Source organism: Pandoraea sp. PE-S2R-1 (genome assembly GCF_002179865.1).
GTDB lineage: Bacteria > Pseudomonadota > Gammaproteobacteria > Burkholderiales > Burkholderiaceae > Pandoraea.
Window position 1 is genome coordinate 111,121 of record NZ_NGUR01000010.1, and the last position, 922,746, is coordinate 1,033,866.

General features: G+C 63.3%; 779 protein-coding genes, 5 tRNA genes, 3 other RNA genes, 3 pseudogenes and 1 riboswitch (2 of these 791 cut by a window edge). Of the genes and pseudogenes, 294 read left to right on the top strand and 496 right to left on the bottom strand.

What is annotated here, in order from left to right:
- The 7 genes from surE to CDV44_RS28445 all read right to left on the bottom strand — a co-directional run.
- On the bottom strand, positions 1-407 hold the 5' portion of the coding sequence (gene surE / locus CDV44_RS11055) for a 5'/3'-nucleotidase SurE (protein ID WP_087688113.1). It extends 355 nt beyond the left edge of the window; the window shows 407 of its 762 coding nt (coding positions 1-407); the start codon lies at positions 405-407; its stop codon lies off the left edge, out of view.
- Positions 408-466: 59 nt separating this feature from the next.
- Positions 467-1,285: an ABC transporter permease gene (locus tag CDV44_RS11060; protein WP_058379263.1), complete on the bottom strand. Its 819-nt coding sequence runs from the start codon at positions 1,283-1,285 to the stop codon at positions 467-469.
- A gap of 21 nt (positions 1,286-1,306) precedes the next feature.
- Positions 1,307-1,444, bottom strand: coding sequence for a hypothetical protein (locus tag CDV44_RS28025; protein WP_157125806.1), 138 nt, complete (start codon positions 1,442-1,444; stop codon positions 1,307-1,309).
- Between the two features lie 17 nt (positions 1,445-1,461).
- Positions 1,462-2,274 carry an ABC transporter ATP-binding protein gene (locus CDV44_RS11065; RefSeq protein ID WP_058380365.1) on the bottom strand — a complete coding sequence of 271 codons (813 nt, stop codon included), beginning with the start codon at positions 2,272-2,274 and terminating at the stop codon, positions 1,462-1,464.
- Positions 2,274-3,305 (bottom strand): ABC transporter substrate-binding protein, encoded by a 1,032-nt coding sequence (locus CDV44_RS11070; protein ID WP_087688114.1) that lies wholly within the window; start codon positions 3,303-3,305, stop codon positions 2,274-2,276. The genes CDV44_RS11065 and CDV44_RS11070 overlap by 1 nt, the downstream gene beginning before the upstream one ends.
- Before the next feature lie 151 nt (positions 3,306-3,456).
- Positions 3,457-4,659 carry a CaiB/BaiF CoA-transferase family protein gene (locus CDV44_RS11075; protein ID WP_087688115.1) on the bottom strand — a complete coding sequence of 401 codons (1,203 nt, stop codon included), beginning with the start codon at positions 4,657-4,659 and terminating at the stop codon, positions 3,457-3,459.
- 383 nt (positions 4,660-5,042) lie between these two features.
- Positions 5,043-5,768, bottom strand: coding sequence for a response regulator transcription factor (locus CDV44_RS28445; protein ID WP_249277506.1), 726 nt, complete (start codon positions 5,766-5,768; stop codon positions 5,043-5,045).
- Positions 5,769-6,182: 414 nt separating this feature from the next.
- Here CDV44_RS28445 and CDV44_RS11085 point away from each other — a divergent pair, with 414 nt between their 5' ends.
- Entirely contained in the window at positions 6,183-6,584 is a 402-nt protein-coding gene (locus CDV44_RS11085; protein ID WP_087688116.1) for a hypothetical protein, read from the top strand.
- 102 nt (positions 6,585-6,686) lie between these two features.
- On the opposite strand, the gene CDV44_RS11090 is transcribed toward CDV44_RS11085, so the two are convergent.
- The 12 genes from CDV44_RS11090 to ffs all read right to left on the bottom strand — a co-directional run bounded on the left by CDV44_RS11090 (position 6,687) and on the right by ffs (position 18,880).
- Complete coding sequence (locus CDV44_RS11090; protein ID WP_246185596.1) at positions 6,687-7,898, bottom strand: hypothetical protein; 1,212 nt, start codon at positions 7,896-7,898, stop codon at positions 6,687-6,689.
- 503 nt (positions 7,899-8,401) lie between these two features.
- On the bottom strand, positions 8,402-9,169 hold the full coding sequence (locus CDV44_RS11095; protein WP_087688118.1) for a peptidase C39: 768 nt from the start codon (positions 9,167-9,169) through the stop codon (positions 8,402-8,404).
- A gap of 12 nt (positions 9,170-9,181) precedes the next feature.
- Complete coding sequence (locus CDV44_RS11100) at positions 9,182-9,892, bottom strand: C39 family peptidase (protein ID WP_249277507.1); 711 nt, start codon at positions 9,890-9,892, stop codon at positions 9,182-9,184.
- A 53-nt stretch (positions 9,893-9,945) separates the two neighbouring features.
- Positions 9,946-11,325 carry a hypothetical protein gene (locus CDV44_RS11105; RefSeq protein ID WP_087688119.1) on the bottom strand — a complete coding sequence of 460 codons (1,380 nt, stop codon included), beginning with the start codon at positions 11,323-11,325 and terminating at the stop codon, positions 9,946-9,948.
- Positions 11,326-11,355: 30 nt separating this feature from the next.
- Entirely contained in the window at positions 11,356-12,012 is a 657-nt protein-coding gene (locus tag CDV44_RS11110; protein WP_249277508.1) for a hypothetical protein, read from the bottom strand.
- A complete protein-coding gene (locus CDV44_RS11115; protein WP_140413351.1) occupies positions 12,009-12,521 on the bottom strand; it encodes a hypothetical protein in 513 nt (170 codons plus the stop codon). The genes CDV44_RS11110 and CDV44_RS11115 overlap by 4 nt, the downstream gene beginning before the upstream one ends.
- Before the next feature lie 5 nt (positions 12,522-12,526).
- Complete coding sequence (locus CDV44_RS11120; protein ID WP_087688121.1) at positions 12,527-13,117, bottom strand: hypothetical protein; 591 nt, start codon at positions 13,115-13,117, stop codon at positions 12,527-12,529.
- A gap of 743 nt (positions 13,118-13,860) precedes the next feature.
- Entirely contained in the window at positions 13,861-15,222 is a 1,362-nt protein-coding gene (locus CDV44_RS11125; protein WP_058379273.1) for a sigma-54 dependent transcriptional regulator, read from the bottom strand.
- A gap of 249 nt (positions 15,223-15,471) precedes the next feature.
- Positions 15,472-16,068, bottom strand: coding sequence for a recombination mediator RecR (recR, locus tag CDV44_RS11130; RefSeq protein ID WP_087688122.1), 597 nt, complete (start codon positions 16,066-16,068; stop codon positions 15,472-15,474).
- 26 nt (positions 16,069-16,094) lie between these two features.
- On the bottom strand, positions 16,095-16,421 hold the full coding sequence (locus tag CDV44_RS11135) for a YbaB/EbfC family nucleoid-associated protein (RefSeq protein ID WP_058379275.1): 327 nt from the start codon (positions 16,419-16,421) through the stop codon (positions 16,095-16,097).
- A 97-nt stretch (positions 16,422-16,518) separates the two neighbouring features.
- Positions 16,519-18,444, bottom strand: coding sequence for a DNA polymerase III subunit gamma/tau (dnaX, locus tag CDV44_RS11140; protein ID WP_087688722.1), 1,926 nt, complete (start codon positions 18,442-18,444; stop codon positions 16,519-16,521).
- Positions 18,445-18,781: 337 nt separating this feature from the next.
- An RNA gene (ffs, locus tag CDV44_RS11145) (signal recognition particle sRNA small type) lies at positions 18,782-18,880 on the bottom strand.
- A gap of 305 nt (positions 18,881-19,185) precedes the next feature.
- Here ffs and trxA point away from each other — a divergent pair.
- The 3 genes from trxA to CDV44_RS11160 all read left to right on the top strand — a co-directional run bounded on the left by trxA (position 19,186) and on the right by CDV44_RS11160 (position 22,155).
- Positions 19,186-19,512, top strand: a complete 327-nt coding sequence (gene trxA / locus CDV44_RS11150; RefSeq protein WP_087688123.1) for a thioredoxin TrxA — start codon at positions 19,186-19,188, stop codon at positions 19,510-19,512.
- A 193-nt stretch (positions 19,513-19,705) separates the two neighbouring features.
- Positions 19,706-20,968, top strand: coding sequence for a transcription termination factor Rho (gene rho / locus CDV44_RS11155; RefSeq protein WP_042115527.1), 1,263 nt, complete (start codon positions 19,706-19,708; stop codon positions 20,966-20,968).
- A 152-nt stretch (positions 20,969-21,120) separates the two neighbouring features.
- Positions 21,121-22,155 (top strand): hypothetical protein, encoded by a 1,035-nt coding sequence (locus CDV44_RS11160; RefSeq protein WP_087688124.1) that lies wholly within the window; start codon positions 21,121-21,123, stop codon positions 22,153-22,155.
- Positions 22,156-22,314: 159 nt separating this feature from the next.
- Here the strand turns inward: CDV44_RS11160 and CDV44_RS11165 are convergent, their stop codons facing one another.
- Positions 22,315-23,370: a Fe(3+) ABC transporter substrate-binding protein gene (locus CDV44_RS11165; protein WP_087688125.1), complete on the bottom strand. Its 1,056-nt coding sequence runs from the start codon at positions 23,368-23,370 to the stop codon at positions 22,315-22,317.
- Positions 23,371-23,731: 361 nt separating this feature from the next.
- Here CDV44_RS11165 and CDV44_RS11170 point away from each other — a divergent pair, with 361 nt between their 5' ends.
- Positions 23,732-24,820, top strand: a complete 1,089-nt coding sequence (locus tag CDV44_RS11170; protein ID WP_371328764.1) for a patatin-like phospholipase family protein — start codon at positions 23,732-23,734, stop codon at positions 24,818-24,820.
- A gap of 110 nt (positions 24,821-24,930) precedes the next feature.
- Here CDV44_RS11170 and CDV44_RS11175 read toward each other — a convergent pair whose 3' ends face one another.
- From CDV44_RS11175 to CDV44_RS11195, 5 genes are all read right to left on the bottom strand, one after another.
- Positions 24,931-25,656 carry a C40 family peptidase gene (locus CDV44_RS11175; protein WP_087688126.1) on the bottom strand — a complete coding sequence of 242 codons (726 nt, stop codon included), beginning with the start codon at positions 25,654-25,656 and terminating at the stop codon, positions 24,931-24,933.
- A gap of 295 nt (positions 25,657-25,951) precedes the next feature.
- On the bottom strand, positions 25,952-27,547 hold the full coding sequence (locus tag CDV44_RS11180; RefSeq protein WP_087688127.1) for an ABC transporter ATP-binding protein: 1,596 nt from the start codon (positions 27,545-27,547) through the stop codon (positions 25,952-25,954).
- Positions 27,544-28,638: an ABC transporter permease gene (locus CDV44_RS11185; RefSeq protein WP_087688724.1), complete on the bottom strand. Its 1,095-nt coding sequence runs from the start codon at positions 28,636-28,638 to the stop codon at positions 27,544-27,546. Before CDV44_RS11185 ends, CDV44_RS11180 begins: the two co-directional genes overlap by 4 nt.
- Positions 28,639-28,684: 46 nt before the next feature.
- Complete coding sequence (locus CDV44_RS11190) at positions 28,685-29,740, bottom strand: microcin C ABC transporter permease YejB (RefSeq protein WP_087688128.1); 1,056 nt, start codon at positions 29,738-29,740, stop codon at positions 28,685-28,687.
- A 32-nt stretch (positions 29,741-29,772) separates the two neighbouring features.
- The gene (locus CDV44_RS11195; protein WP_087688129.1) at positions 29,773-31,689 is read right to left on the bottom strand and encodes an extracellular solute-binding protein; all 1,917 of its coding nucleotides are present in this window, start codon (positions 31,687-31,689) and stop codon (positions 29,773-29,775) included.
- Positions 31,690-31,987: 298 nt separating this feature from the next.
- On the opposite strand from CDV44_RS11195, the gene CDV44_RS11200 reads away from it, so the two are divergent.
- Positions 31,988-32,947, top strand: coding sequence for an aspartyl/asparaginyl beta-hydroxylase domain-containing protein (locus tag CDV44_RS11200; RefSeq protein ID WP_249277511.1), 960 nt, complete (start codon positions 31,988-31,990; stop codon positions 32,945-32,947).
- A gap of 133 nt (positions 32,948-33,080) precedes the next feature.
- On the opposite strand, the gene CDV44_RS11205 is transcribed toward CDV44_RS11200, so the two are convergent.
- The 8 genes from CDV44_RS11205 to cysS all read right to left on the bottom strand — a co-directional run bounded on the left by CDV44_RS11205 (position 33,081) and on the right by cysS (position 42,159).
- Positions 33,081-34,322: an MFS transporter gene (locus CDV44_RS11205; protein WP_170935952.1), complete on the bottom strand. Its 1,242-nt coding sequence runs from the start codon at positions 34,320-34,322 to the stop codon at positions 33,081-33,083.
- Between the two features lie 138 nt (positions 34,323-34,460).
- Entirely contained in the window at positions 34,461-34,802 is a 342-nt protein-coding gene (locus tag CDV44_RS11210) for an FKBP-type peptidyl-prolyl cis-trans isomerase (protein WP_087688131.1), read from the bottom strand.
- A gap of 123 nt (positions 34,803-34,925) precedes the next feature.
- Positions 34,926-35,019, bottom strand: a tRNA-Ser gene (locus CDV44_RS11215).
- Between the two features lie 305 nt (positions 35,020-35,324).
- Entirely contained in the window at positions 35,325-36,575 is a 1,251-nt protein-coding gene (locus CDV44_RS11220) for an aspartate kinase (protein ID WP_087688132.1), read from the bottom strand.
- A gap of 301 nt (positions 36,576-36,876) precedes the next feature.
- On the bottom strand, positions 36,877-38,343 hold the full coding sequence (gene tilS / locus CDV44_RS11225) for a tRNA lysidine(34) synthetase TilS (RefSeq protein WP_170935953.1): 1,467 nt from the start codon (positions 38,341-38,343) through the stop codon (positions 36,877-36,879).
- A gap of 58 nt (positions 38,344-38,401) precedes the next feature.
- Positions 38,402-39,370: an acetyl-CoA carboxylase carboxyltransferase subunit alpha gene (locus tag CDV44_RS11230; protein WP_087688134.1), complete on the bottom strand. Its 969-nt coding sequence runs from the start codon at positions 39,368-39,370 to the stop codon at positions 38,402-38,404.
- 155 nt (positions 39,371-39,525) lie between these two features.
- Complete coding sequence (locus CDV44_RS11235; protein ID WP_087688135.1) at positions 39,526-40,731, bottom strand: endonuclease III domain-containing protein; 1,206 nt, start codon at positions 40,729-40,731, stop codon at positions 39,526-39,528.
- 24 nt (positions 40,732-40,755) lie between these two features.
- Entirely contained in the window at positions 40,756-42,159 is a 1,404-nt protein-coding gene (cysS, locus tag CDV44_RS11240; RefSeq protein ID WP_087688136.1) for a cysteine--tRNA ligase, read from the bottom strand.
- A gap of 322 nt (positions 42,160-42,481) precedes the next feature.
- On the opposite strand from cysS, the gene CDV44_RS11245 reads away from it, so the two are divergent.
- The 4 genes from CDV44_RS11245 to CDV44_RS11260 all read left to right on the top strand — a co-directional run bounded on the left by CDV44_RS11245 (position 42,482) and on the right by CDV44_RS11260 (position 45,247).
- On the top strand, positions 42,482-43,147 hold the full coding sequence (locus CDV44_RS11245; RefSeq protein WP_087688137.1) for a tetratricopeptide repeat protein: 666 nt from the start codon (positions 42,482-42,484) through the stop codon (positions 43,145-43,147).
- A 57-nt stretch (positions 43,148-43,204) separates the two neighbouring features.
- The gene (locus tag CDV44_RS11250; RefSeq protein WP_087688138.1) at positions 43,205-43,807 is read left to right on the top strand and encodes a peptidylprolyl isomerase; all 603 of its coding nucleotides are present in this window, start codon (positions 43,205-43,207) and stop codon (positions 43,805-43,807) included.
- Positions 43,808-43,863: 56 nt separating this feature from the next.
- Positions 43,864-44,358, top strand: a complete 495-nt coding sequence (locus CDV44_RS11255) for a peptidylprolyl isomerase (RefSeq protein WP_058379291.1) — start codon at positions 43,864-43,866, stop codon at positions 44,356-44,358.
- Between the two features lie 64 nt (positions 44,359-44,422).
- Positions 44,423-45,247: a UDP-2,3-diacylglucosamine diphosphatase gene (locus CDV44_RS11260; RefSeq protein WP_087688139.1), complete on the top strand. Its 825-nt coding sequence runs from the start codon at positions 44,423-44,425 to the stop codon at positions 45,245-45,247.
- Here CDV44_RS11260 and cysE read toward each other — a convergent pair.
- Together cysE and CDV44_RS11270 are read right to left on the bottom strand one after the other, a co-directional pair.
- Positions 45,235-46,014: a serine O-acetyltransferase gene (gene cysE, locus CDV44_RS11265; protein ID WP_058379293.1), complete on the bottom strand. Its 780-nt coding sequence runs from the start codon at positions 46,012-46,014 to the stop codon at positions 45,235-45,237. The genes CDV44_RS11260 and cysE overlap by 13 nt on opposite strands.
- Before the next feature lie 373 nt (positions 46,015-46,387).
- The gene (locus tag CDV44_RS11270; RefSeq protein WP_087688140.1) at positions 46,388-47,218 is read right to left on the bottom strand and encodes an RNA methyltransferase; all 831 of its coding nucleotides are present in this window, start codon (positions 47,216-47,218) and stop codon (positions 46,388-46,390) included.
- A gap of 311 nt (positions 47,219-47,529) precedes the next feature.
- Between CDV44_RS11270 and CDV44_RS11275 the strand changes: the two genes are divergently transcribed.
- Positions 47,530-48,387 carry an inositol monophosphatase family protein gene (locus tag CDV44_RS11275; protein WP_087688141.1) on the top strand — a complete coding sequence of 286 codons (858 nt, stop codon included), beginning with the start codon at positions 47,530-47,532 and terminating at the stop codon, positions 48,385-48,387.
- A gap of 122 nt (positions 48,388-48,509) precedes the next feature.
- Here the strand turns inward: CDV44_RS11275 and gltX are convergent, their stop codons facing one another.
- The 6 genes from gltX to ssuE all read right to left on the bottom strand — a co-directional run bounded on the left by gltX (position 48,510) and on the right by ssuE (position 54,016).
- Positions 48,510-49,901 (bottom strand): glutamate--tRNA ligase, encoded by a 1,392-nt coding sequence (gene gltX / locus CDV44_RS11280; RefSeq protein ID WP_087688142.1) that lies wholly within the window; start codon positions 49,899-49,901, stop codon positions 48,510-48,512.
- Between the two features lie 218 nt (positions 49,902-50,119).
- Positions 50,120-50,335 carry a molybdopterin-binding protein gene (locus CDV44_RS11285; RefSeq protein WP_010807342.1) on the bottom strand — a complete coding sequence of 72 codons (216 nt, stop codon included), beginning with the start codon at positions 50,333-50,335 and terminating at the stop codon, positions 50,120-50,122.
- Positions 50,336-50,424: 89 nt separating this feature from the next.
- Positions 50,425-51,375, bottom strand: a complete 951-nt coding sequence (locus CDV44_RS11290) for an ATP-binding cassette domain-containing protein (protein WP_087688143.1) — start codon at positions 51,373-51,375, stop codon at positions 50,425-50,427.
- Positions 51,372-52,226, bottom strand: a complete 855-nt coding sequence (ssuC, locus tag CDV44_RS11295) for an aliphatic sulfonate ABC transporter permease SsuC (RefSeq protein ID WP_087688144.1) — start codon at positions 52,224-52,226, stop codon at positions 51,372-51,374. Before ssuC ends, CDV44_RS11290 begins: the two co-directional genes overlap by 4 nt.
- Positions 52,227-52,257: 31 nt before the next feature.
- A complete protein-coding gene (ssuD, locus tag CDV44_RS11300; protein WP_087688145.1) occupies positions 52,258-53,409 on the bottom strand; it encodes an FMNH2-dependent alkanesulfonate monooxygenase in 1,152 nt (383 codons plus the stop codon).
- Positions 53,410-53,422: 13 nt separating this feature from the next.
- Positions 53,423-54,016, bottom strand: a complete 594-nt coding sequence (gene ssuE / locus CDV44_RS11305) for an NADPH-dependent FMN reductase (RefSeq protein WP_058379299.1) — start codon at positions 54,014-54,016, stop codon at positions 53,423-53,425.
- Between the two features lie 212 nt (positions 54,017-54,228).
- Here ssuE and CDV44_RS11310 point away from each other — a divergent pair, with 212 nt between their 5' ends.
- On the top strand, positions 54,229-55,005 hold the full coding sequence (locus CDV44_RS11310; RefSeq protein WP_170935954.1) for an AraC family transcriptional regulator: 777 nt from the start codon (positions 54,229-54,231) through the stop codon (positions 55,003-55,005).
- Positions 55,006-55,174: 169 nt separating this feature from the next.
- Positions 55,175-55,513 (top strand): tRNA-binding protein, encoded by a 339-nt coding sequence (locus CDV44_RS11315; RefSeq protein WP_087688147.1) that lies wholly within the window; start codon positions 55,175-55,177, stop codon positions 55,511-55,513.
- A 43-nt stretch (positions 55,514-55,556) separates the two neighbouring features.
- On the opposite strand, the gene CDV44_RS11320 is transcribed toward CDV44_RS11315, so the two are convergent.
- A complete protein-coding gene (locus tag CDV44_RS11320; protein ID WP_087688148.1) occupies positions 55,557-56,099 on the bottom strand; it encodes a peptide deformylase in 543 nt (180 codons plus the stop codon).
- A gap of 499 nt (positions 56,100-56,598) precedes the next feature.
- Between CDV44_RS11320 and CDV44_RS11325 the strand changes: the two genes are divergently transcribed.
- Complete coding sequence (locus CDV44_RS11325) at positions 56,599-58,248, top strand: phosphoethanolamine transferase (RefSeq protein ID WP_087688149.1); 1,650 nt, start codon at positions 56,599-56,601, stop codon at positions 58,246-58,248.
- 131 nt (positions 58,249-58,379) lie between these two features.
- The gene (locus CDV44_RS11330; RefSeq protein WP_087688150.1) at positions 58,380-59,657 is read left to right on the top strand and encodes an MFS transporter; all 1,278 of its coding nucleotides are present in this window, start codon (positions 58,380-58,382) and stop codon (positions 59,655-59,657) included.
- A gap of 117 nt (positions 59,658-59,774) precedes the next feature.
- Here the strand turns inward: CDV44_RS11330 and CDV44_RS11335 are convergent, their stop codons facing one another.
- Positions 59,775-61,208, bottom strand: coding sequence for an NAD-dependent succinate-semialdehyde dehydrogenase (locus CDV44_RS11335; protein ID WP_087688151.1), 1,434 nt, complete (start codon positions 61,206-61,208; stop codon positions 59,775-59,777).
- A 272-nt stretch (positions 61,209-61,480) separates the two neighbouring features.
- Between CDV44_RS11335 and CDV44_RS11340 the strand changes: the two genes are divergently transcribed.
- The gene (locus CDV44_RS11340; protein WP_087688152.1) at positions 61,481-62,692 is read left to right on the top strand and encodes a hypothetical protein; all 1,212 of its coding nucleotides are present in this window, start codon (positions 61,481-61,483) and stop codon (positions 62,690-62,692) included.
- A gap of 4 nt (positions 62,693-62,696) precedes the next feature.
- Here the strand turns inward: CDV44_RS11340 and CDV44_RS11345 are convergent, their stop codons facing one another.
- From CDV44_RS11345 to CDV44_RS11470, 26 genes are all read right to left on the bottom strand, one after another.
- Positions 62,697-63,080: a hypothetical protein gene (locus CDV44_RS11345; protein ID WP_141118719.1), complete on the bottom strand. Its 384-nt coding sequence runs from the start codon at positions 63,078-63,080 to the stop codon at positions 62,697-62,699.
- 155 nt (positions 63,081-63,235) lie between these two features.
- Complete coding sequence (gene hisC, locus CDV44_RS11350; protein ID WP_087688154.1) at positions 63,236-64,306, bottom strand: histidinol-phosphate transaminase; 1,071 nt, start codon at positions 64,304-64,306, stop codon at positions 63,236-63,238.
- Between the two features lie 16 nt (positions 64,307-64,322).
- Positions 64,323-65,519: an O-succinylhomoserine sulfhydrylase gene (locus CDV44_RS11355; protein WP_058379309.1), complete on the bottom strand. Its 1,197-nt coding sequence runs from the start codon at positions 65,517-65,519 to the stop codon at positions 64,323-64,325.
- 254 nt (positions 65,520-65,773) lie between these two features.
- Entirely contained in the window at positions 65,774-67,315 is a 1,542-nt protein-coding gene (gene purF, locus CDV44_RS11360; RefSeq protein WP_087688155.1) for an amidophosphoribosyltransferase, read from the bottom strand.
- 59 nt (positions 67,316-67,374) lie between these two features.
- Positions 67,375-68,277, bottom strand: coding sequence for a CvpA family protein (locus CDV44_RS28450; RefSeq protein ID WP_249277512.1), 903 nt, complete (start codon positions 68,275-68,277; stop codon positions 67,375-67,377).
- Position 68,278: 1 nt separating this feature from the next.
- Positions 68,279-69,280: an SPOR domain-containing protein gene (locus CDV44_RS11370; RefSeq protein ID WP_087688725.1), complete on the bottom strand. Its 1,002-nt coding sequence runs from the start codon at positions 69,278-69,280 to the stop codon at positions 68,279-68,281.
- A gap of 124 nt (positions 69,281-69,404) precedes the next feature.
- Positions 69,405-70,703, bottom strand: a complete 1,299-nt coding sequence (folC, locus tag CDV44_RS11375; protein WP_087688156.1) for a bifunctional tetrahydrofolate synthase/dihydrofolate synthase — start codon at positions 70,701-70,703, stop codon at positions 69,405-69,407.
- Between the two features lie 221 nt (positions 70,704-70,924).
- Positions 70,925-71,800 carry an acetyl-CoA carboxylase, carboxyltransferase subunit beta gene (accD, locus tag CDV44_RS11380; RefSeq protein WP_058379314.1) on the bottom strand — a complete coding sequence of 292 codons (876 nt, stop codon included), beginning with the start codon at positions 71,798-71,800 and terminating at the stop codon, positions 70,925-70,927.
- A gap of 114 nt (positions 71,801-71,914) precedes the next feature.
- Positions 71,915-72,739 carry a tryptophan synthase subunit alpha gene (trpA, locus tag CDV44_RS11385; protein ID WP_087688157.1) on the bottom strand — a complete coding sequence of 275 codons (825 nt, stop codon included), beginning with the start codon at positions 72,737-72,739 and terminating at the stop codon, positions 71,915-71,917.
- Positions 72,693-73,526 (bottom strand): site-specific DNA-methyltransferase, encoded by an 834-nt coding sequence (locus tag CDV44_RS11390; protein WP_087688726.1) that lies wholly within the window; start codon positions 73,524-73,526, stop codon positions 72,693-72,695. The genes trpA and CDV44_RS11390 overlap by 47 nt, the downstream gene beginning before the upstream one ends.
- A 175-nt stretch (positions 73,527-73,701) precedes the next feature.
- Positions 73,702-74,901 (bottom strand): tryptophan synthase subunit beta, encoded by a 1,200-nt coding sequence (gene trpB, locus CDV44_RS11395; RefSeq protein WP_058379316.1) that lies wholly within the window; start codon positions 74,899-74,901, stop codon positions 73,702-73,704.
- 59 nt (positions 74,902-74,960) lie between these two features.
- Positions 74,961-75,617 (bottom strand): phosphoribosylanthranilate isomerase, encoded by a 657-nt coding sequence (locus CDV44_RS11400; protein ID WP_087688158.1) that lies wholly within the window; start codon positions 75,615-75,617, stop codon positions 74,961-74,963.
- Entirely contained in the window at positions 75,614-76,426 is an 813-nt protein-coding gene (gene truA, locus CDV44_RS11405) for a tRNA pseudouridine(38-40) synthase TruA (RefSeq protein ID WP_087688159.1), read from the bottom strand. Before truA ends, CDV44_RS11400 begins: the two co-directional genes overlap by 4 nt.
- 207 nt (positions 76,427-76,633) lie before the next feature.
- Positions 76,634-79,819 carry a FimV/HubP family polar landmark protein gene (locus CDV44_RS11410; protein WP_170935955.1) on the bottom strand — a complete coding sequence of 1,062 codons (3,186 nt, stop codon included), beginning with the start codon at positions 79,817-79,819 and terminating at the stop codon, positions 76,634-76,636.
- Positions 79,820-80,037: 218 nt separating this feature from the next.
- Positions 80,038-81,168 carry an aspartate-semialdehyde dehydrogenase gene (gene asd, locus CDV44_RS11415; protein WP_084656274.1) on the bottom strand — a complete coding sequence of 377 codons (1,131 nt, stop codon included), beginning with the start codon at positions 81,166-81,168 and terminating at the stop codon, positions 80,038-80,040.
- A 60-nt stretch (positions 81,169-81,228) separates the two neighbouring features.
- On the bottom strand, positions 81,229-82,296 hold the full coding sequence (gene leuB, locus CDV44_RS11420) for a 3-isopropylmalate dehydrogenase (RefSeq protein WP_087688161.1): 1,068 nt from the start codon (positions 82,294-82,296) through the stop codon (positions 81,229-81,231).
- A 27-nt stretch (positions 82,297-82,323) separates the two neighbouring features.
- Complete coding sequence (gene leuD / locus CDV44_RS11425; protein ID WP_087688162.1) at positions 82,324-82,974, bottom strand: 3-isopropylmalate dehydratase small subunit; 651 nt, start codon at positions 82,972-82,974, stop codon at positions 82,324-82,326.
- A gap of 137 nt (positions 82,975-83,111) precedes the next feature.
- The gene (locus CDV44_RS11430) at positions 83,112-83,240 is read right to left on the bottom strand and encodes an entericidin A/B family lipoprotein (protein WP_058379323.1); all 129 of its coding nucleotides are present in this window, start codon (positions 83,238-83,240) and stop codon (positions 83,112-83,114) included.
- 55 nt (positions 83,241-83,295) lie between these two features.
- Positions 83,296-84,705: a 3-isopropylmalate dehydratase large subunit gene (gene leuC, locus CDV44_RS11435; protein ID WP_087688163.1), complete on the bottom strand. Its 1,410-nt coding sequence runs from the start codon at positions 84,703-84,705 to the stop codon at positions 83,296-83,298.
- 279 nt (positions 84,706-84,984) lie between these two features.
- A complete protein-coding gene (gltA, locus tag CDV44_RS11440; protein WP_058379325.1) occupies positions 84,985-86,286 on the bottom strand; it encodes a citrate synthase in 1,302 nt (433 codons plus the stop codon).
- Between the two features lie 29 nt (positions 86,287-86,315).
- Positions 86,316-86,588, bottom strand: coding sequence for a succinate dehydrogenase assembly factor 2 (locus tag CDV44_RS11445; protein ID WP_058379326.1), 273 nt, complete (start codon positions 86,586-86,588; stop codon positions 86,316-86,318).
- A 9-nt stretch (positions 86,589-86,597) separates the two neighbouring features.
- Entirely contained in the window at positions 86,598-87,302 is a 705-nt protein-coding gene (locus CDV44_RS11450; protein WP_064675097.1) for a succinate dehydrogenase iron-sulfur subunit, read from the bottom strand.
- A 12-nt stretch (positions 87,303-87,314) separates the two neighbouring features.
- The gene (gene sdhA, locus CDV44_RS11455; protein ID WP_087688164.1) at positions 87,315-89,090 is read right to left on the bottom strand and encodes a succinate dehydrogenase flavoprotein subunit; all 1,776 of its coding nucleotides are present in this window, start codon (positions 89,088-89,090) and stop codon (positions 87,315-87,317) included.
- Positions 89,091-89,093: 3 nt separating this feature from the next.
- Entirely contained in the window at positions 89,094-89,459 is a 366-nt protein-coding gene (gene sdhD, locus CDV44_RS11460; protein WP_058379329.1) for a succinate dehydrogenase, hydrophobic membrane anchor protein, read from the bottom strand.
- A gap of 1 nt (position 89,460) precedes the next feature.
- Positions 89,461-89,874 (bottom strand): succinate dehydrogenase, cytochrome b556 subunit, encoded by a 414-nt coding sequence (gene sdhC / locus CDV44_RS11465; RefSeq protein ID WP_058379330.1) that lies wholly within the window; start codon positions 89,872-89,874, stop codon positions 89,461-89,463.
- A 185-nt stretch (positions 89,875-90,059) separates the two neighbouring features.
- Entirely contained in the window at positions 90,060-90,794 is a 735-nt protein-coding gene (locus CDV44_RS11470; RefSeq protein WP_371328765.1) for a GntR family transcriptional regulator, read from the bottom strand.
- Positions 90,795-91,244: 450 nt separating this feature from the next.
- Here CDV44_RS11470 and CDV44_RS11475 point away from each other — a divergent pair, with 450 nt between their 5' ends.
- The 6 genes from CDV44_RS11475 (at position 91,245) to CDV44_RS11500 (ending at position 99,791) form a co-directional block, all read left to right on the top strand.
- Positions 91,245-92,228 carry a malate dehydrogenase gene (locus tag CDV44_RS11475; protein ID WP_058379332.1) on the top strand — a complete coding sequence of 328 codons (984 nt, stop codon included), beginning with the start codon at positions 91,245-91,247 and terminating at the stop codon, positions 92,226-92,228.
- A gap of 559 nt (positions 92,229-92,787) precedes the next feature.
- Positions 92,788-93,264 carry a hypothetical protein gene (locus CDV44_RS11480; protein ID WP_058379333.1) on the top strand — a complete coding sequence of 159 codons (477 nt, stop codon included), beginning with the start codon at positions 92,788-92,790 and terminating at the stop codon, positions 93,262-93,264.
- A gap of 170 nt (positions 93,265-93,434) precedes the next feature.
- On the top strand, positions 93,435-96,143 hold the full coding sequence (gene acnA / locus CDV44_RS11485; RefSeq protein WP_087688166.1) for an aconitate hydratase AcnA: 2,709 nt from the start codon (positions 93,435-93,437) through the stop codon (positions 96,141-96,143).
- A gap of 209 nt (positions 96,144-96,352) precedes the next feature.
- Entirely contained in the window at positions 96,353-97,840 is a 1,488-nt protein-coding gene (locus tag CDV44_RS11490) for a DNA-3-methyladenine glycosylase 2 family protein (protein WP_087688167.1), read from the top strand.
- On the top strand, positions 97,837-98,436 hold the full coding sequence (locus CDV44_RS11495) for a methylated-DNA--[protein]-cysteine S-methyltransferase (protein ID WP_087688168.1): 600 nt from the start codon (positions 97,837-97,839) through the stop codon (positions 98,434-98,436). Before CDV44_RS11490 ends, CDV44_RS11495 begins: the two co-directional genes overlap by 4 nt.
- Positions 98,437-98,612: 176 nt before the next feature.
- On the top strand, positions 98,613-99,791 hold the full coding sequence (locus tag CDV44_RS11500) for a DUF2863 family protein (protein WP_058379337.1): 1,179 nt from the start codon (positions 98,613-98,615) through the stop codon (positions 99,789-99,791).
- 109 nt (positions 99,792-99,900) lie between these two features.
- On the opposite strand, the gene CDV44_RS11505 is transcribed toward CDV44_RS11500, so the two are convergent.
- The gene (locus CDV44_RS11505; RefSeq protein WP_087688169.1) at positions 99,901-100,602 is read right to left on the bottom strand and encodes a tRNA (guanosine(46)-N(7))-methyltransferase TrmB; all 702 of its coding nucleotides are present in this window, start codon (positions 100,600-100,602) and stop codon (positions 99,901-99,903) included.
- A gap of 529 nt (positions 100,603-101,131) precedes the next feature.
- Here CDV44_RS11505 and CDV44_RS11510 point away from each other — a divergent pair.
- A complete protein-coding gene (locus CDV44_RS11510; protein ID WP_140413354.1) occupies positions 101,132-101,758 on the top strand; it encodes a BspC domain-containing protein in 627 nt (208 codons plus the stop codon).
- A 50-nt stretch (positions 101,759-101,808) separates the two neighbouring features.
- Here the strand turns inward: CDV44_RS11510 and CDV44_RS11515 are convergent, their stop codons facing one another.
- Both CDV44_RS11515 and yaaA read right to left on the bottom strand, forming a co-directional pair.
- On the bottom strand, positions 101,809-102,966 hold the full coding sequence (locus CDV44_RS11515) for a M14-type cytosolic carboxypeptidase (protein ID WP_087688171.1): 1,158 nt from the start codon (positions 102,964-102,966) through the stop codon (positions 101,809-101,811).
- 65 nt (positions 102,967-103,031) lie between these two features.
- Positions 103,032-103,811 (bottom strand): peroxide stress protein YaaA, encoded by a 780-nt coding sequence (gene yaaA, locus CDV44_RS11520; RefSeq protein ID WP_087688172.1) that lies wholly within the window; start codon positions 103,809-103,811, stop codon positions 103,032-103,034.
- 46 nt (positions 103,812-103,857) lie between these two features.
- On the opposite strand from yaaA, the gene CDV44_RS11525 reads away from it, so the two are divergent.
- Together CDV44_RS11525 and CDV44_RS11530 are read left to right on the top strand one after the other, a co-directional pair.
- Positions 103,858-104,370: a putative toxin-antitoxin system toxin component, PIN family gene (locus tag CDV44_RS11525; RefSeq protein WP_087688173.1), complete on the top strand. Its 513-nt coding sequence runs from the start codon at positions 103,858-103,860 to the stop codon at positions 104,368-104,370.
- Positions 104,371-104,483: 113 nt separating this feature from the next.
- Positions 104,484-105,674: a pyridoxal phosphate-dependent aminotransferase gene (locus tag CDV44_RS11530; protein ID WP_087688174.1), complete on the top strand. Its 1,191-nt coding sequence runs from the start codon at positions 104,484-104,486 to the stop codon at positions 105,672-105,674.
- A 30-nt stretch (positions 105,675-105,704) separates the two neighbouring features.
- On the opposite strand, the gene CDV44_RS11535 is transcribed toward CDV44_RS11530, so the two are convergent.
- Both CDV44_RS11535 and CDV44_RS11540 read right to left on the bottom strand, forming a co-directional pair.
- The gene (locus tag CDV44_RS11535) at positions 105,705-106,364 is read right to left on the bottom strand and encodes a glutathione S-transferase (RefSeq protein ID WP_087688727.1); all 660 of its coding nucleotides are present in this window, start codon (positions 106,362-106,364) and stop codon (positions 105,705-105,707) included.
- Between the two features lie 114 nt (positions 106,365-106,478).
- Positions 106,479-107,399 carry a LysR family transcriptional regulator gene (locus CDV44_RS11540; RefSeq protein WP_087688175.1) on the bottom strand — a complete coding sequence of 307 codons (921 nt, stop codon included), beginning with the start codon at positions 107,397-107,399 and terminating at the stop codon, positions 106,479-106,481.
- 153 nt (positions 107,400-107,552) lie between these two features.
- Between CDV44_RS11540 and CDV44_RS11545 the strand changes: the two genes are divergently transcribed.
- The gene (locus tag CDV44_RS11545) at positions 107,553-108,578 is read left to right on the top strand and encodes an NAD(P)-dependent alcohol dehydrogenase (RefSeq protein ID WP_087688176.1); all 1,026 of its coding nucleotides are present in this window, start codon (positions 107,553-107,555) and stop codon (positions 108,576-108,578) included.
- Positions 108,579-108,633: 55 nt separating this feature from the next.
- The gene (locus CDV44_RS11550) at positions 108,634-109,830 is read left to right on the top strand and encodes an MFS transporter (RefSeq protein ID WP_212677107.1); all 1,197 of its coding nucleotides are present in this window, start codon (positions 108,634-108,636) and stop codon (positions 109,828-109,830) included.
- A gap of 168 nt (positions 109,831-109,998) precedes the next feature.
- On the opposite strand, the gene CDV44_RS11555 is transcribed toward CDV44_RS11550, so the two are convergent.
- Positions 109,999-110,814: a hypothetical protein gene (locus CDV44_RS11555; RefSeq protein ID WP_087688177.1), complete on the bottom strand. Its 816-nt coding sequence runs from the start codon at positions 110,812-110,814 to the stop codon at positions 109,999-110,001.
- Between the two features lie 482 nt (positions 110,815-111,296).
- Between CDV44_RS11555 and CDV44_RS11560 the strand changes: the two genes are divergently transcribed.
- From CDV44_RS11560 to CDV44_RS11590, 7 genes are all read left to right on the top strand, one after another.
- Positions 111,297-112,853 carry a 3-hydroxyacyl-CoA dehydrogenase gene (locus CDV44_RS11560; protein ID WP_087688178.1) on the top strand — a complete coding sequence of 519 codons (1,557 nt, stop codon included), beginning with the start codon at positions 111,297-111,299 and terminating at the stop codon, positions 112,851-112,853.
- Between the two features lie 15 nt (positions 112,854-112,868).
- Complete coding sequence (locus tag CDV44_RS11565) at positions 112,869-113,648, top strand: oxepin-CoA hydrolase, alternative type (RefSeq protein WP_087688179.1); 780 nt, start codon at positions 112,869-112,871, stop codon at positions 113,646-113,648.
- An 82-nt stretch (positions 113,649-113,730) separates the two neighbouring features.
- Positions 113,731-114,447: a histidine phosphatase family protein gene (locus CDV44_RS11570; protein WP_170935996.1), complete on the top strand. Its 717-nt coding sequence runs from the start codon at positions 113,731-113,733 to the stop codon at positions 114,445-114,447.
- 106 nt (positions 114,448-114,553) lie between these two features.
- Positions 114,554-115,639: a phosphotransferase gene (locus CDV44_RS11575; protein WP_087688181.1), complete on the top strand. Its 1,086-nt coding sequence runs from the start codon at positions 114,554-114,556 to the stop codon at positions 115,637-115,639.
- Between the two features lie 27 nt (positions 115,640-115,666).
- Positions 115,667-116,890, top strand: coding sequence for an acyl-CoA dehydrogenase family protein (locus CDV44_RS11580; RefSeq protein WP_087688182.1), 1,224 nt, complete (start codon positions 115,667-115,669; stop codon positions 116,888-116,890).
- Between the two features lie 219 nt (positions 116,891-117,109).
- On the top strand, positions 117,110-117,802 hold the full coding sequence (locus CDV44_RS11585) for a glutathione binding-like protein (protein ID WP_087688729.1): 693 nt from the start codon (positions 117,110-117,112) through the stop codon (positions 117,800-117,802).
- A 272-nt stretch (positions 117,803-118,074) separates the two neighbouring features.
- A complete protein-coding gene (locus CDV44_RS11590) occupies positions 118,075-118,410 on the top strand; it encodes a YegP family protein (protein ID WP_058379351.1) in 336 nt (111 codons plus the stop codon).
- A 49-nt stretch (positions 118,411-118,459) separates the two neighbouring features.
- Here CDV44_RS11590 and CDV44_RS11595 read toward each other — a convergent pair whose 3' ends face one another.
- The 6 genes from CDV44_RS11595 to CDV44_RS11620 form a co-directional block, all read right to left on the bottom strand.
- Positions 118,460-119,392: a hypothetical protein gene (locus tag CDV44_RS11595; protein ID WP_141118720.1), complete on the bottom strand. Its 933-nt coding sequence runs from the start codon at positions 119,390-119,392 to the stop codon at positions 118,460-118,462.
- An 8-nt stretch (positions 119,393-119,400) separates the two neighbouring features.
- The gene (locus CDV44_RS11600; RefSeq protein WP_087688184.1) at positions 119,401-120,492 is read right to left on the bottom strand and encodes a hypothetical protein; all 1,092 of its coding nucleotides are present in this window, start codon (positions 120,490-120,492) and stop codon (positions 119,401-119,403) included.
- A complete protein-coding gene (locus CDV44_RS11605) occupies positions 120,489-125,402 on the bottom strand; it encodes an RHS repeat domain-containing protein (protein ID WP_170935956.1) in 4,914 nt (1,637 codons plus the stop codon). The genes CDV44_RS11600 and CDV44_RS11605 overlap by 4 nt, the downstream gene beginning before the upstream one ends.
- Before the next feature lie 54 nt (positions 125,403-125,456).
- Positions 125,457-130,364, bottom strand: coding sequence for an RHS repeat domain-containing protein (locus CDV44_RS11610; RefSeq protein WP_087688186.1), 4,908 nt, complete (start codon positions 130,362-130,364; stop codon positions 125,457-125,459).
- A gap of 36 nt (positions 130,365-130,400) precedes the next feature.
- Positions 130,401-131,342 carry a hypothetical protein gene (locus CDV44_RS11615; protein ID WP_087688187.1) on the bottom strand — a complete coding sequence of 314 codons (942 nt, stop codon included), beginning with the start codon at positions 131,340-131,342 and terminating at the stop codon, positions 130,401-130,403.
- 131 nt (positions 131,343-131,473) lie between these two features.
- Positions 131,474-131,929: a MaoC family dehydratase gene (locus CDV44_RS11620; RefSeq protein ID WP_087688188.1), complete on the bottom strand. Its 456-nt coding sequence runs from the start codon at positions 131,927-131,929 to the stop codon at positions 131,474-131,476.
- Positions 131,930-132,096: 167 nt separating this feature from the next.
- Here CDV44_RS11620 and CDV44_RS11625 point away from each other — a divergent pair, with 167 nt between their 5' ends.
- A complete protein-coding gene (locus tag CDV44_RS11625; protein ID WP_141118721.1) occupies positions 132,097-136,833 on the top strand; it encodes a dermonecrotic toxin domain-containing protein in 4,737 nt (1,578 codons plus the stop codon).
- Positions 136,834-136,883: 50 nt separating this feature from the next.
- Here CDV44_RS11625 and CDV44_RS11630 read toward each other — a convergent pair whose 3' ends face one another.
- From CDV44_RS11630 to CDV44_RS11740, 23 genes are all read right to left on the bottom strand, one after another.
- Positions 136,884-137,411, bottom strand: coding sequence for a DUF1178 family protein (locus CDV44_RS11630; RefSeq protein WP_087688190.1), 528 nt, complete (start codon positions 137,409-137,411; stop codon positions 136,884-136,886).
- 83 nt (positions 137,412-137,494) lie between these two features.
- Positions 137,495-138,088, bottom strand: coding sequence for an NUDIX domain-containing protein (locus CDV44_RS11635; protein WP_087688191.1), 594 nt, complete (start codon positions 138,086-138,088; stop codon positions 137,495-137,497).
- Between the two features lie 108 nt (positions 138,089-138,196).
- Complete coding sequence (locus CDV44_RS11640; RefSeq protein ID WP_087688730.1) at positions 138,197-138,508, bottom strand: DUF2818 family protein; 312 nt, start codon at positions 138,506-138,508, stop codon at positions 138,197-138,199.
- A 57-nt stretch (positions 138,509-138,565) separates the two neighbouring features.
- On the bottom strand, positions 138,566-140,035 hold the full coding sequence (nuoN, locus tag CDV44_RS11645) for an NADH-quinone oxidoreductase subunit NuoN (RefSeq protein WP_087688192.1): 1,470 nt from the start codon (positions 140,033-140,035) through the stop codon (positions 138,566-138,568).
- A gap of 20 nt (positions 140,036-140,055) precedes the next feature.
- The gene (locus CDV44_RS11650) at positions 140,056-141,537 is read right to left on the bottom strand and encodes an NADH-quinone oxidoreductase subunit M (protein WP_087688193.1); all 1,482 of its coding nucleotides are present in this window, start codon (positions 141,535-141,537) and stop codon (positions 140,056-140,058) included.
- 19 nt (positions 141,538-141,556) lie between these two features.
- Positions 141,557-143,605 (bottom strand): NADH-quinone oxidoreductase subunit L, encoded by a 2,049-nt coding sequence (gene nuoL / locus CDV44_RS11655; RefSeq protein ID WP_058379363.1) that lies wholly within the window; start codon positions 143,603-143,605, stop codon positions 141,557-141,559.
- Between the two features lie 16 nt (positions 143,606-143,621).
- On the bottom strand, positions 143,622-143,933 hold the full coding sequence (gene nuoK / locus CDV44_RS11660; RefSeq protein WP_023596640.1) for an NADH-quinone oxidoreductase subunit NuoK: 312 nt from the start codon (positions 143,931-143,933) through the stop codon (positions 143,622-143,624).
- A gap of 9 nt (positions 143,934-143,942) precedes the next feature.
- Positions 143,943-144,578, bottom strand: coding sequence for an NADH-quinone oxidoreductase subunit J (locus CDV44_RS11665; RefSeq protein WP_058379364.1), 636 nt, complete (start codon positions 144,576-144,578; stop codon positions 143,943-143,945).
- A 77-nt stretch (positions 144,579-144,655) separates the two neighbouring features.
- Positions 144,656-145,147, bottom strand: a complete 492-nt coding sequence (gene nuoI, locus CDV44_RS11670; RefSeq protein WP_047907638.1) for an NADH-quinone oxidoreductase subunit NuoI — start codon at positions 145,145-145,147, stop codon at positions 144,656-144,658.
- Positions 145,148-145,170: 23 nt separating this feature from the next.
- Positions 145,171-146,235, bottom strand: a complete 1,065-nt coding sequence (gene nuoH / locus CDV44_RS11675) for an NADH-quinone oxidoreductase subunit NuoH (protein WP_058379365.1) — start codon at positions 146,233-146,235, stop codon at positions 145,171-145,173.
- Positions 146,236-148,548, bottom strand: coding sequence for an NADH-quinone oxidoreductase subunit NuoG (nuoG, locus tag CDV44_RS11680; RefSeq protein ID WP_087688194.1), 2,313 nt, complete (start codon positions 148,546-148,548; stop codon positions 146,236-146,238). It abuts the gene before it with no gap.
- Positions 148,549-148,577: 29 nt separating this feature from the next.
- Complete coding sequence (gene nuoF, locus CDV44_RS11685) at positions 148,578-149,870, bottom strand: NADH-quinone oxidoreductase subunit NuoF (protein WP_058379367.1); 1,293 nt, start codon at positions 149,868-149,870, stop codon at positions 148,578-148,580.
- On the bottom strand, positions 149,867-150,367 hold the full coding sequence (nuoE, locus tag CDV44_RS11690; protein ID WP_058379368.1) for an NADH-quinone oxidoreductase subunit NuoE: 501 nt from the start codon (positions 150,365-150,367) through the stop codon (positions 149,867-149,869). Before nuoE ends, nuoF begins: the two co-directional genes overlap by 4 nt.
- 172 nt (positions 150,368-150,539) lie before the next feature.
- Positions 150,540-151,793, bottom strand: a complete 1,254-nt coding sequence (locus CDV44_RS11695; protein WP_087688195.1) for an NADH-quinone oxidoreductase subunit D — start codon at positions 151,791-151,793, stop codon at positions 150,540-150,542.
- Positions 151,794-151,802: 9 nt separating this feature from the next.
- Positions 151,803-152,402 carry an NADH-quinone oxidoreductase subunit C gene (locus CDV44_RS11700; RefSeq protein ID WP_058379370.1) on the bottom strand — a complete coding sequence of 200 codons (600 nt, stop codon included), beginning with the start codon at positions 152,400-152,402 and terminating at the stop codon, positions 151,803-151,805.
- A gap of 11 nt (positions 152,403-152,413) precedes the next feature.
- A complete protein-coding gene (locus tag CDV44_RS11705) occupies positions 152,414-152,893 on the bottom strand; it encodes an NADH-quinone oxidoreductase subunit B family protein (RefSeq protein WP_010807413.1) in 480 nt (159 codons plus the stop codon).
- 46 nt (positions 152,894-152,939) lie between these two features.
- Complete coding sequence (locus CDV44_RS11710) at positions 152,940-153,299, bottom strand: NADH-quinone oxidoreductase subunit A (protein WP_058379371.1); 360 nt, start codon at positions 153,297-153,299, stop codon at positions 152,940-152,942.
- A 130-nt stretch (positions 153,300-153,429) separates the two neighbouring features.
- Positions 153,430-153,514 (bottom strand) — tRNA-Leu (locus CDV44_RS11715).
- A gap of 142 nt (positions 153,515-153,656) precedes the next feature.
- The gene (secG, locus tag CDV44_RS11720; protein ID WP_087688196.1) at positions 153,657-154,025 is read right to left on the bottom strand and encodes a preprotein translocase subunit SecG; all 369 of its coding nucleotides are present in this window, start codon (positions 154,023-154,025) and stop codon (positions 153,657-153,659) included.
- A gap of 90 nt (positions 154,026-154,115) precedes the next feature.
- A complete protein-coding gene (tpiA, locus tag CDV44_RS11725) occupies positions 154,116-154,883 on the bottom strand; it encodes a triose-phosphate isomerase (RefSeq protein WP_087688731.1) in 768 nt (255 codons plus the stop codon).
- Positions 154,884-155,059: 176 nt separating this feature from the next.
- The gene (locus CDV44_RS11730) at positions 155,060-156,064 is read right to left on the bottom strand and encodes an NAD(P)H-quinone oxidoreductase (protein ID WP_087688197.1); all 1,005 of its coding nucleotides are present in this window, start codon (positions 156,062-156,064) and stop codon (positions 155,060-155,062) included.
- 323 nt (positions 156,065-156,387) lie between these two features.
- Positions 156,388-156,759, bottom strand: coding sequence for a LuxR C-terminal-related transcriptional regulator (locus CDV44_RS11735; RefSeq protein WP_087688198.1), 372 nt, complete (start codon positions 156,757-156,759; stop codon positions 156,388-156,390).
- A 299-nt stretch (positions 156,760-157,058) separates the two neighbouring features.
- Complete coding sequence (locus tag CDV44_RS11740) at positions 157,059-159,032, bottom strand: diguanylate cyclase domain-containing protein (protein ID WP_170935957.1); 1,974 nt, start codon at positions 159,030-159,032, stop codon at positions 157,059-157,061.
- 320 nt (positions 159,033-159,352) lie between these two features.
- On the opposite strand from CDV44_RS11740, the gene mutS reads away from it, so the two are divergent.
- Positions 159,353-162,097: a DNA mismatch repair protein MutS gene (gene mutS, locus CDV44_RS11745; protein WP_087688200.1), complete on the top strand. Its 2,745-nt coding sequence runs from the start codon at positions 159,353-159,355 to the stop codon at positions 162,095-162,097.
- A gap of 17 nt (positions 162,098-162,114) precedes the next feature.
- Positions 162,115-163,482, top strand: coding sequence for a hypothetical protein (locus tag CDV44_RS11750; RefSeq protein WP_087688201.1), 1,368 nt, complete (start codon positions 162,115-162,117; stop codon positions 163,480-163,482).
- A gap of 158 nt (positions 163,483-163,640) precedes the next feature.
- Here the strand turns inward: CDV44_RS11750 and CDV44_RS11755 are convergent, their stop codons facing one another.
- A complete protein-coding gene (locus CDV44_RS11755) occupies positions 163,641-164,168 on the bottom strand; it encodes a peptidylprolyl isomerase (RefSeq protein ID WP_087688202.1) in 528 nt (175 codons plus the stop codon).
- Positions 164,169-164,253: 85 nt separating this feature from the next.
- Between CDV44_RS11755 and CDV44_RS11760 the strand changes: the two genes are divergently transcribed.
- Together CDV44_RS11760 and CDV44_RS28030 are read left to right on the top strand one after the other, a co-directional pair.
- Positions 164,254-165,585, top strand: coding sequence for a JmjC domain-containing protein (locus CDV44_RS11760; RefSeq protein WP_371328751.1), 1,332 nt, complete (start codon positions 164,254-164,256; stop codon positions 165,583-165,585).
- A 179-nt stretch (positions 165,586-165,764) separates the two neighbouring features.
- The gene (locus CDV44_RS28030) at positions 165,765-166,025 is read left to right on the top strand and encodes a hypothetical protein (RefSeq protein ID WP_170935958.1); all 261 of its coding nucleotides are present in this window, start codon (positions 165,765-165,767) and stop codon (positions 166,023-166,025) included.
- Positions 166,026-166,155: 130 nt separating this feature from the next.
- Here CDV44_RS28030 and CDV44_RS11770 read toward each other — a convergent pair whose 3' ends face one another.
- From CDV44_RS11770 to CDV44_RS11815, 10 genes are all read right to left on the bottom strand, one after another.
- Positions 166,156-166,953: an MBL fold metallo-hydrolase gene (locus tag CDV44_RS11770; protein WP_087688205.1), complete on the bottom strand. Its 798-nt coding sequence runs from the start codon at positions 166,951-166,953 to the stop codon at positions 166,156-166,158.
- Between the two features lie 8 nt (positions 166,954-166,961).
- Complete coding sequence (gene bamC / locus CDV44_RS11775; protein WP_087688206.1) at positions 166,962-168,110, bottom strand: outer membrane protein assembly factor BamC; 1,149 nt, start codon at positions 168,108-168,110, stop codon at positions 166,962-166,964.
- A 52-nt stretch (positions 168,111-168,162) separates the two neighbouring features.
- Complete coding sequence (gene dapA, locus CDV44_RS11780) at positions 168,163-169,080, bottom strand: 4-hydroxy-tetrahydrodipicolinate synthase (RefSeq protein WP_087688207.1); 918 nt, start codon at positions 169,078-169,080, stop codon at positions 168,163-168,165.
- Between the two features lie 42 nt (positions 169,081-169,122).
- On the bottom strand, positions 169,123-169,752 hold the full coding sequence (locus CDV44_RS11785; RefSeq protein ID WP_087688208.1) for a bifunctional 2-polyprenyl-6-hydroxyphenol methylase/3-demethylubiquinol 3-O-methyltransferase UbiG: 630 nt from the start codon (positions 169,750-169,752) through the stop codon (positions 169,123-169,125).
- Positions 169,749-170,951 carry a tryptophan--tRNA ligase gene (locus tag CDV44_RS11790; protein WP_087688209.1) on the bottom strand — a complete coding sequence of 401 codons (1,203 nt, stop codon included), beginning with the start codon at positions 170,949-170,951 and terminating at the stop codon, positions 169,749-169,751. Before CDV44_RS11790 ends, CDV44_RS11785 begins: the two co-directional genes overlap by 4 nt.
- A gap of 58 nt (positions 170,952-171,009) precedes the next feature.
- On the bottom strand, positions 171,010-171,675 hold the full coding sequence (locus CDV44_RS11795; protein WP_087688210.1) for a site-2 protease family protein: 666 nt from the start codon (positions 171,673-171,675) through the stop codon (positions 171,010-171,012).
- Between the two features lie 85 nt (positions 171,676-171,760).
- Positions 171,761-172,387, bottom strand: coding sequence for an L-threonylcarbamoyladenylate synthase (locus CDV44_RS11800; RefSeq protein ID WP_087688211.1), 627 nt, complete (start codon positions 172,385-172,387; stop codon positions 171,761-171,763).
- 12 nt (positions 172,388-172,399) lie between these two features.
- Complete coding sequence (locus CDV44_RS11805; protein WP_087688212.1) at positions 172,400-173,233, bottom strand: 3',5'-nucleoside bisphosphate phosphatase; 834 nt, start codon at positions 173,231-173,233, stop codon at positions 172,400-172,402.
- Between the two features lie 193 nt (positions 173,234-173,426).
- A complete protein-coding gene (locus CDV44_RS11810; RefSeq protein WP_087688213.1) occupies positions 173,427-174,317 on the bottom strand; it encodes an alpha/beta fold hydrolase in 891 nt (296 codons plus the stop codon).
- Positions 174,318-174,391: 74 nt separating this feature from the next.
- A complete protein-coding gene (locus tag CDV44_RS11815) occupies positions 174,392-175,369 on the bottom strand; it encodes a ferritin-like domain-containing protein (protein ID WP_371328752.1) in 978 nt (325 codons plus the stop codon).
- Positions 175,370-175,418: 49 nt separating this feature from the next.
- Between CDV44_RS11815 and CDV44_RS11820 the strand changes: the two genes are divergently transcribed.
- The 3 genes from CDV44_RS11820 (at position 175,419) to CDV44_RS11830 (ending at position 177,575) form a co-directional block, all read left to right on the top strand.
- Entirely contained in the window at positions 175,419-175,943 is a 525-nt protein-coding gene (locus tag CDV44_RS11820; RefSeq protein WP_058379389.1) for a gamma carbonic anhydrase family protein, read from the top strand.
- A 236-nt stretch (positions 175,944-176,179) separates the two neighbouring features.
- Positions 176,180-177,115 (top strand): Hsp33 family molecular chaperone HslO, encoded by a 936-nt coding sequence (gene hslO / locus CDV44_RS11825; RefSeq protein ID WP_087688214.1) that lies wholly within the window; start codon positions 176,180-176,182, stop codon positions 177,113-177,115.
- 7 nt (positions 177,116-177,122) lie between these two features.
- The gene (locus tag CDV44_RS11830; protein ID WP_140413359.1) at positions 177,123-177,575 is read left to right on the top strand and encodes a hypothetical protein; all 453 of its coding nucleotides are present in this window, start codon (positions 177,123-177,125) and stop codon (positions 177,573-177,575) included.
- A gap of 101 nt (positions 177,576-177,676) precedes the next feature.
- On the opposite strand, the gene ftsB is transcribed toward CDV44_RS11830, so the two are convergent.
- The 9 genes from ftsB to CDV44_RS11875 form a co-directional block, all read right to left on the bottom strand.
- A complete protein-coding gene (gene ftsB / locus CDV44_RS11835) occupies positions 177,677-178,090 on the bottom strand; it encodes a cell division protein FtsB (RefSeq protein ID WP_087688216.1) in 414 nt (137 codons plus the stop codon).
- Positions 178,091-178,161: 71 nt separating this feature from the next.
- Positions 178,162-179,445, bottom strand: a complete 1,284-nt coding sequence (eno, locus tag CDV44_RS11840; RefSeq protein ID WP_058379392.1) for a phosphopyruvate hydratase — start codon at positions 179,443-179,445, stop codon at positions 178,162-178,164.
- A gap of 391 nt (positions 179,446-179,836) precedes the next feature.
- Positions 179,837-180,691 carry a 3-deoxy-8-phosphooctulonate synthase gene (gene kdsA, locus CDV44_RS11845; RefSeq protein ID WP_087688217.1) on the bottom strand — a complete coding sequence of 285 codons (855 nt, stop codon included), beginning with the start codon at positions 180,689-180,691 and terminating at the stop codon, positions 179,837-179,839.
- A 33-nt stretch (positions 180,692-180,724) separates the two neighbouring features.
- The gene (locus CDV44_RS11850) at positions 180,725-182,383 is read right to left on the bottom strand and encodes a CTP synthase (protein WP_058379394.1); all 1,659 of its coding nucleotides are present in this window, start codon (positions 182,381-182,383) and stop codon (positions 180,725-180,727) included.
- Between the two features lie 123 nt (positions 182,384-182,506).
- Positions 182,507-183,337 (bottom strand): alpha/beta fold hydrolase, encoded by an 831-nt coding sequence (locus CDV44_RS11855; protein WP_087688733.1) that lies wholly within the window; start codon positions 183,335-183,337, stop codon positions 182,507-182,509.
- 136 nt (positions 183,338-183,473) lie between these two features.
- Positions 183,474-186,299, bottom strand: coding sequence for a DNA internalization-related competence protein ComEC/Rec2 (locus CDV44_RS11860; RefSeq protein WP_087688218.1), 2,826 nt, complete (start codon positions 186,297-186,299; stop codon positions 183,474-183,476).
- A 44-nt stretch (positions 186,300-186,343) separates the two neighbouring features.
- A complete protein-coding gene (locus CDV44_RS11865) occupies positions 186,344-187,210 on the bottom strand; it encodes a TatD family hydrolase (RefSeq protein ID WP_087688219.1) in 867 nt (288 codons plus the stop codon).
- Positions 187,211-187,484: 274 nt separating this feature from the next.
- Positions 187,485-188,201 carry a lipoprotein-releasing ABC transporter ATP-binding protein LolD gene (lolD, locus tag CDV44_RS11870; RefSeq protein ID WP_087688220.1) on the bottom strand — a complete coding sequence of 239 codons (717 nt, stop codon included), beginning with the start codon at positions 188,199-188,201 and terminating at the stop codon, positions 187,485-187,487.
- 7 nt (positions 188,202-188,208) lie between these two features.
- Positions 188,209-189,462, bottom strand: coding sequence for a lipoprotein-releasing ABC transporter permease subunit (locus tag CDV44_RS11875; RefSeq protein ID WP_058379397.1), 1,254 nt, complete (start codon positions 189,460-189,462; stop codon positions 188,209-188,211).
- 228 nt (positions 189,463-189,690) lie between these two features.
- Between CDV44_RS11875 and CDV44_RS11880 the strand changes: the two genes are divergently transcribed.
- The gene (locus CDV44_RS11880) at positions 189,691-190,770 is read left to right on the top strand and encodes a regulator (RefSeq protein WP_087688221.1); all 1,080 of its coding nucleotides are present in this window, start codon (positions 189,691-189,693) and stop codon (positions 190,768-190,770) included.
- Positions 190,767-192,464 (top strand): single-stranded-DNA-specific exonuclease RecJ, encoded by a 1,698-nt coding sequence (recJ, locus tag CDV44_RS11885; protein ID WP_087688222.1) that lies wholly within the window; start codon positions 190,767-190,769, stop codon positions 192,462-192,464. Before CDV44_RS11880 ends, recJ begins: the two co-directional genes overlap by 4 nt.
- A 51-nt stretch (positions 192,465-192,515) precedes the next feature.
- Here the strand turns inward: recJ and CDV44_RS11890 are convergent, their stop codons facing one another.
- From CDV44_RS11890 to CDV44_RS11910, 5 genes are all read right to left on the bottom strand, one after another.
- Positions 192,516-193,007, bottom strand: coding sequence for a hypothetical protein (locus CDV44_RS11890; protein ID WP_087688223.1), 492 nt, complete (start codon positions 193,005-193,007; stop codon positions 192,516-192,518).
- Positions 192,997-193,644 (bottom strand): hypothetical protein, encoded by a 648-nt coding sequence (locus CDV44_RS11895; protein ID WP_087688224.1) that lies wholly within the window; start codon positions 193,642-193,644, stop codon positions 192,997-192,999. The genes CDV44_RS11890 and CDV44_RS11895 overlap by 11 nt, the downstream gene beginning before the upstream one ends.
- A gap of 87 nt (positions 193,645-193,731) precedes the next feature.
- The gene (locus CDV44_RS11900) at positions 193,732-196,044 is read right to left on the bottom strand and encodes a TonB-dependent siderophore receptor (protein WP_087688225.1); all 2,313 of its coding nucleotides are present in this window, start codon (positions 196,042-196,044) and stop codon (positions 193,732-193,734) included.
- Positions 196,045-196,122: 78 nt separating this feature from the next.
- Positions 196,123-197,103 carry an AraC family transcriptional regulator gene (locus CDV44_RS28455; protein ID WP_249277513.1) on the bottom strand — a complete coding sequence of 327 codons (981 nt, stop codon included), beginning with the start codon at positions 197,101-197,103 and terminating at the stop codon, positions 196,123-196,125.
- Positions 197,104-197,307: 204 nt separating this feature from the next.
- Positions 197,308-198,213 carry a LysR family transcriptional regulator gene (locus tag CDV44_RS11910; RefSeq protein WP_170935959.1) on the bottom strand — a complete coding sequence of 302 codons (906 nt, stop codon included), beginning with the start codon at positions 198,211-198,213 and terminating at the stop codon, positions 197,308-197,310.
- Positions 198,214-198,472: 259 nt separating this feature from the next.
- Here CDV44_RS11910 and CDV44_RS28035 point away from each other — a divergent pair, with 259 nt between their 5' ends.
- The 4 genes from CDV44_RS28035 to lysS all read left to right on the top strand — a co-directional run bounded on the left by CDV44_RS28035 (position 198,473) and on the right by lysS (position 201,959).
- Complete coding sequence (locus CDV44_RS28035) at positions 198,473-198,703, top strand: DUF1127 domain-containing protein (protein ID WP_170935960.1); 231 nt, start codon at positions 198,473-198,475, stop codon at positions 198,701-198,703.
- Between the two features lie 113 nt (positions 198,704-198,816).
- A protein-coding gene (gene prfB / locus CDV44_RS11920) for a peptide chain release factor 2 (RefSeq protein WP_174554614.1) occupies positions 198,817-199,921 on the top strand; the annotation gives its coding sequence in 2 pieces (ribosomal slippage) (positions 198,817-198,888 and positions 198,890-199,921; 1,104 coding nt in all).
- Between the two features lie 3 nt (positions 199,922-199,924).
- Positions 199,925-200,404, top strand: coding sequence for an Ivy family c-type lysozyme inhibitor (locus CDV44_RS11925; protein ID WP_058379405.1), 480 nt, complete (start codon positions 199,925-199,927; stop codon positions 200,402-200,404).
- Positions 200,405-200,420: 16 nt separating this feature from the next.
- A complete protein-coding gene (gene lysS / locus CDV44_RS11930; RefSeq protein WP_087688227.1) occupies positions 200,421-201,959 on the top strand; it encodes a lysine--tRNA ligase in 1,539 nt (512 codons plus the stop codon).
- A gap of 100 nt (positions 201,960-202,059) precedes the next feature.
- Here the strand turns inward: lysS and CDV44_RS11935 are convergent, their stop codons facing one another.
- Positions 202,060-203,058: a hypothetical protein gene (locus CDV44_RS11935; RefSeq protein ID WP_087688228.1), complete on the bottom strand. Its 999-nt coding sequence runs from the start codon at positions 203,056-203,058 to the stop codon at positions 202,060-202,062.
- Between the two features lie 119 nt (positions 203,059-203,177).
- Entirely contained in the window at positions 203,178-203,804 is a 627-nt protein-coding gene (locus tag CDV44_RS11940) for a hypothetical protein (RefSeq protein WP_087688229.1), read from the bottom strand.
- 324 nt (positions 203,805-204,128) lie between these two features.
- Here CDV44_RS11940 and CDV44_RS11945 point away from each other — a divergent pair, with 324 nt between their 5' ends.
- A complete protein-coding gene (locus tag CDV44_RS11945) occupies positions 204,129-204,836 on the top strand; it encodes a glycine zipper 2TM domain-containing protein (RefSeq protein ID WP_087688230.1) in 708 nt (235 codons plus the stop codon).
- Positions 204,837-204,999: 163 nt separating this feature from the next.
- On the opposite strand, the gene iscX is transcribed toward CDV44_RS11945, so the two are convergent.
- The 13 genes from iscX to uvrB all read right to left on the bottom strand — a co-directional run bounded on the left by iscX (position 205,000) and on the right by uvrB (position 216,903).
- Positions 205,000-205,194: a Fe-S cluster assembly protein IscX gene (gene iscX / locus CDV44_RS11950; RefSeq protein ID WP_058379410.1), complete on the bottom strand. Its 195-nt coding sequence runs from the start codon at positions 205,192-205,194 to the stop codon at positions 205,000-205,002.
- 57 nt (positions 205,195-205,251) lie between these two features.
- A complete protein-coding gene (fdx, locus tag CDV44_RS11955) occupies positions 205,252-205,593 on the bottom strand; it encodes an ISC system 2Fe-2S type ferredoxin (RefSeq protein WP_087688231.1) in 342 nt (113 codons plus the stop codon).
- Positions 205,594-205,616: 23 nt separating this feature from the next.
- Complete coding sequence (hscA, locus tag CDV44_RS11960; protein ID WP_087688232.1) at positions 205,617-207,494, bottom strand: Fe-S protein assembly chaperone HscA; 1,878 nt, start codon at positions 207,492-207,494, stop codon at positions 205,617-205,619.
- Positions 207,495-207,581: 87 nt separating this feature from the next.
- Positions 207,582-208,112: a Fe-S protein assembly co-chaperone HscB gene (hscB, locus tag CDV44_RS11965; RefSeq protein WP_087688233.1), complete on the bottom strand. Its 531-nt coding sequence runs from the start codon at positions 208,110-208,112 to the stop codon at positions 207,582-207,584.
- Between the two features lie 100 nt (positions 208,113-208,212).
- Positions 208,213-208,497 carry a DUF3565 domain-containing protein gene (locus CDV44_RS11970; RefSeq protein ID WP_087688234.1) on the bottom strand — a complete coding sequence of 95 codons (285 nt, stop codon included), beginning with the start codon at positions 208,495-208,497 and terminating at the stop codon, positions 208,213-208,215.
- A complete protein-coding gene (iscA, locus tag CDV44_RS11975; protein WP_058379415.1) occupies positions 208,463-208,786 on the bottom strand; it encodes an iron-sulfur cluster assembly protein IscA in 324 nt (107 codons plus the stop codon). The genes CDV44_RS11970 and iscA overlap by 35 nt, the downstream gene beginning before the upstream one ends.
- Before the next feature lie 37 nt (positions 208,787-208,823).
- Positions 208,824-209,231, bottom strand: coding sequence for a Fe-S cluster assembly scaffold IscU (gene iscU / locus CDV44_RS11980; RefSeq protein ID WP_058379416.1), 408 nt, complete (start codon positions 209,229-209,231; stop codon positions 208,824-208,826).
- A gap of 18 nt (positions 209,232-209,249) precedes the next feature.
- A complete protein-coding gene (locus CDV44_RS11985) occupies positions 209,250-210,473 on the bottom strand; it encodes an IscS subfamily cysteine desulfurase (RefSeq protein WP_058379417.1) in 1,224 nt (407 codons plus the stop codon).
- A gap of 31 nt (positions 210,474-210,504) precedes the next feature.
- A complete protein-coding gene (gene iscR, locus CDV44_RS11990; RefSeq protein WP_058379418.1) occupies positions 210,505-211,029 on the bottom strand; it encodes a Fe-S cluster assembly transcriptional regulator IscR in 525 nt (174 codons plus the stop codon).
- 116 nt (positions 211,030-211,145) lie between these two features.
- A complete protein-coding gene (locus CDV44_RS11995) occupies positions 211,146-213,245 on the bottom strand; it encodes a site-specific recombinase (protein WP_087688235.1) in 2,100 nt (699 codons plus the stop codon).
- A gap of 106 nt (positions 213,246-213,351) precedes the next feature.
- On the bottom strand, positions 213,352-213,828 hold the full coding sequence (locus CDV44_RS12000; protein ID WP_170935961.1) for a low molecular weight protein-tyrosine-phosphatase: 477 nt from the start codon (positions 213,826-213,828) through the stop codon (positions 213,352-213,354).
- Between the two features lie 94 nt (positions 213,829-213,922).
- Positions 213,923-214,465, bottom strand: a complete 543-nt coding sequence (locus CDV44_RS12005) for a hypothetical protein (RefSeq protein ID WP_087688237.1) — start codon at positions 214,463-214,465, stop codon at positions 213,923-213,925.
- Positions 214,466-214,815: 350 nt separating this feature from the next.
- Positions 214,816-216,903, bottom strand: coding sequence for an excinuclease ABC subunit UvrB (uvrB, locus tag CDV44_RS12010; RefSeq protein WP_087688736.1), 2,088 nt, complete (start codon positions 216,901-216,903; stop codon positions 214,816-214,818).
- Between the two features lie 320 nt (positions 216,904-217,223).
- On the opposite strand from uvrB, the gene CDV44_RS12015 reads away from it, so the two are divergent.
- Together CDV44_RS12015 and CDV44_RS12020 are read left to right on the top strand one after the other, a co-directional pair.
- Positions 217,224-218,423: an amino acid aminotransferase gene (locus tag CDV44_RS12015; RefSeq protein ID WP_087688238.1), complete on the top strand. Its 1,200-nt coding sequence runs from the start codon at positions 217,224-217,226 to the stop codon at positions 218,421-218,423.
- A 296-nt stretch (positions 218,424-218,719) separates the two neighbouring features.
- Positions 218,720-219,961 (top strand): polyhydroxyalkanoate depolymerase, encoded by a 1,242-nt coding sequence (locus CDV44_RS12020; RefSeq protein WP_058379423.1) that lies wholly within the window; start codon positions 218,720-218,722, stop codon positions 219,959-219,961.
- 88 nt (positions 219,962-220,049) lie between these two features.
- Here the strand turns inward: CDV44_RS12020 and CDV44_RS12025 are convergent, their stop codons facing one another.
- Complete coding sequence (locus CDV44_RS12025; RefSeq protein ID WP_087688239.1) at positions 220,050-220,688, bottom strand: TetR/AcrR family transcriptional regulator; 639 nt, start codon at positions 220,686-220,688, stop codon at positions 220,050-220,052.
- A 102-nt stretch (positions 220,689-220,790) separates the two neighbouring features.
- Here CDV44_RS12025 and rsxB point away from each other — a divergent pair, with 102 nt between their 5' ends.
- Together rsxB and nth are read left to right on the top strand one after the other, a co-directional pair.
- Positions 220,791-221,687, top strand: a complete 897-nt coding sequence (gene rsxB, locus CDV44_RS12030) for an electron transport complex subunit RsxB (protein ID WP_087688240.1) — start codon at positions 220,791-220,793, stop codon at positions 221,685-221,687.
- 68 nt (positions 221,688-221,755) lie between these two features.
- Positions 221,756-222,400: an endonuclease III gene (gene nth, locus CDV44_RS12035; protein ID WP_087688241.1), complete on the top strand. Its 645-nt coding sequence runs from the start codon at positions 221,756-221,758 to the stop codon at positions 222,398-222,400.
- Positions 222,401-222,533: 133 nt separating this feature from the next.
- Here nth and CDV44_RS12040 read toward each other — a convergent pair whose 3' ends face one another.
- Both CDV44_RS12040 and CDV44_RS12045 read right to left on the bottom strand, forming a co-directional pair.
- Positions 222,534-223,127 carry a malonic semialdehyde reductase gene (locus CDV44_RS12040; protein ID WP_087688242.1) on the bottom strand — a complete coding sequence of 198 codons (594 nt, stop codon included), beginning with the start codon at positions 223,125-223,127 and terminating at the stop codon, positions 222,534-222,536.
- Positions 223,128-223,260: 133 nt separating this feature from the next.
- Entirely contained in the window at positions 223,261-224,169 is a 909-nt protein-coding gene (locus CDV44_RS12045) for a DMT family transporter (protein ID WP_249277514.1), read from the bottom strand.
- Between the two features lie 89 nt (positions 224,170-224,258).
- On the opposite strand from CDV44_RS12045, the gene CDV44_RS12050 reads away from it, so the two are divergent.
- Positions 224,259-224,690, top strand: coding sequence for a DUF1841 family protein (locus tag CDV44_RS12050; protein WP_087688244.1), 432 nt, complete (start codon positions 224,259-224,261; stop codon positions 224,688-224,690).
- A 136-nt stretch (positions 224,691-224,826) separates the two neighbouring features.
- Here the strand turns inward: CDV44_RS12050 and CDV44_RS12055 are convergent, their stop codons facing one another.
- Entirely contained in the window at positions 224,827-225,228 is a 402-nt protein-coding gene (locus CDV44_RS12055; RefSeq protein WP_058380385.1) for a c-type cytochrome, read from the bottom strand.
- 37 nt (positions 225,229-225,265) lie between these two features.
- Positions 225,266-225,622, bottom strand: a complete 357-nt coding sequence (locus CDV44_RS12060; protein ID WP_058379430.1) for a cytochrome c — start codon at positions 225,620-225,622, stop codon at positions 225,266-225,268.
- A 281-nt stretch (positions 225,623-225,903) separates the two neighbouring features.
- Between CDV44_RS12060 and CDV44_RS12065 the strand changes: the two genes are divergently transcribed.
- The 4 genes from CDV44_RS12065 to CDV44_RS12080 all read left to right on the top strand — a co-directional run bounded on the left by CDV44_RS12065 (position 225,904) and on the right by CDV44_RS12080 (position 229,623).
- Positions 225,904-226,746, top strand: coding sequence for a MoxR family ATPase (locus CDV44_RS12065; protein WP_087688245.1), 843 nt, complete (start codon positions 225,904-225,906; stop codon positions 226,744-226,746).
- Between the two features lie 13 nt (positions 226,747-226,759).
- Positions 226,760-227,935, top strand: coding sequence for a VWA domain-containing protein (locus tag CDV44_RS12070; RefSeq protein WP_058379432.1), 1,176 nt, complete (start codon positions 226,760-226,762; stop codon positions 227,933-227,935).
- Between the two features lie 49 nt (positions 227,936-227,984).
- Positions 227,985-229,181 (top strand): benzoate/H(+) symporter BenE family transporter, encoded by a 1,197-nt coding sequence (locus tag CDV44_RS12075; RefSeq protein ID WP_087688246.1) that lies wholly within the window; start codon positions 227,985-227,987, stop codon positions 229,179-229,181.
- Between the two features lie 103 nt (positions 229,182-229,284).
- Positions 229,285-229,623: a DUF2322 family protein gene (locus CDV44_RS12080; RefSeq protein ID WP_087688737.1), complete on the top strand. Its 339-nt coding sequence runs from the start codon at positions 229,285-229,287 to the stop codon at positions 229,621-229,623.
- 114 nt (positions 229,624-229,737) lie between these two features.
- Here CDV44_RS12080 and CDV44_RS12085 read toward each other — a convergent pair whose 3' ends face one another.
- The 5 genes from CDV44_RS12085 to CDV44_RS12105 form a co-directional block, all read right to left on the bottom strand.
- Entirely contained in the window at positions 229,738-230,568 is an 831-nt protein-coding gene (locus CDV44_RS12085) for a hypothetical protein (protein ID WP_058379434.1), read from the bottom strand.
- A gap of 122 nt (positions 230,569-230,690) precedes the next feature.
- Positions 230,691-231,224: a DNA-deoxyinosine glycosylase gene (locus CDV44_RS12090; RefSeq protein ID WP_087688247.1), complete on the bottom strand. Its 534-nt coding sequence runs from the start codon at positions 231,222-231,224 to the stop codon at positions 230,691-230,693.
- A gap of 7 nt (positions 231,225-231,231) precedes the next feature.
- Positions 231,232-231,837: a chorismate lyase gene (locus tag CDV44_RS12095; RefSeq protein ID WP_087688248.1), complete on the bottom strand. Its 606-nt coding sequence runs from the start codon at positions 231,835-231,837 to the stop codon at positions 231,232-231,234.
- 163 nt (positions 231,838-232,000) lie between these two features.
- Positions 232,001-233,887: a molecular chaperone HtpG gene (gene htpG, locus CDV44_RS12100; RefSeq protein ID WP_087688249.1), complete on the bottom strand. Its 1,887-nt coding sequence runs from the start codon at positions 233,885-233,887 to the stop codon at positions 232,001-232,003.
- Positions 233,888-234,091: 204 nt separating this feature from the next.
- Positions 234,092-235,519: a PLP-dependent aminotransferase family protein gene (locus tag CDV44_RS12105; RefSeq protein ID WP_058380387.1), complete on the bottom strand. Its 1,428-nt coding sequence runs from the start codon at positions 235,517-235,519 to the stop codon at positions 234,092-234,094.
- 277 nt (positions 235,520-235,796) lie between these two features.
- Here CDV44_RS12105 and CDV44_RS12110 point away from each other — a divergent pair, with 277 nt between their 5' ends.
- The 5 genes from CDV44_RS12110 (at position 235,797) to CDV44_RS12130 (ending at position 239,845) form a co-directional block, all read left to right on the top strand.
- Positions 235,797-236,135, top strand: a complete 339-nt coding sequence (locus CDV44_RS12110; RefSeq protein WP_058379438.1) for a DUF2917 domain-containing protein — start codon at positions 235,797-235,799, stop codon at positions 236,133-236,135.
- A gap of 107 nt (positions 236,136-236,242) precedes the next feature.
- Entirely contained in the window at positions 236,243-236,944 is a 702-nt protein-coding gene (locus CDV44_RS12115; RefSeq protein WP_087688251.1) for a VOC family protein, read from the top strand.
- 130 nt (positions 236,945-237,074) lie between these two features.
- A complete protein-coding gene (locus CDV44_RS12120; protein ID WP_058379440.1) occupies positions 237,075-237,971 on the top strand; it encodes a DMT family transporter in 897 nt (298 codons plus the stop codon).
- 168 nt (positions 237,972-238,139) lie between these two features.
- A complete protein-coding gene (locus CDV44_RS12125) occupies positions 238,140-239,330 on the top strand; it encodes a PLP-dependent aminotransferase family protein (RefSeq protein WP_087688252.1) in 1,191 nt (396 codons plus the stop codon).
- Between the two features lie 59 nt (positions 239,331-239,389).
- Entirely contained in the window at positions 239,390-239,845 is a 456-nt protein-coding gene (locus CDV44_RS12130; RefSeq protein ID WP_087688253.1) for a RidA family protein, read from the top strand.
- 107 nt (positions 239,846-239,952) lie between these two features.
- Here CDV44_RS12130 and CDV44_RS12135 read toward each other — a convergent pair whose 3' ends face one another.
- Positions 239,953-241,218 (bottom strand): MFS transporter, encoded by a 1,266-nt coding sequence (locus CDV44_RS12135; protein ID WP_087688254.1) that lies wholly within the window; start codon positions 241,216-241,218, stop codon positions 239,953-239,955.
- A gap of 122 nt (positions 241,219-241,340) precedes the next feature.
- On the opposite strand from CDV44_RS12135, the gene CDV44_RS12140 reads away from it, so the two are divergent.
- Positions 241,341-242,288, top strand: coding sequence for a LysR substrate-binding domain-containing protein (locus CDV44_RS12140; RefSeq protein ID WP_087688255.1), 948 nt, complete (start codon positions 241,341-241,343; stop codon positions 242,286-242,288).
- Here the strand turns inward: CDV44_RS12140 and CDV44_RS12145 are convergent.
- The 9 genes from CDV44_RS12145 to CDV44_RS12185 all read right to left on the bottom strand — a co-directional run bounded on the left by CDV44_RS12145 (position 242,257) and on the right by CDV44_RS12185 (position 253,077).
- Positions 242,257-242,709 (bottom strand): CopD family protein, encoded by a 453-nt coding sequence (locus CDV44_RS12145; protein WP_058379444.1) that lies wholly within the window; start codon positions 242,707-242,709, stop codon positions 242,257-242,259. The genes CDV44_RS12140 and CDV44_RS12145 overlap by 32 nt on opposite strands.
- A gap of 12 nt (positions 242,710-242,721) precedes the next feature.
- The gene (parC, locus tag CDV44_RS12150) at positions 242,722-245,058 is read right to left on the bottom strand and encodes a DNA topoisomerase IV subunit A (protein WP_087688256.1); all 2,337 of its coding nucleotides are present in this window, start codon (positions 245,056-245,058) and stop codon (positions 242,722-242,724) included.
- A gap of 177 nt (positions 245,059-245,235) precedes the next feature.
- On the bottom strand, positions 245,236-246,078 hold the full coding sequence (locus CDV44_RS12155; RefSeq protein ID WP_249277515.1) for a lytic transglycosylase domain-containing protein: 843 nt from the start codon (positions 246,076-246,078) through the stop codon (positions 245,236-245,238).
- Between the two features lie 94 nt (positions 246,079-246,172).
- Complete coding sequence (locus CDV44_RS12160) at positions 246,173-246,625, bottom strand: DUF4399 domain-containing protein (RefSeq protein WP_170935962.1); 453 nt, start codon at positions 246,623-246,625, stop codon at positions 246,173-246,175.
- Positions 246,626-246,748: 123 nt separating this feature from the next.
- On the bottom strand, positions 246,749-248,728 hold the full coding sequence (locus CDV44_RS12165) for a DNA topoisomerase IV subunit B (RefSeq protein ID WP_087688258.1): 1,980 nt from the start codon (positions 248,726-248,728) through the stop codon (positions 246,749-246,751).
- Positions 248,729-249,022: 294 nt separating this feature from the next.
- A complete protein-coding gene (locus CDV44_RS12170; protein ID WP_087688259.1) occupies positions 249,023-250,960 on the bottom strand; it encodes an ATP-binding cassette domain-containing protein in 1,938 nt (645 codons plus the stop codon).
- A 161-nt stretch (positions 250,961-251,121) separates the two neighbouring features.
- Positions 251,122-251,607, bottom strand: coding sequence for a GNAT family N-acetyltransferase (locus CDV44_RS12175; RefSeq protein WP_087688260.1), 486 nt, complete (start codon positions 251,605-251,607; stop codon positions 251,122-251,124).
- Between the two features lie 90 nt (positions 251,608-251,697).
- Complete coding sequence (locus tag CDV44_RS12180; RefSeq protein ID WP_058379449.1) at positions 251,698-251,931, bottom strand: hypothetical protein; 234 nt, start codon at positions 251,929-251,931, stop codon at positions 251,698-251,700.
- Between the two features lie 630 nt (positions 251,932-252,561).
- A complete protein-coding gene (locus tag CDV44_RS12185) occupies positions 252,562-253,077 on the bottom strand; it encodes a hypothetical protein (protein ID WP_087688261.1) in 516 nt (171 codons plus the stop codon).
- A gap of 137 nt (positions 253,078-253,214) precedes the next feature.
- Here CDV44_RS12185 and CDV44_RS12190 point away from each other — a divergent pair, with 137 nt between their 5' ends.
- From CDV44_RS12190 to CDV44_RS12200, 3 genes are all read left to right on the top strand, one after another.
- On the top strand, positions 253,215-253,394 hold the full coding sequence (locus CDV44_RS12190) for a hypothetical protein (RefSeq protein ID WP_058379451.1): 180 nt from the start codon (positions 253,215-253,217) through the stop codon (positions 253,392-253,394).
- Positions 253,395-253,597: 203 nt separating this feature from the next.
- Entirely contained in the window at positions 253,598-255,316 is a 1,719-nt protein-coding gene (locus CDV44_RS12195) for a glutamine--tRNA ligase/YqeY domain fusion protein (protein ID WP_087688262.1), read from the top strand.
- 321 nt (positions 255,317-255,637) lie between these two features.
- Positions 255,638-256,567 carry an urea transporter gene (locus tag CDV44_RS12200; protein WP_170935963.1) on the top strand — a complete coding sequence of 310 codons (930 nt, stop codon included), beginning with the start codon at positions 255,638-255,640 and terminating at the stop codon, positions 256,565-256,567.
- Between the two features lie 348 nt (positions 256,568-256,915).
- Here the strand turns inward: CDV44_RS12200 and CDV44_RS12205 are convergent, their stop codons facing one another.
- Entirely contained in the window at positions 256,916-258,433 is a 1,518-nt protein-coding gene (locus CDV44_RS12205) for a deoxyribodipyrimidine photo-lyase (RefSeq protein ID WP_087688264.1), read from the bottom strand.
- A gap of 101 nt (positions 258,434-258,534) precedes the next feature.
- On the opposite strand from CDV44_RS12205, the gene CDV44_RS27790 reads away from it, so the two are divergent.
- A complete protein-coding gene (locus CDV44_RS27790; protein WP_141118723.1) occupies positions 258,535-258,999 on the top strand; it encodes a hypothetical protein in 465 nt (154 codons plus the stop codon).
- Between the two features lie 348 nt (positions 259,000-259,347).
- On the opposite strand, the gene CDV44_RS12215 is transcribed toward CDV44_RS27790, so the two are convergent.
- The 9 genes from CDV44_RS12215 to CDV44_RS12255 all read right to left on the bottom strand — a co-directional run bounded on the left by CDV44_RS12215 (position 259,348) and on the right by CDV44_RS12255 (position 271,262).
- The gene (locus CDV44_RS12215) at positions 259,348-259,857 is read right to left on the bottom strand and encodes an MgtC/SapB family protein (RefSeq protein WP_087688266.1); all 510 of its coding nucleotides are present in this window, start codon (positions 259,855-259,857) and stop codon (positions 259,348-259,350) included.
- A gap of 51 nt (positions 259,858-259,908) precedes the next feature.
- Entirely contained in the window at positions 259,909-261,090 is a 1,182-nt protein-coding gene (gene dinB, locus CDV44_RS12220) for a DNA polymerase IV (RefSeq protein WP_087688267.1), read from the bottom strand.
- Positions 261,091-261,184: 94 nt separating this feature from the next.
- On the bottom strand, positions 261,185-261,946 hold the full coding sequence (locus tag CDV44_RS12225) for a hypothetical protein (RefSeq protein ID WP_371328753.1): 762 nt from the start codon (positions 261,944-261,946) through the stop codon (positions 261,185-261,187).
- Between the two features lie 99 nt (positions 261,947-262,045).
- Positions 262,046-263,083 carry a CaiB/BaiF CoA-transferase family protein gene (locus tag CDV44_RS12230; RefSeq protein ID WP_087688268.1) on the bottom strand — a complete coding sequence of 346 codons (1,038 nt, stop codon included), beginning with the start codon at positions 263,081-263,083 and terminating at the stop codon, positions 262,046-262,048.
- A 216-nt stretch (positions 263,084-263,299) separates the two neighbouring features.
- Positions 263,300-264,637, bottom strand: a complete 1,338-nt coding sequence (locus tag CDV44_RS12235) for a CaiB/BaiF CoA-transferase family protein (RefSeq protein WP_249277516.1) — start codon at positions 264,635-264,637, stop codon at positions 263,300-263,302.
- Between the two features lie 61 nt (positions 264,638-264,698).
- Positions 264,699-266,726 carry an aconitase family protein gene (locus CDV44_RS12240; RefSeq protein ID WP_087688269.1) on the bottom strand — a complete coding sequence of 676 codons (2,028 nt, stop codon included), beginning with the start codon at positions 266,724-266,726 and terminating at the stop codon, positions 264,699-264,701.
- Positions 266,727-266,852: 126 nt separating this feature from the next.
- Positions 266,853-267,929 (bottom strand): ABC transporter substrate-binding protein, encoded by a 1,077-nt coding sequence (locus CDV44_RS12245; RefSeq protein ID WP_087688270.1) that lies wholly within the window; start codon positions 267,927-267,929, stop codon positions 266,853-266,855.
- Positions 267,930-268,062: 133 nt separating this feature from the next.
- On the bottom strand, positions 268,063-268,983 hold the full coding sequence (locus tag CDV44_RS12250; RefSeq protein WP_087688271.1) for a LysR substrate-binding domain-containing protein: 921 nt from the start codon (positions 268,981-268,983) through the stop codon (positions 268,063-268,065).
- 491 nt (positions 268,984-269,474) lie between these two features.
- Positions 269,475-271,262, bottom strand: coding sequence for an iron ABC transporter permease (locus CDV44_RS12255; protein WP_087688272.1), 1,788 nt, complete (start codon positions 271,260-271,262; stop codon positions 269,475-269,477).
- Between the two features lie 326 nt (positions 271,263-271,588).
- On the opposite strand from CDV44_RS12255, the gene CDV44_RS12260 reads away from it, so the two are divergent.
- Genes CDV44_RS12260 through CDV44_RS12270 form a run of 3 tightly spaced genes read left to right on the top strand, consistent with a single transcriptional unit; the run spans position 271,589 to position 274,043 of the window.
- Entirely contained in the window at positions 271,589-272,740 is a 1,152-nt protein-coding gene (locus CDV44_RS12260) for an ABC transporter ATP-binding protein (protein WP_087688273.1), read from the top strand.
- A gap of 23 nt (positions 272,741-272,763) precedes the next feature.
- Positions 272,764-273,558 (top strand): thymidylate synthase, encoded by a 795-nt coding sequence (locus CDV44_RS12265; protein ID WP_058379463.1) that lies wholly within the window; start codon positions 272,764-272,766, stop codon positions 273,556-273,558.
- Positions 273,555-274,043 carry a dihydrofolate reductase gene (locus CDV44_RS12270; protein ID WP_087688274.1) on the top strand — a complete coding sequence of 163 codons (489 nt, stop codon included), beginning with the start codon at positions 273,555-273,557 and terminating at the stop codon, positions 274,041-274,043. Before CDV44_RS12265 ends, CDV44_RS12270 begins: the two co-directional genes overlap by 4 nt.
- A 95-nt stretch (positions 274,044-274,138) precedes the next feature.
- Here CDV44_RS12270 and CDV44_RS12275 read toward each other — a convergent pair whose 3' ends face one another.
- The 7 genes from CDV44_RS12275 to pmbA form a co-directional block, all read right to left on the bottom strand.
- Positions 274,139-275,605 (bottom strand): sensor domain-containing diguanylate cyclase, encoded by a 1,467-nt coding sequence (locus CDV44_RS12275; RefSeq protein ID WP_087688275.1) that lies wholly within the window; start codon positions 275,603-275,605, stop codon positions 274,139-274,141.
- A 297-nt stretch (positions 275,606-275,902) separates the two neighbouring features.
- Positions 275,903-276,616 (bottom strand): ABC transporter ATP-binding protein, encoded by a 714-nt coding sequence (locus tag CDV44_RS12280; protein ID WP_087688276.1) that lies wholly within the window; start codon positions 276,614-276,616, stop codon positions 275,903-275,905.
- Positions 276,613-277,413: an ABC transporter ATP-binding protein gene (locus CDV44_RS12285; protein WP_058379466.1), complete on the bottom strand. Its 801-nt coding sequence runs from the start codon at positions 277,411-277,413 to the stop codon at positions 276,613-276,615. Before CDV44_RS12285 ends, CDV44_RS12280 begins: the two co-directional genes overlap by 4 nt.
- Positions 277,414-277,431: 18 nt before the next feature.
- A complete protein-coding gene (locus CDV44_RS12290) occupies positions 277,432-278,307 on the bottom strand; it encodes a branched-chain amino acid ABC transporter permease (protein WP_058379467.1) in 876 nt (291 codons plus the stop codon).
- Between the two features lie 13 nt (positions 278,308-278,320).
- Complete coding sequence (locus tag CDV44_RS12295; RefSeq protein WP_058379468.1) at positions 278,321-279,202, bottom strand: branched-chain amino acid ABC transporter permease; 882 nt, start codon at positions 279,200-279,202, stop codon at positions 278,321-278,323.
- A gap of 130 nt (positions 279,203-279,332) precedes the next feature.
- Positions 279,333-280,484 carry an ABC transporter substrate-binding protein gene (locus CDV44_RS12300; protein ID WP_087688277.1) on the bottom strand — a complete coding sequence of 384 codons (1,152 nt, stop codon included), beginning with the start codon at positions 280,482-280,484 and terminating at the stop codon, positions 279,333-279,335.
- Positions 280,485-280,702: 218 nt separating this feature from the next.
- Positions 280,703-282,061: a metalloprotease PmbA gene (gene pmbA / locus CDV44_RS12305; RefSeq protein WP_087688278.1), complete on the bottom strand. Its 1,359-nt coding sequence runs from the start codon at positions 282,059-282,061 to the stop codon at positions 280,703-280,705.
- A gap of 115 nt (positions 282,062-282,176) precedes the next feature.
- On the opposite strand from pmbA, the gene yjgA reads away from it, so the two are divergent.
- Both yjgA and mog read left to right on the top strand, forming a co-directional pair.
- Positions 282,177-282,785 (top strand): ribosome biogenesis factor YjgA, encoded by a 609-nt coding sequence (gene yjgA, locus CDV44_RS12310; protein WP_087688279.1) that lies wholly within the window; start codon positions 282,177-282,179, stop codon positions 282,783-282,785.
- Positions 282,782-283,402, top strand: coding sequence for a molybdopterin adenylyltransferase (mog, locus tag CDV44_RS12315; protein WP_087688280.1), 621 nt, complete (start codon positions 282,782-282,784; stop codon positions 283,400-283,402). The genes yjgA and mog overlap by 4 nt, the downstream gene beginning before the upstream one ends.
- A gap of 158 nt (positions 283,403-283,560) precedes the next feature.
- Here mog and orn read toward each other — a convergent pair whose 3' ends face one another.
- Complete coding sequence (gene orn / locus CDV44_RS12320) at positions 283,561-284,184, bottom strand: oligoribonuclease (protein WP_058379473.1); 624 nt, start codon at positions 284,182-284,184, stop codon at positions 283,561-283,563.
- A 102-nt stretch (positions 284,185-284,286) separates the two neighbouring features.
- Between orn and CDV44_RS12325 the strand changes: the two genes are divergently transcribed.
- Positions 284,287-285,534: a M48 family metallopeptidase gene (locus CDV44_RS12325; protein ID WP_087688281.1), complete on the top strand. Its 1,248-nt coding sequence runs from the start codon at positions 284,287-284,289 to the stop codon at positions 285,532-285,534.
- A complete protein-coding gene (gene rsgA, locus CDV44_RS12330) occupies positions 285,531-286,472 on the top strand; it encodes a ribosome small subunit-dependent GTPase A (protein ID WP_058379475.1) in 942 nt (313 codons plus the stop codon). Before CDV44_RS12325 ends, rsgA begins: the two co-directional genes overlap by 4 nt.
- A gap of 97 nt (positions 286,473-286,569) precedes the next feature.
- Here the strand turns inward: rsgA and CDV44_RS12335 are convergent, their stop codons facing one another.
- The 6 genes from CDV44_RS12335 to rpsP form a co-directional block, all read right to left on the bottom strand.
- Complete coding sequence (locus tag CDV44_RS12335; protein ID WP_058379476.1) at positions 286,570-287,508, bottom strand: CobD/CbiB family protein; 939 nt, start codon at positions 287,506-287,508, stop codon at positions 286,570-286,572.
- Between the two features lie 134 nt (positions 287,509-287,642).
- On the bottom strand, positions 287,643-288,236 hold the full coding sequence (locus CDV44_RS12340; protein ID WP_249277517.1) for a CoA pyrophosphatase: 594 nt from the start codon (positions 288,234-288,236) through the stop codon (positions 287,643-287,645).
- Positions 288,237-288,540: 304 nt separating this feature from the next.
- Positions 288,541-288,927 (bottom strand): 50S ribosomal protein L19, encoded by a 387-nt coding sequence (gene rplS, locus CDV44_RS12345; RefSeq protein WP_058379478.1) that lies wholly within the window; start codon positions 288,925-288,927, stop codon positions 288,541-288,543.
- A gap of 101 nt (positions 288,928-289,028) precedes the next feature.
- Positions 289,029-289,799 (bottom strand): tRNA (guanosine(37)-N1)-methyltransferase TrmD, encoded by a 771-nt coding sequence (gene trmD / locus CDV44_RS12350; protein ID WP_087688283.1) that lies wholly within the window; start codon positions 289,797-289,799, stop codon positions 289,029-289,031.
- A 61-nt stretch (positions 289,800-289,860) separates the two neighbouring features.
- A complete protein-coding gene (rimM, locus tag CDV44_RS12355; RefSeq protein ID WP_087688284.1) occupies positions 289,861-290,511 on the bottom strand; it encodes a ribosome maturation factor RimM in 651 nt (216 codons plus the stop codon).
- Between the two features lie 127 nt (positions 290,512-290,638).
- The gene (rpsP, locus tag CDV44_RS12360; protein WP_058379480.1) at positions 290,639-290,890 is read right to left on the bottom strand and encodes a 30S ribosomal protein S16; all 252 of its coding nucleotides are present in this window, start codon (positions 290,888-290,890) and stop codon (positions 290,639-290,641) included.
- A gap of 390 nt (positions 290,891-291,280) precedes the next feature.
- On the opposite strand from rpsP, the gene CDV44_RS12365 reads away from it, so the two are divergent.
- The 5 genes from CDV44_RS12365 to CDV44_RS12385 all read left to right on the top strand — a co-directional run bounded on the left by CDV44_RS12365 (position 291,281) and on the right by CDV44_RS12385 (position 296,151).
- On the top strand, positions 291,281-292,357 hold the full coding sequence (locus tag CDV44_RS12365; protein WP_087688285.1) for a sorbosone dehydrogenase family protein: 1,077 nt from the start codon (positions 291,281-291,283) through the stop codon (positions 292,355-292,357).
- Between the two features lie 195 nt (positions 292,358-292,552).
- A complete protein-coding gene (locus CDV44_RS12370; protein WP_170935965.1) occupies positions 292,553-293,356 on the top strand; it encodes an META and DUF4377 domain-containing protein in 804 nt (267 codons plus the stop codon).
- A gap of 9 nt (positions 293,357-293,365) precedes the next feature.
- Positions 293,366-293,815, top strand: coding sequence for a hypothetical protein (locus CDV44_RS12375; RefSeq protein ID WP_087688287.1), 450 nt, complete (start codon positions 293,366-293,368; stop codon positions 293,813-293,815).
- A 27-nt stretch (positions 293,816-293,842) separates the two neighbouring features.
- Positions 293,843-294,784, top strand: coding sequence for a Rossmann-like and DUF2520 domain-containing protein (locus tag CDV44_RS12380; protein WP_087688288.1), 942 nt, complete (start codon positions 293,843-293,845; stop codon positions 294,782-294,784).
- A 173-nt stretch (positions 294,785-294,957) separates the two neighbouring features.
- Complete coding sequence (locus CDV44_RS12385; protein WP_249277518.1) at positions 294,958-296,151, top strand: PA0069 family radical SAM protein; 1,194 nt, start codon at positions 294,958-294,960, stop codon at positions 296,149-296,151.
- A 22-nt stretch (positions 296,152-296,173) separates the two neighbouring features.
- Here the strand turns inward: CDV44_RS12385 and CDV44_RS12390 are convergent, their stop codons facing one another.
- On the bottom strand, positions 296,174-296,662 hold the full coding sequence (locus tag CDV44_RS12390; RefSeq protein WP_058379484.1) for an Lrp/AsnC ligand binding domain-containing protein: 489 nt from the start codon (positions 296,660-296,662) through the stop codon (positions 296,174-296,176).
- 104 nt (positions 296,663-296,766) lie between these two features.
- Between CDV44_RS12390 and CDV44_RS12395 the strand changes: the two genes are divergently transcribed.
- Positions 296,767-298,053: a D-amino acid dehydrogenase gene (locus CDV44_RS12395; RefSeq protein WP_087688289.1), complete on the top strand. Its 1,287-nt coding sequence runs from the start codon at positions 296,767-296,769 to the stop codon at positions 298,051-298,053.
- Between the two features lie 174 nt (positions 298,054-298,227).
- The gene (gene ald, locus CDV44_RS12400) at positions 298,228-299,361 is read left to right on the top strand and encodes an alanine dehydrogenase (protein ID WP_087688290.1); all 1,134 of its coding nucleotides are present in this window, start codon (positions 298,228-298,230) and stop codon (positions 299,359-299,361) included.
- Between the two features lie 191 nt (positions 299,362-299,552).
- Here the strand turns inward: ald and CDV44_RS12405 are convergent, their stop codons facing one another.
- Together CDV44_RS12405 and CDV44_RS12410 are read right to left on the bottom strand one after the other, a co-directional pair.
- The gene (locus CDV44_RS12405; RefSeq protein WP_087688291.1) at positions 299,553-302,687 is read right to left on the bottom strand and encodes an efflux RND transporter permease subunit; all 3,135 of its coding nucleotides are present in this window, start codon (positions 302,685-302,687) and stop codon (positions 299,553-299,555) included.
- Positions 302,688-302,690: 3 nt separating this feature from the next.
- A complete protein-coding gene (locus CDV44_RS12410) occupies positions 302,691-303,947 on the bottom strand; it encodes an efflux RND transporter periplasmic adaptor subunit (RefSeq protein WP_087688292.1) in 1,257 nt (418 codons plus the stop codon).
- Between the two features lie 535 nt (positions 303,948-304,482).
- Here CDV44_RS12410 and ubiG point away from each other — a divergent pair.
- From ubiG to ssrA, 4 genes are all read left to right on the top strand, one after another.
- Entirely contained in the window at positions 304,483-305,178 is a 696-nt protein-coding gene (gene ubiG / locus CDV44_RS12415; RefSeq protein WP_058379489.1) for a bifunctional 2-polyprenyl-6-hydroxyphenol methylase/3-demethylubiquinol 3-O-methyltransferase UbiG, read from the top strand.
- A gap of 1 nt (position 305,179) precedes the next feature.
- On the top strand, positions 305,180-305,926 hold the full coding sequence (locus CDV44_RS12420) for an HAD-IA family hydrolase (RefSeq protein ID WP_087688293.1): 747 nt from the start codon (positions 305,180-305,182) through the stop codon (positions 305,924-305,926).
- Positions 305,927-306,049: 123 nt separating this feature from the next.
- Positions 306,050-310,069, top strand: a complete 4,020-nt coding sequence (locus CDV44_RS12425) for a DUF748 domain-containing protein (RefSeq protein ID WP_087688294.1) — start codon at positions 306,050-306,052, stop codon at positions 310,067-310,069.
- Positions 310,070-310,099: 30 nt separating this feature from the next.
- Positions 310,100-310,458, top strand: a transfer-messenger RNA (tmRNA) gene (ssrA, locus tag CDV44_RS12430).
- A gap of 83 nt (positions 310,459-310,541) precedes the next feature.
- On the opposite strand, the gene CDV44_RS27795 is transcribed toward ssrA, so the two are convergent.
- Together CDV44_RS27795 and CDV44_RS12440 are read right to left on the bottom strand one after the other, a co-directional pair.
- On the bottom strand, positions 310,542-310,967 hold the full coding sequence (locus CDV44_RS27795; RefSeq protein ID WP_141118724.1) for a hypothetical protein: 426 nt from the start codon (positions 310,965-310,967) through the stop codon (positions 310,542-310,544).
- 355 nt (positions 310,968-311,322) lie between these two features.
- Positions 311,323-311,922 (bottom strand): LysE family translocator, encoded by a 600-nt coding sequence (locus CDV44_RS12440; protein ID WP_087688741.1) that lies wholly within the window; start codon positions 311,920-311,922, stop codon positions 311,323-311,325.
- A gap of 277 nt (positions 311,923-312,199) precedes the next feature.
- On the opposite strand from CDV44_RS12440, the gene CDV44_RS12445 reads away from it, so the two are divergent.
- From CDV44_RS12445 to CDV44_RS12455, 3 genes are all read left to right on the top strand, one after another.
- The gene (locus tag CDV44_RS12445) at positions 312,200-313,123 is read left to right on the top strand and encodes a LysR substrate-binding domain-containing protein (RefSeq protein WP_087688296.1); all 924 of its coding nucleotides are present in this window, start codon (positions 312,200-312,202) and stop codon (positions 313,121-313,123) included.
- A 78-nt stretch (positions 313,124-313,201) separates the two neighbouring features.
- The gene (locus CDV44_RS12450; protein WP_087688297.1) at positions 313,202-314,524 is read left to right on the top strand and encodes an MFS transporter; all 1,323 of its coding nucleotides are present in this window, start codon (positions 313,202-313,204) and stop codon (positions 314,522-314,524) included.
- Between the two features lie 125 nt (positions 314,525-314,649).
- On the top strand, positions 314,650-315,567 hold the full coding sequence (locus CDV44_RS12455; RefSeq protein WP_249277519.1) for an alpha/beta fold hydrolase: 918 nt from the start codon (positions 314,650-314,652) through the stop codon (positions 315,565-315,567).
- Positions 315,568-315,626: 59 nt separating this feature from the next.
- Here CDV44_RS12455 and CDV44_RS12460 read toward each other — a convergent pair whose 3' ends face one another.
- The 7 genes from CDV44_RS12460 to CDV44_RS12490 form a co-directional block, all read right to left on the bottom strand.
- Positions 315,627-316,094, bottom strand: a complete 468-nt coding sequence (locus CDV44_RS12460; protein ID WP_087688743.1) for a hypothetical protein — start codon at positions 316,092-316,094, stop codon at positions 315,627-315,629.
- A gap of 136 nt (positions 316,095-316,230) precedes the next feature.
- A complete protein-coding gene (locus CDV44_RS12465; RefSeq protein WP_249277520.1) occupies positions 316,231-317,619 on the bottom strand; it encodes a cytochrome c in 1,389 nt (462 codons plus the stop codon).
- Between the two features lie 11 nt (positions 317,620-317,630).
- Entirely contained in the window at positions 317,631-319,406 is a 1,776-nt protein-coding gene (locus tag CDV44_RS12470; RefSeq protein WP_087688298.1) for a GMC family oxidoreductase, read from the bottom strand.
- 3 nt (positions 319,407-319,409) lie between these two features.
- Positions 319,410-320,132 (bottom strand): gluconate 2-dehydrogenase subunit 3 family protein, encoded by a 723-nt coding sequence (locus CDV44_RS12475; protein ID WP_087688299.1) that lies wholly within the window; start codon positions 320,130-320,132, stop codon positions 319,410-319,412.
- A 371-nt stretch (positions 320,133-320,503) separates the two neighbouring features.
- Positions 320,504-321,283 (bottom strand): hypothetical protein, encoded by a 780-nt coding sequence (locus CDV44_RS12480; RefSeq protein ID WP_141118725.1) that lies wholly within the window; start codon positions 321,281-321,283, stop codon positions 320,504-320,506.
- A gap of 588 nt (positions 321,284-321,871) precedes the next feature.
- Positions 321,872-324,043: a hypothetical protein gene (locus tag CDV44_RS12485; protein WP_141118726.1), complete on the bottom strand. Its 2,172-nt coding sequence runs from the start codon at positions 324,041-324,043 to the stop codon at positions 321,872-321,874.
- 184 nt (positions 324,044-324,227) lie between these two features.
- On the bottom strand, positions 324,228-325,142 hold the full coding sequence (locus CDV44_RS12490) for a helix-turn-helix domain-containing protein (RefSeq protein ID WP_058379501.1): 915 nt from the start codon (positions 325,140-325,142) through the stop codon (positions 324,228-324,230).
- A 388-nt stretch (positions 325,143-325,530) separates the two neighbouring features.
- Here CDV44_RS12490 and CDV44_RS12495 point away from each other — a divergent pair, with 388 nt between their 5' ends.
- The 6 genes from CDV44_RS12495 (at position 325,531) to CDV44_RS12520 (ending at position 331,780) form a co-directional block, all read left to right on the top strand.
- Complete coding sequence (locus CDV44_RS12495) at positions 325,531-326,601, top strand: porin (protein ID WP_371328755.1); 1,071 nt, start codon at positions 325,531-325,533, stop codon at positions 326,599-326,601.
- Positions 326,602-326,762: 161 nt separating this feature from the next.
- On the top strand, positions 326,763-327,086 hold the full coding sequence (locus CDV44_RS12500) for a hypothetical protein (RefSeq protein ID WP_087688303.1): 324 nt from the start codon (positions 326,763-326,765) through the stop codon (positions 327,084-327,086).
- A 228-nt stretch (positions 327,087-327,314) separates the two neighbouring features.
- Complete coding sequence (locus tag CDV44_RS12505) at positions 327,315-328,571, top strand: MFS transporter (protein ID WP_087688304.1); 1,257 nt, start codon at positions 327,315-327,317, stop codon at positions 328,569-328,571.
- Positions 328,568-329,422: a dihydroorotate dehydrogenase electron transfer subunit gene (locus tag CDV44_RS12510; protein ID WP_087688305.1), complete on the top strand. Its 855-nt coding sequence runs from the start codon at positions 328,568-328,570 to the stop codon at positions 329,420-329,422. The genes CDV44_RS12505 and CDV44_RS12510 overlap by 4 nt, the downstream gene beginning before the upstream one ends.
- Before the next feature lie 52 nt (positions 329,423-329,474).
- Positions 329,475-330,425, top strand: coding sequence for a dihydroorotate dehydrogenase (locus CDV44_RS12515; protein ID WP_087688744.1), 951 nt, complete (start codon positions 329,475-329,477; stop codon positions 330,423-330,425).
- Between the two features lie 92 nt (positions 330,426-330,517).
- Positions 330,518-331,780, top strand: coding sequence for a hydantoinase/carbamoylase family amidase (locus tag CDV44_RS12520; RefSeq protein ID WP_087688306.1), 1,263 nt, complete (start codon positions 330,518-330,520; stop codon positions 331,778-331,780).
- Positions 331,781-331,802: 22 nt separating this feature from the next.
- Here the strand turns inward: CDV44_RS12520 and CDV44_RS12525 are convergent, their stop codons facing one another.
- The 9 genes from CDV44_RS12525 to CDV44_RS12555 form a co-directional block, all read right to left on the bottom strand.
- On the bottom strand, positions 331,803-333,263 hold the full coding sequence (locus CDV44_RS12525; RefSeq protein ID WP_087688307.1) for a M20 family metallopeptidase: 1,461 nt from the start codon (positions 333,261-333,263) through the stop codon (positions 331,803-331,805).
- 148 nt (positions 333,264-333,411) lie between these two features.
- Positions 333,412-333,765, bottom strand: coding sequence for a hypothetical protein (locus CDV44_RS12530; protein WP_087688308.1), 354 nt, complete (start codon positions 333,763-333,765; stop codon positions 333,412-333,414).
- A gap of 38 nt (positions 333,766-333,803) precedes the next feature.
- Positions 333,804-333,971, bottom strand: coding sequence for a hypothetical protein (locus CDV44_RS28040; RefSeq protein ID WP_157125820.1), 168 nt, complete (start codon positions 333,969-333,971; stop codon positions 333,804-333,806).
- 1,138 nt (positions 333,972-335,109) lie between these two features.
- The gene (locus tag CDV44_RS12535) at positions 335,110-335,391 is read right to left on the bottom strand and encodes a hypothetical protein (protein WP_087688309.1); all 282 of its coding nucleotides are present in this window, start codon (positions 335,389-335,391) and stop codon (positions 335,110-335,112) included.
- A gap of 30 nt (positions 335,392-335,421) precedes the next feature.
- A complete protein-coding gene (locus CDV44_RS12540; protein WP_249277521.1) occupies positions 335,422-336,333 on the bottom strand; it encodes a DNA/RNA non-specific endonuclease in 912 nt (303 codons plus the stop codon).
- 48 nt (positions 336,334-336,381) lie between these two features.
- Positions 336,382-336,540, bottom strand: coding sequence for a hypothetical protein (locus tag CDV44_RS28045; RefSeq protein WP_157125821.1), 159 nt, complete (start codon positions 336,538-336,540; stop codon positions 336,382-336,384).
- Between the two features lie 128 nt (positions 336,541-336,668).
- Positions 336,669-337,313 (bottom strand): FMN-binding negative transcriptional regulator, encoded by a 645-nt coding sequence (locus tag CDV44_RS12545; protein WP_087688311.1) that lies wholly within the window; start codon positions 337,311-337,313, stop codon positions 336,669-336,671.
- A 225-nt stretch (positions 337,314-337,538) separates the two neighbouring features.
- Entirely contained in the window at positions 337,539-337,994 is a 456-nt protein-coding gene (locus tag CDV44_RS12550; RefSeq protein WP_087688312.1) for a DUF2501 domain-containing protein, read from the bottom strand.
- A 171-nt stretch (positions 337,995-338,165) separates the two neighbouring features.
- Positions 338,166-339,785: a restriction endonuclease gene (locus CDV44_RS12555; RefSeq protein WP_087688313.1), complete on the bottom strand. Its 1,620-nt coding sequence runs from the start codon at positions 339,783-339,785 to the stop codon at positions 338,166-338,168.
- 284 nt (positions 339,786-340,069) lie between these two features.
- Between CDV44_RS12555 and CDV44_RS12560 the strand changes: the two genes are divergently transcribed.
- The 5 genes from CDV44_RS12560 (at position 340,070) to CDV44_RS12580 (ending at position 343,593) form a co-directional block, all read left to right on the top strand.
- Positions 340,070-340,780 carry a phosphatase PAP2 family protein gene (locus CDV44_RS12560; RefSeq protein ID WP_170935966.1) on the top strand — a complete coding sequence of 237 codons (711 nt, stop codon included), beginning with the start codon at positions 340,070-340,072 and terminating at the stop codon, positions 340,778-340,780.
- A gap of 117 nt (positions 340,781-340,897) precedes the next feature.
- The gene (locus CDV44_RS12565) at positions 340,898-341,650 is read left to right on the top strand and encodes a sulfite exporter TauE/SafE family protein (RefSeq protein WP_087688315.1); all 753 of its coding nucleotides are present in this window, start codon (positions 340,898-340,900) and stop codon (positions 341,648-341,650) included.
- Positions 341,651-341,723: 73 nt separating this feature from the next.
- A complete protein-coding gene (locus CDV44_RS12570) occupies positions 341,724-342,374 on the top strand; it encodes a phosphoribosyltransferase (RefSeq protein ID WP_087688316.1) in 651 nt (216 codons plus the stop codon).
- A gap of 99 nt (positions 342,375-342,473) precedes the next feature.
- Complete coding sequence (locus tag CDV44_RS12575) at positions 342,474-343,004, top strand: glycine cleavage system protein R (protein WP_087688317.1); 531 nt, start codon at positions 342,474-342,476, stop codon at positions 343,002-343,004.
- 10 nt (positions 343,005-343,014) lie between these two features.
- Positions 343,015-343,593 (top strand): SRPBCC family protein, encoded by a 579-nt coding sequence (locus CDV44_RS12580; protein WP_087723071.1) that lies wholly within the window; start codon positions 343,015-343,017, stop codon positions 343,591-343,593.
- Here CDV44_RS12580 and CDV44_RS12585 read toward each other — a convergent pair.
- Both CDV44_RS12585 and CDV44_RS12590 read right to left on the bottom strand, forming a co-directional pair.
- Positions 343,583-344,341: an IclR family transcriptional regulator gene (locus CDV44_RS12585; protein ID WP_087688319.1), complete on the bottom strand. Its 759-nt coding sequence runs from the start codon at positions 344,339-344,341 to the stop codon at positions 343,583-343,585. The two genes, CDV44_RS12580 and CDV44_RS12585, sit on opposite strands and share 11 nt — an antisense overlap.
- A gap of 228 nt (positions 344,342-344,569) precedes the next feature.
- Positions 344,570-345,490 (bottom strand): NAD(P)-dependent oxidoreductase, encoded by a 921-nt coding sequence (locus CDV44_RS12590; RefSeq protein WP_256388447.1) that lies wholly within the window; start codon positions 345,488-345,490, stop codon positions 344,570-344,572.
- A 288-nt stretch (positions 345,491-345,778) separates the two neighbouring features.
- On the opposite strand from CDV44_RS12590, the gene ybgC reads away from it, so the two are divergent.
- The 9 genes from ybgC (at position 345,779) to CDV44_RS12635 (ending at position 352,765) form a co-directional block, all read left to right on the top strand.
- Positions 345,779-346,270, top strand: coding sequence for a tol-pal system-associated acyl-CoA thioesterase (gene ybgC, locus CDV44_RS12595; protein WP_087688321.1), 492 nt, complete (start codon positions 345,779-345,781; stop codon positions 346,268-346,270).
- 39 nt (positions 346,271-346,309) lie between these two features.
- Entirely contained in the window at positions 346,310-346,984 is a 675-nt protein-coding gene (gene tolQ, locus CDV44_RS12600; protein ID WP_058379522.1) for a protein TolQ, read from the top strand.
- Between the two features lie 21 nt (positions 346,985-347,005).
- Entirely contained in the window at positions 347,006-347,440 is a 435-nt protein-coding gene (gene tolR, locus CDV44_RS12605; protein WP_058379523.1) for a protein TolR, read from the top strand.
- Positions 347,437-348,477 (top strand): cell envelope integrity protein TolA, encoded by a 1,041-nt coding sequence (gene tolA / locus CDV44_RS12610; protein ID WP_087688322.1) that lies wholly within the window; start codon positions 347,437-347,439, stop codon positions 348,475-348,477. The genes tolR and tolA overlap by 4 nt, the downstream gene beginning before the upstream one ends.
- A 101-nt stretch (positions 348,478-348,578) precedes the next feature.
- The gene (gene tolB, locus CDV44_RS12615; RefSeq protein WP_058379525.1) at positions 348,579-349,871 is read left to right on the top strand and encodes a Tol-Pal system beta propeller repeat protein TolB; all 1,293 of its coding nucleotides are present in this window, start codon (positions 348,579-348,581) and stop codon (positions 349,869-349,871) included.
- Between the two features lie 29 nt (positions 349,872-349,900).
- Positions 349,901-350,401, top strand: a complete 501-nt coding sequence (locus tag CDV44_RS12620) for an OmpA family protein (protein WP_087688323.1) — start codon at positions 349,901-349,903, stop codon at positions 350,399-350,401.
- Positions 350,402-350,411: 10 nt separating this feature from the next.
- Positions 350,412-351,155, top strand: coding sequence for a tol-pal system protein YbgF (gene ybgF, locus CDV44_RS12625; RefSeq protein ID WP_170935967.1), 744 nt, complete (start codon positions 350,412-350,414; stop codon positions 351,153-351,155).
- 313 nt (positions 351,156-351,468) lie between these two features.
- Positions 351,469-352,584, top strand: coding sequence for a YeeE/YedE family protein (locus CDV44_RS12630; RefSeq protein WP_087688324.1), 1,116 nt, complete (start codon positions 351,469-351,471; stop codon positions 352,582-352,584).
- A 105-nt stretch (positions 352,585-352,689) separates the two neighbouring features.
- Positions 352,690-352,765: transfer RNA gene (locus CDV44_RS12635), tRNA-Lys, on the top strand.
- Between the two features lie 336 nt (positions 352,766-353,101).
- Here the strand turns inward: CDV44_RS12635 and CDV44_RS12640 are convergent.
- On the bottom strand, positions 353,102-354,088 hold the full coding sequence (locus tag CDV44_RS12640) for a hypothetical protein (protein ID WP_249277523.1): 987 nt from the start codon (positions 354,086-354,088) through the stop codon (positions 353,102-353,104).
- A 144-nt stretch (positions 354,089-354,232) separates the two neighbouring features.
- Between CDV44_RS12640 and CDV44_RS12645 the strand changes: the two genes are divergently transcribed.
- Positions 354,233-355,513 carry an NRAMP family divalent metal transporter gene (locus CDV44_RS12645; protein WP_087688747.1) on the top strand — a complete coding sequence of 427 codons (1,281 nt, stop codon included), beginning with the start codon at positions 354,233-354,235 and terminating at the stop codon, positions 355,511-355,513.
- A gap of 32 nt (positions 355,514-355,545) precedes the next feature.
- Here CDV44_RS12645 and CDV44_RS28050 read toward each other — a convergent pair whose 3' ends face one another.
- Positions 355,546-355,698 carry a hypothetical protein gene (locus tag CDV44_RS28050; RefSeq protein ID WP_170935969.1) on the bottom strand — a complete coding sequence of 51 codons (153 nt, stop codon included), beginning with the start codon at positions 355,696-355,698 and terminating at the stop codon, positions 355,546-355,548.
- Between the two features lie 304 nt (positions 355,699-356,002).
- Between CDV44_RS28050 and CDV44_RS12650 the strand changes: the two genes are divergently transcribed.
- The 6 genes from CDV44_RS12650 to CDV44_RS12675 all read left to right on the top strand — a co-directional run bounded on the left by CDV44_RS12650 (position 356,003) and on the right by CDV44_RS12675 (position 362,662).
- Positions 356,003-356,722, top strand: coding sequence for a hypothetical protein (locus CDV44_RS12650; protein ID WP_087688325.1), 720 nt, complete (start codon positions 356,003-356,005; stop codon positions 356,720-356,722).
- A gap of 217 nt (positions 356,723-356,939) precedes the next feature.
- On the top strand, positions 356,940-358,139 hold the full coding sequence (locus CDV44_RS12655; RefSeq protein ID WP_087688326.1) for an acyl-CoA dehydrogenase family protein: 1,200 nt from the start codon (positions 356,940-356,942) through the stop codon (positions 358,137-358,139).
- A gap of 113 nt (positions 358,140-358,252) precedes the next feature.
- Entirely contained in the window at positions 358,253-359,248 is a 996-nt protein-coding gene (locus CDV44_RS28460; RefSeq protein ID WP_249277524.1) for an ABC transporter substrate-binding protein, read from the top strand.
- Positions 359,245-360,054, top strand: coding sequence for an ABC transporter ATP-binding protein (locus CDV44_RS12665; RefSeq protein WP_249277525.1), 810 nt, complete (start codon positions 359,245-359,247; stop codon positions 360,052-360,054). The genes CDV44_RS28460 and CDV44_RS12665 overlap by 4 nt, the downstream gene beginning before the upstream one ends.
- The gene (locus CDV44_RS12670; protein ID WP_087688329.1) at positions 360,051-360,989 is read left to right on the top strand and encodes an ABC transporter permease; all 939 of its coding nucleotides are present in this window, start codon (positions 360,051-360,053) and stop codon (positions 360,987-360,989) included. The genes CDV44_RS12665 and CDV44_RS12670 overlap by 4 nt, the downstream gene beginning before the upstream one ends.
- Complete coding sequence (locus CDV44_RS12675; protein WP_087688330.1) at positions 360,986-362,662, top strand: amidohydrolase; 1,677 nt, start codon at positions 360,986-360,988, stop codon at positions 362,660-362,662. Before CDV44_RS12670 ends, CDV44_RS12675 begins: the two co-directional genes overlap by 4 nt.
- Positions 362,663-362,716: 54 nt before the next feature.
- Here the strand turns inward: CDV44_RS12675 and CDV44_RS12680 are convergent, their stop codons facing one another.
- The 5 genes from CDV44_RS12680 to CDV44_RS12700 form a co-directional block, all read right to left on the bottom strand.
- Positions 362,717-364,282 (bottom strand): NuoM family protein, encoded by a 1,566-nt coding sequence (locus CDV44_RS12680; RefSeq protein WP_087688331.1) that lies wholly within the window; start codon positions 364,280-364,282, stop codon positions 362,717-362,719.
- A gap of 454 nt (positions 364,283-364,736) precedes the next feature.
- On the bottom strand, positions 364,737-365,357 hold the full coding sequence (locus tag CDV44_RS12685) for a flavin reductase family protein (RefSeq protein WP_087688332.1): 621 nt from the start codon (positions 365,355-365,357) through the stop codon (positions 364,737-364,739).
- A gap of 84 nt (positions 365,358-365,441) precedes the next feature.
- Complete coding sequence (locus CDV44_RS12690; protein ID WP_087688333.1) at positions 365,442-366,392, bottom strand: glycerophosphodiester phosphodiesterase family protein; 951 nt, start codon at positions 366,390-366,392, stop codon at positions 365,442-365,444.
- A 13-nt stretch (positions 366,393-366,405) separates the two neighbouring features.
- Positions 366,406-367,980, bottom strand: coding sequence for a hypothetical protein (locus tag CDV44_RS12695; RefSeq protein WP_087688334.1), 1,575 nt, complete (start codon positions 367,978-367,980; stop codon positions 366,406-366,408).
- A 2-nt stretch (positions 367,981-367,982) separates the two neighbouring features.
- Positions 367,983-368,864, bottom strand: a complete 882-nt coding sequence (locus tag CDV44_RS12700; protein WP_141118727.1) for a hypothetical protein — start codon at positions 368,862-368,864, stop codon at positions 367,983-367,985.
- A 433-nt stretch (positions 368,865-369,297) separates the two neighbouring features.
- Here CDV44_RS12700 and CDV44_RS12705 point away from each other — a divergent pair, with 433 nt between their 5' ends.
- The 3 genes from CDV44_RS12705 to CDV44_RS12715 all read left to right on the top strand — a co-directional run bounded on the left by CDV44_RS12705 (position 369,298) and on the right by CDV44_RS12715 (position 372,961).
- The gene (locus CDV44_RS12705) at positions 369,298-370,686 is read left to right on the top strand and encodes a caspase family protein (RefSeq protein WP_087688336.1); all 1,389 of its coding nucleotides are present in this window, start codon (positions 369,298-369,300) and stop codon (positions 370,684-370,686) included.
- Between the two features lie 190 nt (positions 370,687-370,876).
- Positions 370,877-371,530, top strand: coding sequence for a DsbA family oxidoreductase (locus CDV44_RS12710; RefSeq protein ID WP_170935970.1), 654 nt, complete (start codon positions 370,877-370,879; stop codon positions 371,528-371,530).
- Positions 371,531-371,536: 6 nt separating this feature from the next.
- Positions 371,537-372,961 (top strand): MFS transporter, encoded by a 1,425-nt coding sequence (locus CDV44_RS12715; protein ID WP_087688338.1) that lies wholly within the window; start codon positions 371,537-371,539, stop codon positions 372,959-372,961.
- A 9-nt stretch (positions 372,962-372,970) separates the two neighbouring features.
- On the opposite strand, the gene CDV44_RS12720 is transcribed toward CDV44_RS12715, so the two are convergent.
- A complete protein-coding gene (locus CDV44_RS12720) occupies positions 372,971-373,609 on the bottom strand; it encodes a DJ-1/PfpI family protein (protein ID WP_087688339.1) in 639 nt (212 codons plus the stop codon).
- An 89-nt stretch (positions 373,610-373,698) separates the two neighbouring features.
- Here CDV44_RS12720 and CDV44_RS12725 point away from each other — a divergent pair, with 89 nt between their 5' ends.
- Positions 373,699-375,030, top strand: coding sequence for a PLP-dependent aminotransferase family protein (locus tag CDV44_RS12725; RefSeq protein ID WP_087688340.1), 1,332 nt, complete (start codon positions 373,699-373,701; stop codon positions 375,028-375,030).
- Between the two features lie 49 nt (positions 375,031-375,079).
- On the opposite strand, the gene CDV44_RS12730 is transcribed toward CDV44_RS12725, so the two are convergent.
- Positions 375,080-375,841: a YdcF family protein gene (locus tag CDV44_RS12730; protein WP_087688341.1), complete on the bottom strand. Its 762-nt coding sequence runs from the start codon at positions 375,839-375,841 to the stop codon at positions 375,080-375,082.
- A gap of 188 nt (positions 375,842-376,029) precedes the next feature.
- On the opposite strand from CDV44_RS12730, the gene CDV44_RS12735 reads away from it, so the two are divergent.
- On the top strand, positions 376,030-376,386 hold the full coding sequence (locus CDV44_RS12735; RefSeq protein WP_087688342.1) for a VOC family protein: 357 nt from the start codon (positions 376,030-376,032) through the stop codon (positions 376,384-376,386).
- Here CDV44_RS12735 and CDV44_RS12740 read toward each other — a convergent pair.
- A complete protein-coding gene (locus CDV44_RS12740; protein WP_087688343.1) occupies positions 376,337-376,906 on the bottom strand; it encodes a lipocalin-like domain-containing protein in 570 nt (189 codons plus the stop codon). The genes CDV44_RS12735 and CDV44_RS12740 overlap by 50 nt on opposite strands.
- Before the next feature lie 130 nt (positions 376,907-377,036).
- Between CDV44_RS12740 and CDV44_RS12745 the strand changes: the two genes are divergently transcribed.
- Complete coding sequence (locus tag CDV44_RS12745; protein ID WP_087688344.1) at positions 377,037-377,912, top strand: LysR substrate-binding domain-containing protein; 876 nt, start codon at positions 377,037-377,039, stop codon at positions 377,910-377,912.
- A 79-nt stretch (positions 377,913-377,991) separates the two neighbouring features.
- Here CDV44_RS12745 and CDV44_RS12750 read toward each other — a convergent pair whose 3' ends face one another.
- Complete coding sequence (locus CDV44_RS12750; protein ID WP_087688345.1) at positions 377,992-380,349, bottom strand: hypothetical protein; 2,358 nt, start codon at positions 380,347-380,349, stop codon at positions 377,992-377,994.
- Positions 380,350-381,204: 855 nt separating this feature from the next.
- Positions 381,205-383,034: a glutamine--fructose-6-phosphate transaminase (isomerizing) gene (glmS, locus tag CDV44_RS12755; protein WP_087688346.1), complete on the bottom strand. Its 1,830-nt coding sequence runs from the start codon at positions 383,032-383,034 to the stop codon at positions 381,205-381,207.
- 155 nt (positions 383,035-383,189) lie between these two features.
- Here glmS and CDV44_RS12760 point away from each other — a divergent pair, with 155 nt between their 5' ends.
- The 4 genes from CDV44_RS12760 to CDV44_RS12775 all read left to right on the top strand — a co-directional run bounded on the left by CDV44_RS12760 (position 383,190) and on the right by CDV44_RS12775 (position 387,091).
- Positions 383,190-383,678 (top strand): Lrp/AsnC family transcriptional regulator, encoded by a 489-nt coding sequence (locus CDV44_RS12760; RefSeq protein ID WP_087688347.1) that lies wholly within the window; start codon positions 383,190-383,192, stop codon positions 383,676-383,678.
- A 117-nt stretch (positions 383,679-383,795) separates the two neighbouring features.
- Positions 383,796-384,551 carry a DeoR/GlpR family DNA-binding transcription regulator gene (locus CDV44_RS12765; RefSeq protein WP_087688348.1) on the top strand — a complete coding sequence of 252 codons (756 nt, stop codon included), beginning with the start codon at positions 383,796-383,798 and terminating at the stop codon, positions 384,549-384,551.
- Between the two features lie 82 nt (positions 384,552-384,633).
- A complete protein-coding gene (locus tag CDV44_RS12770) occupies positions 384,634-385,605 on the top strand; it encodes a glycerophosphodiester phosphodiesterase family protein (RefSeq protein ID WP_249277526.1) in 972 nt (323 codons plus the stop codon).
- Between the two features lie 238 nt (positions 385,606-385,843).
- Positions 385,844-387,091, top strand: coding sequence for a porin (locus CDV44_RS12775; protein WP_087688349.1), 1,248 nt, complete (start codon positions 385,844-385,846; stop codon positions 387,089-387,091).
- A gap of 85 nt (positions 387,092-387,176) precedes the next feature.
- Here the strand turns inward: CDV44_RS12775 and CDV44_RS12780 are convergent, their stop codons facing one another.
- The 6 genes from CDV44_RS12780 to leuC (CDV44_RS12805) all read right to left on the bottom strand — a co-directional run bounded on the left by CDV44_RS12780 (position 387,177) and on the right by leuC (CDV44_RS12805) (position 393,012).
- Positions 387,177-388,067, bottom strand: coding sequence for an AraC family transcriptional regulator (locus CDV44_RS12780; RefSeq protein ID WP_064675104.1), 891 nt, complete (start codon positions 388,065-388,067; stop codon positions 387,177-387,179).
- Positions 388,068-388,318: 251 nt separating this feature from the next.
- On the bottom strand, positions 388,319-388,627 hold the full coding sequence (locus CDV44_RS28055) for a DUF4148 domain-containing protein (protein ID WP_170935971.1): 309 nt from the start codon (positions 388,625-388,627) through the stop codon (positions 388,319-388,321).
- A gap of 254 nt (positions 388,628-388,881) precedes the next feature.
- Positions 388,882-389,379, bottom strand: a complete 498-nt coding sequence (locus CDV44_RS12790; protein ID WP_087688351.1) for an Rrf2 family transcriptional regulator — start codon at positions 389,377-389,379, stop codon at positions 388,882-388,884.
- Between the two features lie 129 nt (positions 389,380-389,508).
- Complete coding sequence (locus tag CDV44_RS12795) at positions 389,509-390,849, bottom strand: 2-hydroxycarboxylate transporter family protein (RefSeq protein WP_087688352.1); 1,341 nt, start codon at positions 390,847-390,849, stop codon at positions 389,509-389,511.
- Positions 390,850-390,959: 110 nt separating this feature from the next.
- Positions 390,960-391,607 carry a 3-isopropylmalate dehydratase small subunit gene (leuD, locus tag CDV44_RS12800; protein WP_087688353.1) on the bottom strand — a complete coding sequence of 216 codons (648 nt, stop codon included), beginning with the start codon at positions 391,605-391,607 and terminating at the stop codon, positions 390,960-390,962.
- A complete protein-coding gene (gene leuC / locus CDV44_RS12805) occupies positions 391,594-393,012 on the bottom strand; it encodes a 3-isopropylmalate dehydratase large subunit (RefSeq protein WP_087688354.1) in 1,419 nt (472 codons plus the stop codon). Before leuC (CDV44_RS12805) ends, leuD (CDV44_RS12800) begins: the two co-directional genes overlap by 14 nt.
- A gap of 126 nt (positions 393,013-393,138) precedes the next feature.
- On the opposite strand from leuC (CDV44_RS12805), the gene CDV44_RS12810 reads away from it, so the two are divergent.
- Positions 393,139-394,059: a LysR family transcriptional regulator gene (locus tag CDV44_RS12810; protein WP_087688355.1), complete on the top strand. Its 921-nt coding sequence runs from the start codon at positions 393,139-393,141 to the stop codon at positions 394,057-394,059.
- A 39-nt stretch (positions 394,060-394,098) separates the two neighbouring features.
- Here the strand turns inward: CDV44_RS12810 and CDV44_RS12815 are convergent, their stop codons facing one another.
- From CDV44_RS12815 to CDV44_RS12850, 8 genes are all read right to left on the bottom strand, one after another.
- Positions 394,099-395,751 (bottom strand): sulfite reductase flavoprotein subunit alpha, encoded by a 1,653-nt coding sequence (locus CDV44_RS12815; RefSeq protein ID WP_087688356.1) that lies wholly within the window; start codon positions 395,749-395,751, stop codon positions 394,099-394,101.
- Positions 395,748-396,842, bottom strand: a complete 1,095-nt coding sequence (locus tag CDV44_RS12820) for an FAD:protein FMN transferase (RefSeq protein ID WP_087688357.1) — start codon at positions 396,840-396,842, stop codon at positions 395,748-395,750. The genes CDV44_RS12815 and CDV44_RS12820 overlap by 4 nt, the downstream gene beginning before the upstream one ends.
- Before the next feature lie 39 nt (positions 396,843-396,881).
- A complete protein-coding gene (locus CDV44_RS12825; RefSeq protein ID WP_087688358.1) occupies positions 396,882-397,703 on the bottom strand; it encodes a DUF4198 domain-containing protein in 822 nt (273 codons plus the stop codon).
- Positions 397,704-397,764: 61 nt separating this feature from the next.
- Positions 397,765-398,289, bottom strand: coding sequence for a DUF2271 domain-containing protein (locus CDV44_RS12830; RefSeq protein ID WP_058379558.1), 525 nt, complete (start codon positions 398,287-398,289; stop codon positions 397,765-397,767).
- A gap of 110 nt (positions 398,290-398,399) precedes the next feature.
- Positions 398,400-399,035 (bottom strand): PepSY-associated TM helix domain-containing protein, encoded by a 636-nt coding sequence (locus CDV44_RS12835; RefSeq protein ID WP_087688359.1) that lies wholly within the window; start codon positions 399,033-399,035, stop codon positions 398,400-398,402.
- Positions 399,036-399,321: 286 nt separating this feature from the next.
- Complete coding sequence (locus CDV44_RS12840) at positions 399,322-400,056, bottom strand: transporter (RefSeq protein WP_058379560.1); 735 nt, start codon at positions 400,054-400,056, stop codon at positions 399,322-399,324.
- A gap of 147 nt (positions 400,057-400,203) precedes the next feature.
- Complete coding sequence (mgtA, locus tag CDV44_RS12845; RefSeq protein WP_058379561.1) at positions 400,204-402,969, bottom strand: magnesium-translocating P-type ATPase; 2,766 nt, start codon at positions 402,967-402,969, stop codon at positions 400,204-400,206.
- Positions 402,970-403,284: 315 nt separating this feature from the next.
- On the bottom strand, positions 403,285-403,698 hold the full coding sequence (locus tag CDV44_RS12850; protein WP_087688360.1) for a hypothetical protein: 414 nt from the start codon (positions 403,696-403,698) through the stop codon (positions 403,285-403,287).
- Positions 403,699-404,311: 613 nt separating this feature from the next.
- Between CDV44_RS12850 and CDV44_RS12855 the strand changes: the two genes are divergently transcribed.
- From CDV44_RS12855 to CDV44_RS12885, 7 genes are all read left to right on the top strand, one after another.
- On the top strand, positions 404,312-404,833 hold the full coding sequence (locus tag CDV44_RS12855; protein ID WP_087688361.1) for a sigma-70 family RNA polymerase sigma factor: 522 nt from the start codon (positions 404,312-404,314) through the stop codon (positions 404,831-404,833).
- 7 nt (positions 404,834-404,840) lie between these two features.
- On the top strand, positions 404,841-405,860 hold the full coding sequence (locus CDV44_RS12860; protein WP_249277527.1) for a FecR domain-containing protein: 1,020 nt from the start codon (positions 404,841-404,843) through the stop codon (positions 405,858-405,860).
- Between the two features lie 274 nt (positions 405,861-406,134).
- Positions 406,135-408,522, top strand: a complete 2,388-nt coding sequence (locus tag CDV44_RS12865; RefSeq protein ID WP_249277528.1) for a TonB-dependent receptor — start codon at positions 406,135-406,137, stop codon at positions 408,520-408,522.
- A 44-nt stretch (positions 408,523-408,566) separates the two neighbouring features.
- On the top strand, positions 408,567-409,313 hold the full coding sequence (locus tag CDV44_RS12870; RefSeq protein ID WP_087688364.1) for a DUF4198 domain-containing protein: 747 nt from the start codon (positions 408,567-408,569) through the stop codon (positions 409,311-409,313).
- Between the two features lie 12 nt (positions 409,314-409,325).
- On the top strand, positions 409,326-409,637 hold the full coding sequence (locus CDV44_RS12875) for a DUF3649 domain-containing protein (RefSeq protein WP_087688365.1): 312 nt from the start codon (positions 409,326-409,328) through the stop codon (positions 409,635-409,637).
- Positions 409,634-411,337, top strand: a complete 1,704-nt coding sequence (locus CDV44_RS12880; RefSeq protein WP_087688366.1) for a PepSY domain-containing protein — start codon at positions 409,634-409,636, stop codon at positions 411,335-411,337. Before CDV44_RS12875 ends, CDV44_RS12880 begins: the two co-directional genes overlap by 4 nt.
- Positions 411,337-411,609: a DUF3325 family protein gene (locus tag CDV44_RS12885; protein ID WP_249277529.1), complete on the top strand. Its 273-nt coding sequence runs from the start codon at positions 411,337-411,339 to the stop codon at positions 411,607-411,609. Before CDV44_RS12880 ends, CDV44_RS12885 begins: the two co-directional genes overlap by 1 nt.
- 1 nt (position 411,610) lies before the next feature.
- On the opposite strand, the gene ribA is transcribed toward CDV44_RS12885, so the two are convergent.
- Together ribA and CDV44_RS12895 are read right to left on the bottom strand one after the other, a co-directional pair.
- Entirely contained in the window at positions 411,611-412,273 is a 663-nt protein-coding gene (ribA, locus tag CDV44_RS12890) for a GTP cyclohydrolase II (protein WP_087688368.1), read from the bottom strand.
- Between the two features lie 179 nt (positions 412,274-412,452).
- The gene (locus CDV44_RS12895) at positions 412,453-414,537 is read right to left on the bottom strand and encodes a TonB-dependent siderophore receptor (RefSeq protein ID WP_249277530.1); all 2,085 of its coding nucleotides are present in this window, start codon (positions 414,535-414,537) and stop codon (positions 412,453-412,455) included.
- Between the two features lie 404 nt (positions 414,538-414,941).
- Between CDV44_RS12895 and CDV44_RS12900 the strand changes: the two genes are divergently transcribed.
- Entirely contained in the window at positions 414,942-415,727 is a 786-nt protein-coding gene (locus CDV44_RS12900; protein ID WP_087688370.1) for a helix-turn-helix domain-containing protein, read from the top strand.
- Positions 415,728-415,776: 49 nt separating this feature from the next.
- Here the strand turns inward: CDV44_RS12900 and CDV44_RS12905 are convergent, their stop codons facing one another.
- From CDV44_RS12905 to CDV44_RS12925, 5 genes are read right to left on the bottom strand one after another with little or no spacing between them, the layout of a single operon-like run.
- Complete coding sequence (locus CDV44_RS12905; RefSeq protein ID WP_087688371.1) at positions 415,777-416,559, bottom strand: ATP-binding cassette domain-containing protein; 783 nt, start codon at positions 416,557-416,559, stop codon at positions 415,777-415,779.
- Positions 416,556-418,223, bottom strand: a complete 1,668-nt coding sequence (locus CDV44_RS12910; RefSeq protein WP_087688372.1) for a cyclic peptide export ABC transporter — start codon at positions 418,221-418,223, stop codon at positions 416,556-416,558. Before CDV44_RS12910 ends, CDV44_RS12905 begins: the two co-directional genes overlap by 4 nt.
- Positions 418,224-418,276: 53 nt before the next feature.
- Positions 418,277-420,367 (bottom strand): Fe(3+)-hydroxamate ABC transporter permease FhuB, encoded by a 2,091-nt coding sequence (gene fhuB, locus CDV44_RS12915; protein ID WP_087688373.1) that lies wholly within the window; start codon positions 420,365-420,367, stop codon positions 418,277-418,279.
- Complete coding sequence (locus tag CDV44_RS12920) at positions 420,364-421,293, bottom strand: ABC transporter substrate-binding protein (protein WP_087688374.1); 930 nt, start codon at positions 421,291-421,293, stop codon at positions 420,364-420,366. The genes fhuB and CDV44_RS12920 overlap by 4 nt, the downstream gene beginning before the upstream one ends.
- Positions 421,287-423,455, bottom strand: coding sequence for a TonB-dependent siderophore receptor (locus tag CDV44_RS12925; protein WP_249277531.1), 2,169 nt, complete (start codon positions 423,453-423,455; stop codon positions 421,287-421,289). The genes CDV44_RS12920 and CDV44_RS12925 overlap by 7 nt, the downstream gene beginning before the upstream one ends.
- Before the next feature lie 260 nt (positions 423,456-423,715).
- Here CDV44_RS12925 and CDV44_RS12930 point away from each other — a divergent pair, with 260 nt between their 5' ends.
- Positions 423,716-424,507 (top strand): helix-turn-helix domain-containing protein, encoded by a 792-nt coding sequence (locus CDV44_RS12930; RefSeq protein WP_087688376.1) that lies wholly within the window; start codon positions 423,716-423,718, stop codon positions 424,505-424,507.
- 42 nt (positions 424,508-424,549) lie between these two features.
- Here CDV44_RS12930 and CDV44_RS12935 read toward each other — a convergent pair whose 3' ends face one another.
- From CDV44_RS12935 to CDV44_RS12945, 3 genes are read right to left on the bottom strand one after another with little or no spacing between them, the layout of a single operon-like run.
- Positions 424,550-425,644, bottom strand: coding sequence for a GntG family PLP-dependent aldolase (locus CDV44_RS12935; protein WP_087688377.1), 1,095 nt, complete (start codon positions 425,642-425,644; stop codon positions 424,550-424,552).
- Positions 425,641-426,951: a dicarboxylate/amino acid:cation symporter gene (locus CDV44_RS12940; protein ID WP_212677108.1), complete on the bottom strand. Its 1,311-nt coding sequence runs from the start codon at positions 426,949-426,951 to the stop codon at positions 425,641-425,643. Before CDV44_RS12940 ends, CDV44_RS12935 begins: the two co-directional genes overlap by 4 nt.
- A gap of 52 nt (positions 426,952-427,003) precedes the next feature.
- Positions 427,004-427,690 carry a GntR family transcriptional regulator gene (locus CDV44_RS12945; RefSeq protein ID WP_058379577.1) on the bottom strand — a complete coding sequence of 229 codons (687 nt, stop codon included), beginning with the start codon at positions 427,688-427,690 and terminating at the stop codon, positions 427,004-427,006.
- A gap of 962 nt (positions 427,691-428,652) precedes the next feature.
- Between CDV44_RS12945 and CDV44_RS12950 the strand changes: the two genes are divergently transcribed.
- The 5 genes from CDV44_RS12950 (at position 428,653) to acnA (CDV44_RS12970) (ending at position 438,027) form a co-directional block, all read left to right on the top strand.
- A complete protein-coding gene (locus CDV44_RS12950; protein WP_087688378.1) occupies positions 428,653-429,816 on the top strand; it encodes an efflux RND transporter periplasmic adaptor subunit in 1,164 nt (387 codons plus the stop codon).
- A complete protein-coding gene (locus CDV44_RS12955; protein ID WP_087688379.1) occupies positions 429,809-432,916 on the top strand; it encodes an efflux RND transporter permease subunit in 3,108 nt (1,035 codons plus the stop codon). The genes CDV44_RS12950 and CDV44_RS12955 overlap by 8 nt, the downstream gene beginning before the upstream one ends.
- Before the next feature lie 4 nt (positions 432,917-432,920).
- Positions 432,921-434,411 (top strand): efflux transporter outer membrane subunit, encoded by a 1,491-nt coding sequence (locus tag CDV44_RS12960; protein WP_087688380.1) that lies wholly within the window; start codon positions 432,921-432,923, stop codon positions 434,409-434,411.
- A 107-nt stretch (positions 434,412-434,518) separates the two neighbouring features.
- Positions 434,519-435,163: a LysE family translocator gene (locus CDV44_RS12965; protein ID WP_170935972.1), complete on the top strand. Its 645-nt coding sequence runs from the start codon at positions 434,519-434,521 to the stop codon at positions 435,161-435,163.
- Positions 435,164-435,429: 266 nt separating this feature from the next.
- Complete coding sequence (gene acnA, locus CDV44_RS12970) at positions 435,430-438,027, top strand: aconitate hydratase AcnA (RefSeq protein WP_087688382.1); 2,598 nt, start codon at positions 435,430-435,432, stop codon at positions 438,025-438,027.
- 47 nt (positions 438,028-438,074) lie between these two features.
- Here acnA (CDV44_RS12970) and CDV44_RS12975 read toward each other — a convergent pair whose 3' ends face one another.
- The 14 genes from CDV44_RS12975 to CDV44_RS13040 all read right to left on the bottom strand — a co-directional run bounded on the left by CDV44_RS12975 (position 438,075) and on the right by CDV44_RS13040 (position 455,101).
- Positions 438,075-439,004, bottom strand: coding sequence for a LysR substrate-binding domain-containing protein (locus CDV44_RS12975; RefSeq protein ID WP_087688749.1), 930 nt, complete (start codon positions 439,002-439,004; stop codon positions 438,075-438,077).
- A 63-nt stretch (positions 439,005-439,067) separates the two neighbouring features.
- Positions 439,068-440,138, bottom strand: coding sequence for an ornithine cyclodeaminase (locus CDV44_RS12980; RefSeq protein WP_087688383.1), 1,071 nt, complete (start codon positions 440,136-440,138; stop codon positions 439,068-439,070).
- A gap of 102 nt (positions 440,139-440,240) precedes the next feature.
- Positions 440,241-441,359, bottom strand: a complete 1,119-nt coding sequence (locus CDV44_RS12985) for a succinylglutamate desuccinylase/aspartoacylase family protein (protein ID WP_087688384.1) — start codon at positions 441,357-441,359, stop codon at positions 440,241-440,243.
- 131 nt (positions 441,360-441,490) lie between these two features.
- A complete protein-coding gene (locus tag CDV44_RS12990; RefSeq protein ID WP_087688385.1) occupies positions 441,491-443,353 on the bottom strand; it encodes an ABC transporter ATP-binding protein in 1,863 nt (620 codons plus the stop codon).
- Positions 443,350-444,189, bottom strand: coding sequence for an ABC transporter permease (locus tag CDV44_RS12995; RefSeq protein WP_087688386.1), 840 nt, complete (start codon positions 444,187-444,189; stop codon positions 443,350-443,352). The genes CDV44_RS12990 and CDV44_RS12995 overlap by 4 nt, the downstream gene beginning before the upstream one ends.
- A gap of 19 nt (positions 444,190-444,208) precedes the next feature.
- Positions 444,209-445,150: an ABC transporter permease gene (locus CDV44_RS13000; RefSeq protein WP_087688387.1), complete on the bottom strand. Its 942-nt coding sequence runs from the start codon at positions 445,148-445,150 to the stop codon at positions 444,209-444,211.
- 4 nt (positions 445,151-445,154) lie between these two features.
- A complete protein-coding gene (locus tag CDV44_RS13005; protein ID WP_170935973.1) occupies positions 445,155-446,801 on the bottom strand; it encodes an ABC transporter substrate-binding protein in 1,647 nt (548 codons plus the stop codon).
- Positions 446,802-446,878: 77 nt separating this feature from the next.
- On the bottom strand, positions 446,879-448,000 hold the full coding sequence (locus tag CDV44_RS13010) for a C45 family peptidase (protein ID WP_087688389.1): 1,122 nt from the start codon (positions 447,998-448,000) through the stop codon (positions 446,879-446,881).
- A gap of 314 nt (positions 448,001-448,314) precedes the next feature.
- A complete protein-coding gene (locus tag CDV44_RS13015; RefSeq protein WP_170935974.1) occupies positions 448,315-449,451 on the bottom strand; it encodes a porin in 1,137 nt (378 codons plus the stop codon).
- 142 nt (positions 449,452-449,593) lie between these two features.
- Positions 449,594-450,715 carry a hypothetical protein gene (locus CDV44_RS13020; protein ID WP_087688391.1) on the bottom strand — a complete coding sequence of 374 codons (1,122 nt, stop codon included), beginning with the start codon at positions 450,713-450,715 and terminating at the stop codon, positions 449,594-449,596.
- Positions 450,705-452,024, bottom strand: a complete 1,320-nt coding sequence (locus tag CDV44_RS13025; RefSeq protein WP_087688392.1) for an MFS transporter — start codon at positions 452,022-452,024, stop codon at positions 450,705-450,707. Before CDV44_RS13025 ends, CDV44_RS13020 begins: the two co-directional genes overlap by 11 nt.
- Before the next feature lie 171 nt (positions 452,025-452,195).
- The gene (locus CDV44_RS13030; RefSeq protein ID WP_087688393.1) at positions 452,196-453,362 is read right to left on the bottom strand and encodes a DUF5624 domain-containing protein; all 1,167 of its coding nucleotides are present in this window, start codon (positions 453,360-453,362) and stop codon (positions 452,196-452,198) included.
- Between the two features lie 12 nt (positions 453,363-453,374).
- Entirely contained in the window at positions 453,375-454,262 is an 888-nt protein-coding gene (locus CDV44_RS13035; protein WP_212677109.1) for an amidohydrolase family protein, read from the bottom strand.
- Between the two features lie 50 nt (positions 454,263-454,312).
- Entirely contained in the window at positions 454,313-455,101 is a 789-nt protein-coding gene (locus CDV44_RS13040) for an HpcH/HpaI aldolase/citrate lyase family protein (RefSeq protein WP_087688395.1), read from the bottom strand.
- Between the two features lie 134 nt (positions 455,102-455,235).
- Here CDV44_RS13040 and CDV44_RS13045 point away from each other — a divergent pair, with 134 nt between their 5' ends.
- Positions 455,236-456,198 carry a LysR family transcriptional regulator gene (locus CDV44_RS13045; RefSeq protein ID WP_087688396.1) on the top strand — a complete coding sequence of 321 codons (963 nt, stop codon included), beginning with the start codon at positions 455,236-455,238 and terminating at the stop codon, positions 456,196-456,198.
- Positions 456,199-456,384: 186 nt separating this feature from the next.
- Complete coding sequence (locus CDV44_RS13050) at positions 456,385-459,075, top strand: autotransporter outer membrane beta-barrel domain-containing protein (protein WP_087688397.1); 2,691 nt, start codon at positions 456,385-456,387, stop codon at positions 459,073-459,075.
- 23 nt (positions 459,076-459,098) lie between these two features.
- Here CDV44_RS13050 and CDV44_RS13055 read toward each other — a convergent pair whose 3' ends face one another.
- From CDV44_RS13055 to fdnG, 9 genes are all read right to left on the bottom strand, one after another.
- Complete coding sequence (locus CDV44_RS13055) at positions 459,099-460,556, bottom strand: DUF1254 domain-containing protein (protein WP_212677110.1); 1,458 nt, start codon at positions 460,554-460,556, stop codon at positions 459,099-459,101.
- Positions 460,557-460,577: 21 nt separating this feature from the next.
- A complete protein-coding gene (locus tag CDV44_RS13060) occupies positions 460,578-462,077 on the bottom strand; it encodes a DUF1254 domain-containing protein (protein WP_087688750.1) in 1,500 nt (499 codons plus the stop codon).
- Between the two features lie 507 nt (positions 462,078-462,584).
- Positions 462,585-462,680, bottom strand: a tRNA-Sec gene (locus CDV44_RS28060).
- A 92-nt stretch (positions 462,681-462,772) separates the two neighbouring features.
- A complete protein-coding gene (gene selB, locus CDV44_RS13070) occupies positions 462,773-464,683 on the bottom strand; it encodes a selenocysteine-specific translation elongation factor (protein WP_087688399.1) in 1,911 nt (636 codons plus the stop codon).
- Complete coding sequence (gene selA / locus CDV44_RS13075) at positions 464,680-466,110, bottom strand: L-seryl-tRNA(Sec) selenium transferase (RefSeq protein WP_087688400.1); 1,431 nt, start codon at positions 466,108-466,110, stop codon at positions 464,680-464,682. The genes selB and selA overlap by 4 nt, the downstream gene beginning before the upstream one ends.
- Positions 466,111-466,114: 4 nt before the next feature.
- Entirely contained in the window at positions 466,115-467,164 is a 1,050-nt protein-coding gene (gene fdhE, locus CDV44_RS13080) for a formate dehydrogenase accessory protein FdhE (RefSeq protein WP_141118745.1), read from the bottom strand.
- A gap of 51 nt (positions 467,165-467,215) precedes the next feature.
- Positions 467,216-467,920, bottom strand: a complete 705-nt coding sequence (locus tag CDV44_RS13085) for a formate dehydrogenase subunit gamma (RefSeq protein ID WP_249277532.1) — start codon at positions 467,918-467,920, stop codon at positions 467,216-467,218.
- A gap of 2 nt (positions 467,921-467,922) precedes the next feature.
- The gene (gene fdxH / locus CDV44_RS13090) at positions 467,923-468,876 is read right to left on the bottom strand and encodes a formate dehydrogenase subunit beta (RefSeq protein WP_058379604.1); all 954 of its coding nucleotides are present in this window, start codon (positions 468,874-468,876) and stop codon (positions 467,923-467,925) included.
- Positions 468,877-468,885: 9 nt separating this feature from the next.
- The gene (gene fdnG, locus CDV44_RS13095) at positions 468,886-471,954 is read right to left on the bottom strand and encodes a formate dehydrogenase-N subunit alpha (RefSeq protein ID WP_141118729.1); all 3,069 of its coding nucleotides are present in this window, start codon (positions 471,952-471,954) and stop codon (positions 468,886-468,888) included.
- A gap of 259 nt (positions 471,955-472,213) precedes the next feature.
- Between fdnG and CDV44_RS13105 the strand changes: the two genes are divergently transcribed.
- From CDV44_RS13105 to CDV44_RS13120, 4 genes are read left to right on the top strand one after another with little or no spacing between them, the layout of a single operon-like run.
- Positions 472,214-472,837 carry a paraquat-inducible protein A gene (locus CDV44_RS13105; protein WP_249277533.1) on the top strand — a complete coding sequence of 208 codons (624 nt, stop codon included), beginning with the start codon at positions 472,214-472,216 and terminating at the stop codon, positions 472,835-472,837.
- Entirely contained in the window at positions 472,834-473,478 is a 645-nt protein-coding gene (locus tag CDV44_RS13110) for a paraquat-inducible protein A (protein WP_058379608.1), read from the top strand. Before CDV44_RS13105 ends, CDV44_RS13110 begins: the two co-directional genes overlap by 4 nt.
- On the top strand, positions 473,471-475,141 hold the full coding sequence (locus CDV44_RS13115; protein WP_087688403.1) for an intermembrane transport protein PqiB: 1,671 nt from the start codon (positions 473,471-473,473) through the stop codon (positions 475,139-475,141). The genes CDV44_RS13110 and CDV44_RS13115 overlap by 8 nt, the downstream gene beginning before the upstream one ends.
- A 35-nt stretch (positions 475,142-475,176) precedes the next feature.
- Positions 475,177-475,821 carry a membrane integrity-associated transporter subunit PqiC gene (locus CDV44_RS13120; RefSeq protein ID WP_170935975.1) on the top strand — a complete coding sequence of 215 codons (645 nt, stop codon included), beginning with the start codon at positions 475,177-475,179 and terminating at the stop codon, positions 475,819-475,821.
- 84 nt (positions 475,822-475,905) lie between these two features.
- Here the strand turns inward: CDV44_RS13120 and CDV44_RS13125 are convergent, their stop codons facing one another.
- The gene (locus CDV44_RS13125) at positions 475,906-476,850 is read right to left on the bottom strand and encodes a succinylglutamate desuccinylase/aspartoacylase family protein (RefSeq protein ID WP_087688405.1); all 945 of its coding nucleotides are present in this window, start codon (positions 476,848-476,850) and stop codon (positions 475,906-475,908) included.
- A 194-nt stretch (positions 476,851-477,044) separates the two neighbouring features.
- On the opposite strand from CDV44_RS13125, the gene CDV44_RS13130 reads away from it, so the two are divergent.
- A complete protein-coding gene (locus tag CDV44_RS13130) occupies positions 477,045-478,292 on the top strand; it encodes an ABC transporter substrate-binding protein (RefSeq protein WP_087688406.1) in 1,248 nt (415 codons plus the stop codon).
- A gap of 60 nt (positions 478,293-478,352) precedes the next feature.
- Here the strand turns inward: CDV44_RS13130 and mdtD are convergent, their stop codons facing one another.
- The 5 genes from mdtD to CDV44_RS13155 all read right to left on the bottom strand — a co-directional run bounded on the left by mdtD (position 478,353) and on the right by CDV44_RS13155 (position 484,971).
- On the bottom strand, positions 478,353-479,765 hold the full coding sequence (gene mdtD, locus CDV44_RS13135) for a multidrug transporter subunit MdtD (protein ID WP_087688407.1): 1,413 nt from the start codon (positions 479,763-479,765) through the stop codon (positions 478,353-478,355).
- A gap of 121 nt (positions 479,766-479,886) precedes the next feature.
- Positions 479,887-480,486, bottom strand: a complete 600-nt coding sequence (locus tag CDV44_RS13140; RefSeq protein ID WP_087688408.1) for a FlxA-like family protein — start codon at positions 480,484-480,486, stop codon at positions 479,887-479,889.
- Between the two features lie 204 nt (positions 480,487-480,690).
- Positions 480,691-482,556: a glycoside hydrolase family 15 protein gene (locus CDV44_RS13145; protein WP_087688409.1), complete on the bottom strand. Its 1,866-nt coding sequence runs from the start codon at positions 482,554-482,556 to the stop codon at positions 480,691-480,693.
- 395 nt (positions 482,557-482,951) lie between these two features.
- Positions 482,952-484,190 carry a CaiB/BaiF CoA-transferase family protein gene (locus CDV44_RS13150; protein WP_087688410.1) on the bottom strand — a complete coding sequence of 413 codons (1,239 nt, stop codon included), beginning with the start codon at positions 484,188-484,190 and terminating at the stop codon, positions 482,952-482,954.
- A gap of 1 nt (position 484,191) precedes the next feature.
- On the bottom strand, positions 484,192-484,971 hold the full coding sequence (locus CDV44_RS13155; protein ID WP_087688411.1) for an enoyl-CoA hydratase/isomerase family protein: 780 nt from the start codon (positions 484,969-484,971) through the stop codon (positions 484,192-484,194).
- A 206-nt stretch (positions 484,972-485,177) separates the two neighbouring features.
- Between CDV44_RS13155 and CDV44_RS13160 the strand changes: the two genes are divergently transcribed.
- Positions 485,178-485,852 carry a GntR family transcriptional regulator gene (locus CDV44_RS13160; RefSeq protein ID WP_087688412.1) on the top strand — a complete coding sequence of 225 codons (675 nt, stop codon included), beginning with the start codon at positions 485,178-485,180 and terminating at the stop codon, positions 485,850-485,852.
- A gap of 30 nt (positions 485,853-485,882) precedes the next feature.
- Here CDV44_RS13160 and CDV44_RS13165 read toward each other — a convergent pair whose 3' ends face one another.
- Positions 485,883-486,557, bottom strand: coding sequence for a GntR family transcriptional regulator (locus CDV44_RS13165; RefSeq protein WP_371328756.1), 675 nt, complete (start codon positions 486,555-486,557; stop codon positions 485,883-485,885).
- Between the two features lie 366 nt (positions 486,558-486,923).
- Between CDV44_RS13165 and CDV44_RS13170 the strand changes: the two genes are divergently transcribed.
- Together CDV44_RS13170 and CDV44_RS13175 are read left to right on the top strand one after the other, a co-directional pair.
- Positions 486,924-487,691, top strand: a complete 768-nt coding sequence (locus CDV44_RS13170) for a 2-keto-4-pentenoate hydratase (RefSeq protein ID WP_087688413.1) — start codon at positions 486,924-486,926, stop codon at positions 487,689-487,691.
- A gap of 28 nt (positions 487,692-487,719) precedes the next feature.
- Positions 487,720-488,232 (top strand): cupin domain-containing protein, encoded by a 513-nt coding sequence (locus tag CDV44_RS13175; RefSeq protein ID WP_087688414.1) that lies wholly within the window; start codon positions 487,720-487,722, stop codon positions 488,230-488,232.
- A 56-nt stretch (positions 488,233-488,288) separates the two neighbouring features.
- On the opposite strand, the gene CDV44_RS13180 is transcribed toward CDV44_RS13175, so the two are convergent.
- From CDV44_RS13180 to CDV44_RS13195, 4 genes are all read right to left on the bottom strand, one after another.
- Positions 488,289-489,548: an MFS transporter gene (locus CDV44_RS13180; protein ID WP_170935976.1), complete on the bottom strand. Its 1,260-nt coding sequence runs from the start codon at positions 489,546-489,548 to the stop codon at positions 488,289-488,291.
- A 328-nt stretch (positions 489,549-489,876) separates the two neighbouring features.
- Complete coding sequence (locus CDV44_RS13185) at positions 489,877-491,322, bottom strand: NAD(P)/FAD-dependent oxidoreductase (protein ID WP_087688416.1); 1,446 nt, start codon at positions 491,320-491,322, stop codon at positions 489,877-489,879.
- Positions 491,319-491,627: a (2Fe-2S)-binding protein gene (locus CDV44_RS13190; protein ID WP_087688417.1), complete on the bottom strand. Its 309-nt coding sequence runs from the start codon at positions 491,625-491,627 to the stop codon at positions 491,319-491,321. Before CDV44_RS13190 ends, CDV44_RS13185 begins: the two co-directional genes overlap by 4 nt.
- Positions 491,605-492,708 carry an FAD-binding oxidoreductase gene (locus tag CDV44_RS13195; protein ID WP_087688418.1) on the bottom strand — a complete coding sequence of 368 codons (1,104 nt, stop codon included), beginning with the start codon at positions 492,706-492,708 and terminating at the stop codon, positions 491,605-491,607. The genes CDV44_RS13190 and CDV44_RS13195 overlap by 23 nt, the downstream gene beginning before the upstream one ends.
- A gap of 227 nt (positions 492,709-492,935) precedes the next feature.
- Here CDV44_RS13195 and CDV44_RS13200 point away from each other — a divergent pair, with 227 nt between their 5' ends.
- Positions 492,936-493,886, top strand: coding sequence for a LysR substrate-binding domain-containing protein (locus CDV44_RS13200; protein WP_087688419.1), 951 nt, complete (start codon positions 492,936-492,938; stop codon positions 493,884-493,886).
- Between the two features lie 119 nt (positions 493,887-494,005).
- Here the strand turns inward: CDV44_RS13200 and CDV44_RS13205 are convergent, their stop codons facing one another.
- The 5 genes from CDV44_RS13205 to CDV44_RS13225 all read right to left on the bottom strand — a co-directional run bounded on the left by CDV44_RS13205 (position 494,006) and on the right by CDV44_RS13225 (position 498,442).
- A complete protein-coding gene (locus tag CDV44_RS13205; protein ID WP_246185564.1) occupies positions 494,006-494,998 on the bottom strand; it encodes a LysR family transcriptional regulator in 993 nt (330 codons plus the stop codon).
- Between the two features lie 92 nt (positions 494,999-495,090).
- On the bottom strand, positions 495,091-496,530 hold the full coding sequence (locus CDV44_RS13210; RefSeq protein WP_087688420.1) for an NAD(P)(+) transhydrogenase (Re/Si-specific) subunit beta: 1,440 nt from the start codon (positions 496,528-496,530) through the stop codon (positions 495,091-495,093).
- Position 496,531: 1 nt separating this feature from the next.
- Complete coding sequence (locus tag CDV44_RS13215; protein WP_087688421.1) at positions 496,532-496,879, bottom strand: proton-translocating transhydrogenase family protein; 348 nt, start codon at positions 496,877-496,879, stop codon at positions 496,532-496,534.
- Between the two features lie 15 nt (positions 496,880-496,894).
- Positions 496,895-498,025, bottom strand: a complete 1,131-nt coding sequence (locus CDV44_RS13220) for an NAD(P) transhydrogenase subunit alpha (RefSeq protein WP_058379630.1) — start codon at positions 498,023-498,025, stop codon at positions 496,895-496,897.
- Between the two features lie 42 nt (positions 498,026-498,067).
- Entirely contained in the window at positions 498,068-498,442 is a 375-nt protein-coding gene (locus CDV44_RS13225) for a hypothetical protein (protein WP_087688422.1), read from the bottom strand.
- 197 nt (positions 498,443-498,639) lie between these two features.
- On the opposite strand from CDV44_RS13225, the gene CDV44_RS13230 reads away from it, so the two are divergent.
- Positions 498,640-499,617 (top strand): LysR family transcriptional regulator, encoded by a 978-nt coding sequence (locus tag CDV44_RS13230; RefSeq protein WP_087688423.1) that lies wholly within the window; start codon positions 498,640-498,642, stop codon positions 499,615-499,617.
- A 129-nt stretch (positions 499,618-499,746) separates the two neighbouring features.
- On the opposite strand, the gene CDV44_RS13235 is transcribed toward CDV44_RS13230, so the two are convergent.
- A complete protein-coding gene (locus CDV44_RS13235; RefSeq protein ID WP_087688424.1) occupies positions 499,747-500,517 on the bottom strand; it encodes a fumarylacetoacetate hydrolase family protein in 771 nt (256 codons plus the stop codon).
- Between the two features lie 79 nt (positions 500,518-500,596).
- Positions 500,597-501,844, bottom strand: a complete 1,248-nt coding sequence (frc, locus tag CDV44_RS13240) for a formyl-CoA transferase (protein WP_058379634.1) — start codon at positions 501,842-501,844, stop codon at positions 500,597-500,599.
- 569 nt (positions 501,845-502,413) lie between these two features.
- On the opposite strand from frc (CDV44_RS13240), the gene CDV44_RS28465 reads away from it, so the two are divergent.
- Positions 502,414-503,760 carry an ankyrin repeat domain-containing protein gene (locus CDV44_RS28465; protein ID WP_170935977.1) on the top strand — a complete coding sequence of 449 codons (1,347 nt, stop codon included), beginning with the start codon at positions 502,414-502,416 and terminating at the stop codon, positions 503,758-503,760.
- A 75-nt stretch (positions 503,761-503,835) separates the two neighbouring features.
- Positions 503,836-506,751 (top strand): ankyrin repeat domain-containing protein, encoded by a 2,916-nt coding sequence (locus tag CDV44_RS13250; RefSeq protein WP_087688426.1) that lies wholly within the window; start codon positions 503,836-503,838, stop codon positions 506,749-506,751.
- 45 nt (positions 506,752-506,796) lie between these two features.
- Here the strand turns inward: CDV44_RS13250 and CDV44_RS13255 are convergent, their stop codons facing one another.
- From CDV44_RS13255 to oxlT, 4 genes are all read right to left on the bottom strand, one after another.
- Positions 506,797-507,231, bottom strand: coding sequence for a PAS domain S-box protein (locus tag CDV44_RS13255; RefSeq protein ID WP_087688427.1), 435 nt, complete (start codon positions 507,229-507,231; stop codon positions 506,797-506,799).
- 164 nt (positions 507,232-507,395) lie between these two features.
- Positions 507,396-508,646 (bottom strand): formyl-CoA transferase, encoded by a 1,251-nt coding sequence (frc, locus tag CDV44_RS13260; protein WP_058379636.1) that lies wholly within the window; start codon positions 508,644-508,646, stop codon positions 507,396-507,398.
- 25 nt (positions 508,647-508,671) lie between these two features.
- Positions 508,672-510,462 (bottom strand): oxalyl-CoA decarboxylase, encoded by a 1,791-nt coding sequence (oxc, locus tag CDV44_RS13265; protein ID WP_212677111.1) that lies wholly within the window; start codon positions 510,460-510,462, stop codon positions 508,672-508,674.
- Positions 510,463-510,609: 147 nt separating this feature from the next.
- Positions 510,610-511,956 (bottom strand): oxalate/formate MFS antiporter, encoded by a 1,347-nt coding sequence (gene oxlT, locus CDV44_RS13270; RefSeq protein ID WP_170935978.1) that lies wholly within the window; start codon positions 511,954-511,956, stop codon positions 510,610-510,612.
- A gap of 730 nt (positions 511,957-512,686) precedes the next feature.
- Between oxlT and CDV44_RS13275 the strand changes: the two genes are divergently transcribed.
- The 7 genes from CDV44_RS13275 to CDV44_RS13305 all read left to right on the top strand — a co-directional run bounded on the left by CDV44_RS13275 (position 512,687) and on the right by CDV44_RS13305 (position 521,316).
- Positions 512,687-513,700, top strand: a complete 1,014-nt coding sequence (locus tag CDV44_RS13275) for a 2-dehydropantoate 2-reductase (RefSeq protein WP_087688428.1) — start codon at positions 512,687-512,689, stop codon at positions 513,698-513,700.
- A 585-nt stretch (positions 513,701-514,285) separates the two neighbouring features.
- Positions 514,286-514,504 (top strand): hypothetical protein, encoded by a 219-nt coding sequence (locus CDV44_RS13280; RefSeq protein ID WP_058379639.1) that lies wholly within the window; start codon positions 514,286-514,288, stop codon positions 514,502-514,504.
- Positions 514,505-514,533: 29 nt separating this feature from the next.
- Positions 514,534-515,247: a GntR family transcriptional regulator gene (locus CDV44_RS13285; protein ID WP_058379640.1), complete on the top strand. Its 714-nt coding sequence runs from the start codon at positions 514,534-514,536 to the stop codon at positions 515,245-515,247.
- A 671-nt stretch (positions 515,248-515,918) separates the two neighbouring features.
- Positions 515,919-516,386 (top strand): formate dehydrogenase subunit gamma, encoded by a 468-nt coding sequence (locus tag CDV44_RS13290; protein WP_087688429.1) that lies wholly within the window; start codon positions 515,919-515,921, stop codon positions 516,384-516,386.
- Positions 516,383-517,984, top strand: coding sequence for an NADH-quinone oxidoreductase subunit NuoF (locus CDV44_RS13295; RefSeq protein WP_087688430.1), 1,602 nt, complete (start codon positions 516,383-516,385; stop codon positions 517,982-517,984). Before CDV44_RS13290 ends, CDV44_RS13295 begins: the two co-directional genes overlap by 4 nt.
- A gap of 13 nt (positions 517,985-517,997) precedes the next feature.
- Positions 517,998-520,862: a formate dehydrogenase subunit alpha gene (gene fdhF / locus CDV44_RS13300; protein WP_087688431.1), complete on the top strand. Its 2,865-nt coding sequence runs from the start codon at positions 517,998-518,000 to the stop codon at positions 520,860-520,862.
- Positions 520,863-521,082: 220 nt separating this feature from the next.
- Entirely contained in the window at positions 521,083-521,316 is a 234-nt protein-coding gene (locus CDV44_RS13305) for a formate dehydrogenase subunit delta (RefSeq protein WP_058379644.1), read from the top strand.
- A 66-nt stretch (positions 521,317-521,382) separates the two neighbouring features.
- On the opposite strand, the gene CDV44_RS13310 is transcribed toward CDV44_RS13305, so the two are convergent.
- Positions 521,383-522,231 (bottom strand): EamA family transporter, encoded by an 849-nt coding sequence (locus CDV44_RS13310; protein WP_087688432.1) that lies wholly within the window; start codon positions 522,229-522,231, stop codon positions 521,383-521,385.
- 435 nt (positions 522,232-522,666) lie between these two features.
- Entirely contained in the window at positions 522,667-523,158 is a 492-nt protein-coding gene (locus CDV44_RS13315) for a hypothetical protein (RefSeq protein WP_087688433.1), read from the bottom strand.
- A gap of 320 nt (positions 523,159-523,478) precedes the next feature.
- Between CDV44_RS13315 and CDV44_RS13320 the strand changes: the two genes are divergently transcribed.
- Positions 523,479-524,057, top strand: a complete 579-nt coding sequence (locus CDV44_RS13320) for a DNA-binding protein (protein WP_249277534.1) — start codon at positions 523,479-523,481, stop codon at positions 524,055-524,057.
- Here the strand turns inward: CDV44_RS13320 and CDV44_RS13325 are convergent.
- The 5 genes from CDV44_RS13325 to CDV44_RS28065 form a co-directional block, all read right to left on the bottom strand.
- Positions 524,041-525,396, bottom strand: coding sequence for a ShlB/FhaC/HecB family hemolysin secretion/activation protein (locus CDV44_RS13325; RefSeq protein ID WP_087688435.1), 1,356 nt, complete (start codon positions 525,394-525,396; stop codon positions 524,041-524,043). The two genes, CDV44_RS13320 and CDV44_RS13325, sit on opposite strands and share 17 nt — an antisense overlap.
- 441 nt (positions 525,397-525,837) lie before the next feature.
- Positions 525,838-527,463: a bifunctional aspartate transaminase/aspartate 4-decarboxylase gene (locus CDV44_RS13330; protein ID WP_058379649.1), complete on the bottom strand. Its 1,626-nt coding sequence runs from the start codon at positions 527,461-527,463 to the stop codon at positions 525,838-525,840.
- Between the two features lie 112 nt (positions 527,464-527,575).
- A complete protein-coding gene (aspT, locus tag CDV44_RS13335; RefSeq protein ID WP_087688436.1) occupies positions 527,576-529,261 on the bottom strand; it encodes an aspartate-alanine antiporter in 1,686 nt (561 codons plus the stop codon).
- Positions 529,262-529,288: 27 nt separating this feature from the next.
- Positions 529,289-530,977, bottom strand: a complete 1,689-nt coding sequence (gene aspT, locus CDV44_RS13340) for an aspartate-alanine antiporter (RefSeq protein WP_087688437.1) — start codon at positions 530,975-530,977, stop codon at positions 529,289-529,291.
- An 844-nt stretch (positions 530,978-531,821) separates the two neighbouring features.
- The gene (locus CDV44_RS28065; RefSeq protein WP_087688438.1) at positions 531,822-532,145 is read right to left on the bottom strand and encodes a YXWGXW repeat-containing protein; all 324 of its coding nucleotides are present in this window, start codon (positions 532,143-532,145) and stop codon (positions 531,822-531,824) included.
- Between the two features lie 226 nt (positions 532,146-532,371).
- On the opposite strand from CDV44_RS28065, the gene CDV44_RS13350 reads away from it, so the two are divergent.
- Entirely contained in the window at positions 532,372-533,712 is a 1,341-nt protein-coding gene (locus CDV44_RS13350; protein ID WP_087688756.1) for an MATE family efflux transporter, read from the top strand.
- On the opposite strand, the gene hisN is transcribed toward CDV44_RS13350, so the two are convergent.
- Positions 533,700-534,506, bottom strand: a complete 807-nt coding sequence (gene hisN / locus CDV44_RS13355) for a histidinol-phosphatase (RefSeq protein ID WP_087688439.1) — start codon at positions 534,504-534,506, stop codon at positions 533,700-533,702. The genes CDV44_RS13350 and hisN overlap by 13 nt on opposite strands.
- Before the next feature lie 268 nt (positions 534,507-534,774).
- On the opposite strand from hisN, the pseudogene rarD reads away from it, so the two are divergent.
- The 3 genes and pseudogenes from rarD to CDV44_RS13370 all read left to right on the top strand — a co-directional run bounded on the left by rarD (position 534,775) and on the right by CDV44_RS13370 (position 536,723).
- Positions 534,775-535,687 (top strand): annotated as a pseudogene (rarD, locus tag CDV44_RS13360) (EamA family transporter RarD).
- Positions 535,688-535,782: 95 nt separating this feature from the next.
- Positions 535,783-536,064: a hypothetical protein gene (locus CDV44_RS13365; RefSeq protein WP_141118732.1), complete on the top strand. Its 282-nt coding sequence runs from the start codon at positions 535,783-535,785 to the stop codon at positions 536,062-536,064.
- 197 nt (positions 536,065-536,261) lie between these two features.
- On the top strand, positions 536,262-536,723 hold the full coding sequence (locus tag CDV44_RS13370) for a universal stress protein (protein WP_058379657.1): 462 nt from the start codon (positions 536,262-536,264) through the stop codon (positions 536,721-536,723).
- Positions 536,724-536,837: 114 nt separating this feature from the next.
- On the opposite strand, the gene CDV44_RS13375 is transcribed toward CDV44_RS13370, so the two are convergent.
- The 14 genes from CDV44_RS13375 to CDV44_RS13440 all read right to left on the bottom strand — a co-directional run bounded on the left by CDV44_RS13375 (position 536,838) and on the right by CDV44_RS13440 (position 553,293).
- Entirely contained in the window at positions 536,838-537,746 is a 909-nt protein-coding gene (locus CDV44_RS13375; RefSeq protein ID WP_249277535.1) for a carbohydrate ABC transporter permease, read from the bottom strand.
- Positions 537,743-538,618 carry a carbohydrate ABC transporter permease gene (locus CDV44_RS13380; RefSeq protein WP_087688441.1) on the bottom strand — a complete coding sequence of 292 codons (876 nt, stop codon included), beginning with the start codon at positions 538,616-538,618 and terminating at the stop codon, positions 537,743-537,745. Before CDV44_RS13380 ends, CDV44_RS13375 begins: the two co-directional genes overlap by 4 nt.
- 88 nt (positions 538,619-538,706) lie before the next feature.
- Positions 538,707-540,011 carry an ABC transporter substrate-binding protein gene (locus CDV44_RS13385; RefSeq protein WP_087688442.1) on the bottom strand — a complete coding sequence of 435 codons (1,305 nt, stop codon included), beginning with the start codon at positions 540,009-540,011 and terminating at the stop codon, positions 538,707-538,709.
- A 92-nt stretch (positions 540,012-540,103) separates the two neighbouring features.
- Complete coding sequence (locus tag CDV44_RS13390; protein ID WP_087688443.1) at positions 540,104-541,318, bottom strand: ABC transporter ATP-binding protein; 1,215 nt, start codon at positions 541,316-541,318, stop codon at positions 540,104-540,106.
- Between the two features lie 137 nt (positions 541,319-541,455).
- The gene (locus CDV44_RS13395) at positions 541,456-542,325 is read right to left on the bottom strand and encodes a carboxylesterase (RefSeq protein ID WP_087688444.1); all 870 of its coding nucleotides are present in this window, start codon (positions 542,323-542,325) and stop codon (positions 541,456-541,458) included.
- A gap of 2 nt (positions 542,326-542,327) precedes the next feature.
- Positions 542,328-543,209 (bottom strand): DUF4118 domain-containing protein, encoded by an 882-nt coding sequence (locus CDV44_RS13400; RefSeq protein ID WP_087688445.1) that lies wholly within the window; start codon positions 543,207-543,209, stop codon positions 542,328-542,330.
- A 271-nt stretch (positions 543,210-543,480) separates the two neighbouring features.
- Positions 543,481-544,299 (bottom strand): M55 family metallopeptidase, encoded by an 819-nt coding sequence (locus tag CDV44_RS13405; protein WP_058379663.1) that lies wholly within the window; start codon positions 544,297-544,299, stop codon positions 543,481-543,483.
- 88 nt (positions 544,300-544,387) lie between these two features.
- Entirely contained in the window at positions 544,388-545,509 is a 1,122-nt protein-coding gene (locus tag CDV44_RS13410) for a P1 family peptidase (protein ID WP_249277536.1), read from the bottom strand.
- 19 nt (positions 545,510-545,528) lie between these two features.
- Positions 545,529-546,434: a glutathione ABC transporter permease GsiD gene (gsiD, locus tag CDV44_RS13415; RefSeq protein ID WP_058379665.1), complete on the bottom strand. Its 906-nt coding sequence runs from the start codon at positions 546,432-546,434 to the stop codon at positions 545,529-545,531.
- Positions 546,435-546,444: 10 nt separating this feature from the next.
- A complete protein-coding gene (gsiC, locus tag CDV44_RS13420) occupies positions 546,445-547,365 on the bottom strand; it encodes a glutathione ABC transporter permease GsiC (protein ID WP_058379666.1) in 921 nt (306 codons plus the stop codon).
- A gap of 138 nt (positions 547,366-547,503) precedes the next feature.
- Positions 547,504-549,063 carry a glutathione ABC transporter substrate-binding protein GsiB gene (gsiB, locus tag CDV44_RS13425; RefSeq protein ID WP_087688446.1) on the bottom strand — a complete coding sequence of 520 codons (1,560 nt, stop codon included), beginning with the start codon at positions 549,061-549,063 and terminating at the stop codon, positions 547,504-547,506.
- 137 nt (positions 549,064-549,200) lie between these two features.
- Positions 549,201-551,087, bottom strand: a complete 1,887-nt coding sequence (locus CDV44_RS13430) for a dipeptide ABC transporter ATP-binding protein (protein ID WP_087688447.1) — start codon at positions 551,085-551,087, stop codon at positions 549,201-549,203.
- Positions 551,088-551,182: 95 nt separating this feature from the next.
- On the bottom strand, positions 551,183-552,163 hold the full coding sequence (locus tag CDV44_RS13435; RefSeq protein ID WP_087688448.1) for an isoaspartyl peptidase/L-asparaginase family protein: 981 nt from the start codon (positions 552,161-552,163) through the stop codon (positions 551,183-551,185).
- A complete protein-coding gene (locus CDV44_RS13440; protein WP_087688759.1) occupies positions 552,160-553,293 on the bottom strand; it encodes a MurR/RpiR family transcriptional regulator in 1,134 nt (377 codons plus the stop codon). Before CDV44_RS13440 ends, CDV44_RS13435 begins: the two co-directional genes overlap by 4 nt.
- A gap of 510 nt (positions 553,294-553,803) precedes the next feature.
- Here CDV44_RS13440 and CDV44_RS13445 point away from each other — a divergent pair.
- Entirely contained in the window at positions 553,804-554,067 is a 264-nt protein-coding gene (locus CDV44_RS13445; RefSeq protein ID WP_087688449.1) for a hypothetical protein, read from the top strand.
- A 39-nt stretch (positions 554,068-554,106) separates the two neighbouring features.
- Here CDV44_RS13445 and CDV44_RS13450 read toward each other — a convergent pair whose 3' ends face one another.
- The 3 genes from CDV44_RS13450 to CDV44_RS13460 form a co-directional block, all read right to left on the bottom strand.
- A complete protein-coding gene (locus CDV44_RS13450) occupies positions 554,107-554,664 on the bottom strand; it encodes a YggT family protein (protein WP_087688450.1) in 558 nt (185 codons plus the stop codon).
- A 64-nt stretch (positions 554,665-554,728) separates the two neighbouring features.
- A complete protein-coding gene (locus tag CDV44_RS13455) occupies positions 554,729-555,850 on the bottom strand; it encodes an enoyl-CoA hydratase/isomerase family protein (RefSeq protein ID WP_087688451.1) in 1,122 nt (373 codons plus the stop codon).
- 95 nt (positions 555,851-555,945) lie between these two features.
- Positions 555,946-557,079: an acyl-CoA dehydrogenase family protein gene (locus tag CDV44_RS13460; protein WP_087688452.1), complete on the bottom strand. Its 1,134-nt coding sequence runs from the start codon at positions 557,077-557,079 to the stop codon at positions 555,946-555,948.
- A gap of 432 nt (positions 557,080-557,511) precedes the next feature.
- Between CDV44_RS13460 and CDV44_RS13465 the strand changes: the two genes are divergently transcribed.
- The 3 genes from CDV44_RS13465 (at position 557,512) to CDV44_RS13475 (ending at position 561,167) form a co-directional block, all read left to right on the top strand.
- Positions 557,512-559,173, top strand: coding sequence for an acyl-CoA synthetase (locus CDV44_RS13465; RefSeq protein WP_087688453.1), 1,662 nt, complete (start codon positions 557,512-557,514; stop codon positions 559,171-559,173).
- Between the two features lie 95 nt (positions 559,174-559,268).
- Complete coding sequence (locus tag CDV44_RS13470) at positions 559,269-560,036, top strand: 3-hydroxyacyl-CoA dehydrogenase (protein WP_087688454.1); 768 nt, start codon at positions 559,269-559,271, stop codon at positions 560,034-560,036.
- 120 nt (positions 560,037-560,156) lie between these two features.
- Entirely contained in the window at positions 560,157-561,167 is a 1,011-nt protein-coding gene (locus tag CDV44_RS13475; RefSeq protein WP_087688455.1) for an AraC family transcriptional regulator, read from the top strand.
- Positions 561,168-561,243: 76 nt separating this feature from the next.
- Here CDV44_RS13475 and CDV44_RS13480 read toward each other — a convergent pair whose 3' ends face one another.
- From CDV44_RS13480 to CDV44_RS13490, 3 genes are all read right to left on the bottom strand, one after another.
- Complete coding sequence (locus CDV44_RS13480; protein WP_087688456.1) at positions 561,244-562,605, bottom strand: MFS transporter; 1,362 nt, start codon at positions 562,603-562,605, stop codon at positions 561,244-561,246.
- 35 nt (positions 562,606-562,640) lie between these two features.
- Positions 562,641-563,723, bottom strand: a complete 1,083-nt coding sequence (locus tag CDV44_RS13485) for a porin (RefSeq protein WP_087688457.1) — start codon at positions 563,721-563,723, stop codon at positions 562,641-562,643.
- 358 nt (positions 563,724-564,081) lie between these two features.
- Positions 564,082-564,885, bottom strand: a complete 804-nt coding sequence (locus CDV44_RS13490) for an IclR family transcriptional regulator (RefSeq protein ID WP_087688458.1) — start codon at positions 564,883-564,885, stop codon at positions 564,082-564,084.
- Positions 564,886-565,246: 361 nt separating this feature from the next.
- Between CDV44_RS13490 and CDV44_RS27810 the strand changes: the two genes are divergently transcribed.
- Entirely contained in the window at positions 565,247-566,020 is a 774-nt protein-coding gene (locus CDV44_RS27810) for a transposase (protein ID WP_141118733.1), read from the top strand.
- A gap of 203 nt (positions 566,021-566,223) precedes the next feature.
- Here CDV44_RS27810 and CDV44_RS13500 read toward each other — a convergent pair whose 3' ends face one another.
- The 8 genes from CDV44_RS13500 to CDV44_RS13535 all read right to left on the bottom strand — a co-directional run bounded on the left by CDV44_RS13500 (position 566,224) and on the right by CDV44_RS13535 (position 574,301).
- Positions 566,224-567,336 (bottom strand): NAD(P)/FAD-dependent oxidoreductase, encoded by a 1,113-nt coding sequence (locus tag CDV44_RS13500; protein WP_087688459.1) that lies wholly within the window; start codon positions 567,334-567,336, stop codon positions 566,224-566,226.
- 126 nt (positions 567,337-567,462) lie between these two features.
- A complete protein-coding gene (locus CDV44_RS13505; protein ID WP_087688460.1) occupies positions 567,463-568,395 on the bottom strand; it encodes an electron transfer flavoprotein subunit alpha/FixB family protein in 933 nt (310 codons plus the stop codon).
- 12 nt (positions 568,396-568,407) lie between these two features.
- Positions 568,408-569,157 (bottom strand): electron transfer flavoprotein subunit beta/FixA family protein, encoded by a 750-nt coding sequence (locus CDV44_RS13510; protein ID WP_087688461.1) that lies wholly within the window; start codon positions 569,155-569,157, stop codon positions 568,408-568,410.
- 75 nt (positions 569,158-569,232) lie between these two features.
- Entirely contained in the window at positions 569,233-570,462 is a 1,230-nt protein-coding gene (locus tag CDV44_RS13515) for an MFS transporter (RefSeq protein WP_058379683.1), read from the bottom strand.
- 82 nt (positions 570,463-570,544) lie between these two features.
- Positions 570,545-571,435: an amidohydrolase gene (locus CDV44_RS13520; protein ID WP_087688462.1), complete on the bottom strand. Its 891-nt coding sequence runs from the start codon at positions 571,433-571,435 to the stop codon at positions 570,545-570,547.
- Between the two features lie 145 nt (positions 571,436-571,580).
- Complete coding sequence (locus CDV44_RS13525; RefSeq protein ID WP_087688463.1) at positions 571,581-573,002, bottom strand: FAD-binding oxidoreductase; 1,422 nt, start codon at positions 573,000-573,002, stop codon at positions 571,581-571,583.
- Positions 573,003-573,081: 79 nt separating this feature from the next.
- Entirely contained in the window at positions 573,082-573,816 is a 735-nt protein-coding gene (locus CDV44_RS13530) for a FadR/GntR family transcriptional regulator (protein ID WP_087688464.1), read from the bottom strand.
- Positions 573,817-574,001: 185 nt separating this feature from the next.
- On the bottom strand, positions 574,002-574,301 hold the full coding sequence (locus tag CDV44_RS13535) for an antibiotic biosynthesis monooxygenase (protein WP_058379687.1): 300 nt from the start codon (positions 574,299-574,301) through the stop codon (positions 574,002-574,004).
- A 419-nt stretch (positions 574,302-574,720) separates the two neighbouring features.
- On the opposite strand from CDV44_RS13535, the gene CDV44_RS13540 reads away from it, so the two are divergent.
- Positions 574,721-575,923, top strand: a complete 1,203-nt coding sequence (locus CDV44_RS13540; RefSeq protein WP_087688465.1) for an ammonium transporter — start codon at positions 574,721-574,723, stop codon at positions 575,921-575,923.
- A gap of 110 nt (positions 575,924-576,033) precedes the next feature.
- Here CDV44_RS13540 and CDV44_RS13545 read toward each other — a convergent pair whose 3' ends face one another.
- The 4 genes from CDV44_RS13545 to CDV44_RS13560 all read right to left on the bottom strand — a co-directional run bounded on the left by CDV44_RS13545 (position 576,034) and on the right by CDV44_RS13560 (position 582,115).
- A complete protein-coding gene (locus CDV44_RS13545; protein ID WP_087688466.1) occupies positions 576,034-577,944 on the bottom strand; it encodes a DUF262 domain-containing protein in 1,911 nt (636 codons plus the stop codon).
- A 358-nt stretch (positions 577,945-578,302) separates the two neighbouring features.
- The gene (locus CDV44_RS13550) at positions 578,303-579,391 is read right to left on the bottom strand and encodes a M14 family metallopeptidase (protein ID WP_087688467.1); all 1,089 of its coding nucleotides are present in this window, start codon (positions 579,389-579,391) and stop codon (positions 578,303-578,305) included.
- Positions 579,392-579,397: 6 nt separating this feature from the next.
- A complete protein-coding gene (locus tag CDV44_RS13555; protein WP_058379691.1) occupies positions 579,398-580,588 on the bottom strand; it encodes a M20 aminoacylase family protein in 1,191 nt (396 codons plus the stop codon).
- Positions 580,589-580,771: 183 nt separating this feature from the next.
- A complete protein-coding gene (locus CDV44_RS13560) occupies positions 580,772-582,115 on the bottom strand; it encodes an MFS transporter (protein ID WP_087688468.1) in 1,344 nt (447 codons plus the stop codon).
- Positions 582,116-582,304: 189 nt separating this feature from the next.
- On the opposite strand from CDV44_RS13560, the gene CDV44_RS13565 reads away from it, so the two are divergent.
- The gene (locus tag CDV44_RS13565) at positions 582,305-583,177 is read left to right on the top strand and encodes a LysR family transcriptional regulator (RefSeq protein ID WP_087688469.1); all 873 of its coding nucleotides are present in this window, start codon (positions 582,305-582,307) and stop codon (positions 583,175-583,177) included.
- A gap of 43 nt (positions 583,178-583,220) precedes the next feature.
- On the opposite strand, the gene CDV44_RS13570 is transcribed toward CDV44_RS13565, so the two are convergent.
- The 4 genes from CDV44_RS13570 to CDV44_RS13585 form a co-directional block, all read right to left on the bottom strand.
- Positions 583,221-583,583, bottom strand: a complete 363-nt coding sequence (locus CDV44_RS13570) for a nuclear transport factor 2 family protein (RefSeq protein ID WP_058380412.1) — start codon at positions 583,581-583,583, stop codon at positions 583,221-583,223.
- 79 nt (positions 583,584-583,662) lie between these two features.
- Positions 583,663-584,262 carry an NAD(P)H:quinone oxidoreductase gene (gene wrbA / locus CDV44_RS13575; RefSeq protein ID WP_087688470.1) on the bottom strand — a complete coding sequence of 200 codons (600 nt, stop codon included), beginning with the start codon at positions 584,260-584,262 and terminating at the stop codon, positions 583,663-583,665.
- 69 nt (positions 584,263-584,331) lie between these two features.
- Positions 584,332-584,754, bottom strand: a complete 423-nt coding sequence (locus tag CDV44_RS13580) for a DoxX family protein (RefSeq protein WP_087688471.1) — start codon at positions 584,752-584,754, stop codon at positions 584,332-584,334.
- A gap of 73 nt (positions 584,755-584,827) precedes the next feature.
- Positions 584,828-585,613: a pirin family protein gene (locus CDV44_RS13585; RefSeq protein ID WP_087688472.1), complete on the bottom strand. Its 786-nt coding sequence runs from the start codon at positions 585,611-585,613 to the stop codon at positions 584,828-584,830.
- Between the two features lie 185 nt (positions 585,614-585,798).
- Between CDV44_RS13585 and CDV44_RS13590 the strand changes: the two genes are divergently transcribed.
- Positions 585,799-586,707, top strand: coding sequence for a LysR substrate-binding domain-containing protein (locus tag CDV44_RS13590; RefSeq protein ID WP_087688473.1), 909 nt, complete (start codon positions 585,799-585,801; stop codon positions 586,705-586,707).
- Positions 586,708-586,748: 41 nt separating this feature from the next.
- Here CDV44_RS13590 and CDV44_RS13595 read toward each other — a convergent pair whose 3' ends face one another.
- Entirely contained in the window at positions 586,749-588,506 is a 1,758-nt protein-coding gene (locus CDV44_RS13595) for a hypothetical protein (protein WP_087688474.1), read from the bottom strand.
- 342 nt (positions 588,507-588,848) lie between these two features.
- Here CDV44_RS13595 and CDV44_RS13600 point away from each other — a divergent pair, with 342 nt between their 5' ends.
- On the top strand, positions 588,849-589,811 hold the full coding sequence (locus CDV44_RS13600) for a flagellar brake protein (protein ID WP_170935979.1): 963 nt from the start codon (positions 588,849-588,851) through the stop codon (positions 589,809-589,811).
- Positions 589,811-590,596, top strand: a complete 786-nt coding sequence (locus CDV44_RS13605; RefSeq protein ID WP_087688476.1) for an IclR family transcriptional regulator — start codon at positions 589,811-589,813, stop codon at positions 590,594-590,596. The genes CDV44_RS13600 and CDV44_RS13605 overlap by 1 nt, the downstream gene beginning before the upstream one ends.
- Positions 590,597-590,711: 115 nt before the next feature.
- On the opposite strand, the gene dmpG is transcribed toward CDV44_RS13605, so the two are convergent.
- Complete coding sequence (gene dmpG / locus CDV44_RS13610) at positions 590,712-591,731, bottom strand: 4-hydroxy-2-oxovalerate aldolase (RefSeq protein ID WP_058379699.1); 1,020 nt, start codon at positions 591,729-591,731, stop codon at positions 590,712-590,714.
- Positions 591,732-591,763: 32 nt separating this feature from the next.
- A complete protein-coding gene (locus CDV44_RS13615) occupies positions 591,764-592,708 on the bottom strand; it encodes an acetaldehyde dehydrogenase (acetylating) (RefSeq protein WP_058379700.1) in 945 nt (314 codons plus the stop codon).
- 679 nt (positions 592,709-593,387) lie between these two features.
- Here CDV44_RS13615 and pagP point away from each other — a divergent pair.
- Positions 593,388-594,086: a lipid IV(A) palmitoyltransferase PagP gene (pagP, locus tag CDV44_RS13620; protein ID WP_087688477.1), complete on the top strand. Its 699-nt coding sequence runs from the start codon at positions 593,388-593,390 to the stop codon at positions 594,084-594,086.
- Here the strand turns inward: pagP and CDV44_RS13625 are convergent.
- A complete protein-coding gene (locus tag CDV44_RS13625) occupies positions 594,062-595,267 on the bottom strand; it encodes a sugar MFS transporter (RefSeq protein ID WP_249277568.1) in 1,206 nt (401 codons plus the stop codon). The two genes, pagP and CDV44_RS13625, sit on opposite strands and share 25 nt — an antisense overlap.
- Positions 595,268-595,654: 387 nt before the next feature.
- Between CDV44_RS13625 and CDV44_RS13630 the strand changes: the two genes are divergently transcribed.
- From CDV44_RS13630 to CDV44_RS13675, 10 genes are all read left to right on the top strand, one after another.
- Positions 595,655-596,740, top strand: a complete 1,086-nt coding sequence (locus CDV44_RS13630; RefSeq protein WP_087688479.1) for a hypothetical protein — start codon at positions 595,655-595,657, stop codon at positions 596,738-596,740.
- A 303-nt stretch (positions 596,741-597,043) separates the two neighbouring features.
- Positions 597,044-597,508, top strand: coding sequence for an HU family DNA-binding protein (locus CDV44_RS13635; protein ID WP_087688480.1), 465 nt, complete (start codon positions 597,044-597,046; stop codon positions 597,506-597,508).
- A gap of 211 nt (positions 597,509-597,719) precedes the next feature.
- Positions 597,720-598,397: an amino acid ABC transporter permease gene (locus tag CDV44_RS13640; RefSeq protein ID WP_058379704.1), complete on the top strand. Its 678-nt coding sequence runs from the start codon at positions 597,720-597,722 to the stop codon at positions 598,395-598,397.
- Positions 598,398-598,418: 21 nt separating this feature from the next.
- Entirely contained in the window at positions 598,419-599,072 is a 654-nt protein-coding gene (locus tag CDV44_RS13645; protein ID WP_087688481.1) for an amino acid ABC transporter permease, read from the top strand.
- Between the two features lie 81 nt (positions 599,073-599,153).
- On the top strand, positions 599,154-600,080 hold the full coding sequence (locus CDV44_RS13650) for a transporter substrate-binding domain-containing protein (protein WP_371328757.1): 927 nt from the start codon (positions 599,154-599,156) through the stop codon (positions 600,078-600,080).
- A complete protein-coding gene (locus tag CDV44_RS13655) occupies positions 600,077-600,883 on the top strand; it encodes an amino acid ABC transporter ATP-binding protein (RefSeq protein ID WP_371328758.1) in 807 nt (268 codons plus the stop codon). The genes CDV44_RS13650 and CDV44_RS13655 overlap by 4 nt, the downstream gene beginning before the upstream one ends.
- Before the next feature lie 247 nt (positions 600,884-601,130).
- Positions 601,131-601,790, top strand: coding sequence for a PadR family transcriptional regulator (locus CDV44_RS13660; protein WP_087688482.1), 660 nt, complete (start codon positions 601,131-601,133; stop codon positions 601,788-601,790).
- Positions 601,790-602,629 (top strand): siderophore-interacting protein, encoded by an 840-nt coding sequence (locus tag CDV44_RS13665; protein ID WP_087688483.1) that lies wholly within the window; start codon positions 601,790-601,792, stop codon positions 602,627-602,629. Before CDV44_RS13660 ends, CDV44_RS13665 begins: the two co-directional genes overlap by 1 nt.
- A gap of 71 nt (positions 602,630-602,700) precedes the next feature.
- A complete protein-coding gene (locus tag CDV44_RS13670; RefSeq protein WP_087688484.1) occupies positions 602,701-603,051 on the top strand; it encodes a cupin domain-containing protein in 351 nt (116 codons plus the stop codon).
- A 192-nt stretch (positions 603,052-603,243) separates the two neighbouring features.
- Entirely contained in the window at positions 603,244-603,591 is a 348-nt protein-coding gene (locus CDV44_RS13675; protein ID WP_087688485.1) for a hypothetical protein, read from the top strand.
- A 130-nt stretch (positions 603,592-603,721) separates the two neighbouring features.
- On the opposite strand, the gene CDV44_RS13680 is transcribed toward CDV44_RS13675, so the two are convergent.
- A complete protein-coding gene (locus CDV44_RS13680) occupies positions 603,722-604,477 on the bottom strand; it encodes an SDR family oxidoreductase (protein WP_087688762.1) in 756 nt (251 codons plus the stop codon).
- 31 nt (positions 604,478-604,508) lie between these two features.
- Between CDV44_RS13680 and CDV44_RS27815 the strand changes: the two genes are divergently transcribed.
- The 9 genes and pseudogenes from CDV44_RS27815 to dxs all read left to right on the top strand — a co-directional run bounded on the left by CDV44_RS27815 (position 604,509) and on the right by dxs (position 614,164).
- Positions 604,509-604,736 (top strand): hypothetical protein, encoded by a 228-nt coding sequence (locus tag CDV44_RS27815; RefSeq protein WP_141118734.1) that lies wholly within the window; start codon positions 604,509-604,511, stop codon positions 604,734-604,736.
- 276 nt (positions 604,737-605,012) lie between these two features.
- A pseudogene (locus CDV44_RS28735) lies at positions 605,013-605,393 on the top strand (CDP-alcohol phosphatidyltransferase family protein); the annotation flags it as partial.
- Between the two features lie 234 nt (positions 605,394-605,627).
- Positions 605,628-606,443, top strand: a complete 816-nt coding sequence (locus CDV44_RS13690; protein ID WP_087688763.1) for a 2OG-Fe(II) oxygenase — start codon at positions 605,628-605,630, stop codon at positions 606,441-606,443.
- Complete coding sequence (locus CDV44_RS13695; RefSeq protein ID WP_087688486.1) at positions 606,444-607,466, top strand: flippase-like domain-containing protein; 1,023 nt, start codon at positions 606,444-606,446, stop codon at positions 607,464-607,466.
- Between the two features lie 15 nt (positions 607,467-607,481).
- Positions 607,482-608,246, top strand: coding sequence for an NTP transferase domain-containing protein (locus CDV44_RS13700; protein ID WP_087688487.1), 765 nt, complete (start codon positions 607,482-607,484; stop codon positions 608,244-608,246).
- Positions 608,243-609,940, top strand: coding sequence for a phosphoenolpyruvate mutase (aepX, locus tag CDV44_RS13705; protein WP_058379712.1), 1,698 nt, complete (start codon positions 608,243-608,245; stop codon positions 609,938-609,940). The genes CDV44_RS13700 and aepX overlap by 4 nt, the downstream gene beginning before the upstream one ends.
- Entirely contained in the window at positions 609,933-611,111 is a 1,179-nt protein-coding gene (gene aepY, locus CDV44_RS13710) for a phosphonopyruvate decarboxylase (RefSeq protein ID WP_058379713.1), read from the top strand. Before aepX ends, aepY begins: the two co-directional genes overlap by 8 nt.
- 40 nt (positions 611,112-611,151) lie before the next feature.
- A complete protein-coding gene (locus CDV44_RS13715) occupies positions 611,152-612,225 on the top strand; it encodes a 2-aminoethylphosphonate aminotransferase (protein WP_058379714.1) in 1,074 nt (357 codons plus the stop codon).
- 22 nt (positions 612,226-612,247) lie between these two features.
- A complete protein-coding gene (dxs, locus tag CDV44_RS13720) occupies positions 612,248-614,164 on the top strand; it encodes a 1-deoxy-D-xylulose-5-phosphate synthase (RefSeq protein ID WP_087688488.1) in 1,917 nt (638 codons plus the stop codon).
- 91 nt (positions 614,165-614,255) lie between these two features.
- Here the strand turns inward: dxs and CDV44_RS13725 are convergent, their stop codons facing one another.
- Complete coding sequence (locus CDV44_RS13725; RefSeq protein WP_087688489.1) at positions 614,256-616,883, bottom strand: MMPL family transporter; 2,628 nt, start codon at positions 616,881-616,883, stop codon at positions 614,256-614,258.
- A gap of 281 nt (positions 616,884-617,164) precedes the next feature.
- Between CDV44_RS13725 and CDV44_RS13730 the strand changes: the two genes are divergently transcribed.
- From CDV44_RS13730 to CDV44_RS13750, 5 genes are all read left to right on the top strand, one after another.
- Positions 617,165-617,812 carry a phospholipid-binding protein MlaC gene (locus tag CDV44_RS13730; RefSeq protein WP_087688490.1) on the top strand — a complete coding sequence of 216 codons (648 nt, stop codon included), beginning with the start codon at positions 617,165-617,167 and terminating at the stop codon, positions 617,810-617,812.
- Between the two features lie 336 nt (positions 617,813-618,148).
- On the top strand, positions 618,149-619,108 hold the full coding sequence (gene ispH, locus CDV44_RS13735) for a 4-hydroxy-3-methylbut-2-enyl diphosphate reductase (protein WP_058379718.1): 960 nt from the start codon (positions 618,149-618,151) through the stop codon (positions 619,106-619,108).
- 23 nt (positions 619,109-619,131) lie between these two features.
- On the top strand, positions 619,132-620,253 hold the full coding sequence (gene hpnH, locus CDV44_RS13740) for an adenosyl-hopene transferase HpnH (protein WP_087688491.1): 1,122 nt from the start codon (positions 619,132-619,134) through the stop codon (positions 620,251-620,253).
- Positions 620,254-621,249, top strand: coding sequence for a hopanoid-associated sugar epimerase (gene hpnA / locus CDV44_RS13745; RefSeq protein WP_087688492.1), 996 nt, complete (start codon positions 620,254-620,256; stop codon positions 621,247-621,249).
- The gene (locus CDV44_RS13750) at positions 621,246-622,448 is read left to right on the top strand and encodes a glycosyltransferase (protein ID WP_087688493.1); all 1,203 of its coding nucleotides are present in this window, start codon (positions 621,246-621,248) and stop codon (positions 622,446-622,448) included. The genes hpnA and CDV44_RS13750 overlap by 4 nt, the downstream gene beginning before the upstream one ends.
- An 83-nt stretch (positions 622,449-622,531) precedes the next feature.
- Here the strand turns inward: CDV44_RS13750 and CDV44_RS13755 are convergent, their stop codons facing one another.
- The 4 genes from CDV44_RS13755 to hpnD form a co-directional block, all read right to left on the bottom strand.
- Positions 622,532-623,224, bottom strand: a complete 693-nt coding sequence (locus CDV44_RS13755; RefSeq protein ID WP_249277538.1) for a phosphorylase — start codon at positions 623,222-623,224, stop codon at positions 622,532-622,534.
- Between the two features lie 118 nt (positions 623,225-623,342).
- Positions 623,343-625,316, bottom strand: coding sequence for a squalene--hopene cyclase (gene shc / locus CDV44_RS13760; RefSeq protein WP_087688764.1), 1,974 nt, complete (start codon positions 625,314-625,316; stop codon positions 623,343-623,345).
- A 136-nt stretch (positions 625,317-625,452) separates the two neighbouring features.
- Positions 625,453-626,706 carry a hydroxysqualene dehydroxylase HpnE gene (gene hpnE / locus CDV44_RS13765; RefSeq protein WP_087688495.1) on the bottom strand — a complete coding sequence of 418 codons (1,254 nt, stop codon included), beginning with the start codon at positions 626,704-626,706 and terminating at the stop codon, positions 625,453-625,455.
- Positions 626,706-627,554 (bottom strand): presqualene diphosphate synthase HpnD, encoded by an 849-nt coding sequence (gene hpnD, locus CDV44_RS13770; RefSeq protein WP_087688496.1) that lies wholly within the window; start codon positions 627,552-627,554, stop codon positions 626,706-626,708. Before hpnD ends, hpnE begins: the two co-directional genes overlap by 1 nt.
- A gap of 350 nt (positions 627,555-627,904) precedes the next feature.
- Here hpnD and hpnC point away from each other — a divergent pair, with 350 nt between their 5' ends.
- The 3 genes from hpnC (at position 627,905) to CDV44_RS13785 (ending at position 631,256) form a co-directional block, all read left to right on the top strand.
- Positions 627,905-628,771 (top strand): squalene synthase HpnC, encoded by an 867-nt coding sequence (gene hpnC / locus CDV44_RS13775; protein WP_087688497.1) that lies wholly within the window; start codon positions 627,905-627,907, stop codon positions 628,769-628,771.
- A 181-nt stretch (positions 628,772-628,952) separates the two neighbouring features.
- Positions 628,953-629,981: a DMT family transporter gene (locus CDV44_RS13780; protein WP_249277539.1), complete on the top strand. Its 1,029-nt coding sequence runs from the start codon at positions 628,953-628,955 to the stop codon at positions 629,979-629,981.
- Positions 629,982-630,062: 81 nt separating this feature from the next.
- Positions 630,063-631,256 carry a nitronate monooxygenase family protein gene (locus CDV44_RS13785; RefSeq protein ID WP_087688498.1) on the top strand — a complete coding sequence of 398 codons (1,194 nt, stop codon included), beginning with the start codon at positions 630,063-630,065 and terminating at the stop codon, positions 631,254-631,256.
- Here the strand turns inward: CDV44_RS13785 and CDV44_RS13790 are convergent.
- The 8 genes from CDV44_RS13790 to CDV44_RS13825 all read right to left on the bottom strand — a co-directional run bounded on the left by CDV44_RS13790 (position 631,175) and on the right by CDV44_RS13825 (position 639,406).
- The gene (locus tag CDV44_RS13790) at positions 631,175-631,879 is read right to left on the bottom strand and encodes a hypothetical protein (protein ID WP_141118735.1); all 705 of its coding nucleotides are present in this window, start codon (positions 631,877-631,879) and stop codon (positions 631,175-631,177) included. The genes CDV44_RS13785 and CDV44_RS13790 overlap by 82 nt on opposite strands.
- A gap of 121 nt (positions 631,880-632,000) precedes the next feature.
- Entirely contained in the window at positions 632,001-632,984 is a 984-nt protein-coding gene (locus CDV44_RS13795; protein WP_087688500.1) for a LysR substrate-binding domain-containing protein, read from the bottom strand.
- Positions 632,985-632,986: 2 nt separating this feature from the next.
- Positions 632,987-633,367, bottom strand: a complete 381-nt coding sequence (gene cyoD, locus CDV44_RS13800) for a cytochrome o ubiquinol oxidase subunit IV (protein ID WP_058379729.1) — start codon at positions 633,365-633,367, stop codon at positions 632,987-632,989.
- On the bottom strand, positions 633,364-634,005 hold the full coding sequence (cyoC, locus tag CDV44_RS13805) for a cytochrome o ubiquinol oxidase subunit III (protein WP_058379730.1): 642 nt from the start codon (positions 634,003-634,005) through the stop codon (positions 633,364-633,366). Before cyoC ends, cyoD begins: the two co-directional genes overlap by 4 nt.
- Positions 634,005-636,011, bottom strand: coding sequence for a cytochrome o ubiquinol oxidase subunit I (cyoB, locus tag CDV44_RS13810; protein ID WP_087688501.1), 2,007 nt, complete (start codon positions 636,009-636,011; stop codon positions 634,005-634,007). The genes cyoC and cyoB overlap by 1 nt, the downstream gene beginning before the upstream one ends.
- Before the next feature lie 3 nt (positions 636,012-636,014).
- Complete coding sequence (gene cyoA, locus CDV44_RS13815) at positions 636,015-636,944, bottom strand: ubiquinol oxidase subunit II (protein ID WP_249277569.1); 930 nt, start codon at positions 636,942-636,944, stop codon at positions 636,015-636,017.
- A 257-nt stretch (positions 636,945-637,201) separates the two neighbouring features.
- Positions 637,202-637,876, bottom strand: coding sequence for a hypothetical protein (locus CDV44_RS13820; RefSeq protein WP_249277540.1), 675 nt, complete (start codon positions 637,874-637,876; stop codon positions 637,202-637,204).
- A gap of 897 nt (positions 637,877-638,773) precedes the next feature.
- Positions 638,774-639,406: a hypothetical protein gene (locus CDV44_RS13825; RefSeq protein WP_087688503.1), complete on the bottom strand. Its 633-nt coding sequence runs from the start codon at positions 639,404-639,406 to the stop codon at positions 638,774-638,776.
- Positions 639,407-639,771: 365 nt separating this feature from the next.
- Here CDV44_RS13825 and CDV44_RS13830 point away from each other — a divergent pair, with 365 nt between their 5' ends.
- Both CDV44_RS13830 and CDV44_RS13835 read left to right on the top strand, forming a co-directional pair.
- The gene (locus CDV44_RS13830) at positions 639,772-640,374 is read left to right on the top strand and encodes a response regulator transcription factor (RefSeq protein WP_087688504.1); all 603 of its coding nucleotides are present in this window, start codon (positions 639,772-639,774) and stop codon (positions 640,372-640,374) included.
- Between the two features lie 57 nt (positions 640,375-640,431).
- Entirely contained in the window at positions 640,432-642,018 is a 1,587-nt protein-coding gene (locus CDV44_RS13835; RefSeq protein ID WP_087688505.1) for an ATP-binding protein, read from the top strand.
- 28 nt (positions 642,019-642,046) lie between these two features.
- Here CDV44_RS13835 and CDV44_RS13840 read toward each other — a convergent pair whose 3' ends face one another.
- Genes CDV44_RS13840 through macA form a run of 3 tightly spaced genes read right to left on the bottom strand, consistent with a single transcriptional unit; the run spans position 642,047 to position 646,862 of the window.
- Entirely contained in the window at positions 642,047-643,504 is a 1,458-nt protein-coding gene (locus tag CDV44_RS13840) for an efflux transporter outer membrane subunit (RefSeq protein ID WP_371328759.1), read from the bottom strand.
- A 38-nt stretch (positions 643,505-643,542) separates the two neighbouring features.
- The gene (locus tag CDV44_RS13845) at positions 643,543-645,600 is read right to left on the bottom strand and encodes a MacB family efflux pump subunit (RefSeq protein ID WP_087688506.1); all 2,058 of its coding nucleotides are present in this window, start codon (positions 645,598-645,600) and stop codon (positions 643,543-643,545) included.
- A gap of 59 nt (positions 645,601-645,659) precedes the next feature.
- Positions 645,660-646,862: a macrolide transporter subunit MacA gene (gene macA, locus CDV44_RS13850; protein WP_087688507.1), complete on the bottom strand. Its 1,203-nt coding sequence runs from the start codon at positions 646,860-646,862 to the stop codon at positions 645,660-645,662.
- A gap of 406 nt (positions 646,863-647,268) precedes the next feature.
- On the opposite strand from macA, the gene CDV44_RS13855 reads away from it, so the two are divergent.
- Positions 647,269-647,904 carry a trimeric intracellular cation channel family protein gene (locus CDV44_RS13855; RefSeq protein WP_087688508.1) on the top strand — a complete coding sequence of 212 codons (636 nt, stop codon included), beginning with the start codon at positions 647,269-647,271 and terminating at the stop codon, positions 647,902-647,904.
- 97 nt (positions 647,905-648,001) lie between these two features.
- Here CDV44_RS13855 and CDV44_RS13860 read toward each other — a convergent pair whose 3' ends face one another.
- Positions 648,002-649,327 carry a citrate synthase gene (locus CDV44_RS13860; protein ID WP_249277541.1) on the bottom strand — a complete coding sequence of 442 codons (1,326 nt, stop codon included), beginning with the start codon at positions 649,325-649,327 and terminating at the stop codon, positions 648,002-648,004.
- Positions 649,328-649,553: 226 nt separating this feature from the next.
- Here CDV44_RS13860 and CDV44_RS13865 point away from each other — a divergent pair, with 226 nt between their 5' ends.
- From CDV44_RS13865 to CDV44_RS13875, 3 genes are all read left to right on the top strand, one after another.
- A complete protein-coding gene (locus CDV44_RS13865; protein WP_087688509.1) occupies positions 649,554-650,918 on the top strand; it encodes an MFS transporter in 1,365 nt (454 codons plus the stop codon).
- 71 nt (positions 650,919-650,989) lie between these two features.
- Positions 650,990-651,979: a 4,5-dihydroxyphthalate decarboxylase gene (locus tag CDV44_RS13870; RefSeq protein ID WP_087688510.1), complete on the top strand. Its 990-nt coding sequence runs from the start codon at positions 650,990-650,992 to the stop codon at positions 651,977-651,979.
- A gap of 49 nt (positions 651,980-652,028) precedes the next feature.
- Positions 652,029-652,793, top strand: a complete 765-nt coding sequence (locus CDV44_RS13875; RefSeq protein ID WP_371328760.1) for a class II aldolase/adducin family protein — start codon at positions 652,029-652,031, stop codon at positions 652,791-652,793.
- A 22-nt stretch (positions 652,794-652,815) separates the two neighbouring features.
- On the opposite strand, the gene CDV44_RS13880 is transcribed toward CDV44_RS13875, so the two are convergent.
- The 3 genes from CDV44_RS13880 to CDV44_RS13890 all read right to left on the bottom strand — a co-directional run bounded on the left by CDV44_RS13880 (position 652,816) and on the right by CDV44_RS13890 (position 654,482).
- Positions 652,816-653,373, bottom strand: a complete 558-nt coding sequence (locus CDV44_RS13880; protein ID WP_087688511.1) for a TetR/AcrR family transcriptional regulator — start codon at positions 653,371-653,373, stop codon at positions 652,816-652,818.
- Positions 653,374-653,442: 69 nt separating this feature from the next.
- Entirely contained in the window at positions 653,443-654,120 is a 678-nt protein-coding gene (locus CDV44_RS13885; protein ID WP_087688512.1) for an HAD family hydrolase, read from the bottom strand.
- A 68-nt stretch (positions 654,121-654,188) separates the two neighbouring features.
- Positions 654,189-654,482 carry a winged helix-turn-helix transcriptional regulator gene (locus CDV44_RS13890; RefSeq protein ID WP_371328761.1) on the bottom strand — a complete coding sequence of 98 codons (294 nt, stop codon included), beginning with the start codon at positions 654,480-654,482 and terminating at the stop codon, positions 654,189-654,191.
- A gap of 117 nt (positions 654,483-654,599) precedes the next feature.
- On the opposite strand from CDV44_RS13890, the gene CDV44_RS13895 reads away from it, so the two are divergent.
- Positions 654,600-655,364, top strand: a complete 765-nt coding sequence (locus CDV44_RS13895) for a sulfite exporter TauE/SafE family protein (protein WP_087688770.1) — start codon at positions 654,600-654,602, stop codon at positions 655,362-655,364.
- A gap of 52 nt (positions 655,365-655,416) precedes the next feature.
- On the opposite strand, the gene CDV44_RS13900 is transcribed toward CDV44_RS13895, so the two are convergent.
- The gene (locus CDV44_RS13900) at positions 655,417-656,580 is read right to left on the bottom strand and encodes an enolase C-terminal domain-like protein (protein WP_087688514.1); all 1,164 of its coding nucleotides are present in this window, start codon (positions 656,578-656,580) and stop codon (positions 655,417-655,419) included.
- A gap of 282 nt (positions 656,581-656,862) precedes the next feature.
- On the opposite strand from CDV44_RS13900, the gene CDV44_RS13905 reads away from it, so the two are divergent.
- The 4 genes from CDV44_RS13905 to CDV44_RS13920 are packed head-to-tail and all read left to right on the top strand — an operon-like array spanning position 656,863 to position 660,242.
- Positions 656,863-657,849, top strand: coding sequence for an ABC transporter substrate-binding protein (locus CDV44_RS13905; protein ID WP_249277542.1), 987 nt, complete (start codon positions 656,863-656,865; stop codon positions 657,847-657,849).
- Positions 657,846-658,733: an ABC transporter ATP-binding protein gene (locus CDV44_RS13910; protein ID WP_087688516.1), complete on the top strand. Its 888-nt coding sequence runs from the start codon at positions 657,846-657,848 to the stop codon at positions 658,731-658,733. Before CDV44_RS13905 ends, CDV44_RS13910 begins: the two co-directional genes overlap by 4 nt.
- Positions 658,730-659,482 carry an ABC transporter permease gene (locus CDV44_RS13915; protein WP_087688517.1) on the top strand — a complete coding sequence of 251 codons (753 nt, stop codon included), beginning with the start codon at positions 658,730-658,732 and terminating at the stop codon, positions 659,480-659,482. Before CDV44_RS13910 ends, CDV44_RS13915 begins: the two co-directional genes overlap by 4 nt.
- Positions 659,483-659,495: 13 nt before the next feature.
- The gene (locus tag CDV44_RS13920; protein ID WP_087688518.1) at positions 659,496-660,242 is read left to right on the top strand and encodes an ABC transporter permease; all 747 of its coding nucleotides are present in this window, start codon (positions 659,496-659,498) and stop codon (positions 660,240-660,242) included.
- A 10-nt stretch (positions 660,243-660,252) separates the two neighbouring features.
- Here the strand turns inward: CDV44_RS13920 and CDV44_RS13925 are convergent, their stop codons facing one another.
- The 7 genes from CDV44_RS13925 to CDV44_RS13955 all read right to left on the bottom strand — a co-directional run bounded on the left by CDV44_RS13925 (position 660,253) and on the right by CDV44_RS13955 (position 667,817).
- Positions 660,253-661,197, bottom strand: a complete 945-nt coding sequence (locus tag CDV44_RS13925) for a nitronate monooxygenase family protein (protein WP_087688519.1) — start codon at positions 661,195-661,197, stop codon at positions 660,253-660,255.
- Positions 661,198-661,301: 104 nt separating this feature from the next.
- Positions 661,302-661,856, bottom strand: a complete 555-nt coding sequence (locus CDV44_RS13930) for a MarR family winged helix-turn-helix transcriptional regulator (protein WP_087688520.1) — start codon at positions 661,854-661,856, stop codon at positions 661,302-661,304.
- Positions 661,857-661,922: 66 nt separating this feature from the next.
- Positions 661,923-663,305, bottom strand: coding sequence for an MFS transporter (locus CDV44_RS13935; RefSeq protein ID WP_087688521.1), 1,383 nt, complete (start codon positions 663,303-663,305; stop codon positions 661,923-661,925).
- 48 nt (positions 663,306-663,353) lie between these two features.
- On the bottom strand, positions 663,354-665,033 hold the full coding sequence (locus tag CDV44_RS13940; protein WP_087688771.1) for an AMP-binding protein: 1,680 nt from the start codon (positions 665,031-665,033) through the stop codon (positions 663,354-663,356).
- Complete coding sequence (locus CDV44_RS13945) at positions 665,026-665,811, bottom strand: enoyl-CoA hydratase/isomerase family protein (protein ID WP_087688522.1); 786 nt, start codon at positions 665,809-665,811, stop codon at positions 665,026-665,028. Before CDV44_RS13945 ends, CDV44_RS13940 begins: the two co-directional genes overlap by 8 nt.
- Before the next feature lie 51 nt (positions 665,812-665,862).
- Positions 665,863-667,056, bottom strand: a complete 1,194-nt coding sequence (locus CDV44_RS13950) for a CaiB/BaiF CoA-transferase family protein (protein ID WP_249277543.1) — start codon at positions 667,054-667,056, stop codon at positions 665,863-665,865.
- Positions 667,053-667,817 carry an enoyl-CoA hydratase/isomerase family protein gene (locus CDV44_RS13955; RefSeq protein ID WP_087688523.1) on the bottom strand — a complete coding sequence of 255 codons (765 nt, stop codon included), beginning with the start codon at positions 667,815-667,817 and terminating at the stop codon, positions 667,053-667,055. Before CDV44_RS13955 ends, CDV44_RS13950 begins: the two co-directional genes overlap by 4 nt.
- 248 nt (positions 667,818-668,065) lie before the next feature.
- Here CDV44_RS13955 and CDV44_RS13960 point away from each other — a divergent pair, with 248 nt between their 5' ends.
- From CDV44_RS13960 to CDV44_RS13970, 3 genes are all read left to right on the top strand, one after another.
- A complete protein-coding gene (locus CDV44_RS13960) occupies positions 668,066-669,004 on the top strand; it encodes a hydroxymethylglutaryl-CoA lyase (protein ID WP_087688524.1) in 939 nt (312 codons plus the stop codon).
- On the top strand, positions 669,001-669,408 hold the full coding sequence (locus CDV44_RS13965; RefSeq protein WP_087688525.1) for a PaaI family thioesterase: 408 nt from the start codon (positions 669,001-669,003) through the stop codon (positions 669,406-669,408). Before CDV44_RS13960 ends, CDV44_RS13965 begins: the two co-directional genes overlap by 4 nt.
- A 61-nt stretch (positions 669,409-669,469) precedes the next feature.
- Positions 669,470-670,522, top strand: a complete 1,053-nt coding sequence (locus CDV44_RS13970; protein ID WP_087688526.1) for a porin — start codon at positions 669,470-669,472, stop codon at positions 670,520-670,522.
- Positions 670,523-670,547: 25 nt separating this feature from the next.
- On the opposite strand, the gene CDV44_RS13975 is transcribed toward CDV44_RS13970, so the two are convergent.
- Positions 670,548-671,831: a Zn-dependent hydrolase gene (locus tag CDV44_RS13975; RefSeq protein WP_087688527.1), complete on the bottom strand. Its 1,284-nt coding sequence runs from the start codon at positions 671,829-671,831 to the stop codon at positions 670,548-670,550.
- A gap of 19 nt (positions 671,832-671,850) precedes the next feature.
- Positions 671,851-673,206 carry a dihydroorotase family protein gene (locus CDV44_RS13980; RefSeq protein ID WP_087688528.1) on the bottom strand — a complete coding sequence of 452 codons (1,356 nt, stop codon included), beginning with the start codon at positions 673,204-673,206 and terminating at the stop codon, positions 671,851-671,853.
- 112 nt (positions 673,207-673,318) lie between these two features.
- On the opposite strand from CDV44_RS13980, the gene CDV44_RS13985 reads away from it, so the two are divergent.
- The 9 genes and pseudogenes from CDV44_RS13985 (at position 673,319) to CDV44_RS14025 (ending at position 684,911) form a co-directional block, all read left to right on the top strand.
- Positions 673,319-674,263 (top strand): LysR family transcriptional regulator, encoded by a 945-nt coding sequence (locus tag CDV44_RS13985; protein ID WP_058379767.1) that lies wholly within the window; start codon positions 673,319-673,321, stop codon positions 674,261-674,263.
- A gap of 133 nt (positions 674,264-674,396) precedes the next feature.
- The gene (locus CDV44_RS13990) at positions 674,397-675,488 is read left to right on the top strand and encodes a DUF917 domain-containing protein (protein WP_087688529.1); all 1,092 of its coding nucleotides are present in this window, start codon (positions 674,397-674,399) and stop codon (positions 675,486-675,488) included.
- Between the two features lie 10 nt (positions 675,489-675,498).
- On the top strand, positions 675,499-677,157 hold the full coding sequence (locus CDV44_RS13995; protein WP_087688530.1) for a urocanate hydratase: 1,659 nt from the start codon (positions 675,499-675,501) through the stop codon (positions 677,155-677,157).
- Between the two features lie 122 nt (positions 677,158-677,279).
- Positions 677,280-678,323, top strand: coding sequence for a porin (locus CDV44_RS14000; RefSeq protein WP_087688531.1), 1,044 nt, complete (start codon positions 677,280-677,282; stop codon positions 678,321-678,323).
- A gap of 1 nt (position 678,324) precedes the next feature.
- A complete protein-coding gene (locus tag CDV44_RS14005) occupies positions 678,325-679,773 on the top strand; it encodes a UbiD family decarboxylase (RefSeq protein WP_087688532.1) in 1,449 nt (482 codons plus the stop codon).
- Positions 679,774-679,905: 132 nt separating this feature from the next.
- Entirely contained in the window at positions 679,906-681,234 is a 1,329-nt protein-coding gene (locus CDV44_RS14010; protein ID WP_087688533.1) for an MFS transporter, read from the top strand.
- Positions 681,235-681,354: 120 nt separating this feature from the next.
- Entirely contained in the window at positions 681,355-682,527 is a 1,173-nt protein-coding gene (locus CDV44_RS14015; RefSeq protein ID WP_249277544.1) for a CaiB/BaiF CoA-transferase family protein, read from the top strand.
- Between the two features lie 46 nt (positions 682,528-682,573).
- Positions 682,574-683,779: an acyl-CoA dehydrogenase family protein gene (locus CDV44_RS14020; RefSeq protein WP_087688534.1), complete on the top strand. Its 1,206-nt coding sequence runs from the start codon at positions 682,574-682,576 to the stop codon at positions 683,777-683,779.
- Positions 683,780-683,816: 37 nt separating this feature from the next.
- Positions 683,817-684,911, top strand: a pseudogene (locus CDV44_RS14025) (acyl-CoA dehydrogenase family protein).
- A gap of 57 nt (positions 684,912-684,968) precedes the next feature.
- Here CDV44_RS14025 and CDV44_RS14035 read toward each other — a convergent pair.
- The 6 genes from CDV44_RS14035 to CDV44_RS14060 form a co-directional block, all read right to left on the bottom strand.
- Entirely contained in the window at positions 684,969-686,147 is a 1,179-nt protein-coding gene (locus CDV44_RS14035) for a sensor domain-containing diguanylate cyclase (protein ID WP_087688537.1), read from the bottom strand.
- Between the two features lie 189 nt (positions 686,148-686,336).
- Complete coding sequence (locus CDV44_RS14040; protein WP_087688538.1) at positions 686,337-687,122, bottom strand: alpha/beta fold hydrolase; 786 nt, start codon at positions 687,120-687,122, stop codon at positions 686,337-686,339.
- A 95-nt stretch (positions 687,123-687,217) separates the two neighbouring features.
- Positions 687,218-687,643, bottom strand: coding sequence for an organic hydroperoxide resistance protein (locus CDV44_RS14045; protein ID WP_087688539.1), 426 nt, complete (start codon positions 687,641-687,643; stop codon positions 687,218-687,220).
- Between the two features lie 92 nt (positions 687,644-687,735).
- Positions 687,736-690,534 carry a winged helix-turn-helix domain-containing protein gene (locus CDV44_RS14050; protein ID WP_087688540.1) on the bottom strand — a complete coding sequence of 933 codons (2,799 nt, stop codon included), beginning with the start codon at positions 690,532-690,534 and terminating at the stop codon, positions 687,736-687,738.
- 173 nt (positions 690,535-690,707) lie between these two features.
- Entirely contained in the window at positions 690,708-691,595 is an 888-nt protein-coding gene (locus tag CDV44_RS14055) for a pirin family protein (protein WP_249277545.1), read from the bottom strand.
- A gap of 6 nt (positions 691,596-691,601) precedes the next feature.
- Complete coding sequence (locus CDV44_RS14060; protein ID WP_087688541.1) at positions 691,602-692,348, bottom strand: isochorismatase family protein; 747 nt, start codon at positions 692,346-692,348, stop codon at positions 691,602-691,604.
- Positions 692,349-692,554: 206 nt separating this feature from the next.
- Between CDV44_RS14060 and CDV44_RS14065 the strand changes: the two genes are divergently transcribed.
- Complete coding sequence (locus CDV44_RS14065) at positions 692,555-693,472, top strand: LysR substrate-binding domain-containing protein (protein ID WP_087688542.1); 918 nt, start codon at positions 692,555-692,557, stop codon at positions 693,470-693,472.
- A gap of 32 nt (positions 693,473-693,504) precedes the next feature.
- Here the strand turns inward: CDV44_RS14065 and pgm are convergent, their stop codons facing one another.
- The 5 genes from pgm to pgi form a co-directional block, all read right to left on the bottom strand.
- Positions 693,505-695,202: a phosphoglucomutase (alpha-D-glucose-1,6-bisphosphate-dependent) gene (pgm, locus tag CDV44_RS14070; RefSeq protein ID WP_087688543.1), complete on the bottom strand. Its 1,698-nt coding sequence runs from the start codon at positions 695,200-695,202 to the stop codon at positions 693,505-693,507.
- On the bottom strand, positions 695,199-697,361 hold the full coding sequence (gene tkt, locus CDV44_RS14075; protein WP_087688544.1) for a transketolase: 2,163 nt from the start codon (positions 697,359-697,361) through the stop codon (positions 695,199-695,201). Before tkt ends, pgm begins: the two co-directional genes overlap by 4 nt.
- Before the next feature lie 25 nt (positions 697,362-697,386).
- A complete protein-coding gene (locus CDV44_RS14080; RefSeq protein WP_087688545.1) occupies positions 697,387-698,088 on the bottom strand; it encodes an HAD family hydrolase in 702 nt (233 codons plus the stop codon).
- A gap of 24 nt (positions 698,089-698,112) precedes the next feature.
- On the bottom strand, positions 698,113-699,192 hold the full coding sequence (gene gnd / locus CDV44_RS14085) for a phosphogluconate dehydrogenase (NAD(+)-dependent, decarboxylating) (RefSeq protein ID WP_087688546.1): 1,080 nt from the start codon (positions 699,190-699,192) through the stop codon (positions 698,113-698,115).
- Between the two features lie 69 nt (positions 699,193-699,261).
- Positions 699,262-700,932: a glucose-6-phosphate isomerase gene (pgi, locus tag CDV44_RS14090; RefSeq protein WP_087688547.1), complete on the bottom strand. Its 1,671-nt coding sequence runs from the start codon at positions 700,930-700,932 to the stop codon at positions 699,262-699,264.
- A 261-nt stretch (positions 700,933-701,193) separates the two neighbouring features.
- Between pgi and CDV44_RS14095 the strand changes: the two genes are divergently transcribed.
- A complete protein-coding gene (locus CDV44_RS14095) occupies positions 701,194-709,896 on the top strand; it encodes a GH36-type glycosyl hydrolase domain-containing protein (RefSeq protein ID WP_170935982.1) in 8,703 nt (2,900 codons plus the stop codon).
- Between the two features lie 39 nt (positions 709,897-709,935).
- On the opposite strand, the gene CDV44_RS14100 is transcribed toward CDV44_RS14095, so the two are convergent.
- From CDV44_RS14100 to CDV44_RS14140, 9 genes are all read right to left on the bottom strand, one after another.
- The gene (locus CDV44_RS14100; RefSeq protein ID WP_087688548.1) at positions 709,936-710,964 is read right to left on the bottom strand and encodes a zinc-binding dehydrogenase; all 1,029 of its coding nucleotides are present in this window, start codon (positions 710,962-710,964) and stop codon (positions 709,936-709,938) included.
- 45 nt (positions 710,965-711,009) lie between these two features.
- Complete coding sequence (locus tag CDV44_RS14105) at positions 711,010-711,699, bottom strand: DUF4286 family protein (protein WP_087688549.1); 690 nt, start codon at positions 711,697-711,699, stop codon at positions 711,010-711,012.
- Positions 711,700-711,741: 42 nt separating this feature from the next.
- Entirely contained in the window at positions 711,742-713,112 is a 1,371-nt protein-coding gene (locus tag CDV44_RS14110) for an aromatic acid/H+ symport family MFS transporter (protein ID WP_087688550.1), read from the bottom strand.
- Positions 713,113-713,153: 41 nt separating this feature from the next.
- Complete coding sequence (locus tag CDV44_RS14115; RefSeq protein WP_170935983.1) at positions 713,154-714,296, bottom strand: porin; 1,143 nt, start codon at positions 714,294-714,296, stop codon at positions 713,154-713,156.
- 192 nt (positions 714,297-714,488) lie between these two features.
- Entirely contained in the window at positions 714,489-715,400 is a 912-nt protein-coding gene (locus tag CDV44_RS14120) for a LysR family transcriptional regulator (protein WP_087688552.1), read from the bottom strand.
- Positions 715,401-715,454: 54 nt separating this feature from the next.
- Positions 715,455-716,612: an acetylornithine deacetylase gene (gene argE / locus CDV44_RS14125; RefSeq protein ID WP_087688553.1), complete on the bottom strand. Its 1,158-nt coding sequence runs from the start codon at positions 716,610-716,612 to the stop codon at positions 715,455-715,457.
- On the bottom strand, positions 716,605-717,282 hold the full coding sequence (locus tag CDV44_RS14130) for a DUF1028 domain-containing protein (protein WP_087688554.1): 678 nt from the start codon (positions 717,280-717,282) through the stop codon (positions 716,605-716,607). The genes argE and CDV44_RS14130 overlap by 8 nt, the downstream gene beginning before the upstream one ends.
- 45 nt (positions 717,283-717,327) lie before the next feature.
- Positions 717,328-717,765, bottom strand: coding sequence for a RidA family protein (locus CDV44_RS14135; RefSeq protein WP_087688555.1), 438 nt, complete (start codon positions 717,763-717,765; stop codon positions 717,328-717,330).
- A gap of 10 nt (positions 717,766-717,775) precedes the next feature.
- Entirely contained in the window at positions 717,776-719,041 is a 1,266-nt protein-coding gene (locus CDV44_RS14140; RefSeq protein WP_087688556.1) for an NAD(P)/FAD-dependent oxidoreductase, read from the bottom strand.
- A 190-nt stretch (positions 719,042-719,231) separates the two neighbouring features.
- Here CDV44_RS14140 and CDV44_RS14145 point away from each other — a divergent pair, with 190 nt between their 5' ends.
- From CDV44_RS14145 to CDV44_RS14170, 6 genes are all read left to right on the top strand, one after another.
- A complete protein-coding gene (locus CDV44_RS14145; RefSeq protein ID WP_087688557.1) occupies positions 719,232-720,197 on the top strand; it encodes a LysR family transcriptional regulator in 966 nt (321 codons plus the stop codon).
- Between the two features lie 170 nt (positions 720,198-720,367).
- The gene (locus CDV44_RS14150) at positions 720,368-721,510 is read left to right on the top strand and encodes an aromatic ring-hydroxylating dioxygenase subunit alpha (protein ID WP_087688558.1); all 1,143 of its coding nucleotides are present in this window, start codon (positions 720,368-720,370) and stop codon (positions 721,508-721,510) included.
- Positions 721,511-721,555: 45 nt separating this feature from the next.
- Positions 721,556-722,764 carry an ABC transporter ATP-binding protein gene (locus CDV44_RS14155; RefSeq protein ID WP_087688559.1) on the top strand — a complete coding sequence of 403 codons (1,209 nt, stop codon included), beginning with the start codon at positions 721,556-721,558 and terminating at the stop codon, positions 722,762-722,764.
- 1 nt (position 722,765) lies between these two features.
- The gene (locus tag CDV44_RS14160) at positions 722,766-723,812 is read left to right on the top strand and encodes an ABC transporter substrate-binding protein (protein WP_087688560.1); all 1,047 of its coding nucleotides are present in this window, start codon (positions 722,766-722,768) and stop codon (positions 723,810-723,812) included.
- Between the two features lie 25 nt (positions 723,813-723,837).
- Positions 723,838-725,097, top strand: coding sequence for an ABC transporter permease (locus tag CDV44_RS14165; protein WP_087688561.1), 1,260 nt, complete (start codon positions 723,838-723,840; stop codon positions 725,095-725,097).
- A 33-nt stretch (positions 725,098-725,130) separates the two neighbouring features.
- Positions 725,131-725,958 carry an ABC transporter permease gene (locus tag CDV44_RS14170; protein WP_087688776.1) on the top strand — a complete coding sequence of 276 codons (828 nt, stop codon included), beginning with the start codon at positions 725,131-725,133 and terminating at the stop codon, positions 725,956-725,958.
- A gap of 14 nt (positions 725,959-725,972) precedes the next feature.
- On the opposite strand, the gene CDV44_RS14175 is transcribed toward CDV44_RS14170, so the two are convergent.
- Both CDV44_RS14175 and argC read right to left on the bottom strand, forming a co-directional pair.
- Positions 725,973-726,437, bottom strand: a complete 465-nt coding sequence (locus tag CDV44_RS14175; RefSeq protein WP_087688562.1) for a YaiI/YqxD family protein — start codon at positions 726,435-726,437, stop codon at positions 725,973-725,975.
- A gap of 72 nt (positions 726,438-726,509) precedes the next feature.
- Positions 726,510-727,436 (bottom strand): N-acetyl-gamma-glutamyl-phosphate reductase, encoded by a 927-nt coding sequence (argC, locus tag CDV44_RS14180; protein ID WP_087688563.1) that lies wholly within the window; start codon positions 727,434-727,436, stop codon positions 726,510-726,512.
- Positions 727,437-727,565: 129 nt separating this feature from the next.
- On the opposite strand from argC, the gene CDV44_RS14185 reads away from it, so the two are divergent.
- The gene (locus tag CDV44_RS14185; RefSeq protein ID WP_087688564.1) at positions 727,566-728,489 is read left to right on the top strand and encodes a LysR family transcriptional regulator; all 924 of its coding nucleotides are present in this window, start codon (positions 727,566-727,568) and stop codon (positions 728,487-728,489) included.
- A 186-nt stretch (positions 728,490-728,675) separates the two neighbouring features.
- On the opposite strand, the gene CDV44_RS28615 is transcribed toward CDV44_RS14185, so the two are convergent.
- On the bottom strand, positions 728,676-728,810 hold the full coding sequence (locus tag CDV44_RS28615) for a hypothetical protein (protein ID WP_254916131.1): 135 nt from the start codon (positions 728,808-728,810) through the stop codon (positions 728,676-728,678).
- A 175-nt stretch (positions 728,811-728,985) separates the two neighbouring features.
- Here CDV44_RS28615 and CDV44_RS14190 point away from each other — a divergent pair, with 175 nt between their 5' ends.
- Entirely contained in the window at positions 728,986-729,855 is an 870-nt protein-coding gene (locus CDV44_RS14190; RefSeq protein WP_141118736.1) for a hypothetical protein, read from the top strand.
- A gap of 13 nt (positions 729,856-729,868) precedes the next feature.
- Here the strand turns inward: CDV44_RS14190 and CDV44_RS14195 are convergent, their stop codons facing one another.
- From CDV44_RS14195 to CDV44_RS14220, 6 genes are all read right to left on the bottom strand, one after another.
- On the bottom strand, positions 729,869-730,711 hold the full coding sequence (locus CDV44_RS14195; RefSeq protein WP_087688566.1) for an intradiol ring-cleavage dioxygenase: 843 nt from the start codon (positions 730,709-730,711) through the stop codon (positions 729,869-729,871).
- Between the two features lie 218 nt (positions 730,712-730,929).
- On the bottom strand, positions 730,930-731,943 hold the full coding sequence (locus CDV44_RS14200) for a proline racemase family protein (protein ID WP_058375361.1): 1,014 nt from the start codon (positions 731,941-731,943) through the stop codon (positions 730,930-730,932).
- Between the two features lie 43 nt (positions 731,944-731,986).
- Complete coding sequence (locus tag CDV44_RS14205; RefSeq protein WP_058375362.1) at positions 731,987-732,775, bottom strand: ABC transporter permease; 789 nt, start codon at positions 732,773-732,775, stop codon at positions 731,987-731,989.
- On the bottom strand, positions 732,772-733,668 hold the full coding sequence (locus CDV44_RS14210; RefSeq protein ID WP_087688567.1) for an ABC transporter permease: 897 nt from the start codon (positions 733,666-733,668) through the stop codon (positions 732,772-732,774). Before CDV44_RS14210 ends, CDV44_RS14205 begins: the two co-directional genes overlap by 4 nt.
- On the bottom strand, positions 733,665-734,735 hold the full coding sequence (locus tag CDV44_RS14215) for an ABC transporter ATP-binding protein (protein WP_087688568.1): 1,071 nt from the start codon (positions 734,733-734,735) through the stop codon (positions 733,665-733,667). Before CDV44_RS14215 ends, CDV44_RS14210 begins: the two co-directional genes overlap by 4 nt.
- Before the next feature lie 14 nt (positions 734,736-734,749).
- The gene (locus CDV44_RS14220; RefSeq protein ID WP_087688569.1) at positions 734,750-735,847 is read right to left on the bottom strand and encodes an ABC transporter substrate-binding protein; all 1,098 of its coding nucleotides are present in this window, start codon (positions 735,845-735,847) and stop codon (positions 734,750-734,752) included.
- A 215-nt stretch (positions 735,848-736,062) separates the two neighbouring features.
- On the opposite strand from CDV44_RS14220, the gene CDV44_RS14225 reads away from it, so the two are divergent.
- Positions 736,063-737,157 (top strand): GlxA family transcriptional regulator, encoded by a 1,095-nt coding sequence (locus tag CDV44_RS14225; RefSeq protein ID WP_087688570.1) that lies wholly within the window; start codon positions 736,063-736,065, stop codon positions 737,155-737,157.
- Between the two features lie 89 nt (positions 737,158-737,246).
- Here CDV44_RS14225 and mctP read toward each other — a convergent pair whose 3' ends face one another.
- The 10 genes from mctP to CDV44_RS14275 form a co-directional block, all read right to left on the bottom strand.
- Positions 737,247-738,740, bottom strand: a complete 1,494-nt coding sequence (mctP, locus tag CDV44_RS14230; protein WP_087688571.1) for a monocarboxylate uptake permease MctP — start codon at positions 738,738-738,740, stop codon at positions 737,247-737,249.
- Positions 738,741-738,920 carry a DUF3311 domain-containing protein gene (locus tag CDV44_RS14235; protein ID WP_058375367.1) on the bottom strand — a complete coding sequence of 60 codons (180 nt, stop codon included), beginning with the start codon at positions 738,918-738,920 and terminating at the stop codon, positions 738,741-738,743.
- Positions 738,921-739,147: 227 nt separating this feature from the next.
- Positions 739,148-740,341, bottom strand: coding sequence for a M20 aminoacylase family protein (locus CDV44_RS14240; protein ID WP_087688572.1), 1,194 nt, complete (start codon positions 740,339-740,341; stop codon positions 739,148-739,150).
- Positions 740,338-740,826 (bottom strand): 6,7-dimethyl-8-ribityllumazine synthase, encoded by a 489-nt coding sequence (locus CDV44_RS14245; RefSeq protein WP_087688573.1) that lies wholly within the window; start codon positions 740,824-740,826, stop codon positions 740,338-740,340. Before CDV44_RS14245 ends, CDV44_RS14240 begins: the two co-directional genes overlap by 4 nt.
- An 89-nt stretch (positions 740,827-740,915) precedes the next feature.
- On the bottom strand, positions 740,916-742,391 hold the full coding sequence (locus CDV44_RS14250) for a sodium:solute symporter (protein ID WP_058375370.1): 1,476 nt from the start codon (positions 742,389-742,391) through the stop codon (positions 740,916-740,918).
- 2 nt (positions 742,392-742,393) lie between these two features.
- The gene (locus CDV44_RS14255; protein ID WP_212677117.1) at positions 742,394-742,615 is read right to left on the bottom strand and encodes a DUF3311 domain-containing protein; all 222 of its coding nucleotides are present in this window, start codon (positions 742,613-742,615) and stop codon (positions 742,394-742,396) included.
- 128 nt (positions 742,616-742,743) lie between these two features.
- Positions 742,744-744,177: an NAD-dependent succinate-semialdehyde dehydrogenase gene (locus tag CDV44_RS14260; RefSeq protein WP_087688574.1), complete on the bottom strand. Its 1,434-nt coding sequence runs from the start codon at positions 744,175-744,177 to the stop codon at positions 742,744-742,746.
- A 48-nt stretch (positions 744,178-744,225) separates the two neighbouring features.
- Positions 744,226-745,464, bottom strand: a complete 1,239-nt coding sequence (locus CDV44_RS14265; RefSeq protein ID WP_087688575.1) for a nitrate/nitrite transporter — start codon at positions 745,462-745,464, stop codon at positions 744,226-744,228.
- 13 nt (positions 745,465-745,477) lie between these two features.
- Positions 745,478-745,993: a flavin reductase gene (locus CDV44_RS14270; RefSeq protein WP_087688576.1), complete on the bottom strand. Its 516-nt coding sequence runs from the start codon at positions 745,991-745,993 to the stop codon at positions 745,478-745,480.
- 46 nt (positions 745,994-746,039) lie between these two features.
- Entirely contained in the window at positions 746,040-747,416 is a 1,377-nt protein-coding gene (locus CDV44_RS14275; RefSeq protein ID WP_087688577.1) for an LLM class flavin-dependent oxidoreductase, read from the bottom strand.
- Between the two features lie 212 nt (positions 747,417-747,628).
- Here CDV44_RS14275 and CDV44_RS14280 point away from each other — a divergent pair, with 212 nt between their 5' ends.
- Together CDV44_RS14280 and CDV44_RS14285 are read left to right on the top strand one after the other, a co-directional pair.
- Positions 747,629-748,195, top strand: a complete 567-nt coding sequence (locus CDV44_RS14280; protein ID WP_058375376.1) for an XRE family transcriptional regulator — start codon at positions 747,629-747,631, stop codon at positions 748,193-748,195.
- A gap of 43 nt (positions 748,196-748,238) precedes the next feature.
- On the top strand, positions 748,239-748,937 hold the full coding sequence (locus tag CDV44_RS14285) for an aspartate/glutamate racemase family protein (protein ID WP_087688777.1): 699 nt from the start codon (positions 748,239-748,241) through the stop codon (positions 748,935-748,937).
- 25 nt (positions 748,938-748,962) lie between these two features.
- Here the strand turns inward: CDV44_RS14285 and CDV44_RS14290 are convergent, their stop codons facing one another.
- The 5 genes from CDV44_RS14290 to CDV44_RS14310 all read right to left on the bottom strand — a co-directional run bounded on the left by CDV44_RS14290 (position 748,963) and on the right by CDV44_RS14310 (position 752,935).
- Positions 748,963-749,457, bottom strand: a complete 495-nt coding sequence (locus CDV44_RS14290; protein ID WP_087688578.1) for a hypothetical protein — start codon at positions 749,455-749,457, stop codon at positions 748,963-748,965.
- Between the two features lie 122 nt (positions 749,458-749,579).
- Positions 749,580-750,167, bottom strand: a complete 588-nt coding sequence (locus CDV44_RS14295; protein WP_087688579.1) for a TetR/AcrR family transcriptional regulator — start codon at positions 750,165-750,167, stop codon at positions 749,580-749,582.
- Positions 750,168-750,342: 175 nt separating this feature from the next.
- Complete coding sequence (locus tag CDV44_RS14300; RefSeq protein ID WP_087688580.1) at positions 750,343-750,978, bottom strand: flavin reductase family protein; 636 nt, start codon at positions 750,976-750,978, stop codon at positions 750,343-750,345.
- Between the two features lie 9 nt (positions 750,979-750,987).
- Positions 750,988-751,890, bottom strand: coding sequence for a GntR family transcriptional regulator (locus tag CDV44_RS14305; protein WP_087688581.1), 903 nt, complete (start codon positions 751,888-751,890; stop codon positions 750,988-750,990).
- 67 nt (positions 751,891-751,957) lie between these two features.
- Positions 751,958-752,935: a polysaccharide deacetylase family protein gene (locus tag CDV44_RS14310; protein ID WP_087688582.1), complete on the bottom strand. Its 978-nt coding sequence runs from the start codon at positions 752,933-752,935 to the stop codon at positions 751,958-751,960.
- Positions 752,936-753,445: 510 nt separating this feature from the next.
- Between CDV44_RS14310 and CDV44_RS14315 the strand changes: the two genes are divergently transcribed.
- Genes CDV44_RS14315 through CDV44_RS14330 form a run of 4 tightly spaced genes read left to right on the top strand, consistent with a single transcriptional unit; the run spans position 753,446 to position 759,764 of the window.
- Complete coding sequence (locus tag CDV44_RS14315; protein ID WP_087688583.1) at positions 753,446-754,597, top strand: ABC transporter substrate-binding protein; 1,152 nt, start codon at positions 753,446-753,448, stop codon at positions 754,595-754,597.
- Positions 754,598-754,654: 57 nt separating this feature from the next.
- The gene (locus CDV44_RS14320; RefSeq protein ID WP_087688584.1) at positions 754,655-755,533 is read left to right on the top strand and encodes a branched-chain amino acid ABC transporter permease; all 879 of its coding nucleotides are present in this window, start codon (positions 754,655-754,657) and stop codon (positions 755,531-755,533) included.
- A 50-nt stretch (positions 755,534-755,583) separates the two neighbouring features.
- Positions 755,584-758,127 carry an ATP-binding cassette domain-containing protein gene (locus CDV44_RS14325; RefSeq protein WP_371328766.1) on the top strand — a complete coding sequence of 848 codons (2,544 nt, stop codon included), beginning with the start codon at positions 755,584-755,586 and terminating at the stop codon, positions 758,125-758,127.
- The gene (locus CDV44_RS14330) at positions 758,124-759,764 is read left to right on the top strand and encodes a gamma-glutamyltransferase family protein (protein WP_087688586.1); all 1,641 of its coding nucleotides are present in this window, start codon (positions 758,124-758,126) and stop codon (positions 759,762-759,764) included. The genes CDV44_RS14325 and CDV44_RS14330 overlap by 4 nt, the downstream gene beginning before the upstream one ends.
- A 27-nt stretch (positions 759,765-759,791) precedes the next feature.
- On the opposite strand, the gene CDV44_RS14335 is transcribed toward CDV44_RS14330, so the two are convergent.
- Positions 759,792-760,511, bottom strand: coding sequence for a response regulator (locus CDV44_RS14335; RefSeq protein ID WP_058375385.1), 720 nt, complete (start codon positions 760,509-760,511; stop codon positions 759,792-759,794).
- A 233-nt stretch (positions 760,512-760,744) separates the two neighbouring features.
- Here CDV44_RS14335 and CDV44_RS14340 point away from each other — a divergent pair, with 233 nt between their 5' ends.
- The 7 genes from CDV44_RS14340 to CDV44_RS14370 all read left to right on the top strand — a co-directional run bounded on the left by CDV44_RS14340 (position 760,745) and on the right by CDV44_RS14370 (position 767,282).
- Positions 760,745-761,383, top strand: coding sequence for an energy transducer TonB (locus CDV44_RS14340; protein ID WP_087688587.1), 639 nt, complete (start codon positions 760,745-760,747; stop codon positions 761,381-761,383).
- A gap of 92 nt (positions 761,384-761,475) precedes the next feature.
- Positions 761,476-762,252 carry a MotA/TolQ/ExbB proton channel family protein gene (locus tag CDV44_RS14345; RefSeq protein WP_371328767.1) on the top strand — a complete coding sequence of 259 codons (777 nt, stop codon included), beginning with the start codon at positions 761,476-761,478 and terminating at the stop codon, positions 762,250-762,252.
- A 4-nt stretch (positions 762,253-762,256) separates the two neighbouring features.
- On the top strand, positions 762,257-762,691 hold the full coding sequence (locus CDV44_RS14350; protein WP_087688588.1) for a biopolymer transporter ExbD: 435 nt from the start codon (positions 762,257-762,259) through the stop codon (positions 762,689-762,691).
- 31 nt (positions 762,692-762,722) lie between these two features.
- Positions 762,723-763,151: a biopolymer transporter ExbD gene (locus tag CDV44_RS14355; protein ID WP_087688589.1), complete on the top strand. Its 429-nt coding sequence runs from the start codon at positions 762,723-762,725 to the stop codon at positions 763,149-763,151.
- An 18-nt stretch (positions 763,152-763,169) separates the two neighbouring features.
- Positions 763,170-764,561 (top strand): MFS transporter, encoded by a 1,392-nt coding sequence (locus CDV44_RS14360; protein ID WP_249277546.1) that lies wholly within the window; start codon positions 763,170-763,172, stop codon positions 764,559-764,561.
- A 6-nt stretch (positions 764,562-764,567) separates the two neighbouring features.
- On the top strand, positions 764,568-765,584 hold the full coding sequence (locus tag CDV44_RS14365; RefSeq protein ID WP_087688591.1) for a dipeptide epimerase: 1,017 nt from the start codon (positions 764,568-764,570) through the stop codon (positions 765,582-765,584).
- Positions 765,585-765,599: 15 nt separating this feature from the next.
- Positions 765,600-767,282: a serine hydrolase gene (locus CDV44_RS14370; RefSeq protein WP_170935984.1), complete on the top strand. Its 1,683-nt coding sequence runs from the start codon at positions 765,600-765,602 to the stop codon at positions 767,280-767,282.
- A 94-nt stretch (positions 767,283-767,376) separates the two neighbouring features.
- Here CDV44_RS14370 and CDV44_RS14375 read toward each other — a convergent pair whose 3' ends face one another.
- Together CDV44_RS14375 and CDV44_RS14380 are read right to left on the bottom strand one after the other, a co-directional pair.
- On the bottom strand, positions 767,377-769,011 hold the full coding sequence (locus CDV44_RS14375) for a serine hydrolase (protein WP_087688593.1): 1,635 nt from the start codon (positions 769,009-769,011) through the stop codon (positions 767,377-767,379).
- Positions 769,012-769,040: 29 nt separating this feature from the next.
- On the bottom strand, positions 769,041-771,329 hold the full coding sequence (locus tag CDV44_RS14380; RefSeq protein ID WP_249277547.1) for a TonB-dependent receptor: 2,289 nt from the start codon (positions 771,327-771,329) through the stop codon (positions 769,041-769,043).
- 283 nt (positions 771,330-771,612) lie between these two features.
- Between CDV44_RS14380 and CDV44_RS14385 the strand changes: the two genes are divergently transcribed.
- A complete protein-coding gene (locus CDV44_RS14385; RefSeq protein WP_249277548.1) occupies positions 771,613-772,725 on the top strand; it encodes an ATP-binding protein in 1,113 nt (370 codons plus the stop codon).
- 119 nt (positions 772,726-772,844) lie between these two features.
- A complete protein-coding gene (locus CDV44_RS14390; protein ID WP_087688595.1) occupies positions 772,845-774,302 on the top strand; it encodes a M81 family metallopeptidase in 1,458 nt (485 codons plus the stop codon).
- A gap of 159 nt (positions 774,303-774,461) precedes the next feature.
- Here CDV44_RS14390 and CDV44_RS14395 read toward each other — a convergent pair whose 3' ends face one another.
- A complete protein-coding gene (locus tag CDV44_RS14395) occupies positions 774,462-775,694 on the bottom strand; it encodes an FAD-binding oxidoreductase (RefSeq protein ID WP_087688596.1) in 1,233 nt (410 codons plus the stop codon).
- A 1-nt stretch (position 775,695) separates the two neighbouring features.
- On the bottom strand, positions 775,696-776,049 hold the full coding sequence (locus CDV44_RS14400; protein ID WP_087688597.1) for a RidA family protein: 354 nt from the start codon (positions 776,047-776,049) through the stop codon (positions 775,696-775,698).
- Positions 776,050-776,247: 198 nt separating this feature from the next.
- On the opposite strand from CDV44_RS14400, the gene CDV44_RS14405 reads away from it, so the two are divergent.
- Positions 776,248-776,889: a helix-turn-helix domain-containing protein gene (locus tag CDV44_RS14405; RefSeq protein WP_087688598.1), complete on the top strand. Its 642-nt coding sequence runs from the start codon at positions 776,248-776,250 to the stop codon at positions 776,887-776,889.
- 8 nt (positions 776,890-776,897) lie between these two features.
- Here the strand turns inward: CDV44_RS14405 and CDV44_RS14410 are convergent, their stop codons facing one another.
- Both CDV44_RS14410 and CDV44_RS14415 read right to left on the bottom strand, forming a co-directional pair.
- On the bottom strand, positions 776,898-777,236 hold the full coding sequence (locus tag CDV44_RS14410) for a hypothetical protein (RefSeq protein ID WP_141118737.1): 339 nt from the start codon (positions 777,234-777,236) through the stop codon (positions 776,898-776,900).
- Between the two features lie 5 nt (positions 777,237-777,241).
- Positions 777,242-778,285, bottom strand: a complete 1,044-nt coding sequence (locus CDV44_RS14415) for an alcohol dehydrogenase catalytic domain-containing protein (protein ID WP_212677112.1) — start codon at positions 778,283-778,285, stop codon at positions 777,242-777,244.
- Between the two features lie 127 nt (positions 778,286-778,412).
- Between CDV44_RS14415 and CDV44_RS14420 the strand changes: the two genes are divergently transcribed.
- On the top strand, positions 778,413-779,318 hold the full coding sequence (locus tag CDV44_RS14420) for a LysR family transcriptional regulator (protein ID WP_087688600.1): 906 nt from the start codon (positions 778,413-778,415) through the stop codon (positions 779,316-779,318).
- A gap of 59 nt (positions 779,319-779,377) precedes the next feature.
- Here the strand turns inward: CDV44_RS14420 and CDV44_RS14425 are convergent, their stop codons facing one another.
- From CDV44_RS14425 to CDV44_RS14435, 3 genes are read right to left on the bottom strand one after another with little or no spacing between them, the layout of a single operon-like run.
- A complete protein-coding gene (locus tag CDV44_RS14425; RefSeq protein WP_170935985.1) occupies positions 779,378-780,382 on the bottom strand; it encodes a GTP-binding protein in 1,005 nt (334 codons plus the stop codon).
- On the bottom strand, positions 780,352-780,699 hold the full coding sequence (locus CDV44_RS14430) for a hypothetical protein (RefSeq protein WP_087688602.1): 348 nt from the start codon (positions 780,697-780,699) through the stop codon (positions 780,352-780,354). The genes CDV44_RS14425 and CDV44_RS14430 overlap by 31 nt, the downstream gene beginning before the upstream one ends.
- A gap of 1 nt (position 780,700) precedes the next feature.
- Positions 780,701-781,474 carry a GntR family transcriptional regulator gene (locus tag CDV44_RS14435; RefSeq protein ID WP_170935986.1) on the bottom strand — a complete coding sequence of 258 codons (774 nt, stop codon included), beginning with the start codon at positions 781,472-781,474 and terminating at the stop codon, positions 780,701-780,703.
- Between the two features lie 115 nt (positions 781,475-781,589).
- Here CDV44_RS14435 and CDV44_RS14440 point away from each other — a divergent pair, with 115 nt between their 5' ends.
- On the top strand, positions 781,590-782,987 hold the full coding sequence (locus CDV44_RS14440; RefSeq protein WP_087688604.1) for a dihydroorotase family protein: 1,398 nt from the start codon (positions 781,590-781,592) through the stop codon (positions 782,985-782,987).
- 88 nt (positions 782,988-783,075) lie between these two features.
- On the top strand, positions 783,076-784,542 hold the full coding sequence (locus tag CDV44_RS14445; RefSeq protein ID WP_087688605.1) for an MFS transporter: 1,467 nt from the start codon (positions 783,076-783,078) through the stop codon (positions 784,540-784,542).
- Between the two features lie 65 nt (positions 784,543-784,607).
- Here CDV44_RS14445 and CDV44_RS14450 read toward each other — a convergent pair whose 3' ends face one another.
- The 11 genes from CDV44_RS14450 to CDV44_RS14505 form a co-directional block, all read right to left on the bottom strand.
- On the bottom strand, positions 784,608-785,027 hold the full coding sequence (locus CDV44_RS14450; RefSeq protein WP_141118738.1) for a hypothetical protein: 420 nt from the start codon (positions 785,025-785,027) through the stop codon (positions 784,608-784,610).
- Positions 785,028-785,506: 479 nt separating this feature from the next.
- A complete protein-coding gene (locus CDV44_RS14455; RefSeq protein ID WP_087688607.1) occupies positions 785,507-797,770 on the bottom strand; it encodes a filamentous haemagglutinin family protein in 12,264 nt (4,087 codons plus the stop codon).
- 173 nt (positions 797,771-797,943) lie between these two features.
- Entirely contained in the window at positions 797,944-798,957 is a 1,014-nt protein-coding gene (locus CDV44_RS14460) for a FecR domain-containing protein (RefSeq protein WP_087688608.1), read from the bottom strand.
- 117 nt (positions 798,958-799,074) lie between these two features.
- Positions 799,075-799,587 carry an RNA polymerase sigma factor gene (locus tag CDV44_RS14465; protein WP_058375408.1) on the bottom strand — a complete coding sequence of 171 codons (513 nt, stop codon included), beginning with the start codon at positions 799,585-799,587 and terminating at the stop codon, positions 799,075-799,077.
- Entirely contained in the window at positions 799,584-800,360 is a 777-nt protein-coding gene (locus tag CDV44_RS14470; protein ID WP_141118739.1) for a TonB family protein, read from the bottom strand. The genes CDV44_RS14465 and CDV44_RS14470 overlap by 4 nt, the downstream gene beginning before the upstream one ends.
- 500 nt (positions 800,361-800,860) lie before the next feature.
- Positions 800,861-801,370 (bottom strand): hypothetical protein, encoded by a 510-nt coding sequence (locus CDV44_RS14475; RefSeq protein WP_087688610.1) that lies wholly within the window; start codon positions 801,368-801,370, stop codon positions 800,861-800,863.
- Positions 801,371-802,069: 699 nt separating this feature from the next.
- Positions 802,070-802,160 (bottom strand) — tRNA-Ser (locus tag CDV44_RS14485).
- A 102-nt stretch (positions 802,161-802,262) separates the two neighbouring features.
- Positions 802,263-803,567, bottom strand: a complete 1,305-nt coding sequence (gene serS, locus CDV44_RS14490; RefSeq protein WP_087688612.1) for a serine--tRNA ligase — start codon at positions 803,565-803,567, stop codon at positions 802,263-802,265.
- Positions 803,568-803,680: 113 nt separating this feature from the next.
- Positions 803,681-805,123, bottom strand: coding sequence for a replication-associated recombination protein A (locus tag CDV44_RS14495; RefSeq protein ID WP_087688613.1), 1,443 nt, complete (start codon positions 805,121-805,123; stop codon positions 803,681-803,683).
- 92 nt (positions 805,124-805,215) lie between these two features.
- Positions 805,216-805,866 (bottom strand): outer membrane lipoprotein chaperone LolA, encoded by a 651-nt coding sequence (gene lolA, locus CDV44_RS14500; RefSeq protein ID WP_087688781.1) that lies wholly within the window; start codon positions 805,864-805,866, stop codon positions 805,216-805,218.
- A gap of 5 nt (positions 805,867-805,871) precedes the next feature.
- Positions 805,872-808,193 (bottom strand): DNA translocase FtsK, encoded by a 2,322-nt coding sequence (locus CDV44_RS14505; protein WP_087688614.1) that lies wholly within the window; start codon positions 808,191-808,193, stop codon positions 805,872-805,874.
- Between the two features lie 373 nt (positions 808,194-808,566).
- Between CDV44_RS14505 and trxB the strand changes: the two genes are divergently transcribed.
- The 3 genes from trxB (at position 808,567) to CDV44_RS14520 (ending at position 811,062) form a co-directional block, all read left to right on the top strand.
- Entirely contained in the window at positions 808,567-809,523 is a 957-nt protein-coding gene (gene trxB, locus CDV44_RS14510; protein ID WP_058375412.1) for a thioredoxin-disulfide reductase, read from the top strand.
- A gap of 113 nt (positions 809,524-809,636) precedes the next feature.
- Positions 809,637-810,320 (top strand): Smr/MutS family protein, encoded by a 684-nt coding sequence (locus CDV44_RS14515; RefSeq protein ID WP_087688615.1) that lies wholly within the window; start codon positions 809,637-809,639, stop codon positions 810,318-810,320.
- 118 nt (positions 810,321-810,438) lie between these two features.
- A complete protein-coding gene (locus CDV44_RS14520; RefSeq protein ID WP_087688782.1) occupies positions 810,439-811,062 on the top strand; it encodes a trimeric intracellular cation channel family protein in 624 nt (207 codons plus the stop codon).
- Between the two features lie 148 nt (positions 811,063-811,210).
- On the opposite strand, the gene CDV44_RS14525 is transcribed toward CDV44_RS14520, so the two are convergent.
- The 5 genes from CDV44_RS14525 to CDV44_RS14545 all read right to left on the bottom strand — a co-directional run bounded on the left by CDV44_RS14525 (position 811,211) and on the right by CDV44_RS14545 (position 817,053).
- Positions 811,211-811,549, bottom strand: coding sequence for a P-II family nitrogen regulator (locus tag CDV44_RS14525; protein WP_058375414.1), 339 nt, complete (start codon positions 811,547-811,549; stop codon positions 811,211-811,213).
- 122 nt (positions 811,550-811,671) lie between these two features.
- On the bottom strand, positions 811,672-813,783 hold the full coding sequence (locus CDV44_RS14530) for an NAD(+) synthase (RefSeq protein WP_087688616.1): 2,112 nt from the start codon (positions 813,781-813,783) through the stop codon (positions 811,672-811,674).
- A gap of 91 nt (positions 813,784-813,874) precedes the next feature.
- The gene (locus tag CDV44_RS14535) at positions 813,875-815,005 is read right to left on the bottom strand and encodes a GNAT family N-acetyltransferase (protein WP_087688617.1); all 1,131 of its coding nucleotides are present in this window, start codon (positions 815,003-815,005) and stop codon (positions 813,875-813,877) included.
- 241 nt (positions 815,006-815,246) lie between these two features.
- Entirely contained in the window at positions 815,247-815,774 is a 528-nt protein-coding gene (gene ppa, locus CDV44_RS14540; RefSeq protein ID WP_058375417.1) for an inorganic diphosphatase, read from the bottom strand.
- Between the two features lie 103 nt (positions 815,775-815,877).
- The gene (locus CDV44_RS14545; protein ID WP_087688618.1) at positions 815,878-817,053 is read right to left on the bottom strand and encodes an alpha-hydroxy acid oxidase; all 1,176 of its coding nucleotides are present in this window, start codon (positions 817,051-817,053) and stop codon (positions 815,878-815,880) included.
- 83 nt (positions 817,054-817,136) lie between these two features.
- On the opposite strand from CDV44_RS14545, the gene CDV44_RS14550 reads away from it, so the two are divergent.
- On the top strand, positions 817,137-817,982 hold the full coding sequence (locus CDV44_RS14550) for an IclR family transcriptional regulator (RefSeq protein ID WP_058375419.1): 846 nt from the start codon (positions 817,137-817,139) through the stop codon (positions 817,980-817,982).
- 25 nt (positions 817,983-818,007) lie between these two features.
- Here CDV44_RS14550 and CDV44_RS14555 read toward each other — a convergent pair whose 3' ends face one another.
- The 5 genes from CDV44_RS14555 to CDV44_RS14575 form a co-directional block, all read right to left on the bottom strand.
- Positions 818,008-818,913: a dihydrodipicolinate synthase family protein gene (locus CDV44_RS14555; RefSeq protein ID WP_087688783.1), complete on the bottom strand. Its 906-nt coding sequence runs from the start codon at positions 818,911-818,913 to the stop codon at positions 818,008-818,010.
- A 91-nt stretch (positions 818,914-819,004) separates the two neighbouring features.
- Positions 819,005-820,729 carry an ABC transporter permease subunit gene (locus tag CDV44_RS14560; protein WP_087688784.1) on the bottom strand — a complete coding sequence of 575 codons (1,725 nt, stop codon included), beginning with the start codon at positions 820,727-820,729 and terminating at the stop codon, positions 819,005-819,007.
- A gap of 105 nt (positions 820,730-820,834) precedes the next feature.
- Complete coding sequence (locus CDV44_RS14565; RefSeq protein WP_087688619.1) at positions 820,835-821,938, bottom strand: ABC transporter ATP-binding protein; 1,104 nt, start codon at positions 821,936-821,938, stop codon at positions 820,835-820,837.
- Positions 821,939-821,983: 45 nt separating this feature from the next.
- Positions 821,984-823,027, bottom strand: a complete 1,044-nt coding sequence (locus tag CDV44_RS14570) for an ABC transporter substrate-binding protein (protein ID WP_249277571.1) — start codon at positions 823,025-823,027, stop codon at positions 821,984-821,986.
- Between the two features lie 258 nt (positions 823,028-823,285).
- Complete coding sequence (locus CDV44_RS14575; RefSeq protein ID WP_087688621.1) at positions 823,286-824,722, bottom strand: FAD-binding oxidoreductase; 1,437 nt, start codon at positions 824,720-824,722, stop codon at positions 823,286-823,288.
- Between the two features lie 223 nt (positions 824,723-824,945).
- Here CDV44_RS14575 and CDV44_RS14580 point away from each other — a divergent pair, with 223 nt between their 5' ends.
- From CDV44_RS14580 to CDV44_RS14605, 6 genes are all read left to right on the top strand, one after another.
- Complete coding sequence (locus tag CDV44_RS14580) at positions 824,946-826,385, top strand: aldehyde dehydrogenase family protein (protein WP_087688622.1); 1,440 nt, start codon at positions 824,946-824,948, stop codon at positions 826,383-826,385.
- Positions 826,386-826,428: 43 nt separating this feature from the next.
- A complete protein-coding gene (locus CDV44_RS14585; protein ID WP_058375423.1) occupies positions 826,429-827,187 on the top strand; it encodes an SDR family oxidoreductase in 759 nt (252 codons plus the stop codon).
- Between the two features lie 140 nt (positions 827,188-827,327).
- Entirely contained in the window at positions 827,328-828,644 is a 1,317-nt protein-coding gene (locus CDV44_RS14590; RefSeq protein ID WP_087688623.1) for an MFS transporter, read from the top strand.
- Positions 828,645-828,850: 206 nt separating this feature from the next.
- On the top strand, positions 828,851-830,365 hold the full coding sequence (locus tag CDV44_RS14595; protein ID WP_170935988.1) for an MDR family MFS transporter: 1,515 nt from the start codon (positions 828,851-828,853) through the stop codon (positions 830,363-830,365).
- Between the two features lie 146 nt (positions 830,366-830,511).
- On the top strand, positions 830,512-831,762 hold the full coding sequence (locus tag CDV44_RS14600) for a hypothetical protein (RefSeq protein ID WP_141118740.1): 1,251 nt from the start codon (positions 830,512-830,514) through the stop codon (positions 831,760-831,762).
- Positions 831,763-832,106: 344 nt separating this feature from the next.
- Positions 832,107-832,985: a hypothetical protein gene (locus CDV44_RS14605; protein WP_141118741.1), complete on the top strand. Its 879-nt coding sequence runs from the start codon at positions 832,107-832,109 to the stop codon at positions 832,983-832,985.
- Between the two features lie 52 nt (positions 832,986-833,037).
- On the opposite strand, the gene CDV44_RS14610 is transcribed toward CDV44_RS14605, so the two are convergent.
- From CDV44_RS14610 to hemC, 4 genes are read right to left on the bottom strand one after another with little or no spacing between them, the layout of a single operon-like run.
- Positions 833,038-834,210, bottom strand: coding sequence for a heme biosynthesis HemY N-terminal domain-containing protein (locus CDV44_RS14610; protein WP_058375428.1), 1,173 nt, complete (start codon positions 834,208-834,210; stop codon positions 833,038-833,040).
- Positions 834,211-834,220: 10 nt separating this feature from the next.
- Positions 834,221-835,366, bottom strand: a complete 1,146-nt coding sequence (locus tag CDV44_RS14615; protein ID WP_170935989.1) for a uroporphyrinogen-III C-methyltransferase — start codon at positions 835,364-835,366, stop codon at positions 834,221-834,223.
- Positions 835,353-836,342 (bottom strand): uroporphyrinogen-III synthase, encoded by a 990-nt coding sequence (locus CDV44_RS14620; RefSeq protein WP_087688628.1) that lies wholly within the window; start codon positions 836,340-836,342, stop codon positions 835,353-835,355. The genes CDV44_RS14615 and CDV44_RS14620 overlap by 14 nt, the downstream gene beginning before the upstream one ends.
- Before the next feature lie 5 nt (positions 836,343-836,347).
- Complete coding sequence (gene hemC, locus CDV44_RS14625; RefSeq protein ID WP_087688629.1) at positions 836,348-837,307, bottom strand: hydroxymethylbilane synthase; 960 nt, start codon at positions 837,305-837,307, stop codon at positions 836,348-836,350.
- Positions 837,308-837,389: 82 nt separating this feature from the next.
- Here hemC and ppc point away from each other — a divergent pair, with 82 nt between their 5' ends.
- The 3 genes from ppc (at position 837,390) to argH (ending at position 843,058) form a co-directional block, all read left to right on the top strand.
- Positions 837,390-840,362: a phosphoenolpyruvate carboxylase gene (gene ppc, locus CDV44_RS14630; RefSeq protein WP_087688630.1), complete on the top strand. Its 2,973-nt coding sequence runs from the start codon at positions 837,390-837,392 to the stop codon at positions 840,360-840,362.
- Positions 840,363-840,863: 501 nt separating this feature from the next.
- The gene (aroQ, locus tag CDV44_RS28070) at positions 840,864-841,445 is read left to right on the top strand and encodes a gamma subclass chorismate mutase AroQ (RefSeq protein WP_170935990.1); all 582 of its coding nucleotides are present in this window, start codon (positions 840,864-840,866) and stop codon (positions 841,443-841,445) included.
- Positions 841,446-841,660: 215 nt separating this feature from the next.
- A complete protein-coding gene (gene argH / locus CDV44_RS14640) occupies positions 841,661-843,058 on the top strand; it encodes an argininosuccinate lyase (protein WP_058375434.1) in 1,398 nt (465 codons plus the stop codon).
- Between the two features lie 100 nt (positions 843,059-843,158).
- Here the strand turns inward: argH and gltS are convergent, their stop codons facing one another.
- From gltS to apbC, 4 genes are all read right to left on the bottom strand, one after another.
- Positions 843,159-844,388 (bottom strand): sodium/glutamate symporter, encoded by a 1,230-nt coding sequence (gene gltS, locus CDV44_RS14645; RefSeq protein ID WP_087688632.1) that lies wholly within the window; start codon positions 844,386-844,388, stop codon positions 843,159-843,161.
- 411 nt (positions 844,389-844,799) lie between these two features.
- A complete protein-coding gene (locus CDV44_RS14650; protein ID WP_087688633.1) occupies positions 844,800-847,094 on the bottom strand; it encodes an arginine/lysine/ornithine decarboxylase in 2,295 nt (764 codons plus the stop codon).
- Between the two features lie 106 nt (positions 847,095-847,200).
- Positions 847,201-847,770 carry a dCTP deaminase gene (gene dcd / locus CDV44_RS14655; protein ID WP_087688634.1) on the bottom strand — a complete coding sequence of 190 codons (570 nt, stop codon included), beginning with the start codon at positions 847,768-847,770 and terminating at the stop codon, positions 847,201-847,203.
- Positions 847,771-847,933: 163 nt separating this feature from the next.
- Positions 847,934-849,079: an iron-sulfur cluster carrier protein ApbC gene (apbC, locus tag CDV44_RS14660; protein WP_087688635.1), complete on the bottom strand. Its 1,146-nt coding sequence runs from the start codon at positions 849,077-849,079 to the stop codon at positions 847,934-847,936.
- A gap of 210 nt (positions 849,080-849,289) precedes the next feature.
- On the opposite strand from apbC, the gene CDV44_RS14665 reads away from it, so the two are divergent.
- Together CDV44_RS14665 and metG are read left to right on the top strand one after the other, a co-directional pair.
- The gene (locus CDV44_RS14665) at positions 849,290-849,946 is read left to right on the top strand and encodes an OmpA family protein (RefSeq protein ID WP_087688636.1); all 657 of its coding nucleotides are present in this window, start codon (positions 849,290-849,292) and stop codon (positions 849,944-849,946) included.
- A gap of 401 nt (positions 849,947-850,347) precedes the next feature.
- Positions 850,348-852,450, top strand: a complete 2,103-nt coding sequence (gene metG, locus CDV44_RS14670) for a methionine--tRNA ligase (protein ID WP_087688637.1) — start codon at positions 850,348-850,350, stop codon at positions 852,448-852,450.
- A 128-nt stretch (positions 852,451-852,578) separates the two neighbouring features.
- On the opposite strand, the gene CDV44_RS14675 is transcribed toward metG, so the two are convergent.
- Both CDV44_RS14675 and CDV44_RS14680 read right to left on the bottom strand, forming a co-directional pair.
- On the bottom strand, positions 852,579-853,307 hold the full coding sequence (locus CDV44_RS14675; RefSeq protein ID WP_087688638.1) for a bifunctional 2-polyprenyl-6-hydroxyphenol methylase/3-demethylubiquinol 3-O-methyltransferase UbiG: 729 nt from the start codon (positions 853,305-853,307) through the stop codon (positions 852,579-852,581).
- Between the two features lie 47 nt (positions 853,308-853,354).
- Positions 853,355-853,816 carry an Lrp/AsnC family transcriptional regulator gene (locus CDV44_RS14680; RefSeq protein WP_058375442.1) on the bottom strand — a complete coding sequence of 154 codons (462 nt, stop codon included), beginning with the start codon at positions 853,814-853,816 and terminating at the stop codon, positions 853,355-853,357.
- 117 nt (positions 853,817-853,933) lie between these two features.
- On the opposite strand from CDV44_RS14680, the gene CDV44_RS14685 reads away from it, so the two are divergent.
- Positions 853,934-854,179 carry a DUF6356 family protein gene (locus CDV44_RS14685; protein WP_087688639.1) on the top strand — a complete coding sequence of 82 codons (246 nt, stop codon included), beginning with the start codon at positions 853,934-853,936 and terminating at the stop codon, positions 854,177-854,179.
- An 84-nt stretch (positions 854,180-854,263) separates the two neighbouring features.
- Here CDV44_RS14685 and bamE read toward each other — a convergent pair whose 3' ends face one another.
- The 3 genes from bamE to CDV44_RS14700 form a co-directional block, all read right to left on the bottom strand.
- Positions 854,264-854,800 (bottom strand): outer membrane protein assembly factor BamE, encoded by a 537-nt coding sequence (gene bamE, locus CDV44_RS14690; RefSeq protein ID WP_058379795.1) that lies wholly within the window; start codon positions 854,798-854,800, stop codon positions 854,264-854,266.
- 147 nt (positions 854,801-854,947) lie between these two features.
- Positions 854,948-859,138 (bottom strand): translocation/assembly module TamB domain-containing protein, encoded by a 4,191-nt coding sequence (locus CDV44_RS14695; RefSeq protein ID WP_170935991.1) that lies wholly within the window; start codon positions 859,136-859,138, stop codon positions 854,948-854,950.
- Between the two features lie 23 nt (positions 859,139-859,161).
- Positions 859,162-860,910, bottom strand: coding sequence for an autotransporter assembly complex family protein (locus CDV44_RS14700; RefSeq protein WP_371328768.1), 1,749 nt, complete (start codon positions 860,908-860,910; stop codon positions 859,162-859,164).
- Positions 860,911-861,269: 359 nt separating this feature from the next.
- Here CDV44_RS14700 and CDV44_RS14705 point away from each other — a divergent pair, with 359 nt between their 5' ends.
- The 4 genes from CDV44_RS14705 (at position 861,270) to panD (ending at position 864,189) form a co-directional block, all read left to right on the top strand.
- Entirely contained in the window at positions 861,270-861,452 is a 183-nt protein-coding gene (locus CDV44_RS14705; RefSeq protein ID WP_058375446.1) for a DUF3460 family protein, read from the top strand.
- A 313-nt stretch (positions 861,453-861,765) separates the two neighbouring features.
- The gene (locus CDV44_RS14710; protein WP_087688786.1) at positions 861,766-862,593 is read left to right on the top strand and encodes a ScpA family protein; all 828 of its coding nucleotides are present in this window, start codon (positions 861,766-861,768) and stop codon (positions 862,591-862,593) included.
- A 198-nt stretch (positions 862,594-862,791) separates the two neighbouring features.
- Entirely contained in the window at positions 862,792-863,628 is an 837-nt protein-coding gene (panC, locus tag CDV44_RS14715; RefSeq protein WP_087688641.1) for a pantoate--beta-alanine ligase, read from the top strand.
- 147 nt (positions 863,629-863,775) lie between these two features.
- Positions 863,776-864,189: an aspartate 1-decarboxylase gene (panD, locus tag CDV44_RS14720; RefSeq protein ID WP_058375448.1), complete on the top strand. Its 414-nt coding sequence runs from the start codon at positions 863,776-863,778 to the stop codon at positions 864,187-864,189.
- A 407-nt stretch (positions 864,190-864,596) separates the two neighbouring features.
- Here panD and CDV44_RS14725 read toward each other — a convergent pair whose 3' ends face one another.
- On the bottom strand, positions 864,597-865,220 hold the full coding sequence (locus CDV44_RS14725; protein ID WP_087688642.1) for a ParA family protein: 624 nt from the start codon (positions 865,218-865,220) through the stop codon (positions 864,597-864,599).
- Positions 865,221-865,321: 101 nt separating this feature from the next.
- Positions 865,322-866,833 (bottom strand): cobyric acid synthase, encoded by a 1,512-nt coding sequence (locus tag CDV44_RS14730; RefSeq protein ID WP_249277550.1) that lies wholly within the window; start codon positions 866,831-866,833, stop codon positions 865,322-865,324.
- 40 nt (positions 866,834-866,873) lie between these two features.
- Between CDV44_RS14730 and cobU the strand changes: the two genes are divergently transcribed.
- From cobU to CDV44_RS14750, 4 genes are all read left to right on the top strand, one after another.
- Positions 866,874-867,425: a bifunctional adenosylcobinamide kinase/adenosylcobinamide-phosphate guanylyltransferase gene (cobU, locus tag CDV44_RS14735; RefSeq protein ID WP_087688644.1), complete on the top strand. Its 552-nt coding sequence runs from the start codon at positions 866,874-866,876 to the stop codon at positions 867,423-867,425.
- Positions 867,426-867,431: 6 nt separating this feature from the next.
- Entirely contained in the window at positions 867,432-868,412 is a 981-nt protein-coding gene (cbiB, locus tag CDV44_RS14740) for an adenosylcobinamide-phosphate synthase CbiB (RefSeq protein ID WP_087688645.1), read from the top strand.
- On the top strand, positions 868,409-869,506 hold the full coding sequence (cobD, locus tag CDV44_RS14745; RefSeq protein WP_087688646.1) for a threonine-phosphate decarboxylase CobD: 1,098 nt from the start codon (positions 868,409-868,411) through the stop codon (positions 869,504-869,506). The genes cbiB and cobD overlap by 4 nt, the downstream gene beginning before the upstream one ends.
- A gap of 273 nt (positions 869,507-869,779) precedes the next feature.
- Complete coding sequence (locus CDV44_RS14750) at positions 869,780-870,001, top strand: hypothetical protein (protein ID WP_058375452.1); 222 nt, start codon at positions 869,780-869,782, stop codon at positions 869,999-870,001.
- 175 nt (positions 870,002-870,176) lie between these two features.
- Here CDV44_RS14750 and CDV44_RS27820 read toward each other — a convergent pair whose 3' ends face one another.
- Positions 870,177-870,356, bottom strand: a complete 180-nt coding sequence (locus CDV44_RS27820; protein WP_140413439.1) for a hypothetical protein — start codon at positions 870,354-870,356, stop codon at positions 870,177-870,179.
- Positions 870,357-870,607: 251 nt separating this feature from the next.
- Between CDV44_RS27820 and CDV44_RS14755 the strand changes: the two genes are divergently transcribed.
- Positions 870,608-871,561 (top strand): cobalamin-binding protein, encoded by a 954-nt coding sequence (locus tag CDV44_RS14755; protein WP_087688647.1) that lies wholly within the window; start codon positions 870,608-870,610, stop codon positions 871,559-871,561.
- A 4-nt stretch (positions 871,562-871,565) separates the two neighbouring features.
- On the opposite strand, the gene CDV44_RS14760 is transcribed toward CDV44_RS14755, so the two are convergent.
- The 7 genes from CDV44_RS14760 to CDV44_RS14790 all read right to left on the bottom strand — a co-directional run bounded on the left by CDV44_RS14760 (position 871,566) and on the right by CDV44_RS14790 (position 878,791).
- Positions 871,566-872,171 carry a histidine phosphatase family protein gene (locus CDV44_RS14760; RefSeq protein ID WP_087688648.1) on the bottom strand — a complete coding sequence of 202 codons (606 nt, stop codon included), beginning with the start codon at positions 872,169-872,171 and terminating at the stop codon, positions 871,566-871,568.
- A complete protein-coding gene (locus CDV44_RS14765; RefSeq protein ID WP_087688649.1) occupies positions 872,162-873,037 on the bottom strand; it encodes an adenosylcobinamide-GDP ribazoletransferase in 876 nt (291 codons plus the stop codon). The genes CDV44_RS14760 and CDV44_RS14765 overlap by 10 nt, the downstream gene beginning before the upstream one ends.
- Positions 873,038-873,041: 4 nt before the next feature.
- Positions 873,042-874,130, bottom strand: coding sequence for a nicotinate-nucleotide--dimethylbenzimidazole phosphoribosyltransferase (cobT, locus tag CDV44_RS14770; RefSeq protein ID WP_087688650.1), 1,089 nt, complete (start codon positions 874,128-874,130; stop codon positions 873,042-873,044).
- A 69-nt stretch (positions 874,131-874,199) separates the two neighbouring features.
- A complete protein-coding gene (gene cobO, locus CDV44_RS14775; protein WP_087688787.1) occupies positions 874,200-874,859 on the bottom strand; it encodes a cob(I)yrinic acid a,c-diamide adenosyltransferase in 660 nt (219 codons plus the stop codon).
- Positions 874,860-874,937: 78 nt separating this feature from the next.
- The gene (locus CDV44_RS14780) at positions 874,938-875,780 is read right to left on the bottom strand and encodes an ABC transporter ATP-binding protein (RefSeq protein WP_087688651.1); all 843 of its coding nucleotides are present in this window, start codon (positions 875,778-875,780) and stop codon (positions 874,938-874,940) included.
- Entirely contained in the window at positions 875,777-876,772 is a 996-nt protein-coding gene (locus CDV44_RS14785; RefSeq protein WP_087688652.1) for an iron ABC transporter permease, read from the bottom strand. The genes CDV44_RS14780 and CDV44_RS14785 overlap by 4 nt, the downstream gene beginning before the upstream one ends.
- 27 nt (positions 876,773-876,799) lie before the next feature.
- Positions 876,800-878,791: a TonB-dependent siderophore receptor gene (locus tag CDV44_RS14790; RefSeq protein WP_087688653.1), complete on the bottom strand. Its 1,992-nt coding sequence runs from the start codon at positions 878,789-878,791 to the stop codon at positions 876,800-876,802.
- A 165-nt stretch (positions 878,792-878,956) separates the two neighbouring features.
- Positions 878,957-879,208, bottom strand: a riboswitch (cobalamin riboswitch).
- Between the two features lie 89 nt (positions 879,209-879,297).
- Between CDV44_RS14790 and CDV44_RS14795 the strand changes: the two genes are divergently transcribed.
- From CDV44_RS14795 to ssrS, 3 genes are all read left to right on the top strand, one after another.
- Positions 879,298-879,609, top strand: a complete 312-nt coding sequence (locus CDV44_RS14795; protein WP_058375458.1) for a hypothetical protein — start codon at positions 879,298-879,300, stop codon at positions 879,607-879,609.
- Positions 879,606-879,917, top strand: a complete 312-nt coding sequence (locus CDV44_RS14800; RefSeq protein WP_058375459.1) for a cell division protein ZapA — start codon at positions 879,606-879,608, stop codon at positions 879,915-879,917. Before CDV44_RS14795 ends, CDV44_RS14800 begins: the two co-directional genes overlap by 4 nt.
- 45 nt (positions 879,918-879,962) lie before the next feature.
- Positions 879,963-880,143, top strand: a non-coding RNA gene (gene ssrS / locus CDV44_RS14805) — 6S RNA.
- Positions 880,144-880,271: 128 nt separating this feature from the next.
- Here ssrS and CDV44_RS14810 read toward each other — a convergent pair.
- The 3 genes from CDV44_RS14810 to CDV44_RS14820 all read right to left on the bottom strand — a co-directional run bounded on the left by CDV44_RS14810 (position 880,272) and on the right by CDV44_RS14820 (position 883,935).
- Positions 880,272-882,053, bottom strand: coding sequence for an acyl-CoA dehydrogenase (locus CDV44_RS14810; RefSeq protein ID WP_087688654.1), 1,782 nt, complete (start codon positions 882,051-882,053; stop codon positions 880,272-880,274).
- Positions 882,054-882,240: 187 nt separating this feature from the next.
- Entirely contained in the window at positions 882,241-883,173 is a 933-nt protein-coding gene (locus tag CDV44_RS14815) for an electron transfer flavoprotein subunit alpha/FixB family protein (RefSeq protein WP_087688460.1), read from the bottom strand.
- Between the two features lie 12 nt (positions 883,174-883,185).
- Positions 883,186-883,935, bottom strand: coding sequence for an electron transfer flavoprotein subunit beta/FixA family protein (locus CDV44_RS14820; RefSeq protein WP_087688655.1), 750 nt, complete (start codon positions 883,933-883,935; stop codon positions 883,186-883,188).
- Positions 883,936-884,333: 398 nt separating this feature from the next.
- Here CDV44_RS14820 and CDV44_RS14825 point away from each other — a divergent pair, with 398 nt between their 5' ends.
- Together CDV44_RS14825 and CDV44_RS14830 are read left to right on the top strand one after the other, a co-directional pair.
- Positions 884,334-885,230 (top strand): alpha/beta hydrolase, encoded by an 897-nt coding sequence (locus tag CDV44_RS14825; protein ID WP_249277551.1) that lies wholly within the window; start codon positions 884,334-884,336, stop codon positions 885,228-885,230.
- A 101-nt stretch (positions 885,231-885,331) separates the two neighbouring features.
- The gene (locus CDV44_RS14830; RefSeq protein ID WP_087688656.1) at positions 885,332-886,105 is read left to right on the top strand and encodes a ferredoxin--NADP reductase; all 774 of its coding nucleotides are present in this window, start codon (positions 885,332-885,334) and stop codon (positions 886,103-886,105) included.
- 86 nt (positions 886,106-886,191) lie between these two features.
- Here the strand turns inward: CDV44_RS14830 and CDV44_RS14835 are convergent, their stop codons facing one another.
- Both CDV44_RS14835 and CDV44_RS14840 read right to left on the bottom strand, forming a co-directional pair.
- Entirely contained in the window at positions 886,192-886,992 is an 801-nt protein-coding gene (locus CDV44_RS14835; RefSeq protein ID WP_087688657.1) for an enoyl-CoA hydratase, read from the bottom strand.
- Positions 886,993-887,064: 72 nt separating this feature from the next.
- Positions 887,065-887,988, bottom strand: coding sequence for a histone deacetylase family protein (locus CDV44_RS14840; protein ID WP_087688658.1), 924 nt, complete (start codon positions 887,986-887,988; stop codon positions 887,065-887,067).
- Positions 887,989-888,582: 594 nt separating this feature from the next.
- Here CDV44_RS14840 and mltB point away from each other — a divergent pair.
- Positions 888,583-889,656 (top strand): lytic murein transglycosylase B, encoded by a 1,074-nt coding sequence (mltB, locus tag CDV44_RS14845; protein ID WP_249277552.1) that lies wholly within the window; start codon positions 888,583-888,585, stop codon positions 889,654-889,656.
- A gap of 120 nt (positions 889,657-889,776) precedes the next feature.
- Here mltB and cysM read toward each other — a convergent pair whose 3' ends face one another.
- The 10 genes from cysM to cmk all read right to left on the bottom strand — a co-directional run bounded on the left by cysM (position 889,777) and on the right by cmk (position 900,159).
- Complete coding sequence (gene cysM / locus CDV44_RS14850) at positions 889,777-890,679, bottom strand: cysteine synthase CysM (RefSeq protein ID WP_058375468.1); 903 nt, start codon at positions 890,677-890,679, stop codon at positions 889,777-889,779.
- 248 nt (positions 890,680-890,927) lie between these two features.
- Positions 890,928-891,758, bottom strand: coding sequence for a helix-hairpin-helix domain-containing protein (locus CDV44_RS14855; RefSeq protein WP_087688660.1), 831 nt, complete (start codon positions 891,756-891,758; stop codon positions 890,928-890,930).
- Between the two features lie 398 nt (positions 891,759-892,156).
- Positions 892,157-893,161, bottom strand: a complete 1,005-nt coding sequence (gene rfaD / locus CDV44_RS14860) for an ADP-glyceromanno-heptose 6-epimerase (RefSeq protein ID WP_087688661.1) — start codon at positions 893,159-893,161, stop codon at positions 892,157-892,159.
- A 1-nt stretch (position 893,162) separates the two neighbouring features.
- Complete coding sequence (gene rfaE1, locus CDV44_RS14865; protein ID WP_058375471.1) at positions 893,163-894,146, bottom strand: D-glycero-beta-D-manno-heptose-7-phosphate kinase; 984 nt, start codon at positions 894,144-894,146, stop codon at positions 893,163-893,165.
- Between the two features lie 25 nt (positions 894,147-894,171).
- Positions 894,172-895,545, bottom strand: a complete 1,374-nt coding sequence (locus CDV44_RS14870; RefSeq protein WP_087688662.1) for a UDP-glucose/GDP-mannose dehydrogenase family protein — start codon at positions 895,543-895,545, stop codon at positions 894,172-894,174.
- Positions 895,546-895,566: 21 nt separating this feature from the next.
- On the bottom strand, positions 895,567-896,742 hold the full coding sequence (lapB, locus tag CDV44_RS14875) for a lipopolysaccharide assembly protein LapB (RefSeq protein WP_087688663.1): 1,176 nt from the start codon (positions 896,740-896,742) through the stop codon (positions 895,567-895,569).
- 67 nt (positions 896,743-896,809) lie between these two features.
- Positions 896,810-897,103, bottom strand: coding sequence for a lipopolysaccharide assembly LapA domain-containing protein (locus CDV44_RS14880; protein WP_042115054.1), 294 nt, complete (start codon positions 897,101-897,103; stop codon positions 896,810-896,812).
- Between the two features lie 234 nt (positions 897,104-897,337).
- Positions 897,338-897,631 (bottom strand): integration host factor subunit beta, encoded by a 294-nt coding sequence (locus tag CDV44_RS14885; protein ID WP_017232087.1) that lies wholly within the window; start codon positions 897,629-897,631, stop codon positions 897,338-897,340.
- Between the two features lie 12 nt (positions 897,632-897,643).
- Entirely contained in the window at positions 897,644-899,347 is a 1,704-nt protein-coding gene (gene rpsA, locus CDV44_RS14890) for a 30S ribosomal protein S1 (RefSeq protein WP_058375474.1), read from the bottom strand.
- Between the two features lie 116 nt (positions 899,348-899,463).
- Positions 899,464-900,159, bottom strand: a complete 696-nt coding sequence (cmk, locus tag CDV44_RS14895) for a (d)CMP kinase (protein ID WP_087688789.1) — start codon at positions 900,157-900,159, stop codon at positions 899,464-899,466.
- Positions 900,160-900,281: 122 nt separating this feature from the next.
- Here cmk and CDV44_RS14900 point away from each other — a divergent pair, with 122 nt between their 5' ends.
- Positions 900,282-901,598: an Nramp family divalent metal transporter gene (locus CDV44_RS14900; protein WP_087688664.1), complete on the top strand. Its 1,317-nt coding sequence runs from the start codon at positions 900,282-900,284 to the stop codon at positions 901,596-901,598.
- A gap of 34 nt (positions 901,599-901,632) precedes the next feature.
- Here the strand turns inward: CDV44_RS14900 and aroA are convergent, their stop codons facing one another.
- From aroA to gyrA, 6 genes are all read right to left on the bottom strand, one after another.
- Positions 901,633-902,955 carry a 3-phosphoshikimate 1-carboxyvinyltransferase gene (aroA, locus tag CDV44_RS14905; RefSeq protein ID WP_087688665.1) on the bottom strand — a complete coding sequence of 441 codons (1,323 nt, stop codon included), beginning with the start codon at positions 902,953-902,955 and terminating at the stop codon, positions 901,633-901,635.
- Positions 902,955-903,827, bottom strand: a complete 873-nt coding sequence (locus CDV44_RS14910; RefSeq protein WP_087688666.1) for a prephenate dehydrogenase/arogenate dehydrogenase family protein — start codon at positions 903,825-903,827, stop codon at positions 902,955-902,957. The genes aroA and CDV44_RS14910 overlap by 1 nt, the downstream gene beginning before the upstream one ends.
- Before the next feature lie 21 nt (positions 903,828-903,848).
- Positions 903,849-904,931, bottom strand: coding sequence for a prephenate dehydratase (gene pheA, locus CDV44_RS14915; protein ID WP_087688667.1), 1,083 nt, complete (start codon positions 904,929-904,931; stop codon positions 903,849-903,851).
- A 104-nt stretch (positions 904,932-905,035) separates the two neighbouring features.
- A complete protein-coding gene (gene serC, locus CDV44_RS14920; protein ID WP_087688668.1) occupies positions 905,036-906,151 on the bottom strand; it encodes a 3-phosphoserine/phosphohydroxythreonine transaminase in 1,116 nt (371 codons plus the stop codon).
- 282 nt (positions 906,152-906,433) lie between these two features.
- Complete coding sequence (locus CDV44_RS14925; RefSeq protein ID WP_087688669.1) at positions 906,434-907,027, bottom strand: DUF2059 domain-containing protein; 594 nt, start codon at positions 907,025-907,027, stop codon at positions 906,434-906,436.
- A 156-nt stretch (positions 907,028-907,183) separates the two neighbouring features.
- Positions 907,184-909,805 carry a DNA gyrase subunit A gene (gene gyrA / locus CDV44_RS14930; protein WP_058375481.1) on the bottom strand — a complete coding sequence of 874 codons (2,622 nt, stop codon included), beginning with the start codon at positions 909,803-909,805 and terminating at the stop codon, positions 907,184-907,186.
- 411 nt (positions 909,806-910,216) lie between these two features.
- Between gyrA and ompA the strand changes: the two genes are divergently transcribed.
- The gene (gene ompA, locus CDV44_RS14935) at positions 910,217-910,882 is read left to right on the top strand and encodes an outer membrane protein OmpA (protein ID WP_087688670.1); all 666 of its coding nucleotides are present in this window, start codon (positions 910,217-910,219) and stop codon (positions 910,880-910,882) included.
- 257 nt (positions 910,883-911,139) lie between these two features.
- Here the strand turns inward: ompA and CDV44_RS14940 are convergent, their stop codons facing one another.
- The gene (locus CDV44_RS14940) at positions 911,140-911,928 is read right to left on the bottom strand and encodes a hypothetical protein (protein WP_058375483.1); all 789 of its coding nucleotides are present in this window, start codon (positions 911,926-911,928) and stop codon (positions 911,140-911,142) included.
- A gap of 289 nt (positions 911,929-912,217) precedes the next feature.
- Between CDV44_RS14940 and CDV44_RS14945 the strand changes: the two genes are divergently transcribed.
- Both CDV44_RS14945 and CDV44_RS14950 read left to right on the top strand, forming a co-directional pair.
- Positions 912,218-912,685, top strand: a complete 468-nt coding sequence (locus CDV44_RS14945; RefSeq protein ID WP_087688671.1) for an EVE domain-containing protein — start codon at positions 912,218-912,220, stop codon at positions 912,683-912,685.
- 149 nt (positions 912,686-912,834) lie between these two features.
- Entirely contained in the window at positions 912,835-913,542 is a 708-nt protein-coding gene (locus tag CDV44_RS14950) for an SIMPL domain-containing protein (RefSeq protein WP_087688672.1), read from the top strand.
- Between the two features lie 109 nt (positions 913,543-913,651).
- On the opposite strand, the gene CDV44_RS14955 is transcribed toward CDV44_RS14950, so the two are convergent.
- Complete coding sequence (locus CDV44_RS14955) at positions 913,652-916,105, bottom strand: DNA polymerase II (protein ID WP_212677113.1); 2,454 nt, start codon at positions 916,103-916,105, stop codon at positions 913,652-913,654.
- 207 nt (positions 916,106-916,312) lie between these two features.
- Here CDV44_RS14955 and CDV44_RS14960 point away from each other — a divergent pair, with 207 nt between their 5' ends.
- Positions 916,313-917,440 carry an aminotransferase class V-fold PLP-dependent enzyme gene (locus CDV44_RS14960; protein WP_087688674.1) on the top strand — a complete coding sequence of 376 codons (1,128 nt, stop codon included), beginning with the start codon at positions 916,313-916,315 and terminating at the stop codon, positions 917,438-917,440.
- 131 nt (positions 917,441-917,571) lie between these two features.
- Here the strand turns inward: CDV44_RS14960 and CDV44_RS14965 are convergent, their stop codons facing one another.
- The 4 genes from CDV44_RS14965 to CDV44_RS14980 form a co-directional block, all read right to left on the bottom strand.
- The gene (locus tag CDV44_RS14965) at positions 917,572-919,104 is read right to left on the bottom strand and encodes a malonyl-CoA synthase (RefSeq protein WP_087688675.1); all 1,533 of its coding nucleotides are present in this window, start codon (positions 919,102-919,104) and stop codon (positions 917,572-917,574) included.
- 104 nt (positions 919,105-919,208) lie between these two features.
- The gene (locus tag CDV44_RS14970) at positions 919,209-919,997 is read right to left on the bottom strand and encodes an enoyl-CoA hydratase/isomerase family protein (protein WP_256388451.1); all 789 of its coding nucleotides are present in this window, start codon (positions 919,995-919,997) and stop codon (positions 919,209-919,211) included.
- 70 nt (positions 919,998-920,067) lie between these two features.
- A complete protein-coding gene (locus CDV44_RS14975) occupies positions 920,068-921,639 on the bottom strand; it encodes a malonyl-CoA decarboxylase domain-containing protein (RefSeq protein WP_249277553.1) in 1,572 nt (523 codons plus the stop codon).
- A gap of 43 nt (positions 921,640-921,682) precedes the next feature.
- Positions 921,683-922,746 carry the 3' portion of a TRAP transporter large permease gene (locus tag CDV44_RS14980; RefSeq protein ID WP_087688677.1) on the bottom strand. Its footprint extends 280 nt past the window's final position, so only the last 1,064 of its 1,344 coding nucleotides appear in the window; its start codon lies beyond the right edge, outside the window; the stop codon is at positions 921,683-921,685.

Genomic DNA, 922,746 nt, shown 5'->3' on the forward strand with positions numbered 1-922,746 from the left:
GCGGCGCTGTCGAGGTGATCCCAGCCCTTATGTACCTGAGAGAAGGCGAACGACGGGATGCCGAAGAGAAAGCCCTCGGTGGCCGCCGCGACAGTGCCGGAATAGAGCGTGTCTTCGCCCATGTTCTGGCCGTTGTTGATGCCGGAGACCACAATGTCGGGCCGCTCGTCGAGCAGCCCGGTCAGCGCAACGTGAACACAATCGGTCGGCGTGCCGTTGATGAAAGTGAACCCGTTGCTGCCTTTGAAGACCGACAGCGGCCGTTGGAGGGTCAGAGAATTGGACGCACCGCTACAGTTCTGTTCGGGCGCCACCACGGTAATGTCGCCAAGCGGGGCCAGCGCTTCGTAAAGCGCGGCCAGGCCTGGCGCCTGATACCCATCGTCGTTGCTGAGCAGGATTCGCATGTGGGCAATTGTAACCGAGGAAAGGTCCCCGGATATGACGCTCACGAGGCGTCGGATGCCTACATCTTTTCGGTTTCACCCGCCTGCGGCTGCCAGACCAGCAGTCGCTTCTCCACCACACCGACGAGCCCGTCGAGCACCAGCGCGAACGCCGTCAGAATCAGTACCCCGGCAATCACGGCGTTGATGTCGAACGTGCCTTCGGCTTGCAGAATCAGGTAGCCCACGCCACGCGCCGACCCCAGATACTCGCCCACGACGGCACCGACGAACGCCAGCCCCACCGAATTGTGCAAGCTGGAGAACACCCAGCTCGTCGCGCTCGGCAGATACACCCGGCGCAGCAACTGGCGCTGATTCGCCCCCAGCATGCGTGCATTGGCGAGCACCACCGGGCTGACTTCCTTCACGCCCTGATAGACGTTGAAGAACACGATGAAGAACACCAGCGTGACGCCGAGTGCCACCTTCGACCAGATACCGAGCCCGAACCACACCCCGAAGATCGGCGCCAGAATCACGCGCGGCATCGAGTTGGCGGCCTTGATATAAGGGTCGAGCAACGCGCCGGCGGCCGGCGAGAGCGCGAGCCACAGACCGACCGCCAGCCCGGCCACCGTACCGATGGCAAATGCGAGCACGGTCTCGAGCAACGTCACGCCGAGGTGAAGATAGATTTCCCCGCTGGCAAACCACTGCCAGATCTGCCACAGCACCTTCTGCGGTTCCCCGAAGAAGAAGGCAGCCTTGTCGGGACTATCGAAATAAAACGCCGGCAGCAGTGTGGGGCTGGTCAGGACATACCAGACCAGAAAACTCACTACCAGCAGCAGCCATTGCCACAACCGCAAATGGCGCATGATCGAACGATTACGCATGACGAACGAATTCCGGGAATATCAGACAAGCCAATCGAACCAGCCGAAGATGTCGGGCAAATCGAAGCAATCCATCCAGTCGAACCACTGGACCCAGCCGCACCCGATGTTCAGGGGGGCCAACGTGATCTGGTGGCTCACGAAGCTCAGGAAAGTCACGATTTGTCCCATGACACTCAGACGGCCTTGAGCTGTTGGGCATAACCCTTCAACACTTCTTCGCGCAGCACATCCCAAATCTGGGCGTGCAGCTCGGTGAAGCGCGGCAGGTTCCGAATTTCCGCCACATCGCGCGGACGCGGCAGGTCGATGCGGAACTCGCCGATCGGATGGGTGCCCGGCCCGGCGGCCAGCACCACCACCCGGTCGGACAGCGCAATCGCCTCGTCCAGATCGTGCGTGATGAAGAGCACGGCGCGGCGCTTGGCGGCCCACAGTTCGAGCAGTTCGTTCTCCATCAACTGACGCGTCTGGATGTCGAGCGCCGAGAACGGTTCGTCCATCAGAATGATGTCCGGATCGAGAATCAGCGTCTGCGCCATGGCCACACGCTTGCGCATGCCGCCCGAGAGCTGATGCGGATACCGGTCGCCAAAACCGCCCAGCCCCACGCGCTTGAGCCACTCGTCACCGCGCGCCCTCGCCTCTTCCGGCGCGACGCCGCGAAACTCCAGCCCGGCAGTCACGTTGTCGATCGCGTTGCGCCAGGGCATCAGCGCTTCGGCCTGGAACATGTAGCCCGCGCGCGAGTTGATCCCCGTGAGCGGCTCGCCGAACACTTTCACCGTACCCGACGACGGCATCAGCAGCCCCGCCGCGACGTTGAGCAGCGTCGACTTGCCGCAACCGGTCGGGCCGACCACCGACACGAACTCGCCCGGCGCAATGTCGAGCGAGGTGTCGGCCACGGCCGTGTAGCGCTGACGACGATCGTCGCGCGCGACGAACGTGCAGGTAATGCTGTCAAAACTCAGAGCCGGCGCAGTCATCATTTGTACTTGGCGTCGGCCTTCTTGGTGAACTCGTTCGTGAACGTCTTCGCCAGATCGATCGGGCGGCCCTTCACGGTCTCATCGAATGCCTGCAACGTGCGCAGCGCCGTCGCGGGACCATCGGCGGGAATGATGCCGTCCGGCGAGATGGCTTCCTTCACGCGGCTCCATGCATCGAGGTACAGCGCGCGGTCGCCGAGCAGATACGCTTCGGGCACCGTCTTGATCAGGTCCGACGGGCCTGCCGTCTGCAACCAGCGCAACGCACGCACCATGGCATTGGTGAGGGCCTGCGTGGTGTTCGGATTTTTCTGGATGAACGACTCGTTCGTGTAGAGGCAGCCGGCGGGCATATTGCCGCCGAACACCGACACCGTTTCCTTGAGCGTGCGCGTATCCGAGATCACGCGGATCTCCTTGTCGCGCTCCAGCATCGTGATGACCGGGTCGAGGTTGACGATCGCGTCGATGTTGCCCGAGCGGATCGCCGCGAGCGCACCCGACGAAGCACCGACACCGACGAACGCCACTTCATTGGGTTTGACGCCGCCCTTGGCGAGCACGAAGTTCGCCATGATGTTCGTCGACGAGCCCGGTGCCGTCACGCCGATCTTCTTGCCGCGCAGGTCAGCCAGCGACTTGTAGTTCGGCATCGTCTTGTTCGACACGCCGAACACGATCTGCGGCGCGCGGCCTTGCAGCACGAAGGCGCGGATGAACTGATTCTTGGCCTGCAACAGAATGGTGTGTTCGTAAGCCCCCGAAACCACATCGGCGCTGCCGCCGACGAGTGCCTGAAGCGCTTTCGAGCCGCCGGCGAAGTCGGAGATTTCGACGTCGAGGCCTTCGTCCTTGAAGTAGTTCAGGCGCTCGGCAATCGTGAGCGGCAGGTAATAGAACAGGTTCTTGCCGCCGACGGCGATAGCGATCTTGGTCTTTTCAAGTTTGGCTTGTGCGAAGCCCGGGCGAATGCCTGCGCTCAGCAGACCGGTGGCGGCAAGAGCCGTCACGAACTGACGTCGTTGCATGGTGATTGTCTCCGTGGTTGCAGCGTTCTTTCTTTATTCGACGTGCTTTATTCACGAGACGCCTGCGCGAGCCGTCCGACCTTGCCCCGGTCACACCGGGCGAAGTCGGCACCGTCGGCACGGCACCCCGTGATCCTGCGCCAGCGATCACTCAAATGATCTTGTTCTCGCGCAGGGTCTTGATTTGCCCGGCATCATAACCCAGTTGCCCAAGCACCTCATCCGTGTGTTCGCCCAGCGCCGGGCCGAGCCACTGGGTCTCGCCCGGGGTATCGGATAGCTTGGGCGTGATGTTCGGCAGATCGATCGGCGTGCCATCGGGAAACCGGTAACGCTGAATCATCTGGCGCGCGGCAAACTGCGGGTCCTGGAACATGTCGGCCACCGTGTAGATTCGGCTCGCGGGCACATCCGCCCCTTGCAAGACGGTGAGCGCTTCATCGATAGGACGCGCGCGAGTCCACCCGCCAATCGCATCGTCGATTTCCTGCGTGCGCGGCACACGGCCATCGTTGTGCGCGAGGCCCGGGTCTTCGGCGAGATCGGCGCGGCCGATGGCATGCATCAACCGCTTGAAAATCGGATCGCTGTTGCCGCCGACGACGATCATGCCGTCTGCGCACGGGTAGGTGTTCGACGGCACGATGCCCGGCAGCGACGCGCCGGTGCGCTCACGCACCATGCCCGCCACGCTGTACTCGGGCACCACGCTCTCCATCAGGTTGAACACGGCTTCATAAAGCGCGACGTCGACCACCTGCCCTCGCCCGCCGTTCACGTTGCGGTGATGCAGCGCCATCATCGCGCCGATCACCCCGTGCAACGCCGCAATCGAATCGCCGATAGAGATACCGATGCGCGGCGGCGGCAGTTCGGGATAGCCCGTGATGTGACGCAAGCCACCCATCGACTCGGCAATCGCGCCGAAGCCGGGCCGGTCGCGGTACGGGCCGGTCTGGCCGTAGCCCGAGAGCCGCACCATCACCAGGCCCGGATTGTCGGCCGAGAGTTGTTCGTAACCGAGCCCGAAACGCTCAAGCAGACCGGGGCGGAAGTTCTCGACCACGATGTCGGCCTGCGCTGCGAGCTTGCGCACGATGGCCTGACCTTCCGGCGCCTTGAGATTGACCGTCACCGACTTTTTATTGCGCGCCTGCACAGCCCACCAGAGCGACGTGCCGCCCGCATCCGGATGCATCTTGCGCCACTTGCGCAGCGGGTCGCCGTGCTCCGGATCTTCGATCTTGATCACTTCGGCACCAAACTCGCCGAGCATGCGTGCGGCGAACGGCCCGGCGATGAGCGTGCCCAGTTCAAGCACCTTCACCCCGGCGAGCGCACCCTTGCCCGGCAAGCCAGAAGTATTGGCAGCACCGGCAGCGCCTGTGGAAGCCGTGGAATCGGGAGGCAGTTGGGAGGAAGACGTACCAGCAGCGGTGTTGGCCTGAGCGGCCTGCGGTGAGCGCGAAGCTTCGAACGACTTGGACAACGTGGACTCCTGTGCTTCATCGACGGGCGTTGCCGTCAACTCCGGCGCCCTGCCCGCGAGCAGGACACCTCAAAAAATGGGCTGCAAGGGTTACAAATGAGATTGCCAATGAGTCTGCAACCGCGTTTGCAAACGAACGCCTATGGTAATGCGAGTGCGTGCACTCGGCCATCCGCATGAGTACTATCCGGCGGGGGCGTTGTTTTGCGGTACGAAATAGGGACGACGAATGAGGACGTGCGCGTCGATCACGTCTCGAAGAGATGCCGCGCGCCACGCTGTGCCGCGATGTAGATGGCCTCGCCGCGATTGCGTGCGCCGAGCCGCCGGTACAAGGCCGAGACATGCGTCTTGGCGGTGCCCTCGGAGATCACCAGTTGCTGGCAGATGGTCTTGATCGACAACCCGCGCGAGAGCAGCGCGAGAATTTCGTACTGGCGCTGCGAGATGCCCAATAACGCCGACTCGGCCAGTTGCGTCGCCTTGTCGCCGCCGAGCGGAAACACCGGCATGCGAGACAGCGGCAATGCTTCGCCCAGTGCCTCCTGACGCCAGAGTACGAGCAACGCCGAGAGCGCCTCTTCAGGCACGTAACGGCCGCCCGAAAACGCCATGTCGAAGACCGAACGAATGCGCGCAAGCGAGTTCGGCCAGGGCAGACAGGCGGTCACGCCCGCCTGAAGCCAGCGAATGATTTCGTCGGGAAAACCCGCATCGCCGACGACGATCACCGGCACCGGCGGGGTGCATTCGCTCGCCACCGCGCACAAGGTGTCGACGGCCGGTGTGCGCGCAATCGTCTCATCGAGCACGAGCGCACGCCGCGACGGCAGCTCGCGCAGCCAAAGCCAGTCCTGTCCCGTGACATCTTCCACGTGACGCAGGACTGGTGGCGTCGCGTTCGCCTCGGTTTGCAACGCGACTTGCAGGCCGCTCAGCCAGGTGGCAGCCTCACCCACGACCAGCACACGCATGGTTTCCCCTGTCGATCCGGTCGGCCTCTGCGCCGCCGTTCCCCACTTCCCGTTTCCCGCTAATTTTGTGACGCCTGTCGTTTTGTCATGTTTTCTACGGACTTCGGCCCACCCTGCGAGCCGCGCCGCCAGCAAAAAACCGAAGAAGTCTTCAGTCTTTTGTGATCCGGTTTTACGTGTCAGGCATCACCTCGTTGTCCGAGCAGTTTATGCGTGAAGCCCGCGTAACGGCGAGCCAGCGGACCTGTGACGCCCATCGATGTTGCCTTTGCGCGACAAAACGCAGTTTGCGTAAATTAATTACTCAAACACGCGAAAGCAAGCTATTACTTTTTTCCCCTTTCCTTTCTGTAAACGCGCAATAAAATACAGCCAGTATCGCGAGAACAGCATGCGGAGGCCGGGGGGCACGCCATGTCATACATCTTCGACAGCAAGACGCGCACTGCCATGTTTTGCGTGGCCGTTGCGTGCATCACCACACCGGCTTACGCCGACTCGCTGGACGTTGGCGCCGTACCGGCCGCTGTGAGCGATGCGTTGCTCAACAGCACCCGCGCGACCAACGCTCAACGCACCCTTGTCGTGTCCAATGTGCCCGGCGGCGCCGCTTCGGCGATCGCCCCGGTCAACGCGACCATGACAACGGCGAACAATGTGCGCCTGTGGGATGAAGTGATCCCGCCCGTCCCGTCGCCGAAACCCACACAAGCCTCGACGTCGAACCTGCCACGCACCGTGGTGGCCAGTGCGCAAAACAATCTGCAAAGAACCAGCCTGAACATCAACGCCACATCGTCGCGGCTGCCGCGCTGAAAATGCGCTGAGTCAGCACCCGCCCGCCAACGTCGAAGTTATCGCTTCACCCCATCACCATCAAAACCGCCCGGCCAACATCGGCCGGGCTTTTTTTCGTCATCAGAACGTGTACGGGAAACGCACCCCGATCACGTAGTTCGGGGCATCCGGCGACATGCCGGCGTTGACGTAACCGTTGACCGTCCAGTGCTTGTCGATCGCGTAGTTGATGCCGAAGTTGAGCGACGCCGCGTTGGTCGTGCTGCCCGCCACCGTGGTGTAGGGCCCACCCGGCGTCGCGGTCTTCGTGGCGCGCGAGATGGCCGTCGAGTACGAAATCGACAGGGCCGTCTTGTCGTTGAGCGCCAACGCCATACCGGCACCCACCTGCACGATGTCGCCGAGCTTGACCTTCGCCGGCGTGGTCGTGCCTTCGATCGTCGAGATGTCGTCGAACGTACGGGCCACGTTGTAGGTGTAAGCCACGTTGGCGAACAACACGATCGGATCGTAGGTGCGCAGGAACGACAACCCGGCCGTGAACGCCCAGATGCCGTTACCCGTGGGCAGACGCGACGGCGTGGTCAGGTTGTTGTTGGTCGGGTCGGGCGTGCCGAGCTTGATGCCGAACGGCGACGTACCGGTCGGCGCGGTCACACGCAACGACGCGACGATGTCGGGCCAGTTCTGCGATTCCTTGACGATCTGGTAATACAACGACGCGTTCACGTCGCCGATGTTCGCCGAGTTCTTGCTGATATCGCTGATCGCCGATGACGCACCGCCCACCCCGCCAGAAATGAAGTCGGAGTTGCGATACAGATACGGCACGTCGAACGCCACGCTCAAACGGTCGTTGATCCCGTAGCGCGTGTTGACGTCGAACGTCCACACGTTGGCCTTGGTTTCGCCGAGATTCAATTGACCGAGAAAGATGGCATCGAGCGCGAGAAAGCCGCTCAGCACGAGTTGCCGGCGATCGTAGTAGCTGTAGCTGATACCGGCGTCGATGGTGAGCTTGCGGTCGAAGAGCGGTGCGTGCTGCGCCTGCACCACCGCCTCTTCAGCCGGTGTGCGTTGCGAGTCGCTCGTGCTCTTTTGCATCTGCTGCGTTTCGCCGATCGGCGTGGCGGACGTCGGGCCGGCTGCCCCCGCCGCGCCCCCCCCCGGCGTACCCGCCGAGCCGGCAGCGGAGCCGTCACCGGGCGAGACTTGCGCGATCTGCGCAGTGTCCCAGGCGGTGAGCCCGCGACCGCGTTGCGCCATCTCGATGTCGGTCAGGCGTTGCTTCAGAGAAGAAATTTCCCGCTGCTGCCGGTCAACCATGTCCATCAACATCTGGAGACGGTTATCCGGCGATGGGTCCGTATGCTCCTGAGCCTGGGCCGATAGCGTGAAAAGCAGTACACCCCAAGTAATGGCGGCAACGGGAAAAAAACGGTGAGTCTTCATGATCCCCCCCGGGTAAAAGTGCGGCGAGCGCCTCGCGACGTCGTGCCGCGCGCAATCCAACAAACACGTGTTTCCAAACGACGGTTGTCCTTGCTGCTCGACTGCGGAGCGACGCGTGCAGGTTGCTTTGCCGTTGTTGCCAACCCTGCCGACGTCACCCTCTTGTGCGCCACGTTCTTGCCGGCCGATGCCACCGATGCCACCGGTAAGCCCCGCTGGGATCGCGGGTCAGCATCATGTGCCGACTTCAACTGCTACGCGGCGTTGCCCCTTGGTTTTCATGGCGCCCGCGACTTGCTCCGGGCGCTGCCGGCTTCTCGTTACCGTTACCGTCCCGTTACCATTTCGTAACGTTACGTCGGCAACGAGAGCCACCTGCTTGTTCAGCGACGCCCGGCGACCATGTTCGCCAACGCGTTCTGAACACCGACCTGTCGAAGGGCGTTCGACGTGAGCGGATTCGTTTGCAGATTCAATTGCAGCGTGTTCATCACCTGCTGCGCATTGCCTGCGACCTGTACGACCTGCATGATCTGATTCATCGCACCACCGGCACCGCCGGCGACGCTCTGCCCAAGATTGCCGTTGGGCGTATTCAATGCAATTTGCATGCCCGCCGAGGTGATCGCCACACTGGCGCTCAGGTTGCCCACGGTCGTTTGGGAATTGCTCTGCCCTTGCGCGCTGGTCGGCACCAGCATCGACAGCGAGACGCCCGGGGCGTATTGGATGGTGGCCTTGTTGAGCGCGTTGTTCGCGTCGCCGGCCACCTGCGTGATCTGTGCCACACCATTGACCAGCACGCTCGCGGCACCCGCCACGGCCTGTGTGATCGGCGTTGTCGCGTTGACCAGACCCGGGATGATGCCGGTCGCGGCAGCGGTCTGGACCTGATAACCCGTGTTATTGGCGTTCTGGCTCACACCGAGCACGCCGGTCGCCGCAAGACTGGCGCCGGTCGGCATTTGCCATTGCGACTGCATCACGAGCTGAAAGCCCGTGATCATGTTTTGCTGCGCGTATTTGCCGGTGGCGTGTGCGAGCACGTCGTCGCCGACAGCCTGCCAGCTATCGGGCACCACGCTCGACGCAACTGCCGGCACGGCACTCACGAGGAACGGGATGGCCAGCATCGGGACGTAACGGTTCATGATGTTCTGGTCTCAAAACAGGTTCGACCGGATGAGGCCGAAGTCCACCATCGGGGTGGCTGTCGTCCCGGTCGTCAAGGCGCTGTCGCGCAGCTTGACCGCCAGGGACTCGTTTCCTTTGAGCAGCGGAGAATCCTCCAGGAACGGCTTGCCGATGACCGCCAGGACCAAGCCATTCCACTGCTTGGCAAAATCGGCTTGCGCGATAATTCGGTTGCCCAGCGCCGGGTCGGACACGAAGATGCGTCCGTCTCTGGCCGCCTTGATGAGCACGAAATGCTGGTACCCGTTGACATCGATGAGCGCAATGACCGGGATCTTCAGGTCATACAGCGCGTTGATGTCCACCTTGAAGCCACGCCCCTCGAGTCCGAGCGTCTCGACGAATTTCTTCATGTCGAGCATCGAGAACCCGTTCTTGATGACGGTCTCCGGATTGGAGAAGACCATCATCTTCTTGATCATTTCCGGCTCGGGGATATCGATCCCGTAGCCGTATCGCAGCAGTGTCGCCAGGGCTGCGGAACCACAACTGAAGTCGTATTCCTGCTGGACCAGATTCACGTAGTGCATCGACTTGAACGAACGCATCGTCTTGACCGCCGGTACGCCAGTCGAAGACTCCAGGTTCACCGATGCATACTGCGCGTGCCCGGCCCCGCTTGCGCACGCCAGAGCGCAAACAGTAGCGATCCTCACTGCGGCACGACGCGCATCATTCATGACACACCTCATGAAAAAACCGGTCCGGGGAGACCCCGGACCGGTTGCACACCTTACTTGATTGCCGAGATGGCAAGGCTGTTGCTCTGGACGTTGCCGATGCCCGAAGCCACGTTCACACCGATGTTGCCGCTGGAGTAGGCGAGTGCACCTGCGCCGAGCGAAGCCGTCGCGATGAAGTCACCCGAGGCCTTCATGCCAGCCGTTTGGTCGGTTTGAGCCGTCGAATTGGCCGCACCGCCCTTGTACCAGCCGGTCGCCCCTTGCGAGACAGCGGCTGCCAGACCGTTTTGCTGCACGTTGCCGACACCCGAAGCCACGTTCACGCCGACGTTCCCGGTCGCACCGGCGAGGGCACCATCACCCACGCTCGAGGTGACATAGAACTGCGACAGGCTGGCCGAACCCTTCGACGACTGGTTCGCAAACACTTGGGCCGAGGCATACACCGGCTGAGCGTTGAGCGAAGCGATCGCGACGTTGTTCGCCTGCGCGTTGTCGGCACCTGCGGCCACGTTCACGCCGATGTTGCCGTTAGCACCAGCCAACGCACCACCGCCCAGCGTCGCACCCATCGTTTGATAGACCGCGGTGTTGGTATGGAACGTGATAGCGCCCTTTTCCCACGTGGTTGCCATCGTGTAGGTGTTCGAGAAGCCCCACAGAGCACCGGCGGCGATCGAAGCCGAGTTCGTCGTCGCGCTGCCGTAGTCCACATTCGAGTGGAACGCGGCGTCGAAGCTCTTCTGGGTATTCAGGAAGCCACCTGCGAGGAAGCCACCGGCCGACTGCGATTGCTGACCGTAGGCGTATCCACCCCAGATCGAACCTTGACCGGCACCGGCATTGCCGACGATGTAGCCACCGTACAGAGCGAGGCCACCCGGCAGCGGGATAATGCCGCCACCGATGATGCCGCCAGCGGCTGCAATGTTGGAATACTGATACCCGCCACCGGCGATGAAGCCGCCCGAGCCGGAGCTGGACTGACCGGCAACATAACCGGCGCCTGCCTGGAAGGACTGATTCGTGTTGAGGTGGCCGCTCGCCGTTGCGTTGACCCACGAGTCCGTATTGCTATACGTCTTCGTCGTCACGCCGCCGATGAGGTAGGCACCACCGGTGTCAGACACCGTCGTGGTCTTCGAGTCGACGCCATACGTCACATGACCCGTCGTGTAGTTGCCGAGCAGCGGCCCCTTCAGGTTCACGTGGTGTACGTCGACGCTCTGGTTGCTTTGCACGACGGCGTTGCCGGTGTTATCCACCGTGACGCAGCCGCGAATGCCGACCAGACCGAAAATGCCGACCAGGTTGAGCACGTTGGTTTCATTCCCGATGAACGAGAAGCTATATTGCTGGTGATTGGGTGACGCCATAGCGGTACCCGTAGCTACCAGCAGTGCAGCCGCTGCAATTGCTTTCGTTTTCATGACCATCTCCTTGACGAGAGAGTTACCCAGTTAAAAAGCTGTGCCCGCCGGGGGACGGAGCACAAAAACATTTGCGGTTACATTGCCTATCCCAGCCGACTGGTTCACTTGCACCACCCCGCTCGCGCCCCGGAATGCGTCACCGGAAATCGACGCCGTACGGAACTGATCGTTGAGGTTGTCGTGCCCAGCCGGGCCACCCTTGGAGATCGCAGCGGATAGTGCCGTATCCGATACGCTCGCCACTCCAGCCGCATCGCCCATCACAATGACCGTAGCGTTGCGTTGAAGATTGCCGGCACCGCTCGCCTGGTTCACCTGCACCAGTCCGGACGTGCCTGAAAATGCGTTGCCTTGAATTGCCGCGCTCGCGGCGCCTGTCGTGCTCGTGACGACGGCTGCCTGATTGGTACTCGACGTGCCGACCGTGACGCTGCCACCGTTCGCGATCAGCGCGCTGTTGGCTTGGGCGTTGTTCAGCCCGGCCGCCTGATTCACGGTCAGCGCGCCGGTCGCGCCTACCGCGACGCCGCTCTCGACGGTTGCGCTCGTGCCGGCGAGCTGGCCGTTCACGATGTAGATGTCTTCCGCAGAAGCCGTCCCGGCAAACCCGGCGGCGAGGACCATGGCCACGGCGACCGTGAGCGGTGCGCCGTGCAGGCGTCGAATGTCGCGATACGCGCTCATTTGGCGACTCCCGCAGCACCCATGCTGGTCAGCGGCGCCAAGGCCGAGTTGATGACCGACGGCACCAGCGTGCCGATGCTGCCGATCCCGCCGCCACCGCCCGAGCCACCGGCAAAACCGCCGCCGACGCCGTTCGAGGAATTCAACGCGTTGCCGCCACGGGCATTGCCCACCAGCACACCCATCACCGGATTGATGCCCGACTGTACGGCGCCGGTGATCAAACCCACCGAAGCGCGCCCGGTCAATTCACCATCCGTGACTTGATTGACGGCGCCCATCGCGGTATTGAACGGGCCGGTCGGGAAAGCGGGGACCGAGATGCCAATCGGGTTCTCGACGCGCGGCAGTTGCCGTCCGACGTACTCCGGCCCGATGTTGCGCTCGATCACGATGTCTCCCGGCGGGGCCGGTTCGGCCTTGGCAGTCGTGGGAAGCAGTGCCGGGGCGAGTGCCACGAGCATCGTAGCGATCGCGCTGGCAGCCTGCATCACTGAAGTGTTGATCATGTCGTTCACCGGGTGGTGTAGGTCACACGCATGACCTGGACGTTGTTCACACCGTTCGACAGTTGCTGCGGACGCGGCGTCGGCGTTACGGCGCCGGGCAGTTCGTCCCACAGCGTCACGCCATTCGCGAGTGTCATGCCGGGTGACTTGACCATCGTGCCGCCCTGCAAATTGCGGCCGCGCTGGTTGCCGAGTTGTTCGTCGTCGATGCGCGCTGCGGCAAGCGGTACCTTGCTCAGGCCGGCATCGTTGTTGCTGTTCGTATTGCTGTCGTCACTGCTGGCAACGGCGGCCGGTTCATCGGCCGGGGCTTGCATGGCGGTTTGTTCAGTGGCCGGGCCGGCGGACACCGCCACATCAGCGTCGCTGACCGGCGTAGCCGTCATCATGGCCGTCACAGGCGTCATGGAGGCCGACGGCGGCACCATGGAGCCCGTGAGCATTGCAATCTGCATGAGCGGGGCGCGCAGTGCGGGGGCCGCATCCTGCGCCTGTGCCGGCGCAGCGCACAGACCGAGCGTCACGACGATGGCAGCGCCCATGGCGCCTGCGCCTTGTCGTACTCGGTATTGCATTTCGGTGGTGAGAATTCGCATCGCTGTGCCCTCCTTGCCCGAGTCTATAAAGCGACTTCCGTGCCACAACGCTCAAGTGCTTGAAAACATGAAGACTTTTATTTTTCACCCTTGCGCCCGAGGGGTGCCGTGTTCGAAAACGTTTCAGCATTGATACGTGATGCGGTTCCTGCCACTTTTGTCACGCTTGCCGCGTCGCCGGCAGACATTCCGAACGGCGAGGGATGTCGGCGTGGTCAACGACGTCTTTCGGAAATGCCCTATTCACAAGGGTCTTGCGTGACAGATTTGCGGCAGAATCCGCGGCTCTCCTGCAAACGACATCGCAACGTCACACCCGGGGCTTTGCAACGCGAGGGCCGCCGGCGCCCCGGATGTTTCATCTTTGATGTGTTCGCGGGACAACCCGTAGTGCCCGAACCGCCGAAACTTCGTACCCCTCGACATGACGGCAAGGTGGCAGCGCCGTGACATCTCTTTCGTCACGACGCGCCCGCACTGCACCGCACAATCTCTCGCGCTTCGAGACAACGCATTGCGTACGACGGCGTGCACCGTCGAAATCGCTCGAAAGCCCCGTCGTTATTGACGATGGCAAGGCTCGCGAACGACGAATACGCGTCGAAAACCACAGTGAATTCGGGGGGAGAGATCGTGCACAAGACGGGCCGATCATCAGGAAGAATCGGGAATAATCAGGAGCCCAAAAAGAAACGACCGCCCTGCTCAACGCAGGACGGCCGCCCTCTCTTCGCCAGAAGATATCAGGCCGGCACGCCCGATTCATCACCACGCAATCCATATCGGCACATCAGTCGATACAGCGTAATACGCGAAATTCCCAACTCTGCCGCCACGTCGGTCAGACGATGGCAGTGACGCAACAAGGCCTGTTCGATAGCAATTCGTTCGGCTTCCGTACGAATTTCTTCGAGCGTGCGTACCAGCGTCGGCACCCACGGCAACAGGTCCAGATCCTTCGCCGAAATCATGCGGCTGTCGGCCATCACGATGGCGCGGCGAACCCGGTTGATGAGCTCACGGACATTGCCGGGCCAGTGATACTCATACATGGCTTGCACGGCACACTGCGTGAAGCCACGAATCTTGCGATGGTTATCGCCTTTGAATCGTTGCAGCACGTGATGGGCCAGAATTTCGATGTCCTGACCACGCGCACGCAGCGGCGGTTCGTCGACACGCAACACGCACAGGCGGTGATACAGGTCGACGCGGAAGCGCCCTTCCTTCACGGCCTCTTCGAGATCGACGTGCGTCGCGGACATCACACGCACGTTCACCGGAATGACATCGTGGCCGCCCAGACGCTCGATGGCCCCTTGTTGCAGAAAGCGCAGCAGGCTCGCCTGACTCTCGATCGGCAAGTCGCCGATTTCATCGAGGAACAGCGTGCCGCCGTTCGCGGCTTCCACGCGGCCGATCTTGCGGGCATTGGCCCCCGTGAAAGCGCCGCGCTCGTAGCCGAACAGTTCGGATTGCATCAAGTGCGGGGGAATGGCGCCGCAATTGATCGCCACGAACGGCCCCTTGGCACGCAAGGAGCGCTCGTGAATCGCCACCGCGCTCAGTTCCTTGCCGGTGCCCGACTCGCCCGAGATGAACACCGGCGCGTCGGTATTGGCCACTTTGCGGATGGTGCGGAATAGCAGTTGCATCGCCTCGCAGGTGCCGACCATTTCCTGATCGCCACCGACTTGCGGCGTGAAGATGACGGGCACCTCGCACAGCGAGGCCATGCCCCAGGCGTGACCGATCGAGTGCGCGAGCTGATCGTTCGTGCACGGAACATTCACGTAGTCGAAGCAATAGTCGCGAATCAGCCGGCGCACCGACGTCGTCGTGAGCTGTTGTGGATTCGTGGCAGCAACCCAGCCGACGGTCGCCGGCTGCATGCAGGACTCGAACGCGCCGAGCTCGCGATCGGTATAACCGCTCGCCAGGTCGATGAGTGCTGCGCTGGTAACCCCGGGATTGAGAATGCGACCGACGTCGCTGGCGCTCTTGGCCGGCACAACTTGCCAGCCTTGCTCGCCCAAAAACGACAACAAACCGTCGTTGTGCTTTCGGGAAGCGTAAATCAGGGTGCGCCCGGTATCGTTAGCCATACCTTAACTCCCTGCCTAAGCAGTGCCTGCGCGGGTGACCGGGTTTTTCGACCGGCTTGACGCAACAGGTATACGGCCCCACGCCGCTTGGGAGTTATGGTCTTCCCCGTGTTCTTTGGGTCCCCGAGTCGGCAGGTTCAGTCTAGAAGACCGGGGTATGCCCAGAAATAGCGAGAAACAGCTAATCCGATTGGATGAGAGTAGCAGTACCTACGCGCAAACACCCGTGGCGTCACGCGCTCGTCATGCTCAGAGCGTATGCCTGTCGAGGACGGCGCGGGCGATCGTACCGGCGTCTACATACTCGAGTTCGCCGCCCACGGGCACGCCGCGAGCCAGCCGGCTCACGCGCAAACCACGGGCCTTGAGCATCTGCCCGAGGTAGTGGGCCGTGGCCTCGCCTTCGTTGGTGAAGTTGGTGGCCAGCACCACTTCCTTGACCACGCCGTCGGTGGCGCGGCGGATCAATTGTTCGAAATGAATCTCGCCCGGGCCCACGCCGTCGAGCGGCGAGAGATGGCCCATGAGCACGAAGTACAGACCCTTGAAGGTCATCGTCTGCTCGAGCATGTTCTGGTCGGCGGGGGTTTCCACCACACACAACAGGCTCGTGTCGCGCTCGGGATCGAGGCACGTCTCGCAGACTTCCACTTCGGTAAAGGTGTTGCAGCGCGCGCAATGGCGAATCTGCTCCGACGCCTGCACCAGCGCCTCACCCAAGCGCATGGCGCCCTGACGGTCGCGTTGCAGCAGGTGATAGGCCATGCGTTGGGCGGACTTCGGCCCGACACCCGGCAACGCGCGCAGGGCGTCGACGAGTTCCTGGAGGCTCGAAAGCTGGCGCATGCGTCGTCTTTCCTTCGCTTAGAACGTTAGAACGGCAGCTTGAAGCCCGGCGGCAGCGGCAGACCGGAGGTCATGCCCCCCATCTTCTCTTGCGCGGTCGCTTCGGCCTTGCGCACGGCATCGTTGAATGCGGCAGCCACGAGGTCTTCGAGCATGTCCTTGTCGTCCGCGAGCAGGCTCGGGTCGATGGTCACGCGGCGCACGTCGTTCTTGCAGGTCATCACAACCTTCACCAGACCGGCGCCCGACTGACCCTCGACTTCAATCAGGGCCAGCTGCTCCTGCATCTTCTTCATGTTTTCCTGCATTTGCTGAGCTTGTTTCATCAAGCCCGCGATATTTCCTTTCAGCATCTTGACTCCTGAGTCATGCGCACCGGGGCGCGTAGGGGCAATAGAGAGATTATTGGATGGATAGCGAATCGCGTCGACTTTGCGAATGCGAACTCGCTTATTGTACCGGCCGAATGCTATTTGGCAGGATTTGAGCGTCGAATTCGTCGATCAGTTCACGCACCAGCGGATCGTCGGCAATGGCCTGTTCGGCCGCCCGTTGGCGGGCCGCCGCCGCTTCGGCGGCGAGCGATGCGGCAGTGATACCGACTGGCCCCAGCTCGACGTTCACCTGAACGTCACCGCCGAAGTGTTCGGACAACACTTGCCGCAGCTTGTCTGCGGTGGCCGAATCGGCCAACTGACGCAGCGGCACGCGCAAATGCAGCGCACGGCCTGCCACTTCGGTCAATTCGCTTTGGAACGCCAGTTCCCGCGCCAGACCGCGCGCCGGCAATTCGGCCGCGAGCGCAGGCCATTCGCCAGTGAAGACGGGGGCGTTGCCGTCCGCGTCACGATAGACAACGGCGCGTGGTGCGGCCGGTGCCGCCGCTGCCGGAGCTGAGGCCGAGCTTATACCGGTGGCAGCAGGCTCGGGCTCCGGGTCGGCGCCCGCCGGGGCATCGTCTGCCGGGCGTGAACCACTGCGACCGGCCGACGGCGCACCACTTGCGCCACCCGACGTCCGGCCGCCAGTGCCTTTGCGACCCACATTGAGCGCGGCCAGTGCGGCGCGGGCCGGTGACATCGGCGCACCGGCGCCATCGGTCGGTGCCGTCGCGCGCGCTGCCGGGGCACGACGCACCTCGGGTTGTGCTGCGGGCGCCTGAGGTGCCGCCGAACGCATCGGTTCGGGCGCTGACGCTTGGGGAGCCCGTGCGGGGGCGGAGGCAGGCGCGGGGGCAGAAGCGCGCGGTGCCGCGTGGGGCGTGGGCGACTCGGCCAGCGTTCCGCCCGCAAGCAGCGGCGTGAACGCCGCCATGCGCAGCAGCGCCATCGAGAAACCGGTGTATTCATCGGGCGCGAGGCCCAACTCGCCGCGTGCGCGCGTCGCGATCTGGTAATAAAGCTGGACCGCTTCCGGCGAAATCGCTTCGGCAAGCCGGCGCACGTCGGCCGCTTCAGGCCAGTCGTCAGAGACGGCGTCCGGCGCGAACTGCGCGAGCGCGATCTTGTGGAGCAGACTGCCCAGATCCTGCAAACCGGCGGCAAACGAGAAGCTGCGTTCCGCCATCTCGTCGGCCACGGCCATCAGGTCGGTACGCGAGCCGTCTTTCAGCGCATCGAGCAGACGCACGAGCACGCTCTGATCGATGGCGCCGAGCATGCCGCGCACGGCAACTTCCGTGAGCGGACCGGCCGCATAGGCGATCGCCTGATCGGTCAGCGAAAGCGCGTCGCGCATGCTGCCGCTGGCCGCTTTCGCGAGCAGACGCAGGGCCTGGGGCTCGTTGTCGATGCCCTCTTCACCCAGAATGGTCGTGAGATGCGAGACGATGTGCCCGGCCGGCATCTGCTTCAAGTTGAATTGCAGGCAGCGCGAAAGCACGGTGACCGGAATCTTTTGCGGATCGGTCGTCGCGAGAATGAATTTGACGTGTGCCGGCGGCTCTTCGAGCGTCTTGAGCATCGCGTTGAACGCGTGACCGGTGAGCATGTGCACTTCGTCGATCATGTAGACCTTGAAGCGCGCGTCTGCCGGCGCGTAGACCGCTTTTTCGAGCAGCGAGGTCATCTCGTCGACGCCGCGATTCGAGGCCGCGTCCATTTCGACGTAGTCGACAAAGCGCCCTTCGTCGATGGCGCGGCAGGCACGGCAAACGCCGCACGGCTGGGCCGTGATCCCCGTCTCGCAATTCAGCGCCTTGGCCAGAATACGCGAGAGCGTTGTCTTGCCCACGCCGCGCGTGCCGGTAAACAGATAGGCGTGATGCAGGCGCTGTTGCTCGAGCGCGTGCGTCAACGCACGCACGACATGCTCCTGGCCCACCAGGGTCGAGAAGCCTTTGGGGCGCCATTTGCGCGCGAGTACTTGATAGGTCATGCCAAATTGTAACAGTTCGGCGGTGAGCTTCCGCACCGTTGGACGTCGCCCGATCAGGCGTCGATCCGGCTCGGAACGCCACCTCGACGTGCAGTGAATGACGCCGGCGAATTGAGGAGACTATCGGTGCGATAGAAAAAAATGTTGCGCGATTCTACCGCGCCCTTCCGCCCTGCGCGAGACGCATGAAAATGCATCGCATCGATCGCGGGAAAGCATCATCGACAGCGTGACGACAGACGAACGCCGACCGGCATTGCGAGCTTGAAACACGTGACTTCGAGGGAGCGAGCGATGCGCAGAACGCGCGGAGAACTTCGATAAAACAAGGAGGTAAGGTGACGAGCCTGACCCTCGGCACTGGTAGAAAACGGCTGTGGCTGCTTCGTTCCCGACCTGACCAGATTGGCCGCGCCACCATGCGAGGAGGCCCGTCAGGAAAAGATTCTACCAGAGTCGACGCGCCAACAGAAGCGCTATTCTTGCCGATCTGCCCGCGACGCCCGTCCGGCGCGGGTATTTTCCTTATGGGGCGGCGCGCGCAAGCGTTGGAGATTTCCGTTAATATGACCGCAAACTGCAATAACGCGTCCTATTGAATCACGCTGTTGCAGCCTCCATATGGAGAATGAACGCCCGGGCACAAGGCCGAGCGACATCTCCGGCGCAGGCGAAAACGAGGCACGAAGGTACCGTTTTCCCGAAGCGTTTCCGAATAGATAGACGAGGCGTAAAACACTCATGAGCCAAAACATCAAACACATCTCCGACAGCACGTTCGAAGCGGACGTCATGCAATCCGACAAGCCGGTGCTGCTCGACTTCTGGGCAGAATGGTGCGGTCCTTGCAAGATGATTGCCCCGATCCTGGAAGAAGTGGCCAAGGAATACGGCGACAAGGTGCAGATTGCCAAGATCGACGTCGATGCCAACCAGGGCACCCCGGGCAAGTTCGGCATCCGCGGTATCCCGACGCTGATCCTGTTCAAGAACGGCGCTGTGGCTGGCCAGAAGGTCGGTGCACTGTCGAAATCGCAACTGACGGCGTTCCTCGACAACAACCTGTAATCCCGGGTTGATGGCAGCAGGTGCCGGGGCCTTTGTCGCCGCAGCGCGACAGCCCGGCACCTCGCCGGCGGTGCAACGCTTGCGCCTCGCGCTGCTTGCTATATAATCCGCCACAAAGCATCCCAAAGTTCTTCGAGCGTTCGCTCACTTTTCCCTGATCCTTCACTTGTCGTCCAACGGACGGCACCTCCGTATGCATTTATCCGAACTAAAGTCCCAGCACGTCTCCGAGCTGCTAGAAATGGCGAACGGTCTCGAAATCGAGAACGCCAACCGTCTTCGCAAGCAGGAGCTGATGTTCGCCATTCTGAAGAAGCGCGCAAAGACCGGCGAAACCATCTATGGCGACGGGACGCTCGAAGTGCTGCCGGATGGCTTCGGTTTCCTTCGCTCGCCTGAGACGTCGTATCTGGCCAGCACGGACGATATCTATATCAGCCCGTCGCAGATCCGCCGCTTCAACCTGCATACCGGCGACACGATCGAAGGGGAAGTGCGCACGCCGAAGGACGGCGAACGCTATTTCGCGCTCGTGAAGGTGGACAAGGTCAACGACCACCCGCCCGAGGCCTCGAAACATAAGATCATGTTCGAGAACCTCACGCCGCTGCACCCGAACAAGCCGCTGCTGCTCGAGCGCGACATTCGCGGTGAAGAGAACGTGACGGGCCGCATCATCGACATGATTGCCCCGATCGGCAAGGGCCAGCGCGGTCTGCTCGTGGCCTCGCCGAAGTCCGGCAAGACCGTGATGCTGCAACACATCGCACACGCCATCGCCACCAATCACCCGGAAGCCAAGCTTTTCGTGCTGCTCATCGACGAGCGCCCGGAAGAAGTGACCGAAATGCAGCGTTCGGTGAAGGGCGAAGTGATCGCTTCGACGTTCGACGAACCGGCAACGCGTCACGTGCAGGTCGCCGAAATGGTGATCGAGAAGGCCAAGCGCCTGATCGAAATGAAGCAGGACGTGATCATTCTGCTCGACTCGATTACGCGTCTGGCACGCGCCTACAACACCGTGATCCCGGCGTCGGGCAAGGTGCTGACCGGCGGTGTCGATGCCAACGCGCTGCAACGTCCGAAGCGTTTCTTCGGCGCAGCCCGTAACGTCGAAGAAGGCGGCTCGCTCACGATCATCGCCACCGCGCTGATCGAGACCGGCAGCCGCATGGACGACGTGATCTACGAAGAATTCAAGGGCACGGGCAATATGGAAGTGCACCTCGAGCGCCGTCTCGCGGAAAAGCGCGTCTACCCGTCGATCAACCTGAACAAGTCCGGCACGCGTCGCGAAGAGCTGCTGATCAAGCCCGAGATCCTGCAAAAGATCTGGGTGCTGCGCAAGCTGATCTACGACATGGACGAAGCCGAAGCGATGGAATTCCTGCTTGGCAAGATCAAGCAGACGAAGAACAACGCCGAGTTCTTCGACCTGATGCGCCGCGGCGGCTGATAGCCCGACGCGCATCACGTCAAAAAGCCGCGACGCCCGTCGCGGCTTTTTTATTTCGCCACGCCTTCCACGACCGCCCCGGCACGCTTCGGGCTGTCACGAACCCTGTTATATGATGGGCGCAATCCCCACGCCCCCATGGAGAATCTGCCATGTCTGAACAAGACGATCTGTCGAACGACCTGATTGCCGAAGCGGCTAACCAACTTGAGGCCGGGGATCCCGAGTCTGCACTGGAAATCGGCAAGCAGCTCGAATCGATGAAGCACCTGAGCGGCTATGAGATTCAGGCAGCCGCCTATGCCGAAATGGACGAAATGGAACAGGCAGTGACCGTGCTTGAGTCCGGCGTCGCTCAGGCAGAAGCGGGCGCATCGGGCCTCTGGCGTCTGTGGCAATTGCTCGGCAACTTCCGGGCCGACCTCGACCGCTTCCCCGCCGCCGTCGACGCGTACGAAGCCGCCGGCAACGCCGCGCCCGACGAAGATGTCGTCATCATCGATTTCAACCACGCCAACGCCCTCTCGCGTCACGGCGATCGCGAGGCCGCGCATCAACGTCTCGACCGCGTCTTCGAGAGCCCTTATCTGGCACAGAACGGCCATGCGTTCATCGAAGCCGCCATCGCGCTGCGCATGCATCTGTTCAATGCGCAGGGTGACGCCCAAGCCGCCATCGACACCTTCAACGCCCTGCACAACCACGAAGGCGACGAAGAAGGCAGCAACGAATCCATGGCCGGTGTCTACGCCGAACTGTCGCTCGCCTACAAGCAGTCGGGCGACGACGCGAAAGCACTTGCCGCCGCCCAGGACGCCGTACAGCTCTACAAGTGGAGCGAACTCGTCCTCTGGTCGCTGCGCGCTGCACGTGGCGAGCAATCGGACACGGCCAAGGCCATGCATCTGATCGTCGAAGGCCAGTGGTACGAGCCGCTCGAAGATGAAGACCCCGACGGCCCTGCCCCCGAATTCGTCACCACGTACGACGTGGTCGCCGAGAACGAAGAAGACGCCCTGCGCCTGATCGCCGAGTGCGAGCCGCCGCAGGTACGCGCGTCGCTGCGCATCGCCGAGACGCATCCGGTCGATCACGACGACGAATCGCCGACGCCGTACAAGGGCGTGTACGCGACCGGCGACTATCACATGTACCAGCCGGGCGACGAAGACGAAGCAATCGACTGAGCTTCGTGATCGGTATCGGTATCGGTATCGGTATCAGCATCGGCGTCGAGGGCGGAAATGCCTCACGCCGACGCACGATAAACAAAGGGCGCCGGAGATCCTCCGGCGCCCTTTGCATTTGGCAGGCAGTCAACGCGTCAGCCGCGACGCGTCACGGTATTACTTGTAGCCCGCGCGGTCGAGAATACGCTGCGCTTCCGGCAGGTTCTTCGCGATGGTACCGATGGGCACCGTCTCGGCCTTGAAGTCGCCCAGCGAAGCGAGCGCCGGGTTATCGACCTTCGTCGTCGGCACGGCCGGCCATTCGTTGTTGCCGTTGGCGAAGTATTGCTGCGCTTCGTCGCTGGCGAGGTATTCGAGGAATTTCACGGCGTTGTCGCGGTTCGATGCGTGCTTGGCTACACCGGCACCCGCAACGTTCACGTGCGTGCCTGCGCCGGCCTGATCCGGCCACAGGAAGCCCACCTTCGACATCAGCGCCTTGTCTTCCGGCTTGTCCGAGCGCGCCATGCGCACGTAGTAATACGAGTTGGCGAGCGCCACACCACATTCACCCGTCGCCACCGCCTTGATCTGATCGGTATCGCCACCGCGCGGTGCACGCGCGAAGTTCGCGACCATGCCTTCCGCCCACTTCGTGGTCGCCGCCGCGCCGTCACGTGCGATCAGCGCGCCGACCAGCGACAGCATGTACGGATGCGAACCCGAGCGCGTGCAGACCTGCCCCTTATGCTTCGGATCGGCCAGCGACGCATAAGACGCCACCGTCTTCGGGTCAACCTTGTCCTTGTTGTAGACGATCACGCGAGCGCGCGTCGAGAAGCCATACCAGTCGGTGCCCTTGTTGGTGCTTGCGGCATGCAGCTTGGCGGGAATGCGCGCGTCGAGCGTGGCGGACTTCACCGGCTGGAAGAGCCCTGCCTCGTCGGCCTTGGCCAGACGGGCTGCATCGACCATCAGAATCACGTCGGCCGGGCTCTTCGCACCCTCGCCTTTCAGACGCTCCAGCAACGCGGCGTCATCCGCCTCGATGCGATTGATCTTGATGCCGGTCTGCTTGGTGAACGTGCCGTAAAGCTGCTCGTCGGTCTGGTAATGACGTGCCGAGTACAGATTCAGCACCTTATCGGTATCGGCTTGCGCGCCGAATGCCGCGGCCATCGTGGCCCCCAGCACCGTCAGTCGCGTCAGTTTGCCAATCGTCGTCGCCTTCATGGGCAGTTCCCCGGAGAAATAGTGAGAGTGAGTGCGAGTGAATCTGAATGCGCCCGGAAAGCCGCTGAAGATCCCGGCAATCGGCGGCAAACGGTTTTGCACAGAGGAACAGCATAATGAAATATTCATATCAAAGCAAATGATTCTTATTCGCATTTGTTTCGATATTCACCATTTCCCGAGTGAATCGTTGCGGGAGCATGGCGAGAGGAGACGGGGGATGGGCACAGCGGAGGGTTGCGGCAGGTAAGACGAACCCTGCCGGAGAAGGTTCCGCGAGGACGCTGACAAGTCGACGCCCTTCGACTTCCCGCGCCAAAAGTGAACTGATGGGTGTTCGTGACGCTCCAATCGCCGTAAAATTGCGCGTCGGTGCTTCTGCCGCCGTACTCGCCCGTCCCGCCCTGTTGGAGTTCTCCCCTTGTTGCCGTTGTTCCCCACTTTGCGCCGTGTGCGCCCCACGCTTGCGGCATTGACCGTGGCCGCCGTGTTGGCTGGTTGCGCCAGCGCCCCGTCCGTCGATATCAGCGCCAATGGCGGGAATGCCCCGGCAACCCAGACCTCCCCCGCTACGCCGCTCGCCCAGACGCCGGCAACACCCGCCACACCGGTCACGCCGCCCAAGGTTGTCCGCCCCCTGAAGATCGGGCTGGCACTCGGTGGCGGTGCCGCACGTGGCTTTGCGCACGTGGGCGTGATCAAGGCACTGGAAGCGCGTGGCATTCACGCTGACATCGTCGTCGGCACGAGTGCCGGCAGTGTCGTGGGCGCCATGTACGCCTCGGGTCTGAACGGCTTCCAGCTCAACCGTCTGGCCTCGACGATGGACGAAGCCTCGATCAGCGACTGGACCATGCCGTTCCGCTCACGCGGCATGCTACGCGGCGAAGCGCTCCAGTCGTATGTCAACAAGATCCTCAAGGACCGTCCGATCGAACAGATGCCGCGTCAGCTCGGCATTGTGGCCACCGACCTGCAAAGCGGCGCGCCGATCTTGTTCCGCCGTGGCAACACGGGGCAGGCCGTGCGGGCGTCCAGCAGCGTGCCGGGCGTGTTCGAGCCGGTGCATATCGGCAACCGCGATTACGTGGACGGCGGCCTCGTGGCGCCGGTGCCGGCCGAGTACGCGCGTCAGATGGGCGCCGACTTCGTGATCGCGGTCGACATCTCGGCCAACCCGACCGCACAGGCAACGCAGGGGCAGTTCGACATCCTGATGCAGACATTCACGATCATGGGCCAGTCGATCAAGCAGTACGAACTGGAGAAGAACGCCGACGTGGTCATTCGCCCGTCGCTGGCCAAGATGGGAGCCTCGGACTTTCAGGGGCGCAATCGCGCCATTCTGGCGGGCGAGGAAGCCGTGTCGCAGTTGTGGCCGCAGATTCAGCGCAAGCTCGCCGAAGCTCAGGCACAGGCGGCCAGCGGCACCCAGCAAGCCGCCCGCTGAACCCACTCGCGCCAATCCGCGCCCGCAATAAGAAATGCCGCCCGAGGGCGGCATTTCTTTTGTTCGTCTGGCTCAGGCGTCCCGGCGGTTGCCCCGGGCACACCCGCCACTTACATCGGGTGATCGTTCTTGAAGATTTGTTCGACGCGCGACAGCTCGGCGCTGGCCTTGAGCGTCTCGACGCGACGCGCGCCGTTGTAGCGGGCCGACCAGTACGACTCGCTCAGCGTTTCCACGCGAATCTTGCCGCCGGTGGCCGGGGCGTGCACGAACTTGTCGCCACCAATATAGATACCGACGTGCGAGAAGCTGCGGCGCATGGTGTTGAAGAACACCAGATCGCCCGGCTTCAGATCGGTCTTGGCAATGCGCTCGCCCACCTGGCTCATTTCTTCCGAGCGGCGCGGCAGCATGAAATTGAGCGTGTCCTGGAACACATAGCGCACGAAGCCGCTGCAATCCAGACCGCTGTCCGGTGTGTTGCCGCCGTACTTGTAGCGCACGCCGATGTAGTTCAGCGCGCCCAGCACGACGTCCGACGCCTTGTCCGTCACATTCGAGAGCAGCTTCTGCGCACGTTGCACGCGCGACTCTTCCACGGCGGCAACCGGCGTATCGCCCGTTGCAATACCCGTGACGCCCGCAGAGGCGTTGCTGGTCGAAGTCGAGGAGGAAGTTTGCGAAGCGGCCTGAATGGCAGCCGCCGCAGCGCGGGCGGCGGCCGAGGGGCCGTTGTTGTAGTCGTCAGCCTTTGCCGTCAACGAGGCGGTGACGAGCCCAGCGGCAGTGAACGCGAGAAGGAGAGTCTTGCGGGTGCGCTTAGGTTTCGTCTGCATTGGTCGCCGGGTTGAGGGTGTCGGATGGCCGATGAGTAGCTCGTCAGGTGCAACTACGGTGGTGCTATGTCGGATATCTCGGGGTTACCCTCGCTTTCGCTTCGGTTAACTCGTTGAATATTCAACTTAATTGGTACGCGATAGTAATGTGAACGTCACACGATGTCAAAAGGTAATAGAAAAAAACAATCAATACAATCAGAAAATTTTCATTAACAATCAAGCCCTTGTGATTTAGCCGACGTTTCGTGACGTTGCACGATGTTTCGCCGCGGCGTCACGCAACTTGAGGTGACTACAACATGGCAGCCGCGACCAGTTCCCGGGTGTAATCGTTTTGCGGGTCAAAAAATACTGATTCCGTATCGCCCTGCTCCACCAGATGCCCGTCTTTGAACACCAGCACGCGGTGCGCCATGGCCCGCATGACGGCCAGATCGTGACTGATGAAGAGGTAGCTCAGGTTGTATTTCACCTGTAGCTGCGCCAGCAGATGGAGCACTTGCTGCTGAATCGACACGTCGAGCGCACTGGTCGGCTCATCGAGCACGAGGATCTGCGGATCGACCACCAGCGCCCGGGCAATGGCAATGCGTTGCCGTTGACCGCCCGAGAATTCATGCGGATAACGCGACATCGCGCGGGCGTCGATGCCCACTTCGCGGAGCACATCCGCGACCCTTGCGCGGCGGTCAGCCTCCGACTGCTGCGGACGGTGTAATGCCAGCCCCTCGCCGACAATCTCCTCGATAGTCATGCGCGGCGACAGCGAGCCGTACGGGTCCTGAAATACGATCTGCATATGCGAGCGCAAGGTACGCTGCGCCATGCCGCGATAGCTGGCCAACGGCTCGCCTAAAAACTCGATCTGCCCCGCACTCGCCCGCTGCAACCCCAGCAGCGTCATCGCCAGCGTCGACTTGCCGGACCCCGACTCCCCCACCACGCCCAGCGTCTCGCCTTGGCGCAGCGACAAATCGACGGGATGCACCGCGCGGAACAGACCTCGCTTGAACCAGCCGCGCATGCCCGGCTGTGCGATCGAGTAATCGACCGTCACGCCTTTCGCTTCGAGCAACACCGGCGCAATCGGCAAAACCGGGTGAATCTCGCGCTGCGGCCGGCTGTTGATGAGCTTCTGCGTGTACGGATGCTGCGGCTGGGTGAACAGCGTTTCGGTGTCGGCGCACTCCACCAGCACGCCCTTCTCCATCACCGCCACGCGCTCGGCAAAGCGGCGCACCAGATTCAGATCGTGCGTGATGAGCAGCACCGCCATGCCGCGCGTCGCGGCGGCGTCACGCTGCAACTCCAGCAGCAGCTCCATGATCTGCGCGCGAATGGTGACGTCGAGCGCTGTGGTCGGCTCATCGGCAAGCAGCAGCTTCGGGTGACATGCCAGTGCCATCGCGATCATCGCGCGCTGGCGCTGCCCGCCGGACAACTCATGCGGAAAGTGCGATACGCGACGCTCCGGCTCGGGGATGCCCGTGCGGCGCAGCAAGGCGATAGCGCGCGCCTTGGCGTCTTTCGGCGACAAACCCTCGTGCAGTTCCAGCGCCTCGGCAATCTGCTCACCGATCGGATAGAGCGGATTGAGCGCGGTCATCGGCTCCTGAAAGATCATCGCGATGTCGTTGCCGCGCAGCGCCCGCATGTCGCGCTCGCGCAGCGAAGCGAGATCGACGCCATCGAGCAGCACCTTGCCTTCCACCTGCGCGTCTTGCAGCAGCCGCAGAATGGCCAGCGCCGTCACGCTCTTGCCCGAGCCCGACTCGCCCACGAGGGCCACGCGTTCGCCACGCCCGATGGCAAGACTCAGATCCTTCACGACCTCGGTATCGCCAAAGCGCACCGACAGGTTTTCGATACTCAGCAGCGGCGCGCTCACATTACCCCCCCGGCGGCAGCCTGCTTGTCGGCCACGCGCGTGTCGAGCGCATTACGCAGCGCATCACCCATGAACGTGAGCAGCAACAACGTGAGCACGAGCACCACGAACGTCGCCAGCGAGATCCACCATGCGTCGAGATTCGCCTTGCCCTGACTCAGCAGCTCACCGAGGCTCGGCGTTGGCGGCGGCACACCGAGACCGAGAAAATCCAGACTCGTCAGCGCAAGAATCGCCCCGCTCATGCGGAACGGCAGAAACGTGATGACCGGCGTCATGCTATTGGGCAGCACATGCCGCCGGATGATCTGCCAGTTCGACAGCCCCATCGCCCGCGCCGCCCGCACGTAATCGAGCTGGCGATTGCGCAGGAACTCGGCGCGCACGTAATCGGACAACCCGATCCAGCCGAACAGCGACAGCAGCACGAAGAGCAGCCACAACTGCGGCTCGAAGATCGACGCGAAGATGATCAGCAGATACAGCTCCGGCAGCGAGCCCCAGATTTCGATCAACCGTTGCAGCGTCAGGTCGATGCGCCCGCCGTAGAAGCCCTGCACGGCGCCCGCCAGAATGCCCAGCAGCGTGCCCGAGATGGTGAGCGCCAGCGCGAAGATCACCGACAGCCGGAAGCCGTACAGCAGCCGCGAGAACACGTCGCGGCCGCGATCGTCGGTGCCGAGCCAGTTCTCGGACGACGGCGGCGCCGGATTGGGCACCTTCGCGAAGTAGTTGATGGTGTCGTAGCTGTAGCGCACCGGCGGATAGATCGCGAAGTTATCGCCCGAGCGAATGCGCTTCTCGATGAACGGATCGAGGTAATCGGTCGGCGTAGGGAAGTCGCCGCCGAAGGTGAGTTCGGGATACGTCTTGACCAGCGGGAAGTACCAATGGCCTTCGTAACGCACCACCCACGGCTTGTCGTTGCAGAGCACTTCGGCGAACAGGCTGATGCCGAACAGCACGACGAACGCGATGAGGCTCCAGTAGCCGAGCCGCTCGCTGCGAAAGCGCCGCCAGACGCGCCAGCGCGGCGAGCGCGACGTGTATGACGACTGCGACGCACGGGCAGGTGCCGCAGCAGGCGGCAGTGACGAACGAGGCGGACGCGGCGATGGCGTGTCGGATCGGTTCACGTCAATGCTCCAGTCGGTCGAATTGAATGCGCGGGTCGACCAGCACGTAGCACAGGTCGGAGATGAGTTTGGTCACGAGTCCGATCAGCGTGAACAGGTAGAGCGAGCCGAGCACGACCGGATAGTCGCGCCGTTGCACCGATTCGAACGACAACCGGCCGAGCCCGTCGAGCGAGAACAGCGTTTCGATCAGCAGGCTGCCCGCGAAGAACGCACCGATGAAGGCAGCGGGGAAGCCGGTGATGAGCGGAATCAGCGCATTACGGAAGACATGCTTGAACAGCACCTTGCGCTCCGAGAGCCCTTTCGCGCGCGCGGTCAGCACGTACTGCTTGCGGATTTCGTCGAGAAACGCGTTCTTGGTGAGCATGGTCACCACGGCAAAACTGCCCACGACCGACGCCGTCACCGGCAGCGTGATGTGCCACAGATAGTCGGTAATTTTCGCGGGCCACGACAGCTCGGCCCAGTTGTCCGAGACGAGTTCGCGCAGCGGAAACACCTGCCAGAACGAGCCGCCGCCAAAGAGCACAAGCAACAGCACGCCCAGCACGAAGCCCGGGATGGCGTAGCCGACGAGCACGACCAGACTGGTGAGCGTGTCGAAGCGCGAACCGTTGCGCACCGCCTTGGCGATGCCCAACGGCACCGATATCAGATACGTCAGGAAGAAGGTCCACAGCCCGAGCGAGATCGACACCGGCAGCTTCGAGACGATCAGCGACCACACGCTCTGATGGTGAAAATAACTCTGACCGAGATCGAACTGCGCGAAGCGTTTGAGCATGAGCCAATAGCGCTCTGCCGGCGTCTTGTCGAAACCGTAGAGCGCCTTGATCTGGGCGAGTTGCTGGGCATCGACGCCATTGCGGCCGCGATAGTTGTTGCCGCTGCCCCCGCCGCTCGCTTCACCGCCGCCACCGCGATGCTTGAGCTCGAGAATCACCTGTTCGACCGGACCACCCGGCACGAACTGGATGACGACGAAAGTCAGGGTGATCACGCCGAGCAGCGTCGGGATCATGATCAGCAGACGCTTGAGTATGTAGGACCACATAGTGGAAGACAGCTCCTGTAGGTGCCCGGCGTTCAGTGACGGTCGGTGCTGTCCGCGCGCTTGCCGACACGCGAATCCCACCACATTGCGATGAGCCAGCCATCGGCGGTGTAGTACAGCGGCAGCGTGTCGGGAAAGCGCAGATAGCTTTTGTAGGCCATGCGGTGCGTCGACGAGAACCAGTGCGGCACGATGTAGTAACCGTGCGAGAGCACGCGGTCGAGCGAGCGCGCCGCGGCCACCAGATCTTCATAGGTGTGGGCACGCACCAGCGCCGCCACCAGCGCGTCGACGGCCGGGTCCTTGAGGCCGATGACGTTATCCGAGCCGTCGACATTGGCCGACTGGCTGCCGAAGCGGTCGATCAACTCGGTACCCGGAATTTGCGAGTCGGGAAAGCGCAACGAGATCATGTCGAAGTCGAAGGTCTCGATGCGTTTCTGATACAGCGCGAAGTCGCTCGTGCGGAAGTTCAGCGTGATGCCGAGTTTGGCGAGATTGCGCGCGTAGGCTGAAGCGACCGGGCCCATCGAACCGCCGTCGTCGATGAACTCGAATTCGAACGGCTCACCCTTCGCGTTACGCAGTGCGCCGTCGCGATACGTCCATCCCGCTTGGGCGAGCAGCTCACGCGCCTGACGCAGGTTTTCGCGCAGGCTCGCGGGGGGCGTCGTCGTCGGCTGCACGACCATCGGTCCGAACACGGCCGGGTCGAGCTTCGCGCGCAACGGTTCGAGCAGCTTCAGCTCATCCGCGGTCGGCAGGCCGCGCGCCGCGAGATCGCTGTTGGTGAAGTAACTGTAGATGCGCTGGTACTGGTCGTAGAACAGTTGGCGGTTGAGCCATTCGAAGTCCAGCGCCAGATCGAGCGCGCGGCGCACGCGCACATCCTGAAACATCGGCCGCCGCGTGTTGAAAATAAAGCCCTGCATGCCGGCCGCGTTGTGGTGCCCGAACTCGCGCTTGACCAGCTCACCGCTCTTGAAGCGCTTGCCGACGTAGCTGCGCACCCAACTGCGCGCGCGATACTCGGTCGTTGCATCGAACTCGCCTGCCTTGAAACCTTCGAGCCGCACGATATCGTCCGTGTACAGCTTGTACGCGATGCGCTCGAAGTTGAAAGTGCCGCGCCGCACCGGCAGGTTGTCACCCCAGTAGTTCGGATCGCGCTTGAAGGTGATACGCCGGCCGCCGTCGTACGACTCGATCAGGTACGGGCCGCTGCCGATGGGCTTCTCGAAGGTCAGCGCGTCGAACGGCTTGCGCTTGCCGTCCGGGCCCATGCCCCACTTCGGCGAGAACACCGGCACGCCCGCCACCAGCAGCGGCAGATCGGGGCTCACGCGGCGAAAGTCGAAGCGCACGCGGCTTTTGTCGAGCACGGTGACGCCCTTCACGTCGGAGAGCATCACTTTGAATCCGGGGGCGGCCTGCGGACTGATGAGCGTGTCGAAGGAGTATTTGACGTCCTGGGCGGTCACCGGATCGCCGTTGCTGAAACGTGCGGCCGGGTTCAGGTGGAACGTGACCGAGGCGCCGTCGGGCGACACCGCAATGTCGTCGGCCAGCAGGCCATAGACGGTTGCAGGCTCATCGCCGCTGCCGATGCCCAGTGTCTCGAACATGAGGCTGGCGACACCGGCCGGTGCCGAACCGCGTAGCGTGAACGGATTGAATTTGTCGAAGCTGGTGCGCCGGTCCGGATTGGCCAGCGTGAGCGTGCCGCCGCGCGGGGCATCCGGATTGACGTAATCGAAGTGGGTGAAGCCTTGCGGGTATTTGGGCTCGCCATACTGGGCGATGGCGTACTTGGCGTACGCGGACTGGCTCATGCCGAGGCCAGCGAACAACACGACAATCAACGCAGCAAAAAACGCTTTGAGAGGCACGAATGGCCGAGGCAACTTATCTTTGGTCGTGCGTGGATGCTGTGTCGTTTGCGCGCTCATGCGTCTCCTGTCGTCTCCGATGCAGCATCGTGTATGCACCCGCCTGCCGGGGCTGAACGCATCCTGCCCCTCCCCTTCGTCCCGTCGGCATCGTGCGCCTGTGATCTGCACACAAGCGCGTTTGTGCCGTAACCTGCCGTAACCTCTCGTAACGCGTCTGCCGGAGAGATTCCCCCGTGAGGCTTGGCGGCAGGGCCGGACCGCGCGACAATTGTACCCAAAAGCCCGGTCTGTATGCCGCTCTTAAGGACACATACCTGCCGGATCGGTTCCCCCGCTCCCGCCCTGGAGGCCGCCGTTGAGTGCTACACGATCGCCTGTGCAGAACCCCAACCGTACCCTGCCCCGCTGGCTTGCCCGATTTTTTTTCCGGTGTGTTGAAGCCGCGCAACGCCGCATTGCCCGGGGTTCACTGGTCGGTGACCGGCCTATCTTCGATAACGCCCTGTTCCCTTGGGTCGGCGCACTCGAAGCACAGGCCCCGGCGATCGCCAAAGAACTCGAAGCCGTGCTCGCCACGCCCGGCCGCCTCCCGGCCTTCCACGAAATCTCCCCCGACGTCGCCACCATCACGCAAGACCACCAGTGGCAGACCTTCGTGTTTCTCGGTTACGGCATGCGTGCCGAGCGCAACCTCGCGCGATGTCCGGCGACGGCGGCTGCACTCGATGGCATTCCCGGATTGCGCACGGCCTTCTTTTCGATTCTCTCGCCGGGCAAGCAGATTCCCCTGCACAGCGGCCCCTATAACGGCGTGCTGCGCCTGCACCTCGCGCTGAAGGTGCCGCGCGAGCGCGAGCAATGCTGGATTGAAGTGAATGGGCAACGCTACGTGTGGCAGGCCAATCGTGCGGTGATCTTCGACGACGCCTATCCGCATGAAGTGCACAACGACACCAACGAAACCCGTGTGGTGCTGTTCGTCGATTTCGAGCGCCCCTGCAAGGTGCCGGTGTCGTGGCTGAATCGGTTGCTGCTGGCGTTCGCACCGCTGACACCCGAGTTGCAACAAGCCAAGACGAATCATGAAAAGTGGGAGCGCGACTACTACGCCGACGACGGCCAAGCCGCGCCGGACACTGCCGTCACTGCCGCTACAGCAGCCGTTGCTACGCCCGCACCCAACGTGACGACTGCGCCGGCCGCCAAACCGCGCGTAGCGCCTCAGGAGGCCGATGTATCACATGCGGGGCACGCAGAGCACTCCGAACACGCAGAACACGCGGAAGCGGCCGGTAACGAGCGCGCACACGGCTGACGAATCGATCCGGTCGCCACAAACAAAAAGCCAGCGAAATTGCTTTCGCTGGCTTTTTGCTTTGTTGCCTTGTTGCTTTGTTGCCTCTCAACGGCGTTGATTGGCTAACGCCAGCGCCTTCACATGGACGGGGTTACGTCTGACGCCCCGGCTGCGCGAGCACGTCCTGCGCCGGCGGCGGCACGAAGTTCGCTGCCAGCACGGCAACGAGCGCTGCCGCCATCATCGCGCCAATGCCGAGTGCCGCATCCCCAAAGTGCAGATACGCCATCTTCATCGCCTCGATTACGGCCACCGCCACGACGATGGTGATCATGCTGAGCATGCCCGCGACTGTCGCGCGATTGGGGCTGTCCACGGCAAACAGCGACTGTCGATACACCACGCCATAGCTCATGCCCATGCCGAACGCATGCAGCGATGTGCCGACCAGCAGCGCCGGATACCCGGGGGCCAGAATGGCCGTGCCCACGAGCGATACCGCCGCGCCGATCAGCATCGCGGCCACCCCGGTGGCCAGCAACCGGCCATTCGACCAGCGGCCCACCTGACGCGCGAGCACCACGTTGCCGAGAATCAGCGCCGCGAACACCGGCACCTGCAACATCGCGTAGTGCATCTGCGACAGCCCGGCACGCTCGATCAGGAACACCGGGCCCAGTGCAATCCACGTGAGCAACGGCGTAATCGCCACGCCTGTCAGCACCGCACCGCGCCAGAACCGCGCGCTCGAGAGCGGCAGCTTGTAACCGGCCCAGAGCGCCTTCGCGTTGAGGGCATTGCGGTCATGCCGTGAAAACTCCGGCATCGTGCGATACAGGCCGATAAACGACGCCACGGCCACCAGCGCAATCAACCAGAAGATGCTGCGCCACGGCCAATACGACACGACAGCAGCCCCCGCGAGCGGGCCGAACAAGGGCGAGAGCAGCGACACGTTGGCCATCAGCGCCATCACCCGCACGGCCGTCTTTTCTTCGAAGGCTTCATGTACGGTCGGGTAGCCCACGGTCAGCACGAAGCAGCAGCCCATGCCTTGCAGGAATCGCAGTGCAATGAATTGCGGCATCGTCTGCACGTAGTGCATCGCCAGACACGCGAGCACGAACATCGTGAGACCGGAGAGCAGTACGCGACGGCGTCCGAAGCGATCGGAGAGCGGGCCGAGCAGCCATTGCAAACTCGCGTTGCCCAGCATGGCGGCGGTGAGTGCGAGTGTCGTCATTTCCGCCGACGCGCCGAATTCGCGCGTCACCAGCGGCATGCCGGGCATGATCATGTCGTTCGAGATGTAGACCGCGAACTCGAAGAGCACCAGCGAGAAGGGAAACCAGAATCGTGAAACGCGTAAAGCAGGAGTTGCTGAGTGAGACACCTCGTAAGGCTCCTTTGTGTGGCCGACGCTCATGACGAAGGCCCACGTAAAAAGACAACACCCCCGGTGCCAGCGAGGCACCGGGGGTGTCTGTTGCATCGGCCGTATCGTTATCGGTCAGATACGGCGTTCGATGGCTCAGACTTCCAACAGTTCAACCTCGAAGACCAGCGTTGCGTTCGGCGGAATCACACCACCGGCGCCGCGTGCGCCATAGCCGAGTTCGGGCGGAATGACGAGCTTGCGCTTGCCGCCGACCTTCATGCCGGCAACACCTTCGTCCCAGCCACGAATGACCATGCCGCCGCCCAGCACGAAGGCGAACGGGTCATTGCGGTCTTTGCTCGAATCGAACTTCTTGCCGTCGGTGAGCCAGCCGGTGTAGTGAACGGTCACGGTCTGGCCGGGAGTGGCTTCTGCGCCGTCGCCCACTTGGAGGTCGTCGTATTGCAGGCCGGAATCGGTAGTGATGGTCGACATCGTGGTTCTCGCTCGAAGAGGGGGGAAAGAATCGACGCGCGAGGTATCGCCAACGCGCGAACTCGGGAAAGAAAAAACCCCCGGCTCTCCGCGAAGAGCCGGGGGTGTTCCGCCAAGGCGACTTGGCGGAGACGGAGGGATTCGAACCCTCGATCCAGGTTTTGGCCCAGATGCTCCCTTAGCAGGGGAGTGCCTTCGACCTCTCGGCCACGTCTCCCAAACTTGTCGTCACATCAGGGAGGTGATGTAACGAAGGCGTGATATTACCTAGTGTTCCGCGTTGCGTCAAACATTATGCGCATCAAAATCCAACTTTTTTTGCGCACCTGTCATGCTTTCGCCACGCACGGGGAGTTTTCCCCGCATCACGACACCGCAATGTCGTTTCGCGCCGCATTCACGCCTCATCCGTCTCGCGAGAATCCGACGCGAATTTCTGCTGCTGATTCAAACACTTCAATCACTTCGCATCACACGTTTGCACGTGCGATGCGACTGTGATGTCTTGCGGCTTCGAGTGACTTACGCCTGATCGAGTTCGAAAGCCTTATGCAGCGCGCGCACGGCGAGCTCCATGTACTTTTCGTCGATCAGCACCGAGATCTTGATTTCCGAGGTGGAGATCATCTGGATGTTGATGCCCTCTTCCGACAGCGTGCGGAACGCCTTGCTGGCGATACCGACGTGCGAGCGCATGCCCACACCCACGATCGAGACCTTCGAGACCTTCGGGTCGCCCGATACTTCCGCGGCACCGATATGGCCTTGCACGTCGTTTTGCAGCAGCGCCATGGCGCGCTGGAAGTCACCACGCGGCACCGTGAACGTGAAGTCGGTCTTGCCGTCCACGCTCTGGTTCTGGATGATCATGTCGACATCGATGTTCGCGTCGGCGATCGGGCCGAGGATCTGGTAGGCGATGCCCGGGCGGTCCGGCACACCGCGCACGGTGATCTTGGCCTCGTCGCGCTGGAATGCGATACCCGAAATGATGGCCTTTTCCATTTGTTCGTCTTCCTCAAAAGTAATCAGCGTGCCCGAGCGCGCTTCTTCATCGAGCGCAATCATCGGATCGGTCAAGCTCGAGAGCACACGCGTCTTGACCTGGTACTTGCCGGCGAATTCCACCGAGCGGATCTGCAACACCTTCGAACCGAGGCTGGCCATTTCCAGCATCTCTTCGAAGGTCACCTTATCGAGGCGGCGTGCCTCGTCGACCACACGCGGGTCGGTGGTGTACACACCGTCCACGTCCGTGTAGATCAGGCACTCGTCGGCCTTCAGTGCGGCAGCGACGGCAACCGCCGACGTGTCCGAACCGCCACGGCCGAGCGTGGTCACGTTGCCGTTCGGATCGATCCCCTGGAAACCGGTGATGACGACCACGCGGCCGGCATCGAGATCGGCCATCACGCGCTTGTCGTCGATTTCCGAAATACGGGCTTTGGTGTGGGCACTGTCAGTCTTGATCGGCACTTGCCAGCCGGCGTAGCTCACGGCGTCGACGCCCTCGGCTTTGATAGCGAGGGCCAGCAGGCCAACGCTCACTTGCTCGCCCGTGGCGGCAATGGCGTCGAGTTCGCGCGGATCGGGTTCGGCCGAAATCTCTTTGGCCAGACCCAACAGACGATTGGTTTCGCCGGACATTGCCGACGGCACCACCACCATCTTGTGACCGGCCTTATGCCATTTGGCCACGCGCTTGGCGACATTCTTGATGCGCTCCACCGAGCCCATCGACGTGCCGCCGTATTTGTGTACGATCAGAGCCATAACATTGCTAACACATTGATTTGAAACCGTTTATGAATCCTGCGCAGATACCCTGGAACGGGCATCGATGACGTTTCGATTCGCGGAACTTTTGATTATCGCACGAATGTATCGCGCATGAGCCGGTTTGGCGCAGATTGCACTGTCCGGGGGCTCACACGCCGCATTCGGCAGCAGATCATGCTGCGGATTTCAGTGGTTACGAGGGGATATGCCGAATCACCCGATCAAGGGCGGAGATAGCAGCATGATGTGATTGGCGTGGTGGCTGGAACTGACTCGATGCGTGCCGGCCAGCCGATCATGCCTCGTCACGCCACGTCATCCGCCAGCGCGGGCCGTCGACGCACAATGCAGCACCATCGATGCCCAGACGCGGCACGAACATGATGTCCGCCGCCTGCCAGACGATCGGCACATGGCGCTGCCACGCCGGCACTCCCTTGTTCTGATACCAATGCTTGAGCGAGCGCGAATGCCCGTCGGGGCGTTCGCGCCAGCGCTCGCCCCCTGCCCGCTCGCGAGCAATCAGCGGGTGCGCACGCAACGCCGCTTCGGCAATGCCGGCTGTCTGTGTTGCCGCGCCGGCATCCACAACAGGGTCGAATACGACACTGCCCTGCCACTGCGGCAACGGCCAGACGCGCTCGCCCGACCAGCGCAGCACCACGTCATCGACGGCCGCATCGGCATCCGCTGCGGCATAAACCGGCGTCCATTGCAGCACATCGCGATACAGGCGCAACACGGCGTCACCGTGCGGCAGCGTGAGAGACGCATCGGGCTGCGCATCGCGAATCTGCCGCACCCACTCGTCGAGACGCGCCTCGGGCGGCGCCGCCAACCCCTCCCGCGCGGCCCAATAGCGCAACAGGTTCGCCAGACGCGCCGTGTCGAGGCCCTGCAAACGACGGCGTTGCAGACGCGACGCATCGACATGCGCGGCGTCATAATCCATCTGTGCGAGTTGATCGAGCAGCGACTGGGCTTGCGCTGCGTGCCGCGCGAAACGGGCGAGCGTCTCGCGATAGGCGGGGACGTGCGCGGCAATCGCGGGCATCACGTCGTGACGCAGCGCATTGCGCAAATACTGACGATCCTGATTGGAGGGATCTTCCACCCACGACAGCGAACGCACCGTCGCAAAGGTCTGCATCGTTTCGCGCGACACGTCGAGCAGCGGACGAAGCAATTGCGCCGACGAAGCGACCGGCAACACCCCTGCCACGGCCATCGCCGCGACACCCGGCAGCCCGGCGCCGCGCAGCATTTGCAGCAACACCGTCTCGGCCTGATCGTTCGCATGATGGGCCGTGAGCAGCCAGTCGATGCCATGCGCGGCACAACACTCGGCCAGCGCCGTGTAACGCGCGGCGCGCGCGGCCCCTTCGATACCTTGGCGGGCGTCGCGCGGCACGCTGACGCGACGCGCCTCGAAGGCAAAGCCCCGCAGACGCGCCTCGCGCTCGCAGGTGGCCAGCCACTCGTCGGCGTGCCCGGACAGTCCGTGATGAATATGAATGGCCAGCGGCTGCGCCACTGGCTCACCGGCGTCGCGTCGCGATTGCGTCCAGTGCGCCAGTGCGTCGAGCAGCACCATGGAATCGAGACCGCCGCTGAGTGCCAATGCCAGACGTGGCACGGCAGACGATTCGCGCGAAGCGAAGGCATGCGCCAACGCGACGCGCAAAGCGACGTCCACATGAACAACTGCCGCGTCACCTCGGGCAGAGGCGAACGCGGCAGCGGTGTGAGGCGAGGAAGACACGGGCGGTTCGACGCCAGGCGTCATCGCCACCAACGGCGACGACGCGCTGGCCGACGACTTACTTGGCGCCGGCTTCCTTGAACTTGCCATAACTCATCAGACGCTCGAAACGACGATCGAGCAGTTCCTTGTGGCTCATGCCCTGGAACTGGCGCACCGAGTCGGCGAGCGCACGCTTGAGCATGCCGGCCATACCGAGCGGGTCGCGATGCGCACCACCCAGCGGTTCGTTGATGATCTTGTCGATCAGGCCGAGCGCCTTCAGACGGTGAGCGGTCAGGCCCAGCGCTTCAGCAGCTTCCGGCGCCTTGGCCGCGCTCTTCCACAGAATGGAGGCGCAACCTTCCGGCGAAATGACCGAGTACGTCGAGAATTGCAGCATCGCGACCGTATCGGCCACGGCCACGGCGAGCGCACCGCCCGAGCCGCCTTCACCGATGATCGTGGTGATGATCGGCGTCTTGAGCTCGGCCATGACGAACAGGTTGTGGCCGATGGCTTCCGACTGACCGCGCTCTTCGGCATCGATACCCGGATAGGCACCCGGCGTGTCGACGAACGTGAACAACGGCAAACCGAACTTCTCGGCGAGCTTCATCAGGCGCATGGCCTTGCGATAGCCCTCGGGACGCGGCATGCCGAAGTTGCGCAGCGCGCGCTCCTTCGTGTCGCGGCCCTTCTGGTGACCGATGACCATACAGGCCTGACCGTTGAAACGGGCCATGCCGCCCACGATGGCATGGTCGTCCGAGAACTCGCGATCGCCATGCAACTCGTGAAAGTCGGTAAAGATGTCGCGCACATAGTCGAGCGTGTAAGGACGCTGCGGGTGACGCGAGATTTGCGAAACCTGCCACGGCGACAGGTTCGTGTAGATGTCCTTGGTGAGCTGCTGGCTCTTTTTAGAGAGGCGCTCGATCTCTTCGGAAATATCGACGGCGGAGTCGTCCTGCACGAAGCGTAATTCTTCAATCTTCGCTTCGAGTTCGGCGATCGGCTGTTCAAAATCCAAAAAGGTGTTCTTCATCAGGTTTCCCCGGAAATGCGGCAGCGTATTGTACCGCCGGCGACCACTGTCCGATCAAGATAGACAACTTTCATCGCCTCTCGACAAACAATAGACACCGATAATGACTAAATGATACGGAATCGGACGCGGATTATACGTCCTAAGCGGAACAATCAGTATTCGACCGGTACCGGTTCGAGACTTCGCCACATGTACCACGTGGCGACGGAGCGCCAGGGCTCCCAATTGGCGGCCACTTCGCGCGCTTCACTGCGCGTGACGGGCTCGCCGCTGAAGTAGTTGACGCTGATGGCATTGATGAGCCCGACATCGTCGAGCGGCAGCACATCGGGGCGCAACAGGTTGAACATCAGGAACATCTCGGCCGTCCAGCGACCGATGCCGCGAATGCCGGTCAGCTCGGCAATGACGGCTTCATCGTCCATGCTGGCCCAGGCGTCCACGTGCAGCGCACCCGACTTGAAGTGGGTTGCCAGATCGAGGATGTACTCGGCCTTGCGACGCGACAGCCCGCAACCGGCGAGGGCATCGTGCCCGGCCTTGATGAATTGCGCGGGCGTGAGCTTCGGGCAGATGGCGACCACACGGTCCCACACGGCTTGCGCCGCTTTCACCGAAATCTGCTGGCCCACGATCGAACGCGCGAGCGTGACGAACGGCTCGCCGCGGCCGGTCAGATGCGCCGGACCGAATTGGGGAATGAGTTTCTTGAGAATGCGATCGCGGCGCATGAGATCGGCGCAGGCCTGATCCCAGAAGTCGGGGCGGGTCGCGCCCGGCGCGACCGGCAGCGGCACCACACCGGTGACGGCCTGCTCCACGACGTCGGTTTCGATGCGGGCAATCTCCGGCGTGACGATACGCGTCTCGCCGTCGCGCTTGGCGATCACGCGACGCGTGGTCGCGACGCCCGCCGCGCCATTGCCTTTCGCCGCTGCGCCCGTGACACGCGTCGTCTTGGCGGGCTTCGCCTGACGGGCCGGTTTGGTCGCCTTGGTTGCCTTAGCCGGCTTCGTCAGCACATCCGCGCCATCGGCTTTGGACGTCCGGGCCGACACTTTGCGTGCCACGCCCGCAGCCACCTTGGTCGACTTGCCCGCAGCCCCATTGCCGGCTGTCACCACCTTCTTGGGCTTGTCGGCAACCGCCGCCGCACCATTGCCGCTGCTGGCACGTTTGGCCGTCACGGGCGCCGTCTTCGCGCCGGTCTTGCTCTCGACCTTACGGGACTGGCCATCGGCCTTGGCCACCTTGGCAGGCGCCGCGCGCTTGGCCGTCGGCCGCGTTGCCTTGGCAGCACGTCCGGTCGTGGCGGTTTGGGTCGCAGCCTTTGCGGCCACGGATTTACGAGTCACCATGAAATTCGCCTCGATACGCCGCGCTCAGGCACGACGCCATTCGGTGGCGCCTCCGGGACGATCTTCCAGCACGATGCCGTCGGCGAGCAACTCGGCACGAATGCGATCAGCTTCTGCGAAATTCTTCTTGCGCTTGGCCTGCGCACGCGCTTCGATGCGTGCCTCGACCGATGCGCGCAACGCGTCGGCATCACCCAACTCGCCGACACCTGCCGCCCCTTGCAGGAACGACTGCGGATCGCGGCCGAGCAAACCGAGCGTACCGGCCAGACCCAGCAACTGACGCACGAGCACCGGGTCACGCTGCTTGTTGATTTCGCCGGCGAGTTCGAATAACACCGAAATCGCGATCGGCGTATTGAAATCGTCGTTCATCGCCGCCGCAAAGCGCTGCGCGAACGGTTCGTTCCAGTCGAGCGCGGCACCGTCACCCTGCGCATCTTTCAACGCGGTGTACAACCGCGTCAGGCCGCCACGTGCGTCGTCCAGATGGGCGTCGCTGTAGTTGAGCGGGCTGCGGTACTGCGCACGCAGGATGAAAAAACGGATGACTTCGGCGTCGAACTTCGCCAGCACTTCACGGATGGTGAAGAAGTTGCCAAGCGACTTGGACATCTTCTCGTCGTCCACGCGCACGAAGCCGTTGTGCAGCCAGTAGTTCACGAACGTCTCGCCCGTGGCGGCTTCGCTCTGCGCGATTTCATTCTCGTGGTGCGGAAACTGCAAATCTGCGCCGCCGCCGTGAATGTCGAACTGGTTGCCGAGCAACTGGCAGCTCATGGCCGAGCACTCGATGTGCCAGCCCGGGCGTCCTGCGCCCCACGGCGAGGCCCATTTCGATTCGTCGGGCTCGCTGTCTTTCGAGCGCTTCCACAGCACGAAGTCGAGCGGGTCCTGCTTGGCGGTGTTCGCGGCAACGCGCTCACCCGCACGCAGGTCTTCGATCGACTTGCCGGAAAGCTGGCCATAGTTGGCAAACTTGCGCACGGCATAGTTCACGTCGCCGTCTTCGGCCTGATACGCATAGCCGTTACGTTGCAACGTGCCGATCATGTCGACCATCTGCGGAATGAAGTCGGTCGCGCGCGGCTCGTGGTCGGGGCGCTGCACACCGAGCGCGTCGGCATCTTCGTGCATCGCGGCGATGAAGCGCGTGGTCAGCTCGCGCATCGTTTCGCCGTTCTCGACGGCACGCTTGATGATCTTGTCGTCAACGTCGGTGATGTTGCGCACATAGGTCACGCGATAGCCGAGCGTGCGCAGCCACCGTTGCACCATGTCGAACACCACCATCACGCGCGCGTGGCCGATGTGACAGTAGTCGTACACGGTCATGCCGCAAACATACATGCGGACTTCGCCGGGAACGAGGGGCACGAACGGCTGTTTGTCTCGCGCGAGCGAGTTGTAGACGCGGAGTGAATCCATAGATAAATGCTTGACCGGGGGCGAGACAGCGCCGGGCGCTGCGACGATGCCTCCGGGCACGATTCGCGTCGTGCGGCGGGAGCGACATCGCGAGGCGGGCTGCGCGCCGTGCGGTAGAAAAAACGATCCTGCGAACCGTATCCGCCGCCACAAGATGAAATGGCGCAGGCCGGGCGCAGGTGTTTTGTTAGAATGCGGCCGAGTATAGCATCTCTTGCGCACCTCTCAGGTATCCCAAGCACCCATCATGACGCAACGAAGCCGGTCCCTTTCGCGCAGTGCAACGCGCCTGCTTTCCCGCCTCCGCCCGAGCGCTTTCACCATGAACGCTGCCCGCCGTCATACCCACGCGCTCACGCTCGCAGGCGTGACGCTCGGCCTTGCCGGCTCGCTGTTTGCGCTGCCCGCAGGTGCCCAGGCGATCATCGATCCGCCCCCGCCTGCCCCGCTGCAAACGCCGCAGCAGGCCAGCGAATCGGCGATCAACAAATTGGTCGAAGCGCGCAAGTTCAGCGACGCCCTCACCAAGATCGACGATCACCTGAAGCAATACCCGCGCGATGCGCAGGTGCGCTTCACGCGTGGCCGCGTGCTCATGGAGCTGGGCCGCACGCCCGAGGCCATCGACGCCTTCACCGCACTCACGCAAGACTTCCCGGAACTGCCCGAGCCGTACAACAACCTGGCCGCGCTGTACGCGCAGACGGGTGAGTACGACAAGGCGCGCGCCGCACTGGAAAGCGCGATCCGCAACAACCCGAGCTTTGCCGTGGCGTATTCGAACCTTGGCGACATCTACGCCAAGCTCGCACAGCAGGCCTATCAGAAGGCACTCAAGATTTCGCCGACGGCGCGCGTGTCGAGCCGCGAGAAGGTGCTCGCCGACATGCTGGCCCCGCAACGTGCCGCACCGGTCGCGCAGACGCCCTCGCCGGCCAAGCCCGGCGACGATGCCAGTTTGAAGAACGTCGGCAAGTCGGGGAACTGATCGCCCCTTGCGCGACATCCAACGACCTCATACGAACTCATAGCCCAGGAGACCCGCATGTCCCTTCCGAATCGCCTGCGCCGCGCACTGCTCGGCGGCGCCGTCGCTGCCGCCGCACTGACGGGCACCGTTGCCAGCCTGCCGGTGCTCGCACAGGCCACGCAGCCGCAGGTGCAGTTCAAGACGTCGGCCGGCAACTTCACGGTGGAACTCAACCCGAAGGCAGCGCCGAAGACGGTTGATAACTTCCTGCAATACGTCAACAGCGGCTTCTACAACGGCACGGTCTTCCATCGTGTCATTCCCGGCTTCATGATTCAGGGCGGCGGTTTCACGGCCGACATGAACGAGAAGCCCACCCGCGCCCCGATTCCGATCGAATCGCAAAACGGCTTGAAGAACACGAAGGGCACCATCGCGATGGCGCGTACGTCGAATCCGAATTCGGCGACTGCGCAATTTTTCGTGAATGTGTCGGATAATGCGTCACTGGACTACCCAAGCCCGGACGGCTATGGTTACGCAGTGTTCGGCAAGGTGGTCGCCGGCATGGACACTGTCGAGAAAATCAAGGGTGTCGCCACGACCAGCAAAGGCATGTACCGCGACGTGCCTGTCACGCCCGTCGTGATCGAATCGGCCAGCGTCGTCAAACGCTGAACACGACGCTGAACTCCTCCGGCCTGCCGGGACCATTTCATCAGAAGGAAAGCATCATGGTTGAACTGCAAACGAATCACGGCGTCATTCGCATCGAACTCGACGAAGCCAAAGCACCGAAGACGGTTGAAAACTTCCTGACCTACGTGAAGGAAGGCTTCTACGACAACACGGTGTTCCACCGCGTGATTAACGGCTTCATGATTCAAGGCGGCGGCTTCGAGCCGGGCATGAAACAAAAGGCCACCAACACGCCGATCGAGAACGAAGCCAACAACGGCCTGAAGAACGACAAGTACACGCTGGCCATGGCCCGCACGAACGATCCGCACTCGGCCACGGCTCAGTTCTTCATCAACGTGAACGACAACGACTTCCTGAACCACAGCGCACCGACGCCGTCGGGCTGGGGCTACGCCGTGTTCGGCAAGGTCGTCGAAGGCCAGGAAATCATCGACGCGATCAAGGGTGTCAAGACCGGTTCGCGTGGTATGCATCAAGACGTGCCGGTTGACGACGTCGTCATCGAGAAGGCCGTGATCGTCGCGTAAGCGCCCATCTCGTCACCGACGACACTCGATGCCAGTATCGACTGCGCGGTGCCCGCAATGTCCCGTGACACCACGGGGCGACGGGCCCGCGCTTTTCATTTCCGATCTTCACCTCGCGCCGGCGCTGCCGCGTACGGTGCAAGTCTTCGAAGACTTCCTGCGCGGACCTGCGCGTGAAGCGTCCGTTCTCTTCATCCTTGGCGACCTGTTCGAATACTGGGTCGGCGACGACATGCTCGGCGCTGACAAGGATGCGCCCGCCCGACACACCGGCACCCCCGACACCGAGCCCCTTGGCGCCTTCGCACGCCGCATGACGGCCGCCATCGCCGAGCTGTCCGCCAGTGGCGTGCCCGTGGCGATCATGCGCGGCAATCGTGATTTCCTGCTCGGCAAGCGCTTCGCACGCGCGGCAGGCGCCGTCATGCTCGACGATCCCTGCGTGTTCTCGTTTCTGGAGCAAGCGCTGGTGCTCAGTCACGGCGACCAGTTGTGCACGGACGATGTGGGGTATCAGCGCTTTCGGCGCGTCGCGCATTCGCCGCTGGGCAAGGCCTTCTTCCTCGCGCTGCCGCTGCGTGTGCGCATGGCGATTGCCGATCGTATCCGGCGGCGCAGTGCGGCCAAAGGCGCCCATCGCATGGCCTACGCCGATGCGAATGCGCAAGCCATCAACGCCCTGCTCGATGCGGCCGGCGAGCGCACGCTCGTACATGGCCACACGCACCGGCCGGCGCGACACGCCGAAGGCCGGCGTGTGCGCTGGGTGCTGCCCGACTGGGAGTTCGATATCGAGCCGCCACGCGGCGGCTATCTGCAATGGGACGCGCACGGACTACGGGCGATCGATCTCGTGGCATCGACGCCCGCGCCCGCTCACATGTCCTGAATTTCCTTGCCGAGCTTGCGCAGTTCGGCTGTGTCGATCTTGCTCGCACCGAGCGCTTCGAGATGCGCACCCAACTGGTTGAGCGCGGCCACCATCACATCGATCTTGTGCGACTGGTCGGTCGCGTTCTCGATCAATCCGTGAATGGCCAACGACACCGGATCGTCTGCGTTCGGTGTGATGCCATAGGCGGAAAACTCGGCTTTGCGGCCATTGCCGTTCGGCTTGCCTTCGGCATTTTCACGCGGGGCATCGGGACGAATGACGCGTGCCGGATTGCCCACCGCCGTGCCGCCTGCGGGCACCGGCTTGACCACCACGGCGTTCGAACCGATCTTCGCGCCCTCACCCACCGTAAAGCCGCCGAGCACCTTGGCACCAGCACCGACGATGACGCCGGCCTCCAGCGTCGGGTGACGCTTCGCGCCGCGCGAGAGCGACGTGCCGCCGAGCGTGACGCCTTGATAGATCGTGCAATCGTCGCCGATGATCGCCGTCTCGCCGATCACCACCCCCATGCCGTGATCGATGAACACGCGGCGGCCCAGCGTCGCACCCGGATGGATTTCAATGCCCGTGAGAAAGCGTGCGTAATGCGAGACGAAGCGCCCGAGCCACTTGAAACCGGAGGTCCAGCAACGATTCGCCACGCGATGGAGCATCACGGCATGCAGGCCGGGATAGCAGGTGAAGACTTCCCAGTTACTGCGGGCAGCGGGGTCTTTTTGCCGGATAGCGGCAATATCTTCGCGAAGGCGGGTAAACATGAGCCTGATGTCGATCCTGTAGTGCGCGTCCTGCCGTCTTGGGGCGGGATCGTGCGAATTCACCGGAAAGCGTGCTGGCCGAAGCCGGCAGACGTTGAGCGGCGTGACTGCGAGGGATGGGGACACGACAGGTGTCCGGCCTCGCCACGCCGTGGCGCGAGGGCGTGCGTTAACAGTGCACGTGATATGGCAGGGAGGCGGCGCAACGCTCGCGCAATCGGTTCATATTCGCGAAGGGCTAATAAGCTTGTGACTGAGAATTGTATGGGGTTTTCACAATGCGTGCAGACGCCCGGAAAATGACCGGATACTCGGTAAGGGCATAGCGTGTGTGCCCTTCCTGCTCCGTGTCGCTACGTCCCCTGCCCAGTCATCAACGCCGGATCTTGCGCTCGAGAATGTGCTTCGAGATACCGCGCAGAATATTGACCTCTTCGCGCTCCAGATGACTCTTGGCGAAAAGGCGACGCAGGCGCGTCATGAGTTTCTTGGGATTGTCCGGATCGAGATAGTCGAGATCGACCAGCGCCCGCTCCAGATGCGCGAGCATGCCTTCCACATCGTCGCGCGTGGCGAGATGATCGTGCGGTGCACCGGCATTCGTACTCGCATTGACAGCGCCCGCCGCCAGCGCAGCGACCGCATTCGCCGCCGCACCACCGCGCTCAACACCCAGACACGCCATACGCACTTCATACGCGATCAACTGCACGGCCTGCGACAGATTGAGCGAGCTGTAGACCGGGTTTGCGGGAATGTGCACGAGCGCATTGCATCGCTCGACATCCGTATTCGACAAGCCCGTTCGTTCGCTGCCGAACACGAACGCCACCGCCTCGCCCTGCCCCGCATGCTGCACGGCCAGCGCAGCGCTCTCACGCGGCTCGGCATTGGGCGGGCCATATTCGCGCGTGCGTGCCGACAGCGCCACGGCCCAACTCACGCCCTCCAGCGCGGCGTCGAGATCAGCCACCACACGCGCGTTGGCCAGCACGTCGTCGGCGCCGCTCGCGAGGGCGATGGCTTCCGGGTCGCGCAAGACATCGGCCCCAAAACGCGGTGCTGCAAGCACCAACTGACCGAAGCCCATCGTCTTGATCGCACGCGCCGCCGAGCCGACATTGCCCGGATGGCTCGTCTCGTTGAGCACGAAACGCACTTGATCAAACAGCGGCGACGGGACGGGAGCAACGGACTGGGACATGAGCAGGCGGCAGGTATCGGGATGGCGTTCGGGAAGAAATTCGAGATGAAATTCAGCGCAGGCCGCTATTTTGCCCTGATTCGCCGACCGCGTGGCGTCGAAAAAGGGTCAGAAGATGCGCACAACAGAGCGCAGGCGGCCGGTTTTTGCTAAAATACGCGTTTTCGTCCCTGCAATCGAGCCGCCAAGTCACCTGCGGCACTTGCCGGGCATCGCTCTTGCCCAATTCGTTCGCTTTGTCTGCCATGCCTGCCAGCCGACCCAGAGGGGGTCGTGTTTGACGCGGGCGATGGCCTTAACAGGAATCTGTCATGCAGCATCCCATGCTCAATATCGCGGTGAAGGCCGCCCGTAAAGCCGGCAACATCATCAGCCGCGCGTCGCTCGACCTCGACAAGGTCCTGGTCAGCAAGAAGCAGCACAATGACTTCGTGACGGAAGTGGACAAAGCGGCAGAGCAAGCGATCATCGACGTCCTCCTGCAAGCCTATCCGGACCACGCCATCCTCGCCGAAGAATCGGGCGAAGAACACGGCAAAGCGGGCTCCGAATTCCAATGGATCATCGATCCGCTCGACGGCACCACCAACTTCATTCACGGCATGCCGTATTACTGCACGTCGATCGCGCTCTCCCACAAGGGCATCGTGTCGCAAGCCGTGATCTATGACCCGACGCGCAACGAGCTGTTCACCGCCTCGCGCGGCCGTGGCGCCTACATCGACGGCAAGCGCATTCGCGTGTCGCGCCGCGACCGTCTGGCCGATGGTCTGATCGGCACGGGTTTCCCGTTCCGCGATCTGCAAGGCGTGGAAAACTACCTCAAGATGTTTGGCACGATGACCGAGCATTGCGCCGGCATCCGCCGCCCGGGCGCCGCCGCACTCGATCTGGCGTATGTCGCCGCCGGCCGCATGGACGGTTTCTTCGAGCAAGGTCTGAACCCGTGGGATATGGCCGCCGGCAGCCTGCTGGTGACCGAAGCCGGTGGTCTCGTGGGCAACTACACGGGCGAATCGGACTTCCTGTTCGAAGGCGAAGTGCTCGCCGCCAACCCGAAGATCTACGCGCAAATGGTCAAGGTGCTTGAAGGCTATTCGCGCACCAAGCGCACACCGGCCCCGGCCAAGACCAGCACCGTCACGCTGGAAGCCAAGCCGCAAGCGTAAGTTTCCCGGCGACGGCAGCCATCCCTCGGGAGGGGTGCCACAGTCACAAAAAACCCCGGCGATGCCAAGGCATCCCGGGGTTTTTTGTGACGTCTTGATGCTAGTAAGGCTTGCCGCGTCGGTTACGCCGCCAGACGTGCCAGCACCGTATCGCGGCCCAGCAGTTCGAGCACGGCATCGATGGCCGGCGTGTGCGTGGTGCCCACGACGAGCAGGCGCACCGGCATCGCCAGTTGCGGCATCTTCATGCCGTGCTGCGCGAGTGTGGCCTTGAACACCGGCGAAATGGCTTCTTTCTTCCACTCCGGCAATGCGGCGAGACCGGCCGCCAGATCCTTCACCGCAGCGCGTGCGGTGTCGGTCAGATGCTGTGCGACATCTTCGCCGGACGGTTGCGGCTGGCGATAGAACATCTCGGCACTCGCGGCGATGTCCTTGATCGTGTTGGCGCGGTCCTTGAACAGCCCCACCACACCCGCCAGCGACGGACTGCCGTCGATCGACACGCCCGCCTTTTCGAGGAACGGCACGGTCAGTCCGGCCAGACGCTCGTTATCGGCCTGCTTCAGGTATTGATTGTTCAACCACAGCAGCTTTTCCGGATTGTGCTGTGCCGGCGACTTGCCCAGGTGATCGAGATCGAACCACTCCACGAACTGGTCGCGCGAGAACACTTCCGCGTCGCCATGCGCCCAGCCCAGACGCGCCAGATAGTTCACCACCGCCTCGGGCAGGAAACCTTCTTCGCGGTACTGCACCACGCTCATGGCGCCGTTGCGCTTGGACATCTTCTCGCCCTGGTCATTGAGCACCGTGGGCAAGTGAGCGTAGATCGGCGGCTGCTTGCCGAGCGCTTCGAAGATGTTGATCTGACGCGGCGTGTTGTTCACGTGATCGTCACCGCGAATCACGTGCGTAATGTCCATGTCGATGTCGTCGACGACCACGCAGAAGTTATACGTCGGCGTGCCATCGGGGCGGGCAATCACGAGATCGTCGAGCTCTTCGTTCGAGATTTCGATGCGGCCCTTGACGGCGTCTTCCCAGACCACGCTGCCCGTGAGCGGGTTCTTGAAGCGCAGCACCGGCTGCACGCCGGCCGGCGGCTCAGGCAAGACCTTGCCCGGTTCCGGGCGCCAGCGGCCGTCGTAACGCGGCTTTTCGCCGCGCTCGCGCTGCTGCTCGCGCAATGCGTCGAGCTCTTCCACGCTCATGTAGCACGGGTAGACGTAACCGGCATCCTTCATCTGTTGCAGCACTTCGCGATAGCGATCCATGCGCTCCATCTGATAGAACGGGCCCTCGTCGTAATCGAGGCCCAGCCATTCCATGCCTTCGAGAATGACCTGCACGGCTTCCGGCGTGGAGCGTTCGAGATCGGTGTCTTCGATACGCAGCACGAAAACACCGTGGTTGTGACGCGCAAACGCCCACGGGTAGAGAGCGGAACGGATGTTGCCCAGATGGATGAATCCGGTCGGGCTAGGCGCAAATCGGGTGCGGACAGTGGTCATGGTTTGGCTTCGGTGCATCGCGTCGGCAACAAATAAAAACGCCCGCGGCGGAAAGTCTCGCGCAGGCGGGTCGCCGACATTCGGAAGCCGTCATTATATCAGCCGAGTGCGTGCATTCGCGGCACAGTCCGAGCCGGGGTTCGGAATTTCCCCGTACCGGCATCGGACTTCACCCGGCAAGCCATCTCCAAAACGCTGGAATCGCGGAAAACGCCGGCTCAGAGCTTGGCGAGCGACACTTCGGTGGCCTTCACGAGGGCCACGACTTCGGAGCCGACGTCCAGACGCAACTCGTCGATGGAGCGCGTGGTGATGACCGAGGTGACGATACCGCTCGGCGTTTCGACGTCGACCTCGGAGAGCACCGGGCCGCGCAGAATTTCGCGAATGCGGCCTTTGAACTGGTTACGGACGTTGATGGCGGTGATACCCATGATGAACTCCTGCGTTCAGTGATTCGGATAAAAGACGGTCGGATGAACGTCAGTCGGATTAAAAGACGGCGAAGGATGAATGTGACGGGTCAGACAGCCCAGCGCACCGTCGCGGCGGGCCAACTGGGTTCGGGTGCGGCCGCCACCGGCGTGCCGCTCGATTCGGTTTGCAGCACGCGGTCGAGCACCTGCGCTTCGAGTTGTGCGAAATCGACACTGCCGCGTGCGCGTGGACGCGCCAGCGTCACGGGTTGATCGAGCCCCAACTGGCCCTGCTCGATCAGCACCACGCGATCAGCCAGTGCGACGGCCTCCTGCACATCGTGCGTGACGAGCAACGCCGTGAATCCGTGGGCGCGCCACAAGCGTTCGATCAGGGCGTGCATTTCGATCCGCGTGAGGGCGTCGAGCGCACCGAGCGGTTCATCGAGCAGCAGCAAATCGGGTTGATGCACGAGTGCACGTGCCAGCGCTACGCGTTGACGCTGACCGCCGGAGAGTTGACTCGGCCAGTCGTTGGCGCGCTCGGCGAGGCCGACTTCGCGCAACACTTCCAACGCCTGCGGATGCGCCGACTTCGGCAAGCCGATGGCGACGTTTTGCAGCACCGTGCGCCACGGCAACAGGCGCGCGTCCTGAAACATGATGCGCGTCGACACCTTGCTCGACGTGGTGCCCAGCGCATGACCATCGAGGGCGATGGTGCCCGCGTCGGCCGCTTCCAGCCCGGCGATCAGGCGCAGCAGCGTCGACTTGCCGCAGCCGCTGCGTCCCACGATGGCGGCAAAGCCGCCACGCGGAATCGCCAGCGAGAAGTCCGTCAATACGGCGCGTGCGCCGTAATGCTTGTTCACACCATCGATGCGTAACCCCGCAGAGGCGGCGACGTCATTCGTCTGACGCACGACTTTGAGATTCGCGCCGGTATTGCCGTTGGCATTGCCGTTGGCGGGTGCGGCGGACGTGGTAGCACGTTGTTCGGCGGTCCATTCGGATTCGATATCCACGCCTGCGACGGGGGCCAGTTGTTGTGCGCTCATGCGGCGGTTCCTCGTTGAAAGGCCGGGTGCCAGCGCAACCAGCGAAACTCCAGTTCCTTGGCCAGCACATCGGCCAGCTTGCCCAGCAGCGCGTAGAGCAGAATGCCCACCAGCACGATGTCGGTCTGCAAGAACTCGCGGGCATTCATCGTCAGATAGCCGATGCCCGACTGCGCCGAGATGGTTTCCGCCACGATCAGCGTCACCCACATCAGGCCCAGCGAGAAGCGCACGCCCACCAGAATCGACGGCAGCGCCCCGGGCAAAATCACGTCGCGATACAGCGCCCAGCCACGCAAGCCGTAGCTGCGGGCCATCTCCACGAGTTGACCGTCGACGGCGCGAATACCGGCATACGTGTTCAGATACATCGGGAAGAACACACCGATCGAGACGAGAAACAACTTGGCTTTCTCGTCGATACCGAACCAGAGAATCACCAGCGGAATGAGCGCCAGATGCGGGATGTTGCGCAGCATCTGGAACGACGAATCGAGCGCCGTCTCGGCGAACCGCGACAGGCCCGTGAGCATGCCGAGCAACAGGCCGAGACCACCGCCGATCACGAAGCCGAGCACGGCACGGCCGGTCGACACGCCGATGTCGCGCCAGATCTGGCCGCTCACCGCGAGTTGCCACGCGGCATCGACCACAGCAGACGGCGCGGGCAAGACACGCGTCGAGAGCCAGCCCGCTTCGGCGGCAATCTGCCAGACGGTCACGAGCACGATGGGAACGAGCCACGGTGCGAGCCGTCGTGCGGCAACACGCCAGACGCGCTGCCACGTGCCCGACGCGGCACCGGACGCACCCACCGGCGTCGCGGCGGGAGCGAGTGTTGATTGGGTCATACGAATTTCTCCACGGGCCGGGTTGGCCAAATCAGCTTTGCGAGGCCTGCGGCAAGATGTTGTTGGCCATCACTTCGCCGACCGGGCCGCCAAGTTGGGTATTGCCCAGACGCTCGCGCACGTCGAGCGGCAGGTGCGGGAACACCAGTTCTGCGAAGCGATACGCTTCTTCCAGATGCGGGTAACCCGACAGAATGAAGGTGTCGATGCCCAGGTCGGCATACTCGCGCAAGCGCTCTGCAACGGTCGGCCCGTCGCCCACGAGCGCCGTGCCTGCGCCACCGCGCACGAGTCCGACACCGGCCCACAGGTTCGGGGCGATCACCAGCTTGTCGCGGCGTCCGCCGTGCAGTGCCGCCATGCGGCGCTGGCCTTCCGAATCCATCTTGGCAAACTGCGTCTGCACGCGCGCGATGGTCGCGTCGTCGAGCTTGCTGATGAGCGAATCGGCGGCACGCCACGCTTCGTCTTCTGTCTCGCGCACGATCACGTGCAGGCGCAGCCCGAAGCGCAGCGTGCGCCCCAGCTTGGCGGCACGTGCCCGCACGTCGGCGATCTTTTCGGCCACATCGGCGAGCGGTTCGCCCCACGTAAGGTAGACGTCGAGTTGTTCGGCCGCGATCTGGCGCGCCGCTTCCGACGAGCCGCCGAAATACAGCGGCGGGTGCGGTTTCTGCACCGGCGGATACAGCAGCTTCGCGTCCACAGCACGCAGATGCTTGCCTTCGAAATTGACGGCCTCGCCCGTGTGCGACTTCTCACCCAGCTCGCGCCAGATTTTCAGAAACTCGTCGGTCACTTCGTAACGTTGCGCGTGATCGGCGAAGAAGCCGTCGCCTTCCAGCTCACCGGCGTCGCCACCGGTCACCACGTTGATCAGCAGGCGGCCACCCGACAAGCGATCGAACGTGGATGCCATGCGTGCCGTGAGTGCGGGCGAAGCAATGCCCGGGCGAATCGCCACGAGAAACTTCAACTGCTTCGTTGATCCGATCAGGCTCGACGCGGTCACCCAGGCGTCTTCGCACGAGCGGCCCGTGGGCAGCAGCACGCCCTCGTAACCCAGCGAATCGACGGCGCTGGCGATCTGGCGCGCGTAGTCGAAATCGAACACACGCCCGCCATCGGACGTGCCCAGATAACGCGCATCGCCGTGTGTCGGAATGAACCAGAAGACTTTCATCACGGACTCCGGATCAGGCGGCGAGCGTGGCTTGCAACGCACCGGCACGTGCCTGGTGCGCGGGCCACTGGCGAATCACTTCGCGCTCATGCAGCCATTGCGAGAGCTGGTCGACGGTCGCGCCGAGGCGTTCGGCAACGGCCGCATCGAGCGTTGCACCCTCTTCTTTCGGCACTTGCTGATCGACGGCGAACACGCCGCGAAGAATGTGTTGTGCGCCCAGCGCGGAGAGCACCGGCTTGAGCGCGTAGTCGAGCGCGAGCAGATGCGCGGGGCTGCCACCCGTGGCAAACGGGGCCACGAGCTTGCCGGCCAGGCCGTCTTGCGGCAACACGTCGAGGAAGGCCTTGAGCAAACCGCTATACGCCGCCTTGTAGACAGGCGTGGCGACGATCACCGCTTGCGCGCCGGCCACTTGGGCGAGCGCATGGCGCAGATCGTCGTGGGTGGTATCAGCCGCGAGCAGCGCGGCAGGCGAGAGCGCGCGAATGTCGATGCGACGCACGGCGATGCCGGCGGCGGTCAGATCGGATTCGATAAAACGCAGCAAACGCGCGCTGCGCGAGGCGGCCGACGGGCTGCCGGAGATCGTGACGGCGTATGTCATACTTCCCTGCCAAAGACGGGTGCCAGCGCAGTCCGACGCGCCACACACCCTGAGGATTCGAAGCACACCGGCGTCTTCACGCCGATGCCGGCCGGATCGCCCCGACCACTGGAGAACCAGTGTAGCGATGCGCCCCGCGCGCCCGAACCAATGAATCCGGGAAAGCTTTGCGCGTTTTTTCATAACCTGTAGTCATGCACTTCTCATGCCTTATGCCCAAGGCAATCCTTGAACTTCGCGAATACCGCCCGACCGACAGCACCGACACGCACGATTTCCACCAAGTGGTGATCGGGCACTCGGGGCGGATGGCGATTTCGCTTGACGGCGACGCGTCGCAATACGGCCGCGTGGGCGCGCGCAATGGCGTGGTGATTCCTGCGGGGGTGCGGCATGACTACCGGGGCGACGGGCCGAATCAGCAGGTCGTGCTCGACGTGCCGACAACGGTGGCCCGGGTGACAGGGAGCGAACGGGCGTTCGATCACGAGACGTTCTTCGCGCTCGATGCGGCAATGCTGGCGCTGGTGCGCCGCGTGTCGGCGTTTGCCTCGGCACACGCCGACAGCCATGCACTGAGCGCTGACGATCCCGGCGTGCGCGAGATGCTCGCGATGCTCACCGCGAAGCTGGCCCCGGCGCGCCCGGCCCTGCGCACTGCGAAGCTCGATCTGGCCACGGTCGACGCAAGGCTTCAGGCCGATCTGGCAGCGCCGCCGGACACCGCGACACTCGCGCTCGAAGCGGGCATGAGCGTGCGCCACTTTCACGATTGCTTCGTGGCCATGACGGGCGAGACGCCCCATCGGCATTTGATGCGGCTACGACTTGCGCGCGCCGCCGTGCTGCTGGCAACGGATGACGCCCCGCTTGCCGAGATCGCACTCGATGTTGGCTTCAACGATCAGAGCGCCCTCACCCACGCGTTTCGCCAGCACTATGGCCAGACGCCCGCCGTGTGGCGACGGGAACGCGCCAGTACACGCTGAACACCTGCACCGGCGATGCAGCGACGCACACGCCGACGGCGTTCCCAAGCCAAGCCGAAGCCACCGCCTGCCGTTTTTCACAATCCCCCCGCACCCTTCGCGCGCTAGGCTTCTCTCTTTCTATTTGTTTCGTGCGGCCACGGCCGTGCGTCAGCACAGGAAGCAAGACATGGCCGAGACCATCGAGTGGCAGGATTTCGAAAAGATCGAATTGCGCGTAGGCACCGTGATCGCCGCGCGCATGAACGAGAAGGCAAAGAAGCCGGCGTACGTGCTTGAGGTCGATCTGGGAGAACTCGGCGTGAAGACGTCGAGCGCACAAATCACCGTGCACTACACGCCCGAGTCGCTCATCGGCCGGCAGGTGCTGTGCGTGTGCAACTTCGCGCCGAAGCGGATCGCGGGCGTGGCGTCCGAAGTGCTGGTCACCGGCTTTGCCGATGAAAGCGGCGCTATCGTGCTCGCTGGTGTAGAGCGCGCCGTGCCGAACGGCGTGCGGCTTCATTAGTCCCGATGAGATTAGTCCCGATGAGTCGCGGCCTCATCCCGGATCAGGGCTGCGGGCAATAGTCGACTTGCCGCGCAAACGTTGCGCGATCGGCGTCGAACACATCGCGTTGCACGATGGCGTTCTCGCCCACGGCGCGGTCAAACGACAGCTTGCCGTCGAGATGGTCGATCTCGTGCTGCAACAATTCGGACTCGGCCAGCGGCAGCTTCGCCTTCATGTGCATCTCGCCCGATAGATCAACGCAACGCACGGAGATCGACGCGTAACGCGACACCCGCACCAGCGTGTCCGGGAAACACATGCAGTCGTCCCAGAGCGTGACGCGCTCATCGCTCGTCCATACGATTTCCGGATTGACGATCACGTCGGGCCAACCCGGCACCGCAAGCGCGATCATGCGCCGGTCGATATCGATTTGCGGCGCGGCGATGGCACGTCCGAAACCATGCGCCGCGCGAAAGGCTGCTAACGCCTCACGCAGATCGGCGGCATCGCGGCGCACCACCGGATCGGTGACATCCGTGACTTCGGCTGCCACCCGGCTCAGCGATGGTGCCCCGACACGAAGAATCTCGCGCCTCATGACGTTTCCCCGATGGCAGGCGTCAGCGCCGCCACTTCGGCGGGCAACGTGCGGCCGCCAAGCGGCGGAACGGGTGAGCTGAGCGGGTCACACATCGTGTCTGGCAGCATCGGAATTCACGAATATCGGTTGAGCGAATGCCACGATTGTAGAGGGCTGCCGCGAAATGCAATTTCGTTGAAGCCCGCTTTACGTCAATAAACTTCCATGCGCAAGCGGGCGTCACGACGGTTGCCGATTTGGCGAGTGAAAAACGCCGAACGCGCCGAACGCGCCGAACGTGCCTTTTCCCACGCAATCGCGTGGGAATCCACTTCAACACACTAATACCGACCCTCATTCGCCTAAAAAAGTCGCACAACGCTGACACTTTCCCGAGTCTTGGCAGTCGAAACGCCCGATTCGGCAGCCCATGCGGTGCCGCGCGGGAACTCTCACCCCGCAAAGACAAATGGCCACAGCACGAACTGGCCCGAAAAAAGCTCGGCGGAGACAGCGTTTGAAACCCTTATTGCATCGGCTATACCTCGGATTGGGCGGACTGGCAGCGTTCTGGGCCCTCGGCATGATCAGTGCCAACGAATACGGCAAGAGCGCCGCCCTCATGGCGACCGCCCTGCCCGGCCTTGCCGGCCTTTGCCTGCTATTGCGCGCGCGGCCCGTCTGGTTCAGCGCCACCACGCTCAGCGTCATCGCCGTGTTCTTTTTCGATGCCGCCACCAAGGGCTTCCTGCGCGACTACTTCGGAATGCGCCCCAATCACCTGTTGGTACTGCACGCAGTGTTCAACACCAATCCGTCCGAAACCAACGAGTTCTTCCGCCATAACTGGCGCGACGTCTTCGAAGCCAGTGCCGCCTTCGTGGTGCTGATGGGCGCCGTCGTGTTCGGCGAGCGCCGCCTCGCACGCGACGAGGCCCGGCAATCGCCCGCACCGATGCGGCGCACCGGCAAGTCGACCGTCGTGGCGCTGCTGGCCGTTTTCCTCGCGCTGCACTTCAACCCGACGATGGCCAAGGAGAATCCGCTGCTCTACTGGCCGATGCGCTATCTCGATTACAAGGGGCAAGCCGATCACGCCGCGCAACTGCAACGCGATCTCGACCGCAACATGGCGCAACGTGCGGATTGGCGCGTGCAGTATCACGGGCCGGACAAGAACACCGTCGTCTGGGTGATCGGCGAGAGTTTGAATCGCAACAACATGTCGCTCTACGGCTACGCACGCAACACCACGCCGATGCTCGATTCTCTGCGCGGCGATCTCACGGTGTTCCGCGACGTGGTGTCGTCGGAACCGGCAACGATGTCGTCGCTCATGAAGATGCTCACACCGGCCAGCCTCGACGACCCCGAAGCGTGGACGCGCCAGCCCGATGTCGTGATGCTCGCCCGGGAAGCCGGCTATCGCACGTACTGGATCTCGAATCAGGTGCCCAACGACGGCTGGTTAGGATTGGTAGCCAAGCGCGCCGACGAGCAGGTGTTCATCAACAAGGGGTACGGACGCGGCGAGAACAACGTCGACGGCAATCTGCTGCCCGCCTTTGATGCGGCGCTGGCCAGCGAAGCCCCGAAGAAGCTGATCATCGTGCATCTGCTGGGGGCGCACCCGACCTACGACATGCGCTATCCCGAAGAATTCGCACGCTTCGACAATACCGACGATGCCGTGATGGCCACGCTCGCGGCACAAGGCCGGTCGACGTGGGTACGGCACCTGCGCAATGAGTACGACAACGCCATCGCGTACAACGATTTCGTGGTCTCCAATTTGATTCGCAAAACGATGGCGACAGGCGCGCAAAGCGACGCCAGTCTGCTGTTCAGTTCCGACCATGCGCAGGAAGTGGGCCATACGCGCAATCACGCCGGGCAGTCGGTGGCCGACGCGTCCGGTTACGAAATTCCGATGGTTGTGTGGTCACGTGACAGTGCGCAGAGCCCGGGTGTACCGACCCAATTGACGCAGGCAGCCCTCGAATCTCGCCCGTATCAGACCGACCGGCTCGAACACACGCTGCTGGGCATGCTCGATATCGACACGCGTTACTACAGCGCTTCGGACGATCTGCTCAGTCCGGCCTTCACGCCGCGCGAGCGTCGTATCAACGGGCAGGCATACACGTGGCTTCAGCCCAACAGCTAGGCAGCGCCCCGCCTGAATTCACTGGCCATTCCATCGGAAATCGACCGGAATTCAATCGCAAGAAACGGAGCGTCTGTGCGCACCACTCCGCCTAGACTCCCCCTCGTCTGACCAATTTCGAGGGGATGGGTATGGCACAGGAGTGGGCGCAGAGCCCGAAGGCACCGCCCGTCACGTCGCTCGTGACATCGTTGTCGCATGCGAATCTCGCCGCGCAGTTCAGCGAACAGATGACGCTCGCCGTCATTCCCATCGTTGCCGTCATCGCGCTCGGCGCCTCGGCCGAACAGACGGCCTCGTTGCAGGCGGCCACGACCCTCCCCTTTCTGCTGCTCTCGCTGCCCGCCGGTGTGCTGGCCGATCGCTATCGGCGCAAGCCGCTCATGGTCGCGACCGAACTGCTGCGTGCCGTCGCTTTGCTCGGCTTGTTCGCGCTGTTTCGTGCGCAGCTGCTGACACTGCCCGCGTTGGGCATGCTCGGCTTTGCGATGGCCACGGGCACGGTCGTCTTCGGTGCCGCCGCGCCGTCACTGGTCGCTGCGCTCGTCGATCCGGCAGATCTGCTCACGGCCAACCGGCGGCTTGAGATTGCGCGCAGTATTGCGTTCACGGCGGGCCCGGCATTGGGCGGCCTTTTGGCGGGATGGGCATCGGGCACACTCGCGTTTGCCGCCGCGTTCGTGCTCTCGCTCGCGAGCGTCTATTGCCTGACGCGCTTGCCTGCCGAAGCCCCTCGCGTGGCATCGCGCCGCCATTTCGTGCATGAACTTGCCGAGGGCGTGCGCTTCATCGCGCGCAGCCCTTATCTGCGGCCCATCGTGGCGACGGCGTTCGTCTTCAATACCTCGTGGTATCTGCTGCTCGCCATCTTCGCGTACTACGCCATCCACGCGCTGGCGTTCTCGGCGCAGGCAGTCGGCATTGCGTTGGGTGTCTACGGTTTCGGGATGGTGTGTGGCGCGTTCGGCTACCGGCGCGTGGCGAAGCGGCTCTCGTTCGGCCGGCAGATCGTGCTGGGGCCCGCCTGCGCTGCCCTCGCGTCGTTGCTGATGGTGGCGACGTGGCAGATGTCGGGCGGCGTGGCGGCCTATGCCGTGGTATTCGCCGCGTTCTTTCTGTTCGGCTTCGGCCCGATCGTCTGGACCATCTCCACAACATCGCTGCGTCAGGTCGTAACGCCGGGCGGGTTGATCGCCCGCGTGTCGGCGGTGACGATGACCGCTACGGCCGGAGCACGTCCGTTCGGGGCGTTTCTCGGCGCATGGCTGGCGGCGACACTGGGCACGCGGTATTGCCTGGCTGCCATGGCGGCCGGGTTCGCGGTGCAACTCGGCATCATCGTGTTTTCACCGGCCTCGCGACTGTCCGCCATCGAAGCGGCGTCGCTGGATGCCGCCAAACCGGCCTGAAGCATCACGCGCGTTGACGCTGCATTGACGCTGAAATGAAAAAAGCCGACGCAGTCGCCTGCATCGGCTTTTTTTGCTACCGGGCGTTCGATATCACACGATCAGAGGATCTGATGCTCAGACGTCGAGACGCGTGACGAACTTCGGTTGCAGGTACGCTTCGAGAGCTTCCGGGCCGCCTTCCGAACCGTAGCCGCTGTCCTTCACGCCGCCGAACGGCACTTCCGGCAGGGCGAGGCCCGAATGGTTGATCGTCAGCATGCCGCTTTCCACGCGCGTGGACAGGCGCTGCGCCGTGCCCGCCGACGTGGTGTAGGCGTACGCGGCCAGACCATACGGCAGACGGTTGGCTTCGGCGATGGCTTCTTCTTCCGTATCGAACGGGTTGATGATCGCCACCGGGCCGAACGGCTCTTCGTGCATGATCTTTGCCGTGAGCGGCACGTTGCACAGCACCGTCGGGGCGTAGAAGTGACCACCGTCGGCGGCGCGCTTGCCACCGGTTTTCAGTTCGGCACCGTGAGCCACGGCGTCATCGACGATGGCGCTGATGGCTTCGAAGCGCTTGCCGTTCACGAGCGGGCCCATCGTCGTTTCCGGGTCCAGACCGTTACCCACGCGCACGGCTTCGGCCGCCTTCACGAAGGCTGCGACGAACTGGTCGTACACACCGCGTTGCACGATGAAACGCGTCGGCGCGATACAGACCTGACCGGCGTTGCGGAACTTGCCGCCAGCGAGGTTGCGCACGGCAGCGGCGATGTCGGCGTCGTTGAAGATCAGTGCCGGGGCATGGCCGCCGAGCTCCATCGTCACGCGCTTCATGTGCAGACCGGCCATGGCGGCCAGTTGCTTGCCCACCGGCGTGGAGCCCGTGAACGAGACCTTGCGGATGGTCGGGTGCGGGATCAGATACGACGAGATTTCGGCCGGCACGCCGTACACGAGGTTCAGCACACCATCGGGCAGACCGGCGTCGGCGAAGGCGCGAATCAGTGCAGCGGGCGATGCCGGGGTTTCTTCCGGTGCCTTGACGATCACCGAGCAACCGGCGGCCAGCGCAGCGGAGACTTTGCGCACGACCTGATTGACCGGGAAGTTCCACGGCGTGAAGGCAGCGACGGCGCCGACCGGCGTCGGGATCACCAATTGCGTGACATTCGGCACGCGCGACGGGACGAGACGGCCGTAAGCGCGTTTGCCTTCTTCTGCGAAGAATTCAATGATGTCGGCGGCGGAGAGCACTTCACCCTTGGCTTCACCGACCGGCTTGCCCTGCTCCAGCGTCATCTGGCGGGCGATATCACCCACGCGTTCGCGCAGCAGGCCGGCGGCTTTGCGCATGAGCTTGGCGCGCTCGAACGGGGCGACTTCGCGCCACTTGGCGAAACCGGCTTCGGCGGCGGCAAGGGCGGCGTCCAGATCCGGTTGCGTGGCGCGGGCCACGGTGCCGATGGTTTCACCGGTGGCCGGGTTTTCGATCGGCAGCGTCAGGCCTTCTGCGCCCGCTTTCCACTGCCCATTGATAAACAATTCGACTTGATGCGACATTCGACGTCTCCGATGACTTCATGGGGGAATCCCGCAAGCATAGCGTAGTCTCGCCGGACGCGTCGACGCGTCGAAAAGCAGGGGTATCCATGAATGTTTGCCATGACGCTACCTGTCAACGTTGACAGTTGCTGCGCACACGTTGTGAGCCAAGAGTGGTAGCGAGCCGGTGTGTCGGTGGCAACGCTACGACCGACTTGCAGTCGCCGCCCCGGTATCGCTGATGCCGTAGATGCGATGAGACTGCCCTTACGAGCAACGAGGTAATCGTCATGAACCAGACTTTACGCGCGGGCGATCTCGACCCGTCATTTGGCAACGGCGGGCATTCCGACATACCGGGTGGTCTGGGGACTTCCGCGCTGCGTCCGGATCAAAAAATCGTGACGGTCGAAGGCATCTTGGATAGCGTCGGCATTCGCGTCTTTCGTCACCTACCCGACGGCACACCTGATCCACTCTTTGGCGCCGAGGGAAAAGCAATCCATTTTCCTCACGCGGAGGCAATTAATTTCAGCGTGCTCGGATGCTCGTTCCAGTCCGACGGCAAGATCATCGTGTCAGGCAATCTGAATTTTCCGGAAGAAAGCCGCTACCAGTTGTTGGTCGCGCGGCTGCATGAGGACGGTCAGCTTGACACCGGGTTCGGCAACGCCGGATTCACGATGGTCATTCTGGACAATCCCTATAGCAACGAAATTTTCGGTTTCAGTGTCCAGCAAGACGATCGCATCGTCCTGTGCATGCGCGGCTCAGGCCGCAGTGCCCTCGTCCGCCTCGCTTCGGATGGCACACTCGACCCCTCGTTTGGCGTGGTCGGCATTTCCTCGGATGTTCCCCCGCAAGCGCATCTTCTCGGCATTTTGCCCCAGAGTGACGGCACGTTGATGTTGTGGGGAACTGCAACGTACGATGCGCCCGTCCACCTGCAACCGCAGGTATCCCGGTACGACGACAGAGGCAAACCCGTTCCGACGTTTGGTGACGACGGGTATCGCTTTTTCGATTATCCGGAGCAGTATCCCGGCTCAACCTTTTGGCAAGCCGTCGCACTCGCGACACGGTCAGACGGAAAGATCCTCGTGCTCGGACTGGCCAGCCCGCCGGAGCGTCCGCAGACGACCTGGATAACGCGTCTTGAGACAGACGGGGCGACGGACATGACCTTCAACGACGGCAAACTCCTCATGACGCCGATTGGTAACGAGGGCAATGTTGCAGGCGCGTTCCTGCTCCAACCTGACGGAAAGTTCATCTGGGCGGGCTATACCGGCGGTGTGAGCAAGACCACGCTTGAACGACGTTTGGCCGACGGGCCTCGTGACCCGACATTCGGCAATGACGGCCTGGTCATCTCGGATCCGCCTCCGGGCTCGCTGATGGCCAAGGGGACACCGATGCTGCAAGCGGACGGCAAGTTGCTGTTGTCTTCGCGGGTGCTTGGCGCACTGACCGGCGTGCGACTCAGTCGCTACTTGCTGTAAGCCGCTAGCTCGATGTCTGCGCATCGGGACGGAATCCGACCTCTCTGACGCTCAGCAAGCAATCCACCGCCCATAGCGTCAGAAACATACCGAACTGGGCGCCAAGCGCGCTTCGTGCGAGCAGGCCTGCGACCGTTCCGCCTAACCCCAGAACGATCGCACCGCGCCAAAAGTGCAGAGTTTTGACACCGAATGTCGTACGCGGCTGTCGGCGCGAGCCGTAGAACCAGCTCGGGAACACCACCATGAAGATCGAACACGCGAAGTAGCTGAACAGCGCCGGGAAATAACTTCCCATCACCCTCGACCAGCCAACCAGCCAGAACACCCCGGCAAGGAGCAGCAAAGCACCGTACCAACCGGCGCGTGGCAGGTATGTCGTCTTCATGGGCATCTCTCTGATCGAATTCCCGCCATCGTAACGGCGTACATGCCGCCTTGCCAGAACCCAAAGCAAAAAGGGCCGGTACCCCGTGCAACGCATGATGCGCCACCGAATACCGGCCCTGCGAGCGCTGACGTTTCCGTCCACTCTCTGGCGAATCAGCCCGCCAGAACTTCCTTCAATGCGTCCGTGAAGGTCTCGCACTCTGCGTCGGTGCCCACCGTAATACGCAGGAACTGCGCCACACGTGCGCTTTTGAAGTGACGCACGATGATCGCGCGCTCACGCAGCGCGGCCGCCAGTTGCGCGGCATCGTGCAACGGATGACGCGCGAACACGAAGTTCGCCTTTGACGGCAACACTTCAAAGCCCAGTGCCGTCATGCGCTCGACCAGCGCCTCACGGCTCGCGATCACCGCCTGACGCGTCTGCTCGAAGTACGCCTCGTCTTCAATCGCCGCCACACCGGCCGCTTGTGCCAGCCGGTCGAGCGGATACGAGTTGAAGCTGTTCTTCACACGCTCCAGTGCCTCGATCAAATCCGGATGCCCGATGGCGAAGCCAAGCCGCAACCCCGCCAGCGAGCGCGACTTCGACAGCGTTTGCACCACCAGCAGATTCGGATACTTCGCAATCAACCCCGCCGCCGTCTCGCCGCCAAAGTCGATATACGCCTCATCGATCACGACCACCGAGCCCGCGTTATCCGCCAGCACGCGCTCGATCTCGCCCAAGGCGATCGCACGGCCCGTCGGTGCGTTCGGATTCGGGAAGATGATGCCGCCGTTCGGCTTGCGGTAATCCTCTGCGCGAATCTCGAACGCGTCGGACAGCGGCACGGTCTCGAATGCGACGCCATACAGCCCGCAATACACGGGATAGAAGCTGTACGTGATGTCCGGGTAGAGAATCGGCTTGTCGTGCTTGAGCAGCCCCTGAAACACGTTGGCCAGCACTTCGTCCGAACCGTTGCCCACGTGCACGTTGGCAACTTCCAGACCGAAACGCGTTGCAATCGCCTGCTTGAAACGGCGCGCGTCCGGGTCCGGATACAGCTTCAGCGCCTCGGCATCGCTGCCGAGCGCGTCGCGAATGGCGGCGAGCACGCGCGGCGACGGTCCGTACGGATTCTCGTTGGTATTGAGCTTGATGAGCCGCTGCATCTGCGGCTGCTCACCGGGCACGTAGGGCGTCAGATCGGCAACGCCCGCGCTCCAGAATCGACTCATGTCCGCTGCGCTCCGCTTATTGCGCGTTCGGCGCAAAGCCGCGCGACAGATCGGCCTGAATGTCAGCGGGCGACTCAAGCCCCACCGCCAGACGAATCAGCCCTTCCGTAATCCCCGCGGCAGCGCGTGCTTCCGGCGTGATACGGCCGTGCGTGGTGCTGGCCGGGTGCGTGATGGTCGTACGCGTATCGCCCAAGTTGCCGGTAATCGACAGCACACGCGTGTTGTCGATCACGCGCCATGCGTTTTCGCGTTGTTCGGCCGGCGTGGCGCCCTTCAGTTCAAACGCGACGATCGCACCGCCCGCCTTCTGCTGACGCTGCGCCAGTTCGTATTGCGGGTGCGACGGCAGGCCCGGGTAGAACACGCGTGCGACTTGCGGTTGCTGCTCCAGCCATTGCGCCACAGTCAGCGCGCTGGCCGATTGCCGCTCCATGCGCAGCGACAGCGTTTCCATGCCCTTCAGAATCACCCATGCGTTAAACGCCGAGAGCGTCGGGCCCGCGCTGCGCACGAACGGGAAGACCTTGCCCATGATGAAGTCTTTCGTGCCCACGATGGCACCGCCCAGCACACGGCCCTGACCGTCGAGATACTTGGTGGCCGAGTGCACGACCACATCCGCACCGTATTCGATCGGACGCTGCAACGCCGGCGTACAGAAACAGTTGTCGACGACGAACAAGGCGTTCGCTTCCTTCGCAATCTTGCCGATGGCGGCAATGTCGGCGATGTCGGTGAGCGGGTTCGACGGGGTTTCGAGGAAGAACATCTTCGTGTTCGGCTTGATCGCGGCGCGCCAGGCGTCGAGATCGGTCGGATCGACGAAGGTCGTCTCCACGCCGAAACGGCTGAAGATCGTCGAGAACACGTTCAGCGTGGAGCCGAAGATGCTTTGCGAGCTGACAAGGTGATCACCGGCCGACAGCGCCGTCATCACGACCGAGACAATCGCCGCCATGCCCGAGGCGGTGGCCATACAGGCCTCGCCGCCTTCCAGTGCCGCCAGACGGTCCTGGAACATCGACACCGTCGGGTTGGTGAAGCGCGAATAGGTGAAGCCCTCTTCCGAGTGCGCGAAGCGCTCGGCAGCCTCGGCCGCGCTCTTGAAGACGAAGCTCGAGGTCAGGTACAGCGCCTCGGAATGCTCACCGAACTCGGAGCGCTGCGTGCCCGCGCGCACCGCCAGGGTATCGAAATCGAAGGAGTCCATCGTGTATCTCGTTTCAAAAAGAAAAAGCCCGTTTCGCTTGTCAGCAAAACGGGCTCGAAATCCATCTGTCTAGGCCTCGCTTTAGCTGTTTCGGGGATGTTCCCCCACGTCCGCAAGCTGAAATCAAATCGACGTGAAAAGCAGTGTAGCACGTTGCAGGCACGGAAGGAAAATCCCTCCTTGCGCTGCTGGCCGGCCTCTGGCGCCGTAGCGCGCTGGCCAGCCTGTCTGAGCGGTGCGCTCAGCCATTGGCCTTACAGGCCGAGCTGAGCGCCGCGGGGCTCGTTTTCGTCACCTTCGCCGCCATCGCCATTATCACCGGCATCGCGCTCGACCGACGCCTTCGGCGCCTTGCGTTGCTGCTCCAGACGGTTCAGGTATTCGACGGTGATGTCGCCCGTGATGTAGTTGCCATCGAAGCACGAGGCATCAAAGTCGGTCAGCGCCGGGTTGATGTCGCGCACAGCAGCCTTCATGTCTTCGACGTCCTGATAAATCAGTTCGTCGGCACCGATGATGCGCGCCACTTCTTCATCGCTGCGATCGTGGGCCACCAGTTCGCTGCGCGTCGGCATGTCGATGCCGTACACGTTCGGGAATTTCACGGGCGGTGCCGCCGACGCGAAGATCACCTTACGGGCACCGGCGTCGCGCGCCATCTGCACGATTTCCTGACTGGTCGTACCGCGCACGATCGAGTCGTCGACGATCAGCACGTTCTTGTCCTTGAACTCGACGCGCATGGCGTTGAGCTTCTGGCGCACCGACTTCTTGCGCATCGCCTGGCCGGGCATGATGAAGGTACGGCCGACGTAGCGGTTCTTGAAGAAGCCTTCGCGATAATTCAGGCCCAGACGCTTGGCAACCTGCATGGCTGCCGGACGGCTGGAGTCCGGAATCGGCATCACGACATCGATGTCCTTGTAATCGATCTCGCGGCGAATCTTCTCGGCGAGATAGTCACCCATGCGCAGACGTGCGTCGTACACCGCCACGCCATCGAGCACCGAGTCAGGACGGGCCAGATACACGAGTTCGAAAATGCAGGGATGCAGCGACGTGGCTTCCGCGCATTGCTGCGAAGTCAGTTCGCCGTCGTTGCTGATGAAGATCGCTTCGCCCGGCTTGACGTCGCGCTCGAACGCGAAGCCCATGCCTTCGAGCGCCACCGATTCCGACGCCACCATCCACTCCGTGCCGTTCGTGCCTTCGAAGCGGCCGATGCACAGCGGACGGATACCGTTCGGATCGCGGAACGCGAGCAGACCGAAACCGGAGATGATCGAGACAATCGCGTACGAGCCACGCAGGCGGCGATGCACACCGCGCACGGCTTCGAACAGCGACGGCACGCTCAGGCCTTCGAGCGAGCTTTGCTGCAACTCGTGCGCGAGCACGTTGAGCAGCACTTCGGAGTCGGAGGTCGTGTTGATGTGACGGCGGTCGATGCGGAACATCTCGTCTTTGAGCTGTTCCCAGTTCGTCAGATTGCCGTTGTGCGCGAGCACGATGCCGTACGGGGCATTCACGTAGAACGGCTGCGCTTGCGCGGCACTCGACGAGCCAGCCGTCGGGTAGCGCACCTGACCGATACCCACCTGACCCGGCAGGTCACGCATGTTGCGCGTGCGGAACACGTCGCGCACCATGCCGTTGCCCTTGTGCATGTAGAACGACTGGCCATCCGTCGTCGCAATGCCGGCGGCGTCCTGGCCGCGATGCTGCAAGAGCAGCAGGCTATCGTAAATGAACTGATTGACAGGGGACTTGGAGACTACACCGACGATGCCACACATGGCATGAATCCTTCAAAAAACTTCGAAATCTGTGTCAAACGAACGGACCGTATTATCCGTCATTCGGAAACCTTGTGCAGGCCGGCGGACGGCGCGGCCGATCCGCCGCTGCGCATGCCCCACCCCTGCTGTACGCCATCGCTCGCACCGGGGCTCGCCAAACCGGCGCCCGGCGCTTGGCCGGAGGCGCTCCCAGCGCTACCGCCGCCCAGGCCCGCGTTCGTTCCGGCGTCACTCGCAACCCCGCCGGCACCGTTCGTCTGCCCCGCCGCTGCGGCACCGCCGCTGAGGTTGTCGCGAATCCCGACCATCTCGCCACGGCTCTTCAAGCCGCCCTGCCCGCCGAGCATTTCCTGCATCCGGCGACTCGGTTCCAAACTACGTTCCAATTGTGGCAAGGGGATCGGCGTCCCCAGCGAGTTCACGCTCGGCACGGCCTCTTCGGGCTTGTGAAGGTAATGCTGGACCGGCTCGGGCAGATACGGCATCAGGCGCTCCAGCCCGGCTTCGACCCACGGGCGCACCATCGAGTGCTGCCACGCCGGTTGCTGAGGCAATGCTGTCAATCTGGCGGCGACCAGCAACAACATCAAGAGCAACATGCCGCGCACGATACCGAACAACATGCCTAAACCGCGATCGGCCGGACGCAGCCCGATCATGTCGGTCATGCGCCCCACCAGCGCGCTCACGATGCTGGCCCCGAAAACGACGGCCACCAGCACCAGCAGGAAACCGAGCGCACCCTGCGTCATCTCGCCGCCCGGCAGGTCGGCTGGCAGCCAGTGCGCTACGGTCGGGCCGAAAGCGCGCGCCACGAAGAACGCCACCACCCAGCCCACCAGATTGAACAGCTCGCGTACCAGACCGCGCAACATGCCCAGCACCATCGAGCCGAGCAAAATCGCGATCGCCGCGTAATCCACTACGGTCAGCAGACCGCCCTGCGCAAAATTACCCAACTCAGCCCGCCTCGGCGACCATGGCCGTCAAACCGGCATCACGGATCTTCTTGCTGGCGGCTTCGGCGCTGTTGCGGTCAGGGAACGGACCGGCACGCAGCAGGTAGAGCTCGCGGCCGTCGACGTTGCCCTTCACCATGTAGCTCGGCACGTTCACGAGCTTGAGCTTGACGAGCCACGCCTGCGCGCGGTCCTGCGTCGAGAAGGCGCCGATGCGCACCAGATACTTGCCATTACCGGCAGGTGCCGCCGCTTTGGCTTGTGCGTTGTCGTGATTGGCCGCCGGCTTGGCGTTGTTGTTCTGCGCGAACTGGGCGATCGGGTCGGCAGCGTTCAGATCAGGTTTGTTGGCTGCCTTGGGCGTGTCGTGCGATTCGCTGGGCTTGGCCGCAGGCTTCGCTTCGGCGTGCTGCTCGGGCTTCTTCACCTCAGGCTTGCTGTCCGGCTTCGATTCCGGTTTGGCCTGCGCCACCGGCGGCGTGACCGGCGTGAGGGGCACGGCAGGGGCGACCGATGTACTCGGCGACGACGGCGGCACACCTGTCGGTGCCGGTGGCACCGCCGCAGCTTGCGACTGGGACGATGCCGGCTTGTTGGTGTTGCTGCCGCTGCTGTTGCTATTCGCGAGCGAGTTGCCGTCGACGGCTTCTTCACCCTTGTCGAGCGACGCATCGGTCGACGTTGCCGCCGCTTGCGGCTTCACGCGCACGGGCGGCGAATTGGCATCTTTACCGGGAATCTGGATGGCGATGTCGTCGGCCGCCGGCTTGGGTTCGGGGGCCAGCACCATCGGCAAGATGATGACGGCCGCGAGCACCAGCGCAAGCGCGCCTACCAGACGGCGGCGCGCGCGTTGCTTCTCGGGCAGCAGCGGGTCGAGTTGTTCGTGCTCGCTGTATTCGCCCCCTCCCGCCGTACGGCTGCCGGTGCGGCCGCTCTTGCGGCTACCGCGCTTCGGGGAAACGGCTTCGGCGTCTTTCTTGCGGAAGGAAAACAATCCCATAGGCCCTTGGCTCAGGTCGAAACTTGCGTCGTTGGATTGATCATCGCGCATCCGGTGCATACTGCGCATGACATTTCTCGTAAGAAAATGTCACTGCATGTCACTGCGATTACACCATCAGGCGTTAGTGGCGCTGCAATTTGCGGTGCGACATCACACCCGCCACCGTAAAGAACGATCCAAAAACCACAATTCTATCATTCTCCCCGCACTGCTCGAGCGCGGCGGCATAGGCTTTCTCAGGGGATTCGAAGGTTTCGACCGAATGATCGGCGTCTTCGACAAACCCGACGGCACGAAGCTTCTCTTCAAGCACTTCCGGACTCGCCGCGCGCGGGGTCGGCAAACCGCACAGGCGCCAGTGATCGACCTTGTCGACCATGTGCCGCAGTACGCCTTCAATATCCTTGTCGGCCATGGCCCCGAACACCGCGTAGGTATACGGAAAGAACCCCATGCCGTCGATGTTGTGTCCCAGCGCAGCGGCCGCGTGCGGGTTGTGTGCCACGTCGAGCACCACGGCCGGACGCCCCGGCAACACCTGAAAACGCCCCGGCAATTCGACGGAGGCCAGCCCCAGACGGATGTCCTGTGCCGACACCGGCAACTCGGCCCGCATCGATTCCAGCGCCGCCAGTGCAGCAGACGCGTTCAGCAACTGGTTGGCGCCCCGCAGTGCCGGGTACGCCAGTGCCGGGCGTCGCATGTTGCGCCCTGCGTAGCTCCACTGCTGCTTGTCGCCCTGATAGTTGAAGTCGCGCCCAAATTGCCAGAAGTCGGCACCGATGCGCTCGGCTTCGGCAGCCAGCGTGGCGGGCGGCATCGGGTCGCCGCAGACCGCCGGCTTGCCCGCGCGGAAGATGCCGGCCTTCTCGATGGCGATCGCTTCGCGCGTGTTGCCCAGATACTCGGCGTGATCGATGTCGATGCTGGTGATGACCGCGCAATCGGCGTCGATGATGTTCACGGCATCGAGACGGCCGCCCAGTCCGACTTCGAGAATCACCGCGTCGAGGCCCGCAGTGGCGAACATCTGCATGATCGCCAGCGTGGTGAATTCGAAATAGGTGAGCGAGACGGGTTCGTCAAAGCTCGTGCGGGCACGCTCGACAGCCTCGAAATGCGGCAGCAGCGTCGCATCGTCGACGATCTCGCCATTGATGCGGGCGCGCTCGTTGAACGTGAGCAGATGCGGCGACGTGTGGCAGCCGACGCGATAACCGGCCGAGAGCAGAATCGCCTCGATAATCGCGCAGGTCGAGCCTTTGCCGTTGGTACCGCCGACGGTGAAGACCGGACAGGGGAAATGCAGGCCGAGGGCCTCTTTCACGCGCCCGATGCGCGTAAGTCCCATGTCGATGCCCACAGGGTGAGCGGTTTCAAGATGGGCGAGCCAGGCGTCGAGAGTGGAGTATGTCGGCATGAATGTGCGGGCAGAAAAGCAAAGCGCGGACGAACGTCCGCGCTTGAGATCCTGCTAAGTAATGCAATGGCAGTGGGTGACACGTACGTGGCACTGCGTGGCGTGGCGCCATTTTACGCCGATGGGCGCGCCTTGGGGGCGGCATACCGAACGTTGCAGCGCCATGCCGCAGTGTTTCGCCGCAACGCTTCACGTAGTGCAGCGGTGCGGCACACCACGCATCAGGCCACCGCGTCAGCCGGCTGGCACTGCATCAGTGCGATCAGACGTGCGATTTCTTCGCGCATCTTGCGGCGGTCGACGATCATGTCGATCGCGCCCTTTTGCAGCAGAAACTCAGAACGCTGGAAGCCTTCCGGCAGCTTCTCACGCACGGTCTGTTCGATCACGCGCGGACCGGCAAACCCGATCAGCGCCTTCGGCTCGGCCATCACCACGTCACCCAGGAAGGCGAAGCTTGCCGACACGCCACCCATCGTCGGGTCGGTCAGCACCGAGATGAACGGCAGCTTGGCATCGGCCAGTTTGGTCAGCATGGCCGTGGTCTTGGCCATCTGCATCAGCGAAAGCAGGCTTTCCTGCATGCGCGCACCGCCCGAAGCGGTCACGCAGATGAACGGCACGCCCTGCTCCAGCGCATTCTGCGCACCGCGCACGAAGCGCTCGCCGACCACCGAGCCCATCGAACCGGCCATGAACGCGAACTCGAAGCACGCCACGACCACCGGCAGCGTGTGAATCGCCCCGCCCATCACAACCATGGCGTCGGTTTCACCCGTGTCGTCCATGGCTTCCTTGATGCGGTCCGGGTACTTGCGGCTGTCCTTGAACTTGAGTGCGTCGACCGGCACGATTTCCTGACCCAGCTCGTAGCGGCCTTCCGGATCGAGCAGCGCGTCCAGACGGGCGCGCGCACCGATACGCATGTGATGATCGCACTTCGGGCAGACATGCAGATTGGCTTCCACGTCGTTGCGATACAGCACGGCTTCGCACGACGGGCACTTGATCCACAGCCCTTCCGGGATGCTCTTGTTGCGCTGCGTCGGATCGGTTTGCTTGATCTTCGGGGGCAGCAGCTTATCGAGCCAGCTCATAGTTTCTCCTTGGCAAACGCCCGCCCCCGGGCGGGGACAGGCGTCTCAGCGGCCTGACGGCCGTTTCAATTCAGCGTTTCATCGGCGGGATGATACCCCACCCGGCCGCGCGTGTTACCGCGCTGGCAGGCCCTCGTCGAGCGCCTGACGGATTTCGCCGATGAATTCAGCCAGCGATTTTACCGCGTTCTGGCCTTCCAGATCACGCGGCGTGTTTTCAAGCCGTTGCACGATGGCACTGCCGATCACCACGGCATCGGCCACCCCCGAGATGGCACGGGCCGTTTCGGCATCGCGAATGCCGAAGCCCACGCCCACCGGCAGCGGTGCCACCGCCTTGATCTGAGGGATTTTCGCGGCCACGCTGTCCAGATCGAGGCTCGCCGCACCGGTCACACCCTTGAGCGAGACGTAGTACAGATAGCCGCTCGCCTGCTTGGCCACGGCGGCAATGCGCGCGTCGGTCGACGTCGGCGCCAGAAGGAAGATCGGATCGATACCGCGGGCGCGCATGGCGCCGGCGTATTCCTCAGCTTCTTCCGGCGGATAGTCGACCACCAGCACGCCGTCCACCCCGGCCGCCGCTGCCCGTTCGGCAAAGGCGTCGAGCCCCATCGCCTCGATCGGGTTGGCGTAGCCCATCAGCACGATCGGGGTGCGGTCGTTGGTCTGGCGGAATGCGGCCACGTAGCCGAGCACCTCGGCGAGGCTCACGCCGCGTGCCAGCGCACGCTCGGAGGCGCGCTGAATCACCGGGCCATCGGCCATCGGGTCGGAAAACGGCACGCCGAGTTCGATGACGTCGGCGCCGTTATCGGCCAGTGCATGCATCAGTTTGACCGTCCAGCCCGGCTCGGGGTCACCGGCGGTAATGAACGGAATGAGGCCCTTCTTACCCTGCGCTTGCAAGGCTTGGAACGTCGCTTGAATGCGGGACATGATCGGAAAGTCTCTGAAGTCGTTGGTTGGCGAGCGCGTGGTAGTGCGCGTTCAGCTCGAAGCCGACGAAACGCCGGCCGTGCAGCGCGCAGGCCACGGCAGTCGTGCCACTGCCCATGAACGGGTCAAGCACGAGGCCGCCGGGCGGGCAACTCGAGAGCACCATGCGCTCGATGATATGCAGCGGTTTCTGCGTCGGATGATCGACGCGTTCGGGGTCTTGCCGGTGCAATCGCGAGATGGACCACAGATCCTTGGGGTTGTAACCGAGTTCCAGCCACTTGCTGCCCTCGAAGATACGACGCGAGCGCGCTTTCTTCGTCGCGGCGTCGTAAGGCACGCGCACGGCATCGAGATCGAAGTAATAGTCCTTCGAAATCGCGAAGAAGCCGATGTTGTCGTGCACCGACGAAAAGCGTCGCGTGCTGCCGCCCATGCTCGGTACGCGGCGATCCCAGATGATCTCGTTGATCATCAGCATGCGCTGCTTGAGGAACACGAACAGCTCGGGGGCGTATTGCCACGTGCAGAACAGATACAGCGAGCCGCGCGGCGCGAGTTTCGGAATCGCCGCTTCGAGCCAGCCGTAGGTCCAGCCGAGGAAATCCTCGCCCGAACGCTTGTCGGAGTCGTTGCCGTAATCCTTGCCGAGCCCGTACGGCGGGTCGGCAAGAATCAGGTCGACGGACCCGTCGGGCAGTTCATGCACGTGTTGCAGGAAGTCGGCATGACGTAGCGCAATGTCGCCCGGCGCCCAGCGCGCACGAAGCTCGCCGGCCGCCTCCATGGCTTCAAGACGCGCAGCCGCGGCTTCGGTGGCATCAACAGGACGAGCGGGACGCACAGTCCCGAGGACGTCATTTTGTGCCTCGCCCTGAGCGATGGTCTCTTGCGGCGGCGCGTTGCGGTCGGTCATGCGGATTCTGGTTACCTGTCGGATCGGTGGAGTCTCGCGGCGCCGCTCAGGCGTCGCTGGCCGGTTTGGCCATCGCCATCACGGTGTGCATGTCCTTGTCGCCCCGTCCCGAGAGGTTGACCAGAACGATCTGGTCGCGGCTCAGTGTGGGCGCAAGCTTGCACGCGTAAGCCAGCGCGTGGCTCGACTCCAGTGCGGGAATGATGCCCTCGATCCGGCAGCAGTCATGGAATGCCTTGAGGGCTTCGGTATCGGTGATGCCCACGTACTCGGCGCGATGGATGTCGTGCAGCCACGCGTGTTCGGGGCCGACACCCGGATAGTCGAGACCGGCCGAGATCGAATGCGTCTCGGTGATCTGGCCATTGGCGTCTTGCAGCAGATACGTGCGGTTGCCGTGCAACACGCCCGGCGTGCCACCGATGATCGACGCCGCGTGACGGCCGGTCTCGATACCGTCGCCCGCCGCTTCCACGCCCACGAGCTTGACGTCGGGCAGATCGATATACGGGTAGAAGATGCCCATGGCGTTGGAGCCACCGCCCACGCAGGCGAGCACATAGTCCGGCTGACGGCCGGCGAGCTCGGGCATCTGCACCTTGCACTCGTCGCCGATCACGCGCTGGAAGTCGCGCACGAGCATCGGGTACGGGTGCGGGCCGGCCACGGTGCCGATGATGTAGAACGTGCTTTCGACGTTCGTCACCCAGTCGCGCATGGCTTCGTTGAGCGCATCTTTGAGCGTCTTCGAGCCTGATTCGACGGGCACGACGGTCGCACCGAGCAACTGCATGCGATAGACGTTGGCCGCCTGACGCTTGACGTCTTCCGCGCCCATGTAGACGACGCATTCCATGCCGAAACGCGCCGCGATGGTTGCGGTCGCCACGCCGTGCTGACCGGCACCGGTCTCGGCAATGACGCGGCGCTTGCCCATGCGACGGGCGAGCAGCGCCTGCCCGATCACGTTGTTCACCTTATGCGCGCCGGTGTGGTTCAGGTCTTCGCGCTTCAGATAGACCTGTGCACCGCCCAGCTCGCTGCTCCAGCGCTTGGCGTGATAAATCGGCGACGGACGGCCGACGTAGTGCTTCAGTTCGTAATTGAATTCTTCGAGAAAGGCGGGATCGTGCTGGTACTTGGCGTAAGCCTCACGCAGCTCGTCGAGCGCATGAATCAGCGTCTCGGCAACAAAAACACCGCCATATTGGCCAAAGTGGCCACGGGCATCGGGCAAATCGTACATGGTCGTCACTCTTCGCAGTAACCGGGTGTGCAGCCCCTTGCGGGCGCCCCGGCAGGTTGCTATTCGGCGTCGGCAGCGCGTACTGCGCGCACGAACGCCGTCATTCGGGCGGGATCTTTCACGCCCCGTGACGCCTCAACACCGCTCGACACGTCGACGGCGTACGGCGTCACCTGGCGGATTGCCTCAGCAACGTTGTGTGCGTTCAAGCCACCACTCAAAACGGCCCGACGCGCGATGTCTTTTGGAATAAGTGACCAATCGAAAACCTTTCCCCCGCCCCCGTAGCCCTCAACCAGGGCATCCAGCAAAATACCTTGCGCGGCGGCGTATGCGTTTGCGAATTGTAGCAAATCGCTACTGTCTTTCGTCTCCGGGCCAATACGCATGGCACGCGTGTACGGACGGCGCCCTGCGGCCGCCGCCAACGCTGCGCAGACTTCGGGCGATTCATCGCCGTGGAACTGCAACGTGGTCAGCGGCACCGCCTCGACGGTACGCGCGACGTCATCAGCCGTGGCATTGACGAACAACCCCACCACGCTGACATACGGCGGCACCCGGCGCGCCAGTTCGGCAGCGCGTGCGAGATCGACGTAACGCGGGCTGGGCGGGTAAAACACGAGGCCGATCGCATCGACACCGAGGGCGACCGCGTGGTCGATGTCCGCCGGCTGCGAGAGGCCGCAAATCTTGATTCGGGTGCGAGATGTCATGAAGGGGTTCCGTCTTGTGCCCAAGGCATCGGGAACGGCCACGCCGCCCAGTTGGGCTCGGGCACTGCGAAGCGCTCAGGATACCCCACGCGTGCGAGGTACAAGCCATCGGGCATGAAGGTCGGCGCAGCCTGACGGCGGTCGCGGCTCTCCAGCACGGCAGCCATCCAGTCGACCGACTGACGGCCCCGGCCGATCGCGACCAGACACCCCATGATGTTGCGCACCATGTGATGCAGGAACGCGCTCGCGCGGAAGCGGAACACGAAGAAGTTGCCCTGCTGTTCGATGTCGATGGCGTACAGATGCTTCACCGGCGTCTTGGCCTGACATTCGGACGAGCGGAACGCCGAGAAATCGTGTTCGCCGACCAGCGCCTGACCGGCGGTGCGCATGGTATCGAGATCGAGCGGCGTGTGCAGCCAGCCGCAACGGCCTTCGAGCAGCGGCGAGCGCACCGGATGCACGTAGAGCACGTAAAAGTACGTGCGCTCGAACGCAATGAAGCGCGCGTGAAAGTCATCCGGCATCGCCTGCGCCCACTGCACGGCAACGGTCTTCGGCAGGAACGCATTCACGCCGCGCACCCACGAGAACATCGCCCGGTCGAGTTCGGTGTCGAAATGCACCACCTGCCCGATGCCGTGCACGCCCGTATCCGTTCGCCCGGCCACGGTCGTCGGCAGGGAGACGCCGCCGAACTCCCGCAATGCGGATTCGAGCGCCTGCTGCACGGTGTTGCCATGCGGCTGCGATTGCCAGCCGGAAAACGCCGTGCCGTCGTAGTGGATGCCCAGTGCGATTCGCATATCTGATGCGCGCCCAACGGCACGCCTGCGGTAAAAGAAAAACGGGCGCCCAACCTACGAGCGCCCGAAACTACGGTCAACCTGTGGTGTGTTCGCCGATCGCTGCCGGCGTCACTGTGTCGCTATATCGCTATGTTCCTGCGGACGATCAGGGTGTTCGGCAATGCCTCCGCCTCGCACCCGACGTCGAATTTCACGCCGTTTTCGTCACTTTCCGAGTTCCGCCAGACGGCTGCGAGCGACCGACTGTTGCGCCTCGTCGCCACCGGCGATGACTTCTTCGAGCAACTCGCGCGCACCGTCATCATCGCCAATCGTCTGGTAGGCCGCCGCCAGTTCGAGCTTGGTGTGGAACTCGTCAGGCACCGCCAGATCGGCCAGTTGCGGCGCGATGGGGCTGGGCGCTGCGGGCGCGGGTGCGGGCGCAGCGGGGGCCGGAGCGGGTGCCGACGGCTCCGCAGGCGACGCAAAGGCCGGTGCCTCCGGTGACTGCGGCGGGGCTGCCGCTTCCGTCACGTCTTCCGCAGCCGCGTGTGCCCAAGTCTGAGCCGACGGCGTCGCGTGAGGCGCATAGCCCGTCGACGGGGCCGCTTGTGCAAAGGCGTCGTGCTCGACCAGCGCTTCATCGCCCGTGGCTTCCGGCAACGTCGGCGCGCTCACGAAGGCAGGCGCGATAGTTGTTGCGGACGCGTCGTCACCCTTCAAGTCCAGACTGAAGTCCGACAGGTCGAACGACATCGGCTTGAGCGACGGGGCTTCGTGCGCACTGTCGGTATAGCTGCGCGGCGATTCGGCGGCGGCCTTGAGCGCCGCGTCGAAATCGGCGTCGCTCAGTTCTCCGTCGTCGGCATCGAAATCGCCTTGATCGCCGGACGGCGCATGGATATGGGCTTCACCCACCTGCGGTGCCATCGTGAACTGCACGGAACCGATACCGCTTGAGAGCGACGGCAATGCGCCGCTGGCAATCGTGCCGACGTGCGCCGGCTGACCCGGCAAGCCGAGATCGAGATCGCCCAGCATGCCTGCCACACCGTTTTGCGGCTCGGCTTCTGCGACAGGTTCGGCAACCGGCGCTTCGTGTTGCGGCTCGACCACCGGCTCGGCCACATGTGCCGAGGCAGCGGCAACACCACCGACGGCGGCAGCAGCACCGAGAGCCTCCAGCGCCGACAGACTTGCGGCGGCCGGATCGTCGTGCGGCGTCTGTGCTACCGGCACCTCGCCCGCCTGTTCGGCGAAAGCGTCGTCCCAGTTGATTTCCGGCTCGCTGACGGCCTCCGCGACGGGTTCCTCGGCAACGTCATGCGCCGGCGCTTCCGGCGGCGTAACGAAGGCCTCAGGGGTGTCGGCGAGCGTCTCTGCGGCATCGAACGACGCTTCGTGCGCTTCGTGCGTCTCGTGCGTTTCGTGTGCCTGATCGGCCAGCTCGTCCGTCAGGTGTTCCTGTTCGGCGTCCCATTCGCCCGGCAGCGCTGCGCCAGCAACCGTCGCATCGGGATGCTCAGCTTCCAGCGCGGCAACGCCATCGCCATCAGTCGGTTCAGTCGGCTCGGCGGGTTCCGCCCAAGTGTCGTCGGCGCTCGGATGCAGATGCTCGTCGGCTTCGGCCTGATGGGCGGCGTACATGGCAGCAGCGCCGGCAGCGCCCGTGGCCACCGCTGCGCCCGTCACAACGCCTGCCACCGTCGAACCGCCTTGCGACAGCTGCGGCTCAGCGCCATGCGGGCCGTCATGCGGCGTGCGGCCATCGCTGCCATCACGGCCATCACGGCCATCGTCGTACGGACCGTCCTGACCCACCGGCGGCTCGGCGCGACGGCGGCGCATCAGCCACCAAAGGCCCATCAGCACCACCAGAACGCCTGCGCCCGGCAGCACGTACGGGTTGTCGCGCACGGCACGCCAGTTCATCGAAGCATTCGGCGCAGGCTTCGTATCGGCAACCGCCGCACTGGCCGCCTGCGTCGCGGACGCTGCCGCTTCGCTCGCCACCACGGCTTGCGCTGCGGCATCCGAAGCGCTGGCTGCCGCAGTCGCGGCCGAGGCACCCTCCGCCGCCGCGCCCGACGCGTTCGCGTCATTCGCCGCGGTCGCCGTGGCATTGGCCGCATTGGCTGCGTTAGCAGCATTCGCCGCGGGCTTCGCGTCCTTGGCTGTCGCGTTGGCGGCGTCCTTACCCTTGACGGTATTCGCTTGCTTGTCTTGTGCAGCCGCCCCGGAAGCGGTGGCGGCCTGCTCCTCCAGGTTGGCGACCGCTTGATTCTTCATCGCCAACAACTTCTGGAGATCTGCTACGTTCTTCTGCAACTCATTCACCCTGCCCTGAGCCTCGGTCTGCGCCTTGCCCTGAGCGATTTGTTCTTCCTCGCCGTTGCCGGTCTTGCCGGCTCCGCGCCCCTTACCGGGTCGCGACAGCTTCAATTCATCACGCGCGGCGGGGGCGGCGGCTTCCGGCGCCTTGCCCGCTTCAATCGCACCCTGAGCACTGCGGCCATTGGCCGGTGCTGCCTGCTGTGCCGTCGATTCGGCCAGCCGCGCGCGATACGCATCAAACTGTTCCCGCGCCGCCGACACGAACTTGCGTGCCTGCGTGGGCGGGACTTCCTGCACCTGTGCATCGGACGGGCGCGCGAGCGTCGCCCCCTGACGCAAACGGTTCGGGTCGTTGCCGATGAACGCCGAACGATTCGATTCGAACAGCGCCGTCATCATCTGCGCGAGCGTGGTACCGCCCTCGCCGCCCGTGAATTCGCGGGCAATCGACGACAGCGAGTCACCCTGCTCCACCGTGCGCGCACCGTCGGCCGAAGCGTTCGAGGCAGCCGCCGCCGGTCTGGCGTTGGCTGCATTGCCCGAACGAGCGGGTTGGTTCGATGAGGTCGATGGGTTCGATTCGTTCGATTGGCGTGACTGACCTGACGCAGCGCCCTGCGCCGGCGCACTTGCTGCGGCATTCGGCGAGGCACTGGCCGCCGCAGCCGCCGGCACAACGGCCTGCGGTTGCGCAGCACTGGCTTCGGGAATGGCCGAGAGCGTCACGGCATTGGACTGTCGTCCGGTGCGCCACTCCAGCACGAGCAACAAATCGAGGAACGACGTGCTGATCGGCTCGGCCGAATCGACGTGCACGAGATACGTGCCGCTATAGCCCGGCTCGCGCCCACCCGTCGGCTCGACAGAGACGGAGATCTTCTCGAGCGTCGGGTCGTAGCGCAGTCCGGCTTGCCGGAACGCGTCGCGCCCGGCGAGCTTGACGGACAGCCCATCGGCCTCGGCCTGCGACACATTGCCCAGCACGATCACCGCACGCAGCGGTTGCCCGGCAGCGGAGCGCACTTGTTGCGGGCCGAACTCGGCCGCACCGGCATTGAGAAGCCCGAGGCTCCACAAGACGGCCGCCGCCGCAGTCAGTCGAAACGAGTTGCGGGACGAGTTCCGGGACGAGTTTGCGCGCTTGCCGATCGAGTATTTCCGCACTGTGTCTTGTCAAGCCTGTCAGTCGATTGTTCTCACTGGCCGCCCCGCGAGTTGCAGGGGGCGCCTCCCAAAGCGCGGACGGCGGCCACGCGGGCCGCCGTTCTTCACGCCTTACCGATGCACTGTAACGCTCAAGCGTCCAGCAGGATCCGCAGCATACGACGCAGCGGTTCTGCCGCACCCCACAGGAGCTGATCGCCCACCGTGAACGCCGACAGATACTCCGGACCCATCGACATCTTGCGCAGGCGGCCCACCGGAATCGACATCGTGCCGGTCACGGCAGCAGGCGTCAAATCCTTCATCGACGCCTCGCGCGTGTTCGGTACGACCTTCACCCAGTCGTTCGCCTGACCGATGATGTCGGTCAGTTCATCTAACGGCACATCCTTCGTAAGCTTGATGGTCAGTGCCTGACTATGGCAACGCATTGCACCGATACGCACGCACAGACCGTCCACCGGAATGGCGCGCGTGCCCGGGAAACCGTCGCCCAGACCCAGAATCTTGTTGGTCTCGGCACCGCCCTTCCATTCTTCCTTCGACTGGCCGTTGCCCAGATCCTTGTCGATCCACGGAATCAGGTTGCCGCCCAGCGGCACGCCGAATTGCTTGGTCTCGTCAGCCGTCAGTGCGTGCTGCTTGGCCAGCACCTTGCGGTCGATTTCGAGAATCGCCGAGTGCGGGTCGTCGAGCAGCGCCTTGACTTCGGCGTTGATCGTGCCGAATTGCGTGAGCAGCTCGCGCATGTGTTGCGCACCGCCGCCCGAGGCAGCCTGATACGTCATCGACGTCAGCCAGTCGACCAGACCGTGCTGGAACAGACCACCCAGGCCCATCAGCATGCAGCTGACCGTACAGTTGCCGCCGACGAAGTTCTTGGTGCCCTTGGTCAGCGCATTCTTGATCACATCGAGATTGACCGGATCGAGCACGATGATGGCATCGTCCTTCATGCGCAGCGTCGAGGCCGCGTCGATCCAGTAGCCGTTCCAGCCCGCTGCGCGCAGCTTCGGGAAAATCTCTGTTGTGTAGTCACCGCCCTGGCAGGTAATGATGATGTCGCATTTTTTCAGCTCGTTGACATCATTGGCGTCTTTCAGCGAAGTCTCATTCTTCGCCATCGACGGGGCTTTGCCGCCCGCGTTGCTGGTGCTGAAAAACACCGGCTCGATCAAGGCGAAGTCGTTCTCCTGCTGCATGCGCTGCATCAGCACCGAACCGACCATGCCCCGCCAACCTACCAGACCTACGGTTTTCATTTGTCCACTCTCTTATCGTTGCAATTGCGCTGAGGGGCGTCTCCCGACGCCCCGTCAACGTTACAGCGCGGCAACCACCGCCGCGCCCATTTCGCGCGTACCGACCTTGGTCGCGCCTTCCTGCCAGATATCGGGCGTGCGCAACCCCTGCGCCAGCACCTTCTTCACTGCGCTCTCCACGCGATCGGCCTGTTCGGCGCGACCCAGCGTGTAACGCAGCATCATGGCCGCCGACAGAATCGTTGCCAACGGATTGGCCACGCCCTTGCCGGCGATGTCGGGTGCCGAACCGTGCGACGGCTCGTACAACCCCTTGTTGTTGGCGTCCAGCGACGCCGACGGCAGCATGCCGATCGAACCCGTGAGCATTGCGGCTTCGTCCGACAGGATATCGCCGAACATGTTACCCGTCACCACCACGTCGAAGTTCTTCGGCGCTTTGACCAGTTGCATCGCGGCGTTGTCGACGTACATGTGCGACAACTCGACGTCCGGATACTGCTTGGCGACCTCGATCATCGTGTCACGCCACAGCTGCGACGTCTCGAGCACGTTGGCCTTGTCGACCGAGCACAGACGCTTGTCGCGCTTGGCCGCTGCCTGAAACGCCACGTGGGCGATACGCTCCACTTCGGGCACGCTATAGCGCATGGTATCAAAACCTTCGCGCGCACCTTCGAAAGCGCCATCCGGCGATTGACGGAAGCCCTTCGGCTGACCGAAGTAGATGTCGCCATTCAGCTCGCGGATGATCAGGATATCGAGGCCTGCCACGATTTCCGGCTTCAGGCTCGATGCGTCGGCCAGTTCCTTGTACAGAATGGCCGGACGGAAGTTGGCGAACAGCTGCAAATGCTTGCGCAGGCCCAGAATCGCCTGCTCGGGGCGCAGCGCGCGCTCCAGCGAATCATACTTCCAGTCGCCCACGGCGCCAAACAGGATGGCATCCGCTTCTTTGGCCAGCTTGAGCGTGGCGTCGGGCAGCGGGTGTCCCGATGCCTCGTAACCGGCGCCGCCGACGGGCGCTTCTTCCAGTTCGAACGTCTCGCCAAGCGCATTGAGCACATTGACGGCTTCCTTCACGATTTCCGGACCAATGCCGTCACCCGGCAACACTGCGATTTTCATGCGTTTCTCCTATGGGGTACGCGGGGCTCAGCCCGGCAAACGCGTCGAGAGCCACGGCTGCTTGGCAAGCCGCTCCGCTTCATATGCGCGAATCTTGTCGGCGTGACGCAGCGTCAGACCGATATCGTCGAAACCGTTCAGCAGGCAGTACTTGCGGAACGGCGCGATGTCGAACTCATACGCGCGGCCGTCAGCGGCGATCACGGCCTGCTTGTCGAGGTCGATGGTCAACTGATAGCCCGGGAACGCAGCGGTCTCGTTGAACAGGTGGTCGACCTGCAACTCGGACAGCGCGATCGGCAGCAGCCCGTTCTTGTAGCAGTTGTTGAAGAAGATGTCGGCGAAGCTCGGCGCAATCACGGCGCGAAACCCGTATTGCTGCAAGGCCCAAGGCGCGTGCTCACGCGAGCTGCCGCAACCGAAATTCTTGCGGGCGAGCAGCACCGTCGCATTCTGGAAACGCGGCTGGTTCAGCACGAAATTCGGGTTGAGCGGACGCGTGCTGCAATCCTGCCCGGGCTGACCCACGTCGAGATAACGCCATTCGTCGAACAGGTTCGGGCCGAAACCCGTGCGCTTGATCGACTTCAGGAATTGCTTGGGGATGATCGCGTCGGTGTCGACGTTCTCACGATCGAGCGGTGCCACCAACCCCGTATGGACGGTAAATTTTTCCATCACAAACCACCTGATCAAAACAGTTCGGCTGCGGTGTGATCCTTCGCCCTTTGGCGCAAGCCACCCCAACCGGGAATCTTAAAGGCGCATATCGTGAGTCCGGTGAGACCGGAATCGTCACGACACCCGCCGTCGCATCACTTCTTCGCCGCGTTTTCGAGCGCCGAGCCGGCAGCCTGCGTATCTTTGCCGAGGCCGGCCATCGTATTGCAGCCCGTCACGCCCAGTAGCAGCACCGCACCGATCAGCATCCACAGTTTCTTCATGGTTTTGTCTCTTTAAAAGAAATTGTCAAACGACGGATAAATCGATGCCTGGCGCTCAGACCAAGCGGCGCACGTCGACGAAATGACCTTCGATGGCAGCTGCCGCCGCCATGGCCGGGCTCACGAGGTGCGTACGGCCACCTGCGCCCTGACGGCCTTCGAAGTTGCGGTTCGAGGTCGATGCACAACGCTCACCCGGCTCCAGACGGTCGGCATTCATCGCCAGACACATCGAGCAACCCGGCTCGCGCCATTCGAAGCCGGCGGCCTTGAAGACCTGATCCAGCCCTTCCTGCTCGGCCTGGTGCTTCACCAGCCCCGAGCCCGGTACGACCATCGCCAGACGCACGTTCGAGGCCACGCGGCGGCCCAGCTTCTTGACCACGTACGCGGCTGCGCGAATGTCTTCGATGCGCGAGTTGGTGCACGAACCGATGAACACCTTGTCGACGGTGATGCTCGACATCGGCGTATCCGGCGTGAGCGCCATGTACTCGAGCGCGCGCTCCATGGCACTGCGCTTGACCGGGTCCTTTTCCTTCTCGGGGTCCGGCACGCGGTCGTCGATGCTGACCACCATTTCCGGCGACGTGCCCCAGCTCACTTGCGGGCGCAGGTCGGCGGCATTGATCTCGACGACGTGGTCGAACTGCGCGCCCGCGTCGGTGTGGAACGTGCGCCAGTAGGCTTCGGCCTGCTGGAATTCCACGCCGCTCGGCGAGAACGGACGGCCCTTCACGTAGTTGATCGTGGTGTCGTCCACGGCGACCAGACCGGCGCGCGCGCCCGCTTCGATCGCCATGTTGCACACGGTCATGCGGCCTTCCATCGTCAACGAGCGAATGGCCGAACCGGCGAATTCGATCGTGTAGCCGGTGCCGCCTGCGGTACCGATCTTGCCGATGACGGCCAGCACGATGTCCTTGGCCGAGCAGCCGCGCGGCAGCGTGCCTTCGACCTTCACGAGCATGTTCTTGCTCTTCTTCATGAGCAGCGTCTGCGTGGCGAGCGTGTGCTCGACTTCCGACGTGCCGATACCGAAGGCCAGTGCACCGAAGGCGCCGTGCGTCGACGTATGCGAGTCGCCGCACACGACCGTCATGCCCGGCAGCGTGGCGCCCTGCTCAGGGCCGATCACGTGCACGATCCCCTGGCGGAGATCGTTCATCTTGAATTGGGTAATGCCGAAGCTGTCGCAGTTGGTGTCGAGCGTATCGACTTGCAGACGCGAAATCGGGTCAGCAATGCCTTGCGTGCGGTCGGTGGTCGGCACGTTGTGGTCCGACACCGCGAGGTTCGCGGACAGACGCCAGACCGGACGCTGCGCGAGTTTTAGCCCCTCGAACGCCTGCGGACTGGTCACCTCGTGCAGCAGGTGACGGTCGATGTAGAGCACCGTAGTGCCATCGTCCTCGGTATGCACGACATGTGCATCCCACAATTTGTCATACAGCGTCTGGGCCATGATAAAAACGCGGGGCTAAATATTGTTCTGGGAACAGATTTCGTTCTGGGAACTTTTGATTATGCCATAGCGCTTTCGCGCCGGCGGAATACAAAATCCCCGGGGAACCGGGCGGTAAACGCACGATCAACCGGGGATTTGTGCGAATCACGGCAGCGTGTGCCGTGGATTCGAATATAGCGCAACGAGGGCTCGTTGCGGGCCGCACCGCCTTGCCGTTTCAGCAAGGTTACGGTGCCGGCACGGCAAGCGGGGGCCGTGCCGGAAGCCTCGACGCGCTTAGCGCTTGTCGATGGCTGCGACTTCGCGCGGCGTGTGGCCGATGAACAGCTGACGCGGACGGCCGATCTTCTGATCCGGCTCGCCGATCATCTCGTTCCACTGCGCGATCCAGCCCACGGTACGGGCCAGCGCGAAGATGCAGGTGAACATCGACGTCGGGATACCCAGCGCGCGTTGAACGATGCCCGAGTAGAAGTCAACGTTCGGGTACAGCTTGCGCGACACGAAGTATTCGTCTTCCAGCGCGATCTTCTCGAGCTGCATGGCCAGCTTGAACAGCGGATCGTCGTGCAGGCCCAGTTCGTTGAGCACTTCGTAGCACGTTTCGCGCATCAGCTTGGCACGCGGATCGTAGTTCTTGTACACGCGGTGACCGAAGCCCATCAGCTTCACGCCCGAGTTCTTGTCCTTCACTTGCTTGATGAACTCAGGAATCTTGTCCGACGAACCGATCTGCTCGAGCATGTTCAGCGCGGCTTCGTTCGCACCACCGTGCGCCGGGCCCCACAGACAGGCGATACCGGCAGCGATACAGGCGAACGGGTTGGCGCCCGACGAACCGGCCAGACGCACGGTCGAGGTCGAAGCGTTCTGTTCGTGATCGGCGTGCAGGATCAGGATACGGTCGAGGGCGCGCACCAGCACGTCGTTGACCTTGTACTCTTCGCACGGGTTGGCGAACATCATGCGCATGAAGTTCGCGCTGTACGACAGGTCGTTGCTCGGGTACACGAACGGCTGACCGATGCTGTACTTGTAAGCCATGGCGACCAGCGTCGGCAGCTTGGCGATCAGACGAATCGCCGAGACTTCACGGTGATTCGGGTTATTGATGTCCAGCGAGTCGTGGTAGAACGCCGACAGGGCGCCGACCGAGCCGGTCAGCACAGCCATCGGGTGCGCGTCGCGACGGAAGCCACGGAAGAAGAAATTCATCTGCTCGTGAACCATCGTGTGACGGGTCACGGTGTCGACAAACTCGGCCTTTTGCTGCGCGTTCGGCAGTTCGCCCTTCAGCAGCAGGTACGAGGTCTCGAGGAAGTCGCAGTTGGTGGCCAACTGTTCGATCGGGTAGCCGCGGTACAGCAGCTCGCCCTTGTCGCCATCGATGTAAGTGATGGCGGAATTGCACGACGCCGTCGACATGAAGCCCGGGTCATACGTGAATTTGCCGGTCTGGCCGTACAGCTTGCGGATGTCGATCACATCCGGACCCATCGTACCCTTGTAAATCGGCAGCTCTACGCTGGGCGATTCATCAGAGAAAGATAGGGTGGCTTTAACATCAGACGGAGTCATATCGCTTCCTCAAAAAAATACTTAAACCCCTACACGGCACGCAAAAGCGCCAGCAGGCGCTGCACGTCCGGCCCGTCCAGATCCGCCTCGGGCTCTTTACGCGCTAGCAGCAGATCCATCAAATCGTTGTCGCTCAAATCGAGCAGCCTGGTCAGGGCGCCGACGTCCTCATCGGTCATCGAGGCTTCGTACTTGGCGAAGAACCGCTCGAGGATGAGGTCGTTTTCCAGCAAGCCGCGACGTGCCCGCCAACGCAGGCGGGCACGCTTGACCGGATCAGACTGGTGAGTAGTGTCCGGCATGATCTGTGATTAGACGGCGCGACGCACCATCAACTCCTTGATCTTGCCGATGGCCTTCGTCGGGTTCAGACCCTTCGGGCACACGTCCACGCAGTTCATGATGGTGTGGCAGCGGAACAGTCGGTACGGATCTTCCAGGTTGTCCAGACGCTCGCTCGTCGCCGTATCGCGGCTGTCCGCGATGAAGCGATAGGCTTGCAGCAGGCCAGCCGGGCCGACGAACTTGTCCGGGTTCCACCAGAAGCTCGGGCAGGACGTCGAGCACGATGCGCAAAGAATACACTCGTACAGACCATCCAGCTCATCACGCTGTTCGGGCGACTGAAGGCGCTCCTTCTCCGGTGCCGGCTCGGGGTTGATCAGGTACGGCTTGATCGAGTGGTACTGGTTGAAGAAGTGCGTCATGTCGACGATCAGGTCGCGAATGACGGGCAGGCCCGGCAGCGGCTTCAGCACGATCTTGTTCGGCAGATCCTTCATGTTGGTCAGGCAGGCCAGACCATTCTTGCCGTTGATGTTCATCGCGTCCGAACCGCACACGCCTTCACGGCACGAGCGGCGGAAGGCGATGCCTTCATCGATCTTCTTGAGCTTGACCAGGGCGTCCAGCAGCATGCGCTCATGACCGTCGAGTTCGACCTCGTAGGTCTGCATGTACGGTGCGGCGTCCTTGTCCGGATCGTAACGGTAGACTTCAAAAATACGTTTCATGATCTTGCGAATCCCTTAGAACGTCCGCGCCTTGGGCGGAACCGAGTCGACGGTCAGCGGCTTGAGTTGCACCGGCTTGTAATCCAGACGATTACCTTCGCTGAAGAACAGCGAGTGGCGCATCCAGTTGGCGTCGTCGCGCTCCGGATAATCGCTGTGCGCGTGTGCGCCACGGCTTTCCTTGCGGGCTTCGGCTGCGATCATGGTGGCCTTGGCCACTTCGATCAGGTTGTCGACTTCCAGCGCTTCCATACGCGCCGTGTTGAACACCTTCGACTTGTCCTTCAGGTGGACGTGCGACACGCGCTCGGCCACTTGCAGAATCTCGCCCACGCCTTCCTTGAGCAGGTCGGCGGTACGGAACACGCCTGCATGCTTCTGCATCGTGGCGCGGACATCGTTGGCGACGTCCTGGGCATACTCGCCCGAGCTCGACCCTTCGAGGCGGCCCAGACGTGCCAGGGCGTTCTCGCCGGCGTCGGCAGGCAGCGGCTTGTGGTCGCCGTGATTCTTCACGAAGTCGACAATGTGGTTACCGGCCGCACGGCCGAACACCACGAGGTCGAGCAGCGAGTTCGTGCCCAGACGGTTCGCACCGTGGACCGACACGCACGAGCACTCGCCCACGGCGTAGAAGCCGTTGACCGGCACCGAGGCGCCTTCTTGCTGCACCACGACCTGACCGTGATAGTTCGTCGGGATACCACCCATCTGATAGTGGATGGTCGGCACGACCGGAATCGGTTCCTTGATCGCGTCGACGTTGGCGAACTTCAATGCGATTTCGCGAATCGACGGCAGGCGCTTCATGATCGTCTCGGCACCGATGTGCGAGAGGTCGAGCAGCACGTAGTCGCCGTTCGGGCCGCAACCGCGGCCTTCCTTGATTTCCTGGTCCATCGAACGCGACACGAAGTCACGCGGCGCCAGATCCTTCAGCGTCGGGGCATAACGCTCCATGAAACGCTCGCCGTTCGAGTTGCGCAGAATACCGCCTTCGCCGCGCACACCTTCCGTGATCAGCACGCCCGCGCCGGCCACGCCGGTCGGGTGGAATTGCCAGAATTCCATGTCTTCGAGCGGAATGCCGGCACGTGCCGCCATGCCCAGACCGTCACCGGTGTTGATGAACGCGTTCGTCGAAGCAGCGTACACACGGCCGGCACCGCCGGTCGCGAACAACGTGCACTTGGCTTCGAGCAGGTAGACTTCGCCGGTTTCGAGTTCCAGCGCCGACACACCGAGGACATCGCCTTCGGAGTTACGGATCAGGTCGAGCGCCATCCACTCCACGAAGAAGTGGGTCTTGGCGGCGACGTTTTGCTGATACAGCGTGTGCAGCAGGGCGTGACCGGTACGGTCGGCGGCCGCGCAAGCGCGCTGGACCGGCTTCTCACCGTAGTTGGCCGTGTGGCCGCCGAACGGGCGCTGATAAATCGTGCCATCCGCGTTACGGTCGAACGGCATGCCGAAGTGTTCGAGCTCGTACACGGCGTTCGGTGCCTGACGGCACATGAACTCGATCGCATCCTGGTCGCCGAGCCAGTCGGAGCCCTTGATGGTGTCGTAGAAGTGGTAATGCCAGTTGTCTTCGCTCATGTTGCCGAGCGAAGCGCCGATGCCGCCTTGGGCAGCAACGGTATGCGAACGGGTGGGGAACACCTTGGACAGCACGGCCACCGACAGACCGGCCTTGGCCAGTTGCAGCGACGCACGCATGCCCGAACCACCTGCGCCCACGATGACAACGTCAAAGCGGCGGCGCGGCAGCGAATTTTTAATTGCAGCCATTCTTTACACTCTCCACAGAATCTGCGCGGCGTAGCCGGCACAAGCCAGCAGCCAGACGATCGTCAGCGCGTACAGCGCCAGTCGCAAACCGACCGGCTTGACGTAGTCCATCCAGACGTCGCGCACACCGACCCACGCGTGATAGAACAGCGCGAGCAGCGTGACCAACGTGGCCAGCTTCATCCACTGATGCGCGAAAATGCCGGCCCAGCCTTCGTAGGAGAAATCCTTGGCGGTGAAGAACCACACCAGCAGGATCACGGTGTACACGGCCATGATGACCGCGGTCATGCGCTGCGCAATCCAGTCGCGCAGCCCGTAATGGGCGCCGACGACCAGGCGCTTGGAACCAATATTGTTCTGTGCCATCTTAGAACGCTCCGAACAGCTTGAGGGCCACGGCCAGCGTCAGCACGAGCGACACGACCACGACGACCACTGCCGAGTTCTTGCCGCCTTCCTTGCTCACGGCGTCGTGATTGAAGTCCATGCGCAGGTGGCGCACGCCAGCACAGAAGTGCTGTAGGAAACCCCACGACAGCGCAAGGATGACGAGCTTGGCAAACCAGTTGGAGGCGATGCTTCGCAGAACGTCGAAGCTGAGTTCCGACGTGAGGCTCTGTTCGAACAAATACAGCGCGAACGGCAACAGAAGGAACAAGATCACACCGCTAATACGGTGCAGGATAGACACGATACCAGCCAGCGGGAGACGGTACGTGACAATCTGTCCGATACCGATATTCCTGTAGACTGGCCGCTCTTTTTTTACCACTTCAGCCATGCTAGACCCCATGTAGTTACATCAGCCCCGGATTTTAGCGCCGTTTCTAGTGCGATGCACCATCACGGTTCCCAATGATCCGGAAATTCCTGCCAACGGCGCACGACACGCCGCCCCTCATGCCTCCAGCCATCAGGTATCTGCCGGCCACGACGCCAACCGATACCCTCGACCGCCCTACCCTCTCAACTTAATTCGTTCTGGTAATGATGTTCCGTGGTGACATACCAGCCCCGGCGCACTTCCACCGGTTTGTCCCCGTAAGTGTAGGAGACGCGCTCCACACTCAACAGAGGGAAGCCCTTCGGCACCTTCAGCAGATCCGCCGTCGCGTCGTCCGCGGCCACCGCGCGAACTTTTTCCACGGCGCGAATCATGCGCGTGCCGAATTCGGCTTCGAAGAGGCCGTACATCGGCCCCTTGTATTCATTGAGTTTTTCCGCCGTCAGGCCGCGAAACAGCGTGCCCGGCAGCCAGATTTCGTCGAGCACCGTCGGACGGTCCGAGAAATCCATCATGCGGCGAATCAGAATCACTCCGTCGCCGGCGCGCAGGTCGAGCTGACGTGCGATTTCGGCCGGCGCGCGCATACGGCGGCACTCGATCAGACGGCTGGGCGGATGGTGTTGTTCGCCCGAATCGGGCGCGAGGCGCAAAAACCGGAACTGCACCCGGTCTTCGTGGTGCGTGGCGACAAACGTGCCGCGCCCCTGACGGCGCACAAGCAGGTTTTCGGCCGCAAGCTCATCGATGGCTTTGCGCACCGTGCCCTGACTGACCTTGTAGCGGCCGGCCAGATCGACTTCACTCGGAATGATTTCGCCGGGCTTCCATTCGCCGGCTTGAAGGCTCTGTGTAATGAGCCCCTTGATCTGCTGGTACAGCGGGCTGAACGTCGGCGACGCGCCTGCCGCAGCCATGCCCGATGGGGCTTGGGGAGCCGGTGCGGCGTCACGCGCGCTGTCCGGCCGCTGCTGGGCATCGACAGGCGGCGTGGTGTTGGATGTGTCGCGAACGTTCGCATTCATGGCGGGGATTTGACCACAAATCAAGACCTTCGTCCATCGAATAACAGCAATAATCCTATGTCTTATATAAGACATAAGATAGAGTTGACATTCAGTGTGGCCACTCCTACACTGACGCGGGCTAACAGGGGCCTGCGCAGCCGCAATATGGCTATCTTATAAGAGAGTCCGGCGCTTCGCACGCGTCGATGGCAGCACACCCCGCAGCCCGCAAGCTTCCGTAGGTCAAGGAATTTTAGAAGCTTCATGTGACGCGGCGCTGTCAGCCTGGCAAAAAAGCCACCCGGACGGCGAGCTTATCTTGAGCTTCGCAGGAATTTGTACACGTCTGGAGAGATTCTCATGGCAAAACCCGCAATGCGTGTCGCCGTCACCGGCGCCGCTGGTCAAATCGGCTACTCCCTGCTGTTCCGCATCGCCAATGGCGACATGCTCGGCAAGGATCAACCCGTCATCCTGCAACTGCTCGACCTCCCGCAAGCTCAAGCCGCCGTCAAGGGCGTCGTGATGGAGCTCGAAGACTGCGCATTCCCGCTGCTCGCCGGCGTGGTGGTGACCGACGACCCGAAGGTCGCCTTCAAGGATGCTGACGTCGCACTGCTGGTCGGTGCCCGTCCGCGCTCGAAGGGCATGGAACGCAAGGACCTGCTCGAAGCCAACGGCGCCATCTTCACGGTGCAAGGCAAGGCCCTGGACGAAGTCGCCAAGCGCGACGTCAAGGTCCTCGTGGTCGGCAACCCGGCCAACACGAATGCCTACATCGCCATGAAGTCGGCCCCGAACCTGCCGAAGGAAAACTTCACCGCGATGCTGCGTCTGGACCACAACCGTGCCCTGTCGCAAATCGCCGCCAAGACCGGCAAGCCGGTCGCCAGCATCGAAAAGCTGGCCGTGTGGGGCAACCACTCGCCGACGATGTACGCCGACTACCGCTTCGCCACGATCGACGGCCAGAACGTGAAGGCCCTGATCAACGACGACGTGTGGAACAACGACGTGTTCCTGCCGACCGTCGGCAAGCGCGGCGCGGCCATCATCGAAGCCCGTGGTCTGTCGTCGGCTGCTTCGGCTGCCAACGCTGCCATCGACCACATCCATGACTGGGTGCTCGGCACGAACGGCAAGTGGGTCACGATGGGCATCCCGTCGGACGGCTCGTACGGTATTCCGGAAGACGTCATCTACGGCGTGCCGGTCACCTGCGAAAACGGCAAGTACAAGCGTGTGGAAGGCCTCGAGATCGATGCCTACTCGCGCGAAAAGATGAACTTCACGCTCAAGGAACTCGAAGAAGAGCGTGCAGGCGTCGCACATCTGCTGGGCTAATCCCCTCGGAGACCTCGGCCCCCTGCGATGTCACAAGCATCGCGAGGGGCCGAAACAGCGCCGGCGGCTTACCCCCATGCCGGTGCTGCCCCCTCTGGTCGAGGGATTGTCTTGAACCGACAAGCAAAACCGCAGTCACAAAGTTTCGCGTATCTCCACGCGCCCTCGATTGGCGCATAAGATAGCGACTCTGAGAGCGAATTTTTGGCCAAGCGAATGCAAATCCTCAATGCCGCCGCAAGCCCGCCGCACCCAACCCCGGGCGCCGGCGTGCCGATGACAGCAACGGATTCACCGGCTTTACCGGATTCACTGCCTTCCACGTCCGCCCTGCCCGCCCCGCGTTCGTTTCGCCAAGCATCCTCTGCCCGTCGCAGCCGAGTCAGACGCGACACCCAACCCCGCACTGCAACATATTCATCAGCGACGCCGGTTCGTACCGCCGCCGCCCGCTGCGCTTGCCCGTCCGGAAATGAAAAAATTTGTATGGTGACGACGAACTACGCGAACTTCGTACGATAATCTGCGCTTTCGTTTTCTTACCGACTGGAGACTCACCATGAAGAAGCTTTGCCTGACCGCACTGGTCGCCCTGTGTTCCGCTGCCATGGTGCCGGCTGCGTTTGCCGCCGACGCGTCCACCACGACGACCAAGAAAGCTGCGCCGAAGAAGAAGGCACCGGCAAAGAAGAAAGCCGCAGTAGCTGCCGCCCCGGCACAACCGGACGAAGGCTCGGAACTCTGGAGCTGCAAAGAGAACAACAAGCTGTACATCAAGGGCGACATGAAGCGCGACCAGATTCTGACGATGTTCTGGGAAGGCCGGAATTACAAGCTGCCGCGTCAGGTGACGACGACGGGCGCTGACCGCTTCTTCGACGCCGCCAGCGGCCTGGATCTGATCGTGATCCCGACCAAGGCGATGCTCTTCACGCACCGCGAAGGCGGCAGCCGTCTGGCCGACGAGTGCATGACGCAAGCGATGTCCGATCAGAACAAGCTGGCCCCGACCCAGTCGGTGGAACTGCTGAAGTAAGACGTCTCCGGCCACGAGAGACGCATGCAGCACCAGCCACTTTCCTGTCACACCGTAATCACGCTGTACCGGCGTGCCAGCGGGCACACTCCCCTGTGCCCGCTTGACGCCGGCCCCCACTAAAAAGCCTCAACACCGCTTCGTTTTTCTGTATCACTCAAGGAAAGATCATGGCCCACAACCTCCACAAAACGCTTAAAGAGTTCAAACTCGGCGGCGACAAGAAAGGCAAGTTCTACTCGCTGCCCCAACTGGGCAAAGCCCTGGGAGTGAATGTCGAACGCCTGCCGGTGTCGATCCGTATCGTGCTCGAGTCCGTGCTGCGCAATTGCGACGGCAAGAAAGTGACCGAAGAGCACGTCAAGCAGCTCGCCAACTGGAAGCCGAATGCCGACCGCATCGACGAAATCCCGTTCGTCGTGGCGCGCGTCGTGCTGCAAGACTTTACGGGCGTGCCGCTGCTGGCCGACCTGGCCGCCATGCGTAACGTCGCTGAGCGTCAGGGCAAGAACCCGAAGCGCATCGAGCCGCTGGTGCCGGTGGATCTCGTGGTCGATCACTCGGTTCAGATCGATCACTTCCGCGAGAAGAAAGCGCTCGACCTGAACATGAAACTGGAATTCCAGCGCAACAACGAGCGCTACCAGTTCATGAAGTGGGGCATGCAGGCGTTCGACACGTTCGGCGTCGTGCAGCCGGGCTACGGCATCGTGCACCAGGTGAACCTGGAGTACCTGGCACGTGGCGTGCACAAGAAAGACAACGTGTTCTATCCGGATACCCTGGTCGGTACCGATAGCCACACGACCATGATCAACGGCATTGGCGTAGTGGGCTGGGGCGTGGGCGGTATCGAAGCCGAAGCCGGCATGCTCGGCCAGCCGGTGTACTTCCTGACGCCGGACGTCGTCGGTGTGGAACTGACGGGCCGCCTGCGCGAAGGCGTGACGGCTACCGACCTGGTGCTCACGATCACTGAAATGCTGCGTCGCGAGAAGGTCGTCGGCAAGTTCGTCGAATTCTTCGGCGAAGGCACGGCCAGTCTGGCGCTGCCGGACCGCGCAACGATCGCCAACATGGCCCCGGAATACGGCGCCACGATGGGCTTCTTCCCGGTCGACGAAAAGACCATCGACTACTTCGAAGGCACGGGCCGCACGAAGGCCGAGATCGATGCGTTCGCGTCGTACTTCAAGGCTCAGAAGCTGTTCGGTATTCCGAAGTCGAACGAAATCGACTACACGAAGACGGTCAAGCTGGATCTGGGCTCGGTGGCCCCGTCGCTGGCAGGCCCGAAGCGTCCGCAAGACCGTATCGAAATCGGTCACGTGAAGTCGACGTTCGCCGATCTGTTCACGAAGCCGACCGCAGAAAACGGCTTCAACAAGACGACCGAACAACTCGAAACGACGTACCAGACGGCCAGCGGCATCGACGTGAAGAACGGCGACGTGCTGATTGCTGCCATCACGTCGTGCACGAACACGTCGAACCCGAGCGTGCTGCTCGCCGCCGGCCTGCTGGCCAAGAAGGCGGTGGAAGCCGGCCTGAAGGTCGCCCCGCACATCAAGACGTCGCTCGCCCCGGGAAGCCGCGTGGTGACCGAGTACCTCGAAGCGGCCGGCCTGCTGCCGTACCTCGAGAAGCTGGGCTTCGGCGTGACGGCTTATGGCTGCACGACCTGTATCGGCAACGCCGGCGATCTGACGGCGGAACTGAACGAAACGATCACCAAGAACGACATGGTCGCCTCGGCCGTGTTGTCGGGTAACCGTAACTTCGAAGCACGTATCCACCCGAACATCCGCGCCAACTTCCTGGCCTCGCCGCCGCTGGTCGTCGCTTACGCGATCGCCGGCAACGTGACGCGCGACCTGATGACCGAGCCGGTCGGCAAGGGCAAGGGCGGTAAGGAGATTTTCCTGGGCGACATCTGGCCGACCAGCGACGAAATCCACAAGCTGATGAAGTTCGCGATGAACGCGAAGGTGTTCAAGACGAACTACGACTCGGTGAAGACGCCGAGCCCGCTGTGGGCGAAGATCAAGGGTTCGAAGGGCGAGGTCTACAACTGGCCGACCTCGACGTACATTGCTGAGCCGCCGTTCTTCGACGGTTTCGCCATGGACCCGAACACCGACATCAAGCCGGTGAACGGTGCGCGCGCCCTGGGCGTGTTTGGTGACTCGGTCACGACCGACCACATCAGCCCGGCAGGTTCGATCAAGGAAACGTCGCCGGCCGGCAAGTGGCTGCTGGAAAACGGCGTGCTGAAGGCCGACTTCAACAGCTACGGTTCGCGCCGCGGCAACCACGAAGTGATGATGCGCGGCACATTCGCCAACGTGCGTATCAAGAACCTGATGATTCCGGCCAAGGAAGACGGTTCGCGCGTCGAAGGCGGCCTGACGATTCACCAGCCGAGCGGCGAACAACTGTCGATTTACGACGCCGCGATGAAGTATGTCGGCGAAGGCACTCCGACGGTCGTGTTCGGCGGCGAAGAGTACGGCACGGGCTCGTCGCGTGACTGGGCAGCCAAGGGCACGCAACTGCTCGGCGTGAAGGCTGTGATCACGCGCTCGTTCGAGCGTATCCACCGCTCGAACCTGGTCGGCATGGGCGTCCTGCCCCTGCAATTCAAGGGCTCGGACAGCGTGCAATCGCTCGGCATCACGGGCGAAGAAACGTTCGATATCGAAGGTCTGACGGCCGATATCAAGCCGCAACAGGACGTCACGCTGGTGATCCATCGCAAGAACGGCGAAACGCAAAAGGTGCAAGTCCTGCTGCGTATCGACACGCCGATCGAAGTGGATTACTACAAGCACGGCGGTATCCTGCCGTTCGTGCTGCGTCAGTTGCTCGCAGCGGCTTAAGTGGCTGCCTAAGCCGTTACGACGACTTGCCACACGTGGGCTGACGGGTGACGCTTCGGCGTTTCCCGTCTTCCGATGAAACCCGGCTTCGACCGGGTTTTGTCGTTTACGGGCTCGCCCCTTGTCATGTCCGAAAATGACTAGCACCGCCCCCGCCTCGCGCGTAGAGTGACACCCATACTCTCGTAGCCCCGCTGGGGCGCCCCATCATGACGCTTGATCCCGAAGTCTGCTACAAAGCCGTCTCCGCCCGCGATCGCCGCTTCGACGGCTGGTTCTTTGTCGGCGTGTCCTCGACCGGCATTTACTGCCGCCCGGTGTGCAACGTTCGCACGCCGCGCTTCGAGAACTGCTCGTTCTACGGCAGCGCCGCCGGTGCGGAAAAAGCCGGCTTCCGGCCCTGCCTGAAATGCCGGCCGGAACTCGCGCCCGGCGTCGCCCGCTTCGACGCCACCCGCGAACTGGCCGACGCGGCCGCCGCCATGATCGACGAAGGCTTCCTCAATCGGGCCGACCTGCCCGCCCTCGCCGCCCGCATCGGCATTACTGAACGCCACCTGCGCCGCATCTTTGCCGACGAGTTCGGGGTCTCCCCGGTCGAATACGCCCAGACGCAGCGCCTGCTGCTCGCCAAGCGGCTGCTGACCGATACGGCACTCCCCGTCACGGAAGTGGCCCTCGCGTCCGGCTTCGGCAGCGTGAGGCGCTTTAACGGCCTGTTCAAGACGCGCTATGGCTTTGCTCCCGGGCGTCTGCGCCAGACCGCCCGTCACGCCGCGATTCCTGAGGGCGATCTCGTCTTTCAGCTCGCCTACCGACCGCCGTTCGCGTGGGACGCGCTGCTCGATTTTCTCGGGAATCGCGCCATCGAAGGTGTGGAACATGCCGACGGCAATTCCTACACGCGCACGCTGCGCATCGAACGCGAAGACGGACAAACACTCGTCGGCTGGTGCCAGATCACCCCGCTGCCCGATCGCCACGCCCTTCAGGTGACGTTGCCCCCGTCCCTCGCCGGATGCGTGCCGCAAGTGCTCGGCAAGCTCCGTCATCTCTTCGATCTCGGCGCCCGCCCCGACATCATCGACGCGCATCTCGGCGCCCTCGCCCTCTCGACGCCCGGGCTTCGGGTGCCTGGCGCGGTCGATGGCTTCGAAATCGCGGTGCGCGCCATCGTCGGCCAGCAGATCACGGTCAAAGGCGCGCGGCGCCTGCTGGGACGGTTGGCACAACGCTTCGGCACGCCGCTAGCCACTCCCGTCGACGGCTTGACGCACACGTTTCCGAGTGCCGCACAAATGCTCGCGGTCCCCGTCGACTCGCTCGGCGAAGCCGGTATCATTCGCAGTCGTATCGCCGCAATTCACGGGGTCGCGCAAGCCATCGTCGATGGCGGGCTTCGTCTGGACCCGCTGGCGCCGCTAGAAGCCACGGTGAAGGCGCTGCTGGCCATCAAGGGCATCGGGCCATGGACGGCGCAGTACATCGCGATGCGCGCTCTCGGCTCGCCCGATGCCATCCCGGTCGACGATCTGGTGTTGCGTCAGGCCTTGGGGGTGCCGGATGGGCGCGCAGTCGCCGAACGCACGGCGCAGTGGGCCCCGTGGCGGGCTTACGCGGCGCTGCATGTCTGGCGTGCCGCGGCACAAGGACCGGCAGGGTTGCCGGTCGTCACATTGCAGGAGATTTGTGTATGACGCGCTTTAAAGCCCCCGCCAAAAACCTGTATGAAGCCATTTACGACAGCCCACTCGGCGAGATGCTGCTCGTCTCGAATGGCGACGCCCTCACCGGGGTCTATTTCTCTCGTCAGAAGTATTGCCCGGACGACGACGCGCAGCGCCGCGACGGTGCTGACGTTGCCGTGTTGAATGACACCAAGCGCCAACTCGGCGAGTACTTTCACGAAGGACGCCGCGCGTTCACGTTGGCACTGGCCCCCGAAGGCACGCCGTTTCAGCAACAGGTCTGGGCGCAGTTGTGCCGCATTCCTTTCGGCGAGACCCGCAGCTATGGCGATCTCGCTCACGCCCTCGGCGACGCCAACAAATCGCGCGCGGTCGGTGCGGCTAATGGCCGGAATCCGATAACGATCATCGTGCCGTGTCATCGGGTGATCGGCGCGGACGGCACGCTCACGGGCTACGCCAGCGGTGTGGAGCGCAAACTTGCGCTGCTCTCGCTGGAAGGTGCCGCGCTGGCGGCCGTCGACGCCGCAACCGGCACAAAACGCAGCGCCGCCACGGCCCGCACGCGACTTTCCGCCCCGGCCAATCTTGCTTTTGACTTCTGACCACTGACGCCGGCGGGTGCGCCGGGCTCCCCCTCACCCGCCGAAGATGTCGCCTGCGGGCACTGCGAAGTGCCCCGTATTCACGCGAATACCTTACCTTGCCGGTAACCGTCCCCTCAATCGCGTTGCCGCATGCCGTACAATCGTGAGTTCATGTGTTTCTGCCTTGCACGACTATGCGCCCACGCACCGCCAAAAGACTGACCCCCGACGCTGAAAAGCTGGTCGGCCACGCGCTTGCGCTGGCTGCCTCAGGCAGCCGTATCGAAGACCGCTTTTGGGAAGCCCAACTCGACACGCTGCTCACACGCGTGCTGCGCACCGGCAACCAACCCGCCATCGATGCTGCGCTCGACCACCTGCAAGCCAATCACAGCGAGGCCTACGGCGCGCTCGCCGATCTGATCGAATCGCAAAGCGAATCGGCCGAACCGGAAGCCGACGGCAAGGACTGGGACGGTCTGCTGATCGCCATCCCGATTCTCGCGTGGACGCGCTACGCGATTCCCTCGGGCCCGGTGAAGGACGACGCCCTGATGCCGATTCGCGCGCATCTGCACGCCCACGTGCTGGCCGACGCAGCCCGCGTATCGATCTCTCCGTATCTCTACAGCATCGACCAACTGCCGCGCACGCACTGCGAGTCGTGGAAGGTCACGCAGCAACTCGTGCGTGCTGCCGTCGACAACGCAGAGGTGAAGCATCCCGGCAACGATCTGCCGGAGACGGCCCCGATTCTCGCCGACCCGCGTTTCCTGCTCGCCGCTGTCGTGGTGGCCAAGGGCGCCCCGATGTTCCGCTGGCAGGAAGAGGACGCCCGTCACGCCGAGCGCGGTCAATGTCAGGAAGCGTGGACCGCACAAGGCGGCCCGAATCTGAACGCGCTGCTGCCGGGCTGCGAGATCGAATGCCTGCTGCCGGACGCGTACTACGCCAGTTGCCGTGAGGCTGACGAACGCATTCGTCCGCACACGATTCGCACGGCCCTGCGCTACCTCGAAGACGTGCTCACGCTCACGCCGACCGAGTTGCGCGCCGTGGTTGCGGGCTTCGGTGAACAGAACATCGACGAGTACCGCATTGGCTTCACGCAACGCGGCAGCAACGACGTGATCTATGGCGTCGTGTGGCCGTTGTACGGCCGTGAAAACGGCGAAGTCGAAGGCGGCACACTCGACGAAGTCACCGACCTGTTGAAAGCCTGCGGCGTGACGGAGATTCGCAAGCATCCGGGACGCTTCGACCCCGAGTATTGCGACGATTGCGGCGTGCCGCTGTATCCGGACCCGGTTGGCGAAGTCGTTCACGCCGAAATGCCGGAAGACGCCGAACCGAGCCGCCCGCACTTCCACTAAAGCCAATGTGCGCCACGTGCGCACAACCTCGACGGCAAAACAAAGGCCATGCGCTCGTCACGCATGGCCTTTGTCATTACAGCGGCCAACTCACGCGGCCCCTGTCTTCCTACAGCGTCACTTGCCCCGTCGGTGACTCGCCCGGCAGCGTTGCCACGCAACGATGCAGCGCATGCCCGGACGCCAGATATTTACGCTCGAACGGTGTGACGGGTGTCTCGGGGTTCCAGACTTCCACCGCAGGCTTCACGCCCGAGAGCCACTCGACGGCCAGCGCAAACTCTTCGACGTACACATCCCAATTGCTGCGGCACTCCAGCACACCACCGAGTGCAACGATCGTCGGGAACACGGCATGGCCCTGCCAGCGACGCGGGAGTTGTCCGATCTTCGGCCAAGGGTTGGGATACAGGATGTAATGACGCGCCGGCCGAATATCGGCAGCCAGCAACTGCCGCCAGAAGTCGACGAGATCGGCGCGCACCCACACGAAATTCTCGGGCCAGACCTCGCCCCACCAATCTTTGCCGCGCACGATGCGGCTCTCCGATTGATCGATGGCGATGACGAAATGATCGGGAAACTGTGTCGCGAGGTGCAGCGTACTTTCGCCGACACCACAGCCCGCATCGATGATGAGCGGCGGCGAACCCACCGAGCGCCAGACGGCAATCGCCTTGTCGAAAGCGGCTGCGCTATAGGCCGCGAGCGGCTTGCGAAACGTGGCGTCACGGTGTCGCGCGACGAGTTCGGCGAGCTTGTCATGCGGGCCGGGCTGCGCGCTGGCGACGGTGCGGGAATTAGCAAACATGCGACGAAGAGCAGAAAGAAAAACGAGCGGAAAACATCTGCGTAAAACGAAACGAACGCGGAAAAACCGCCGGTATTCAAGCGATTGCGCGGCGTACATCGATGCCACAATCGCGGTCCTTTGCGAAAAACCATCGCCGATATTTCTCGGCATGACCGCAGCACTTACCCACCATTGGCAGCGCGTGCAATCGCGCGAAACACAGACAAGATGGCGAGCATTGTAGCGCGCCGTAACTTTCAAGCTTCGGCGAAACACGCGGGCGTGCCCCGCCTGAAGGGCGTCGGCGACTTTTTTTCGGTTAAGATTGAACTCGCTTTCGCCGTTGTCTTTCAAATAGCGGCTAAGCCCTTTCACGAGCGTCGCGCGTGCAGAACTCACTGAATGAGTCATCGCGCAGTCGCATTGCTCCGCAGCGTTGTGCGTCCATGTGCCGGTGAGTGGCATGTCGTCAGGTTCCGCCCGAACGCCCCCGAGAATACATCTAGCAATGTCGAATCGATTTCTTCAACGCGCCGCAGGCGTGGTCATGCGAGCCGTGCGCCAGGTCGCCGGTCTCGCAGCCATGGCTGCGCCGCTGTGTCTGTCGGCCCTGCCGGCACCGGCACAAGCCTTTACGCTCGAACAGCACCGTGCGCTGGTCGAGCAATTCATCAACACCCGTCATGCCGACCCGCTGGTGGCCGATTGCGCTGCTCACGCGAGTTTTGTCGTCGCGACGTTGCCCGGTTACGAGAGTGTCGACTATGGCGACACGGCGCTCGATCCGGCGCATGCGAAAGTCGAGCCGTGGAACGGCCCGTTCGATGATCGCAAGCAACGCGTGGATGTGACGCAGATGGTGCAGCTCGATGGCGTGGGCAAGCGCACGAACGGCCAGACGGACAACATCCACATCCGTTGTGGTTATGCCGATGGCCGCATGATGGGCTTCGACTACACGTCGCCGCTGCCGCAGGTCGAACAACCGGTCAAACGTGCCGCACGCAATACGCGCGGCACGCGAGGCAATGCGGCACACGCCACCGGTAAGTCGAGCGGCAAGAAGAGTACGGCGGCCAAGTCGTCGGGGACCAAATCGACGGCGAAGTCGACGGCAAAGTCGGGTACCGCCAAGAAGAGCACGACGACGGCCAAGAAGAAGACGACGAACTGATGGCAACCAGTGCCGTCACGCCATTGCGGTGTGACGGCATCGTCGTCAGATCAAACCGTCCGGGCCTTGTCGGCCTGCATCTGCGACTCGATAGCCGCAAGCATCGACGCGCCCAGTGCCGCACTGCGCGCGCCGCTCCAGCCAACGTTGGCATCGGGGCGGTTGGCGTTGTCCTTGAACGGCATCTCCAGCGTCAGCGACAGGCAGTCGAAGCGGCGTGCGATCCACTTCGAAGCCAGCTTGAGCGATTCCGCCGCGTGCTTGCCCGGCGGGTATCCGAACTTGTCCTGAAAATCGAGACTCGCGGCCTTGAAGCGCTCGATGTACGCGCGCTCACGGGCCAGCATCGCCTCGCTCGCGCCTTCCACGCCCTCGTTGCCCGCGACGAACACGTACGGCAGCGCTTCGTCGCCGTGAATGTCGAAGAACATGTCGCAGCCCGTCGCCTCGATGGCGGCACGCACGTGAAACACCTCCGGGCTGCGCGTCAGATCGGGTTCGAGCCATTCGCGATTCAGGTTCGCGCCGGCGGCATTGGTGCGCAGATTGCCACGCGCCGACCCATCGGGATTCATGTTCGGCACGATATGGAAGACGGCCTCCGCCAGCAGCGCCTTCGCGAGCGGATCGCCCGCCCAGTCGCCTGCCCCCAGCAAGCGGCGCATCAGCCCTTCCACGAACCACTCTGCCATCGTCTCGCCCGGATGCTGACGCGCGATGATCCAGATATTGCGCTTGCCGTCGCCGGGTTCGCCGATAGTCAGCAACGTCATGTCGCGGCCGTCGAGGGTGGCCCCCAGCGAGCGCGAACGCACGAGCGGCGAGTTCTGCGCCGTGCCCAGCAACGCCAGATGGCGCTCCTCGGCGTACGGCTCGAAGTACGCCAGATAGACGCTGTCGTGCGACGGCGTGAACGACACGGTCATCGTGCGGCCGTCATACGTGGTCGGCACGCGAAACCACGTCACGCGGTCATACGACGCCACCGCGCGATAGTCCTGCCAGCCGCGCGGATACGACGTTTCGCTCGCGTTGTCGAAGACGATCCGGCACGGCGTACCCGCCACACCCTGCACGCGAAAATGAAACCACTGCGAGAACTCGGCCGCGTTGTCCTGCGGAATGCGCACGTGAATGTCGTCGGCGCGCTCGGCGCTCACCACGTGGATGGCGCCGCTATCGAACGTGCTGCTGATGAATACGGTCATGACTCGCCTCGCTGGCTGCAATGAAAAACCCCGGGACACGGCCCGGGGCTAAAGGTAAGTGCGGGTCAGGCCACGCGACGGCGGAACACCCACAGCGCGTCGTTCGACACGCTGTCGTCGAAGGCGTAACCCTCGCTGTCGAAGGCCTTGAGTTGTTGCACATCGGTCACGCCCTGCTCGATGGCGTAACGCGCCATCAACCCGCGTGCCCGCTTGGCGTAGAAGCTGATGATCTTGTACTTCCCGCCCTTCCAGTCTTCGAACACCGGCGTGATGACCGGCGCAGCCACCAGCCGGCGCTTGATCACGCGGAAATACTCTTCCGAAGCCAGATTCACCAGCACGCGGCGCGTTTCCGGGTGTTCGGTGAGCGACGTATTGATCGTGTCCGTCACGCGCTCGCCCCAGAAGGCATACAGGTCGCGGCCACGCTTGTTGGCAAAGCGCGTGCCCATCTCCAGCCGGTACGGTTGCAGCAGATCGAGCGGACGCAGCACACCGTACAGCCCCGAGAGAATGCGCAGATGGCGCTGTGCAAATTCGAGTTGCGGCGCGCTCAGGGTGCGGGCGGACAGGCCTTCGTAGACGTCGCCGTTGAAAGCGAGCACGGCCTGCTTGGCATTCGAGGTATCGAAACGGGGCGTCCAGTCGGCGTAGCGCGTAGCGTTCAGCGCGGCGAGCTGGTCGGAGATGCTCATCAGCGAGCCGACCTGTGCCGGGCTCAGGGCACGCAGGCCGTCGATCAGTTCGGCGGCCTCGTCGACGAATTGCGGCACAGTGTGCGTGCTCACGTGCGGGGGTGTTTCGTATTCGAGCGATTTGGCCGGCGAGAGAACAATTATCATAGGGGGTGCAGCGTTCCTGCGAAAACGAAAACCGTCATTCTATCCAATGCTTCAAAACGCTGTTGCCTCGCCCGCCGAACGGGCCTTTGCCGAACATCTCGATACGCTCGCTACGCCGCCGCGCGTGGTGTTCGACACCAATGTCTGGATCGACCTGCTCGTGTTCGACGATCCGGTGGCGCGCCCCGTGCGCGACGCCCTCCTCGATCACAAGCTGACCGCGCTCATGGCGCAACGCTGCCGCGATGAACTGGCCGTCGTGCTCACTTACCCGCAATTCGTCTCGCGCGCCGTGGATAACGACGCCGCACTGGCGTGGGTCGACAGCCACACGCAGCGCATCGTCGTGCCCGAGGACGCCCCGCCGCCTGCGCAATTGCCGCTGTGCCGCGACCGCGACGATCAGAAGTTTCTCGAAGCCGCCCGCGACGGTCAGGCGCACTGGCTGGTGAGCAAGGACAAAGCCGTGCTGAAGTTGCGCAGCCGCGTGGCCCGCCAGTTCGGCTTCCGGATCGTGACGGCCAGCGCGTTCGTCTCGCTGCTCATGGCCGGACGTTGATCCTGCCTGATCTTGTCTGATCCCGTCTGGTCCTCCCGCCACCGGCACGCGGCGCGTGTCGGCGGTAAAATGAGCGCCATCGTCCAACCCGACCCGCATTTCGCCCTGCCTCAATGAACGCGCCCCACACCGCTTCTGCTGCCCCGGCCCCGCTGGCCGCACCGGCTCTCATCTCCCGCCTGCCGAACGTCGGCACCACCATCTTCACCGTGATGTCGGCACTGGCTGCCGAGAAGCAGGCGGTGAACCTCGGTCAGGGCTTCCCCGATTTCGAGTGCGATCCGAAGATCGTCGACGCCGTCTCGCGCGCCATGCGCGACGGTCACAACCAGTACCCGCCGATGGCAGGTGTGCCCGCGCTGCGTCAGGCGATCGCCGCGAAGATCGGCCAGTTGTATGGCCAGCATTACGACTGGAATACGGAGATCACCGTGACGGCGGGTGCCACGCAGGCACTGCTCACGACGATTCTGGCGACCGTGCATCCCGGCGATGAAGTCATCGTGTTCGAGCCGACGTACGACAGCTATGTGCCGTCCATCGAACTGGCGGGCGGCAAGCCGGTGTTCGTCACGCTCGAAGCCCCCGAATTCCGCATCCCGTTCGACAAGCTCGCCGCAGCCATCACGCCGCGCACGCGCCTGATCCTGTTCAACACGCCGCACAACCCGAGCGGCACGGTGTGGCACGAACAAGATCTGGTGAAGCTCGCCGAGATCGTGGCCGGCACCGATGTGCTGCTGCTCTCGGACGAGGTCTACGAGCACATGGTGTACGACGGCAAGCGCCACGAGAGCGTGGCGCGGCACCCTGAATTGGCTCGCCGCAGCTTCATCGTGTCGAGCTTCGGCAAGACGTACCACGTCACGGGCTGGAAGGTCGGCTTCGTCGCCGCGCCCGCCCCGCTCATGGCCGAATTTCGCAAGGTGCACCAGTTCAACGTGTTCACGGTGAACACGCCCATGCAGGTCGGCCTTGCCGACTACATGCTCGATCCGGCGCCGTACGTCGAACTGGCAGGCTTCTATCAGAAGAAGCGCGACCTGTTCCGCGACGGCCTCGCCAACACGCGTTTCAAACTGCTGCCGTGTGAAGGCACGTACTTCCAGTGCGTGGACTACAGCGCGATCAGCGACATGAGCGAGGCCGACTTCGCGCTGTGGCTCACGGGCGAAATCGGCGTCGCCGCCATTCCTGTGTCGGCGTTCTATCACGCGCCGCATGAGTCGGGCGTGGTGCGCTTCTGCTTCGCCAAACGCGACGACACGCTGCGCGAAGCGCTCGCACGTCTGGCGAAGATCTGACGCCGGGCGGTCTTGCACCGCCTCGCCGAATTACGCCTCTGACTTCTTCGCCTGCTGCGCCTGCTGATACGCCTTCATCTCGGCGCGCGTGCGCTGGAACGATTCGCGCTCGGCGAGCACTTTGCCGTACGCCTTCCAGTCGACACCCGCGGCTTGCAGGAAGTCTTCGCCGAACACGGCCTGCGTCGCCATGCCGATGATCGGCAGGTGAATACCGGCAGCGACGTCGGCCATCGTGAACTGTTCACCGGCGACATACGGCGCGAACTTCGCAATCCGCTTGAACGCAATGATGTTGCGGCGGAGCAGCTTTTCGGTGCGTGCACGCGTGCCTTCCGACGCGGTACCGCCAAAGAACGCCTGCCCGTAGACCTCACGCGCCACCAACTCGAGATGCAGCTCGAGCATCGTGATCAGCTCGCGCTCCTTGGCTTGCTGCCAAACATCCTTGGAAAACAGCGCGGGCGTCGGGTGCGTGACTTCGAGGTAATCGCAGATCACCTGCGACTCGGCGAGATAGCCGCGCTCGGTTTGCAGATACGGCACCTTGCCCAGCGGCGAGCATTGCAGCAGTGGCTCGTCCTGACTCGGAATGGATTCTGACTCTTCGAAGGCCACGCCCTTCTCGTACAGCACGACCTTGACCTTGTTGTAGTAATTGCTGATCGGAAATCCGTACAACTTCAACATGATGTCTCCCATGGTGTTTTCTCCGTAGGGCAGTGTAAGGCCTGCCTCGGCGGTTGACGACGAATTAGCGACCGCAATCACGGGTAGAACGTCTCGAAAATCGCGGCGATGGTGTCAGGTCGCCTGTTCCGGAAAAACCCGCTCACGCATGAAGTCGATGAACACACGCAGCTTCGCGGGCACCTGTCCGCCCGATGGCCACATGATGTGAAACGGGATGCCGGTCTCCGTGCAATGTGGCAACACCTGCACCAACTGGCCGGTGCGCAGATACCCGCGAATCGAGAAATCGGGCAGGTACGCGATCCCCACGCCCTGCAACGCAAAAGCGATGCGCGCTTCGAGGTTGTTGCACACGACGGACGTCGATAACGGGAAGCCTGCTGCCTCGCCACTCTCGCCATCCGCCTCCGCCTTGCGGTCTTCGCCGAGCGGCCAGACCTGAAGCTTGCCCGTGTTCGGGTAGCGAAACTGAATGCACGCGTGCTGCGCGAGATCACTGGCCGTGCGCGGTGTGCCACGTCGTGCGAGGTAGTCCGGCGCCCCCACCAGCAGCATGGTCAGGGCACCGAAGCGTCGCGCCGTCAGCCGCGAATCCGGGGCGTCGCCACTGCGGATCACCGCATCGAAGCCTTCTTCGATGATGTCGACGCGGCGATCGGTGAATTCGAGTTCGAGATCGACGTCGGGATACGCCAGCTTGAACTGCCCCATCACGCTCAGAAACGGCTCGCCCACCAGCGGCACACTCAGCCGCAGCCGGCCGCGCGGGCTCAGATTGACCTGCGACAACTCGGCCTGCGCCGCTTCGAGTTCGGCCAGAATGCGCCGCCCCCGCGCGAGAAACATCCCGCCCTCTGCCGTCAACGTCAGGCTGCGGGTGCTGCGATGGAACAGCCGCACGCCAAGTTGATCTTCGAGCGCACTGACCCGCTTGCCGACCGCCGACGCCGAAATGCCCAGCAGCCGCCCGGCGGCCACGAAGCTGCCCGTCTCGGCCACCTGCACGAACACATTCACCGCAGTGCTTTCCATCCGAGCCCTCGCGCCAACGTTTTCTGCTTCTTCCGAATTACGGAGCATTTACTCCGTATAGACACGAACTCTACCCCACTTACTCTGCAATGCGGGCGTCCCTACGATCGAGGCTCTTCTCTTTCACGAATGTCAGACATTCGCAGGTGCCCCATGAATCGTACGTTCCAACGCTGGGAAATCCCGTCACTCGGCCTCGACAAGCTGGCTTTGCAAGACATCGCGCTGCCCTCGCCCCTGCCGGGGGAGATCGTCATCGAAGTCGAAGCCGTCTCGCTCAACTATCGCGACGCGGAGGTGGCGGAGTCGGGCATGGGCAACGCCCTGAGCTTTCCGTTCACACCCGCGTCCGACATGGCCGGCCGGGTCGTGGCCGTCGGTGACGGCGTCACCCGTTTCGCGGCAGGCGAGCGCGTAATCGCGACCTACATGCCCGGCTGGGTCGACGGTGCCCCGCGTTCGTGGACCGACGCGCCCACGCGTGGCGGCCCGCTGCCCGGCATGCTCGCCCAATACGTCGCCACGCCCGCCGACGGCTGCGTGCTGGCGCCGAGTACCCTGAGCGCTGCCGAAGCCAGCACGCTGCCCGTGGCGGCCCTCACCGCGTGGATGGCGCTGATCGAACTGGGTCATCTGCACGCGGGGCAAACCGTCGTGGTGCAAGGTACCGGCGGCGTCTCGCTGTTCGCCGTGCAGTTGGCTGCCGCCCATGGGGCCCGCGTCATCGTGACGAGCGGCAGCGACGAGAAAATCGCCGGGGCACTGGCGCTGGGGGCCACCCATGGCATCAATCGCCACACCACGCCCGACTGGCAGAACGCAGTGCTCGATCTGACCGGCGGGCGCGGCGCCGATCACATTCTGGAGATGACCGGCGGCGAGAACATCGAGCGCTCGCTTCAGGCGGTCAAGCAAGGCGGACGCATCTCCGTGATCGGTCTGCTGGACGCCGACCGCATCAGCCTGCCGATTCTGGCGCTGCTGGCCAGCCGTGCCTCGATTGTCGGTATCGCCGTGGGGCCGCGCCGTGCGCTCGAAGACCTCGTGCGCGCCGTCGATCTGCTGGGCATCAAGCCGGTGATCGATGCGGTGTATCCGTTCTCGCAGGTCCCGCAGGCGTTCGCGCATCTGCAACGCGGTGCGTTCGGCAAGGTCGTCGTGGAGGTAACGCCGTCATGACCCCTCGCCCGTGCCTGAGAACCGCCACCGCAACGTCACGCACCGGAGCGAGCGCATGACGGCCCTCGTCAGATCGGCCGCGGCCATGCCCGCCATCATGCTCGGCCTGTTCGGGCTCTACACCCTCGAGTTCGGCGTGGTCGGCATTCTGCCGATGATCGTCGATCGCTTCGGCATCACCGTCTCGCAAGCGGGCTGGCTGATGGCCGTGTTCGCCCTCGTGGTCGCCACGCTCGGCCCGGTACTCGTGCTGATCTCCTCGCGTTACGACCGCAAGAAGGTACTGGTCGCCTCGCTATTCGGCTTCGCGGTGTGCAGCGCGCTGGCGGCGTACGCGCCGAACTTCCCGAGTCTGATGGCGTTGCGTGTCGTACCGGCGCTGCTGCATCCGGTGTTTTTGTCGGCCGCTTTCACGGCGGCCGCTTCCCTGTACCCGAAGGAACAACGTGCCCATGCGCTGGCGCTCGCGTTCGTGGGCACCTCGATGGGGCTCGTGCTCGGCGTGCCTGCCACCACGTGGGTGGCCGATCACGTCTCGTATGAGGCCTCGTTCCTGTTCTGCACCGCGCTCACCGGGTTGTCCGGCGTGGGGCTGTGGATGATGCTGCCGTCGCAGGGCAAGCCGGTAGCGATGAGCTTCGGCCATCAACTCTCGGTGCTGCGCAAACCGGCGCTCTGGCTGACGATGGCAGCGACTGTCACGATCTTCACGGCCATGTTCTCCGTGTACAGCTACGCCGCCGAATACCTGAAACGCGAAACCGGCATGGACGCCACGACGATCAGCCTGATTCTCGTGATCTTCGGCGTCGGCGGCGTGCTCGGCAACCTGTTCGCCGGGCGTCTGCTGGCGCGGCATCTGGTGAAAACGACGTTGCTGCATCCGGTGGCGCTGGGCGCCGCGTATCTGGTGCTTTACTTCGGCGGCAGCGCCAACGTGCTCAGCATGGCGGTCATTGCCGTGCTGTGGGGCGCCGCGCACACGAGCGGGTTACTCGTCTCACAGATGTGGCTCACGTCGGAGACCGCAGAAGCGCCCGAGTTCGGCACAAGCCTGTTCGTCTCGGCGGCGAACGGCGGCGTGGTGCTCGGCTCAGCGCTCGGGGGCGTGTTCATCGATCATCTCGGCATCGCGGGCGTCATTGGCTGCGGCCTGATCTTCTGCGCGCTGTCGGTGGCGGTGATCGCGGCAAAGGCATGGCGCTATCGCGAAGCGCCGCCCCGGATCGGCCCGGTCAGCGCCGTCCATTGAGCCCCGCTTGCCATCTCAGGCCATGTCCGAATCGTCGAGACAGGCTCGCTTTGGCTCGCAAGGCAATTTGCAAAAGTAACGGGGGCAGGATGGAGCGCGTCACAGCCGCTCTGCCCTGCCCCCGCGCCATGTCCCGGCAGGACCGGGAATGGAGACGAACCTGACGCGTTAGTGCGATGCCGCCAGGAGTACCGGCCCCGATGGCGGATAGGAAGCCAACGCCGCCGGCTCAACGATGCCAATATCGTTCGCGCGCAGCGCAATGACCGATTGCGCCAGATACGCCAACTTGGCGGCGCCCGTCAGGTGATGCGGTGCCGTGGACGTCACCTGTTCGCTGCCTGCCACCCGCGAATGGGCGTCGCCTGACGACGCCATTGGAAAATCGTACGACGTGTGGGTCGGCGTCCAATCGGCAACGATTCCCAACTGCTCGAAAAGCTCTCGATTGACGTCTGCTCTCGACTCTCGCACCGCATTGTCGATGTGCGCTTCCTTTTCGAATTTCCCATTCCGGAAGTACATTCCGACAGCGTCGGCCGTCGGCCCCTTATCGGTCCACCGGCCTGTGTAGGTCACGCTCACCTGCGTGCCGTGATCGTCGCACATCTTGAATATCCCTTCACCCAGCGTTTGGCCCGGCGAAAAGTGCTTCAGGTCGACGTTGATGTCAGCGATAAGTCGTTTTCCCTCAGGCGGCGGCACGTCGCCTTGCGCCATTTCAGCGACATAAGACTCCAAGTGTTTCATCAAATTGGAAACGGCTTTGAATCTTACAAAAAATAGACTGATCTTTGGTTGATCCTTAGCGAGATCATTCAATCCGGTGAACGCATCACCAAGCTTGGTTCTCGTCCCCGCATCAAGCTCATCGATGAGTTTCGTGTAATCGGTAGTCATGAAAGAAGAATATTTAGCCGAATTTGCAAACTCTTTAATAAGACCTGCAACCTTCTCGCCACTGTATTGATTAAATTTTGACATCATATTTCTCCAAAAATGAATCTTCGAAATTAAAAATCAACAACCCACCCAGCAAGCCATTGGCAATCTCTCACAGAAATAAGACCAACCCGACTCACCCTCGTCGCACAGTGAATAGTCACAACCACAACGGGAGAAATCACCCGCAAACGGAGGGAAATACCACTTTGATCAACACCCTCGGCACAACCCCATTTATTTGATTGAATTTTGAAAGTCGATTGAAATTCGGCTTTGATCGATGAACCCGTTGCGACGTGACACCTGCACCGGGCCGTTGCCCGCCAGCGGTCGACCGCTGAGCGGAACAAGCGCTGGCAGTCAACGCGAGATAGGCGACAATAGCGGCAACGCGATAAGGGCATCGGTTTGCATCGTCCGGCCATACGGAAGGAAATTCATTTCCCGACCGACCGGTCGGACGATAGAATGGCGAGCGACGTCCGCGCCCTGACAACAACACCTATCTCGAGACATTCCGAATGACTGCATCCTCTTCCCCGGACACGGCGAACGCGCTCGCCAAATCCATCGATACGCTGGGTATCGTCGGTGCCGGCGCCATGGGCCGTGGCATCGCCCAGATCGCCGCGCAGGCCGGTTTGCGCGTCAAGCTGTACGACACCAATGCGAAAGCCGTACAGGCCGCGCTGGACACCCTGCGCGAGACGCTCGACAAGCTGGCAGCCAAGGGGAAGATCGACGCAGCCGCCGTCGACGCGACGATGGGCCGCTTGCAGGCCTGTGCCGCGCTGGAGGATCTGGCCGATTGCGACCTCGTCGTCGAAGCCATCATCGAGAAGCTGGAAATCAAGCGCGACCTGTTCCGCGCGCTGGAGGGCATCGTGGCCGCCGACGCGATTCTCGCGTCCAACACGTCGTCGCTGTCGATCACCGCCATTGCTGCCGCGTGCGAGCGCCCCGAGCGCGTGGCGGGTTATCACTTCTTCAACCCGGTGCCGCTGATGAAGGTGGTCGAAGTCATCGACGGCCTGCGCACCGCCCCCGAAGTGGGCGATGCCCTGCTCGCACTGGGCCAGCGCATGGGCCACACGGCCGTGCGTTGCAAGGACATGCCGGGTTTCATCGTCAACCACGCCGGCCGTGGCATGAACACCGAAGGCCTGCGCGTGGCCAGCGAAGGCATCGCGAGCTTTGCCGACATCGACCGCATCCTGCGCGAGCAGGCAGGCTTCCGTCTCGGCACGTTCGAATTGCTCGACCTCACCGCGCTCGACGTCTCGCACCCGGTGATGGAGTCGATTTACCACCAGTTCTACGAAGAGGCGCGCTTCCGCCCGTCGCCGATCACCGCCGTGCGCTTTGCCGGCGGCCTGCTCGGCCGCAAGGTCGGCGAAGGCTTCTATCGCTATGTCGACGGCAAGCAGCAAGTGCCGGCCGAAGCGCCCGCCCCGACCGCACTGCCCGCCAGCGTGTGGATCAGCCGCGCGGACACGCGTGGTTTTGCCGCTGTCGCAGAGCTGCTGGGTGCCACCGGCGTGACCATCGAAAGCGACGACAAGCCATCGGACAACGCACTGATCATCGTTACGCCGCTCGGTCTGGATGCAACGACCTGTGCCGTCGAACAAGGGCTCGATGCCACGCGCACCGTCGCCGTCGACACGTTGCTGCCGCTGGCCGGCGCCAAGCGTCACACGCTGATGACCACCCCCGTGACCACGCCCGACGCACGCGACGCCGCCCATGCGTTGTTCGCCCAAGGCGGCACGCCGGTGACCGTCATCCGCGACTCGGCGGGCTTCGTCGCCCAACGGGTGATCGCGACCATCGTGAATATCGGTGCCGACATCGCCCAGCAACGCATCGCAGCGCCGGGCGACATCGACCGCGCGGTCACGCTCGGCCTCGGCTACGCCAAGGGTCCGCTGGCCCTCGGCGACGCCGTCGGCGCACGTCAGTTGCTCACCGTGTTGCGCAACCTGCAATCGTTCTACGGCGACCCGCGTTATCGCCCGTCGCCGTGGCTCACGCGTCGCGCGCAACTCGGCGTGTCGCTGCTCACCGAAGAACAGTGATCCGGAGGCCTGCCCATGAGCGCCGAACTGCTTGCCGAACGCGTCGACCAGACGCTGGTTCTTACGTTGTCCAACCCGGGCGCCCGCAATGCGCTGCACCCGGATATGTACGCTGCGGGCGTCGAAGCCCTCACCACCGCCGAGCGCGATCCGTCGATTCGCGCGGTCGTGCTCACCGGTGCCGACAACTTTTTCTGTGCCGGCGGCAATCTGAACCGCCTGCTGGAAAATCGTCAGAAAGACCCCTCGGTGCAGGCCGCGAGCATCGACGCGCTGGCCGAATGGATCGAGGCCCTGCGCTCGTGTCCGAAGCCGATCATTGCGGCCGTGGAAGGTGCAGCCGCCGGTGCTGGCTTCTCGCTGGCGCTGGCCTGTGATCTGCTCGTCGCTGCCGACAACGCCAAGTTCGTCATGGCGTACGTCAAGGTCGGGCTCACGCCGGACGGCGGCGGCTCGTGGTTCCTCTCGCAAGCCCTGCCCCGCCCGCTGGCCACCGAGATTCTGCTCGAAGGCAAGCCCGTCGCCGCGTCGCGACTGGCCGCGGCCGGTCTGGTGAATCGCGTGGTCGCGCCGGGTCAGGCGCGCGCCGAAGCGCTCAACTGGGCGACGGATCTGGCCCAGCTTTCGCCCAATGCCGTGGGCCGCATCAAGTCGCTCATCGACAGCGGCGCGAGCGAGACGCTCACCTCGCAGCTTGGCGCGGAGCGCGATAACTTCGTCGCGTCGCTGCATCATGCCGACGGGCTGGAAGGCATCACGTCGTTTCTCGAGAAGCGCCCTGCAACTTACCGATAGACTGTCGGTCACTGTCTTGCAGAGCGCTTCGGAGAGATCACGCATGAGCACGATTGGACGTCTTGGGGCCGACACGGGTCCGCTGGAATTCACCCCGCCGCAACGCCGCCGCATCTACTTGATGCGCCACGGCGATGTGACGTATTTCGACGATAGCGGCAAGCCTATCGACGCCGACACCGTTGCCCTCAACGAGAACGGTCGCGCACAAGCGAGCGCCGCCGGGCGCGCTTTTGCAGCGGAGAACATCCGCTTCGATCGCGTGATCGTCAGCGGTCTGCCGCGCACGCGTGAGACCGCGCAACGTGTGCTTGCTGAAACCGGGCAGCAAGTCGAGATCGAGACGTGGACGTGCTGGCAGGAGATTCGCTCGGGCAGCTTGTCCGATCTGCCGCCGAGTGAGATCGCACAAGCCTTCCTCGGCGCATTCGACGGTCTGGTGGCCGAAGACACGCGCTTCATGAATGGCGAATCGGTGCGAGAACTGCTCGACCGCGTGGTCCCGCCACTGGCAGAGTTGCGTGAAGACAAGTCGTGGGACACCGTGCTGCTCGTGCTGCACGGTGGCGTGAACCGCGCAATTCTCTCGCATGCCATGCATCCGCTGGGCCGCCTGTTCATCGGTCAACTGGCGCAGACACCGGCATGCATCAACGCGCTCGACGTTGGCGACAAGCCCGAAGACTGGGTCGTGCGCCTGATGAATTTCGCGCCGCCGCAGCCGCTGCATCGCGACAACCGGCTGACCGTCATGGAGAAGATTTTCGCGTCGTTCATCCGCTCGCGTCAGCCAAAGTAATCCCCGCAGAAAAAGCCGCGCGTGCCGGCATCACGAGGCCCAAGACCTCACGGCACGCCCAGCAACCCGTCGTCCCAACCGTTGCACCGGAAATGCAGGAGACAGCATGGCCGAGGAGCTTCCGCAGGACTTTTCCGCTTTCGCCGGCGAGCGTTCGCTCGGCGAGCATCTTCCCTTCGATGCCACCGCCCTGTCGCAGTGTCTCGCCACCCACGTCGACGGCTACGCCGGACCGTTGCGCATCGCGCAGTTCAACGGCGGCCAGTCCAACCCCACCTATCGCCTGAGTACGCCCGGCGCCGAGTACGTGCTGCGCACCAAGCCCGCGCCTGCCGCGAAGCTGCTGCCGTCGGCACACGCGATCGAGCGCGAGTACCGCGTCATGCATGCGCTGGCTGACACCGATGTCCCGGTCGCCCGCATGCTCGGCTTGTGTGAGGACGAAACCGTCATCGGACTTGCGTTCTACGTCATGGCGTACGTACCGGGGCGCGTGCTGTGGGATCCGTCGCTGCCGGGAATGTCGCCGCCTGAACGCACTGCCATTTATGACGAGATGAACCGCGTGATCTCGGCGCTGCATCGCGTCGACTACCGCGCCATCGGTCTGGAAACCTACGGCAAACCGGGCGACTACATCGCGCGCCAGATTGCCCGTTGGAGCAAGCAGTACCGCGCGTCGGAGACCGAGCCGATCGAAGCGATGGACCGGCTCATCGACTGGCTGCCCGCGCACCTTCCCTCGGGCGAACCGGAGCGCACGACGATCGTGCATGGCGACTTCCGGCTCGACAATCTGATCTTCCATCCGAGCGAGCCGCGTGTACTTGCCGTGCTCGACTGGGAGCTGTCGACGCTGGGCGACCCGCTCGCCGATTTCAGCTATCACTGCATGGCGTGGCATGTCAGCCCGGGCGTGTTTCGCGGTATCGCCGGACTCGACTGGGCGGCATTGGGCATTCCCGATGAACAAGATTACGTGGCGCGCTACAGCGAGCGCACCGGCATCGCCCGCCCGCCGCAATGGCACTTCTATCTCGCGTACAACATGTTCCGTATCGCGGCGATTCTGCAAGGGATCATGAAGCGCGTCGCCGATGGCACGGCGGCGAGCCAGCAAGCGCTCGACGCAGGAAAACGTGCGCGCCCCATGGCCGAACTTGCATGGCAATACGCACAGCATCGCGACTGACAAGACAACTGGAGCACGGCAAACCTCATGGATTTCAGCTATAGCCCGAAAGTCGAAGCGCTGCGTGCACGCCTGAGCGCCTTTTTCGACGAACACATTTTCCCTAACGAGCGCCGCTATCTCGAAGAGATCGAGATCGCCCGCCGCCACGGCGACGCATGGCAGCCGTCGCAGGTCATCGAGCGGCTCAAGCCGCTCGCGCAACAGGCCGGATTGTGGAACCTGTTCCTGCCGGATTCCGGGCGAGGTGCGGGCCTCACCAACGTGGAATACGCGCCGCTGTGCGAGATCATGGGCCAAGTGCCGTGGGCACCGGAAGTCTTCAACTGCAACGCGCCGGACACCGGCAACATGGAGACGCTGGAGCGCTACGCCACCGACGCGCAAAAAGCGCAATGGCTCGAACCGCTGCTGCGCGGCGAGATTCGCTCGGCGTTTCTGATGACCGAACCCGACGTGGCGTCCTCGGATGCCACCAACGTGCAATGCAGCATCCGGCGCGACGGCAACGATTACGTGATCAATGGCCGCAAGTGGTGGTCGACGGGTGCAGGCGACCCGCGTTGCGCGCTCTACATCGTGATGGGCAAGACCGACCCCGACGCACCGAAGCACGCGCAGCAGTCGATGATTCTCATACCTGCCGACACGCCGGGCATCTCGCGGGTGCGCCCGCTGACCGTCTTCGGCTACGACGATGCGCCGCACGGCCACATGGACATCGTGCTCGACGACGTGCGTGTGCCCGCGAGCAGCATCCTGCTGGGCGAAGGGCGTGGCTTCGAGATCGCACAGGGCCGCCTCGGCCCGGGCCGCATCCACCACTGCATGCGGCTGATCGGTCTGGCCGAGCGGGCACTTGCCCAGATGTGCCAGCGCACACTCTCGCGGGTGGCGTTCGGCAAGCCGATTGCGGCACAGGGCGTCACGCGCGAGCGCATTGCCGAAGCGCGCTGCCTGATCGAACAGGCCCGTCTGCTCACGCTCAAGGCGGCGTACATGATGGATACCGTCGGCAACAAGGCCGCGCGAGCGGAAATCGCGATGATCAAGGTGGTGGCACCCAATATGGCCTGTCAGGTGATCGATTGGGCGATACAGGCCCACGGCGCGGCCGGCCTTTCGGGAGACTTCCCGCTGGCGTATGCCTACGCGAGCGCCCGCACGCTGCGCTTTGCCGACGGCCCGGACGAGGTGCACCGCAACGCCATCGCCAAGCTCGAACTGGCCCGGCACATGCCGCAGGACTGAGACCGAGGCGTCTGCGAAGCTGGCGCCAGTGCATGCCTCGGCAGCCCCGTGGCCCTAGGGGCCTCTCCCGGGGCGCCCGGCCCCGCTTGGCCCTGTCGACGGCAGGGCCAAACGTTCTGTGGTGTAATTTCCGGGTTTTGTCACCCATTTCGCCACTGTGCCGAGCGCATGTGCTGTGTCAATGCGCTTCCGACGCCCACCGATTTCGAGGAGCTGCAATTGATTCAGGTCTATTCCTGGGCCACGCCCAACGGTCACAAAGTCCACATCATGCTGGAGGAGTGCGGATTGCCGTACCACGCGCACGCGGTCGATATCGGCGCGGGCGACCAGTTCAAAGAAGCGTTTCTCGCCATTTCCCCGAACAACAAGATCCCGGCCATCGTCGATGAGAACGGCCCGGACGGCAAGCCGATCTCGCTGTTCGAGTCGGGCGCCATCCTGACGTATCTCGCTGGCAAGACGGGCCGTTTCCTGCCCGCCGACGTGCGTGGCAAGTACGAAACCCTCGAATGGCTGATGTTCCAGATGGGCGGCGTGGGCCCGATGCTGGGGCAGGCGCACCACTTCCGCATCTATGCGCCAGAGAAGATCGACTACGCCATCAAGCGCTATACCAATGAAGCCCGCCGTCTGTACGGCGTACTCGACAGGCGCCTGAGCGATCACCCCTACGTGGCGGCCGACGAATACACCATCGCCGACATCGCCATCTGGCCGTGGCTGCGCTCGTGGAAGAATCAGGGCGTGGAGTTGTCGGACTTCCCGAACGTGCAGCGGTGGTTCGAGGCCATCGAGGCGCGTCCGGCGGTGCAGCGCGGCATCAAGGTACTCGCCGACGCGCGCAAGCCGTTGCAGGACGACAAGGCCCGCGAGATGCTGTTCGGGGCCACGCAATACGCACGCCGCTGACGCGCTGACGCCCGGCGCGGGGCCGTCTCCCGCGCCAAGTCATTTACACTTCGAAACAACGTGCACGAATCGCGAGGTATCGCCAAGGCGTCGGCGGTGCTAATCTAGCGAAAATTTCCCGGTGTTACCGCACGGCGGATGACACCGGATGCTGTCTCCGACACGGCCGGCTGCCGTCAGCATCTTGTAGTTTGCAGTTCGCAATTCGTGTTTCGCAGTGCACTTCGCGCATTGCCCGCCGCTGGCTTTTGGAAGATCCGGGAGATCCACATATGTCAGGCAAATTCGAACTCAAGCGCAGTCCCAACGGTGAGTTTCACTTTCACCTGCTGGCCGACAGCGGCCACATCATCCTGTCTTCCGAAACCTACAAGGCGCGTGCGTCGGCACAGAACGGCATCGAGTCCGTGCGCAAGAACGCCGGTGAAGACCATCGCTTCGAGCGCAAGACGTCCACCTCGGGGCGTCCCTACTTCGTGCTGAAGGCGCGCAACGGCGAGATCATCGGGCAAAGCCAGATGTTCTCGTCGTCCGAGCAGATGGAAGACGGCATCACGCAAGTCAAGCGTGATGCCCCGGCGGCGTCGGTGAGCGATCTGTCGCACTGACGGTAAAGTGGACGCGCATCCCCGGCGTCACACGCCGGGGCCCCCTGAATCATTTTTCATGCGCCCGGGCGATCGGTTCCTTGTTCCACTTCTCGTCGGTCAAACTTGGCGAGCAGTTGGTCACCACCGCATCGCCGTTGCTTCTCGCGCTCGGCCAAATGCAGATCCCATTGGCGCTGAGGACTTTCGTGCTGGCGTTGTAATCGAACCATGGCGGCACCGACCCCGGCAACGCGACTACCGCGTCGTACCGGCCGAGCGCCGGATTGTGGGTGAGTCGCAATACGGGCACGTATGGCGCACCGCGCGGCACCCATCCGGCGTAGACCGAGCGTTCCGGGTTATTCAATTCGAAGAAGCTCTGTTTGACCTCACCATCCGTACAGGGCATGACGCGCATCGGACTCGTGTCAGTGACGCCGCCTGTCAGACATTTGTCCGGATAGCGGACAGACCGGAGTCGGTAAGGGCCTTCCGGCAACAGCTTATGCACCCTCACGCACGACACCTTGCCCCCGAGCGTGCCACTTTTATAGCCGTTGGCAATCAGCACATCCTTACCGTCGCCATCGTTCAGGCGCGTACCGACTGACTTGTCCTGGCTCAGCCCGACACCGGTTTTGGCCACATTCCCCGTCAATTCGCCCCCCGTCCTGAACGACACCACATACTTGGCAAATGGCTGCGATCCGTTGCACGACGGCTCATCGTGGAACTCGATTTCCATACCTTCATGGGCGCCGGAAATCGAAAATGAGTAGTACTCGTCGTTTTTACACTGACCCGACTGGGTAAAGTCGATACTCCCCCCGTCATACAGGGCGAAGCTGCATGTCTTGTCGACGTCGTTCTCGTACATGGTGATGTTGGGCAACGCGTAGTTTTTCGGCGTCACGGTCTGGCACGCGCCCAGCGCCGCGACGCTGAGGATGAGCAGACCGCGCAGCACGGTCCAAAGTCGATTTCGAAGGGTATTGCCCATGATTCACCTCACCTGACGCCGTCACCGGCAACTTTCTCGCTCGGGTTGAGCACTTCAAACGACAGACGCCGGGAACTCTGCCGCCCTCCCTCGTGAAACCCCACCTGATACTCGATGAGCAGCCGTGAGCCATGCGCCAATGGTGCGAGCCACGCGGCCGGCACCGTCGTAAAAACACCTTGTGCCGCCTCAGTCGACGTGACCCGGTGCGCCATGCGCATGTAGTGCTGGTAAGCACCCGGTTGCAGCGCGCTCGTACCGTCGCACCACAGCCAGAGCTGCTGCCCTTCAAATGCGAGATGCCAGCGCGGCAGGTCGACGCGCAACCCGTTGGGCAACTTGTCCGGCTCGATACGGTCGCCACCGGCCAGATCCGGCAACTGCGGCATCGGCATGTCTTGCAGGTTGAACGCCGTCACGACCAGCGACAGCCGTGACGAGTCCGCCATGTCGCCGTCTCGATCGACCGTGTAACCCACTTCTACAGTGGCATTCACATTCGCCGCGACGAGATACGGCTCGATCCCGAACGGGAGAAAATCCGGCACAGTGGCCGGCACCGCCTGCCACGCCGTGTCGATGCTGCCTGCGTCGCTCACGCCATGCCAATGCACCTGCACGCGCTGCCCGGCGAGCATGCCGCCATAGCGCACGTGAACTGCTGTGCCTTGCAGCGCAGAGATCGGATTGAGCCGCCCGCCCGGTGCATCGGAAACGATCGGCGGCACCAGATCCAGTGGTGGTACGAGCAAGACAAGAATCGTCTTCTCCAGCGCAGTGCCGACGACGGTGCCATCGGGCTTCTCACATCGATACGTAATGCTGTGATTGCCTTCGGCCAGCGCACGCAGGGCACTGCCCGGATAGCGCACCTCGATCGGACCGACGTTCTCGTCGTCATCGGTCAGCGCACGCGTCATCGATGGCACATCCACGCCGTCGACCATGCAAAACAATCCGTCACCCGGCGCGGTGCCCGGGGGGAACATCGGCACGTCGGCCGGCAGCGTGTCCTCGTTGGCGGCAAGATATGCCGCGCTCACGCCGTTGGCGTCGACTTCCGGCGCCACCTTCAATGGGAAAAACGGAAACTGTTTCATACCGTGCTCTCTTCATTGGATTCATCCGCCGCCGTACCCGACTGCCTTCGTCGAATCTCCGACGACGCTTGTGACGGCGCCGAATAATAAGAACCCGATGACGTGGAGCCCGACGCCATGCCGGAAATGTTGGTGAAAGTTTGGTAAGCACCGTTCGCAAACAGACCCGTCAGGCCGACGGTCGATGCGGTGCTCGGCGCAGGTGATGACGGCAGCGATGCGACCGTGCCCGCCGAAGACACAGAACCGCTGCGCGATACCTGCGGGCTTGCGCTCGACAACCGGGTGACCGCCGTACGCGCCGCCTGACGAAATCCCGGCGTTTCGACCGGCAGCCCTCTCCCCGACGGTCGCATCCGATCCACGACACTGCGCATGGTGCGGTGCACCGATTGGTGGGCCGCCCGCGCCGGTGCAATCGCGAGGCCGATACCGAGCATGCCGACCAAGCCACTCGCCACCGTGAAGGCTTGCGCCACCTCGCTCGCCCCCGTCGTACTCAGCACGATATCCGCCGTCGAAAGCATGCCGGCGACGCTGCTCGTAATGATCGATGCCGCCACCGCCAATTGTCCCGAGGAAACGCTGACTACCGCACCGGTGGCCGTGAGTGCGGCCGCCACACCGACCTTGCCTAACGTTGCCGCACCGGTGAGTGCGAGCGCCGCCCCCGCCGCACTGAGCCCGCCCGCCGAGACGACGGTCAGCGCAATGCCTGCCATGACCCCCAGCACGCCAATCACACCACCGAGCCAACTGGGCAGATGCCCGCTCGGATCGATCGCGTTGACCGGGTCGATGCGTGCGTACGCATTCACGCCACCGCCGTCGAACGGCGAGAACGTATCCGGCACCATGAAACGCCCGAGCACCGGCGAGTACATGCGGGCATTGCCGAGCCACAACCACTGCGTCAGCGGGTCGACGAGTTCGCCATCGTGGCCGGGCACGCCGTCGAGGGTTGCCGTGTCGGCGCGATAGCCGGTCGGGCCGTAGACCACCCGCTGCGACGCGCTCGCCGGACCGTGCGTGGCGACCACACTGGCCTGCCAGTCGGTGGCGTACACGCGCAACGCCCCGGCTTCATCGATGTCGCCAAGGGTTTCGGCACCGGCGCTGCCGTCGCCCAGATAGGCACGCGAGAACGCGCCGCGAATCTCCGTGACGAGCCGGTTTTCGCGGAATACGCGCTCGTGCACGGGTTGCCCTGCGCGTACCACGCGGTGCTGTTCGTCCAGACTGTTGTATTGATACTCGACGTGAGCCCCATCCTTCCGCCCAATGGATGTCACCTGATCGAGCGCGTTGTAGGTCACCGTGTGGCCCTGCTCTGCCTCGATCATGCGACCGGCGCCGTCGTAGCGGAAAGTCTCGCGACCGTCTGCACTGCCATAGCCGGTGCGAACCAGCGAGGTCAACTGGGTAGGATCGAGCGCGTTGTCATAGTGATAGACGACCAGCGCCGACGGTTCATCGGTCGGCGGCCACGAGATGATCTGCCGGATGTTGTCGAAGGCATCGAAGGTCCATTGCTGCATCATGATGCGCCGCGTGGGGAGGTGCGGATCACGTGGTGCGTCTTCGCCGATGGCGTAGTACAAATCAATACGGCCGCGCGGATCGTAGGCGAAATTCTCGGTGAGCATCACCTGACCACCCACCACGCGCTGGCGCACGGACAGCGCATCGGTCGCGTCATATTGCTGTGTGATGGACATGCCGGGCTGACCGGGGGCGTCGTAGTCACGCTGCACTTCCCGCCCCACATCGTCGTAGGTGTACGTGGTAGTCAGTCGCAGTTGCGCGGCCTGATGGACCTGCTGCTGCCGCACGCGGCCCAGCGCGTCGTAAGCGAAACTCACCGCCACGCCGGCACAATCGATCTGCGTCAGACGGCCGATCCCGGGCGCGTACTGGTAGCGATAGACATTGCCGGCCACATCGTCGTAAGTGAGCGGCAGCCCCAGCAGCGACCACGTATGCCGGCAGACGCGCTCGCCGTCGGCGCCGGTGTACGAGACTTCCCGAAGGTTGCCCGTGGCATAGCGCAGGCAATGGTATTCCGAAGGCAGCGCCCCGTCGCTTTCGTGCCTCGCGTGGGTCAGCAAACCGGAGTGCGGATCGTATTCGAAGCCGGTCGTCACACCGTCAGCGTGGCGTTGCTTCACGTGGTCCGTGAGCGACGGATCGACGTCGTAGACGGTTCGCTCACCTGCCGCGTTCTGCACAACACTCGGTTGCCTGCGGTCCGCGTGGTACTCCCATAACGTCACACGCTCACCGACCGTCTGAGATGTTTTGCGCAGCAGTCCGTCGAGATCGCGGCGTCCCACCTCGACGCCGTTCACGCGCAGCGTGGCGACCTCGTTCTCGTCCGAATGGGCAACGTAACTGCGCTCAACGACGTCGCCACTCGCGCCGTTTGGCAGCATGGTGCGCACTACCCGGTCGGCAAAGTCGAACTCGTAGGTCACGACACGCCCCACCGGGTCGGTGACGGCGACACAGCGTCCCACCCCGTCGTACTCGTAGCTTTGCCGGCTGATCAATCGGTTGCCGTTGTCGTAGCGCTCTTCCCATTCGACTTCATCGAATGCATTGCGCTGACGTACCACCCGCCCCGTTCGTTGGGCGACGGTGTCCAGCCAGATCGTTTCCTCTTGGGTGATCGGGTTCCACTCGGCATGTTCCGTCACGCCATCCGGGCGAATCACGGCCGACTGACGCTCCCAGCCGTCGTACCGATATTGTGTGGTCGCCGCCAAGGGGGTGCCGTCGTGAACGTCGGTGATCGTCTCCGACACCAACCGGCCAAGCGTGTCGTAGACACAACGACGCACTTCAAAGGCCGCGCCCTGTTCGACATCGGGTTCGCGGCGCAGCGTGCTCACGTCGAGACCGGTGCCGTCGAACACGCGCGTATCCTCAACCCCGAATTCGTTGGCCGTCACCTGCCGCACGTTGCCACCGGCTTGCCCGACCAGAAAGTACGAATGCCGCACCGACGCGGTGTACGTGCTGTCGCCCGACATCGGCGTCGTCGTCGATTCGACGATACGGCCCAACGCGTCGTGGACAAAGGTCACGCGCGCGTCGGCGCCATCGCGCTGCGTTTCCAGCCCGGTGCGCACCGACACATGAATGGCCGTCGTGCTTCGCGTCGTGTCGAAATCGGTGTGCTGTGTCTGCGTCGTCACCAGCGCGTCACCGCTCAGTTGATAGGTGAAATCGACAATCGTCTGCCAGGCCCACATCATCCGCGTGCGGCGCTTCACCCGGCCGTGCCGCAGCAACGACGCAGGCTCGTCGTAATACTCGGCCGTCACGGTCGTGTGAATCTCGCCGGGGGTCTCCAGCGTCTCCCCGATGCATTCGAGAAAACCCGGCGCACCCGCCACGAGGGAGGGCAACAGCCCGTAGCGATATCGAGTCGTGCGAGTGGGTGTTTGCCGAGCGGAACCGCGGCGGACCCACGCCGCCGTCGATGCCACGATGGCTTTCGACTTCATCGTTCGTGGCGTCGGCCAGACCGGGTCTGCTGGACATCCCGTTTCTCCCGCCGGGTTGTAGTAAGTGATCTGCTCCCGAATGCCATCGGGCGTAAGCGTCTCGACGGGATTGCCGTAGTCGTCGTAGCGGAAAGTGGTCACATCGTCGCGAAAGACACTGTCGCGGCGGAAACGCTCGATACGCTCGGCGGGTAACTGAACGATGGCCGACTGATCGGCGAACGGTTTGCCGGGTTGGTCGTGATACGTCTCGAGCGTCTCGTGCTCGCAGCCGTCTTCGATGCGTCGCTCGATGCGCCGCAAGTGGAAGCGATCGAACTCGCGGTAGATCGTCACGAGCGGCTCGCCCTGCGGCCCGAGTTGGGTCTGCGTGCTGTGATAGCGATAGTCGACCAAGACTTTGTAAAGGGCGTCGGTCGCATCTTCCCAATCGACACCGGCACCAAAGCCGAGAAAGTTGTTCGTCGAATACTGGTAGGTCGAGATACGTTGCGGCAACCCTTCGCCCGGGTCCATCACATGGCGAACGACATACGGCAGCCGCTCGGGCAACTTGTCGGGCGGATCGCCCGCCCGCCGCGGAAAGGCGTGCCCCTCTTCCTCATAGGCAAGGGTCTCGACACTGCCCGTCGGTGATATCACCTGCGTGAGGAATGGCAGGTCGGCCTCGGTGTAACGCTCGTAGCGCAACTGCCAGACCGCCTGCTCGGGCACCGGCAATCGTATCGCGGAGACGAGATCGCCATTGAGCGTCATGACGTAGTCGACGGAGGTCGCGCCGGGGCCTGCGCCGGGCAGCGTGAGGGTCACGGCCTGATCGCTACGCGTGACGAGCAACAGCGGCTTTCGCTCGTGATCGTCGATGCCGACAAGCGACGCATGCCCTGCAAAATGCTGCCATTGCAGATAGATCGAGCGCCCCTGTGCCGACACGATTTCCACCGGCACGTAGGGTGACAGCGGATCGCTCTCGTCAAACATCACGAGGCGCTCGCGCCGCCCCGACTTGTACGTGACGATGACCGTCTTGTCTTGCTTCTGCACGGCAAACGTCGGCAACTTCCGGTCGGGGAATTCGATGCGATCGGGATAGACGATGGCCAGATGCGTTTCACCGTCGGACAGCGTCAAACGCTTCGTCGCCGGCAGCAGCCGCGTCATGGCCCATGACCAGCCACGTCCCAGCCCGGCGTCGACGTTTTGCAACGGATCGAAGGCGAGTGACAGCGACAGGTCCGGCCCCGCCAGCGCGTTCATCGCGATCTTCGGCAATGCCACGCGAATGGAATACGTACCGGTACGCGGATCCACCCCTTTCTCGAGGAAACTCAGGAAGCTCTGCGCGCCGGAGTACAACGCGCCACTATCAGCCTGAGAGCGTTCTTGCGGAATATCCTGCATGGCATCCTCCCCTCGTCTGTCGGCGGGTGCTGCTGAAGCCTTCATTCACTTCACTCACGCCAAGCTCTCGGACCGCTCCCGGTTCTGACCCTGGCTGCGAATGAATTGCGATCCGCCGGGCACGCTCTGACGGGCAGGACCCGCGCCGCGAAGCGCCATCACGCGCAGGGCCCGTGGCGTGCCATTCAGATTCGGCGACATGCCTTGCGGGGGCGATCCGATGTCGCTGAACGATCCCCTCGGGGTCCCGTACACGGACGACGCCCGGCTGGGTGTCGGCGACTGAGCAGGCGCGAGTTCCAGCCAGTTGACTGGGCTTGTATTGCCTTGCCCCGGCGGCTGGGGGGCTTGCCGTTTGGCGCCCGACCGACGACCACTTTGCGCCGCTTCGCGAGCAAGCCTTTCCTGTCGCAAAACGCCAATTCGCCGGTCAAATTCCGCGACGCTGGCCTTCCGCCGAGTGTTCACCACCGACCGATAGGTTCTGAGCGTCGCCGGCCCCCCGAAGAGGAACGCGCCCGTCGACAGGGTCCCGCCCACAGCGCCCAGTATCCCCGCCAGTTCGGTATTGTCCGCGGCACGCGTGGCGGACGAGCCGACCATGGTGAGCGACCCCATAGCGCTGCCGACGATCTTGGCCGACGACAGCACCGCCGTGGTAACGGTGATCCCTTTGGCCGCCGCCAGCGTTGCGGCGCTGCCGGCGGCGGCCAACCCCGCCTTACCGAGCGCAGCTCGCGCCGATACGTTAAGCACAATCCCGACGCCCTTAATGCCCCCCGCGACCGATACGGCAGTGGTGATCGACACGGCCGCAAGCAACGCGGGGATCGTAATGGCCAGCCATTTCGGGATATGGCCAGAGGGGTCGGTCGCATTGACCGGATCGATGCGCGCGTACGCGTTGATGCCGCCGCCATCGAATGGCGCAAACGTATCGGGCACCATGAAGCGCGCGAGCACCGGGGAGTACATCCGTGCATTGCCTAACCAGAGCCATTGCGTGGCCGGATCGGACGTTTCGCCGTCGTACCCGGGCACCCCGTCGAGCACGGCGCTCGTTTCGCGAAAACCCGACGGCGAATACACCACCGCATGCGTAGTCTGCGCATCGTAGGTCTGCATGACGCTCCCCTTGGCATCCAGCGCGTAGACCTGCAACGCGCCGGTCTGATCGATCGTGCCCGCGCCCCCATCGAGATAGACCCGCGACAGCGTGCCCCGCACTTCGGTGACGAGCACGTTCTCACGGAAGATTCGTGCGCGAGACGGTTGCCCGGTCAACGTGACCATGCATTGCTCGTCGAGCCCGTTGTATCGATACGCGGCAAGTTCCGCGCCGCTTCGCGACACCGAGAGCATCTGATCCAACGCGTTGTAGGTGATGTGGCAGCCACTCTCCGCTTCGATCATTCGCCCGGCGGCGTCGTACGCAAACGTCTGCGTACCGTTGGCGGCGCCATAGCCTTCATAGACGAGCGACGTGAGCTGAGTCGGGTCGGCCGCGTTCTCGTAGCGGTAATCCGCAATGCCCGGGTCCGTTGCAGGCCCTTGGTGCCATGTGGTCACCCGGGTGATGTTGTCGAGCACGTCGTAATCCCATTGCTGGAGATAGATGCGTCGCGACGGGTCATGCGGGTCGTGCGGCGCCTGATCGCCGGTGGAGGCATAAAGCGCCAGTCTGCCGCGCGTGTCGTAGTCAAAGTTTTCGGTGAGTACAGGCGCACCGCCCAGCGCGCGCACGCGTGACGTCAGCAGGTCAAGACCGTCGTACTGCTGTTCGATGGAGAATGCCGGGCGGCCGGGGGCCACATACTCGCGCAGGATTTCGCGGCCCGCTTCGTCATACGAGTAAGTGGTCGTGAGCATCGTCTGACCGGCCTGCGTCACGCGTTGCTCACGCACACGGCTCAGGGCGTCGTAGGTCAAGGCCGCCGTCACGTTGCCGCATTGCACGTCCATCAGGCGCCCCGTGTCCGTCTCGAAGCGGTAGCGATGCTCAAGTCCGGTGACATCGGTGTAGCTGACGGGCAAGCCCTGCAACGACCAGACGTGGGCCGCCGTACGCCGGGTGTCGCCTTCGAGCCACGTCTCGCCGGACAGGTTTCCCGAAGCGTCACGTTCGCACCGGTAATCACTGGTGGGCTGGCCGGTCGTTTGCACGCTGGCATGCATCAACAACCCGGTCTTTTGGTCGTAGTCATAGTCGATGCTGACAGCACCGCTGGTGCAGCGCGTCAGGCTCGACGGCAGCGACGGATTGACGTCATAAGTCACGATCTCACCGCCGGGATCGCGTACCTCACGCGGCAGCGTGCGATCGGCATCGAAGGCCCACGTCGACGTGCGTCCCCCGATGGTCTGGCGGCTCACCCGCATCAGGCCGTCGAACTCGCGGCGGCCGATGTCGATGCCGTTCAACCGGATGGCTGCGACTTCGTCGCTATCGGCATGGGGGACGTAGTCGTTCTCGATCACGTCCGTGCCCGGCAGCGTGGTTCGCACGACGCGATCAGCAAAGTCGTATTCGTATTGGGTGCGCTGTTGACGCGGGTCGGTCTCCGTTTCCAGCCGCCCCAACCCGTCGTAGGTGTATGCCAGCCGGCTGATCAAGGTGCCTGCAACGGTCCGGCGTTCGGCCCAGTCGGCGGCGTCGAAGTGATTCATCTGACGGACCGTGCTTGCACTGCGCACCGCCCCCGCGCTCGCCGATGCCCAGCTTGTCTCGACCTGCGTGAGCGGATCGTATTCCGTATGGTCGGTCACGCCGTCGGCGCGCACCACAGACACTTGCTGATCCCAGCCGTCATAGAGAAACTGCTTTGTCACGGCGATGGTTTGCCCATCGTGAATGTCACTTGTCACGTCCTGCGCCGCGCGCCCGAACGCGTCGTAGTCGATACGGTGAATGTCATGAGGCTGTCCCTGTGCCACGTCCGGCGCCATGCGCGTCTCGCGTACGAGCAGGCCAGTCCCTTCGAAGACTTGCGTCGTCACGACACCAGACGCCGTCGTGGTGATCTGACTCGCCTCGCCCCCGGCCAGCCCGATGAGCGTAAAGGCGTGTCCAAGCGTCGCCGTGTAGGCACTCTCGCCGGTCTTCGGCGTTGTGGTCTCTTCGACTACGCGCCCCAGAGCGTCGTACACGTACGTCACGATCTCGTCAGCGCTCTCGCGGCGTGTTTCCAGACCGGAGATGACCGAGGTATGGCGGCTGGTCTGAGTGGCGGTGTCGTCGAAATCGGTGTGGGTCGACTCTTCCGTGACCAGCGTGTTGTCGGCCAGCGCATAACTGAACCCGGTCGTGATGCTGCGTCCGCCCATCGCCTCGACCTGCTGTTTCAAGCGGCCGTGCAGCAGCAGCGAAAGCGGGTTGTTCTCGAAGTCGTACGTGTTCGTCTGATGGACGCCGGCGGGGGTTTCCAGCGTCTGCTGTATGCATTCCAGATAACCGGGAGCGCCCGGTGCCATCGAGGGCAACAAGGCGTAGCGATGGCGTGTCGTGACGGTCGCCGCGACTTTCGAGCCCGGCACCGCTGTCGCAGGCACCATTGCCGTCGTCTTCACTGTGTGCGGGGTGTCCCAGACAGGGTCCGGCGGACATCCGTCTTCTCCGCCGGGCAAATAGTACGTCGTGCGCTCCGCCGTGCCGTCCGGACCGATTTCTTCGGTCGTATTGCCCCACGCGTCGTAGCCATAGCTCGTGAGATCGTCGCGCGACACCCCGCCGCGCCGAAACCGCGTGGTATGCGTGCGGACCTGGTTGACGGTGATCGGCTGGTCATGCCACGGCTTACCCGGTTCCTCGTGATATTCAGTGAGCTGACTCTGCTCGCAATCGGCTTCGGTGCGACGCTCGATGCGCGTGCCGTGGAAGCGGTCGTATTCGCGAAAGATCGTGACCTGCGCGGTACCTGCCGTGTTGAGCTGCGATTCGGTACTTGTATAGCGATAGTCGCTCGTGACCTTGTACAGCGCGTCGGTCGCGTCCTCCCAGTCGACACCGGCTTCGAACCCGAGAAAGTTGTGCGTCGAATACGAGTAGGTCGTCACGCGCAGCGGCTGCCCCTGACCGGGATCGAGCGCGTGGCGTGCGACGTAGGGCAGCCGTTGGGGTTCCGTGCCTACCGGATCGCCCGCACGCAGAGGAAACGCGTGTCCGCGTTCTTCATAGGCGATGGTCTCGACACTGCCCGTCGGGGAACGCACTTCCGTCAGCATCGCGAGATCGGCGGCGGTGTACCGGCTATAGCGCAGATGCCAGGCCACTTGCCCGGGAAGGGGCAGTTCGATGGATGAGACGAGATCGCCTGAGAGCACCAGCCGGAATTCGATCGCGTTGCCGTCGGTGCCGGTCAATGCGATGGTGGCGGCCTGCGCCGTGCGGCTGGCGCGCAGCAATTCGCGCCGTTCGTGATCGGCGATCGTGGACAACATCGGCTGCCCCTCGAAATGCACCCAAGTCAGGTGAAGCGAGCGGCCCTGCGGCGAGATGATCTCGACCGGGACATACGGCGATAGCGGATCACTGTTGTCGAACTTTGTCAGCCGCTCGCGACGGCCTGAGCGATAGGTGACGGTGAGTGTGTCGCCCGCTTTTTCGGCGATGAACGTCGGCAGTTTCTTGTCGGGAAATTCGATGCGATTTTCATATACGATAGCCAACTGAGTTTCGCCATCCGCCAGCGACAATCGTTTGGCACCGGGGCTCAGACGGCTCATGCCCCATGACCAGCCGCGCCCCAATCCGACGTCGGCATTCTGCAAGGCATCGAAAGCGAGCGACAACGCCAGATCCGGCCCGGTCAGCGCATTCATTGCCAGCTTGGGCAGCGCCACCCGGAGGGAGTAAGTGCCGGTGCGAGGATCGACACCCTTCTCGAGAAAACTCAGAAAGTTTTGTGCGCCTGAGTACAACGTGCTGCTATCGGCCTGCGCCGGTCCTTGATGCGTGCCTGTCATGGTGCGCCCCTGTCATTGTTGGTCGGACCGGGACGCTCAGGCTTGGCTGAGTGTCAACGCATCGCATGCGGGCGTAATGTTCACGCGCACCCGGTAGGGCGTGCCGTACTGATCGCGCAACGTGTAGGTGCAGCCCTGCGCGTTTGCCGCGCCCTGATAGGGCCCAAGACTGTCGTTGGCGACGAACGTGATGGCGCCACAGGCGACACGTGGCCAATCGTTCTTCGCCACGCGGAACGCCCCGGTGTACTGGACTTGCGAATAGACAAATTCGGGGGTCGGCTGCTGGTCGGTCGGTGGCTCGGCGTAGCCGCAAAAAGCGCCACTCTGAGAGTTCGGGCTCAACCACTTGTAGCTACTGGCGAAACTCGCCGGGGCCACTTCCATCGTCCGCATCGCCTGACGCGCACCCGTGGCCAGCACGAGGCCGAGGTAGTAGATGGTGACCTTGATGTTCGAGCCGACGGTGTATTTGTGCGTCTGCTCCCAGTCCTGATTCCACGCCGAGAATGGCGGGCTGACCGGGGCGACGGGAATGAGATCGACTGTACCGTCTGAATGGCTGATGTTTTTTGAAAAGATCTCCTGATTGTTCTCCAGCGTGATGCGCATGCCGATCGTCTTCCTCGCATTCGCGAAGTCCGCCGTCTGCACGTAGTAGTGAAGGAACTCCCTGTTTTCGACCGCGATATCAGCGCCGCCGGGATAGAAGTCATACACGTTCTTCGCGAGCGATGACCCCCATGTCCCGATAGGCACCGGCATTGACGAATCGACGACGGGCACCTCCTGCTCCGAGTTGCCGTCGACCACACGCAGCGTCGCGGTTTCCGCAGGCGACAAGTTCTTGTCGGCTATGAGTTCGATTTCCAGCCGGACCTGACAAAGCCCGTTGTTGTAAGTCCGTTCGCCGCCGGAGCTGACGGTGACCTTGAACGTATGAATGATCGTTGCACGCTCGTCCGATTTCGTATCCATGAGTCACCTCGCCGCAGTGGCAGTATGCGACCCATGTTACGAGCGCCGATATGCCACACAACTGTCAACGTTGACAGGTCGGCGAGGATGCCGGGGATGCGCGCTTCAGGAACTGCGTTTCAGACTGCTTTTCAGGTGCTGCGTTTCAGGTAGAGGCCGGTGCCGCGAAAACGGCACACTTCTTCGCCGTGCTGGTTGGTCGCCGTCCATAGCTGGCGCACGATGCCGCGATCGGGGCGGCTTTTGGACGGCCGCACTTCGAGCGTGCTGCTGGTCACGTTGATCGTATCGCCCGGGCGCACGGGGGCGAGCCATTCGATCTGCTCCACGCCGGGCGAGCCCATGCTCGAGGAGCGCACGAGCAGCTTGTCGACGTTGAGCCGCATCATGATGCTGCACGTATGCCAGCCACTCGCGACGAGCCCCCCGAAATGGGACGCTCGCCCGGCCGCTTCATCCACATGGAACGGCTGTGGATCGAACTGCCGGGCGAAATGCACAATCTCGTCGGCAGAGAAGGTGTACGTCCCGAGGTCGAACGTATCACCGACGGAAAAGTCCTCAAAGTAGTACTCAAGCGTTGCCATGACAGCCTCCTGTGACCGGATGAGAGAGTCGGGAATGCCCGGATAATGCCGCGCCTTAATCCGCCACTTTACACCCAAGATGAACGGTTTTTGATAGCGGCACGGGCTTCGTCACGCCCACCATGAATCGCCTCATCATCAAGATTTCATGCCGCGATATTGGAAATATGATTAGTACTACGAATATAGTTTCAACCGCCTCCCCCATCAATTCGGCAACCGCCTGCGGTGCCTCTCCCAATCAGCAACTCACCGGCACGTCTGCCCCAGCAGAAGATCACGCGATCGTCCAGACGTTGCTTGCCGACCTACACGTCCCCGATGCCGCCCAGTGGGCGCAACAGTTGGCGCAGGCTTGCGCGGAGAATACGGGGCTTCGCACCAGTCTGATGCTGGCGCTCACACAGACACCGCTTGGCGACATCGCGAGATGGCTTGAGGCGGACAATGATCCGCTCGTCCGGACACTCAACGATCACGCGGATCTTGCAGAAGGCATCCTCGCCTCGCTGGAGCGCGCACTGCTGACGCGGCGCCCGTACGAGTCGCTTGAAGAGGTCGTCGCCGGCGTCACATCGCGAGACAATCTGCGCACTATCCGGCGCTCGTATGCGCGGGACGACGGTCGCCGCCAACGCGAGTTCGACGCGCGAGACGGCCCGCTCGACGTCGGCGATCGCTGGAAACAGGATCTGTGCGACACATTTACTTGGTTGCGAATGATGGGCACCGGCCACGATCCGTGGCAACAGGATCGGGATTACGAAGCCATGGCGCGGGCGCTGGCGGCCGAAATGCCCGCCGGACCGGATCACCCCGCGTGGCACAAGCATGGCGCCATCGGCGTATTGACCGGGCTGCTCTATGCGTTCGGCGGCGTGAAAACAACGTTCGACGCGATCGGCGACTGCCTCATGCGCGTCGTCGACAGCCTGGGCACGGCCGTGAATGTCCCGCTCCCCGCCGATCCGCTGGTGTTTGCCGCCGCACAAGGCGCCGTGATCGAGCGAAGCACGGCCCTGCCCCAGCCGCTGCGGCATGCCCTCCATCATCAACTTCTCCACCATCATCATCACCATCGGAAACACGACGTCCACACGCTCTCGCAGGGATCGCAGGCCGACGGGGTGTCTGCCGCGCACACCCATCACGTGCATGGCCACCGCCGCCATCAACGACGGCATCTGAACGAGACGCACACTCCCGAGCACTCGCCGCTGGCGCCGTCCGCGACGATTCAGCGGCTGATCGCCCTCGCGACGACCCAGATTGCCCGGCATGAGGCGCAGTTCGATTTCACGGCACGGGTCGCGAACATCACGGACTGGTCGCAGTTGATCCGGAAAAACCTCGCCGCGGCCGCCACGCCCGGCCGGACCCCGTTCGACTCGGACCAATGGTTTCTAAACCGATTCCGGTTCTTCTACCCATCCAAGGAAAACGGGGCACTGGCCGGGCAAATGGATCGCGGCGGCCTTGAGGAATCGACGAAATTGACGCGGGCTGCCTTGCAATATTTCGGGTCGGGGGAAGCCCTCGGCGGCGCCGATGTGGAATACGGCATCTATACGCACGGCACCCCTCGGCTCGGCCACTATCTGCCGTCCGGCGAGTCGACCCGGCTGAGCGTGAGGCGACTCATGCAGACCATTCACGCCACTCGGCCGGTGCCGCTCCAGACCCTCGACGCCATGCGCTCGCACAACACCAGCACGCCGCTCGATGCGCCGCTGTATCGCCACGGGGTCACGATGCTCGCCTACGATGCCGAGCTGGAGTACGCGGCCGGACAACTCTCGCAGACCGGGCTGATCCTTGCGCAACTCGTCGCGTATGCCCCGAGTGCGGCGCTGCGCATCGCGTCGGATTCGAATCTGGCCGAGCTTCAGGGGTACACCGTCGATGTCGAGATTCCCGGGCGCCGCGGTCTGTCGCGCCCCGGCGGCATGTTCGCAGTCTCGCAGTCTGCGAGGACGGCAACGGACAACGGGGGGCGGGTCATTCTGTACGCGGCCGGCAGCACCGCGCCGCTCAGGGAGTACGCCTCGATCGGGCATCTCGTGCAGGACTTCGCGCGTGGCAAGGTGTCGGGCGCCTACGGCGACATGATGCAGCGACTGCCCTTGTCGATTGCCCGGGACATCATGAACGGCACGGTATGCGCGATCTCGCTGACGGCAACGGACGGTGATCTGGTGCACCTGTCGCTGGCGTCGAGCGCTGAAGTCATCGGCAACGACATACGACGCGCCGGCAGACAACTCGTCTCAGGCGAACGGCGCACGGCATGGGCGCACTGGCTGGCGGGGGTGCCGTCAACCGACTTCGAAGCCGAACTCGAACGGCCGGCGCCGCAGGTCACCGGATTCAAAGACCCGCTGCCGCCACCACAGCAGCTTCACATTCGTCTGGAGACCATGCAGCAGGTGCGGGCAATGACCGACCTGCGCGCCAGCGTCTCGGCGGCACTGCCCGACCTGCGGCGAGGTGCCGTGCAGTATGCCGCGCAGTTGGTCGAGGATATGTCGGGGGCCAGCATCGACGCGGCAAAGGTGTACATGCACGTCTACGAGATGCATATCGGGCAGGGACCGATCGCCAACCCGCCATGGAAAACGGTGCAGGCGTCAGGGACCGGCACGCTGGACCAGATCGTTCTCGACATTGCACAAGGTGAGCGCGAGACGACGTTGTCCGCCAATACGGAAGCCATTTTCTCGCTCGACAGCGAACCCCACGGCGCCCGCGCGCTGTTCTTGGGATCACTCACGCCAGTACAGTTGCTTGCCCGCATCGATGCCGGTCATTTCATCGCTCAGCAAGGCCGCCGGCTCGACACCTTCTGGAATACGCACGAGGGGCAGGTGCGCAGCGCACTGAAAAGTGCCTTCGTCATGGATGCCTTTCTGCAAGGGCACGAGCGCACCCTTGGCGCCGAAGGGGTAGACATCGCACGACGCATTGCCCGCTGCGAGCGCATGGATTTGCTCGACCTCGACCACTTGCCCGAACATTTCGTGCTTGCGGGCTCGCGCCTGCAAACGGCGTGGCTGCGCGTCGGCGAGGCGATCTCCGATATTCAGGAATTCACGGATCTCCGCAATGGCTGGATTCTGATTTACACGCCACGTCTGTTGGCGAACAGCGTGAAAGAATTTCCGGACCGCCGGCAGCTCAGCGACTGGGTGAGAGCCCAGGCGCGAGACCCGCACACCTGTGCCCGGCTGCTCAGTTGCTTCTCGCAGGCAGACCGCCGTGACGAAAAAGCCCCGGGCGTCGACGCCGTGCTTGCCGCCATCGACATCGGGCCATCCGCGCCACACAAGATTTTTCCAAGCGAAACGTTTGTGGGTGACCCGTTCTCGGAATTTGTGCACGTGTTCCGCCAGCGCACACGAGACGAGATCATCAACCCCCGTATGGCGCTGCCGGCCAACCCGCAAGCGGTCATTGTCTCGCGCATTCTGCAATCGCTCGCGATGCTGAACTGGATGACCGGGTTCGGCATCGTCGTTGAGGCGCCTGTCCCCGGCCTGCTGGAAGCCAACGTCATGCTGTCCTTCAACAACATCGCCATGGGCGGGACCACCGCCGCGCTGGGTGACGCACAGACCCGCCCGGCGGGCTGGGCGTCGTTGATGGCGGGCATTGCCGGTGGCATTCCCATCGGCTACCACTACAAGGCCAGCCTTACCTTTCAGGACGAAGTGCAGTTGTTTATCAACCGCACACCGTTCGAGCAGCTCAAGCGGCTGATGCCCAATCTGTACCGAAGCGAGGCGGGATTTGTGGCGGCATCAGGGGACGCCCGCTTCGACGTGGAGTACTACCCCGCGCAGGGGACTTGGCGATTAACGGACCCTACCGGGCTGAACGGACCGGGGCCGGCAATTTCACAGACGTCGACCTACGAGTGGGTGCTCGACGCGGCAACGCCATCGGCCGAGAGCACGGCCCCCGCTGCGTCGTCAGTGTTTCATGACGACATCAGCCGAAATTTCGTGGATGTGGAATTCAGGGCAAAAAGCGCGGCACTGGCAAACGCAGTCGTCGATGCCGACCGAGAGGCCTTTCTCGCCGGCAAGATCGAGGCCGGGGCCAGCCCGCTGCAATGGGACGCGTCGTACCGCCCTGCCGACCTGCTGAAACTCGACTTCACCGACCCGGCACAGAAAGACCCGCGATTGCTGGGCATTCTGGCACGCCGGATCAACGATGCCCTTCGGTTCGAATCAACCCAGCGAGCTATCGCCAACGCCCGAATCATCGCCGAGGACGTCCGCGCGGCAGGAGGAATCTTCGAGCCCTTCACGCAGGCGGCCTACGTCAACAGCAATGCCGACGGTCACACCGGCTTCTGCCTGCCCTTGACGCGTGCGATGGCGGCCGCGCTCCACATTGGCCGCGACGGCGCATTCATCGGCAACCTGCGGCGCGCCATCGCCAATCCGCAATCGGAGGCCGCGATCCGGCTGCGCGACAATCTCGTCGCGCTGCACTCGAGTGTTCCGGCAAATCGGTTGGAGTTACCTCTGCACGGCATGCGCAGTGGGGAGAACGCGCTGAACATGGAGCAGCTCTTCCGCCTGTTTACGGCCGGGCACCTCGACATGCGCACGTACGTCATCAAGACGCGGGCGCATGCCATGTCCGTCACGGTGGGGAGCCGTGCTTCGTGGTTCTACGATGCGAATTTCGGGTTGGCCCGGTTCAGTACCCCGCAGCAGCTTGCGGTAGCTTTCGCGACGCACCTGACCGAGCGAGGACTGGGCCGTCTCTACCAGTCGTATGGCACCGCCGACAACCTGCTCTTTCTCGTCGACACGCTACAGACACAGTTGCTGCGGCACGTCGAGCTGCGCCCGGGGATAACCGTCAACGACATCCTGAAACCGATGTTGTGACGGGGGACTGAGGCGTGATGAGGCGGTAGTGCGCTGGCGGCAAGGGCGCCCTATTGCAGGGTTTCTTTCGCGCCTTCGGGGATGGGCAGCGCCATGACATCAATACCCTCTTCGGCAAGGGCCTCGGACTCTTCGCGTGAGACGGTGCCGCGGATATTGCGCTCCGGGGCTTCCTGATAGTGGATCTTGCGGGCCTCTTCGGCAAAATTCTTGCCGACGTCTTCCGTGTTGGCGATCACATGGCGCACTGCCTTCATCCACAGCGCCTGAATCTCGCGCTGCGCTTGGGCGACTTCGGGCGGCAATGACGGGGCAGACGAGGGACCGGGCTTTGCGGCGCTCCCCTTCGCTCCCGGGGAGGTGCCTGCCGAGGCAGCCGAGGCAGCCGAAGCGGCATTGCGCCCCGTCGCGCCCGACAGATTCAGGCGCGGGGCCGACGGCACGCGCACGATGCCCGTGTCGCCGCAGACGGGGCAAGCGACCAGCCCGCGAGACTGCTGCGACAGGTAATCGTCCTCCGAGCCGAACCAGCCCTCGAAGGTGTGCTCGTGCGCACAACGCAAATCAAAAACCTTCATGACGCAATGAGTGTGTCCCTGCCCGGCCATGGACCGGGACCGGAATCAATAGAGGGGCGCCCGATGCGGCGGGCGCCGTGGCTTCAGCGCAGCGGCGAACGCTCGTTCGGCTGCCAGACTCCGGATAATATCTTTTCCAGCCAGAACGCGCCGATAACCGATTTGACGTCCGTGATACGGCCATCGCGCACCCATTGCAGCAACTCGGTGGCCGGCATCTTGAACACATCGAGAAACTCACCGTCGTCGAGCTTCTGCTCGCCCAGCGTGAGGTCGCGCGCCAGCCAGATATCGATGAACTCGGTGGAATACGAAATCACCGGGTGGATACGCGTTAGGTAGTCCCAGCGCTCGGCGTGATAACCGGTCTCTTCGAGCAGTTCGCGCTTGCCGCAGGCCAAACCGCCCTCGGCTTCGTCGAGCTTGCCGGCGGGCAGTTCGGTCATCACGCGGCGCAGCGGATAGCGGTACTGGCGCTCCATGAGCACCTGCCCGTCTTCGAACAGCGGAATCACCATCACCGCACCCGGGTGCGTGGTGTATTCGCGCGTGGCCGTCTTGCCATCCGGCAGACGCACGCTGTCGCGCTTGATGGTCAGGAATGCGCCGTCGTAGACGGTATCGGTCGTGATCTGCGTCTCTATGAGGTGCTGATCGTCTGTTTGACGTTGTGTCATGAAACCTCCATGGCGGCACAAAGCGTGCACGAAACCGGTTCAAAACCCATACAAAACCATACAAAACAAAACGCCGCCCAGTGGGCGGCGTCTCATGAAGCCAACATCTTACGCGGCAGCCGCCGGTCGATGACGCCACAAGTACCGGTAGACGAACCCCGGAAACGCGAACACGACAAACAGGCTCGCCGTCACCGCGTAGAACTCCCAGCCCTGAGCGAACACGTTGCCGATGCTTTTCTCGATCAGATAGCCGAGTGCACCGACCACAAAGTACGCCACCACCATCTCCAGCAGACGCAGCCACAACGACTTCACCGGCACCTTGCGGGGGATGAAGCCGAACAGTCGCTGGTTCACGAACGGCAGGTTCGCGCCGAGCAGCGCCAGCAGAATCACAAGCGTACCACCTGCTGTCATACCCATCGTTCGTGTCTCCTGTCTTTCGTCTCGTCGGCTAGCTTCAGCTTGCCGGTATTAGCTCGCCAAAGTCAGCTTGATCGTGCGCAGGCACCAGTCCATCAGCGGACCCGGCATCAGGCCGAGGTACACCAGCACCAGACCGTTGAGCGAGAGCACCAGACGCATCGTGCCGCTGCCTTCCAGCGCGTTGCTGTCTTCCGGCTTGTCGAAGTACATCAGCTTCACGACACGCAGGTAGTAGAACGCACCGATCAGCGAAGCGATCACGGCCACGACGGCCAGCCACACCATACCGGCGTTGATCACCGCCTGAAGCACTGCCAGCTTGGCGTAGAAGCCTGCCAGCGGCGGAATGCCGGCCAGCGAGAACATCAACATCAGCATGACGAAGGCAAACCACGGGCTACGCTGGTTCAGGCCCTTCAGATCCGACAGGTTTTCGGCTTCGAAACCCTTGCGCGAGAGCAGCAGCACGATACCGAACGTGCCCAGCGTCGTCAGCAGATAGATCACGCTGTAGAACAGCGACGAACCGTACGCGTCGGCGATACCGTCGATCTTGCCGCCCACCACGCCCGAGAGCATGCCCAGCAGCACGAAGCCCATGTGCGAGATCGTCGAGTACGCCAGCAGACGCTTGACGTTGGTCTGTACGATGGCCGTCAGGTTACCGATCACCAGCGAGAGCACCGCCATGATGATCAGCATCTGTTGCCAGTCGATCGCCAGCGGCAGCATGCCTTCGACGAGCAAGCGCAGCAGCAGCGCAAACGCACCCAGCTTCGGCGCGCCGCCGATCAGCAGCGTAACCGGGGTCGGGGCGCCTTGATAGACGTCCGGCACCCACATGTGGAACGGCGCAGCACCGAGCTTGAACGCCAGACCGGCCACGATGAACACCACGCCGAACACCAGCACGATCTTGTTGACCGCGCCCGAAGCGATGACTTCGAAGACCTTGGCCAGTTCGAGCGAACCCGTCGCGCCGTACATCATCGACATGCCGTACAGCAGGAAGCCCGAAGCGAGCGCACCCAGCACGTAGTACTTCATGGCCGACTCGGTCGCGTTGGCCGAATCGCGCCACACGGCAGCGAGGGCGTACAGCGACAGCGACATCAGTTCCAGACCCAGATACAGCGTCAGGAAGTTGTTGCCCGAGATCATCACCGACAGCCCCAGCAGCGAGAACAAGCTGAGGATGTAGAAGTCGCCACGGGCCAGGCCGCGCGCTTCCAGATACTTCTGGCCGTAGACGAACGTCATGAACGTTGCCAGACCACCGAAGGCCTTGAGCAGGTTCGACATCGGGTCGGCGACGAACACATTGCCGAACAGGTAGTGCGACGCCGGGTCACTGGCGTTGCACGCCCACAGCACCGACACGACCGCCGTCGTGATGAGTGCCAGAACGTAGTTCAGCTTGCGCGTCTGGCCGAGGAACGCGTCGCACATCATGATCACGAGGATCATGAGCAGCAGGATGGCCTCCGGCAACGCAGGCAGCAGATTAATGTTTTGCATGATCTAGATTTCCTCCCCGATTACGGCAGCTTGGTCTGCGCCACGTGGGCGAGGAGGTTAACCACGGAGGTGTGCATCAGGTCCGTGAAAGGCTTCGGATAGATACCCATGAACAGCGTGAGTGCAGCCAACACGGCCAGCATGAAGAACTCGCGCTTGTTGATATCGATCAGCTCGCGCACGTGGTCGTTGGCAATCGCACCGAAGATCACGCGCTTGTACATCCACAGCGAATACGCAGCACCGGTGATCAGCGAAGTGGCTGCAAGCAGACCCACCCAGAAGTTCAGCTTCACGGCACCCAGAATCACCAGGAACTCACCCACGAAGCCCGACGTTGCCGGCAGGCCGCTGTTGGCCATCGCGAACAGCATGAAGAACGCGGCAAACTTCGGCATCGTGTTCACCACACCGCCGTAGTCGGCGATGTTGCGCGAGTGCATGCGGTCATACAGCACGCCGATACACAGGAACATCGCGCCCGACACGAAGCCGTGCGAGATCATCTGCACCAGCGCACCCTGCATGCCGATTTCGCTGAACATGAAGAAGCCCAGAATCGCGAAGCCCATGTGAGCGATCGACGAGTAAGCCACCAGTTTCTTCATGTCGGTCTGCACCAGCGCCACGAGGCCGATGTAGACGACGGCGATCAGTGCGAGCGTCACCATGAAGCCCGACAGATAGTGGCTGGCATCCGGTGCGATCGGCAGCGAGAAGCGCAGGAAACCATACGCGCCCAGCTTCAGCATGATCGCGGCCAGCACGACCGAGCCGCCGGTCGGGGCTTCCACGTGAGCGTCCGGCAGCCAGGTATGCACCGGCCACATCGGCACCTTCACCGCGAATGCCATGAAGAACGCCACGAACAGCAGTATCTGCACGTTCATCGGGATCTTCGCCGCGTACCAGTCGGTCAGCGTGAACGAACCCGTCGCGTTGTACAGATAGATCAGCGCGACCAGCATCAGCAGCGAGCCGAGCAGCGTGTACAGGAAGAACTTGAACGCGGCGTACACCCGGTTCGGACCGCCCCACACACCGATGATCAGGTACATCGGGATCAGCGTGGCTTCGAAGAAGACGTAGAACAGCAGGCCGTCTTGCGCCGAGAACACGCCGATCATCAGACCCGAGAGGATCAGGAACGCGGCCATGTACTGCGCCACGCGTTCGGTAATCACTTCCCAGCCCGCGATCACCACGATCACCGTGATCAGCGCGGTGAGCACCACCAGCCACAGCGAAATGCCGTCGATGCCCAGGAAGTAGTTGATGTGAAAGCGTGCAATCCAGCTCGTCTTTTCGACGTACTGGAAGGCCGACGTGTTGGCGTCGAAGTTCGAGATCAGCGGCAGCGTGACCAGGAAGCTCAGCAGCGAACCGATAAGCGCCAGAACACGGGCACCCGTCGGGTTACGGTCATTTCCCACCGCGAGGACAACGATCCCCGACAAGATGGGCAGCCAAATGGCCAGACTCAGAAGCGGTAGCGATTGCATTTTTTTGTGGCTCCCCCTTTTACTTGCCGTTCAACGTCACAAACAGCGTCAGGAGCCCGAGCATGCCGATGATCATGGCGAACGCGTAGTGATAGATGTAACCCGATTGCATGAAGCGGATGACGCCGGCGAGCCAGCCCACCAGACGTGCGCTGCCGTTGACGACGGCGCCGTCGATCAGACCCTGATCGCCTGCCTTCCACAGGCCGCGGCCGATTTTCAGCGCGCCCTTGGCGAAGACCACTTCATTGATCTTGTCCATGTAGTACTTGTTATCGAGCAAGTTGTAGATGCCCGAGAAGCGGTTCTTCAGAGCTTCCGGAATGTCCGGACGCTTGAGGTAGAAGAACGCGGCCAGCAAGATACCCAGTGCCGACAGTGCGATCGGCAGCGTGCCGAACGAGTGCACCGCCATGGCAACCCAGCCGTGGAATTCGTGGCTCAGTTCTTCCATCGCCGGGTGATTCTCGCCGATGAAGATGACGTCCTTGAACGCCACGCCTTGCTTGAAGAACGAGCTGAACAGCATCGGCGCGATCGCGATGGCACCGATGATCACCGACGGAATCGCCAGCAGGATCAGCGGAATCGTCACAACGGCCGGCGATTCGTGCGGCTTCTGACCCGGGGCCAGACCGTGGTGTTCGCCGTGATCGTCCTCTTCTTCTGCATGGTGGGCGTCGTGGTGGTCATGATGTGCCTGACCGAAACGCTCCTTGCCGTGGAAGACGAGGAAGTACATACGGAACGAATAGAACGCGGTCACGAAGACGCTGGCGACCACTGCGAAGTACGCGAAGCCCGAACCCGGCAGATGCGAGGCGGCCACGGCTTCGATGATCGAGTCCTTCGAGTAGAAACCGGCGAAGAACGGCGTACCGATCAATGCGAGCGAACCGAGCAGCGACGTGATCCACGTGATCGGCATGTACTTCCACAGGCCGCCCATGTTGCGCATGTCCTGATCGTGGTGCATGCCCATGATCACCGAACCGGCACCGAGGAACAGCAGCGCCTTGAAGAACGCGTGCGTCATCAGGTGGAAGATGGCGACCGGGTAGGCCGACACGCCGAGCGCGACCGTCATGTAACCGAGCTGCGAGAGCGTCGAGTAGGCCACGACACGCTTGATGTCGTTCTGGATCATGCCCAGGAAGCCCATGAACAACGCCGTGATCGCACCGATGATCGTGATGAACGACAGCGCGGTGTCCGAGAGTTCGAACAGCGGCGACATGCGGCTCACCATGAAGATACCGGCGGTCACCATGGTGGCCGCGTGGATCAGTGCCGAGATCGGGGTCGGGCCTTCCATCGAGTCCGGCAGCCAGACGTGCAGCGGGAACTGTGCCGACTTACCCATGGCGCCGATGAACAGGCAGATACAGGCCACGGTAATCAGGCGCCAGTCGGTGCCCGGGAACGACAGGGCCGCGACATCGTTGGCCTTGGCGAACACTTCGCCGTAGTTCAGCGTGCCCGTGAAGGCCAGCAGCAGACCGATACCGAGCAGGAAACCGAAGTCACCCACGCGGTTGACCAGGAACGCCTTCATGTTGGCGTAGATGGCCGTCGGACGCGTGTACCAGAAACCGATCAGCAGGTACGAGACCAGACCCACCGCTTCCCAGCCGAAGAACAGTTGCAGGAAGTTGTTGCTCATGACGAGCATCAACATCGAGAACGTGAACAGCGAGATGTACGAGAAGAAGCGCTGGTAGCCAGGATCTTCCGCCATGTAGCCGATGGTGTAGATGTGCACCATCAGCGAGACGGACGTGACCACGCACATCATCGTGACGGTGAGGGTGTCGATCAGGAAGCCGATCTCGAGCTTCAGGTCGCCGATGCGTGCCCATTCGTAGACGGTGGCGTTGAAGCTCGCCCCGTTCATGACGTCGAGGAACGTCATGACCGAAAGGATAAACGCGACCAGCACGCCAAGGATCGTGACCGTGTGCGCGCCCGCGCGTCCGACTTGCTTGCCGAACAGACCGGCGATCACGGACCCGGCCAGCGGCGCCAGCGGGATCGCGAGCAACAGTGTGGGATTCAGTGTGGATGCCATAACAGCGTTCGCTTTATTAACCCTTGAGGCGGTCGAGATCTTCGACGTTGACCGTTTCGAGCTTACGGAACAACGTGACCAGAATGGCCAGGCCAATCGCAGCTTCTGCGGCGGCCACCGTAAGGATGAAGAACACGAATACCTGACCGGCAATGTCGCCCAGGTAATGCGAGAACGCGACGAAGTTCAGATTGACCGCGAGCAACATCAGCTCGATGGCCATCAGCAGCACGATCACATTTCTGCGGTTGAGGAAAATACCGGTAATGCTGATCGCGAAGAGAATCGCGCCCAACACCAGGTAATGCGCTAGCGACAACGACATCATGCTGGCTCCTTATTCCGCCGCCGGCGTGTCGGCGCCGGTGGACTGCTGCCGGGCTTCGGCGGGCATCGACACCAGACGCACGCGCTCGTGTTTCTTCACGCGCACCTGCTTGCTCGGGTCGGTCTGTTTGTGATCCTTACGGGTACGCATGGTCAGCGCAATCGCTGCAACCACCGCCACCAGCAGGATCAGACCTGCCACTTCGAAGGCAAAGATATAGTCGGTGTACAGCGCAATGCCGAGCGCCTTGGTGTTCGGCACGTCGGGGGCCGATACGGCCTTGACCGGCGCACGCGTGGCACCGTAGCCGCGCATCAGCACAAGCGCCGCTTCGACGATCATGATCGCGCCGACGGTACTCGCCAGCGGAATGAACTTGCCGAAACCGCGTCGCAGTTCGTCGAGATTGATGTCGATCATCATCACCACGAACAGGAACAGCACCATCACCGCGCCGACATACACGAGCACCAGCATGATCGCGAGGAACTCAGCCTCGAGAAGCATCCAGATCGCAGCAGCGTTGAAGAAGGCCAGCACCAGGAACAGTGCCGACTGCACGGGGTTGCGCGAGGTCACGACCTTCAGACCCGAGACCACGAGGATCAGCGCAAACACGTAGAAAAGTAAGGTTGTGAATTCCATAATCACCGGAGTGTCGCCAAATTAGCCAACGTCAAGCCGTACCGGGCGCGCCGACGAGCGTCGCGCCCTGCCCTGCATTAACGGTACGGCGCATCGGCCGCCTTGGCCGCCGCGATTTCGTTTTCGTAACGATCGCCCACCGCGAGCAACATCTCTTTGGTGAAGTACAGATCGCCACGCTTCTCGCCGTGATACTCGAGGATGTGCGTTTCGACGATCGAGTCCACCGGGCAGCTTTCTTCGCAGAAGCCGCAAAAGATGCACTTGGTCAGATCGATGTCGTATCGCGTGGTGCGACGGGTATTGTCGTCACGCACTTCCGATTCGATCGTGATGGCCATTGCCGGGCACACCGCTTCGCACAACTTGCATGCGATGCAACGCTCTTCACCGTTCGGATAGCGGCGCAGCGCATGCAGACCGCGAAAACGCGGCGACAGCGGCGTCTTCTCTTCCGGAAACTGCACGGTCACTTTGCGTGCGAACGTGTAGCGCCCTGTGAGCGCCATGCCCTTGAGCAGTTCCAACAACAGGAAACTGCCAAAAAAGTCTTTGATTGCCCTTACCATGGGATTCCTCTACTCCGTTCGCCTCAGCCCCAGATGTTCCAGGGGGACATGATCCAGACACCCACCACGATCACCCAGACAATCGTCAGCGGCAGGAAAACTTTCCAGCCCAGACGCATGATCTGGTCGTAGCGGTAGCGCGGGAACGTCGCACGTACCCAAATGAACACCGACAGCAGCAGGAACACCTTAAACGCCAGCCAGAACACACCCGGGATGAACGACAGGAAGCCGAACGGCGCACTCCAGCCACCCAGGAACAGCACCGAGGCCAACGCCGAGATGATGATCATGTTGATGTACTCGGCCAGGAAGAAGAGCGCGAAGCCCATGCCCGAGTATTCGATCATGTGACCGGCCACGATTTCCGATTCGCCTTCCACCACGTCGAACGGGTGGCGGTTCGTTTCCGCGATACCCGAGACGAAGTACACGACGAACATCGGCAGCAGCGGCAGCCAGTTCCACGACAACAGGTTCACGCCCATGCTGGCGAACATGCCGTGCTCTTGCGAGCGCACGATGTCCGACAGATTCAGCGAGCCGGCCGTCATCAGCACACACACCAGCGCGAAGCCCATGGCGATTTCATACGAAATCATCTGGGCCGACGCGCGCATGGCGCCGAGGAAAGCGTATTTCGAGTTCGATGCCCAACCGGCCAGAATCACGCCGTACACACCGATCGACGAAATCGCCATCGCGTAGAGCAGACCGGCGTTCACGTCGGCGAGCACTGCGCCCGGCTGGAACGGGATGACCGCCCAGATCGCGAAGGCCGGCAGCACGGCCATCACCGGGGCGATGGCGTAAATGCCCTTGCTGACCTGCGTCGGCGTGATGACTTCCTTGAGCAGGAGCTTCAACACGTCGGCGATCGGCTGCAACAGACCGGCCGGACCCACGCGGTTCGGACCGAGACGCACGTGCATCCAGCCGATGAGCTTGCGCTCCCACAGAATCAGGTACGCCACGCACAGCAGCAGGATCACGGCCACGACGAGGATGCGGACCAGCGCCCACACCGTCGGCCAGGCCACGCCCAGCAGTTGCGTGCCGTATTGATTGATGACTTCGTTCAGGCTCATTTACGCCTTCTCCACCGAAATTTCACCGAACATCGCGCCAAGCGCGGCAGACGCCGGCGTGGCTGCCGGGACGCGCACCACATTGGCAGGCAACGTTTCCGAGCGCGCGGCCGGCAGCGTGACCACCGCGTCGCCCTGGCGCACGCGCACGGCGTCGCCGGCAGCGAGGCCCAGGCTGTCGAACAGCGCAGCCGGCAGCGTGGCACGCAGCGATGCCTTCGCATCGTTGGTCAGTTGCAGCGACGGAGCGCGACGCACCAGCGCGTCGGCAGCGTAGATCGGCACGTCGGCCAGACGCTGAAGACCCTGTGCAGCAGCCTTCGGTGCGGCCAGCGTTGCCGTGGCACGGTTGTCGAGCGAGGCCGCCGAGAAACCGGCGAGCGCTTCGGCACGCACTTGTTCCACGGTGTCCTGTTCGAAACCTTGCAGCTTGAGCAGGTTGCCCAGCACGCGCAGCACCTTCCAGCCCGGACGCGTCTCACCCAGCGCGCGCACCACACCGTTGAAGTGTTGCGGCAGGCCTTCGGCGTTGACGAACGTACCGGCCGTTTCCGTGAACGGGGCGATCGGCAGCAGCACGTCGGCGTACTCGAGGCCGTGCTTGAACGGCGAGAGCGAGACCACCATCTTCGCGGCGCTCAGGGCCGCGAGTGCTTGCTTCGCGTCGGCCGAGTCGAACTCGGGTTCGGCGTTGAGCAGCACGTAAGCCTGACGCGGCTGTGCGAACAGTGCCGCAGCGCCCTTGGCGTTGGTGGCCTTCACTGCGTAGCCGCCGACCGTGTTGGCGCCTTCGGTCAGGAAGCCCAGCGTGGCGCCCGTGATGTCAGCGATCACTTGCGCGATCGCGTGCAGTTGTGCGAATTCCGGATGCTGAACCGCTGCGTTGCCGAGCAGGATCGCGCGACGCTCGCCGTTGATCAGCGAAGCGGCGATGGCCTTGGCGGCGTCGCTGGCGGTCACACCAGCCAGCTCTGCCGGGGCAGCAACACCCTTGGCAGCGGCGGCAGCCACAGCAATACCGGCCAGTTCGCTGACCCACGCGCCCGGTGCGGCGATGATCTTGTTCGCGAGCTTCACGAGCAGATCGTCGTCCGAGCCGTGCAGCAGGTTCAGCTGACCGCCTGTCTTCACAGCGGTGCGCAGACGCGACGCGAACAGCGGATGATCCTTGCGCAGGAACGAACCGACGACCAGTGCGCTTTGCAGCTTGTCGAGTTCCGTGATCGGCAGGCCGAGCCACGGGGCACCCTTCGTACCGCCCGACACGTCCGTCTGACGCAGGCGGAAGTCGACGTTGTCGCTGCCCAGTGCGCGCACGAACTTTTGCAGCAGGTGCAGTTCTTCGACGGTGGCGTGCGGCGAGGCCAGACCGGCAACGGCATCGGCGCCGAAGTCGCGGATGATGTCAGTCAGGCCGTGGCCGACGTACTCAAGCGCCGTCTGCCAGTCGACTTCGTGCCACTCGCCGCCTTGCTTGAGCATCGGCTTGGTGAGGCGCTCGTCGCTGTTCAGACCTTCGTACGAGAAACGATCCTTGTCCGAGATCCAGCACTCGTTGACCGCTTCGTTTTCGAGCGGTACCACGCGCATGACCTTGTTGTTCTTCACTTGCACCACGAGGTTCGCACCCACGCCATCGTGAGGGCTCACCGACTTGCGGCGCGACAGTTCCCACGTACGGGCGCTGTAACGGAACGGCTTCGACGTCAGTGCGCCAACCGGGCACAGATCGATCATGTTGCCGGACAGTTCGGAGTCGACCGTCTTGCCGACGAACGACGTGATTTCCGAGTGCTCACCGCGGCCCAGCATGCCGAACTCCATCACCCCGGCCACTTCCTGACCGAAGCGCACGCAACGCGTGCAGTGGATGCAGCGCGACATTTCTTCCATCGAGATCAGCGGGCCCACATTCTTGTGGAACACCACACGCTTCTCTTCCTGGTAGCGCGATGCCGACTTGCCGTAACCAACCGCCAAGTCCTGAAGTTGGCACTCACCGCCCTGATCGCAGATCGGGCAGTCGAGCGGGTGATTGATCAGCAGGAACTCCATCACCGATTGCTGCGCCTTCACAGCCTTATCGGAGTTGGTGCGCACGATCATGCCGTTGGCAACGGGCGTGGCGCAGGCCGGCACGGCCTTCGGGGCCTTCTCGACCTCGACCAGACACATGCGGCAGTTCGCTGCGATCGACAATTTCTTGTGATAGCAGAAGTGGGGAATATAGGTGCCGTTCTTCTTGGCAGCCTGGATCACCATGCTGCCTTCGGGCACCTCGACCTTTTGGCCGTCAATTTCGATTTCAACCATAGCGGTTCAATGCCAAGCGTCAAAAGGGATTAGTGAGCGCCGACCAAGCAATGCTTGTGCTCGACGTGGTAGGCGAACTCGTCCCAGAAGTGTTTGAGCATGCCGCGCACCGGCATCGCTGCGGCATCGCCGAGCGCGCAAATGGTACGGCCCATGATGTTCTCGGCCACCGAGTTCAGCAGGTCGAGATCTTCCTTGCGGCCCTCACCATGCTCGATACGGTTGACCACGCGCCACAGCCAGCCAGTACCTTCACGGCACGGCGTGCACTGACCGCACGATTCTTCGTAGTAGAAGTACGACAGACGCAACAGCGAACGCACCATGCAGCGCGTCTCGTCCATGACGATCACCGCCCCCGAACCCAGCATCGAGCCAGCCTTGGCGATGCTGTCGTAGTCCATGGTGGTTTCCATCATGAGACCCGCCGGCACGACCGGCGCGGACGAACCGCCCGGGATCACTGCCTTCAGCTTCTTGCCACCACGCATGCCACCGGCCAGTTCGAGCAGTTCGCCGAACGGCGTACCCAGCGGCACTTCGTAGTTACCCGGCAGCTCGACGTCGCCCGATACCGAGAAAATCTTGGTGCCGCCGTTGTTCGGCTTGCCCATTTCCAGGTATTGCTGCGGACCGGTCGCAAGCAGGAACGGCACGGCTGCGAACGTTTCGGTGTTGTTAATCGTGGTCGGCTTGCCGTACAGGCCAAAGCTCGCCGGGAACGGCGGCTTGAAGCGCGGTTGGCCCTTCTTGCCTTCGAGCGATTCGAGCAGCGCAGTTTCTTCGCCGCAGATGTACGCACCGTAACCATGGTGACCGTGCAACTCGAACGAGAAGTCCGTGCCCAGAATGTTGTTGCCCAGATACCCGGCGGCGCGCGCTTCTTCCAGCGCCTCTTCGAAGCGTTCGTACACTTCGTAGATTTCACCGTGGATATAGTTGTAGCCGACCGTGATGCCCATGGCGAAACCGCCGATGGCCATGCCTTCGATCAGGGCGTGCGGGTTGTAGCGCAGGATGTCGCGATCCTTGAACGTACCCGGTTCGCCTTCGTCCGAATTGCAGACGAGATACTTCTGGCCCGGGAAGGCGCGCGGCATGAAGCTCCACTTCAGACCCGTCGGGAAGCCAGCGCCTCCACGACCACGCAGGCCCGAAGCCTTCACGTCGGCGATCACCTGCTCGGGCGTGAGGCCTTCTTTCAGAATACGTGCGAGCTGCTGGTAACCACCGCGCTTGACGTAATCTTCCAGATGCCAGTTATCGCCGTTGAGGCCCGCAAGAATCAGCGGCTTGATGTGACGGTTGTGCAGCGACGTCATGCTTTCTCTCCGGCAGCGGCCTTGGCCTTGAGCTCATCGAGGAGCGCATCGACCTTCTCTTCGCTCATGAAGCCGCACATGCGGTGATTGTTCACCAGCATGACCGGGGCATCGCCGCAAGCGCCCATGCACTCGCCTTCCTTGACCGTGAAGAGGCCATCGGGCGTGATGTCGTTGTATTCGACGCCCAATTTTTCCTTCAGGTACTTCGCCATCTCTTCACCACGCGTGAGTTGGCAAGGCAGGTTCGTGCACACGGTCAACTTGAACTTGCCCACCGGGCTCGTGTTGAACATGGTGTAGAAGGTTGCGACCTCTTGCACCGCGACTGCGGGCATTTCGAGGTAGTCCGCCACGAATTGCATGACTTCGGGCGACAACCAACCTTTCTCGACCTGCGCTACGGCAAGTGCGTGCATCACCGCCGACTGTTTCTGGTCGGCAGGGTATTTGGCAACGGCACGGTCGATTTTCTTCAGGGCTTCGGGAGAAAGCATTTCCGATCCGACTGTTCTCTAAAACGTTATCCCCGCTCGTGCCAGCACGGGCAACCGATCATCTCGGTCGCCTGCGACTCACAGGCACGGCAACTAGGAACGGCAACGGTATCGACCTGCGAAACCCTGCCGAATTAAAACCGGTGGGCGCCCGGGGGCGCCCACTGCGCGTTTAGCGATCGATCTCGCCGAACACGATGTCCTGGGTACCGATGATTGCGACAGCATCGGCAATCATGTGACCCTTGGCCATCTCGTCGAGCGCAGAAAGATGGGCGAAGCCCGGCGCACGAATCTTCAAGCGGTACGGCTTGTTAGCGCCGTCCGACACCAGATAGATGCCGAACTCGCCCTTCGGGTGCTCGATCGCGGCGTACGTCTCGCCGGCCGGCACGTGGAAGCCTTCGGTGAAGAGCTTGAAATGGTGAATCAGCTCTTCCATGTTCGACTTCATTTCAACGCGCGACGGCGGTGCCACCTTGTGGTTATCCGTGATCACCGGACCCGGATTCTCACGCAGCCACTTCACGCATTGACGCACCAGACTCGCCGACTGGCGCATTTCTTCCACGCGCACCAGATAACGGTCGTAGCAATCGCCTTCCTTGCCCACCGGGATATCGAACTCGAGGCGGTCGTACACTTCGTACGGCTGCTTCTTGCGCAAGTCCCAGGCAATGCCCGAACCGCGCAGCATCGCGCCCGAGAAGCCGAGCTGCAACGCGCGTTCCGGCGACACCACACCGATACCGACCAGACGTTGCTTCCAAATCCGGTTGTCGGTGAGCAGCGTTTCGTACTCGTCGACGCACTTCGGGAAGCGCGTCACGAAATCTTCGATGAAGTCGAGCAGCGAGCCTTCGCGGGCTTCGTTCATCCGCTTGATGGCGCGCTCGTTGTGGAACTTCGACGCGCGGTACTTCGGCATCGCTTCCGGCAGATCGCGGTACACACCGCCCGGACGGTAGTAAGCCGCGTGCATGCGGGCACCCGAGACGGCTTCGTACACGTCGAACAGGTCTTCGCGCTCACGGAAGGCGTACAGAAACACCGCCATCGCGCCCACGTCGAGTGCGTGGGAACCAATCCACATCAGGTGGTTCAGAATCCGCGTGATTTCGTCGAACATCACGCGGATGTATTGTGCGCGAATCGGCACATCGACGCCGATCAGCTTTTCGATCGCCATCACGTAAGCGTGCTCGTTGCACATCATCGAGACGTAGTCCAGACGATCCATGTACGGCACGGATTGCAGGAACGTCTTCGATTCAGCGAGCTTTTCGGTCGCGCGGTGCAGCAGGCCGATGTGCGGATCGGCGCGCTGGATCACTTCGCCATCCAGCTCGAGCACCAGGCGCAGCACGCCGTGCGCTGCCGGGTGCTGCGGACCGAAGTTCAGAGTGTAGTTCTTGATGTCTGCCACAAGGCCACCTTAATGTTTCAGACCGGCGTAATGCTCTTCGCGGATGATGCGCGGCGTAATTTCGCGCGGCTCGATCGTCACCGGTTGATAGATCACCCGCTTCTGCTCGGGGTCGTAACGCATCTCGACATAACCCGACGTCGGGAAGTCCTTGCGGAACGGGTGACCGATGAAGCCGTAGTCCGTCAGAATGCGGCGCAGGTCCGGATGGCCTTCGAACACGATACCCACCAGATCGAAAGCTTCGCGCTCGAACCAGTTGGCCGAGCTCCAGACGTCGATCAACGAGGCCACGACCGGCAGGTCGTCGTCCGGCGCGAACACACGAACGCGCAGACGCCAGTTGTACGAAATCGAAAGGAGATGCGAGACGGCAGCGTAACGCGGGCCGTCATGGGCACCGTCGCCGTAGGCCGAGTAATCCAGGCCTGCTACGTCCATCAGCTGTTCGAACTTAAGCTCGGGGTGATCGCGCAACGTGTGCGCCACTTCGAGATAGTCGCTCGCCTTGACCGTCAACGTGAGTTCGTCAAGGGCTTCCACCAACAGCTCGGCGCGGGGGCCAAGCACGTTTTGCAGGGTGGTCTTGAGTTTTTCTAGTGTAGACATGGGCGGTAGCGTTATTTGCGAGCGATCGTCGCAGTCCGCTTGATCTTTGACTGCAACTGAATGATGCCGTAGACAAGCGCTTCGGCCGTCGGCGGACAGCCTGGCACGTAGACGTCGACGGGCACGATGCGGTCGCAACCGCGTACCACCGAATACGAATAGTGATAGTAGCCGCCGCCATTGGCGCACGACCCCATCGAGATCACCCAGCGCGGCTCGGCCATCTGGTCGTAGACCTTACGCAGCGCAGGCGCCATCTTGTTGCACAGCGTGCCGGCGACGATCATCACGTCCGACTGACGCGGGCTCGGGCGAAACACCACGCCAAACCGGTCAAGATCGTAACGCGCTGCGCCGGCGTGCATCATTTCGACTGCACAACAAGCGAGACCGAACGTCATCGGCCACAGCGAACCCGTGCGCGTCCAATTGATGAGTTTGTCAGCCGTGGTGGTGACGAACCCTTCGCGCAAAACCCCTTCGATGCTCATATGCTTACCCTGAATCCTTCTGCAATGCTGCTATCAAACGCCGGCCTTATTCCCAGTCAAGCGCACCGCGCTTCCACAGGAATACGAAACCGATCAGCAACTCAAGCAGGAAACCCATCATGGAGATAAAGCCCACCCAGCCGATATCGCGCAGAGCTACGCCCCACGGAAACAGGAATGCCGTTTCGAGATCGAACAGGATGAAAAGGATGGCGACGAGATAGTAGCGCACATCGAACTTCATGCGCGCGTCTTCGAATGCTTCGAAGCCACACTCGTACGGAGAGAGTTTTTCGCTGTCGGGTTTGTTGGGGCCGAGGAATTTACCGACGCCAATCAGTACCGCCCCAAGACCGCCACCTACCAGAAGAAACAGCAGGACGGGATAATAGGTTCCGAGGTTCAACTCTACCCTCTTTCGGTTAGTTCAAAGAACCGCTCTCGTCGATGGTGTGGGGACCGGAAAGCGGATGAACGGTGAGCACAAAATAAAATGCCAGCCAAAGCATAAACGCAAGGCTGGCATCGTAGAACTGTGGTGCCGACGGCGAGACTCGAACTCGCACAGCTTTCGCCACTACCCCCTCAAGATAGCGTGTCTACCAATTTCACCACGTCGGCATTCATAGTCTGCAATCCGCTGTCACTTACGAATCGCTTCAAGACCGCTATAGTAGCGCTCTTCGGCATTTTGTTCAATGCACAAATCGAATTTTTTTCGATTTTCTTTACCGCTTATTACACGTCAAAAACAGCTTGCCAATTACTTGGGCACGTCTTGCGGATTCGCCACCGAAGCCGGTGCCGGAACGCTCGATGCACCTGCTGCCGAAGCGGCGACCGGCGCCGTTGCAGCGGGCAAATTACCAAGGACACCGATGCTTGCCTTCGGCTTGTACGAACCCATGTACGTGAGGCCCAGCGTGGTCACGAAGAACACGGCAGCCAATGCCGCCGTGGTGCGCGACAAAAAGTTGGCGGAGCCCGAAGCACCGAACAGACTACCCGACGAACCGCTACCGAATGCAGCGCCCATGTCGGCGCCCTTGCCATGCTGCAACAACACCAGGCCGATGATGCCCAGCGCGGAAAGCACCTGCACCACGACCAAAAACGTTTTGAACAACCCCATCTCATCACCCGTATAGAAGAATCTGATTTGCGCCGCATTTGTTGCGACGCATCATGACTATTTCGTGCCATTACAAAAATGGCACCGGCATCAGCGCGGCAGACCCGCCTCGCAAATTGCCAGAAAATCGGCTGCCTTCAATGCCGCACCGCCGATCAGACCGCCATCGACGTCGGGCATTGCAAACAGTTCGGCTGCGTTGTCCGGCTTCACACTGCCGCCGTACAACACCGCCACATCCTCGACTGCCGCACCCTTCGCGCGCAGCAGCGTGCGCAGATGCGCATGTACCGCCTGCGCCTCGGCCGACGTTGCCGTCTTGCCGGTACCGATCGCCCAGACCGGCTCGTAGGCCACGACGATCTGCGTGGCCTGCTCGGCGCTCAGCGCCGCCAGCACCGTCTCAAGCTGACGGGTCACCACAGCTTTCGTGTCGCCGGCATCACGCTCGGCAAGCGTTTCGCCCACGCAGACGATCGGCGTCATGCCCGCGTCGAGCACGCGCAGCGTCTTGGCAGCAACACTCGCATCGGTCTCGCCATGGTACTGACGACGCTCCGAGTGCCCCACGATCACGAACTGCGCGCCAAACTCGGCGATCATCGGCGCGGCCACTTCACCCGTGAACGCGCCATTCACTTGCGCCGACACATCCTGCGCGCCATAACCCAGCGCCTGCCCCGAGAGGCGCGCCTGGCATTGCGCAAGATAGGGGAACGGCACGCACACCGCGGCGCTCACGCCCGATGCGCTCAATACCGGCGATGCCAGCAGACTGCCCAACAGGGCCTCGTTGCCGGCCAGACTGCCGTGCAGTTTCCAGTTGCCCACGACGAGCTTGCCAGCCTTGCGGCTGATGGTGCGAGCCGAAGCTGCGATAGCAGATGTCACGCCTTCTCCCCCATGCTTATAGACGAAAAACCTCTCATTCTAGTTCGTCTGGGCTATGGGGGTCAATTTCGCCGGACATCAGGCGAGAAAAACCGCATGAATCGGTGCTTTCACGCGAGTTTTACCCGCCCTTCCCATCCGGCTTACCAAGTCAGTACGATCTTGCCGACGTGTGTGCTGGTTTCCATCAGGGCATGGGCTTTGTCCGCCTGCTCTGCCGGGAATGTCTGGTAAATGACCGGGCGAATCTTGCCAGCGGCGAACAGCGGCCAAACCTTCTCGTGCAGTTTTTGGGCAATCGCGGCCTTGAAGGCGACCGAGCGCGGGCGCAGCGTCGAGCCCGTCACCGTCAGGCGGCGGCGCAGCAGCGCGCCCATGTCGAGGGTGGCCTTACTGCCACCGAGCAGCGCGATGATCGCAATGCGGCCATCGAACGCGAGGGCCTGCACTTCGCGCGGGAGATAATCGCCGCCGACCATGTCGAGCACCACGTCCACGCCGCGATCCTGCGTGAGTTCTTTCGCGATGGCGACGAAGTCTTCCGTCTTGTAGTTGATACCGCGCTCGGCACCGAGCGCCTCGCACGCACGCGCCTTCTCGTCGGAACCTGCCGTCGCGAACACGCGGTGACCGAGCGCCACGGCCAACTGGATCGCCGTCACGCCGATGCCGCTGGTGCCGCCCTGCACGAGCAACGTTTCCTTTTCGCCCGCTTCGGTGTTGCCGAGGTGTGCGCGATCGAACACGTTGCTCCACACAGTGAAGAACGTTTCCGGCAGCGACGCCGCCTCCACATCGGAGAGACCTTCCGGCACCGGCAAGCACTGCGCGAGCGGCGCCGTGCAGTACTCGGCGTAACCACCACCCTGCACCAGTGCGCACACACGCGAGCCGATCTTCAGACCCCAGCGATTGTCGGCGCCGTCCAGCGAGCCCTCGACAATTTCGCCGGCCACTTCGAGCCCCGGCAAATCCGACGCGCCCGGCGGCACCGGGTACTGACCGATACGTTGCAGCACGTCGGGACGATTCACGCCGGACGCCTTCACCTTGATGAGCACTTCGCCCGGCTTGAGCTCGGGTTTCGCCCGCTCGGTCAGCTTGAGCACTTCAGGGGCGCCGAATTGCGTGATCTCGATCGCTTTCATGTGTCTGTCCTTGTTAGGTACCGGGCGCATCTCGCGCGGAAAGGTCAAATAGGTTCGAGCCGGTACCTTATCACCGACCGCGAATTCGCGTCGGCTCACAGGGCACGCGCGGCAGTAATCGAGACGAGGGATAAGCGCCGAAAGGCAGAGGAGGGGGAGCATTGCGACGCCGGACGAGCGCTGCGTGACTGGCGCGTCGTACCGCCATCACGAAGATCGCGTCCGACGCGCCGGGTTAGGTCCGAATGGCACGCTCGCGCACCGACATTGCATCGGCACACCGGCGCACTCCTTTTAGTTCGACAGGCGCTCAGGCAGCGCGCTCAAGCAGCGCCTTCAGTGCCCTCATCGACGAGCCCGTACCGCACGGCGTAGCCGATCAATTCCGCACAGTCCCCGAGCGCGAGCTTGTGCAGGATTTGCATCACATGCGACGTTACCGTTCGCTCACTCAGATGCAGCGCGTGAGCGACTTCATTGACGGCGAGGCCGTCAACCAACATGTGGAACACTTCGTTTTCACGAACGGACAGGCTCTCGTGTCTTGTCTCGTTCCCGGTGGCATCGGTGTCGAGCCGCGCACGCGGTCTCCGATGCGATGTCCGCGGCGGCTCACGGCGCGACCCCGTTTCGCGCCACCCTGCGTCAGAAGCCACCCGCGTGACTACCCGGCTTCGTCCGCCTTCGAGTTTCATGCTTGCCTCCTGGTCGATCACTTCCCCACGCCCGGACCGTCTGTCGCAGTCCGCTACAAACGGATGGCGTCACGTATTGTGCGTCAGACAATTTGTGTTCGTAACTACACGGAAGCTCATCGCCGAGGCGCTATCGATTGGCCGCGACTAATGCGCGACACAACAAGACACAGAGATGACAAGAACAACTCGCGCAGCAACTGGCAGCCCCGGTGAGCGCTGACTTACTACTAGCGCCATGGCAACGGGCTTGGTTACGACCGACGCCGTTGCTGCGTACTCACTGACAGTGCACCGGCTTAGACCGATCGCGCCGATGCACCAACACTGAACACGAAGCGGCCGCGCCCGCCGTGCTTCGCGTCGTAGAGTGCGCGGTCGGCATCCTGAAACAGCATGTCCGGCGTCTTGTCTTCGCCGCAGGCCACCATGGCCACGCCGATGCAAGCACCCACTCCCACATCGCCGACCGAGAGTGCCATCGGTCGCGAAGCCACTTCGAGAATGGCCTTCGCGGCGCGCTCGACATCCTGTACATCGTGGATGTCACGCATGATGAGCGCAAACTCGTCGCCACCGAAACGGGCGATATCGTCGCTCTCCCGCACGCAAGCCACGAGCCGCTTGGCCAGACGCCGCAGCAATTCGTCACCCAGCGCGTGCCCCCAAGTGTCGTTGACCAGCTTGAACCGATCGAGATCGACGAACAGCAGCGCCTGTGCCCCTGCCCCCTCACGCGCCCGGCGCACGGCGGCGGCCAGCGCCTGATCGAAGCCCTTGCGATTGAGCAGCCCGGTCAGGTGATCGGTGTGCGACTCTCGCCGCCAGCGGCGTTCGTTGGAGCGCTCGATCGTGATGTCGCGCACGAACACGTGCACGCCGACGAGCGCGTCGTTCGCCGCCCATTCCGGCTGATAACTCACCTCGAAGCAGCGATACTCGTTGTTCTCGCCGAAATCCCACACAAACGTGGCGGCCTCGCCGGCGTACGCGCGCGCAAGATACGGCGCGAACTCGCGATAGAGCAACGCGCCGAGCAAGTCCTGCGCTGTCGACCCGAGAATTTGCTCGCGCGAGCGGCGCAGACGCACTTCACAGGCCCGGTTCACAAACGCGAAACGCTCCTCGCCATCGAGAAACGCCACCAGAAACGGCACCCGGTCGGCGATTTCCTGCATGCGGCGCACATTGGCACGCGCGGCTTCGCGCGACGACTCCAGCGCGTCGGTACGATCACCCAGACGCTCCATCATTTCGCGAAACGCGTTCGCCAATGCGCCGATCTCATCGGCACGCTGTACCGGCAACGACTGGATGGCACGCAAATCGCTCGCGCTGCGCACCACCAGATCACGCAGCGTGTCGAGCGGGCGCAGCATGCGACGCGCCACCCACCACATCACGAACGCCGCGATGGCGATAGCGGCGATGGCAAGCATCACGACGCGACGCCGCACCCTCGCCAGCGGGTCGAAGGCTTCCACCCCGGGCAACACGGCGACCAGCGACCATCCAGTGGTCGACATCGCCGCGCGCGCCACCAGCGGGTGCATGTGCACGAGATCGTTGGAACCGGCATCGCGCACACCGCACAGCGTCTGCTCGGGGCCGACGGCGGTGAGTATCTTGGTGACATCCGCCTGAATTACATAGCGGGCTGGCGTTTCATTCGTGATCAGGCAATAGCGGCCGGTGTCACCGACGGCATTGCTCGCCAGATCGACGATGAAGTTCTGCCGCAACAGGTTGACCGCCCCTCCCACCACGGCCGTGATCCGCCCGTCAGCGTCACGCACGGGCACGGCCAGCACAACGCCGGGCGAGCGCGTGATCTTGCCGGCAATCAATCCGGAGATCGCCTGCGGTGCGCCCGCGAGCAATGCTTTGAAATAGTCGCGATCGGCAACGTTGACCGGCGTCGCGGGGAAGGTCGAGTCGTAGATCACGCGCCCATCGGGGGCCGCGACAAACAAGGTATTGAACGTCTCGGGCATCGACACCGACGCGTTAGCGAACGCATCGAGCTGTGCGGGTGTCATCGCGTACGGATTGCCGAGGTGACGCGAAATGCGATGCAGCGCGAGATACTTCGCCCGCACCTTGTCGTCGAGCTGATCGGCCACGAGCTTGACCTGATTGTCGAGTTGGGCCTGCAACGAGCTGCGCAACTCTCCGTAGACGAAAAATTCAATACCGACGGCGACGCCGACGATCAATATCATCGAGACGAGCGCCGTCGTGGCCGCAACCCGTCCCTTCAACGTCTTCACCATACCGACCCGTGCGAGAGTAGCTAGTCTTGCTTCTTGTTCATTTTTGCGAGAGCTTACCACCCGAAACGGCACAGTTTTGGGAAACTTGAGCAAAACTCGCCGCCTTCGTGTAACAGTCTCATCGGCACCCAAAGTGGGCATCGAGACACAGTCCGTCACGAGCGGCACCGAACCCGTCGTAAAATTGCGCATCCAACGCGCCAGATGGGGGCGATTTGAGGTGTTCCGGGCCCGGCCCGGCACGTCACATGAACGCACCCGATTGGCCACGCTAAGCAGCCTCACCCCGAATTCAGTCGCTTCGACCCGATTTTTCTTTCATGACGAGCACCCAAGCCCAAGCCACCCCAGCCCCCGCAGCCGCACCGATGACGCCGATGATGCAGCAGTACAGCCGCATCAAGGCCGATCATCCGAACATGCTCGTCTTCTATCGCATGGGCGATTTCTACGAGCTGTTTCACGACGATGCGGCGAAAGCGGCGCGCCTGCTCGATCTGACGCTGACCGCGCGCGGCCAGTCGGGCGGCCAGCCGATTCGCATGGCCGGTGTGCCGCACCATGCCGTGGAGCAGTATCTCGGCAAGCTGGTCAAGCTCGGCGAGTCCGTGGCCATCTGCGAGCAGATCGGCGACCCGGCGACCTCCAAGGGCCCCGTGGAGCGCAAAGTCGTGCGCATTGTCACGCCGGGCACACTCACCGACGCCGCCCTGCTCAGCGACAAACTCGATCAATACCTGCTGGCCGTACAACTGCCCCCTGCCGCCCCGTCGTCGGCGCGGCGCTCGGGCGAACGCCTTGCCGGTCTGGCGTGGCTATCGCTCGCGAGTGGCGAACTGCGCCTGATGGAGGTGGCCGCCGACAAGCTGGCACGCGAGCTCGAACGCATTCGTCCGGCCGAGACACTGGTGCCCGATAGCGCGCTGGAGGCCCTCGAAGGTCTCTCGCTCGGCACCACCACGCGCGTGCCCGACTGGCATTTCGACACGGCTGCCGGTACCCAGCGCCTGCGCGATCAACTGGGCGTGGCAAGCTTGACGGCCTTCGGCTGCGACGGCCTGAACCCGGCGCTTGGCGCTGCGGGTGCGTTGCTGCAATACGCAGCCGCCACGCAGGGCCAGTCGCTGCGCCATGTGCAAAATCTGAACGTAGAGCGAGAAGCCGCCTATATTGGCCTCGACGCCGCCACCCGCCGCAATCTCGAACTGACCGAGACGCTGCGCGGGACGGAATCGCCCACGCTGCTCTCCCTGCTCGACACCTGCGGCACGACGATGGGCAGCCGCCTGATGCGTCATTGGCTGCATCACCCGATGCGTGATCAGCAAGTGCCGCAGGCCCGTCATCAGGCCATCGCGACGCTGCTCGAAGGCCCCGGTGCCTGGCGTGCACTGGGCGGCGAGTTGCGTCATGTGGCCGACGTGGAGCGCATTACGGCTCGTCTCGCGCTGCTCACAGCACGCCCGCGCGATCTGTCGAGCCTGCGCGACGCCCTGCGCCGCCTGCCCGAACTGCACGTGACGTTGCGCGCGGTCGAAGCGCACTCACCGCTGCTCGCCATGCTGCACGAAGACCTTGCCATTCCCGAGGCATCGCTCGCTTTGCTGACGGCCGCCATCGCGGAAGAACCCGCCGTCATGCTGCGCGACGGCGGTGTGATGGCACGCGGCTACGACGCCGATCTCGACGAACTGCGCGACATCTCGGAGAACTGCGGCCAGTTTCTGGTGGATCTCGAAACGCGCGAGCGTGCCCGCACCGGCATCAACAATCTGCGCGTCGAGTTCAACAAGGTGCACGGCTTCTATATTGAAGTCACGCGCGGCCAGACCGACAAGGTGCCCGACGACTACCGTCGCCGCCAGACGCTCAAGAATGCCGAGCGCTACATCACGCCGGAACTCAAGACCTTCGAAGACAAGGCCCTCTCCGCACAGGAGCGCTCGCTCGCCCGCGAGAAGGTGCTTTACGAAGCGCTGTTGCAGGAATTGCTGCCGCATATCGGCGAGTTCAAGCGCATTGCGCAAGCGCTCGCGCAGCTCGACGTGCTTGCCGCCCTCGCCGAGCGTGCGGAAACGCTGGGGTGGGTCAAGCCCGATCTGGTCGCCGAACGCGTCGTGGATATCCGTCAAGGCCGCCACCCGGTGGTCGAGCAGCAGGTCGAGCGCTTCATTGCAAACGATTGCTCGCTCGGCGACCCGCGCCGCCTGCTGTTGATCACCGGCCCGAACATGGGTGGTAAATCGACGTTCATGCGTCAGACGGCGCTGATCGCGCTGCTCGCTTATGTGGGCTGTTACGTGCCGGCGGAATCCGTACGACTGGGTCCGCTCGATGCGATCTTCACGCGTATCGGCGCGTCGGACGACCTCGCCGGCGGGCGCTCGACCTTCATGGTGGAGATGACCGAATCGGCAGCGATTCTGCACACGGCCACCGATCAGAGTCTCGTGCTGATGGACGAAATCGGGCGCGGCACGTCGACATTCGATGGTCTTGCGCTGGCTTGGGCCATCGCACGCCATCTGCTCGGGCACAACCGCTCGTACACCCTGTTCGCCACGCACTACTTCGAGTTGACGCAACTGCCTGACGAATTCCCGCAATGCGCCAACGTGCATCTTTCGGCTGTGGAGCACGGCGAAGGCATCGTCTTCCTGCACGCGGTGCAGGACGGCCCGGCCAGCCAGAGCTACGGGCTTCAGGTTGCGCAACTCGCCGGCGTGCCGATGCCGGTGATTCGTGCCGCGCGCAAGCATCTGGCATTGCTTGAACAGCAGGCACTCGATCCGGCGGCACCGCAGCTCGACTTGTTCGCACCGCGTGCGGCGGTCAATCACGACAGCGATGACGTCGACGAGCGCGACGCCATCGATGCGATCGACGGGATGGCCCCGGACAGGCGCAATGCGGCGCAGCACGCGGGCGCACCTGCGCTCGATCCGGCCGTCGAGGCCACGCTGGCGCGACTGGCCGACATCGACCCGGACGACCTCCGCCCTCGCGAAGCACTGGATCTGCTGTACGAACTGCGCGGCCTGCTGGCCGGCCGCACGTCGAACTGAGGCCGCCACGCATCGCCATGCCGAGCTCTCGTCATCTGAGCATCCCTCGCGTCGCACGCTTCGGCAGCACCGGCCGGGCTTGCGTCGCGCTGGTCATGCTCGCGCTCGTGACGGGGCCGGCACCGACGACGGCGGCAACGACAGCCGCACAGAGCGGCCGCTCGCACGCGGCCGCCAAAACACCTACCAAAACGCCCGTCAAAGCCACGCCCAAGCTGCCGCCGTTCGAATTCGCAGTGCTCGGCAATACGCCGTTCGGCAACACCGAGGTGCCGGTCGTGCGCAGCGTGCTGGCCACGATCGGCGACGGGCCGGCGGCGTTCGTCGTGCATGCGGGCAATTTCAAGAGCCCGACCGAGTCCTGCCGCGACGAACTCATCACCGAGCGGATCAACCTGCTCTCCAGTTCTCCCAAACCGCTCATCTACGTGCCGGGCGCGAACGATTGGGCCGACTGTCAGCGTGCCACCGACGGTAGCTACAACCCCATTGAGCGGCTCGACTTCCTGCGCGATCGGGCCTTCGGCAACGACGACGTCCTGGGGCCCGGCCCGGTCGGACACGCGCAGTTCGATCTCACGCGCCAGAGCGATATGGCGCGCTTTCGGCAGTATCACGAGAACGTGCGGTGGTTTTATCGCGGCATCGTGTTCGTCGGCCTGAATCTGCCCGGGAACAACAACAATTACCGCTCGGCCGGCGGGCGCAACGGCGAGTTCGAAGATCGGGTGATTGCGACGCGCGTCTGGTTGCAGCACGCCCTCGTGTATGCGCAGCAGAAGGACGCGCAAGGCATGGTCATCGTCGTGCAGGCCGATCCGGAATTCGAACCGGTGCGCGGCGGCGGCTTGCGCGGGATGTTCTCCGATCGCAACGAGCGGCGAGGTGTCGACGGGTACAAGGACTTCCGCGTGCAGTTGCAGAAGCTCGCGAGCCGGTTCAAGGCGCCGATTCTGCTGATCGACAGCGGCAAGACCCTGCACTTGACGCAGCCGCTGCGTGACGTGCACGGCGCGATCGTCAAATCGTTCACACAGGTGAGCACGTACGGCACGCCGACCGTGAACCGTTGGGTGCGCGTGCGGGTAGATCCGGGCACCGCGCAGGTGTTCAGCGTCGATGGGGTGTTGCTGCCGGCGAACAGTGCGGCGGCAAGTGCGCAGAAAAGCACGGGGCCGACGCCGCCGCGAGGGCTCACCCCCTACCCTGAGACGGGCATCGGCGGCGAAGGGATGGGGCCTTATGGTGCGCCCTACTCCACGCTGTATCCGGCGTCAGGTGCTGCGATCAACAACTCGGACCCGAATCAGGGCGTCACGCCGCTCGGACCGTCGTTGATGCCCAGCGACAAGCCCGCCGCCCGAGCACCGGCACGCGACGACTGAGTCACCGCAGGCAGCCAGTTGCTTTCCACGGATCGAAACGAAAAACGCCGGACCCGGCGCACTGCGTGAGCAGTGCACCGGTCCGGCGAATTCGTTCTGGCGACTCGCGCTCGCCGTCGCCCGGCACCCGTTAGCGGGGCGCGTGCGACGCAGCAAGCTTAGTGAATCGTGGGGGCGTCGTCTTCGTCTTCGTCGACGATCTCGAGACCCGTTGCGCCGTGCGCATGCCGGTGCTCGATTTCTTCTTCCGTCGCGGGACGCACGTCCGTCACCTTCAGGTCGAAGCGCAGCGCCATGCCGGCCAGCGGGTGATTCCCGTCGAGCACGACCTTGTCGTCGGCCACATCGGTCACCGTGTAGATGAACGTGTCACCTTCTTCGTCGCCATCTTCCGGCGTGCCTTCGAACTGCATGCCGACTTCCAGCGGATCCGGGAAACGGCTGCGCTCTTCGACCTTGATCATCTCGGGATCGTAGTCGCCGAACGCGTCGGCCGGTTCGAGTTGCAGTTGCGTGGCGTAGCCGACGTCCTGACCATCGAGTGCTTCCTCGATTTTGGGGAACGTGCCATCATAGCCGCCGTGCAGGTAGACCATCGGCTCGGCGCCGCTTTCTTCAATCAGGTTGCCCTGAGCGTCCGACAACGAGTACGTCACCGACACGACAGTATTCTTTTCGATCTTCATCAAACTCTCCGAAAAACAGCCCGCATTATAGCGGACCTGCGTGAGCGCAACCTGATGGCGAGCCAATGATCGATCGATAAGGGTTTTGCGCCCCGCCGGCGCGGCCAAACGGCGGCCGACGGCACATTGCCCGCACGGCACGAACACCGCACATTGCGCCGACGGCCTCCCGCCCCGACGCACCAACGACCTACGCATGACGACATCCAAGCCCACATCGACGCTGCTCGGCGGCCTGACCCCGGACGCTTTCATGAAGCGCTACTGGCACAAGCGCCCGCTGCTCATCCGCCAGGCCATTCCCGGTTTCACCGCCCCGCTTTCGCGTGAAGCGCTGTTTGCACTCGCCGCGCAAGACGATGTCGAATCGCGCCTCGTTAGCCTTTCGCGCAAGCGCTGGCAACTCGAACACGGCCCGTTCGACGCCGACGATCTGCCGCCGCTCACGCGCAAGCAGTGGACGCTGCTGGTACAGGGCGTCAACCTGCACGCTGACGCCGTCGACGCGCTCATGCAACAGTTTCGCTTCATTCCCGACGCTCGTCTCGACGACGTGATGATCAGCTACGCCACCGATGGCGGCGGCGTCGGCCCGCACCTCGATTTGTACGACGTGTTCCTGCTGCAAGCGCACGGCAAGCGCCGCTGGCGCATCGGGCCGCAACGCGACACCACGTGGCAGGAAGGCGTGCCGCTGCGTATTCTGAAACACTTTGAAGCCGAAGAAGAATGGGTGCTCGAACCCGGCGACATGCTGTACCTGCCGCCCGGCTATGCACACGACGGCGTGGCCGAAGGTGAATGCATGACGTATTCGATCGGCTTTCGCGCACCGCTCGAGCAGGAGATGCTCCAGAACTTCCTGTATCACCTGGCAGAAAACGCGCCGGAACTCTCGTTTTCCCGCCATTTCGCTGGCCGATACGCCGATCCGCATCAACCTGCCGTCAAACACCCCGCCGCCCTGCCGGATGCCATGATCGACACACTGGTCTCACAGCTCGAGAAAGTGCGATGGGGCCAAAAGGAAGTGGAAGATTTTCTCGGACGCTGGCTCAGCGAGCCGAAGTCGCATGTGTTTTTCGACGCACCTGATACGCCGTTAACACCGGCACGCTTTGCGCGTGCGGCCGCTACACGGGGTGTAGCGCTCTCTGCGAAGTCGCAATTGTTGTATCGACGCAACCGATACTACGTTAACGGCGAACCGCTCGAAGTACCCGTCAACGCGCGATCGACGTTACGGCGACTTGCCGATCACCGGACGCTGGAAGCGAGCGAATGTGCGAATTTCGACCAAAATGACCAAGAAATTGCCGAAATTCTGTACGATTGGTACGCCTCGGGCTGGTTACTTCTTGGGCCGGATACACCAATCGTGCGAAAGTTGCGCACGGTAAGGAAAAAAGCGGGGTAAATGCGCGAGATAGACGTGACGCCTTGGGGAAAACCCAATATAATTTCTCGCCAAGCAGCTTGCATGACCAAGGGTAATCCTCAATTGCCAATGTCTCGCAATCGGCTTTGCGCTGGCAAGAGCGTATTACCGTAACTAATTATTCATTCGCTTGTCTTCTACCATAAAAGGACGTGATCATGAAGAAGTCTCTCCTCGTCGCTTCGTTGTTGGCTGCTATGGCTCTGACCGCCTGCGGCAAGAAGGAAGAAGCCGCTGCTCCGGCCGCTGACGCTGCCGCTTCGGCTGCTACGGCTGCTTCGGACGCTGCTTCGGCTGCTGGCGCTGCTGCTGACTCGGCTGCTTCGGCTGCCGGTGCTGCTGCTGACACGGCCGCTTCGGCTGCTGGTGCTGCTGCTGACGCCGTTGCTTCGGCTGCTGACGCTGCTGCTAGCAAGTAAGCTCTCGCTGCCGCAAGGCAGTTGAGTAAAAAAAGCCGGTCTTTCGACCGGCTTTTTTATTGCCCCGCGTATTTGTCGACGCATGGCCGCCCGGCCGATACCGCCCGCACGGCACAGACGCCTCACACGGCTAACACGTCAACCAGTCGAACCCGCCCGCTTGGGTTGCCACCAGAATCTCCGTGGCTGCCGCACCGATGACCGCCGACATCGCCGCCATCGCCAGCTCAGGCGTGTTGTTCTGCTCGCTCAGGTGAGCACAAATCACCCGCTGCAACTTCTCACGATCGATCGCCGCCAGAATCTCTGCCGCCGTGTCGTTGGCCAGATGCCCGTACGTGCCGCCGATGCGCGCCTTGAGCGATGCCGGATACTTGCTGTTCGCCAACATCTCGCGATCGTGATTGCATTCGAGCACCAACGCATCGCAGCCGCCGAGCGTCGCGATCAGATGCGCCGTCGCACAGCCGGCGTCCGTAAGCACGCCCAGCCGGCGTGCGCCATCGGAGAAGACAAATTGCAGGGGCTCTCGCGCGTCGTGAGGCACCGTGTAGGGCGCCAGTTCGATGCCGCCTACGGCGACCCGCTCATCGGAGCGGCACCAGCGCACGAGCGCCAGACCATCGTCACTATCGCCTTTGCGCGCGGCATGTGCCTTGACGGCTTGCCCCGTGCCCCAGCTCATGATGAGCGGGATGCGATGTTTGCGAGAGAGGGAGAGTGCACTGCCGATGTGATCGGCGTGTTCATGCGTGATGACGATGGCATCGAGTGAAGCCACGTCGACCGAGCGTGCCAGCAGGCGCCGCTCGATCTCTCGCATCGAGAATCCGCAATCGAGGAGGATACGTGTGGTGGAGGCGCCTTCCGACGCCTCCACCAGCAGGGCATTACCTTCGCTGCCGCTGCCCAGACTGGCGAACCGCACGCCCCGCCTTAACGGAGCTGGTTGCCGATCACGCTGATGATCGTCTGCGCGATCTGCGAGTTGTCGACGTTACCCTTCTCGTCGAGCACCTGCACGCGGGTCTGGCTGTCGCCGCGGCCTTGCACGTTCACGCTGTACTTCTTCGCCTTCTTGCTGTCCTGCACTTCCTTCGCATGGAACAGGCTGTAGAAGAAGCCATTGTCCTTCGCCAGCGATGCCGGATCGACATAGCTCACGAAATACAGGCCCTTGGCGCGATCGCGATCGTCCACGGTGAAGTTACCGCGGTCGAGCGCAACGCCCACGCGACGCCATGCGCGATCGAACGGCTCGTTGATGTCGAGATAAGCGGAGTCAGCCGTCTTCACGACCTGGCTCGCCGGCGCGCCCGATTTGGCGTTGTCGACTTGCGCCTTCGCCTGTTCGGTCTGTGCGCCGAAACGCTGCATCATCTTCGTCAGGAAGATCGCCTCGAGACCCGGATCATTCGGCGCCGGTTCCCACTTGGTCGTGTCCTTCTGCGAGTTCGTGAACACTTCCACCATGCGGCGGTGCGTGATGTACACGTCCGTGCCGCCGTTCGGATCACGTTCCACACGGGTGCGGAAGCGATCGCGCTCGCCGGTCGAATACAGGCCGTCGAGCACCTTGCCGAGCAGGTCGCGGATGATGTCCTGATTGAGCTTGGCGCGGTTCTCGGCCCAGTCCGTTTCCATCACGCCGGTGTCCGGCGAATCGATGGTCAGCACAAAACCGTTTTCTTGCCAGAATTCACGCAGCGTCGGCCACAGATCGGCCGGTGCCTTCTGAATCACCAACCAGCGCTGGTTGCCGTCGCGCACGACCTTCATGCCCGGCACGTCGGGCAGCACGGTGTCGTTCGCATTCGGATTGGCGGCAACGACCTTCTGCTGCGTTTCGTAGTTCGACAGCGTAGCGGTACCGGCCGGCGACACGTACTTGCGGTCGTTGGCCTGAACATTCGTCAGATCCGGCGGAACGTCGAGCGAGGGGCCGACCTTGGAGCTCTTGTAATCCACCTTATCCGAGGACAGGGCGCTGGAGAGCGAACTGCAACCGGCAACGAGGGCCAACGAGGCGATAGCGGCCCATGCCAGCACGGGACGAGCTACGGAAATACTGACGATTCGTTTCATGAGTCGCAAAAAAAGGGGTGGGCAATCGATCCCGGGAGCCACAATGAAAAACTTAAACGACAGCGATATTCGCCGCCTTCAGGGCACTCAGCACCGTTTCCTGATACGCCTGCGCGAGCGGCGTGAGCGGCAGGCGAATGCCCGACGCGATCATACCCATCTTTTGCAGTGCCCATTTCACGGGGATTGGATTGGCTTCGACGAACATTGCACGGTGCAGTTCGAACAACGCGAATTGCAGTTCTCGTGCCTTGGCCACGTTGCCGGCCAGCGCAGCGACGCACAACTCGTGCATTGCACGCGGTGCCACGTTGGCGGTGACCGAGATATTACCCTGACCGCCCATCAGCATGAGCGCTACGGCCGTCAGGTCGTCGCCGCTATACACGGCGAAGCTCTTCGGGGCGCGCCGGATCAGGTCGATACCACGATCCAGGTTGCCCGTGGCGTCTTTCACGCCAACGATGCCGGGCACTTGTGCCAGACGCAGCAACGTATCGTTGCTGGCATCCGCCACGGTACGGCCGGGCACATTATAGAGGATGACCGGAAGCTCGACGGCTTCGGCAATGGCCTTGAAATGCTGGTACTGGCCTTCCTGCGTCGGCTTGTTGTAGTACGGCACGACTTGCAGCGAAGCATCGGCACCCACTGACTTCGCGTGCTTGGTCAGTTCGATGGCTTCGGCCGTCGAGTTGCCGCCCGTGCCGGCGATCACCGGCACTTTACGGCCGCGCGACTGCCCGGCTTCGGCCGTTTGCTGCACGGCGATTTCAATCAGTTCGCAATGCTCTTCGACGTTGACCGTCGGCGATTCGCCCGACGTGCCGACGATGACGATACCGTCGGTACCTTCGTCGACATGCCAGTTGATCAGGTTGCGCAGCGCTTCGCGGTCAAGGCTGCCGTCTTCGGCCATCGGCGTGACGATCGCGACGATACTGCCTTGAATCGGTGTTTGGGTAGTCATGGTTTATCGAACAATTCAGCGATAAGGGTGGATTGTAGCGGATTACGCCGCCGCCTCGTACAGCGCGGCAGTCCCGGGGTTTTCCCCGGGGGTCGCGCGCGTCGCGCACAAACGCTGCACGCAGGCCGCACGAGGTGCTGCGAGCGCGACATCTTCATAGGCCGCCACGCGCAGATTCGCCGCGCGAGCCACTTCCAGCAACTCGCCGGGCGCCAATAAAAACAAGGGATTGGACGGCTTCCCGAACCTTTCGTTTCCCTGCGCAAATGTTTCGTACAGCAGCACCCCGCCGGGGGCCACACACGCCGCAATACGGGCAAGTAACGGACGGTACAGATAATTCGTGACGATGACGACGTCGAAGACGGCCTCGTCCGGCAATGGCCACGCCGCACCTTCGAGATCGGCCTGCAATGCGGTGACGCCGGGCAAGGTCGCCAATGTGGCAAGCGCATCGGCATCGCGATCGATGGCGCTCACTTGCGCCCCGAGTCCTGCGAGCCAGCGCGTGTGACGGCCATAACCGCAAGCGAGGTCGAGCGCACGCGCGCCGGGCCGGACAAGATGCGCCCAACGCGCGACCCACGCCGACGGTGCGCCGGTACCGTGCGGTGCGGTCTCACTCACCGCCGCGCCGTCGATACCGATGCCGGAGACTGGCGTCGCCGTCATGAATATTGCAGTCCCATCGCTTCGCGCACGTCGCGCATGACTTCCTGCGCAGAACGGCGCGCCTTCTCGCAGCCATCGGCGACGATGGCGCGCAGCAACGACGGATCGTCCATGTACTTCTGCGCGCGCTCCAGCATCGGCTGCTGCTCGCGCAGAATGCCTTCGATGACCGGTTGCTTGCATTCGATACAGCCGATGCCGGCACTACGGCACCCCTTCTGCACCCAGTCGCGCGTGTCGTCATCGGTGTAGACCTGATGCAGTTGCCACACCGGGCATTTATCCGGATCGCCCGGATCGGTGCGTCGCACACGCGCCGGATCGGTCGGCATGGTGCGCACCTTCTTCGTGATCGATTCCGCGTCTTCGCGCAGGCCGATCGTGTTGTTGTACGACTTCGACATCTTCTGGCCATCGAGCCCCGGCATGCGCGAAGCCGGCGTGAGCAGCGCCTGCGGCTCGACCAGAATCAGCTTGCGGGCGCCTTCGAGATAGCCGAAGAGCCGTTCACGGTCACCCATCGACAGCGACTGCGATTCGGAGAGCATCGCGCGCGCCTGTTCCAGCGCCTCGTCGTCGCCCTGCTCCTGATACGCCGTACGCAGTTCGAGATACAACTTCGAGCGCTTGCCGCCGAGCTTGCGTGCAGCCGACAGCGCCTTCTCTTCGAAGCCCGTTTCGCGACCGTACAGATAGTTGAAGCGTCGCGCGATTTCGCGCGTCATCTCGACGTGCGGCACCTGATCTTCCCCTACCGGCACGTGCAGCGCGCGGTACAGCAGAATGTCGGCCGCCATCAGCACCGGATAGCCGAGAAAACCGTACGTCGACAGGTCTTTCTCGCGCAGTTTCTCGATCTGTTCCTTGTACGTCGGCACGCGCTCGAGCCAGCCCAGCGGCGTGCTCATGCCGATCAGCAGCGCGAGTTCCGCGTGCTCGGGCACCTTGCTCTGAATGAACAACGTGGCCTGATTCGGATCGATACCGGCGGCAAGCCAGTCGATCAGCACGTCCCACACGTTCTGCTCGATGACTTCGGGGGTTTCGTAATGCGTGGTGAGCGCGTGCCAGTCGACCACACAGAAATAGCACGGGTACTCGGACTGGAGCTGAATCCAGTTCTTGAGCACACCGTGATAGTGGCCGAGGTGCAGGCGACCGGTCGGTCGCATGCCGGAGAAAACGCGTTCGGGGTACATAGGGTCCGGTGTTGTTTTGTGGTGCTTTTTGTGGGTGAATCTGTGTCTTTCGGGATCGTCAGGAAATCAGCGACAGCAACGGCGTCAGCATCCATACGATGAGGTCGCGGCCCCATTGAATGAGCGGCCAGAGCCACACACGGCCCAGCACACCACTCACCACGAGCGCCATCACGATGAAGAAGCCGAACGGCTCGAGGCGCGAGAGCGTGTAAGCCGCACGCGCCGGCAGCAGCGAGACGAGCACGCGCCCGCCATCGAGCGGCGGAATCGGGAACAGATTGAACATGCACATGACGAGGTTCACCAGCAACCCGGCCTGCGCCATCATCATGAAGAACGGTTCATGCACACCAGCGATCTGCAAGCCCACGCCGAAGAGTGCCCACAAAATCGCCTGAGCAAAGTTGCACAGCGGGCCGGCCAGCGCCACCCAGATGGTATCGACGCGCGGGTTACGCAAACTGCCGAACGCCACCGGTACCGGTTTGGCGTAACCGAACAGGAACGCACCGCTCGTCATGAAATAGAGCGCGAGCGGCACGAGAATGGTGCCGATCGGGTCGATGTGCTTGATGGGATTGAGCGTCACGCGCCCCATCAGAAAGGCCGTAGGGTCGCCGAAATACTTCGCGACATAGCCATGGGCCGCCTCATGCAACGTAATCGCAAAGAGGACGGGGAGCGCGTAGACCGCAATGGTCTGGATCAGGTCGGCATTCATAGCCGGCTATTGTAGCAAGCCAGCCCGCGCGCCAGTATTACGGGATATTGCGCAATCCCGGCCACCGAGGGGTTGCCCGGCCCGATCAGGACAGCCCGAACGGCACCAGCGAGCCGCGGCCCCGACGGATGACCTCGGGCGGCGTGACCGTCAGATCGACCACGGTCGACGGCTCTTTCGGACAAGCCCCGCCGTCGATCACGAGATCGAGCTGCTTTTCGAGCCGCTCACGAATCTCCTCGGGGTCGTTCAGCGGCTCGGTTTCATCTGGCAGGATCAGGGTCGTGGCGAGCAGCGGCTGGCCGAGCTCTTCGAGCAATGCCAGCGTGATGGCGTGATCCGGCACGCGCAGGCCGATGGTCTTTCGCGACGGATGCGACAACCGGCGCGGCACCTCTTTCGTGGCCTCGAGAATGAACACGTAGGGCCCCGGCGTCGTGGCCTTGATCAGCCGGAACTGACGGTTGTCCACCATCGCAAACTCGGCGAGTTCAGACAGGTCACGCACGAGCAGCGAGAGCATTTGCTTCTCGTCGAGTCCGCGAATGCGGCGCAGGCGATCGACAGCGCTCTTGTCGTCGATGTGACAGGCAATTGCGTAGCTCGAATCGGTAGGCAACGCCACGATGCCGCCCTTGTCGATGATCTGGACGGCCTGCTTGATGAGACGTGACTGCGGGTTTTCCGGATGGATCTGGAAGAATTGCGACATAGCGTCGTAAATTTACTGCCAGCGGCTCCAGACGGGAACGAGATCGTCCGGCAACGGTGGCAGCTTGCCGAGAAGCGCTCGGCTCTCGGTCGGTCCATGGAAATCCGAGCCGCGCGAGGCCAGAAAGCCATACTGACGCGCAACCTCGGCGTACTCGCGATACTGATCCGGCGTGTGACTGCCGGTGACGACTTCGATGCCTTCGCCGCCCAGTTCGCGAAACTGATCGAACAGTGCGCCAAACTCAAGCGGCGTGAATTTGTAGCGCCCCGGGTGCGCCACGACGGCAATGCCGCCGGCACCGACAATCCACTTCACCGAGTCCTGCAAGGTAGCCCAGCGGTGCGGCACATAACCCGGCCGCCCCTCGGCGAGATAACGGGAGAAGACGTCGGACACCGACGCACACTTGCCGATTTCCACCAGATAACGCGCGAAGTGCGTGCGCGAAATCAGGTCGGGGTTGCCGACGAAGCGCAGCGCGCCCTCATACGCATCGGGAATCCCGGCAACGGCCAGTTGTTCGCTCATCAGCTTCGCGCGATCGGCGCGCCCGCCACGCGTTGCGGCCAGCCCGGCCACCAGCGCGGCATTCTCGGGATCGATGTTCAGGCCGACGATATGGACGGTGCGATTGGCCCACGTAATCGAAATTTCCACGCCACTGACGTAACGCATGCCCAGCGCTTCGGCCGCAGCCCTCGCCTCGCGTTGACCGCCGATTTCATCGTGATCCGTGAGCGCCCACAGGTCGACCCCGGCATCGGCCGCGACTTGCGCCACTTCAGACGGCGAGAGCGTGCCGTCCGACACTTTGGAATGACAATGAAGATCTGCGTTGAACATGATGTGCCGCCAGGCGATGACGCGTCATTCGCGCCGGAATCCGGCGCATGACGTCGTATGACGTGTTCATTCTACCGCTCAAGTGGACGCGATGCGAGTTGCCATGTGGTTTTGGAGGCACGGTACGGCGCGTGCGCAACGGCTCGCCAGACGGGCTGGCAACGCGTTTTCACCGTTGCGGGTCAAGCCGACGTCACTCGCGGCAGAAGTCGTCGATCAACTTCGCCACCGCTTCCGGCTGATCGTGATGGAGCATGTGCCCGGCATCGTCGACGAAAGCCTCGGTCAGATTCGGAAACACCTCGAATCGCTCACGGAAAACCGCCTTGCCCTGCGCCCCGACGAAGTGGCGCAACACCTCGGAATCGGTGGCCTCCACATGCAATACCGGCGCGCTGACATTGCCCCACACCGCCATCGCTTCATCCAGACGATAGGGATAGGGGTTCGTCATCTTGTGCGCAGCATCGGCCAGCAAATGCCATTGCCCGTCGCGCGCCTGACGTGCCCAACGCTGCGCCAGCCACTCGGCGCGTGCCGGCAACAATCTCGGGTTGGTCTTGCGCAGGCGCTCGGCCACGTCGGCGTGCGTTGCATACGGGCGCAATGTCGGTGGATTTTGCAGATCGTCCAGCCAGCGGCCCAGTTGTCGAATCGCTGCCAGCGGCTGCGACGGCGGCAAACCGAAACCCTCCAGATTCACGAGGCGGCGCACACGTGCCGGACGCACCCCCGCGTACAGGCATGCCACGTTGCCGCCCATGCTGTGACCGATCAGGTTGATGGCCTCACCCGGTTCGGCATACACGTCGATCAACGTTTCAAGATCGCCGAGATAGTCGGGAAACCAGTAGCTGCCGCTGCGGCCGTCAGCGACCGGCCAATCGGTCAGGCCGAAACCCCGCCAGTCCGGCGCGAGCAGATGCCAGCGCTGCGCCAGCGACTCCGCCACAAACTGGAACGAGGCTGACACGTCCATCCAGCCATGCAACAGGAACAACTTCGGTGCGCCGGGCGTCCCCCATTGCCGAACATGGTGGCGCAGGCCGCGCACGGTGAGAAACTCGGATCGCGAATCGGTCATGACGCCGCCAGATAGTGAAGATCGAAACAATTAGGAGAAGTCGAGTATATCGGCATCAAAAACAGGACGGCGCCTCACCCGCCCGCTTGCAACGCGGCCAATTCGTCGTCGTCGAAACCCGCGGCGCGGCGCGCTTCGAGATTGAAGGGACCGCGCAGGCGCGGCGCACCGTATTGCGCGGCCAGCCGGGCGTAGGTCTCGACGGGCTCGCAACCGGCGCGCTCGCAACCCCAGCGATACCAGCGGTTGCCAATGGCCACGTGACCGATCTCGTCGCGCAGGATGATGTCGAGAATCGCCGCGCCGGCCTTGTCGCCCGCGCTCGCCAGCTTGGCCCGAATCGGCGGGCTGGCGTCCAGCCCCCGGGCCTCCAACGTGCGCGGCACCAACGCCAGGCGTGCGAGCCAGTCGCCCGACGTCTTGCGCGCCATCACCCACAGGCCGTCGTGTGCGGGGAAACATCCGTAGCAGTAATCGTCGCCCAGTGTCGTCAGATGTTCGGCCAGCAACGAGAAGTGATAGGCCTCTTCGGCGGCAACCAGCATCCAGTCGTCGTAGTACGCATTTGGCAGGCCATCGAAGCGCCACAAGGCGTCCAGCGCCAGATTGATCGCATTGAACTCGATATGCGTGAGCGCGTGCAGCAGGGCCGCGCGGCCCGCCACGGTCGTCACGGCGCGGTGCTCCAGCTCGCGCGGCGAGACGAGACGGGGCTCGGCCGGCCGCCCCGGGATGCCGGGCTCATCGACGCCATCATGATCACCCGCCGCGCCCGATGCGCCGGATGCGTTGGATTCCTCGGCGCCGTCCGGCATCGCGCTCAACTGGCGCGCGGGCTGCCAGATCGCGTTCCCGGCGAGCACTGCCTCTCGCAGGGCGATCACGCCCGCCGCCTTCACGAACGGATCGCATTGCCGCAGCAGCGCCAGCGCCCGCTCGCGGGCACACGTTGGCTCGCCAGACATGGTGAGGGCTTGGGCAGACGCGGACGAATCAGGCGTATTGACGCGGGCGGCACTGTCACCGCCGGGCGCAGGAGTGAAATCGGGCATGACGTTACAATAGCAATTTCGTCGATTTTAACCGCGAACCAAAGCCGCCATGCCGATCTATAAACTTGGAGACAAGACCCCGCAGATCCACGAAAGTGCTTTCGTGGCAGACACCGCAACGATCATCGGCGAGGTGGTCCTTGCCGAGAACAGCAGCGTCTGGCCCGGGGTTGCCATTCGCGGCGATAACGAACCGATTCGCGTGGGCGTCGGTACCAATGTGCAGGAAGGTGCCGTCCTGCACGCCGACCCGGGTTTCCCGCTGACGCTGGCGCAAGGCGTGAGCATCGGCCATCAGGCGATGCTGCACGGCTGCACGGTGGGCGAGAATTCGCTGATCGGCATCCAGGCCGTGCTGCTCAATGGCGCGGTCATCGGCCGCGACAGTCTGGTCGGCGCCGGTGCGCTGGTGACCGAGCGCAAGACGTTTCCGGACCGCTCGCTGATCCTTGGCGTCCCCGCCAAGGTGGTGCGCGAGCTGACCGATGAAGAAGTGGCCAATCTCAAGCGCAACGCCGATACGTATGCGTCGCGCCGTCAGGTGTTCAAGGAACAACTGGTGCGCATCGGCTAAGCAGGTGAAGGGAGGGCGTTGCATGCGCCGGCGGGCCCGGTGCATAGGCACCCTCGAGAATGGGCTAAATGGGCTAAATCGGCCCAAAACCGGCAAAACCGGTCAAAACAGGCCCCAGTGTTGAAAATGCGGCGCGTGCCCCCAGATATTGCAGCATCCACGTCAACCGCCGGCCCTGCGCGCGCCTTTCTGAGGCACGATTCGCCGGCGTTGCCGCATTTTTCAGGAATTCGACCGTGTCCGATCAGCTTCAAAAATTCATGTTCGACGCCGCGCCCGTGCGAGGCGAATACGTCAGCCTCGACACCACTTGGCGTGCCGTGCTCGAACGTCACAACTACCCGGCACCGGTCCGGCATCTGCTTGGCGAAATGATGGCCGCTGCCGCCCTGTTCACCGCGAACATCAAGTTCGACGGCGCGCTCGTTCTGCAACTGCACGGTGACGGCCCGGTCAGCATGATCGTGGTCGAGTGCAATGCCGATTTCACGATGCGTGCCACCGCCAAGTACAGCGGCGATATTCCGGACGACGCCTCGCTCAAGGCGATGGTCAACGTGAATGGCCGCGCCCGCTTTGCGATCACGCTCGACCCGCGCGTCAAGCAACCGGGTCAGCAACCCTATCAGGGCGTGGTGGCGCTGTCCGACGAGCATGGCCCGCTGCCCGATATGGCCTCGGTACTCGAACACTACATGCACCACTCGGAACAGCTCGATACGCGCCTGTGGCTGGCGAGCGACGATACCCGCACCGTGGGCGTCCTGCTGCAAAAGCTGCCGGGACACGGCGGCACGGCGGGTAGCGGCGCGGAACGTGCGCCGGAGATCGACGAGGACACGTGGAACCGTGTCTGCCAACTGGGCAATACGCTCAAGCGCGATGAAATGCTCTCGACGGACCGCGAAACGCTGCTGCACCGCCTCTTCTGGGAAGAGACCGTGCGTGTGTTCGATCCGCAAACCGTCTCGTTTCGTTGCACTTGCTCGCACGAGCGCGTGGCCAACATGCTGCGAACGCTCGGCGAAGCCGAAGTGATGAGCGTGTTCGACGAACGCCCCAATGTGGAAGTAGCCTGCGAGTTCTGCCGTCAGACCTATCACTTCGACAAGGTGGACGCGGCGCAACTGTTCTCGGAGCAGCCGCACTCGGCGCCTTCGCAGCATCATTGAAGTCGACATGACCCGACCGCAGCCCGCCTCCCCCGCCCGCCTCTCGCGGCGTCGATCACCGCTTCGATCACCGATTCAACGGATGGTCGGCGCGGCGGGTGCGTGCCTGCTGACGCTGGTGGCGGGCTGCGCGCAATGGCAACTGCCGCCGCCGGACGCCCCTTCCGCCCGCTTGCCGGAATCGCAGCCGGCGCAGGCCGCAGCCGCGTTGACGGCCGAGCAGCAGCAAGACCTGACGCGCCTGAACAAACGCATCTACGACGAGCAGGAACGTACGATCGAGCGCGAGCGCCTTCAGCGCGCCATCGACGATGCGATGCGCAGCTACGCGAGCAACGCCTACTTTTACAGTGGCTGGGGCGGGCCGGGATGGTACGGACCCGGGTGGTACGGACCGGGCGGTTACGGCCCCGGGTGGTACGGGCCACGCACGACGGTTGGGGTCGGGTTCGGCTTTTGACGTCCCGGCAAACACAATAAAAAAAGACGCTCATTTGAGCGTCTTTTTCATTCAACGTACGACTTCCGTGCCACCGATCCTGCCAGCAGCAGTAGCAGCGATCAGTGATGCTGCGCCTTCTTGCCCTTGGCCTGCGAGGCAGGCGCTGCGGGCGGCGTATTGCCCACGGTCTTGTGAGCAGGTTCGTTCGACGACACGAGGGGCGCGTCGGCGCCCGAGGCGGCTTGCGGGCCGCTACTGCCGTCGGGTGCGACGAATTGCACGAACACCTCGCCGTCCTTGACCATCCCCAGCTCGAAACGAGCGCGTTCCTCGATCGCCGACGTGCCTTCCTGCAAATCCTGCACTTCGCCGGCAAGACGATCGTTACGTTCTTTCAACTGCTCGTTCTTCTGCTGTTCGGCGCTCAGTTGGTCGCGCAGTTCGTGCACATACAACCAACCACCGTGGCCGAACCAGAGCGGATACTGAATGACTGCCAACAGCAGCACCAGTACCAAGGTCACCATTCGCATGCTTTCGCCTGGCAGGAAATCCGGGAACGGGGCCCCGAGCGGACTCGGGGCTCACTTCCCGGGAATCGGAATTAGCGCAGATTGTAGAACGTTTCCTTGCCCGGGTACGTCGCGATATCGCCGAGATCTTCCTCGATGCGAAGCAGCTGGTTGTACTTGGCGATACGGTCGCTACGCGAGAGCGAACCGGTCTTGATCTGACCGGCGTTGGTGCCCACGGCGATATCGGCGATCGTCGAATCTTCGGTTTCACCCGAGCGATGCGACACCACGGCCGTGTAACCGGCGCGCTTGGCCATCTCGATCGCGGCGAACGTCTCGGTCAGCGTACCGATCTGGTTGATCTTGATCAGGATCGAGTTGGCGACGCCTTGCTCGATGCCTTGCTTCAGGATCTTGGTGTTGGTCACGAACAGATCGTCACCGACCAGTTGCACCTTCTTGCCCAGCTTGTCGGTCAGGATCTTCCAGCCGGCCCAGTCGTCTTCCGACATGCCGTCTTCGATCGACACGATCGGGAACTTGTCGCACAGCGCGGCCAGATAATCGGCGAACTCTTCCGACGTGAGCGACAGGCCTTCGCCGGCCAGCTCGTACTTACCGTTCTTGAAGAACTCGGTCGATGCGCAGTCCAGCGCCAGCACGACGTCGTCGCCCAGACGGTAACCGGCCTTCTCAACGGCTTCCTCAATGGTCTTGAGGCACTCTTCGTTCGACGCGAAGTTCGGCGCGAAGCCACCTTCGTCGCCCACGGCCGTGCTCATGCCCTTGTCGGCGATGATCTTCTTGAGTGCGTGGAAAATTTCGGCGCCGCAACGCAGGGCTTCACGGAAGCTGGTCTGGCTGACCGGCATCACCATGAATTCCTGGATATCCAGGCTGTTGTTGGCGTGCGCACCGCCGTTGACGATGTTCATCATCGGCACCGGCATTTGCATCGCGCCCGAACCGCCGAAGTAGCGATACAGCGGCAGGCCGGCTTCTTCAGCGGCGGCCTTGGCCACGGCCATCGACACGGCCAGCATGGCGTTCGCGCCGAGGCGCGACTTGTTGTCCGTGCCGTCCAGCTCGATCAGGGTCTTGTCCAGGAAGGCCTGTTCGGCGGCGTCCAGACCCATGATGGCTTCCGAAATCTCGGTGTTGATGTGCTCGACAGCTTTCTGCACACCCTTGCCAAGATAGCGGCTGCTATCGCCGTCACGCAGCTCGATGGCTTCGCGCGAACCGGTCGATGCGCCCGACGGCACCGCTGCGCGGCCCATCACACCCGACTCCAGCAGCACGTCGCACTCGACCGTCGGGTTGCCACGCGAATCCAGCACTTCGCGCCCGATGATATCTACGATTGCACTCATGAATTCCTCAATATCTGAAAGACAAAACGCTAAAGGGAACCTGCATCGCGCCGCAGCCCGTCAAGCCAACCCCACGCCGGGCGCGAACAAGCGCGCCGAATCCTGACGTAGGCACCGATGCCGCGCTCGCGCGCGCACCGGCAAGGCATTACATAAACGGGGGAACAACGGCGCCTCGAAATGAGGCACGGCGGCCTGTGGGGTGACATCGATGTCGTCGGTGCGCTCGGCGTACGGCACGCTGGCATCTCCTTGGGGCTCGCCCCGCGGCGGGCACTTTGTCCCGCTGCGCGACAAGCTTAACGACTCGACGCCAGGCTGCCAAGGCGTCGCACCGCTATACCCGTCCTGTGGGCGTACTGATAGTGCCCCCAGGACGGTGTGTCTCATTTCAGTTGAAATTGTTTTCCAGGAACTGGCCCTGCTTCACGGCCGCATCAATGGTCTTGAGCGTCGTGAGCAGTTCGCGCATGCGGCCGAGCGGCACGGCATTGGGGCCGTCCGAAAGGGCCTTGGCCGGATCAGGATGGGTTTCCATGAACAGGCCCGACACGCCCACGGCCACGGCAGCGCGCGAGAGCACCGGCACGAATTCGCGCTGACCACCGGAGCTGGTGCCCTGCCCGCCCGGCAATTGCACCGAGTGGGTAGCATCGAACACGACCGGCGCACCGGTCTCGCGCATGATCGCCAGCGAGCGCATGTCCGAGACCAGATTGTTGTAGCCGAACGAGACGCCGCGCTCGCAAGCCATGAACACGTCATCCGGCAGACCGGCTTCGCGAGCTGCGTCGCGGGCCTTGTCGATGACGTTGATCATGTCGTGCGGTGCGAGAAACTGCCCCTTCTTGATGTTCACCGGCTTGCCCGACTGGGCGCAGGCACGGATGAAATCAGTCTGGCGGCACAGGAATGCCGGCGTTTGCAGCACGTCGACGATGGGTGCGGCGACAGCCACATCCTCTTCGGTGTGCACGTCGGTGAGCACCGGCACGCCGAGCTGGCGGCGCACTTCTTCGAGGATCTTCAGACCGGCCTCGCGGCCCGGGCCGCGAAACGACCTGCCCGAACTACGATTCGCCTTGTCGAACGACGACTTGTAAATGAACTGGATGCCCAACGCGTCCGTCATTTCCTTGAGCTGACCGGCGACGTCGATCGTCATTTGCTCCGACTCGACGACGCAGGTGCCTGCAATCAGGAAAAACGGCTGGTTCAGGCCAACCTCGAAACCGCACAGCTTCATGGGAACTCCTTGTTTCTCGCCCGCAGCTCAGCCTCAGGCCGCTTTCTTGCGCGACTGCTGACCTGCCAGCGCCGCCTCGACATACGCCTTGAACAGCGGATGGCCGTCACGCGGCGTCGAGGTGAACTCCGGGTGGAACTGCACGCCCACGAACCACGGGTGTACCTGCTGCGGCAATTCCATCATTTCCGGCAGATTTTCCGTCGGCGTGCGTGCCGAGATCACCAGACCGGCGGCTTCGAGCTGCGGCACATAGTGATTGTTGACTTCGTAGCGGTGACGGTGACGTTCGTTGACCGTGTCGCCATAGATGCGCGAGGCCAGCGTTTCGGTCTTGACCGGCACGCGTTGCGAGCCGAGGCGCATCGTGCCGCCCAGATCCGAATCTTCCGTACGTTGCTCGATCTTGCCGTCGCGATCCTGCCACTCGGTGATGAGCGCCACGACCGGGTGCGGCGACGACGGGTCGAATTCCGTGCTGTTGGCACCGCCGAGCTTGGCGACGTCACGCGCGAATTCGATCACGGCGAGCTGCATGCCCAGGCAGATGCCCAGGTACGGCACGCGGTTCTCGCGGGCGAAGCGAATCGCCTTGATCTTGCCTTCGGTACCCCGACGGCCAAAGCCGCCCGGCACGAGAATAGCGTCCAGATGCTTGAGCGCATCGGTGCCATCCTTCTCGACCTGCTCCGAATCGATGTACTCGATGTTCACGCGCGTTTCCGTATGGATCGCGGCGTGACGCAGGGCTTCGATGAGCGACTTGTACGACTCGGTCAGATCGACGTACTTGCCGACCATGCCAATCGTCACTTCGTGCTTCGGGTTCTCGACGGCCTGCACCAGACGGGTCCACATGGACAGGTCGGCCGGCTTCACTTCGAGCTTGAGTTCGTCGCAGATGATCTTGTCCATGCCCTGATCGTGGAGCATCTGCGGAATCTTGTAGATCGTATCGACGTCCCACACCGAAATCACGGCGTCCTGCGGGATGTTCGCAAACAGCGAAATCTTGGCGCACTCGTCTTCCGGAATCTGACGGTCGGCGCGGCACAGCAGCACGTTCGGCATGATGCCGATCTCGCGCAGCTTCTGCACGCTGTGTTGCGTCGGCTTCGTCTTGAGTTCGCCGGCCGTCGCGATGTACGGCACGAGCGTCAGGTGCACGAAGGCCACGCTGTTGCGGCCCAGACGCAGATTCATCTGACGTGCGGCTTCGAGGAACGGCAGCGACTCGATGTCACCGACCGTACCGCCGATTTCGACGATGGCGACGTCCGGATGGCCGTCCCATGCCGAGCGCGCGCCGCGTTCGACGAACGCCTGAATCTCGTTGGTGATGTGCGGAATGACCTGAACGGTCTTGCCGAGATACTCGCCCCGGCGTTCCTTACGGATCACCGATTCGTAGATCTGGCCCGTCGTGAAGTTGTTCGCCTTGCGCATTTTGGCGCTGATGAAGCGCTCGTAATGGCCAAGATCGAGGTCGGTTTCTGCGCCGTCCTCGGTAACGAACACCTCACCGTGCTGAAACGGGCTCATCGTGCCCGGATCGACGTTGATGTAGGGGTCAAGCTTGAGGAGGGTGACTTTTAGGCCACGCGATTCGAGAATCGCGGCCAGAGATGCGGCAGCAATTCCCTTACCAAGAGAGGAAACCACGCCGCCCGTGACAAAAACGAATTTAGTCATCGCAGTAATTGCTCGCGGGAAAGCCGGATTATACCCGAAAGCAGCCCTGCCCTCGACGTGCCAAACGGCAAATATTGACCTTGACAGGTGTCGCGTGCGCCGTTCCCAGCAAGGCTGACGCGCTCAGGCGGCGAGTGGCCGGCGATAACCCCCGCGCAGTTCCGCAAGCATGTCGCGTACAGCGGCGGCCGTCTCGAGCGGGCGCTCCATCGGGAACAGGTGGGTGCCGTGCACGTAACGCAAATGCGTGCCGACGATTTGCCGCGTCGCGCGCATGCCGGCCTGACGCAGCTCGCGCGACTCAGTGCCCGCGAGAAACCCCACCGGCACCGGCACCCCGCGCATCGCCCGCACGGCAAGCAGCGGCGGCAATGTCAGGTAAATGCGATATTCGATCTCGCGCGCGAACGCCAGCCGCCGGGCTTCGCCCTCGCCAGTCGGCAGGGTACCGCAGTCGATATAGTCGCGCAGCACATCCTGATCCCAACTGGCGAACACCGGCTTGCTCGCAAAATGCTGCCAGGCCGACTCCCAGTCCGGCCAGCGATCACGGCGCTTCTTGGTTACCCCCGCCGGCGACATCCGTTCGTAGAGACCGGTCAGCATCCCGAGTCGCAACATCTGCGTGCGCCAGCCCGGCGTGACGATCGGGGAATCGATCATGACGACACCCCGCACACACTGCGGCGCCTTGAGCGCCGCCATCAGACTGAGAAATCCGCCGAGGGAATGACCGACGAGCCAGACCGGCTCGCCGTGATATTGGCGCGTGAGGGTGTCGACGAGCTCGTTGCGCAGATAGCGCCACCCCGGCGTCACCGGGTAGCGCGGATCGTGGCCGATACGATCGATGGCGCGCACGTCGTACTCGTCGGCCAATGCGCCGAGCATCTTGCGGTACACGCCAGCCGGAAAGCCGTTGCCGTGCGAAAAATGGATGATGTCTCTTGTCATGGAATCTTTTTGGTCTTGGCGCGCACCCGCGTTATTCAGTGCACTCATCAGTGCACTCGTCAATGCGCTCGTCAACCCACTTGGTCAACGCACTTCAGCACATTCAGCACCGATTGGCCGCGCTCGCCGGACCATTCTAGCGAACCGTCTGCCCGCGACCGGTAGAGGTTTCCGTCGAATCGGGCGGGCCTGCGGCCGGGGAAACACCCGAATCGTCCGCCGACCACGCTGACCAATATCGCCGATGGACGTCGCGGTAGGCCAAAGCGTCGATCCCCCGCCGCGAAAAGGAGAACCGCACCGCCCCGTGCCGAACACTGTGCCAAACGCTAGCTCCCACGACGCGATAGCGCCAGACGACGGCCGGACGCGGGTGTCCGAAGCGGTTGCGGTAGCCCGTTTGAAACACGACATGATGCGGCGAAACCGCTTTCACGAACGCCGGAGTCGATGACGTCAAGCTGCCATGATGCGGGGCGAGCAACACATCGGCATGCAGCAGACTTCGGCGGAACCGCGTCAGCAAGCGTTGCTCCTGCGGCGCTTCGGCGTCGGCGGCGAGCAACGCGCTGTGACGGCCATTGGCGATGTGGAGGACGCAACTGAGACCGTTCGGGCCAATTCGCCCTGCCCACCCGGCGCGCAGGGTCGGTGTATCGGGATGCAGGAATCGGAACGTCACACCGTCCCATGTCCATTGCTGCCCCGACTGGCACGTACGATGCGACTGCGCCGCGCGCCGGACAGGATGCGAGCCCGGCAACGACGAGATCATCGGGGTCGACGGATACGCCTTGAGCACGTTGATTGCCCCGCCGTAGTGATCGTCGTGGGCATGGCTCACGATGAGCCCGTCGAGTCGCGCCACGCCTTGCGCACGCAGATACGGCACGATGACGTACTGCCCGGCATCCGCGCGCGAGCCCAGCGGCGGCCCTGTATCGAACAGCAGCGTGCGCGTCGCTGTCTCGACGAGGACGGCGTTGCCCTGTCCAATATCCAGCATCGTCACGCGAAAATCGCCTGCGGCGGGCCGCTGTGGTGACGAAAGCAGCGCGGGCCATAGCAACGCGAAACCGGTAAGGCGCAGCGTCACCCAGCGTGCCCCCGTGCGTTGCACCCAGCCCGACGCGGGCCAGAGACACGCCGCCACGCCGACGGATGCCAGCGCAATCGTCCAGACCGGGGCGATGCCGGGACGCCAGACCGCCCACGGCCATTGGGACAACATCCGCAGCCCTTCCGCCAGCCAGACGACAGTTTCGTGGGCGATGGCAAGCGCGACCTGCGCCGCCGCTGCGGGCAACAGCAAACTCAGCAACGCCAACGGCGTGACGATCAGCGTCATGACCGGGATGGCGACCGCATTGGCAAGCGGCCCAAGCAACGGCACCGTTCCGAACCAAGCCAGTGTTAACGGCACCATCCCCAGTGTGATCGCGAGTTGTGCGCGGACCGCCTGCCCGAATCGCATCCGAAACCCTTGTCGCCACCGCGCGAGCGCACTCTGCTCGAACCGGTCGACGATCGGATCAACCGCAGATGGTGGTTGCGGTTGCGGTTGCGCTCGCCCGCCCCCGTTCGCGCGACGACGTTCGGTTTCGTTTCTGCGGCGTCCCGCAAGCACCAGCACCGAGACAGCGCCGAACGACAACCACAAGCCGGGGCTGACGACCGACCACGGGTCCAACGCGACAATGACAGCGAGCGCCCACCCCAGCACATACGAGGGCGCGGCCATGCGCCCGGTCAGCAGCGCGAGGACCAGAATCGCCACCATGCCGACGGCCCGTCGCGCCGGCACGCCCCACCCGGCAATCGCGCCGTAGGTCACTGCCGCCACCAACCCTGCCACCGCTGCCGCCTTGGGTGCGGGCCACCATAGTGGCAAACCGAAGCGCAGACCGACATGCAGGCCGAACGAGCGCCGCCACAAATACCCCGCGAGCGATGCCAACGCCCCGGCCACCAGCGACACGTGCAGTCCGGAAATCGCCAGCAAATGGCTCACGCCCGTATCGGCGAAGATCTGCCAATCGTCCGGCGCGATATCGCCACGCTCGCCCAGCGCCAACGCCATTAGCACTCCGCCGTAGCGAGCGTCAGGCGCCAACGCGGCACGAAAGTCGTCGCGCAACCGCTCACGCCACGCGGCCAGCCGGTAACCGGGCACGGGACCGGCATCGAGGCGGCGCGCGGCGGGCGCGCCGCGTTGCGCCGACCGCCCTAATGCATCTTGTGTTCCGCCGGGATCGCGTCTTCCGTCGGAGCGGCGACTTGCGCGACTGCCGTTCGCCCGGACATAGCCGGTTGCACGAATCCCTTGCGAAAACGCGGCGAATTCTGCATCGAAACCATGCCAGTTGGCAAAGCCGCGAGGCACACTCAGCCGCACCGGCAATCGCCATCGCTCGCCTGCCCTCGGAACAAGGCGCTGGTTTCTGCCCGTTTGCCCCGGCCAGACAAGCTGAATACGGTGCGGCACAGCCACCACGGGTCGCGTCGGCTCGGCATCAGGCGAGTCAACAGTCCCCGCGCGCTCCCGCAGTTCGCCCTTGCGTTCGCGCCGGCTTTTTTCAAGAAACGCCGCGTCCACATCGAAGACAAAGCGCAGTCCGCCACCGGTACCGACCGGCAGCGAGGCGACAACGCCTGTCACGATAATGTCCCGGCCTTCCATCGCCACCGGCAAGGCGTCGGCCAATCGTTGACCAGCACGATGCCCGGCCCACGTGAAGCCCAGCACGGCAGCAGATGAGGCCAGAACCATCAGGAGGCACGCGCGCCGGAGAGCATCGAGTTCATTCAGCCCCCGCGAACGCAACCAAAACCAGCCCCCAACCGCCATCAGCCCACCACCCGCAACGAGGCTGACCACGGCAATCCATCGCGTAGAGGGAAGCACCGCCGACTGTTGCAGCCACCAGATACCGGCGACCCACGCGAGCAGCACGGTTCTCATGACGTCACCGCGTCATGGCAAAAGGTCCTCACGACGACGACGCGTCAGTGCGATCCGGACTCGCTGGAAGGGAAACGGGAAGAAAGGAAAGCAGTCTCAGCGCCACCCGCCTCGCCGGGCGCCATCGCCATGGCACCGGGCAAGCGCGGCAGCACACGCCACGCATTGGCACAGGTGGCCGCCGACAGCATCTCAGGCGTCACGCCGCGCAACTCGGCAAGTACACTCGCGATGCGCGGCAGTTCGACCGGGCTGTTGCGCTGCTTGTAGCGCCATTCAGGAGCGATATCGGGCGCATCGGTCTCAAGCACTAGCGCATCGAGCGACAGGTCGACCGCCAGCCGCCGGATTTGCAACGCGCGATCGAACGTCATCTGCCCGCCAAATCCCAGACAGAAGCCGCGCTCGATGAACATATCCGCCTGCTGACGGCTGCCGTTGAACGCATGCGCGATCCCGCCACGGGGCGTGTAAATGCGCAACTGCTTGAGCAGCGCGTCTTGCGAGCGCCGTACATGCAAGATCACCGGCAAATCGAAATCGCGGGCGATCTTCAGTTGTTCGACGTAGAAGAATTGCTGCCGCGCCGGATCGAGCGTCTTGACGAAGAAATCGAGGCCGATCTCGCCGATGCCGACGAAGCGCGGGTCGCCCATCGCCTGTTCGACTGCGCGACGTAACGTCCCAATATCCTCATCCTTCGCGCGTGGCGTGTAGAGCGGATGGATGCCGAGCGCGTAAGCGCCGCCCGGCATTGCACGCGCGGCGGCGCGCGCGGCGTCGAACGTCGCACATTCGACAGCGGGCACGACAAGCCCGTGCACGCCGGCGGCTCGCGCGTCGGCAATGACGGTGTCGCGGTCGGCGTCGAACTCACCGGCGTCGAGATGGCAATGGGTATCGATCCACATGGTCAGGTGTCCTTGAGCGCTAATTCTACGGGGCGATGACAAGGCTCGCACGTCCGGCATTTCGTGACCATCGGACAACGCCGCGTCTACCCCTCGGAATCTGCTGAAACAAGCGGCATGGCACCTTCCCGCTCGCCCCCTCATTTCGCCGGTTGGGACCGAAAAATCACCTTCTCAGAAAGCAAAACGCCGGGATCATCCCGGCGTCCGTGTCACACTTTGGCATTCACGGCGACTGACTAATGCCCGATGCCGGATGGCACCCCGCCCCCACTCAAGCCGCTTCCAGCACCCCGTCGCGAAGCCGCAGTGCGCGGTCGCAGCGCCGGGCCAGATCGATATCGTGCGTCACGATCACGAAGCTGGTCTTGAGGGTTTCCGACAGCTCCAGCATCAGTGAAAACACGCTCTCGGCGGTGTGTCCGTCCAGATTGCCGGTCGGCTCATCGGCAAGCACGCACGCCGGCTGCGTCACCAGCGCACGCGCCATGGCCACGCGCTGACGCTCGCCACCCGAGAGTTCACCCGGACGGTGCTTCACCCGCGAGCCCAGCCCCACGCGCTCCAGAATCGCCATGGCGACTTCGCGCGCCTGTTCGGTCGGCATCCGGCGAATACGCAGCGGCATCGCCACGTTATCGAGCGCCGTGAACTCGGCCAGCAGATGGTGGAACTGATACACGAACCCGAGCGACTGATTGCGCTGGTTGGTCTTCTCGCGCTCGCCGAGCGTCGAAAACGGCTTGCCGAGCAACGAGACTTCACCGCGCGACGGGTCGTCCAGACCGCCAAGCACATGCAGCAACGTGCTCTTGCCCGAGCCCGACGCCCCGACGATCGCCACCTTCTCACCGGCAGCCACATCGAGGCTGGCCCCGGCAAGCACGGTCACGTTGAGTTCGCCTTGGCGGAACGTCTTGTGCAGATCGCGGGCGCGCAGCACCGGGCCGTCATAGGCGAAACCCGGGGCGATGTTCGGCGTGCTCGCCATGTTAGCTTTACTCATAGCGCAGGGCCTCCGCCGGTTTGACGCGCGAGGCACGCCAGCTCGGATAGATCGTCGCCAGTGCCGAGAGAATGAAGGAAATCACGCCGATACGAATCACGTCAGACGATTGCAGATCCGAAGGCAGTTCATTGATGAAGTAGATCGATTGCGGCAGGAAGTGAATCCCCAGCATGCGCTCGATGAACGGCACGATGACACCGATGTTCACCGAGATGAAGCAGCCCAGCGCAATGCCGAGCAGCGCCCCGATAAAGCCGATGGTCACGCCCTGCACGATGAAGATCTTCATGATCGAGCGAGGCTGCGCCCCCAGCGTGCGCAAGATCGCGATGTCCGCATACTTGTCGGTCACCGTCATCACCAGCGACGACACCAGATTGAACGCCGCCACCGCAATGATCAGCGTCAGAATGATGAACATCATCCGCTTCTCGGTCTGCACGGCGATAAACCAGTTCTTGTTCTGCTGTGTCCAGTCGCGCACCCACATGTTGCCCGTCAGCGACTTGGCCAGCTCGCGCGCCACGATCGGCGCCTGCTCCATGTCCTGAATCTTCAGCCGCACGCCGGTGGGTCCGTCGAGCCGGAAGAGCGTTTCGGCGTCATGCAGGTCGATCAGCGCCAGCGAACTGTCGTATTCGTAGTGCCCGGCCGTGAAGATCGCCACCACGGTGAACTGCTTCACGCGTGGCAGCACCCCCGCCGGGGTAATCGTGCCCTGCGGGGCGACGAGCGTTATCTTGTCACCGACGATCACCCCCAGGCCGCGCGCCAGCTCACTGCCGAGCACGATGCCGAAGCTGCCCGGCGTCAGGTTCGCGAGCGTGCCGCCCGTAATCTGCTTGCCGAGATCGGAAACCTTGGCCTCTTCGCTCGGCACGATGCCGCGCAGCACCACGCCGCGCACGTTGTCATCGCGCGTGAGCATGGCCTGCTCGCCCACGTACGGGGCGGCGGCAATCACGTTCTTGTTCTGCAACGCTTCGGTGGCCGTGCGCTGCCAGTCGGGCAGGTTGCCGTCGACGGCAAACACTTCGATGTGCGCCAGCACGGAGAGCATGCGGTCGCGCACTTCCTTCTGGAAGCCGTTCATCACGGAAAGCACCACAATGAGTGCCGCCACGCCCAGCGCAATGCCGGCCATGGAAATGAACGAAATAAAGGAGATGAAACCGTTGCCTGAGGATCGCTTGCCGGTGCGCGTGTAGCGCCAGCCGATCTGCCATTCGTATGGGAATTTCAAACGGATTCCTGATTCTTAATAAGGATCGATCGGAACATGCTGTGCCGCGCGGCGACGGCTTGTTGCGACGGCTTGCGGCGCCACTTCGCGCAACTGCCACCCGAGCCGTAACCGGCGCCGGGAGGGTGTTACAGGTGTTGCGGGCGTCGCAGCAGGCGGCACGTTCCGTACCTGACGTCAGGGTCACCCAACTGCCAGCGCGAAGTTTGCCATACAATTCGCCTCGACATGGATACACCTGCCCTGCACTTTCTTCTGCCGTTCGCGCTGCCCGCGTCGGCCCACTTGCCTGCATTGCTGGCTGGATTGGAGTTGCCTGCGCTCGAAAAGTTGCTCGCGCGCGGTGTCCAGTCGGCGCAGGACATCCCCGAAGACCCGTTTGTCCCCACGCTCCCGCACGAGCGCTGGCTGGCCGACGCCTTTGGCCTGCCCGGCGGTCCCGCCCGGGCGCCGCTCGCGCCGTTCATGCTGTTTGAAGACAGCGGCTCGCTCGACACGCGCTTCTGGTACTGCGCCCAACCCGCGCACATCCACATCGCCACCGATCATCTGGTGCTGACCGACCCCGCCGAGCTCGAATTGAGCAAGGAAGACTCGGCCGCGCTTTTCGCCACCGCCCACGCCCTGCTGGCGGAAGAAGGCGGTGAGCTGATCGCCCCGCGCCCCGACCGCTGGTATCTGAGCGCACCGGTGCTGGGCGACCTGCTCACGGCCTCGCCCGCGCGCGCCGCCGGTCGCAACGTCGACATCTGGCTGCCGCAAGGCAAGGCGGAACTGACGTGGCGCAAGTGGCAGAACGAGGTACAGATGACGTGGTACGACCATCCGGCCAATCAGGCCCGCGAGGCTCGCGGTCTGCCGCCGGTCAACGCCATCTGGCTATACGCCGGTGGCCAGCGCATCGCCGCCCCGCGCCTGAACCGGCCGTGCGTCACGGTGCTGGCCGACGCCCCCGCCACGCGCGGTCTCGCCCGTCATCTGCAAATTTCCCTGCACGACACCGCCGCCGGCATTGACGCCGCCAACGGCCGCACGCTCGTCCAGATCGATACCCTGACGTCCCATTTTCTGATGGAAGACTGGGCGCGCTGGCGCGACGCGCTCGTCGAAATCGACCGCCTCTGGCTCGCACCTGCCCTTGAACGGCTCGCCAAAGGCAATGCCCGCGAAGTGAGCCTCACACTCTGCGGCGACAGCCACAGCGTGACGATCCTGTCGCGCAGCGGCGACCTGCGCAAGTTCTGGCGCCGCCAGCCGCTCGCAGCACGTCTGCTGCCGCTCGCCCGCGTTGGCGAGGAGGTGGCATGACCGACATCGTCACCCGCACCGTCGACGACGGCATTGCCGACACACTCGCCCGCGACGGCGTGCACCCCGTGCTGGCCCGCCTGTTTGCCTCGCGCGGCGTTGCCGCCAGCGAGGAAACGGAAACCGCACTGACACGGCTCGTCCCGCCCACACAACTCAAGGGCGCACAGGAAGCGGCCGTGTTTCTGGCCGACGCCATCGGGGCGGGCAAACAGATGCTCGTCGTGGCCGACTACGACTGTGACGGTGCCACCGCTTGCGCCGTCGCCGTACGTGGCCTGCGCATGTTCGGTGCGAAAGTCGACTACCTCGTGCCGAACCGTTTCGAGTACGGTTATGGTCTGACGCCCGAAATCGTCGCACTTGCCGCACGCGGCAAGCTCGGCCCACCGGATGTGCTGATCACCGTCGATAACGGCATCGCCAGCCTCGACGGCGTGGCGGCGGCGCAGGCGCTCGGCATCGAAGTCGTCGTTACCGATCACCACTTGCCCGGCAGCGAACTGCCGAACGCGCGCTGCATCGTCAATCCGAACCAGCCGGGTTGTGAATTCCCCAGCAAGAATCTGGCCGGTGTGGGGGTGATGTTCTACGTGCTGCTCGCCCTGCGGGCCGAGTTGCGCCAGCGCGGGGCGTTCGACGCCCGCGAGCAACCGCGTCTCGACACCCTGCTCGATCTGGTGGCACTGGGCACCGTCGCCGACGTGGTCAAGCTCGACACCAACAACCGGATTCTGGTCGCGCAAGGTCTCTCGCGCATGCGCGCCGGGCGTATGCATCCCGGCATCAATGCGCTGTTCCGCGCGGCGGCTCGCAATGCCCGGCAGGCTGGCAGCTTCGATCTGGGCTTTGGTCTCGGCCCGCGTCTGAACGCCGCCGGGCGTCTGGCCGATATGTCGCTCGGTATCGAGTGTCTGCTGACCGACGACGACGCCCGCGCGTGGACCCTCGCGCAAGAACTCGACGCGATGAATCGCGAGCGGCGCGAGATTGAAGCCGGCATGCAGCAGGAAGCGCTGGCCGACCTTGCCCGCTTCGACCCGCGCGCGGCCACCACGTTGTGTGCTTTCAACGAGACGTGGCATCAGGGCGTGATCGGAATTGTCGCCGCACGCCTGAAAGAGAAGTTTTACCGCCCGACGATTGTGTTCGCCCCGGGCGACGATGGTCAGATCAAGGGCTCGGGCCGCTCGATTCCGGGCTTTCATCTGCGTGATGCGCTCGATCTCGTGACCAAGCGTGAACCGGGTCTGATCGGCAAGTTCGGCGGCCACGCCATGGCGGCGGGCCTGACGATTGCTGCGGATGATCTGGCGCGCTTTCAGGCGGCGTTCGAAGCCGTCGGGCAGGAATGGCTCGATGAGAAGACGCTTTCTCGCGTGATCGAGACTGACGGCGACATCGGCGACGAGTGCTTCGTGCCGCCGTTCGTGGCGTTGCTTGATGCGCAAGTGTGGGGGCAAGGTTTTCCGCCGCCGGTGTTCTCGGGCGAATTCGAAGTGCTCTCGCAGGCCATCCTCAAGGACAAGCATCTGAAACTGCAACTCGGTCGCGGCCGCATGCGCTTCAATGCGATCTGGTTCAATCATGCCGACACGCTGCCGAGCCGCGCACGATTTGCCTACCGGCTGGCCGCCGATACGTTCAACGGCGTGTCGCGCGTGCAGATGATCGTCGAACACGCACAGGCGTAAAGCCGAGAGTCGCAGAGGAGCGTGTCCGTGCGACGTTCACGGACACGCTCCTCATCCGAACGGCACCGCCGCCCGCCGCGTGCGGCCGATGGGCGTAACGAACGCCAGCACCGCCGGATCGAGTACCCGCACCCGGTGCCAGCAACGCGCAGGCACCACCGCCAGCCGGGGCCCGGCCAGTTCCAGCGTCCGGGTGACGCCCGCCAGATCGACGTAATCGATCGCGAGCGTGCCCCGTGCCACCATCAGCAGTTCATCGCCCGCTTCGTGACACTCCCAGACATCGGCATGCACCGAGGCATCGTCGGGTGCATCGAACATGCCGATCATTCGACGCGCCTCACTGCGTGTTGCCAGCGTGGCGAGCATGCCGTCGTCGTAGAGCCCGACCAACGCGTCGCGCCCCGTGCCGCAAACCCACGGCAGACGGGCTCCCAGCGCTCGCTCGCTATCGCTACTGAGTTCGCCCAGGTCGCTTAGGTCACCCGAATCACGCTGGTTACTCTCGCCGCCGCCACCGTTATCGATGGCATCAGCGCCCATTCCCCGCCTCCCCGGAGGCTGTGCCGTTTCCCGCGCTCGCGAACGACATCTTCGCCGACACATGACGCGGCCCCATCACTCGCTGACCGGTCAATACGATCGTGCGCATCGCTTCGGCCCAACCCTGCATCGAGGACAACGCTATTTCCGCATGCACGACGCTCGTGCCGACCGAACTCGCCCGCTTCGGGGCCTTGCCCGCTGGCCATGCGCGTCGCAGTTCGTCGTCGACCGGGGTGTCGTGGAAGCCACCACTCATGGTGATGTCGAAGGCCAGCGTCGCGGGCGTCTCGTTGCCGGCGGTGCCTGCCCCGCCGGTGCAATACGCCATCCCCGACACACCGAAACGGTGCTCGCCTTCCGAGACCAGCCCGGTCACCTGAAATGTGCGTGAACCGATACCAGCGGCCCCGTCACGCGGCGCCAGTACCAATGCAATGGGCAACGGCCCTTCGCCTTCGAGTTGATAGGTGCCCTGCAACGTCGTCGTCATGACGGCAGACGTGCCGCAGATCGATGCAGGTTGCGACGCTTGCGTCGCTGCGGTCTGCGCCACCCCTGACATCGGCAGGCTCGCGCCGATAGCCAGCAGGCAGGCAGCCAACATGGGGCGAATGAAATAGGTCGAGTGCTTCATGAATGCATTCCTCGTGGGTGAATAGTGAATGGCTTGCAGCCGCCGGGCGACAGCCGCGCACGCGCCATTGATGGTTTGGGTCGATCGTCAGTAGTCAGTACGCAACGTCAACATCACGCTGCGCGGGTTGCCGTAGTGGTTGTTCCAGCTCGCGTTCGAGAGGCTTTGGTAGTAGCGGCGATCGAACACGTTGTTCACGTTGAGCGAGGCCGAGACGTGCTTGTTGTAGCGATACCCGGCCCGCAGATTGAGCGTCGCGTAGCCGCCTTGGCGCAGCACGATGCCGCTGGACGTGGCCGACGTCTCGCTCTGCACGTCCACGCCGCCGCCCACGCTCCAGCGCCGCCCATCGAACGGCAGTTGGTAATTGGTCCACACGCGCAGCAGATGACGCGGGGCGAAGTCCGCAAACGATTGCCCCTGCATCGTGGCGTCGCTCAGATACTTCGTCGTGTTGAAGGTGTAGCCGGCGAACACGTTCCACGCGTCGGTGATCTGGCCGCTGGCCTGCATTTCCACGCCCTGACTCTGCACTTCGCCCGACGCGATGTAACGGCACGTCGTGCCCACACACGGCACGCTCGGATCGGTCTGCGCGCGGTTCTTCTGGCGAATGCGAAACACGGCGAGCGACACGTCGAGCGCCCCGTCGAACAACTGCCCCTTCACCCCCGCCTCGTAGCTTGCGCCCGTGATCGGCTTGAGCAGGCTGTTGCTCGCATCAAGGACGGTCTGTGGCTGGAAAATGTCGGCGTAGCTCGCGTAAAGCGACCACTTGTCGTTCAGATCGAACACGAGCCCGCCGTACGGCGTGGCCTTCGCGCCGGTGCGGTAACTGCTCGCGGGGGCGTGCTGATCCCACCACGACACGCGTGCGCCGAGCACCAGTGTGAGCGGCTGAGCAAGCCGGATGCGGCCCATCGCATAAGCGCCGTTCTGCACAGTTCGCGTCGGCGTCACGCTCGAAAACGGACTCGTCGCGGGCTCGCCAATTGAACTCGGATCCCAACGGTAAATGTCGACGGGTTTGCCGTTGACTGACGGCACCAGTGCCGCGCTACGCTGCTGCGTGGTCGCTTCGAGCCGTTGCAGGCCGAACAGCAGATGGTGTTCGCGGCCGAGCAATTTCACCGGGCCGTCCACCTGCAAATCCACGCCGGTCTGCGTGTTGTCGAAACGATAGGCCGCACCGGTCAGCTGGCTGCCCGCGCCCGTCGCCGGATTGATCGCACCGAACGCGACGCCGTATTTCAGGTCGCCGCCAGCGTCGAGATAGTTCGCCGAGAGCTTGGCGGCCCAGCCGTTACCGAGCTGCTGTTCGAGCGTGCCGAAGACGCGCGTCTCGGTCCAGTCGAAGGTGTCCCACGACGAGCCCAGAAAGATCGAGCGCGGCAAGTTCAAATCGCCGCCCTTCGTCGAGAACGGCACGCCAGCGAGGTTCGGTGTCGATGTCGTGCGTTGGTGCTGCACGCCAACGCGCAATAACGTGGAGGACGTCAGGTCGGCCTCCGCCACGCCGTAGACGGTGGTGGCGTGCTGCTTGCCGAAGTCGTAGTACATGTGCTGCCGGTCGTCCGACACGGCCACGCGTGCGCGCAACGAGCCGCTGGCGTTGAGCGGGCCGCCGATGTCGGCCTCTTCGCGATATCGATCCCAACTGCCTAGCGTGACCGCCGCCGATGCGGCAAACGTCTTGCCCGGCAGTTTGTGCACGAGGTTGATCAACCCGCCCGGGTTGCCGGTGCCGTGGAAGAGGCCCGTCGAGCCGCGAATGATTTCGACACGCTCGTACGGCGTCATGTCCTGCGGCCCGGCCGCCGTGTTGGCCATCAGCACCGGTACGCCGTCTTGCTCGAAAGCGTCGAGCTTGAAACCGCGCGAGTAGAACGCCGTCGTCAACAACACGTAAGGCTGCACGGTGATGCCGGGCACTTGTTGCAGCACATCTTCAATGCTGTGCGCCCCCTGCTGCTCCATGAGCTTTTGGTCGACGACGGTCACCGTTTGCGGCAAATCGCGCACCGACGGGGCGAGCTTACCGAGCACCGAACCCTGTGCCGCCGGATCACGCGTCGCGGCGGCACTGATATGGGTCGTCGGCAACGCGGCCGTGTCGGCGGTTGAAGCAGCGGTTGAGGCAGCGGTTGAAGCAGCGGTTGAAGCAGCGATTGAAGCAGCGGTCGACTTACCGATCGGTTCGGCCAGCGGGTCGACATCGCTCAGTGCGACGGGAGGCCCCGCCTCCTGCGCTGTCGCAGGCATCGCCCCTGCGCCCGTCACAACGGCCAGCGCCGCCATCGCGACGGCACGCCACACCCCGGGCGTCACCGTCGGCATTGCTTTGAAACCACTTGGAATATTCGAAGACATCAGCAGCACACCAACGAGATTGAGAATCAATCCCGCTATCGTGCCGAGGCGCAGACGGATGCACTCGCGCTTGCATCACCATCACTGGCGATTGCGTCACGAATCCGGCTACACGCCCTCGCGCGTCAGCGTGTGCGGCAGCATGCCGAAGCGCGCGCGGAAGGTTTTCGAGAAGTGTGAGTCGGTATAGCCGCACTGCCACGCCGCTTCGCTCACGCTGATGCGGCGGGCGCTGAGCAGGGCAAACGCTTGTGTCAGACGGCGCTCGCGCACGTAGCCGTGCACGGTGGTGCCGAATTGCTCGCGAAACCCGTCACACAGTTTGTTGACGTTGATGCCGACGGTGCGTGCCAGTTGCGGCAGCGACGGGGGTGTCTGCAATTGCGCGTCGAGCAGATCACGGGCAGCGAGCAATGCTTTGCGCAGCGTTACCTGACGCGCGGATTCCCCCCTCGCCGGCGTTGCTGCGGTTGGCTGGAAAGCGGCGCAGCGCGCCAGCGCTTCGAAGGTTTGCGCGACTAGCGCCAGACGCTGCCACGGCGCATCGACACCGGGTGACGACGACATCGTCGAAGCGCGGTCGGCGTCGTCAGTCTCCGGCGTCGATGCCATGGCACTCGCCCAGCGCCACTCGTCGGCACTCATCGCGCGCGTCAGCACCGCGCTGTCGCCCGCCCAATCGCCCATCACGCGCGATTCATTCGGGTGGTGACGGTGGCTGACACCATGTGCCGGCTCGCGCCATCGATGCGTCAGGGCGTTCGCATCGAGACCGCAAGTCGCGCGCAGATAATCTTCGGACAACCGCAGGCTGCAATACCGCAACGCCCCCGCGTGGCGATACACATTGTCGATATCGAACGACGCCGCACCAAAGCACACGTTGACGCTGGCCGCGCCCGCCGTGAGCAACGGCTCGCCGCAAGCGCCCCACTGCAACGTGCCATCGAGCAGGAAAACGATTTTGATGTCGCCCGCCGCCAGCGATTCACGAACGGACTCGCCAGCACTCGCATGCTGAACGCCTTTCGAAAGCGACAACCCATCGAGATCGAACGAGCGGCGCCACGGCGGCAGTGCGTGCGGCATGTGGGAATCGTGTGAATCGTGTGAATCGCGTGGCGTGCCGGTGCACATCGCGCTTCGGACGGCGCTTCGGCCAGAAACCTCTTCACCCGCCACCCGTGCTCGCGACATCGTCGTTTCCGTCATCAAATGTTAATGAGACACATTATCATTTGATGACGAAACTAAGGCAATCCAGTCATCGATCTTTCGCATGACGCGGGAACGTCAGACTACCTGCGCTTCCTGCGCTTCCGACACGTATTCCCGCATGACCTTCAGGAACGCCTCGCGTGCCGGATGCACATCCACGCCGCGATGCCGGACGAAGAAGTTGGGCACGGCGGCCAGATCGTCCAGCGCGTGCCCGACGATGGCCGCCTCTTGCCGGTAGCGCAGATACACGCCGCGCGGCACCAGTGAGTAGCCGACACCCGCGCCCACGCATGCCACGATCGTTGCGTAGCTGCCGTAGCTCAGAATGCGCCCCGGCGTGACGGTGTTCGCCGCCAGCCATTGCTCCATCGTGGCGCGGTACGGGCACCCCGGCGGCCACATCAGCAGCGTGGCGCCTGCCAGATCTGCCGCTTCGTGCACCGTGTCGGCTCGCGCAGGCGCCACCAGCACGATCGGCTCTCGATAGATTTCATCAGCCACCACAAACGCTTGCGCCTGCGCTTCCAGACAGGCCGTGCCCGCGATCAGCGCCGCGTCCACCCGGCCGTGCTGAATCTCGTCGAGCAGGTTGAGCGAGGTGTCGGTCACCAGATTCAACCGCACCTTCGGAAACGCCGCGTGAAAGCGCGCCAGCACCGCCGGCAATCTCGACGTCGCCGACGATTCGATCGCGCCCAGCGAGAAGTCGCCCGACGGTTCGCCTGACGGATTCAACGCTGCGCTCGCTTCGCGCGAGAGCGCCAGAATCCGGTCGGCGTAGCCCAGCAAGGTGCGCCCGCTCGGCGTCAGTTGCAGGCGCCGGCCCTGCCGATGGAACAGCTTCACGCCCACCGTGTGTTCCAGCGAACGGATACGGGCTGTCACGTTCGACTGCACGCAGTGCAACGCTTCGGCGGCGCCCAGCACGCTGCCCTCGTCGACGATGGCCTTGAAGGTCTGAAGTTGTAGAAAATCCATGATGCCGGGCTCGTTGAGTGATCTCGGGGTATGTCGTCGCGCGTGCCACTGCCCGCGTCGCAGAGACGGTGCGCATCTCGTCCAGAACATCTGGCCCTTATTGCGCGTCGACACTTCAATAATAGTGAAGAAATCATACTCAACATTTCACTTTTTTAGTACCCGCAGAAGGCATAAGCTTCGGGTTATCCCTAGTGCGTCGCCGCCACAGCATCCCGCCACTGGCACCGAGCAACGCGCCCGAAAAGGAAGTCACATCATGTTCCGCCCCCTGTCTGCCGCGAATGCCGCCAATGCCGTCAACGTGCCGTCTGCCGTGCTCGCGCAGACCACGCCGCTCAGTCTGTTCTTCCGTACCGTCGATCAGTGGCGCGTGCGTTACGAACAAGGGCTGCAAGCCGAAGCCCTCGCTGCACTCGACGACGCCACGCTCGCCGACATCGGTTATGCCCGCGACGCGTTCGGCCTGCGCCATACTTCGGTGCGCTGAGTCGTTGCCGTCAAGGCAGGTGGAATGCGTCGATAGTCGCCAAAAGGCCCCGGATTGGGGCCTTCGCTGCGTTATAATCGCGGTTTTCACCGATTTCGCACCTGTCATCACACATGGAAGCCGAACGCCTAAACGCACTTGAATCCCTCCTCGCCGACCTGCGCACCCGCGTCGGCGAGCTCAGGGGGTATCTTTGACTTCGATGTCAAACAAGCCCGCCTGATTGAAGTCAACAAAGAACTCGAAGACCCGAACATCTGGAACGATTCCAAGCGTGCGCAAGCGCTCGGCAAGGAAAAGAAGGCGCTCGACAGCATCGTCACCAACCTGACTGAGCTCGACGCCGGCCTTTCCGATACGCAGGAATTGTTCGACATGGCCCGCGAAGAAGGCGACGAAGACTCGCTGGTGGCGCTGGAGAGCGACACGCAGGTTCTCGCCGCGCGCGTGGGCGACATGGAGTTCCGCCGGATGTTCAACAACCCGGCCGACCCGAACAACGCCTTCATCGACATTCAGGCCGGCGCTGGCGGCACCGAAGCCAACGACTGGGCCGGCATGCTGCTGCGCCAGTACCTGCGCTATTGCGAGCGCAAGGGCTTCAAGGCCGAAGTGCTCGAAGTGTCGGACGGCGACGTCGCCGGCATCAAGAGCGCCTCGCTGAAGGTCACCGGCGATTACGCTTACGGCTATCTGCGTACCGAAACTGGCGTGCACCGTTTGGTGCGCAAGTCGCCGTTCGACTCGTCGGGCGGACGCCACACGTCGTTTGCCAGCCTGTTCGTGTACCCGGAAGTGGATGATTCGATCGAGATCGACATCAACCCCGCCGACGTGCGTACCGACACGTACCGCGCCTCGGGTGCGGGCGGTCAGCACATCAACAAGACCGACTCCGCCGTGCGTCTGACGCACATCCCGACCGGCATCGTCGTGGCCTGCCAGAACGACCGTTCGCAGCACCGCAACCGCGCCGAAGCCTGGGACATGCTCCGCTCGCGCCTGTTCGAACACGAGATGCGCAAGCGTCGCGCCGAACAGGACAAGCTGGAGTCGAGCAAGACCGATGTGGGCTGGGGCCATCAGATTCGCTCGTACGTGCTCGATCAGTCGCGCGTCAAGGACCTGCGCACGAGCGTGGAAACCGGCAATACCGGCAAGGTACTCGACGGCGATCTGGACGACTTCATCTCCGCGAGTCTCAAGCAGGGAGTGTAAGGAATGGCGTTTGTCCGCACGCTAGCCGTGTGGGTGGTCGGTGCGTTGTGTCTGCAACGCGCCGCCATGGCGGGCCCGGCCAGTACACCGGGCGCGCCGGGTCCAAGCCCCGACACGGGGCCGTATCTGCACGAATTACTCAAGCGTCCGGATTTTTCGGGCGCCTATACGCGCATCGTGACGCCGCGCAACCTGCCAACGTGGGTGCGTCAGGGTGGCACGTCGACGCCGTCGCAACGTGTGACGGTGGCCGGCAAGCCCTGGCTCCTCGTGCAGAGTTGCAAGCCGCACGACTGCCCGAGCGAGTATGTCCATATTTTGTACGAACCGCGCTCGCAGTCGATCGCGGCGCTGTTTGTGCGCGATCCGAGCGCTGCCGCCAATGCCGGCGTGCATCAGGATCGCACCGAACTGATCTGGCTGGGCTCACCTGACGGCTCGCTCAAGAACGCCCTGCTCCACACGCTGCGCTTTACCGAATAACCTCATCGTTCGCACCATGACCGATCAAAACACTCCGGCCCAAGACCAGGCCAACGACGCCCCGCAGGACGACAACAAGCTCATCGCGGAACGTCGCGAGAAACTTCAGGCACTGCGTGCCGAGGGCGTCGCCTTCCCGAACGACTTCCGCCCCGAGCAGCACGCAGGCGACTTGCAGGCGCGCTATGTGGACGTGCAGAACGACGTTCTCGAAGCCGAACCCGTCGCCGTCTCGGTGGCCGGGCGCATGATGCTCAAGCGCGTGATGGGCAAGGCCGCGTTCGCGACCGTGCAGGACAGCAGCGGGCAGATCCAGTTCTTCATCAGCCGCGACGACGTCGGTGTCGATTCGATGACCGCCTTCAAGGGCTGGGACATCGGCGACATCATCGCCGCACGCGGCACGCTGTTCCGCACCCGCACCGGCGAACTGTCGGTCAAGGTCACGGAACTGCGGCTGCTCGCCAAGGCGCTGCGCCCGCTGCCGGACAAGTTCCACGGTCTGTCGGATCAGGAAACCAAGTACCGCCAGCGCTACGTCGACCTGATCACCTCGCCCGAGACGCGCAACACGTTCCGCGCGCGCGCCAAGGCCATCGCGTCGATTCGCCAGTACATGACCGATGCCGAGTTCATGGAAGTCGAAACGCCGATGCTGCACCCGATTCCGGGGGGTGCCGCCGCCAAGCCGTTCATCACGCATCACAACGCGCTCGACATGCAGATGTACCTGCGTATCGCGCCGGAACTGTATCTGAAGCGCCTGATCGTCGGCGGCTTCGAGCGTGTGTTCGAGATCAACCGTAACTTCCGCAATGAAGGCGTGTCGCCGCGCCACAATCCGGAATTCACGATGATGGAGTTCTACGCGGCCTACACGGATTACCGTTGGCTGATGGACTTCACCGAGTCGCTGATCCGCCGCGCCGCCATCGATTCGCTCGGCACCGCGACCATCCAGTATCAGGGCCGCGAGCTGGATCTGGCCAAGCCGTTCCATCGCCTGACGATTGTCGAAGCGATTCGCAAGTACGCGCCGGAGTACACCGAGGCGCAGCTGGCCGATATCGAATTCGTGCGTGGTGCGCTGGTCAAGTACGGCGTGAAGGTCGACGCACCGCAGTTCAAGCACGCCGGTCTGGGCGCACTGCAACTGGCGCTGTTCGAAGAGACGGCCGAGAGCCAGCTCTGGGAGCCGACGTTCATCATCGACTACCCGGTGGAAGTCTCGCCGCTCGCACGCGCATCGGACACGGTACCGGGCATCACCGAGCGCTTCGAGCTGTTCATGACGGGCCGCGAAATTGCCAACGGCTTCTCGGAGTTGAACGATCCGGAAGATCAGGCTGCGCGCTTCCGTGCGCAGGTCGAGCAGAAGGATGCCGGCGACGAAGAAGCCATGTACTACGACGCCGATTACATCCGCGCGCTCGAGTATGGCATGCCCCCGACGGGCGGCTGCGGTATCGGCATCGATCGCCTGATCATGCTGCTGACCGATAGCCCGAACATCCGCGACGTGCTGCTGTTCCCGCACCTGCGCCGCGAAGACTGAGCGTCTCGAACTTTCGAGCCGCTTGGCCGGATGGCTGAATGAAAATGCCGCAGCGATATTCGCTGCGGCATTTTTTTATGCTGTTGAACGGTGAAGCGGATCAAGACGAAGGCGGCGCATCTGTGGTCGTACGCTCGCGGCACGCGTTGGCGTGTAACGTCAGCGCGTCATGGCCGGAACGCCGGGCGTTCGCAGAACGCCACCAGTCACCCGGGCAACGCCGCTCGAAAATCGAGGTCTCGATGGCAGGCACCGGCGCGCCGCCCTCCCCCGCCCGCGACGCCACACGCGTCACATTCGTGAGGCAGTTGGAAAAGCCTGCGGCGTGGCTATGCAACGACAATATCCGGGCTACGCCGCTCGTCGGACTCAGCCTCGACGGGTCGACAGGCAAGCGATGGAGGATGTCGCGTCCGGTCGCGCGAAACAGCGCCGGATTGGGGTTGTCATGCCATGTCCGCTCGTCCACCTTCGTCACCCGGCTCCACGTGGGCATGAGCGCCCACCAGCCCAAGTCATACTCCAGCGCCGCCATGGTGCCCGGCTGGTAACCGTCGTGGCGCAGGTAAATCGAGGGAATCGCCATCGATTCAGCCGTGTGAAATTCGCTTGCCAGCGTGCGGTTCGCATTTGGCCCGTCGCCTTCGCCGTGGCCGCTCGACGTTTGCGCGGCTTCCGTCGCAGCGATGCCCAGACACGCCATGCGCTGCTCCAGCGCGTCAACAAGGTGTTCGCCGTCGATCCCGTTGTGACATCCCTCCGTTGACGCCACCAGATCCAGCAATTCGACCCAGAACGCACCGGCCTTGTGTTCGGACAGAAAGCCGATGCGGTCAGGCTCGGAATGCAGATGCATGATCGTGCGCCCATCCGACTGCACGTCTGCGGGGGCCCGCGTAGGCAACCACGTTGCACAGTCTTCCTGACGCAGTACACGCTCGCCGCCCCCATCGGGAGCCACACGAACGTCGCTGAGATCGTCGGCAAAGACAACGCGCGGGTTGTCGGACATCGTGACCCACGCGCCGGCGATCACCGTGGTCAGCGACGGCACGGACAGCGCCGTCGCCGAGATTCCTGAAGTGCTCAGAGCAGGCATGTGTTTCTCCTGTAGCGGCATCGAATTGTGCCGCCAAGGAGTCTAGGATTCTGCACACTCCGCGTTATCGCGTACCTGAGCGGTGTTACGCGAAACGTGAACACGCGCCCGCGAGAGGTTCAGAAGACCGGAACACCGCGATACGCGGACGGCCAGCCGCCATCGAGTCGCAACCACGTGCGCGAGATCGGGTGAATCGAACCGTTCGACGACTCTTCAACCAACTGGCGCAGCGCGAGTGACGACAGCGTCTTCTCATCGGTCGGAAATGCCACGAGGAATGTACGGTTCACCGCCACCGCGGCGAATTCGCGCACGCCGAAGTGGGCCACCATCGACTGATAGAGATTGCCGAGTACCAAGGCGCCCGCCGGGGCCATCCAGTTGCCGCGCGAGCCCCCGAAATGCGTGCCGTCGTCGAGGCATGCAATGCCGAATTCGAAGTGACGTGAATTCCACGCGCGCGACAGATTGGACGCCGCATGCGCGAACGCGTCTTCGAACGTCATCCCCACCGCCGCCAAATCACTGCCTTGCAAACGGCGCAGGCCCTGAGGGCCGTCCATCACCAGTGTGAGGAAAACGTCGTCGGAAAACGGTTCGCTAACGTCGCCGTTCGGATCGCAAGCGTCCACCCAGGCACCGGGCACGACGTATGGATAGAGATGAAGTTGATTCGCGCTGTCCAGCGGCGCGTCCAGCAGTGGCAAGGTATCGGTCATGAGTCGCGTCGAGATCTGTTTCATTTGTTAGGACGTTCCGGTGCACGACAAGTGCCCGGAATGGGACACATCCGAAAAATCCCCTGTATTTCATTGACTTACATCATCACATACGCACCGTACGGGTGGTCCGCCATGCGAAACATCTTACATCGCGTTACAAAATGAAACGGTTGCCGCGCTTGCCGTGACGGACACTTCCGACATGCGAGATCACTCGATGGCTACCGTGAACGCTAACACGGTGTCATCCGAATGCAGCGGATTCCGATGCATTCACCGGCCGGAAAAATGAAAGGGCCGGGCAGCACGGTGGCTCGCCACCAACCACACGATGGAGAAAACAACATGGATAACGATCTGCAACCGCGTCGCATGCATCCGCTGATCGCTGCTGCCGCCGGCAGCATCGTGGTCGTCAGCTTGCTCGGCGTCGCCGCCATTACGGGCGTGCTGCCCTCGGCAAAGAGCACCAACGGCCCTGCGCCGACGAGTGACGCTTCCAACTCGCAATATGCCCTGACGCCGCCGCAGTCGTCTGCCCAATCCGCGACTGCCTCACAACAGGCGCAGCAGGCTCAGGCGGCGCAACAGGCCCAGCAAGCCCAACAAGCCCAACAAGCCCAGTACGCGCAGCAGCAAGCCCCGCAGCGCGCTCCGGCACAGCAACCGTCGTACGCGCAACAATCGGCCCCACCGGCACAGCAACAAGCCGCCGCATGCTCTAGCTGCGGCACGGTGCAGTCGGTGCAGCCGATCCGCACGCAAGGCCATGCGACGGGTCTGGGCGCCGTCGGGGGCGCCGTCGCCGGTGGCCTGATCGGCAACCAGTTCGGCGCCGGTAACGGCCGCACCGCGATGACCGTGGTCGGCGCGCTCGGCGGTGGTCTGGCCGGTAACGAGGTCGAGAAGAACGTGCGCTCGGACACCGTGTATCGCGTCTACGTGCGCATGGACACCGGCAAGACCCGCTATTGGACGTATCAGCAAGCGCCGGGCGTACAACCGGGTGACCGCGTACGTCTGGAAGGCAACGGACTGGTGCGCGCCAGCTAAGTCAGACGCTCCGGCCGATTCAATGGCTGCTGACGGTGCCCTTCAGGAAGGCGTCGTCACAGCAGCCCCTTCAGTCACGTCACACGCTTCGCAGAAACACAAAAGCCGCTCGAAAGAGCGGCTTTTGCTTTGACAGCATCGCAGTGACCAGCGATGCGGCAGATCAGCGAGCTTCGTCGATCCACGCCATCTGAATGGCTTCGAGCACCTTTTCACCAGCGCGGTCGGCGGCATCGTCGAAACCATCGAGTGCCATGACCCACTGATGCAGATCGGTAAAGCGCACGTATTGCGGGTCAACGTCGGGATGCGCGTCGGTGAGCGCAATCGCGATGTCCTGAATGTCGGTCCATTTCATGGGGCAAGCTCCTCGTTCTTGTCTGACATTTCACGTGGCAACGCTATACAGCGACGCTCAGTGATTTTCCTTGGCGTGGTTGATCGTGTACTTCGGAATTTCGACCACGAGGTCAGTGTCGGCCGGCATCGGCGTCTGACACGACAGGCGCGACGTCGGCTCCAGCCCCCACGCCTTGTCCAGCAGATCCTCTTCTTCGTCTTCCGCCGGTTGCAGCGCTTCGAAGCCCTCGCGCACGATCACGTGGCAAGTGGTGCAGGCACACGACTTTTCGCAGGCGTGTTCGATTTCGATGTCGTTGGCGAGCAGCGCGTCGCACACGGTGGTGCCCGGTGCAACCTCCAGCACGGCCCCTTCCGGGCACAGCTCAACGTGAGGCAATACAACGATTTGTGGCATGGCTTGCAGTTTCCGTGTGTGTCTTACAGTTTGTCGATGTCCGCAACGCGCCGGCCGGCCAGCGCTGCGCGGATGCTCTTGTCCATGCGACGCGCGGCAAAGGCGTCGGTCGCCTGCGACAGTGTCTCGGTGGCCGTCTTGATCGCGATCTGATCGTCGCCCGACGCCTTCTGGCGCAGGTCGGCCAACAGGCCGTCGATCTCGGCACGCTCATCGGCGTCGAGCAATTCAGGGTCAGCGGCAAGCGCGCTGTCGATGGCCACGAGCAAGCGCTCGGCGTCCACCTGTTGCTCACGCAAGGCGCGGGCACGCATGTCCGTTTCTGCCGAGCCGAAGCTGTCTTGCAGCATGCGGGCGATGTCGTCGTCGGCCAGACCGTACGACGGCTTCACTTCGATCGACGCGGCCACGCCCGAGTGCATCTCTTGTGCTGCCACCGACAGCAAACCGTCAGCGTCGACCTGATACGTCACGCGAATACGCGCCGCGCCAGCCGTCATCGGCGGAATACCACGCAGCTCGAAGCGGGCGAGCGAGCGGCAATCGGCCGCCAGTTCGCGCTCGCCTTGCAGCACGTGAATCGCCATGGCCGTCTGGCCATCCTTGAACGTGGTGAATTCCTGCGCGCGTGCGACCGGAATCGTGGCATTGCGGGGGATGATCTTCTCGACCAGACCGCCCATTGTCTCGACACCGAGTGACAGCGGAATCACGTCGAGCAGCAGCCACTCGTCGCCGTCGGCCTGATTGCCGGCGAGCATGTTGGCCTGCACTGCCGCGCCAAGCGCCACGACCTGATCCGGGTCGAGATCGACCAGCGGCTCACGGCCGAAGAACGTGGCGACGGCTGCGCGCACTTGCGGCATGCGCGTCGCGCCACCGACCAGCACCACACCCTTGACGTCTTCCGGGCCCATGCCCGCGTCGCGCAATGCCTTGCGCATCGGGCCGATGGTGCGGTTCACGAGTTGTGCGCCCAGTTCGGTGAACTGCTCGCGCGTGAGTTTCAACGCAACCTGTCGCTCACCAGACAGCGTGAGCGCGATGTCGGCGTCTTGCGCGTCGGTCAGCGCTTCCTTGGCGGTGCGGGCGTGATCGAGCAACGCGCGCACGTCCTGCGAGGTGAGCGAAGCGGCGGCGAGGCCAGCTGCGCCCACGGCCCAGCGGTAGATCACCTGATCGAAATCGTCGCCACCGAGCGCCGAATCGCCACCCGCGGCGAGCACTTCGAACACGCCCTTCGTCAGACGAAGAATCGAGATGTCGAACGTGCCACCGCCCAGATCGTAAATGGCGTAGAGGCCTTCGGCCGCATTGTCCAGACCGTAGGCAATCGCGGCAGCCGTCGGCTCGTTGAGCAGACGCAGCACATTCAGACCGGCCAGACGCGCGGCGTCCTTGGTGGCCTGACGCTGGGCATCGTCGAAGTACGCGGGCACGGTAATCACCGCGCCGACGAGATCGTCGCCCAACGTGTCTTCGGCGCGCTGGCGCAACGTGGCGAGAATTTCGGCAGACACTTCGACCGGGCTCTTCACGCCACCGGCCGTGTTCATCTGCACCATGCCGGGCGCGTCGACGAAATCGTACGGCGCGTTGTCGGCGTGGGCGACATCGGCCAGACCCCGGCCCATGAAGCGTTTGACGGAAACGATGGTGTTGCGCGGATCGGTGGCGGCAGCCGACTTGGCGTCGTAGCCGATCTGGGTGCGGGGACCGCCGAGATAGCGCACGACGGACGGCAGCAAGACGCGGCCCTGTTCGTCGGGCAGCACTTCAGCGACACCGCTGCGCACGGCGGCCACGAGCGAATGCGTCGTGCCGAGATCGATGCCCACGGCGAGTCGCCGCTGGTGCGGCGCGGGGGACATGCCGGGTTCGGAAATTTGCAGAAGGGCCATGGCTTTGCAATACGGGCGACGCGCAGGCGCGTGCACCCTTGTTCTCAAGCGGTTCTCAGAATCATGTGACGGCGCCGCACCGGGCCATCACGCGTTTTCCAGCATTTCGATGCGCTGCGCGATATCTTCCTCGGCGCGCGCAATAAACATCAGTTGCCGTACGGCTTCGGCGGCCGGCTGCCAAGCGGCGCTGTCGAGCCAGTCGCCCAGTTTGGTCAGGCGGGTGCGCCGGTCGTCGCGCAGCGTTTTCGCCAGCGCGTCGAGTGCGCCGACATTGCGCGCGGCGACGGCATCGTCGATGGCTTCACGCCATTCCATCTGCTGCATCAGGAAATCGGGGGCCATCGCGGTGTTGTTCTCCGCGCCCACGTCGATGCCCTGCAAGGTCAACAGATAGGTGCCGCGCTGCAACGGGTCACGCAGCGTGCGATACGCAGCATTGGCCTGTGCCGCCCACTGCATGGCGACCCGGCGCTCGGCATCGCTCGCGTTGGCGAAGCGATCGGGATGCACCCGCGATTGCACCGCGCGGTACGCCGTATCGAGCGCCTCGGTGTCGAGCGCGAAGCGCTGCGGCAACTCGAACAGCGTGAAATAGTTGTCAGTCAATGCAGTCATCGCACCATCGTCTCTAACGTCAGCCCGTAAAAAAAGCGGCTCGCGCCGCCTTGTTGCCTACGCTACTACCGCGCCGACCGTGTCGGCGCGCCAATCTCGCTTACTCTGCCGGCGAACTATCGGATAGGCCGAACCCATCCGGCGCATCCGGTGGTTCGCCGCGCTGGCATTTGCGACACATCAGCACACTGCCGATCATCGCGTCGCGTCCTGCCGGGCTTTGCGTCCACGTCCGGATCTGCCAAGGCGGCAGATGCCGGACATGTTGCCCATGCCCACACGCCAGCCGGGCAACCCACTGGCCTTCGCCGTCCTGACGAAAGCCGGTGATCACGCGAGCCGGCGCGTCGTCAGACGCGGAACGACTCGCCGCAGCCGCACTCATCCTTGACGTTCGGATTATTGAAACGGAATCCTTCGTTCAAGCCTTCGCGCGCAAAATCCAGTTCGGTGCCGTCGATATACGGCAGACTCTTCGGATCGATGATCACCTTCACGCCGTGGCTCTCGAAGACGGTGTCTTCGGTTTCCACGTCATCGGCATATTCCAGCTTGTAGGCCAGGCCCGAGCAACCGGTCGTCTTCACGCCCAGCCGCAGGCCCACGCCCTTGCCGCGCCGCGTCAGATAACGCGAAACGTGCTGCGCAGCCTTCTCGGTCAATGTGACAGCCATCTTTGCCTGTTTCCTTGTTAAGACTGAATGCGACGACTTAGGCAGCCTTGGCAGCTTCGGCCGACTCGCCGTGCTTCTGCTTGTAGTCGGCGACAGCAGCCTTGATTGCGTCTTCGGCCAGAATCGAGCAGTGAATCTTCACCGGCGGCAGTGCCAGTTCTTGCGCGATCTGCGTGTTCTTGATGTCGAGCGCCTGATCCAGCGTCTTGCCCTTGACCCATTCCGTCACCAGCGACGACGAGGCAATGGCCGAGCCGCAACCGTAGGTCTTGAACTTGGCGTCTTCGATCACGCCGGATTCGTTCACACGAATTTGCAGCTTCATCACGTCGCCGCAAGCCGGTGCACCGACCATGCCGGTACCCACCGCGTCGTCGCCCTTGTCGAACGAGCCGACATTACGCGGGTTTTCGTAGTGATCCAGAACTTCTTTGCTGTAAGACATGGCTAACTCCTTGAATGCTCAGTGTGCGGCCCACTGGATCGAGCTGATGTCGATCCCGTCCTTGTACATTTCCCACAGCGGCGACAGATCGCGCAGCTTGCCGATCTTGCCCTTGAGCAGTTCGACCACGTAGTCGACTTCCTGCTCGGTCGTGAAACGACCCACCGTGAAGCGAATCGAGCTGTGCGCCAGTTCGTCGTTACGACCCAGCGCGCGCAGCACGTACGAAGGCTCAAGCGAGGCCGACGTGCACGCCGAACCCGACGACACCGCCACATCCTTGATCGCCATGATCAGCGACTCGCCTTCGACAAAGTTAAAGCTGATGTTCAGGTTGTGCGGCACACGTTGTTCCATGTCGCCGTTCACATACACTTCTTCCATTTCCGTCAGGCCGCGCAGCAGGCGATCGCGCAGCATACGCACGCGCTCGTTTTCCGTGGCCATTTCTTCACGTGCCAGACGGAATGCTTCGCCCATGCCCACGATCTGGTGCGTGGCCAGCGTGCCCGAACGCATGCCGCGCTCATGACCGCCACCGTGAATCTGTGCTTCGATACGCACGCGCGGCTTGCGACGCACATACAGCGCGCCGATGCCCTTCGGGCCGTACGTCTTGTGTGCCGAGAACGCCATCAGGTCGACTTTCAGCTTGTTCAGGTCGATGGGCATCTTGCCCGTGGCCTGTGCCGCGTCGACGTGGAAAATGATGCCCTTTTCGCGGCAGATCTCACCGATCGTCTCGATGTCCTGAATCACGCCGATTTCGTTGTTCACGGCCATCACCGACACGAGAATCGTGTCCGGGCGCAGTGCCGCCTTGAAGACGTCGAGATCGAGCAGGCCGTCGTCCTTGACGTCCAGATACGTGACTTCGAAGCCCTCGCGTTCCAGTTCGCGCATGGTGTCGAGCACAGCCTTGTGCTCGGTCTTCAGCGTGATGAGATGCTTGCCCTTGCCTTGATAGAAGTGCGCGGCACCCTTGATGGCGAGGTTGTCCGACTCGGTAGCACCCGACGTCCAGATGATCTCGCGCGGGTCGGCACCCACGAGCTTCGCGACTTCCTCGCGTGCCTCTTCCACCGCCTGCTCGGCGGCCCAGCCGAACGAGTGGCTGCGCGAGGCCGGGTTGCCGAACTGCTCGCGCAGGTACGGCAGCATCTTGTCCACAACACGCGGGTCGATCGGCGTGGTGGCGCTGTAATCCATGTAAATGGGAAGATTGAGGGTGTCGTTTTTCATGGGGTGCTCCAGGATCGTGCCGTGGCGCCTGTTATGAACGGGCCATATCGAAGACCGAATTGGGAATGCGCGTGGCGATGGTCTGGCTGGTGCCGGGCTCGCGCGTGTCACGCAGCACGGCCTGTTGGGCCTGTTTGCTGCGCTGCTGCTCGACCAGGTCGCGCAGCGAAACGGAATCGAGATACTCGACCATCTTCTGGTTGAGCGTCGCCCACAACTCGTGCGTCATGCAATGACCGCGATGGCCGTCCTGGCCCTTCTCGCAATTGCCCTTGCTACCGCACTGTGTGGCGTCGAGCGGTTCGTCGACCGCAATGATGATGTCAGCGACCGTCACCTCTTCCGCGCGGCGCGCCAGGCTGTAACCGCCGCCCGGACCGCGTACGCTTTCCACAATTTCGTGGCGGCGAAGCTTCCCGAACAGTTGTTCCAGGTAAGAGAGGGAAATTCGCTGACGCTGACTAATGCCCGCAAGCGTCACGGGACCCGCGTCCTGGCGCATGGCCAGGTCGATCATCGCCGTAACGGCGAAACGGCCTTTCGTGGTAAGTCTCATGATGATGCAGGGGATTAATCTCGACTATTTTCGTCAAGTATAAATACCCCACGAAATTAGTCAACTACTTCTGGCCCATTTTTTGCGAAAGTTCCCTCGTCCATTTGCGAAAAATCTTATTTTTCGGGACGAGCTTCGGGGCTCGCGGTGCGTAGCGGAAACAACAGCACCAGGGGGTTGCGCAGCACGGCGCGCCAGATGGCGCGGTGGATTTGCCGACGGTCACCCAACCGCAGTGGACGCGATCGGAGCGCCATGTGGAATGCTAACGCAAAACTGACGCCGACGTTGAGCAGGGCCATCGACCCAACCCCTGCCACGGCCAGCCAAAGCGAGGCATCGTGCAGCACCGGCAAGCCCAGCACGCCGATGGACGTGGCGATCGCCCCCGTCGACAGCGTGACGTGGCGCACTTCGAACGGCAACGCGAACGCGGTCAGTACGGCAGGCACCAGTCCGAGCATGAAGCCGAGCGTAAGGTTGCCGAGCACCGGCGCAATGTGACGACGGCACCAATCGGCGATACGCGCCGCCCCATTGCGGCCGAAAACAAAGCGCAGACGGCGGTTGTACGCCAGCACGTCGCCGATGCCATGCAGCGCGAACCAGTTGTCCGCCCAGCCCGAGATCAGGCTGGAGCACCACAGCAATACCCCCGTCATCGCCGCAAAGAGCGGCGTCACACCGAGGATCGAGAACGAATTCAGCGTGGCGTGCGCTTTTTCCGGCGGGATCGTGTTCATACCCAGCGCCGCCGATACCCCCCATTGCACCAGCAGGCAGAACGGAAACACCATCGCCAGATTGCCGAAGATCGCCGCCGCCTGCGTACGCACGAGCGCAATGACTTCGCCGACGAAGGCGTCCATGCCGGCGGCCGTATCCACATCGTCGAGCTTGCTGGCGATGGCCGGCGCCGTCATGGCCGGCTGCTTGGTCGCCAGCGTGAAATGGCAGAAGTGCATGAACAGGAAGCACAGCGCGTAATTCGCACCGGCGAGGAAACCTTCGACGATCGTCGGCAGGTGCGCGCTGGTAATCAGAAACTTCACGTAGACCGTGACCACCGTCACGAGCCCGCCGCCGCACGCCATCTTGAGCATCGACAGGTATTCAGGGCGCGTGCGCGCAATGTAGTGCTCGCCAGTCTCCGCGCTGCGCTCGACCACCTTGCGTGCCAGCAGGCCGAACGATGTACGCGCCAGTTCGCCCACGCTCTGACTCGCCCGATTCGCGCGCACCAGATCGGCTAGCAGCCGCACGCGCGCCGTCGCATGATCGCTGTCGACCAGCCACGCTTCGAGCAGCCGCTCCAGCCGGCGGATACGTGACTTCGCGCGCTCCACCAGAAACACGATGTCCACGCTCACGCCGTTCTCGTCCAGATGCGCGTACACCTGACGCACGGCGCGGCCGCAATCATCAAGGAGCGCCCGAAACACGTTGAGCTCCTGCACGAAACGCTGACTCGGCGGTGCCCCCGGCACGAGTTCGCGCCCGGCATCCTCCAGCCCTTGCATGGCGCGGCCAAGGCGATAGAACGGCGACTCCGTCACACGCGGATACGTCAGTCGCGTGCGCACGGCCTGCGACAACCCGGTCGACGCGATCTGATCGACCAGATGATGCATGGCGGCGAGCAGGTCTTCGGCAAAGGGATTCCAGTCGGTGTCTTCGTCGTCGGCCTCCCCGAAATGCAGCAGCGCAATGAGGTCGGCCAGCAGTGCGGGCGGCATGTCGCCAATCCAGTCGGCGGCATCGCCATCGGGGAACATCAATGAGCACAGCGCCGACAGATCACGGCGCGTGGGCGGCGGCGGGATCAATGCCTTCTCGATGCGTTCGGCGAGCGCGCCCCAGAAGCCTGGCCGCACCGGCATGCCGGTATCGCACAGGAGAGAAATCGCGTCGCTGTCGTTGATGACGCTGCGCAGCGTGCGCGCGACGGGCAAGCGCCACGCCGGGTTGCGATCGAGCATTTGCAGCAGATAGCGCAGGCGGGTGTGCGGCCGGTAGCGGGCGGCCTCCCCTTCGGCGCGCGCTTCGTTGGCGAGCGAACCGCGTTTTTGCACCCAATGCGCCAACTCGATCAGCCATTGATTGCGCACGGCCAACGGTGCCGTCGGATCCGCGTGCGCGAGCAGTTCATCGAGTTGATGGCCCGCGTGGCGTGAAGCACGCCATTTGCGCCAATAAGACGTAAGGGTGTTGAGCATCTTTCAGGGAATTCGGGCCGATCAGGCCGAGTTAGGACGGCAATGGCCCGAATGATAGCCCCTGAATACGCGATTGACCGGCAAAGATCTGGCGCAACGCCCCGTTTCAGCGATCTTCGCGAAGCCGGGCGAGCAGCCCGTCAAGACCGTCTTCGACGTAATCGAGCACGGTTTCGAAGCCACGTTCGCCGCCGTAATACGGGTCGGGGACTTCTGTCGCGTCGTGGCGCGTGGCGAAGTCCATCAGCCGCACGATCTTGTGCCGGTATTGGGCGGGGCATTGCGCGGTGAGGTCGGCGACATTGGCATCGTCCATCGCGACGATCCACGTGAATCGCTCGAAATCGTCCGCCTCGACGCGGCGTGCACGCAATTCACTCAGATCGTAGCCGCGCTTGGCGGCAGCAGCCTGTGTCCGCGCATCTGGCGAGTGGCCGATGTGATAGCTGTGGGTGCCTGCTGAATCGACCGTCACCACGTCGGTCATCCCGGCCTCTGCCAGACGATGACGAAAAATGCCGTCGGCGCTCGGCGAGCGACAGATGTTGCCCATGCAAACGAAGAGGACTGAAGTCTTTTTCATTGGAAACGTGGATGAGTTGCAAATAGGAGATCCGGCGTCAGGATAACCAATGCGGCCATCCTGACACCGGAAACGTCTCCTGGAAACAGAAAGATCAGTGTCCGAGGGCGTTCGCATGCGAAAGCACGCCACCGAGCAGGTTGGTCACAGGTGAGAGCACACCGGCGTGACCGGTGACGGAACCTGCTATGGAAGTAACCGGTGCGACCGCCTTGGCGACGCCGGCATTGCCCGCAACCGCCGTAATCGGTGCAATCGGCACGCCACCGGCCGAGCCGATCACGCCAGTGACAATTCCGGTGACAGGCTCCAGCGGACTACCTCCGCCCACGCCGCCCAACGTCCCCGAAAGACCGCCGAGAACGCCACTGACCGTCGTGACGATCCCCGTGACCGGCGCAAGCACACCGCCGCCGAGCGCACCCGTGACCTGACCGAGCAGTGAAGTGACGGGCGCGAGAATCGGCCCCACGATCGGTACAGTCGGCAAGGTCGGCAGTGCGATGCCCGGAATGCCAGCAATGCCGCCAATGGATTGCGCGAAGGCGCCAGATGCCGAAAACAGGCCGGCACAAAGCGCAGCAGAAACAGAAACGGTCTTGATTGCACCGCAGACGAAACGTTGATTCGAGCCCATGGTAACCCCCCAGTTCTTGACGGACGAAAGGGCGTCGACAGCACGATGGCGACGCGAGCGCCGGTCGATCGGAACGTCGGCGGCGCCTGTCTCACATGACGCAATTCGAGTGCCACGGATGTGCACTCAAAGAGCGTCAACGCCGCAAAAACAGACCGCAGATGGGGAGTGAACACTTCATGTGTTCGATTGAGGTACCACCGAGAGCAGATACTTCGCGTTTTCCCGTTACGGGAAAACGCGAACGTAACGTAACGCCGTTACATCGCCACGTCGTTACGTCATTACATCGTTACGTCGTTACGTCGCTACACCATGACACGGGCCACGCCGCGCAACACAGGACAACGTCAGAGCTTCGGCCCGAGTTCGGCCTCGCTGGCGCCATCCGTGCCGAACACCAGCGCCTTGACGTGAAGCAGTTGGTCGCGCACCTTCGCCGCTTTCTCAAACTCCAGATTGCGGGCGTGCTCCTGCATCTGCTTCTCGAGCTTCTTGATCTCGCGCGCAAGCTGCTTCTCGGACATGTCCTGGTAGTGCGCCTGCTCTTTCGCCTCGGCCAGTTCCGCCTTGGCGTCCTGCGGGTCGTACACGCCGTCGATGATGTCCTTGATGCGCTTCTTCACGCCCACCGGCACGATGCCGTTCGCCACGTTGTGCGCCATCTGCTTGGCACGGCGACGCTCGGTCTCGCCGATGGCGCGCTTCATCGACTCGGTCATCTTGTCGCCATACAAAATGGCCGCGCCGTTGACGTTACGCGCCGCGCGCCCGATCGTCTGAATCAACGAACGCTCGGCACGCAGAAAGCCTTCTTTATCCGCATCAAGAATCGCCACCAGCGACACTTCAGGAATATCGAGACCCTCTCGCAGCAAGTTGATCCCGACCAGCACATCGAACGCGCCGAGCCGCAGATCGCGGATGATTTCCACCCGTTCGACGGTGTCGATGTCGCTATGCAGATAGCGCACCTTCACGCCGTTATCCGAGAGATATTCGGTCAACTGCTCGGACATGCGCTTGGTCAGCGTCGTCACCAGCACGCGTTCGCCTACCGCCACCCGCTTGTTGATTTCACTTAGCACGTCATCGACCTGCGTGCGCGCGGGGCGCACCTCGATGGTCGGATCGATCAGCCCGGTCGGGCGCACCACCTGCTCCACCACCTGCCCTGAGCGCTTGCCTTCGTAATCGGCCGGCGTGGCCGAAACGAACACCGCTTGCCGCATCTTGCGTTCGTACTCGGCAAACTTGAGCGGCCGGTTATCGAGCGCCGACGGCAGCCGGAAACCATAGTTGACCAGGTTTTCCTTGCGTGCCCGGTCGCCGTTGTACATGCCGTTGAACTGGCCGATCAGCACGTGCGACTCGTCCAAAAACATGAGCGCATCGGGCGGCAGATAGTCGACCAGCGTCGGCGGCGGCTCTCCGGGTGCCGCGCCCGAGAGATGCCGCGAGTAGTTTTCAATGCCCTTGCAGAAGCCCAGCTCCTGCAACATTTCCAAATCGAAACGTGTGCGCTGCTCAAGCCGCTGCGCTTCGACGAGCTTGCCTTCCTTGTAGAAGAAGTCGAGCCGCTCGCGAAGTTCGGCCTTGATGGTCTCGATGGCGCGCAGCACCGTGTCGCGCGGCGTGACGTAGTGCGAAGACGGATACACCGTGAAACGCGGCACTTTCTGGCGCACCCGGCCCGTAAGCGGGTCGAACAATTGCAATGTGTCGACTTCGTCGTCGAACAACTCCACACGCAGCGCCAGCTCGGCGTGTTCTGCCGGGAAGATGTCGATGGTGTCGCCGCGCACGCGGAACGTGCCGCGGCCGAAATCGGTCTCGTTGCGCGTGTATTGCATCGCAATCAGGCGCGCAATGATGTCGCGCTGCCCGATCTTGTCGCCCTGGCGCACCGTCAGAATCATCTGGTGGTATTCGGTCGGATTGCCGATACCGTAGATCGCGGACACGGTGGCCACGATCACCACGTCGCGCCGCTCCAGCAGGCTCTTGGTCGCCGACAGCCGCATCTGCTCGATATGCTCGTTCACCGACGAATCCTTCTCGATGAAGAGATCGCGTTGCGGCACGTAGGCTTCCGGCTGGTAGTAGTCGTAGTACGAGACGAAGTACTCGACGGCGTTACGCGGGAAAAATTCGCGGAATTCGGAGTAGAGCTGGGCGGCGAGGGTCTTGTTCGGGGCAAACACGATGGCCGGGCGCCCCATGCGCGCAATCACGTTGGCCATCGTGAAGGTTTTGCCCGAGCCGGTCACGCCAAGCAGCGTCTGGAACGCGAGACCGTCGTCGATGCCTTCGGTCAGTTGCGTGATCGCCGTGGGCTGGTCGCCCGCCGCGGGGAACGGGCAGTAAAGCTGATAAGGCGAATCGGGGAACGTCAGGAACTTGCTCTCGTCGAGCGTGTTGTCAGCCGCAGGGATCATGGCGGGGGTGCGAGCCTGATAGACGTAATCTGCCATTCTAGCGCGTCAGTCAATTCCTAGAGTCCCATGGGTGACAGGACGACTAAAGGACGGACATCCGAGTCTCGGCCGGACGGCACGCATGGCGGCCGCCAATCCCGGCCATCGGCTGATTTCTCGCCAATTTCTGGCATAAATTGGCAGTTTTCGTGCCGAAATGCCATGTATTCCTGCTGTGTGGCCTGTGGTTTACCACAAGCGCGGGCATTCTTCGTTAAAATGCTCCGTTGCACCTGACACTTTTGTGCCGCATTTTTCCACTACTGCCTCGAGCCGTCGAAATGACTCTCTTCTCCGCTGTCGAACTCGCCCCGCGTGACCCCATTCTTGGTCTGAACGAAGCCTTCAACGCCGATCACCGCACCAACAAGGTGAATCTGGGCGTGGGCGTGTATTTCAACGCGGAAGGCAAACTGCCCCTGCTCAAGGCTGTGAAGGCCGCGGAAGAACAACGCGTCGCCGCCGGCCTGCCGCGCGGTTACCTGCCGATCGAAGGCATTGCCGCCTACGACAAGGCCGTGCAAGAGATGCTCTTCGGCAAAGAGTCGCCGGTGCTGACCGAAGGCCGCGTGATCACGGCTCAGGCCCTGGGCGGCACGGGCGCACTGAAGATCGGCGCCGACTTCCTCAAGCAACTGAACCCGAACGCCACGGTCGCCATCAGCGATCCGAGCTGGGAAAACCACCGCGCCCTGTTCACGCAAGCCGGTTTCAACGTCGTCTCGTACCCGTACTACGAAGCCGAAACGCATGGCGTGAACCTGTCGGGCATGCTCGACATGCTGGGCAAAGAGCCGGAAGGCACGGTGGTCGTGCTGCACGCCTGCTGCCACAACCCGACCGGCGTCGACCTGACGATGGACCAATGGGCCCAAGTCGTGGAAGTCGTGAAGGCCCGCAAGCTGGTGCCGTTCCTCGACATCGCCTACCAGGGCTTCGGTGACGGCATCGATGCCGACGCCGCCGTGGTGCGCCTGTTCGCCGCATCGAACCTGAACTTCTTCGTCTCGAGCTCGTTCTCGAAGTCGTTCTCGCTGTACGGCGAACGCGTGGGTGCTCTGTCGATCGTCACGAGCAGCAAGGACGAATCGACCCGCGTGCTCTCGCAGCTCAAGCGCGTGATCCGCACCAACTACTCCAACCCGCCGACGCACGGCGGCTCGGTGGTTGCCGCGGTCCTGAGCAACCCGGAACTGCGCGCCCTGTGGGAAGAAGAGCTGGCCGAAATGCGCGAGCGCATCCGCGCCATGCGTCTGGCCCTGGTCGAGAAGCTCCGCGCCCACGGCGTGGAACGCGATTTCTCGTTCGTGATCAAGCAACGCGGCATGTTCTCGTACTCGGGCCTCACCGCCGACCAAGTCGAGCGCCTGCGCGAAGAGTTCGGTATCTACGCCGTGAGCACGGGCCGCATCTGCGTGGCCGCACTCAACGACAAGAACATCGACGTCGTCGCTTCGGCCATCGCCCAAGTGCTGCGCTAAGCGCGTCAGCGGGCGCGAAGACGGGGAAATCGGGCCAGATTTGGCGTGATCCCCCGGCGATCTTGCGCCGCGCCATACGTGTCATGCGGCAGAACAAGAAAAGCCCGCCTCACCGGCGGGCTTTTCTTTGCCCGGATTATGTTGCGCCGCAGCAACGATAGTTTATAACAATGAGCCGAATAAGCTAAAACTATCGATCTGATGCGGAAATGCCATACATCAGGGTTATGCTGCGTTGCACAGCCGCGATAAACGGTTGCATAATTGCCTCCATCACTCGCCTCAGGGCACACAACATGCTGTATCAGATTCACGAGTACAACCGCGCGTGGTTGAATCCCCTCACCACGTGGGCCAAAGCGGCCGCTACCACTTTCGTCAACCCGGGTAGCCTGCTCGCCATGATGCCCGGCGCCCCCCGCATTGCCGCCGGCTACGAGTTGCTCTACCGGCTCGGCAAGGATTACGAAAAGCCCGAATTCAACATCAAGGCCGTCGAAGTCGACGGGCACAACATTCCGGTCGTCGAAATGACCGCGATGGAGAAGCCCTTCTGCCGGCTGCTGCGCTTCAAGCGCTACGCGGATGACGCCAGCGCTGTCGGCCAGCTCAAGGACGATCCGGTCGTTCTGGTGGTCGCGCCGCTGTCGGGCCATCACGCCACGCTGTTGCGCGATACCGTCACGACGCTGCTCAAGGACCACAAGGTCTACATCACCGACTGGGTCGACGCCCGCATGGTCCCGCTCGAAGACGGCGCGTTCCATCTGGACGACTACGTCGCCTACATTCAGGAATTCATTCGCCATATCGGCGCCGAAAACCTGCATGTGATTTCGGTGTGCCAGCCGACCGTGCCGGTGCTCGGCGCGATTTCGCTGATGGCGTCGAACGGCGAGAAAACGCCCAAGACCATGACGATGATGGGTGGCCCGATCGACGCTCGCAAGAGCCCGACATCGGTCAACTCGCTCGCCACGAACAAGTCGTACGAGTGGTTCGAGAATCACGTGATTCATGCGGTGCCGGCCAACTATCCGGGCTCGGGCCGTCTCGTCTACCCCGGCTTCCTGCAACATGCCGGGTTTGTGGCGATGAATCCGGACCGTCATCTGAAGTCGCACTGGGACTTCTATCTGGACCTGATGCGCGGCGACAGCGATGACGCCGACTCGCACCGCCGCTTCTACGACGAGTACAACGCCGTGCTCGACATGGCCGCCGAGTACTACCTCGACACCATCAAGACGGTGTTTCAGGACTTCAGTCTGGCGAGCGGAACGTGGGATGTGTCGGGTCAGCGCGTGCGTCCGCAGGACATCAAGACCACCGCGCTCTTCACCATCGAAGGCGAGCTGGACGACATTTCGGGCAGTGGCCAGACGCAAGCCGCACATGAGCTGTGCACGGGCATTCCGGCCAAGCGCCGGGCGCACTTCACGGCACCGGCGTGCGGTCACTACGGGATCTTCTCGGGCAGCCGCTGGCGCAACGTGATCTATCCGCAGATCCGCGACTTTATCGCCAAGAACAGCTGATCAGGGTAGCGGTCAGTCAATATAGAAAAACCGCCGTGTGAGCTTCGGCCCACACGGCGGTTTTTTCATTTCCCAGCGGTTCAGACACTCAGCGGGCGCGTAGCGAATCCATCAGCACCTGCGTGTTGAACGCCGAATACGTCTTGCGCGTGTCGTCGGCCATCACGTCGCGGCCCATCACAATGGACAGCGTGTGGCGGTTCGACATCACGTAGTAGCCCATCGCCGAGATCGTCACGTACAGATTAACCGGATCGATGCCGGTGCGAATCTCGCCGTTCACTTCACCGCGCTTGAGCGTTTCCGCGAGCAATTCCACGATTGGCGAGACTTGCTGACGAATCTCGGTCGACTGACGCATCGACTTCGCTTCGTGCAGGTTCTCGTTGTTGATGAGCTGGATCAGCGCCGGGTGCTCGGCGTAGTAATCCCACACGAAGTGGGCCAACGCCGCGACCGCGTCGAGCGGCGCAAGCGCATCGAGCTTGAGCGCGTGTTCGGCGCGGTTGAATTCTCCATAGACTTCTTCGAGTACCGCCAGATAGAGCTGGTCCTTATTGCCGAAGTAGTAATAGAGCATGCGTTCATTGATGTCCGCTCGGCGCGCAATACTGTCCACGCGCGCACCGCTCGAACCCCTCTCGGCAAACTCCTCGATCGCAGCTGCCAGAATTCGCTGGCGGGTACGCTCGGGGTCCCGTTTGATCTTGGTTTCTGGCGTCGTCATGATCGGCCGGTCGTTCTCAACGGGCGGAATTATGGCACAACGGTTTCAGTGTTTCCGCAAAATGCAGGATAATTCGCTTTTCGCCGAATCCCCCACAAAGACGTGTCCGAAGTCAACGCGCTCGCGCAGCGCATCGATGCCTTATTGCCCCAGACGCAGTGCACCAAGTGCGGTTACGCCGGTTGCCGGCCGTATGCCGACGCCATCGCCAGCGGGCAGGCCAGCTATAACCAGTGTCCGCCGGGCGGTGCCGAAGGCGTTGCACGTCTGGCGAAGCTGCTCGGCCGTCCGGTCATCCCGCTCAATCCCGAGAACGGCGTAGAACGCCCGCGCCCGCGTGCCGTCATCGACGAATCGCTGTGCATTGGCTGCACGCTCTGCCTGCAAGCCTGCCCGGTCGACGCCATCGTCGGTGCCGCCAAGCTCATGCACACCGTGATCGAAGATCGCTGCACAGGCTGCGACCTGTGCGTGCCGCCCTGCCCCGTCGACTGCATCGAGATGGTGCCGGTCACTGGCGAGCGCACCGGCTGGGACGCGTGGTCGGCAACGCAGGCCGACGAAGCCCGCGTGCATTTCGAGGGGCATCAGGCCCGCCTCGCGAAGGACAAGGCCGAGCGCGAGGCCCGTCTGGCCGCCCGCGCGGCACGGGTGGCGCCGACGGCACCCGCCGCGCCGGCTGAAGCGGACACTGTCGCTGCGTCTGCGACGGCAGCGTCGCAAGGCGAGACCGCCACCGCGGCCGCAGCCACTACGGCGCCCGCCGCCGAAGATGCGGCCGCCTCTGCCGCCGCCCGCAAACAGGCCATCATTCAAGCCGCGCTGGAACGTGCCCGCCAGAAGAAAGCCGCCCTCGCCGAACAGGGCTTAGGGCCGAAAAACACCGAGAACGTGTCCGCCGAAGTGCAGGCGCAGATCGACGAAGCCGAAGCGCGCCGCAAGCGCCTGAGCCTGACCGGTACGTCCGGCGAGCAAGACAAGACGCCAGACAAGCCATAACCCGCCTCGCCGCGACGCGCCACACCGCCAACAAGACTAGCCAAGCCGCCACCGCCCACGCCGCCATCATGAACGACGCCAAACGCCGAGCCCTGTTCGAGACGTTGCAGCAACTCAATCCGAACCCCACGACGGAGCTCGAGTACACGTCGCCCTTCGAGTTGCTCATCGCCGTGCTGCTGTCGGCGCAGGCGACCGACGTCTCGGTCAACAAGGCCACCCGCAAGATGTACGCCGTGGCGAACACACCCGCGAAGATGCTGGCGCTCGGCGAAGCCGGCGTGTCCGATTTCATCAAGACGATCGGCCTGTATCGCACCAAGGCGAAAAACGTCATCGCCACGTGCCAGATGTTGCTCGACCTGCACGGCGGCGAAGTGCCGCGCTCGCGTGAGGCGCTGGAAGCGCTGCCGGGCGTCGGCCGCAAGACGGCCAACGTGGTGCTCAACACGGCGTTCGGCGAAGACACGATTGCGGTCGACACGCATATCTTTCGCGTCGCCAACCGCACCGGTCTGGCGCCGGGCAAAGACCCGCTGGCCGTCGAACTGGCGCTGGAACGGGTCATCCCGCGCGAATTCAGGCACGACGCTCATCATTGGCTGATTCTGCACGGCCGCTACGTCTGCAAGTCGCGCAAGCCCGAGTGCTGGCATTGCGCCATCGAGCCGCTCTGCGACTTCCGTCCGAAGACACCTGCGCCGAAAAACTGAAAACTTCCGAAGACAGCCGAAGTCAGTCGAATACCCGCACCCGCCATGCAAAACGGGCGCTCCCATCGCAGGGAGCGCCCGTTTTGTTTTGATCTTCCGAAACCATGCCGGTCGCACCGGCACATCAGAAAAATCAGATGATGCGAGCCGCTTCGTCGAACGACAGACGCGGGTTGCGCGGGAACAGCTTGGCGTGATCGCCGTAGCCGAGGTTACAGATGAAGTTCACGCGCCACTCGGTGCCGGCGAAGAACGTGTCGTTGACCTTCTGTGCATCGAAGCCGGCCATCGGGCCGCAGTCGAGGCCCAGCGCACGGGCGGCGAGAATGAAGTAGCCGCCTTGCAGCGAGCTGTTCATATGCGCGGCACCGGCGGCCTTGGCGGCGTCGCCCGAGAACATCGGCACCATCTTTTCGGCACCGTTCGGGAACAGCTTCGGCAGGTGCTCGTAGAACTTCAGATCGAAGGCGATGATCGCCGTCACCGGTGCCGTACGCGTCTTTTCGACGTTGCCCGGCGCCATGCATTCGATCAGCTTGGCCTTCGCCTCGGCGCTCTTGACGAACACGATGCGCGCGGGCGTCGTGTTGGCCGACGTCGGGCCCCACTTCACGAGGTCGTACAGCTCACGCAACGTCTCGTCGCTGACCGGCTTGTCGAGCCACTCATTGTGGGTTCGTGCGTCGGTGAACAGTTGGGCGATGGATTCTTTGGCGATAGTGCTCATGGCAATGACCTCGGGTAATGAAGCGCGAATTAAAGCGTGTGGCGACACATAAAGCGAACGGCGATTGTACCGTTGCCCGGCAACCGTCGCTGGCGAGACAAAAATCGCGGCGCGCCCGCCGGAACAGGCGATTTCAGGATGTGGCCGCCGAGGCTCGGGCCGACAGCCAGAGCACGCCGGCCAGAATCAGCATGCCGCCGCCGAGCTGCGCGGCGGTGAGCGTTTCGCCTAGCAGCATGGCCGCGAGCAACACGGTAACGACGGGTTCCAGCGTGGAGAGCATCGACGCGCGCCCGGCGCCAAGGCGCTGCAACCCCGCAAAGAAGGTCAGGATGGCGATGACCGTGGAGCACACGGCAATCGCCATCAGCGCCGCCCAGCCGCCCATATTCGCCGGCCAATGCAGTGACAGCCCCTGCCCGGTACGGACCAACGCCATCGCACTGAACGAGACGGTGGCGGCCAGACACACGAGGGTTGCCGTGGCACGAGGATCCACACCGCGTGTGAGCTTCGCCCCGACCACGATGTAGCACGAGTAGATCAGCGCCGACCCCACGGCCAGCGCCATGCCGAGCGGCTGCCCCTGCCCGCCGCCCACGGTGAGCGCGGTGCCGAGCGAGCACAGCAGCAGCGCGCCGAGCTTCACGGGCGTCAGGCGCTCATGCAGAAAGATGGCCGCCAGCACCGTGACGAAGACCGGGTAGAGATAGAGCAACAACGCGACCAGCGACGCCTGCGCGTATTGCAGCGCGCCGAAGTAACACAACGACTGCCCCACGTAGCCGATACCGCCCATCAGCGCGATGCCCAGCGATTGCCGCCGCGACGGGAACGCCACCCGCCGCACCCGGCACCAGACGAGCAGCAACAGCGCCGCCACGAAGAACCGGAACAGCAGCATGGCGAAGAGATCCGCGCCGGAAGCGCTGGCCGCACGCGCGAAGATCGCCATCGCACCGAATGCCGACGCGGATACCGCGATCAACGCGATACCGCCCCAAGCCGATGGCGGGCGGGCATTTTGGACGGTGGCAGGCATAGCGGAGGATTGGGGGCTCTGCGACATGATTAAGCGAATTGAGCGACAATACGGCCTGTTTGGCGTCACGAGAACCCCACGGAGTCCCCATGTTCAATCCCAGCCGCGATGAAGTGCGGCAATTTTTCTGCACGACCTGGCAAAAGCAACGCGACGGCAACATCCTCACGCCGCTCGAGACGATTGCCGCCGACTGGATCAACGAACATCCGGAATACCACGACGCGCTGGGCGACACCGAAGAAGCGAGCGCGCGCGACTACTCGCCCGAAGGCGGCCAGACCAACCCGTTCCTGCACCTGTCGATGCATCTGGCGATCAGCGAACAGGTCTCGATCGATCAGCCGCCCGGCATTCGCGCCGCGTATGAAAAGCTGACGAACCGGCTCGACTCGCCGCACGAAGCCCAGCACCGCATCATGGAATGTCTGGGACAAACGCTGTGGGAAGCCCAGCGCAGCGGCCAGCCGCCCGATTCCGACGCCTATCTGCAACGCATCGAGCAGCAAGCCTCGCGTTAAGCTGCCCAGCGCACAGCATAACAACGACAAGAACGAAGAAAACGACGGTTGCCATGAGGCAACCGTCGTTTTTTGCTTTCTGAACGACGCCGCGTAACTTCGCTACGTCGCCACGCCGCTAGCCAGCTATCCCGCCTTACTTCTTGGTGACCAGATCGCCGGGCAGCGATTCGATATACGCGGCCATGTCCTTCAGCTCTTGCGAGGTGAACGGACGCGGCTTGCCGTCTTTACCGATCGTTGCCGGGTTGGACATCACCTGCGTCTTCATGATGGCGTTGCTACGCCCGAAGACGAGACTCTGTTCGTTCTGATACGCCCGCAGCGCGTTGTACACATAGTCGGCGTACTGCCCTGCCAGCTTCGGATACTCCGGCGTGATCGGTGCGTTCAGGTTCGCGCCGTGGCAGCTCACGCACATGCCCTTGTCGACGAGTGCCTTGCCGTTGGCGATATTGCCTGCGGCATGAGCGGCACCGGTCAGACCGGCCAGCGTGGCGCCGAGCGCCAGGGACGCCGCGAGTGCGGCCTTTGCCATCGAATGCTTCATCGTGTTCTCCTCAGCCACGCACGTTTTACTTCTGGGGATTGACCGGCGTCGACGCCGTTTGCGCCGCGTAGTACGCGGCAATGTCGACGATGTCCTGCTCGGTCAACGTGGCTGCGATGCCATGCATCGTCTGGAACTTGCGATCGCCCTTGGCGTACTCCTTCAGGGCATTTTCGATGTACTTGGCATTCTGTCCGCCGATCCGGGGCACGTGATACACCTCGGGAAACGCGGTCCGATAATCGGGAATGCCGTGGCAGCCAATACACATGGCGACCTTGTCCTTTGCCGCCTCGGGATTGGGCTTGAGTTCGGCCGCATGAAGCGCGGTGAGCGACGTGCTGCCGAGCGCCAGCGCCATCATCGTGAGGAACTTTTTCATGGTCTTCTTGGGAACGTTTTTGGTTGGAATACCGGCCCGCAACACGCAGGTCGCCGTCCCGACTCCAAGGCAGACGACCCGTGAAAAAAGCAATCGATTGTACCCCACGCCCCCCAATGCGCAAACTCGGGGCTGACCCGCACAGTTCTCCGAAGTTTTTTCGCAAGCCCTTGATGCGGCGAGACATTTTGAAAGCGCCAGCGAGCCGTATGTGCATTGTCTTATACTGAAGTTTTTCCCTGCCCGGCCGGTTGGCCGGCTGTTTGCGGACGGCTCTGACAATGCGCTTCGAAGGCTCCTCCCAGTACGTCGCCACCGACGACCTCAAACTCGCGGTGAACGCGGCGGCCACCCTGCAACGCCCCCTGCTCATCAAAGGCGAACCCGGCACCGGCAAGACCATGCTGGCCGAAGAAGTCGCCGCGGCGCTCGACATGCCGCTGCTGCAATGGCACGTGAAGTCGACCACCAAGGCACAGCAGGGCCTCTACGAATACGACGCCGTCTCGCGCCTGCGCGATTCGCAACTGGGCGACGAGCGCGTGCGCGACATCGCCAACTACATCGTCAAGGGCGTGCTCTGGCAGGCGTTCGAGGCCGAGCAACAGACGGTGCTGCTGATCGACGAAATCGACAAGGCAGACATCGAATTCCCGAACGATCTGCTGCGCGAACTCGACCGCATGGAGTTCTACGTCTACGAGACGCGCCAGCTCGTGAAAGCGCGCCACCGGCCGCTCGTGATCATCACGTCGAATAACGAGAAAGAACTGCCCGACGCCTTCCTGCGCCGCTGCTTCTTCCACTACATCAAGTTCCCCGATCCGTCGACGATGCAGTCGATCATCGACGTGCACTTCCCGAACATTCGCCACGAACTGGTGAACGCCGCGATGGCGACGTTCTTCGAAGTGCGCGAGATTCCGGGCCTGAAGAAGAAACCGTCGACCTCGGAGCTGATCGACTGGCTCAAGCTGCTGATGGCCGAAGAGATCGGCCCCGACGCGTTGCGCAGCGCCGACAACAAGCTGGCCATCCCGCCGCTCGCGGGCGCCCTGCTCAAGAACGAACAGGACATGCATCTGTTCGAGCGCCTCGTCTTCATGAACCGCGCCAACCGGTAAGCGCGCCACCGTCATGCTGATCGACTTCTTCTACACCCTGCGCGCGGCCAAGCTGCCCGTTTCGGTCAAGGAATACCTGACGTTGCTCGAAGCGCTGCAACGTCAGGTCATCGCGCCCTCGCTCGACGAGTTCTACTATCTGGCGCGGCTCTCGCTCGTGAAGGACGAGAAGCACTACGACAAGTTCGATCAGGCGTTCGGCGCGTACTTCAAGGGCGTGCAGCAGTTAGTGGACGCCTCCGGCGAAGTGCCGCTCGACTGGCTCAAGAAGCGCATGGAGCGCGAGCTCTCGCCCGAAGACAAGGCGCGCATTCAGGCGCTGGGCGGCCTCGACAAGCTCATGGAGCGCCTGAAGGAACTGTTCGAGGAACAGAAAGGCCGTCACGAAGGCGGCAGCAAATGGATCGGCACCGGAGGCACGTCGCCGTTCGGCAATGGCGGCTTCAACCCCGAAGGCATTCGCATCGGCGGCGAGAGCAACGGCAACCGCACGGCCGTCAAAGTGTGGGATCAACGCAGCTATCGCGATTACGACGACACAGTCGAACTCGGCACGCGCAACATCAAGGTGGCCCTGCGCCGCCTGCGCAAGTTCGCGCGCGAAGGCGCCGCCGAAGAGCTCGATCTGGACGATACGATCCGTGCGACGGCGGCCAACGCCGGCTGGCTCGACCTCAAGCTCGTGCCGGAACGCCACAACAATGTGAAGGTGCTGATGCTGCTCGATGTGGGCGGCTCGATGGACGACCACATTGCGCGTACCGAAGAGCTGTTTTCTGCGGCGAAATCCGAATTCAAGCACCTTGAGTTCTACTACTTCCACAACTGCGTCTACGACTATCTGTGGCGGCAGAACCGGCGGCGTCACAACGAGCGCTTCGACACGTGGGACGTGCTGCGCAAGTACCCGCCCGACTACAAGCTGATCTTCGTGGGCGACGCCACCATGAGCCCCTACGAAGTGCTGCAACCGGGCGGCTCCGTGGAATACAACAACAAGGAAGCGGGGGCCGTCTGGCTGCGCCGCTTCATCGACCGCTTCCCCAAGCATGCGTGGCTCAACCCCGAGCCCGAGGCGCTATGGCAGTATCGGCAATCGATTTCGGTGATTCGCCAGCTCTTCGCGAACCGGATGTACCCGATTACCCTCGCCGGCCTCGAAACCGCGATGCGCACGCTCAGCAAGTAAGCCCTGCCGGCCCCGCGCCATCATAAGAACTAAACAACACGAGACACTCATGACGTCCAGTACCACGCCGCTGCCGCCGTTAAGGCCGCTCGCGGACACTTCGCCCTCGGCCATCGTCGCCGGCTTCGTGGCGATGATGACCGGCTACACGAGCTCGCTCATCCTGATGTTTCAGGCCGGACAGGCCGCACACCTCACGCCGGGCCAGATTTCCTCATGGATCTGGGCGCTGTCGATCGGCATGGGCGTCACGACCATCGGGCTATCGCTGCGCTACCGCACGCCCGTGGTCATCGCGTGGTCGACGCCGGGCGCTGCGCTGCTGATCACGTCGCTGCCGGGCGTGCCCTATAGCGAAGCCATCGGGGCCTTCATCGTCTGCAACGCGTTGATTGCCATCTGCGGACTGACGGGCGGTTTCGAGACCATCATGCGGCGCGTGCCACCGGCGCTGGCATCGGCGCTGCTCGCGGGCATTCTGTTTCGCATCGGGCTGGAAATCTTCGTCGCGGCACAGCATCAGACGGCGCTCGTGCTCGCCATGTTCTTCACGTATCTGATCGTCAAACGCCTCGCCTCGCGCTATGCGATTCTGCTGGCCCTCATCGTCGGCACCGCTGTCGCGGGCGGGCTTGGCCTGCTGGATTTCAGCCACTTCAACATCGCACTCGCCAAACCGGTGTGGACCACGCCGTCGTTCTCGCTCTCGGCCACCATCAGCATCGCGATTCCGCTGTTCGTCGTGGCCATGGCCTCGCAGAACGTACCGGGCCTCGCGGTGCTGCGCGCCGATGGCTATAACGTGCCGGCCTCGCCGCTGATCTCGACCACGGGCATCGCGTCGGTCTTGCTCGCCCCGTTCGGCGCACACGGCATTCATCTGGCCGCGATTACCGCCGCCATCTGCACCGGGCGCGAAGCCCATGAAGACCCCAACAAGCGCTACACGGCAGCCGTCTGGTCCGGTGTGTTCTATCTGATCGCAGGCACGTTCGGCGCAACGATTGCCGCGCTGTTTGCCGCGTTCCCGAAGGCACTCGTGGTGTCGATTGCGGCACTCGCGCTGTTCGGCTCGATCATGAACGGGCTTGCCAATGCGATGAGCGACACGAAGCAGCGCGAAGCGGCGCTGATCACGTTCATGGTGACGGCCTCGGGGCTCACGTTGCTGTCGATCGGCTCGGCGTTCTGGGGGTTGATCGCAGGCGTGGTGACGCTGACGATTCTTCAGTGGCGGCGCGCCTGAACCGGTGCGTATCGAAGTGATACCATTCGGCCCGCAACGTATTTCGACGCCGACATGATGTCAGGCGATTTCAGGCAATTTCAGGAGTGGCAAGACAATGGCAGTGATCGAACCGACCCCGGTCTTCAAGGAAAACCTCGCACTGATGGCCGCGACCGGCAGCATCGACGGGATTGCCCGCATCGAACTGCGCGACGGCAGCGGTGCCGTCGTGGCGACCATCGAAAATGCACCGGGCAAGCAAGGCTCGCTCGCGGTGTACCACTACCTGAAGCAAGCCTTCGGCACGGTCGACGCCACTGCCGCCGAACACGGTCTGGCCGTGTTTGCCGAGCACACGGCCGACGCACGCAATCGTCCGGGCGCGCACCCGAACGTCGATCGCCTGCTGGCCGTGATCGCCGGTGGCGGTGCACTCACCATCGACGAGATCGCGGCATAACGCTTACGCGTTTTTGCGCAGTGCCATGAAAAAAGCCAGCCTTTCGGCTGGCTTTTTCACGTCTGGGCGACGCCGTCGGATCGATGCCATCAGATCGACGGCAGCGGGTCGACCTTAGATCGTCAGCACCGGGCCGCCGTCACCGTTGGCCGAGCGCAATTGCTTGACCCAGCGCTTGGCGGGCAGGCCCGTTGCGGCTTCCACGATCTTGGCGCGGGCTTCCACGTCCTTCCATTCGACCGACAGCAGGGGGCCGTTGAAGGCCAGCACGATCACATTGCCGTCGTGCACTTCCGGGAATTCGATCACGCGGTTGTCGAACGCCTGACGCAGGCGGCGAATGTTCTTCGGGTAGCTGTCGTGGTCGCCGAACAGGTTCATCGTCAGCATGCCCGGTGCGCGCAGCGTCGCGCGGCAAGCCTTGTAGAACGCCGGCGTGTCGTGCACGGGGCCACGTGCGGTCGCGTCGTACAGATCGATTTGCAGGACATCGACACTGCCGTGATTCGCGGTGTCGGTAACGAAGTTCCACGCGTCGTCTTCGATCACTTTCAAGTGACGCGAATCGCTCGGCAGGTTGAACATCGTGCGCGCCGCGATCACCACGGCGGGGTTCAGCTCAACGGCGGTCACTTGCGTGCGCGGGAATTGCTGATGCGAAAACTTCGTGAGCGAGCCGGTGCCCAGACCCAGTTGCACCACATGCTTCGGGGCGCGCATGAACAGCAACCACGCCATCATCTGTTGCGCGTATTCCAGCTCGATACGATCGGGCTTGGAAAGACGCATCGCACCTTGCACCCACGCCGTGCCGAAATGCAGGTAACGCACGCCACCCTGTTCAGAAAACGTCACCGGCGCAAAGCGCGGAGTGTAACGACGGGCGGGGCGATCTTCGGTGACGAACGCTTCGGCTTCGATGGATTTGCGTTTGATGAGGGTCATGAGTCCTTCGGGGAGATTCGGGAAATTCCGATGGGATCGCATTGTACCGGGTTCACGCGACACAGCCTTCGCAGGGACCACGGGACGGCATGCTCCCTGCGCTTCCGGCGTCCGCGACTTCGTTACGCGACATCGAGCCAATCGCGCAGTGCGAGCCACGCATCGCGCTTGGTCGCATAGGGAATCGTGTAAGCCGGGCTGCTGGACGGCAACAACACGACGGGTATCGTGACGCCGCCTTGCGCCAGTGCTCGCTGGCCGATGCGCGCCGCCGTGCCACCGTTGAACGCCACCGCGCGCAACGACGGCAACGTGGCAATCAACCCGGCCAGATCGCTGCCCGCATGCAGACGGATATTGCTGTCGAGGCTGCCTTCGCGACGCGCTTCGGCCACCACGTCCCACAGCCCGATGCCATGCGAGCGCACCATATCGAGCCGCGCCGCATAGTCGAGCGTGGGCAACGGCTTGCCGATCACTTCCCCCACCAGATACCAGAAACGGTTTTGCGGGTGCGCATAGTACTGCTGGTGCGCGAGCGACACTTCACCGGGCAGGCTGCCAAGGATCAGCACGCGCGTGTTCGCGTCCACCACGGGCGGGAAATTGCGCTTGAGATCGGGTGAATCGGGTGAATTGGGTAACTTGGCAGACATGAATCGCTCAGACGGCGGCGTGCGCCGGGCGCGCGAGCTGCGCCGCTTGCAGCCGGCGCCAGAATCGCGGCAAAAACGCTTCGGTGACGAGCAACGGTGCGCCATGCCGCAAAAACACCGACCGGCGCGCCCACAACCGCGCACGCGGCGTGAGGCCGATCAGCGGGTCACGGGCATCGTGCCGCGCCCGGGCGTGGAGCAGATGCCCCGGACCCAGCGGCCGCGAGACGAGCACGGAGCGCGTCACCGTCGGGTCGTGATAGAGCAGGTCGGCCAACGGTCGCGTACGCAGGCGCCGCATCGCCTGCCAGACCGAGCGGCTGTGCACGAGCGGCGTGACACTGTGCGCGACAACGACGGGTTCGTCGTCGATCAGCAGAATGACATCGCGCGCCCACATCGGCGTGCGCAACGGTACGCCGATCGCGCGGCATTGGTCGGCGTCGGCGGGCAACACGCGCTCGGCGACGACACGCACACTCACCCGGCCAAGTGCCGACAAGTGACGCGTGAGCGCCCCGCCCCGGGTCAGCCAGTCCTTATGACGCCGCGAGAGCGCCGGCGACGGGACAGCCTGCCAGTGCCGCCCGCTTACATCGAATCGGAAAGTCATGGGTCGGAATTATAAGGGGCCGATGCCGGTGTGCGCTGCCCACCCGACGCGAAAGAAACCATCACCTTCGCCCCAGAATGACAAAAAGCCCGGCATCTTCCGACACCGGGCTTTCCTTGCACGTCAACTTCTTACGGCTGTCCGAAACGCCGGAATCAGCCGATCAGCGCGACGCCAGCAACAGCGCGTTGGTACGCTTCACGAACGCTGCCGGGTCTTCCAGATTGCCGCCTTCGGCGAGCATGGCCTGATCGAACAGCAGTTGCGTCCAGTCAGACAGATCGGCACTCTCGGCGCTAAGACGCTTGATCAGCGCGTGCTCCGGGTTGATCTCCAGAATCGGGCGGAATTCCGGCATCTTCTGCCCGGCCGCCTTCATCAGACGCTGCAACGTCCCGCTCATGTCCTGCTCGTCAGACACCAGACACGACGGCGAATCGGTCAGACGGAAGGTCACGCGCACGTCCTTGGCCTTGTCGCCGAGCACGTCCTTCATCTTCTCGATGAGCGGCTTCAGTTCGTCGCCGGTCTTCTCCTGCGCGGCCTTTTCACCGGCATCTTCCAGCGCGCCCAGATCCAGATCGCCACGTGCCACGCTCACCAGCGCACGGCCATCGAAGTCGTGCAGGTACGACAGCAGCCACTCGTCCACGCGATCGGTCAGCAGCAGCACTTCCACGCCCTTCTTGCGGAACACTTCCAGATGCGGGCTGTGGCTTGCGGCCACCCAGCTCTCGGCCGTGACGTAGTAAATCTTGTCCTGACCTTCCTTCATGCGGCCGATGTAGTCGGCCAGCGACACGTTCTGTTCCGCCGAATCGTTGTGCGTGCTGGCAAAGCGCAGCAGCTTGGCGATGCGCTCGCGGTTGGCGTGATCTTCGCCCACGCCTTCCTTGAGCACCTGACCGAACGCGCCCCAGAACTGCGTGTACTTGTCCTGCTGGTTCTCGGCCAGATCTTCGAGCAGGCCCAGCACGCGCTTGGCACAGCCTTCGCGAATGGCCTTCACGTCGCGGCTTTCCTGAAGAATTTCGCGCGACACGTTCAGCGGCAGATCCGCCGAATCGACCACCCCGCGCACAAAGCGCAGGTAGTTCGGCAGCAGTTGCTCGGCGTCATCCATGATGAACACGCGCTTGACGTACAGCTTGAGGCCGCCCTGCGAGTTGCGGTCCCACAAGTCGTACTGCGCGTTGCCCGGCACGTACAGCAGTTGCGTGTATTCGCTACGCCCTTCCACGCGGTTGTGCGTCCATGCGAGCGGGGCCTGCATGTCGTGCGCAATGTGCTGGTAGAACTGCGTGTATTGCTCGTCGGTGATCTCGCTCTTGCTGCGGGTCCACAGCGCGCTCGCCTGATTGACCGTCTCATCGGTCTCGGCCGGCACCATGGCCTGCTTCTCTTCGTCCCACGTCTCGCCGCGCATGACGATCGGCAGCGAGATGTGATCGGAATACTTGCGAATGATCGATTGCAGTTGCCACGACGACAGCAACTCGTCTTCGCCTTCGCGCAGATGCAGCGTGATGGCCGTGCCGCGGGGGGCACGTTCGATGGTCTCGACCGAGAAATCGCCCTCGCCAGCCGACGACCAGCGCACGCCTTCCGAGGCGGGCAGGCCCGCGCGGCGTGACTCGACCGTCATGCGATCGGCGACGATAAAGCCCGAGTAGAAGCCCACGCCGAACTGGCCGATGAGCGCGGCATCCTTCTGCTGGTCGCCCGACAGGCGCGAGAAGAATTCCTTGGTGCCCGACTTGGCGATCGTACCGAGATGGGCGATGGCCTCATCGCGGCTCATGCCGATGCCGTTGTCTTCGATAGTGAGGGTGCGGGCGTCCTTGTCGAACGACACGCGAATCTTGAGTTCCGGGTCCTGCTCGTACAGCGCCGCGTCGTTGATCGCTTCGAAGCGCAGCTTGTCGGCGGCGTCCGAGGCGTTGGAGATCAATTCGCGCAGGAAGATTTCCTTGTTGCTATACAACGAATGAATCATCAGTTGCAGAAGTTGCTTAACTTCTGCCTGAAAGCTCATGGTTTCTTGCGCCATGGTCGAGAACCCTCGTGAAACGGTGAGATGAATGGATAGTCGTCGCGGTCCGCGGCCCGGCGCACTTGCGCGCGCGCTGCCAGTTTCGCGGTACCGCTCGGAACATAGGGACGGCCGGCCCTCATTTCAAGGCCGGCAGGAGGGTTATTTTGCGGCGATTTGTGCGAAGTTGGCTGAATTTGCGGCGCAGTGGGCAAAAGCCCATCAGGCCGCCCGCTCCAGTTGCCGCGACAGGAACGCCAGCATCGACGGGTCGCTGGAGCAGGCCACGTTCATCCGCATCCACGTGCTCGGTGCCTGACGCGGCGAGAACAACGCGCCCGGGGCAAACAGAAAGCCGGCCTCGTGGCCCGCTGCCGCCACGGCACTCGTATCGACGCCGGTATCCGCCCAGAAGAACATGCCGGAAGTCGGGTCGCCGAACATGCGCAGGCCGATGTGTTCGAGACGCCGCCGCGCACCGTCGCGCACCTCGTCGAGCCGCGAACGCAGACGCTCGACGTGCCGCCGGTAGTGCCCCTCGGTCAGCGCCTTGTACACGATGCGCTCGTTGATCTCTGGCGTGGTCGATCCGGCAAGCATCTTGTGATCGACAAACGTCTTCGCCAGCTCGGGCGAGCACGCGATGTACGCCACCCGCAGATTGGCCGCGAGCGTCTTCGAAAAGCTGCCCAGATAGACCACACGCTTGAGTTGATCGAGACTCGCCAGCCGTGCCACTTGCTGGTGCGGCGGGCACAGATCGCAGTAGATATCGTCTTCCAGCACCATGAAATCGTACTGTTCGGCGAGCCGCAGAATCTGGAACGCACGCGCCGGCGTCAGCGACGTGCCGGTAGGGTTCTGCAAGATCGAATTGATGATGAGCAGCTTGGGGCGATGCTGCTGCACGAGACGCTCCAGCGCCTGCACATCGATCCCTTCCGGCGTATAGGGCACGCCGATCGGCGTCACGCCTTGCGAGGCAATTCGTCCGAACATCACGAACCACGCCGGGTCGCCCACGAGTACCGTGTCGCCAGTACGCACGTACAGCTTCAACAGGAAATCCACCGCCTGCGTAATGCCTGACGTCAGCACGATCTGATCGGGGCGCGCGCCAATCTCAAGCTCCGCGAGTTGCGTTTGAAGCTGCACACGCAGCGGCAAGAAACCATGCGGATTGCCGGCCTGCAACAAGTACATCGTCGACTGGCGGCTCATCGAGCGCATGGCCGACGTCATCATGTCGGCATCGAGCAGACTCGGCGGCAGATACCCCATACCGGGCCCGCGCTCGGGGGCCACGGTGTGCAGCATGTTGCGCACGAGCCAAGGCACATCGATCGGCCCCTTCGCCACCATCGGCGCGGCCGCGAGCTGTTGCGGCATCATCGGCCGCTCGCGCACGTAGAAACCGGAGCCGCGACGCGCTTCGAGATACCCCTGCGCGACCAGCCGCTCATAGGCTTCCACCACCGAGAAGCGCGACACGTGCTTGTCTTCCGCCAGCGAGCGGATCGACGGCATGCGCATGCCGGGCAAAAACACCCGCTCTTCGATTCGAAGGCTCGCCCAATGCACGAGTTGGTCGACGAGTGTCATGCGCGCGGTGTCCAGCGCGGCGTTGTCCGCCAGCGCCAGCGGAGAAATGCGGTTTGTTGTCATCGTCTATCCACCTTGTCGGGAAGGCTGGCGTCGCCGGTTGTGCCGGCGCCAGCGCTTGCGAGGCAGGAGGGTGTTTGCCCCGCGCGTGGACGGTTGACCACCGTCTGCGGGGAAAGTGTCTGCCTCGCATCACTCATGGCACGCCACTCTACGCTAGCCAATTTCCCTGTCAATCCCGAACTGTACAGTCAATTATCTGAATATCTGTACCGGTACTGTACCGGAGTTAACCGATAAAGTGTCCTCTCAACTGGAGACCGCTATGCGTGAAATCCGACTCTTCGAGCTGGACGGGGGCCAAACCGTGTTCTGGCAGAACGAAACGCCGCAATCGCTGCAAGTGTTGCAGGGACTGCTTTGGCTGACAGTGGAAGGCGAGAGCGTCGACCATTGGCTGCGTGCCGGCGAGAGCTTCGAGATGCGCGCTGGTCAACGAATCTGGCTGGGCACTTGGAAAGACGGTGCCCGCCTGCGTGTGAGCCAGCCGACGATGTCGCTGAGCGCGCTGCCGGGACGCCCCACTGCGCGCCGCTTCGGCTGGCGCGTGCTGTGGCGCGACGCGGCGGCACGCGTCACCGGCCGCATGCTGTCGCGCAGCTGATTGACCGGGTTCACGCTGCATGAGCGCCCGCGCGGAGTAAGCTTACGGTTTTGCCACGCAACGCACTGCGCGCACCCGCTGCGCCAACGCCCGAGTCGAACCAGAACATGACCGCATCGCACGCTGCCCATTACAACGCCTTGAAACTCGACCATCTGGTCGTGGCTGCCGAAACACTCGACGCCGGTGAAGCCCACGTCATCGAACAATTGGGCCTGACCGAGATCGTGCCGCAGCGCGGCGGCAAGCATGCGCGCATGGGCACGCACAACAGCCTGCTCGGCCTGTGGGGCGGTGTGTATCTGGAAATCATTGCCATCGACCCGGACGCTCCCGCACCCGAGCGCGCGCGCTGGTTCGGTCTTGACGACGAGGCGGTGCGTACGCGTCTGGCACGTGGCCCGTATCTGGCCCATTGGGTGGCACGCGTTGAGCGTCCGCGCTCGCTGCCGCGCTGGCAATCGCAGTATCCGCAGCGGCTGGCACCGGTCATCGCCATGCAGCGCGGCGCGTTGACGTGGCAGATCGGCGTGCCGGACGACGGAAGCCTGCCCTCGTGGCAAGGCGCCGGTCAGGGGCTGCTGCCCACGCTGATCCAGTGGGACACTCCACAGCACCCCGCCGACGCCCTGCCCGAGACGGGTTGCGCTGTCACCCTGTTGCGCGGCTTCCATCCGCAGGCGACGACCGTTGCCGATCAACTGGAATGGCTCGGCGCGGAGGGTCTCGTGAATGTGGAAGCCACGCTGGTCGAGCCGACACTGGTCGCCGAATTTGAAACCCCGAACGGTCCGCGCACGCTTCGTTAAGACGAATTAGACGAATCAGACGATTTCAACGACTGACACGCGTGCGCACAGGTTCGAACTGAACCTATCGAACGCCCGGCACAACGCATGGCGGGCGGTACCCCAGAAAGAGACACAAAGAGGCGACACCATGAATTCGCGCGAATCACGGGGCATGCTGATCGGACTGATCGGCGTGCTCATCTTCAGCCTGACCTTGCCGATGACGCGCATCGTCGTGGCCGAAGTCAACCCGCTGCTCAACGGTTTGGGCCGCGCGCTCGTGGCCGCAGTGTTCGCGGGTGCGCTGCTGTGGTGGCGTCGCGAGCCGTGGCCGACCAAGCGTCAATTGAAGAGCCTCGCGATCACCTCGCTGGGCGTGATCGTGGCGTTTCCGGTGTTCTCCGCGTGGGCCATGAAGACGATCCCCGCCTCGCACGGCGCCGTCGTCAATGGCCTGCAACCGTTCTTCGTGGCGATCTACGCCTATTGGCTGGGCGGTGAGCGCCCGTCGCGCGGCTTCTGGGTCTTCGCGCTGCTCGGCAGTGCACTCGTCATCGCCTTCGCCCTGCGCGCCGGCGGCGGCACACTGCACGCCGCTGACGGCCTCATGCTGCTCGCCGTGATCATCGGCGCGCTCGGTTATGCCGAAGGCGGCAAGCTGGCCCGCGAGATGGGTGGCTGGCAGGTGATCTGCTGGGCGCTGGTGGTCTGTGCCCCGGTGCTGGCACTGCCCGTCGGCTGGCTCGCGTGGCAGCAGCCGTGGCCGGTGAGCGGCCGCGCGTGGGGCGCCTTCGCCTACGTCACCCTGTTCTCGCAGTTCATCGGCTTTTTCGCGTGGTATGCGGGTCTCGCCATGGGCGGAATCGCGCGCGTGGGCCAAGTACAATTGCTTCAGATTTTCTTCACGATTGCGCTGTCCGCCCTCTTTTTCGGCGAACAGGTCGACACCGCGACATGGCTCTTCGCTGCCGGCGTCGTCCTGACCATTGCACTCGGCAAGAACATGAAGATCGGCGCCTCGCGACTCACGGGCAAACCGGTCTGAGGCGATGTCCGGCGCGCGCGACCCCTGCGCCGGACACCGCTTACCCCCAAGGCGATGCCTCATGCCGCTAAGCGACCGGCATCCGCACCGCCTGACACTTGCGGCCTTTCCGACCGACGCCCCGCCATCTTGACGGCCGGACAGCCGCCTTACCCAAGCGAGACCATCATGCATGATTGGCAATATTCCGAACGTGCCCGCAACCTGACCAGCTCGGCGATCCGCGAAATTCTGAAGGTCACCGAACGCCCCGATGTCATTTCGTTCGCTGGCGGCCTGCCCTCGCCCGCCACGTTCCCCGTCGCCGAAATGCGCGCCGCCGCCGAGCGCGTACTGACCGAGTCGCCGCAAGCCGCGCTGCAATACAGCGCCACCGAAGGCTTCGCCCCGCTGCGCGAGTGGATCGCGAAGCGCTACTCGCGCGATGGCCATACGGTCACGCCCGACAACGTCCTCATCACCACCGGCTCGCAACAAGGCCTCGACCTGATCGGCAAGATCTTCATCGACGAAGGCAGCCGCGTGATTGTCGAAGCCCCGAGCTATCTGGGCGCGCTGCAATCGTTCTCGCTGTTTGCGCCCACCTACGTGTCGGTGCCCACCGACGACCACGGCCTGCTGCCGGAAGCGCTCACGCCCGAACTGGTGCGCGGCGCCCGCTTCCTGTACGCGATGCCGAACTTCCAGAACCCGACCGGACGCCGCCTGCCGATGGCGCGCCGCGAAGCGCTGGCGGCCGTCGCGAAACGCGAGGGTCTCGCCATCATCGAAGACGATCCGTACGGCGAGCTCGACTACGAAGGCCAGCGTCTGCCGAGCCTCATGTCGCTGGCGCCCGATCACGTGCTCTACATGGGCTCGTTCTCGAAAGTACTGGCCCCGGGGCTCCGCCTGGGCTTCATCATCGGACCGAAGCCCGTCATCGCCAAGCTCGTGCAGGCCAAGCAAGCGGCCGACCTGCACACGCCGAGCGTGACGCAGCGCATCGCCTATGAAGTGGTCAAGGACGGCTTTCTCGAGACGCACATCCCGTCGATCCGCACGCTTTATGCGGCACAGGCCAAGGCGATGCTTGCGTCGCTGGAGAAGCACATGCCGAAGGACGCCACGTGGACCACACCCGCCGGTGGCATGTTCATCTGGTTGACATTGCCCGCCGGCATCGACACCATGCAGTTGCTGGAAAAAGCGATCGCGCAGAATGTGGCTTTCGTGCCGGGTGCGCCGTTCTACGTCGGCACACCGCAGTCGAACACGTTGCGCCTGTCGTTCGTGACGGTGCCGCCCGAGAAAATCGAAGTGGGCGTCTCACGTCTGGGCGCACTGATCGCCGACGCATTGACGCGCCGCGCGGCCTGAGCTGGCTGCCGGGTCGATTTCAACGACTCTGTTTCAATGACTTTGCAAGGAAGCCGTACATGTCCGTCTACGACAAACTGAAGCAACTGGGTATCGAACTGCCGACCGCCGGCGCCCCCGCCGCCGCTTACGTGATGAGCGCGCAGACCGGCAACACCGTGTTCCTGTCGGGCCATCTGCCGAAGAAAGACGGCAAGATTTGGACCGGCAAGCTCGGCCACGATGTCAGCGTGGAAGACGGCAAGGCCGCCGCCCGCGCCGTGGCCATCGAACTGATCGCAACGCTGCACGCCCACACGGGTGATCTGAACAAGGTCAAGCGCGTCGTGAAGCTGATGAGCCTGGTGAACTCCACGCAGGAATTCACCGACCAGCATCTGGTCACCAACGGCGCGTCGGAACTGATTGCCGAAGTGTTCGGCGATGCCGGCAAGCACGCACGCTCGGCATTCGGCGTGGCGCAGATTCCGCTGGGCGCTTGCGTCGAGATCGAACTGATTGCCGAACTGGCCTAAGCCGGACAGAAGTCAGGCAGGCAATCAAGCAAGCAAGCAGGAAACAAAACAGGCACCCTCGGGTGCCTGTTTTGTTATGCGGTCGCGCTACACAAGCGCCGAAGTCATCACACCGGCTTGGTATTCCCGTAAGCACGCCGCATGGCGATCGCCACGGCGAGCGAGATGACGACGGCAATGCTCAGCAACGCCACGACACCGTGCCAGCCGTGCGCACGCAGCATCACACCCGAGTAGCTGCCAAGCAGGCTCGAACCGATGTAGTAGAAGAACAGGTACAGCGCCGAAGCAATCGCGCGTCCCTCGGTTGCGCGGCGCCCCACCCAGCTGCTGGCCACCGTGTGCGCACCGAAAAAGCCGAACGTGAAGATTGCCAGACCGGTGACGACACCGAGCACCTGCGGCGCCAGCATGACGATCAGTCCCACGAATGCCAGCGCAACCAGCGCCCAGAGCAAGCGGGCACGGCCCAGCCGGTCCGACAGCGGCCCGGCGATGAACGAGCCCACCACACCGATCAGATACATCGTGAAGATCGCGCCGATGGCCGCATGCGGCAACTGGAACGGCGCGGCGGCCAGATGGAAGCCGAGATAGTTGTACACGCTCACGAAGCTGCCCATCATCAGCCCCGCAAACAGATAGAGGCCAAGCAGCGCCGGGTCGGCCAGATGGCGGCGCGCATGCCCGATGGCTTCACGCACCGTCATGTGACGCGGTGTGAAGCGGCGCGAGTGCGGCAGGCTGCGGGCAAACTCCAGCCCCATCGCCAGACACACCAGACCGATCATCGCGACCGACACGCGCCACGAGAACAGATCGGCGACGAAGGCCGCCATCACACGGCCGGCCATGCCGCCAAGAATGTTGCCGCCGATATACAGCCCCATCGACATGCCCAGCGAGCGCTGATCGATCTCTTCGCTGAGATACGCCATCGCAATGGCCGGCAGGCCCGACAGCGCCAGCCCCTTGAGCGCCGCGAGAATCACGATGGTTTCGAAGTTGGTCGAAAACGCACTGGCAAGCGTCAGCACGGACGAACTGAGCAACGCGATCGTCATCATGCGTTTGCGGCTGACACGATCGGCGGCCACGCAGGTCACTAGCAGGCCGAGCGCCATCATCATCGTGGCAGCGGAGACCGACCAGCTCGCCTGCGCCGGCGTGATACCGAAGGTGGTGGTCAGCAACGGCAGCAGCGACTGCATGCAGTACAACTGGGCGAACGTCGAAAAGCCGCCGAAGAACAACGCGCGGCTGATGACTGCATATTCACGAGTGCCACGCGACACGCCAGCGGGCAGTTTGGGCGCAGCCGTCTGCGCCGCTGCGGCGCCGTGGGACAGAGGAAGGGAATTCGTAGAGGCCATGGTGCTGGCTTCCTCTTGGGGAGCCAATTCGGGAGGGGGTATAGGCCGATGATAGGTTTGCGCTTACCCCACGTCCAATATATATTTAAGCGTCGTTTCTATATATAAAACAGATCAATCCTATGGAACTGCGTCACCTTCGCTACTTCGTGACCGTCGCCGAAGAGCTGCACTTCAGCCGGGCAGCGGCAAGGCTCAACATCGGCCAGCCGCCGTTGTCGATGCAGATCCGGGCCTTGGAGGACGAACTCGGCGTCACGCTGTTCGAGCGCACGCAGCGGCGTGTCTTTTTGACGACGGCGGGCCGCACGTTCCTCGTGCGGGCGCGGCAGATTCTGGCCGATGCGGATGCCGCGCGGCAGGAGGTGCAGCAAATTGCCGGGGTCGATGCGGGCGAGTTGCGGATTGCGTTCACCACGTCGGCACCGATGACCAATCTGATGAAACGAGTGCTGACCAGCTACCGCCAGCAATACCCGCGCGTGACGCTCACGCTGAGCGAATCGCCCTCCGAGCGGCAACTCGATGCATTGGGCGAGCGCACGCTGGACATCGGGCTGCTACGCCGCGCCGACGACGCCGCCGGGGTGTCCGGGCTCAGTTTCGAGACGCTGGTGGACGAAGCGCTGCTGGTGGTGATGCATCAGGGACATGCGCTGGCGGGACGCGCGCAAATTTCGATGGCCGATCTGGCCGGCGAACCGTTCATCATGCATCCGCCCGATGTGGGCACGGCCGTCGACGGCAAGATACGCCAGATGTGCGAACGCGCGGGTTTCACGCCGCGCGTTGTGCAGGAAGCGCGCGAGTCGACGACCATCGTCGCGCTCGCGGCCAGCGGCCTCGGCGTGGCGGTGTTACCCGCCGCCGTGCGCTGTATCCAGATTGAAGGGGCGCGCTTCATGGACCTGGCCGAAGCCGACGCCCGCACGCCCTTGCTGCTTGCCAAGCGTCGCGACGATGCCAGCCCGTTAGTGCAGGCGTTCGTCGCGATGTGCCACGACGTGGCCGGCGCTCAGGCGAAGCAAGGTGACACGCTCACCCGCGCAGCGACGCCGCCAGGCCGATGACGACCACGCCGAGCACGAGATTGAGAATCACGAGCCGGCGCACACCATTGACCGCCGCTGCGCCATCGGGCCACGACTGCGCCTGCACGGCACGTTGCAGACGCGGAAACAGCGCAAAGCGGATGTGGCCGTAGACCAGCATCATCAGCACGCCGATACCCGCCATGGCGTGCACCGGCCAGCGGGCATGCAGCCCACCCATGCCGAGCATCATGTGTCCGCCCGAGAGCAGGATCACCACGATGGCGACGCCCACCCACGTCAGAAACTTCGAGAGCGCCGCCTCCCATAACGGCAGGCGCTGCTGTGGCGGCAGGTCCAGCGACGCCGGACGCAGACACGCCAGCGCGAAGAACATGCCGCCGACCCACACGACGACGCTCACCAAATGCAGGAACAGACTGAAGGCATAAACGCTCATAGGTGACTCCCGTCAGGATGCCGAAGGCGCGGCCGGCAACACCGGCTCCAGCGAGCGCGCCGTAAAGGTCGAGAATTTCACCGCCGGCGCACGGCCCTTGCGGGCGCGCTTGCCGATGTTCGGCGCGAGCGCAGCACCCGAGAGCGTCTCGGACTGCGTCTTGCCACCCCGTACCAACCCGTGAACGGTCACGCCGGCCTCGCTGATCGGCACCGCCGACACCAGCGTCTGCTTGGCATCGAGACCGATCAACGTGACGCCACGGCCACCGCCCGAGAGCGACTTCATTTCGTCCATGCCGAACACCAGCAGGCGGCCATCGCTCGACAGACACGCGACGGCGCTTGCCCCCGCGAAGATCGGCGTCGGCGCCAGCGGTTCGGCCCCTTCGTCGATCGTCATGAACGATTTACCCGCCTTCAGACGGCTCACCATATCGCCCAGCTTCGTCGAGAATCCGAAGCCGTTGGTGGTCGCGAGCAGCAGTTGCTGGTCAGCCGATGCGGCGTAGTAGTGCAACAGACGCGAACCCGATTCGAGTTCGATCAGCGAGGTCAGCGGCACACCGTCGCCACGACCGCCCGGCAACTGCGCGACTGCCACGGAATACACGCGGCCGTTGCTGCCCCACGCGATAAACGGGTCGACCGTGCGGCATTCGAAGGTGCCGTAAAGCGAGTCGCCCTGCTTGAACGTAAAGCCCTGCGCATCGAGCCCGTGGCCCTTGAGCGCACGCACCCAGCCCTTGGCCGACACCACGACCGTCACCGGCTCGTCGACGACACGGGCCTCGGCCACGGCACGTTTTTCTTCCTGAATCAGCGTGCGGCGATCGTCGCCGAACTGCTTCGCGTCGGTTTCGATTTCCTTGATGATCAGGCGCTTCATCGTGCTGTCGTTGGCCAGCAGCTCTTCGAGCTTCGCCTTCTCGTCGCGCAACGACGCGAGTTCCTGTTCGATCTTGATCGATTCCATGCGCGCCAACTGGCGCAGCCGGATTTCGAGAATGTCGTCCGCCTGACGCTCGCTCAGCTTGAACGCGCTCATCAGCGCCGACTTCGGTTCATCCGCCTCGCGAATGATCCGGATGACCTCGTCGATATTCAGGAAGACAATCATGCGGCCTTCGAGAATATGGATGCGGTCGTCCACCTTGTTCAGACGATGACGCGAGCGGCGCGTGACCGTCTCGAAACGGAAGCCGATCCACTCGGTAATGATGTCGCGCAGCGACTTCTGTCCCGGGCGGCCATCGGCGCCGACCATCACCAGATTGACCGATGCGCTCGACTCCAGGCTCGTGTGCGCGAGCAGCATCGTGATGAATTCCTGCTGGTCGATGCGGCTCGACTTCGGCTCGAACACCAGTCGCACCGGTGCGTCCTTGCCCGACTCGTCGCGCACGGTATCGAGCATCGCGAGCACCGACTGCTTGAGCGTTTGCTGCTCGGGCGTAAGCGACTTCTTGCCGAGCTTGACCTTCGGGTTGGTGATTTCCTCGATTTCTTCGAGCACCTTCTGACCCGACGTGTTGGGCGGCAATTCGTACACCACCGCCTGCCACTGGCCGCGCGCCATCTCTTCGATTTTCCAGCGCGCACGCACCTTGAGGCTGCCGCGTCCGCTGTCGTAGGCCGCACGAATTTCCGCCGGACTGGAGATCAGTTGACCGCCGCCGGGGAAGTCCGGGCCCTGCACATGGGTCATCAGCTCGGCGTCGTCGAGCTTGGGGTTACGAATCAGCGCGACCGCGGCCGAGGCCACTTCGCGCAGATTGTGCGACGGAATTTCCGTTGCCAAGCCCACGGCAATACCCGACGCGCCATTGAGCAGCACGAACGGCAGACGTGCCGGCAACAGACGCGGCTCTTCGGTCGAGCCGTCATAGTTCGGCACGAAATCGACCGTACCGGCATCGATCTCGTCGAGCAGCAGTCGCGCGATCGGCGTCAGGCGCGCTTCGGTGTATCGCATCGCGGCGGCACCGTCGCCGTCGCGCGAACCGAAGTTGCCCTGCCCGTCGATAAGCGGGTAGCGCATCGAGAAATTCTGTGCAAGGCGCACCAGTGCGTCGTACGCAGACTGGTCGCCATGCGGGTGAAATTTACCGAGCACGTCGCCGACCACGCGGGCCGACTTCACGGGCTTGGCATCGGAGGCAAGGCCCATCTCGTTCATCGCGAACAGGATGCGGCGTTGTACCGGCTTCTGACCGTCGCACACATCCGGCAGTGCGCGGCCTTTAACCACGCTAATCGCGTAGTCGAGATAGGCACGTTCGGCGTAGTTGCCGAGCGTCAGCGTGTCGTCATCGGACGGCGTTGAAAAGAGATCTTCTACTTGTTCCATAAAACCTGTGGGTTTGCTGCGAACGTTTGGCGAGAGTTCGGTTACACGTTGACGCCAGATAATACCAAGCTCACTGGTACATTTCGGCAAAAACACTGCCGAATGACAAAGCGGACCTGCGAATTAGGTGAAATTGAGTGAAGCGCGTGTGTCAGGACAGCCGAGTGATGAAGGGCGTCAATCCGTCGTCGGCACCGACGGCAGCACTGGTGCCGGCAACTGCGCGTTAGGCAGCGTCGCGGGCACGACGGGCAGGCCCTGCGGTGCGCCCAAAATGACGTGAATCCGGCCATTGCGCGAGCCGCTGATATTGGCGTGCCCGCCCGGCACCCCGGTCTTCAGCGTGCCGCCACCCGACGCTGGTGCGTCCGGGTTGAAGCGCCGATAAAGTTCGAGCACGGCTGCCACGTAACTTTGCGTCTCCGCGTACGGCGGAATCTGATCGGCATGCCTTGCAACGGCGCCCTCGCCCGCGTTGTACGACGCGAGGACCAGTTCAAGACGATCGGGATAGCGCGCCTGTAGATCACGCAAGTAACGCGCCCCCGTTAACACATTCGTTCGCGGATCGGTGAGCTTGTCCGCGACCGTCCGGCGGGCATCGGCACGTACGCCGTAGCGCTCGCCCGTCGCGGGCAACACCTGCATGAGTCCGACGGCCCCCTTGGGCGACACCGCATCGCTGTCAAAGCCCGATTCGGCCGCAATCACAGCCTTGAGCAACGCCGCGTCGACATGAAAACGATCCGCCGCCTGCGCGATGACCGGCGCGAGCTTACGCAAGTTGGGATGACGCGCGAGGGCGTCGTAGAGGCGCGAGCGGTCTGCACCACTCACGAGTCCGGTCTGGGCTTCACCCTGTGCAATGCGCAGATCGGCATTGGCACCGGAGCTCACGACGAGACGAAAGCGCGCATCGAGTTTGCGTGCGGCCAGATGCGCCACACCGTTCTCATCCACGTAGCCGTACAGATCGGCGTGAGCAAGCGGCGCCGCCGTCAGCAGCAGTGCTGCCAGCACACGCCCTGCGATCGGCCGCAGAGAGAACCATCGGCGCACGGCGTTGACACTGGGAATCCCCCGGAGTGCCAAGCGGTGCGCCATCGAGCGAAAACTATTGTTGACCTTTGGCATGCACCTTGATTGTCTGGCTCATCGCCGGACCATACGACTGGTGCGCCCCGTTGGCGAATTGCATCGTCAACACGTGATCGCCGGGCGTCAGATTGACAGTCGTCTCGGTCTGGCCTTTGCCGAAGTGCAGGTGCGAGTCGTCAGTCGGCACAACCTGACCTGCGGGAACCGGATCGCCGTCGATGATGAGGTGGTGATGGCCGGTGTTAGGCGACATGTCGCCCGCCGGCTTGATCGCCATCCCCTCGACGCCGAACTTGACCACGACCGGGTTGGTCACCGTCGCACCATCCTTCGGCGTGACGAAGAAGACACGCGCGCCCGGTGCCGGCTGGACCGGCTGGGCGGACTGTGCAGAAGCCGCGGCGCTGGCGCCGAGAAGCAACATCGGCACGGCAATGTGACGCACGCTGAAACGCATAGAACGCAACATAACGTGACTCCCGGTATGGGTGAAAGGTGGATTATCCCACTATGTGGGCACTCACGCCGATCGGGCGGACAGGCCTGCTGGCCTGAGCGCACCGTCCAGCGTACGTAACACCAAAACCGACCGTCAGATGTCGGCTTCGACTTCGTTGCCCTTGGCTTCGAGCCAGCTGCGGCGCTGTGCCGCCTCGCCCTTGCCCATGAGCATGTTCATGCGCGACACGGTCGCGTCGAAATCGAGCGCCCCCAGCGCGACCGGACTCAGACGCCGCGTGTCGGGGTTCATCGTGGTTTCCCACAACTGCTCGGCACTCATTTCGCCCAGCCCCTTGAAACGGCTGATCGACCACGCCGACTCCTTCACGCCATCTTTGCGCAGCTTGTCGAGAATGGCTTCGAGTTCGCCCTCGTCCAGCGCGTAGAGCTTTTGCGCGGGCTTCTTGCCACGAGCGGGTGCATCGACGCGATACAGCGGCGGGCGCGCCACATACACGTGCCCCGTCGCAATCAGTTGCGGGAAGTGACGGAAGAACAGTGTGAGCAACAGCACCTGAATGTGCGAGCCGTCGACGTCGGCGTCCGACAAGATGCAGATCTTGCCGTAGCGCAGATTCGACAGGTCCGGCGTATCGTTCGGGCCGTGCGGATCGACGCCGATGGCCACCGCGATATCGTGCACTTCGTTGTTCGCGAAGAGCCTGTCGCGCTCGGTCTCCCACGTGTTGAGGACCTTGCCGCGCAACGGCAGAATCGCCTGGAATTCCTTGTCGCGTCCCATCTTCGCCGAACCACCGGCCGAGTCGCCCTCGACCAGAAACAGTTCATTGCGCGTGATGTCTTCGGTTTCGCAATCGGTGAGCTTGCCGGGCAGCACGGCCACGCCGGAGCTCTTCTTCTTCTCGATCTTCTGGCCGGCGCGCGTACGCGCCTGTGCCTGACGGATCACGAGTTCGGCGAGCTTCTTGCCGTGCTCGACGTGATGATTGAGCCACAGCTCCAGCGCCGGACGCGTGAATGACGACACGAGGCGCACGGCATCGCGGCTGTTCAGGCGCTCCTTGATCTGGCCCTGAAATTGCGGATCGAGCACCTTCGCCGAGAGCACGAACGACACGCGCGAGAAGACGTCTTCCGGCAGCAGCTTCACGCCCTTCGGTTGAAGGTTGTGCAACTCGATGAAACCGCGCACCGCTTGAAACAGGCCTTCGCGCAAACCGGATTCGTGCGTGCCGCCCGCGGGCGTCGGGATCAGGTTGACGTACGACTCGCGCACCTGCGCGCCGTCTTCGGTCCACGCCACGACCCACGCAGCGCCCTCGCCTTCGGCGAAGCTGTCTTCGCTGCCGTCAGCAAAACGCTCGCCTTCGAACAACGGAATCAACGGCTCGGCACCGTTCAGCGATTCGACCAGATAGCCACGCAGACCATGCTCGTAGAACCACGTTTGCTCGTCACCGTTTTTCTCCTGACGCAGCGTGACGCGCACGCCCGGCAGCAGCACGGCCTTCGAGCGCAGCAGACGCTGCAACTCGCTCAACGGCAACGTCGGGCTGTCGAAGTATTTGGTATCCGGCCAGACCGTGACGCGCGTACCGCTTTTCTTCTCGCCACGTTGTGCGGCCCGCGAATGCAGCGCGACGCTGACATTGCCGCCATCGGCGAACTCGAGATCCGAGACCTGGCCGTCGCGCCACACGGTAACCGCAAGTCGCGTAGCGAGCGCGTTCGTCACCGAGACGCCCACGCCGTGCAGACCGCCCGAGAACGTGTAAGCGCCGCCGGCTGCCTTATCGAACTTGCCGCCGGCGTGCAGACGCGTGAACACAATCTCCACGACCGGGACGCCTTCTTCCGGGTGAATGCCGACGGGAATGCCCCGGCCGTCGTCTTCGACGCTGACCGAGCCATCCTTGTGCAGCGTCACGAGAATCTGTCTGCCGAAGCCACCCAACGCCTCATCCGACGCGTTGTCGATGACTTCCTGAATGATGTGCAGCGGATTCTCGGTGCGGGTGTACATGCCCGGGCGCTGCTTGACCGGCTCAAGTCCTTTCAGAACCTTGATGGAAGCTTCGCTGTATTGGGCAGGCGTGTTTTTTTTCGACATAGTGTGACTGAATTGGGGTACGACGCCCGGCGCTTATCCACACAAGCTGTGGACAACCACGGGGAAAACCCATTAACACATGAGAAAAGTGACGCTGGATCAATCACTTGCATTGCCGCGCCCACTTATTAGGCAACCCTGTCGGCTCACTCGCTATCAAATGAGCCTTCCTCCACGTCAGGCAGCCATGGCATTCGGCATGGCGCGCCTGAAAAGAACAGGGCCGCGTCCAATGGATCGCGGCCTATTGTACTGTCACTCGTAACGCGTCAGCGTGACGCGTCACGTGAACGCTCAAGCGTCGTCGCCGCGTTGCTTGGCTTCGAGCACTTCCCAGCGTTCGAGCGCTTCGAGCAACGCCAGTTCAATCGCTTCGCAACGTTCGGACAGCGCCGCACCCGCAGCCGGATCTTTCACAAAGACCGAGCCGTCTGCGAGCTTCGCGGTGGCGTCTTTCTGCTCCACTTCGAGCGCTGCGATGCGCTCGGGCAGACCATCGAGTTCGCGCTGTTCCTTGTAACTCAGCTTGACCTTGCTGGTGCGCTTGGCGGCGGCGGGTGCGTCTTTTGCGGTGTCTTTCGTCGCCTCTGCCGCCGGTGCGCGTTGCGCGGCCATGGACAGCGAGCGCTCGCGCTGCACTTGCCAGTCGGAGAAACCGCCCACGTATTCGCGCCAGTTACCGTCGCCTTCCGCCGCAATCACCGACGTCACCACGTTGTCGAGGAACGTGCGGTCATGGCTCACGAGGAACACCGTGCCGCTGTAGTCCTCAAGCAGTTCTTCGAGCAGTTCGAGGGTCGGGATGTCGAGGTCGTTGGTCGGTTCGTCGAGCACCAGCACGTTGGCCGGACGCGCAAACAGACGGGCGAGCAACAGACGGTTGCGCTCACCGCCGGAAAGCGACTTCACCGGCGAACGGGCACGTTCCGGCGAGAACAGGAAGTCGCCAAGATAGCTCATCACGTGCTTGCGGGCGCCGTTGATTTCGATCCACTCGCTGCCCGGGCTGATCGTGTCGAGCAGGCTCTTCTCCGGGTCAAGCTGCGCGCGCATTTGATCGAAGTACGCCACCTGCATGTTCGTGCCCACGCGAATCTCGCCGCTGTCCGGCGAGATCTGCCCGAGAATCAGCTTGAGCAGCGTCGTCTTGCCGGCACCGTTCTGTCCGACCAGCCCGACCTTGTCACCGCGCATGAGCGTCGCCGTGAAGTCGCGCACGATCGCGCGATCGCCGTACGACTTGCTCACGTTGGTCAACTCGGCCACGATCTTGCCGGACCGGTCGGCCTGACCGACTTCCATGCGCACATTGCCTTGCGTCTCGCGACGTCCGGCACGTTCGGTGCGCATCGCTTTCAGCCGCTCGATACGCGACACGCTACGCGTGCGGCGCGCTTCCACGCCCTTGCGAATCCACACTTCTTCTTGCGCCAGCAGCTTGTCGAACTTGTCGTTTTCCACGCGTTCTATTTCAAGCTGCGCGGCCTTGCGTTCCTGATACTGCGTGAAGTTGCCCGGGTACGAAAGCAGACGGCCGCGGTCGAGTTCGACGATGCGCGTGGCAACGCGGTCGAGGAAGCTTCGATCGTGGGTGATGAAGAACAATGCGCCGCGAAAGCCGATCAACAGCTCTTCCAGCCAGCGAATGGCGTCGAAGTCCAGGTGGTTGGTCGGCTCGTCGAGCAGCAGCACGTCGGGCTTGGCGACCCACGCTTGTGCGAGCGACACACGCTTTTGCATACCGCCCGAGAGCGCGCCCACGCGGGCATGCCCGTCGAGGCCGAGTTGCGCGATGGTGGTTTCCACGCGCGTCTTGAGTTGCCATCCGTCGGAAGCGTCCAGCGACGACTGCAGCGCCATGAGATGGGCGAGCAAATCGTCGTGTTCGGCACCCTCAGTCACGACGCCCAGCGCGTCGACGGTGCGTTCGTAATCGGAGAGCACGCCGTGCATCTCGCCAAGACCCTGCGCCACGGCGTCAAACACCGATTGCTCGGGGTCGAACTCGGGTTCCTGCGGCACGTAGACCGTGTTGAGCGTGCCCTGGCGCGCAATCAGACCGTCGTCGGGCGCGGTCAGTCCCGCGACAATCTTGAGCAACGACGACTTGCCGGCGCCGTTACGGCCGATCAGACCGACGCGCTCACCCGCTTCAAGCGAGAAATCGGCATTGTCGAGCAATGCCACGTGGCCGAACGCCAATTGGGCGCCGGTGATGGAATACAAAGCCATGTGTCGGGAAACGGGTGAACTGCGATGGAAGGTATTGTAGTGCCGGGCGCGAACGCCCGGCGCCGGTGAGAGTACGTCGATGAGTGTCGCTTCGTGCGCCTGACTCACACAACGTACTTATGCACTGACGTGCTTAACGTTATTCAAGTTACTTAGGTTACTCAATCCGGATGGCTCGCCGACGCACTGGCCGGCGCGCGCAGCATCTCGATATGCATGATGCCGTCTTCGTCGTAAGGCTCGCTCGCCTTGACGAAGCCGAATCCGCCGTAAAACGCTTCCAGATGCGCCTGCGCGCCAATGCGCAGCGGGGCATCGGGCCACTGCACGTCGGCAATCGCGATGGCCCGGGCGAGCAACTCGCGCCCAAGACCCGTTCCGCGATGCGACGCTGCCGTGATGACACGGCCGATCGACGCTTCGTCGTAAGCCAGCCCCGGCGGCAGCAAGCGCAAATAGGCAGCAATTTGCGGCTGTGCTTCGGCATCGCGCACCTGGGCAATCAGGTGCAGGCTGTGGATGTCGCGTCCATCGATATCCTGATACGGGCAGTTCTGCTCGACCACGAATACCGCGTTACGTGCGGCCAGCACGCGGTAAAGCAGTGTGCCGCCCAACTCGTCGAACGACTTGCACATCCATTCCATTGCCGACTCTCCAGCCTTGCTTTGCGAAAGCCGGGACTATAGCACCGTCGCAGCGCGGCGATGCCGTCGGTCACACAGGGGATGGGAGTTTTACTGATAGTAGACGATGCCTTGCTCGATGTCGGCACGCGCATTGCGTTCGGCGTCATCGAGGGCGAAGCCTTGGGTGGCGAAGCCGTAAGCGGTCTGAACTTGATACGCGCCCACTTTCTCCATGCCATGCCCGGTCGGGCGGTGAATCTCGTAGAACGCGTCCCAGCGGGCGTTGTCACGCTCCACGGCATGGACGCTGTACTGGAATTCTTGATATTGCGTTGTTTTCATTTTGGTTTCCTTCTTACTGCAAAAAATATAACTGATAAATAATCCCTCTCGAATCGGCTTACGGTGATGAGAGTGCAAACTCGCACAAATGTTTCCGTGAAGTGCACGCAGCCTAGCGGTCGAATATGACAAACACGCGACATTTCAGTGACTGACTTGTCACTGTAGCTACACGTCGACCGGCTTCGACGTCTCATGACGATGTCATGGGCGCGTTGAGAAACCTGTCGATCGCATGGATTGCGTGGATCGAACGATCGCTAGGACGGGTACGCCAAGCATGCCTGGCACGGCGGGAGAACGCATTGACGCGTATCAACGCCACGCAAAGCGCGCGGGGTGACCCTGGCAAACTTCCTGTTTCGGGGATCGGTGCCTGCCATCCCTCCAGGGACAGCGGCTGAGCGTCAGATCTGACACACCTGACGTTCAAGTTGGCATGTAACGGACTGGGAACACGCGACACATCTGTGTAGTGATTATCGTGTCGCGAACCTGCCGTTGCCGGGCGATGCCCGGCATCTCATGCCACTGGAGACTGCATTGGCGCGCCCGAAATTGACGGACGGATAAATGCAGATGGCGAATGATATCAGAATTTTAACGGCAGCGCACCAAAGCGCGTGAACCCTACGGCGTTGGCGCGCGATCGTCGATTTTCGCCAACACCCAGTACATGTAGCCCGCGAACGCCCCGAAGACCACGTGCCCCACCACCATCATCCACGTGCGGGATTCGATGAACCACGGGAACAGTTGCGTCATCACGTAGAAATTCACGGCGTAGACGACCAGACCGAACACCCCGCCGGCGATAGCGACCGTGGGCACGTCCGAATCGAGCCGGAACGGCGCGATGATGGCGCCGAGCACCACCCCGAGGACCACGCCGATGGCCGCATGCACCATCAGTGCCATGGCGACGATCGACACGTCGAAGGTTGCGGGCAGCGACAGAATGCCCGGGCCGAGCACGATCGCGGCGACCATGCGCGGGGGCACCCATGGGCTCTGGCCGGAGACCAGCAGGACCATGAGCATTTCGACGGCGGAGAAGAAAGCGCAGGCGACAAAGCCGGCGACCGCTGCGGCGGCCCAGTCGGGCGACCGATGCGTATAGCGGTGCGAGTGGAGGTGCAGTTCCATGATGTCCTCCCGGAAGGACCGCCAGCGGCGGCCGGCAGTGTTTTCAGGATAGGACAATCTGGGCGCAGTGGCGGGCCCAGCCGCTATATACTTGGCCTCACGCCCGCCGTCGGCGGGGACTTTCGGGGAGATATCGTATGTCCAGTCTCATCGGCTTGCTCGTCGCTATCGTGCTCGTTGGCGTTCCCGTCTGGCGCATTCTGACCCGGCTGGGCTTTTCACCGTGGTTCACGGTGCTGGCCTTCATTCCGGTGGTCAACATCATTTCTCTCTGGCTGCTCTCCTACGCCAACTGGCCCCAGCGCTCGTCCTCCTGAGCGCGCGGATCGCCGACTTCAGCGATCTGACTTAAATGGCCTGATTTCGGCCAGACAACACCCTGACTGCCGCGCGAGCGGCAGTTCTTTTTGCAAGATGCCGCACCTCACTGGCGAATAACGCGTATCACGCGAGTCGACGCTCGCCCGTGGTGCAGTGCGGTACGGTAGAATATTCGGCAAATTCCGAACACTGGACTGGCATGAGCACAGAGCTGACAGCGGCATCCAATTTCATCCGCAACATCATTGACGAAGACAACCGCTCGGGCAAATGGGGCCAGCGCGTCGAGACGCGCTTCCCGCCGGAGCCGAACGGCTACCTCCACATCGGTCACGCCAAGGCGATCTGCGTGAACTTCGGCATGGCGCGCGACTACGATGGCGTGTGCCATCTGCGCTTTGACGACACCAACCCCGAGAAGGAAGAGACCGAATACGTCGACTCCATCATCGAGATGGTGAAGTGGCTGGGCTTCAGCTACGACACCCCGGGCAAGGAACACCTGTACTTCGCCAGCGACTACTTCGAGACGCTCTATCAGGGCGCCGAGACGCTGATTCAGCGCGGCAAGGCCTACGTCGACAGCCAGAGCTTCGAGGACATGCGCGCCAATCGCGGCTCGCTGACCGAGCCGGGCAAGGATTCGCCGTTCCGCAATCGCACCGTCGAAGAGAATCTCGACCTGTTCCGCCGCATGCGCGCGGGCGAGTTCGCCGACGGCACGCACGTGCTGCGCGCCAAGATCGACATGGCGTCGCCGAACATCAATCTGCGCGATCCGGCCATCTACCGTATTCGTCACGCCCATCACCACCGTACGGGCGACGCGTGGTGCATCTATCCGATGTACACCTATGCGCACCCGCTCGAAGATGCCATCGAGAACATCACGCACAGCCTGTGCACGCTGGAATTCGAAGATCAGCGTCCGTTCTACGACTGGGTGCTCGGCGAGTTGGCCGACGCGGGCATGTTCACGCGCCCGATGCCGCAACAGATCGAATTCGCGCGTCTGCAACTGACCTACGCGATCACCAGCAAGCGCAAGCTGCGCCAACTGGTCGACGAAAAGCACGTCGACGGCTGGGACGATCCGCGCATGCCCACCCTCGTCGGCCTGCGCCGCCGTGGCTTCTCGCCGGAAAGCCTGCAATTGTTCTGCGATCGCATTGGCGTGGCCAAGTCGGCCTCATGGATCGACATGAGCATTCTCGAAGGCGCGTTGCGCGATGACCTCGACCCGAAGGCGCCGCGCGCCACGGCCGTGCTCGACCCGCTCAAGCTCATCATCGACAACTATCCGGAAGGCCAGCAGGAAGACTGCCACGCCCCTGTGCACCCGCACTTCCCGGAGCGCGGCATGCGCACGTTCCCGATCTCGCGCGAGCTGTGGATCGAGCGCGAAGACTTCCAGGCCGAGCCGGTCAAGGGCTTCTTCCGCCTGTTCCCGGGCAACAAGGTGCGTCTGCGCTACGGCTACGTCGTCGAATGCACGGGCTTCGACACCGATGCCGACGGCAACGTGACTGCCGTGCATTGCAACTACTTTGAAGACAGCCGTTCGGGCACCCCGGGCGCTGACAACTACAAGGTCAAGGGCAACATCCACTGGGTGAGTGCACTGCATGCGCTGGGTGCCGAAGTGCGCATCTATGATCGTCTGTTCATCGATCCGAACCCGGATGCCGGCGATAAGAACTTCCTCGACGCGATCAACCCGAACGCCAAGCGCGTGACGCAAGCCTATGTCGAACCGGGGCTGCTGAACGTGGCGCCGGAAGACCGCGTGCAGTTCGAGCGCCACGGCTACTTTGTGGCCGATCGTCACGACTCGGCACCCGGCAAGCCGGTGTTCAACCGGATCGTGTCGCTCAAGGACAGCTGGGCCGTCAAGCCGGCCAAGGGCGGCGGCAAGTAAGTTCGCTGAACGCCACTCGTTTCAAGCAAAACCCGCGTCGTCGTACGCGGGTTTTGTGTTTTTGGGCCCGATATTCCTGAACACCTGATACGGAGTATAACGAACGGATGCGCTGCGGGCGGGGCGTTCGGCGTAAGCTCGCGCCAATCGTCCAATGGCTGGCGCAGTTCAGTGCAATTCGCCGGATTTCGCGGCGGCTTGCTGCCACTGCCCCTCGCTGGCCAATGACATCGCACTCATCGCACGAGCCGCCGCATGCCACCGTCCCGCTCACCGTCGTTTCCCGTGCCGCTTTCTGCGCCGCCTTCTCCAGCCGCGCCTATGGCCGAGTCACGCGCCCTCGCCCCATACCGCTGGCTGGTTGCCGAACTCCACGGTCTGACGGCCAACTTCGCGCAGATTTACTTCATTCCGTCGGCAGGCATCGGCCTGCTGCTGTTTGCCGTACTCATGCTTGCCGATCGTCCGGCTGCGCTCGCGGGGCTGGCGGCCAGTGTGGGTGCATCGCTCGTCTCGCTGGTCCTGCGTTTGCCGCGTGACGCCCGGCGCAGCGGTTTGTTCGGCTACAACGCCGCGTTGACGGGCATCGCGTTCGGCGCCCTGTGGCAACCCGACCTCACGTCGGCCGTGTGGCTGTCGGTGTGCGTGTGCCTGACGGTCATCGCATCCGCCGAACTCGTCCGCCACCGACTGCCGGCACTCACCGGCCCCTTCGTCGCCGTCATGGCCCTGTCGTGGGCGATGCAGCCGTGGCTCGGGCTACTGCCGCGCACGGGGGCACTCGCCTGCGATACGGGCACGCCGGGCTTCGTCTTCTGTTCCGTCGGTCAGGTCGTGTTCGTCGCCCCGCTGGTACTCGGCTTGCTCACTTGGTACGTACTGGCCCTGTGGAACGCCCGTGCGACGGTCTGGGCGCTGGCTGCGGGCGTGGTGGTATGGCTGGGCATCGCGCTACTGGCGCAGCATTGGACCGCGTTGGCAGGGCAAGCGGGCGGCATCGGTGTGAATGGGTTTCTGGCGGCACTCGGGCTGGGCGTCTTCCATCGCCGCCCGGGTGTGCGTCTGGCGGGGGCTGCCCTTGCCGGCTTGTTCTGTGTTGTTCTGGGTGCCCTGCTCGGGCCACTCGGCTGGCCGTATTTCACGCTGCCGTTCAACCTTGCGGTGTGGACGTTGCTTGCCGTCACGCGGGCCGGCAGCCCTTCGCCCCGACACCCTCGGCCCCACGACGCTGAAGCCTCCTTGCGGCCTTGAGCGCAGGCAAAAAAAAGCCCGAAACCGTAAGGTTCCGGGCACTCGCTTGTCGCTAACCCCGTGATTCGAAGCTGCCATCTATGCGGCAAAGGTGTTTAGCTTCCCCGTAGTGTGGTTTTGGCCTGCCCTCGCTCGTATTCCGAGCACTTCCATCCGTCTTGCTCTGCTTCCTCCCTGACACCGGAGGCAATGGCAAACGCCCCCCGACGTTTCCGCTCGCTACCGAAGCCCAGACCTCTTTCGTGTCTTACCTGTATCAACGGATGAGCGTGAAGAAAGTTGACCGGGGTATACGCCAATATATGAGGAAATATACGTAAATTCGACTGCGTGTGTTCGGCGCTGGCCTCAGTCAGACTCATCCTCCGCATTGCCCTCCGACGTCGCAGGCGTTTTGACCACTGCATAGCGTGCGAGCGTTTCCTTGCGCGCCACATCGTGCGCCACGCGCGGCTGAGGATAGTCGCGGCCAAGTTCGACTTTGGCGAGCGCCAGCACCGACGCGTCGACGCGCCAGGGCGCATGAATGGCCTTGTCGGACAGGTTGGCCAGTTCCGGCACGTATTTACGGATAAAGCGCCCCTGTGGATCGAATTTCTCCGACTGGGTCACCGGGTTGAAAATGCGGAAGTAAGGCTGCGCGTCGCACCCCGTCGAGGCGGCCCACTGCCAGCCGCCGTTGTTCGCGGCCAGTTCGAAATCATTGAGCACCAGCGCGAAATACGCCTCGCCGCGTCGCCAGTCGATCCCCAGATCCTTCACCAGAAAGCTCGCCACGACCATGCGCAAACGGTTATGCATGTACCCCGTCTGGTTGATCTGACGCATCGCGGCATCCACCAGCGGATAGCCCGTGCGCCCCTCGCACCACGCCTCGAAATCGTCGTCCGCCGCCGGCCCCGTCGCCCATTGAATCGCGTCATAGGCGGGCTTGAACGCGTTGCCGACCACTTCCGGATGGTGATGCAGGATCATGAAGTAGAACTCACGCCAGATCAGCTCGCTCAGCCATGTCTGTGCGCCCGCGCCGGCATCGCCGCCCCGGAGCATGGCGGCGTGCGCTTCGCGGGCGAGCGTGCGGATGGAAACGGTGCCGAAACGCAGATGCACGGAGAGATAGCTCGGCCCGCGTACCGCCGGATAGTCACGGCGTTCGCGGTAATGCGCCATGCGCGGCAGGAAGTCGTCGAGCAGTTGCCGGGCACCGGCCTCGCCCGCCGGGATCGCCATGCGGCGCTCAGCAGGCACGTCGAAGCCCAGTTCGGCCAGCGACGGGATCTCGGTGGTTGCCTCCGACGCCGCATCCCCGGAAATCGACCCGGGCGCCGCCAGCCGCTGCATGTCGGCGCGACGGCCATGGGGCGCGAGATCGACAGGTCGCACCTGCTTGAGCCACGCCCGCTGGTAAGGCGTGAAGACGCTGTAGGGCTCGCCCTGCGCCGTCAGCACCTCATTCATCTCGAAGACGACCTGATCCTTGACGTGCTCGAAACCAATGTCCGCGTCGTCCAGTAACCGGCTGACCTGACGGTCGCGCGTCACGGCGTCCGGCTCATAGTCTCGTCCTGCGAATACCACCTGTACGCCAAGTGACTGCGCCAGTGACGGAATCACGTCGACCGGGTCACCGTGACGCACGATCAGTGCCCCGCCAGCGGCTTCAACGCTTTGCGACAGCGCCGCGACGCTCTCATGGATGAATGCCACCCGCCGGTCATCGCGCGGCAGTCCCGACAGAATCGCCGTGTCGAACACGAACACGACATAAACCTGTCCGCACGTCGCCAAGGCTTGCGCCAGCGTCGCGTTGTCGGTGCAGCGCAAGTCTCGCCGCAACCACACCAGTCCCTTTTGAAATTCAGTCATGTCAGATCGGCGCGACACTCTCGTGCCGGTATCGGTTTGGTCCGTCAAATCCCGTACCATAGCGGCATCGCGGACTTTATGCCATCGGCGTCGATTACCTCATGTCTCGGACGTTTCCGACTTTGGCCTGCGCTCGCGCGGGCCGGCTTGCTGCCTTCCCCTCTGCCCTCCTCCTTGTCGCCAGCTTGCTCGCCGGCTGCGCCACGCCATCGAAAGCACCGCCAGCGGCGTCAAAGGCCACCCAGCCTGCTCCCGATGCCGCCACCTTGCGTGAGCGCCATCTGGCCGCCGCCAACGCGGCCGCAGATCAGTACCGGACTTGTTTGTACGGACACGTCGCGCGCTACGTCAATCTGGTGCCCGATCCGGTTCGGCTTGCCGACGAAGCGGCCGTCGAATGTGCGCCTATCACCGAGCGATTCCGGCGTGAGCGGCAGGCCGCCATCGTGACCTACACAACGGCCACCGACGCAGCACAACAAGCCGACGCCGCGACAGCTACGCTACAAGCCGACGGCCAACGCGTGGCGCGGGCCCGTGCCACGGAGTTACGTGCACTTCAGTGATGGGATTCGGGGACGGTGCCGGGCCATCGAGCTGGGTCACCGGGCTGAGCCACGTTGAATTGGCAAACGCCAATCAGTGGAAGGCACCCCCAAACAGCCGTTCGTTGCCGCTACCCGCCGCATAAGCGTTCTCCCGAGCGTGCTTTCCCTAATCGGGCAAGCCCCGATTGGCGAACGGTACTCGGTTGACCAAAATGAAATCGCCCTCTTACGTCCTTTTGGGGGTACTGCGACAACGTCATTTGCCCGCTTCGGCGGGCATTTTTCTTCGGTATCCGCAGGAATTTGTCCGCCGCATCCTTTGCAAGGGGGGCGCGATGTGCATCTTTTCCAGACGTCAGATGGAAGTCACTTGCCGTCGGGCCCACGCGGCGCCGACGCGTCCCCGGCAGCCGCCTCCGGCGATGGATCGTCGTGGCCCAGCCAGCGGTGTGCGAGGGCTTCGATTCGCCCGCCGACCGCCAGCACGATAAGCAGCAGCACCATCGCCACGAGTGCGATGTGCCAGCGCCCCAGCCCGCAGATGATGCCGATGCCGGTCGTACTCCAGAGCGCGGCCGCCGTGGTGAAGCCATGCACGTTGGCACTGCGCCCCGAGCGCACGATGCACCCCGCACCCAGAAAACCGATACCCGCAACGATGCCTTGCACGACGCGCCCCACCGACGATGCGTCGGTCGCGACGTCAGAACCGGGGAACGGCACCACGGCCAGCACGAACAGCGCCGAGCCAAACGAGACGATGGCGAGCGTGCGCAACCCCACCGATTTGTGATGCAAGTTGCGGTTGAGTCCGACCAGACCGCCCAACAACAAGGCGGCCGTGAGCCGCAACGTCACTTCGATGATCTCCGTCATCCGCTTTCTCCCTACCCGCGTACGCAAGTGTGATGCAGCATTATGGCGCGCTTATGCGCTTGCTGCGTCCCCTGAGTTCACCGAGTTCGCCGCGCCTTCTGCGTGACCTGCATTTCCGGTGCTCCCGGCATTCGCCTCCTGCACCGTGACAGGCACATCGTCCCAGTCGTCGAACAATCGCAGCTGACGGGCTGCCTGCGCTTCCAACAGACGCACACCGACACCCATCAGACGCACCGGGCGACGACGGCGCCCCACCGCTTCGGCGAGTAGCTGGCGGCATTGCTTGGGGTCGACACCAAGCGCTCCCGCCTCAGCGGTCGTACGAGAAAAATCTGCGAAGCGCACCTTGACGAAAACTTTGGCAATGGCGACCGGTTCGCCGCGTCGTGCGCGTGCAATCCGCTCGTGCAACTGGCGCATCAGCGGCTCGAATGCCGCCTCGCAATCGGCCAGCGTCCGAAGGTCGCGCGTGTAGGTCGTTTCCACGCTGATCGATTTTCGCTCCCGGTCAGGCGTCACTTCCCGCGTATCGATACCCCGGCAGCGCTCATGCAGACGCTGACCAAACACGCCGAAACGCTCGGTCAGCTCCGTGAGCGAGTGGTTGCGAAGATCGCCGCAGGAATCCACGCCAAGCGCACGCAGTTTCTCGGCCGTGACCTTCCCGACACCGAACAGCCGCTCGACCGGCAGCGCGGCAACAAAGGCGTCGATCTCGGCCGGGCGCACCACGAACATGCCGTCCGGCTTGCGCCAGTCGCTGGCAATCTTCGCAATGAATTTATTCGGGGCCACGCCAGCGGACACCGTCAGCCCGACCTCCGCCGAGATGCGCGCCCGAATCTCGCGGGCGATCAACGTGGCAGACCCCTCGCATCGCTCGCTATCCGTGACGTCCAGATAAGCCTCGTCAAGCGAGAGCGGTTCGACCAGATCGGTGTAATCGCGGTAGATCGCCATGATGCGTTGCGACGCTTCGCGATACCGCTCCATCGTCGGCGCAATGATGCGCAGATCGGGGCAAAGCTTGACCGCCTGTGCCGACGGCATGGCGGAGCGCACGCCGAACGCGCGGGCCTCGTAGTTGCAGGTGGCGATGACACCGCGCTGATCGGGCTGCCCGCCCACCGCCAATGGAATGCCCCGCAACGACGGATCGTCACGCATCTCGACCGAGGCATAGAAGCAATCGGCGTCGCAGTGAATGATTTTGCGTGTGAGGGGCAGCATGGATATGGGCAGAAAACACTGTGCAAATATACAGCATTCACCCATTTATCGCAGCCTATGAGGCACATCTCCGAGATGCCACTGCCAACCACCGCTACCTCACCGGCAGGAACTGAAGAAACTGCGCACCGAGCAGGTTTTGCACATAGCCGATGCCTGCCCGCCGGTACTTCTCGTCGAGCATCTCGGCGAGCAGATCCAGCCGGCCGATGATCTTGCCGAATTCACGCTCGAAGCTCACGTTGGTCACATCGGCCACTTCATTGGCGAGCAGCAGCGGCCGTCCGGCCAGATCGCGACGGCTGGCCAGCAGCCACGCGGCGATTTCCACATTGCGCGCGGCGTTGTAGATACGTTGCGCTTCGAGACCGTCGCTCAGATAGAACACCGTGCTGCCGCCGTGCGCCGTGATGATCGTGTCCGACAAGCTGAAGACGAAGGCAGCCACGCGATCGCCATCAAACGCCGGATCGAGGGAGCGCGACAGCGCCCTGACGTCACGCAAGTCTTTCAACTCCGCCAGATTGCGCCGCCCTTCGACCGCCGCACGCAGTTGCACCATCGCTTGCGCTTGCGTGGCGGCACCGCTCTTGCGCCATTCGCGCGGGTTGCGCTTGTAGAGCTTGTCGGCCAGCAGGTAGAGACTCTCGAGATTGGCCCGCATGCCGAGGGTCGCCATACGGTTGATGTCGGTCTGCGCAAGGTCGGCCGTCGTCATTGACGTGGAGCGCACCTTACCGTGATCGACAGGGGACTCCTGATACGACGCGCAGGCGCCACACAGCGAAGTCATCGCAACGACGCAGGCCAGGCGACGTGTCTTGCGCAGGGTGTCGAAGTCAGGCAATCGAATCATGGGCGGGTTGTGATCGGCAAGCGACGACTCTACGCGATCAATGGACGGTGTTGCGCCACGACGCTACGGAATTTTGTGACATTCGGTAACGCCCTCGCCTCAAGCCCTCAGCACATCCGCCACCCCGGCAAACAACGGATGCGCCATCGCCTCTTCGAGTCTCAGCACCGGTGTGACACAGCAATCGGCGTTCGCAAACCGAGCCGTCCAGTCAGCTTGCGACGCGCTTGCAAACACCGCCGCCAACTCGGCCTGCAAGGCGCGGGCATCGTCGCCGCCGACCGGCTGCCCGAGCATCCAGTGCCGGTCTCTCCATCCGGGGCGATCCAGCACGTCACACAACGTCTGCCAGAACTTGAGTTCGAGTGCGCCAACCGCCATGTACCGCCCGTCCTTCGTGCGATACACCTGATAGCACGGCACGCCGCCATTGAGCAGGTCTTCACCCGCACGCGCAGCACGCCCCTGTCGATGCACCGCCATGGCCGGTACCAGATTGGCGCGAAAGACTTCGTGCGTCATCGACACGTCGAGCCACCGCCCACGCCCGGTCCGTAGTGCAGCAAAAAGCGCTGCCAGCACCGCTTCGACGCAGGCCTGCGCACCGCCGAACAAATCGCCGATCTGGAAGTTCGGCACGATCGGCGCATCGCTCGCATCACATAGCTGATCGAGCACACCTGCGTAACCGATGTAGTTGATGTCGTGACCCGCTGCCTGCGCCAGCGGTCCCTGCTGTCCGTAACCGCTGATCGACGCCATCACGAGCGATGGGCGATGTTTGGCAAGCGTCTCGAAGCCAAACCCGAGCCGGTCCATCACGCCGGGACGAAAGCCTTCAAGCAGCACGTCGGCGCGTGCCACGTGTTCGAGAAACACCGCGCGATCGGCGGCTTGCTTGAGATCGAGCCGCTCCACCGATTTGCCGCGATTGAGCAACCGCCAGAACGCACTAGGCGGTGCCTCTCCCTCGCGCAGCATCATCTCGCGGGCATAGTCACCCGCGCCGGTGTCTTCAATCTTGATGACGTGCGCGCCCATCTCTGCGAGACGCAGGCCGGCCAGCGGACCGGGGAGCAAACGGGTGAGATCCAGTACGGTAACGCCGGCCAGCGGCGCATCTTGAGAGGCGGTCATGGGGTAGCGACAGTAGGGTTATCGGGCGACGATCCGGCCAACGCACGACGCGACGATCCACACATCAACGCGTCTGCACGTCGGTAGTCTGGCGTAACAGCCTATCGGCACGTCGGCAACTCGGCATATCGGCATATCGGCATATCGCCAAGCGTCGAAAAGCAACTGCCTGCTACCGTATCGCGCCTCACCCTCTGCCCGCAACCAGACGAACCCTCATTCGCCCTCGGACTTGTCTGAATTCGTCGCCGTGCTGCCGACTGTCGATGCCATCCCGCCGCTGGCATCGGCGGCGGCTGACCTCGTCGCCTGTCCGTCCGGATGCCCGTCATGCCCCTCATCTCCGGGAGCGCCCGACGGCCACGCAATCACGCCCTCCGCCAGCAAGCGGGCAATCTGCACGTCGCGATATCCGATCTCGCGCAGAATCTCACCGGTGTGCTCGCCGACCGCAGGCAATGGCATGCGCGCCGGCAGCCGCTGCCCGGCCATGGTGATTGGCAGCAGAGGCACGGCGGTGTGCTCACCGTCATCGGTGGTCAACTCGCCAAGGCCGCCGCTCGCTTGCAGATGCGGGTCGTCGAACAACGCCTGCGGCGTGACGATGGGTGCGAACGGCAAGCCGTGGCGCTCGAACGCGGCCGACAGGTAGTCGGCGTCGTAGCCCTGCACCATCTCGCGCAGCAATGGCATCAGCCAGTCGCGCGCGAGCACACGGTCGTTGTTGGTGGCGAGCCTCACATCGTCGGCCAGATCGCTGCGCCCGAAGACGTCGCAGAAAATGCGCCACTGCGTATCGCTCACCACCGCCAGAAAGATCTGCACGCCATCGCGCGCCGTGAATACGTCGTAGATGCCCCATGCCGAGACGCGTGCCGGCATCGGCGCTGGCGCCACGCCCGTGACGGCGTACTGCTGCATGTGCTGCGCCGCAAGCAAGACGCAATTCTCGAAGAGCGCGCCCTGCACTTCCTGACCGCGCCCCGTGGTCTTGCGCTCGTAAAGCGCCGCGAGCGCCGCCAGTGCGCCGAACACACCGCCCATGATGTCGTTGACCGATGCACCAGCACGTAACGGCTGCCCCGGCGGCCCCGTCATATACGCCAGCCCGGCCATCATCTGTACGACTTCGTCGAGTGCCGTGCGCGCGGCGTACGGTCCCGGCAGAAACCCCTTGAGCGAGACATAGACCAGCGCGGGGTTGAGCCGCGCGAGCGTGGCATAGTCGAGCCCGATCTGCCGCATGCGTCCCGGTTTGAAGTTTTCCGTCACCACGTCGGCCGTGCCCACGAGCCGCAGCATCAACTCCCGCCCTTCCGGACGCGTGACATCGACGGCCAGACTGCGCTTGTTGCGGTTGAACGTGCGAAAGAAGCCCGCACCGGTGCCGAGCAACCGGCGTGTGGCGTCACCGCTTACCGGCTCGATCTTGATGACGTCGGCGCCGAGATCGCCCAGCACCATGCCGCACGTCGGGCCCATCACCATATGAGAGAACTCCACCACGCGGATGCCTTGCAGTGGCATTGGCGTCGCGCGAACGGCATCCTGCATGTGCTGCCTCCTCTACTGCGCCGCACATCGCCGGACAACCGGGCCATGCGGGGCGCCTTGTCTAGCGCGCGGGTAAGTGCCCGCCTGCCGGATGGTTCGACGCGAGGCGCGCGGGCGGTACGCCGCGAGCGTTGCGTTGCAATTGATCGAAGCCGACGATGTAGCCCGCCAGCGCGCTCGCCGCGACGGTCGCCGGGCTGCCGAGCCACATCTGGCCGGGGCCCGAGCGTCCCGGGAAATTCCGATTCTGTGCGCTGATCACCACGTCGCTTGCGTTGCTCGACGCCCCGGGGCCTGCGTTCACGCAAGCGCCGCAACCGGGCGACAACAACGTGACACCGGCCGCTTCGAACACTCGGGTGTAGCCCTGCGACTCGCACCACGTGCGCACGTCCTCGCTGCCGTATTGCAGGTAGAAGCGCACGCCGTCGGCCACATGCATGCCACGCGACAATCCCCAGGCGAGCACGTCGTGACAAGCACGCAGATCGTCTCGCTTGCTGCCGGTGCACGAGCCGCCATAGGCGATGTCGATGCGCACGGGCGCCGCCAGCGCGTTGAGGGCGACGCCGTTGCCCGGATCGCCGGGGCTGGCCACCATCGCGCCCACGCGTGCGCAGTCGATCTCGATGACGTGGGCATATGACGCCTGCGCGTCGTTCGTCATCCACGGTTCGAGCGCCATCGCCGACCCGCGCCGTTCGTTCAGATACCGGACCGTCTCGGCGTCGGGCACCACAAGGCCCGTGAGGCCGCCGATCTCGGCCACCATGTTGGTCAGCGTCGCGCGCTCGTCGGTCGACAGATGCGCCACCGCTTCGCCCGCAAACTCGATGATCTGGCCAATGGCACGGCCGTCGCGGATGTAGGGCAGATGCAGCACGTGCAGTGCGAGATCCTTGGCGCCCACACCGGCCGGCAACTGCGCGCGAAGCTGCACAAGGCATGTGCCCGGCACAACCAGCCGTGCATCGCCCGTGAGCCACGCATTGGCCATTTCCGTCGCCCCGACACCGAAAGCAAACGCGCCGATGGCACCGCAGTGCGGCGTGTGCGAATCGGTGCCGACAATCACCTGCCCCGGCAACGCATAGCGCTCCAGCATGATGGCGTGGCAAATGCCTTCGGAGCCACCGCCCGGTATGCGTCCGTGCAAACGCAATTGATGTTTCGCGCAGAAGTCGCGTTGCACCGCACCGAGTTGATGCGCAGCCTCAATCAGCGCCGGCGGCCGCTTGCCGCCCGTCATCGCGTCGAGATGCGTCAAGTGATCTTCAAAGCAGAGAATCGATGCCGAGTCGTGCAGCGACGGCGTATCGGCACCGGCCCCCTCGAATGCGTGATGCAGAAAACTCACGGCCATCGGCGTGACGTATTCGTGGGAAAAGCGCCAGTCGGCGGGCACGAAGACAGCGTCCCCCGCGCGAACACGCGCAACACCCAACGCACGGGCGATGATCTTCTCGCCATACGTCATGGGGCCCGGCGCATGCGCGGGGCGCGGCGGCACGACCTCTCCTGCCAGCCGCCGCCGTGTGTAGCCGAACAACCCGCCGCTACGCACGATGGCTTCGCCAAGCACGTCGCAGTCTTCCAGAAACGCCTCGACGGGAAGCTCTTCCCCCGCGAGCAGACGCTCGACAAGCGATTGATCGGTCGACGTCAGCAAGCCCAGGTTCTGGCAGTTCTGCGCATAAATGCGCTCCAGACTGTCGGCAATCACGAGCCGGATGCCCGCGCACCATTCGGCAAACGGACTCGCTTCACGCGACGACCCCTTGCCCCGCCGCGTGCCGGAGACCGACAACGCGAAGCCACCCGAGCGCACCGATTTCGGCTTGACGGGGAAAACGCCCGTCGGATCGGCATCGCCATCACTGCATCGCAATCCGACATAAACGTAGTCGCCCAGCGTGTCGTCGAAAGTGAGACACGCCCATGCCGGGGTCATTTCGTCGGTGGAAATCTGGTCACGCAGCGTGCCGGCGTCGGCGCGCGTCAGATCCTCGCCCGCCAATTGCCGCGTCATCGCCTCGGCGCTGTCGCTCAACCAAAGCACACGTCCGGTCAGTCGCACAGTGGTTTGCATGTGATCGCTCCTGGAATGTTCCCGCATCGGGTCACCCGTTCGGATCGCAAGTTCCGTGCCCAGATCGGGCCTCGGAGACGTAGCGGCGGCTGAATTTCGAGGGCATGACGTCTAAACGCGCGTTCGTCAGGGGTACTGGCGATTGGCCTGCGTGGCAAAAGTGTTGGTCCAGGTATCGCCGAGACGAATCTGCGCCGGCTTGACCTCCGGCGTGAACGACGCCAGCGCACGCAACGCCGTGGCAGGACCATCGGCCGGCATCAGGCCGTCGGGCGAAAACGCTTCGCGGCAGTTCGCGAAAGCCTTCAGGTAAAGCGTCTTGTCCCCCAGCAGATAAGGTTCCGGCACGGTCTTGAGCAGTTCGGCTGCCGACGCGTGTTGCAGCCACTTGTCGGCACGTACGATGGCGTTGGCCAGCGCCTGAACCGTGCGGGGGTTCTTCTGGATGAAGCTTTGCGGCGCGTACATCACGGCCGCCGGCATCGGTCCGCCGAACATGGCACGCGTGCCCGCCTGCGTGCGCGTGTCGATCAGTACCTTGATGTCGCCCGACTCCTGAAGCAGCGTCATCATCGGATCGACGTTGGACACCGCGTCGACTTGCCCGCCGCGCGCGGCCGCCACCACGGTGGCATTGGTACCGACACCGACGATGGACACGTCAGACGGCTTGAGGCCCGCCTTGGCGAGCGCCACATTGACCAGCATGTGCGTGCTGGAGCCGGGGGCACTCACGCCGATGCGCATGCCCTTCAGATCCTTCACGGACTTGACGTCGTTGTTGTGGCTTTTCACGACGCCGAGCACCAGTTGGGGTGCAGCGCCAAGTACAACGAACGATTGATACGTCAGGCCCTTGGTCTGCATCAGCAAGGTGTGTTCGAAGGCCCCGGTGCCGATGTCGGCACTGCCGCCCACGACCGCCTGCAACGCTTTGGAGCCGCCCGCGAAATCGTCAATGGTGACGTCAAGCCCCTCGTCCTTGAAGTAGCCAAGTTGCTCGGCGATGGTCAGGGGCAGGTAATAGAGCCCGGGCTTGCCGCCCACGGCGATGGTGATCTTGGGTTTTTCCAGCGGCTGGGCCGGTGCGGCGCGCGCCGTACTGCTCAGGCTCAACGCTATGAGGCCGAGTGCCATCAGGGCAAGCACAAGCACCAGACGGCCCACTACATCGCGCACGCGGCGCGCTTCACTTTGTGTCATCGCGAGTCTCCTCCCGTGGGATCGGGACGCAGGCGCGCTCCGGCTCGTCGGCCAGAATCGCTATCGGCTCCCAGAGCATCCGCCGCCAGGGTGGCGGCGACAAGATGTGTTTCGGCATGCCAGACATCGCCGTTCACGATGTCTCTGTACTCCCGCGCGCGCAGAGGTGATCCACCAGCATGCGCGACGCCACCGGCAACGCATCGTAACGCCGAACGCACACGATTAGCCGCCGTTGCGCCCAGCTGTCGGTGAGCGGCACCACGCGCAGCGCTTCGCCGTCCGGTACCTGCGAGTAGACGCCCACCGCCTCGCGCGGCGCCACGGCCATGCCGAGGTTGGCGCGCACCATGCGGCACACGGCCTCGAACGTCGATACGTGAATGCGGAATTTGACGGTCTTGCCCTGCTCGGCCGCGATGCGCCGCAGGACGGTGTACATGGCGCTATCGGGATGCACGCCGATGTGGTCGAAGTCGAGCGTTTCGGTGAAGGCCAGCTGGCTGGCATTGGCGAGCGAATGCTCCCGATGCAGGACGGCCACGATCTGGTCGTGCCGGTAGGGGAAGACTTCGACGTCGCGCGTGTCGACAGCGTCCCAGCAGATGCCGATGTCGGTCGCCCCTTCTGCCACGCCACGCACCACCTGCGCGCTGGTGTGCTCTTCGAGATCGACCTTCACGCCCTCGTGGCGGCGCAGGAACGCGCCGAGTTCATCGGGCAACGTCTCGACGATGGACGACACATTGGCAAAGATGCGAATGTGGCCGCGCACACCGCTGGTGTATTCGGACAAGTCGCCCTGCATCTTCTCGAGGCTGCGCAGCACATTGCGCGCGTGGTGAAGCAGCGCTTCGCCGGCCGGCGTGGCGCGCACCCCCCACTTGTGCCGTTGCAGCAGCGCGGAGCCAACCAGCGACTCCAGATCGTTGATGCGCTTGCTGACCGCCGATGGGGCGATGAACTCGCGCTCGGCGGCGCGGGCAATGCTGCTTTCCTCGCAAACGGCAACGAACAGACGCAGCGACACCAGATCGATCCGCCAAAGCGCCATGCCAGTCTCCCGAAGGCACTGCATTGACCGCGATTGTGCGACGCAAGGGGTAAAAACGCCACTTCGATACCGCTTTCCCCCGGTTCGCAGGTACATGAAAACAACACTGAAGCCCCGCTGCGACGCCTTGCACTGCGTTGACAGTTGCGGCGCGAAACGGTGAGTGGGGGGGATGGAAGGTACGGCAAGACGCCAGGTTGCGAGAGTCCGCCGGACGCCCAAGCGTCCGTCTCGGTAAGCCGGTGCCGGTCCCTCCCAGGCGCCGCTAACGCATCGCTCCGGACACCAGAACGGCACTCCAGCCGCCGTCTGCCGTGTTGAACGATGCCTCAGGCGGCGGTGCCGACGCCATGGCCATGAACAGCCAACATTTGCAAATGACGATCGCAATCATTTTGTTGACGCTCAGTCTCCCCGGTAACGTTGCCGGGTCTGATTCGACTATAGTGCGGCGCTATCGCAGCGGCAACTGTTAAACGTTTCAGTATTTTTCAAGCACGCCGGGCGATCGCCCTGGCCAGCACCAGCACCGGCAGCAAGCCGACGGCCACGAGCGTGAGGGCCGGCACGGCGGCCTCGGCCAGCCGTTCGTCGGCGGCCAGATGACTCGTGACCACGGCGAGCGTGTCCATATTGAAGGGCCGCAGCGCCAGCGTGGCGGGCAGCTCTTTCATGACGTCGACAAAGACGAGCAGCGCGGCCGTCAGCACACTGCCGCGCAGCAACGGCAGATGCACGCGCCGCAGCATGGCCCAGCCGCCCACGCCGAGACTGCGCGAACTGGCGTCGAGATTGGGGGAAATTCTGGCGAAGCCTGCGTCCACACTTTGCAAGGCGGCGGGCAGGAATCGCACGAGATAGGCATAGATCAGCACGCCGGCCGTGCCCGCCAGCACCAGACCGTCTGCACCGAACAGGTCGCCAAGCCAGGTGTCTACCCGCAGCACGGGTGTGAGGATACCGAGTGCGATCACCGCGCCCGGAATCGCATAGCCCACGCCAACGAGGCGTACCGCCGCCCGCGTGGCCCGGCCCGGGGCCTGCCGCTGCGCATAGCCGAGCACGATCGCGAAGACGCTCGCCACCAACGCCGCCGCGCCCGCCAGCCGCACGGTGTTATAGACCCATTCTCCATAGCGCGACCACGGCACCTGATCGAGTTCCGAGACCGCCAGCCGAAGCATGATGACCGCCGGCAGAAGGAAACCGATGACCAGCGGCAACACGCAGACGAGGGTGGCCAGCCAGGCGCGTCCGCCCCTGAGCACCGTGCGGCGCGCCGTAGTCGGTGCCCGGCCCGGAGCCCCATAGTAGCGCAGGCGTGCGCGGCCGCGCGCCTCCAGCATCAGCAGTACCAGCACGGCGGCCAGCAGACAGACCGAAAGCTGCGCGGCGGCAACGCGGTCGCCCATCGACAGCCACGCACGATAAATGCCGGTCGTGAACGTGGGCACCCCGAAGTAGGCGACGGCACCGTAGTCGGCGAGCGTCTCCATGAGCACGAGGGCCACGGCCGCCACCAGCGCCGGCCGCGCCAGCGGCAACGCCACGCGCCAGAACGCCTGCCACGGGGTGCAGCCCAGCGTGCGGGCCGCTTCGAGGAAGCGCTGGCTATGGTCGAGGAACGCCGTGCGCGCCAGCAGATACACATAGGGATAGAACGCCCCGGCGAAGACCCACGCCGCGCCGTACCACGAGCGGATCTCGGGGAATGCGCTCAGGCGGTCGACGCCCAGCGCCCGACGCAGCGCCGTTTGCACCGGGCCGGAAAACTGGAGGAAGTCGGTATAGGCGTAGGCCGTGACGTAGGCCGGCATGGCGAGCGGCAGAATCAGTGCCCACGCCAGCACACGCCGCCCGGGGAACGCGTAGTGCACGACGAGCCACGCACTCGACACGCCCATCACCAGCACGCCGACAGCCACGGCCAGCGAAATGCGCAGCGAATTCAGCGCGTACTCGGGCAAGACCGTGTCGAGCATGTGCAACAGGATGGCCCGCGTGTTGGCATCCCCTGCGCCCAGCGCGGCCACGATGCCGAACATCGGGACGAGGACGACCAGCGCCGGCAGCCAGGCGGCAAGCTGCCATACCCCTTTGCCGCGGCCCAGACGCAGACGTGCGACGCGCGGTGCACTCGGGGCCTCGTCAACGATGGCAGTTGATACCGCAGCGGATGCCGCAGCCCCGTCAATCGAACGGTTCTCCCGATCGGCAGTCGGCCCGTGGGTGCGTTGGGCGAGGTCGGAAGCGGCGCGCGGCGGGGGCGTCGAGGGCATCGGCAAATCGAATTCAGTGGGTCGGTTGACGGATCAATCGGAACGTATGGGACACGTGGCACGGTCAGCACGGATGCCGACGCCCGCCCCGTGAGGGAACCGGCAGACGTTCACCGGTCTAAACGTGCTGTAAATTATACGCATTCGCAATCGCGTCTCTGACGCCCGGGTTGGCGGAAAGTGCCCGGCACGCATGGGGCGCGATTCCGGCGCGATTTCGGCTTGATGATTTGCCCGGACGATTTGCCCCGATAATTTGCCCGGATAACTGGCGTCGCGATTGTCTGTGCGTCTGTGTTGTTTTCCTCCTGAGCCCCTCGCCCTTCATGTCTCTGCCCTACCTGCTGCTCGATCACATCACCGTCACGTACGACACCGCCGGCCATGCCCACACGGCCGTGCGTGATCTGTCGCTGTCGCTTGCGCGTGGAGAAATCGGCTGCCTGCTCGGCCCGTCGGGCTGCGGCAAGACCACGGTGCTGCGCGCCGTGTGCGGATTCGAGCCGCTGGGCGGCGGACGTATCGTGCTCGACGGCCACGAAGTCGCCAATGCGCAGGCCAGCGAACCTCCTGAACGACGGCACGTCGGCGTGGTGTTTCAGGATTACGCGCTGTTCCCGCATCTGAACGTGGCCCAAAACATCGGTTTCGGGCTGGGACGCATGCCGCGTGGTGAGCGAAATTCGCGGGTGGAAGACCTCGCCGAGCGCGTCGGCCTTGCCGGGGCGTTACGCAAGTATCCGCACGAACTCTCTGGCGGCCAGCAGCAGCGTGTGGCGCTCGCCCGTGCGCTCGCGCCTTCGCCAGCCCTGCTGCTGCTCGACGAGCCATTCTCGAATCTGGATCTCGACTTGCGCGAACGCCTTGCCGTGGAAGTGCGCGAAATCATTCGCGCCAGTGGTGCCACGGCCATTCTCGTCACGCACGATCAGCACGAAGCCTTCGCCATGGCCGACCGGATCGGGGTGATGCACGCTGGCGCCATTGCACAATGGTCACCGGCCCGTGCGTTGTGGCAGACACCCGCCAACCGCGTGGTGGCCGACTTTATCGGTCGCGGCACGCTGGTACCGGGGTCGTTTCGACAGCATGGCGGGAATAGTGAGCGCGGTGAGCATGGCGAGGCGGGCAGCATCGCTCTCGAAATCGGAGAAATCGCCACCACGCCTGCGCTGGCGGCGCAGTTGCAGCGTTCGGCATCGGGCGAAACGCCGTTTGCCGTCGATGTGCTGTTGCGGGCCGACGACATTACGCACGACCCGGCGAGTCCGTTCGAGGCCACGCTCGTGCGGCGGGCGTTTCGCGGGGCCGATCAGCTCTATACCCTGCGCCTCGCCTCGGGGCATGAAATCATCGCCCGCGTCGATGGCGATCTGACCCATGAACCGGGCGAGCGCGTGGGCCTGCGGCTCACCGTGCGGCACCCGGTGGCGTTTGCGGCGACCACTTCGGGGACACCGTCACCCGGAGGCTGGTAAAATCCGCCAAAACGGATGGACTTATGAAACAGTACCTCGACTTCATGCGCCATGTGCTCGACCATGGCACCGAAAAGACCGATCGCACCGGCACGGGCACGCGCTCGGTCTTCGGCTATCAGATGCGCTTCGACTTGCAGGCCGGGTTCCCGCTCGTCACGACCAAAAAGGTGCACACCAAGTCCATCGTGCACGAACTGCTGTGGTTCCTTCAGGGCAGCACGAACGTGCGCTACCTTCAGGAAAACGGTGTATCGATCTGGAATGAATGGGCCGATGCGGACGGTGAGCTTGGCCCTGTCTACGGCGCCCAATGGCGCTCGTGGCCGACGCCGGACGGCAGTCACATCGACCAGATCACCCAGTTGGTCGACCAGATTCGCAAGAACCCCGACTCGCGCCGCCTGATCGTCTCGGCGTGGAATGTGAGCGAGATTCCGCGCATGGCGCTGCCGCCCTGCCACGCGTTCTTCCAGTTCTATGTGGCAGACGGCAAGCTGTCGTGCCAGTTGTATCAGCGCAGCGCCGATATCTTCCTCGGCGTGCCGTTCAACATTGCGAGCTATGCGTTGCTCACGCACATGATGGCGCAGCAAACCGGGCTGGAAGTCGGCGACTTCATCTGGACCGGCGGTGACTGCCACCTGTACAACAATCACCTCGAACAGGTGCGCACGCAGCTCGCCCGCGAGCCGTTCCCGCTGCCGAAGCTCGAAATCTCGCGCAAGCCGGACTCCATCTTCGATTACCGCTACGAAGATTTTCATATCGTCGGATACGAAGCGCATCCGCATATCAAGGCACCGGTGGCCGTATGACTTTGTTGACACTGGTGGTAGCCCGCGCCGAGAACGGCGTGATCGGGCGCGACAATCAGTTGCCGTGGCGCCTGCCGGAAGATCTCGCGCACTTCAAACGCACCACGCTCGGCAAGCCGGTCGTGATGGGCCGCAAGACGTACGATTCGATCGGCCGTCCGCTGCCGGGACGCCGCAACATCGTGGTGTCGCGCAATGCCGACCTGAAGATCGAGGGTTGCGAGGTGGCAGGATCGCTGATCGACGCGATGCGGCTGTGTGTCGGTGCGGAAGAGATTTGTCTGATTGGCGGCGCGCAGTTGTATGCCGAGGCACTGCCGAGCGCCGACAAGGTGATCGTCACGGAAATCGCGAAGGCATTCGATGGTGACGCGCACTTCCCGGCGTTGGCCGCCGGGCAATGGCGCGAAACGGCGCGTGAAACGCACCACTCGCCGGCACCGAACGACTTCAACTACGCATTCGTGACTTACGAGCGGGTTTGACGCGGGCGTTGGTGCCTCCGTTTGACGCCACTCCCCTTATCGGTTCATCGGTTCATCGCTTCATCGCTTCACTGCTTCGTCGCCCCATTCAGCCATCACGCGCTAAGGTTGCCGCGCTGCGCGTCGATGGCTGGGTTGGCGGCACTTCCCTCGCTCCCAGTACTCCCTGAATTGCCCGCGCTGTCGTCAACGCGTACCGCTATATGAATGCGGTCGCGTCCGAGACGTTTTGCCGCATAGAGCGCCCCGTCGGCCTGCGCGATCAGGCGCTCCGGCGTGTCACTGGCGTCGTTCGCTTTCGGCACGTGGGTCGCGCAACCGACACTCACCGTCACATAACCGAGCGGGCCGGGGCCGGGTCGCGCCAGCGCACGAACACTCTCTGTCACGCGCGTCGCCACGAACTGCGCACCGTTCACGTCGGTGTCCGGCAACACGATCACGAACTCCTCGCCGCCATAGCGCGCCACCAGATCCGTCGGGCGATGGGTCGCCCGCATGAGCGCCACGGCCACATTTTCCAGACACTCGTCGCCTACCGGGTGACCGTACAGATCGTTGTATTTCTTGAAGTGATCGACGTCGACCATCAGTAGCGACAACGGCCGTGCGGTACGGCGGGCCAATTCGAAATCGTGGGGAAACCGTTCGTTGAAATAACGACGGTTGAAGATGCCGGTCAGCGCGTCTCGATTGCTGTATTCGATCAGGCGCAGGTGCGCACGCGTCAACTCGCGATAGAGCCGCGTCACTTCCCATACCAATACACAAACGAGCAGTCCCGGTGCCGACATGCTGAACAAGCGCGCCAGATACCAGCCCAGCGAGAAGCGCACCGTGCTCATCAGACTGAGGAGCGTATCGGTCACGCAGGCGAGCACGGCAAGGGCTACCCATACGTCGAGCACCGTACGCAGGCGCCCCAACGACAGCACGCCGCCAAGCGCCGCCAGATTCAGCAGCAGCAGGACGAACGCCGCACCGCTATCGGAGAAATCGCCGGGAGCGGTCGCCGGGGCCAGCGCCGGCGGCAGCGGTACGGCAAGGGCCGTCAGACACAGCAGCGCCGCCACGATGAGCGGCAGGCCGACGAACATCCATGTGGCCCGCCCGGGCGGCGGTAACTGCGTGATCGACTGCGGTGTGAACAGACGCCGCGAGACCATCGCGACGAGCACCAGAATGGGGAAACCGGCGTGCCAGAACACCCAGATCCAGCCGGACGTGCTCGGGCGTGCACCGAACAGGCCCTGCGGCGAAAACAGCCCCGGATAGGTCAGCAACTGCATGGCCACGGTGAGTGCGGCGAAGGCGTAGGCACCCGCCAGCAACCCGTAGACGGGCAGGCGGCTGACTTGGAATTGTGCGGCGAGGAGAAACGAGACGATAGTGGCCGTCGTGAAGACGGTCAGCCCGCACATCGGCAGGAACGGCGCCACGGCCGGCAACGGCGACGTCGCCTGCGGGGCAGTGAGCAGGAGTGCGCAGAGAATGACGAGCGCCAGACAGCCAGCGAACGCTAGTTGCGCACGCGACGCACGCTCCATGAGAAAGCCGTCCATGAATGTCCTTTCTGCCCGTTTTCACGCAGCATGCACCAATTCTGGTTGGCTGCCAATTGGCACACAGGCAATCGCCTTTCCTTACCCTTAGCGGCACGGCACGCGATCCGTTACCCGTCGCCGCCCTCGCTCCCGTCAGCGCCGAACAATATGAAAACGGCATCGACGGCGGGTGTTTCACCCACCGTCGATGCCGCTGACGTGGCCATCCAACCGACGACGAGAGATCGACGTCATATCGGTGCCACCCGAGCATGGGGGACGGGGCAAACGCCCCATGCCCCGTGCCCCGTCGCATCAACCGCCCAAATACGCCTCCAGCACACGCGGGTTGTTGAGCAGATTGCGACCGGTGTCGTCGAGCACAACCTTACCGGTCTCAAGCACGTAGCCGTGTTGCGCGATCTTCAGCGCCTGACGCACGTTCTGCTCCACAAGGAAGATCGTCAGCCCGTCGGCGTTGATTTCCTTGAGCGTGTTGAAAATGCCCTGCACGATGATCGGCGCCAGCCCCATCGACGGCTCGTCGAGCAGCAGCAACCGCGGACGCGCCATCAACGCACGGCCGATCGCCAGCATCTGCTGCTCGCCGCCCGACAAGTTGCCGGCCATCTGCTCAAGGCGCTCCGACAGACGCGGGAATCGCTCCAGCACCTTGTCGAAGTCCGCCTTGATGTTCTGCCGGTCGCGGCGCGTGTACGCCCCGAGCTCAAGGTTCTCGCGCACCGACATCGTCGTGAGCGTGGCACGGCCTTCGGCCACCTGCACCAGCCCGCGCTGCACGATCTTGTTCGGGGCCAGACCACCGATGTCCTCGCCTTCGAACACAATCGTGCCGCCTTGCTTCTTGATCAGACCGGACAGCGCGAGCAACGTCGTCGACTTGCCCGCCCCGTTGGCGCCCACGAGCGAGGTGATCTCGTGTTCGCGCAACGAGAAATCGACGCCCTTCACGGCCTCGATGTGCCCATAGCCCACTTTCAGGCCCTTCACTTCGAGCAATGCGCTCATGCCTTGTCCTCCCCGCTGGCTGCGAGTGCGGCGATATCTTCATCGTCATCGCGGCCCAGATAAGCCTCGATCACCTGCGGGTTGTTCTTGATCTCGTCCGGGTTGCCTTCGGCGATGATGCGGCCGAAGTTCAGCACCGCGATACGCTCGCACAGACCCATCACGAAACGCATGTCGTGCTCGATCATGAAGATCGTGTAACCGCGCGCCTTGATGTTCTCGATCTCGCTCATGAGATCGACCTTTTCACCCGTGTTCATGCCGGCCACCGGCTCGTCGAGCAGCAACAGCTTCGGCTCGGTTGCCAGCGCACGGGCAAGTTCGAGCTTGCGCTGATCGCCGTACGACAGGTTGTCGGCGATGTCGTACGCCTTGTGATCGAGCTTCACCCACGAGAGCAACTCGTGCGCACGCTCGCGCGAGCGCTTCTCCATATCGCGAAAGCCCGGCAGCGAGAGCAGCAACCCGGCCGGTCCGTACGTGAGATGGCGATGCATCCCCACCACCACGTTCTCGATCAGCGTCATCTCCTTGAAGATGCGGATGTTCTGGAACGTGCGGGCAATGCCGCGTTGCGTGATCTTGTGCGGCTTCTGCCCCACCAGACTCTCGCCGTTGAACGTGATGCTGCCGCCGGTCGGCTGCAACAGGCCGGTGATCAGGTTGAACACCGTCGTCTTGCCGGCGCCGTTCGGTCCGATCAACCCGAAGATGGTGCCCTGCGGCACCTCGATATTCACGTCCTGCAATACGTGCAGGCCGCCGAATCGCTTGGAAATATTAGTCAGCTTGAGCATGTCGTATCCCCTGTCCGCTTACGTGGAAGAGGCCGAACGCGTCTTGCCGGCCCGGAACCACCGGCGAAACCGTGTCGGGTCCCAGATGCCCTTGGGCAGGAACAACACGATCAGCACCAGAATCAGCCCGTTGACCACAAGACGGAAATCGTTGAACGCGCGCAGCATCTCCGGCAACAGCGTCAGGATCGTGCTGCCGAGCACCGGGCCCACGAGACCGTTGATACCGCCGAGAATCGCCATCGTCAGAATCTCCACGCCACGATCGAAGCCGTACTCGTTCGGGCCGATGAAGAACGTCAGATGCGCATTGAGTGCACCGGCCAGACCCGCCAGCACGGCACCCAGCACGAACGCCAGCATCTTGTAACCGGTGACGTTGATGCCCATGAGGCCCGCCGCCGTCTCGTCTTCCTTGATGGCTTCGAACGCACGGCCGATCTTGGAGCGGCGCAGACGCCACAGCACGGCCAGCGTGATCACCACGGCGCCGGCCACATGCCACCACTGCGTGAGTTGCGGGATGCCGTTCAGGCCGAGCGCGCCGCCGGTCAGGTCTTCGGTGTTCAGGATCAGCACACGCACGACTTCGCCGAAGCCGAGCGTGGCCATCGCCAGATACACACCCGACAGGCGCAGCGTCGGCTTGCCGATGATGAACGCGACGAGTGCCGGTGCGGCCATGCCACCGGCGAGCGACACCGCGAAAGGCATCTCGTAGTTCATCGTCAACAGTGCCGCCGTGTAAGCGCCAATGCCCATGAACGCCGCATTCGCCATCGCGAGCATGCCGCACGAGAGCGTGAGGTAAATCGACAGCGCCAGCAGCGCATTGGTGCCCAACGTCAGCACCAAATTGCTGTACACCGCCCAGAAATTATTGAACCAGTCCATTGCGCCCCCGTAATTACGCTTTGCGTTCGAGCACTTTGCCGAACAACCCCTGCGGACGCACCAACAGGATCAGGAACAACAAGCCGAACGCCACGGCGTCGCGCATGTTCGAGCCGATATAGGCCACCGACATCACCTCGGCAAACCCGAGGAACAGGCCGCCGATCATCGCGCCGCGAATGTCGCCCATGCCGCCCAGAATGATCACCGCGATGCCCTTGTGCAGCATCGGCTGGCCCATCAGCGGGAACACCGCGTTCGAGTACAGCCCGATCAGCACGCCGGCCATACCGCCCAGCCCGGCTGCCGCAAACGACGTCGCGAGGAACAGGCCTTCGACGTTGATGCCCAGCAGGTAAGCGGCCTTCGGCGACTCGGCAATCGCGCGCAACGCACGGCCCAGTTGCGTCTTCTTGATCGTGGTGATGAGCAGCGCCATCAGTGCGAACGAGACGAAGATGATCACCAGTTCCAGCACGGTCATGTGCACGCCGGCCACCGTGAGGGTGTCTTGCGGGACCAATTCGTACGGGAAGCGCAGGTTCTCTGCACCGAAGATGCCCTGAATACCGTTGTTGAGCAGAATGCCCACGCCGATGGTGGCGATCATCGGAATCAGGTGAGGCGCACCGCGCTTGCGCAGCGGCTTGAGCACGAGCACGTCGATGAGCAGCCCGAGCAGACCGCTGACGATCACCGCCGTGATGATGGCCGCCCACAGCGGCAGATGCAGACGTGCGACAGCCTGAAGGGCGGCGTACGCGCCGACCATGAAGACCGCGCCGTGCGAGAGATTGATGACGCCGAGAATGCCGAACACGAGTGTGAACCCGAGCGCGAACAAGGCGTACACGCACCCGAGGGAGAGCGCGTTGACGAGTTGCTGTTCCAGCATGGTGTGTATTCCAGCCTGAGGGACGAAGACGCCTGCCGAGAGGGGGCGCGGCATGCGCCAGAAACGCCGATGGGCGTAGCGCCTTTCGGCCCTACGCCCATGCGGACTTCTTCAAGTACTGCCGGGCTGCTTACTTCTCGATGACGTACTTGCTGCCCTTCGTCACGCTGACGATCGGCGCTTGTTTTGCGTCATAGCCAGCCGGCTTGCCGTTCTTGCCCATTGCCTGGCGGAACGCGAAAGCACCGGTCGCGCCTTCGTGCGTCACACTCGGCAGCGCGTCGCGCAGTGCCTTGCGGTCGGCGTCCAGATTGCCCGAGATCTTCACGTTCTTGAGCGCACCAGCGGCGATGTACATGGCGTCGTAGGCTTGCGCAGCGAACTGGTCCGGCGACACCGAGTACTTGGCCTTGTAGGCTGCGATGAACTTGGTGTTGGCCGGCGTGTTGTTCTCGATCGACCACGGGCTACCCACCCACAGGCCATCCGAGCTGCCCTTGGCCAGATCGAACACCTTGACCGAGTTCATGCCGTTGCCGCCGATGAACGGCACGTTGATACCCAGTTGACGGGCCTGCACCATGATCGGCGCGCCTTCGGCGATCAGTGCCGACAGCACGATGGCGTCCGGGTTGCTGGCCTTGATCTTCGTGAGCTGTGCCTTGAAGTCCACGTCGCCCTTGGCGAACGTCTCGGTCGTCGTGACCGGGATCTTCAGGTCTTCCAGCGCCTTCTTGAAGTTGTCGTAGCCGCTCTTCGTGAACACGTCGTCGTTGCCGTACAGCACCGCGACCTTCTTGATGCCCGCGTGCTTGGCCGCGACCTTGATGGTCTCCGGCAGCACGTCGGCTTCGGTCACCGAGTTACGGAAGATGAAATCGCCGATCGACGTGATGCCGTCAGCCGTGTTCGACGTGCCGAAGGCGACCGTCTTGCCGGCTTGCGCGATCGGATCGGCAGCCTGTGCCGAGTTCGACAGCGTGGGGCCGAACACCATCAGCACCTTGTCCTGGAAGATCAGCTTCTTGAAAACGTTGATCGCTTCTTCCTTCTTGCCTTGCTCGTCTTCGACTTGCAGTACAAGTTTGTTGCCATTGACGCCGCCGGCGGCATTAATCTCGTCAGCCGCGAGCTGGAAACCGTTCTTGATGGCCGCGCCATATTGCGCAGCGCCGCCCGACAGTGCTTCGGCCACGCCGATCTTCAGATCGGCTGCGTGGGCCGCAGCCACCATCCCCGTGGCGACAAGTGCAGCCAGCAACTTGGTCATGGTGCTTTTCATGAGTGCTCTTCCTCCAATACCTAGTCTCTAGTTATGAGAAGGCGCGCCTTGTGAGCGCGCCCATTACCCTAACTACCGTATTCGTTCTTAAACCGTGGCTTAAGAAAACCCCTAAGGATAACGCAAACTATCGCGAACGGACACGGCAATTGGGTTTTTGCCCCGTCCTGGCGCATAAATGCAACGCGTTTGTGGCGCCAGAATGAGATTTCGCAGCATCAATGACCGGCAATGGTCATTTGTTCAATCAGGATTGACCCCACCTCTTTGGTGCCACGCACGAGCGTGTCGGCACCGATGGCGACGATCTGACGGAACATGTCGTTCAGGTTGCCGGCCAGCGTGATTTCTTCCACCGGGTACTGGATTTCGCCGTTCTCGACCCAGAAACCCGACGCGCCACGCGAATAATCGCCCGTCACGTAGTTCACGCCCTGCCCCATCAGTTCCGTGACCAGCAGGCCCGTGCCGAGCTTACGGAGCATGGCGCGGAAATCGTCGGTCGGCACGGTGAGCTTGCTATACATCCGCAGGTTGTGCGAGCCGCCGGCGTTACCGGTCGTCTGCATACCGAGCTTGCGTGCCGAGTATGTCGAGAGGAAGTAACCTTGCACCACCCCATCGGTGACCACGTCGCGGGCGCGGGTTTTCACACCCTCTTCGTCGTACGGGGCGCTGCCCATCGCGCGCGGCACGTGCGGGTCTTCATGAATACCCACGTGATCGGCAAACACCGGCTTGCCCAGCGTGTCGACGAGGAACGTGGCTTTGCGATACAACGCGCCACCGCTCACGCCCTGCACGAAGGCGCCCAGCAGACCGGCGGCGAGCGGTGCCTCGAACAGCACTGCACACTTACGGGTCGAGAGCTTGCGAGCATGCAGGCGCGCCAACGCACGTTCGGCGGCGTAACGGCCCACGGCTTCCGGCGACGCCAGATCTTCGGCGGCGCGCTTGGACGTGTACCAGTCGTCACGTTGCATGTGGCTGCCGGAGCCCGCAATCGGCGAGACCGACAGATAGTGACGCGAATACGGGTAACCCGACAGGAACCCGCGCGTAGTGCCGAGCAGGAACTGGGAATGCTGCGCCGAAACGCTCGCCCCTTCCGAGTTGCGGATGAGCGGGCTCACGTCGAGCGCGCTCTTTTCCGCGCGGCGAGCGAGTTCGACGGCGTCGTCAGCCGTGATGCGCCACGGATGGAATAGCGACAGGTCCTGCGGGTGTGTTTCGAGCAGTTCTGCCTCGGCGAGGCCCGCGCAGTCGTCTTCTGCGGTGAATCGGGCGATATTGAAAGCGGCGTCGACCGTGTCGTGCAGCGCTTTGCGCGAGAAGTCCGAGGTGCTGGCATTGCCACGGCGCTGGCCGATGAACACCGACACGCCGACGAGCTTGTCGCGATTGCGCTCGATGGTCTCGACCTTGCCGCGCCGCACCGAGACCGACAGGCCGTCGCCCTCGGAAATCTCGGCGGCCGCGTCGGTAGCGCCTAGCGAACGGGCGTATTGCAGTACGTCGCTGACGATTTCCTTGAGTTGATCCTGGGTATGCGTGAAGTGCTGGGTCGCTTGGGACATCGGCGCGATTGGGTCAGTAGCTGAATAGGAACCGCCATCTTAGCGCGACTTCCGTACCGTCGTACGAGGGGGTTGCAACTATTTGGACGGCGTGAGCCGCGTTACAATAGCGCCCATGACGCACAATCACCGCAATAACCAACCCGCCGAGTCCGAACTTCTCTACGAAGGTCCGAGTAAATCCCAGCGCAAGCGCGAGTCGCACGCGTTGCAGGATCTTGGCGCAGAACTGGTCAACCTGTCCAAAGACGCGCTGGCGCGCGTCCCCATGTCCGAAAAACTCGATCAAGCCGTGCGCGACTGCCGCAAGATCACTGCGCATGAGGGCCGCCGCCGTCAGATGCAGTACGTCGGCAAGGTCATGCGCTCGCTCGATGAGTCTGAAGTCGAAGCCATCCAGCGCGCCCTCGACGTGATCAATGGCGTGTCGAAAGCCGAAACCGCCAAGCTGCACGCCCTTGAGCGCTGGCGCGATCGCCTGCTCGCCAAGGACGAGGCGCTGACGGAACTGCTCGCCCAGCACCCGGACGTCGATGGCCAGCACCTTCGCACCCTCATTCGCAACGCCCGCCGCGAGCAAGCCGCACAAAAGCCGCCCAAGGCCTTCCGCGAGCTGTTTCAAGCGCTCAAGGATTTGCTGTCCAGCAGCGCGGACAGCAGCGACAAGTCGGACGACGCCGATGACGATCTGCCGGAATTCCCGGTGCGTGAGGACGATCGATGATCACGCGCGCGCATCCGGATGAGCTGCGCGTCGGGCTGGTCTCGATCAGCGACCGCGCCAGTCAGGGCACGTATGAAGATCAGGGCATTCCGGCATTGCAGGCCTGGCTCGGCAGCGCCCTGACGTCGCCGTGGGTGGCCGAGACACACCTGATTCCCGATGACGCGGATGGCATCACTGCCACATTGATCGAACTCATCGACACGATGCAGTGCGATCTGGTGCTCACCACCGGCGGCACCGGCCCGGCACGTCGCGATGTGACGCCCGAGGCGACGCTGCGTGCCGGCACGAAAGAGATGCCGGGTTTTGGCGAGCAAATGCGCCAGATCAGCCTGCGCTTCGTGCCGACGGCGATTCTGTCGCGTCAGGTCGCCGTGATCCGCGAAACACCGGCGCACGCCGCGCTCATCATCAATCTGCCGGGCCAGCCGAAGTCGATCAAAGAGACGCTGGAAGGTCTGCGCGATGCCGACGGCAAGTCGATCGTGCCGGGCATCTTTGCCGCCGTGCCATATTGCATCGACCTGATCGGCGGGCCGTACATCGAAACCGATGAGGCCGTTTGCAAGGCGTTCCGCCCGAAAACCGCCATTCGCGCGCAGAAGCCGGCCTGAGCCGGCCCGCGTCGGCTTGCGTCGGCGTGGGGCTGCGACGGATTCTCCTCACCGTTCCAACGTAGAACACAATAAAAAACGCCAGCATTTCGCTGGCGTTTTTGTTTGGCCGTGTGGATCAGCCGACGGCTGAGGCGGCAAGCTCGACAGATACCGCGTCAGGCAGCCGCGTCGCTACCGGGCACGGTCGTTTTCAGGAAATGTTCGCGGTAGTACACGAGTTCGTCGATCGACTCATGAATATCGGCCAGCGCGGTATGCGCCGCGCGCTTGCTGAAACCCTTGTACACCGTGGGCTCCCAGCGGCGGCACAGCTCCTTGAGCGTGCTGACGTCGAGATTGCGGTAATGGAAGAAGGCTTCCAGCTTGGGCATGTAACGCGCCATGAAGCGGCGATCCTGGCAGATCGAATTGCCACACATCGGCGACTTGTTGGGCGGCACGTACTGCGACAGGAACTCAATCAATTGCAATTCTGCCGAAGCTTCATCGATCGGTGACGCCTTGACGCGATCGATCAGCCCCGAGCGGCCATGGGTGCCCTTGTTCCAGTCGTCCATACCGTCGAGCACGGCGTCGGACTGATGGATCGCGAAAACCGGGCCTTCGATGCGACGCGTCAGTGCCGAATCGGTCACAACGACGGCGACTTCGATGATACGGTCGCTATCCGGCTGCAAACCGGTCATTTCCATATCGAGCCAGACCAGATTGAACTCGGCACGCGCGAGCGTCTTTTCGCCTTCGGCAGATGCGGAATTTTGGGACGGAATGGCAGACATGATCGGAAGACTCTTTAAAACGCGTCGGTTGGCGACCGGTAAGGCGCCTGGCCGGTCGAAAGAACTTATAATTCTCGCATACTTCAGTTTCCTCTTAGGCGCATGTTCACTTATCTCTTCGTGATCTTCCTGCTGGCCATGGTCATGACCAAGTTGTGGCTGGCGGCCCGTCAGATCCGCCACGTGGTCGCCCATCGTGCCGCTGTCCCCGAGCGTTTCGCCGGCACGATCACGCTGACCGATCACCAGCGCGCGGCCGACTATACGGTCGCCCGCACGCGGCTCGGCATGGCCGAAATCTTCGCGCAGGCCGTGCTGCTGGTCGCACTGACGCTGCTCGGCGGCCTGAACCTCCTGCATATCGGCATCACCGAATGGCTGGGCGACGGTTATCTGGCCCAGATCGCGCTGATCGGCGCCGTGCTGCTCACCTCCGGCCTCGTCGATCTGCCGTTCACGTACGTGCGCCAGTTCGTGATCGAGCAACGGTTCGGCTTCAATCGCATGTCGATCGGGCTGTTCATCGTTGATCTGATCAAGGGCACCGCCGTTGGCGTCGTACTGGGTCTGCCGCTGCTCTTCGTCGTGCTGTGGCTGATGGAGCGCGCCGGGCCGCTGTGGTGGCTGTACACCTGGGTCGTGTGGGTTGCCTTCAACCTGTTCGTGCAGTTCATCTTCCCGCACGTCATCGCGCCGATGTTCAACAAGTTCGAACCGCTGGCGGACGTCTCGCTGGCCGAACGCATCGAAGGATTGATGAAGCGCTGCGGTTTCGCCGCACGTGGACTGTTCGTCATGGACGGCTCCAAGCGCTCGGCCCACGGCAATGCCTACTTCAGCGGGTTCGGACGTGCCAAGCGCATCGTCTTCTTCGACACGCTGATCGAGCGCCTCTCGCCGGCGGAAATCGAAGCCGTGCTTGCCCACGAGTTGGGCCACTTCAAGCGCCGCCATATCACCAAGCGTCTCGTCGTCGCCTTCGCGCTCTCGCTCGCGTTCCTGGCCCTGCTCGGCTGGCTCACCGGCCGCACATGGTTCTACACTGATCTGGGGGTGATGCCGTCGATGATGGGCAGCAACAACGCCCTCGCGCTGGTGCTCTTCTTCCTGGTGTTGCCGGTGTTCGGCTTCTTCGCGAGCCCGTTGAGCAGCCTCACGTCGCGCAAGCACGAGTTCGAAGCCGATGCGTTCGCCGCCAGCCAGACACAAGCCAGCGACCTCATCAACGCGTTGGTGAAGCTGTATCAGGACAATGCGTCGACGCTCACGCCCGATCCGGTCTACACCGCGTTCTACTATTCACACCCGCCCGCCTCGCAGCGCATCGACCGACTGCTGGGGCACGCATGAAGCGCGGCGCAAAAGTGAAGGCGGCCCTGCCCGCCACGACCGCAGAAGCCCGCCGACTCGGCCGGGTCGCCGCCGCCCACGGCCGACACTACGTGGTCGAAGCCGACGATGGCGAGACGGTGCTGTGCTTCCCCCGAGGGAAAAAGAGCGAGATTGCCGTGGGCGATGAAGTGGCTTGGGCACGCACGGGCGATCAGGGTGTGATCGAAGAAATTCTGCCGCGCCGTAATCTGCTCTACCGTTCGGATCAGTTCAAAAGCAAGCTGTTCGCGTCGAACATCGATCAGTTGGTGATCATGCTCGGCACCGAACCGTATTTCAGTGAAGACCTGCTCGGCCGGGCACTGGTGGCCGCCGAGGCCAACGAACTGCACCCGCTCGTCGTGCTCAACAAGACAGACGTCGTCGCCGCATTGCCGGCGGCACGCGAGCGTCTCGCGCCCTACCGGGCGTTGGGCTATGAAGTGCTGGAGTTGTCGGTACGCGCCGATCCGGAGGCCGCCCAAGCGATGCTGCTGCCGCGACTGGCGCACAAGGCTTCGCTGCTGCTGGGGCAGTCGGGGATGGGCAAGTCGAGCCTGGTGAACCTGCTGGTCCCCAACGCCGCTGCGGCCACGCGTGAAATTTCGACGGTGCTCAATTCCGGCAAACATACGACGACGTTCACGCGGATTTTCCATCTCCCCGACGGTGGCCTGCTGATCGACTCGCCGGGGTTTCAGGAATTCGGCCTGCACCACCTCAAGGAGGGCGTGCTCGAGCGTGCGTTTCCGGAATTCCGTCCGTTGCTCACCGGTTGCCGCTTCTACAACTGCCATCACCTGAAAGAGCCCGGTTGCGCCATTCTCGCGGCCGTTGCCGATGGCCGAATCTCCCAGCAACGCCATGCCCTGTATGCCCAACTCGTGCATGAGTCGGAGCAGGAAGTGCCCTATTGAGTCGGGCAACTGACTCGATGCCGAGAAATGAAAAACCCCGCCGAAGCGGGGTTTTTTCATGGATAGCCGTTCGTCCGCGGTTCGCCCGCAGTTCTCCTCAACCGAGCCAGACGGCGAGCGTCAGCAGCAAGAGCAACAGCATCCACAGCAAGACAGCACGCCACACCAATCCGACAGCGGCCTGAAGCGTACGTGGCGTGCATTCGCCACCGACGGGCAGCACGGCGTCATCGCCTTGATTGAGCGCATCGATGCTCGAGACTTCTGCCAACGGGCCGGTCAGCCGGGCACCCAAGGCACCACTGCCTGCGGCCAGCAAAATACCCTCATTCTCGTTCGGCCACTGCTTGGCGTAGTGGCGCCAGGCGTAGATGGCGTCTTCGAAATTACCGACGATGGCAAAGCCGATGGCCGTCATGCGGGCCGGCACCCAATCGATCACATAGAAGGCTTTACGGGCAAACGCGCCGAATGCCGGGCTGCGGTCCGGGGCAGGCTCGGTCCAGCGGCGTGACAGATATTCCGCCAACCGGTACAGCACGGCGCCTGCGGGGCCGATCGGGATGAGGAACCAGAAGAACACGCCGAATACGTGGCGGTGCGATGCAATCACGGCGTGCAGCAACGTATGACGCACGATCTCGTCGACCGGCATGTCGACCGTGTCGATACCGATCCACTGGCGGAGAATTTCGCGCGCTTCGTTGACGTTGTCGTTGTTGAGCGCGACGTGAATGTCGGTGAAGTAGTGGCTGAACTGGCGAAAGCCCATCGTCAGGTAGACGATCAGCACGTTCCACGCAAAGCCCAGCAGGATGTTCACCCGCATGAGCAGGTAATAGACCACGCCGACCACCAGCACGAACGGCACCACCACGACCAGCCACGCCAGCACGCCATGACGCGGTTGACCCGCGTCGAACGATTGGGAGGTGTGCGTCGCGTGGGAGCGAATCAGGTTGTAGATCGGGTTTTGCGTGGAGAGCGCACGCACCTGCTCGAGGATCAGCGCGAGGAGTACCGAAAAGAATGTCATGCGTGCGATCGGGTCACCGGACGGAATGACGTAACGATAGCACAGCTTCTCGCGAATGCCCGTGCCATGCGCCTTCGCGACGCATTCGAACTACGTTTCACACAAGCGAATTGCGCAACTTTGGTCCGAGTGCGTCAGGCGCGCAGCAGTTGATAGAAATTTCGCAGCATGCCGGCCGTCGCGCCCCAGATGAAATACTCGCCGCCGGCCGGTCTCGGATACGGCATCGCGTAAAAGCGTCGTTCACCGACTTGATAGTTGAAGACCCGAATCTGGTGATGCGCCGGGTTCATCAAAAAATCGAGCGGGACTTCGAAGATCTCATCGACCTCGCCCGCGTCGGCCACGAGTTCGATCGACGGCCTGACCAAGCCGACGACAGGCGCGACACGAAACCCAGTGCCGGTAACGTAGTCCGGCAATCGCCCGATCACTTCGACGGCGCCGGAGTCGAGCCCGATCTCTTCACGCGACTCGCGCAATGCCGTCGCGATCGGCGTCGGATCATCCGGCTCACGACTCCCGCCGGGGAAACTGACTTGCCCGGCGTGGGTGCTCAGGTGTTGCGTGCGCTGGGTGAGCAGCACCGTCAGGCCCTGCGGACGCATGACCAGCGGCACCAGCACGGCGGCAGCACGTGGCGTAAAAAGCGCAGGGGAGACAACTTCGATAGCACCCGCATCGGGTGTCCAGACTGGTGGGCTGGCGAGACGGTCACGCAGGGCCATGGGGGTCAGTCGCTCAGCCGGCACCGCAGCCTCCCCCTCGCCTGTTGAGACGATGGGCAATGCTTCAGGATGCAGGATAAGAGGTGGCGCCACGTAGGCCTTTGAGGGACGTATAACGTTGCTATTTTACCGGGGAAGCGTCGACCGCGTATGCGCGAAGAAAAATCCGATTCCCTGTGCAATTCGAGCGACTCGACCGTGGTGATGTGCTGCCACATACGAAAAAAGCACCCCAAGGGGTGCTTTTTCCATACGACTTTTGCTGTGCCCGGCCACGAGGTCGCCAGGCACGGCAGCGTCCGACTTACTGCGCAGCGACGGTCTTGCTCTTGTACGTGAGCTTTTCCTTGATACGTGCCGACTTGCCCGAACGCTCACGCAGGTAGTACAGCTTGGCGCGACGAACGTCACCACGACGCTTGACTTCGATGCTGGCGATCAGCGGCGAGTACGTCTGGAACGTACGCTCAACGCCTTCACCCGACGAAATCTTGCGAACGATGAAGGCCGAGTTCAGGCCACGGTTACGCTTGGCGATCACGACGCCTTCGTAAGCCTGCACACGCTTGCGCGTGCCTTCAACAACGTTCACGTTGACGATCACGGTGTCGCCCGGGGCGAATTCGGGAATCGTCTTCGACGCGGTCAAACGCGCGATTTCTTCTTGCTCGATCTGTGCGATCAGATTCATTTACCACTCCTTGTGCCATCGTATCGGCGTTCTACCGGCAAGCCGGCCCCGACAGAGGATGGGTTCAAACCGAATGCCGCCCCCATGGCGACACCCGTTGCCTACTTCGCCGACGAATCGGCGGCGAGGCTTGCCAGCCATGCCTCATCGGCACGACTGAGCAATCCGTTGGCACGCGCGCTCTCGATCATATCGGGGCGCTTGCGCCAGGTATTGGTCAACGCCTCGCGGCGCCGCCACTTCTCAATCTCGGCGTGGTGCCCGCCCAACAGGACGTCGGGCACGCGCACACCTTCGTATTCTTCAGGCCGCGTGTAGTGCGGGCAGTCGAGCAAGCCATTCACAAAACTGTCCTGCTCGGCCGATTGCGAATCGTTCAGTGCGCCCGGCAGCAGCCGGATTAGCGAATCCATCAGTGCCATCGCCGGCAGCTCACCGCCCGACAGCACGAAGTCGCCAACGCTGACCTCTTCATCCACCACACGATCGACCAGACGCTGATCGATGGCTTCGTAACGGCCGCACAACAAGATCAGACCCTGCTCCTGCTCGCGCAACTCGGTCACCCGGCGATGCGTGAGCGGCTTGCCTTGCGGCGACATCAACAGCACGCGTCCACGCGCCACACCGGCTTCGGTCTGCGCAGCTTTCGCCGCAGCGATCGCGTCTTCCAGCGGCTTGGCGAGCATGACCATGCCCGGCCCGCCACCGTACGGACGATCGTCGATCGTGCGATAGCTGTTGTGCGTGAAATCACGCGGATTCCAAAACCGCAGGTCGTAACGCGACTGCTTGAGTGCCCGGCTGGTAACGCCCCAGTCGGTCAGTGCCCGAAACATCTCGGGAAATAGCGTGACGACGTCAAACTGCATCAGGCCGGTTCCGTCCAGAGTTGCCCGGGTCAAAACGGCCCCGGGCGGTCATTCGGTCATCTCAGTAGTCGAGACCCCAATCGGCCACAATGCGCCCCGCCTCGGTATCGACGGTCTGCACATACTGGCCAACAAAGGGAATCAGGCGCTCGGCAGTTTTTGCCGGTTTGCCATCAGCCGCCGGCACGTCGTAGGCCACTCGCAACACGGTATGTACCCCGTTATCGAGCAAACCGACAACCTTGCCGAGCGATTCGTCCTGGAGATTCGTTACCTGAGCGCCAATAAGGTCGACCCAGTAAAACTCGTCTTCGTCTGCCGTCGGAAACGCACTGCGCGGCACCCACACCTGAAAGCCCTTGAGGGCTTCGGCGGAGGTACGGCTGTCGCTGCCGCGCAAGTGCGCTACAACAGTGCCGGAGTGTCCCCGGCTTTGCAGCACTTCGGCCGTGCGGAAGGTCGTATCACCGGGACGCTGGAGATACCAGTTGTCGGCGGTCAACAAACCTTCACCATCGCCCCCGTGCGGCTGCACCTTGATCCAGCCTTGAATCCCGTAAGCGTCGCCAATATAGCCAAGCTCGACAAGATCGTCGGGGACTTCGGTAGCAGGCGCGAGCACCTGCGCCGCGTCCGTGCCAGCGGCACTTCGCGCGTCAGCACCGATTTTCAGCGGTACCCGCGCACCTGCGGGTCGAACGGAACGAACCATGCCAATCCAACGTTAAGACGAACACACGGCGATGCCCGTCCCGAATCGCTCCGGAACAGGCATCGCCGTTCAATTCTTATGCCGCCAGAAAACCGACAGCAATGCGTACTGCTTGATCAGCAAAAGCTTAGGCAGCAGCCTTCGGAGCTTGCTTGATCAGGCGAGCCACGGTCGGCGACAGTTGTGCGCCAACGCCTTGCCAGTAGGTCAGACGGTCTTGAGCGATGCGCAGACCTTCCGTGCCTTCAGCGGCGACCGGGTTGTAAAAGCCAATACGTTCGATGAAACGGCCATCGCGACGATTACGCGAATCGGTAGCAACGATGTTGTAGAACGGGCGCTTCTTCGCGCCGCCGCGAGCCAGGCGGATAACGACCATAATAAATCCTTGAATCCAGAAGTGTTCGGACAGAAAACGCGTGATTATAGCGCAAAAACCTCGTCAAAACAAACACATCCCCGGGAACCGTCGAGAGCGGGCCGCGCGTCGCCCGTGTTGTGTTGCGCATTGGACACCGCCGAGGCGCCATGTTGCTGGTCTACAATGTGCGCATCCTGTGCGAGAAGCGAGTCCGGCATGCGACGATTTCCCGATGGATGGCAGCCCTCTTTGCGCCGGCAACGGCCTGTGAAGACCGCCCCGACACCCACCTTATCGACCTTACCCATCTTATTCGCCCGGCCCACCATATTCGCCCGGCGCATCAGACTCAGCCAGTTCCCCCGGTTCGCGCAGCACCTCCTTTACCTGCTGGCCGGCCTGCTGGCGATGACACCGGCCTTCGCCAAGGCGCGCGACGCCCTCCCCATCGAACAACTTGTCCTGCCTCCGGGTTTCTATGTCGAAGTCCTGTCCGATCAGGTGCCCGGTGCACGCGGCATGGTACTCGGCCCCAAAGGCACGTTGTTTGTCGGCAGCCGTGGCGAAGGTAATGTCTACGCGATCACCCTCGACCCATCGCGCGCCTATGCGGCCAAAGTGCGAACCGTGGCGTCGGGCCTGAACATGCCGGTCGGCGTCGCCATGCGCGATGGTGCGCTATATATATCAGCGGTCTCGCGCATCCTGCGGATCGACAACATCGAAGATCGCCTCGACAACCCCGGCCAGCCTGCCGTCGTCTACGCCAAACTCCCGTCCGAAACCCACCATGGCTGGCGCTACATTGCCTTCGGCCCGGACCAGCGCCTGTATGTTGGCGTCGGCGCACCATGCAACGTCTGCAAACGCGATGAAAGCCGGTACGCCATGATCGGCAGCATGCGGCCCGACGGCAGCGACTGGCGCGTTGTCGCGCGAGGCGTGCGCAACACGGTCGGCTTCGACTGGCAACCGGGCACGAATACGTTGTGGTTCACCGACAACGGCCGCGACATGATGGGCGATGATGTTCCCGACGACAAACTCAACCGCCTTACGCGCGCCGGCGAGCATTTCGGCTTCCCCTACTGCCACGCCGGCAACGTCGCCGATCCGGAGTTCGGTCGCGAGAAATCGTGCTCAACATTCACACCGCCCATGGCCAAGCTCGGCGCGCACGTCGCGGCACTCGGCATGCGCTTCTATACAGGCAAGCAGTTCCCGGAAGACTATCGCGGCAATATTTTCATCGCGGAGCATGGCTCCTGGAACCGGTCGCGCAAAGTCGGCTACCGCGTCATGCGGGTCGTGCTCGATGCCAAAAGCAACGTCGTGAAGCAGGAAGTTTTCGCGCAGGGCTGGCTCGGTGCCGACGAGTCTGTCTGGGGCCGCCCGGTTGACCTGCTGACGCTCCCCGATGGCTCACTGCTCATCAGCGATGATCATGCAGGCGCCATCTATCGCATTACGTACCGCAAACCGTAAGGGGCCGCGATGACGCATCAACATCGTTTGACGCTCACACCCAGTCAACGCTTCCCGGTCAGGGAAGGAACTGACCTCGGCCACTATCTGTCAACATCCCATGGTATTCACGGCACCGCCCGGGCGTTTCACCCCGTGCCCCGCGCGACGCTTGCGCCGTCCCTGCCCTCTCCCTCACTCCGCCCATTCAAAATCATGACCCAACGCCTACCCTCCTCATTTGCCTCATATCTCGCCATGTTGCTCGTGCCCGCCGCGATGTTGGCCGGCTGTGCCGCCCCCTCAGGCGGCGGCGCCACCCCTCCGACGACCGGTGACAGCAACGTGACGGCAGCCGCGACAACACCGGCCGATATCCTCGGCACTTGGCAGTTGGTCCGTTGGGAAGGCGCCAATGACATTCCGAGCTTGCCGGAAGGCCGCGTGATCAATCTCACGTTCAACGACAAGGGCGCGTTCTCCGGCACCGGCGGATGCAATCGTATTTTCGGCCAGTACACGGTCGGCCCAGCTAACGGACAGGTGAGCCTGAAAGCGCCGGCAGCGACCCGCATGGCTTGCCCGGACTCGATGGCGTTTGAAGACCGCTATCTCAAGACGCTGCCGCGCGTCGCGCGCTTCGAGCGCCGCGACACCCAACTGATTCTAAGTGCGCCGGGCGGCGAGACGCTGACGTATGCATCGCAGACCTTGCTCAATCGCCCGGTTGCCGGGGCCACTGGCGCGTCCAAGACGGAAGATCGCGTGCTCGATGTCGACTCGCAAATGGCAGACTGTGTTGGCGTTGGGCCGCGCAAATGCCTTCGTGTGCGCACGGCCGACGATTCCGGCAAAGCCCCGTGGGAACTCTGGTACGCGCACATCGATGGCTTCGACTGGAAGCCCGGCGTAGAATACCGCGTGAAAATTCACGGCGAGCCTGTCGACAATCCGCCCGCCGACGCTTCGAGCATGCGCTGGACGCTGGTCGAAGTCATTCGTCAAACGCCCACCCGATAACCGTCCCTGATGAGCGCTCTCACCTATAAATCCAAAACCCTGACCGCCGGCCTGGCGATGCTGTTCGGCACGCTCGGTCTGCACCGCTTCTATCTGTATGGCCTGCGCGACCCGTTTGGCTGGGCGCACATCGTGGGCTCGGCCTGCGGCGTGGCGGGGTGGGGTTTGTTGGTGACGAGCGATCTCGGTTCCACCGCAGGCTGGGTGCTGACGATTCTGGGGGCTATCTCCCTGTTCTCGGCGTTTCTCTCGGCCATCGTCTACGGGCTTCGTCCTGACGAGCGCTGGGACCAGCAGTTCAACCCGGGGGCGACGATCCGTTCGCGCTCGGGCTGGACTGCGGTCATCATCGTGAGCGTGTCGCTCTTCGTTGGCGCCATGCTCATGATGGTAGGTTTCGCTGTCGCGTTTCAGACGTACTTCGAGACGCACGACACGCCCAACCGCCTGTCGCAGTAACCGCATCCGCTTCGGCGCGTCAGCACGATGAACTCCTCCCCCCCGAATGATCGACGGCCAACGCTGGGCTTCATCGGCGCTGGCCGCGTCGCGAAAGCCCTGTCGACCGCGGCGGCGCGTGCGGGATATGAAGTGACCGCTGTCGCCAGCCGCAACCCCGGCACCGCACAAGCCCTCGCGGCCCAATTTCCGCAGTGCAACGCTATCGCCGTCGACGACGCGCGTGGTGTGAATGCTGTTTTCGATCACGCTGACCTCGTTTTCCTGACGGTGCCCGACGACGCGCTTGCGTCCTGCGCAGCGACGCTCTCGCCTGCCGACAACCAAGCCCTCGTTCATTGCAGCGGCGCCTCGGAAGTCGAGTTGCTGCGGCCCGCAGCGAAGCACGGCGCGCATATCGGCGGCTTCCATCCGCTGTTCCTTTTTGCCGGGCTCGCCGACGACGCCACGCGCATGGCCGGCAGCGCCATCACCGTCGAAGCCGACCCCGCACTCGCGACGACCCTGCGTGTGCTGGCCAGCGCCATCGGCTGCCGCCCGCTGGAAATTCCGGCCGGGGAACGCATGCGATATCACGCAGGCGCCAACTACGCGGCGAGCTTCCTGCTCTGTCTGCTGGAAGAAGCGACGGAACTCTGGCGGGCTATCGGCATGCCCGAGAACGATGCCAAAGAGGCAATGTGGCCGCTCGTCATGGGCACCCTCAATGCCGCGCGTGAGCGTGGGCTTTCGGGGGCACTTGCAGGCCCTGTCTCGCGCGGCGATGCCGGCATCGTGACGCGCCACACAGAGGCGCTCGCCAGCATGGGCGGCAATCACGCCACGCTGTACTCGTTGCTGACGCTTCGTGCGATTCGGCTGGCGCGGCAGCGCCCCAACGCGGACGACGCCGCGCTCGACGCCATCGCCCGCGCCATCGCCCCCTACGTGCCGCCGGTCTCGCCGGTCGCCCCCAAAGACACGCCGTAGGCCTATCCATCTGGCCCACGCCTGCGCCCAGTCGACCATTAGCGCCCCGCCCCATCCGCAGTTAGTCATCTTCGTCCCTCCGCCAAATACTGTATAAAAACACAGTATAATGACAAGCATTCCCTATGGATTCCCGTCAACAGGAATCCGGACTGCAAGCAAGGAGACTGGCCATGGCTTCTTCATTCGCGCCGCCCCCGGCCCGCCGAGGCCGAGGCGCTGTCGCCAACCTGGAATCGCGCTTTTCCGAGTTCCGGAGAGAAGCGGACGAGACCCGCCATGAATCGGACATGGCCCATGAAACCGAGGTCAAGTTCGTTACGCAGGTCGCGCTGGAAACGGCCCGTACGATCATCTCGCGGAACACTTCGTCCGACATCCCCTTCGACCGCTCCATCAACCCGTATCGTGGCTGCGAGCACGGCTGCACCTACTGTTTCGCGCGGCCGACTCATGCCTATCTCGGACTCTCGCCGGGCCTCGACTTCGAAACGCGCCTGTATGCCAAGACCAACGCCGCCGAGCGGCTTGACGCCGAATTGCGCAAGCGGGGTTATCAACCGGCGTTGCTGGCGCTCGGTGCGAACACCGACCCGTATCAGCCGATTGAGCGCGAGTACCGGATTACGCGCAGCGTGCTTGAAGTGCTGGAGCGTTTCGGCCATCCGGTCGGCATTACGACGAAATCGGCGCTGGTGACGCGCGACATCGACATCCTGTCGCGCATGGCGCAACGCGGGCTCGCGCGCGTATTCATTTCAGTGGGAACGCTCGACGCAGACATCGCCCGCAAGATGGAGCCGCGGGCCAACACGCCACCGAAACGCATCGAAGCGATTCACAAGCTCACGCAGGCCGGCATCCCGACCGGGGTCATCGTCGCGCCGATCGTGCCGGCGCTCACCGATTTCGACATCGAGCGGGTATTGACGACGGCCGCCGAGGCCGGGGCCACTTACGCCGGATACACCATGCTGCGTTTGCCGCGCGAGGTGCATGACGTCTTCGTCGAATGGCTGGAGGTGAACTATCCGATGCGCGCCGGCCACGTGATGAGCCTGATCGAGCAGGTCCGTGACGGCAAACACAACAGCGCGGAGTTCGGCACGCGAATGCGCGGGACCGGGCTGCATGCCGAACTCATCCGGCAGCGCTTTCTTCTGGCCGCCCGTAAGCTCGGGCTCAATCAGGCGCGCCCGCCGCTTCGCAACGACCACTTCAAGGTGCCTGAACTTCCTGAGCCGCACGGTGCCGCTGACGGCACCGCCCAAGGCACCGCGATGAGACGAGGTCGGCCACGGCAAACCGACCCCGCGACGGCCGACACCCCAAACGGGACCGTCAACCCGCAAATGCCGCTTTTTTAAGCCACCGTACCGCTCACGCTTTTCACTCTTCGACGTTAACCGTGAGCGTCTCTTTGATTTCTTCCATTACGACGTAACTCTTCGACTGCACGGCGCCCGGCAATTGCAGCAGGATGTCGCCGAGCAATTTCCGGTATTCGGACATTTCACGAATGCGCGCCTTGATCAGATAGTCGAAGTCACCCGAGATGAGATGACACTCCATGACCTCGGGAATACGCAGCACTTCGCGACGAAACTGATCGAACATGTTCCCCGATTTGTGATCGAGCGTGATCTCGACGAAGACCAGCAGCGCCGCGCCCAGCGCCGCCGGATTCACGCGCGCGAAGTAGCCCATGATCACGCCGTCGCGCTCCATGCGTTTCACCCGCTCGATGCATGGCGTGATCGACAGCCCCACCTGCTCCGACAGGTCTTTCATCGACATTCGACCGTCTTGCTGAAGCAACGTGAGGATGCGCCGGTCAAGCCGGTCCAGCGTCCGAATCGATTGCTGCTGCATTCGCATGATTTTTTCCTGTATTCAACCGATATTCATTAACTAAACCTAGCTATCCGAGAATAGCATGCCATTAATTACTGCATAACTACGGATTTACAGGAGTCCACGCAATGAAGGTCATCGTTCTCGGCAGCGGCGTCATCGGCGTTACCAGCGCCTACTACCTGGCAAAGGCCGGGCACGACGTCACGGTGCTTGATCGTCAGGTTGGCCCTGCGCTCGAGACCAGCTTCGGCAACGCCGGCCAGATTTCGCCGGGCTACGCCTCGCCCTGGGCTGCCCCGGGCATCCCGACCAAGGCCATCAAGTGGCTGTTCCAGAAGCACGCCCCGTTGGCGATTCGTCCGGACGGCTCGCTCTCGCAGTTGAAGTGGCTCTATCAGATGCTGCGCAACTGCACGCCGGAGCGTTACACCGTCAACAAGGAACGCATGGTGCGCATTGCGGAATACAGCCGCGATTGCTTCCGTGCCCTGCGCGCCGAGACGGGTATCGCCTATGAAGGCCGTCAAGCCGGCACGCTGCAACTGTTCCGTACCGACGAGCAACTCGCCAACGCCGCACGTGACATCGCCGTGCTGGAAGAAGCCGGCGTGCCGTTCGAACTGCTCGACCGCACGGCCCTCGCCAGCGCCGAACCGGCCTTGGCTGCCGTCGCGCACAAGCTCACGGGCGGTCTGCGCCTGCCGAATGACGAGACCGGCGATTGCCAGCTCTTCACGACGCGTCTGGCCGCGATGGCCGAAGCGCTCGGCGTGAAATTCCGCTACGACATGCCGATCGACGGCCTGCACGTGGTCGGCGACAAGATCGAAGGTGTGGTGTGCGCCGGCATGATGCAACGCGCCGACGCCTACGTGGTGGCACTGGGCTCCTACTCGACGCCGTTCCTGCGTGGCATCGTCGACATTCCGGTCTATCCGCTCAAGGGCTATTCGATCACTGTGCCGATCGTCGATGCGGAACGCGCACCGGTTTCGACCGTGCTCGACGAAACCTACAAGATCGCCGTCACGCGTTTCGACGATCGCATTCGTGTCGGCGGCATGGCCGAAGTCGTGGGCTACAACAAGGCACTGAACCCGGCACGCCGCGCCACGCTCGAAATGGTCGTCAACGATCTGTATCCGGGCGCGGGCAACACGGCGGAAGCGTCGTTCTGGACCGGCCTGCGTCCGATGACGCCGGACGGCACGCCGATTGTCGGCGCTACTGCGCTGCGCAATCTGTTCTTGAATACGGGGCATGGCACGCTGGGCTGGACGATGTCGTGTGGCTCCGGCCAGTTGCTGGCCGACCTGATGTCGGGCCGCCGGCCGGCCATTTTGTCCGACGATCTGTCGGTGGCGCGCTACAGTGGCGCGCCGGAAGCGCAGGCCCAACCGGCCTTCGCCTGATGCATCGAACGGCACCTTCGGGTGCCGTTTTTGTTTAGGGGGCTCACATGGATCGCAAGCGTGCGACCGATGCGGGCCATGCGATGAGACGCGACACCTCGATACCGCGCCCGCCCCGCCTGATGACTGGTTCGATAGCGTTTTTTGCCGTCACATCACAACAGGAGACACATCATGAAGATCGGCGTACCGAAGGAGATCAAGAACCACGAATACCGCGTAGGCATGACGCCCGCAGCCGTACGCGAAGTCGTGGCACGCGGGCACGAGGTATGGATCGAGACGCAGGCCGGTGCAGGCATCGGCATGGACGATACGGTCTACGCTGCGGCGGGTGCACGCATTGCCGCTAATGCCGTCGACGTCTTCGACCGTGCCGAGTTGATCGTCAAGGTCAAAGAGCCGCAGGCCGTTGAGCGTGCGCGTCTGCGCCCTCATCACACGCTATTCACGTATCTGCATCTCGCGCCTGACCCGGACCAGACCCGCGACCTCATCAAGAGCGGTGCCACGTGCATCGCCTACGAGACGGTGACCTCGGCCACTGGCGGGCTGCCGCTGCTCGCCCCGATGTCCGAAGTCGCCGGCCGCATGTCGATCCAGGCCGGGGCGACGGCGCTCGAAAAAACGCACGGCGGCCTTGGTCTGCTGCTCTCGGGGGTGCCCGGGGTGGAAGCGGGCAAGGTCGTGATTCTCGGGGGCGGCGTCGTCGGCACCAATGCCGCGACGGTGGCGATCGGCATCGGTGCGCAGGTCACCGTCATCGACAAGTCGGTGGATGCGTTGCGACGGATCAGCGCCCAGTTCGGCGGACGTGTGCAGACGGTCTACTCGACGCAGCACGCCATCGAGCAACATCTGCGCGAGGCGGACCTCGTGATCGGCGGCGTGTTGATCCCCGGTGCGGCGGCACCGAAGCTGATCACTCGGGCGATGCTCGGGCTCATGCGCAAGGGGTCGGTCATCGTGGACGTGGCGATCGATCAGGGTGGCTGTTGCGAGACATCGCATCCGACCACGCACGCCGATCCTGTCTATATCGTGGAAGGCGTCGTGCACTACTGCGTGGCGAATATGCCGGGCGGCGTGCCGCGCACCTCGACGTTTGCGTTGAACAACGTGACGCTGCCGTTCATCCTGCAACTGGCCGAGCATGGCGCCGTGGCGGCGATGCGCGCCGACCCGCATCTGCTCGCGGGTCTGAATGTCGCACGCGGCATGGTGACGAATCGGGGTGTCGCCGAGGCGCTCGGGCTGACCTATCACGATCCGCACGCCGTATTGGCCAACCTGCCGGCGGCGGCTTAAGCGGCAAAGCGGCACGGCGGTGCATGGGGTACCGCCCCCCGTCAAACCGCACCGCCTAAAGTGTCGACGACTCAAGGGTCCGGATAGCATTGTCTGGACCCGCCTTCCACCTTCCACCTTCCACCTTCCGCCCTCCCCGCTCCACCGCTCCACCACTACACCCTCTACGCCTTTACCCAGCGCCTATTTCCTCACAGCGCCCTACCCGCGCGCTTCGCCTCCCGCCGACGCCGATACCACTGACTCGCCCTATCAAGGTAGAGGTACACGACCGGCGTGGTGAAGAGCGTCAGCGCCTGCGAGAGCAGCAGACCACCGACCATCGCGTATCCCAGCGGACGCCGCAATTCCGAGCCCGCCCCGCTCCCCAGCATCAACGGCAAGCCCGCGAGCAACGCGCACATCGTCGTCATCATGATCGGCCGAAAGCGCAGCAGGCACGCCTGATAGATCGACTCCTCGGGCGAGAGCCCCTGCTCGCGCTCTGCCGTCAGCGCGAAGTCGACCATCATGATCCCGTTCTTCTTGACGATCCCGATCAGCAGAATGATGCCGATCAGCGCAATCACGCTCAGATCGTGTCCGCCGATCATCAGGATCAGCAGCGCGCCCACACCTGCCGATGGCAACGTGGAGAGAATGGTGAGCGGATGGATATAGCTCTCGTAGAGCAACCCAAGCACGATGTACACCGCAATCAATGCCGCCAGAATCAGGTAAGGCTGCGTCGCGAGCGAATCGCGAAACGCCTGCGCCGTGCCTTGAAAGGTGCCGTTCAGCGAGAGTGGCAGATTCATCTCGGCCTGCGTGGTTCGAATCGCATCGACCGCCTCGCCCAACGACACCCCCGGCGCGAGATTGAACGAGAGCGTCACTGCCGGAAACTGGCTCTGGTGACTGATCAGCAGGTAATTGGTCTTGCTGCGGTCCACGGAGACGAACGTCGAGAGCGGCACCCGCTGGCCCGTGATCGGCGACGTGAGATAGAGCTTGTCGAGCAACGACGGATCGGACTGCAATGCCGGCGTGACTTCCATGATCACGTGATAGCTGTTGATCTGCGTAAAGTACTGCGCGATCTGGCGCTGCCCGATGGCGTCGTATAGCGTCGACTCGATGACCGCAGGCGAAATACCGAAACTCGACGCCCGGTCGCGGTCGATGGTCAGTGTCGCCGTGGGCGCGTTGCTCTGCTGGTCGGTCGCGAGATCCGTGAGCTGCGGTAGCTTCCGCAAACGCTCCAGCAAGCGCGGCGCCCACACGTTGAGCTCATTGATGTCTGCATCGGTCAACGTGTACTGATACTGCGTGCGCGCGAGACGGCCACCGACATTGATGTCCTGCCCGGCTTGCAAGAACAGGTTGATACCTTCGAGTTGCGCAAGTTTGGGGCGCAACCGTGCGATCACCTGATCGGCCGAGAGTGTTCGTCCAGCCGACTTCGGCTTGAGGTTGATGTAGAAATTTGCCGTGTTCGCGGTGTTATTGCCGGTATTGGCCACAAAACTCAGCACGGCCGGATCTTGCCGCACCACATCGGCCACCTTGACCACGCGCTCGCTCATCAGCTTGAACGACGTGTCCTGCGACGATTCCGCAAAACCGAACACGAAGCCAGTGTCCTGTTGCGGGAAGAAGCCCTTCGGGATCACGACGTAGAGCAACGCTGTGAGTGCCACCGTGGCAATGAAAACCAGCAACGTCACGAACTGGTGTTCAAGCACGATATGCAGTCCGTGCCGGTAGCCATCCTGCATGCGCGAGAAGCCAGTCTCGAACCAGCGATACAGTCGGCCATGCTGCACGTTCGACGCGTCGCGCAAAAATCGCGAACAGAGCATCGGCGTGAGCGTGAGCGAGACGATCACCGAGATCGCGATGGTCAGCGTCACCGTGATCGCAAATTCCCGGAACAAGCGGCCGACGATACCGCCCATCAACAGCAACGGAATGAATACCGCCACCAGCGACACCGAAATCGACACGATCGTGAAGCCGATTTCGGCGGCCCCGCGATAGGCCGCCTCCATCGGGGCCATGCCGTCCTCGACGTGGCGGTAGATGTTCTCGAGCATCACGATGGCATCGTCCACGACAAAGCCGACCGAGATCGTCAGCGCCATGAGCGACAAGTTGTCGAGACTGAACCCGATCGCGTACATCACGGCAGCCGTCCCCATCATCGCGAGCGGAACGGTCACGGCAGGAATGAGCGTCGCGGGCAGATTTCGCAGGAACAGGAAGATCACCAGCACGACGAGCACACCGGTCAACACCAGCGTGAACTCCACGTCCTCGACCGATGCCCGGATGGTCTGCGTGCGGTCGGTGAGCACGTTGACCTCCACCGCCGGGGGAATCGACGCCTGCAAGCGCGGCAACGCCGCCTTGATGCGCTCGACCGTGGCAATCACGTTCGCGCCCGGCTGTTTGGTCACGGCGAGAAACACCGAGCGCCCGCTCTTGAGCGGTTCACTCTCCGGCATGGCCGCGCCGCGATACGCCCAGCCGGCAAATCGAGCGTTTTCCGGACCAGCCACGGCCTGCCCCAAGTCACGCACACGCACCGGCGCCCCGCCACGGTACGCAACGATTACGTCGTTCCATCGCACCGGATCGAGCAACTGGCCGTTGTCGTAGACCGTCACACTCTGACGAGGTCCGTCGAAACTGCCTTTGGGTGTGTTGACAGTCGCACTCGCGAGCGCGCCGCGCACCGTTTCGAGATCGAGTCCCAGCGCCGCAACTTTGTCGGGGTCGAGTTGCACGCGAATCGCAGGCTTCTGCGTGCCCCCGATGTTCACTAGCCCGACACCATCGATCTGTGAAATCTGCTGCGCCAGAATGTTATCGGCGTAGTCGTTCACTACCGTGAGCGGCAAGGTGTCCGACTTGACCGCCATCAGCATGATCGGCGAATCGGCCGGGTTGACCTTGCGATAGGTTGGCGGACTCGGCAGATTGTTCGGCAACTGGCCGCCGGCTGCGTTGATGGCCGCCTGCACGTCCACGGCTGCCGCGTCGATATTGCGGTTCAGATCAAACTGCAACGTGATCGACGTGGTACCCAGCGCACTGGTCGACGTCATCTGCGTGAGGCCCGCGATCAGCGAGAACTGCCGCTCCAGCGGCGTGGCCACATTCGACGCCATGGTCGACGGATCGGCACCGGGCAACGTGACGGAGACCTGAATGGTCGGAAAATCGACCTGCGGGAGCGGCGCGACTGGCAACAGCGGCCACGCGGCAACACCCACGAGAAAGAGCGCCGCCGCCAGCAGCGACGTGCCGATGGGACGTTTGATGAAGGCGGCGGAGATGGACATGGGTTATCGGGCTGCCGCTGCACTGGCTGAACTTGCCGCGCTTGCGCCACTCGCCGTGCCTGCCCCAGCCCCCGTAGTGGCACTGCGCGCTTCCACCACCGACACGCCGGGACGCAACTTGAGCTGCCCCTCGACCACCACCCGCGCGCCCGGTGCCAGACCGCTTTCGATGATGGCCCGGCTGCCCTGCGTCATGCCGACCTTGACCGGTTGTACGGCGGCACGCCCATCGCCCCCCACCACGTACACGAAGGTGCCGTTCGGCCCGTTCTGGATCACCGACGCATCGAGTGCGATGGCCTGCGTGATGACGCCAAGCGTCAGGCGTGCATTGACATATTGGCCGGGCCAAAGGCGGTGATCGGCATTGGCGAAAGTCGCCTTCAACTGCACCGTGCCGCTCGTGTTGTCGATCTGGTTGTTGATCAGGGTGAGCTTGCCCGAGGCCAGCATCTCGCTGCCCGTGCGCGGAAATACGTCGACCGCCAGCCCCTGACTGCCGGCGGCTTGCATGGCGGCATTCACCCGTCCGACCGCCTCTTCCGGCAGCGTGAACAGCACGGTGATCGGGTCGATCTGATTGACGATGACAATGCCGTTCGCGTCTGCCGCGTGCACGATGTTGCCCACATCGACCAGCCTCACGCCGGTTCGCCCGGTGACTGGCGAACGAATCGTCGTGTAGTCGAGTTGCACGGCAGCGAAGTCGATTTGCGCCTGATCGGTCATCACGGCGGCTTCGAGTTGCTTGACGAGCGCCGCCTGCGTGTCGGCCTGCTGTTGCGGCGACGCGCCTTGAGCGGCCAGTGTCTGGTAGCGCTTGAGATCGACGCGGGCGTTGACGAGTTGTGCCACGTCGCGTGCCTTGGTCGCGCGTGCCTGTTCCAACTGCGCGCGGTACGGACGCGGATCGATCTGCACGAGCAGGTCGCCGGCTTTCACGTCCTGCCCTTCGTTGAAGGCGATGCGCTCGATCTGGCCGTCCACCCGCACGCGCACCGTCACCGACGTGGTGGCTTGCACCGTGCCGATGCCTAAAACGTAGCGCGGCAGATCACGTGCCGACGCGATGGTCGTGATTACCGCCACCGGTGCCGGTGGCGGCGCCGCGGGCGGCTTGCGGTTGGCGAACCAGCGCCAGATCAGCAGCGCGACGATTACCAGCAGCAATAGCGCCAACCAGCGCCAACGGTGGGATCTTCGAGGGGATTCCGGTGGCAAAGCGGCGTCGGCGCTATCTCGTGCCGAGGATTGCGTCATGGCGCCTCCCTGGGGAGTCCGATCCAAAACGGCCGGGTATTTGCCGCCATACGGGGTGGATGCGGTGCGGACGCGGGACCAACCCACTGCCCGTTCCACAACCCCGGCGGCAAACACGAATCGTCCCCGACCACTCCAAGGGACGTGCCCCCGAGTGTGTCGTATCTGCCCGGGGCTCGCAGTCCGCATTTTCCCTGCCCGGACTGGCTTGCCATGCGGCTGCCACGTGCCGGACAGCGTGACGCCATGGTGCCGTCATCCACCTCGCGCGGTGACCGATGACCTGTCAAAACGCCTGTTTGAGTCCGGCCAAGGTGGTGACCCGATGCCCTCCGGGCGTTATTCCCGCCCCATCGGTGACGCGCGGCTGGCACGCCGCAAACTCACGCCAGGCCTTGCGCTTTGGACATGGGCGCACTCACTTCGTTATACTTGCCCCATCTCGACGGCGCCCGCCGGTCCCTGCCCGGTCGACGGGCACGCGCCGCCGCCCGGCATCCTGCCTGCGCAAGCCGTCAATGTCTGTGACCAATCGATGAACGCCGACCCCCAAGAAATCAGCAAATTCAGTGAGCTGGCCCACCGCTGGTGGGATCCGCACAGCGAATTCAAGCCGTTGCACGAAATCAACCCGCTACGTCTGGACTGGATCGAACAACACGTGCCGTTGCAAGGCAAACGTGTGCTCGACGTCGGTTGCGGCGGCGGCATTCTGACCGAATCGATGGCGCGTCAGGGCGCTCGCGTCAAAGGGATCGATCTCTCGACGAAAGCCCTTGGCGTGGCCGATCTGCACAGCCTCGAAGCCGGCCTGCCGATCGAGTACGAAGAAATTGCCGTCGAAGCCCTGGCCGCGCGCGAGCCGGGCACCTACGACGTAGTGACCTGCATGGAAATGCTCGAACACGTGCCGTCGCCGGCCTCGATCGTGGCGGCCTGCGCCACGCTCGTCAAACCGGGCGGTCATGTGTTCTTCTCCACGCTCAATCGGAATCCGAAGGCATGGCTGCTGGCCGTGGTCGGTGCGGAATACGTGTTGCGCATGTTGCCGCGCGGCACGCACGACTACGCCAAGTTCATCCGCCCGTCAGAACTCGCGTCGTTCACCCGGACGAACGGCTTGACCGTGCGCGATCTGCGCGGGTTGACGTATAACCCGATCAACAAGCGCTACGCGATCAATCGCGATACCGACGTCAACTACATGGTCGCGTGCACGCGCGATGCCTGATATGTTCGAGCCCCCTGTGCCTAACGTCTCCGCCGCCAATACCGCCAATGCCGACGTCAACGACGGCACACTGCCCCTGCTGAGTGGCGATGTGCGCGCCGTACTGTTCGATCTTGATGGCACGCTCGCCGACACGGCACCGGACCTCGTCGCCGCCGTCAACAAGGTCCGCACCGACCGCGGCTTGCCGCCCGGCCCCTACGAAACACTGCGTCTGCAAGCGTCGCATGGGGCACGCGGTCTGATCGGCAGCGCTTTCGGCGTAACGCCGGACGACGCGGCGTTCCCGGCCCTGCGCGACGCCTTCCTCGCCAATTACGAAGCAGCCCTGTGCGTGCAAAGCCGTCTGTTCGATGGCGTGCCCGAGTTGCTCGCAGCATTGACCGAGCACGGCGTGCCATGGGGCATCGTGACGAACAAGGCAGCATGGCTGACCAATCCGCTCGTCAAGCTGATCGGGCTTAGCGAAGGTGCCGCCTGTGTCGTATCGGGCGATACCACCCCGCATAGCAAACCGCATCCGGCACCGCTGCTCTACGCGGCAGAGTGCATCGGCATTTCGCCGGCACATATCGTGTACGTCGGCGACGATCTGCGCGATGTGCAGGCAGGCAAGGCGGCTGGCATGGCAACCATTGCAGCGGCCTATGGTTATTGCGGTGACACTCTCGCGCCTGCCCAATGGCAGGCCGACGCTGTCGTCGAACGCGCGGGCGCGATCGCCCCGCTGGTGATGTCCCGAGCCTGATCGGCCGCAGGGGCGTCACCTTCCGGAGCAGGGCCGCTGGCGCAGCGGGCCCGCTCCGGGTCTATTCCGCCGCGCACAACGGTGGCGCGGCGAGTGCTTCACTGGCTACTTACGGGAGACCGCATGGCCGAGCAAGCGAACGATCGCAAACCTTCTCCGGATATCCCCCCGGGCAATTCCCGCCTGCAACAGGGACTCGCGCGCGCTCAGGCGCTCGGCCGCGATCCCGTGGTGCGCCGGCGCGCACGCAAGACAGGTCTCTGGACCGTTGGCGTGCTGGCCGTCTTTGGCGTCGTGGGCTACTTCACGGTACCGGCGGTGCTCAAGCATTACGCCATCGAAAAGCTCTCCACCTATCTCGAACGGCCGGTGAGCGTGGGTGACGTGAGTTTCAATCCGTACACGCTGCGTCTCGACCTCCATCAGGTGCACATCGGCGACAAAGCGCCGGGGCAGCCTTTCGTTGACGTTGGCATGCTGCGCGTGAATGCGTCGTGGGGCTCGTTGTTCCGGTTCGCCCCCGTCGTCGACGAACTCTACGTAGATACGCCCGTCGTCAACATCGTGCGCACGGCGCCGCAACGCTTCAACTTCTCGGACATCATCGACAAAGCCACGTCCGGGCCGCCCTCGCCGGAGCCGTCCAAACCGACGCGCTTCGCGCTGAACAACGTGCAGATCAAGAACGGCTCCATCCGTTTCGACGACACGGTGCAAAACGAGAAGCACGTTGTCGACAATCTGCAAGTGGGCGTGCCGTTCATCGCGAACCTGCCGGCAGACACCGACATCTTCGTGCAGCCGCTGCTCAAGGCGTCGATCGACGGCGCACCGCTCAACATCACGGGCCAGACGAAGCCTTTTGCCGACTCGCTCGAATCGACGGTCGACATCAAGCTCGACCGCCTCGACGTGCCCAAGTACCTCGGCTATTCGCCGGTCTCGGTGCCCGCGCAGATCAAGAGTGCGGCCGTGAGCACCGATCTGAAGCTGCGCTTCACGCGCGACAAGGACGGCAGCAACCATGTGACGCTGACCGGCACGGCCACGCTGGCGGATGCCGTCGTCCACGAGCCGGACGGCTCACCGATGGTGGCTGTCAAGCAAGTCGACGTGAAGCTCGGCAAGGTCGAGCCGCTGAATAACGTCTATCACATCGACAGCGTCCGGATCGACGGCCTCGATCAGCAAGTGACGATGGAGAAAAACGGCACGCTGAATGTGACCAAGGCGCTGCTGCCGCAGCGCACGGTCATCAAAGCCGTTGGCAAGGCAGTCGGCGAAGCGGCAGCGTCGCCGCAAGCGAATGAAGCGGCCAAATCGGCCCCGAAGGTCGCCGCCGAACAGACGGCTCAGGCGGCCACGCCGGCGTCGGCTGCCGAAGCGGCGCAGGCCAAGGCCGCCGCTGCGGCGCAACCGAGCCCCCTCGACCTGATCGTGGGCGAAGTCGCGGTGGTCAACAGCAAGGTCCGCTTCACCGATGAGCGCGGGGCGAAGCCTGCGAGTATCGCGCTAGAGAACATTCAGATCGGTGTGAAGCAGTTTTCGACACTGGGCAAGGAACCCGCGACCTACGACGCGTCGATGGGTGTGCAAAGTGGCGGTACGTTGAAGGCACAGGGTCAGTTCAGTCTGCCGGCGTACAACGCCAGCGGCGATCTCGATGCCGAGTCGATTGCCCTCACCCCGCTGCTGCCGTTTGCACAGGGTGCACTGGCGGGCGATCTGAAGAGCGGCACGGTCGGCGTGCAGGCGAAGTTCAGCGCCGCATTCGCGCCGGACAAACAGCCGAACGTTCAGATTTCGCCCGCCACGGCCACGCTCGACAAGATCGAATGGCTCACCGGCATCAAGGGTGACGCGCCGCTCAAACTCGCCCACGCACAGGCGAAGCTCTCGCGCTTCGATCTCGGTGCGCAGCAGGCAGTGCTCGACGAGTTGACGGTCACGGGGCTGGATGTGGCGGCACGTCGCGACAAGGACGGAAAGATCAACCTGCTCGCGCTGACCGGTAACGGTCAACCAAAGACGGCCGCTGCGGCGGGTGGCGTGGGTAGCGGGGGCAGCGATATCAATACGCGCGTAGGCACCGAACGGGGTCGCCGTACGTCGGCCAAGGCGCCTGCCAAAGCCGCGCAGGCCGGTGGATGGCAGTGGCAGGTCGGCAAGGTCTCGATCGAGAACGCGAGCATCGGGCTGGAAGACCGGGCCGTCAAGGGGCGTCCGATCAACGCGAAGCTGGCACCGCTCAATGTGCGCGTGCAAGGCGCCTCGCAGGACATGGGCAAGCCCCTGCAACTTGAGGTCAACGGCACGCTGAACAAGAAGGGTTCGCTGAACGTCACCGGCAACATCACGCCGCAACCGCTCGCTGGCGACCTTCAGGTCAAGACGCAGCAACTCGATCTGGCAGCATTCGACTCGTATCTCAGCGACGAACTGAATGCGAGCATCGCCAGCGCCCTGCTGTCGAGCAACGGCCGCGCCACGTTCGCGATGAAGGGCGACACGCCGCAAGCCACCTACCGAGGCGACGCTACGCTGGGCAACGTTCGCCTGTTGGACAAGGTGACGGCCGACGACTTCATGCGCTGGAACGCGCTGTCGGTGCAGCAGATCAACATGGCGGTCGGTAGCGGCAAGCCCAACGTGCAGTTGGGCAGCATCGCGTTGTCGCGCTTTTATGCACGGCTGATCATCAACCCCAACGGGCGGCTGAATCTGGCCGATGTGGTCGGCAACAAGGAAACGGCACCACGCTCGCTGACGCGTGCGAATGGCGGTGTGCCGCTCGACGGCAGTTCTGCGAGCGCTGCCGCGGCCAATCCTCCGCTCGATGCTGCCGCCTCGGCGGTGGAAGCCGGTCAGCCGACCGAAGCCGAGAAAAAGGAGCAAAAGCCGGGCGAGACTACTGCTGAACGCGGCCCGGGTTACGGCACCGGCAAGGCGTTGCCGGCGGATGTGCACATCGGCCGGATTACGCTGCAAGGCGGCAACATCAACTTCACCGACAACTTCGTCAAACCGAACTACACGGCCAATTTGACGGATATCGGCGGACGCATCGGGGCCTTCGGCACGGCGACGACGGAGCCTGCGGACGTGGCGTTGCAGGGCAAGGTCAACCGCAATTCGCCGATCGACATTTCGGGCAAGATCAATCCGCTGGCGCCGATGGCGTTTGTGGATGTGAGCGCGAAGGCTGACGGTATCGAGCTGACCAATCTCACGCCGTACTCGACCAAGTACGCGGGTTACCCGATCGAGAAAGGCAAGCTCACGGTGGACGTGCATTACTCGCTCGATCAGGCCAAGCTCACGGCGAACAATCACATCTTCATCGACCAGTTGACGTTCGGTGACCGCGTTGAGAGCCCGACGGCGACCAACCTGCCGGTACGTCTGGCGGTCTCGTTGCTGAAGAATTCGCGCGGTGAGATTGACGTGAACATTCCGATTTCCGGCTCACTCGAAGATCCGCAGTTCAGCTTGGGCGGCGTGATTTTCCGGGCGTTCGTGAACCTGATTGTCAAAGCGGCGACGGCACCGTTCAGCCTGTTGGCCTCGGCGTTTGGCGGCGGCGATGAAGAACTGGGTTACGTGGAGTTTGCACCCGGCAGCGCACGGCTTACGCCGGAAGACGAGAAGCGTCTCGATACGTTAGTGAAGGCGCTGAAAGACCGTCCTTCGCTCAAGCTCGACATTGTGGGCCGCGTCGATCCGGCGAAAGATACCGATGGCCTGCGCGAAGTGGCGGTTGATCGTGCAATCAAGGCGCAGAAGGTCAAGTCGATGGTCGGCCGCGGCGAGAGTATCGACGTGGACAGCGTGAAGGTGACGCCTGAGGAGCGCAGCAAGTATCTGACGGCGGCCTACAAGGCGGCGGACTTTTCGAAGCCACGCAACATGATCGGCTTTGCGAAGTCCTTGCCCGACGACGAGATGGAAAAGCTCATGGAGACGAACATCAAGGTGGGCGATGACGATCTGAGAGCGCTGGCCGAGCGGCGTGCGCAGCAGGTACGCACCTGGCTGGACGGCAAGATCGAGTCGGAGCGGTTGTTCGTGGTGGCCCCGAAGCTCAATGCGGAGGGCATCAAGGACAAGGGTGCGACGACACGGGTTGACTTCGCACTCAAGTAGGGCATTTGTGTCATAATCCGTTTTACCACTGGGGCCGACATGGTTTCGACGTGGGTAGCGAAGCGATTCAGGGCATACCGAGGACCCGTCACCTCGTTAATCAATGGGAAAATTAGTAACTGCAAACGATAACTCGTACGCACTGGCTGCCTAAGGGCGCCTGCCTCGCACTAGCTCTCTGACGGGTTAGGGTAGCAATACCTCGCGAGGTCATTTACGTCAGATAATCTCCGGTGGTGCCATGGCGCCGGGGCCTAAAATTAAATGGATCGCTGTTGCGTAGCGTGTTCGTCCGCGACAAAACAGTTAAATCAAATGACTGAACTAAGTATGTAGAACTGGTCGTAGAGTACTTGCGGACGCGGGTTCGATCCCCGCCGGCTCCACCAAAACATAGCGTATCGACGACAACGAAAGATGCGCTGATCGATTGAAAAACGGACCTTCGGGTCCGTTTTTCATTTCTGCACCGCTATCCCTGATACCGCACAACAAACAACGTCGCGGCCACCAACGCCGGACAGACCGTCAGCAACGTGCCAATGATCCAGCGCGTTTGCGACATCATCATCTGACTCATTGTCGTGAATCCGGCGTGCATCTCCGAACGGACGGCTTTGAACTCGGTGTGCATCTCGGAGCGCAGTGATTGAAGACCGGTATGCATTTCCGTTCGAACTGCCTTGAATTCGGCATGCATCTCCGTACGCACCGCTTTGAACTCAACGTGCATTTCATTTCGCACAGCCTTGAATTCAACGTGCATCTCACTGCGCAGCGCGCCGACCTGTTCATGCAATTCGACGCGCAAAGCGCCAGTCTCTCGTTGAAGATCGGTCTTCGTGCATAACGTCGGCAGCACTGCGTCGATGTGTGTAACGCGTTTCGCTAAGGTCATGGGTGCTTTACCTCTCGGTGCGGCGCCTGCGCCCGAATCGTCGCGTAGTGACGTGCGGAAAGGGGCAACGGAGAGTTTACGGAGTGTTCCCAACATAATTTCGGCTCGGGCCGGTCCGGCCTTCGCTCGCCTCGACATTCAGATACGGTGAAATCAACCCGTCAGTCGCGAAACAAAGGCCTTTGCAGCACATTCGCCCACACGCTTACTGACGGCATTCCGTTACCGTATCGCAGAAAGTCACAGCGTTGCAGGTGCGTAGCTCTCGCCAAACCCTCCCCTTCCAAGCACCTGCCCGGCAGTCACCCTGCTTTTCGTCATGGAAACAAAAACGGCCGCGACGCCCTACACCGCATCAATCCACGAGAATCGGGTATAGCGAAACAACGAGTAGCGCCGCAGCCACACCGTTGAAGATGCGAACCGAACGGGCGTCTGTCAGCACGCGGCGCATGGCCGTGCCAAACCCTGCCCAAAGGCCGATGCAAGGGGCACCCAGAACGCCGTAGATAGACGCCAGCAGCAACACGTCCAGCAGATTCGAGCCGTTGGGCAAATACGTGCTGATCGCCCCCACGGCCATCACCCAGGCTTTAGGATTGACCCACTGGAAGGCTGCGGCGCCGAGAAATCCCATTGGCCGCGCCCGCTCGCGACGCTCATCGTCCATTGGCCCCGAGCGCGCCAGATGCCACGCCAGCCACAGCAAATAGGCCGCGCCGACAAACTTCAATACCGTGTGAATGACGGGGAATTTGATGAATACGGAATGCAAGCCGGTGCCGGTGAGGAACACCATCAAAGCGAATCCGCAAGCGATACCCGCCAGATGCGGCAACGTGCGCAGAAAGCCATAATTCAGGCCCGACGCAAGCACCATCATGTTGTTGGGTCCGGGCGTCACCAGCGTGATCACCGCGAAAGCGCAGAAGGCCAGCAGTTGTTCAGTCGTCATGTTCGAATACGGGTTGTCGCTTTGCTGCGAGGCATGTCGGGCCAGAATGCCAGCCCGAGGACCACGGTGAGACAGCATAGGCAGTGCATCCGCGCGAATCCCGGTACAGTTCGCCAAAATCGAACAGGCCTGTACCGCCCGCCAACCATGACAGTTCGTCCCACTCACACAGATCCCGCAGTGTCATGCGAAAATCGACGCCATCCGAAGCCCATTAAAAGCCCGTCCGAAGCGCGCGAATGTCAGGTGTGCGCCGACCGATGGAAGACGCCTAGCCATGCCGCCTCGCCTGCCCCCGCTCTCCGCGCTGCGTTTGTTCGAAGCTGCCGGACGGCACCAAAGCTTCAAGCGCGCCGCCGCCGAACTGCACCTCACCCCCAGCGCTGTGAGCCATGGCATCGTCGGGCTGGAGCAGACGCTGGGCATCGCTCTCTTCACGCGCTCACCGCAAGGGCTCTCGCTCACGCCTGAAGGTGTCGACTATCTCGCCTACGTGACCGAGGCGTTCTCGCTGCTCATGACCGGCACCCGTCGTCTCCCCACTCGCGACTCGACACGTGCCATCGCCCTCACCTGCGCACCCACGCTCGCTTCGCGCTGGCTGCTACCGCGCCTGTCACGCTTTACCCAACGCATGCCCAATGTCGACGTGACACTGGACACCTCGCGCCGGCAGGTCGGTTTTCCGACCGATGGATTCGATTTCGCCATCCGTCTGTCGCGCGCCCCCGTCGCCAGCGACACGTGGCACCGGCTCTTCGGCGAACAGTTTGTGCCCGTATGCAGTCCGGCCTATCACGCCGCCCACGCGGATGCGCACGGCAAGATCGACCTGCAAGCCATTACGCGCATCCACGTGAGCAGTGCCAGCGAAGACTGGCAAGGCTGGATCGAAGGGGCGGGGGTAGAAGACTTCGACGCGCGCGGCGGTCTGAGCTTCGACAGCATTCAAATGGCCTTCGATGCAGCCATCATCGGGCTCGGTGTGGTGATCGGCCGCCGCCCGCTGGTCGACGAATATCTCGCGAACGGCGCGCTGATGCCGGCACACGACATCACCACCACGTCACAGGGCGCCTACTGGCTAATCTGCGCGGACGATATCGAACCCCATCCGGCATGTACCGCCTTCCGCGACTGGGTCATCGAAGAAGCTGCTCACGCTTTGTACTCACCCGAAATATCGCACCAAGTGAATTAAATTCACTCGCAATATTGCATTACTCCTTTGCCATACGGAGCTTCCGTTGCGAAACTTCGGTGAGGAGGATTCACCACCATGACACAAACCGCATCGCCCTCACTGCAAGGCCGCGTCACACTGATCATTCTGGCCGGGGCGCTCGTGCTGAGCGCCGCCATGGGCACCCGCCAGACGTTCGGGCTCTTCATCAATCCGTTTTCCTACGACCGTGGTGTGCCCGTCACCTTGGTCGCCTTCGCCATTGCGCTGCATAACCTCGTGTGGGGTTTTGCACAGCCGTTCGCGGGTGCGATGGCCGATCGACATGGCCCGGCACCGGTGGTCGCCTTCGGTGCCTTCGCCTTTGCGGGTGGACTCGCGATGGCCGCCCTCGCCCCCTCGGGTGTCTGGCTCGTCATCGGGCTGGGCGTACTGGTCGGGCTGGGGATCAGTTGCACGACGTTCGGCGTTGTCCTGCCCGCCGTGAGCCGCGCTGTGGCCCCCGAAAAGCGCTCCATGGCGATGGGCCTCGTGAGTGCGGGCGGCTCACTCGGGCAGGTCGCCCTCGTGCCCGTCGCACAGGGAATGCGTCAGGCGTACGGCGTATCGACATCGCTGTTCGTCCTCGCCTTGATCCTGTGCTGCGCCGCACCGCTCGGCCTCTTCATGACACTGCACCGGCGCAAGGCGAAGTCGGCGAAAACCGGTGCTGCGTCGTCAACGCCCGCCTCATCAGCCACGACGACGACGACGACGACGACGACGACGACCGCACAACATAACGATGGCGAACACGTCTCCTTACGCGACGTCCTCCATCAGGCGCGCACCCATCGCGGCTTCCAGTTGCTCACGCTCGGCTTCTTCACCTGCGGCTTCCAACTCGCCTTTATCGCGACCCATTTGCCCGGCTATCTCCTCATGTGTCACATGCCGATCGGGCTCGGCGCCACGGCACTCGCCCTTATCGGCCTGTTCAACATGGCCGGAAGCTGGGCCTGCGGCTGGCTCGGCGGACGCTATCGTCAACACCACGTGCTCGGCTGGCTGTACCTGATCCGGGGCGGTGCCATCGCGTTGTTCTTCCTGCTGCCGAAATCCGATACGAGTGTGGTGATTTTTGCGGCCGTCATGGGGTTGACGTGGCTCGGCACGGTGCCACTGACAAGCGGTCTGGTCGCCAAGGTATTCGGCGCACGACACTTGGGCACGCTCTTCGGCGTGTGCTTCATGAGCCATCAGGTGGGCTCGTTCCTCGGTGCGTGGCTGGGCGGCTACGTGCTCGACGTCACCGGCTCGTACAACCTCATCTGGGCCGCCACCGCGATCCTCGGGGCCGTCGCCGCGGCGCTGCACTTCCCGATTGACGACGCCAGCGTCGTGCCGCCCATGCGCCAGCCGGTGCCCGCAACAGCGTAGCGGCATAGCGGCATGACTGCATAAAGACACACGGTCATTACCTCCGAGGTAATCGACCGTGTGCACACCGCCCGAGACAATGGCTTCACCTTCTGCCGGATTCCCCGGCCTTGTGGAGCCTGATCATGCTGACCCGCCTGCCGCTGTCCTCGACTACGCTCACTGCCCGCGAACTCGCTGCCGACCACGACGCCGGCATGACGAGCCCCGGCAACACGCCGCCGATCACCGCCTCCGGCTACCTCGCCGGCAGCGACGGCACCGCGCTCTTCTACCGCGACTGGGGGCACGGCAAGCCGGTGGTGTTTCTCTCGGGATGGACGCTCGCCAGCGACATCTGGGCCTATCAGATGACGGCCCTCGCCGGTGACGGCTTTCGCTGCGTGGCGTACGACCGTCGCGCACACGGACGCTCGGCGGACACCGGGCGCGGCTACGATTACGACACCCTCGCCGACGATCTGCATGCCCTGTTGACTGCCCTCGATCTGACCGATGTCACACTCGTCGGCCACTCATTCGGGGGCGGAGAAATCGTGCGCTATCTCACGCGTCACGGCAGGCAGCGCGTCTCGCGGATCGTCTTCGTCTCACCGGCAGCGACGCCCTATCTTGTGAAGACCGCCGACAACCCCACTGGCGTGGACGCGCAGTACTTCTACGAATCCCTCGACGAAATGCTCACCTCGTTTCCCGACTGGATCGAACGCCGCGCCGCGCCCTATTTCGCGCCGGGCACGTCGGACACAGTGATTCGCTGGACATCAGATCTGATGCTGCGTACTTCGCTGGATGCCGCAGCCGCGCTCAATCGCGTGCAAACGTCGACCGACTTCCGGCCCGAGATGGCCGCGCTCGACATTCCGGCGCTGGTACTTCATGGGGATTGCGACGCGAGTGCGCCGCTGGAGGTCACCGGCCGCCCGACGGCGCAGGCGATTGCGGGGGCCGTCCTCAAGGTCTACGAAGGCGGCACGCACGGCATGTACTTCAATCAGGCCGCCCGCATGACGAGCGATATCCGCGAGTTCGTGAATCGCTGATCGTCAGAACGGTATGTCCGAGCGCCGCCGAGCGCGACGAACGCACTGAACGGCGAGACTTACAGACGATGGGAATTCGCCAGTCGAAAGATCTTCGTCCAGCGTTGCGCGAGTGTGCGGTTAGGCATGGGTACCGCCCACTGCGCCTGTGCGTTATGGGCGAGTTCAAGTACGAGCGTCCACCGGCCGTTGTCGGTCACCGGATGTGCAGACGTCACATCGGAGAACACGAAACGTGAGACGCGCTCGCCCACACGAATCGTGCCCATCTTGCGATCCGCGTCGAGGCGAAGTGCGCCCCACTCGCCCTCGATGCTCACAACACGCTCGCCATTGCGCCGCACACCGTGCACCGCCCGATAGCGACGCACCGCATCGACCACGAGCCAGATGACGATCAGCACGCACACGGCAATCGTCACGACCGCCGCCGGCGTGCCAAAGCGCATGGCGACCTCGCCATAGAGCCGCACCGCCCCGTAGACGATCCCCGCCAGCACCACCAGTCCCAACAAAATGAACGGCACGACAACCTCCTGCATTCCACGCGATCAATAGCGCGATAAAAAAGCCCTGCCGGCAGCGCCGCCCGGCAGGGCTCCATTTCACCACAGGCGCATGGCGCTTGCCCGCGAGGGCAAGCACCATTACACCATCACACCATCACCGTGCAGGCTGCGGTGCCGCGCCCACGTCCTTGCGCACCTTCGCGACCTGAGCGGCCGTCACGGCGGGTGCCGTGTTGCCCCAGCTCGTACGCACGAACGTCAGCACATCGGCCACGTCCTGATCGGTCAGACGATCGTCGAAGCCCGGCATCGCGTAGTGCGTCGGCGCCGACTTCGTCCACGGCATTTCGGCACCGCGCAGCACGATATGAATGAGCGATGTCGGATCCGCCGAATTCACCGTCGAACTGAGCGCCAGCGTCGGGAAGGTCTGCGTGTAGCCCTTACCGGTGCTGCGGTGGCAGGCCGCGCAGTTGTCGATGAACGTCAACGCCCCGTTGCTCTTGTCAGACCCGGCACGCAGCGCCTTGGCCGCTGTCTCGTCATACGCGAGCGCCTTGGCGTTCGGGTCGACGGGTTTCAACGTCTTCAGGTACTTTGCAATCGCCGTCAGGTCGTCGTCGCTCATGTACTGCGCACTGTGCTGCACCACATCGGTCATGCCGCCGAACGCTGCGGAATGATCGTTACGCCCGCCCTTGAGGAACGCCGTGATATCGCCTTCGCTCCAGTTGCCCAGACCGTCGGTCACGTCGCCCCGCAAGTTCTTCGCGAGGAAGTTATCGACCACGCCACCCGAGAGGAAGGCGGTGCTGTCATCGGTCAGTGCCTTCTCCTGCAACGCGACACCACGCGGGGTGTGACATGCGCTGCAATGGCCCAGCCCTTCGACGAGATAACGGCCGCGTGAAATCGGGTCGTTATCGGTCGACGCGGCATCCGCCACCACGGCCGGCGCAAACATCTTGCGCCAGAACGACAACGGCCAGCGCATCGACATCGGCCACGGAATATCGGTCGCCTTGTTCGCCTGCGCCACCGGCTGCACGCCCGACATGAAGTACGCGTAGAGCGCCTTCACGTCCGCCGGACGCACCTTTGCGTACGACGTGTACGGCATGGCCGGATACAGCGTCGAGCCGTTCTTCGCAATGCCGTGACGCACCGCCTTGTCGAAGTCTTCGAGACTGTAATTACCGATGCCGGTGTCCTTGTCCGGCGTGATGTTGGTCGAATAGATCGTGCCGATGGGCGACGCAATCGGCAGACCGCCCGCGAACGGCTTGCCCTTGGGTGCCGTGTGACACGCCGCACAATCGCCCACGCGCGCCAGATACTCACCTTGCTTGATGAGTTGCGCCTGCGGATCATTGGCAGCAGGTGTCTGCTCCACCACGGCAACCGGGCCCGGCGTCGGAACCCGTGTCACAGCAGGCGCCGCCGCCTCTTGCGCCCATGCGTCGAGTGCCACCAGTGCGCCGAGGGTCAGTGAGCCTGCGGCCAGAACCAGAGCGGAGCGCTTGAGCATTGATTTTCGGATCATGGTCGCTCTCCTCAGGCCTGCACCAGCGGGCCGGCGTTCTTGAGGTACTGTTCGCGAATCGCCTTCGCAGACCAGTACGCCAGCGCCGCCACCACGCCTGTCGGGTTGTAGCCCATGTTCTGTGGGAAGGCCGAAGCCCCCATCACGAACACGTTCGACACGTCCCAGCTTTGCAGATACCGGTTGACCACGCTGTTCGACGGGTTCGTGCCCATGATGGCGCCGCCCGTCGTGTGCGTGCTCTGATAAACGCGCGTGTCGTAATGACTGCCCTTCTTGCGGATGGCGCGGAACACCTTCTCGGGGTTCATCGCACGGCCAACCTCTTCCATGCGGTCGCCCATGTAGCCGAGCATGTTGTATTCGTTGTCATGCCAGTCGAACGTCATGCGCAGCAGCGGAATACCGTAGGCGTCCTTGTACGTCGGATCGAGATCGAGGAAGGCGTCCTGATACGACATGACCGAGCCCGAGATACCAATGGTCATGTAGCGCTGATAAGCATCGGCGATACCCGCCTTCCACTTGCTGCCCCATGACGGCGTGCCCGGCACGGTCGGTGTCATCTTGATCGGACGCCCGCCGTAGCGGATGTGACGAATGCTCGCGCCACCGAGGAAACCGAGTGGCCCGTGATCGAACTGGTCGCCGTTCAGGTCGTCCATCGACACCCCGCCCGCACCCGTGCCGACAAACGGATTCAACTGCGTGCCCTTGGGCAGCAGCACGTTGACCGCACCGTTCATCTGGTACGCGTAGTTCTTGCCGACCACACCCTCGCCCGTCTTCGGGTCGTACGGCTTGCCGATGCCCGAGAGCAACAGCAGGCGCACGTTGTGCATCTGGTACGCGGCCATGATCACGATATCGGCCGGCTGTTCGACCTCGCGGCCCTGCGCGTCGATATACGTCACGCCCGTGGCCTTCTTGCCGTCGCTGTCGAGATTGACCTTGGTGACGTACGAATGCGTGCGCAATTCGAAATTCGGCTTCTTGAGCAACACCGGCAGAATGGTCGTCTGCGGCGAGGCCTTCGAATACATGTAGCAGCCGTAGTTCTCGCAGAACCCGCAGAAGTTGCACGGGCCGAGACGCACCCCGTACGGATTGGTGTAGGGCTCTGATGTATTGGCCGCCGGCGCCGGATACGGGTTGAAGCCGACCTCTTTTGCCGCCTTTTCAAAGAGCGTGGCGCCGTAGGTGTTTTGCAGCGGCGGCGTCGGAAACTCGCTCGAACGTGCCCCTTCGCGCGGGTTGCCGCCCGGCACGATCTTGCCGTTCAGATTGCCCGCCTTGCCCGACGTGCCGAACACTTTCTCGGCGAAGTCGAAATGCGGCTCAAGTTCTTCATAGCTCACGCCGAAGTCCTGAATCGTCATGCCCTCGGGGATGAACTTCTTGCCGTAGCGTTCTTCGTAGTGACTGCGCAGCTTCAGCTCTTCGGGCAGCGCGCGGTAGTGCATACCGTTCCAGTGGAAGCCCGCACCGCCCACGCCATTGCCCAGCAGAAACGAGCCGTTCTGGCGATACGGCACGGCCAGATCGTCCGGCGCATGGCGAATCGTCACGGTCTCGCGCGCCAGCTCCTGAAAGAGCTTGCCGCGCACCGAGTATTCGAGTTCGTCGATGACCTTGGGGTACTGCGCATCGGTGGGCGTGTCGCGCATCGCGCCACGCTCCAGCGCGACAACGTTCAGACCGGCGTCGGTAAGCTCCTGACCGAGAATCGCCCCGGTCCAGCCGAAGCCCACGATGACGGCGTCGACCTTATCTTTCTTGATCGCCATGACTTAACCCCGCTTTCCGGAAATCGACACAGGCCCGTACGGGTACTTGACGTTCGGTTGGTCGACCCAGTCCATGAAGTCGGCACGTGCCCCCGGAAAGCCCACGAGCTTCCAGCCCACCATGTCTTTGTTGCCGCCGTGAATCGGGTCGGCCAGAAAGCCTTCCTTGGTGTTGGCCAGCAGGTAAGAGAAGAAGGTGCGCGCGGGTACGCTGTCGAACTCGACCTTGGCGTGCTCCATGTCGCCAAGCACCGTCTCTTGCGTGGCGTGGTCCAGATCGGCAAATGCTTTGTTGTACTGCTTCTTGCAGTACGCATCGCAAGCCGCAATGCCGTGACGATAGATGTCGCGCGGCGCCAGGCTCAGTTGATAACCCAACTCGGGCGGCTGATCGGTATGGAACGGACCCTGCATGTACCAGAGCTTGCCGTGGCCGAACGGCGTTTCCATCTGGCCGTCGATGAACCGGGGGACATCGGCTTGCAAGGCGCCCGGACCGAGTTCGTCGGCGGGAATCAGACGGTCGACCGCAGCACTGACAAAGCGCCACTCGTCGGCGGTGAAGTACTTGGGCTCGTAGGGGGTGTTCGAAGCGGCGGGCGTAGCAGGCTTATCGCTGCTACAGGCGGACTGTGTGAGCGTCGCACCGGTGACAAGCGTCGTGGCGGGCACGATCGCCAGCACCTGACGCAAGAAGCGCCGGCGCGGTTCCTTGTCCTGTGACATGGAATTCTCCGTTTTTGTGGGGACGAATCACGCATGACAGTCAAGCGATAGCTCGCCATGCGTGAGGAAAACCTGACAGGCTATTCACCTCGCGTAGCGCATATGACGCGGGTCATTCTACCCACAAGCTACGTACATGGCAAAGCAAGAGACTATTGCGCAAAACGCGCAACATATTGATTGGAAAGGCTTGCAAATAATTAAAATATTTACTATTACGCACGCGCGATCTGTTTTGAATCGCAAAACATGCGGCGCATCGACGCGACAGCGTGTCGTGAAAATGAGAACGCGCGCCGCAGAGGGCGCGCGTTTTTTGAGCGCTGGAGGACATTGAACTCGCCGGTGACATCCCCCCATGCAGCCGTCTCTCAAGAACGGTCCCACGCCCGCAGGGTGATATTGAGTCCGAGGGCGTTGCCCTGCCGTACAGAAGCCGATGGGTTGGCCAATGCGCCAGTGAAGTCATCGAGAAATTCGTCACGCCGGATATCGTGTCTCGTCGTGTAGCCCGTAAGTACCACATCCGGCATCGTGCGACGTTGCGCGGATGGCGAACGCTTTGCGGTGAGGCTGTCGAGCACTCGGATGAGCCCATCGATCTGGTCTCGCCGCTCCCTGAGAATCGAAAGCCGGTCGTCGGAAAAACGGGATCCGCCCGTGCCCCCGGCAGCAGAGAGGGTGCCGGGCTCGGCATCGGTCTGGCCAAAACCCAGCTCGCTCAAGCGCCGGAACGTCACAGGCGCATCCGCCGGCAGTCCGACCAGCACGGCCAGATGTTGCGCCTGCGCGCGAGCCGCTTTCTGCTTGATGGAAAGTAATGAGTGGCTCACCGCGGGCTTCAGAAAATAGTCCGCCGCCTTTCTGACGATGCGCAGCGGCGTCTCGTCGCCGCATGCCGCAGGACGATGCTGAAACGACGCCTGCACGCCCCTGAGTGCGGTGATCTGCGCGGCAATCTCCTGAGCGGCGTCGACCAACGCCTGGCGGGTGTATCTGGACATATCTCCGGCAAGACGCAGGGAGGATTTGCGATGAGGCTCGGTGCCAGTCACTCGCGGTGCGCCCCGGTTATCGGAGAAAAAGCGGCAGATTTCCTCCACCTGCCTGTCGAGCCCGTCGACACCGATCGACGCGGGGTTGACCATCATCTTTCCAGGCCGATCCGACGGCGCCGAAGTGCCCGCCAGCGGCGGTCTGACCCACGGGGCGCTATCCGTCGCATGCTGTCTCACAGCCAACGCCCAAGAGACGGAACACGGTGAGGCCCGCGGATAGTTGCCGTGACTCCCCAGAATCTCGTCGGCAAAGCGGAGACGCCGAGTCGTTTGCCTAGACATATCGCCAAGCGCGACGTCCACCCCCAGCGTTCGTTGCTGGACCGACGACCCGCCGTCTGCGTGAATGGTCTGCGTAGGTAACGACGTTGAGATCGGACCGGCGCTCGGCACCAAATTTGCCGCACGGAAACTCTCCTTGAATGCTGGGCCGACTGCCGCTCGGCAATGGCCGCCGTGTGGCATCGCGCTGCCTGCCGCCGGACTCGTCACACTCACCGGCAAGCCGGTCCCCGGTATGCCTCTCATGCCGTTACTCATATCGAACAACTCCACGCGGGCGAGCCGACGGGCTCGCCACCTCACGCAAGGCTATGTCGATACTCGGGGAGCGATTTTGGAAAACGGGGCGTCAGTTGCGCAGACGCCCCGCAAGAGGTCATTGCCTAAGGGAAGCCATGATCAGGTCCCCGCCTCGCCCGGCAAGCGCTGCCGACCGGTCAATGCGTCGCGTGCGCCGGGCTTTGATGACGGCACGACCAGCGACTGGTAGGCAATATCGACAGGATCGATACACTCGGCGGCTTTCAGCAGGCAGTCGGACAGATCATCAGGCGTTCGGCATCGATCCAGGTCCTCGAACAACGCCACACCGAAGTCGCGCCACAACGTCTCTGTCGCCATGTCCCGAACACGTTTCTGAACGGGCCCTTGCTCGAAACCGTCAACCCATTCGTTCAGGAGGTCGACGCGGCTCACGATCGTATGGATCACCTTTTCGCTGAGCGCATAGCCCGCATCGACCACGTCGAGCAAGCGCTCGAAGTCAGCGCGGCGCGCCTCGCTCCTCGTCGCGAATGGATCCGTCTTGGCCGATATCAGATTCGAGGCGATACGGCAGCACCGGCCGGCAATGGCAGGCGGCCGCCCCGAAGACAGATCTAACTGCAAGCGGGCATGCTGGATGACCTTATCTCGTGAGCCTTCGGTGTCCCAAAACACGGCAAGCGGCCTGCACAGCGCCGAAATCCACTCATGCTTCTCACGCTGCGCTTTCGAAAGGGGTGGATTCACCAGATGGCCGAAACGATCGTAACGGGGCGGTGGCGGACTTTTGGGGAGCGGCGGCGGAACATCCATGTCGGCGCCCTGCGTCGTGTCAACCTCTCCCCGCGGGGGGTCTCCGGCATCCGCGTTGTCGGTGGTCTCAACAACCGTCTCAACAACCGTCTCGATCACCGTCTCAATGGCCCTCTCGATCTCAATCTCGACGTCCGATGGCATCTCCGATTCCGCGTCGGCCTCGACATCGCCTTCCTCGTCCGTATCGACGTCCGTCCCATACGCTACTGTGCCCTCGCCACTTGCCTGGTGCACCTGCACGGCGGCGCGATGCAACGGCGTGATGCGTCCCTGTTCCGTACGCGGCGCTTCATTGCCATCCGTACTCCATCGCCGCACGTGCAGCCCTGCGGCAAGCCTTGGCAGCACCTCCGGTTGTTCCTCAGGCCGCGCCTCGAAGGTCACGGCTGGCGTGTCGTCGATCTTCGCGTCGTCCGGCACCATACACGGGACATCGACGGCACATCTCCCGTCGCGCACATCGTCCACGACCGCCAGAAGTTTCGTCGCTTCGTCCTTCCAGTACATGAGATCGCGCGCACGGGCCAGCACCCATTGCCGGCCATCGCCGTCCCCTTCGTAAATCGGCGCGTCGGCAAGCAGGAAAGTGTTTTCCTGGCAGCCGAATCCGCGATCGCGCAGCCCGTCCAATGTGATGGCGCTCGACGCCGGGAGGCCGAGCAATAACGAGAGACTCGCGGCCTCGATACGGGCTCGCCTTTGCTTGCTCGCGAAGACAGAGCGCGTCGCCGCGGGCTTCAGCACATACCGGTCGCCACGCCTCGCCAATCGCAACGGCACGCCCTCGCCACCGGTCAAGCGTTCTCGTTGCGCGACAGTGGTCAATTCATTCAATACCTTGACCTCGGCGAGCTCGCGATCCAGTAGCGCCAGTCGACTGCGCAGTGAGATTTCAGTCGTGTCGAGCGCCTTGTCCCGCAGGTCTGACAAATGCTGCCGGGTTTCTGCCCACGTGACACCATCGGGTGCGTCGTCCGCGCCATTCACGAGGGCTTCGGCAGCATTGACGGCATCGTCCAACGCACTGATCGCCCCCAGTTGCTTGATATGCGAGTCCACGCCGAATGCGCGCAAATGCGTCGTGTGTACGAGTTCGTCCTTGCCCGCGCGTAACAAGGTCCGGTAACGCGAAAACTCGGACATCAGCACGGCGCGCTCGTACCCTACGAAATTCTCGTTCCACGTACCGAGGGTGTTACGTATCGCGTCCGGCATCGAAGCGTCCGCCTTGATGCCCTGCGCCACTTTCTCCTGCCCCTCGCGCTGTTTGGCCCACTCGCCAAAAGACACGCAGACGTCTCCGTCCGGGGTTCGATAAGTGCGCTCGGGGTATTTCACCCACGCTTTACCCGCAAGCTTTGGCGGCGCTTGTCCCACGGCGGCAATATCACCGGCCAATGATCCGGCGTCATCGAACGGCCTCGTTACGTGCCTGATGAGAACCGGTGTTGATCCGCGGGGTGCCCCGACACCCAATGCATGCTCACTCATGAAATTAGTCTCCTTGTCATCCGACCGGACGGTCTTCATGGCACGGCAGACTAAATGTCTTCTCAAGTGCGGGATATCGTCCGCGAACGCGGACTTTTGTATTTCGACAGCACCCGGGGTTTTGCGGTACGAAGATGGCGGCGCAGGAATGCGCCGCGCGGGGTGTGCGCTCAGAAGTGCGCGTTCAGAAACGCGCCAGCAATTGTCCCAACAAGGCCGCGCCTTCCTTGCCTTTAGCGGAGTCTGCCCACAAGCGGTCGATCATCGCCCGGTACATGCCCACGCCATCGGGCGAGGTCGTGATGGTGGCGATGCCGGTACGCAGGTTCGGCAGTTCGCCCAGACGGAACGGCGACACCGCGACATACGCCTCCCCTTCCGCCTCGAAGATCTGGAAGGACTCGTTGGGCATGTTGTCGCTCACGATACCGATCTGCACGCCCGACGTGTCCGCCTCGAGAAACTCGATGATGCGTGTCACTTCGCGGCGCGCTGCCATCTTGCGTTCCAACTGCACCCCCGGTGGCAGCCCAAGCCGCCCCACGAGACCGTGGTGCAGAAACTGCTCGATCTGGCGCAGCCCGATCAGGCTCGTGACGGCCAGACGATGGCGCGAAAAACTCGCCTTACGCTCTTGCAGAATGCCCAGCACGCGATCGATCGTCGTTGCCCAGTGCTTGTCGGACAGACGCGGGGGAATGCTCTCTTCGAGCATGTGACGCAGCCACACGTCGTAGTCGCTCGACGTCAGCAGAAACGAGATCGGGTCGAAATGCGCGACGATGCGCTCCGAACGGCCTTCCAACTGGCGCATGCGCTCGAAGTAGCTCACCGCCGAATCGTGATACTCGACCTCGACGCCCAGCAGGTTCGCCAGCGACACGCCCAACAACGCCGCGAGTCGCTCCAGCGTATCGATCTTCACGATCTCGCCGCGTTCGAGCTTGTAGATGGCCGCGCGCGAAATATCGAGCCGCTCGGCAACGTCTTCGCTGCGCAATTCGGCGGCCAACCGGTAGGCGCGCAAGCGCTCGCCAATGGCCCGGAAGTTGAAACGCGCGCCTCTCGGCGCCCGGGATGTCGTCGCGGTTCGGTTCAAATCTCCCCCTGTTGGAATGCCTCGTCATGCCGCGCCGCTTCAGGGCGCTACGTCTGCTGTGTCGACGGCGCACGACGTCATCTCACGCCCTCGCAATATCGTGCCGGGATTATACCGACGCACTCACCCCCCGTGACGCCCGGGACCCGCTCACTTTCATCGCACCGTCGTTGCCCCCTCGCCAAGCCACCGTGACATCGCCGCCAAGCTAATATTTTTCCGATTGTCTATTTTTTTAGACATCGGCACGATGCCGTGCAGGTCTGCCCCACACCACGGGAATGGCCGGTAGGAATCGACGTCCAGCGCAATTTTGGGGATGACCGGGCGAGCCGGCAGTGATAGCCTGCGCGCCGTCCAGAAATTTGTACACATAAAAGAGGGAATGATGAAAACCTGGCACAAGGTGGCAAAGGTAGCGAAGGTGGCTGGCGCCGCCGCATTGGGCGCGGCTGCACTCGCGACGACTGCCCACGCGCAGTCGAGTGTGAGCTTCTACGGTCTGGCCGACGCTTACGTCGGCTCGGTGAAGAACCCCGGCGGCCAGGCGGCCACCGTGCAGCAAGGCGGCGGCATGACCACGTCGTACTGGGGCATGGCCGGCACGGAAGACCTCGGCGGCGGCAACAGCGCGCTGTTCGTGCTCGAGAGCTATTTCCAGCCGAACAACGGCACCTACGGCCGCTTCTCCGGCGACAGCTTCTTCTCGCGCAACGCCTACGTCGGCCTGTCGAACACCACCGCCGGCACGCTGCGGCTCGGGCGCATCACCACGCCGCTGTATCTGGCGACGATTCAGTTCAACCCGTTCAACAACTCGTACACGTTCTCGCCGATGATCTTCCACACCTACAAGGGTCTGGGGACGCAAGGCGTGGTGGGCGACTCGGCGTGGAACAACGCCATTGCGTACACGTCGCCGGGCTATGCCGGTCTGGCGGGCACGCTCATCTACGCGACCGGCAACAGCGCGACGGACCACAGCGCCAAGAAGTGGGGCGCTGCCGTGACCTATGGCAACGGCCCGTTCGGTATGGCCCTGAACTATCAGTACGTGAACTTCAGCAACGCCCCGGGTGACTTCGGCACCCAGTTGCCGGGCGTGACGGGGCTGTCCAATCAGAACACCGCGCAGCTCGGCCTCTCGTACGACTTCACCGTCGTGAAGCTGTTTGCGCAATACATGCTCGTCGCCAGTCAGGCGGCCAGCGGCAACTTCCATAGCAACACCGGGCAGTTGGGCGCCTCGGTGCCGCTCGGTCGAGGCAGCGTGCTCGCCTCGGTTGCCTTCACCGGCTCGAACGGCTCGGGCGACAACCAGCGCCGCACCACTTGGGCTCTCGGCTACGACTACCCGCTCTCCAAGCGCACCGACATCTACGCCGCGTACAAGTACGACCACATGAGCGACTTGTCGACCGGCCAGACGTACGGCGCCGGCTTGCGAATGAAGTTCTGAGTCTTGCCGGGGGGCGCCTCGCGCGCCCTCATCCGCGACGGTGCACGCCACCATTTGTGCCGTCGCGGCGCCCTCTGTATCAGGGTTTCACCCAATAATTTTCGCCTTGCCTGACCCTTTGGGTTCGTTTAGTCTAAATATTTAGACAAATGGAGCATGTGATGGATTTGAAGCTCGCTTGTGCCTGGTTGCAGCGCGACACCGTCGGCCTGTCCGACATCGAAGACTTTGCCGCACGCTGCCTGAACGCGTCGCGCACCGCCACCCGCGAATCGGCTGCGCTGCTCTTGCTCGCCCAGTCTGCGCAGGCATTTACGGAACGCCAGTCCGGTATTGCGACGAACGGCGAAACCTTTCACCTGTTTCTCGCCCGCAGCAAGGCCTATGCGACGAAGCTGCGCGATGCGGCCGAGTCGTCGGATGCCAGCTTTCTCGCCACGCTCAACGATTTTGCCGCACAGCTCACGACCGACGTTTATGTCTGAACATTCGGGCCACCTACCGATGGCGCACGGTGCGCGATGCCTGACCCGGGCGCGGTACCGTGGCACGATCGGGTGGCCTGCGAATGACATGGCCGTCGCACTGTCCGCCGATTTTTTTACCTTGCCCGTCTAAATATTTAGACAATTTTTGACGATCACTGCGGCGGCACAGCTTCGGGACTCGTCCATTCGTTCATTCGATCACTCGCCGCCCCACAGGACACGACCATGGAAGTCAACCTGAATACCCCGGGTTCGCAGCGCACTGCTGCTGCGCCGTCCGACACCGTGACGCCCTACGCATGGAAAGCGCTCGCCGGGTCCGCCATCGGTTATGCGATGGACGGGTTCGACCTGTTGATTCTCGGCTTCATGCTGCCGGCGATCACGGCCGGGCTGTCGCTCACGCCCGGACAGGCGGGCGCGCTGGTCACATGGACACTCATCGGCGCAGTCGCCGGCGGCATCTTGTTCGGCGCGCTCTCCGATCGCTATGGACGCGTGCGGATGCTGACGTGGACGATCCTGCTCTTTGCCGTCTTCACGGGACTGTGTGCGTTTGCTCAGGGCTTCTGGGACTTGTTGGCCTATCGCACCATCGCCGGCATCGGCCTTGGCGGCGAGTTCGGCATCGGCATGGCACTGGCCGCCGAAGCATGGCCTGCCGCCAAACGCGCCCGCGTGTCGTCGTATGTAGCGCTCGGCTGGCAGACCGGCGTGCTCGCTGCCGCCCTGCTCACGCCGATGCTGCTGACCCATATCGGCTGGCGCGGCATGTTCCTCGTCGGCGTGCTGCCGGCGCTCGTTGCTTGGGTACTTCGCAACAAGCTGCACGAGCCGGAAGTGTTCGTGCGCCGCACGGGCAATACCGGGGCAAACCGATCGAATGCGTTCCGCCTGCTCGTGAAAGACGCCCAAACCACGCGCGTCAGTCTGGGCATCGTGATCCTGTGCTCGGTCCAGAACTTCGGTTACTACGGGATCATGATCTGGCTGCCGACCTTCCTCTCGCAGAAGCTCGGTTTCTCGCTGACGAAGTCGGGGTTGTGGACCGCCGCCACGGTCGTCGGAATGATGTTCGGCGTGTGGGCGTTTGGCCAACTCGCCGACCGTATCGGGCGACGCCCCACATTCCTGATTTATCAGGCAGGTGCCGTCGTGATGGTGCTCGTCTACGCGCAACTGACCGACCCGACCGTCATGCTGTTTGCCGGCGCGCTCATGGGCATGTTCGTGAACGGCATGGTCGGCGGCTACGGCACGCTCATGTCCGAGGCCTATCCGACCGCCGCACGCGCCACCGCACAAAACGTGTTGTGGAACATCGGCCGCGCCATCGGCGGCCTGGGGCCCCTCGTCGTCGGCGCACTCGCCGTGCGCTACTCCTTCCAGATCGCCATCGCATTGCTCGCGAGCCTCTATGTGCTCGACATGATCGCCACGCGCTTTCTGATTCCCGAACTCAAGGGCACCGAACTCGAATGATTCAAGACGCACCCTGCCACTCGCCCACGGTCGCGACGCATCGCTGCCGCGTGGTGACCCATCGCGCTGTGAATGCCCGCTATCGCTATCTGCGTCTGCACGCCGACGCGCCGCTTGCCGACACCACGCGCCCCGGCCAGTTCTATCAACTCAAGTGTCCGGTGACCGATCAGGAAGCACCGTTCCTGCTGCGCCCGATGAGCGTCTACGGCACCGGCCCCGAGCCCGGCACCATCGAGTTTCTCTACAACGTCACGGGCGTGGGCACGCGGGCGCTCGCCTCGCTGGCGGAAGGCGCCTCGCTCGATATCGTCGGGCCGCTCGGCAATACCTTCACGCTCGACACGCGCTGGCGGCGGGTGATGGTGGTGGCGCGCGGCGTCGGTCTGGCCACGATGGCACCGCTCGTGCAGCGCGCGGCGGCAGCGGGCATTCGACTCACCGTGGTGATGTCGGCACGCAGCGAAGCCGATCTGATGCGCGACGAATTCCTGCGCAGCGATATGGCCCGCGAACTGGCCGACGTGCATTGCGTGTTCGATAGCGACGGCTCGTCATCCGTCGAAGCAGTGGAAGCTCGCGTGCGCGCCCTGCTCAGCGCCGCCCCGCACGACGCCGTCTACACCTGCGGCTCGCACCGGCTGCTGATGCTGTTGCAACGCGTGGTGGCCGAACACCCGCAGATCGTCGCGGAAGTGGCGATGGAGCAGCGCATGGCCTGCGGCATGGGTGTTTGCCTGTCGTGCGTGCGCCTGTTCGATTGCGACGGCGATAAGCAATTCCTGCGCGTGTGCCGTGAAGGCCCCGTGTTTCCGATTCGCGATGTCATCGGGGAGGTGGATTTTGGCTGATCGTCAAATGACAACACGGCGCTCGCCGGACGCTGACCCACGCGGTCTTGCCGTGCCGGATCTGAGCGTTCGTATCGGCGCGCTCACGCTGCGCAACCCGGTGATGCCAGCGTCGGGCTGCTTCGCCATCGAGTACCGCGAGGCACTCGATCTCAATCGACTCGGCGCGCTGGTGATCAAGAGCGTATCGCCCGCCACCCGCGCGGGGAACCCGACGCCGCGCGTGGCCGAGACACCTGCCGGCATGCTCAACTCCATCGGCATTCCGAGCAAGGGGCTCGACGCCTATCTGCGCGACGTTCTGCCGCCGTACACGCAATTCGACACGCCTGTCGTGGTGTCTGTCTCGGCCGATACCGCCGAGTCGTTCGCCGAGGCCTGCGAGCGGTTGTCGCTGCCTGAGGTCGCGGCCATCGAAGCCAACATCTCGTGCCCCAATCTCGAAGCGGACGGCATGGCCTTTGCCATGCTGCCCGAGACCACCTACAAAGCGGTGAGCGCCATTCGGCGGCGCACGAAGCATCCGCTCTGGGTCAAGCTCACGCCGAATGCCGGGCAGATTGCCCAGATCGCGCGGGCCGCGGAGGATGCCGGGGCCGATGCCATCGTCATGGGGAACACCGTGCTCGGCATGGCCATCGACGTGCACACGCGCCGCCCCAAACTCGGCAACGTCATGGGTGGCCTGTCGGGCCCGGCGATCAAACCGCTCGCCGTTCGGCTCGTCCATCAATGTCATCGCGCCGTGCGTATTCCGATCATCGGTTGCGGCGGCATCGAGACCGCGGATGACGCCGTCGAATTCATGCTCGCGGGCGCCACGGCCGTGCAAGTGGGTACGGCATCGTTTCGCGATCCGGCCGCGATGGGCCATATCGTCGACGGCCTCACCGCCTATTGCGCACAGCATCAGATCGACAAGCTGGCCGCGCTCACGGGGGCCGTCGCCCTCGATGCCCAGCTCACCGATCGCTGGCTGCGCTTTGCCCAGCAGTCCGGGTGACAGGGGACCCCATACGCACGCCTTCGTGATGTTTTTCGGGGCGTGCGTTGCTCCCCTTCCCCATTGATTTCGTCATTGCAGAAAACACGCTCATGAGTCTTACCGCGCTGGCCTCGCTGGCCGATCAACTTTTTACCGACCTGCGCCGTCTCGGCGACGACGGTGTCGGCGTCTCTCGCGACAGCTATGGTGCAGGCGAGAACGCTGCGGCGTCGTATCTGACCGAATGGGCCGGTCATCAGGGGCTGACGGTCACGCGAGATCGCGCGGCCAACCTGATCTTCTCCCTGCCGTCCGATGCCGGTGAGCGGGACACCCTGCCTGCCACATGGATCGGCTCGCACCTCGACTCCGTACCGCAAGGCGGCAACTACGACGGCATGGCCGGCATCATTGCGGGCCTGCTGTGCCTTGTCGAACAGCAACGCAGCGCTCGTCCGACAACAACGCCGGTGCGCGTGCTCGCGTTGCGGGGTGAAGAAAGCGCATGGTTCGGGAAAGCCTACATGGGGTCCGGCGCGTTGTTCGGCAAACTGAGCGACGCCGATCTGGCGATGCCGCATCGCACACATGGACGCTCGCTCGGCGAGTGCTTGGCCGAGGCTGGCGCCGACGTCGATGCGATTCGCGAAGGGGCGATGCTCTTCGACGCGTCGCGTGCCAAAGCGTGGCTCGAACTGCACATCGAACAAGGCCCGGTGATGATTGCCCGCGACATGCCCGTGGCCATCGTGCCCGGCATTCGCGGCAATGTGCGCCACAACCGTGTGTCATGTGTGGGAGAAGCGGGTCACTCGGGCGCGGTGCCGCGCTGGCTGCGGCACGATGCGATGTTTGCAGTTGCCGATCTGATCACCCGGCTCGATGAACATTGGCGTGCCCTGCTGGAGCGCGGTATCGATCTCGTGGTGACGACAGGCATCGTCGGCACCGATCCCGCAGAGCATGCGATCTCGCGCATTCCGGGTCGCGTGGACTTCAGCCTCGAAGTACGCAGTCAGAGCGCCGATACGCTCGACGTGTTCTATGAGTTGATGCGGACCGAATGCCGCGCGATTGAACGCGATCGCGGCGTGCAGTTCGTGTTCGACCGGCGGCTGGCATCCGCACCGGCGATCATGGATGCACAGGTGTCATCGCTGCTCACTGACGCTTGCCGCGCGCTCGACCTGCCGCAAGAGCGCGTGCCAAGCGGCGCCGGTCACGACGCCGCGATCTTCGCCAATGCGGGTATTCCGAGCGGGATGGTGTTCGTGCGCAACGCGAACGGTTCGCACAATCCGCATGAAGCCATGGATATCGATGACTTCATGCGGGGGGTACAAGTGCTCGAAGCGACAACGCATCGCCTCTGAGCCCTACGATCAAGCGTCGTAGTTACGGCGCCAGTGCAATCACTTCGGCAACGGCGGCGGTCAGCTTCTTCGCGTAGGGCACGTGCAGGAATTCGTTCGGACCGTGGGCATTCGACTTCGGACCGAGCACGCCGCACACCATGAACTGTGCGCTCGGGAAGCCCGCTTGCAACGTGTTCATCAACGGAATCGTGCCGCCCTGCCCGATGAATGCCACGTCCTCGCCGTAGTGGCGTTGCGAGGCCGTGTTCAATGCGGAAGACAACCACGGTGCCACTTCCGGCGCATCCCAGCCGGAGGCCGCACCGGCATCGGACTTGAACGTCACCTTCGCGTTGTACGGCGGGTCGAATTCGAGCAACGCCTTGAGCTCGGCCACCGCCTGCGCGGCATCGATCAGCGGCGGCAGGCGCAGCGACAGCTTGAATGCCGTGCGCGGACGCAGCACATTGCCCGCGTCAGCCAGTGCCGGCAGACCCGCCGCCCCGGTCACCGACAACGACGGGCGCCACGTCGAATTCAACAGCGCTTCCTTCGGATCGGTGGTGGTCGGCAGCACCGACAGGCCGTCCTGACCGCAGGCCCACGGCATCTTCTTCCAGACGTCGTCGCCGAGAATCGCCGCGGTCGCTTCGGCCTCTTTCAGGCGTTGCAGCGGGATCGGGCTGTGAAAGCCCTTGGGCAACACATTGCCGGTGCCCGCGTCTTCGAGCCGCTCGAAAAGCTGACGCATGATGCGAAAGCTCGACGGCGCAATACCGCCATAGCCGCCCGAGTGGATGCCCTCATCGAGCACCTGTACTTCCAGACTGCCCGAGATCAGACCGCGCAGCGACGTGGTCAGCCACAACTGGTCGTAGTTACCTGCGCCTGAATCCAGACAGACGACCAGACTTACCTTGCCCAGCCGATCGCGCAATGCGTCGACATACGGCAGCAAGTCATAGCTGCCCGACTCTTCGCAAGTCTCGATCAAGCCGACGCAGCGCGGACGCTCCACACCTTGCGCATCGAGCGCGGCGAGCGCCGTCACGCTGGCATAGATGGCGTAACCGTCATCCGCCCCGCCACGGCCGTAGAGCTTGCCGTCTTCAAATTTGGGTGTCCACGGGCCAAGGTCTTTGCGCCAGCCATCGAATTCCGGCTGCTTGTCCAGGTGACCGTAGAGCACGATGGTCTCATCGCTGCCCGAGCGTGTAGCCGGTGCTTCGAAGAAGATCACCGGCGTGCGGCCTTCCAGACGAATCACTTCGAGCTTGAGCCCCTTCACGGGCTGACGTTCGGCCCATTGGGCGGCATCGCGCACGACGCGGTCGATGTAGCCGTTGCGCGCCCAGTCGGCATCGAAGCCCGGGCTCTTGGCAGGTACGGCGATGTAATCGGTGAGTGCGTGCAGGATTTCGTCGTTCCACTTGCGTTCGACGAATTCACGCAAAGCGGCCGTGTCGAGCGACGGCTGGGTCGAGGTGACGGAGTCGTTCATGGGGGGGTCCTCGAAGGGTGTCCTTGGCGGATCGAGTGTCTCGGGTGCGCACGTGCGCCGGTGCGCCGGTGCAGTCAGCGTCGCTCGCGAGCGAGCGGCATGGCGTCATGATAGCCATTCCGGACAACTGTGGCGACCGGTCGGCCGGTCAGTTGCCGGTTCCCGGCGGGCCGAAGTGGAAGATGATCTCCCCGGCGGCACCCGTGGCCTTCACGCAGGTGGCGAGTTGGGTGCCCTGACCTGCCACGTCGAGCGAGTGCTCGGTGTCGGCACTGTTGCACCGCCAGCTAAAGGTAATGGGCCGCTGGCAGCGGTTCGTCACCTCGTAGCGGTAATTGGTCACGTCGGCGGGCAGTGCGCGAATGTTGCCACAGGCTTGTCCGGCGGCGTCGAGCGGCTCGGCAGCCATCGGCATGACGGGCGGCGGCGGGGCTGGCTGAAGTGGCTGAAGTTGCTGCGCATACGCCGACGCGCCCGCCATGGCGGCGAGCAACGCCAGCATCCCCGTAGTCCGAATGTGGTGAAAACGGCCGGCAGGCATCAGATCCAGCGCCACGCGATGGCAACAGCGCCCACCGCGACAGCGACCGAAATGGCGATGCCGAACCACGCCAACTGCGCTCGCCGTGCCCGGCGGCGGCTCGATTCCGAAGTGTCGTAAAAACGACCCAATCCGCCCGAATACAACTTTTCCCAGCGAATTTCCATGGCGCACCTCACAAATCAAACAAACCGGCCCGCAATGCTTTTCTTTTCTTCTTTATCGAAAATTTAGAGACGCAAGGCAATTCGGACAAATCCTCAGAGCCAACTACCTTGAATTCCTACATCCCGACGTCGCTTCAAGATGTCACTATTCTTGGGGAATTGCAATAGCGTCAACTTACAGGATGCCGCGCCAAAACGACGTCAGCCGACGTTTATCACGATGAGTGAAAACGTGCTTCACGCGGCATTGCGATTGTTTCCAATGGATTTTTACGATTTGGCGGAGCAAGCGTGATTCAACCCCTTCGACACTTCAAACATCTGTAACAAAACGTTTCAAAACGGCACGGGCGTTCGCTTTGATCCGTTGGAAGTGGCAGGCGCAGTCAAGCCGCCTGCGGGAGCGGGTGCGCTCAAATCAGAAGGGGAATGCAACGATGCGCGGCAAGCCGTCGGAAGGCGGTGCCGCGCACGAAAGGAAGATAGGGGACTTTAGCGCCCTAGGAAGGCCGCACCAATTGACAGGAGAACGAATCCGCCGACACTACAGGCGATCGCTACCGCCAGAAGGCGTTGAAAGAGTTGCTCGCGCTCAATGGCGCTGCGGTTCGAACGGGGTTGAATGTGATGAACCGAACCCCATCCACTCGAATACACTTTTTTCCAACGGATGTGCATAAGTAACCTCGCGTTGTTTAGTGCTCGTGGCCTTTCCCATCACCGACTCCCTGATATCGGAATCGACGGGACGCAGGGCTAGTATGCGCTTCGCAAGAAAGTCGTAAACCCCTTATCGGTGTTGCGTCGCCACAAGAAAACCGCCCGCTTCGAACGATTTTCGAGACGAAAAAAGACCTCACTGAAAAGCGATCGAATGACGCGAAACCGGATTTTTGACCAAGAGTGTCAATGCGACACTTTGTCGCAGGTGCGACAAGTTGTCGCGCAACCCGCATGAATGGGGGAACGACGAGAAATGACGGGGGTGCGCACGGACATCGCGACACGCGCGATGCCGCACGATGAATTTCGAGGCGAGGCGGCAGTTGCGGCAGGTGATCCGCTGAACCGAATCACTTAGTGCGCCGCAACATCAAATGTTTGAATAAAGCATCAACACCGGGTAAATCCGGAGCGGTCAGTCTGCGAAGGGATTCTTCACCTGCCGGGAGGGGACGTCGGCGACGGGCTCGGCATGTTCCGGCAGCTTGCCGGCCGACAGCGCGCCCACCACGGCATCGAGCACCGCCTTCAGCGCCTGCGCTTGCCGCAGCCCTTCGGCATCGCGGCGAATCGTCAGACTTCCAAAGATGGCAACGTTGTCCGTATGGTTCTCGACATTGAGCTCACCGAGCGAGAGCGCATCGGCGTCGTTGGCGAACGGTTGAAAGGTCGTACTGGCCGGGGACGAAGCGGTCATCGAAGACTCCTGTGTCGGGGGAAACATCGGTTAGCGAATGATCGTGCGCAGAAAATCGAGCACCGTCTGCACTTCTCGGTACGAAGGCACCTCGGGGTCACGCTTGCGTTTGCCGCCGCCCGCAGCCTTGGGTGTCGGCAAGCGCATCGCGGTGGCCTTCACCGAGGCCGGCATGCCGGGAAAGAAGTCGATACCCGCCAACTTCTCCAGCTCTGCCACGCTCACTACCGAATAGTCGCCGGTTGCTTCGTTGGCGACAAGGTAGGCACCGGCCTGTCGCCGCTTCGGGTCGTAGACCACCTTATAGAGCTGCGTGGGCACCATCACGCGGTTGCCGATCTGTGTGATCGATTGCCCTTTGTAAAGCGGCCCCGTGATCACGAACAACTCGCCGCGGTCCTTTGCCAACGTCCGAACACTCGACTCGATGCCTGCCCACAGATAGCGATTGTTCTCGCTGTTCTGCGGCACCATGTTCGACAGCGAGAAACTCTCGGATTGCGCTCGCGCATCGGGCATATCCGCCGACGGTGCCATATGCCCCCGGTCGTAGCCCGAGCTACGGTAATCGCGCAATTCGGCGCGCTCGCTGGCGGGCAAATTCGATTCGGCGTGGAAATTGTTGACGCGAGTCATTTCGCGCGCGTCGGCCAACCGATCGCGCGTGAGATGTTCGGCCGACCAGAGCGGCGTACGCGTGACGCCAGAGTGCATGACACCGAACGCACTGAAGCACACTTCACGTGCCGCCCGCGTCATCGATGCGTTGGTGATATCGGGTGCGGTGCCCGAAAAGTAGTGATCGCCGCAGGCGGTCGTCGCGGCAAATGCACTGCCGGAGATCGCAAAAAGAGGGCTGACTGCGAGTATTGCCAATTGCCGGGCCATCGCGCGCAAGCGAGTTGCGCGCACTGCGGTGGCCGTCCGTTCAGACTGCTTCATCGCACTGCTTACGGTAAGACTTGGGGGTGCGATTGTATCGGAGGAACGCTATTCGGGGGACACGTTTCCCACGCCATAGGCGGCGCATTGCAGTGTCTGGGCCGGTGCGAGATTGCCGCACTCGTCGGCTTGCGCGCTCGGCACGTCCCCCTGCTCCAGCAGGAAGAGGCAGAGCAACAGCGCAAGCATGGCGAGCAATGTTTTCATCGCGGCACCTGAGTCGGGATGCCGCATTGTATGCGGGGACACGGACGGCAAACCTGTCTGAAACCCGCGAAATTGTTTCCTTTCGTTACTTTCGCGATGGCGGAGCGTCCGGCCGGACGCTCGCGCTATCACGTCTTCGGCACGTCGCCACGCTGCGCGACGAGGGTCGCCATCGGCTCGCTCAACGCCCCTTGAGCGCGAAGCCCGTCGACCACGCCAACGCGGTCTGCCATGGCCCGATTTTGCGTCGCCTTGAATTTGCCTTCGATGCGACGAATCGGAATTTCCACGCCGACAATCGCACGCAGCATGCCGTCGATGAAGTCGGCCGGCGCATCTTCCACCGCCCACGGCGCAGGCCTGCCCTGCTCCTGCGACGTCGTGAGATCGCCGACCAACCGGCAGACCCACGCGGCGTCGTCAATCAACCGTGGCTTGCCCCAGACATGCACGGCGGCGTAGTTCCACGTTGGCACCACCTTGCCATGCTCGGCCTTGGCCGCGTACCACGATGGCGTGATGTAGGCCTGTGCACCGGTGAATGCCACCAGACAATCATCGACGTCGTTCAACGTCGGGCCATGCGGATTGGCGCGCGCCAGATGGGCACGCAGCGTGCCGAACTCGCCTTCATCGGGATAGATCAAAAACGGAATCGGATCGGCCACCAGCCCAAGCGCACCGGCGCTCACGAGCAGGCCAAGCGGATTGGCACGAATCAGGTCGTGCATGGCCTCGGGACGATCGTCGGCAAATGCGGCGGGTAAATACATCGATGACTCCGGACTCAGGCAGTGGGGTGGGAATAACGCTTAGCGTACGCCCGGGCGTGGCCCATCGCAAAGACCCAAATTAGATGAATTTTTTGGTACCACCGAGCGGTGGGCAAGACGCGGCGGGCATCCATTTCAATGACACCCGCCGCGAGGAGATGAGGTCCGGCGTCCATCAGACGCCAGCCATGAGCCGTTACCCGTTACCCGTCAGCCGCTGCGCGGTCAGAGGAACGACTTCGCCTGATCGAGCACCTTGTCGCAGACCTGACGCGTGAGTTGCTCCTTGAGCCCGCCGCCGTTCAGATCGACGGTTTTGCCGTCTGGCGAGGACAGCAGCCCCTTGGCACCATCGAGATAGCCCGGGCTGGCCGCCGCAGAGCCTGACTGCGTGCCGATCTTGCCAAGCAGCTTGTCCTTGACGTCTGTCGCCGAACTCAGGTTGCCGCCGTTGAGGTAGTTGTTCTTGATGCAGAACTGCAACACGCCGGTCGCGTTGCCGATGCTGCCCGACGTCATCGAGCTCGCCGAGCCGAGTCCGCCCAGACTGCCGGCCAGACCGCCCGAATTGGACCCACCGGAATTTCCGCCGCCGATGGCGTTCTTCAGGGCATCGAGTTGTGCGTGTGCCAGCGTGGGTGCGCCGAGTGCCAGCAGCAAGGCCGTACCCATGGCGCCCATCGTGCTCAGGACTGAAAGTCGTTTCGTGCGTCGCGACATACCAACCTCCGTAATGGCCTAATGGCTTTGACGTGGGAAAGTCCGGCCCACTATAGCAGGCCGGTCTTTCGCCGACGATCTCGCACATCCTCGCTCATCGCGGGCGTTTGTCGCGCCGATCAGGCGTCTCGCTTACACCGACGCCGTGGCGGCCCCGGTCGCACCGGCAGATTCCGGCGCCACCACGCTCGCATCGACGCCTGCGTTTTCCTTCAACTGGAAGACGAGATGCTGACCGCCGAGCAGTTCGATACGACGGTCGCGGGCAAACTCCGCCACACCGTCTTCGAATTCCCCCGTCGTAATCAGCATCCCTCGCGCGGCACCGATCTGCTGCATTTCCGCCAGCATGGCGCGCGCGGCGCCCATCCCCAACTGGGGGGTATCGCGGCGGATATGCACCACCACATCACCGCCGAAAATCGGGTGAGGATCCCACGCGCGGCAAGCCAGCATGCCGTCTTCAGCAGGCAGCAACGGCGGCCCTTCAAAGCCGTGAGAGCGCAGCAGATGGAACATCACCTGCGTGAAGTCCTTGTCCGACAGCGTCATCAGATTGAAACGGCGATCGACCGCGACGTCTGCATCGGTGACCGCTTGCGTCATATCGACACCGGCCACCGGCGTGACGGCCTGCAACGCCTCCGGACGTGCCGACACGCGTGCACCAAGCGTCGTCAGATGCGTGGCCGCGTCGCCCTCGGTCAACACGAGCGCAGCGAAATCCGCGCGTGATACGTGCGCACTCGCCAGGCAAAGACGCTCGTCGCCCGCGTTGACATAGATGTTGAAGACGATGGCATTGACATGGCGCAGCGGGTCGGCCGCGAACAACTCGTACAGCGAACGAAGCAGGATCTGGCGCAACGCACTGGCGTACACCTGCGCACGCAGTGCGTCGCCGGCCGGCACGCCCTGAAGCGCCTTCTCGATGCTGTCGTAACGATAGTCGAGTGCAATCGGCACGGCAGCGTCGAGCGTGGGCACGTCGTAGCCGATGGCGAGCAGCTTGTGATTCTCGACATAGTGCGCCGCGAGCGTCTGTTGAAACGCCTCGGGATACGGACTGCGGCTAAGCACAATGCGCGCGTAGCCGGTCACGGCCGCCGCCTCGCCGCGCAACAGTGCACCTTCGAAATCGGCGACGGCGGCATTGTGGAGCGACGCTTCGGCCCGCGCGGCCTCGGTAGCCTTTTGCTGCGCGATTTGCAGAATCATCGAGCCCTGCGTACGGCGGATCTTCGAGCCCTCGTATTCGCGCTCGGCGTGTATGAACTCGCTGCGCGCCTTCGACACCGCCTGTTCGTAACGTGCCGACGCGCCGGGCATGGCGAGCGAGAGCCGGCCGGGTTTCTCCGGCGCGAACGTTTCCCATTCGGGCTTGGCAAGAATCTTCGGCAGATGGCGAGTGTCGAGGACCGGGGGCGTGTTGCGCGCGCGCAGGTCGGCAGGCGGAATGCGCAAGTCGCGCGTGAGTCCGTCGGCCAGCAGGCGCTCCAGCCGTGCCACTTCGAATTTGGCGCGGGCGCCCTCGGCGGTGGCCTCGGCTTGGCGCAGGGCCAGATGCAGCCGCTCTCGCGCCACGGCGTCGGCGGCCGGTGCGTCGTCAAAGGCGCGCTGGGCCTGATCGACGGCACGGACTTCCGCAAGACTTCGCATTTGCGACTGGGCGTGTTGCTGCTCGCGCGTATGCGCGGCGCGCCAGAAGTCCCGCGCCAGACGGTCGATGATGCTGTTGAATCCCCGAATCACTGCTGCCCCCGCATGCGTTATTGATTTTGTTTTGACTGGCGAACTACTCACACGAAAACGATGGCGCCGGACGACCCGCGTCACTGCCTCTCATGGCCCGCGCCATGCAGGGGACGATTGTAGGACGATGGGCATCAATCTCGCAAAAAATCTTTCCATTCCTTGCGCCAGAACAATGTCCCGAGCGCAACGCGCGCGCACTGATCGTCATCAAATCGCCACGCCGCTGCCTCAGGCTTGCGCCCGGAAGTTGCATTACCGCCCGATTTACCCGAACCTGCGTCATGACTGAATTCACCCCCGGCCACGCCACCCCCGCCTCCCCTGCCTCACCGCCGGTCACGCCTCGCCTCTGCCTGCGCGCCGCCTGGCTCAGCGCGTTCGGCTGCCTGCTGCTGGCGCTCGTTGCCATTCCATGGCTTGACCGCCCCATCGTCGAATTCGCGCATCTGCACACGCAAGGCACGCGCTGGATGCAGCACATGGCCGAACTGCCCTCGCCGCTGTTCGTGGCGGGCTGGCCGGTGTTCGTCGTGCTGGGCGCCGCACTGATGTGGCGCCGCACGTTGCCCGACTGGCTCATCACGCTGTGGCTGGCGGGGGGCGCCGTGGGCGTGGCCAGCGTCGCAAAGCAGGGGCTGAAGCGCCTGTTCGGCCGCACGTGGCCCGACACATGGACACACAACAACCCGTCGTATCTGCATGACGGTGTGTTCCAATTCCGGCTGTTTGGTGGCGATGGCGTGGCGTATGCCTCGTTCCCGTCCGGCCACCTGACGGTCATGCTCGCCTTCGCGACGGTCGTCGCGCTGCGTCACCGCGCGCTTCGCCTGCCATGTGCACTGGCCGTCGCCGCGACCGGCTTCGGGCAGATCGCGTCGGCCTACCACTGGACGAGCGACGCGCTCGCCGGTGCTGCGCTCGGCATTTCCATGGGTACGATTTTCATCGCGGCGTGGGCGAAGTGGTCGCCGGCGGTGTTGGGCAAGCACTGACGTAAGCGTGACGTGAGCGTTGAGCGAATCGGCGAGATCACCGCATAATGCCGCCTTGATCTGCTGCACGTCAGGGGCCCGCACCGGGCCCGGCAACACTGTGCGCTCGCCCGATTCATGACATTCGATCCCGTACTTCCTCTTATCGCCGGCGCGTGCGTGGCCGGCTTCGTTCAAGGCCTGTCGGGCTTCGCGTTCGGTCTGGTCGCGCTGTCGTTCTGGGCGTGGTCGCTCCCGCCCACGCTCGCAGGCCCGCTCGTCGCCTTCTGCTCGCTCATCGGACAGATTCTCGGGCTGCGCGCCGTGCGCCGATCCGTTCCGCTCGATCGCTTGGCGCCCTTCGTCGTGTGCGGCCTCGTCGGCGTGCCAGTCGGCGTGTGGATTCTTCGCTATCTCGACCCGGTGTGGTTTCGCGCGGGCATCGGGGCCATTCTCGTCGTGTACTGCACGATCTTGCTGCTCTCGGCCCATCTGCCTCGCATCACGCGCGGCGGGCGCGCGGCCGACGGTGTGGTTGGCTTCATCGGCGGATTGATGGGCGGCATCGGCGGCCTCGTGGGTGTCGTGCCCACGTTGTGGTGTACGTTGCGCGGCTGGGACAAGGATTTGCAGCGCGCCGTCATGCAGCTCTTCTTCATCGTGATGCACACGCTGACGATCATCATGTACACGGTGCACGGCGTGATCACCACGAAGACGCTGCACCTGTTCGCGATTGCCGTGCCATCGATGATCCTGCCGACGCTGGCGGGCGCATGGGCCTATAAATTCCTCTCGGATCACGCCTTCCGCCGCATGGTGCTCGCGCTGCTCGCCTGCTCGGGTGTGACGCTGCTGGTCGGCACCGTGCCCGAACTCCTCGCGCGCTAATCAAACGGGCATCAGGCTGCGGCGTTACGATGGCAGAATCGTCCCTCCTGCCGGGCTTGCCCCCGCCGCCGTCATGCCGTTCCTCGATCGCGCCGCTGCCGGCAACGCCCTCGCCGAAGTTCTCGCCTCGCACGCCGTACTCTCGCGTTGCGCCCCGCCGCTCGTGCTGGCCATCCCGCGTGGCGGCGTGCCCGTCGCCCTGCCCATCGCAAGACAGTTGAACGGCACGCTCGACGTACTGCTCGCCCACAAGCTCGGCGCGCCGCATCAGAGCGAACTGGCCGTGGGCGCGGTCGACGAATTCGGCGGCATCTTTCTCGCCGACCATGCCTTGTCGCTCGGCGCTACCGGCGTCTATCTCACACGAGAAACGGCGCGTCAGCGGGCGTTGTTGCAACAACGCCGTCAGGCCTACACACCGGGACGCGGCGCGCCGCGCGTCTCGGGGCAACCGGTGGTGGTAGTCGACGATGGCATCGCCACCGGCGCGACCATGACCGCCGCGTTGCGCGCCTTGCGACGGCTCGGCGCGGGGCCGCTCGTCGCCTGTGCGCCGGTCGGCGCGCACGACGCCGTGGCACGACTCCAGCCATTAGCCGATGCCGTCATCTGCCTTGAGATGCCGCAACCGTTTTACGCGGTCAGCATCGCGTACAGCGATTTCGCGCAAACCGACGACGCCACCGTCATCGCGTTGTTGCGCATGGCCGAAGCGGGGCCCTGAGCGCGCCGTCGCCATGATGGCGGCCAAGCGCAGCCATAGCGGCGAACGGTGCGATTGCACTACACTTGAGCCTCGCGCGCTAACTCGACGGAGCCTGCTATGACGACGTCCCTGATTCTCAACGTGATCGGCCCGGACCGCCCGGGGCTGGTCAACGCCATCGCCGATCGCGCCACCGCCGCCGGCGCCAACTGGCTCGAAAGCCGACTCGCCAATCTGGCCGGGCAGTTCGCCGGCATCGTGCATCTTCAGGTCGCCGACGAGCGCGTCGCCACGCTCACGCAAGCACTGCAATCGCTTGAAACCCACGGGCTGCGCATCTCGGTCACGCATGCGCAGAGCGCCGCCGAAGATCCCGGCGCACGTCTGCTTCAGCTCAATCTCGTCGGTCAGGATCACCCGGGTATCGTCAAGGAAATCTCGCACGTGCTCTTTGCACGCGGCATCAGCATCGATGAACTCGACACCGAGTGCGTCGAAGGGTCGATGTCCGGCGGCACGCTGTTTCGCGCCACTGCGCGTCTTCGCGTGCCGGCCAGCGTCTCGACCGATGCACTGCGTCAGGTACTGGAGGGGCTCGCCAACGACCTGATGGTCGACGTTGAACTCGATTCGCCCGCCGGTGCCTGAGCGCGCGCCGATGAAGAGAGCCTTCCTGATCGTTCTCACCGCCGTTGCCATCCTTGCCGTTCTGTCGCTCGCCCCGTTGCCGTTCGAGCGCCAGACGCATGTGACCAACGTGATCACCCTGCGCCAGCCGCCGCAGGTCGTCTACAACTACGTGACCACCCCTGCCAACTGGCCCAAGTGGCATCCGGCATCGCTCGCGGTGGAGGGTGCAACCGATCATCCGCTCACGCTCGGCGAAGAAGTCGCGGAAGAATTCCGACTCGCCGGGCGCCACGGGATCATTCATTGGAAAGTGGTCGAAGCGCAGCCGCCGCTGGAGTGGCGCATTGAAGGCGAAGTCAACCGCCGCCCGTCAGGAGAGGTGCGCTACAAGCTCACGCCCGACGGCACGGGCACGCGCTTCGAACGCGACTTCGTCTATCGCACACCGAATCTGCTGTTCTTGGTGCTCGACCCGATCTTCATCGGGCCTCGCATTCGGGCGGAATCGGCACAAGGTGCCTTGCAGTTGACGCAGGCCTTCGATGCGATGGCCCCTACGGCGGCCGAACCTGCCAAACCTGCCGAGTCTGCCGAGCCTACTCGTTGAACGTGGCGGCCATCGTCTCGGCGGCGGCCTGAAGTTCGGGCAGATAGGTCATGAGCTTGTCCAGCGTCGAGTGCTCGGCGCTGGCTTGCACCGCAATCGCCGCACAGGCGCGGTTGCGGTCGAGCATGACCGGCACCGCGACTGCGATCATGCCCGGCACATGTTCCTCGTTGTTCGTGCCCACGCGGCGCTTGCGCGTCTCGGCCAGTTCGGCACGCAAATCCTCAAGATCGGTAATCGTGTTCTCTGCCCGGGGACGCAGCGGGAGATGCGCGATCAACTTCTCGCGTCGCGTGCGGGGCAAAAACGCCAGCAGCAGCTTGCCGCTCGCCGTGCAGTGCAACGGCACGCGCGAGCCCGGTGAGAGCTGGAGCTGGCGCGACCATTCGGTCTCCACACGATCGAGATAGACCAGATCGTCGCCCGAGAGCATCGACAGGTTGCAGGTCTCGCCGAGCTTGTCGACCAGTTGCTGGAGAATGGCGTGCCGCGCCGCGGCCGGGCCGGCATGCATCAGCGCATTGACCGCCAGCGCACGCACGCGCGACGACGGCTCATAGTGCCGGCTGCCCGCCTCGCGCGTCACCAGCCACGCGGCTTCCAGTTGCTTGAGAATGCGGTGCACGGTCTGTTTGGGCAGACCGATGGCGGCGACGATCTCCGCCAGTGTCATGGGCGCGCCTGCGGCGCAGAGAATTTCGAGAATGCGGAATGCGCGGACGGCCGCGGCGTTCGACTGATTGCTCATGCAGGTTTTCGGATCTTTGTAAGTGTCGTTATCAATCGCGGCGGTCTCCTCCCGCACGACACCGGCCCCGCACACCTACCGCGTTACCCGCCGCCGTGCCGTCGCACCACGACGTCCCGTTTTCCGCATTCTAGTGCCAACCGGCAGGTGCTGACGATAGGAGATAAACCCGAAGGCTGGCTCCAAAACAACACCTGCGCATCCGTGCGTGAGCTACCGGACAATCGGTCAGGCCTTCCCCGACAGCACACGCAGACGGTGAATCAGGCTGGACGTGTCCCAACGGCGGCCGCCCAGCGCCTGCACATCGCCATAGAACTGATCGACCAGTGCGGTGACCGGCAGCGACACACCATTGCGCTGCGCTTCCGCCAGACACAGGCCGAGATCCTTTCGCATCCAATCGACTGCGAAGCCGTAATCGAACTTGCCGTCGATCATCGTCTGGCCGCGATTGTCCATCTGCCAGCTGGCCGCCGCCCCCTTGTTGATGACGTCGAGTACGGCCTTCATGTCGAGACCGGCTTGCTGACCGAAGTTGATCGCCTCCGACAACCCCTGCACCAGCCCGGCGATACAGATCTGATTGACCATCTTGGCCAGTTGCCCGGCGCCCGCTTCACCAATCCGGGTGACGGCACGGCCATAGGCATGCAGCGTTTGCGCCACCTGATCGAAGGCATCGGCATCGCCACCGCACATGATCGTGAGCACACCGTTCTTTGCACCGGCTTCGCCGCCGGAGACCGGCGCATCGACGAAATGCAGGCCCTTCTCGCGGGCCACGGCATAGAGTTCGCGCGCCACGTCGGCCGACGCTGTCGTGTGATCGACGAACACCGCGCCCGGCTTCATGCCGGCAAACGCGCCGTGCTCACCGAGGACCACGCTGCGCAGATCATCGTCGTTGCCCACACAGGCGGCCACGATATCGGCGTCTCGCGCGGCTTCGGCCGGCGTGGCCGCGTGCTTGCCGCCGTAGTCTTTCGCCCACTGCTCGGCTTTGGCGGCCGTGCGGTTATAGACAGTCACCGTGTGACCGGCGCGTTGCAGATGACCGGCCATGGGATACCCCATGACGCCCAGTCCGAGAAATGCGACGCGAAGGGGGCTAGGGCTGACGGGAGCTTGCGTTTCGGGGGAAGTCACTTCGAAGGGCCTCGCAGGTAGTTTTACAGACTGAAATCCGGCGCTTGCATGATGCATGCATGCGCGTGCCGGATTCGTTCGAATATCAGGGGGCTTGCGAGCCGTCATTATAGGGACGCCCGGCCCGGGCGCGCCAGCGTGATCGCCCACCCGACGGGGCCTTGAGACGATTTCGCCCCACTTTGGTGCGCACCGGCGGCGGATTGAATCGGGCGTTGAAGCACCGTTGTTGCACGTAGTTGAAAAATTCTGTTTCCGTGACTGGCGTTGTTGCCGCGTTCCGATACAATGCGCGGCATGGCTGATTTTGATACCAGTTGGTCAATCCGCGTTTACTACGAGGACACTGACGCCGGCGGCGTCGTGTTCTACGCCAACTACCTTAAATTCTTTGAACGGGCCCGCACCGAGTGGCTCCGTTCGCTCGGCATCGAACAACTCCAATTGGCCCGCGACACCGGCATGATCTTCATCGTGCGTGCGACAGCGCTCGACTACCTGAGCCCCGCCCGACTGGACGATCTCGTGGTCGTCAGAAGCCGGATCGAGCACCTCGGCGGCGCGACGGTGGAGTTTCTGCAAGAAGCCTGGCGCGATGCGCCCGACGGCAGCAGCGAACTGTTGGCGCGCGGCAGCATCAAAATCGGCTGTGTGTCGGCCGACACGTTGCGTCCGGGCAGAATTCCGGCGAACGTGCGGCTCGCCATGCAATCGGCCATTGTTGCCAACAAGTCCGTCAGTGTTGCTGCACACGCCGGGAGCGGCGCGGCAGCCGCCTGATCCCAGGGACAAGAATTCCGGTCAGTCAATAACCACACCATGCCCGATCAAGACCTTTCCATTATTACGCTGGTGCTGCATGCCAGCGTGCTCGCACAGGCCGTGATGGCCCTGCTGTTGCTGCTGTCGTTGATGTCGTGGACGCACATCTTTCGCAAGATCTTCGCGATTCGCCGCGCCCGTGCCCAGACCGAACGTTTCGAACGTGACTTCTGGTCGGGCGGCGATCTTCAGGCGCTCTACCAGAGCGCGCTGAACAACCGCCATCAGACGGGTGCCCTCGAGCGAATCTTCGAATCGGGCATGCGCGAATACATGAAGGCGAGCGAGAAAGGCCTGAACGATCCGCATGCGATTCTCGACGGTGCACGTCGTGCCATGCGCGCTTCCTTTCAACGTGAAATGGACTCGCTCGAAGCCAATCTGCCGTTCCTCGCGTCGGTCGGTTCGGTGAGCCCGTACATTGGTTTGTTCGGTACGGTGTGGGGTATCATGAACGCTTTCCGCGGCCTGTCGAACGTGCAACAAGCCACGCTCGCCAATGTGGCGCCGGGTATCGCGGAAGCGCTGGTGGCGACCGCCATCGGCCTGTTCGCCGCGATCCCTGCCGTGGTTGCCTACAACCGCTTCGCCACCGACATCGACCGGCTGGCGATCCGCTTCGAAAGCTTCATCGAAGAGTTCTCCAACATCCTGCAACGGCAGATTCACTAAGCATTCCGGGAGCGCCGAGACATGGCAGGTTCAATGCGCAACGCTCGCCGCGGCCGTCGCGCCATGGCAGACATCAACGTCGTACCGTACATCGACGTGATGCTGGTGCTGCTCGTCATCTTCATGGTGGCCGCCCCGCTGGTGGCCCCGTCGATCGTCAATTTGCCCAGCGTCGCCAACGCAAGTCCGCAGCAACAAACGCCGCCGGTCGTCGTCAATATCGAGGCCGACAACCGCGTGCTGATTCGCTATAAAGATGGTCAGAACACCATCGAACAACGCATGAGCGCGGGCGATCTGACCGGGTTCCTGCAAGGCCGTCAGGCGGCCAACCCGGATCAACCGGTCGTCATCGCCGCCGACAAGTCGGTGCGCTATGAAATCGTCATGAACGTGATGTCCGATCTGAAGGCCCAGGGTGTCAAGCGCGTGGGCCTGCTCGTCAAGCAAAAATGAGCAGCTCCGTAGCCCGTTCCGACCGCCCCATTGGCCCGCGCAAAGATGAGCGCGGCACGGGGCGGGCATTCCTCCTCGCGCTGTTCATGCACGCGCTGCTGTTTGCGCTGCTCTTCTACGGCATGCGCTGGCAGAACAGCTCGCCCGCAGGTTCCGAAGCCGAATTGTGGACCCCGACCGAAGTCGCCGAGCCGACGCCGCCGGTGGTGACACCGCCGCCGACACCTGCGCCGCCCGCCATCGCGGCCCCGACGCCGCCGGCCGAAGACGCCGACATCGCCCTCCAGCAGAAGAAGCGCAAGCAAGAGCAGGAAGCCGCCGAACAGGCGCGCCTGCTCGAAGCGCAGCAGGAAAAAGCGCGTCAGGAAGCCCTCAAGCAAAAGCAGTTGGCCGATCAGCAGGCCGCCGCCGACCTCGCTCGCAAGAAGGCCGCCGCCGATGAAGCGGCGCGCCAGCAAAAACTTGCCGATCAGAAGAAGGCCGACGACCAGAAGCGTCAGAAGGAAGACGAGGCCAAGAAGGCAGAACAACAGAAGCAGCAGCAACTCGCCGACGCCCAGAAGAAAGCGGACGCCGAGAAGAAGGCCGCTGAGGAAAAAGCCGAGAAGGCGAAGGCGGCGCAGCAGGCCGCCGCACAGAAGGCAGCAGACGCCGCACGTGAGCAACGCCTTTCCTCGCTGCGCGGGATGGCCGGTGGCACGCCGGGCGCGACGGGCAATGGCCTGGGTTCGCAAGCGGGCGGCACGGGTTCGGGCGCGGGCGGCACGGCGTCTGCCGGTTATGCTGACCGCGTGCGCGCCAAGGTCAAACCGAATATCGCTTATGGCGGCGACACCGATGGCAACCCCACGGCCGTCGTCGCGGTACGTCTTGCTCCGGATGGCAGCGTACTTTCAATGCAGTTGGTGAAGTCGAGCGGCAACCCTGCCTGGGATGCCGCGGTTCAGGCCGCCATCAGCAAGTCCGACCCCTTGCCGCGCGACACTAACGGCAAAGCCCCCCCGAGCGTCAACCTTCGCTTTAGTCCGAAAGGATGAGTATGTTGTCCAACGGGAACGAAAACCGAGCGTTGCAGGTCCATTTCCATCTGAGTATGGTAAAAATGGCGCTTGCACCGCGCAACTGACCAATCGAACGCATGCGAATTTCCAGTAAATATGCATGGCGTGCGGTGGTGGCCACCTGGCTCACCGCGGCTTGCACGATCGCCCATGCGCAGACACCGCTGACTGTCGACATCACCGGCGTGGGTACCAATCGGTACCCGATCGCCGTGTCGAATTTCAAGGGCACCGCGCCGACGGACATCGTTGCCGTCGTCAAGTCCGACTTGAGCAATAGCGGCCGCTTCAATCAGATCGATACGGGCGGTGCAACGGTTGGCGTCGACGACTCGGTCGATCTCGGCACGTGGAAAGCCAAGGGCGCCAACGCGTTCGTCTCGGGCACAATCGCCCCCGCCGGCAACGGCAACTTCCAGGTGAGCTTCCGTCTTTACGACGCCGTGAGCGGCCAGCCTCTGGGCGGCCTTGCACTCACTTCGTCGGCGGCCAACCTGCGCCTGACCGCGCACAAGATCGCAGACTATATTTATCAGAAGCTGCTCGGCGATCGCGGCGTGTTCGCGACGCGTCTGTCGTACGTGCTGCATACCGGCTCGACCTACCAGCTCCAGATTTCGGACTCCGACGGCCAGGATGCCCGCGTCGCGCTGAACAGCCGCGAACCGATCATCTCGCCGGCGTGGTCGCCGGACGGCACCAAGGTGGCGTACGTCTCGTTCGAGAAGCGCAAGCCGGTGGTGTACATCCACGATCTGCCGACGGGCCGTCGTGCCGTGCTGGCCAACGAGAAGGGCAACAACTCGGCACCGTCATGGGCGCCGGACGGCAGCCGTCTGGCCGTAGCCCTTTCGCGCGATGGCAACACGCAGATTTATCAGGTCAACGCCAATGGCGGCGGCCTCAAACGTCTGTCGCGCAGCGGCGCGATCGATACCGAACCGCAGTATTCTCCCGACGGTAAATGGATCTACTTCACGAGCGATCGTGGCGGTGGTCCGCAAATCTACAAGATGCCGGCGGGGGGCGAAGGTGATGGCGCTGCACAGCGCGTGACCTTCAAGGGGAGTTACAACGTCAGCCCGCGAGTGAGCCCTGATGGGAAGTTGCTCGCGTTCATCGCTCGCCAAGGCGGCGGGTTCAAGCTGTGCGTGCAGGACATGAGTACTGGCGATGTTACGGCTCTGACCGACACCAGCCACGACGAGTCACCGAGCTTTGCCGCGAACGGCAAGTACATTCTTTATGCAACGCAATCCGGGGGCCGTAAGGTTCTCGCGGCAGTTTCGGTGGACGGGCAAACCCGGCAGATTCTTCAGGTTCGGGGAGGGGAAGTTCGCGAACCCTCCTGGGGCCCTTTCATGCAATAACATCAACAGCAACATCAATGGAGGCTCATATGAGTTCCCTGCTTCGTAATATCCTCGCCATCTCTTCGCTGGCCGCTCTGGCAGCTTGCTCGTCGGGCGTGAAGCTCGACGACCAGGCTAACGCCAACAAGGGTCAGACCACCACGGACGCCCGCGCTGTCGCCCCCGTCGACGCATCGGCTGACGAACTGAACAACCCGAACGGCCCGCTCGCCAAGCGCAGCGTGTACTTCGGCTTCGACGCGTACTCGGTCGATGCACAGTACACCCCGCTGCTCCAGGCACACGCTGCCTTCCTGGCCAAGTACGCACAACGTCACGTGCTGGTTCAGGGCAACACCGACCCGCGCGGCACGAGCGAGTACAACCTGGCCCTGGGCCAGAAGCGTGCTGAAGCTGTCGTGAAGGCCATGTCGGCACTGGGCGCCAACACCAACCAGATGGAAGCCGTTTCGCTGGGTAAGGAAAAAGCCACCGGTACTGACGAAGCTAGCTGGGCGCAAGATCGTCGCGCCGATCTGGCTTATTGATTGAATCGCCATGACGTCTCGTTTGCTTAAAAACCTGATCTGTGCAGCGACGCTCGGCACAACGCTGCTGAGCCCGCTCGCACATGCCGGATTGTTCGACGACGACGAGGCGCGCAAAGCGATCCTCGATATCCGCAGCCGTCTGGATTCAGACAAGCAGCGGATCGAGGGGCTCACGCGCAACGTGCTGGATTTGAACAACCAGATCCAGCAGTTGCAGCGTGATCTGGCCGATCAGCGCGGTCAGAACGAAGATCTGAAAAACCAGCTTGCGAACCTGCAACAGAGTCAGAAGGACTTCTACAACGACCTCGACGGTCGTCTGAAGAAATTCGAACCGCAGCAGATGACCGTCGGCGGCGTGACAGGCACCGTCCAACCGGGCGAGAAAGATGTCTTTGACGCTGCACTGGCGAAATTCCGCAACGGTGACTACAAGGGTGCGCAAGTGGCATTCCGGACCTTCGCGGCCAAGTATCCCGACAGCCCGTATCAGCCCGAAGCACAGTTCTGGCTTGGCAATGCGCAGTATGCCAACAAGGATCTGAAGGGCTCGACTGCGACGCTGCAAGGGGTCGTGGCGAAGTATCCGACGAGTCCGAAGGCGGCCGAATCGATGCTGGCAATTGCCAGTAATCAGGCCGAATCCGGGCAGACGGCGGCAGCTAAGAAAACGTTGCAGGATCTGGTGGCCAAGTACCCGGACACCGAATCGGCAGCGGAGGCCAAGAAGCGTGCGGCCAAGCTGAAGTAAGACGCCCCTCGGGAGGTTGTGCGAACCTGCTTCCCGTGTCAGGTCACTCGTCAAAACGTATGACGCCGCCCCAGGGCGGCGTCGTCGTTTCAAGGCGCGACACACTAGCTCAAGTAGAATACGGACTTTCCAAGCGTACGAGGCGCGGCGTCTCAGGGGATGCGCACAGGCCAACGGCCTGCGCGACATGGCGACCGCACCCGCGACGTGCAATCACCGAGTGTGAAATGCGCGTCAGATAACAACAATAGCCGGCTGCGCCCCGCGGCTCGCGACCATGCATTGAACGGCCGGGCACGGCCGGTCTCGCCTCATGACAGACGTCGATCTCACTGCCCTCTCCCACACCGTTGTGTGGCTCACCTTCGGCCTGGCCTTCGTGTTCGGCGCCGTCTTGCAACGCACCCACTTCTGCACGATGGGGGCTCTTTCCGACATCGTGAACATCGGTGACTGGAACCGCATGCGTATGTGGTGGCTGGCCATCGGTGTGGCCACCATCGGCACGGGTGTACTGGCCTCGCTGGGCATCATCGACCCGATCAAGGCGATCTACACGACGCCGCGCTTCACATGGCTCTCGTATCTCGTCGGCGGCTGGCTGTTCGGCTTCGGCATGGTGTTGGCATCCGGCTGCGGCAGCAAGACACTCGTGCGCATCGGCGGCGGCAACCTGAAGTCGCTGCTCGTATTCGTGATGATCGGTCTGTCGGCGTACATGACGCTCAAGGGCTTGTTTGCGGTCTGGCGTGTTGCGGCACTCGACAGCGTGCAGACGACGTTTGCCACGTCGCAGGATCTGCCGACGTTGTTGAGCGGCGTGTTCGGGGGCGACCTGCATCGTGCACAACTGGTGCTGGGGTTGGTGATTGGCGGTGCGTTTGTGATCGCCGCACTCGCGCGCCGTGAATTCTGGACGTTCGACAACTTGCTGGGCGGCCTCGTCGTGGGCGCCATCATCGTGGCACTGTGGTACGTGTCGGGCAAGATCGGTTACGTCGCAGAAAATCCGAACACGCTGGAAGAGAGTTTCGTCGCCACCAACTCCGGCAAAATGGAAGCGTTGTCGTTCGTCTCGCCGCTGGCCTACACGCTGTACTGGTTGATGATGTGGAGCGACACGAGCAACGTGATCACGTTGGGCATTGCGAGCGTGCTGGGCGTGATCGTCGGTTCGTTCGCCTATGCGCTCGCATCGCGCACGTTCCGCTGGGAAGGTTTTCACGGCACCGAGGACACCGCCAATCATATGGTGGGCGGCGTGTTGATGGGCTTCGGTGGCGTGACGGCGCTGGGCTGCACGGTGGGCCAGGGGTTGTCGGGCGTGTCGACGCTGGCGTTGGGCTCGTTCGTGGCGATCGTGGCGATTCTTGTGGGCGGCGTCTGCGCGTTCAAATATCAAATGTGGCGTATTGAGCGCAGCGTTTGAGGAAATTCCGCGCAGTATGCGAGAAATCGTGCGCGAACTGACATATTCGCGCCACACAAGTATTGACACTATAGCGAAGTCATCGCTATAATCTTTTTCTTCGTTGGGTCGTTAGCTCAGTTGGTAGAGCAGCGGACTTTTAATCCGTTGGTCGCAGGTTCGAGTCCCGCACGGCCTACCAAACGAATTCAAAGGGCTTGCAGAAATGCAAGCCCTTTTCTATTGGTTCTCCAGACAAGTCTGCTGCTCCGCAAGAATCATTTCGCCGGAGTAACGCGGGCACCTTCTTCCGCCTCCTCCGCTTGATCTCAACGTGTTGAACGGCTGGCCGCTATCATGCGCCGCAGTCACGCGTTCAATGCACGAACAGTGCGATCAGGATAATGATCGGAATCGGAACACCGAGAAACAGGAGAAGAAGCGAACGCATGGCGGCCTCCGTAGGCGAGATATCGGGATCGGGATAAGCGGGGATAAGCGGGGATAGGCGGGGCAGCGAGGTAACGGCATTGCGGCGTTATCGACCATCGCGTTGTCGACCGCCGAACGTGGCTGCCAGGCTCGCAAAGAACGCACCGATGAGTAGCGAAATGAAAAGCCACAGCGCCGCGTAGGCCGATGCCTTACGCGCCTTGTTGGCAGCATCTTTTGCCGCAGCCTCGGCCGCGACCAGCTTCGATTGCATGCCGGCATACGCGTCACTCACCCGCTTTTCGGCATCTTGCGGCGTCAGGCCGGTGTACTGCGCGACACATTGCGCGGCGTATTGCATATCGCCGGCTGGCAGTGGCCCCGTACGGATGCTATGCAGAAAGATGCGGGCGACCTCGGCCTTTGCAGACACAAGCGTTGCTGCCGCTGCCCGCTCCGGCGGCGTGCTGCCGTCGGCAGGCGCCACTGCCGCGACAGTGGCGACGGCGGCGCCAGGTGCCGCCCGGAACAACGAATCCATGACATACCCAACGCCACCCGCTGATCCCGTCGCGCCACGCCCCCCGTCCGACGCCGTCGTGGCGCCCCCCGTCAGCGCGACATCGGCCAATGCAGGTGCGGCGGCGGGGGCGCCCGCGTTGACGATCGAACCAATCACTGATGTCAGCAGCACGGCGCTCGCCAGCGACGCAACCGCCCACGCCAGAAAACCATGCGCCGTGTCGCGAAAGTAGCTTTCGTCCCTGTGAACGTCAGGCCACGGCGTGCGCAACCGACCCGCGAGATACCCCCCCATGCCGGCAGCAACCAACTGGGTCAGCGTGACCCAGAGAATCGTCGAGACACCGAAAGCCTTTGCGCTCAAGCCCTGATGCACCCAAGGAGACACCGACGAGAGCCCCAGACCGGCCCCCAGCATTAACAGGATCAATGACAGCGCCGCGGCGCAGAGCCCTCCTGCGAAAATCGCGCTCCACGAAACGGCACTGGCGGCAGGCAGCGCAAGAGCATTCACATCGCCTGCCGCGTCGGCGGGTGAGTTCAGTACGTTACGTTCGGTTAGCTGATTCATGAGGTCCTCTCGTCAACCATTGGGGTCAAGTCAAGGTTATAGGCGCCAGCGAGGTTGACTTCAGTCGGATAGCGTACCGACGAGATCGACCTGCCTGCCTAGTGTGGCCGAGACAACCCGTCAGTCGCTTTCAAGGTGGACATCGTGCCGCTCGCCCCCAACGCACTCCAGAAGAATCAATCGCTTTGGGAAAAGCTCGGACCCGGCTTGATTACAGGCGCAGCGGACGATGACCCGAGTGGCATCGCAACCTACTCTCAGGTCGGCGCCGCCTTCGGCTACGGCTTGTTGTGGACCGCGCTGGTGACCTATCCGCTCATGATCGGCATTCAGATCGTGAGCGCACAAATCGGACGAGTCACAGGGCATGGCATCGCGGCCAACATTCGAAAGCACTACCCGGCATGGTTGCTATACAGCCTGGTTGGCCTGTTGCTGCTCGCCAATACGATCAATATCGCGGCGGACGTCGGAGCCATGGGCGCGGCGTTGAAGCTGCTAATCGGTGGCCCGGCCGTTTGGTATGCGGTCGCGTTCGGGGTGATCTCGCTCACGCTTCAGGTCTTCATTCCGTTTCCCCGTTACGCTCCGATCCTCAAAGTGCTGACACTCGCCCTGCTTGCCTATGTCGCCACCGTGTTCAGCGTCAAGATTTCATGGGCAGAAGTGCTGTACCGAACCGTGATTCCCCACGTGACATTCAACGTCGGCTACATCGTGGCGGTCGTCGCGGTTTTCGGCACGACCATCAGCCCTTACATGTTTTTCTGGCAAGCGTCTCAGGAAGTCGAAGTGCAGCGCGCGACCGACGGTCAGGAGCCACTGACTCAGGCCCCCTGGCAAGCGTGGCGAAATCTGCGGCGGATCAAGCTCGATACGTATGTCGGCATGGCGTTCTCGAACGTGATCGCGTTTTTCATCATCCTGACGGCGGCAGTCACGCTTTACCAGCACGGGGTCAGAGACATCCAGACATCGGCGCAGGCGGCCGCCGCGTTGCGGCCGCTCGCCGGTGAATTTGCATTCCTGCTGTTTTCCGCCGGCATCATCGGCTGCGGCTTGCTGGCAGTCCCTGTGCTCGCGGGGGCATCCGCCTACGCGGTGGCCGAGGCGTTTGAATGGCGTATCGGTCTTGGCCGCGAAGTCATGCAGGCGCGTGGCTTTTATTCGATATTGACGCTTGCCACCCTGCTCGGCGTTGCACTGAATTTCACCGCCATCGATCCGATCAAGGCGCTCTTTTGGAGCGCCGTGATCAATGGAGTGATTGCCGTACCGATCATGGTGATCGTCATGCTGATGGCGGCGAGGCGCGATGTGATGGGCAAATTCACGATCCGCTGGCAGTTGAAGGCGCTGGGGTGGTCGGCCACCGGCATCATGGCCTGTGCGGTCATCGTCATGTTTGCCACGTGGGGGCAGTGAGGTACGACGCACCCAGTCGATATCTGAACCGACTACCGGTCTCGCCATTGCCCGTTGTCGCGATCATGATCGTGATCGTAGCCACCGCGCCCCCCGCCGTGATCGTAACCGGGGCCAGGGCCCCACCAGCAACCGCCCAGTGTGAGCACGACGAACATTAACAGCAAACCTCGAACGACTTTCATGACGTCCTCCGTCCAGAGTTGACATCGGTACCGTCGATCGCCGGCACAGACGTCTTCAGTACCTCATCAAGGCACCTTGCGCGCCGACGCCGCCAATATCCGTCCGGTATCGCACACGGCGCGAGAAACACCTTGCCGCAACGGGGCGCGCCGACGACCTCACGGCCCAAGCCGCTAAAGTTTCCATCGCACATGCCGAAGTAACGTTCTGGCTCCGGACGACGTGTCGGTAAATATCAGGCCGTCTGATGGGGAAGCGGGTGCGGGAAGTCACCCCGATGAATCAATGCTGCGGAGAATAGGCATGTCGGTAAAAGCGGTACTGGGGGTTCTGATGGGCGTTGCTGTCGTCAACACGGCGGGCGCCGCCGATTCGGGAAGTTGGATCACGGCGGCGGAGTCGCCCGGTTACACGTGGCAGGCGAAGAAAGGCAGCGGCGGCCTGATGAACGTCGATGGCAAGAAGAACAACGGCTACAAATATCTGTACCAGACCCGCAACAAATCGAAAGGCACCTACGAATACGGACAGGCCTTCGTTCTGCTGGAATCCTGCAAGAAGGGCTACGGCTACGTCTACTACAACGGCATGGAAGGTCAGTTCTTCGGCAAGGATGCTTTCGTGCGCTTCGGCCCCTCCGTCGCCGACAATCTCGGCAGCCTCGCCTGCCTGAGTTGGGATGACGATACCGGCAAGGTGTCGAGAAAAGACAACGACAACGTCTGGGAAGTGGGTTCGGTCGCGGAGAAATCCGGCAATCGCTACATGCTCAAGACCGATACGGTCCAACGCCGCAGCTTCAAAGGCAAACCGTCGATCGCCGCGCTGTCCCGCAAGGATGACCTGAGCAAGAAGACCTTCTCGTACAGCGAATACGTGATCGCAGTTGCCGACTGCCAACGCGGCTTCGGCACGATGTACGAATTGAATTTCGACGGCACTGTCATCGATAAATCCGACGTCGCTCTCAACGGTGACTCCGTGATCTCCGGCCTCACCGGCACACTTTGCGGCAAGCTGTAATCCCCACCTTTCAAACTGCCGGCCACCGCATCACCCGGCCGGCAGCCCCATCAGAACAGCCGTGCCGGCAACCCGCCACGACGGCCTCGCAGATAACCTAATACGCAAATATTGGTTTGGTTCATGTACCGCGCTCCCTATAGTGCGTCGGGTGGCTGTTCACGCCTGTTCAGGCCACCCCGGACTATCAGACAAGCATCAGACGAGTAGTGGAAGCATGGATGAGCCTTTCCTTGACGAATGGGTGCCAGCACACCCATTCGGTGAACACGCAGCAGCAGTCATCGCCGTCGCGAACGCGCTGAGATCTTCGGCAGCGCAACGCGATCGAGACGGCGGTACGGCCTGGCACGAGCGAGAAGTGCTTCGCGACAGCGGCCTTCTCGCCCTCGCCGTCCCGCGCGACTTCGGTGGTCTCGGTGCCGACTGGCCGTTGATCCTGCGCGCAGTACGGCGTCTCGCCGTCGAAGACAGTTCACTCGCCCATCTCTTCGGCTTCCAGCATCTGCAAGTCGCGTCCATCCGCCTGTTCGCCTCGCCCGAACAGCAGACTCACTATCTCGGCAGCACCACCGAACATCGCTGGTTCTGGGGCAACGCCGTCAATGCCCGCGACACGCGACTCACCGTCACACGCACATCGACGGGCTTCGAGCTCAACGGCATCAAAAGCTTCTGCTCGGGCGCGAAAGGCTCCGACATGCTCAACATCTCGGTCACGCTGGGCGACGCCCCCGGCGATCGCCTCTTCCTCGCGATCCCAACACAACGCGCCGGCATCACCGTCAATGACGATTGGGACAACCTCGGGCAACGACAGACCGATAGCGGCACGATCACCTTCGATCGCGTCGCCGTCAGTGCCTCGGAAGTACTCGGCCCTCCCGGTGTCGCCAGCAGCCCGCGCGCCACGCTGCGCAATCTGATCGGGCAACTCATCCTCACGGAAATCTATCTCGGCAATGCACTGGGCGCGCTAAGAGACGCCATCGGCTACGTCAGGGAACGTGCTCGCCCGTGGGCCATGGCGGGCGTCGCCACCGCGAGCGACGATGCGTTGCTGCAACTCCGCACCGGTGGCATGTGGCCGCGCCTGAAAGCCGCCGTACTGCTCGCCGACGACGCCCTCATCGAATTTGAACGCGCTTGGCAAACAGGCCTCGATCTGAGTGCACAAGCGCGTGGCGACGTTGCCCTGCGCATCAGTGCAGCACGCCTGCACGCCGGGCGCATCGCGCTAGACATCACTGCCGACATCTTCGAACTCATGGGCGCGAGCGCCACCACGCGTCGGGACGGCTTTGACCGCTATTGGCGCAACGTGCGCGTGCACACGCTGCACGATCCCCTCGACTATCGACAGAAAGCGCTCGGACAGTGGCTGCTCACGGGGCAGCTTCCCGACCCTTACGGCTAATCGCCGCGCCGATGAATCGACATATCGACATGACAAGAGAACAGCCCATTCCGGGCTGCGATGACTGACCACGGTAACGACAAAGAAGGCTGATCATGAATGAGAAGTTGAGCATGGATCGTCGGGGATTCGTCAAAACGCTGGGCGCGCTCGGCATGGGGCTGAGCCTCACGCCAGCCGCCCGCGCGGCAGACAAAATTGTGGTCGCGGAAAGCCAGGGCTTCAGCTGGGCGATCCCGTATCTGGTCTCGAGCAAGAACTACTGGCAGCCGCAGGGCATCGAGGCAACAACGTTGGCCTTCACGTCCGGCCGACTCGCGTTCGACGCCGTGCAGGCAGGCAAAGCCCAGTTCGCCACCACCACGGACAGTGTCGTCGGCCTCGCGGGCGCCAACGGCGTCAACACCGTCATCGTGGCGGAGTTCACGCGACTGTCGAGCGGCATGGTGGTCGCGGCCCGCACCGATCGCGGCATCGACACGCCCGCGCAACTCAAAGGCAAGCGTATCGCCACCCCGCTGGGCACCAGCGGGCACTACTTCCTGTCGCGCTATCTTTCGCTGTGGGGCCTCAGTCTCAAGGACGTAACGCTGGTGAACGTGGGCGGTGGCGATGTCGTCTCGGCCATCGGGAAGAACGGCGTAGACGCCTTCGCATGGGGCTTCGATTCAGGGCAAAAGGCCGTGGCCGATTACCCCGGACTGGTTCGCCTGCTCCCCGACACGGGATTGGAAAAAGTCTTCGTGAGCCATTACGTGCTGACCGCGCCGGAATCGGTCGTGCGTCAGCAGCCCAAGCTGGTGGAAGGCGCCGTGCGCGCGCTGCTGGCCGCGGAGAAGTTCTATCGCGGACAACCGCAGGAAGCCGTCGCACTCGTGGCAGAACGCACCAAGACCTCAGTGGCCGCCACACAGGCAGGTTTCGGCACCATGCAAGTCGGCGTGCGCCTCGACAATCGGCTGCTCGACGACCTCGTGCTCAACGGCGAATGGGCGATCAATGCCGGTTTGGCCCAGCGCCCGAAGGAAGATTTGCGAACGCTGTACAAGAAGCTCGTCTACACCGACGCGCTCAAGGCCGTGGCGCCAGACCGGGTGACGCTGTCGTGAGCGCCGCCCCACGCGCCGCATCGCTTGCGCCAGCGACGCCTGCGGTCTCGATACAAGGCGTTTCGCAGCTATACACGACGCGGACCGGTGACCTGAACTGGGCGCTGACCGACGTCGATCTGGAAATCAACGACCGCGAGTTCGTCTGCGCCATTGGCCCCAGCGGCTGCGGCAAGACCACGTTGCTCAACATGATTGCCGGGTTCATCAAGCCGACCTTGGGCACGGTCTGCGCACATGGCCAACCAATCGATGGCCCCGGACCGGATCGCGGTGTCGTGTTTCAGGAATACGCGCTGTTCCCGTGGTTGTCCGCACGGCGAAACGTGGAATTCGGCTTGAAGCAGCAAGGCGTCGACCGTTCACAGCGACGCGCTCGCGCAGAAGCATTGCTCAAGCTCGTCGGACTGGCGCATGCAGGCGATCGCTATCCCTTCGAGTTGTCGGGCGGCATGCGCCAACGTGTCGCAGTTGCACGCGCGCTGGCCACCGAACCGCGCGTCCTGCTCATGGACGAACCCTTTGCCGCCATCGATGCACTGACGCGTGCGCTTCTGCAAGACGAACTGCTGCGCGTCTGGCGAGAGCTGGAGCTTTCGATCTTCTTCATTACGCACAACATCGAAGAGGCAGTATTCCTCGCACAGCGCGTCGTCGTCATGAGCCCGCACCCGGGGCGCATCCACGAAATCATCGACGTGCCCCTGCCCTACCCGCGCGAGCGCGGCGACCCGGCGTTTGGCCATATCTACGAGCGCATCAGCCGGGCTTTCGAATCATTGAACACGACGGAGAGCGCAGCGTGAGCGCCAACCCTCAATCCAATACCGCCAACCTCGCTCACTTCAGCGACATCCCGGAAGTGCGAGCGAACCCGGCACCCTCGAAACAGGCGAGCCATCAGGACGCGCTCAAACGCCGTGCCATCGAAGACGCCGTACGGCAAAAGCGCCGCACCCGCCATTGGAGCGCCGTTGGCAGGCAATCGCTGCTGGGCGTGCTCGGCTGTCTGATCTTTCTGGCGATCTGGGAGGTCGGCCCCCGCCTGATCCCGGGCATCAATCTCAACATGTTCCCGCCGCCCTCTCGGGTCGCGGGCGTGTTCGCCGAAATGACTTGGGGAACGGGCGAAATATGGCCGCACATCGCCGCGAGCCTGCAACGCGCGCTGTGGGGTTTCCTGCTCGGCTCATCGCTCGGCGTCATCGCGGGCGTACTGACCGGCCATTTCGCCACGCTGCGCCACCTGAGCGATCCGGTGCTGCACGGGCTGCGAGCCATCCCGTCCATCGCCATCGTGCCGCTGGCGATCGTGTGGTTCGGTCTGGGCGATCTCTCCAAGGTCATGCTGATCGCATGGGGCGCGTTCTTCCCTGTGTGGATCAATACGTTTTTCGGCGTACGCGATATCTCTCCGGCGTACCTTCGTTCGGCGGCATCCCTTGGCACGCGTCCGATCGCGATTGCGCTTCAGGTGGCCTTGCCGGCAGCACTGCCGTTCGTGTTCGCCGGACTCCGGCAGGCGACGTCGGTCTCGTTCGTGGTCCTCGTCGCGGCCGAGCTGGTCGGTTCCGAGAAAGGGTTGGGCTACCTGATTTCGTTCGCGCATCTGGTGTTTCGCGTCGACATCATGTTCGTCGGCCTGATCTATCTCGGCGCGGTGGGTTTCGTCGCCGATCAACTGTTTGCGTGGCTGCTGCACCGGATGTTCCCGTGGTACGGGGCGGAGGCGAAGCGATGAGCGCCAAGGCCGATCTCATCCTGCATGGGGGGCAAGTCCTCACCATGGAGCGCAACGCCGCGCCTGCGCAGGCCGTTGCCATCGCAGGCGATCGTATCGTCGCCGTGGGCACCGACGCCGAGGTGCGAGCGCAATCGCAAGCGCCCCACACCCAATTGATCGACCTCGATGGCCGGACCGTTATCCCCGGCGTGATCGACGCGCATGCGCATATGGAGCGCGAGGGGCTGAAGACCTTGCGCCCGTCGCTTGCCCACGCACGCCAGTTGTCCGACGTACTCGACGTCATTCGACACGAAGTACAACGCGTTCCCAAAGGCGAGTGGATCATCACCATGCCAGTGGGTCAGCCGCCGTTCTATTTCGACGGCCCGCTGACGCTCGCGGAAAAGCGCATGCCGGATCGCTACGAACTGGACGCCGTCGCGCCCGATCATCCGGTGTACATTCCCGGGCTGTTCGGCAACTGGGGCGTCCCGCCGGGCTTCAGCGCCCTCAACTCGCTGGCGCTCGCGCGCAATGGCATCCATGCCGACACGTGCCCGGATTGCGATGGGATCAACATCGAGATCGGCGCCGACGGCAGACCCTCCGGCGTGATCGTAGAGACCAACAAGCGGCCGTTGATCGAGTTTTCCGTGCTGTCTCAGGTGCCCGCCTTCAACTTTGCCGATCGGCTCGAAGGATTGCGCCGCTCGCTGCCGCTGTACCACGCCTTCGGTACGACGAGCGTGTACGAGGGCCACGGCTCCGCGCCGGAAAGCATCGCCGTCTATCGCGCGCTGTGGGAGGCGGGTGAACTGACGATGCGCACTCGCCTGTGCGTCAGCCCCACGTGGAACGATGCGGCCGAAGCCCGTCTGGCCATGCGTGACTGGCTATCATTTGCACGAGGTAACGGACTGGGCGACCCGTGGTTCTCGGTTTCCGGCGTATTCATCGGACTGGGCGGCTCCCCGGCGACCGCACGTGCCGTGCGCAAGGTGCTGCCGAATACCGGATGGTCGGGCTTTGTCGAATGGGCCAACCGGATTGAAGATTTCAGCGACTACGCGTGGCTCGCTGCCGAATTCGATCTGCGCGTGCACAGCGTCGTGATCGATCGGTTGAGCGAGGTGCTCGACGTGTTCGATGCCATCGACAAACACTTCCCGTTAGCGGGACGGCGCTGGGTCGTGGAGCATGTGGGACGCACCGATCCGGCAGATTTCGCGCGCATCAGGCGCCTTGGCCTGCGCGTCACGACCATTCCGTTTTACATGCTCTGGAAGAACGGCGCGTCACGTCTGCAAGAAGACGGCAACGGCAATCACTTCGTTCCGCAGCGCGCGCTGCTCGAAGCGGGCATCGACATCGCCTCAGGGAGCGACAACATTCCGGTGAGCCCCTTCAGCGCGGTATGGGCCAGTGTCGTCAGAACGGAACGCACTACCGGCCAGATCATCGGTCCCGACCAACGGCTGACTCGCATGCAGGCACTCGAGACGGTCACACGCAACGGCGCCTACCTGAGCTACGAGGAGTCGCTGAAAGGCACCCTCACGGTCGGCAAATGGGCCGATCTGGCCGTGCTGGACACCGATCCGCTGACAGCCTCTGACGAAGCACTGCTCACCGTGCAAGCGAGCCTGACGCTCGTCGGCGGCTGGGAAGTGCATCGCACCGGTGAATAAAAAGAGGGGGCATGCTCGCGCTTGCCCCCTCTCTCTCTATACAACCTGCGACCTTCAGGCCGCCGGCTGCACACCCTTCACCGTCACCGAAGCTCGCCCGGCGGCGTCACCATGCCGGCGCCCTGCCACTTCGCTGCTCCCCGGATCGTTGGCCGGCAGACGATGTTGTTCGATCCCCTGCACCACCTGAATCGCGGTCGCATCGATGCCGTCCGTCAGCGGCTTCGGATCAAGACCGATAGCCAGCACCATCACCGCCATGGCGCCTAGCAGCGCAAATTCGCGACGGCTCACATCCTTGAGCGACGCCACGCTCGCATTGCCGACACGTCCGAAGATCACGCGCTTGTACATCCAGAGCGTGTAGGCCGCACTGAGCACCAGCGTCAGCGAGGCGAGCGCCCCGATCCAGAAGTTGGCCTTGATGGCGCCCATCAACACCAGAAACTCGCCGACGAAACCCGACGTGCCCGGCATGCCCACGTTCGCCATCGAGAACAGCATCGCGAACGCGGCAAAACGCGGCATCGTTGCCGCCACACCGCCGTATGCGTCGATCGACGAGCTACCCGTGCGGTCATACAACATGCCCGTGCACAGCAGCATGGCCCCCGAGACGATGCCGTACGAAATCATCTGCATCACCGCGCCGTCGGTGCCCATTTCCGAGAACAGGAACAGGCCGAGCGTCACCAGCCCCATGTGCGCCACCGCCGAATACGCCAGCAGCTTGCGCAAGTCGGTCTGCACCAACGCCACGAGGCTCGCGTAAATCACCGCGATCAGCGACAGTACCACCATCACCGGCGCGACGAAGTGGCTCGCATCCGGCAGCAGCGGCAGATTGAATCGCAGCAGGCCATAGCCGCCCATCTTCAACATACCGAGCATGACGGCCGCGCCCGTCGGACCATCGAGGTGAACGTCGGGCAGCCACGTGTGCACCGGCCACATCGGCACCTTGACCGAGAACGCGCCGAGGAATCCGATGAACAGCATCACCTGCACCGCCAGCGGCAGATGCAGTTCGTGCCAGCGGGCGATATCGAAGCTCTGCGTCTGCATGTAGAGATACAGCATCGAGAGCAGCATCATCAACGAGCCGGTCAGCGAGAAGAAGAAAAACTTCACTGCCGCGCGCGTGCGATTGGCCCGCCCGTACACGCCGATCAGCAGATACAGCGGCAGCAATGTGGCTTCGAAGAACACGAAGAACAACATGCCGTCCTGCGCGGTGAACACGCCCTGCATCAGCCCGGAGAGCACGAGGAAGCTGCCGAAGTACGCGCTCATGCGCGTGGTCACTGCGCGCCACGACGCGAGCACCACGATGATGGTCGTCACGCCGGTCAGCGCCACGAGCCAGAGCGAGAGGCCATCGATACCGACGTGCCATGACGCATCGAACGACGTGATCCAGCGGAAATGCTCAACGAACTGCATATCCGCCACGCGCGTGTGAAAGCCGCGCACGAGCGGAATGATCGGCAATGCGGCAACCACCGCTGCCACGAGCGATGTCCAGCGTACGGCGTTGGGATGGCGGTCCTGCCCGAGCAGCATGATGAGCGCGCCGGCCAGAATGGGTGTCCAGATAAGAAGCGACAGGATGGGAAACATGGGGGGAGAGTCCTGGTGTGCTGCAACAAAAACAGAGAGCAGAAGCTCTCCATCGACGCAGCCAGGCACGAATCGACCCCGCACGCATCACCCATGGCGATGCGCGCTAATCAAGGCATATCAATGCCCGCAGGAAGGGACGCCAGGCGCGGCGGCGTCAATGAAGGTCGCAAGCATACGCGGCTCGAAAACATTTTGCACCGCAGCAAATTTTACAAATGATTGCGAGCGCATTATCCGACCGGCCGGTCGATGAATGAGGGCGTACGCGCAGCCCCGCCCCGCAACGTCCACCGGTGGACGCGACGAAACCCGCGACGATGTCAATCGCGCGCCGCGTCGATTTCGTCAATAGCGCATTGCGGAAAATGCAGGGATTGGGAGAGATGGCGAGCGTTTGCAAGACGTGAGCGAAGGAACGCCCACGACTTGCAAACGATGCAAAGCGGGATTATTACGCTTTCGGCCGGCGCAGATCGAACATCGGGCCGATTTCGGCATAGTCGCCGAGATAACCGGCGCGCATGACCGGATGCGCCTTCAGGGTATCGAAGGTGCCGTCTTCACGCAGAAACTCGCGGCGGATATGCACACCGACCACCTGCCCGAGCGCCAGCCAGTTGTTCATCGGCTTGCCTTCGAGATCGTGCAGGCGAACCACCTGCAACAGCTTGCATTCGAGCGATGCGGGCGACTCGGCCACGTGCGGCACGCCCACGTTGACGCCGGGCGCTTTCGTCAGCCCGGCCAGCTCGAACTCGTCGACATCGCTCGCCACCGGTGCAGAGGACTTGTTCATCTGCTCGACCAGCGACTTGCTGGTCAGATTCCAGACGAACTCGCGCGTCGCCTCAATGTTCGAGATCGAATCCTTGAAGCCTTCGCTACAGAAGCCGATGATCGGCGGGAACGTCGCAAAGGCACCGAAAAAGCTGTACGGCGCGAGGTTGACCTGCCCTTGCGCGTCGCGGCTGGAAATCCAGCCGATGACGCGCGGCGCAACGATTGCCTTGAACGGATCGTGCGAGAGGCCGTGGCCTTGGGCGGGGTCGTAGAAATGAACGTCGTTTGTCATGGGGGCGGAAGGTGTGGGCGAAAGGTGTCAGCGCAATGATCTGACGATGCTAACGCATCCAGCCGGAGTCGGCATAACGCTGCACTAGCGCTGCCCGATCACCTGCGTCACACGGCGGCAAAATGCCTGTGCATCGCCATCGATCACCGCGCCACTGGGCAGCTTGCCCGTGCGCGCCTTGGCATGACCGATGGCTTCCGCCAGCGCCTCGTCGCCCTGCACGGCGTAGGCGAAGACGGCGAGCCGGGTATCGGCGGCGTCATCGAGCAGATACGGATTCGCGTCCATCGTGCGCGCGTCGACGTGCACGCCTGCGGGCAAACCCAGTTGCGCGACGAGGTGGTCCATCCATGCGCGATTGAGCACCGGCGCTTTCGAATGGCGCGCGACAAACTTTGTGAGCTTGTTCGATCCGGCCGCCTCGGCATTGCGCCCATCGAACACGATCAGCCCCATATAACCCTGACGATCTGCCGTGCGGGCGCAGCGCAGGTTCTGCAACAACCCGGACGTGAGGAACCAGTTGCCGTGCGGCACGCCCTGCTTCATTTGCGTCACCAGCCCCTGAATCGGCGTGCAGCTGCTGACCACCTCCTTGATCTCGGCGTTCAGCGTCTTGCCGGGGAAGGTGTTCGCGATGGCGAGCACATCGGCGAGGAACGGCGGCGGCTCGTTGGTCTGGCGGCCATTGAGCGTCATGCGCGCGTTGCGCCATTCCGCCTGCGTCAGTTGCGACACCGGTCGTGGCGCGCCCGCCAGCACGGAGCGTCCCGTCTGCAAGTCGTGATGCAGCACCCACGTGCCGTCGCTCAGTTGCTGCATGTCGGTCTCGACGCCGTCCCATGCACCGGCATAGCCGGTCTGCAAAGCCCGTGCCGAATTCTCGGGCGCGGTGGCCGAGCCGCGATGCGCATGAATCTGCATGCCCAGACACGAGGCAAACACCTGCGTGCTGAAGCCAATCGCGCCGATGCTGACGGCAAGCGCCGTCACGGCAGTGCGCCGCAAACGCGGCAAGGTGGAGAAGTTCGTCATGTCGCGTGCGTCCTTACATTGCCTTCTTCGAGGCGCTGACCTGCGGGTCGTAACCGTACTTGAAGCCCATTAGCACGTCTTGCCGAATGGCTTCGTTCAGCGGATAGCCGTAGCCCTGCCCGACCACCACGACATGTGCAATGTTGGTGAGCACGTGACCACCCGATGTGCCGCCGCTTGCCCACGCCATCATCTGATGGAACAGGTCGCTGCGCGTGATGACGTTCGACGAAAAGGAAAACGCCGCCCACACGCCGATCAACCCCGAGAGCAGCACCGCGAGCGTTGCACGCGAGGCGCGCTTGCTCAGCTTCCCGTCGGCACCGGCGCGCGCGAGCATGACGCCCTTGGCCGAGAGGAACAGCAGCTTCGAGAAGTGACCGATGGCGCCCAGCAGCGAGAAGAACAGCGCCACCGCCGGCACGATGGCCGCACGCGTGGCGTCGAGGCCTTCCTTCGCCCACTTGCCGCCGTCCGCGTAATCGCTGGCGGGGGCATCAAGCTGCACCATCATCTTGCGCGTTTCTTCATCGACCGCCTGCTCGAACAACTGCTCGAACGACGCCGCACTCGTGTAGCTCGCCTGCACCACGGCTGTCGCCGGCAGATGCATTTCTTCACGCAGCTTGTTCTGCACGCCCCGGCGCGCGACAAACGCCTCGTACGGCAAGCCCGGCGGAATCGTCTCGCCGCCGACCTCTACCGACTGCACGCGGCGTGCCGCCTGCTGGCGGTATTTCACCCCCACGGCACGATAGAAACTGACCATGTCGCCCGGATTCCAGTTCGACGGCAGCGCGGGCAGATCGCGCCGCACGCTCGCCGACACCTTGCCGCGCGCATAGAACGGCACGGTCTCCGGCTGCCAGCCGCGACGGCTCAGGCGCGAGCGATAGTCGTTCCACGCGCGCTGTTGCTCCTTCAGCAGATCGGGGTCGCCATCTGAAATCACGGCGGCGTACTTGTTCCAGTCTTTGTGCAGTCGCTTCATGCCGTCGGTGTACTGGTCGTAATACGACTGCACACCGCCCATCTCTCGGCGCACTTTGTCGCGCACGAGCGTGGTCTTGACCGCACGCGTTTTCTCGTCAAGACGATCAACCGACACGGCCATCACCGGAAACAACGCGAGAAACGCCTTGCCCTCCGGGCGCGCGAAGCCCCCGTCGCCCACACCGAGGCCGTCCAGTTGCAGGCGGCCATCGACCAGCGAACGCTGCATCAGCACCGTGTTGGCCGCCGTGCGCCGAAACTGCGCGTCACGGGTATTGACGAGCACGTCGACCAGCGTCTTGATGGCGAGGAACACCACGACGATCGTCACCGCACACGCAATGACGATCGTGCGGTACGACGGCTTGCCCTGCCCGCCCTTGGCGCGGCGCGTGAGCATCAGTTGCAACACCACGAGCGCCGCCGCAATGCCCGAGAGCGTGCGGCCGAAGTACTCGATGTGATGCACGTCGTCGGGCGTCGCCGCCCCGCCGACCACATCGAGCAGGCGTCCATTGAAGCCGAGTTCGAAAATCAGATACACCACGGTGACGGCGATCAGAAAGGCCGTCTGCTTGAGCAAGGTAGTGCGCACGGTCAGTTCCGGAGGTCGACGCGAACAGGTTTGACTTCTTCAGTGGCGAACGAGAGCGTGTTCGACGCGACGGGGCCCGCAGGCGGTGCCGGAATCGTGCGGCCACCCGACGGCGCGTTGCTCGCGACAGCAGGCGCATTCGGTGCCTGCGCCGGTGCGGCCGGGACAGTCTTTTGACGGCGCTTCGGCGGGTTCGAGGCCGTCGCACGTGCGCCATTCGTGTTGGCGTTCTGCGGCGGCAGCGGTGCGAAGCGATTCGCGTCGGCCGGATCATCGATGGCCTTGAGCGATCCATCGGCGAACGGCTTGCGGCGGATGTCGACACCCGGCGGCACCGGAATGGCCGACTGAAGCAAGCGGCTGTCCATGTACGTGTGGCGCACGAGGCGGCCGTTGCCGGGAAAGTCGAACACGAGCGCACGGCCGTTGTCGACCAGATCGGCACGCGGACGATCCTGACAATTGCCGAAGGTCCAGCCGAGCACGTCGCTGCCCTGAATGGCATACAGCACGTACTTGAACGGGCAGTTGTTCTCTTGTGTTTCGAACACCACAACAGAGCGATCGCCGATCGTCTCCGAACGCACGAGCCGCGCGGTCATGGCGTTGCCCAATGGCAGCACGCGCATGTAGCGTTCGAGCTTAACGGTGTACTTGCCGTTGCTACGTCGCAACACACCTTCGGAGCCGTCGGCGAGCTTGAACGTGTCGACGGTCGTGCCGAAGACACTGGCCTCGTCGAACCCGTAAGTCATGTTGCCGTTTTGATTGCGGGTCACGGCGCAGCCGCCCAACCCGAGGGAAACCGCCATGGCGCCAATGGCCATGACGCGCGCACGCCGCATCGCGACGAGGGCGTGACATCCGCCTGCAAGTCGTTTCATTCTTATTGTCTGGTCGTCTTTTTCTGTGTGCCAGATTCCCACGCAGTACGATGCAATTCGTTCCGAACCGTCGCAATCCGTCGTGTGAATCCTCCCCGGCAGGACGTCTGGCGCAGTGCCGTTACACGGCACGCTTCGGCATCCTGAGCGGCGCATTCTCGCACAAATGATCCTGCCGCAGCATGACGAAACAGGCAGGTCCGCGCCGTTGTCGTCCCGGGTTCGCCGCCGGTGATTAAGAGGTTCATTCTCTGCTATGCTCTGGCGCGCTCAAAAGTGACGCACGCGGGGCATCGTACCGGTGTCTCCGGCCAGCCACATCTGTCAGAAAGTACAGGTACCCGCGCACGCGGATGTGTGGTCGCATACCGGGCTTGTCTTACCTGATGGGCACCGCTGCCTCGTTCGTCATCCGCCATTTGCCACACACACCATGACGCCTGCCTCGCTACTCCGTTGGCTGTTCGCCCTCGTCTGCGCGATGACCGTCGCGACGGCGTCCAGCGCTGCGCCGCCAGCGGCCTCCGCCGCCACATCCGCACCCACACCCGCGCCCGCACGCAAGGTGGCGCTCGTCGTCGGCAACAGCGGCTATGACGGTGGCGACCGGCTGATCTCGCCCGCAGGCGACGCCAAGCTCATGGGCGAAGCGTTCCGGCAACTCGGGTTCGAAACGAAGATCGCGCAAGACCTGTCGCTGGAGGAGTTCAACGCGGCGACCGATTGGCTCACGCAGCGCGCGCGGGGCGCCCAGGTCGCGGTTCTCTATTACGCCGGGCACGGCTTCGAGGCGGGGGGCGACAATTTTCTCGTGCCCGTGCACACGGGCGTGCCGGTGTCGGCCATGACCCGCAAGCTGTTGCTTGAGCGTGCCTCGCGTCTGGCGGCCGTGCGCATGAAAGTGATGGCCTCGTCGCCCGCGTCGTTCATCGCACTGATCGATGCCTGCCGCGTGCCCTCGCGCGGCCCGACCGGCCCCGGGCTGAAGCCCGAGAAAGTCGGTCAGGGCGAATTGATCGCCTTCTCGACGGCCGATCAGGCGGCGGCCTACGACTCGATGCGCACGTTCGGCAAGGCCATCGACAACAGCCCGTTCGCCTACTATCTCGCCATGAACGTGAAGGCGCCGGGCGCCACCATCAAGCACGCGCTCGAACTCACGCAGCAGCAAGTGACCGAGATCACCGGCGGCCATCAGCGGCCGTGGATCGCCAGCGGCCTCATCGGCGACGTGCCACTCGCGGCGCAGTATCTGGTGGCATCCAACCCGGTGACGCCGCGCAACGCGCCACAGGCAGCCACCGTACGCGGTGCGCCCAACAGCGTTGGCGGTCCGTCGAACGACGGCACGCAAGCCCAACGCGCTAACGCGTGGGACGACGCCGAGTACCGCCTGAGCGTCGCGGCACAACGGGCCGACCGCAACGACATCGCCGCCTTGCGGGCGCGCAAATCTGATCCGGCGGCACTCACCACGCTGGGCATGATTTACGAGGAAGGCTACGGCGTGCCCGCCGATCGCAAGTCGGCCATGACGTACTACCGCCGCGCGGCGGGCATGGGCTATCCCATCGCGCAGACGCTGCTCGGCGAAGCCTATTTCGAGGGCAAGGTTGTGCAGCGCGACTACGCCGAAGCCGAGAAGTGGTTTGCGCGGGCGTCGTCGCAGGACTACACACGCGCCCGGCTCGACCTCGCCCATGTGCGCATGGTGCGCGGACAAGGCGCTGGCGGCGGCATGCAGAACTGGGCCGATGCGGCGTCGATCATGATCGACTCGCTCAAGCGCCAGCAGCAGCAACTGGTGCCGCCCAAGCCCTAGGGCATCCGTCTGGCTAGGCAGGACTGACGGGATGTTGTCCTGCATCACGCCGCGTTTCGCACCATGAACCGGCGTTATGAAACGCGGCACGTCCGGGCGCGATCAGGCGATTTGTGCGACGATTGCGATGTTGCGTCGCGCCAAGGCGACGCGTTTTTCATTGCACGCGCCGCCACGGCGCCGTCAGCCCATGCCAGCCACCCTCAACATCGACTTTGTCTCCGACGTCGCGTGCCCTTGGTGCGCCATCGGCCTTGCCTCCCTGAAGACCGCCCTCGGCCGTCTGGGCGGCGAGGTCAACGTCGACCTGCACTTCAGCCCCTTTGAGCTGAACCCCGATATGCCCGTCGAAGGCGTGCCGCTTGCCGATTACATGTCGCGCAAGTACGGTCTCTCACCCGAGCAACTCGCGCAGAATCAGGCCAATATCAGCGCCCGTGCCCAAGCAGAAGGCTTCCCGATGCGCATGGATCTGCGCACGCACGCCTACAACACGTTCGACGCGCATCGTCTGCTGCACTGGGCACAGACGGTCGATAACGACAAGCAACTCGCGCTCAAGGAAGCCTTGTTCCGCGCGTATTTCGTCGACGGCAAGCGCACGAGCGATCCGGAAGTGCTGATCGAAGCCGTCAGTCAGGCCGGGCTGGATCCGGCGCGTGCCCGCGAAATTCTGTCCACGGACGAGTACGCCGAGCAAGTGCGTGCGCTGGAGCGTCACTATCAGAATCTCGGCATCAGTTCGGTGCCCGCGATCATCTTCAACAACCGCCATCTCGTGAGCGGCGGTCAGCCGCCGGAAGTCTTCGAACAGGCCATCCGCCAAATTCTGGCCGAGGGCTGATCCGTCATGTCATCGTTGCCCCCGACCGCCGACACCCCGGCGGCGAGCGCCTCCGCTGCTGCGAGTGTGACCCGCGCAACCCAGACGCACGAACCGCCGGCCAACGGCCGCGGTCTGGCCATGACGGCGATTTTGCTCGCCGTCTCACTGGCCAGCCTCGACACCGCCATTTGCAACACCGCACTGCCGCAGATGGCGATCGATCTGAACACCACACCGTCGGCTTCCGTGTGGATCGTCAACGCCTATCAACTCGCGATGGTCGCCACGCTGCTGCCGTTCGCGTCACTCGGTGAGCGCGTCGGCCACAAGCGCGTGTTCATGGCGGGGGTGGCGGTCTTCCTGATCTCCTCGATACTGTGCGCGCTGTCGCCGTCGCTCGGCTTTCTCGCCGTGGCGCGATTGCTGCAAGGCGTGGGCGCGGCGGCCGTGATGAGCGTGAACATTGCGCTCATCCGGTTCCTGTATCCGCCGCATCAGTTGGGGCGCGGCGTCGGGTTGAACGCACTCATCGTCGGTATCTCGTTCGCCATCGGGCCGACCATTGCATCGCTCGTGCTCTCGGTGGGCAACTGGCCGTGGCTGTTCCTGATCAACGTGCCGACTGGCCTGCTCGCACTCGCCTTCGGGCGACGTAATCTGCCCGACACGCCGCGCAGCGAACACAAGCCCGACACGGTGGCTGCGCTGCTCAACGTCATGACGTTCGCGCTGCTGATCTTCGCGCTGGGGCAAAGTGCGCAACAGGCCGACTGGCGTCTGACGCTGGCGTGTTTCGTGGGTGCAGTGGTTTGTGGCTGGGCACTGATTCGCCGCGAACGAGGTCATCGCGCCCCCATGCTGCCGGTCGATTTGCTGCGTCTGCCCGCGTTCGCGCTGTCGACCGTGACCGCCATCTGCGCGTTTGCGACGCAGGGCCTCGGGCTCGTTTCGCTGCCGTTCTACTTCGAGAATGTGTTGCATCGCAGCCCGATCGAGACCGGCTTTCTGATGACACCGTGGCCGTTCTTCGTGGCGGCGATTGCGCCGGTCGCTGGACGCTTGTCGGACCGTTATCCCGCCGGCATGCTGGGCGCCATCGGTCTTGGCATGCTGAGTATCGGCATGACCTTGCTGGCCGTGATGCCCGCGCATGCCGAGGTCTGGGACATCAGTTGGCGCATGGCGCTGTGCGGTCTGGGTTTCGGTTTCTTCCAGTCGCCGAACCTGAAGGCGTTCATGCATAGCGCACCGCCTGAGCGCAGTGGCGGCGCGAGCGGCATGGTCGGCACGTCGCGCTTGCTCGGTCAGGCCACGGGGGCGGCACTGGTCGCGCTGGCGTTCGGACTCGTCGGCACGCATGGCTCCACGCTCGCGCTCGCATGGGGTGCCGCGTTCTCCGCTGCGGGATGTATCGCGAGCGGCCTGCGGCTGGTGCGGCGGGCGGCCTGAGCGCGCGGCTTACACGCCGACCAGCGATGTCTCGGGAGTGTCGTGCAGATAGGGCGAAATGTTCGCCATCGCGCGCGTCACGTATTCGATCTTCTCGCCCACCGGCGCCACGTAGTGCATGGCGCTGCGAGCCGCTTCGAAACCCTCCAGACGCGCGATCATCCACGCTGCCAGATATTGCGAGGCAAGGCATCCGCCAGCGGTCGCCACGTTGCCCTTCGCCATGAACGGTTGATCGAGCACCGGGACGCCTGCCTCCTGCACCCACGGCTTCGTCGTGAGATCGGTGCACGCGGCAACGCCATTCAAGAGCCCCAGCTTGGCGAGGACCAGCGTTCCCGAACACTGCGCGCCGATCAACTGACGCGCCGGATCGAGGCGCAGCCGCGACATCAACGCGGCATCGGCCACGACATCGCGGGTCAGCATGCCGCTGCCGACCAACACCGCATCGGCTTCACTCGCGTCTTCCAGTGACGCCTGCGCCTCCATTACGACGCCGTTCATCGACCGCACCTTGCCGGTCGGGCACGCGATCGACACGCGCCAGCCGGGGCGTTTGACCCGGTTGAGAATGCCGAGCGCGATCAGCGAGTCAAGTTCGTTGAAACCTTCAAAAGTCAGAATGGCAATGTGCGTGGAGCGCATGGGGGGCCTCGTGGGTTGCGGCGTTGTATTGCGGCATCGTAGAGCCGATAATCATGACAATCAAATAATTGTCATGGATACACTTCCCCATGCCGCAGGCACGCTACAAGCAGTTGGTCGACCGACTGGCCGACGACATCAGGACACAACGGCTGCGTCCGGGCACGCGCCTGCCGACGCATCGCGAGCTCGCGGCGCGCGAAGGGCTCGGGCTCGTCACGGCGACTCGCGTCTACGCCGAGTTGCAGGCGATGGGGCTGGTGAGCGGTGAGACCGGTCGTGGCACCTTCGTGCGAGAGGCGCTGCCCAGCGCCCAAGGCAGCTATCTGTACGGATGGAGTACGGAGCGTGTCGATCTGACCTTCAACGCGCCGACCTTGCCGGAACAGGCGGGACTGTTACGCACGGCACTGCGTCAGTTGGCGGCGGGCGGCGATCTGGAGGCACTGCTGCGATATCAGCCGCACGGCGGACGTGAGCACGAAAGAGAGATCGTGGCGCGTCATGTGCAACGTCGGGGACTGACGGTATCGCCGGAATCCGTGTTGATCGTGAGCGGCGGCCAGCACGGGTTGGCAACAACGGCGATGGCGTTGCTTGAGCCCGGTGATGTCGTCGCCGTGGACGCGCTCACCTACCCCGGCTTCAAGTTGGCCGCCGAGGCCTGCCGGCTGGAGCTTGCGCCCATTCCGGCGGCCGGCCATGGGCCAGATCTCGACGCACTGGCCGCGCTGTGCCGGCAACGCCGCGTGCGCGCGGTGTACACCATGCCGACGCTGCACAACCCGCTGGGCTGGGTGATGAGCGCGACGCGGCGTCGCGAGTTGGTCGCCATCGCACGTCAGCACGGCTTGTTGCTGATCGAAGATGCGGCGTACGCGTATCTCGCGGAAGATGCGCCGCCTCCGTTGGCCGCGCTCGCGCCGGAGCGGACGGTCTACGTTTCGAGTTTCTCCAAGAGTGTGGCGACGGGCCTTCGCGTTGGCTTTCTCTGCGCACCGCCGGAATGGGTGCCGAAGCTCGAACGTGCGATTCGCGCGACGACATGGAACACCCCGGCGATGATGACGACGATTGCCTGCGGGTGGGTCGAAGACGGCACGGTGGAACGAATGGAAGCCGAGAAGCGACGCGACGCCACCATCCGTCAGGCACTCGCGGCCGATCTGCTGGATGGACTCACGCGCATCGGCCACCCGGCGTCGTACTTCGTCTGGCTTCCCCTGCCGAACGAGGTACGGGCCGACGCGATCACCCACGCGTTGATGCAGGAGAACATCGCTGTGTCGACCGCGGAGCCGTTCGCAACATCGCCGCAGGTGCCGCACGCGATTCGGTTGGCCCTTGGCTCCGTTGCAATTCCCGCCTTATCGCAGGCCCTGCAAACCGTGGCCCGGGTGATTGCGGATCAGACGTATTGATGTGAGTGGCAGGCGATGCGCATCGAGTGCTATACAACGCCGCCTGAAATCACGCCTGCCCCGGCAACGTTCTCTCCGGGTTCCAGCCGAGTGCGTTGTAGGCGTGATAGCGAGCGATCCCGATGTATTCATGCAGCGCGAGGTCGGTGACGGTGAAGTTGTAAGCGAGCGGCAACAGGGACGGCTGGGCCTGCAAATAGTCGCCGCGCACCAGCGTTGCCGCGACACCGAAGTGCGAGAAGTAGAGTGCGCCGCGTTGCAGGTGAAAGCCTGACGACACGATCACCACACGATCCGCGCCGTGCGCTTTCAGGATGCCCGATGTGAACTCGGCGTTCTGCCATGTGTTCATGCTCTTCGGCTCTTGCTTGATATCGCCAACGGGGATGCCCATGCGGACGAGGGTCGTCTGATAGACAGCCGCTTCCGATTCGCCGGTCTTTCTGGCGTCGCCGCCGCTGACGATAATCATGCAATTCGGTTTAGCTTGCCGACAGGCTTGGTATTGCTCGACCGTCTCGACAAAGCGGGCATACGAAAATGCGCCCGGCTCTACGCCATCGGCCCCGGCAACGCGCTGCGTTCCGGCGCCCAACAGAACGATCACATTACGGTCGCCCCATGCAATGGCCGGCTTGGCGGCGTCGCGCGATTGCAGCTCGCCGAGCATCCATTGCGGCACCCAGCCGCAGCCCACGGCAAGAAACAGCACCGCGCACACGGTGAATAACGTGATGCTGGTACGGCGCCACTTGAGGCGCCCTAGAAGGCAGGCAATGGCAGCGATTACAATCAGTACGGCCAACGACATACAACTCCTTGATCTGGGAAGCGTTCTGGCGACGCAATAGTCAATACACCATCGAAATGAAACCGGGATGAATTCCGGGCAGTTGCCGACACGTCCCATCTTGGACGGCGTGCCGAACGCTTGCCCCCCGCCGCCATGGAAATGGGTGATCACCCCGCAAACACCGAGTCATTCACAAGAGGATCGACATGAGCATTCGAGGCAAGGACCGGCAGATCGACAACATCGAGTTCAATGTCAGCGACATTGCGCGAAGCAAGACCTTCTACGGCGACGTTTTCGGCTGGACATTCACCGACTACGGCCCGGCTTATACCGAATTCACGGATGGCCGGCTGACCGGCGGCTTCACGACGGGGGAAGCGGTGCGCCCGGGTGGCCCGTTGATCATTCTGTATGCGGACGATCTCGTTGAAACGCAGCGGCGCATTGAAGCGGCAGGTGCCAGAGTCAGCCGCCCGGCGTTCGAGTTTCCGGGCGGCCGCCGCTTCCATTTCATTGACCCGGACGGCTACGAGCTTGCGGTGTGGACGGCGACTGCATAGGAAGATCGAGGCGTTGCCAGACGGAAATGGGGACGTCTCCATTCGGGCGCGGCGTCACGCGGTAGCTCAGTTCGCGGCCGTTTAACGCATAGCTTCGCGTCTGCTGCTCCCCCTCCCAGTTGGGAAACGAAGCGTTCTGAATGTGAAACGTCAGCGTCCCCGCGGCCGGGTCGATGCTGAGTGTGCCGAAGTGCGTGCTGGCCCCCATGACGGCCGCTTTGTACTCGACCGGCGTCGCGACGCCCTTGTCGCCTGACGCAAATTTCGGTCGCTCCGATTTGAAAATTTGCAGCGAGTAGCGGCCTTCGTTGTCGATAACGAGCAAGCCCTTGGGCGCGGCCCCGTAGTCACTGGTTCGCGTGCCGTCGGGATGCTGGACATCTGCGGCGACCAACGTCCAAGTCCCGGCGAGCGGATTTCGGGTGGCCGACGCGTCCGCTTGCACGACACTCGTCACCCCCGCGCAGGCGGCAAAAACCGCGCTCAGGATGCCGCGCTTAAAAATCATCTGACCATTCATACCGTGCGTTCCTCCGTGATGGCATTCGAAATTTCGCGCGCGTCGCAACGACACGCTGCCATCGATAGTAGAGATATGAAAGTTCAGTGGATGCGATAATTCGGCATCGACCATTCAGAATAACTGAATCATGTCATTGCCCAACCTCGATATGGACGCGTTGCGGACGTTCCTCGCTACGCAACAACTTGGCAGCCTGAATCGCGCTGCCGAGCGCATAGGCCGCTCGCAATCGGCCGTCAGCCAGCAGATGCGCAAGCTTGAAGAGCAGGTCGGCATGCCGCTGTTTCGCCGACTTGGGCGAGGACTGGCGCTGACAGAGTCTGGTGAGTTGGTTCTGTCCTATGCGCATCGCATTCTGGATCTGAATGACGAAGTCGTACGGGCGGTGCGTGGCGCGTCGATCGAGGGCGTGGTGCGGTTCGGATTGCCGGGCGATTTCGCTGAGAGTTGGCTTCCGAAGGCGCTTGGACAGTTCAAGAAGACCCATCCGGGGGTACGGGTGGAAGTTGCGGTGGAACGCAATGGCGTGTTGCTTGAGCGTCTTGACCGAGGCGAGCTCGATCTTGTGCTTGCGATGGGTTACGAGCGTCGTGCCGATGCGGAGCACTTGGCGACGCTGCCGATGACATGGATCGGACCGGTCGATGCCGATGTGGCCCTGAGTCCGGGTATGCCGCTGGATTTGGCGCTTTACCATCCGCCATGCTTCTTCCGCCGAGCCGGCATCAGCGCACTCGATAATGCGAATATTTCGTGGCGACTGGCCTATTCGACAGCCAGTCTCCAGAGCCTCTGGTCTGGGGTCGCGGCGGGTTTGGGCATTACATTGCGAACGGCAGCGGGCCTTCCTCCCACGCTAAGACGACTCGGGGAGAAAGATGGCCTCCCTCCCCTGCCTTTGGTCGAACTCTGCCTGCACACCGCGCCTGCGGAGATGCCGCCAGCGCTGGTGCAACTGAAGCGAGCGATTGTTGAGAATGCGGCGGCGAATCTCGCTGCGTAGGTTTGAACTGAATGAAAGAAACTGGTGATGAATGGAGCTCGCATCGCGGCGCTCCATTCAAAATAACAAACCGCTGACTCTACCTTTTCTCTTCCACTTGTGCCTTGGCGCCGCCCAGTGCGGTACCGATAACATCTGGCAACTTGTCCTGATTCGTTTGCACCCAGTTCTGATAAATCGCCGAACCTGTTTCACGCAGCATCAGCACCGCGCACAGACCAACCGTGCCCACCACGGCCGCGCAAATTCGGACTTTGGGATAAGACTCCAGAGCGGGATGTTTGCCCCCGAATTTCCAAACACAACCGCCGCAAACCAATAACCCAACGATTGTGGCGAGGCCAAAGGGAAATGGAATCCGGAACATGTACATTGCTGCGAATCCAATGACCAACGACGCCAGAACAGCAGGCATAACACCACAGGTCAACACGAACATCGCCGCATTTAGCCTCTGCGCTTTCAGTTTGTCCTGGCGCTCATCCCTATCCGTCCGCTCCTGGAGCTTTCGCTTAATCTCCGCTGTTTCCTCATCACGCGCAGCGAGTTGCTGTTTCAATTCGGCAACTTCTTTTCCATAGCCATCCGCCTTGCCTAATGCAGCAATTCTGGCTGTCTCAGCTTGGCTCACCTTTTCTACGGCCACGTCGCGCTGATTTTTGTATTCCTCTGCCTCCCCTGCGTGCTTGCCAGCTAGCGCCTCCTTTTGCTTTGCCTCCTCTTGCAACATCTTGTTTTCGGTCACAATGCTCTCGTGCACGGCAAGGAGTTCGTCACGGATAATCTCAATCTCCTCCTCGTCGGACCTGGCCATCTGAAAGCGGGTCCGAACTGCGCGGTCCAGAAGAATTGTCTGTAGCTCTGCTGTAGAGAAAGTGTGTACCGTCTCGAACGTCGCCATTCGCCGCAGAATGGACATCGTGACGTCTTCCGTATCGCTGTCAAAATCCCGAAACAGCAGAGGAAGCCTCAAACTGCCAAACAGGGCGCGCTCGAAGTCAGCCGAGCGAGGCGTCCAAAATTGCGCGTACTGGATAAAGCTACTGGGATCGATGCATATCGGGACGTAGTTCTTCCGGCCGCCTCGTTTGAATGCATCGAATCCCATCAATCGCTTATCCAGCGTTACAAACCACTCGCTGGCATCCAGTGGTGACGCAAGGCCAGCCGGACGCGCCCGTTCGACGCAATGCCACACAAACACGTCGTGACGAATTGCATCGTAGTTTTTTCGACGATCTTCTGCTTTCCGGGATTCGTGCTCCTGCATTTCCAAAACGTCGTCAATTAATGCCTGGTCGGTGGCCGACACTTGGAGAGAGCGATCAATCACCTCGATACCTCGGGTTTTCAAAATTCCCGTAAGACCAGTGATGTAAGGCTCGAAATACTCTCGGGGGCTCAACCCCATGTTACTTTCCGCCGCAGCTTTGAAGTATCGACCAAACACTCCAGAAAGGTTTGCATTCTTCCCGACTCGCGCCAAATTGGCTGGAATCGGATGCGAGCCCAAATGGTTCATGGAAGCGCTTAGCACCCGAGTCGCTTCCTCGATAGTTTCCGGAAACACGAAGAGCTTTAACTGCACTGGTGAGTGAGCATTACGGTTCATCGCCATAAGACTCTGCACGCTGTCATTTTCGTCATTGTCGTGGAGCGACAAAACCGAGAACAAGGTATTCGTGTCCAGGAACAACTTAATGGCGCTCTTGCGAGTTCTCTTCTTATCCAGCGCATCGATTGTTGTCCCTTCCAGGCTCACGGCACCAACGAAGAATGTCGCGGCAACACGCTTAAGAATAAATTGGCGCGCATGGTCATTGCTCGGGTCAAGGAATTCGATGACGGCATGCGTAACCTGTTCGCGCAAATCCTCGGGCACCGCCTCCATCACTGAGCTCAGACCTTCCGTGGGAAGCTTCGCATCCCCACCGGAAATGAGATTCAGTGTATTTGCGCCTGACTGAGCAATTAGCGGATAAAGGTAGTCGTTCTCAAAGCTGACCCAGAGGGCATCTGCGTCGATACCAGGAGCCGCGTCGCGAATGAGTCCAACAAAGCGCTCCTTGGCAGCAGTTTCTTCTGAAGTGGTGGCGGCAGTTGCCTCGTCAATCTCGCGGATAGCCTCTTGTCGGAGTTGAAGCTTCCCCGCGACATTCTTGATGAGCTTTTTATCCGATAGTAGGGAATCTATTGCTGCATCAATCTGCTTTGCGCCGAAGTCATGCGTGGTAGCCTCTCGGACTTCCTCTCGCAACTCTTGGCTAGTTACCGCACCGGCAGACCGGGCTCGCAGAACAGCAAGGATGATTTTTTGAAGCGTCTTTTTTACCCAACCGCTCTCGTTCAACTCAACATAGTGGACAAGCGACACCAGTTCTTTTGTTAGTTTTACTTGTTCTGTCATCTGTAGGAAATCTCTATTTCGCGCGTCCATGGGTTCGTCTCCGCTGCCCACATCACACTGCCCCGAAATATCGTCTTTAACTAGACGATGCTAGCTGCAATGATAGCCTTATCCCACTGGTGCGAACAACCATCTATACAAATAGAACCTTTAATCACTCCATCCCGGCTGGCGGAGCTGGGTCGATGCCCGCGCCATCGCGCATAGAAATTCCGCTCTGGTTCACGGTCAATTGAAATGGTGAAGACTGTCCGACCCTTAATTTGCCCTCGAACTTTATTTATCTAACTGAGGATTAACTAGAGCACCTACCATGACGGGATCCCTCTATGCTCCGGAGGCAATACACGGATTCGGCATCCGCGTAGCTATGCTCGCGGCCAATGCGCGACGCCTTAGACCTACAGAACGGCAATGCCGGGTCAACCATGTTGTACGGGCCGCGCCATACTCGCGGTCGGGGTGAAATATTTCTAACACATCGACTCCAGACGACACCGCCGCGAGGCGCGACCAAAGAGAGCCCATCGTTTGAAATAAATGACCTCTATTCGGAGCGGATTCGGTGCTGAACTAGTACGTTGATGTGCGAACCTCAGCGAGACGGAAGGTCGCACCACGTATGAGTTATTGATGCGGGGAAGCGAGTAGACGATGGAAAAGCCAGATGGGATAGCCTGGCACAGAAGCACCAGGCCCCGACCGAGGGGAATATCCCCCCGCCCGAGACAATTCCAGAACACATCGCTCAAGTGTATTGGTTTGCCTTAAACCCCGTCCCACCCTCGTTTGTGGGCGACCCAAAAGTCTTAAAGAAACATTTTGCAGCGGGCTCTAAGTAAAACTATTGAAATGTGCCATGCATATATACAACTTCCGCTCTGCCTACTCCACCGTCACCGACTTCGCCAGATTCCTCGGCTTGTCGACATCTGTCCCGCGCGCCAATGCGGCGTGAAACGCGAGCAACTGCATCGGAATCGTGTGGAGAATCGGCGACAGCATGCCGTAGTGCTCGGTCAGTCGAATCACATCCAGATCGGGCCCCGGTGTAATACCGCAGTCCAAATCCGAGAACACATACAGTTTGCCGTTGCGGGCGCTCACCTCGTGCATGTTCGACTTCAACTTCTCCAGCAACCGATCGTTCGGCGCCACCGCCACCACCGGCATCTGATCGCTGACCAGCGCCAGCGGGCCATGCTTCAACTCCCCTGCGGCGTAGGCTTCCGCATGGATGTACGAAATCTCCTTCATCTTCAACGCGCCCTCCATCGCGACCGGATAGTGCATGCCGCGTCCGAGGAAGAGAATGTCCTGCCGCCGTGTGAGTTGCTCTGCCCAAGCGATGATCTGCGGCTCCAGTGCCAACACCTTGCTCATGGCATCCGGCAAATGGCGAAGCGCTTTCAAATGATGCTGCTCATCCTCTTCCGACAAGCGTTTCCTCGCTTGCGCCAGCGTCAACGCGAGCAAGAACAGCGCCACCAACTGCGTCGTGAACGCCTTCGTCGATGCCACACCGATCTCCACCCCGGCTCGCGTGAAGAACGTCAATTCACACTCACGCGCCAACGCGCTCGTTGCCACGTTACATATCGCCAACGTGTTCGTCATGCCCAAACGTTTCGCGACATGCACGGCGCCCAGCACGTCCGCCGTCTCCCCGCTCTGTGACACCGCGACCACCAGCGTGTTCGGATTCGGCACGCTTTCGCGATAGCGATACTCGCTGGCAATCTCCACGCTCACCGGCACCTGCGCGAGACTCTCGATCCAGTACTTCGCCGTCAACGCCGCATGGAAACTGCCGCCACATGCGAGCAACAACACCGACTCAACCTTGTTGAACACCCGCCATGCGTTATCGCCAAACAGCTCCGGCATGATCGCCGTAACGTCCTGCAACGTGTCGGCGACCGCACGCGGTTGCTCGAAAATCTCCTTCTGCATGTAGTAGCGATACGGCCCCAGATCCGCCGCGCCACTATGCGCCGCCACCGTATTGACCGCACGCTCCGCGCGCTGCCCCGCCGCGTCGACGATCCAGTAGCGATGCAATTGCACATCCACGACATCGCCGTCTTCGAGATACACGATCTGATCGGTCACGTTCGCCAGTGCAATCGCATCGGACGCGAGGAAATTCTCTCCCTCGCCCACACCAACGATCAACGGCATGCCATCGCGTGCGCCCACGATGCGATGCGGCTCGTCCCGGCAGATGACGGCGATGGCGTAGCTGCCGCGCAAGCGGGACACCGCGTCCTTGACCGCATCGAACAGATCGCCGTTGTACAAATGGTCGATCAAGTGCGCGATGACCTCGCTGTCCGTCTGACTCGTGAACACGTAACCCTGCTGCTCCAGCATGGCGTGCAGCGCTTCGTGGTTCTCGATGATGCCGTTGTGTGAGAGCGCAATGCGCGCAGCGTCTTCGCGCGGGGAAAAGTGCGGATGCGCGTTCTCGGTCACCGGCTTGCCATGTGTCGCCCAACGGGTGTGAGCGATGCCCGTGTACCCCGTCAGTGCGTCGCGCGTCACGGCTTCCTGCAAGTTGGCGACACGCTCGACGCTGCGAGCGCGCACCAGTTGCGCATCGTTGTAGAGCGCCACGCCACACGAGTCATAACCTCGATACTCCAGCCGCTTCAGGCCGTCGATCAGGTTCGGCACGATATCCCGCTGCGCAACGGCACCGATAATTCCACACATGACGCTTCTCCGTGAATGCTGTTCAAAAGAACCAGTGAAGCGATGGTAGAGTCGATGAAATGAAATTAACGATCAAAAATCGACTGCTCATGAAATAAAATAACGATCACTCAATTGCTTGAAATATTATTTCATCAAAATTTCCCGGAGGCCTCATGGCGGGCGTATTTCTGGATGACCTTGATCTGCGGATCCTGCGAGCGCTGCAAGAAGACTCCTCGATCACCAATCTCGAACTGGCCTCACGCGTGCATGCGTCGGCTCCCACGTGCCTGCGCCGCGTGCGTGCGCTCAAGGAAAGCGGCGTCATCCAGCGCGAGATTGCCGTGCTTGATCGGGCGAAGCTCGGCCCGACGCTCACCGCTGTCGTTGAAGTGAGTCTCGACCGGCAAACGGCGGAAGACTTCGATACGTTCGAAACATTCATCTGCGCCGAGCCCGCTGTCACCCAGTGCTACCGCGTCTCACCGGGGCCTGACTTCGTGGTGGTCGCTGAAGTCGCCGACATGCCCGAATACGACGAACTGGCGCGACGGCTCTTCAAAAGCTCGACCAACATTCGCAACGTGCGCACGTTCTTCTCCACACGCCGAGCCAAGTTCGAGGCGAATGCACCCATTCGGCTGACAGCAGAGCGCGAATGAACCTGTCTCACCGGGTAGAAATGTTCATTTGAACATTTCACTCCGTCATTTGAATGTCATGCATCGCTGTCAAGCTGGCGCCCATTCCAGAACGAATGCGTCAGCTACGCCAGCCCGATGGACCTTTCCGACCGCCAGACCCGCATCGTTTCGCTCTTTCGCCAGCATGGCGAAATGAGTGTCGATGCGCTCGCCGAGCACTTCGGCGTCGCCACGCAAACGATTCGCCGCGACGTGAACACGCTTTGCGATGCCAACGTACTGCGCCGTTATCACGGTGGCGCGCGGCTGCTCACACCGGGGCCGAATCAACCGTACGAAGTGCGGCGCGTGCGCAACCTCGAAGGCAAGATCCGCATCGGGCTTGCCGCTGCCGACCGAATTCCCGACGGTGCCACCGTACTGCTCGGCATCGGCACCACGCCAGAGCAAGTCGCCGTCGCCCTCGTGCATCGCAAGCGCCTGACCGTCATCACCAATAACTTGCGCGCCGCGCTGGTGCTGGCGGCAAACCCCGAACATCGCGTCATCGTGCCCGGCGGCGAACTGCGCTCGCCCAACCCCGAAATTCTGGGCGATGAGGCCAACCGGTTGTTTCGCGCCTATCGCGCCGACATCGGCGTGTACAGCGTAGGCGGCATCGACGATGACGGCGCACTCCTCGATTACGACCGTCAGGAAGCCGCCTCGCGCGAAGCCCTGCGCGAAGCGAGCCGTTACCGGATTCTCGTGGCCGACACCTACAAGTTCACGCGCAAGCCCAACGTGCGCGGCGGGCAACTCGATGAGCAAGACCTCGTCATCACCGACGCGCCCCTGCCCGCCCCGCTATGCGATCGCGTGCAGCAAACGCCCGAAATTCAGGTCGTCTGACCCGCCGACCATGGTCACCCCGCTAACATCGTTCACCTCTAATCGTTCACCGCTAATCGTTCACCTCTACGAGACCGCCCCCATGCCTGCCGCTTCGTCCATGTCGACCATGCCGTCACTTTCGCGCATTACCGCTGGCGCGCTGCTCGCGCTCACCTGCACCGTCGGCGCGCTGATGCCGTCCGCCGCACAAGCCGCGCCGCTGATCGTCGCGCATCGCGGCGGCACCGGCGACACCCCCGAGAACACCGTGCAAGCCTTCACGAACGCCTTGCAGAACGGTGCGCAGGCGTTGTGGATGACCGTGCAGGTCACGCGCGACGGGGTGCCCGTGATGTACCGTCCGGCCGATCTCTCGGCCCTGACCGATGGCAAGGGCAAGCTGGCCGATCTCGATTACGCCGACGTGCGCAAGCTCAACGCCGGCTACAGCTTCTCGCGTAAGGGTGCCGACGGACAGACCGTCTACCCGTATCGCGATCATCCGCTGCCGATTCCGACGCTGCGTGAGGCGCTCGCTGCCGCACCAGCCAACGTGCCGGTGCTGCTCGACATGAAGCAGACGCCTGCCGCGCCGCTCGTCGAAGCCGTGATCAAGGTGCTGGACGAGACCAACGCCTGGTCGCGCGTGCGCCTGTATTCCACCGAAGCAGAAGCCACCGACCGCATGCGTGCGCGCCGTCCGCAGGCCCAGTTGTTCGAATCGCGCGACGCGACACGTAACCGTCTCGTGGCCGCCGCGCTTGGCGGTCAGTGCGTGACGCCGCCGGCACCGGGCACGTGGGCCGGTATCGAATTCCATCGTCAGGTCGAAGTCATCGAGCGCTTCACGCTCGGCGAAGGCATCTCCAAAGTTGTCGCGAACTGGTGGACACCGGCCGCCGTGCAGTGCTTCAAATCGCAGGGCAACGTGCATCTCGTCGCCTTCGGTGTGGAAACCCCGCAAGACTACGAAGCCGCCTCGCAACTGGGCTTCGACGCCGTCATGACCGATTCGCCGTCGCGCTTGCGCGCCGCCCTCGCCCAACCGCAGGCGGCGACCCCGGCGAAATAACGCAACAGAGCATCGCAACAAAGCAACGCTGCATCAAACCCAGGCTGCGCGCGAACACACTTCGCGCGTAGCCACAGAGGACAGGAACCTGAACACGGACTGACATCGAGACATCCCGCAACGGACATCTCTTCGTCATATTTTTAGGATTCCTAATTTTATCCACGGCAAATCGACTCGGGGAACGACAACCCGTGCGACGCGTCGTGCCAATACCGCCACGCTAGGAAATGCACCCATGAAGGCTTACTCTCGCTCCCCCCTCGCCCGCGCCGTCGCGTTGGCTATCGGCTGCGGCGCTGCGTCGCTTGCCCCGCTCGCGCATGCGCAATCGAACGTCACGCTTTACGGTATCGTCGACGGCGGCATCGGTTATGCCAGCAACGTCGCCTCCGTGACGAAAGCCGGCGCCGCTGGCCGTCCGGCCGTCATGAGTGGCGCGTCCAACACGGCGTTCCAGAGCGGCACGTGGCAGGGTAGCCGCTGGGGCCTGCAAGGCACAGAAGATCTCGGAGGCGGCCTGAAAGCGCTGTTCCGCCTTGAGAACGGCTTCAGCCTCGCCAACGGCACCGCCAGCCAGAACGGCGCCGAGTTCGGCCGCCACGCGTATGTCGGCTTGCAGGACCAGAAGCTTGGCACGATCACCATCGGCCGCCAGTACGATCCGCTGATCGACCTCGTCGGCTCCGTGGGCGGCACCGCGCTGCTCTCCGGCGTAGCGGCACACCCGGGCGACGTCGATAACCTCGACCACAGCTCGCGCGTGAACAACAGCGTGAAGTACCGCTCGCCGACGTGGGCCGGTTTCACGTTCGGTGCCATGTACGGCTTCGGCGGTCAGGCGGGCACGATGGGGCGTCAGAACACATGGGGGCTGGCTGGCCAGTATGCAGGCGGCCCGCTCGTGTGGGGCTTGGCGTACTCGCATGCCAACAACGACAAGGCGAGCGCCACCGACACCACTATCGGCAGTTGGGCAGGTTCGTCAGAATCGGCATTCGGCTCGTCGATCAACGCCGGTTACGCGAGTGCGAAGTCACGCGACATCATCGCCACGGCCATGACGTATCAGATCGGCAACAACACCACCTTGGGCGCGAACTACAGCCACACGGAGTATTCGCCCGGCACCTACTCGCGCTTCACGCGCACGGCGAAGTTCGACACGGTTGGCGTACTCGCGATGTATCGCTTCACCAATGCCTTCCGTCTGGGCGGCGGCTACAGCTTCACCGACGTGAATGCGCCGGCGGCCAACGCTTCGGGTGCGAAGTACCACCAGTTCAATCTGGCGGCGTTCTACAACCTGTCGAAGCGCACCGAGTTGTATGCACTGGTGGGTTATCAGAAGGCTTCCGGCGCGACGCTCGATGCGTTCGGCAACGTGATCGACGCCACCGCCTCCGTGGGCGATGCCGCCAATGGCATGTCGTCGGCCACCAACTCGCAGACGATCGTGCGTCTGGGCGTCAGCCACGTGTTCTAAGCACGGTCAGCCGTATCGGCCATTCGCCAATGCGTCAGCGCAAGCGCGAATGGCCTACGGCATCGTCGCTGGTCATCCCCGTCGCTCAGGCGGCCTGCGCAGGCAGTGGCGGCACCAGCGTCACGCGCGGGGGCGGCAACATCGTGACGGCGTGCATTTGCGCGCGCAGCCAGTCGCGGGGGCTTGCGCCGGTTTTACGGCGGAACGCGCGCGCCAGTGCCGAGGCGCTGTCGTAGCCGACCTCATCGGCGACGCGCGCGATGGGTTGTCCGTCGCGCAGGCGTTTCTGGGCGAGTCCGATGCGCCAGTCGAGCAGGTAGTCGGCGGGCGATTGCCCGATGACTTCACGGAACTGCGCGGCGAAGTTTGCGCGGGACATGTTGGCGGTGTTGGCCAGCGACTCCACCGTCCACGCGTCACCGGGCTGGTGGTGAATGACGTGCAGCGCGCGGGCCAGTCGCGGGTCGGCCAGACCGGCAAGCATGCCGCGATTGACGATGCGTTTTTCCAGCACGTGGCGCAGGAGTTGAATCACCAGCAATTCGAACAGCCGATCCATCACGGCAAGCCTGCCGCACTGCGAGCCGAACGCTTCGGCGAACAGCCAGTTCAGCGTGAGATCGAGTGTGGAGAGCGACTGCGTGGGCAGCACGAGGTATTCCGGCAGCGCGGCAACCAGCGGATTATTGTGTCCGCCGTCGAACGAGAGAGAGCCGCACACGAGTTCGGTGCGATCGCCTTCGCCGGAGAGCAGTTGGTGGTGATTACGGCGGGGAAAGAAGATCAGCGAGGGTTCGACGATGTCTTGGCGGGTGCCGTCTTCCAGCACGAGGGCGACTTCGCCGGTTCGCAGCAGGTGCATGTGGCCGCCGTCGTGCGAGTCGATGCCGTAGCTGGCAACGCCACACAGGCCGCCGCTGTGAAACACACCGGCGCGAACGCCGAAATTCGAAATAAGCGTAGAGAGCCGATCCATGGCGCACTCATCATGAAGACCCGGTGCGCCGATTATGGAGGATTTGGCCGCCCCTTGCTCGTCACCCCTGCAAAGCGAAAACCATCAAGCCGATGCCGATGGTTTCGTTCGAAGGAGACGGGAAAATGAAGAGGACCGACCGGAGCCCCTTCCCTAGGCCAGTTGAAATTGCCTGAGCAGCGGGAAGGGGCTTCGGTCGGTCCTGCGGTAAAGCGCGTCTGGGCGTCAGCCCAGCGCCAGCCAAGACACCATTAAGCGCGGTTGTCGCCGACCGTGGCGGCCGTACCGATTTGCGAGCGAACTTGCGCGCGCGACAGGCCGGCGGACGTGCGTTGTTGCAGCAGCGAGGGGTAAGTTTCCAGCGATTGGTCGAGTTGACCCGAAGCGCGGGCTTGACGCAATTCTTCGCGGACTTGCGCACGGGTCATGCCTTGCGGGGCGGCTTGTGCGACGGTTTGCGAATCGCCGGTATAGGCCGTTTGGGTTTCTCCGGCGAAGGCCGAAGCAGAGACGAGCGTTGCGGTAGCAACCAGAGCAGCAGCAAAGAGGCGGGTATTCATGGTGAAACTCCTGTCGATTGGCATCTGAAGCCATGTTTTTTCCAGTCGTACCGAAGAGGTTTGCTTTCTCTTGGAACGGTGTGACTGGGCACGACTCAAGATTAGGGAAATCGAGGCGGAATTTCGCGGCTGGCCGTCTGCAAGATGCGACCAATCGTCCAAATCAAACGATAGCCATTGGAAGTGGCTATGACGGCGATAGATGCCGTCGATGGAAAGGGGGAATAACCGCAATCCGGCGGTCGTGGAAACGCTCAACTACCGCGTTTTGTGGCGCGATTCACCTTGATTTCGCTCACGGGAATCGCGGCTGCGACCACGGCGTCGCCGAGCAGCCGGCGCAGCGCGTCGGGTTTGTTGACCAAATCGGCCAGCGTGTAGCGATCGAGCACGGCGAAGTAGGCCCGCAATGCGTCGCCCAGCACCCCTTTCAGGTTGCAGGCCGACGTAATCACACACGCGTTATCGCCCTGATGAAAGCACTCCACCAGTGCAAAATCCGGCTCCATCGCGCGCACCACTTCGCCAAGTCCGATACGCTCCGGCGCCCGCCCCAGACGGATTCCGCCCGCACGCCCGCGCACCGTATGCAAAAAGCCCAGTTGCCCGAGCTTTTGCACGATCTTCACGAGGTGATTCTTGGGAATGTCGAAGGCGTCCGCCACCGCCTGCACGTGCACCAGCTCGTCGGGATGTACCGCAACGTAGATGAGCGTGCGCAGGCTGTAATCGGTGTAGTCGGTCAGTCGCATGACAGTGGGGACAAGGGCGCCGCGAAGGCACAGGCGGCTAGACCGGCCGCCGCATAAGAGGTTGCGGGGCAGTTTAACATGGCCCCGCAATACATCTTATGCCCCTGATGCCCCACTACCCGCCTGCCATCAGTGCAGGAACTTCATCAGAATCGTCGCCACCACGATCATCGCCGCCCCGCCGATACGCGTGGAAATCTGCGCGAACGGCATCAGCCCCATGCGGTTCGACGACGACAGGATTGCCACGTCCCCCGTGCCACCCAGACCGCTATGGCAAGCCGTAATGATCGCCGCTTCGACCGGATACATCTTGAGCCACAAGCCGACGAAAAAGCCCGACGCGATCATCGCCAGCACCGTCACCGTCACGATCACGAAATACGCCGGTGTGAAGGCAGCCACCAGCTTGTCCCAAGAGACGAACAGCGTGCCCAGACCGACCAGAATCGCGAACGTCAGGTTCGTCGACATGAACTTGTACATCTGATACGCGCCGCTCTCCATCGATGCCGGAATCGCCTTGCAGACCTTGAGCACCGCGGCCGCGACGATCATCAGCACCGGCCCCGGAATGCCCGTCACCGGCGCGAGCAGCGAGCCGAGAATGTACAGCGTGCAGCCGAGCAGCAACCCCGCGCCCATCAGGCGAAGATCGAGCGACGTGTCTTCCTTTTGCAGCTTGAGCAACTCAAGATCGTCGCCCGTGCGCACCAGCATGCCGTCGCCACTGTATTTCGTATAACGCTCGCCAAACCGGTTCAGTACGCCGCTGGCGAGAATCGCCACCACGTTGCCGATCAGCGCCGCCGGTACCAGCGTGGCAACCAGATGCGCCTGCGACTCGCCGAGAATTTCCGAATACCCGATGGACAGCGGCAACACGCCTTCGCCAATGCCACCGCCGAGAATCGGCACGACGATGTAGAAGAACGTGTGCTTGGGGTCATACCCGAAGCAAAGCCCCACCAGCATGCCCGCTGCCACCGCCGTGATCGTGCCCACGAACAACGGCACGAACATCTTCAGGAAGCCCTGAATCAGCACCCGGCGATTCATGCCGAGAATGCTGCCCGCCACCAGACACGCGATGTAGAGGTATTGCAGGTTCGCCGTCTTCATCGTCGTCGTGATGGCCTTCAGCGACGCGTCGTCCATCAGCTTGTAGCCCAACAACGCCGACGGCACGAACAAGCACAGAATCGCCGAGCCGCCGATCACGCGCAGCACGGGAATACGCCGGCCAAGCTCACCGAGCGCGGCTCCCGCCAGCATCAGCACGGCAAAGCCGCCGATCATGTCGTTCGGCAAGCGGTTGGTCATGGCGGCCAGCACCACGACGACGGCAATCGCCACGAACATCGGCAGCGGCAGCCCGCCGATCGAAAATTGGGTCAACGCAGACAGACGGCCTGTGGGCTTGTCTTGTCCGTTCGGGTTCGCGCCAAGTTGCGCGGATGGCATCTCCATGGGGTGTCTCCTTGAGAGGAAGCGTCAAATCGATTCGTTTGACGTGTTATGCCGCCGCCCCGCCGGACTGTGCCGGCTTCAAGGCGAACGGGGTTTAAGCGACTTCGTGCTTACTTCGATGCCGCCGCGCGTTGCTGCGCCGGCAAATCGATCGACATCCACGGATGACGTGCCTGATGACGCGCCTCGAAGGCATCGATGGACGCACGCTCCGCGAGCGTCATGCCGATCATGTCGAGCCCTTCGACGAACATGCGCTTCTGCCGCGCCGGCATCTCGAAACCGAAACGCTCGCCGGTGGCCGTGAGTACGGCTTGCTGCTGCACGTCGATCGTGAGCAGGCTGTGACGCGGGTCGCTGACGATGGCATTGAGCCGTGCCACCTCGGCAGGCGGCAACGTCACCAGCAGCAGCCGGTTGTTCTGCGCATTGAAGTAGAAAATCTCGCCGAAACTCGGCGCGATCACGGCGTCGATACCTGCCTGCATCAGCCCCCACACGGCGTGCTCACGGCTCGATCCGCAGCCGAAGTTCGCGCCGGCAATCAGGACGCGCGCGCCGCGATACTCAGGCCGATTCAGCACGAAGTCCGGTCGCGGCTCGCCCTGCGGCGTCATGCGCAAGTCGTAGAGCACACCGCGCGCCAGCCCCGCCTTGTCGATGCCGAGAAGAAACTGCTTCGGCATGATCTGATCGGTATCGAGATTTTCCAGCGGCAACGGTGCCGCGATCCCACTCAACAGGTCATGACTGGCCATAGCCAAACTCCTTGCGTACGTCGACGATTCGCCCGGCCAGCGCAGCGGCAGCGGCCATGGCAGGGCTCATCAGATGGGTGCGCGCACCGCGCCCCTGACGGCCCTCGAAGTTGCGATTGGTCGTGGACGCGCAGCGCTGCCCGGGGGCCAGCACGTCGTCGTTCATCGCGAGACACATTGAACAGCCCGGTTGCCGCCATTCGAAACCCGCGTCGAGCAGCACCTGTGCGATGCCTTCCGCTTCCGCCTGATCGCGCACGCGTCCGGAGCCCGGCACCACCATCGCCCGTACCGACGACGCCACCTTGCGCCCACGCACCACCGATGCCACTTCGCGCAAGTCTTCGATACGTGCGTTGGTGCACGATCCGATGAACACGTGGTCGATCGCTACGCCATCGATCGGTTGCCCCGCCGTCAGCCCCATATAGGCGAGTGCCTTGGTGGCACTGGCATCCGTCAGGGCATCGGCAGACAACGCCGGAATGCACTCGCCGATCGCAATCGCCTGATCGGGACTGGTACCCCACGTCACGAACGGCGCCACTTGGGCGGCATCGAAGACGTGCTCGATATCGAACGCGGCGTCGTCATCAGAACGCAGTTCCCGCCACGCCTGCACCGCCGATGCCAACGCGGCGGCATCCATGTCGCAAATGCGCGGAGCGACGTAGCTCACCGTGATGTCGTCCGGCGCAATGAGTGCCCCGCGTGCGCCCGCTTCCACGGTCATGTTGCACAACGTCATGCGTGCCTCTGCGCTCAGTGCGCCGATGGCCTCGCCGCAGTACTCCACGACGTAGCCCCGCGCGCCCTGTGCACCGATGCGCGCGATGATGTGCAGCACCAGATCCTTCGCTGTCGTGCCGCCCGGCAGTTTGCCGTCCACACGAATGCGCATGTCCTGCGCCACGCGATAGACCAGCGTCTGCGTCGCGAGCACGTGCTCCACTTCCGACGTGCCGATACCGAACCCCAGCGCACCCAAAGCGCCGTAAGTCGTCGTGTGACTATCGCCGCACAACACCACCATGCCGGGGCGAATCAACCCGATCTCGGGTGCCACCACGTGCTCGATGCCCTGCTCCCGATCCTGCACGTCGAACAGGTGAATGCCGTGTTTCTCGCAATTGCGTGTGAAGTTCGCGGCCTGATGCGACGCCGCCTCGATGGCGATCGTGCGGCGCGACGTGGCGACCGGATGCGTGGGAATCACGTGATCGACCACGCCCATCTGCTTCTGCGGGCAGCGCACGGGCAATTGCTTCTCGGCCAGCCCGGCAAATGCCTGCGGGCTGGTGTACTCGTTCATGATGTGCAGGTCGGCATACAGCGCGACGTGCTGCGCATCGATCGGGAAGACCGTGTGAGCGTCCACGATCTTGCGATACATCGTTTGCCCCATGGGGCCCTCCTTGCGGGTGTCTCCTGTCACGGGCAACGCCCATTGATCCAGTCCCGCCAGTTTAATTTCGCGATGTTCCGTGCATAATGCAGACTTATCTAAACCATTCTTAGATTTTTCTTAACAATGAACGCGATCGCCGATCTGGAATTCTTCGTGCGGCTGGTGCGCCACGGCAGCCTGTCGTCGCTGGCCCGCGATCTCGGCGTGACTCCGCCCGCCGTCAGCGCCCGCTTGGCGTTGCTGGAAAAACGGCTCGGTGTGCGGCTGCTCAACCGCACCACGCGACGTATCACGATGACCGAGGAAGGCGAGCGCTACCTGCGGGCAGGCTCATCGCTGCTCGAAGAGGTGCAGGAACTGGAGCGCATGGTGTCGAGCAGCCGCAACGTGCCGCAGGGGTTGCTCAAGGTGAATGCCACGTTCGGCTTCGGGCGGCGACACATCGTGCCGGCGCTCTCGGCGTTTCGGCAGCGCTATCCCGACGTGGAAGTGCAGTTGGAGTTGACCGACCGTCCGATGAACCTCGCGGAATCGGCGTTCGATGTGGGCATTCGACTGGGCGAATTACCCGATTCCCGCCTCGTGGCGAAACGGCTGGCGCATAACGAGCGCTTTGTGTGCGCGTCGCCAAGCTATCTGAACGGGCGCACCCTGCCGCGCACACCGGAAGACCTGCGCCAGCATCTTTGCATCGTGCTGCGCGAAAACGACACGGCCTACGGCACGTGGCATTTCAACAAGGGCAAGCGCCAGCAACCCGTGAAAGTGCACGGTGCGATGAGCAGCAACGACGGGGAGGCCACGTTGAAATGGGCGCTCGACGGGCACGGCGTGCTCATGCGCTCGGCATGGGAGGTGCAATCGTTCATCGATGACGGCCGACTCGTCCGGCTGTTGCCCGACTGGCACCTGCCCCCGGCGGATGTCTACGCGGTGTATCCCGAGCGACTTAACCTGTCGGCAAAAGTACGCGTGTTCGTCGACTTTCTGGAAGGACATATGCGGGATGCCGGCCACTGGGGCAGCTACCCGGCATCGGTGTGAACTTGGGTGTGAACTTGGGTGTGATCTTCGGTATGGACGTCAGTAGACGTCGCGGCGATACCGGCCCGATTCGGTGAGGGTGTCCAATACTGCGCTACCGTCACGGCCGGACGCCCCGAGGGTCTCGACGAGCGCGGCATGCACCGAGGGGGCCATGCCCTGCAAGCTGCCGCAGACATAGATCGCGGCACCGGCATCGATCCATGCACGGATATCGGACGCCGCGCGGCGTAAAGCATCCTGCACATAGCGGACGTCGCCGCCATCGCGCGACCACGCGCAGTCAACACGTTCGAGCACCCCATCGCCCTGCCATTGCGTGATGTCGTCGGCGAAGAATGCGTCATGACGGGCGTTGCGCTCTCCGAAGAGCAGCCAGTTGCGACGCGCCCCACGAGCAGCACGCGACTTCAAATGCGCGCGCAGACCGGCCAGCCCCGTGCCGTTGCCGATCAGAATCAGCGGCACGTCGTCAGCGGGTGGATGAAACGCGCGGTTGGTGCGCACGCGCATCGCGATGCGCGTGTCGATGGTGGCGTGCTTTGTGAGCCAACCCGAGGCCAGTCCCAGACGGAAGCCGTCAGGCTGTGTTTCATCGGCATAACGCGCCTGACGCACCAGCAATTCCAACCGGCCATCAGCGGGCAGCGACGCGATCGAATATTCACGATGCGGCAGCGGCACCAGCACATCGACAAGTGCCTGCGGCGTATGCGCGAGCATCGCGCCGGTGGCATCCGACGCTGGCATGCGAGACGCCAGCGCCTGCACAAGCGTCATCGAGGTTCCGTCACATTGCACGGCGGCGTCGGCCGCGAAGCCGGTCTCGCGCAGCCAATCCGCAACGAACTGCGCCGAATGACGCGGGCCGATTTCCACGATATCGCCCGCCTGCCAGTTGAGGGAAGTGGCACCGTCTTCCGGCACGAGTGATAGCTGAAATGCCGGTGCACCAACGCTATCCGGGTTGAGCAGCACGCGTGATTGCAGACGCCATGACGCGTAACTCGGCGGCTCCCAGTCGGCAATCTCTGCGCCGCCCGCCATCGCCGAAAGCTGGTGCTGCCAGTGACGAATGGCTCCGGCGTCACCGTTATCGACCTCGATGGTGTCGAACATTGCCTGTGCGCCGCTCGCCTCCAGCCAATGCGTCAACCGATGCCCGAAGGCACAGAATTCCGTATAAGTGCGGTCACCCAGCGCCAGCACGCCGTAGCGCAGGCCGGGCAGTGCGAGCGCACGGTTCATCATCTTGCGTGTGAACCCGGACGCGCTATCCGGAACATCGCCCTCGCCCGTCGTGCTGACGATGAAGAGCGCTTGCCTGCACGCCATCAGTGCGTCGGCGTTCAATGCATCGATCGAGATCGGACGTATGGCCACGCCCGCATCGCGTAAAGCTGTGGTCGTATTCGCCGCGAGGAGTTCAGCGAAACCGGTCTGGCTTGCATAGATGACAAGCGTGGTTGATTCCGGCGGCGTCTCTGAACTCACGACTTCAAACGCAGACTGACGCGAGCGCCGTCGATGCGCACCGATTACGGCGAGGCTTCCCGCAAGATAGGCGAGCAGCACGCCCCCTGCCATCAACGGACGCGCGGGACTCACCCACGCCAGCGCGGCACCCGCCACGGACGTTGCGCTCAGTCCCAATGTCGACCAGTGGAACGCTGCGGATTTAACGGTATTCATGAATACATCGCCCGATACGCAGGCGTCACCGTCTCGCGAAAACCGTCGGGAACACGCATCACAAAGCGTGCGGCGATGTCGCGCGCGGTAGCGAGCTGCATGCCCGCCTGCGGGCCGAGCACAGTGAGCGCGGTCGACCAGGCGTCGGCCAGCATGCATTCACGATGCACGACGCTGACCGACGCCAATGCGTGACTCGCCGGATAACCCGTGCGTGGATCGAGCGTGTGTGCATATCGCTTCGAAGGTGCCGACGTTTGCGATGCATCAATGAAGAAACGGCGATAGTCGCCGGACGTCGCCACACTCAGCCCGTGCAACGCGACGAGATCCTGCGCGATACCTGCGGCCTCGGAATTGGCCTTCGTCACAGGCGCTTCCAGTTCGACCCACCACGGCATGCCATCGGGTTTGACGCCTTCACCGCGCAGCTCGCCGCCAATCTCGACAAGATGGTGCGCGATGCCCACGTCAGTAAGCGCCAACGACACGGCATCGACCGCAAAGCCCTTGGCAATCGCGCAGAGATCGAGCGAGATACCACCGGGTTGCTGTGCACGCTTGCCCTGAATATCGAGCACCACGCGCGCCCAGCCACAGCGCTCGCGTGCGGACATGACCTCATCCACACTCGGCGCGACTTCGCGACGTGGTGCGGGGCCGAAACCCCACAGATCGACGAGCGGTCCCGCGCTGGGATCGTATGCACCGCCGCTCTCGCGGGCGACACGCAACGCGGTTTCCAGCACATGAAAGGCATCGTCCGGCAGCGCGATCCATTGCCCTGCTTCTGCACGATTGAACGCGCTGATGTCCGAGTCGTCGCGCCAATTGCTCATCTGCGCATCCACGCGCGCGAGGACCGCGCGAATGCACACGTCGGTCCCGGCGTCGGTCCCCGCATCGTCACGTGCATTTGCAACGTCTGGCGGCTGCACATACGCGACCGACCACGTCGTGCCCATCGTCTGCCCGGCCAGATGTCCGAGCCGCCCACCGGCGTGCGGTTGCACACCGGCAGACGTCATCTGCAACGGCACGAGCACACGTGGCTCGTGCCGTACTTCGACAGGCAGGTCGAGAGGCGTCATGGGCGCGAAGTGAGGACTAACCGGGGGCAGATTGCCGCCTTACTGCGGCAGCACTTCCACCGTCGCGGCATAAGCCGCACGGCGTGCCTTCGCTGGCTTGATCGAGACCTTGTCGTCACGCACATCAGCTTCAAACCAATACATGCCCGGGGCAGGCCACTTCACGCTGAACTTGCCATCGGCATCGGTCGTGACCGACAGATCGTTGAGCTTGTCACGGTAGCGAATGCCGCCCGGCACCACTTCCACTTTCACGTTGGCCGCCGGCTTGCCGTCGTGCAGCAGACGGAAGCTCGCCGTGCTGCCCTCGACCAGATCGTTCGGATGCGAGATCGGTGCCAGCTCAAGCCCTTGACCGGTCGTGGCCAGCGCCGTCGTCGTGGGCTTGCCGCGCGTGACAAACGACTCGACACGCGACAGGCCTTCCGTCACTTGCAGGTCTTGCGCGTTAGCGGGTACTTCCTTCGCAAACGCTTCCGGCGAACCGCGCCAGCGTTTGGTCTCGGCACCCACCTTGTAGCTCGCCGACAGCCCGTGGTTCACGACAGCGATCTTGTACGTCCCGTCCTGCGTGAGATGCACGTCGAAGACACTGCGATAGCGGCCCGTCGATGCGTTCTCGGCCTTCACCGGCTTGCCGTCCGGCGCCGTCACGGCGAGGCCGTCCAGACGCATCGGGAAATGCTCAAAGTAGAACAGGTCGTTCGAAACCGCGGCGTCCACCGTCACCCACGGATCGTTGCCCGACAGCACGGTGGCCGATGGCAGCAACCACTGGCGGTGGGCCTGTGCGGCGAGCGGTGCCAATGCGGCGATGGCCAGTGCAGAGACGAGAGACAGCTTCTTCAGCGAGAACTTCATGATCAGCTCCTGTACAGCGATTCTGGAAAGAGGAATTCGGTAGTGAGGTGGCAGTCGCGGCTCAGGGCTTCACGCTCAGCGACACCGCGCCGAGTTCGTGTTCGCCCTTGACCTGCGCCGACTTCGCGTCCGCAGGCGGCCACGTGAAAGGCACGCGAATCAGTTCGCGGCCGCCCACTTCACGGGCCGCTTCCACCACGAGTTGGTACTCACCGGCGGCCAGCTTGCCCAGCGGCGCCTTGCCGTCGACAAATGTCAGCGAGTGCTCACCGGGGGCTCTCGTCGCGCCCGACACACCGTCGGCCGGCATCGTCATGTCGCGCCCTGCCTTACGCCACCACTGGCGCATGTCCTTGAGCCACTTGGTGCCTTCGGCATTCTTGAGCTTGCCGTCGTACCAGACCGACAACGTGGTCACGGGCGACTGATCCGCCTTTTCGATCCACATTGCCACATACGGACGGTGATACTCCGCCACGTTCAGACGCGGAATTTCGACCTTGACGGTCATCTCGGCGGCCGCCGCATTGCCCGCGAATGGTGCTGCCACCAGACCGGTCAACGTGACGGAAAGCATTCGACGCATGGCTATCCCCTATCGAGCAAACCTCGGGTTGAGTTCAGATTGAAGTACTAAGAAAACGATATCGACACTACCGATGCGCCCCGATTCGGTCGCTGCGTCTCGGTGAATGCTCAGTGAATGAACAGAATGACGAGCAGCAACGGGATGACGAGTCCCAGACCGACCAGCGGCCATGTCGCCATGCGGTTGCCCGCATGCAGCTTGAGCAGAAACAAGCCGGTCACGCTGAACACCAGACACGCCAGCGCGAACACGTCGATAAAGAGGCTCCACGCGTTGCCGGTATTGCGGCCCTTGTGCAGGTCATTCAAATAGGAAATCCAGCCGCGTGTGGTCAGTTCGTACTGGGTCTCACCGCTCTGCAAATCCACGCTCACCCAGGCATCACCGCCCGGGCGTGGCAACGCGACGTAAATCTCGTCGGCCGACCACTCGGCCTCGCGGCCCTCGGCATCGATGGCGAGCGACGTGTGCAGCCAATCGGCGAGCGCCGCCGGTACCGGGCCTTTGTCCTTGTGGGGTGTCTCACCAAGCTGCGTCAGCAGGGCATCGGGCACCTGCGCCGCGCGCTTGACGACTTGGGGGTGAGCTTCAATCTGCCCTGCGTGGTTGAGCGTGAAGCCCGTGATCGCGAACAGCATCATGCCGAGCAGACAAATCGCCGAACTGATCCAGTGCCACTGGTGCAGGTGTTTGAGCCAGAACGCGCGCCGCTGCCGGCCGGCACCGAGCTGGAGTTCGTTCATTGCGGAATTCGGGACATCGAGGCGGGCCTAGGGATGGCGGGCATGGCAGTCATCGTAGTGTCATGGCGAGCCGACCTTCGCGCGCCGCACTATCTCAGGGAAACTGAAAAGTGCAATGATAATCGTTTGCATTTGACAAGACAATCGTCTTGATGTGAAGACGAGCATAAGAAAAGCCGGGGGTGCCGGGTCATTGCTGACCCAGTGCCCCCGGCAGGTGAGATCGTCACAGGCCGTGTGATGACGGCGACGAGTACGGTTGCGCGAGATTTAACGCGCTATCGATTTACCAGCGCACGGTCACCCCGGCCAGCCACGAGTAATCGTAGGTCTGCGGGTTGAGCCCCCGGCGATAGCCCACGTCCAGATCGAGCCACGGCTTCGGGCTGTAGATGGCGCCGACGATCATGAATGCCGGGCTGGTCGGCTGTGCGAAATCGGGGTTCTGCGACGTACCGATATCGAGCAGCAGGCGAGTCGTCGGCAGCACGCGATACAACACGGCCCCCGAGACTTTCCAGACCGTTTCGCGCACGCCCTGCCGGTTCGGTTGATACACCGCGCCGCCGTTGACGAGGAACGTCCAGTCATCGATTTCGTATTGCGCGAGCAAGGTTGCGCCGGCGTTCACGCGACCTGTGCCGAGGCCGCGCGAGTCATTGCCTGTCGGGAGCGTGAGGTAAGGCTTGAGGCCGAGGCTGAAGGCCCCGTCGTCATACAGCCGCCATTTCGCGCCGAGTTCCAGATCGGCGATGCCGGTCGCTGCGGTATCGGAGCGTTGCTGAACATGGGTGTACGGCACATTGGCGTAGAGATCCAGCGCTTCGCCGAAGCCACGCGTGAGCGTGCTGTTCCAGAGAAATTGACGGCCCGTGTCGGGTTGCTTGGCGGTGGCTTCGCCATTCGTTTCGAACTGCCAGTTGCCGTCGCCTTGGGTGCCCGTGTCGTCGGTCACGAGCGGATGCGCGGCGAAGGCGCTGAGGGGACAAGCCAAAGCCAGCGAGATGAGTTGCTTCTTCATGAGTCGTTCGCTCTTTTTCATGCTGCCCCGCGTGCGCTGCACGGGGGCTTGTGTGGGTCACCTGCCCGCGCCCGTCCACCGGACGGTCGGACGCGGGCATGGCTGCGTGTGATGCAGTGATTGGTAGTGGCTGCCTGAGACCTCAGCTCAGAACCAGCGGCCGAAGCGGCGGATGTAGATCGTCTTCACCGTCTGTGCGAGCGCGATGTAGCCGAGCATGGTGGCCGCCAGCCAGTAGAAGTACGAGCCCGGCAGGCTGACGAACCCGAGTGTTTCGGCAAACGGCGAATACGGCAGCCAGCAAGCGATAGCGATCGCGACGGTCGTCGAGAGCATGATCGGCAGCGCCGGCGTGCTTTGCAGGAACGGAATCTTCTGCGTGCGCAGCAGGTGCACCACGAGCGTCTGCGAGACAAGCCCTTCAATGAACCAGCCCGAATTCATGATGACCTGACCGCCGCTGCCGCCGTGCAGGTGATACATCGCACCGGCACCGAAGACCGTCCACAACAGCGCGTAGGTCGTGATATCGAACACCGAGGAGGTCGGTCCGATCCACAGCATGAAGCGGCGGATATTGCCCGCATCCCACTTGCGCGGCTTCTTGAGGAACTCGGGGTCCATGCGGTCCCACGGCAGGAACATCTGCGAGATGTCGTACACGAGGTTCTGCACGAGCAACTGCATCGCGAGCATCGGCTCCCACGGCAGGAAGGCGCTTGCCACCAGCACCGAGAACACGTTGCCGAAGTTGGAGCTGGCCGTCATGTTCAGATACTTGAGGATGTTGCCGAACGTCTCACGGCCCTTGACCACCCCTGCTTCGAGCACCATCAGGCTCTTTTCGAGCAGGATGATGTCGGCCGTCTCCTTGGCAATATCGGCACCGGTGTCGACCGAGATACCCACGTCGGCATCGCGCAACGCCGGGGCGTCGTTGATGCCGTCGCCCAGGAAGCCCACCGTGTGGCCATTGGCCTGCAACGCCTTGACCACGCGAGCCTTGTGCAACGGGGCAAGCTTGGCAAACACGGTCGTGTGCTCGACGGCAGCACGCAGCGTGTCTTCGTCCATCGGCTCGATGTCGGCGCCCAACAACGGCGTGCCCGGCTCCAGCCCGACCTCGCGGCAGACCTTCAGCGTGACGATCGGATTGTCGCCGGTGAGCACCTTCACGGCGACGCCGTATTCACGCAGCGCGGCAATGGCCGGGGCCGCCGAGTCCTTCGGCGGATCGAGGAACGTGAGGAAGCCGCAGACCGTGAGGCCCGTCTCGTCGGACGTCTTGTATTGGGTTTTGGTCTCGCCGGCCGGAATATCGCGCGTGGCCACGACCAGTACGCGGAAACCGTCTTCGTTATAGGCTTCGGCGCGTGCGAGCAACATGGCGCGAGCCGTATCGTCGAGCACTCGCACCCCTTGGGCGGTCTTCACATGCGTGGACACCGCCAGCATCTCTTCGACGGCGCCCTTCGTGACCATCAGATGCTCGCCACGCTCATTGGCGACCACCACCGACAAACGACGACGCACGAAATCGAACGGCAGTTCATCGATCTTGGCAAAGGTGCGCGGTTGCACCGATTCGCCGATCTCGTTGGCCCGGCGAATGATCGCCACGTCGATCAGATTGCGCTGGCCGCTCTGGTGATAGCTGTTGAGCCAACCCAGTCGCAGCACGTCTTCCTGCTCGTTGCCGACCACGTCGAGATGCTGCTCGAGAATGATCTTGTCTTGCGTGAGCGTGCCGGTCTTGTCGGTACACAGCACGTCCATGGCACCGAAGTTCTGCACCGAGTTCAGACGCTTGACCACCACCTTGCGGCGCGCCATCGCCAACGCACCGCGCGCGAGGTTGGCGCTCACGATCATCGGCAGCATTTCAGGCGTCAGGCCCACAGCAACTGCCAGCGCGAACGTCAGGGCGCTCATCCAGTCGCCCTTGGTCAGGCCGTTGATCATGAAGACGATCGGCACCATCACGAGCATGAAACGAATCAGCAGCCAGCTCACGCTGTTCACGCCGCGGTCGAAACTCGTCTCCACGCGCTTGTGACTGACCACGTTCTTGGCGAGCGCACCGAAATAGGTGTCGCTGCCCGTGGCCACCACCACACCGAGGGCCGTGCCGCTCACCACGTTCGTCCCCATGAAGCAGACGTTCGACAGATCGAGCAGGCTGGCGCTGTTCTTCTGAACCGGCTTGGCCGGCCCGGTGTCGACCGACTTCTGGGCGACGGCGCCAAGCGTGTCGTACTTCTCCACCGGCAGCGCTTCACCGGTGAGCACCGCCTGACTGATAAACAGATCGCGCGATTCGATCAGACGCAGATCGGCGGGAATCATGTCCCCTGCCTGCAACGTCACGATGTCGCCCACGACGAGCTCGCGCATGGCGACTTCGTGGCGCTCCGGCTTGCCCGACGACACCACGCGGCGACGGACACTGGCGGTGGTGCGCACCATCGCCTTGAGCTTCTCGGCGGCACGCAGCGAATGGAACTCGGTAAAGAACCGCAGCAGGCCGCTGATGGTCACCATCGTCAGCAGGATGATGATGCTCTTGAAATCCCGGTCGTCGGGATCGGCAAAATAGACGTCGGTGAAGAAGCTGATCGTGGCGAGCACGAGCAGCACCATCACAAACGGATTGTTGAAAGCGCGCAACAACTGCACGGTCCAGTGCGGTGGCTTGTCGTGGGCGATCTCGTTGGGGCCGTAGCGCGTGTGGCGCTGCCCGACTTCGGCGAGCGTGAGCCCGCGCAGGTCGGTGCCGAGGGTGTGGAGCATGTCGTGCAGCGGCTCGGTGGCGAGCTTGGCGACGGCATCGGGGCCGGTAATGGCGCGCTCGGTGGCTGTCGGATGATCGACAAAGCCACGCTGTTTCTGGCGCGAGCGAAGGTTCTTGTTCATAACGATTTCCTGGGCGCGGCTTACGCTGACATGGCGGCCGGCCAGGGTCGTCAATCGCTACCGGGCGTCTCTCGATTCCCGGAAAAAGCGCGAACGTACCCCGCCGCGCCGCGCTGCGCGCGGTCGGTGATAAATGGGTGCTGCCGTTGCAAGGCTGTGGTCGCCCGCCGGAATCCCGCACGCCTCGCGTGCGGCCCCGACGGGCGCTATTCGACTACTTCCATCGTCCATATCGGACTCCTTATAATCGTTGGCTCGCCATCATCGGCGGCACATGGCCGCCCGTGACGAACTGCAATGGTTTGAAAAGAAAGCTCAGGCCGGGGCGGCAAAGCCCGCCATTCCCCCGGCAGCAGGATGAGAAACGGAACCGTTGGTGGCGCGATCGGCACGATCGACAGCCGCCCGGCGATCGGGGCGATTGGCATCGTCAGACCAGAACACGCGGCGCACGCTGTTCTCGCCCGACAGGCGCATGACCAGCGCCGTGAGCGACGCACGCGAGGCCTGCGAGCAATCGAGCGTAACGGTGGCCGAGGCCACGTCGCGATCGCTCCAGCGCGTGATGCTGACGTGTGTGGCCCGCAAACCGAGCGCAGTGAGATCGGTGAACATCTGCTTGCGAAGCGTATTGAGGGCTTCTGCCAGGCAGACGATGGTCAGACGCGACACCGGCGTGGTGCGCGTGGGTTGGCTTTGAAAAGCCTGAAATGTTTGAAAAGCGCGCATGGTTTCCTCGCATGGCTGCGAACGCCCGTGCCGTAAGCAACAGGGCGAGTCGGCACGCACGTGCGCACGCGTTGGCCGATGCAGATGCGAAGGCAAATGCAAAGCACGCAACGACAGCGCCCGGCATGGGCACGACGGTAGAAATTTCTGCGGGAATGGCGCCGGAAACGATTACGTTCGGACGAACGTCGATGGCGCGCTAGACACCGCATCCTGCATGAGGACGCGGCACAGGGAAGGCTGTGGATCCTCAGGCAATCAGTCGATCAAAGGTCGACTACAACTGGCATCAGAATTCACGAACAAACCCCTTGGATGGAAGACAGGGCGGATAGTAGCCGAGCCCTAAATGCACCGTCAAGCATTAATTTCTGCGTACCCCATCGCACTCCGAACTTCCCGCTCAAGGCCGCGCGACGGGCTTCCCGGGCATTTCACCAGATCCCGCTTCCCGCACGCTCTCAAGGGTTTTTCATTGACGGGAAATTTCCCATCTGTTATTAATAATGATTATCATTAACATTCCTTGAGCATTCGTTTCAACTGCTGCATGACCTGCCAGTGTTCTCGCTGGACCAGCGTGTCGTGAGTGGACCGAACATCAGGCTGGATCATGCAAACGTCGGGCACCCTCCTCCCTTCCACTGTCGAGTTGCTATACAGCAACCATCACTCATGGCTCAAGGGTTGGCTGCACCGGCGTCTGGGCAGTGCCGAACAAGCGGCGGATATCGCGCACGACACCTTCGTGCGTCTGCTCGGCAGCGAACGCGTGCCCGCAACCTTCGACGAGCCGCGTGCTTATCTCACGACGGTTGCACAGAATCTCGTATCCAACCACTGGCGGCGCGAAAAGCTTGAGCGCGCCTATCTCGAAGCGCTCGCTCAAGCCCCGCGTGAAGTCGAATGGTCGCCCGAAACACGCGCCATGCTGCTCGAAACCCTAATCGAACTGGATCGTCTGCTCGACGGCCTGCCCACCATCGTGCGGCAGGCTTTTTTGCGTTCGCAGCTCGACGGACAGACGCATGCGCAAGTGGCCGACGCGTTGGGCATCTCGGTGCCCACGGTCAAACGGTATCTCGCGAAAGCGTTGCAGCGCTGCTACTTCGCCGATCTGTCCTTTATCGGATGACCGACGCATGAGCGCCATGTCATCCGCTTGGTACGAGGCCACCCGAGGGGCGGCGACCGTGCCTGCGCACGTTGCCGAGCGCGCCGTCGAGTGGCTGATCGAACTCCAGAGCGACGACGTGTCGCCGGCGGTCATCGCGGCGTGGCACCAATGGCGCAACGCGCATCCCGACCACGAACGCGCATGGAAGCGTATTGAGTCGGTCAAGGGCAAGTTGCAACCGCTCGCCTCGCCCGTCGAAGCGAGCATCGCGCAAGCGGCACTGACGCCCCCCGCCTCCCCTGCCCGGCGACGCACCGTCAAGACGCTCGCCGTGCTGTTCTTTGCGGGCAGCGGCGCGTGGGGTGTCATGCACTCGTCGCCGTGGCAGCGATGGTCGGCGGACTACCGCACGAGCGTCGGCGAGCGACGCACGCTGATGCTCGCCGACGGCACCCGGCTGGTGATGAATACCGGCAGCGCGGTCGATATCGTTTTCACCGAACAAGAACGGCGCGTGCGACTGATCGCGGGCGAGGTACTGATCACCACAGCCGCCGATTCGCACGAGCCTGCACGCCCCTTTCTCGTCGAAACAGCGCAGGGCACCGCGCGTGCACTTGGCACCCTTTACACCGTGCGCGAATTGGACGGCGGCACGCATGTAAGCGTGTATGAAGGTGCCGTCGAAATCCGGCCCAGTCGAAGCCCATCGCAATCCCTCGTGCTGCGCGCCGGGTCGCATGCGAGCTACACGGGGGACGCCATTTCAGCACCGATTGCCGTACCGAGTACCGAAGCGACATGGGCCGAAGGTTTCATCGTCGCGCGCAGCATGCGGCTGGCCGATTTCGTGGCAGAACTGGCACGCTACAGCGACACGTCGCTCACCTGCGATCCGCGCGTGGCTGACCTGCGGGTCTCGGGGACGTTTCCGCTCGACGACGTCGGCAAGGTGCTCGACACGCTCGGCACGACGCTGGCCGTGCGCACCGATTCGGTGACGCGCTTCTGGGGTGCGCGCGAAATCCGGCTCGTGCCGGCGTGACCCGGTGACCTGTCCGATGACCCGCCCGATGGTTGGTGTCCTTTGCCAACAGCGCACACATGCGACACGGCACCACACGCACAGACCACCCGGACCGTGCCCCGCCAGTCATTCGCAAAATATTTTGAAGAAAGGTGATCCGTTTCGATATTTCGCGGGTCATGGAGGACGAGCACCAACACTCTTCTTCCACACGAAAGGTCAGATCATGGGTCACGTTCGGGGACGGCAACACCAGCCGAGCCAACCACATTGGGTATTTCGCCGCACGCGCATGGCATGTGCGCTGGGCCGCATCGTTCTGGGCACGGCCGTCGCATCGCCCGCGCTCGTCCTGCCGCTCTCGGCACACGCGCAATCGTCATCGGCACCCGCCGCCCGCGCTTACGACATTCCTGCGGGCACACTGGAAGACACGCTGAGCCGTTTCGGCCGCGACGCCGGCATCATGCTCTCGTTCAAGCCCGAGGTCACCGCCGGTCGCCACAGCAGTGGCCTGAAAGGCACCTATACGCCGCGTAACGGCCTCGAAGCACTCGTGGCAGGCACAGGGGTGGAAGTCGTCCCGCAATCGAACGGCAGCTTCCTGATCCAGCCGGCGACGCATGCCGGCGTGGCCGACACTGCCGCCATGCTGCCCACGACCCACGTCACGGCGACTTACGACAACGGCCTGCAACCGGCCTACGCCGGCGGCCAGATCGCGCGCGGCGGCAGCCTCGGCATTCTCGGTTCGTCCGATGCGATGGACGTGCCGTTCAGCACGATGAACTACACCGAGCAGATGGTGCGCGACCAGCAGGCCCGCACGCTCGCCGACGTGGTCATCAACGAATCGTCGGTGCGCATGCTGACCTCCAGCGGCGGCTTCGGCGAAGACTTCCAGATTCGCGGCTACACCGTATCGAGCAGCGACGTGGGCCTGAACGGCCTGTACGGCATGGCGTCGGCAAGCCGTGTACCAGCGGCCATCGTCGAGCGCGTGGAAGTGCTCAAGGGCCCGGGCACATTGATGAACGGCATCGGCCCGAGCGGCAGCATCGGCGGCGCGATCAACGTCGTCACCAAGCGTGCAGGCACTGAACCGCTCACGCGCCTGACGACCACCTTCCAAAGCAAAGCACAGCTTGGCGTAGAAGCCGACGTTGGCCGCCGCTTCGGCGAACAGCAGGAATGGGGCATTCGCGTCAACGGCGTGTACCGCAACGGCAAGACCACGCTCGACGACGGCAAGCAGAACGTCGGCTTCGGCTCGGTCGGCCTCGACTACACGGGACAGCGCCTGCGCTGGTCGCTCGACGCTTACACGCAGCACGAAGGCACCGACAACTTCCGCCCGCAGGTCGGCTTCCAGTCGTCGGTCACCAAGATTCCCGATGCCCCGTCCGGCTATCGCAACTTCTATCCGGGCAGCGAGTTGCATCTGCACGACTCCGCCGTCACGACGCGACTCGAATACGACGTCCTGCGTAACGTGACGGTGTGGGGGGCAGTCGGCTACCACTACGCCACGGCGTATCAGACGTTCCCGATCGGCGGTGCCGATTCGTTGGGCAACATGAACGTCACGAACTCGTACTACGACTCGTACACGCGCTCGCGCACGGCAGATGTCGGCGCCCGCGCCAATTTCAAGACGTTCGGCATCGGCCACACCGTGACCGTGCAGGCCAGCCGTCTCGAGCAGGACTCGGGTAACGCGTACGTGCCGGGCACGACCTCAGTCGCCTCGAACATCTACAACCCGGTGCCGCTGCCGCCGGTCGGCGCGGCACGCACCGAGCCGAAGAAGGCGTCCGAGTCGGCGCTCACCAGTTTCGCCATCACCGATACGCTGTCGTTCCTGAACGATCGCGTGTTGCTCACCGGCGGCCTGCGTCAGCAACGCGTCGCGCTCGACAACTTCAACACCACGAGCGGCGCCCTGTCGTCGAGCTACGACCAGAGCGCCGTCTCGCCGCTGGCGGGCATCGTGGTCAAGCCGCTGCAAAACGTCTCCGTCTACGCGAACTTCACCTCCGGGTTGTCGCGCGGCGGCGTCGCGCCGGTCGGCACGGTCAATGCCGGGCAGGTCTTCCCGCCGTTCAAGTCGAAGCAGTACGAAGCGGGTGTGAAGGCCGACTGGGGCACCGTCACGACGATGATCTCGGTGTTCCAAGTGCAGCGCCCGAACTCGGTCACCGACCCGGCCACGCGCGTGTACAGCTTCGACGGCGAGCAACGCAACCGCGGCATCGAGCTGTCGGCTTACGGCGAAGTGATGAAGGGCCTGCGCCTGATGGCCAGCGCGACCTTCTACGACGCCAAGCTCACGAAAACGGCCGGTGGCGTGAACGACGGCAACGACGCCAACGGCGTGCCCAAGCGCGCGTTCAACTTCGGCGTGGACTGGGATACGCCGTGGGTGCAGGGCCTCTCGCTCTCGGGCCGCATCATCAACACCTCGCGCATGTATTTCAACGCGGCCAACACGCTTGAGCTGCCGGCATGGACACGCTACGACATCGGCGCCCGCTACCGCACCCGCGTGGCCGGCAAGTCGGTGGTGTTCCGCGCCAACGTCGAGAACCTGTTCAATTCGAATTACTGGCTCATGAGCGGCACCTACGCCACCGTGGCCGCACCGCGTACGGTGCTGCTGTCCGCACAGATCGACTTCTGAGGACGATGGCTGTCATGCATCGCCTCGCTTTTAAGGAAACCGTAATGAAAAAGACTGTTCCGCACGCCATCGCCCTGCTCGCCGCCGGTGCCCTCACCGCGTTTGCCGGTGCCGCACAAGCGCATCAAATCTGGATCGAACAGCCCGCCGGTCAGAATGCCGTGATCCGCTTTGGCGAATTCGGCGAGAACCTGCGTGAAGCATCGCCGGGCCTGCTCGACAAGTTCGTGGCGCCGAGCGCGACGCTCACGTCGGCCTCTGGCGCGAAGACCGCCGAGGCGACCAAGTCGGCCGACGGCTTCACGCTGCCGTTCAAGGCCGCTGCCGGTGAAACGCTGGTGGCCGAAGACGCCAAGTACCCGCTCTTCACTTTCAAGCGCGACGCTCAGGAAGTCACCAACTGGTACCGTCCGGCAGCGCGTCTCGTGACGGACTTCTCGGCGCAGAAGCCGCAACTGCCGCTCGATCTGGTGCCCGCCGGCAAGCACGGCGAGTTCCAGTTGTTCTTCCAAGGCAAGCCGCTGGCGAAGACGAAGGTGTCGCTGGTCACGCAATCGGGCTGGGCCAAGGAAGCCCACACCGACGCGCAGGGCCATGTGAAATTCGATATGCCGTGGAAGGGCGTGTACGTGGCCGAAGTCAGCCACACCGACAAGACGCCGGGTGAGCGCGCGGGCGCCAAGGGTGCCGAACGCTATCAAGGCGTGAGCTACGTCACCACCACCACGTTCGTGCAGGCCGACGGCATCGAGCCGATTCCGGCAGGCCCGGCGGCAACGCCGAACAAGTAAGCGGTTCGCATCATGGCTCAGGTTCGCAGCAGTGCCGGTCTGTTTCGCGTCGGCGCACTCATCTCCCGCATCGTGGCCGCCATGCTTGGCGGCTACGCCATCGCGGCACTCGCCAGCGTGGCGGTCCTCGCCTTGCCGATGGACAAGCCGCAAGCGGTGATTACCGGCATGCTCGCCAGTTTCGCGATCTATGCCGGGGCGGTCGTGTGGGTGTTTGCCGTGCGCAGTGCGTGGCGAGCTTGGGCAGGTCTCATTGTGGTTGCCGTACCGCTCGCGCTGGCCGCGTGGGCGGTGTCGGCAGGTGTCGCCGGAGGTGCCGCATGACGGCCGCGAAGAAAACCGTGGATGCGGTGAATACCGGCCGAGGCATCCGTCAGACCATGTCCGACCTGCATACGTGGGCGGGCCTGCTGGTCGGCTGGCTGCTGTATGCCATGTTTCTCACGGGCACCGTGAGCTACTTCAAAGACGAAATTTCGCAGTGGATGCGCCCGGAAGTGCCGCATCAGCAACAGGCGCCCGACGTTGCCGTCGTCGCACAGAACGTCGCCGACCGGCTCTCGACGCTTGCGGCCGACAGCCCGCAGTGGAGCGTATATCTGCCCACGGAACGCAACCCGGTTGCCAATGTGTTCTGGCGCAACGCGCCCGCCCCCAAAGTCCCCGGCGCGACGGGCGCTACCGCTACGCGCCGCGCCTTCGAAGAGGCGACCTTCGATCCCGCGACGGGACAAATACTCAAGGCGCGCGAGACACTGGGCGGTGAATTCTTCTATCGCTTCCACTTCCAGTTCCATCCGTTGCCGGTGCTGTGGGGACGTTGGCTGGCGGGTTTCTGCGCGATGTTCATGCTGGTGGCGATCGTCAGCGGCGTGATTACGCACAAGAAGATCTTTATCGATTTCTTCACCTTCCGATGGGGCAAGGGACAACGCTCGTGGCTCGACGCGCATAACGCGCTGTCGGTCTTCGGCCTGCCCTTCCATCTGATGATCACGTACACCGGGCTAGTCACGCTCATGGCGATGTACATGCCGTGGGGCGCGCAAGTCGCAATCAAGACGCCGATGGACCGGGCGCAGATGAGCGGGCAACTCAGTGCGTTCCCGCCGCCTGCGAAGGCCACGGGAGAGAAAGCCCCGCTGGCGCCGATCGACGCCATGGTGCGCGAAGCACAGGCCCGCTGGGGCGCGAACGACGTTGGCCGTGTCACCGTGACGCTGCCGGGCGACGCTGCCGCGCGCGTGGCGGTCACTCGCGGCGAAACATCGCGCGTGTCGATGAGCCCGCAATACCTGCTGTTTAACGGCACAACGGGCAAGCTGATCGAGACACACGACTCGGTCGGCGCGGCGGCCGAAACACGCGGTGTCATGTACGCGCTGCATCTGGGCCGATTCAGCGATCTACACCTGCGCTGGCTGTACTTCCTCGTGAGTCTGGGCGGCACGGCAATGGTCGGCACCGGCCTCGTCATGTGGACGGTCAAGCGCCGGACCCGGCTGCCCGACCCCATGCGTCCGCACTTCGGTTTTCACGTGGTCGAGCGCCTCAACATTGCCGCCATCGCGGGCCTGTCGATCGCGATGACGGCGTTCCTGTGGGGCAACCGGTTGCTGCCGGTGGGCACCACCGGGCGCAGCGCCACCGAAGTCGATCTGTTCTATTGGGTCTGGGCTGCGACGCTGCTTTACGCGCTTGTGCGCCCGGCAAAACGCGCATGGGTCGAGTTGCTCTGGATTACCGCCGCAGTGCTCGCCCTGCTGCCGATTGCGAATGCACTGACGACTTCGCGCGGTTTGTGGCACAGCATCGCCGCAGGGGACTGGGCGTTTGCCGGTGTCGATCTGATGTTGTGGGTTTTTGCCGCGTTGCATGCGTGGCTTGCCGTGCGCACCGCACGCCATCGTCCGAAAACGAAGCCCGTGCGAAACAAGCCTGCCGCACCCACCGCATCGCCGACGTCTTCATCGTCCACATCGGATGTGCCGGTCAACGCCACGTTGAATGAGGAGCGCGCGTGATGCATCTCACCACCTTCCTCATTTGTCTGGCGGGCTTTGCCGCCTTGGCGCTGGCGACAGAGCGCCAGCAGCAGACGTTCTTCAACGCCACACTCTCGCGCTCGCGGACGCGCCGGTTACGGATTGCGGGATGGGGAGCGTTGATCGTGGCGCTGGCCGTGATCGTGACGCGTCAGGGCTGGGGGATGGGATTGGTGAACTACAGCGGCCAGACCAGCGCAGCGGCCGGTCTGGTGTATCTCGCCCTCATCGTGGGCGAGCGCCGCCGGTAGCTTATTCGTTCTCTTCGAAGTAGTGCCCGAACTTGACCTGCTTGGTGCGGATGTAGCGTTGGTTCTCTTCGCGCACCGGCACGTCCAGCGCCACGCGTTCGCACACGGGGATGCCGTGCTTGACGAGCGTGTCGAACTTCTTCGGATTGTTGCTCATCAAACGCACCGAGCTCACGCCCAGAATGCGCAGGATAGCGGCGGCCGAGTCGTACTCGCGGGCATCGTCGGGCAGGCCGAGATCGAGGTTGGCCTCAACCGTGTCGCGCCCCTGCTCTTGCAGCAGATACGCACGAATCTTGTTGCTCAGGCCGATACCACGGCCTTCATGGCCGCGCAGATACAGCATGACGCCCCGCCCTTCGGCCGCGATCTTGCGCATGGCCGCATCGAGCTGTTCGCCGCAATCGCAGCGGTACGAGCCGAAAACATCGCCCGTCAGGCATTCGGAGTGCAGACGTACCAGCGGTGCCGGCGTATCGTCCGTGATTTCGCCCGCGACATCGCCCATCACTAGCGCGAGGTGTTCGTTATCGCTGTCTTTGACGCGAAACGCATGCGACGCGAAAGTACCGTAGCGGGTAGGCAGGGTCGCCGTGGCGACGAGCGTGACGCATTCACCGGCGTCGTGGGCCGGTGCGGGGGAGGCAGAACCAGGGGACTTCATGGTGTCGTTCAAACGGGCAGAAATCTGAGAAGCGCCGACAGGAAAATCAGGCGTGTCGCAGGAGTGTACCGCCATTTGAAAATTTCGGCCGACGGCGGCTTCGCAGTACCGAAGCACTGCGGCCGCCCCTGTGCAGCCCTTGCCACGAGGGAAGGCAGCGCCGCCGGGTCAGCTACCGCTTAATAGTCGGCCCGCAGCGTGAGCATGAAGTTGCGGCGCTGGCCGTACTCGCCGTAGAACGTCGACGGCACCCGCGCGTAATACTCGCGGTCGAACAGATTGTTCACGTTGAACTGCGCCTCCAGACGGCGGTTAAAGCGATAGGCCACCATCGCGTCCCACACCGCATAGCCGCCCTGCACGGCGCCCACCGTACGATACGTCGCGCTTTGCACCCGCATGCCACCGCCCAGACGCAGCCCGTTCAACATGCCGTCCGAAAAGCGATACGTCGTGTACAGCTTGAACAGGTGCTGCGGCTCCTCGCCGTCGAGCGACTGACCGGCCTGCTGCGGGTCGTTCTCGAAGCGCGAGTTCAGCAGCGTGTAACCAGCATAGACGTTCCAGTTGCGCGTAATCTGGCCATTCACTTCGGCCTCCCAGCCCTGACTGCGTGCCGAGCCTGCCGCCACCGACCCCGTCGGATGCAGCGGGTCGGCCACGGCGCGGTTGACGTCGGTCATGCGGAACGCCGCCACCGTCGCATTCAGACGGCCATCGAGAAACGCCCCCTTCATCCCGATTTCGTACTGCTGCCCCTCACGCGGCGCCAACCCCTGACCATCGAACGTGGTCGCCGTTTGCGGCGCGAAGATCTTCGAGTAGTTGAAGTACGCGTTGATCTGCGGCGTAATCGCCAGCACGACGCCGCCATACGGAATGAACTTGTGATTCGCGCGCGACGTCGTGGTCCAAGGCGTTTCCGTCGGGATCAGGCTCTGGCTCTGTTGCTGGTACCACGCCTCGCGCCCACCCAGCACGACGGTGAGCGGGTCGAGCACGCGTATGCGTGCCTGTCCGTACACACCGAACTGCTGCATGCGCAGGTTGTTACCGTAATTGAACGGAATCGTCGGCTCGACGCTCGGCGGCGCAAACACGCTGAAGTTGCCCAGACTCTCGTAGCCTGACAGGCTGCGCTGCTGCGTCATCTGATAGTTCACCCCGGCCAGCCACTCATGCTTTCGCCCGAACGCCTCGACCGGCCCCGAGAGATGCGAGTCGACGCCGAACAGGTTGTTCTCCATGCGCTGCGACTGCCCGGCGTAGTTGGCCGTCAAAGTCACCGGGTTGATGCCCGGCCCGAGATAGGCGTACTTGCTGTTGCTCAACAGATGCCGGTAGTTGACCGTCGTCGTGGAGACGACGCCGCCGTCGAAGCGGTGCTCAAGCTTGGCGTTGACCTCCTGCATCGCCGTCCAGCTGTAGTTCCAGTCCGGCGAGAAGTTGGAATTGACCGGCGCCTTCAAGAACTGACGGTTGGTCAGCAGCGACTGGCCGTAGTCGAACGCATCGAGCGGGTTGACCTGATACGAGCCCGAGAGCGAGAGCAGCGTGCGCGGCGTGAGATCGAATTCGAGCGCGCCGTACGCGAGAAACTTGCGCTCGCTCGCCCGCGTGATCGACTTGTTGCCGGTGTCGCCCGTGAGCACCGCGCGGCCACGAATCGTGCCGCTGTCGTTGAGTGGACCGGTCACGTCGATCATCTGACGGTAGTGCGCCCACGAACCGAGGGACGTCTCGCTGCGCACGGCAAACGTATCGCCCGGACGCTTGCGCACCAGATTGACAGTGCCGCCCGGCTCGCCCGTGCCATCGAGCAACCCGGCCGGGCCACGGAAGACTTCCACGCGGTCGTACATCGACAGATCGAATTGCGGCTGGTACTGAATGCCGCTCAGAATCGACACCCCGTCGAATTCCACACCGACGTTATACCCCCGCGCATTGAAGTAGTACGTGCCGTCGCCATAGTTCACTGCCGTGATGCCGGTGGTGTATTGCAGGGCGTCCGACACCGAGGTCATGGCCTGATCGTCCATGCGCGCGCGGGTGACGACCGACACTGAATTCGGAATGTCTTTGAGTGCCTGTTGCGTCTTGCCGATGGTGGTCGCCGACGTGCCGTACGAATCGGTCCCTTCGGTCTGCGCATCGCGCTGGGCGTTGACGGTCGCGGCGGGCAGCGCGGCGTCGGTGCCTGCGGGTGCCGTCGCGGTCTGCGCCTGCGCGGCTGCCGTGAACATCAGCATGGCGAGTGCCATGGGTGTGTAGCGAAACGCGCGGTGCGACTGCCCTGCCCTCGCACCGTCAGTCATACGGCCCCGAGCCGCGCGGTGAGGTTTCTGGTTCTGATTCGTTTGCATCGTTGACAACACTTCCCCTTGTTGCCGGCCTCGGCCGGCGATCGATGATTCGTGACCCTAGGATCTGACGGGTATGACGGGTGTTTTGCAGTGGACGGCCGCGCCAGCCCCCGATGGGCTAAATCCCGCTACACTGGCGGGAAATATCGCAAATGAGACTCATTACTAAATTTGCGTGTGGTCCGGCGCAACACATTGATGGCTATGGAGAATATCGGGTTAAGAAAAAGCAAGGACGACAATAAATATCGATTTTTTGACATTCGACGTCCGATTGACGACACCCGAAATCAGTAACTCGTATGAACGATTTTTTGCGCAAGCGATTCCCCGATTCGGTGCGTCCGCTGCCTCGCGATGTCTATGCGCAGGTGACGACGTATCGCCATGGCGAGCGACTGATCTGGCACCGTCACCGGCACGGTCAACTGGTGTTTCCCGTGCGCGGCGTGGTGCGCGCGCTCACCCCGCTCGCCATCTGGACACTGCCGCCGACGCGCGCGCTGTGGCTCCCCTCGGACGTCGAGCACGAGCTGCATGCGGTCGGCGATACACAGATGTGCAACGTCTACTTCGAGCCGAAGCACTTCCCGTGGGACTGGACACGCCCCAATGTGATTCCGGCGACACCGCTCATTCGCGAATTGGCCGCGACCGTGGGCCGTGAAGGCGACAGCTACGGCCCCACGAGCCGCGCGGCGCTGTCGGTGCCGCCGCTCATGGGGGTGCTGCGTGAGACAGCTGCGACGCCCGAGCGAGGCGTACCGGTGCCACGCGACGCACGGCTGCAAGCGATTTGCGAACACCTGATGAACGACCCCGGCAGCAAGCTGACGCTCGACTTCTGGGGAGAACAGTTCGGTGTGAGCGGGCGCACGCTGGCCCGTCACTTTCAGGCGGAGACGGACATGACGTTCGTCACGTGGCGTCAACATCTGCGCGTGGCGGAAGCCATTTCTCAACTGGCGCAAGGCGCGTCGGTGGCTGCCACAGCGGATGCCTTCGGCTACGCCAGCGCGAGTGCGTTCATCGTGATGTTCAAACAGATCACGGGGCGCACCCCGCAGCGCTATCTGGCCGATGCGTGAACACGTCGGCCAGCGGCACAGGTGACAGCACGGCGGGACACGTCGGCCTTCAGCGCGCGTAGCTCACTGGCATGCCGCCGTCGGGATTGGGCAGCACGCCCATCGGCACACCGTAGATGGTTTGCAGCGTGGCTGGCGACATCAGTTCCGTCGGCGTGCCGCGCGCAATGGGCTTGCCCTGCTTGAGCGCCAGCAGCGAATCGCAGAACCGCGCGGCCATGTTCACGTCGTGCAGCACGATCACCACGCCCAGGCCATGCGTATCGGCCAGTTCGCGCACGAGCTTGAGCACATCGAGTTGATGCGCCACGTCGAGCGCCGACGTCGGCTCATCGAGCAACAGGCATTGCGCCTGCTGCGCCACGAGCATCGCGAGCCACACACGCTGGCGCTCGCCGCCCGAGAGCGACTCGACCAGCCGGTCGGCAAACACCGCCACGTCGGTCTGCGCCATCGCGTTCTGCACGGCCTCATGGTCCTTGGCATCGAAACGGCCGAGCGCGCCATGCCACGGATAGCGCCCCAGCGCGACCAGTTCGGCCACCGTCATCCCGGCAGCCGCCGGCGGCTGTTGCGGCAGATATGCCACCCGGCGCGCAAACTCGCGCGCGCCCCACGACGAGAGCGTCTTGCCTTCGAAATGAATTTCACCGCTGACCGGCGAGATTTGGCGGGCGAGCAACTTGATCAGGCTGGACTTGCCCGAGCCGTTGTGGCCGATCAGCCCGTGCACCTGCCCGCCCGCCAGTTGCAACGTGAGCGGCGCGAGCAGCGTGCGGCCTTCAACGGCGAAAGAGACCTCGCGCAGGTCGAACATCGGAGTATCAGTCATGAGCGTTCAGGGGGTGCCGTGCCGGTGGCATCGGAGCAATCGGTCGAATGAAGCGGCTGCGGCGCACGAAGCTGCCCGTAGTCGAGTTGAATCAGGCGATCAGCGAGATCGAAGTAACGGTCGTCGTGCGTGATGACAAGCACCGTTTTGCCGCGCGCCTTGAGTGCAGGCAGCATCTGCCGGTAGAACACATCCTTGAAGAGCGGGTCTTGATCGGCAGCCCATTCGTCGAAGACGTAGAACGGACGGTCTTCCAGATACGCGACCAGCAGCGCGAGCCGTTTGCGCTGTCCCTGTGAGAGGTCGAGCGTCGAGAAGCGGCCGTCCTCAATCGTCACCTTGTGATCGAGTTGCAGCGCCTTGAGCAGCGCGCCTGCTTGCGCATCGAGCCCGTCGGCCGGCAAGCCTAGCAGGTGTTCGAACAGGAAGAAGTCGCTGAACACCACCGAGAACCGCTGACGATAGCGGTCCCGCGCAGCTTCATCCACCGGCACGCCATCGACGGTAATTCGGCCTTGCTCGGGGGCATACAGCCCCACGATCAGCTTGGCCAGCGTGGTCTTGCCGCTACCGTTGCCGCCGACCAGATACACGAGTTCGCCCGGCCGGAACGTCAGACTGATCGGGCCCAGCGTGAACATCTCGTTCTCCTGCTCACGAAAATAGCGATGCGTCACGCCTTCGAGCGCGATCTCGTGAAAGGCGGGCGCATCGGGCACCGGTACCGCCGGGAGCAATTCACGCGGCAGTTCGCTTTCGACTTGTGCGATGCGCTCGAACGCGACGCGTGCCGTGCCCAATGCGGGCAACGACGACAGCACGCCCTCGATCGGCATGATCATGTACAGAAACACCAGCGCGTAGCCCGACACCACGGCGGGCGGCAAGTCGACGTGGCGCAACACCACGAACAGCGTCAGGCCGATGAACGCGAAGAGGATGAAACTGCCCCAACTGGCCGCCGCCGCATACAGCACGTACCCGCGCGTGCGCTGCACACGCACCGCTTCGACATTCTCAGCCAGCCGCTCTTCGATGAACGCCTCACGGCGCCCGCGATGCAGCTTCAGTTCCTTGGCACCGTCGAAGAGCGCGCGAAAGTCCTTCACCAGCGATTCTTCGCGCTTGCGCGAGCCACGCAGATGCAGCAGCGCCCGTGTGTTCGCCATGCGAAAACCCGCCGCGCCAATGAAGATCGTGACCACGGCGAACACCAGAATCTGCCACGACAGATAGCCGAGATACGCGAGGCAGCCGACGATCACGGCGCCCTGCATCGCCAGCACCGGCAGGCTGACGAACAACACGACCACCGCGTCGAGATCCTGTGTCAGCACGGCCAGCGCACGAGCGATACCATGCCGCTCCAGACTCGCATACGGCGCTGCGCCAATGCGGCGCAGCACTTGCATACGCAGCGTCGCCTTGGCCCGCTGGCCAAGCGACATGAACAGCGTTTGCGACAGCGCGCGCGTCACCAGCACGAGCACGCCGAGACCGAGAAATTGCAGGCCGAGCGTGCCCAGCTGTTCGTGCGACGCGGTAAGCGCCTGATTGATGAGGGCGACGAGACCGGCGTTGCCAAAGCCGCTCACGAGACTGCCGATGAACGCGATGGACAGCGGCCATCGGGATGAACGCACCAATTGCCAAAACAAGGACATAGGAGGGGGACCTCTCTTTTGTTATGTGATTTCTTATGTGATTTTTGGGGACTTCAGGCCACCTGACGGCGCAGGTGCCACAACAGATACGGTGCGCCGATCAGCATGGCGAGTACCCCCGCAGGCAACTGCTGCGGGAACATCAGATTGCGGCCGAGCCAGTCAGCCACGATCATCAGCAGCGCGCCCGACACGCCCGCTGCCACCGCCTGCGAACGCGCCTTGCCGAAACCGGCCATGCGCGCCAGATGCGGGGCCAGCAGGCCGACAAACGACAACGGCCCGATCACCAGCGTCGCTACGGCACTGAGTACCGCCGCCAGACACCAGATCCACAGGCGTGCCCGGCGCACATTCATGCCGACCGCACGCGCCGTCGCGTCGCCCATCGGCAACAGATCGAGCCAGCGCGATGCCAGACACGTCAGCACCAGACCCGCGACAGCGGCCAGCGCCGCGCCCGTCGCGATGCCCGGCCCGACGATGTAGGTGAGCCCCAGCATCAACGAGCGAAGCAGGAATGAATTCGCATTGCCGCTGGCCGTCGCAAGCGCCACGAGCGACTGCGCCATGCCCGAGATCGCCACGCCCGCCAGCAGCATGCGCGTCGGCGAGAAGCCGCCACTTCGCCCCAGCCAGAGCATGACCGCCAGACTGATCGCGGCCCCGGCGAATGCGGCGCTGAACAACGTCGTCGCCGCCGGACCGCTCACGGTCCACGTCAGAATCAAAACGCCGAGCATCGCCCCGCCGCTTACGCCGAGTAATTCGGGGCTTGCCATCGGGTTACCGCTCACGCGCTGCAACAGCGTGCCGGCCAGCGCCAGCGTCATGCCAGCCGCTGCCGACGCGACAAGTCGGGGCAAGCGCCACGGCAGCGCTTCTGTCCACTGCGTGCCGTTCAGCCATTGCCAGCCGTCCAGCGTGCGGCCGGTGTGCAGCGCAATCCACACGAGCGCCAGACCGCCGGCAAGCGCCAGCACTAGCCAGCGCCAGCGATGACGGGCACGCGCCGGTGGTGCAGCGTCCGGAGAGGTAATCTCGCCGGCACGCGTGCGCCGAAGCAGCCACAACAGCAACGGACCGCCAAAGAGCGCCGCCGCCGCGCCCGTCGGAATCACCGCGCCGTCGAGCAATGGCAGGCATTGCACGACTTGATCGGTGAAGACGAGCAACAGCGCACCGATCATCGGCGCCCAGAGCAATTGATCCCGCAGGCGCCGCGCACCCGCCAGACGCACAAGTTGCGGACCTGCGAGCCCGATGAAACCGATGATGCCGACCGCACTCACGATGCACGCAGAAAGCACCACGGCGACCGCCAGCCCGGCAGAACGAATCCACGCCACGCGCGCGCCGAGTTGCCCCACGCTGCGATCGTCGAGCACGAAGAGCGTGAGCGGACGCAGCAGCAGCGCGGCGGCCACGGCTCCGACAACCACGCGCGGCAGCAACCAGAGCGTGTCGTGCCAGCCGTTCTGCACGAGCGAGCCAGCGCCCCACGCGAACACGCCGACCAGCGCGCGCTCATGGGTCATCGACAGCATGATCGTCAGACCGCCGAAGTACAGATTGACGATCATGCCCGCGAGAATGACCGGCACCGCGGCGAAGCGGCTGCGCCACGTCAGCGCCATCACAATGCCGATGGCCAATGCCGCGCCGCCGAACGCCAGACTCGCGCGCCATGCCAGCGCGAGCGTCGGCAGCCAGATCGCCGCAGCGGCAAGCACCAGATAAGCCCCGGAGGCGACGCCGAGCGTGAGCGGTTCGGCGAGCGGATTGCGCAGCACCTGCTGGAACATCACCCCCGCGAGTGCGAGCCCCGCGCCCGCCAGCCCGGCCATCACCAGACGCGGCAACCATGCGTAGCTCACGAGCAGCGCCGACATCGCGCTAGCGGGCGTCTGCCCCGCCGCATCCGTCGCCGGCACGCCGTGGCTGAGGGCTTGCCATACGGCGGCCGCGAACGCCGGCATATCGACACCGGCGGGCCGCAACGACGTGAACGTCCAGACGATCAACAACAATGTGGGGAGCCCGACGATCAACGCCAGCCTGACCAAATGGCTTTCCGCCCCCCCGGCACGTGCGCCGCGCGAGAGGTCTGCCATCAACGGCCCTTGAGAATTCGACGCGCTCATGCCGCACCTCCGGTCAGTGCCGCCGTCAGGGCATCGGCCAGACGCAATGCCGTGGGCGTGCCGCCCGTCGGCAGCATCATCGGCAGAGTACTCATGCGCCCGCCATGCACGAACGGCAAGGCCTGCCAGAGCGGGCTTTGCCCCAGCATCTTCACCACCTGCGGCGACGATCCGATCAGCATGGCGCGTGCCGACGCATCGCCGCCAATCTGTGTGTAATCGACCTGCGCCATCCCTTCCGTATCGCTCGGGCGACGCCATGCGTTGGTCAGACCGAGCGCGTTCAGCGTGCCGCCGAAGACGCTCTCGCTCCCGAACACGGCCGTCAGGCGCGTATCGATCGGTGTGATGAGATAGATCGGCCGATCCGCCGCGCCGTGTTGCGCGATGCGCGTGCGTAAGGTCGTCAGACGCTCGTCCGTTTGCTCGATGAGTTGCATCGCGGCAGCAGGCCGGCCGAGCGCTTCGCCTAGTGCCTGAACGCGACGGCGGGCGAGCAGATAGCCGTCCTCGTGACGATGCGCCGCCGGGGCGACGAACACGCGGGCAATCCGCGAGAGCGAATCGAATAACGGCGCATGCAGCGGCGTGACGACGATCAGGTCGGGCCGCAACGCCTGCACCACTTCAAAATTCGGCTGAAACAACAGACCGGTGTCGACCACCGACGACGGCATCTCCGGCGTGCCCGCCAACGCGCGATACCAAGGCGGGCGCGACATGCCCACCGGCACCACGCCCAGTGCCAGTATCTGCGCGCCCAGCCCCCAGTCCATCACGACGACGCGCGGCGTTTTACCCGCGTCCGTGGCCGCCTGCGCAATCGCCGGCATGAGAAGCGAAGCGGCCGACGGCACCAGCGCACCAACGCCAAACGCCGCCAAAAGGCGGCGGCGGGCGGCAAACGATTTTCGTTGCATCACCATTGATAACGGGCAGTCCCTAAGACAGTTCGCGTGGCGCCCCAGTAACAGAGCGACGCCGACGTGCAATACGAAACGTATTCGCGGTTAAACAGGTTGTTGACGTTCACGGCGAAGCGCCATTGCTGCCAGTCGTAGTGCACGGCGGCATCGACCAGCGTGCGGCTCGGCACTTCGAACGAATTGGCGGCATCCCCCGCCGACGAACCCATGTAACGCACGCCGGCACCAAAACCGAGATTGCGCAGCACGCCTTCGTGCAGCGTGTAGTCGGCCCACAACGCCAGGTTGTTGCGCGGCGCGATCTGCGGGCGCTTGCCCTGTGCGGTCGTGCTTTGCATGACGATCTGATTCAGATATGTGTACGACGCGATCAGCATCAGGTCGCGCGTCACATTGGCGCGGGCTTCCGCTTCCAGCCCGCGCGAGCGGACCTCGCCGGTCTGCGTCGGGAACGTCGGATGCGCCGGGTCGACCACGCTCACGTTTTCCTGACGCAGATCGAAGGCCGACAGGCGGAACGACGCATCGTAGTTTTTCGGCTGGTAACGCACCCCGATCTCGTATTGCTTGCCTTGCGTGGGTTGCAACGGTGCACCCGAGAACGTCAGGCCAAGCACCGGCGCGAACGACTTCGCGTAGCTGATATACGGTGCCACGCCATTGTCGAACGCGTATGACAGCCCCGCCCGCCACGTGAACGCGTGGTTATCGGCCTCGCTCTTTGCACCGTTGTTGACCGAGCGCGTCGTAGCCCAGTCTTCGCGCATGCCCAGCGTCAGCCCCCAGCGTTGATAGCGAAGCTCGTCCTGCGCGTAGAGACCGGCCTGCGCGAGCGAATAGTCGAGGCGCGTATTCGCCGCAATGCCGTTGAGCGACGCGTAGTTCGGGTTGAACAGATTCAACTGCCCCGCGATCCCGCCGCCGTACATATCGCCTTCGAGCACGCGGCGATAGTCGAAGCCGAACAACATCGTGTGCTCCACCGGACCGGTCGCGAATTTGGCCTGCGCATTCGTGTCGATCTGCCACTGGCTCACATGCTCGTGATCGGTGTTGCCCCACATGTAGACCGTGCGCTGATCCGGGCTGAAACCGCTCGTGACCGACGTCTGGTAATAGTTCTGATCGATGTGCAGGTAACGCGCGTTCTGCGAAATGCGCCACGTATCGTTCAGTTGCTTCGCAAACTGATAGCCGAACCAGTATTGCGTGCGTTGCATGCCGTCACGCGTCGGGTCACCAAAGTACTGATCCGGGCCGAGCCGGCCGTTCGGATTGACGAACACCGTGCCGCTCGCAGGCACCGGGTTGAACAGACCGCCCGCCGGGTCGCGCTGATAGCCGGCCAGCAGCGTGAGCGACGTGTCGCGATCGGGCTTGAAGGTGATCGACGGTGCGATGGCCAGACGTTCGTCCTTGATCGCGCTCACTTGAGTCTTCGCATCGCGCGCCAGACCGACCACGCGATACAGCACCGTACCGTCCTGATTGAGTGGCCCGCTCAGATCGAAGCCGGCCTGATAGGTGTTGTGATTGCCGATTTGCAGCGTCACTTCGTGCTGCGCCTGCTCGGTCGGCAGCTTGCTGCTGTAATTGACCAGCCCGCCCGGGTTGCCCTGACCGTACAGCACCGACGACGGGCCGAACATCACGTCGATGCGATCGAGCAGATACGGGTCGACGCGCGCCGTCGCGAACCGCGGCGACTGGAAAATCGCCAGTCCGTCGAGGTACGCATCGAGATCGAAACCACGTGCACGCAACTGATCGAAGCGCACATCGGTGCCGTCCTGCGTGTTCACGCCGGTGGTGTAGCGCAACGCCTGATCGATGGTGATCGCGCCCTGATCGTCCATTTGCTGACGTGTCACGGTCGATGTGGCCTGCGGCAGCGTGAGCGTATCGGCATCGGTCTTGGTACCCGTCTTCATGCGCTTGGCGACATAGCCTCGTCCCGGACCGCTCGGATTCTCCGCGAGCGAGGTGTCGGTCACCTGCGTCGCGGGCAGCGCAGCCGTGGCATTGGCCGCAGACGCGCCCACGGTCGCCGAATCCACCTCTACTGCCCAGCCGTGCTGGCCGAATACCGTGCTGCCAATCACCAGTGCCATGGTGGTCAGGCGTCGGGCTTGTGCCCGCTTCCCCGTATTGTTCTGAGTCACTTTACCGATCTTCCCGCGTCAGAGTCATTCCGTCTGAATGAATGTAAATAAATGAGACGCATTACTATTATCACTCGTATCCGTCCCTAAACCGCCATGGCTATTGGTAGAATACCGGGGAACTTTTTGCTGTGAATCACAAAAAATGTTGAGAAACGGACATTTTCTGTCCATTTCTCTAAGCTTTTGCGCGGCGGGCGCCTCATCAGGGCACTCGCGGTGAGCCCAGAGTTGTCGATCGGTCCGGTTGGGAAGATGTCATGAAGGAATTGCTGCTACGCCGCTATCCGCAAACGCGCCGACATTTGTCGCGCGACGTCACGTTCGTTGGGATGGAATGCGAGGACGGCGAGCGACAGCCGTGGCATCAGCATCAGCATGGTCACGTGGTGATGGCGCTGCGTGGCGTGGTGCGCGTGCTCACGCCGGCGCACACGTGGACCCTGCCCGCCTCGCGCGCGCTGTGGCTGCCGCCCAATACGCCGCACGAACTGCACGCTGTCGGACGCATGCAGTTCTGCACGATCAGTATCGAGCCCGGTTCCGTGTCGTGGTTATGGCCCAACGCCCTCGTGCTGACTGTAGGGCCGCTGCTGCGCGAGCTGGCCGTCGACATGCTGGCCGACGGCATGCATTACGCACCGGACAGCCGCACGGCGCTCTCCGTCCCTTTACTGCTTCGCCTGCTGCGCGAAGCCGCTGCTCCCGGCGAACACGGTTTGCCGCTGCCCAGTTCAGCCAAGCTGCTTGCGATCTGCGAGCACATGATGATGGCGCCCGCGACGGACTACTCGCTGGAGCGATGGGGGGAAGAAATGGGGGCGAGCGGCAAGACGCTCGCACGCCGGTTCAAGGACGAGACCGGCATGACCTTCGGGCGGTGGTGCCAGCATATGCGCGCGTCGGAAGCGATCACGCGGCTGGCCCTCGGTGCGTCGGTCGGCGACGTGGCACTCGCGCTCGGCTATCAGAGCCCGAGCGCGTTCATCGTCATGTTCAAGCGTCTGTTCGGCCGCGCACCGCAGCAGTATCTGGCGGTGGCGGAACGCTGACGCCTCAACGCCTCAACGCATCAACACTTCAACGTTTCAACCTCAATGCACACCGAGCACCGGTGATGCACTCGCGGCGAACGTGTCGCGGATCGAAGCAATCGCGGCCACGGTTTCGTCGATGTCGTCGTCGCCGATATGGCGGTGCGTGACCAACCGCAGCATCGACTGGCCGCTGGCACGCGCCAGAATGCCGTACTCGGCGAGCGCCGCCTCCCACGCACGCGGGTCGCTCTCACGCTGTTCGCCCACCCGCAGCCGCACGATATTGCTGTGCGACGGTATCGAATCGACGAGCAGCGGATCGATTGCCGCCAGTCCGGTCCAGAGTCGATGCGCACGGTGATTGTCGTCGGCCAGACGCGCCACCATCGTCTCCATCGCCACCTTGCCCGCCGCGGCCATGATGCCCGCTTGGCGCAACCCGCCACCGACCATGCGCCGGAACGTGCGTGCCTGTTCGATCAACGCATGTGAGCCCACCAGCATCGCGCCCATTGGTGCCGACAATCCCTTCGACAAACAGAACGTCAGGCTCTCGCAGTGCGTGGCGATCGTTGCAGCGTCCACCCCAAGCGCCGCCGCTGCGTTGAACACGCGCGCCCCATCCAGATGCACCGGCACGCCCGCACGCGACGCGAGCGAATGCACGTCGGCCAGATAAGCCAGCGATGGCACGTAGCCGCCTGAGTGGTTATGTGTCGACTCCACGCCGACCATCGCCGTGGGTTGCCCATAACGGGAAAAGCCGGGGCGCAGTGCCCCGGCCAGTGCATCGAGATCCATCTCGCCACGCACCGACGGTATGTTGACCGGATAGAGGTGCGCGAGGCGCGACATGCCGCCCGCCTCCGACTTGGCCATGTGCGCCTGTGCGTCGATCACGGCTTCACCGCCGCGCGTGGCGTGGCACAGCGAGGCGATCAGATTGCCCATCGTGCCGGAGACGACGAACATCGCCTCCTCCTTGCCGGTGGCCACCGCCGCCAGATGTTCGAGGGCGCGCACCGTCGGGTCGCCCTCCAGTGTGTCGTCGCCGAGCGAGGCGGTTTGCATCGCCTCCCACATCAGCGCGGTCGGCCGGGTAACGGTATCGCTGCGCAGATCGACGACGCGTTCGGTATTACGTTGGGTCATGCGGGGAACTCCTGACCGTGCGCATGGCTGCCGACTTGGCCCGCCTGCCCCGCATTCGACTCGGCGAGCGCCGCTTGCACGGCCTCGGGCGATTCATACGGAATACCGGCGAGCTTCATCACGAGCTTGATGGCCACGGTGTTGCTGAAAACGTTGATCGCAGTCCGGCCCATGTCGAGGAACGCGTCGACACCGGCGATGATCGCGAGTGCCTCGATAGGCACGCCGATCGTGGTGAGCACCATCGCAATGGCAACCAGCCCGCCCGACGGCACGTTGGCACTGCCCTTGCTGGCCAGCGTCGTCACCAGCACGATGGAGAGCAGCGTGGGCATGTCGAGCGGCACGTGATACGCGTCGGCCAGAAAGCCCACGGCCAGTGCGAAGTACATGATCGAGCCATCGCGGTTGAACGCGTAGCCCAGCGGCAACACGACCGAGGCGATGGCCTTGGGCACGCCCATGGCGATCAGCTTCTCCATGTGCAGCGGCAGCGTGGCTTCGCTGGAGCGCGTGGCGAACGCGAGAATCACCGGTTCGCTGATCGCACGCGTGGTCGCCAGCGGCTTTTCACCGATCGCCTTGAGCAAGATCCAGAACAACACCAGCAGCACGCCGAGGCCCAGATACATGGTGCCCACGAGCTTGACCAGCGCCAGAATCGTGCCGACACCCTGCGTTGCAAAGAGCCACGCAATGATCGCGAAAATGGCGATCGGCGAGAGCGAGATGATCCAGTCGGTGAGTTTGAACACGGCCCCCATCAAGGCGTCGAGCACGCCGACCAGCGGCTTGGCGCGCTCGCCGATGGCCGACAGCGCCATACCGAGCAGTACCGCAAACACCAGCACCGGCAGCAGGTTGCTGCCGCTCATGGCGGCGAAGATGTTCGACGGAATCATCTCGAGGAAGAACTTCGTCCAGTCGACCGACGCCGCAATCGGCTTGGCCGAGGCGTGCGCAGCGGCAAGGTTGGCACCGAGCCCCGGATGGAAGATCGCATTGAGCCCCAAGCCGATCACGATCGAGACGAGCGTCGCGATGAAAAAGTAGACCATGCTGATCGCCGAGACACGTCCCAGCGCACGGGCGTTGTGCCCCATCTGGTAAATGCCGAGCGTGATAGCCGTGAACACGAGCGGCACCACGATCATCTTCACGGCTTGCACGAACGCTGTGCCCACCGGCATCAACTTCGTCGCAAGACCGGGCGCGACCATGCCGCAGCCGACACCGAGGGCAAGACCGATGAGCATCTGGACGGGCAATGGAATGAGGCGTTTCTTGCTGGCAGAACGGGACGACATGACGGCTATCTCCGAAAAAAACGTGACGGCTTGGCGAGCGTGATCGATCCGATCAGCGCGAAGCACCGGGCGACCCGGCGGGGACGAGCGCCTGCAAACGGGTCTGCATGGCGTGCGTAAGGTGGTCCCAGACACTGCGCTGGGCCTCCTCGGGACGCCCGGCGGCGATGGCGTCGAAGATCGCAAGGTGTTCGCGAACTGCGGCGCGCGTGCGCTCGGCGTCGTAATGCGGGATGCGTTGCAGCGCCAGACCGTTCTGGGTGCGCAACGCGTGATAGGTCTCGACCAGCCGCACGTTGTCGGCAGCGGCAAACATCGCTTCGTGGAATTGCCAGCCCACGCGTTGCGTGATGTCGACGTCGAGCGGCACGGCTTCGTCCTGCGCGTCGAGGGCGCGCAGGCGCTTGGCCACTTCTTCCAGCGCCGGGGTCACGCCCTTTTGCGCGGCGAGCCAGGCGGCCATGCCTTCGAGTGCGAGACGCACTTCATGAATCTCGCTCAGATCGCGCACCGACAACTGGCGCACGAAGGTGCCGCGCATCGGCACGATCTCCAGCAGGCCGTCGTTGGCAAGCGCCCGGATGGCCTCGCGCACGGGCGTGCGGCTGATGCCGAAGCGCTCGGACAGCGCGCGCTCGGAGAGGGCCTCTCCGGCGCGAATTTCGCCGGAGACGATTAGGGCGCGAATGGCGTTGTAGGCCGAATCGCTCAGGGCCGGGGTGCGTTGGGTCTGGTTCATAACTGGTATACCAGCAAAAAACAATTTGCCGGTCAACGCGAAAATCTGTGAACGGGGGCCTTTTGCGGGTAAACGATGACCGTGCGGGCGGCCTCATCGGCAACTCATTGGCAACGACGCCACACGACTGCCCCCGGCATGTCGCTCAGTGACGTGTTGCTCCGCAGCATCATGTGCCCCGCAATTCAGTGAACGATTAAATTACAGTTTATTAATTGAAAAACTCGGTAATCCCTTATCCGGCTGTGAAATCACGAATATCGAATCACACTCAGTTTTATTGACCAAAACCAGAAGAAATCGCACCAAAAATGGGCCTAACAATTGCTTGACGCGCCTAATTCACGCGCGTACATTCCGCCACGAATCAATCATCAGGGGACACCCCAATTGGACAGTTGTAGTTGCCCGTTACCGCTTGAACGGTAGATCCCGGCCCGACGTCCGTCCCTTTTGGTCGCCGTCTCGCCGGAGTGCGAGAGGTGCGCCATATCTGCGCTCAGTTGATTTACACCGGAAGCCTTTCCGGTTCGGCTGACCAGATCCCCGCCTTCCCCAGATCGTCATGCGCTTGAAGTCTGCTTGCCTGTAACGGCAAGTCGAGACTTGTGCGCGTGTTCACCGTGAACGCTTGCAAGCTGCTGCGCCGATGCCGGTCGCGGCAGCGCGGCGTGCGCACGTTCTTGCCCGCGAGTCACCGCTGCTATCCAACGGTTCCTTAGCTTAAGGAGAAATCGATGCCCGACCCTGACAGTTGCTTATGTCGGTCGCATGTCATTGACACATACGCACTTCAAATCACCTTTAAACCGGAAATTCCTTCGAATTACCGGCAGGTATTGCGTCGCGTGGCGAATCACGATTTACGTTGCCGGATTAAATTCCGACTGACGTGACCCGACTCGTCTTTCACGTGAGCGCAATGCCATTGCCTCCCTCACGTGAAAAAAGAGATTCGGGAAATGAACAAAATCCATCTATCGGGCGCGAACAAACGGATTGCCCTCGCCGGCCTCGGCGTGATCGCAACGCTCGCCCTCTCGGTCGAAGCCGTACGCTGGATGTCGACGACCAGCCACGCTTCCGTCAAGTCCGACGCCGCCGAGCACGCCATCGTGCTCCGCGATGGCGATAAGTACGTCGTGCCCCCTGACTCGGCGTTGCGCTCCCGGTTGAGCGTTGCCGCCGTGGGCCTGCGCGACGAGCCGCGCATGGTGCAATTGCCTGCCACCGTCGAAGCCGACCCCGCACGCACCGCCAACATCCTGCCGCCGGTGGCCGGTCGCATCGTCGAGCTCAAGGTTCATCTCGGCGATCACGTCACGAAAGGCCAGCCGCTGCTGACCATCGACTCGGGCGATCTGGCACAGGCTTGGTCCGACAACGACAAGGCACGCGACGCCTTCACCCACGCGGGCACGACGCTCAAGCGCGTGCAGGGCCTGCGCGATGCGGGCGCGGGTGCTGCGAAGGATCTGGAACAAGCGCAAAGCGACTACACGCAAGCGCAAGCCGAACTCACCCGCTCAGAGACCCGCCTGCGCGGCATCGGTGCCGACGCGCACACGCGCGGCCGTCAACTCACGCTGGTCGCCCCGTACGCCGGCACGATCACCGCACTGTCGACGTCTCAGGGCGGCTATGCCAACGACCTGACCGCGTCGCTCATGACCGTTTCCAATCTGGATTCCGTCTGGGTGACTGCCAACGCCCCCGAGAGCAACGTCGCGCTGATCGCCAAGGACCAGCCGGTCGACGTGGTCTTTCAGGCGTATCCGGGCCAGACGTGGCACGGCAAGGTGAGCTTCGTGAGTGAAGTGCTCGATCCCGACACGCGCCGCGCCAAGGTGCGCATCGCGTTCCCCAACACCGACGGCCGTCTCAAGCCGAACATGTTTGCAACGGCGACGTTTGCCGTGCCCCAACAGCGCTCGGTCTTCGTGCCGAATTCGGCGCTGATCATGAACAACGACAGCACCGTGGTGTGGGTGGAAGTCGCCCCGTGGACCTTCGTAAAGCGCACGGTGCAGCCGGGTTACGGCGAGCCGGACGGTGCGCGCGTCGGCGCCGGGCTGACGGCAGGCGATCGCATCGTCGTCAAGGGCGGGGTACTGCTCAATGATTAACCGCCTCATTACCTTCTGCCTGCACAAGCGTGTCGTCATCTGGGTGGTGGCGCTGCTCGTGGCTGCCTTCGGCTGGTACAGCTGGACGCAAATGGCCGTCGAAGCCTACCCGGACATCGGCGACGTGACCGCGCAGGTCACCACGCAAGCCCCCGGCCTTGCCGCCGAGGAAATCGAACAACAGATCACCGTGCCGCTGGAACGTGCGCTGGGTGGTACGCCCGGCGTGGTGTCGATGCGCTCGTCGTCGACCTTCGGCCTGTCGCTCATCACGCTGGTGTTCCGCGACGGCGTCGAAGATTACTGGGCCCGTCAACGGATCAACGAACGCATTGCAGGCGTCACGCTGCCCTCGGGCATCACGCCGGGACTCGACCCGGTGACCGGCCCGGCGGGCGAAATCTATCGCTACACGCTGGAGTCGGATACCAAGAACCTGATGGAGTTGTCCGAGCTTCAGCGCTGGGTCGTGATCCCCGCGCTGCAACAGGTCGCGGGTGTGGTGAATGTCGACAACTTCGGCGGCTTCACCATGCAGTACCAGCTTGAGCTCGACCCGGTGCAGTTGCAGCGCTACAGCATCGGTCTGAACGACGTCACCACAGCCATTAACAACAACAGTGCCAACGCTGGCGGCAGCCGCATCTCGCGCGGCGAGCAGGGCTATGTCATTCGTGGCATCGGCATGGTGCATTCGCTCACTGACCTCGGCAACATCGTGGTCACGCAGCGCAATGGCGTGCCCGTGCTGGTGAAGGATCTGGGGCGTCTGACGTACAGCCATCAGGAACGCGAAGGCATTCTCGGCAAGGACCACAATCCGGACACGATCGAAGGCATCGTCGAGATGCTCAAGTATCAGAACCCGTCCGAAACGCTCAAGGGCGTACACGCGAAAGTTGAAGAACTGCGCAAGCAGCTTGAGCCGCAGGGCGTTCGTCTCGTGCCTTACATCGACCGCGACGACCTCGTGCAGAACACCATCCACAAGGTGTCGCACACCGTGGCGGAAGGCGTGGGTCTCGTATGCATCGTGTTGATCCTGTTCCTCGGCAGCCCCCGCAGTGCGCTAATTGCCGCCGTGACGATTCCGCTCGCGCTCGTGGCCGTGTTCATCATGATGCACTTCACGAACATGCCCGCGAACCTCTTCTCGCTGGGGGCGATCGACTTCGGCATCATCGTCGACGGGGCCATTGTCGTGACTGAAGCGATCTTGCGACGGCGAGAAGCGGCACCCGAGGCCGTGCTCACCGAAGGCGACGTGCTGAGCGCGACCCTACAGGTGGCGCGCCCGATCCTGTTCGCCACGCTGATCATCATCACCGCCTACCTGCCGTTGTTCGCCTTCGAGCGCGCAGAAGCCAAGCTGTTCTCGCCGATGGCCTACACGGTGGCCTACGCATTGGCCGGCGCCTTGCTGTGCACGTTCATGCTGATTCCCGGGCTGGCGTACGTGGCACTGCGCAAACCGCGCAAGGTGTTCCACAACGTGCCGCTTCAGCGCGCGCAGGCCGGCTTCCAGCGCTGGCTCGACAAGTTGCTGAATGCGCCCCGCATGGCCATTTCCATCGGTGTGTTCGCACTGGCGGCGGTGGTGGCGCTGGGCGCGACGACCGCTCGCGAATTCCTGCCCGATCTCGACGAAGGGTCGCTGTGGCTGCAAGTGCAATTGCCGTCGGGCCTCTCGCTCGACAAGGCCAGTGAAATGGCCAGCGAATTGCGCACGGTGCTGCTGAGCTTCCCTGAAGTGTCGTATGCCGTCACGCAGTTGGGGCGCAGCGACAGTCAGGCCGATCCGTGGACGCCGTCTCATATCGAAGCGCCGGTGGGGCTCAAGCCTTACGACACGTGGCCGCACGGGGAAACCAAGGCCGAGTTCGTCAGCAGGCTCAACGATCGTCTCAAGCAGATTCCGGGCATGTCGGTCGGCATCAGCCAGCCGATCATCGACGGCATCAACGACGCCGTGGGCGGGGCTCACAGCCCGCTGGTGATCCGCATCGTCGGCGACGATTTCAAGGAACTTCGCCGTATCGGCACCGAAGTCGTTGGCGTGCTCAAGCAAGTGCCGGGCACGGCCGACGCGTCGATCTTCGAAGAGCCGCCGATTCCGCAGATCGTGGTGAATGTGGACCGGGCTGCGGCTGCGCGGTATGGCATCAACGTGTCTGACGTGACGAATCTGATCCAGACCGCCATTGGCGGCGCGTCGGTGAGTCAGGTCTACGTGGGCGACCGCCAGTACAACGTGACCGTGCGCTTCCCGCCCAACACTCGCAATAGCCCCGAGACGCTGGGCAATCTGTTCGTCAATGCCCCGGGCGGTGCGCAGATTCCGTTGTCGGCACTCGCCAGCATTCGGTATCAGAGCGGTGAGGCGACCATCACGCACGACATGAGCAAGCGTGAGCTGATCGTTCGCATCGACTATGCGCAGCGCGGGCTGTCGGATTATCTGGCCGACGCCGAGAAGCGCATCGATGCCAACGTGAAGTATGACCACAGCAAGTACCAACTCGTGTGGGGTGGACAGTTCGAGAATCAGCAGCGGGCGCAGGCACGGCTCACGTTGATCATGGGGCTGGTGCTCGCGTTGATGCTGGTGTTCCTGTTCGCGGAATTCGGCAAGCTGCGTCAGGCTGCGCTGATTCTGGGCGTGGTGCCGCTGGCAACGCTGGGCGGCTTGATTGCCCTGCGGCTGACGGGCGAAACGTTGAACGTGGCGAGTGCAGTGGGCTTCATTGCGCTGTTCGGGGTGGCCGTGCAGAACGGCATCATCATGATTGCCAACATCAACCGTGTGCGCGCGGAGGGGCTGGGCTTGCGTGAGGCGGTGATTGCAGGCGCGGTCGAGCGCTTCCGTCCGGTGCTGATGACGGCGACGGTCGCGACCGTGGGCATGTTGCCGGCGGCCATGGCCATTGGTGTCGGCACCGACGTGCAGCGCGCACTCGCCACCGTGGTGGTGGGCGGGTTGATCGTCGCCACATTGCTGACGCTGTTCATTCTGCCGACCTATTACTACGTCCTCGAACGCTATATGGAGGAGCGCGCCGCAAAGCGTGCCCTCCAAGCGGCCGAACCGGCACAGGGGTAAAAACATGACTTATCGTTATTCCGGGGCGCGCTGCGCCGTGGCGCTGGCAGCCGCGCTGTCGATGGCCGGATGTGCCGTCGGGCCCGATTTCAAAACGCCGGAAGCGCCTGCCAATGCGGGTTACACCGTCGACGCCCTGCCTGCGGGCACCACGTCGGCCGACACGACGGGCGGCAGCGCCCAGCGTTTTGTCTCCGGCATGGATATTCCTGCGCAGTGGTGGACGCTGTTCCACTCGCCCGAACTCGATGCCCTCGTGAAAGAGGCCATCGAACGCAATCCCGACATGGACGCGGCGCGAGCCGCGCTCAAGTCGGCCCACGAAGCGGTGCGGGTGCAGCAAGGCGACTTCTTCCCGCAGGTCAATGCATCGTTCGCCCCGACGCGCCAGCGAATCGCATCGCCGCTGGCGAGCCCGGCCGCCAGTGGTGACAATCTCTACAACCTGCACACGGCGCAGGTGTCCGTGTCGTACACGCTCGATCTGTTCGGCGCAAACCGGCGTCAGGTCGAATCGCTCATCGCGCAAGCGGATGCACAGCGCTTTGCACTGGAAGCGACGTATCTGACGCTGACCAGCAACGTGGTGGCCGCAGCCATTCAGGAAGCGTCGTTGCGCGGGCAATTGGCCGCTACGCAGGAGATCCTTGCGCTTCAGCAGCATTCGCTTGATCTGCTGCACAAACAGTACGACTTGGGGCAGGTGGCGCAGGCTGACGTGGCGGCACAAGAAGCGTCGTTGGCACAGGCGCAGGCAGCGGTGCCGCCGCTGGAGAAGCAGCTCGCGCAACAGCGCGATGCGCTGGCCCGCTTGCTCGGGCGCATGCCGAACGAGCGCATCGGCGCGCAGTTCGATCTGAGTGGCTTGCAGTTGCCCGAAGCGTTACCGGTGAGCTTGCCGTCGCAACTGGTCGAACAGCGTCCGGACGTGCGTTCCGCGCAGGCGCAGTGGCATGCGGCCGGTGCGGCGGTAGGCGTGGCCGTGGCCGCACGTCTGCCGAGCATTACGCTGAGTGCGAGCTACGGGGCGAGTGCCGAAATTGCCCGGGAACTGTTCAGCCCGGGCACGGCGTTCTGGACGCTGGCGGGTAGCCTGGCGCAGCCGATCTTTGCTGGCGGTGCCCTGTTGCACAAGCAGCGCGGGGCCGAAGCGGCCTACGAGCAGGCGGGTGCGCAGTATCGCGGCACGGTGCTCACGGCGTTCCAGAATGTCGCTGACACGCTGCATGCCCTGCGCACGGATGCCGACGCCCTGAGTGCATCGCTCAATGCCGAGCGTGCGGCAAAGCGCAGTCTGACGATTGCCCAGAAGCAACTTGAACTGGGCGATATCAGCTACCTGACGCTGCTCAACGCTCAGCAGACGTATCAGCAGGCGCGTATTGCGTTGGTGCAGGCGCAGGCCAATCGCTACGCCGATACGGTGGCGCTGTTTCAGGCGGTCGGCGGCGGCTGGTGGCATCGCGACGATGTGCAGACGGCGAAGGCGGGCTGACGTCGCGACGACGCTTGCCTGAGGTTGACGTCATCGACGGTGTTACGATGCCGGCGCATGACGTCAACTGTGTTGCCAACGCTGTAGTGCTGACAGGAATCACCGAAATGATCGACTTCGCCGTACTCCCCTACTTCCTCGCCACCGTAGCGGTTCTCGTGGCGATTCCCGGCCCCAACACGATCTATGTGTCGACGGCGAGCGCGAGTCAGGGGTTCCGGTACGGTCTGGCGTCGTGCTTCGGCGTGATGCTCGCGACGCTGGTGCATGTGGGTTTCGCGGCGGTCGGGCTCACGGCGCTGCTGATGGCGTCGCCGATTCTGTTCACGGCGATCAAGACGGTGGGGGCGGCGTATCTGGTCTATCTGGGCATCAAGGCTATTCGAAGCAAGGCGCAGCCCGACCCTGTCGACACCATGAAGGCGCCTGTACCTGCGCTTGGCGCGTCGGTGCGCAAGGGCTTTCTCGTCAATCTGCTGAACCCGAAGACGGGGTTGTTCATCGCGGCGTTCCTGCCGCAGTTCGTGAATGCTGCCGCTGGCAACGTCCCACTGCAAATCGTGACACTCGGGGTGATGCTTGTGGCGGTAGGCAGCGTGAGCGACGTGACATACGCCGCACTCGCCCGCACGATCGGCAAGGCCATCGCGAATCGGGGTGCCAAATCGGGCGCAGGCAAATACATCACCGGCCTGCTTTATATCGGCCTCGGCGCCGCCGCCATGGCGACGTCGAATGGGGCGGGGAAATAGGAGACACACGCCTCGCTACGTGAAAACAGCCGCTTGAGCGGCTGTTTGGCGGTCGCTGACCGTGTGTATCGCCGGGCTTCCCCGTTCGACTGTCGTCCATCATCCTCTCGATCATTTCGGGAATGGTCTGGATTCGCGGCCTACCATCCAACCTTGCCCCATAAGCACACGCGAAATGCCTCATGAGCGCCAGTGATCGGTCCCATCGATCACCTCGCGTCCGGGCGTCATTGTGGGCGGGCTGTGCAAGCCGCAAACTATTGGCCATGAACCCGATCTCCGTCTCCGGTCAGTTGCTCGACGCAACCGGCCATACTCGCCGATTTATCGATCTGCCTGCCCTCTTCGGCGATTCGCTCACGCGTCTGCCTGTCGTCTTACGCCTGTTGCTGGAAAATGCGCTGCGCAACCTGTCCGGCGATGAACGTCAGGCGGCCATCGACGGTGTGCTCGATTGGCTGGAACGCGGCACCAGTCTCCACGAGATTGCGTTTTATCCGCTGCGCGTGCTCATGCACGACACCACCAGCACGCCCGCGCTGATCGATATCGCCGCCATGCGCGATGTGCTCGCCGAAGCCGGTGCCGACCCGTCGCAACTCAACCCCGTGCTGCCCGTCGACGTCTCCGTCGATCATTCGCTCGCCGTGCAGTTCCATGCGCAAGCCGATGCCGCACAGCGCAACTTGTCCGAGGAAATGCGCCGCAATGCCGAGCGTTATCGCTTTCTGCGATGGGCGTCCGGCGCACTCGACCGCGTTCGCATCCATCCGCCGGGCACCGGCATCATGCACACCATCAACCTCGAACAACTCGCCACCGTCGCCAGCGGGTGCAAGATCGACGGTGAACCGTGGCTCGTCCCCGACACCCTCATCGGCACCGACAGTCACACGCCGATGATCAACGGTATCGGCGTGCTCGGCTGGGGTGTGGGCGGGCTCGAAGCGCAAACGGTCATGTTCGGCATGCCGGTCATGCAACGGATTCCGGATGTCATCGGCGTTCGTCTCTCCGGGGCACTCCCGGCAGGGACCACCGCCACCGATCTTGCACTGCGCGTGACCGAAGCCCTGCGAAACCTTGGCGTCAGCGGCGAATTCGTCGAGTTCTACGGCACCGGCGTGGCAACGCTCAGCGCCAACGAACGCGCCGTGGTCGCCAACATGGCCCCCGAATACGGCGCCAGTACCGGCTACTTCCCAGTGGATGCCCGCACCCTTGCCTATCTGCGAGAAACCGGACGCGACGCGTCGCATATCGCCAACGTCGAAACGCTCTACCGGGGCGCCGGACTCTGGTTCGACCCGCACGCCACACCGCGCTACACCCGCACAATCGACATCGACCTCGATAGCGTCGAGCGATATGTCGCCGGCCCCTTCCGGCCGCAAGACCGGCTCCCCAGCGGCGCGACAGGCCGCACATTGGGAGCCGATCCAGCCCCGCGCCGGGGTGGCCTGCCCGATTGGCCGATTGCGCTGGCCGCCATCACCAGTTGCACCAATACGTCAGACCCCGCCTTGCTCATCGCCGCCGGATGGGTCGCGCGCCGCGCAAGAGCGCGTGGCCTGCACGTGCCGTCGTGGGTCAAGACGTCGCTCGCTCCCGGCTCCCCTGCGGCTGCCGACTATCTCGCCCGCGCGGGACTCGATCATGACCTCGCCGCGCTGGGTTTCGATATCGTCGGTTTCGGCTGCACGACCTGCATCGGCAACGCGGGGCCATTGCCGGAACCGATTGCACGCGCCCTCGCGGACGCCGCCGCAACGCCCGTCGCGGTCGTGTCGGGCAATCGAAACTTCCCCGGACGCATTCATCCAGACCTCGGGCACGCGTTCATCATGTCGCCGCCGTTGGTCGTTGCCTTCGCGCTGGCCGGAACCGCTGCCATCGATATCGAGCACGATCCGATTCAATTCGACGCCCACGGTCTGCCGGTTTATCTGCGCGATCTCTGGCCCACGCGCGACACCATCGCCGCCAGTCTGGCAGCCGTGCGCGCCGACGACTTCGGTACGGCATTTCACAACGCGAGCGGCAATCCGCTGTGGGCCGGTCTCGACGTATCGCACGCCCCTCGCTATGCATGGTCGCCACGCTCCACCGCATTGCGCCGGCCGCCCTTCGTCGCGCGTGACGAAGGCAGCCTGCTCGGCGACTACGACGCGCATGTGCTGCTCGCCCTCGGCGACGATGTCACGACCGACCATATCTCCCCGGCCAGCGCCATTCCGCCCGACAGTCCCGTGGCCGACTTTCTGGTCGAACGCGGCGAGCCGCGCGACGACCTGAACGTTTTCGCCTCAAGGCGAGGCAACTGGGAGGTGATGGTGCGCGCGGCGTTCTACAGCAAATCGCTGGTTAATTTGCTTGCCGCCGACTTGCCCGTCGCGCATACGGTGCATGGACCGAGTCAGGACGTCATGCCGATTTTCGATGCCGCCCAACGGTATCGCGAAGAGGGCCGCCCCGTCGTTCTGGTCGCCGGTGCCCGCTACGGCACCGGGTCGTCGCGTGACTGGGCGGCAAAAGGACAACGGTTACTGGGCATTCGCGCCGTCGTCGCCGTCAGTTTCGAACGCATCCACCGCTCGAATCTGATCGGCATGGGTATCTTGCCCTTGCGTCTACCTAGGGGCGTCACACCACAGACGCTTGCGCTGACCGCGCAAGATCGCATCCGGATCAGGGCATTGCCGTCGGACGTCGCACCGCGCGCCGCCATCGAGATCGTGATCACGCGTGGCGACGGCCGTACAGAATCGCTGGTTACGACAGCGGCGGTAGAAACGCGTCTGGAAGTGGACCTGCTGCAACGCGGCGGCGTGATCCCGTCGATCCTCGCCCGCGCGTTGCGTTGATTGCCTAGTTGATGGACTTGATTGTCTTGCCTCGGCGGCCTGAGTTCTTAGCCCGCCGTACGCCGCCCGGTCGAGCCATGCACCAGTCGTGAGTACGACACGAGCATGGTCACCAGCTCTTGCGTGGCCATTGTGAACGGGGCCGAACGACGCGCGATCAGGCAGACGTCGCGCGGATCGAACGTCTCCCGAATCGGGATGCTGATCAACGCGTCAGAGAATAGCGGCATCTCGGCGAGCACTTGCGGCTCGATCGTCAGATAGTCCGACTCGGACACGATATGCAGCGTCTCGAGCAGCGACTCCGCCGTCAACGCGATCTTGGGATGTCCCAGACTCTCTGTATTGAACAGACTGATGAGCCGGTTCTCGGCACCGACGATCCCCGCCGGACGAATGCTGACCCACTCGCAATCGACGAGATCGCGCACCGACGTAGCGTTCGCCTTCGGATGCCCCTTGCGGGCAATCACACTCGGTGACGACCGATACAGCCGCTCGATGCTCAGGTCGACGTCGCTCACCTGCGGTGCCAACGGCGCGATCACGAAATCGAGCCGGCCATCGCGAATGCGCTCGATCAGCATCTTCGTGTAGCCACTCGTGACATGCACCCGCACCTTCGGAAAGCGCTCGACAAAGCGCTTGACCACCGGCAGCAGCAACTCGGCCAGCGGCTCGGAGGTCACGCCCAGCGTGATATTGCCTTCCTCTTCACCAGTCGATTGCTTGACGTCTTGCGTGGCCAGATCGCAGTCACGGATGATGGCGTTGGCCCGGATGAGGAAACGCTCGCCCACCGGAGTGAGTGTCACCCCCTGATGCGAGCGGTTGAGCAACGCCGTGCCGAGCTCCGACTCCAGCGCCTGAATGGCCTGTGTGAGTGTGCTCTGGGCGATGTCGAGCGCGCGTGCCGCCGCGCGGAAACTACCCTGCTCGACGACGGCGCAAAACACGCGCAATTGAATGAGTGTCATGCTCAGCATCCTACCCGAAACCGCCTGTCGCCAGCCTCGGCGACGGCGTTCGTTGTCAGCGTGTCACACAGCGCAGACCGGTGCGATCCCAACCGTTTTGACGGTCTTCACCGGCAACACCGGCGCCACCAGACTATAGAGATCCTTGCAATCGTCCGGCTCGGGAATCAGGTCGATGGTCTTGCCGACACCCGCCGTCTGCGACAGATCGCGCAGATAGCGCAACGTGGAGAAGTCTTCCAGCGCGAAGCCTACGGAATCGAACACGGTCACCTGCTCACGCGATTCGCGCCCGGCGCTCTGCCCGGCAAGCACTTGCCAGAAATGCACCACCGGCGAGTCCGCAGGCATTTGCTGGATCTCGCCCTCGAGACGCGTCTGCGCTTCGAACTCGACCATCACGCGAGCGGTTTGCAGAATATCGCGATCCAGTTCGGTCTTGCCCGGGCAATCGCCGCCGACCGCGTTCAGATGCATCCCCGGCTCGATCATGTCAGCCGTGAGGATCGTGGCGTAGGTCTTGTCGGCAGTGACTGTCGTCACGATATCGGCACCGCGCACCGCGTCGCGCACCGATGCCACCGGCAGCAGTTTGAGACCAGGTACGCCAGCCAGATTGCGCATGAGCTTGGCCGTCGCGGCCTGATCCACGTCGTACAGGCGGATCTCGTCGATCCCGAGCATCTCGTGAAACGCCAGCGCCTGAAACTCGCTTTGCGCGCCGTTGCCGATCAACGCCATGACGCGGCTGTCGGTGCGCGCCTGACAGCGGGCCGCCAACGCCGACGTCGCCGCCGTGCGCAGTGCCGTCATCAGTGTGAATTCGCACAGCAACAGCGGATATCCGGTGCTCACTTCGGCGAGCGCGGAGAACGCCATCACCGTCAGCAGGTTGTGCCGCGTGTTGACGGGATGGCCGTTGACGTACTTGAATCCGTAGAAGCGGGCATCAGACACCGGCATCAGCTCGATCACCCCGTTATCGGAATGATTGGCCACGCGTGCCGATTTATCGAAGTCGTGCCAGCGCAGGTAATCGTCCTGCACATAGTCCGCGAGCGTGCGGATGAACGGGGCAACGCCGGTTTGGCGCAACAGGGTCTGTATATCGTTGACGTCGAGAAATCGAGTCATATGCATCTCTTTTGTGGAGGTTCGGTTCGGCCTACATTGGCGGGCAGTCGGGTGTCGTAACGGTCAGGGTCAGGACGAAAGGGACGAAAGGGACGAAAAGGATCAGGCGCCGAGCAGCATGCCGGAGCGCTGGACGCGCTGGCCGGTAACGCGGCCAAGCGGATCGCCCGCATTGACGAATCGCACGTCGCGGCGCATATACAGCACGCCTTGTGTCCGGCTCGACACGGTGCGCACTTCGCCCGTCAACGGCGCAACGATGTCGAAGACCGGTTGCCCGACTTCGACCATCGTCCCCAGTGCCGCGCGGTGCACCAGAATGCCGGCGCACGGCGCGCGGAATTGCTCGCTGCCGGCCAGCGGCGTGGCGGGATGCAGCAGCGGCGGCAACGGCTGGGCATCGCCCGCGATATCGCCAATGTGGGTCAGGTATTGAATGATCGCGTCGGCATCGGCGTCGGCCTGCTCGTAACTGACGTCGCGCTGGCCGCGATGCTCAACGGTGACAGAGACCGGCCCTTCTGGCATCGGGTAAGTCGTGCCGAAGTGCTGGCGAAGCTGCCACCACGTGTAGCTCTGCGCCTCGTCGAACGAAAACGCGCCCGAATCCAGCGCCAGCAGACTCGCCCTCGAGCCGAGATAGCGCGCCAGCGGCTCGGCCGCCGGCCAGCATTCATCGCCGGTATAGAGGTGCATCGTCGCTTCGCGCGAGCAATGCAGATCGAGCACGATATCGGCGTCGTGAGCCTGCGTCATCAGCAGGCGTTGCAACGATCCGAACGCATCCGTCACGGGCAATTCCGCCAGCGCCTCGCCCCAGGCCGTGCGTACGCGCTGACGATTGACGTCGACGTCGTCGGTCAGTGCGCCTTCCAGACGCTGCACAACGGCCTTGAACACCATCGGGAAGCCGCGGTTGTAGTTGCGCCCGCTGGCCAGCTCGAAGCGCCCTTGCGGCGCGCCCATCAGCCACTGGTTCAGCCCCATGGGGTTCGCCATGACGACGAGTACGACTTCGGCGCGCAAGCGGCCCTGCGCTTCGAGCGCGAGAAACTTGTCGCGCAGACGCGTCGCTACCAGCATGGCGGGCGTCTCGTCGGCATGCAACGCTGCCTGCAAGTAGACCTTGCGGCCCGAGGATGCATTGCCGAAATGCTCGGCGACCACCGCTTGCGAGGTGCCGCTGCACAAATGAGAGATGGGATGCGTGACGCTATGCATGGTAAGAAATTAGTGACCTAACGTAAGACGGCTAACTCGCACAGCGCAGGCCGGCGAATCGATATCAGCATGGTAGGCAGTCACCTGACCGGCAGGAATGCAGATCCGCCGATCGGGATTGCCTATAACAATCACTGCCCGCTCACGAATACCGCGACGCGGTGTTCCGGGTCGGGACTGTGGGCGACCGGGCACAGATGCGGTAAGGCTTCGCCCCCCTGTTCGGGATCGAAGTACGCCAGTGGCGCATCGTTCGACTCGTGTTCGGAAAATTCGCGCGTATGCACGGCAAAGCCCGACTCGCGATCGCCTCGCAATTCCGGCACGGCGCGCAGCAGACGGCGTGTGTACGGGTGCGCGGGACAGTCGTAGATCGCATCGCGCGTGCCGCGCTCCACGACGTGCCCCCGATACATCACGATGACGTGATCGGACAGTTGTTCAACCACACCCAGATCGTGCGAAATCAGCAACAGCGCAAAGCGATAGCGCGCCTGCAATTCGGTGAGCATGTCGAGCACTTGCTTCTGCACCGTGACGTCCAACGCCGATACGGGTTCGTCGGCCACGATGATCTGTGGATGTGCCGCAAGCGCGCGCGCAATGGCCACGCGCTGGCGCTGACCGCCCGACATCTGATGAACAAACCGCGTGCCGAAGCTCGCCAGCCCCACGTCGGCCAGCACTTGCGCCACCCGCTCGCGACGCTGCGCGGTACTCAGCGACGTGTCCAGCCGCAGCGGCTCCTCGACCAGCGCGTCCACGCGCATGCGCGGATCGAGCGACGAGTACGGGTCTTGAAACACCATCTGCACGGCCCGGCGCGACGCCCGCATGGCAGCGTCGCCACCCTGCGCCGGAAACGGTGCACCGCGCACGCTCACCTGCCCTTGCGCGCGGGGCAGCATGCCCATCACAGCCTTGGCGAGGGTTGTCTTGCCGCTGCCCGACTCGCCCACGATCGCCAGCGTCTGACCGGCATGCACGCGGAACGAACACGGGTAGACGGTTCGCACGGCCTTGCGCCGGAACCAGCTTTGCGGAACAACGTAATCCACCGCCACATCGGACACTTCCAGAATTGGCGCATCGGTGATCACAGTGCCCGCAGGCGCACGCGTCCCCGCGTCGCGGCGTGGCAAAGACTCAAGCAGACGCAACGTGTAATCGGTTGAAGGATGTGACAACACCCGCGCCACCGGCCCCGACTCGACGGCGTCGCCCTGACGCACCACCAGCACGCGCTCGGTGTACGCCGCCACCAGCGCCAGATCGTGACTGATGAATACCAGCGCCGTTCCCTCCTCGCGCGCGAGGCCGATCATCACGTCGAGGACTTCTTTTTGCACCACACAATCGAGTGCTGTTGTCGGCTCATCGGCGATCAACAGCCGGGGCTTGAGCAGCATCACAGCGGCGAGCAGGATGCGTTGCCGCATGCCGCCCGAGAACTCATGGGGATACCGTGCCATGCACCGCTGAGGATCGCGCACGCGCACCCGGGCGAGCATCGCCAGCGCTTGCTGACGCGCCTGTGCTGCCGCGACGCCGCGACGGCGCACGAGCGCTTCGATCATCTGCTCGCCGATGCGCATGGCCGGGTTGAGCGAGACCATCGGCTCCTGAAACACCATACCGATCTCGGTGCCTCGCACGTCGCGCCATTGCGTGGCGTCGAGAGCGAGCAACGAGCGGCCGTCGAACGTCAGCGTGCCGGCGCGGGCCGTTGCCGATTCCGGCAGCAGGCCGAGCAGCGCCTTGCCGATCAGCGTCTTGCCACTCCCCGATTCCCCCACGACGGCAAGCGATTCGCCGGCGCGCAGCGTCAGATCGATATTGCGCACGACATCGCGCTGACCGCCTTTACCGTCGGGAAAAGCAATGCACAGCCCCTTGATGTCGAGCAGCGGCGCGCTCGCTGAGGCCGCTTCGGTCCCCTGCGTCAACGACGACGGAACCGGCTCAACCGACTGGGCATTTGCGAGCGCGTTCATTTGACCTCCTTCAGTCGCGGGTCGAGCAAATCGCGCACGGCGTCGCCCAGCAGGTTGATACCGAACAGCGCCAGCGAGATGGCCGCGCCGGGGAACAACACCACCCAGAACGCCTGATCGATGGCCGAGCGACCGTCCGCGAGCATGCCGCCCCACGTGGGTTCCGGGGCGGGCACGCCAAGCCCCAGAAAACTCAGGGCACTCTCCGCGAGCAGGGCCGAGCCGAACAGCGACGTCGAGAAGATCAGCAACGGCTGCACGCAGTGAGGCAACACGTGCCGCACGAACGTCCACGCCTCGCGATTGCCCATGGTGCGCGACGCTTCGACGTAATCGCGCATGCGCAGCGACAGCACGGCCCCACGCGCAATGCGGCTCACCGATGGCGTGTAGGCAAGGCCCAGTGCCAGCACTACCCCCCATTTCGAGGGCCCAAGCACGGTCATGATGCCGAGTGCCAGCAGCAGACCGGGGAAGGCCATCAAGGCGTCGACCAGCATGCCCGCCAGCCGGTCGGGCCAGCCGCCGACGTAGCCGAAGATCGCGCCGATCAACGTGCCGGCAGCCAGCGCCAGCACGACCGAGGCAACACTCACCATCAGGCTCAGACTCGCGCCGGCCATGATGCGCGAGAGCACGTCACGGCCGAACGCGTCGGTGCCGAACCAATGCGCCGCGCTCGGTGCGGCGTAGCGGGCGTAGATATCCACGTCCACCGGGTTATAGGGCGTGTAGACGAGATCGACGGCGGCGATGAGTACCAGCAGGCCGACCAGAAAGCCGCCGATCCACAAATTGGCCCGTCGCACGGATAGCAGGGAGAACAAATAGGTCATGGGGCGTTCAGTGCTTGATTCAGTGCTTAATTCGAGGGTCGAACAGCGGATACAGCAGGTCGACGACCAGATTGATCACGACGTAGATCAGGGCGATCACCAGCAAACAGCCCTGCACGACCGGGTAGTCACGCGCGTAAATGCTCTCCACCAGCAGGCGCCCCATGCCGGGCAGCGTGAAGACGGTTTCGATAACCGCGCCGCCTGCCAGCAAGTGCCCGACCACGAGACCGATCACGGTGAGCGTCGGACCGAACGCGTTGGGCAACGTGTGCCGCACCAGCACGCGGCGCTCGCTCAGGCCCTTGGCACGGGCATGGGCGATGTACTCCAGGCGCAGCACGTCGATGCTGCTCGCCCGGATCATGCGGGTAACGACGGCGATCTCCCCCAGCGCAATGGCAATCACCGGCAGCACGAGATAGCGCAGCGAGCCCCAGCCCGCCTGCGCAAACGTCTGATAGCCGAAGGTAGGCAGCCAGTGCAGCTTCACCCCGAAGATCCAGATGAGCAGAATGCCCGACCAGAAACTCGGGATCGACACGAGCAGCACCGTCGTCATGACGATCGCCAGATCGCTGCGGCGATTCTGCCGCCACGCCGCAAACAGCCCGGCGGGTATCGCAAAGAGGCACGCGACGAACGTCGCGCCGAGCACGATCTTTGCCGTCACCGGAAAGGCTTCCGCGATCAGCGCGCTCACCGGACGATGCCGGGCAATCGACATGCCCAGATCGCCGCGCAGCAGGTGTTCGATCCAGTGCAGATACTGCGCAGGCCAAGGCTCGTCGAGCCCCAGCGAGTGACGCAGATGTGCGAGCAGCGCCGGGTCGTTCAGGTCGCCCAGCATGAGCGTGGCGGGGTCGCCCGGAATGGCGCGAATCATGCCGAACACGAGCAGCGTCACGATAAAGACCGTGGGCACGGACATCGAGATGCGCTTGAAAAGGTACGCCGGCATGCCGTCAGTCCTTCGTCACGTTATAGAAGCGTTTGAGACGGATCGGCCAGCTTGTCACGCCATGCAGGCGAGAACTGACCAGCATCAGATCTGGCGAGTTGTAGAGCACGAGCATGGGCACATCGGCCAGCATGCGCTGGTGCAATTCGCCGAACACGCGCGCTCGCACGCGGTCGTCGGTCTCGCCTGCGATGCTGCGCAACAGGTCCAGCGCCGCCGGGTCTTCCCACTGCACCAGCGCATTGCGCGACTTGTCGCCTAGCACGTCGGCATACATCAACGCCGGGTCGGTGCGCGCCGTGTAGCCGAACGCCATCAGTTGGAAGCGCCCGGCGCGGTAGTCCGCCAGTTGCTTGCCCCACTCCACCACTTGCAGCTTCACATTGATGCCGGCGCGCGCGAGCAGCGATTGCAGATACACGGCCATGGTGAACATGTGCGTGTAGCGGCGATTGGTCTCGAGTGTGATCGGCTGGCCGCGATAGCCCGCTTCGTCGAGCAGGCGCTTCACCTCCGGCAGCGACTTCACGTACCCCATGCGCGTGGCCGGGCTTGCCAGCGCACTCGCGTTCGGCACGAGCGACGGGTTGTAGTCCGAGCGCCCTTCCGTCACAGCATTGGCGATGCCCGGCAAATCGGCGGCCAGCGCAATCGCGCGGCGAATGCGCACATCGGCCAGCAATGGGTCGCGCGACTGAATCAGCAGCATGGCGGGGTCGGCACCCGGCCCGGCCACGACGTGCCATGCCGGATCTTTCGGCGGCACCATTTGCTCGGAGAGATTCATGGCGTCGATCTGGCCCGACATCAGCGCGGACATCTGCGCCGTCTCGTCCGGAATCGTGACGAAGCGCACGTCGGCATGCGCCACCTTGGCACCGGCTGCCCCGTTCGCCGGCTCCGGTCGCGGCCGGTAGGCAGCAAACGGTTTGAGCAACACGTACTGTCCCGGCTGCCAGTCGGCAAACACATAAGGCCCGGTGCCGATGGGCTGCGACCAATGACCCTCGGCATCCACGCTGTCCGGACTGAGTACCGCCAACGGGCAGCGCGGGTCCGCCATGTGATTGAGGAACAAAGCCGACGCGCGATCGAGATCGAACGTGACGGTGTAGCGATCGATGACGTGCACGCCCAGCACCTTGGCGCCCGCGTGACCGTCGTAGGCGCGACGGCAATAGAACCCGGTCGACGGGTTCATGAAGTACTCGTAGCTCCACTTCACGTCGGCCGCCGTCATCGGTTTGCCGTTGTGAAACTGCACGCCGTGACGTAGATGAAACGTGTAGGTCTTGCCGTCGGCGGAGATATCCCACCGGTCGGCAAGCATCGGGCCGATGCTGAGGTCTGCACGTAGCGCCACGAGCGACTCGACGACGTGCGCGAGGATGTTGTCCGTCGCCGTGTTGCGCAACAGGCTGCCCGGCATCGACGTGGGCGTGTCGGAACTGACGGCAAAACGAATCTCGTGACGGGGTGCGGCGGGCTGCGATTGTGGTTGCGATTGCGCCTGCGCCGACGAAGCGCACACCAGCGCCGCTGCCAACGCGAGGCTCGCCGCAAGACCGGCGTGCCAACGCTTGCGGAGTTCGCGCCGACAAGGTGGCCGGGACATCGGAGATAACTGGGAGATCGGGGACATCGGGGACATCGGTTTGTCGTTGTACTGAGGGGACTGTCCGGGCGAAGCGGCGCGCAGGCTCATGCCTAGCGCCCCGCCGCATGCGCTCAGCGCAACCGATATTCGACGAATTCGCGCGATTCGTAGGGCTTGCGCGCGATCCACAGCACACCGTCGGCGGCGTCCATCAACGTGGTGCAAACCGTCGCCGCAATGCTGTCGAAGCTCACCTTTCGCGGCACGCGCAGCACGCCTACGGGGCTGCCGAAGTCATCGGCGAGTACTCCCTTGATGACGGTCCAGTCGATCTTGCCGAAGCGTTCGCGGCCGATGTTCAGGCCTGCGGTCACGCGGCGCTGGCGGTAGATGGAATCGGGGCTCTTGGCCAGACCGAGATCACGCAGCTTGGTGCGGGCCACCGGGCACAGCCAGTGATTGGCATGCACGAGGATGTCGTCAGTCGGCGTGAGCCAGAAAATCTCGTCCGGTGCGCATTCCAGATTCACGGCCTCACCGCGCGCATCGGCCAGCATCAGGTTATTCGACGCATAGCGGCGTGTGTTCCACAGCGCTTTCATGGCGTCGGCAAGACTGGTGGAATCGAGCATGCGGCGGCGAATCAGCGAGAGCGGCGTATTGGCTTCGCTCGCGTTCACATAGTCGCGATCGGACGTCAGGAAGTTGCCGGACAGCGACAGGCCTGCGCTGTTGATGCCGTGGCGGCCAAGCGTACCGGCTTCGGTAAAGACGAGCAGATCGGGGCCGTCGTCGCGGCGCATGCGCAGCACGATGCCGGTATCGGCGCACTCGGCCCGCCAGTCCCAGTTATGCGCATGCAGCAGACGCCCGTTGGTGCTCGCCTGCGGCATGACGATCAGGCCCGTGCAGCCATCGTCGAGCGCCTTGCGCGCTTCGCCGATCTCGTCGTGCCCGTACATCATCTCGGTGCGGCAATTGATGATGACGACGTCTTCGAGCGTGACGTTCGCGCCCTCGGCGATGCCCCGCATTTCCTCCAGATACGTCGCGTCGAAGGCTTCGATGATGGGCACCATCCGACGTGCCAATGCCTGTTGCCGTTCGCTCGACACGCCCCGGCGATCCAGTTGCGTGCGATACAGCGCCAGACTGCGCGCCACGCGCTCGGGCACCTGACGACCGTGTGCAAGGCCCCGTTCGAACGGCGTGCCGCTCACATCGACGAGGGGAAAGGCTTCATTGGCATGCATGGCTTGGCGTATCCGATGGTGAACGTGTGGATGAATGACACGCTGCCATCGTAGAAGGCCAAATAGACCGCGGGAAGCACGGTCCCGGTGATCGGTATCGGAAATTCCGATCACCCCTGCACGACCCCTCGGGTTATCGATCGAATGCGGCACATCGGGCGGCGCCAAGACCCCCGCCGATGGCCGATGCGACGCAATCGCGGCAATTTTGATTAGGGTTTATACCAATCTCAAAGTGCCGTATCGGAAAAACCGATCGCGATTGCACCGTGCCATCAATACGTCATCGTCTGGGACGCATCGACGCCATTCGCTCAGAACGTGTGCCGCATGCCGATGCGCACCGCCGTCGACGACGGCCCCTGCCCGGTGTAGGTCCCCTTCACGAAGGTCGGCGCCGCACCGCCCCCAAGGAACACCGGTGCCGCGCCGCCGCCCGCATACAGCCACGTGGCTTCGACGTAGACGTCGGTGCGCTTGGACAGTGCGTAGTCGGCGAGCCCCGTCACGTTCTGCCACTTCTGCACGCCCATCTTCGAATACCAGTAGCCCGCCATGAACGTCCACGCCGGGCCCCAGCGATAGATCTGATTGGCCTCATAGGTATTCATCACGGTACTCTCGTTGCCGTTGCGAAAGCGCGTGCTGGTGAACAGCAGGCGCGTCGTATTCGGCCCATAGCGGTAGCTGCCGCCCACGCCCCAACTGGCGATGTTGTCCAGCACCGCCGGCCCCGGCGGCAGATCCGGGAAAATTGTCGTCCCCGCCTGCGTGGGCGCATTGACGCCGGAGTTGTGGGTATTGGTATAGGCCGCCCCGAGGCTGAGGCCGTCGTTCGCATACTTCGCGCCGAAGGCAAACACGCGGCCGGTCCCGGCGGAAACATCGGACGACGGCGTGGCGTACAAGCCGCCCACCGTCAGCCCCGCCCAGTTCGGCGACGTGTACTTGATGGCGTTGTTGATGTGCAGCGTGCCCGCCAGATGGTCGAAGTCGCCCGGGTGCCAAGAGTACTGCCCCGCCAACTGCCCCATCGTGAACTGTGTGAGGTTGTCCCAGAAGAAGTCGTACTGCTTGCCGAGCGTCAGCGTGCCCAACGTGTTGTCCTGAAGCCCCAGCCACGCCTGCCGGCTGAACAGCACGCCGGACTGCACCATCGTGCCGGAGTAGAGATTGAAGCCATTCTCGAGGGCGAAGATGACGCGACGTCCGTCGCCCAGATCCTCGGTGCCACGCAGGCCCCAACGGTTGGCCTGAATCGCGCCGTCGTTCGCCACGAAGGTGCCATGGCCGTTCAGGTTGCTGAAGTACGTGAGGCCGGCATCGATGATCCCGTACAACTGCACCGAGCTTTGCGCCTCGGCGGGAGCGGCAACGGCCAGCAAGGCCGGGGTCAACAGAACAGCAAGCAGCGAAGCGAGCGGCGTACGGCGTGCAGCAAGGCGAGTCATGAGGTTTGTCTCCATATGTATTTTTTTAGGCAAAACGAAGCCGTCACCCTCTGGCGGGGCGAGACGGGAACAGCAGGGACTACGGAATCTTCAGAAGTCGGGGCAGGCGTCGGCTATTGCATCGGCCACCGGCCCGCGTGGGTCATCCGGAAAACCGGTAGACGACGGAATCGACCCGAAAGCGCACGTCGGCGTCGAGACTGTTGGTTACGACCACATAGCGCTCGCCATCGATGTCGAATGTCGATGCATCGGTACCGCCGGACGTGTCGATCCATGCGAGCGCATCGAAGCCGTCGCCACGCCATTGCCACAACACCGATTGCTGGACAGGCTCGGGGGCCTTCGGTGTGCCGGTGATGAAACGCACTTGCAACAGATAACGCGGCGCGCCGGGACGGCTGGCAGGTATCTCGCAAAGCTCGCGGCCACCCGCGCCGTCGAGCGTCTGCGTCGCGATGAATTGGACACCGTCGAAACGGTACAGCGTTGTGTGGCTGAGCAGATTGGCGTGGACGAGCCACAGCGTCTGGCCGTCGACGAAGAAATGGAAAGCGCGTCCGCCCGGCTCATCAAAGGTTTGAAGCATCTCGAACTGGCTGCCGTTCCAGCGAAAGATGCGCGATCCACTGACGTGATCGGCGTAAGCCACATAGTGTTTGCCGGCATGCGCGATGTGCGCCCAGTTGTAGCCCCATCGGCCACCGGTCACCTGAAACGGTTCGAAGCGCTCGCCATTCCATGCGAACACGCAGGACTGATCGGGGTGCCGGGCTACCGGCCCCTCCACCGTGACGCCTTGCGCGAGGCCAAGAAAGTGCCGTCCGTCGATCTCGAAGTGGCGCCACTGTTTGCCTGCGAAGACTTCGAATCGCTGGTGCTCACGCCATTCGCCATGAAGACGCTCGTACAGCACGGCATGCGTATTCAGATCGTACGGCCCGCTTCCGGTGCGAATGCCCACGCAGGCGAGGAATTCCCGCGTGCCGATAGTGAAGTGCTCGACGTCTTCGCCACCGGGCAGTGACAGGCGCTCGGCGAGTGTGAAAGCGCCCGCGCCCTCCCCCGCTTTTGCTCCAGCCTCCCAGCGGTAGAACAGTGCATCGACGTTACTGTCGCCGCCGTTCATATAGGGCACTTCGCCCGCCACGTCCTTCGACATCTGCGCAATCGCCAGCCAGCGCTCGCCATCGCGGGTGAATGTCGCCACGGCTCTCGCAGCGCTGGTCGGCAGCGTCTGCACCGGGGTGAAATTAACGGCCATGATTCACTTCTCCGTGCGGCACTTGTGCGCCGTAGGTATCGGGGTGTCGTTCATGCCCTTCCGCCTGAGGCGGCGTGCGCCAGCGGGCAACGCTCACGCCAAGGGCACCGATGACGGCCAGACAGGCAGCGAAAACGAAGAGTTGCGGCAACGGCATCTGGCGGGCAATCAACCAGCCACCGACGGTCGGTCCGATGATCGAGCCGAGACGCCCGATGGCCATCGTCGCGCCGACCCCGGCGGCACGCACGTCCGTCGGGAACAGACGGCTGGCAATCGCCGGGAACGTCAGTTGGCCACCGACCAGACACGCCCCGACTGCGAAGAGCATCCCGAACGTGGCATGCCCCACGCCGATGAGATTGCCGAGCACCACGGTCAGCACGGCACCGCCGATGAAAGAGCACGCCACGGGCACGAACGGCCCGGCCCGCGTTACGACCGTCGAGAGCAGCAGCGCGCCGACAATCGCCCCAATGTTGAGCGTGACCGCGCCCATCGCTGCACGGTCGGGCGCTACGCCGTTCAGGTGCAACAGCGTCGGCATGAAGCTCACGAGAAAGCCCGACAGAATCATCGTCGCGAGCACACCGACCCACAGCGCCGATGCCGCGACACCACGTCCGTCGGCGAATACGCGCGGCAACATGCCACGGCGTTGCAGGACGGCCCCCGGGCGTTCGCCTTTGTGGGCACCGGCAGGCGCCGTGGCGGGCAGCACCCAGAGCACCGGAAGGATGACGAGCAGCGCAAACGCCCCGCCCATCTGAAACACGAACGGCCAGCCGAAGCGCATCATCAGCACGGCCGAAATCGCGCCGCCCACGACGGCACCCAGCGGAAAGCCGATGAACATCAGGATGACGAGTGCCGAGCGGCGGCGCACCGGTGCGCTTTCTGCCGTGATGGCCGTCACCGGCGGAATCGCACCGCCCATACCCAGACCGCCGAGCAGGCGAAGGATCGACAATTCCGTGGCCGAGGTGGCCCACGCGCACGCCAGCGTGAATACACCGGTCATGATCAACGCGGCCACCAACGTCGGGCGGCGTCCGAAGCGGTCGGCGAGCGGCCCTGCGATGAGCGAGCCGACGACCGTGCCGATAAAGCCCGCGCCGAAGACCCGCCCCAGCGAGGCCGGGTCGATATTCAACGACTTGGACAGCAACGGCGCGACGAAGCTGAGCATCAGCGTGTCGAAGCCGTCGATCATCGAGACGGCGAAGCACACCAGCGTAATGGCGACGATCCGTCGTACGGGTAGCGCAGCAGAGACACTGGGTGTCCCCTCGTTCTGCATCAGATTCATGGTTGTCTCCTGATAGGGCTATTTGATGTCGTGTTCAAACCGTCTTGAAGCGGTCCCCCGGACGATGAACGGTGCAGCGCCCCTGCTGCCCGTTTCTCGTTTGTTGCTTCATTTCCTGCCTCGTCCGTGGTTGTCTCTGCGGATCAATCAGTTCATACGTCTGTGCGTGATTTAGCGAATTCGCGTCGGGTAATTCACATGCGTAAAGCCGGGGATGACCGCGCGCGACGGGTCGTTATCGCAACGGGCCAACTCGTCGACGATGTAGTCGGCCACGCAGTTGGATAGGAGTTGCGCCGGGTCTTCCATGATGCGGCGCAGCCGTGCCGCCATGACCTTGCGGTCCTGTGCGTCGGCCAGCGGCGGCATGGCTTCGTCAGGCGACGGCGCGAACGAAAATCCGGGCGCTTCCGGAAACATCTTGCGGGCAACTTCAATGCTGGCGCGTGTGTTGTGCCACAACTCGCGGTAGCCCGCCTCAAGGGATTTAAGGTCATCCGCAGTGCCGAGATTCGCCACGGAAAAGCCCGGGGCGTGCGGCGCAACCAGCAGGCGCTCCGGCGGCAGTTGTTCGCGTGAAGCCCGCCAGATGAGATGGCACATGTTGTTCGACGACCATGTCGCCCCCGCCGTCGGACGGCCCGACCGCCCCGAGACGATGACCATGGCGCGCGTCCAGTCGATCGATTGCGCGCGCAGCCAGTTGCCGATGCGATAGACGATGTCCAGATACGCCAGACCGAAGGTCGCAAACATCACGTCGTTCATCGGCACCGGCAAGTCGCTGCCCGGCGCGGCCTCAAAGTAGTCTGCGACGAGGCGGTCGAAGTCCAGCCGCGACGGGTTGGCCAGTGCTTGCGTGAGCCAGCGAATGGAAACGCCGCACGTGTAGTCGATCAGATCGACCAGCCGGGCTTCGTTGCCGCGCAGACTCTGCACCGCAACGGCGTCGCGCCAGTGCGCCAGGGTATTGGCCTCGCGCACGTGTCCGGCATGCTCGATCAGTCGCTTCGCTTCGGCGCGCCATGCGGCCGCTTCGCTGTCGCCCTGCCCTTCGTCGTCCAATTCGCGCAACCGGGCGAGATAGGCCAGCGCCAGCGGCAGATGCGAGACCGCCGTCAGTTCGATGAATCCCCGTGTCGACTTGCGAAAACTCTCGATCTGGGCGGGTGCGCCAGCGCCCGGAAACAGCGCAATATCCGAGCCGGTCGAGACCAGCAGCGGCAGTGCCGCGTCGCGTGCCGACATCGTCTTCGCCAGCCGGTTGCCGAGACTATTCGGGTCGGCGGTGAAGGCGTGAAACAGCCCGGCGAAGGCGGAATGAGGTTGGTAGCTCATGAACGAACTCGATCAGAAATCGTAGAGGCGGGCCGGATTATCGACGAGGATCCGGCGACGCGTCACGGCGTCTGTCGTCCAGTCGCCCAACAGGTTCAGCAATTCACCGGTATCGCGTTCGCCCATCGGGATGTGCGGCCAGTCCGATCCCCAGATGACCTTGTCCGGGGCCGTCTCGATGATCGCCTTCGCCATCGGCGCGACCGACGACAGCGGGCGCCCCTTGGCGACGCGATACGGTGCCGACAGCTTGAGCGTGCAGTTGCCATCCTTCAGCAGTTGAAGCAGGCGCGTGAAGTCATCGCTCGTGAGCCCGTCTTCCTGCGTCATGTAGCCCATGTGGTCGATCACGAACGGCGTACGCACGTCAGTCAAAAACGGAATCAGGTTTCGCACGATCGGACCCGGCGCATAGAACTGGAGATGCCAGCCGAGGCTTTCGCACAGCGACGCCATGCGGGTGATGTAGGCCTGAATTTCTTGCGTGGGTTGTTCCGCACGGGAGAACAGGTCGAGCCGGATGGCCCGCACGTTGGCGCGATGCCAGGCGTCTAGCGTGGCGGCGGGCAGCCCCTCGTCGATCATGACGACGCCGCGTGCGGCATCGCCCGCCTTGGCCAAGGCGTCGAGCAGGCAACGATTGTCCGTGCCGTAGAAGCTCGGCTGGACGATGGCGAAGCGGCGAATCGAAAGCGCGTCCATCACCTCGCGGTACTTGTCGAGCCCGCCATCGGGCAAGGTGTACTGCGGATTGCCCACGCTCGGATACTGCGAGAGCGGCTCGAACACGTGCATGTGCGCATCGCAGGCGTTCTCGGGCATGTCGAATGCGGGGCGGGTCAGCGAGCTTGCGGCGCGCATCGGGGTAGAGGTCAGCTGGCCGGCGTATTGGGTTGCCATGTGAGTGGGTTCTGTGGAGTTGGCAAAAAGGAATTTGATGAAGCTAATGCTCAGGCGGGCGTCAGCGCGGTGCGATCGGCCGCCACGCGACGCCGCATCGCATCGAGAAACAGGTCGCCGTCGATGCCGCTGAAAACGAACGGCGCAGCGCCGTCGGCGCGCAGTTGCGTCAGGGCTTCGCCTTCCGGCATGCCGCCGACGATGGCGATCTTGCCTTGAGCGCGCACGGCGGCCACGACTTGGCGGCAGGCGGCCAGCACGTCGGGATGGGTCGGATTTCCGGTATGCCCGAGGTCGGCAGACAGATCGTTGCAGCCGAGAGCCACGATGTCGACGCCGGGCACTGCCGCGATTTCTGCTGCATTTTCTACGCCTGCGCGGCTTTCGATCAGCAGCTTCACGGCCGTCACGGCATTCACGCGGCGATTCATTTCCGCGGCCGGCAATTTCTCGTAGCCGACGAACGGCAGCGTGGCCAGTTGGGAGCGCTGACCGTGCGGGGCAAAGCGGCTCGCGGTGACGATTTCGCGGGCCTGTTCGGCGGACTCGATACGGGCGGCGATGATGCCCAGTGCGCCGCCGTCGAGCACGCGGTTGATCATGCCGTAGTCGCGTTCCGGCACGCGCACCCAAGGCATCACGCCGAGATCGACCGCGCACAGGCAAAGCTGCGAGACGGTGTCGACCGGCATCGGGCTGTGTTCCATGTCGATCCATACCGTGTCGTAACCGGCGGCGCGCGCCCAGCGCACGACGTCGGGTGAGCGTGCGGCGCGCATGCCCAGTGCGAATACGGGTTGACCGGCGCGCAGGCGCGCCATGAGTTCGGTACTTTCCATGCTGTCTCCGAAGCCCTTGGGGCTTGGTCTCGTTCGAGTGGTTTCGTGACAGTATGGCCCCGGCAATCGATTTCATTTATTCTTTGAAATCACGTTAATGATTTGCAAATCAAATCAATGAAAGGCACCGGGCAATGATGAATATTCGGCATCTGGAGTACTTTGCGGTGCTGGCGGAGGAGTTGCATTTCCGGCGCAGTGCCGAGCGGCTGGGGATCACGCAGGCCCCGCTGAGCCTGGCGATTCAGGCGCTTGAAGAATCGTTGGGGGCGCGTCTGTTTCACCGCACCCGGCGCTCGGTCTCGCTGACCGAGGCGGGCATTGCGTTAGCGGCACAGGCACCGGCGATCCTCGCGCATATCGAACATGCGCGTGAGTCGGTGTGGCAGACCGTGAGCGGAGAAGTGGGACGGTTGCGCGTGGGGTTCACGAACGCGTCGTCGCTGTCGCCCGTGTTTCCGCAATTGATTCACGCCTATCGCAAGCAGCGGCCGAAGGTGCAGGTTCAGTTGCACGAGTTGCCGTCGTCGCGACAGCTTGATGCGCTGGAAGCGCGCGAAATCGACGTCGCGTTGTTGCGTCTCGATGCGCAGCAACCGGCGCCGTCGTCGTTGGTGCTGACGCCGTTGGTCGTCGAGCCGCTGGTGTTGGCGATGCATGCCGGACATCCGTTGGCGAAGGCCGCCAAGGTGCGGATTGCCGATTTGCGCGACGAGGCGTTCATCGCGTATCCGCGCTCGGCGGGCGTGGTGATGTTCGCGCAGATTCATGCGCTGTGCGCGAAACGCGGGTTCGAACCGAAGATCGTGCAAGAGGCTCAGCAGGCTTCGACGCTGATCGGGCTTACGGCAACCGGCCTTGGCGTGACCATCGTTCCCGCATCGCTGAACGCCATCGCGGTACCCGGCGTCGTGTTTCGCGATTTCGCGGACACGGACACGACGACAACCCTGTACATCGGCCACCGCTACGGCGACGCAAACTCACGCGTCAAGTTGTTCGTGGAGTTGGCGGGGACGTTGCGGGAGCAAGACGGCGGCGAGTCGGCGACAGCCGGGAAGAAAGTGCCGGCGAGGAAGCGCAAGGTGGGTGGGTGAGGACGTTTTCAGCGAAGTTTGAGTGGCTAAATACTTCAAGACAGCATCGGCATCAAGGCAAAAATCAAGGTAAAAACCACCTGTGACACGGACACAACAGGATATTGAAATTGGTGCGCCTACGGCATAAATTTCAGCCACGGGGACTTCTTCTTCAATAAAGAAAATTGTCCTGGGAGCGTGCCTATGAATGCCACGGCGCTTGCAAACCGTACCTGCCCTGCCCCCTTAAAACCGCTGCTCTTTGCCATTCCGCTTTGCACGCTCGGCACCGCCCATGCCGCATGCGACAATCTGAACCCGTCAAGCAATACCACGGTCACCTGCACCGGAAGCGGTGGCGCGGTCCTCGCGCAGAGCGGCAGCACCAACGTTACCGTCAACGTCACGCCGGGAAGCACCGTTTCCCTGATTCGTGGCACCCCCAATCTCGCCATCATCACTGTCGACTCCGCCAGCACGATTTCCAACGCCGGCGCGCTCAGCCTGTCCGGCTCCTCGTCGACAGGACGTGGCGCAGCGATGCTGGGCCAGAACAACGGCAACACCCTCGTCAATACGGCAACCGGCACCATTACGACCAGCGGTGCCAACAACGACGCCATGGCGCTGAACGGCAACAACGGGTCGATCACGAACAACGGAACGATCACGCTCTCGGGCCCCAACAGCTATGGCATGACAGCGTCGTGGGGCCAATCGACATCGCTCGGACAATTCACGACGTTCCTGAACACCGGGACCATCACCGCCACCGGCTCAGGCAGTCGCGCAATGAGCTCGACGGGCGGGCAGAGCACGCTGACCAATACCGGCACGCTGATCACCACGGGCGGCACGCCCTCCAGCCGGTCGTTCACCGTCTTCATGCAGGGCAACAACATCACGTTCACCAACAGCGGCTATGTCGAGGCACGAGGTATCAACAGCGACGCCGTGGTGTCGAATACCGGCGCGGGTTTCACCGGCACCATTGTCAATCAGGCGGGCGGACAGATCATCAGCCAGCAGGGTTACGGCGTGCGCACCGTGAATGGCACGATCTCGATCACCAATGCCGGCCTGATCCAGAGCAACGTCGGGACCGCCATTTTCATGAACCCGGCGGCCCGCTCGAACACATTGACGTTGCAAACCGGCTCGCAGATCGTCGGCACCGCAGATGGGGGCGCGAGCGCCGTGAGTACGCTGGTGTTGCAAGGCACGGGGACAGCTAGTAATCCGTTCATCAATTTCGGCACCCTGCTCGCGCAAGGCGACAACTGGACGTGGAGCGGCAGCGGCAATTTCAACAACGCCCAGATGCAAAGCGGCATCTTCAACCTGACAGGTACGTTGGGTGGCGTGACGACGACGGTCGCGTCGGGCGCTACCCTCACGGGCACCGGCACGCTGACCGGCAACGTCACGAATCTGGGCACCGTTCATCCCGGCGACGGCTCGGGCAACGGCACGCTGACCATTGCCGGCAACTACACCGGTCAAGGCGGCAAGCTTCTCGTCGACTCGGTGCTGGGCAACGACAGTTCACGTGTTGCACCGCTCACGGTGAGTGGCGGCACGATCGGCGGCAGTACCACCGTTGCCATCAACAATCTCGGCGGCCTCGGCGCGCTCACGACAGGCAATGGCATTCCCGTCGTGCAGGCCGTCGGCGGCACCACGTCCTCAGGCTCGGCGTTTTCGCTGGGTGCGCCCGTCAGCGCGGGGGCCTACACGTACTTTCTTTACAAGGGCGGCACCACCGCCAACAGCACCAACAGTTGGTATCTGCGCTCGACGGTCCCGACGCCTGAGGAAGTTGTCGTGACCACCATCGATCCGGTCACGGGAGAACCGGAAACCGAAGTCGTACCGCCCCCGACGGCGGCGATCGGCACCCCACCGACCGCGACGCTCCAGCCTGGTGATGATCCTCTGCCCATCTATCGGATCGAAGTTCCGGTCTATTCGATGATGCCGGAGTTAGGCAGAACCGCAGGCTTCGCCCAGTTGGCGACATTCCACGAGCGGCAGGGCCAGCAGGGATTGCTCGACGAGCGTGGGTGGTTGACCGATGGCTGGGCCCGGGTCTGGGGGCAAACCGAGCAGCTACGCGCGAAAGGCGACGTGACGCCTCAGTTCGACGGCAATATCGGCGGCATCCAAATCGGACACGACCTCTTCGCCGGACGCAGCGACACGGGTCATGCCGATCACGTCGGTGTGCTCGGCGGATGGACTCGCGCGTCGGGCGATGTTCAGGGGCTGGCGCTGGGCATGCCCGACACCCACGCGGGCACATTGGCGCTGGACATGTACAGCGCGGGTCTTTACTGGACGCACGTCATGCCGGGCGGTGCGTATACCGACGCCGTGGTCCTCGCGTCCGCGATGCAGTTTCAATCGAAGCCGATCAGCGGGCTGAACCAGAGCGTTCACGGCAAAGGGCTGGCGGCCTCCCTCGAAACCGGATGGCCGATTGCGCTGACCGAAACGTTGGCGCTCGAACCGCAGGCGCAAATCGTCTGGCAGCGTCAGGCGATCGACGATTTCAACGATGGGATTTCGAGCGTTGGATTCAACAATGTGAATAGCTGGCTGGCCCGCATCGGGGCACGGCTGGAGGCAAATTACGACGGTGCGCGGGGTCTGTTGCGGCCGTATTTGTTATTCAATTTGCTGCACGCATTCGGCAACGACGGCCGCGTTCTCTTTGGCGGCACGACGCCAGTCGTGACGAGCGCCAACAGCACGGCGGCGCAATTCGGGATCGGCGTGGCAGGCCGCTTCAATAAAGCCGCGAGCGTCTACGCCACCCTTGCCTACCTGACACAACTCGACGCGACGAGACAGCAGTCGGTGTCCGCCACGCTGGGTCTGCGCTGGACGTGGTGAGGCAAAGGGTGAACATGCAGGAATCAATACCCTTCCGTGATGTCCTCCATCTTCCAGCGCTTGTCAAAATACGCCTCGGTTGGCCCATAAAGACGGAAATAGGCAAACCAATGCTTACCGGCCACGGTTTGCACCCAATTGCTTTCCTCGCCCGGCGGTGGGTTGGGGCCAAAGTACAGATCCACCGAGCCGTCGGCATTTTTCCGTAGATTCTCGCGGCTGGAGACATCCGATTTTTGCTTGGAATTCTCCACAAAGCGGCGCGTGTCAGTGTCGTAGACGGTCAGTGACCAGAACTGCTTCGCTGGCGGATTCGCGGCAACACGCAACTTGTAGTTCTTGCCGCCATCGAGCCAGGCATCGTTCTTGTCGGTGTACGCGCCCAGATAGGCTTGTCCCAGCCCTGGTGTAGAGGAGATCATGCCCTTGGTGTCTGTCACCGCCTCATAGAACCACGCCGTGCGCTCAAGCAACTGATCGTAGTTGGCCACGCGTTGCGACGGGTCCTTGATGAACAACGCATATTCCCAGCGCCGGTCCGGCCAATGGTTCACGTTCTCAAATCGCTTCGCGTAGGTATTCGTCTGCGCCAGAAGCTTGCCTGCCGTGGCGCCTTGCTCCAGCGCCTTGCGTTGACGCTCGTCGGGACTGAAAGGCTTGCCCTTCTCGATCCCGAGGTTTGCCAGCATCGCCATGTAAAAGCGATCGCGCTCGTTCACCGGCTCGCGCTGGATGATCTCGTGCAAGCGCTGCCAGTAGGCCATGCCATCTGGCTGGGTGCCCGACCAGTCGCGGCCGTCTGGCGAAACAAGACGCATATTGGGTGGGGACTGGCGATCACGGTACGAATACACTTTGATCTTGCTGACGATAGCTTTTGCTTTCGCCGGGTCGGGCTCGAGTACCCGGAAGCCAAGCAACACGTTGTTCGTCTGCGACTGTGCGACGTAATACCCTTTCGCGTCCGCAGGGGCTTTCACACCCGGTGGCAGGATCAGATACTTGCCGCCTCGGCCTTTATCTGGCCCGGTCTGTCCCATATCGATCATGGACCGTTGCCAGAAGTCACCTACCCCGCCGGCTGTCGGGCCGGCCGGCATATCGATGACCAATGGTCCGGATTTATCCAGCTCGGAAAATCCGAGAATGTACGGTGTTGTCGCATTGGCCGTGAGAATGCCCAGCTTGTCTTTCCACGTGGTGTAGACCACCAGGTCATTCGGTTTTGCACCGAGTTTTTCGTAGGACTCTTTCTGCCATTGGGCATAAGCCACAAGCGGCAGCGCCCAAAGGTAGGCTTGCGTCGCCTGTTGAAAATCCAGCTCTGCGAACAACCCCGGGACGGCGCTGCGCGCGGGCAGCGTTCCGTCCATCTGGACGTTGCCGAACGGTAGCGCCTCGGGTGCGCCATGCACTTGCGTGCCGACCACGCTAAAAGTGAATGCCGCAAGTACGGTCATTGATTTCGGTGCTTTGAACATGTACGCCCCAAAAATGAAGTGTCACTTGGTGGGTTGCAGATCACCCGGCTTCCAGGTCTTGTCAAAGAACGCCTGGGTCGGCCCGTACAAACGCAAGATTACGAAGTAGCCCTTTCCCGGCAGGGTCTTCAGCCAGTTCTTGCCGGTGCCCGGTGCACTCGGGCCGAAATAGATATCGGTGCTGCCGTCGGCGTTCTGTGCGGGCTTATCCATCGTGTTGATCGAGGGGAAGGCCTGACCGTTATCGACGCCCGATGCTGTGATCGAATCGTAGATCGTGACGGACCAGAACAACGCGGCCGGAACGTCCTTGGGCAGACTCAGCTTGTAAGCTTTGCCGCCGGACAGAAACGCACCCTTCGCATCGACAAAGGTCGCGGGATACTTGGCGCCGACGTTGACCATCTCAACAGCCATGCCAGGGCTGGTGGAGTAGGCATTGGTGAAGAAACCCGTGCGTGCATCGATGTAGTTGAATGTTGGTGCGGTAAACGTGGCGTTGCCCGGGAAAACGTTGAGCCAGCGGCGATCCGGATACCAGGTGCCGTTCTCCACGATCGCCTGCGGCTCGTAGGAGATGGCGTGCCCCATCTTGGCGGCAGTTTTGGCGGCTTTGTCCAACAGGCTGCGCGTATGGGCGTCCGGTTTGAAGGGTTTGCCCTTTTCAATGCCGATGGCGGCAAGCATGCCGCGCATTTCCATATCGGCCGGATCGGCGTATTCGTTCTCGAAGAACTGAGCGAGCAGGTCGAACGCGCTTCCGTCCGTGGGATACAACATGTTGACCGGCACGCCTGAAGCGTTCGGGAACTGCATTGGCTTCGCTTCGGCCTGTTTGCCCAGTGGATAAATGCGCGTTTGCTCCATCACCTTGACGGGCTCGTCGAGTTGGGACGGATCTTTGAAGAAACCGCGCCAGAAAACGAATACGCCATAAGTGCGCGACCGCAGCACGAAATATCCCTGTGGGATCTCGCCCTTGTAATCCGGCGGCAGCACCAGATATTTTCCACCTTGCCCCTTGTCAGGACCGGGCAGGCCGACGTCGCCGCACCAGACACGCCCGTCGATCGGTCCCTCAGAACAAATCGGGCGCTGAAAGAAGTCGTCCAGAATCCCTTGTAGGCCTTTGGGCACTTCGATGACCATCGGGCCGTCCGCCTTGAGGTCGAGATACCCCATCGCGTAAATAACGTCCGAGTTCGGTGTGGTTACCAGCGTTTTAGCATTCAGTCGGTCTTTCCAGATGGGCAACACGTTGTAGCCCTTGCCGAACGTCTTCTCCGAACCGCGCTGCATACCCAACATGTTGAGTGCCGGCAATGCCCAGATGTAGGCCTGCACGCCGCGCTGAAACGTGAGTTCATCCTTGAGTTGCGCGATCCCCTGCGCTGTCGGATACCCGCCATTGAATGGCAGATTGGCGAGTGCGTCGAAACGCGAATCCGGCGCGGCCGCAAAAGCGGGAGATGCGGCCACCACGGTCAACGCAGCAAACACGACAGTTGCCAGAAAACGCATGAGTACCCCCTTGAAGATACGGGGCGCCGCGCGCACCCGGTAGTATTCAAATCATTGAATTGCGCCCAGGTGCTACGCCTCCGAAGGAGGTGTGTTCAGAAAATCTCGCTTATATATTTTATAAAAACAGTAATTAAAATTATTTTTATAATTAAAATTACTCAACGAGAAAACATCAAAACACATTAAAACAATATGCCCGACCAAATAATTAATCAGATCGGGAAAATAATCAATGTTGACGGCTGCTCTAAGAGCGGCTTTTCCTCCATAACACCCAGTGAAAGCAAGCCACACAGATCAATTGCTAACACCAAATCACCAGCGCCTATCGCCCAGCCTGACGTCCCAGTGCATCGGGCACCGGCGCCATGCAGCCACCCCGCCGCCGGTGACGATGACGATAACGAAGGATTTCAGCTACGAGATTTGCGCGCGAAAGCGGGGACCGATAAGACTGACACGGCGGGCGATATCCGGCAGGCGCAGAAGCCGCTGAAAGTCTTATGGCGGAAAGCAGCAGGAGTCGAACCTACCTGGGAACGGCTGACGCCCCCAACCGGGTTTGAAGCCCGGCCGCATCACCGGATACGGATGCCTTCCTTCGTGTAACGAAATGATGGTCTGACGAAAACGTATCGATATCGCGTTGATCTCGATAAAAACGCCACGCGAAACCTCGCGTGGCGTTTTTGCTATGCCGTGCCCCAAACCACGCCGGGACGCCGCACATGCGTATCGCCAACGCGGCGAGTATAGCCCGCGCGGTCGAAGAATTCCAGAATCTGCACGGCCCGCTTGCGCCCTAAACCCGTCGCATCGCGGAACCCGCCGGCCTCTATCCGGCCATCGCCTTGCGCCACCAATTCGGCCAGCGCCTGCACGCAAGCATCGTCGTAGAACAAGTCTTTGACGATCTGATGCACCCGCCCCTGTCGCGCCAGTTTGCGCAGCACCACGCGCACCCGCTCTTCCGGCGCGCTCACGTCGCGCCCGAGATCGCGCACCCACGGCGGATCGAATCGGCCCTGCGCAATGCGCGGCAATAACGCCTCTGCCAACGCCGTCTCTTCCGCACTCATTTCCACACGGTGCGTCGGTAAATGCAGCCACGCGCCAGTACGTGTCAACGAACCGTCGGCCACCAGCGCCTGTACGATCGCGCGCCAACGCGTCGCTTCCAGCGCCGGCCACGTCATCCGTCCAAGACGCGCAGCATCAAGCCCCGGCTCATCGGCCAATCGCGCATGGTAGTCGCGCAGCACGTCGAGCACGCGCGTGCGCATCGCCTCCCACGGCTGCGGCGCAAATGCCAACGACTCGCCGTCTGCCGCTGCCAGTACCATGGCATCCGACGGCCATTGCCACGTCGCCGACGACAACCCTGTCAGCGCCGTCACCTGTGCACTCGTCAGCCCCTGCGGGGACTGCGCCAGCAGCCCAGAGAGACCGTCGCCATCCAACGATCGCGCCATGGCATCGAGCCACGCCAGCCGCGCCGCCGAACGCCGCTTTCGCTCCGGCCCCGCCGGATCGAGCACCCGACCGCCCCCGACGGTTGCCGTCGCCTGCGGATTGCGCACGATGAACCGGTCACCCGGCATGGTGCACACCGGTGTGTCGAATACCAGTTGCACACGCATCGTGCCGCCCGGCGCAAGCGTGTCGCCATCGAGCAGCACCGTACGTGCCTGCACGTGCGTCGTGCCCAGATGCACGTGCAGCGGAAACCATTGCGTCAGCGGTGCATTGCCGTCCAGCCAATGCAACTCGACGTCCACGTGCGTGGAAGGCGCCGAGAGTCCCGGCGCGACAATCCAGTCCCCTCTGTTGATCTGATCGCGTTCCACACCCGCCAGATTCAACGCGCAACGCTCCCCTGCCCGGCCAGCTTCGACGGCACGGTTCTGCGCATGAATGCTGCGCACACGCACCGGCAAGCCCTGCGGCATCACCGTCAACGTGTCGCCCACGCGCACCGTGCCGGCGAACGCGGTGCCGGTGACCACCGTGCCATGACCCGCCAGCGTGAATACCCGGTCGACGGCCAGACGGAACAGCGCATCGTCACGGCGCGCCGCATTGCCCGCCGCCTTCAATGCCTGCGCCGCATGCGTCAATTGATCGCGTAGCACCGCGACGCCCGCATCGCCCGGCGTGGTCGCCGACACCGGCACGATCTGCGCATCCGCCAGCGGCGTATTCGCGAGCCACTGCGTGATCTCGCGTTTGACCCTGCCCAATCGCGGAATATCGACCCGATCCGCCTTCGACAGCGCCACCACACCCTGACGTACGCCCAACATCGTGAGAATCGCCAGATGCTCGCGCGTCTGCGGCATGACGCCGTCGTCCGCCGCGATGACCAGCAACGCGAAGTCGATGCCGACTGCGCCCGCCGCCATCGTATGAATCAACTTCTCGTGACCCGGGACATCGATGAAGCCGAGCACTTCACCATCGGGCAACGGCGTATACGCATAGCCCAGTTCGATGGAAATGCCGCGCGCCTTTTCTTCTTTCAGACGATCGGTGTCAACGCCGGTCAGGGCGCGCACCAGACTCGTCTTGCCGTGGTCGATATGACCCGCCGTGCCGACGATCATGCGCGCAACTCCGCGAATTGCAGCGTCAGGCACGCCTCGTCGCTCGCCTCAAGGCAGCGAAGATCGAGCCACAACGTCTGGTCGGAAATACGTCCGATGACCGGATACGGCAGCCCGCGCAACGCCGCCTCAAGCTTGGCCAGCGCGCGTCCGCTGCCGCGCTTGCCCCCACCTGCGGGCGCAATCGCCAACCCATAGCTCGGCAGTTGTTCAACAGGCAACGCCCCGCTGCCGATCTGACTCACCATCGGTGCGGCGGCAACGGTATAGGCATCGCCCAGCGACTGCGCCAGCACCGGCGCAAGTCGCTCGGCCTGCGCGGCCATTTCGGCGCGCGTACGTGTGAGCAAACGCAGCGTCGTCAGGCGCTCGGGCAGATGTTCAGGATCACGATACAGACGCAGCACCGGCTCAAGCGCCGCCAGCGTGAGCTTGCCCACGCGCAACGCCCGCTTGAGCGGGTGCTTCTTGATTTTGGCGATGAGGTCCTTGCGGCCGACGATCATGCCCGCTTGCGGACCGCCAAGCAGCTTGTCGCCCGAGAACGTCACAAGATCGGCACCGGCGGCGATCGTCTCCTGCACGGTGGTTTCGTGCGGCAGGCCCCATCGCTCGAGCGGCGTGAGCGTGCCGCTGCCCAGATCCACCGCAACCGGAATGCCATGCGGTTTCGCAATGGCAGCGACTTCCGCCACGTCCACACTCTTGGTGAAACCCGTCACTTCGTAGTTGCTGCAATGCACCTTCATCAGCAGCGCCGTCTTCTCGCCGATGGCATTGCGATAATCTGCCGCGTGCGTGCGATTGGTCGTGCCGATTTCAACGAGCTTGGCGCCCGCGTGCGTCATGATGTCCGGAATGCGGAACGCGCCGCCAATCTCCACCAGCTCGCCGCGCGACACGACCACTTCGCGCCGCTTGGCCAACGTCGCCAACATCAGCAAGACCGCCGCCGCATTGTTGTTGACCACCGTGGCCGCTTCGCCGCCTGTGAGCTCGCAAAGCAGCGGCGAGATCAGATCGTCGCGATCGCCGCGGCCACCCGTTGCCAGATCGAACTCAAGATTGGCAGGCGACGTCAACGCCTGCATGACCGCATCGACCGCCGCTTCGGGCAGCAACGCGCGGCCAAGATTGGTGTGCAGCACCGTGCCCGTCAGGTTGAACACCGGACGCAACGTCGCACGATTGCGTGCGACCAACGTTCGCGTCACACGCGCGGCAAAGGCTTCGGGCGCCAACGCGTCGCGCGACAACGTCCCGGCAAGCGCTTCACCACGGCAAGCGTCCAGATCGGCACGCAGCGTCGCAGTGACCTGCGTGCGTCCGAAGTCGGCGAGCGCCGCCTGAAAATCGGGCATGCCCAACAACCGGTCGAGCGACGGCAACTCTGCCGCGCCTACCGGCGCAAGATCGTCCTCGGCCATGTCGTTACTCCTCGGCGTTTTGCCAGAGCAACGGATTGCCGTTGGCGCGTGCGTAGCCCGCTTCGCCCATCAACACGTCGAGCGCCAGGCTCGCCAGATCGTCGGCAACCGGTTCCACGAACGGGTCTTTGTCCTGATAGAAAATCTTGCGGTAGCTGTGACAGTCGTCGCACGACTCGGCACGGCTGGGCGACGACGCCACGCGCTTGGCGGCTTCGTCGAGTTTGGGCCTGCCGGATTCCGTCAACTCGGGGGTCCCGGCGGCGGCGTTGGCAGCCTGCGCCGGGTGGGCAGCCTGCGCGAAAAGATCAGCCTTGGCGCTCGCCTCGCCCTGCTTGTCGACCACGTGATACGCCACGTGCTCACTCGCTTCGCAATGCGTGCACTTCACGCGCACCATGTGCCATTCGGTCGAACACAGACCACACGCGAGGTAGCGATAGCCTTCATGAGCACCACCGATGCGCACCACGCTCGCCACCGGCAGCGTGCCGCACACGGGGCAGATGTTCGGCACGTCGAGCATCGGCACTTCACCGGCATCGAACGTGCTTGCCACACCTGTCCACAGCACTTGCAGTGCCGCCATCAGGAACGGTGCACTCGCGGCATCCACGCCCTTGCCATGCCCGGCGAGCAGCGACTGTGCGGCCGTGTCCAGCGTGGCGGCGTCAGCATTGCGAATGCGATCGAGCACGCCGCGCACCGCCGGCGGCAAGTCGGCCTGTGCCGCCACGGCATCGAGCAACGGGGTGAGCAACGGCTTCCAGCGGCCGACCTCATAGCCGCTATTGGCCGGCACGAGCGGCATGCAATGCTGCTGCGCCTGCGCAATCGATTCCGCAGACGGACGCTCCGCCACAAAGTTCTCGATCTCGCTGCGCTGCGCATCGACCAGTGCGGCCATTAGCCGCAGGTAGTCGCCCAGCGGATGCCCTTCGGCAAGCTGACGCAAACGTGCCGCACGTGCCGAAAAAATCTCGGCGCGTTGCGGCATGCGAAGACGGGGGATAGCGGTGCGATCGAGGGACTCGATCTGTCCGGGTTGAAGGATGCGTTGCAAGGTGGCTGGCCTCGTAGGAGCGTCCAGCCACCGGGGCCGGACTTACTTGTTGAGCTGCTTGTACCAGGCGCGATGGTGTTTCCACGCCCAGCCGCGAGTCACGGTGCCACGTGTCATGGCACCCACGGACCCTTTGATCCAGATCGCCGCGTAGATGTGCGTAATGATGCCGCAAATCAATACGAATGCACACACCGCGTGCACGTCGGAGGCGAGCCGAATCACCCAGATCGGGAAGTAGAACGCGAAGTACGCGCGCCAGATCACGATCCCCGATGCGAGCAGTCCGAGCATGCACAGCACCATCACGTAGAAGAGCAGCTTTTGCCCGGCGTTATAACGCCCGACTTCCGGCAGATTCTCCTCGCGATTGTTCAGCACATCGCCGATCTTCATCATCCACTCGCGGTCGCGCGACTCGAACTTGTTGTAGCGGGCAAGCCGCAGTGCGAGCCACACAAAACCGGCAAACATCACCAGTCCGACGAAGGGATGCAGAATCCGCGTCCACGGCCCGCCACCGAACAAATTGGTGAGCCAGAACATCGACGGATGGAACAGCGCCAGCCCGGACAGCGCGAGCAGGATGAACGTGCCCGCGACAATCCAGTGGTTGATGCGCTCCGCCGCGTTGTAACGCTGAATCAGATCGTCCTTCGGATGGTGCTGATGCCCCGTGTAGGACGGATATCCCTCATGGTCCGGCTGCCCCGGACGGACCTCACGTTCGCTAGGTTCTTGCGACATCGTCAGACCTCCTCGTGCGTGGCGACACCCTTCGGACCATTGCCGGGGTCATCGCCCTTGCGGGATGCATCGTACCGGCGGGCTTCCTCTTCATCCTCTTCGGTCGTCTCGTTCGGACCGGTCTTGATGTAGTGGAAGAAGCCGGCAATCGCGGTGAACGCCATTGCGGCCACGCCCAGCGGTTTCGCAATGCCCTTCCAGAACGTGACCATCGGGCTGATGCGCGGGTTATCCGGCAGGCCGTGGTACAGCGACGGCTTGTCGGCATGGTGCAGCACATACATCACGTGCGTGCCGCCCACCCCGGCCGGGTCGTACAACCCGGCATTGTCGAAGCCGCGTGACTTCAGGTCTTCGATGCGCTCTTCCGCCTGATCCTTCATGGCGTCTTTGGTGCCGAACATGATCGCGCCGGTCGGGCACGTCTTCACGCACGCCGGCTCAAGCCCCACGGACACACGGTCGGAACACAGCGTGCACTTGTACGCCTTGTGATCCTTCTGCGAGATGCGCGGAATATTGAACGGACACCCGGTGATGCAGTAGCCGCAGCCGATGCAGTTCTCTTCGTGAAAATCGACGATGCCGTTGGCGTACTGCACGATCGCCCCCGGCGACGGGCAGGCCTTCAGGCAGCCTGGGTCCTCGCAGTGCATGCAGCCGTCCTTGCGGATCAGCCACTCGAGGTCGCCCTTCGGGTTTTCGTACTCGGTGAAGCGCATGAGCGTCCACGAGTCCGCCGACAAGTCGCGCGGGTTGTCGTACACGCCCACGTTCTCGCCGACTTCGTCACGCAGATCGTTCCACTCCATGCATGCGGTCTGGCAAGCCTTGCAGCCGATGCACTTCGAGACGTCGATCAGTTTGGCGACGTCGCCCGTGTGCGATTCACGCACCGAGGGCGACGGCAGCGTGGTCGCCGAGCGCCGTTTGATATCAAGTGATTGCAATGCCATGGCGCCTCCCTATGCCTTCTCGACCTTCACCAGGAACGACTTCACTTCCGGTGTCTGCGAGTTACCGTCGCCGACGATCGGAGTGAGCGTGTTCGCAAGGAAGCCCGGTTTGGCGACCCCCTTGAAGCCCCAGTGAATCGGAATGCCCACGTGATGGACGGTCTTGCCGTCGATCTGGAGCGCCCGCAACCGCTTGGTCACTACCGCCTTGGCCTTGATAAAGCCTCGGTTCGATGACACCTTGACCGTGTCGCCCGCCACCACCCCGACCTCCTTGGCCAGCGCTTCGCCAATTTCGACGAATTGCTCGGGCTGGATGATCGAGTTGAGCAACGCGTGCTTGGTCCAGTAGTGGAAGTGCTCGGTCAGACGATACGTCGTCGCCACATACGGGAATTTATCCGCAGTCCCCATCGTCGCCAGATCGTCCGGGAACACGCGGGCGCCCGGATTGCTTGTGACCTTGGGGTTCTTCGGATGCAACGGGTTGTAACCCAGCGGCGTCTCGAACGGCTCGTAGTGCTCGGGGAACGGCCCTTCGGCCATGCCCGCCTTCGCGAAGAAGCGCGCCACGCCTTCGGGGTTCATGATGAACGGGCCCATACCGCCGGCCGGATCTTCATCCACCTTGAAGTCGGGCACGTCGGCGCCCACCCACGACTTGCCGTTCCACGAAATCAGCTTGTGCTTCGGGTTGAACGGTTTGCCGGCCACGTCGGCCGAGGCGCGGTTGTACAGAATGCGCCGGTTGGCCGGCCATGCCCACGCCCAGTTCAGCGTCTGGCCGATACCGGTCGGGTCGCTGTTGTCACGGCGTGCCATCTGGTTACCGGCCTGCGTCCACGAACCCGCGAAGATCCAGCAGCCCGATGACGTGCTGCCGTCGTCCTTCAACTCGGCAAAACCGGCCAATTGCTCACCGGCCTTGCGCGTAACCTTGGTCGGGTCCTTCGGATCGACCAGATCCTTGAGCGCTTTGCCGTTGTATTCCTTGGCGATTTCTTCCGGCGACGGGCTCTCTGCCTGTGCATATGGCCACGAGAGATTGACGATCGGGTCGGGGTACTTGCCGCCCTGCGTCTTGTACATCTCGCGCAGGCGCAGGAACAGGCCCGACATGATCTCGATGTCGCTACGTGCCTCACCCGGCGGCTCGGCGCCCTTCCAGTGCCACTGCAACCAGCGCCCGGAGTTGACGAGTGCACCGTCTTCTTCCGCGAAGCAGGTCGTCGGCAGACGGAACACCTCGGTCTGGATCTTGCTCGAATCGACGTTGTTGTGCTCGCCGAAATTCTTCCAGAACTCGGACGTCTCGGTCGCGAGCGGGTCCATGATGACCAGGAACTTGAGCTGGGCCAGTGCGGAATCCCACTTGACCTTCGCCGGGGCCGCCGCGATCGGGTTGAAGCCCTGTGCGATGTAGCCGGTGATCTTGCCCTTGTTCATCAACTCCAGCACTTGCAACAGATCGTAGGGCTTGTCGAGCTTGGGCAGATAGTCGTACGCCCAGTTGTTCTCGGCCGTGGCCGCGTCGCCCCACCACGCCTTCATCAGGCTGACGTGGAACTTCGGGTAGTTCTGCCAGTAGCTGAGCTGGTTCGGACGCAGCGGCTTTTGCGTGCGGGCCGTCAGGTACTGATCGATAGACTGCTCGGCCTGCTTGGGCAACGACATGTAGCCCGGCAGCAAGTCGGTCATCAGCCCCAGATCGGTCAGCCCCTGAATGTTGGAGTGACCGCGCAGCGCGTTCATGCCGCCGCCCACCGCACCGATATTGCCCAGCAGCAACTGCACCATGGCACCGGTACGAATGATCTGCGAGCCGATCGAGTGCTGCGTCCATCCCAGTGCATACAGGATGGTCATCGTGCGCGTAGGCGTCGAGCACTCGGCAATCTGCTTGAAGATGTACTCGACCTTGTCGGCCGGCGTGCCGCACACCCGCTCGACCATATCGATCGTATAGCGCGAGTAGTGCTGCTTCATCAGTTGGAAGACCGTGCGCGGGTGTTGCAGCGTGGGGTCGGTGAGCACGAAGCCGTCCGCGCCCTTCTGGTAATCCCAGGAGCTGCGGTCGTAGGTGCGCTTCTCGGCGTTGTAGCCGGAGAACAGCCCGTCTTCGAACTGGAACTCGTCTTTCACCAGGAAGGTGAAGTCGGTGTAGTTCTTGACGTATTCGTGTTGAATCTTGTCGTTCGTGAGCAGGTAGTTGATCAACCCGCCGAGGAAGACGATGTCCGTGCCGGTACGAATCGGGGCGTAATAATCCGCGACCGATGCCGAACGGTTGAAGCGCGGGTCAACGACGATCAGACGCGCCTTGTTATGCGCCTTCGCCTCGGTCACCCATTTGAAACCGCACGGGTGTGCCTCGGCTGCGTTGCCGCCCATGATGAGCACCAGATCCGCGTTCTTGATGTCGACCCAATGGTTCGTCATCGCTCCACGGCCAAACGTCGGGGCAAGACCTGCCACCGTCGGGCCATGTCAGACACGTGCCTGATTATCGAATCCCAGCATCCCGGTACTGCGGATGACTTTGTGAGTGAGATAACCGACTTCGTTGCTCGACGCCGACGCGGCCAGCATGCCGGTCGTGGTCCAGCGGTTGACCGTCATGCCGTCGTCGGTTTTCTCGACGAAATTGGCATCGCGGTCGGCCTTCATCAGCTTGGCGATGCGATCGAGCGCGTCGTCCCAGGAGATGCGTTCCCACTTGTCGGAACCGGGCTTGCGGTACTCGGGGTACTTGAGGCGGCTCGGACTATGGATGAAGTCGATCAGGCTGGCACCCTTCGGGCACAGTGTGCCGCGATTGACCGGGTGATCGGGATCGCCTTCGATGTGGAAAACGCTCTTCTTCGCGTTCTTGGCACCGTCGCCGTAGCTGTACATGAGAATGCCGCAAGCGACAGAACAGTACGGACAGGTGTTGCGGGTCTCGGTCGCACGCGCGAGCTTGAACTGGCGAACTTCGGCCAGCGCAGCGTCGGGTGCGAACCCGAGCATTGCCAGGCTGGACCCTGCCAGCGTTGCGCCACTCACTTTGAGGAACTGGCGCCTGGACATATTAAGCATGGGGGAATTCTCCTCAAATCTTTGGAAACTTTGCGGGAGTCTGTTGAGTATAGAGCAAAGTGTTCTGCGTTTTCCGTGACTTAGCACAAACCATGCCGAAAATGTCGTTGCAGTGCACAACGTGGGAACTTCCCCAACAATTTGGTATTCTGAGCGTCACTTTGGTCACCGTCCCCCGAAGGTAATGGATACATTGCCCCCTGTAGATGATGTGACGGACCTGATCGCGTGTCCCAATTGCGACACTCTGCACCGTCGCATGGATCTCCCGCCGCACGAGACTGCCCGCTGCGTACGCTGTCACTCGGTGCTCTATCGCTCTCCCGACCTTCGCCTGTCGCGCGTGCTCGCGCTCACGGTGACGTGTCTGATCGTCTTCGCCATTGCCAATGCGTTCCCGATCGTCGAGATCGAGGTGCAAGGCATCTATACCGAAACCACACTCATCGGCGCCGCCTGGGCGCTCTACCGCGAGGGCATGTGGCTGGTGGCCCTGCTCGTGTTCGCGACGACGGTGCTGTTTCCCCTGTCGCAACTGCTCGCGCTCGTGCACCTGATCGCACCGCTCTCGGTCGGCCGCCGGCCGCGCGCCGTGTTTGCCGTGATGCGCGCCATCGAGTTCTGCCGTCCGTGGGGCATGATCGAAGTCTTCATGCTCGGCGTGCTGGTATCGCTGGTGAAGCTCTCGGCCATGGCCAGCGTGTTGCCGGGCATTGCGCTCTGGGCCTTTTGTGCGCTCACCGTATTTCTCGCGATGGTGCTCTCGTATGACCTGCGCAATCTATGGCAGTTGATCGACCGCACGCCGGACCCGGCCGCCCAAGACGCCCGCGCCAAGGCCATTGACCGTGCCCGCAACGATCGCGGGACGGTGCCCCGATGAAGTACCTCACGGCGAAAGCGGCCGGGTTGGTGGCCTGCCACGTCTGCGGCCGGCTCGCACGCGAAGTCAAAACGGTGGAAAAGGAGCGCTGCCCACGCTGCGGCGCAGTGCTGCACCAGCGCAAGGTCGACAGTCTGGCGCGCACCTGGGCCTTGCTGATCGCGGCAGCCATCCTGTACATTCCCGCCAACCTCCTGCCCATGATGCAGACGCGCTCGCTGCTGGGTAACTCCAGCGACACCATCATGAGCGGCGTGATCTATTTCTGGACCAGCGGCGAATACGATCTGGCCATCGTGGTCTTCACGGCCAGTATTCTGGTGCCCATGCTCAAGCTCATTGCGCTGTCGCTGCTGTGCTTCACCGCCCAGCGCGGTGCCCGCTGGAAACCGCATCAACGCACGAAGCTCTATCACATGGTCGAATTCATCGGCCGCTGGTCGATGCTCGATGTTTTCGTCGTGGCACTGATGGTCGCGCTCGTGAATATCCAGTCACTGGCCGTGATTCAAGCCGGCCCCGGCATCGTGGCCTTCGGCTCGGTGGTGGTGCTGACCATGCTGGCCTCCATGCAGTTCGACCCGCGCCTGATCTGGGACCAGATCCGCGACGACGACACCGAACAGGACGACCATGACTGACCCGAAAGACGAGAAAAACAACAGCGACGCGAAGCAACCGCCGGCCGGTGCCGACGATTTGCCCACGCCCGCCATCGAGCGGCGCAAGCGCTGGGCCCCGTCGCTCGTCTGGCTGATTCCGCTCGTCGCTGCCGTAATCGGGCTCTCGCTGGTGGCCAAAGTCATCGTCGAGCGCGGCCCGACGGTCACCATCGACTTCAAGACGGCCGAAGGCCTCGAAGCCGGCAAGACCAAGGTCAAGTTCAAGGAAGTCGACATCGGCACGGTGAAGAACATCGAGCTCTCCGATGACCTCTCGTATGTGCGCGTGACGGTCGATCTCACGAAGAACGCCAAGCGCTTCGCCGTCAAGGATTCGCGCTGGTGGGTGGTGCGTCCGCGCGTGGCCGGTGGCAGCGTCTCGGGCCTTTCCACGCTGCTCTCGGGCGCTTACATCGGTGCCGATGCCGGCAAAACGAAAGACACGGCGGATCACTTCGTCGGTCTCGAAGTGCCGCCGGTCGTGTCGAGCGGTCAGCCCGGCAAGCCGTTCATTCTGCACGCGGCCGATATCGGCTCGCTCGACATCGGCTCACCGATTTACTATCGCCGCATTCAGGTCGGGCAGGTCGAAGCCTATTCGCTCGATGCCGATGGCAAGGGCGTCACGCTGCGCGTCTTCGTGCAGGCCCCGTACGATCAATATGTGGGCACCAACACGCGCTTCTGGCATGCCAGCGGCATCGATCTGCGACTCGATTCGAGCGGTTTCCAAGTGAACACGCAGTCGCTCGCGTCGGTCGTCATCGGCGGCATCGCCTTCCAGGCACCGTCGGACGCCGGGGCAGGCGTCATGGCCAAGCCGGGGCAGGAATTCCGCCTCGCGCCGGACGAATCGACCGCCATGAAGGCACCCGATACGCATCCGGTGCGCGTGGTGTTCCGCTTCCAGCAATCGCTGCGTGGTCTGGCGGTGGGCGCGCCGATCGATTTCCGGGGCATCACGCTCGGCGAAGTCACTTCCATCGGCGTGGAATTCGATCAGGCCACCAAGCGCATCGCCATGCCGGTGACGGTCGAGCTGTATCCGGATCGCTTGCGCCGTCGCGACGCGAAGAACAACCTGCCGCAGAACGAGCTGGCGAGCCATCAGATTCTCAACGCGCTGGTGGCGCGCGGTCTGCGCGGTCAGTTGCGCACGGGCAACCTGCTCACCGGCCAGTTGTACGTGGCGCTCGACTTCTTCCCGAATGTCGCGCCAGCCAAGGCCGAGGATGTCGACGGCATACTCGTGCTGCCGACCGTGCCCAACACGCTCGACCAGTTGCAGCTTCAGATTGCCGACATCGCCGGCAAGCTCGACAAGATTCCGTTCGATACCATCGGACAGAATCTCAACTCGTCGCTGGCCAAGCTCGACAAGACGCTCGACAGCGTGCAGGGGCTGTTCAAGCAACTCGATACCGAGATCGCGCCGGAAGCCAAGGCAACGCTGGGCGAAGCGAAGAAGAGTTTCGGTGCCGCCGAGCGCACGCTGTCCGAAGACGCCCCGGTGCAGCAGGATGTGCGTCAGGCCATGCAGGAACTGACCAAGACGCTGCGCTCGCTCAACACGCTCGCCGACTATCTGCAACAGCACCCAGAAGCGCTGCTGCGCGGCAAACCGAAGGATCCGCAACCATGATGAGGCCGACCGATATGTTCCGTAGCTCCCGAAGCATGTTGGGTCGCCGCGCCGTTGCGTCGGCTGCCACCGCAACGATGGCTGGGCTGGTGCTGGCGATGGCGGGTTGTGCGTCGCCAACGCCGAGTTTCTACACGCTCGCGGGCGCAGGTGGCGCTTCAAATACGGCCAGTACGGTCAATGTAGGGACCAACGCGCCCGCGACGCCGTATGCCATCGAAGTGTCGCCGGTGGCCGTACCCGAGCAGGTCGACCGCCCGCAGATCGTGGTGACCAAGGGCGGCGGACAAGTCGATATTCTGGAAGCTTCGCGCTGGGCGGCACCGCTCAAGAACGAGCTGACGTCGACGATCTCGCGCGGCTTGACGCAACGTCTCGGTGCGATGGATGTGTATGGGCTGCCACGCGCTGACGGCGTGACGGTTTATCGCCTGTCTACGTCGGTGCAACGCTTCGAGTCGGCACCCGGCGAACAGGCTGCGCTCACCGCCGTCTGGACGGTGCGCCGTGTGCCGGGCGACGTGGTGCTGACGTGCCGTTTCAACGGCACGGAGCCCGCATCGGGCGGCATTCCTGAAGTGGTCGCCGCGCAGCGCAAGCTGGTCGGCCAACTGACGGACAGCATCGGCCGCGCCATCGCGACCAGTGCGCAAGGAACGACGCCTCGCTGCGACGGGTAACACCGCCGAAGCACGTTCGAACTGAATTGCCGGGCATCGGCAACATCCGCTGCCCGGCAACAGCATCAACGCTTCACGCGTCGCTCAGACGCGCTCGCGCGCCAGATACATCGCTTCACGGCCCACGATGGGCTCACGCGTCGGCATGATGACCGTGCAGCCATCGAAGGGCGCGACAATCTGCTTGTCGCCGTCCGTCGCCACCAGTTCATCTTTGCCGAACACTTCGAACCCGATGACCGGGCGCGCGAAGCGAAACTCCGGCGTCTGCACCACGTGCGTCTCCACCAGTTCGAAACGGCGTCGCGCACTCGGCTGCGGCTCAGCGTCGCCTGCCTCACTCGCTTCAATGAGCCCGAAGTGCGTGAGGAATTTGGTCGCGGCGGCAATAGCCACTGCGGCACTGGAAGGCTTGAAGTGTTGCCCGCACTCGATCACGACGGCAGCGCCCGCCGTTGAGGCAGCTTCGCCAAATCGCCCGAACTGGATCAACGGCGTGCCCGACCCAAGCCCCTTCGGCATGATCAGATGCAAGCCGCACACGTCGATGGCTTCGGCCAGCGTGCTGTTGCGTTGCGCATCCGGGTACACCCAGAACGGCGGGACATCGAGCGACGTCGAGTGAATATCCAGCACGTGATCTGCCGCGTCCACGAACGGGGCCAGTTCTCGCATGCGCCGGATTTCCGGACTATCCGATTCCCCCTGCAAATACTCGTCGGACCAGATCCGGTTCAGGTTGTGCACCAGTTGACGGCTCGCGAAGGGTTTCGATTCGTCAAAGCTTTCGTAGGCTTCGACGTTGGCGAAAAGCAACGTCAGCTTGCCTCGCGCCGGGCGCACGCCCCGGTCCAGCAAATGCGTGACGGCATGCATGCCGCAAAACTCGTTGCCATGCACGAGCGAACTGATCAGCAAATGCGGCCCGGGCAGCCCCGAATCGAAATGATGAACGTAGTCGGTGCCCGTGTTCCCCGCCTTGTAGGCGGAGATGTCTCGATACATTGCCTTGCTGTTTTGTGTGTCCATGGTGACCAGAGTGCCCGACGAATCGACGGCATTATAGGGCGCAATAGGGCTCGGCCGGGCACCGCACCCGCCTTGCAACGCCTAGAAAATTTACGGATTGCGCAATCGATTACGAGATGTTTAAGATATTCCAGACCTTGCCGGCATCACGACGGTGCAGCGGGTCGACATAACTCGAATATCGGAGACAAGCCATGCCCACCCTTATCCGGCGCGCGATTGCGTGTGCCGCCTCTGCGCTCGCCCTCGGCGCATTCACCGCCAGCTTCGCCCCGGCCGCTCACGCAGCAGCCATTTCCGACGGCGTCGTCAAGATCGGCGTGCTCACCGACCTGTCGGGCGTGTCGAGCGACAACGCAGGCAAAGGCAGCGTGCTCGCCGCCACCATGGCTATCGACGACTTTGCCAAGGACCACAAGGTACTCGGCGCGCCCATCGAACTCGTCTCGGCCGACTCGCAAGGCAAGACCGACACGGGCGCGACCATCGCGCGCGAGTGGTACGACCGCGACAAGGTCGACATGATCACCGACCTCACCTTCTCGAACGTCGCCCTCGCCGTCGACCGCATCGCCGACGAAAAGAAAAAGATCGCCCTGGTTACCGGTGCCGGCTCGTCGGCCATCAGCAACGAGCAGTGCACGGCGCATAGCGTGCAATGGATGTACGACACCTACGCGCTGGCCAACTCCACATCGCAGGCACTGCTGCGCCGCGGCCTGAAGTCGTGGTACTTCATCACCGCCGACTACGCGTTCGGTCAGGCACTGGAAAAAGACGCCAGCGAAATCCTCACGCGTCAGGGCGGCAAGGTCGTCGGCTCGGTCAAGCACCCGGTCAACTCGCCCGATATGTCGTCGTACCTGCTGCGCGCACAAACCTCGGGCGCTCAGGTCATTGCACTGGCCAACTCGGGCACCGACACGCTCAACACGGTCAAGCAGGCGTCGCAGTTCAACATGATTCAGGGCAGCAAACAGGTCTTCACGCCACTGCTCTCGCTCATTACCGAAGTGCACGGCATGGGCCTGAAGAACGCCCAAGGCATGATTCTGACCAACGGCTATTACTGGGATCAGGACGACCGTTCGCGCGGCTTCGCGCAGCGCTTCTACGCGCAGCACAAGAAGATGCCGACGATGATGCAGGCAGCCGTCTACTCGGCGGTGCTCAACTATCTGAAGGCGGTTCAGGCGGCCGGCACCGACGAAGCAGACGCCGTGATGGCCAAGCTCAAGACGATGAAGATCGACGATCCGGTGATTCGCAACGGGCATATCCGTGCAGACGGCAAGCTCGTGCACGACATGCTGCTCGTGCAGGTCAAGACGCCCGCAGAGTCGAAGGGGGACTGGGATCTTTACAAGATTCTCGAAACGATTCCGGCCGACAAGGCATTCGCGCCACTGGCCGAATCGAAGTGCTCGCTGGCGAAGAAGTAAGCCCGGCGTGACGCACGGGCAGTCATCGCTGTGGTGACTGCCCGAGTACTGCGCTATCGGTTACTGCCCTGCCACACCTGCGACTGCCGGACGCTGCTCTTCCACCCGGCGGAACACCAACGCCGAGGCCAGCGTAATCAGGCCGACGCACACGAACGTCATCCGGAAGCCGGCCACCGTGCCGCCCATGCCGAGTTCGCCCGCCTCGCCCGCCAGATGGCCGAAGAGCGCCAGCAGTTGACCGCCGATGGTCACCCCCAGCCCTAGTGCGAGCATCTGCGCCATGGAGAACAGGCCGTTGCCCGCACTGGCGCGACGCGCGCCGAGATCCTTGAGCGTCACACTGTTCATGGCTGCAAACTGCATCGAGCCCGCGCCGCCGAACACAGCCAGTTGCACAATGCCCAGCCACATCGGCCAGCCCGGCCCGAACAGCGCGAAGCTGGCAATCGAGCCGCCCACCACTGCTGTGTTGACCATCAGGAAGCGCGTGTAGCCGTAGCGCTTGACCAGCGGCGTGACCATCCGTTTGACGACGATCCCGGCGAGCGCCATGGGCAACATCGTGAGGCCCGAGATGAGCGGGCTGTAGCCCATGCCGACCTGCAACAACAGCGGCATCAAGAACGGCACCGCACTGCTGCCGATCCGTGCGACGAGATTGCCGAGCAGTCCCAGACTGAAGCTGCGTGTCTCGAAGAGCTCCAGCGGAAACAGCGGCGCAGCGCTTCGGCGCGCGTAGGGCCAGTAGCCGACGGTCGTCGCCACACACAGCAGCGCCAAGGCCACCGACGGTGCCCATCCCGCTTGCGGGAACGGATGATCGAGCGCCAGCGTGAACGACACCATGGCCACCGACAGCATGGCAAAGCCAATCCAGTCGAAGCCGGTCTCGATCACATCTTCCTTGGCGGGTCGCGGCAGATAGCGCCGTACGGCCAGACTGCCGACGACGCCGATGGGCACGTTGATCAGGAAGATCCAGTGCCACGACGACACCTCGACCAGCCAGCCGCCCAGCACCGGGCCCATCATCGGACCGACCTGCCCGGCAATCGATACAAACGCCAGCGCGGCGAGATATTGCTCGGCGGGAAAGGTCCGCAGCACGGCCAGCCGGCCGATCGGCAGCAGCATCGAGCCGCCCGCGCCTTGCAGCACGCGCGCCACGACCAACTGTGGCAGCGTGTGCGCCATGGCGCAGCAGATCGAGCCCAATACGAAGAGAAGAATGGCGACGAAGTACACGCGGCGCGTGCCGAAGCGGTCGGCAAGCCAGCCCGACGCGGGCGTGAGCATGGCCATCGTGAGGGAATAGGCGACCACCACGGGCTGCATGCGCAGCGGGTTCTCGCCGAGGCTGGCGGCCATGGCCGGCAACGCCGTATTGACGATGGTGCCGTCGAGCGCCTGCATGAAAAAGCCCGCCGCAACGATCCACAACAGGGCGGTGAGTGACTTGTCTTGCTTCATGCGGCGAGGGGAGAAGGCTGGGACGGCACGCAAGAAGGCCGTGCCGTCTCAAGAATTAAGCGAAAGCCGAATTCTATCGCGCCAAATCTCCCGGGGACAGGGGAAGAACGGGGAAAGTCTGTCAGGCCGTGGTGTTGACGCGCGTGCCGGTGGTCTTGCTCGGGTCCATCAGCGTCTGGATCTGTGCGCGAATCGTCATCGCTTGTGCCGACAGCGTCTGCACTTCCGCCATCTTTTCTTCCGGCGGGATCGAGTCGTTGTTGCGCACGGCTTCGAGCTGCGCCATGACCTTGGCCAGCATGTCCTTGAGTTTCTGGATGGTCTGCTCGACGATGCCATTGGCGGCAGGGCCCGCATTGCCCGCACCGCCTGTCGCGCCTGCCCCGCCAGCTGCCGCCCCGCCGATCGCCTTCGCGGCATCGCTCGCATCGCGCACGGACTTCACCATATCGGTGTCGATCTTGCGCGAACTCGTACCGTTATTGTTGGCATCGGGCGCGGTGGTGGACGCCGCTGTCGTCGCCGTGCTGCCGTCGGCGGGCTTTGCCGCCTTGTCAGACGTACTCGATGCATTCGCCGTAGCGGCCGTCCCGGCCTTCTGTCCGGCGACGTTTCCGCCGCCCGCCGCCTGCGCCTTTTCGGCCTGTTGCGACTGGATGTGGGCTTGCCAGACGTCGAGCAGGCTGGAAGTCGAGCTGTTCTTGACCGCGATGATAGTCATGGAGAGGGGGGCGCTCCGCAAGGAAAGATGGTAAGGATTCGAAAGTTATTACGGCATCCTTTGCGAATACCTTTAGCAATTCGTTATTCCCCTGCGAGATTTGGCAGTGCGCGCCAATCTCCGCCCGCATGCCGCCTGCATACCCCATACATGACTCGGGCCCGTGCGAACACGGGCCCGGCAAGGGTTAAGACAGGTTTCGGATCAGGCGCGGACCGCCCGATACCCCACATGCTCGTAATGCGCCTCGTCGGCGGCGTCCTCGGCGTCGTTATCCGCCCGGTCGTCCTCGGTGAGTGCTTCGAGCCGAATCGCAGCATGCACGAGCGCGATGTGCGAAAAAGCCTGCGGGAAGTTGCCGACCTGACGCTTGTGGTGCGTGTCGTACTCCTCAGCAAGTAACCCGACGTCATTGCGCAACGACAGCAGTCGCTCGAACAACTTGCGCGCGTCACCCTGACGGCCCAGCATCACCAGACAATCGACCATCCAGAAGCTGCACGCCAAAAACGCCCCCTCGCCCGCCGGCAAGCCGTCGTCGACGCGACTGGTGCGGTAGCGCTGCACCAACCCGTCTCGCATCAGCTCGCGCTCGACCGCCTCGACCGTCCCGATGACACGCGGGTCGTCCGGCGGCAGAAAACCCACCAGCGGAATCATCAGGGCACTGGCGTCCATCTCGTCGGAGCCATACGCCTGCATGAACGCGTTGCGTGTCTTGTCGAAGCCATGCGTGCAGACGTCCGTGTGAATCTCCTGACATAACTTGCGCCAGTGATCGACCGGCCCCGGCAGATTGAAGCGCTCCGCCGACTTGATCGCGCGGTCGAACGCGACCCACGCCATCACCTTCGAGTAAGTGAAATGCTGGCGCCCGCCACGCACTTCCCAGATGCCTTCGTCGGGCTTGCGCCAGACCGTCTCGAGATGCGCGACCAGCTTGGTCTGCACCTCCCATGTCGCGTCGTCCGGCGTCAGACCGCCAAGGCGCGCCTGATGCAGCGCGTCCATGACTTCGCCGTAGACGTCGAGCTGAAGCTGGCCGACCGCGCCGTTGCCCACGCGCACGGGTTTCGCGCCCTCGTAGCCCGGCAGCCAGTCGACTTCCCACTCCGGCAGCCGCCGCTCGCCGGACAGTCCGTACATGATCTGCACCTGCGACGGCGCGCCCGCGACGGCGCGCACCAGCCAATCACTCCAGTCGTTGGCTTCCGTGTAATAGCCGCCGAGCATGAGCGCCTGCAACGTCAGCGTGGCGTCCCTGAGCCAGCAATAGCGGTAGTCCCAGTTACGTTCGCCCCCCAGTTGCTCGGGCAGTGACGTCGTGGGCGCGGCCACCACGCCGCCCGTCGGCACGAACGTCAGCGCCTTGAGGGTGATGAGCGAACGGCGGATCGCGTCGGTCCAGCGGCCATCCAGTTGGCAGCGGCCCGCCCACGTGCGCCAGTAGCGCTCGGTATCGGTGAGCGCCGCCAGCGGGTCGATTTCGCGCGGATCGGCGTGATGCGAGGCCACCCGCGACAACACGAATGGCACGGTCTCGCCCGCCTTCACCTGAAAAGTGGCCCGCAGACTGCCCGGCACATCCTGAATGGGGACCGGCGTGCGCAATACCACCTTGTCAGGCCCGGCGATCAGGCGCATGCCCGGTCCGGTGGCGTCGTCCTTGTCCAGCGGGCGAGCCCATGGCACCGATGCGCCGTAGTCGAAGCGCAGAATCAGTTCCATCGACATGGTGATCGTGCCGTGGATCCCCTTGACCAGCCGCACCAGATCGGCCGCGCCATCGCGCAATGGCATGAAGTCGATGATCGACACGCAGCCTTCGCACGTTTCAAAACGTGTTTCCAGAATCAGGGTGTCGTCGTGATAGCGGCGTGTGACGGTGGCCTTGGGATCGTCGGGGGCGAGTTTCCAATGACCGTGCTCGGGACCGCCGAGCAACGCCGCAAAGCAGGCGGGAGAATCGAAATATGGCCAGCAGAGCCAGTCGATCGAACCGTCGCGCGCGACCAGCGCAGCGCTTCGGCAGTCGCCAATCATGGCGTAGTCTTCGATGCGTGCCGGCATGCTCACCTCGCGAACGTCGATACGTGAAGCCCAATGGTACGCGCGTCGTTCTCGCGCGACCACCCTCCTGCAAAACGGCCTTTACATCGCCTGCGCCGCTCATGAAACCCGTTGCCAGCCCTGCTCAACTGCATGCGATCAGTCATCCCTTCCCTCCTTACGGCCGTGCCGTGTGGTGAGGTTCGTCGGTGGCCCGTGTTGCGCCAATGAATGCCCGGCTAACGATCAATTCACAATCCGTTAATGACCGACCGGCCCATCCGAGGGAAGTTCGGATCAATTTTCATCGCGGCGCGAATTAGCGCCGTTATTCCACTTCATGAAAAAAACGCCGGGCACCTCGGCGGTGCACGGCGTTTCTGATGACTTCAGGACTTTCTGCGTGACCTCAAATATCACGCTGCGGTGGCGCGCTCCGCCGCCAACGCATGAATCGCGCCTTGCGCCAGCAGGTCACGGATTTGCGCGGCGTCGTAGCCATATTCCGCGAGCACATCGAGCGTGTGTTCGCCCAGCCTCGGTGCGGGGCCGCCGGTCTGCTTGGGCGTTTCCGAGAACCGGATCGGCAGCCCGATGCTGCGCGTAGGCCCGTCGAGCGGATGCACGGTCTCCACGACCATCTCGCGCGCGACGATCTGCGGATGCACGGCGGCCTCGGAGATCGGCAGCACCGGCCCGACGGGCAGCCCGACGGCGTCGAGCCGTTCGACCCACGCCTGCGTCGTGTCGCGCATCAGATATGCCGTAATCCGCTCAACAAGTTCTGCACGATTCGCCGTGCGGCCAGCGTTCGTAGCGAAGCGCGGATCGCCCGCGATCTCGGGCGCATCGAGCACTTGCAACAGCCGCTCGTAGTTGGCCTGATTCGCCGCACCGATATTGATCCAGCCGTCTTTCGTGCGAAACGCCTGATACGGCGTGCTGGTCGGATTGGCCGAGCCGAGCTTCGGCGGATTCTCGCCACTGGCGAAGAAGTTGGCCGCCGCCCAGTACATCTGCTGAAACCCCGCCTCAAGCAGCGACGTGTCGACAACTTGCCCCTGCCCCGTGCGCAACCGGTGTGCATACGCGGCCGAAATACCAAGCGCCGCCAGAATGCCTGCATTGATGTCGGCAATCGGCGAACCCGCCTTGATGGGGGCCTGCCCCGGCTCGCCCGTCACGCTCATCAGGCCCGAAAGGCCCTGTGCGATCAGATCGAAACCGCCCTTGTCGGCATAAGGCCCCGTGCGGCCGTACCCGGAGATTGCGCAATAGATCAGCGCCGGGTTCGCCTCGCGCAGCGTCTCATAGCCGAGGCCCAGTTTCTCCATCGTGCCTTTGCGGTAGTTCTCGGTGACGACATCGGCGGTGGCCAGCATCTTGCGCAACACTGCCTTGCCGCCTTCGGTCTTGAGATTGAGCGCAATGCCGCGCTTGTGGCGGTTGAGCATCATGAACGATGCCGATTCGCCATGCGCGAGGATGGGCGCGAAGCGGCGCGCATCGTCGCCTTCCATCTTCTCGACCTTGATGACGTCGGCGCCCATGTCGGCCAGCATCATGCCGCACACGGGGCCCGACATGATGTGCGACAACTCGATCACCTTCACGCCCTGCAACGGGCCACCCTTGGGTTGAACGGTCTCGGTCATCTCAGCGTCCCTCGAACACCGGGGCCGTCTTCGCGAGAAACGCGCGATAGCCCGCTTGAAAATCGGCCGTGCCGAAACACGCAAAGCCCTCGTCGATCTGTGCCGGCGTCAGCGGCTTGCCGCTCGCCAATTCACGCACGAACCGCTTGTGCCAGCGCGCCACCAGCGGGGCACCGGCAGCGATGCGCTCCGCACTGGCGAGGGCTTCTTCCGTCACCTTCGCATCAGCGACCACACGAGTGACAAGGCCGATACGCTGCGCCTCCTGCGCATCGAAAATTCGCCCTTCCAGCAAGATTTCGAGCGCACGCGTGGGCCCGAGCAGGCGCACCAAGCCCGACAACTCCGCATGCGCCATGACCAGCCCAAGCTTGTTGATCGGCGCGCCAAAGCGGCTCGACTCGCCACAAATGCGCACGTCGCACGACGCGGCGATTTCCATGCCGCCGCCCACGCAAATGCCGTGAATCATGGCCACGAGCGGCACCGGGCAATTGGCCAGCGCATCGAGCGTTCTGTGCATCAACGCGCCGTATGCCCGGGCCTGTTCCACATTGGCACGATCGGTCTCGAACTCGGCGATGTCGTTGCCGGGCGCAAACGACTTTTCGCCCGCACCTCGCAGCACGATGCAGCGCACGCCGGGTGCCTCGGACAGCGCAAGAATCGCGTCGCCCAACGCCCGCCACATCGGCTTGGTCAGTGCGTTGAGTTTCTCGGGACGGTTGAGCGTCACCAGCGCCACTGCGCCGCGTTGCTCGGTCAGAACGGTCGATGTCACATTGCCTCCTTCTTACGCTGGCTCGCACCCCATGTGCCGCAGCCTTTTTGGTATACCAATTTTTGTTAACGATAGAAGTATTGGCGTAGAACTGGCAAGTGATAACCGTATAAATCAGGGTTAACGTGTGATTTACCACCCTAAGCGATTGACGGAACACGTCACCCCAATCAGAATTGGCATTCCATTTTAGAAATCACCGGCTCATGGACACGTCAGCATCGCTCAACGCCACCGCTTACGAAGCGCTCAAGGCGCGCATCGTCAGCGGCGAACTCCGCCCGGGCGCGCCGCTGTCCGAGCGGGCGCTGTGCGACGAACTCGCGGTATCGCGCACACCGCTGCGCGAAGCGCTCAAACGGCTGGCGAACGAAGGACTGGTGGAAATCTCGGAGACGCGCCGGGCCCGCGTGGCGCGCGTGAGCGTCGACGAGGTGGTGAATCTGCTCGCGGTGATGGCGGTGTTGGAGGGGCTGTCAGGCGAACAGGCCTGCGAGAAGGCGACGGAGGCCGATCTCGATGAACTCGCCCGCCTGCAAGTCGAGATGGAAGCAGCCTTTGCACGCACGGATCATGAAGCGTACTTCTCGCTCAATCAGCAGATTCACCTGAGCATTTTGCGCATCGCCGATAACAGTCCACTGGCGGAATACTTCCACAATCTGAACGCGCGGCTACGGCATGTGCGTGAGCGTCTGACGCCCACGCCCGAGCGCTGGCGGCAAGCCGTGGACGAGCACGCAGAAATGCTCTCGCTCATGCGCCGACGCGACAGCAAGCGGCTGCGCGCGCTGATGGAGACGCACCTGCGCAGCAAGACCGACGCCTACGTCGCGGCCATGCTCAATGAAGGACTGGTGAGTATGAGTCGCGCGGCATGAGTACGAGCCGCGCAGCTTAAGCGCGACTGATCAAGCGGCAGCGCGAACATGGGCCAGCACGACGTCGCACTTGGCCATCAAATGCGCGCGCAGCAGGCGCCCGAGCGTGACGCCATCACGCCGATGCAGCGCTTGCAGCATGGCGTCGTGTTCCGCGATGGCGCGCTCCCACTTGCCCGCATGCAGGTTCGAACGGAAACGCAGCGCCTGCAAGCGCCGGTTCACGGCCTGATACATCTGCATGAGCGACGGATTGCGCGCGGCGGCATTGATACGCTCGTGAATGCGCCGATTGCATTCGAAGTAACCGGGCAGATCGCCGTGCGCGTGGCACACGCCCATGGTGGTGTGCAGCGATTGAATCTCGTCGACTTCCGCCTGCGTGATGCGCTCGCAGGCCAACTCTCCCGCCAGTGCCTCAAGACCGCTAAGCAGCTCGAACGCGTCCGCAATATCGCCAGCCGAAAGCGTCACGACGCGGGCGCCGCGATTGGGCAGCAGCTCGATGAGGCGCTCGACGGCCAGCGCCTTGAGCGCCTCGCGCAGCGGCGTGCGCGACACGCCGAGTTGCTCGCACAATGCGCGCTCGTTCAGATGCGCGCCCGGCGGCAGCACCCCCTCGGTGATCATCCTGCGCAAGCGGTCCCCGACCGCGAGATGCAGCGCCTGACGGCTGATCGGCAAGTGCGCGGCAGCCTCAGTCACAGGCGGGCCATGGGACGCGTGATCCGGAAAAACATTCAACGGGACAGAGTGCATAGGCTCGGCAAGGTCGCTCGCTTTTGGAAGAATGTTATCGACACCAGGCACGGCACTTTCGTGGGCGGCGGCGTAGCGCGCCAAGGACTTGTTGCGACGGACTCCACGAAATATTACGAACAATTACACGAGACCGATTCTCGCAGATCGATGTCACTTTGACTACGTTGACTGTTGTTTTCGCGCGGTAGACATCACGTTCGCTGCACTGCGCCATTGGCGTTGAATTATGTATACGATTCGTCTGTCAGACACACCGGCGTTCGCCCGACATTCGGACATCGCCCGCCCCATACACCGGAGACCTGCTTCATGCCCGACACCCACGATACGCAAGCTGCCGTCGAGTCCCTCGCCCGTCTGTTGGCGGATACCCGCCGTGGCGACACGCCCATCGATTCGCCCGCTGCCGAGTTGCGCCCCATCGACGCCAATGGCGCTTACGCCGTGCAGTTGCGCACGCTCGATCTGCTCGGTGAGACGATTACCGCGTGGAAAGTGGGCGCCAAGGCACCGACCGATCTGCCGAACTGCGCACCGATTCCCGCGTCCGTCGTCAGTGAGACGGGTGGCACGCTCGCGCTGAACGATTTCTTCCGCCCGGGTCTGGAACTGGAAATTGCGTTCCGGCTTTCGCGCGATATCAAGCCGGGCCGTCACGACGAGCGCGACATCTTCATGCACGTGGGCGAGACGCTGGTGACCATCGAAATCACCGACAGCCGCTATGCGGCAACCGGGCTCGATTCGCGTTTCGTGCTCGCCGATTTGCAGAACAACGGCGCACTGGTGATCGGCAGCGGGCGTGCTTACGACGCGTCGCTCAACTACGACTCGCCGAAGGTGACGTTCACGCTCGACGGCAACAACATCGCCCCAGCCCGCACGCGCAACCCCGCAGGCGACCCGCGCGCGCTGCTCACGTGGCTCGTCAATCACAACGGCAAGCGCGGCATCACCATGCGCGCCGGTGCCGTGATTACGTGCGGCTCGTATGTCGGCATGATTCCCGCCAACAGCACCGGCGTGTTGCGCGGCAACATCGACGGGATCGGTGAAGTGTCGGTCACGTTGCGCTAAATTGCCCCGGGGTTTTCAGGAGTCCGCCATGCCGTCTGCCGCTGAACTCGTCACGTCGCTGGGGCTACAGCCGCACCCGGAAGGCGGGCACTACCGCGAAACCTACCGCGCCTCAGACACCATTGCGGCGCAGGCGCTGCCGCCCGGTTTCTCGGGCGCACGCAGCATTTCCACGGCGATTTTTTATCTGCTCGAGGCCGGTGATTTCTCCGCGTTCCATCGGATTCGCAGCGACGAGATCTGGCATTTCCATCTTGGCGGCACGCTCTGGATTCACGAGATCGACCCGGCGGGCAACTTGACGACGACATGCCTCGGTGCCGATGTCGTGAACGGCGAGCACCTTCAGCACGTGGTTCGCGCGGGGCACTGGTTCGCGGCGCAGCCCGCACCGTCGACGAGCTACTCGCTGGCGGGATGTACCGTCGCGCCCGGGTTCGCGTTCGAAGACTTCGAGATGGCCGACCCGGCAACGCTCGCCGCGCAATGGCCGGCGCACCGCGCGCTGATCGAACGGCTCGGGCGCAGCGCGCCTGCGTGATTGCAGCGCCATGCCGCAGTGCAAAGCGTCCGGCATGGCGGGATTTTCAATTAGCGTCAGTGCTGTGCGGTGCGCCCGTCGGCGCCTGCCAGCATCTTCGGTGCGAGCAACGCAATCGGCACGATGCACAGCAGGCCCGCAGCCAATGCCACCGGCAAGCTGATGCCGTGTGCGATCGCCCCGATCAGCACCGGCCCCACGAGCAGGCCGAGATAAGCGAGACGCGCCATCACGGCAATCGCTTCGGCGCTCGCCATCCCCGCGCCGCGTGCCACCTCACCCGACGCCGCAAACATCACCGGCATCACATTCGACAGGCCCAGTCCGGCCAGCGCAAAACCGGCCACGGCCGCCGCAGGTTCGCGCCAGACCAGCGCGAGCATCACCCCGCCGACACACAACAAGCTGCTCACGCGCAACAGGCGAGCGCCGCCCATGCGCGCCCGCACTGGGTCGCCACCGAAGCGTCCGCCCGCCATGCCGAGTGAGAACGCGGCATAGCCCGCGCCGATCCATGCGCCCTGTGCGGCCACCACTTCGCGCATGTAGACGGCCGTCCAGTCGTACATTGCGCCCTCCACCACCAACCCGAGAAACGCGAGAATGCCGAAGCCGGTCAGGCGGCGATGCAGCTTGCGGCGCGACACGTCATCGAGCGCGGGCGGCGGGACGGCTTTGCGCGGGGAATCATCCGACGATGCAGCCGCCGACGAAGCCACCGGCGCCTCGCCCGGCAACATGTCCGGCTGCATGAAGCGCGCACCGACCACCATCACGACGGCGCAGCCCATCGCCGCCAGACCGATATGCCACTGCGGCGAACCCTGATGCGCGAGCCATGCGCCGCCCACGAGCGCGCCCGACATTCCGCCCAGACTGAAACACCCGTGCAGCGATGCCATGATCGGCTTGCGGTAGCGTGCCTCCAGCGTGGCCGCCTGTGCGTTCACCGCGACGTCATAGGTCGCGTTCGCTGCGCCATACAACGCGAGCCAGCCCACGAGGCCCCAGTAGTTCGGCATCGACAGAATGAACGCGCTGGTGACGGCCAGCGCCATGCCCGAGACGAGACTGGCGCGCTGGCTGCCCGCGCGACCGATCCAGCGGGCCATGCGCGACATGGTGACGATGGCCCCGCCTGCGATGGCAAACATCGCCACCGACAAGCTGGCATCGTTCAGATCGAACATCGCCTTGACCGTGGGCACGTGCACGCCCCACGTTGCATAGAGAAAACCGCTGCAAAACAGTAATGCCATCGTCGCCGCGCGCGCAGGCCAAAAGCCCGAGCGTGGCTTCGCAGATGCTGAAGTCATGGGAGTCTTGAAACTTGGGGGTGACACGGCGCAGTCGACTGCCATGTCATGACGAGAAGAGAGATCGTCAGGCCGTCGGCGTATAGCGCGACCTGCGAATGAAAGGAATTCTAGCGCAACCTCGATGACATTGCAGTGAACTGCCCCGCCAATGCCACGGCGTCCGAAGCATCAACGCCGCACTGAAAAAAGCTGGCCGCCGCGACGCGCCGGTCAAGTACGCGGGCGGCAGCCAGACAGGGGAAATAGTTCAGTGCGGGTTCAGTGAGGGTTCAATACCGGTTTGGCGCGGGGTCAATGCCGCATGCAGGGAATGCGTAACCCAAACTCAGCGAGGAAACTCCTGTCGCTCGGCGGGTTGTGCCGGCGCAGGGACTGCCATCGCCAGATCGCCAAGCATCACGGGTTTGAGGGGCGCGCGGATGCGGTAATACCCCACGTCCGCCACCTCGCGTCCCTGCGTCTGCGCGAGCAGTTCTGCCACTGTCAGGCCGCACAGGCGTCCCTGACAAGGCCCCATCCCGCAGCGTGAGAATGACTTCGTCTGGTTCGGGCCCACACATCCCAGCGCCGCCATGTGCCGCACGTCGCCCGCCGTGACCTCTTCGCAGCGGCACACCACGGTGTCATCGTCGGCGGGCCGGCGCATGGCATCGGACGGGCGATAGTACGCATCGAGAAACGGCCGGATCGCCGTGTGGCGCGCGAGTTCGCGTCGCAACGGGAATGCCGCCGAATCTCGACGCGACGTGTCGATGCGGCCAAGCGCATGCGCCGCCTGCAAGGCAGCCAGCCGCCCCGAAGGTTCCGCTGCGCGCGCCCCGGCAATACCGCCACCATCACCCGCCACGAAGATGCGCGGCACGCTCGACTCACCCCACGCATCGGTGCGCGGCACCCAGCAAAGTTGCGCGTCGTGCCACACGTGCTCGCAACCGATCGAGCGCGTGATCTGCGTGTTGGGCACCACGCCCTGATGCAACAGCACCAGTGGCGTGTCGATGCGCTTTGATTCACCAGCGACCCCGGCCACGCGGTATTCGATCGCTTCCGTCCGGTCTCCGCCCGCGCTGCCAAGCACGCGCAGCGCTTCGACATCCTTCACGTGCTCGACACCTGCTGCCCGGATCGCGCGTAGCAACTTGATGCCTTTAGCGAGATAACCCGGTGCACGCAACGCGCCGCCAAGATGACGCAAAGCGTCGCGTCGGGCACTGCGTTGTGTCGTATCGAGAATTGCGCGTACAGGGACGCCAGCGCGCAGCATCTGCCACGCAAACAGATACAGAAGCGGCCCGCAACCCGCGAGCACGGCCCCGTGTTGCGGCGCGAGCGCCGCCGACTTGAGCAGCGTTTGCGCGGCCCCCACGCCCATCACACCGGGCAGCGTCCAGCCGGGAATCGGGAACGGACGCTCCATCGCGCCGCCCGCCAGCACAATCGCCCGCGCATCGATCTGCCACGTGCCTGCGCCTTCACGGGTCGCAAACACGCGCCGGTCTTGTCCGATCTGCCACACCAGCGTGCGCGGCCAATACGCGATATCCGCATCTTCGAACGCCTGTACCAGCGTGTGGCCGTACAGATAGTCTTCGCCGAGCAACGCGGGGTCAGCCAACGGCGACGCGCCGACATTGCGATAGATCTGCCCGCCCGGCAGCGGGTTCTCATCGATCACCAGCGGCGTGAGGCCGTGGCGCTTCGCTTCCAGCGCGGCCGCCAGCCCCGCAGGGCCGGCACCGACGACGAGCAGGTCAACTGTCTTCACCGTCATGCCAGTTCCCTCGCCCCTTGCATGCGGCGCACGCGCATGCCGTCCCGCACGGGCGTCATGCAGCCCTGTCGATTGGGCACGCCATCGATTTCCACCAGACAGTCGAAACACACGCCCATCAGGCAATACGGTGCGCGCGGCGCGCCCGTCACGGGCGTGGTGCGGCAAACGGTATCGCCTGCGGCCAGCATGGCGGCGGCCACGTTGGCACCGGCCGGGGCATCGTACGGCGTGCCGTCGATGACGATGCGCACCGTCGCGCCATCGTGGCGCGCGAGCGACTTAAACAGCGAATCGCTGGGCATGGAATGGCTCCAGAAGGTCAGGACGCTCGCCGCCCATGATCCACGGCACGATGGTGTCGCAGTGCGCGGCGGCCAGCGTCACGCCGCTATGGCAGGTCGTGAGAAACGCGCCGGGACAGTCGAGCGACGCTTCGTAAATCGGCAAGCCATCGGATGTCATGACGCGCAGCGCCCCCCACGCACGCACGACGCGCACATTGCGCAGCAGCGGAAACGGCGAGATGGCGCGGCGCGCGATATCGGCGATGACGTCGGGGGTCACACCGTCGTCGAAGCCCACATCTTCCGCCGAGTCGCCCAGCATGACCGAGCCCTCGACCGTCTGTCGGACATAGATTGTGGGGTTCGACAGGAACGGCGCGACGCGCTCCGTCACGAGAATCTGCCCGCGCATCGGGCGCACGGGGGCCGACAGACCGACCATCGGCGCGAGATCGCGATTGGCGAGTCCCGCCGCGAGCACGACGCGACCGGCATCGAGCGTGCGCCCGCCTTCGACGTCGAGCCGGAACGCACCGGCGCGCGGCGTGATGTTCGTCACACGCGCATTCGGCACATACGTGCCGCCCGCCTGCGCGAAGGCAGCAAAGAGCGCGCGCAAGGTGTAGAGCGGGCTGACGTGACCATCGTGCGGCGAGTAGATCGCCCCGGCGACATGTTCGCCAATCGCGGGGATGCGTTCGGCGAGCGCGTCGTGATCGAGCACGTCGTAGGTCAGGGCAGGCTCGCTGGTTTTGAGCTGCTGCATGACGGCGGCCTTGGCCGCCAGTTCCTGCGCCGTCTCGGCGATGTTGAAGCCCCCCGGACGCTCGAAGCCGACCGACACGCCCGTGCGGGCTTCCAGTTCGTCGGCAAACGCTTGCCAGCGATTTGCCGAATGCAATGACCAGCGGGCATAAGGCGGGCAACTCGCGCCCTTGCCCTGCACCCACACGAGGCCGAAGTTGCCACGCGCGGCGCGCGGCGCGTCATCGGCACCGTCGAGCACGACGACCGGCTCGCCACGCCGGGCGAGCCCGTACGCGATGGCCATGCCGACCAGCCCGCCGCCAATGACGGCGATCTCGCTTGTCTTTTGCATCGATGGGGAAACGGCCGCTAATGCAGGCAACGCGGGCAAAACAGGCAACGCCAGATGTTATGGCTTGCCGCTGCTGCGAAATCTCGCGCGGGCGTCTTGATTTATTTGAGAGTACCCAAGAATCGCTGACGCGCGCGGGCTCGTCAAATCACATTTTCTGCGGCCGGTATGTTTGTATATTATGGCGACGTCGCCGCGCCCCGCGCCCCCCACGCCCCCCGCCGATCATGAAGATTCGCCAACTTGAAGCCTTTCGCGCCGTGATCCTGCGCCAGACGGTCACGCGCGCCGCGCAGATGTTGCATGTCTCGCAGCCCGCCGTCACCCGACTGCTGAACGATCTCGAAACCGATGTCGGGTTCGCCCTCTTCGACCGCAGCAACGGACGCCTGCAACCGACGCCCGAAGCGCTGGTCCTGTTCGATGAAGTCGAGCGGTCGTTCGCCGGGATGGAGCGCATCGCGCAGACGGCGGAACAGATCAAGTCGCTGCGGCGCGGCTCGCTGCACATTGCCGGTGCGCCCGCGATTGCACTCGACTTCCTGCCCATCACACTCACCGGTTTTCTGCGCGAACACCCGGGCATCAACACCACCCTGCTCGTGCATGCGTCTAACATCGTGGTCGATATGGTGCTCGGCCGCCGTTGCGATGTCGGCTTCGTCGCGCACCCGCTCACCCACCCGGGCTTGCAGGTGCAGCCGTTGCTGCGGGTACCGATGCGATGCGTGCTGCCGAAGGGGCATCCGCTCGCCGCGCGCGAGGTCATCACGCCGGAAGATTTGCGTGGCGAAGCGTTCGTGTCCTATCCCACTGAATCGGATGCGCGGCTCGATATCGACCGCGTGTTTGCCGAACATGGTGTGGATCGCGTCATGAGTGCAGAGTCGCAACTCTCCGCAGCGATATGCACGCTCGTGGAGCATGGCGCGGGTATCTCGATCATCGACGGCATCACCGCGTCGTTCGCGACGCAGCGCGTCGAAGTCAGACCGTTTGTGCCGCAGGTCCTGTCGACGTTCTCGGCCGTGACCTCGCTTCAGCACCCGCCGTCGCAGCTCGCAAAGGCGTTCGTACGGCAGGTTCGCGCCGCACTCGAAGCGCCAAGCTTATCCACAGATTTTGTTCACAAGCCTGTGGACAACCCCGCACAAAGCGATGGCAAATCTTTGATTTGATTAGGAATGCGGGTGGAATGCGCGGCCGCGGTCAGCCTGACGCCATCGGCATCATCGAAGTGTCCGCTAACTTTCAGCGGAAGTGGCGCGCGGAACACGCGCCACGAAAGATGAAGTTTTCAGGCCTTGCCGCCGGCTGCTTCAGCAGCGGTCGCGGCAGTGGCAGCCGTCGCGGCCGTCGCAGCGGTCACGAACGCCTGAGCGTCGCCACGCAGTTGCCCATTGCGTTCGCGTACGACGCGATGGATCAATTCCCACGTCGTCTGCGCGACTGGCGAGAGCGAGCGGTTCTTGCGGCGTGCGAGCACGATGGCCCGCTCGAATGCCGGCAGCAGCGGGCGCACGGCCAGCGTCGAATTCTCCGGCAGCGGCAGCGCAAACGGCGGCAGGATGCTGACACCCAGCCCTTCCTGCACCATGCGGAAGATGGTGCTCACATGCCCCAGCTCCTGCGTGATGGTGCCCTGCACTTTCTGCGTCGTCAGTGCGCGGTCGATCAGTGGACGGCTGCCCGAGCCCTGATTGAGCAGCACCAGATTTTCACCTGACAGCTCCGACCAATGCACCGCCGCTTGCGTCGCGAGCGGGTGATCGGTGCGGCACACCAGACAGAACGGCTCGCTCATGAGCAGTTCGGTATAGAGATCGTCAGCGCCTTGCGGGGCGACGACAATACCGAAGTCCACATCGCCCGCGCGCACGCTGTCGAGCACGGCGCGTTGCATCTGGTCGACGAGTGCGAGCGCGATGTCCGGATACGTCGCCTGCGAGGCGAGCAGCACACGCGGCATGAGCGTTGCGGAGATCGTCGGGGCGGCGCCGACACGGACCCTGCCCGTGGTGCGGGCTTCGGCACCGTGCGTTTGCAGCAGTGCAATTTCCAGTTCGTCGAGTACGCGATCGAGACTGCCCGCGAGCGTCACACCGGCGTCGGTCAGCGAAACTTCTCGCGTGGTGCGATCCACGAGCCGCAGGCCCAGTTGGGCTTCCAGTTCGTTGATGCAACGGCTGATGGCCGGTTGTGTCAGGCCGATCTCGGCGCCCGCGCGGCTGAAATTCTTGCTGCGCGCCACGACCATGAAGACCTTGAGTTGTCTCAGCGATACGTTCATGTGCTAGTGCCCTGCCAGTAAGTAAGCAAACCAGCCACCGCAGTGGCGCTGGCGCGCCGTTGAAGCCGGCGCGCCCCGAGACCCCTGCTGCGTCAGGCCGCCGCCTTGACCATCTCTTCCACCACCTTCTTCGCGTCGCCGAACACCATCATCGTCTTGTCGAGATAGAACAGTTCGTTATCCAGCCCGGCGTAGCCCGCAGCCATCGAACGCTTGTTCACGATGATCGTCTTGGCCTTGTAGGCTTCGAGAATCGGCATGCCGGCAATCGGCGATTGCGGATCGTTCTTGGCCGACGGGTTCACCACGTCGTTCGCGCCGAGCACGAGCACCACGTCCGTCTGGCCGAATTCGCCGTTGATCTCGTCCATTTCCAGCACTTGATCGTAGGGGACTTCGGCTTCGGCGAGCAGCACGTTCATGTGACCCGGCATGCGGCCCGCCACCGGGTGAATGGCATAACGCACGGTCACGCCCTTCTCCACCAGCTTGTCGGTCAGTTCCTTGAGCGCGTGCTGGGCACGTGCAACTGCCAAGCCATAACCCGGCACGATCACGATCGATTCCGCGTTGCTCATCAGGAACGCGGCGTCGTCGGGCGAGCCCGATTTCACCGGACGTTGTTGCTGTTCGCCACCGGCTGCCGCAGCACCCGCCTGTGCGCCGAAGCCACCGAGAATCACGTTGAAGAACGAGCGATTCATCGCCTTGCACATGATGTACGACAGAATCGCACCCGACGAGCCAACCAGCGAACCCGCAATGATCAACATCGGGTTGTTCAGCGAGAAGCCGATACCGGCGGCGGCCCAGCCCGAGTACGAGTTCAGCATCGACACCACCACCGGCATGTCGGCACCCCCGATCGGGATGATGATCAGCACGCCCAGCACGAAGGCGATGGCCGTCATGGCGACGAACGGCGTCCAGCTTTGCGAGACGAAGAACGCACCGCCGAAGGCCAGCATCGCGATCGCCAGCGCCAGATTCACCATGTGCTGGCCTTTGAAGACCACCGGTGCGCCTTGGAACAGACGGAACTTGTACTTGCCCGAGAGCTTGCCGAACGCGATGACCGAGCCCGAGAACGTGATGGCGCCGACAAACGTGCCGATGAACAGCTCGATGCGGTTACCCGGCGGCAACGCCTCACCCGCAGCCACGATACCGAACGCAGCCGGTTCCGCGACGGCGGCGACCGCGATACACACTGCCGCGAGACCGATCAACGAGTGCATCGCTGCGACCAGTTCCGGCATCTTCGTCATCTCGACCTTGCGAGCAACGTAAGCACCGATACCGCCACCCACAACGAGACCCGCGAGGATCAGGCCGAGGCCCGAGTAGTTACCGCCCGAAAGCTTGCGCAACTCGTAAATCAGGGCAATCGTGGTGACGGCCGCGATGGCCATGCCGATCATGCCGAACGCGTTACCGCGACGTGCCATTCTCGGATTCGACAGGCCCTTGAGCGCCTGAATGAAACAGATCGACGCGACCAGATACAACAGCGTCACAAGATTCATGCTCATGTCAGTGGGCTCCCTTTGCGGCCGAATCATTAGCGGCATTAGCGGCCTTAGCGGGCGCCTTGTCTTTCTTCTTGAACATCTCGAGCATGCGTTGCGTGACGAGGAAGCCCCCGAACACGTTCACCGCTGCCAGTGCCACCGCTACGACACCCATCGTCTTCCCGAGCCCGCCTTCGGTCAGGCCCGCCGCGAGCATGGCACCCACGATCACGATGGCCGAAATGGCATTCGTGACCGCCATCAGCGGCGTATGCAGCGCTGGTGTGACGTTCCACACCACGTGATAGCCGACGTACACCGCCAGCACGAAGATGATCAGATTGATCACCGTGTGATTGATCATTTCCATTCTTGTGTCTCCCCCTTAAGCGGCGCGCAGGACTTGGCCGTCGCGGCACATCAGGCACGCGGCAACGATGTCGTCGTTGGTATCGATGACGAGCTTGTTTTCCTTGTCGATCACCAGCTTGAGGAAGTCGAGCACGTTGCGCGCATACAGGGCTGACGCGTCGGCCGCGACCATGCCAGCGAGGTTGGTGTAACCGGCAATCGTCACGCCGTGCACCTTCACGATCTCATCGGCCACCGACAGCGGGCAATTGCCGCCGCCGTTGGCACCACGTCCTGCGGCCAGATCGATGATCACGGAACCGGGCTTCATGGCTTTGACGGTGTCTTCAGCGATCAGCGTCGGTGCAGCACGGCCCGGAATCAACGCGGTCGAGATGACGATGTCGGCTTGGGTCAGACGCGTATGCACGAGCTGCGATTGGCGAGCAAGCCAAGCCGCAGGCATCGGACGGGCATAACCGCCTACGCCTTTGGCAATCTCGCGCTCTTCGTCGGTTTCGAACGGCACGTCGATGAACTTCGCGCCGAGCGATTCGATCTGTTCCCGAACCGCCGGACGCACGTCCGACGCTTCAATCACTGCGCCCAGACGCTTGGCCGTAGCAATCGCCTGCAAACCGGCAACGCCAGCGCCCAGCACGACCAGACGTGCGGCCTTGACCGTACCGGCCGCCGTCATCAGCATCGGCATGAAACGCTGATACAGATTGGCGGCCAGCATCACGGCCTTGTAACCGGCGATGTTGGCCTGTGAAGACAGCACGTCCATGCTTTGCGCACGCGTGGTACGCGGCGCGGCTTCCAGTGCGAAGCCGATGATGCCAGCGGCCGCCATGCGGGCGTTGTTCTCGGCATCGAACGGGTTGAGCATGCCGACCACGGCCGCGCCACGCGCGATCTGGCCGACTTCGGCAATCGACGGTGCGCGTACCTTCAGCACGAGTTCCGCGCCAAATGCGTCAGCCGCACTACCGGTCGCAGCACCCGCAGCGACATACGCCGCATCGGGAACGCTGGCCGAATCGCCTGCACCTCGTTCTACGGTGACGCGATGCCCTGCGCCCACCAGCTTCTTCACCGTTTCCGGTGTGGCCGCGACGCGGGATTCGCCGCCGACCGTCTCCTTCGGAATGCCAATATGCATGGTTATTGTCTCGGGGTCTGGGCCCCTGTCGTGTTGTAAAACTCAGGCCAGCACGGAGCGCGGCGGTTGCATCGAACGTCCTTCATTGGCCGCTTCGAAGCAGCGCACCTTCGTGCAGTGAATCAGGTCACACAGAAATTCCGGTTCGTAGGCACGCAGCAGGTGCGGCTGATGCCCATCGAGATACGCGCCGATCAGCACAAGCTCGGCATGGCGCAGCGCTTGCGCCGACGCCCCTTCGAGATAGGCCAGCGGCAGGTCGTCGTTGCCCGTCGTGCGCAACAACCAGTGGTAGGTGGGGTGATCCCAGTGCCAGTCGAGACCCAACTCGACAAACGCGTTGTTGAACGCATGCAGATGGGCATTGGCAACCGGAGCCAGGGCGGCGGGTTTGATATGCGTTTCGATGACAGACATGATGGCGCTCTCCCAAATCAGTGATCGTCTCCAGAACACGCGGACCCGCCTGTACCGTGCGTGATCGGGTGGTTTTTATTCCCTCCTCGTTCACGCTTCTGTCATGCGGGCTGCCATTGCAGATTACGCAGCCCCACCTATAAAAGACAGTTAAAGTTAATTATGCAAACCATCTACGATTGCTTATACTTCATCGCATGAAAAACGCCACGCTCCGCCAGTTGAAGGTCTTCGAAGCTGTGGCGCGCCATCTGAGCTTCTCGCGCGCCGCCGAAGAACTCCACCTCACGCAACCGGCCGTCTCGACCCAGGTCAAGCAACTCGAGACGCACGCCGGGCTGCCGCTATTCGAACAGCTCGGAAAGAAGATCTTTCTCACGCCGGCGGGTAGCGAAATGCTGCATTACAGCCGCGCCATCATTGCCCTCTTTCGCGAAACCGAAGAGGCAATGGATCACCTCAAAGGCATTACCGGCGGCAAGCTCAACGTGGCCGTCATCAGTGCGGGCGATTACTTCTTTCCGCGCGTGCTGGCCGCCTTCACCGCGCAGCATCCCGGCATTACCCTCAACCTCACGGTGCACAACCGCGAGGAACTGCTGCACCAACTGACCGAAAACCTGACCGATCTGGCCGTGATGGTGCGCCCGCCCCACGAGATCGATACCGTCAACGAAGTTTTCGCGCCGCACCCCTACGTCATCGTTGCACCGCCCGACCATGCCCTCGCCGGACTTCGGCAGATAGCGTTTGCACGCTTGGCGGCCGAGCCGTTCATCTGTCGCGAGCGCGGCTCCGACACGTGGAACTCGATGCAGGACGCCTTCGGCCATCGCATGTCGCAGTTGCAGATTGCGATGGAAATATCGAGCACCGAGACCATCAAGCAGGCCGTGATTGCCGGCATGGGCGTCTCGTTCCTGTCGGCCCACACCGTCGGCATGGAGCTTCAGACCGGCAACCTCGTCGTACTCGACGTGCAGGGCTTTCCGGCATGGCAGAGCTGGTACATCGTGCATCGGCGCAGCAAGCGCCTGCCGCCCGTCGCCCACGCGTTCCGCCAGTTCCTGCTCACCGAAGGCGCGGCCCTGATCGACGGCATGATGGCTTACAAGAGCCCGCTGCCGCCGCCCGAAGCGGCTGACCGTCCGGACAGATCCGACACCGCTCGCTGATATCCACGGATGCATGCGGCAGTCCGGCCGTTCGCGCGATACGCCTCGCGAATTGCCGGACTGCCGAATGAAAAAGGGCGATCGACTCAGGCCATTGCCACCCCGGCCGACCACCGTGAAATCAGTGCATCAGCCCATGCGGTTGGCGAGCGTGCCCAGGCCGTCGATGCTCACTTCCACCAACTGGCCTTCCTTCATCGAGCCCACGCCGACCGACGTGCCCACGGCGATCACATCGCCGGGCAGCAGCGTCATGTCTTGCGAGATGCGCGAGACCTGCTCCCACGGGTTGAAGATCATGTCTGCGAGCGGATAGCGCTGGCGTTCCGTGCCGTCCAGTTGCGTGACCAGTTCCGCTTCGCGCCAGTCGAAATCCTGCGCGATCACCGGGCCGATACAGCCGAACGTGTCGTAGCCCTTCGCGCGGGTCCACTGCGCGAAGTTCTCGTCTTCGCCGATGATTTCAGCGGCCGTAACGTCGTTGACCAGCGTGTAGCCGAGGATGTGATCGCGCGCCGCTTCCACGCTAACGTTGCTCGTACGCTTGCCGATCACGATGCCCAGTTCGCCCTCGAAGACGATCTTCCCCGCATACGCGGCGGGACGGCGAATCACCTCGTTCGGGCCGAGCAGCGTCGTGGCAGGCTTGATGAGAAAGAGCGGGTGCGAGGGCGCGGCCTTGCCGAGCTTCGCGCCGAGCGCGTGATAGTTGTTCCACAGCGCGACGATCTTCGACGGCTCGCACGGGCACAGCAGATCGACCGAGTCGCGCGCGATCGTGGCGCCCGTGGCGATCGGCGCGTCGTAGAGACTGCCGCGGTGTTCGAGGATTTGGTCGCCCTTGAGAAGGCCAAAGCCGATGCGGCCGTGGGCGGTCTTGAAACGGGTCCAGAGCTTCATGCGTTTGCCATTCCGGTAACGGTCCGGCGACGCGGCACACCTGAGCATGCGCGCGCCGGACGCGACTTCTTGAGGTCATTCACACTGCGCCGACTTCGCGCAGTGCCGCGATCTGCTGCGAGCTATAACCGAACTCCGAGAGCACATCGTCCGTGTGTTCGCCAAGCAGCGGCGAGCGTTCCACGTGCGTCGGGCTGTCGGAAAGCTTGATCGGGTTGCCCACCGTGAGGTACTTGCCGCGCTTCGGGTGATCCACTTCCACGATCGTGCCCGTCTCGCGCAGCGACATGTCCTCGGCGATTTCCTTCATCGAAAGAATCGGGCCGCACGGAATGTCGTACTCGTTGAGAATGTTCATGACCTCGAACTTCGTCTTGGTCATCGTCCAGAGTTCGATCGTGTCGAAGATCTCGCGCAGACGCGGCAGGCGCGCGCGCGGCGTGGCGTATTCCGGATGTTCCACCCACTCCGGCTTGCCAATCACCTTGCAGATCGAGCCCCACACCGGCGCTTGCGTAATGAAGTAGATGTAAGCGTTCGGGTCCGTCTCCCAGCCCTTGCACTTCACGATCCAGCCGGGTTGACCGCCGCCTGACGCATTGCCTGCGCGGGGCACCGCATCGCCGAACTGACCGTTCGGGTATTGCGGGTACTCTTCCATCACATTCGTGCGTTCAAGACGTTGCTGATCGCGCAGCTTCACGCGGCACAGATTCAGCACACCGTCTTGCATGGCTGCCAGCACGCGTTGGCCTTGACCGGTCATCGTGCGCTGGTACAGCGCCGTGACGATGCCCAGCGCCAGATGCAAGCCCGTGCCCGAGTCACCGATCTGCGCGCCCGTCACCATCGGCGGGCCGTCGTCGAAGCCCGTCGTCGAGGCGGCACCGCCCACGCACTGCGCCACGTTCTCGTAGACCTTGCAGTCCTGATACGGGCCGGGGCCGAAGCCTTTCACCGAGGCCACGATCATGCGCGGGTTCAGCGAGTGGATGTGTTCCCACGTGAAGCCCATGCGATCGAGCGCGCCGGGCGCGAAATTCTCCACCAGCACGTCGCAGTCGCGAATCATGCGCTCCAGCACCGCCTTGCCTTCCGGGTGCTTGGTGTCGAGCGTGATCGAACGCTTATTGCTGTTGAGCATCGTGAAGTACAGGCTGTCGGCGTCGGGGATATCGCGCAATTGATCGCGCGTGACGTCGCCATGGCCGGCGCGTTCGATCTTGATCACGTCTGCGCCGAACCACGCCAGCAACTGCGTGCAGGTGGGGCCCGACTGCACGTGCGTGAAGTCGAGGATGCGCACGCCTTCGAGTGCCTTGCTCATGATCGACTCCCGTTCTTAGGCGTGCATCGTCTGCGCCGCTGCGGCCGGCGAAGAGACGACAGTGGGTTGGTCGGATTGCGGACGTTCGATGGCTACAGACGACATGGTTGTCTCCTCCTCGGGCACGGCAGCAGCGGCCGTTTATTTTGGTATGCGCTTGGAACGCGCTTATGCAATGAACTTACTGTGATATACAGTATTTCATACACGATATTTTATCAACGGCTATTTGTTGCCGATGCGATTTGCTGTGCTGCGGCATTTGATGGCTTAAATCGCCTTAAGCGGCTGATTTATTAAAGATTTGCGTCGCAACAATGACGACTTGCGAAATGCTCCGTAGGGGTTTACAGGCATGCAGCGACGGTCGATGCCCTCTCGCAACGGTCGACGATAAGACGTGCGCATCCACTGATATATTGAATTCAAAATATATAAATAAGCATGGATGGGGTATGACCTAGCCCCTGCGGCGAAACACAATCCGCGCGAGATTTCCGACAGCGATCGATCGAGCGGGTCCGTAGCATCCGCCTCCCTGACCCGCTGAATGGATGCTCTCGAATCGCATGAATCCGCTGAATGCCTCCGGCGCCGCCTCGGCGCTCTGTTCGCTTCCCACCGAAATGCGAACGTTGATATTCACCAATCTGGGCGTGGAAGACATGCGCAGGCTATGGATAAGCGCTCAAAACGCTTCGGTGCGCGGCGCGGTAGAACTCGCGGCATGTGCTCGCGATGGCCAGATCGGTGCACAACTGGCCCCGATACTGGCGGCAATGCCCGGCGGGCATCCCGTCAGAGACAGGCAGCAGCAAGACGCTATCGCCAAGTTGTTGGTCATACCGCCGGAATGGTGGCGGGTGGATCAGTTGAGAACGGCCGGCCTGAGTGAAGTCAATGCCCAACGGCTGATCGATCTTTCCGTCGACCGATCGGTGAACAGTTCCGCGCCGTGGCTTTGGGAAACGCTGAAAGAATTCCCCGACCCGTCCACGCTGCTCCATAAGTGGGCCAACTCAATCGGGTATTTTTCTCAGGATCCGAAGTGTCTGCCGGATGAACGCGCTTTACTGGCACTGCAAATGGTGGGGTACGACATTGCCTCGGCAACGATTGCATCGTCGTCGATGCCAGCGGCCGAGCGCGCCCTATTGAGGGCCGCCCTGACACGGCTGAACCCGCCCGGCGGGCAATGCTACTTGAGTCCGGAGGGTAAGAAGTCGACGCATTCTTTAATGCGTGGCCTGAAGGCGTTGGGCTGCGACTTTTCCATCGGCGGCATGCCTGCGCTGTGCGCCTGCGCGCAATGGAATTACAGCCGGACCACGATGGACGCGCTGTTGAGCGCGAACTGCGACGTGAACGATCGCGTGCCTGCGAATGCCCGCTTCGCAGGCGCCACGGCGCTTCACTTCGCCTGCGCCAACGGAAACGGCGAGGCGATGACCGCGCTCATCGCCGCCGACGCCGACGTCAATGCGCGTGACGCGCTCGGCAAAACACCGTTCATGTGGGTGGGTGCGCGCCATACCGCGCCGCTCGTCTGCCTGCGCAACATGGCGCACGCCATCGAAAAATTGCAATGGGCAGGTGTCGACATTGACCCGCTGGCGAGGCGTCACGTCATCACCCAAGTTGCGACGCATCTGATCGATATGGCGTGCACGCTCCTCGTTCCCGACGATCTCGACGCGTTCCAAGACGTGCTCGACCGTCTTGGCCCGTCACCCGCAGCATTGCGCGATGCCCTCTTTAACAAAGCGCACGACGGTGCGCCGGCCGTGGGCGATGCGTTGATCGCCGAGCTCAAAAGTGCCGCCCGGCGCGACGACCGGCGCCGTGGCACGGGCGTAAAGATCAAGCACCTGATGAAACGACTCAACGGCCTGCGCCAGATGCCGCCAGCGATCTGACCCGCGTTGACCCACGCCACGCCGGCTCGTCGCCCACGCAATTCACCTCCGCTTTCCTCCAACGCAATAGCTCCTATGCAAGCCATTTCGCACGTACAAAACACTTCCCCCAACCTCGCCCCTCAGGACATCGCGCACCTGCGCCAACAATCTGCCAACGAACTGCTCGCGCTTTGGACGAGCAACAACGACCCGGCACTCCATGACAGAATCCGCCAGGCCGTACGCGCAGGCGACAGCGCCGTGAGCCTCGGTTTGGTGCACCGATTTGCGGCGCCCAACGGCACACCGCTTCGCAACGCCCAGCAGCGTTCGGCCATCGCCGAAGTCTGCGTGACGCCACCGTCCGACTGGTCGCCCGACCTGCTTTGCAGCACCGGGATGACGCCGTCTGAAAGCCGTCGCATGATCGATTTATGGAATGTGCGGCAGCCCGCCGGAGCATCGACGACGGTATGGCAAATGTTGTCGGCGCATCCGAATAACCACAGTTTCTATTTTTGGTTTCCGCACCGTGAGGCGCCGTCACCGTCTACACCACCCGACGAGCGCCTCATGCGGTTGTTTCAAATGTTCGGAAACCGCCTGCACACGACGACCGTCGACCATTACCCGACGTCTGCGCCCGGTCAACCCAACGCGACCGAACGCCGGGTCATACCCACGCTCAGTCTCTATTTGCTGCTCATGCAGCGATCGGTCGCCGCATTGGAACCGCAACACGTCGCACTTGCGGCTTCCTCCGTTCGGGGACTGATCAATATCGGGTGTCAAACGCCTAGCAAAGACGCCCCGCTACTGTGTATGGCAGTTCACTACGGCATGCGTGAGGTGGTCATTCGCACGCTGGTGAGCGCCGACCCCGCGCTATTGACCCATCGCATGCCGATCTCACACCCTTATGCCGGGGCGACGCCGCTGCACCTCGCGATGGCTCGCCGAGATATTTCGATCATTTCGCTGCTCTTGCGAGAGGGGGCCGACCCCCACATCCTCGACCATGCCGGACGTGCGCCTGCCGACTACCTGACGCTCCCCCATCGTGCGTTCACCGGCGATCCCTTCCTTAAGGAACTCTGGCGCATGTGCAACCTGTCGCTCGCAGCGCCCGAGGCATTCCAGCCAGCGGCAAGCCCGCAGCGGGTCGCGCCATTGACGGACAACGCCTCGATCACCCGCCTTTGCGACATCGCACATCACTTCTTGACGGATAGCGGCGTCGCGCCACGCGCGGCCGCCTCGATCGCCCACGCAACGCTCACGCATCTTGAAACCACTCGCGAATCGTCGCTGGTCGAGCCGCTCCACGCCAGTGTGATCCGCGCCATCGACTCGACCAAGGCGTGGCTGCTGACGAATGCGCCGCACGATTGCGGGGCCGCTATCGACAGCTCGGACGATACCGATACCGATAGTGATAGTGATAGCGACGACACAGGCGTCGCGCGGCAAGACGTGAACGGCGCGCTCGGCAGATTGAATCGATTCATGGCGACGACCGCCGATACCGCACCGGCGCCCTCGCTAGTAGCGGCGCCTTCATCGCTGGAAATCCATGATCTGCCCGTCGATGTGCATGCCAACATTTGCGCCCATCTCGAGGTGCTCGATCTCCAGTCGCTCTGGGTCGCTACCAACAACGGCCATGTGCACGAATCCATCACGGAAACCACGAGACGGCGCGATACCAATATGCGTCTTCAGATCGAACCGATGCTCGCACGCCATGCCGATGGGACCGTCGTGCGCAATAACGCGCAACGTATCGCAATCGCGCGCTTGTGCGTCAAGCCTGTCGCCGAATGGCAGCACTCCGATGTCGCTGCGACGGGATTGTCGTCAGCGCATGCGCAACGGCTGCTTGACCTCTCGAAGGGCTCCGAATACTCGTTATGGACGACACTTCAGCGCTTTCCACAACCCTCGGCACTGGTCGATTGGATCACGCCCACCGGCACGCAACATGTGTCGTCGTCGGCCCCGCTCCCTGACGAGCGCGCCATGCTGGCGCTGCAAATGCTAGGACACGACATCGCCAACGTGCGCGTCGGTCCGCCGGCACAAGTGCAGCGAGACAACGCTGCCAGCCGGGCGCTTTTGGCCCCTCAGATGACGCTGCTACGTGCCCTGCTCGCGTACTCGGAGGCTGTTCCCGATCACCGATTCATTTCCAACGCAGCGCATGAGGCGCGTTTGGCAGCGATGATTGCCGGGCTGCGGTCGATGGGGTGCCCAAGTCTGGCAAAACATCTGCCGACCATGCTTTGGGCACTCCAAATCGGACTCCGGTCCGAGGGTATTCGCGCGCTGATCAAAGCCGGCGAGTCCATCGATGCGACGCTGCCCAGCGATCACCCCCATGGCGGTGCCACTACACTTCACCTCGCGATGGCGAAAAAGCGTGGCGACATTGCAGCACTCCTCATCAGGTCGAATCCAGGGCTGCTCGCGCTCAGGGACGACATGGGGCTGGACGCAGCGAGTTATGCCGGCGGTTACCCCGGCACGTTTTCTGAAGAGAGTCTCGTGGAGAGGCTCGAGGGTTTGCTGGATGTGTTGTATGAATGCAGCAAGACATGCGCCTACGCACCGTTCCAGCGCGCCATCGTCCCGAGAATCGTCGAACTGTTGGACAGGACATGGAATACGCCGATTCCGCCGATCGTCATGCCCGCGCTAAGTATCGAACTCGAGAACGCCTGTGAAGCCGTTGCCGATCTCGCCGATCGGATTTACACACGGCCCGGCGTCAACAAAGCCTCTCTCGGCGAGCGTTTCGAACAGGCCCTCAACGACCCTTCGCATCCGCACTACGCCGTCATTCGGGAAGATTTTGTTGATGACGGCGTCATTGACGGCATGGCGCAATCACTGACGCGCATACGCCTCAGGGCCAGTGCAGCATTGACTGGGCTGCCGGCACTAGCCGCAATGACAAAAACGTCCGAAACGCAACAAGCCCATGACATCGCCGTCGACCAACCGGCCTAATTCGCTGCCTCGCGTCTGCGTTGCCCGCTGATGCTGGCAACGGATTCAGCTTGCAGCGACCTTTCCTTCCAACTCGGCAATACGCTTGCGTAGCTGCCGGTCTTCCTGAAAGCGTGCGGTCTCGTCGCGAATGACGGCGACGATACCGCTCACCTGCCCCTGCGCATCGCGCAACAGCGCCACGGTGAAGGCAATCGACATCGCGCGGCCGTCTTTGTGCGTCGCAGGCACCTTTAGCAAATCGCTGCCGTACTTCGTCTGCCCCGTGGCCATGGTCTTTTCATAGCCCTCGTTGTGGCGATGACGCAGCCGCTCCGGAATGATGATGTCCAGCGGCTGGCCCAAGGCCTCTGCCGCCGAGAAGCCAAACATCTTTTCCGCACCCGGATTCCACAACGTGATGATGTTTTTCGGGTCGGCCACGACGATCGCATCGCCGACGACCTGAACCAACTGCGCTACGTCCACCGATGCACTCATGGTGTCTCCTGCTGTTCTATGGGGGATGATTTTCTGCTGCTAAAACATGCCACAAAAATACATGAATCAAAAGACAATACGGTCCCGAAAAAGCGACAAAAGGTGCCGCCCCCGAAAAAGGTGCGGCACCTGCACAACGACCTACGTCACTTCATAACAACCGCTTAGATCGCCTTGGCGGTATGCAGCTTGCCAATCTGATCCTTGCTGTAGCCCAGCTCGGCCAGAATCTCTTCCGTGTGCTCGCCCAGCAGCGGCGAACCCGTGATTTCCGGCTTCAGGCCCGAGAACTTGATCGGGCTGCCGACCGTCAGGTACGAACCACGTTCCTTGTGCGGCACTTCCACGATCGTGCCCGACGCGCGCAGCGACGGATCGTTCGCGATTTCCTTCATCGACAGCACCGGTGCGCAAGGAATATCGAACTTGCGCAGGATGTCCACTGCTTCGAACTTCGTCTTGTCGGCGAGCCATTCTTCGATCGTCTTGAAGATGTCGAAGATGTGCGGCTGACGGGCTTGCGCCGTGGCGTAGTTCGGATCGCTGATCCACTCCGGCTTGCCCAGTGCGCGGCAGATCGGTTCCCAGGCGTGGCCCTGAATCGTGAAGTAGATGTAAGCGTTCGGGTCCGTTTCCCAGCCCTTGCACTTCAGCACCCAGCCCGGTTGGCCGCCGCCGCCGGCGTTACCGCCACGGGGCACCACGTCGCTGAACTCGCCGTGCGGGTACTGCGGATACTCTTCCAGGAAACCGACACGGTCCAGACGTTGCTGGTCGCGCAGCTTCACGCGGCACAGGTTGATGACCGAATCCTGCATCGACACAGCGACCTTCTGACCACGGCCCGTCTGGCCGCGACCGATCAGCGCCGTCAGAATACCGATCGCCAGGTGCATACCGGTGTTGCTGTCGCCCAGTGCTGCGGCCGACACCGTGGGAGGACCGTCCCAGAAGCCCGTCGTCGAGGCGGCACCACCGGCGCACTGCGCCACGTTTTCGTAGACCTTCAGGTCTTCGTAGTGGTGACCGTCCGAGAAGCCCTTCACCGATGCCACGATCAGCTTCGGGTTCAGTTCGTTCAGGCGTTCCCACGTGAAGCCCATGCGGTCCAGCGCGCCCGGTGCGAAGTTTTCCACCAGCACGTCCGATTCACGCACCAGCTTCTCCAGCACTTCCTTGCCTTCCTGCGTCTTCGTGTCCAGCGTCAGCGAGCGCTTGTTGCTGTTGAGCATCGTGAAGTACAGCGCGTCGGCCTCGGGAATGTCGCGCAGTTGATTACGCGTCACGTCGCCCGAACCCGGGCGCTCCACCTTGATCACGTCCGCACCGAACCATGCCAGCAACTGGGTGCAGGCCGGGCCGGCTTGCACGTGCGTGAAGTCGATGATCTTGATGCCTTCGAGGGGTTTGCTCATGTCATGTCTCCTTAATTGACTCGAGTTACTTTTTCATCGCCGCGCTTTGCGGATTCAGATTGGTCAGGCGGCCGCTTTCCGTGCCCGCCGCTTCGTCGATCACGGCGTTGATCAGCGTCGGCTTGCCCGACTTGATGGCGTCTTGCAACGCCTTCGTCAGTTCTTCCGGCGTCGTGACGTGGTAACCGATACCACCGAAGGCTTCGATCATCTTGTCGTAGCGCGCGCCCTTCACGAACACCGTCGGTGCCACGTCCTTGCCACCGGTCGGGTTCACGTCGGTGCCGCGATACACGCCGTTGTTGTTGAAGATGATCGTCGTGACCGGCAGGTCGTAACGGCAGATCGTTTCCAGTTCCATGCCGCTGAAACCGAAGGCGCTGTCGCCTTCAATCGCCACCACCGGCTTGCCGCTCGTCACGGCAGCGCCAATCGCGAAGCCCATGCCGATACCCATAATTCCCCACGTACCCGAGTCAAAGCGCTTGCGCGGCTGGTACTGGTCGATGATGCTGCGGGCATAGTCCAGCGTGTTCGCGCCTTCGTTCACCAGGTTGATGTCCGGGTACGCCTTCAGCACGTCGCGAATCGAGCGCAGTGCGCTGTGGAAATTCATCGGCGACGGATTCTGGTCGAGCGTTGCCGCCATCTTGGCCAGATTCTTGTTCTTGCGTTCTGCAATCGCGCCCGTCCACTCAGCACTCGGCTTGCCGAAGTTGCTGTCGATGCCGGCCAACAGTGCCGACACGCACGAACCGATATCGCCGATCACCGGCGCGGCAATCGCCACGTTGCTGTCGATTTCCGTCGGCGAGATGTCGATCTGCACGAACTTCTTCGGTGCGGCGCCCCACGTCTTGCCCTTGCCGTGCGCGAGCAGCCAGTTCAGGCGAGCACCGATCAGCACCACCACGTCAGCTTCCTGCAACACGAACGAGCGTGCGGCGGCAGCCGATTGTTCATGCGTATCGGGCAGCAGGCCCTTGGCCATCGACATCGGCAGATACGGAATGCCCGACTTCTCGACCAGCGCGCGAATATCCGCGTCGGCTTGCGCGTAGGCTGCGCCCTTGCCCAGCAGAATCAGCGGACGCTTGGCGTTCTTGATCACGTCGAGGGCGCGCTTGACGGCGTCCGGTGCCGGGATCTGACGCGGTGCGGCGTCGATCACACGAATCAGCGAGTCCTTCGCCTTCTGCGCATCGAGGGTCTGAGCCAGCAGCTTGGCCGGCAGATCCAGATACACGCCACCCGGACGGCCCGACACGGCCGCGCGAATCGCACGGGCCACGCCCACGCCGATGTCTTCTGCATGCAGCACGCGATAAGCGGCCTTGCAGTAAGGCTTGGCAGCGTTGAGCTGGTCCATCTCTTCGTAGTCACCCTGCTGCAAGTCGACGATCTCGCGCTCGCTCGAGCCGCTGATCAAGATCATCGGGAAGCAGTTGGTGGTGGCGTTCGCCAGTGCCGTCAGGCCGTTCAGGAAACCCGGTGCGGACACCGTCAGGCAAATGCCGGGCTTCTGAGTCATGTAGCCAGCAATGGCGGCAGCGTTGCCGGCGTGCTGTTCATGACGGAAACCGATGAAGCGCATGCCTTCCGCTTGCGCGAGGCGGGCCAGATCGGTGATGGGAATCCCCACCAGACCAAAGATAGTGTCAATGTCGTTCGCTTTCAGGGCATCGATGACCAGATGGAAACCATCAGTCGTTTCTGCCTCGGACACGATGTTCGCGTGTCGGCTGCTGTCTTTGAGCGTGTCGCCCGCGGTGTTGTTTTCCGCCTTGCCGACTGGCACGGTCATCGCAATGGACATAATTCTCTCCTCCAATTTTTCCGGTTTCAGTGTTGCGTCGTCTTTCGCTGACGATTACTTTAGGACTTCAATACTGTCTTGCATGCCGCGCGCTACCCCGTTAAGTCTGGTGGTGTCGCGCGCGGCACTCCTGCCGGCGCCTGTTCCTCAGGTCGTACTGCGGGACAAGTCTGCTGGTTTGGTAAGGACTTCCTCAGCGGCGCGGGCACTGCTGTCCGCGTAGCGTTGGGCCAGTCGGGCGCGCATCGGCTTGAGCACGAAGAGCGCAAGTACGGCGGCAGTGGCATTCATGACGACTGCAATCATGAACACGGCGTGCCAGCTACCTGTTGTGGCGGTGATGACGCTGGTAAATGGCACCAGCAATGCGGCCGTTCCCTTGGCGGTGTAGAGCATGCCGGCGTTGGTCGCGGCGTACTTCGAACCGAAGGTGTCGGCGCAAGTGGCCGGGAACAGGCTGTAGATTTCACCCCAGGCGAAGAACACGAGACCCGTGAGAATCACGAACGCGACCGGGTGTTGACCCCAGACCGACAGTGCGTAGATACCCGCGGCTTCCATCGCGAAGGCGATGAACATCGTGTTTTCACGACCGATCTTGTCGGAAATCCAACCGAAGATCGGACGCGTCACCCCGTTCAGTACCCGGTCGATGGCCAGTGCGAAGGTCAGTGCCGGCAGCGTCAGGCCCATCAGCGAGACAGGCGTGCCGTCCAGGCCGTAGTCCTTGGCGATCGGGCCGAGCTGAGCCGTTGCCATCAGACCGCCGGCGGCCATCAGCACGAACATCAGATACATCAGCCAGAACACCGGGCTGCGCATGACTTCGGTCGGCTTGGCGTCGTAGCGGCGTGCGCCCGGGGCGAGCTTCTTGAGTGCCTCGAAGGCGGCCGGCGGCGAAGCGAGCGCGAGACCCAATACCAGCACGATGATGCCCTGGCCAAGACCGAACACCAGGAAGGTGTTTTCGTAGCCGCTGCTCTTGATCATGTTGGCAATCGGCACCACGGTCAGGGCCGAGCCTGCACCGAAGCCCGCTGCCGTCAGCCCTGCGGCCAGACCCCGGTTTGCCGGGAACCACTTGAGCGCGTTACCCACGCAAGTGCCATATACAGCACCGGCACCGACACCCCCCACTGCCGCGGCGAAATACAGCATCGCCAGCGAATCGGCATAGGCATTCAATGCCCACGCCACCCCGCAAAGCAGACCGCCGCCCACCACCACCGGGCGCGGACCGAAGCGGTCGACCAGATAGCCTTCAATCGGCACCAGCCACGTCTCGGTGACCACGAAGATCGTGAATGCCACCTGAATGGCCGTGCGGCCCCAGTGATACTTTTCATCGATCGGGTTGACGAACAGCGTCCACCCGTATTGCAAGTTGGCGATCATCGCCATACAAATCACGCCGAACGCGAGCTGAACCCAAGGGCTCGCGAACACGGATGTCTTACCGTGTTGATTTGTCGTCTCCACTTGTACCTCCTCCATCGGTTTTCAGTTGTTTGACAGCTTCACAACAACAACACCTTCCGGATGGGGTCTATGCCCCCTGGGTATGCTTTTACGAGGTCTTGGCCTCGTCGACTTTGTCTCTGATGCTTGCGATGCGACGTCGTCCACCGCAAATATACCGAACGAAATATACGATATATCAGATATAAGTCAACACTAATTTATTGCTTTTCTCGCTATCCCCCTCGCGTGCCGCAGGCGTTTTCGGTCCATTGCTTCGAAAACGTCCACGGCACGCGAGGCACTGTTCCAAGTGGCGGCTAGATACAGTAAGGCAACTGTAGGCTGGAGCGCCGCAACAACGCAATGCGAAAATACTAAGGAGTTAACCTGATCCGGGAGGCACGCCGAATAAGGCGCTCCGCCCTTTTATATCGGCGTCCTTGAGGATTTTTAAAACGAGCACAAGACGATATTTTTGATAATTTCTCTCACAAGCGATGCGTGACGACGAACGCTCGACCATGCTGTAACACACCGTAATAATTCACTCGTCCTCCGCTTTTCGCGTCAATTCACCCGAACGCAATGACGGTCGCGCTCACACATCCTCTCGCCCCTTTGCGGGTCGACCACGGGGAAACCATGACACGTTAAGTGACAGGAAAGCTTGGTGCTTCCCGCCTTGTGATATACGATATACAACATTTGATATTAGAAAAATAAAAGGCCAAGTTTCGATTGACCATTTGTGGAGGGAGACTTCATGAAGATTTGCATCTATGGCGCCGGAGCCATCGGTGGTTATCTCGGCGTGCAGCTTGCGCGCGCCGGAGCCGATGTCAGTCTGGTGGCGCGCGGACCGCACCTCGCGGCAATGCGTGAGCACGGACTCAAGTTGTTGATCGACGGCGAGGAACGCGTCGCGCAGCTGCGTTGCACCGACGATCCGCGTGAGCTCGGTCCGCAGGACTACGTCATCATCGCGCTCAAGGCGCACTCGGTGCCGGCGGTTCTCGACGCCATGCAGCCGCTCATCGGGCCGGACACTGCGGTGGTAACTGCCGTGAACGGCATTCCCTACTGGTACTTCTATAAGCACGGCGGCGCACTGGAAGGCAGCACCCTCGAGAGTATCGATCCGGGCGGCCGTCAGTGGCGCCAGCTCGGCCCCGAGCGCGCGATTGGCTGCGTGGTTTATCCGGCCACCGAAGTCGTTGCGCCCGGCGTGATTCAGCACGTGTACGGCAACAAGTTTCCGCTCGGTGAAGCCAGCGGTGAGCGTACGCCTCGCGTCGAAGCGCTGGCAAAGATCATGACCGAAGGCGGGCTCGACGCCCCGATTCGCGAAAACATCCGCGATGAGATCTGGCTCAAGCTGTGGGGCAACCTCTGCTTCAACCCGATCTCGGCACTCACGCACGGTACGCTGGACATCATCGCCAGCGATCCGGGCACGCGTGCCGTCGCCCGCGCCATGATGCTCGAAGCCAAGGCCATCGGCGACAAGCTCGGCGTGCATTTCCGCGTCGACGTCGAGCGTCGTATTAATGGTGCCGGTGCCGTGGGTTCGCACAAGACGTCGATGCTTCAGGATCTTGAGCGCGGCCGCGCCATGGAAATCGATCCGCTCGTCTCCGTCGTTCAGGAAATGGGCCGCCTCGCTGCCGTGCCCACGCCGACGCTCGATGTGGTGCTCGCACTGATTCAGCAACGCGAGTTCATGACCCAGCCCGATGCTGTCGCCGCTGCGCAGGCACGACTGGCCAAGGCCGCCTGAGCAAACTGAGCAAACTTGAGCGAGCCCGATCCATTCGCGGGATTTCGCTTCTGAAATAGGGTGTGTGGCAGATCGGCGCATGCGTCGATTGCCACGCACCCTATCTATATAGAAGGGGGGATGGCGGCAACCACTTGATGACGGGTTCGCCGCCATCGTGCCCTGCCCCGTTGGTCCCGATTTGTATTTGTCCCTTTTTGGGCGCCTTCGCCGCTTGCCCGCGGTATGTACGCAATACCGGCTGTGGTTTCGCGGCAACGCAATATCACCGTTTTCCCCTTGTTGAGGACGCCTTCGAACACGCGACTGACAACGCACCGCCAGCGCGTCCCGAAATCCGCACTCTTGCACGCCAACCGGACACTTGAGGAGGTCAGCGCCGCGCATCGACCCGCCCGGCACTATCGGAAAAAGAGACAAAATCGGCCCATCGACCCGGGGTGACACCCATAGAACGTCCCGAAAAACGATAAATATTGATATTCCGTATGTGGTATATCTTGAGACTTGCTGCGTTGCGACATACAATGCAAAGCAAGTTCTCCCCCACGTACTGATCAATTTTCGTCTTTCAGGAGTGTCATCATGTTTGTCGCTGCGCTGACTTTGCTCGCCCTCGCTGCCGCCCTCGCCACCGGTATTGCCATGGTTCATCTGTACGCATCGCTGCCGGCGTCGATGCTTGAAAAGGCCGAGAAGAATGGCCGCTTCGCTTACCTGGCGGAAACCACGCAGGCAATCGAATCGGGTAAACTCGTCACGAAGCCGGCAACCGTCGTGGGGCAGCAAGCATTGCGCCTCTGAGGAGGCCGTAATACCTAGGAGACTATTGCATGTCCCTGATCACCCCAACTCCGGAGCGAGTGACACCACTCGCGCTGGGGCCGATCGATACCACCACGAGTTTTCGTAATCAGGCGTATGCGCGGCTGAAAAAAGCCATCGCCGACGCTGATATCTATAACCGGAAAGAAGAGATCCGCCTGGACGAGCGTCAGCTCATCCAGGAGCTTGGCGTTTCGCGCACCCCGATCCGCGAAGCGATGACCTTGCTGGAACAGGAAGGTTTTCTGCGTACTGTGCCGCGTCGTGGCATCTTCATCATCCGCAAGACCAAGCGTGAAATCGTCGAGATGATTCAGATGTGGGCCGCCCTCGAAGGCATGTCGGCCCGTCTGGCAACGCTGCACGCATCGGACGACGAGATCGCGAAGCTGCGTCACCTGTTCGATGAATTCGTCAACGCACCGCCGACGGACCACATCGAAGAGTATTCCGACGCCAACATCGACTTCCATCAGGCGCTGATCAACCTTGGCGGCTCGCAAGCGATTGCGAACACCATCAAGAACCTGTTCATTCACGTACGTGCCATCCGTAAAGTGACGATCGCTCAGAACGACCGGGCCGCGCGCTCGATTGTCGACCACCTGAAGATCATTACCGCGCTGGAAAAACGCGATACGGAACTGGCCGAGAAGCTCGCGCGCGACCACACCCTCGGTTTGGCCGCGTTCGTCGAAGAGCATTGCGACTTCCTCGACTGATCGCATGACCGGCGACTGACGTCCGCCAAGCGCATCGCATCTGCGCACAAAGAAAGCCAGCTGCACACTCGTGCCGCTGGCTTTTTTGTTTCCCCGCGCTTCTCATTCGACTCCACGGCATACTCTATTAGCCGCCCTCTACGCGTCGCGCTCGCCGACGCCCCGCTTCATCCCGTCTTTCGCATCGTCTGCATCATCCAAGTCACCCGACCCCGGCCACCTCGGCCACCTCGGGTAAACGAGCCTGCCAAACCCTCTCTCAAGCTATTGCACGTATACCGTATATCATATATCGTGTTTCACATACTGACGCTTCGACACCGACAAGACGGCCACTCCCCATGCCGCCTCTGACGTGACAAAGCGCCGCCCGGGAAACTGGGCGGCAAGCCGCTCGCAGATCAGCGAGGCTTGGCAGTTCCGGTTCATGATGTAAGCAACGGGCGAGAGGCCAGCTCGTGCGGCATATGGTGGGGGCTATGTGCCGCACACGCATCCGGCGTCAACGCTAATCGCTAGACCCGAGCCGCGTCTTCCGGATGCGTTTTTATCGGGCCTCTCGCCCCGGGGCAAGCCGAACAGGTTTGCCGGAATTTAATTGCGGTAGACAAAACATATTCATACCCGCAGGTGCGCCGTCCCCCCGGCAAGCCAAACAGGAGACAACTGCCATGCGCGAGGCTTATTCCGTCGCGACGGTGCAAGCGATTCTGGACGCTCATGCAGCGCAGGAGGGGCCGCTATTGCCCATCCTCCACGACGTTCAGGAAGCCTTCGGCTTCGTGCCCCCGGACGCCGTGCCCGTTATCGCCAACGCCCTCAATCTCTCGCGCGCCGAAGTTCACGGCGTGATCACGTTCTATCACCACTTCCGCACCAGTGCGCCGCCGCGCCACGTGGTGCAGATTTGTCGTGCCGAAGCCTGTCAGAGCATGGGGGCCGACGCCCTCGTCGCGCATGCCGAGCGCGTCATCGGTTGCGCGATGCACGCCCATAGCGGCGACGTCGCGCTCGAACCCGTGTATTGCCTTGGCCAGTGCGCCACGTCGCCGGCCATCACCATCGACGACAAGCTGCACGCGCGCGTCACCCCCGAGAAATTCGACCGCCTGCTCGCCCGCGCGAAGGATGCCGTATGAGCCAAGCTCCCGCCCAATCCAGCCCATCGACCGGCACCGTGCGTCTCTACCTGCCGCGCGACTCTGCCGCCCTCGCCCTCGGTGCCGATGAAGTCGCCGAGGCCATCGTCGCTGAAGCGGCCGCACGCGGCATTGCCATCGAACTGGTGCGCAACGGTACGCGCGGCATGCTCTGGCTCGAACCGCTGCTCGAAGTCGCCACGCCGGCAGGCCGCGTCGCTTACGGCCCGGTCGAGGTCGACGACGTGCCGGCTCTGTTCGATGCGAACGTCGTCACCGGCGGCGATCATCCGCTCGCACTCGGCCTGACCGAAGAAATCCCGTATCTGAAGCAGCAGGAACGCCTCACGTTCGCTCGCGTAGGCGTGACCGATCCCGTCTCGGTCGACGATTACGTCGCCCACGACGGCTATCGCGGCCTGCGCAACGCCCTCGCCATGGACGGTGCCGCCATCGTCACGCAAGTGACCGATTCAGGCCTGCGCGGCCGCGGCGGTGCAGCCTTCCCGACCGGTATCAAGTGGAAGACGGTACTGAACACGCCTTCAGCGCAGAAATACATCGTCTGCAACGCCGACGAAGGCGACTCCGGCACGTTTGCCGACCGCATGCTGATGGAAGGCGACCCGCTCGTGCTCGTCGAAGGCATGACGATTGGCGGCATCGCCGTCGGCGCCACGCGCGGCTACATCTACGTGCGCAGCGAGTACCCGCATTCGATCGATGTGCTCAATGAAGCCATCGTCAATGCGAATGCCGCCGGCTACCTTGGCGAGAACATTCTCGGCTCGGGCAAGACGTTCCATCTGGAAGTGCGCAAGGCCGCCGGCGCGTATGTCTGCGGCGAAGAAACCGCGCTGCTCGAGAGCCTCGAAGGCAAGCGCGGTGTCGTGCGCGCCAAGCCGCCGCTGCCCGCCATCGAAGGCCTCTTCGGTCAGCCGACGGTCATCAACAACGTGATCTCGCTGGCCTCGGTGCCGATCATCATGGATCGCGGCGCCGACTTCTATAAGAACTTCGGCATGGGCCGCTCACGCGGCACGCTGCCGATTCAGCTGGCGGGCAACATCAAGTACGGCGGCCTGATCGAGAAGGCCTTCGGCGTCACGCTGCGCGAGATTCTGTACGACTACGGCGGCGGTGCCATCACCGGCCGTCCGTTGCGCGCGGTGCAGGTCGGCGGGCCGCTTGGCTCGTATCTGCCCGAATCGCAGTGGGACACGCCGCTCGACTACGAAGCGTTTGCCGCGCTGTGGGCCGTGCTCGGTCACGGCGGCATCGTGGCCCACGACGACACCGTCGATCTCGCCAAGCTGGCGCGCTACGCGATGGAGTTCTGCACCATCGAATCGTGTGGCAAGTGCACACCGTGCCGCATCGGCTCGACGCGCGGCGTCGAAGTGATGGACCGCATCATCGACGGGCGCGACCGCCCCAAACAGATCAAATTGTTGCGCGACCTGTGCGACACCATGCTGGCCGGCTCGCTGTGCGCGATGGGCGGCATGACGCCCTACCCCGTGCTGTCGGCACTGAACCATTTCCCCGAAGACTTCGGCGCGGCTGAAGCATCGAACCAGCCGACTAAGGCCGCCTAGGAGAGCCCTCACCATGATGGACCCGATGTTCGAAAAGGATTACGGCACGCCGCGTCGCGAGTCGCAGAAAGAAGTCACGCTCGAGATCGACGGCGAGCAGATCACCGTGCCCGCCGGCACGTCGATCATGCGTGCGGCGTCCGAAGGCGGCGTGAACGTGCCCAAGCTGTGCGCCACCGACTCGCTGGAGCCGTTCGGCTCGTGCCGTCTGTGTCTGGTGGAAATCGAAGGCCGTCGCGGCTTCCCTGCATCGTGCACCACGCCCGTTGAGCCGGGCATGAAAGTGCGCACGCAAACGCCGAAATTGCAGGAACTGCGCAAGGGCGTGATGGAGCTGTACATCTCCGATCACCCGCTCGACTGCCTGACCTGTGCGGCCAACGGCGACTGCGAATTGCAGGACATGGCGGGTGTCACCGGCCTGCGCGAAGTGCGCTACGGCTTCGACGGCGCCAACCACTTCGACAGCCAGAAAGACGAAACCAACCCCTACTTCACCTACGACGCCTCGAAGTGCATCGTCTGCAATCGCTGCGTGCGCGCCTGTGAAGAAACGCAGGGCACGTTCGCGCTGACGATCTCGGGCCGCGGCTTCGAAGCCCGCGTCTCGCCGGGTCAGGATCAGCCGTTCATGGATTCGGAATGCGTGTCGTGCGGCGCCTGCGTGGCCGCCTGCCCGACCGCAACGCTGCAAGAGAAGTCGGTCATTCACCTCGGTCAGGCCGAGCACGCCAAGGTCACCACCTGCGCCTATTGCGGCGTGGGCTGCTCGCTCAAGGCGGAGATGAAGGGCAATGAAGTCGTGCGCATGGTGCCGCACAAGGATGGTCAGGCCAACGAAGGCCACGCCTGCGTGAAGGGCCGCTTTGCATGGGGCTATGCCACGCACAAGGACCGGATCCTTACGCCGAAGATCCGCAAGAAGATCACCGACCCGTGGCAGGAAGTGTCGTGGGACGAGGCACTCGACTACGCCGCGTCGGAGTTCAAGCGCATTCAGGCCAAATACGGCCGCGATTCGATCGGCGGTCTGGTGTCGTCGCGCTGCACGAACGAGGAAGACTACCTCGTGCAGAAACTCGTGCGCGCCGCCTTCGGCAACAACAACGTCGACACCTGCGCCCGTGTGTGCCACTCGCCGACCGGCTATGGTCTGAAGGCCACGCTCGGTGAATCGGCCGGTACGCAGACGTTCAAATCGGTGGAACACTCCGACGTGATTCTGGTGATGGGCGCGAACCCGACCGATGGTCACCCGGTGTTCGGCTCGCGCATGAAGAAGCGTCTGCGCGAAGGCGCCAAGCTGATCGTGATCGACCCGCGTCGCATCGATCTGGTGAAGAGCCCGCACATCCACGCCGACTACCACCTGCAACTGCGCCCCGGCACGAACGTGGCGATGGTCAATGCCCTCGCCCACGTGATCGTCACCGAAGGCCTGATGGCGGATGACTTCATCGCCGAGCGCTGTGAAGATCGTGCCTTCGGCCAATGGCGTGACTTCGTTTCCCGCGCAGAGAACTCGCCGGAAGCCACCGAAGTGCACACCGGCGTGCCGGCGCATCTGGTGCGTGGTGCCGCGCGTCTGTACGCCACGGGCGGCAACGCAGCGATTTACTACGGGCTGGGCGTGACTGAGCATGCGCAAGGTTCCACGACCGTGATCGGCATCGCCAACCTCTCGATGGCCACGGGCAACATCGGCCGCGAAGGCGTGGGCGTGAACCCGCTGCGCGGTCAGAACAACGTGCAGGGCTCGTGCGACATGGGTGCCTTCCCGCACGAACTGCCGGGCTATCGCCACGTCTCGGATGCGAGCGCACGTGCGCTGTTCGAAGCCGAATGGGGCGTCGAACTGCAATCGGAGCCGGGTCTGCGGATTCCGAACATGTTCGATGCCGCGCTCTCGGGCACCTTCATGGGCTTGTACTGCCAGGGCGAAGACATCGTCCAGTCCGACCCGAACACGCAGCACGTGACCCACGCGCTGGAGCAGATGGAGTGCATCGTCGTGCAGGACATCTTCCTGAACGAAACCGCCAAGTACGCCCACGTGCTGCTGCCCGGTTCATCGTTCCTGGAGAAGGACGGCACGTTCACCAACGCCGAGCGCCGTATCTCGCGCGTGCGTCAGGTGATGCCGCCGCGCGGTGGCTACGCCGACTGGGAAGTGACGATCATGCTCGCCAAGCGTCTGGGCTACGAGATGAACTACTCGCACCCGTCGGAAATCATGGACGAGATTGCGCGCCTGACGCCGACCTTCAGCGGGGTGAGTTACGCCAGACTCGACGAGTTGGGCAGCGTGCAATGGCCGTGCAACGCCGAAGCGCCGGAAGGCACCCCGGTCATGCACATCGACGAATTCGTGCGCGGCAAGGGCAAGTTCCTGATCACGCAGTACGTGCCGACCGACGAAAAGGTGACGCGCCGCTTCCCGCTTATTCTGACCACGGGCCGGATTCTGTCGCAGTACAACGTCGGCGCGCAGACGCGTCGCACCGACAACAACCACTGGCACAGTGAAGACCGGCTCGAGCTCCATCCCCATGACGCAGAAGAACGCGGCGTGAAGGATGGCGACTGGGTCGGCATTCAGAGCCGCGCGGGCGAGACGGTGCTGCGCGCGATCGTGAGCGATCGCATGCAGCCGGGCGTGGTGTACACGACGTTCCACTTCCCGGAGTCGGGGGCCAACGTCATCACGACCGACAACTCGGACTGGGCGACCAACTGCCCCGAGTACAAGGTAACGGCGGTGCAGGTCACGCCGGTGGCGCAGCCGTCGGATTGGCAGCGCCAGTACTCGGACTTCAACCGTCAGCAGGAAGCGTTCCTGGGCCATGCACAAGGCGCGGCCGAAGCGAACGCGGGGTAAGCTTGGCCGGGTTTGCTTAAGGAGCAACTAGAGCAACCAGGGAAACCAGGACAATCCGCGTCCATCGCCGGGTGCCGGCGGGCTTCATCGTCCAACGCCATGAGACGATGCGGCGGACGCAGGATTGTCCACGGGACTGCCCCGTGCAGCGGGCCCGTCAAGTGACGGACTAGCGGACCAACGCAAAGACAGCGGATTACGAGAGGGGACAGAACAGATCATGGACACCGACAATCTGGTCAAGATGGCCAATCAGATCGGCGATTTCTTCGAGACGATGCCCGACCGCGACGAAGCGCTCGAGAGCATTGCGGGGCACTTGCGTCGCTTCTGGGCACCGCGCATGCGCATGACGATTCTCGAACATCTCGAATCGACCGACGGTCACGGCATGCGCGAAATCGTAGTGGCGGCCATTACGGCCCATCGTGCGGAGCTTTGGCCACGCAGTTGAACGCCGAACGGACCGGTGCGGGAGAACGGTTCATTCACCGGCTCATTCACCGGCTCAGGCACCAACTCATGCACCGAGTTTGATCAAGACCGCGCCGCCCACGACCAGGCTGCATGCCACCAGGCGGCGCGCGTTGAGCTTCTCGCGCAGGAACAGCCAGCCGAGCAACACCGCAAAGATGGCACTCGATTCGCGCAGCGCCGAGACCACACCCATCGGCAGAAATTGCAGCGCGAACACCACCATGCCGTAAGCGCACTGCGCGACCACACCGGCACCGAGCGCCTCGATCACGCGCCGGCGCGGCGCCAAGAACATCCCGCGCCAGCCACCCCGCAACTTCCACACGCCCCCGACGAGCGGCACGCTGGCAAACAGGTAGGCCCAAGCGATATAGCCGAAGCCATTGCCGTTCGACATCCGCACGCCAAAGCCATCGACGACCGTGTAGGCCGCGATGAACACGCCGGTGAGCAAGGCGGCAGGTACGCTATCGCCCGAGAAGCGACGCCCGCGCAGCGCGAGCGTGAGAATGCCGCCACAGATACATGCGATGCCGAGGGCGGCGATGCCGGAGGGCCACTCGCCCGCGAGCAACAGCGCCGCCCCCGAGATCAATAAGGGGGAGATACCGCGCGCAATCGGATAGATCTGCCCGAATTCCCCCACGCGGTACGCGCGGATGAGCGCCACGGTGTAGCCGACCTGCGCACACGCCGAGAGCAAGATCAGCGGCCAGACCTGCACCGGTGGCAGCGGCAACAACACGATGCCGATCACGGCCGCAAGGAATTGCGGCACCGCCATCAGGCCGATTTGCCAGACGCGGTCGGGGCTTGCGTGGAGAAAGGCGTTCCAGGTGGCGTGCATCAGTGCAGAGAGCAGCACCAGCAGCACGATAGGCGTAGTGGTCATTAACGGGATAGCGGGTCGACGGGTCGACGGGGGTCGGTCGGGGCGACGGCAACCGGCGGGGTGTGATTGCGACGAATACGTGCTTTCGATGGATGGGCCGCCGGGCAAGACGCTATTGTGGCAGCAGCGCGTGCGCCGCCATAGAGCCAGCGTCCAACATTCCCACGGGGCCAGACGATTTCGGTGTGCATGCCGAAACGGTGCCGGTGCGCAATCAGGGAAAAAACACGGACGGGTTCGCGTCTCGCGAGAAAAGTTGTCCACACCCTTTGTGGATAACCCACTGGATAACCCGACCCTTCCCGCCCAAACCGCCCGTGCTTAGGGGCTGTCAAGAGCCTTGCCCAAAAAACGATCAGCACCGGAACAAATATTCGGCTTGACGGTCTGGCATCACCCTGCTCAAGCGCTATCGCCCTCGTTTTCGGCCCGATGCTACGGCTTCGGGGATGTGTCGGCGTCCTTTTGACCTGATGCGCCCGATGCTGAAGGGGGCGATGCCGGCGATTGCGGCACGGTGCGCAGTGCAGCGACGACACGCCCCTGCCCCATCACGGCTTCGGGGGCCTGTTGCAACGCCAGACGATATCGCTCGCCAAACTCTTCGTCGGCATCCCTAAACAATTTGGCAGCCATGTCCGCGAGCGCGATGCCACTGGCAGCCGTCGGCGGCGTCTGTTCCTGCCACTCGTCGATCGCGACGATCAGGCGCGAGAGCGGATCGAGCCACCGGAACCAGGGATCTTCCGTCAGTAACTGGACGAAGCGACCGGTCGGCACGGCGCCGAAGACCGCCTCGTACTGCTGACGGTCATTGGCGATCAGCACTTTGTGTTGTGCCAGCAGCGCCGTACGCAGGCCTTGCATGGCCGAAATTTGCGCAGCATCAGCAGCATCAGCGGCGGCGGATTCGATCGATTCAGTCATGGAAAGACTCGCGGCGTCAGAAAGTGTACGAAATGGAAATGGAAAGCGTCTGACATGCACTTTAGGACTTAGCCCATAGCCAACGCCCTACTAGATCACGATACTAACGCATCTCGCATACACCTCGCGAGATCAGGCTTTCACTTCCCCGTGGGAGGCCTGCTTCCTCACCCGCCCATCCGGCGGGTTTTTTTTGTCTTCGATTTGCCCGCGATTTACCTGCGATTTGCCGACGCGTTGCGCTCGGTCCAGCACGCGCGTGCTCGTCGTTGTGCCGCGAATTCGTTTATGATCGGCAGCGCTCAAATCCCGCTTCCCATATGACGGCGACTCCCCTCCCCCAACGTTCCAAAACCATCGGCGTGATGGGTTCCGGCAAGCAGCCGTGGGCCGAACTCGCTGCCCCGCTCGGTCACGCGCTCGCTGCGGCCGGATACCACTTGCTCACGGGCGGTGGACAAGGCGTGATGTGCAGCGTGAGCGAAGCGTTCTGCGCTGTGCCCGGGCGCGTGGGGCGCAGCATCGGCGTGGTGCCCACAGAAGCGGTGGAAAGTGAATTGGGTGAAAGCGGCACGGCCGATGTAGGAAAAGGCTACCGTCCCCTGCCCGGTTATCCGAACCCGTTCGTGGAAATCACCATCGTGAGTCCGCTGCCGCGTCACCTGCCCGATGCGCCGCCGGGTACGCTCTCGCGCAACTCCATCAACGTGCTGTCGAGCGATGTCATCGTCGCGCTGCCGGGCAGTCATGGCACGCGCGACGAAGTCAGGCTTGCCGTGCGTTACGGCAAGCCTGTGATTCTCTTCGGGGACAGCGAGCATTTTGCGGACCTGCCGGCCTCGCTCGTACGCACCACGTCGCTCGACGTGGTGATGGCGTTCATCAGAACGGCACCGTGAGCTTCGCGTCGATCGACTGGAATCGGTAGGACCAGCCCGGCGTGCCACCGGTGGATGGCATCCACGGCGCATTGAGCCGTTGCATGACCGACAGATCCAGCTTTGACGTGCCGAGATAGTGGGTGTGATTCAGCCCCACCTCGGCGTAACTGTCGTAGGTATGGAGGGCGTTCGGATCTTCGGTACGGCTGCGGTTGTAGCGCAACTCGATCCCGGTCGAACCATTCGACGTGACATCGAACGCACGGCGCACGCGCCATTGCAGCGTCTGCGTCTGCGTGGTGCCGGTGGCGATCTGGTCGGTGGCTGCATTGGTCTTGCCCGTCAGCCCGACGGTCCAGTCCGCATCGATCGGCACGGAGTAGTTGGCCGTGAGGTCGCGATTGGTCGCATCGCGGCGCGCGTTCTGCAAGTCCTGACTCACCGTCGTGTTGAACTTGCCGTACATGCCGAGCGGGTTGTTCATCAACAGATTGGCCGTGCCCTGCATCTTGCCGGTGGTCGTCATGCCGCTGTTGTTCATGCCCAGATTGAACTGGTACGGCTGCTCGTTGAGCACCTGCAAGCCCACCGCCCCTTCACCCGGCGTCTTGCTGCGCGATGCGATGAGCGGCAGGTTGTCGTTACGCACCACCAACCCATGGCGCATCAGCATGCGGATATTGCGATCGGCGTAGCTCTCGCGGCGAGGCTGCCCGCGCAGGCACGAGGCTCGCGCAAGGAATCCGTTGGGCGGCGCGACGTCCGGCGCAGGAGGGGGTGCCGCCGGCTCAGGTGCCACTTCACCCGGCGCGAGCAGCGCCTTGGCAGAAATCGCCGTACCGTCGGCGCTCAATTCCGGCGCGACGGCAAAATCGGCTGCGGGCAATGGTGGCGATGGCGGTGGCGGCGGCGGTGCGTCAGCCTGTGCAGCGGCTTCACTCGCGACGCCGTCGGCGCTGGTCGAGGCGATGTCAGCGCCAGCGGCACTGGCAACGCCCTCACCCACAGCAGGCCCTGCCGCCTCAGCGGCTTGCGCGGCTGACGCGGCGCGCTGTGCCGCTTCACGATCGACGGTGGCGGCAACGGCATTCGGATCGTCGCCGGCAAACAGGGCAATGGGATCGGATGAGACGCCCGGGTCCTGCGCAGCAGGCGCCGGTGCAGGCTCGGGGGGCGGCACGAAATACTGAGGCGACAGGCCGCGATCCCACAACCCGTAGGACAAGGCATTCTGCTCAGTGAAACACGGTGGATTGGGATCCGAGAACAATGACTGTGCGTGAGCGCCCGACGACGTGACGGCGTTGAGACACGCGACCATCGTCAAGCCACTGCGCACGACCGACTTTACCGACATTCGACACCCGAAGACCCACCCCCGCGCGCGTCGTTTCGCGAGCTTCGTGCGCCGCTGACGACATCGGGGGGTGTTTAGCGACAAGCGACCATTTTACGTCGATCGCATGACACGCTGCCAGTCACTTTCCTTGGGAACTCTTTCACGGGTTTGACGCTCATAACGCGTGACTTCCCCTGTAGTGACTTCTGCCCGCCTCGTGCGGGCATTTTTATTGGCGCGACGAAATGTCGCAAAACGGTGTTACAGGCCGCCCCAACCCTGCCGCCGTGGCAAACATCGGGGAGATGGCCCACGGATTTCACATCGTAAAAAAGCCCGGGAAGGTGGTTCCCGGGCAATGGTCGATCGCCATGGAGGGGCGATCGAGGGGGGGGCCTGCCGGCACCGCACGCGAGACGTGCGGCACCGTGGTCAAAGTTTGTTACCCGAAGGCGTGGCTCACTTCTTCTTGCCACCCTTGCCGGCGCCACCGGAGCCGCCCGCCAGATACCGCTCGTTGTACTCGTCCATGAGCTTGCGCACCGTCGCACCGATCTGGATGTAATCCGGCTCGTTCAGGTTGGCGAGCGACACGCGGCCCGACGGGTGGAGCGTACCGAAGCCGCGGCCCGGCAGCAGCACCACGCCGCTTTCCTTGGCCAGACGGAACAGCACTTCCGACGGATCGATGTTCTTCATGAACCAGTCGACGAAGCCCTTGCCGTAGATCTTCGTGCCCGAGACTTCCAGGTCGAGGATGTTGTAGTAGTCGACGGTGTTCGGACCGGTTTCCTCGGTGATACCGGCGGCGCGGTACATCACGGCCTTGCGGCGGCGGATGATGCGCTTCACGGCGTGCTTGTAGGCGTCCGGCTCGTCCATCAGGCAGAACAGCGAGAAGAGCGCCATCTGCACCTGTTGCGGCGTCGACAGACCGGCAGTGTGGTTCAGCGCCACGGCGCGGCTGTCAGCCACCAGGCGGTCGATGAACTTGAGCTTCTCGGGTTCGGTCGTGATCGACGAGTAACGCGCATTCAGCCCTTCGCGTTGCGCCTTGGGCAGCTTGGCGATCTTGTCGTCGAACACGTTCTTCTCGTGCGTGGCGATCGCGCCCAGACGCCAGCCCGTGGCACCGAAGTACTTCGAGTACGAGTACACGAGAATCGTGTTGTACGGCGCGATGGCGAACAGCGAGCGGAAGTCGTCGGCAAACGTGCCGTACACGTCATCGGTGAGGATGATCAGGTCCGGGCGCTTCTTGACGATGGCGGCCAGGTGATCGAGCGAGGCGTCGTCGAGCTTGACCGACGGCGGGTTGCTCGGGTTCACGAGGAAGAACGCCTTGATCTTCGGGTCGAGCAGCTTGTCGAGTTCCTTCTTCGAGTACTGCCAGCCCAGTTCCGGGTCGGCGTTCAGGTTCACTTCGTGAAGCTGATAGTCGGCCAGTTCCGGAATTTCGATATACGGCGTGAAAATCGGCATGCCGAGCGCGATCGTGTCGCCGGCTTGCAGCAGATGGTTGGTCTTGAGCGTGTTGAACAGATACGTCATGGCCGCCGTACCGCCTTCGACCGCAAACAGGTCGAAGTTGCCGGTGAACGGATGCTTGCCGACCATCTCGCGGCGCAGGTACTTTGCCGAAATCTTCTCGGTGTTCTTGAGCATGCGATCCGGCACCGGGTAGTTACAGCCCAGAATGCCGTGCACCATTTCCGTGAGGAAGTCCTCCACGTTCAGGCCCATCTGATCGCGGATATACGAGATGGCCTTCTCGAGGAATTTCACCCCTTCGGCTTGGTGATTTTCACGCGCAAAATCCTGCCAGCGTGCTTCGACGCCCTTGCCCGGGGGAATACCACCGACGCCTTCGGGCATGTACGTGAACTGACGCGAGGCTTCCGACAGCGCGAACAGTCCCAACTGGAAGAAGCCGTGACGCGGTTCGAGCGCGAGAAAGTTCGGGTTACCGCGCCCGGCATTGAGCATCGAGCGCTGGGCGCCATTCTCTTGCGCGAGTTCGATCAGCGTGTCCTTGAATTCGAACGGGCTGAGTTTGGCGAGTGCGTCGAGTTCCTTCGATTTCATAGCGTTATCTCCATGAACAACCAATTGCGATCAGACATTGACTGGCAATGACAAACGATCGGGCAAAAACTTTCGCTGTCCCGGGCCCTCGGGGGAGGGGCCCGATACGGCATTAGGACAGCGACACCACAAGCGGTCCTAGCAACGTGAGCAACACGTTGGCAATGGCATAAGTAATGGCGAACGGCACCGTCGGCACGTTGCTCTCGGCCTTGTCGAGAATCTCGCCGAAGGCCGGGTTGGCACTGCGCGAGCCCGACAACGCGCCGGCCAGAATGGCCACGTTGTCGTAGCGCAGCACATAGCGCCCGAAGAGATACGTGAGTAGCAGCGGCACGATGGTGACGATCACCCCGGCGACGAAGATCGAGACCCCGCTTTGTTGCAGCGTCTGCCATGCCTGTGCACCGGCAGACAACCCCACGCAGGTCACGAAGGTCGCGAGCCCCAGCTCCTTGAGCAGTGAACTCGCCGCCAGCGGCATGGCGCCGAAAGTCGGGTGCTTGCCACGCAGCCAGCCGAACACCAGACCGGCCAGCAGCGCACCGCCACCGCTGCCGAGCGTGAGCGGAATACCGCCGACCTTCACCACGATGTAGCCGATCAGCAGACCGAACACGATGCCGATGCCCATGTAGACGTAGTCGGTCTTGACCGAGTACGCGACAGGGTAGCCCGCTTCCTTGGCGGCGCGTTGCACGTCGCTGTCGGCACCGTAGAGCGTGACCACGTCGCCGTGGTACGCGATGGTGTCGTCGAGCACCGGCACGGGTTGCCCCATCCGCGTGATCTTGGCGATGTACACGCCGTGCTTGGTATCGCGCTCGACACCGGCCTTGAGCTCGCCCAGCGTCTTGCCGTTGCCGCCCTTGCGGGCGAACACCACGTCCTGCAAGCGCAACGGGATATCGAGGTCGCGTGACGGCGGCTGTTCGTCGCCGAGCAAACGCCAGGCTTCGGTGGCGGCTTCGCGGCGGCCGATGAGCATCACGTCGTCGCCCGTTTCGAGCACCAGATCGTCAGTCGCGATGATGATCTTGCCGTTACGGCGCAAACGCTCGATGGTCACCCCATCGGAGAGTTGCTTCTCGATGTCGACCACGCGTTTGCCGGCACCGGTCGTCACGCGATAGACGCGGCCCACGAGCGCGGGCAGCGAATCGACCTGATCGGCATTGAGCACCTGCTGGCCGCCGGCCATCGCGAGCTCGGCCTTCTTGGCGTCTTCCTTGAGCGTGCGGCCCATGAGCTTGGGCACCAGCGAAGCGCACACGATGATCGCGCCGAGGCTGCCGAAGATGTAGGTCACCGCGTAGCCGATGGCCACTTCGGATTGCAGGCGTTTGACTTCGTCGACCGGCAGACCCAGACGCGAAATCGCATCGCCGGCCGTGCCGATGATCGCCGACTGCGTGAGACCGCCACCGGCCACACCTGCGGCAAGGCCCTTGTCGAAGCCGAAGATCTTGGCGCAGATCAGCACCGTGACCAGACCGGACGCCGCCAGAAAGATCGCCATCGCAATTTCACGCAAGGTCTTGCGCGAGAGCGAGTTGAAGAACTGCGGGCCGCTTTCGTAGCCCACGGCGTAAATGAACAGCGCGAACATGATGCTTTTCACGCCTGCGTCGACCGAGATACCGATCTGCGAGACGACAACGGCGACGAGCAGCGAACCGCCCACACCGCCTAGCTGGAAGGAGCCGAACTTGATCGCCCCGAGTGCGTACCCGAGGGCGAGCGATAGAAAGATCGCCACCTCGGGGACATGGTTAAGAATGCTATGCACGATATCCACGGCAGAACCTCCGTCAGGAATAGGGGGCTAATGCGAAAACTGATGAGCGACGAAGACGACCGCCGGGCCCATCAGCGGCAGCAACACGTTCGACAGGGCGTAGGTCACCGTGTACCCCACGACCGGCAACGCGCTGTCTGCCGTTTGAACCACTGCGCTGATCGCAGGCGTGCTGGCCTGCTGACCCGCGATGGCACCGATCAGGATCGGACCGTCGATGCGCAGCAACTTGTGGCCGACCCAAAGCGAAACGAGGGCCGGAATGAGCGACACACAAATACCCACGACCGGCAGTGCAAGCCCGTGTTCGCGAAGCAGCACGGCCGCCTGCGGCCCTGCGGAAAGCCCCACGCACACGACAAACACTGCCAGCCCCAGATCCTTGAGCAGCTCGTAAGCTGCCGGCGGGAACGTGCCCCACGTAGGCCGGCGCGAGAGCAGCCAACCGCTCGCCAGCCCCGTGAGGAGCGCCCCGCCGCCACTGCCGAGCGTCATCGGCACACCGCCGATGCGTACCGACAGGTGACCGATGCAAAGACCGAGAATCAACGCCAGACCGACGAACACCAGACTCGTCTTGTTGCCGTGCGGCACTTCCTTGCCCAGCACGGCACCCGCGCGCTCGATGTCTTCCTGCAAGCCTTGCAACGTGATCACGTCGCCGCGTTGCAGCGTAATCTTGCCCAGCGACGGCAACTGCATGCCCATCCGTTTTACGGATTTCACGAACACGCCGTGCCGCACTTCGACCGGGGCTTCCCGGCGCAGATCGGCGACGGTGCGTCCTTCGGCTTCCTTGTTCGTCATCACGAAATCGCGCTCGACGAGCACGATCTCGTTCGTCTCGGTGCCCGCCACTTCCGGGCCGACGAGCGCATGCGCTTCGAGCATGGCGTCGCGGCGTCCGACCAGCAGCAACTCGTCACCGGACTCAAGCGTCAGGGCCTGTGCTACCGGCACGGCGGCCGTGGCGCGCCGCACGCGCTCTACGGCGACACGCCCTTCGAGCGCTGCTTCAAGCGCGGCCACAGTGAGACCCGGGTGCGCCACCCGATAGCTGCGGCCGACGATATCCGGGGCAGCAGGTGCACCGGCATCGGCTCCGTTCTCGTCTTCCATCTCGCGGGCCAGACGTGCGCTGTCCTGCTTGAGATCGATGCCAAGCAAACGGGGGGCCAGCAGATTGGTGAACAACACGATGGTGATGAGGCCGAACACGTAGGTCAGCGTGTAAGCGGTCACCACGTTGGCCTGCAAGGCCTTGAAGGCTTCCGGGTCGAGGCCGAGGCGGTTGAGCGCTTCGATGGCCGTACCGACCATGGCGGACTCGGTCGCCGCGCCAGCCGCCAGACCGCCGGCCGTGCCCGGGTCGAGTCCAAGGAACTTCACGGCGATCATCACGATGCCGAAGACGAACACGACTTCGATGATCGACAGCACGCCAAAGCGCAGGCCGCGCAGATTCAGGTTTTCGACGAACTGCGGCCCGGCGGAGAAGCCCATCGCAAAGATGAACAGCGCGAACGCAAAGTCCTTGAGCGAGCCCTCGACCATACAGCCGGTCTGCCCGATCAGCAGCGCGACGAGCAGCGCACCGCACACGCCACCGAGTTGAATCGGTCCGAGTTTGATGCGGCCAAGCAATTGGCCCAGTACAACGCATACGAATACCGTGATCAACGGCACAGCATCAAACAGCGGGACAGAACACTGCATAAATGCTCCAGCGACTTGTCACGCTAGGTGACGGGGCCGCGCCAATCAAGCGACGGCGCGTGAGTTACGCATGCAAAAGGCAACAGTCAGCCCTACCCGGATGACAGGTACAGGGCAATTCGATCGGAAAGACCGGCTTTACGTTATGCGCCTGGACGTGACGCCGCCAGGCGTTGATGTGGGGACAGGGAAAAGCAAAGTAACCAGAGCGGCACTCAGGCCGAAGCGTACGGTGTTCATAGCGGATCCCAAAACGTTGAGACAACCCGATAATCGATGACGCCCGCCTCCTCCCTCAGAAGCTCCAGGCGCTACACCATAAGCCGCATGACACGTGTTCCTAACGCTCGAAAACGGTTTGGTTATTCCCAAAACTCGTTTGGAGAGTTATTTAAATTACGCTATCTGCGACTGTTCCGCATTTCGTGGTGACGCGGTGTCGGCATAGTGTTGTTCAACGTTCCGGGCGTGTCAATATGTTTTGCGTAGCGGCTCAAGCTTGTGCCCGTCAAGTCTGCATGCAAATAGATACATAGCATTCCTGATTATTTTTTATAAATCCTTGGCAGTCCGTTGTCCAATCAGGCTTGAGGCGATTCGGTGAGATGGCGTGGCCGTAGCGCCCGCATCAATATGACATTTGCAATCGCAAATATTCGAAGGAAAAGATGAAAAACTTTCAAGTGCTGCGGCATGATGCCGCAACACGACTGCCAGTCGTTTTTGAGTGACGAATCACCCATCGTTCAACGCATCGCTTAGCTGATTTTTGATAGCCAATCAGTTTTGATAGCTGATGCATTTAACAGCCGATGCGCGCACGCCCCATCCGAATATCGGCCGTTTATTTGGGTGCACGAATCTCGTGAATGGTGCCGGGGCCCCAACTCGTGGGTGCCCATTTACCGTCGCGCAGCGTCCATTCGTGCGACGCCGTTTCCTCCCAATGCGGGGGTGTGTAACGCATGCCCGGGCGCTTGGTTTCCATGTGACCGTCGATCCAGTCATAGCGTCCGGCAGTCCACTGCCAATACCCCGGCACCCAGAACTGTTTGCCCGTCGCGGCCGGCGGGTTCTCGACACGCGGCGGCGGCGGTCCGCGATCGACCGTGACGTCGGCCAGCACCGGCAGACTTGCCAGACACAGTGCGGCGGCGAGCGTTGCCATGCAGGCACGCACCAAGCTTGAGCGAGTGGAAGGAGGCAGGGAGGACGAGGACGAGAACGGCATGCGCAGTCGGTGAATCACGGAAAAGTGGGCGGGCGTGGGCGAGGGGTCATTGTACCGTCCGCGTTCAACGTAGCGTCCAACGTATAATCGGCGCCATCTTAAATTCGCCGCCCCGTGCGGATGACGACGGCACCGCCATGAACGGTTGCCGCATATCTTCGACATGAACCCTGCCCCTGCGAGCGTCGGTCACCGGCAACTCCTTCGTTTGGCCGTGCCCATTGTGCTCGCCAACCTCACTCAGCCCCTGCTCTCGGCCGTGGACACGGCGGTCGCCGGCCATCTGCCGGGCCCCGCGTATCTGGGCGGTGTCGCCCTCGGGGCACTGCTGCTCAATCTGATCTTCTGGGGCTTCTCGTTCCTGCGCATGGGCACCACCGGCCTCGCAGCGCAGGCATTCGGGTCGCGTGACGCCGTCGCATTGCGCGACACCCTGTGCCGCGCGCTGGCGCTCGCCTTCTCGATCGGCGCCGTTCTGCTGTTGTTTCGTGAGCCGCTGGTATCGCTCGGGGTCTCGTGGCTGGGCGGCAGTGCGCAAGTGCAGGCGCTCGGGCGCGAATACGCGGGCATTCGCATCCTCGCCGCGCCGCTGGCGCTCGGCAATTACGTCGTGCTCGGTTACCTGTTGGCCTGCCAGCGCGTACGGCAAGGACTGATGGTGCAGGTGTTCATCAATGTGGTGAACATCGTGGCGGTGATCGTCTTCGTGCGCGCGCTCGACTGGGGCGTGGCGGGTATTGCCATCGCTACGGCGCTGGCCGACGTGCTGGGCTTTGCGCTCGGCGCATGGCTGCTGTGGCTGGCCCGCACGCCGGGCCTGCCGCCGCTGCGACTGGCCGCGCTGGTCGAGCGCAGCGCGCTGTGGCGGCTGCTGCGGCTCAATCTCGATATCTTCCTGCGCACGCTGTTCTTGCAACTCGCGTTCGCGTGGTTTGCCCGTGTCGGTGCCCGCCTTGGCGATACGACGCTGGCCGCCAACGCGCTGCTGCTCAACTTTCAGACATTCATGGCCTATGGTCTCGACGGCTTTGCCCATGCGGCCGAAGCGCTGGTCGGTGCCTATGTCGGCGCACGCCAGCGCGAGGCCCTGCTCCATGCCATTCGCTTGTCGCTCGGATGGGCGCTCGGCTGCGCCGTGGCATTCGCACTGGTCTACGCCGTGGCCGGCGGCGCGATCATCGACACCCTGACCGATCAACCGGTGCTGCGCGCCGCCGCGCGCGAGTTCCTGCCGTGGGCGGTGATCTCGCCGATCGTTGCCGTGTGGTGTTTTCAGTTGGACGGCGTATTCATCGGCGCGACGCGCACGCGCGAGTTGCTCAGCTCATCGTTGATCGGACTCGTGGTGTTTGGCGCCGTGATGCCGTTCACGCTCGACGCGTGGGGCAATCACGGGCTCTGGCTGGCACTGATGTCATTTCTCGCCACGCGCGGTGTCGTGCTTGGCGTGCTGCTGCCGCGCATCTGGCGCGGCATGCCGTCGGCCGGGCTTCAGCGGCCCTGAATGCAGGCCAATGCCGCCGCGTGCAGTTCGGCGTTGGCGGCAGCCAGTACCCGGCCTTGTGAGGCCAGCGTGAGCGGCTGCCCGTCCCAGTCGGTAATCACACCGCCCGCGGCTTCGATCACCGGCGCGACCGCCAGATAGTCGTACGTCTGCAAGCCGGCTTCCATCACCAGTTCGATATGCCCGCTGGCCAGCAGGCCATAGGCGTAGCAATCGCCGCCGAAGCGCCGGCGGCTCACCGCTTTCGTCAGGCGTTCGAATTGGGCGTACTCGGCGGCATCGAAGATGTCGGGCGACGTGGCATACACCGTCGCTTCGGCCAGCGATGTCACCGGACTCGTCGCACAACGCTCGCCGTCGAAGCGCGCTTCGCGCACCCCGCTGGCGGCATCGTTCACGCCGACCCAGCGCTCTCCCGTGGCGGGCATGTCGATCACCCCGACCACCGGCTTGCCGTCATGCAGCAGGGCCAGCAAGGTGCCCCACAGCGGGTGGCCGGTAATGAAGCTGCGCGTACCGTCGATGGGGTCGACCGACCAGACATATTCCGCATCGGGGTTGAGCTTGCCGAACTCCTCGCCCCAGATGCCGTGGGACGGATATCGCGCGGTGATCTGCTGGCGCAGCGCCGTCTCCACTTCGCGGTCGGCGATCGTCACCGGGCTTTCGTCCGCCTTGTCGTCCACCGCGAGACGGCGGCGAAACCAGCCGAGCGAAAGCGGCCGCACGGTGTCGGCCAGCGTGGCGGCAAAGGCGGCGTACTCGGCAACAGGGGTAACGGGGGCGGACGACATGCGTGGGTCTCCTTTGAACTTTGCAGCGCGGCGATGGGAATCAAGGCCTGCGAAAAATAAGGGGCATCGGCACAGCGCCGGGCGCTGGCCGATATTGTCGTCGAGCACCTCCAGCGAGGCACATCAACGCCTCGCGATCATACAAGGTGCCGATGTCACGCGTCTGCATTACGCACCAATCCAGCGCAAAACGACACAAATTTGCTATGCTCGCGGCCTGACTGCCGGGCAAGCCCCGGCCTCCCCCCCGCCTTCCCTCAGGATTCTCATGCTTTCCGGTCGCGGCGTGATGCTCTCCGTCTCGGCATCCGTCTTGTTTGCAGTGATGCCTGCGCTTGTCTCGCAGCTTGCCCCGTTGTCGGGGCTGGACGTGTTCGCCTGGCGCATTCTGCTCACACTCCCCGGTGCGCTGGTCATCGTCACCGTGCTCCAGCGCTGGCCCGTGCTCAAGCACACGATCTCGCACGTACTGCACCGCCCCGCCGCCCTTGGCGCGCTGGTGTTGTGTGCCGTGTTGCTGGGCGTGCAACTCTGGCTGTTCGTCTGGGCGCCGTTGCAGCAACGCATGCTCGACGCGTCGCTCGGCTACTTTCTGCTGCCGCTCACGATGGTGCTGGCCGGACGCACGGTGTACAAGGAGCGCCTGAGCCCGCTGCAAACGCTTGCGGTGACCTTCGCGATCGTGGGTGTCGCGCACGAGTTATGGGCCACGCGCGCGCTGTCGTGGGTGACCGCGCTCATCATGTTCGGCTATCCGCCGTACTTCATGCTGCGCCGCCAGTTGCGGCTCGACGCCCTGTGCGGCTTTGTGCTCGAGATGCTGCTGATGACCCCGGTGGCCGCCATTTTGCTCTGGCACGCATGGCCGCAGAACGCCATGGTGCTGGCCGAGCCGCGTTTCTGGCTATGGTTGCCCGCCCTCGGCCTGCTGAGCGCCAGTGCGCTGGCCGGCACCTTCGCGGCTGCTGCCCATCGGGCTGTACGGCATTCTGGGCTACGTCGAGCCGGTGCTGCTCTTCGCGGTGTCGCTGTTTGTGCTGGGCGAACCGTTCACCGCGCAAGGCCTGTGGACCTATGTGCCGATCTGGATCGGCGTCGCGCTGGTCGTCTTCGACAGTGTGCGCACCTTGCGCCGCCAGCGGCTTGGCCGCCCTGCCCCGGCAGGCGTGCCCGAGGCCTGACGCGAATCAGCCTGAACCGCAACCTCGGGCGGGCTAGCCCGGGGGCGATGGCAAGCCTCGCAGTGGGCACTGATAAGGCGGCAGGCTATACTCGCGTGAGCCAGTCAGGTCAGACCAATACGATGAAAAAACTCGCCAAGATCGCCATGTTGTTGTCCTCGGGGATGCTGACACTTTCGCTCTCCGCCTGCGGGACTTCCGCGCCGCTATTCACGTCCGACGGCCGCCCCACGCAGCAGATTCAATGCTCCGCCGCGTCGAGTGGCGACTGCGATCAACGCGCCCGCACCCAATGCGCCGGCAAGAATTACGATGTGCTCACCCGCGATGTGAGCGGCAATGTCGCCAATCTGGTGATTGCCTGTCAGGCAAACTGATTTCCGCTTCAACACGGCATTCCCGGCCGGCCGCGCACCCTGACGTGCGCGCGCCGGCCGTTGGCATTACGATGCGTTATTGCGTGCCGTCAATTCCCCCGCATCCGGTTGCATGACTTTCGATGCGTGCGGTGCGAGAATAAAAACATCCCGGATTCCCAATCCGCCAGCTCACCAGCCCTCAAGAGGACGCCATCATGTATGACCGCATTCTGGTATCGATCGACGGTAGTACGCCTTCCAATCGCGCTATCGACGAGGCCGTGAAACTCGTTGCCCTGAGCCAGGGCAAGATTCGTCTGGTGTCGGTCGTGCCGTCGCTCGCCAATGCCTACGCTGCCGGCGCTTACAGCGGCTTTGTGCCGCTCGAGAGCCAGGAATCGTTCGAGAAGGAAACAAGCGAGATCCTCGCCACGGCGCAGGCTGACTTGAAAAAGCGCGGCGTGGACGTCGAAACGAAGCTGGTCACGCTCGACGCCGGTACCGACGAGATCGCCGATGCCGTGCTGCGCGAAGCGCAGGAATGGAGCGCCGACGTGATCGTGCTCGGCACGCACGGCCGCCGTGGTATCAACCGCCTGTTGCTGGGCAGCGTGGCCGAAACGCTGTTGCGCATCACGACCGTGCCGGTGCTGCTCGTCAAGGCCGCCGACAAGTAATCAGCGCCACGGCGGCTCCGGCAGCAAAGCCCGCCTGAAGCAAAACGGCACGCCCCTGCGGCGTGCCGTTTTGTTTTATGTCCTCATCAATCAGTGCGTCAGCACATCAACGCATCACCGAATCCCCGCGCGCATGAACGACTGCACGAACTGACGCTGGAACAGCAGGAACGCGATAAACAGCGGCGCGGCAGTCATCAACGTGGCGGCCGTAATCAGCGACCAGTCGATGCCCTGATCGGTCGACGAGAAGATCTGCAAGCCCACCGTGAGCGGACGCGTCTCAACCGAGTTCGTCACGATCAGCGGCCACAGGAAGTTGTTCCAGTGATGGCTGATCGACACCAGCGCGTACGCCACATACACCGGTCGCGCCAGCGGCACGTATACGCGCCACAACACCTGCCACGCATTCGCTCCTTCCACGCGCGCCGCATCGTCGAGCTCCTTCGGCACCGTCTTGAACGCCTGCCGCAGCAGAAAGATGCCGAACGCCGAGGCAAAGTACGGCAGTGCGATGCCGAGAATCGAGTCGCGCAGCCCCATCCACGCGATCGTGCGGTAGTTCTCGACGATCAGCACGTCGGGCATCACCATCAGTTGCAGCAGCACGATCATGAATGCGACTTCGCTGCCACGGAACGTGAAGCGCGCGAACGCGTAGGCCGCGAGCGTCGCGAGCACCAGTTGCGCCGCGAGAATCACCGTGACCAGCACGAAGGTGTTGATCAGATACCGGCCAAATGGCGCCGCCTGCCACGCGTGCACGAAGTTATCGAGCGTGAGCGGCGCGGAGAGCGAGAACCGCGTTGCGTAGGCCGACGGGTGAAACGCGCTCCACAGCGCATAGAGCAATGGCAGCAGCCAGAGCAAGCCAAGCAACCACGCGCCGGCGATGTCGACAAGGCGGGTGTCGCCGGTAGCGGAAAACGCGGGCAACGCCCCGCGCGGCTCTTTCCCGCCAGCGGCAGTCGCCGGATCGATCGGGCGGGAAGTCTGAAGCGGCTGTGCGGGTGTCGTCATTGGTAGTGCGTGCGCGAATCGAGCAGACGGAATTTCACGAAGGCAACCACGGCCAGCAGGGTGAGCAATACCACCGTGAGTGCCGCCGCGTACGACGTGTCCCAGAAGCTGAACGCCACCTGATAGATGTAGTACAGCAGCAGTTGCGTGGCGTTATCGGGCCCGCCACGCGTCATCACCACTACGTGATCGACCAGACGGAAGGCGTTGATCACCGCGTTGATCACCACGAACAGCGTCGTCGGCATGAGCAGCGGCCATTGCACCCGGCGGAAGAACTGCCAACGCGATGCGCCTTCCAGTGCCGCGGCTTCCGCAAGCGTCGGCGAGATCTGTTGCAGCGCCGCCAGATAAAAAATCATGAAGAACCCGGCTTCTTTCCAGATCGTCACGATCATCAACGCAGGCAACGCCGTGCCCGGCTGCCCCAGCCAGTTGTAATCGCTGCCGCCAAACGCTTGCGAGATCTGCGCGATCAGGCCGTATTGCGGCGTGTAGAAGAAGAGCCAGATGTTCGCCACCGCAATCATCGGCAAGATGGCTGGCGTGAAATACGCGAGACGCAGCAGCGCGCGCCCCGGCACCTGACGGTGCACCCAAAGCGCCATGGCAATCGAGATCGCCATCGCGAGCGGCACAGTAATCAGCGCAAACAGCACGTTGTTACGCAACGCTTGCCAGAACACCGGGTCGTCGAGCAACAACTGATAGTTCTCGGCCCCCACGTAGACCGAAGGCGCCCCCGCACGTGCTGTCGAAAAGAAGCTGTGCCACAAGGTGGCCACCGCCGGATAGTGCGTGAAGGCGACGAGCAGCACCAGCGCCGGTAACAGCAGCAGCCAGGGCACCCACGAGGAGGAAGAGCGGTTCATCGACAGTCCATCGATTCGGTACCTGGGACCGGACACCCCGGCACGTCGTGACTTCGATGTGCCGGCATGTCGCGGTCCCGCATTTCAATTAGCGAGCGTAAGCACGCAGGATGCGATCCGATTCGCGTTGCGCATCGTCAAGCGCCTGCTTCGGCGACTTGGTGCCCGTCAACGCGGCTTGCAGCGCGTCGTTGAGCGCCTTGGTCACGCGCTGGTTGTCGTGCGTCGAGAACTCGGCGACGCTGCTGCCCAGTTGATCGCGCGCGACCGCCGCTGCCGGCACCTTCTGCACGTATTGCTTCATCGCCGGGGTCTCCCATGCGGCCGGCGTCACGGCCACATAGCCCGTGTCGATACCGAACTGCGCCGCACGCTCCGGCGTGGTGGCCCACTTGATGAAGGTCATCGCTGCCTGCTTCTCTTCCGGCGTGCTCTTCTTGAACACGTAGAAGTTGCCGCCGCCGGTCGGGCTGCCGCCGCGCACCTTCGCCGGCATCTTGCCCACGCCGAACGGGAACGTGGCGTTGGTGCGAATGTTGGTCAGGTTGCCCGTGGTCGTGTAGATGATCGCGGCCTTCTTCTCGAGGAAGTCCTTCGGCGTGGTGCCCCACTCGATCGACCCCGTCGGCATGGCCTTGTACTTGGTCGCGAGATCCACCCAGTACTGGAGCGATTCGACCGCTTGCGGCGCATTCAGGAACGTCTTGGTACCCGACGCGTTCATAAGCTCGATACCGGCCGGCGTGGTGAACGCCTGGAACAGCCAGTAACCGAAGCCCGTCGACGGCACCTTGATCCCCCACTGCGTCACGTTGCCCGACGCATCGCGCTTGGTCAGCTTCTGCGCGTAGGCGGCAAGTTCTTCCCAGTTGGCCGGGGCACGATCCGGGTCGAGACCGGCTTCACGGAACAGGTCCTTGTTCCAGTACATCACAATGGTCGAACGCTGGAACGGCACGCCCCACGTGTGACCGTTGATGCGCGAGTTCATCATCAGCGCCGGGTAGAAGCCGTCGAGCCACTGCTTGTCGGCCGGCGTGCTGGCGATGCTGTCGATCGGCACCACGGCATCTTCGTCGATGAGCGTGAACACGTCAGCGGCGGCCAGGACGGCCAGTTGCGGCGGCGTGCCGGCCTTGGCGGCCGTCAGTGCCTTGACCACCGAATCCTGATAGGTCCCGGCGTAGACCGGCTTGAGCTTGATGTTCGGATGATCTTTTTCGAAGTCGGCCACCAGATCGTTGATGATCTTGGTCACCGGGCCGCCAACGGCCACCGGGTAGTAGAACGTCAGTTCGACCGGCTTTTGCTGCGCCATGGCCGAGGTCGTCAGGCCGCCCATTGCCAGTGCGGCAAGACTGGCCGCAAACGTTTTCAGAATCGTGCGTCGCATGTCGCTTGGTTCCCCATGAAAGCGTGGTGGTGTGACTCGTAGTTTTGTGGTGATCCGCCGAAGCCGTGCGCGTGGTGCGCCGGTCAGGCGTGTTATGCGGTGGTCGCGGTGGCCGCTGCCGTCGTGGCTTGCAGCGTGGCCGGCGGCACCATCGTCGCGAGTGACGCAGGCGCATCGGCCACGTCAGGCGTGTCGTCCCCGGCGGCGGCAGTGGCGGCAGTGGCGTGGTGCCCCTGCCCTGCCGCCAGACTCGTGCGCAAGCCGGTGTCGACGTCGAACAAGTGCTGATCGGCGGCATCCCATTGCAGGCCGATGGCGTCGCCCGGTGCAAACGGACGATGCCCCGGCACGCGCGTGGCGATCTCACCCGCCGCGCCCAGCGTGCAGGCAACCAACGTGTCCGCGCCGAGATATTCGACCGCGCTCACGGTGGCAAGTACGGCCCCCACGGACGTCGGCGGCACGGCGAAGACATGTTCCGGGCGCAGGCCCAGCAGCGCACGCTCCCGTGCGCCCGCCGAGGCGAGTGCCGGGCCGGTCTGGCCCGCCGGCACCAGCGCTTCGCCATGACGCACCAGTTGCAGCAACTGCATCGGCGGCGTGCCGATAAAGCTCGCAGCAAAGCGGGTTGCGGGGGCGGTGTAAAGGGATTGCGGTGCGCCGGCCTGTTCGATGCGGCCGTCGCGCAGCAGCACGACCTGATCGGCCATGCTCATGGCTTCGGTCTGATCGTGGGTCACATAGACCAGCGTCATGCCGAGCTTTTGTTGAAGCGCACGAATCTCGCGACGCATCTCCTGACGCAGTTGCGCGTCGAGATTCGAGAGCGGTTCGTCCATCAGGCAGACCGACGTCTCCGCAATCACAGCGCGGCCCAGTGCCACGCGTTGCTGCTGACCGCCGGAGAGTTGCGAAGGCTTGCGATCCAGATAGGGCGCGAGGCCCAGCAGGTCGGCCACGCGGGCCAGACGCTGCGGGTAGCCGCTGGACGGCTCTCCACGCACGCGCAAGCCGAACAGCAGGTTCTCGCGCACCGACAGATGCGGGAACAGCGCATACGACTGGAACACCATCGAGAGCTTGCGACGCGCGGGCGGCAGATGGGTCACGTCGGTGTCGCCGAGCAGAATACGGCCGCTGCTTGGCGTCTCGAGGCCCGCGATCATGCGCAGCAGCGTCGATTTGCCGCAACCCGACGGGCCGAGCAGCACCACGAGCGAGCCAGCCTCAGCGGAAAAGCTCACCTCGTGAAGCGCGTGGGTATCGCCCCATTGCTTGCTGACGGAATCGATGGTGAGCGATGACATGGCCGGATATGCAGGAGCCCTGACGGGCGCCGGGATCGTAAAACCCCGACCATAACCGGCCATCGATGGCAGTTTGATGACATGTCACATCCCCGGTATTGCACGGGGTTGGGGCCGCTCCCCCCTAACGTTGTGACTTACGCTGCCGCCTGACGGCGCTTGGCGCGCAGCAGCGCCTTGGAGATGATGCGCGTCTCGGTCGACGCCGCACCGGTGCGACGTGCCACGGCGTCGCGGAAAAAGCGGCGCGTCTCGTCGGCCACGGTCTCGCGCTCGTTGTCCATCGTCAGGATGTGATAGCTCTCACTGAGCAAGCACTTCTGCTTCACTTCCGACGACACACCGTCGTAGACGATGCGGGCGTTGTGCGGGCTCGACGTGTCGTCGTCGACTGCGTGAATCACCAGACAGTCGGCAGTGACGCGATCCAACCGGCGACGCACATGCGCGGCCAGCCGGCGCGCGTGATACAGATGCGCGAGCGGCAGCGACGCGGCACCGATTTCCGACGCGTCGTGCTGCGACATGGACTTGGCCACGCGCGCACGCAAGGCTTCGTTCTTCAGCCCGTACGGCGCTTTCTCGTGATACCGGTAGCGATGACGGAACGGCGTGTGGAAGACCAGATCGATGAGCGGGTAGTACCAGGGAATGGTCCAGCCGTCGTACACCAGCGTGACCGCCAGCAGCGAGAGCGCCGCCACGTCCTCTTCTTCCTGCGCGACGGCCAGACTCAGCGTGGCGCCGATGCACAGCCCGCAAAGCGACACGGTCTCATGCGTCTCGCGCAACTCGCGGTACTTGGCCCGCGCGGCGGCGATCCATGAACGCCAGTCGCTGCAAGGCGCGCCGAGGCCGTAGCCTTCGATATGCGGCACCGAGACGGTGTAGCCCTCACGATGCAGCGCACGTGCGACGGGACGCATTTCGAGCGGCGTGCTCGACAGTCCCGGCAGCAGCAGCACCGCGTGTTCGCCACCCTTGTAATAGATATCTTCTTGAAACATGCTCAAACTCCGCCCGAGACGACCGGCGCCTCTTTAACTTCGCGCGCATTCGCAGCGGGCGTGAGCGTATGCAACGGGGTGACCGGACGCACGGCCGGCCCCGAATGCAGACGCAAAATGACATACGTCCCCAGATGGGCCTGAAAGTATTGCAGTTCGCAGGCAAACATCTCATAGCCGCCGTCGCGGCTCAGCATGCGCAGGTTGTGGGCGCCGTGTTGCGGGCGCTGCGCATCGGGATTGAACAACCCGGCCAGACGCCGTGCGTCCTCCGGATGCAGCAAGGCACGCAGGCCGTCGCGCTTGACGACATCCGGCGCAACACCGGTCGCACGACGAAAATGCTCGTCGATGAACTCGTAGTGGGTGGTCGGGTTCGCCAGATAGAAGATCGTATCCAGATGCTTGGTCAGATACGTCATCAGCGCGTTGCTCAACTGCACCGAGTCGGACAGCACCATGCGCTCGTTCTCGGCGCGCAGCAGCATTTCGTAGCGCGTCTGGGCCACTTCGGCGATCAGTTCAGCCCGGTATTGCGCGCGGCGCAGGCGTTCGATGAGCACGACAGCGAGCGGCGTGATCGTCAGAAAGCCCGTGACGATCATCACGTCGCGACGGTCGAGCATCGCGATGTCGCGAAACGGCGGCACGAAGAAGAAATCGAAAATGGGGATGCTGATGACCATCGCCATCAGGGCCGGGCCGATGCCCCAAATGAATTCGACGATGATAACGGCGCAAGCGAAGAAGATACCCGGCATCGAGTGATCAAGCACCGGATGCAAGAGGCTGCGAAAGAGAAACGCAGCAAATACCACCATCAATGCCCCGGCATAGCGCTTGGCGCCGGGCTCCGCCCAACGTCGGGCGTTTCTGATATCCATGATTCCCCGTCGGTCATGGCCGACGCTCAACAATCCACAGACATGACCGCAGCGGTCGCCTGTTACAAAATATTACGGATTATCGCACGGCACCCAAAACGCGTCGGCTGTCCCAAACCCTAACTCAGTCGCTTCTTAACAACAGCGCAGTGGATGCCCGGCTGGCATGGGTTTGCCGCGAGTTTCCCGGTTCAGCGTCCCGCCGTTGCCCTCATGGGAAAGACACTGGCGGCATTAGGGTCAGGGGCAGTCGAGAGGGGAAACCGGGCGATTACCGCAGCATCGACGACATCGCCGAGAGGCAGTTGAGCATGCGCACGGCGGCCTCGACCGTGGGTGCCGTGAACTGGAGTGTCACGCCATCGACACGTTCCAGCGTGGGCCACTGGCAGAACAGATCGGCCAGCGCCGTGGTTTGCGCTTGCACGCGCACCTCCACCGGCACCGCCACCTGATAGGGGTGCCATTTGCGCCGGTCGCTCAGCGACTCCCGGGCGGCCTCGCGAATCAGCTCGCACGACTCGCGCGGGTTGAGCGTCATGCCGCTGCCCTGCCCCCATGCCGCCTTCGTCTGGACGAACCGCACATGCGGAAAGATCAGTTGCGTCTCGTCGCAGAACACGTCGTCGCCGCTGGCCATCACCACCGGCACGCCACGCTCGCCGGCCAGCGCACCGTATAGGCGCGCTTCGCTGGCTTCTTCACCCGCCAGCCAGACCCGTGCGAACGCAAAGCTGTTGATCGTGTGCGCGAGAATCCCCGCGCTCTGGGCCTTGCCGTGATAACCGACCATGAAAATGGCGTCGCAACCCGCTTCCACACCGGCCACCATGCCCAGATAGCGCGGCTTGCCGAGCACCAGACGGGCACGCGGGTCGAGCTCGTCGGGCAGCAGGTTCCGGAAGCCGCCGTGCGAGTCGTTGACCATCACCTCGGTCGCGCCGCCCTCGAACGCCCCGAGGACAGCGGCGTTCGCCTCCTGCGTCATCCAGCGCCGGGCGCGTTCGTACTCGCCATTACCGGCGCGGGTCTGTTCGGGATGGAAGACGCCGGCGACGCCCTCGATGTCGGTGGAGATCAGGATTCGCATGATGTCAGCTATTCGGGGGGCCTTGGGTGGCCCAATCGGGTTGAGGCGAGATCCCGGATCAAGCCGGAATCAGGCGGAAATCAGGGGTTCAAAGCGCCGCCCAGTCGGGCAGCACATCGGCGAGCGCACGGCGCACATGGCCATTGCGCCCGAGCACCGACTCGGCGGCAAAGAGCGCGTGCAGAATGGCCTGCTCGGTCGCGTCGGCCGTCGCCTGAAAAATGGGGTCGAGCAAGGGGTCGGGCACCAGCGCCGCAGGCGCAACCCGCCCTTGCGCGTCGTGCGCCGTCGTATAACCGGTGGTGAACGCCAGCGCAACATCGCCGCTGCCGTGTCCGTAGACCGAGCCCGTGCGGGCCAGCCCGGCGGCCGTGCGCGTGGCGACGCGGCGCAACTGGCGGGCGTCGAGCGGCGCATCGGTGGCCACCAGCATGATGATCGAGCCGCGCTCGGGTGCCGCGCTCTGCTCGGGTTGTGCCAGACGTTCGTCGAGTACGGCGCCGACGTGGCGCCCGGCAATGGTCAGTTGCGACGGGCGGCCGAAATTGGATAGCACCAGCACACCCACGGTAAAGGTCGCCCCCGCCGTTTCGACCACGCGCGAGGACGAGCCGATGCCGCCCTTCAGACCGAAGCTCGACATCCCGCGCCCTGCCCCGACGGCGCCCTGTGCAAAGTCGACCGAGGCGCTGGCCAGCGCCTGCGCGTAGTGGTCTTCGGTCACCGCGAACGCCTGCATATCATTCAGATAGCCGTCGTTGCATTCGAGCACGGTCGGGTTGAGCGACGGCGCACCGCGTCCGATCGTCGGGTTCGCCTCGATGGCAGCACGCAACTGCCCGAGGACGACATGGCTGACAGAGAACGTATTGGTCAGGGCGATGGGCGCTTCGATCACGCCGAGTTCGTCGATCTGCATCAGACCGACGCTCTTGCCGAAACCGTTGATGACGGCGGCGGCGGCGGGAATTCTGGCGCGGAACGGGTCCCACGCGGGCGGCGGTACCGTATCGTGAGCAGTTCCGGACAACCCTTCGGCCGGCGTCGGACAGACCACCGTCACGCCCGTCTGGATCGCCCCCTCGGCGAGGGTGGCATGCCCGACGAATACGCCGGGCACATCGGTGATGGCATCGCGCGGGCCGGCCGGCAGAAGCCCGACGTGCGGCGCGCCGAAAGAGGTTTCGCGCAAGTCTGGCGTCTGCATCATGACAAGCCCTGTCAAATGCTCAGTGTCGGTCGAGCTTCGGATCGAGCGCGTCGCGCAGGCCGTCGCCGAGCAGGTTGAACGCGAGCACGGTCAGGAAAATGGCCAGGCTCGGGAAGATGGCGATATGCGGTGCGTTGACCATGTCGGCCCGCGCCTCGTTAAGCATGGCGCCCCACTCCGGCGTGGGCGGTTGCGCGCCCAGACCGAGGAACGACAGACTCGCGGCCGTGATGATCGACGTGCCGATACGCATCGAGAAGTACACCACAATCGACGATACCGTGCCCGGCAGGATGTGCCGCATGATGATCGTCCAGTCGGAAGCACCGATCGAGCGCGCCGCCTCGATGTACGTCATGTGCTTGAGCACGAGCGTGTTGCCGCGCACCAGCCGCGCAAACGCCGGGATCGAGAAGATCGCGACAGCCACGATCACGTTGACCATGCCGTTACCCAGCACGGCCACCACGCCGATGGCGAGCAAGATGCCCGGGAAGGCGAACAGCACGTCGGAAATACGCATGACGATGCGGTCCCACCAGCCTTCGTAATAGCCCGCGAGCAGGCCCAGCACCGTGCCGATGATCGCCCCGATAGCCACCGAGCCGAAACCCGCCGCCAGCGAGATGCGCGTGCCCGCGAGCACCCGGCTGAAGATGTCGCGGCCGAGCGAGTCGACGCCGAACCAGTGTTTGGCCGACGGGCCGGCATTCAGCGCGTCGTAATCGAAGAAGTTCTCCGGATCGAACGGCACCAGATGTGGCGCCAGAATGGCGATGAGGACGAGCAGCAGCACGAAACCACCCGCGACGAGCGCGATGTGCTGCTTCTTGAACTTGCGCCAGAATTCGCGCCACGGGGTGCGCACGCGATTGGCATTGGCCGCAGCGGCCGGTGTTGCAGTCGTAGGTTGACCCGCGCTCATTATGCGTGCCTCACTTGTAGCGAATGGTCGGGTTGATGACGGCGTACAGCACGTCGACCACGAGGTTGATCAGAATGAACTCGAGCGAGAACAACAGCACCAGCGCTTGAATCACGGGGTAGTCGCGCATCTCGACCGAATCGACCAGCAGGCGTCCAAGACCCGGCCAGTTGAATACCACCTCGACGACAATCGAGCCGCCGAGCAGAAAACCGAACTGCAAACCCATCATCGTGATGACGGGAATCATGGCGTTGCGCAGCGCGTGCTTGAACACCACGCGCATTTCGTTCAGGCCCTTCGCACGTGCGGTGCGCACGAAGTCTTCGTGCAGCACTTCGACGAAAGCCGAGCGGGTGAAGCGTGCCATCACGGCGGCCACGGCCGCACCCAGCGTGATCGAGGGCAGGATGTAGCTCTTCCACGAATCGGCGCCCATGGTGGGCAGCCAGCCGAGTTGCACCGAAAACACCTGCATGAGCAGCATGCCCATGGCGAACGCCGGGAACGAGATGCCCGAGACCGCCAGCGTCATGCCGAGCCGGTCGGGCCAGCGATTACGCCACACGGCCGAGGCCACCCCGATACCCATGCCGATCACCACCGACCAGATCATGCTGACCAGGGTGAGCCACAGCGTGGGCATGAAGCGGCTGCTGATTTCTTCCGAAACCGGCTGCTTGCTGCGCATCGACAGGCCGAAATCGCCGCGCACCGCGTGCGTGACGAAGTACGTGAACTGGGACAGCAGCGGCTTGTCGAGGCCGAGGTCCTGACGCACCAGCGCCACGGTCGCCTCGTCCGCCTGCGGGCCGGCCGCCAGACGCGCCGGGTCGCCCGGCAACATGTGCACGAACGCGAACACCAGCACCGCCACGATCAGTAGCGTGGGGATCAGGCCGAGCAGGCGTTTGAAAAAGTAATTGAGCATCGCAGTCTTGCCGAACGTCTTACCAAACCAGGTCTCTCTCGCGGCTATCGGAGGCGCGGTGCCTGCCGGGTTGCCGGTAAATCCGCGCCGCCACGGTATGTCGATGGCGGCGCGGGCACTTCAGACTCGCCGTCCTGCTTACTTCATCGAAATGTCGGTGAAGTTGAACGAGCCGTCAGGCATGGTGTACACGCCCGTCAGGTTCTTGTTGCGTGCGTACAGCAGCTTTTCCGTCACGAGGAACGCCCACGGCGCATCGTTCCAGATCTTCTGTTGCGCGTCGGTGTAGAGCTTGGTCTTCTCGGCACGGTCGGTCGTGAGCAGCGCCTTGTTGAAGTCGGCATCCACAGCGTCGTTCTTGTAGTACGCGGTGTTGAACAGCTTCGGCGGGAACGACTCCGAGCTCAGCAGCGGACGCAGCGCCCAGTCGGCTTCACCCGTCGACGACGACCAGCCCACGTAGTACATGCGCACCGGTGCCTTCTCGGCATCCGGGGCCGACTCGACCAGCTCGACACGCTGACCGGCTTCGAGGGCGCGCACTTGCGCCTTGATGCCGACTTGCGCCAGTTGCTGCTGCACGAACTGGATCACCTTCTGGGCCGTGGTGAACGTGTAGGCCGACCACAGCGTGGTCTCGAAACCGTTCGGGTAACCGGCTTCCTTGAGCAGTTCCTTCGCCTTGGCCGGGTTGTAAGGCCACGGGCCCGTCTTGGTCGCGAAGTCCACGCCCTGCGGCACCACACCCTCGGCCGGCGTCGCGTAGCCCGAGAAGGCCACCTTCACCAATGCTTCCTTGTTGATGGCGTAGTTAATGGCCTGACGCACGCGCACGTCGTCGAACGGCTTCTGCTTCGTGTTGAAGCTCACGTAGCGCTGAATGATCGACGGGCCGGCGATCACGTCAACCTTGCCGCTGGCCTTCAGGCCGTCAGCTTGTTCGTACGGCACCGGGAAGGCGAAGCCGGCTTCGCCGGTCTGCATCACGGCAGCGCGCGTGTTGTTGTCGACCACCGGCTTGAAGGTGATCGTGTCGACCTTCGGGTAGCCCTTCTTCCAGTAGCCGTCAAACTTCTTCACCTTCACGTAGTCGGTACGGTTCCATTCGACGAATTCGAACGGGCCCGTGCCGACCGGGTGCGAGGCGATGTCCTTGCCGTACTTCTTGAGCGCTTCCGGCGAGATGATCACGGCCGACGGGTGCGCCAGTGTGTTGATGAACGGCGAGAACGGCTCTTTCAGCGTGAACTTCACCGTATGGGCATCGACCGCTTCCGTCTTGGCGATTTCCTTGTACAGGTTGTAGCGCTTGAGCTTGTTGTCCGGGTTCGTCACGCGGTCGAAGTTCGCCTTGACGGCGGCGGCATCGAAATTCGTGCCGTCCTGGAACTTCACGCCCGACTTGAGCTTGATCGTGTAGACGAGGCCGTCCGGCGAGACCGTGTAGCTATCGGCCAGCACGTTGACGAGCTTCATGTCCTTGTCGAAGCCGAACATGCCTTCGTAGAACGACTTGGCGACGGCCTGCGACAGCGTGTCGTTGGCGTCGTAAGGATCCATCGTCGTGAAGGTCGACTGCACGGCCATCACGACATCCTTGGCGGCAAACGCCGGAGCTGCGCCGAGCACGGCGGACGCCACGGCGACGGACGCGAGCGCGGTTTTCCAGCGAGCGCCCAGCAAAGCGGTTTTCGACATCTGTCTTTCTCCTTCTGGTCTGACGGGGTCGCCGCGAGCGGAGTCTCTGGACTCCGGCCCTTGGCGGGCATTGTTATTACTGAAACAAAGTACTGCCTGAACCACCGGGGAAACCCCCGAAACACTCACAACATCAATCAGTACGCACCGGCAACGCGATGACGTGCCACGTAGTGCCCCGCGCCCACTTCCACCAGCGGCTGCACCTGCGGCTCGTCCCCCACGGCGCGAATCGGGCTCGGGATTTCTTCCGTGAGCAATTCGCGCTTGGTGTGACGACGTGACGGATCGGCAATCGGCACCGCCGACATGAGCTTCTTCGTGTACGGGTGCTGCGGATTCTCGAAGATCGCCCGGCGCGGGCCAATCTCGACGATCTGGCCAAGGAACATCACCGCCACCCGGTGGCTGATGCGCTCGACCACGGCCATATCGTGCGAGATGAACAGGAACGCGATGCCGAACTCTTTCTGCAAGTCGAGCATCAGGTTGATGATCTGGGCCTGCACCGACACGTCGAGCGCCGAGACGGATTCGTCGGCGATCACGACCTTCGGCTTGAGTGCGAGGGCGCGCGCGATGGCAATACGCTGACGCTGGCCACCCGAGAATTCATGCGGGTAGCGCTGCGCATAATCCGCGGGCAGGCCGACGCGCTCCAGCAGTTCGGCCACACGTTTTTCGGCTTCGGCACCGCTGGCGACGCCGTGCACGAGCAGCGGCTCCATGATCGAGAAGCCGACCGTGAGGCGCGGATCGAGCGAGGCGAACGGGTCTTGGAAAATGAACTGGATATCGCGGCGCAGCGTCTGCAACGCACGCCCGGCGAGATCCTGAATCGGCTTGCCATTGAATTCGATCGAACCGCCCTGGCTCGCCACCAGACGCAGCAAGGCGCGCCCCGTGGTCGACTTGCCGCAGCCCGACTCGCCCACGAGGCCGAGTGTCTCGCCCGGATACAGATCGAAACTCACGCGCTCCACGGCGTGCACGCGCTGCTTCACGCTGCCGAAGAAACCCGACGGCACATCGAAGCGGGCGATCAGATCCTTCACGCGCAGAATCGGGCCGGCGTCGGTCTTGACGGTCGGTTGGGGTGTCTCGGCGACGGGCTTGGCGTCGGCCGGTGCGTCGTAGCGCAGCAGCGGGAAACGCGCCGGCAAGTCGGTGCCCTGCATCGAGCCCAGACGCGGCACGGCCGAGAGCAGTGCCTGCGTGTAGCGCTCGCGCGGTGCGCTGAAGATTTCCTGCGACGGACCGGCTTCCACCTTGTCGCCACGGTGCATCACGAGCACGCGGTCGGCCACCTCCGCCACCACACCCATGTCGTGCGTGATGAAGACCACGCCCATGTGCATCTCGTCTTGCAAGGCGCGAATCAGTTGCAGAATCTGCGCCTGAATCGTCACGTCGAGCGCGGTCGTGGGTTCGTCGGCGATCAGAATGCCCGGCTTGCACGACAACGCCATGGCGATCATCACGCGCTGGCGCATGCCGCCCGAGAGTTGATGCGGAAAGCGGCCCAGCACGCGGCGGGCTTCGGGAATGCGAACGAGTTCGAGCATGCGCAGCGCTTCGGCACGCGCAGCGGCGTGGTCCTTGTGCTGGTGCAGGCGAATCGATTCGGCAATCTGTTCGCCTACCGGGAACACCGGGTTGAGCGAGGTCATCGGCTCCTGGAAGATCATCGCCATGTCGGCACCACGGATGGTGCGCATGGTATGACCACTGGCCTTGGTCAGATCGACCAGCTTGCCGTTACGGCGGCGCATGATCATCGAGCCTTGAATGATCTTGCCGCCGCCGTTCTCCACCAGCCGCATGGCGGTGAGCGAGGTCACTGATTTGCCGGAACCGGATTCGCCGACGATGGCGAGGGTCTCGCCGCGATCGACATGGAATGACAGGTCGCGCACCGCCGTCACCACGCGCTCTGAGGTGGCGAACTGCACGGTGAGGCCGTCGACGGCGAGCACGCGCTCATCGGGCAACGAAATCGTAGGGGTTGTCTTGCGCTCTGCCACGCCTGTCCTCGCTAATCTACGCTTGCTGATACTTGTTGATGCTTGCTGATGCTGACCAATACTGACTTGATGCGGTACTGATGGTGAATCCGGGGTTACTCGTGGATCGCCGTCACGGGCGTCTCGCCCACGCGTGCAACACCGCGATACATGCCTTCGGTATTGAACGGCAGCGCCACATTGCCTTGCGCATCGACGGCAATCAGGCCGCCTCGGCCCTGCACTCTCGGCAGACGCTCGTTGACGACACGATCGGCCGCATCGGTCAGCGACAGGCCGGCGTAGGCCATCAACGCGCCCACTTCATAGCAGGCCACCGCACGAATGAAGGCCTCGCCCGTGCCGGTGGCCGACACCGCGGCCGTGGCGTCGTTGGCATAGCAACCGGCACCGATGAGCGGCGAATCGCCCACACGGCCCACGGCCTTGTTCGTCATGCCGCCTGTCGACGTCGCGGCAGCCACGTGACCGTGGATATCGCAGGCAACAGCGCCGACGGTGCCGAACTTCGTGTCCGGGTCGATGGGCTCAATCGGTTCGCCCGAGGCGCCATCGCGCTTGAGCGGCATGTCGTGGTCGAGCGCCACGGCGGCGTCGGCCCGTGCGCGCTGCCATTGGGCGTAGCGTGCGTCGGTATGGAAATATTCCGGCCCGACCATCTCGGCGCCGTGGGCCTCAACGAAGGCTTCGGCGCCCTCACCCACCAGCAGCACGTGCGGGCTGTGCTCCAGCACTGAGCGGGCGGCGAGAATCGGGTTGCGCACGCGATGCACGCAAGCGATGGCACCGGCGTCGAGCGTCGTGCCGTCCATGATCGCGGCGTCGAGTTCGTGCGTGCCTTCGTGCGTGAACACGGCACCGCGCCCGGCGTTGAAACGCGGGCAATCTTCCAGACGGCGCACGGCTTCGGTCACGGCGTCGAGGGCCGAGCCACCGGCGGCCAGCACGGCCTGTCCGGCGCGCAGCACGTCGGCCAATGCCTCGTGGTAAGCCTTGAGTTCTTCGGGCGACGTGTCGCGGCTGATCGTGCCTGCCCCGCCATGAATGGCGATGACGGCGCGTTGTGGGGTGCTCATGATGCCTTGTCCTTTCTTTCCTGACCGCCCTGCGTCGTCTTGGGCAGCGCGGTCGATGAGGTCGGGTTCGTGGCCGCTGCGGCCGTAGCGGCCGATGCAGCGGCGTTCGTATGCGGGGGCGTGGCGTTGGCAGCGATGGACGCAATCGTTGCGCCCTGCGGCGTGGCGACGCGCCCAACCACCGAACCGACAACGGGGGTATTGGCCGGTACGTTGACGGGGGCATTCGCCGACGCGGCGGCCGAAGCCACCGATGCCGAGTCGAGCCACGGCAACAGGAAGTCGGTCAGTTCGGTGGCACGGTCCACCGCGTGCTTGGCGCGCTGCGCGACGGCATCGCACAACGCGTCGATCATGGCGAGCACGCTCGCTTCCGAGTTGCTCGATAACCGGGGTTTGCTTCGCACGAAGATGACGATGTCGCCCAGCGGCGCCAACGGCGAGGTCGGACTGTCGGTCAGCACCAGCAGCGGCACACCCCGACCGCGCAACCGGCGGCACAACGTAATCGTGTCGGTCACATAGCGCGGAAAACCGAGCGCGATCACCAGATCGCCTTCGCGCAGCTTGAAGAGTTGGCGCGCCGCGTGCGTCGAGCCGCCCGCGCCCACGACTGCCTGCACGTTCTCGCAATACGGGTCGAGGCCGTGATGCAGCAAACCGGCCAGATAACCACTGGCCCCCAGCCCCAGCACGTGGATGCGGCGCGCTTGCAAGATCGTGTCGACAGCTCGCTCGCACGTGCTCGCGTCGAGCGTGCGGCGAGTCCAGTCGAGGTTTTCCATCGCTTGGGCGAGCGACGCGGCCATGATGTCGGCGCTGGCGCTCATTTGCGCCTTGCTCGTGCGCAGGCTTTCGATGGGGGCGAGCGTCGCTTCGAAGCCGCGCACCATCGCGGCGCGGCATTGCGGGTAGCCGTCGAAACCCAGCGCGCGGGCAAACCGGTTGACGGTGGCGAGCGACACCCCGACTGCGGCGGCGAACTCGTCGATGCGCATGGTCGCCGCCCGGAACGTGTTGTCCAGCACAAACGCCGCCATGCGCTGCTGCGCGGGCGTCAGTTCAGGCATGGCACGCACGATGCGCTCGGTGAGCGGCAGATCGGCAGGCAACGAGTCGGCGTCAATCATGGAGAAAGCGGGTCGTCCGTGGCACCGGAGTGTCACCGGTGTAAGCAAAAGTACGTGAAAGAAATTGATCGCGAATCCCTGCAACGAATCGTTCAGGACGCCAGTCATACCGTTAGTTTTTTCGTCGACTATCGGTGACATTCACGAAGTGGAAGAAAGTATATTTTCATCACGCCCTAGTCAAAAGAAAAAAAATTGATCAAATGGGGTGACATGGCTCGTCAAAATCCGGGCGATGTCCCGCAAACCCTGTCAAAACAAGGGGGAAGCTCGTCAAGCTACGTAAAATGCGGGCATACTAGGGGAAACCCGAATTCACGAACTCGCCGTACCACCGGGAGCCCGTATCGAACATCAGGCAGCAGATTCACAGGACAGTCGCATGACCGCCTGGGGAGGCTTGGTCGGAGGCGAGTCGTAACGTCGTAACACGCAGTAATCATGGCGTAGCCGTGGGCTTACATCTGCCCCGTACGCTGACGTGAAGCCATCGCCTCAAGGAGTACGACCATGCTGAGCCCGCATGAAATCGCCACGTTGATACTGGCGGCCGCATCCCTTGGACCCATCGATGCCGATGCGCTCGAACCGCCCGAACTCGCGGCGTTGGAGCAAGCCCGCCTGGTGCAGGTGGCAGTCGATGAGGGACAGACAAAAGTGACGGTGACCGAAGACGGTCATCGGGTGTTGCGTCGCCTGGGGATCGAGCCCTCGGCCGGCGAGCGTTCTGAAGCGCCGCGCATGGCAGCGCGGCGCGAGATGAAGGTCAGTTGATCTGGTAGTTGAACCGGCAGTTGCGCCGGTCGTCCCGGATCAGAGCGTTGCGAAGAACAGACTCAGGCGTGCAAGCACGATCAGCAGAATCTGCATCAGCAGGAACAGCGCCAGCGGCGACAGATCGAAGCCGCCGAGTTGCGGAATGACACGACGCAGCGGGCGCAGCAACGGATCGAGCAGCTGTTGCAGGATGGGCATGGCCACGGCGCGCGGATTCACCCACGACAGCACGGCCATCAACAGCGTCATCCACATCACCAGGTTGGCGCCCCACTTGGCGACCAGCACCAGCGCCACCAGCAAGCCACGCGGGAACACCGCGAGCGGCGACACCCCCACCACAGCAGTGATCAGCACCAGGTAGACGATAGCGCTCAACCAGGCGCCGATCACGCACGCCCAGTCGATCCCGCCCACGCCGGGCACGACTCGCCGCAACGGCAATACGAGCCAGTTCGTGAACTGGAAAATGCCCTGAGACAGGGGGTTGCCCGGAGGCAGTCGTGTGGCTTGCATCCACACGCGAAGCAACAGCAAGGCGCCGAACAGCGAGAAAACGAGATCTAGCAGCAGACGGGCGATTTCGACGAGCATCTGGACTCCAACGGATTGAGCGGTGCCCCGCAAAACCGGCATTGTCGCACGCGTTCGCCCGAGTTCACTCGTCTTTGCCCAACCCTGCCAGCGGATGCGCGCCTTCCGCCCAAGGCGACGTAAAGAACGCGTCGACCTGCGCCACCGGCACCTCGGCAATCGACGCATACCGCCAGCGCGGCTGTTTGTCCTTGTCGATCAACAGGGCGCGCACGCCTTCCACGAAGTCGCCGGATTCGAACGCGTGGTAGCCGAGCACCAACTCCATGCGAAACGCGTCGGCCAGATCGAGCCGGCGGCCCTTCTGCAACTGCCGGTCTGTCACGCACAGGCTCAGCGGCGAGCGTTGCAGCAACAGGGCGAGCGTCTCGGCCGCCCATGGCGTTGCGGTATCGGCCTGCAACGAGGCGAGGATCGCCGGCACGTCGATCGCGCTGAAATGCCGGTCGAGCGAGGCACGCACCGCAATCAGCGGTGCGGCATCGGTCCACGTACGGCCCAGAGGAAGGACGGCGGCGCGCAGTTGACCCAGCGGGTCGGCCGTGTCGCCCTTCGACCAGTCGAGTTGCCAGAGCGTCTCGCGAAGGTGCAACGGCGCATCGCCTTCGAGCCAGACATCGGCTAGCCCGCAGTAAAGCGCGTCGGCTGCCCCGATCGTCGAGCCGACCAGCCCGAGGTATCGGGCGAGCGTCGGCGCGAGGTGACCGAGAAACCAGCTCGCCCCCACATCCGGGAACAAACCAATCCCCGTTTCCGGCATCGCGAGCCGGGTCTTGTCGGTCACGATCCGCAGGCCTGCGCCTTGCGCCACGCCCATCCCTCCGCCCATCACGATGCCGTCGAGCAGCGCGAGATAGGGTTTCGGGTAACGGTGAATCAGGTAGTCGAGCCGATATTCGTCGATGAAGAAGTCGCGGTGGTGCGCGGCGTTGTTCAGACGGCTATCGTACAAAGCGCGCACATCGCCGCCTGCGCAGAAGGCCTTCTCGCCAGCCCCCTCGATCAATACCGCTCGCACGGCCGGATCATCGGCCCACGCCGTCAACTGCTGCCACATCGAACGCACCATGCCATGCGTGATGGCATTGAGCGCGCGCGGCCGGTTCAGCGTGATGACACCGAACCCGTTGATCACTTCAAACAACACTTCGTCTTGCGCCTCAACGGCGCCGTCATGCAGATTCACGTGCCCTCCTCGCGGTGTGCGGGGTTGTCGTGCCGGGTAGTCGTGCCGGGTAGTCGTGCGCGCCTGTCGTACCAACGCACGTAGACCGTACGTTCTCAGTCCAGATTGCGGGCGATCACCTGCCGTTGGATCTCGCTCGTACCTTCGTAAATCTGCGTGATGCGAGCGTCGCGATAGTGGCGCTCGACCGGATAGTCCTGAAGGTAGCCGTAGCCGCCGTGAATCTGAATCGCATGCGTACACACCGATTCCGCCAATTCCGAGGCAAAGAGCTTCGCCTGCGACGCTTCCGACAAGCACGGCAGCCCTTGCGTACGAAGTGCCGCTGCGTGGAGGATCAGGAACCGGGCGGCGTTGATACGCGTGGCCATGTCCGCGAGCATGTTGGCAATGCTCTGATGCTCCCGGATCGGCTTGCCGAATTGCTGACGCTCTCCCGAATAGCGCAACGCCGCTTCGAATGCCGCGCGTGCCACCCCCAGCGCCAGCGCCGCGATACCGATGCGCCCGCCTTCCAGATTGGACAGCGCGATCTTCAGCCCCTGCCCCGGCTCGCCGAGCAGCGCGTCATCGTCGACGGCACAATCCACCAGCGTGATCGGGCAGGTGTCCGAGGCCCGGATGCCGAGCTTGTGCTCGGGCGGTCCCACTTCGAAACCGGGGGTATCCGTCGGCACGATGAAAGCCGAGATGCCGCGCTTGCCGGCCGCCGGGTCGGTGACGGCAAAGACGATCGCCATGGCCGCCCGTTTCCCGTTCGTGACAAATTGCTTGTTGCCGTTGATGACCCACTTCCCGTCGCGGCGTTCGGCGCGCGTGCGCAGATTGTTGGCTTCCGACCCGGCCTGAGGCTCGGTCAGACAAAAGGCACCGATCTTTCGCCCGGCCGCCAGATCGGGCAGCCAGCGCTGCCGCTGCGCCTCGCTGCCGAACTTCAGAATCGGCGCACAGCCGACCGAGTTATGGACCGACATCATCGTGGCGGTCGATGCGCACCCGACGGCGATCTCTTCCATCGCCAGCGCATAGGCCGTGTAGTCGGTGTACGAGCCGCCAAACTCCTCGGGCACCATCATGCCGAGCAGGCCCAGTTCGCCCATCTGCGCCACCATGGCGTCGGGCAGTGCGCAGTCACGATCCCACTGGGCGGCATGCGGCGCGAGTTGCTCGCTCGAAAAGCTGCGCGCCATGTCGCGAATCATGCGTTGGTCTTCGGTATAGAAATCCATGCTCTGTCTCCCGCACCGTGATGGCCACTGGCGCTTTTTCGATGTCGATGGACTAAGTTTAGGGATGGCAGCCGTGAGACACCATAGCCAAAAGCGGCAAATTGGATGAGCAGAATTGCCATCGGAAACGTCTGGCACCGGCCTCGGATAAACCCCTAGGCCTTGCCCATCGGGCCAGACCGAGGCCCACCAGCACCAGCGTCCAGTGGATAAATCCCTCACCCAATCTGACCCGTTTGGACATTGCCTGTCGCCGACGGCACGCATTACGATGAATTTCGCCATCGCCCCGCGAACACCGCGCCAAATCAAGACGGTGCCCGGGGAGGCCGATACGACACGCCGCCGTCCGCCGGGTCCGTCTTGCTGGCGCCGGCGCCTTCATCATAGGCGCGTTGTTACCGGCCAGCATCCGACTACAGGAGACAAGCCATGACTGCGGATTACGCCAATGCCTACGCGGCATTCGATCTCGACGCGACCGTAAAGGCCACGCTCGACGGCAATCTCGATGCGATGAACGCCTGCATCGAATGCTGTGACCGGCATGCCCTGCCCGGGCGCATCGCCTTGTTCTGGGAGGGACGCGACGGCACGAGCCAGACGTGGACCTTCCGTCAACTCCAGACGCTCTCGGCGCGCTTCGCCAACTTTCTGCGCGAACAAGGCGTACAGCCCGGCGACCGCGTCAGTGGACTGTTGCCGCGTACGCCCGAACTGCTCGTGACGATTCTCGGCACGTGGCGTGCGGGCGCGGTCTATCAGCCACTTTTCACCGCGTTCGGTCCGAAGGCCATCGAGCATCGCTTGCAAGGCGCGCAAAGCAAGCTCGTGGTGACCGACGCCGCCAATCGCACCAAGCTCGACGAAGTGGCGAACTGCCCGCCCGTGGCCACGGTGAGCGGGCCGCGCGGCGAAGGCGTGCGCCGTGGCGATTTCAGCTTCTGGCACGAAGTCGAACAACACCCCGAGACGTTCGCGCCCGTAATGCGGCGTGGCGACGATCCGTTCCTGATGATGTTCACCTCGGGCACAACCGGTGCCGCCAAGCCGGTCATGGTGCCGCTGCGCGCGATCATGGCTTTTGTGGGCTACATGCGTGACGCCGTCGACCTGCGTCCGACCGACACGTTCTGGAACATCGCCGATCCGGGCTGGGCCTACGGCCTCTACTACGCCGTGACGGGGCCGCTGGCCATGGGAATCCCGACCACGTTCTACGACGGCCCGTTCAACGTCGAAAGCACCTACCGGGTCATCCGCAAACTCGGCATCACTAACCTTGCCGGGTCACCCACCGCGTTCCGTTTGCTCATCGCGGGCGGCGACAAGGCTGCCGCCCCCGTCAAAGGGCAGTTGCGTGCCGTGTCCAGCGCGGGCGAACCGCTCAACCCGGAGGTCATTCGCTGGTTTGCCGAACACCTCGGCGTGACCATTCACGATCACTACGGTCAGACCGAACTGGGTATGGTCGTGTGCAACCATCACGCCCTCAACCATGCGGTGCAGGCAGGGGCCGCCGGTTTCGCCTCGCCGGGGCATCGCGTCGTCGTGCTCGATGACGACGGGCGCGAATGCCCGGTCGGGCAACCCGGTGTACTGGCCCTCGATCGCAAGCAGTCGCCGCTCATGTGGTTCGGCGGCTACTGGGAGCGCGAAACACCGTCGTTCGTCGGCGATTACTACCTTTCCGGCGACACGGTCGAGCGCAACGATGATGGCAGCATCAGCTTTGTCGGCCGCAACGACGACGTGATCACCTCTGCCGGTTACCGCATCGGGCCGTTCGATGTGGAGAGCGCGCTCATCGAACACCCGGCCGTGGTCGAAACGGCGGTGGTCGGCAAGCCCGATCCGAAGCGCACGGAGCTGGTCAAGGCGTTCGTCGTCTTGCATCCGCAGTACGCTCCGAGCGAAGCGCTCGCCTGCGAATTGCAGGAGCACGTGCGGCATCGGCTGTCCACTCACGCCTATCCGCGCGAAGTCGAATTCGTCAGCGAGTTGCCCAAGACACCGAGCGGCAAGTTGCAGCGCTTCATCCTGCGTAATCAGGAAATCGCCAAGGCGCAGCAGGCGGCGGCAAGCACTGCCTGATATCTGAGTCTCGAATCTGACACTCGGATCTGAGGCTCGAATCTGAATCTCGAACCCGAAGCTCGACACCCATTTCTTTACAGGAAGCGCAGTCAATGCAGATCAAGGATCACGTATTCATCGTCACCGGCGCGTCGTCCGGTTTGGGTGCCGCCACCGCGCGCATGTTTGTCGATGCCGGCGCGAAAGTCGTGCTGGGCGACATCAACGCCGAAGCCGGCGCCAAGCAGGCGGAAGCACTGGGTGACGCGGCACGCTTCGTCGTCACCGACATCACGCGCGAAGACGACGTGCAACGTCTGGTCGACACGGCAACGGCCGCCTTCGGCCGCCTGAATGGCGTCGTCAACTGCGCAGGGCTCGTCATCGGCGAGCGCATTCTCGGCAAGCAGGGACCGCATCGGCTCGACAGCTTTGCGCGCATCGTCAACGTCAATCTGATCGGCACCTTCAACGTCTTGCGTATCGCGGCGTCGGCCATGGCCGAAGGCACCGCTGATGCCGAAGGTGAGCGCGGCGTGATCGTCAATACGGCCTCGGTGGCCGCGTTCGACGGGCAGATCGGCCAAGCGGCCTATGCCGCGTCCAAAGGCGGTGTGGCTGCATTGACGTTGCCCGCAGCCCGCGAACTGGCGCGCGTTGGCGTGCGAGTCGTCACGGTAGCGCCGGGCATTTTCGAGACGCCGATGATGGCCGGCATGACGCCGGAGGTGCAAGCGGCACTCGGCGCATCGGTGCCCTTCCCGCCGCGTCTGGGCCGTCCGTCCGAATATGCCGGTCTGGTGCGCCATATCGTCGAGAACACCATGCTGAACGGTGAAGTCATTCGCCTTGACGGCGCGCTGCGCATGGCACCGAAGTAAGACCTGCTGGCGAATTAGGAAACCGCCGATCCGATTTTCGGACGGCAGTCGAAGCGATGGCGGGGGCCGCACTGCTAGAATCCCTGCGTCCCCCTGCTCCGACATCCCGGTTCGCCACGCATGGAAAAAGGCAGCATCTCGATTCACTTTGTCATCAACGCGCTGGCTCACGTCGAGCGTCTCGGCGGCGATTCGTACGCGTTGTTGCGCGCCGCCGATATCGCACCCGCGCTGCTCGCGCATCCGCAGGCCCGTGTGCCGGCCGACCGTTACGCCAGACTCTGGCGACTCATCAGCGTTGCACTGGACGACGAGTTTTTCGGGCAGGATTCGCGCCGCATGAAGGTCGGCAGCTTTGCGATGCTGTGCCACAGCGTGATCGCTTGCCGCACGCTGGAACAGGCGCTATTGCGGGCCGCACGCTTCTTCGGCTTGCTGCTCGATGACCTCGAGATGCATCTCGTGCGCGACGGCTCGCTTGCCCGGCTTGAAGTGCACGAACGCGACGATGCGCAGGCACCGCGCGTCTTCGGCCACGAGACGTTGCTGATCCTCTTTTACGCGCTCACCTGCTGGCTTATCGCGCGCCGCGTGTCACTGAGTACTGCGTACTTCGCCTTTGACGAGCCGGTCTATAGCGACGAATACCGCACCATGTATTCACCGCGACTGGTCTTCAATGCCGAACACACCGGCATCGAGTTCGATGCAGCCTGTCTCGATCTTCCCGTGGTGCAGGACGAAGTCACCGTCAAAGATTTCCTACGGGCCGCGCCGGGCAACATCATCCTCAAATACAAGAACACGAAGGGAATGGTCGCGCGGGTTCGGCGGCGGTTGAAGACCATGCCGACCGACAGCTGGCCGGCGTTCGAAGCGCTCGCGGGCGAGTTTCACACCACGGCGTCGACACTGCGGCGTCGGCTCGAAGACGAAGGGCAGTCGTATCAGTCGATCAAGGATCAGTTGCGACGCGACCTTGCGATCCACGCGTTGTGCAACACGTCCAAGCCCATGCTCGACATTGCTTTGTCGCTGGGCTTTGCCGATCCGAGCGCATTCTTCCGAGCGTTCCGCAAGTGGACCGGCGTACGTCCCGGCGACTATCGGCGACAAGCCGTCGAGGCATGAAAAAAGCGGTACGACCGGCAGCGTTTCTGCCTTTCGTACCGCTTTTCTTTGCACCACCTGAGACTAAGACGCAGCCTCAAGCCGCCTTGGCTTTCACGTCGGCACGTTGCTCAGCGCCGTCGTCATCGTCGTCCAGCTCGATACGCTTCACCTCGCCGAGCAACAGCAGGTAGCACAGCACGCCGGCAATCGCGAACAGGCTGATCAGACCCAGCGCCCAACCAAACGAGCCGGTAGCCTTCACGATGAAGCCGATGGCAATCGGGGTCACGATGCCCGACAGATTGCCGGCAAAGTTGACCGCACCGCCGGTGATCCCGACCATGCCCTTCGGGGCGATATCGGCCACCAGCGACCACGACGCCGAAGCGACACCCTGCGCGAAGAACGCGAACGACATGATCGCGATGACGAGCCAGTTGGCATCGGTCAACACGCAGAGCGACATCGTCGGCACGAGCATCAGGCCCGTCACGATCGGCGTCTTGCGTGCCGTGCCCACGGCCACACCGCGCCGCAACAGCCAGTCGGAAAGCAACCCGCCGCACACCACACCGATCGATGCGGCGATAAACGGCACCGACGTCATGCCGCCCGCCTTGAGCACCGTCATCTTGCGCTCGGTGATCAAGTACGTCGGGAACCACGTCAGGAAGAAGTACAGCGACGAGAGCGACGCGAACTTGCCCACGCAAATGGCGATGATCTGCCGGTTGCGGAACAGTGCCAGCAACTTCTTCCAGGGGAATTTCTGCGCAGCGGCGTGATCCGCAGGCTTCACTTCGACGAGCGCACCGCCGCTGCGGATGTGCTCCAGTTCCGCCGCATTGACCCACGAGCACTTGTCCGGATCGCGATAGCCCAGATACCAGACACCGGCCCAGACAATGCCGAGCAAACCGGTCGCGTAGAAAATCTCACGCCAGCCCCACGTGTGCGCAATCCAGAACAGCAACGGCGTGAGTGCCGCCATGCCGATGTACTGGCCCACTAGGTAGACACTGGTCGCCACGCCCCGCTCACGCTGGGCAAACCAGATCGAGACCACGCGGTTGTTGACCGGGAATGTCGGTGCCTCTGCAATGCCCACGCCAAGCCGCATGCCGAACAGCGTGACGAAACGCGTCGCGAAGCCCTGCATGAACGTGAGCACCGACCAGCTCAGAATGGCCACGCCGTAGATGGCGCGTGTGCCGAAGCGGTCGATGACCCAGCCACCGGGAATGTTGGCGATGACATACGTCCACGCATACGCGGAGAAGATGAAGCCCAGTTCGACCGGGCCCAGACCGAACTCCTGTTTGAGCATCGGCGCGGCCACCGACAGGTTGGCGCGGTCGACATAGTTGATCACGGTGCCGACGAACACCAGAAAGAGCATCCAGTAGCGCACGCGCGACGGGCGCTGCGCGGATGAGGGGGATGGTGAGACTGACATGTTGATTCTCGTTTTGATTCTCGGGGGGGCCGCAATCAGAAGCTGTGATACATGCCCAGGCGCACGAGCACCTGATCGTGGTTGCTCGACGCACCGATCGGGTACGACGCCGCCTTGTTGTTGCCGTTGGCCGCGATGTACGTCACCTGCGCTTGCAGTTGCGTGCGCTTCGAGAACGAGTACAGATCGCCCGCTTCCACCTGGTTGTAGTGCGTGTGGTTGAACGACGAGTACGAGTAGCCGAGCGTGAGCGCGTTGGCATCAGTCACGCGATACTCGCTGCCGACGTCGTAGTTGAACATGTTGCCCGAGCCCCCCACCGCGCGCACTTCGCTGCGGGTGTAGAGCGCGTGCACGTTCCAGCGCGACGAGATGCGGTACGAGGCGCCGATGCCGGTGTTGTTCACGGCGTCCGACTTGAACACGTTGGTCGCCGAGAGCCCTGTCTGGCCAAACAGCGACGTGAGCCCCAGACGCGACGAGAAGTCGAACGTGCGCTTGTTGATGCTCACGTAGGTGGCCGCAACGGACAACGGACCGTTGTCGTATTTCACATAGCCACCGACCGTGCGGCCCAGCGCATTGCCGCCCGCAAAGCCGTACATCAGGCCACCGGTCAGGCCGAGATAGCTGGCGCTATTCCACTTCACGGCATTGTCGATCTGCGAGGAATTCGCCAGATTGTCGAGGTTGCCCGGGTGGTAGGCGTACAGGTTGTGCTGCCAGAAGCCGTTCGAGTATCGAATCGACACGTCTTGCATGAAATCGGTCTGATGGCCGATCGAGACGGTGCCGAAGCGATCGCTGGCCAGACCAACCCACGCCTGACGGTTCCACTCGACGCCGCTGTTGATCAGCGCACCGGTACTGGTGTTGAAGCCCTGCTCCAACTGGAATACCGCAGCGAGCCCGCCACCGAGATCCTCGCGCCCTTTCAGGCCGAAGCGGTCGGGTTGGCCGATACCGGCGTCCATCTTGAACAAACGACCGCCGCCCGAGTTGCTCACGTAAGTGAGGCCGTCGTCGATGGTCCCGTAGATCTGCAACGAATTGCCTGCGGCATGGGCCGCGCCGACGCATGCCAAGAGGCACGCTGCGACGATACTGCGTCTCTTCACCTTCTACTCCTGTTCTGCTTCTTGATGCTTCCGGCGCCCTCCAGAGGCCCCGCACCGATCACGCCGCCGTCAACAAGAACGTTGCAGGACGTCTCGGTTCACATCGTTATATTGTCTTACCTATGAAACAATGGTTAATAGGTGAGACAATTATGGCGAAGAGGATAAAGTGAGACAAGCAGAAAATAAGCCGGTGTTTATTGATGTTGCGCAAATGCTAATGACTAAGCGCTCGCGCGTCAGCGCGGAAAAAATTGCTTCCGACGTGCTGAGAACCCCGGCGCGCGGGCATAACAAAGGGGCCCCGCAGGGCCCCTGAGTTCACCGCAATCCTTGCCGCCTGATGGCGGCATCTCCCTTACCGAACCGCCGTCAGCGACTCGCCCCGGTAGTTGAGCTTGTGCGAGAGCTCGTCGGCGGCCGACACTACTTTTTCGACGATGCCGTTTTCCAGCAGGTCGGCCTCCACGCGTGCTTGCGGAATCGTGACGCTGATCACCGCCGCGATCTGCCCGCGATGGTTACGCACCGGCGCAGCAATCGTCGAGATGTTCTGCTCGAAGAACGCCTGACTCATGCTGTAGCCACGCGCGATGTCTTCTTGCACCACGCGGTGCAGCGCGTCGACCGTGGTCGGCGTGTGCGCCGTGTAGGCCTCGAGCTTGCGCTCGGGATACAACTGCTTGAGCGACGGCAATGAATAGTCGCCGAGCAGAATGTGCCCAACCGCCGTCGCGTGCGCCGGCAACCGCGTGCCGACACGCACCGTGCCGAACACCAGTTCGCGGCTGGCCGCCTTGGCGACGAAGACGGCATCGCGCTGGTCCAGAATCAGGATATGACTCGAGAAGCCCGTCGCATCGCGCAGCTTTTCGATCACCGGCGTGCCGAGATCGGTCAGCTCAAGCGAGTTCAGATATTCGAAGCCCAACCGCAACACGGCCACGCCGAGCCGGTAATGGCGGTCGTCGCCAGCCTTCTCGATGAAGCCTTCGGCTTCCAGTGTCTGGAGCAGACGAAATACGGTCGAGCGCGGAATGTCGAGTCGTCGTGCCAGATCGGCCCCCCCCAACACCGGCTCGCGCGCGGAGAAGGTCATGAGGATGCGCAGGCCGCGCTCTAGGCCTGGGACGGAGTATTTGTTATCGGTATCGTTGCTCATGCCGTTTGCGCACACTGGCGCCGACCGGCATGCGAGCGTTTCGCGCAGCCGATAGACGACAAGTCAGGGAAGGCGAACATTATAGGCCACGCATCGCAGCACCGGCGACGGCAGCATCGAGCCACGTATCGGGCAGGCAGATTCCCACCTCACAAGACATCGGGTTGCGCCGGTTCGCGATGGGTTGCGACGGGTTGCGCCCGTTCTGGCGGCACGCTGCCCTTTGACGGCGCAGGCGGGCACCCTTCTTGGGCGATTCGCCTCGTCGCGGGACCATGCACCGCAATGGGGGTAATTCCGAAGCGCGTCGACGCTCACTTTTTGTCATCATTGCGCCTGCAAGCTTGACAAGCTGGCGCATGTGGAGCGAGACACTCTGGCAGGCACCGAGAACAACAAACGATCCGGACCTGCCAAACGCACGTATCCCTTTTCTCCTGACGCTTTTGCGATTGCCTATCCCAATAGCCACCAGGAGCTGCGCCCACCTGCCAAGTGGGCGTTTTTTTGCTGGTTAAACGCTCCCTTCGCCGTGTGGTCCGACCCGCCCGCCGCGTTCTTCACGAGAGAACCCGATGACCTGGCATGCTTGTTGCTTGTATTTCCAGCATCGGGGATCGACGCCGCCTTGGCCGAGGTTTCGACGATAAGCACGCACCAGATTGCACCGGTAAGTGCCAGATCGCGAAGTCCGGACTCGCCCCCTGCGGCGCCTCCGTTTGTTTTGGGTCGAGGTGTTATGTTTAATGAACTGAGCGACGTTGAATGGCACGCCCTGCGTGATCTGATTTGCGACCGTCCGGTCCGTACGGAACGACGTGGTCGCCCTCAAGTCGAGCAGCGCACGCTGACCAATGCTGTCTTGTGGGTGCTGTTCACGGGAGAGAGCTGGTCGAAACTGCCCATGCAGTATCCCTCCGTGCCGACTTGCCGCCGCAAGCTGAACGAATGGCGCGAATCGGGCATGCTCGATACGATTTTGAAACGCCTGCAACAATCGGGCCGCGATATCAGCGCCTGTGCAGGTCAGATCAGCAAGCCGGCCCGCAGCACGCCGTGTGGCGACACCGATCGCCTGCGCGGCGTGTTCTGGACGAACCCGGCTTCGTGGAAGCCCCCGGTGGCCGTGCGCTGATCGATATCGTCGATATCGGCAGCAACGCATCACCACCAAGCAACGACTTCGATCCGACAGGAATGCCGCGCAATGCTCGCGGCACCGTCAGTCAGAATGTCAGGCTGGAATCACGGGGTTAGCTCAAGCGGCGCTGTCCGGGCCCTTGCGCGAGAAAAACGCGAGATCGCGCGAGATTGCGACCGTCTGGCCGCGATCTCGCGTCAAAGTAGTGCGTGCACCGCGTCGGCAATCGCCAGCGATGCCGTCAACCCGGGCGACTCGATGCCGAACAGGTTGACGAGCCCTGACACGCCATGCACCGCCGGACCGTCAATACGGAAGTCCGCCGCCGGTTGCCCTGGCCCACTGATCTTCGGTCGAATGCCTGCATAGCCCGGCTGCAATGCGCCGTCGGTCAAAGCTGGCCAATAGCGACGCACGGCAGCGTAAAAGCCATCGCCATCCGCCGCATTCACCGTGTAATCGATGTCGTCGACCCATTCGACATTCGGGCCGAAGCGCGCCTGCCCGCCGAGATCGAGCGTCAGGTGAACGCCCAAGCCGCCGGGTTCCGGTACCGGATAAATCAGGTGCGTGAACGGCGCGCGCTGCGCACAGGTGAAGTAACTGCCCTTCGCGTAGTACCGCTGCGGGATATGCGCCGGGTCCAGCCCCTCGAACGTGCGCGCGATGCCGACGGCGTACAGACCCGCGCTATTGATCACCGTGTTGGCGAGTAGCGTCGACGTCTCGCCGCCAGTCTGCACGGTGAGTTCAATACCTTCCGCCCCCGCTGCCCCACCCACTCGGCCGCCAACGACGCGCGCGTCGAAGGCCAGCATCGCTCCCGCGTTTTCGGCGTCACCCTGCAACGCCAGCATCAGACCATGACTGTCGATGATGCCCGTTGACGGTGAGAGCAATGCACCAAAGGTGTGCAAATCGGGTTCGCGTTGGGCCACTTCTGCGGTGGTCAGCCATTGCAGATCGTCGACGCCGCTCGCGCGAGCGTTGGCGGCAATCGCTTCGAGTTCGCCGATCTGATGATCGGTGGTCGCCACGATGAGTTTGCCGCAGCGCCGATGCTCGACGCCGTGCGAGGCGCAGAAGTCATACAGCTTGTGCTTGCCTTCCACGCAGAGCCGCGCTTTGAGCGAGCCGGGTGAATAGTAGATACCGGCGTGAATGACTTCACTGTTGCGTGAGCTCGTGCCGGTGCCGATCGCACGCTCGGATTCGAGGATGACCACCTCGCGGCCCGCCATGGCCATGGCGCGTGCGACCGCTAGTCCCACCACGCCCGCGCCGATCACGACGCAATCGACTTTGTCCATTGATCTTCCTTGGTTGCCTTCCGATTCGGATAAAGACGCAGAGCAGCCCCGCATCCTCATGCGAATCGGCTGCGAAGCCAGCCTCTCGACTCGCTCCGCAGCGCGATTTCGTGACAGCGTTCTTACTTACAGCGCGCTCACCAGTTCCGGCACGACGGTGAACAGATCGCCCACCAGACCGTAATCCGCCACCGAGAAGATCGGCGCTTCCGGATCCTTGTTGATCGCCACGATCACCTTCGAATCCTTCATCCCGGCCAAGTGCTGAATCGCCCCCGAGATGCCCACCGCCACGTACAACTGCGGTGCCACGATCTTGCCCGTCTGTCCGACCTGATAGTCGTTCGGCACATAACCGGCATCCACTGCCGCGCGCGAGGCGCCCAGCGCCGCACCCAGCTTGTCGGCCAGCGGCTCCAGCACCTTCGTGTAGTTCTCGCCCGAGCCCAGACCACGGCCGCCCGAGACGATGATCTTCGCGCTCGTGAGTTCCGGACGGTCCAGCTTCGTCACTTCACGGCCCACAAACTGCGACAGACCGGCGTCCGGCGTGGCGGCGATGCTCTCCACTGCGGCGCTGCCACCGGTCGCGGCTGCCGGGTCGAAGCCCGTCGAGCGCACCGTGATCACCTTCACCTTGTCGGCGCTTTGCACCGTCGCAATCGCGTTACCCGCGTAGATCGGGCGCTCGAACGTGTCCGCGCTGTCGACCTTCGTGATATCCGAGATTTGGGCGACGTCGAGCAGTGCGGCCACGCGCGGGGCAATGTTCTTGCCGTAGGCGGTGGCCGTTGCCAGGATGTGCGAATAGTTGCCCGCGATCGACACCACCTCGTCGGCGATGTTTTCCGCCAGACCGTCGGCGAAGTACGGCGCATCAGCGAGCAGCACCTTCTTCACGCCAGCGATTTGTGCGGCGGCATCAGCGGCTGCCTTGGCGTTGCTGCCAGCCACCAGCACGTGCACGTCGTCACCGCATTGCAGGGCGGCAGCGACCGTGTTCAGCGTTGCCGCCTTGATCGATTGATTATCGTGTTCTGCGATTACCAGAATGCTCATCTCGTCGTCCCCTTAGATGACCTTGGCTTCGGTCTTCAGTTTGTCGACGAGCGTTGCCACGTCCGCCACCTTCACCCCTGCGCTGCGCTTGGGCGGCTCGGCCACCTTCAGCGTCTTCAGACGCGGCGCCACATCCACGCCCAGATCGGCAGGCTTCACCGTCTCGAGCGGTTTCTTCTTCGCCTTCATGATGTTGGGCAGCGTCACATAACGCGGCTCATTCAGGCGCAAGTCGGTCGTGATGACTGCCGGCAGCGACAGCGAGATCGTTTCCAGACCGCCGTCCACTTCGCGTGTGACCTGTGCGCGGTTATCCGCCACCGTCACCTTCGAAGCGAACGTCGCCTGCGGCAGCTTCGCGAGCGCCGCGAGCATCTGACCGGTTTGGTTCGAGTCGTCGTCGATGGCCTGCTTGCCCAGGATCACCAGTTGCGGCTGCTCCTTGTCGAGCACGGCCTTGAGCAACTTGGCCACGGCCAGCGGTTGCAGCTCTTCATCCGATTCGATCAGGATCGCGCGATCCGCACCGATGGCCAGCGCCGTGCGCAGCGTCTCTTGCGATTGCGCCACACCCGCGGACACCGCAATCACTTCCGTCGCCACGCCCGCTTCCTTCAGACGCACCGCCTCTTCCACTGCGATCTCGTCGAACGGATTCATCGACATCTTCACGTTCGCAATGTCGACGCCACTGCCGTCGCTCTTCACGCGAACCTTTACGTTGTAATCCACTACCCGTTTGACCGGAACCAGAACCTTCATGCGGACTCCCTTGATTCAGAAAAACCGGGCGGCAGGCTGCTCATGCAGCCCCTGCCGCCCGCTAAAAATACGAACTTACTCGATCTCGCGCCCTTTCGTCTCGGGCAACAAGAACGCCGTGACCAACACGACGAAATAAGCACCGCCGGCAAACATGCCGATGGCCGTGCCCAGACCGCTCGTCTTGGCCAGATAGCCGACCAGACTCGGGAACAGCGCACCGATGCCGCGTCCGAAGTTATACGCAAAGCCTTGCCCATTGGCACGCACGGCCGACGGGAACAACTCCGTCAGATACGCGCCCATGCCGCTGAAAATACCCGAGGCGGCGAACCCCAGCGGGAAGCCCAGAATCAGCATCTGATCGTTGCTCAACTGGAATTGCGTGTAGGCATAAATGCTCGCCCCAGAGAGTACCGCGAAGATCAGCAGGTTTGCACGGCGGCCCAGCTTGTCGGTCAGATACGCGCCGGTGATGTAGCCGATGAACGAGCCCAGAATGATCACCAGCAGATAGCCGCCCGTGCCGATCACCGACAGGTGACGCTCGGTCTTCAGGAACGTCGGCAGCCACGTCGTCACGGCGTAGTAACCGCCCTGCACGCCCGTGCACAGCAATGCCGAGAGCAACGTCGTCTTGATCAGTGCCGGCGAGAAGATCGCCCATGCCGACGTGCGGTTGGCCGAGGCGGCCTCACGCTTGCGGGTGCGCTCGAACAGTTCCGGCTCGGGCACGTTCTTGCGGATAAACAGCACGAACAGTGCCGGAATCACACCGATCCAGAACAGCGCACGCCACGCGTATTCTTCCGGCAGGTACGAGAACGACAACGTGTAGCACAGCGCCGCCACGGCCCAGCCGATGGCCCAGCCGCTTTGCACCGTACCGACGGCGCGGCCGCGATACTCGGTGCGCACGATTTCGCCCATCAGCACCGAGCCCACGGCCCACTCGCCGCCGAAGCCCAGGCCTTGCAGCGCGCGCAGCACGAAAATCTGTTCAAAGTTCTGGGCGAACCCGATCAGCACCGTACACACGGAGAACCACAGAATCGTGGCCTGCAAGATGCGCACACGTCCATAGCGGTCGGCGAGCACGCCGGCCAGCCAGCCGCCGATCGCCGAGAACAACAGCGTCACGGTCGCCAGCATGCCGGCCTGTCCCTTGTCGATGCCGAACACGGTAATCAACGTGGTGATCACAAACGTGAACACCATGAAGTCGAGCGCATCGAGCGCCCAACCGCCGAAGGCGGCGATAAACGTGCGCCGCTCGGTCTTGTTCATCTGACGATACCAATCCATCCCTGTCTCCCCATTCATCCTTGGTGATGCAAGGGCGCCCAATGCGCCCGGATACTACGACCACTACGATCTATTGTTGAATTCAGCCCTTCGCCGGAAAGCCGTACAGGCGCGCCGGGTTGTCGACGAGAATGCGGCGGCGCGTGTCGGCGTCGGGCGCCCACTGCGGCAGCAGGTTGCGCAGCGTGCCGGTGTTCGGCATACGCGTGAGCGACACGTGCGGCCAGTCGCTGCCCCACACCATGCGATCGGGCGCGTCGGCAATGAGCGTCTGCGCGAACGGCGTCACGTCGTCGAACGACGGGAAACGCTCGCTGATCCGGTACGCGCCGGACAACTTCACCCAATAGCCGTGATCGCGCACCAGCGAGCGCAACGCCGTGAAGCCCGGCGAGTCGAGCCCTTGTGCCACCGGCGTGTGGCCCATGTGATCGACGATGCCCGGCACGGGCAGCTTCGTCATGCGCGGCATGAGTTCGGGCAAGGTCTTCACGTCCATCAGGAACTGCATGTGCCAGCCCAGATCCTTGATGCGATGTGCGAGCGTTTCCATCGCCGTGAAACCGATGCCGCCGCCAAACAGCACGTTGATCCGCAGACCGCGCACGCCGGCTGCGTGCATCGCTTCGAGTTCCGCATCGGTCACCTCGGGCGCCACCACGGCGATGCCGCGCAGGCGGTCGGGGTGACGCTTCAGCGTTTCGAGCATGTAGCGGTTGTCGGTGCCGTAGACGCTGATCTGCACCAGCACGCCGTAGGTCATGCCAGTGGCGTCGAGCATCGCCAGATACTTGTCTTCAGGCGCGGGCGGCGGCGTGTAGCTGCGCTCGGCCACCATCGGATAGGCGTCGCTGGCGGCAACCACGTGAGCATGCGTATCGACGGCACCGAACGGCACGTCGAACGTCGGCGGATCGATCTCCGGCAGCGGGCCAAGGCACAACGGTGCCCCGGCAGCGGAAGTTACAGTCATGACGACTCCTCAAAGGGCGCGAGGCGTCAGGCTGGACGTCGGGCTCACGCCGGGAAAAATTCGGATGAAACACTGATGAACTACAGGCGAATCACGGTTGAAGCACATCAGGCACCGGCACCGCCGATGCCTGTGAACAGCCGCCTCACTGCACCTTGAGCAACTTGCCCGGGTTCATGATGCCGGCCGGGTCGAACACGGCCTTGATCTCGCGCATGAGGCGCAGTTCGAGCGGCGACTTGTACTTCGCGAAGTAGTCGCGCTTGAGCTGGCCGATGCCGTGCTCCGCGCTGATGCTGCCGCCGTAGCGCGCCACTTCGTCGAGCACTTCGGCGGTGATCGCCTCGCCGTGCTTCGCCATGAAGTCGGCCGGCTCGCCCGCCGGGCGCGAGAGGTTGTAGTGCAGATTGCCGTCGCCAAAGTGCCCGAAGATGAACGGACGCACCTGCGGGCACACGCGGCGCACGCGCGCCTCGGCGCTCGCCATGAATTCGGGAATGGCCTCGATGGGCAGCGATACGTCGTGCTTCAAGTGCGGGCCGTCGGCGCGTTGCGCTTCGGAAATTTCTTCGCGCAGCTTCCACATCTCTTCGACCTGACCGAGCGTGGACGACACCACCGCGTCGGCACACAGATCGCGCTCGATGGCGGTCTCGATCACGCGTTCAAGCAGCGCGGCGAGCGCCTGCTCGTCGGCCGTGTCGGCCAGTTCTACCAGCACGTAGCCCGGGTGGCGCTCTCCGAACGGGGCGCGCACGCCCGGCACGTGGGCCATGACGAGGTCGACGCATTCACCGGTGAAAAATTCGAACGCCTGCATACGCGAGCCGCACTCGGTGAACAGCAGTTCATAGAGTTCGAGCGCCTGACGTGGCGACGTGACGGCAGCGATCACCACCTGACGCACGGGCGTCGGCGCAAACAGCCGCAACGCGGCGGCCGTGATGATGCCGAGGGTGCCTTCCGAGCCGATCAGCAATTGCTTGAGGTCGTAACCGGTGTTGTCTTTGCGCAAGGTGCGCAAGCCGTGCAGGATCTCGCCATTGGGCAGCACGGCTTCGATGCCGAGTACCAGCTCGCGCGTCATGCCGTAGCGCACCACGTTCACGCCACCGGCGTTGGTGGCGAGATTGCCGCCAAGCTGGCACGAGCCTTCTGCCGCGAGACTCAGCGGAAACAGACGATTGACGTCGCTCGCCACGCGTTGCAGGTCCTGAAGAATGCAACCGGCTTCGGCCACCATCGTGTTGGCAATGGTGTCGAGGCTGCGCACGGTGTTCATGCGATCGAGGCTCAGCACCACGTTCTGCGCCGCGCTGTCGGGCGTCGCGCCACCACATAAACCCGTGTTGCCCCCGCGCGGCACGACCGGCGTTGCCGTCTGCTGGCACAGTGCCAGCACTTTCGAGACGTCCTGCGTCGAGCGCGGACGCACCACGGCCTGCGCGCTGCCCCGGTACATGCCGCGCCAGTCGGCCAGCCATGGGGCGATGTCGTCGGGAGCGGTGAGCACGCTGTCGGCACCGATAGCGTCGATGAGGCGTTGGGCGAAGGCAGTGATTGTCATGGGATCACGCGTCGGAAGTTAGGGGGCGAGAAGTTGGGGGTATTCGATGTCGGGCGACGCTTGCAAGGCGGCACCGGCCCTACGACAGAACCGAGGGCGCAATAGCCCCGGTGATGATGTCGCGTCCGGGCAGGGTCAGGCCAAGGCGCGCCGACGCGCGCAACAAGTGCGAGAGCGATGCGGCGCGCGCCAGCAGCGGGTCACGTGCCTTGATGGCGTTGAACACGGCGACGTGCTCCTGATGCACCTGCGCCGCCAGCCCTTCGTGGCGCAGCGTATTCGTACGCGCGGCCTGCACCACTTGCCGGATCTGGAGATTCAGATACTGCAAAAGGTCGGCGTAGTAGCGGTTATGCGTAGCGCGCGCGATGGCAGCGTGAAACGCGGTGTCGTACTCGACGCCGTTTTCCGCGTGATAGAGATTGGTTTCGAGCTTTCCGAGAATTTCGCCCAGCAGGCGGATGTCCTCTTCGGTATGACGCACCGCTGCGAGCGCTGCTGCCGTGCTTTCGAGATCGAGGCGCAGTTCATACACGCTCGCGAGGTCGGCGGCATCTTGCCCGACGGGCACCTGAAAGCCGCTCGACGGCGTGCGTGCGCGTACGGTGACGCCCGCGCCCTGACGACTGTCGATCAGACCCTGCGCGCGCAAACGTTCCGTGACTTCACGGATCACCGCCTGACTCACACCATAGGTTTCGGAGAGCTGCTTGCCGGTCGGCAACTTGGTGCCGACGGGATAGATCCCCTGCCGGATCGCGTCATGCAGTTGCTGCGAGACCTGTTCGGTCAGGGTTTTGGGCTTGGTTGTCATCCTCTCACGTCATCTCATGCTTTTCTGGTTTGCATGTTATCTGAAAACTTTTGAGGGATTACACCGCGTTAACCCTTGGTTTTGTCTTGGTGTTCCCTGCTATCTCACACCATGAAAAAACTTGGGCGGTGCCGGTCGTGTTGACCGGGCACCGCCCTTTGTTCTGCCGTCTGCCTGAAGCCGGCTTAGAAGCCGATCAGCGCTTCCGTCACGTGGCTAACGTTCGGCGGCGCGGCGAAGCAATCGCTCACGAGGGCACGCCACTGGGCGAAGGCTTCCGAGTTACGGAAGTCGACGGTGTGGTTTTCCAGCGTTTCCCAAGTGACGACGAGGCTGTAATGCGTCGGCTGCTCGATCTGCTTGAGCAGGCGCATGCCGTGGCAGCCTTTCGACCCCTTGAACAGCGGCGCGGCTTTGGCGACGCCTTGCTCGAATGCCGCTTCCGTGCCGGGTTTGACTTCGATCTGGGCGATTTCAAAGATCATGGGTTTTCCTCAGTGGTTGGCTCGTGTGTGACTGGATGTTTTGATGTGGTCACGCGGTTGCAGCGCACGCGGAACGATACGCGATAGACGGCACGTCCCGCTGCGAGAACGCTCGATTCTATACCGCGCCCTGCGGCCACGCATCGCGCGAACCATCGCGTATCGCTTACAGAGTTTTATCGACGGCATTCCCGGCGCCGCTCATGACGCCACCGACGCCGCCGCCGATGCCGTCGTTCACCCTCTCGATGCACCGGCGTCGCTCACGATCGCCATCGCCGCACCACGAACGTGCCGAGATTTGCCCCTCAGGCATTTCCATCTGGCAAAACATCCATACAAATCAGTGATCTGAAAATTCTGGCATCGGTCTTGCTCATCCTCTTTCTTCTTCCCGTCTGCACCAAAAGAGCACATTCATGCCCAATACCAATACACCCGGCGACGTGCTGTTCCTGTTACTCGGCGCGATCCTGGTGCTTGCCATGCACGCCGGTTTTGCCTTTCTTGAGCTCGGCACGGTTCGCAAGAAGAATCAGGTCAATGCGCTGGTCAAGATCCTGACCGACTTTGCCGTCTCGGGGCTGGCCTACTTCTTCATCGGTTACCCGCTCGCTTATGGCGTGGACTTCTGGTCGAGCGCCACTGTGCTGTCCGAGCACAACGGCTATGCGCTCATCCGGTTCTTCTTCCTGCTGACGTTTGCCGCCGCGATTCCGGCCATCGTGTCGGGCGGGATTGCCGAGCGGGCGAAGTTTCATCCGCAGTCGGTGGCGACGTTCTTCCTCGTGGGTCTGATCTATCCGTTCTTCGAGGGCATCGCGTGGAACGGCCATTTCGGCATTCAGGACTGGCTGACGCGCACGGTGGGTGCGCCGTTCCACGACTTTGCGGGGTCAGTGGTCGTGCACGCGGTAGGGGGCTGGATCGGACTGGCGGCCGTGCTGCATCTGGGCGCACGCCGTGGACGCTACAACGGGCAGGGTCAGGTCGCGGCGCACCCGCCGTCATCGATTCCGTTTCTGGCGCTCGGCGCGTGGATTCTTATCGTCGGCTGGTTCGGCTTCAACGTGATGAGCGCGCAGCGTGTGGGTGGCATCTCGGGGCTAGTGGCCGTGAATTCGCTGATGGCGATGGTCGGTGGCACGCTGATCGCGATGTGGGTCGGCAAGGACGACCCGGGCTTTATTCATAACGGCCCGTTGGCTGGTCTCGTTGCGGTTTGCGCGGGTTCCGACGTGATGCATCCGCTGGGCGCACTGGTGGTGGGTGCTGTCGCCGGGGGCCTTTTCGTGTGGCTGTTCACGGTGACGCAGAACCGCCTGCGTATCGACGACGTGCTTGGCGTGTGGCCGTTGCACGGCGTCTGCGGTATCTGGGGCGGACTGGCAGCCGGTATCTTTGGCCAGACGGCACTCGGCGGGCTGGGCGGCGTGAGCTTTATCGCGCAGGTCGCGGGGACGGTATCGGGCGTAGTGATCGCCTTCGTCGGCGGCTATGTCGTCTATGGCGTGCTGAAACGCACTGTGGGGCTACGACTCGACGATGAGCAGGAATACTACGGTGCGGACTTGTCGATCCACAAGATTACGGCGACGCCGGAGCGGGAGACGAACTGGTAGGAGTGCATACGAGACTCAATGGCGCCGTTGACGTCACGAATCAACCACTCGCAGGAGACTATCGAAAGCGGGTGCCTTCCGGCAACCCGCATCCACTTCGACTCTAGACTTCAGGCAACCGCAATAGTCAAATCGGCTTCGTCACTTGCATTTTCCGATTCGTAGTCCTCGCCTTCCTCGTAAGCGTCTCCCATGTACGCCCCTTTGCCCATAGCTTCTTCAATCAGAGCCAGCAACTGTGTTTGCCGGTCGGACATGAACGCTTCGAACGAGTCACTGCGCAGGAATTCCGGATTAATTAGGTGGGAGCGCAGATGTTCGTCCAGTCGTGCTTGTGAAATTGATGGACTAGTCGTGTTTCCAGCCTCAAGCTTGGCAAGATATTGGGATGGGGCGACTCCACCAATGATGCGATTCGTGCGATACGACAACGGCGTCTTGTTAATAATCGAATCGAAAACGGCCGGTTTGATACCTTGGGACTTGCACCAATCCTGGGAAAAGATGTGGTGAATGTCGACATTTTCCCCGAAGAACACGATGTGATCGAACTGTTGACCAGAACGAAAGTCCTGTGCCCCCTTCTTCATCAACAATGCGTTGACCCCCTTGTATGCGGCGGACAATCGCATGCGCATCGTCTTTAGCCGGTCCGCGCGAAATGTAGTCTCGCTGATCGTTGTCGGCTCTGGCCCGCCATCGAGCCAAGCCGGAACTTCCAAGAAGTCACGCGAGAAACGCGAGTCGACTGCTGAGCCATACAATTCGCCGAACACACCGTTCCAGTACCACTGAACGAGCTTTGCTCGAATCGTGTCATGCTCCCAAGCACTTCCGATATCCGCCAAGATGGCCGCAAGCGGGACAATCTGCGATTGGTACGGAAGATCGAACAAGCGATAAATATGCAGCATGTGCAGAAACTTTGCTGCATGAACGAATCCGGTCTCAACTTGCGCTTCATACTTTTTGTATGCAGCGAGCGGCAGGCTCAAGAGTGCCTGACGATTCCCACTGACTGCTGGGAGGTCCTTTCCGGATTTCCCCGCCCGCTCAGCCTCTCTTCGCTTCTCGCGCGTGTGAAATAGCGAAATGGCTTGCAGAAAATCCGTGTTAGTCACGTTGGCGATGATGCCTGAGGTGGCCCCCGCAGGACGAAGAGTCTCGGCGAAGCGACTTTGCCTTCCCTTCTCCTTATCCTTGCCAAACCAATCTTTGCGCAGTTCATGTCCATCGGCCGCATACATGGCGGTGACAAGCTCAAACGCATCAAGTGGCTTACCTCCTGTATTCACTTTCTCAAAGACAACGCAAACGGCCTCCTTCGAGGTCGACCTGTCGAGCGCAATGACTGGGACGCGATATTGCTTAAAATTGTCCAGGATCGCCTGCTTGAATGCCCGGAACAGCGCCTTCTTGGCATCCGCGTTTGCGTCGTTCTTCCAATAGTCGTCGAAACCATCCTGCCATGTATCCCAGTCAAAAACTTTCGACACTGGATACATGAGAGTCTCGTACTCTCGATGCGGCGTCGCAAGATCTAGGACCTCGGAACGTCCAAAGTCTTTGCGAATCACCCGGTCTTCCGGAACACCGACGATGGCGTCCTCGCGATCGCATGACGGGTCCATCGCTTTAGCGATGTCAATGTAGAACCAACGCTTAACCTTCTTGTTCTTTGGCGTCACCGTTTCCACAACTTTATCGCGCAGTGTCACTTGATAGAGCGAAGTCATGCGCTGCTGGCCGTCGAGCAACAAAGAGCGTGGTCGAGCCGCCTTTGCTTCATCGGGGGCGCCTTCAACCGGGCGTGGTTTGAACTCAATGTCGCCACCGGTTTCGAGCGTCATCAGCGCTCCGACAGGGAATGCACGCGAGATTGAGGCAATCAGACTCTTGATACGCTCTTCGTCCCAGACCCAACTCCTTTGAAAATCAGGAAGTTGTATGGCGCCGTCGTGGCAGTCGTCGAGAAGTTCTCGGAGGAATATCGGGTTAGTTTGAAATGCGGACCTGGCCATGGTCGATGTGTTTTCCGTTGTTATGAACACTTGCGGTTCACGGAGTGTACATAGCGACGAATACTTTGGACAACTGCAAATGTTGCTTACTAGACTTATATTTCAAAAACGTTTGTTACTTTGCCAATTGCATCGGACCACTGATTTTCCAACGCATTGAAAATTCACAAAAAATTCGACCTCATTAACAATCGAAATCAAGAACCGTAATTTCAATCGCTTGTATGCTTTTTTATCAGCGCTCAAAAAACACGAAATGTATCAAGAGCCGGATTGACTATTTTTGGCATAATTTCCTTCAACGAAACACTGAGCCGAACACAGACGAAATCGGTGTTGAGCCCAGCGCCTCGATATCTCAACCAGCCTCCCCCAACCCCAGCACCGCCTGAAGAATCGCGACACGCGCCTGACCGAGAATCTGGCCTTGCCATCCGGCGTCGTCGAAGCAGAACGCCGCGCGCACCTGATCGCGGATCTTTGCCGCCTGTTCTGACGGTGTTTCCGGGTTTCGGCGCAGCCACGCGTCGGCGCGCAGCATATGCAGCATGTCGATGAGCGGCACCGTGCCGTACTCGATGGCCATCGCCGTGATTTGTGCATCCGGGCGAGCGAAGCGCAGCGTGTCGAGCAACGGGCCGCCGACGTTCGACGCCACCGTCGTGCCGTCCACCGGACTCGCCACATCGGCGCCCCACCAACGGCGTGCCCGTTGCAACTCCGCCGCATCCAACCGCCCAACGCTGATCTTCTCGCCATGCCCCGGCGGACCGAGCCCGGTATGAAAGTCGATCCAACCGATGGCATCGCAGCCCTTCGCATGCGTGTCGATCAGCGTGCGCATCAGACGAGTGCTCCATACCGGCCCACGACCGCCATAGAACAACCCGTCTGCGAAGCTGTATTGCCCGATCGTCAGCGCGCGCTGATACGCCGGTTCGCCATGCGTCGCGATGTAGTCGGCAATCGCCGCCGCATTCACATCCGAAGGCGGCCAGATCGGTGGCACGAGCAGCGCATGCAAGTCGGCGTAGGCATCGTTGACCGGCAGCGGTTGCGTGAAATCGATGCTGTTGCGGTTCAGATCGACGTTGTCTTCATTCGTGCGCGACAGCCACGAAAAGCCATACGGATTGATCGCGTGCACCACGAGAATCGCCACATCGGCCGCTGCCAGACGCGCCTGCAATCCCGTATCGCCCAGCAGGGCAATCTGCGCCGCACTGCCGCAGAAACCTTCGACGCCATGCGTGCCGGACGTCAGGATCAACAAGCGCCGGGCATCCGATGAACCGAGCCGCACAACATCGGTGGCCAGCGTCTCGCCTTCGCGCCCGATGATGCCCTGAATCACGTGGCTCTCGACATCGACACCCGCAGCGCGCGCAGCCGCGGCAAACCGCTTGCGCGCCTGCGAATAGCTCACGGAAAAAAGTCCGGTCGTCATGGCGCGTCAAGCCACCAAGAATGCTTCGGCCAACCGCACCCAATAGGTGGAGCCCAGCGTCAGCACGTCGTCGTTGAAGTCATAGCTGGTGTTGTGCAGCATGCACGGCCCGAGTCCGTGACCATGCGCGCGGTGATCGCCCAGCCCGTTGCCGATGTACGCATAGCAGCCCGGGCGCTCCAGCAGGAAGAACGAAAAATCTTCCGCGCCCATGGTCGGGTCGATCGGGCTCACCACGTGATCGCGGCCGACGATCTCCTGCATCACGTTCACGGCAAACTGCGTCTCCGCTGCCGTGTTGACCGTCGGCGGGTAGTTGCGGACGAACGAGAACTCGACCGTGCAGCCATACGCCGCCGCCGTCGCTTCGCAGAACTCGCGCATGCGCGTTTCCACCAAATCGAGCACTTCGAGCGAGAACGTGCGCACGGTGCCGGCCAACGTAGCCGTGTTCGGAATCACGTTGATCGCCTCGCCCGCCTGCATCTGCGTGATGGACAGCACGGCGGCATCGATCGGGCGCTTGTTACGCGTCATGATGCTTTGCAGCCCCGTGCCGATCTGCATGGCCGTCAGCACCGGATCGATGCCGTCGTGTGGCATCGCGGCGTGCGCACCCGTGCCCTTCACAACAATTCGGAATTCGTTGCTCGACGCCTGCGTCGCCCCCACGCGCGCCCCAAAACTACCGGCGGCAAGCCCCGGCCAGTTGTGCAGCGCAAACACGGCATCGACCGGAAATTTCTCGAACAATCCATCCTTGAGCATGGCCTTGGCGCCGCCACCACCCTCTTCCGCCGGCTGGAAGATGAACACGATGGTGCCGTCGAACGTGCGGTGCGCCGCGAGATGCTGGGCCGCGCCCAGCAACATGGCCGTGTGGCCGTCGTGACCGCACGCGTGCATCTTGCCGGCGTATTGCGAGGCATGTTCGAAGGTGTTCAGTTCCTGAATCGGCAATGCATCCATGTCGGCACGCAGGCCGATGGTCTTCGTGCCAGTGCCGTTGCGCAGCACACCGACGACACCAGTCTTGCCCAGACCGCGCGTGACCTCGATGCCCCATGATTCGAGCAAGCGCGCGACGATGTCGGCCGTGCGTTCCTCTTCGTAGCGCAGTTCCGGGTGCGCGTGGATATCTCGGCGAATCGCCTGAAGCTCTGCCGTACGTTCGGCAATTTCGGGAATGATGGACATGGGAGTGGACCCTAATTGGACGTTATCGGATGGCCCCAATGCAGCGGCGACTACCCCCGGTTTCGGGGCAGTAATGCCTGTTGTGCTTTACGGGGTAATGGGGCCGGTTACGGGAATTCGTCAGGCAAGACACGCGCGGGAATCATGAAGGAGCCAGACGCCCGCGCGATGGTGAGTGAGGGGTTACGCCAGCGGCTGACGCGAGCGGTCTTTGAGCATCAGAATCGTGATGAGGCCCACTGCCGCGCCGAACAAGCCGTAGTACACGACAGCGAGCTTGTCACCCGTCCAGCCGATCAGCAGCGTGGCGATCGCCCCGGCAAAACCGCCGAAGATCATCACCGCGAAGTTGTAGCCGATGGCCATCGACGTGGCACGCACCCGCGACGGGAACAACTCGCACACGAACGCGCAATACGATCCTTGGAACAAGCCGAGCGAAAGCATCAGGCAGCACTGCACGAAGATCAGCATCGGCAGCGTCGGCGTATGGCTCACCGCGAGGAACAACGGATACGCGATGATCAGGCTGATGAGCGCCGAGGCCACCATCGGCTTCTTGCGACCGATCGAGTCCGAGATGCGGCCCGAGGCGAAGGTGCCGATGATGTACGCCACGGCGGCACACAACGACGCGATGACGCTGCTCTTGAACGGAATGCCCAGCGACTTCGTGGCGTAGCTCGGCATGTAGTAATAGAAGATGTACGTGCCGATGGTGCCGTACACGGTGAGACCGAAACCGGCCAGCACCTGACGCCAGTGCTGCGTGATCGATTCGATAAACGGCGAGCGCTCCGGCGCCGCGCGCTTGGCCGCATCCTTGAACACCGGCGACTCGTCGAGGCGCGAGCGCACATACAAGCCGACCGGCACGATCAGCAGGCCGAGCACGAACGGGATACGCCAGCCAAACGAATCGATCTGCTCCGGCGTCAGCGCCTGCGTAATACCCACCGAAACAATCGCACCAAGCAGCATGCTGCACGCCTGCGCAATCATCTGGAAGCTGCCATACACGCCGCGACGCTCGACCGGGGCATGCTCGACCAAAAAGGCCGTGGCGCTGCCCACTTCGCCGCCCGCCGAGAAGCCTTGCAGGAAGCGGCCGATCAACATCAGGATGGGCGCGGCCATGCCGATCTGCGCGTAGGTCGGCGCAAACGCGATGACGGCCACACCGAGTGCCATGACCGAAATGGTCAGCAACAAGGCGGCTTTACGGCCGTGCTTGTCGGCGTAGTTGCCGAGCACGATGCCGCCGAGCGGGCGCGTGAGAAAGCCCACGCCGAAGGTGGTCCATGCCGCGAGCAAGGCGGCGGTCGGGTTGTCGCTGGGGAAGAACTGGCGGGCGATGTTCGCCGCGAAGAAGGTGAAGACCGTGAAATCGAACCATTCGAGCGCGTTGCCGATGGTGGATACCGCGATGATGCGGGCATCAATACGTTTGCCCGATCGCTCAGGCACTGCCGGGTTGGCAGCGTTAGCCGAATTCGAGGCGCTGTCGCGCCCAACCGAAACTTCCATGGTGATGCTCCTGTCTCGAAGTTTTACCGTGGCAAGCCGACTGCACTCGCATCGACCCATTCTGCTTGTGCCAAAAAACCAATAAAAGCTAGAATTTGTGATCCGTCATCGCAACTTTTTTGTTGAATTGAAAGACGCCGACGGCCCCCACAACCCAGCAAAATCAGGCAGAACCTGCGAGGCACCCCCGTGAGCAACCTGCGATTCATGCGCACTTTTACGGCAGTTGCGCGCTACGGCTCGTTTGCCTCAGCCGCCGAGCATCTGGCGATGACGCAATCGGCCGTGAGCATGCAGATGCGTGCGCTGGAAGAAGAATTCGATCACGCGCTGTTCGACCGGGTGGGCCGGTCGGTGGCGCTCAATGCCATGGGCCGCGCGTTGCTGCCGCACGCCAAGCAGTTGCTGGCGCAATACCAGACGATGCAGATGCTGGCGTCGGGGATTGAAACCCCGGCCGGGACAGTCAGCATCGGCACGGTCGAGTCAGCCGTCAGCGCGCTGGCCGCCGCCGTCTCGCAGATCAAGGATGCGCAACCGCATCTCGACGTTCTGATCCAGACGGCGCGATCGATCGAGTTGACCGCGCAGCTCGATGCGGGCGATATCGATTGCGCCGTGCTCGTCGAGCCCCCGGGGCGCCGGCCGGCAGGCGTGCGCTGGACACCGCTGTACAAGGAGTCGCTGGTGCTGCTGACACCAGCAGACATGAAGCCCGCACCGGCGGCACGGCTACTGTCGACGGAGCGCTTTCTGCGCTTCGACAAAACGCAACGCACCGGCGCACTGATCGATCGCGCGGTGCGACGTCAACGCGTTAAGGTCAATGAGTATCTGGAACTGAGTTCGATCGAAGGCATCGTCGCGCTAGTGCGCCAAGGGCTGGGCGTCGCCGTGGTGCCCATGCTGCGCAACGCCACGTGGGCCCATGAGGAAACGCTGCGCATCATCGCGTTGCCGGGCGTGACCGAGCAACGCAGCATCGGCCTGCTGGAGCGCGTGCGTCACGACAAGATCGGCATTACGACCGCCATCGCGCAGCAGGTCATGGCGCAGGGGTGACGGTGTCTTCAACACTCCATCTGTTTCGTGTGTTGTCGCACCCTCAAGGCAGCGGATCGAAGAAGAGATAGATGGCGGCGATCCGGCCGTCCCGCGCCAGAATGACATCCGTCCCGGCGTATTCGGGGGCATAACCGGGGCGCCCGGAGACCCAGCGAATTCGCCCGCCGTCGCCTGATACATCGGGCAACGCAATCGGCTGGTACTTGAATTCAGGATGCGTGGCCTTGATGGCACCGGCGATCCGGTCGAGTTGGTCACGCCCGCGATAGACGCCCATGTTCGGGTCGTAAAACACGCAATCGTCCGTGTAGAACGCGTCGATGAGCGCGCGCCGGCGCACCGGGTCGTTCTCGCCAAACATATCGAGATTGCGTTGCAGCAGCGTCGGAATATCGTGGGTCATGATCTTGCTCCCATAAATCTCGGTTCAAGCGGACGTGGCGCACGTCTTTGCTTCGTTCATGCGTGCGCCACGGCGCCGGTCAGTCGAACAACTTGCTCGCCGTCCGGGCAATCAACTCACCCTGATGTCGCGCACCGGCAAGTTCGATGGCGCTCGGCTGACGTTGCCCTTGTCCGCCGGCAATGGTTGTCGCACCGTACGGCGCGCCGCCCACGACTTCGTCCAACGTCATTTGCCCCTGATGGCTGTACGGCAAGCCGACGATGGTCATGCCGAAGTGCAGCAGATTGGTGATGATCGAGAACAATGTCGTCTCCTGACCACCATGCTGCGTCGCGCTGGAGGTGAAAGCGCCGCCGACCTTGCCATTCAACGCACCGCGCATCCACAGACCACCCGCCTGATCGAGAAATGCCGCCATCTGCGAGGAAATGCGGCCGAAGCGGGTCGGCGTGCCGACCACGATGGCGTCGTAATCGGCGAGTTCGGCGACCGTCGCTACCGGCGCCTGCTGGTCGAGCTTGAAGTAAGCCGCCTTGGCGGCCTCTTCGGGCACGGTTTCCGGTACGCGCTTGATGTCGACCACGGCGCCCGTCGAGCGGGCACCTTCTGCGATCGCATCGGCGAGCGCCTCGATGTGCCCATACGACGAGTAATACAGAACGAGAACCTTAGCCATTTGAAACACTCCTGATTGAGTCGGGGGACTTGCTCAACTACGTGGTCGGATTTGGATCGGCGCGCAAACTCAAGACGCGCTTGGCACCGAGCCACGCAACGCGGCGGCCTTGGCACGTGCATCGAGACTGTAGGCACCCGCACCGAAATAGGTGATCTGGAGCAAACCGCCGGCCATCATCACGTTCTTCAGGAAGTGGATCATCTGGTTCTGATCGCCGAAGTTGTGATGGAAAAACACCGCAGTCGCGAGCGAAAAGAGCGCCAGCACCAGCGACACCGGACGGGCACGGAAGCCCGTAATCAGCAGCAGGCCGCCGCCCGCTTCAACGAGCACCGCGACGAGATACGCAAGCGAAGGCGCCGGAAGACCGACCGCGCCGATGTATCCGACCGTGGCGGCATGCGCGCCGAGCTTGCCCAACCCGCTCATGAGAAACGGTGCGCCGAGCAGAATGCGGCCCAGCAAAGGAAGAAATTTGTAGTTGTTCATCGCAAAAAGTCCTGTGAAATCGAAAAGAGAGAGGAAAGAGAAAAACCAAGAGGTGGAGTGAAAAAGTCGAGGCTCAACCGGTCTCCACCATGACCAGTTCAGCGTCTTCGAAAGCGGTGATCTCGGCCGTTGAGACGTCCGTCATTGCCACGCCGTCCAGCGGCCCCATGGGCTCGCCGTTGATCGCGATGCGACCGGCTGCGACCACGAGATAGGCGCTGCGCGACGGCCCAAGCGTGTGCCGGACCGTTTCGCCAGCCGCGAGTGTTGTCCCCAGCAGCCGTGCATCGGCGCGTATGGGCAGCGCGCCCTCGTCGCTCGCGTAGTAGCCGCTGGCAAGGACCGTGAAGCGCCCTTTGCCGTCAGCGCTCGATGGCGCGTCGGAACCGACGGAACCATTGGCGCCATTGGCACGATTGAAACCATTCGCACCGCTGGAAATCACCTTGGCTTTGGGGAACGCCCGCGTGTCCCAGTGCGGTTTGCCGCCGTCCGCACGTGGCTTCAACCAGATCTGGAAGAGCTTGAGCGGCACGTCGCCCTTGTTGAACTCGGCGTGACGAATGCCCGTGCCCGCGCTCATCACCTGAACGTCGCCCGCACGGATCGTGCCTTCCGAACCCAGCGTGTCGCGGTGTCCGAGCACGCCCTGCCGGACGTAAGTGATGATTTCCACGTCGCGGTGCCCGTGAAACGGAAAACCGCCGTCCACCGCAATTTCGTCGTCGTTCCAGACGATCAGCGGACCGAGCGCCCGGTGCGCCGGGTTGCCTGCCGGGCTGACCTGAAAGTGATACTTCGCCCGCAGCCAACCGTGGTCGACGCTGTCGAGCATTTCCGCACGCCGATGCGCAAGCATGGCTATCTCCTTGATTCACGCGCCTGAACCACTCGCGGATGTCTACGGGGGCTCTGGCAATGGATGGAATGCTATTCGCGCAAAGATGACCTGCATATCTCCCATATTGAAAAGCATCGTTGCTTCCTGTAGAACGATACGGACGCAAGTAATCGCATGTGGACGCTAATGGAGCCTTCGCCCCAATGGACCCGATCTCTGATCTCAATGACCTCAGGCTCTTTGCCGAGGTGGTCGAGCACGGCAGCTTCACCGCCGCCGCCCGCCATCTCGGTCTGCAAACGTCGAAGCTGAGCCGGCGGGTGCGCGCGCTGGAAGAAGAGCTGGGTGTGCGCCTGCTCAATCGCACGAGCCGAAGTCTGTCGCTTACGGAAACCGGGCGCCAGTTTCATCAGCACTGTCTCGCGCTCGTCGCGGAGTCACGCGCCGCCAAAGACCTGATCGATCAGACCCGCAGCCAGCCCCAAGGCACGGTGCGAATCAGTTGCCCGCTGGGCTTATTGCGTTCCGGCATCACCGGAATCATCTCGCGGTACGTGCAGGAGAATCCGCAGGTTCAGGTGCTGCTCGATGCCACCAACCGTCGCGTGGACGTCATTGAAGAGGGTCTGGATTTCGCCATTCGCGTCAGACTCCCGCCGCTGGACGACACCGACCTCGCGGTGCGTCAGTTGGGGCTGTCTGCGCTGGTGCTCGTCGCCAGCCCAGCGTTGGCAAAGCAATATGCCGCGCCCACCTCGCTCGACGCATTGAAGGATTGGCCAACGCTCTCGATGGCCAGCAAGAACGAGCGCCATACGTGGCAGTTGCTCGATGCCGAGGGTCAGGTCGCCGCCCTCACCCATCGGCCCCGGCTGGCGACGGACGATCTCGACAGCCTGCGCATGGCGGCCATGAACGGCGTCGGCGTGGCGCTGCTGCCTGCCGAGTTCGTGAAAGAAGACTTGCTCGCCGGGCACTTGCGCCGGCTGTTGCCGAATCTGTCGACGGCACCGGGGCTCGTGCATGCGATCTTTCCGACGCGACGTGGCATGGTGCCGGCGGTACGCCACCTGCTCGATGCGCTCGTGGCCGGATTTGAACCACCCGTGTGATCGTGTGATGACGCACACGACGCGGCGCCTGCCGAACGGGCTCACAGGCGCGTTTCGTGGGCAGCCATGTCGTCGATATCGATGCACACGGTTGCTACCGAACCCGGTGTCGATCGGCCACCAGGCGTGCGGGCGCCAGACGCCGGTGAGTTGCCGTCCTTCGCGCTTGGACCACTTGCCATCAACCACTCAGGCAACATCGCGCCGTAGTGCTGATACGCCAGCAACACCCGATACGCGGCGCGCACTGACGTTGCGCCGCTCCATTGCCACCCGTCGTCGCGCCAGCGTTTGCCCCACGAACTCTCCGCCGGTTGCAGACTCAGGAACGACATGTTGCCCGTGATCGATGGGTGGCTCGGCACACCGAAGCGCTCGCAGGCCTGCGCGATCGCGTTCACCGTCAGAGGATCGGGATGATCCAGAAGAAAGCGGCACAAGCCCGTGTCCGAGGCGATTTTCGCTAGCAACGCCGTGTCGCAATGAATCGACAGCTTCATGACGCGCGCCACATGCCGCATCACCATCGCCAATTCGGCCTCCGGCACGCGCCGTACCGCGTCACCGAGCGCCTGCCACCGATTGCGCAACTTGCGAGCGTCGTGGGCAAACGCCACCTTGCGTGCCCACGTGCCGGCGAGACTCGTCACCGCCCGGCAACTGTCGAGCACAAGCCCCGCCACGCGCAGCACGCCCCGGTCGCTATCGAGACCGCGCGCTTCAGGCCCCAGCCACGACGACACCCAAAGGATCAGCCGCGCCGGAGGCACCGCCGAATTCGCCAGCGTGAACAGGGTCGCCACGTCACGCAAGCGCGTGAGCGTGCCCAGCGCATCACGCCATGAGGAAGGCGGCGACGCTGCCGCGCCCGTCCTGCCCGGCACGTCCTCAGGCAGACACGCGGCGAGCAACCGGCAACCCGCATCCATGCGCTTGAGCACTTCATCGACCGCGTGGTGACGAATGAGCGTTGGCGAGCCCAGCGATTGCGTGATCAGTCCCTTCAGCCCCTCGAAGCTCAGTAGCGTCCAGTCGGCCCACGCGATATCGAACGGCGTGTTCGCCGCCGCAGCGCCCGGCCACAGGCCGCCGACCTGCGTGGGCGAGACGTCTGCCTGCGCCGCGTCGCGATAGAACCGTTCGCCGATGATCGCGAGCAACGACACATTGCCAAGCAACGACAGCAGATCGCGCGCCACGCGAAAATGCCATCCCCTGTCGCCGGTCGTACTCATGGTCTGCAACCACCTGGCGATGTCACCGGCCGCTGCGTCGAGAGAGTCTTCAACCGGCGCGCACTCGGCCCCCGTCTCGGCGGACGTCGGACTGGTCAGCGTCGTCTCGATGTGTTCGAGTTGCGTCGCCAGTCGCACATCCCGCTCGTGGGCGAGATCGAACTCCTTACGATAGAAGTGCTGGCACGGGCCGGTCGTCACCCAAAGACCCGCCCACGCGCGCGTGAAGGCATCCGTCAGGTCTCGACGCATCGCACGGCGCGTCGACAGGACGTGGGGGCCGAGATCACGCATGCTGTTGGACGTGCGCATGAGGCGCTCGGCAATGTCGGCATGCCGCGAACTACGGTGCGCGACCTGTTCATGTGCGCGCGCAAAACTCGCCCCGCGTACCCCGTTCCATGAGCAGCCTCTGCGCGCGTCTCGTGCCGCTTCCGCCCGGATGGCGACCTGATATGGCATGAATTCCTCCTTGCCTGATGGTGTCCACCAGCATAAATCGATGGCCTCGATGGCCTCGATGGTCTCGATGGTCTCGATGGCCGCTGGCAAACCGTCGACCATAGGGGGACGATGGGGCCACTCGCGACAGCCGATCGAGCGGGCACGTGGAAGTCGCAGCGCCCGCCGCAAGCCCATGACGGGAAAACAGCAAATCACCGCGCAAATCGTCAAACGACGCCTCCCCCAGCGAGCGCCCACTTACGCAAGCTGCACACACCGCAAAAGCATGATCGTCGTTGCCGTGCCGCGTCGCCTCTCGCCAAGTGCCAATGCGGCGCGGTAGACTTCGGACCACTGACGTCCGCCGTGTCTGCCCTGTCTTGCCACGGTTCGACGCCGCACGAATTCTGCTGCGCGCATGACGCGCGCCACGCTCACTCGCCTACTGCCACGTCTTCTGCCATGTCTTCAGCCACGTCATCGTCGTTGCCACTCGTAGCGCTCACGCCCGCCGACATCCCCCTCGGCGAACCCTTGCTCTGGGCCGTCGTCGACCGTAACGGCGACCCGCTGCTGGCAGAGGGCGATCTCGTCCCGACCCAAGCGGGTCTCGACTGGCTGTTCACGTCATTCGCGCCGCATCGCGTCGCGACACTCGGTGCCGACACCGAAGTGGGCACTGACGAGGGTGCGGCTGCCGACACCGAAGCAAGCACTGACACGCCTGCCGCAGGCGCAGTGGCGGCCACCGCCGCCACCGATACCGCAGGCGGCGCACAAACGCAGTACGGACTCACCGACCTCAACCTGCGCCCCGGCGATTGGCTTCAGATTCAGTTGCCGCCCGGCGCCGGTTCGCAGCGCATTCGTACGCGCGTCATCGGCCATGCACCGAATCAGATGCTGTTCGTCACCGCACCGACCGGCCGCTCGGCGCCCCCCTCGTTGCAGGCCAGCGAGCGTCTCGAACTGTGGACGTTCTCGGGGGAAGACATCTATCACTTCGTCTGCACGGTCGAGCGCGTGGAGCGCATGCCGTTCGAGTACGTGGTGCTGTCCGCGCCCGCACAGATCCGCCGCAAGGTGCTGCGCCGCTCGCAACGCGTCTCTGCCCGTCTGGTTGCTTCGATCACGATGGGTGACGCCAAACATCTCGCCCTGTTGCAGGACGTGAGCGCTGAAGGCGTGTCGCTGCTGACCGACACCCCGCTCGGCGCGCCCGGCGACACGATGAAACTGGCTTTTCGTGTGCGAGTCGGCGATATCGATATGCCCGTGGAAGCCACCGGTACGATTCGCGGTATCCAGCAAAACGACGACGGTGCACATCTGCACGGCATCGAATTGCCGTCGCTCGAACCCGCCCATTACGTCGCCCTCAAGTGCTATGTGTATGAGCGCTTGCTCGCGCTCGGAGGCGCGTGATGGCGAAAGCTTCGGAAGGGGAACGTCCGCGCACGCTCGCGAGCCAGACGCTGTTTCGCGGCCTCGATATCGTCGAAGCCGTTGCCGCCGGTATCGATACTGTGCCCGCGCTGTCCGCCCATCTGGGCATCACGTCGTCGACCACGCATCGCATTGCGTCAGCGTTGGTGCATGCCGGTTATCTGCGCTTCGAGCCGCGTCGCGGCTACCGGCTCGGCAACAAGCTCATCGAACTCGGCTTTCTCGCCTACCGGCAGATCGACTTGCCGCGTGTGGCTCGCCCCACGCTCGAAGCCCTTGCCAGCGAGACGCAGGACACCGTGCATCTGGCCGTGGCCGATGGCTGGGAGGTGATGTATCTCGACAAGCTGCCCGGTCAACGGGCGGTGGAAATCAGCTCTCGCATCGGCGGTCGCAAGCCGATTTGCGTGACGGGTGTGGGCAAGGCGCTGCTGCTCGATCAGGACGAAGCCGAATGGCGGGCGCAGCTGGAGCACTATCAGACGCAAGTGCCCGCCCATCCAATCGACACGGCGCCATGGCTCACGCGCATGCGCGACTATGCCCGTCAGGGCTATGCGTTCGATCTGGAAGACGACACCCCGACGATTCGCTGCGTGGCCGCGCCGATCTATGACGCCAGCCAGCGCATCGTGGCGGCGATCAGTGTGTCGAGCACCACCAAGTACATGAGCCGCGAGCGCATGCAGGAACTCGTGCCGCGCGTGAAGGACGCCGCCGCACGCATCAGCCAGCAACTCGGCTGGTCGGGCAACACGCGCTGAGCGGCGTCACCCGCTCTCTCATTCGAGAATAAGCGCAAATAAAAAACGCCGGCCCTTCGTGAGAATGGCCGGCGTGAAGACTTGCCGAGATGCTACAACTGCTTGGGTGAAATCGTCAGGCAGCGCGGCGCTTGAGCAGGTCGAGCGCAACGTCCACAATCATGTCTTCCTGTCCGCCGACCATGCGGCGCTGACCCAGTTCGACCAGAATGTCGACCGTCTTCAGGTCATAGCGCGCCGCTGCCGCTTCGGCGTGACGCAGGAAGCTCGAGTACACACCGGCATACCCCAGCGCCAGCGTCTCGCGATCCACGCGCACGGCGCGATCCTGCAACGGACGCACGATGTCGTCGGCAGCATCCATCAGGGTGTACAGGTCGCAGCCATGATTCCAGCCCAGACGCGACGCCGCCGCAATAAACACTTCGAGCGGCGCATTGCCGGCGCCCGCGCCCATGCCCGCGAGGCTCGCGTCGATACGGTCGCAGCCCTCTTCCACGGCCACGATCGAGTTCGCCACCCCCAGACTCAGGTTGTGGTGCGCGTGCATGCCGGTCAGGGTGTCGGCGTTGAGCACGTCCTTGAACGCGCGGAAACGATCGCGCACGTCGGTCATGCCCAGTGCGCCGCCCGAGTCCACCACGTAGATACACGTCGCGCCGTACGACTCCATCAGCTTGGCCTGCTCCGCCAGATGCTGCGGCGTGGTCATGTGGCTCATCATCAGAAAGCCGACGGTGTCCATCCCCAGTTCGCGGGCGTATTCAATGTGCTGACGCGAAACGTCGGCCTCAGTGCAGTGCGTGGCGATACGCACCACGCGGGCACCGGCGTCATAGGCTTCGCGCAGGTCGTGCACGGTGCCCACGCCCGGCAGCAACAGTGTCGCGACCTTGGCGTGCTGAACGGTTTCAGCAACAGCGGCAATCCATTCGAGATCGGTGTGCGCGCCAAACCCGTAGTTGAAGCTCGATCCCGACAAACCGTCGCCGTGGGCGACTTCGATCGAATCGACGCGGGCGGCATCGAGCGCCGCCGCAATCGCCTTCACATTGGCGATGCTGTACTGGTGACGGATGGCGTGGCTGCCGTCGCGCAGCGTCACGTCGGAGATATAGAGTTTTTTCTGCGTCATGGTGAGGTGTCTTCCCGAAGAGCGTGCGGCGTTCAGGCCGCGAGGGCCAGACGAGTGGCGGCGATACGATCGGCACACGCCAGCGCGGCGCTGGTCATGATGTCGAGGTTGCCTGCATAGGCCGGCAGGTAGTGCGCAGCCCCTTCCACTTCGAGGAATACCGACGTCTTCAGACCCGTCAGCTTGCCCAGACCCGGCACGTTGAGCGGACGCGACGCGTCGAACAGTTCAAATTGCACTTTCTGCTTGAGGCGATAGCCCGGCACGTAGGCGTGCACCTTGTCGACCATCGTCTGGATGCTGGCTTCGATGGCGGCCTGATCGCCCGGCTCGGACAGCACGAACACGGTGTCGCGCATGATGAGCGGCGGCTCGGCCGGATTCAGCACGATGATCGCCTTGCCGCGCGATGCGCCGCCCAACACTTCGATCGCCTTCGACGTGGTTTCGGTGAACTCGTCGATGTTGGCGCGCGTGCCCGGGCCGGCCGACTTGCTCGAAATCGACGCGACGATTTCGGCGTAATGCACTTTCGCCACTTGCGAGATGGCCGCGACCATCGGAATCGTGGCCTGACCGCCGCACGTGACCATATTGATGTTGGTGGCGTCGAGATGCGCGTCGAGGTTGATCGACGGAATCACGTACGGCCCGATGGCCGCCGGCGTCAGATCGATCACCTGCACGCCGCGCGCTTGCAGCAGTTCGTTGTGATGCGCGTGCGCTTTGGCCGACGTGGCGTCGAACGCAATACGAATGTCTTCAAAGCCGGGCATGGCCAGCAGGCCTTCGATACCGCCGGAAGTCACCGGCACACCGAGGCGCTGCGCGCGCGCCAGTCCGTCGGACGCCGGATCGATACCGACCATCGCGCCCATTTCCAGATGCTCGCTATTGCGCATCACCTTGATCATGAGGTCGGTGCCGATGTTGCCCGAACCAATGATCGCCACTTTCTGTTTGCGTCGTTCCGTCACTGTCGTCTCCTGAACGTATCCGTCCACCGCTTACCGGTATGAGGCGCATCGTAATTCCGCCGTTGCTTTAATGTCAATATGTAAACATTGATCTCATATATTGAGATGTTAGAAATCAACGAATCTGGCGTCGGCTTATCCACACTTTTTGTTCACAAGCCCGTTGATAACTTGCGGAAAAGCATCGCAAGTGACTGATTCGACAGGGAAGAAATGCAGAGCGCGAAAGTTGTGCCAATCGCTGCAAATCGAGGCACGACGCGTGTTTCGACGGGGTAACGTTATCCACAGAATTTGTTTGCAAGCCAGTGGACAACTTGCGGATAGCTATCTCAAGTGCTTGATGCGAAGAGGAAAAAGTGCGGCGCGCAATAGATGCGCCAATGTCGAGGCAGGTGATGGCCGCGGTGGCACGTTTGTCGACGCGGCCGCCTTCGGATGGTGTGGCTTACGGTTATCCACAGAAAATGTTCACAACCCGGTGCATAACCCGCCCATATCTGGCGTATCTGCTTGATACGAAAGCACTTATGCGCGAAGCAGCAGGTTCGGTCACCGAACGCTTCTTGCGTGGGCATCTTCCCAATTAGCCAGAAGGACGAACTTTCGCGACGAGGGGCGAGTCTAGTTAGTCGGCTTATCACCGCCGTCTTTTCACAGCTAACCCACGCCTTTCCTCATGACGTCTCCGAACCCCCAGAACAACGGGCGGCTCGCGCAATCGATTTGTGTCGTACCGCCCCCCTCACGCTTTCCGCTGTCTCGTCTTGCCAGTGTTCCTTCGCGTTCGTCTCTACGCGCCGTCCCCACACTTGCCGCACTGACGACGGCGCTGGCGCTTTCGTGGTCGATCGATGTCCGTGCCACCGAAGAGCCCCAGCGCAGTGGCATCGCCGCGTGGCCGGGCGCCATTGCGGACGAGTTCCGCGATATCGCAGTCGAAGGCGCGAGCGATCTCTACGTGCCGCTGCATACGCATCATTTGCGCTTCGCGTACACGCCCGAAAAAATCTCGCAGTTCAACGAAAACCCGTGGGGTATCGGCTACGGCCGCGTGCTCTCGGATGGCAACGACGGCTCGCGCATGTTGTATGCGATGGTCTTCAAGGACTCGCATAACGACTGGTCGCCGATGATCGGCTATGGGCGGATCTGGAATGTGGCGAAAGCCGGGCCCGTGCGTTTCGGGCTCGGCTATACCGCCTTTCTGATGTCGCGCACCGATACGCTCGGCGGCTTTCCGTTCCCTGCCGCGCTGCCCATTGCAGAAGTCGCCGTGGGCCGCGCGTCGGTGGCGACCACCTATATTCCCGGTGGCAAAGGCAACGGCAACGTGCTGTTCATCTTCGGCCGTTACACGTTCGGCAAAGCAGGCTGATTGCCAAGTTCCGGCGATGTGCGTGCGCACCACGCGCCGAAGCCGGCGATATAACAATAGGCGGCAGCCGGCACCAGAAACGACATGACCACGCCGATGCCGTCCGCGAGCGCGCCTTGCAGATACGGCAGCACGGCACCGCCGACGATGGCCATGCAGATGAGTCCTCCGCCTTCGCTCACACGGGCGCCGAGACCGCCCACCGAGAGCGAGAAGATCGTCGGGAACATGATCGCGTTGCCCAAACCGCACGCAAGCAGCAGCCACATGGCGAACGATGCCGGCAAGGCGAACGACGCGAGAATCAGCAGCAGGTTGTACAACGCGCACAGGCTCAACAACTTGCCGGGCGACACCTGCCGCAGCAGCCACGCGCCGATGAACCGTCCGACCATCGCCCCGCCCCAGTAAAACGCAAGGTAGCGGCTGGCGTGACCATGGTCGGTAATACCGGTATCGGTATGCGTCAGGTAGACGATGAGAAAGCTGCCGATGCTCACCTCGGCCCCGACATACAGAAAGAGCGCCACGATGCCGTAGCGCAGCGGGCGGTGCGCAAGCAGGCTGCGCACGTTGCCGATCAACCCCGGCGGCGTGGTGGCTTCGGCACGTTGCTCGGGTAGCGTCAGTCGCCACAGCACCACACCGCCCAACATCAGCACCGCGGCCAGAAGGCCGTACGGCAGGCGCACGCTGTCCACCGCGTGTCCCGTGGCCGTCGCCGCCTGCGGCGCGAGAATCCACAGCGCAGCGAGCGGCGGGCCGACCGTCGTACCCAACGAGTTGAATGCCTGCACCAACGTGAGGCGGCTTGCTGCCTCACCGCGCGAGCCCAGTGTTTCGACATACGCGTTGACGGCCACTTGCAGCAACGTGATGCCGCTCGCGAGCACGAACAGCGCGGCGAGAAAGCACGGATACGACACCAGCGCCGCCGCCGGGAAGAACAGCGCGCAGCCCAAACCGGCCAGCCAGAGCGAACTCGCCAGCGCCCGCCGATAGCCCACTCGCGCCGTGTACTGCCCGGCCGGATACGACACCACGAAGTAAGCCGCGAAGAAACTCGACTGGATGAGCGCGGCGTCGCGATACGTCAAATCGAACGCGGCCTTGAAGTGCGGCACGAGAATGTCGTTGAGCGAGGTGATCAACCCCATCGCGAAGAACAGCGTCGCGAGCATCGCAAGCACGCGTTTTGCGGAGGGTGGAACGTTGGGAATCCCTGATAAATCCGTGCTTCTGGTGGCACGTTGCGAGGCGGCTTCTGACGGCGGGGGCACGTGGGACGGGCGATTGACGGTCATGCATGTCTCCAGTGGGCTGTGGCTCGCATGGCCACGAATCGCCAGTGTAGACCGCTCGATCGGCGACGCACACGCGCTAAGCGTCACATCAGGATGACGCTGAAATGGCACGCGATCCATCGACGACTTGCGATTTCCGCCCTCTGTTCGTCGTTTATTTTCCCTTTGTTTACAGCGTTTTCCACCCGTTCGACACTTGTCAGCGGACGCCTTTTGATTGACTATCCGCTGCATAGGACACACCGCCACATTCGGGGAAACGTCATGCGGGGATTCAAGTCATGGAGTATCGCGGCAGGATGGCTCGTCGCGAGCATGCTCGGTACGCTTGCTACGGCCGGTCTTGCACAAGCGCAGGCCGGTGGCAGCGCACACGAGCCGGTCGCCGGATGCGACTGCGCGCGCATCATTGCCGATTGTTCGGCGTCCGTCGCGGTCATTCCGGTGTTCGCGAGCAACGGGGCCTACTCGGCCGACGTCACGCTGCAAACCAATGCGCCGTCGTGCGCCAAGGTCGATTACCGGCTGGACGACACCGCTTACGTCACCATCCTGCGTGACGGTTCGCAAGGCGGGCAGCGCATGTTCGGCACGCGCCCGCTCACGCGCAACAGCCTGTCGAGCCTGTCATGCCACGTCTGCGCTGCGGCCGCCACGCCGGTGCCGAACGACGGTTTGTCGCCGGACATGGCACGGTTGAGCGGCGCGCCGGGCACGTTCAGCGCTGCGCCGCTGGCACCCGCACCGGCAGCGCCAGCCAACAACGCCACCACTTACGTACCCGCATCGTCGATGCCATCCGCGCCCGCAAGTGCTGCGCCATCGTCCGCCGCGCCCACGCCAACGGCGACGCCCATGCCAAGTTCCATTGGCGACACGGCCGGCCTGAATGCCGTCAACGCGTCGACCTCGGGCTCGCCGGAAGTCGCACGCGACGTCGCCGCAATCAATGCCCCGGCACCTGCCGGCGCAACCATCGTCACCCCGCCGATCCCGCCATCGGCAGCCACGCCGGCCACCGCCGCCGCACCGATGCGCGTGGTAAATCCGTCGGGCCGCTGGCGCGGCCTGTGCACGAATGCACCGCCGTGGTGGGGTTTCTGGGGCTCGCCGATGACGCGTCTCATGGCGCTGGCGCTCAATGGTGCGCAGGTTACCGGCAACGTCGACGACGTCGAACCGAACATCCACACCACCGTGCAAGGCACGCTCGCGGGCGACCGTCTGCAACTTGCCGGCAGCTACGGCGCGAAGCACGACATCACTTTCGGGGCCGATGGCACGACGCTCACCGACGCCTGGTGCAACCGCGACGGACGCTGCGAAACCTGCCAGATGCAGCGTTTTTGAGCGCGCTGCGGGCAAGTTTCAGATCCGGTTCAGGACAAAGTAAGACAAAGAAAAACGACGGCGCGGAACCCGCGAGTGACACAACGCGACAAAGACGCTGTGTCACGTCGCGAACGAAACACTCGCAAAACACTTCGAAATACGGCTCGCGCGCTGAGAAACCTTATGCGGCAAGCGCGCAACATAATTTGCGCACTACTCGCAGAAAGCGATTTCTTAGGTAGAATCGTCGGCGCAGCAAGACGTATCATTCGGGTGGCCGTTCTACGACGGCACTTTCTTATTCTCATCGATTGGATCGATATGGCAACGGCAAAGAAAGCAGCAGCTAAGAAGGCCCCTGTGGCAAAAAAAGCTCCGGTAGCGAAAAAGGCTCCGGCCGCTAAAAAGGCTCCGGTGAAGAAGGCAGTCGCACCGAAGGCAGCACCGAAGGCAGCAGCGACCGACAAGGTCACGCCGCTCAAGGACTCGCTCAACAAGACGCAACTCGCCGCACACCTCGCAGAGCGTGCTGCTGTCGAAGTGAAGACCGTCAAGGCAGTGCTGGCCGCGCTCGAGAACACCATTCTCGGCGCCCTGCACAAGAAGGGCGCTGGCGAATTCACGCTGCATGGCCTGTTCAAGGTCACGACGCAGAAGATCGCCGCCAAGCCGAAGCGCCGTGGCATCGACCCGTTCACGAAGCAAGAACGTGAGTTCGCCGCCAAGCCGGCTTCGACGCGCGTGAAGGTTCGCTCGCTGAAGAAGGTGAAGGACGCTGCACAGTAAGTCTTGCGCGATGCGCTGCCGCCCCACCGGCAGCAGCGAATATCGCAAAACTTGCCGATATGCAGTCAAACGGTGCCGAGATTCGGCACCGTTTTTTTTCGCCCACCGAATCACCACGCCGCCATTTCGCTCGGGTTTGTGCTGAGTGGACGCATGGTGCGTCGCCCGCTAACATCGCTCCGGGCACCGTCAGCGCTCGCGGGGGACTTCCTTGCATTACACGTTTGCGTTCGGCGACGTCTTTGCGGCGTGGCCACTGCTACTCAAGGGCACCTGGATCACCATCGAACTGTCGGCCACCGCCATGGTGCTCGGACTGGCGCTCGCCATCGTCTGCGCGTGGGGCAAAACCTCCGGCCCCGGACCCGTGCGATGGCTCGTGAACGCCTATATCGAGCTGATCCGCAACACCCCCTTCCTCGTTCAGTTGTTCTTCTTTTTCTTCGCGCTGCCCGCCGTCGGGTTGCGCTGGAGTCCGCATACGGCAGCGCTCACGGCAATGGTCGTCAACCTCGGCGCCTACGCCACCGAGATCATTCGCGCCGGCATCGATGCCGTTCCGCGCGGGCAGATCGAAGCCGGGCTTGCGCTCAACCTCAAGCCTTGGGAAATCTTTCGCTTCGTTATTCTCAAGCCTGCGCTCAAGGCGATTTACCCCGCGCTCACCAGTCAGTTCATCTTGCTGATGCTCAGCTCGGCGGTGGTCTCTGTCATCTCGGCGGACGACCTGACTTCGGTGGCCGCCAATCTGCAATCGCAGACGTTCCGCAGCTTCGAGATCTATATCGTGGTCGCCGCCATCTATCTGCTGCTCTCGCTGGCGTTTTCCGCGCTCTTTCGTGTGATCTACCGCCGCACGCTCGATTTTCCCGAGCGTCGCCAGACCTGAACCCGATACGGAGCACACGCGATGCGGACTTTCGGTTGGCCGGAGTTCTGGTTCATCGTCGAAGCGGCGCGCTGGACGCTTGCCCTGTCCGCCATTGCGTTTGCCGGCGGCGCGGTGCTCGGCCTGATCGTTGCCCTCGCCCGCACCTCAGGCATCGTCGGGTTGCGCAACGCCGCCCTCGCCTTCATCAAGCTGTTTCAGGGCACGCCGCTGCTGCTGCAACTGTTTCTGATTTTCTTTGGCGCGCCGGTGCTCGGGCTGGAAATCGATCCGTGGATTGCTGCGGGTATCGCACTCATTCTGAATAGCGCCGCGTTTCTCGGGGAAATCTGGCGCGGGTGCATCGAAGCGGTGCCGCACGGTCAGGTTGAGGCCGCGCAGGCACTCTCGTTGTCGTGGTTTAACCGAATGCGCGATGTCGTCCTGCCGCAAGCGGCCCGCATCGCGATTGCGCCGACGGTGGGCTATCTGGTGCAGATCGTCAAAGGCACATCGCTCGCCGCCATCATCGGATTTACCGAAATTACCCGCGCCGGCCAGATCATCAATAACGCCACGTTTCAGCCGCTGATGGTCTTTTCAGTGGTCGGCGCGCTCTACTTTGCGCTGTGCTGGCCGCTGTCGCGTTTGGCGGCACGGCTCGAGCGCCGACAGGCCAGCGCATGGGCGAGGTAATTGAAAGACACGGGAACGACCATTGAACGGGATAACGAACGACAGATCGCGACCTATCGATGTCGCACAAGGAGATTCAGCATGACGCGCAAAACCCCTCCCTCGACGACGCCGCCTTCGCAGCGCCGCGTGCACCCGGCCAACGAACCGCGCACGAAAGCGACCACGACCTCGCGCCGCCATTTCATCACCACCGTCGGCATCGCGGCGATGCCTGCTGGTTTTGCCGGTTCGCTGGGCGGCACGCTCGGCAGTCTGCTCACCGGCACGCTGTCGCTGTTCACGACGCCCGCGCACGCGCAAAGCGTGGCCGACATCAAGAAGAAGGGTGCCATCAACGTCGGCATGCTGGTCGACTTTCCGCCGTACGGCACCACGAATGCGCAGAATCAGCCCGACGGCTACGACGCCGACGTGGCCAAACTGCTCGCGAAAGACCTCGGCGTGAAGGTCAATATCGTGCCGGTCACCGGGCCAAATCGCATCCCGTTCCTGCTGACGGGCAAGGTCGATGTGCTCGTCGCGTCGCTGGCCATCACGCCGGAGCGCGCCAAACAGGTGCAATTCTCGAAGCCTTACGCCGCCGCAACGATCGTGCTGCTCGGCAAAGTCGGTGCGCCGATCAAGGCCGCCGCCGATCTGAAAGGCCTGCGTGTCGGCGTGGCACGCGCGAGCACGCAGGATGTGGCGGTCACCAAGACCGCGCCCGAGGGCACGGAAATCCGCCGCTTCGACGACGACGCCTCCGCCATGCAGGCGCTGCTCTCCGGTCAGGTCGATGCCATCGGCTGCTCGGTGACAGTGGCCGGCGCGATTCGCCAGCGTGCGCCGGGACAGTACGAACCCAAGTTCAATCTGTTGCAGCAGTCCATGGGCATCGCGCTGCGCCAGAACCAGCCCGAGCTTCTCGCCGCCGTGAACGACTTCGTGACGCGCAACACGGCGAACGGCGAGTTGAACAAGCTCTACCGCAAGTGGCTCGATACCGATCTGCCGAAACTGCAATGAGCGACGTGAATGCAAGCCAGATGAGCGATCCTGCAAGCGGTCCGGGCGATGCATCGCCCGGACCGATCATCGAACTCGATGGCGTGAGCAAGTGGTTCGGGCAGTTTCAGGTGCTCACTGAGATCGATCTGCGTGTTGCAGCGGGCGAGCGCATCGTCATTTGCGGGCCGTCGGGCTCCGGCAAATCGACGCTCATTCGCTGCATCAACCGGCTGGAGCCGGTGCAGCGCGGACGTATCGTGGTCGACGGCATCGACCTCACGGCCGGCGGCGCCAATGTGGCCTCCGTCCGGCAGGAAGTCGGCATGGTGTTCCAGCAATTCAATCTCTTCCCGCATCTGACGATTTTGCAGAACTGCACGCTGGCACCGATGCGCTCGCGCAAGCTTTCGCGCGCCGATGCGGAGGCGCTCGCCATGCAATACCTCACGCGCGTGCGCATCCCGGAACAGGCGCACAAGTATCCGAGTCAGTTGTCAGGCGGCCAACAACAGCGCGTCGCCATTGCACGCGCGCTGTGCATGACGCCACGCATCATGCTGTTCGACGAACCGACGTCCGCACTCGATCCCGAAATGGTCAAGGAAGTGCTCGACACAATGATCGGTCTGGCCGAAGACGGCATGACGATGCTGTGCGTCACCCACGAGATGGGTTTCGCGCGCCGTGTGGCCGATCGCGTCATCTTCATGGCCGACGGCAAGATCGTGGAGCAAGCGCCGCCCGCCCAGTTCTTCGATGCGCCGCAACACGAGAAGACTCGCAACTTCCTCGGACAGTTGTTGAGTCATCCGGCGCAGTAACCATCGCTACGGGGCTGTCGTTTCGACGGCCCGCATCCGCGTACTCGCCCGCTGACTCACCTACGCCCCTCCCCGCTCCCTCGCTCAATCCCGCATTGACGCCGGGGCATTCGCGCGCCCCGGCGTCAGCGCCGCCCCTCCGCCGAATTCCCCTACTTTTCTTATGGTCATCCGACAAAAAACTTGGTTTAGATGCAATTTAGATATATCGTAAACACATCTTAACTACATCTGAAGGGGTCGCATCATGCGTGGATCACGAGGCGATTTCATGGGCCGAGGCCCGCTGGGCTTGGATAGCATGGATTTTGACGAGCGCCGCGGCGAGCGTCATGGCCGTCGCGCAAGCGGCGAAGGAATGGGCGACGGTTTCGGCGAAGGCCGCCGGAGCCGGGGTGATGGCGAGGGCCGCGGCGAGCGCGGTGGCCGGGCCGGACGCGGCGGTGGCCGGCTCTTCAGCCACGGCGGGTTGCGCATGGTGCTGCTGCACCTGATCGCGCAGCAACCGCGTCACGGCTACGAACTCATCAAGGCCATCGAAGAAAGCGTGAACGGGACGTACAGCCCGAGCGCCGGCGTGGTGTATCCGACGCTCACACTGCTCGACGAGATGGGCTACATCCGCGTGCAGGAAGGCACCGGCGAAAGTCAGCGCAAATCGTACGAAATCACCGACGCCGGGCGTGAATACCTGGCCGAGAACGAAGCGGCCGTCACCGAGCTGCTCGCGCGGCTGGCCACGCGCCGCGAGCGTTCGGAAGACATGCCGCCGCAAGTCATGCGCGCGCTGCACAACTTCAAATATGCGGTTCACTTGCGTCTGGGCGGCGAGCCGCTCTCGACCGAGCAAGCCAACGCGTTCGCCGCGATTCTCGACGCGGCCGCACAACAACTGGAGCGACTTTGATGCAAGACAACGCTGCACTGAACGCCACCCTCGATCGCACGCCGCGCCGCGTGCGCCACGAACTGCGCATGCGCCTGCTGGAAGTGCGCAGCGTGGAATCGATCACGCCGCATATGCTTCGCGTGACGCTTGGCGGTAATGATCTTGAAGGGTTCACCAGCCCGGGCTTCGACGACCACGTCAAACTGTTCTTCCCGAACCCCGAGACCGGTGAATTGTCGATGCCGCAGGTCGGCCCGGAAGGGGTCGGCAAGCCCGCGCCCGGAGATGCCCCTCGTCTCATGCGCGACTACACGCCGCGCCGCTTCGATGCCGAAACCAAAACGCTGGTCATCGATTTCGCCATGCATGAATCCGGTCCCGCCACGCAGTGGGCACGCTCCGCCAAGCCGGGCGACCGTCTTGGTGTCGGCGGCCCGCGCGGCTCGTTCGTCATTCCGATGAACTTCGACGGCTACGTGCTGATCGGTGACGACACGGCACTGCCGGCCATTTCACGCCGTCTCGCCGAGTTGCCGGCGGGCGCGCTCGTCTTCGTTTTTGCGGAAGTCGACAGCCCGGCAGACCGGCTGCGTTTCACGAGCGAAGCCGACGTCGTGGTGGAGTGGATCTACCGCGAAGGCACGCCCGCGGGCGAAAGCACTGCGCTGATCGACGCGTTGAAGGTCGCCACCCTGCCTGCCGGTGATCTGCACGCGTGGGTCGCGGCTGAATCCGGCGTCGCGAAAGCCGTGCGCCAGCATCTGGTCGGCGAGCGCGGACTCAATCCGAAGTGGGTCAAGGCAGCCTCCTACTGGCGTCGCGGGGACGCCGCCGTGCACGAGAACCTCGACGACTGACGTTCGCCGTGTACGCTTTCTACCCTCGTCCGATGAATGAACGCGTGGAACGCACGGAACCTATAGAACGTATGGCATCGCCACTACTGCCCGACACCTGTCTTTTCGCCGGTCTGCCCGCCCGCCCCGATCCGGCGGCGGCGGAGCAGTTCGATACGCTGATCGCGCGCCCGGGTATGCGCGTCGAGCGCATTGTCTCCACCGGTCAGGCATCGCCGCCGGGCTTTTGGTACGACCAGCCGCAACATGAGTGGGTAGTGGTGCTCAGCGGCTCGGCCGGACTGGCCTTCGCCGATGCCCCCGATCAGACGCTGACGCTGCGTGCGGGCGACGCCGTGACCGTTGCCGCGCACCGCCGTCACCGCGTCGAATGGACGGCACAGGGCGAAGCCACGGTCTGGCTGGCGATTCACTACGACTGAGACCGGCACGCTGAGGTGGCCGACAGCGTGCCGAGGGAAGGCGCCAGTCGAAGTTCTTTGGAGAAATTCCCTGCCGCTTTTCGGAATTGCCTGATGGAAATACCGGGAACAACTTCCGACTATGAAAAAACGCCCGGGGGTGTCGGTTCTCGACACTCAGAAGGCGTTTCATCATAAAGGGGGATTACAACAATGGAGCCACACAAACGGCATGACGGGTTCGAGCGTTGGGCCGCTGGCGCGACGGGGCGTCAATCGGGGCGGGACGACGCCCGCTGGCGTGTGTTTCGGGCCCCGGAGCAGGCCGATTTTCACGGCTTCGTCGTCTGGTGTTACACCCAAGGCGTGTTTCTCGGGCAGGAATTCGACCGCCGTACCGACACCATCACGCACTGCTACGTGCGAAATGGCGCTTGGGCGGTGCAATTCGACTCTTATAACGAAGCCTGCGAACGCGCCTTCGACATCCATGCGCCCACGCTCATCCTGTTTGCGCCGGAGCGCAACGGGGGTGTCTTCATCACCAGCACGGAACAGTAACGCCCACGTCGGTGCGGAAGTCTCGTACCCAAACGAAAAGGCACCGGTCCGGCAAATGCCGGCCGGTGCCTTTCGACTTTCTGCACCCGGGTGAGCGATCCGCCGCCCGGGCGTTAGCGTCTTGGCTGTTTTAGCTGTAGTTGCGGATGTCGTCGATCTCGGTCTGACCGAAGTCGTCGCGCTCGGTATAGGCAAGAATGCGGCGCGCCACGTCGTCCGGCGTCGACAGCTTGCCAGCGGCCTTCATTTCCTGAAAACGTGCCAACGCCGGGAAGCTCTCGACGCTGCTGCTGCGAATCGTTTCCTGCATGCCGGTATCGACCACGCCCGGCGCCATCGACACGGCTTGCACGCCTTGCTCGCGATGTTCCGCGTTGACCACACGCGTATACATATCCAGTGCAGCCTTCGTCGCGCAGTACACGCCCCAACCGGCATTCGGATTGCGACCGGCGCCGGAGGAGATGTTCACGATCTGGCGGCGGGCGCTCAGGCCTTGTGTGGCGGCGAGAAAGCGAGCGGTCAGCACCATCACGGCCGTCACGTTGAGTGTGAACGCGGCACCAATCGCTGCAACGTCCGTCAGGGCCGCCGTATTCGCCACCGGGTTGACCGTCCCGGCGTTGTTGATCAGCAGATAACGCGACGCGTCACGCGGGAGCGACGCGAAAATGCGCTCGGCAACACTCGCAGCGGCGTCGGCATCCGACAGGTCGACCGGCACCTGTTCAAGGGTGACGCCCTGCTCGCGGGCGAGAGCGGCAAGGTCGTCGTCCGTGCGACGTGCCAGCGTGACGAGATGCGTGCCGGGGGCAAGCAGACCACGGGCGAGCGACGCGCCGAGGCCACGCGAGGCACCGGTAAGAATGGCAATCGTTTGGGACATATGGGGAATGCGGTCGGATAACACCGCGAAAATGACCAACGGGATCGCCATTATCCGCGTAACCGCAACGCGCCGCTATCCCGAACTCAAGTCGTTTTATCCCGCGAAAAATAACGAATTGCGGCGTTTTTTGCCATTCTGCGTCGGATTGCGGCGGCATTCTCCCGCGCAGTGCGTCAAAACGACGCGCAGACTGTGTGCCAAAGCGAAACAGACTATTGCGGAATATAATCGCGAATTCGCCGCGCTTATAACCTAAGGTATTAAGCACGGCCTTCGGCACCAATCGCATGCGTCAATACGTCTCAATTCACGCGCGTCAATGCCCGTGAGCGCCAACGTTGTCGCGCGTTGTCACAGTTAATACAGGCGTTTCAGGTGCACTGCACATGACCGCCTTATGGGTATATATTCCCCCCTCATGGAAACGATACCGAAACTCTTTTCGGCGCCTTCTGCTGCGCCCGCCACAAGCAAAACTGCACGCCCGGTACCGCCGCGTCCGCGTCAATACGACGCCCGGCTCGCCCGCTGGATGGTCACGCCGCTCATCAATACGCGCGTCAGTCCGAACCATCTGACCACCCTGCGTCTGATCGTCGGGCTGGCCTGTGCGTGGGCGTTCGCAAAGGGCGGCTATGCGATGGCCAACCTGGGCGCAGTGCTGCTCGTGCTGTCGAACTTCATCGATCACACCGATGGCGAACTCGCACGCGTGAGCGGCAAGACGAGCCGTTTCGGCCATCTGTATGACCTCGGGTCGGATGCGTTCGTGACCGTGCTGCTCTTCGGCGGCATCGGCATGGGTGTCGAAGCGATGGCGCCGGGCAGCCTGCCGGTATCCGCATCGGTGCTCGGCTGGATGGCCGGTGTAGCCGTCGCGTTGATCTTCTTCCTGCGCATGCGCATCGAAGACCGCGTGGGCAAGGCCGGCACGAAGCAAGCCTCGGTCGGTGGCTTCGAGACGGAAGACGTGCTTTATCTGATGCCGCTCGTCACGCTGTTCGACGGCACGCGCGGTTTCCTGATCGCTGCCGCCATCGGCGCACCGCTGTTCGCCTTGCTGGTCGTCGCCGATTACGTGCGCGTGATGCGCCGCCCGTTGCCCGCGCAGCCCCAGACAAACAACCACACGAACACCACGACTGACATGACCGACACGACGGCCACGAGCGCTGCTGCCCTTGCCCCTGCACAGGCGGCCCCATCGGCCCCGCTGGCCCCGGCCGCCTTTGCGGCCGACGCTGAAATCGAGCGTGCAATGGACGCCATCGACTTCGACGCGGTCACGTCCGAGTTCAAGTCGCAAGACGCGTTCATCTATCTCGAAAAATTTTTACCGCGCACGGTCACCGATCAGTTGATCGCCGCTGCGCGCGCGGTCACGCCGAACGTGAACCGCAACTATCTGCCCGGCCACAAACAGGGTGGCAGCGTCAGCCGTCACACGCTCGACGAGCTTGCCCCGTTCGTGGCCGAGTTGTATCGCTCGCCTGCCCTGATGCGTTTTCTCGAGCGTCTGGCCGGCGAAAAACTGCTGCCGTCGCCGAAGGAAGACCCGCACGCGTACGCGCTGTATTACTACACGCGTCCGGGCGATCACATCGGCTGGCACTATGACACCTCCTACTACAAGGGCCGCCGTTATACGCTGCTGCTTGGCGTGGTGGACCAATCGAGCTGCAAGCTCGAGTACCGACTTCACACGCGCAATTCGGGCGCGCCGCAAGTCGATGGCGCCGTGGCGTATCCGCCGGGCGCGCTGGTGTTCTTCGACGGGGACAAACTGCATCACCGGATCACGCCGCTCGGCGACAACGAGGAGCGCATCTCGCTCACGTTCGAGTATGTGACCGACCCGCGCATGGGCACTTGGCAGCGCTTCATATCGAATATGAAGGACGCCATCGCTTACTTCGGTTTCCGGCAAGTGTTTCGTCAGGTATTGCAACGGACGAAGCGCTAAATGAACCGGACTGCCATCGTATCTCTGACCCTCGGTATCGCCCTGTTCGTCGCCCTGCTCATCTGGCAGGGAACGGGCTCGGTGATGTCTACGCTGGCCATGGCCGGCTGGGGACTGCTGCCCATCGCCGCCTTCCACATCGTGCCGCTGGTGCTCGACGCCGCCGCCATTCAGGTGCTGGTCGCGAAATCGTGCTCGCTGCGCCGCGCGGTTCTCACGCGCTGGGTCGGCGAGTCGGTCAACAGCCTGCTGCCGGCCGGTCAGATCGGTGGTCCGATTGCGATGGTGCGTCAGATGAAGCAAAGCGGAATGGCCGGGCGCGAAGCCGCCGCCGCCATTACCGTGAGCACCACCTTGCAGGCCGTCGCGCAGATCGTCTTCGCGTTGCTCGGTCTGGCCGTCTTCGGCATCAGTGCCACCCATGACAGCAACGGCGGCCTGTGGGTGCCGATGTTGCTCGCCACGGCCCTGATCTCCGCCCTGCTCTACGCGTTCTACATCGCGCAACGTCGCGGCCTCTTCGGCTGGGCGTTTCGCATGCTCTCGAAAATGTCGTCCAAGCGCGACTGGTCGTCCCTGCTCGACCGGGCCGACGCCGTCGACGAAATCGTGCAGCGCATGTACGGCCAGCGCCGTCAGGTGCTGGCGAGCTTCGCACTCAGTCTGGTGGGCTGGATCGTGGGCACGGCCGAAGTCTGGCTGATCCTGCAATTCATCGGCCACCCGGTGAGCTGGGTCGACGCCATGTTGCTCGAAAGTCTCGGGCAGGCGATTCGTGGTGCCGCGTTCTTCGTGCCGGGCTCGCTCGGCGTCCAGGAAGGCGGCTATCTGCTGCTCGCTCCGCTCGTGGGTCTGCCGGCCGATGCCGCGCTGGCCCTGTCTCTGGCCAAACGTACGCGCGAGTTGTTGCTCGGCGTACCGGGCCTCGTCTATCTGCATTTCTCCGAACGTGGCTGGCGCCGCCGGCGCGCCTCGCAACAAGGCGTGTCGCTGCCCACGGCCACGGATACTGCACCGCTCTAAAGAAGGATACCGACCATGCGGGCCATCATTCTCGCAGCAGGCATGGGCCTGCGTTTGCTCCAGCCCGAAGACAAGCAGTCGCCCAAGTGCCTGCTCAAGTTCGACGGCATGTCGCTGCTCGAGCGCCATCTGCGCATGCTCGCAGCGGTCGGCATCACCGACGTGGTGCTGGCGCTCGGCTTTCACCATGAACAGGTGAGCGAAGAACTCGATCGCCTGAACTGGACCCCGCGTCCGCAGATTTGCCTGAACCCCGACTATCAGCTCGGCAGCGTGCTCACGCTGCACACGGCCGCCGCTGCGATGACCGCCGGTGGCGACGTGCTCGTGATGGACGCCGACGTGCTCTACGATCAACGCATGTTCAATGCGCTGGTGGCGGGCAAGACGGCCAACCGTCTGCTCATCGACCGCGACTTCGAGGTGGGCGACGAGCCGGTCAAGCTGTGCCTGCGCGACGGCGTGCCGGTTGAACTGCGCAAGCAGGTCATGGTCGGCCTCGAATACGACACCGTGGGCGAGTCGGTCGGCTTCTTCCGTTTCAATGAAGCCACGGCCACGCGACTGGCAGAAATCACGCGCGATTACGTCGAATCGGGCCGCGCCAAGATGCCGCACGAAGAAGCCGTGCGCGATCTGCTGCTCGAACGTGGCGCGCAGTTCGAAACCGCCGATGTCACGGGTTTCCCGTGGATCGAGATTGACTACCCTGAAGATGTGAAGCGCGCCGCCGACCAGGTGCTGCCGCAACTCGAACCGCTCACGATGGTGTCCGAATGAACGCTCCCGACGCATTCACCTTGCCGCCGACCGCCACGCGCGCGGCGCAACTGCGCGCCATGCTGCGCAGCAATCAACTCGAATTCCTGATGGAAGCCCACAACGGCCTGTCGGCGCGCATCGTGCGCGAGGCAGGCTTCAAGGGCATCTGGGCCTCGGGTCTCGCGATCTCCGCCCAGTTCGGCGTGCGCGACAACAACGAAGCCAGTTGGACGCAGGTCGTCGATAACCTCGAATTCATGGCCGATGCCAGCGATCTGCCGATCCTGCTCGACGGCGACACCGGCTACGGCAACTTCAACAACATGCGCCGTCTCGTGCGCAAGCTCGAACAACGCGGCGTGGCCGGCGTGTGTATTGAAGACAAGGTCTTCCCGAAGACCAACAGCTTCATCGGCGGCGAGCGCCAGCCGCTCGCCGACATGGACGAGTTCTGCGGCAAGATCAAGGCCGGCAAGGACTCGCAGGCCGACGACGATTTCTCGATCGTGGCACGTGTCGAAGCACTGATCGCCGGCTGGGGCATGGAAGAAGCCCTGCGCCGCGCCGAGGCCTATCGTCTGGCCGGTGCCGACGCCATTCTGATTCACAGCAAGCTCAAGCGTGCCGACGAGATCGTGCAATTCGCCCGCGAGTGGGATAACCGCTGCCCGCTGGTGATCGTGCCGACCAAGTACTACAGCACGCCGACCGACGTGTTCCGCGAAGCCGGCATCAGCGTCGTGATCTGGGCGAACCATCTGATTCGCTCGGCCACGTCGGCCATGCAGGCCGTGGCTGCCGAGATTCATCGCAACGAGACGCTCATCAACGTCGAAGACCGCATCGCGACCGTCGACGAGATCTTCCGCTTGCAAGACGCCGACGAGTACACCGAAGCCGAAGACCGCTATCTGTCCGCTGCCAACGCCCCGCGCTCGGCCATCGTGCTCGCCGCGAGCCGTGGCAAGAACCTCGAGAGCGTGACGACGGACCGTCCGAAGGTCATGCTGCCGGTCGCCGGCAAGCCGCTGCTGCGCTGGCTGGTCGACGGCTTCAAGAAGCAGAACGTGAACGACATCACGGTCGTCGGCGGCTACCGTGCCGACGCGATCGACACCGCCGGCATCACGCTGGCCATCAACGAGCGCTTTGCCGAGACCGGCGAACTGGCCTCGCTCGCCCGCGTGGGCGATGCCTTCGCACACGACACCGTCATCTCGTATGGCGACCTGCTGTTCCGCAGCTACATCGTGCGCGATCTGGTCGAGAGCGATGCCGACATCACGGTGGTGGTCGACTCCACCGCCGCCACGACGGCCAACGCCAGCGTGCGCGACTTCGCGTACTGCTCGTCCGGCGACGATCGTGGTCTGTTCGGCCAGCAAGTGCTGCTCGAGAAGATCAGCGGCGACGCGACGGACGCTGGCCGCACGCCGAACGGCCGCTGGATCGGTCTGCTGGGCGTGCGTGGCGAAGGCCGCGCGCAAGTGCAACGCGTGTTCACGACGCTTCAGGCCCGCGCCGATTTCGACCAGCTCGGCGTGCCCGACCTGATCAACGCGTTGGTTGCCGACGGCGCAAAGATCGACGTGCAGTACGTGCACGGCCACTGGCGCGGTGTGAACGACATGGAAGAATTCCGCCGTGCGGCAGACTTCGCCCATGGTCAGACGCCGTTCAGCGGTGCCGATACGGAGACGCAAGGTGATTGAAGCGGGTCAGTTCGTCGAAGCCGCGCGCAAGCACGGCTTCACGTGGTACACCGGCGTGCCGTGTTCGTTTCTCACGCCGTTCATCAACTACGTGCTGCAAGACCCGACGCTGCATTACCTGTCGGCGGCCAACGAGGGCGACGCCGTCGCCATCGCGGCGGGCGCCACCCTCGGTGAAGGCCGTGGTGCGCGCGCCGTGACGATGATGCAGAACTCGGGCCTCGGCAACGCCGTGAGCCCGCTCACGTCGCTCACGTGGACGTTCCGTCTGCCGCAGTTGCTGATCGTGACGTGGCGTGGCCAGCCCGGTATCACCGATGAGCCGCAGCATGCGCTCATGGGCCCGATCACGCCGGCCATGCTCGACTTGATGGAAGTGCCGTGGGAGCTGTTCCCGACCGAGCCGGAAGCGATTGCCCCGGCGCTGGAGCGGGCCGTGCGTCATATGGACGAAACAGGCCGCCCCTACGCCCTCGTGATGCAAAAGGGCAGCGTGGCATCGTTCCCGCTGCAACCCACCGAACGCCCGACGCGCCCGGCACAGCCGGCACCGGCATCGCTCGTGCGCGGTGTCGCACCGGCGGACCTGCCGACGCGCCGAGATGCGCTGGAGCGCGTCATCGCCCATACACCGCTCGACGGCACGGTGGTGCTCGCCTCGACCGGTTTTTGCGGACGCGAACTCTATGCGCTCGACGACCGGGCCAACCAGTTGTACATGGTCGGATCGATGGGCTGCGTCACCACGCTCGCCCTCGGGCTGGCGCTCGCACGCCCCGACCTGCGCGTGGTTGCGGTCGACGGCGACGGCGCCGCATTGATGCGCATGGGTGCATTCGCTACGCTGGGCGCTTATGGCCCGTCGAATCTGGTGCATCTGCTGCTCGATAACGCGTCGCACGACTCGACCGGCACGCAGGCCACGGTCTCGCCGACGGTGTCGTTCGCCGGTGTGGCTGCGGCCAGCGGCTATGCACTCGCACTGGAAGGCGATACGCTCGACGTCATCGAACAATTGTTCGACGGCCGTTCGGCGAGCCTGAGCGACGGCCCGCGCTTCGCCTGCCTGACCACGCGCCCCGGCACGCCCGATGGCCTGCCGCGTCCGAAAGTCACGCCGGAAGCCGTCAAGTCGCGTCTGATGGACCACATCGCTCAAGCCCGCGCCTGAGCGTTCCCCCTATAACAATATCCGCCGAGGAAGCTTCGCCATGCTGTTACTGAACCCGGGCCCCGTTACCCTGACCGAGCGTGTCCGCAAGAGCCTGCTGCAACCCGATCTGTGCCACCGCGAGCCCGAGTTCTTCGACTTGCAGGACGAAGCCCGCGCGCGCCTGACGGCCGTCTACGGTCTGGACCCGGCGGTGTGGACGCCGGTGCTGATGACCGGTTCGGGCACGGCAGCGGTCGAAAGCATGACGGCGGGTCTCGTGCCCGAAGGCGGCCGCCTGCTGATCGTGGAGAACGGTGTGTACGGCGAGCGCATCTCGCAGATCGCCAAGCAGTACCGCATCGATCACGACGTCATCCATTTCGAATGGATGCAGGCTCCGGATCTGGCACAGATCGTCAACAAGCTGGACACCGCCGGTGACCGTCCGTACACCAACGTGGCGATCATCCACCACGAGACGACCACGGGCCGCCTGAACGATCTGGGCGGCATCGCGCGCGCCTGCCGCGAGCGTGGTATCGACCTGCTGGTCGACGGCGTGAGCAGCTTTGCCGCCGAAGCCATCGATTTCAACGACTCCGGCATCGTGGCCGTTGCGGCGACTGCGAACAAGTGCGTGCACGGCGTGCCGGGCGTGTCGTTCGTGATGGTGCGCAAGGATGCGCTCGCCAAGGCATTCAGCCGCACGTATTACCTCGACATCGCACGGCTGGCCAAGCTGCAAGCCGAGCGCAACACGCCGTTCACGCCGTCCGTGCACGCTTACTACGCGCTGGTCGAAGCACTGCGCGAACTCGACGAGGCCGGTGGCTGGCAGAAGCGCCACGCCCACTACGGTGCCCTCGCCGAGCAAGCCCGTGCCGGACTGGCCGCGCTGGGCATGGATGCCGTGCTGCCGCCGAATGAATCGTCGGTCGTGCTGCGCGCCTACAAGCTGCCGGCGGGCGTGGATTATCCGCGTCTGCACGACTGGCTCAAGGCCGATGGCTTTGTGATCTATGCAGGCCAAGGCGGCCTGTCGAAAGAACTGTTCCGTATCTCGACGATGGGCAACCTCACGTCGGCCGACATCGATCGCCTGCTGGCGTCGTTCGCCCGGTTGGTGAAGTAAGCGCGGGGACGGACGTTCATCCATGGCCGATCTGCTAGCCACCCTCCGCTCCCCCGCCGACATGCGCGCGCTCTCGCGCGCCGATCTGCGCCGTCTGGCCGATGAACTGCGCGCCTGCGTGCTCGACAGCGTGTCGCGCACCGGCGGGCATCTGTCGTCGAACCTCGGCACGGTCGAACTGACGATTGCGCTGCATTACGTGTTCGACACGCCCAACGATCGCATCGTGTGGGACGTGGGTCACCAGACGTATCCGCACAAGATCCTCACCGGACGCCGCGAGGCGATGCCCACGCTGCGTCAGTGGCAGGGCTTGTCGGGCTTTCCGAAGCGCGACGAATCGCCGTACGACACGTTTGGCACGGCCCACTCGAGCACGTCGATTTCTGCCGCGCTCGGCATGGCGCTTGCCAGCAAGGTCAAGGGCGAGAAGCGTCACGCGATTGCCGTGATCGGCGACGGTGCCATGACCGCAGGTGAAGCATTCGAGGCCCTGAACAACGCCGGTGTGTACGAGGACCTGCCGTTTCTCGTCGTGCTCAACGACAACGACATGTCGATCTCGCCACCGGTGGGCGCGCTCAACCAGTACCTCACGCGACTGATGTCGGGCCAGTTCTACTCGGCCGGCAAGGAAAGCGTGCGCAACCTGCTGCGCAATGCCCCGGCGCCGATGCGCGAGTTCGCACACAAGCTCGAAGAACACGCCAAGGCGATCGTCTCGCCGACCGGCACGATGTTCGAAGAGTTCGGCTTCAACTATCTGGGCCCGATCGACGGCCACGATCTCGATGCGCTGATTCCCGCGCTCGAGAACATCAAGGCGCTCAAGGGGCCGCAATTCCTGCACGTGGTCACACGCAAGGGTCGCGGCTACAAGCTCGCCGAGGCCGATCCGGTGCTCTATCACGGTCCGGGCAAGTTCAATCCGAGCGAAGGCATTCGCCCGGCAGCGCCCGGCACGGCCGCGCCGAAGACCTACACGCAGGTGTTCGGCGAATGGCTTTGCGACGCCGCAGCGGCCGATTCACGCGTTGTCGGCATCACGCCGGCCATGCGCGAGGGGTCGGGGCTGGTGGAATTCGAGAAGCGCTTTGCGGAGCGCTACTACGACGTGGGTATCGCCGAGCAACACGCGGTGACGTTTGCGGGCGGGCTCGCCACCGAAGGGCTCAAGCCCGTCGTCGCGATCTATTCGACGTTCCTGCAACGCGGCTACGATCAAGTGATTCACGACGTGGCGCTGCAAAACCTGCCGGTCGTGTTTGCGATCGATCGCGGCGGGCTGGTCGGTGCCGACGGCGCCACGCATGCCGGTGCCTACGACATCGCGTTCCTGCGTTGCATCCCGAACATGGTCGTGATGACCCCGGCCGATGAGAACGAGTGCCGCCAGTTGTTGCAGACGGCACTCGGCATCGACGGCCCCAGCGCGGTGCGCTATCCGCGCGGCACGGGGCCCGGTGTTACGCCGGAAGCCGGTCTGTCGACGCTGCCCGTGGGGCGTGCCCAAGTGCGCCGTCAAAGCGCCGCCCCGGCGGGTCGCCGCGTGGCGTTGCTGGCGTTCGGTCCGATGGTCGCGCTGGCCGAGCAGGTGGCCGGCGAGTTCGACGCGAGCGTGGTGAACATGCGCTTCGTGAAGCCGCTTGATACCGCCACCGTGCTGGAGATGGCCCGCACGCACGATCTCGTCGTCACGTTGGAGGAAGGGGCCGTCATGGGCGGCGCCGGTTCCGCCTGCATCGAAGCACTCAATGCGAACGGCGTGCAGGTGCCGGTGCTGCAACTGGGACTGCCGGACAAGTACATCGATCAGGGCACCCCGGCGCAGCAACTGGCGTCGGTCGGCCTCGACGCTGCGGGTATCGCGGCATCGATTCGCCGTGCCCTCACCGAACGTCTTGGCGGCAAAGTCGAAGCGGTGCCTTCGCCGCAATAAATCTGCGGAAAGTCTCCCGGCATTTAAGGGAAAGCAAAACGGCACCTTTCGGTGCCGTTTTGCTTTGTTCCATCAGGTCTGCGATGTCGCGTTACACCTTGCCCGGCGTCTTCGCTGCCGCCTTCTCGCGCGGCTTGCCCATCAACACCGGCTGGAAGAACACCGCGCCGATCAGCGTACACACGAGCGAGAGCGCCAACAGCTTGCCCATGCTCGACGTGCCCGGGTGATGCGACAGCCAGAGGCTGCCGAACGCAATACCCGTGGTCGCTGCGGACAGCACGACGGCCTGCGTCAGACTCGACGCGAGCAGACGCGTCTGCCCGTGACGCCACGCGATCACGTAATAGATCTTGAACGCCACGCCCACGCCCAACAGCAGCGGCAGCGCGATGATGTTCGCGAAGTTCAGCGGCAACCCGATCAGCACGGTAATTTCGAGCGTCACGGCCGCCGACACCAGCAGCGGCACGAGCGTGCGCAGCACGTCGCCGAAGTTACGCAGCGCGAGCCAGAGCAGCACCGTGATCGACAACAGCGCCCAGATACCCGCTTCGATGAACGAGCGAATGATCGTGTCCGCCGAGCGCAGGATCGAAATCGGACCGCCCACGGCGTCCGGCGTCGTTGCCAGCACGGCGGCACTGAACTTGCGCAGCATCGCGTCGTCGCTCGGGTCGGCGCCCTTCGCCACGCGCGGCGAAATGTTCACGAGTGCGCGTCCGTCGGCGGCGACCCACTGGGCCACGATGTCCTTCGGCAGCGATTCGCGCGTGACCGTTTGCGGTTGCAGCGCTTCACGCAACTGGCCGAGGGCGAGCTTGAGCGGCCCGGCAATCGCACGGTCGGCACGGTCGCGCAGCGCCGCGTCGCCCGCGGCGAGCTTGCGCAGTGCGGCGGCGAGTCGTTGCGCTTCCTTGGCGCCCTCACCCGGGTGATCGAGCGCAGCGTCTTCCAACTGCCCAGCGGCCGTCTTGAGCGACGACACGCGCGCGGCGTCCGCCACCGACGGCAGCGGTGTTTGCGAGAGCGTGGGCAGCAGCGACGTCGCGGCCGCACCGATCAAAGCGAGCTTCTGCGGCTGCTCGGCCGGCATGAAGGTCGTAAGCGTGACCACCCGGCCGATTTCCGGCACCGCACGCAGCTTGGCGGCCTCGGCATCGGCGGCGTCAAGATTGGCGGCGAGCAACTGCACGTCGTTCACCCCGGCCTCCGGCGAATTGGCGAGATCGAGCAGCGTCGCCATCGACTCCGTATGCGGGTCTTTCAGGTGCAGCGGGTTGAAGTCGAAATGCAGATGCGCAAGCAACGGCAAACCGGCGATCACCAGTGCCAGCGTGCCGTAGAGCAGCGGGTTACGGTATTTGTCGGTGAAATCATCGACCCGGCCCAGACTGCGAAAGCCCGGCGGGCTTGCTTCACCACTCGGCTTGAACACGCTGATCAGCGCGGGCAGCAGCGTAATCGCCGACGGGAAGGCCACGCACAGAATGCCCACGCCCGCGATCAGGCCCAGCTCCGACACGCCTCGATAGTCCGTGGGCAGGAACGAGAAGAAGCTCGCGGCGGTGGCCGCTGCGGCCAGCGACAACGGCATGGCGATGGCCTTGCCGGCACCGGCGAGCGCACCTTGCAGCGCGCCTTCGTCGTTGCCCAGACGATGCCGTTCCTCGCGATAGCGCACACCGAACTGAATCCCGAAGTCCACGCCGATGCCGACGAACAGCACCGCAAACGCGACCGAAATCATGTTGAGCGCGCCCACCATCATCAGGCCAAGCGCGAACGTGATGGCCAGACCGGCGAGCAACGTGATGAACACCGCGACGATCATCTTGCCCGAGCGCACCGCGAGCCACAGCACCACCAGCACGGCCAGCAGCGTGATCACGGCATTGGGGCCGGCGTCCTGACGCACCGACGCAAACTCTTCATCGGAGAGCGGACGCGGGCCCGTCAGGCGCACCGTCGCGCCATAGCGTTCTTCGAGCTTCAGATCGGCGGCTGCCGCGCGAATGCGCGACGCCGCATTGGCACCGGCTTCGAGCGCTGCGTAGTCGAGCACCGGCTGCACTTCGACGTAGCTGCGCGCTACGGTATCGGGGGCAACCAGCGCGCGCCACGACATCGCAGCGGGCTTGTCGGCCAGCACCGCTTCGGTCGTATCGGCCGCATTACCGAGCAGACGCGCCATCTCCGGCAGCTTGACCTGACCGGTGAGCAACGGCGTTTGCAGCGTCACGGAGAGCAGATTCGACAGCCCGGTCAGACTCGGGTCTTGGGCGAGCCGGTTGAGCAGCGGCTTGGCATCGCCCAGCTTGCTGGTCAGGCTCTTCACATCGTCGACGGATGCGAACAGCAGCGCGTTGCGGGCAAAGAACTCGCCGGCACCCGGGCGGCTCACCGCACGGAAAACGTCCTTTTCGGTGGCAAGTTTGTCCGCCAGTTCAGCGGCGGCGCGGTCGGCGAATTCGATGGCGGGCGCCTGCACGACGGCCAGCGTGACGTCGGCCTTCTGCGGGAAAGCGCGATCGATCTCGCGGCCACGCTCGGCGGCGGGCGTGTTCGAGTCGATCAAGCTGGAGACATCGGTGTTGATCGCGAAGTGCTTGGCGACGTACACGCAACTGGCCACTGTCAGCAGCAGCGAGGCGAAGATGACTGGGTACGCGTGCTTCGCCGAAAAACGGACGATGCGCACGACGAGCGAAGTCAGCATGTAGCGGTTCCGGAAGAGAAATGCAAAACGAATGGAAAGGCAACCGCGCCGGCCATCCCGTCATCCCCCGCCTGCGCCCCTCGCCTCACGCCATTTGGGCATAAGCGATTGAGACATCAGGTAAATTTTGCGGGACCTGTCGGGAACCAATCGGCGATAAAGACCGTCGATCTGGCCATTGAAACGGTGAATTTACAAAATCGAAGCAGTATACAGGGCCTCGTGCACTACACTACGGCCTACCCGATTTAAACCAACGAAGAGAAGCTGGGTTCCTACGTATGAAGAAATTTCTGGTGACGGCAATGGCCGCGGCCACCATGGCCCTTTCAACCGTTTCATCGGGCGTCTGGGCACAGACGAACAGCGCCAATCCCAACGACGCGGTGAAGACAGCTGTCGAGACGGTCGTCAAGGCCGCCAAGGCGGACCCGGCCGCACGCGATGGCGATGTCGTCGCGACGGCCAAAGTGGTCGAGCGCGACTTCCTGCCCTACACCGACTTCCGCCGTACCACGCGATTCGCCGTCGGCACGAAGGCCTTCGACGCCGCCACGCCGGCCCAACAGCAGCAGGTCTTCGAGTTGTTCCAGCAATTGCTGGTGAACACCTACGCCCTGCAACTCTCGCAAGTGCGCGGCTCACAGCTCACATTCAAGTACGATCCGGCCAAGGTCTCGGCAAGCAGCACTGACGCCGTCGTGGGCGCTACGGTCAACGGCACCGGCGATACGCTCGCGGTGGCCTATCGTCTGGGCAAGACCGACAAGGGCTGGAAGATCTACGACATCAACATGATGGGCGAGAACGTGGCCGACGCGTGGCTCATCCAGCTGTACCAGACGCAGTTCAAGGCCCGCCTTGCCAATGGTGGCATGGACAGCCTGATCGCGTATCTGCGCGAAAAGAACGCGCATTTCGGCAAGTAAAAACAAGGGCCCGGCACGGGATGCCTGGCCCGCCACTCTCCTCGCAGGGACTTTGTACCGATTGGCCACCCGATCGGCGCAAATTCGGCCCAGATCGGCGCCGATTCGTCAATCTTTATGTAACAAGTGCTGGCGGTTCTCCACAGGGGGTCGCCAGCAATAATTGGCGGCGGCGGTTACAATCGTCGCTTGTCAAACGACCGGACGGCGGTCCCCCCGCGGGCATGCTCGACGAGCCATCGAAAGTGGCGCGGAGAGTCCCATGAGGCCAATGTAATAACGACATGGACTCCCCGATTAAACCGCCATCCCGGCCGACCTGAGCCGGAGAGCTGAATGCAAGTCATCCTTGCCCAACCCCGCGGGTTTTGTGCGGGTGTCATACGTGCCATCGAGATCGTCGAACGTGCCCTTGAAAAATACGGCGCGCCGGTCTACGTGCGCCATGAGATTGTCCACAACAAGCACGTGGTCGATTCTCTCAAGGCCAAAGGCGCGCGCTTTATCGCCGAGCTTTCCGAAGCCCCGGCGGGTGCAGTCACTATTTTCAGTGCCCATGGCGTTGCCCGCGTTGTCGAGCAGGAAGCGCAGATTCGTGGCTTGAAAGTGTTGAACGCCACCTGCCCGCTCGTCACTAAAGTGCATATCCAGGGCAAGAACTACGTTTCCGCCGGACGCGAAGTCATCCTGATCGGTCACGCCGGTCACCCGGAAGTCGAAGGCACGATGGGCCAGATCGACGGCCCGGTGCACTTGGTGCAAACCGAAGCCGACGTGGATCTGCTGCCGTTGCCGGTGAACACGCCGGTGTCCTACGTGACGCAGACCACCCTGTCGGTCGATGAGACTCGCGGTATCATTGCTGCACTGCAACGACGCTTCACCAATATCGTCGGGCCGAATACCAAAGATATTTGCTACGCCACACAAAACCGCCAGACCGCCGTGCGCGAGCTGTGCGAGCGCGTGGACGTGCTGCTGGTGGTCGGTGCGACGAACAGCTCGAACTCGAACCGCCTGCGCGAAATCGGCTCGGAAATGGGGTTGCCCAGCTACCTCGTGGCCGACGGCTCGGAAGTGAACCCTGAATGGGTTCGCGGCCAGGCCCGCATCGGTATTACTGCCGGGGCGTCCGCGCCCGAGCGCATGGTCGAAGACGTGATCGACGCGCTGCGCCGCATCGACACCGTCGAAGTGACTCTCATGGACGGCATCGAGGAAACCATCCAATTCCGCTTGCCGTCGGAATTGACCAAAGACGAGCCGGTCGCCGCGCAACACGCGGTCGCCGGCTAACGCAACACGAACAGGAGCCGAACTTGGCCATCCCCTTCCTGCAACAGGCGTATGTTGGCGCCTACCTCATGAAGCAACGCTTCAAGGGCAACAAGCGTTACCCGCTGGTGCTCATGCTTGAACCGCTTTTCCGCTGCAACCTGGCCTGCTCGGGCTGCGGCAAGATCGACTATCCGGATCCCATTCTGAATCAGCGCGTCTCGCTCAAGGACGCCCTCGATGCCGTGGACGAATGCGGCGCACCGGTGGTCTCGATCGCCGGCGGCGAGCCGCTGCTGCACAAAGAAATGCCGCAGATCGTCAAGGGCATCATCGAGCGCAAGAAGTTCGTGTATCTCTGCACGAACGCCCTGCTGCTGGAAAAGAAGATCGACGATTACGAGCCGAGCCCGTTCTTCGTCTGGTCGATCCACCTCGACGGCGACCGTGAAATGCACGACGCGTCGGTGTGCCAGGACGGCGTGTACGACCGTTGCGTCGCCGCCATCAAGTTGGCGAAGTCGCGCGGCTTCCGCGTGAACATCAACTGCACGCTGTTCAACAACGCCGATCCGGAGAAGGTTGCCAAGTTCTTCGACACGACGAAGGAAATGGGTCTGGACGGCATCACCGTGTCGCCGGGCTACGCCTACGAACGTGCCCCGGACCAGCAGCACTTCCTGAACCGTTCGAAGACCAAGCAACTGTTCCGCGACATTCTCAAGCGCGGCAACGGCGGCAAGGACTGGACGTTCAGCCAGTCGAGCCTGTTCCTCGACTTCCTGGCCGGCAACCGCACGTATCACTGCACGCCGTGGGGCAACCCGACGCGTACCGTGTTCGGCTGGCAACGTCCGTGCTACCTGCTCGGCGAAGGCTATGCCAAGACGTACACCGAGTTGATGGAAACCACCGACTGGGACAAGTACGGCGTGGGTAACTACGAAAAGTGCGCAGACTGCATGGTCCACAGCGGCTTCGAAGCGACCGCCGTGAACGACACGCTGTCGCGTCCGCTGCGTGCCCTCGGCGTTGCCCTCAAGGGTGTGCGTACCGAAGGCCCGATGGCTGACGACGTCTCGTTCGCCAAGCAACGTCCGGCCGAGTATGTGTTCTCGAAGCACGTCGAGATCAAGCTCGACGAACTGAAGCGAGCCAAGGCGTAAATGCCGTCGCGTGTGCTGGTCACCGGCGCCTCCGGGTTCGTCGGTTCTGCGGTAGCACGCACGGCGCTCGCGCGCGGTCACGAGGTTCGCCTGCTGGTGCGTGGCACCAGCCCGCGCGCGAACCTCGCCGACCTGCCCGTTGAAGTCGTCGAAGGCGACATGCGCGATGCGGCCTCGATGCAGCGCGCACTCGCCGGCGTGGACGCCCTGCTCCACGTTGCGGCCGACTACCGCCTCTGGGCGAAAGATCCCAACGACATCATGCGAGCCAACATCGATGGCACGCGCACGGTGATGGAAGCCGCGCTGCGTGCAGGTGTCGGGCGCGTGGTGTACACGAGCAGCGTAGCCACGTTGCGCGTGCAAGGCGCGACCGGCCCGGTCGATGAAACCTCCCCGAACGACGAAGCGACGACCATTGGCGTGTACAAGCGCAGCAAGGTCGCGGCCGAGCGTCTGGTCGAGCGCATGATCGCCAACGACGGCCTGCCCGCCGTGATCGTCAATCCGTCCACGCCCATCGGGCCACGCGACATCAAGCCCACGCCGACCGGGCGCATCATCGTCGAAGCGGCACAGGGCAAGATTCCGGCGTTCGTCGATACCGGGCTCAACCTCGTGCACGTCGACGACTGCGCCGAGGGCCACCTGCTGGCGCTGGAGCGTGGCCGCATCGGCGAGCGCTACATTCTGGGCGGCGACGACGTGTTGCTGCGCGAAATGCTTGCCGCGATTGCCGGTCTCGTGGGCCGCAAGGCACCAACCGTGGCACTGCCGCGCTGGCCGCTCTACCCGCTCGCGATGGCCGCACAGGGCGTGGCGCGCTTCACCGGCAAAGAACCGTTCGTCACGGTCGACGGCCTGAAGATGTCGCGCTATCACATGTTCTTCTCGTCGGAGAAGGCCAAGCGCGAACTGGGCTACACCGCCCGTCCCTACCTTGATGGCCTGCGCGACGCGCTCGCCTGGTTTCGCACCGCCGGATATTTGTCATGACTGTTTTGGGCTGGATCGCCGCGCTCTCGCTGGCCATCTGGATCTATCTGCTGATTTCGCAGGGCGGCTTCTGGCGCGCGCGCGAACGCGATGATCTCGACGAAGATCAACTGCCCGTGCCTGATGTCTGGCCCACAGTGGCGGTGATCATCCCGGCGCGCAACGAGGCCGAGTCGATCGGTCAGGTAGTCGAATCGCTCTGCCGCCAAGACTACGCGGGGCGTCTGCGCATTGTCGTCGTCGACGATCAGAGCAACGACGGCACCGCCGATCTGGCGCGCCAAGCAGCGGCCCGTGCGGCGGCCGACGGCCTCACGCGACGCGTGGACGTCCTGAGCGGTCAGCCACTGCCCGGCGGCTGGACCGGCAAGATGTGGGCCGTGCGTCAGGGCGTATCGTTCGCCAGCGATCCGGCAACCAACGACGACGGCATTGCGCCCGAGTACCTGCTGCACACCGACGCCGACATCGCTCACTCGCCCGACAACGTGCGTCATCTCGTGACCCGTGCCACCGGCGACAATCGCGTGCTCGTTTCACTCATGGCGAAGCTGCGCTGCACGGCGTGGTTCGAGCGCACGCTGATTCCGGCGTTCGTGCTGTTCTTCCAGATGCTCTACCCGTTCGCTTGGGTCAACGATCCGAAGAAGCGCATGGCGGCAGCGGCCGGGGGATGCATGCTGATCCATCGCCGGTCGCTTGAAGCGGGCGGTGGTATTGAAGCCATTCGCGACGAGATCATCGACGACTGCGCGATGGGGCGCCTGCTCAAGAAGCAGGGTTCGATCTGGCTGGGACTCACCGAGCGCGCGATGAGCGTGCGCCCGTACGACAACCTCGGCGAGATTCGCAAGATGGTCTCGCGCACGGCTTACGCGCAGTTGCAGTATTCGCCAGTGCTGCTGGCGGGCACGATCATGTCGCTGCTGCTCACGTTCATCGTGCCGCCTGCCGTGACGATCTTCGGCTCCGGCATTGCGCAATGGCTGGGGTTCTTCGCGTGGGTGGCGATGACGATCTCGTATGTCCCGATGCTGCGCTTCTACCGCCAGCCGACGAGCTTCGGTCCGATGCTGCCGCTGGTGGCAGCGCTCTACACCGTCTTTACGTTCGACTCGGCGCTGCAACACTGGCGCGGTCGTGGCGGCATGTGGAAAGGACGCGCGCAAGCACGCGGGCAACAGTCTTCGGACGTATAACGCTGCGTCAAAGCGCATTGCCCCATAGAAAAAGCCAGTTTGCCGACAACGCAAACTGGCTTTTTTGCTGAGACTCGACGCCTTCAGATCTTCGCGGCTTCCGCGCCGAATCCATCGCCGAGCCGCAGCGTGATGGCCTGACGGCCGTAGCGCATTGCATCCTTCGCCCGGCCCGCATCCTTCCCCACACGAATCAGCGCGGGCAGTTGCAGCGGATGCTTGGCCAGCGAGCACAACACGCCGAGAAGGTTGACCGACCCATCGGCCCGCATCCCGGCGAGCGCCGCCGGTGGCAGCGAGCGCTCTGCCGGATCGATGACCACGCGTGCCACCACGAACGGCAGCCCATGCGCCGCCGCCACCCGCGCGACGATATGCGACTCCATATCGGCCGCCGCTGCCCCGCTCTCGCGACACAGCGCCGCCTTGTCATCGGCCGTCACCACCGGTGCCGTCACGCCTGCCAGATCGGCCCGTAGCGCCGCCGGCAAGGCCCGGCGCAGTGCGTCGGCCCACACAATCGAAGACACGTATTCGCGCGCGTTGTCGGGCATGTCGAGCACCTTGTGCGCGATGATCCACTGCCCCGCTTTCACCCCCGGCACCAGACCACCCGCCGTCCCGAAGCTCACCAGCCCGCGTGCGCCCTGCGCAATCGCGGCTTCGAGTTCGTCCGCCAGCGTGTCGTTCTGCGCACAAACCACGCGCACACCATTGCCGCGCGCAATGCGGGCTTCGAAGGGCATGCCGGTCACCACGATGATGGGCGAAGTCATTGGACTCGTCGTTGGACTCATTAGCCTGCCTTGAGAAAACCGAGGGAATTTCGAAGAAACCGCCCCGACGGCAAACCTCTGCCGCCGGAGCGTGCGATGCGCATTGCGCGCATCGATATTACATGCCGCAGGGTACCGGGCAATCGTTGCGCACGGTCAGATTGCGATAGCGTGCCAGCGCCCACAGCGGGAAGAACTTGCGATAGCCGTGATAACGCAGGTAGAACACGCGCGGAAAGCCCGTCGCCGTGTACAACTCTTCGTCCCACAGCCCTTCATCGTTCTGCGTGTTCAGCAGATAGTCGACGCCGCGCTTGACCGCCGGGTCGTCCGCCTTGCCCGCCGCCATCAGGCCGAGCAGTGCCCAGGCCGTTTGCGACGACGTGCTCGGTGCCGCCTCATAGCCCTTGTATTCGAGCTTGTAGCTGTCGCCATCCTCGCCCCAGCCGCCGTCGGCGTTCTGGATCGAGAGCAGCCACTTCGCCGCGCGCGCCATCACCGGATGCTCCGGTTGCATGCCCGCCGCTTGCAGACCGCACATGGCCGACCACGTGCCGTACACGAAATTCATGCCCCAGCGGCCATACCAGCTACCGTCGGGTTCCTGATCGTCGAGGATGTACTTGAGCGCCAGATCGGCGGAAGCCTTGCGTTCCGGCGACGTCGGCAACTGCGCCAGCATCGACAGGCAACGCGCGGACACATCGACCGTCGGCGGGTCCAGCAACGCCCCGTGATCGGAGAACGGAATGTTGTTCAGATACAGATGCGTGTTCTCGGGCTCGAATGCGCCCCAGCCGCCATTGCTGCTCTGCATGCCGATCACCCACTCGGTGCCGCGATCAATCGCATAGCGCATCGCCTGCGACTTCGGGTCCGCTTGATCGACCTTAGCGTTATCGAACTTGCCCGCGAGCTTTTCGTAGCGGTCCATCGCCATCGCCACCACGGCCGTGTCGTCCACGTCGGGGTAATGGGGATTGGCGAACTGGAACGCCCAGCCGCCCGGGCGCACGTTCGGACGACGCGAAATCCAGTCGCCGCGCACGTCGAGAATCTGCAACGGGATCAGCCATTCAAGCCCCTTCCCCGCTTGCTCGATGGCGCGCTTGTCGCCCGTCTCCAGCAGCGCATGCGCCGAGAGCGCCGTATCCCACACCGGCGACAGACACGGCTGCACATACGTTTCGTCGTCGGCCGGCGTCACCAGTTTCTCGACCGACTTGCGGGCAATCGCGCGGCTCGGATGATCTTCCGGGTACCCGAGCACGTCATACATCATGACCGAGTTGGCCATTGCCGGATAAATCGCACCCAGGCCGTCTTCACCGTTCAGGCGCTCTTCCACGAACTCGACCGCGCGCTTGATCGACTTCTTGCGCAGCGACTTCGGGAAGTACGGATCGAGCGCACGCAGCACATGATCGACACCTGAGAAGAACGTGAACCAGAAACGGCTCTGATGCGGCGCGCGCTTGGGCGGGCCCACATCCTTGGGGCTGCCGATGAAGAGCTCATCGATGCCCACACCCTTGGGGTTACGCGCGAGCGGGCGCTTGGCCTGCAACACGAGCAGCGGCACGATCACCGTGCGCGCCCAGTACGACACCTTCGAGAGATGGAACGGGAACCACTTCGGCAGCAGCATGATCTCGACCGGCATCATCGGCACTGCCTTCCATTCGAGCACGCCGTACAGCGCCAGCAGAATGCGCGTGAACACGTTCGAATTCTGCGCACCGCCGCGCGAGATGATGGCCTCACGCGCGCGCACCATGTGCGGCGCGTCGATCGGCTCACCGATCATCTTGAGCGCGAAGTACGCCTTCACGCTCGCGCTCATGTCGAACTTGCCCTGATGGAACAGCGGCCAGCCCCCGTGCTCGCCCTGAATACGGCGCAGATAGACGGCGATCTTGGCTTCGAGTTCGGCGTCGACCTTCTCGCCCAGATGGTGGCGCAGCAGCACATACTCAGCCGGAATCGTCGAATCGGCTTCGAGTTCGAACAGCCAGTGACCGTTGTCCTGTTGCAGATCGAGCAGGGCCGTGATCGAGCGATCGATACCCGTCTCAAGCGTTTGCGTCGCCATTGCCGTGCTCACCTTCTGGGCAAGTTCGGTATGCAGTTTGAGGTCCACTGCGGTAGCAGTGGCCGTGCGTCGAGCTTCCTTCTCGGAAGCGTCGCGAATCGTATCCATGACAGTCTTGCCTTTTCAACCGGCCGTATCAGGCCGGGCTCAGTAAATCGGCGGCGCGGTTGCCGCTTCGCAACGCGCCCTCGATGGTCGCTGGCAGGCCGGTGGCCGTCCAGTCGCCGGCGAGCAAGAGATTGCGCCAGCGCGTCTTCGCCGCAGGGCGGCGTTTGTCCTGCGCCGGCGTTGCCGCAAACGTGGCGCGCTTCTCGCGCACCAGTTGCCACACCGGCATCGGCGTGACCGGCACCTGACACGCCTTCGCCACCTCTTCCCAGATGCGCAGCGCGAGCGATTCGCGCGACTCATCGAGCAGATGGTCGGCGCCGCTGATCGTCACCGACAACCGGTCTTCGAACGCGAAAATCCAGTCACTCACACCGTTCACCACACCGATCATCGGCGGGCAGCCCGGCGGGGGCGTCACCTGAAAATGCGCGTTGACGATGGCGCGGTATTCGTCCGGCGTCGTCAACTCAGGCACCAGCGAGGCCGCCACATTCGGCGGCACAGCCAGCACGACGGCATCATCCGCGCCGAGCATTTCCGGGCCGTCGCCGAAATCGATCGATTCGACCCGGCTGCCGTCGCCCGAGTAGGCCAGCGCGCGCACGCGGTGCTGCATCATGACTTGCGCGCCCTTCGCTTCCAGATACGCCAGCGCCGGGTTGACGAACGACACGTCGAGCCCGTCGCTCGCAATCAACGGATGGCAGGCTTTGCCGCCCGCCGCGAGCGTTTCGCGAATGACGGCAGCGGCCATCTGCGCCGAACCTTCCGCCGGATCGGCATTGAGCACGGCCAGAAACAGCGGATGAATCAGCCGCTTGTACAGCGCCGGCGGGCAATTCATCGCGTCGGTCATCGTCGCGTCGGGGCCGGCGCGCAGCAGCGGCGCGAGCGACAGATAATCCGACCACTTCGTGCCCGGTACGCGTGCGCTCTTGTCGAAGATCCACCACGGCAGGCGGCCTTCGGAGAGCCGCACGGTCCAGCGCTCCTCGCTATCGAGATCGACAAAGGCGAATTCGGCGCGCCCGGGGCCGGTCAGCGTGTGCTCCGAGCCGATCGTGCGGGTGAACTCACGCATGGTCGTATTGCCCGAGAGCACCAGATGGTTGCCGTTATCGATCACGGCGTTCAGCGTGCGATCGAAGTACGACCGGCAACGTCCGCCCGCCTGCGGTGCGGCTTCGTGCAGCACGACCGGCACGCCGCGCGTGGCAAGTCTTACCGCGGCGGCCAGGCCTGCGAGGCCGGCGCCGATGACATGAACCTTGCCCGCCATCAGAAAACCATCTGCCGCAGCAGCATCAGAATCAAACGCCAGCGCGGCACACGCACGCGCTCACGCGGCGCGGCAAAGCCGCGCGCAATCAGCTTGTCGAGAATCGCGCCATAGGCCTTGGCCATCACCGCCGGGGCGATGACCACACGGCGCGGGTGGCGCGCCATGATCGCGCGCGCCTTCGCGTAATGTTCATGCGCCTGCGCCACGAGCGGCGCACAAGCCCGGTCGAGCCGGGCATCGGCCATCATCGCAGGCGTGGCGTTGACGATACCGGCCTCTGCCAGCGTCTCGCGCGGCAGGTAGACGCGGCCGATGGCGGCGTCTTCGTCGATATCGCGCAGGATATTCGTCAGTTGCAGGGCGCGGCCGAGGTGGTACGACAGATCGATACCTTCCTGCTCGGGCATGCCGAACACCTTCACCGACAGGCGGCCGACGGCACTCGCCACGCGATCGCAATAGAGATCGAGGGTCGGCAGATCAGGCGCCACGATGGGGCCGCACGCATCCATTTCCATGCCGTCGATGACAGCCAGAAAATCGTCGTGCTTCAGGTCGAATTGCTTGACCACACGTGCCAGATTGGCGAGCGACGGCGCGGGACGACCTTCGTAAAGGTCGGCCAGATCGCGGCGCCAGACCGCCAGACGCGCCATGCGGCTCGCCGACGTGTCTTCGCCGTCGTCGGCAATGTCGTCTACGGCGCGGCAAAAGGCATAAATCTCGAACATGCCTTCGCGCTGTGCGGGCGGCAAAATACGCATCGCAGCATAGAAGCTGCTGCCGGACGCCACACGTGCGCTGCTTTGCTCAGGCGAAATTTCGATCGGTTCGGCGACGCTCACGAGGCTCCTCGTCGTGCAGGGGAACAGGGTGACACCACTGAAAATCCCAGGGGATTCTTGCAAACCCGGAAGTATACCGGGGATTGGCGTGACTTTCCCGCCAGGATTGGGAACGATAGCATAGAATCTCGGGGCGCTCGGGGGAGGCCCGATGGCTGAAAATCGCCCCACAGCCCTGATTTCCCGACGTTTTTTGACAATTGCGTCAGTTGGCGCGCCGCTGGCCGAACGGTGGCCGGTCCGGCACAATCGTTATCCCAGTATTCGCAACAATCGCAACTATTGCGGCGGCGGTCTTCCTCTGGCAGACACCCCTCGATTTGCCCCAATTGAATTGCCTCACCAGCCCGATGACTTCCGACGCCAAGATCGAGCATTACGAAAACTTCCCCGTAGCCAGTGTCCTGCTGCCGCGCGAAATGCGCGCGCCGGTGGGCGTGATCTACAACTTTGCCCGGACTGCCGACGACATCGCCGACGAGGGCGACGCGACCAACGCCGAGCGTCACGCCGGGCTGGCCGCCTATCAGGCTGAACTCGACAAGATCGCCGCCGGCGTGCCCACGTCGCCCGACCAGCCGCTCTTCGCCGCGCTCGCGCGCGTGATCGCCGAGCACAAGCTCTCGGTGCAGCCGTTCTCCGACCTGCTCTCGGCCTTCGATCAGGATATCGAGGTCAAGCGCTACGCCACCTTCGCCGACCTGCGCGACTACACGCGCCGCTCTGCCGACCCGGTCGGGCGCATCATGCTCGGCCTGTTCAAGCTCGACACGCCCGAGAACATTGCCTGCTCCGACGACATCTGCTCGGCGCTGCAACTGATCAACTTCTGGCAGGACGTCGAAGTCGACTGGCGCAAGGCGCGCGTCTATCTGCCGCAGGACGACATGGCACGCTTCGGTGTCACCGACGCCGATATCGACGCGAAGACGCTCGACGATCGCTGGCGCGCGCTGATGCGCTACGAAGTGGATTTTGCCCGCCGCATGATGCTGCGCGGCGCCCCCCTCGCCAACCGTGTGCCGGGGCGCTTCGGACTGGAGCTTTGCTGTGTGGTCCATGGCGGCCTGCGCATTCTCGACATGATCGAAGCGGCCAATTACGACGTCTTCCGCCACCGTCCGCAGTTGGGCAAGGGCGACGGCGTGCGCGTGTTCCTGCGCGGTGTGTGCATGAAGCTGAGCGGCCGGCCGCCCAAGGCACTCGCGGCGGCCTGAACCCCGCCAGCCCTGCCACGACTTGTTGCAATGGCAGCAGTGCCAGCAGTGGCACCATCGATCCGCACTCGGCTGGCGCTTCTCCTGCGGCCACGCTTGCCCTAACGTGATGCATTGACGCGCCGTGCCCAAGGGACGGCGCGCCCTCCCCTCACGTTCTGGAGCTTCGGAGCCGCGCGCCGTGAATCTGCCTGCCGCCCTGCAACGTCTTGCCTCGCAACAACGCGACGTCCGTGGCAGTCACGGCGCTCCCTCTCGTACGAACGCCGGCCTGATCTTCGCCATCGTCATCGTCATGTGGGGCGTGAACTGGCCGGTCAGCAAAGCGCTGCTCGCGCATGTTTCCCCTTGGTGGAGCACTGCGTTTCGCTCGACCGTCGGCATGCTCACCCTCTTCATCATCTGCGCGGCGACCCGGCGGCTGGTTTGGCCGAAACGCGGCGATCTACCCGTGATCCTGAGCGTCGGCCTACTGCACATGACGGTCTTCTCGCTGCTGGTCGCCATCAGCCTGCAATACGTGAGCGCCGGGCGCTCGGCGGTGCTCGCCTACACCACGCCGCTCTGGGTCATGCCCGCGGCCCGCCTCTGGCTGGGTGAAGCGCTGACGCCGCGCCGACTGGTCGGCATCGCCTTCGGCCTGCTCGGCATCGCGGTCATGTTCAACCCGCTGGCGTTCGACTGGCACGACCGTAATGCCGTCTTCGGCAACGCGCTCGTGCTCGCCTCGGCACTCGTGTGGGCCATCGCCATCGTCCACATGCGCGCGCATCGCTGGGTCAACGGTCCGTTCGAACTGAGCCCATGGCAATTGCTGCTCGCGAGCGTGATTCTGAGCACGCTTGCCCTCCTCTTCGATGGCCCACCGCGCATCACCGGCGTGGCGGGATTTGCCGGACTGATGACGTATGGCGGCATCGTCGGTGGCGGCATTGCTTACTGGCTGGCAGGCGTGGTCACGCGGCAGTTGCCTGCGGGCGTCACCTCGCTCGGCCTGCTCGGCGTGCCCGTCGTCGGCACGCTCGCGTCCGCGTTCCTCCTGCGTGAATCGCTCGGGCTCGACGTCTGGCTGGCCCTCGCGCTCATCGTGGGCGGCATTGCACTGGGCACGGTATCGAAACCTCCGAGCGAAGCAAGCGCATCGAATGCACCGGGCACCTCCATCGGTGAACCCACTGCGACGCCATGCCGCACCGACCCCGCCGCCTGATCTCGCTGCGCTTGACCCATCGCAAACGCCGTTCGTCGCAGGCATGACAGACTGCCCTCACGCATGACGAATGGAACTGACATGAACGAGCAATGGCTGACGCTGGCCGGCCGCCGGCTGCTGCCGGTGGTACAGGGCGGCATGGGAATCGGCATCTCCGCGCACCGACTGGCGGGCACCGTCGCACGCAATAACGGCATGGGCACGATTGCGAGCATCGACCTGCGGCACCACCACCCCGACCTGCTGGCTCGGGTCGAAGGCACCCGCGACAAGGCGGCCATCGAAGCGGTCAACCTGATCGCACTCGACCGCGAAATCCGCGCAGCCAAAGCACTTGCCGACGGCCACGGACTCGTTGCCGTGAACGTCATGAAAGCCGTGAGTGCTCACGCATCGCTCGTGCGTCAGGCGTGCGAGAGCGGCGCTGACGCCATCGTCATGGGCGCCGGTCTGCCGCTCGATCTGCCGGAACTCACGGCCGCGCACCCAAACGTTGCGCTCATCCCGATTCTGTCGGATTCACGCGGCGTGAGTCTCGTGCTGCGCAAGTGGATGAAGAAAGGCCGCCTGCCCGACGCCATCGTCATCGAACATCCCGCCCACGCCGGTGGCCATCTGGGTGCATCGCGCATCGAAGACCTCGGCGACGGGCGCTTCTCGTTCGACCGTGTGCTGACCGAATGCCGCGAGATCTACGCATCGCTCGGCATCGAGTGGGCGCGCGTGCCGCTGATCGTTGCAGGCGGCATTCATCGGCATGAACAGGTGAAGCATTGGCTGGGGCAGGGCGCGGCGGGCGTGCAATTGGGAACGGCATTCGCCGTGACTGAGGAATCCGACGCCCATCCAGCCTTCAAGGAAGTGCTCGCTACCGCCCGCCCCGAAGACATCGCGGAATTCACCAGCGTGGCGGGTTTGCCGGCGCGCGCAGTCCTCACGCCGTGGCTCAAGCGCTATCTCTCTCGTGAGACGGCATTGCAGGCGAAGGCGAAAGTGCGTCAGTGTCTGGAAGGCTTCGACTGCCTTCAGGCGTGCGGCTTGCGTGATGGCGTGGCCCGTATCGGCCAGTTCTGCATCGATCTGAAACTGGCGCAGGCCGTGCGCGGCGACGTGGCGCGCGGGCTGTTCTTCCGGGGACGCGATCCGCTGCCGTTTGGCGAACGCATCCGGCCCGTGGCGGACCTGATGCGCTACTTGCTGACCGGCGAGTCGCCTGCGGATGGGCCGGATGCCGTCGATGCGGCCGATGCCACGCCAGTCGCCATCGCCTGACCGTTGCTGGTGCTGGTGCTGGTGCTGGTGCCGCCAGTGACGCTAGTGCTGCTGGCTCCGGCAGCGCCTGAAGTCCCGCTATTGCGCGCCGCAATTCGCTTGTCGAAGAAGGCGGCCAGCGCGGGATCGTTCACGCTCAGATCGAACTGCCGGTCATTGACCGCATTGAAATAGTTGTCGCAGAGATCCGCCTTGGCGCTCTCGGTCGTCTGATCGTCGATGCTTCGCGAGTAGACGGTGAACTGCCGCTCGACTAGCATCGGCAATTGCGTGCGCAGCAACTCGTCAAAACTTTGCCGCGCCTGCGGGTCGGTGTAGGTTGCCTGCAACTCGGCGCGCACGCGGCGGCCTTCGAGCAAGTATTCGCGATGACGCGATTCCCACGCGCGTAGTGCTGCGTTGCCATGCGCGCGCGTTGCCTCGCCATACAGGCCGCATTTCTGCACCAGCTGTCCGAGCACCTGCCCCACGCCCTCGGGAGAGGCAATGGCGGCGCCCATGAGCTCGGCGTCGCTCTTGTATTGCGGCGGCTGCGCCCACACCGTGGATGCCTGTGCGAACACCGCTGCACCGACGAGCACGCTTGCGCATGCCCGTCGCCATGACTTGCGTTGTCGAGTCATTACCGGGTCATCAGGACGGCGTGCTTGGGTGGCCACGCTCTGGGAGATATCGCTTCGGCCGCGATTGAATAACGGCATCTTAGCCGAAGTCGCGGGGCGCGTCCGGGAGGCCTCGCCAAACCTATGCCGCACAGGCCTCCGGGCCGAGACGCGCCACCATATACCCGACGAAGTCTTCCAGTTTTGCCGACACGTAGCGCCCGGCCAGATGCACCAGATGCATCGGCTCGCTCACGGTTGCGTCGGCTTCCAGCACGCGAACCAACCGCCCTGCCGCCACTTCAGGCGCCAGCAGATACTCCGGCAACAACGCGATGCCCATGCCGCATACCGCCGCCTGCAACTGCGCAAACGGGTTATCGGCAATCAACCGCACATCGTGCTGCAAAGGCTGCAACGGCGACGTGCCAGTGGCAGCACGCGGACCGTCCGCACGGAGCCACTTCCCATGCGCATCGTCATAGCGAAAGCCCAGACAGTCGTGCCCGGCCAGATCGGCGGGTTGGCGCGGCACACCGCGCCGTGCCAGATAGGCGGGCGACGCACAGGCCACCCGCGTCACACCGCGCAGGGTATGCGCGACGAGCCCCGGCTCCGGCAATCCGCCTGCCTGAAATGCGGCGTGAATGCCCTCTTCCTCCAGATCGACGGCGCGGTCCTTGAGATCGAGATCGAGCGCCACATCCGGATGCGTGCGCAAATACTCGGCAAACAGCGGCATGAGCAGGTGCGCGCCCACAGTCGTTGGCGCACTGACCCGAAGCTGCCCAAGCGGGCGACGGGCCGCCTGCATCGCCGACGAAGCCGACGTTACCGATGACATCGACGACATCGACGACATCGACGAAACACCCGCCACCCCGGCGTCCGCATTCTCCACGCGCGCCAGCACCTCGGCACACTCGGCGAAATAGCGCGCCCCCAGCGCCGTCGGCACCTGCCGCCGGCCACTGCGATGCAGCAGCGGTTGCCCGAGCCGCGCTTCCAGCGCCTGCACATGACGCGACGCGGTCACCGCCGACATCGCACAGGCGGCGGCACCGGCGCTGAGACTCCCGGCGCGTACCACCTGAACGAACACCTCCATGCATTTGAGGCGGTCCATGATCAATCGCGCAGCTTGGCCCGTTCGATCGACATGTGCGTCGGCATCATGTTGGTGTTGGCGTTATGCATCACCCACAGCGAGCCCGCCACGATGATGGCAATCAGCCCGGCCGTGCACAGGAAGATGGCCGAGTTCTGCCGCTGATCGCGCTTCGCACCGATATGCAGGAAGTACACCAGTTGCACGATCAACTGCGCGACGCAGAGCACCACGATGGTGGCGAGCCCCATACCGCGCGGCACCACGCCGAGCATGACCGCACCGAACGACGCGAAGGTCAGCACCAGCGACAGGAAGAAGCCGATCACATAGTCGCGCAGGCCGCCGTGCGACGCGCTCGCCGCGTGGGTTTGTGACGTTGGTGAATGAGCGCTCGTCATACGAACTCCCGCAGATAGACGAAGGTGAACACGCAGATCCAGACCAGATCCAGAAAGTGCCAGAACAGGCTCAGGCATTGCAGGCGGCGGCGTACCACGTCGTCGAAACCGAAGCGGCGAATCTGGTCGATCATCACCACGAGCCACAGCAAGCCGCACGTCACGTGCAGCCCGTGCGTGCCCACGAGCGTGAAGAAGGCCGACAGGAACGCGCTGCGCCCCGGCCCGGCCCCTTCGTGAATCAGCGCCGAGAATTCATACACTTCCATCGCGACGAAGGCCGCGCCCAGCGCGAAGGTCAGCCACAGCCAGCGCTTCACGTTGGCTTCGTTGCCCGGGCGAATCGACAGCGACGCCAGCCCGAACGTAAAGCTCGAGAGCAACAGCAGCATCGTTTCGCCGAGCACGAACGGCAGCTCGAACAACTCGCGCCCGACCGGGCCGCCTGCCGTGTTCTGCGCGAGCACACCGAAGGTGGCAAACAGCACGCAGAAGATGAGGCAGTCGCTCATCAGGTAGATCCAGAAGCCGAGCGTGGTGTTCACGCCCGCATCGTGGTGCCCGTGCGCAGTGTCGTGGAGGTGGGCCCCGGCGTGCGCGCCGTGCCCGTGAGTGGGGTTGAGGGTTGCGCCGGACATCAGGCTGCCTTTGGAATGGATTGAGACTGGGGCTGCGCGGCGCGCAGATCGTCGTAGCGGGCCCGCTCGATGCGCGCGACTTCCGCCGCCGGGACGTAGTAATCGACGTCGCGATCGTAGGTGCGCCACAGGAACGTGGCGATGGTCGCCACCAGACTGGCGCCGGCCAGCCACCAGATGTGCCAGATCAGGGCAAAGCACATCACCGCACTGAACACCGAGACCACGAAGCCCGCGCCGGTATTACGCGGCATATGGATGTCTTCGTAGTGCTTCGGCTCACGCCAGGCGAGGCCGCGCACCTTGTCGTCCCAATGCTGTTCGAGCGAATCGATGTTCGGCACGTGCGCGAAGTTGTAGAACGGTGCCGGCGACGACGTCGCCCACTCCAGACTGCGCGCATCCCACGGGTCGCCCGTCAGGTCGCGATTGTCCTTGCGGTCACGCACGCTCACCACCAACTGCACGATGAACGCCAGAATACCCAGACCGATCACGGCGGCGCCCACGGCGGCCACGATCAGATACGGCTGCCAATCGGCCTGCACGTAGTGGTTCATGCGGCGCGTCATGCCCTTGAAGCCGAGCACATACAGCGGCATGAAGGCCAGATAGAAGCCCACCAGCCAGCAGAAGAACGAAATCTTGCCCCAGCGCTCGTTGAGCGTGAAACCGAACACCTTCGGGAACCAGAACGTAATCCCGGCCAGACACCCGAACACCACGCCGCCGATGATCACGTTGTGGAAGTGCGCCACGAGGAACAGCGAGTTGTGCAGCACGAAGTCCGCGCCCGGCACGGCCAGCAGCACACCGGTCATGCCGCCGATCGCAAACGTCACCATGAAGCCGATGGTCCAGAGCGTGGACGAGTGGTAACGAATGCGGCCCTGATACATCGTGAAGAGCCAGTTGAACAGCTTCACGCCGGTCGGAATCGAGATGATCGTCGTCATGATGCCGAAGAAGGCATTCACGTTCGCGCCCGAGCCCATCGTGAAGAAGTGGTGCAGCCACACGAAGAACGACAGAATGCCGATCGACGACGTCGCGTAGACCATCGACTTGTAGCCGAACAGCGGCTTGCGCGAGAACGTGGCGATGATCTCCGAGAACGCCCCGAACGCCGGCAGAATCAGGATGTACACCTCCGGGTGCCCCCAGATCCAGATCAGGTTCACGTACATCATGGCGTTGCCGCCGAGCTCGTTCGTGAAGAAGTGCATGCCCAGATAGCGGTCGGCGGTGAGCAGCGCGAGCGTGGCGGTCAGCACCGGAAACACGGCAACGATCAGGATGTTGGTGATGAGCGCGGTCCACGTGAACACGGGCATCTTCATCAGGTTCATGCCCGGTGCACGCATGCGCAGAATCGTCACGATGAAGTTGATGCCGGTGAGCGTGGTGCCAAGCCCCGATATCTGTAGCGACCAGATGTAGTAATCCACCCCGACCGTTGGGCTATACCCCAGCTCGGACAGCGGCGGATACGCCACCCAGCCCGTGGCCGCGAAATCGCCCACGAACATCGACATCATGACCAGCACGGCGCCCATGGCGGCGAGCCAGAACGAGAGCGAGTTCACGAACGGGAACGCCACGTCGCGCGCGCCGATTTGCAGCGGCACGATCACGTTCATCAGGCCAAGCACCAGCGGCGTGGCCACGAAGAAGATCATGATCACGCCGTGCGCGGTGAAGATCTGGTCGTAGTGATGCGGCGGCAGATAGCCGGCTTCGCCACCGGCTGCAACGGCCTGCTGGGCGCGCATCATGATCGCGTCGGCAAAGCCGCGCAGCAGCATGATGAGCGCGAGCACGATATACATCACGCCGATGCGTTTGTGATCGACGGAGGTAATCCACTCCGTCCAGAGGTATTGCCACTTGCGGTAATACGTAATGGCACCGAGCAGCGCCGCGCCGCCCAGCAACACCACCGCCAGCGTGCCCATGATGATGGGCTCGTGCAGCGGGATGGCGTCGAGATCGAGTTTTCCGAACATGACTTACTCCGTGAGCGAATTCGGCGCGATGGCCGGCGACCTGACGCCAGCCAGTTGCTGCGTCTCTACGCGGCAATTGGCGGCGGCGATGATGTCGTCGAGTGCGCTGCGCGTGCCGTTAGCGGCCACGCTGCCGTCCATCGGCCCCATGTATTTGCCGACGATGGCGTCGAACAATCCCGGCATCACGTTCGCGTAAATCGGCACCGGCACGCCCGTGCCCGGTTGTTCAAGCTTCACGTAGGTGGGCGCGTCGAGCGTGTCGGGCGAGCCTTGCGCTTCGTGCACCCATTTCTCGAAATCCGCACGCGAGGTCACGTGCGCCTTGAAATGCATATCGGAAAAGCCTGCGCCGCTGTACGCCGACGACATGCCGGCATAGGTGCCGGTCTGGTTGGCGATCAGGTGCAGCTTGGTCTGCATGCCTGACATCGCGTAGACCATGCTGCCGAGTTGCGGGATGAAGAAGGCGTTCATCAACGACTCGGCCGTGAGCTTGAACTCGACGGGCGTGTCGACTGGCAGCACCAGCCGGTTGACGGTGGCGACGTGGTAGTCGGGATAGATGAAGAGCCACTTCCAGTTGAGCGCGACGACTTCCACGCGCACGGGCGGTTTGTCGGACGCCACCGGCTCGATCGGCCGGTACGGGTCCAGCTTGTGCGTGGTCTCCCAGATCATCACGGCGAGTGCGACGACGATGATGACGGGGATCGTCCAGACGACGACTTCGATCTTGGTGGAGTGCGACCACTTGGGCGAATAGGTCGCGGCCGTGTTCGATTCGCGATAACGCCAGAAGAACACCAGCGTGAGCACGATCACGGGCACCACGACGAGCAGCATGACACCGAGCGCGATCAGGATCAGATGCTTCTCCTGTTCGCCGACACTGCCCTTCGGGTCGAGCAATTCGAGCGTGCAACCGCTCATGGGCACCGTCGCGAGCAGCGCGCCGGCCCGGGCGCACCACGTTTGCCAGCGCGTGCCGCTTATTCTGTCCGCCCGCTCCCGCGAGAGGGGCCAGACGTTATGCATGGGCATTTCGAACCTCTATGTATGGATACAAAATTTGCGTTTCGAATGCTACTCACACGCATAATCCATACATCGCGACATAATGACGCAGGGAGGAACCTGTTGGCCCGGCACGTGGTGCGCGAGCGCCTCATTAGCTTGCCTACATGGCGTCAGCGCTGCCCGGCGGCCCGGGGCGGGGCACAGCAGTTTTGGGTATCGATCTTGCGCCCCCGGCACGACGGCAATGCAGGAGACGACTTGCACATCAGCGCGTTGGCCGGCCATGTGTAGGTGAAATGCCGGTCGAGCATGCATAGCTCGGCGGCGGCCACGTCGTCCGCTTTCATCAGGTCGACGCCCGGCTGCGTGACGCTCGCGAAGCCGCAGTCGCGCATGGCCTGCTTCACGCCGTCGGCGTCGGTATTCGCACGTTTCCAAAACGTGTAGGGCGGCGGCAGCGCGGCGCGCGTGCTGTGCACGGCGGGATCGAAGTCCGGATCGGTGCCGAAGGTTCTGCCGCGCGGCACGTTGGCGCAGGCGGGTAATTCCGGTGAATCGGTGCAAAGGATGCGGCGGCCCTGATAGCGGAACCCGATTTCAATCATGCACAGTTGCGCCTGAGCGACGTCGTTGGTGGACATCTCGCGCGGGGAGATATTGGCCGGATCAGGGAAGCCGCAATCGACCATGGCCCGTCGCACACCCAACTCGCTGACGCCCGGCTGCGTCCACAGCGTGTATGCCGCAGGGGGTGGCTGAAACGGCCGCGTGGTGCAAGCGGCAGCGCCAAGACAAAGCAGGACGGCGCTAAGCGTCGTGCGGACTAAGGAGACGGTTGGGAACATTGGCATAACGATTTAAAAAGCGCCATTGAGTCGCGCCGATTATAGCGACGCCCCTTCCTCCTCCCTTTGCGATTCCCAATGCCGGGGCACGTGCAACAGGGCACTGTGATTTATACGGGCCGGCAATCGCGGCCTTCGTCGAATCCCCGAAAAGCCCCGCTAGATAAGGCATTCCGCCCATCGCGCGCACGCCCGACTCCTCGACTTTTCACCGACTTGTATTAATCACAGTTTCGGCGCGGCAGGCCGATGACGATACTTCATTCAACGGCCAACGCAACAAAGCAGCCGCGAAACACCGAAGCCAAATCGAACCCTGAACCGCAACTTGAATCGCTGAAAAAAGGAGCCACACCATGTTCCCGTTCGCCTACCTCTTCGACACCTACGCCGAACCCGCCGCCAACTATGTGATCACCGTCGGCCACTTCTTCGGCTACTGAGCCGAACCAACCGAAACACCCGCCTCACCCTTAAATCGCCACACCACTGACTCAGGAGAAACACCATGGCAGCTATCGCTCACTACATCGGCCGCGACGTCGTCCCCTTCATCGCCAGCCTGCCGATCTTCAACTGAAGCACGCGTCACACCCACAACTTCGCACCTGAACAAGGAGAAACAACACATGGCCATGACCTTCATGCTTCAAGCCGCTGCGCTCGCCGGAGTGATGATGGACTGCAACTTCACCGATATCTTCTGATCGGTGGCGTCCCCCGGCGTCCCTACCCCACCGACACGGAAAATGACCACTTCACGCGGGAATGCCGCGCAGTCAAGCAGGTCTGACGTTCAGCGCCTGAAGCGAACGTCCGCGAAATCCCGTAAAAAATGCCGCTTCGATCTGCGTCGAAGCGGCATTGCGATCTTCTGGAGACTCACCGCAACGCGGTTCAACTTCTTAGCGGAATCGATACCAGCATCCCTCGTCTTGCATAGAATCGCTCGGCTTCTTTGATAGGAAGACTGACATCCATCTGGTAGGGAGGCACGCCAGACGGGTTATGAAACCGAATGTGATCGAGGTCCGATCCGTGTATGAGAACGAGGTGCCCGCCCCTGCGAGAGTTTGGCGTCTTTGGATTTCTGATCTCCGGACTGACCGAAACCAATGCCATGCAAAATGGTGAAATTTCGTTTGCAATGTCGGAGAGTGGCATGTCTTCGAATACGCTGATATCGAGATGAAAGCGCACACGCACCCAATTGCAAAACGGCCGGTAAATCAGTCCCGTCACCGAGTTGTCGCCGTGTTTGATGTATGCGCCGACCGATAGCGCCTCACAGAGCATTTCATAGCGAGTTCCGTGCGGGATTGACAGAAAATCGAGAATCGACTCGAGGCATGCAATGCCGCATATCCGTCTAGCCCAAAAACGGTAATCAGCCTCCGAGGAGAAACCCGAAAGGGTCCACATGGGATCATCACAAGGATCGATCAAGCCCGCAATGATGCCCTCGTTGAGCTCGGGCGATGCCCACTGAGATCGATAAGGAACGCCTGTGTGATGAAATTTATTGTCCATTCGTGGAACCGACGCTGTTCGCTAAGTTGTAACCGATTGGGTGGCCCCACATAGCCCGCCTCCTCGAGTTTGAACGCGTTATAGAGCGTCCGGAGCGGGGGCCTGGGGAAGTATTTAATCAGAAAACATCGCGATTTTTATCGTTTGACCGTTGGGAATTGGCCGAGAAACTCTGGCAGTGATGAGGCGATAGGAGCGATGTACCAGGGGAATTCACTGTCGAAACGAATTTGGACGGGCAGCATTGCCCTCCACCAGGACCACTTCACGCGGTCCTTTTTCTTTTGGTGGACGGCACAGGAATTTCGTCATCCGGCGTTTCCTAGTACGATTTCGGCATTACACGAAAAATTAGGGCCAGCGGGATGACTTCTCCTACCAAAGTGTTCTGCATCGAAGACGATCACGATTCGGCAGACCTGATTCGCGAAGACCTGACCGATCGCGGTTATGTCGTCAAAGTCGCACACGACTTCACGGCAGCACTCGCCACACTGGCGTCATTCATGCCCGACATCATCGTGTGCGACGTGAATGTGCCGGGCATGACCGGCTTCGAGTTTCTGGAAAGCGCACGCAGCATCATTCAGGGCGAGCGCAAGATTCCGTTCATCTTTCTGACGGGCAACGCCGACAAGGCCTCGATCATGCGCGGGCACAGCACCGGCGCCGACGAATACATGCTCAAGCCGGTCGATTTCGACGTGCTCGATACGGTGATCCGGAAATACACGCACCATGACGAGCCGGACGACGGCGCTTCGCTGCCCTTCGGCATCACCAAACGCGAAGTCGAGATTCTGCAATGGTCGGCGCGCGGCAAGACCTCCGCCGAAATCGCGATCATTCTCGATCTGAGCAAGCGAACGGTCGACTTTCACATCGACAACGCCCGCGAAAAGCTCAACGTCGCCACCCGCACCGAAGCCGTCGTGCGCGCCGCGCTGCTCAATATCATTCAGCTTTGACGGCAGACGACTCCCGTCGCCCCGCCCGCCTACGCTCAGTCCGAACGGATCCACCGCATGCCTAAAGCGTCCAAACAGCCGAACACGAAGCTCCCCGTTCGGGGGCGAATGTATCTTCTGCTCGTCATCTGCCTCGTCGTCATGGTCGCCGTGGGCGTCGTGGTGCACCGCGAAGTCGACACCGCGCAACGCACCGCACTCGCCGCCGAGCGTGCGCAGATCGACAATCTGAGCGTGCTCGAAGAACTCAACGACTACATCTCCGACTTCCGCACCGTCGAATCCGAAGCGCTCGCGCCAATGTCGCCCAAGGCGCTCGCGGCCATCCGCAGCGCCGCCGACGAGTTCGACGACAAGATCAAAAACGCCTCCGATCGCTACCAGAAGCTGCTGGTGCATGACGAATACCGTCTGGCCTTCTCGAAATTCCAGACGCAATGGGCACAGTACCGCCGGATTTCGAATCAGGTCTTTCAGCTCGCACAGAACGGTAAGCTGGGCGACGCCGTCAAGCTCTACCGGGGCGAATCGAACAACAAGTACACGCTGGCCAACAGCACCTTCGGCGCCCTGGTGTTCCGCAGCACCGAAGGGCTGATCAAGAACGTCGAGACGAAAGGCAACGCCGCACATACCCGGTTGCTGCAAATCGACGCGCTGATCGCCGCGATGATTCTGGTTACGCTGGGCTGCCTCGTGTATGTGGATGCGGCGATCCTGCGGCCGTTCACGCGCCTGATCGCGCTCGCCGGCAACGCCATCTCGGGCAAGAACAAGGCACGCCTGCCATGGCTCACGCGAGGCGACGAGATCGGCACGCTCTCGCGCACGATTGCCAAGTTTCAGGAAAGCACGTCGTCACTGGTGCGCAACCAGAAGCTCACGACGGCCAAGAACACCATTCTCCAGCGGGCGCTGGCCAATGAAGAGCGGCTCAATAACTTCCAGAAGACGTTCCGCTCGATGGCCTCACACGAGTTCCGCACGCTGCTCAATGTGATCGACGGCCATGCGCAGCGATTGCTGAGCCCGCGTAACGAAGAAACCGATTCGCGCCCGCGCTACACCAAGATTCGCGAAGCCGTGGCAAAGCTCAACAATGTGATTCAAAACTGGCTGGAGGCCGCGCAAAGCGCCTCGCTCGACGATCCGAAGTTCGGCAAGCGCAGCGAGTTGTCGCTGGTGGCGTTGCTGGAAGACGTGCGCGATGTGGGCTCGGACATGTTCCCTAACGCGACCATTACGGTGACCCCGACGACGGACCTCGACAGCCGCATGATCGGCGACAGCAACGTGCTGTTCCACGCGTTCATCAATATCGTGAGCAACGCGACGAAGTACACGATGCTGCCGCCCGCCATCGATATCGGGGTGGCCGATGCGGGCGATGCCCTTCGCGTGGTACTGCGCGACAACGGCACCGGTATCCCGGAGGAAGAACTCAAGGAGATCTTCCAGATGTCGTTCCGTTCGCGCAGCAATGCCGTGCTCGAAGATGGCTCGGGGGTCGGGCTGGCCGTCGTGCACGCGGCCATCGAATTCCATCAGGGCACGATCGAGGTGACCAGTCAGGTCGGTGTGGGCACCACGTTCACCATCACGCTGCCGAAGGCGCCGGTCGTTCAGGAAGCTGCCGAGGCCTGAGCCTGCACCTTCGCTACGTCGGCTGGCGTCAGTCCGCCGACGGCGCCACATCGCTGGCGCTGCCACCACCACCCAGCGTCTTGTACAGCGCCATGCGGTTGTTGAGCCGATTCAGGCGCACCAGCGCATCGGCGCTTTGTGCGTCCCGCACGCGCTGCTGCTGATCCAGCCATAACTGCACGCCCGTGGCCCCTGCGAGAAAACGCGAGCGCGCCAGCGTCTCGGCGCGCTGCGCCTGCGCGAGCGACAGCGTACGCTGCTCGCCCTCGCGGGTCAGTTGCTCACGCGCCGACAATGCGTTCTCGACTTCACCCAGCGCCGTGTAGAGCGTCTTGCGGAACAAGATCACTGCCTCGTCGAACTGCGTTTGCGACACCTTGATCTGCAACTGCATGGTGTTCCACTGAATGAACGGCAGTGCCAGCCCCAGCCCCAGCGAGCCCACCGGATTCATCAGCGCACTCGACAGATTCGTGCTCGTCGTACCGGCCTGCCCCGTCAGTGTGAACGTCGGATAGAAGCTGGTGCGGGTGACATCGACATTCGCCAGAAACCCGCGCAGACGCCATTCCGCAGCACGCACATCCGGGCGGCGGCTCAGCAACTCGGCGGGCAAGCCCGCAGGCACCACCGGCAACGCGGCGGCCGGCAAGGCCGACGGCTCGGGTGCCGACTGCTCGGGCGGCCGGTCGAACAGAATGGCCAGCGCGTTACGGTTCTCCGTGCGCTGCTGCACGAGTTGCGTGATCGCGGCACGTTGCTCAGAGAGGTTCTGTTCGGTCTGCGCTACATCCAGCCCCGAGACGGCCCCTGCCGCATACTTCGAGCGCACCAGCGCCAGCGTGCGTTCCGCATAGGCAATGTTGGCTTCGGCGTAGGCAATCTTTTCATTCAGATAGCCGATCTGCCAATAGAAGCTCGCCGTCGAACTGATCAGCGACAGCCGGGTGGCCTCACGGTCGGCGTCGGTCGCGTCGGCTTCCCAGCGGGCAGCGTCGCGCTGTGCGGCCAGCTTGCCCCACAGATCCAGCTCGTAGCTCACCTGCACCTGCAACTGACTGCCGCGCGACATCCGATGCGTGTCGAGCGTGCGGCTGACCTGCCCATTGCCCTGCACGGTCACGCCGGGCGTGAGATTCGTATCGGCAAGCCCCGCCTGCAACTGCGCGCGGTAGACGCGGATACCCGCCGCCGCCAGATCGTTGTTGGCGGCGAGTACGTCAATCATCAGACGGTCGAGCACCGGGTCGCCGAAGGCGCGCCAGAAGTCCGGTGCCATGAGCGGCGCCGGAGCGGTTGCCGTGCCGGCTGCCGCTGCGGTTGACACCGGCGCCGCAGTGCCGCTCCATTGCGTCGGCACCGGCACCGCCGGCAGCGGTTCGTGACGCACACCGGCACAACCGGAGAGCAACACGGTCGCGCTCGCCGCGAGGGCGAGCAGCGTGCGGGAAACCGTGGGAAACGTCGGCATAGGAAACGTCGGCATCACAGAACTCGTGGAATTACGGATCATCAGTCGCTACCTCAATCGCGCGCGAGCGCTTCAACCGGATCGAGCCGGGCGGCATTGCGCGCCGGCATGAAACCGAAGACCACACCGATGAGCGTCGAACACAGGAATGCCGTGACGATCGAGCCCATCGAAAACACCATCTTCCACTTGGCGACGAACAACGAGAACACGAAGCTCGCCCCGAACGACAGCGCAATACCGATCGCGCCGCCCATCAGACAGACCATCACCGCCTCGACCAGAAACTGCTGCATGATGTCGCTCTGACGCGCGCCGACGGCCATACGAATGCCGATCTCCCGCGTCCGCTCGGTGACCGACACGATCATGATGTTCATCACGCCGATACCGCCCACCACCAGCGAAATCACGGCAATCAGCGAGAGCAGCAACGTGAGCGACTGGCTGGTCTTCTCGACCGTCTTCACGATGCTGTCCATGTTGTAGGTGAAGAAGTCCTTGCGCCCGTGGCGCTGCGTCATCAGCGTCTCAAGGCTCTTCTCGGCAATCTTGCTCGGCTGACCGTCGCGCACCCGCACGGTGATGCTGTCGACGTTGCGTTGCCCGAAGAGCCGGCCACTCGCCGTGGTGTATGGCACCCAGATGTTCAGGCTCTTCATGTCGCCAAAGGCGCTCTTCTTCTCTTCCGTCACACCGATCACCACGCACGGCAGGTTGTCGACGAAGATCACTTCGCCCAGCGGATTCGGGTTCGTCGGGAAGAGCTTGCGGCGCGTGTTCTGATCGATCACGGCGACCTGTGCCTGACGGCGCACCTCATCGGGACCGAAGGCGATACCCTGCGCGATCTTCATGCCGCGCACCTGGAAGAAGCTCTCCCCGACGCCGGTCACGGTCGCGTTGGCGTCCACGTTGCGGTAGCGCAGCAGCAGATTGCGCGCGGTCTCGGGCGTCACGCTGTCGACATAGTTCTGTTCGGTCAGCGCGTACACGTCTTCCGGCACCAGCGTCTGAATCGTGCCCGCGCGGCTGTCGCCCCAGTCTTTGCCGGGATAAATGTTGATGGTGTTCGTCCCGATGCTGCCGATCTCGGCGAGCATGTAGCGTTTGGCACCTTCACCAATGGCCACGATGGACACCACCGACGTGATACCGATGATGATGCCGAGCATCGTCAGGAACGTGCGCAGCCGGTGTGAGACCAGCGCAATCCACGCCATACGGAACGCCTCGGCAAAGCGGCCGACGCCACCGGTCCAGCGGTGCTCGGGCATGGGCGATGTGTTGGCGAGAGCGTCGCCGGTGGCTGCGGCCGTGGCCGCCTTTGCGCCGACATCCGCCGCCGCCCTCGCAGCATTGGCGACTTCGTCACCGTCGTCGTCCGGCGCCCCGGGCGCTACCGCTTCGTCATCGGCTACCGGTGTGTTCTGCCGGTCGGCAACCACTTCGCCGTCGCGAATCTCGATGATGCGACGCGCGTGAGCGGCCACGTGCTCGTCGTGCGTGACGATGATGACCGTATGCCCGAGCGCGTTGAGTTCGCGCAGGATACGGATGACCTCCTTGCCGCTACGGGTATCGAGCGCCCCGGTCGGCTCGTCGGCCAGAATCACATCGCCGCCGTTCATCAGCGCACGCGCAATACTCACGCGCTGCTGCTGACCACCGGACAACTGGCTGGGCCGATGATGCGTACGATCCGCCAGACCCAAGCGGGAAAGCAGTTGCTCGGCCCGGGCGCGGCGAGCCGCGTGCGGTGCGCCGGTGTAGACCGCCGGCATCTCCACATTCCCCGCGGCCTCCAGATGGGGCAACAGGTGATAGCGCTGGAAGATAAAGCCGAAGTGTTCGCGGCGCAGTTGCGCGAGTGCGTCGGCGTCGAGATCACGGGTCTCGCGCCCGGCCACGCGGTAGCTGCCTTCGCTCGGGTGGTCGAGACAGCCGAGGATGTTCATCAGCGTCGACTTGCCGGAACCCGACGCGCCCATGATCGCAACGATCTCCCCCGCCTCGATGGTGAGGTTCACGTTGCGCAGCACGACGACGTCGCGATCGCCCGCCGGAAACCGCCGCGTGATACCGGTCAGTTCGAGCATGGGATGCGCCATCGGGTGCGACGGGGCCGGGTGTGTCGCGGAGGGGGGCGTCATGGTTTCAGCCATTGCCATTACCCCGCGCTGACCGAATCACCGGACGCATCGTTGCGTGCGTCCTTGACGTCGCCGGCCTCGCCGATCACGACCTGATCGCCGGCAGCGAGCCCTTCCTTCACTTCGACCTTCACGTTGTTGTTCAGCCCCGTGCGGACCTGACGCGTGACCACCTTGCCGTCCGCGCCCACCACCCGCACGTCATAGCGACCGTCCGCCTGCTTCTTGCCCAGCGCGGCCACGGGAATGCTCAGGGCCTGCTTGGCGGTGCTCAGCAGGACATTGACCTGTGCAGTCATCGAGATGCGCAGCTTGTGATCGGGGTTGGGCACTTCGAACAACGCGTTGTAGAACACCGCCGTATTGCTGCGCGACCCGCCCAGCCCGCCGAGCGAGCCCTGCGTGTCGAGGAAGTTCTGCGGTGCCGGTTCGATCGCGCGCAGCTTGCCGTAGTAACGCTTGTCCGGCTCGCCAAGAATCGTGAAGTACGTCGTCTGGCCCGGCGCGATACGGATTACGTCGGCTTCCGACACCTGCGCCTTGATGGTCATCGTGTCCAGATCGGCCAGCTTCAGAATCACCGGTGCCTGCTGCTGGGCAATCACGGTCTGGCCTTCCTGCGTGACGATGGCCACGACCTGACCGTCCATCGGCGCAACGATACGCGTGTAGCCGAGGTTGGCGCGGGCCGACTCGATCTGGATCGCTGCCGAACGGATCTTTGCTTCCAGCGCCGCCAGGTTCGCCCGTTGCGCATCGAGATCGGCTTGTGCCGCTTCGAAATCCTGACGTGAGGTCGCATCGTCGGGCAGCATCTGCCGCTGACGCCGGAACGCCAGATCGGCCTTCGCCAGCAACGCCTGCGTGGCGCGACGCTGCGCTTGCAGGTCCTGCTCATTGGCTTCGGCCTGACGCAGCGTGTTCTGCGAGAGCACCGGATCGATCTCGGCGAGCCACTGGCCCTTGGTCACCTTGTCGCCCAGCTTGACCTTGAGCGACTTCAACTGCCCCGACACCTGCGCGCCGACATCCACCTGCGTGAAGGCCACCAACGTGCCCGTGGCAAGCACGGCATTCTCGAGGTCGCTGCGCTCGACCTTGGCGGTCAGATACTGCGGCGGTTTCGGCGAGACGACACTGCGAATCCCAAGAATCAGGAGAACGGCGAGCACGACAAGACTGGCGACGAGATAACGCCGGCGTCGAATGAACTGGATCATGGAGCGATGTGAACGATCAAAGAAGGCGCGTCGAAGAAAGCGGGTTGCCCGGACCGGCGCCGCGCAGAGGCCATCTGAAGATCAGACGGGTGGGACGTGGCGCCAGCGCCGCTTGCCTGCCGGCCGACCGGCCAGCCAGACCACTGGCTGGTTCCACGCCTCCGCTCGGCAGCACCGTTCGGAGCACGAAAAGTAGAGAGTTTAAGGGCTTTGCTGCCTTTGAAAAAAGATCACCGCACCAAACGCATCAGAAACTCCCCTCGTTGGAAGCAGTGTCTCACTGGCCCATGACGCTGAAAACTTGTACAAATCACAGTTGGCCGGATGGCGCGAGTCCGGCAACGTGCCGGGCAGACCGTTGCCGCCGGACGCGGTGGTATATTCCCCCCGCACTTCAGGGAACCTTATGAAAACCGAAATCTTCTACGCTCTCTACCTGATCGCCATCGTGACCGAAGCGATGTCAGGCGCGATCATGGGGATGCAACGCGGCATGGACCGCTTCGGACTCGCCTTCGTCGGCATGGTCACCGCGCTCGGTGGCGGCACGATTCGCGACGTATTGTTCGGCCGCCATCCGCTGGTTTGGATCGCCCATCCGGAGTACCTCTTGCTCACGCTCGGGGCGGCCACGCTCGCGTCCATCGTCGCGCGCCACATTCACCGGCTGCGCATGACGTTCATCACCGTGGACGCCATCGGGCTTGCCGCCTTCACGATTCTCGGCTGCGACATCGGCATGACCGTGAGTACCAGCCCGGTGATCGTCGTGCTCGCGGGCGTGCTGACGGGTATCGGCGGCGGGATGCTGCGCGATCTGCTGTGCGGACAGGTGCCGATGGTACTGCGCCGCGAGATGTACGCGAGCGTGGCGTGCATCGCCGGCGCGCTCTACGTCGCCATGCTGCATTTCGGCGTCGAGAACGGCATCGCCACGGCCATCGGCTGCGTCGCGGGCTTCGTCATCCGCATGCTGGCCGTGTGGTTCGGCTGGCGCTTTCGCACCTTCGAGAACGACGCGCCGACGGAGCCGCTGCATTGATCGGTACATGCTTGGCATCAAAAGAAAGGCGACGCCCGGCAAAGGCGCCGCCTTTTTTCATTGCGTGATCACGTCAGCGCGACATCACGTCATCACGTCATTTCGCCTTGGGCGTATCGACGGGCGACGCGACGGCTGGCTCGATCGCCCCCCCAAAGCCGTACTTCGCGCGCGGGCGCAGCATGAACGCCTGCGTGCGCTGTTCCATCACATGCGCCACCCAGCCAGCCGAGCGGCCGATCACCCAGATCGCCGTCGCGGTACCGTCCGGCAAGCCGAGGGCACGTGCCAGCACCACGATGCCCATGGCCAAACCCGGATGCGCACTCAACTCCGAGCGCATGCGCGCCAGAAAATCGAGCGTCAGGCGAGTCCCCGCCGCGCGCTGAGTGTCGATACCCGCCGCCTCGTCGCGCTGCGTCGCGAGTTCAGCCAGTTGCATCATCAGGTCCGCGCGCGCATCGCCGCCCGGATAGAGCGGATGGTTGAAGGCAAACAGGCTCGCGCCATATTCGCGCACCCGGTCCTTGCGCGAATCGAGCGCGTCGAGCGGTTCGCATAGCAGCAGCGTCTCGATCTTCTCCGTGCTGGTACCCGTTGAAAAACCGATGTGCGAGCCGATGGCCGCGGCTACGCAACTGAACAGGTCGGCATTGGTCGACGCCGCCACCCGTGCCGCAAACGTCGCCGGCGCCAACTCGTTATCGGCGGTCAGCACCAGCGCCGCGTTCACTGCGCGCAGGTTCTCCGGCGTCACCTCGGCACCCGCTGCGCGCAAGATCTGCGCCGCTACGGTCTCGTCGGCGGTGCGTGCCACGTACGCGCGCTTTGGTCCGAGAAACCCCACGCATCCCGCCATGCAATGCAGCATCAGACGTGCGGCCTGCACCGCGCTGCCATCGGCAATTTCGCGCGGCCCGCGCCCCTGCATCGCCAGCGCAAACGGCACCATGCCCAGCAAATTACCGATGTCTGCGCTGGCCACTTCGCCGTTGTAGGTCGAGAGAAAACGCAACACGTCCGGCGGCGTCTCCTGCGGCGACCAGACAGCGAGGCTGTCCTGCCAGATGCCGGTCATGAGCAAATGCACCACCGACTCGAACGATGCCCCGGCGCTCGCCAGATCCGTCGCCAGCCGGTTGCGGTAACGCGGCCCGTGCGGCGTGATCTGGGTAATCGCCGAATGCAACACCGGGTCACCGAAGCGCATGGTCGATTCGGCCACCGAGCCCGTCGGTGCGCGCCCGCGCTTGCGGGTGCCCAGACGCTCCACATCGCGGCGCAGGTAGAGGCTCTTGCGGCCATCCTCGTGCGGTCGCGCCCGGATCAACCCCCGGCTCACATAGGCGTACAACGTGGCCGGTTTGATCTCCAGCAGCGCGAGCACTTCTTCACGCGTCATCAAGTCGTTTTGTTGCGTCATCGTATTCCCCGGGGAAACCCGTACCCTGCGCAACCCCTTGCCGGATAAGGATTCCCGTCATGCATTCGTCAAAGATCCGTCACATGATGCCACAGTGATATTGACTTTAATAATCAATATTGATAAACACAAAATCGGCCAGTAAAGTCAACTCCGAACACACAACAAAGGCACTGCGGGACCGGGTTCGTCCGGCGCTCAGCAGGCCGACCATCGGAGACAAGGCATGGCCCAGAACACCCCATCGGGGTACGCCGAACGCATCGACGTTCGCGACACCCTGCAAGCCGCCCCGCTAGGGGCCTATCACTTCAAGCTGGCGATTCTGCTGGCGCTCATCCTGCTGTTCGACGGCTACGACCTCTACAACGCCGCCTACATCGTTCATGACGTGGCCTCGCTCTGGCATATGTCGCCGAGCCAGATCGGCGTGCTGCTGTCGTGCGGACTGGCCGGTTTTGCGGCGGGCTCTGCCGTCTCGGGCCTGTTCAGCGACCGCATCGGACGCCGCCGCGTGCTGCTCACCGGCATCTGGCTCGCGGGGCTGTTCAGTCTGGCGATTGCGCTCTTCGCGCACGACCTGACCACGTTCATCGCGCTGCGTTTCGTGATGGGCATCTCGCTCGGCCTGCTCATGCCGGTGGCTGTGACCTACATCAACGAGATCGCGCCGAAGCGCAGTGCCAACGTCTTCACTATCGTGTTTTTCACCTGCGGCTGGATCGGCGGTGCCACTGCGTCGGGCTTCATCGCGGCGTGGCTGATTCCGCAGTACGGCTGGCAGAGCATGTATTTCGTCGGCGCGCTGTCGGTGGTGCTGGCGCTGGTGTTGCAGTTCGTATTGCCGGAATCGGTGTCGTTTCTCGCGAGTCGCGGCCATCAGGACGCCGTGCGGGCGCAACTCACCCGCCTGTGGCCTGCCCGCGCAGCGGAGTTTGCCAATGCCGTCTTCACGTCGCCCGACGCTGGCGTGAAAGCCGGTTCCGTCGCGGCACTGTTCTCCGGCGCGTTCCGCCGTCAGACGCTGTGTTTCTGGGCGATGGGTGCGCTATCGCTGTTCTCGTCGTACGGGCTTTCGGGCTGGCTGCCAACCATCATGTTGAAGCGCGGCGAAAACCTCTCGACGAGTTTTGCCTACGGCTCGCTGCTGGTATTCGCGTCGGCCTTCGGCAGCCTGATCTGTGGCGTGGTCGCCGATCGTATCGGCAACCGCCGTCTGGCCATGTCGCTGGCGTGGCTGGCGGGGGCAGCGGCCATCGGCGTGCTCGCCGTTGCGACCGGCGGCAAGGTGACGTTTCTCGGCATCATCGTCGCAGGCATGTTCGTGATCGGCACGCAGACGGTGCTCAACAATCTCGTTGCCGTGAGCTACCCGACGGAGATTCGCAGCACCGCTGTCGGCCTGTATCTGGGTATCGCACGCGTCGGTGCCATGTGCGGCCCAGCCATCGCAGGCGTGCTGCAACAGGCCACCGGTGGCGCAGGCGCCATGTTCGTGGTGCTGGGCGCCGCGCTGGTGAGCGCCGCCGCGCTCGTGTTCCTCGTGGCCCGGCCCGAAAGCCTGCCGAAAGCCCCCGCCTTCGGTCACTGAATCGGCTTCATGCAGTTCGGCGCGGGCATCCGAGCGATGTCCGCGCCCTTCCCCCGACATTGGAACGCGTCATGTCCAAGCTCACGCTCTCGCTCGCCGTCAACGACTATGACCATGTGCGCGACCTGCTCACCGGCCGTGTCGCCGCCGAAGGTATCGAACTGGTGCCGTCGGTGCTGCCGGTCGAGGAGATCTTTTATCGCACCACCCACTTTCAGGAATGGGACCTCTCGGAGATGTCGCTGGCGAAGTACGCGTCACTGCGCTCGCAGGGCGACGATCGTCTGATCGGCTTGCCGGTGTTTCCCTCCCGGGTGTTCCGGCTCTCGTCGCTGTATGTGCGCAGCGATGGCAGCGTGCGCTCGCCGGCTGACCTGCGCGGCAAACGCGTCGGCGTGCCCGAGTGGGCGCAGACCGCCGCCGTCTATTCGCGCGGGTGGCTGGCCCACGAGCAGGGTGTCGCGCTGGAAGACATCGAGTGGGTGCAAGGCGGTGTGAATCAGGCGGGGCGGCGCGAAAAGGTGGACGTGCAACTTCCCGCCGGTGTGCGTTACCGGCCGTCACCCGATCGCTCGCTCACCGCGCTGCTGCTCGACGGCGAGATCGACGCCATCCTCAGTGCGCGACCTCCCGCACCACCGCCCGGACGGGAAGGCGAAGTCGTGCGTCTGTTCAAGGACTTTGCGGGGGAAGAACGCGCCTATTTCGGCAAGACCGGCATCTTCCCGATCATGCATCTGATCGTGATGCGTCGTGAGGTGTTTGCCGCCAACCGCTGGATCGCGGGCAACCTGCTGAAGGCCTTCACGCAGGCGAAAGACGCCAGCGTGGCGCGGCTCGACGACATCACGTGTTCGCACTTCCCGTTGCCGTGGATGAGCGAGCACACGGCGTCAGCGCGCGCCATGTTCGGTGCCGACCCATGGCCCTACGGCATTGCTGCCAATCGCATCACCCTCGACGCCTTCCTGCGCTTTGCCTTCGAACAAGGCGTTTGCCATCGCTCGATGCAGGCCGACGACCTGTTTCCGCCCGAAATGCACGCGGCAGTCCGAGTCTGAGACACCCCCTTCCATCGCCATTTTTTGTCGCAATTTTTCGCTGAACACCATGATGCAAACCACCACGCCCTACACCCCCGCCGTCACCGAGCACGACGCACAATCCATCGCGCAACTGCTGGAAGACCTCGCTTCGGCCAACCATATCCTTGCGCATCACGAAGTGCTCGATGGCTTCGGTCACGTGAGCGCGCGCGATCCGCGCAACCCGCAGCATTTCCTGATCGCGCAGTCGATGGCGCCGGAGCTGGTCACGCCCGACGACATCCTCACCCTCGACTTCGATTGCCAGCCGGTCGACGGCGACACGCGCAAGCGCTATCTGGAGACGTGGATTCACAGCGAGATTTACCGCGCGCGGCCCGATGTTATGTCGATCGTGCACAGCCATGCGCCGTCGGTGATTCCGTTCGCGGCGTCGAGCGTGCGCCTGCGCCCGGTGTATCACATGGCGGGTTTTCTCGGCAGCGGCTCTCCGGTGTTCGACATCCGCCATTGCTTCGGTTGCACCGACATGCTCGTGCGCAACAGCGATCAGGGCAAGGCACTGGCCGACACGCTGGGGGACTTCGACGTTGCGCTGATGCGCGGCCACGGCTTCGTGACCACCGGCCCGTCACTGCCCGCGTCGGTGTATCGCGCGATCTACACCTCGCTGAACGCCGACATGCAGTACAAGGCCGTCACGCTCGGTGGCGACGTGACCTATCTCGATGAAGAGGAAGGCAAACGCTCGACGGCGACCAATCTTGGCGTGATGGAGCGGCCGTGGACGTTGTGGAAACGTCAGGTCGCGGCGCTCAGAAAGGATTAAGAAGTTCGGAAGATAAAGCGCGTCAGCGCTTGCCGTGACCGAGCGCTTCCATGGCGGCCTGCGTAATGATTGGCCGCCACTCGCGCTTCTGATCGGCGCGCACGGCCTGCAAGGCGGTTGCGCCCAGACCGGCGAATGCGCTGGTCACGCGCACGATACGTTCGAGATCGAGCTTCGTCAGATCGATGCCCAGCGCGTCATAGAGAATCATGCCGATTTCGATCAACGCCGGATCGCCGTCCGGCGCGTTGTCGGAGATCCGGTTGGAAAACGCCGACACGCCCGGCCAGTCGTACGTGAACTGCAAGGCATCGTCGACCAGCACCCGGTCGCGCTCGATGCCGACCGGAATCCCCTTCACCCGCTCGCGCAACTCGATCATGTGGTTGCGTACCACGTCGACAGCAGCTTCGTAGATCGCCAGTTTGCTCGGGAAGTGATGCAGCAGCCCGGCCTTGGAGTAATTGACCGCGTCGGCAATCTGCTGGAGCGACGTCTGCTCGAACCCGTGGCGGGCAAACAGCCCCGCGGCGCGTTCGATGATATCGGCGTTGATTTCGGCTTTCGTCGGCTTGGGCATGCGGTGAGGAACTCGGAAGCAATGGCGTGGGATAGACGGATTTTATAACTTTGGCGCACGCCCCATCCGTTAGCGATGTGCCGACGCCGCGCCCGCGACGAGATCAGCCACTTCGCCCACGTGGTGTGTCACCGCCATTTTTCCGGCAGCGGACCACGCGTCAAACGAAGTGGTCCCGCTCACCATGCCGATAAACCCGGTGCCGGCCCCCTCGGCCGCTTGCGCATCGACCGCGTGATCGCCCACGTAGATCGCCTGCGCCGCCACAAGGCCCAGATGCCCCAGCGCCTGCGTGATCCCCTCAGGGTCCGGCTTGTGGCGCTGCACGTCGTCTCCGCCGACGATCACGTCGACCTGCGAGCGCAGTCCGGCCCGCGTGAGAATGGCATCGATCCGGTGGCGGAACTTGGTCGAAACGATCGCGACCGCCAGCCCTTGCTCACGCAGCGCCACCAGCAAGCCCGGGACTTCGGGATAGATGTGCGTCGATTGCACCATGATCTCGTCGGCGCGCGACACGAAATGCCGCACGAACGCCTCGGCGCGGGCAGCATCCTCATCCCCGCTCAGCGTGTGAAACATGACCGGCAGCGGCAGCCCGATCACGCCGCGAATCTGCGCCGGTGTCGCCATCTCGCATTCGAGACGCGTCAGCGCGTATTGCGTGCATTCGACAATGGCCTCGGAGGAGTCGGCCAGCGTCAGATCGAAATCGAAAATCACAGCCCGGATAGCTTGCGTCGGCATAGGTCGTGTCGTTGTCTTGAAGTGGTGTGTCGCGATGCGGCGTGATGTGGATCACGGCATCAGTCGGATTATTCGTGGTCGGCCGCGTCGAACCCGGCCGGGTCTCGCGTGGCCCATTGCTTCGCCCAGCCCAACAGTGGCTGTAGCGCCGCCTCCAGCCGCCGGCCCTCATCGGTCATGCGATATCCGCCTTCGGCATGCTCGACCAGTCCCGTCGCCTTCAATTCCGTCAGCCGGGTATTGAGCAAACGCGCATTCGTCTCGCACGCCTCTTGCAGCGCCCGAAACGTCATCGGCGCACCGCGCAGCTCCCACAGGATTCGCAACGCAGTGCGCCGTCCCAGCAAGTCCAGCACGACCATGATGGGTCGGCCCGACTTCGATCCTCGTACGGATTGTCCGATTTTTGGCGTCGTCATGCTTTACAAAGTAAAGCGTCATGCCTAAGCTGTCAATCGTTGCGAGCCATGGACATCTCCATGCAATCACTGGTTCTTATTTCCGGCGCGGGCCTGCTGGCCGGTGCGATGAATGCGCTGGCCGGCGGCGGTTCGTTCGTGAGCCTGCCCGCGCTGATCGCGGTCGGCGTGCCCCCGGTGCAGGCGAACGCCTCCAGCACCGTCGCGCTGTTCCCCAGCGGCGTCGCCAGCGCCTGGGTGTACCGCCATGACATCAGCCCGATTGGGCGGGTGTCGATGCGCGCCCTGCTGATCACCACGCTATTGGGCGGATTCGCGGGCGCTGGCTTGCTGCTGCACACGTCGTCGCAGGCGTTCTCGTTTGCGCTGCCGTGGTTGCTGCTCCTTGCCAGCCTTGCACTGACCTTCGGCCGACGACTCGGTGAAGCGTTGCGCGGACGTTGGACCATTCACGCGCATGCGGTGCTGGCGATCCAGTTCCTGCTGGGCATCTACGGCGGTTACTTCGGCGGCGCGGTCGGCATCATGATGGTGGCCGTCTGGGGGCTGCTCGACGGGCGCGACATCAAGGGCCTGAACGCGCTTCGCACGCTGCTCGTGACGGTCGCCAACGCGAGTGCCGTCTCCATCTTCATCGGTGCACACGCCGTGCAATGGCCCGAGACGATCACAATGCTCATTGCCGCGACCGTCGGCGGCTATCTCGGCGCCCACGCCGGCCGCCGCGCCCCTTCGCATGTCATCCGCGCAGGCACCCTGCTGCTGACGTACTGCGTCACGCTCGTGTTCTTCGTGCGGACCTATGGGCCCTCGTTATGGCATTGAAGTTGAGTCTCCACGCGACGCGCGCCACCGGTCACGGCAGAGTCAGGTCATCTCAATGCAGCGCCTGAAAAGCTTGCCGGATCGCAGGGTTCGTCTCGAATCCGATGCCGGGCGCTTGCGGCACGCCGGTATGGCCCTGCATCACCGGCAAGCCCTCGGCCAATCCGCAGAACGGTGCGAAAGCGAACGGCGTGACCTCCGCGCCGCCCAGCCCGAGCGCTGCGCACAGATGCAACGAGAACAGATGCCCGCCATGTGGCCAGAACGCGCCGCGCGCCCAGCCGGCCGCCGTCATCGTCTCGATAATCCGCAGATAGCCGGGCACGCCATAGCAATGCACGGGATCGAACACGAGCACGTCGCGGGCCGGGCTCAACCCGCCGTGGCGTGCGAGCAGTCTTGCCTCGGCCTGCGAGAACAGCGCCTCGCCTGCCGCAATCGCACCGCCGTACGCCGCCGCAATGTCGGCCTGTGTCGCGAAGTCGAGCGGGTCGCAAATGTCCTCGAACCAGTGAAGTCGGTACCCGGCGAGCGCTCTGGCGACAGTCAGTCCGGCCTCAAGATCGAACCGGTTCATGGCATCGACGGCCAGATGGCTCGCATCGGTCAATTGACGCGCCGCCGCTTCGATACGGCGCAGATCCTGATCCAGCGGCGCGCTGGCGATCTTGATCTTCGCGTGCGTAAAGCCGAGATCCACACAGCGCTTTATCTCGTCGGACAAGCGCGCCAGATCGTCGTGCGGGTACTGATAACCGCCGCCCGCATAGACAGCCACGCGGGGCGCATGCGGCACGTCCCGGCCCAGCTTATCGGCGAGAAAGCGATACAGCGGCAAGCCCGCGATCTTGGCAGCAGCGTCCCAGATCGCCATGTCCAGCGTGCCCACGGCGACGCATCGCTCGCCGTGACCGCCGGGCTTCTCGCCAGCCATCATCACGTCCCATGCACGCAACGGGTCCAGATGGCTGCCGCTGTCGTCGACAAGGTCACTGTCTCGGGCCGCCAACAGACGCGGGGCAAATCGTTCGCGAATCAATCCGCCCTGCCCGAAACGTCCGATGGACGCATATCCGTAGCCGATCACCGGTTTGCCATCGCGTATCACGTCGGTCGTGACAGCGACCAGACTCGTCGTCAAACCGCCCGATGGGATAGCCGGGTCGGCGTAGCGAGAAACGGGGATGGTGTGTTCGCGAATCGCCGTAATGCGCATGGACAGCCTCGTAGTATCAAACAGCCGACGTGGCGGGCGATGCCCCCGGGCATTCGCCTGCACCCGCCGTCTCGATTTGCCGTCAATACTAACGACGAACGCCAGAGCATGCAGACCAACGCCACGCCCGCCGCATCGTGAAGGTATGATTGAGCGCTTTCTCCGCTTGAAAGACGCCTTCGCGGCGGCCATCGGCCCGATACCGACGCGACAAGGCGCACTCGTCTTTGACTTTTTCCCGGCGCGCAGTGATGCGCCGGCTGGCTTGACCCGGAGTAGATGATGAAAAGGCTGTTCCAACTCGCTCACCTGTTTGCACTGGCGGGCGTCCTCCTTCTGCCGGCTTCGCGTGCTGCCCACGCCGAAGAGATTTCCGTCACCCAATGGGGCAGCAGCCTGTACGGCCTGCCCTACGCGGTGGCCATGGACGGCGGCCTGTTCAAGAAGGCGGGCGTCGACATCACCGGCATTCTCAGCTCGGGCGGCGGCGGCACCACGGTGCGCAATATCCTCGCGAGCAAAACCCCTTACGGTGAAGTCGCCGTGTCGGCCGCACTCGCCGCGGCGCGCCAGGGGCTCGACATCGTGATCGTGAACGTCGGCACGCGCAGCGTGGCCGAGGCGTCGATGGTCACGATGCCGGACAGCGCCATCCACTCGCTGAACGACCTCGTCGGCAAGAAGGTGGCCATCACTTCGCCGAAGAGCGTGTCTGAAATGCTCTTCCTCATGGTTTTGCGCGAAAAAGGCATCGACGCCTCGAAGATCACGCGTGTGGCCTCGGGCGGCTACGTCAACGGCATGACCATGCTGGAACAGGGCGCCGTGGCCGGTGCCGTCGCGATCGAGCCGCTGTCGATCCTGCGCAAATCCCAATACCGTACGCTCTACCGCGCGGGGGATGTACTCAAGCCGATGACGACCTCCGTGGGCATCACCACGCGCGCGTTCGCTCAATCGCACCCGGACACGCTGCGCGCGATCATCGCCGGCCGCCGTGCCGGGGTGGATGCCACGTATGCCAACCCGTCCGGCGCGGCAAAACTGCTCGCGGCCCAATTCAAACTCTCGCCGGACGTTGCGAAAGAGGCCGTCGACAACATGGTGCGTTCGCACATGTGGAGTCAGGGTCAATTCGACCGCGCCGAGCTAGATCGTGTTGCCAGCGGGCTCAAGCTCATCGGCGAGATCAAGGACGATGTCGATTGGGCGAAGCTGATCGATTCACGCTTCCTGCCGGCCGACATTCGCGCGAAGGGCCAGCTATGACTTCGCAGTACCCGGGCCCGCATCTGCATCTGGTGGACGGCGTCGCGACGCCGCATGCCGGCCATGAGCCGCACGCCGTGCTGGCGGGCGTGACGAAAGACTTCGACACCCCCGGCGCAAAGACGGCCGGAAAGACGCGGATGCAGGCGCTCGGCCCCATCGATCTGACGCTGCGCAAAGGCGAGTTCTTCTCCGTCGTGGGGCCTTCCGGTTGCGGCAAATCGACCTTGCTCGAACTGATTGCCGGGCTGGCAAAACCGACCACCGGAACCGTGCATTTCGAAGGCCAGCCGGTGAACGGCGTGCCCGACGGTGTCGGCGTGGTGTTTCAGGAAGACGCATCGTTTCCGTGGCTGACCGTGCGCGAGAACATCGGCTTCGGCCTGCGCATGGCGGGCATCGACGGTGCCGAAGTGGCACGCCGCGTCGGCTATGCGCTTGGTTTCATGGGATTGCGCGACTTTGCGAACGCGTATCCCGCGCAGCTCTCGGGCGGCATGCGCCAACGCATGTGCATCGCCCGCACGCTCGTGATTGCCCCGCGCCTGATTCTGCTCGACGAGCCGTTCGGCGCGTTGGATCAGCAGACCCGCATGCTCATGGGCGACGAATTGCTTCGGCTGTGGCGTGAAACGTCTGCCACCGTGTTGTTGATCACGCACGCACTCGACGAAGCGGCCGTGCTATCGGACCGCGTCGGTGTCATGTCCGCTCGCCCCGGGCGCTTTATCGACGTCATCGACACCGGCTGGGCACCGCAACGCGACAGCCGGGTTGTCACCACGCCGCGCTTCGGTGAAATCACGGCGCGCCTGTGGGAGACACTGCGCGCCGAGTCGCTCAAAGCGATGGGGGACGCAGAGCGCCCGAACACATCGTCATGATTCGCACTGAACGTCTCATCCGCGCCGGTATCGTCGTGGGCCTCGTATTGCTGGTCGAAGCGCTGTGCCGCATCGGCACGATCCCGGCATCGGTCATGATCGCCCCGAGCGCGATGGCAGCGCACGCCATCGACGTGCTGCGTGAGGGGCGCTTCACGCACGACATCCTCACGAGCTTCGCCAGCATCGCCGTCGCCTCGGTTTGCGCCGTGGGATTCGGCTTTGCCGCCGGACTCGTCATACACACATTGCCGGGCGTACGCCGCGCGCTGGAGCCGTTGATCGCCAGCTATTACGCGGTGCCGACGTTCGCGTTCTATCCCGTGTTCATCGTGTTGTTCGGCGTCGGCCCGTTGCCGATCATCGCCATCGCCTCCCTGCTGGCCGTGGTCTCGATGATTACGGCGACGATGACCGGCCTCGATCGCATCCCCCGCTCGTTTTCAAAGACGGCCCGCGTGATGCGGCTCTCGCGCTGGCAGGCCGTCTGGCATGTGAAATTTCCGGCAGCCCTGCCCCATCTGTTCAGCGGTGTGCGCCTCGCGGTGTCGCACGCCTTCATCGGTGTGATCGCCTCCGAGTTCATCCTGTCGGGCTCGGGCATCGGTTACGCCATCAGCTACGCGTATAACAATTTCGAGAATGCCGACATGTACGCCCTGATGCTCACGGTGCTGGTCACGGTGACGGTGGTGAATGGCGTACTCAACCACGTCGATGCGCGCTTTCAGGCGCGCAGCCGCCGCTGATCGGCATCGATTCATGGACACGAAAAAACCCAACCCGCTCGGCACACTGGCCGTCCTGCTCGTTTTGATTGGCCTATGGCAAGCGGTGCACTGGCTCAACGGCGCAGCACTCAGCTCACCCTCGGCCACGGCACAAGGGCTCTGGCAGATGATGGGCACGGCGTCGTTCTGGGACGATGCGGCGGAGACTGGCCTCGCACTGATCTACGCACTGGTGATCGCCGTGGCGGGCGGCATTGCCTTAGGACTGGGGCTGGGAGCGAATCGCCTCGCCGCCAACGTGGCCGAGCCGATTCTCGTCAATCTCTACTCGCTGCCGAAGGTGACGCTGTACCCGCTGGTGCTGCTGATCTTCGGTCTGGGGCTCGCGGCCAAGGTGGCCTTCGGGGTGATGCACGGCTTGATCCCGATCCTCATCTTCACGATGAACGGCATCCGGCAGATCAAACCCGTGTACTTTCGTGCCGCCCACGCGATGCATCTGTCGCGAAGCCAAATTGCACTGCGCGTCGTGCTGCCTGCCGTGCTGCCCGAAGTGCTGTCGGGCGTGCGGTTGGGATTCTCGCTGTCGCTGCTGGGCGTGTTGATCGGCGAGATGTTCGCGTCGCAGAAGGGGCTCGGCCATCAGCTATCGAATGCGATGAATCTGGGCAATATCGATACGATCATGGCCGTCGCGTTGTTTCTGATGCTGTTTGCACTGGCTGGCAACGCACTACTATCGGCATTGAGCCGGCGCTACCGCGCCCTCGGCGCCTGAGCCCCGTCGTTCAACCGGCAATCCGACGGGCGGCCGCTTCGTATTCTTCCACCAGCCGGGCCATGACGTCGGCCGCACCGGGCAGATCGTCGATGAGTCCGGCCGACTGCCCGAGTTCCACCTTCCCCCAGTCGATGTCGCCATCGAGCGCCGCCTGCTTGAGCGAGCTGGATTTGAACAGAGCGTCGTAGGCGTCGGCATCCGGTTCGTCACGGTCGGCTTGCAGCACGCGCTCGGCAAAACGATTGCGCGTCATGCGCACCGGCAAGCCACGCACGCCGACGAGCGCGGTGGCATCAATCTCGGTTTCGAGTACTGCACGCTTGTAGTTCTCGTGGACACCGGCCTCGCGGGTTGCCAGAAAGCGCGTCCCCAACTGCACGGCATCGGCACCGAGCGCCAGCAGCGCCGCCACACCATAACCATCGGCGACACCCCCACCCGCCACGATCGGCAGGTCGAATTCCTGCACCGCGCGACGCACGGCCACCAACGTGCTGACGCCGTTAGCGGGGGGGTGCCCACCCGCTTCCGCGCCGACAACAACAAGCGCATCGACGCCGGCATCCGCTGCCTTGCGGGCGTGCGCCATCGTCGAAACCACGTGAATCCATCGCACGCCACGCGCGTGAAAACGCGCCAGATGTGCTTTCGGTCCCCCTTGCGAGGCGATGACCACCGGCACGCCCTCTTCTTCGATCACGTCGAGAAATAGCTCGGCTTGCGGACGATAAAGCGGAATGTTGACGGCGAACGCACCGTTGGTCGCGGCTTTGACTTCGCGCACGGTCGCGCGAAACGCATCAAGGTACATCGGCCCGGCGGCAATCACCCCGAGGCCACCGGCCTTCGACACCGCAGCGGGCAGCGCGGCATTTGACGAGGCCCAGCTCATCCCGGCCTGAATGATGGGATAGCGAATGTTCAGCAGGCGGGTGAGTCGGGTCTGAAGCATGAAAAGTCCCTGGAATTGCCGCGCGAGCGCGCATTGACGATGCACGTCAATCTAAGGGACATAGGAGACAAAGTCAAATAAATTACAGCAATGACTTCGACAGGTTAGCCGCCATCCCCCGCTTCTTCCCGCTCTTGATCCAGCATAATTCTCGCCTGATAAGTGAGTTTATCAAGTATTTTAGGCAAAGCATCACGCTCGGCGCGCGTGAGCACCGATAGCAGCCGCTCGTTGAGCTCTTCGGCGACGGGAAAGACTTGTTTGACGAGATCGCGGCCATGCGGCGTGAGCGAGATCACCACACCGCGCGCATCCGAACTGTCGGTGCTGCGCTGGAGAATGCCACGGGATTCGAGCGTCGTGACGGTGCGGCTCATCAACCCTCGGTCGAATTGGGCTTGCTCGGCGAGCCGATTGAGCGACATGCCGGAGATGCTGTGCAGCAGCGCGATGGAGCGCCACTCGTTAAGCGTCAGACCGAAGTTTCGCTCGTAGACGCTCGACGATCCCTTCGTGTAGATGTTCGTCAGTTGACGCAACTGAAACGACGTGAGCTGCCGCAAGTCGGAAGGTGCTGCGCTCACCGGTTCAGGCGAGCCCGAAGGCTTGGGGTTGGACTTGGGCATGTGACGGGAGCGCCGGGATTGGGATGGCGTCATGCTATCGCCTCGCCAATGCCCGGTCAAACGCGCACCCGTGCGAGCACAGGTGCGCCGGACTTCACGTTACGCGCGGCCCGCGCCAGTCTTGGGCAGCAGGCGCGCGGGAATCCCTATCAGCAGCAAGAAGCCACCGAAGAGCACGATGCAGCCCGCCACCTGCAACCCCAACGCCAGATTGCCCGTGACCGATTTGATATAGCCGATGACGCTCGGCCCGACCAATCCGCCCAGCGCGCCGATGCTGCTCACCACGGCAATACCGGCGGCCGCACTGGCCGGCGCGAGATACGTCGACGGAATCGTCCAGAACACCGACAGGCTCGACAAATGCCCCGCCGTGGCAATCGCCAGCAGCAGCACCGCCAGCACGAGGTTGTGCGACATATAGGGCATGACCATCAGGCTGATCGCCGCGCACATCAACGGCAACGCCGCGTGCCAGCGACGCTCTCGATGGCGGTCGGAATGACGGCTCACGATCAGCATTGCAACGATACCGACGACAGGTGGCAGCGCCGACAGCAATCCGACGTGGAAGGTGTCGCGCACGCCCGTGGCCTGAATCACCACCGGCGCGAAGAATGCGATGGTACTGGCCAGCACATATGCACAGAACGAGACAAGCCCCGCCACATAAACACGCCAGTCGCCGAGTGCTGCCAGCGTGCCGCCTTTCCCGTGGCCGTGCGCGGTCTTACCCGCCTTCTGCGCACGCTCAACGCTCAATGCCTGCGTGAGTCTCGCCTTCTCATCGGCCGTGAGCCATTTGGCCGATTCCGGGCGGTCTTCCAGACTGAAGAACACCACCACGCCCAGCACAATGGCCGGCAACCCTTCGAGCAGAAACATCCACTGCCAGCCCGCCAAACCATGCACTTCGTGAAACTGACGCATGATCCAGCCCGAGGTCGGCGCGCCGATCATTGTCGCAATCGGAATGGCAACGAACGACAGCGCCGTCACGCGCGCCCGGCGCTCCGCCGGAAACCAGTAGCTCAGATACAGGATCAGACCGGGAAAGAAACCCGCCTCGGCCGCACCGAGCAGCATGCGGGCGACGTAGAACTCCATGGGGGTGCGCACGAACATCATCGCGCACGAGACCGCGCCCCACAGCGTCATGATGCGCAACAGCGTCTTGCGGGCACCCATACGGGCGAGCATCAGATTGCTCGGCACCTCGAAGAGCAGGAAGCCGACAAAAAACAGCCCGGCACCGATGCCGTAGACCAGATCGCTGAAATGCAGATCCGCCTTGAACTGAATCTGCGCGATGCCGATATTGGCGCGATCGATGTAGTTGATGATGTAGCAAACGAACAGCAACGGCAGAATGCGCCACGCGATCTTGCGATACGTCGCCTCCTCCACACCCTGTATGTCCGGCACGGCGGCGTGCGCCGCGGCGGCGAACGGCTGTGAAGCCGTCGTCGTAGATGAAGTCATGTCTCCTCCAATATTGTTTTGATGAGCCGGCTCAGATGCTCTCTGGCATCAGGACAAACCGAACTCCCGTATGGCGTACTCGCGCAGCTTGTTCTTCTGCACTTTCGAGCTTCCCGTCATGCCGATGCCGTCGAACGAGTCGACGAAGCACAGGTAACGGGGCACCTTGAAATTGGCGGCGCGCGACTTGCACCAGTCGATCAGCGCCTCGCTCGTGACCTCTGCGCCCGGGCGCAGCACAACGAACGCCGCGGGCACTTCGCCGAGCCGCGCGTCGGGCACGCCGACCACTTGGGCGAGTTGCACGGCGGGATGCGTGAACAGCGTCTCTTCCACTTCGGCCGGTGCGACGTTCTCACCCCCGACACGGAACACGTCCTTGAGCCGCCCGATCATACGCAGCCGCCCTTCGTCGTCGATGACGCCGAGATCGCCCGTGCGCAACCAGCCGTCGTCGCCCAGCGCCTGCGCGGTCTCCTTCGGCTTGTTGTAGTAACCCTTCATCACGCCCCAGCCGCGCACTTGAATCTCGCCCGGCGCGTTGGCAGCGGTGACATCGCCGGTTTCCGCCGACACCGTGCGGATCTCGACACCCGGATGCGGGCTCGCCCAGCCACCGACACGCAGCGCCAGCGGGTCGCGCCAGTCGTTGAGCACCACGTTGGGCGAGGCTTCCGACTGCCCGTAGGCGCCGACCATGTACGGCACACCCATCACGTCGTGAATCTTCTGCATGATCTCGGGGCCTGCCGCCGCCCAGCCGCCGCGCAGATGAATGCGCTCGCGCCGGAATTCGGGGTGCCCCATCATCATCAGGAAAATCGTGTCGTTGCCTGACGTGAGCGTGCAGCGCTCCTCGTCGAGAATGGTCAGCACGCGCGCTACGTCGAACGACGGCACCGACAGCAGACAAGCCCCGGTCACTAGCGAGACCAGCAGTGACATCGTGGTGCCCGCCACATGGAAGAACGGGCGAACGCTGAAATACCGGTCGTCAGACTGCACACCGATCCGCAAGGCCGACGCGGCGGCGTTCATCAACATGTTGCGATGGCGCAGTAGCACGCCCTTCGGGAACGACGTCGTGCCCGAGGTGTACTGAATCAGCAAGACATCGTCGGGATCTACCGCTGCGGCACGACGCGCAGCCTCGGCACGCAGCACCGGTGTATCGGGCAGCGCGTCGAAATGCTCGACACCAGCGGGCAGCTCGCGCGCACTGCTCTTACCTTCGCCCACCATCACGGCACGTCGCAGCAACGGCAGCACAGTGCCCGGCAACTGGCTGTCAAAGCCGGGTTCTACGCCGCGCAGCAGTTGCGTGTAATCGATATTCAGGAACGTGTCGACGTAGAACAGCACGCGCACGTCGCCTTGATTCAGGCAGTAATTCAGCTCATCGGATTTGAAACGCGTATTGACGGGCACCGCGACCGCGCCAATCGACGCCGCCGCGTAGAACAGCACCACCCAATCCACCGAGTTGCCCATCAGAATGCCCACGTGTTCGCCGTGGCCGATGCCCAGCCCGACCATGCGGGCAGCCGCCTGCTCCACGCGTTGCGCGAGCGTGCGGTAATCGATGCGCTCGCCATCGATGACCAACGCCTCAGCCGCAGGCGTCAGGCGCGCCCGGTCGGCAAGCACATTCGGCAACGTGACCGGTCCTTCCAGTCCAAACTGGCGCGCGTAAACCTCGTGCCCTGCGCCGCTTTGAGGCTCATGCATGGCGGCCTCCCGTCGCTTCACCATTGCCAGCGACACTGCCGAAGCTCGCAATCTTCTTGCCCCAGTCCGGGCTTTGCAGCAGCGTGTCGATTGCGAGCAGTTCGATCGCCAGCGCGCCGGCCGCGTCCGTCTCGACGCCCCGGTCGATGCAATCCTTGGTCAGATGCATGGCCAACGGCGGGGCCCCGGCAATCGCTTGCGCCATGCCGCGCACGCACTCAAGCGCCTCGTCCGCCGGGACAACGCGAGCCACGAGACCGGCCTCGCGAGCCTCTTGCGCGCCGAGCGCGCGCCCGGTGAATGCCATGTCCTTCGCGAGACGCTTGCCCACGGCACGGGGCATGCGCTGCGTCGCGCCTACCGTGCCCCACAGCGCTTCAGGGGTGCGGAATGCCGCAGCCTCGGTGGCGACGATGAAGTCGCAAGCCATGGCGATCTCGCCGCCCGATCCGATGGCCGGACCTTCCACTAGTGCGATGCACGGCTTGCCGATCTGCTCGATCGCGTCATAGGCTGCGAACGCCTTGACGCGGCGCGCGCGCACCTCGTCCGGCCCCATCCCCTGACGCTCTTTCAAATCGGCGCCCGCACAGAACACCGGTCCGTTGGCACGCACGATCACGCAGTGCACCGTGGCATCGTCGCGCAGCGCCTGCACGCACTCGCGCAACTCGTCGCACATGACGGCATTGAGCGCGTTGCGCTGCTGCGGCCGGTTAAGCACGATCTCGACAACCGCGTCGCTGCGCTCGACCTGCAATGTCTCCCAAACTTTCATACGTGTTGCTTCCCTGTTCGCGCGTGGCGATAGTCAAACGAAATGGCGAATTCAGATCGCGCCGTCACGGCGCAGCCCCGCGATTTTCTCGGGTGTGTAGCCAAGTCCGGCAAGCACCGGCTCGGTGTGCTCCCCCAGCAGCGGCGGGCGGCCGACTTCCGGATCGGCGAATCCATCGAATTTGAAGGGCACCGGCAGCGCACCGAATTTGCCCACGGTCGGGTGATCGAACTCGCCCACCATGCCGCGCGCCAGCACGTGCGGGTCGGCCAGCACCTCGTCGACATGCTGAATCGGGCCAGCGGGCACACCGGCGGCGTCGCAGGCATCGCACAGTTCGCGGCGCGCTCGCCCGGCGATAGCCTCACTCAGCGCCGCCATGACGCGTTCGCGATGCTCGACGCGGCCCGCATTGGTTGCCAGCGTCGAATCGGCACCCAGTTCGTCCAGCCCGAGCAGCTCACACAATGGCAGCCAGTGCTGATCGCTACAGGTGATATGCACGTAAGCCCCGTCGCTGCACGCGAACGTTGCCGACGGCACACGCCCCGGGTGCTCGGTCCCCAGACGCGGCGGCACTTCGCCCAATGCGAAGTAGCGGCCGGCAGCCAGCGTGAGCAGACTGACCTGACCGTCGAGCATCGAGAAGTCGACGTGACAGCCTGTGCCCGTCTGCGTGCGGCCTTGCAACGCGCTCAGAATCGCAATCGCGATCCACAATCCCGACGACAGATCGGCAATTGGCAGCCCCGGCTTGACCGGGCCGCCGCCACGCTCGCCCGTCAGACTCATCAGCCCGCCCATCGCCTGAAAGACGGTGTCGTAGCCCTTGCGTTTCGCATACGGGCCGGTCTGCCCGAAGCCGGTACACGAGACGTAAATCAGTTTGGGATGCGCGGCGCGCAGCGTTGCCTGATCGAGGCCGTAGCGCGCCAGCGTGCCCACGGGAAAGTTCTCGAGCACGATGTCGGCACGCGCAGCGAGATCGCGGATGATCTGGCGTCCCGCCTCGGTCTTCATATTGGCCGTGACCGATTGCTTGCTGCGATTGCACGCGAAGTAGTACGCCGACTCGTCACCGACTTTCGGCTCGAAGGTTCGCGTCTCGTCGCCGCTGCCCGGCTGTTCGATCTTGATGACCGTGGCCCCGAGCTCCGCCAGGATCATGTCCGCGAACGGGCAGGCCAGCACGCGCGCCAGTTCGAGAATGGTGACGCCCGCGAGCGGTTTCATCGGGCCGCTCATGACTGCTTCGGCGCAGGCTTGCGGAAGCTGCGCATCATCATGTTCGTGTCGAGCGAGACGTCAAACGCCTGCGTGAGCGGCAAGTCGACCACGCGATGGAACAGTCGCTTGGTGGCAGTCATGGCCACTGGATCGTAATCCGCAAGTCGCGCCGCGAGCGCCACCGCGTCGTCCACCAGCGTGGCATCGGGGCTGACGCGATTGGCAATGCCGAGCGCCATCGCCCGCGACGCGTCGACGGTGTCGCCCGTCGAGACCAGCTCGAAGGCCGTCTTGCGCCCAACTTGCCGCACCAGATTGGCCATCACGATGGCCGCCACGATGCCGTGCTTGAGCTCCGGGTAACCGAGCTTGAGGCTCTCGCCAACGACCAACAGGTCGCACGCCAGCGCCAGCCCCGCGCCGCCACCCATGGCATAGCCCTGCGCTGCGCCGACGACCGGCGTGCCGATCTCGGTGAACGCGCGGTGCAACGAGGTCGTCAGGTGCGCGCGTTTGAGCGCCGACTGCGCGGCGTCAGCATCGGTACCGCCCGCCACAAAGCCACCGAATTCCTTGACGTCGGCCCCCGCGCAGAAGCTCTGCCCGGCACCGGCCAGCACGATCGCGCCCACTGCGGGGTTCTGGTCGGCGTCTCGCAACGCATCGAGCAAACCCTGCGTGAGTTCGTTATTGAGCGCGTTGCGCTTGCCGGGACGGTTCATGGTGATCACGCGCACGGCGCCGCGATCTTCTACTAGCAACGATTCGGGAAGGGTCATGGATCGGGACATCGGGTTCATCGACAGAAGGTCATTCAGGTATGGCGCCCAGCCTAATCCACTAAACGTGACTTAGTCAAACAAAATAATCAACCATCGATCTTGAATCGCCAAACAACGCCATAAAACAAAACGAACAAACAACTCCATGCCGCCCATCGATTTATAAATTATTTGACATTGCATCACATTAGATGATTTCATGCGTGCCATCAGAACCCGATTTGGCGCGTTGCGCCGACGAGAACATGTCCGACATCACCCTGTGCGAATGCTTTGCCCGAGACGGCCTGCAACATGAGAGCGAATTCGTTGCGACCGAAACGAAGCGTGCGTTGATCGATCAGTTTGCGAAGGCCGGCTTTCGTCGCGTGGAAGCCACGTCCTACTCCAACCCGGCGGTCGTCCCGCAGTTCGCCGATGCCAGCGCGCTGCTCGCACAGTTGCCGCGTGTGGACGGCGTGCATTACAAGGCGACGTGTGCGAATACGCGCGCCGTCGAGCGCGCGTTGACCGATCTCGACGCCGGTTTCGGCGTGAACGAAATCAGCCTGCTCGTCTCGGCCAGCGACGCGCATTCCGAGCGCAATCTGAAACAGTCACGCGCCGATCAGTGGCAGCGCGTCGCCGAGATGGCCGCCGCAGCGCGAGGCCAGTTCCGGATGGTGGGCACGATCTCGGTCGCCTTCGGCTGCCCGTTCGAAGGGGCGATCGATCCGGCTCGCGTAATGGAAGACGTCGAGCGCTTCGCGGCACTCGGGGTGAAGTACGTCACGCTGGGCGACACCATCGGTGTCGCGACACAGGCGTCGACGAAAGCGCTGTTCGCGCAGATGCTTGCGGCCTTCCCTGACGTGCACGCGATTGCCCACTTCCACGACACGCGCGGCACCGGCATCGTCAATTACCTCGCGGCGCTTGACGCCGGGGTGACACATTTCGACGTAGCCTTCGGCGGCGTGGGCGGCCACCCCGCAAAGGTGCAATACGGCGGCGGCGTCACCGGCAACGTCTGCACCGAAGACTTCGTCAACGTGCTGGAAACCATGGGCGTAGTCACGGGTATCGATCTGAGCGCGATGATGGCCGCCTCGCAAGCCTGCGAGTCAGCGCTTGGCCGGCAACTCGCCAGCCGCGTGGCGCGCACCGGCCTCAACCCGCTGCTGAGCGTCGCCGCTGCGCAATGACACTGCCCGCCGCTACGCTGCGCATCGAGTCGCAGTTCTGCCTCGATCAAGGCTTTACGTTGGTCGAAGCGGGTGACGGCCGCGTCGTTCTGACTTGCGACGTCCTCCCGCGACACACCAACCGCCATGGCAACGCCCACGGCGGTCTGATCGCCACGCTGCTCGACACCGCGATGGGCATGGCCACCCGGGCAAGCGGTGCAGTCGACAACCTCGGCACCGCCAACCTGACGATCAACTACCTTCGCCCTGCACGCGGGCGCATCACGGCGCACGCGCAGGTGCGGCGCAGTGGCCGCACGCTCGCGTTCTGCGAGGCGCAGGTGCTGGACGACGACGGTCAGTGGCTTGCCACGGCCAGCGCCGTTTTTGCCATTGCGGTTCGTACCGCACCACCCAAGTAACCCCCCGCCTGACCCGCATCGCAACACGCCACACAACTAAAACATTCCGGAGACACCCTTCATGCCTTTCGCAACACGACGCCGCCTCGCGTACGCCGCGGCCTGCCTGTCACCCCTGATGCTCGCCCCTGTCAGCGCGCACGCCGATGTCACACTTTACGGCCTGATCGACAATGCCGTTCGCTACGAGACGAATGCCAACGCCAGCGCCTCACGCCAGTTCGGCGTCGCGCAGGGGTCGTTCACCGGGTCTCGTTTCGGCATCAAGGGCACGGAGCAGATCGCCCCGGATCTCGAATCGTTCTTCGTTCTGGAGAGCGGCTTCAACCTCGGCGACGGCACGTCGTTGCAAGGCACCAAAGCCGCCGGCTTCGGGCAGGACTCGTCGAACGGCGTCGGCCGGATGTTCGGTCGGCAGGCGTTTGTCGGCTTGCGTGGCAGCTACGGCGCGCTGTCGATCGGGCGGCAGTACAGCGTGGGCTATCAGGCCATGGGCGCTGCACAAATCTTCAACAATCCGAATCTCGACACGTTGATCGTGGCGAGCAACTACGTCGGCAGCCGGCTCGACAACACGGTGAAGTACACACTGGATGCGGGTGGTTTTTCGCTGGGCACGGCTTACACGTTCGGCAACGCGGCCGGCAACGGGCATGCGAATTCCGGCGTGGGCGTGACGGCCGGCTATACCGCTGGCAGCGTCAACGGCACGCTGCTCTACCAGCGCCTGACTTCGGCCGACGGCACGCAGTCACGCAACACGTACGGCTTCTCGACCGGTGCGGCGTTCGGTCAGTGGCGAGCCACGGCGGGCTATTTGCACAGCCTGTTGAGTGAAGTGGAAACGCGCAACGACGTGATGCTGCTCGGCCTGAGCTACAACCCGATCCCCGCACTCACCCTCGGCGTGGGCGGCTTCGTCGACTGGCAGGCGCAGCCGGGCGGCAAACGCACTGCCGTCTATGGCATGGCGGACTATCAGCTGAGCAAACGCACCGACGTGTATCTGGAAGTCGACCGCAACAACATCAGCGGCCGGTACACACTCATCGCCTCGCAAGGCACCTACGGCAGCAAGGTAGGTGTCTCGCTCGGCATTCGTCATACGTTCTGACGGAGATTGGAGGAAGGCGGGACCGCTAGGCGGCGAGTGTTTCGTCCAGTTCGCGAATCGTCTGGAACAGCACGCGAGTCCCGTCGAGCAACTGCTCGGGTTCGATCCATTCCTCCGGGCAGTGACTGCGACCGTTCAGGCAGGGAATGAAGATCATGCCGATCGGGCCGGTCGGCGCCACATAGACGGCGTCATGACCGGCACCGCTCGGCAAGCGCATCGACGGGTAGCCCAGACGCTGCGAGGCGCGCTCCACCGCGTCCATGACCACCGGCATGCAGTCGGTCGGCTTCGAGCGGCTCAACGGCGTGCTGGTGCACTTCACACGCAGCGCGACGAGATCCGCCGCCACGGCTTCGAGTACCTGCTCGGGGAATCCGGCCAGTACGTCGTCGTTGTCGCTGCGCACCTCGAGCACCAGATCGACACTCCCCGGCACCGCGTTGGGCACGTTCGGCGTCATGGCGATACGGCCCACGGTGGCCACCACATAGTGCGGATTGCCGCTGAGTTCGCTCGCCAGTCGATGGGCAGCGTCGATGATGCGTGCGGCCCCGACGAGCGCATCGCAGCGAATGTCCATCGGCGTCGTGCCTGCGTGATCGGGTCGGCCATGCACGACGAGTTGCACGCGGCGAATGCCGACGATGTTCGTCACCACACCGATCGGCAGCCCACGCGATTCCAGCACGGGGCCCTGTTCGATATGCAGCTCCACGAACGCGGCCGTCTCGCCCGCACGGCGCAGCGGCTTCGATAACCGTTCAGGGTCGCCGCCGACACGGCGCATGCCGTCGGCCAGCGTCTCGCCCTCGGCATTGCGCGCGGCGAGCATCTCGGCGGACAGCACGCCCGAGAGCGCACGGCTGCCCACGCAGGAGATCCCGTAATCGCTCGGCTCTTCCGAGAGGAAATCGATCACCTCAAACGGGTGCGCCAGCGTGATGCCTTGTTCCTTGAGTGTATGGGCAACTTCAATCCCCGCGAGCACGCCGATGATGCCGTCGAAGCGCCCGCCGCCCACCACCGTGTCGCAATGCGAGCCGGTCACCAGCGGCGCCTTCGAGGCATCGCGCCCGGGCATGCGTCCGATCAGATTGCCCCCCTCGTCCTGATGCACGTCAAGGCCGGCCGCCTCCATCTCGTGACGCAGCCACGCGCGCGCTTCGAGAAACAGCGGCGAAAACGCGCGGCGCGTCCATGGCACGTCCGGGCGCGTGAACTTGGCGAGCGTTTCCACGCGGTCCCAAAGCCGCTTTGCATTGAGCGGCGGCATAGGGACGATGGCGTCCTGATTCGTTGTCGACATAGATTCGTTTCCCCGTCGTTCAACGCAGTCGCGGACGCAGGAACCGCCCGTCGCCCTGCTGATTGACAATGCCCTTCCCGTCGAACACCTGCTGCCCACGGCACCACGTCCCGGTCACACGCACGGTGAACTCGCGGTCTTCGAACGAACTCCAGCGCACGGCCGACAGGCTCGTCGACGGGTCGTAGGCGTAGCGTTCCGGACGAAGGACCACGACATCGGCATCGGCACCCACGTTGAACGTGCCTTTGCGGTCATCGAGCAGGAAGTGTTGCGCCGGGTTACGGCACAACTGCTTGACCACCATCGTCGGCGAAATGCCATGTTCCTCGCAGCCGGTCCAGAACGCGGGCAACAACGTCTCCAGCCCCGGCCCCCCCGACGAATTGCGAAACACGTTGGGATTCTCCTTGCGCTCCAGCCCCCAGCTCACGTGATCGGACGACACGAACGTGCATTCGCCCGCAGCGATGTGCGTCCAGAGCAGGTCGACTTCAGCCTTCGGGCGAATGGGCGGATAGTGTTTGGTCTTCGCCCCGAAGCGGCGTGTGTGTTCTTCGTGATTGAGCATCAGGTACTGCACGCACGTCTCGATGCTTGCCTGATGACCCGCGCGGCGGTACATATTGCAGATCTCGAAACCACGCGAGGTCGACACGTGCACCGCGTGCGCACGTGCTCCCGTCTCGGCGCCGATCTCGTAGATCAATGCCGTCGCGAGGTTCTCGATCAGCGGTGGGTGGGCGCGCAGGAAGGCATCCCAACCGGTATCGCCCGCCTCGATCAGGCGCGCAACGTTCTTGCGCGTGAGGTCCTGCATCTGGTTGTGCACGCCGCACACGATGCCCGACGGCGCGATGCGACGGAAGGCTTCATACAGCATGTCTTCCTCGACGCGCGGAAAACGCCCCGGCGTCGCTTCGAACGTCGAGAACTTGAACGCGCACACGCCGCCTTCGATCAGCCCGGCCGCCGCATCGAGTCCATGCGTGTCGTTGAGCGTGCCGAACAACGCCACATCCACATGGCAGTCACGCTCCACTTCCGCAATCTTGGCGTCGAGTTGCGCGCGCGAGGCCACGGGTTCCGGATCGTCGTAGGGCATGTCGACCATCACGGTCACGCCGCCGGCCGCCGCCGCGCGTGAGGCCATACCGAGCCCTTCCTGATCGCGCTGACTGCCCGAATGCACTTGGCCATCGACCACGCCCGGCATCACCCACTGCCCGCGCGCATCGATCACTTCTTTTGCCGACGGTGCCGTGCCTTGGCCGCGTGCGGCGATCTTGCCATCGCGCACTGCAAGCCAGCCGTCCACCACGATTGCGTCGGCATCGACCAGATTGCCGCGCATCACCCAATCAAAATCGCTCATCGTTTGTCCGCGTTATTCCAGCGTGTTGAAAAGTTATGCGCCAGTGTAATGAGTGGTCCGGCCAAACGTCTTATGCTTAAATATGCGCACCAATTAACAAAAAGTTAAGGGTATGAAACTCAACCTGCGGCAGATCGAGGTCTTCCGGGCCATCATGCTGAGCGGATCGATCAGCGGGGCATCGAAGCTTTTGTTCGTGTCCCAACCGGCCGTCAGCCGCCTGATTTCCTATACCGAGCAACGGCTCGGCTTCACGCTTTTCGAGCGCATCAAGGGGCGGCTTTACCCGACGCCCGAGGCGCGGCGCCTCTTTACCGAGGTCACCACGCTCTATCAAAGCGTGCAGCGCGTGAACGAGGTGGCCGAGAATTTGGCGGAGAACCGCGACGGGCAACTGCGCCTGTCGTGCAGCCCCAGCCTCGGGCAGTCGCTGCTGCCGCGTGCCATCGCCGCGTTTCGCCGCCGCTATCCGGAAGTGCGCGTCGTGTTGCAAACGCTGATCCCGAGTGTGATGCTGCAATCGCTGCTCAGTCAGCAGGTCGAGCTGGGCGTGGCGTATATGCCGGTCGATCACCCGAGTCTCGCGACGATCCCGCTGTACGAAAACAAGATCGTCGCGGCCCTGCCCTCCGACCATCCGCTCAGCACCCGCGAGAGCGTGACGATGGCCGAGCTCGCCAAAGAGCCGCTCATCGGCTACAGCCCCGACATTCCGTTCGGGATGCTGACCCGCAACATGTTCGGCGGCCCCGACCAGCAGCCAGAACCGGTCGTGGAAGTGCAGCAGGCGCACGTGGCCTGTGCGCTGGTGCAGGCCTCCGCCGGCGTGGCGCTGGTCGACGAAATGACCGTGAAGGGCCCCGTCTGGACCGACGTCGTGACGGTGCCGATCGTCGACACCGTCAATGTGCCGGTCAACGTGTTCCATCTTCAACTGGAGCCGATGTCGCGGCTCGCGCAGGAATTCGTGCGCGTGCTGCGTGCCCTCGACGCCGGCTGGCGGCCGCGCCATACCGGTAATCCCAAGAAAAACGACGAGCACGAGCCCACCGACTGACGTCCCGCGCACCCTTAACATGAAGTTATATGGTGCGTATAAATGACGCGACGACATTATCCGGGTGCTTTCTCATAATCTCCTCGACGCAACGCGCTTTGGGCGTTGCCAATGAACGAGGAGAGCAATTCGGATGGGACGCGTATTGACGTTGAAGGATGTCGAAGCCGCCGTGCTGGGCGGTTCGGTGTTTGCGTGCGGCGGCGGCGGCTGGGCAGAACATGGCCGCCAGCTCGGCACGCTGGCCGTCACCCTTGGCCGCCCGGAACTGGTGACGATGGATGAAGTGCCGGACGACGCGTGGATCGCCACGGCCGCTGCCATCGGCGCCCCCGGCGGGCTCACCGACTGGGAGATGCTCGGCATCGACTACGTGAAGGCCGCGCAGCGCGTGCAGGACGCGTTGGGTGAATCGCTATACGGCCTCATCATCGGGCAGAACGGTATGTCGAGCACGCTCAACGCGTGGCTGCCCTCGGCCGTGCTCGGCACCAAAGTCATCGACGCCGTTGGCGACGTGCGTGCGCATCCTACCGGCGACATGGGATCACTGGGGCTGGCCAATTCGCCCGCCCCGATGATCCAGAGCGCCGTCGGCGGCAACCGCGCCAACAACGCCTATATCGAACTGACGGTGCACGGCGCCACGGCCAAAGTCTCGCCCGTGCTACGCAAGGCCGCCGACATGGCGGGCGGCTTCATCGCCAGTTGCCGCAACCCGATTCGTGCCGAATACGTGCGCCGCCACGCGGCACTCGGCGGCATCAGCATGGCGCTCTCGCTGGGCGAGGCGATCCTCGCCGCGCAGCCCAAGGGCGGCGCCGCCGTGATCGACGCGATCTGCAAAGCGACGCGCGGCAGCCTTATCGGCACCGGAAAAGTCGCGCGCAACTCGCTGGCCTACACGCAGGAAGCCTTCGACATCGGCACGGTCGAGATCGGCGAAGGCCCGAACCGGCGCGTCATTCATGTGATGAACGAGCACATGGCCGTCACCGACGCGCACGGCGAGCGCATTGCCTGCTACCCCGACGTCATCACCACGCTCGACACCGACGGCAACCCCGTGTCCGCCGGCAAGCTGCGCGAGGGCATGGAGGTCGTGATTCTGCACGTGCACAAGGGGGAGATTCCGCTCTCGTCGAGCGTGCGCGACCCGTCGGTCTACCCCGTGGTCGAGAAAGCACTCGGCATGAACTTCACCGATTACGCACTGGCGAGCTGAGGGCACCCGCATGAAACGAGAATTCCCGATTCCGCACGGCACCACCCTGCGCTGCAAGGGCTGGCGTCAGGAAGCGCTGCTGCGCCTGCTGGAAAACGTGCTTGCCGTGGGCGAAGATCCCGACAACCTGATCGTGTATGCGGCGATGGGCCGTGCCGCGCGCGACTGGCCGTCGCATGACGCCATGGTGCGGGCGCTGCTCACGCTCGAAGACGATCAGACGCTGATCGTGCAGTCGGGCAAGCCCATCGGCGTGCTGCAAACGCATGACCGCGCGCCGATCGTCATCATGGCCAACTGCAATATGGTCGGCCAATGGGCGCGCGCCGAAAACTTCTACCGCTGGGAGAAAGAGAACCTGATTTGCTGGGGCGGCCTGACCGCCGGTGACTGGCAATACATTGGCTCGCAAGGCGTGATTCAGGGCACTTACGAAATCTTCTCGCGCATTGCCGAGCGGCATTTCGACGGCGACCTGCGTGGCCGCTTCATTCTCACTGCCGGTATGGGCGGCATGGGCGGCGCGCAACCGCTCGCAGGCCGCTTGGCCAACGCAGCCATCCTGACCGTCGAGATCAACCCCGAGCGCATCGAGAAGCGTATGAAAGCGGGCTATCTCGAATGCCGCGCCGACAATCTCGATCACGCCCTCACGCTGATTCGCGACGCACAGGCACGACGTGCGCCGATCTCGGTCGGCTTGCTCGGCAACGCGGCCGACGTGTTCTCCGAAATCCTCGCGCGCGGCATCGTGCCCGATATCGTCACCGACCAGACCTCGGCACACGACCTCGTCTACGGCTATGTGCCGTCCGGCTACACGCTCGGGCAGGTGGCCGAACTGCGCAAGACCGACCCCGACACGCTCATGCGCGAGAGCCGGGCGTCCATCGTGCGCCACGTCACTGCCATGCTGGGTTTTCAGGACAAGGGTGCCGTGGTGTTCGACAACGGCAATCTGATCCGCACGCATGCCAAGGAAGGCGGCGTGGCCCGGGCGTTCGACATCCCGGTGTTCACTGAAGCGTTCCTGCGCCCGCTGTTCGCCCGCGGCATCGGGCCGTTCCGCTGGATTGCGCTGTCGGGCGACCCGGACGATATCCGCAAAATCGACGACTTCCTGCTCCGGCGTTTCGCCGACAACCAGATCGTCGCGAACTGGATTCGCCTCGCCCGCGAGTACGTGCCGTTCGAAGGCCTGCCCGCCCGCATCGGCTGGCTGGGGCACGGCGAACGCACCGAGCTGGCGCTGGAGGTCAACCGGATGGTGCGTGACGGGGAACTGAGCGCACCGATCGCCTTCACGCGCGATCACCTCGATGCGGGCGCCATGGCGCATCCGAACATCATGACGGAGAACATGCGCGACGGCTCCGATGCCATTGCCGACTGGCCCCTGCTCAACGCCATGCTCAACTGCGCGTCGAGCGCCGATCTGGTCGCGATTCACTCGGGCGGTGGCGGCTACAGCGGCTACATGACCAGTGCGGGCGTCACGGTCGTCGCCGATGGCACGCCGCAGGCCGACGACCGCCTGCGCCTGTCGATGACCAACGACACGGCCAGCGGGGTGCTGCGCTATGCCGATGCCGGTTACGAAGAAGCGCTCGATGAAGTCGGATTGAAGGGCATCGGCCGCATCGACACCGCGTCAACTTCGCAGCCATGACCACAACGGCGGACTGACGCGATCTCGCTAGCGGTCAGCACCCGCCCCGGCCCCCCGCGAGGGGCGCGATAACCATCTTCCATCCCTACGAGTATTTAATTAATAGTACTAATCATAAACTCATGAAAAAAATCAAACATTGGTGGATCGGGGCGGGCGTGGCACTTGCCACAGCGGGAGCGAGCCAGATCGCTGCTGCGCAGTCGAACGTGTCGTTGTACGGGGTAGTCGACGTCTACGCCGCCGCCCAGAAAGCCCTTGGCAAAGAGCGCGCGTGGAACGTGAGCCCGGGCGGCATGGCGACCAGCTTCTGGGGCATCGGCGGGCGTGAGGATCTGGGCAACGGCTACGCGGCCGTCTTCGCCCTCGAAGCGTTCTTCCAACCGAACAACGGCGGCACGGGCCGGTTTGCCGGCGACACCTTCTTCGGACGCAATGCTTATGTCGGCCTGTCGACGCCGGCAGGCGCGTTCCTGCTCGGGCGCAACACCACGCCGTACTACGTCTCGGCGTTGCGCTTCAATCCGTTCTCGACCTCGTTCGCCTTCTCGCCGGTGCTCAACCACATGTACAAGGGCGTTTCGGGTCAGGGGCTGGCTGGCGACAACGGCTGGAACAACTCGTTGCTCTACACGACGCCGGGCGGCAGCGACTGGCAGGCGAGCCTGATTTACGGCACGGGCAACAAGGCCGGCGCACAGGGGCAGAACCAGTGGGGCGGCAACGCCATTTACGCGCATGGTCCGTTCTCGGCGACGGTGGCGTATCAGCAAGTGCGCTACGACAAGACACCGGGCGACCTGAACACGCAAATCGCCGGGTTCAACTTGCAGTCGGGGGTCATGGCTGCCGTGGGTTACGACTTTTCGGTGGTCAAGATCACCGCGCTCTATCAATACCTGCACGACGGCATCGACAGCGGCGACCTGAATACCCACAGCGGGCAAATTGGCGCGTCCGTGCCGATCGGCAACGGCGCCCTGCTCGCCTCGTGGATGTACGCCAAGAGCCACGGCCGGGGCGACCCGATCCGCTCGACGTGGTCGGTAGGCTACGACTACCGCCTCTCTAAACGCACGGACCTTTACGCCGCCTATATGCAAGATCGCGCGACCGGTTACTCCAGTGGCAACACGGCCGGTGTCGGCATGCGGATGGCCTTCTGATATGTCCCCACTTCATGCCCCGGCAGCAGCGACCAGCTCGACCGATCGCAACCCCGATGACGCGCAGTCGATGCGCCCGTTTATCGCGGCACTCGCACAACGCGGTGAATTGTTGCGCGTCGGCGAACCCGTTGATCCGCAGTTCGAAATCTCCGCATGGCTCGCGCAGTTGGCCGAAGGGCCTGCTGTGCAGTTCGACAACGTGACCGGTCACGCGCAGCCGGCCATCGGCAATCTGCTGAACTCGGTAGAGCGCATTGCGCTGGGCCTCGGTATCTCGCGTACCGACATGCAACAGCGCATCGTCTCGGCCATCGAGCACGGCATTGCGCCGCAACGGGTGACACACGGCGCCTGTCAGGAAACCGTGATCCACACGCCGGACCTGCGGCGTGAGGTCCCCGCGCCGCTGTTCTTCCCGGGTGAAACCGGGCCGTACATCACGGCCGGCGTCATCTTCACTCGCGACAGCCGCACCGGCAAAGGCAATGTGTCGTTTGCGCGCGTGAAGCTGCTCGACGGCAACCGGGGCATGGTCGGCATCGCGCCCAATCATCACCTTGCGGTCATGGCGCGCGAGGCCAAGGCACGCGGGGAGACCTTGCCGATTGCAGTAACGGTCGGCAACCACCCTGCCGTGCTGATCGCCGCCGCGCTGTATCTGCGTCTGGGCGACGACGAACTCGACTGCGCCGGTGCGCTGCTGGGTGAACCGGTTCGCACGGTTGCCTGCAAGACCATCCCGCTGGATGTGCCCGCCGCCTGCGAGTGGGTGCTGGAAGGCACGCTCGATATCGACGAGCAGCACGACGAAAAGCTCGTCTCGGAATTTCACGGCATGTACGAGCCGTATGGCAGCGGCCCGGTGGCGACGTTTCATTGCCTGACCCGCCGCCACGACGCGCTTATCCAGATCATCGAGCCGGGCTATTACCCGGAGCACACGTTGATCGGTGGCGTCGCCATCGCTGCGGGGCTCGCTCGCACGCTGCGCGCCGTCGCGATTCCCGTGCGCGAGGTGGCCGTCGGCCACGGCGGTTGCGGTCGCCTGAACGCCGTCGTGAGCCTGAGCACCCATCGGGCAGGTGATGCCCAGAAAGCGATGTTCGCGCTGTGGGGCAGCGTCAACCTGATCAAGAACATCACGGTCGTCGACGACGACGTCGATCCGTGGAACGCCTCGCAAGTCGAATGGGCCGTTGCAACGCGCATGCGGCCCGACCGCGACATGCTGGTGATTCCCGGCGGACGCACCGACCGGTCCGAGCCGATCAAGCAGGACGGTGTGGCCACCAAACTCGGGCTGAACGCGACACGCAGGGCATGCGACCGCCCCGACTGGACGCGTGCGGTGCCGCCGCCCGATGTGATGGAGACGGTTGCGCAACGGATTGCCGCGCACCTCGACGCAGACCGCCTTGGCGCCGGTCAGCCCACAGCCAACCGGTAGCCAACCCTTAACGTGGTGTTATGTCTTTCGAATATTAAGTCGCACGACGTCATCCCCGAACTTCCCTAGCATCCTGATTATCCCGGCGGCGCAAGCGCTTTGCCGGAACGACATCCGCCTGGAGACCCTTACATGAAAGACGTGCTTATCGACCCGGCTGCCGAGCCCGTGCCGCGCGCCCACCCCAAACAGGGGAATGCCGGCCGCCGCGCCATCATCGCCGCGTCGGCCGGTAACGCGCTGGAGTGGTATGACTTCACGATCTACGCACTCTTTGCCGTCTATATCGGGCAGAACTTCTTTCACGACAGCAACCCGACTGTGCAACTGATGGGGTCGTTTCTCGCCTTCGGTCTCGGGTATGTCGCCCGCCCGCTGGGCGCGCTGCTGATCGGCTCATATGGCGACCGCAAGGGCCGCAAGGCCGCGCTCACGCTCACGATCATGCTGATGGCGTTCGGCACACTGCTCATCGCCATTGCGCCGCCCTACACGGCCATCGGCGTGGGTGCGCCGCTGCTCATCGTGTGCGGCCGCGTGCTTCAGGGCTTCTCCGCCGGTGGTGAGGTCGGCAGCGCGACCGCGTTTCTTGCCGAACACGCCCCGGCCGACAAGAAAGGCCAGTATGCGTCGTGGCTGCAAGCCAGCATGGGCATCTGCAACATCTTCGGCGCGCTGGTGGCAACGCTCGTCACGACGGTGTTCACGCAGGATCAGATCACTGAATGGGCCTGGCGCATTCCGTTCATCATCGGGCTGGCGATTGCGCCGGTTGGCCTGTGGATGCGCAAGGCGCTCGACGAAACGCCGCACTTCAAGCTCGAAGCCCAACGCATGAAGCAACAGGGCGAGGTCAAGAAGACCCCGTTGCTTCAGGTACTGCGCGAGCATCCGGCGCAACTGCTGATCGGTTTCGGTCTCTCGGTGCTGTGGGCTGCCGGACCGTACGCACTGATCATCTTTATGCCGATCTACGTGCAGAAGTCGATGGGCTTCACCAGCTCACAAGCGTTTCTCGCGGCATTCATCGGCAACTTCTTCCTGACGGCAGGCTGCGTGTTGTCGGGCACGCTCTCCGACAAGTTCGGCCGCCGCACGATGCTGCGTCTCGGCGCGGTCGCACTGCTCGTCGGTGTGTACCCGCTGATGATGTGGCTCGGTGCATCGCACACGACGCTCACGCTGGTCATCGTGCAGTCGGCTTTCTGCGCCATGATCTCGCTGTTCGTCGGTGTGGCGCCCGCCGCACTCTCCGAGATCTTCCCGACGGCCGTGCGCTCCTCGGGCATGTCGCTGTCGTATAACGCGGCCGTCACGCTGCTCGGCGGCTTTGCCCCGGCCATTCTCACGTGGATTACCTACACCACGGGCGTCGCATTCGCACCGGCCTTGTACGTGATGGGCGCAGCGGTCGTGACGCTCGTCGCCGTAGCCTTCATGCCGTCGCGCCGTGCCGACTAAGCGCTGATCTGGCGCTGATCGGGCGCCGACCACAATCGACGCATCAGACGCGTCAGGCGCATCCCCGGTGACCACCCGGGCGATGCGCCGCTTCACTTCTCACAAGACAGGGAGTCCGACATGCAGGCTGGCATGCTGCAAGGCGTTCGCATTCTCGATTTCACGCGGGTACTGGCCGGGCCGTATTGCACCGCCATGCTGGCCGATCTCGGTGCGGAGGTCATCAAGGTAGAGCCTCCGGCGGGTGACGACCAGCGCTACATGGGACGGATGGTTCAGGGCGAGAGCGCCAACTTCGTGCTGAACAATCGCGGCAAGCAGAGCCTTCGGCTCGATCTCAAGCATCCCGACGGGCAGCAACTCGCCCAGCGGCTCGCGCAAGTCTGCGATGTCGTCGTCGAGAACTTCAAACCGGGTGTGGCCGCGCGTCTCGGCATCGGTTACGCGCAACTTGCCGCGCTCAACCCAAAGCTCGTTTATTGCAGCATTTCGGGTTTCGGTCAGCAGGGGAGCAACGCCGGACGCCCGTCCTACGACGTCGTCGCGCAAGCCATGAGCGGCATCATGAGCGTGACCGGCGAACCCGACGGCGCCCCCACGATGGTGGGCGAATCGATCGGCGACATCTGCGCCGGGCTGTACGCCTCGTGGGCCATCATGGCCGCGATGTTTGCGCGCGAACGCACCGGCAGCGGACGGTATATCGATGTCGCGATGCTCGACTCGCTGATTGCCATTCAACCCACGGCACTCTCGCAATTCCTGTTCGGCGGCAAGGTGCCTGCACGTGTTGGCAACCGACACCCCATGAGTTCCCCGTTCGGGGCCTACGAGGCTCGCGACGGCCATCTCGTCATCGCCGCCGCCAACGACAAGCTCTTCCACGCCGTGGCCCTGCTGATCGGTGCACCCGAGCTGTGCACCGATCCACGCTTCATCACCGACACGTCGCGCAGCCAGCACGATCACGAACTGCGGGTGCACATCGAACGGTGGTCGAAGACGCAGCGCGTGGCGGATGCCGTCGATGCGCTAACGCGCGCCGGTGTGCCCGCCGCCCCCATTCAGGACATTGCGCAAGCGATCGAGGGCAGCCACGTCGTCGCCGATGTCACCCACCCGGTGCTCGGTGCGAGTCAGGTGATGCGCCAGCCCGTGCAGTTCTCGGGTGAGCCTCAAGCCGACGCGTCGCCAGCGCCGATGCTCGGCCAGCACACCGACGACGTGCTCGCGCGCGTGCTTGGCCTGTCGGCCGACGCCATCGCACAACTGCACCGGGACAACGTCGTCTAGCGCGACGCGGTGCCGCCGTACCCGATAACACCAAGGAGACCCCATCGTGGACATGCGTTTCAGTCCCGAGGAAGAACAGTTTCGTCTCGACGTCCGGGACTTCCTCACTCGTCATCTGCCGCAAGACATCCGCCTGAAGGTCGAGCACGGCAAGCGCCTGCACAAGCAGGACTACGTGCGCTGGCAGGACATTCTGCGCACCAAGGGCTGGTATGCCGTGAACTGGCCCGAGGCCTTCGGCGGCCCGGGCTGGAGCCCAGCGCAGAAGTATCTCTTCGCGCAGGAGTACGGGGCGTTGCCCTGCCCGCCGCTCGTGCAGTTCGGCGTCAACATGGTCGGCCCGGTGATCTACACCTACGGCAACGACGAGCAGAAGCGGCGGTTTCTGCCGCGCATTCTGGCCAATCAGGACTGGTGGTGTCAGGGCTATTCGGAACCCGGTTCGGGCTCCGATCTCGCCTCGCTCAAGACGAGTGCAGTGCGCGATGGCGACCATTACGTTGTGAACGGTTCGAAGATCTGGACCACGTGGGCACAGTGGGCCGACTGGATGTTCGCGCTTGTGCGCACGAGTCACGAGGCACGGCCGCAGCAAGGCATCTCGTTCCTGCTGATCGACATGAAGTCGCCGGGCATCACGGTGCGGCCGATCCGCCTGCTCGACGGCGACGCCGAGGTCAACGAGGTGTTCTTCGACAACGTGCGCGTGCCCGTGTCGCAACGCGTCGGCGATGAAGGCGTCGGCTGGTCGTACGGCAAGTTCCTGCTCGAACACGAACGCTTCGTGATATCCGGCGTGGCGCGCTCGCGGCGGCTGCTCGGTCAACTTGAAACCCTTGCGCGCGATCGCACCGATGGCACCGATGGCACCGGCAACAGTCTGTGGGCCAGTCAAGCGATTCGCCTTCGTTTCACCGATCTGCAAACGCAACTGCGCGTGCTGGAACTGACCGAGTTGCGCTTTCTCAGCGCGATGAACGCGGGTCAAAGCCCGGGCGTGGCCGCTTCCATCCTGAAGATTCGCGGCACCGAAATCGAGCAGGCGATCAGCGAGCTCGCACTGGAATGCATGGCGCTCGACACCACCGCATTCGACGAGGCGTTTCTCGATGGCCAGCACGATGCGTCGGTGACTGCCGAAGGTGCGGCGGCCGCAGGTCCGGCGTACTTCAATCTGCGCAAAGTCTCGATCTGGGGCGGGTCCAACGAAATCCAGCGCAATGTGCTGGCCAAGCAGGTATTGGGATTGTGAGCGCGCCATGAACTTCTCGACAAATGAACTGCAACGCATGCTGCAAGACAGCGCGCTTGACTTCGCACGTGCTCACGGTGACTACGAGCGCCGCCGCAAGCTCATCGCCAGCCCCGCCGGGTTTAGCGAAGACGACTGGCGCCTGATGGCGGAACTGGGCTGGTTCGCCGTGTTGCTGCCCGAGGCCATGGGCGGCATCGGCGGCGGGCCGGTCGAAGCCATGTTGATTACCGAAGCGCTCGGCCAGTCGCTTGCCACTGAACCGTTCTTGTCTACGGGGGTGCTCGGGGCACGCGCGATCAGTGCGCATGGCACGTCAACGCAGCAGGAAAACCACTTGCCGGGCATCGCCGAAGGCAAGCTGCGCACCGCGTTCGCATATTACGAACAGGGTGCGCAGCAGAACCGGTATTGGTCGCAGCTGTCACTCGATGCGGCGACAGGCGGCTGGGTTCTGCAAGGCAACAAGCACATGGTTTTCGACGGCCCCTCAGCCGATCTCTTCATCGTCGTGGCGCGCAGCGCAGGCGCGGCGCACGAACGCGACGGGCTCACGGTGCTGCTGGTGCCCGCCGATGCGCCGGGTCTCACTCAGCGCGCTTTCACACGTCTTGACGGTGGCCGGGCGTGTCATCTGTCATTCAATCAGGTCGTACTCCGTCAGGAGAGCGTGCTGGGTGAGCCCGGGCGTGGAGCCGAGGTGATCGACGATCTGTTCGGCTGGGGCATTGCTGCGCTGTGCGGTGAGGCGATGGGGGCAATGCAGGTGTTGCACGATGCCACGCTCGATTACCTCAAGACGCGTCAGCAATTCGGCCGGCCCATCGGCAGCTTTCAGGCCCTCGCGCATCGTCAGGTCGATATGTACGCGGCGCTGTAGCAGACACGCTCCATCGCGCTGGCCGTCAACATGGCGATGGCGGACGATCTGCCCGAAGCGTCACGCCTGCAATCGATGGCGAAGGTGCAACTTGGGCGGGCGGCCAGCATCGTCGGTCAGGGCGCGATTCAACTGCATGGCGGCATCGGCATGACGGAGGAGTTGAACGTGGGGGCGTACTTCAAGCGGCTGAGCGTCATGAACGCGCAATTCGGCACCGCCGAGCATCATCTTGCGCGTCTGGCTGAGTGAGCTTTTGGGCGACTGAGGGAGCCGCATCGTATCGCGCGGCTGACCGCGCTTACACGCTTACGACGCTTCCATCAACGCGAGCGACCGGTACGCCACCGATGGCGCGACGACGACACAGTTTCTGCCGTTAGCTTTCGCGGCATAGAGGGCCGCGTCGGCTCGCGCCATCACGGCGGCCAGCGTATCGCCCTCGCCGAATTCATCGACCCCCGCACTCAGGGTGGACACCACGTCGCGCCCCTGAACGCCCGCCCCGGAGGCCGCCACGATGGCGCGCAACCGGTTGACGAGGCGGCCGGCGTCTTCGCGCGTCGTCGACGGCAGCAGCAGCGCGAACTCCTCCCCGCCAATGCGGCCGACCAAATCCCCTTGCCGGACTTCGCGTGAAATCACGGACGCCACATGGGCGAGCGTCTTGTCGCCCGCCGCGTGCCCGTACCGGTCGTTGGTGCCCTTGAAGTTGTCGATGTCGAGGATCGCGATCGATAGCGTCGACCGGGTCGACACGGCGGCCTCGAGGATGGCCTCTGCCCGCGCGATGAAGGCGCGTCGGGCCAGCACACCGGTCAGATCGTCAAACGTCGCCAGTCGCTCCATCCGGTCGGCCAGACGGTCATGCGCGAGCATCACCATGCCGACGGACAGACACGGCAGGGTCAGCGTCGCCATGCCGAGGAACATGACGTTCAGCGGCGTCGCCTGCAAGAACACCGTCTCGTGGGCAAACCCCAGTCCGTAGGCAATGCAGCGCACGCCATGCACGACGGCCCCCAGCACGGCTGCGATCGACACGAAGTAGTAAGCGTATTTGGGTCTGCCGGCGGGCCGGTACTTCAACACCATCCAGCCGATCTGGAACCGCACATAGGCAATGAAACCGGAGACCATGGCGCTACGCGCGTCCACGTGGGGCGACAGAAAGGTCCAGTAGACCAGCAGTACGAGGATGGCGACGACCGCCACGTATTCCCAGGCGAACGTGGTTCGGGTATGGAGAAATTGCCGGAAGCCGTGAAGCCCGAGCATCGAGGCGGTCACCAGCAGACTGCTTGCCACCACGACGATCACGTCGGTCGGCCCGGCCAGAAGCAGCCCCGCCGTGACGGCCAGCATGGCACTTGCGACGCCCCATAAGCGTATTCCCGGGACACCCGTCCGGAACAGCGAGCCAAGAATGGCAACGCTCATGAGGCACGACAGAATCGCAATGCTGATGAATACGGCCGAAATGGACATAGCTACGGGACGGGGGGTCTGTGTTTCACATATGTCCGCCAGCATAGCCGAAGTCGATGACCCCGCATCGCCGTTGGTGAGAATTGCAACGCATGGGTGTCGGTGCCGTGCGACAGTAACCATCGCCCCCCGCATGTGGAAACGCCCCTCGGAAATCAACCCGAGGGGCGTCAGTGTCCCGCGTCGACCTTACTTGTTTGCGGTCGCGGCCTGCTCGATCAGGGCAGCGACCACGGCAGGCTTCGATTCGTAAATCGCATGAATGCCTGCGGTTTCCACCACCGTGGCGCCCGCTCGCTTGGACATCATGCGCTGCGCATCCGGCGGAATCATCTTGTCGTCCTTCGTGACCAGATACCAGCTCGGCTTCGCGCGCCATGCCGCCGCCGTGATCTGTCCGCCCAGCGCATCCACGCCCCAGGGGACTTGTGCGTTGGCGAGGAATTCAGCGCGTGCAGGCTTGACGTCGCCCGCAAACGAGGCGGCGAACTTGGCCTTATCGAGCATCAGAAACCCATTGACCGGAGGCAGGATGGGCGGCTGCGGCGCGCCGGGGGGCGCACTCGAAATCACCGTGTTCACCGACTCCCCTTTGTCGAGCGCAAACGCTGCGATGTAGACCAGACGCGCAACCTTCGGATCGTTACCCGCCTCGGTGATGACGGCCCCGCCATACGAATGGCCGACCAGCACGACCGGGCCGTCCTGTGCGTCGAGCACCGCCTTGGTCGCCGCCACGTCGGCCGCGAGCGACGTCGTCGGGTTCTGAACAATGCTCACGTTGTACTTCTTGGCCTTCAGCAACTTGTACACCTGCTCCCAGCCGCCCCCGTCGACAAAACCGCCATGCACAAGCACCACGTTGTTGACGCGCTCGGCAAACGCAGTGCTGGGTGCCACGACGCCGACGGCCAGCGACGTAAAACCCAGCAATCCGACGACGGTGCGGCGGATGGAGAGAGGATTGGATTTCATCAGTTGCCTCATTCAGAAAATAGGAAGGGAACGGCTGTCTTCGGGTGTTACCGGAATTTCAAGTGAAAACGAATCGGGCCATCGGGAGGGTGCATTCACGCGACGGCGACGGCCACTTCGATGTTGCCGCGCGTGGCATTCGAGTACGGGCAAACCTTGTGGGCTGCCGCGACCAGCGCTTCGGCGGCGGCGCGCTCGAAGCCCGGCAGGTGGACGGTCATGGCGACCTGAATGCCGTAACCGATAGGTATCGGTCCGATCCCTACCTGCGTGGTGATAGAGACCCCTTCGGGGACCTTGATCTTCATGGCGGCGCCAACCGCCTTCATCGCGCCGATAAAGCACGCCGAGTAGCCGGCGGCGAAGAGCTGTTCGGGGTTGGTGCCCGGGCCCCCTGCACCACCGAGTTCGCTTGGCGTGGACAGCGTGACGGATAAGGCGCCATCGGCCGAGGCGGCGGTACCGGTGCGGCCACCGGTGGCCTGCACGGTCGCGGTGTACAGGACCTGTTCGAGCCGCATTCGACCTCCTTCGCCAGTTCGATAAGCGGATTCTGGTGAACGGCGCGCGGACCTGCCAGTTAAGACTTGTTAAAAGATGTCAAAACAGCCCTTCAGGACAGGCGGCGCAGCAGGATGTCGCGATCCGCCGGCGAGAACTCGTGCGTCAGACGCTCCATCAGCCAGGCCGCATCGGCTTCGCGGCCCTGCCGGATAAGCGCTTCGGCTTGGGTCTGGACGAGCCGAGCCTTCCACGCCAGCGCCCCCTGTGCCGTGGCAAGGGCAATGCCTTCGTCGAGCAATGATTGCGCGGCGCTGAGCTGCCCGGCATTGAGCAGCACATGAGCCTGCGATCGAAGGATTTCAGGGGCGCACCAGTCACACAGGCCGTCGCGGGCGCGCCGCACGAGATCGTCGGTCACCGCAAGCGGGTCGAGGGTCACGCTCATCTCGGCATGGGCCGCCGTGTAGAGCACTGCGCTGAAGGATTCGCGGGCGGCGAGGTGTTCGACATGAAGTTCCAGCGCATGGTCGAAAATCGTGAACCATGAACCGAAGAACGGAATGCCGTGCCGCACACAGCAGTCTCGTAACTCGTCAGTGACGTTCGCCGCCAGTTCGATTTCCCCGCACCACAGCGAGATCGGACATGACGCGAACGACAGCGTAAAGATCAGCGACGTGACGTGGCGCGTACGCACCGCACGCGCCCTTGCCTGCTCGGCCACGCCCAGCGCACGGCTGAACTGCCCCAGCGTCCACAAGGTGCGCGCCATCATGGTCAGCGCCGCCACGCGATGGTCCAACTGGGACGGTGCCCCGGCGCACATGCCAATAGCGTTGGAGCCCGGCCCGATCGCCAACTCCGCATGGCGCAGCGCGTCCTGATAAGCGCCGCCGAAGTAGCGGCTCAACGCCATCATGCGATGGAACACGAGGTCTGCCTGCGGATCGGCAATCGACTTCACCACCTCACCGAACGCCAGACTTTCACTCAGCACGTCGGCATAGCGGCCGTTAAGAATGTCGGCCGTGAACCTGGTCCAGTGAATCGGCAGGCGCAAGGCAAGATCGTCCGATTGTTCGGCACTCGCCAACGCGCGGCCCAAAGCGTCGTACGCCTCCCCTTTCGGGCCACGCAGCGTGCTCCGGCAAAACCCGATGGCTCCCCACACCTGCGCTGCCAGCGACGGATCGCCGCTCGTGCCGGGATCAAGTTCGACCAGCCGTTCCAGATAACCGAGGTACTCGCTGAGCATCGAGGTCGACATCCATAGCGTTGCCGACAAGGCTGCAATACGCGACGCCAGCGCCGTATCGCCGTCGGGCGCCAGCGCCCAATCGAGTGCACAGCGCACGTCGTCCAGCGCCTGCGCGTGCTTCTCGCGCCACGCGCCGTGCCCCAGCCCGTCGATCTCGTCGACTGCTTTGCCGAGCAGCGCACAGACATGGAACGCGTGTCGCTTGGCGATCATGCTGCCCTCGCCCGACGCCAGCAACTTGGCCATGGCGTAGCAACGGGTTGTCTCCAGCAAACGGTAAGGCGTCATGGCGTTGCTGGCATCCACCGAAATCAAGCTCTTGGACACCAGACCGGCAAGCGCTTCGATGCCCGCAGCGGCATCGTCGGCGGCCACGGCCAGCGCCCACTCCAGCGAAAATCGCTCGCGGAAGATGGCAAGGCGCGTCAGCATGCGTTGCTCGTCGCTTCCCAGCAGTTGAAAGCTCCAGTCGAGCGTGGCTTCCAGTGTGCGATGGCGAGGTATACCGGATCGCCGGTCGCTCTTGAGCAGCTTCAGACGATCATCGAGGCGCTGCACCAGTTCGCTCACGCCGAGCACGGCAGTGCGCGCTGCGGCAAGTTCGATAGCCAGCGGCATACCGTCGAGCCGCCGGCACAACAGCGCCACGCCGGGGGCATCGTCATCCGAGAGCTGGAAAGCACCGTCGATCGCCAGTGCCCGCTGGACGAACAACTGAATCGCGGGGAATTGCATGGCCGCGTCGAGCGAGGTGTCGAGCCCCTCGGGCGGGGACGCCAGCGGGGGCAGGCGGTGAACCGATTCGGCTTCGATACGCAGTGGCTCTCGACTCGTGGCCACGATGAAAGGCGTGGTCGTACCGGCAAGGATTCGCTGAACCACCTCCACCGTCGCATCGAGTACCGGGTCACAGTTATCCAGCACCAGTACCACGTGTTTGCCTTGCAGCAGTGCGATGGCATTGGCCAGCGGATCGCCCGAGACGACCGAGACCCCGACGGCCGCAGCCACCGCTGAGGCCACCAGATCACCGGTGGCCAGCGTCGACAGGTCGACGAAGACGGCGCCATCGCTCAACTCCCCGGCGATGATGCGCGCGGCCGCCACGGCGACACTGGTCTTGCCGATCCCGCCCGGCCCGGCAACCGTGACGAGCCGGCGCAGGTACGTGTCCTTGACCACAGTGTTGACTTCGTTGCGCCGCCCGACCAACGCGGCGGCCGCCCCCGGCAGGCGCGTCGTCGGCGAGAGTCCCCAAACGGGCACATTGCGTTGTGCTTCGTCTTGAATGAGCGCATCGAGATGGCTGACGTTGGCCGTGAACACATATCCCCGGCCGGGAACGTTCGAAATGAGATCGTGGCCGCCATGCACTTCGAGCGCCTTTCTCAAGCCGACAAGCTGCACGCGAAGGTTGGCCTCTTCGACAATGACTTGCGGCCACGCGGCGGCAATCAGGGCATCTTTGCTTTGCACTTCGCCCGCATGGACCACCAGATGAGCGAGCAGATCAAACGCACGCGCCCCCAGCCGCACGGCCTTGTTGTCGATGAACAGCCGTCTGGCCTGAGGGTAGAGCTTGAAGGGACCGAAGCCGTAGCCGCCAATGGCTGGCGAGAGCGCGGGGGGGCGCGAGGAGGTGGGCCGCATCTCAATGGATCGCTTTCATAGCGTTTCCCCAACAGGGACGGCATCCGGGGTCACTGCGACGCCCCTTGCGTGCGGGAGCGTGCAGACCACCTTGCCGCGTGGCGTTCATTCGCCGACAGAGACTGGCGGGCGCGCGGCTTCGGCAAAAATCTACCACGATTTGTCATTCCTCCCTAGCGGCGGGAGGGCGGCATGACCAACTGCCCGAGTTCGCCTCGCTGATAGGCCCTGATCCGGTCCTCGAGCTGTTCACGGGTGTTCATGACGAACGGGCCATGCTTGGCGATCGGCTCGTGCAGGGCAGGACCGGAAAGCACAACAAAGTGGCTGTCTCCCTCAGCGGCGAGTCGAACGGCAATCGCCTCCGCCGTAGCCTGTTCGTCGAATGCCACCGCGATGGCCTCCCCTTCGTTCAGATGCCGGACGCCCTCATCGACCGTCACGTGCAAGCCGCCCGACACGGCATAGATCATCGCGCTCCAACCCCGCGGCAAGTCGTGGCTGAATTCGGCCGACGGCCAGAGAAAACCGTCCAGCAACGTGAACGGCTCGGGCAGTTGCTGCGTGTGAGGTGCCTGTATGCCATTGCTGCTGCCTGACGCCACCCGCACACGCACGCCCTTCGTCCTGAACTCCGGAATCTCATGGGGCTCTGCATGCACGGCATAGGGCGCATCGAACTTCTTGCTGGCAGGCAGATTGACGAAAATCTGCAACGCATGCACGTGCTGGTTTTCGCCCTCCGGCTGTTCGGTATGCACCGCACCTCGCCCCGCCGCAAACCAGTGCAGCGCACCCGGATGAATCGGGCCGTGATTGCCGAGCGAGTCGTAGTTGACGTGAGCCCCCACGGCATCCTCGAACATATACGTCACCGCCGAAATGCCCGCGTGCGGATGCGGTGCAAACGTGGGGCCGGTCATGTGGAAGTGATCGAGCATGACGACCGGGTCCATCAGGCCGTCGAATGCCCGCTCTTCAAAGTGCTTGGCCCGAAAGGCATCGCCAATGGTCATGTCATGACCGGCGACGACTTTCGAGATACGTGCGAACGGGTTCATATCGGCTTACTTGCTCAGCGCGCTCTTGTACTGCCACACGAGGTTGGCAAACGGCATATCCAGATCGGCATAGACCTGCGCGGCCTTGGGATCGTCGTTGCCGTGCAGCATTTCCACGCCAGCGGTGGCGTAGTCGGTGACGGGAATGCCCGCGCCAGCCAGTCGTTGCAGGCCGACCGTGCGCTTCGCATCGGTGAACGTGCCCGAGGCATCCAGCACGACACGCGGATCGTAGCCCGCCGCCTTGAGCGACAGTGCCGGGAACGTGGCACAGACTTCCAGCGACACACCCGCAATCAGCACCTGCTTGCGGCCGGTCTTCTCGATAGCGGCACGCACGTTGGGATCGTCCCACGCGTTGATCGACGTCCGGGCAATCACCGGCACGCCCGGCAACGCGGCGGTCAGTTCAGGGATGGTCGGGCCCCACATGCCGTCGGGCACGGTGGCCGTCATGATGACCGGGATACCGAGCGTCTTCGCGGCCTTGGCCAGCGCCACGACGTTGTGCTTGAGCTGGCCGACGTCCATGTCACGCACGCCGGTGAACAAGCCGATCTGATGATCGACCAGCACCAGCACGGTGTTATCACGCGAGAGCAGCGAGTACGGCGCGCCTGAGGGGGCTACCGCGTTAGCGGCACTGGTGGCATTGGCGACAGGGGCCGCGTTGGCGGTATTCGCCGTCACTGCGGAAGTGGTGGCAACGGCAACGGCGAGCGCAGCGGCTTTCAGGAGAGGATTGGTTTTCATGGTCTTTGGGAAACGTAGGCATCTGGATCTGGAAAAGGCCCGGCACGTCTGCACCTGTGCGCCGCTGCCTGACTGTCCGGTGCCCATCGGCGCCGGTTGAAATGAATCATATTTATGCAACGACAATAGATAAATATGTCATTTGACAACCCATCGTTGCATGTATAGAACGATGGACATTACCCACGCCTACCTGCGGATGCCCGATGAATCCCGTTTCTGTCGATTTGAATGACCTCTATCTGTTTGCGCAGGTCGTTGAGCAGCATGGATTTACGGCGGCGGGAGACCGGCTCGGCATCAGCAAGTCGCGAATTTCCCGCCGCATTACCGATCTGGAAGCCAACCTTGGTGTACGGCTGCTCCATCGCACCTCCCGGCGGCTGAGTCTGACCGACGCCGGGCAGGACCTTTACGAACACTGCAAGGCCATGATCGCGGAGGCCCGCGCGGGTGAGGATGCGGTTCGGCAGCGCACCGTAGAGCCGTCAGGGCTCGTGCGCGTCAGCATGCCGGTCGTCGTGACCGACATCGTGCTCGCCAAGCTGCTGCCCCGCTTCATGCAGCAGTACCCCAAGGTCAGGCTGGCCGTGCAGGCCAGTAACCGGCAGGTGGATCTCATCGAAGAAAACGTCGATGTCGTCGTGCGGGGGATGGCGGTAGAAGTGGAGTCATCGAGTCTGGTGCAGGCCCCGTTGTGCACGGTGCACTGGGGGCTCGTCGCGAGTCCCGCCTATCTGGCGCGTCACCCGGCGATCGATCGTCCGGATGCGCTGCCGCACGGCGACCTGATGGTCTACGCGTCGATCAACGAGCCGGTCACATCTTTGCGACTGATCGGCTCGGACGGCACCGTCACCACGCCGATCGCTCACACGCGGCTGCAAAGCGACAACATTGCCGCGCTGAAGGAAGCCGCTTTGGCCGGCATGGGCATCGCCAGCATGCCGTTGTATGCGTGTGCGAACGAAATGGACGCGGGTCTGTTGCAGGCGGTGTTGCCGGAATGGCGCTCGCGGGAGGGCCGCCTCGCCATCCTGTTCCCGACGCGGCGAGGCATGATGCCCGCCGTGCGTGCGCTGGTCGATTTTCTGAAAGAGGCGCTGCCGCCGCTACTGCGGTAAGGCATAAGCGGCAGGAAGCAGCGCCCGTGCGATCACGTCGCCGTATTGGCCGCTTCCCCCGCCAATGCCTGATCGACGAGTGCCTGCGCTTCACTTAGCAATTGCTGCAAGTGGCTGTCGCCAAGAAAGCTCTCCGCATAGATCTTGTAGATGCTCTCGGTGCCCGAAGGACGCGCCGCGAACCAGCCATGATCGGTGATCACTTTCAGCCCGCCGATCGGCGCATCGTTGCCGGGGGCGCGCGTGAGGATCGCGTTGATAGGCTCGCCTGCCAGCCGTGTCGAATGGATCTGCCCGGGCGACAACGCCGCGAGGCGGGCTTTCTGCGCCGGCGTGGCGCTTGCCTCGCGACGCGCTTCGACCGGAGCACCGAGCGTTTCGGTCAGCTTCAGGTACAGCTCACCGGGGTCGCGCCCGGTGCGGGCCGTCATCTCACCGGCCAGTAACGCCGGAATCAAGCCATCCTTGTCGGTGGTCCAAACCGTGCCGTCCCGGCGCAGAAAACTCGCCCCTGCACTCTCCTCGCCTGCGACTGCCAGCGAGCCGTCGAGAAGCCCGGGTGCGAACCACTTGAATCCGACCGGGACTTCGTAAAGCCGCCGCCCGAGCTTCGCCGCCAGACGATCGATCAACTGGCTGCCGACGACCGTCTTGCCGATTGCCGCGCTGGCCGGCCAGTCCGGGCGCTCGGCGAACAGGTACTGAACCAGCACCGAGAAATAATGGTTGGCCGGCAGCAGACCGACGCTCGGCGCCACAATGCCGTGGCGGTCGTGATCGGTATCGCACGCGAACGCCACGTCGAATTTGTCCTTCTGCGCGATGAGGCGCTGCATCGCGTAATGCGACGACGGGTCCATTCGAATCTGTCCGTCCCAATCGGCCGGCATGAAGCGGAACGTCGGGTCGACCGTCTGGCGCGTGACCGAGAGATTCAGGTCGTAACGATCGGCGATGGCCTGCCAGTAATGCACCCCCGCACCGCCCATCGGATCGACACCCATATGAATGCCGCTATCGCGCAGCAACGTCATGTCGACGACGTGACGCAAATCGTCGACATAGCTATTCACGAAATCGTAGCCGTGTGTCGTCGACGCGCGCATCGCCTTGTCGAAACTGACGCGAGGCAGCGTGCGCAGCCCGTCGCGCAGCAGATCGTTGGCTTGCGACTCGATCCAGCCGGTGATTTCGGACGACGCCGGGCCACCATTCGGCGGGTTGTACTTGATGCCGCCGTTATCAGGCGGATTGTGCGACGGCGTGATGACCACCCCATCGGCAAAGCCGGCCGTGCGCCCGACGTTATGCGTCAGGATCGCGTGAGAGACAGCGGGCGTCGGCGTGTATTCGCCGCCAGCGGCCACCATGACCTCGACGCCGTTGCCGGCGAACACTTCCATCGCACTGGCGAACGCGGGTTCCGACAGCGCATGGGTATCAATACCGAGGAACAACGGCCCGTCGATGCCGTGCGCGCTGCGATAGCGGCAGATCGCCTGACACACGGCGAGCACATGGGTTTCGTTGAAGGTCGCGAGCGACGACACGCCGCGATGGCCCGACGTGCCGAACGCCACGCGCTGCGCGGCCACTTCCGGGTCTGGGATTCGCACGTAGTACGCCGTGACCAGCCGGGCGATATTGACGAGATGGTCCGGCGACAACGTCTTGCCGGCGAACGGACTGTCCGGCGGACTCGTCTGCGTCGGCATTAACACATCATTCATGGTGTTTTTCCTGAGATATTGGCGGGCAAGCGAGGCTTGACGCCATGGTTCATGATCTGCGCCTTGGCGGCGGCGACGACGTGGGTGACATCGAAGCCGAAATGGCGCGCGAGCGCTTCACGCGGCGCCGACATGCCGAAAGTGTGCAGCCCCAGAATGGCGCCGTCGATTCCGGTGTAGCGCTCCCATCCGAACGCGGACGCTTCTTCGACGGCCACGCGTGCTGCGAGCCCTGGCGGCAGCACGCTATCGTGATACGCCTGCGACTGGCTTTCGAACACCTCCCACGATGGCATGCTGACCACACGCGCCAGAATGCCTTCACGCCGGAGTTCGTCGTAGGCAGCCACGCATAATGCCACTTCGCTGCCCGAGGCCAGCAGCAATACGTCAGGCGTCGCGTCTTCCAGACCGGCGTCAACGCAGGCGTCGATCAACACATAGGCGCCGCGCGAGACCCCGCTGGCGCTGGCGTAGCGGGTGCGGTCCAGCACGGGCAACGGCTGGCGCGTCAGGGCCAGACAGACCGGCGTGTGCCGTAGCGTCATGATGAATCGCCACGCTTCGACCACTTCGCCGGCATCGGCCGGGCGCATGACGATCATGCCCGGCATGGCGCGCAGCGACGCCAATTGCTCGACCGGTTGGTGCGTCGGTCCGTCCTCTCCGAGACTGATGGAGTCGTGCGTCCAGATGGTGATGAGTGGCAATTCCATCATGGCGCCCAATCGCAACGCGGCCCGGCAGTAATCGGTGAAGATGAGAAAGCTGGATACGAACGGGCGCAGCAACGACAGACTCATGCCATTGGCAATGGCGCACATGGCGTGCTCGCGCACGCCGAAATGAAAATTCCTGCCGGCATACGTGCCGCCGTCATCCTGCGCAGGCGGCTGAAAGTCGCCGGCACCGTCGAAGGTCAGCCGCGTGAGCGTCGAGGGCGACAGATCGGCCGCGCCGCCGATCAGCCACGGCACACGTGCGGCAATGGCATTGAGCACCTGCCCCGATACGGCACGCGTGGCGATGTCGGGCACCGGTGCATCGAAAGTGGGTAGCGACGCGTCCCAGTCGTCGGGCAACTTGCGGGCGCTCATTGTTGCCAGCGCATCCGCCAGATCGGGGTACTGCGCTCGGTAGGCCGTGGACTGAACGGCCCATGCGGCGTACGCCTCGGCGCCACGGCGACCGAAGTTGTCGCGCAAGTGTTCAGCGACCCCATCCGGTATGTCGAACTGCTTATCCGGATCCATCCCGTAGAACTGTTTGGCCAGCCGGACTTCGGCCTCGCCCAGCGGCTCACCATGTGCTTCGCGCGTGTCTTGCCGGTGCGGTGCGCCGTAGCCGATATGGCTTTGCACGACGATGAGGGTTGGCGCATCGTCCGTATCGAGAAAACGTTGATACGCCGCGCTCAACTGCACTAGGTCGTTCGCGTCGCTCACTTGTTCCACACGCCAGCCGTAGGCGATAAACCTTGCCGCGACATCTTCAGTGAATGCCAGTCGCGTCGAGCCTTCGATGGTGATGTGGTTGTCGTCGTAGATCCAGCATAAGTTGGCCAGCTTCAGGTGCCCCGCCAGCGATGCCGCTTCCGCGCCCAGCCCCTCCATCATGTCGCCATCGCCACAAAGCGCGTAGACGTTATGGTCGAACAACGCAAACCCGGGGCGATCGTAGGTGGCACTGAGCCACCGCTGCGAAATCGCCATGCCGACACTGGTGGCAATGCCCTGCCCCAGCGGCCCGGTGGTGGTTTCCACGCCGGTCGTCCAACCGTACTCGGGGTGCCCGGTGCAATGGCTGCCCGCCTGACGGAATGTCTTCAGGTCCTGCATCGTGATGGCCAGACCCTCGTACGTTTGCGGTGTCGGCGCGTCGGGGTCTTCCCCCTGTACGCCGCAAAGGTGCAGCAGACTGTAGAGCAACGCACAGGCGTGACCGTTGGAGAGTACGAAGCGGTCTCGATTGGGCCAGTGGGGATGTTCAGGGTCGTAGCGCAGAAATCGTTGCCACAGGCAGTAGAGCGTCGGGGCCGCATCCATGGGCGTGCCCGGATGCCCCGACTGCGCCTTTTGCACCGCATCGATCGAAAGCGTGCGCAGCGTGTTGATGCACAACAGGTCGGGATCTTGTTGTTGTATGACTGACGGCTCCATCGAATCACCCCGCAAAGGAAATCGACTAGCGTGAGCGTGCGGCCACCGGCTCGGTGCTGACGTGTAGCGCAGAGAAGTCCTCTGCCAGCAGGTCACCGATGCGCTCGATGGTGATGTCCGGCGGGTCGTAGCGGGCGAGCGCCTCTGCATCAAGCGCGTAGTGCCCCTGACGCGGGAACACCGTCGTCAGCCGATCGCCCCAGACACCCTTCATGATCGACAACAACCGCAGCTTGTCGTCCACCATGACATAGCGCCGCGCCGGGAAGTCTTTCTCGATGGCGTCGAGCATCAGTTCCTTGTGCACATAAATGCGCACCCGCCCTTCGACGGCATCCCAGAAGCCGGCACGCGCGATCTTGCGCGGTTGAAAGACAGCGTCACCATCCGACACGATTACGGTCGGCCCCCAACGGTGCAGATGCGCGATGACTGCGAGTGCGCTCGGATACCGCAGCGTCTCGAAGGGATAGTCCAGCAGGAACGCCGACATCGACAGCATGCGCGGGTCGTTGATGTCTTCGAGTCGAAAACACTGAAGCGCGCCAAGGTAGTCGACGTAGCCGATCTGCAAGCGCAGCGATTCGAGAATCGAGAAATAGCGCGCGCACATCGCATCGTCAAACGACTCGGTCAGGCGCGTTTTCAGGTCGGCCAGAAAGCGATCGTTGTCCAGCAGGGTGTTATCGACGTCAAGCAGAAAAACGACGTCATGTGGCGCGCTCATCATGCGATTCCTCGATTGGCCCTTTCAGGCGCCTTTTGCCGGCGGCGACGATGGTGAAGGCGTCGCAGCGGCCGCTTCCGCATGGCCGCCAAACTCCTGCCGCATGGCCGACAGCACTTGGTTCGCAAAACCGGCCTGCCCCCGCGAACTGAAGCGCGAGAACAGGGCTGCACTGAGCACCGGTGCCGGTACGGCTTCGTCGATGGCGGCTTCCAGCGTCCAGCGGCCTTCGCCCGAATCCGAGACGTGTCCGGTGAACTGGTCCAGTGCAGGGTCTTTGCGCAACGCGTTGGCAATCCGGTCGAGCAGCCACGAGTCGATCACACTGCCGTGCCGCCACACTTCGGCAATCTCGGGCAGCGCAAAGTCGTACTGGTAGTACTCGGGATTTCGCAGCGGCGTCGTCTCGGCACCGACCTCGTGCGTGTGCTTGCCGATGCCCGCCTGCTTGAGGATGTTCAGGCCCTCGGCGATGGCGGCCATCATGCCGTACTCGATACCGTTGTGGACCATCTTCACGAAATGCCCCGCACCATGCAGGCCGCAATACAGATAGCCGTATTCGGCCGTGGCGCTATCGTCGTCCCGCGCGTGTCCATTGGGCGGCGGCGTGACATTTGCCGCGCCCGGGCCGCCGTTTCCGCCCGGCGCAAGGGCACGAAAGATCGGCGTCAGGTAGGTCACGATGTCTTGTTCGCCACCGATCATCAGACAGTAGCCGCGCGTCAGACCGGCGATACCGCCGCTGGTGCCGACGTCGACAAAGTGAACGTTCTTTTCGGCGAGTTCGGCGCCGCGCCGAATCCCGTCGCGAAAGCTGGAGTTGCCGCCATCGATGACGATGTCGCCCGGCGAGAGCATCGGCGTCAGTTCTGCAAGCGTCGCTTCGACGGCGCCCGCCGGCACCATCAACCAGAGAATGCGAGGCGCTTTCAACGTCGACATCATCGCGTCGAGCGAGTCTGCGCCGGTGGCACCCTCGGCTTGCAATGCCGCCACCGCCGCGGGGCGCACATCATGAACTACACATTGATGACCGTGGCGTGTCAAACGACGCACAAGGTCTGCGCCCATACGCCCCAATCCAATCATGCCGACTTGCATAGCGTTCCTCCTGTCGTTGATCAAGCGAGTGAAGATGCCGAGTGCTGCAATGATGACGTTGGTATTCGGCTAACCAGCGTGGCCTTCGCGGCGTTCGCGGCAATATCGAATCAGTGCGCGGCTGGAACTGTCGAGCGCGGGTGCCACCGAGCCGTTGAGCGCTGCCAGCGTGCGCTCGGCCAACGATTTTCCTAACTCTACGCCCCATTGGTCGAAAGCGTCGATATGCCAGATTGTGCTCTGGGTGAACACGCTGTGTTCATAGAGCGCCACCAGCGCACCCAGTGTGGCGGGATCGAGCACGTCGGCCAGCAGGGTATTGGTTGGCCGGTTCCCTTCGAACACGCGATGCGGCACCAGCCAGTCCGGCACGCCCTCGGCCCACACCTCGTCGTTGGTCTTGCCGAACGCCAGCGCTTCGGTCTGCGCGAACAGATTCGCCAGCAGCAGTTCCTGATGATTGCCGATCGGATGCGTGGCCCGGCAAAATCCGATGAAATCGCACGGCACCATGCGTGTGCCCTGATGCAGCAGCTGATGGAACGAATGCTGGCCGTTGGTTCCCGGTTCGCCCCAGTAGATCGGGCCGGTCTGGTAGTCGACCGGCGCACCGTCGAGCGTCACGTGCTTGCCGTTGCTCTCCATGGTCAGTTGCTGCAAGTACGCCGGAAAGCGCTGCATGTCGTGCGCATAGGGCAGCACAGCAGCGGTTTGTGCGTCAAAGAAGTTGTTGTACCAGACGGACAACAGCCCCATGAGCACGGGAAAGTTTTGCGACAGCGGCGCCGTGCGGAAGTGTTGATCCATGGCGTGAAAGCCACCGAGCATCGACCGGAAATTCTCAGGCCCCACCGCGAGCATGGTCGACAAGCCGATGGCCGAGTCCATCGAGTACCGGCCGCCATCCCAGTCCCACAGCCCGAACAACTGCCGGGCATCGATGCCGAACTTCGCGGCGGCTTCGACATTGGTCGACACCGCGACAAAATGCCGGGCCACCGCGCGCTCGTCGCCCAGCGAGCGCACGACCCATTCGCGCGCGGTGGCGGCGTTGGTCAGTGTTTCCTTCGTGCGAAAGGTCTTCGAGCAAACGATAAAGAGCGTTTCGGCGGCATCGAGATCCTGCGTGGCTTCGAGAAAGTCGCTGCCATCCACGTTCGAGATGAAGCGGAACACCATCTCCGGCGACGCGTATTGCCGCAGTGCGTGATAGGCCATTACCGGGCCGAGATCCGACCCACCGATCCCGATATTCACAACGTTACGTATGCGTTTCCCTGAGTAGCCGCGCCATTCACCGCGATGCACGGCCGAAGTGAACGCGCTCATCCGGTCGAGCACTGCGTGCACGTCTGCCACGACATCACGGCCATCGAGCAGGATCGCCTGCGTGCGCGGTGCGCGCAAGGCGATATGCAGCGCCGCACGGTCCTCGCTCACGTTGATTTTCTGCCCGGTGAACATCGCTTCGATTTGCCGGGGCACCCCGCAGGCGTTTGCGAGCGAGACGAGCAGCTCGATCGTCTCGGCGGTGATCAGGTTCTTGGAATAGTCGAGGTACAACCCGCAGGCTTGCAGCGAAAAACGCTCCCCTCGGGTGGCATCGGCCGAGAACAGTTGGCGCAAATGCACCCGCCGCATTCGCTCGACGTGTTGCGTCAGGGCATGCCACGCAGGTAACTCGGTCAGCTTTGCCTTCAACTCGGGGCGTCCGGTGTTGGTATAGGTGTCTTCGCTCATGAAGTTTTGCGTTCTCACTGCGTTGAAGTTTCGGACTGCGTCGTTGGGTTCACGCGCGCCCCCACGGGCGATAACGAACGGGAAGACGCCTGCATCGAGCCTCTCCGATTCGACACGCGTCGTCGGTCCGCTGGCGTACGCACATCGACATGAGGCCTGTCCGTCCGCTAGCGGACGGACATCCCGGCGAAGCCAGCGGATAAAGGGCGGATGCCCTTTTCACCGAAAGGGGCCGTTGCTTGCCGCTCCGGAGACGTCAATATGTGGGAATTGCCGCGCATCTCGCGCTTTATGGGCGCGAATCATGCAGCCAACGACTTCGGTCCCTCAGAGTCACCGATTCGGGCGGAACTGTTCAGCCGTGAACGGCTTGAACAACACGCCGTCAGTCTTGCCCACGCCCAGCGAATCTCGCTGCGCGCCCCCAATGCACGAGCCCTCGCCTCTCGCGCCGCTGACAATGAGCGCGTGCTGCGCCATTGTTACGACGCCACCGCGCAAGCCACCTTGCGCCGCCGCTCGATCACGCCCGCCGCAGAGTGGCTGCTCGACAACTTCCGAGCTGTATCGGGCCAATTCACCGAAGTTCGTCACGGGCTTGGCGCGCGCTCCTATCGCAACCTGCCGCAGTTGCTCGATGGTCCACTCAGGGGCTATCCGCGCATCTACGGCGTGATGTGGGCGTTTGTGGCGCACACCGACAGCCGGTTCGACCCCACGCTGCTGCGTTGCTTTGTGCTGGCTTATCAGAAGGTCGAACCGCTGACCATGGCCGAGCTATGGGCCATGCCACTCACCCTGCGCGCGGTGATGATCGAAAACCTGCGGCGCCTGAGTGTTCACGTCACACGCACGCAAGCCAGCCGCGAAGCCGCCGACAAGTACGCCGACGACCTGCTGGCCCTCGACGGCCGCATACCGCAGGCGGCAGGCCCGCCAGTCAATAGCCCACCGCGCTTTGTCGAACCGTTCGAACCCGCCTTTGCCGTGCAGTTGATCCAGCGTTTGCGCTATCAGGACACTTCGCTGCAATGGCTCAACGAGCAGCTGGCGCGGCAGGGGCATTCGTCGGACGATGTGGTACAGGCGGAGCACGCCAGTCAGGCGGCGGCCAACATGTCGGTGCGCAACCTTGTCGGCAGCTTGCGCGACATGCGCTCGTTCGACTGGCAGCCGCTGTTCGAGGACGTGAGTCTTGTCGACGCGCAGTTGCGCCGCAACCCCGGCTACGCCGAGATGGACTTCGCCACGCGCGACCAATACCGGCATGAGATCGAGACACTGGCCGCGCGTTCGCCGCTCGCCGAGCTGGCCGTTGCCGACGCGCTGAATGCCAAGGCCGCAGCCGCCGCGCATTCGATTGCACACCCGACGACACGTCCGCCGAATGGGCTCGATCACGCAACCGATAGCCATGACATGCAACGGCGCGCCGATCCGGGCTATTACCTGCTGGCAGCGGGGCGACGCGAGTTCGAGCGCGAAATCGGCTATCGGGTGCCGTTCGCGCAACGCTGTCTTCGCGCCTACACCTCACGCGGATCGGCGCTCTACATCGCCTCGATCGTCGGCTTGAGCGCGTTGATTCTGGTCAACCCGCTGTGGCTGAGCCATCAGGCCGGCGTAAGCGTACTCGGGCTGCTGCTGCTCGCCATCTTCGCCGCCATCCCTGCCTCCGATCTGGCCGTCATGGCGATCGATCAAATACTGACCAAGTTGATCGTGCCGCGCCATCTGCCCCGCATGGAGCTCGCGCAGGGGGTTCCTTCAACGCTGAAGACCTTCGTCGTGGTGCCCACGTTGCTGACAAACGAAGCGGGCATCAACGAGCAAGTGGATCAGCTCGAACTGCACTACCTCGCCAATGCGGCGGGCGACGTCTACTTTGCCCTGCTCTCCGACTGGAAAGACGCCGATTCGGAACATCTTGAGAGCGACCTGCCCTTGCTGACGGCCGCGAGTGAGCGTGTCGCGATGCTCAACGCGCGGTATGCCCATGTGAGTGGCAACTCGCCGCGATTCTTCCTGTTCCATCGCCGCCGGCTGTGGAACGAAGCCCAGCGCAAGTGGCTCGCTTGGGAACGCAAGCGCGGCAAGCTTCACGAGTTCAATCGACTATTGCGGGGCGCCACCGACACATCGTTCGTCGATATCGACGGCGTGCCGCCTCAAGCCCCCGCTGACGTGCGCTACGTCATCACCCTCGACAGCGACACGCGGCTGCCGATCGATGCGGTGCGCCAACTGGTCGGCACTGCCGCCCATCCACTCAATCGACCGGGGATCGACCCGGTGACGCGTCGTGTCGTCGAAGGCTACGGCGTACTTCAGCCGCGCATTACGCCGTCGTTGCCGACGCTTCACGAAGGGTCCGTCTATCAGCGCTTGTTTTCCGGACCCTGCGGTATCGATCCGTATGCCGGTGCGGTGTCGAACGTCTATCAGGACCTGCTTGGCGAAGGCAGCTACATAGGCAAGGGGCTTTACGACGTCGACGCGTTCGAAACGTCTCTCACGGGCAGAATCCCGGAGAACACCATTCTCAGCCACGACCTGTTCGAAGGTATCTTCGCGCGCTGCGGGCTGGTGACCGATATCGAATTGTTCGAAGACTTCCCGTCGAACGCGCAGGTCGCTGCCGCTCGACTGCACCGCTGGATACGCGGTGACTGGCAACTGTTGCCGTGGTTGTTCGGTACGAACGGCGAGAAGCTGCCTGCCGTCGGGCGCTGGAAGATGCTGGATAACCTGCGGCGCTCACTGTCGGCGCCCGCGATGCTCGGCACGCTGCTCTGCGGCTGGATGTTGACGAATGCGCCGGTCGGCGTATGGACGAGTCTGGTGTTACTTGCCATCAGCGCCCCCGCGATCGTGATGATCGGTCACGGCCTGTTTCCGGGCGAGCGCGGCATTTCGCTGCGCAGTCATTGGCGGGCAGTGGGACGCGACGTGCTCTGGGCCATCGGCCACACGGCCATCGTGGTCACCATGCTGGCCAACCACGCGTGGCTTGCGGCCGACGCCATCGCGCGCACCCTCTACCGCTTGCTGATCTCGCGCCGGCGTCTACTGGAATGGGTCACGGCGGCGCAGACCAAGTTGCTGGCCGGGCGCTCGGTCGGTGAGTTTTTCTGGTCATTGCGCGGTGCCATCGTCATCACCGGGCTGGCCGCTGCGGCCGTGGCGTACTGGCGGCCGCACAGTCTGTTCATCGCCGCGCCCTTTCTGCTGGCGTGGGCAGTCTCGCCGCTGATCGCGCAGTGGATCAGCCACGCTGCGTGGCTCAAGCCGCTGCCCCGGCTTGCTGCCAGCGACTTGCCTGCCATGCGCATGGCAGGCCGGCGAATCTGGCGCTTCTTCGCCACGTTCGTGAACGATGCCGAACACCATCTGCCGCCGGACAACTTTCAGGAAGACCCGCTGCCCGTCGTCGCGCATCGCAGTTCGCCGACCAACTTCGGCCTCTATCTGCTGTCGGTGCTGTCGGCACGCGATTTCGGCTGGATCGGCACGATGGAGGCCATCGAACGGCTGGAGGCGACGCTGGGCACCTTGGCGCAGTTGCCCCGCTACCGGGGACATTTCTTCAACTGGTACGACACACAAACGCTTGAGCCCCTGCTGCCGCAATACGTGTCGACCGTCGACAGCGGCAATCTGGCGGCCCATCTGCTGGCCGTCATGGGCGGCTGTGCCGACATGGCCCGGCAACCGGTCTGTTCGACGACCCAGCTCGATGGGGTGCGCGATGCCGCCCGGCTGCTGCGCGACGCCATCGACCGCGAGCGTGACGACCGGCGCACGCTCACGGTCAATCGCAGCCAGTTGATCGAAGGCCTCGATGCGCTCGAGCAAACGCTGATCGCACCGCCCGGTCCTACCGCAACGGCCGCGCCATCCATGCCCCCGGTTGCCGCGACGGAAGACTGGCGCTGGCGCTGGCATCTGCTGGATTCGCTGGCGACCACGCTGGTCGATCTGGCCCAGACCTTCGCGCAGGAACGCGGGGACGCCGCGCACAGCGAGGTGCTCGCGTGGGCGAATGCCATCCGCGCCGACGTCAGCAGCCATCTACGCGACCTGCCGCTGCATGCGCCGCCCGTTACAGAGGGTGCCACCGATGACAAAGACGAGGCCACCGCCGCCGAGCCGGTCGACACTACCGCGCGTGCAGCCATCGACGCGCGATTGAGTGCGGTGTCGCAGATGGCGCGCAAACTCTTCGACGAGATGGAGTTCCGGTTCCTGTTCGACACCGACCGCCGGCTGTTTGCCATCGGCTTTCGGGTGCACGAAGTCGAACTCGACAATTCGTACTACGACCTGCTGGCTTCCGAAGCCCACCTGACGAGCTTTATCGCCATAGCGAAAGGCGACGTACCGGCCACGCACTGGTTCCGGCTGGGACGCAGCATGATCCCGTACGGCCGGTCGGCAGTGCTGATGTCGTGGTCGGGATCGATGTTCGAATACCTGATGCCTTCGCTGGTGATGCAATACCCGAGGCACAGCCTGCTGGACCTGAGTTGCGAATTGGCCGTCGCGTGCCAGCGGGCGTATGGCCGCGAGCGCGATGTACCTTGGGGCATCTCGGAGTCCGCCTACAACGTGCGCGACCGCTCCCTGACCTATCAATATGCGGCGTTCGGCGTGCCGGAACTGGCGCTCAAGCGCGGGCTTGCGCAGAATCTGGTCATCGCGCCCTATGCCACAGCCCTCGCGGCCATGTTTGACGCCCCCCACGCCGTGACCAACTTTCAGCGCCTCGACGCGGTCGGCGGTCGTGGCGTCTACGGTTATTACGACGCGGTCGACTACACGCCCTCACGACTGCCGCAAAACTGCACCGCTGTACCTGTTCGCACTTACATGGCCCATCACCAAGGCATGGCGCTGGTGGCGCTGGCCAACGTGTTGCTCGGCGGCGTCATGCGTCAGCGCTTTCATCGACAGCCGCTGGTGCATGCCGCCGACCTCCTGCTGCATGAGGCCAGCCCGCGAGAAATCGGCGTCGTCGACCTCACACCCGATGTGGCCGATACCGTGCGCGCCGCTCAGACGACCGTGCCGGTCGTACGGCGATATCAGTCCGCCAATCAGGCCATCCCGTCGACCCACCTGCTGTCCAACGGCGAGTACTCGGTAATGGTCACAACGGCGGGCTCGGGCTACAGCCTCTGTGCCGGCCTCGCCGTGACGCGCTGGCGCGAAGACCCGACCTGCGATGCGTGGGGCAGTCACCTGTTTCTGCGCGATACCGCGAGCGGCGAAGTGTGGTCCGCCGCGTTTCAGCCGCTGGGCCTCGAGCCAGAACGCTACGAAGTCTCGTTCTCCGAAGACCGTGCCTGCATTGTTCGTCAGGAAGGCTCGATCGTCACATCGTTAGAGATCATGGTTTCGCCAGAAGACAACGCCGAGATCCGGCGTCTGTCGATTACCAACGCCGGCGCCGACAGCCACGAAATCGAAGTGACCTCCTATGCCGAAGTCGTGCTCGCGCCAATGGCGACCGACGCGGCGCATCCGGCCTTCTCCAACTTGTTTGTCCAGACGGAATATTTGCCTGAAGTGCATGGGCTGGTGGCCATGCGACGCCCGCGCAGCAGCGCGGACACCCCCGTCTGGGCCGCACACGTGCTGGCCAGCGCGACGCCGGGCGATAACGTGGGCTATGAGACCGATCGGGTCTGCTTCCTCGGGCGCGGGCGTTCGATCCGCAATGCCGTTGCCATCATGGACGGCCGGCCGCTGTCGAATACCGTCGGCTCGGTGCTCGACCCGATTTTCAGCCTGCGCAAGCGCGTCACCATCGCGGCTGGCGCGACCGAACATATCGTCTTCGCCACGATGGTGGCCGACTCGCAGGACGCCATCCGCGATCTGACCGACAAGTACCACGACCCCGCCTGCTTCGAGCGCGCCTCGACGCTCGCGTGGACACAGGGTCAGGTCAACCTGCATCACTTAGGCATTACCGCCGACGAGGCGCATCTCTTCCAATACCTCGCCAATCGCGTGCTTTACTCCGACCCCGTGATGCGCCCCGGCGGCGATCTGCTCAAGCGCAACACGCTGAGCGTGCAGGCGCTATGGAAGTTCAGCATCTCCGGCGACCTGCCGATCGTGCTGGTGCGGGTGGACGACATGGATGACCGCGACACGGTCAGACAACTGCTGCGCGCGCATGAGTACTGGCAAGGCAAGGGGCTTCCGGTCGATCTGGTGATCCTGAACGAGCGCAAGGTGTCTTACATTCAAGAGTTGCAAGGCGCGCTGCAAACGATGGTGAGCGGCGCGCAAGTGACACCGGCGCCCGGTTCGCGCCATGGCGGCATCTTCGTGCTTCGCGCCGATGCAATGGCGCCCGACGAACTGACGTTGTTGCTCAGTACCGCACGTGCGGTGCTGGCGGGTGCCAAGCAGGGCAGCCTTGAGGAGCAGGTGGTGCGTATGCGCCGCGTCGAGAGCCGCCGCGTCGTGCCCGTCGCCCACCTTCATGCGCAACGTGAACAAGACGTCGACGACGCCCCCGCCGCTCTGCCGGTGCTGGAGTGTTTCAACGGGCTGGGCGGCTTCGCCGAACAAGGTGCGGAATACGTCACCGTGCTGGGCCGGGGCCAGCGCACGCCGGCGCCATGGATCAACATCGTGGCCAACCCGCATTTCGGCTTTCAGGTCTCCGAGTCGGGCGCCGGCTACACGTGGGCAGAGAACAGTCACGAGAATCAACTGACGACGTGGTCGAACGACCCCGTCGCGGACCCTTGCAGCGAAGCGTTCTATCTGCGCGACGACGAAAGCGGCGAGTTGTGGACACCAACGGCGTTGCCGATTCGACTGGAAAACACGCGATACATCGCGGCGCACGGCCACGGCTACAGCCGCTTCGAGCACACCGCGCATGGCATCAGAAGCGAGTTGACGCAGTTTGTCAGCTGGCACGACCCGGTCAAGCTCTCGGTGCTCACGCTCGAGAACCGGTCGCGGCATCATCGCAAGCTGTCGGTGACGGGCTATGTGGAATGGGTGCTTGGCAGCGATCGTGCCGCCAATGCCCCGTTCATCGTGACCGAGATCGACCCGGCAACCGGCGCCATGCTGGCAAGCAATCGCCGCAATGCCGAGTTTGGTGAGCGCGTCGCGTTTATCGACTGGCTGGGCAAACAAACTGGCTGGACCGGAGATCGAACGGAGTTCATCGGCCGTAACGGCAATCTTTCGCAGCCGGTGGCACTCACGCCGGCGGTGTCATTGAGCAACTGGACCGGCGCGGGTCTCGACCCGTGTGGCGCGCTGCTCACGCAGGTCTCACTGGCACCGGGGGAGCGCGTGCAACTGACGTTCATGCTGGGTCAGGCCGCCGATCGCGACGCGGCGCGTCAATGGATTCAGCAGTATCGCCGGCAGTCGCCGCTCGACGTGCTGGCCGACGCCAAGACGCAGTGGCACGACATCCTGACCCAACTGCAAGTGGAGACCCCCGATCGCAGCGCCGATCTGATGGTGAACGGCTGGCTCCTGTATCAGGTCATCGCGTGCCGTATGTGGGCGCGCACGGCGTTCTATCAGGCGAGCGGGGCTTACGGATTTCGCGACCAGCTTCAGGATTCCATGGCGCTGACGCTCACTCGCCCCGACCTGACACGCGCCCACTTGCTGAAAGCGGCGGCGCATCAATTCGCCGAGGGCGATGTGCAGCACTGGTGGCATCCGCCGGCGGATCGGGGGGTGCGCACCCACATCTCCGACGATCGGCTATGGCTCCCTTACGTGCTGGCGCACTACCTCGACCAGACCGGAGATGTTGCCGTACTCGATGAACACGTGCCGTATCTGGAGGGACCACCGGTCCCGGCAGACGATGAGAACGCGTACTTTGCACCGACCGTGAGCTCGGTAACCGGCAGCTTGTTCGAACATTGCGAGCGCGCCATCGAATGCAGCCTGACCACGGGAACGCATGGTTTGCCGTTGATCGGTGGCGGCGACTGGAACGACGGGCTGAACCGCGTGGGTTATCAAGGCAAGGGCGAAAGCATCTGGCTCGGCTGGTTTCTGTACGCCACGCTGAGCGCATTCGCCCCCATCGCCGACGCGCGCGGTGCGACGCTCGCCGCCAAACGGTGGCGTGAGCACGCCCGCAAGCTGAAAGCGGCGTTGAACAACGGCGCTTGGGACGGCGCATGGTATCTGCGTGCGTATTTCGACGACGGCACGCCGCTGGGCAGAGCCGGTGACGCCGAGTGCCGTATCGACTCCATCGCACAAAGCTGGAGCGTGATTTCCGGCGCCGGTGAAGCCGAACGTCAGCGACGTGCGATGGAATCGGTCGAGCACTATCTGGTGCGCTCCGGCGACGATCTGGTGTTGCTGCTGACGCCTCCGTTCGACAAAACACCGCTAGACCCGGGGTATATCAAGGGTTACGTGCCCGGTGTGCGGGAGAACGGCGGCCAGTACACTCATGCGGCCGCATGGTGCATGATCGCGCACGCCATGCTTGGCGACGGCGATCGGGCGAGCGAGATGTTCAAGATGCTCAACCCGATCAACCATGCGAGCACCCGCGCGGGTGTGCATGCCTACAAGGTAGAGCCCTACGTGATGGCGGGCGATGTCTATGCCGCCCCCGCCCACGTGCGGCGCGGCGGATGGACGTGGTACACGGGTTCCGCCGGATGGATGTATCGCGGCGCGGTGGAGTTCATCCTCGGCGTGAAAAAGCACGGCGAGTCGTTGACGCTCGCCCCTTGCATCCCGCACGAGTGGCGGCAATTCCGACTCACTTACCGGCATGGCAAGTCGCGCTATCTCGTAACGTTCACGAACCCGCACGGGGTGACACAGGGGATTGCGTCGATCGACGTTGACAGTGAGCGACTGCCGCCGGGGTCGAAACGCGTCGCCTTGGTCGACGACGGGCGTGAGCACACTGTCAGCGTCGTGATGGGGGCGGTGAGTTGAATCGCCCTCCCCCCTGACGCCAACTTGCCCGCCCCTCGATCAGGGCACCAGTACGATTTTCGAACCGATCTTGTTGCGCGCCATTTCGAACCCGTCGATGGCTTGCGCCAGCGGCAGCCGGTGCGTGACCATCGGAGCGAGCGCGGCGTGGTTTTCCACCAGAAAATCACGCACTTCCTGCCACGTCGCGCGCGTCGCCCGGTACGTCCCGCGAATTTGGTGACGCTGGCGTACGAGCTTCGCGCCATCGAAGCTGATCGGTTCGCCGTGGATGCCACAGACCACGAACACGCCCGACGGTCGCAACACGTCCAGCCCGGCTTGCACTGCCGCGCCAACGCCCGTCGCCTCGATGACGATGTCGTATTCGCTCTCGCCGAGTAGCGTGCGCATCGCCCCTTCTGGGGCGCCGTCGAGATCTAACGTGGCGTCGATACCCAGCGCACGGGCCGTCGCGAGACGTTCCGCATCGTTATGGCCGACGATCGCCACGCGGGCACCGCGCGCCTTCGCCAGCACCGCAATCGCCTGACCGATCGTGCCCGGGCCCATGACCAGCACACGGTCACCGGCTTGCACTTCCGCCGTCTTGACCGCCGACATCCCGATGGACAGCGGCTCTGCCAGCGACGCAACACCGGCATCTAGCCCGGACGGCAGCGTCAGGCAGTTGCGCGCGGGCACGCGCACACGGCTGGCAAATGCGCCGTCGCGCATCATGCCGATGCCTCGGCGTTCGCGACAGTCATCGACGCGCCCGGAGACGCAGTATTCACACACGCCGCATTCGACCGAGGGAATGACAACGACCGCATCGCCGGTACGCAGCGTATCGACTTCCGCACCGAGTGTGGCAACACGGCCCGCAAACTCGTGACCCAGCGTCACCGGGAAGGCGGATCGAAGGAAGTCGTAGCCACCCGACCAGTCGTAGATGTGCACATCGCTGCCGCATATGCCGGCGGCCGTCACGTCGACGATGACATCGAGCGCACCGGGCTGTTCGGGTTCGGGAACGTCACGCCATTCAAGGCCGAAGGCGGCGGTCGTTTTCTGAAGGGCTTTCATCGGGGGGACTCCATCAATCTTGTTGTCTTGCGTCGCCGCACGCGCTTACCGTGTGCGGCGCAGCGACGCGTCGACGTCATCGTGGCCGATCGCAAAGATCAGCGAATACACATCGACGGCAGGCGGCGCCAACACCGGCAACGTGTCGGCAGCGAGCGACGCAATGCGTTCGCGCAATGCCTCTGCCGCCGCAATATCCTCCGTCTCGACAAGCAGCACGTGCGTGGGCATATTGGACGCCGTCCAATGGGCAAAGGCGTTCGGTTGTGCGTCGAAGACTTCGCCCAGATGAGCGGCGACGGCACCGTCCAGCGCGGCACACGCCTCCAGCAAGGGCGAGATGGCGGATAGCGGCGACGACACCGGGGAACCTGCTTGCAGGCGAACACACGCCACTGCCCCGCCGGTGCCCCCGCCCACGGACCCTAGCGTCCGGCAAGGCGCACGCAGCACGTTCGTCAAGGTCGAGCGCATGTTGGCCGACCACGGCGTCGGCTCGTCGATCACGTTCAGGTACGCCATCGAACGAAAGACTTCGGGCGACACCGCGCCGTAGGCGGTGAAATACTCCCGTTGTCCCGGCTGCGCGTGCCGATAGCGCCGCCCCTCGATAAAGCCGTCGATGCCGACGCGCTCCGGCACGTGTTCGCGCGTGTGCCAGCGGTTGTATTCCTGCGCATGCTGCGGCGTGACGTCGTTCCAGAGAGCGAGAAACGCCGGACCGGGAAATGCCATGAGTCGTGGTATCCAGTAGTCGTAAAAGTAGTGGTGTAGTGATCAACGGCCGACGGGCGCCAATGCCGGGGCGGGTTCACGGCGGGTCGCGGGCATCGCGAACATGCAGAACGCGGCGATCAGCGCAGGCACACCGACGATCATGAACAGCACCGGATACGCCATGCCCGAGCCGAGCAACAAGCCGCCGACGCTCGAACCAAGGATCGAGCCGAAACGGCCGATGCCGGTTGCCCAAGCCACCCCGGTCGCCCGGTTCGCCGTCGGGTAATACGTTGCCGCGAGACCATTGAGGCCGACCTGCGTGCCGCTGATGCAAACGCCTGCGATGTACACGAGCGGGGCGAGCACGGCCGCATTGCCGAAGGTGCGGCCAATGCAGATCACCGTCACGAACGCCACCGCGTAGGCCGCGCCCAGCACCCACGCCGGTCGCGCACTGTCCATCACTCGCCCGAGCAGCAGGCCGCCCGTGGTGCCGCCAATCGACCACAGCGCGGTAATGAGCGCCGCGTTGCGCATCGAGCCGCCGGAATTCGTGATGATGGTCGGCAGCCAGCTTGCCATCAGGTACAGCACCGAAAGGCCCATGAAGAACGCCGCCCACAGCAGCAACGTGCCGCGTGCATAGGGTGCCACCAGCAATTCGCGCACCGGCGAGCGGCTTTGCTTCTTCTCGAGGGCAACGAAGGTGGTCTGCGGCGTGACGACGTCGGGGGCGATGCGGCGACCCAGTGCGCGCAGGCGGTCCTGCTCGTGGGGCCGGCGCAGCGCGAGAAAGCGCATCGACTCGGGCAACAGCCCCCACAACACCGGCAACAGCAGCAGCGGCAATACCCCGCCGACGAGCACCATGGCGTGCCAGCCGTGCCGCTCGATGATCTGCGAGGCCACCACGCCACCAAAAGCCGACCCCATCGAATTGCCGCACATCATCAGCGTAATGATCGACAGCTTGCGCTTGCCCGATGCGTACTCGGCCGTCAGCGTGACGGCTGCGGGCGAAGCGCCGCCGATGCCCGCACCAGCGATGAAGCGCAGCACCGATAGTTCGACGACATTGGTCGCGAACAGTGTGGCCAGCGTCGCAAGCCCGAAGGTCGCCACCGACGCCAGCAACACGAAGCGCCGCCCGCGCCGGTCGGCCAGCGGCCCGAACAGTAGCGACCCGGCCATCATGCCGATCAGGGCCGAGACGAAAATCGGCGAGAGTTCTGCGACCGAAAGCCCCCACTCGCGGCGCACGGCCGGTGCGATGTAGGCCGCCAGTCCGATGTCGATGCCGTCGATGGCGACGATCAGAAAACACAGGACGACAACGCGCCACTGAAGCCCCGACATCCGGCGTCCGTCGAGAAAGGATTGCAGGTCGAGCGGCGCCGGCGCGTTCGGGGAGGTGTTGATGTTTGGCATGCGGGTTCAGGTTCCGTCGAGATATCGATAGACCGATGCGGTCAGAACAGCTTGCGCAAACCTACGCGCACGGCCATTTGATTCGGCGTGGTCGATGCCGTCAGACCGAAGATGTCGGCCACGGCCACATTGCCCGTCGAATCGTGCCCGCTCGCGTGTTGCCAGACGACGATGCCGTAGAGGTACGTCGTCTTGGAGAAATTGTAGGCCGCGCCGCCTTCGACCGACTGGTAATGTCCGCCCGGCGCGAAGCTGTATTGGTAGCCGATACCCGCCATGGTGCGTGGCGAAAACGAGTACCCATAGTTGATCTGATAGTTGTTGAAGACGGCATTGGGCGGTGCCAGCGGGTTGGCCGCCGTGCGCACGATGTCGAGAAAGCGCACGTTCTCGTACATGGCGGACACCTGCGAGTTGCCCCACGTGTACTTTGCGCCACCGCCAACCACCTGCTCGCTATTGGCCGTGACGTAGTTCTGGAAGATCGGGTTGGTGACTGGGTTCGCGTAGGCCGCACCGGGCTGTGCCGACGTGGCCGCGCCGAAGATCGACGTGCCCGGCGTGCGCATGTTCATGTACGCGCCCGCCACTTGCAGGCCGCCGCTCGTGTACGACGCGCCGAAGCCGTACGTCCGGTCTTGTGCGAAGTTGCCCGCCACGTTACCCAGCGAGAGCATCGTGCTGAACTTCAGTCCGGCGTAGGTCTGGCTCTCGTACTTGATGACGTTGTTGATCTTGTTGTAATTCCACGAGCCGTCGATATCGCCCAGCGTCGCGCCCAGACCACCGGCAAACATGAACGACGTGGACAGCGGCACAAAGTAGTCGTTGGTCATCGAGTACTGGTGACCGATCGTCAGCGTGCCGAGCCGCTTGTCCGAGAAGCCGACGAACGCCTGCCGGCCGAACATCGTGTTGGCGGGCTGCGAAGCCCCGTTCATGATGTTGAAGCCCGCTTCGAGCGTGAAGATCGCCGACAAGCCGCCGCCCAGATCCTCGACCCCGCTGAAGCCGAACTTGTCGCCCGCACGCCCGCCGCTGGCTGCCTGCCATGCGGACTTGCCGCCGCTGTTGTTCACGTAGGTCATGGCGGCGTCGACTGCGCCGTAGATAGTCACGTTGCTTTGCGCGAACGCGCTCAGCGAGCATGCCGCAAGGGGCAGGCAAGCGATCCAGTGCTTCACTGTTGTCTCCTGTATCTCTCTTATTGTCTTGGGTACCGCGCGTCTGGCAGGCAGCGCACGGCTGGCCCAGATAATGGGCGAACGCGGCCCCGCAATATAGGGGCGAAGTGGAAGTTCAGAACACGCGATTCGGAAATAATCGCGCGTCACCCGAGGATCGGGATTGGCAGACGAAACACGTGGCGTGTGAGGTCACAGGTAAGTGCCCTGCTCCTCCAGTCTGGCGAGCCCTGCGACGAGGTAGTCCAGCAAGGCATGGAACAGCTTGGGGTTGTGGTGATTGGCCGGACGCAGCACCTTGATCCAGTAGTCCGGCAGCCCGAAGCCGGGCAGCAACTGCACCAGACGCCCTGCGTGCACGCTGTCGTTCGCGCGATAGCGCGGGAGTATCGCCACACCCATGCCGTCGACGCAGGCGTTGTGCATGGCGTCGATATCGTTGGTCGCAAAGCCGCCGTCGACGCTGACCTGAATGTCGCCAGCGCGCGCGTCGGTGAACGTCCACGTGCGCACGGTGCTTTGGTACGAATAAAGCAGACAGCGATGGCCGGGCAGGTCCGACGGGTGTCCGGGCGTGCCGTGCAGCGCCAGATAACCGGGCGACGCGTAGACCAGCCGCTTGAACGGGCACAGCGGAAACTCTTCGACACCGTCGTAGGTGACGGGCAGCCCGGTGATGACGAAGTCGAAATTTTCCAGCACCGGATCGACGGCCCGGTTCGCCAGTTGGAGTTCGAGACTTGCCTTGGGATGGGTGAGGAAGAACTCGTTGAGCAGTTTGCCGAGAAAGTGGTTCGTGAACGACGCAGGCGCCTTGACGCGTAAGCGGCCGCCGAGTGAGCGATCATCCACCGCCGCGCGCTCGGACAGCCGCTCATAGGCCGCCAGAAAGTCGCGGGCGCTGCCGAGCATGTCGCGCCCGGAGGCCGTCAGGGTCAGGCTGCGGGTGGTGCGTTGAAAGAGCAGAACATGCAGTTCCTTCTCCAGCGCACTGACCCGCTTTGTCACCACTGGCGCCGACACATCCAGCCGGCGCGCTGCTGCCGTGAAGCTCCCCATTTCGGCCACTGCGAGGAAGGCTCGCACGTTCTCTACACTATCCATCGCCCACTGCCTCGTTGCGCTGATGGAAGTGAATTGTATAGATTGCCGTGCCCGTCAGGTCGCAAGGTGATCGGCGAGGCGGCGCAGCATCGCATCGCAGCCTTCGAGTTGTTCGAGGCTCACGAACTCATCGGGCTTGTGCCCCTGATCCATGCTGCCCGGGCCGCACACCACGGTCGGAATGCCCACTTCGTTGAATAGTCCACCCTCGGTGCCGAACGCCACCGTGCCGAATTCCCGCGAGTCGCACAGCATCGCCAGCAGCCGCGCGGCATCGCTGTCCGGTGGCGTTGCGAGCGCCGGATACGCTGATAACTCGACCAGACGAATGTCGGTGTCCGGTTTTACTGCGCGCATCTTCGGCAGCAGATCCGTCTCGGCGTAATGCTGCAATGTGCGGGCGACGTGAGACGCATCGAACCCCGGCAACGCGCGCACTTCAAAATCGAACTCGCATTCGGCGGGCACGATGTTCAGCGCGCGTCCGCCCTTGATGACGCCGGTTTGCACCGTGGAAAACGGCGGATCGAAGCGCGTGTCGTGATACTCGGGATCAGCGAGTTCTTCGCCGATATCTTCCAGACAGTTGATGAGCCGCGCCGCGTACTGAATGGCATTGACGCCATAAGGCGCATACGCCGAATGGCACGGTGCGCCCTTCACGCAGCAACGCATTGCCAGCTTGCCTTTGTGACCCAGCACCGGTTTGAGCGCCGTCGGCTCACCGATCAGGCACAGCACCGGTTTGTGCGGGCGCTTGGCTAACTCCGCGAGCATGGGGCGCACGCCAAGACAGCCGATCTCCTCGTCATACGAGAACGCCAGATGCACGGGAATGCGCAGATTGCGCGAGACGAAGGTCGGCACCGCCGCCAGTACCGACGCGATATAGCCCTTCATGTCGGCCGTGCCACGCCCGTAAAGACGGCCGTCTTTTTCGATCAGGCGAAACGGATCGACCGTCCAGGCCTGTCCATCGACCGGCACGACGTCGGTGTGCCCCGAGAGCACGATGCCGCCGCGATCTTGCGGACCAATGGTCGCGAACAGATTGGCTTTGGTGCGCTCCTCGTTGTAGAAGAGTTCGCTCGGCACCCCGTGTTGCGCAAGGTAATCGCGAATGAACTCGATCAGCGCCAGATTGGAATCGCGGCTGACGGTGGGGAATCCGATCAGCGTTTCCAGCAGCGCGCGGCTCGACAGCTCATTCATCGCCCGGCACTCCATAGCTCGGCGCGGCCGTGGGGTTCAGGGCACGCGTCACGTAATCCTGCATTTGCGGCTTGTAGGCCTGCCAGAGTCCGTCGAGCTTGCCGATCGGGTCCTCATCAGCCCAATCGACCCGCAGGTCGACGATGGGCCAGATCAGGTCGCCGACGATCTTCAGCGCCGCCGAGTGCACCGGTCCGGCTTCTCCGCCACTGGCCATGGCCGCGTGCATCGCAGCGAGCAACCGGTCAGCCAGCGGGCCGGGCGTGTTCTCGAATACTGGGATCATGGCGTCGATGACCTCGCGCCCCCGCAACATGTTGCCGGCGGCGACACACTGCGCACCGGCGACGGCGTTGTAGATCCCCAGCGTCTGCTCGCCGCTGAAGAACGCCGTGCGCCCCTGCGCATCGAGCACGGTGACCTGCCGGTACTCGCTCCAGTCGCTGGCGGCCAGCGTACGGCTCAGTGCAGTTGCCGGGTCATCGGCTTCCTCTGCGAGACGGTCCAGAATCTGCGGCCCCAGCGCAGGCAGCGTCACGTTCTGTGTGGACACTGCGCCAACGTTCGCGCGCAGCCACGGACACCGTGCCCCGACGGCAATGCTCGACGAACTGATCGCAATGCCGAGTTGCCCCGTCTTTTCACATCGTCCAACGATTGAGAAGGTCATGTTTGCTCCTTACCTCGCTTACCTCGCTTATGTGCCTTACGTGCCTTATGCGCCGGGCCGCGTCCAGCCATCGGGAATCACGGCGATGACATCGATTTCCATCAACCACTCGGGCTGCCCCAGCGCGACCACGGTCAGCCCCGTCGAAATCGGAAACACGCCTTTGAGCCACTTCCCCACTTCGCGATAAACCGGTTCACGAAAGCGCACGTCGGTCAGGTACGTGGTTGTCTTGACGATGTGCGACAAGTCGCTGCCGGCCTCTTCAAGTAGTTGCTTGACGTTCTTCATCGCCTGCTCGGCCTGCGCACGCGGATCGCCCAGCCCGATCAGATTGCCTGCGAAGTCGGTACCGATCTGCCCGCGCACGTAGACCGTGTTCCCCGCGCGCACTGCCTGACAAAGATCGTTATCGAGCGACTGATTCGGATACGTCTCCTTCGTGTTGAACATGCGGATACGTGTATGCGTCGGTTGGCTCATGGCGTGCCCCTCAAATCGTTGGCGAGTCGTAATAGGCGAGATATTTGCGCTGGGTGGCGATGTGGTCCGCGATGTGCCGCGCGTCGTGCCACACGCCCCAGATGAACGACGATCCACGGCGCGAGAGCCATGGCAGGCCGAGGAAATACACGCCCGGCTCCTGCGAAACACCGCGTTGATGCTTCGGCTTGCCGTTCTCGCCGAAGGCATCGACTTGCAGCCAGCGGAAATCGACGGCGTAGCCCGTCGCCCAGATGATCGACGTGACGTTGGCTTGAGCCAGATCGAGGTCACGCAGCGGATTCGTCAGGCACGCCGGATCGGGCGGAATGACGCGGGCTTCCGGCTCTTCGGGAAGATCGAGACCATTGCGCGCGGCATAGGCATCCGCAGCATCGAGCAGCGACAAATAGTTTTCGTCGCCGCGCGCGATGTTCTCTGCAAGGTCATCCTGAAAATGCACTACACCCGCCTCGAACGATCGCGTCAGCCCGGTGAGCATGACGCCCTGATGTGCCAGACGTCGAAAGTCCACCGTATGACCGCCGTGCGCACCGCTCACCGCGATGGTCACGTGCTCGCGGCCCGGGCGCATGATTTCCGCATCCCATTCGCCGAGCACACCGAGCCACCAGCAGAAGTCGCGTCCGCGATAGCCGCGCGGCGGCCGGTCATGCGCGCCGACCGACAAATAGACCTGCCGCCCGGCGCGTTGCAACTCATCGGCGATCTGCACGCCCGACGAGCCAGCGCCGACGACGAGCACATTGCCCGGCGGCAATTGCCCGGGGTTGCGGTAGTCGGCGGAATGAATCTGCGTCAGCCTCTCGTCGGCAGGCGCGATGGCGGGAATCACCGGACGCTGGAACGCCCCGGTCGCCACCACCACACGCAGGACTTCGAGCGTGCCGTCCGACGTTTCCACAGTAAAGCCCGGCCGCCCTTGGTTGCGCACGACCTTCGTCACTTCGACACCGGTGCGGATCGGCGCTTCGATCTTGCGTGCGTATTCGACGAAGTAATCAGCCACCTGCTCTTTCGAGGCAAAGCTATCCGGGCCGATCTCCGCAAAAGTCAGGTTGGGAAAGCGGTCGTGCCATGCGGGGCCATTCGCCACCAGCGAGTCCCAACGTCCGGTGCGCCAGCGCTCGGCGATACGCGAGCGCTCCAGCACGAGATGCGGCACTCCGTGCTTGCTCAGGTGCTCGCTCATCGCCACACCGGCCTGCCCGGCGCCGACGACGAGCGTATCGATTGACGTTGTTTGCACTGTCATGGCTTGCGTCCTTCAGAAGGCAGATTGATTCCGAACGCCCCGCGGGGGGAGGTCATTCGCGAAAATCTACGCGCCTCGACAGAATCCGAAAAATATATTTAAAAAATGCAAAGCATCGGATTTGACTATGCAGACTTTTTTTTCGATTTCACAATGCCATCAACCCATGCCGCCTTATGGAGCGATGCCGATGGATAACTTGGCTACCTTGGCAACGTTGGAGACGCTAGACACGCAGCCCCTGCGCTACTCGTTGCGTCAACTGCGTTATTTCGTGGTCACGGCGGAAGTCTTGTCCTTCACGGCGGCCGCCAAACGGCTGCATATCTCACAGCCCTCCATTTCCACCGCGCTGGCCGATCTCGAAGTCTCGTTCGGGGTGCAGCTGTTCATCCGGCATCATGCGAGCGGCCTGTCGCTGACCCAAGCCGGGCGTGATTTGCTCGGGCAGGCGCGCAATCTGCTGAAAACCGCCGAAGAGTTGCAGATGGCGGCCAAAGAGATGGATGGCGGCATGACGGGCTCAATTGCGCTGGGCTGCCTCGCGTCGCTGGCGCCGCCGCTGATGCCGGGGCTCATCAGCCGCTTCACGCAAGAGCACGCGGGCATCGGCTTTCGCACCGTAGAAGCGCATCAGGACGGCCTGCTGCGCGGCCTGCACGACGGCTCGCTCGATCTCGTGCTCACGTACAGCCTCGATCTCAGCGACGACATCGCGTTCACGCCGCTGGTGTCGCTGCCGCCTTACGCCATCCTGCCGCGCACGCACCGACTGGCCCGAGCACGCAAGGTGTCGCTCGCCGACTTGCTGCCGGAGCCCTACGTGATGCTGGATCTGCCGCACAGCCGCGAATACTTCGCTGCCCTCTTCGACGCGGTGGGTAACCGCCCAGTCCCCGCGTTCCGGTCGTCGCAGCCGGAAGTCGTGCGCGGCATGGTGGCCAACGGTCTGGGCTACAGCCTGCTGAATTTCCCGCTCAAGTCGAACCGGACGGTCGATGGCGAAGAGTTCGTCATCAAGCGCTTCAAAGACAACGTCAACGCCATCATGCTGGGCATCGCGCAATCGCGCACGATGAAGCCCCGCCGGGTTGTACAGCGCTTTGCCTCGTTTGCCGAGAACTACATCCAGCGGCTCCATCTGGCATCGCAGTAGACAGCGTCGCACTGGTGAATCAGGCCCTGCATAGGCAAAACCTTTGCCCTGTATCCAAAAACAATATTTTGGCTTGCAATTTGGCTTGATAGATTGATGTTCATGTTGAGTGCTGTGTGTGAGGGCTGGCAGCGTTGCCCGAGCGTGATGGCGAATGAACGGAGGGCTTCATGGCTGAGCAGACAGGGACGATCGCAGGGCAGGCGCTCATCGACGCGCTGCGGACCGGTGGTGAACGCCCGTTCGACGATGCACGGGCCATGCCGCCCGGCGTGTACACGTCCCCGGACTTTCTCGCTCGGGAACAGCGCGACATCTTCGCGCACGAATGGCAATGCGTCGGCCGCGCGAGTGCGCTCGCCGAGCCCGGCGACTACCTGAGCGCCCAGATCGGCGATCAACCTGTCGTGGTGGTGCGCGACGAGCAGATGCAGTTGAAGGCCATGTCCAACGTGTGCCTGCATCGCATGTCCGTATTGCTCGAAGGCCGCGGCAACGTCCGGCGCATCGTGTGCCCCTATCACGCGTGGAACTACTCGCTCGACGGTGCCCTGAAAGGCGCGCCGATGATGGACGAGCAAGCGGGCTTCTGCAAGGAAAGCTACCGGTTGCCTGCGATTCGCTGCGAGCAATGGCAAGGCTGGATCTACGTCACGCTCGATAACGATGCGCCGCCGGTGGCCACTCAGCTTGCCGGGCTTACCGATTTAATCGCGCAGTACGGCATGACCGACTACATCGAAACTTTCTATGAAGAACACGTCTGGGATACCAACTGGAAAATCCTCGCCGAGAACTTCATGGAGAGCTATCACCTGCCGATGCTGCACCGCGCGACGGTAGGTCCGCATTCGAAGCTCGAAGAGATGGAATGCCCGCCCGGTCACGCGGCGTTCAACTACCACTGGATCACCAAGGAAGCGACGCTGCCCATCGGCAACGCGCATCCGGACAACACGCGGCTGGAAGGCCACTGGCGCAAGACCACGGCGCTGCTGGCCATCTATCCGACGCATCTCGTCACGCTCACCCCGGGGTACTTCTGGTATCTCGTGTTGCAGCCCAGAGGCGTGGACCGCGTGCATATCCGTTTTGGTGGTGGGCTCTCGCCTGAATTCGTTGCCGACCCGGCGGCGAATGCGCACATGGTGTCGCTCAAGAAGCTGCTCGACGAAGTGAATGCCGAAGACCGGCGCGGGGTGGAAGCGGTGTTTCGCGGCGTGCATGCACCGCTCGCGAAGCCCGGCCATCTGAGCCGGCTCGAGCGCCCGAACTACGATTTCGCACGCTATCTGGCCGCCAGGATGGCCTAGGGCCTGTTCGCCCTAACGATGCCACGAACACAGGACGCAATCACGATGCCGAACCCATCCTTCATTTCGTTCTCGGGTGTGAGCAAGTCTTACGACGGCGCCAGCTATGTCGTCGACGACCTGAACCTCGATGTGCGCAAGGGAGAATTCCTGTCGCTGCTGGGCCCGTCCGGCTCGGGCAAGACCACCACGCTCATGATGCTCGCGGGGTTCGAATCGCCCACGCACGGCGAGATTCGTCTGGACGGCAAGCGGCTCGACGACAAGCCGCCGCATCAGCGCGACATCGGTATGGTGTTTCAGAACTACGCGCTGTTTCCGCATCTCACGATTGCGCAGAACGTCGCGTTTCCGCTGTCGGTCAGACGCGTGGGCCGTACCGAGCAAAACGCGCGGGTCAAGCGCGCGTTGGAGATGATCGAGTTGTCGCATCTGGCCAATCGCCGGCCCTCGCAACTCTCCGGCGGCCAGCAGCAACGTGTAGCGCTCGCACGGGCGCTCGTCTTTGAGCCCAGCGTGGTGTTGATGGACGAGCCGCTCGGTGCGCTCGACAAGCGTCTTCGCGAAACGATGCAATACGAGATCATGCGGCTGCATCGCGAGCTGTCGCTCACCATCGTTTATGTCACCCACGATCAGGCCGAAGCGCTGACCATGTCGGATCGCGTGGCCGTGTTTTCCGATGGCCGCATTCAGCAAGCCGCACCGCCCAGCGAACTGTACGAGAACGCGCAAAACGCCTTCGTCGCAAACTTCGTCGGCGAGAACAACGGACTGACCGGGCACGTCGTGCAGGCCCATGACGGTTGGGCGACGCTCGCCCTCTCGGACGGCAGCATGATTCGCGGTCGCTGCGAACAAGGGCTGAGCGCCGGTGACGACGCGATGCTCGCACTGCGTCCCGAACGTGCGCATATCCCTCAAGTTTCGGCTGCATCCCCTGCCGTGGGCGGGCAAGCCACGCCCTCGGACCCGAACAGCAACGTCGTGCGCGCTCGCGTCGAAGACATCGTGTATTGCGGCGATCACCACCGCGTGCATCTCACCCTCGGCTCCCACGACGCGATTGTCGTCAAGGTACCCAACACGCAGCGCCATGCCCTGCCCAACGCCGGCGACACGATCGATGTGGCCTGGCGTCACGATGACTGCAAGATTCTCGCGACCTGCACGCCCCGTGCAGCGCCCGCCATCGATTCCCCAGCCGCACCTTCCCCGTCCCTCATCTTGACCGCACCCGCAGGAGCCAACTGACATGCGCACTTCCCTGAAAACCCAATGCGCCGCGCTTGCGGTACTCGCGTTTGCCGCCACCGCATCACACGCCGCGGAAACGCTCAGTGTGGTGACCTTTGGCGGCGCGTTCGAAGCCGCGGCCAAGAAGGCGTGGTTCGATCCGTTCACGCAATCGACCGGCGTCACGTTCGCCACCGAGTCGTATGACGGCGGTCTGGCCAAGCTCTCCGCCATGGAGCAGGCGAAGAACACCACGTGGGACCTGATCGATCTCGAAACCAACGACGCGATCACGGCGTGCGATGAAGGCCTGCTCAAGAAGTTCGACAAGAAGTCGCTGGGCAACAGCAGCGATTTCATTCCCGGCTCGATCAGCGAATGCGCGGTCGCGAGCATGGTGTGGTCCACCATCTACGCGTACGACGCGAGCAAGCTGAAGGCCGCGCCGACCACCGTCAACGATTTCTTCGACTTGCAGAAATTCCCCGGCAAGCGCGGTCTGCGCAAGTCGCCGAAGGTCACGATGGAATGGGCGCTGATCGCTGACGGCGTCGATCCCAAGGATGTCTACAAGGTGCTGGCCACGCCGGCCGGTGTCGATCGGGCGTTCAAGAAACTCGACACCATCAAGAAGAACATCGTGTGGTGGGAGTCCGGCGCGCAAGCCCCGCAGTTGCTCGCCGACGGTGCCGTGGTGATGGTGCAGGCCTACAACGGCCGTATTGACGACGCTGCGAAGAAGGACAAGAAGCCGTTCAAGGCCGTGTGGGACGCGCAGGTCTATGACTTCGAATGGTGGGCAGTGCCGGCCGGTGCGAAGCACGCCGATACTGCGGCGAAGTTCATTGTCTCGGCATCGCAGCCGAAGGCGTCGGCGGATCTCTCGAAGTACATCGCCTATGCGCCGCCGCGCAAAGATGCGATCCAGTATGTCGACAAGCAGCGTCTGGCCGACATGCCGACCGCACCGGCGAACTTCAAGCGCGCCGTGCAGATCAATGCCAACTTCTGGGCTGACAACGCGGATGCGATCAACAAGCGCTTCCAAGTGTGGCTGACGCAGTAACGGCAGCCCGCACGAGAGGACCGACATGCCCGCATCGACTCACGCCACGTCGCCCGGCGCGCATACCAACGCGAGCGCCGAAGGATTGGCTTCATTCAGGAAAGTGCAACGGCGCGCGTCGATGCGGGCGCTGTGGCTGGCTTTACCGTTGATCGTGTTTCTGCTCTCGACGTTCATCGCGCCTATCGCGTTGCTGCTCGCCCGCAGTGTGCAGAACCACGAAATCTCCGACGGCATGCCGCAGTTGGCTCAGGCACTGGTGGCTTGGGACGGCAGCGGCGTGCCCGGTGAATCGACATTCGCTGTGCTGGCTTCGGGCTTGAAGCAGGCGCGCGAAAGCGGGCAGCTCGGCACGATTGCTAGGCGGATGAACTTCGCACAACCGGAGTTTCGCAGCTTGTTGATGCGGAGCGCACGGGCCGTGGGAGATGAAACACCGCCCGCGTGGAAGCCCGCATTGATCGCCATCGACGAGCGCTGGAATTCGCCCGAAACGTGGCGCTTGTTGAAGCGCGCCGCAACTTCCCCCACGCCGGACTACCTGCTTGCGGGCATGGACGCACAGGTGACGCCGCAAGGGGTCATTGCCTCGCTGCCCGAGAACGCTTCGGTGTATCGCGCAGCATTCGTGCGAACCATCACGATCAGCGCGACGGTGACGCTGCTGTGTCTCGTGCTCGGCTACCCGGTGGCGTGGTTGCTCGCTAACTTGCCCGAGAAGCAGAGCAATCGTCTGATGCTCTTCGTGATTGTCCCGTTCTGGACATCGCTGCTGGTGCGCACGACCGCTTGGTATGTGCTGCTTCAGCCGGGCGGCGTCATCAACAGTCTGTTGTCGGGACTGGGGCTGACGACGCACCCGGTGCCGCTGATCTTCAACCGTACCGGCGTGCTGATCGGCATGACGCACGTGCTGCTGCCTTACATGATTCTCGCCATCTACTCGGTCATGAAGGGGGTGCCGCCGGTCTATATGCGCGCAGCGAAGTCGCTCGGCGCGCATCCGTTCACGGCGTTCGTGCGGGTCTACATTCCGCAGACGCTGCCGGGCGTTGGTGCCGGGTGTTTTCTGGTCTTTGTGCTGGCGCTGGGCTACTACATCACGCCGTCGCTGCTCGGCGGTGCGGGCGACGAGATGATCAGCCAGTTGATCGCCATGCAGACCAATACCCAACTGAACTGGGGACTGGCAGGTGCGCTCTCGGCGTTTCTCGTGATCTTCACCGCCATCTTCTACTTCATCTTCAACCGCATCGTCGGCATCGACCGGCTGCGTTTCGGTTGATTGGCTCGCGGATCGGGAGACGCCGACATGCCCATGCAGGACAAGCGCAATACGGTACTGGCGGAGCGCGTCGCTTGGCGCTGGGTACGCCTGCATACCGCGCTCACGCTGTTCTTCCTGATCGCGCCGATTCTCGCGATCGTGCCGTTGTCGTTCAACGCCGGGTCGTATTTCTCGTATCCGTTGACCGGCTTTTCGATGCGCTGGTACGAACAGGCACTCACCAGCCCCGATTGGCAACGCGCGCTGCTCAATAGCATCGGCATCGGTGCGGCGTCGACAGTGATTGCTACGTGTCTGGGCACACTCGCCGCGCTGGGTTTGAGTCGGTCGCAGTTTCCGCTGCGCTCGGTGATCATGCCGATCATCATCTCGCCGATGATCGTGCCGATCGTCGTGGTCGCTGCGGGGTTCTATCTGATCTTTGCGCCGCTCGGGCTCGTGAACTCTTATCCGGGGGTAATTCTGGCGCACGCGGCGTTGGGCACACCGTTTGTCGTGATCACCGTGACAGCCTCATTGCTGTCGTTTGACCAGAGTCTGCTGCGCGCCGCCGCTGGGCTTGGTGCGACGCCGTGGACCACGTTCCGACGCGTGACGTTGCCGCTTATCACGCCAGCCGTAGCAACGGGAAGCGTGTTTGCGTTCGCCACGTCGTTCGACGAGGTGATCGTGATTCTTTTCATCGGCGGACCGGATCAGAAAACGGTGCCTCGCCAGATGTGGAGTGGCATCCGCGATTCGATCGATCCCTCGATTCTGGCGGTCGCCACCATGTTGATCGTGTTCGCGGTGCTGCTGTTCGCGAGTATCAATTGGCTGCGCGGGCGCGCAATGGCGGCCAGCCGGGTGATGGAGTGAGGGTGTTCTGCTGATCAGCCCTGACGGGGCTGTGTGCGGCGGCGGGCGAGAAAACGATCCAGTTCACCGGCAAACGTCTTGCTGTCACGCGCGCTGAAGGGGGCCGGGCCGCCCGTTTCGATACCGGCATTGCGCAGTTGATCCATCATGTCGCGCACCGACAGGCGCTCTTTGATGTTGTCGCGGGTGAACCAGCTTCCCCGGGGATCGAGCGCATTCCCGCCTTTATCGATGACTGCGTCAGCGAGCGGAATATCGGCCGTAATCACCAGATCGCCCGGTTCGACCATCTCGACGATGCGCGCATCCGCCACGTCGAAACCCGCAGGCACCTGAACCGATTTGATGAACGGCGACGGCGGCGTGCGCAGAAACTGGTTCGCGACGAGCGTGACCAGCAATTCCTCACGGCGCGCGGCGCGAAACAGGATTTCCTTGATGGGCGCGGGACAGGCGTCCGCGTCGACTAGCACTTGCATGAGGGTGTTTTCGGGAGAGGAAGCCGCCATGATAAGGCAATGGCGGCTCGCCTCCCCCCTCCGACCACAACCTTACCGGGTCAGCATCAGTTCCAGATTCTGAATCGCCGCGCCCGACGCCCCTTTGCCGAGATTGTCGAGCACCGCGGCCAGCAGCACCTGACCGTGTTCCTGATTGGCAAAAACGCTCAACTGCATGACGTTGGTACCGTTCAACGCTTCCGGATCCAGTTGCTTCACGACACCGAGGGCCTCCATCGGCATGACCCGCACGTATTCCTGACCTGCGTAGTGATCGACCAGACGTTTGTGCAGCGTTGCACCGTCCACGCCGCGCTTCAGGAGGCGCGTCTCAAGCGGTATCGTCAGCACGATGCCCTGACGATACGAGCCGTACGACGGCACGAACAGCGGGCGATACGCGAGCCCTGCGCGCTGCTGAATTTCCGGCGCGTGCTTGTGTGCCAGCTCCAGACCGTAGACACGGTATTGAGAGCGGGGGGACGCGTTCGGCCCCTCGTTTTCCTCCACGCCAGCACGGCCACGGCCCGAATACCCGGACACGGCGTGGACGTTGATCGGATAACCGTCAGGGATCAAGCCACCCTCCATCAGAGGCCGCAGCAGGCCGATAGCCCCCGTCGGGTAGCAACCCGGGTTGGACACACGGCTCGCTTGTGCAACGCGCGCCGCCTGACCTTCCGTCATTTCGGGAAACCCGTACACCCAGTCAGGATGCGTGCGATGTGCAGAACTCGCGTCGATCACACGCACACGCGGATTGACGATCGACTCAGCCGCCTCGCGCGCCGCAGCATCCGGCAGACAAAGAATCGCGATGTCGCAGCTGTTGATGGCTTCCGCACGGTGTTTCGGATCCTTGCGATGCGCGTCAGGCAGCGTGATCAGCTGGATGTCCTTGCGATCGCGCAGTTGCCCGTGGATCTGCAATCCAGTGGTGCCCTGATCACCGTCGATAAAGATAAGCGGAGAAGACATGGTCGGAATCCCTCGTCAGTCGGTCGTGGATATTGCTCGGTCCCTTATGATCCGGCCACGAGTAGAATAAGAAAAGTTGAATTCCGTGAATCTGAAATTCCATTTTTCTGAATCAATGAGGGGCATGGCATGAGAGAGATCAGTCTGGACCGCCTGAAGACGCTGGTCGCCGTCGCGGACAGCGGCTCGTTTGCCGATGCGGCACAGGCGCTGCATCTCTCGCCGCCGACCGTCAGCCTGCACGTAGCGGATCTTGAGGCGCGGGTTGGCGCGCTGCTGCTGACACGCAAGCGCGGCGAGGTACGGCCGACGTCGGTGGGTGAGGTATTGGTCGAGCGGGCGCGACGCCTGCTGGCCGATGCCGAACAGACGTTGGAAGACATCGAGCGTCATGCACAGGGGTTGGCAGGCCGGGTCAGGATCGGGGCGTCCACCGGCGCGATCGCGCATCTATTGCCACAAGCGCTCGAAGCGGTTCGGCTGGATCACCCTGACATCGACGTTCAGGTGGCCATTCTGACGTCGCAGGAGACCCTTGACCGGCTCCGGCGGGGGGCGTTGGATGTCGGCTTGGTGGCGTTGCCGCAAACGCCAGTGGCAGGCGTCGTCATCAAGCCGTGGCGGCGCGACCCGGTCATGGCGTTTCTGCCAGCGCATTGGGACGGCCCCAAACAGGTGACGCCTGAATGGCTGGCGTCGCAGCCGCTGATTCTGAACGACAGCACGACGCGCCTCTCGCGACTGACCACGGAATGGTTCGCCGCTGCCGGGCATCACCCGACCCCACGGATTGAGATCAACTACAACGACGCGATCAAAAGTCTCGTGGCGGCCGGTTACGGCGCCGCGCTGTTACCGCAGGAAGGACAAAACGCCGTGCTGGACGAGCGAATCGCCATGCGCACACTGCGCCCTTCACTCTGGAGACAACTCGGTATTGCCCACCGCACCGGCTATAGCGAACAGGCGACGCAATACGTGCTCGATGCGCTATGGGCGTTGCAGGAGGGGCGGAAGACGGGGCGAACGCGCGGCGCGGTCTTATCCGGGTAAGCGATGCACAGCACGCGCCAGAGCCCCCCGGCTTCCGGATTTGATCCCGGCGCTTCTCCAATCGTGTAGGATTTATCGCGGATTGAGGTAACCAGACCGCGTCACCACGGGGGAAGCCATGGCGCATGTGGACAAGGAAGTCCGGCCAATCGTCGATCGGCACGAGGCCGCGAAACGTCAAAGCCATCACGTGCAGCGGGATGGCGTATCGATGCCCGTGCTGGCCGACAACCGGCCACACGCCAACGTGCAGGCCCAATTGGCGGCAACGGTCCGCAGCAGCCCGCGAATGATCGTGCAGCGGGCGCTCATCGACCACATGCGCACGAGTCCGCGCGCCGTGGCACAGCGCAAAATCAATGCCCCATCGTTGCAGCCGCCCCGCCGTGCCACCCCCGTCGGCACGACGGCCGGCGCACCGATTCAACGCTATCTGAACCCGATGGCCGTAGAAGACCTGATTGGCGCGAACGTGCTACAGGGACAGTTGGGGCCCGTGATCGCGGCGTACAACGACGCGGAAGACCGAGTCCCCGAAGACTTCGACGGCTACAAGCACTATTCGAACAGCTACATCGACGCGCAGTTGCAGCGGCTCGTCACCCTCGACGGTTTTATCACCGCGTGGATAAACACACCGGCAAACCGCGACAACGGCTACGCCCGGGACATTCTCGAAAAGCAGATCAAGCCGAACATTGCGCGCGACCGCACTGAGGTTCAAAACAATCGTGTCGGCGCCAACGTCCCCATTTCACAAGGGCTGATTCACGGCACCTACAAGTGGGCCGACAATTCCGTCGACTTGCACGTCGCGCCAAAGGGCGAAGGCGGCGAATTCTCGATTGCCGACATTGCCGTCGTGCTCAGGAAAATGCAACAGAAGATGGCGCAACGCACCAAAAATGGCGGCGGCGTCGGCAAATTCATCCTGCATCCGACCGGCGCTGCCATCGTGAAAACGCTGGTGCAACTGATGGGCGAGGCGCTCGGCGACGAAGAACTGGTCAATAAGGCACGCGGCGAGATCAAAAGCCGCAAGATGCTCGAATCCGTCAAGAAGGTTTTTTCGACCCCGCCGAAGAAGGACGACGACAAACTGGACAAAAGCGTCCACCCCGAACATTTTGCCTACCTTGATTCACTCGTCGGCACCCAAGGGCTGGCCATTGCCCCGATTCTGCGCGGGACGAGAACTGTCGAAGAACGCGATCAGAACATGCTGGCACCATCGGAAGCGGGCGGAAACCGCCTCAATGCTTACAAAAAATCCGTGGCGGAAAACACAGGCCTGGTCAGCCTCAACATCGAGTTCTCCGCCGAAAGGATTCCGAAAGTCCTTGATTTTCTCGACAAGCGCCTGTGACGGCACATGACGCTCATCCGTGGCGCTGGCCCACCGGATTAAGCACAAAGTCGTAGTGAAGCGCATAGCTGCCGTCGTCGCGCTGCACCCACGGCGCAATCAGCGACTGCCGCACGCCGAATACGGCATCCGAGTCGAGCCACTCATCGTCCGAGCGAAAGACGTGAGTGACGAGCGTTTCGTACCCCGGTGCCTCGATACGGAAGTGAAGATGCGCCGGACGCCATGGGTGGCGTCGTGTCGCGGCCAGTAGATCGCCCACAGGACCATCCGTCGGTATCGGATACGCCTCGGCCAAGACGCTATGAAAGTGGTATCGCCCTTCGCTGTCGGCATGCAGCACACCCCGCCCTTCCGGATGATCCAGCTCGCTGCGCTGCACGTCGTACTTGCCTTCCGAATCGGCTTGCCAGACGTCGATTTTCGCGCCCGCAACGGGCTGCCCCGCTAAATCGCGGATAGTGCCGCTCACTTCGCACGGCTCGCCGGCGGCACCGTTCGCCACGTCGTCGCCATTCTCGTAATGCGGCGCACCCTCGACATAGAACGGCCCGAAGACGGTCGCCTCGGTGCACTGCGGGGGTTTCGCGTTGTTCATCGCCACGGTGAGCATCGACAGGCCCAGCACGTCGCTCAGCAGAATGAACTCCTGTCGCTTGTCGTCGCACTTCTGGCCGGTCGCCGTCAGAAAGGCGATGCCTTTGGCCCACTCGTCCTCGGTCAGCTCGACCTCCCGCGCGAAGTCGTGGAGGTGGCGAACCAAACTGGTGATAACTTGCTTGAGCCGGGGGTCGGGCGTGTCGGCAAGCCGGCCGATCACCTCTTCGGTAATCGTGTGCTGGTCGAGATTGCGCATCTGATGTCCTCAATGACGTGAGTGCGCGTACTACGCCACGCGCCGGAATGCGGACATTATTGCGCAACGGGTCACCGGGTGCAGCCTTGCACCGCACGCCGCGACGTCTTTCCGAAGCTTTCCGGAAAGTCATCAAGCGCAACGAAGCAAAACTCACGTCACCGGGAGGGGCAAAAGGGACATCTCTCCCTCATAGCCCCCCTACCCCCCACGGGTTTTTACCGCACCAAGAAGCCCGCGCCGACCGGGTCCTTGCGATCGATCACCCAACGCGCGGTGCCCAACACACTGGCCGTGCCCTTAACTGTCGGGCGCACGGCACGCGTACCGTTCAGATCGACTTCACCGAGCAGGCAGCCTTCGAACGTGCCGCTGCCAAGCAACCCTTCGGTCAGGATCGGCTGGTTCATCTTCAGTTTCCCGCGCGCTTCGAACATCGCCATCATCGCGCTGGTGCCCGTGCCGCCGGGCGAACGGTCAAGCTGGCCGGCGCTGAACACGTGCACGTTCTTGTAAAACGCACCCTCGATCGTCGGCGAATGCCAGAACGTCACGTAGTTGAGGTTGTTGACGTGCGCCTGCGTCGGGTGCTGAATGCGCATCTTCGCGTTGATCTGGTCACGCACGAGCAAGCCCAGACGCGACAGTTCGCTGCCGTTTTCCGGCGAAATCCGCAGGTTGCAAGGGGTCAGATCGACGATGCCGAAATAGTTACCGCCCCACACGATGTCGGCTTTCAGATCGCCGTACCCCGGCAGATGCACCGGCACGTCCTGCGCCGCAACATAAGCGGGCACATTCTCGAAGCGCGTCCACAGCACTTCGTCGCCTTCCGTGGCCACTTCGGCGACCACCAGCCCTGCCGTGGTCTCGAAGCGAATGCGGGTGATGCCGTTCGGGCCGCGCGGCACGAAGCCGTGCGCCACCATCGCCATCGCCACGGCGATCGTGCCGTGACCGCACATGTGCGAGTACTCGGTGCCGTCGATGTAGATCAGACCGGCATCGAACTCCTGACTCGACGGCGGCGTGAGGAACACCCCGAACATGTCGCGGTGACCGCGCGGCTCACGCATGAGCGCCATGCGCAGCCAGTCGTAGTTCGCTTCGAGAAAGGCGCGCTTCTCCAGAATGCTGGAACCGGCCGGGTACGGAATGCCGCTGTGGATGATGCAAAGCGGTTCACCTTCGGTGTGGGTGTAGATAACGTCGAACGCGTCTTGCTTGCGCATGGCGATTGCTCCAGAAAAATCGGTTGAGAGTGGGAGTTACGAATTAACGCCGGTCAGACAGCATGTCGAGACCGATGGTGAGATCCAGAATCACGATCGCCACAACGGCTACCAGAATCGTCGCGCCGGACACCGCGGCGATCGTCGGGTCGATCGTGTACTGCACGTAGTTGAACAACTTGACCGGAATCGTGTTGAGGTCCGCCGTCGTGTTGAAGATCGACAGCTCGACGTTGATCCATGACGAGATGAACGCGAAGATCGATCCCGTGACAATCCCCGGCCGGATGCGCGGCAGGATCACGAGAAAGAACGTCGTCCACGGGTTCGCCCCCAGATCGCTCGACGCTTCCTCCAGCGCCCGCTGCTCCGGCGTCATCATCGAGAGCACCGAGCGCAGCACGAACGGCGCGACGATGATCGTGTGACCGATCAGCAACGACAGGAAGCTGCGCGTGAGCCCGAAGTACCCGCCAAACTGCAACAGCGCCGCGCCGAGCACGATGTGCGGCAGCGTCAGCGGCGCCATCAATACGGCAGTGAGCGCCGCCTTGCCGCGAAACTCGTAGCGCGCCAGCACCAGCGATGCCGGTACCGTCAGCAAGAGCGACGCCGCCGTGGCCGCCAGCGCCAGCATCGTGCTGGTCGAGAAGGCGGCCAGATAGCTCTGGTCGTGCAGCATCTGCTGATACCAGCGCAACGTGATGCCCTGCGGCGGGAACGCCAGAAACTCGGTCGCCGTGAGCGAACTGCCCAGAATCACGACCAGCGGCAGCATCAGGTACGCGAGCACGGCCCACGCCACCAGACGGATGGAAACGCGCGCGATCATCGGACACCTCCGCGTACCGTGCCCACACGGCCGGCCAACACCACCATCACCAGCGTGAACACCAGCAGCACAATGCTGAGCGCGCCGCCGTAGTGAACGTCGAACGTGGTGCTGTATTGCTGGAAGATCAGCATCGACAGCACGGTAATACGCCCGCCCGAGAGCAATGCAGGCGTCACGTACGCCGACACCGCCAGCGTGAAGACCATGATGGCGCCCGCCACGATGCCGGGCATCGTCAGCGGCAGCGTCACGTGAAAGAACGTTTCCCACGGCTTGGCGCCAAGGTCCGCCGACGCCTGTTCGAGCGACACATCCACCCGGGCCAGCGAATTACCCACGGCGAGTACGACGAACGGCAGCAGCACGTAGACCATGCCGATGAGAATGCCCGTCTCGGTACCGAGAAAGCGAATCGGACGCTCGATCTGGCCCGTCATCTGCAACGTCTCGTTGACCAGCCCGTTGCGCCCCAGCAGCACCATCCAGCCGAACGAGCGCACGATATTGCTCGTGAGCATCGGCACCACCAGCAGAATCACACAGGCACGGCGCCACGCCTGCCAGCGAACGATGCGCACGAGATACCACGCGAGCGGGTAGCCGAGTAGCACGCTGAACACGGTCGTCAGACACGCAATGCGGAAGGTGACGAGTGTGACCTCCCAGTGGTAGCTATCCGCCAGCACACGGGCATAGTTCGCGAAGGTCAGCGCCGACAGTCCTGCGCCGTGATTTTCGGTGAAGCTCGCCACCAGCACGACGGCCAGCGGCGCGAGGAAGAACGCCGCAAAGAATAGCAACGGCACACCGATCATCCAGACCGGCGCCAGCCGCAGCGAGCGCGCGGACTCGCTGTGCACGGGCAGCCTCAGGGCCGGGGTCGGGTTCATGCGGCGTCCCCGATCAGGTGCACATCGGCCGGATCGAAACCGAGATGCACCGGTGCCCCGGCACGCAGCGTCGCAGCGATGCCGCTCGTGGTGCGCGCCACGATCCGTTGCGCGCCCACGTCGGCATAGAGCACCGCGTGGCTGCCGATGTCGACGATGTCGGCCAGCACGCCGCGCAGACGGCAGGTCGAGGCTTCCGGCGATGCGTTGGCCACGTCCGCCACCACGTGCAGATGCTCCGGACGAAGCACGGCGACACCGCGCCCCGATACCGTCGTAGGCACGGGCCATTGGGTCGGCGTTGCCATATCCAGATGCAGTGCGCCGTCACGCACATCGAACGCAATCATGTTGGCGTCACCGATGAATTCGGTGACGAAGCGTGTCGCCGGGCGGCGGTAGATGTCGATGCCTGCCCCCACTTGCTCGATGCGCCCCGCATTCATCACGACGATGCGATCCGCCATCGTCATCGCCTCTTCCTGATCGTGAGTCACGAAGACGAAGGCGATGCCGAGCCTCTCCTGCAAATGTTTCAACTCCAGCTGCATGCGCTTGCGCAACTTCATGTCGAGTGCGGAAAGCGGCTCGTCGAGCAGCAGCAGTTTCGGTCGGTTAACGATGGCACGCGCCAACGCAACGCGCTGCTGCTGTCCACCCGACAACTCGCGGGGGTAGCGCTCACCGAAGTTCTCGAGACCGACCATCGCCAGCGCTTCCCGCGAGCGTTTGGCAGCCTCGTCGCGGGCGACGCCCTGACGGCGCGGCCCGAAGGCGACGTTCTCCAGCACCCGCATGTGCGGGAACAGCGCGTACTGCTGGAACACGGTATTGAGCGGGCGACGGTACGGGGGCAACTGCGTGACGTCTTCGCCGTCGATGGCGATCCGGCCGCTGTCAGGCGTCTGAAAACCGGCGATGGCGCGCAGGAGCGTGGTCTTGCCGCAGCCGCTCGGCCCGAGCAAGGCGATGAACTCGCCTTGCCGCACGTCGAGGCTGATGCGGTCGAGCGCCTGATACCCGCCAAAGCGCTTGGAGACCGCGTCCAGAGATAGCAATGCTGTCATGACACTACCCTTCCTCACCGCTTCGCGGACACCTGACGGTTCCACGCGGACGTGATCTCCGCGCGGCGCGCGTTGATCATGCTCCAGTCGAACAGCTTCAGATCGTCGACCGACCCGTTCGCGCCCCACGGCAGCTTGCGAGCCACGTCGGGCGACACCTTCACACCGGCGACCGCCGGGCCGAGGTACAGCTTGCTCGCCAGACACGACGCAGCTTCGGGCGTCAGCGCCGTGTTGATGAACTTCTCGGCAGCGGCCTTGTTGCGCGCGCCCTTCACGAGATGCAAACGGGCATCCGTTGCCCACACGCCCTCTTTGGGGACGACGAAGGCAATCGGCACGCCCTTGTCGATCAGGTCCCATGCGCCAACGTTGAAGTGCGCGCCGATGATCGCCTCGCCGCTCTGGAACGCATTGGTCGCGGCGCCCGAGCTATCGTAGAAAAGCGAGGCGTCAAGCGACGCGAGCTTGCTGTACACCGGGCCGAGGTTCGACGGATCGACGCCAAGCACGTGCGCCAGAAAGATCACGAACGGCACGCCTGCCGAGTTCGACGGCGACGGCACGGTGACCGCGCCCGCGTATTCAGGCTTCCAGAGGTCTTTCCAGCTCGTCGGCGGGGTCTTCACCGATTTGGTGTTGTACGTCAGGCCGAGCGAGTAGTAGCCGGAACTCACCGCATACGTCGTGTTGCCGTTGCGATAGACACCCTTGCTGCTGACGTTCTTCAGATTGGGAATGGCTGCGGCGTCGAGGTTATCGACGACACCGGCACCGAAGGCCAGCTCGCTGATGCCGCCGTCGAGCCATGCGACGTCGATGGTCGGTGAATTCTTTTGCTGTTGCAGCTTGGCGAGCGTTGTGGTGGACGTGCCGATCTCGGGCGTGACGGCAATGCCGGTGGCCTTGGTGAACGGCTCGGCAACGCAGGATTTGAAGGCGTCTCCCCAGTTACCGCCGTACATGGCGACGGTAATGCGCGATGAATCACGCGAGTCACGCGAGCCCTGTGCGTACGCCCCGAAGGAAACCAAAGACGCGGTCGTCGCGATTGCCGTAGCAGCCAAGGCAATAGCGGACTTCCGTAAGGTGTTGCGGTTGCAGAATTTCATGTCGTCCCTCGAGGAAGGTGTGGCCAGTCATTCCAACGCTTGCAAGCATTACGTCCATCTCGTGCATTCAGTGCTGAGCGCTGAATCACTGTGATGCATGGTAGCGAGCAAGGGTTGTCGCCAACTTGCAAGCGTCGGTCAAAAACTTGTATAAACGCGACATCCGAAACGCTATCAATACGGCAAAACCGCCCGACAGGAGACCGCGAAAAAAAATGAAGTCCACGACGCGTGCCCCGAACTGGCTGGTGCCCGATGTCTCGCCGCGTGGCGATGATGTCGGCGGTGCCGTGGATGCTGCGCACGTGGCCCCCCCACCGTGTACGGAAGCCAAGCTGTCGATCGGGCTCGTTCTGCTCCACCAGTTCACGCTGGCCGCATTCGCGGGGCTCATCGACGTGCTGCGCCTCGCGGCCGATCACGGCGGGCGCAGCCGTCAGATCGACGTGCACTGGCGTGTGATGAGCATGGATGGGCTGCCGCGTCAGTCGAGCGCGGGCGTCGCAATCAACGTCGAAAGCGCGTTGCCGGACGATCCGTCGTGCTTTGATTACATCGCCATGTGCGGCGGCAACGACTACCCGAATACCTACTTGCCGCCGCCATTGCGCGACTGGTTGCAGCGGGCGAGCGCGCAGCACGTGCGCATGCTCGGCATCTGCACGGGAACGTTCACGCTGGCGCAAGCGGGGTTGGTCGGCTCACGCACGGTGTGCGTGCACTGGAATGTGCTGGACGCGTTTCGCACGCGCTTTGGTCAAACGAAGGCCGTCGTCGATCACCTGTTTGTCGACGAGGGCGACCTGATTACGTGCGCCGGCTCGACGGCCGCCATCGATCTGGGGCTGTATCTCGTGGCCCGCCATTGCGGTCAGGCCAAGGCGCAACAGGTCGTGCGCCACATGATGCTGCAAGGCATCCGGCCGGCGAAGCTGCCGCAGGCGCACTTCTACGCCGATCTCTCGCATATTGCCGATGTCCGGGTGCGGCAGGCGGCGCACTTCATCGAGCAACGGATCGATAACCCGCCGACGCTCGACGCCATCGCCCGCTATGTGAACGTGGGGCGGCGACAGCTGGAGCGGGCGTTTCATGAAGCGCTTGGCGTCTCGCCCATGTCGTTCCTTCGCAGCATGCGGCTCGACTACGGGCGATGGCAGTTGCGCCACGACACCCGCAGCATCACCGACATCGCACTGGAATGCGGATTCTCCGACGGCGCGCACTTCTCGCGCGACTTCCGGGCGCGATACGGCGTATCGCCGCGTGAGTTTCGTCAGCACGACGCTACGGCGGAAAGCCAAACATAGGGCTGAAACGACAATGCCCCACGGCGGAATTCCCGCACGTGGGGCATTGTGGTTGGCCGCGCCTGCGCGCGGCCTGAATACAAGCTCCCTTACGCGTTACGCAGCGCCGGACGCGAGCCCTTGCCGAGCAGCACATTGGCGACCACCGCAACGACGATGTTCACCACCAGCGCAATGATCCCGGTGTAGAGCGAGTACTTGTCGGCACCCAGCGTGAAGGTGTGCACCGGTTTGATCCCGTCTGCGAACGCAAGCCAACTGCCGCACACGATGCCGAAGGCCCATCCGCACAGCAACGCGCGTGCACCGAACCAGCCCACGAACAGACCGAACACCAGCGCCGGGAACGTCTGCAAGATCCAGACGCCGCCGAGCAATTGCAGGTCGAGTGCGAACTGCGTCGGCAGGAACAGGATGAACACCAGCGCACCCAGCTTCACGACCAGCGACACGATCTTGGCGACCTTCGCCTCCCCTTCATTCGTGATGTTCGGGTTGACGTAAGGCTTCCAGAAATTGCGCGTGAAGAGGTTGGAGGCACCGATGGACATCACGGCAGCCGGCACCAAGGCACCGATGGCAATCGCGGCGAACGCGAAGCCCGCGAACCAGCTCGGGAACAGGCCGTTGAACAACGCCGGTACGACGTCGTTGTTGGTCTGCACCTTCACACCGGCGGCGTAGGCCATGAAGCCGAGCAACGCGATCAGGCCAAGCAGCACGGTGTAGGCCGGCAGGAACACGGCGTTCTTGCGAATCGTGTTTGCGTCCTTGGCGGCGAAAATGCCCGTCAGCGTGTGCGGATACATGAATGCCGCCATCGCCGAGCCGAGCGCCAGTGTGGCGAACGGCAGGAACTGCGCCGGTTTGAGCGTCAGACCGGTAGCCCCGCCCTTCTTGGCAAACACGTCGCGCGCCGTATCGAACACCACACCGTAGCCGCCCAGCTTGGCCGGTACGACCACCACGGCGACGAGGACGACGATGTAGATCATCAGATCCTTGACGAACGCGATGAGCGCCGGCGCCCGCAGACCCGCCGAGTAGGTGTACAGCGCCAGAATGACGAATGCGGCCAGCAGCGGCAGTTCGCCCGTCAGCCCCAGCGCCTTGATCACGACTTCCATACCGATCAGTTGCAAGGCGATGTACGGCATCGTCGCCACCACCCCCGTGATCGCAATGGCAAGTTCCAGCGGACGCGACTGATAGCGGCCGTAGACGACATCTGCCGCCGTCACGTGGCCCGCCTTGTGCGCGGCGTGCCACAGCTTCGGCATGATCAGGAAGACGATCGGGTAGACGAGAATCGTATAGGGCAACGCGAAGAACCCGTAAGCGCCGACGGCGTAGACCAGTGCCGGAACAGCGATCACGGTATAGGCGGTGTAGAAATCGCCGCCTACGAGGAACCACGTGATCCACGCGCCGAAATTACGCCCGCCCAGACCCCATTCGTCCAGATGCGCGCCCTTGTTCGACGGGCCCGCCATCCAGCGCGACGCCCAGAAACCCATGATGGTCACGAGGGCAAAGAAAAACACGAAGACCGCTAGCGCGGTCCAATTGATACCGGCGCTCATTTACTCTTCCCCCTTCTTCAGACCATCGCGAAATACGATCCAGATCAGCAGCGATGTCACCGGCACCCAAGCAAACTGGTACCAGTAGAAGAACGGAAATCCCCACAGCGACGGCAGCTCACTGTTGTAGAACGGCACCCACAACAAACCGATAAACGGAAGCAATAGCAATAACCGCATTTCAGCAAGTCTCCTCTTGTTTTAATTCGGCTCAAGCGCATATCAACTACGCGTAAATACACTCTAGCCGAACGATGTAGGATTTGCTGAACACCCCCGAAAGCCCACCAGCAGCGGGTTTCGGGGATTTGAAGCGATGTTGTGCGTGTTAAAACTGAATACCGAATTTCAATCGTTTTACTTTGGTTTTATTCATCGAAATCGGCATCGGTGTTATTTCACCGACTTCAGTCGTTGCTTTTCGTCTGGTAATAGGCCTGCGCCAGTGCGACCCAATAGCGAACGCCATCGTTGAGGATGTCGTCGTTGAAATCGTAAGCCGGATGATGCAGACCGACGCCGGTCTCGCCGCGCGGTGCGTTGCCGATGAGCACGTACGCCCCCGGCTTGGCTTCCAGCATGAAACCGAAATCTTCCGACGTCATGTTGGGCGGCACGTCTGCGTGCGTCGCCGTATCGCCGAACGTCTCGCGAATCACCTGCTCGCACAACGCCGTCTCGGGCTTCGTGTTCACCGTTGCCGGGTAGTACTGGAAGAACTCGGTCTCGATCGACGCGCCGTAGGCCGCCGCCAGACCGTCGCCGATACGGCGGATGTCGTCTTGCAACTGGTTGAGCACGGCCGACGACAGCGTCCGGATCGTGCCGCGCAGCTCCGCCGTGTCGGGAATCACGTTGTCGGTGTCGCCCGCGTGCATCATGCACACCGAGACGACGGCAGGGGCGACCGGGTCCTTGTGACGGGCCGTGAGCGTCTGGCACTGAAGCACCATCGAGCAGGCCAGCGGGATCGGGTCGAGTCCGAGATGCGGCTGCGCAGCGTGGGCGCCCTTGCCGCGAATGGTGATCCGAAAGCGCACGCCCGCGGCCATGATCGGGCCGGTGCGCAGACCGAACTCGCCCGCCGGGAGCGTCGGCCAGTTATGCATGCCGAAAACGGCCTGCGTGGGGAACCGCGCGAACAGGCCGTCGTCGATCATCTTCTTCGCCCCCGCACCACCCTCCTCTCCCGGCTGGAAGACAAAGTGCACCGAGCCCGGCAGTTGCGGCAGCTCGCGCAGTACCCGGGCTGCACCGAGCAGCATCGTGGTGTGGCCGTCGTGTCCGCAAGCGTGCATCACGCCGTGATGGCACGACGCGTGGGCAAACGTGTTGGCTTCCTGAATCGGCAGCGCGTCCATGTCGGCGCGCAACACGATGCCGCGCGTGGGGTCTTTCCCCGGCAGACTGGCGACGACACCCGTGCCTGCCATCCCCCGGTCGACGGTGTAACCGAGCGACGCCAGGTAGTCGGCAACGACATCGGCCGTTCGACGTTCTTCAAAGCGCAGTTCAGGATGCGCGTGCAAGTCACGGCGCAGGGTGCGCAACGCGTCGCCGCCTTGGGCGAGCAAGGCGTCCAGATCGCTTGAGGGCGTCATGTCTGAGATTCCTTCTGGGTGGATTCGGGAGCGATGTTGGCGAGGGCGCGCAGCATGCCGACGCAGGCGTCGGCGACTTCACGCCCCTTGTGACGAAGGTGCTCGTCGAAGAAGCCATAGTGCTCGTCGTGCGAGTGAAAGTGATGCGGCGTGAGCGACATCGAGAAAACGGGCACATCGGTGTCGAGTTGCACGCGCATCAGGCCGTCCACGACCGCCTGCGCCACGAACTCGTGACGGTAGATGCCGCCGTTGACAACCAGCGCAGCGCCGACGATGGCGTCGTACTGGCCGCTTTGCGCGAGCCGTCTCGCGAACAAGGGGATCTCGAAAGCGCCCGGCACGTCGAAGTGGCGGATGCCTTCGGCGGGCACACCCAGCTCTGCCATGCGCGCCTGAAACGCTTCGCGCGCGCCGTCGAGCAGATCGGCGTGCCAGCCCGCCTGCACGAAGGCGATGCGGGGAATATCTAGGGAATTCGTCATAGCTTGTCTGTCACGCAAGACGCCCGTACCCGGTATGACCCGATGGCACAGGCGTCTCGCTCACTTCATTAATGCGTCGTCATTGCATGTCAGGACGCATCGGCCGACAACCGGGCAGCGCCTGCCGTGCGGCGCGTGAGCAACGTCACGACCACCAGCGTGATCACGTTGAACACCAGCGCGACGATGCCGACGTTGAGGTCCTTGAGCGCGTCCGGGAAGAACGGGAACAGCGCAGCCACCGACTTCTTGGTGATCGACACCCATGCCACCGTCGACACACCGACGATGATGCTGGCGAACGCCGCCGGACGCGTCACGAGATGCTTGCCGATCAAGCTCGCCAGCAGCACCGGGAACAACTGCGTCACCAACGCATAGGCCATCAGCAGCAACGCCACGATGGTCTGCCCGCCGTTCAGCGTGAACAGCACCGCCAGCGCCATCACTACCGGTGCGAGCCACTTCGCCAAACGAGCCACATCCGCATCGGTGGCTTTCGGACGCAGCGGGCGATACACGTTGTTCGCGAGCAGCGTGGCGGAAGTCATCAGAATCATCGACCCCGGCACGAGTGCCGTCAGAATCCCGGCCGCACCGATCACACCGACGAACCACGGATCGAACGTCTTGAGCGACACCTTGAACAGCGCCAGATCGATATCGCCGCCCGTCAGGCCCGGCACGGCAAGCACCGCCGAGAAGCCCACGAACAGGATGAACAGCAGCATCAACTGGTAGATCGGCAGCACGAAGGCGTTACGGCGCAGCACTTCCTCGCGCTTGGCCGTGTACGTGGCCATGAACATGTGCGGCCACATGTAGAAGCCCAGCGTCGACAGAATCACCGTCGAGACCATCCACACAGGGCTCTCGCCCACATCGCGCAGTGCCAAAAAGCCGGGTTTCGCCTTTTCGATGGCCGCGAACATGTCGCCCACCCCACCGTAGTAGTGGTACGGCAGATAGAGGCCGAGGAACACGGCGACGAACATGACGAGTGCGTCCTTGACCACCGACGTCCATGCCGAGCCGTGCACGCCGGAGAGCGCAACGTACACAGCCACCACAACGGCGCCGATCAGCACGCCCTGATTCGAGGAAATGGCCGAGTACGACGACACGCTGACGATGATGCCCAGCCCCTTGAGTTGCAGCACGAGGTACGGCACGAGTGCCGCGAAGCCGACGATGGCGACAAGCACGCCCAGCACCGGACTGTCGTACTTCGACGCGAAGAAGTCCGGCTGCGAAATCAGCCGGCGCTCTTTGGCATAGCGCCAGATCGGCGGCAGCAGGAAGTACGACAGGATGAACGGCAGGCTGCCGTAGCCCAGCAGGTAGTACGCGCCTGCGCCGTGCCCGTAGGCATAGCCGCTGCCGCCGAGGAAGACGAACGTCGTATAGATTTCGCCCGCCATCAGCAGGAACACGATGGCTGCGCCGAAGCCGCGTCCGCCGACGGTCCACTGCTCCAGACTCATGTCCTTGCCGCGACGCGCCCGGATGCCGAGGAACAGCGCCAGCGCGACCGCCAGAAAAATAAAGATCAATGCGCTATTCATGCTCAGGCTCCTTCGCCACCGTGATCAGACGACGCGAGTCGCGCCTGATCGGCATAGAAAATGATGGCCATCACAATCGACGTGAGCACGAGCGCCCCTGCCAGCCATGCCAGCAGAAACGGCATGCCGAGTACGTACGGCGTGACGCGATTGACGAAAAACGGACCTACCAGAACCGCCAATACAGGTAGGAGTGCTAATAGATATATGGACCGCATGCACATCTCCAGGTTGTTCCCGTTTGCTTGTCGTGCCGAACGGCGGATCACAAAAGTGACCGTCGCCGTGCGGCGCTTCACGAATGCGGCGAAGCGTGTCCCGTACGATTCCCCGCGTCGGAGCCGTCGTCGGGTTACGCCGGTTCCATCAGGTGAGAGATGCTCTTGACGTGCGTGTAGCACTCAAGCCCCTCGGTGCCGCCTTCTCTGCCGTAGCCGCTGTCTTTCACGCCGCCGAACGGGGTTTCGGAGACGGCCGACACCAGATGATTGATCGCGAGGTTGCCGACTTCGAGTTCGTCGCCCAACCGGTAAGCGTTGGCCGCCGAGCGCGTGAAGGCGTAGCCCGCGAGGCCGTACGGCACTTCGTTAGCGCGTGCGATGGCGTCGTCCAGACTGTCGACCGGCACGATGAGCGAGAGCGGACCGAACGGCTCTTCGAGCATGGCGCGCGCATCGGCCGGCACATCTGCGAGTGCGGTGAACGGGAAAACGTAGCCCGGGCCGTCGTTGCGCTCGCCGCCGCAGACCACACGGGCACCGAGCGCGACGGCGTCGTCGACCAGCGAGTGCAGTGCATCCAGACGGCGCTGGTTCACCACCGGACCAATATCGTTCGATGACTCCAGCGCGTGGCCCGCACGAATGGCGCCGCCGTGACGCGCGAAGGCATTCACGAAGGCGTCGTAGACGTTGCGATGCACAAAGAAGCGTGTGGGGGCCACGCAGACCTGCCCCGCGTTGTTGAGCTTGCCTTTGACACAGGCGAGCGCGGCCGCTTCGGGATCAGCGTCGTCGCACACGATGACCGGCGCATGGCCGCCCAATTCCAGAATGGCCGGCTTCATGGCCTTGGCCGCGAGACCTGCGAGATGCTTGCCGACCGGCGTCGAGCCGGTGAACGTGATGCCGCGCACGACCGGGCTGGCGATCAGGTGCGACGAGATCATGGCCGGATCACCGAAAACAAGGTTGAACACACCATCCGGCAAGCCTGCGTCCTGAAACGCCTGCGCCATCAGCACGGCACCGGCCGGGGTTTCCTCTGCCGCCTTGAGAATGATCGAACAACCGGCGGCGAGCGCGCCACCGACCTTGCGGGCGGGCGAGCTCATCGGGAAGTTCCACGGGGTGAACGCCGCGATCACGCCGACGGGCTCACGCACCACCGTGTGACGCATGCCCGGCTCGGCGGGAATCACGCGGCCGTAGAGGCGCTTGCCTTCATTGGCATCCCACGTCATCAGGTCGCAGCCGCGCAGCACTTCGGCCCGTGCCTGTGCCAGCGTCTTGCCCTGCTCCAGCGAAATCGCGAAGGCAATGCTTTCAACGCGTTCCTTGAGCAACGCGATGGCGCGCAACATGATCTCGGTGCGCTGCGCGGGCGACGTACGCCGCCAGACGCGGAACCCCTTGTCGGCGGCCGACAGCGCGGCGTCGAGGTCGGCGAGCGTCGCCGTCGGCACCATGCCGATCGTCGTGCCCTCCGAAGGGTTCGTCACGGGCTGGCCGGGCGCGCTGCGCCACTGACCGCCGATCAGCATCTTGATGTCAGGGTAGGAATACATTTCAACGTCTCGAAAACAGGAAGGAGAGAACGAAAGAAGACGAATGCGCTATCGCTTGCCGCCCGCCATGCGGCGCGATGCCGGGTGCTGACGCAACCGCCACATCACGAGGCAACCGAGTACAGGACCGATCGCCAGCATGCCCATGCCACCGGCCCAGCCGAGATGGGCCACGACGACGGGAACCAGCCGGATGCTGGCGAGCGTGAGCAGGAACCCGGCGCACGTCTGTGCGGTGAGCAACGTGCCGACCGACGTCGGGTCTGCCAGCTCGGCCACGGCCGCCGAGAACTGCGCCGAATCCGCGATCACCGAGAAGCCCCACACGAACGCCACGCCCACGACGATCGCCAGCGGCGCGCCCGGCAGCCAGCCGATGACCGCTGCGCACGTCGCACTGACCGCCATCGCGCCAATCGTGACGAGCGTTCGGCCGATGCGGTCGGCGAGCAGTCCCCCGGCCCACGCGCCGACCGCACCGAACGCAATCACCGCGAAGGTCAGCACTTCCGCCTTCTCGTGAAAATCGGCCACGCCATGCAAATGCAGTGTGTATTGCAGAAACAGCCCCAGCCACGCCCACATCGCGTACAGCTCCCACATGTGGCCGAGATACCCCAGATTCGCCAGTCGCACGGCCGGGTCGCGCCACGCTTGCGTCACCTTCGAGAAGTCGACGCGCGACGCCCGCTTGATGTTCGGACCGATGGTGGCGAAAACGATCGCCACGCCCGAGGTCACCGCCAGCATCGCCGCAACCAGATAGACCCAGCGCCAGTCGAGGTCCTGCCATCCGCCGATCAGATGCGGGCTCGCCGAGCCCAGCGTGAGCGCCGCCACCAGCAAACCGATCAGCAGGCCAAGGTCGGCCTTCGCCCACGTGGCCACCAGCCGGATGCCCACGGGGTACACGCCAGCCATACACATGCCGGTGAGCAGGCGTAGCACGATCACCAGAGGGCCCGTCGGCGGCAGCACCGCCAGCGCACCGGTCGTGATCGCCGCCATCAGGGCCGACGCGGCGAAGATCTTGCGCAGGTCGTATCGATCAGGCAGCGCCAGCGTCGCCGACACGACAGTGCCGATGACAAAGCCGAGTTGCACAGCGCCCGTGAGCATCGCCTCGTCGCCCGACGCAATCGCCTGCGTTCGCTTGATGAGCGCGACGGCAGTCGTCGACGAAAACCAGACGCCCATCGCTGCCACCTGCGCCAGCAGCACGATCGCCAGCGATGCGAGTCTGCCGCGTGGTGCGCGATGGTGGCGGGCGGTGCTCATTGATTCCATGACGCGTCCGCCCTCACGCGCTCGCCGATTGGGCGACCATACCCACGCGGTGGAAACCGCGTGCGAAATAGATCAGTCCATCGAGCGCGTTGGTGGAACGGGCGGCCTTCACTTCACAGAAGAAGACCGTATGCGTGCCCACTTCCGTGACCGAGGCCACCTCGCAGTCGAGTACGCTGACGGCGCCGCGCAACGCGGGCGCGCCGGTCTCCATCGTGTCCCAGTCGCCGCTGGCAAAGCGGGTCTCGATGGAGAGGTCTTTGCTGGCGAACTGCATGGCGATATCGCGTTGATCGGCCGACAGCACGTTCACGCACAGGCGGGCGTTCTCGCGCATGACGGCGTTGTTGCGGCTCGCCCGGTTGATGCACACGAGCAGCGTGGGCGGATCGTCGGTGACGGCGCACACGGCCGACGCCGTGCAGCCGGCGAGACCGCCGGGGCCGTCGGTGGTGATGACGTTGACGGCAGCGCCCAGCCCCGCCATCGCTTCGCGGAAGATCGATTTATCCACCGTGCTCTTGTCCATGTCGTTTTCCTCGTTCAAAACGTGACGGTTGCGATTCACGGCGGGCTTACTTCGTGCCCGTGTTGTTGCCCGAGCGGTATTGCGCGGCGCTGTGCGATTGCGGCAGACGGTCATGGCCGAATAGCTTCTTGCGATAGGTGCCTTCGCCGTACGAGGTCTTGTACGCGCCGCGCTCCTGCAACAGCGGCACGACGAGATCGATCACGTCTTCGAAGCATTCCGGCACGACGGTGCGCGACAGGTTGAAGCCGTCGATGCCGGTAGCTTCGCTCCACGACATCATCTGGTCGGCAATGCTCTGTGCGGAACCGACCCACGGCGTCTGGCGGCTGCCCAGCACCATCTGTTCGAGCAGCTTGCGGCGAGTCCACTGCGGACCGGCCGCACGCGTCATCGCGGTCACATTCGACACGATGGCCTGACTCTTGCCGGTGTCGATCGGCTCGTCGATGTCGTACTTGGCGAAGTCGATGCCCAGCGATGCTGCGGCGTGCGCGAGCGCACCTTCGGAGCTCACGTAACGACGATACTCTTCGAATTTCTCTTTTGCCTCGGCATCGGTACGGCCCACGATGGGCGTGGCACCCATGAAGACCTTGACGTCGCCGCCATTGCGGCCGTGCGCGACGGCTTGTGCGCGGATCGTGTCGACGATCTCTTTCACGCCGTCCATCTTCTGACCGTTCACGAAGACGCACTCGGCGTGCGTGGCAGCGAACTGGCAGCCGCGCGGGGACGAGCCGGCCTGATAGAGCACGGGCGTGCGTTGCGGCGACGGTGCGCTCAGATGCATGGCGTCGACCTTGTATTGCTTGCCGTGGTGATGAATGACCCGCACTTTCGACGGATCGGCGTACACGCCACCCGCACGGTCGGCCACCACAGCGTCGTCGTCCCAGCTGCCTTCCCAAAGCTTGTAGACGAGCGACATGTATTCGTCGGCAAGGTCGTAGCGGTCGTCGTGCGCAATCTGGCCTTCGATGCCGATGGCGCGCGCGGCGCTGTCGAGATAGCCCGTGACGATGTTCCAGCCGATGCGCCCGCCCGTCAGATGATCGAGCGTGGACATGCGTCGCGCAAACAGGAACGGCTGCTCATACGTGAGGTTGGCCGTGACGCCGAAACCGAGGTGTTGCGTGGCAGTGGCCATGGCCGGAATGAGCATCAGCGGGTCGTTGACCGGCACTTGCACGGCATTGCGCAGCGCGGCATCAGCGTTACCGCCATAGACGTCGTACACGCCGACCACATCCGCGAAGAACATGCCGTCGAACAGCCCCTTCTCCAGCTTCTTCGCGTAGTCGACCCAGTACTGAAGCTCGCCGTAGCGCGTGGATTGATCGCGGGGATGCGTCCAGAGACCTTGCTGAATATGACCCACGCAGTTCATCTCGAAAGCGTTCAGCCGAATTTCACGGGGCATGTTGACTCCTTGTCTGCAACAAATTTGAAAGCGGAATCGACGGCTGTCGAATCGTCGTTGCTGTTTACTATAGTAGACGTTTGACTACGATCAAAAATGTTTCAGATGGGGGTTAACACGGAGTACGGGCGGGAGGCGTCGTCGTATTTCGGTGGGTCGGTGCGAGAGTCGACTTGTATAATTTCGCAACTCGACACCTTTGGAATCACAGCATGACGCCCCCGATGGCCGATCCGACGCCGGCGATTTCGCATCGCATCCGAATCGAACGCGAGTCTCGCGGCTGGTCGCTGGGCGACCTTGCCGAGCGCTCCGGCGTGTCGAAAGCGATGATCAGCAAGATCGAGCGGGGCGCCGCCTCGCCGACCGCCACGTTGCTGGGGCGCCTGTCAGGCGCGTTCGGCCTGCAACTGTCGATGCTGCTCTCGCTCGCAGAACAGTCGGGCGAGCGGTTGAGCCGCGCCGACGAGCAACTCGTCTGGCAAGACCCGGAGACGGGCTACCTGCGCCGCGCGGTGTCGCCGCGCAATGGCGGCATGCTGGAACTGCTGGAGGTCACGCTGCCGCCGGGTGTGAATGTGTCGTATCCGTCGTCGGCGTTCACGTTCCAGCATCAGCAGATCTGGGTGCAGCAAGGCACGTTGATGTTCGACGAGGGTGAGCTGACTTATGAACTGAAGGCGGGCGACTGCCTTCAGTTGGGACCGCCCGCACCTTGCACGTTCCGCAATCCGGGCAAGCAGCCCTGTGTCTATGTCGTGGCGTTGGTGCGGCGATAGATTGACCGGCCCGCTGTTGTCGCCCATTGCAGAAGGAGTTTTCATGCGCACCATCGGCCTTATCGGCGGTATGAGCTGGCAGTCCAGCGCCGAGTACTACCGCATCATCAACGAAGCCGTGCAGACCCGGCTCGGGCCGTTGCGCTCGGCCGAGATGCTGATGTTCAGCGTCGATTTCGGTCCGATCGAGCGCGCCCAGCACGAGGGACGTTGGGACGATGCCGGCGTGTTGCTGCAACAGGCGGCGCAGCGCCTTGAAGCGGGCGGTGCCGAGTGTGTGGTGCTTTGCACGAACACGATGCACAAGCTTGCGGGCTTTATCGAAGATGCGGTATCCATCCCGCTGCTGCATGTCGCGGACCCTGTCGGCGACGCTGCCAAAGCGCGCGGCATCACCTGCGTCGGACTGCTGGGGACGGCATTCACGATGGAACAGGACTTCATCAAGTCGCGCCTGCGTGAGAAGTTCGGGCTCGAGGTGCTCGTGCCCGATGCAGCGGATCGCGAAGTGGTCCATCGCGTGATCTACGACGAGCTCTGTGTCGGCATCGTCAAAGACACGTCGCGTGCCGCGTATCAGGAGGTCATGGCACGACTCGCAGCGCGCGGTGCGCAAGCCATCGTCCTCGGCTGCACCGAAATCTCGCTGCTGGTGAAGCCCGAGGACAACGCATTGCTACTGCTCGACACGACCGCCTTGCACGCCAAGGCGGCGGTGGAGTTTGCGCTGGCAACGCGCTAACCCGGCAATTCCACACAAAGGCCGTTCACGCACGGCTGCGCTGCGCACGCAGCCACAGAAACTGCACGACGGCCCCGATCAAGAAGACACCCAGCCATGCCGTGAGCGCGCCACGCACCAGTGGCGACTGCGGACCGCTTGCGAGCGGATGACCGGCTGGCAGCCGCGTCAGCGTCTCGTTGATACCCGGCACCATCAGCAGGAAGAAGCTGAATGCGAAGGCGAATTGCGACAGGTAGTGCCGCGAGCGTCCCAGAAAATCGATGCGCGGGATGACCAGCCCGCCCAGTGTCGCGAGCAAGGCCAAGATGCCCAGCGCATGGCCCGCGTTGAAACCGCCCGTACTGGACAACCCGAACGACGTCAGCACCGAGATCAACATCCCGGCCAGATAAAGCTTGCCCGATCGGCTGGTGCTTTCGATCTGCCGATACCGGACGAAGCTGATCAGCCCCGCAGCAAAAGTCACGAGACTGACGGCGGTGTGAGCCGCGCCCAAAGTGGAAATGGGATGAGGCATGGCAATAGACTCCGTCTGAGAAATCATCATCAAATAATCAACCAACTAGTTGGTTGATATAAAGATCCAATAATTGGGCGCCAAAGCGCCCTGCTCTTCCTTCCGTTCCGGCCGAACGATACTCAGTCCGTTGCGCGCAAGCGGTGGATCGCCGCCTGCGAAATGGCCTGAAACGAATCTGCACTGCCCAACGCACGCGCCGTCAACATGGCGCCGTGCACCGTGGACATAAACGTTTGTGCCTCCACGCGTGCGCTATCGCGCAACTTGAATTGCCCCTTCGCCACGCCGGCAGCAAGTACCGTCGCGATCCACGCGGCCAGATCGTCGAAGTAGCCGCGAACCTCGTCGGCAATCTCCTTGGGAATCATCGGCAGCTCGGCGGCGAGCATGGCGCAAATACACACGGGCATCGAGCCGTCACGGATGCATTGCGCCCAATAGTCGGTGTAAGCACTCAGCCGTGCCGTCGGGTCCGGCACATGCTGGTCCAGCGCCGCCAACCCGGCTTCGGCTTGCTCCCGGTGACGCTTGACGACCGTCAGCACCAGTTCCGCCTTGCTCGGGAAATGGTGGTGGATGCTGGCTTTACCAATGTTCACACGCTCGGACAGATCCGCGTAACTGAACCCGTGATACCCCCCCGCCGCCAGCAATTGCTTGGTGTGATCGGCGATTTCAGTGGCGCGCGGTGACAGCTCTACGGTCATGGGTCCTTGGCTCGATTGACGTCAACGGGGCTCGGCATGCGGCACCCGAACCCGCCATTGACGCGGGTGAAAACGGTGAATGACAGCCAATCTACTAGTTGGTTGGTAAATTGTCAAATCGATGTTTCGGATCCGGGTGACCCAAGATCGCGCGTCAATAGGCGGGTCAATGCCCTCACATCTCGTCAACGGCCGTCGCGGCCGTGGGCTGCCCGTCGCTTTGCTCCAGCGAGAAGCGATTGCGCGTGTCGACGTAGAAGCTCGCGCCGAAGCGCCCGACCGGGAAGTAGTTCTGCAAGCGCACGCGCCAGTTTTCCGTATCGATCAACTCGTCACGGGCATGCATGCGCTCGACGCGGCCGATGAAGATGTGACGGCTTGGTGTCTCCAGCGTCTCCCACAAGGTGCATTCGAACGCGACCGGCGCTTCGGCGATGCGGGGCGGTGCGACGAGACTGCTTGGCACCGGCGTGAGTCCGGCGTGTGCGAGTTCGCTCTCGGTCGGCGGCAGGCGCTCGCCGCACGCGTGCATGCGGGCCGTCATCGCCTCGTCGGTCAGATGCACGACGTACTCCCGGTCGCGCAGGATGTTCGTGGCGGTGTCCTTGAGCGAATCGTCGTCAAGCCGGTTGATCGAGAGCATCAGGATCGGCGGCTCTTCACCGAGCATGTTGAACATCGAGAACGGCGCCGCGTTGACCGTGCCGCCATCGTTGATCGTCGTGACCAGCGCGATCGGGCGCGGCACGATCAGGCTGGCCATCAGCTTGTAGCGCTGATACGCCGTGATTTCACGGAAGTCGATTTCCATGCGATGACCTCAGGCGCGTTTGCGGGCAGTGCGTTGGGGGCTGGTGCGTTTGACTGGCGCGGGCGACGGGGCGTTGTCCTCGACGGCGGCGACCTCCGGCAAGCCGAGCAACGACGCCAGACTCTTCTGCCCGCGCATCCGGGTCGTCTCGATGCGACGCTCAAGCTCTTCGAGATGCGACTGCATGCGGGCGATGGCCCCTGCGGCGTCGCGTTGCTCGATGCACGCCACGATCGCGGCATGCTCGTCGTGTTCGCACGGGGCATAGCCCGGCGGCTCGTACAGCCCGACGATAAGCGAACACCGCGAAATCAGTTCGGTGAGATAGCGCTGTAACACGGCGTTGCCCGCCAGCGCGGCCACGCGCAGGTGGAAGTCGCTCGCCAGCCGCGCCCATGACGGCTGATCGAAACGGTGCATCGCTTCATGTTCGGCATCGAGTTGACGCCGCAGCATGGCGAGGTCGTCTTCGGTCACACGCGATACGGCAAGCTCGACCAGCGAACGCTCCAACGCCCGCCGCGCTTCGAAAATTTCGCGCGTTTCCTCCGGTGTCGGCTCGGCGATCACGGCCCCTTTGTTCGGGCGCAACGTGACGATACCGTCGTGCGCCAGACGCTCCAGCACGCGGCGCACGACCGCACGGCCCACGTCGAACAGTTGGCAGAGCTCCGGCTCGGGGAGCTTTGTGCCGGGCGTGAGACGGTGCGCCAGCACGCCATCGACGATGGTGCGATAGATGTTCGTCTCGATGCGCGTCTCGGCGCTCTGCTCGTCGGCGTCGCGGGCGTCGCTAGAGACGGGCGAGTGCAACGAGAGCAAGCGGGACTCGGTATCCTGCGCGGCCGTGGTGTTGGCGGCACTGCGGCGCGCACGACGGGGCGTGGGCGAGGGTTTGAAAGTGGCTGGCATAAGCGACAAGGGCAATAAGGTCGAGGTCTGGCAATCCGGGCAATACGGCTTGAGCGTCATGATGCGCTCATCCCATGACGGTGTCAGGCTGGTCGACGCTGACCGAGGCGACGTGCGAGGTAATTTCGCCGGGCGTCGCAATCCAGATCTCGCCACGCTGCGCCGCTTGCGCGATGAGCGTCAGCGCGCGTCGCAGATGCCGAAGCCGATACGGTTGCCCCACGAGATATGGATGCAGTGCAATCCCCATCACGAGCGGCTGCCCGCGCGTCGGGTGCTCCGCCTGCGCGTACATCTCGTCGAAGTTGTCGACAATCATGTCGGCGAAAGCCGCGCCATCCATCTGGCGCCCGACGATCATGGGGATGTCGTTCACCTCCTGCGGATACGGCACCGACCACAGCGTGCCGTGAGCGGTGCGCATGCGCACCGGGCGGTCGTCGTGACACCAGTTGAGCGTATAGCGGTAGCCCGTGCGCGAGAGCAGATCCGGCGTGTGATGCGTCTCCGATATCCATGGCGAGAGCCACCCGGTCGGCGTATGGCCGGTTGCCTCCGTCAGACGCGCGCGGCAATGCGCCAGCAGATCGTGCTCGTGCGCGTACTCGAAGTCGCTTTGCCGATGCGCATTGGTATGGCCGTGCCCGATCAGTTCGTGTCCGCGCGCCACGCACGCGTGCACAAGCTCGGGACAGTGATCGAGCAACGACGTATTGAGCACCGCCCCCACAGGCATCGACAGGTCGTCGAACAGATCGAGACAACGCCACGCGCCGACCCGGTTGCCGTACTCGCGCCAGCTGTAGTTGAGCACGTCCGGCTGCGGCGAGGCGGGGCCGAGATTCGCGCCCAACCCTTCTCCGAAAGCGAAGTGCTCCAGATTGAAGCCGAGATAGACGGCCAGCCGTGCGCCGTTAGGCCAGCGATACGTGTCGCGTGCCGTGATGGGCAGATAGTCGAAGCGGTCGTGCGAGCGCAGTGCGCCGAAGCGCGTGTCGTCGGTCACCACGTCATCGCGTTCCGGAAGAGTCAGGGCAGAAGTCATCTTGTGTCGTCGTTGCCATTGGGCGTCGCGAGAGGCTCAAGTTCTGAGGCCGTTCATTCGTCGTCGGTGTATTCGTGAGCCGTCTTGAAACATTGGCGCACCGCCGCAGTGCGGGCGCGTTCCGAATTGGCGCAAAACACATCGTCTACGAACGCTACACACAATCGTTCGCAATTTCGATGCCAGATCGTCAACACGTTGCCATTCATATCGTGCAGACCGATATCGAAGAAATGTCGACGAGGTGGCACACCTCTTGCGTACGGGCTGCATATCACGGGCGGTGCCCGATGCCGGGCAGTGGTCCGCCCTTTTGATTCGCTTCTGATTCGCTTTCGATCCGCCTTCGAACTGTCGTCTGCGCCCTTACGGAGATTGCTCATGTCTGCCTCTGCACGTCCCAACGCTGCCCTCACTGCCGATATCGCTGGCTCGACGCCGGTATCCGCCCTATCCCGCTCCCGCCGCCAGTGGCTTCGCACCGGAGTCCTCGCACTGACGGCGGCCGGCATGTCGTTCGCGAGCATCACTAGCTATGCGGCGGACACGGTCAAGATCGGCCTCGTCACCGCGCTCTCCGGCCAGTCGGCGCGCGCCGGTGAAGCGCTCACGCGCGGCATGACGATCGCCATCGACGAGATCAACGCGAGTGGCGGCGTGCTAGGCGGCCGCAAGCTTGAACTGGTGCGCCGTGATGACGAAGGCAACCCCGCCAAGGGCGTGCTCGCCGCACGCGAGCTGATTTACAAGGACAAGGTGGCGGTGCTCTTCGGCGGACTGGATACGCCGGTCTCAATGGCCATCGTGCCGATCGCCAATCAGGAGAAAGTGCCGTTCATGGGGCCGTGGGCCGCCGGCACGCCGATTACCCGTAACGGGGCCAATCCGAACTATGTGTTCCGTGTGTCGGCTGTCGATGAAATCGTCGACGGCGCGATGGTGAACTACGCGCAGCAGACGTTCGGTGCGAAAAAGCTCGGCCTGATTCTCGTGAACAACCCGTGGGGCGAGTCGAACGAGAAAGGCATCGTCGCGGCACTCGCCGCCAAGGGCACGAAGCCCGCCGCCGTCGAGAAGTTCGAGGCGAACGACGTGGACGTCACGCCGCAACTGGGGCGCCTGAAGGCTGCTGGCGCGGACACCTTGCTGATGGTCGGAAACGTCGGTCCGTCGGCACAGGTGGTGAAGTCGCTCGACCGCATGGGCTGGAAGGTGCCTATCGTCTCGCACTGGGGCCCCGCAGGCGGGCGCTTCACCGAGCTGGCCGGCCCCAACGCCAAGACCGTGCATTTCGTGCAGACGTATAGCTTCTTCGGCGCGACGTCGCCGGTAAGCACGCGCGTCGTCGCCGCCCTCAAGGCGAAGTATTCGGACATCAAGGGCGCCGACGACATCACCCCGGCCGTGGGTGTCGCCAATGCCTACGACGCGATGCGTCTCACCGCGCTCGCCATCGACAAAGCCGGTTCGACCAACGGCGATGCGATCCGCACGGGCTTCTACAAGATCGACCGCTACGACGGTCTCATCAAAACCTACGTGAAGCCCTTCAGCGAGCAGCAGCACGACGCGCTGTCGGCACAAGACTACGTGTGGGCGCAGTTCATCGACAACCGCATCGTGCCGGTGGCACCGGCGGGCGCGAAAGTCGCGGCGAAGTAAGTCACACCGTTGGGCTAACGAACGGGCGCCGCGACGCGGCGTCCCGGAGGACTTTTCATGCAATGGATCTCGGCGCTGGTCGCCGGCCTGGGGCTCGGCAGTATGTACGGCCTCATGGCGCTCGGCTTTCATCTGACGTTCGCCGTGAGTGCGACGGTCAATTTCGCGCAGGGCAGCTCGATGATGCTGGGCGCCGTGCTGGCGTACACGTTCGCACAGACGCTCGGCTGGCCCATGCCGCTGGCGATCATCGCCGCACTGGCACTTTGCGCCGTCTACGGGCTGGTGGTCGAGCGGCTTGCCGTGCAGCCATTTGTGCGGCGCGGGTCCAGCGCATGGCTGATGGCAACCGTGGCGCTGGGCATCGTGCTCGACAATCTCGTCATGCTGACGTTCGGCACGGAGCCGCGCAGCCTGCCCTCGCCGCTTGCACAAAGCTCGCTGCAAATCGGTGACGCCGGTCTCGGCGTCTATCCGTTGCAACTGCTGATCCCGGTCGTCGGTCTCGCACTCGCCGCGCTGCTGCATTACGTGTTGCGCCGTTCGCGCTGGGGTGTCGCCATGCTCGCCGTGGTGCAGAACCGCGACGCCGCCCGTCTCATGGGCATCCCCATCCAACGCACGATCGCCGCAGCGTTTGCCGTCTCGACACTGCTCGCCGGCATCGCGGGCGTGCTGATCGCGCCGCTGTTCAACGTGCAAGCGGATATGGGTACGGTCTTTGGCCTCAAGGCGTTCGCCGTGGCAATTCTCGGCGGCTTGTCGAGCGCGTGGGGCGTCATGATTGCCGGGCTGCTGTTCGGTGTGGCCGAAGCGATGATCACCGCGACGCTCGGGTCGGGCTACACACAAATCATCACGTTCGGTCTGGTCATTGTGTTGCTGGCCATGCGGCCGGACGGCATTTTCGGTCGCGCGGAGGTGCGCAAAGTATGAGTGACTCTCCTTTGCGACTGGCGTCGCAGCCTGCCGTCTCTCTCTCGCCGATGAAGACGCAGCCCTCGCGTGATGGTCTGGCCCTTGGCGCTGTACTTGCCGTCGCGCTGCTGGCGATGGCCGGTGCCGCATGTGTCGTGAACGGCTATTTCGTGGTGGTGATCGCCGGGGTGGCGTTGCTGGCCATCTGCGGCGTGGGTCTGAATCTTCTGCTGGGTCTGACCGGACAGGTGTCGTTCGGCCATGTCGGCTTCTATGCCATCGGGGCGTACGCCGTGGCGATTCTGACGACGCAGGCGGGCTGGCCGTTCTGGCCTGCATGGCTGGCGGGTGGCGTGATTGCGGCGCTCACCGGTGGATTGCTCGCGTTGCCTGCGCTTCGCGTGCGCGGGCCGGGGCTGGCGATGGTGACGATTGCGTTTGGCTTCATCGTGGAACATGGCGCAGTCGAGTGGCGTGGCTTGACAGGCGGTCAGAACGGCCTGATGGGCGTGCTGCCGCCGGGTGTCTTCGGTATCGCAGGCAGCGAGCGTGTGGTGGCGGTAGCGGCTTTAGTCGTGCTTGCTGTCTCGTTGCTGATTTACGCACGCATCTCTCGCGGCGCGTGGGGCGCGGCCATGCGAGCCGTGCGCGATAGCGAAACGGCGGCGGCATCGATCGGCGTCAATCCAATTGTCGTGAAGGCGGTAGCGTTCGCATTCTCCGCAGCGCTCGCCGGACTTGCGGGCGGGTTGTTCGCACCGCTGCAAGGCATGGTCACGCCGGGCATGTTCTCGTTCCTTCAGTCGATTCTGTTCGTCCTCGTCGTGATGATCGGCGGCGCGGGCACGATTGCCGGACCGCTCGTCGGTGCCGTGATCGTCGGACTGTTGCCGGAGTTTCTTGCCAGTCTTGAGAACCTGCGCCTGTTGTGTTTCGGCGTGTTGTTACTGGTGGTGTTGTGGGGGGCGCCCAACGGCGTGATCGGGGTGCTGGGAAATTGGTGGACGTCGCGCAGACGTGCCGCATCGGGTGACGCCAGCATCGGGACGGCGTCGACGCTGACCTTGCCGGTGCTCGCGCCGTCGCAACGCAAGGGACTCGCGGCGCACGGGTTGACGATGACCTTCGGTGGCGTGAAAGCCGTGGCCGATCTCTCGTTCGAATTGCCTGCGGCGGGCGTGACCAGCCTGATCGGACCGAACGGTGCGGGCAAGTCGACCGTGCTCAATATGCTGTCCGGTTTCTACCGGCCGCAGTCGGGCACGCGCTCGCTCGGCGGGAACGGACTTGCGGCACGCGGTGCTTGTGACAGCGCACGGCACGGCGTGGCGCGCACGTATCAGACCTCGCAACTGTTCGCGGGCATGAGCGTGCTCGATAACGTGACGCTGGGGTTGAGTGCGGGGCGTCTGGGGGGATTGCTCGGCGTCGCCCGCATGCGAGGCAAGACGCAACGCGATGAGGCGATGGCATTGCTGCGCGCTTGCGGCTATCACGGCGACGTCAACCTGATGGCGGCCGATCTCGCCCACGTCGACCGTCGACTTGTGGAGATTGCTCGGGCCTTGGCGACACGCCCGACGGTGCTGCTGCTCGATGAACCGGCCGCCGGTCTGTCGACACAGGACAAAGCGCAACTGGGCAAACTGCTGCGGCAGATTGCCGATAGCGGCGTGGCGGTGGGACTCGTCGAGCACGACATGTCGCTGGTGATGGGCGTATCCGATGGCATCGTCGTGATCGACGCGGGGCGTTTTCTCGCGCAAGGCACGCCTACGGCGATCCGTCACGACGAGCGTGTTCGTCAGGCTTATCTTGGCGCAGCGTCTGCGGATGCGGCCAAGCCGGTCGGACGCGCTGCTGCGACCACGCCGGAAGTCCTCGGTGTCGGCAAGCTGACAGCGGGCTATGGTGCCGCGCCCGTGCTGCACGACGTGTCGATCCAAGTGCGAGACGGCGAACTCGTCGCGCTGCTCGGCGCCAATGGTGCCGGCAAGTCGACCCTCATGCGTGCGCTGGCAGGCCTGCATCGTCCGGTCAGTGGCGGCATCACGTTCAACGGTCACGACCTGTCACGGCTCGATGCCGCGAAGATCGCCGCCATGGGGGTGGTGCTGGTGCCCGAAGGGCGTCAGGTTTTCCCGGAATTGTCGGTGCTCGATAACCTTCGACTCGGCGCGTTCCCGTGCGGACGTTTGCCGCGCGCCACGTTCGACGCCCGTATTGCGCAGATGTTTGCACGGTATCCGCGTCTGCACGAGCGGCAACATCAGCGTGCCGGCCTGCTCTCCGGTGGCGAGCAACAGATGCTGGCGATCGCGCGCGCTCTGATGTCGTCTCCGCGAGTGCTCTTGCTCGACGAGCCGTCGCTCGGCCTCGCCCCGAAGGTGATCGCTGAATTGTTCGCGTCGCTCGATGCGTTGCGCCGTGAGTCGCTGTCGATGCTGCTGGTCGATCAGATGGCGGTCATGGCCTTGTCGATTGCCGACCGTGGCTACGTGCTTGAAGAGGGGCGCGTGACGGTCAGCGGCTCGGCGAGCGAGTTGGCCGCCGACACGCGTCTCGCCGCGGCGTATCTCGGTGGCGAGCATGAAGCGGGAGCGGCCGCATGACCGCCCGCGACGTGGTGAATATCGCTTCTTCGGCATCGGCGAGTGGGCGGGCCGGGTTGGTCACGAGTCCGCATGCGCTGGCGAGCATGGCAGGCCGTGACGTGTTGCAGCAAGGTGGCAACGCCATCGAAGCGGCCATCGCCATCGCCGCGATGTTGTGCGTGACGATGCCGCACTTCACCGGTCTCGGCGGTGACGGTTTCTGGCTGGTGGCAGACGGTACGTCAGGCGACACGGCACCGCTCGCCATCTCCGGCATCGGACAAGCGGCACGCCATCTGCCTTCTGGATTACTCGGTGGCGATGCGATCGCTGTGCGCGGTCCGGCGTCCACATTGACCACGGCGGCCACCGTGGCGGCGTGGGAGGCGGCGTATCGCGTCAGTCGCGAGCAATGGGGCGGCACGTTGTCGTGGGCGTCGTTGCTCGCACCGGCCATCGCGGCGGCGGAAGATGGCTTCGCGACGAGTCGCTCGCAGGACTTCTGGTATTCGTATCGCGCTGACGAGATGGCGAACACGGCAACATGGCACGGCTTTGCGCAGACGTTTCTGCCGGACGGACGCGCGCCTGCCGCAGGCGAGCCGTTTCGGCAACCGGCACTGGCAGCGACATTGCGTCAGCTTGCCGATGGCGGGCCTCGTGAGTTCTATGAGGGCGAGTTGGCCGCCCGTCTGGCGGACGGCTTGCAGGCGGCGGGTTCGCCGCTCACGCTCGAGGATCTTGCGGCCACGCGTGTGCACGTGTCGGACGCATTGACGATGCCGTATGGCGACGGTGTGTTGGCGACATTACCGCCGCCAACGCAAGGGATAACGACGCTACAGATCATGGGGATTCTCGCGCGCGTGGGGCTGAAGGACTGTGCCCACGGCAGCGCGACGTATTACCACCGGCTCGTGGAGGCGGTGAAGCAGGCGTTTATCGATCGCGACCGGTGCATCGCGGATCCGGAGTTCGTGGATGTTCCCGTCGCGACGATGTTGTCGGACGGGCATCTTCGCGCCGCAGCGTCACGCATCGACGATCGGGCAGCACTCGACTGGCCGCATCGTTTTCGCGAAGGCGACACGGTGTACTTCGCGGCGACGGACTCGGCCGGGCGCGCGGTGAGCGTGCTACAGACGATCTACTTCGACTGGGGCAGCGGCGTGATGGCGGGCGACACGGGGGTGCTATGGCACAACCGGGGCGCGGCGTTTCGCCCGGCGGGCAGTGCACATCCGAATGCGCTGATGCCCGGCAAGCGGCCGTTTCATACGCTTAATCCCGGCATGTATCTGAAAGGTGGGAAAGCGCGATTGCTGTATGGGACACAGGGGGCGGACGGACAGCCACAAACGCTGAGCGCACTGCTTACCCGATTGATCGATTACGGGATGTCGCCACACGAAGCGTTATCCCATCCGCGCTTTCTGTTAGGCCGGACGTTCTCCGACAGCCGGGACAACCTCAAGCTTGAGAGCGACGCAGGGGAAGCAGTGTTCGCAGCACTCGCGGCACGCGGGCATGCGATTGCGTCATTGCCGAAGCATAGTCCGCTGGCGGGTCAGGCCGGGGTGATCGCTATTGCGGAAGACGGTCGCGCGAGTGGTGCGCATGACCCGCGTAGTGATGGAGCGGCGTTGGCGGTGTAGCCCTGTACGGGCCAGACCCGCCGACACCTAGCCTTCGACATCGGATCGCGCGCGAACGTCGAGCATGTAGCCTTCTCCACGTATCGTCCGCAGTAACCGTGGCTCCTTGATGTCCTCTCGCAATTTATGCCGCAGCCTCGATATCTGTACGTCGATGCTGCGATCAAACGCATCGATGGATTTCCCTCGGGCCGTATCCATCAAGTACTCACGGCTTAGCACGCGTCCCGGCGCGGAAAGAAAGGCGTTCAGCAGTCGAAATTCCGCGTTCGAAAGCGGAATAACCGTGTTATCGGGCGCAATCAGATGGCGACCGATCAAGCTCAGACGCCATCCCGCGAACTTCCGCTCGTCCTTGGGTTCGGGTATCGCCCGCGCCTGCGCACGGGTGCGGCGAAGAATCGTCTGAATTCGCGCTACCAGCTCTCGCGGTTCAAACGGCTTCACGACGTAGTCGTCCGCACCAAGTTCCAGTCCAACAATTCGGTCGGTCATCTCGCCACGCGCGGTGAGCATCACAATGGGAATTTCCGACGAGGTGCGCAATTCCCGGCATAACGTCAGACCATCGCTGTCGGGAAGCATCAGGTCGAGCACGACGATGTCGATATCGTTGTGCTCGAGCACGTCGTGCATCTCCTCCCCACTGGCCGCCTGCATACAGGTCATGCCAAAACCGGCAAGACAATCACAGAGCAGAGTCCTTATCTGCGCATCGTCATCGACTACAAGTACGTGCGTTGCCATGGCTTTTTCCTCTTCTCATCCACCGCCGCGTCGATTCAGTGTCCCCAAGTTCCGGATTATCGGCGACAAACGTGCCGGCAATCTTGCGGCTTTGTTGCAGTCCTGAAACATTCGGCGCGATCCTATCGCTTCGGCTATGTATCAAACCCGATACAAAGTCGAGATGAAACAGAAATACCCGCGCCGTAACGTGACTCCACACAAGACCTATGCAGGTAGGAGACACGTAGTCCATGAATTACGCTCAGCCCAAACCACCCGCTCGGCGGCTGCTCGGCATCGGCGTGGCACTGCTGCTGCACGCCCTGATTCTGTATGCCTTGCTTAGCGGGCTCGCAACGCGTGTTGCGACGATCATTCAGGCGCCCATCGAGACGCGAATCATCGAAGAAATCAAACCGCCGCCCCCGCCTCCGCCGCCACCTCCGGTAAAGAAGATCGCCCCGGCGCCGCGCCCCGTCGTTCAGCCCAAGGCTTACGTACCGCCGCCCGAAGTTCAGGTACAAGCCACCCCGCAACCCAATGCCGTGGCCGTGCAGACCGACAAGCCCGTCCCCACGACACCGGTTGCACCACCGGCGCCTGTCGAGAGCAAACCCGTGGCGGGCAACGTCGGCGTCGTTTGCCCGAACTCCGCGCAAGTCCGTGCCGCCATCCGATACCCGCGTGAAGCGCTGCGCGACAACATCACCGGCAGCGTACTCGTCGAGTTCGTTGTTGGCACTGACGGGCAAGTCAAACAACTTCGTGTCGCCCGATCGGCAGCCCCCGTGCTGGACCGAGCCGCGGAGAGCGCGGTGCGGCAATTTCAGTGCGTCGCGCAAGGCCAGGAAGTCCGCGTCCAGGTGCCGTTCGATTTTCAACTCAATTGAGGCGGTCTTCAACCGCCCCCCTCGGAACTCACGTCAAGGAGACGACCATGCTTCAGTTCCAGTATCGTGCCATGCCCCGTAAGCGCCGCGTTATGGCGCTTATGACAGTCGTATCGACGATCGCGGCGTTCGCCTCGTTCAGCGCACACGCAGCATCGACCGTAACCAACCCCTACGGGCTGCAAGCGCTATGGGAAGGCGGCGATATGATCGCTCGCGGGACCCTGCTCATCCTCGTGATCATGTCCATGGGGAGCTGGTACATCATCGTCGCCAAACTGCTCGAACAGGCCAAGGTCCTGCGTCGTGCCCGTGCCGCGGAAAAGACGTTCTGGAATGCCGCGTCGCTCTCCGAAGGCGTCCGGTCGCTCGATGCGGGAAGCCCGTTTCGATACATTGCGGAAACCGCGCTGTCTGCCCGTGATCATCACAACGGCGCACTGCTCGATCAGGTCGATTTGAATACTTGGGTCGCGAGCGCCATCGAGCGTGCGATGACCGGCGTATCGAATCGCCTTCAGGATGGGCTTTCGTTCTTGGGCACGGTCGGTTCGACAGCGCCTTTCGTTGGCCTTTTCGGCACCGTCTGGGGCATCTATCACGCGCTCACCGCAATCGGCATTGCGGGCCAAGCCTCCATCGACAAGGTCGCGGGCCCCGTGGGAGAAGCGTTGATCATGACGGCAATCGGTCTGGCGGTCGCCGTTCCCGCCGTGCTCGGATACAACTGGCTTGTCCGTCGCAACAAAGCGGTCATGGAGCGTGTGCGCGATTTCGGCAGCGAAATACACAACGTGCTGCTCACCGGTAAAACGACGGCGTCCGCCATCGTGGCGACCCGGTCGTCTCAAGTCGCGCGCGTGGGGTGATGCCATGGCGATATCCCTGTCTGGCGGGAGCGGTGGCGCAGAGCACGACGAGGTCATGGCGACCATCAACACGACGCCGCTGGTCGACGTCATGCTGGTGTTGCTCATCATCTTCCTGATCACGATTCCCGTGGTCTCGCACACCGTCCCCGTCACGCTTCCGAAGGAAGCCGTTCAACCCTTGCAGACCACACCGCAGAACGTTGTTCTTGCCGTGACAGGCGACGGCGAGGTGTATTGGGACGAGCGACGTATTCCCGACGCCGCAACGTTGCTGGACAAACTCAAGACGGTCGCTGTATTGACGCCCCAACCCGAAGTGCATATTCGCGGCGATCTCGACGCTCGCTACGCCGCGATCGGACGGGTGGTCCTGGCATGCCAGCGTGCGGGCATCGCCAAAGTCGACTTCATCACCGAAGCGCCGCCGCGCCAATAGCGCGCGAGACGCCCTACATCAGGAGACTTCCATGGCAATGACCATGCCATCGGGCGCTGACGAAAACGGCGACATCATGGTGGAGATCAACACGACGCCGCTCATCGACGTCATGTTGGTGCTGCTGATCATGCTGATTCTCACCATCCCGATTCAGACGCATGCCGTGAAACTCGACATGCCCACCCCGTCCAATGCCTCACCGCCGACGCCTCCGCTCGTCGTGCAAGTCGACGTCGATGCGAGCGGAGTCGTGGCATGGAACGGCTTGCCGCTTAGCGACCGCGCGCAATTGGAGACCCACCTTGCCGAAGCCGCATCGTCCACACCGCCAACTGAGCTTCACCTTCGCGCCGACGCGACGGCACCCTATCGGTCGGTCGCCATGGTCATGGCGTCGGCGCAGCGGCTAGGGGTGACGCGCATCGGGCTGGTTGGCAACGAGCGCTTCGCGCAATGACATCACGTCGGAGCGCCGATGTCCTCACGCGCTGACGCACTCAATACTGGACTTCAAATGTTAGATTCGAATACCGAAAGGCCGCGGTATGCACCAACGTCAAGCCGCGAGCGATATGCGGGGATCGGGGCGTGGCTCGGACTTCTCGCCCTCGTCCTCGTGACGTTTTTCGCCAACGTCGATCGCCAGATGCTGGTGCTATTGGCCGAACTCATTCGCACCGAGTTCGGCCTCGCCGATATTCAGGTGGGGCTTTTGCAAGGCGCTGGCATTGCGCTATTTGCAGGTGCGGCAGCCATTCCGATCGGATGGCTCGCAGACCGCGTGGATCGTCGTGCCGTGCTGGTACTCTGCATCCTGCTCTGGAGCGCCGCGACCGCCGCCTGCGGTTTCGCGACCGGATTCTGGACGCTCTTCATCGCATCGATCGGCCTGGGCATCGGCGAAGCAGGCCTCATGCCTATCATCTACGGCTTGCTCCCCGACCTGTTTCCGGCGCGCCAGCGCATCCTCGCCAACTCGGTCTTCGCACTGGTCAATCTTCTCAGCGCGGGCGCGGGCATGGCACTGGGCGGGTTACTCATCCAGGGGATCGACACCATGCATGGCGTATTGCCCTTCGGTCTGGGAAACGCGTCCACGTGGCGGATTGCATTCTTTGCCGTCGCGATCCCCGCGCCGCTGCTGGTATTGATTGTCGCGATGATCCGGCCCCGCTATGCCCATTCGGACACTCAGCGCTCGACCGGCAACGTGCCGGTGCCTGGGCTCGCCGCGGGTGAATACTTTCGCCGGGAGATGCCGATGATGATTCGCTTTTTCGGTGCCATCGCGCTGATCAACATGGCCTTTGCCGGTATCACCACCTGGATGCCGGTCGTCGCCGTCCGCTTCTTTGGTGCAACGCCTGCGACGGCCGGTGCCGGACTGGGCAGCGCGGCGATGACAGGTAGCGTCTTCGGATGCGCGCTCGGTTGGCTGCTCGCTCGCCGCCTGAGTTCGCGACTCGGCGTGCTCGCCCCGCTACGCGTATGTGAGTGGGGGGCCCTGGGGGCATGCGTCGTCAGCCTCGGGTATCTGATCGCACCATCCGTGTCCTATGTCTACGTCCTGTTCGGCGCTCAATTCATGTGCGTCGTGGCAGGCATGATCATGTTTCCGGGACTGATGCAGAGCATTTGCCCGCCGTATCTAAGGTCGAGAGTGGCGGCCATCGGTGTGCTGACGACGGTGCTGATGCAGTCCGGCAGTCCTGTGGCCATTGGCCTGATGTCGGATCACTTGCATCGCACCGAGTCCGGTCTCATATGGGCCATCGTTGCCGTGGCGTTGCCCGGATTCATCGTGGCCTGCCTCTTAATGCGCGGTGCGGCCAATGCCGTACGTCTTGCCATCGAACGCTACGCCTGAGCGCCAATGACCATTCCCTGCAAGCTTTCCGTTCGTATCGAACAGTGGCCGCTGGCCACCCCCTTTCACATCTCGGGCCACACGGTCGACGCGGCCCGCGTCCTGGTTGTCTCGTTGCGATCCGGGCAACACAGAGGCCGAGGAGAGGCCGCTGGCGTCTACTACCGTGGAGAAACGCCTGAGGGCATGGCCGAGCAGATTGCCGCCGTACGCCCCCTGATCGAGCGAGGCATATCCCGCGAGGCCCTCATCGGGTTGCTGCCTGCCGGCGGTGCGAGAAACGCCCTCGACGCGGCGCTATGGTCATTGGCCGCTCAGCGCTGTGGCATGACGGTCGCACGACTGGCCGGACGCGCCCGGCTGCGCCCACTACGGACGTCATTCACCGTCGGTGTTGATGCCGCCCCCGCCATGGCCGAGGCGGCGCGTGGCTTCGAGGGCGCCGTTGCGTTGAAGATCAAGCTCGACGGCAGCGCAACCGACGTAGATCGACTTGTCGCGATTCGCGCGGCTTGCCCTGGCGCTGCGCTTTCCGTCGACGCGAATCAAGGGTGGACGCAAGAACACATGGTTCGGATGCTGCCGGTCATGCAGCACGTTGGCGTCGACCTGCTCGAACAACCCCTGCCGACAGGCGAGGATGAGTGCCTTGAATCCATGCGATATCCGATCCGCCTGGCGGCAGACGAATCGTTTCAGGATCTGGACGATCTCGCCACGGTCGCCCGCCGGTACGACGTCGTCAACGTCAAGCTCGATAAGTGCGGCGGCCTCACACGTGCACTCTCGCTGGTCGCGCCGATTCGAGAGCTCGGACTGTCGGTCATGGTCGGATGTATGCCCTGCACATCGCTGGGTGTGGCCCCGGCCTACATTCTGGGGCAGCAGTGCGACCGGGTAGACCTCGACGGGCCCTGCTTCCTGGCTGAGGATCGCGCGCCCTCGTTCCAATACCTGAACGGTTATCTGCAAGGCCCCGAGAGCGTCTGGGGTCGCGATGACGCCCCGTATGAAATGCATTGATCCAGGAGGATGGCCGTGTCGGCACAGGAACAATTTGACGGTACCGCTCTGAAGGCGCTGTTTGATCCGTTCAACCGAAGCGATTTACCGGGCGTCGTCGCCGGCGCCGCCGTTGACGGCGAGGTCGTGTTGCGCGAGGCCTTCGGTATGGCGGACGTTGGACTGGGACTGGGTTTGAATGTGCGGACCCTGCTGCGTATCGGATCGACGAGCAAGCACATGACTTGCCTCGCGGCCTTGCTGCTCCGGGAAGCGAAAGCGCTGGATATCGATGTGCCGGTACGCCGCTATTTGCCGGAACTGACCGGGGTCGCCGGCGACGCGACATTACGCGCGTTCATGTTCCACACAAGTGGCCAACGGTGCGCGCTCGACGTATCGCTCTTTACTAACGGGTTGGCGGTGCCGCAGACCGGCTACCTGCTCGACATCATGCGCCGGCAAACTAGTGTCAACTTTCCCACGGGCGAGCGGATGATGTATTGCAACGGCGGATATCACCTGATTTCGCTGGCCATCGAGCGTGTCAGCGCACAACCTCTTGCGGCGTTTCTCGCCGCCGAAGTCTTTGACCCATTGGGCATGAACGATACGTTTCTCCTGCCCGACGACTATCGAATCCACAGCCATATGGCCGCCTGCCATGTCCAAAACGGCGAGGGTACTTACGATCGGGGGATATTTCCTTCGCGAGAAATTCTCGGTGAAGGCGGTGTCGTCTCGTGCGTGGACGACATGCTGAAATGGTGTTCGCATTTGCGTGGCGAAAAACGCATAGGAAATCCCGACACATGGGACCTGATGTTCTCTTCGCCCATCTTCTCCAGTGGTCTACGCAGCGATTACATGATGGGCTTAAGGCGCTCGCAATATCGCGGATGCGAACTGATCCAGCATGCGGGCGGTGTCGTGGGCGGATCGTGCCAGATGCTCTGCGTCCCCGAGCACGGCATCGATATCGTGTTGCTTGGCAATGGGGCAATCCCGGCGCCGGCCGCGTTTTCGCTTCGCATGCTCGACATTCTGTTGGCGACCCCGATGAAGTGCTACGCCGTTCCAACGCCCGCCAGCACGGGCCGCTGGCCCGGACGCGCGGGGACCTATCGCGAGGTGAACAACGACATGGTGTACGACATCGCCGATCGCGCCGGAGACATGACGCTTAGCGGGCCGCTTGAACCGAGCAACCCAATGCTCTATCCGTACGATCGCGCCGAAACTGGCACGTGCGAGTTTTCCTTGGAATCGAGTGGCGACGGCACCTTTCTGCTTCAGTGGGGAAGCGCCGTCAATCCGGATGATGCCGAGGCTTTGCGCATCTCTCATTGCGGCCACGCGGCAATCTATCGGCGCGTCGAGGTATCGGCGTCGGTAAGCGTCGAAGTTGTCGATTCGCTAAGTGGCGCCTATGCCAGCGAAGAAGCCGATGCTCGCGCTACGCTGCGCCCTTCGGTATTGGGAGATGAATCGCGTGACGACGTTTGCGCGATTATGTCGCTCGAGATAGTGGGACGCGCGGGCGAATGCCACTACGACATCTTTCCAGTCGACGTCGATCTTTTTCGCTTCTCGCCCCGCGCCCCGAATGCCGTCAGAACGGGAACGCTTTCCATCGTGAGGCACCCCGGCACGGGACGTGTCGAGGGATTTTCCGTCAACACCAACCGCACTCGAAACCTTCGATTTGCCAAGTCTTGAGCGGACACGGCAGATACCACAGAACGCATCGCAGAGGTGGGAACTGACGTTCACAGTTGTTCTCAGTTCCCACCGCCCCCACCGTCCCCCAACGTCAGTCAATACGAGAGAACGCCAGCCCCCGCGTGCGGGATGTGGAGAGCGAAAAGCGGATGGCCTTGTCTGCGTTGCGCTCCACCCGTGCCGTGCCCGTCGAGAGTGCTGAAGCATCGGCAGGCGCAAAGGTCCAGACATCGCGGGTTATCGCACTCAGGCGATAGCGCACACTTCCCGTAGCGCCGCGAATGGCCAGCGTCAACATCCCGTTCTCGATTGAGACGACGGCGTGGGCGTCGGCATCGTGGCTAAAGTATCGACCACAGATTCCGTCCATTTCCAACGCCTCATCCGGCAGGACAATGTCGTATCGGCGCAGAGTCACGGCATGCCCGCTCTCGATGACATCGATGGCTGAAACGTCGCCTGCCGGCGTACGCGCATGCGGCACCACACGAGTCTGCGCACCCGCACCATCGTCGATCCGGTATCCGAGCTCAGCCGCGATGAGTGGTTGCGGAAGGTGTGTCTGATTATGTGTCGTTGCGTACCAACCGTCGTCCCGCTCGATGATTTCCACCCACTGAAGCGGGTCGACGGAAAGATATTTCCCGCGCAAACCGGGATTGTCCGACGTCTGTGCCGGCCCTTGCCGCGGCGGACCGAGGACGTCATCGCCAAGGACGATATCGACAATCTCGGTCGCCAGCGCGACGGGATCGACTGGGGCGCCGTTGCTCATCAGCACAATATCCAGAGCATGTGAGGGAACCGTCAACATCTGACTGCATCCACCAAAAACGCCGCCCGCATGATGAATGGTTTCGACGTTACGATATCGGGTGCGTATCAGGCCCAGCGCGTAGACACCGAGTTCTCCGCTCGAATACCGAGGCATCGTCAGCATTTCACGCCACGTCTCGGGACTACCCAGCTCGGTGGGATGACGAAGATGTCCGGCCCACTTCAACATATCGTCGATCGTGGAGACGATACCGCCCTCCCCCAGTACGTCGACACTCGGAAACAGTCCGCGCAAATACCCGCCATCGCCGTCAGGAACATGCTGTGTGGCCATGCGTGGCCTGATCCGCAAATCGTCACTGACGGACTCCGTGTCGTTCATGCCCATCACGCGGAAAATCCGCTGCTTGAGAAACCGTTCGAACGACATGCCGCTGACGCGCGCAATGACCTGCGACAGGAGGTGATATCCCCCGTTGCAATAGATCATGCGCTCGCCCGGCGGGAAATTGACATCCTGCTGACGAAGCTCGATCGCCAGCGGTACACCCGGCCCGATCGTGGCAACGCCTTGCGTCATCACTGACAAGTCCAGATAGCATCGATAGCCACCGGTATGCGTCATCAACTGACGCAGCGTTGGCGCCCCCTTCAATTCCGGCAATTCGGGAATATAAGTGCGCACGCCCGCGTCGATATCCAGTTTGCCGTCCTCTGCGAGCAGCAAGGCCGCAAGACACGTGAAATGTTTGCTGGTCGACCCGATCCGCATGCGGGTCGCCGAAGTGTTCGCGACGCTGTGTTCGAGGCTCGTCATGCCAAAACCCTTGCGGTACAGTGCCCGCCCTTCATGGGCAACACCGACCACGAGCCCCGGCGCGTCGCCTCGGTTGAACTTCGCCAGATGGGCATCAAGGCGAGCGTGCAGGTCTTTCTGCTGCAAAGTCATTGAGAGTCTCCGGTATTCGGTCATGGGATTCAGAACGGCACGGTGAGCACAGCGCCGATAGTGCGCGGCTGTGCCACGCTGACCAGCGCCGGCCCGCCGAGTGGCATCAGTGCGGTGCCTGCGGCCAGGAGCGCGCGGCGGTCAAACAGATTGCGCACGTAGAAGTTCAGACTGGCGCGGCCGAAGTCGATGCCCGCCTGAAGGTCGGTCACGGCATAACCCGGCAGCGGGTAATCCGGCCGGCCGCTGCTGCCGCTAAATCCAGAGTGGCGACGGCCGACGAATCGTTCGCTAAAGCCGACGTACGAGGCGTACGTCCCGAGCGAGAAGTGGTAGGTCCCGGTCAGCGTGGCCGAGAACTTCGCCGAGTTCGGCAGCGGGTCGCCCGATTGCGTCCCAGTTGCGGCGTTACCTTGCGTCAGCTTGGCGTCGATGTAGGAAAAGCCCAGGCCAAAGCTCCAATGCCGATCAGGGCGGAAGCTGCTCGCCAGCTCAAACCCTTTAACGCGTGCATTACCCGCGTTGAGCACCTGATTGACGCCGTCCACGGCACCGAGCTGCTGAATGTTTTTCCACTCGATGTCGTAAACCGTGGCTGAAAACGAGAGACGTTTGTCGAACAAGTCGGCCTTGTAGCCTGCCTCGTAGGTCCAAAGCGTATCGGGCTGAAACGTTGGATTGCCATTGCCGGGAAGCCCTGTGATCGGGCTGATGAGCTGTGCGTTCGGCCCACCGGGACGATAGCCGCTGGCCGCGCGAACGTAGACGTTGCTGTTATCGGTTAACCCATAGCTGGCCGTCAGCATGTAGGTCTTACTGGTGTCGGACGATGGCGACGAAGTCGATTGCGGCGGGCCACCCAGAAGCCCCGACGTGGTTTGATCGTAATTCTGCTGGTTGTGGGCAATTCTGACGCCACCCGTGAGTGCCAGACGTGGCGTCACGTGGTACGTCAAATCGCCATACGCCGCGTATTCGGTGTAGGTACTCGGTGCCACCAGCCCAGAGAGGGTGGCCTGCGTCCCGTTGGGGAATCCCGCGAGAATGCCTTGATCCGATTCACTTCGTTCTCGGGTAAAGAAGAGCCCGCCTAACCATTCGAGGCGTTGGTTCGCCGCCGATGTCAGACGAAACTCTTGCGTCACCTTGTTCGTTTTCGCAAAGTTTGCCGCGACGACCGAGTTCAAATTGAGCCCTTGCGCAGCGAGCGCCGGCACGTAGACCACCGACAGATCCTGAGGCTGGTCTGTCTTGACCGATTGATACGACGTGATCGAGTTCAGGCGTGCCCAGCCGAAGTCGTACTCCAGACCGAGCGAGTAGAGCTGAACGTTTTGATGGAACGGTTCCGGGGCAAAAACGCGCGTTGTCAGGTCGCCATCGACAGGCTGGCCACTCTTGTCGTAGGCAACGTAATTGGGCGCGTTGCGATTGATGTTTTGCGTGATCGCGCTCAGCCGCACGGTGAATTGACTCGTGGGTGTCAACAGCAAAGACGCGCGCGCGCCGTACGTATCACCTCTGTCGATGCGGCTCCCCGCCTGCGGGCCAACGGCGTCGATGTAACCGGCATCATGCTGGCTAAACGCCGACACACGCACGGCGGCTACGTCGTTCTTGATTGGAATATTCAGGACCGCGCTGGCCGTATTGCCAATGCCGCCGTGCTTCGTCGACGACATGCCAAGGCTCGCCTGCCCGGAGAATTCGTTGGTATCCGGCTCGTTCGTAACGTACTTCAACAACCCGCCCATCGCCCCTGCGCCGTAGAGCGTGCCCTGCGGCCCGCGCAGCACTTCGATGTGATTCAGATCCAGCAGACTCATGTCCAGCGCGAACGAGGCGCCTTGCGAGAAGAGCGTGCTCCCCCCGAAGGCGACATCATCGACGTAGACACCCACGGTGGGACCGGTTTGTTCACCGGTCGTCACGCCGCGCATGCTGATCTGTCCGGCACCGCTTCCGCCTTGTGTGTTGAGATCCACCCCAGGTTCGCCCGCCAGAAAATCGGACATCGTCTTCGCGCCACTCTTCTGCAACTCGTCCGCCGAAATGACGTTGATCTGCATCGGCACTTCGCGCGCAGGCTCGCGACGACGCGTGGCGGTCACCACCACGGTGTTGAGTGTCGCGCCGTCTTTCGCCGACGCTGCGGTCTTGGTTTCTGCGCTTTCTGCGGTATTGCCCGGACTTGCGTTGGTCTGCGGTGCCGGGTTAGCGCTCTCCGCGTCGGCACTCACCGCCGACGCCGCACCGGGCGGTGCTACGGTTTGCGCATGTCCATAGGCCGTCGCCAGCCCCAGCAGCGAACCGACCAACCAGGTTCCTCCGCGCGGACGCAGCCTGAATCGGTGCAAAGTGACTGCGGTATGCCTGCGATGTTGTCTGATTGCCACTGTCGTCTCCTCCGGGATTTCCGCACTTCGGTCATCACGAATGCCTTCGCGGTTTGGATCGTTTAGCGTTGTGTATCCACGCTGATTCGAGTCTTAGCTCCGGGATAGACGTTATTTGCGCGATATTTCTGGTTCATGTGGACTTTGTATCGCCCGTGAAACATAGCCACGTGAACGCGGCTTCCGAATCCACGGGAAGTCGAACGTGAGGTATGCACCGGAGGATGTTTCCGTCCTGAAACAATCTGTTGACGAAGCCGCTACATGGGCGCGGGATAATGGCGGCATGTTCGAGTTCTCTTCCACGGCACCTGCCGCAACCATCATGCAAAAGCCATCGTTCGACTCTGCGTTCTATCGGTTGCTGTTTGTCATGCTCGTCATGGTGGCCCTGACACAAACCGGTACCGCGACACTGATGTACACGCTGTACTCCGCAGCGGCTTTTAAACCACCGCCCGGCATGTCAAACACGCAGCAGTGGGCACTCGCCACCGCTGTGCAGATCGTTCCGCTGCTCGTCTCCTCCTGGGTCGGCGCGCGAATGCTGTCGATACCGTTTAAGTCGCTGGCTGCGGGCGCCGCAGAGTTGTCACGCAACATGGACGCGCCACCGATTCCGGAAGCCGGCCCCATCGAAGCGCGACAGGCCGCTCGTGTTTTCAACTCGATGCAGGCGGCGATACGCCGTCAGGTGAACGATCGCAATCGCTTTCTCGCAGCCGTCTCGCATGACTTACGCACACCGCTCACGCGAATGCGTCTTCGGCTTGGGGCGCTCGACGCCTCGGAGTTCAGTGATCGACTGGTTGCCGATATCGATGAGATGACGCAGCTGCTTGATGCAACGCTCTCGTTTCTGCGCAATGAAGCTGTCACCGAAGAAGTCAGCCCCATCGACATCGATGCGCTCGTAGACGCCATTGCGGAAGACGCGATGGAGCGTGGCCAGAAAGTCTCTGTGCATGGCGCCATCGCGCCGCTGCTTGCGCAGCCACTAGCATTGAAACGGTGTCTCAGCAATCTGGTGGCGAACGCTATCCGCTACGGCGGCGAGGCTCGAATTGAACTCATCGACGGCCATGACGCCGTTCAGATAGATATCGTCGATCGCGGCCCGGGCATTCCGGAGCGTGATCTGGAGCGGGTGCTGGAGCCATTTTTTCGGCTCGAACAATCCCGCAACCGGGACACTGGCGGGACAGGGCTCGGGCTGGCCATTGCCCACGACGTAGTGAAGCGGCACGCCGGATCGTTGACACTGATCAACGGTAGAGAGGGCGGACTGATCGCACGCGTTGTGCTGCCTAGGCGATAGCGCTCGCAAAGTCGCCTTCCGGGGCTTCTGTGTCAATGTGGATACACATTGCTCACAATCCGGCAACGCGGTCCCAATAGAGTGTGTGTCATGGCATCCATCACACCTCTGGACTCGCAATGAAGATATTCGCGGCACAGCTATCGACCGAAACCAATACCTTTGCGCCGTGCCCCACGGGCTGGGGCGGATTCCAAGAATTCGGGATCTTTCGAGGCGACGCAAGCCTGCGCGCACCGGAAAGCGTGGGCTATCTGATGGCCGAACTTCGACGACTCGCCGAGTCGGACGGAAACGAAATCGCGGAAGGGCTAAGCGCAGAAGCGCAGCCTTCGGGCCCGGTGATTCGAGAGGTCTACGAAACGCTGCGCGACGAGATCGTCGCCGGCGTACGCGCAGCGCTGCCGCTCGATGCCGTTGTACTCATGCTCCACGGTGCCATGGTGGCGCAGCATCACGACGACTGCGAAGGCGATCTCCTCGCGTGCATTCGTGAAGTTGTCGGCCCCGATGTGCCGATCGCGGCGACGCTCGACCCGCATTGTCATTTCACCGAGTTGATGCAGTGCGCGGCCAACATTCTCATCGCGTACAAGGAGTATCCGCATACGGATGCGATCGACCGATTGCGCGAAGTCTATCGGCTGGTGACGCAGGCGGTCGACGAGAAAGTCACCCCGGTGACAGCCGTGCACGATTGCCGCATGGTGGGGGCATGGCATACCACGTCGGAACCGATGGCCGGTTTTGTGCGGCGCATGAAGTCCTTCGAGGGACGCGACGGCATTCTCTCCGTATCTCTCGGCCACGGATTCCCCTGGGGCGATGTTCCCGAGGCGGGCGCGAAGCTTTGGGTGATTGCCGACCGTGACCCCGCACGCGCCCGTGCGTTAGCGCGTCAGCTCGGTGACGAATTCTGGGCGATGAGACACGAGGTTCAGCCCCAATGGCATGACTTGAATCAAGGGCTCGACCTGGCATTGGCCGTGGGCGCTGGACCGGTGGTCGTGGCGGATGTGGCGGACAATCCCGGCGGCGGCGCCCCCGGGGATAGCACCTTCGTCCTTCGGCGGATCGTCGAGCGCGGTATCCCTGATGTCGCGCTGGGTTGCTTCTGGGATTTGGGTGCCATTCAAATCTGCGCCGATGCCGGCGTCGGTGCCACGCTCGATCTTCGCATCGGCGGCAAATGCGGGGTCACTTCAGGCGACCCTGTGGATCTGTGCGTAACCGTCCGAGCCGTGCACGATACACATTCGCAAAGCATCCAAGGAATGTCGATGCCATTGGGCCGCTCGGTTTGGGTCGAAGGACCGAACGGGTTGGACATCGTGCTCGTTTCCGTGCGAACCCAAGTCATGGGCGTCGATGCGTTTACCGGCATAGGCATCGCCATGGACGCCAAGCGGCTCGTGATCGTGAAGTCAACGCAGCACTTTCAGGCCGAGTTTGCGCCTCGGGCGAAGGCGATCTTTCACGTCGCGGCGCCGGGCGCACTGACGCCCGACTTCGCGGCAATTCCGTACCGCCGCCGCGACCTCAATTACTGGCCGCGCGTCGAAAACCCGTTCGTGTGATCCGAAGTGCACCGACGCCACGGACGGCCGTTCCGATCGTTTGCCGGGAATCGCCAAAACCCCGGCAAATTTTGCCCTTCTTATCGAAGGGCTTTTTTTCGTCTGAAACGCCGCAGGGCGGAGGCATGTCTCGAACGAGGGGAACGGTGCTGCACAAAGTCAGAATCGGTCAGCACGAAATGGTGACGGGTCGACCAACGCCGGTGTGCCGGTGAGCATCTCGGCTATTAAACGTCCTGTCACAGGACCGAGCGTCAGGCCATGGTGGGCATGACCGAATGCGAACCAGAGGTCGCGATGCCCGGGCGCCGGGCCGATGATCGGCAGCATGTCGGGCGTGCAAGGGCGGCAGCCCATCCATGGGGTCGGTTCGACCGGCGCTCCCAATGGGAACAAACGTCTCGCCAGCGGCTCGACTGCCGCGAGCTGCACCGGTGTCCGACGCGCGTCGCGTAGCGCGAGTTCGACGCCCGTGGTCAGACGAATGCCCTGACGCATCGGTGCGATCAGGAATCCGCTTTCGGCATCCAGTACCGGTTGATTCAATCTTGCGCCGGACTCGGGCAGAAAATGCCGGTGATAGCCGCGCTTGACCATCAGCGGCAGCCGGTAACCCAGCGCTTTCGTGATCTTATCGGACCACGGCCCCATGGCCACGACGGCGTGCCGGCCTTCAATGTCGCCTTCGGCCGTATGTACGCGCCAGTGGGGAGTCAGCGTCGTTGCGTCGCCGCGAATGATGCGCCCGCCTATCGACGTAAAGTACTGCGCAAAACGAGTCACCAACTCACCCGGATCGCGTATCGAATTCGAGGCGGTATGTCGAATGGCGCCTGCGAGGGTTGCGGAGAGCGACGGCTCATCGCGTTGAAGTTGCGTTGCATCGAGCCGCTCGAAGGGCACGTCGTACTCACGTTGCCACCGCTCGGCTTCAAGATGAGCGGCGTCGAGTGCAGCACGTTGATGGAAGACCTTGAGCCACCCGCCTTCACGTAGCAGATCATCGGCGCCCGCAAGGCTGATGAGTGTCTTGTGCTCAGTCACGCAATGCTCGATCAGGGTGCTGTATTGACGGGCGATGCGAGCATGGCGATGTGGCGCTGAGTGATGCCAGTAGCGCGCGAGAAACGAAGCAATGCCCGGCAGCGCCGACGGGTGATAGCGCACGTCCGTCGATCGATTGCGCGCGTAGTGAAGCAATGCACCGAAATGCCGAGGAAACGCGTAGGGATACACGCCTTCACGCTGTATCAATCCGGCGTTGCCAAACGATGTTTCCCGGCCCGGCGCCTCACGGTCGATAAGTGCAGTAGTCAGACCACGGCGCTGAAGATGGATCGCCGTCGACGTGCCGACGATCCCCGCGCCGAGTACGAGAACGTCGTATTTCATGCTAGGCCAACGCCGTCACGGCAATTTCCACGTCGAAACCCGCTCGCATCAGTGGCGACTGAACGCACGCGCGCGCGGGTGCATTTCCTTCAGGAATCCAGACATCCCATATGCGGTTGAATTCATCGAAATAACGCGCATCGGAAAGCCAGATATTCGCCGTGAGAAGATGGGTTTTGTCCACGCCTGCCGACGCGAGTAGCGCATCGATTTGCTTCAGGACTTCGATCGTTTGCTCGGTAATCGTGGCGTGCTCCGTCATCGGCACCTGACCGGCCAGATAGACAACACCACCAGCAACGACCACCTGGCTCATACGGGCATTCGTTTGCAAACGCGTGATTTCTTTCTTCATTGTTGGACTCGGAAAAAAGTGACGATGCGGTGAATGACGATGCGGCCGTCAACGCCGACGCAAAGTGTCTGTGGCTATTCCGGTTATCATATATGAGAATTTTAATTCTCGTATACGAGAAAACACTGAGAGATCGACACCATCAGCTATGCAGGGCCGGTTCGCATCGCCGGGTCACGCGTGGCCTATGTCAGCCCTATGACGCCATCGACACGAAAGAAGCCCGCTTCGGCAGGCAAACAGAAACGCAGCGATAGCCAAGTCAGTCACGAAACCGTGGGTGCACGATTGCGAAATGCGCGCAAGGCGAACGGGCTGACACTCAAGGCGTTGAGCGAGCGCTCCGGCGTTGCGGTATCGACGATCTCGAAGGCAGAGCGCGGCGACATTGCCCTCACCTACGATAAGTTTGGCGCACTGGCATCGGCCCTTGGTCTGGATTACGCCACCCTCTTCGGGCAAGGCAACATCGAACCCGCCGAAGGGATCCGCCCATGCTTCACCGAAGCGGGAAAGCAGGCCATATACGAAACACCCAACTATCGCTACGGCATGATCGCCTCGGATCTTGCCCACAAACGCATGGTGCCGATGCGCGCCCACATTCGAGCGCGCAAGCTGGAAGATTTTCCCGATTACATTCGCCACGAGGGCGAAGAGTTTGTTTTTGTTTTATCGGGCAGCTTGCTTTTGCAGTTTGAAAATGGCAGCGAATTCCGTCTGGCGCCGGGAGATAGTCTGTATTTCGACAGTGGCGTGGGGCATGTCTATCTGAGCGAGCACGATGGCGGCGTGGACGCCGTCGTCTGCTGCGTGGATGTGAATCGCGCGGGCGCATGAGCGAGACATCACTCCTCTTCCGCAATATCCCAATACCGGTCATTCCAGAATACGTAGTAGGAGTGTCCGGCATCCAGTGTGTAGGTCTTGATGCGCCCGCTCCTCGTCCCGTTGTCGGTGGATATCGATGCCGTGAATGTTCTGCATCCGGGGTCACCGATGTTCATTCGCTGACCCGGCTGCAAGGTAATTTCATTCGACCCGGATTTTCCGGATCGGTCGCGGCACTCCACGACGAAGCTCACTCGCGTATCCGGATCGTTTCGAATCGAAAAATCTGCCGCGAAAGCAAGCGTCGGCAGCACCGACACGGCGGCGCAACACAAGGGAGCCGACAGGATTTTCATGGCGCTCATCCTTGATCGCTATGGATTGCCGATGGCGTGAATACGCCGCGAAAGCGCATCTTCCCCGTCGCGAGACGGTCGTACGCTTCAGTCGCCTGCTCAAGCGCAAACGTCTCGACGATGGGCTTCACTTTTCCGTTGGCGGCGAGATCGAGTACCTCGCTCAAATATCGCAATCCCCCATGCGTGGCGCCGACGACTCGTTGGCGCATCATGTGGAATGGCTTGCCCGCGGACGAGATCGAGAATGGCCGGCTGAAATCCAATCCGCAAAGCACGACGCGACCGTCAACACGTAAGCCCACCATGGCTTCCTCTGCCGAGCCGAAATCGTTGGAGGTCACCAGCAGCACATCTGCCCCGCCGATATCGCGAAGCTCCGCGCCGTTGGCAACGACGTGTTGCGCGCCCAACTGTGTTGCCAACGCGTGTTTGTCCGCCGAATGTGTGATCGCAATCGTCTCGAACCCGCACGCGCTCGACAACTGCAAGGCCACGTGCCCTAAGCCACCAATGCCCAGCACAGCGACTTTTTCATGCGGTTGCGGCGCGGCATCTCTGAGCCCGCTCCACGTGGTGTAGCCGGCGCACATCATCGGCGCAGCATCCACGTAGGCCAGCGCATCGGGTAACAGTACGGTCCCTTCCGCGGCCACGGCGATGTATTCCGCGTGCCCGCCTTGGGACGCGAAGCCGGTGGTGCGCGGTGCATCGCAATTCATCGCCGTTTGCCCGGACAGCGGGCGATTCTCCCGGCAATACGGACAGCGGCCGCACGCGGACTGCACCCACGTCGTGCCGATTCGGTCACCGACGCGTCGCGTGTGTACACCGGCGCCCACTTCGACGATCTCGCCAACGACTTCGTGACCCGGCGTCTGCGGGTAGATGTCGCCGCCATAACCTTGCGTCGACCACACATCGGTGTAGCACATCCCCGAGGCGTGAACCTTGACCAACACCTGCCCCGGCTCCGCCTTCGGGACCGGAACTTCCCACAGCTCCCATGGCCGATTGGCCCCCGTCATCACGACTGCCTTCATCTTCATTGCTGGCTCCTTGTTCGACCTGAATTGCGGCGAGTGGTCGGCGGTCGGTGATTACGTAGCGCCGAGAAACCAGCCCAGTCTAAAAAGGACGCATTATTATTACAATCTCGCCAATCTTGATACAAACATGAGCACTGTTCATCAATTGAGAAGCGCCGACATCTTCTCGCTCAACGTGTTTCTGGCGGTAGCCACGCACCTCAGTTTTCGGACGGCGTCGATCGAACTGGACATCACGCCGTCGGCGGTCAGTCACTCGGTGAAAAACCTCGAGCAACGGCTCGGGGTTCGCTTGTTCCATCGCACCACGCGCAGTGTGTCGCTGACGGACGCCGGCGCGCGCCTCGCCGACAAACTTCGCCCGGCGATTTTCTCGGTGGCAGAGGCGATGCAGAGCGTCGAAGGGCTGCGCGACGAACCGAGCGGAACGGTACGTATCAACGCGAGTGAGGGGGCGATCGATATGGTGTTGAAGCCGGTGCTCGCACGCTTTCTGCGCGAGTATCCGAAGATGCATCTCGATATCGTGACGGACGGAAAACTCAGCGACATCGTCGCGGGCGGTTTCGATGCCGGCATCCGGCTTACCGAAGCGGTGCCGCAGGACATGGTGGCCGTTCAGGTGTCGGGGCCGGTCACGTTTGCGGTCGTCGGGTCTCCGGCGTATTTCGCTTCGCATGGCCGCCCCAAAGTGCCGCAAGACCTCTATCGGCACGACTGCATTCGCTTTCGCTTCGATAGCGGCGCCATCTACCGATGGGAGTTCGAGCGCAAGGGCGTTGTGGAAACGGTGAACGTCACCGGCCCGCTCACGCTGAACCATCAGCCGCTCATGGTGAGCGCAGCGCTCGACGGCATCGGCATCGCTTTTGTACCGGATCACCTCGCCGAACACGCACTGGCCGATGGCCGTCTCGAGCGCGTACTTGCCGATTGGTGCCCGGTCATGCCCGGGCTGTGTCTCTACTATCCGAGTCGGCGGCACGTGGCGAGTGGCCTGCGTGCGCTCATCGACATGATGCGTATTTCCTGAAATGGGTCGGGGCCGCCAACGCCGGACGCGCATCAGGTTTCGGCGACCACCCCGCGTCGTTACTGCATCGTCAGCGCACTAAAACCCGGGTCGATCAGCCGGGCATCGGCAAACCGGTGCAGCGATTCGAGGATGCGCGATTTATCGAGTCCGTCAGTAATGAACACCAGCCGCGATGTCGACGATTCACCTTCGACTCGTGGCAAATGGCTGGGCGGATAGACGCGATGACGCACGCCCTGCACCACCAGTTGCCCGGGTGTCGAGCGTATCGACAACACGGATTTGAAGCGCAGAATGCGGTCGCCGTGACGGTTGAGCAGCGCGGTGAGCCAGACCGAAAAGGTGGCCCAATCCAGCGACGCGTCGAGCGCGGTAGAAAAGCTCTGCACCGAACTCGTGTGCACATGCGCGCCCGTCTGACGTGCAGGGACGACCTCACCGATGGCCGTGGCTTGTCCCGGTGCAAACAGCCGATCGGGCACTTCGCTGGTCATGATGGCACAGGCCGGATTGACGGCACGCACGGCGTCGACGAGCGTGCTCAAGTGGCTCTCGTCGAGTAAATCGGTCTTGGTGAGTGCGACGCGATCGGCCGCGGCAAGTTGCGCCGCCGCTTCGGGAAATCGCGCCAGCGACTCAATCCCTTCCAAGGCGTCGAACGTCGTGATACACGCGCCGACGCGCAGGTATTCGTCGAGGTTCTCGTCGGACAGCACCGTCCCCAAGATGGGGCCCGGGTCGGCCAGACCGCTGGTCTCGATGATGATGCGTTCCAGTTCGGGCAGTTCACCGCGCGCACGACGGGTCAGCACGTTCAGCAGCGTCTCGCGCAGGTCGTCGAGTACCGTGCAGCACAGGCAACCGTTGGCGATGGTCGCAATCTCCGAATTGAGGTGCAACGTCAGGCGGTCGTCGATCGACTCGCGCCCGAACTCGTTGATGATGACCAACGTCGAGGCGGGCGGCCGTTGCGCCAGAAAACGCTTGAGCAGTGTGGTTTTGCCACTGCCGAGAAAGCCCGTGACGATATTCAGTTCGAGACGCGGTACGAGTCTGACCATGACGATTGCGCGACCGTGAAGTCGCCCTCCAGAGGATCGATGAGGGTGTGGCCCAGATGCTCGGCAACACGCCATAACGACGACAAGTCGGAAGCCAGCTGACGGCGGCCGCTGGCGTCTTCCACGCTGTACGATTCGCCGTCCCAGTCTTCGGCTTTCAAGCCGTGCGGGCGCAGAATTCGGTTGATCAGCCGCAGCCGGCGAGCGCGCTCGCTGCGATTCTCCAGAATGCCGGCGGCAACGGAGTGCTGGCCCATCGGGTCGGCGGCGTCCGTCCAATGCTCACTCACGCCAAAGACGGCGCACACTTCGCACATTTCAGATCCCTCCGGTAAGCCCCGGTACATTCGCCAGCGTGCCCACGGCCATGCTGCCCAGCGCACTCAGCGAGATGTACTCGGTCACGCGTTTGCGCGCGAGATTGGTGTGGGAGGCAGCGAGCTGGTCCGCCCGCTCGGCGTCCCGCACACGAATGGCGTCCAGAATCTCGCGGTGCTCTTCCAGAATCCTGTTCAGATGCGCCTGCCGGGCCTCTTGCGTCGGGAAGGTCTCGTAGCTCATCGCCAGCCGCGCGATCCGCAAATTTTCGGTGAGCAGATTGGCGTAGATCTTGGCGAGCACCCGATTGCCGCAGGCGTTACCGATGGCCAGATGCAACTCCCAGTTGCCATCGATCATGCCGTTGACGTCTTCCTTCTCATGCGCTTGCTCGAACGCGACGACCAGTGCCTCGATGCGAACCAGATCGGCGGGCGTACGCCGTAGCGCCGCCAGTCGTGTGGTGGCGCGTTGCGTCAACTCGAACGCCTCCAGATGCTCCTGCAACTGCGGGATGTCCATCGACGAAACGCGCGCCCCCCGATTCGGCAGCAACGAGATCAGCCCCTCTGCGGCCAGACGAATCATCGCTTCGCGCAGCGGCGTGCGTGAAATGCCCAGTTCATCGACAAGCGCCTGCTCGTCGATGTCGTCGCCGGGATGCATTTCGAGCGAGACGATGCGATCGCGCAGCAACTGATAGGCCTTGGAAGCCCCGGAACCCTTGACGTGTTTGGTCGCCGCGTCTTGAGCGGCCTCTGCTTTCTTGCGCATGGTGAGACGGGAAGTGATCGATTGGCCGCCAGTGTAGCGAACAATCCCCACTTGACACAATATTTTTATACACAAACAATTTGTTGTGTATTTACTGTGTATTTTGGAGATTGAGATGAACGAACAACCCATGGACCTGGTGATCAGGCGCGGCCGAGTGCACACGCCAGAGGGGTTCTCGACACTGAACATCGGCATACGGGGCGGGAAAATCGTGGCGTTGACGGACGACGCGAACACGCCCCCGGCGCTGCGAACCATCGACGCGAATGGTCTGGATGTGCTGCCGGGACTGTGGCACGTGCATTGCCACTTTCGCGAGCCGGGGCACACGTATAAAGAGGATTTCACGTCGGGCACGACGGCTGCGGCAGCCGGCGGGATTACGTTCTGCATCGACATGACGAACAACGATCCGCACCCGACGACGCTCGAGTCGTTCATGCTCAAGCGCGAAACCATCGCGCCGAAAGCGCTGGTCGACTATGCGTTGTACGGCGGAGGTCTGTATCCGAAGACGGTCGAGGCGCTGGCCGAGGCCGGGGCAATTGGCATCAAGGTGTTCAACACCCGGCACGTGAAAGAGGTGTATCCGTACATTTCCGAGTTGGGCGTGGTCGATCACGGCATCCTGCATGAACTGTACGAAGCGGTCGCCGACAAGGGGCTGATCTGTGCCGTACATCACGACGACAGCGAGTGGTGCAAACGCCTGACGTTTCGCGATTACATCAATCCGGGGAAGACCAGCAATCGTGACTACATGGAGGCGTACGAGCGCGGTTACATGTATGGCCACGGCATGGCGGCGGGCTTGGCGGCGTCGATTTATTACGCGCGGCTGACCGGTGTTCGTCTGCACGTTCTGCACATGGGGGTGATGCCGCCGGGGGCGAACGAACTGGTGAGACAGGCAAAGGCGCAGGGGCAGGACATCTCCGGCGAGATGGAGTCTGCGACGCTGTTCATGACGCGTGCGCAAGCGGAGAAGGTGGGGCCGGGTGCCTATGCGTGGGCGTACGCGCCGGAGAGCCATTGGGCGGCGGTTCGCGACGGCACGGCCGACATGCTGGTCGGCGAGCATGCGCCTCACACACTCGAAGAGATCACACCGGGCTGGCAGGACAACTTCTCGGTCCCGCTGGGCATTACGGGGGCGCAGGAATTCATTCCGCTGGTGCTCAATGCCGTGAACGAAGGAAAGTTGACGCTTCAGGATGTCGCGCGCCTTTGTGCCGAAGCGCCGGCCAAACGCTTTGGCCAGTACCCGAAGAAAGGCCGCATCCAGTGTGGCGCCGACGCCGATTTCACCATCGTCGACATGGCGCAAGCGCAAACGTTTACCGTTGCCGACATGCACACGAAAGCCGGGTACACCGCGTGGGAAGGCATTCGTACGACGGGTATGCCGGTCTACACCATCGTGCGCGGCGAGACGGTCATGGACCACGGCAAGATTGTCGGCACGCCGGGGCATGGCCAATTTCACCCGGGCACTGGCGCATCGGCCTGACACGAATCGACGTGACGCGAATCGACGCAGCGATTCCCCATGACAACGGTGCCGGCGCGCAGGCCGGCACCCACAGACAGACCAGAACATGACGACTTCTCAATTCGACGCTCGCCAGACCGGCGATGCCGGCCGGATCTCCGGTAGCGGTGCTGCCCCGGGCTCCGCCACTTCGGTGCCGACGCATTCGGTACTGACTCAGCAGGACATTGCCCGGCGGCTCGACCGCTTGCCGGTGTCGCGCTTTCATCTGACGGTGCTTGTCGTTGCAGCGCTCTCGTTGTTTTTCGATACGCTCGACACCGTCATCACCGGCTTCGTGCTGGCCACGTTGCGGCCGCTGTGGGGTTTCGACGCCGCGACGATCGGCGTGATTTCCGCCATTGGGCTAGGCGGCTATCTCGTGGGGTCCGCGATGGCCGGTTTCGCGGCCGACCGGTTCGGGCGCAAACGGATGATCATGCTCACGCTGGTGCTGTATTCGCTGTTTTCCGCATCGCGTGGGCTGGCGAACGACGTGTGGTCGTTTGCGGCGCTGAACTTCTTTACGTGGTTGTTCGTGGGTGCGGAGAGCTCGATCGTCCCGGCGTATCTGGCCGAACTCTGGCCGACGCGCGTGCGCGGCAAATTAGGCGGCTGGATGATGGGCTTCTTTGCGTTGGGCATTGCAGTGTCGCCGCTCTGGGCATTGAACATCATTCCGCATTGGGGCTGGCGCGCTGCTCTGTTCCTGACGCTGCCGTTTGCCGTCGTCGTCGGCCTGATGCGCTCGGGTCTGCCCGAGTCGCCACGCTGGTTGTTGCTTCGCGGACGAGCGGCCGAAGCCGAGGCCGTGCTCGCGTCGATCGAGCAACGTGTCGGGCGGAAGTTGCCCGAGGATGCGGAGGTGACACCCGCTGCGTCCACCGTTGCCGCCAAGCCGGCCAAGGTCTGGCGTGCCCGGGATTTGCTGAGCCCGCGCTTTCGCAAGGTGACACTGATGTTGTGGGCGGCGTGGTTTGCCGAATACGGCGTGCTCTATACGTTCATGACCTTCGTGCCGACGCTGCTTGCCATGGAGGGCTTCAGCATCGTCAAGTCGTTCGAGTTCTCCATTGCGATCTACGCATCGGTGATCCCGGGGTATGTGTTCGGCGGCTACGTGGTCGATTGGCTCGACCGCAAGCCTACGGCCATTCTCGCCTTCATCGGCACTGCTATTTTCGGCACGTTGTTCGGATTGTCGACGACATCGGGGGCGCTCATGGCGTTCGGCGGACTGACGGCATTCTGCCTCGCCCTTGGCTCGACAGCGATCTACAGCTACACGCCGGAGCTGTATCCGACGGAGATTCGTGCGACGGGGATGGGGCTGGCGTCAGCTTGGGGGCGAGCCGGAGCGATTCTGTTGCTGCTGGTCTTCGGCGTGTTCGCCGTGCTCAAAGGCAAACTGTTCGTGTTCATCATCAGCGACGTCATCCTGCTGGTGGCAGCGATTTGCATCGCGCTTTACGGCCCGTCGACCAAAGGAAGGTCGCTGGAAGATGCATCGACCGGGGCGTTGCCGGAGAGATGATAGTCAGGGTTGCGAGGGCGAAACGCCTCGCAACCCTTTCTGCTTCGTGTCGTGATGCAGACGAATTAACGCGTCGTCATGCCGGGAGGCGGCTGAACACGTTGAATTGTGTTTACCGTCACACCCGCGATGGTGGCAATGCCGTTGGCCACATCCGAGCCGACGTTCTGTGCGACCAAATCGATCCCGTTGATACTGCTGCGCGCCGAGTCTTCAACCGTATAGGTCTTTCCCGACACGTCCACTCGGGCTTTAATGCGATCGCTTTCCCCGAGAACGCCGAGCAACACGCGCGCGGCAGCCGAGCGGGCGTTGTACTCCTGTACCGTGACCTTTACCGGGACGCCAGCCGGCGACACCACCATCCCGTTCTTTTCGGCTTGTGTTTTGAACGCTTGAATCATGCCCGCCTTCACCTCGTCAGCGATGTCGAGACCATTCGATTCAATGGTCGGCACCGCCACCCCCTGCTTCAACGACGCCACAAGCGCCGGGTCGGCCGAGCGGACGAGATCGGGATTCGACGTTGACGCGCACCCCGTAAGTGCAAGCAGCAGACTGACAATCGCGACGTTAGAGAGATTACGAACCTTCATGTTATTGATTATTCTGGTCGATTAAATTTGTATTACTTAACAACCGGAAGCCGCCGACGTATGGGACGTGAGACTCCACACACCGGCTTTCCCCGCAACGCAGCTCGCGCGCCGACTGATGCTGAATGTCAGCAGTACGCACGATCCGCAGCGCGCTCCGGATTCTCAGCCAGCAAGAACTGGCTCAGACAGAGCTTTACGGAAGGACATCGACATTTCTTTAATCGAAAGGACCAGATTTTCTCCGAAACTTAGCCGCTCGCGCTTGCCCACGCGGCTCAGAATAAAGTCGAGGCGGCGCACCACCGCACAGACCGGCTTAAACAGCACCGCCTGTGTTGGATGACGGCGCCGGGGCCTCATACCACTCAATGCGTGTTCAGCGCCCGACGCTCCTCATCGGTCAGCCGCGCGAGTTGACGCGGATCGAGACGACTCCCGCTGCCGACCAGTTGCAGAAGACTCGACCGGTCGTAACCAAGCGTGCCCTGTACGCGAGATCCGGCAGGCGTGTCACTGCCCCCGGTGCCGTCGGTAGCGCCGCCCCCGGTGCTCAACATCCGCACCGAGAAGATCGACGGTGTGTTCTGGCGTTGCGCGACACGCTCGCGCGCCATGGCATCCTGCGCGGCCGACGCTGCCTGCGCCGCCGTCGCGCTCGCATTGGTGAGCGCACCGACGTTGACGGCCGCCACAATCGGCAAGCCCGTCGACTTGCCCTGCACCTGCACGTTGGCGGCATTCACGACCGCGAGCGCAGCGAAGTTGACGTTCCCCGACACGCGCACGCCCGCCTCCCCTGCATCGATCGTGCCCAGCGGTGCCACGAGGTCGACGTCACCCGGCGGCACTTCCGGCAACGGTGCGAGCGTGGCAATGCCGGCTCCGCTCGACGGCACCGAGGGCGACAACGTCACGTTGCCACTGTCGTCGTACACGCGCTTGGGCGGTGTGTAGAGCACCGTTGTCTTCGCGCCGCGGCCGGCGTTGATGTCGCCCTGCGCCGACCACGCCTGAATGCTGCCGCCGAAGGTCGTCAGCACCCGTGACAGCCCGAGCAGAATGCTGTCGCGGCTGTAGAACTGAATATCGCCATCGCCCTGCGTGACGACACCCGCCACCGCGCCCGGTGTCACGCCTTCCACACCGACGAGCGTGCGCCCGCCCGGATTAAGCATCTGGATATCACCGCCGAAGTTGGTGCGTACCGTGGCGTCGGTCGTCACGGGCACGGGCTTGCCGTTGACCGTCGTCGATCCGGTGACGCTGCTAAACAGCGTGATCGCACCGTTGTAGTTCACTGCATTGCCCTGCGCATCGCTCGTGGGGAACAGCGTGGCGATGGCCTCGCGGCCGCGCAGATAGCTGCCGTAGCGCGGACTCGACGTGTCGTTGTACTCGCGACCACCCAACAGCAATTCCTTGAAATAGACCTGACGCACGAACACGCCTTGCTGGGTCTGCGGCAACGCGAGGAAGTAAGCCAGCGCGTCCGATGCCTTGCCATCGTAGCCAAATCGGCTTTTGAGCCATGCCAGCAGTTCATCGCCGTAGGCGTGAACCACCTTGCCGCTGTCGGCCAGCGGTGAGCCGCTCGCCAATTGATTGACCGGGTCGAAATAAAGCCGTGCGAAGCGCGAGTAGTCCGGGCCATTGGCCCCGACGCCAGCCAGCACGGAAATCCCCGCGCCGCCGTTTGTATTGGATGGATGCGTGACGTCGCCGATGCTTTGCAACTGACCGTAGAAGCCCTGATACACGTTGCGCCCGGCCTGAATCTGTAGCAATCCCGGCCCGACGATGCTCGCCGATTGATAGATGATGTCGCGCCCCGCCTTCATCATCGAGACGTCGCTGTCTGACTGATTCAGGAAGGTGCTCGGCAACGTGCCGGTGCCCACGATGTCGCGTCCCGCGATCACCTCGAACGGCTTCGCGGCGACAAACCACTGCGCATGGCTCGGCGTAAATCCACTCGACCCGACCCGAAAAACCGAGTTGGAAAGGCCGATCTGCAAGTCATCGATGTCGATACCTGCGTAGATCCGGGCCGGCGTCGCATCCTGCGCATGCAGACTGCCGGACGGATAATCCTCGCCGAACGCGAGCGGGCTGTTGTCGTTGAGACGCATCGCAGCGTTCACGCTGGCATTTGTCCGGGTGTTGGGATTGAAGCCCCGCATCGTCGAAAAGAGCGGATGACCCGGTGTTGCCACGCTCGCCATATCGGCACCCGACATGGCAATCGACGAGCCGCCACCGTAGATCGAGCCGGCCGCAAGCACCTGAAGCTGTCCGATCGGCGACGGCATCAACTCGATCGTCTGCCCTTCGCTAAAGCGCACGTCGCCGTTCAGCGCCGCAGCGCTCAGGCTCCCAGGGTAAAAGCCCGTGGAGTTCTGCAACTCGCCGCCACCGCCGCCCGAGAGCGGCGCAACATCGCCGCCCGCCGATAACAGGCGAATGCCGGTCGACGGCGTCCAGAGGGTGTGCTTCGTGAAGCCCCCTTTCGTGACCGACGCAGAGGCGCCCGTTCCGGATGTCGTGAAATAGCCGCCCCCCACATCGGTGAAGACCGCCATCCCGGGGTCACTCGCGCCGGCAAGCACCAGATCGCCTCGCGACACGACGCTCGCCGAGCCATCTCCGGTCACCAACGTCGGTCCTGGCGCGCGCGAGGTCAGCTTGATCGCATTGGGATCGAAGGCGCGCGGGTCATAGGTGGTCCAGGAAACGCCCCCCGATTGCGTGACGATGGCACCGACCGCGCCGGCCTCGACCGAGGTATCGCCACGCAACGCCGTCAACGAACCGAAATAGTCCCGCCGGAAGGTGCTGACGGCCACCGGATCGGCGTCGTTGAGCCGCCCCCCGACTTTCAGCGTGATGTCACCGCCGCCGGTCTGCACGAGTGTGCCGTCGGCAAGCACGCGCCCGGTCGATGCCACGGCCAGATCCAGACCGTTCGACGTCAACCCTCCCGGTGCGGCAGACGCCACCCCGGCGTCGCGCCCGGCGATGACGGTCAGGTTGCCGCCGCCAAGCGTCCCGATACCCTGGAAGCCGATCAGTTGCAGACCGTTCGCGTTAGGGTCCGTCTTCGCGAGCGAGCCGAAGTTGATCGACCACGCAGCCGGGTCCGTCGTCACACCCCCGCCGCCCTGCCGGTTGAGCCAATTGCCCACCAGATTGCTGTTCACATAACGCAGCGGATTGTTGGTCAACTGGATGTTGCCGCGCACGTCTTGCTGCGCTGTGAGCAACACGTCGCCGCCATGCTCCGGAAACCACGCCTGTAAGAGATTGCCCGTTCCCGCACCGGGCAAGTTGTACGCGTTGCGCCCGTCGGCCGACAGGATCGAGGCCGATTGCGTGCCCGCGGTGTAGACGCCATACGGCGTGGTCTCGTTGAAGCTGCCACCGGCGAGCAGATCGAGATTACCCGTGCCGGTGCGCAGCACGCTGAAAAATGTGCCCGTCTGCGACGGGTCGTAGACGCTGTCGCTCAAGGTGAGATTGCCGGCGCCGCCAAGCGCTGTCACTGACTGCAATGCGCGCTGATCGGCGCCGGCCAAATCGGCCCCCGCCACCAGCCGCAACGACGCAGAGCGGGTCCCGGGCGCCAGCAGGCTCGCACGCGCCGACGTGGCGGCAGCGGCGGGCGAACCCGGGTCCGTTTGCAGCGACAGACTGGCCGCCGAAGGGGTTTCCGAGCCCACCGGCACGTACAGGCGGGTCAACGTCGTGCCGAAAGGAATGACCGTGCCCGAGGCATAGGTCGTGCCATTCGCCGACATCGGCCGGAACGGGAGCGGAAGGGCGACCCCGGTGTTGAGCGTCGGCACGACCCAGCCGGCCGGGTTACTCACGACCATCTGGTTGCCGGCGATCATGCGCCAGAGAATGACACCCTGCTTGACGAAGTGCGCCGTGTCAGTCGAGAACGTGCTCGGCGTGATGGTCGAGAATACCGGCGAACCCGCGCGGGTCGCGGTGAACCCGTCGGAGATGCTGCCACCGATCTTCAGATTGCCGGCAGCGCGAAAGATCAGTGCCATCGGCTCCCCCGCACCATACGTCGCCGAATTCGGATCGCGATCTGCGCCCGCCCCGTAGCGGTACTTCGCGAGATCGATGTCGCCGGACGTCGCGAGATCGCCCAACGACGCAATCTGCCCCCCCGGACGAAGATGGTAGGTGTTGCCGTAGGCAGCCAGGCCAGCGGTTCGCGCGCCCAGCGCCGCATTGCCCAACGCCAGATTCATGAAGGTGGTGCTCGCCGCATCGTAGCCGTCGAGCGTCGATTGCGTGACTACGCTGCCCGAAGGCAGCATGTACGTCCACACACCGTTCAGAGCGAGGCTGCCCGCACCGCGAATCGTCAGCGGACCGGCCGCGCTGATCGCGACGTCGCTAGCGGTCTCTGCGGTACGCATGGCGTTCAGGATCACGTCGCCATAATGCTTGCCACCCGGCGTGCTCACGTCGATGGTGGCGCCCGGTGCGAGCGACAGCGTGCCACCTGCGGCCGTGAGTTCGACGTGTCCACGATTCTTCGCCTCGATGGGCGCACCGTAGCTGTCGACTTGCAGCGACGTGCCGTGTGCATCGAGCACGGCGCTGCTGCCGAGCGTCAGTCCGTTGCCCCCCGACAGACGAATGGTGCCCGGCGCTGCGCCAGACGCGTCGATAGTGCCGTTGACCGTCAAGGTGCCGCGATCGGCGGCGATGCCGATGTTGTGCGCGTTGACCCCATCGCCAACGACCAGATCGCCCTGCTTCTGGTCGAAACTACGGGCGTCGAAGAAGCCGCCTTGCGTGAGCAGTGCGTTCAATCCGGCGAAATCCGAAAAGGTGCCTGCGGACGCGCCGAACGCACCACTCGTATAGCCGTCGTTGGCGCTCGCCAGCATCTTGCCGACCAGCGAGACGGTGCCCTTGCTGGCGTCGATGGAGATCGCGCCGGCGTTGGCTTGTTGCGCCGACACGTCGACGACCGATCCGGTCATTTGCCGGACGTCGCCTTGCGCACTATTGAAGCTGGCGGTGCCGCCAAATCCGTAGGCGGTGGCGGTCTGGATCATCGTCGGCTGACCGCGAAGGTCGATCCGGCTATTCCCGTCGAGCACGATGTCGTTCGCGGCATTGACCACGAACTTGCCGCTCGGCAGGCGCACGGTACTGCCGATATTCACGTTGTTGCCGGAAAGATCGATCTCGGCACCCGCAACGCTCGACGTCGCCGCCCCCGGTGTCGCGCCAGCGGGTGCGGCCACGCTCAGTGTGCCGCCCGCCGAGTAGTTCATGATCGACTTTGCCGCACCGGTCAGCACCGGCGTGGTCAGCGTGAGATTGCCCCCTGTACCGCTCTGGCCGAGAACGCTACCCAGTTGCGAACCCGGTGCCTGATAGACGTACAGCGCCCCGCGGCCGGCCGAGACGATCCGTTCGCTCGCCGCGAAATCGACGTTGCCAAAGCCATAGATCGTGCGATTGACGTTCGACGTATCGAGCGTCACGACCTGCCCAAGGTCGATTTCCCGCGCGACGAACCGAAGCGAGCCGTTGCCCATCCCCGGGTCGCCGGCAGCTACCGCCGGTGCGCTGGCGCCGGGTATGCCGTTCCAGGTAATGCGATCAGCGGCGACGATTGCCTGATCGGTCGACGCACCGATACCGAAAATCGCGGCCGAATTGAGGACGAGATCGACACCCGTTCCCCGTGTGTCCAATCCGTTGTTGCCAAATAGATTGAGGGAATTTGCCGTACTCAGCGTCAGACGTTGCAACGCAGGTGCGCCATGCGCCGGATCGCCCTGCAACAGCGTGTTGAGCACCGACTGATTGAACCGCACGCCCGCCGGATTGCCGGCTGCCGCGATCTGCGTCGCATCGCCAACATTGAGCGTGCCGACGGCCAACGCAATATTGCGCGCGCCGAAATGCGCGCTGTTATCGATGTTCGACGCGCCGTTGGTGGCAAGCGCCAGCGTGCCCTCGGCATACAGCCCGGAACCCGCGCCGATGTTGATCGATCCGTTGCTGGCGGTCGATCCCAGGAACTGAATGTCTCCATTGGACAACCCGAGCACCGTCGACGTCCCTGACGAGTACTTCATGCCGGTCGACGCCGTATCAAAGGTGGCAGGCCCACGGCCGACCGTACTCAACGTCACACCGTTACCAATATTGAGGTTGTTGCCGACGAGGTAGATTTCTCCTGCACTGAGCGTCACGCCGTCGCGCACATACAGGTCTGCGGCCCCGGAACTCGGCTGGAAGTAGAAGACACCATTGAGTGGCCCGGCACTTCCGTTGATGTTCAGTCGCGGGGCGCCGATCGCGTTCAGGTCCGCAGCACTCACCGACAGACCATTGAAGCCAGGCGTCACGCCACCGTTTGTGATCTCGCCGATGTTGAGCACGGCGACCTGCCCCGCCACACCGCCGGTCGTGGGCTGGAACAGCGCCTTGCCACCGAACGACAGCACGCTCGTCGCGGGCATCGGGTCCGGCGCATACGGAATGTCGAACAGGAATTGCAGCCCCTTGCCGTCGCGCGGCAGCATGGGCATCAGCCCCCCGAACTGCTGTACCCGGCTCGTCATGAACTCGCTATAGCCCTGCTCGTTGAACTGAGAGTACTTGCGCACCGCCGTGCCCGGTGTGACCAGCACGGTCGACGGTAACTGACTGCGTGTCGATGTGTTCGCGATGCTCGTGTACCCGGAGACGAGGTAGGTGCCGTTGCCGGCAGCGGTCGCCGTGGCCGGCAGATTCTGTCCCGTACCGCCGATCTCGACGCGATAAGCCCCGGGCAGCAGTGCATAGTTGGACGGCAGCAAGGTGTAGGTGCCGGGTGGCAGTCCGGGAACCCCGTCGCCGAGGGTGATGCGCTGACCGATGACCGGATCTCCCGCGCCGTTCTCTGCGGCGACGGGTGCGTAGGCCGACGTGTAGCCCGGCAGGATGGTGTAGACCTTGTCGCTCACGCGACTGAGCTTCATGGTCGGGTTGGCGTTGACCAGTGGCGTGTTGAGCACGTTGACCGACCCGCCACGTCCCGAGACGAATCCCGCGCCGGCGATGGTGCCCCCGCCCGTGAGGTCGAGCACGGCACCGTTGTCGACACGCATCGTCAATCCTTCGAGCGAGATACCCGATCCGCCCGCACTCAACGTGAGTCCCAGCCCGTAGCCGATGAGCGGGGCCAACGCCGCGCCGTTGTACGCGTACGTCACGCCATCCACCGTACCGCCGTAAGGCACGGTCATGCCGTTCATCGACACGGAGGTAAGACTGCCGGGCAAGAACTCGATGTCCTTCGTGTAGACGTTTCCGCCCTGTAATGCCGCGGGTGTCGCCGCGATCATCAACTTACCGAAAGGTGCGCGCAACACGCCCCCCTGGCGAACGTTTGGCGCCGACAGGAAAAGCGTGCCGAAGACTGACAGCGGGGCGTCGGGGATCGTCGCCGTGGTGCGTCCCAACGACAGCGTGCCCGCGTAGTCGTTCACGCGCTGTTGTCCCGCGACAATGCTCGCGACAGCCCCGGTCGTCGGATAAACCTGCGCGGCTTCCAGATCGAAATCCCAGGATGTGATCAGGCTGGTGCCTTGTTGCACGGCGGGCGTCGGCAGGAAACGGATATCGCCCTGACTGACGAGCCGCGTCGTACGGAACCCCGGCGACGAAGTATCGACGTTGACGTAGTTCACCGAGTCGTAATAGCCGGTGCGCGCCGAGAATAGCACCGGGCCTTGCACATCGATCAAGTTGGCGTCGATTTCGAAGGTCGCCGTTGTCGGCCGCCCCGACGCGCCGGGGTTGGTAATCGAGCCGCTGACCACACCGTCTGGCGGCGCGACAACTTTGCCACTGAGCAGGACATACGGCGCCGACAGACGGACGGTGTTGCTGCTCGCTTTCGTGGCAGGGTCGTCGCCCGCCACCAACTTCTCGCCCGACGCGTAAGCGTTGGCATTGAGCTTCAGGCTCTTGTCCATTGCGAGCGACACGTCGCCTCTGAACATCATGTAGTCGCCCGAGGTCAGGGAGAGCGAACTGAAGCCGCCCGCCTTGACCATGTCGACACCGACGGTGGCACGACCCAGCGGCAACGCCGCTACCGGCGAGCCCGGGCCGCTCAGGCTGGGAGCGGACACTCGCGACTGTGTGAGCGTCAGCACACTCGGGACGAGTACGCTTTTCGGTATCGCGTTGGACAGATCGGGGTAGAACGGCGTGAGCATCGAGACCGAAAGATCCCCGCCCGACGCCCCCTGACCACCGGAGAACGCATGGAGATTGCCGTCGAGTTGCAGGCCCCCCATCGAACCGAGCGCAATGGCACCGCCATTGGAAGTGCGCGACATGCGACCGCTTGCGCTCACCGGCTGGCCAGCGACGGTGGCCGTATCGACCGTCACATTGGCGCCATCGGCGTTGAGTTCCGCACCGGGGCGGACGACGACAAACGACGTACCACCGCTCAGACTGATCGTGCCGCCATCGAACACCGTGCCGTAGGTGCGCCCGGACCCGTCGATGGCCGAATAGCCCACGCCCGAGACGTCGAGCTTCGCGTTCGAACCCAGCCAGAGCGAGGTGCCGCGAACGACGCCGTTCTCGTCGAAATTGCGCGAGGCCGAGAAGGCACCGTCGGCGTCGCCAATCAGATTGATCTTGCCTGCCCGTGCGCTGAGTGTGCCGTCGACCGTCATCTGACCGAAGGCGTCGAGCGTAATGTTCTGTCCCGGATCGACCGTCACGGAAGCCCCCGGCGCAACGACGATACTGCCGCCCGCCGGATTGCCTTGTTCATCCTTGCGCAGCGATCGCAGCGCGATGCTCGCGCCTGCGCGCTGCGTGAGCGCGTCGGTCTGCGGACTCTCCACAAATACGGGCGGCGTCCAGAGCGCCATCGCTTTGGACGGATCGCTGCCCGTCACCGCCTTCAGGCTATCCGCCGTGAATCGGTAGACCGGCATGACAGGCGCGAGCGCGACGCCATTGTCGACACGCACCCCCTGTCCGCCATTGATATCGAAGTTGGAAAATCCGGCATTGAAGAGCGAATTCCCGCTGCCCGATGTGCCGGCGTTGAACGTCGGGACCGGTGTGACGGCAATCGTCTTCGTGAGCACCACACCGGCAGGAACGATCGAGCCGACGGTATAGGTCTTCGGCACGGTGAGCACCGAGCCTGCCGTGAAGACGAACTGATATGGATCGACCGGAATGCCGTTCGGAAAGACGTTGGAAGGCACCACCGTCCCCTTCGCGATGACGCCGCTTCCGCCCCATCCCGTGAGGACGGTCCCCTTCGGAATCGTATCCCCAGCGAAAAAGTAAGTGTCTTGATTGTTGATATCCCGGGACTTGAGCAGCAGCCCTTTCGGCACAACCCAATCCGCGAGTGTCGCGCCCACCGGCACGCCTGACATCGCGATATCTGCCAGCGTCGGCGTGTCGTAGACCATCGTCGTATGTTTTTCGACAAGGTCCATCGGCAGCGGCGTACCCGCCGCAATCGTCAGTGTCTGCGCGAGTTTCACCGACACGGCAGCCGGCGTCCCCGCCGCAAGCGTGCCGCCCGCGATACCGGCGTTGTTGCCAATCAGAATACTGTCCGGCGTCGACAGTGTCAGTGTGCCGCCCCCGTTCACCCCGTAGGCCGCGACATTGCCATCGAAGGTCAGCGTGCCGACGCTTCTCCCGACGCCGCCGCCAGCGTCTCCCGCAATGAGCGTGACGTTGCCGCCGGTGCCACCTTGGGTTTTGCCGCCCGTCAGAATTGCGCCACCGGAGGACACGTCGATCAAGCTGCCTCGGCCAATCGTCAGATCTCCCGTGGAATCGAAGGTCACGCTGCCGCCGTTGAGATAGGCGACCTGCGACGTCGAATTCGGATCGAGCGCGGCATTGACCCAGACGCCGCGCGTGCTCACGGTGTACCCGGAGGCCAGCGAGAGGCTTACCGCGCCCGAGGCAGGCAGCAATGCGATCGGGCCAACGTCCCCAGCCCGGAGGAGAAGGTTGGAGATATTGACCGTGCCACCCGGCACGGTGACGTTGGCCATCACATCGATGTTTGGCGCGGCCAGCGCGAGACGACCGCCATTGTCGAGTTGGAGATCCGAGCGAACGGCAATGGCACCGCGCGTCGCGAGATCGATTTCACCAAAACGCGTCTGGTTCATCAGCGCAGCATCGAGCCACACTGTGTTTTTCCGCGTGTCTGCGAGGGCGTCGTTGACACCCATGCCGTCGGTGATGCGGTCAATATCACCGATCACGACATCGGTGGTAAACGCTTCTCTTCGGCCGACGCCCGAGTATTGGCCCAGCGTCAGCGAACCCGAGCGAGCCGCGGCGAACTGGCTGAGCGCATAACCGTCAGTGAGTGCAGCCGGACGTGCCTGCGTCTGCACCGGCCCGGTGTAGACGTTGGCGATCACATCGCCTTCGAGCACAGCGGTCGGTGCCGAAATCGTCAGGCGCCCCGCATCGCGACCTACGGTGTAGCCGTTTTGCAGCACGCGCGTGGGCGCGATGAGCGGATTCGCGTAGGACTCCGTCGTAGTCTTTCCCCAGCGCGGGTGCTCCACCTCGAAGCCGGTGTACACGCCGGTGTAGAGCACGTTCGACGGGGCGGTGTTGACGTTGTAGACCTGACCGTCTGCCCCCTTGAGCCACGATTGGTTCAGATAGCCGGTCTGCACATTGAGCGAGCCGCCCGACAGGTTGATGAACGCGCCCTTTTGCGTCACCACCTCATTGCCACCGATCGTCACCGTGCCGCCCTGCGCGGCCCATTCGCCAATGCCATGCGTTTGATTCGCCAGGTAGCCGCCGACTTCCAGCAGCCCGCCCGGGGTGTACCAACGCTCGTTCGCGTAGCCCCCTAGTGCCGCCGGAACGTAGACCAATCGGCGGCGATCGACATAGACGTTCGCATTGTTCAGTGCCGCGTTATCGCGGTTGCCCGGGGCGTCTCGCTGTTCGTTGCCCTGCACGTTGATCTTGACGTTGTTGCTGTCCATCGACAGCGATACGCCGAGCGCGCCAGACACGTCGAGTCGCGCACCGCTCGTTACAAAGCTGCGACCCGTGGCACTTACGGCGAGTTGGCCGCCGGTGGCAAGCGTGAGCGAGTTGCCCTGAAATTCAACATTTCCACCGCTCACGATTTCGACGCGTGATTGATCTCTCCGATCCGAGAGTCTCGATAGGTTGTCGAACAGTCCGGCGGTCATGCTCGCGCGCAGTACATCCTGCGTGGCGGAGTCCTGAATAAGGGCCGCGCGTTGGCTGTCCAACGCCGTTGCACCGTTGTCGCTGACAAGCACCGACGTGAGCGCCCCGCTGCCCAGCGTCACCTTGCCCAGCGTGTCGCTCGCCGAGTTAAGCAAGTGGATCGTGCCGCGCGTGTTGACGGTCGTGGTCGACACCGCCGTGCCCAGTTGCTGAACGTCGCGGCCCGCCATCGTCACGTCGCCTTCCGGCGCCATCAGCAAGCCCGTATTAACCACTCTGCCTGCCGTGCTCTGCGCGGCGAACTGCGGTGATATCTCGCTGCCACGCGTGGTCGACGGCGTGTTCGCGTCCGTGCCCACGCCCTTGCGAATCACGAAGCTGTCACCGGCGGCCAGCGCCACTTGCCCTTGCGGCGTGACGATCGTCCCGGCGTTGCTGACCTGATTGCCGAGCAACAGTACATAGCCGCCGCCTTGCGTCACGGACGTGGGCGTGCGTGTCGTGATGTTTGCGCCCGCCTGGACTTCGACCTTGCCCAGCGCATCGGTGAATGTCGGCGTCGTGCCGTTCGCCCCATAGAGCCCCGCAGTCTGGAACTGCGCGTCGCTCATTCGCGCCGCCGCGACCACCAGATTGCGCGTATCGACCTGACTGGTACCGCCGAAGATCACCCCGTTGCGATTCAGAATCAGCACGGTGCCATCGCCGTGAATCTGCCCTTGAATCTGACTCGGGCGTGCGCTCGGATCGTTGATGCGGTTGAGCACCGCCCAGTCGCTTTGCTGCGCGAAGTTCACCGACGTATTGCGACCGACGTTGAACGTCTCCCAGTTCAGGATCGCTTTGTTGGCGGTCTGCTGGATGTTGACGTTGGTCTTGCCATTCGCTGTGGTTTGCGTGGGCGCTTGGGCATTGATCCAGCCTTTGGTCAGGCTGTTCGTGTCGACCTGCAGGCCGCCTTCGGTCAGGCCGTCGGGGATCGTGGTGACGCTGTTGGCTGCCGCCGTGCGCGCATTGGCCTGCGCGGCCTGCATCGCCGCAATGTTCTGCGCCGCCGAGCCGAGATTTGCGATCGAGCGTTGAAGTTGCGCGTTCGCTTGCTGCTGCTGTGCCGACGGGTCCATGAGCGACGACACCGGCATGCCGTTGGGCAAGCGCCCCGTCTGCGACGCAGTGGCCTGTGCGGCACCGCGTGAGGCAAACCATGCATTACTGAACGCTTGCTGGGCGTGTGCCGCCCCCATCGTGGTGAGCAACAGCGTGATCGCCTGTGCGACGGGGGCCGCCCTGCGCGAACGGCGCACACGTTCTTTGCCGATTCTGCGACCGCTGCTTCCCATTGCCGTTGCCCCTTGGCGTTCACGCGTGCTCATGCCCGAATCCTCGCTGATAGTTAAGCGTTTCCGGCAAATTCGCCATCGGCGACCCCGTTGCCGGAAACGTGCACATCGCCGCTTTTGGCGTTGTGTTGGCTTCCCGAGTCGCTAAGACGAATGGGCAGTGCGGAAACCCTCAACTATTTCCCGATCTTCGACACGCAAGATCGTCAGCTCAGAATCAGCAGTCCTCCCGGCAAGGACCTGGCATTCAGATCGAACGTGCTCTCCAGTTGTGCCAATGCTGCGTCGAGCGAGGCGATACGAAAACGCCCCGTCACACGTTGGTTCCGGGCCGCCTCGTTGACCAGCACGACCCGCCCCGAGCGATAGCGATTGATCTCTGCAACAACATCGACAAGACGAATCTGGTCAAACACCAGTTCGCCACGACGCCATGCCGCCACAGCCAGCGCATTGACATTGCCGACATCGCTCAGCACATGGTCGTTGTAGGCGACCTGCTGATGCGCCTGCAAGGATCGCTTGCCAGCGGGATGCGAAACCTGAACCGTGCCGTCGATGCATGTGACACAGGCCTTGCCATCGAGATAGCGGACTTCGAAGCGCCCGTCCTGCGCACGGGCGCTACCTACGCCTGCCGATACCGTGAACGGCTCGGCCGAGCCCCCCAGATCGACGGCGGCCTCGCCAGAGAGCAACGTCACGCTCACGGTCCTGCCGTTTTGAATACCTTGGCGGATGCTGGTCTGCGTGTTGAGCGTGACCACGGTCTGCGACGCCAGCGTCAGCGTGCGCTGCTCGCCCACGGCCGTGCGCTCGTCGGCGCCCAACGAGTCCGGCATCACGCGGCGCAGCACGTCCGGATAGAAACCGGCGACGGCCGCCGCCGCGCCCACCGTCAGCGCACCGCCGATGAACGCGCGACGTCCTGCCGAGCGCTGTCGCAAGGCAGGACGTGGCGTTGCCGGCACCGCTGCGGGGGCTGGCATCGCGTTCGGATGCCGCTCGACGTACATGCCGCTTGCCGTGCGCAGTGTCGCCCAGCGGTGCTTCACCTCGTTGAAAGCGAGCTTGTGATCGGCGCTCGCGTCGAGCCAGCGTCGGAAGGCTTGCGCGTCGACTTCGGTCACATCGCCGGAATCCAACAGCCGCAGCCAGACGCGCGCCTGCCGTTGCAGGTCGTCCGAGAGAGGGGCCGGAGAAGTGTCGCGTGTATTCATTGCATCAACATGGGTGCCCTGCCGGAGGCGGGCAATCTAGCGGTATCGATAACGCGGAACCGCGCTTCGTCGGATGCCGCCAGTGTATGGACGAACGGCATCGCACAAATCCCTCAACTATTTTTTAGCTTTCAGTTTTTCATCCAGAAAATCGTGCGCGCGACGCAGCTCGTTCTCGACGACGCGTAGCGACACCCCCAGACGCTCGGCCACCGCCTTCTGCGGCAGCCCTTCCCATCGAACCAGCAGCAGCACCTGACGGCGCCGTTCGGGCAGCCGCTCCATCAACTGCATGAGGGCGTCGAGTTCCGAGCGGTCTTCCGCAACACGCGCCGGGCCGGGCGCCGTATCCGACAGGTGCATCAACGCATCGACCTCGTCGAACGAGAGCGAGCGGCTTTGCTTGCGCTGCGCGTCGAGCGCGATATTCACGGCGACGCGAACCAGATAGCTGCCCGGGCTCTGCACTGTCTCGCCCGCTGTCGGCTCCTGCGTTTGGAGCTTGACCCAGGCGTCGTGCAAGGCGTCGCCCGCCAGATCGCTGTTGCCCAGCAGGCGCGTGAGGCGCCGCTTCAGATTGTGATAGTGGCGGGTCAGGTATTCGGGCAGCGGTCCGACGTTCTCCGTCATGAATGCCCCTCTTTGCCCGGCGACCGGCAGACGGGGGACGAATCCGCGTGATGCGGATCGCGCGGCAACAGCACCATCGTCAACGGTTGGGCCAGATCGTGGGGCGGCGCACCGTCGACGCGCACGCTGGCGAGCACCCGAAGCACGGCGGCGTCGCGGGCGCGCTCCCCGGTCGAGGTAAGCAGACGTGCCTGACGCAAGACGCCGGTCGCGTCGATCTCGAAGCGCAATAACGTCCGGTATTGGCCCGGCCGGGTCAGCGCATTGGCGCAAAGCGCCGCCCAGACGCCCGCCTGTACCCGGCCGGCATAGGCGTTGGCGGGGGTGTCATCGGCCGCATGCAGCGCTTCGGCCGGCAGTGTTTTGAGGACGAAAGCCTCTGCGGGCCCCGAGCGTGCATGCTGAATGGCGAGACCGGTGCCCGCCAGCAGGCGCTCCAGTGCGGTGTCGGCGGGAAAGTCCCCGCGCACGGGCGACGAGGTCAGGCCGGCCACCTGTGCACTACTGAAGAGAGCGGGACGGCCAGAGATCATGGCGTAACGTTGCAGGGCATCGGCCAGTGGCTGCGCAGGGATATCGAAGAAGAAGGACGTAGGTTCGGCATCGGCCCCGGGCGTCTGCTGCGCGGGTCGTTCCGGCACCGTGGGTTGTCCGCGCTCACTGTCTTTACCGGTAACGGTGCCGGCCGGTGCACCTCGCGCGGGAAATGTCCCCGCGCTCAACACCAGAAGCAGCGCGCCATAGCGGCTCAAACCCAGCAAGTACAGACGCAAGATGCATGCTCCCGGCTTCCGAACCAACGGCGCGTCACGCCGCCGATCGCCAGCCTCGGTGCGCACCGGACGGCCTGCGTCCATCGCCCATGCAGCACGCAACTCTGGAAAGTACGGATGATGACACCGGAGTACGACAATTCTGTTACACCCCGTGAGCGCCATCCATCAAGCGGTACCGATTGACTATGGAGCATCTCCACGATATCCCCAGCGTCTTGCGACTCATATTGGCAATATTGTCAATTTCTCTTCACGGATTACTTCGCGATTTTTCTTATATTTCTGATGACTACATTTACCTCATGGTCCGCGGGAAAAAACACAGCCGAATCGATACGGGATCAATGATGCAGATCCCATTCGAGTCTTTAGGAAAAATTTTAGCCCCCCCCACTCGACATAACACCCCCATCAAGCTTATTTTTAATTTATAAATAGAATCATATAAATTCGCACCAATCACTATCAACCAAACACAAGATACTTAGAATTATCAATTATAAAATCCCTGGACACCAATCACCGATAACGTAGAACGAATTCCCAAATGCCTTTACTACCCGGTCACATGGATCCTCCTCATCCGGCCTATGCCAAGTTCCGTTCACATCACCGCTCGCATCGTACATTAGCCGATAGTGAACTCCTCCCCCAATCCCCCAGTCCCACTCCTTTCGACCGCCTCTCACTTCAGCAATATAACTTTGCTCTTTGAATTTAAATTGCACCCACTGCCTAACCCCGACACCAAAATTCAAAACAGGAATTGACAAAAATAGCATCCAAAAAACAAGCACCACACCGGAAAATACTAATGAAATACCCCTTCGAAATCCACGAAAAATCATCAAAATCACACCAAAAACAATGATATCCAGAAAAACAATTAATGCAATTTCATTTAAAAACCCATCCATCTCCATATAGAATATTGACATTACTATGTAAACCGAAATCCCGAACAAAAACACCCTCAAATCAAATACACCTTTAATATTTCTCTTCATGTGACTCGCATCCGATGGCAACCCCAACAATCTCACCACTCAATGTTTGAGGCTAACAAACTATCCCTTTTCTATCCTGACGAGTCACCACCACTTCAAATACTGTTTGACACAAAAAATTCACCCACCCCCCCCCGAATGTCATCCGGGCTCGCACCATCCAGCAGCCCCTCTCCCCATAGACGCGCACTTACGGTTGCGCAGTTTCCCCAAATTGCATCGCAATAGAGGGAGGGCGCCGCCCAACTAGCAGTTCGATCGGCATATTCACTTGCTCTGACTCCAATCCAATTTCTGGTAAAGAAACCACATTGGCTGATACGTTGAGAAATAATATTTCCATCAAACGTTATGGAGTCCAAATTATTTATCTGAATATTTAGCTAAGCGACGCAAATGTCGATTCGCTTCGGGTCCTTGGGAGCGCGCAGTAACAGTTGCGCTACGCTGAGCGGCCTCAGCTCGAAATTCGAGGCGAGTCCATAGCGTATAAGCGGTACAGAGACGAGAACCGTCGAGATGAAAAACAACGCTCCGCCCGAGTATTGAGCACCAGCGTGCATCGTTTTCGAATGGGGCTCAGAGGAGCCATCAGTACGTGCCCAATCGTCACCGGCCAACGGAGACGCGGACAGAAACGTGGGTTGTGCCGCCAAAAACAAAAAAGCCCTTGAATGATCAAGGGCTGATTTGTTTGCTTGGCGGAGAGGGTGGGATTCGAACCCACGGTACGGTATAACCGTACACCAGATTTCGAGTCTGGCGCATTCGACCACTCTGCCACCTCTCCAAGCACACTTTCTGCTTTGAGTCGCTGCCTGAGTGGCCTCAAGCAGCGAGAAAGAGATTATAGCCGAATTTTTTCGACTGCCAAGCCCTTTTTTGAAAATTTTTACGCGGCGGGCTCAAGGCGTTCAATGCCACCCATGTACGGACGCAGCGCGTCCGGCACCGTGATCGAACCATCGGCGTTCTGATAGTTCTCGATCACCGCCACCAACGCACGGCCCACGGCCAGCCCCGACCCGTTCAGCGTGTGCACCAGTTCCGGCTTGCCCTGCGCATTGCGGAAGCGCGCCTGCATGCGACGCGCCTGGAAGCTTTCCATGTTCGAGCACGACGAGATTTCGCGGTACGTGCCTTGCGCCGGAATCCACACCTCCATGTCGTACGTCTTGGCTGCACCAAAACCCATATCGCCCGTGCACAACACGATCGTGCGGAACGGCAGCTCAAGCTTCTTCAGAATCGCTTCGGCGTGACCGACCAGCATCTCCAGCGTGTCGTACGACTCTTCCGGGCGCACCACGTGCACCAACTCGACCTTGTCGAACTGATGCTGACGAATCATGCCGCGCGTGTCCTTGCCGTAGCTGCCCGCCTCCGAGCGGAAGCACGGCGTATGCGCGACCATGCGCATCGGCAACGCGTCGTTCGTCAGCAACTCGTCACGCACCAGATTCGTGAGCGAGACTTCCGCCGTCGGGATCAGATAGAAGTTCTCGATACGCTCGCCATCGTCACCGCCCACCTTGCGCGGCACCTTGAACAAGTCGTCTTCGAACTTCGGCAGTTGGCCCGTGCCGCGCATCGACGCTGCATTCACGATGTACGGCACATACGTTTCCGTATAACCGTGCTCGCCCGTGTGCGTGTCCAGCATGAACTGCGCCAGTGCGCGATGCAGACGGGCAATGCCGCCCTTCATCACCGAGAAGCGCGCGCCCGCCAGCTTGGCGGCCGCGTCGAAGTCGAGACCCAGCTTGGCGCCCAGATCGACGTGATCGCGCGGCGTGAAGTCGAACTCGCGCGGCGTGCCCCAGCGGCGCACTTCCACGTTCTGCGTTTCGTCGTTGCCCACCGGCACGCTTTCATGCGGCAGGTTCGGCACGCCGAGCAGCACGTCCGACATACGCGTTTGGATTTCTTCCAGACGCACCGACGATGCCTTGAGCGTGTCGGCAATACCGCCAACTTCGGCGATTTCGGCCGAGGCATCTTCGCCCTTGCCCTTCTTCATGCCGACCTGCTTCGAGAGCGCATTGCGGCGGGCTTGCAGTTCCTCGGTTTGCGTCTGGATCTGCTTGCGCTCTGCCTCGAGCGCAGCGAACGTCGCCACGTCCAGCGTGTAACCGCGCGCCTTGAGCCGCGCCGCAACGCCGTCGAGATCCTTGCGAAGAAGTTGAATGTCGAGCATGGTGGGAAGTCTGTCGTTAGCGACTCACTTCAGTGAGTCATAAAATTCGTTCTGGCCGCAAACGGCGCGCTCATCGCGCCAAAAACGGCATCAAGCGGGTGATTTTACCAAACTCACTCGTCGTCGCTGGTATCGGCCGGTTGTGATTTTTCGGAAACCGGCGCAGAAGACGGCGGTGCGGACGCGGAAGACGTGCCGCCAGACGCCTTGGTCTGCGGTGCCGCATCGGTGCCATTCCCCGCTTTGCGCCCCTTGGCATTCGCACGACGCCAATCGGCATCGAGCGATTTGAGCCAGTTCAGTTTCTCGCCAATCTTGCCTTCCAGCCCGCGCGGCACCGGACGATACCACTGCTGCGCACGCAGATCGTCGGGGAAGTACGTCTCGCCAGCGGCATAGCCATCCGGCTCGTCATGCGCGTAACGGTACTCGTGACCGTAGCCCAGTTCCTTCATCAGCTTGGTCGGCGCATTACGCAAATGCACCGGCACCCCGCGCGACTTGTCTTTGCTGACGAACGCACGCGCTTGGTTGTAAGCGTTGTAGCCGGCGTTCGATTTAGGCGCCGCGGCCAGATAAAGCACCGCCTGCGCCAGCGCCAGTTCGCCTTCAGGCGTACCGAGGCGTTCGTAGGTTTCGGCCGCATCCAGTGCGATGCGGGCCGCGCGCGGATCGGCCAGCCCGATGTCTTCCCACGCCATGCGCACAATGCGTCGCGCCATGTAACGCGGATCGGCGCCGCCGTCGAGCATTCGGCAAAACCAGTACAGCGCACCATCGGGCGAACTGCCGCGCACCGACTTGTGCAGCGCGCTGATCTGGTCGTAGAACGCATCGCCGCCCTTGTCGAAGCGGCGCAGGTTTTCGGCCAGCACGCTCGCCAGCAAGGCGTCGTCGATGGTGTCGAGCCCCTGTGACGTCGCTGCCTGCGCCACGATTTCCACGTTGTTGAAGAGCTTGCGCCCATCGCCGTCGGCCGAATCGATCAGCCCCTGACGCGCCTCGTCGGTGAACGTGATGTCGCCGAGCTCATGCGCCGCGCGCGTGACCATTTCGCCCAGTTCGTCGTCGTTCAGACTCTTGAGCACGTACACGGCCGCACGCGAGAGCAATGCGCCATTCACTTCGAACGACGGGTTCTCGGTGGTAGCACCCACGAAGATGAAAAGCCCCGATTCCACGTGCGGCAGGAAAGCATCCTGCTGCGCCTTGTTGAAGCGATGCACCTCGTCGACGAACACCACCGTCTGGCGCCCCTGCCCGCGCTGGATCTGTGCCGCTTCCACCGCGTCGCGAATATCCTTCACGCCGGAGAGCACGGCCGAGAGCGAGATGAAATACGCCTTGAACGCGTCGGCCATGAGGCGCGCGAGGGTGGTTTTCCCCACACCGGGCGGGCCCCACAGGATCATCGAATGCGGACGCCCTGCTTCAAACGCCACGCGCAAAGGTTTCCCCTTGCCGAGCAGATGGCGCTGGCCGATCACGTCGTCAATGGTATGGGGGCGCAAGCGCTCGGCAAGTGGCACCGAGGCAGAAAGAGGTGCGTCTGGCATGGTAAGAAGCAGTGCGGCCGGGGAATCCCCGGCCGCAGATCAGATTTCGGATACGCCCATTATGCCAGTCCACCGGCATCGGGGCCGTTCGCTCATCCCTTGATCACGTCGGCCCCCTTGGGCACGGTGAACTTGAAGTTGTCCGGCGACATCGGCGGATTCTTCTGCATATTCGCAAACGTCAGCAGCGTCACGTTGCCGAATGCATCGTAGAGCTCCATCGCGGCCAAGTTGCCATCGCGAAAGCCGATGCCCACGCGCTGGAACTGCGTGTCCTGCGATTTCGGCTGGAGTTCGACCCAATCGATGCCGTTCTTCACGCCCGCATCCTTGAGGGTGAAGTTCTTTTCGACATCGTTGCTGCCGAAGAGAATCGCCGCCGGACTCGCGCCCAGCGACGCGCCCAGCTTGCGCTCGGTGACCTGATTCAGGTCCTTGTCATAGATATAGAGCGTCTCGCCGTCGGCTTGCAGCAGTTGATCGTACGGCTTGACGTAGCGCCAGATAAAGCGGCCCGGGCGCGAGAATTCGAAGGTGCCCGATGCCATATTCGACACCGCTACGTTGCCGTCCTTCCCTTGCTTGACCTGCTTTTGCTCGAATTCGCCACGCGCGGACTTCACCTGCGCCGCGAAGGCCTTGAGTTGCGCCGTGCCGCTGGCGTAAGCCGGTGCGACCAGCGCCGCCAGCGTTACGCCCACCACACCCGCCATGAGCGGCAAACTGCGCTTGAATCCCAGCATGTTCTTCATTCTCCTTCGCGATTGGGCACCAGAATTTCCCGGTTGCCGTTGCTCGCCATCGCCGACACGACGCCGGACTGTTCCATCTGTTCGAGCAGCCGCGCGGCCCGGTTGTAGCCGATGCGCAGATGTCGCTGCACCAGTGAGATCGACGCACGGCGCTGCTTGAGCACCACCGCCACCGCCTGATCGTACAGAGGGTCGGACTCGCCGCCCCCCTCGCCGGTTCCACCACCCGCGCCGTCGACGCCACCGTCCTCGCCTTCGATCGCCCCGTCGAGCAGGCCCTCGACGTAATTCGCCTCGCCCTGCTCCTTGAGCCGCTGTACCACGCGATGCACTTCATCGTCGGCCACGAACGCCCCGTGCACGCGCAACGGCAGGCCGGTGCCCGGCGGCATGTAGAGCATGTCGCCCATGCCCAGCAGCGTCTCGGCGCCCTGCTGATCGAGAATGGTGCGCGAATCGATCTTCGACGATACCTGGAACGCCACACGGGTCGGCACGTTGGCCTTGATCAGGCCCGTAATCACGTCGACCGACGGACGCTGCGTCGCCAAAATCAGGTGGATACCGGCCGCACGCGCCTTCTGCGCAATACGCGCAATCAACTCTTCGACCTTCTTGCCGACCACCATCATCAGGTCGGCCAACTCGTCGATCACCACGACGATGTACGGCAGACGTTGCAACGGCTCGGGTTCTTCCGGCGTCAGCGAGAACGGGTTCGGGATGTGTTCTTCGCGCTTGGCGGCTTCGTCGATCTTGTTGTTGTAGCCCGCGAGGTTGCGCACGCCCAGCTTGCTCATCAGCTTGTAGCGGCGCTCCATTTCGGACACCACCCAGTTCAACGCGTGCCCCGCCTGACGCATATCGGTCACGACCGGGCACAACAGATGCTGAATGCCTTCATACATGCTCATTTCGAGCATCTTCGGGTCGATCAGGATGAGTCGCACCTGCTCGGCCGTGGCCTTGTAGAGCAGCGACAGAATCATCGCGTTGATCCCCACCGACTTGCCCGAACCGGTCGTACCGGCCACCAGCAAGTGAGGCATCTTGCCCAGATCGGCCACGACGGGCTTGCCGCCGATGTCCTTGCCCAGCGCAAGCGTCAGCAGCGACGATGAATCGTTATAGACCTCGGAGCCCAGAATCTCGGTCAGACGAACGGTCTGACGGCGCGGATTCGGCAGCTCCAGCCCCATGAAATTCTTGCCGGGGATGGTCTCGACCACGCGAATCGACACGAGCGAGAGCGAACGTGCCAGATCCTTCGCCAGCGTCACGATCTGGCTGCCCTTCACGCCCGTGGCCGGCTCGATTTCATAGCGCGTAATGACCGGGCCCGGGTAGGCCGCCACTACGTTCACTTCGACGCCAAAATCCTTGAGCTTCTTCTCGATCAGGCGCGACGTGAATTCGAGCGTCTCGCCCGACACGGTCTCCTGCACAGCCGCCGGGGCGTCGAGCAGCGCCAGCGGCGGCAGGATGGAATCGGGCAGGTCGGCAAACAGCGGCGCCTGCTTTTCCTTCTCGACCCGCTCGCTCTTGGGCACCACCTTGACGGGCGGCACGATCTGCACCGGCTCATGCACGTCGGCGCGCACGCGGTTCTGCACCACGGCACCTTCACGGGCGATGGCCGCTTCTTCACCCAGACGACGGTCCTGCCGCGCCTCACGGCGGCGGCGAATCACGGTGCCGGTATCGAGAATCAGCGCACCGAGCTTTTCAGCCGCCGACAGCCACGAGAAATGGAACAGCAGCGACAGACCAAACGCCAGAATCAGCAACAGTGCGAGCGTGCCGCCGGTAAAGCCGAGCGCGTGCTGGAAGAATCCACCCACGGTCTCGCCGATCACACCGCCCGAGGCACGCGGCAGTTGTGCTTTCATGCGGTACAGACGGAGCGATTCGACACCGGCGCTGGCGAGCAGCACCATCAGGAAGGAGACGATCTCGACCCAGCCGCCGCTCGCGAGCCGTTCGCGCAGCGGGGGCGCTTCGCGCTTGGTAGAGATACGTCGATAGCCGGAGATGACACGGCGGGCGATGAATACGACCAGCCAGTAGGCGGACAGGCCGAGCATGAGCAGCAGCATATCTGCCACCCATGCGCCGACGCGCCCCGCCCAGTTGGCGATGCGCTCCACGTGCGCCGCATGTGTCCAGCTGGGGTCCAGACGGCTGTACGAGAACAACGCCATCAACAGGAACACCATCAGCGCGACTTGCGCCATCCAGCGGATTTCATGGAAAAGATGCGTCACCCGGTTGGGTAACGACGATCCGGCACCAGCAGAGTAGGAAGATTTCGTCGTCATCAAGCCAGTTGGTTGGGCGGGCAGACGGGCGGCCTGCCGCGCGGCAAGCCTCCATTCTAAACAACTATTACAACGCTTAATGCACGAAAAGGTGACAAGGGGTAACGCTGAACGCCCGCTGAACGCCCGCCGGAAGGCCACCGATCGTCGGCCAAACGTTGACCAGCCTCCCGCCGGACGCCCTGCCCGGGGCTATCGGACCGATTGCGAGGCTCCATCAACGAAACGACGCCGGCCCTTTATAATGACGGATTGCGCCGATTCCCTGCGCCCGCCGATCCGCCTCAGCCACCCGCTGGCTGGCGCGCTGCGGCCCCTGGGGCGCACGGAATACGTCGCCAGCCCCCAACGCCCATTTACGGTGAGTTCGTCCATGTCCGCTGCCAAGCACGCTAAAGTCCTGATTCTCGGTTCCGGCCCCGCCGGCTACAGCGCCGCCGTCTACGCCGCACGCGCCAACCTCAAGCCTGTGCTGATCACCGGTATCGCCCAAGGCGGTCAATTGATGACCACCACCGACGTCGAGAACTGGCCCGGCGACCCGACCGGCGTGCAAGGCCCCGAACTGATGGCCCGCATGCAGGCTCACGCCGAGCACTTCAACACCGAAATCATCTTCGACCACATTCACACGGTGCATCTGACCGAGCGCCCGCTGCGCCTCATCGGCGACTCGGGTGAATACACGGCCGACGCCCTGATCATCGCGACCGGCGCCTCGGCGCAGTACCTCGGCCTGCCGTCGGAAGAAGCGTTCTCGGGCCGTGGCGTGTCGGCTTGCGCCACCTGCGACGGTTTCTTCTACCGCGGCAAGGAAGTCTGCGTGGTCGGCGGCGGCAACACCGCCGTGGAAGAAGCGCTCTACCTGTCGAACATCGCCAGCAAGGTCACCGTGATCCACCGCCGCGACAAGTTCCGCGCCGAGCCGATCCTGATCGACCGTCTGCTCGAGAAGGCCAAGCAAGGCGTGGTCGAGCTCAAGTACGACAGCGTGCTCGACGAAGTGACCGGCGACGACTCGGGCGTGACCGGCGTGCGTATCAAGAACACCAAGACCGGCGCTTCGGAAGACATCGCGCTGCACGGCGTGTTCATCGCCATCGGCCACAAGCCGAACACCGATATCTTCGAAGGTCAGGTCGAGATGAAGAACGGCTACATCGTCACGCACAGCGGCCTGAACGGCAACGCCACGGCCACCAACGTGCCGGGCGTGTTTGCCGCCGGCGACGTGCAGGATCACGTGTACCGTCAGGCAATCACCAGCGCCGGTACGGGCTGCATGGCCGCACTCGACGCACAGCGTTTCCTCGAAAATCTCGATCAGTAAGCCGACTTGGCGACTTATTTAGCGACTTATTTAGCGAGTTGCTTCGCCACTTAGTCAGCGCTGACCGACGGTACCGCCCGGGCACCCCGGGTGGTACCCGACTCCGACATCTCATGAGCAAGAAGCCCCCCAAGCTCAGCCTCAACGACCTCGCCGGCCTGCGCGACACTCTCGCGAAGGAAACCGCCGCCCGCGAAGCCGAGCGTATCGAGGCCGCCAAACGCGCCGCACAAGCCGAGCGCGACGCCAACGTGTTTCGCGACAGCATCGGCGACATTGCTCCGATTGCCCGCAAGCGTTCGGTCGATCGCGTAGAACACCCGCGTCAGCCGCCGGCTCCCGTTGCCCGCCAGACGCAGGAAGACGAAGCCGCCGTACTCTACGAATCGCTGTCGGACGAATTCGATCCCGAAGCGCTGCTCGATACGGACGACCGCCTGTCGTACCGTCGCCCGGGCATCAGTCAGGACACCCTGCTCAAGCTCCAGCGCGGCGACTGGGTGGTGCAGGCGCAGGTCGATTTGCACGGCTTACGCCGCGACGAAGCCCGCGAAGCCCTCTCCGCCTTCCTGCACGATGCCGTCAAACGCGGCCTGCGCTGCGTGCGCGTGATCCACGGCAAAGGGCTGGGCTCAGTGGGACGCGAACCGGTGCTCAAGGAAAAAGTGCGCAGCTGGCTCGCGCAGAAGAACGAAGTGCTGGCATGGGCGCAGGCACAAGGACGCGACGGCGGCAGCGGCGCACTGGTAGTATTGCTACAGCCTTCGCCGGGCCGATCGCCGCGCGCGGGCTACTGACCCCGGCGGGGCACGCCCCCGCCGCACCGTCTCAACGTCAGTTTCGACGCTTGTTACGACGCTTGTCACGACACCAATCACGACGTTTCACCCGAAGGATTCGCCGATGATTCATGAGATGAGCAGTCAGCTCCATACGATTCTGGCCATCACCGAGGCCATCGCCGTATTGTCGTGCGCCATCTCAGGTTTCGCCGAAGCCCGCAAACAGCATCTCGACCCGGTCGGCGCGTTCGTGCTGGCCTTCGCCACTGCCTTCGGCGGCGGTACCCTGCGCGACGTCCTGCTCGACCACCGCCCTTTCTACTGGGTGCAGCATCAGTGGTACACCATCATCATTCTCATTCTCTCGCTCTCGACGTCGGGCGTGCTGCGGCTCGTCTCGCGCGTGGCCACCGAGCGTGTGCTGCTCATCACTGACGCGATCGGGCTCGGGACGTTCAGCGCATCGGGCACGTCGCTGGCGCTTCAGACCGGCATGTCGCCATTCATGTCGGTGATGATGGGTGTGATCACCGGGGTGGGCGGCGGCGTGATGCGCGACATTCTTTGTAACGAGGTACCGCTCGTGCTGCGCGATACGCGCCCATATGCGGTATGCGCGTTTATCGGCGGATGGATCTACATCGCGCTGACTTACGCCGATCTCGATCCCGTTTACACGCTTTCGATCAGCGCCCTCTCGGTGATCTTTGTCCGCTTGATCACGGTCGCGTTCGACGTCCGGCTGAAGGCCGAGTAGCCGGGCGCGCCACAGGACCGCACTGGAAAACCACACCAGAAACGCCAAAGGGCGACGCTGCACTCGCAGCCTCGCCCTTCGTCATGTCTTGCTGATGCCTTAGCAGTAGCTTGCTGATGCCGTCCGCTCGACGGTATCGCCACAGACCTTATACGGCCTGCTCACCCTCTTCACCGGTACGGATGCGGATCACGCGCTCCACGTCGGTCACGAAGATCTTGCCGTCGCCGATCTTGCCGGTGCGCGCCGCGCCCAGCACGGCGTCGATGACCTGCTCGGCCTGTGCGGCGCCCACGACCACTTCGATCTTGATCTTCGGCAGGAAGTCGACCACGTATTCCGCGCCACGATACAGCTCGGTGTGCCCCTTCTGGCGGCCAAAGCCCTTCACTTCCGTCACGGTCAGGCCGGTCACGCCGACTTCGGCCAGGGCTTCACGCACTTCGTCGAGCTTGAAGGGTTTGATGATGGCAGTAACGCGTTTCATTGTCGCCTCGATATCTTGGTTTGAATGTTCTGGAAATTCGCTGGCCTATTGTACCGGTCCGGCGGCAACACGCTGATGACAGCGCGAAACCGCCGCCCCCGCGCCCGTGTTCACGTCAGGCATCAGACGTGCGGATCGTCGGGCACGGTGTCCAGATCCGCCAGCCACACCACCGATTCCGAATCGCTCGGCGCACGCCAGTCGCCGCGCGGCGACAGCGACCCGCCTGTGCCGACCTTCGGCGCATTCGGCACGCACGAGCGCTTGAATTGGCTGGTGCGGAAGAACCGGTCGAGGAAGATTCGGAGATTGCGCTTTATAGCGACCATGTCGTACGCATTGTGGGCGCGCTGTCCCTCGTCCGGCCAACGCCCGGTCGACGCGTCGTGCCACGCACTCCACGACAGGAATGCCACCTTGCGCGGCGCATAGCCGAAACGCAGCGTGTAGTACAAGTTGAAGTCCTGCAACTCGTACGGCCCGATGAAGTGCTCGGTGCGCTGCTCCGGCGCGCCGTTGGCCTTGCCGGGCACCAGCTCGGGGCTGATTTCGGTCTCGAGAATGTCGATGAGGACGTTGCGGCGGCCCGCAGCTTCCTTGCCTTCCTTCCCCCCCTTCGCCGGTGCCGTCTGTCCAGCCGACTGACTCAGTTGCCCCGTCTCGGCGACCCAGCGCACCAGATGGATGATGAGCGTCTTCGGCACGCTGGCGTTCACGTTGTAGTGCGACATGTGATCGCCCACCCCGTAGGTACACCAGCCCAGCGCAAGCTCGCTCAGATCGCCCGTGCCGATAACAATGGCACCGAGGTGGTTGGCCAGACGGAACAGATGGTTGGTTCTCTCGCCTGCCTGCACGTTCTCGAACGTGACGTCGTAGACTTCCTGCCCGTTCGCAAACGGATGGTCGAGGTCCTTCAACATCTGCATGCAACTCGGGCGGATGTCGATCTCGCGCGCCGTGCAGCCCACGGCTTCCATCAACTCGCGCGCCTGACGCAGCGTGCGCTCGCTCGTCGCGAACCCCGGCATCGTGTAGGCGAGGATGTTCGTGCGCGGCAGCCCAAGCCGGTCCATGACCTTTGCGCACACGAGCAACGCGTGCGTGGAGTCGAGGCCGCCCGACACGCCGATGACCACCTTCTGGATCTTCGACGACGCAAGACGCTGCATCAGCGCCTGCACCTGAATGTTGTAGACCTCGTGGCAGCGCTCGTCGCGCAAACGCGGGTCAGCCGGCACATACGGAAAACGGCCGATGGCACGTGCGAGCGGCAGCTCGGCATCTCGCGGCATCGTGACGTCGACCTTGATGGTCCGGAATCGCGCCACTTCGTCGGCATGACGCCGCACCGACACGCCGAACGTGGTCTGGTGCATGCGCTCGCGGGCGAGGCGCTCCAGATCGACGTCCGCGTAAATCAGGTGCGACTCGCTGGCGAAGCGGGCCGACTCGGCCAGCATGTCGCCGTTCTCGTAGATGAGTGCCTGTCCGTCCCACGCGAGATCGGTCGTCGATTCGCCCTGCCCGGCCGACGTGTACAGATACGCCGCCAGACAGCGCGCCGACTGCTGACCGACAAGTTGATGACGGTACGCCGACTTGCCGACCACGACGTTCGACGCCGACAGGTTGACGAGTACCGTCGCGCCCGCGAGCGCGGCAAACGACGACGGCGGCACCGGCACCCAGACGTCTTCGCAGATTTCGCAGTGAAAGCGCAGCAGCGGCTGGTCGGCGGCTTCGAAAATCAGGGCACCGAAGGGGACGTCGTGACCGAGCAAGGTGACCGAATCCACCCCCGCGTCGTCGGCGGCGTTGAACTGGCGGGCTTCGTAAAACTCGCTGTAGTTCGGCAGATACGTCTTGGGCACCACGCCGTGAATGCGTCCACGCGCGACAACGACCGCGCAGTTGAACAAGCGCTGTTGCACACGCACCGGCATGCCGACGATGAGCGCGGCACCCAGTTCGCGGCTCGCAGCAACGATCTCGGCAAGCGCGGCATCGCACGCGTCGAGCAGTGCGCGCTGTTGGAACAGGTCTTCGCAGCTATACGCGGGAATCCCCAACTCGGGGAACGCCACCAGCACGGCGCCTTGGGCATCGGCTTCGCGGGCCAGTGCGATGGTCTGCTGGGCGTTGAACGCCGGGTCGGCGACGCGGCATTGCGGCACGCCAACGGCGACGCGCGCGAAATCGTGGTTATAGAGATTGAGAAATCGGTTGGTCATGTCGGCGGCTACCCATGCATCGCTCGTGGGCCGGTGCAGCGGCAGGCTGGCAGGCCCGGCGCGACCGGCGGGCGGTCAGATCGCCAGTATATTACGTGCGCTTGAAAGGCGTATGCGCTTCCAACTCGCCAATATGCTCGTCCATGGCCGAGGTCTCGGCATCGAGAAACTCGGCAATCGCGTCGGCAAACCGCGCGTCGCCGATCCAGTGGGCCGACCACGTCGGCGTGGGCAACAACCCGCGCGACATTTTATGCACGCCCTGTGCCCCGCCCTCGAAACTGCGCAACCCGTGCACGATGCAGTACTCGATGCCCTGCGCGTAGCACGTCTCGAAGTGCATGCCGGAGACGAAATCCGTCGTGCCCCAGTAGCGCCCGAACATCGTGTCGTGCGTCACCACGTTGAGCGCACACGCCAGCGGTGCGTCATCACGCATCGCCATCACGAGCAGCAGCGTGCCGGGCATCGTGGCATGCACCTGCGCGAAGAATTCACGCGACAGATACGGCGCGTTCCAATGCTCGCGATAGGTGTTTTCGTAGCATTGGTAGAAGAAATCGAGCGCCGCGTCGTCGATGTCGGCACCGCGCAGCCAGCGATAGGTCACCCCTGCCTCGCGCACACGCCGCCGGTCCTGCCTCAGCTTCTTGCGCTTCTCCTGATTCATCTGCGCAAGGAAGTCGTCGAACGTGGCGAAGTCCTGATTCTCCCAATGGAACTGCACGCCCTCGCGCAGCATGTAGCCCGCCTCGGTAAGCGCAGCCAGATCGTCCTCGTGCGTGAAGAGCACGTGAATGGACGAAACGTCCAACTGCTTGGCAAACGCAATCGCCCCACGGGCGAGCGCCACCCGGTCGGCATGCGTGCGCGCCAACAAGCGCGGCCCCGTCACCGGCGAGAACGGCACGGCCGAGAGCAGCTTGGGGTAGTAGCGCAGCCCGTGACGCGCAAAAGCGTCGGCCCACGCGTGGTCGAACACGTATTCGCCGCGCGAGTGCGACTTGACGTACAGCGGCATGGCCCCGGCAAGCGTGTCGCCCGCGTACATGAGCAGATAGGCCGGCTGCCAGCCGGTGCCCTTGCTGGCACAGCCGCTGGTATGCATGGCGTGCAAAAACGCGTGCTGCACGAAGGGATTGCTGCCGGCGAGCGCGTTCCACTGGTCAGCCGGCACGTCTTCAATCGATTGGACTACCCGAATCACTACGTCGCTGCTCACCCGTCACCTCGTTCGCGAAGCCGCCGGCGAGAAGTCGCTGCCGGACTGCCCGTCATTGTCGCCGAACTCGGCGAAGCTTTCAGGCACCACCGTCGCGCTGCGTTCACGCGACGCCCCGGCGGGCTTTCAGCGGGCAACAAAAAACCCGGCAATCATGCCGGGTTTCGATGACATCGGGCCATGGCCGCCACGGCAACCGTGACCACGATGTCGCAAGCCGAAAATCGCTTACGAAAACCGCTTACTTCTTGGCGTTGGCCACGCCGTCGACGATTTCCTTGTGGGCGGCATCGATGCCTTCCCAGCCTTCGATCTTCACCCACTTGCCCTTCTCGAGCGCCTTGTAGTTCTCGAAGAAGTGCTTGATCTGGTCCTTCAGGTAGCCCGGCACGTCGTCGATCGACTTCAGGTGCGCGGTCATCGGGCAGATCTTGTCGACCGGCACGACCACCAGCTTGGCATCCACGCCCGACTCGTCGGTCATGTTCAGCATGCCCAGCGCGCGGCAGCGCACGATCGAGCCAGCCAGCAGCGGGAACGGGGTGATGACCAGTGCGTCGACGGGGTCGCCGTCGCCAGCCAGCGTCTGCGGAATGAAACCGTAGTTGGCCGGGTAGCGCATGCCCGTGCCGATGAAGCGGTCGACGACCAGCAGGCCCAGGTCCTTGTCAGCTTCGTACTTCACCGGGTCGCTTTGCGCCGGGATCTCGATGATGACGTTGAAATCGGTGGGAATATCCTTGCCGGCCGGCACGTGGTTGAAGCTCATGATGACGTTCCTGTGTATGAAAGATGGCATACCGCCGCGCGACGCACTTGCCCCGCTCACCTGCCGGATGCCGCGCCGCCCGAGGGTATTCGGGCGCGAAACATTATAGCGGGTTTGCCCCAAGCGCCGGCAGCCGCGCCACGCACTGGGGCGCGAGTGCACCCACTTGCGCGCAACCCAGCAGTTGCATCGTCGTGCGCAACTCGCCCAGCAACATCGCGAGCACGTCGGCCGCGCCCGCACCGCCACGGGCTGCCACGCCATACAACGGGGCACGCCCCAGCAGCACGCCCTTCGCCCCCAAGGCCACCGCCTTGGCAACATCGGCACCGCGCCGCACGCCGCCATCCACGAACACGTCGAGATGCCGTCCCCGCCCGTTCACCGCCTCGACGATCGGGGTGAGCGCCTCGATCGGGGCCAGCGTGTTGCCTAATTGCCGGCCGCCGTGGTTCGACACTACGATGCCGTCCGCGCCGTAGGCCTGCGCGAGTTTGGCGTCTTCCGCCGTCAGAATGCCCTTGACGAGCACTTCGCCCGGCCAGTGACGCCGCACCCACGTCAGATCGTCCCAACCGAGCGACAGGTCCATCTGACGGCTCAACATGGCGGCGTGACGGGCCAGATCGGCGCGCTCACCCACGCTCTGGGCGATGTTGCGCAGTTGCGGCGCGCCGTTGGCCAGCATCTGCCAACTCCAATGGGGATGGCGCAGGCAATCGGCCACCAGCTTCGGCGTGAAACGCAGCGGCAGCTTGAAGCCATTACGCGTGTCGTGATCGCGCTTGCCGTGTACGGGGGTGTCGACGGTCAGCAATAACGTGCGATACCCCGCCTCGCGAGCGCGCCGCATCATGCTCTCGGCGATGCTGCGGTCTTGCTGTACATAGAGTTGCAGCCACAGTTCGCCATCGGGCACTGCCGCGCGCACGTCTTCGAGCAATGACGTGGAGGCCGTCGACAGCACGAACGGCAAACCGGCATCGGCCGCTGCACGCGCGAGCAATTCGTCTGCGCGCGGCCAGAACAGCCCGTTCAGGCCGGTCGGCCCCACGGCCATCGGGGCCGCTGCCTCGCGCCCCCAGAAGGTGGTGGCACTCGAGACTTGCGACGTATCGGTGAGCACACGCGGGCAAAAGCCCCATTGGGCGAACGCGTCGCGATTGCGGCGCAGCGCATGACCGTCTTCCGCCCCGCCCTCCAGATAGTCGAACGCGATCTTCGCCAACCGCCGCTGCGCAGCACTCCGGTAATCGTCCACGCAGGAAAACGCGGCCATGCCTCCCCCTATTCTCATGACTTGCTCATAAACAATTGCATTACAATCACAATCATTACAATACGCACACTCACGAACCGCTCATGCCGCGCCTGCCCGCCCCGTCGAACGACAAGACCGCAAAGACCGATGCCAAAACCGGACGGGACGCCACGCGCTCGACGCTGTTCGTCGGCTCGACCGAAAAAACGTTTCAGGTACTGCACGCCTTCGACGGCCCGGCGCGTTACATGACGCTCAGCGACATCGCCAAGGCGGCCGATCTGGACCGCAGCGCCACCCAGCGGCTCGTGCATACGCTCGAAGCCTTGGGTTATCTCTTTCGCGTGCCCGAGACCCGCACCTACGGCCTGACGACCAAGGTGTTGCAGTTCTCGTACAACTACATTCGTGCGAACGAGCTGGTCGACAAGGCATCGCCGTATCTGCTCGACATCAGCCGCCGCGTCGGCGAGACGACCAACCTTCAGGAACTCGACGGCCACGAAATCGTGTTCGTCGCCCGCTTCCCCGGTCAGCATCTGGTGAACATCGATATCGTGGTGGGCGCGCGCCTGCCGGCCATGTTCACCGCGTCGGGTATCGCCATCCTGTCGCGCCTGCCCGATGTGCGTGTGCGCGAAATACTCGCCAGCACGTCGCTCGAACCGATGACGCCGTACACGCTCACCGACGAGAAGAAGCTGATCGACCGGATTCAACTGACGGCCCGGCGCGGCTACGCCATCGTCGAGAACGAGACGGTCATGGGCGACATTTCGGTCGCCGCCCCCATCACCGATCACGACGGCCACGCCGTGGCGGCCATCAACATCTCTGTGCCGACGTCGCGCTGGTCGCGCGAACGTGTCGAAGCCGAACTCGCCCCGCACATTCAAGTGGCCGCGACCTCGATCTCGAAGTCGCGGCTCTCGACCTTCCGGCGGTAACCCTTTCGCGATGACCGCCTGGCGATTAACGTACTTCGAAAATCGCCAGTTGCTTCTTCAGTTCCGTGCGCAGGTCGGCTGACAGCGCCGGTGCGGCTTGCACCAGCGGTGCGAGCATCGCGGGCGCATCGACGCCGATCAGATCCATCACCGACTTCATCGGACCCGGATTGGTCTCGGCAAACGCCAGATTCATCAGCGGAATCAGCGAGCGGTGCAGCGCAATCGCCTCGGCCGTCTTGCCTTCGGAGGCCAGCGTGAAGATGCGCTGCCACGCGGTGGGCAACAGCGACGCCGTCACGACGATGCCACCGCGCGCGCCTGCTGCGACATGCAGCGGGAACAGCGAGTCTTCGCCGCTCAACACCGCAAACGATTCATCGACACCGGCCACCGTGCGCAGGAAATGCCACATGTCGGTGTTGCACGCCTTCATGCCGATGATGTTTTCGTGGCGCGAGAGCTCATGCAGCACTTCCGGGGCAATGGCGATGCGCGTGCGATACGGAATTTCGTAAATCAGGATGGGCACCGGCGACTCGTCGGCGTAACGCAGGAAGTAATCGCGAATGCCGGCTTGCGTCGGGTTGGTGTAGTACGGCGTGAGCACCAGCAGGCCATCGACACCGGCGGCGGCAAAGTCGCGGCCAGCGGCAATCGCGTCGTGATAGCCGGGATCGAGCACGCCGGCAATCACCGGCACATCGCGGCCTTCGACTTCCTGTGCCGTGAGTTCGGCCATGCGCACGCGCTCGGCGCGCGAGAGGGCCCCGTATTCACCGGTGCCGCCCAGCGGCACCACACCGTCGATGCCCTGCCCCAGCAGGTAGCGCAGCAGGGCGCGCGCCGCATCGGTGTGAATCGTGTCGTCGGCATGCACCGGCGTGGGAATGGCCGGCAGAATGCCTTTGAGTTGTGCAGAGCGAAGCATGAGTTTTACGTCCATCAAGCGTGAATCGGATCAATCGGTTGACTGCACCGCCAAGGCATCACGGGGCAACCCGCGACGCCTCGGCAATGGATCAGGCAGCCTCGGCGGGGGCGGTCGTCAGGCTGCGACGGCGCAGCCGCTCGGCCACCCAGATCAGTGCGGCAATGAAGAGGAACAGGCAGGTCGAGACGGCGGCGATCACCGGCGAAATCTGCATCGTGATCTCGTCCCAGAACTGCTTGGGCAAGGTGGTCGACAGACCGCCCGAGCTGAACAGCGCAATCGTGAGTTCGTCGAACGACGTAGCGAACGCGAACAGGAACGACGACAGCAGGCCGGCCCCCAGAATCGGGAAGGTCACGCGGCGCAGCGTCGCCCACGGGCGGGCCCCCAGGCTGTAAGCCGCCAGATCGAGACGCGTGTCGTAGTTGCGCAGCACCGCCATCATCGTGATGACGACATACGGCACGGCCACCACGGTGTGGGCAATCGTCAGCCCGATGCTCGATCCGACCAGACCGATCTTGGCGAAGAAATAGAACACGCCCACGGCCAGAATCATGCGCGGCACGACAATCGGTGCCAGAACGAACGCCAGCATGCCCGCCTTGCCTCGCATGCCGCCGCGCACCAGCAGGAACGCCGCCGGCGTGCCGATCAGCATCGACAGCACCCCAGCGCCGATACCGACGAGCATCGAGCGCGTGATCGCCTGCATCCACAGCGGCGAATCCCAGATCATCTGGTACCACTGCAACGAGAAGCCCTTGGGCGGCCACGTCAGGCCCGATGCCGAATCGAACGAGATCGGAATCATCAGCATCGCGGGCGCCGCGAGGAACACGATCAGCAGGAACACCACAATACGCAAGCCAAGCCCATCGCCCTGCGCACTGCGGCTGCGTGGCAACGCACGCAACAGCAGATCGGTAACGTTACCCAGCGCCGCCAGCACGTGCTCGCCCAGCACGCGAGTCCAGCCGCCACGGCGCTTGCCCGGCTTGCTGTCGCCCGCGCCACCGGCCATCGTCGAGAGCCCGACCATGCGGTCGTAGATGAAGAACACCACCAGCACCACAGCGAGCAGCAGCACGGAAATCGCGCCCGCAAAGCCCCAGTTCAGCGCCTGCATCACCTGATCGATGATGAGCTGCGTGATCATCGTTTCGTGACGTCCGCCCAGCAGCGTCGGCGTAATGAAGAAGCCGATCGACGTGACGAACACCATCAACGCACCGGCAGCCACACCCGGCAGTGACAACGGGAAATACACCCGCCAGAACACCGTGCCCGGGCGTGCACCCAGCGTCGATGCGGCGCTCGGCAGGCGACGGTCGATGTTCTCCATCACCGAGAGCATGGTGAGCACAGCCAGCGGCATGAGCGCATGCACCATGCCGACGATCACCGACGGGAAGTTATAGAGCAGCGACAGCGGGGCGTCGATGATGCCCAGATCCATCAGCGTGCGATTGACCACACCGTTACGGCCGAGCAGCACGACCCATGCGAAGGTGCGCACGAGAAAGCTCGTCCAGAACGAGAGCAGCACCCAGAACAGCAGACGCTGCTTGCGCGCGCCGGTCAGCGTCGAGAGCCGGTAGGCGATCGGGTAACCGGTGAGCACCGCGAAGAAGGTGGTGTAGAGCGACACCTTCAGCGTGATGAGCAACACCTCGACATACACCGACGAGGCGAACAGCCGCTGATATTCGGCGAGCGTGAAACCGGCTTCGCCACGAATGCTCAACAGCAGCAACTGGCCGACCGGATACACCAGCATCACCATCAGCAGGATGACGATGGGCGCAGCCATGAGCACCGGGCGCAACCGGCCGCGCCAGCGCGGACGGCGCGGCGCGGGGTGCACGGGGCTCGATGAAGGCGAGGAAGGACGGACCACGGCGGAAGCACTCATGACTTACCCCGCGATGGCCACAGCGTCGTCGGCACGCCACGCGAGGCCGAGCGTCTGCCCGATCTCGAAGCGGTTGCCGCGACGATGCGTCGGAAATGCCGCGATCAGCGACTTGCTCGTGTCGCTGCCGGTGGCCTGCGATTGCAGATACAGCTTGGTCATGCCGCCCGTGACCATGATGTCGGTGAGCTTCGCCGAAATCGTCGCCACGCCGTCAGTGTTCGCCGCCCCTTCCTGCACGTGCAGGTTCTGCGGACGCAACATCAGCTTGACCGGCTTGCCGCGCTCGACCTGCGGGTCGTAGACCATCGCGGCGCCGCCCTCCACGCCCGGCATCGCCACGCGCACCTGATCACCGGCACGCTCCAGCACCGTGGCGTCGAGCAGGTTCGATTCGCCAAGGAAGTCGGCCACGAACACACTCTTCGGACGGAAATACAGATCGTCGGGCGTGCCCAGTTGCGCGATCTCGCCCGCGTTCATCAGGCAGATGCGATCGGACATCGTCATCGCTTCTTCCTGATCGTGCGTCACGTACACGATGGTCGTGCCCAGTTCGCGGTGAATGCGCTTGATTTCGAGCTGCATGTGATCGCGCAGCTTCTTGTCGAGCGCACCCAGCGGCTCGTCCATCAGAATGATCGACGGCCGGTAGACCATGCAGCGCGCGAGCGCAATGCGTTGCTGCTGACCGCCCGAGAGCTCGCGCGGATAGCGCTCGGCCACGTGCGGCAGGTGCACCATCTCCAGCGCCTGCATCACCTTCTGGCGCGCGGTGGCGCTGTCGGTGCGGCGCATCTGCAACGGGAACGCGATGTTCTCCGCCACGGTCATGTGAGGAAACAGCGCGTAGTTCTGAAACACCATGCCGATGTCGCGCTCGTACGGCGCGCCGTACGTGACATCGGCCCCGTTGATGCGGATAGCGCCCGCATCGGGCTGCGACAGACCGGCGATCAGCGAGAGCAGCGTGGTCTTGCCCGAGCCGCTAGGCCCGAGCAAGGTCAGAAATTCGCCCTGGGCGACGTCGAGATCGGTCGGTGCAAGTGCGACGAAATCGCCGTAGCGCTTGCAGAGGCCCGAAACTTGGAGATTGGCAACGGTCATGAGATCAGCACCCGTAAAAACGTGAAACGGAACCGCAGGTGAGGATCAGGTCAGGATCCAGCGATTGAAACGCTCGAGCGCCGCGCTCTGGTTCTGTTGCCAGAACTTTGCGTCGATGTGCACGCCGCTCTTCATGTTCTCGGGGAACGTCGGGCAGTTTTTGGCGATCTCGGGCTTGACGTAGTTGAACGCCTCGGGCTGCGTCATACCGGCCGGGAAATACTTGACCAGATCGGCCTGGCGCTTCGGGTCGCTTGCAAACTTGATGAACTCGCGGCAGGCGGCCGCGTTGGGCGTGCCCTTGAGAATCGACCAGTTATCGCAACCCCAGATGTTCTGGTTCCACACGATCTGCACCGGCACGCCGTTGGCTTGTGCCGACTGCGCGCGCGAGGCCCACGTGGCCACCATGTCCACTTCGCCCGAACCGAGCATCTGCTCGACTTGTGCGCCGGTGGTCCACCACACGTCCACGTGCTTGGCGATCTTGTCCAGACTCTTGAAGGCGCGATCGAAGTCGGCCGGATACACCGAACCCGCCGCCACGCCGTCGGCGAGCAGCGCTTCTTCGATGGTGTCGAACGGATACTTGCGAATCGAACGGCGGCCCGGGAAATCCTTCACGTTCCACAGGTCGGCCCACGACGTCGGTGCCTTGCGGCCCTTGAACGCATCGGTGCGATAGGCGAGCACCGTGGAATACACGTTGGTGCCCACGCCGAACGGCGACATGTATTGCGCCGGAATCTTGGCAATGACCGGGTCGGCTTCGAGACCGTGACGCTCCAGATATTCCTTGCCTCCCGAGGTCAGCAGCAGAATGGCCGGCTGGCTGATCTTGGCCATGTCCCACGTGTAGCTGCCCGCATCGACCATGCTCTTGATCTGCGCGGTCGGTTCGGCGTTGGCCTGCACGCCCACCACCTGAATGCCGGTCTTCTCGAAGAACGGCTTGTAGTACACGGCGTCGTACGCCTTGGTGTAGATACCACCGTCGTCGCGCACCACGATGCGCTTGGTGGCGGCGCGCGAAGGCGTCCACACGAACGGGAACGCTACGGCAGCGGCGCCCACCAGCGCCGTCTTCATGGCGGTGCGGCGACCCGGTTGCGCGAGCGCGTCGGTGCTTTGGTTGTCTGCGAGATCGCTTGGATTACTGGGGAGTGCGGAGGTCTTGCGTTTCATCGTGGTCTCCGGTCTGGGAGGGTTGGGCGCGGCGACGATCGGTGCAGTCGGTACGGTCAGGAACTTGGGCACCGGCCGCCGCGCGCGCATTTATGGCAACTCAATAACAACACTTGCGATAAAGCTGTGAAACGAGGGGGATGAATTCGGGGGATCGGTGAATCAGGGAATCAGGCGGCCCGGGTTGAGCAACTGTTGCGGATCGAGCGCCGCCTTCACGGTGCGCATGAGGGCGAGCTCAGTCGTCGACTTGTAGCGCGCCATCAGCGGCAGGCCCGTCTGGCCCACGCCATGCTCGGCGCTGAACGTGCCCGACAGGCGTGCTGCCACGTCGTTCACGCAGGCACGCATTGCGTCGCCCATGCTCGCTGAATCGCTGAGTGCTTCCCAGGCGTCGAACGAGAACATCGGGATGAAGTGCACATTGCCGTCGCCCATGTGGCCAACGATCGCGATGTCCAGGCCCGGCACGATGTCATGCACGGCACGCGTGGCCGCCGCGATGAATTCGGGCACGCTCGAGACCGGCACAGCGCAATCGGTGGTCAGGCCGACAGCGGCCTTCTTGTTGGCTTCGCTCACGCTGTGACGCACTTCCCACAGATCGGCGCGCTGCGTCTCGTTCGCGGCGATGACCGCGTCTTCGACCAGCCCTTGTTCGATGGCCGCACCCAGCGTTTCGGTCAGCACCGCTTCGAGCACGTCGGCGTCGCGGGTGTCGCCCAGTTCGACCAGCACGTGCCACGTATGTTCGCCTGCCAGCGGATTGCGGCGATTGGGCACATTGGCGAGCACCAGATCGAGCTGGTGACGGTTCATGATTTCGAAGGCCGACAGGCGCGAGCCGCAGGCGCTTTGGAACATGCCGAGAATTTGCAGTGCGGCGGCCGGATCGCGCGGCGCAAACCACGCGAGCGAGTGATGCGTGGGCAGCGGATGCAGTTTGAGCGCCGCCGCGGTGATGATGCCCAACGTGCCTTCGGCGCCGATGAACAGATGCTTGAGATCGATACCGGTGTTGTCTTTGCGCAGTGCGCGCAGCCCGTCCCAGACGGTGCCGTCAGCGAGCACGACTTCGAGGCCGAGCACGTTCTCGCGCGTGTTGCCGTAGCGCAGCACGCTGGTGCCGCCCGCATTGGTCGAGAGCGTGCCGCCGATCTGGCACGACCCTTCCGCGCCGAGACTCACCGGGTAGAGACGGCCAACGTCGGCGGCGGTGTCCTGCACGGTCTTCAGAATGCAACCGGCTTCCACCACCATCGAGCCGTTGGCGGCATCGACTTGGCGAATGTGGCGCATGCGCGCCAGATTGATGATGACGGGCGCACGGCCGTCGTTGGCCGGGACCGAGCCGCCACACAGGCTCGTGTTGCCGCCTTGCGGCAGGATGGGAATGCCGGCAGCGGCGCAGAGCTTCACGACGGCGCTGACCTGTTCGGTCGACGACGGCAGCACGACGCACAGCGCTTCGCCGTGGTAACGGCCGCGCCAGTCTTCGGTGTAGCCGTCGGTGTCGGCCGCGCCGGTGAGCACAGCCGTCGTGCCCAGCGTGGCCTGCAACTGCCCAATCAGCGTCTCATGCGTTAAAGCGTCGTTCATTGCCCACCTGCTCCTGAATGAATCCACTCGTCTGGCGATCCGATGTGATCAAGGATAGGCGAGAAAAAATTGCAATAAAATCTCTTTAATTGCATTGCAATTGAATTAGGTGTTTATGCGGATGCGCCTCATACGACGGTCAATGCCCTCGTGAGTTAAGTGATAATGACCGACGTCATCCGAAATCATCCGATCGTCCAACCCGACGCGAGGTGCAGTCGACATGCCAGAAGCTACACACTTCATCGGCAACCAATGGGTCGCTCCGGCGAAAAGCCCGGCGATTCCCGTCATCGACCCGTCCGATGGTCAGCCGTTCACGCAAATTGCCCGTGGCGACGCCGAAGACATCGACCGTGCCGTGAAAACGGCCCGCGCGGCGTTCGATGGCGAATGGGGGGCATTCTCCGCAGCAGAGCGGGGCCGCGTGCTTTACGCCATTGCCAACACTCTCGCCAAACACCACGAAGCCCTCGCGCAACTCGAAGCGCGCGACACCGGCAAGCCCCTCAAACAGGCGCGCGCCGATGCGGCGGCCATCGTGCGTTACTTCGAGTTCTACGCCGGTGCTGCCGACAAGCTGCACGGCGAGACCATTCCGTATCAGCAGGGCTACACCGTCTTTACCGTGCGCGAGCCGCATGGCGTGACGGGGCACATCATTCCCTGGAACTACCCGTTGCAGATCTTCGGGCGCAGTGTCGCTGCGGCGCTCGCCACCGGCAACGCATGCGTAGTCAAACCCGCCGAAGACGCCTGTCTGTCGTTGCTGCGTGTGGCAGAACTGGCCGCTGACGCCGGTCTGCCGCCCGGTGCGCTCAACATCGTGACGGGTTACGGGGCCGAGGCCGGCGCCGCGCTGGCACGGCACCCGGGCATCGATCACATTTCGTTCACGGGCTCGCCTGCCACCGGCATGCTGATCTCGCAAATGGCCGCCGAAAATCACACGCCGGTCACGCTGGAGCTGGGCGGCAAGTCGCCGCAGATCGTGTTTGCCGATGCCGACATGGACGCCGTGTTGCCGGTCGTCGTGAACGCCATCGTGCAGAACGCCGGGCAGACGTGTTCGGCCGGCAGCCGTCTGCTCGTCCAACGCGACGCGTATGAAACGGTGCTCGCCCATCTGGCCGAAGCGTTTGCGAAGCTGCGCGTCGGGCCCTCGCGTGACGATCTCGATCTCGGGCCGCTCATCAACGCGAAGCAACAGCAACGCGTGTGGGATTTCCTCTCCGAAGCGCAGCACGACGGTATCGCGCTGATGTCGCAAGGCGAAGTCGTGGGCAGCGCGCCGGAAAGCGGTTTCTATCAAGCGCCGACGTTGCTGCGCGACGTGCCGGCCGAGCACCGGCTCGCCCGCGAGGAAGTGTTCGGCCCGGTGCTCGCCGCCATGCCCTTCACGGATGAAGCCGATGCCGTACGGCTCGCCAACGGCACGCTCTACGGCCTCGCCGCTGGCGTGTGGACGCGAGACGGCGGACGCCAGATGCGGCTCGCCCGCTCGATTCGCGCGGGGCAGGTGTTCATCAACAACTATGGCGCAGGCGGCGGCGTGGAGTTGCCCTTCGGCGGCATGCGGCACTCCGGCCACGGACGCGAGAAAGGTTTCGAAGCGCTGTACGGCTTCACCACGCTCAAGACCGTTGCCATCCGGCACGGATGATTCCCTGATCCCTTATTTTCATCAGGCACGGAGGAGACAAGGCATGCGTTTGCAAGACAAAGTGGCGATCGTCACGGGGGCGGGTTCGGGTTTCGGTGAAGGTATCGCCAAGACGTTTGCGCACGAAGGCGCTGCGGTGATCGTCAACGATCTGAATCGCGAAGCGGGTGAGCGCGTTGCCAACGAGATCACCGAAGCCGGGGGACGTGCCGCATTCGTCTACGGCGATGTCTCTCGCGAGGGCGATCACGTCACCCTGCTCGACGAGGCCGTGACGCGCTTCGGCCAGTTGGACATCGTGGTGAACAACGCGGGCACCACCCATCGCAACAAGCCGCTGCTGGAAGTGACGGAGGCCGAGTTCGATCGCGTGTATGCGGTCAACGTAAAGAGCATCTTCTGGAGCGCGCGGGCGATGGTCCCCTACTTCCTGCAACGCGGCGGCGGCGTGATGATCAACATCGCCTCCACCGCCGGCGTGCGCCCGCGCCCGGGGCTCGTCTGGTACAACGGCAGCAAAGGCGCCGTGATCACTGCCAGCAAGGCCATGGCCGCCGAGTTCGGGCCGAACAACATTCGCGTGAACTGCGTCAATCCGGTCATCGGCGACACGGGCCTGACCGCCGACTTCATGGGCGTGCCCAACACCCCCGAGAACCGCGCCAAATTCCTCGCAGGCATTCCGCTCGGACGCTTCTCCACACCACAGGACATCGCCAACGCGTGCCTTTATCTGGCCAGCGACGACGCCGCCTTCATCACCGGCGTCTGCCTCGAAGTGGACGGCGGGCGCTGCATCTGACATCGCTTTTGCCTTTGCCTTTGCCCTTGCTTTTGCTTTTCTCGCTATTTGCAGTTTGTGCAGCGCATCGCACCGTAGCACCGTAGTTGTCGAACACACATAACGACAGACAACACAACGTCATTCCGGAGGAGATCCGTATGAATAGCATTCCGACGCCCCCCACGCCGATGGCAGACTCGCTGCCGGCGGGCTTCGAAGAAGCCACCTACCGCAAGGTGGGCTGGCGGTTGATTCCGTTTTTGCTGCTGTGCTACGTGGTCGCGTACCTCGATCGCGTGAACGTGGGCTTTGCCAAGTTGCAGATGGTCGGTGATCTGCAATTCTCCGAGACGGTGTTCGGCCTCGGCGCCGGCATCTTCTTCATCGGCTACTTCATCTTCGAAGTGCCGAGCAACGTGATCCTGCACCGCGTCGGCGCACGCGTATGGATCGCCCGCATCATGATTTCGTGGGGCATCATCTCGGGCGCGACGATGTTCGTCACCACGCCCTCAATGTTCTACGTCATGCGATTCCTGCTCGGCGTGGCCGAAGCGGGCTTCTTCCCCGGCATCATTCTCTACATCACCTATTGGTACCCGGCCTCGCGGCGCGGACGCATGACCGCATGGTTCATGACAGCCGTGGCGCTCTCGGGGCTGATCGGCGGACCGATCTCGGGCTGGATTCTCAAGGACATGACGGGCGTCTCCGGGCTGGCCGGCTGGCAGTGGATGTTCCTGCTCGAAGCGATTCCGTCGGTGATCATCGGCATCGTGGTGCTGTTCGTGCTCGATGACCGCATTCGCGATGCCAAGTGGCTCAACGAAGCCGAGAAGTCCATGCTGGAGCGCAACATCGCGAGCGACGTGCTCAGCAAGGAAGATCTGCCGCTCGCGCAGGTGTTCTCCAGCCCGCGCGTGTGGATGATGAGCCTGATCTACTTCTCGTTCGTGATCGGCCTCTACGGCGTGGGCTTCTGGCTGCCGACGATCGTCAAGGGCACCGGGGTGACCGATCCGCTGCAAATCGGGCTGCTCACCGCAATTCCGTACTTCTTTGCGGTCATTGCGATGGTGCTGGTCGGCCGGCGCTCCGACATGCGCGGCGAGCGCCGCTGGCACATCGCCATCCCGGCATTCATCGGCGCGGTGGGGCTGTTCCTGTCAACGACGTGGAGCCACAACACGCAACTGGCCATGCTCGCGCTCACGTTCGGCACCATGGGCATCATGATCGTGCTGCCGCTGTTCTGGAGCCTGCCCACGGCGTTTCTGGGCGGCACGGCCGCCGCCGCCGGTATCGCGATGATCAACTCGCTGGGTAACCTCGCGGGCTTCGTGGGCCCCTACCTGATCGGCTTTCTCAAAGACACCACGCAAAGCACCAACAGCGGTATGTACCTGCTCACGGCGTTCATGGTGATCGGCGGTCTGCTCACGCTCGCCGTGCCGGCGCGGCTGGTGAACCAGTGACGGCGATGGCGCGTCGAGGCGATTCCGGCTGATTCCAGCGTATGGAACGGAGGGATTTTTCGACGCGCCGCCGGATCGCTGTATAAAACAGCGTCTTGATCGCCAAGACCGAGACGCGGCGGGCGTTGTAGTCGAGTGCCCGCCTTGGGAGTAACATGCATCAGGCCATCCGCTCCGGGATGGCCTGTTTTTTTCCCCGAAACCGCATGCCCGCCAACGACTCACAGACGACGCCGGCCGGCGTCTCGCTCACGCCCGCCGAGATCAAGTCGATTCTCTCCGGCCTGCTGCTCATCATGTTTCTCGGCTCGCTCGACCAGACCATCGTCGCGCCGGCGCTGCCGACGATTGCCCGCGATCTGGGCAGCTTCGACGCCGTGTCGTGGGTCGTCACCGCGTATCTGCTCTCGTCGACCGCGATCACACCGATCGTCGGCAAACTCTCCGATCTGTTTGGGCGGCGCGGCATCATCGCGCTGAGCGTCGCGGTGTTTCTGGTCGGCTCGATTTTGTGTGCGCTCGCACCCACCATGCTCACGCTCATCATTGCGCGTGGCGTGCAGGGGCTGGGCGGCGGCGGGTTAATCGCCCTATCCAATACAGTCATCGCCGACATCGTCTCGCCGCGTGAACGCGGGCGGTATCAGGGTTACATTTCGGGGATGTTTGCGGTCTCGGGCGTCGCCGGGCCAGTGACGGGCGGCGTGTTCGCGCAGTACCTCAACTGGACACTCATCTTCTGGATCAACATCCCGCTGGGTCTGCTCGCGATCTATCTGAGCGACCGCGCACTGCGCCGTCTGCCCCGCCGTGTCGGGCGTCCGACCATCGATTATCTGGGCTCGCTGCTGTTGATCGTCTCGACGGTGGCATTGCTGCTCGCACTCACGTGGGGTGGTCATCGCTACCCGTGGGTGTCGAAGGAAATTGTCGGCTTGATCGTGGTGACGGTCGTAGTGGGTGCAGCGTTCCTGCGACGCCAGCGCAGTGCGGCCGAGCCGCTGCTGCCGCTCGCCTTGCTCGCCAACCCGGTGTTTCGCGTGACCTCGACGATGGCCGTGCTGGTGATGATGGTGAACATCAGCATCGGCATTTACGTGCCGCTCTATCTGCAATTGCAACGCGGCCAGTCGGCCAGTAGTTCGGGACTGATGCTGATACTGCCGTTGCTCGGCATCGTGATCGGGGCGCTCTCGTCCGGGCATTACATGCGGGCGACCGGACATTACAAGCGCCCGCCGCAGATCGGGTTGCCTGCCGCATTGCTGGGGCTCGCGGTGATCGCCATCGGCGTGGAGTCGCTGCCGCTTGTGGTCATCGGTGCGTGTCTGGGGCTGGTCGGCATCGGCTTCGGCTCGGCCATGCCGGTCATGACGGTGGCCACGCAGAACGCTGTCGCGCCGCGCGATATCGGTATCGCCACTGCCGCGCACGCGTTCTTCCGTGCGTTGGGCGGCATGATCGGCGTCGCTCTGTTCGGGGCAATCATCGTCGGGTTGCTGGTGATGGGCGGCGACGGTTCGGCACCGCACGAGTTGACCGATTTCCTGCGCCCCGGCGGGGCACCGGCCGGGATGGAAGATCATCTGCGTCTCGCGTTCGGCGCATTCTTCGGTGGCAGTGCGCTTGTCGCGGCACTCGCCATCGTGGCGCTCAGCCGGCTGCCGGAGATTCCGCTGCGGCAGAGTTCGGCGAACGAGGCAGTGGCGGCGATCGATTGAGTGGCGTGAGTGTCGAGTGAGCCGGCTGGAACGGGTAATTGAGGGTGCGCCTCTACGGTGGATGAGCGCTGCATGAAAGTGACGGAGCAGGCGGGGCGGCACGATGTTTCTCATCGTCTCCGCCCTCCTTGTCATAGGACTCCGCCGTGCTTCCAGTCAACGCTTACCATGCCACCCCGACGCGCTCGCCGGCCGATTCCATCGCCGACGATTCGTCTTCGACGATCTCCGGGTCCACCGACAGCGGGAGACCCGCCGTCGATGAGCACCCTACGATGCGCGATGCGCCGGCCGGCGACTTCATTCACCCTGAGCACCGCGACCGTGCATCCGCAACACGTCGGGATGCGCAGCAAGCACGCAGTGCCGCGTTATCGCGTATCTCGCCCGCCATCGCGCTGAACGCAGCAGAAGATGCACTCATTCGCGCTGCCGCCGAACTGCCTGATGCTGCACTTGACGCCACACTGCAAGTCATCGCCGCGAATCCGGACGGCCCGCAATTTCGGGAATTGTGCGACGGTCTCAAACGACTTCCTCTTGCCGACGCACAACGCCTGTTTGGCCGTCTGACGGGGAGACTCGAAGCGTCTGCCTTGAGCCCGGAATGGGGACAGGCGTTCGAGCATCTGGTGGCGTTGCGGATTCCCCTGCAAAACCGGATCACCGAAGCCATTCTGGCCATCCTGCCGAACTCGGAAGACGATCGCCACGGGCATGCGTTCGCACTGGCGAGCGAGTCGGTGGAGGCGCGTCTCGACGCCGCGTGGTTGCAACAGACGCACGCCATGTCGATGGCACCGCCTTCGGGCGCCGCGACACGCGACGCAACGCCCTTGCTCACGTGGGAAAACACGCTCGTCAGCCTTCGACGCACGGGCGACTATTGCAATCCCTCCCGGCTGACCCGGCTGGCCCGAGTGATTCCCTCGCTGCCCGAACACAGCAGAAGTGCGGCGGCCGTAAGCACGCTGAAGGCTGGCATCGACACTGAGGACGGCGAGATCACCGGGGGCTGGGGCGAACTCGCGGCGGTGCTGATGGACGTCACCCCAGAGCGGGATCGCGTGCCGCTGGCGCAAACGCTGCTCGATGCCGTCGCGCTCGCCTCGCATCCGGCCGAAACCATGGACGTTCTGAAAGCGCTGGCTCAGGCGGTGCCGCGTTATCCCGAGGACCACGCCGACGTCATCGTGAGCACGCTCACGAACTTCGCGGCGATGCGCGCGGAATATGCGCAACTGAACGTCTTCACGACCGAGCAATCGCTCGACGCGCTGCAAGCGGTGCGCAACGCCACCGAGTTGGATCAAGCGCGACGTTACCCATTGCCCGATTTCGATGCCCTGCTCAGCGAAGCGCTGGAAAGCCTTGCCGAGCGCGTCTACGGGACGTAATCGGTTGAACGAAAACCAAAGCCCGCTCGCGGGCCTCGTGACACTCTGCCGCTCCCCTGATATCAACGGAGCTCGACTTGTTCTCTATCGGCCCTTCCGGTAACGCCCCTCAACAACTGACGCCTCCGACGACCGGCGGTGAACCGTCGGCAAAACGCCATCGGGCCGACCTGCCTTCGTTCATCACGGATTTTGATGGCGCAAGGGGTGCGAATTTCAGCGTCATCACCAACTTCTTCTCTGAATGCGTGCCCCGCGCGGCGCCCCGCCTCACACAAGTCGTCACACCGCGCCGCGCGCTCGACATCGACCGCGTAGTGCCCGCGGGTACCACGGACGGAACCTTGATCAATATCGCCGGCGATTCGAAAAGCCTGACGGCGTTGGCCACACGCGCGCATCTGAGAACGTCCCCGCTGCCGGAAGCCAAACGGCATTTCGAACGGCTGCTTCATTCGCTCGAAGCGAACCCGAAACTGACCTGTTGGAATTCGGCGTTCGAAAACTTGCTGGCCTTGCACAACATGCTCGAACAAAGAACCACCCACGCCGTGGTCGACTTGCTGTTCGACGCGTCTGCCGAACAATTCCTGCCGGAGGCCAAAGCATTGGTGCGTACCGCACGTAACGCACGTTTCGACAACGCGCTGACTCGCCATCTCGAGGCAATCGCCGCAATGCCGCCGGCATTGAGACTGAATGCCTGGCGCGACACGTTTGCCAGTGTCCAGCGCTGCGAGGGGTACTACGAGGCGTCGACGGCCAACCGGTTAGCGAAATGCATCGGTGCTTTGCCGGGGCAGGATCGCGACGTGGCAATACTTGAGATGCTGGATATCGGGGCGAAGGTCATACGCGGTTCGGGCTGGGATGCGCTGGTCGATACCTTGTACAAAACCTGTGCCGCGGGCTCGCTACCTCGGGTGATACGAGCGACGCTCGACGCTGCGGCCCGCGCTCATGATGCCGATATCAAGGATGCGGTGCTGGCGACGGCCCTGCATATCGATCGCTGCTCGCCAGAGGATGCCGAACACGTGCTCGCGCGACTGGTCGCAATCGCCACGCTGGAAGACGAGGACTGCCCGTTGGAATTAACCGATCTCGAAGCGATCTCGATGTTGCGCGATCTGCGTCATACCAGCGACAACGACACACGTGCCTACGCTCGCCCGGACTTTGACGATCTGATCCGGCAGCAATGCAGTTACGCGGCAGACTAGGCTGACGAATGCGAAGACGCCAGCCGCATGGGCTGGCGTCGTCTTGTACCACTCAGGCCGTTGCACACGCCCGGTAATGGCGATTGGCCTGTTCCATCTGGCCAAGCCCTTCGAAGAGTTGTGCGAGCGCCAGATGCAAACGCTGCTGCAAATGACGATCGTCGGTGTGACGCAACGCGCCCTCGAGGAACGTCTGCGCCTTGCCCCACAAGCGTTGGTGCTGGCAGAGCTTGCCCAGTGCATAGAGCAGGTCGGGATCGTTCGGGTGGCGTTGCTGCCACGCCTCGGCCTTCTGGATGAGCGGCAGTGCATCACCGCCAGCACAGTCGGCATAGCGGCGCAGCAGGCGCGGATCCCAATGCTCGGCCAATGCCGCTTCGACGATGTCGCGGGCTTCGCGCGGACGATCGAGCGCAATCAGCAACTCGGCTGCCACATCCGCCGTACGTGACGACGTGCGCGCGTCGGCCGGCAACTCGTGCCAGCACTTGAGCAGCGCATCAGCATCGTGGCGGTGATCGCGCAGAATGCCTTCGCTGGCCGTCTGCTTGAGCTTGGCCGCCAGCGCCGGGTGCAGCGCTTCACGCTTCTCCAGTACCTTGAGAAGACTCAGGACTTCAGGCCAGTGCTTCAGGTGCTGATGCGCCCGCAGCGCGACCAATTGCGCCTGCATGCGGCGTGCGCCTTGCGCCCGCATTTCAGTCAGCGCTTCGAGCGCGCCTTCTGCGTCGCGGGTGTCGACGCGCAACTCGGCCGTCTGCAACAGACGCGCTTCTTCAAGATTCGCGCCCTGCGCTTCGGCGAGCCACGTGTCACGACGCGCAAACTCACGCATGCGATGCGCCGCACGTGCGCCGATGATGGCCGCCACACCGCGGTTATCGTCCTGCTCGGCCGCTTCACGTGCCGCTTTCTCGGCACGCGTGTAACGACCGGCGAAGAGATTGGCCACGGCGTCGCGCAAGGCAATGTTCGCGCGACGGCTGCGTTGGCGATTGCGGTACGCCGCGACACGCTCCGGCATCTTGTAGATGTTGCGCAGCACGCGAATGATGACGTACAGCGCGAAGAACAGCGCCAGCAATGCCAGCACAAAAAGGTTCAGCGAAACGTCCACACGGTACGGCGGCACCAGCATTACCACCTGCCCGTGATTGAACGTGGCCAGCACGGCAAAGCCGGCCGCCACCGCGAACAGGAGCGTCAACCAGATCAATCCTCTCATCCAGAGCTCCTTACGGCTTGTCCTTGACGTCCTTGACCTGACCGATGGCGGTCAGGCTGGCGTCAAGCGTGGGCAGTTCGATGGTGCGAGCACCCGAATCGACCTGATCGAGCAACGTTTTGACCGCACCGATGCGACGCGACTTGCCGTCGAAGTACTTGTCCAGTGCAGCCTGTGCCACCAGCACATCGGTGTGCACGGCGGCCGCATTGCGTGCGAGCAGCGCCAGACGCGCATTCAGCAGGCGCAGCTTCAGGTTGGCCCGCAGGAACGCCCCCTGCTCCGGCGCGACGAGCATCACGTCCGGGTCGTCCAGACGGCGCACCTGCACCAATTGCTTGAGACTGCCGAGCATCTCGCCCGACAAACGGTCCAGCGTGGCGCGCCAGCCGGTGTCGCCCGCGCCGCTCGGGCCGGTGGCGTCGGATTTCGGTGCGGCCCGTTGCTCTTCCGCTTGCAACGGCAGGGTGTCGATCATCGCGATGGCCTGATCGAGCTTGCCGGTCAGTTGCGGCAAATCGGCCGCCGGGACTGCCTTCAGACGATCGATGTCCTTCTTGAGCGCATCGCGAACGCCGGCCAGTTGCGGTGCACCGGTGCGTGCCAGACGGGCATCGGCGCCTTCGAGCGCGATCAGCGCGCCGCGCACGTTGCCGGTGAGCTGCAACTGCTGGTTGGCACTCGTGACGATCTGCTCGGTCTCGGCCAGCACCCACTCGTCGCGGTTGTGTGCGAGTTCCTGATAGAGCTGTTCGAGCGAGGCCTGCTGACTGCGCGAATCGGCCACGCGGCCTTCGAGCGCCGTCAGCCGGTTTTGCAAATCGCGCTGATTATCGAGCGCCTGTGCGGTGCGCACCTGCGCCTGCATGACCTGCGCGTCGCCGGCCTGCGCGCGGCGGGCCATTTCCTGCTGCACGCGGTCGAGCTTCTGATTGAGGGACCAGCCGCCGATGCCGGCGCCTGCCGACACCAGCACGAAGAGCAGCCACGGCAGGGCTGCCCCGCTGCCGCGGCGCTTTTGCGGCGGCTCGGGCGGTGTCCATGCGGGCGGCACACCCGCTGTGCCATAGGGCGCAGACGAGGGGCTGGACGCCGCCGGGCCGGTCGATGCCGGCGAATTTGGGGAAGACTCGGGAACGCGATTATCTGTCGTCATGCTTGACTTGAATGGGATCCGCCCATGTTTTGAGTGCCGCCAGCAAGTTCTCGTCGCCAGCCGCGCACTGCGTAATCCTATCAAACCCCGCAGCCCGCGCGGCATCGGCGATGCGCGCATGCGACGTAAAGCACGGCGCCGCAAGGATTTGCGCCAGAACGTGCGGGGTGCCGGGCGTATGTACGCCTTCTTGTGTTCCGTATCGGGCCGCCAGCATCGTCGCCAGATGGCGCACGGCTTCAGAGCTGGTCAGTACCCATGCGCAAGGCACGCTGGAGGTCAGCCGTGCTTCAAGCGCCGCCCAGACAGCCGAATCCGGGGCTGGAGCACGTCGAGTGTACGCGCTCACGATGTCGACCTGAGCGCCGGCGGCGCGAAACGTGTCGGCAAGCAGCTCACGCCCGCCGTCACCGCGCACGATCAGCACGCGGCGTCCGGCCAGTGCGGCGACATCGAGTTCTGCCAGCAACGCTTCGGAATCGAAGCGCGCATCAGGGCCGCCCGGGGGCACGATCACGTGATGCTGCGGCGGCGAGATGCCCGCGTCGGCCAGCGCCTGCGCACTACCCGGGCCAACGACGGCCACCGGCAATGACACCGGCCAATATGCCGTTGCTGAAGCTACGGCGCCGGCAGCGCCCGTAGCAGCGTTAGCTCGCTTGGCTCCCGTGGCTCCCGTGGCTCCCGTATTCACCGATGTGGCGCCCGCGCTCGACTTCAGAAACACGAGCCGCGACAACGCATGTGCCACGGCGTTCGGCGAGACGAACACCGCCAGTGCGTACGCACAGAGATCGTTCAGCGCGGTATCGAGCGCCGCCAGTGCGGCCGCGTCGGCTTGCGCCGCAATGTGCAGCAACGGGAAGGCGAACGAGTCGATGCCTTGCGCTTGCAGGGCGGCGGCGAGTGCCCCGCTCTGCCCGTCGGGGCGCGTCAGGATGACACAGCGTGAGGGAACCGGCGCGCGCGGGCCCAAACGCGTCAGTCCTTCGGCTCGGACGGCGGCACCAGTGCCAGCCCGCCCGCGTCGATGAGTTCCTGCGCCACACGCTTGCCAAGCGCCTCCGCACCGGCGACATCGCCTTGTTCAACCGTAGCAGCGCCTTCGGCGCGAAGCACCGTGGCGCCGTCCGTCGAGGCGATGAACGCGCGCAGCGACAGCGCCCCTTGTGCGTCGAATTCCGCGAATGCGCCAAGCGGCACCTGACACGAACCGCCAAGCGCGCGCGACACCGCGCGCTCGGCGCTCACAGCCAATGTGGTGCGGGCGTCATGCAGCGGGGAGAGCCATTGCAGGATTTCGGGACGTCCGGCACGCACTTCGATGCCCAATGCGCCCTGACCGGCCGCCGGCAGGCTCGCTTCCGGTGGCAGAATGGCACGGATACGCTCACCCAGACCCAGACGCTTCAAACCGGCAGCGGCAAGAATGATCGCCGAGAAGTCGCCACGGTCGAGCTTGCCCAGACGCGTATCGAGATTGCCGCGCAACGGCGCCACTTTCAGATGCGGATACTGCGTGCGCAAGCTCACCTCGCGACGCAGGCTCGACGTGCCGACCACCGCACCGGCGGGCAGCGCATCGAGGCTGTCGTAGTCGTTACTCACGAAGGCATCGCACGGGTCTTCACGCTCGAGCACCGCAGCAAGCGTGAAGCCCTCGGGCAGTTGCATCGGCACATCCTTGAGCGAATGCACGGCCAGATCGGCGCGTCCGTCGGCGAGCGCGAGTTCGAGTTCTTTGACGAACAACCCCTTGCCGCCGACCTTGGCGAGCGAGCGGTCGAGGATCTGGTCACCGCGAGTGGTCATGCCGAGGATACTCACATGACACTGCGGATATAATTTGTGCAGCGCGTCACGCACGTGTTCGGCTTGCCACATGGCGAGTCGGCTCTCGCGCGAAGCGATCACCAGGGTTTCAGGAGCAGCGAAGTTCATTCAGCAACCGCGTGAAGACCAAAAGAAAAAATGGTATCACGCTTGGCCGGCGGCTCAGACTGCCGGCTTCGAGAGGAGCGACATGAAGAGCAGCGCAACGGCAGATACCCCGCAAGAGGGTCTCGCCCCGTCGGTCGGCAACACGTCACCCGCAGAAGCAGCATCGGCGGCCACATCCACTACTGGTGAGGCCGCAGCCGCTTCGCCGCCGGGCAAGGAACGCGCCCGCCGCTCTCGCGAGGACAAAGACGCCCCGCTGCGCGAGGACATCCGCTTCCTCGGCCGCCTGCTGGGCGACGTGCTGCGCGAGCAGCAAGGCAGCGACGCCTTCGATCTGGTCGAGACCATTCGCCAGAACGCCGTGCGCTTTCACCGCGAAGACGACCGCAGCGCCGCGCAAGCGCTCGATACGCTGCTCAATGGCCTGTCGAACGAACAGGCCATTCAGGTGGTGCGCGCGTTCAGCTACTTCTCTCATCTCGCGAACATCGCCGAAGACCGCCATCACAACCGCCGCCGCCGCGTGCACGCGCTTGCCGGCAGCAAGGCGCAACCGGGCAGCCTCGCCGCCGCACTGCAAAGCCTGAAAGACGCCGGTCTGGCCGATCCCGCTACGCTGCAAGCGTTCTTTGCGAGCGCGCTTATCGTGCCGGTGCTGACCGCTCACCCGACCGAAGTGCAACGCAAGAGCATTCTCGATGCCGAGCGCGAGATCGCCCGCCTGCTCGCCCATCGCGACGACGCCCTCACTGAACGCGAATCGGCACGCAACACCGAAGCGATGCGTGCCTACGTGACCACCCTCTGGCAAACACGCATGCTGCGTAGTTCGCGCCTGACGGTGGCCGACGAAATCGACAACGCGCTGTCGTATTACCGCAGCACGTTCCTGACCGAAATTCCGGGGCTGTATGCCGACGTGAGCGCCGAGCTGTCGGAAGCCGCGCCCGGCGTGCGCCCGCAGGCACTCGGCCGTTTCCTGCAAATGGGCAGCTGGATCGGCGGCGATCGCGACGGCAATCCGAATGTGACGGCGCAGACGCTGCAACTGGCGATCACTCGTCAGGCTACCGAGATCTTTGCGCACTATCTGGAACAGGTGCACTTGCTCGGTGCAGAGCTGTCAGTGTCGCAACTGCTCGCCGGTGCCAGCGACGCGTTGCTCACGCTCGCAAAGCGCTCGCCCGACGATTCGCCGCACCGCACCGACGAGCCGTATCGCCGCGCGCTGATCGGCGTGTACGCCCGGCTGGCAGCCACCGCGCACGCGTGGGTCGGTCACGTGCCGCATCGTGGCGCCGTGGGCGAAGCCAGCCCGTATCTCGACGCCGCCGAGTTCGTCTCGGATCTGAATACCGTCGTTGCATCGCTCATGTCGCATCACGGCGGCGCGCTGATTTCGCAGCGCCTCGGGCCGCTGGTGCGCGCGGCCGAAGTGTTCGGCTTCCATCTGGCCAGCATCGACCTGCGCCAGAGTTCGGACGTGCACGAAGCCGTCATTGCCGAACTGTTCGCCAAAGCAGGCGTCGAGGCGAATTACGCGCAATTGTCCGAGGACGAAAAACTCGCGTTGCTGCTGCAAGAGCTACGCGAACCGCGCCCGCTGTTCTCGCCTTATCTCGACTACTCGCAACGCACGCGCGACGAGTTGGCCGTGTTCGGTGCTGCGCGCGAGATCCGGGCGCGCTTCGGTGCACGTGCAGTACGCAACTACATCATTTCGCACACGGAGACGGTGAGCGATCTGGTCGAAGTCATGCTGCTGCAAAAGGAAACAGGGCTCTTCCAAGGGGCGCTCGGCACTGCCGACGTGACCGACGCGCACGGCGAACCCACGACCGGCATCAAGGTCGGCGCGATGGTCATCCCGTTGTTCGAGACCATTGCCGACTTGCGCAACGCGCCGGTCATCATGCGCGCGCTGTTCGACATCCCCGGCATGGCCGACGTGGTGACGCAGCAAGGCGGTGAGCAGGAAGTCATGCTCGGCTACTCGGACAGCAACAAGGACGGTGGCTTTCTCACGTCGAACTGGGAGTTGTACAAGGCCGAACTGGCGCTGGTACACCTGTTCGAGGAGAAAGGCATCCGGCTGCGGCTCTTCCATGGCCGTGGCGGCACCGTGGGCCGTGGCGGTGGCCCGACGTATCAGGCCATCCTGTCGCAACCGCCGGGCACGGTGAAGGGGCAGATTCGCCTCACCGAGCAGGGCGAGATCATCGCGAGCAAGTTTGCCAACCCCGAAATCGGGCGGCGCAATCTCGAGACCATCGTCGCGGCCACGCTCGAAGCGACGCTGCTGCCCAGCCGCAACCAGCCGCCGCAGCTCGACGCCTATGAAGCCGTCATGCAGACGCTCTCGGACACGGCGTTCAGCGCCTATCGTCATCTGGTCTACGAGACGCCCGGCTTCACCGACTACTTCTTCTCGGCCACGCCGATTGCGGAGATCGCCGAGCTCAATATCGGATCGCGCCCTGCGTCGCGCAAATTCTCGGACCCGAAGCAACGCCGCATCGAAGACCTGCGGGCGATTCCGTGGGGCTTCTCGTGGGGCCAGTGCCGTCTGCTGATCACCGGCTGGTACGGCTTTGGCAGTGCGGTCGCCGCGTATCTCGACGCCGCGCAAGACGATTCGGCACGCAACGAACGGCTGGAAACGCTGCGCCAGATGGTCAAGCACTGGCCGTTCTTCGCGAACCTGCTGTCGAACATGGACATGGTGCTCGCCAAGACCGATCTGGGCGTGGCGTCGCGCTATGCCGAGCTGGTGCCCGACGAGACCCTGCGCAAGCACGTGTTCGACCGCATCGTGGCGGAATGGGAGAGCACGTCGAAGGCGCTGGCCCTGATTACCGGGCATGAAGAGCGTCTGGCCGACAACCCGATGCTCGCCCGCTCGATCAAGAATCGCTTCCCGTACCTCGATCCACTCAATCACTTGCAAGTGGAACTGCTACGCAGACACCGTGCGGGTGAATCGGACGAGCGCGCGCGGCGCGGCATTCATCTGTCGATTAACGGCATCGCCGCCGGCCTGCGTAATACGGGCTGATCCAGCGAATAGGGGGATGGGGGCAAATGCGACCTCCCCGAGCATGGCGTCGACGCGGCTGGAATCGCGTCGACGCCAGCTGGTTCCTTGGGATTCTCCCCAACGACAAACCGGTCGATAGGGCGGTATATTGCGACGCATCCGATTCGATTGTTGCCGGGGGGCCAATCCATCATGCATTCCCTTCTGTTGTTGCCGCATGCGCGCCGCGTGCGAACGGCGGTTCAACGTGCGCAGCTACACGGCACCGTTCTCGCTTCTGGCTTCGCAACGTGCTTCGCACCACGTTTTGCATCACGCCTCGCACCTCAGCTCGCACCTCTCCTCGCCTCTCTCTGCCTTCTGAGCGCGCCCGCGCATGCCGGCGCGCCATCAGCGGGCGATATTGCCGATACGGCAACCCCATCCGCCGTCTCCCCCACCGCCGCTCCCGCCACGGCGAATACCCAACAGGACGCGGGCGTATTTTCCGCCGCGCCGCACGGACTGCGGGGGTTTGCGGTGCGGCTGGTCTCACAGGCATTGGCAGGCAAGGTGACGCAGCCGTCGCCACCGCCGGTCATCGACCCTGTCCTCGATCCGCTCATGCGCGGCATTTTGGAGCGTCTGGCGATCAGCGAAGCGGTCGCGCGCACGAAATTCGGCTCCGGCAAACCCGTGCAGGACACGCCCCGCGAACAGGCCCTGCTCGATAGCGTCGGCGAGCGCGCCAGCCAGTACGGCCTGACGCCGGCTCAAGCGCGCACGTTCTTCCGCCTGCAAATCGAAGCGGGCAAGCTCGTGCAGACCGCCCTGCTCGCCCGCTGGGCACGCGAGGGGCGTGCACCGGGGCAACCGGTCGATCTCGCGACGCGCCTGCGCCCGGCGCTCGACCGGCTCGGTGGCTCGCTGATGCACGACCTGGGCCATCTCTGCGCGCTGCCCGACGACCCGACGCGTCTGGCCCGCATTCATCAGGCACGCGAGCGCATCGCGAAAACGGCGAAACTCGAAGCGCTGCAACGCGCCGCCTTCGACGAGGCGACCTCCGGCCTGTGCCTGTCAGCGCCGCCGCGTATCTGGACGCTGTCGATGGCGCAGTGACGCCGGCAGTCGCGGCAGCGCGGGTAGCAGGCGAACAGCCGAACGCACGAACGGCCGAACCCTCGAGCGAGTAGGCCGGTGAGCGGGCGAACAGGTGCCCAAACACCCGCGATCAGCCCCAAGACCTGACGGGGCGCGGGCGTTGGTATAATCACGGTTTGCCGTGTTTTCACTACGGTCCGCTTCAATCTGCCTCGATTAGCCACGCTACGACAATGACCTCCCAACTCCACAAGAAGGGCGAAGCCTGGTCGGCTCGCTTTTCCGAACCCGTTTCCGAACTCGTCAAGCGCTATACCGCGTCGGTATTCTTCGACAAGCGTATGGCCCTGTTCGACATCGAAGGGTCGCTCGCTCACGCCGACATGCTGGCCGCACAGGGCATCATCAGTGCTCAGGATCTGGCCGATATCCAGCGCGGCATGACGCAGATTCGCGGTGAAATCGAGCGTGGCGAATTCGAATGGCAACTGGATCTCGAAGACGTTCACCTGAACATCGAAGCGCGCCTGACCGCCCTGATCGGCGACGCCGGCAAGCGCCTGCACACGGGCCGCTCGCGTAACGATCAGGTCGCTACCGACATCCGCCTGTGGCTGCGCAGCGAAATCGACCGCATCGGCACGCACCTCGGCGACCTGCGCAGTGCGCTGCTCGATCTGGCAGAACAACACAGCGCCACGATCCTGCCGGGCTTTACCCACCTGCAAGTCGCACAGCCGGTGACCTTCGGTCACCACCTGATGGCGTATTTCGAGATGTTCAGCCGTGACGCCGAGCGCATGATCGACGTGCGCCGCCGCGTGAACCGCCTGCCGCTGGGCGCTGCTGCGCTGGCCGGCACGAGCTACCCGATCGACCGCGAACGCGTTGCCGCCACGCTGGGCTTCGAAGAAGTCTGCACCAACTCGCTCGACGCCGTGTCGGACCGCGACTTCGCGATCGAATTCACCGCCGCTGCCGCGCTCGTGATGACGCACATCTCGCGCTTCTCGGAAGAGCTGGTGCTGTGGATGAGCCCGCGCGTGGGCTTTATCGATCTGGCCGACCGTTTCTGCACGGGCAGCTCGATCATGCCGCAGAAGAAGAACCCCGACGTGCCGGAACTGGCCCGTGGCAAGACCGGCCGCGTGAACGGTCACCTGATTGCGCTGCTGACGCTGATGAAAGGCCAGCCGCTCGCCTACAACAAGGACAATCAGGAAGACAAGGAACCGCTGTTCGACACGGTCGACACCGTGATCGACACGCTGCGTATCTTTGCGGACATGGTGCCGGGCATCAAGGTGCGTGAAGAGAACATGCGCAACGCCGCACTGCAAGGCTTCTCGACGGCGACCGATCTGGCCGACTATCTGGTCAAGAAGGGCCTGCCGTTCCGTGACGCGCACGAAATCGTGGCCCACGCCGTGAAGATCTGCTCGGATCGCGATATCGATCTGGCCGACCTGTCGCTGGCCGAACTCCAGAAGTTCTCGCCGCTCGTGGGCGAAGACGTGTTCGGTTTCCTGACGCTCGAAGGCTCGGTCTCCAGCCGCAATCACATCGGTGGCACCGCCCCCGAGCAAGTGAAGCGCGCCATTGCCGCGGCCCGTGCAAAGCTGGCGAAGTAAGCTGACGAAATAAGCTGAACCGCCACGCCTCGCAGTGACGAAAAAGCCACCCGATTCGGGTGGCTTTTTCTTTGTCCGTACGACTTTGCAACTGTCTCGATCAGAAGATCGGTAACGACAGAAAGCCCTTGATGACGATGGCGTTGACGATATCGATGAAGAACGCCCCCACCATCGGCACGATCAGGAAGGCCAGATGCGACGGCCCGAAGCGTTCGGTCACCGCCTGCATGTTCGCGATGGCCGTCGGCGTCGCACCCAGTCCGAAGCCGCAATGGCCGGCCGCCAGCACCGCGGCATCGTAGTTGCGCCCCATCACGCGGAACGTCACGAAGATAGCGTAAGCGCCCATCGCCACCACCTGCACGGTCAGAATCACGATCATCGGCACCGCCAGCGTCGACAGATCCCACAGCCGCAGGGCCATCAGCGCCATCGCCAGGAACAGCGACAGGCTCACGTTCCCGAGTACCGATAGCGACCGGTCGAACACCTCGTAGCCGACCAGCGCCAGCGCGTTGCGCACCACCACGCCCGTGAACAGCACACACACGAAGGTGGGCAACTCGAAGGCCGTGCCCGACAACAACGCCGCGATGACTTCGCCGCCCAACAGGCAGATCGCAATCATGGCCACCGTTTCGATCAATGCCTGCGCGGTGATCAGGCGAACCGTATGCGGCTGCTCGAAGCCTTCCGGCGCCGGGGCTGACGTCGAGGTATCCGAGCCGGGCACCTGCGCGCCATAGCGCCCCAGACGGCCGACAAGATACCTTGCCACCGGCCCGCCGAGCAGACCGCCAAGCACCAGCCCGAACGTGGCACAAGCCATCGCGATTTCGGCGGCAGACTGCACGCCGTAGCGCTCCGCCATGACGTGCCCCCACGCGGCACCGGTGCCATGACCACCCGCCAGCGTGATCGACCCGCCCAGCAGGCCCACGCCGGGCGGCAGCCCAAGCAGCATGGCCAGGCCGACACCGATCGTGTTCTGCATGACCAGCATGCCCACCACGACCGCGAGGAACAGTCCCAGCGTACGCCCGCCAGCCCGCAGGCTCGCCAAATTGGCAGAAAGCCCGATGGTCGCGAAAAACGCCAGCATCAGCGGGGTTTGCAACGAGGTATCGAACTTCAGTTCGAAGTGCCCGAATTGACGCAGGGCTAGTGTGGTGAACGCCACCAGCAGGCCCGCCGCGACAGGCTCGGGAATGCTGTAGGTGCGAAGCGGCCCGATCCATTCGACCAGCTTGCGCCCAAGCAGCAGCACCAGCGTGGCGCAGACGAGCGTGCCGTAATTGCTGAAGACCAGTTGTCCCGTAACGCCCATGATCCCCCTCCGACATCCGAAAACCGACGAGTTTAGCAACGGGATTACGTCACTTTCTTGGGTAATTTCCCAAAAATAGGACGACCAAGCATACCCTTAACGCCATCGATTTACACCGGGATCGTGGACTTTGCCATCGTTTTCCCGGCATCTCGCCGGGGTTTGGCCGACATTGGGAACATACGGGCAACGCCGAGACACTCGTTTGGGCGATATCCGCAAGTTGCGATGCGAGAAAGCGGCGTATGGCGCGTAACGGCACATCTCGGAAGTCACCCGGGAAGTCACCCAGAAAGTCACCTCGGAGGCGGCCCAAAACGACAACACCCTGCGAACCACGTGGCTCGCAGGGTGTTGTGAGTGCCATCACAGCCCCGTGCACGAGCACGGGGCGTTCAGGGCAATTGCCGATTAACTGGCGTCCTGACGCACGCAGTCCACGAAGTACTCCGGACGGCCGTCGACCTCTTCGACCACCAGACCGTGAATATCGGTGTGGAAGCCCGGGAAACGCTCGTTGAAGTCACGGGCGAAGCGCAGGTACTCGATGATCGCGGCGTTGAAGCGCTCGCCCGGAATCAGCAGCGGAATGCCCGGCGGGTACGGCGTAAGCAGCACGCTGGTCACGCGCCCTTCGAGTTCGTCGATCGACACGCGGTCGATCTGGCGGTGCGCCAGCTTCGAGAACGCATCGGTCGGCTTCATCGCCGGCTGCATGTCCGAGAGATACATCTCGGTCGTCACGCGCGCCACGTCGTTGGCCTTGTACACGCTGTGAATCTGATCGCACAGGTCGCGCAGACCGATACGCTCGTAACGCGGGAATTTCGCCACGAACTCGGGCAGCACGCGCCACAGCGGACGGTTGTGATCGTAGTCGTCCTTGAACTGTTGCAGCTCGGTCACCATCGAGTTCCAGCGGCCCTTGGTGATACCGATCGTGAACATGATGAAGAACGAATACAGACCGGTCTTCTCGACGATGATGCCGTGCTCGGCCAGGTACTTGGTGACGATGGCGGCCGGAATACCCGACTCGCCGAACTCGCCGTCCACGTCCAGCCCCGGCGTGATGATCGTCGCCTTGATCGGGTCGAGCATGTTGAAGCCTTCGGCCAGATCGCCGAAGCCGTGCCAGCGCTCGTTCGCGCGCAGCACCCAGTCGTCGCGCTGAATCGTGCCTTCGTCGCCCAGATTGTCCGGGCCCCAGACCGAGAACCACCACGAATCGCCGTACTCGTTCGCCACCTTGCGCATGGCGCGGCGGAAGTCGAGCGCCTCGACGATCGACTCTTCCACGAGCGCCGTGCCGCCCGGCGGCTCCATCATCGCGGCCGCCACGTCGCACGAGGCGATGATGGCGTACTGCGGCGACGTCGACGTGTGCATCAGATACGCCTCGTTGAAGCGGTACGTATCGAAATTGCGCGTGTCCGCTTCTTGCACCACGATCTGCGAGGCCTGCGAGATACCCGCGAGCAGCTTGTGCGTGGAGTGCGTGGCGTAAATGGTCGCTTCCGACGAGCGCGGACGGCCTTCGCCGATGGCGTGCATGTCGCGATAAAACTCGTGGAACGTCGCGTGCGGCAGCCAGGCTTCGTCGAAGTGCAGCGTATCGATCGTGTTGCCCAGCACTTCCTTGATCATCTCGACGTTGTAGATCACGCCGTCATACGTGCTTTGCGTGATCGTCAGGATGCGCGGCTTGGCATTCGGGTCGCGCTCCAGCACTTCGCGGGCGAACGGGTTGGCTTCGATCTTCGCGCGAATCACTTCGGGGTCGAATTCCGACTTCGGAATCGGGCCGATGATGCCGAGGTGATTACGCGTCGGCGTGAGGAACACCGGCACGGCGCCCGTCATCGTGATCGCGTGCAGGATCGACTTGTGGCAGTTACGGTCGACCACGACGATGTCGCCCGGCGCAACGGTCGCGTGCCAGACGATCTTGTTCGACGTCGACGTGCCGTTGGTCACGAAGAACAGATGGTCCGCGTTGAAGATGCGCGCGGCATTGCGCTCCGACGCGCCCACGGGGCCATTGTGATCGAGCAGCTGACCGAGTTCTTCCACCGCGTTGCAGACGTCGGCGCGCAGCATGTTTTCGCCGAAGAACTGGTGGAACATCTGGCCCACCGGGCTCTTCAGGAACGCCACACCGCCCGAGTGCCCCGGGCAGTGCCACGAGTACGAACCGTCGGCCGCGTAGTGCGTGAGCGAACGGAAGAACGGCGGCGGCAGCGAGTCGAGGTACGACTTGGCTTCACGGATGATGTGACGCGCCACGAACTCGGGCGTGTCTTCGAACATGTGAATGAAGCCGTGCAACTCGCGCAGGATGTCGTTCGGAATGTGACGCGACGTGCGCGTCTCGCCGTACAGGAAAATCGGAATGTCCGGATTGCGGCGGCGCACTTCCTGCACGAATGCGCGCAGGTTGATGATGGCCAGCGCCAACTCGCCCTCGCCTTCACCGCCCGATTCGCTCGAGAACGTACCGAATTCATCGTCGTCGATCGACAGGATGAAGCTCGACGCGCGGCTGGCCTGTTGCGCGAACGACGTCAGATCGCCGTAGCTCGTCAGGCCATTGACCTCCATGCCCTCGGCTTCGATGGCCTCCGCCAAAGAACGAATCCCGGATCCGGAGATATTTTCGGAGCGGAAGTCCTCGTCAATGATGACGATCGGAAAACGGAATTTCATTGGCGTTCCTTCGACAAAAGAACGAGCCACGGTCCGACATGGCCGTGGCTCTTGGGCAGTGCAATAGAGAGGATGCTCACCGGCGGCGAGTCACTAGCGTAATGGGCTAGGTTTTCGGCAGCGTGACACCACGCTGTCCTTGATACTTTCCGCCGCGGTCCTTGTACGAGGTCTCGCAGACTTCGTCGGACTCGAAGAACAGCACCTGAGCGACGCCTTCGTTGGCGTAGATCTTGGCCGGCAGCGGCGTCGTGTTCGAGAATTCCAGGGTCACGTAGCCCTCCCATTCGGGTTCGAACGGCGTCACGTTCACGATGATGCCGCAGCGGGCATACGTCGATTTGCCCAGACACACGGTGAGCACACTGCGCGGAATGCGGAAGTACTCGACGGTGCGGGCCAGCGCGAACGAGTTCGGCGGAATGATGCAAACATCGCTCTCGATGTCGACAAAAGACTTCTCGTCGAAGTTCTTCGGGTCGACGATCGTCGAATTGATGTTCGTGAAGACCTTGAATTCAGGCGCACAGCGGATGTCGTAGCCGTAACTCGACGTGCCGTAGCTGACGATCTTCTGCCCGTCCTGGGAATAGCGGATCTGCGTCGGCTCGAAGGGCTCGATCATGCCGTGCGCTTCGGCCATTCGCCGGATCCATTTATCGGACTTGATGCTCATGTGTGGGCCTGAACTCGGGTAGTACGTAAAAAGTGGGCGTATTTTACGCGATTGTTGCGGTGCGGTGATTTTTTCACACGCACCGCCCGGCAGCCCGCGCCAACAGCCCGCGCAGTTAGCCTGTGCAATCAACCTGTGCAGTCAACCTGTGCCGTCAACCCGCTTACGTGTTCTGAACGACGATCGACGGGAACTTGCTCGTCATGTCCTTCTGTTTCGACGCGATTTTCACCGCGACCTTGCGGGCGATGGCCTTGTACAGCTCGGCGACGCGGCCGTCCGGATCGCCCACCACGCTTGGCATGCCGGCGTCCGCGTGCACGCGGATGCTCATTTCCAGCGGCAGCTTGCCCAGCAGATCGACGTCGAAGTCGTGGCTCATGCGCTCGCCGCCGCCCACGCCGAAGATCGGCTCTTCATGACCGCAGTTCGAGCAGATATGCAGGCTCATGTTCTCGATCAGCCCCAAAATCGGGACGCCAACCTTCTCGAACATCTTGAGACCCTTGCGCGCGTCGAGCAGCGCCAGGTCCTGCGGGGTCGTCACGATGACCGCGCCCGTGACCGGCACCTTCTGCGCCAGCGTGAGCTGGATGTCGCCCGTGCCCGGCGGCATGTCGACGATCAGGTAGTCGAGATCCTTCCAGTTGGTCTGGTTGAGCAGTTGCTCCAGCGCCTGCGTCACCATCGGGCCGCGCCACACCATGGGGTTGTCCGGCTCGATCAGAAAGCCGATGGAGCTGGCCTGCAAGCCGTGGCCGACCATCGGTTCGAGCGACTTGCCGTCTTTCGACTCGGGCTTGCCGTGAATGCCCAGCAGCGTGGGCAGCGACGGGCCGTAGATGTCGGCATCCAGAATCCCGACATTCGCCCCTTCGGCCGCCAGCGCGAGCGCCAGGTTGACCGCCGTGGTGCTTTTGCCCACACCGCCCTTGCCCGAGGCAACCGCCACAATGTTTTTCACATTGGGAAGGAGCTTGACGCCACGCTGAACGGCGTGCGCGACAATCTTCTGGCTGATTTCGACAGCAACCCGCTCTACCCCGGGCAGTTTGCCGACGGCGTCGGTGATGCGCGTGCGCATGGCTTCGAACTGACTTTTCGCCGGGTAACCGAATTCGATGGCGATGCCGACATGGCCGTGCTCGGCGTCGACTCGTTTCACGTACTTGCCGGCGACCAGATCCAGCCCCGTATCGGGGTCGACGATGCCTCGCAGTACGTCGTTGATTTGCGCTACTTCCATGTCGGTCTCTCGCTCTGTAGCGGCACGCGGACGGGCCGGCGCATCGCTAACAACTTGTAACATCCGTGGCGCGCGCTCTCGATTAGCATGCGAGGCGCACGTGTTTTGGGGAACCAGTCACCGCGGCAATCTGTCCTTGCCAGCGGTTGACACTCGGCACTATTGTAAAAGACGTCGCGCCGGCTGGCGTCAAAACCCATGCCAGGCGCGCGTGCTTCCGCGAAGTGCTCACGTGTGTCTCATCACAGCAAGCTAATCGAGAAGGAGCCTTATATGAATAAGAACACTCTGCGCGCTTCGGCGCTTGTCCTGGTTGCCGCCGCCATGCTGGCTGGCTGCCAGACGCCGCAGGGCACCAACACGGCGGTCGGTACCGGCGTCGGCGCGGCGGTCGGGGCGGGTCTGGGTAACCTCATCGGTGGCAACACGACGGGCACGCTGATCGGCGCTGCGGTAGGTGCCGCCGCCGGCGGTGCAGCCGGTTACAACTGGCAGTCCATCAAGAACACGCTGGGCGGCCACACGGCCGGCACCGGCACGCAAATTACCGAACGCCCGGACGGCCAGCTCCAGGTCAACGTGCCGAGCGACGTGACGTTCGACACCAACCAGTACGCCATCAAGCCTAACTTTGCTGCCGTGCTGACCGACCTGGCCAACTCGCTCAATCAGAACCCGGGCATCACCGCACGTGTGATCGGGCACACCGACAGCACCGGTGGCGACCGCATCAATATCCCGCTGTCGCAGAACCGCGCCAACGCTGTCATCCAGTTCCTGACGAGCCGCGGTGTTGCCGCGAACCGTTTGCAGGGCGTGGGCGTGGCGTCGAGCCAGCCGGTCGCATCGGATGCCACGGCCGAAGGCCGCGCGCAGAACCGCCGCGTCGAAATCCTGCTGCAAGCACCGCAGCAACAGGCCCCGCGCTGATCCACACGATCGGGGCGGTGTGACCGATGATGTGCCAACTGCATGTTGCGCCGCAGCATCAAAAAGTTGGCACATCGGTTGAACTAATCCCGCTTCACGTCGCTCTGACCCTTCGGAAGTGCCTACCGTGGGCGCTTCCATCTCCTCTTTGTTATTGACGTTACGTGTGCCTAGTTATGCCGGAACCTGGTTCCGGCTTTTTTTTGGCCGAACGCTTTTGAGGCCTCATGCCGTTGCCGCGCCGAGCGCATCGGGCATCGCCGCCACGTGACACCTGACAGTCCTCGGAATCGCCCAACAAACTGCCCATTATTCCCGCCAAGTGACCCCGTTTGGGCGGCAACGCGCCACGCCTGCTAGAATCGTCCTTTCCCCGCCACTACTACCCACACGCAAACTCCATGTCCCGCCGCATTCTTGTCACCTCCGCCCTGCCGTACGCCAATGGCCAGATTCACATCGGTCACCTGGTGGAATATATCCAGACAGATATCTGGGTGCGGTACATGCGGATGCAGGGCCATGAGGTGTACTACGTGGGGGCGGACGACACGCACGGCACGCCGGTCATGCTGCGTGCCGAAAAGGAAGGCCTCACGCCCAAGCAACTGATCGAGCGCGTCTGGAAAGAACACAAGCGCGATTTCGACAGCTTTGGCATCTCGTTCGATAACTACTATTCGACGGATTCCGAAGAAAACCGCGAACTGTCCGAAAACGTCTATCTGGCGCTCAAGGAACAGGGGCTGATCGAGGCGCGCGATATCGAACAGGCGTATGACCCGGTCAAGGAAATGTTCCTGCCGGACCGCTTCATCAAGGGCGAATGCCCGAAGTGCGGTGCCAAAGACCAGTACGGCGACTCGTGCGAAGTGTGCGGCTCGACCTATGCGCCGACCGACCTGCTCAACCCGTACTCGGTGGTTTCAGGCGCTACGCCCGTGCGCAAGACCTCGACGCACTACTTCTTCAAGCTGTCGGACCCGCGCTGCGAGCAGTTCCTGCGCAAGTGGGTGGCGGGTCTCGCCCAGCCGGAAGCCGCGAACAAGATGAAGGAATGGCTGGGCGAAGACGGTGAGTCGACGCTGGCCGACTGGGATATTTCGCGCGATGCGCCGTATTTCGGTTTCGAGATCCCGGGCGCGCCCGGCAAGTATTTCTACGTCTGGCTCGATGCACCGGTCGGCTACTACGCCAGCTTCAAGAACCTGTGCGCCCAGCGTGGCCTGAACTTCGACGAGTGGGTCAAGCCGGGCTCGACCACCGAGCAGTACCACTTCATCGGCAAGGACATCCTGTACTTCCACACGCTGTTCTGGCCGGCGATGCTCGAATTCTCTGGCCATCGCACGCCGACCAACGTGTTTGCCCACGGCTTCCTGACGGTCGATGGCCAGAAGATGTCGAAGTCGCGCGGTACGTTCATCACCGCCCAAAGCTTCATCGACACGGGTCTGAACCCGGAGTGGCTGCGCTATTACATCGGCGCCAAGCTCGGCAACACGATGGAAGACATCGACCTGAACCTCGGTGACTTCATCGCGCGCGTGAACAGCGATCTGGTCGGCAAGTACGTGAACATCGCCAGCCGCGCCGCAGGCTTCCTGCTCAAGCGTTTCGACGGCCGCATCTCGGCTGACGCCATGCAAGCGCCGCTGCTCGTGCAGTTGCGCGGCGTGGCGCCGCAGATCGCCGCACATTACGAAGCGCGTGAATTCGGCAAGGCCCTGCGTCTGGTGATGGAACAGGCAGACGCCGTGAACGGCTACGTCGACACGGTCAAGCCGTGGGATCTGGCGAAGGACCCGGCACAAGCGGGCGCGCTGCATGAAGCCTGCTCGGTGTGTCTGGAAGCCTTCCGTCTGCTCACGCTGTATCTCAAGCCCGTGTTGCCGACGACGGCTGCGGCGGTCGAGCAGTTCCTGAGCATTGCCCCGCAAACGTGGCAGGACGTCGCCACGCCGCTGACCTCGGCCAGCGCCATCACGGCTTACAAGCACCTGATGACGCGTGTCGAAGGCAAGCAGGTCGAGGCACTGGTTGCCGCCAACCGCGATTCGCTGCAAGCGACGGCGGCCCCGGCCGCAGCGTCTGCTGACGCGAGCAAGGCGAAGGGCAAGGACAAAGCCGCCACAACCGCGCCGGCGGCGGCAGACGACGGCGTCATCACCATCGACGACTTCGCCAAGATCGATCTGCGCATCGCACGCATCGTTGCCTGTCAGGCCGTGGAAGGTTCGGACAAGCTGCTGCAACTCACGCTGGATGTGGGTGAAGCCCAGACGCGCAACGTCTTCTCGGGCATCAAGTCGGCGTATCCGCAACCGGAAGCGCTGGTCGGCAAGCTCACCGTCATGGTGGCCAACCTGGCCCCGCGCAAAATGAAGTTCGGTCTGTCGGAAGGGATGGTGCTCGCAGCGTCGGCCGCGAACGAGAAGGCCGAGCCGGGCATCTACATTCTCGAACCGCACGACGGTGCCAAGCCGGGCATGCGCGTGAAGTAAGCACGCGCGCAGTCGCCGCAACACTGTAGTACCCGCCACCCCAAGCGCCGGAGATCATCCCGGCCTTGGGGTGAAGTCTTTTGGGGCGCCGTCGCAGGCGACATGACCCCTCGCCTGCCAAGGCAAAACTACTTATGCGCTGAGACCATCAGCATCATGGGGCGCTCCAGTTCCTCGGCCAACGCAGGCATCTGCTGGATCTGCTCAGGCGTCGGCGCAAACTCCTCCACCCGCTGCAACTGAAAGCCCGCACGCATCAGCGCGTTCAGCGTCGTGCCGAGCATACGGTGATACTTCAGCACGCCCTTGGCAAACCAGTCGGTGCGGCGTTCACCCTCAATGCTGTAACCGTTCACCGGCCACGTCTTGCGCCCGTCCTCATCGGCCAGCCAATGGGGATAGGCTGCCGCCATGAAAATCGGATGTTCGATGGTGAACACGAGATGTCCGCCGGGCCCGAGCGACTGATGAAGATGCGTTACCAGACGGTCGAAATCGCGAACGTAGTGAAAGGTCAATGCGCTGTAGGCGACATCAAAGGCCAACGCGGGGAGATCGAGCGTATCGAGGTCGGCAATGCGGTATTCGATCACAGGGTCAGGTGTATCGGCCCTCGCCCGCGCGATCATGTTCTGCGACAGATCGAGCCCGAGTACCGACGCCGCCCCTTGCGCGCGCATCCAGCGCGAGGCCCAGCCGAAACCACAGCCAAGATCGACCACGCGCTTGCCGCGCAGGTCCGGCAGCATTGCCCGGATGGCCGGCCACTCGGGCGCGCCGTCGAGCCCCAGCACTTGCCGGGGTAACTGGCTGTAGCCCGTAAAGAAATCCGGGTTGTCGTAGATGTTTTGAGCCATGTCGGTATTTCCGGTCAAGCCGCTCGCGTGAGCAAGGCAAGCGCCGCCTAGCGCAAATGCTCCACTGGCAACGCCGTGGTGAATTTCACCGTCTCCATCGAGAAACTGGCGCTGATGTCCTGCAAATCGGCCACGCGGATGAGCTTCTTGTAGAAACGATCGTAGGCGGCGATATCGGGGAGATACACCTTGAGCAGATAGTCGATGTCCCCCGCCATGCGGTGAATCTCGACGATTTCCGGGAGTTCGCGCGCGCCGGAGACAAACCGCACCATCCACTCTTCGCTGTGTGTCGCGGCCTTGATGAACACGAACGCCGTGACGCGCAGATCGAGTTGCTGCGGGTCGCACAGCGTGACCTGCCCGGTGATCACACCGTTCTCGCGCAGGCGCTGCACGCGCCGCCAGCAAGGTGTGGGCGACAGATGCACGGCTTCGGCCAGCTCGCCCAGCGAACGCGAGGCATCCACTTGCAGATTTTCGAGAATCGCTAGATCAGTTTTATCCATAATTGCCACATAAAGGGAAAAATTTTCTCAATCCTACTCGATTTGAGCCAAACTTTAAAAGCCTTTACCTGTGACTGCCCGGTAGACTGGCCTGACATTTCGAAAACGGGCGATGCCATGAAAATCTTTACCGAACACCCCGCTTCCGTCGGCGAAAACTACGCCCAGCATATGGGCTCTGCCGTCTCGTTCGCGTTGCCGTTGCTCGGCGCCGGGCTTGCGTGTCTTGTGCATGCGCTGCTGCCGTTCGCCTTCGAGAAGACCGGCAGCAAGATCATCGTGCGCCTGCATGAGCGAATGGTGACGCATCGCCATCGTCATGCCTCGGCGCCGGTGCAACCTGCACAGTCCACGCCGGAGTAAGTGAGCGACGCGACTCCGGCGGACGCAGCGCAATAACAGGATCGGGCGGATCGAGCGGATCAACCCATCTCGATCCCCCTGCCCTCAAGGCCGTTCCGACGCCGGGTCGGGCGAGCGTGACGTCACCGTCACCCGGCCGTCCGGGCCGAAGTGGGCGTTGAACATGCCCGCCGTATTCACACCGTCTTCGAGCCAACGCCAGCTCCACACCACTTCCTTCTTGAGCCGGTACTCCGCGACCGTGGTCGGCTTGCCGAGCAATCGCCGCACGTCGTCCTGCGACATCCCCGGCTGCACCTGTTCGAAGTTCTCTGCTGTCAGCGCCTGCGTGACGGCGCGCAGCTTGCCGTCGGGCGCGATATCGACCATGTACGTCCGCAAGCCGCCGGGCGCGCGTGGGTACTCCAGCCGGCGCGAGCCGTCGCTGTTCTCCCACACGATCTCGGGCTTGCCCATCTGATCGCGCACCTGCGTCTCGGTCGTGACACCCGGCTTGAGATCGCGCAGCAGCATGTCGTCGGGTTTGACGGCATTGAACGTATCGCGCGCTTTCTCGCGCACCTTGTCGATTTGCTGCTGATCGCAGCCGAACAGGCCCAGCAGACTCGCGAACAATCCCATGGCGACTCCCCAACGAACGCTGCGGCGCAGACCCTGCGCCGGTTGAATCGAATTACGCGACGTCATCATCGATGGCACCTCCCTCTTCTACGTTGCGCCGTGCGCTCACCGCTGCCGCTTTGCTTTGCCTCGGTGCCCACACGGACATCAATCGAAACGGCGGTTGAACAGCACGTCGAAGCCCGACAGCGAACCGGTGCGCAGCGCCAATTGCCAGCGGCGCGACACCTGCCACGTGATCTTCACGATACTCGCCGAGCTCGTCAGTCCTTGCTCGAAACCGAGCGCGAAGTTGTCCGAGATCGCCTTGCCCACCTTCACCACCTGCTCGTCGTCCGACAGGCCCGACTCACTGGTGCCGATGCTGAATTCGTCGATCCCCAGATCCTTGATGATGCGCTTGCCGCCCGTCGCGCCGAGCAGCACCGTTGCTGCACCGGCCATCGCCTGACGCTGCCCCAGACCCGCGCCATCCGGTCCATGGCCGAACATCAGCCACGAGAGCTTTTCTTCGTCCGACACACTCGGCTCCGACACCAGCGACACGCGCGGCTGGCGCACCGTGCCCGTCACCAGCACGCCCGCCGCCACCTCCTGATTGCGGCGCATGGCCTGAATGTAGAGGTCCGGGTTGTCGAGCGGGCCAACGAAGTTGATCTGACCGCGCTCGATGGCGAGCTTGCGGTCAAACGCTTCGTAGGTGCCCTCGGCCACCGTGATCGTGCCCGTGGCACGCATCGGCGCCAGCGGCGCGCTCTGCACGTGCATGCTACCGCGCAACAGCAGATCCGCCCCTGCGCCGACAAAGCGGAAATCGCGGCCCAGATTCAGTTCGATATCGATCCGCGGCGAGAAGCGGCTCGCGGGTTTCGCACTGATGCGCGCGGCCTCTTCCTTCGGATCGAGCGGCTTGCTGCGCGACTGCGCGCCGCCGCGCACGACGAGTACGTCATCCCCCAGCTTCGGCGCACTCGTTGGCGGCAATGCGAAGCGAGCACGATCGACCGTGAACTTGCCGGTCACCGACATCGTGTCGCCACTGCCCACCGCCTTCGCATCGCCCGTAAGCGAGAGCTGGCGATCGGGAGCCGCAAACAGTTGCAGCTTGTCGGCCGCGAGCGTGATGCCCAGCGTCGGCTCGGGCGTGTCGATTCGAATACCGCCCGTGGCGCGTGCCGTACCGCCGCCACCGCCGGTGAAGACCACATCGCGCAGGACGATCTCCGTCGGGGTGAGGCCGATGCGCACGTGGCCATCCTTCACGCTCACACCCGTATCGAACATCTGCACCGACAAGTCGTCGGCGGTCAGTTCCCCCGTTGGACGCGGTTTCGCCACCGTGCCCGCCAGCGTCATCTGTAAGTTAGCGCGGCCCTTGAAGGCAAACTGCGCGCCGGCCAGATTCTCGAACTTCGAAATGTCGGGAATGACCATCGCCACACGGCCGGTGAGCGGCGCGTCGTCCGGCAGACTCGGAATGCCGTCGGCCACACGCAGGCCCGTCTGCACGTCGGCGTCGAGCGTACCGATCAGCGCCGACGCCGCCTTCACCGTCGCGCGGGCCGACTGTCCGGACAAGTCGATGCGCGCACGCATCTCCGAGATGCCCAGTGGCACGCGGGCGCCGATACCGCCCTTCTCGGCGCTCAGCCCCGGAATGCCGGTGATGGTGACCTTCACATCGTCGTTGACGCCCCCACGGCGCAGCGTCACGTCACCGCTGCGGCGCACGATTTCGACGAAACCGTCGGCACGTTGCGCCATGCTCACATTCCATTTGCCATCGAGCACCAGATCGCTGGCCAAGGCCGGTTGCTCGCCGGTGAATGTCGCGACCACGCGCAACACCTGACCGATGTCGAGCGTGTCGATGGTGCCGGCCGTCTTCAGTTGTCCCGCGCCGTAATCGAAGTTCGTCAGCGACAACGCGCCGACGCCCGTGACGAGTTTCGCCGCGCCCAGATGCACGCGCTCGGCGCTCGCTTCGACCTGCCACGGCGAAGCGAGTGTCAGCTTCGGCATGCCCCGGTTTTCCAGCGCCTGAATCGTGCCGCGCCAGCCCGGTTTGCCACGGGTATCGGTCACGGCACCTGCGGCATCGATGTTCAAATCCAGCGGTGCTTCGCGCAACTTGCCTGCGGCCTTCAGATGCAGCGTGTGGGCCCCCCGCGTGCCCGCCAGCGCCACCGACAACTTGTCGAGACGCGCCACGTCGCTCGTGAAGCCATTGCCGTCGAGCGTCACGTTCAGGCGATCGCCCGGTGCGCCGGGCAGCCCGCCGCTCACATCGACCTTACCGGCAAGGTGATCCAGCTTTTGTGCGCCGAACACCAGTTTGTCGGCGGCAAGCGTTGCCACCACCGCCGGACGCTCGATCGTGCCCGATACCTGTCCGTCGAGTTGCAGACGTCCCGCTAATCCGAAGCCGAGCTTGTCGAGCGAGGGCGCGTCGATGTTCACGGCCATCTTGTCGCCTGCGGCACCGAAACTGCCACGCAACGCGACCTTGTTGCCCGCCACGAGCAAGTTGGCATCGCTGGGCAGCAATCGCTTGCCTGCCACCTTCACGGTGCCCGTGCCGCTCATCGGCAGGTCGGCGTAGATGCTGTCCTGTAGCGCGAATTTGAGCGTCACGCCCAACTCGGGCCGCAACACGCCCTGCGCGTCGAACTGGCCGGTAACGCTGGCCGCTGGCGGCTTTGCCGCGCCCTTCTTCGCGTGCGCGGCGTCGTAAAGGTCATACCAGGCCGCCGGATCGAAACGCGTCAGCTTGAGTTGTGCCTGATACGCGCCAGTGTCGCCGTTCTCCAGCACACCGGTGGCCGCTACCTTGCCCTGTCCGGCATCGAGCGAAAGGGTATGAATCGTCGTGCCCTTCGCATCGAGACCGACGTCGGCCAGCACGCGACGCGTCGCATCTCGCCAGTCGAGCACGATGCGCTGCCCGGTGGCGTCGAGCTTGATGTTAAGCGGCCCGGAGAGTTTCGTCGCAGGCAACTTGCCGTAGAGCGCGCGCAGATCGAGGTCCTGCATCGCCAGCGCAAAGCCGCCGACCATGGCCTCGGCAGGTCCATCATCGGCGGCCGCCGTGGTTGCGCTGGCCGCCGATGTCGATGTCGATGCCGGTGCCGATGCCGGTGCGGTGGCGGCAACCTTCTCGCGACGCACGTCACCGCTGCCGGTAAGCAGCGCACGTCCGGCGAGCTTCAGTTCGATGCCCGTGAGTGCCTGACGCGTCGCGTCGAGCAATACCTCGGCACGCAAACTCTCGACCGGCAGCAATTCCGCATCGATCGCGCCGGGCTTTGCATTCGTCACCGAGACCGGCCCCAGCACGCGGAACTCCTTGGCCCCCGGTGCCGGCCGCAGATCGGCGTTCACGGCGAGATCGGCTTGCGGCGCTCCCGCAGAGAAATCGCGCGGGTTCAGGTGATCGAGCGCAATCTGCGCCCGCGACAGCGGCACCGCACCGAACGGCGCCGCCGCAATATGCGCCGTACCGTTGAGCTTCTCGCCAGTCGCGACCAGATCGACGATCAATGCATCGAGCGACCCCGACAGGTCTGCCTTCAACGACACGGGGATATCCCCCGCCTTCGCTTGCAGTCCGATGTTGCCGCCGAGTGCGAACGGGCGTTGTCCGTTCAATTGCAGATTCGCTTCGGCTTCGCCATAAGGCGTGCCGAGGTGTTCGAGTTGCACCGTGTGTTGCGTGCCGTCACTGCGCGCCGCGACACGAATGTCGTCGAGCACGAGCGCCGGTGAGTCGAGCGTGAGTTTCGCCACACGCACGTCGTTCAACGTGAGGCCTAGCCCGAGTGGCAGGCGCAGGCTGGCCGGCATCACCGTCGGTTGGTTCGACGGCGGCGACGGCGCAAACGCCAGCGCCACGTCACCGGCATGCAGCTTGTCGACGGTGAAATGCAGCGGACGCAGCGACAGTTGCCAGCGGCTTTCGAGACGGCTCACCGTGACGCGGGTAGCGCCGTCGATGTACCGCACGTCGTTCACCGTGAAGCCATGCGCGAAGCTGCCGCTACGCCAGTCGCCCGCGAGCTTGCCGCCGAGCGAGGAAACCGCCGTCTGCCAGAGCCAGCGGCTGCCGCGCTCTGAGGACATCGCCCACAGCAGCGCGCCGATGGCCAGCACGACGATCAGCAGCAGCGTGAGCAGCACGCCTGCGAGCCAGCGCCCCCAACGCCTGCGAGGTGGCGGGGACGAAGGCGGCGGATTGGACGACGGCGGCGTTCCCCCCGTGCCGCCAGCCCCCTCGGCGCCCGATGGCGCGGCAGGGGCAAGCGTAGGTTCGCGCTCCGCCGGTGGCTGCGAAGACATCATCGAATTGCGTGGCAAGGTCGTCATCAGAAGGCCACCCCCAGCGAGATCGACGGCCGGAACTGACGATCGTTGACCCCGTAGCCGAGATCGACGTTAACCGGCCCGACTGGGCTGCGCCAGCGCACGCCCAGACCGACGCCGTGATAAAGCGGCGTGGGGTGACGATAGTCGTCGGTGGCCGTGCCCACATCCCAGAAGGCCGCACCGCCCCAATCGCGCGTGAACCAGCGTTGATATTCGAGACTGCCGGTGCCGAGGTATTTCGTTGGGAACGTCGTGCCGTTCTGCTGCCGCCCGAGGCTCTGGTACGTATAACCGCGAACCGACGACGTGCCGCCCGCGAAGAACAGCAGCGACGACGGAATGCGATTGCTGTTGCCGTTGGTGATCACCGCGCCCAGTTCCAGCCGGGCGATCACGATATCGCGCTGACCGACCGGGAAGTACTGGCGAATGCGGCCATAGACACGGCCGAACGTCTGATCCGTGAGCACCGGCTTCGCCGCGAAGCCGATCTGCGTGTTGATGATGTTGCCGGCGCGCGGGAAGATCAGGTCGTCCACGTCGCGCCGCGTCCACGCGAAAGCTGGTACGAGGGCCTTGTTGACGAAGCGCGTGCCGCCATCGGGGCGTTCATCCGTGTGATAGAAGTCCAGCGAATAGGCCCAGTCGTAGCGCTCACGCGAGCGGGCTCGCTTGATGCCGACTTGCAGCGCACGTTGATCCAGACCGTTCAGGTCGGTGCGGTCGTACGAACCGCGCAGGCTGTTCGTGTAGGCGTCCGGGTCCGGGGGCATCGCCAGTTCGGCGTAACCGCCCTGCCGGAATTGTTCGAGACGCGCCTGCGTGTCGAACGTCCACGCGCTGCCGAACACGTTGTAGTACGAGTAGCGGCCATTGACGCTGCCGCCCGTGTCCGTCGTATAGCCCACACCGCTTTGCACGCGTTGCGTGGGGAATTCGTTCACCCTCACCTCGACCGGCGCGTTCTCCGCCTTGGCCGGGTCTTCCGTCACCGAGATGATCACGTTCGAGAAGTACGGCGTCGCCTGAATCTGGCGCTGCAACTCCTGCAACCGGCCCGCGTCGAACGCCTCGCCGACCGAGAGCGGGTTCACATTGCGGATGATCTGCTCCGGGTAGCGGCGCGTGCCGGTGATGATCAGGGGCCCGAGCGTGAACGGCGGGCCGCTGTCATACGTGGCCGCGAGCGATGCAGCATCGTTATCGGCATCGACCACTGCGCGCGAGAACGTCATCTTTGCCGCGTGGTAGCGCTTCTGGCCGAGATTGAACAGCGTGTCGCTCTTCGCCTTGTCCCAGTCGGCCTGCCGGAACGGCGTGTCCACCGGCAGTCCCCAGCCGTTGCGCAGTTGCTCGACGCGTTGCGGGTCTTGTTCGGCGATGGGGCCGGTGAACTTCAGGTCCACGTCCTTGATATGAGTGCGCGGGCCCGAGTCGACCGTGACATGCACATCGCGCTTGCCGTTGATGGTGGCCACGTCCACGTGGGTGACCGGCGAAAAGTAGCCTTCCGTGGACGTGAGTTCCTGAATTTGCTCGCCGACCGTGGCGATCAGATGCTCGAACTGCGCGTCGCCGATGTCGTCTCGGTCCGCGTAACGGACGAGGTCGAGATTCGCGTTCAACAGTTTGGCGAGGCCATTGGGGGCGTCCACGCGAACGCGATAGTCGGCCCGGGCGAGCGTGGGCAGGGCGAGGGCGCAGGCCAGCGCGACGAATACGGCACGCATCCGGCGCATTGGGTGCATCTGGCGCTTGGCGTGCGCGTGGCGCGCGCGCGACCGACGGCGTGCGTCGTAGCCGGGTTTGATCTGTGCGACGGTCAAAACCTTCCTTATTGTCATGGCATCCGCCGCCGATACTTTGGCGTGCGGCATATCGGCCTGTTCGGATGATGCTTATGGGCAGTGCGCATGAAGCGTATTGCCGTATTTGACCATATCCCTGGTGTCACTTCACCCACGAAGCCCAAACCGGTCCAAACCGGTCCGAAGCGACGCGTGGCGACCGGTTTGCGGTAGAATCAGCGTCGTTTGGCACGGCTGCGGCTGTGCCGCTTTGCTGATTGCAGGCTGAATTGCCTGCCTAATTTTTGCGCAGACCGATCATGTACGAGTCCGACATCACCCAATTCATCAACCAGTTGAAGAGCGAGAAGCCGACGCTGGAAGCCGAGCAGCGTCAAGGCCGTTCCCTGCTGTGGGACAAGCAACCGATCGATATGGAAGAGCGCCGTCGCGCCCAGCAATCGCGCGTGGCCCAACAGCCGTACGTCTACCAGAGCGAGTAAGCCTTGCCGGCGGGCTTGATGCGCGGCCATTACAGCCTATTAGCGCCATCGCCCGTCACGCCAAGCGCCTCTCGCCTGCCACCACCAGCCCTATATCGCGTTGAATCACACCACGCCTGACGATCCGTCGCAAACGCCCGAGCCCGTCCCCGAGACCGCGCCGGTGCCTTTGCACGTCGATCCGCCGGTCGATTCCACGGCAGGGGCCGGAGCCGCTGAAGTGGCCCAGGTGGCGAACGCGACCGAGGCGCCCGCCAGTACCGGCGCCCCGCCCAAGGCTGCGAGCGGTGCCGTCGAAGGCAAAGCCTCAGAACTGCCGGCGCCGCCCGAAGGGCGGGACACCACGCCCGACACCGTCGACGGTGTTGCGCGGGCACGTCTGTACGGCGAGCCGTTGTTCGCGATGCCGAACGACCTGTACATCCCGCCCGACGCGCTCGAAATCTTCCTCGAAGCCTTCGAAGGTCCGCTCGACTTGCTGCTGTACCTGATCCGCAAGCAGAACTTCAACGTGCTGGACATTCCGATGGCGCAGGTGACCAAGCAGTACCTGCTCTACGTCGAACAGATCCGCACCACCAACCTGGAGTTGGCGTCGGAGTATCTGCTGATGGCGGCCATGCTCATCGAGATCAAGTCGCGCATGTTGTTGCCGGTCAAGAAGGCCGACACCGGCGAAGAAGCGGAAGATCCGCGCGCCGAACTCGTGCGCCGTCTGCTCGAGTACGAGCAGATGAAGCTGGCTGCGCAGACGCTCGACACCTTGCCGGTGCTGGGCCGCGACTTCCTGCGCTCGCAGGTGTACATCGAGCAGAGTCTGCAACCGCGCTTCCCCGATGTCGATTCCGAGGACTTGCGCGCAGCGTGGGCCGAAGTGCTGCGCCGGGCCAAGCTCGTACAACACCACCGGATTTCGCGCGAAGAGTTGTCCGTTCGCGAGCATATGAGCCAGATTCTGCGGCGTTTGCAGGGTGCGCGGTTCATGGAGTTCAGCGAGTTGTTCGACGTTGGGCGCGGCGTGCCGGTCGTGGTGGTCAACTTCATCGCCATGCTGGAGCTGGCGCGCGAGTCGCTGCTCGAGATCACGCAAGCCGAGCCGTTCGCGCCGATCTACGTGCGCCTCACGTATTCACCGAACTGAGTCGCCGAACTGACTCGCCGAACCGAGTCACCGATGGAGGCCGCGCCGGGCTTGCGGTTTTGCGCACGCCCGTTGAGATTTCCTCTACAATCCCCCGGACATTTTGGCGGCCAGACCCCAATATCGGGCCAAGCGCATGCCAGATCTGGACTAGGGGGAACAGGCCCTAGCCCCACATACGCCACGCACGGAACCTCAATGAAAGTCATCCCCTCGATTCACGAACTGCGCGATCAACTGCGCGGACAGAATCGCGTTGCCTTCGTGCCCACGATGGGCAATCTCCATGAAGGGCATTTGTCGCTGATGCGACTGGCGCGCCAGCACGGCGACCCGGTCGTGGCCAGCATCTTCGTCAATCGACTGCAATTCGGGCCGAACGAAGACTTCGACAAATACCCGCGCACGATGATGGATGACGTCGAGAAGCTCACGCGCGAGAACGTCTACGTGCTCTTCTCGCCCGACGAGAAGGAGATGTATCCCGAGCCGCAGGAGTATCGCGTCGAGCCGCCGACCGATCTGGGCGACATTCTCGAAGGCGAGTTCCGCCCGGGGTTCTTCAAGGGCGTGTGCACCGTCGTCACCAAGTTGTTCTCCTGCGTGCAGCCGCGCGTGGCCGTGTTCGGCAAGAAGGATTACCAGCAACTGATGATCGTGCGCAGCATGTGCCGACAGTTCGCACTGCCGATCGAAATCATTGCTGCCGAGACCGTGCGCGCCGACGACGGCCTCGCGCTGTCCTCGCGCAATCGTTACCTGTCGGAGACCGAGCGCGCAGAAGCGCCGCAGCTGTACCGTCTGCTGGGCCAGATTCGCGACGACGTCAACAGCGGCAAGACCGATTACGAGGCGCTCGAAGCCGCTGCCATGCAGACCTTGCGTGAGCGCGGCTGGGCACCGGATTACGTGTCCATTCGCCAGCGTGCCAATTTGCGGGCACCGGCCCCGGGCACCGCACCGGCCGAGAGTCTCGTCGTGTTGGCTGCTGCGAAGCTGGGCGCGACGCGTCTGATCGACAATCTGGAAATCTGAATCCGAGTGCCGGCAGCGTCTGGCGTCTGACTGCGCGGTGTCGCAGGATGGGCGAGAGGCGAGGCTGGCAGATATCGTGCGCGTGTCGGATGCGCGTGCTTAATTCGTCGCGCGGAGTGCGCGACATTGCAACACAAGAGGCAAGCCATGTACCGCACCATGCTCAAGTCGAAGATCCACCGCGCCACCGTGACGCATTGCGAATTGCATTACGAGGGCTCGTGCGCCATCGACGAGAACCTGCTTGAAGCGTCGGGTCTGGTCGAGAATGAGCAGATCGACATCTTCAACGTCAACAACGGCGAGCGTTTCACGACGTATGCCATTCGTGGCGAGCGCGGCAGCGGCATGATTTCGTTGAATGGTGCCGCGGCCCGCCGTGCGCAGTTGGGCGACATCGTGATCATCGTGTCGTATGCGCAGGTCGACAACAAGGATGTGCTGGCGGGCTTCAAGCCGCAGCTCGTGTTTGTTGACGAGAAGAACGTGCAGAAGGGCGAGCGCGATCACGTACCGCTGCAAGCGTGGGAAGAAACCCGCGCCTTCGACGCAGCAAAATAAGCAAAAAGTAAGAAAGAAGAACGCGCAGCACAAAAAAACCGGCCGAAATGGCCGGTTTTTCGTTTCAAGAAGAGAACCCCAAAATGACGCCGACAGCAAGCGCGGTTGCAACGGACAGCGAGCGTTGAAACGAGTCGACGGCGCGTCCGACCGTTTGCAGATGCGAAGTGACGCAAATGGTTGGGCGTGTCGGCGACCGACCGCGTGAGTGGGCGCACGGGGCATGGGGAGGAACAGGGGGAAGTGAGCGCAGGGGTGGGTTGCAACGGACAGGGGGAGGATGACGAGCCGCCGGTGCGCTGCCCGTTTTCCAAAGCGAATGACGTGGAGCGACGAAAACGGGTGGCGTGCCGGCGGCCGACCGAGAGACTAGGCGGTGGGGAGAGCACGCGCAGCCCTACCCAGCCTTATTCCCCTACAAACTTAACGATCCCCTGCCACTGCGGCAGATCGCGTTCAACACGGCTGGGAGCCACATCCCACAGCGTGAGCCCGTGCGCGGCGAGTTGCACGTAGTTCTGTGTGTCGCGCAGCATGCCGAGCACTGGCAAGCCGGCTTCGTCGCAATAGCGGGCGAGTTGATCGGCGGCGCGGGTACGGGCATCGACGCGCATGCCGACCACGCCGATACGCACGTCGCCCTGACGGACCGCCTTCTCCTCTTGAAGCTTTTGCAGGAAGTCGCGCGTCGCGAGGATATCGAAAATCGACGGCTGCAATGGCACCAGCACGTGATTGGCGAGTTTGAGCACCGTCTCCAGCCGTTTGCCGTGCAGACCGGCGGGGGTGTCGAGCACCGCGTGCGTCGTGCCCTTGGGCGGACGGGCGATCTCACTATGATCCACATCCCAAGTCGCAATGGGCCGTAGCGCTGGCGGACGCAGCCCCAGCCAGGCCCGGGAGGACTGCTGGCGGTCAGTGTCGCCCAGCATCACCGCGTGCCCTTGAGCGGCCAGATAGCCCGCCAGATTCGTTGCCAGCGTGCTCTTGCCCACGCCGCCTTTCGGATTCGCCACCACGATCACCGGCATTACGCACTCCCCGAGGTCGATTTTCCGCACATCTTACAACGGCTGCGTGACGGCTTCCGGCGGCAACCGGCGGCACGTCTCGGGCACTGAGCCCGCCAGCCTCACCGCAGACAGCCCCACACACGCGACAAATCCAGATGCGCAGCGAACGAATCGGCGAGGCGGTCCAGCGAAGCCTCGCGCAGCGCGTTGTAGTCCTGCGCTTCGATATCGCGTGCACCGGCCCATGTCAGCAGCGCTTGCAGGGCTTCCGGCGTATCGAACAGGCCGTGCAGATACGTGCCCATGACCTGATCGTCCTCAGAGCGGGCCCCGTCGGGCACGTCGCCGCCCTCGCCTGCCAGCAGCGCTGCCGGACGCGCCAGCGCCGCCCCGCGCGTCACGCCCATGTGGATCTCGTAGCCACGCACCGGTGCATCGCCCGCGCTTAGACGCCCGCTGACCACGCGCAACTGCTTCTGCGCCTCCATCGTTGTCTCGATCTCCAGCCAGCCGAGGCCCGCCGTCGTACCGGCGTCGCCTTCCAAACCGTCCGGATCGTGAATCGCCGTCCCGAGCATCTGCAAGCCGCCGCAAATGCCGAGCACTTTGCCGCCGTAGCGCAGGTGGCGCGCAATGGCCGGTTCCCAGCCTTGCGCCCGCAGCCACGCCAAGTCGGCACGCACGTGTTTGCTGCCGGGAAGAATCACGAGATCCGAGGCCGGCCACGGCTCCCCCGCGCTTACGTAGCGGAAGTCCACCTGCGGATGCGCCCGCAATGCGTCGAAATCCGTGTGATTGCTGATACGCGGCAGTGCAGGCACCGTCACCCGCAATCGCGTCTCGCCGCTGGCCGCCGTGTGACGCTCGCCGGGGAGCATGTCCTCGCCATCGAGATGCAGCCCGTGCAGATACGGCAACACCCCCAGCACCGGAATCCCCGTGCGCGCCTCCACCCATTCCAGCCCGCTCGTGAGCAACGACGGATCGCCGCGAAAGCGATTGATGACGAACCCCTTGATGCGCGCGCGCTCGCTGTCCGACAAACACGCCAGCGTGCCGACCAACTGCGCGAAGACCCCGCCACGGTCGATGTCCGCCACGAGCAACACCGGCGCATCGACGGCTTCGGCAAAACCCATGTTCGCGATATCGCGCGCCCGCAGATTCACTTCGGCCGGACTGCCCGCCCCTTCCACGATCACCGCGTCGTAGCCCGTGCGTAGCCGCTCATAGGCGGCCAGCACGGCCGCCATCGCACGTGGTTTGTATTCCTGATAGGCCCGCGCGTCGAGATCGGCCACCACCTTGCCGCCGATGATCACCTGAGCGCCACGGTCGCTGCTCGGCTTGAGCAGTACCGGGTTGAAGTCCGTGTGCGGCGCAATACCCGCCGCTTGCGCCTGCAACGCCTGCGCGCGTCCGATTTCACCGCCGTCGGCCGTCACGGCGCTATTGAGCGCCATGTTCTGCGGCTTGAACGGCGCAACGCGCACGCCCTCGCGATAAAGCAGCCGGCAGAGCCCGGCCACCACCGTGCTCTTGCCCGCGTCGGAGGACGTGCCCTGAATCATCAAGGTGCCACGGAGGCGTCGCGAGGACGTTGCGCTGGAATTGGCAGGGATTTCACTCATGGTGCGGATTATCGCATCGGGCGCTCGTACAATATCGCCCATGAGTGCCCACGACCTGACTTTCGTGCTGGGTGGCGCGCGCTCCGGCAAGAGTGCGTTCGCCGAACGCCTCGCCTCGGAGAGCGGCCTGCCAGTCAGCTATCTCGCCACCGCTGCGGTGAGCGACGAACCCGAGATGCGCGCCCGCATCGCGCACCACCGGGCCAGCCGGCCAGCGCACTGGCCCACCGTGGAAGTCGGCCGCGATCTCGCCGGTGCCGTGCTGGAAACTGCCCGCGAAGGACACTGCCTGCTCATCGACTGCCTGCCGCTGTGGCTGGCCGGGTGGCTCTGTCCGCCTGACGACGGTCCTGACGCACCAGCAGACGATACGCAATGGCATGACGTTGTCGGCCAACTGACGCACGCGCTCTCGACCGCCCCCGGCAAACTCATCGTCGTGAGCAACGAGATCGGACTCGGCGTGATCCCGATGGGCTCGCTCACGCGACGCTATGTCGATGAACTCGGCCGTCTCAACCAGCGCGTTGCTGCGCTGGCACCGCAAGTGCGATTTGTCGTCGCCGGCCTGCCCATGGCCGTCAAAGGATGATGGCGGATGCTCACCGGACTCGCCCCTGAATCTCTCTGGCTCGCCGGCCTCATCGGCGTGCTGCTCGACGCGTGGCTCGGTGAGCCGAAGCGCTGGCATCCGCTCGTCGGCTTCGGCTTCATCGCCAACGGCGTGGAAGCGTGGCTGAACTCGCCCGACATCCGCGACAAGCCCTTCACCGCGATGGTGCGCGGCACGTGGGCGTGGGCGCTCATGTTGCTCGTGCCCGTCCTCATCACGTGGGCACTGACCTTTCTGCCCGGCTGGGGCGGCATCCTCTGGCAGGCACTAGCCCTGTACGCGGCGCTCGGTGCACGCAGCCTGCGCGAACACGTCATGCCCATTGCCCGCGCGCTGCAAGACGGCGACCTCACGCGAGCGCGTGAGCTGACCGCACGCATCGTGTCGCGCGATACCGAAGACGCGAGTGCGTCCGACATCGCACGCGCCGCCGTCGAATCGACGCTCGAGAACGGTAACGACGCCATCTTCGGCGCCCTCTTCTGGTTTGCCATTGCCGGAGCGCCCGGCGTCGTGCTGTTTCGCCTCGCCAACACGCTCGACGCCATGTGGGGCTACCGCACCGAACAATTCCTGTATTTCGGCCGCCCCGCGGCCCGCATCGACGATCTGCTCAACTGGATTCCGGCACGTCTCACGGCGGCGAGTTACGCCATCTTCGGCGACGTCGCCCGCGCCATCGACTGCTGGCGCACACAGGCGAGCGCATGGTCGAGCCCCAATGCCGGGCCCGTCATGGCCGCCGGCGCCGGCAGTCTCGGCGTGCAACTGGGCGGCCCCGCCCGCTATCACGGCGAGTGGGAAACCCGCCCGCCGCTGGGATGCGGCACGGAACCGTCCGCACAACACATCAAGGCCGCGTGGCGGCTCATTTCACGTTCCATGTGGATGTGGCTCGTGGTGAGCGGTGCGCTCGCGCTCTTTGCTGCATCGCAGGCCGACGCCGCCACCGTGGGGGTGTTGTGAGCGTTTCAGCAACACCGGTAACCGCTGCCGCCGCACCACCTGCACCACGCCATGGCGGCAATCTGGGCGAAGCCATTGCCCGCTACGGACGCGCACGCGAAGACTGGCTCGACCTGTCGACCGGCATCAATCCGCAGGGCTATCCCGTGCCGATGCCGCCGCCCGAGGCGTGGCGCGACCTGCCCGACGCCTTCGACGATCTGACCGACATTGCCGCCAACTACTACGGCGTGCCGGTGAACACGATCGTGCCCTGCGCCGGGTCGCAGGCGGTCATCCGGGCGATACCGACGCTGTTGCGCCCGGGGCGCGTGGCGGTGGCCTCGCTGACCTACAGCGAATATGCCCCCGCCTTCGCGCGCGCCGGCCATACGCTCGTGCCATGGACGGGTCCGGAGGCCGGACTCCCGGATGTCGACTATCTCGTCTGGGTAAATCCCGATAATCCGACGACGCGGCACGTCTCGCGCGAAACCTTGTCATCATGGCAAGCTTCACTCGCGAACCGTGGCGGGATGCTGATCGTCGATGAAGCGTTCGCGGATGCGTCACCTGCGGCGTCGATCACCTCGCAGGTCGGGCAGGACGGTCTCGTCGTGTTGCGCTCCGTTGGCAAATTCTTCGGACTGGCGGGGATTCGGGCGGGGTTTGCCCTGTGCCCGCCGACGTTGGGTGCGTCACTGGCGCAGACTCTCGGGGCATGGACGGTCAGCGGCCCTGCGCGTTTTGCGGTGCGCACCGCGTTGCGTGACACCGCGTGGCAAATTGCCGCACGTGAGCGCTTGCAGCACGACGGCGAGCGGCTTCTCGCGCTGTTACGCCGCCATGGCTGGCCAGCGCTGGGCACACCGCTGTTCGCATGGGCCCCGCATCCACTGGCCCCCGTCTGGCACGAAACGCTGGCCGCGCAAGGCGTCTGGACACGTCTGTTCGACGCTCGGCCCGTAGCCATACCGGCAGCAATATCACCGGCAGGCGCAGCCGTCACAACGGCCGCCATTCAGTCGCTGCCCAGCCTCCGATTGGGTCTTCCTGCGGACGAATCCGGCTGGCAGCGCCTCGCCGACGGGCTGGCCGACGCACCGGTGTCCTGAATTTTTCGGGAACTGCCGTGCCCGGCGGGTATCAAATTTCCCCGTTATGCTTCTGAACGGACGTGCCCTGCCCGTTCAACCGACGGCGCACGGCCTCACGGGCACCCTCAGTGCCATCGGCGCCTTACGCCGTATTAAACGACGTGCGTTTGCCGCCGTTTTCGTTACAAATTGAAGCATTTCTGCAACAAATGCACACAGCCTTCGCCTCAGGGCGCCGTTAGACTGAGGGTTCTTTCGCAAGGGCTTTCCCTATATCAAAAGGACGACCAAATGAAAAAACTTCCGCTGTTGCTCGCTACGCTCGTGACCGCCACCGTCGTGATGGTGGGTTGCTCGAAGAAGGACGATCAAACCGCCGCGCCGGCTGCCGACACGTCGGCATCGGCACCGGCTGCTGCCCCGGCAGATAGCGCCCCGGCCAGCGATGCAGGCGCCGCCATGGCACCGGCTTCGGATGCAGGCGCTGCCGCCCCGGCTCCGGCTTCCAACTAACGCTGCACGGCGCTGCCGCGGGCTTCGATCGGGCATCCGGTCGATCCTGCGGTGCGCTGAAACGACTACGCCCCCTGAACTCGTCTGAGCTCAGGGGGCGTAGTCGTTTACATCGTTATGTCGTTACGGTGCCATGTCGCCATGTCGCTATGTCGCCGGGTCGCGACGATCCGGCTTACTTGACGATGGTCACACCGCCATCGATGACACCGTAGGCTTCCACCTTGCCCGTGCCGCTGCCGCTGCGGGCCGACGAACTCGAATCGCCCGTGCCGCTACCGGTATTGGCGCAAGCGCCGAGCATGACCGTCAGCGCCACCATCAGCGCACTCAATATCCCGAAATTTCGTTTCACGTCTTCTGACTCCTTGGCTCGCCCCGGCGTAGATGCCCGGGCAGGTTACGCATCGTTCGACCGCAACCCGGTGACGTCAGTTCGCCACGGGGGCATCTTACTCTGCCTCTCGTCACGCTGACGCCCCTGCGCCGCGCCGCCTTGCAGCGTCGCGGCAACACGTCGACAATGGCGGGGCTTTGTCGTCCTCGCGGTCGACGCACCACTCCGCTCTGCGCCCCATTAACCCTTTCTGCCTCGCACGCCGGTCAATGTCGCTCACTCTTCAGGCTGTCTCCCGTCACCGCGCACGCCATGTCGTCGCTGTTTTTACGACTGTGCTTTCGGTGTTCTGCTTCACCGCGGGCGCGCATGCCGCGATCTCCGTGAAGGACGACACTGGTGCCACCGTCACGCTGGCGGCCCCTGCACAGCGCATCGTGAGTCTGGCACCGCACGCGACCGAACTGCTATTCGCCGCCGGTGCAGGCGACCGCGTAGTCGGTGCCGTGGCCTACTCCGATTACCCCGAAGCGGCCAAACGCATCACCCGCGTGGGTGACAACAGCGCCCTCGATCTCGAACGCATTCTCGCGCTCAAACCGGACCTGCTGGTGGTGTGGATGCATGGCAATTCGCAGCGGCAAGTCGAAGCGCTGCGTCAGTTGAAGTTGCCCGTGTTCTATTCGGAACCCAAGCATTTGACCGACCTGCCCGATGCCATCGAGCGTCTGGGAGCGCTCACCGGCACCCCCGCTAAAGCGCAGGCGGCCGCCAACGCGTTCCGGGCACGTTACGAAGCGCTGCGCACGCAATATTCGTCGCGCGCGCCGGTGTCAGTGTTCTATCAAGTGTGGACGCAGCCGCTGATGACGCTCAACGGCACGCATATGGTGAGCGACGTGATCCGCCTTTGCGGCGGCGTCAATATTTTCGCCGACGAGCCCGCGCTGGTGCCGCGCGTGTCGATCGAGGCCGTGCTCGCCAAACGGCCGGAAGCGATGTTCACGGCCACGCCCGGCGCGACAAAGTCAGACAAGCCGCTCGCCACGCTCGATAGCTGGCGCAAGTGGACACAATTGCCTGCCGTGGCGAACAACAATCTCTTCGGCATCGACGGCGATCTGATCAACCGCCCCGGCCCGCGCATTCTCGACGGTGCACGCACGATGTGCGAAGACCTCGATATCGCGCGTCAGCGGCGTACGCAGGCGCACGCGCAGTAATCGTTCAGGCGTTCCAGCGCACCAGCCGTGCGTGTCCGTCGTCGCTGAAGTGCAACTCGCAAGCGGCACCGAAGCCGAGTGCCCACGACAGGCACGCCGTTGTCGGCAGGCGTAGTGCCGTCGCCGTGTGCAGCCGGATCGGTCCGGCGTGCGTCACGGCGATGTGCACGTCTCGTGCAGCGTTCGCCGTCGAAGCCCGCAGCGCCGCCTTCGCCCACGCGTCCATGCGCAACACGACATCGCGTGCCGACTCACCACCGGGCGGCGCAAAACCTTCGACATCGTGTGCCCAGTCATCGAGTTGCGCGCGATCGAGGGAGTCCCAGCGCTGCATTTCCCACTCGCCGAAGTGCATCTCCGACAGACGGGCATCCTCCATCACCGGCATGCCGAACGATTCGGCAATCACATTCGCTGCGCTGCGAGCGCGCTGCAAAGGGCTGCTATGGACAGCGACGGGCACGCGGCCATCGAGCCATGTCGCAACGTTCTCTCGCATGATCGCCACACGCGCGTCGAACTGCGCCGCGTCGGCCGGCAGGTCTGTCTGCCCGTAGCAGATGCCCGGGGCAACGTCGGGCGGCGGATGCCGTAAGAGAATCAGATCCATGCGCACACCGTCAGATACAGCGCGAGTTCGCCGATCTGTTGCGCGAAACCCAGCGTATCGCCGGTATAGCCACCCAGTCGTCGGCGCAGATAGCGAATGAACGCCGCGCGCAGCACGATCAGTACCACCACGCCGGTCGCGCCAGCGCGCCAATCCGGCCAGAATGCCCACGGCACGCTGCACGCCACACCGAACAACAAGCCTTCGAGACTCAGACGTTGTGCGACCGGCTTCGCCTTGCCCTGTGCACGCACATAGTCGAGCGCGCGCAACAGACTGATCGCCATGCAACGGCTCGCCGCGTGGGCGCCGATCAGCACGACCGCAAAGCCACTCCATCCGAACGCCGTCTGCACATCGACCAGCGCCTGCCATTTGATGGCGAGCGCCAGCCAGAGAGCAACCGCCCCATAGGTGCCGATGCGCGAGTCGTGCATGATCTCCAGCACGCGTTCGCGCTCGAACGCACCGCCAAAGGCATCGACCGAATCGGCAAGGCCGTCCTCATGAAACGCGCCGGTCAGCAGCACACTCACCGCAAGCCCCAGCGCAATCGACAGACGCGGTGACCAGAGCATGCCCATCGCCACCGTCAACACCGCCACCAGCACACCGACGAATACCCCGACCATCGGGAAGTAGCGCGTCGCCGCGTTCAGTTGCGCGGGCGAATAGCCCACCCACGAGGGAATCGGCACGCGCGTGAAATAGCCGAGTGCCGTCAGGAAAAGCCGAAGTTGCTGCTTGCCCCATCCGTCATGTGCATCCGGGCCGGGCGCCGACGGCACGACCGCGTGCGACGCCGTCCCCTCGCCGGGAAGCGGTGCGGGATTCTCGTCAGACGGATCGGGGGGCGATGTTGTCATGTCGTCATGCTGCCGGTGTGTCGCGATCGCTCACGCCTGCGCCTTCGAACGTAGCCATCTCGCGCAGGAACGCCGCAGCCGCCTGAATCAGCGGCATGGCCAGCGCCGCGCCGGTGCCTTCACCCAGTCGCAGCCCCAGTTGCAGCAGCGGCTGTGCACCCAGTGCGTCGAGCATGGCACGATGACCGGCTTCGTCCGACGCGTGCGCAAAGAGGCAGTAATCGAGGACGGCCGGGGCGAGACGCGCGGCCACGAGCAACGCCGACGTGCTGATGAAACCGTCGACCACAACGACGAGCCCCAGCTTGGCCGCCGCCAGATACGCGCCGGTCATCATTGCGATCTCGAAGCCGCCGAATGTCGCGAGCACATCGAGCGGATCGACTTCACCGCTCACCGGATGAGCGTCGAGTGCCTGCGCCAGCACCGCCGTCTTGCGCGCCAGTCCTGCGTCGTCCACGCCGGTGCCGCGCCCCACGCAGGCGGCGAGCGGCAAGCCCGTCAGTCGCTGCATCACACAGGCCGCTGCCGAGGTGTTGCCGATGCCCATTTCGCCAAAGCCGATCATGCGCGTGCCACGCTGCGCATGGGCGACCACGCGCGCGGCACCGGCAGCGAGCGCCGCTTCAAGCTGTTCGCGCGACATGGCCGGGCGTTCGAGAAAATTCTGCGTGCCACGCGCGACGGGAATATCCACCAGCGAGGCATGCGCCGGGAAGTCGGCCGCCACGCCCGCGTTGATCACTTCCATCTCGATCTGATTGGCGCGGCAGAACACGTTGATCGCCGCACCACCGCGCAGAAAGTTGAGCACCATCTGCGCCGTGACCGCCTGCGGATACGGGCTCACGCCCGACGCCACGATGCCGTGATCGCCCGCGAACACCAGCATGGCCGGACGCGTGAGCTCAGGCGTCACGCTCTGCTGGATACGGCCGATTTGCAGCGCGATGCGCTCCAGCGCGCCGAGGCTGCCGGGCGGCTTCGTCTTGATATCGATGGCGTGTTGCAACGCGGCGTCCATGGCGGCGGACGGCGCGGCAACCTCGAACAATTCGGCCAGCAGCGGGCTGTATGCGGTCATTGCGGTCATGCGTGAGACTTCCTGAAACGAAAACGAAAAACGGCGGCGTGACGGATGGGTAGAGCCGGAGGACGTCGCTTACATTTCCACGCCGGGCTGCGCGCGAATGCCCTGCGCGAAGGCGTGTTTGACCGGCGTCATGTCGGTCACCGTGTCTGCCGCGTCGACGAGCGCCTGCGGTGCGCCCCGGCCGGTGATCACGACGTGCTGCATCTCCGGGCGCGACTCCAGATCGGCGATCACGGTATTCACATCGAGATAGCCAAGCTTGAGCGCGATATTGAGTTCATCGAACAACAGCAGGCCGAACGATGCGTCGGCCAGCATACGGCGCGCCTGCTCCCAGGCCGCTTCGGCCTTGGCGATGTCGCGCATGCGGTCTTGTGTGTCCCACGTGTAGCCTTCGCCCATCACGTGAAACTCGCATTCCTCCGGAAAACGGCGCAGAAATTTCTCTTCGCCCGTCGGGATCGCGCCCTTGATGAACTGCACCACGCCCGTCTTCATGCCGTGGCCCATCGCACGTACGACCATGCCGAAGCCCGAGCTGGACTTGCCCTTGCCATTGCCGGTGGTGATGACGAGCACGCCGCAATCGTGTTGCGCCTGCGCAATCTTGCCGTCGATCAGCGCCTTCTTGCGCACCATGCGGGCACGATGGCGCTCGTTGCGGGCCTCGTCGGCGTTGCTGCCGTCAGGGGTGGCGTTGGGATCGGGTTGTGGCGTTTCGGTCGTCATGAACAGCACCTGTAAAAACTGTGACCACGGGCGCGTGGCGCGATGCCACGCACGGGCATGGTGAGAAAAGCCAGCGCCTTAGCCACGGCGGGCGGGCACGAGTGCCTCGTCCTCGCCGTCGCGAATGAGGCGTAGCGGGTAACCGAATGCGTCGCTGCAATATTCGGCCGTGAGTACGTCGCGCACCGGTCCGGCGCGCCATGCCCCCCGCCCATCGAGCAACAACGCATGGGTGGCGAAACGGCGGGCGAGATTCAGATCGTGGCAGGAAAAGACCACAGCAGCATCGTCGCGTGCCGCGTGTTCTGCGAGACGTTCGAGAGCATCCATCTGGTGGTGCAGATCGAGATGCGAGATCGGTTCGTCGAGCAATAGCAATGGTGTCGCCTGTGCCAGTACTGCTGCCAGCGACACGCGCTGACGCTCACCGCCCGAGAGCGTGGTGACATCGCGCTGCGCAAACGATTCGAGCCCGACCTGCGCCAGTGCGTCGAGCGCAGCGGCAATATCCTCGTCCGATTCCCATGCGCCCCAACGGCCCTGTGCCAGATACGGATGCCGGCCCGCGAGCACGACTTCGAGCGCCGTCGCGCCGAACGCGTCGCGCGTTTGCTGCGGCATGAGCGCGCGCACCTTCGCGAGTGCGCCGACGCGCCACTGCGCGAGTGGTTTGCCCGCGATATCGACGCGGCCGGAGGCGGCAATGGCGTCGTCGCGATGCGGAGTTTCGTCGATGCTGCGCAGGCCGGCGAGCGTGCTGAGCAGTGTGGTCTTGCCCGCGCCGTTCGGACCGGCGAGGCACCAGCATTCGCCGGGGGAAACGGCAAAGTCGAGCCAGTCCACCAGCACTCGCTCGCCCGCGCGTAACGTCAGCGCGTGAGTGTGCAACAGCGAAGTGGGCGCCTGCGACGAGGGACTCATCGAATCACCCGTCGCGAGAGCAACCAGAGGAACAGCGGCACGCCGATGATCGCGGTAATCACGCCGACCGGCAGTTGTGTCGGCGCAATGACGGTACGTGCGACCAGATCCGCGACCATCAGCAACACGCCGCCCGCCAATGCCGCAGCGGGCAGCAGCATGCGCTGATCGTTACCGAAGCGCAGTCGCAGAATATGCGGCACGACGAGGCCAACGAAGCCGATGCTGCCGGCGGTGGTCACCGCCACCGCGGTGGCCAGCGACGCCGCCAGATAGATGCGCGCGCGCAGCGGTCCGACCGACACGCCGACGGCCTGCGCCACGGCTTCGCCGCGCAGCAGCACGTTCAGCCGATGGGCCACCGGGCAGACGATGAGCAGCGTCGCGCCCAGTGCCAGCAGCGGCAACGTGGCACGGTCGACGCCATTGAGATCGCCGGTGAGCCAAAACAACATGCCGCGCAGGCTGGCGTCGGGGGCCAAGGTGAGAATCAGCATCGCGAGCGCGCCGAAACCGGCGGCCATCATCACCCCGGTGAGCAGCAGGCGAGCGCTGCTGTCTTGTTCGCCGGGACGGAAAAAGCTGCGGTGCGAAAGCGCCATCACGAGCGCAATGGCCGCCAGCGCACCGAAGAAGGCGCTCGTCTGCACCCAGAAGAAAGGCAGCATCAGCGCGAGCGAAGCCAGTGCTGCGACGGCCGCACCGCCGGAGATACCGAGCACGTAAGGGTCAGCCAGCGGATTGCGCAGCAGCGTCTGCATGAGCGCGCCCGACACCGCCAGTAATCCGCCGCAGGCGAAGGCGGCCAGCGCACGCGGCAGGCGCAGACGCCAGACCACGTCGCCGGCCAGCCCGACGTCGTGCCCGAGCATCAGACCGCCGATCTCATGTAGCGAGACCGGCACGCTGCCCAGCATGAGCGACGCCACGAGCACCGCCAGCGCGAGGCTGGCGAGTGCCGTCCAGATGGCGAGTGCGCGGCGCAGCGTCATGCCGCTACGCCCCGCGATGCCGGTGCGTCAGAACTGCTTCCAGCCGAGCGTGACGTAAATCGCGCGCCCGATCGTGTTGTAGGCATAAACCGTCTGGTAGTTTTTGTTGAAGACGTTGTCCAGGTGCGCCGAGACGTACCAGGATTTGTCGATATCGTAACGCGCTTGCAGGTTCACGAGCGTGTACGCGCCCAGATGCTGGCCACCGCTGTCGTAGCGCTCGCCGCTGTAGAACACGTCGCCGCCGACGGTGAACTTGTCGAAGCGCTTGGACAAGCCGACCGAGCCGAACTGCTTGGCACGGCGGGCGAGTTGCTTGTCGGCATCCAGATCGGTCGGGTTCTGACGCGTGAACGAGGCCCGCACGTCGACGCCGAAAATCGGACGGCCGGTGTACGTCAGTTCAAGCCCTTCGACACGCGCCTTGGCCACATTCGAGGCCGTGTACGGGAACACCGTCAGGCCCTGAATCAGGTTCGTGTACTTGGTCTGGAAACCGGTCAGCTTGACCAGACCCAGACGCTCGCCGCCGTTGAACTGCACGCCGAGTTCCTTCGAGATCGAACGCTCGGGTTGCAGGTTCGGATTGCCGTAGCCCGGGTAGAACAGGTCGTTGAAGGTCGGTGCGCGGAAGCCGTCAGACGCGTTGGCCATCAACTTCCATTGCTGCGTCAGGTTGTAGCCGTAGCCGACCCAGTAGCTGTTAGCGCCGCCGAAGTCGGAGTACACGTCGCGGCGCACGTTGGCCTGCACCTGATGCTTGCCGAAGGTGCCTTCGTAGCCGAGGTAGCCCGAATCGACGTGGCGGTTGTTGCGGCCGTAGTTGGTGCTGCTCTCGACGGTCTGCTCCAGACGGGTGTAGCCGGCGATGAGCTTCTGGTCGGGCATGAAGGCGTATTCGTTACCCCAGTCGATCTGATTGCTCGACGTGTGGAAGTTGCCGTTGCCCTTGCCGTTCAGATAGTTGTAGCTGTAATCGTCGCCCTGCGTGACCGAGAAGCGCGTGCTCCACTTGTCGGTGACGTTGCCCTTCGCGTAGCCCGAGATCTGACGCACGCGGGCGTCGGTATCGTTCAGATCGGTGGGCTTGCCGTAGGCGTTGTCGTAGCTGCTGCTGCCGTCGCTCTGGAACAGGCGCACGCCGACTTCCCACGTGTCGCCGAGCTTTTGCGAGATCGACGCGCTCACGCTCGTGTTGTCGTCACCGTTCCGGTTCGGGTTCACATTCTTCGGATAGAAGCGCGGGTCGATGGCCGTGATGCCATTCGTGTGAAAGCGCGACACATCCAGCGAGAAGTTGGTCTTGCCGTCGTTGAACGAGCCCGCAATGCCGGCGTTGGCCTGCGTGGTGTTGTTCGTGCCGTAACCGATTTCCGCGTAGGCGCGCGGCGGGCCGCCATCGCCCTTGCGGGTAAAGATCTGAATCACACCGCCCACGGCTTGCGACCCGTAGAGCGCCGAAACATTGCCGCGCACGATTTCGATGTGGTCAATTTGCGACACCGGAATCTGTGCGATGTTGGTCGTGCCCGTGGTGGCCGAGTTGACCGGCACGCCGTCGATGAGCACGAGCGAGGCGTTCGACGCCGCGCCGCGCATGAAAATGCTGGCCGACGTGCCGAAGCCGCCGTTCTGCGCGATTTCCACACCGGCCTGACCGCGCAGCAGCGTCGGCAAGTCCTGCGCCTGGCTTTGTTCGATGTCTTCGCGCGTGATCACCGAAGTGGCGGCGAGCGTGTCGGCCAGCTTCTGCTCGGTGCGCGACGCCGTGACGACCGTGGTCTTGAGCTGTGCCGCCGTGGTGTTGTCGCTGGTGGCTGTGTTGGCCGCGACAGTGACGGGAGCGGCCGGTGCGGCAGTCGTTTCAGCCGCAGTCGCAGCAGTGGCTGGCGCGGCAGACTGGGCGTGCACGGCGAAGCTCAGCGAGGCAGCGAGCGAGGCGCAAACGAGAGCGACGGTACGCGGGGCAGGAACAAAGGCAGGCGCGTGCGGCGCCATAGCGCGAACGTGGGAGCGCATGATCTGGTGTGACTTCCGTAGTTTTCTTTTTTGCCTTGACCCGTTCCCCCGCGGGTCGTCAGCGCACGGGGAGCGCCGGCGACAGGTCACGGATGCAAGTCGGATGGAATCGCATCGACACATGAAAACGACGGCGAGCCGCCAGCGGCAGGGCCGGGCGGCATGACTTTTCCCCACTCGCTCGGCCGGTATCCGGGCTGGTCATCGTCACGCCTGACCGGCCTTCCCACAAGTGAAACACTTGCAGTGGCGATTGAGGCGAAGCGCGTTTTCGGAAACCTTTATGGCCGAAATGATGACTTACCGTTGCGGGGGCAGCACAGGTTGGCCAGCCCGTGTGGGGGCGCGGCTCCCTGTTTCCCGTTTAACTGCGCATGCCGGGGGGCGTGCGCGAGCACCGAAGCGCCGCAAGTGTAGGGGTCAATCGGACGAGCGTCAATGCTCGTTCATCGGGCATTGGCCGCCGATTCCGTTAGAATGTAGGGCAATTAAGAGGACGCAGCCCGATGCTCACCGATCTCGACAATCTCACTGACAAAATCGAACAGTTGGTTGTGATAAGCCAACGTTTTCATCAACACAATCAGGCACTGCTAAGTGAGCTTGAGCGCACACGCGCCGAATGCGACGATACCCGCGCCGCGATTGAACAATTACGCGCCGAGCGCGACGCCCTGCGTTTGCAGCGCGATCAGCTCGCCGCCAAGATCGACGAGGCTCAGGTTCGCCTGAATGCCATTCTGGAAAAGCTTCCGTCGCAAAACCCTGCTGAGGGTCAGATGGATCTGCTCGGTACCCCCGGTGGAGAACACGCATGACGATCAAGCAGCTCGAAGTTCATATTCTGGAACAGTCGTACCGTCTCGCGTGCCCCCCGGAACACGAGGCTGATCTGCTCTCCGCCGTCTCGCGCGTCGATGCCGAAATGAGCAAGGTTCGTGCACAAAGCAGCGTGCGCGGCACCGACCGGATTGCCGTCATGGCAGCGTTGAGCCTGGCATCCGAATTGCTTGCACTGGAAAAAAGTATTGCTGCTGGACAATCTTTCCCCGCTGAAGAAATTCAGAGTAGAATGCAACGCATGAACGATCGATTAAGCGCTGTGATCGACCAGTATCAAAGCTGAGTCAACGTAGAAATTCACAGGCTGTCGCGCGATTCAAAAGGTTAGTTTTCCCTGCCTGGTTTGCGAAAGTCATAGATTCCTTGAACCAATGCTTTTTGCAGGTTGCGGAAGTTTGTAGTGCTGGCGTGAGCGTCACTCTGTCTGATGAACCCAAAGCGCTACTAACCGCGACCACCTTGAACCTCCCGGTTCAGGATGCCGGCTTAGCGGCTGTGGCGGGGACCCAATACACGGCACTGCGTTCGCGCAGTGCCGTTTTTTTTCGTGCGATGAATGTCGTGCGCTGACGGCAAAAAGAAAGGCGGCCCGCAGGCCGCCTTTTTTCTTTCTCGCTACCGAAGCTAACGTTACGCGTCAGAACTGCGCTTCGCTCAGCGACAGCGCCGAATCTGCACCCTCGGTGATCGACTGTGCGAGACCCGGTGCTTGCGTCAGGATGTGGTCGGCAAAGAAACGTGCAGTGCCGATCTTGGCATCGTAGAACGCCGGATCTTCCGCACGACGCGCCTGCGCTGCCAGCAACGCACGGCCCATTTGCCAGCCACCCAGCACGATCCCCGCAAGCTTCAGGTACGGCACGCTGCCGGCAAACACGGCATTCGCGTTGTCTTGCGTGTTCGCGATGACGTAATCGACCACGATCGACAACGCTTCACGGCCCTTGGCCAGACGCTCGGCCACGCTCGTCGCCACGCCGCCTGCGGCGCGCAATTCGTTTTCGGTGGCCGCCACTTGCTCGAACAGCGCACGCGCCACGGCGCCGCCATCACGCAGCGTCTTGCGGCCGATCAGGTCGTTGGCCTGAATGGCCGTCGTGCCTTCGTAAATCGGCAGAATCCGTGCATCGCGGTAGTACTGCGCAGCGCCCGTTTCTTCGATGAAGCCCATGCCGCCATGCACCTGCACGCCGAGGCTCGTGACGTCGAGCGACATCTCCGTGCTCCAGCCCTTCACGATCGGCACCAGGAACTCGTAGACGGCCTGTGCGCGCTTGCGCTCGCCGGCATCAGCGGCATTGTGGCCGATGTCGGCCTGCGCCGCCGCGACATACGCCAGCGCACGCGCCCCTTCGGTGAGCGCGCGCATCGTCATGAGCATGCGCTTCACATCCGGGTGATGAATGATCGCGACCGCGTCGCGCGACGAACCGTCGACCGGACGGCTCTGCAAACGATCACGGGCATACGCCACCGCATGCTGATAGGCGCGCTCGGCGACCGCGACCCCTTGCATGCCCACGGCGAAACGCGCGGCGTTCATCATGATGAACATGTACTCGAGACCGCGATTCTCTTCGCCGATCAGGTAACCGGTTGCGCCACCGTTGTCGCCAAATTGCAGTACGGCGGTCGGGCTCGCCTTGATGCCGAGCTTGTGTTCGATCGACACGCAATGCACGTCGTTACGCGCGCCGAGCTTGCCCTCGGCATCGACGTTGAACTTCGGCACGATGAACAACGAGATACCCTTCACGCCCGGCGGCGCATCGGGCGTGCGGGCCAGCACGAGGTGCACGATGTTCTCGGCCATGTCGTGTTCGCCGAACGTGATGAAAATCTTCGTGCCGAAAATCTTGTACGTGCCGTCGCCCGCGCGGTCGGCACGCGTGCGCACCAGTGCGAGATCCGAGCCCGCCTGCGGCTCGGTCAGGTTCATCGTGCCGGTCCATTCGCCGGAGAGCAGCTTAGGCACGTAGAGCGCGCGCTGGGCATCGCTGCCGGCCGTGAGCAGCGCTTCGACAGCGCCGTCGGTCAGCAACGGGCACAGGGCGAACGACAGGTTCGCCGCGTTGAGCATTTCGGTGCAGGGCGTGGCCACCAGTTTCGGCAGGCCTTGGCCGCCGAATTCCTGCGGGTGCAGCACCCCTTGCCAGCCGGCTTCGGAGAATTGCTTGAAGGCTTCCTTGAAACCCGGCGTCGTGGTGACGACACCGTCCTTCCACGTGCTCGGCTGCTGATCGCCGATGACGTTCAGCGGTGCGAGCACTTCCTGGTTAAAACGTGCGGCTTCTTCGAGCACGGCCTGTGCGATTTCGGGCGAGGCATCCTCGTAGCCCGGCAACGCGGCAATGCTCGACAGGTCCGCCAGCTCGTTCATCACGAACTGCATGTCCTTGATCGGGGCCTGATAACTCATGTCGTTCCTCCAGGGAATTCCGTTTGCCTGCGGATGGTGGCGAATGCCGGGATTCTTATTTTTTATTGTCTTGTGTCTGACCGATTCATATGAAGACGCAGCACGTCGCCCGTGTCCTCATGTGAATCGGCTGCGAAGCCAGTCTCTCGACTCGCTCCGCAGCGCGATTTCGTGACAGCGTTCTTACTTACAGCGCGCTCACCAGTTCCGGCACGACGGTGAACAGATCACCCACCAGACCGTAATCCGCCACCGAGAAGATCGGCGCTTCCGGATCCTTGTTGATCGCCACGATCACCTTCGAATCCTTCATCCCGGCCAAGTGCTGAATCGCCCCCGAGATGCCCACCGCCACATACAACTGCGGTGCCACGATCTTGCCCGTCTGTCCGACCTGATAGTCGTTCGGCACATAACCGGCATCCACTGCCGCGCGCGAGGCGCCCAGCGCCGCACCCAGCTTGTCGGCCAGCGGCTCCAGCACTTTCGTGTAGTTCTCGCCCGAGCCCAGACCACGGCCGCCCGAGACGATGATCTTCGCGCTCGTGAGTTCCGGACGGTCCAGCTTCGTCACTTCACGGCCCACGAACTGCGACAGACCGGCGTCCGGCGTAGCAGCGATGCTCTCAACTGCGGCGCTGCCACCGGTCGCGGCTGCCGGGTCGAAGCCCGTCGAGCGCACCGTGATCACCTTCACCTTGTCGGCGCTTTGCACCGTCGCAATCGCGTTACCCGCGTAGATCGGGCGCTCGAACGTGTCCGCGCTGTCGACCTTCGTGATATCCGAGATTTGGGCGACATCGAGCAGTGCGGCTACGCGCGGGGCAATGTTCTTGCCGTAGGCGGTGGCCGTTGCCAGGATGTGCGAATAGTTGCCCGCGATCGACACCACCTCGTCGGCGATGTTTTCCGCCAGACCGTCGGCGAAGTACGGCGCGTCAGCGAGCAGCACCTTCTTCACGCCAGCGATTTGTGCGGCGGCGTCAGCAGCGGCCTTGGCGTTGCTGCCAGCCACCAGCACGTGCACGTCGTCACCGCATTGCAGGGCGGCAGCGACCGTGTTCAGCGTCGCCGCTTTGATCGATTGATTGTCGTGTTCTGCGATTACCAGAATGCTCATCTCGTCGTCCCCTTAGATGACCTTGGCTTCGGTCTTCAGTTTGTCGACGAGCGTTGCCACGTCCGCCACCTTCACCCCTGCGCTGCGCTTGGGCGGCTCGGCCACCTTCAGCGTCTTCAGACGCGGGCTCACATCCACGCCCAGATCGGCAGGCTTCACCGTCTCGAGCGGCTTCTTCTTCGCTTTCATGATGTTGGGCAGCGTCACATAACGCGGCTCATTCAGGCGCAAGTCGGTCGTGATGACTGCTGGCAGCGACAGCGAGATCGTTTCCAGACCACCGTCCACTTCGCGCGTGACCTGTGCGCGGTTATCCGCCACCGTCACTTTCGAAGCGAACGTCGCCTGCGGCAGCTTTGCGAGTGCTGCGAGCATCTGACCGGTTTGGTTCGAGTCGTCGTCGATGGCCTGCTTGCCCAGGATCACCAGTTGCGGCTGCTCCTTGTCGACCACGGCCTTGAGCAACTTGGCCACGGCCAGCGGTTGCAGTTCTTCATCCGATTCGATCAGGATCGCGCGATCCGCACCGATGGCCAGCGCCGTGCGCAGCGTCTCTTGCGATTGCGCCACACCCGCGGACACCGCAATCACTTCCGTCGCCACGCCCGCTTCCTTCAGACGCACCGCCTCTTCCACCGCGATCTCGTCGAACGGATTCATCGACATCTTCACGTTCGCAATGTCGACGCCACTGCCGTCGCTCTTCACGCGAACCTTTACGTTGTAATCCACTACCCGTTTGACCGGTACAAGGATCTTCATGAACTCGCTCCAAAGTTACGTTTACGTCAATCCGCTGCCATTATAACCACAGGGTTGCTGACGCATTTATTGCATATTTATGGCATTTTGTGGCAATGAGCCGATGCGCCCTCTGGATATGCCACGCATGCGCGATCCTCGCGATAGCGGCGCCGGAACCGCGGTGGCACTTGGCGATACGCCATCACCGCCCCGAACGATCGTGCTATTTTTATGCAAATCGTGGCGCTCAACCAGTGTCTTCGTGGTGCATTTCCTCTAGAGAAATCCACCCGTCGCACAGACGCCTATGATCGAATGGCGCACCCGGAATTCAGACTGTCACACGCATGACGGCCCGCCGGGGATCCATTTGGAATTCGGTGACAAGCGCCCTGCCGCCGGGCGAGGAGGAAGACATGACCACGCATTCGGAATCGCGTCTGAAGGCCAGCGACGGCCTCGATCTGCACGTGCAGAGCTGGCGGCCCGACAACATGGGCAACACGAGTGCGCCGCTACGCGCGGTGGTCGCTATCGTGCACGGCATGGGCGAACACGGCGGGCGCTACGCGCGGCTCGCCGAGCACTTCGCCTCGCATCAGATCGCCACCATCACGTACGACCTGCGCGGACACGGCCGCTCGGCCGGTGCGCGCGTCTTCGTCAATCACTTCGACGAATATCTCGACGACACCGAGATCTTTCTCACCCACGTGCGCCACACCTTCGGACAAGTGCCGCTGTTCGTGCTCGGCCACAGCATGGGGGGTGCGATTGCCGCGCTCTACACGATCACACGAGCGCCCGCCCACGTGCGAGGGCTGATTCTGAGCAGCCCTGCCCTCGCGCCGGGCGAACCCGTTGCCCCGTGGCTCGCCAAGGCCGGGCGCTGGGTGTCACGCTGGCTGCCGAAGGTGCCGGTCTTCAAGATCGATCCGGCGATGATTTCGCGCGACAAGTCGGTGGTCGACGCCGCCAAGCAAGATCCGTTGAACGCCTATCGCGGCACCCCGGCACGCACCGCCGCCGAATTGCTCGACGCGATGGCGCGCATTCACGCCAACGCCGATGCACTGCATCTGCCGTTGTATGTCTTTCACGGCACCGCGGACAAACTCACCGCACCGTGGGCCAGCGAGCAGTTTCATGACAACGCGGGCTCGCAGGACAAGACGCTCCATCTCTACAAGGGCCACTTTCACGAGACGCTCAACGATCTCGACCGCGAGAAGGTCATTGGCGATCTCACGCAGTGGATGTTGCAGCACCTGCCGGTCGCGAAGACGCCCGAACCCGCGCACGATAGCGCTTGAGGCCGCTCGCCCTGCGATCCCAACACGGTAGCAGGGTCTCATCCCGATAGGCCGCGCTGCGCGTTACACTGGGCTCGTACGTATTCGCGAGGAGCCCCGGCATGCAAGCGCAGACGAAATACTCGCCGCAAACCGTCACCGGCGTGCACTTCTGGACGCCGACGATCTTCAGCATCAAGACCACACGGCCGCCCGGCCTGCAATTCGCGCCCGGGCAGTTCGTTCGCCTCGGCCTTCCCGGCGATGACGGACAACTGATCTGGCGCGCGTATTCCTTCGTAAATTCGCCTGCCGAAGATACGTTGGAGTTCTACGTAATCACGATTCCCGAAGGGCTGCTGACGCCACGCATGGCGAAGCTCAAGGTCGGCGACGAAATGTTCGTCGATCACACTGCCTACGGCTTTCTCACACTCGATCGCTTCACCGGTGGCGACGACCTCTGGCTTCTCGCCACGGGCACGGGCCTCGCGCCGTTCGTGTCGATACTGCGCGATCCGGCCGTGTGGCAACGCTTCCGGAATATCTACGTGGTGCACAGCGTGCGCTGGGAGCGTGATCTCGCCTATTACGAGGAACTACGCCACTTCTCGCATCCCGACGTCGATCCGGCGCTCGTCGAGAAGCTCCACTTCGGCGTTTGCGTGACGCGCGAGCAGACCCCCGGTGCGCTCTATGGCCGCATCACGTCATTGCTCGAATCGGGAGCGTTGGAAAAATCATTGGGCGCGACGCTCGACCCTGCCACGTCGCGCATCATGGTGTGCGGCAATCCGGACATGGTGAAGGAGCTACGCGCGTGGTTCACCGGCAACGGCTATGCCGTGAGCCGCACGGCAACGCCGGGGCCGCTGGTGCTGGAGAAGCAGTGGTAGCGCGCGACGCGGTGCTAGCGTGGCGGACGGATACGAGCGTTGCCGTTGCGGCGACTTGCCCGGTCACATGTCTCGTTCGGCACGCTTCATGACTTCGCCCAATCCGGGGCGCGTTTTTCGATAAATGCCTGAACGCCTTCGAGCGCGCAATCGTCCATCATGTTGCACGCCATTGTCTGGCCGGCCATCTGGTAGGCCGCTTCGATGCCCGTCTCCAGTTGGCGGTAGAACAGGCCCTTGCCGGCGGCAACTGCTGCCGCAGGCTTCGCGAGTATCGATGCACAGAGCGCCGCCACTTCCGCGTCGAGCCGCTCCATCGGCACGACACGGTTGACGAGGCCGCGTTCGCGCGCGGTTTCGGCGTCGATAAAGTCGCCCGTCAGCAGCATCTCCATCGCCTGCTTGCGCGACAGATTGCGCGAGAGCGCCACGCCCGGTGTCGCGCAGAACAATCCCACGTTGATGCCGGACACCGCGAAGCGTGCCGCCGACGCTGCCACCGCCAGATCGCACATCGCCACCAACTGGCACCCTGCCGCTGTCGCAATGCCATGCACACGTGCGATAACGGGTTGCGGCATGCGCTGCATGGTCATCATCACGCGGGTGCATTGATTGAAGAGTCGGCGGTAGTAGTCGAGCGACGGCTCGGCGCGCATTTCCTTGAGATCGTGCCCGGCGCAGAACGCCGCGCCTGCGGCGGCCAGCACGACAACGCGCGCGCTGTCTTCGTTCGCGATGGCATCGAGCGCGTGTTGCAGCGCATCGAGCATCGCTTCGGACAAGGCGTTGAACTGGCGCGGACGATTCAGCGTGAGCGTCACGACGCCCGCGAGATCACCTTCACCGCGCGTGGTGAGAACCAGCGATTCGTCGGTAGCGCTCATGATCGTCTCCTGTGCCACGTCATGCCGCGCGGCATCGAATGGGGTGAAGTGAAGGCACCGCTCGAAAGCCGCTCAAACGTCGGCGAGCACCTTCAGATGCGCCACAACGCTGCGGCCGAGTGCCGAGAGGTTGTAGCCCCCTTCGAGACAACTCACGATGCGCCCCTTCGCGTGACGATCGGCAATGGCCTTCACGCGTTCGGTCATCCACGTGAAGTCCGCTTCGGTCAGCCCGAGGTTACCGAGATCGTCTTCGCGATGCGCATCGAAGCCTGCCGAGAAGAAAATCATCTCGGGACGAAACGCGTCGAGTTGCCCGAGCCAGCCGTAGTCGATGGCCTCGCGCGCCGCCATGCCCGATGTCCGCGCCGAGAGCGGGATATTGAGCATGTTCGGTGCGGGGTGATCGGCGCCCGAGAACGGATAGAACGGGTGCTGGAAGATGCCGCACATCAGCACGCGATCGTCGTTGGCGAAAGCCGCTTCGGTGCCGTTGCCGTGATGCACGTCGAAGTCGACGATGGCCACGCGCGACAGACCGTGTACTTCCAGCGCGTGAGCCGCCGCAATCGCCACGTTGTTGAACAGGCAGAAGCCCATGGCGCGTGTCGGCGTCGCGTGATGGCCCGGCGGGCGCACGCTACAGAACGCGTTGTCCAGTTCACCGCGAATGACCGCATCGGTTGCCGCCACCGCAGCGCCTGCCGCACGCGTGGCAGCACGCCACGAATACGGATTGAGCAATGTGTCGGGATCGATGGGGAAATAGCCCGTTTCAGGGATATTGTCGCGGATGAAGTCGATGTGATCTTGCGTGTGCACGAGTCGCAGGCTGGCCTCATCGGCCGCTGGCGCTTCACGGCGCTCGAGCAAGCCGTCGATGCGCCCGGCGATCAGTTGATCCTCGATGGCGCGCAGCCGCTCGGGACATTCCGGATGCCACTCGCCCATCTCGTGACGGACGCAATCGGGGTGCGTATAAAACCCGGTAGCCATTCGATGTGTCGCGTTCGTATCGTTATATTGGAACGAGGCGGGGGATACCCGCCGCGCCGTAGTCTCCACGTCCGGTAGCGGCCGGGCAAGGAGCCTGGCGAGCGTGAGCCGGATTGCACTGGTCTTCATTGGCAAACACTGGCAAACGCCTGCCTATGGCGGACATCCCCCATGAGCACTGTCAGTGACAGGCCCTAAGGTATCACAGGTGCACTCGGTTATACTGCCAGCAGTCTCTTTCCAGCAGACCCGTGTCAGTTGGCGAGGGCCGTTCGTAGTGCAATATGCGAGACGGCCGGAACCGACACGAATGACCGACGCTCTAGACGTAACCGCTAGACGAAACGCTCACGCGACACCGCCGGCCCGCGCCGACGTGTCGCATTCGGACTTCATACAGGCCTGACAGACAGCATGACATCACCGGTACGGATGCAAGACTCTCTCGCGCCGGCGCAATCGCGCCGCGCCCAACGACCGGACAACGGCCGCACCTCCTGCGACGCCCAGCCACTCACACGCTCAATGCGCGTGCTGGGAACGACCTTAAGCGCCACCTTAAGCACAACGTTAAGCACTGCGCTGTGCATCGGCGTGTTTGCCGTCACGACGCTAGGCGCGTCCAGCGTGCACGCGCAGACATCGCGCCCCAAGCAGGTCGCACAGCAATCGACGGAATTCGAGGAAGAAGTGGTGCCGCAACGCTACGCGGCCAACCCTGACGTCGACGCGTTCATCAACGACGTGGTCGCGCGCGACGGTTTCAATCGCGCCGAATTGCAGAAGATTTTCTCGCGTGTGGTGTTCTCGCAGACTGCCGCGCGTCTCGCGGCCCCGCCCGCCACGCCGGGACAGAAGAACTGGATCAACTACGAGAAGCGTTTTCTCGATAACACGCGCATCAACGGCGGCGTGCGGTTCTGGAATCAGAACGCCGACACGCTCGCCCGCGCGGCGAAGCAGTACGGTGTGCCGGAAGAGATCATCGTCGCCATCATCGGCGTCGAGACGATCTACGGCCGCAACATGGGCAACTTCCGCACCATCGACGCGCTCACCACGCTCGCGTTCGATTACCCGCCCGCGCGCAATCGTTCCGAGCGCATGGCGCTCTTCCGCAACGAACTCGAGAACCTGTTGCTGTACGCACGCGAGCGCGCCGTCGATCCGTTCAGCATCTACGGCTCGTATGCGGGCGCCATCGGCATTCCGCAATTCATGCCCTCGTCGATCCGCAACTATGCGGTGGACTACACCGGCGACGGCAAGATCAACCTGACCACCGATGTCGCCGACGCCATCGGCAGTGTCGCCAACTTCCTCAAGCAACACGGTTGGCAATCGGGTCAGCCGATCGTGTGGAATATCGCGAACGACCGGGGCAGTCAGGGGCTGGCGGAAGCCGGTGCCGACGGGCAGCCTGAGCCGCATTGGAAACTCAGCGACTTCATCAAGGCGGGCATGCTGATGAACGAGCCGCGCCTCGATGTGGGCGCGAAGCTCGACACGCCGGTGCTGATCGTCGATCTGCCGACGCCGGGTCAGGCGACGCAGTACCGCATGGGGCTGAACAACTTCTACGTGCTCACGCGCTATAACCGCAGCTTCTTCTACGCGATGTCGGTGTACGACCTCGCCGATGCGATCAAGGCGGCACGCGCGCCGTGATGGGACACACGCCCAAATAGTGGCGTCGTACGGCAGCTTCAAGCACCAATAAAAACGGGACCGCAAGGTCCCGTTTCTTCATTCTCACGCTGTCGTGCGTGCGCTCACGCGATCACGCATTTACGCCGGGAACACCCCCGTCGACAGATAGCGGTCGCCGCGATCGCAGACCACAAATACGATGGTCGCATTCTCAACTTCGTGCGCCAGGTTCAGCGCAATCTGGCAGGCACCTGCGGCCGAAATGCCGCAGAAAATGCCTTCTTCAGCGGCGAGACGGCGCGCCATGATCTCGGACTCCGCCTGCGTCACCGATATCGTGCGATCCACGCGAGCGCGATCGAAAATCTTCGGCAGATACGCTTCCGGCCACTTGCGAATGCCCGGAATACGCGAACCTTCCGCAGGCTCGGCACCGATGATCTGCACCGCGTCGTTCTGTTCCTTCAGGTATTGCGACACGCCCATGATCGTGCCCGTGGTGCCCATGGCCGACACGAAGTGCGTGATACGGCCTTCGGTATCGCGCCAGATTTCGGGGCCGGTGCTTTCGTAGTGCGCGAGCGGGTTGTCCGGGTTGGCGAACTGGTCGAGGATGGTGCCGCGGCCGTCGCGTTGCATCTGCTCGGCGAGGTCGCGCGCGTATTCCATGCCGCCCTTCACAGGGGTCAGGATGATCTCGGCACCGTACGCGCCCATGCTCTGACGACGCTCGATCGACAGATCTTCCGGCATGATCAGCACCATCTTGTAACCACGAATCGCGGCTGCCATAGCCAGCGCGATGCCCGTATTGCCCGAGGTCGCTTCGATCAGCGTATCGCCCGGTTTGATGCGCCCGCGCTGCTCGGCGCGCTTGATCATCGAGAGTGCCGGACGGTCCTTCACCGAGCCGGCCGGGTTGTTGCCTTCGAGCTTGCCGAGAATCACGTTGTTGCGGCGGCGGATTTCGTCGTCGGGCAAACGCACCAGTTGCACCAACGGCGTATTGCCGATGGTGTCTTCGATAGTCTTATAGGCCATTGCGCTAAGCTTTTTCGGTCGGGAATCGAAACATTCTAATCTACCGGCCATGTCCGCGCTCAGGGTAAGGGCTTACGGGAATCGAACGCGCAATGCGAAGCAGAAAGACGAAGGCCGATCCGGGCGTGGTATTGCTCCGGAACGGCCTTCGGTATTCCTGTCCTGCCGTTGTTTACGGCTTAGCCAGAACAAGGGCGGGGTCGCGGCATCACGGCATTACGGCTTTCCGCCTTTACGCCGTTACGCCGTTACGCCTTGGGTGCGCTTGCCGCTGCCGGTGCCTTGGCCTTCTTCGACTTGGCGGGCTTCGCCGGAGCCGCATCCGTCGCAGCACCCGGTGCCGACGCTGCCGACGGTGCGGTTGCTGCTGAAGCCTTCGACGTCTTCGATTTGCTCGACTTCGTGGCCTGGGTTGCATCGGCTGCCGGTGCAGCAGCGCCCGCCGCAGAGGCCCCTGCCGGTGCGGCGGCGGCATCTTTGGCTTTCTTCGACTTCGACGACTTGGTCTTGGCCGTCGTGTCGGTCGCGGCAGCGGCTGCACCCGTTGCTGCCGCTGCCGGAGCCGTCGCGGCGGGGTTCGCCGTCATGGCCGGTCCCGGTGACGTGGACTTCATCGCGGTGCCGGGGGCCGGTTGCATGGTCGTCGACGGCGCAGGCTTCATGGTCGTGGCAGGGGCCGGGGCTGCGGGGGCCTGCGCGGTGGCTGGCGCCGGTTTGGCGGGCGCAGTGGGCGCAGCAGGCGCAGGTGCCTGAGCCGCAGGAGTTGCGGGCGCAGCAGCCGGCTTGGTCGCCGCCGCCGGGGCCGCACCACCGCCCTGTCCGTTGATCGTCATACCTTCGGTTTGCAGCGTCGAGACCGACTTGGCGCCGAGTCCTTTGACACGCTTGGCGACATCGGCGGCGTCTTTGTAAGGGCCGTGCGCGTTGCGTTCGTCGATGATGGCCTTGGACTTGACCGGGCCGATGCCTTTGAGAGATTCGAGTGTCGCCTGATCGGCGGTGTTGATGTCGACCGCGGCCATGGCCAGGCCGCACAGGGCAAAAAAGGTGACAACTGCCAGCAAGAGCTTGCGGAGCATGGTGCAATCCTTTTTGAGACAGTCGGCGACTTGCCGCGTCCAACGTCCGGCGCCATGCGCGACGTTGGGAAAAACGGCGTGGTCCGACGAACCAGACCGGCGATGGCGAGCGGATCGTGATGCCCTCCCGGCCACCTCCTCCCTTTGCTGCCCGTTCCCGTGTTCCGGTGTTCCGGTCAGGCAGCCCTACGCGCCCTTCTCCACGCTTGCGTAGTCAGAACCCGTCCACTCTCTGGCCAATGCTCCCTGACTCGGGTGCACGCCGGAAAATGATACGTATAACGAGGTTAACGCGCCCGAACGCTTCCGGATGACATCCGGCGTCAGGTGCCGTGCAAAACAAAACGGGGAACCCACTGGGTTCCCCGTCGTTCAGCCGATTCGCTTCGTATCGCCGCTCATCGCGCCAGCAACCAGCGCACGTAACGCGAGACGCCTTCGCCCACCGTATAGAACGGTTGCGTATAGCCGCCCGCCTGACGCAGATGGTCGATATTCGCCTGCGTAAAGCTCTGATATTTGCCACGCAGCGCATCCGGGAAGTCGATGTACTCGATCAGTCCCTGACGCACCAGTTCGTCGAGCTCCAGCGGTGCTTCGCCCGTCTCTTCGCGCAACGTGTTGATCACCGCCACGGCGATGTCGTTGAACGGCTGCGCACGGCCCGTGCCCAGATTGAAGATGCCGCTGCGCTCAGGGTGATCGAAGAAATGCAGGTTCACCTTGACCACGTCTTCCACCGATACGAAGTCGCGGCTTTGCGTGCCCGCCGCGTAGCCGTTGTACTCGCCGAAGAGTTTCACGCGGCCATTGGCGCGGTATTCGTTGAAGTTGTGGAAGGCCACCGATGCCATACGGCCCTTGTGCGCCTCACGTGCACCGTACACGTTGAAGTAACGGAAACCGGCCACCTGACTCGGCAGCTTGCCGCCGGCGTCGCGCATGGCGCGGCGCACAATCTGGTCGAACAGAAACTTCGAGTAGCCGTAGACGTTCAGCGGCTTCTCGTATTCGCGCGTCTCGACGAAGGTCTCGGACGCGCCATAGGTTGCCGCCGACGAGGCGTAGAGAAACGGCACGGCCTGCGCCAGCGATGCATCGAACAGCGCCCGCGTGTAGCGGAAGTTGTTCTCCATCATGTAGCGGCCGTCGGTCTCCATGGTGTCGGAGCAGGCGCCTTCATGGAAAATCGCACGCACGCGACCGAATTCGCGACGTTGGAAACGTGCGACGAAATCGGTCTTGTCCAGGTAGTCGCTGATCTCGCAATCCACCAGATTGTGAAACTTGTCAGCGCGAGTGAGGTTGTCGACCGCCACAATGTCGGTTTCACCACGTTCATTGAGGGCTTTGACGATGTTGGCGCCGATGAAACCTGCGGCGCCGGTCACGATGATGGTCATGTCAGTTCGGGAAAAGTTCGGTGTAGTCCACGCTCGCCGTGCCCAGCTTGCCAACGACGATACTGCCGGCACGGTTGGCTAGCACCACTGCCTGCGGCAGCGACAAGCCAGCAGAAAGTGACGCCGCGAGCGTTGCGATCACGGTGTCGCCAGCGCCCGAGACATCATACACTTCGCGTGCCTGCGCCGGCACGTTCAACGCCCCGCCCTTGGTGAAGAGAGTCATCCCTTCTTCCGAGCGCGTGAGCAACAGGGCATCGAGGGCCAGCGACTCGCGCAGATTCTGCGCGCGCTGTGTCAAATCGTCTTCAGAGCGCCATTCGCCCACGACTTGCTGCAATTCCGAGCGGTTCGGCGTGAGGATCGTCGCCCCGCGATAGCGCTCGTAATCGCTGCCTTTCGGGTCGACAAGGACTGCCTTGCCCGCCGCACGTGCCGCCTCAATCATCGGTTGCACATGTGTCAGCCCGCCCTTGGCGTAGTCCGACAGCAGCACAACGTCATAGTCGTTCACCAGTTGACGGTATTGATCAAGCACGACCAGCAACACTTCGCGTGCCGGCATGTTCTCGAAATCAATGCGTAAGAGTTGCTGCTGGCGCGAGACGATGCGCAGCTTGATCGTCGTCGCCAGGTCCGCATCACGTGTGAGATACGTCGTCACACCGCTCGCTTCGAGCAGATCTGCAACTCGGTTGCCCGGTTCATCCTGCCCCAGCACGCACAACAACCCGGCTTGCGCGCCCAGCGACGCGGCATTGAGCGCGACGTTGGCCGCGCCACCCAGGCGCTCCTCATTACGCTTGACGTGAACGACCGGCACCGGCGCCTCAGGAGAAATACGATTCACGTCACCGAACCAATAGCGGTCAAGCATCACGTCGCCAACGATCAGCACGCGAGCGCTCGCGAACGCTTCACGAGGCAGGCGGGGCACATCAGGCACCGGCACCGTACCGGAGATAGAAGTTACCGTGAAAGTCATCAATCGTTCCTTGGTTCCTTGAATGTTATGCCGGCACGTGCAAGCCGCGGCCGATGGCGTGGTACTCCACACCCAGCTCGCGCATCGCTTCCGGATCGTAAAGATTACGACCGTCGAAAATCAGCGGCATCGACAGCGACGCCTTCACACGGGCGAAGTCGGGGCTGCGGAAAGCCTTCCATTCGGTGACGATCACGAGGGCATCGGCGCCGGTGAGCGCATCGTTCTGCGAGGTGCAGAACTCAATGCGTGCGTGGGCCGTCGGATCGTTCGCGAAGTCGAGCGCAATCACGCGGCGCGCTTCTTCCAGCGCCACCGGGTCGTACACGCGCACGCGCGCGCCACGCGCGACCAGCTCGGCAATCACGCGACGGCTCGGAGCCTCGCGCATGTCGTCGGTGTTCGGCTTGAAGGCGAGGCCCCAGAGCGCGAACGTCTTGTCCGAAAGGTCTTCACCCAGACGCTTCACGATCTTGCCGATCAGTACGGTCTTCTGCGTCTCGTTGACGGCTTCCACCGCATCGAGAATTCGCAGCGGCAGGCCATAGTCGTCGGCCGTGCGCACGAGTGCCTGCACATCCTTCGGGAAGCACGAGCCGCCGTAGCCGCAGCCGGCGTAAAGGAAGTGATAGCCAATGCGGGGATCCGAGCCGATGCCCTGACGTACGTTTTCGATGTCGGCGCCCACGCGGTCGGCCAGATTGGCCAGCTCGTTCATGAACGAGATACGCGTCGCGAGCATCGCGTTGGCCGCGTATTTCGTGAACTCTGCCGAGCGAACATCCATATACAGCGTGCGCTCGTGGTTGCGGTTGAACGGCGAGTACAGACGCTTCATCATGGCGCGCGCCTGCTGGCCGTCGGCATCGTCATCCACGCCGATCACGATGCGGTCGGGGCGCATGAAGTCGTCCACGGCCGCGCCTTCCTTCAGAAACTCGGGGTTCGACACCACCGAGAACGACACGGCTTCACCGCGCTTGGCAAGCTCGTCGCTCACGGCGGCACGCACCTTGTCTGCCGTGCCGACCGGCACCGTCGATTTGTCGACGATGACCTTGAAGTCTTTGGCGTAACGGCCGATGTTGCGGGCGGCCGCGACCACGTATTGCAGGTCGGCGGAACCGTCTTCGTCGGGCGGGGTACCCACGGCGATGAACTGCACGTCGCCGTGCGCGACCGACGCTTCGATATCCGTCGAAAAATGCAGGCGGCCCGCTTCACGATTGCGCGCGATGATCTCCTGGAGACCCGGCTCGTGAATCGGCACGCCGCCGTTGTTCAGAATCTCGATCTTGCGCGGATCGACGTCAAGGCAGAACACGTCGTTGCCGACGTCTGCCAGACACGCGCCCGTAACGAGGCCGACGTAACCGGAGCCGATGATGGTGACTTTCATGATTGCGCGAACTTTAAAAAATTAGGAGGCCGCCGGCACGTCGGCACGTCGCGGCGTATAAGTCTCCCAGCCATTACAGCCGGGGCACTGCCAGTAAAAGAGTCGGGCACGGAAGCCGCACTGGTCGCAGACATAGCGCGGCAGCGACTTCGTGCGTTGCGTGATGAGTTTGCCCATCAATTGCAGATCGGTCTGCGTGTCGCCATGGGCCGTCGCGGCGTGCGCTTCGAGCAAACGCGCCATTCCCGGCGCGCTCGGCGCCCGCTGCATCTGCTCGCGCATTGCCTTCAGCGCGGCCTCGGGACCATTCAGCGACAACGTCTTTTCATAGACGATCTCAAGCAAATCGTCAGACGGATTTCGCATCAGCGCGTCGTGTAACAAGGCCAGCCCTTCCGGCGCACGCCCCAATGCTTCATAGGCACGCATCAACCGCTTGGCAGCCAGCCCCAGATAAACGGGGTTCTGCTCTTCGATCGTGCGCAACACGCGCAGCGCACCTTCGGCGTCGCCTGCTGCCAGCAGCATATCGCCACGCAAGAGCGGCGCACGCACGTTGGCCGGGTTGACGTCGAGCGCCGCATCCAGCTCGCGCGCGACGGCTTCGGCGTCCTTGCGTTGCAGCGCTTCCTGCGCCAGTTCGCAATGAAACTGTGCGATTTCCTTGCGGTACGACACGGCCGGGTCGAGATCGCTGAGCGTCTCGGCTTCGGTGAGCGCCTTACGCCACTCTTTTTCGATCTGATAGATCGTGAGCTTGGCGTGCTGCGCCGCCTTGGCGTAGTTGCCCGTTTGCAGTCGGCCGAAGGCTTCTTCGGCGCGATCGAGCAACCCTGCTTTCAGGAAGTCATGACCGAGTTCATAGAGCGCGTGCTCCTGATCGGTTTTCGGCAGATCATCGCGCGAAAGCAGGTTCTGATGCACGCGAATGGCGCGCTCGGTCTCGCCACGGCGGCGAAACAGGCTGCCGAGTGCGAAGTGCAGTTCGGTTGTCTCGGGGTCGAGCTTGGCGACTTCGATGAAGGCATCGATCGCCTTGTCCGGCTGCTCGTTGAGCAGGAAGTTCAGCCCGCGAAAATAGGACGCCGGCAGGTTGCGGCTCTCGGAGAGCAGGCTGCGCAAATCCAGCCGCGCAGCGACCCAGCCGCAGCCGAAAATCACCGGGATGGCCAGTAGCCACCAGACCTCGAATTCCATGGATGCGTGTTGTCTTTGAAACAGTCGATGAGGATGGCGAAGGTCGCCAGCTTGCGCGCCTGCCGGTTCAGACCGGCGGCAGCATCGGCGGCTGGTCGCTCGCCTCGGGGTCGCGCTGCGCCCGCGCCAGATCCCGGCGGGTGCGACGCAGCTCAAGTCGCTGACGCATCAGGCTCGGCAACGTTGCCAGCACGCCGATGACGCCACCGACCACGAAGAACGCCAGGCCGATCATGATGAGCGGTGCCGTCCACGTATGGCCCAGGAACAGGTTCAACGTGACCTCGCCCGTGTTGGCGAGTGCGAGACACAGCAACACCACGAAGACGATGAGACGAACGATCCAAACAATCAGCTTCATGCCGAAAGGCTCCTGCGGCAGGATTGCCGTATGTTTTGCGACTTGTTCGGCCCGCGTGGCACATTGACACTGCCCACGCGCGGGCCGGCACGTGCGCGTATTGTACCGGATGTGCCCTGGGAGGCGGCGTTCATGCAACGCGCTTCACATTTCCGGGAATTGTGTGCATCTACGCTCCCGGAAACAAAAAAGCGCCCTGAGGCGCTTTTTTTGCGTAGTAGATCCCAAAGGGCCTTATTGGTCCGACGCCTTGTGATCAACCCGCTCTCGCAGCTCCTTGCCGGGCTTGAAGTGAGGCACGAATTTCTCCGGCACCATCACTTTCTCACCCGACTTGGGGTTGCGGCCGACGCGCGGTGGCCGACGGTTGAGCCCAAAACTACCAAATCCGCGGATCTCGATACGGTGGCCGCGCGCAAGCGCGTCAGCCATCGCGTCGAGAATCGTCTTCACCGCGAAATCGGCATCCTTGAGCACCAACTGGGGAAACCGCGCCGCCAACTGGTTGACCAATTCAGACTTGGTCATAGGCCTTGGACCTTACTGATTCTGGCTGTCCAGCTTGGCCTTGAGCAGCGCACCGAGGTTGGTGGTGCCGCTCGCTGCCGAGCTGTCCGACGACAACTTGCTCATCGCTTCCTGTTGCTCAGCCGAATCCTTGGCCTTGATCGACAGGTTGATGTTGCGCGACTTGCGGTCGATGTTGACGATCATCACGTTGACGGCGTCACCATCCTTGAGCACGTTGCGGGCATCTTCCACGCGATCTTGCGAGATTTCCGAAGCACGCAGGTAGCCTTCGACGTCCTCACCCAGCGACACGACAGCACCCTTCGGGTCAACCGACTTGACCGTACCGTTGACGATCGAGCCCTTGTCGTTGATAGCAACGAACGTGTTGAACGGATCGCCTTCGAGCTGCTTGATACCCAGCGAGATGCGTTCCTTCTCGACGTCGATACCGAGAACCACGGCTTCGACTTCGTCGCCCTTCTTGTACTTGCGGACGGCGTCTTCGCCGGTTTCGCTCCACGACAGGTCCGAAAGGTGGACCAGGCCGTCGATGCCGCCAGGCAGACCAATGAACACGCCAAAGTCGGTGATCGACTTGATGCCGCCCTTGATCTTGTCGCCCTTCTTGAAGTTGCGCGAGAAATCATCCCACGGGTTCGGCTTGCATTGCTTCATGCCGAGGCTGATACGACGACGGTCTTCGTCGATCTCGAGAACCATGACTTCGACTTCGTCGCCCAGTTGGACAACCTTGGTCGGCGCAACGTTCTTGTTGGTCCAGTCCATTTCCGACACGTGAACCAGGCCTTCGATGCCCGATTCCACTTCGACGAATGCGCCGTAGTCGGTGATGTTGGTGACCTTACCGAACAGGCGGGTGCCTTGCGGGTAACGGCGAGCAATGCCTTCCCACGGATCTTCGCCGAGTTGCTTGACGCCCAGCGAGACACGGCCCTTCTCTTGATCGAACTTGAGGATCTTGGCGGTGACTTCTTGGCCAACCGACAGAACTTCGCTCGGGTGACGCACGCGACGCCATGCGATGTCGGTGATGTGCAGCAGGCCGTCGATACCGCCGAGGTCCACGAATGCGCCGTAGTCGGTGATGTTCTTGACCACGCCCTTGACGATCGCGCCTTCCTTCAGGGTTTCGAGCAGCTTGGCGCGCTCTTCACCTTGGGTGGCTTCGATCACGGCACGGCGCGACAGCACAACGTTGTTGCGCTTGCGGTCGAGCTTGATAACCTTGAATTCGAGGGTCTTGCCTTCGTACGGGGTCGTGTCCTTGACCGGACGCGTGTCAACCAGCGAACCCGGCAGGAATGCACGGATGCCGTTGACCATCACAGTCAGGCCGCCCTTGACCTTGCCGGTGATCGTACCGGTCACGAGGTCGCCCGATTCGAGAGCCTTTTCCAGTTGCAGCCACGAAGCCAGACGCTTGGCCTTGTCGCGCGACAGCACGGTGTCGCCGTAGCCGTTTTCCAGGGCGTCGATCGCCACGGAAACAAAGTCGCCGGCCTGAACTTCGACCTCGCCCTGATCATTCAGGAATTCTTCGATGGGGATGTACGCTTCGGACTTGAGCCCGGCGTTGACGACCACGAAGTTGTGGTCAACCCGAACGACTTCAGCGCTGATGACTTCACCAGCACGCATGTCTTGACGGGAGAGCGACTCTTCGAAAAGCGCCGCGAAAGATTCGTTGGTCGAGGTTTGCAGGTCGGACATAAATGTGGATTACGCCGCTGGCGTCTCAGATCCCGAAGGGGGGGCTGACAAAAACGCACAACGGTTGGGTTAAAGGTTAGACAAATCCGGACTGAGTGACTGCATGAAACACTCGGTCAGGCGCCTTGCGGGTACTGCACTTGCGCGAACCATTCGAGCACCTGAGCCACCGCCTGATCGACGTTGAGCCCGGAAGTATCGAGTACCCGCGCACCCTCAGCTGGCCGTAGCGGCGCTTCGACACGGTTTCTATCCCGTGCATCACGCGCCTCAAGATCCAGCATGAGACTGTCTATGTTAGCAGAAAAACCTTTTTCTATCAATTGCTTATACCGCCTCTCGGCACGGGCCTGTGGCGATGCCGTCAAAAACACCTTCAGTTCCGCCTCGGGGAAGATCACCGTGCCCATGTCGCGACCGTCCGCCACGAGTCCCGGCGCGGTCTTGAAGCCCCGCTGCAAGGCCACCAGCGCCTGACGCACCGACTTGTGCACCGCAATACTCGACGCCCGGTTACCGATCGCTTCGGCCCGGATCGCGTCGGTCACATCTTCACCCGCCAGCCAGATGCGCTGTTCCTTGAACCGCACGTCGAGCGTCTCGGCCAGCACCGTGAGCCCATTGGCGTCGTCCGGGTCAATCCCGTGGCGGGCGCTCGCGAGCGCCGTCAGGCGGTAAAGCGCGCCGCTGTCCAGATAATGGAAGCCCAGCGCGTCGGCAACACGGTGCGCCACCGTTCCCTTGCCGGACGCCGTCGGGCCATCCACCGTAATTACCGAAACCGAATCGTCCACGAACATCGAATCAGGCATCCCTTCGTGCATCCCTTCGTCTCTGTCTATCCAACGCATTGAAAAATAAAACTTCCGAACCAAATAATAATGATTATCATTTAGATGTAGGCGCAACTCGCGTCCCGGAAGGTGTCACTGCCATGCAAAGCCGCGATTATCCCTTAGTCGGCCCCGAATGGGCCCCATCACCCGACGAACCACCGCGCCGTCCGCAGCGCTGGCTGGGGTTCGCCGGCGCGGGCACGCTGATTGCCGTTGGCTATATGGATCCGGGCAACTGGGCCACGGCCATCGCCGGGGGCGCCCGTTACGGCTACACGCTCCTGTCCGTCGTGCTGCTCTCGAGCATGATGGCCTTGCTGTTGCAGTGGCTTGCCGCGCGCGTCGGTCTGGTGACCGGGCGCGACCTTGCCCAACTCTCACGTAGCCAGTATAGCCGCCGCACTTCGCTGGCGTTATGGGCGCTTTGCGAGATCGCCATCATCGCCTGCGACCTCGCCGAGATCATCGGGAGCGCCGTGGCCCTGCAACTACTCTTCGGCCTGTCGCTGCCGGTCGGTGTGCTGCTCGCCGGGGCACTCGCCTTTGCCATGCTCGGTTTGCAAGGTTTCGGACAACGCCGCCTGGAAGGTGCCGTCGCCGCGCTCATTCTGCTGACTGCTGGTTGCTTTGCCGCCCAACTGGCCCTCGCCAATCCGGATTGGGGCGCCGCACTTGCCGGTATGCGCCCGCGCAGCGAAATCGTCGTGCAGGCGGGCATGCTCTGGCTCGCGACCGGCATTCTCGGTGCGACGGTCATGCCGCACAACCTTTACCTGCATTCAGCCCTGCTGCGCATGCGTGGCGAGGCCATGCCCGAACGCACGCCGGCCACGATGACGCGCGCGCTGCGCGCCACACAATGGGACACGACGCTCTCGCTCGGCCTCGCGTTTCTGATCAACGCGGCGTTGCTGATTCTCGCGGCGGCGGTATTTCACGCCAGCGGCAACACCGGCGTGGAATCGCTTGGCGACGCCCACAAAATGCTCGCCCCGTTGCTGGGTAATCAATGGGCCGGCGTGATGTTCGCCGTTGCGCTACTCGCCTGCGGCCTCAATTCAACGGTGACGGCAACGCTTGCCGGTCAGGTCACCATGGAAGGCTTCCTGAACCTGCGCATGAAGCCCTGGCAACGGGCGCTGATCACACGAGGGTTGGCCTTGATTCCCGCACTATTGATCGTCGGCCATGGCGGTGAAGCCCAGACAACCAACCTGCTGATATTCAGTCAGGTGGTACTGAGTCTGCAATTGCCGTTTGCCGTGGTTCCGCTCGTTCGCTTTGCCGGCGATGCCAAGCTGATGGGGCAATGGCGAGTCCGCGGCCTGCTGCTGGCGCTCGCCTGGGTCATTGCCGCGGCCATTGTGGCGCTCAACGGTGTGCTGCTCTGGCAAACGATGACGGGACAGGGCTGATCCCCCGTCCGTCATCGCCATCCCTTCACAACGATCACGATGCCACGCGGGCAAACTCGTCGAAATAGGTCGGGAACGTCTTCGCAACGCACTTCGGATCGTTGATGGTCACCGGCACGCCGCCGAGGGTCACCAACGAGAAGCACATTGCCATGCGGTGATCGTCGTAGGTATCGATGGACGCATTCCGCGTAAGCGCTGCGGGCGGGGTCACACGCAGGTAATCCGCGCCCTCTTCCACCGTCGCCCCTACCTTGCGCAGTTCGGTCGCCATCGCTGCGAGGCGGTCCGTTTCCTTCACCCGCCAGCTCGCGATGTTGCGCAGGGTCGTCGTGCCCTCGGCAAACAACGCCGCAACGGCAATCGTCATCGCCGCATCGGGAATGTGATTGAAGTCCATGTCGAGTGCACGCAGCTTGCCGCTCGGCGTATCGATGCCATGCACTTCGATGGCGTCATCGTGCAACGTGACGCGCGCACCCATTGCAGCAAGCGCGTCGACAAACCGCACGTCGCCCTGAATGCTGTCGCGTCCCACGCCTTCGACTCGGAGCGGGCCACCGCCAATCGCACCCGCGGCGAGAAAGTACGATGCCGACGAGGCGTCGCCTTCCACACGAATCTCACCCGGGCTACGATACTTGGCACCATCCGCCCCTGCCGCCGGCAGCGTAAAGCGCTCCCAACCATCCTGCTGCACGTCGATGCCGAACCGGCGCAGCAAGCGCAAGGTGATGTCAATGTAGGGCTTGGAAATCAGCTCACCCTCGACTTCCACCACAATCTCGCCAGTCGCCGACGGCAGCAGCGGCAGCGTGAGCAGAAGCGCCGTGAGGAATTGGCTCGACACATCGCCTCGCACGCGAATCGGCGTGGCAGGTGCGATAACGTCGGCAGGCTTGATGTGCAACGGCGGATAACCGTCGTTCCCGAGGTAATCAATTTGCGCGCCGAGCTGTCGCAACCCGTTCACCAGATCGCCGATCGGACGCTCGTGCATGCGCGCCACACCCGACACGTCGTAGTCGCCGTGACTGAGCGCAAGCGCGGCCGTCAACGGGCGAATTGCCGTTCCGGCGTTGCCCATGAAGAGCTTGGCAGACTTGACGGGAAACACACCCCCGCAGCCTTCCACGATGAAGTCACGTGTATCGCCCACTTGCGTGCAAGGAACGCCGAGCGCAGCAAGCGCGTCGAGCATCACGCGGGTGTCGTCGGATTCAAGCAAATCGCGTACGCGCGTCGTGCCGCGCGAGAGCGCGGCGAGCAGCAGTACCCGGTTTGAGATGCTTTTCGAGCCGGGCAGGCGCAGCGTGCCTTCGGCGTGCCCGTACGGGCCGAGATCGAGCGTTTCCATTACTTTTCCTGTTGCTTGGCCCAGTCGGTGCGCGCTTGGCTCGTACGCGTGAACACGGCCTCGAGACCGGCACCGTCACCGGTATCAATCAGTTCGCGCAGCGTGCCCAGCGTTGCCAGATAGCCATCGAGTTCGGCAAGCAATGCTTCGCGGTTGGCGACGCAGATGTCGCGCCACATTTCCGGATTCGATGCGGCAATGCGTGTGAAATCGCGAAACCCACCACCCGCAAAGCCGAACTTCAGCGCCGCATCGGGGGCCTCGAGAATCTGCGCAATCAGCGCATAGGACAGCACATGCGGCAGATGACTGACCGACGCGAACACGCGGTCGTGCTGCGTTTCGGTCATCTCTGAAACACGCGCCCCCGTGGCCTCCCACATGGCGCGCACACGCGCCACGTCTTCGCCACGGTTATCGGGCTGCGGACACAAGACGACGCGCCGGTCGCGATACAGATCAACCTTCGCGGCATCGACACCGGATAACTCCGCACCGGCAATCGGATGCCCCGGCACGAAGCGCCAGACAGCCTCCCCCAGCGAAGCGCGTGCAGCGGCAACCGCATCGCTCTTGGTGCTGCCCGCATCCGTCACGATCGTGTCGCCGTGCAGATGATCACGCATTGCGGCGAGCAATGCCGGGGTCTGCGCAACGGGCGCGGCGAGCACCACAACATCGGCACCGGCCAACGCATCCGCCATCGAGGTGGCGGCACGGTCGATCACGCCGAGTTCGCAGGCGCGCGCCAATGATGCCTCGCTACGCCCGACACCGACCACCTCCTGCACGGCCCCTGCGGCCTTCAGCGCACGCGCCAGCGAGCCGCCGATCAGGCCGACACCGCAGATAACGAGTTTATTCAGACTCATGGATCGATCGCCTGCCACGCGTCAGGCCGAGCGCGGGTAGGACCCGAGCACCTTGCAGTACGCCGCGTTCTGCCGCAGCGAATCGAGCGCCTTGGCGACGTTCACATCGTCGCGGTGCCCTTCGAAGTCGACGTAGAAGTAGTACTCCCATGCACCGCTCTTGGCCGGACGCGACTCGAAGCGCGTCATCGACACGCCGTTATTGGCCAACGGTTCGAGCAGGGCGACCACGGCACCGGCGCGATTGGGCACCGACAGAATCAGCGACGTCTGGTCGTGACCGCTCGGCGACGGATCCTGCGTGCCGATCACGACAAAGCGCGTGCGGTTGTGCGGATCGTCCTGAACGTGCGAAAACGCGATCTGCAAGCCGTATTGCGTTGCCGCCGAATCACCGGCAATCGCGGCAATGGCCGGATCGGCCGCCGCCATGCGCGCCGCTTCGGCGTTGCTAGACACGGCCTGACGCTCCAGCGTCGGGAAATGCGCCGTCAGCCAGTGCTGGCATTGCGCCAGCGACTGGGCATGCGAACAGATACGGGTCACGCCGTCGAGCGCGCCGGATTGCGACATCAGATTGTGATGGATCGGCAAAGCCACTTCACCGCCGATCGTCAGCGGGCTTTGCAGCAGCAGATCGAGCGTGCGCGACACCACGCCTTCCGTCGAATTCTCGACCGGCACGACACCGAAATCGGCGCTGCCGGCTTCCACCGCCCGAAACACTTCGTCGAGCGACGGGCACGGCAGGCCTTTGACGCTCTGCCCGAAATAGGTGAACGCGGCTTGCTCGCTGTAGGTGCCAGCCGGGCCGAGATAGGCCACGGTCATCACCTTTTCGAGCGCGCGGCTCGCCGACATGATCTCGCGCCAGATCGACGCGAGATTGTCGCCATACAGCGGGCCATCGTTGGCTTGTTGCAGTCGCGAAATCACCTGCAATTCGCGCTCGGGCCGGAACACCGGCGCGCCAAAGCGCTTCTTCACCTCGCCCACTTCGAGGGCGACGGCAGCGCGTTGATTGAGCAGCTTGAGCAGTTGCTCGTCGATGGCATCGATTTTCTCGCGCAGAGGGCGAAGCGATGCGTTCAGATCATCATCCATGGAGCGTGTTGTCTTTTTGCGATGGGACATAGTCAGGCAGCTTGCGGCGCGGCGTTCTTGCCGTAATTTCGGGAGAACGCCTTCACGCCGGTCATTTGCCCTCGTCAGCCGTGGCTGCGCTCGAATTCGCGCAGATAGTCGACCAGCGCCTGGACGCCGGCCAGCGGCATCGCGTTGTAGATCGAGGCGCGCATGCCTCCCACGGACTTGTGGCCCTTGAGTTGCAGCAGACCGCGCTCGCGAGCGCCAGTCAGGAAAGCTTCGTTGAGTGCGTCGTCGTGCAGGAAGAACGGAACATTCATGCGCGAGCGGCAGTCCGCCTCGACCGCCGTGCGATAGAACTCGCTGCTATCGAGATAACCGTAGAGCAGCTCGGCCTTGGCCTTGTTCTGCGCTTCCATCGCGACGAGACCGCCCTGGCGCTTGAGCCACTGGAACACCAGTCCGGCAATGTAGATCGCGTAGGTCGGCGGCGTATTGAACATCGAATCGTTCTCGGCGACCGTCTTCCAGTCGAAGGCGCTCGGCGTGAACGGCAGCGAGCGGCCCAGCAGGTCGTCGCGAACGATCACGAGCGTCAGGCCCGACGGGCCGATATTCTTTTGCGCACCGCCGTACAACACGCCGAACTTCGAGACGTCCATCGGACGCGACAGGACGTGCGACGAAACATCGGCCACAAGCGGCGTGTCAGCCGGCAAGCCGGCGGCGGCCAAATCGGGCGTCCAAAAGTATTCGACGCCGTGAATCGTCTCGTTCGTGCAGATGTGCACGTACGCCGGGTCCTTCGACAGTTGCCATTCCGACACCTGCGGCAGTCGCGTGAACTTATCAGCCTCGGTGGTGGTTGCGATATTGACGTCGCAATACTTGCGCGCTTCCTTCTGCGACTTCACCGACCACGAGCCGGTGACCACGTAATCGGCCGTGCGACGCTCGCCCGCGCGTTCGCCGCCGAGCAGGTTCATCGGCACGATGGCGTTTTCCGCGAGCGCACCACCCTGCATGAACAGGATGCGGTAGTTGTCGGGAACCGCGAGCAGTTCGCGCAGATCGGCTTGCGCCTGCGCCAGAATGCTCATGAACTCCCGGCCGCGATGGCTCATTTCCATCACGCCCATCCCGGCACCATGCCAGTCGAGCATCTCTTCGGCTGCCTGCGTGAGAACCTCGGCGGGCAGTGCCGCCGGTCCGGCGGAAAAGTTGAAAGGGCGCGTCATAGTCTTTTGCTGCGGTAAAAGTGAAACGCAAGCCGTCGGATTCAATCCCGGGCGGCTTGCGTTTCACATCTGGCGTCAAAGGCTTGCGCAGCAGCGGTAAGGGCCAACTATACCGCCAGTTGCCCGTCCCGTGCGGGTGCTCGGGCAGATTCCCCGGCAAAACGCCGACTTTCAGCGATTTCCGAGCATGTCATGCCGATTTGCCCATGCAATGCAAAATGGCCGTTTGCGATCACTCGCAAACGGCCATTATCGGTCAATCCCTGAGGGACCGGCCGGAATTTACTTCTTGGCCGGAGCCTTCGGTGCCGACTTCGACGCCGCAGCAATTTCCTGGTCAGCTTGCGAGCTGGTTGCCTGGATCGATTGCGGCATGTACTTCTGCATCAGACCGCCAACCACTTCCTGGCCGACCTGATCCTGCACCTTGATGTACTTCTGGCCAACCGGGCTCTTGTAGAAGTCCGTCAGACCCTTGATTTCTTCGGTCGTGTAGTACTTGCCGTAGGCGGCGTACTGGGCTTGCACGGCGTCGTTCTTGAACGCATCCGAAGTGAAGACCTTGCCCGCGCCGTCGACCAGCTTCTGCACCGAATTTTGTTGCAGGGTCGGCACGATGGCTTGCTTCTGGGCATCGCTCAACGTCTTGTTCTCGACCAGTTGGCGTTCCAGCACTTGCGGAGCCAGTTGCTTGGCTTGCTGCTGTGCGCCTTCACCGATGGCCGTCACGAGCTTGTTCGAGTCAATCGCGTCGAGCAGTTGCTTGATGGCCGCTTTCTTGTCAGCGTCCAGCGGAGCGCTCGCCGGGGCCTGAGCCATTGCCATTGCCGGGGCTGCCAACAGCAGCCACATCCACTTCTTGACGTTGTGTTGCATAGTAATAGTCACTCCAAAATTCGCCGGCTCCCGCCAACGATAAATAGATGCATCCTCGCCTGGGCATTTCACTGCATCGGGCCAGATTCTACTGACTTTTCGGGGTAATGCACCTACAGCTTACAACGAGTTACGGTTACAACCAGTTACGGCGCGTCACTCGGTAGCGTCAGCTTCCGCCGCATCATCGCCGCCTTCCGCGTCGCCGTTCTCTGCGACTTCGGCGTCGGATTCAACGATGCGTTGCAGACCCGAAAGCGTCGTGCCCTCGTCCAGGCTGATCAGCGTCACCCCTTGCGTGGCCCGGCCCATCTCGCGAATTTCAGACACTCGCGTACGGATCAACACCCCGCCCGTCGTGATCAGCATGATCTCGTCATCCGGCTCAACCAGCGTCGCCGCGACCACCCGGCCGTTGCGCTCGCTCGTCTGGATCGCAATCATACCCTTAGTGCCACGGCCGTGGCGCGTATATTCGGTGATCGAAGTCCGCTTGCCGTAGCCGTTTTCGGTCGCCGTCAGCACGGACTGCTGCTCATTTTCGGCGACCAGCAGTGCGATGACCGTCTGACCGTCTTCAAGCTGCATGCCGCGCACGCCGCGCGCCTCACGGCCCATCGGACGCACGTCGTTCTCGTCGAAACGCACCGCCTTGCCCGAGTCGGAGAACAGCATCACGTCGTGCGCACCATCGGTGATGGCTGCGCCGATCAGCACGTCGCCGTCATCGAGATTCACGGCGATGATGCCCTTCTTGAGCGGTCGGCTGAAGGCTGCCAGCGGCGTCTTCTTGACCGTGCCCAAACTCGTTGCCATGAACACGAAGCGATCTTCCGTGAACTGCTTGACCGGCAGCACCACGTTGATCTTCTCGCCATCCTGCAACGGGAACATATTGACGATCGGACGGCCACGCGAGTTCCGCGACCCTTGCGGCACTTCCCAGACCTTAATCCAGTAAACCCGGCCGCGGTTCGAGAAGCACAGGATCGTATCGTGCGTGTTCGCGATGAACAGCGTATCGATCCAGTCGTCATCCTTGGTCGCCGCAGCCTGCTTGCCTCGGCCACCGCGCTTCTGCGCACGGTACTCGGACAGCGGCATCGACTTGATGTAACCCGTATGCGACAGGGTAACCACCATGTCCTGCGGTGTGATCAGATCTTCGGTATCCAGTTCCGTGGCGTTGTGTTCGATGGTCGAGCGGCGGGCATCGCCGAACTCGGCACGCACGGCGGTCAGCTCTTCGCTGATGATTGCCGTCACACGTTCCGGGCGGGCCAGAATGTCCAGCAAGTCGGCGATCTGCGCCATCACTTCCTTGTACTCGGAAACGATCTTGTCTTGTTCAAGGCCCGTCAGGCGTTGCAGACGCATCTGCAAGATTTCCTGCGCCTGCGTTTCGGACAGACGGTACAGGCCGTCGAGCTGCATGCCCACGGCGGCGTCGAGGCCTTCCGGACGATAGGCCGCACGGCCGCCTTGCGTCTCGCTCTCGGCACGCGCCAGCATGTCGCGCACGACCGACGAATCCCACGCCTTCTCCATCAACGCAGCCTTCGCGATCGGCGGCGTCGGCGCGGCCTTGATGATCGCGATGAAGTCGTCGATGTTAGCGAGTGCTACCGCCAGACCCTCGAGTACATGGCCCCGTTCGCGTGCGCGACGCAGTTCGTAGACCGTACGGCGAGTAATCACTTCACGGCGGTGCGCCAGGAAGTGCACCAGCATTTCACGCAGATTCAGCAGCTTGGGCTGGCCGTCGACCAGCGCCACCATGTTCATGCCGAACGTGTCCTGCAACTGCGTGTGCTTATATAGATTGTTCAGCACGACTTCAGGCACTTCGCCGCGCTTGAGCTCGATCACCACGCGCATGCCGCTCTTGTCGGACTCGTCGCGGATGTCGGAAATACCCTCCAGGCGCTTTTCGTTGACCAGCTCGGCGATACGCTCGAGAAGTGTGCGCTTGTTAACTTGATAGGGCAGCTCGTCGACGATGATCGCCACGCGTTGGCCGCGGTCGATATCCTCGAAGTGAGTCGTCGCTCGCATCACGACACGGCCGCGACCGGTGCGGTAGCCTTCGCGCACGCCGGAGATGCCGTAGATGATGCCTGCCGTCGGGAAGTCCGGGGCCGGGATGATCTCGATGAGTTCATCGATAGTGGCGTCCGGGTTCTTGAGAACGTACAGACACCCTTCGACCACCTCATTGAGGTTGTGCGGCGGGATGTTCGTCGCCATACCGACGGCAATACCCGACGAACCATTAAGCAGCAGGTTCGGGATACGGGCCGGCAGAATCAGCGGTTCCTTTTCGCTGCCGTCGTAGTTCGGACCGAAATCGACGGTTTCCTTGTCGATGTCCGCGAGCAACTCGTGGCCGATCTTGGCCATACGGACTTCGGTGTACCGCATTGCCGCAGCGTTGTCGCCGTCGACCGAGCCGAAGTTGCCCTGACCATCGACCAGCATGTAACGCAGCGAGAACGGCTGCGCCATGCGAACGATCGTGTCGTATACAGAAGCGTCGCCGTGCGGGTGGTACTTACCGATGACGTCACCGACGATACGCGCCGATTTTTTGTATGCCCGGTTCCAGTCGTTATTCAACTCGTGCATGGCAAACAGCGCCCGGCGGTGAACCGGTTTCAGGCCATCACGTACATCGGGCAATGCACGGCCGACGATCACGCTCATCGCGTAATCGAGGTACGACCGTCGCATTTCTTCTTCGAGTGAAATCGGGAGAGTTTCTTTGGCGAACTGATCCATTATCCGTGTCTATCAAACGCTCATCGCGATAGGCGGTTGCCAGCGATACGATCTCGGGATTCTAACATGCCCGCTATTGGCATCCGAAACCGGCGTGATGCAGCGCACAAGACATATCGAGGACGCCAAAACGTCGGCGGATGAAGAAGAATGGAACGGTTGGCGAGGCGCCTCAAAAGGTGTTGCGCTCAAACCACAACTGCGCCATGAGGGGCGGCAAACCTGGGTTTTTTCTCGCGGGCGGCAGGAGCGCTATGGCAAAATGCGACGGCATAAGTTAGACATTATTCGAAGTGCATGGGCCATGCTTTCGCGCACTCGGCGATGTTATACTTCGAGCGATGTAAGACTTTGGTTCCGTCGTCTAGGCTCGCAGTAAACCTGCGGTAATCTCATTTCGAGAGGAGAAATATGAATAAATTCGCTAAGCTCGCGATCGTTGCAGCTACCGCAGTGATGGCTGCTTCGGCTATGGCTCAAAATTACGTCCAGACCGCTCCGGGTCCGATCGCGGCCTCGAAACAAGCAGTCAACGACAACTGGGTTAACGGCAGCGGCGAGTGGGTTTGGAAGAACGGTTCGGACGAACTGTGCTGGCGCGATGCCTACTGGACCCCGGCGACGGCCAACGCCAAGTGCGACGGCTCGATCATCGCCCAGGCTCCGGCTCCGGCACCGACCCCGGTCGCTCCGGTGATCCAGTCGCAAAAGGTCACGTACCAAGCCGATGCCCTGTTCGACTTCGACAAAGCCATCCTGAAGCCGGCCGGTAAGGAAAAGCTGGATGATCTCGCCAGCAAGGTCCAAGCACTGAATCTGGAAGTTGTGGTCGCCACGGGTTACACCGACCGCATCGGTTCGGACAAGTACAACGACCGTCTGTCGCTGCGCCGCGCGCAAGCTGTGAAGGCTTACCTGGTTAGCAAGGGTGTCGAAGCCAACCGTGTTTACACGGAAGGCAAGGGCAAGCGTAACCCGGTTACCACGGGTTGCAACCAGAAGAACCGCACTCAGCTGATTTCGTGCCTGGCACCGGATCGCCGCGTGGAAGTGGAAGTGGTCGGCACGAGCAAGTAACTAGCTCGCCGATTGAAAAACCCCGCCTCGGCGGGGTTTTTTTTCGTCTGTCGACGGCCAGACGTGTCGAATTCGCCACGAAGCCGTCTCATTGGTATCGCGCATCCGTCTGCGTCGACCAACCGAACCCTGACGCCGCCTGCGACATCAAGTCGCATCGGGCTTAGGGGCACCGGCTTCCGGTATCGAACGCTCGGGAATCAAGCTTTCGGGATGCAAGCCTCGGATCTCAAGCATCTGGTCTCAAGCCTCTGGCCTCAAGCCTCACTACCCAACTGCGGGTACTGACGTTTCACCATGAAGGACATCAGCGCCTTCACCGGCCGGTCACGCCACCAAGACCCAGTCTCCAGCGGCTTGAACATCATGCGCGTCGCGGCCTCCACCGGCATGTACTGCTTCATGACCTCGCCCGACATCGCGAGAAACGCCTCCCATTTCATCATTTCAAACGGCGGCGGCGAACGCCAGAAGCTGTTGAGCGGCTCGAAGGCAAACGCGATGTCCTCATCGCGCACCAGCTCGCTGCGCGCCACCATCGTGCGCAAGCGGCTGATAACCCCATGCTGCTCCACGGCGTTGTAGCGGTCGAAGGTCTTACGGAAGTACCGGTAATGCCCCACCTCTTCGTTGCTCAGCTTGTGCATCATCTGCTTGAGCTCTTCCACCGGCATATACGATTCGAGGCAGCGATAGATCATGGCGGTTTGCGTTTCCGTCACGCACCGCGACAGCGCCTCGAGCGCCAAGGATGGCCGCATATGCTCCACGTCGCAACGGGGCTTGTAGCGGGCCAGAAACGCGTCGTAGGCGGGTGCCCAGTCGAATTCGGGCCAGACACGGGCGATGTAGTCCTTGGCCAGGCGCCCGTGTTCGACCTCCTCGGGCAGCCAGGTGTCGCGCAACCACGCCTTCATTTCCGCGTCATCGCCGTACATCTGGTTGAGCGTGGAAACGAACTCCGGCACGCTGGTCTCGATGAATGACACCGTGGCCAGGGAATAGAAGATGAACGCGTTCGTTCGGACTGACGGCTCTGCTGCCATGACACACTCTCCTATCGGCATAGGCGGTTGAACATGTATCGCTCAAGCACGTACATGCGCCTCGGGCGAGGCGCCGCAGGCGACGGGCGGTTGCTGCACCGCACATCATCCCTGCGCCCCATCCGCTGCATGATGAGGCTCATAAAGGTCATACGAAGTTCACAAAGGCATAGTATAGGAATTGTCTCGATATCGCAGCGCGGCACACAATCGATTACAAATGCGCCGGTATTACGCCAGTTGTGCGAGGATATCCGCTGTTCCGCCAACAAAAACAACCGTAACCAACATGACGCAACGCTACTGGCTGATGAAATCCGAGCCTGAAGAGGCAAGCATCGACGATCTCGCGAGTGCCAAGCAGCAAACCCTGCCATGGACCGGCGTACGCAACTATCAGGCGCGCAACTTCATGCGCGACGACATGCGTGTCGGCGACGGCGTTCTCTTCTATCACTCCAGTTGCGCCGTGCCCGGTATCGCCGGACTGGCCACCGTCGCTTCGACCGCCTACCCCGACCCGACCCAGTTCGACCCGAAGAGCCCCTACTACGACGTCAAGTCGAGCCCCGCCTCGCCACGATGGCTACTCGTCGACGTCAAGCTCGATCGCAAGACCCGCCTTGTGCCGCTCACGGAAATGCGCGAGACGCCCGAACTGGAAGGCATGCTCGTGCTCGCACGCGGCAACCGTCTGTCGATCACACCGGTCGCGCCCGAGCACTGGAAATTCATCAGCAAGCACTTACTCAAATAGCGATTGGGAACCAATTTTGCATCGATAGCGTCTCTATAACGTTGTCGATGAACGCATAGTGCGCCCCCCCTTAGGCCTACGGCGTGCATCGGCAACCGGTCAAACGTTCGCCAATCAGACGCGAACTTACATTCAAAAAAGGACAAACTATGCGCAAATCTCTCGCTGCCGCCCTGTTGATCGCCACTGCCGCCAACGCAGCCTATGCCCAGTCGGGCGACGAGTCGAACCGCCAGCTCGCGGGCGTGCTGGGCCTCGAAGCTCATGCCACGAAGGAAGTCGATCAGGACACCGTGCACATCACGATGTCGGCGGAAGAACAAGGCGCCGATGCCGCCACCGTGTCGCGCAACCTGACGCAAAAGGCGAACAATGCGATGGCCAAGGCCAAGACGCAGAACGCCGTGCAAGTGCAGACGGGTAACGTCTCGCTGTACCCGACGACCAACCGCGACGGCAAGATCACCGCGTGGCGCGGCCGCACTGAACTGCAACTGAAGTCGAAGGATTTTGGCGCAGCGTCGCGTCTGGCCAGCGAAATCTCCGGCCAGATGCAAATGGACGGCGTGTCGTTCTCGCTCTCGCGCGAAGCGCAGGAAAAGACGCAGGCCGAGTTGACCAATCAGGCCATCCAGGCCTTCCGCGATCAGGCGCAAAGCAACGCGACGGCGTTCGGCTACAAGAGCTACGCGATCCGCCAGGTGCAGGTCGGCGCCAACGCCCCGATCATGCCGCGCATGTATGCGATGAAGGCTGCGCCGATGGCCGCCAGCGCCGATGCCGCACCGCCGATGCAACTCGAAGGCGGCAAGACGCAAGTCACCGTGACCGTCTCGGGCACCGTGCAAATGAAGTAAAGCGGGGCATACGCCTCGCGCGTCGTTATCGGGTTCCCCGATCGACGCAATGAAAAAGCCGCCCTCTCAAGGGCGGCTTTTTCGTTAGCTTTTCGTCAAACGCCAGCGCTTAAAACAACCCCATCTGCCGCGTCACCAGCGTGTCAAACGCATCGCCCACAAACGGCAGAATCGCGTCCGCGACAGGCTTGAGCTGGTTCTCCAGATAGTGCTCGTAGTCAAGCGCCGAACGGCGATCCTCAAGCGGCTCCGGCCCGCCCGTCGTCATCACGTAGCTGATCCAGCCGCCGTTCTGATATTGCGGCGGGCGGCCGTGACGGCGATTGAAGTCATCGGCGAGACGCGCGGCACGCACATGCGGTGGCACGTTGCGCTCGTAGTCGCCCAACTTGCGCCGCAGCCGTTTGCGGTAAACCAGCCGGTCATCCATCTCGCCCGCGAGCGTGCGCGCCACATAATCGCGGACATACTCCTGATACGGTTCGCCGCGAAAAATGCGCGAGTACAGGTCTTGCTGAAACTGCTGCGCCAGCGGTGACCAGTCAGTGCGAACCGTCTCCAGCCCCTTGTAGACCACCGCCTCGCTTCCGTCTGGCTGCATCACCAGCCCCGCATATCGCTTCTTGCTGCCCTGCTCTGCACCACGCACGGTCGGCATCAGAAAGCGTCGATAGTGCGTGTCGAACTCCAGTTCCAGCGCACTCTCCAGATCGTAGGTCTCTCGCAAGTGCGTGCGCCACCAGTCGTTGACGTGCGTCACCAACGCCCGGCCGATGTCTTCCGCCTGCGCCTCTGTACGCTGCACGCGCAACCACACGAACAACGAGTCGGTATCGCCATAGATGACCTGATAGCCGCGCGCCTGAATCAGCTCGCGCGTCTTGCGCATGATCTCGTGACCACGCATCGTGATCGACGACGCCAGACGCGGATCGAAGAACCGGCAGCCACTCGACCCCAGCACCCCGTAGAACGCATTCATGATGATCTTCAACGCCTGCGACAACGGCGCGTTCTTCTCACGCTTCGCTTCGTCCCGCCCCTGCCACACTTGCCTGACGATGGCCGGCAAACAGTGTCGCGTACGAGAGAAACGCGCGCCGAGAAAGCCCGGCACCGAATCGGCGTCGCCGGGACGATGCATCCCCTCCACCAGCCCGACAGGGTCAATCAGGAATGTGCGAATGATCGACGGATACAGGCTCTTGTAATCGAGCACCAGCACCGAGTCGTAAAGGCCGGGGCGCGAATCCATCACGAAACCACCGGGGCTCGCCGCCCCTTCGACATCGCCTACGTTCGGTGCCACGTACCCCTGCCGGTGCATCGCCGGCAGATACAAATGCGTGAACGCCGCCACCGATCCGCCACTGCGATCCAGCGCCAGACCGGTCACTGCCGAGCGCTCCAGCAGGAACGACAGCAGACCGGTCTTCGCGAAAATGCGGGTGACCAGTTCGCAATCCTTCAGGTTGTAGCGCGCCAGTGCGGGCTTGTCCTCGGCGAACATCCGGTCGATCTCGGCCATGCGCTCATACGGCGTATCGATCGCCTTGCCCTCGCCGAGCAATGTCTGCGCCACGTTCTCGAGACTGAATGATGGAAACGTCCATGTGGCCGAGCGCAGCGACTCGATACCGTCGATGAATACGCGCCCCGGCGCGCTCGCGAAGAAGTGATTGCGATGCTCGCGCCATTCGAGCGGCGTATTACCCCGCCCCAGCAAAAGGGGCGTCTGAAACCGCGTCGCGCTCTCGTGCAGCACGCGCAAATCGAACTGGATCAGATTCCAGCCGATGATGGCGTCGGGATCGTGGCGGACCAGCCAGTCATTCAGGCTCTCGATGAGTTGCGCACGGGTGTCGCGATATTCCAGCGAGAAGTCGACATCGGCGGCCTCGGCGGCCTCGGCGATGCCGTCACCGGCGCCATTGGCCGGCCCAAGCATGTAGACCTGCCGCTGCCCGCAGCCTTCCAGCGCAATCGAGTACAGGTCGCCCTGGATGGTCGTTTCGATATCGAGCGACACGATGCGAAGCGCCGGGCGGTAGCGCGGCGCAGGCTTCATCCGCACGTCAGTGATGAGTCCGCCGGGGCCATCGCCACTATCGCCACCATTGGCACCATCGGAGTCACTGGAACCACCGGAACCATCGGCCCCCATCTGCCCGGCGAACTCCACCGGTGCCGTAATGAATCGCTCCATCAGAAAGCGTTCGGGCGGGCGAATGTCGGCTTCGTAGACATCGATGCCCGCGCCGCGCAGCAGCGTTTCCAACTTGAGCAGCGGACGTTGATGACGGCAGTACACCCCCAGCACAGGCCGGCGGTGAAAGTCCGTCAGTGCCAGCTCGCGCAATTCGTACTGGTCGGATTGGCGTTCGTTGCGCAGCAGCGTCTCCACGCGTGCGCGTTGTTCGACAGGGACGAAAACGACATTGGTCTGCACGGGCAGCCGTACCCGTCGCGGCCCGTCGTCGGTGGCGAGCCAGAACTCGACTTCGGTGCCGGCGGGCGTATCGCGCCAATGCCGTGTGAGGAGAAAACCGTGCTGTCGATCCACCAAGAGCCGCTTTACGTATGCAAGATGAGGGGGTTACTGCGCTTCGCGTATTTTACGTCGCGGCGTCCGTAATTGCCCCACCAGCGCACCGACGGCCATATCGGAAGCACCACCGCACGCCCCCTGCCCCCGTGGTCACTCGGGTTTCGTCACCCCAGCCATTCGGGGTAGGATGACGGGCACGCAGAAAGCTAACAGGAGACGAACATGACCAGCCTTATCCCGACTGTGGACCCCGATGGCCTGCTCGAATATTCGGTGGTCTACACCGACCGGGCGCTGAACCACATGTCGCAAGCCTTTCAGGGCGTGATGCGCGACATCTCGCGCGTTCTGAAGGATGTGTATCACGCGCAAGCCGCGATCATCGTGCCGGGCAGCGGCACATTCGGCATGGAAGCCGTCGCGCGCCAGTTTGCGACGAACAAGCGCTGTCTGGTCATTCGCAATGGCTGGTTCAGCTATCGCTGGAGCCAGATCTTCGACATGGGCAGCATTCCGGCCAGCACCGAGGTGCTCAAGGCGCGCCCGGTCACCGAAGGCCGTCAGGCCGCATACGCCCCGCCCCCGATCGATGAAGTCGTTGCCGCAATTCGCGAGCACAAGCCCGAGATGGTATTCGCGCCGCACGTCGAGACCGCTTCCGGCATCCTGCTGCCCGACGATTACCTGCGTGCCGTGGCCGACGCTACGCATGCAGTCGGCGGCCTGTTCGTGCTCGATTGCATCGCCTCCGGCACGATCTGGGTCGACATGGAAGCCACCGGCGTCGACATCCTGATCAGTGCGCCGCAAAAAGGCTGGAGCGCGTCGCCGTGCTGCGCGCTGGTGATGCTGAACGCCGCCGCGCGCGCAAAGCTCGACACCACCACCAGCACCAGCTTCTCGTGCGACCTGCGCAAGTGGCTCCAGATCATGGAAGCCTATGAGAAAGGCGGTTTCGCCTATCACGCCACGATGCCGACCGACGCTCTGAAGGTGTTGCGCGACGTCATGCTCGAAACCGAAGCGTACGGCTTCGAGAAGGTGCGTGAGGAGCAGCAATCGCTGGGCGACAAGGTGCGTGCACTGCTCGCCGCCAAGGGATACCGCAGCGTGGCGGCGAAGGGGTTCGAAGCACCGGGCGTGATCGTGAGCTATACCGACGACGACGCCATTCACTCCGGCAAGAAATTTGTCGTGCAGGGCATGCAGATCGGTGCCGGCGTGCCGCTTCAGGTCGACGAGCCAGCCGACTTCAAGACGTTCCGGCTTGGCCTGTTCGGGCTGGAGAAGCTTCACAACCGTGAGCGCACGATCGACAGTCTGGCGAAGGTGCTGGACGAGATCGCTTGAAAAACTGAAGAACTGAAGAACTGACGAAGCGACGAAGCGACCAACGCCAAGCGCGAAACGAAAACAAAACGGGAAGGCGCCACGCCCACCGGCGCACGCGCCCTCCCGCCAGACCGATGACCGGTGACCGCTTACTTGAACCGGTCGCGCAACACGTTCTTCTGTACTTTGCCCATCGTATTGCGCGGCAGTTCGGTGACGAAATGCACACGCTTGGGCACCTTGAAGTTGGCGATGCGCTGCTTGAGCCCATCGATCACGCTGCGCTCGTCGGGCGCAGCCGCTCCATGGCGCGGCACCACCACCGCCACCACCGCTTCGCCGAAGTCCGGGTGCGGCACGCCGATCACGGCCGATTCCGCCACACCGTCCATTTCGTCGATGAAGCTCTCGATCTCTTTCGGGTAGACGTTGTAGCCCCCCGAAATAATCAGATCCTTCGAGCGCCCGACGATGTGCACGTAGCCGTCGTCATCGAACTTGCCGACATCCCCGGTCCTGAAGAAACCATCCGCCGTGAATTCCTCGGCGGTCTTCTCCGGCATGCGCCAGTAGCCTGCGAACACATTCGGCCCCTTGACCTGAATGTGGCCGATATCCCCCTGCCCCACCACCGCGCCGTCGTCGCCCACCACCCGCACGGTCACCTCCGGCAGCGGCACGCCCACGGTGCCCGCACGACGCACCTGCGCGGCGTCGCCGTGATACGGATTCGAGACGAGCATCACCGTCTCTGACATACCGTAACGCTCGAGAATCGTGTGGCCCGTGCGCTCGCGGAAGGCATCGAACGTCTCGCGCAGCAACGGTGCCGACCCGGAGATGAACAGTCGCACGTTGCGGCACACATTGCGATCCAGCCCCGCTTCGGCGAGCAGCCGCACATAGTACGTCGGCACGCCCATGAACACCGTCGCGCGCGGCAGTTGATGCAACACTTCGCGCGCATCGAACTTCGAAAGCCAGATCATCTTGCTGCCCGAATACAGCGCCGCGTGACTCGCCACGAACAGCCCGTGCACGTGGAAGATCGGCAGCGCGTGCAGCAGCACATCGCCACCGTCGCGCTCGCCCCAGCCCCAGAACTGATGCAGCACGCGCGTGTTGCTCGCGAGATTGCCGTGCGACAGCATCGCGCCCTTGCTGCGCCCGGTCGTGCCCGAGGTGTACAGAATGGCCGCCAGATCTTCCGGTGCGCGCGGCACCGTTTCGAAGCTGTCGCCGAACCACGCGGCACGCTCCAGCAGCGAGCCCGTGCGATCGTCGCCCAGCGTGTACACATGCTTGGCACCGCTGGTGAAGGCGATCTTCGACACCCAGCCGAAGTTCGCCGGGCTGCACACCACCACGTCGGGCTCCGCGTTCTCGACGAAGTACGTGATCTCGGCATCGCGATACGCCGTGTTCAGCGGCAGATACACGAGCCCTGCGCGCAGCGTGGCGAGATACAGCAGCAGCGCCTCGGGTGACTTTTCGACCTGTACGGCCACGCGGGCACCGGGGGCGAGATCCAGACTTGCGAGCAGGTTCGCAATGCGGGCGCTCGCGTGTTCGAGATCGTCCCAACTGTAGTAAAGCCCCTCGGGCGTCTCAATGGCGCACGCGGATTTGTCAGCGGGGAAGCGTTCGGCAAACAGTCGATAGAGATTGGCGTCTTGCGTCATAAACGGAACCGGATTCGAAATTATCGAAACGTCGATGGAAAAAAAAAATCGGGGGACGGCGGCACACGACCTGCCCCGCATCGCGGGCCATCAGGTCGAGTGCTTCATCGTCCCTGAAACACCGGCGGGCGCTTCTCGAGAAACGCGGCCACGCCTTCGCGATGATCGTCGGAATCCCAATACGCGAAGGCGCGCTGCCACTCGGCTTCGGACAACGCCGGCGCGGCCGGTGCCAACCGGGCAATCAGCCACTTGTTCGCTTGCGCGGCGAGCGGCGCGCCGGCCGCGATGCGCCGGGCGCAAGTGTAACCGGCCTCTTCGACCGACTCGTCGTCAACCACACGCGTCAGCAGGCCCTTCTCGCGGGCCTCGGCAGCGCCGAACACCCGGCCTTCGAGCAAAATTTCTAGCGCCGTAGCACGCCCCACCAGCGCTAACACGCCCTTGAGTTCGCCGGGCGCCATCGGAAACCCCAGCTTGTTGATGGGCACGCCGAAGCGCGAACCTTCGGAGGCGATGCGCAAGTCGCAATGCGCGGCGATCTCCAGCCCGCCACCCACGCACACGCCCTCGATCAACGCGACGCTCGGATGCCGGCAATTCGCCAGCGCTTCCAGCGTCGGCCCGATCACTTCGCCGTGATACCGGCGCAGGGCGTCGTAGCTACCGCGCTCGACGGGGAACTCCTCGATATCTGCGCCCGCCGCAAAATTACCGCCCGCGCCACGAATCACGATCGCGCGCACATGGGGCTCGGCGTCCAGTGCGAGCAGATGCGCCCGCAACGCGCGCCACATGGCCACCGAGATGGCGTTGAGCTTGCCGGGGTTCGAGAGCATCAGCGTCACCAGCCCTTCGTCCAACAGACTGTCGTCGCGCAGAACTTCGCTCACAAGTGTCTCCCTAAGTTTTGTAATTCGTGCCGGAAACGCGCAGCGCATCCCCGGCACGGGTTTCGGCGCTCTAAAGCAGCCGCGATACGGCACGTCCCAGCGCTGCCTCGCCGTCAATCAGCCGTTGCAGGTTGGCGTCGAGCTCATCGGGTTCGTAGAGATAGTTGACCATCATGCCGCACGACTGCTTGGCCCCTTTCTTCGAGAGATCGGCATGCCAGTTGATGCGCTCCACGCGGGCGCCGTTGCCCAAGTGAAAACGCGCCACAGGGTCACGCGGCTGCCCGCGCACGCGCTCACGCGCCAGATAGTGCGCAGCGAGTGCTTCGCCAATGGCCCGTTGAAGCGCCTGCGCACTCTTGCGCTCGGGCGACGCCTGCAACCACGCGACCAATTGTGCACCGGTGGCCTCGGCGGCCAGCGACGTATCCTGCGCGAGCAGTTTCAGTCGCTTGGAGCCAAGCGTTTGTGCGACACCGGTCGCCGGCAACGACTTCAACCAGTCGCTAAACCCCGGAATCGGCGAGAGCGTGGCGAAGTTGCGCAGCTTCGGAAAATCGACATGCAACTCGTCGATCACCCGCTTGAGCAGGAAGTTGCCGAAGCTCACGCCGCGCAGCCCCGGCTGCGTGTTCGAGATCGAGTAGAAGATGGCCCAGCGCACGCGGCGCAGGTCTTCGAGCGGCGCCTTTTCGTCGAGCAGTGAATGCACGTCGGCGGCCATGTCGGGCACGAAGGCGACTTCCACGAAAATCAGCGGCTCGCGCGGCATGCGTGGATGGAAAAACGCGTAGCAGCGACGGTCGGAATCCAGCCGGTTGCGCAAATCTGCCCACGACGAGATTTCGTGCACCGCCTCGTAACGCATGAGCTTTTCGAGCAGCGACGCGGGCGAGTCCCACGTGATCGGATGCAACTCCAGCAGGCCAACGTCGAACCACGTCGAGAACAGGCTGCCGAGATCGTCTTCAAGTGCGGCGAGTCCCGGCAAGGCGGCGCGGTGATGCAGCATGTCGGCGCGCCAGCGCACGAGAAACGGCAGGCCATCCGGCAGCGCATTGAACCGCTTGAGAAAGCGCACGCGCTCGCTGCCGAGTGCGCCCGCCAACCCGCTGGCAGCACGCTTGGGTGCCGCCTCGCCGTCCTTTCCGCCCTCGCTACCCGCGCTGTCGGTACTGCCGCAGACGTCCGCGACCACATGCAGCAGCGCGAGCTGCTCGGAAGGAGACGCTTCGCAGTAACGCGTCATGAAGTCGCGCGCCGCTTCGTTGGCCGCCGAATCCGTCAGCCGGGCCGACAGACACTGCGCCAACTGACGGCGCAGGGCCGCTTCGGCGCGCGCGGAGAGCTTGGCCGGTTCGATCTTGCCGTCGCCCTTCGCATCGGGCTTGCCGCTCTCGCCCGGACCGCCCGGGCCACCCGCCCCGCCACGTCCGAACCACTGTCCCAGCCGCGCTTTCAGCGACGGCTTCGACGGCGACGGCACCGGCGCGCTCACATCGGCCACACTTTCGGGCGTCGTACGCTCCGAGGACGCGGACGACGATGACGACACCGACGACGCAACACTCATCGCCGTCGATGCAGACAGGGAAAGCGAGACCGGGGCGGTCATCGCGGACAGGATCGGCTCATCCTTCATGGCTTCCTCTCAAGTCGGACAATCAACTCAGGGCCTGCTCACCCTAACCCATCACCCAATCCGGCAGCCACAGCGAGAGGCCCGGCATCAGGCAAATCAGGGCGACGGCGACAATCATCAGCACCACAAACGGCATCACGCCCCAGACGATGTCGCGCAACGCAATGTCGGGTGCCGTGTTCTTGATGACGAATATGTTGAGTCCCACGGGCGGATGAATCAACCCCAGTTCCATGACAATCGTCATCACCACGCCGAACCACACGAGATCGAAACCGGCCGCGCGCAGTGGCGGCAGAATGATCGGCGCGGTCATCAGGATGATGCTCACCGGCGGCAGGAAAAAGCCGAGCACGACGACCATCAGCAAGATGGCCACCAGCAGCACCCAGCGCGACAGATGCAGCCCCACGATCCACTGCGCCGCCGACTGACTGATGTGCAGGTAGCTCATCACGTACGAGTAAAGCAGCGACATGCCGATAATGAACATCAACATCGTCGATTCACGCAGCGTGCTCGTGAGAATCGGCGCGATCTGGCGCGGACGCCACATGCGATAGATCACGGCGATGAGCGCCAGCGCGAGCAGACCGCCCAGCCCGGCCGTCTCCGACGGCGTCGCATACCCGCCGTAGAGCGCCGCCATCACCCCGATCAGCAACGTGATGAAGGGCAGCACGCGCGGCAGCAACGCAAGCTTTTCGCGCAACGTGGCGGGCGGTTCGTTCGGGAACGGCGACGGCGTGCCGTCGCGTGCCAGCGCGACTTGCGCGGCGCCGTATTCCTTGCGATAGCGCCACGCCGCGTAGCACGAGAACAGGCCCACTAACAGCAGCGCCGGCACGATGCCCGCGAGGAACAAGCGCCCGAGCGACTGTTCGGCAGCCACTGCGTAGAGAATCATCGTGATCGACGGCGGCAGCAGAATGCCCAGCGTGCCACCGGCGGCGATGATGCCCGCAGCGAAGCCCGGCGAATAGCCGCGCATGCGCATCTCGGGAATGCCGGCACTGCCGATCGCCGAACACGTCGCCGGGCTCGACCCGGCCATGGCCGCGAACAGGCCGCAGGCAAACACGTTGGCGATACCGAGCCCGCCCGGAA

What these genes read in the sequence shown, in the direction of transcription:
- CDV44_RS11060 (WP_058379263.1), bottom strand. Translation starts at nt 1,285, where the DNA reads ATGCGTAATCGTTCGATCATGCGCCATTTGCGGTTGTGGCAATGGCTG.
- CDV44_RS11065 (WP_058380365.1), bottom strand. Translation starts at nt 2,274, where the DNA reads ATGACTGCGCCGGCTCTGAGTTTTGACAGCATTACCTGCACGTTCGTC.
- CDV44_RS11070 (WP_087688114.1), bottom strand. Translation starts at nt 3,305, where the DNA reads ATGCAACGACGTCAGTTCGTGACGGCTCTTGCCGCCACCGGTCTGCTG.
- CDV44_RS28445 (WP_249277506.1), bottom strand. Translation starts at nt 5,768, where the DNA reads ATGCGTGTGCTGGTCGTGGGTGAGGCTGCCACCTGGCTGAGCGGCCTG.
- CDV44_RS11085 (WP_087688116.1), top strand. Translation starts at nt 6,183, where the DNA reads ATGTCATACATCTTCGACAGCAAGACGCGCACTGCCATGTTTTGCGTG.
- CDV44_RS11090 (WP_246185596.1), bottom strand. Translation starts at nt 7,898, where the DNA reads ATGGACATGGTTGACCGGCAGCAGCGGGAAATTTCTTCTCTGAAGCAA.
- CDV44_RS11095 (WP_087688118.1), bottom strand. Translation starts at nt 9,169, where the DNA reads ATGAACCGTTACGTCCCGATGCTGGCCATCCCGTTCCTCGTGAGTGCC.
- CDV44_RS11100 (WP_249277507.1), bottom strand. Translation starts at nt 9,892, where the DNA reads ATGAATGATGCGCGTCGTGCCGCAGTGAGGATCGCTACTGTTTGCGCT.
- CDV44_RS11105 (WP_087688119.1), bottom strand. Translation starts at nt 11,325, where the DNA reads ATGAAAACGAAAGCAATTGCAGCGGCTGCACTGCTGGTAGCTACGGGT.
- CDV44_RS11110 (WP_249277508.1), bottom strand. Translation starts at nt 12,012, where the DNA reads ATGAGCGCGTATCGCGACATTCGACGCCTGCACGGCGCACCGCTCACG.
- CDV44_RS11115 (WP_140413351.1), bottom strand. Translation starts at nt 12,521, where the DNA reads ATGATCAACACTTCAGTGATGCAGGCTGCCAGCGCGATCGCTACGATG.
- CDV44_RS11120 (WP_087688121.1), bottom strand. Translation starts at nt 13,117, where the DNA reads ATGCGAATTCTCACCACCGAAATGCAATACCGAGTACGACAAGGCGCA.
- CDV44_RS11125 (WP_058379273.1), bottom strand. Translation starts at nt 15,222, where the DNA reads ATGGCTAACGATACCGGGCGCACCCTGATTTACGCTTCCCGAAAGCAC.
- recR (WP_087688122.1), bottom strand. Translation starts at nt 16,068, where the DNA reads ATGCGCCAGCTTTCGAGCCTCCAGGAACTCGTCGACGCCCTGCGCGCG.
- CDV44_RS11135 (WP_058379275.1), bottom strand. Translation starts at nt 16,421, where the DNA reads ATGCTGAAAGGAAATATCGCGGGCTTGATGAAACAAGCTCAGCAAATG.
- dnaX (WP_087688722.1), bottom strand. Translation starts at nt 18,444, where the DNA reads ATGACCTATCAAGTACTCGCGCGCAAATGGCGCCCCAAAGGCTTCTCG.
- trxA (WP_087688123.1), top strand. Translation starts at nt 19,186, where the DNA reads ATGAGCCAAAACATCAAACACATCTCCGACAGCACGTTCGAAGCGGAC.
- rho (WP_042115527.1), top strand. Translation starts at nt 19,706, where the DNA reads ATGCATTTATCCGAACTAAAGTCCCAGCACGTCTCCGAGCTGCTAGAA.
- CDV44_RS11160 (WP_087688124.1), top strand. Translation starts at nt 21,121, where the DNA reads ATGTCTGAACAAGACGATCTGTCGAACGACCTGATTGCCGAAGCGGCT.
- CDV44_RS11165 (WP_087688125.1), bottom strand. Translation starts at nt 23,370, where the DNA reads ATGAAGGCGACGACGATTGGCAAACTGACGCGACTGACGGTGCTGGGG.
- CDV44_RS11175 (WP_087688126.1), bottom strand. Translation starts at nt 25,656, where the DNA reads ATGCAGACGAAACCTAAGCGCACCCGCAAGACTCTCCTTCTCGCGTTC.
- CDV44_RS11190 (WP_087688128.1), bottom strand. Translation starts at nt 29,740, where the DNA reads ATGTGGTCCTACATACTCAAGCGTCTGCTGATCATGATCCCGACGCTG.
- CDV44_RS11195 (WP_087688129.1), bottom strand. Translation starts at nt 31,689, where the DNA reads ATGAGCGCGCAAACGACACAGCATCCACGCACGACCAAAGATAAGTTG.
- CDV44_RS11210 (WP_087688131.1), bottom strand. Translation starts at nt 34,802, where the DNA reads ATGTCGACCATCACTACCGATTCCGGCCTGCAATACGACGACCTCCAA.
- CDV44_RS11220 (WP_087688132.1), bottom strand. Translation starts at nt 36,575, where the DNA reads ATGGCTCTGATCGTACACAAATACGGCGGCACGTCGATGGGCTCGGTG.
- CDV44_RS11230 (WP_087688134.1), bottom strand. Translation starts at nt 39,370, where the DNA reads ATGAAGAACACCTTTTTGGATTTTGAACAGCCGATCGCCGAACTCGAA.
- CDV44_RS11235 (WP_087688135.1), bottom strand. Translation starts at nt 40,731, where the DNA reads ATGGTGACTCGTAAATCCGTGGCCGCAAAGGCTGCGACCCAAACCGCC.
- cysS (WP_087688136.1), bottom strand. Translation starts at nt 42,159, where the DNA reads ATGGATTCACTCCGCGTCTACAACTCGCTCGCGCGAGACAAACAGCCG.
- CDV44_RS11245 (WP_087688137.1), top strand. Translation starts at nt 42,482, where the DNA reads ATGAACGCTGCCCGCCGTCATACCCACGCGCTCACGCTCGCAGGCGTG.
- CDV44_RS11250 (WP_087688138.1), top strand. Translation starts at nt 43,205, where the DNA reads ATGTCCCTTCCGAATCGCCTGCGCCGCGCACTGCTCGGCGGCGCCGTC.
- CDV44_RS11255 (WP_058379291.1), top strand. Translation starts at nt 43,864, where the DNA reads ATGGTTGAACTGCAAACGAATCACGGCGTCATTCGCATCGAACTCGAC.
- cysE (WP_058379293.1), bottom strand. Translation starts at nt 46,014, where the DNA reads ATGTTTACCCGCCTTCGCGAAGATATTGCCGCTATCCGGCAAAAAGAC.
- CDV44_RS11270 (WP_087688140.1), bottom strand. Translation starts at nt 47,218, where the DNA reads ATGTCCCAGTCCGTTGCTCCCGTCCCGTCGCCGCTGTTTGATCAAGTG.
- CDV44_RS11275 (WP_087688141.1), top strand. Translation starts at nt 47,530, where the DNA reads ATGCAGCATCCCATGCTCAATATCGCGGTGAAGGCCGCCCGTAAAGCC.
- gltX (WP_087688142.1), bottom strand. Translation starts at nt 49,901, where the DNA reads ATGACCACTGTCCGCACCCGATTTGCGCCTAGCCCGACCGGATTCATC.
- CDV44_RS11285 (WP_010807342.1), bottom strand. Translation starts at nt 50,335, where the DNA reads ATGGGTATCACCGCCATCAACGTCCGTAACCAGTTCAAAGGCCGCATT.
- CDV44_RS11290 (WP_087688143.1), bottom strand. Translation starts at nt 51,375, where the DNA reads ATGAGCGCACAACAACTGGCCCCCGTCGCAGGCGTGGATATCGAATCC.
- ssuC (WP_087688144.1), bottom strand. Translation starts at nt 52,226, where the DNA reads ATGACCCAATCAACACTCGCTCCCGCCGCGACGCCGGTGGGTGCGTCC.
- ssuD (WP_087688145.1), bottom strand. Translation starts at nt 53,409, where the DNA reads ATGAAAGTCTTCTGGTTCATTCCGACACACGGCGATGCGCGTTATCTG.
- ssuE (WP_058379299.1), bottom strand. Translation starts at nt 54,016, where the DNA reads ATGACATACGCCGTCACGATCTCCGGCAGCCCGTCGGCCGCCTCGCGC.
- CDV44_RS11310 (WP_170935954.1), top strand. Translation starts at nt 54,229, where the DNA reads ATGCCCAAGGCAATCCTTGAACTTCGCGAATACCGCCCGACCGACAGC.
- CDV44_RS11315 (WP_087688147.1), top strand. Translation starts at nt 55,175, where the DNA reads ATGGCCGAGACCATCGAGTGGCAGGATTTCGAAAAGATCGAATTGCGC.
- CDV44_RS11320 (WP_087688148.1), bottom strand. Translation starts at nt 56,099, where the DNA reads ATGAGGCGCGAGATTCTTCGTGTCGGGGCACCATCGCTGAGCCGGGTG.
- CDV44_RS11330 (WP_087688150.1), top strand. Translation starts at nt 58,380, where the DNA reads ATGGCACAGGAGTGGGCGCAGAGCCCGAAGGCACCGCCCGTCACGTCG.
- CDV44_RS11335 (WP_087688151.1), bottom strand. Translation starts at nt 61,208, where the DNA reads ATGTCGCATCAAGTCGAATTGTTTATCAATGGGCAGTGGAAAGCGGGC.
- CDV44_RS11340 (WP_087688152.1), top strand. Translation starts at nt 61,481, where the DNA reads ATGAACCAGACTTTACGCGCGGGCGATCTCGACCCGTCATTTGGCAAC.
- CDV44_RS11345 (WP_141118719.1), bottom strand. Translation starts at nt 63,080, where the DNA reads ATGAAGACGACATACCTGCCACGCGCCGGTTGGTACGGTGCTTTGCTG.
- hisC (WP_087688154.1), bottom strand. Translation starts at nt 64,306, where the DNA reads ATGAGTCGATTCTGGAGCGCGGGCGTTGCCGATCTGACGCCCTACGTG.
- CDV44_RS11355 (WP_058379309.1), bottom strand. Translation starts at nt 65,519, where the DNA reads ATGGACTCCTTCGATTTCGATACCCTGGCGGTGCGCGCGGGCACGCAG.
- purF (WP_087688155.1), bottom strand. Translation starts at nt 67,315, where the DNA reads ATGTGTGGCATCGTCGGTGTAGTCTCCAAGTCCCCTGTCAATCAGTTC.
- CDV44_RS11370 (WP_087688725.1), bottom strand. Translation starts at nt 69,280, where the DNA reads ATGGGATTGTTTTCCTTCCGCAAGAAAGACGCCGAAGCCGTTTCCCCG.
- folC (WP_087688156.1), bottom strand. Translation starts at nt 70,703, where the DNA reads ATGCCGACATACTCCACTCTCGACGCCTGGCTCGCCCATCTTGAAACC.
- accD (WP_058379314.1), bottom strand. Translation starts at nt 71,800, where the DNA reads ATGAGCTGGCTCGATAAGCTGCTGCCCCCGAAGATCAAGCAAACCGAT.
- trpA (WP_087688157.1), bottom strand. Translation starts at nt 72,739, where the DNA reads ATGTCCCGCATTCAAGCGACGTTCCAAGCCTTGCAAGCGCAGGGTAAG.
- CDV44_RS11390 (WP_087688726.1), bottom strand. Translation starts at nt 73,526, where the DNA reads ATGGAGGCGGCCGGCGAGCTTCGTGCGCGCTGGGCGCCGGGCGACATT.
- trpB (WP_058379316.1), bottom strand. Translation starts at nt 74,901, where the DNA reads ATGTACGATTTGCCCGATGCCCGTGGCCACTTTGGCCAATATGGCGGT.
- CDV44_RS11400 (WP_087688158.1), bottom strand. Translation starts at nt 75,617, where the DNA reads ATGACATCTCGCACCCGAATCAAGATTTGCGGCCTCTCGCAGCCGGCG.
- truA (WP_087688159.1), bottom strand. Translation starts at nt 76,426, where the DNA reads ATGCGAATCGCACTGGGCATCCACTACGACGGCACGGCGTTTTCCGGC.
- asd (WP_084656274.1), bottom strand. Translation starts at nt 81,168, where the DNA reads ATGAAAACCGTAGGTCTGGTAGGTTGGCGGGGCATGGTCGGTTCGGTG.
- leuB (WP_087688161.1), bottom strand. Translation starts at nt 82,296, where the DNA reads ATGAAAATCGCAGTGTTGCCGGGTGACGGCATTGGTCCGGAAATCGTG.
- leuD (WP_087688162.1), bottom strand. Translation starts at nt 82,974, where the DNA reads ATGGAAAAATTTACCGTCCATACGGGGTTGGTGGCACCGCTCGATCGT.
- CDV44_RS11430 (WP_058379323.1), bottom strand. Translation starts at nt 83,240, where the DNA reads ATGAAGAAACTGTGGATGCTGATCGGTGCGGTGCTGCTACTGGGCGTG.
- leuC (WP_087688163.1), bottom strand. Translation starts at nt 84,705, where the DNA reads ATGGCCCAGACGCTGTATGACAAATTGTGGGATGCACATGTCGTGCAT.
- gltA (WP_058379325.1), bottom strand. Translation starts at nt 86,286, where the DNA reads ATGACTCCGTCTGATGTTAAAGCCACCCTATCTTTCTCTGATGAATCG.
- CDV44_RS11445 (WP_058379326.1), bottom strand. Translation starts at nt 86,588, where the DNA reads ATGCCGGACACTACTCACCAGTCTGATCCGGTCAAGCGTGCCCGCCTG.
- sdhA (WP_087688164.1), bottom strand. Translation starts at nt 89,090, where the DNA reads ATGGCTGCAATTAAAAATTCGCTGCCGCGCCGCCGCTTTGACGTTGTC.
- sdhD (WP_058379329.1), bottom strand. Translation starts at nt 89,459, where the DNA reads ATGGCACAGAACAATATTGGTTCCAAGCGCCTGGTCGTCGGCGCCCAT.
- sdhC (WP_058379330.1), bottom strand. Translation starts at nt 89,874, where the DNA reads ATGGCTGAAGTGGTAAAAAAAGAGCGGCCAGTCTACAGGAATATCGGT.
- CDV44_RS11470 (WP_371328765.1), bottom strand. Translation starts at nt 90,794, where the DNA reads ATGGCTGCGGCAGGCGCGTCGCCGACGTTCAGCCCGCTGTACCAGCAG.
- CDV44_RS11475 (WP_058379332.1), top strand. Translation starts at nt 91,245, where the DNA reads ATGGCAAAACCCGCAATGCGTGTCGCCGTCACCGGCGCCGCTGGTCAA.
- CDV44_RS11480 (WP_058379333.1), top strand. Translation starts at nt 92,788, where the DNA reads ATGAAGAAGCTTTGCCTGACCGCACTGGTCGCCCTGTGTTCCGCTGCC.
- acnA (WP_087688166.1), top strand. Translation starts at nt 93,435, where the DNA reads ATGGCCCACAACCTCCACAAAACGCTTAAAGAGTTCAAACTCGGCGGC.
- CDV44_RS11490 (WP_087688167.1), top strand. Translation starts at nt 96,353, where the DNA reads ATGACGCTTGATCCCGAAGTCTGCTACAAAGCCGTCTCCGCCCGCGAT.
- CDV44_RS11495 (WP_087688168.1), top strand. Translation starts at nt 97,837, where the DNA reads ATGACGCGCTTTAAAGCCCCCGCCAAAAACCTGTATGAAGCCATTTAC.
- CDV44_RS11500 (WP_058379337.1), top strand. Translation starts at nt 98,613, where the DNA reads ATGCGCCCACGCACCGCCAAAAGACTGACCCCCGACGCTGAAAAGCTG.
- CDV44_RS11505 (WP_087688169.1), bottom strand. Translation starts at nt 100,602, where the DNA reads ATGTTTGCTAATTCCCGCACCGTCGCCAGCGCGCAGCCCGGCCCGCAT.
- CDV44_RS11510 (WP_140413354.1), top strand. Translation starts at nt 101,132, where the DNA reads ATGCGAGCCGTGCGCCAGGTCGCCGGTCTCGCAGCCATGGCTGCGCCG.
- CDV44_RS11515 (WP_087688171.1), bottom strand. Translation starts at nt 102,966, where the DNA reads ATGACCGTATTCATCAGCAGCACGTTCGATAGCGGCGCCATCCACGTG.
- yaaA (WP_087688172.1), bottom strand. Translation starts at nt 103,811, where the DNA reads ATGATAATTGTTCTCTCGCCGGCCAAATCGCTCGAATACGAAACACCC.
- CDV44_RS11525 (WP_087688173.1), top strand. Translation starts at nt 103,858, where the DNA reads ATGCTTCAAAACGCTGTTGCCTCGCCCGCCGAACGGGCCTTTGCCGAA.
- CDV44_RS11530 (WP_087688174.1), top strand. Translation starts at nt 104,484, where the DNA reads ATGAACGCGCCCCACACCGCTTCTGCTGCCCCGGCCCCGCTGGCCGCA.
- CDV44_RS11535 (WP_087688727.1), bottom strand. Translation starts at nt 106,364, where the DNA reads ATGTTGAAGTTGTACGGATTTCCGATCAGCAATTACTACAACAAGGTC.
- CDV44_RS11540 (WP_087688175.1), bottom strand. Translation starts at nt 107,399, where the DNA reads ATGGAAAGCACTGCGGTGAATGTGTTCGTGCAGGTGGCCGAGACGGGC.
- CDV44_RS11545 (WP_087688176.1), top strand. Translation starts at nt 107,553, where the DNA reads ATGAATCGTACGTTCCAACGCTGGGAAATCCCGTCACTCGGCCTCGAC.
- CDV44_RS11550 (WP_212677107.1), top strand. Translation starts at nt 108,634, where the DNA reads ATGACGGCCCTCGTCAGATCGGCCGCGGCCATGCCCGCCATCATGCTC.
- CDV44_RS11555 (WP_087688177.1), bottom strand. Translation starts at nt 110,814, where the DNA reads ATGTCAAAATTTAATCAATACAGTGGCGAGAAGGTTGCAGGTCTTATT.
- CDV44_RS11560 (WP_087688178.1), top strand. Translation starts at nt 111,297, where the DNA reads ATGACTGCATCCTCTTCCCCGGACACGGCGAACGCGCTCGCCAAATCC.
- CDV44_RS11565 (WP_087688179.1), top strand. Translation starts at nt 112,869, where the DNA reads ATGAGCGCCGAACTGCTTGCCGAACGCGTCGACCAGACGCTGGTTCTT.
- CDV44_RS11575 (WP_087688181.1), top strand. Translation starts at nt 114,554, where the DNA reads ATGGCCGAGGAGCTTCCGCAGGACTTTTCCGCTTTCGCCGGCGAGCGT.
- CDV44_RS11580 (WP_087688182.1), top strand. Translation starts at nt 115,667, where the DNA reads ATGGATTTCAGCTATAGCCCGAAAGTCGAAGCGCTGCGTGCACGCCTG.
- CDV44_RS11590 (WP_058379351.1), top strand. Translation starts at nt 118,075, where the DNA reads ATGTCAGGCAAATTCGAACTCAAGCGCAGTCCCAACGGTGAGTTTCAC.
- CDV44_RS11595 (WP_141118720.1), bottom strand. Translation starts at nt 119,392, where the DNA reads ATGGGCAATACCCTTCGAAATCGACTTTGGACCGTGCTGCGCGGTCTG.
- CDV44_RS11600 (WP_087688184.1), bottom strand. Translation starts at nt 120,492, where the DNA reads ATGAAACAGTTTCCGTTTTTCCCATTGAAGGTGGCGCCGGAAGTCGAC.
- CDV44_RS11605 (WP_170935956.1), bottom strand. Translation starts at nt 125,402, where the DNA reads ATGCAGGATATTCCGCAAGAACGCTCTCAGGCTGATAGTGGCGCGTTG.
- CDV44_RS11610 (WP_087688186.1), bottom strand. Translation starts at nt 130,364, where the DNA reads ATGACAGGCACGCATCAAGGACCGGCGCAGGCCGATAGCAGCACGTTG.
- CDV44_RS11615 (WP_087688187.1), bottom strand. Translation starts at nt 131,342, where the DNA reads ATGGATACGAAATCGGACGAGCGTGCAACGATCATTCATACGTTCAAG.
- CDV44_RS11620 (WP_087688188.1), bottom strand. Translation starts at nt 131,929, where the DNA reads ATGGCAACGCTTGAGTACTACTTTGAGGACTTTTCCGTCGGTGATACG.
- CDV44_RS11625 (WP_141118721.1), top strand. Translation starts at nt 132,097, where the DNA reads ATGATTAGTACTACGAATATAGTTTCAACCGCCTCCCCCATCAATTCG.
- CDV44_RS11630 (WP_087688190.1), bottom strand. Translation starts at nt 137,411, where the DNA reads ATGAAGGTTTTTGATTTGCGTTGTGCGCACGAGCACACCTTCGAGGGC.
- CDV44_RS11635 (WP_087688191.1), bottom strand. Translation starts at nt 138,088, where the DNA reads ATGACACAACGTCAAACAGACGATCAGCACCTCATAGAGACGCAGATC.
- CDV44_RS11640 (WP_087688730.1), bottom strand. Translation starts at nt 138,508, where the DNA reads ATGACAGCAGGTGGTACGCTTGTGATTCTGCTGGCGCTGCTCGGCGCG.
- nuoN (WP_087688192.1), bottom strand. Translation starts at nt 140,035, where the DNA reads ATGCAAAACATTAATCTGCTGCCTGCGTTGCCGGAGGCCATCCTGCTG.
- CDV44_RS11650 (WP_087688193.1), bottom strand. Translation starts at nt 141,537, where the DNA reads ATGCAATCGCTACCGCTTCTGAGTCTGGCCATTTGGCTGCCCATCTTG.
- nuoL (WP_058379363.1), bottom strand. Translation starts at nt 143,605, where the DNA reads ATGGCATCCACACTGAATCCCACACTGTTGCTCGCGATCCCGCTGGCG.
- nuoK (WP_023596640.1), bottom strand. Translation starts at nt 143,933, where the DNA reads ATGATGTCGTTGTCGCTAGCGCATTACCTGGTGTTGGGCGCGATTCTC.
- CDV44_RS11665 (WP_058379364.1), bottom strand. Translation starts at nt 144,578, where the DNA reads ATGGAATTCACAACCTTACTTTTCTACGTGTTTGCGCTGATCCTCGTG.
- nuoI (WP_047907638.1), bottom strand. Translation starts at nt 145,147, where the DNA reads ATGGTAAGGGCAATCAAAGACTTTTTTGGCAGTTTCCTGTTGTTGGAA.
- nuoH (WP_058379365.1), bottom strand. Translation starts at nt 146,235, where the DNA reads ATGAGCCTGAACGAAGTCATCAATCAATACGGCACGCAACTGCTGGGC.
- nuoG (WP_087688194.1), bottom strand. Translation starts at nt 148,548, where the DNA reads ATGGTTGAAATCGAAATTGACGGCCAAAAGGTCGAGGTGCCCGAAGGC.
- nuoF (WP_058379367.1), bottom strand. Translation starts at nt 149,870, where the DNA reads ATGACGTCGCTGCACAACCGTCACATCAAGCCGCTGATTCTTGCGGGC.
- nuoE (WP_058379368.1), bottom strand. Translation starts at nt 150,367, where the DNA reads ATGCTTTCTCCCGAAGCCCTGAAGAAAATCGACCGTGCCGTTGCCAAA.
- CDV44_RS11700 (WP_058379370.1), bottom strand. Translation starts at nt 152,402, where the DNA reads ATGTCTACACTAGAAAAACTCAAGACCACCCTGCAAAACGTGCTTGGC.
- CDV44_RS11705 (WP_010807413.1), bottom strand. Translation starts at nt 152,893, where the DNA reads ATGAGCATCGAAGGGGTTTTGCGCGAAGGGTTCGTCACCACCACGGCT.
- secG (WP_087688196.1), bottom strand. Translation starts at nt 154,025, where the DNA reads ATGGGGTTGTTCAAAACGTTTTTGGTCGTGGTGCAGGTGCTTTCCGCG.
- CDV44_RS11730 (WP_087688197.1), bottom strand. Translation starts at nt 156,064, where the DNA reads ATGAAAGCGATCGAGATCACGCAATTCGGCGCCCCTGAAGTGCTCAAG.
- CDV44_RS11735 (WP_087688198.1), bottom strand. Translation starts at nt 156,759, where the DNA reads ATGAAACTCGAAGGCGGACGAAGCCGGGTAGTCACGCGGGTGGCTTCT.
- CDV44_RS11740 (WP_170935957.1), bottom strand. Translation starts at nt 159,032, where the DNA reads ATGGTGAAGACGTTGAAGGGACGGGTTGCGGCCACGACGGCGCTCGTC.
- mutS (WP_087688200.1), top strand. Translation starts at nt 159,353, where the DNA reads ATGACGAGCACCCAAGCCCAAGCCACCCCAGCCCCCGCAGCCGCACCG.
- CDV44_RS11750 (WP_087688201.1), top strand. Translation starts at nt 162,115, where the DNA reads ATGCCGAGCTCTCGTCATCTGAGCATCCCTCGCGTCGCACGCTTCGGC.
- CDV44_RS11755 (WP_087688202.1), bottom strand. Translation starts at nt 164,168, where the DNA reads ATGAAGATCGAAAAGAATACTGTCGTGTCGGTGACGTACTCGTTGTCG.
- CDV44_RS28030 (WP_170935958.1), top strand. Translation starts at nt 165,765, where the DNA reads ATGAAGAAGTCTCTCCTCGTCGCTTCGTTGTTGGCTGCTATGGCTCTG.
- bamC (WP_087688206.1), bottom strand. Translation starts at nt 168,110, where the DNA reads ATGAAACGAATCGTCAGTATTTCCGTAGCTCGTCCCGTGCTGGCATGG.
- dapA (WP_087688207.1), bottom strand. Translation starts at nt 169,080, where the DNA reads ATGACTACCCAAACACCGATTCAAGGCAGTATCGTCGCGATCGTCACG.
- CDV44_RS11785 (WP_087688208.1), bottom strand. Translation starts at nt 169,752, where the DNA reads ATGACGGCGACGCCAGTCTCCGGCATCGGTATCGACGGCGCGGCGGTG.
- CDV44_RS11790 (WP_087688209.1), bottom strand. Translation starts at nt 170,951, where the DNA reads ATGTACCCCGAACGCGTTTTCTCCGGCATGCGACCGACCGGTCGCCTG.
- CDV44_RS11795 (WP_087688210.1), bottom strand. Translation starts at nt 171,675, where the DNA reads ATGAATGCCGACCTGATCCAGACCATTGCGGTCTACGCGCTCCCCGTC.
- CDV44_RS11800 (WP_087688211.1), bottom strand. Translation starts at nt 172,387, where the DNA reads ATGTCGCAATTCTTCCAGATCCATCCGGAAAACCCGCAGTCACGTCTC.
- CDV44_RS11805 (WP_087688212.1), bottom strand. Translation starts at nt 173,233, where the DNA reads ATGTTCAACGCAGATCTTCATTGTCATTCCAAAGTGTCGGACGGCACG.
- CDV44_RS11810 (WP_087688213.1), bottom strand. Translation starts at nt 174,317, where the DNA reads ATGACCGATTCGCGATCCGAGTTTCTCACCGTGCGCGGCCTGCGCCAC.
- CDV44_RS11815 (WP_371328752.1), bottom strand. Translation starts at nt 175,369, where the DNA reads ATGCCCGATTTCACTCCTGCGCCCGGCGGTGACAGTGCCGCCCGCGTC.
- CDV44_RS11820 (WP_058379389.1), top strand. Translation starts at nt 175,419, where the DNA reads ATGCCGATCTATAAACTTGGAGACAAGACCCCGCAGATCCACGAAAGT.
- CDV44_RS11830 (WP_140413359.1), top strand. Translation starts at nt 177,123, where the DNA reads ATGACCCGACCGCAGCCCGCCTCCCCCGCCCGCCTCTCGCGGCGTCGA.
- ftsB (WP_087688216.1), bottom strand. Translation starts at nt 178,090, where the DNA reads ATGCGAATGGTGACCTTGGTACTGGTGCTGCTGTTGGCAGTCATTCAG.
- eno (WP_058379392.1), bottom strand. Translation starts at nt 179,445, where the DNA reads ATGAGTGCAATCGTAGATATCATCGGGCGCGAAGTGCTGGATTCGCGT.
- kdsA (WP_087688217.1), bottom strand. Translation starts at nt 180,691, where the DNA reads ATGAAGCTGTGCGGTTTCGAGGTTGGCCTGAACCAGCCGTTTTTCCTG.
- CDV44_RS11850 (WP_058379394.1), bottom strand. Translation starts at nt 182,383, where the DNA reads ATGACTAAATTCGTTTTTGTCACGGGCGGCGTGGTTTCCTCTCTTGGT.
- CDV44_RS11855 (WP_087688733.1), bottom strand. Translation starts at nt 183,337, where the DNA reads ATGACAAGAGACATCATCCATTTTTCGCACGGCAACGGCTTTCCGGCT.
- CDV44_RS11860 (WP_087688218.1), bottom strand. Translation starts at nt 186,299, where the DNA reads ATGAGAACCGTGCTGCTCGCGTGGGTCGCCGGTATCTGGTGGCTGCAA.
- CDV44_RS11865 (WP_087688219.1), bottom strand. Translation starts at nt 187,210, where the DNA reads ATGTGGATCGATACCCATTGCCATCTCGACGCCGGTGAGTTCGACGCC.
- lolD (WP_087688220.1), bottom strand. Translation starts at nt 188,201, where the DNA reads ATGGCGAGCACGCCGAACATCGCCCCGGGTTTCGCCTATGACGGCCCG.
- CDV44_RS11880 (WP_087688221.1), top strand. Translation starts at nt 189,691, where the DNA reads ATGGATACACCTGCCCTGCACTTTCTTCTGCCGTTCGCGCTGCCCGCG.
- recJ (WP_087688222.1), top strand. Translation starts at nt 190,767, where the DNA reads ATGACCGACATCGTCACCCGCACCGTCGACGACGGCATTGCCGACACA.
- CDV44_RS11890 (WP_087688223.1), bottom strand. Translation starts at nt 193,007, where the DNA reads ATGGGCGCTGATGCCATCGATAACGGTGGCGGCGGCGAGAGTAACCAG.
- CDV44_RS11895 (WP_087688224.1), bottom strand. Translation starts at nt 193,644, where the DNA reads ATGAAGCACTCGACCTATTTCATTCGCCCCATGTTGGCTGCCTGCCTG.
- CDV44_RS28455 (WP_249277513.1), bottom strand. Translation starts at nt 197,103, where the DNA reads ATGCCGCACGCACTGCCGCCGTGGCGCCGCTCGTTCGATCTCGATGGG.
- CDV44_RS11910 (WP_170935959.1), bottom strand. Translation starts at nt 198,213, where the DNA reads ATGGATTTTCTACAACTTCAGACCTTCAAGGCCATCGTCGACGAGGGC.
- CDV44_RS28035 (WP_170935960.1), top strand. Translation starts at nt 198,473, where the DNA reads ATGTTCCGCCCCCTGTCTGCCGCGAATGCCGCCAATGCCGTCAACGTG.
- CDV44_RS11925 (WP_058379405.1), top strand. Translation starts at nt 199,925, where the DNA reads ATGGCGTTTGTCCGCACGCTAGCCGTGTGGGTGGTCGGTGCGTTGTGT.
- lysS (WP_087688227.1), top strand. Translation starts at nt 200,421, where the DNA reads ATGACCGATCAAAACACTCCGGCCCAAGACCAGGCCAACGACGCCCCG.
- CDV44_RS11935 (WP_087688228.1), bottom strand. Translation starts at nt 203,058, where the DNA reads ATGCCTGCTCTGAGCACTTCAGGAATCTCGGCGACGGCGCTGTCCGTG.
- CDV44_RS11940 (WP_087688229.1), bottom strand. Translation starts at nt 203,804, where the DNA reads ATGAAACAGATCTCGACGCGACTCATGACCGATACCTTGCCACTGCTG.
- CDV44_RS11945 (WP_087688230.1), top strand. Translation starts at nt 204,129, where the DNA reads ATGGATAACGATCTGCAACCGCGTCGCATGCATCCGCTGATCGCTGCT.
- iscX (WP_058379410.1), bottom strand. Translation starts at nt 205,194, where the DNA reads ATGAAATGGACCGACATTCAGGACATCGCGATTGCGCTCACCGACGCG.
- fdx (WP_087688231.1), bottom strand. Translation starts at nt 205,593, where the DNA reads ATGCCACAAATCGTTGTATTGCCTCACGTTGAGCTGTGCCCGGAAGGG.
- hscA (WP_087688232.1), bottom strand. Translation starts at nt 207,494, where the DNA reads ATGGCCCTTCTGCAAATTTCCGAACCCGGCATGTCCCCCGCGCCGCAC.
- hscB (WP_087688233.1), bottom strand. Translation starts at nt 208,112, where the DNA reads ATGACTGCATTGACTGACAACTATTTCACGCTGTTCGAGTTGCCGCAG.
- CDV44_RS11970 (WP_087688234.1), bottom strand. Translation starts at nt 208,497, where the DNA reads ATGAGTGCGGCTGCGGCGAGTCGTTCCGCGTCTGACGACGCGCCGGCT.
- iscA (WP_058379415.1), bottom strand. Translation starts at nt 208,786, where the DNA reads ATGGCTGTCACATTGACCGAGAAGGCTGCGCAGCACGTTTCGCGTTAT.
- iscU (WP_058379416.1), bottom strand. Translation starts at nt 209,231, where the DNA reads ATGTCTTACAGCAAAGAAGTTCTGGATCACTACGAAAACCCGCGTAAT.
- CDV44_RS11985 (WP_058379417.1), bottom strand. Translation starts at nt 210,473, where the DNA reads ATGAAAAACGACACCCTCAATCTTCCCATTTACATGGATTACAGCGCC.
- iscR (WP_058379418.1), bottom strand. Translation starts at nt 211,029, where the DNA reads ATGAGACTTACCACGAAAGGCCGTTTCGCCGTTACGGCGATGATCGAC.
- CDV44_RS11995 (WP_087688235.1), bottom strand. Translation starts at nt 213,245, where the DNA reads ATGCTCAACACCCTTACGTCTTATTGGCGCAAATGGCGTGCTTCACGC.
- CDV44_RS12000 (WP_170935961.1), bottom strand. Translation starts at nt 213,828, where the DNA reads ATGAAAAAGACTTCAGTCCTCTTCGTTTGCATGGGCAACATCTGTCGC.
- CDV44_RS12005 (WP_087688237.1), bottom strand. Translation starts at nt 214,465, where the DNA reads ATGGGCTCGAATCAACGTTTCGTCTGCGGTGCAATCAAGACCGTTTCT.
- uvrB (WP_087688736.1), bottom strand. Translation starts at nt 216,903, where the DNA reads ATGATCCCTGCGGCTGACAACACGCTCGACGAGAGCAAGTTCCTGACG.
- CDV44_RS12015 (WP_087688238.1), top strand. Translation starts at nt 217,224, where the DNA reads ATGACTCTCTTCTCCGCTGTCGAACTCGCCCCGCGTGACCCCATTCTT.
- CDV44_RS12020 (WP_058379423.1), top strand. Translation starts at nt 218,720, where the DNA reads ATGCTGTATCAGATTCACGAGTACAACCGCGCGTGGTTGAATCCCCTC.
- CDV44_RS12025 (WP_087688239.1), bottom strand. Translation starts at nt 220,688, where the DNA reads ATGACGACGCCAGAAACCAAGATCAAACGGGACCCCGAGCGTACCCGC.
- nth (WP_087688241.1), top strand. Translation starts at nt 221,756, where the DNA reads ATGAACGACGCCAAACGCCGAGCCCTGTTCGAGACGTTGCAGCAACTC.
- CDV44_RS12040 (WP_087688242.1), bottom strand. Translation starts at nt 223,127, where the DNA reads ATGAGCACTATCGCCAAAGAATCCATCGCCCAACTGTTCACCGACGCA.
- CDV44_RS12045 (WP_249277514.1), bottom strand. Translation starts at nt 224,169, where the DNA reads ATGCCTGCCACCGTCCAAAATGCCCGCCCGCCATCGGCTTGGGGCGGT.
- CDV44_RS12050 (WP_087688244.1), top strand. Translation starts at nt 224,259, where the DNA reads ATGTTCAATCCCAGCCGCGATGAAGTGCGGCAATTTTTCTGCACGACC.
- CDV44_RS12055 (WP_058380385.1), bottom strand. Translation starts at nt 225,228, where the DNA reads ATGGCAAAGGCCGCACTCGCGGCGTCCCTGGCGCTCGGCGCCACGCTG.
- CDV44_RS12060 (WP_058379430.1), bottom strand. Translation starts at nt 225,622, where the DNA reads ATGAAAAAGTTCCTCACGATGATGGCGCTGGCGCTCGGCAGCACGTCG.
- CDV44_RS12065 (WP_087688245.1), top strand. Translation starts at nt 225,904, where the DNA reads ATGCGCTTCGAAGGCTCCTCCCAGTACGTCGCCACCGACGACCTCAAA.
- CDV44_RS12070 (WP_058379432.1), top strand. Translation starts at nt 226,760, where the DNA reads ATGCTGATCGACTTCTTCTACACCCTGCGCGCGGCCAAGCTGCCCGTT.
- CDV44_RS12075 (WP_087688246.1), top strand. Translation starts at nt 227,985, where the DNA reads ATGACGTCCAGTACCACGCCGCTGCCGCCGTTAAGGCCGCTCGCGGAC.
- CDV44_RS12085 (WP_058379434.1), bottom strand. Translation starts at nt 230,568, where the DNA reads ATGACCCTCATCAAACGCAAATCCATCGAAGCCGAAGCGTTCGTCACC.
- CDV44_RS12090 (WP_087688247.1), bottom strand. Translation starts at nt 231,224, where the DNA reads ATGTCTGCCAAGTTACCCAATTCACCCGATTCACCCGATCTCAAGCGC.
- CDV44_RS12095 (WP_087688248.1), bottom strand. Translation starts at nt 231,837, where the DNA reads ATGACTTTCCGATTCGATGTAAGCGGGCGGCACTGGCAGGCTGTCCCG.
- htpG (WP_087688249.1), bottom strand. Translation starts at nt 233,887, where the DNA reads ATGGCGCAAGAAACCATGAGCTTTCAGGCAGAAGTTAAGCAACTTCTG.
- CDV44_RS12110 (WP_058379438.1), top strand. Translation starts at nt 235,797, where the DNA reads ATGCGTGAAATCCGACTCTTCGAGCTGGACGGGGGCCAAACCGTGTTC.
- CDV44_RS12115 (WP_087688251.1), top strand. Translation starts at nt 236,243, where the DNA reads ATGACCGCATCGCACGCTGCCCATTACAACGCCTTGAAACTCGACCAT.
- CDV44_RS12120 (WP_058379440.1), top strand. Translation starts at nt 237,075, where the DNA reads ATGAATTCGCGCGAATCACGGGGCATGCTGATCGGACTGATCGGCGTG.
- CDV44_RS12125 (WP_087688252.1), top strand. Translation starts at nt 238,140, where the DNA reads ATGCATGATTGGCAATATTCCGAACGTGCCCGCAACCTGACCAGCTCG.
- CDV44_RS12130 (WP_087688253.1), top strand. Translation starts at nt 239,390, where the DNA reads ATGTCCGTCTACGACAAACTGAAGCAACTGGGTATCGAACTGCCGACC.
- CDV44_RS12135 (WP_087688254.1), bottom strand. Translation starts at nt 241,218, where the DNA reads ATGGCCTCTACGAATTCCCTTCCTCTGTCCCACGGCGCCGCAGCGGCG.
- CDV44_RS12140 (WP_087688255.1), top strand. Translation starts at nt 241,341, where the DNA reads ATGGAACTGCGTCACCTTCGCTACTTCGTGACCGTCGCCGAAGAGCTG.
- CDV44_RS12145 (WP_058379444.1), bottom strand. Translation starts at nt 242,709, where the DNA reads ATGAGCGTTTATGCCTTCAGTCTGTTCCTGCATTTGGTGAGCGTCGTC.
- parC (WP_087688256.1), bottom strand. Translation starts at nt 245,058, where the DNA reads ATGGAACAAGTAGAAGATCTCTTTTCAACGCCGTCCGATGACGACACG.
- CDV44_RS12160 (WP_170935962.1), bottom strand. Translation starts at nt 246,625, where the DNA reads ATGTTGCGTTCTATGCGTTTCAGCGTGCGTCACATTGCCGTGCCGATG.
- CDV44_RS12165 (WP_087688258.1), bottom strand. Translation starts at nt 248,728, where the DNA reads ATGTCGAAAAAAAACACGCCTGCCCAATACAGCGAAGCTTCCATCAAG.
- CDV44_RS12170 (WP_087688259.1), bottom strand. Translation starts at nt 250,960, where the DNA reads ATGGCTTTGTATTCCATCACCGGCGCCCAATTGGCGTTCGGCCACGTG.
- CDV44_RS12175 (WP_087688260.1), bottom strand. Translation starts at nt 251,607, where the DNA reads ATGGAATGGATGTGCAAGTCGTTCGACGAGTTGGGCGGCACACTGCTT.
- CDV44_RS12180 (WP_058379449.1), bottom strand. Translation starts at nt 251,931, where the DNA reads ATGAAAACAACGCAATATCAAGAATTCCAGTACAGCGTCCATGCCGTG.
- CDV44_RS12185 (WP_087688261.1), bottom strand. Translation starts at nt 253,077, where the DNA reads ATGGAACTGCACCTCCACTCGCACCGCTATACGCATCGGTCGCCCGAC.
- CDV44_RS12190 (WP_058379451.1), top strand. Translation starts at nt 253,215, where the DNA reads ATGTCCAGTCTCATCGGCTTGCTCGTCGCTATCGTGCTCGTTGGCGTT.
- CDV44_RS12195 (WP_087688262.1), top strand. Translation starts at nt 253,598, where the DNA reads ATGAGCACAGAGCTGACAGCGGCATCCAATTTCATCCGCAACATCATT.
- CDV44_RS12200 (WP_170935963.1), top strand. Translation starts at nt 255,638, where the DNA reads ATGGCCGAGTCACGCGCCCTCGCCCCATACCGCTGGCTGGTTGCCGAA.
- CDV44_RS12205 (WP_087688264.1), bottom strand. Translation starts at nt 258,433, where the DNA reads ATGACTGAATTTCAAAAGGGACTGGTGTGGTTGCGGCGAGACTTGCGC.
- CDV44_RS27790 (WP_141118723.1), top strand. Translation starts at nt 258,535, where the DNA reads ATGTCTCGGACGTTTCCGACTTTGGCCTGCGCTCGCGCGGGCCGGCTT.
- CDV44_RS12215 (WP_087688266.1), bottom strand. Translation starts at nt 259,857, where the DNA reads ATGACGGAGATCATCGAAGTGACGTTGCGGCTCACGGCCGCCTTGTTG.
- dinB (WP_087688267.1), bottom strand. Translation starts at nt 261,090, where the DNA reads ATGCTGCCCCTCACACGCAAAATCATTCACTGCGACGCCGATTGCTTC.
- CDV44_RS12225 (WP_371328753.1), bottom strand. Translation starts at nt 261,946, where the DNA reads ATGATTCGATTGCCTGACTTCGACACCCTGCGCAAGACACGTCGCCTG.
- CDV44_RS12230 (WP_087688268.1), bottom strand. Translation starts at nt 263,083, where the DNA reads ATGACCGCCTCTCAAGATGCGCCGCTGGCCGGCGTTACCGTACTGGAT.
- CDV44_RS12235 (WP_249277516.1), bottom strand. Translation starts at nt 264,637, where the DNA reads ATGCAGGATGCCGTTCGCGCGACGCCAATGCCACTGCAAGGCATCCGC.
- CDV44_RS12240 (WP_087688269.1), bottom strand. Translation starts at nt 266,726, where the DNA reads ATGCAAACCACTGTGCGACTGACCGGACGTGTGCTTTGGTTGAGCGAC.
- CDV44_RS12245 (WP_087688270.1), bottom strand. Translation starts at nt 267,929, where the DNA reads ATGACACAAAGTGAAGCGCGCCGCGTGCGCGATGTAGTGGGCCGTCTG.
- CDV44_RS12250 (WP_087688271.1), bottom strand. Translation starts at nt 268,983, where the DNA reads ATGGCGCTTTGGCGGATCGATCTGGTGTCGCTGCGTCTGTTCGTTGCC.
- CDV44_RS12255 (WP_087688272.1), bottom strand. Translation starts at nt 271,262, where the DNA reads ATGCCCTCGACGCCCCCGCCGCGCGCCGCTTCCGACCTCGCCCAACGC.
- CDV44_RS12260 (WP_087688273.1), top strand. Translation starts at nt 271,589, where the DNA reads ATGTCTCTGCCCTACCTGCTGCTCGATCACATCACCGTCACGTACGAC.
- CDV44_RS12265 (WP_058379463.1), top strand. Translation starts at nt 272,764, where the DNA reads ATGAAACAGTACCTCGACTTCATGCGCCATGTGCTCGACCATGGCACC.
- CDV44_RS12270 (WP_087688274.1), top strand. Translation starts at nt 273,555, where the DNA reads ATGACTTTGTTGACACTGGTGGTAGCCCGCGCCGAGAACGGCGTGATC.
- CDV44_RS12275 (WP_087688275.1), bottom strand. Translation starts at nt 275,605, where the DNA reads ATGGACGGCTTTCTCATGGAGCGTGCGTCGCGTGCGCAACTAGCGTTC.
- CDV44_RS12280 (WP_087688276.1), bottom strand. Translation starts at nt 276,616, where the DNA reads ATGAGCGCATTGCTCGAAGTGAAGGGCCTGAAAGTGGGCTATGGGCAC.
- CDV44_RS12285 (WP_058379466.1), bottom strand. Translation starts at nt 277,413, where the DNA reads ATGCTCAAGCTGACTAATATTTCCAAGCGATTCGGCGGCCTGCACGTA.
- CDV44_RS12290 (WP_058379467.1), bottom strand. Translation starts at nt 278,307, where the DNA reads ATGGACTGGTTCAATAATTTCTGGGCGGTGTACAGCAATTTGGTGCTG.
- CDV44_RS12295 (WP_058379468.1), bottom strand. Translation starts at nt 279,202, where the DNA reads ATGCTGGAACAGCAACTCGTCAACGCGCTCTCCCTCGGGTGCGTGTAC.
- CDV44_RS12300 (WP_087688277.1), bottom strand. Translation starts at nt 280,484, where the DNA reads ATGAAAAGCACCATGACCAAGTTGCTGGCTGCACTTGTCGCCACGGGG.
- pmbA (WP_087688278.1), bottom strand. Translation starts at nt 282,061, where the DNA reads ATGTCCCAAGCGACCCAGCACTTCACGCATACCCAGGATCAACTCAAG.
- yjgA (WP_087688279.1), top strand. Translation starts at nt 282,177, where the DNA reads ATGACGCACAATCACCGCAATAACCAACCCGCCGAGTCCGAACTTCTC.
- mog (WP_087688280.1), top strand. Translation starts at nt 282,782, where the DNA reads ATGATCACGCGCGCGCATCCGGATGAGCTGCGCGTCGGGCTGGTCTCG.
- orn (WP_058379473.1), bottom strand. Translation starts at nt 284,184, where the DNA reads ATGTCTGCCATTCCGTCCCAAAATTCCGCATCTGCCGAAGGCGAAAAG.
- CDV44_RS12325 (WP_087688281.1), top strand. Translation starts at nt 284,287, where the DNA reads ATGTTCACTTATCTCTTCGTGATCTTCCTGCTGGCCATGGTCATGACC.
- rsgA (WP_058379475.1), top strand. Translation starts at nt 285,531, where the DNA reads ATGAAGCGCGGCGCAAAAGTGAAGGCGGCCCTGCCCGCCACGACCGCA.
- CDV44_RS12335 (WP_058379476.1), bottom strand. Translation starts at nt 287,508, where the DNA reads ATGACATTCTTTTCGGTACTCCTCGCGCTGATCCTCGAGCAGGTGCGT.
- CDV44_RS12340 (WP_249277517.1), bottom strand. Translation starts at nt 288,236, where the DNA reads ATGGCCCTGCGTGACCGTCTCGCCAGCCCACCAGTCTGGACACCCGAT.
- rplS (WP_058379478.1), bottom strand. Translation starts at nt 288,927, where the DNA reads ATGAATCTGATCGCACAGATCGAGCAAGAAGAAATCGCGCGTTTGACC.
- trmD (WP_087688283.1), bottom strand. Translation starts at nt 289,799, where the DNA reads ATGCAGTTTGACGTCGTCACGCTATTTCCCGAGATGTTTCGGGCACTG.
- rimM (WP_087688284.1), bottom strand. Translation starts at nt 290,511, where the DNA reads ATGGTTCGTTCCGTTCGACCCGCAGGTGCGCGGGTACCGCTGAAAATC.
- rpsP (WP_058379480.1), bottom strand. Translation starts at nt 290,890, where the DNA reads ATGGTCGTTATCCGCCTGGCTCGCGGCGGCGCGAAGAAGCGCCCGTTC.
- CDV44_RS12365 (WP_087688285.1), top strand. Translation starts at nt 291,281, where the DNA reads ATGACACCGGCCTTCGCCAAGGCGCGCGACGCCCTCCCCATCGAACAA.
- CDV44_RS12370 (WP_170935965.1), top strand. Translation starts at nt 292,553, where the DNA reads ATGACCCAACGCCTACCCTCCTCATTTGCCTCATATCTCGCCATGTTG.
- CDV44_RS12375 (WP_087688287.1), top strand. Translation starts at nt 293,366, where the DNA reads ATGAGCGCTCTCACCTATAAATCCAAAACCCTGACCGCCGGCCTGGCG.
- CDV44_RS12380 (WP_087688288.1), top strand. Translation starts at nt 293,843, where the DNA reads ATGAACTCCTCCCCCCCGAATGATCGACGGCCAACGCTGGGCTTCATC.
- CDV44_RS12385 (WP_249277518.1), top strand. Translation starts at nt 294,958, where the DNA reads ATGGCTTCTTCATTCGCGCCGCCCCCGGCCCGCCGAGGCCGAGGCGCT.
- CDV44_RS12390 (WP_058379484.1), bottom strand. Translation starts at nt 296,662, where the DNA reads ATGCGAATGCAGCAGCAATCGATTCGGACGCTGGACCGGCTTGACCGG.
- CDV44_RS12395 (WP_087688289.1), top strand. Translation starts at nt 296,767, where the DNA reads ATGAAGGTCATCGTTCTCGGCAGCGGCGTCATCGGCGTTACCAGCGCC.
- ald (WP_087688290.1), top strand. Translation starts at nt 298,228, where the DNA reads ATGAAGATCGGCGTACCGAAGGAGATCAAGAACCACGAATACCGCGTA.
- CDV44_RS12405 (WP_087688291.1), bottom strand. Translation starts at nt 302,687, where the DNA reads ATGTCCATCTCCGCCGCCTTCATCAAACGTCCCATCGGCACGTCGCTG.
- CDV44_RS12410 (WP_087688292.1), bottom strand. Translation starts at nt 303,947, where the DNA reads ATGACGCAATCCTCGGCACGAGATAGCGCCGACGCCGCTTTGCCACCG.
- ubiG (WP_058379489.1), top strand. Translation starts at nt 304,483, where the DNA reads ATGAACGCCGACCCCCAAGAAATCAGCAAATTCAGTGAGCTGGCCCAC.
- CDV44_RS12420 (WP_087688293.1), top strand. Translation starts at nt 305,180, where the DNA reads ATGTTCGAGCCCCCTGTGCCTAACGTCTCCGCCGCCAATACCGCCAAT.
- CDV44_RS12425 (WP_087688294.1), top strand. Translation starts at nt 306,050, where the DNA reads ATGGCCGAGCAAGCGAACGATCGCAAACCTTCTCCGGATATCCCCCCG.
- CDV44_RS27795 (WP_141118724.1), bottom strand. Translation starts at nt 310,967, where the DNA reads ATGACCTTAGCGAAACGCGTTACACACATCGACGCAGTGCTGCCGACG.
- CDV44_RS12440 (WP_087688741.1), bottom strand. Translation starts at nt 311,922, where the DNA reads ATGACGACTGAACAACTGCTGGCCTTCTGCGCTTTCGCGGTGATCACG.
- CDV44_RS12445 (WP_087688296.1), top strand. Translation starts at nt 312,200, where the DNA reads ATGCCGCCTCGCCTGCCCCCGCTCTCCGCGCTGCGTTTGTTCGAAGCT.
- CDV44_RS12450 (WP_087688297.1), top strand. Translation starts at nt 313,202, where the DNA reads ATGACACAAACCGCATCGCCCTCACTGCAAGGCCGCGTCACACTGATC.
- CDV44_RS12455 (WP_249277519.1), top strand. Translation starts at nt 314,650, where the DNA reads ATGCTGACCCGCCTGCCGCTGTCCTCGACTACGCTCACTGCCCGCGAA.
- CDV44_RS12465 (WP_249277520.1), bottom strand. Translation starts at nt 317,619, where the DNA reads ATGATCCGAAAATCAATGCTCAAGCGCTCCGCTCTGGTTCTGGCCGCA.
- CDV44_RS12470 (WP_087688298.1), bottom strand. Translation starts at nt 319,406, where the DNA reads ATGGCGATCAAGAAAGATAAGGTCGACGCCGTCATCGTGGGCTTCGGC.
- CDV44_RS12475 (WP_087688299.1), bottom strand. Translation starts at nt 320,132, where the DNA reads ATGTCACAGGACAAGGAACCGCGCCGGCGCTTCTTGCGTCAGGTGCTG.
- CDV44_RS12480 (WP_141118725.1), bottom strand. Translation starts at nt 321,283, where the DNA reads ATGATGGTCAACCCCGCGTCGATCGGTGTCGACGGGCTCGACAGGCAG.
- CDV44_RS12485 (WP_141118726.1), bottom strand. Translation starts at nt 324,043, where the DNA reads ATGAGTGAGCATGCATTGGGTGTCGGGGCACCCCGCGGATCAACACCG.
- CDV44_RS12495 (WP_371328755.1), top strand. Translation starts at nt 325,531, where the DNA reads ATGAAAACCTGGCACAAGGTGGCAAAGGTAGCGAAGGTGGCTGGCGCC.
- CDV44_RS12500 (WP_087688303.1), top strand. Translation starts at nt 326,763, where the DNA reads ATGGATTTGAAGCTCGCTTGTGCCTGGTTGCAGCGCGACACCGTCGGC.
- CDV44_RS12505 (WP_087688304.1), top strand. Translation starts at nt 327,315, where the DNA reads ATGGAAGTCAACCTGAATACCCCGGGTTCGCAGCGCACTGCTGCTGCG.
- CDV44_RS12510 (WP_087688305.1), top strand. Translation starts at nt 328,568, where the DNA reads ATGATTCAAGACGCACCCTGCCACTCGCCCACGGTCGCGACGCATCGC.
- CDV44_RS12520 (WP_087688306.1), top strand. Translation starts at nt 330,518, where the DNA reads ATGAGTCTTACCGCGCTGGCCTCGCTGGCCGATCAACTTTTTACCGAC.
- CDV44_RS12525 (WP_087688307.1), bottom strand. Translation starts at nt 333,263, where the DNA reads ATGAACGACTCCGTCACCTCGACCCAGCCGTCGCTCGACACGGCCGCT.
- CDV44_RS12530 (WP_087688308.1), bottom strand. Translation starts at nt 333,765, where the DNA reads ATGCTGGCGTTGCTCGCCGCCATGGCGGGCGCGTCGGCGTATGCGCAG.
- CDV44_RS28040 (WP_157125820.1), bottom strand. Translation starts at nt 333,971, where the DNA reads ATGGAAATTCGCTGGGAAAAGTTGTATTCGGGCGGATTGGGTCGTTTT.
- CDV44_RS12535 (WP_087688309.1), bottom strand. Translation starts at nt 335,391, where the DNA reads ATGACCGCTTCGTCCCCGGCCAGTACGACCTTTCAACCGTTCGCCAAC.
- CDV44_RS12540 (WP_249277521.1), bottom strand. Translation starts at nt 336,333, where the DNA reads ATGAAGCAGTCTGAACGGACGGCCACCGCAGTGCGCGCAACTCGCTTG.
- CDV44_RS28045 (WP_157125821.1), bottom strand. Translation starts at nt 336,540, where the DNA reads ATGAAAACATTGCTCGCCATGCTTGCGCTGTTGCTCTGCCTCTTCCTG.
- CDV44_RS12545 (WP_087688311.1), bottom strand. Translation starts at nt 337,313, where the DNA reads ATGTATTTACCCGCCGCATTTGCCGACGATCGTCCCGAGGCCATGCAC.
- CDV44_RS12550 (WP_087688312.1), bottom strand. Translation starts at nt 337,994, where the DNA reads ATGGGCGCCATGGGTACGGCCTTGCTGCTGGCACTCGGCGCACCCACG.
- CDV44_RS12560 (WP_170935966.1), top strand. Translation starts at nt 340,070, where the DNA reads ATGACTGAATTCACCCCCGGCCACGCCACCCCCGCCTCCCCTGCCTCA.
- CDV44_RS12565 (WP_087688315.1), top strand. Translation starts at nt 340,898, where the DNA reads ATGACATTCGATCCCGTACTTCCTCTTATCGCCGGCGCGTGCGTGGCC.
- CDV44_RS12570 (WP_087688316.1), top strand. Translation starts at nt 341,724, where the DNA reads ATGCCGTTCCTCGATCGCGCCGCTGCCGGCAACGCCCTCGCCGAAGTT.
- CDV44_RS12575 (WP_087688317.1), top strand. Translation starts at nt 342,474, where the DNA reads ATGACGACGTCCCTGATTCTCAACGTGATCGGCCCGGACCGCCCGGGG.
- CDV44_RS12580 (WP_087723071.1), top strand. Translation starts at nt 343,015, where the DNA reads ATGAAGAGAGCCTTCCTGATCGTTCTCACCGCCGTTGCCATCCTTGCC.
- CDV44_RS12585 (WP_087688319.1), bottom strand. Translation starts at nt 344,341, where the DNA reads ATGAGCAATCAGTCGAACGCCGCGGCCGTCCGCGCATTCCGCATTCTC.
- ybgC (WP_087688321.1), top strand. Translation starts at nt 345,779, where the DNA reads ATGCGCGGCATGGCTGATTTTGATACCAGTTGGTCAATCCGCGTTTAC.
- tolQ (WP_058379522.1), top strand. Translation starts at nt 346,310, where the DNA reads ATGCCCGATCAAGACCTTTCCATTATTACGCTGGTGCTGCATGCCAGC.
- tolR (WP_058379523.1), top strand. Translation starts at nt 347,006, where the DNA reads ATGGCAGGTTCAATGCGCAACGCTCGCCGCGGCCGTCGCGCCATGGCA.
- tolA (WP_087688322.1), top strand. Translation starts at nt 347,437, where the DNA reads ATGAGCAGCTCCGTAGCCCGTTCCGACCGCCCCATTGGCCCGCGCAAA.
- tolB (WP_058379525.1), top strand. Translation starts at nt 348,579, where the DNA reads ATGCGAATTTCCAGTAAATATGCATGGCGTGCGGTGGTGGCCACCTGG.
- CDV44_RS12620 (WP_087688323.1), top strand. Translation starts at nt 349,901, where the DNA reads ATGAGTTCCCTGCTTCGTAATATCCTCGCCATCTCTTCGCTGGCCGCT.
- ybgF (WP_170935967.1), top strand. Translation starts at nt 350,412, where the DNA reads ATGACGTCTCGTTTGCTTAAAAACCTGATCTGTGCAGCGACGCTCGGC.
- CDV44_RS12630 (WP_087688324.1), top strand. Translation starts at nt 351,469, where the DNA reads ATGACAGACGTCGATCTCACTGCCCTCTCCCACACCGTTGTGTGGCTC.
- CDV44_RS12640 (WP_249277523.1), bottom strand. Translation starts at nt 354,088, where the DNA reads ATGAATCAGCTAACCGAACGTAACGTACTGAACTCACCCGCCGACGCG.
- CDV44_RS28050 (WP_170935969.1), bottom strand. Translation starts at nt 355,698, where the DNA reads ATGAAAGTCGTTCGAGGTTTGCTGTTAATGTTCGTCGTGCTCACACTG.
- CDV44_RS12650 (WP_087688325.1), top strand. Translation starts at nt 356,003, where the DNA reads ATGTCGGTAAAAGCGGTACTGGGGGTTCTGATGGGCGTTGCTGTCGTC.
- CDV44_RS12655 (WP_087688326.1), top strand. Translation starts at nt 356,940, where the DNA reads ATGGATGAGCCTTTCCTTGACGAATGGGTGCCAGCACACCCATTCGGT.
- CDV44_RS28460 (WP_249277524.1), top strand. Translation starts at nt 358,253, where the DNA reads ATGGATCGTCGGGGATTCGTCAAAACGCTGGGCGCGCTCGGCATGGGG.
- CDV44_RS12675 (WP_087688330.1), top strand. Translation starts at nt 360,986, where the DNA reads ATGAGCGCCAAGGCCGATCTCATCCTGCATGGGGGGCAAGTCCTCACC.
- CDV44_RS12680 (WP_087688331.1), bottom strand. Translation starts at nt 364,282, where the DNA reads ATGTTTCCCATCCTGTCGCTTCTTATCTGGACACCCATTCTGGCCGGC.
- CDV44_RS12685 (WP_087688332.1), bottom strand. Translation starts at nt 365,357, where the DNA reads ATGACAAACGACGTTCATTTCTACGACCCCGCCCAAGGCCACGGCCTC.
- CDV44_RS12690 (WP_087688333.1), bottom strand. Translation starts at nt 366,392, where the DNA reads ATGACGAACTTCTCCACCTTGCCGCGTTTGCGGCGCACTGCCGTGACG.
- CDV44_RS12700 (WP_141118727.1), bottom strand. Translation starts at nt 368,864, where the DNA reads ATGAAACGACTTGCAGGCGGATGTCACGCCCTCGTCGCGATGCGGCGT.
- CDV44_RS12705 (WP_087688336.1), top strand. Translation starts at nt 369,298, where the DNA reads ATGACGCCTGCCTCGCTACTCCGTTGGCTGTTCGCCCTCGTCTGCGCG.
- CDV44_RS12710 (WP_170935970.1), top strand. Translation starts at nt 370,877, where the DNA reads ATGCCAGCCACCCTCAACATCGACTTTGTCTCCGACGTCGCGTGCCCT.
- CDV44_RS12715 (WP_087688338.1), top strand. Translation starts at nt 371,537, where the DNA reads ATGTCATCGTTGCCCCCGACCGCCGACACCCCGGCGGCGAGCGCCTCC.
- CDV44_RS12720 (WP_087688339.1), bottom strand. Translation starts at nt 373,609, where the DNA reads ATGCGCTCCACGCACATTGCCATTCTGACTTTTGAAGGTTTCAACGAA.
- CDV44_RS12725 (WP_087688340.1), top strand. Translation starts at nt 373,699, where the DNA reads ATGCCGCAGGCACGCTACAAGCAGTTGGTCGACCGACTGGCCGACGAC.
- CDV44_RS12730 (WP_087688341.1), bottom strand. Translation starts at nt 375,841, where the DNA reads ATGTCGTTGGCCGTACTGATTGTAATCGCTGCCATTGCCTGCCTTCTA.
- CDV44_RS12735 (WP_087688342.1), top strand. Translation starts at nt 376,030, where the DNA reads ATGAGCATTCGAGGCAAGGACCGGCAGATCGACAACATCGAGTTCAAT.
- CDV44_RS12740 (WP_087688343.1), bottom strand. Translation starts at nt 376,906, where the DNA reads ATGAATGGTCAGATGATTTTTAAGCGCGGCATCCTGAGCGCGGTTTTT.
- CDV44_RS12745 (WP_087688344.1), top strand. Translation starts at nt 377,037, where the DNA reads ATGTCATTGCCCAACCTCGATATGGACGCGTTGCGGACGTTCCTCGCT.
- CDV44_RS12750 (WP_087688345.1), bottom strand. Translation starts at nt 380,349, where the DNA reads ATGGACGCGCGAAATAGAGATTTCCTACAGATGACAGAACAAGTAAAA.
- glmS (WP_087688346.1), bottom strand. Translation starts at nt 383,034, where the DNA reads ATGTGTGGAATTATCGGTGCCGTTGCGCAGCGGGATATCGTGCCGAAC.
- CDV44_RS12760 (WP_087688347.1), top strand. Translation starts at nt 383,190, where the DNA reads ATGGCGGGCGTATTTCTGGATGACCTTGATCTGCGGATCCTGCGAGCG.
- CDV44_RS12765 (WP_087688348.1), top strand. Translation starts at nt 383,796, where the DNA reads ATGGACCTTTCCGACCGCCAGACCCGCATCGTTTCGCTCTTTCGCCAG.
- CDV44_RS12770 (WP_249277526.1), top strand. Translation starts at nt 384,634, where the DNA reads ATGCCTGCCGCTTCGTCCATGTCGACCATGCCGTCACTTTCGCGCATT.
- CDV44_RS12775 (WP_087688349.1), top strand. Translation starts at nt 385,844, where the DNA reads ATGAAGGCTTACTCTCGCTCCCCCCTCGCCCGCGCCGTCGCGTTGGCT.
- CDV44_RS12780 (WP_064675104.1), bottom strand. Translation starts at nt 388,067, where the DNA reads ATGGATCGGCTCTCTACGCTTATTTCGAATTTCGGCGTTCGCGCCGGT.
- CDV44_RS28055 (WP_170935971.1), bottom strand. Translation starts at nt 388,627, where the DNA reads ATGAATACCCGCCTCTTTGCTGCTGCTCTGGTTGCTACCGCAACGCTC.
- CDV44_RS12790 (WP_087688351.1), bottom strand. Translation starts at nt 389,379, where the DNA reads ATGCGACTGACCGACTACACCGATTACAGCCTGCGCACGCTCATCTAC.
- CDV44_RS12795 (WP_087688352.1), bottom strand. Translation starts at nt 390,849, where the DNA reads ATGGAGATGCCATCCGCGCAACTTGGCGCGAACCCGAACGGACAAGAC.
- leuD (WP_087688353.1), bottom strand. Translation starts at nt 391,607, where the DNA reads ATGGCCAGTCATGACCTGTTGAGTGGGATCGCGGCACCGTTGCCGCTG.
- leuC (WP_087688354.1), bottom strand. Translation starts at nt 393,012, where the DNA reads ATGGGGCAAACGATGTATCGCAAGATCGTGGACGCTCACACGGTCTTC.
- CDV44_RS12810 (WP_087688355.1), top strand. Translation starts at nt 393,139, where the DNA reads ATGAACGCGATCGCCGATCTGGAATTCTTCGTGCGGCTGGTGCGCCAC.
- CDV44_RS12815 (WP_087688356.1), bottom strand. Translation starts at nt 395,751, where the DNA reads ATGAATACCGTTAAATCCGCAGCGTTCCACTGGTCGACATTGGGACTG.
- CDV44_RS12820 (WP_087688357.1), bottom strand. Translation starts at nt 396,842, where the DNA reads ATGACGCCTCTCGACCTGCCTGTCGAAGTACGGCACGAGCCACGTGTG.
- CDV44_RS12825 (WP_087688358.1), bottom strand. Translation starts at nt 397,703, where the DNA reads ATGAAGTTCTCGCTGAAGAAGCTGTCTCTCGTCTCTGCACTGGCCATC.
- CDV44_RS12830 (WP_058379558.1), bottom strand. Translation starts at nt 398,289, where the DNA reads ATGCGTCGAATGCTTTCCGTCACGTTGACCGGTCTGGTGGCAGCACCA.
- CDV44_RS12835 (WP_087688359.1), bottom strand. Translation starts at nt 399,035, where the DNA reads ATGAACGAACTCCAGCTCGGTGCCGGCCGGCAGCGGCGCGCGTTCTGG.
- CDV44_RS12840 (WP_058379560.1), bottom strand. Translation starts at nt 400,056, where the DNA reads ATGAAGAAGCAACTCATCTCGCTGGCTTTGGCTTGTCCCCTCAGCGCC.
- mgtA (WP_058379561.1), bottom strand. Translation starts at nt 402,969, where the DNA reads ATGAACAAGAACCTTCGCTCGCGCCAGAAACAGCGTGGCTTTGTCGAT.
- CDV44_RS12850 (WP_087688360.1), bottom strand. Translation starts at nt 403,698, where the DNA reads ATGCGCGCTTTTCAAACATTTCAGGCTTTTCAAAGCCAACCCACGCGC.
- CDV44_RS12855 (WP_087688361.1), top strand. Translation starts at nt 404,312, where the DNA reads ATGCAAACGTCGGGCACCCTCCTCCCTTCCACTGTCGAGTTGCTATAC.
- CDV44_RS12860 (WP_249277527.1), top strand. Translation starts at nt 404,841, where the DNA reads ATGAGCGCCATGTCATCCGCTTGGTACGAGGCCACCCGAGGGGCGGCG.
- CDV44_RS12865 (WP_249277528.1), top strand. Translation starts at nt 406,135, where the DNA reads ATGGCATGTGCGCTGGGCCGCATCGTTCTGGGCACGGCCGTCGCATCG.
- CDV44_RS12870 (WP_087688364.1), top strand. Translation starts at nt 408,567, where the DNA reads ATGAAAAAGACTGTTCCGCACGCCATCGCCCTGCTCGCCGCCGGTGCC.
- CDV44_RS12875 (WP_087688365.1), top strand. Translation starts at nt 409,326, where the DNA reads ATGGCTCAGGTTCGCAGCAGTGCCGGTCTGTTTCGCGTCGGCGCACTC.
- CDV44_RS12880 (WP_087688366.1), top strand. Translation starts at nt 409,634, where the DNA reads ATGACGGCCGCGAAGAAAACCGTGGATGCGGTGAATACCGGCCGAGGC.
- CDV44_RS12885 (WP_249277529.1), top strand. Translation starts at nt 411,337, where the DNA reads ATGCATCTCACCACCTTCCTCATTTGTCTGGCGGGCTTTGCCGCCTTG.
- ribA (WP_087688368.1), bottom strand. Translation starts at nt 412,273, where the DNA reads ATGAAGTCCCCTGGTTCTGCCTCCCCCGCACCGGCCCACGACGCCGGT.
- CDV44_RS12895 (WP_249277530.1), bottom strand. Translation starts at nt 414,537, where the DNA reads ATGGCACTCGCCATGCTGATGTTCACGGCAGCCGCGCAGGCGCAGACC.
- CDV44_RS12900 (WP_087688370.1), top strand. Translation starts at nt 414,942, where the DNA reads ATGAACGATTTTTTGCGCAAGCGATTCCCCGATTCGGTGCGTCCGCTG.
- CDV44_RS12905 (WP_087688371.1), bottom strand. Translation starts at nt 416,559, where the DNA reads ATGACTGATACTCCGATGTTCGACCTGCGCGAGGTCTCTTTCGCCGTT.
- CDV44_RS12910 (WP_087688372.1), bottom strand. Translation starts at nt 418,223, where the DNA reads ATGTCCTTGTTTTGGCAATTGGTGCGTTCATCCCGATGGCCGCTGTCC.
- fhuB (WP_087688373.1), bottom strand. Translation starts at nt 420,367, where the DNA reads ATGAGCGCGTCGAATTCTCAAGGGCCGTTGATGGCAGACCTCTCGCGC.
- CDV44_RS12920 (WP_087688374.1), bottom strand. Translation starts at nt 421,293, where the DNA reads ATGGTGATGCAACGAAAATCGTTTGCCGCCCGCCGCCGCCTTTTGGCG.
- CDV44_RS12930 (WP_087688376.1), top strand. Translation starts at nt 423,716, where the DNA reads ATGAAGGAATTGCTGCTACGCCGCTATCCGCAAACGCGCCGACATTTG.
- CDV44_RS12935 (WP_087688377.1), bottom strand. Translation starts at nt 425,644, where the DNA reads ATGACCCAACGTAATACCGAACGCGTCGTCGATCTGCGCAGCGATACC.
- CDV44_RS12940 (WP_212677108.1), bottom strand. Translation starts at nt 426,951, where the DNA reads ATGTCGTCCCGTTCTGCCAGCAAGAAACGCCTCATTCCATTGCCCGTC.
- CDV44_RS12945 (WP_058379577.1), bottom strand. Translation starts at nt 427,690, where the DNA reads ATGAACCAGACCCAACGCACCCCGGCCCTGAGCGATTCGGCCTACAAC.
- CDV44_RS12950 (WP_087688378.1), top strand. Translation starts at nt 428,653, where the DNA reads ATGAACAAAATCCATCTATCGGGCGCGAACAAACGGATTGCCCTCGCC.
- CDV44_RS12955 (WP_087688379.1), top strand. Translation starts at nt 429,809, where the DNA reads ATGATTAACCGCCTCATTACCTTCTGCCTGCACAAGCGTGTCGTCATC.
- CDV44_RS12960 (WP_087688380.1), top strand. Translation starts at nt 432,921, where the DNA reads ATGACTTATCGTTATTCCGGGGCGCGCTGCGCCGTGGCGCTGGCAGCC.
- CDV44_RS12965 (WP_170935972.1), top strand. Translation starts at nt 434,519, where the DNA reads ATGATCGACTTCGCCGTACTCCCCTACTTCCTCGCCACCGTAGCGGTT.
- acnA (WP_087688382.1), top strand. Translation starts at nt 435,430, where the DNA reads ATGAACCCGATCTCCGTCTCCGGTCAGTTGCTCGACGCAACCGGCCAT.
- CDV44_RS12975 (WP_087688749.1), bottom strand. Translation starts at nt 439,004, where the DNA reads ATGACACTCATTCAATTGCGCGTGTTTTGCGCCGTCGTCGAGCAGGGT.
- CDV44_RS12980 (WP_087688383.1), bottom strand. Translation starts at nt 440,138, where the DNA reads ATGACTCGATTTCTCGACGTCAACGATATACAGACCCTGTTGCGCCAA.
- CDV44_RS12985 (WP_087688384.1), bottom strand. Translation starts at nt 441,359, where the DNA reads ATGCATAGCGTCACGCATCCCATCTCTCATTTGTGCAGCGGCACCTCG.
- CDV44_RS12990 (WP_087688385.1), bottom strand. Translation starts at nt 443,353, where the DNA reads ATGAACGCGCTCGCAAATGCCCAGTCGGTTGAGCCGGTTCCGTCGTCG.
- CDV44_RS12995 (WP_087688386.1), bottom strand. Translation starts at nt 444,189, where the DNA reads ATGACCTATTTGTTCTCCCTGCTATCCGTGCGACGGGCCAATTTGTGG.
- CDV44_RS13000 (WP_087688387.1), bottom strand. Translation starts at nt 445,150, where the DNA reads ATGCCGGCGTACCTTTTCAAGCGCATCTCGATGTCCGTGCCCACGGTC.
- CDV44_RS13005 (WP_170935973.1), bottom strand. Translation starts at nt 446,801, where the DNA reads ATGTCCCCGATGTCCCCGATCTCCCAGTTATCTCCGATGTCCCGGCCA.
- CDV44_RS13010 (WP_087688389.1), bottom strand. Translation starts at nt 448,000, where the DNA reads ATGCATGCCAATGAAGCCTTTCCCCTCGTCGATGTGAGCGGCACGCCG.
- CDV44_RS13015 (WP_170935974.1), bottom strand. Translation starts at nt 449,451, where the DNA reads ATGACTCGCCTTGCTGCACGCCGTACGCCGCTCGCTTCGCTGCTTGCT.
- CDV44_RS13020 (WP_087688391.1), bottom strand. Translation starts at nt 450,715, where the DNA reads ATGGCCGTTAATTTCACCCCGGTGCAGACGCTGCCGACCAGCGCTGCG.
- CDV44_RS13025 (WP_087688392.1), bottom strand. Translation starts at nt 452,024, where the DNA reads ATGAATCTGATGCAGAACGAGGGGACACCCAGTGTCTCTGCTGCGCTA.
- CDV44_RS13030 (WP_087688393.1), bottom strand. Translation starts at nt 453,362, where the DNA reads ATGAGCTACCAACCTCATTCCGCCTTCGCCGGGCTGTTTCACGCCTTC.
- CDV44_RS13035 (WP_212677109.1), bottom strand. Translation starts at nt 454,262, where the DNA reads ATGGCAACCCAATACGCCGGCCAGCTGACCTCTACCCCGATGCGCGCC.
- CDV44_RS13040 (WP_087688395.1), bottom strand. Translation starts at nt 455,101, where the DNA reads ATGGAAAGTACCGAACTCATGGCGCGCCTGCGCGCCGGTCAACCCGTA.
- CDV44_RS13045 (WP_087688396.1), top strand. Translation starts at nt 455,236, where the DNA reads ATGATGAATATTCGGCATCTGGAGTACTTTGCGGTGCTGGCGGAGGAG.
- CDV44_RS13050 (WP_087688397.1), top strand. Translation starts at nt 456,385, where the DNA reads ATGAATGCCACGGCGCTTGCAAACCGTACCTGCCCTGCCCCCTTAAAA.
- CDV44_RS13055 (WP_212677110.1), bottom strand. Translation starts at nt 460,556, where the DNA reads ATGTTCAAAGCACCGAAATCAATGACCGTACTTGCGGCATTCACTTTT.
- CDV44_RS13060 (WP_087688750.1), bottom strand. Translation starts at nt 462,077, where the DNA reads ATGCGTTTTCTGGCAACTGTCGTGTTTGCTGCGTTGACCGTGGTGGCC.
- selB (WP_087688399.1), bottom strand. Translation starts at nt 464,683, where the DNA reads ATGATCGTCGGCACGGCGGGTCATATCGACCACGGCAAGACGAGTCTG.
- selA (WP_087688400.1), bottom strand. Translation starts at nt 466,110, where the DNA reads ATGGCCGAGGACGATCTTGCGCCGGTAGGCGCGGCAGAGTTGCCGTCG.
- CDV44_RS13085 (WP_249277532.1), bottom strand. Translation starts at nt 467,920, where the DNA reads ATGTCGCAAGAACCTAGCGAACGTGAGGTCCGTCCGGGGCAGCCGGAC.
- fdxH (WP_058379604.1), bottom strand. Translation starts at nt 468,876, where the DNA reads ATGGCATTGCAATCACTTGATATCAAACGGCGCTCGGCGACCACGCTG.
- CDV44_RS13105 (WP_249277533.1), top strand. Translation starts at nt 472,214, where the DNA reads ATGGATCTCCCGCCGCACGAGACTGCCCGCTGCGTACGCTGTCACTCG.
- CDV44_RS13110 (WP_058379608.1), top strand. Translation starts at nt 472,834, where the DNA reads ATGAAGTACCTCACGGCGAAAGCGGCCGGGTTGGTGGCCTGCCACGTC.
- CDV44_RS13115 (WP_087688403.1), top strand. Translation starts at nt 473,471, where the DNA reads ATGACTGACCCGAAAGACGAGAAAAACAACAGCGACGCGAAGCAACCG.
- CDV44_RS13120 (WP_170935975.1), top strand. Translation starts at nt 475,177, where the DNA reads ATGTTGGGTCGCCGCGCCGTTGCGTCGGCTGCCACCGCAACGATGGCT.
- CDV44_RS13125 (WP_087688405.1), bottom strand. Translation starts at nt 476,850, where the DNA reads ATGGACACACAAAACAGCAAGGCAATGTATCGAGACATCTCCGCCTAC.
- CDV44_RS13130 (WP_087688406.1), top strand. Translation starts at nt 477,045, where the DNA reads ATGCCCACCCTTATCCGGCGCGCGATTGCGTGTGCCGCCTCTGCGCTC.
- mdtD (WP_087688407.1), bottom strand. Translation starts at nt 479,765, where the DNA reads ATGAAGCAAGACAAGTCACTCACCGCCCTGTTGTGGATCGTTGCGGCG.
- CDV44_RS13140 (WP_087688408.1), bottom strand. Translation starts at nt 480,486, where the DNA reads ATGACTATCATCGCGGTCAAGAACAGCTCGACTTCCAGCCTGCTCGAC.
- CDV44_RS13145 (WP_087688409.1), bottom strand. Translation starts at nt 482,556, where the DNA reads ATGCCGGCACGCATCGAAGACTACGCCATGATTGGCGACTGCCGAAGC.
- CDV44_RS13150 (WP_087688410.1), bottom strand. Translation starts at nt 484,190, where the DNA reads ATGACCGAGACCGTTCAACCCAAGGGTGGCCCGTTGCAGGGCGTGAAG.
- CDV44_RS13160 (WP_087688412.1), top strand. Translation starts at nt 485,178, where the DNA reads ATGGACACGTCAGCATCGCTCAACGCCACCGCTTACGAAGCGCTCAAG.
- CDV44_RS13170 (WP_087688413.1), top strand. Translation starts at nt 486,924, where the DNA reads ATGCCCGACACCCACGATACGCAAGCTGCCGTCGAGTCCCTCGCCCGT.
- CDV44_RS13175 (WP_087688414.1), top strand. Translation starts at nt 487,720, where the DNA reads ATGCCGTCTGCCGCTGAACTCGTCACGTCGCTGGGGCTACAGCCGCAC.
- CDV44_RS13180 (WP_170935976.1), bottom strand. Translation starts at nt 489,548, where the DNA reads ATGACTTCAGCATCTGCGAAGCCACGCTCGGGCTTTTGGCCTGCGCGC.
- CDV44_RS13185 (WP_087688416.1), bottom strand. Translation starts at nt 491,322, where the DNA reads ATGACGGTGAAGACAGTTGACCTGCTCGTCGTCGGTGCCGGCCCTGCG.
- CDV44_RS13190 (WP_087688417.1), bottom strand. Translation starts at nt 491,627, where the DNA reads ATGCCCAGCGATTCGCTGTTTAAGTCGCTCGCGCGCCACGATGGCGCG.
- CDV44_RS13195 (WP_087688418.1), bottom strand. Translation starts at nt 492,708, where the DNA reads ATGCAAAAGACAAGCGAGATCGCCGTCATTGGCGGCGGGCTGGTCGGC.
- CDV44_RS13200 (WP_087688419.1), top strand. Translation starts at nt 492,936, where the DNA reads ATGAAGATTCGCCAACTTGAAGCCTTTCGCGCCGTGATCCTGCGCCAG.
- CDV44_RS13205 (WP_246185564.1), bottom strand. Translation starts at nt 494,998, where the DNA reads ATGAACGTATCGCTGAGACAACTCAAGGTCTTCATGGTCGTGGCGCGC.
- CDV44_RS13210 (WP_087688420.1), bottom strand. Translation starts at nt 496,530, where the DNA reads ATGAGCATGAATCTTGTGACGCTGTTGTATCTGGTCGCGTCGATCTGT.
- CDV44_RS13215 (WP_087688421.1), bottom strand. Translation starts at nt 496,879, where the DNA reads ATGGAAATGATCAATCACACGGTGATCAATCTGATCATCTTCGTGCTG.
- CDV44_RS13220 (WP_058379630.1), bottom strand. Translation starts at nt 498,025, where the DNA reads ATGCATATTGGCATTCCGAAGGAGACGGTCGGCGGCGAATCCCGCGTC.
- CDV44_RS13225 (WP_087688422.1), bottom strand. Translation starts at nt 498,442, where the DNA reads ATGTCTGTCATCGAAACGCATATCAAACCCGCCGCCCTGGCTCCGGTT.
- CDV44_RS13230 (WP_087688423.1), top strand. Translation starts at nt 498,640, where the DNA reads ATGAAAAACGCCACGCTCCGCCAGTTGAAGGTCTTCGAAGCTGTGGCG.
- CDV44_RS13235 (WP_087688424.1), bottom strand. Translation starts at nt 500,517, where the DNA reads ATGAAGCTCTGGACCCGTTTCAAGACCGCCCACGGCCGCATCGGCTTT.
- frc (WP_058379634.1), bottom strand. Translation starts at nt 501,844, where the DNA reads ATGAGCAAGGCACTCGAAGGCGTGCGCATCCTCGACTTCACGCACGTG.
- CDV44_RS28465 (WP_170935977.1), top strand. Translation starts at nt 502,414, where the DNA reads ATGAATCCGCTGAATGCCTCCGGCGCCGCCTCGGCGCTCTGTTCGCTT.
- CDV44_RS13250 (WP_087688426.1), top strand. Translation starts at nt 503,836, where the DNA reads ATGCAAGCCATTTCGCACGTACAAAACACTTCCCCCAACCTCGCCCCT.
- CDV44_RS13255 (WP_087688427.1), bottom strand. Translation starts at nt 507,231, where the DNA reads ATGAGTGCATCGGTGGACGTAGCGCAGTTGGTTCAGGTCGTCGGCGAT.
- frc (WP_058379636.1), bottom strand. Translation starts at nt 508,646, where the DNA reads ATGAGCAAACCCCTCGAAGGCATCAAGATCATCGACTTCACGCACGTG.
- oxc (WP_212677111.1), bottom strand. Translation starts at nt 510,462, where the DNA reads ATGTCCATTGCGATGACCGTGCCAGTCGGCAAGGCGGAAAACAACACC.
- oxlT (WP_170935978.1), bottom strand. Translation starts at nt 511,956, where the DNA reads ATGGAGGAGGTACAAGTGGAGACGACAAATCAACACGGTAAGACATCC.
- CDV44_RS13275 (WP_087688428.1), top strand. Translation starts at nt 512,687, where the DNA reads ATGAAGATTTGCATCTATGGCGCCGGAGCCATCGGTGGTTATCTCGGC.
- CDV44_RS13280 (WP_058379639.1), top strand. Translation starts at nt 514,286, where the DNA reads ATGTTTGTCGCTGCGCTGACTTTGCTCGCCCTCGCTGCCGCCCTCGCC.
- CDV44_RS13285 (WP_058379640.1), top strand. Translation starts at nt 514,534, where the DNA reads ATGTCCCTGATCACCCCAACTCCGGAGCGAGTGACACCACTCGCGCTG.
- CDV44_RS13290 (WP_087688429.1), top strand. Translation starts at nt 515,919, where the DNA reads ATGCGCGAGGCTTATTCCGTCGCGACGGTGCAAGCGATTCTGGACGCT.
- CDV44_RS13295 (WP_087688430.1), top strand. Translation starts at nt 516,383, where the DNA reads ATGAGCCAAGCTCCCGCCCAATCCAGCCCATCGACCGGCACCGTGCGT.
- fdhF (WP_087688431.1), top strand. Translation starts at nt 517,998, where the DNA reads ATGATGGACCCGATGTTCGAAAAGGATTACGGCACGCCGCGTCGCGAG.
- CDV44_RS13305 (WP_058379644.1), top strand. Translation starts at nt 521,083, where the DNA reads ATGGACACCGACAATCTGGTCAAGATGGCCAATCAGATCGGCGATTTC.
- CDV44_RS13310 (WP_087688432.1), bottom strand. Translation starts at nt 522,231, where the DNA reads ATGACCACTACGCCTATCGTGCTGCTGGTGCTGCTCTCTGCACTGATG.
- CDV44_RS13315 (WP_087688433.1), bottom strand. Translation starts at nt 523,158, where the DNA reads ATGACTGAATCGATCGAATCCGCCGCCGCTGATGCTGCTGATGCTGCG.
- CDV44_RS13320 (WP_249277534.1), top strand. Translation starts at nt 523,479, where the DNA reads ATGACGGCGACTCCCCTCCCCCAACGTTCCAAAACCATCGGCGTGATG.
- CDV44_RS13325 (WP_087688435.1), bottom strand. Translation starts at nt 525,396, where the DNA reads ATGTCGGTAAAGTCGGTCGTGCGCAGTGGCTTGACGATGGTCGCGTGT.
- CDV44_RS13330 (WP_058379649.1), bottom strand. Translation starts at nt 527,463, where the DNA reads ATGAAATCGAAGGAACTCGACGCACTCGCCAAACTCAGCCCGTTCGAA.
- aspT (WP_087688437.1), bottom strand. Translation starts at nt 530,977, where the DNA reads ATGCAGTGTTCTGTCCCGCTGTTTGATGCTGTGCCGTTGATCACGGTA.
- CDV44_RS28065 (WP_087688438.1), bottom strand. Translation starts at nt 532,145, where the DNA reads ATGGCAACGCTCGCCGCCGCACTGTGTCTGGCAAGTCTGCCGGTGCTG.
- CDV44_RS13350 (WP_087688756.1), top strand. Translation starts at nt 532,372, where the DNA reads ATGAACCCTGCCCCTGCGAGCGTCGGTCACCGGCAACTCCTTCGTTTG.
- hisN (WP_087688439.1), bottom strand. Translation starts at nt 534,506, where the DNA reads ATGTCGTCCGCCCCCGTTACCCCTGTTGCCGAGTACGCCGCCTTTGCC.
- CDV44_RS13370 (WP_058379657.1), top strand. Translation starts at nt 536,262, where the DNA reads ATGTATGACCGCATTCTGGTATCGATCGACGGTAGTACGCCTTCCAAT.
- CDV44_RS13375 (WP_249277535.1), bottom strand. Translation starts at nt 537,746, where the DNA reads ATGACGACACCCGCACAGCCGCTTCAGACTTCCCGCCCGATCGATCCG.
- CDV44_RS13380 (WP_087688441.1), bottom strand. Translation starts at nt 538,618, where the DNA reads ATGAACCGCTCTTCCTCCTCGTGGGTGCCCTGGCTGCTGCTGTTACCG.
- CDV44_RS13385 (WP_087688442.1), bottom strand. Translation starts at nt 540,011, where the DNA reads ATGCGACGCACGATTCTGAAAACGTTTGCGGCCAGTCTTGCCGCACTG.
- CDV44_RS13390 (WP_087688443.1), bottom strand. Translation starts at nt 541,318, where the DNA reads ATGTCATCGCTCACCATCGATTCCGTCAGCAAGCAATGGGGCGATACC.
- CDV44_RS13395 (WP_087688444.1), bottom strand. Translation starts at nt 542,325, where the DNA reads ATGTTTCAAGAAGATATCTATTACAAGGGTGGCGAACACGCGGTGCTG.
- CDV44_RS13400 (WP_087688445.1), bottom strand. Translation starts at nt 543,209, where the DNA reads ATGGATATCAGAAACGCCCGACGTTGGGCGGAGCCCGGCGCCAAGCGC.
- CDV44_RS13405 (WP_058379663.1), bottom strand. Translation starts at nt 544,299, where the DNA reads ATGCGAATCCTGATCTCCACCGACATCGAGGGCGTCGCCGGCGTCTTC.
- CDV44_RS13410 (WP_249277536.1), bottom strand. Translation starts at nt 545,509, where the DNA reads ATGATGCAGACGCCAGACTTGCGCGAAACCTCTTTCGGCGCGCCGCAC.
- gsiD (WP_058379665.1), bottom strand. Translation starts at nt 546,434, where the DNA reads ATGAGCGCGGGTCAACCTACGACTGCAACACCGGCCGCTGCGGCCAAT.
- gsiC (WP_058379666.1), bottom strand. Translation starts at nt 547,365, where the DNA reads ATGCTCAATTACTTTTTCAAACGCCTGCTCGGCCTGATCCCCACGCTA.
- gsiB (WP_087688446.1), bottom strand. Translation starts at nt 549,063, where the DNA reads ATGTCGAAAACCGCTTTGCTGGGCGCTCGCTGGAAAACCGCGCTCGCG.
- CDV44_RS13435 (WP_087688448.1), bottom strand. Translation starts at nt 552,163, where the DNA reads ATGAGCACCCCACAACGCGCCGTCATCGCCATTCATGGCGGGGCAGGC.
- CDV44_RS13440 (WP_087688759.1), bottom strand. Translation starts at nt 553,293, where the DNA reads ATGATTGACGCCGACTCGTTGCCTGCCGATCTGCCGCTCACCGAGCGC.
- CDV44_RS13445 (WP_087688449.1), top strand. Translation starts at nt 553,804, where the DNA reads ATGCTGAGCCCGCATGAAATCGCCACGTTGATACTGGCGGCCGCATCC.
- CDV44_RS13450 (WP_087688450.1), bottom strand. Translation starts at nt 554,664, where the DNA reads ATGCTCGTCGAAATCGCCCGTCTGCTGCTAGATCTCGTTTTCTCGCTG.
- CDV44_RS13460 (WP_087688452.1), bottom strand. Translation starts at nt 557,079, where the DNA reads ATGGATTTCTATACCGAAGACCAACGCATGATTCGCGACATGGCGCGC.
- CDV44_RS13465 (WP_087688453.1), top strand. Translation starts at nt 557,512, where the DNA reads ATGACTGCGGATTACGCCAATGCCTACGCGGCATTCGATCTCGACGCG.
- CDV44_RS13470 (WP_087688454.1), top strand. Translation starts at nt 559,269, where the DNA reads ATGCAGATCAAGGATCACGTATTCATCGTCACCGGCGCGTCGTCCGGT.
- CDV44_RS13475 (WP_087688455.1), top strand. Translation starts at nt 560,157, where the DNA reads ATGGAAAAAGGCAGCATCTCGATTCACTTTGTCATCAACGCGCTGGCT.
- CDV44_RS13480 (WP_087688456.1), bottom strand. Translation starts at nt 562,605, where the DNA reads ATGTCAGTCTCACCATCCCCCTCATCCGCGCAGCGCCCGTCGCGCGTG.
- CDV44_RS13490 (WP_087688458.1), bottom strand. Translation starts at nt 564,885, where the DNA reads ATGAGCAACGATACCGATAACAAATACTCCGTCCCAGGCCTAGAGCGC.
- CDV44_RS13500 (WP_087688459.1), bottom strand. Translation starts at nt 567,336, where the DNA reads ATGGACAAAGTCGATTGCGTCGTGATCGGCGCGGGCGTGGTGGGACTA.
- CDV44_RS13505 (WP_087688460.1), bottom strand. Translation starts at nt 568,395, where the DNA reads ATGAGCATTCTGGTAATCGCAGAACACGATAATCAATCGATCAAGGCG.
- CDV44_RS13510 (WP_087688461.1), bottom strand. Translation starts at nt 569,157, where the DNA reads ATGAAGGTTCTGGTTCCGGTCAAACGGGTAGTGGATTACAACGTAAAG.
- CDV44_RS13515 (WP_058379683.1), bottom strand. Translation starts at nt 570,462, where the DNA reads ATGGATTGGTATCGTCAGATGAACAAGACCGAGCGGCGCACGTTTATC.
- CDV44_RS13520 (WP_087688462.1), bottom strand. Translation starts at nt 571,435, where the DNA reads ATGACTGTAACTTCCGCTGCCGGGGCACCGTTGTGCCTTGGCCCGCTG.
- CDV44_RS13525 (WP_087688463.1), bottom strand. Translation starts at nt 573,002, where the DNA reads ATGACAATCACTGCCTTCGCCCAACGCCTCATCGACGCTATCGGTGCC.
- CDV44_RS13530 (WP_087688464.1), bottom strand. Translation starts at nt 573,816, where the DNA reads ATGACAACCAAGCCCAAAACCCTGACCGAACAGGTCTCGCAGCAACTG.
- CDV44_RS13535 (WP_058379687.1), bottom strand. Translation starts at nt 574,301, where the DNA reads ATGATCTTTGAAATCGCCCAGATCGAAGTCAAACCCGGCACGGAAGCG.
- CDV44_RS13540 (WP_087688465.1), top strand. Translation starts at nt 574,721, where the DNA reads ATGCCCAATACCAATACACCCGGCGACGTGCTGTTCCTGTTACTCGGC.
- CDV44_RS13545 (WP_087688466.1), bottom strand. Translation starts at nt 577,944, where the DNA reads ATGGCCAGGTCCGCATTTCAAACTAACCCGATATTCCTCCGAGAACTT.
- CDV44_RS13550 (WP_087688467.1), bottom strand. Translation starts at nt 579,391, where the DNA reads ATGACGACCGGACTTTTTTCCGTGAGCTATTCGCAGGCGCGCAAGCGG.
- CDV44_RS13555 (WP_058379691.1), bottom strand. Translation starts at nt 580,588, where the DNA reads ATGTCCATCATTCCCGAAATTGCCGAACGTACGGCAGAGCTTCAGGCG.
- CDV44_RS13560 (WP_087688468.1), bottom strand. Translation starts at nt 582,115, where the DNA reads ATGGAAGTTTCGGTTGGGCGCGACAGCGCCTCGAATTCGGCTAACGCT.
- CDV44_RS13570 (WP_058380412.1), bottom strand. Translation starts at nt 583,583, where the DNA reads ATGACCCACGATATTCCGACGCTGCTGCAACGCAATCTCGATATGTTT.
- wrbA (WP_087688470.1), bottom strand. Translation starts at nt 584,262, where the DNA reads ATGGCTAAGGTTCTCGTTCTGTATTACTCGTCGTATGGGCACATCGAG.
- CDV44_RS13580 (WP_087688471.1), bottom strand. Translation starts at nt 584,754, where the DNA reads ATGAACAACTACAAATTTCTTCCTTTGCTGGGCCGCATTCTGCTCGGC.
- CDV44_RS13585 (WP_087688472.1), bottom strand. Translation starts at nt 585,613, where the DNA reads ATGCTTGCGCATCGGCGTGCGGAAATGCTCGACAGCGTCGACCACGGT.
- CDV44_RS13590 (WP_087688473.1), top strand. Translation starts at nt 585,799, where the DNA reads ATGGACCCGATCTCTGATCTCAATGACCTCAGGCTCTTTGCCGAGGTG.
- CDV44_RS13595 (WP_087688474.1), bottom strand. Translation starts at nt 588,506, where the DNA reads ATGGTCGACGGTTTGCCAGCGGCCATCGAGACCATCGAGACCATCGAG.
- CDV44_RS13600 (WP_170935979.1), top strand. Translation starts at nt 588,849, where the DNA reads ATGTCTTCAGCCACGTCATCGTCGTTGCCACTCGTAGCGCTCACGCCC.
- CDV44_RS13605 (WP_087688476.1), top strand. Translation starts at nt 589,811, where the DNA reads ATGGCGAAAGCTTCGGAAGGGGAACGTCCGCGCACGCTCGCGAGCCAG.
- dmpG (WP_058379699.1), bottom strand. Translation starts at nt 591,731, where the DNA reads ATGACGCAGAAAAAACTCTATATCTCCGACGTGACGCTGCGCGACGGC.
- pagP (WP_087688477.1), top strand. Translation starts at nt 593,388, where the DNA reads ATGACGTCTCCGAACCCCCAGAACAACGGGCGGCTCGCGCAATCGATT.
- CDV44_RS13625 (WP_249277568.1), bottom strand. Translation starts at nt 595,267, where the DNA reads ATGCTCGCGACGCTGTTCTTCGCGATGGGGTTGATCACCTCGCTCAAC.
- CDV44_RS13630 (WP_087688479.1), top strand. Translation starts at nt 595,655, where the DNA reads ATGCGGGGATTCAAGTCATGGAGTATCGCGGCAGGATGGCTCGTCGCG.
- CDV44_RS13635 (WP_087688480.1), top strand. Translation starts at nt 597,044, where the DNA reads ATGGCAACGGCAAAGAAAGCAGCAGCTAAGAAGGCCCCTGTGGCAAAA.
- CDV44_RS13645 (WP_087688481.1), top strand. Translation starts at nt 598,419, where the DNA reads ATGCGGACTTTCGGTTGGCCGGAGTTCTGGTTCATCGTCGAAGCGGCG.
- CDV44_RS13650 (WP_371328757.1), top strand. Translation starts at nt 599,154, where the DNA reads ATGACGCGCAAAACCCCTCCCTCGACGACGCCGCCTTCGCAGCGCCGC.
- CDV44_RS13655 (WP_371328758.1), top strand. Translation starts at nt 600,077, where the DNA reads ATGAGCGACGTGAATGCAAGCCAGATGAGCGATCCTGCAAGCGGTCCG.
- CDV44_RS13660 (WP_087688482.1), top strand. Translation starts at nt 601,131, where the DNA reads ATGCGTGGATCACGAGGCGATTTCATGGGCCGAGGCCCGCTGGGCTTG.
- CDV44_RS13665 (WP_087688483.1), top strand. Translation starts at nt 601,790, where the DNA reads ATGCAAGACAACGCTGCACTGAACGCCACCCTCGATCGCACGCCGCGC.
- CDV44_RS13670 (WP_087688484.1), top strand. Translation starts at nt 602,701, where the DNA reads ATGGCATCGCCACTACTGCCCGACACCTGTCTTTTCGCCGGTCTGCCC.
- CDV44_RS13675 (WP_087688485.1), top strand. Translation starts at nt 603,244, where the DNA reads ATGGAGCCACACAAACGGCATGACGGGTTCGAGCGTTGGGCCGCTGGC.
- CDV44_RS13680 (WP_087688762.1), bottom strand. Translation starts at nt 604,477, where the DNA reads ATGTCCCAAACGATTGCCATTCTTACCGGTGCCTCGCGTGGCCTCGGC.
- CDV44_RS27815 (WP_141118734.1), top strand. Translation starts at nt 604,509, where the DNA reads ATGACCAACGGGATCGCCATTATCCGCGTAACCGCAACGCGCCGCTAT.
- CDV44_RS13690 (WP_087688763.1), top strand. Translation starts at nt 605,628, where the DNA reads ATGACCGACACGACGGCCACGAGCGCTGCTGCCCTTGCCCCTGCACAG.
- CDV44_RS13695 (WP_087688486.1), top strand. Translation starts at nt 606,444, where the DNA reads ATGAACCGGACTGCCATCGTATCTCTGACCCTCGGTATCGCCCTGTTC.
- CDV44_RS13700 (WP_087688487.1), top strand. Translation starts at nt 607,482, where the DNA reads ATGCGGGCCATCATTCTCGCAGCAGGCATGGGCCTGCGTTTGCTCCAG.
- aepX (WP_058379712.1), top strand. Translation starts at nt 608,243, where the DNA reads ATGAACGCTCCCGACGCATTCACCTTGCCGCCGACCGCCACGCGCGCG.
- CDV44_RS13715 (WP_058379714.1), top strand. Translation starts at nt 611,152, where the DNA reads ATGCTGTTACTGAACCCGGGCCCCGTTACCCTGACCGAGCGTGTCCGC.
- dxs (WP_087688488.1), top strand. Translation starts at nt 612,248, where the DNA reads ATGGCCGATCTGCTAGCCACCCTCCGCTCCCCCGCCGACATGCGCGCG.
- CDV44_RS13725 (WP_087688489.1), bottom strand. Translation starts at nt 616,883, where the DNA reads ATGCTGACTTCGCTCGTCGTGCGCATCGTCCGTTTTTCGGCGAAGCAC.
- CDV44_RS13730 (WP_087688490.1), top strand. Translation starts at nt 617,165, where the DNA reads ATGAAGAAATTTCTGGTGACGGCAATGGCCGCGGCCACCATGGCCCTT.
- ispH (WP_058379718.1), top strand. Translation starts at nt 618,149, where the DNA reads ATGCAAGTCATCCTTGCCCAACCCCGCGGGTTTTGTGCGGGTGTCATA.
- hpnA (WP_087688492.1), top strand. Translation starts at nt 620,254, where the DNA reads ATGCCGTCGCGTGTGCTGGTCACCGGCGCCTCCGGGTTCGTCGGTTCT.
- CDV44_RS13750 (WP_087688493.1), top strand. Translation starts at nt 621,246, where the DNA reads ATGACTGTTTTGGGCTGGATCGCCGCGCTCTCGCTGGCCATCTGGATC.
- CDV44_RS13755 (WP_249277538.1), bottom strand. Translation starts at nt 623,224, where the DNA reads ATGACTTCGCCCATCATCGTGGTGACCGGCATGCCCTTCGAAGCCCGC.
- shc (WP_087688764.1), bottom strand. Translation starts at nt 625,316, where the DNA reads ATGGCGACGCAAACGCTTGAGACGGGTATCGATCGCTCGATCACGGCC.
- hpnE (WP_087688495.1), bottom strand. Translation starts at nt 626,706, where the DNA reads ATGGCGGGCAAGGTTCATGTCATCGGCGCCGGCCTCGCAGGCCTGGCC.
- hpnC (WP_087688497.1), top strand. Translation starts at nt 627,905, where the DNA reads ATGACTTCCGACGCCAAGATCGAGCATTACGAAAACTTCCCCGTAGCC.
- CDV44_RS13785 (WP_087688498.1), top strand. Translation starts at nt 630,063, where the DNA reads ATGAACGAGCAATGGCTGACGCTGGCCGGCCGCCGGCTGCTGCCGGTG.
- CDV44_RS13790 (WP_141118735.1), bottom strand. Translation starts at nt 631,879, where the DNA reads ATGACTCGACAACGCAAGTCATGGCGACGGGCATGCGCAAGCGTGCTC.
- CDV44_RS13795 (WP_087688500.1), bottom strand. Translation starts at nt 632,984, where the DNA reads ATGGACCGCCTCAAATGCATGGAGGTGTTCGTTCAGGTGGTACGCGCC.
- cyoD (WP_058379729.1), bottom strand. Translation starts at nt 633,367, where the DNA reads ATGACGAGCGCTCATTCACCAACGTCACAAACCCACGCGGCGAGCGCG.
- cyoC (WP_058379730.1), bottom strand. Translation starts at nt 634,005, where the DNA reads ATGTCCGGCGCAACCCTCAACCCCACTCACGGGCACGGCGCGCACGCC.
- cyoB (WP_087688501.1), bottom strand. Translation starts at nt 636,011, where the DNA reads ATGTTCGGAAAACTCGATCTCGACGCCATCCCGCTGCACGAGCCCATC.
- cyoA (WP_249277569.1), bottom strand. Translation starts at nt 636,944, where the DNA reads ATGAGCGGTTGCACGCTCGAATTGCTCGACCCGAAGGGCAGTGTCGGC.
- CDV44_RS13820 (WP_249277540.1), bottom strand. Translation starts at nt 637,876, where the DNA reads ATGTTCCCAACCGTCTCCTTAGTCCGCACGACGCTTAGCGCCGTCCTG.
- CDV44_RS13825 (WP_087688503.1), bottom strand. Translation starts at nt 639,406, where the DNA reads ATGGACAATAAATTTCATCACACAGGCGTTCCTTATCGATCTCAGTGG.
- CDV44_RS13830 (WP_087688504.1), top strand. Translation starts at nt 639,772, where the DNA reads ATGACTTCTCCTACCAAAGTGTTCTGCATCGAAGACGATCACGATTCG.
- CDV44_RS13835 (WP_087688505.1), top strand. Translation starts at nt 640,432, where the DNA reads ATGCCTAAAGCGTCCAAACAGCCGAACACGAAGCTCCCCGTTCGGGGG.
- CDV44_RS13840 (WP_371328759.1), bottom strand. Translation starts at nt 643,504, where the DNA reads ATGCCGACGTTTCCTATGCCGACGTTTCCCACGGTTTCCCGCACGCTG.
- CDV44_RS13845 (WP_087688506.1), bottom strand. Translation starts at nt 645,600, where the DNA reads ATGGCGCATCCCATGCTCGAACTGACCGGTATCACGCGGCGGTTTCCG.
- macA (WP_087688507.1), bottom strand. Translation starts at nt 646,862, where the DNA reads ATGATCCAGTTCATTCGACGCCGGCGTTATCTCGTCGCCAGTCTTGTC.
- CDV44_RS13855 (WP_087688508.1), top strand. Translation starts at nt 647,269, where the DNA reads ATGAAAACCGAAATCTTCTACGCTCTCTACCTGATCGCCATCGTGACC.
- CDV44_RS13860 (WP_249277541.1), bottom strand. Translation starts at nt 649,327, where the DNA reads ATGACGCAACAAAACGACTTGATGACGCGTGAAGAAGTGCTCGCGCTG.
- CDV44_RS13865 (WP_087688509.1), top strand. Translation starts at nt 649,554, where the DNA reads ATGGCCCAGAACACCCCATCGGGGTACGCCGAACGCATCGACGTTCGC.
- CDV44_RS13870 (WP_087688510.1), top strand. Translation starts at nt 650,990, where the DNA reads ATGTCCAAGCTCACGCTCTCGCTCGCCGTCAACGACTATGACCATGTG.
- CDV44_RS13875 (WP_371328760.1), top strand. Translation starts at nt 652,029, where the DNA reads ATGATGCAAACCACCACGCCCTACACCCCCGCCGTCACCGAGCACGAC.
- CDV44_RS13880 (WP_087688511.1), bottom strand. Translation starts at nt 653,373, where the DNA reads ATGCCCAAGCCGACGAAAGCCGAAATCAACGCCGATATCATCGAACGC.
- CDV44_RS13885 (WP_087688512.1), bottom strand. Translation starts at nt 654,120, where the DNA reads ATGCCGACGCAAGCTATCCGGGCTGTGATTTTCGATTTCGATCTGACG.
- CDV44_RS13890 (WP_371328761.1), bottom strand. Translation starts at nt 654,482, where the DNA reads ATGGTCGTGCTGGACTTGCTGGGACGGCGCACTGCGTTGCGAATCCTG.
- CDV44_RS13895 (WP_087688770.1), top strand. Translation starts at nt 654,600, where the DNA reads ATGCAATCACTGGTTCTTATTTCCGGCGCGGGCCTGCTGGCCGGTGCG.
- CDV44_RS13900 (WP_087688514.1), bottom strand. Translation starts at nt 656,580, where the DNA reads ATGCGCATTACGGCGATTCGCGAACACACCATCCCCGTTTCTCGCTAC.
- CDV44_RS13905 (WP_249277542.1), top strand. Translation starts at nt 656,863, where the DNA reads ATGAAAAGGCTGTTCCAACTCGCTCACCTGTTTGCACTGGCGGGCGTC.
- CDV44_RS13910 (WP_087688516.1), top strand. Translation starts at nt 657,846, where the DNA reads ATGACTTCGCAGTACCCGGGCCCGCATCTGCATCTGGTGGACGGCGTC.
- CDV44_RS13915 (WP_087688517.1), top strand. Translation starts at nt 658,730, where the DNA reads ATGATTCGCACTGAACGTCTCATCCGCGCCGGTATCGTCGTGGGCCTC.
- CDV44_RS13920 (WP_087688518.1), top strand. Translation starts at nt 659,496, where the DNA reads ATGGACACGAAAAAACCCAACCCGCTCGGCACACTGGCCGTCCTGCTC.
- CDV44_RS13925 (WP_087688519.1), bottom strand. Translation starts at nt 661,197, where the DNA reads ATGCTTCAGACCCGACTCACCCGCCTGCTGAACATTCGCTATCCCATC.
- CDV44_RS13930 (WP_087688520.1), bottom strand. Translation starts at nt 661,856, where the DNA reads ATGACGCCATCCCAATCCCGGCGCTCCCGTCACATGCCCAAGTCCAAC.
- CDV44_RS13935 (WP_087688521.1), bottom strand. Translation starts at nt 663,305, where the DNA reads ATGACTTCATCTACGACGACGGCTTCACAGCCGTTCGCCGCCGCGGCG.
- CDV44_RS13940 (WP_087688771.1), bottom strand. Translation starts at nt 665,033, where the DNA reads ATGCATGAGCCTCAAAGCGGCGCAGGGCACGAGGTTTACGCGCGCCAG.
- CDV44_RS13945 (WP_087688522.1), bottom strand. Translation starts at nt 665,811, where the DNA reads ATGAAAGTTTGGGAGACATTGCAGGTCGAGCGCAGCGACGCGGTTGTC.
- CDV44_RS13950 (WP_249277543.1), bottom strand. Translation starts at nt 667,056, where the DNA reads ATGAGCGGCCCGATGAAACCGCTCGCGGGCGTCACCATTCTCGAACTG.
- CDV44_RS13955 (WP_087688523.1), bottom strand. Translation starts at nt 667,817, where the DNA reads ATGACCCTTCCCGAATCGTTGCTAGTAGAAGATCGCGGCGCCGTGCGC.
- CDV44_RS13960 (WP_087688524.1), top strand. Translation starts at nt 668,066, where the DNA reads ATGTCCGACATCACCCTGTGCGAATGCTTTGCCCGAGACGGCCTGCAA.
- CDV44_RS13965 (WP_087688525.1), top strand. Translation starts at nt 669,001, where the DNA reads ATGACACTGCCCGCCGCTACGCTGCGCATCGAGTCGCAGTTCTGCCTC.
- CDV44_RS13970 (WP_087688526.1), top strand. Translation starts at nt 669,470, where the DNA reads ATGCCTTTCGCAACACGACGCCGCCTCGCGTACGCCGCGGCCTGCCTG.
- CDV44_RS13975 (WP_087688527.1), bottom strand. Translation starts at nt 671,831, where the DNA reads ATGTCGACAACGAATCAGGACGCCATCGTCCCTATGCCGCCGCTCAAT.
- CDV44_RS13980 (WP_087688528.1), bottom strand. Translation starts at nt 673,206, where the DNA reads ATGAGCGATTTTGATTGGGTGATGCGCGGCAATCTGGTCGATGCCGAC.
- CDV44_RS13985 (WP_058379767.1), top strand. Translation starts at nt 673,319, where the DNA reads ATGAAACTCAACCTGCGGCAGATCGAGGTCTTCCGGGCCATCATGCTG.
- CDV44_RS13990 (WP_087688529.1), top strand. Translation starts at nt 674,397, where the DNA reads ATGGGACGCGTATTGACGTTGAAGGATGTCGAAGCCGCCGTGCTGGGC.
- CDV44_RS13995 (WP_087688530.1), top strand. Translation starts at nt 675,499, where the DNA reads ATGAAACGAGAATTCCCGATTCCGCACGGCACCACCCTGCGCTGCAAG.
- CDV44_RS14000 (WP_087688531.1), top strand. Translation starts at nt 677,280, where the DNA reads ATGAAAAAAATCAAACATTGGTGGATCGGGGCGGGCGTGGCACTTGCC.
- CDV44_RS14005 (WP_087688532.1), top strand. Translation starts at nt 678,325, where the DNA reads ATGTCCCCACTTCATGCCCCGGCAGCAGCGACCAGCTCGACCGATCGC.
- CDV44_RS14010 (WP_087688533.1), top strand. Translation starts at nt 679,906, where the DNA reads ATGAAAGACGTGCTTATCGACCCGGCTGCCGAGCCCGTGCCGCGCGCC.
- CDV44_RS14015 (WP_249277544.1), top strand. Translation starts at nt 681,355, where the DNA reads ATGCAGGCTGGCATGCTGCAAGGCGTTCGCATTCTCGATTTCACGCGG.
- CDV44_RS14035 (WP_087688537.1), bottom strand. Translation starts at nt 686,147, where the DNA reads ATGTCCATTTCGGCCGTATTCATCAGCATTGCGATTCTGTCGTGCCTC.
- CDV44_RS14040 (WP_087688538.1), bottom strand. Translation starts at nt 687,122, where the DNA reads ATGAAATCCAATCCTCTCTCCATCCGCCGCACCGTCGTCGGATTGCTG.
- CDV44_RS14045 (WP_087688539.1), bottom strand. Translation starts at nt 687,643, where the DNA reads ATGCGGCTCGAACAGGTCCTGTACACCGCGACCGTGCAGGCCACCGGT.
- CDV44_RS14050 (WP_087688540.1), bottom strand. Translation starts at nt 690,534, where the DNA reads ATGCGGCCCACCTCCTCGCGCCCCCCCGCGCTCTCGCCAGCCATTGGC.
- CDV44_RS14055 (WP_249277545.1), bottom strand. Translation starts at nt 691,595, where the DNA reads ATGAACCCGTTCGCACGTATCTCGAAAGTCGTCGCCGGTCATGACATG.
- CDV44_RS14060 (WP_087688541.1), bottom strand. Translation starts at nt 692,348, where the DNA reads ATGAAAACCAATCCTCTCCTGAAAGCCGCTGCGCTCGCCGTTGCCGTT.
- CDV44_RS14065 (WP_087688542.1), top strand. Translation starts at nt 692,555, where the DNA reads ATGAATCCCGTTTCTGTCGATTTGAATGACCTCTATCTGTTTGCGCAG.
- pgm (WP_087688543.1), bottom strand. Translation starts at nt 695,202, where the DNA reads ATGAATGATGTGTTAATGCCGACGCAGACGAGTCCGCCGGACAGTCCG.
- tkt (WP_087688544.1), bottom strand. Translation starts at nt 697,361, where the DNA reads ATGGAGCCGTCAGTCATACAACAACAAGATCCCGACCTGTTGTGCATC.
- CDV44_RS14080 (WP_087688545.1), bottom strand. Translation starts at nt 698,088, where the DNA reads ATGAGCGCGCCACATGACGTCGTTTTTCTGCTTGACGTCGATAACACC.
- gnd (WP_087688546.1), bottom strand. Translation starts at nt 699,192, where the DNA reads ATGCAAGTCGGCATGATTGGATTGGGGCGTATGGGCGCAGACCTTGTG.
- pgi (WP_087688547.1), bottom strand. Translation starts at nt 700,932, where the DNA reads ATGAGCGAAGACACCTATACCAACACCGGACGCCCCGAGTTGAAGGCA.
- CDV44_RS14095 (WP_170935982.1), top strand. Translation starts at nt 701,194, where the DNA reads ATGTGGGAATTGCCGCGCATCTCGCGCTTTATGGGCGCGAATCATGCA.
- CDV44_RS14100 (WP_087688548.1), bottom strand. Translation starts at nt 710,964, where the DNA reads ATGAAAGCCCTTCAGAAAACGACCGCCGCCTTCGGCCTTGAATGGCGT.
- CDV44_RS14105 (WP_087688549.1), bottom strand. Translation starts at nt 711,699, where the DNA reads ATGGCATTTCCCGGTCCGGCGTTTCTCGCTCTCTGGAACGACGTCACG.
- CDV44_RS14110 (WP_087688550.1), bottom strand. Translation starts at nt 713,112, where the DNA reads ATGCCAAACATCAACACCTCCCCGAACGCGCCGGCGCCGCTCGACCTG.
- CDV44_RS14120 (WP_087688552.1), bottom strand. Translation starts at nt 715,400, where the DNA reads ATGGATAGTGTAGAGAACGTGCGAGCCTTCCTCGCAGTGGCCGAAATG.
- argE (WP_087688553.1), bottom strand. Translation starts at nt 716,612, where the DNA reads ATGAATGAGCTGTCGAGCCGCGCGCTGCTGGAAACGCTGATCGGATTC.
- CDV44_RS14130 (WP_087688554.1), bottom strand. Translation starts at nt 717,282, where the DNA reads ATGACCTTCTCAATCGTTGGACGATGTGAAAAGACGGGGCAACTCGGC.
- CDV44_RS14135 (WP_087688555.1), bottom strand. Translation starts at nt 717,765, where the DNA reads ATGAGCCAACCGACGCATACACGTATCCGCATGTTCAACACGAAGGAG.
- CDV44_RS14140 (WP_087688556.1), bottom strand. Translation starts at nt 719,041, where the DNA reads ATGACAGTGCAAACAACGTCAATCGATACGCTCGTCGTCGGCGCCGGG.
- CDV44_RS14145 (WP_087688557.1), top strand. Translation starts at nt 719,232, where the DNA reads ATGGATAACTTGGCTACCTTGGCAACGTTGGAGACGCTAGACACGCAG.
- CDV44_RS14150 (WP_087688558.1), top strand. Translation starts at nt 720,368, where the DNA reads ATGGCTGAGCAGACAGGGACGATCGCAGGGCAGGCGCTCATCGACGCG.
- CDV44_RS14155 (WP_087688559.1), top strand. Translation starts at nt 721,556, where the DNA reads ATGCCGAACCCATCCTTCATTTCGTTCTCGGGTGTGAGCAAGTCTTAC.
- CDV44_RS14160 (WP_087688560.1), top strand. Translation starts at nt 722,766, where the DNA reads ATGCGCACTTCCCTGAAAACCCAATGCGCCGCGCTTGCGGTACTCGCG.
- CDV44_RS14165 (WP_087688561.1), top strand. Translation starts at nt 723,838, where the DNA reads ATGCCCGCATCGACTCACGCCACGTCGCCCGGCGCGCATACCAACGCG.
- CDV44_RS14170 (WP_087688776.1), top strand. Translation starts at nt 725,131, where the DNA reads ATGCAGGACAAGCGCAATACGGTACTGGCGGAGCGCGTCGCTTGGCGC.
- CDV44_RS14175 (WP_087688562.1), bottom strand. Translation starts at nt 726,437, where the DNA reads ATGCAAGTGCTAGTCGACGCGGACGCCTGTCCCGCGCCCATCAAGGAA.
- argC (WP_087688563.1), bottom strand. Translation starts at nt 727,436, where the DNA reads ATGTCTTCTCCGCTTATCTTTATCGACGGTGATCAGGGCACCACTGGA.
- CDV44_RS14185 (WP_087688564.1), top strand. Translation starts at nt 727,566, where the DNA reads ATGAGAGAGATCAGTCTGGACCGCCTGAAGACGCTGGTCGCCGTCGCG.
- CDV44_RS28615 (WP_254916131.1), bottom strand. Translation starts at nt 728,810, where the DNA reads ATGTGGTCGATGAGCGCCCGCTGCACGATCATTCGCGGGCTGCTGCGG.
- CDV44_RS14195 (WP_087688566.1), bottom strand. Translation starts at nt 730,711, where the DNA reads ATGCGCAATCTCGACCAGCACACGATTACCGAAGAGGTGATCGGCCGG.
- CDV44_RS14200 (WP_058375361.1), bottom strand. Translation starts at nt 731,943, where the DNA reads ATGCGCAAGCAAGACGCGTTCGACGTTATCTACACCCACACCGAAGGT.
- CDV44_RS14205 (WP_058375362.1), bottom strand. Translation starts at nt 732,775, where the DNA reads ATGATCGCGCGCGTTTCCATCCGTCTGGTGGCGTGGGCCGTGCTCGCG.
- CDV44_RS14210 (WP_087688567.1), bottom strand. Translation starts at nt 733,668, where the DNA reads ATGAACCCGACCCCGGCCCTGAGGCTGCCCGTGCACAGCGAGTCCGCG.
- CDV44_RS14215 (WP_087688568.1), bottom strand. Translation starts at nt 734,735, where the DNA reads ATGACAGCATTGCTATCTCTGGACGCGGTCTCCAAGCGCTTTGGCGGG.
- CDV44_RS14220 (WP_087688569.1), bottom strand. Translation starts at nt 735,847, where the DNA reads ATGAAATTCTGCAACCGCAACACCTTACGGAAGTCCGCTATTGCCTTG.
- CDV44_RS14225 (WP_087688570.1), top strand. Translation starts at nt 736,063, where the DNA reads ATGAAGTCCACGACGCGTGCCCCGAACTGGCTGGTGCCCGATGTCTCG.
- mctP (WP_087688571.1), bottom strand. Translation starts at nt 738,740, where the DNA reads ATGAGCGCCGGTATCAATTGGACCGCGCTAGCGGTCTTCGTGTTTTTC.
- CDV44_RS14235 (WP_058375367.1), bottom strand. Translation starts at nt 738,920, where the DNA reads ATGCGGTTATTGCTATTGCTTCCGTTTATCGGTTTGTTGTGGGTGCCG.
- CDV44_RS14240 (WP_087688572.1), bottom strand. Translation starts at nt 740,341, where the DNA reads ATGACGCCCTCAAGCGATCTGGACGCCTTGCTCGCCCAAGGCGGCGAC.
- CDV44_RS14245 (WP_087688573.1), bottom strand. Translation starts at nt 740,826, where the DNA reads ATGACGAATTCCCTAGATATTCCCCGCATCGCCTTCGTGCAGGCGGGC.
- CDV44_RS14250 (WP_058375370.1), bottom strand. Translation starts at nt 742,391, where the DNA reads ATGAATAGCGCATTGATCTTTATTTTTCTGGCGGTCGCGCTGGCGCTG.
- CDV44_RS14255 (WP_212677117.1), bottom strand. Translation starts at nt 742,615, where the DNA reads ATGTGCATGCGGTCCATATATCTATTAGCACTCCTACCTGTATTGGCG.
- CDV44_RS14260 (WP_087688574.1), bottom strand. Translation starts at nt 744,177, where the DNA reads ATGTATTCCTACCCTGACATCAAGATGCTGATCGGCGGTCAGTGGCGC.
- CDV44_RS14265 (WP_087688575.1), bottom strand. Translation starts at nt 745,464, where the DNA reads ATGGAATCAATGAGCACCGCCCGCCACCATCGCGCACCACGCGGCAGA.
- CDV44_RS14270 (WP_087688576.1), bottom strand. Translation starts at nt 745,993, where the DNA reads ATGGACAAGAGCACGGTGGATAAATCGATCTTCCGCGAAGCGATGGCG.
- CDV44_RS14275 (WP_087688577.1), bottom strand. Translation starts at nt 747,416, where the DNA reads ATGCCCCGTGAAATTCGGCTGAACGCTTTCGAGATGAACTGCGTGGGT.
- CDV44_RS14280 (WP_058375376.1), top strand. Translation starts at nt 747,629, where the DNA reads ATGACGCCCCCGATGGCCGATCCGACGCCGGCGATTTCGCATCGCATC.
- CDV44_RS14285 (WP_087688777.1), top strand. Translation starts at nt 748,239, where the DNA reads ATGCGCACCATCGGCCTTATCGGCGGTATGAGCTGGCAGTCCAGCGCC.
- CDV44_RS14290 (WP_087688578.1), bottom strand. Translation starts at nt 749,457, where the DNA reads ATGCCTCATCCCATTTCCACTTTGGGCGCGGCTCACACCGCCGTCAGT.
- CDV44_RS14295 (WP_087688579.1), bottom strand. Translation starts at nt 750,167, where the DNA reads ATGACCGTAGAGCTGTCACCGCGCGCCACTGAAATCGCCGATCACACC.
- CDV44_RS14300 (WP_087688580.1), bottom strand. Translation starts at nt 750,978, where the DNA reads ATGGAAATCGACTTCCGTGAAATCACGGCGTATCAGCGCTACAAGCTG.
- CDV44_RS14305 (WP_087688581.1), bottom strand. Translation starts at nt 751,890, where the DNA reads ATGCCAGCCACTTTCAAACCCTCGCCCACGCCCCGTCGTGCGCGCCGC.
- CDV44_RS14310 (WP_087688582.1), bottom strand. Translation starts at nt 752,935, where the DNA reads ATGACTTCTGCCCTGACTCTTCCGGAACGCGATGACGTGGTGACCGAC.
- CDV44_RS14315 (WP_087688583.1), top strand. Translation starts at nt 753,446, where the DNA reads ATGTCGTTCGCGAGCATCACTAGCTATGCGGCGGACACGGTCAAGATC.
- CDV44_RS14320 (WP_087688584.1), top strand. Translation starts at nt 754,655, where the DNA reads ATGCAATGGATCTCGGCGCTGGTCGCCGGCCTGGGGCTCGGCAGTATG.
- CDV44_RS14325 (WP_371328766.1), top strand. Translation starts at nt 755,584, where the DNA reads ATGAAGACGCAGCCCTCGCGTGATGGTCTGGCCCTTGGCGCTGTACTT.
- CDV44_RS14330 (WP_087688586.1), top strand. Translation starts at nt 758,124, where the DNA reads ATGACCGCCCGCGACGTGGTGAATATCGCTTCTTCGGCATCGGCGAGT.
- CDV44_RS14335 (WP_058375385.1), bottom strand. Translation starts at nt 760,511, where the DNA reads ATGGCAACGCACGTACTTGTAGTCGATGACGATGCGCAGATAAGGACT.
- CDV44_RS14340 (WP_087688587.1), top strand. Translation starts at nt 760,745, where the DNA reads ATGAATTACGCTCAGCCCAAACCACCCGCTCGGCGGCTGCTCGGCATC.
- CDV44_RS14345 (WP_371328767.1), top strand. Translation starts at nt 761,476, where the DNA reads ATGGCGCTTATGACAGTCGTATCGACGATCGCGGCGTTCGCCTCGTTC.
- CDV44_RS14350 (WP_087688588.1), top strand. Translation starts at nt 762,257, where the DNA reads ATGGCGATATCCCTGTCTGGCGGGAGCGGTGGCGCAGAGCACGACGAG.
- CDV44_RS14355 (WP_087688589.1), top strand. Translation starts at nt 762,723, where the DNA reads ATGGCAATGACCATGCCATCGGGCGCTGACGAAAACGGCGACATCATG.
- CDV44_RS14360 (WP_249277546.1), top strand. Translation starts at nt 763,170, where the DNA reads ATGTCCTCACGCGCTGACGCACTCAATACTGGACTTCAAATGTTAGAT.
- CDV44_RS14365 (WP_087688591.1), top strand. Translation starts at nt 764,568, where the DNA reads ATGACCATTCCCTGCAAGCTTTCCGTTCGTATCGAACAGTGGCCGCTG.
- CDV44_RS14375 (WP_087688593.1), bottom strand. Translation starts at nt 769,011, where the DNA reads ATGACTTTGCAGCAGAAAGACCTGCACGCTCGCCTTGATGCCCATCTG.
- CDV44_RS14390 (WP_087688595.1), top strand. Translation starts at nt 772,845, where the DNA reads ATGAAGATATTCGCGGCACAGCTATCGACCGAAACCAATACCTTTGCG.
- CDV44_RS14395 (WP_087688596.1), bottom strand. Translation starts at nt 775,694, where the DNA reads ATGAAATACGACGTTCTCGTACTCGGCGCGGGGATCGTCGGCACGTCG.
- CDV44_RS14400 (WP_087688597.1), bottom strand. Translation starts at nt 776,049, where the DNA reads ATGAAGAAAGAAATCACGCGTTTGCAAACGAATGCCCGTATGAGCCAG.
- CDV44_RS14405 (WP_087688598.1), top strand. Translation starts at nt 776,248, where the DNA reads ATGACGCCATCGACACGAAAGAAGCCCGCTTCGGCAGGCAAACAGAAA.
- CDV44_RS14410 (WP_141118737.1), bottom strand. Translation starts at nt 777,236, where the DNA reads ATGAAAATCCTGTCGGCTCCCTTGTGTTGCGCCGCCGTGTCGGTGCTG.
- CDV44_RS14415 (WP_212677112.1), bottom strand. Translation starts at nt 778,285, where the DNA reads ATGAAGATGAAGGCAGTCGTGATGACGGGGGCCAATCGGCCATGGGAG.
- CDV44_RS14420 (WP_087688600.1), top strand. Translation starts at nt 778,413, where the DNA reads ATGAGCACTGTTCATCAATTGAGAAGCGCCGACATCTTCTCGCTCAAC.
- CDV44_RS14425 (WP_170935985.1), bottom strand. Translation starts at nt 780,382, where the DNA reads ATGGTCAGACTCGTACCGCGTCTCGAACTGAATATCGTCACGGGCTTT.
- CDV44_RS14430 (WP_087688602.1), bottom strand. Translation starts at nt 780,699, where the DNA reads ATGTGCGAAGTGTGCGCCGTCTTTGGCGTGAGTGAGCATTGGACGGAC.
- CDV44_RS14435 (WP_170935986.1), bottom strand. Translation starts at nt 781,474, where the DNA reads ATGCGCAAGAAAGCAGAGGCCGCTCAAGACGCGGCGACCAAACACGTC.
- CDV44_RS14440 (WP_087688604.1), top strand. Translation starts at nt 781,590, where the DNA reads ATGAACGAACAACCCATGGACCTGGTGATCAGGCGCGGCCGAGTGCAC.
- CDV44_RS14445 (WP_087688605.1), top strand. Translation starts at nt 783,076, where the DNA reads ATGACGACTTCTCAATTCGACGCTCGCCAGACCGGCGATGCCGGCCGG.
- CDV44_RS14455 (WP_087688607.1), bottom strand. Translation starts at nt 797,770, where the DNA reads ATGAGCACGCGTGAACGCCAAGGGGCAACGGCAATGGGAAGCAGCGGT.
- CDV44_RS14460 (WP_087688608.1), bottom strand. Translation starts at nt 798,957, where the DNA reads ATGAATACACGCGACACTTCTCCGGCCCCTCTCTCGGACGACCTGCAA.
- CDV44_RS14465 (WP_058375408.1), bottom strand. Translation starts at nt 799,587, where the DNA reads ATGACGGAGAACGTCGGACCGCTGCCCGAATACCTGACCCGCCACTAT.
- CDV44_RS14475 (WP_087688610.1), bottom strand. Translation starts at nt 801,370, where the DNA reads ATGAAGAGAAATATTAAAGGTGTATTTGATTTGAGGGTGTTTTTGTTC.
- serS (WP_087688612.1), bottom strand. Translation starts at nt 803,567, where the DNA reads ATGCTCGACATTCAACTTCTTCGCAAGGATCTCGACGGCGTTGCGGCG.
- CDV44_RS14495 (WP_087688613.1), bottom strand. Translation starts at nt 805,123, where the DNA reads ATGCCAGACGCACCTCTTTCTGCCTCGGTGCCACTTGCCGAGCGCTTG.
- lolA (WP_087688781.1), bottom strand. Translation starts at nt 805,866, where the DNA reads ATGCTGGGATTCAAGCGCAGTTTGCCGCTCATGGCGGGTGTGGTGGGC.
- CDV44_RS14505 (WP_087688614.1), bottom strand. Translation starts at nt 808,193, where the DNA reads ATGACGACGAAATCTTCCTACTCTGCTGGTGCCGGATCGTCGTTACCC.
- trxB (WP_058375412.1), top strand. Translation starts at nt 808,567, where the DNA reads ATGTCCGCTGCCAAGCACGCTAAAGTCCTGATTCTCGGTTCCGGCCCC.
- CDV44_RS14515 (WP_087688615.1), top strand. Translation starts at nt 809,637, where the DNA reads ATGAGCAAGAAGCCCCCCAAGCTCAGCCTCAACGACCTCGCCGGCCTG.
- CDV44_RS14520 (WP_087688782.1), top strand. Translation starts at nt 810,439, where the DNA reads ATGAGCAGTCAGCTCCATACGATTCTGGCCATCACCGAGGCCATCGCC.
- CDV44_RS14525 (WP_058375414.1), bottom strand. Translation starts at nt 811,549, where the DNA reads ATGAAACGCGTTACTGCCATCATCAAACCCTTCAAGCTCGACGAAGTG.
- CDV44_RS14530 (WP_087688616.1), bottom strand. Translation starts at nt 813,783, where the DNA reads ATGACCAACCGATTTCTCAATCTCTATAACCACGATTTCGCGCGCGTC.
- ppa (WP_058375417.1), bottom strand. Translation starts at nt 815,774, where the DNA reads ATGAGCTTCAACCACGTGCCGGCCGGCAAGGATATTCCCACCGATTTC.
- CDV44_RS14545 (WP_087688618.1), bottom strand. Translation starts at nt 817,053, where the DNA reads ATGGCCGCGTTTTCCTGCGTGGACGATTACCGGAGTGCTGCGCAGCGG.
- CDV44_RS14550 (WP_058375419.1), top strand. Translation starts at nt 817,137, where the DNA reads ATGCCGCGCCTGCCCGCCCCGTCGAACGACAAGACCGCAAAGACCGAT.
- CDV44_RS14555 (WP_087688783.1), bottom strand. Translation starts at nt 818,913, where the DNA reads ATGCTTCGCTCTGCACAACTCAAAGGCATTCTGCCGGCCATTCCCACG.
- CDV44_RS14560 (WP_087688784.1), bottom strand. Translation starts at nt 820,729, where the DNA reads ATGGCTGCGCCCATCGTCATCCTGCTGATGGTGATGCTGGTGTATCCG.
- CDV44_RS14565 (WP_087688619.1), bottom strand. Translation starts at nt 821,938, where the DNA reads ATGACCGTTGCCAATCTCCAAGTTTCGGGCCTCTGCAAGCGCTACGGC.
- CDV44_RS14570 (WP_249277571.1), bottom strand. Translation starts at nt 823,027, where the DNA reads ATGAAGACGGCGCTGGTGGGCGCCGCTGCCGTAGCGTTCCCGTTCGTG.
- CDV44_RS14575 (WP_087688621.1), bottom strand. Translation starts at nt 824,722, where the DNA reads ATGAACGACGCTTTAACGCATGAGACGCTGATTGGGCAGTTGCAGGCC.
- CDV44_RS14580 (WP_087688622.1), top strand. Translation starts at nt 824,946, where the DNA reads ATGCCAGAAGCTACACACTTCATCGGCAACCAATGGGTCGCTCCGGCG.
- CDV44_RS14585 (WP_058375423.1), top strand. Translation starts at nt 826,429, where the DNA reads ATGCGTTTGCAAGACAAAGTGGCGATCGTCACGGGGGCGGGTTCGGGT.
- CDV44_RS14590 (WP_087688623.1), top strand. Translation starts at nt 827,328, where the DNA reads ATGAATAGCATTCCGACGCCCCCCACGCCGATGGCAGACTCGCTGCCG.
- CDV44_RS14595 (WP_170935988.1), top strand. Translation starts at nt 828,851, where the DNA reads ATGCCCGCCAACGACTCACAGACGACGCCGGCCGGCGTCTCGCTCACG.
- CDV44_RS14610 (WP_058375428.1), bottom strand. Translation starts at nt 834,210, where the DNA reads ATGAGAGGATTGATCTGGTTGACGCTCCTGTTCGCGGTGGCGGCCGGC.
- CDV44_RS14615 (WP_170935989.1), bottom strand. Translation starts at nt 835,366, where the DNA reads ATGACGACAGATAATCGCGTTCCCGAGTCTTCCCCAAATTCGCCGGCA.
- hemC (WP_087688629.1), bottom strand. Translation starts at nt 837,307, where the DNA reads ATGAACTTCGCTGCTCCTGAAACCCTGGTGATCGCTTCGCGCGAGAGC.
- ppc (WP_087688630.1), top strand. Translation starts at nt 837,390, where the DNA reads ATGAAGAGCAGCGCAACGGCAGATACCCCGCAAGAGGGTCTCGCCCCG.
- argH (WP_058375434.1), top strand. Translation starts at nt 841,661, where the DNA reads ATGACCTCCCAACTCCACAAGAAGGGCGAAGCCTGGTCGGCTCGCTTT.
- gltS (WP_087688632.1), bottom strand. Translation starts at nt 844,388, where the DNA reads ATGGGCGTTACGGGACAACTGGTCTTCAGCAATTACGGCACGCTCGTC.
- CDV44_RS14650 (WP_087688633.1), bottom strand. Translation starts at nt 847,094, where the DNA reads ATGAAATTCCGTTTTCCGATCGTCATCATTGACGAGGACTTCCGCTCC.
- dcd (WP_087688634.1), bottom strand. Translation starts at nt 847,770, where the DNA reads ATGAGCATCAAGTCCGATAAATGGATCCGGCGAATGGCCGAAGCGCAC.
- apbC (WP_087688635.1), bottom strand. Translation starts at nt 849,079, where the DNA reads ATGTTACAAGTTGTTAGCGATGCGCCGGCCCGTCCGCGTGCCGCTACA.
- CDV44_RS14665 (WP_087688636.1), top strand. Translation starts at nt 849,290, where the DNA reads ATGAATAAGAACACTCTGCGCGCTTCGGCGCTTGTCCTGGTTGCCGCC.
- metG (WP_087688637.1), top strand. Translation starts at nt 850,348, where the DNA reads ATGTCCCGCCGCATTCTTGTCACCTCCGCCCTGCCGTACGCCAATGGC.
- CDV44_RS14675 (WP_087688638.1), bottom strand. Translation starts at nt 853,307, where the DNA reads ATGGCTCAAAACATCTACGACAACCCGGATTTCTTTACGGGCTACAGC.
- CDV44_RS14680 (WP_058375442.1), bottom strand. Translation starts at nt 853,816, where the DNA reads ATGGATAAAACTGATCTAGCGATTCTCGAAAATCTGCAAGTGGATGCC.
- CDV44_RS14685 (WP_087688639.1), top strand. Translation starts at nt 853,934, where the DNA reads ATGAAAATCTTTACCGAACACCCCGCTTCCGTCGGCGAAAACTACGCC.
- bamE (WP_058379795.1), bottom strand. Translation starts at nt 854,800, where the DNA reads ATGGGATTGTTCGCGAGTCTGCTGGGCCTGTTCGGCTGCGATCAGCAG.
- CDV44_RS14695 (WP_170935991.1), bottom strand. Translation starts at nt 859,138, where the DNA reads ATGATGTCTTCGCAGCCACCGGCGGAGCGCGAACCTACGCTTGCCCCT.
- CDV44_RS14700 (WP_371328768.1), bottom strand. Translation starts at nt 860,910, where the DNA reads ATGCACCCAATGCGCCGGATGCGTGCCGTATTCGTCGCGCTGGCCTGC.
- CDV44_RS14705 (WP_058375446.1), top strand. Translation starts at nt 861,270, where the DNA reads ATGTACGAGTCCGACATCACCCAATTCATCAACCAGTTGAAGAGCGAG.
- panC (WP_087688641.1), top strand. Translation starts at nt 862,792, where the DNA reads ATGAAAGTCATCCCCTCGATTCACGAACTGCGCGATCAACTGCGCGGA.
- panD (WP_058375448.1), top strand. Translation starts at nt 863,776, where the DNA reads ATGTACCGCACCATGCTCAAGTCGAAGATCCACCGCGCCACCGTGACG.
- CDV44_RS14725 (WP_087688642.1), bottom strand. Translation starts at nt 865,220, where the DNA reads ATGCCGGTGATCGTGGTGGCGAATCCGAAAGGCGGCGTGGGCAAGAGC.
- CDV44_RS14730 (WP_249277550.1), bottom strand. Translation starts at nt 866,833, where the DNA reads ATGAGTGAAATCCCTGCCAATTCCAGCGCAACGTCCTCGCGACGCCTC.
- cobU (WP_087688644.1), top strand. Translation starts at nt 866,874, where the DNA reads ATGAGTGCCCACGACCTGACTTTCGTGCTGGGTGGCGCGCGCTCCGGC.
- cbiB (WP_087688645.1), top strand. Translation starts at nt 867,432, where the DNA reads ATGCTCACCGGACTCGCCCCTGAATCTCTCTGGCTCGCCGGCCTCATC.
- CDV44_RS14750 (WP_058375452.1), top strand. Translation starts at nt 869,780, where the DNA reads ATGAAAAAACTTCCGCTGTTGCTCGCTACGCTCGTGACCGCCACCGTC.
- CDV44_RS14755 (WP_087688647.1), top strand. Translation starts at nt 870,608, where the DNA reads ATGTCGCTCACTCTTCAGGCTGTCTCCCGTCACCGCGCACGCCATGTC.
- CDV44_RS14760 (WP_087688648.1), bottom strand. Translation starts at nt 872,171, where the DNA reads ATGGATCTGATTCTCTTACGGCATCCGCCGCCCGACGTTGCCCCGGGC.
- CDV44_RS14765 (WP_087688649.1), bottom strand. Translation starts at nt 873,037, where the DNA reads ATGACAACATCGCCCCCCGATCCGTCTGACGAGAATCCCGCACCGCTT.
- cobT (WP_087688650.1), bottom strand. Translation starts at nt 874,130, where the DNA reads ATGACCGCAATGACCGCATACAGCCCGCTGCTGGCCGAATTGTTCGAG.
- cobO (WP_087688787.1), bottom strand. Translation starts at nt 874,859, where the DNA reads ATGACGACCGAAACGCCACAACCCGATCCCAACGCCACCCCTGACGGC.
- CDV44_RS14780 (WP_087688651.1), bottom strand. Translation starts at nt 875,780, where the DNA reads ATGAGTCCCTCGTCGCAGGCGCCCACTTCGCTGTTGCACACTCACGCG.
- CDV44_RS14785 (WP_087688652.1), bottom strand. Translation starts at nt 876,772, where the DNA reads ATGACGCTGCGCCGCGCACTCGCCATCTGGACGGCACTCGCCAGCCTC.
- CDV44_RS14790 (WP_087688653.1), bottom strand. Translation starts at nt 878,791, where the DNA reads ATGCGCTCCCACGTTCGCGCTATGGCGCCGCACGCGCCTGCCTTTGTT.
- CDV44_RS14795 (WP_058375458.1), top strand. Translation starts at nt 879,298, where the DNA reads ATGCTCACCGATCTCGACAATCTCACTGACAAAATCGAACAGTTGGTT.
- CDV44_RS14800 (WP_058375459.1), top strand. Translation starts at nt 879,606, where the DNA reads ATGACGATCAAGCAGCTCGAAGTTCATATTCTGGAACAGTCGTACCGT.
- CDV44_RS14810 (WP_087688654.1), bottom strand. Translation starts at nt 882,053, where the DNA reads ATGAGTTATCAGGCCCCGATCAAGGACATGCAGTTCGTGATGAACGAG.
- CDV44_RS14815 (WP_087688460.1), bottom strand. Translation starts at nt 883,173, where the DNA reads ATGAGCATTCTGGTAATCGCAGAACACGACAATCAATCGATCAAAGCG.
- CDV44_RS14820 (WP_087688655.1), bottom strand. Translation starts at nt 883,935, where the DNA reads ATGAAGATCCTTGTACCGGTCAAACGGGTAGTGGATTACAACGTAAAG.
- CDV44_RS14825 (WP_249277551.1), top strand. Translation starts at nt 884,334, where the DNA reads ATGACCACGCATTCGGAATCGCGTCTGAAGGCCAGCGACGGCCTCGAT.
- CDV44_RS14830 (WP_087688656.1), top strand. Translation starts at nt 885,332, where the DNA reads ATGCAAGCGCAGACGAAATACTCGCCGCAAACCGTCACCGGCGTGCAC.
- CDV44_RS14835 (WP_087688657.1), bottom strand. Translation starts at nt 886,992, where the DNA reads ATGAGCGCTACCGACGAATCGCTGGTTCTCACCACGCGCGGTGAAGGT.
- CDV44_RS14840 (WP_087688658.1), bottom strand. Translation starts at nt 887,988, where the DNA reads ATGGCTACCGGGTTTTATACGCACCCCGATTGCGTCCGTCACGAGATG.
- cysM (WP_058375468.1), bottom strand. Translation starts at nt 890,679, where the DNA reads ATGGCCTATAAGACTATCGAAGACACCATCGGCAATACGCCGTTGGTG.
- CDV44_RS14855 (WP_087688660.1), bottom strand. Translation starts at nt 891,758, where the DNA reads ATGCTCCGCAAGCTCTTGCTGGCAGTTGTCACCTTTTTTGCCCTGTGC.
- rfaD (WP_087688661.1), bottom strand. Translation starts at nt 893,161, where the DNA reads ATGACCATCATCGTGACCGGCGCCGCAGGTTTCATCGGCGCCAACATC.
- rfaE1 (WP_058375471.1), bottom strand. Translation starts at nt 894,146, where the DNA reads ATGACTTTCACGGTAACTTCTATCTCCGGTACGGTGCCGGTGCCTGAT.
- CDV44_RS14870 (WP_087688662.1), bottom strand. Translation starts at nt 895,545, where the DNA reads ATGAAAGTCACCATCATCGGCTCCGGTTACGTCGGCCTCGTTACGGGC.
- lapB (WP_087688663.1), bottom strand. Translation starts at nt 896,742, where the DNA reads ATGGAATTCGAGGTCTGGTGGCTACTGGCCATCCCGGTGATTTTCGGC.
- CDV44_RS14880 (WP_042115054.1), bottom strand. Translation starts at nt 897,103, where the DNA reads ATGAAGCTGATTGTTTGGATCGTTCGTCTCATCGTCTTCGTGGTGTTG.
- CDV44_RS14885 (WP_017232087.1), bottom strand. Translation starts at nt 897,631, where the DNA reads ATGACCAAGTCTGAATTGGTCAACCAGTTGGCGGCGCGGTTTCCCCAG.
- rpsA (WP_058375474.1), bottom strand. Translation starts at nt 899,347, where the DNA reads ATGTCCGACCTGCAAACCTCGACCAACGAATCTTTCGCGGCGCTTTTC.
- cmk (WP_087688789.1), bottom strand. Translation starts at nt 900,159, where the DNA reads ATGCCTGATTCGATGTTCGTGGACGATTCGGTTTCGGTAATTACGGTG.
- CDV44_RS14900 (WP_087688664.1), top strand. Translation starts at nt 900,282, where the DNA reads ATGCAAAGCCGCGATTATCCCTTAGTCGGCCCCGAATGGGCCCCATCA.
- aroA (WP_087688665.1), bottom strand. Translation starts at nt 902,955, where the DNA reads ATGGAAACGCTCGATCTCGGCCCGTACGGGCACGCCGAAGGCACGCTG.
- CDV44_RS14910 (WP_087688666.1), bottom strand. Translation starts at nt 903,827, where the DNA reads ATGAGTCTGAATAAACTCGTTATCTGCGGTGTCGGCCTGATCGGCGGC.
- pheA (WP_087688667.1), bottom strand. Translation starts at nt 904,931, where the DNA reads ATGGATGATGATCTGAACGCATCGCTTCGCCCTCTGCGCGAGAAAATC.
- serC (WP_087688668.1), bottom strand. Translation starts at nt 906,151, where the DNA reads ATGACGCGCCCTTTCAACTTTTCCGCCGGACCGGCGGCACTGCCCGCC.
- CDV44_RS14925 (WP_087688669.1), bottom strand. Translation starts at nt 907,027, where the DNA reads ATGCAACACAACGTCAAGAAGTGGATGTGGCTGCTGTTGGCAGCCCCG.
- gyrA (WP_058375481.1), bottom strand. Translation starts at nt 909,805, where the DNA reads ATGGATCAGTTCGCCAAAGAAACTCTCCCGATTTCACTCGAAGAAGAA.
- ompA (WP_087688670.1), top strand. Translation starts at nt 910,217, where the DNA reads ATGAATAAATTCGCTAAGCTCGCGATCGTTGCAGCTACCGCAGTGATG.
- CDV44_RS14940 (WP_058375483.1), bottom strand. Translation starts at nt 911,928, where the DNA reads ATGGCAGCAGAGCCGTCAGTCCGAACGAACGCGTTCATCTTCTATTCC.
- CDV44_RS14945 (WP_087688671.1), top strand. Translation starts at nt 912,218, where the DNA reads ATGACGCAACGCTACTGGCTGATGAAATCCGAGCCTGAAGAGGCAAGC.
- CDV44_RS14950 (WP_087688672.1), top strand. Translation starts at nt 912,835, where the DNA reads ATGCGCAAATCTCTCGCTGCCGCCCTGTTGATCGCCACTGCCGCCAAC.
- CDV44_RS14960 (WP_087688674.1), top strand. Translation starts at nt 916,313, where the DNA reads ATGACCAGCCTTATCCCGACTGTGGACCCCGATGGCCTGCTCGAATAT.
- CDV44_RS14965 (WP_087688675.1), bottom strand. Translation starts at nt 919,104, where the DNA reads ATGACGCAAGACGCCAATCTCTATCGACTGTTTGCCGAACGCTTCCCC.
- CDV44_RS14975 (WP_249277553.1), bottom strand. Translation starts at nt 921,639, where the DNA reads ATGAAGGATGAGCCGATCCTGTCCGCGATGACCGCCCCGGTCTCGCTT.